The 695,963-nt window shown below is 60.1% G+C and carries 665 protein-coding genes, 5 tRNA genes, 2 pseudogenes and 1 riboswitch; of the genes and pseudogenes, 365 read left to right on the top strand and 307 right to left on the bottom strand.

Annotated elements, in window-relative coordinates:
* Window positions 1-489 (top strand): annotated as a pseudogene (locus tag FHT73_RS09340) (bifunctional methylenetetrahydrofolate dehydrogenase/methenyltetrahydrofolate cyclohydrolase); the annotation flags it as partial.
* On the opposite strand, the gene FHT73_RS09335 reads toward FHT73_RS09340, so the two are convergent.
* On the bottom strand, window positions 486-1,514 hold the full coding sequence (locus tag FHT73_RS09335) for a substrate-binding domain-containing protein (RefSeq protein WP_183711089.1): 1,029 nt from the start codon (window positions 1,512-1,514) through the stop codon (window positions 486-488). The pseudogene FHT73_RS09340 and the gene FHT73_RS09335 overlap by 4 nt on opposite strands.
* A gap of 310 nt (window positions 1,515-1,824) precedes the next feature.
* On the opposite strand from FHT73_RS09335, the gene FHT73_RS09330 reads away from it, so the two are divergent.
* The 6 genes from FHT73_RS09330 to FHT73_RS09305 all read left to right on the top strand — a co-directional run bounded on the left by FHT73_RS09330 (window position 1,825) and on the right by FHT73_RS09305 (window position 8,834).
* The gene (locus FHT73_RS09330) at window positions 1,825-3,186 is read left to right on the top strand and encodes an ABC transporter substrate-binding protein (protein WP_183711087.1); all 1,362 of its coding nucleotides are present in this window, start codon (window positions 1,825-1,827) and stop codon (window positions 3,184-3,186) included.
* 124 nt (window positions 3,187-3,310) lie between these two features.
* Window positions 3,311-4,327, top strand: a complete 1,017-nt coding sequence (locus FHT73_RS09325) for a sugar ABC transporter permease (protein WP_112335314.1) — start codon at window positions 3,311-3,313, stop codon at window positions 4,325-4,327.
* 1 nt (window position 4,328) lies between these two features.
* Window positions 4,329-5,492, top strand: a complete 1,164-nt coding sequence (locus tag FHT73_RS09320) for a carbohydrate ABC transporter permease (protein ID WP_112409906.1) — start codon at window positions 4,329-4,331, stop codon at window positions 5,490-5,492.
* A 36-nt stretch (window positions 5,493-5,528) separates the two neighbouring features.
* Entirely contained in the window at window positions 5,529-7,181 is a 1,653-nt protein-coding gene (locus FHT73_RS09315; protein ID WP_183711085.1) for an alpha-glucosidase, read from the top strand.
* Window positions 7,182-7,202: 21 nt separating this feature from the next.
* Complete coding sequence (gene ugpC / locus FHT73_RS09310; RefSeq protein ID WP_112335317.1) at window positions 7,203-8,291, top strand: sn-glycerol-3-phosphate ABC transporter ATP-binding protein UgpC; 1,089 nt, start codon at window positions 7,203-7,205, stop codon at window positions 8,289-8,291.
* Window positions 8,292-8,480: 189 nt separating this feature from the next.
* Window positions 8,481-8,834, top strand: coding sequence for a hypothetical protein (locus FHT73_RS09305; RefSeq protein WP_112335318.1), 354 nt, complete (start codon window positions 8,481-8,483; stop codon window positions 8,832-8,834).
* 46 nt (window positions 8,835-8,880) lie between these two features.
* On the opposite strand, the gene FHT73_RS29430 is transcribed toward FHT73_RS09305, so the two are convergent.
* On the bottom strand, window positions 8,881-9,357 hold the full coding sequence (locus FHT73_RS29430; protein ID WP_348648127.1) for a helix-turn-helix domain-containing protein: 477 nt from the start codon (window positions 9,355-9,357) through the stop codon (window positions 8,881-8,883).
* On the opposite strand from FHT73_RS29430, the gene FHT73_RS29785 reads away from it, so the two are divergent.
* Together FHT73_RS29785 and FHT73_RS09295 are read left to right on the top strand one after the other, a co-directional pair.
* Window positions 9,271-9,495, top strand: a complete 225-nt coding sequence (locus tag FHT73_RS29785) for a hypothetical protein (protein ID WP_348648128.1) — start codon at window positions 9,271-9,273, stop codon at window positions 9,493-9,495. The genes FHT73_RS29430 and FHT73_RS29785 overlap by 87 nt on opposite strands.
* 267 nt (window positions 9,496-9,762) lie before the next feature.
* The gene (locus FHT73_RS09295) at window positions 9,763-10,602 is read left to right on the top strand and encodes a DUF3313 domain-containing protein (protein ID WP_246712046.1); all 840 of its coding nucleotides are present in this window, start codon (window positions 9,763-9,765) and stop codon (window positions 10,600-10,602) included.
* Window positions 10,603-10,643: 41 nt separating this feature from the next.
* Here FHT73_RS09295 and edd read toward each other — a convergent pair whose 3' ends face one another.
* The 5 genes from edd to FHT73_RS09270 form a co-directional block, all read right to left on the bottom strand.
* Complete coding sequence (gene edd, locus FHT73_RS09290) at window positions 10,644-12,467, bottom strand: phosphogluconate dehydratase (RefSeq protein ID WP_183711079.1); 1,824 nt, start codon at window positions 12,465-12,467, stop codon at window positions 10,644-10,646.
* Between the two features lie 167 nt (window positions 12,468-12,634).
* Window positions 12,635-13,333, bottom strand: a complete 699-nt coding sequence (pgl, locus tag FHT73_RS09285) for a 6-phosphogluconolactonase (RefSeq protein WP_183711077.1) — start codon at window positions 13,331-13,333, stop codon at window positions 12,635-12,637.
* Between the two features lie 15 nt (window positions 13,334-13,348).
* Window positions 13,349-14,824: a glucose-6-phosphate dehydrogenase gene (zwf, locus tag FHT73_RS09280; RefSeq protein WP_015338847.1), complete on the bottom strand. Its 1,476-nt coding sequence runs from the start codon at window positions 14,822-14,824 to the stop codon at window positions 13,349-13,351.
* A 132-nt stretch (window positions 14,825-14,956) separates the two neighbouring features.
* Entirely contained in the window at window positions 14,957-16,255 is a 1,299-nt protein-coding gene (locus FHT73_RS09275) for an FAD-binding oxidoreductase (RefSeq protein ID WP_183711075.1), read from the bottom strand.
* 11 nt (window positions 16,256-16,266) lie between these two features.
* Window positions 16,267-17,703 carry a glutamine synthetase family protein gene (locus FHT73_RS09270; protein ID WP_041677220.1) on the bottom strand — a complete coding sequence of 479 codons (1,437 nt, stop codon included), beginning with the start codon at window positions 17,701-17,703 and terminating at the stop codon, window positions 16,267-16,269.
* Between the two features lie 137 nt (window positions 17,704-17,840).
* Here FHT73_RS09270 and FHT73_RS09265 point away from each other — a divergent pair, with 137 nt between their 5' ends.
* The 4 genes from FHT73_RS09265 to FHT73_RS09250 all read left to right on the top strand — a co-directional run bounded on the left by FHT73_RS09265 (window position 17,841) and on the right by FHT73_RS09250 (window position 22,776).
* Window positions 17,841-19,022 (top strand): NAD(P)/FAD-dependent oxidoreductase, encoded by a 1,182-nt coding sequence (locus tag FHT73_RS09265; RefSeq protein ID WP_183711073.1) that lies wholly within the window; start codon window positions 17,841-17,843, stop codon window positions 19,020-19,022.
* Window positions 19,023-19,094: 72 nt separating this feature from the next.
* Complete coding sequence (locus FHT73_RS09260) at window positions 19,095-19,607, top strand: ankyrin repeat domain-containing protein (RefSeq protein ID WP_183711071.1); 513 nt, start codon at window positions 19,095-19,097, stop codon at window positions 19,605-19,607.
* Window positions 19,608-19,772: 165 nt separating this feature from the next.
* Window positions 19,773-19,916 (top strand): hypothetical protein, encoded by a 144-nt coding sequence (locus tag FHT73_RS09255; RefSeq protein ID WP_181476150.1) that lies wholly within the window; start codon window positions 19,773-19,775, stop codon window positions 19,914-19,916.
* Between the two features lie 319 nt (window positions 19,917-20,235).
* A complete protein-coding gene (locus FHT73_RS09250; protein ID WP_183711137.1) occupies window positions 20,236-22,776 on the top strand; it encodes a HAMP domain-containing methyl-accepting chemotaxis protein in 2,541 nt (846 codons plus the stop codon).
* On the opposite strand, the gene FHT73_RS09245 is transcribed toward FHT73_RS09250, so the two are convergent.
* Entirely contained in the window at window positions 22,749-23,009 is a 261-nt protein-coding gene (locus FHT73_RS09245; protein WP_183711069.1) for a hypothetical protein, read from the bottom strand. The two genes, FHT73_RS09250 and FHT73_RS09245, sit on opposite strands and share 28 nt — an antisense overlap.
* A gap of 88 nt (window positions 23,010-23,097) precedes the next feature.
* Between FHT73_RS09245 and FHT73_RS09240 the strand changes: the two genes are divergently transcribed.
* Complete coding sequence (locus tag FHT73_RS09240; protein WP_183711068.1) at window positions 23,098-23,970, top strand: LysR family transcriptional regulator; 873 nt, start codon at window positions 23,098-23,100, stop codon at window positions 23,968-23,970.
* Between the two features lie 37 nt (window positions 23,971-24,007).
* Here FHT73_RS09240 and FHT73_RS09235 read toward each other — a convergent pair whose 3' ends face one another.
* Window positions 24,008-25,006, bottom strand: coding sequence for an aldo/keto reductase (locus FHT73_RS09235; protein ID WP_183711066.1), 999 nt, complete (start codon window positions 25,004-25,006; stop codon window positions 24,008-24,010).
* A 325-nt stretch (window positions 25,007-25,331) separates the two neighbouring features.
* Here FHT73_RS09235 and FHT73_RS09230 point away from each other — a divergent pair, with 325 nt between their 5' ends.
* The 4 genes from FHT73_RS09230 (at window position 25,332) to FHT73_RS09215 (ending at window position 29,426) form a co-directional block, all read left to right on the top strand.
* Window positions 25,332-26,420, top strand: coding sequence for a polyamine ABC transporter substrate-binding protein (locus tag FHT73_RS09230; protein ID WP_246712063.1), 1,089 nt, complete (start codon window positions 25,332-25,334; stop codon window positions 26,418-26,420).
* Window positions 26,421-26,550: 130 nt separating this feature from the next.
* A complete protein-coding gene (locus FHT73_RS09225; protein ID WP_112608295.1) occupies window positions 26,551-27,693 on the top strand; it encodes an ABC transporter ATP-binding protein in 1,143 nt (380 codons plus the stop codon).
* Between the two features lie 2 nt (window positions 27,694-27,695).
* On the top strand, window positions 27,696-28,607 hold the full coding sequence (locus FHT73_RS09220; RefSeq protein ID WP_015338857.1) for an ABC transporter permease subunit: 912 nt from the start codon (window positions 27,696-27,698) through the stop codon (window positions 28,605-28,607).
* Between the two features lie 3 nt (window positions 28,608-28,610).
* Window positions 28,611-29,426, top strand: a complete 816-nt coding sequence (locus FHT73_RS09215; RefSeq protein WP_015338858.1) for an ABC transporter permease subunit — start codon at window positions 28,611-28,613, stop codon at window positions 29,424-29,426.
* Window positions 29,427-29,453: 27 nt separating this feature from the next.
* Here the strand turns inward: FHT73_RS09215 and FHT73_RS09210 are convergent, their stop codons facing one another.
* Entirely contained in the window at window positions 29,454-31,349 is a 1,896-nt protein-coding gene (locus FHT73_RS09210; protein WP_183711064.1) for an AsmA family protein, read from the bottom strand.
* Window positions 31,350-31,513: 164 nt separating this feature from the next.
* Here FHT73_RS09210 and FHT73_RS09205 point away from each other — a divergent pair, with 164 nt between their 5' ends.
* Together FHT73_RS09205 and FHT73_RS09200 are read left to right on the top strand one after the other, a co-directional pair.
* Complete coding sequence (locus tag FHT73_RS09205) at window positions 31,514-33,466, top strand: acetoacetate--CoA ligase (protein WP_183711062.1); 1,953 nt, start codon at window positions 31,514-31,516, stop codon at window positions 33,464-33,466.
* 356 nt (window positions 33,467-33,822) lie between these two features.
* Window positions 33,823-35,739, top strand: a complete 1,917-nt coding sequence (locus FHT73_RS09200; RefSeq protein WP_112335701.1) for a DEAD/DEAH box helicase — start codon at window positions 33,823-33,825, stop codon at window positions 35,737-35,739.
* An 88-nt stretch (window positions 35,740-35,827) separates the two neighbouring features.
* Here FHT73_RS09200 and FHT73_RS09195 read toward each other — a convergent pair whose 3' ends face one another.
* Entirely contained in the window at window positions 35,828-36,850 is a 1,023-nt protein-coding gene (locus FHT73_RS09195) for a class I SAM-dependent methyltransferase (RefSeq protein WP_183711060.1), read from the bottom strand.
* 359 nt (window positions 36,851-37,209) lie between these two features.
* Between FHT73_RS09195 and FHT73_RS09190 the strand changes: the two genes are divergently transcribed.
* The 3 genes from FHT73_RS09190 (at window position 37,210) to FHT73_RS09180 (ending at window position 39,960) form a co-directional block, all read left to right on the top strand.
* Complete coding sequence (locus tag FHT73_RS09190) at window positions 37,210-38,022, top strand: sulfurtransferase/chromate resistance protein (protein WP_183711058.1); 813 nt, start codon at window positions 37,210-37,212, stop codon at window positions 38,020-38,022.
* A 6-nt stretch (window positions 38,023-38,028) separates the two neighbouring features.
* Entirely contained in the window at window positions 38,029-39,432 is a 1,404-nt protein-coding gene (chrA, locus tag FHT73_RS09185; RefSeq protein WP_183711056.1) for a chromate efflux transporter, read from the top strand.
* Between the two features lie 126 nt (window positions 39,433-39,558).
* Complete coding sequence (locus tag FHT73_RS09180; protein ID WP_183711054.1) at window positions 39,559-39,960, top strand: GFA family protein; 402 nt, start codon at window positions 39,559-39,561, stop codon at window positions 39,958-39,960.
* Window positions 39,961-39,978: 18 nt separating this feature from the next.
* On the opposite strand, the gene FHT73_RS09175 is transcribed toward FHT73_RS09180, so the two are convergent.
* Complete coding sequence (locus FHT73_RS09175) at window positions 39,979-43,629, bottom strand: ATP-binding protein (RefSeq protein WP_183711052.1); 3,651 nt, start codon at window positions 43,627-43,629, stop codon at window positions 39,979-39,981.
* Window positions 43,630-43,850: 221 nt separating this feature from the next.
* On the opposite strand from FHT73_RS09175, the gene FHT73_RS09170 reads away from it, so the two are divergent.
* Complete coding sequence (locus tag FHT73_RS09170) at window positions 43,851-44,297, top strand: phasin (protein WP_015338867.1); 447 nt, start codon at window positions 43,851-43,853, stop codon at window positions 44,295-44,297.
* A 217-nt stretch (window positions 44,298-44,514) separates the two neighbouring features.
* Window positions 44,515-44,591 (top strand) — tRNA-His (locus tag FHT73_RS09165).
* Between the two features lie 52 nt (window positions 44,592-44,643).
* Here the strand turns inward: FHT73_RS09165 and FHT73_RS09160 are convergent.
* Entirely contained in the window at window positions 44,644-44,790 is a 147-nt protein-coding gene (locus FHT73_RS09160; protein WP_015338868.1) for a hypothetical protein, read from the bottom strand.
* Between the two features lie 184 nt (window positions 44,791-44,974).
* Between FHT73_RS09160 and FHT73_RS09155 the strand changes: the two genes are divergently transcribed.
* On the top strand, window positions 44,975-45,181 hold the full coding sequence (locus tag FHT73_RS09155) for a hypothetical protein (RefSeq protein ID WP_183711050.1): 207 nt from the start codon (window positions 44,975-44,977) through the stop codon (window positions 45,179-45,181).
* A gap of 39 nt (window positions 45,182-45,220) precedes the next feature.
* On the opposite strand, the gene FHT73_RS09150 is transcribed toward FHT73_RS09155, so the two are convergent.
* Complete coding sequence (locus FHT73_RS09150) at window positions 45,221-46,102, bottom strand: LysR family transcriptional regulator (protein ID WP_183711048.1); 882 nt, start codon at window positions 46,100-46,102, stop codon at window positions 45,221-45,223.
* A 190-nt stretch (window positions 46,103-46,292) separates the two neighbouring features.
* On the opposite strand from FHT73_RS09150, the gene FHT73_RS09145 reads away from it, so the two are divergent.
* The 11 genes from FHT73_RS09145 (at window position 46,293) to FHT73_RS09095 (ending at window position 57,778) form a co-directional block, all read left to right on the top strand.
* On the top strand, window positions 46,293-47,789 hold the full coding sequence (locus FHT73_RS09145) for a CoA-acylating methylmalonate-semialdehyde dehydrogenase (RefSeq protein ID WP_112335341.1): 1,497 nt from the start codon (window positions 46,293-46,295) through the stop codon (window positions 47,787-47,789).
* Window positions 47,790-47,935: 146 nt separating this feature from the next.
* Window positions 47,936-48,283, top strand: a complete 348-nt coding sequence (locus FHT73_RS09140) for a VOC family protein (protein WP_015338872.1) — start codon at window positions 47,936-47,938, stop codon at window positions 48,281-48,283.
* A 228-nt stretch (window positions 48,284-48,511) separates the two neighbouring features.
* Complete coding sequence (locus FHT73_RS09135) at window positions 48,512-49,579, top strand: YjgN family protein (protein WP_183711135.1); 1,068 nt, start codon at window positions 48,512-48,514, stop codon at window positions 49,577-49,579.
* Entirely contained in the window at window positions 49,551-50,654 is a 1,104-nt protein-coding gene (locus tag FHT73_RS09130; RefSeq protein WP_183711046.1) for a M48 family metallopeptidase, read from the top strand. Before FHT73_RS09135 ends, FHT73_RS09130 begins: the two co-directional genes overlap by 29 nt.
* Before the next feature lie 120 nt (window positions 50,655-50,774).
* On the top strand, window positions 50,775-51,263 hold the full coding sequence (gene rirA, locus FHT73_RS09125; RefSeq protein ID WP_112398715.1) for an iron-responsive transcriptional regulator RirA: 489 nt from the start codon (window positions 50,775-50,777) through the stop codon (window positions 51,261-51,263).
* A 341-nt stretch (window positions 51,264-51,604) separates the two neighbouring features.
* Entirely contained in the window at window positions 51,605-53,200 is a 1,596-nt protein-coding gene (locus FHT73_RS09120) for an ABC transporter substrate-binding protein (protein WP_183711044.1), read from the top strand.
* Window positions 53,201-53,289: 89 nt separating this feature from the next.
* Window positions 53,290-54,294, top strand: coding sequence for an ABC transporter permease subunit (locus tag FHT73_RS09115; RefSeq protein ID WP_112608267.1), 1,005 nt, complete (start codon window positions 53,290-53,292; stop codon window positions 54,292-54,294).
* Window positions 54,295-54,303: 9 nt separating this feature from the next.
* Window positions 54,304-55,212 carry an ABC transporter permease subunit gene (locus tag FHT73_RS09110; RefSeq protein ID WP_015338876.1) on the top strand — a complete coding sequence of 303 codons (909 nt, stop codon included), beginning with the start codon at window positions 54,304-54,306 and terminating at the stop codon, window positions 55,210-55,212.
* Window positions 55,212-56,228 carry an ABC transporter ATP-binding protein gene (locus tag FHT73_RS09105; protein ID WP_183711042.1) on the top strand — a complete coding sequence of 339 codons (1,017 nt, stop codon included), beginning with the start codon at window positions 55,212-55,214 and terminating at the stop codon, window positions 56,226-56,228. The genes FHT73_RS09110 and FHT73_RS09105 overlap by 1 nt, the downstream gene beginning before the upstream one ends.
* Window positions 56,225-57,178, top strand: a complete 954-nt coding sequence (locus tag FHT73_RS09100; RefSeq protein WP_112398718.1) for a peptide ABC transporter ATP-binding protein — start codon at window positions 56,225-56,227, stop codon at window positions 57,176-57,178. The genes FHT73_RS09105 and FHT73_RS09100 overlap by 4 nt, the downstream gene beginning before the upstream one ends.
* A 72-nt stretch (window positions 57,179-57,250) precedes the next feature.
* Window positions 57,251-57,778: a gluconokinase gene (locus tag FHT73_RS09095; RefSeq protein WP_112608263.1), complete on the top strand. Its 528-nt coding sequence runs from the start codon at window positions 57,251-57,253 to the stop codon at window positions 57,776-57,778.
* 60 nt (window positions 57,779-57,838) lie between these two features.
* On the opposite strand, the gene FHT73_RS09090 is transcribed toward FHT73_RS09095, so the two are convergent.
* The 3 genes from FHT73_RS09090 to FHT73_RS09080 all read right to left on the bottom strand — a co-directional run bounded on the left by FHT73_RS09090 (window position 57,839) and on the right by FHT73_RS09080 (window position 60,753).
* A complete protein-coding gene (locus FHT73_RS09090) occupies window positions 57,839-59,086 on the bottom strand; it encodes an FAD-binding oxidoreductase (protein WP_183711040.1) in 1,248 nt (415 codons plus the stop codon).
* Between the two features lie 117 nt (window positions 59,087-59,203).
* Window positions 59,204-59,701 (bottom strand): isoprenylcysteine carboxylmethyltransferase family protein, encoded by a 498-nt coding sequence (locus FHT73_RS09085; RefSeq protein ID WP_183711038.1) that lies wholly within the window; start codon window positions 59,699-59,701, stop codon window positions 59,204-59,206.
* On the bottom strand, window positions 59,701-60,753 hold the full coding sequence (locus FHT73_RS09080; RefSeq protein WP_183711036.1) for a type III polyketide synthase: 1,053 nt from the start codon (window positions 60,751-60,753) through the stop codon (window positions 59,701-59,703). The genes FHT73_RS09085 and FHT73_RS09080 overlap by 1 nt, the downstream gene beginning before the upstream one ends.
* Before the next feature lie 197 nt (window positions 60,754-60,950).
* On the opposite strand from FHT73_RS09080, the gene FHT73_RS09075 reads away from it, so the two are divergent.
* The 5 genes from FHT73_RS09075 (at window position 60,951) to FHT73_RS09055 (ending at window position 65,457) form a co-directional block, all read left to right on the top strand.
* Window positions 60,951-61,493, top strand: coding sequence for a tetratricopeptide repeat protein (locus FHT73_RS09075; RefSeq protein ID WP_112608255.1), 543 nt, complete (start codon window positions 60,951-60,953; stop codon window positions 61,491-61,493).
* Window positions 61,494-61,555: 62 nt separating this feature from the next.
* Window positions 61,556-62,200: an RNA polymerase sigma factor gene (locus FHT73_RS09070; protein ID WP_348648123.1), complete on the top strand. Its 645-nt coding sequence runs from the start codon at window positions 61,556-61,558 to the stop codon at window positions 62,198-62,200.
* Window positions 62,193-62,996, top strand: a complete 804-nt coding sequence (locus tag FHT73_RS09065) for an anti-sigma factor (RefSeq protein WP_183711034.1) — start codon at window positions 62,193-62,195, stop codon at window positions 62,994-62,996. The genes FHT73_RS09070 and FHT73_RS09065 overlap by 8 nt, the downstream gene beginning before the upstream one ends.
* A gap of 146 nt (window positions 62,997-63,142) precedes the next feature.
* Window positions 63,143-64,723 (top strand): Ppx/GppA phosphatase family protein, encoded by a 1,581-nt coding sequence (locus FHT73_RS09060; protein WP_183711032.1) that lies wholly within the window; start codon window positions 63,143-63,145, stop codon window positions 64,721-64,723.
* The gene (locus FHT73_RS09055) at window positions 64,720-65,457 is read left to right on the top strand and encodes an RlmE family RNA methyltransferase (RefSeq protein ID WP_112335353.1); all 738 of its coding nucleotides are present in this window, start codon (window positions 64,720-64,722) and stop codon (window positions 65,455-65,457) included. Before FHT73_RS09060 ends, FHT73_RS09055 begins: the two co-directional genes overlap by 4 nt.
* Window positions 65,458-65,537: 80 nt before the next feature.
* Here the strand turns inward: FHT73_RS09055 and FHT73_RS09050 are convergent, their stop codons facing one another.
* Window positions 65,538-66,968, bottom strand: a complete 1,431-nt coding sequence (locus FHT73_RS09050; protein ID WP_183711030.1) for an MFS transporter — start codon at window positions 66,966-66,968, stop codon at window positions 65,538-65,540.
* A gap of 346 nt (window positions 66,969-67,314) precedes the next feature.
* Between FHT73_RS09050 and FHT73_RS09045 the strand changes: the two genes are divergently transcribed.
* Entirely contained in the window at window positions 67,315-68,187 is an 873-nt protein-coding gene (locus FHT73_RS09045) for an MBL fold metallo-hydrolase (protein WP_183711028.1), read from the top strand.
* Window positions 68,188-68,216: 29 nt separating this feature from the next.
* Here the strand turns inward: FHT73_RS09045 and FHT73_RS09040 are convergent, their stop codons facing one another.
* Entirely contained in the window at window positions 68,217-69,134 is a 918-nt protein-coding gene (locus FHT73_RS09040) for an alpha/beta hydrolase (protein ID WP_183711133.1), read from the bottom strand.
* A gap of 307 nt (window positions 69,135-69,441) precedes the next feature.
* On the opposite strand from FHT73_RS09040, the gene guaB reads away from it, so the two are divergent.
* From guaB to FHT73_RS09015, 5 genes are all read left to right on the top strand, one after another.
* Window positions 69,442-70,926, top strand: coding sequence for an IMP dehydrogenase (guaB, locus tag FHT73_RS09035; protein ID WP_112335356.1), 1,485 nt, complete (start codon window positions 69,442-69,444; stop codon window positions 70,924-70,926).
* Between the two features lie 3 nt (window positions 70,927-70,929).
* On the top strand, window positions 70,930-71,520 hold the full coding sequence (locus FHT73_RS09030; RefSeq protein WP_183711026.1) for a hypothetical protein: 591 nt from the start codon (window positions 70,930-70,932) through the stop codon (window positions 71,518-71,520).
* Between the two features lie 150 nt (window positions 71,521-71,670).
* Entirely contained in the window at window positions 71,671-72,093 is a 423-nt protein-coding gene (locus FHT73_RS09025; RefSeq protein WP_183711024.1) for an MAPEG family protein, read from the top strand.
* 145 nt (window positions 72,094-72,238) lie between these two features.
* Window positions 72,239-73,120 (top strand): dienelactone hydrolase family protein, encoded by an 882-nt coding sequence (locus FHT73_RS09020; protein ID WP_183711022.1) that lies wholly within the window; start codon window positions 72,239-72,241, stop codon window positions 73,118-73,120.
* Window positions 73,121-73,318: 198 nt separating this feature from the next.
* Complete coding sequence (locus tag FHT73_RS09015) at window positions 73,319-73,951, top strand: TetR/AcrR family transcriptional regulator (RefSeq protein ID WP_112398732.1); 633 nt, start codon at window positions 73,319-73,321, stop codon at window positions 73,949-73,951.
* Between the two features lie 36 nt (window positions 73,952-73,987).
* Here FHT73_RS09015 and FHT73_RS09010 read toward each other — a convergent pair whose 3' ends face one another.
* Entirely contained in the window at window positions 73,988-74,941 is a 954-nt protein-coding gene (locus FHT73_RS09010) for a LysR substrate-binding domain-containing protein (RefSeq protein ID WP_015338895.1), read from the bottom strand.
* Window positions 74,942-75,141: 200 nt separating this feature from the next.
* Between FHT73_RS09010 and FHT73_RS09005 the strand changes: the two genes are divergently transcribed.
* From FHT73_RS09005 to FHT73_RS08995, 3 genes are all read left to right on the top strand, one after another.
* The gene (locus tag FHT73_RS09005; protein WP_112608233.1) at window positions 75,142-75,441 is read left to right on the top strand and encodes a DUF1127 domain-containing protein; all 300 of its coding nucleotides are present in this window, start codon (window positions 75,142-75,144) and stop codon (window positions 75,439-75,441) included.
* A 192-nt stretch (window positions 75,442-75,633) separates the two neighbouring features.
* The gene (locus FHT73_RS09000) at window positions 75,634-76,212 is read left to right on the top strand and encodes a dienelactone hydrolase family protein (RefSeq protein WP_112608231.1); all 579 of its coding nucleotides are present in this window, start codon (window positions 75,634-75,636) and stop codon (window positions 76,210-76,212) included.
* A 149-nt stretch (window positions 76,213-76,361) separates the two neighbouring features.
* On the top strand, window positions 76,362-77,960 hold the full coding sequence (locus FHT73_RS08995) for an ABC-F family ATP-binding cassette domain-containing protein (RefSeq protein ID WP_112608229.1): 1,599 nt from the start codon (window positions 76,362-76,364) through the stop codon (window positions 77,958-77,960).
* An 8-nt stretch (window positions 77,961-77,968) separates the two neighbouring features.
* On the opposite strand, the gene FHT73_RS08990 is transcribed toward FHT73_RS08995, so the two are convergent.
* The 3 genes from FHT73_RS08990 to FHT73_RS08980 form a co-directional block, all read right to left on the bottom strand.
* Window positions 77,969-78,847, bottom strand: a complete 879-nt coding sequence (locus tag FHT73_RS08990; RefSeq protein ID WP_112608227.1) for an aldo/keto reductase family oxidoreductase — start codon at window positions 78,845-78,847, stop codon at window positions 77,969-77,971.
* Window positions 78,848-78,968: 121 nt separating this feature from the next.
* Window positions 78,969-79,838, bottom strand: coding sequence for a DUF937 domain-containing protein (locus tag FHT73_RS08985; protein WP_183711020.1), 870 nt, complete (start codon window positions 79,836-79,838; stop codon window positions 78,969-78,971).
* 134 nt (window positions 79,839-79,972) lie between these two features.
* Complete coding sequence (locus FHT73_RS08980) at window positions 79,973-81,346, bottom strand: glutamate--cysteine ligase (protein ID WP_183711018.1); 1,374 nt, start codon at window positions 81,344-81,346, stop codon at window positions 79,973-79,975.
* Between the two features lie 243 nt (window positions 81,347-81,589).
* Between FHT73_RS08980 and FHT73_RS08975 the strand changes: the two genes are divergently transcribed.
* Window positions 81,590-82,204, top strand: coding sequence for a LysE family translocator (locus tag FHT73_RS08975; RefSeq protein WP_183711016.1), 615 nt, complete (start codon window positions 81,590-81,592; stop codon window positions 82,202-82,204).
* A gap of 4 nt (window positions 82,205-82,208) precedes the next feature.
* On the opposite strand, the gene FHT73_RS08970 is transcribed toward FHT73_RS08975, so the two are convergent.
* From FHT73_RS08970 to FHT73_RS08960, 3 genes are all read right to left on the bottom strand, one after another.
* Complete coding sequence (locus FHT73_RS08970; RefSeq protein WP_183711014.1) at window positions 82,209-82,946, bottom strand: 16S rRNA (uracil(1498)-N(3))-methyltransferase; 738 nt, start codon at window positions 82,944-82,946, stop codon at window positions 82,209-82,211.
* Between the two features lie 69 nt (window positions 82,947-83,015).
* Complete coding sequence (locus FHT73_RS08965) at window positions 83,016-84,551, bottom strand: inorganic phosphate transporter (RefSeq protein WP_183711012.1); 1,536 nt, start codon at window positions 84,549-84,551, stop codon at window positions 83,016-83,018.
* Between the two features lie 96 nt (window positions 84,552-84,647).
* A complete protein-coding gene (locus FHT73_RS08960) occupies window positions 84,648-85,145 on the bottom strand; it encodes an NUDIX hydrolase (RefSeq protein ID WP_112409936.1) in 498 nt (165 codons plus the stop codon).
* Window positions 85,146-85,408: 263 nt separating this feature from the next.
* Here FHT73_RS08960 and FHT73_RS08955 point away from each other — a divergent pair, with 263 nt between their 5' ends.
* Entirely contained in the window at window positions 85,409-86,317 is a 909-nt protein-coding gene (locus tag FHT73_RS08955) for a LysR substrate-binding domain-containing protein (RefSeq protein ID WP_183711010.1), read from the top strand.
* 127 nt (window positions 86,318-86,444) lie between these two features.
* On the top strand, window positions 86,445-87,608 hold the full coding sequence (locus FHT73_RS08950; protein WP_183711008.1) for an adenosylhomocysteinase: 1,164 nt from the start codon (window positions 86,445-86,447) through the stop codon (window positions 87,606-87,608).
* A 3-nt stretch (window positions 87,609-87,611) separates the two neighbouring features.
* Here the strand turns inward: FHT73_RS08950 and FHT73_RS08945 are convergent, their stop codons facing one another.
* Window positions 87,612-88,175 carry an O-acetyl-ADP-ribose deacetylase gene (locus FHT73_RS08945; protein WP_112608325.1) on the bottom strand — a complete coding sequence of 188 codons (564 nt, stop codon included), beginning with the start codon at window positions 88,173-88,175 and terminating at the stop codon, window positions 87,612-87,614.
* Between the two features lie 29 nt (window positions 88,176-88,204).
* Window positions 88,205-89,101: a LysR family transcriptional regulator gene (locus tag FHT73_RS08940; RefSeq protein WP_112608211.1), complete on the bottom strand. Its 897-nt coding sequence runs from the start codon at window positions 89,099-89,101 to the stop codon at window positions 88,205-88,207.
* Between the two features lie 121 nt (window positions 89,102-89,222).
* Between FHT73_RS08940 and FHT73_RS08935 the strand changes: the two genes are divergently transcribed.
* From FHT73_RS08935 to glcF, 3 genes are all read left to right on the top strand, one after another.
* Window positions 89,223-90,662, top strand: a complete 1,440-nt coding sequence (locus FHT73_RS08935; protein ID WP_112608209.1) for an FAD-linked oxidase C-terminal domain-containing protein — start codon at window positions 89,223-89,225, stop codon at window positions 90,660-90,662.
* The gene (locus FHT73_RS08930; protein WP_112608207.1) at window positions 90,659-91,858 is read left to right on the top strand and encodes an FAD-binding protein; all 1,200 of its coding nucleotides are present in this window, start codon (window positions 90,659-90,661) and stop codon (window positions 91,856-91,858) included. Before FHT73_RS08935 ends, FHT73_RS08930 begins: the two co-directional genes overlap by 4 nt.
* Before the next feature lie 215 nt (window positions 91,859-92,073).
* The gene (glcF, locus tag FHT73_RS08925) at window positions 92,074-93,393 is read left to right on the top strand and encodes a glycolate oxidase subunit GlcF (RefSeq protein ID WP_112608205.1); all 1,320 of its coding nucleotides are present in this window, start codon (window positions 92,074-92,076) and stop codon (window positions 93,391-93,393) included.
* Between the two features lie 48 nt (window positions 93,394-93,441).
* On the opposite strand, the gene FHT73_RS08920 is transcribed toward glcF, so the two are convergent.
* The 4 genes from FHT73_RS08920 to FHT73_RS08905 all read right to left on the bottom strand — a co-directional run bounded on the left by FHT73_RS08920 (window position 93,442) and on the right by FHT73_RS08905 (window position 96,539).
* Entirely contained in the window at window positions 93,442-93,801 is a 360-nt protein-coding gene (locus FHT73_RS08920) for a hypothetical protein (RefSeq protein ID WP_246712047.1), read from the bottom strand.
* 64 nt (window positions 93,802-93,865) lie between these two features.
* Window positions 93,866-94,537, bottom strand: coding sequence for a porin family protein (locus FHT73_RS08915; protein ID WP_112608203.1), 672 nt, complete (start codon window positions 94,535-94,537; stop codon window positions 93,866-93,868).
* A gap of 302 nt (window positions 94,538-94,839) precedes the next feature.
* On the bottom strand, window positions 94,840-95,538 hold the full coding sequence (locus tag FHT73_RS08910) for a L,D-transpeptidase (protein WP_112335379.1): 699 nt from the start codon (window positions 95,536-95,538) through the stop codon (window positions 94,840-94,842).
* A gap of 218 nt (window positions 95,539-95,756) precedes the next feature.
* On the bottom strand, window positions 95,757-96,539 hold the full coding sequence (locus tag FHT73_RS08905) for a L,D-transpeptidase (protein ID WP_112608201.1): 783 nt from the start codon (window positions 96,537-96,539) through the stop codon (window positions 95,757-95,759).
* Window positions 96,540-96,840: 301 nt separating this feature from the next.
* On the opposite strand from FHT73_RS08905, the gene FHT73_RS08900 reads away from it, so the two are divergent.
* Together FHT73_RS08900 and FHT73_RS08895 are read left to right on the top strand one after the other, a co-directional pair.
* The gene (locus FHT73_RS08900) at window positions 96,841-97,470 is read left to right on the top strand and encodes a DNA-3-methyladenine glycosylase I (RefSeq protein WP_112608199.1); all 630 of its coding nucleotides are present in this window, start codon (window positions 96,841-96,843) and stop codon (window positions 97,468-97,470) included.
* Window positions 97,449-97,994 carry a hypothetical protein gene (locus FHT73_RS08895; protein WP_183711006.1) on the top strand — a complete coding sequence of 182 codons (546 nt, stop codon included), beginning with the start codon at window positions 97,449-97,451 and terminating at the stop codon, window positions 97,992-97,994. Before FHT73_RS08900 ends, FHT73_RS08895 begins: the two co-directional genes overlap by 22 nt.
* A gap of 3 nt (window positions 97,995-97,997) precedes the next feature.
* Here the strand turns inward: FHT73_RS08895 and FHT73_RS08890 are convergent, their stop codons facing one another.
* Window positions 97,998-98,702 (bottom strand): HAD family hydrolase, encoded by a 705-nt coding sequence (locus tag FHT73_RS08890; RefSeq protein ID WP_112608195.1) that lies wholly within the window; start codon window positions 98,700-98,702, stop codon window positions 97,998-98,000.
* A gap of 304 nt (window positions 98,703-99,006) precedes the next feature.
* On the opposite strand from FHT73_RS08890, the gene FHT73_RS08885 reads away from it, so the two are divergent.
* On the top strand, window positions 99,007-100,056 hold the full coding sequence (locus FHT73_RS08885; RefSeq protein ID WP_183711004.1) for an aldo/keto reductase: 1,050 nt from the start codon (window positions 99,007-99,009) through the stop codon (window positions 100,054-100,056).
* Between the two features lie 46 nt (window positions 100,057-100,102).
* Here the strand turns inward: FHT73_RS08885 and FHT73_RS08880 are convergent, their stop codons facing one another.
* Complete coding sequence (locus FHT73_RS08880; RefSeq protein WP_183711002.1) at window positions 100,103-101,128, bottom strand: NAD(P)-dependent alcohol dehydrogenase; 1,026 nt, start codon at window positions 101,126-101,128, stop codon at window positions 100,103-100,105.
* 110 nt (window positions 101,129-101,238) lie between these two features.
* Between FHT73_RS08880 and FHT73_RS08875 the strand changes: the two genes are divergently transcribed.
* Window positions 101,239-102,138, top strand: a complete 900-nt coding sequence (locus FHT73_RS08875) for a LysR family transcriptional regulator (RefSeq protein WP_183711001.1) — start codon at window positions 101,239-101,241, stop codon at window positions 102,136-102,138.
* Window positions 102,139-102,190: 52 nt separating this feature from the next.
* Here the strand turns inward: FHT73_RS08875 and FHT73_RS08870 are convergent, their stop codons facing one another.
* The 3 genes from FHT73_RS08870 to FHT73_RS08860 all read right to left on the bottom strand — a co-directional run bounded on the left by FHT73_RS08870 (window position 102,191) and on the right by FHT73_RS08860 (window position 103,603).
* Complete coding sequence (locus FHT73_RS08870) at window positions 102,191-102,559, bottom strand: DUF305 domain-containing protein (RefSeq protein WP_112608187.1); 369 nt, start codon at window positions 102,557-102,559, stop codon at window positions 102,191-102,193.
* 74 nt (window positions 102,560-102,633) lie between these two features.
* Complete coding sequence (locus FHT73_RS08865; RefSeq protein WP_112608321.1) at window positions 102,634-103,005, bottom strand: hypothetical protein; 372 nt, start codon at window positions 103,003-103,005, stop codon at window positions 102,634-102,636.
* A 70-nt stretch (window positions 103,006-103,075) separates the two neighbouring features.
* Entirely contained in the window at window positions 103,076-103,603 is a 528-nt protein-coding gene (locus tag FHT73_RS08860; RefSeq protein WP_183710999.1) for a 2'-5' RNA ligase family protein, read from the bottom strand.
* Window positions 103,604-103,728: 125 nt separating this feature from the next.
* Here FHT73_RS08860 and hisS point away from each other — a divergent pair, with 125 nt between their 5' ends.
* Genes hisS through hisG form a run of 3 tightly spaced genes read left to right on the top strand, consistent with a single transcriptional unit; the run spans window position 103,729 to window position 107,056 of the window.
* Window positions 103,729-105,243: a histidine--tRNA ligase gene (gene hisS / locus FHT73_RS08855; RefSeq protein ID WP_112608183.1), complete on the top strand. Its 1,515-nt coding sequence runs from the start codon at window positions 103,729-103,731 to the stop codon at window positions 105,241-105,243.
* Complete coding sequence (locus tag FHT73_RS08850; protein WP_112608181.1) at window positions 105,243-106,361, top strand: ATP phosphoribosyltransferase regulatory subunit; 1,119 nt, start codon at window positions 105,243-105,245, stop codon at window positions 106,359-106,361. Before hisS ends, FHT73_RS08850 begins: the two co-directional genes overlap by 1 nt.
* Window positions 106,361-107,056 carry an ATP phosphoribosyltransferase gene (hisG, locus tag FHT73_RS08845; protein ID WP_112608179.1) on the top strand — a complete coding sequence of 232 codons (696 nt, stop codon included), beginning with the start codon at window positions 106,361-106,363 and terminating at the stop codon, window positions 107,054-107,056. Before FHT73_RS08850 ends, hisG begins: the two co-directional genes overlap by 1 nt.
* Before the next feature lie 73 nt (window positions 107,057-107,129).
* Here hisG and FHT73_RS08840 read toward each other — a convergent pair whose 3' ends face one another.
* Window positions 107,130-107,573, bottom strand: a complete 444-nt coding sequence (locus FHT73_RS08840; protein WP_112608177.1) for a DoxX family protein — start codon at window positions 107,571-107,573, stop codon at window positions 107,130-107,132.
* Window positions 107,574-107,783: 210 nt separating this feature from the next.
* On the opposite strand from FHT73_RS08840, the gene FHT73_RS08835 reads away from it, so the two are divergent.
* Complete coding sequence (locus FHT73_RS08835) at window positions 107,784-108,491, top strand: glutathione binding-like protein (protein ID WP_015338930.1); 708 nt, start codon at window positions 107,784-107,786, stop codon at window positions 108,489-108,491.
* A gap of 57 nt (window positions 108,492-108,548) precedes the next feature.
* Here the strand turns inward: FHT73_RS08835 and FHT73_RS08830 are convergent, their stop codons facing one another.
* The 3 genes from FHT73_RS08830 to groES form a co-directional block, all read right to left on the bottom strand.
* Window positions 108,549-109,007: a hypothetical protein gene (locus FHT73_RS08830; RefSeq protein WP_112335395.1), complete on the bottom strand. Its 459-nt coding sequence runs from the start codon at window positions 109,005-109,007 to the stop codon at window positions 108,549-108,551.
* A gap of 677 nt (window positions 109,008-109,684) precedes the next feature.
* Window positions 109,685-111,325, bottom strand: a complete 1,641-nt coding sequence (groL, locus tag FHT73_RS08825) for a chaperonin GroEL (RefSeq protein ID WP_112335396.1) — start codon at window positions 111,323-111,325, stop codon at window positions 109,685-109,687.
* Between the two features lie 73 nt (window positions 111,326-111,398).
* Window positions 111,399-111,695 carry a co-chaperone GroES gene (gene groES / locus FHT73_RS08820; protein WP_015338933.1) on the bottom strand — a complete coding sequence of 99 codons (297 nt, stop codon included), beginning with the start codon at window positions 111,693-111,695 and terminating at the stop codon, window positions 111,399-111,401.
* 425 nt (window positions 111,696-112,120) lie between these two features.
* On the opposite strand from groES, the gene FHT73_RS08815 reads away from it, so the two are divergent.
* From FHT73_RS08815 to FHT73_RS08780, 8 genes are all read left to right on the top strand, one after another.
* The gene (locus FHT73_RS08815) at window positions 112,121-112,969 is read left to right on the top strand and encodes a TIGR01459 family HAD-type hydrolase (RefSeq protein ID WP_183710997.1); all 849 of its coding nucleotides are present in this window, start codon (window positions 112,121-112,123) and stop codon (window positions 112,967-112,969) included.
* A gap of 15 nt (window positions 112,970-112,984) precedes the next feature.
* Complete coding sequence (locus FHT73_RS08810; RefSeq protein WP_183710995.1) at window positions 112,985-113,968, top strand: bifunctional riboflavin kinase/FAD synthetase; 984 nt, start codon at window positions 112,985-112,987, stop codon at window positions 113,966-113,968.
* Window positions 113,969-114,119: 151 nt separating this feature from the next.
* Complete coding sequence (locus tag FHT73_RS08805; protein WP_183710993.1) at window positions 114,120-115,496, top strand: cache domain-containing protein; 1,377 nt, start codon at window positions 114,120-114,122, stop codon at window positions 115,494-115,496.
* Window positions 115,493-116,134, top strand: coding sequence for a response regulator transcription factor (locus FHT73_RS08800; RefSeq protein WP_183710991.1), 642 nt, complete (start codon window positions 115,493-115,495; stop codon window positions 116,132-116,134). The genes FHT73_RS08805 and FHT73_RS08800 overlap by 4 nt, the downstream gene beginning before the upstream one ends.
* A gap of 333 nt (window positions 116,135-116,467) precedes the next feature.
* Window positions 116,468-116,665 carry a DUF3311 domain-containing protein gene (locus FHT73_RS08795; protein ID WP_047627888.1) on the top strand — a complete coding sequence of 66 codons (198 nt, stop codon included), beginning with the start codon at window positions 116,468-116,470 and terminating at the stop codon, window positions 116,663-116,665.
* Window positions 116,655-118,130 (top strand): sodium:solute symporter family protein, encoded by a 1,476-nt coding sequence (locus tag FHT73_RS08790; RefSeq protein ID WP_112608161.1) that lies wholly within the window; start codon window positions 116,655-116,657, stop codon window positions 118,128-118,130. Before FHT73_RS08795 ends, FHT73_RS08790 begins: the two co-directional genes overlap by 11 nt.
* 300 nt (window positions 118,131-118,430) lie before the next feature.
* Window positions 118,431-121,313 carry an isoleucine--tRNA ligase gene (ileS, locus tag FHT73_RS08785; protein ID WP_183710989.1) on the top strand — a complete coding sequence of 961 codons (2,883 nt, stop codon included), beginning with the start codon at window positions 118,431-118,433 and terminating at the stop codon, window positions 121,311-121,313.
* A 134-nt stretch (window positions 121,314-121,447) separates the two neighbouring features.
* Window positions 121,448-122,077 (top strand): hypothetical protein, encoded by a 630-nt coding sequence (locus tag FHT73_RS08780; RefSeq protein WP_112335401.1) that lies wholly within the window; start codon window positions 121,448-121,450, stop codon window positions 122,075-122,077.
* Window positions 122,078-122,113: 36 nt separating this feature from the next.
* Here the strand turns inward: FHT73_RS08780 and FHT73_RS08775 are convergent, their stop codons facing one another.
* On the bottom strand, window positions 122,114-122,572 hold the full coding sequence (locus tag FHT73_RS08775; RefSeq protein WP_112608157.1) for a nucleoside deaminase: 459 nt from the start codon (window positions 122,570-122,572) through the stop codon (window positions 122,114-122,116).
* A 72-nt stretch (window positions 122,573-122,644) separates the two neighbouring features.
* Between FHT73_RS08775 and FHT73_RS08770 the strand changes: the two genes are divergently transcribed.
* Genes FHT73_RS08770 through FHT73_RS08760 form a run of 3 tightly spaced genes read left to right on the top strand, consistent with a single transcriptional unit; the run spans window position 122,645 to window position 126,046 of the window.
* On the top strand, window positions 122,645-124,588 hold the full coding sequence (locus FHT73_RS08770) for a pseudouridine synthase (RefSeq protein WP_183710987.1): 1,944 nt from the start codon (window positions 122,645-122,647) through the stop codon (window positions 124,586-124,588).
* A gap of 6 nt (window positions 124,589-124,594) precedes the next feature.
* Window positions 124,595-125,161, top strand: a complete 567-nt coding sequence (gene rsmD, locus FHT73_RS08765; RefSeq protein ID WP_095434065.1) for a 16S rRNA (guanine(966)-N(2))-methyltransferase RsmD — start codon at window positions 124,595-124,597, stop codon at window positions 125,159-125,161.
* An 18-nt stretch (window positions 125,162-125,179) separates the two neighbouring features.
* Entirely contained in the window at window positions 125,180-126,046 is an 867-nt protein-coding gene (locus FHT73_RS08760; protein ID WP_112608153.1) for a patatin-like phospholipase family protein, read from the top strand.
* Window positions 126,047-126,095: 49 nt separating this feature from the next.
* Here the strand turns inward: FHT73_RS08760 and FHT73_RS08755 are convergent, their stop codons facing one another.
* Window positions 126,096-127,916 (bottom strand): monovalent cation:proton antiporter-2 (CPA2) family protein, encoded by a 1,821-nt coding sequence (locus FHT73_RS08755; RefSeq protein ID WP_112608151.1) that lies wholly within the window; start codon window positions 127,914-127,916, stop codon window positions 126,096-126,098.
* Window positions 127,917-128,066: 150 nt separating this feature from the next.
* Here FHT73_RS08755 and FHT73_RS08750 point away from each other — a divergent pair, with 150 nt between their 5' ends.
* From FHT73_RS08750 to lpxK, 6 genes are all read left to right on the top strand, one after another.
* Window positions 128,067-129,419: a TldD/PmbA family protein gene (locus tag FHT73_RS08750; RefSeq protein ID WP_183710985.1), complete on the top strand. Its 1,353-nt coding sequence runs from the start codon at window positions 128,067-128,069 to the stop codon at window positions 129,417-129,419.
* Between the two features lie 27 nt (window positions 129,420-129,446).
* Window positions 129,447-130,253 (top strand): 3'(2'),5'-bisphosphate nucleotidase CysQ, encoded by an 807-nt coding sequence (locus tag FHT73_RS08745; protein WP_183710983.1) that lies wholly within the window; start codon window positions 129,447-129,449, stop codon window positions 130,251-130,253.
* 61 nt (window positions 130,254-130,314) lie between these two features.
* Window positions 130,315-130,560, top strand: a complete 246-nt coding sequence (locus tag FHT73_RS08740; protein ID WP_015338950.1) for a DUF4170 domain-containing protein — start codon at window positions 130,315-130,317, stop codon at window positions 130,558-130,560.
* A 180-nt stretch (window positions 130,561-130,740) separates the two neighbouring features.
* A complete protein-coding gene (gene waaA, locus FHT73_RS08735; protein WP_183710981.1) occupies window positions 130,741-132,060 on the top strand; it encodes a lipid IV(A) 3-deoxy-D-manno-octulosonic acid transferase in 1,320 nt (439 codons plus the stop codon).
* A gap of 12 nt (window positions 132,061-132,072) precedes the next feature.
* Window positions 132,073-132,804 (top strand): HAD family hydrolase, encoded by a 732-nt coding sequence (locus FHT73_RS08730; RefSeq protein WP_183710979.1) that lies wholly within the window; start codon window positions 132,073-132,075, stop codon window positions 132,802-132,804.
* 84 nt (window positions 132,805-132,888) lie between these two features.
* Entirely contained in the window at window positions 132,889-133,938 is a 1,050-nt protein-coding gene (gene lpxK / locus FHT73_RS08725; RefSeq protein WP_183710971.1) for a tetraacyldisaccharide 4'-kinase, read from the top strand.
* 29 nt (window positions 133,939-133,967) lie between these two features.
* Here lpxK and FHT73_RS08720 read toward each other — a convergent pair whose 3' ends face one another.
* Both FHT73_RS08720 and mutL read right to left on the bottom strand, forming a co-directional pair.
* Window positions 133,968-134,198 carry a DUF2093 domain-containing protein gene (locus FHT73_RS08720; RefSeq protein WP_015338954.1) on the bottom strand — a complete coding sequence of 77 codons (231 nt, stop codon included), beginning with the start codon at window positions 134,196-134,198 and terminating at the stop codon, window positions 133,968-133,970.
* 145 nt (window positions 134,199-134,343) lie between these two features.
* Entirely contained in the window at window positions 134,344-136,176 is a 1,833-nt protein-coding gene (gene mutL / locus FHT73_RS08715; RefSeq protein ID WP_183710969.1) for a DNA mismatch repair endonuclease MutL, read from the bottom strand.
* A gap of 377 nt (window positions 136,177-136,553) precedes the next feature.
* On the opposite strand from mutL, the gene FHT73_RS08710 reads away from it, so the two are divergent.
* Together FHT73_RS08710 and FHT73_RS08705 are read left to right on the top strand one after the other, a co-directional pair.
* Window positions 136,554-138,254 (top strand): response regulator, encoded by a 1,701-nt coding sequence (locus FHT73_RS08710; protein WP_246712065.1) that lies wholly within the window; start codon window positions 136,554-136,556, stop codon window positions 138,252-138,254.
* Window positions 138,255-138,381: 127 nt separating this feature from the next.
* Window positions 138,382-139,737 (top strand): EAL domain-containing protein, encoded by a 1,356-nt coding sequence (locus FHT73_RS08705; protein ID WP_183710967.1) that lies wholly within the window; start codon window positions 138,382-138,384, stop codon window positions 139,735-139,737.
* Between the two features lie 76 nt (window positions 139,738-139,813).
* On the opposite strand, the gene FHT73_RS08700 is transcribed toward FHT73_RS08705, so the two are convergent.
* The 5 genes from FHT73_RS08700 to FHT73_RS08680 form a co-directional block, all read right to left on the bottom strand.
* Window positions 139,814-140,434, bottom strand: a complete 621-nt coding sequence (locus FHT73_RS08700) for a PRC-barrel domain-containing protein (RefSeq protein ID WP_112335415.1) — start codon at window positions 140,432-140,434, stop codon at window positions 139,814-139,816.
* A 355-nt stretch (window positions 140,435-140,789) separates the two neighbouring features.
* Window positions 140,790-141,677: an SMP-30/gluconolactonase/LRE family protein gene (locus FHT73_RS08695; RefSeq protein ID WP_112335417.1), complete on the bottom strand. Its 888-nt coding sequence runs from the start codon at window positions 141,675-141,677 to the stop codon at window positions 140,790-140,792.
* Window positions 141,678-141,680: 3 nt separating this feature from the next.
* Window positions 141,681-142,316 carry a 2-dehydro-3-deoxy-6-phosphogalactonate aldolase gene (locus FHT73_RS08690; RefSeq protein WP_112611409.1) on the bottom strand — a complete coding sequence of 212 codons (636 nt, stop codon included), beginning with the start codon at window positions 142,314-142,316 and terminating at the stop codon, window positions 141,681-141,683.
* Window positions 142,316-143,248, bottom strand: a complete 933-nt coding sequence (locus tag FHT73_RS08685) for a 2-dehydro-3-deoxygalactonokinase (protein WP_183710965.1) — start codon at window positions 143,246-143,248, stop codon at window positions 142,316-142,318. Before FHT73_RS08685 ends, FHT73_RS08690 begins: the two co-directional genes overlap by 1 nt.
* Window positions 143,249-143,285: 37 nt before the next feature.
* The gene (locus FHT73_RS08680; RefSeq protein WP_183710963.1) at window positions 143,286-144,056 is read right to left on the bottom strand and encodes an SDR family oxidoreductase; all 771 of its coding nucleotides are present in this window, start codon (window positions 144,054-144,056) and stop codon (window positions 143,286-143,288) included.
* A gap of 127 nt (window positions 144,057-144,183) precedes the next feature.
* Here FHT73_RS08680 and FHT73_RS08675 point away from each other — a divergent pair, with 127 nt between their 5' ends.
* From FHT73_RS08675 to FHT73_RS08620, 12 genes are all read left to right on the top strand, one after another.
* Window positions 144,184-144,993, top strand: coding sequence for an IclR family transcriptional regulator (locus FHT73_RS08675; protein WP_183711131.1), 810 nt, complete (start codon window positions 144,184-144,186; stop codon window positions 144,991-144,993).
* 324 nt (window positions 144,994-145,317) lie between these two features.
* The gene (locus FHT73_RS08670) at window positions 145,318-146,058 is read left to right on the top strand and encodes a LuxR family transcriptional regulator (RefSeq protein WP_183710961.1); all 741 of its coding nucleotides are present in this window, start codon (window positions 145,318-145,320) and stop codon (window positions 146,056-146,058) included.
* Between the two features lie 635 nt (window positions 146,059-146,693).
* Entirely contained in the window at window positions 146,694-147,854 is a 1,161-nt protein-coding gene (apbC, locus tag FHT73_RS08665; protein ID WP_112611417.1) for an iron-sulfur cluster carrier protein ApbC, read from the top strand.
* 412 nt (window positions 147,855-148,266) lie between these two features.
* The gene (locus FHT73_RS08660; RefSeq protein WP_112335424.1) at window positions 148,267-149,244 is read left to right on the top strand and encodes a magnesium transporter CorA family protein; all 978 of its coding nucleotides are present in this window, start codon (window positions 148,267-148,269) and stop codon (window positions 149,242-149,244) included.
* Window positions 149,245-149,261: 17 nt separating this feature from the next.
* A complete protein-coding gene (locus FHT73_RS08655) occupies window positions 149,262-151,163 on the top strand; it encodes a potassium transporter Kup (RefSeq protein WP_112611419.1) in 1,902 nt (633 codons plus the stop codon).
* A gap of 168 nt (window positions 151,164-151,331) precedes the next feature.
* Complete coding sequence (locus tag FHT73_RS08650; RefSeq protein WP_183710959.1) at window positions 151,332-152,510, top strand: cell wall hydrolase; 1,179 nt, start codon at window positions 151,332-151,334, stop codon at window positions 152,508-152,510.
* 313 nt (window positions 152,511-152,823) lie between these two features.
* Complete coding sequence (locus FHT73_RS08645; RefSeq protein WP_183710957.1) at window positions 152,824-153,168, top strand: AtpZ/AtpI family protein; 345 nt, start codon at window positions 152,824-152,826, stop codon at window positions 153,166-153,168.
* Window positions 153,169-153,246: 78 nt separating this feature from the next.
* A complete protein-coding gene (locus tag FHT73_RS08640) occupies window positions 153,247-153,999 on the top strand; it encodes a F0F1 ATP synthase subunit A (protein ID WP_112335429.1) in 753 nt (250 codons plus the stop codon).
* 66 nt (window positions 154,000-154,065) lie between these two features.
* Window positions 154,066-154,293: a F0F1 ATP synthase subunit C gene (locus FHT73_RS08635; RefSeq protein ID WP_015338972.1), complete on the top strand. Its 228-nt coding sequence runs from the start codon at window positions 154,066-154,068 to the stop codon at window positions 154,291-154,293.
* A gap of 78 nt (window positions 154,294-154,371) precedes the next feature.
* Entirely contained in the window at window positions 154,372-154,965 is a 594-nt protein-coding gene (locus tag FHT73_RS08630; RefSeq protein ID WP_183710955.1) for a F0F1 ATP synthase subunit B, read from the top strand.
* A 3-nt stretch (window positions 154,966-154,968) separates the two neighbouring features.
* On the top strand, window positions 154,969-155,460 hold the full coding sequence (locus tag FHT73_RS08625) for a F0F1 ATP synthase subunit B (protein WP_132715953.1): 492 nt from the start codon (window positions 154,969-154,971) through the stop codon (window positions 155,458-155,460).
* Window positions 155,461-155,580: 120 nt separating this feature from the next.
* Window positions 155,581-156,345, top strand: a complete 765-nt coding sequence (locus tag FHT73_RS08620; protein ID WP_183710954.1) for a phosphotransferase — start codon at window positions 155,581-155,583, stop codon at window positions 156,343-156,345.
* A 3-nt stretch (window positions 156,346-156,348) separates the two neighbouring features.
* On the opposite strand, the gene FHT73_RS08615 is transcribed toward FHT73_RS08620, so the two are convergent.
* Both FHT73_RS08615 and FHT73_RS08610 read right to left on the bottom strand, forming a co-directional pair.
* Window positions 156,349-157,008 (bottom strand): ribonuclease HII, encoded by a 660-nt coding sequence (locus FHT73_RS08615; RefSeq protein WP_183710952.1) that lies wholly within the window; start codon window positions 157,006-157,008, stop codon window positions 156,349-156,351.
* A gap of 105 nt (window positions 157,009-157,113) precedes the next feature.
* Window positions 157,114-158,271, bottom strand: coding sequence for a PA0069 family radical SAM protein (locus FHT73_RS08610; protein WP_112335433.1), 1,158 nt, complete (start codon window positions 158,269-158,271; stop codon window positions 157,114-157,116).
* 241 nt (window positions 158,272-158,512) lie between these two features.
* Between FHT73_RS08610 and FHT73_RS08605 the strand changes: the two genes are divergently transcribed.
* Together FHT73_RS08605 and FHT73_RS08600 are read left to right on the top strand one after the other, a co-directional pair.
* Window positions 158,513-159,031 carry a glycosyltransferase gene (locus FHT73_RS08605; RefSeq protein WP_112611449.1) on the top strand — a complete coding sequence of 173 codons (519 nt, stop codon included), beginning with the start codon at window positions 158,513-158,515 and terminating at the stop codon, window positions 159,029-159,031.
* A 175-nt stretch (window positions 159,032-159,206) separates the two neighbouring features.
* Window positions 159,207-159,515 (top strand): hypothetical protein, encoded by a 309-nt coding sequence (locus tag FHT73_RS08600; protein WP_183710950.1) that lies wholly within the window; start codon window positions 159,207-159,209, stop codon window positions 159,513-159,515.
* Window positions 159,516-159,546: 31 nt separating this feature from the next.
* Here FHT73_RS08600 and moaB read toward each other — a convergent pair whose 3' ends face one another.
* From moaB to FHT73_RS08580, 4 genes are all read right to left on the bottom strand, one after another.
* The gene (gene moaB / locus FHT73_RS08595) at window positions 159,547-160,101 is read right to left on the bottom strand and encodes a molybdenum cofactor biosynthesis protein B (protein ID WP_183710949.1); all 555 of its coding nucleotides are present in this window, start codon (window positions 160,099-160,101) and stop codon (window positions 159,547-159,549) included.
* Window positions 160,101-161,015, bottom strand: coding sequence for a 4-(cytidine 5'-diphospho)-2-C-methyl-D-erythritol kinase (locus tag FHT73_RS08590; RefSeq protein WP_183710947.1), 915 nt, complete (start codon window positions 161,013-161,015; stop codon window positions 160,101-160,103). The genes moaB and FHT73_RS08590 overlap by 1 nt, the downstream gene beginning before the upstream one ends.
* 7 nt (window positions 161,016-161,022) lie before the next feature.
* Window positions 161,023-162,879, bottom strand: a complete 1,857-nt coding sequence (locus FHT73_RS08585; RefSeq protein WP_112611451.1) for a tetratricopeptide repeat protein — start codon at window positions 162,877-162,879, stop codon at window positions 161,023-161,025.
* Between the two features lie 123 nt (window positions 162,880-163,002).
* Entirely contained in the window at window positions 163,003-164,019 is a 1,017-nt protein-coding gene (locus tag FHT73_RS08580) for a polyprenyl synthetase family protein (RefSeq protein ID WP_183710946.1), read from the bottom strand.
* A 108-nt stretch (window positions 164,020-164,127) separates the two neighbouring features.
* Here FHT73_RS08580 and FHT73_RS08575 point away from each other — a divergent pair, with 108 nt between their 5' ends.
* The 11 genes from FHT73_RS08575 to FHT73_RS08525 all read left to right on the top strand — a co-directional run bounded on the left by FHT73_RS08575 (window position 164,128) and on the right by FHT73_RS08525 (window position 174,711).
* The gene (locus FHT73_RS08575) at window positions 164,128-164,358 is read left to right on the top strand and encodes a DUF2007 domain-containing protein (protein ID WP_112611437.1); all 231 of its coding nucleotides are present in this window, start codon (window positions 164,128-164,130) and stop codon (window positions 164,356-164,358) included.
* An 8-nt stretch (window positions 164,359-164,366) separates the two neighbouring features.
* Window positions 164,367-165,143: a methyltransferase gene (locus FHT73_RS08570; RefSeq protein ID WP_112611439.1), complete on the top strand. Its 777-nt coding sequence runs from the start codon at window positions 164,367-164,369 to the stop codon at window positions 165,141-165,143.
* Window positions 165,144-165,251: 108 nt separating this feature from the next.
* Entirely contained in the window at window positions 165,252-166,112 is an 861-nt protein-coding gene (locus tag FHT73_RS08565) for a S49 family peptidase (RefSeq protein WP_112611441.1), read from the top strand.
* 16 nt (window positions 166,113-166,128) lie between these two features.
* A complete protein-coding gene (locus FHT73_RS08560) occupies window positions 166,129-166,320 on the top strand; it encodes a hypothetical protein (protein WP_112335442.1) in 192 nt (63 codons plus the stop codon).
* Window positions 166,321-166,439: 119 nt separating this feature from the next.
* Window positions 166,440-167,399: a glycine--tRNA ligase subunit alpha gene (locus tag FHT73_RS08555; RefSeq protein WP_112335445.1), complete on the top strand. Its 960-nt coding sequence runs from the start codon at window positions 166,440-166,442 to the stop codon at window positions 167,397-167,399.
* A gap of 128 nt (window positions 167,400-167,527) precedes the next feature.
* Complete coding sequence (locus tag FHT73_RS08550) at window positions 167,528-168,079, top strand: LemA family protein (RefSeq protein ID WP_113233191.1); 552 nt, start codon at window positions 167,528-167,530, stop codon at window positions 168,077-168,079.
* Window positions 168,080-168,166: 87 nt separating this feature from the next.
* Window positions 168,167-169,423 carry a 3-phosphoshikimate 1-carboxyvinyltransferase gene (gene aroA / locus FHT73_RS08545; protein ID WP_183711129.1) on the top strand — a complete coding sequence of 419 codons (1,257 nt, stop codon included), beginning with the start codon at window positions 168,167-168,169 and terminating at the stop codon, window positions 169,421-169,423.
* 92 nt (window positions 169,424-169,515) lie between these two features.
* A complete protein-coding gene (locus FHT73_RS08540; RefSeq protein WP_183710944.1) occupies window positions 169,516-171,453 on the top strand; it encodes a DUF2207 domain-containing protein in 1,938 nt (645 codons plus the stop codon).
* A gap of 57 nt (window positions 171,454-171,510) precedes the next feature.
* Entirely contained in the window at window positions 171,511-172,086 is a 576-nt protein-coding gene (locus FHT73_RS08535) for a DUF559 domain-containing protein (RefSeq protein WP_246712048.1), read from the top strand.
* Window position 172,087: 1 nt separating this feature from the next.
* Window positions 172,088-174,202, top strand: a complete 2,115-nt coding sequence (gene glyS / locus FHT73_RS08530; protein ID WP_183710942.1) for a glycine--tRNA ligase subunit beta — start codon at window positions 172,088-172,090, stop codon at window positions 174,200-174,202.
* Window positions 174,203-174,216: 14 nt separating this feature from the next.
* The gene (locus FHT73_RS08525; RefSeq protein ID WP_183710940.1) at window positions 174,217-174,711 is read left to right on the top strand and encodes a DUF523 domain-containing protein; all 495 of its coding nucleotides are present in this window, start codon (window positions 174,217-174,219) and stop codon (window positions 174,709-174,711) included.
* A 72-nt stretch (window positions 174,712-174,783) separates the two neighbouring features.
* Here FHT73_RS08525 and FHT73_RS08520 read toward each other — a convergent pair whose 3' ends face one another.
* From FHT73_RS08520 to purD, 3 genes are all read right to left on the bottom strand, one after another.
* The gene (locus FHT73_RS08520) at window positions 174,784-176,601 is read right to left on the bottom strand and encodes a methyl-accepting chemotaxis protein (RefSeq protein ID WP_183710938.1); all 1,818 of its coding nucleotides are present in this window, start codon (window positions 176,599-176,601) and stop codon (window positions 174,784-174,786) included.
* Between the two features lie 363 nt (window positions 176,602-176,964).
* Window positions 176,965-177,393: a plant virulence effector HPE1-like domain-containing protein gene (locus FHT73_RS08515; RefSeq protein WP_183710936.1), complete on the bottom strand. Its 429-nt coding sequence runs from the start codon at window positions 177,391-177,393 to the stop codon at window positions 176,965-176,967.
* A gap of 112 nt (window positions 177,394-177,505) precedes the next feature.
* Window positions 177,506-178,774 carry a phosphoribosylamine--glycine ligase gene (gene purD / locus FHT73_RS08510; protein WP_183710934.1) on the bottom strand — a complete coding sequence of 423 codons (1,269 nt, stop codon included), beginning with the start codon at window positions 178,772-178,774 and terminating at the stop codon, window positions 177,506-177,508.
* A 245-nt stretch (window positions 178,775-179,019) separates the two neighbouring features.
* Between purD and FHT73_RS08505 the strand changes: the two genes are divergently transcribed.
* Both FHT73_RS08505 and FHT73_RS08500 read left to right on the top strand, forming a co-directional pair.
* The gene (locus FHT73_RS08505) at window positions 179,020-181,329 is read left to right on the top strand and encodes a Tex family protein (RefSeq protein ID WP_183710932.1); all 2,310 of its coding nucleotides are present in this window, start codon (window positions 179,020-179,022) and stop codon (window positions 181,327-181,329) included.
* A 144-nt stretch (window positions 181,330-181,473) separates the two neighbouring features.
* Window positions 181,474-182,733, top strand: a complete 1,260-nt coding sequence (locus tag FHT73_RS08500) for a cyclopropane-fatty-acyl-phospholipid synthase family protein (RefSeq protein WP_183710930.1) — start codon at window positions 181,474-181,476, stop codon at window positions 182,731-182,733.
* A gap of 89 nt (window positions 182,734-182,822) precedes the next feature.
* Here the strand turns inward: FHT73_RS08500 and FHT73_RS08495 are convergent, their stop codons facing one another.
* Window positions 182,823-183,257 carry a hypothetical protein gene (locus FHT73_RS08495; RefSeq protein WP_183710928.1) on the bottom strand — a complete coding sequence of 145 codons (435 nt, stop codon included), beginning with the start codon at window positions 183,255-183,257 and terminating at the stop codon, window positions 182,823-182,825.
* Between the two features lie 296 nt (window positions 183,258-183,553).
* Here FHT73_RS08495 and FHT73_RS08490 point away from each other — a divergent pair, with 296 nt between their 5' ends.
* Both FHT73_RS08490 and ubiA read left to right on the top strand, forming a co-directional pair.
* A complete protein-coding gene (locus FHT73_RS08490) occupies window positions 183,554-184,339 on the top strand; it encodes a MipA/OmpV family protein (protein WP_348648126.1) in 786 nt (261 codons plus the stop codon).
* Between the two features lie 73 nt (window positions 184,340-184,412).
* A complete protein-coding gene (gene ubiA, locus FHT73_RS08485) occupies window positions 184,413-185,375 on the top strand; it encodes a 4-hydroxybenzoate octaprenyltransferase (RefSeq protein WP_112606036.1) in 963 nt (320 codons plus the stop codon).
* A 78-nt stretch (window positions 185,376-185,453) separates the two neighbouring features.
* Here the strand turns inward: ubiA and FHT73_RS08480 are convergent, their stop codons facing one another.
* Complete coding sequence (locus FHT73_RS08480) at window positions 185,454-186,020, bottom strand: DUF6101 family protein (protein ID WP_015339003.1); 567 nt, start codon at window positions 186,018-186,020, stop codon at window positions 185,454-185,456.
* Between the two features lie 318 nt (window positions 186,021-186,338).
* Between FHT73_RS08480 and FHT73_RS08475 the strand changes: the two genes are divergently transcribed.
* Together FHT73_RS08475 and FHT73_RS08470 are read left to right on the top strand one after the other, a co-directional pair.
* Window positions 186,339-188,855, top strand: coding sequence for a DUF1217 domain-containing protein (locus tag FHT73_RS08475; protein WP_183710926.1), 2,517 nt, complete (start codon window positions 186,339-186,341; stop codon window positions 188,853-188,855).
* Between the two features lie 219 nt (window positions 188,856-189,074).
* Window positions 189,075-192,032 (top strand): DNA translocase FtsK, encoded by a 2,958-nt coding sequence (locus FHT73_RS08470; protein ID WP_183710924.1) that lies wholly within the window; start codon window positions 189,075-189,077, stop codon window positions 192,030-192,032.
* Window positions 192,033-192,109: 77 nt separating this feature from the next.
* Here FHT73_RS08470 and FHT73_RS08465 read toward each other — a convergent pair whose 3' ends face one another.
* Entirely contained in the window at window positions 192,110-192,661 is a 552-nt protein-coding gene (locus FHT73_RS08465; protein WP_183710922.1) for an MOSC domain-containing protein, read from the bottom strand.
* Between the two features lie 72 nt (window positions 192,662-192,733).
* Between FHT73_RS08465 and phnF the strand changes: the two genes are divergently transcribed.
* Window positions 192,734-193,468, top strand: coding sequence for a phosphonate metabolism transcriptional regulator PhnF (gene phnF / locus FHT73_RS08460; RefSeq protein WP_183710920.1), 735 nt, complete (start codon window positions 192,734-192,736; stop codon window positions 193,466-193,468).
* A gap of 3 nt (window positions 193,469-193,471) precedes the next feature.
* Here the strand turns inward: phnF and FHT73_RS08455 are convergent, their stop codons facing one another.
* From FHT73_RS08455 to FHT73_RS08445, 3 genes are read right to left on the bottom strand one after another with little or no spacing between them, the layout of a single operon-like run.
* Window positions 193,472-194,902, bottom strand: a complete 1,431-nt coding sequence (locus FHT73_RS08455; protein ID WP_183710918.1) for an FAD-binding oxidoreductase — start codon at window positions 194,900-194,902, stop codon at window positions 193,472-193,474.
* 33 nt (window positions 194,903-194,935) lie between these two features.
* Window positions 194,936-195,910 carry an L-threonylcarbamoyladenylate synthase gene (locus tag FHT73_RS08450; RefSeq protein ID WP_183710916.1) on the bottom strand — a complete coding sequence of 325 codons (975 nt, stop codon included), beginning with the start codon at window positions 195,908-195,910 and terminating at the stop codon, window positions 194,936-194,938.
* 59 nt (window positions 195,911-195,969) lie between these two features.
* On the bottom strand, window positions 195,970-196,587 hold the full coding sequence (locus tag FHT73_RS08445) for a DUF6656 family protein (protein WP_183710914.1): 618 nt from the start codon (window positions 196,585-196,587) through the stop codon (window positions 195,970-195,972).
* 349 nt (window positions 196,588-196,936) lie between these two features.
* Window positions 196,937-197,141, top strand: a riboswitch (cobalamin riboswitch).
* Window positions 197,142-197,237: 96 nt separating this feature from the next.
* Between FHT73_RS08445 and FHT73_RS08440 the strand changes: the two genes are divergently transcribed.
* Together FHT73_RS08440 and FHT73_RS08435 are read left to right on the top strand one after the other, a co-directional pair.
* Window positions 197,238-198,482, top strand: a complete 1,245-nt coding sequence (locus tag FHT73_RS08440; protein WP_112606012.1) for an aromatic ring-hydroxylating dioxygenase subunit alpha — start codon at window positions 197,238-197,240, stop codon at window positions 198,480-198,482.
* 2 nt (window positions 198,483-198,484) lie between these two features.
* Complete coding sequence (locus FHT73_RS08435) at window positions 198,485-199,573, top strand: hybrid-cluster NAD(P)-dependent oxidoreductase (protein WP_112606009.1); 1,089 nt, start codon at window positions 198,485-198,487, stop codon at window positions 199,571-199,573.
* Window positions 199,574-199,682: 109 nt separating this feature from the next.
* Here FHT73_RS08435 and FHT73_RS08430 read toward each other — a convergent pair whose 3' ends face one another.
* The gene (locus tag FHT73_RS08430) at window positions 199,683-200,633 is read right to left on the bottom strand and encodes a GH25 family lysozyme (RefSeq protein WP_246712067.1); all 951 of its coding nucleotides are present in this window, start codon (window positions 200,631-200,633) and stop codon (window positions 199,683-199,685) included.
* 307 nt (window positions 200,634-200,940) lie between these two features.
* Between FHT73_RS08430 and FHT73_RS08425 the strand changes: the two genes are divergently transcribed.
* Window positions 200,941-201,411: a BA14K family protein gene (locus tag FHT73_RS08425; protein WP_183710910.1), complete on the top strand. Its 471-nt coding sequence runs from the start codon at window positions 200,941-200,943 to the stop codon at window positions 201,409-201,411.
* A 69-nt stretch (window positions 201,412-201,480) separates the two neighbouring features.
* Here FHT73_RS08425 and FHT73_RS08420 read toward each other — a convergent pair whose 3' ends face one another.
* Window positions 201,481-202,482 (bottom strand): transporter, encoded by a 1,002-nt coding sequence (locus FHT73_RS08420; protein ID WP_112606095.1) that lies wholly within the window; start codon window positions 202,480-202,482, stop codon window positions 201,481-201,483.
* 283 nt (window positions 202,483-202,765) lie between these two features.
* Here FHT73_RS08420 and FHT73_RS08415 point away from each other — a divergent pair, with 283 nt between their 5' ends.
* Entirely contained in the window at window positions 202,766-204,577 is a 1,812-nt protein-coding gene (locus FHT73_RS08415; RefSeq protein ID WP_183710907.1) for an acyl-CoA dehydrogenase, read from the top strand.
* An 89-nt stretch (window positions 204,578-204,666) separates the two neighbouring features.
* Window positions 204,667-205,419, top strand: coding sequence for a crotonase/enoyl-CoA hydratase family protein (locus tag FHT73_RS08410; protein WP_183710905.1), 753 nt, complete (start codon window positions 204,667-204,669; stop codon window positions 205,417-205,419).
* A 4-nt stretch (window positions 205,420-205,423) separates the two neighbouring features.
* Here the strand turns inward: FHT73_RS08410 and FHT73_RS08405 are convergent, their stop codons facing one another.
* Entirely contained in the window at window positions 205,424-206,674 is a 1,251-nt protein-coding gene (locus FHT73_RS08405; RefSeq protein ID WP_183710903.1) for a class I SAM-dependent RNA methyltransferase, read from the bottom strand.
* The gene (locus FHT73_RS08400) at window positions 206,671-207,411 is read right to left on the bottom strand and encodes a TlyA family RNA methyltransferase (RefSeq protein ID WP_112605991.1); all 741 of its coding nucleotides are present in this window, start codon (window positions 207,409-207,411) and stop codon (window positions 206,671-206,673) included. Before FHT73_RS08400 ends, FHT73_RS08405 begins: the two co-directional genes overlap by 4 nt.
* A gap of 111 nt (window positions 207,412-207,522) precedes the next feature.
* On the opposite strand from FHT73_RS08400, the gene FHT73_RS08395 reads away from it, so the two are divergent.
* The 3 genes from FHT73_RS08395 to FHT73_RS08385 all read left to right on the top strand — a co-directional run bounded on the left by FHT73_RS08395 (window position 207,523) and on the right by FHT73_RS08385 (window position 212,061).
* The gene (locus FHT73_RS08395; RefSeq protein WP_112605988.1) at window positions 207,523-208,530 is read left to right on the top strand and encodes a DUF4424 domain-containing protein; all 1,008 of its coding nucleotides are present in this window, start codon (window positions 207,523-207,525) and stop codon (window positions 208,528-208,530) included.
* A gap of 224 nt (window positions 208,531-208,754) precedes the next feature.
* Window positions 208,755-210,698 (top strand): methyl-accepting chemotaxis protein, encoded by a 1,944-nt coding sequence (locus FHT73_RS08390; RefSeq protein ID WP_112605985.1) that lies wholly within the window; start codon window positions 208,755-208,757, stop codon window positions 210,696-210,698.
* A gap of 325 nt (window positions 210,699-211,023) precedes the next feature.
* Entirely contained in the window at window positions 211,024-212,061 is a 1,038-nt protein-coding gene (locus FHT73_RS08385; RefSeq protein ID WP_112397997.1) for a sensor domain-containing diguanylate cyclase, read from the top strand.
* Between the two features lie 55 nt (window positions 212,062-212,116).
* Here FHT73_RS08385 and dxs read toward each other — a convergent pair whose 3' ends face one another.
* The 4 genes from dxs to FHT73_RS08365 all read right to left on the bottom strand — a co-directional run bounded on the left by dxs (window position 212,117) and on the right by FHT73_RS08365 (window position 216,362).
* Entirely contained in the window at window positions 212,117-214,033 is a 1,917-nt protein-coding gene (dxs, locus tag FHT73_RS08380) for a 1-deoxy-D-xylulose-5-phosphate synthase (protein WP_112335476.1), read from the bottom strand.
* A gap of 125 nt (window positions 214,034-214,158) precedes the next feature.
* The gene (locus tag FHT73_RS08375) at window positions 214,159-215,082 is read right to left on the bottom strand and encodes a pirin family protein (RefSeq protein ID WP_183710901.1); all 924 of its coding nucleotides are present in this window, start codon (window positions 215,080-215,082) and stop codon (window positions 214,159-214,161) included.
* An 84-nt stretch (window positions 215,083-215,166) separates the two neighbouring features.
* Window positions 215,167-215,418 carry an exodeoxyribonuclease VII small subunit gene (locus FHT73_RS08370; RefSeq protein ID WP_015339025.1) on the bottom strand — a complete coding sequence of 84 codons (252 nt, stop codon included), beginning with the start codon at window positions 215,416-215,418 and terminating at the stop codon, window positions 215,167-215,169.
* Between the two features lie 2 nt (window positions 215,419-215,420).
* Window positions 215,421-216,362 (bottom strand): histone deacetylase family protein, encoded by a 942-nt coding sequence (locus tag FHT73_RS08365; protein ID WP_112605979.1) that lies wholly within the window; start codon window positions 216,360-216,362, stop codon window positions 215,421-215,423.
* A gap of 168 nt (window positions 216,363-216,530) precedes the next feature.
* Here FHT73_RS08365 and FHT73_RS08360 point away from each other — a divergent pair, with 168 nt between their 5' ends.
* Window positions 216,531-216,932: an acyl-CoA thioesterase gene (locus tag FHT73_RS08360; protein WP_112397994.1), complete on the top strand. Its 402-nt coding sequence runs from the start codon at window positions 216,531-216,533 to the stop codon at window positions 216,930-216,932.
* Window positions 216,933-216,940: 8 nt separating this feature from the next.
* Here FHT73_RS08360 and FHT73_RS08355 read toward each other — a convergent pair whose 3' ends face one another.
* The 3 genes from FHT73_RS08355 to FHT73_RS08345 are packed head-to-tail and all read right to left on the bottom strand — an operon-like array spanning window position 216,941 to window position 218,806.
* Window positions 216,941-217,498, bottom strand: coding sequence for a biotin transporter BioY (locus FHT73_RS08355; protein ID WP_112397993.1), 558 nt, complete (start codon window positions 217,496-217,498; stop codon window positions 216,941-216,943).
* Between the two features lie 28 nt (window positions 217,499-217,526).
* Complete coding sequence (locus tag FHT73_RS08350) at window positions 217,527-218,129, bottom strand: energy-coupling factor transporter transmembrane protein EcfT (RefSeq protein WP_183710899.1); 603 nt, start codon at window positions 218,127-218,129, stop codon at window positions 217,527-217,529.
* A complete protein-coding gene (locus FHT73_RS08345; RefSeq protein ID WP_112335482.1) occupies window positions 218,129-218,806 on the bottom strand; it encodes an ABC transporter ATP-binding protein in 678 nt (225 codons plus the stop codon). Before FHT73_RS08345 ends, FHT73_RS08350 begins: the two co-directional genes overlap by 1 nt.
* A gap of 208 nt (window positions 218,807-219,014) precedes the next feature.
* Here FHT73_RS08345 and FHT73_RS08340 point away from each other — a divergent pair, with 208 nt between their 5' ends.
* The 3 genes from FHT73_RS08340 to FHT73_RS08330 all read left to right on the top strand — a co-directional run bounded on the left by FHT73_RS08340 (window position 219,015) and on the right by FHT73_RS08330 (window position 221,960).
* Window positions 219,015-220,205, top strand: coding sequence for a winged helix-turn-helix domain-containing protein (locus tag FHT73_RS08340; RefSeq protein WP_183710897.1), 1,191 nt, complete (start codon window positions 219,015-219,017; stop codon window positions 220,203-220,205).
* Between the two features lie 73 nt (window positions 220,206-220,278).
* Window positions 220,279-221,337 carry a dipeptidase gene (locus FHT73_RS08335; RefSeq protein WP_183710895.1) on the top strand — a complete coding sequence of 353 codons (1,059 nt, stop codon included), beginning with the start codon at window positions 220,279-220,281 and terminating at the stop codon, window positions 221,335-221,337.
* A 77-nt stretch (window positions 221,338-221,414) separates the two neighbouring features.
* Window positions 221,415-221,960, top strand: a complete 546-nt coding sequence (locus FHT73_RS08330; protein WP_112414548.1) for a GNAT family protein — start codon at window positions 221,415-221,417, stop codon at window positions 221,958-221,960.
* Window positions 221,961-222,069: 109 nt separating this feature from the next.
* Here FHT73_RS08330 and ribB read toward each other — a convergent pair whose 3' ends face one another.
* On the bottom strand, window positions 222,070-223,173 hold the full coding sequence (gene ribB, locus FHT73_RS08325; protein WP_112605961.1) for a 3,4-dihydroxy-2-butanone-4-phosphate synthase: 1,104 nt from the start codon (window positions 223,171-223,173) through the stop codon (window positions 222,070-222,072).
* A gap of 10 nt (window positions 223,174-223,183) precedes the next feature.
* The gene (aroC, locus tag FHT73_RS08320; RefSeq protein ID WP_183710893.1) at window positions 223,184-224,281 is read right to left on the bottom strand and encodes a chorismate synthase; all 1,098 of its coding nucleotides are present in this window, start codon (window positions 224,279-224,281) and stop codon (window positions 223,184-223,186) included.
* 307 nt (window positions 224,282-224,588) lie between these two features.
* On the opposite strand from aroC, the gene FHT73_RS08315 reads away from it, so the two are divergent.
* On the top strand, window positions 224,589-224,849 hold the full coding sequence (locus FHT73_RS08315) for a DUF1344 domain-containing protein (RefSeq protein ID WP_015339036.1): 261 nt from the start codon (window positions 224,589-224,591) through the stop codon (window positions 224,847-224,849).
* A 110-nt stretch (window positions 224,850-224,959) separates the two neighbouring features.
* On the opposite strand, the gene FHT73_RS08310 is transcribed toward FHT73_RS08315, so the two are convergent.
* The 4 genes from FHT73_RS08310 to FHT73_RS08295 form a co-directional block, all read right to left on the bottom strand.
* A complete protein-coding gene (locus FHT73_RS08310; protein ID WP_183710885.1) occupies window positions 224,960-225,556 on the bottom strand; it encodes a histidine phosphatase family protein in 597 nt (198 codons plus the stop codon).
* Window positions 225,557-225,573: 17 nt separating this feature from the next.
* Window positions 225,574-226,392 (bottom strand): enoyl-ACP reductase FabI, encoded by an 819-nt coding sequence (fabI, locus tag FHT73_RS08305; RefSeq protein ID WP_015339039.1) that lies wholly within the window; start codon window positions 226,390-226,392, stop codon window positions 225,574-225,576.
* A gap of 121 nt (window positions 226,393-226,513) precedes the next feature.
* Window positions 226,514-227,677 (bottom strand): DnaJ domain-containing protein, encoded by a 1,164-nt coding sequence (locus FHT73_RS08300; RefSeq protein WP_112335489.1) that lies wholly within the window; start codon window positions 227,675-227,677, stop codon window positions 226,514-226,516.
* A 313-nt stretch (window positions 227,678-227,990) separates the two neighbouring features.
* Window positions 227,991-228,389: an RT0821/Lpp0805 family surface protein gene (locus tag FHT73_RS08295; RefSeq protein ID WP_210290272.1), complete on the bottom strand. Its 399-nt coding sequence runs from the start codon at window positions 228,387-228,389 to the stop codon at window positions 227,991-227,993.
* Window positions 228,390-228,513: 124 nt separating this feature from the next.
* Here FHT73_RS08295 and pdxH point away from each other — a divergent pair, with 124 nt between their 5' ends.
* Window positions 228,514-229,134, top strand: a complete 621-nt coding sequence (pdxH, locus tag FHT73_RS08290; RefSeq protein ID WP_112605952.1) for a pyridoxamine 5'-phosphate oxidase — start codon at window positions 228,514-228,516, stop codon at window positions 229,132-229,134.
* 3 nt (window positions 229,135-229,137) lie between these two features.
* Here the strand turns inward: pdxH and FHT73_RS08285 are convergent, their stop codons facing one another.
* Complete coding sequence (locus FHT73_RS08285; RefSeq protein ID WP_183710881.1) at window positions 229,138-230,196, bottom strand: polysaccharide deacetylase family protein; 1,059 nt, start codon at window positions 230,194-230,196, stop codon at window positions 229,138-229,140.
* 227 nt (window positions 230,197-230,423) lie between these two features.
* On the opposite strand from FHT73_RS08285, the gene FHT73_RS08280 reads away from it, so the two are divergent.
* Together FHT73_RS08280 and FHT73_RS08275 are read left to right on the top strand one after the other, a co-directional pair.
* Window positions 230,424-231,731 (top strand): D-alanyl-D-alanine carboxypeptidase family protein, encoded by a 1,308-nt coding sequence (locus FHT73_RS08280; protein ID WP_183710872.1) that lies wholly within the window; start codon window positions 230,424-230,426, stop codon window positions 231,729-231,731.
* Between the two features lie 108 nt (window positions 231,732-231,839).
* Complete coding sequence (locus FHT73_RS08275; protein WP_112605943.1) at window positions 231,840-232,145, top strand: pyrophosphatase; 306 nt, start codon at window positions 231,840-231,842, stop codon at window positions 232,143-232,145.
* Between the two features lie 18 nt (window positions 232,146-232,163).
* Here FHT73_RS08275 and tldD read toward each other — a convergent pair whose 3' ends face one another.
* Both tldD and FHT73_RS08265 read right to left on the bottom strand, forming a co-directional pair.
* Window positions 232,164-233,579: a metalloprotease TldD gene (gene tldD / locus FHT73_RS08270; RefSeq protein ID WP_112605940.1), complete on the bottom strand. Its 1,416-nt coding sequence runs from the start codon at window positions 233,577-233,579 to the stop codon at window positions 232,164-232,166.
* Window positions 233,580-233,642: 63 nt separating this feature from the next.
* Complete coding sequence (locus FHT73_RS08265; protein ID WP_183710870.1) at window positions 233,643-234,266, bottom strand: invasion associated locus B family protein; 624 nt, start codon at window positions 234,264-234,266, stop codon at window positions 233,643-233,645.
* Between the two features lie 340 nt (window positions 234,267-234,606).
* On the opposite strand from FHT73_RS08265, the gene coxB reads away from it, so the two are divergent.
* The 6 genes from coxB to FHT73_RS08235 all read left to right on the top strand — a co-directional run bounded on the left by coxB (window position 234,607) and on the right by FHT73_RS08235 (window position 239,920).
* Complete coding sequence (gene coxB, locus FHT73_RS08260; protein WP_183711127.1) at window positions 234,607-235,494, top strand: cytochrome c oxidase subunit II; 888 nt, start codon at window positions 234,607-234,609, stop codon at window positions 235,492-235,494.
* 13 nt (window positions 235,495-235,507) lie between these two features.
* Window positions 235,508-237,202: a cytochrome c oxidase subunit I gene (gene ctaD / locus FHT73_RS08255; protein WP_112397979.1), complete on the top strand. Its 1,695-nt coding sequence runs from the start codon at window positions 235,508-235,510 to the stop codon at window positions 237,200-237,202.
* A 58-nt stretch (window positions 237,203-237,260) separates the two neighbouring features.
* Window positions 237,261-238,220, top strand: coding sequence for a heme o synthase (locus tag FHT73_RS08250; RefSeq protein WP_112397978.1), 960 nt, complete (start codon window positions 237,261-237,263; stop codon window positions 238,218-238,220).
* Window positions 238,217-238,357 (top strand): hypothetical protein, encoded by a 141-nt coding sequence (locus tag FHT73_RS08245; RefSeq protein ID WP_015339051.1) that lies wholly within the window; start codon window positions 238,217-238,219, stop codon window positions 238,355-238,357. The genes FHT73_RS08250 and FHT73_RS08245 overlap by 4 nt, the downstream gene beginning before the upstream one ends.
* Window positions 238,358-238,366: 9 nt before the next feature.
* The gene (locus FHT73_RS08240; protein ID WP_183710869.1) at window positions 238,367-238,978 is read left to right on the top strand and encodes a cytochrome c oxidase assembly protein; all 612 of its coding nucleotides are present in this window, start codon (window positions 238,367-238,369) and stop codon (window positions 238,976-238,978) included.
* Window positions 238,979-239,041: 63 nt separating this feature from the next.
* Complete coding sequence (locus tag FHT73_RS08235) at window positions 239,042-239,920, top strand: cytochrome c oxidase subunit 3 (protein WP_112335712.1); 879 nt, start codon at window positions 239,042-239,044, stop codon at window positions 239,918-239,920.
* A 63-nt stretch (window positions 239,921-239,983) separates the two neighbouring features.
* Here FHT73_RS08235 and FHT73_RS08230 read toward each other — a convergent pair whose 3' ends face one another.
* Window positions 239,984-240,634: a chloramphenicol phosphotransferase gene (locus FHT73_RS08230; RefSeq protein ID WP_183710867.1), complete on the bottom strand. Its 651-nt coding sequence runs from the start codon at window positions 240,632-240,634 to the stop codon at window positions 239,984-239,986.
* Window positions 240,635-240,786: 152 nt separating this feature from the next.
* On the opposite strand from FHT73_RS08230, the gene FHT73_RS08225 reads away from it, so the two are divergent.
* From FHT73_RS08225 to rnhA, 5 genes are all read left to right on the top strand, one after another.
* Window positions 240,787-241,206 (top strand): DUF983 domain-containing protein, encoded by a 420-nt coding sequence (locus tag FHT73_RS08225; RefSeq protein WP_183710865.1) that lies wholly within the window; start codon window positions 240,787-240,789, stop codon window positions 241,204-241,206.
* Entirely contained in the window at window positions 241,175-241,960 is a 786-nt protein-coding gene (locus FHT73_RS08220; protein WP_246712049.1) for an SURF1 family protein, read from the top strand. The genes FHT73_RS08225 and FHT73_RS08220 overlap by 32 nt, the downstream gene beginning before the upstream one ends.
* 162 nt (window positions 241,961-242,122) lie before the next feature.
* Window positions 242,123-243,130: a 4-hydroxy-3-methylbut-2-enyl diphosphate reductase gene (gene ispH, locus FHT73_RS08215; protein WP_112412432.1), complete on the top strand. Its 1,008-nt coding sequence runs from the start codon at window positions 242,123-242,125 to the stop codon at window positions 243,128-243,130.
* Between the two features lie 33 nt (window positions 243,131-243,163).
* Window positions 243,164-244,129 carry a homoserine kinase gene (locus FHT73_RS08210; RefSeq protein WP_183710861.1) on the top strand — a complete coding sequence of 322 codons (966 nt, stop codon included), beginning with the start codon at window positions 243,164-243,166 and terminating at the stop codon, window positions 244,127-244,129.
* Window positions 244,126-244,566 carry a ribonuclease HI gene (gene rnhA / locus FHT73_RS08205; protein ID WP_095434161.1) on the top strand — a complete coding sequence of 147 codons (441 nt, stop codon included), beginning with the start codon at window positions 244,126-244,128 and terminating at the stop codon, window positions 244,564-244,566. The genes FHT73_RS08210 and rnhA overlap by 4 nt, the downstream gene beginning before the upstream one ends.
* Window positions 244,567-244,612: 46 nt before the next feature.
* On the opposite strand, the gene FHT73_RS08200 is transcribed toward rnhA, so the two are convergent.
* Window positions 244,613-245,503 (bottom strand): dihydrodipicolinate synthase family protein, encoded by an 891-nt coding sequence (locus FHT73_RS08200; protein ID WP_183710859.1) that lies wholly within the window; start codon window positions 245,501-245,503, stop codon window positions 244,613-244,615.
* 110 nt (window positions 245,504-245,613) lie between these two features.
* Window positions 245,614-246,222, bottom strand: coding sequence for a LysE/ArgO family amino acid transporter (locus tag FHT73_RS08195; RefSeq protein ID WP_112605912.1), 609 nt, complete (start codon window positions 246,220-246,222; stop codon window positions 245,614-245,616).
* A gap of 165 nt (window positions 246,223-246,387) precedes the next feature.
* On the opposite strand from FHT73_RS08195, the gene FHT73_RS08190 reads away from it, so the two are divergent.
* Window positions 246,388-247,287 (top strand): LysR family transcriptional regulator ArgP, encoded by a 900-nt coding sequence (locus FHT73_RS08190; protein WP_112605909.1) that lies wholly within the window; start codon window positions 246,388-246,390, stop codon window positions 247,285-247,287.
* Between the two features lie 124 nt (window positions 247,288-247,411).
* Window positions 247,412-247,720, top strand: coding sequence for a Dabb family protein (locus FHT73_RS08185; protein ID WP_112335715.1), 309 nt, complete (start codon window positions 247,412-247,414; stop codon window positions 247,718-247,720).
* 48 nt (window positions 247,721-247,768) lie between these two features.
* Here FHT73_RS08185 and FHT73_RS08180 read toward each other — a convergent pair whose 3' ends face one another.
* Genes FHT73_RS08180 through FHT73_RS08165 form a run of 4 tightly spaced genes read right to left on the bottom strand, consistent with a single transcriptional unit; the run spans window position 247,769 to window position 250,596 of the window.
* Complete coding sequence (locus FHT73_RS08180) at window positions 247,769-248,671, bottom strand: zinc ABC transporter substrate-binding protein (RefSeq protein WP_183710857.1); 903 nt, start codon at window positions 248,669-248,671, stop codon at window positions 247,769-247,771.
* A gap of 19 nt (window positions 248,672-248,690) precedes the next feature.
* On the bottom strand, window positions 248,691-249,563 hold the full coding sequence (locus FHT73_RS08175) for a metal ABC transporter permease (RefSeq protein WP_112605906.1): 873 nt from the start codon (window positions 249,561-249,563) through the stop codon (window positions 248,691-248,693).
* Window positions 249,560-250,342 carry an ABC transporter ATP-binding protein gene (locus FHT73_RS08170; protein ID WP_112605903.1) on the bottom strand — a complete coding sequence of 261 codons (783 nt, stop codon included), beginning with the start codon at window positions 250,340-250,342 and terminating at the stop codon, window positions 249,560-249,562. Before FHT73_RS08170 ends, FHT73_RS08175 begins: the two co-directional genes overlap by 4 nt.
* Window positions 250,339-250,596: a hypothetical protein gene (locus tag FHT73_RS08165; protein WP_183711140.1), complete on the bottom strand. Its 258-nt coding sequence runs from the start codon at window positions 250,594-250,596 to the stop codon at window positions 250,339-250,341. Before FHT73_RS08165 ends, FHT73_RS08170 begins: the two co-directional genes overlap by 4 nt.
* Before the next feature lie 52 nt (window positions 250,597-250,648).
* Here FHT73_RS08165 and FHT73_RS08160 point away from each other — a divergent pair, with 52 nt between their 5' ends.
* Together FHT73_RS08160 and FHT73_RS08155 are read left to right on the top strand one after the other, a co-directional pair.
* Window positions 250,649-250,894: a type II toxin-antitoxin system ParD family antitoxin gene (locus FHT73_RS08160; protein WP_112605900.1), complete on the top strand. Its 246-nt coding sequence runs from the start codon at window positions 250,649-250,651 to the stop codon at window positions 250,892-250,894.
* Window positions 250,895-251,203, top strand: coding sequence for a type II toxin-antitoxin system RelE/ParE family toxin (locus tag FHT73_RS08155; protein WP_112605897.1), 309 nt, complete (start codon window positions 250,895-250,897; stop codon window positions 251,201-251,203).
* A 48-nt stretch (window positions 251,204-251,251) separates the two neighbouring features.
* Here FHT73_RS08155 and FHT73_RS08150 read toward each other — a convergent pair whose 3' ends face one another.
* Together FHT73_RS08150 and FHT73_RS08145 are read right to left on the bottom strand one after the other, a co-directional pair.
* Entirely contained in the window at window positions 251,252-251,737 is a 486-nt protein-coding gene (locus FHT73_RS08150) for a peroxiredoxin (RefSeq protein ID WP_112335510.1), read from the bottom strand.
* An 81-nt stretch (window positions 251,738-251,818) separates the two neighbouring features.
* Window positions 251,819-252,646, bottom strand: coding sequence for a protein-disulfide reductase DsbD domain-containing protein (locus FHT73_RS08145; RefSeq protein ID WP_183710849.1), 828 nt, complete (start codon window positions 252,644-252,646; stop codon window positions 251,819-251,821).
* Window positions 252,647-252,786: 140 nt separating this feature from the next.
* On the opposite strand from FHT73_RS08145, the gene FHT73_RS08140 reads away from it, so the two are divergent.
* From FHT73_RS08140 to FHT73_RS08130, 3 genes are all read left to right on the top strand, one after another.
* Window positions 252,787-253,392 carry a YqgE/AlgH family protein gene (locus FHT73_RS08140; protein WP_112335511.1) on the top strand — a complete coding sequence of 202 codons (606 nt, stop codon included), beginning with the start codon at window positions 252,787-252,789 and terminating at the stop codon, window positions 253,390-253,392.
* A 95-nt stretch (window positions 253,393-253,487) separates the two neighbouring features.
* Entirely contained in the window at window positions 253,488-253,679 is a 192-nt protein-coding gene (locus tag FHT73_RS08135; protein ID WP_112397964.1) for a CsbD family protein, read from the top strand.
* 133 nt (window positions 253,680-253,812) lie between these two features.
* On the top strand, window positions 253,813-254,868 hold the full coding sequence (locus FHT73_RS08130; RefSeq protein ID WP_112605887.1) for a putative zinc-binding metallopeptidase: 1,056 nt from the start codon (window positions 253,813-253,815) through the stop codon (window positions 254,866-254,868).
* A gap of 8 nt (window positions 254,869-254,876) precedes the next feature.
* Here FHT73_RS08130 and FHT73_RS08125 read toward each other — a convergent pair whose 3' ends face one another.
* The 4 genes from FHT73_RS08125 to thrC all read right to left on the bottom strand — a co-directional run bounded on the left by FHT73_RS08125 (window position 254,877) and on the right by thrC (window position 261,167).
* On the bottom strand, window positions 254,877-257,714 hold the full coding sequence (locus FHT73_RS08125) for an EAL domain-containing protein (RefSeq protein WP_246698936.1): 2,838 nt from the start codon (window positions 257,712-257,714) through the stop codon (window positions 254,877-254,879).
* 71 nt (window positions 257,715-257,785) lie between these two features.
* Window positions 257,786-258,400, bottom strand: a complete 615-nt coding sequence (locus FHT73_RS08120) for a GNAT family protein (protein ID WP_015339080.1) — start codon at window positions 258,398-258,400, stop codon at window positions 257,786-257,788.
* Window positions 258,401-258,450: 50 nt separating this feature from the next.
* A complete protein-coding gene (locus FHT73_RS08115) occupies window positions 258,451-259,749 on the bottom strand; it encodes a pitrilysin family protein (RefSeq protein ID WP_183710846.1) in 1,299 nt (432 codons plus the stop codon).
* Between the two features lie 20 nt (window positions 259,750-259,769).
* Window positions 259,770-261,167: a threonine synthase gene (gene thrC, locus FHT73_RS08110; protein WP_112412421.1), complete on the bottom strand. Its 1,398-nt coding sequence runs from the start codon at window positions 261,165-261,167 to the stop codon at window positions 259,770-259,772.
* Between the two features lie 313 nt (window positions 261,168-261,480).
* Here thrC and FHT73_RS08105 point away from each other — a divergent pair, with 313 nt between their 5' ends.
* The gene (locus FHT73_RS08105; RefSeq protein WP_112335515.1) at window positions 261,481-262,101 is read left to right on the top strand and encodes a hypothetical protein; all 621 of its coding nucleotides are present in this window, start codon (window positions 261,481-261,483) and stop codon (window positions 262,099-262,101) included.
* Between the two features lie 99 nt (window positions 262,102-262,200).
* Here the strand turns inward: FHT73_RS08105 and FHT73_RS08100 are convergent, their stop codons facing one another.
* A complete protein-coding gene (locus FHT73_RS08100) occupies window positions 262,201-262,893 on the bottom strand; it encodes an HAD family phosphatase (RefSeq protein ID WP_183710844.1) in 693 nt (230 codons plus the stop codon).
* Between the two features lie 241 nt (window positions 262,894-263,134).
* Here FHT73_RS08100 and FHT73_RS08095 point away from each other — a divergent pair, with 241 nt between their 5' ends.
* From FHT73_RS08095 to FHT73_RS08085, 3 genes are all read left to right on the top strand, one after another.
* The gene (locus FHT73_RS08095; protein WP_112335517.1) at window positions 263,135-263,803 is read left to right on the top strand and encodes a GntR family transcriptional regulator; all 669 of its coding nucleotides are present in this window, start codon (window positions 263,135-263,137) and stop codon (window positions 263,801-263,803) included.
* Between the two features lie 263 nt (window positions 263,804-264,066).
* Window positions 264,067-264,657 carry a biotin transporter BioY gene (locus FHT73_RS08090; RefSeq protein ID WP_183710842.1) on the top strand — a complete coding sequence of 197 codons (591 nt, stop codon included), beginning with the start codon at window positions 264,067-264,069 and terminating at the stop codon, window positions 264,655-264,657.
* Window positions 264,654-265,079, top strand: coding sequence for a DUF1284 domain-containing protein (locus tag FHT73_RS08085; protein WP_183710840.1), 426 nt, complete (start codon window positions 264,654-264,656; stop codon window positions 265,077-265,079). Before FHT73_RS08090 ends, FHT73_RS08085 begins: the two co-directional genes overlap by 4 nt.
* Here FHT73_RS08085 and FHT73_RS08080 read toward each other — a convergent pair.
* Complete coding sequence (locus tag FHT73_RS08080) at window positions 265,076-265,801, bottom strand: helix-turn-helix transcriptional regulator (protein ID WP_183710838.1); 726 nt, start codon at window positions 265,799-265,801, stop codon at window positions 265,076-265,078. The two genes, FHT73_RS08085 and FHT73_RS08080, sit on opposite strands and share 4 nt — an antisense overlap.
* A gap of 72 nt (window positions 265,802-265,873) precedes the next feature.
* Between FHT73_RS08080 and FHT73_RS08075 the strand changes: the two genes are divergently transcribed.
* The 3 genes from FHT73_RS08075 (at window position 265,874) to FHT73_RS08065 (ending at window position 267,835) form a co-directional block, all read left to right on the top strand.
* Complete coding sequence (locus FHT73_RS08075; RefSeq protein WP_183710836.1) at window positions 265,874-266,203, top strand: NIPSNAP family protein; 330 nt, start codon at window positions 265,874-265,876, stop codon at window positions 266,201-266,203.
* Window positions 266,200-266,547, top strand: coding sequence for an antibiotic biosynthesis monooxygenase (locus FHT73_RS08070; protein ID WP_183710834.1), 348 nt, complete (start codon window positions 266,200-266,202; stop codon window positions 266,545-266,547). Before FHT73_RS08075 ends, FHT73_RS08070 begins: the two co-directional genes overlap by 4 nt.
* A 157-nt stretch (window positions 266,548-266,704) precedes the next feature.
* Window positions 266,705-267,835, top strand: a complete 1,131-nt coding sequence (locus FHT73_RS08065; protein WP_112412417.1) for a site-specific DNA-methyltransferase — start codon at window positions 266,705-266,707, stop codon at window positions 267,833-267,835.
* A gap of 174 nt (window positions 267,836-268,009) precedes the next feature.
* Here the strand turns inward: FHT73_RS08065 and FHT73_RS08060 are convergent, their stop codons facing one another.
* The 3 genes from FHT73_RS08060 to mutY are packed head-to-tail and all read right to left on the bottom strand — an operon-like array spanning window position 268,010 to window position 270,106.
* On the bottom strand, window positions 268,010-268,375 hold the full coding sequence (locus FHT73_RS08060) for a nuclear transport factor 2 family protein (RefSeq protein WP_183710832.1): 366 nt from the start codon (window positions 268,373-268,375) through the stop codon (window positions 268,010-268,012).
* A gap of 4 nt (window positions 268,376-268,379) precedes the next feature.
* Window positions 268,380-268,994 carry an HAD family phosphatase gene (locus FHT73_RS08055; protein WP_112605859.1) on the bottom strand — a complete coding sequence of 205 codons (615 nt, stop codon included), beginning with the start codon at window positions 268,992-268,994 and terminating at the stop codon, window positions 268,380-268,382.
* A 17-nt stretch (window positions 268,995-269,011) separates the two neighbouring features.
* Window positions 269,012-270,106, bottom strand: a complete 1,095-nt coding sequence (gene mutY / locus FHT73_RS08050) for an A/G-specific adenine glycosylase (protein WP_183711125.1) — start codon at window positions 270,104-270,106, stop codon at window positions 269,012-269,014.
* Window positions 270,107-270,201: 95 nt separating this feature from the next.
* Here mutY and FHT73_RS08045 point away from each other — a divergent pair, with 95 nt between their 5' ends.
* The 7 genes from FHT73_RS08045 to ppdK all read left to right on the top strand — a co-directional run bounded on the left by FHT73_RS08045 (window position 270,202) and on the right by ppdK (window position 280,122).
* The gene (locus FHT73_RS08045) at window positions 270,202-270,702 is read left to right on the top strand and encodes a DUF721 domain-containing protein (RefSeq protein WP_112398018.1); all 501 of its coding nucleotides are present in this window, start codon (window positions 270,202-270,204) and stop codon (window positions 270,700-270,702) included.
* 64 nt (window positions 270,703-270,766) lie between these two features.
* Complete coding sequence (locus FHT73_RS08040) at window positions 270,767-271,042, top strand: type II toxin-antitoxin system ParD family antitoxin (RefSeq protein ID WP_041677268.1); 276 nt, start codon at window positions 270,767-270,769, stop codon at window positions 271,040-271,042.
* Entirely contained in the window at window positions 271,032-271,337 is a 306-nt protein-coding gene (locus FHT73_RS08035; protein ID WP_183710830.1) for a type II toxin-antitoxin system RelE/ParE family toxin, read from the top strand. Before FHT73_RS08040 ends, FHT73_RS08035 begins: the two co-directional genes overlap by 11 nt.
* Window positions 271,338-271,498: 161 nt before the next feature.
* Window positions 271,499-272,188: a DsbA family protein gene (locus FHT73_RS08030; protein ID WP_183710828.1), complete on the top strand. Its 690-nt coding sequence runs from the start codon at window positions 271,499-271,501 to the stop codon at window positions 272,186-272,188.
* A gap of 183 nt (window positions 272,189-272,371) precedes the next feature.
* Complete coding sequence (locus FHT73_RS08025; RefSeq protein WP_183710826.1) at window positions 272,372-275,833, top strand: chromosome segregation SMC family protein; 3,462 nt, start codon at window positions 272,372-272,374, stop codon at window positions 275,831-275,833.
* A gap of 139 nt (window positions 275,834-275,972) precedes the next feature.
* On the top strand, window positions 275,973-277,298 hold the full coding sequence (locus tag FHT73_RS08020) for a hemolysin family protein (RefSeq protein WP_112605844.1): 1,326 nt from the start codon (window positions 275,973-275,975) through the stop codon (window positions 277,296-277,298).
* Between the two features lie 157 nt (window positions 277,299-277,455).
* Window positions 277,456-280,122 (top strand): pyruvate, phosphate dikinase, encoded by a 2,667-nt coding sequence (ppdK, locus tag FHT73_RS08015; RefSeq protein ID WP_112605841.1) that lies wholly within the window; start codon window positions 277,456-277,458, stop codon window positions 280,120-280,122.
* Window positions 280,123-280,147: 25 nt separating this feature from the next.
* Here ppdK and FHT73_RS08010 read toward each other — a convergent pair whose 3' ends face one another.
* Both FHT73_RS08010 and FHT73_RS08005 read right to left on the bottom strand, forming a co-directional pair.
* Window positions 280,148-280,429 carry a hypothetical protein gene (locus tag FHT73_RS08010; RefSeq protein ID WP_112605838.1) on the bottom strand — a complete coding sequence of 94 codons (282 nt, stop codon included), beginning with the start codon at window positions 280,427-280,429 and terminating at the stop codon, window positions 280,148-280,150.
* 91 nt (window positions 280,430-280,520) lie between these two features.
* Complete coding sequence (locus FHT73_RS08005) at window positions 280,521-280,937, bottom strand: hypothetical protein (protein ID WP_112606081.1); 417 nt, start codon at window positions 280,935-280,937, stop codon at window positions 280,521-280,523.
* 241 nt (window positions 280,938-281,178) lie between these two features.
* On the opposite strand from FHT73_RS08005, the gene FHT73_RS08000 reads away from it, so the two are divergent.
* Complete coding sequence (locus FHT73_RS08000) at window positions 281,179-282,111, top strand: DUF1499 domain-containing protein (protein WP_112605835.1); 933 nt, start codon at window positions 281,179-281,181, stop codon at window positions 282,109-282,111.
* A gap of 188 nt (window positions 282,112-282,299) precedes the next feature.
* Here the strand turns inward: FHT73_RS08000 and FHT73_RS07995 are convergent, their stop codons facing one another.
* Both FHT73_RS07995 and FHT73_RS07990 read right to left on the bottom strand, forming a co-directional pair.
* Window positions 282,300-283,208, bottom strand: a complete 909-nt coding sequence (locus FHT73_RS07995) for an MBL fold metallo-hydrolase (protein ID WP_183710824.1) — start codon at window positions 283,206-283,208, stop codon at window positions 282,300-282,302.
* A gap of 2 nt (window positions 283,209-283,210) precedes the next feature.
* Window positions 283,211-283,507, bottom strand: a complete 297-nt coding sequence (locus tag FHT73_RS07990) for a cupin domain-containing protein (RefSeq protein WP_112605829.1) — start codon at window positions 283,505-283,507, stop codon at window positions 283,211-283,213.
* Window positions 283,508-283,664: 157 nt separating this feature from the next.
* On the opposite strand from FHT73_RS07990, the gene FHT73_RS07985 reads away from it, so the two are divergent.
* Window positions 283,665-283,739 (top strand) — tRNA-Gln (locus tag FHT73_RS07985).
* A 26-nt stretch (window positions 283,740-283,765) separates the two neighbouring features.
* On the opposite strand, the gene FHT73_RS07980 is transcribed toward FHT73_RS07985, so the two are convergent.
* Together FHT73_RS07980 and FHT73_RS07975 are read right to left on the bottom strand one after the other, a co-directional pair.
* Window positions 283,766-284,071, bottom strand: a complete 306-nt coding sequence (locus tag FHT73_RS07980) for a hypothetical protein (protein ID WP_246712050.1) — start codon at window positions 284,069-284,071, stop codon at window positions 283,766-283,768.
* Between the two features lie 255 nt (window positions 284,072-284,326).
* Window positions 284,327-284,752 (bottom strand): hypothetical protein, encoded by a 426-nt coding sequence (locus FHT73_RS07975; protein WP_112605823.1) that lies wholly within the window; start codon window positions 284,750-284,752, stop codon window positions 284,327-284,329.
* 303 nt (window positions 284,753-285,055) lie between these two features.
* Between FHT73_RS07975 and FHT73_RS07970 the strand changes: the two genes are divergently transcribed.
* The 6 genes from FHT73_RS07970 (at window position 285,056) to FHT73_RS07945 (ending at window position 288,383) form a co-directional block, all read left to right on the top strand.
* Window positions 285,056-285,132: transfer RNA gene (locus FHT73_RS07970), tRNA-Pro, on the top strand.
* Between the two features lie 435 nt (window positions 285,133-285,567).
* Window positions 285,568-286,278, top strand: a complete 711-nt coding sequence (locus FHT73_RS07965) for a pentapeptide repeat-containing protein (RefSeq protein ID WP_183711123.1) — start codon at window positions 285,568-285,570, stop codon at window positions 286,276-286,278.
* Window positions 286,279-286,316: 38 nt separating this feature from the next.
* Entirely contained in the window at window positions 286,317-286,814 is a 498-nt protein-coding gene (locus FHT73_RS07960) for a GAF domain-containing protein (protein WP_183710820.1), read from the top strand.
* Window positions 286,815-286,996: 182 nt separating this feature from the next.
* The gene (msrB, locus tag FHT73_RS07955) at window positions 286,997-287,446 is read left to right on the top strand and encodes a peptide-methionine (R)-S-oxide reductase MsrB (protein ID WP_112335536.1); all 450 of its coding nucleotides are present in this window, start codon (window positions 286,997-286,999) and stop codon (window positions 287,444-287,446) included.
* Window positions 287,443-287,970, top strand: a complete 528-nt coding sequence (gene msrA / locus FHT73_RS07950; RefSeq protein WP_183710818.1) for a peptide-methionine (S)-S-oxide reductase MsrA — start codon at window positions 287,443-287,445, stop codon at window positions 287,968-287,970. Before msrB ends, msrA begins: the two co-directional genes overlap by 4 nt.
* Window positions 287,967-288,383, top strand: coding sequence for a DUF6314 family protein (locus tag FHT73_RS07945; protein ID WP_183710816.1), 417 nt, complete (start codon window positions 287,967-287,969; stop codon window positions 288,381-288,383). Before msrA ends, FHT73_RS07945 begins: the two co-directional genes overlap by 4 nt.
* Before the next feature lie 31 nt (window positions 288,384-288,414).
* Here the strand turns inward: FHT73_RS07945 and FHT73_RS07940 are convergent, their stop codons facing one another.
* The 4 genes from FHT73_RS07940 to FHT73_RS07925 all read right to left on the bottom strand — a co-directional run bounded on the left by FHT73_RS07940 (window position 288,415) and on the right by FHT73_RS07925 (window position 293,540).
* On the bottom strand, window positions 288,415-289,473 hold the full coding sequence (locus FHT73_RS07940) for a 3-deoxy-7-phosphoheptulonate synthase (protein ID WP_348648122.1): 1,059 nt from the start codon (window positions 289,471-289,473) through the stop codon (window positions 288,415-288,417).
* A 440-nt stretch (window positions 289,474-289,913) separates the two neighbouring features.
* Window positions 289,914-290,975 carry a porin gene (locus FHT73_RS07935; RefSeq protein WP_112335540.1) on the bottom strand — a complete coding sequence of 354 codons (1,062 nt, stop codon included), beginning with the start codon at window positions 290,973-290,975 and terminating at the stop codon, window positions 289,914-289,916.
* 447 nt (window positions 290,976-291,422) lie between these two features.
* Window positions 291,423-291,764 (bottom strand): hypothetical protein, encoded by a 342-nt coding sequence (locus FHT73_RS07930; RefSeq protein WP_112398286.1) that lies wholly within the window; start codon window positions 291,762-291,764, stop codon window positions 291,423-291,425.
* A gap of 225 nt (window positions 291,765-291,989) precedes the next feature.
* Window positions 291,990-293,540, bottom strand: a complete 1,551-nt coding sequence (locus FHT73_RS07925; protein ID WP_183710812.1) for an MFS transporter — start codon at window positions 293,538-293,540, stop codon at window positions 291,990-291,992.
* 180 nt (window positions 293,541-293,720) lie between these two features.
* On the opposite strand from FHT73_RS07925, the gene FHT73_RS07920 reads away from it, so the two are divergent.
* Together FHT73_RS07920 and hisC are read left to right on the top strand one after the other, a co-directional pair.
* Entirely contained in the window at window positions 293,721-294,644 is a 924-nt protein-coding gene (locus FHT73_RS07920) for a LysR family transcriptional regulator (RefSeq protein WP_183710810.1), read from the top strand.
* A gap of 165 nt (window positions 294,645-294,809) precedes the next feature.
* Window positions 294,810-295,868, top strand: a complete 1,059-nt coding sequence (gene hisC, locus FHT73_RS07915; protein WP_183710808.1) for a histidinol-phosphate transaminase — start codon at window positions 294,810-294,812, stop codon at window positions 295,866-295,868.
* A gap of 144 nt (window positions 295,869-296,012) precedes the next feature.
* Here hisC and cysN read toward each other — a convergent pair whose 3' ends face one another.
* The 3 genes from cysN to FHT73_RS07900 all read right to left on the bottom strand — a co-directional run bounded on the left by cysN (window position 296,013) and on the right by FHT73_RS07900 (window position 299,325).
* Window positions 296,013-297,503 (bottom strand): sulfate adenylyltransferase subunit CysN, encoded by a 1,491-nt coding sequence (gene cysN, locus FHT73_RS07910; protein WP_112605799.1) that lies wholly within the window; start codon window positions 297,501-297,503, stop codon window positions 296,013-296,015.
* Between the two features lies 1 nt (window position 297,504).
* Window positions 297,505-298,458 (bottom strand): sulfate adenylyltransferase subunit CysD, encoded by a 954-nt coding sequence (cysD, locus tag FHT73_RS07905; RefSeq protein ID WP_112335545.1) that lies wholly within the window; start codon window positions 298,456-298,458, stop codon window positions 297,505-297,507.
* Between the two features lie 126 nt (window positions 298,459-298,584).
* Window positions 298,585-299,325, bottom strand: coding sequence for a phosphoadenylyl-sulfate reductase (locus tag FHT73_RS07900; RefSeq protein WP_183710806.1), 741 nt, complete (start codon window positions 299,323-299,325; stop codon window positions 298,585-298,587).
* A gap of 490 nt (window positions 299,326-299,815) precedes the next feature.
* On the opposite strand from FHT73_RS07900, the gene FHT73_RS07895 reads away from it, so the two are divergent.
* Entirely contained in the window at window positions 299,816-300,262 is a 447-nt protein-coding gene (locus FHT73_RS07895; protein ID WP_112335547.1) for an Rrf2 family transcriptional regulator, read from the top strand.
* 50 nt (window positions 300,263-300,312) lie between these two features.
* Here FHT73_RS07895 and FHT73_RS07890 read toward each other — a convergent pair whose 3' ends face one another.
* Window positions 300,313-301,674, bottom strand: a complete 1,362-nt coding sequence (locus tag FHT73_RS07890) for a chloride channel protein (RefSeq protein ID WP_183710804.1) — start codon at window positions 301,672-301,674, stop codon at window positions 300,313-300,315.
* Between the two features lie 192 nt (window positions 301,675-301,866).
* Here FHT73_RS07890 and FHT73_RS07885 point away from each other — a divergent pair, with 192 nt between their 5' ends.
* Together FHT73_RS07885 and FHT73_RS07880 are read left to right on the top strand one after the other, a co-directional pair.
* Window positions 301,867-302,139, top strand: coding sequence for a YlcI/YnfO family protein (locus FHT73_RS07885; RefSeq protein WP_183710802.1), 273 nt, complete (start codon window positions 301,867-301,869; stop codon window positions 302,137-302,139).
* Window positions 302,136-302,432 (top strand): type II toxin-antitoxin system RelE/ParE family toxin, encoded by a 297-nt coding sequence (locus FHT73_RS07880; protein ID WP_183710800.1) that lies wholly within the window; start codon window positions 302,136-302,138, stop codon window positions 302,430-302,432. Before FHT73_RS07885 ends, FHT73_RS07880 begins: the two co-directional genes overlap by 4 nt.
* Before the next feature lie 12 nt (window positions 302,433-302,444).
* Here the strand turns inward: FHT73_RS07880 and betA are convergent, their stop codons facing one another.
* The 4 genes from betA to betI form a co-directional block, all read right to left on the bottom strand.
* Window positions 302,445-304,094, bottom strand: a complete 1,650-nt coding sequence (betA, locus tag FHT73_RS07875; protein ID WP_183710799.1) for a choline dehydrogenase — start codon at window positions 304,092-304,094, stop codon at window positions 302,445-302,447.
* Between the two features lie 163 nt (window positions 304,095-304,257).
* Window positions 304,258-305,721 (bottom strand): betaine-aldehyde dehydrogenase, encoded by a 1,464-nt coding sequence (gene betB / locus FHT73_RS07870; protein WP_183710791.1) that lies wholly within the window; start codon window positions 305,719-305,721, stop codon window positions 304,258-304,260.
* The gene (locus FHT73_RS07865) at window positions 305,721-306,362 is read right to left on the bottom strand and encodes a glutathione S-transferase family protein (RefSeq protein WP_183710789.1); all 642 of its coding nucleotides are present in this window, start codon (window positions 306,360-306,362) and stop codon (window positions 305,721-305,723) included. Before FHT73_RS07865 ends, betB begins: the two co-directional genes overlap by 1 nt.
* 5 nt (window positions 306,363-306,367) lie before the next feature.
* Complete coding sequence (gene betI / locus FHT73_RS07860) at window positions 306,368-306,955, bottom strand: transcriptional regulator BetI (RefSeq protein WP_112335552.1); 588 nt, start codon at window positions 306,953-306,955, stop codon at window positions 306,368-306,370.
* 154 nt (window positions 306,956-307,109) lie between these two features.
* Between betI and FHT73_RS07855 the strand changes: the two genes are divergently transcribed.
* The 4 genes from FHT73_RS07855 (at window position 307,110) to FHT73_RS07840 (ending at window position 311,230) form a co-directional block, all read left to right on the top strand.
* On the top strand, window positions 307,110-307,658 hold the full coding sequence (locus tag FHT73_RS07855) for an HdeD family acid-resistance protein (RefSeq protein WP_112605772.1): 549 nt from the start codon (window positions 307,110-307,112) through the stop codon (window positions 307,656-307,658).
* Window positions 307,659-307,885: 227 nt separating this feature from the next.
* The gene (locus FHT73_RS07850; protein ID WP_112605768.1) at window positions 307,886-308,143 is read left to right on the top strand and encodes a type II toxin-antitoxin system ParD family antitoxin; all 258 of its coding nucleotides are present in this window, start codon (window positions 307,886-307,888) and stop codon (window positions 308,141-308,143) included.
* A gap of 203 nt (window positions 308,144-308,346) precedes the next feature.
* A complete protein-coding gene (locus FHT73_RS07845; protein ID WP_183710787.1) occupies window positions 308,347-310,152 on the top strand; it encodes an EAL domain-containing protein in 1,806 nt (601 codons plus the stop codon).
* Between the two features lie 79 nt (window positions 310,153-310,231).
* Window positions 310,232-311,230 (top strand): NAD(P)H-quinone oxidoreductase, encoded by a 999-nt coding sequence (locus FHT73_RS07840; protein ID WP_183710785.1) that lies wholly within the window; start codon window positions 310,232-310,234, stop codon window positions 311,228-311,230.
* Here the strand turns inward: FHT73_RS07840 and FHT73_RS07835 are convergent.
* A complete protein-coding gene (locus FHT73_RS07835) occupies window positions 311,211-312,635 on the bottom strand; it encodes an MFS transporter (protein WP_183710783.1) in 1,425 nt (474 codons plus the stop codon). The two genes, FHT73_RS07840 and FHT73_RS07835, sit on opposite strands and share 20 nt — an antisense overlap.
* Before the next feature lie 100 nt (window positions 312,636-312,735).
* Here FHT73_RS07835 and FHT73_RS07830 point away from each other — a divergent pair, with 100 nt between their 5' ends.
* Window positions 312,736-313,362 carry a MarR family transcriptional regulator gene (locus FHT73_RS07830; protein ID WP_183710781.1) on the top strand — a complete coding sequence of 209 codons (627 nt, stop codon included), beginning with the start codon at window positions 312,736-312,738 and terminating at the stop codon, window positions 313,360-313,362.
* 100 nt (window positions 313,363-313,462) lie between these two features.
* Window positions 313,463-314,470, top strand: a complete 1,008-nt coding sequence (locus FHT73_RS07825; protein WP_183710779.1) for an asparaginase — start codon at window positions 313,463-313,465, stop codon at window positions 314,468-314,470.
* Window positions 314,471-314,483: 13 nt separating this feature from the next.
* Here FHT73_RS07825 and FHT73_RS07820 read toward each other — a convergent pair whose 3' ends face one another.
* Window positions 314,484-314,972, bottom strand: a complete 489-nt coding sequence (locus tag FHT73_RS07820) for a DUF2127 domain-containing protein (RefSeq protein ID WP_183710777.1) — start codon at window positions 314,970-314,972, stop codon at window positions 314,484-314,486.
* 79 nt (window positions 314,973-315,051) lie between these two features.
* Window positions 315,052-315,807, bottom strand: coding sequence for a DeoR/GlpR family DNA-binding transcription regulator (locus FHT73_RS07815; RefSeq protein ID WP_183710775.1), 756 nt, complete (start codon window positions 315,805-315,807; stop codon window positions 315,052-315,054).
* A 126-nt stretch (window positions 315,808-315,933) separates the two neighbouring features.
* On the opposite strand from FHT73_RS07815, the gene FHT73_RS07810 reads away from it, so the two are divergent.
* Both FHT73_RS07810 and FHT73_RS07805 read left to right on the top strand, forming a co-directional pair.
* Window positions 315,934-316,290: an ADP-ribose pyrophosphatase gene (locus tag FHT73_RS07810; protein ID WP_015339137.1), complete on the top strand. Its 357-nt coding sequence runs from the start codon at window positions 315,934-315,936 to the stop codon at window positions 316,288-316,290.
* Window positions 316,291-316,443: 153 nt separating this feature from the next.
* Window positions 316,444-317,064 (top strand): glutathione S-transferase N-terminal domain-containing protein, encoded by a 621-nt coding sequence (locus FHT73_RS07805; protein ID WP_183710773.1) that lies wholly within the window; start codon window positions 316,444-316,446, stop codon window positions 317,062-317,064.
* 4 nt (window positions 317,065-317,068) lie between these two features.
* Here FHT73_RS07805 and FHT73_RS07800 read toward each other — a convergent pair whose 3' ends face one another.
* Both FHT73_RS07800 and FHT73_RS07795 read right to left on the bottom strand, forming a co-directional pair.
* Window positions 317,069-317,425 (bottom strand): MmcQ/YjbR family DNA-binding protein, encoded by a 357-nt coding sequence (locus FHT73_RS07800; RefSeq protein WP_183710772.1) that lies wholly within the window; start codon window positions 317,423-317,425, stop codon window positions 317,069-317,071.
* Between the two features lie 28 nt (window positions 317,426-317,453).
* Window positions 317,454-317,639, bottom strand: a complete 186-nt coding sequence (locus FHT73_RS07795) for a hypothetical protein (RefSeq protein WP_112605737.1) — start codon at window positions 317,637-317,639, stop codon at window positions 317,454-317,456.
* A gap of 150 nt (window positions 317,640-317,789) precedes the next feature.
* On the opposite strand from FHT73_RS07795, the gene FHT73_RS07790 reads away from it, so the two are divergent.
* Window positions 317,790-318,686, top strand: a complete 897-nt coding sequence (locus FHT73_RS07790) for a LysR substrate-binding domain-containing protein (protein WP_183710770.1) — start codon at window positions 317,790-317,792, stop codon at window positions 318,684-318,686.
* Between the two features lie 6 nt (window positions 318,687-318,692).
* Here the strand turns inward: FHT73_RS07790 and FHT73_RS07785 are convergent, their stop codons facing one another.
* Entirely contained in the window at window positions 318,693-319,352 is a 660-nt protein-coding gene (locus FHT73_RS07785) for a glutathione S-transferase family protein (protein ID WP_183710768.1), read from the bottom strand.
* A gap of 273 nt (window positions 319,353-319,625) precedes the next feature.
* On the opposite strand from FHT73_RS07785, the gene FHT73_RS07780 reads away from it, so the two are divergent.
* From FHT73_RS07780 to FHT73_RS07750, 7 genes are all read left to right on the top strand, one after another.
* Window positions 319,626-323,135, top strand: a complete 3,510-nt coding sequence (locus FHT73_RS07780) for an indolepyruvate ferredoxin oxidoreductase family protein (RefSeq protein ID WP_348648125.1) — start codon at window positions 319,626-319,628, stop codon at window positions 323,133-323,135.
* An 86-nt stretch (window positions 323,136-323,221) separates the two neighbouring features.
* The gene (locus FHT73_RS07775) at window positions 323,222-324,385 is read left to right on the top strand and encodes an isovaleryl-CoA dehydrogenase (RefSeq protein WP_183710764.1); all 1,164 of its coding nucleotides are present in this window, start codon (window positions 323,222-323,224) and stop codon (window positions 324,383-324,385) included.
* A gap of 35 nt (window positions 324,386-324,420) precedes the next feature.
* The gene (locus FHT73_RS07770) at window positions 324,421-326,028 is read left to right on the top strand and encodes a carboxyl transferase domain-containing protein (RefSeq protein ID WP_183710762.1); all 1,608 of its coding nucleotides are present in this window, start codon (window positions 324,421-324,423) and stop codon (window positions 326,026-326,028) included.
* Between the two features lie 10 nt (window positions 326,029-326,038).
* Window positions 326,039-326,422 carry a RidA family protein gene (locus FHT73_RS07765; protein ID WP_112335569.1) on the top strand — a complete coding sequence of 128 codons (384 nt, stop codon included), beginning with the start codon at window positions 326,039-326,041 and terminating at the stop codon, window positions 326,420-326,422.
* A gap of 9 nt (window positions 326,423-326,431) precedes the next feature.
* Window positions 326,432-328,420, top strand: a complete 1,989-nt coding sequence (locus tag FHT73_RS07760; protein WP_183710760.1) for an acetyl/propionyl/methylcrotonyl-CoA carboxylase subunit alpha — start codon at window positions 326,432-326,434, stop codon at window positions 328,418-328,420.
* On the top strand, window positions 328,417-329,286 hold the full coding sequence (locus FHT73_RS07755) for a hydroxymethylglutaryl-CoA lyase (protein WP_183710758.1): 870 nt from the start codon (window positions 328,417-328,419) through the stop codon (window positions 329,284-329,286). The genes FHT73_RS07760 and FHT73_RS07755 overlap by 4 nt, the downstream gene beginning before the upstream one ends.
* Window positions 329,283-330,071: a crotonase/enoyl-CoA hydratase family protein gene (locus FHT73_RS07750; RefSeq protein ID WP_183710756.1), complete on the top strand. Its 789-nt coding sequence runs from the start codon at window positions 329,283-329,285 to the stop codon at window positions 330,069-330,071. The genes FHT73_RS07755 and FHT73_RS07750 overlap by 4 nt, the downstream gene beginning before the upstream one ends.
* Window positions 330,072-330,120: 49 nt before the next feature.
* On the opposite strand, the gene FHT73_RS07745 is transcribed toward FHT73_RS07750, so the two are convergent.
* Complete coding sequence (locus FHT73_RS07745) at window positions 330,121-331,491, bottom strand: TIGR03808 family TAT-translocated repetitive protein (protein ID WP_112605710.1); 1,371 nt, start codon at window positions 331,489-331,491, stop codon at window positions 330,121-330,123.
* Window positions 331,492-331,698: 207 nt separating this feature from the next.
* On the opposite strand from FHT73_RS07745, the gene FHT73_RS07740 reads away from it, so the two are divergent.
* The 4 genes from FHT73_RS07740 to FHT73_RS07725 all read left to right on the top strand — a co-directional run bounded on the left by FHT73_RS07740 (window position 331,699) and on the right by FHT73_RS07725 (window position 336,219).
* Entirely contained in the window at window positions 331,699-332,469 is a 771-nt protein-coding gene (locus FHT73_RS07740; protein ID WP_112605707.1) for a carbon-nitrogen hydrolase family protein, read from the top strand.
* A gap of 29 nt (window positions 332,470-332,498) precedes the next feature.
* On the top strand, window positions 332,499-333,509 hold the full coding sequence (locus tag FHT73_RS07735) for a ligase-associated DNA damage response exonuclease (protein ID WP_112605703.1): 1,011 nt from the start codon (window positions 332,499-332,501) through the stop codon (window positions 333,507-333,509).
* Window positions 333,509-335,146: a cisplatin damage response ATP-dependent DNA ligase gene (locus FHT73_RS07730; protein WP_183710754.1), complete on the top strand. Its 1,638-nt coding sequence runs from the start codon at window positions 333,509-333,511 to the stop codon at window positions 335,144-335,146. The genes FHT73_RS07735 and FHT73_RS07730 overlap by 1 nt, the downstream gene beginning before the upstream one ends.
* A gap of 89 nt (window positions 335,147-335,235) precedes the next feature.
* Window positions 335,236-336,219, top strand: a complete 984-nt coding sequence (locus tag FHT73_RS07725; protein ID WP_183710752.1) for an alpha/beta fold hydrolase — start codon at window positions 335,236-335,238, stop codon at window positions 336,217-336,219.
* 57 nt (window positions 336,220-336,276) lie between these two features.
* Here the strand turns inward: FHT73_RS07725 and scpA are convergent, their stop codons facing one another.
* Together scpA and FHT73_RS07715 are read right to left on the bottom strand one after the other, a co-directional pair.
* Window positions 336,277-338,409, bottom strand: coding sequence for a methylmalonyl-CoA mutase (scpA, locus tag FHT73_RS07720; protein ID WP_183710750.1), 2,133 nt, complete (start codon window positions 338,407-338,409; stop codon window positions 336,277-336,279).
* 247 nt (window positions 338,410-338,656) lie between these two features.
* Window positions 338,657-340,012, bottom strand: coding sequence for a methylmalonyl-CoA mutase family protein (locus FHT73_RS07715; RefSeq protein WP_183710742.1), 1,356 nt, complete (start codon window positions 340,010-340,012; stop codon window positions 338,657-338,659).
* Between the two features lie 171 nt (window positions 340,013-340,183).
* Here FHT73_RS07715 and FHT73_RS07710 point away from each other — a divergent pair, with 171 nt between their 5' ends.
* The 5 genes from FHT73_RS07710 (at window position 340,184) to FHT73_RS07690 (ending at window position 343,818) form a co-directional block, all read left to right on the top strand.
* Complete coding sequence (locus FHT73_RS07710) at window positions 340,184-340,987, top strand: L,D-transpeptidase (RefSeq protein WP_041677288.1); 804 nt, start codon at window positions 340,184-340,186, stop codon at window positions 340,985-340,987.
* Window positions 340,988-341,148: 161 nt separating this feature from the next.
* Entirely contained in the window at window positions 341,149-341,880 is a 732-nt protein-coding gene (locus FHT73_RS07705) for a L,D-transpeptidase family protein (protein WP_015339157.1), read from the top strand.
* A 270-nt stretch (window positions 341,881-342,150) separates the two neighbouring features.
* Window positions 342,151-342,573: an organic hydroperoxide resistance protein gene (locus FHT73_RS07700; RefSeq protein ID WP_069613858.1), complete on the top strand. Its 423-nt coding sequence runs from the start codon at window positions 342,151-342,153 to the stop codon at window positions 342,571-342,573.
* 131 nt (window positions 342,574-342,704) lie between these two features.
* Window positions 342,705-343,088 (top strand): MbcA/ParS/Xre antitoxin family protein, encoded by a 384-nt coding sequence (locus FHT73_RS07695; RefSeq protein WP_183710740.1) that lies wholly within the window; start codon window positions 342,705-342,707, stop codon window positions 343,086-343,088.
* Window positions 343,048-343,818: an RES family NAD+ phosphorylase gene (locus tag FHT73_RS07690; protein WP_183710738.1), complete on the top strand. Its 771-nt coding sequence runs from the start codon at window positions 343,048-343,050 to the stop codon at window positions 343,816-343,818. The genes FHT73_RS07695 and FHT73_RS07690 overlap by 41 nt, the downstream gene beginning before the upstream one ends.
* Here the strand turns inward: FHT73_RS07690 and FHT73_RS07685 are convergent.
* On the bottom strand, window positions 343,805-344,251 hold the full coding sequence (locus FHT73_RS07685; RefSeq protein ID WP_112335582.1) for a MarR family transcriptional regulator: 447 nt from the start codon (window positions 344,249-344,251) through the stop codon (window positions 343,805-343,807). The two genes, FHT73_RS07690 and FHT73_RS07685, sit on opposite strands and share 14 nt — an antisense overlap.
* Before the next feature lie 70 nt (window positions 344,252-344,321).
* Between FHT73_RS07685 and FHT73_RS07680 the strand changes: the two genes are divergently transcribed.
* Both FHT73_RS07680 and FHT73_RS07675 read left to right on the top strand, forming a co-directional pair.
* Entirely contained in the window at window positions 344,322-345,047 is a 726-nt protein-coding gene (locus tag FHT73_RS07680) for a thioredoxin family protein (RefSeq protein WP_183710737.1), read from the top strand.
* A 218-nt stretch (window positions 345,048-345,265) separates the two neighbouring features.
* Complete coding sequence (locus tag FHT73_RS07675; RefSeq protein WP_183710735.1) at window positions 345,266-346,042, top strand: VOC family protein; 777 nt, start codon at window positions 345,266-345,268, stop codon at window positions 346,040-346,042.
* A 155-nt stretch (window positions 346,043-346,197) separates the two neighbouring features.
* On the opposite strand, the gene FHT73_RS07670 is transcribed toward FHT73_RS07675, so the two are convergent.
* Window positions 346,198-347,712: a helicase HerA-like C-terminal domain-containing protein gene (locus FHT73_RS07670; protein WP_183710733.1), complete on the bottom strand. Its 1,515-nt coding sequence runs from the start codon at window positions 347,710-347,712 to the stop codon at window positions 346,198-346,200.
* 324 nt (window positions 347,713-348,036) lie between these two features.
* Between FHT73_RS07670 and FHT73_RS07665 the strand changes: the two genes are divergently transcribed.
* Window positions 348,037-348,432 carry a hypothetical protein gene (locus FHT73_RS07665; protein WP_112398226.1) on the top strand — a complete coding sequence of 132 codons (396 nt, stop codon included), beginning with the start codon at window positions 348,037-348,039 and terminating at the stop codon, window positions 348,430-348,432.
* Window positions 348,433-348,569: 137 nt separating this feature from the next.
* Here FHT73_RS07665 and zwf (FHT73_RS07660) read toward each other — a convergent pair whose 3' ends face one another.
* The 3 genes from zwf (FHT73_RS07660) to FHT73_RS07650 form a co-directional block, all read right to left on the bottom strand.
* The gene (zwf, locus tag FHT73_RS07660; RefSeq protein ID WP_183710731.1) at window positions 348,570-350,090 is read right to left on the bottom strand and encodes a glucose-6-phosphate dehydrogenase; all 1,521 of its coding nucleotides are present in this window, start codon (window positions 350,088-350,090) and stop codon (window positions 348,570-348,572) included.
* A gap of 172 nt (window positions 350,091-350,262) precedes the next feature.
* Window positions 350,263-351,033 (bottom strand): trans-aconitate 2-methyltransferase, encoded by a 771-nt coding sequence (gene tam / locus FHT73_RS07655; RefSeq protein ID WP_183710729.1) that lies wholly within the window; start codon window positions 351,031-351,033, stop codon window positions 350,263-350,265.
* 57 nt (window positions 351,034-351,090) lie between these two features.
* Window positions 351,091-352,131: a zinc-dependent alcohol dehydrogenase family protein gene (locus tag FHT73_RS07650; RefSeq protein WP_183710727.1), complete on the bottom strand. Its 1,041-nt coding sequence runs from the start codon at window positions 352,129-352,131 to the stop codon at window positions 351,091-351,093.
* 305 nt (window positions 352,132-352,436) lie between these two features.
* On the opposite strand from FHT73_RS07650, the gene FHT73_RS07645 reads away from it, so the two are divergent.
* Window positions 352,437-353,324, top strand: coding sequence for a branched-chain amino acid aminotransferase (locus FHT73_RS07645; RefSeq protein ID WP_183710725.1), 888 nt, complete (start codon window positions 352,437-352,439; stop codon window positions 353,322-353,324).
* Between the two features lie 21 nt (window positions 353,325-353,345).
* Here the strand turns inward: FHT73_RS07645 and FHT73_RS07640 are convergent, their stop codons facing one another.
* Window positions 353,346-353,870, bottom strand: coding sequence for a GNAT family N-acetyltransferase (locus FHT73_RS07640; RefSeq protein ID WP_183710723.1), 525 nt, complete (start codon window positions 353,868-353,870; stop codon window positions 353,346-353,348).
* Window positions 353,871-354,012: 142 nt separating this feature from the next.
* Between FHT73_RS07640 and FHT73_RS29705 the strand changes: the two genes are divergently transcribed.
* Together FHT73_RS29705 and FHT73_RS07635 are read left to right on the top strand one after the other, a co-directional pair.
* On the top strand, window positions 354,013-354,135 hold the full coding sequence (locus FHT73_RS29705) for a hypothetical protein (RefSeq protein WP_281409860.1): 123 nt from the start codon (window positions 354,013-354,015) through the stop codon (window positions 354,133-354,135).
* Between the two features lie 70 nt (window positions 354,136-354,205).
* Window positions 354,206-354,457 (top strand): DUF1488 domain-containing protein, encoded by a 252-nt coding sequence (locus FHT73_RS07635; protein WP_112335592.1) that lies wholly within the window; start codon window positions 354,206-354,208, stop codon window positions 354,455-354,457.
* Window positions 354,458-354,462: 5 nt separating this feature from the next.
* On the opposite strand, the gene FHT73_RS07630 is transcribed toward FHT73_RS07635, so the two are convergent.
* The 3 genes from FHT73_RS07630 to FHT73_RS07620 form a co-directional block, all read right to left on the bottom strand.
* The gene (locus tag FHT73_RS07630; protein WP_183710722.1) at window positions 354,463-355,692 is read right to left on the bottom strand and encodes an MFS transporter; all 1,230 of its coding nucleotides are present in this window, start codon (window positions 355,690-355,692) and stop codon (window positions 354,463-354,465) included.
* On the bottom strand, window positions 355,689-356,375 hold the full coding sequence (locus FHT73_RS07625; RefSeq protein ID WP_183710720.1) for a YbhB/YbcL family Raf kinase inhibitor-like protein: 687 nt from the start codon (window positions 356,373-356,375) through the stop codon (window positions 355,689-355,691). The genes FHT73_RS07630 and FHT73_RS07625 overlap by 4 nt, the downstream gene beginning before the upstream one ends.
* Window positions 356,376-356,483: 108 nt before the next feature.
* Window positions 356,484-357,299 (bottom strand): helix-turn-helix domain-containing protein, encoded by an 816-nt coding sequence (locus FHT73_RS07620; RefSeq protein WP_183710718.1) that lies wholly within the window; start codon window positions 357,297-357,299, stop codon window positions 356,484-356,486.
* Between the two features lie 179 nt (window positions 357,300-357,478).
* Between FHT73_RS07620 and FHT73_RS07615 the strand changes: the two genes are divergently transcribed.
* Complete coding sequence (locus FHT73_RS07615) at window positions 357,479-357,823, top strand: nuclear transport factor 2 family protein (RefSeq protein ID WP_112412362.1); 345 nt, start codon at window positions 357,479-357,481, stop codon at window positions 357,821-357,823.
* A 4-nt stretch (window positions 357,824-357,827) separates the two neighbouring features.
* Here FHT73_RS07615 and FHT73_RS07610 read toward each other — a convergent pair whose 3' ends face one another.
* On the bottom strand, window positions 357,828-358,478 hold the full coding sequence (locus FHT73_RS07610) for an Asp/Glu racemase (RefSeq protein WP_183710716.1): 651 nt from the start codon (window positions 358,476-358,478) through the stop codon (window positions 357,828-357,830).
* Window positions 358,479-358,748: 270 nt separating this feature from the next.
* Between FHT73_RS07610 and FHT73_RS07605 the strand changes: the two genes are divergently transcribed.
* Together FHT73_RS07605 and FHT73_RS07600 are read left to right on the top strand one after the other, a co-directional pair.
* A complete protein-coding gene (locus tag FHT73_RS07605) occupies window positions 358,749-359,351 on the top strand; it encodes a superoxide dismutase (protein ID WP_015339177.1) in 603 nt (200 codons plus the stop codon).
* 125 nt (window positions 359,352-359,476) lie between these two features.
* Complete coding sequence (locus FHT73_RS07600; RefSeq protein WP_183710714.1) at window positions 359,477-360,319, top strand: metallophosphoesterase; 843 nt, start codon at window positions 359,477-359,479, stop codon at window positions 360,317-360,319.
* A gap of 83 nt (window positions 360,320-360,402) precedes the next feature.
* Here FHT73_RS07600 and FHT73_RS07595 read toward each other — a convergent pair whose 3' ends face one another.
* Window positions 360,403-361,104: a YafY family protein gene (locus FHT73_RS07595; RefSeq protein ID WP_183710712.1), complete on the bottom strand. Its 702-nt coding sequence runs from the start codon at window positions 361,102-361,104 to the stop codon at window positions 360,403-360,405.
* Between the two features lie 128 nt (window positions 361,105-361,232).
* On the opposite strand from FHT73_RS07595, the gene FHT73_RS07590 reads away from it, so the two are divergent.
* The 3 genes from FHT73_RS07590 (at window position 361,233) to FHT73_RS07580 (ending at window position 363,487) form a co-directional block, all read left to right on the top strand.
* Window positions 361,233-361,868 (top strand): LysE family translocator, encoded by a 636-nt coding sequence (locus tag FHT73_RS07590; protein ID WP_183710710.1) that lies wholly within the window; start codon window positions 361,233-361,235, stop codon window positions 361,866-361,868.
* A gap of 166 nt (window positions 361,869-362,034) precedes the next feature.
* Window positions 362,035-362,478 carry a cytochrome c gene (locus tag FHT73_RS07585; protein WP_183710708.1) on the top strand — a complete coding sequence of 148 codons (444 nt, stop codon included), beginning with the start codon at window positions 362,035-362,037 and terminating at the stop codon, window positions 362,476-362,478.
* 94 nt (window positions 362,479-362,572) lie between these two features.
* On the top strand, window positions 362,573-363,487 hold the full coding sequence (locus tag FHT73_RS07580; RefSeq protein WP_183710700.1) for a c-type cytochrome: 915 nt from the start codon (window positions 362,573-362,575) through the stop codon (window positions 363,485-363,487).
* 13 nt (window positions 363,488-363,500) lie between these two features.
* On the opposite strand, the gene FHT73_RS07575 is transcribed toward FHT73_RS07580, so the two are convergent.
* The gene (locus FHT73_RS07575) at window positions 363,501-364,280 is read right to left on the bottom strand and encodes a class I SAM-dependent methyltransferase (protein ID WP_183710698.1); all 780 of its coding nucleotides are present in this window, start codon (window positions 364,278-364,280) and stop codon (window positions 363,501-363,503) included.
* A 99-nt stretch (window positions 364,281-364,379) separates the two neighbouring features.
* Here FHT73_RS07575 and FHT73_RS07570 point away from each other — a divergent pair, with 99 nt between their 5' ends.
* On the top strand, window positions 364,380-365,006 hold the full coding sequence (locus FHT73_RS07570) for a C39 family peptidase (protein WP_183710696.1): 627 nt from the start codon (window positions 364,380-364,382) through the stop codon (window positions 365,004-365,006).
* Between the two features lie 103 nt (window positions 365,007-365,109).
* Here the strand turns inward: FHT73_RS07570 and FHT73_RS07565 are convergent, their stop codons facing one another.
* Window positions 365,110-365,598, bottom strand: coding sequence for a GNAT family N-acetyltransferase (locus tag FHT73_RS07565; RefSeq protein WP_112340329.1), 489 nt, complete (start codon window positions 365,596-365,598; stop codon window positions 365,110-365,112).
* 199 nt (window positions 365,599-365,797) lie between these two features.
* The gene (locus FHT73_RS07560) at window positions 365,798-366,211 is read right to left on the bottom strand and encodes a helix-turn-helix domain-containing protein (RefSeq protein ID WP_183710694.1); all 414 of its coding nucleotides are present in this window, start codon (window positions 366,209-366,211) and stop codon (window positions 365,798-365,800) included.
* Between the two features lie 194 nt (window positions 366,212-366,405).
* Here FHT73_RS07560 and dmeR point away from each other — a divergent pair, with 194 nt between their 5' ends.
* The 3 genes from dmeR (at window position 366,406) to bla (ending at window position 368,910) form a co-directional block, all read left to right on the top strand.
* Window positions 366,406-366,678, top strand: coding sequence for a Ni(II)/Co(II)-sensing transcriptional repressor DmeR (dmeR, locus tag FHT73_RS07555; RefSeq protein WP_069616048.1), 273 nt, complete (start codon window positions 366,406-366,408; stop codon window positions 366,676-366,678).
* 139 nt (window positions 366,679-366,817) lie between these two features.
* Entirely contained in the window at window positions 366,818-367,822 is a 1,005-nt protein-coding gene (gene dmeF, locus FHT73_RS07550; protein WP_183710692.1) for a CDF family Co(II)/Ni(II) efflux transporter DmeF, read from the top strand.
* A gap of 86 nt (window positions 367,823-367,908) precedes the next feature.
* Window positions 367,909-368,910 carry a class A beta-lactamase gene (bla, locus tag FHT73_RS07545; protein ID WP_183710683.1) on the top strand — a complete coding sequence of 334 codons (1,002 nt, stop codon included), beginning with the start codon at window positions 367,909-367,911 and terminating at the stop codon, window positions 368,908-368,910.
* An 83-nt stretch (window positions 368,911-368,993) separates the two neighbouring features.
* On the opposite strand, the gene FHT73_RS07540 is transcribed toward bla, so the two are convergent.
* The 4 genes from FHT73_RS07540 to FHT73_RS07525 form a co-directional block, all read right to left on the bottom strand.
* On the bottom strand, window positions 368,994-369,530 hold the full coding sequence (locus FHT73_RS07540) for a hypothetical protein (RefSeq protein ID WP_183710681.1): 537 nt from the start codon (window positions 369,528-369,530) through the stop codon (window positions 368,994-368,996).
* 73 nt (window positions 369,531-369,603) lie between these two features.
* A complete protein-coding gene (locus tag FHT73_RS07535; RefSeq protein WP_183710679.1) occupies window positions 369,604-371,109 on the bottom strand; it encodes a protein adenylyltransferase SelO in 1,506 nt (501 codons plus the stop codon).
* A gap of 70 nt (window positions 371,110-371,179) precedes the next feature.
* The gene (locus FHT73_RS07530) at window positions 371,180-371,707 is read right to left on the bottom strand and encodes a DUF1697 domain-containing protein (RefSeq protein ID WP_183710677.1); all 528 of its coding nucleotides are present in this window, start codon (window positions 371,705-371,707) and stop codon (window positions 371,180-371,182) included.
* Between the two features lie 21 nt (window positions 371,708-371,728).
* Window positions 371,729-373,822: a S9 family peptidase gene (locus FHT73_RS07525; protein ID WP_112607548.1), complete on the bottom strand. Its 2,094-nt coding sequence runs from the start codon at window positions 373,820-373,822 to the stop codon at window positions 371,729-371,731.
* Between the two features lie 283 nt (window positions 373,823-374,105).
* Here FHT73_RS07525 and FHT73_RS07520 point away from each other — a divergent pair, with 283 nt between their 5' ends.
* Window positions 374,106-374,495, top strand: a complete 390-nt coding sequence (locus FHT73_RS07520) for a DUF930 domain-containing protein (RefSeq protein WP_112335613.1) — start codon at window positions 374,106-374,108, stop codon at window positions 374,493-374,495.
* A gap of 77 nt (window positions 374,496-374,572) precedes the next feature.
* Here the strand turns inward: FHT73_RS07520 and FHT73_RS07515 are convergent, their stop codons facing one another.
* A complete protein-coding gene (locus tag FHT73_RS07515; RefSeq protein WP_183710675.1) occupies window positions 374,573-374,905 on the bottom strand; it encodes a chaperone modulator CbpM in 333 nt (110 codons plus the stop codon).
* Between the two features lie 3 nt (window positions 374,906-374,908).
* Window positions 374,909-375,820 carry a DnaJ C-terminal domain-containing protein gene (locus FHT73_RS07510; RefSeq protein ID WP_183710673.1) on the bottom strand — a complete coding sequence of 304 codons (912 nt, stop codon included), beginning with the start codon at window positions 375,818-375,820 and terminating at the stop codon, window positions 374,909-374,911.
* A 251-nt stretch (window positions 375,821-376,071) separates the two neighbouring features.
* Between FHT73_RS07510 and FHT73_RS07505 the strand changes: the two genes are divergently transcribed.
* Window positions 376,072-376,863, top strand: a complete 792-nt coding sequence (locus FHT73_RS07505) for a polysaccharide deacetylase family protein (RefSeq protein ID WP_041677826.1) — start codon at window positions 376,072-376,074, stop codon at window positions 376,861-376,863.
* Window positions 376,864-376,937: 74 nt separating this feature from the next.
* Here the strand turns inward: FHT73_RS07505 and FHT73_RS07500 are convergent, their stop codons facing one another.
* Together FHT73_RS07500 and FHT73_RS07495 are read right to left on the bottom strand one after the other, a co-directional pair.
* Complete coding sequence (locus FHT73_RS07500) at window positions 376,938-378,107, bottom strand: AI-2E family transporter (protein ID WP_183710665.1); 1,170 nt, start codon at window positions 378,105-378,107, stop codon at window positions 376,938-376,940.
* A 101-nt stretch (window positions 378,108-378,208) separates the two neighbouring features.
* Entirely contained in the window at window positions 378,209-379,075 is an 867-nt protein-coding gene (locus tag FHT73_RS07495; RefSeq protein ID WP_112607540.1) for a VOC family protein, read from the bottom strand.
* 321 nt (window positions 379,076-379,396) lie between these two features.
* On the opposite strand from FHT73_RS07495, the gene FHT73_RS07490 reads away from it, so the two are divergent.
* Window positions 379,397-380,065: a hemolysin III family protein gene (locus FHT73_RS07490; protein ID WP_183710663.1), complete on the top strand. Its 669-nt coding sequence runs from the start codon at window positions 379,397-379,399 to the stop codon at window positions 380,063-380,065.
* Here FHT73_RS07490 and FHT73_RS07485 read toward each other — a convergent pair.
* Entirely contained in the window at window positions 380,040-380,555 is a 516-nt protein-coding gene (locus tag FHT73_RS07485) for a hypothetical protein (RefSeq protein WP_112335619.1), read from the bottom strand. The genes FHT73_RS07490 and FHT73_RS07485 overlap by 26 nt on opposite strands.
* 359 nt (window positions 380,556-380,914) lie before the next feature.
* On the opposite strand from FHT73_RS07485, the gene FHT73_RS07480 reads away from it, so the two are divergent.
* From FHT73_RS07480 to FHT73_RS07445, 8 genes are all read left to right on the top strand, one after another.
* Window positions 380,915-383,311, top strand: a complete 2,397-nt coding sequence (locus tag FHT73_RS07480; RefSeq protein WP_183710661.1) for a putative monovalent cation/H+ antiporter subunit A — start codon at window positions 380,915-380,917, stop codon at window positions 383,309-383,311.
* A complete protein-coding gene (locus FHT73_RS07475) occupies window positions 383,308-383,727 on the top strand; it encodes a Na+/H+ antiporter subunit B (protein ID WP_112335621.1) in 420 nt (139 codons plus the stop codon). The genes FHT73_RS07480 and FHT73_RS07475 overlap by 4 nt, the downstream gene beginning before the upstream one ends.
* Window positions 383,727-384,104: a Na+/H+ antiporter subunit C gene (locus FHT73_RS07470; protein WP_183710660.1), complete on the top strand. Its 378-nt coding sequence runs from the start codon at window positions 383,727-383,729 to the stop codon at window positions 384,102-384,104. Before FHT73_RS07475 ends, FHT73_RS07470 begins: the two co-directional genes overlap by 1 nt.
* Window positions 384,105-384,108: 4 nt before the next feature.
* Window positions 384,109-385,668, top strand: a complete 1,560-nt coding sequence (locus tag FHT73_RS07465) for a Na+/H+ antiporter subunit D (RefSeq protein WP_183710658.1) — start codon at window positions 384,109-384,111, stop codon at window positions 385,666-385,668.
* Window positions 385,665-386,138: a Na+/H+ antiporter subunit E gene (locus FHT73_RS07460; protein WP_183710656.1), complete on the top strand. Its 474-nt coding sequence runs from the start codon at window positions 385,665-385,667 to the stop codon at window positions 386,136-386,138. The genes FHT73_RS07465 and FHT73_RS07460 overlap by 4 nt, the downstream gene beginning before the upstream one ends.
* Window positions 386,135-386,509, top strand: a complete 375-nt coding sequence (locus tag FHT73_RS07455) for a cation:proton antiporter (protein ID WP_112607528.1) — start codon at window positions 386,135-386,137, stop codon at window positions 386,507-386,509. Before FHT73_RS07460 ends, FHT73_RS07455 begins: the two co-directional genes overlap by 4 nt.
* The gene (mnhG, locus tag FHT73_RS07450; RefSeq protein ID WP_183711121.1) at window positions 386,506-386,874 is read left to right on the top strand and encodes a monovalent cation/H(+) antiporter subunit G; all 369 of its coding nucleotides are present in this window, start codon (window positions 386,506-386,508) and stop codon (window positions 386,872-386,874) included. Before FHT73_RS07455 ends, mnhG begins: the two co-directional genes overlap by 4 nt.
* 533 nt (window positions 386,875-387,407) lie before the next feature.
* Window positions 387,408-387,839: a MucR family transcriptional regulator gene (locus FHT73_RS07445; protein WP_015339209.1), complete on the top strand. Its 432-nt coding sequence runs from the start codon at window positions 387,408-387,410 to the stop codon at window positions 387,837-387,839.
* Window positions 387,840-387,911: 72 nt separating this feature from the next.
* Here the strand turns inward: FHT73_RS07445 and FHT73_RS07440 are convergent, their stop codons facing one another.
* Together FHT73_RS07440 and FHT73_RS07435 are read right to left on the bottom strand one after the other, a co-directional pair.
* The gene (locus tag FHT73_RS07440; RefSeq protein ID WP_112607524.1) at window positions 387,912-388,334 is read right to left on the bottom strand and encodes a SufE family protein; all 423 of its coding nucleotides are present in this window, start codon (window positions 388,332-388,334) and stop codon (window positions 387,912-387,914) included.
* 130 nt (window positions 388,335-388,464) lie between these two features.
* Complete coding sequence (locus tag FHT73_RS07435) at window positions 388,465-388,929, bottom strand: DUF5330 domain-containing protein (protein WP_112607522.1); 465 nt, start codon at window positions 388,927-388,929, stop codon at window positions 388,465-388,467.
* A 452-nt stretch (window positions 388,930-389,381) separates the two neighbouring features.
* Between FHT73_RS07435 and FHT73_RS07430 the strand changes: the two genes are divergently transcribed.
* From FHT73_RS07430 to FHT73_RS07420, 3 genes are all read left to right on the top strand, one after another.
* Window positions 389,382-390,935, top strand: a complete 1,554-nt coding sequence (locus FHT73_RS07430) for an ATP-binding protein (protein ID WP_112607520.1) — start codon at window positions 389,382-389,384, stop codon at window positions 390,933-390,935.
* Window positions 390,907-391,923 (top strand): peptidoglycan-binding protein, encoded by a 1,017-nt coding sequence (locus FHT73_RS07425; RefSeq protein ID WP_112607518.1) that lies wholly within the window; start codon window positions 390,907-390,909, stop codon window positions 391,921-391,923. Before FHT73_RS07430 ends, FHT73_RS07425 begins: the two co-directional genes overlap by 29 nt.
* Window positions 391,924-392,017: 94 nt before the next feature.
* Window positions 392,018-392,377 carry a DUF1491 family protein gene (locus FHT73_RS07420; RefSeq protein WP_112607516.1) on the top strand — a complete coding sequence of 120 codons (360 nt, stop codon included), beginning with the start codon at window positions 392,018-392,020 and terminating at the stop codon, window positions 392,375-392,377.
* A gap of 7 nt (window positions 392,378-392,384) precedes the next feature.
* On the opposite strand, the gene FHT73_RS07415 is transcribed toward FHT73_RS07420, so the two are convergent.
* Together FHT73_RS07415 and FHT73_RS07410 are read right to left on the bottom strand one after the other, a co-directional pair.
* Entirely contained in the window at window positions 392,385-393,392 is a 1,008-nt protein-coding gene (locus FHT73_RS07415; protein WP_348648121.1) for a DUF2336 domain-containing protein, read from the bottom strand.
* A 441-nt stretch (window positions 393,393-393,833) separates the two neighbouring features.
* Window positions 393,834-394,040 carry a hypothetical protein gene (locus FHT73_RS07410; RefSeq protein WP_015339216.1) on the bottom strand — a complete coding sequence of 69 codons (207 nt, stop codon included), beginning with the start codon at window positions 394,038-394,040 and terminating at the stop codon, window positions 393,834-393,836.
* Between the two features lie 524 nt (window positions 394,041-394,564).
* Between FHT73_RS07410 and FHT73_RS07405 the strand changes: the two genes are divergently transcribed.
* Entirely contained in the window at window positions 394,565-394,732 is a 168-nt protein-coding gene (locus tag FHT73_RS07405; RefSeq protein WP_015339217.1) for a hypothetical protein, read from the top strand.
* A 162-nt stretch (window positions 394,733-394,894) separates the two neighbouring features.
* Here FHT73_RS07405 and FHT73_RS07400 read toward each other — a convergent pair whose 3' ends face one another.
* From FHT73_RS07400 to FHT73_RS07390, 3 genes are all read right to left on the bottom strand, one after another.
* Complete coding sequence (locus tag FHT73_RS07400) at window positions 394,895-395,443, bottom strand: DUF1254 domain-containing protein (RefSeq protein WP_183710654.1); 549 nt, start codon at window positions 395,441-395,443, stop codon at window positions 394,895-394,897.
* Window positions 395,436-396,023, bottom strand: a complete 588-nt coding sequence (locus FHT73_RS07395) for a DUF1214 domain-containing protein (RefSeq protein WP_112607510.1) — start codon at window positions 396,021-396,023, stop codon at window positions 395,436-395,438. The genes FHT73_RS07400 and FHT73_RS07395 overlap by 8 nt, the downstream gene beginning before the upstream one ends.
* Window positions 396,024-396,238: 215 nt before the next feature.
* A complete protein-coding gene (locus tag FHT73_RS07390) occupies window positions 396,239-398,458 on the bottom strand; it encodes a transglycosylase domain-containing protein (RefSeq protein ID WP_112607508.1) in 2,220 nt (739 codons plus the stop codon).
* Window positions 398,459-398,622: 164 nt separating this feature from the next.
* Between FHT73_RS07390 and FHT73_RS07385 the strand changes: the two genes are divergently transcribed.
* Entirely contained in the window at window positions 398,623-399,111 is a 489-nt protein-coding gene (locus FHT73_RS07385; protein WP_112607633.1) for a YcgN family cysteine cluster protein, read from the top strand.
* Here FHT73_RS07385 and FHT73_RS07380 read toward each other — a convergent pair.
* Complete coding sequence (locus FHT73_RS07380; RefSeq protein WP_112607635.1) at window positions 399,089-399,418, bottom strand: MmcQ/YjbR family DNA-binding protein; 330 nt, start codon at window positions 399,416-399,418, stop codon at window positions 399,089-399,091. The two genes, FHT73_RS07385 and FHT73_RS07380, sit on opposite strands and share 23 nt — an antisense overlap.
* A 156-nt stretch (window positions 399,419-399,574) precedes the next feature.
* On the opposite strand from FHT73_RS07380, the gene FHT73_RS07375 reads away from it, so the two are divergent.
* The 13 genes from FHT73_RS07375 to FHT73_RS07315 all read left to right on the top strand — a co-directional run bounded on the left by FHT73_RS07375 (window position 399,575) and on the right by FHT73_RS07315 (window position 414,782).
* Window positions 399,575-399,883: a Dabb family protein gene (locus tag FHT73_RS07375; protein WP_075852052.1), complete on the top strand. Its 309-nt coding sequence runs from the start codon at window positions 399,575-399,577 to the stop codon at window positions 399,881-399,883.
* Window positions 399,884-400,448: 565 nt separating this feature from the next.
* On the top strand, window positions 400,449-400,703 hold the full coding sequence (locus tag FHT73_RS07370; RefSeq protein WP_015339224.1) for a hypothetical protein: 255 nt from the start codon (window positions 400,449-400,451) through the stop codon (window positions 400,701-400,703).
* 122 nt (window positions 400,704-400,825) lie between these two features.
* Window positions 400,826-401,497 (top strand): response regulator transcription factor, encoded by a 672-nt coding sequence (locus FHT73_RS07365; RefSeq protein WP_015339225.1) that lies wholly within the window; start codon window positions 400,826-400,828, stop codon window positions 401,495-401,497.
* Window positions 401,487-402,884, top strand: coding sequence for a HAMP domain-containing sensor histidine kinase (locus FHT73_RS07360; RefSeq protein ID WP_112607506.1), 1,398 nt, complete (start codon window positions 401,487-401,489; stop codon window positions 402,882-402,884). Before FHT73_RS07365 ends, FHT73_RS07360 begins: the two co-directional genes overlap by 11 nt.
* 91 nt (window positions 402,885-402,975) lie before the next feature.
* A complete protein-coding gene (locus FHT73_RS07355; protein ID WP_015339227.1) occupies window positions 402,976-403,407 on the top strand; it encodes a hypothetical protein in 432 nt (143 codons plus the stop codon).
* Window positions 403,408-403,502: 95 nt separating this feature from the next.
* Window positions 403,503-404,645 carry a c-type cytochrome biogenesis protein CcmI gene (gene ccmI / locus FHT73_RS07350; RefSeq protein ID WP_183710652.1) on the top strand — a complete coding sequence of 381 codons (1,143 nt, stop codon included), beginning with the start codon at window positions 403,503-403,505 and terminating at the stop codon, window positions 404,643-404,645.
* Window positions 404,642-405,091 carry a cytochrome c maturation protein CcmE gene (gene ccmE / locus FHT73_RS07345; protein WP_112412338.1) on the top strand — a complete coding sequence of 150 codons (450 nt, stop codon included), beginning with the start codon at window positions 404,642-404,644 and terminating at the stop codon, window positions 405,089-405,091. Before ccmI ends, ccmE begins: the two co-directional genes overlap by 4 nt.
* Window positions 405,088-407,076 (top strand): heme lyase CcmF/NrfE family subunit, encoded by a 1,989-nt coding sequence (locus tag FHT73_RS07340; RefSeq protein WP_183710645.1) that lies wholly within the window; start codon window positions 405,088-405,090, stop codon window positions 407,074-407,076. The genes ccmE and FHT73_RS07340 overlap by 4 nt, the downstream gene beginning before the upstream one ends.
* Before the next feature lie 269 nt (window positions 407,077-407,345).
* Window positions 407,346-407,783 (top strand): cytochrome c-type biogenesis protein, encoded by a 438-nt coding sequence (locus tag FHT73_RS07335; RefSeq protein WP_183710643.1) that lies wholly within the window; start codon window positions 407,346-407,348, stop codon window positions 407,781-407,783.
* Between the two features lie 168 nt (window positions 407,784-407,951).
* Window positions 407,952-409,505 carry a Do family serine endopeptidase gene (locus FHT73_RS07330; RefSeq protein ID WP_183710641.1) on the top strand — a complete coding sequence of 518 codons (1,554 nt, stop codon included), beginning with the start codon at window positions 407,952-407,954 and terminating at the stop codon, window positions 409,503-409,505.
* A 185-nt stretch (window positions 409,506-409,690) separates the two neighbouring features.
* A complete protein-coding gene (locus FHT73_RS07325; protein ID WP_015339233.1) occupies window positions 409,691-410,368 on the top strand; it encodes a response regulator transcription factor in 678 nt (225 codons plus the stop codon).
* Complete coding sequence (locus FHT73_RS07320; protein WP_183710631.1) at window positions 410,365-411,780, top strand: ATP-binding protein; 1,416 nt, start codon at window positions 410,365-410,367, stop codon at window positions 411,778-411,780. The genes FHT73_RS07325 and FHT73_RS07320 overlap by 4 nt, the downstream gene beginning before the upstream one ends.
* A 41-nt stretch (window positions 411,781-411,821) precedes the next feature.
* Window positions 411,822-414,782, top strand: coding sequence for a bifunctional [glutamine synthetase] adenylyltransferase/[glutamine synthetase]-adenylyl-L-tyrosine phosphorylase (locus tag FHT73_RS07315; RefSeq protein ID WP_183710629.1), 2,961 nt, complete (start codon window positions 411,822-411,824; stop codon window positions 414,780-414,782).
* Here FHT73_RS07315 and FHT73_RS07310 read toward each other — a convergent pair whose 3' ends face one another.
* Both FHT73_RS07310 and pepN read right to left on the bottom strand, forming a co-directional pair.
* The gene (locus FHT73_RS07310; RefSeq protein WP_183710627.1) at window positions 414,783-417,098 is read right to left on the bottom strand and encodes a PAS domain-containing sensor histidine kinase; all 2,316 of its coding nucleotides are present in this window, start codon (window positions 417,096-417,098) and stop codon (window positions 414,783-414,785) included.
* 229 nt (window positions 417,099-417,327) lie between these two features.
* Window positions 417,328-419,976 carry an aminopeptidase N gene (pepN, locus tag FHT73_RS07305; protein WP_183710618.1) on the bottom strand — a complete coding sequence of 883 codons (2,649 nt, stop codon included), beginning with the start codon at window positions 419,974-419,976 and terminating at the stop codon, window positions 417,328-417,330.
* A 470-nt stretch (window positions 419,977-420,446) separates the two neighbouring features.
* Here pepN and FHT73_RS07300 point away from each other — a divergent pair, with 470 nt between their 5' ends.
* Window positions 420,447-421,304: a hypothetical protein gene (locus tag FHT73_RS07300; protein ID WP_112335647.1), complete on the top strand. Its 858-nt coding sequence runs from the start codon at window positions 420,447-420,449 to the stop codon at window positions 421,302-421,304.
* Window positions 421,305-421,313: 9 nt separating this feature from the next.
* On the opposite strand, the gene FHT73_RS07295 is transcribed toward FHT73_RS07300, so the two are convergent.
* The 7 genes from FHT73_RS07295 to FHT73_RS07265 all read right to left on the bottom strand — a co-directional run bounded on the left by FHT73_RS07295 (window position 421,314) and on the right by FHT73_RS07265 (window position 429,863).
* Window positions 421,314-421,469 (bottom strand): hypothetical protein, encoded by a 156-nt coding sequence (locus FHT73_RS07295; protein WP_183710616.1) that lies wholly within the window; start codon window positions 421,467-421,469, stop codon window positions 421,314-421,316.
* A gap of 60 nt (window positions 421,470-421,529) precedes the next feature.
* A complete protein-coding gene (locus FHT73_RS07290; RefSeq protein ID WP_041677312.1) occupies window positions 421,530-421,721 on the bottom strand; it encodes a hypothetical protein in 192 nt (63 codons plus the stop codon).
* A 140-nt stretch (window positions 421,722-421,861) separates the two neighbouring features.
* Entirely contained in the window at window positions 421,862-422,737 is an 876-nt protein-coding gene (locus FHT73_RS07285) for a uracil-DNA glycosylase (protein WP_183710614.1), read from the bottom strand.
* 54 nt (window positions 422,738-422,791) lie between these two features.
* Window positions 422,792-424,081: an Hsp70 family protein gene (locus tag FHT73_RS07280; protein ID WP_183710613.1), complete on the bottom strand. Its 1,290-nt coding sequence runs from the start codon at window positions 424,079-424,081 to the stop codon at window positions 422,792-422,794.
* A 217-nt stretch (window positions 424,082-424,298) separates the two neighbouring features.
* Window positions 424,299-427,418, bottom strand: a complete 3,120-nt coding sequence (locus tag FHT73_RS07275; RefSeq protein ID WP_183710611.1) for an efflux RND transporter permease subunit — start codon at window positions 427,416-427,418, stop codon at window positions 424,299-424,301.
* Window positions 427,415-428,650 (bottom strand): efflux RND transporter periplasmic adaptor subunit, encoded by a 1,236-nt coding sequence (locus FHT73_RS07270; protein WP_112335651.1) that lies wholly within the window; start codon window positions 428,648-428,650, stop codon window positions 427,415-427,417. Before FHT73_RS07270 ends, FHT73_RS07275 begins: the two co-directional genes overlap by 4 nt.
* Before the next feature lie 424 nt (window positions 428,651-429,074).
* Window positions 429,075-429,863 (bottom strand): SDR family oxidoreductase, encoded by a 789-nt coding sequence (locus FHT73_RS07265; protein WP_112335652.1) that lies wholly within the window; start codon window positions 429,861-429,863, stop codon window positions 429,075-429,077.
* A 291-nt stretch (window positions 429,864-430,154) separates the two neighbouring features.
* Here FHT73_RS07265 and FHT73_RS07260 point away from each other — a divergent pair, with 291 nt between their 5' ends.
* Both FHT73_RS07260 and FHT73_RS07255 read left to right on the top strand, forming a co-directional pair.
* Entirely contained in the window at window positions 430,155-431,819 is a 1,665-nt protein-coding gene (locus FHT73_RS07260) for an electron transfer flavoprotein-ubiquinone oxidoreductase (protein WP_112607477.1), read from the top strand.
* Between the two features lie 6 nt (window positions 431,820-431,825).
* On the top strand, window positions 431,826-432,353 hold the full coding sequence (locus FHT73_RS07255; RefSeq protein WP_112607475.1) for a GNAT family N-acetyltransferase: 528 nt from the start codon (window positions 431,826-431,828) through the stop codon (window positions 432,351-432,353).
* An 84-nt stretch (window positions 432,354-432,437) separates the two neighbouring features.
* On the opposite strand, the gene FHT73_RS07250 is transcribed toward FHT73_RS07255, so the two are convergent.
* Window positions 432,438-433,352: a DMT family transporter gene (locus FHT73_RS07250; protein WP_183710609.1), complete on the bottom strand. Its 915-nt coding sequence runs from the start codon at window positions 433,350-433,352 to the stop codon at window positions 432,438-432,440.
* Window positions 433,353-433,496: 144 nt separating this feature from the next.
* Between FHT73_RS07250 and FHT73_RS07245 the strand changes: the two genes are divergently transcribed.
* Window positions 433,497-433,970 (top strand): Lrp/AsnC family transcriptional regulator, encoded by a 474-nt coding sequence (locus tag FHT73_RS07245; protein WP_112414572.1) that lies wholly within the window; start codon window positions 433,497-433,499, stop codon window positions 433,968-433,970.
* Window positions 433,971-434,020: 50 nt separating this feature from the next.
* On the opposite strand, the gene mgtE is transcribed toward FHT73_RS07245, so the two are convergent.
* Entirely contained in the window at window positions 434,021-435,394 is a 1,374-nt protein-coding gene (mgtE, locus tag FHT73_RS07240; protein WP_183710607.1) for a magnesium transporter, read from the bottom strand.
* A 353-nt stretch (window positions 435,395-435,747) separates the two neighbouring features.
* A complete protein-coding gene (locus FHT73_RS07235) occupies window positions 435,748-436,761 on the bottom strand; it encodes a zinc-binding alcohol dehydrogenase family protein (protein WP_183710605.1) in 1,014 nt (337 codons plus the stop codon).
* 104 nt (window positions 436,762-436,865) lie between these two features.
* Here FHT73_RS07235 and FHT73_RS07230 point away from each other — a divergent pair, with 104 nt between their 5' ends.
* Complete coding sequence (locus tag FHT73_RS07230; protein ID WP_183710603.1) at window positions 436,866-437,270, top strand: helix-turn-helix domain-containing protein; 405 nt, start codon at window positions 436,866-436,868, stop codon at window positions 437,268-437,270.
* Here the strand turns inward: FHT73_RS07230 and FHT73_RS07225 are convergent.
* Window positions 437,235-438,452, bottom strand: coding sequence for an MFS transporter (locus FHT73_RS07225; protein ID WP_183710601.1), 1,218 nt, complete (start codon window positions 438,450-438,452; stop codon window positions 437,235-437,237). The two genes, FHT73_RS07230 and FHT73_RS07225, sit on opposite strands and share 36 nt — an antisense overlap.
* Before the next feature lie 319 nt (window positions 438,453-438,771).
* Between FHT73_RS07225 and FHT73_RS07220 the strand changes: the two genes are divergently transcribed.
* Window positions 438,772-439,719, top strand: a complete 948-nt coding sequence (locus FHT73_RS07220) for a diacylglycerol kinase family protein (RefSeq protein WP_183710599.1) — start codon at window positions 438,772-438,774, stop codon at window positions 439,717-439,719.
* Between the two features lie 5 nt (window positions 439,720-439,724).
* Here the strand turns inward: FHT73_RS07220 and FHT73_RS07215 are convergent, their stop codons facing one another.
* On the bottom strand, window positions 439,725-441,065 hold the full coding sequence (locus FHT73_RS07215) for a glutamine synthetase family protein (RefSeq protein WP_183710597.1): 1,341 nt from the start codon (window positions 441,063-441,065) through the stop codon (window positions 439,725-439,727).
* 128 nt (window positions 441,066-441,193) lie between these two features.
* Here FHT73_RS07215 and FHT73_RS07210 point away from each other — a divergent pair, with 128 nt between their 5' ends.
* Window positions 441,194-442,561: an aspartate aminotransferase family protein gene (locus tag FHT73_RS07210; protein ID WP_183710595.1), complete on the top strand. Its 1,368-nt coding sequence runs from the start codon at window positions 441,194-441,196 to the stop codon at window positions 442,559-442,561.
* On the opposite strand, the gene FHT73_RS07205 is transcribed toward FHT73_RS07210, so the two are convergent.
* Complete coding sequence (locus FHT73_RS07205) at window positions 442,562-443,176, bottom strand: NUDIX hydrolase (protein WP_183710593.1); 615 nt, start codon at window positions 443,174-443,176, stop codon at window positions 442,562-442,564.
* 49 nt (window positions 443,177-443,225) lie between these two features.
* A complete protein-coding gene (locus FHT73_RS07200; RefSeq protein ID WP_183711119.1) occupies window positions 443,226-444,245 on the bottom strand; it encodes a glycosyltransferase family 2 protein in 1,020 nt (339 codons plus the stop codon).
* 96 nt (window positions 444,246-444,341) lie between these two features.
* Between FHT73_RS07200 and FHT73_RS07195 the strand changes: the two genes are divergently transcribed.
* Complete coding sequence (locus tag FHT73_RS07195; protein WP_183710591.1) at window positions 444,342-445,310, top strand: lysylphosphatidylglycerol synthase domain-containing protein; 969 nt, start codon at window positions 444,342-444,344, stop codon at window positions 445,308-445,310.
* Between the two features lie 14 nt (window positions 445,311-445,324).
* Here the strand turns inward: FHT73_RS07195 and FHT73_RS07190 are convergent, their stop codons facing one another.
* From FHT73_RS07190 to FHT73_RS07175, 4 genes are read right to left on the bottom strand one after another with little or no spacing between them, the layout of a single operon-like run.
* The gene (locus tag FHT73_RS07190) at window positions 445,325-446,572 is read right to left on the bottom strand and encodes an RNA polymerase sigma factor (RefSeq protein ID WP_183710583.1); all 1,248 of its coding nucleotides are present in this window, start codon (window positions 446,570-446,572) and stop codon (window positions 445,325-445,327) included.
* Window positions 446,573-446,576: 4 nt separating this feature from the next.
* A complete protein-coding gene (locus FHT73_RS07185; RefSeq protein ID WP_183710581.1) occupies window positions 446,577-446,957 on the bottom strand; it encodes a YciI family protein in 381 nt (126 codons plus the stop codon).
* A gap of 17 nt (window positions 446,958-446,974) precedes the next feature.
* Complete coding sequence (locus tag FHT73_RS07180; protein WP_183710579.1) at window positions 446,975-447,337, bottom strand: YciI family protein; 363 nt, start codon at window positions 447,335-447,337, stop codon at window positions 446,975-446,977.
* A 10-nt stretch (window positions 447,338-447,347) separates the two neighbouring features.
* Window positions 447,348-447,707 carry a YciI family protein gene (locus tag FHT73_RS07175; protein WP_183710577.1) on the bottom strand — a complete coding sequence of 120 codons (360 nt, stop codon included), beginning with the start codon at window positions 447,705-447,707 and terminating at the stop codon, window positions 447,348-447,350.
* A 156-nt stretch (window positions 447,708-447,863) separates the two neighbouring features.
* Here FHT73_RS07175 and FHT73_RS07170 point away from each other — a divergent pair, with 156 nt between their 5' ends.
* Window positions 447,864-448,094 (top strand): hypothetical protein, encoded by a 231-nt coding sequence (locus FHT73_RS07170; RefSeq protein WP_183710575.1) that lies wholly within the window; start codon window positions 447,864-447,866, stop codon window positions 448,092-448,094.
* Between the two features lie 32 nt (window positions 448,095-448,126).
* On the opposite strand, the gene FHT73_RS07165 is transcribed toward FHT73_RS07170, so the two are convergent.
* The 3 genes from FHT73_RS07165 to FHT73_RS07155 form a co-directional block, all read right to left on the bottom strand.
* Window positions 448,127-449,629: an AMP nucleosidase gene (locus tag FHT73_RS07165; RefSeq protein ID WP_183710573.1), complete on the bottom strand. Its 1,503-nt coding sequence runs from the start codon at window positions 449,627-449,629 to the stop codon at window positions 448,127-448,129.
* A 119-nt stretch (window positions 449,630-449,748) separates the two neighbouring features.
* Window positions 449,749-449,925, bottom strand: a complete 177-nt coding sequence (locus FHT73_RS07160; protein WP_015339266.1) for a hypothetical protein — start codon at window positions 449,923-449,925, stop codon at window positions 449,749-449,751.
* Window positions 449,926-450,129: 204 nt separating this feature from the next.
* Window positions 450,130-450,468: a DUF2147 domain-containing protein gene (locus FHT73_RS07155; protein WP_112335671.1), complete on the bottom strand. Its 339-nt coding sequence runs from the start codon at window positions 450,466-450,468 to the stop codon at window positions 450,130-450,132.
* Between the two features lie 464 nt (window positions 450,469-450,932).
* On the opposite strand from FHT73_RS07155, the gene FHT73_RS07150 reads away from it, so the two are divergent.
* Entirely contained in the window at window positions 450,933-451,196 is a 264-nt protein-coding gene (locus FHT73_RS07150) for a sel1 repeat family protein (RefSeq protein WP_015339268.1), read from the top strand.
* Window positions 451,197-451,331: 135 nt separating this feature from the next.
* Here the strand turns inward: FHT73_RS07150 and FHT73_RS07145 are convergent, their stop codons facing one another.
* Window positions 451,332-452,444 carry a pyridoxal phosphate-dependent aminotransferase gene (locus FHT73_RS07145; RefSeq protein WP_183710571.1) on the bottom strand — a complete coding sequence of 371 codons (1,113 nt, stop codon included), beginning with the start codon at window positions 452,442-452,444 and terminating at the stop codon, window positions 451,332-451,334.
* 241 nt (window positions 452,445-452,685) lie between these two features.
* A complete protein-coding gene (locus tag FHT73_RS07140) occupies window positions 452,686-453,438 on the bottom strand; it encodes an SDR family oxidoreductase (protein ID WP_183710569.1) in 753 nt (250 codons plus the stop codon).
* Window positions 453,439-453,534: 96 nt separating this feature from the next.
* Here FHT73_RS07140 and FHT73_RS07135 point away from each other — a divergent pair, with 96 nt between their 5' ends.
* A complete protein-coding gene (locus FHT73_RS07135) occupies window positions 453,535-454,443 on the top strand; it encodes an AraC family transcriptional regulator (RefSeq protein WP_112607439.1) in 909 nt (302 codons plus the stop codon).
* Between the two features lie 16 nt (window positions 454,444-454,459).
* Here FHT73_RS07135 and FHT73_RS07130 read toward each other — a convergent pair whose 3' ends face one another.
* Entirely contained in the window at window positions 454,460-454,858 is a 399-nt protein-coding gene (locus FHT73_RS07130) for a PilZ domain-containing protein (protein ID WP_183710567.1), read from the bottom strand.
* A 310-nt stretch (window positions 454,859-455,168) separates the two neighbouring features.
* Between FHT73_RS07130 and FHT73_RS07125 the strand changes: the two genes are divergently transcribed.
* Window positions 455,169-455,603 (top strand): glyoxalase superfamily protein, encoded by a 435-nt coding sequence (locus tag FHT73_RS07125; protein ID WP_112607435.1) that lies wholly within the window; start codon window positions 455,169-455,171, stop codon window positions 455,601-455,603.
* 65 nt (window positions 455,604-455,668) lie between these two features.
* Window positions 455,669-457,036, top strand: coding sequence for an MATE family efflux transporter (locus FHT73_RS07120; RefSeq protein ID WP_183710565.1), 1,368 nt, complete (start codon window positions 455,669-455,671; stop codon window positions 457,034-457,036).
* A gap of 62 nt (window positions 457,037-457,098) precedes the next feature.
* On the opposite strand, the gene iolB is transcribed toward FHT73_RS07120, so the two are convergent.
* The 5 genes from iolB to FHT73_RS07095 all read right to left on the bottom strand — a co-directional run bounded on the left by iolB (window position 457,099) and on the right by FHT73_RS07095 (window position 463,814).
* On the bottom strand, window positions 457,099-457,896 hold the full coding sequence (iolB, locus tag FHT73_RS07115) for a 5-deoxy-glucuronate isomerase (RefSeq protein ID WP_112335678.1): 798 nt from the start codon (window positions 457,894-457,896) through the stop codon (window positions 457,099-457,101).
* A gap of 70 nt (window positions 457,897-457,966) precedes the next feature.
* Window positions 457,967-458,884: a myo-inosose-2 dehydratase gene (gene iolE, locus FHT73_RS07110; RefSeq protein ID WP_183710563.1), complete on the bottom strand. Its 918-nt coding sequence runs from the start codon at window positions 458,882-458,884 to the stop codon at window positions 457,967-457,969.
* 67 nt (window positions 458,885-458,951) lie between these two features.
* Window positions 458,952-460,802, bottom strand: a complete 1,851-nt coding sequence (gene iolD / locus FHT73_RS07105; protein ID WP_183710561.1) for a 3D-(3,5/4)-trihydroxycyclohexane-1,2-dione acylhydrolase (decyclizing) — start codon at window positions 460,800-460,802, stop codon at window positions 458,952-458,954.
* A gap of 25 nt (window positions 460,803-460,827) precedes the next feature.
* Window positions 460,828-462,762, bottom strand: coding sequence for a 5-dehydro-2-deoxygluconokinase (gene iolC / locus FHT73_RS07100; protein ID WP_183710559.1), 1,935 nt, complete (start codon window positions 462,760-462,762; stop codon window positions 460,828-460,830).
* Window positions 462,763-462,941: 179 nt separating this feature from the next.
* Window positions 462,942-463,814 carry a MurR/RpiR family transcriptional regulator gene (locus FHT73_RS07095; RefSeq protein WP_183710557.1) on the bottom strand — a complete coding sequence of 291 codons (873 nt, stop codon included), beginning with the start codon at window positions 463,812-463,814 and terminating at the stop codon, window positions 462,942-462,944.
* A gap of 233 nt (window positions 463,815-464,047) precedes the next feature.
* On the opposite strand from FHT73_RS07095, the gene FHT73_RS07090 reads away from it, so the two are divergent.
* The 3 genes from FHT73_RS07090 (at window position 464,048) to FHT73_RS07080 (ending at window position 466,745) form a co-directional block, all read left to right on the top strand.
* Complete coding sequence (locus FHT73_RS07090) at window positions 464,048-465,166, top strand: Gfo/Idh/MocA family oxidoreductase (RefSeq protein WP_183710555.1); 1,119 nt, start codon at window positions 464,048-464,050, stop codon at window positions 465,164-465,166.
* Between the two features lie 142 nt (window positions 465,167-465,308).
* Entirely contained in the window at window positions 465,309-466,526 is a 1,218-nt protein-coding gene (locus FHT73_RS07085) for an FAD-dependent oxidoreductase (RefSeq protein WP_183710553.1), read from the top strand.
* A gap of 129 nt (window positions 466,527-466,655) precedes the next feature.
* Window positions 466,656-466,745 (top strand) — tRNA-Ser (locus FHT73_RS07080).
* A gap of 74 nt (window positions 466,746-466,819) precedes the next feature.
* Here FHT73_RS07080 and FHT73_RS07075 read toward each other — a convergent pair.
* On the bottom strand, window positions 466,820-467,734 hold the full coding sequence (locus tag FHT73_RS07075) for a LysR family transcriptional regulator (RefSeq protein WP_183710551.1): 915 nt from the start codon (window positions 467,732-467,734) through the stop codon (window positions 466,820-466,822).
* Window positions 467,735-467,853: 119 nt separating this feature from the next.
* Here FHT73_RS07075 and FHT73_RS07070 point away from each other — a divergent pair, with 119 nt between their 5' ends.
* The 4 genes from FHT73_RS07070 to FHT73_RS07055 all read left to right on the top strand — a co-directional run bounded on the left by FHT73_RS07070 (window position 467,854) and on the right by FHT73_RS07055 (window position 472,017).
* Window positions 467,854-468,582 (top strand): SDR family oxidoreductase, encoded by a 729-nt coding sequence (locus FHT73_RS07070; protein WP_183710549.1) that lies wholly within the window; start codon window positions 467,854-467,856, stop codon window positions 468,580-468,582.
* A gap of 32 nt (window positions 468,583-468,614) precedes the next feature.
* Window positions 468,615-468,899 carry an Atu4866 domain-containing protein gene (locus tag FHT73_RS07065; protein ID WP_246712072.1) on the top strand — a complete coding sequence of 95 codons (285 nt, stop codon included), beginning with the start codon at window positions 468,615-468,617 and terminating at the stop codon, window positions 468,897-468,899.
* 540 nt (window positions 468,900-469,439) lie between these two features.
* Window positions 469,440-470,489 (top strand): porin, encoded by a 1,050-nt coding sequence (locus tag FHT73_RS07060; protein WP_112607393.1) that lies wholly within the window; start codon window positions 469,440-469,442, stop codon window positions 470,487-470,489.
* 460 nt (window positions 470,490-470,949) lie between these two features.
* Window positions 470,950-472,017: a porin gene (locus FHT73_RS07055; RefSeq protein WP_112607391.1), complete on the top strand. Its 1,068-nt coding sequence runs from the start codon at window positions 470,950-470,952 to the stop codon at window positions 472,015-472,017.
* A 121-nt stretch (window positions 472,018-472,138) separates the two neighbouring features.
* Here FHT73_RS07055 and FHT73_RS07050 read toward each other — a convergent pair whose 3' ends face one another.
* Window positions 472,139-473,032, bottom strand: coding sequence for an alpha/beta fold hydrolase (locus tag FHT73_RS07050; protein ID WP_183710547.1), 894 nt, complete (start codon window positions 473,030-473,032; stop codon window positions 472,139-472,141).
* A gap of 76 nt (window positions 473,033-473,108) precedes the next feature.
* Window positions 473,109-475,160 carry a lytic transglycosylase domain-containing protein gene (locus FHT73_RS07045; RefSeq protein WP_183710545.1) on the bottom strand — a complete coding sequence of 684 codons (2,052 nt, stop codon included), beginning with the start codon at window positions 475,158-475,160 and terminating at the stop codon, window positions 473,109-473,111.
* A gap of 215 nt (window positions 475,161-475,375) precedes the next feature.
* On the opposite strand from FHT73_RS07045, the gene dapA reads away from it, so the two are divergent.
* Both dapA and smpB read left to right on the top strand, forming a co-directional pair.
* A complete protein-coding gene (gene dapA, locus FHT73_RS07040; protein WP_015339290.1) occupies window positions 475,376-476,260 on the top strand; it encodes a 4-hydroxy-tetrahydrodipicolinate synthase in 885 nt (294 codons plus the stop codon).
* Window positions 476,261-476,392: 132 nt separating this feature from the next.
* A complete protein-coding gene (smpB, locus tag FHT73_RS07035; protein ID WP_015339291.1) occupies window positions 476,393-476,872 on the top strand; it encodes an SsrA-binding protein SmpB in 480 nt (159 codons plus the stop codon).
* 275 nt (window positions 476,873-477,147) lie between these two features.
* Here smpB and FHT73_RS07030 read toward each other — a convergent pair whose 3' ends face one another.
* On the bottom strand, window positions 477,148-477,732 hold the full coding sequence (locus FHT73_RS07030) for an NYN domain-containing protein (protein ID WP_112607383.1): 585 nt from the start codon (window positions 477,730-477,732) through the stop codon (window positions 477,148-477,150).
* Between the two features lie 311 nt (window positions 477,733-478,043).
* On the opposite strand from FHT73_RS07030, the gene rpoZ reads away from it, so the two are divergent.
* From rpoZ to recO, 11 genes are all read left to right on the top strand, one after another.
* Window positions 478,044-478,442, top strand: a complete 399-nt coding sequence (gene rpoZ / locus FHT73_RS07025; protein WP_015339293.1) for a DNA-directed RNA polymerase subunit omega — start codon at window positions 478,044-478,046, stop codon at window positions 478,440-478,442.
* Between the two features lie 100 nt (window positions 478,443-478,542).
* On the top strand, window positions 478,543-480,774 hold the full coding sequence (locus tag FHT73_RS07020) for a bifunctional (p)ppGpp synthetase/guanosine-3',5'-bis(diphosphate) 3'-pyrophosphohydrolase (protein ID WP_112337961.1): 2,232 nt from the start codon (window positions 478,543-478,545) through the stop codon (window positions 480,772-480,774).
* A gap of 181 nt (window positions 480,775-480,955) precedes the next feature.
* Complete coding sequence (locus FHT73_RS07015) at window positions 480,956-481,105, top strand: DUF3563 family protein (protein ID WP_015339295.1); 150 nt, start codon at window positions 480,956-480,958, stop codon at window positions 481,103-481,105.
* A 222-nt stretch (window positions 481,106-481,327) separates the two neighbouring features.
* Window positions 481,328-481,915, top strand: a complete 588-nt coding sequence (locus tag FHT73_RS07010; protein WP_112607381.1) for a DUF2062 domain-containing protein — start codon at window positions 481,328-481,330, stop codon at window positions 481,913-481,915.
* Window positions 481,916-481,956: 41 nt separating this feature from the next.
* Window positions 481,957-482,361, top strand: a complete 405-nt coding sequence (gene acpS, locus FHT73_RS07005) for a holo-ACP synthase (RefSeq protein WP_183710543.1) — start codon at window positions 481,957-481,959, stop codon at window positions 482,359-482,361.
* 114 nt (window positions 482,362-482,475) lie between these two features.
* Window positions 482,476-483,222, top strand: a complete 747-nt coding sequence (gene lepB / locus FHT73_RS07000) for a signal peptidase I (protein WP_183710542.1) — start codon at window positions 482,476-482,478, stop codon at window positions 483,220-483,222.
* Window positions 483,219-483,938 carry a ribonuclease III gene (rnc, locus tag FHT73_RS06995; RefSeq protein ID WP_112337959.1) on the top strand — a complete coding sequence of 240 codons (720 nt, stop codon included), beginning with the start codon at window positions 483,219-483,221 and terminating at the stop codon, window positions 483,936-483,938. Before lepB ends, rnc begins: the two co-directional genes overlap by 4 nt.
* Before the next feature lie 20 nt (window positions 483,939-483,958).
* Window positions 483,959-484,903, top strand: a complete 945-nt coding sequence (era, locus tag FHT73_RS06990) for a GTPase Era (protein ID WP_183710541.1) — start codon at window positions 483,959-483,961, stop codon at window positions 484,901-484,903.
* Window positions 484,904-484,988: 85 nt separating this feature from the next.
* A complete protein-coding gene (locus FHT73_RS06985; protein WP_112337957.1) occupies window positions 484,989-485,744 on the top strand; it encodes a Crp/Fnr family transcriptional regulator in 756 nt (251 codons plus the stop codon).
* A 329-nt stretch (window positions 485,745-486,073) separates the two neighbouring features.
* The gene (locus tag FHT73_RS06980) at window positions 486,074-486,445 is read left to right on the top strand and encodes a response regulator (protein ID WP_015339302.1); all 372 of its coding nucleotides are present in this window, start codon (window positions 486,074-486,076) and stop codon (window positions 486,443-486,445) included.
* A gap of 58 nt (window positions 486,446-486,503) precedes the next feature.
* Window positions 486,504-487,283: a DNA repair protein RecO gene (gene recO / locus FHT73_RS06975; protein ID WP_112410705.1), complete on the top strand. Its 780-nt coding sequence runs from the start codon at window positions 486,504-486,506 to the stop codon at window positions 487,281-487,283.
* A gap of 24 nt (window positions 487,284-487,307) precedes the next feature.
* Here recO and FHT73_RS06970 read toward each other — a convergent pair whose 3' ends face one another.
* The 3 genes from FHT73_RS06970 to FHT73_RS06960 all read right to left on the bottom strand — a co-directional run bounded on the left by FHT73_RS06970 (window position 487,308) and on the right by FHT73_RS06960 (window position 491,636).
* Complete coding sequence (locus FHT73_RS06970; RefSeq protein ID WP_183710539.1) at window positions 487,308-488,156, bottom strand: MOSC domain-containing protein; 849 nt, start codon at window positions 488,154-488,156, stop codon at window positions 487,308-487,310.
* An 8-nt stretch (window positions 488,157-488,164) separates the two neighbouring features.
* Window positions 488,165-488,803, bottom strand: coding sequence for an HD domain-containing protein (locus FHT73_RS06965; RefSeq protein WP_112414725.1), 639 nt, complete (start codon window positions 488,801-488,803; stop codon window positions 488,165-488,167).
* An 85-nt stretch (window positions 488,804-488,888) separates the two neighbouring features.
* Window positions 488,889-491,636: a DUF2339 domain-containing protein gene (locus tag FHT73_RS06960; protein ID WP_246712052.1), complete on the bottom strand. Its 2,748-nt coding sequence runs from the start codon at window positions 491,634-491,636 to the stop codon at window positions 488,889-488,891.
* A 291-nt stretch (window positions 491,637-491,927) separates the two neighbouring features.
* Between FHT73_RS06960 and FHT73_RS06955 the strand changes: the two genes are divergently transcribed.
* Window positions 491,928-492,266, top strand: a complete 339-nt coding sequence (locus FHT73_RS06955) for a hypothetical protein (protein ID WP_112414598.1) — start codon at window positions 491,928-491,930, stop codon at window positions 492,264-492,266.
* Between the two features lie 149 nt (window positions 492,267-492,415).
* On the top strand, window positions 492,416-492,928 hold the full coding sequence (locus tag FHT73_RS06950) for a superoxide dismutase family protein (RefSeq protein ID WP_112607369.1): 513 nt from the start codon (window positions 492,416-492,418) through the stop codon (window positions 492,926-492,928).
* A gap of 115 nt (window positions 492,929-493,043) precedes the next feature.
* On the opposite strand, the gene FHT73_RS06945 is transcribed toward FHT73_RS06950, so the two are convergent.
* The 7 genes from FHT73_RS06945 to FHT73_RS06915 all read right to left on the bottom strand — a co-directional run bounded on the left by FHT73_RS06945 (window position 493,044) and on the right by FHT73_RS06915 (window position 497,275).
* Entirely contained in the window at window positions 493,044-493,562 is a 519-nt protein-coding gene (locus FHT73_RS06945) for a tyrosine phosphatase family protein (RefSeq protein WP_112607367.1), read from the bottom strand.
* Window positions 493,559-494,176: an HD family hydrolase gene (locus FHT73_RS06940; RefSeq protein ID WP_112337952.1), complete on the bottom strand. Its 618-nt coding sequence runs from the start codon at window positions 494,174-494,176 to the stop codon at window positions 493,559-493,561. Before FHT73_RS06940 ends, FHT73_RS06945 begins: the two co-directional genes overlap by 4 nt.
* Window positions 494,173-495,012, bottom strand: coding sequence for a folate-binding protein YgfZ (locus tag FHT73_RS06935; protein WP_112607365.1), 840 nt, complete (start codon window positions 495,010-495,012; stop codon window positions 494,173-494,175). The genes FHT73_RS06940 and FHT73_RS06935 overlap by 4 nt, the downstream gene beginning before the upstream one ends.
* Window positions 495,013-495,189: 177 nt before the next feature.
* On the bottom strand, window positions 495,190-495,948 hold the full coding sequence (locus FHT73_RS06930) for a hypothetical protein (protein ID WP_112607361.1): 759 nt from the start codon (window positions 495,946-495,948) through the stop codon (window positions 495,190-495,192).
* A 16-nt stretch (window positions 495,949-495,964) separates the two neighbouring features.
* Window positions 495,965-496,222, bottom strand: a complete 258-nt coding sequence (locus FHT73_RS06925; protein WP_015339315.1) for a hypothetical protein — start codon at window positions 496,220-496,222, stop codon at window positions 495,965-495,967.
* Window positions 496,223-496,326: 104 nt separating this feature from the next.
* The gene (locus FHT73_RS06920; protein ID WP_183710537.1) at window positions 496,327-496,761 is read right to left on the bottom strand and encodes a TIGR02301 family protein; all 435 of its coding nucleotides are present in this window, start codon (window positions 496,759-496,761) and stop codon (window positions 496,327-496,329) included.
* Between the two features lie 94 nt (window positions 496,762-496,855).
* A complete protein-coding gene (locus FHT73_RS06915; RefSeq protein WP_112607357.1) occupies window positions 496,856-497,275 on the bottom strand; it encodes an NUDIX domain-containing protein in 420 nt (139 codons plus the stop codon).
* A 162-nt stretch (window positions 497,276-497,437) separates the two neighbouring features.
* Here FHT73_RS06915 and FHT73_RS06910 point away from each other — a divergent pair, with 162 nt between their 5' ends.
* Together FHT73_RS06910 and FHT73_RS06905 are read left to right on the top strand one after the other, a co-directional pair.
* Complete coding sequence (locus FHT73_RS06910; protein WP_183710535.1) at window positions 497,438-497,758, top strand: YnfA family protein; 321 nt, start codon at window positions 497,438-497,440, stop codon at window positions 497,756-497,758.
* Window positions 497,759-497,801: 43 nt separating this feature from the next.
* Complete coding sequence (locus tag FHT73_RS06905; protein WP_183710533.1) at window positions 497,802-498,566, top strand: SOS response-associated peptidase; 765 nt, start codon at window positions 497,802-497,804, stop codon at window positions 498,564-498,566.
* Between the two features lie 75 nt (window positions 498,567-498,641).
* On the opposite strand, the gene FHT73_RS06900 is transcribed toward FHT73_RS06905, so the two are convergent.
* The 7 genes from FHT73_RS06900 to FHT73_RS06870 form a co-directional block, all read right to left on the bottom strand.
* Entirely contained in the window at window positions 498,642-498,782 is a 141-nt protein-coding gene (locus tag FHT73_RS06900; protein ID WP_015339320.1) for a hypothetical protein, read from the bottom strand.
* 327 nt (window positions 498,783-499,109) lie between these two features.
* On the bottom strand, window positions 499,110-499,970 hold the full coding sequence (gene pssA / locus FHT73_RS06895; protein WP_112337946.1) for a CDP-diacylglycerol--serine O-phosphatidyltransferase: 861 nt from the start codon (window positions 499,968-499,970) through the stop codon (window positions 499,110-499,112).
* 121 nt (window positions 499,971-500,091) lie between these two features.
* Window positions 500,092-500,790, bottom strand: coding sequence for a phosphatidylserine decarboxylase (locus FHT73_RS06890; RefSeq protein ID WP_015339322.1), 699 nt, complete (start codon window positions 500,788-500,790; stop codon window positions 500,092-500,094).
* Window positions 500,791-500,993: 203 nt separating this feature from the next.
* A complete protein-coding gene (gene pyrE / locus FHT73_RS06885) occupies window positions 500,994-501,539 on the bottom strand; it encodes an orotate phosphoribosyltransferase (protein WP_246712053.1) in 546 nt (181 codons plus the stop codon).
* A gap of 177 nt (window positions 501,540-501,716) precedes the next feature.
* Window positions 501,717-502,415, bottom strand: coding sequence for a phosphatase PAP2 family protein (locus FHT73_RS06880; RefSeq protein WP_112607353.1), 699 nt, complete (start codon window positions 502,413-502,415; stop codon window positions 501,717-501,719).
* 128 nt (window positions 502,416-502,543) lie between these two features.
* A complete protein-coding gene (locus FHT73_RS06875) occupies window positions 502,544-504,430 on the bottom strand; it encodes an ABC transporter ATP-binding protein/permease (protein ID WP_183710531.1) in 1,887 nt (628 codons plus the stop codon).
* Window positions 504,431-504,633: 203 nt separating this feature from the next.
* Window positions 504,634-506,679, bottom strand: a complete 2,046-nt coding sequence (locus tag FHT73_RS06870; RefSeq protein WP_183710529.1) for a LysM peptidoglycan-binding domain-containing protein — start codon at window positions 506,677-506,679, stop codon at window positions 504,634-504,636.
* Window positions 506,680-506,834: 155 nt separating this feature from the next.
* Between FHT73_RS06870 and FHT73_RS06865 the strand changes: the two genes are divergently transcribed.
* On the top strand, window positions 506,835-507,458 hold the full coding sequence (locus FHT73_RS06865) for a TIGR00730 family Rossman fold protein (protein WP_015339326.1): 624 nt from the start codon (window positions 506,835-506,837) through the stop codon (window positions 507,456-507,458).
* A 28-nt stretch (window positions 507,459-507,486) separates the two neighbouring features.
* Here FHT73_RS06865 and rarD read toward each other — a convergent pair whose 3' ends face one another.
* From rarD to radA, 10 genes are all read right to left on the bottom strand, one after another.
* Window positions 507,487-508,398 (bottom strand): EamA family transporter RarD, encoded by a 912-nt coding sequence (rarD, locus tag FHT73_RS06860; RefSeq protein ID WP_183710521.1) that lies wholly within the window; start codon window positions 508,396-508,398, stop codon window positions 507,487-507,489.
* A 108-nt stretch (window positions 508,399-508,506) separates the two neighbouring features.
* Window positions 508,507-510,123: a citramalate synthase gene (gene cimA / locus FHT73_RS06855; RefSeq protein WP_183710519.1), complete on the bottom strand. Its 1,617-nt coding sequence runs from the start codon at window positions 510,121-510,123 to the stop codon at window positions 508,507-508,509.
* Window positions 510,124-510,285: 162 nt separating this feature from the next.
* A complete protein-coding gene (pip, locus tag FHT73_RS06850; RefSeq protein ID WP_183710518.1) occupies window positions 510,286-511,254 on the bottom strand; it encodes a prolyl aminopeptidase in 969 nt (322 codons plus the stop codon).
* Window positions 511,251-511,727, bottom strand: coding sequence for a GFA family protein (locus FHT73_RS06845; protein WP_183710516.1), 477 nt, complete (start codon window positions 511,725-511,727; stop codon window positions 511,251-511,253). Before FHT73_RS06845 ends, pip begins: the two co-directional genes overlap by 4 nt.
* Entirely contained in the window at window positions 511,720-512,196 is a 477-nt protein-coding gene (locus tag FHT73_RS06840; protein WP_183711113.1) for a GFA family protein, read from the bottom strand. The genes FHT73_RS06845 and FHT73_RS06840 overlap by 8 nt, the downstream gene beginning before the upstream one ends.
* A 2-nt stretch (window positions 512,197-512,198) precedes the next feature.
* A complete protein-coding gene (gene cysS / locus FHT73_RS06835) occupies window positions 512,199-513,590 on the bottom strand; it encodes a cysteine--tRNA ligase (protein ID WP_183710514.1) in 1,392 nt (463 codons plus the stop codon).
* A 223-nt stretch (window positions 513,591-513,813) separates the two neighbouring features.
* Window positions 513,814-514,554, bottom strand: coding sequence for an SDR family NAD(P)-dependent oxidoreductase (locus FHT73_RS06830; protein ID WP_183710512.1), 741 nt, complete (start codon window positions 514,552-514,554; stop codon window positions 513,814-513,816).
* 71 nt (window positions 514,555-514,625) lie between these two features.
* Window positions 514,626-516,110, bottom strand: a complete 1,485-nt coding sequence (gene purF, locus FHT73_RS06825) for an amidophosphoribosyltransferase (RefSeq protein ID WP_183710504.1) — start codon at window positions 516,108-516,110, stop codon at window positions 514,626-514,628.
* Window positions 516,111-516,274: 164 nt separating this feature from the next.
* A complete protein-coding gene (locus tag FHT73_RS06820; RefSeq protein WP_112337935.1) occupies window positions 516,275-516,880 on the bottom strand; it encodes a CvpA family protein in 606 nt (201 codons plus the stop codon).
* Window positions 516,881-516,971: 91 nt separating this feature from the next.
* Window positions 516,972-518,375, bottom strand: coding sequence for a DNA repair protein RadA (gene radA / locus FHT73_RS06815; RefSeq protein WP_112337934.1), 1,404 nt, complete (start codon window positions 518,373-518,375; stop codon window positions 516,972-516,974).
* A 153-nt stretch (window positions 518,376-518,528) separates the two neighbouring features.
* Here radA and FHT73_RS06810 point away from each other — a divergent pair, with 153 nt between their 5' ends.
* Complete coding sequence (locus FHT73_RS06810; protein ID WP_112337933.1) at window positions 518,529-519,164, top strand: LysE family translocator; 636 nt, start codon at window positions 518,529-518,531, stop codon at window positions 519,162-519,164.
* Window positions 519,165-519,185: 21 nt separating this feature from the next.
* Here FHT73_RS06810 and alr read toward each other — a convergent pair whose 3' ends face one another.
* The 3 genes from alr to FHT73_RS06795 all read right to left on the bottom strand — a co-directional run bounded on the left by alr (window position 519,186) and on the right by FHT73_RS06795 (window position 522,032).
* Window positions 519,186-520,349: an alanine racemase gene (gene alr / locus FHT73_RS06805; RefSeq protein ID WP_183710502.1), complete on the bottom strand. Its 1,164-nt coding sequence runs from the start codon at window positions 520,347-520,349 to the stop codon at window positions 519,186-519,188.
* Window positions 520,350-520,668: 319 nt separating this feature from the next.
* Window positions 520,669-521,169 (bottom strand): GFA family protein, encoded by a 501-nt coding sequence (locus tag FHT73_RS06800; RefSeq protein ID WP_112337931.1) that lies wholly within the window; start codon window positions 521,167-521,169, stop codon window positions 520,669-520,671.
* Window positions 521,170-521,390: 221 nt separating this feature from the next.
* Window positions 521,391-522,032: a dihydrofolate reductase family protein gene (locus FHT73_RS06795; protein WP_183710500.1), complete on the bottom strand. Its 642-nt coding sequence runs from the start codon at window positions 522,030-522,032 to the stop codon at window positions 521,391-521,393.
* Window positions 522,033-522,180: 148 nt separating this feature from the next.
* Between FHT73_RS06795 and FHT73_RS06790 the strand changes: the two genes are divergently transcribed.
* The 5 genes from FHT73_RS06790 (at window position 522,181) to FHT73_RS06770 (ending at window position 525,331) form a co-directional block, all read left to right on the top strand.
* Complete coding sequence (locus FHT73_RS06790; RefSeq protein WP_015339343.1) at window positions 522,181-522,516, top strand: metalloregulator ArsR/SmtB family transcription factor; 336 nt, start codon at window positions 522,181-522,183, stop codon at window positions 522,514-522,516.
* Window positions 522,517-522,520: 4 nt separating this feature from the next.
* Window positions 522,521-523,000, top strand: a complete 480-nt coding sequence (locus FHT73_RS06785; protein ID WP_183711111.1) for an SRPBCC family protein — start codon at window positions 522,521-522,523, stop codon at window positions 522,998-523,000.
* Window positions 523,001-523,312: 312 nt separating this feature from the next.
* On the top strand, window positions 523,313-524,134 hold the full coding sequence (locus FHT73_RS06780; RefSeq protein ID WP_112607622.1) for an AraC family transcriptional regulator: 822 nt from the start codon (window positions 523,313-523,315) through the stop codon (window positions 524,132-524,134).
* Between the two features lie 193 nt (window positions 524,135-524,327).
* Window positions 524,328-525,032 (top strand): AzlC family ABC transporter permease, encoded by a 705-nt coding sequence (locus tag FHT73_RS06775; protein ID WP_112607329.1) that lies wholly within the window; start codon window positions 524,328-524,330, stop codon window positions 525,030-525,032.
* Window positions 525,029-525,331: an AzlD domain-containing protein gene (locus FHT73_RS06770; RefSeq protein WP_112607327.1), complete on the top strand. Its 303-nt coding sequence runs from the start codon at window positions 525,029-525,031 to the stop codon at window positions 525,329-525,331. The genes FHT73_RS06775 and FHT73_RS06770 overlap by 4 nt, the downstream gene beginning before the upstream one ends.
* Window positions 525,332-525,398: 67 nt before the next feature.
* Here FHT73_RS06770 and FHT73_RS06765 read toward each other — a convergent pair whose 3' ends face one another.
* A complete protein-coding gene (locus tag FHT73_RS06765; RefSeq protein WP_112337927.1) occupies window positions 525,399-526,895 on the bottom strand; it encodes a replicative DNA helicase in 1,497 nt (498 codons plus the stop codon).
* A gap of 347 nt (window positions 526,896-527,242) precedes the next feature.
* Here FHT73_RS06765 and FHT73_RS06760 point away from each other — a divergent pair, with 347 nt between their 5' ends.
* The 3 genes from FHT73_RS06760 to FHT73_RS06750 are packed head-to-tail and all read left to right on the top strand — an operon-like array spanning window position 527,243 to window position 530,426.
* Entirely contained in the window at window positions 527,243-527,686 is a 444-nt protein-coding gene (locus tag FHT73_RS06760) for a MarR family transcriptional regulator (RefSeq protein WP_112607325.1), read from the top strand.
* Window positions 527,687-527,694: 8 nt separating this feature from the next.
* On the top strand, window positions 527,695-529,341 hold the full coding sequence (locus FHT73_RS06755) for an MFS transporter (RefSeq protein WP_183710498.1): 1,647 nt from the start codon (window positions 527,695-527,697) through the stop codon (window positions 529,339-529,341).
* 17 nt (window positions 529,342-529,358) lie between these two features.
* Window positions 529,359-530,426 (top strand): HlyD family secretion protein, encoded by a 1,068-nt coding sequence (locus FHT73_RS06750; RefSeq protein ID WP_183710496.1) that lies wholly within the window; start codon window positions 529,359-529,361, stop codon window positions 530,424-530,426.
* Between the two features lie 95 nt (window positions 530,427-530,521).
* Here FHT73_RS06750 and rplI read toward each other — a convergent pair whose 3' ends face one another.
* From rplI to rpsF, 4 genes are all read right to left on the bottom strand, one after another.
* Window positions 530,522-531,100, bottom strand: coding sequence for a 50S ribosomal protein L9 (gene rplI, locus FHT73_RS06745; RefSeq protein ID WP_015339352.1), 579 nt, complete (start codon window positions 531,098-531,100; stop codon window positions 530,522-530,524).
* A gap of 19 nt (window positions 531,101-531,119) precedes the next feature.
* On the bottom strand, window positions 531,120-532,100 hold the full coding sequence (locus FHT73_RS06740; RefSeq protein WP_183710494.1) for a DUF2232 domain-containing protein: 981 nt from the start codon (window positions 532,098-532,100) through the stop codon (window positions 531,120-531,122).
* 165 nt (window positions 532,101-532,265) lie between these two features.
* Entirely contained in the window at window positions 532,266-532,514 is a 249-nt protein-coding gene (gene rpsR, locus FHT73_RS06735; protein WP_004122103.1) for a 30S ribosomal protein S18, read from the bottom strand.
* A gap of 12 nt (window positions 532,515-532,526) precedes the next feature.
* Entirely contained in the window at window positions 532,527-532,973 is a 447-nt protein-coding gene (gene rpsF, locus FHT73_RS06730; RefSeq protein ID WP_015339354.1) for a 30S ribosomal protein S6, read from the bottom strand.
* A gap of 391 nt (window positions 532,974-533,364) precedes the next feature.
* Here rpsF and FHT73_RS06725 point away from each other — a divergent pair, with 391 nt between their 5' ends.
* Window positions 533,365-534,108 (top strand): phosphoglycerate mutase family protein, encoded by a 744-nt coding sequence (locus FHT73_RS06725; RefSeq protein WP_183710492.1) that lies wholly within the window; start codon window positions 533,365-533,367, stop codon window positions 534,106-534,108.
* 37 nt (window positions 534,109-534,145) lie between these two features.
* On the top strand, window positions 534,146-535,450 hold the full coding sequence (locus tag FHT73_RS06720; protein WP_246712054.1) for a hypothetical protein: 1,305 nt from the start codon (window positions 534,146-534,148) through the stop codon (window positions 535,448-535,450).
* A 52-nt stretch (window positions 535,451-535,502) separates the two neighbouring features.
* On the opposite strand, the gene FHT73_RS06715 is transcribed toward FHT73_RS06720, so the two are convergent.
* Window positions 535,503-536,546, bottom strand: a complete 1,044-nt coding sequence (locus FHT73_RS06715) for an aldo/keto reductase (protein WP_183710490.1) — start codon at window positions 536,544-536,546, stop codon at window positions 535,503-535,505.
* 194 nt (window positions 536,547-536,740) lie between these two features.
* Here FHT73_RS06715 and fabD point away from each other — a divergent pair, with 194 nt between their 5' ends.
* From fabD to gmk, 7 genes are all read left to right on the top strand, one after another.
* Window positions 536,741-537,685 carry an ACP S-malonyltransferase gene (fabD, locus tag FHT73_RS06710; RefSeq protein WP_183710488.1) on the top strand — a complete coding sequence of 315 codons (945 nt, stop codon included), beginning with the start codon at window positions 536,741-536,743 and terminating at the stop codon, window positions 537,683-537,685.
* Window positions 537,686-537,710: 25 nt separating this feature from the next.
* Window positions 537,711-538,448: a 3-oxoacyl-[acyl-carrier-protein] reductase gene (gene fabG / locus FHT73_RS06705; RefSeq protein WP_112607313.1), complete on the top strand. Its 738-nt coding sequence runs from the start codon at window positions 537,711-537,713 to the stop codon at window positions 538,446-538,448.
* 286 nt (window positions 538,449-538,734) lie between these two features.
* The gene (locus tag FHT73_RS06700; protein ID WP_004122114.1) at window positions 538,735-538,971 is read left to right on the top strand and encodes an acyl carrier protein; all 237 of its coding nucleotides are present in this window, start codon (window positions 538,735-538,737) and stop codon (window positions 538,969-538,971) included.
* Between the two features lie 114 nt (window positions 538,972-539,085).
* A complete protein-coding gene (gene fabF / locus FHT73_RS06695) occupies window positions 539,086-540,348 on the top strand; it encodes a beta-ketoacyl-ACP synthase II (protein WP_112410675.1) in 1,263 nt (420 codons plus the stop codon).
* A gap of 212 nt (window positions 540,349-540,560) precedes the next feature.
* Window positions 540,561-541,775 (top strand): endolytic transglycosylase MltG, encoded by a 1,215-nt coding sequence (gene mltG, locus FHT73_RS06690; RefSeq protein WP_112410674.1) that lies wholly within the window; start codon window positions 540,561-540,563, stop codon window positions 541,773-541,775.
* Between the two features lie 108 nt (window positions 541,776-541,883).
* Window positions 541,884-542,771 (top strand): YicC/YloC family endoribonuclease, encoded by an 888-nt coding sequence (locus FHT73_RS06685; protein ID WP_112607311.1) that lies wholly within the window; start codon window positions 541,884-541,886, stop codon window positions 542,769-542,771.
* A gap of 3 nt (window positions 542,772-542,774) precedes the next feature.
* The gene (gmk, locus tag FHT73_RS06680; protein ID WP_015339363.1) at window positions 542,775-543,437 is read left to right on the top strand and encodes a guanylate kinase; all 663 of its coding nucleotides are present in this window, start codon (window positions 542,775-542,777) and stop codon (window positions 543,435-543,437) included.
* A 6-nt stretch (window positions 543,438-543,443) separates the two neighbouring features.
* Here the strand turns inward: gmk and rsmA are convergent, their stop codons facing one another.
* The 7 genes from rsmA to FHT73_RS06645 form a co-directional block, all read right to left on the bottom strand.
* Window positions 543,444-544,271 carry a 16S rRNA (adenine(1518)-N(6)/adenine(1519)-N(6))-dimethyltransferase RsmA gene (gene rsmA, locus FHT73_RS06675; RefSeq protein WP_183710486.1) on the bottom strand — a complete coding sequence of 276 codons (828 nt, stop codon included), beginning with the start codon at window positions 544,269-544,271 and terminating at the stop codon, window positions 543,444-543,446.
* Window positions 544,271-545,296 carry a 4-hydroxythreonine-4-phosphate dehydrogenase PdxA gene (pdxA, locus tag FHT73_RS06670; RefSeq protein ID WP_183710484.1) on the bottom strand — a complete coding sequence of 342 codons (1,026 nt, stop codon included), beginning with the start codon at window positions 545,294-545,296 and terminating at the stop codon, window positions 544,271-544,273. The genes rsmA and pdxA overlap by 1 nt, the downstream gene beginning before the upstream one ends.
* 7 nt (window positions 545,297-545,303) lie before the next feature.
* Window positions 545,304-546,191, bottom strand: coding sequence for a peptidylprolyl isomerase (locus tag FHT73_RS06665; RefSeq protein ID WP_246712074.1), 888 nt, complete (start codon window positions 546,189-546,191; stop codon window positions 545,304-545,306).
* A 266-nt stretch (window positions 546,192-546,457) separates the two neighbouring features.
* A complete protein-coding gene (locus FHT73_RS06660) occupies window positions 546,458-548,863 on the bottom strand; it encodes an LPS-assembly protein LptD (RefSeq protein WP_112607305.1) in 2,406 nt (801 codons plus the stop codon).
* Complete coding sequence (gene lptG, locus FHT73_RS06655) at window positions 548,864-549,949, bottom strand: LPS export ABC transporter permease LptG (protein WP_112607303.1); 1,086 nt, start codon at window positions 549,947-549,949, stop codon at window positions 548,864-548,866.
* On the bottom strand, window positions 549,946-551,124 hold the full coding sequence (locus tag FHT73_RS06650; RefSeq protein WP_112410671.1) for an LptF/LptG family permease: 1,179 nt from the start codon (window positions 551,122-551,124) through the stop codon (window positions 549,946-549,948). The genes lptG and FHT73_RS06650 overlap by 4 nt, the downstream gene beginning before the upstream one ends.
* Window positions 551,125-551,226: 102 nt before the next feature.
* The gene (locus tag FHT73_RS06645; RefSeq protein WP_348648124.1) at window positions 551,227-551,892 is read right to left on the bottom strand and encodes a phosphatase PAP2 family protein; all 666 of its coding nucleotides are present in this window, start codon (window positions 551,890-551,892) and stop codon (window positions 551,227-551,229) included.
* A gap of 320 nt (window positions 551,893-552,212) precedes the next feature.
* Here FHT73_RS06645 and FHT73_RS06640 point away from each other — a divergent pair, with 320 nt between their 5' ends.
* Together FHT73_RS06640 and FHT73_RS06635 are read left to right on the top strand one after the other, a co-directional pair.
* Window positions 552,213-553,709, top strand: a complete 1,497-nt coding sequence (locus tag FHT73_RS06640; protein WP_183710480.1) for a leucyl aminopeptidase — start codon at window positions 552,213-552,215, stop codon at window positions 553,707-553,709.
* Window positions 553,710-553,741: 32 nt separating this feature from the next.
* On the top strand, window positions 553,742-554,191 hold the full coding sequence (locus tag FHT73_RS06635; protein WP_112414627.1) for a DNA polymerase III subunit chi: 450 nt from the start codon (window positions 553,742-553,744) through the stop codon (window positions 554,189-554,191).
* A 28-nt stretch (window positions 554,192-554,219) separates the two neighbouring features.
* Here FHT73_RS06635 and FHT73_RS06630 read toward each other — a convergent pair whose 3' ends face one another.
* Both FHT73_RS06630 and FHT73_RS06625 read right to left on the bottom strand, forming a co-directional pair.
* Entirely contained in the window at window positions 554,220-554,765 is a 546-nt protein-coding gene (locus FHT73_RS06630) for a GrpB family protein (RefSeq protein WP_015339373.1), read from the bottom strand.
* 75 nt (window positions 554,766-554,840) lie between these two features.
* On the bottom strand, window positions 554,841-555,764 hold the full coding sequence (locus tag FHT73_RS06625; protein WP_183710478.1) for a Gfo/Idh/MocA family oxidoreductase: 924 nt from the start codon (window positions 555,762-555,764) through the stop codon (window positions 554,841-554,843).
* A 227-nt stretch (window positions 555,765-555,991) separates the two neighbouring features.
* Here FHT73_RS06625 and FHT73_RS06620 point away from each other — a divergent pair, with 227 nt between their 5' ends.
* Both FHT73_RS06620 and FHT73_RS06615 read left to right on the top strand, forming a co-directional pair.
* Window positions 555,992-556,567 carry a TRAP transporter small permease subunit gene (locus tag FHT73_RS06620; protein ID WP_183710476.1) on the top strand — a complete coding sequence of 192 codons (576 nt, stop codon included), beginning with the start codon at window positions 555,992-555,994 and terminating at the stop codon, window positions 556,565-556,567.
* Window positions 556,567-558,336: a TRAP transporter large permease subunit gene (locus FHT73_RS06615; RefSeq protein WP_183710474.1), complete on the top strand. Its 1,770-nt coding sequence runs from the start codon at window positions 556,567-556,569 to the stop codon at window positions 558,334-558,336. The genes FHT73_RS06620 and FHT73_RS06615 overlap by 1 nt, the downstream gene beginning before the upstream one ends.
* Window positions 558,337-558,432: 96 nt before the next feature.
* Here FHT73_RS06615 and FHT73_RS06610 read toward each other — a convergent pair whose 3' ends face one another.
* The 6 genes from FHT73_RS06610 to FHT73_RS06585 all read right to left on the bottom strand — a co-directional run bounded on the left by FHT73_RS06610 (window position 558,433) and on the right by FHT73_RS06585 (window position 565,971).
* Window positions 558,433-559,542 carry a TRAP transporter substrate-binding protein gene (locus FHT73_RS06610; RefSeq protein WP_183710472.1) on the bottom strand — a complete coding sequence of 370 codons (1,110 nt, stop codon included), beginning with the start codon at window positions 559,540-559,542 and terminating at the stop codon, window positions 558,433-558,435.
* Window positions 559,543-559,687: 145 nt separating this feature from the next.
* Window positions 559,688-561,748: a prolyl oligopeptidase family serine peptidase gene (locus FHT73_RS06605; protein ID WP_183710470.1), complete on the bottom strand. Its 2,061-nt coding sequence runs from the start codon at window positions 561,746-561,748 to the stop codon at window positions 559,688-559,690.
* Between the two features lie 119 nt (window positions 561,749-561,867).
* Complete coding sequence (locus tag FHT73_RS06600; RefSeq protein ID WP_112414631.1) at window positions 561,868-562,761, bottom strand: polysaccharide deacetylase family protein; 894 nt, start codon at window positions 562,759-562,761, stop codon at window positions 561,868-561,870.
* 104 nt (window positions 562,762-562,865) lie between these two features.
* Window positions 562,866-564,755, bottom strand: a complete 1,890-nt coding sequence (locus FHT73_RS06595) for an ABC-F family ATP-binding cassette domain-containing protein (protein WP_112607289.1) — start codon at window positions 564,753-564,755, stop codon at window positions 562,866-562,868.
* A gap of 49 nt (window positions 564,756-564,804) precedes the next feature.
* Window positions 564,805-565,305 (bottom strand): hypothetical protein, encoded by a 501-nt coding sequence (locus tag FHT73_RS06590; RefSeq protein ID WP_112607287.1) that lies wholly within the window; start codon window positions 565,303-565,305, stop codon window positions 564,805-564,807.
* A gap of 156 nt (window positions 565,306-565,461) precedes the next feature.
* Complete coding sequence (locus FHT73_RS06585; protein ID WP_183710468.1) at window positions 565,462-565,971, bottom strand: DinB family protein; 510 nt, start codon at window positions 565,969-565,971, stop codon at window positions 565,462-565,464.
* Window positions 565,972-566,161: 190 nt separating this feature from the next.
* On the opposite strand from FHT73_RS06585, the gene ndk reads away from it, so the two are divergent.
* A complete protein-coding gene (ndk, locus tag FHT73_RS06580) occupies window positions 566,162-566,584 on the top strand; it encodes a nucleoside-diphosphate kinase (RefSeq protein ID WP_004122188.1) in 423 nt (140 codons plus the stop codon).
* A gap of 139 nt (window positions 566,585-566,723) precedes the next feature.
* Here the strand turns inward: ndk and FHT73_RS06575 are convergent, their stop codons facing one another.
* Complete coding sequence (locus FHT73_RS06575; protein ID WP_112414633.1) at window positions 566,724-567,245, bottom strand: hypothetical protein; 522 nt, start codon at window positions 567,243-567,245, stop codon at window positions 566,724-566,726.
* Window positions 567,242-567,790: a CGNR zinc finger domain-containing protein gene (locus tag FHT73_RS06570; protein ID WP_183710466.1), complete on the bottom strand. Its 549-nt coding sequence runs from the start codon at window positions 567,788-567,790 to the stop codon at window positions 567,242-567,244. Before FHT73_RS06570 ends, FHT73_RS06575 begins: the two co-directional genes overlap by 4 nt.
* Before the next feature lie 67 nt (window positions 567,791-567,857).
* On the opposite strand from FHT73_RS06570, the gene FHT73_RS06565 reads away from it, so the two are divergent.
* Window positions 567,858-568,754 (top strand): branched-chain amino acid ABC transporter permease, encoded by an 897-nt coding sequence (locus FHT73_RS06565; protein WP_183710464.1) that lies wholly within the window; start codon window positions 567,858-567,860, stop codon window positions 568,752-568,754.
* A gap of 3 nt (window positions 568,755-568,757) precedes the next feature.
* Here FHT73_RS06565 and FHT73_RS06560 read toward each other — a convergent pair whose 3' ends face one another.
* The 5 genes from FHT73_RS06560 to FHT73_RS06540 all read right to left on the bottom strand — a co-directional run bounded on the left by FHT73_RS06560 (window position 568,758) and on the right by FHT73_RS06540 (window position 573,092).
* Window positions 568,758-569,228 (bottom strand): molybdenum cofactor biosynthesis protein MoaE, encoded by a 471-nt coding sequence (locus FHT73_RS06560; RefSeq protein WP_183710462.1) that lies wholly within the window; start codon window positions 569,226-569,228, stop codon window positions 568,758-568,760.
* Window positions 569,229-569,232: 4 nt separating this feature from the next.
* Complete coding sequence (gene moaD / locus FHT73_RS06555; protein ID WP_069616328.1) at window positions 569,233-569,487, bottom strand: molybdopterin converting factor subunit 1; 255 nt, start codon at window positions 569,485-569,487, stop codon at window positions 569,233-569,235.
* The gene (gene pgsA, locus FHT73_RS06550; protein ID WP_183710460.1) at window positions 569,487-570,074 is read right to left on the bottom strand and encodes a CDP-diacylglycerol--glycerol-3-phosphate 3-phosphatidyltransferase; all 588 of its coding nucleotides are present in this window, start codon (window positions 570,072-570,074) and stop codon (window positions 569,487-569,489) included. Before pgsA ends, moaD begins: the two co-directional genes overlap by 1 nt.
* 211 nt (window positions 570,075-570,285) lie before the next feature.
* A complete protein-coding gene (gene uvrC / locus FHT73_RS06545) occupies window positions 570,286-572,328 on the bottom strand; it encodes an excinuclease ABC subunit UvrC (protein WP_183710458.1) in 2,043 nt (680 codons plus the stop codon).
* Window positions 572,325-573,092, bottom strand: a complete 768-nt coding sequence (locus tag FHT73_RS06540; protein WP_183710456.1) for an SDR family oxidoreductase — start codon at window positions 573,090-573,092, stop codon at window positions 572,325-572,327. The genes uvrC and FHT73_RS06540 overlap by 4 nt, the downstream gene beginning before the upstream one ends.
* A 363-nt stretch (window positions 573,093-573,455) precedes the next feature.
* Between FHT73_RS06540 and FHT73_RS06535 the strand changes: the two genes are divergently transcribed.
* Entirely contained in the window at window positions 573,456-574,088 is a 633-nt protein-coding gene (locus tag FHT73_RS06535) for an outer membrane protein (protein ID WP_112607277.1), read from the top strand.
* Window positions 574,089-574,161: 73 nt separating this feature from the next.
* Here the strand turns inward: FHT73_RS06535 and FHT73_RS06530 are convergent, their stop codons facing one another.
* Window positions 574,162-575,004, bottom strand: coding sequence for an oxidoreductase (locus tag FHT73_RS06530; protein ID WP_183710454.1), 843 nt, complete (start codon window positions 575,002-575,004; stop codon window positions 574,162-574,164).
* Window positions 575,005-575,127: 123 nt separating this feature from the next.
* Here FHT73_RS06530 and FHT73_RS06525 point away from each other — a divergent pair, with 123 nt between their 5' ends.
* Window positions 575,128-576,030: a LysR family transcriptional regulator gene (locus FHT73_RS06525; protein WP_183710442.1), complete on the top strand. Its 903-nt coding sequence runs from the start codon at window positions 575,128-575,130 to the stop codon at window positions 576,028-576,030.
* Between the two features lie 10 nt (window positions 576,031-576,040).
* Here FHT73_RS06525 and FHT73_RS06520 read toward each other — a convergent pair whose 3' ends face one another.
* Together FHT73_RS06520 and FHT73_RS06515 are read right to left on the bottom strand one after the other, a co-directional pair.
* Entirely contained in the window at window positions 576,041-576,634 is a 594-nt protein-coding gene (locus FHT73_RS06520; RefSeq protein WP_183710440.1) for a glutathione S-transferase, read from the bottom strand.
* 33 nt (window positions 576,635-576,667) lie between these two features.
* Entirely contained in the window at window positions 576,668-577,519 is an 852-nt protein-coding gene (locus tag FHT73_RS06515) for a 23S rRNA (adenine(2030)-N(6))-methyltransferase RlmJ (RefSeq protein WP_112607273.1), read from the bottom strand.
* Between the two features lie 81 nt (window positions 577,520-577,600).
* On the opposite strand from FHT73_RS06515, the gene FHT73_RS06510 reads away from it, so the two are divergent.
* The 3 genes from FHT73_RS06510 to FHT73_RS06500 all read left to right on the top strand — a co-directional run bounded on the left by FHT73_RS06510 (window position 577,601) and on the right by FHT73_RS06500 (window position 581,616).
* Window positions 577,601-579,724, top strand: a complete 2,124-nt coding sequence (locus FHT73_RS06510) for a molybdopterin oxidoreductase family protein (protein ID WP_246712055.1) — start codon at window positions 577,601-577,603, stop codon at window positions 579,722-579,724.
* The gene (locus FHT73_RS06505; RefSeq protein ID WP_112337888.1) at window positions 579,721-580,314 is read left to right on the top strand and encodes an NUDIX domain-containing protein; all 594 of its coding nucleotides are present in this window, start codon (window positions 579,721-579,723) and stop codon (window positions 580,312-580,314) included. The genes FHT73_RS06510 and FHT73_RS06505 overlap by 4 nt, the downstream gene beginning before the upstream one ends.
* Window positions 580,315-580,446: 132 nt before the next feature.
* On the top strand, window positions 580,447-581,616 hold the full coding sequence (locus FHT73_RS06500) for an alpha-D-ribose 1-methylphosphonate 5-triphosphate diphosphatase (protein WP_183710436.1): 1,170 nt from the start codon (window positions 580,447-580,449) through the stop codon (window positions 581,614-581,616).
* Window positions 581,617-581,673: 57 nt separating this feature from the next.
* On the opposite strand, the gene purN is transcribed toward FHT73_RS06500, so the two are convergent.
* Both purN and purM read right to left on the bottom strand, forming a co-directional pair.
* On the bottom strand, window positions 581,674-582,345 hold the full coding sequence (gene purN, locus FHT73_RS06495; RefSeq protein WP_183710435.1) for a phosphoribosylglycinamide formyltransferase: 672 nt from the start codon (window positions 582,343-582,345) through the stop codon (window positions 581,674-581,676).
* The gene (gene purM, locus FHT73_RS06490) at window positions 582,342-583,415 is read right to left on the bottom strand and encodes a phosphoribosylformylglycinamidine cyclo-ligase (protein WP_112410648.1); all 1,074 of its coding nucleotides are present in this window, start codon (window positions 583,413-583,415) and stop codon (window positions 582,342-582,344) included. Before purM ends, purN begins: the two co-directional genes overlap by 4 nt.
* 222 nt (window positions 583,416-583,637) lie before the next feature.
* Between purM and FHT73_RS06485 the strand changes: the two genes are divergently transcribed.
* The 4 genes from FHT73_RS06485 (at window position 583,638) to ppx (ending at window position 589,293) form a co-directional block, all read left to right on the top strand.
* Window positions 583,638-584,768 (top strand): AI-2E family transporter, encoded by a 1,131-nt coding sequence (locus tag FHT73_RS06485; RefSeq protein ID WP_112410647.1) that lies wholly within the window; start codon window positions 583,638-583,640, stop codon window positions 584,766-584,768.
* Window positions 584,769-584,770: 2 nt separating this feature from the next.
* A complete protein-coding gene (hdaA, locus tag FHT73_RS06480; RefSeq protein ID WP_183710433.1) occupies window positions 584,771-585,484 on the top strand; it encodes a DnaA regulatory inactivator HdaA in 714 nt (237 codons plus the stop codon).
* A gap of 75 nt (window positions 585,485-585,559) precedes the next feature.
* Window positions 585,560-587,761, top strand: a complete 2,202-nt coding sequence (locus FHT73_RS06475) for an RNA degradosome polyphosphate kinase (RefSeq protein WP_183710431.1) — start codon at window positions 585,560-585,562, stop codon at window positions 587,759-587,761.
* 11 nt (window positions 587,762-587,772) lie between these two features.
* Window positions 587,773-589,293 (top strand): exopolyphosphatase, encoded by a 1,521-nt coding sequence (ppx, locus tag FHT73_RS06470; protein WP_112337882.1) that lies wholly within the window; start codon window positions 587,773-587,775, stop codon window positions 589,291-589,293.
* 63 nt (window positions 589,294-589,356) lie between these two features.
* Here ppx and FHT73_RS06465 read toward each other — a convergent pair whose 3' ends face one another.
* The 4 genes from FHT73_RS06465 to FHT73_RS06450 form a co-directional block, all read right to left on the bottom strand.
* Entirely contained in the window at window positions 589,357-590,715 is a 1,359-nt protein-coding gene (locus FHT73_RS06465) for an esterase-like activity of phytase family protein (RefSeq protein WP_112607257.1), read from the bottom strand.
* 163 nt (window positions 590,716-590,878) lie between these two features.
* Window positions 590,879-591,931 (bottom strand): adenylate/guanylate cyclase domain-containing protein, encoded by a 1,053-nt coding sequence (locus FHT73_RS06460; protein WP_112337880.1) that lies wholly within the window; start codon window positions 591,929-591,931, stop codon window positions 590,879-590,881.
* A 189-nt stretch (window positions 591,932-592,120) separates the two neighbouring features.
* The gene (gene rnd / locus FHT73_RS06455) at window positions 592,121-593,266 is read right to left on the bottom strand and encodes a ribonuclease D (protein WP_112607255.1); all 1,146 of its coding nucleotides are present in this window, start codon (window positions 593,264-593,266) and stop codon (window positions 592,121-592,123) included.
* A 170-nt stretch (window positions 593,267-593,436) separates the two neighbouring features.
* Entirely contained in the window at window positions 593,437-594,828 is a 1,392-nt protein-coding gene (locus FHT73_RS06450) for a multicopper oxidase family protein (RefSeq protein ID WP_183710429.1), read from the bottom strand.
* A 265-nt stretch (window positions 594,829-595,093) separates the two neighbouring features.
* Between FHT73_RS06450 and aspS the strand changes: the two genes are divergently transcribed.
* Window positions 595,094-596,884 carry an aspartate--tRNA ligase gene (gene aspS / locus FHT73_RS06445; protein ID WP_183710427.1) on the top strand — a complete coding sequence of 597 codons (1,791 nt, stop codon included), beginning with the start codon at window positions 595,094-595,096 and terminating at the stop codon, window positions 596,882-596,884.
* Window positions 596,885-596,959: 75 nt separating this feature from the next.
* On the opposite strand, the gene FHT73_RS06440 is transcribed toward aspS, so the two are convergent.
* On the bottom strand, window positions 596,960-598,129 hold the full coding sequence (locus tag FHT73_RS06440; protein ID WP_183710425.1) for a serine hydrolase domain-containing protein: 1,170 nt from the start codon (window positions 598,127-598,129) through the stop codon (window positions 596,960-596,962).
* 66 nt (window positions 598,130-598,195) lie between these two features.
* On the opposite strand from FHT73_RS06440, the gene FHT73_RS06435 reads away from it, so the two are divergent.
* Window positions 598,196-598,852 carry a TetR/AcrR family transcriptional regulator gene (locus FHT73_RS06435; RefSeq protein WP_183710423.1) on the top strand — a complete coding sequence of 219 codons (657 nt, stop codon included), beginning with the start codon at window positions 598,196-598,198 and terminating at the stop codon, window positions 598,850-598,852.
* 70 nt (window positions 598,853-598,922) lie between these two features.
* Here FHT73_RS06435 and FHT73_RS06430 read toward each other — a convergent pair whose 3' ends face one another.
* Window positions 598,923-600,110 (bottom strand): hypothetical protein, encoded by a 1,188-nt coding sequence (locus FHT73_RS06430; protein ID WP_112414655.1) that lies wholly within the window; start codon window positions 600,108-600,110, stop codon window positions 598,923-598,925.
* A 231-nt stretch (window positions 600,111-600,341) separates the two neighbouring features.
* Between FHT73_RS06430 and parC the strand changes: the two genes are divergently transcribed.
* Window positions 600,342-602,600: a DNA topoisomerase IV subunit A gene (gene parC / locus FHT73_RS06425; RefSeq protein WP_183710421.1), complete on the top strand. Its 2,259-nt coding sequence runs from the start codon at window positions 600,342-600,344 to the stop codon at window positions 602,598-602,600.
* Between the two features lie 147 nt (window positions 602,601-602,747).
* Here parC and FHT73_RS06420 read toward each other — a convergent pair whose 3' ends face one another.
* The 6 genes from FHT73_RS06420 to hemB form a co-directional block, all read right to left on the bottom strand.
* Window positions 602,748-603,137 (bottom strand): type II toxin-antitoxin system death-on-curing family toxin, encoded by a 390-nt coding sequence (locus FHT73_RS06420; RefSeq protein ID WP_112607245.1) that lies wholly within the window; start codon window positions 603,135-603,137, stop codon window positions 602,748-602,750.
* On the bottom strand, window positions 603,137-603,358 hold the full coding sequence (locus tag FHT73_RS06415) for an AbrB/MazE/SpoVT family DNA-binding domain-containing protein (RefSeq protein WP_112607243.1): 222 nt from the start codon (window positions 603,356-603,358) through the stop codon (window positions 603,137-603,139). Before FHT73_RS06415 ends, FHT73_RS06420 begins: the two co-directional genes overlap by 1 nt.
* Before the next feature lie 50 nt (window positions 603,359-603,408).
* Entirely contained in the window at window positions 603,409-604,305 is an 897-nt protein-coding gene (locus tag FHT73_RS06410; RefSeq protein WP_183710419.1) for a DMT family transporter, read from the bottom strand.
* On the bottom strand, window positions 604,306-605,085 hold the full coding sequence (locus tag FHT73_RS06405; RefSeq protein WP_112337870.1) for an arginyltransferase: 780 nt from the start codon (window positions 605,083-605,085) through the stop codon (window positions 604,306-604,308).
* Between the two features lie 181 nt (window positions 605,086-605,266).
* Window positions 605,267-605,725: an RDD family protein gene (locus FHT73_RS06400; protein ID WP_075852219.1), complete on the bottom strand. Its 459-nt coding sequence runs from the start codon at window positions 605,723-605,725 to the stop codon at window positions 605,267-605,269.
* A gap of 76 nt (window positions 605,726-605,801) precedes the next feature.
* Window positions 605,802-606,815, bottom strand: coding sequence for a porphobilinogen synthase (gene hemB / locus FHT73_RS06395; protein ID WP_112410636.1), 1,014 nt, complete (start codon window positions 606,813-606,815; stop codon window positions 605,802-605,804).
* Window positions 606,816-606,958: 143 nt separating this feature from the next.
* Here hemB and FHT73_RS06390 point away from each other — a divergent pair, with 143 nt between their 5' ends.
* The 7 genes from FHT73_RS06390 (at window position 606,959) to FHT73_RS06360 (ending at window position 613,666) form a co-directional block, all read left to right on the top strand.
* Window positions 606,959-607,399 carry a DUF6163 family protein gene (locus tag FHT73_RS06390; RefSeq protein WP_112337868.1) on the top strand — a complete coding sequence of 147 codons (441 nt, stop codon included), beginning with the start codon at window positions 606,959-606,961 and terminating at the stop codon, window positions 607,397-607,399.
* Between the two features lie 133 nt (window positions 607,400-607,532).
* The gene (locus FHT73_RS06385; RefSeq protein ID WP_041677845.1) at window positions 607,533-608,048 is read left to right on the top strand and encodes a MarR family winged helix-turn-helix transcriptional regulator; all 516 of its coding nucleotides are present in this window, start codon (window positions 607,533-607,535) and stop codon (window positions 608,046-608,048) included.
* 513 nt (window positions 608,049-608,561) lie between these two features.
* Window positions 608,562-609,875 (top strand): L,D-transpeptidase family protein, encoded by a 1,314-nt coding sequence (locus tag FHT73_RS06380; protein ID WP_112337867.1) that lies wholly within the window; start codon window positions 608,562-608,564, stop codon window positions 609,873-609,875.
* 274 nt (window positions 609,876-610,149) lie between these two features.
* Window positions 610,150-611,448, top strand: a complete 1,299-nt coding sequence (gene glyA / locus FHT73_RS06375) for a serine hydroxymethyltransferase (RefSeq protein WP_015339424.1) — start codon at window positions 610,150-610,152, stop codon at window positions 611,446-611,448.
* A gap of 9 nt (window positions 611,449-611,457) precedes the next feature.
* Window positions 611,458-611,934, top strand: a complete 477-nt coding sequence (nrdR, locus tag FHT73_RS06370; RefSeq protein ID WP_015339425.1) for a transcriptional regulator NrdR — start codon at window positions 611,458-611,460, stop codon at window positions 611,932-611,934.
* Window positions 611,935-611,936: 2 nt separating this feature from the next.
* Window positions 611,937-613,046, top strand: coding sequence for a bifunctional diaminohydroxyphosphoribosylaminopyrimidine deaminase/5-amino-6-(5-phosphoribosylamino)uracil reductase RibD (gene ribD / locus FHT73_RS06365; protein ID WP_183710417.1), 1,110 nt, complete (start codon window positions 611,937-611,939; stop codon window positions 613,044-613,046).
* Window positions 613,046-613,666, top strand: coding sequence for a riboflavin synthase (locus tag FHT73_RS06360; protein ID WP_183710415.1), 621 nt, complete (start codon window positions 613,046-613,048; stop codon window positions 613,664-613,666). Before ribD ends, FHT73_RS06360 begins: the two co-directional genes overlap by 1 nt.
* Window positions 613,667-613,713: 47 nt before the next feature.
* Here the strand turns inward: FHT73_RS06360 and FHT73_RS06355 are convergent, their stop codons facing one another.
* The 3 genes from FHT73_RS06355 to FHT73_RS06345 are packed head-to-tail and all read right to left on the bottom strand — an operon-like array spanning window position 613,714 to window position 615,283.
* A complete protein-coding gene (locus FHT73_RS06355) occupies window positions 613,714-614,196 on the bottom strand; it encodes a GNAT family N-acetyltransferase (protein ID WP_112607237.1) in 483 nt (160 codons plus the stop codon).
* A gap of 21 nt (window positions 614,197-614,217) precedes the next feature.
* Entirely contained in the window at window positions 614,218-614,736 is a 519-nt protein-coding gene (locus FHT73_RS06350; protein ID WP_112607235.1) for a GNAT family N-acetyltransferase, read from the bottom strand.
* A 37-nt stretch (window positions 614,737-614,773) separates the two neighbouring features.
* Entirely contained in the window at window positions 614,774-615,283 is a 510-nt protein-coding gene (locus FHT73_RS06345) for a cupin domain-containing protein (protein ID WP_183710414.1), read from the bottom strand.
* Window positions 615,284-615,481: 198 nt separating this feature from the next.
* Here FHT73_RS06345 and ribH point away from each other — a divergent pair, with 198 nt between their 5' ends.
* The 3 genes from ribH (at window position 615,482) to FHT73_RS06330 (ending at window position 618,811) form a co-directional block, all read left to right on the top strand.
* Window positions 615,482-615,937, top strand: a complete 456-nt coding sequence (gene ribH / locus FHT73_RS06340; RefSeq protein ID WP_183710412.1) for a 6,7-dimethyl-8-ribityllumazine synthase — start codon at window positions 615,482-615,484, stop codon at window positions 615,935-615,937.
* Between the two features lie 3 nt (window positions 615,938-615,940).
* On the top strand, window positions 615,941-616,423 hold the full coding sequence (gene nusB / locus FHT73_RS06335) for a transcription antitermination factor NusB (protein WP_047627120.1): 483 nt from the start codon (window positions 615,941-615,943) through the stop codon (window positions 616,421-616,423).
* Window positions 616,424-616,672: 249 nt separating this feature from the next.
* Window positions 616,673-618,811 (top strand): sodium-translocating pyrophosphatase, encoded by a 2,139-nt coding sequence (locus FHT73_RS06330; protein WP_183710410.1) that lies wholly within the window; start codon window positions 616,673-616,675, stop codon window positions 618,809-618,811.
* A 72-nt stretch (window positions 618,812-618,883) separates the two neighbouring features.
* Here the strand turns inward: FHT73_RS06330 and FHT73_RS06325 are convergent, their stop codons facing one another.
* Window positions 618,884-619,393 (bottom strand): outer membrane protein assembly factor BamE, encoded by a 510-nt coding sequence (locus FHT73_RS06325; protein ID WP_015339434.1) that lies wholly within the window; start codon window positions 619,391-619,393, stop codon window positions 618,884-618,886.
* A 222-nt stretch (window positions 619,394-619,615) separates the two neighbouring features.
* Between FHT73_RS06325 and FHT73_RS29420 the strand changes: the two are divergent.
* From FHT73_RS29420 to FHT73_RS06285, 8 genes and pseudogenes are all read left to right on the top strand, one after another.
* A pseudogene (locus FHT73_RS29420) lies at window positions 619,616-620,231 on the top strand (ubiquinol-cytochrome C chaperone family protein).
* A gap of 9 nt (window positions 620,232-620,240) precedes the next feature.
* Entirely contained in the window at window positions 620,241-620,798 is a 558-nt protein-coding gene (locus tag FHT73_RS06315; RefSeq protein ID WP_112414664.1) for a YceD family protein, read from the top strand.
* A 102-nt stretch (window positions 620,799-620,900) separates the two neighbouring features.
* On the top strand, window positions 620,901-621,947 hold the full coding sequence (gene plsX, locus FHT73_RS06310) for a phosphate acyltransferase PlsX (RefSeq protein WP_112337857.1): 1,047 nt from the start codon (window positions 620,901-620,903) through the stop codon (window positions 621,945-621,947).
* Between the two features lie 19 nt (window positions 621,948-621,966).
* On the top strand, window positions 621,967-622,938 hold the full coding sequence (locus FHT73_RS06305) for a beta-ketoacyl-ACP synthase III (protein WP_041677338.1): 972 nt from the start codon (window positions 621,967-621,969) through the stop codon (window positions 622,936-622,938).
* Window positions 622,939-623,045: 107 nt separating this feature from the next.
* Window positions 623,046-623,384, top strand: coding sequence for an integration host factor subunit alpha (locus FHT73_RS06300; RefSeq protein ID WP_041677339.1), 339 nt, complete (start codon window positions 623,046-623,048; stop codon window positions 623,382-623,384).
* Between the two features lie 228 nt (window positions 623,385-623,612).
* On the top strand, window positions 623,613-624,158 hold the full coding sequence (locus tag FHT73_RS06295) for a MerR family transcriptional regulator (protein WP_106997502.1): 546 nt from the start codon (window positions 623,613-623,615) through the stop codon (window positions 624,156-624,158).
* A gap of 357 nt (window positions 624,159-624,515) precedes the next feature.
* Window positions 624,516-625,622: a porin gene (locus FHT73_RS06290; protein WP_183710408.1), complete on the top strand. Its 1,107-nt coding sequence runs from the start codon at window positions 624,516-624,518 to the stop codon at window positions 625,620-625,622.
* A gap of 247 nt (window positions 625,623-625,869) precedes the next feature.
* Window positions 625,870-626,199 (top strand): hypothetical protein, encoded by a 330-nt coding sequence (locus FHT73_RS06285; RefSeq protein ID WP_069616257.1) that lies wholly within the window; start codon window positions 625,870-625,872, stop codon window positions 626,197-626,199.
* Window positions 626,200-626,278: 79 nt separating this feature from the next.
* On the opposite strand, the gene FHT73_RS06280 is transcribed toward FHT73_RS06285, so the two are convergent.
* Complete coding sequence (locus tag FHT73_RS06280) at window positions 626,279-626,536, bottom strand: hypothetical protein (protein ID WP_112337853.1); 258 nt, start codon at window positions 626,534-626,536, stop codon at window positions 626,279-626,281.
* A gap of 175 nt (window positions 626,537-626,711) precedes the next feature.
* Here FHT73_RS06280 and FHT73_RS06275 point away from each other — a divergent pair, with 175 nt between their 5' ends.
* Both FHT73_RS06275 and FHT73_RS06270 read left to right on the top strand, forming a co-directional pair.
* Window positions 626,712-627,119 (top strand): BA14K family protein, encoded by a 408-nt coding sequence (locus FHT73_RS06275; protein WP_183710406.1) that lies wholly within the window; start codon window positions 626,712-626,714, stop codon window positions 627,117-627,119.
* A gap of 86 nt (window positions 627,120-627,205) precedes the next feature.
* Window positions 627,206-627,282: transfer RNA gene (locus FHT73_RS06270), tRNA-Pro, on the top strand.
* A gap of 36 nt (window positions 627,283-627,318) precedes the next feature.
* Here the strand turns inward: FHT73_RS06270 and FHT73_RS06265 are convergent.
* Window positions 627,319-628,014: a thermonuclease family protein gene (locus FHT73_RS06265; protein WP_183710404.1), complete on the bottom strand. Its 696-nt coding sequence runs from the start codon at window positions 628,012-628,014 to the stop codon at window positions 627,319-627,321.
* A 92-nt stretch (window positions 628,015-628,106) separates the two neighbouring features.
* Window positions 628,107-628,499 carry a hypothetical protein gene (locus FHT73_RS06260; RefSeq protein ID WP_246712057.1) on the bottom strand — a complete coding sequence of 131 codons (393 nt, stop codon included), beginning with the start codon at window positions 628,497-628,499 and terminating at the stop codon, window positions 628,107-628,109.
* Window positions 628,500-628,739: 240 nt separating this feature from the next.
* Here FHT73_RS06260 and FHT73_RS06255 point away from each other — a divergent pair, with 240 nt between their 5' ends.
* Entirely contained in the window at window positions 628,740-628,952 is a 213-nt protein-coding gene (locus FHT73_RS06255; RefSeq protein WP_015339447.1) for a hypothetical protein, read from the top strand.
* A 222-nt stretch (window positions 628,953-629,174) separates the two neighbouring features.
* Window positions 629,175-630,197 (top strand): PHB depolymerase family esterase, encoded by a 1,023-nt coding sequence (locus FHT73_RS06250; protein ID WP_246712058.1) that lies wholly within the window; start codon window positions 629,175-629,177, stop codon window positions 630,195-630,197.
* 123 nt (window positions 630,198-630,320) lie between these two features.
* Here the strand turns inward: FHT73_RS06250 and FHT73_RS06245 are convergent, their stop codons facing one another.
* From FHT73_RS06245 to FHT73_RS06220, 6 genes are all read right to left on the bottom strand, one after another.
* Window positions 630,321-630,611: a helix-turn-helix domain-containing protein gene (locus tag FHT73_RS06245; RefSeq protein WP_015339449.1), complete on the bottom strand. Its 291-nt coding sequence runs from the start codon at window positions 630,609-630,611 to the stop codon at window positions 630,321-630,323.
* Between the two features lie 64 nt (window positions 630,612-630,675).
* Entirely contained in the window at window positions 630,676-631,908 is a 1,233-nt protein-coding gene (locus FHT73_RS06240; protein ID WP_183710402.1) for a glycosyltransferase family 4 protein, read from the bottom strand.
* Complete coding sequence (locus tag FHT73_RS06235) at window positions 631,905-633,167, bottom strand: O-antigen ligase family protein (protein ID WP_112607215.1); 1,263 nt, start codon at window positions 633,165-633,167, stop codon at window positions 631,905-631,907. Before FHT73_RS06235 ends, FHT73_RS06240 begins: the two co-directional genes overlap by 4 nt.
* Window positions 633,164-634,720, bottom strand: coding sequence for an undecaprenyl-phosphate glucose phosphotransferase (locus tag FHT73_RS06230; protein WP_112607213.1), 1,557 nt, complete (start codon window positions 634,718-634,720; stop codon window positions 633,164-633,166). Before FHT73_RS06230 ends, FHT73_RS06235 begins: the two co-directional genes overlap by 4 nt.
* Window positions 634,721-634,796: 76 nt before the next feature.
* Window positions 634,797-635,942, bottom strand: coding sequence for a glycosyltransferase family 4 protein (locus FHT73_RS06225; protein WP_183710400.1), 1,146 nt, complete (start codon window positions 635,940-635,942; stop codon window positions 634,797-634,799).
* 12 nt (window positions 635,943-635,954) lie between these two features.
* Window positions 635,955-636,530 (bottom strand): polysaccharide biosynthesis/export family protein, encoded by a 576-nt coding sequence (locus FHT73_RS06220; RefSeq protein WP_112337566.1) that lies wholly within the window; start codon window positions 636,528-636,530, stop codon window positions 635,955-635,957.
* A gap of 192 nt (window positions 636,531-636,722) precedes the next feature.
* Here FHT73_RS06220 and FHT73_RS06215 point away from each other — a divergent pair, with 192 nt between their 5' ends.
* Window positions 636,723-638,978, top strand: a complete 2,256-nt coding sequence (locus FHT73_RS06215) for a Wzz/FepE/Etk N-terminal domain-containing protein (RefSeq protein ID WP_183710398.1) — start codon at window positions 636,723-636,725, stop codon at window positions 638,976-638,978.
* Here the strand turns inward: FHT73_RS06215 and FHT73_RS06210 are convergent, their stop codons facing one another.
* Both FHT73_RS06210 and FHT73_RS06205 read right to left on the bottom strand, forming a co-directional pair.
* Window positions 638,979-640,229, bottom strand: coding sequence for a GNAT family N-acetyltransferase (locus FHT73_RS06210; RefSeq protein ID WP_183710396.1), 1,251 nt, complete (start codon window positions 640,227-640,229; stop codon window positions 638,979-638,981). It abuts the gene before it with no gap.
* A gap of 136 nt (window positions 640,230-640,365) precedes the next feature.
* A complete protein-coding gene (locus tag FHT73_RS06205; protein WP_183710394.1) occupies window positions 640,366-640,575 on the bottom strand; it encodes a DUF2842 domain-containing protein in 210 nt (69 codons plus the stop codon).
* Between the two features lie 112 nt (window positions 640,576-640,687).
* Between FHT73_RS06205 and FHT73_RS06200 the strand changes: the two genes are divergently transcribed.
* Window positions 640,688-641,791, top strand: a complete 1,104-nt coding sequence (locus FHT73_RS06200) for a COX15/CtaA family protein (protein ID WP_112337563.1) — start codon at window positions 640,688-640,690, stop codon at window positions 641,789-641,791.
* A 23-nt stretch (window positions 641,792-641,814) separates the two neighbouring features.
* Here FHT73_RS06200 and FHT73_RS06195 read toward each other — a convergent pair whose 3' ends face one another.
* The 9 genes from FHT73_RS06195 to FHT73_RS06155 form a co-directional block, all read right to left on the bottom strand.
* Window positions 641,815-643,125 (bottom strand): DUF2778 domain-containing protein, encoded by a 1,311-nt coding sequence (locus FHT73_RS06195; RefSeq protein WP_112337562.1) that lies wholly within the window; start codon window positions 643,123-643,125, stop codon window positions 641,815-641,817.
* A 416-nt stretch (window positions 643,126-643,541) separates the two neighbouring features.
* A complete protein-coding gene (gene argC, locus FHT73_RS06190; RefSeq protein WP_183710392.1) occupies window positions 643,542-644,474 on the bottom strand; it encodes an N-acetyl-gamma-glutamyl-phosphate reductase in 933 nt (310 codons plus the stop codon).
* A 137-nt stretch (window positions 644,475-644,611) separates the two neighbouring features.
* Window positions 644,612-645,565, bottom strand: coding sequence for an agmatinase (gene speB, locus FHT73_RS06185; RefSeq protein WP_112410616.1), 954 nt, complete (start codon window positions 645,563-645,565; stop codon window positions 644,612-644,614).
* Window positions 645,546-645,923: an antibiotic biosynthesis monooxygenase gene (locus FHT73_RS06180; RefSeq protein WP_015339462.1), complete on the bottom strand. Its 378-nt coding sequence runs from the start codon at window positions 645,921-645,923 to the stop codon at window positions 645,546-645,548. The genes speB and FHT73_RS06180 overlap by 20 nt, the downstream gene beginning before the upstream one ends.
* A gap of 66 nt (window positions 645,924-645,989) precedes the next feature.
* On the bottom strand, window positions 645,990-646,253 hold the full coding sequence (locus FHT73_RS06175) for a hypothetical protein (protein ID WP_041677343.1): 264 nt from the start codon (window positions 646,251-646,253) through the stop codon (window positions 645,990-645,992).
* Window positions 646,254-646,392: 139 nt separating this feature from the next.
* The gene (gene rpsI, locus FHT73_RS06170) at window positions 646,393-646,863 is read right to left on the bottom strand and encodes a 30S ribosomal protein S9 (RefSeq protein ID WP_075852256.1); all 471 of its coding nucleotides are present in this window, start codon (window positions 646,861-646,863) and stop codon (window positions 646,393-646,395) included.
* A 2-nt stretch (window positions 646,864-646,865) separates the two neighbouring features.
* The gene (rplM, locus tag FHT73_RS06165) at window positions 646,866-647,330 is read right to left on the bottom strand and encodes a 50S ribosomal protein L13 (protein WP_004122374.1); all 465 of its coding nucleotides are present in this window, start codon (window positions 647,328-647,330) and stop codon (window positions 646,866-646,868) included.
* A gap of 237 nt (window positions 647,331-647,567) precedes the next feature.
* Entirely contained in the window at window positions 647,568-648,404 is an 837-nt protein-coding gene (locus FHT73_RS06160; RefSeq protein ID WP_112337604.1) for an EamA family transporter, read from the bottom strand.
* Between the two features lie 863 nt (window positions 648,405-649,267).
* Window positions 649,268-649,594: a hypothetical protein gene (locus tag FHT73_RS06155; RefSeq protein WP_112414676.1), complete on the bottom strand. Its 327-nt coding sequence runs from the start codon at window positions 649,592-649,594 to the stop codon at window positions 649,268-649,270.
* Between the two features lie 109 nt (window positions 649,595-649,703).
* Between FHT73_RS06155 and FHT73_RS06150 the strand changes: the two genes are divergently transcribed.
* The 7 genes from FHT73_RS06150 to pstB all read left to right on the top strand — a co-directional run bounded on the left by FHT73_RS06150 (window position 649,704) and on the right by pstB (window position 656,132).
* A complete protein-coding gene (locus tag FHT73_RS06150) occupies window positions 649,704-650,132 on the top strand; it encodes a CoA-binding protein (RefSeq protein WP_112337558.1) in 429 nt (142 codons plus the stop codon).
* Window positions 650,133-650,300: 168 nt separating this feature from the next.
* A complete protein-coding gene (locus FHT73_RS06145) occupies window positions 650,301-651,584 on the top strand; it encodes an O-acetylhomoserine aminocarboxypropyltransferase (RefSeq protein WP_183710390.1) in 1,284 nt (427 codons plus the stop codon).
* A 140-nt stretch (window positions 651,585-651,724) separates the two neighbouring features.
* Window positions 651,725-652,081 (top strand): cupin domain-containing protein, encoded by a 357-nt coding sequence (locus FHT73_RS06140; RefSeq protein WP_183710388.1) that lies wholly within the window; start codon window positions 651,725-651,727, stop codon window positions 652,079-652,081.
* Window positions 652,082-652,333: 252 nt separating this feature from the next.
* The gene (gene pstS, locus FHT73_RS06135) at window positions 652,334-653,359 is read left to right on the top strand and encodes a phosphate ABC transporter substrate-binding protein PstS (RefSeq protein ID WP_112337555.1); all 1,026 of its coding nucleotides are present in this window, start codon (window positions 652,334-652,336) and stop codon (window positions 653,357-653,359) included.
* 76 nt (window positions 653,360-653,435) lie between these two features.
* Entirely contained in the window at window positions 653,436-654,407 is a 972-nt protein-coding gene (gene pstC / locus FHT73_RS06130; RefSeq protein WP_183710386.1) for a phosphate ABC transporter permease subunit PstC, read from the top strand.
* A gap of 10 nt (window positions 654,408-654,417) precedes the next feature.
* Window positions 654,418-655,269, top strand: coding sequence for a phosphate ABC transporter permease PstA (gene pstA, locus FHT73_RS06125; RefSeq protein ID WP_183710384.1), 852 nt, complete (start codon window positions 654,418-654,420; stop codon window positions 655,267-655,269).
* A gap of 29 nt (window positions 655,270-655,298) precedes the next feature.
* Window positions 655,299-656,132 (top strand): phosphate ABC transporter ATP-binding protein PstB, encoded by an 834-nt coding sequence (pstB, locus tag FHT73_RS06120; RefSeq protein WP_132716705.1) that lies wholly within the window; start codon window positions 655,299-655,301, stop codon window positions 656,130-656,132.
* A gap of 141 nt (window positions 656,133-656,273) precedes the next feature.
* Here pstB and FHT73_RS06115 read toward each other — a convergent pair whose 3' ends face one another.
* Window positions 656,274-657,524, bottom strand: coding sequence for a GGDEF domain-containing protein (locus FHT73_RS06115; RefSeq protein WP_183710383.1), 1,251 nt, complete (start codon window positions 657,522-657,524; stop codon window positions 656,274-656,276).
* Window positions 657,525-657,926: 402 nt separating this feature from the next.
* Between FHT73_RS06115 and clpP the strand changes: the two genes are divergently transcribed.
* The 4 genes from clpP (at window position 657,927) to hupB (ending at window position 663,452) form a co-directional block, all read left to right on the top strand.
* On the top strand, window positions 657,927-658,559 hold the full coding sequence (gene clpP, locus FHT73_RS06110) for an ATP-dependent Clp endopeptidase proteolytic subunit ClpP (protein WP_015339477.1): 633 nt from the start codon (window positions 657,927-657,929) through the stop codon (window positions 658,557-658,559).
* Between the two features lie 297 nt (window positions 658,560-658,856).
* Window positions 658,857-660,134: an ATP-dependent Clp protease ATP-binding subunit ClpX gene (clpX, locus tag FHT73_RS06105; protein WP_015339478.1), complete on the top strand. Its 1,278-nt coding sequence runs from the start codon at window positions 658,857-658,859 to the stop codon at window positions 660,132-660,134.
* A 418-nt stretch (window positions 660,135-660,552) separates the two neighbouring features.
* Entirely contained in the window at window positions 660,553-662,973 is a 2,421-nt protein-coding gene (gene lon, locus FHT73_RS06100; RefSeq protein WP_112337550.1) for an endopeptidase La, read from the top strand.
* A gap of 203 nt (window positions 662,974-663,176) precedes the next feature.
* On the top strand, window positions 663,177-663,452 hold the full coding sequence (gene hupB / locus FHT73_RS06095) for a DNA-binding protein HupB (RefSeq protein WP_015339480.1): 276 nt from the start codon (window positions 663,177-663,179) through the stop codon (window positions 663,450-663,452).
* Between the two features lie 156 nt (window positions 663,453-663,608).
* Here the strand turns inward: hupB and FHT73_RS06090 are convergent, their stop codons facing one another.
* Both FHT73_RS06090 and FHT73_RS06085 read right to left on the bottom strand, forming a co-directional pair.
* Window positions 663,609-664,352, bottom strand: a complete 744-nt coding sequence (locus tag FHT73_RS06090) for an SDR family oxidoreductase (protein ID WP_112607193.1) — start codon at window positions 664,350-664,352, stop codon at window positions 663,609-663,611.
* 24 nt (window positions 664,353-664,376) lie between these two features.
* Window positions 664,377-664,766: a DoxX family protein gene (locus FHT73_RS06085; protein ID WP_183710381.1), complete on the bottom strand. Its 390-nt coding sequence runs from the start codon at window positions 664,764-664,766 to the stop codon at window positions 664,377-664,379.
* A 153-nt stretch (window positions 664,767-664,919) separates the two neighbouring features.
* Between FHT73_RS06085 and FHT73_RS06080 the strand changes: the two genes are divergently transcribed.
* The gene (locus FHT73_RS06080; protein ID WP_183710379.1) at window positions 664,920-665,300 is read left to right on the top strand and encodes a helix-turn-helix domain-containing protein; all 381 of its coding nucleotides are present in this window, start codon (window positions 664,920-664,922) and stop codon (window positions 665,298-665,300) included.
* A 105-nt stretch (window positions 665,301-665,405) separates the two neighbouring features.
* On the opposite strand, the gene FHT73_RS06075 is transcribed toward FHT73_RS06080, so the two are convergent.
* Entirely contained in the window at window positions 665,406-666,143 is a 738-nt protein-coding gene (locus FHT73_RS06075; protein WP_183710377.1) for an SDR family oxidoreductase, read from the bottom strand.
* 81 nt (window positions 666,144-666,224) lie between these two features.
* Window positions 666,225-667,211 (bottom strand): aldo/keto reductase, encoded by a 987-nt coding sequence (locus tag FHT73_RS06070; RefSeq protein WP_183710375.1) that lies wholly within the window; start codon window positions 667,209-667,211, stop codon window positions 666,225-666,227.
* Window positions 667,212-667,434: 223 nt separating this feature from the next.
* On the opposite strand from FHT73_RS06070, the gene FHT73_RS06065 reads away from it, so the two are divergent.
* Together FHT73_RS06065 and FHT73_RS06060 are read left to right on the top strand one after the other, a co-directional pair.
* Complete coding sequence (locus tag FHT73_RS06065) at window positions 667,435-668,670, top strand: DNA repair exonuclease (protein ID WP_183710374.1); 1,236 nt, start codon at window positions 667,435-667,437, stop codon at window positions 668,668-668,670.
* The gene (locus FHT73_RS06060) at window positions 668,670-672,125 is read left to right on the top strand and encodes a YhaN family protein (protein ID WP_183710372.1); all 3,456 of its coding nucleotides are present in this window, start codon (window positions 668,670-668,672) and stop codon (window positions 672,123-672,125) included. The genes FHT73_RS06065 and FHT73_RS06060 overlap by 1 nt, the downstream gene beginning before the upstream one ends.
* 124 nt (window positions 672,126-672,249) lie before the next feature.
* On the opposite strand, the gene FHT73_RS06055 is transcribed toward FHT73_RS06060, so the two are convergent.
* From FHT73_RS06055 to FHT73_RS06025, 7 genes are all read right to left on the bottom strand, one after another.
* A complete protein-coding gene (locus tag FHT73_RS06055; protein ID WP_183710370.1) occupies window positions 672,250-674,436 on the bottom strand; it encodes a glycosyltransferase family 2 protein in 2,187 nt (728 codons plus the stop codon).
* Between the two features lie 56 nt (window positions 674,437-674,492).
* Window positions 674,493-675,599 carry a hypothetical protein gene (locus tag FHT73_RS06050; RefSeq protein ID WP_183710368.1) on the bottom strand — a complete coding sequence of 369 codons (1,107 nt, stop codon included), beginning with the start codon at window positions 675,597-675,599 and terminating at the stop codon, window positions 674,493-674,495.
* A 16-nt stretch (window positions 675,600-675,615) separates the two neighbouring features.
* Window positions 675,616-676,881, bottom strand: coding sequence for a capsule biosynthesis protein (locus FHT73_RS06045; protein WP_112607177.1), 1,266 nt, complete (start codon window positions 676,879-676,881; stop codon window positions 675,616-675,618).
* Window positions 676,882-676,911: 30 nt separating this feature from the next.
* Window positions 676,912-677,565, bottom strand: coding sequence for an ABC transporter ATP-binding protein (locus FHT73_RS06040; protein ID WP_112607175.1), 654 nt, complete (start codon window positions 677,563-677,565; stop codon window positions 676,912-676,914).
* 13 nt (window positions 677,566-677,578) lie between these two features.
* Complete coding sequence (locus FHT73_RS06035) at window positions 677,579-678,859, bottom strand: capsule biosynthesis protein (protein WP_183710366.1); 1,281 nt, start codon at window positions 678,857-678,859, stop codon at window positions 677,579-677,581.
* A gap of 1 nt (window position 678,860) precedes the next feature.
* On the bottom strand, window positions 678,861-679,691 hold the full coding sequence (locus FHT73_RS06030) for a hypothetical protein (protein ID WP_246712059.1): 831 nt from the start codon (window positions 679,689-679,691) through the stop codon (window positions 678,861-678,863).
* A 373-nt stretch (window positions 679,692-680,064) separates the two neighbouring features.
* Window positions 680,065-681,300 (bottom strand): hypothetical protein, encoded by a 1,236-nt coding sequence (locus FHT73_RS06025; RefSeq protein ID WP_246712060.1) that lies wholly within the window; start codon window positions 681,298-681,300, stop codon window positions 680,065-680,067.
* A 226-nt stretch (window positions 681,301-681,526) separates the two neighbouring features.
* On the opposite strand from FHT73_RS06025, the gene FHT73_RS06020 reads away from it, so the two are divergent.
* The 6 genes from FHT73_RS06020 (at window position 681,527) to FHT73_RS05995 (ending at window position 695,775) form a co-directional block, all read left to right on the top strand.
* Window positions 681,527-682,705, top strand: a complete 1,179-nt coding sequence (locus FHT73_RS06020; RefSeq protein ID WP_183710364.1) for a polysaccharide biosynthesis/export family protein — start codon at window positions 681,527-681,529, stop codon at window positions 682,703-682,705.
* Window positions 682,706-683,030: 325 nt separating this feature from the next.
* Window positions 683,031-690,491 carry a type I polyketide synthase gene (locus tag FHT73_RS06015; protein WP_183710362.1) on the top strand — a complete coding sequence of 2,487 codons (7,461 nt, stop codon included), beginning with the start codon at window positions 683,031-683,033 and terminating at the stop codon, window positions 690,489-690,491.
* Window positions 690,492-690,541: 50 nt separating this feature from the next.
* Complete coding sequence (locus FHT73_RS06010) at window positions 690,542-691,900, top strand: aminotransferase class I/II-fold pyridoxal phosphate-dependent enzyme (protein ID WP_246698946.1); 1,359 nt, start codon at window positions 690,542-690,544, stop codon at window positions 691,898-691,900.
* 19 nt (window positions 691,901-691,919) lie between these two features.
* Window positions 691,920-692,774, top strand: a complete 855-nt coding sequence (locus FHT73_RS06005; protein ID WP_183710360.1) for an SDR family oxidoreductase — start codon at window positions 691,920-691,922, stop codon at window positions 692,772-692,774.
* Window positions 692,775-692,905: 131 nt separating this feature from the next.
* Entirely contained in the window at window positions 692,906-694,483 is a 1,578-nt protein-coding gene (locus tag FHT73_RS06000) for a sulfatase-like hydrolase/transferase (RefSeq protein WP_246712061.1), read from the top strand.
* Window positions 694,480-695,775, top strand: a complete 1,296-nt coding sequence (locus tag FHT73_RS05995) for a capsular biosynthesis protein (RefSeq protein ID WP_183710356.1) — start codon at window positions 694,480-694,482, stop codon at window positions 695,773-695,775. The genes FHT73_RS06000 and FHT73_RS05995 overlap by 4 nt, the downstream gene beginning before the upstream one ends.
* The last annotated feature ends 188 nt before the right edge of the window (window positions 695,776-695,963 follow it).

Here is a 695,963-nt window from a genome sequence, read left to right as displayed (position 1 = left end):
GGGCTGATCTCCTGCACGCCGGCCGGCGCCATGCTTTTGGTACGTTCGATCCACGGCGAAGACCTGTCGGGGCTGAATGCCGTCGTCATCGGCCGCTCCAACCTGTTCGGCAAGCCGATGGCGCAATTGCTGCTCAATGCCAATGCGACGGTAACGACGGCGCATTCGCGCACGAAGGACCTCGCCTCCGTGGCAAGGGGTGCCGATATTCTGGTGGCGGCCGTCGGCCGTCCGGAGATGGTGAAGGCGGATTGGGTGAAGCCAGGTGCGACCGTCATCGATGTCGGCATCAACCGGATCGCGGCACCGGAGCGCGGCGAGGGCAAGAGCCGGCTGGTGGGGGATGTCGCTTATGGTGAAGCCTCAGAAGTCGCTGCCGCCATCACTCCGGTTCCGGGCGGTGTCGGACCGATGACGATCGCCATGCTGATGGCCAATACCGTCATCGCGGCCCATCGCGCTGCAGGTAAGAAGCCGCCGAAGTTTTAAGCCGGTGCGACGCCGGTCGAGGCGCGCACGATCAATTCGGCCTTCCACAATTCCTGTGCTGGAAATGTTTCCGTATGCTTGATTTCGCCGATCAGCCGTTCGGCGATGCGCACGCCGGCTGCACGCAGCGATGAACGGGTGGTCGTCAGCGGCACGGTGAAATTTTCCGGCTTAAGCAAGGTCAGCACGTCGTCATGGGCGATCATCGATATATCCTCGCCAAGCCTGAGCTTAGCCTGGTTGATGGCGCGAACCGCACCGAGCGCCAGCACGGTACTGGAGCAGAGCACTGCAGTAGGACGCTTGTCCCTTTCCATTTGCAGGATGCGTTCCATGGCGAGCAAGCCCTGTTCATCCGTCATCGGCGTATGGCTGGTGCAGGCTTCGTCGAGCGCGAGGCCACGCTCGGCAAGGGCCGCATCCATGCCGTTCTTCCGGCGAATGGCGAAATCGAAATAGATCGGGCCGTTCAAGAGGGCGAAGCGCCGGTGTCCGAGCTGCAGCAGCAGCTTCGTGGCGTCGTAGAAGGCGGCTTCATTGTCGATGTCGAGAAATGGATAGTCGGGTTCGGAACCGATCGATCGTCCATGCACGAGGAAGGGCATGGATAGAGACTTCAGCATCTCCAGGCGCGGATCGTGACCACGCATATAATTAACGAAGAGGGCATCGACATTGCCGCTGGCCGCCAATCGCCTGAGAGCGCCGACTTCATCGTTCGGATCCGCGGGCGTCAGGACGAAATGGAAATCGTGCCGCAACGCCTCTTCTCCCAGCCCCGTCAGGAACTCGCTGAAATGCACGTCCGAAGAGTTGCCGGGCGAGGTCGGCATCACAAGTCCGATCGAACCGGCCTTACCGGTCGCAAGTCTTTGGGCTGCCTTGTTGGGTCGATAGCCGGTTTCCCGAACCGCTTTGAGAACGCGCTCGCGCGTTTCGTGATTGACTTCCGGATATCCGTTCAATGCCCGGCTGACTGTCGTCTGCGACAGCCCGAGCATCTGCGATAGCTGTTTCAGATTCACGGTATTCCAGCTCCTCCCACTACAGGCAGCCAAGATGCCGAGCCAACCTCCCGAAAAGCCGCGAGCATTCAAAGCGCTTTCAATTATGTAGCAGGAGAAGTGTGCGAGACAAGGCGATTAGCAAGAAATCGATGCACATTCTATGCTGCAACGCGAGATTTGCTGTGTATATCGCCCCGAATTTGAAAACCGCTTGACTTTGGCGCGCTCTCAATGGATGAGAGAGGTAGCCAAAGCGCTTTGAGGAATGGGGCGCGTAGCACGAGAGTGTGTTTGGGCTCATGGGTTTCGTTATTAGGGAGGACAACGCATGAAAAAGATGTTCTTGATGACCGTCGCTGCCGCCGCTCTGGTGGCCGGTACGGCGATGGCGGCCGATCTGAAGTTCCAGCCCGGCCAGGACTCCAAGTTCAACTGGAAAAGCTACGACGAGTTCAAGTCGGCGCATGCCGACCTGAAGGGCGAGACGCTGACCATCTTCGGCCCCTGGCGCGGCGAGGACGAGGCTCTCTTCACCAGCGTCCTCAACTACTTCACCGAAGCGACCGGCGTGAACGCCAAATATTCGTCCTCGGAAAACTACGAGCAGCAGATCGTCATCGACACGCAGGCCGGTTCGCCGCCGAATGTCGCCATCCTCCCGCAGCCGGGCCTGCTCGCAAACCTTGCCAGCAAGGGTTACCTGACGCCGCTCGGCGATGATCTCGCGAGCTGGGTCAAGACCAATTACGGTGCCGGCGATAGCTGGGTCGGTTATGGCACCTACAAGGGCAAGGATGGCAAGGATGCCTTCTATGCCTTCCCCTACAAGGCCGATCTGAAGTCGCTGGTCTGGTACGTGCCGGAGAATTTCGAAGAAGCCGGCTACAAGGTTCCGACGACCATGGAGGATCTGATCAAGCTCTCCGATCAGATCGTCAAGGACGGCGGCACCCCCTGGTGCATCGGCCTCGGTTCTGGCGGCGCGACCGGCTGGCCGGCAACCGACTGGGTTGAAGACCTGATGCTGCGCCTGAACACGCCGCAGGATTACGATCACTGGGTCGATAACTCGCTTAAGTTCAACGATCCAAAGGTCGTTGCGGCGATCGAGGAATTCGGCAAGTTCGCGAAGAACCCGAAATATGTTGCCGGCGGCGTTGCAGCTGTTGCCTCGACCGACTTCCGCGACAGCCCGAAGGGCCTCTTCACGGTTCCGCCGAAGTGCTACCTGCACAAGCAGGCATCCTTCATTCCGTCCTTCTTCCCGGAAGGCACGAAGCTTGGTCAGGATGCGGACTTCTTCTACTTCCCGCCCTCCGCCGCGCATCCTGAACTCGGCAAGCCGGTTCTCGGCGCCGGCACGCTCGCTGCCATTACCAAGGATTCGAAGGCTGCACGCGCCTTCATCCAGTTCCTGCAGACGCCGATCGCCCAGGAAGTCTGGATGGCCCAGTCCGGCTTCCTGACGCCGTACAAGGCCGTCAACACCGCGGCTTATGCCAACGACACACTGCGCAAGGAAGGCGAGACCCTGACCACGGCCACCACTTTCCGCTTCGACGGTTCCGACCTGATGCCGGGCAAGATTGGTGCGGGTTCGTTCTGGACCGGCATGGTGGATTTCGTCGGCGGCAAGTCTGCTCAGGATGTAGCCGACGGTATCCAGAAGTCCTGGGACGCCATCAAGTAAGACATCATAGCCCTATCGCCGCCGGCAACTCGCCGGCGGCGCCATGCCGCATATGACGACGCGCCCTTCAGCGCGGCCGATGCCCGACTGATGGACAAAAGTAGATAATTCGGGGAGGGAAGGGATGTTTTCGCAGATCGTATCGGCGATTGCCGCCATGATATTCGGCGTTGCCATTTGCGCCGCTTATTTCTGGTTTTCCAACAAGCTCTTGGACTTGATCTTTCCGGCAAGGGAAGGCGATGAGGTCCATCGGGCGGCTGTCAACCTTCGCCGCCGCGGTCTTATCCGCCCCTGGCTGTTCCTGGGGCCGGCGCTGTTCCTGCTTGTCGTCTATCTCGTCTATCCCGTCGTCGCGACCTTCATCCTGTCGTTCTACGGGCCTGATGGCAGCAAGTTCGTCGGCGGCGCCAATTATCTCTGGGCGCTCAACGATACCGAATTCCGCCAGTCGATCTTCAACAACATCCTTTGGCTCGCCGTTGTGCCGGCGGCCTGCACCTTCTTCGGTCTCGTTATCGCCGTAATGACCGACCGCATCTGGTGGGGCAATATCGCCAAGGCCGTCATCTTCATGCCGATGGCAATCTCCTTTGTCGGCGCTTCCGTCATCTGGAAATTCATCTATGAATATCGCGGCGGCACGGATGCGCAGATCGGCCTTCTGAACGCGATCGTCCAGCTGTTCGGCGGCACGCCGGAAGTCTGGATCACCATTCCGTTCTGGAACAATTTCTTCCTGATGGTCATGCTGATCTGGATCCAGACCGGTTTTGCCATGGTCATCCTCTCGGCGGCGCTGCGCGGTATTCCGGAGGAAACCATCGAAGCGGCTGTCATCGACGGCGCCAATGGCTGGCAGATCTTCTGGAAGATCATGGTTCCCCAGGTCTGGGGAACGATCGCCACAGTCTGGACCACCATCACTATCCTCGTCCTCAAGGTCTTCGATATCGTTCTCACCATGACCAATGGTCAATGGAACACGATGGTGCTTGCCAACCTGATGTTCAACTGGATGTTCCGTGGCGGCGGCGACAGCGGCCGAAGCGCCGTCATAGCGCTCGTCATCATGGTCGCCGTCACACCGATCATGATCTGGAATATCCGCCGCGCAAACGCAGAAACGAAGGGGCGCTGACATGATTGGGAATCTCGGCCGTATCGGTCCCGCACGCATCTTCGTTCATGCCGCGGTGCTGCTCATCGTCCTGCTCTGGCTGCTTCCGACGCTCGGCATCTTCGTCACGGCGCTGCGCGACAAGGACCAGATCGTCGCCTCCGGTTGGTGGACGGCTTTCTCCGGTTCGTCGCAGACGGCCGCCGTCCGCCTCGACGGCCCGGACAAGGCAAAGCAGGACGGTGCCAATTACGTCATCGCCGGTACGGTTGCCGGTCAAGGCAACAGCGGCAACGGCAGGATCCAGTCCTTCGGCCTGCGCGTGCAGGAGCCGGCCGCCTATAAGATCGGCTCGCCAGCCGATCTCGGCAATGGCGAGACCCTAACAGTGAATGCTGACGGCAGCTATCGCTACCAGAAAACTGGTCCCTTTGAGGCCGATGCCCGCAGCAAGCGCATCTACCTGACCATTGCCACACCGCCGCAATTCACCTTCGACAACTACCGCAACGTACTCGGCGGCGAGGGGATCGGCCAGTCCTTCATCAATTCGCTGACGGTAACGATCCCCGCAACCGTCATCCCGATCCTGATCGCCGCCTTTGCGGCCTATGCGCTTGCCTGGATGGAGTTTCCCGGCCGCGCGATCCTGATCGCGCTCGTTGTCGGCCTGATCGTCGTGCCGTTGCAGATGTCGCTGATCCCGCTTCTGCGCATCTATAACGAAATCGGCCAGATATTCGGCGTTCCGTCGAAGACCTATCCCGGCATCTGGCTGGCGCACACGGCTTTCGGCCTGCCGCTGGCCATCTATCTCCTGCGCAACTACATTGCCGGCCTGCCGAAGGAAATCATCGAATCCGCCCGCGTCGACGGCGCTAGCGATTTCGATATCTTCGTCAAGATCATCCTGCCGCTGTCTTTCCCAGCATTGGCCTCCTTCGCGATCTTCCAGTTCCTCTGGGTGTGGAACGACCTTCTGATCGCGATGGTCTTCCTCGGCACCGACAAGGATCACCTCGTGCTTACGGCCGCCCTCAACGCGCTGCTCGGCTCGCGCGGCGGCAACTGGGAAATCCTGACGGCATCGGCCTTCGTCACAATCCTTATCCCACTCCTCGTCTTCTTTGGTCTGCAGCGCTATCTCGTGCGCGGTCTGCTCGCCGGGTCGGTGAAGGGGGGCTGATCCAAAAACACGCACTTACTACAGGACCCACTCAGCATGAGCATTGCTCTTCAATCGGCTTCGGAAGTTGACAAGGACTGGTGGCGCGGCGCCGTGATCTATCAGATCTATCCGCGTTCCTATCAGGACTCCAACGGTGACGGCATCGGCGATCTTAAGGGCATCGCCGTCCGCCTGCCGCATGTCGCGTCGCTCGGCGTCGATGCGATCTGGATTTCGCCCTTCTTCACCTCGCCGATGCGCGATTTCGGCTATGACGTCTCCAATTACGAGGACGTCGATCCGATCTTCGGTACGCTTGCCGATTTCGATGCGATGGTGACGGAAGCCCATCGCCTCGGCATCAAGGTGATGATCGATCTGGTGCTGTCGCATAGCTCGGACCGCCATCCCTGGTTCGTCGAAAGCCGCTCGAGCAAGGATAACTCCAAGGCAGATTGGTACGTCTGGGCTGATGCCAAGCCGGATGGCACACCGCCCAACAACTGGCTGTCGATCTTCGGCGGTTCGGCCTGGGCGTGGGATCCGACCCGCATGCAATATTACATGCACAACTTCCTGACCTCGCAGCCGGATATGAACCTGCACAATCCCGAAGTGCAGGATCGCTTGCTTGACGTCGTCCGTTTCTGGCTCGACCGCGGTGTCGACGGCTTCCGTCTCGACACCATCAATTTCTACTTCCACGACAAGGAATTGCGCGACAACCCGGCGCTGGAGCCTTCGCGGCGCAACGCCTCTACGGCACCGGCCGTCAATCCCTATAACTTCCAGGAGCATCTCTACGACAAGAATCGTCCCGAGAACCTGGAATTCCTGAAGCGCTTCCGCGCCGTGCTCGACGAATACCCGGCGATTGCAGCCGTCGGCGAAGTCGGCGATAGCCAGCGCGGCCTCGAAATCGTCGGTGAATACACATCCGGCGGCGACAAGATGCACATGTGCTACGCCTTCGAATTCCTAGCGCCGGACGCTCTTTCGCCGGATCGCGTCGAAGAGGTGATGAACGACTTCGACACGGCAGCTCCGCAAGGCTGGGCCTGCTGGGCCTTCTCCAACCACGACGTCGTGCGCCATGTCAGCCGCTGGGGCAATCTGGTGGCCGACCGCGATGCTTTCGCCAAGCTCTATGCGGCGCTGCTGCTGACCCTGCGCGGTTCGGTCTGCCTGTATCAGGGCGAGGAACTGGCGCTGACGGAAGCCGATCTCGCCTATCAGGATCTGCAGGATCCCTACGGCATCCAGTTCTGGCCCGAGTTCAAGGGCCGCGATGGCTGCCGCACGCCTATGGTCTGGGACAGCCAGGTGGCGCAGGGCGGCTTTTCCACCGTCAAGCCCTGGCTGCCGGTGCCGGTCGAACACATTCTGCGCGCCGTCAGCGTCCAGCAGGGCGATGAAAATTCGGTGCTGGAGCAGTACCGTCGCTTCCTCGCCTTCCGCAAACAGCATCCGGCCTTCGCCAAGGGCGAAATCGCCTTTTCGGAGCCGCAGGGCGACGTGCTGATCTACACCCGCACTTATGCCGGAGAGACCATTCTCTGCGTCTTCAATATGAGCCCCGTCGAAACGCTGGCAACCCTGCCTGATGGCAATTGGCAGGCGTTGACGGGACATGGATTTACCAGCAACAACTACGGCAACAAGATCGATATTCCGGCCTGGGGCGCCTATTTCGCGCGTCTTGCCTGACCTTTGGGAGGAGGAAGCATAATGACTGGACTTGTTCTGAAGGATATCAAGAAATCCTACGGCAGCGTGCATGTGCTGCACGGGATCGATCTGGAGATCAACGAAGGCGAGTTCATCGTCTTCGTCGGGCCCTCCGGCTGCGGCAAGTCCACCTTGCTCAGGATGATCGCCGGGCTGGAGAGCATCACCGCCGGGGATATGATGATCGCCGGCCAGAAGGTGAACGAGGTGCCGCCGTCACGGCGCGGCATCGCCATGGTCTTCCAGTCCTATGCGCTCTATCCGCATATGACCGTCTATGACAACATGGCCTTCGGCATGCGCATCGCCGGCGAAAGCAAGCAGGAGATCGATCGTCGTGTGCGGGCGGCGGCGGCAAGCCTGCAGCTCACGCAATATCTCGAGCGTCTGCCGAAGGCACTCTCGGGCGGTCAGCGGCAGCGCGTTGCCATCGGCCGCGCCATCTGCCGCAACCCCAAGGTCTTCCTGTTCGACGAGCCGCTGTCCAACCTCGATGCCGCCCTGCGTGTGGCGACCCGCATCGAGATCGCCAAACTCAGCGATTCGATGCCCGAGACGACGATGATCTACGTTACCCATGACCAGGTGGAAGCCATGACGCTGGCCGACCGTATTGTCGTGCTGTCGGCCGGCCGGGTCGAACAGGTCGGCGCTCCCCTTGAACTCTACGAGCGCCCGGCCAACCTGTTCGTTGCAAAATTCATCGGCTCGCCGGCCATGAACATCATCCCGGCAACGGTAACCGAAACAGGCGCTGCGACGACGGTGACACTGACCGGCGGCAAATCGGTAACGTTGGACGTGCCGACGGAGGCCTCCGAAAAGGGCAAGGCCGCCAGCTTCGGCGTACGTCCGGAAGATCTTCGTCTCGCGACGGGCGATGACTATCTCTTCGAAGGCGAGGTTTCCATCGTCGAGGCGCTCGGCGAAGTGACGCAGCTCTATATCGAAGGCCTGGTCGATGGCGAGCCGATCATCGTCAAGATCCCCGGCATTGCCGATATTCATCGCGGCCAAAAGATGCGTTTTGCCGCCGACCGTCAGAAGCTGCATCTTTTCGACGCCAGCGGCCACTCCTATCGCAAGTAGGCGCTTACCGGATGCCCCGGCCCAAGTAAAAATGAACAACAAAATTCATCTTGGGCGGCGCACTCAAACCTTCTGTTAAAGACCGGCTGATAGTCTTCTCTTCATAATATACTTCAGGGGTCTACCAAGATGGCCGCGTTCGGCAGAGCTAATTCAGGTCAGCATTTCCTTAACAAGGAAGAATCCTTCATGTATGACCGCGAAGTGCGGTTTCGCATGGAAGACACCATGAATGCCGCCCGCCTCGAATACACTGAAAAGGGCGTGATGAATCTTGCGTCCCGCCGCTGCGATATTATCCGTATCTCGCAGAGCAGCGCGGTTCTTGCGATCCTCACCCAGTATAATCTGCCGAAGCAGTTCTATCTGGATATTCCTGACGCCCGCATCACCAAGGTCGGTTGTGTGCTGATGAAGGTCTTCTCCAACAACACGGTGGAAGTTCGCTTCCTGCGGCTTCTTACGGAGAAGGAAATGAACAAGATCTTCGTCTACAGCACGCACCCGGCTCATAAGAACCGCGTGCTCGACATCAGATCCTGATCAACGACCCACAAGAAACGGCTTAGCGCTGCGTTCGGCTGACGGATCAGATTTCCGTTCGGCATTTTGCGAGCGCATCCTCAAGATACTTGATCAGCGGTAGCCTGCCATTTTCCTGCAGCCATTTGTTGACCGAGAGGCGAAGCGGGCTCACTCCGATCATCGAAACCAGCTGCAGACCGTCGCGGTCCCTGGTCGGAAACAATTCGCACAGGGCTTGGTAGGCGATTTGCTCAAGCTGCAAAGAGTTGCCCCGCGAACGGGCGCGCAAGGTCTCGCTTTGGCGTAAAAGCTTGGCAGTCTCCAGAAGCCGAGGCGCTTCCGCCTCGATGCGGGCCACGAGTCCCAGGGTGGCTTGATGGACGACCTCAATGGGTCGCCCGGCCGACGCATTCTCCATGATGCCAGTCCGCAGTGCGTCCATATATCGGCGCTGATGCGCCAGAAGAATATCGTCCTTGCTTCTAAAGTAATAAAAGAAAGTCCGGCGGGAAATCCCGGCTGCTGCGGCAATCTCGTCGATCGTCGTTTCCTGATAGCCTTTCGCGAGAAAGGATTTCATTCCGACGTCCGCTATGCGTTGAAAGGTCAGGCGGCGCTTCTGTTCACGCAGCCCTTCCGGCTTTGGGGTTACATTATGCATCGGGCCATTCTGGCATGAGTCGCAACGCCGCTCAAATCATCGGCATGCCCCGCAGGCCGTTCCCGGCAATCTCAATCTTTGGTGAAATAAATTCTCCGCTTCGCTTCCCGATTGCCGCAAATTGGCCGATATTAATATTGCACTTAGTGCGATATTTAATGTTGATGCTGATGTTCATAACCCGGTGCAGGAGCGCAATCATCAATGCCAGTCGCTACAATCTCAAATCATGCTGTAAGCAGACCCTATGGCCCATCTGCCGCTGAAAGCCATCGGAGGGCTGATATGTGGTCGATTGCCCTCTTGATGAGCCTGCTGGGCGGCTGTGCCTCCGCGCCGCTGGATCGGGCGGGATCTTTGCGGTCCTATGAAGGGCTGACCCGATCGGATGGGCTGGTTGCGCACTCGCTTCTTAGGGTAAGCAAGGACGATGTTCTGGCGGCCAAGACCGTGAAGATCATTCCCACCGCCTTTTCGATGCGCGCCGAAACCGCTGCTTTCACACCCAAACAGCGCGATCTCGTCACCAATGCCGTCGATAGAGCGCTTTGTTCCGGATTGAGTGAACGTTTCGCCGTCGTCGGTCTATCTGAGCCGGCGCATCTCACCATTCGCGCCGTCGTGACGCAGGTGAAGGCAACCAATGCAACCGCCGTCGGAGTCTCGAAAATTGCCTCCGTGGGCAAAAGCGTGTTGCTGCCGGGTGTACCGGTGCCCGTTCCGCGTATTCCGATCGGCATGGGCAGCCTCTCGCTCGAAGCGGAGGCTTTCAATCCCCAGGGTGTACAGAAGGCTGTCATGATCTGGGGACGTGGTGCAAACGCATTCTTTGATTCGGGCACCATCGCCAAGGAAGGAGATGCCTATAGCCTCGCCGCCAAATTCGGCGGCGATTTCAGTAAGATGTTGGTCAAGGGCAAGACGCCGTTCGGCGCGGCGCCCTCCTTCCCATCCAGGGCGAAATTGGCGTCACTCATCGGCCGGGCACCGAAATACGACGCCTGCAAGGTATTCGGGAAATCGCCGGGCGTGACAGGCTTCGTGGGCGGGCGCCTCGGCCTTCCGCCGGCATGGACGGACAAGGCTCCGCCGGAAGCAGGAACTGCAGCATCCAAAGCGCCTTGATCAGCCTTCGATGCCGTCCTGCCGAAATCCGGCGGACAATCTCAGTGGCGGAACAGGACGCTTGCACCCTGATCCGCCGGTCCCGCGGCGTGGCGGAACGGAACGAAGAGCTCCCGGCCCATACCGAATTCATTCTCCGAGAGATCGGCCACGACCGGCTCGCGCTCCGCCATATCGGCGGCATCGACCAGCACCTCCAGCGTACCGGCAATCGCATCGATGCGGATGATGTCGCCTTCCCTGATGCGGGCGATCGGGCCGCCCTCGACGGCTTCCGGTGTCACATGGATGGCGGCAGGCACCTTACCCGATGCGCCCGACATACGGCCGTCGGTCAAGAGCGCTACGCGGAAACCACGGTCCTGCAGCACGCCGAGCGCCGGCGTGAGTTTGTGCAGCTCGGGCATGCCGTTCGCCTTCGGTCCCTGGAAGCGGACGACGGCCACGAAATCGCGGTTCAGCTTGCCGTCCTTGAAGGCCTGTTGCATTTCCAGCTGATCGTGGAAGATCACGGCCGGTGCTTCGATGATGTGGCGCTCCGGCTTGACGGCGGAGATCTTGATGACCGCCTTGCCGATATTACCACGCAGCATCTTCAGGCCGCCATTGCTCTGGAAAGGCGTGTCGATGCTTGCCAGTACCTTCGGGTCGTGGCTTTTTTCCGGAGCCGGCTCGCGTACGACGTTGCCGTCGGCGCCGAGCTTGACGTCGATAGAGTAGCTGCCGAGGCCCTGGCCGTAGACGGTGCGCACGTCGTCGTGCAGCAGCCCCTTCTTCAGGAGCTCCTTGATGAGGAAGCCCATGCCGCCGGCGGCGTGGAAATGGTTCACGTCCGCAAGCCCGTTCGGGTAGACGCGGGCGAGCAGCGGGATAATGTCCGAAAGCTCGGAAATATCCTGCCATGTCAGCACGATGCCGGCCGCACGCGCCATGGCGACGATATGCATCGTATGGTTTGTCGAGCCACCGGTCGCATGCAGGCCGACGACGCCATTGACGATCGAGCGCTCGTCGATCATCTCGCCCGCCGGTGTGAACTCATTGCCCATGGCGGTGATTGCGAGCGCGCGCTTGGTCGCCTCGCGGGTCAGAGCTTCGCGCAGCGGCGTGCCGGGATTGACGAAGGAGGCGCCCGGCATGTGGAAGCCCATGATCTCCATCAGCATCTGGTTGGAATTAGCCGTGCCGTAGAAGGTGCAGGTGCCGGGACCGTGATAGGACTTCGATTCCGCTTCCAGCAATTCGGCGCGGCCGACCTTGCCTTCGGCATAGAGCTGGCGCACGCGCGATTTCTCGTCGTTCGGCAAGCCCGAAGTCATCGGCCCGGCCGGAATGAAGACGGCGGGCAGATGGCCGAAGGAGAGAGCGGCAATGACGAGGCCGGGGACGATCTTGTCGCAGACGCCGAGGAAGACGGCCGCATCGAACATATTGTGCGACAGGCCGACGGCCGCCGACATGGCAATCAGGTCGCGCGAGAAGAGCGAAAGCTCCATGCCCGGCTGTCCCTGCGTGACGCCGTCGCACATGGCCGGCACGCCGCCCGCAACCTGGGCAATGCCGCCCGCTTCGGCCGCCGCTTCGCGGATGATCGCCGGATAGGTCTCGAAGGGCTGATGCGCCGAGAGCATGTCGTTATAGGAGGTGATGATCCCGAGATTGGGCACCTGGTCTCCCGCCAGCGCGTCTTTCTCGGAGGGGGAACAGATGGCGAAGCCATGCGCAAGGTTGGCGCAGCCGAGCACGGAGCGTTGCGCTCCCTTGGTTGCAGCACTGCGCAGGCGGTCCAGATAGCGCTCGCGCGTCGGCTTTGAGCGCTCGACGATACGTGCGGTAATCGCTGATATGCGGGCGTCAGCGGCCATGGTCGATCTGCCTCCGTCTGTTCTGCGCGGTGCCCTTGATGCCTATTCGTCAGAGGGCATGGCGCGGGGTCTAAAAGTCAATGCTTTGCCGCTGCGCCCGAGGGGCACATGGCGCAGCACGGGTTGCTGTGTCTGTCAGGGTTCGATGACCAGGCCTTCAGGCCGTATCACGGAGCCCAATAAATCTCGACCGGAGAAGCCGCCCGGCGCAGCATGGCGCGGATCGGCATCTCGGTTTCTTCGCCCGGTGCTTCGGCCTTGGCCAAAACGTCCTTCTTTCCTTCTCCCTCGATATGGAGCACCAGCAATCGGGCATCCTGAAGGCTTGAGAAAGTGAACGTCAGCCGCGGCTCACCGGCACCTTCCGCTTCCATCGTGATGATACCACGGGGGGTGTTCGGATCGAGCGCGGTCTTGAGATTGCTGCCGCCCGGAAAGAAGGAAGCCGTGTGGCCGTCATTGCCCATGCCGAGGATGGCGACATCGAAGGGATGGCCGATAGCCTTGGTCTTTTTGGTGGCGATGACCGCGGCCTCCTCGACGGAAGCCGCAGCCTGATAGAGCGGAAGGAATTTGGCGGCAGCCGCCTTATCCTTCAGCAGGTTTTCCTGGACGAGCAGGTGGTTCGAACGGGGATTGTCTGATGGCACGAACCGTTCGTCGACGAGGGTGACCATCACCTTGCCCCAGTCGATCGAGTGCGATGACAGCGCTTGGAAAAAGGCCTTCGGCGTCGAGCCGCCGGAGACCGCGATGCTTGCGGAGCCGCGGGCGGTAATCGCAGCCGAAAGGGTTTCGGCCACCTTGTCCGCGAGCTTGCCGGCGAGTTCGGCACCATTGGCAAAAGCATGCATGTTGGCTGTCATCGTTGTCGTCCCGGTTTAGATATCGTCGTGCCAGGTGCGGCCGTCACGCTCGATGAGCGCAATAGCCTGGCTCGGACCCCAGGTGCCGGCTGTATAGCCCTGCACCTGCTGGCCGGCGTGTTCCCAGCCCTTGAGGATCGGATCGACCCACTTCCATGCGGCTTCCACCTCGTCGCGGCGCATGAACAGCGTCTGGTTGGAGCGGATGACGTCCATCAGCAGGCGCTCGTAGGCATCCGGATTGCGGACGTTGAATGCAGACGCGAAGCTCATGTCGAGAGAGACGTTGCGCAGGCGCATGCCGCCCGGACCCGGGTCCTTGATCATCAGCGACTGCTTGACGCCTTCGTCCGGCTGCAGGCGGATGATGAGCTGGTTGGCAACGATGCGGCCGGCGGCCTGATCGAAGATGGTGTGCGGAATGTGCTTGAAGGTGATGACGATCTCCGACATGCGGCCGGCCAGGCGCTTGCCGGTGCGGATGTAGAAGGGAACGCCCGCCCAGCGCCAGTTGCCGATCTCGGCCTTGATGGCGACGAAGGTTTCGGTGTTGGAAACGCCGCCTTCCAGCTCGTCGAGATAGCCCTTGACCGGGCCGCCCGCCGAAGCGCCGGCGCGATACTGGCCGCGAACCGTCGCCTGCTCGACGTTGGAAGCATCGATCGGCTTCAGTGCGCGCAGAACCTTGAGCTTCTCGTCGCGAACGGCTTCCGAATCCATGGAGGAGGGGATTTCCATTGCGGTCAGGCAAAGCAGCTGCAGGATGTGGTTCTGTACCATGTCGCGCAGGGCGCCAGCCGTGTCGTAATAGCCGGCGCGGCCTTCGAGGCCGACCGATTCAGCAACGGTGATCTGCACGTGGTCGATGTGGTTGGCGTTCCACAGCGGCTCGTAGAGAGCGTTGGCAAAGCGCAGCGCCATTAGGTTCTGCACGGTTTCCTTGCCGAGATAATGGTCGATGCGGAAGATCTGCTCTTCCTTGAAGACCTTACCGATGGTGTCGTTGAGCTGCAGAGCCGAGGCAAGATCGCGGCCGATCGGCTTTTCGACGACGATGCGGGTCTGCTTGGTGATCAGCTTGTGATCGTGGATCTTCTGCGAGATGTCGCCGAAGATGCCCGGAGCGACAGCGAGATAGAAGGCGCGCACGCGCTCCTTGCCTTCGTCCAGGATCTTCTTGAGCTGATCCCAGCCGGCATCGCTGCGGGCGTCGACGGGCACGTAGAACAGGCGAGCCAGGAACTTTTTGACCTCGGCGTCGTCATATTCGCCTTTTTTCAGGTGTTCCTTCAGGGCGGCATCTGCAAATTTGCGGTATTCTTCATTGGAAAGCGCGCTGCGCGAGGCGCCGATGATGCGTGTCGGCTCGGAAAACTGGCCTTCGACCTGACGATGGTAAAGAGCGGGCAGGAGCTTGCGTTCGGCAAGGTCGCCGCTGCCGCCGAAAACGACATAATCAAATGGTTCAACAGGAATGATCTGGCTGCTCATGAGCTATCTCTCAATCGGTCTTGGTTGAGGCCCCTTTTAATCTAATCGATTTAAAAAGGCCAGTGTGCATCGCAAAAATCAGATGCGGCTTTTTGGAGCGGATTGCCGGCGGAAGAAATCATCCTCCGGTTTTTAAAACCTGTCGCGCAACGCAAACCACGAGAGCGCCAGGAACAGCAGAGGCGCCCGCATGCGCGCACCGCCGGGGAAGGGCGGTATGTTCAACTCTCTGAAGAGATGAAGTTCATCCGCATTCCCGAGAACCGTTTTCGCATAGAGTTTACCGCAATAATTTGACAGCATCACCCCATGGCCGGAATAGCCGCCGATGGAAGTGACGCCAGGCATGACCTCGCGCACGAAGGGCTGGCGCGGCATGGTGATGCCGACCGAGCCGCCCCAGGCATAATCGATGCTGATATCGCCGAGAGCCGGATAGATTTCGGTGATCTGCCGGCGGATGTGCTGCGTTATGTCGCGCGGATTGTCCGCCGTATAGGCCTCGCGCCCGCCAAAAAGCAGGCGTCCATCCTTGGATTTGCGGAAATAGCGCACGACGAATCGCGAATCGGCGACGGCCTCGTTACCAGGCAATACCGCCGGAAAGCGGTCGAGCGGTTCGGTCGCGCCGATGAAGGACCGAATCGGCATGACGTGACTTGCCGTCACCGGCTCCAGATTGCCGATATAGCCGTTGCAGGCGATCAGCACCCGGTCGGCTGTGATCTCGCCGCCATCCGTTTCGATGATCGTCTTGCCGCCGAATTGCCGGAAGCCCTTCGCCTTGGTCATTTCGAAGAGAGACGCACCGGCCTCTGCCGCGACGCGGGCAATGCCGATGAGCAGTTTCAGCGGATGGATATGGCCCGTGCCCATATCCCGAACGCCATAGAGATAGAACGACGAACCCAGCCGCTCCTGGGTTTCGGCCTCATCCATGAACGTCATGTGCGGATAGCCATAGCGGGTCGCTGCGATCTCCGCACTGTCCACATAGTCACGCTTGTCGCTGCGCTTGTGCGTGACATTCATCTGGCCGGGCAGGAAATCCATGTCGATGCCATGCTCGGCGGAGAAATCGAGAAGATGCCGCTTGGCGTCCTCGGCCAGATCGAACAGGGCCTTCGACCGCTCATAGCCGATCTTCTCTTCCATCTCTTCCGGCCACCAGCGCTGGCCGGTGCCGAGCTGTCCGCCATTGCGGCCGGAGGCGCCGTCGCCGAAGCGGTTGGCATCGATCAGCACGACCTCCGCGCCACCTTTGGCAAGATTGTAGGCGGCCTGAAGACCGGTATAGCCGCCACCGATAATCGCGACATCCGCGCGGCGCGAGCCGTCGAGCTTCGGATAGCTCGCACGCGGGCCGACGGTCGCTTGGTAGAAGGAAAGGCCGGGCGCGATCGGGCTTTGCCATGTTTCCTGCAGCGTCATGGGCGCCTCCTTCACACGTTGAGCAGAAGGAATTCCCGCTCCCACGGGCTGATCACCTGCATGAAGGTTTCAAATTCACCCCGCTTGACGCCGGCATAGATGTCGATGAAGTCCTTGCCGAGCACCTCCTCGAAGGCCGGCTCGTCCTCAAGCAGAGCAATGGCTTCCAGAAGGCCGCGCGGCAGGTCGATCGAGCCTTCATTGGCCGAATCCTCGGTCGGCGCGGTGGGCTCCACCTTTTTCATGATGCCGAGCAGGCCGGAGGCGAGCGAGGCGGCGAGCGCCAGATAGGGATTGGCATCGGAGCTCGGCAACCGGTTCTCGACGCGGCGGGCCTGCGGATCGGAAACGGGAACGCGGAAGGCCGTGGTGCGGTTGTCGTAGCCCCAGGCATTGTTGACCGGGCAGGACATATTCGGCGCCAGCCGGCGATAGGAATTCACATAGGGCGCGAGCATGGCGAGCGCATTCGGAACATAGCGCTGCATGCCGCCGATGAAATGAAAGAACTCCTGCGAAGGGCTGCCGTCCGGATTGGTGAAGACGTTCTTACCGGTCTCGATGTTCACGACCGACTGATGGATATGCATCGCCGAGCCGGCCTGGCTCTGCATCGGCTTGGCCATGAAGGTCGCGTAAATGCCGTGCTTCAGCGCCGCCTCGCGAATGGTGCGCTTGAACATGAACACCTGGTCGGCAAGTTCGATCGGGTCGCCATGGCGCAGGTTGATCTCGAGCTGCGCCGGACCCTCTTCATGGATCAGCGTATCGATCTCAAGACCCTGCTTCTCGGAGAAGTGATAGATATCATCGATCAGTTCGTCGAACTCGTTGATGCCGGCGATCGAATAGCCCTGTCCGCCGAGGATCGAGCGGCCGGAGCGGCCCTTCGGCGGGTGCAGCGGATAGTCCGGATCGTCATTCTTGGCGACGAGATAGAACTCGATTTCCGGCGCCACCACCGGCTTCCACCCGCGCTCGCGATAGAGCCCCATGATCCGCTTCAGCAGATTGCGCGGCGTGTAGGACACCGCATGTCCTTCGGAATTGACGATATCGCAGATCACCTGCGCCGTCGGATCGCTCTCCCAGGGCACGACCGAAAGCGTCGAAAGGTCCGGCACCAGCTTCAGGTCGCTGTCGCGCGGTTCGTAGCGGAAGCTTTCGGTCTCCTCCGGATACTCGCCGGAAATCGTATGGCGATAGATCGCCGAGGGCAGTGCCAGCGACGTATTGGAGGTGAATTTCGAGGTCGGCATCATCTTGCCGCGCGGCACGCCGGCGAGATCCGGCGTGATGCATTCTATGTCCTCGATCCCGCGTGCCCGCAGCCATTGCGCCGCTTCCTTCCAGTTTGCTACGCCGCGTGCCGATCTCAGAGAAGGAGGTACTGTAGGGGCTTTCGAGACGGGTATGGAAGCTTTCAGCGGGGTCTTTCTCGCGGGCATAAAACACCGTATTTGGGTTGATCGACGACTGCATCATAACTGCAGTTTGCCAATTGGCGAGGGGGAAAACCGCTCGGACTTTCGCCGTATGATGGAAAAGTGACGAGAGCGCGCGGCGAAGAATGAAGGGCTGAAGCGTGGCAGGCAGATATGATGTGATCGTCCTCGGTGCGGGCGCAGCAGGCATGATGTGCGCCATCCGCGCCGGCCGGCGCGGGCGGTCCGTCCTCGTGCTCGACCATGCTGCGGCGCCGGGCGAAAAGATCCGAATTTCCGGCGGCGGCCGCTGCAATTTCACCAACATCCATGCCGGGCCGAAGAACTTCCTGTCGGCCAATCCGCACTTCGCCAAATCGGCGCTCGCCCGTTTCACACCGCAGGATTTTATCGCCATGGTCGAACGCCATGGCATCGCCTGGCATGAGAAGACGCTCGGCCAGCTCTTCTGCGACAACAGCGCCAAGGACATCATCCGCATGCTGACCGACGAGATGCGCGATGCGGGCGCGCAACTGCGGTTGCGGACGGAAATCGGCGATATCGATCAAACTGCCGGCGGCTATCGCCTCAGCACCTCGGAAGGCGCCTTCGAAGCATCCTCGCTTGTCGTCGCCACCGGTGGCAAGTCGATCCCAAAGATGGGCGCCACTGGCTTTGCCTATCGCATCGCCGAGCAATTCGGCCTGCCTTTGGTCGAAACCCGGCCGGGCCTCGTGCCACTAACCCTCGATCCACAATTGCTTCAGCGGTTGGCACCGCTTTCGGGCATCGCCGCGCCCGCGGAGATCCGCCACGACAAGATGGCGTTCCGCGAGGCCCTGCTCTTTACCCATCGCGGCCTCAGCGGCCCCGCCATCCTGCAGATCTCCTCCTATTGGCGCGAGGGTGAGGAGATCACGGTCGTGATCGAGCCCGATATCGATGTCTTTGCGCTTCTCAAGAAAGCCAAGCAGGGGAATGGCCGACAATCGGCGCAGACCGCTCTTGCCGAAATCCTGCCGAAGCGGCTGGCCCAGTATGTCGTCGAGAGCGAAGGTATCTCCGGCAACATGGCCGATCAATCCGACAAGCGCCTGCAGCAGCTCGCGGCAGCCATCCAGTCATGGAGCCTCAAACCCTCGGGCTCCGAAGGCTATCGCACGGCGGAGGTGACGCTCGGCGGCATCGATACAGCTTGCCTCGATTCGCGGACGATGCAGGTAAAGACCATTCCCGGTCTGTTCTTCATCGGCGAATGCGTCGATGTGACCGGTTGGCTCGGCGGCTACAATTTCCAATGGGCGTGGGCTTCCGGCCATGTCGCCGGCGAGGCGGCCTGAATTGACCTTGCCAACAGGCCGCGAAACGGGCAAAGAGCATCTCCAGCGCGAAAATACTCAATGGAGACAATCATGACGTTTAAGGCTCTGATATGCCGCGGCACAGTTCTTTCAGGTATCGTTACGGCCATGGCGATGCCACTTGGCATGCTTGCCGTCACGGTGTCCGACGCGAGCGCTGCTTCTGCGCAATGCAAGAAGCTGGATCCGAACGGTCAGGATGCGGGCGGCGATACGAATTTCGCCATTGCGATCCGCGACAAGAAAGGCGATGTCGTCAAGAAGATGCTGGCATGCGGCGCCAAGCTGGACATGAAGACGACAGAGGGCTGGTATCCGCTCCATACCGCGGCCTATTACGGTCCTCCCGAAATGATTGATTTGCTGGTTTCCAAGGGCGCCGACGTCAACGCGCCCGGCGATTACGATGGCTGGACACCGTTGCACATGGCGAGCCAGCAGGATGATCCGGCCGTCGTCAAGGCATTGTTGAAGAATGGCGCCGACAAGACCATCAAGTCTGCCTCCGGCAAGACGGCTGCGGAAACGGCGACGGATCCTGCTATCGCGGCATTGTTGAAGTAGCGCGCTTCGGCCACAATTCCCGCATCTATTACGGTTAGCCGCAAGGCTTGCGGCTAACATCTGGTTTTCACGTTTTCTTTTCCTACATTTCTGTTTTGTATATTGCCTGTTGCGAAAACGGCCTTTTGCCGGTTATCGTGTCAGTGCGAAAATGGGAATATACTCATGAACAGAACACATCGTCGTGCTCGCGCCATTGCAATCGCTCAAACCCGTGACAATGCCAAGCTTCTGGCGGCAAGACTACTGATGTTGGCGACTGGCGCTACGGCCGCTTGCATCGCCTACCTCGCCATCCGCGGCTTCTGATTAAAGCCGCCCCATTGTTTCTGGCCGCCATCGAGCGGCGGCGCTGCTTCGCGCATATAGATAGGCTTCATCGCCCGCTTTTCAGCGTTTGGTTGTGTGACGGTGGTCGCATTACATCTTTATCTGAAAATTAATTAATCACCCACACAATCTCATTCGATTTCTTGGGGCGCTTCACCGCAAGCTGGAGCCGAAGCAATGATTGCTTCCTGACTTATACTCAGGAACCCCGCCTGCGGATATTTCAAGAACGATGGTTATACATCCGGTCAGCGCCGAGGCGGCGTCGACGGGGGAGCGGTGTGAGGTCTGGGCCAAAATGTTCATTGACAAGATATTGTCGCGTTTCAACATCAGGACGAAGGTTCTGATATTCGTCCTGCCGTTCGTCATCAGCATTTCCGCCGTGGGCCTTACCGGGCTTTATGCGTCGGGCCTGCTTCAGGGACGTATGGAGATTTCCAACAGCGTCCTGCAGTCCTTGACGGGGTTCAAGAACCTGTATGGTTCCATGGATGATTTCCTGCGCATCACCAACACTCGCCAGCGCGACAAGCTCTATGAAGACATCAAGTCGCAGCAGAGCGTGCTCAATTCGACGCTGAGTCAGCTCGCTCCGGAGGCGGAGGGCCGCGACAACCTCACCGAAGCGACGACAAAAACCGCCGACATGTCCAACCTCGTCGGCAGGCTGTGGTCGCTGCACGAACAGGAACTGTCCCTGCGCAAGACGATCGACGACGGCCAGCGCGCCCTGATCAGCGCCCGCTTCAACGTCAATTTCAACAGCCAGCAGCTTGAAGACCAGATGCGCAAGGATCAGGCTGATGCGACCTCGACCCTGCGCTCGGCCGATCGGTTGCTGAAAGGCGGCGACCTGTTGGTTGCCGTGGCGCAAGACTTCAATAATGCGGCGACGCCGGCTGACAAGGTCAAGCTTCTGAAGGATCGTCTGCCGGATCTGAACAAGGCGCAGCGGTCGATCGACCTCGCATTGCCGCAGAACCAGAAGAGCGTCGTCCAGTCGCTGACGGGCACGATCAAGGATCTCGCCGCCTTTACTGAAAGCACCGATGCTCCGACCGATGACACGATCACCAATATCGGCCGGCTGCTCTCGCGCTTCCGCCAGACCTCGACCTACACGCAGCTGACGGCGACGCAGATGATGCGCCAGGCGACCACGACCTTCGTGTCCCTCGACGCCCGCGTCGCACAGACCAATTCGGTTCTGCAGGACACGCGTCGCCTGCAGGATTCCATCTATTCCCTGCAGCTCGTACTGGCGGATTTCAACGCCAATACCAACAAGGACAATCTCGTCCGCCTGCGTCAAGAGGTCTCCAAACTCGGCGGCGATATCGATACGCTGAACCAGAGCGCCAAGAGCATGGATTTTGCCGGCGACATCGACTCGGCCATTCGTCCGGCAATCAAATCGATGGATGACGCCGGCGGTAAGCTGGTCGATACGATCAACCAGCGGATCGCCGAATATGCCGGCGCCCGTCAGCAGCTCGATCAGGTCTGGGGCCAGCTCACCGCCTTCGCCGAGACGCAGAAGCAGAGCGCCGGCAGCGAGCGCAACCAGGCAAATTCAATATCCATCCTGGCAACCGCACTCGGCATCATCCTCTCCATTGCCGGCGGCATCGCGCTCGTCCTGACCCTGCAGCGACCGATCGGCCAGATCACCGCCGCCATGCGCCGCATTGCCGACGGTTTGCTCGAAACTTCGATCTCCGGCGAGCAGCGCCGCGACGAAATCGGCGATATGGCCCGAGCCCTCGGCATCTTCAAGGAAAACGCTATCTCGAAGATCCGTATCGAGGAACAGAGCGACGAGGAGCGTGCGGCCGCAGAGCACGAACGTCAGCGCAACGACGCCGAAAAGCGCGAACTCGACCGGCAGATCGACTATGCCGTCAGCGAGCTTGCTGCCGGGCTCGAGCGCCTTGCCCAGGGCGATATTTCGGCAACGATCGAAACGCCGTTCATTGGCCGTCTCGAACAGCTTCGCCAGGATTTCAACAGTTCGCTATCGCGCCTGCAGCAGACGCTGAGCCAGGTGCGCGACAATGTCGAGATGATTCAGAGCAACGGGAACCAGATGGCTGCTTCTGCCGAGGCTCTGTCGAAGCGCACCGAGCAGCAGGCGGCGTCTCTCGAGCAGACGGCCGCGGCCGTTGACGAGATCACGGTCACCGTCCGTTCGTCTGCCGAGCGTGCCAAGGATGCGGATGCCATCGTGCGCGAAGCCAAGCGCAGCGCCGATGACAGCTCTGTCGTCGTCGGCAACGCCATCGACGCGATGACCCGGATCGAAGATGCATCCCGCAAGATCGAGCAGATCATCGGCGTCATCGACGAGATCGCTTTCCAGACTAATCTCCTGGCGCTCAATGCCGGCATCGAAGCTGCCCGTGCCGGCGACGCCGGTAAAGGTTTCGCCGTGGTCGCCATGGAGGTGCGCGAGCTGGCACAGCGCTCGGCCGCTGCCGCCAAGGAGATCAAGGGTCTCATCAACAAGTCGACCGAGGAGGTCAGTTCCGGTTCGCAGTTCGTGCAGGAGGCCGGTTCGGTACTCGCGCAGATCAGCAGCCAGATCGTGACGATCAGCCAGCATGTGGAAATGATCGCCCGTGCCAGCCACGATCAGGCGAGCGCCCTGCAGGAGGTCAACTCGTCGGTCAATCACATGGACCAGATGACGCAGCAGAATGCCGGCATGGTTGAAGAAACTACCGCCGCCAGCCGGGAGCTTGCCGCCGAGGCCGATGCTTTGCTGCACCTCATTCAGCAGTTCAAGATCGAGGCTGGTTACAGCGCGAATTACACGCGAGAGCAGGCGGCAGCCTGACTGCAGCCATCATTGCCACTGCAGGCGGAGCGGCAGATTTCCGGCCGGTCCGCCTTTTTCATTGCCTTGCGCCGGATGCCCGAAGCGACCAATATACGCTCAATCCATATGAAGAGCCGCGGCGGTTCGAGCCCGTAGTCGAGGTAGAATAGATCCTCGTCGCAGCGCCATTGCTCTTCGCGCGCCAGGCTCTGTATTTCTATGGCTTTCGCCAGGGCCATGCTGTCTATCATGGGATGTCTCCTTCCTGTGAGGCATCCCTTCAACTACACATCCGAATTTTCTTTATAAACAGCCATGATCGTCTTATGTTTTTCAATTATGAAAAATTCGTCATGGGATTCGTATCAGCTTTTTCTCGATGTGGCTCGCGGCGGCGGCTTGACGGGCGCGGTTCCTTCAAGCGGTCTCAGCCCGGCAACGATCGGTCGGCGCATGCTGGAACTTGAAGCGCAGATCGGCCGTCCGCTCTTCGAGCGCAGCCAGGCGGGCTACACGCTGACCGGCGACGGTCAGACGCTGTTCGATCAACTGCTGGAGATGGAGGCGGCCGCTCGCAAGGTCGATAGCTGGCAGCGCGATGCCCAGGGCACGTCCGTGGTCCGCATCGCTGCCGGCACTTGGGTCGGCTGGCTGCTCAGCCAAAATATGCCGACGATCTGTTCGGAGCGGGACGGCTTCCGCATCGATCTGCATCTCGGCGAGCGCCGCGCCAGCCTCGCCCATCGCGAGAGCGATATCGGCATCCGTGCCTTCGAGCCGGAAGAGACCAATCTCGCCGCCGTCAAGATCGGTGATGTCGCCTATGCCGCCTATCAGGCCCGCAATATGCGCTTTGTCGGATCGCAGCGCTGGATCGCGGTGGCGGAGGAGGAAGCGATCTCAGCCTATCTGCGCTGGCCGCATCAGAATAGACGCGAGGAAATCGCCTTCACGGTCAGCCGCCCGCGCTCGTTGCACGATCTGGTGCTCGCCGGATCCGGCATTGCCGTTCTGCCCTGCTTTGTCGGCGATCACGAGCCGCGGCTGGAGCGGGTCGGCGAGGAAATCCCCGAGCTGCGCCACCGGCAGTGGATCGTCATGAACAATGCCGACCGCCACCGCCGGGAAATCCGCACGGTGGTCGACCGCATGATCAAGCTGTTGAAAAGCCACGCCGAACTCTTTGCCGGCAAGCGCCCGACCTATCTGTGAAAGAGCCAACGGCAATTGACCGCCGGTTCGTGCTTCTTCAACGGGCCGCGTCGCCCCAGCGATATTCGACAGTGGCTTCGTCAAGCTTGGTTTTGAGCTCCGGATCGAGCTGCAGATCGATGGCGGCCAACGTGTCCGTCAGTTGTTCAGGACGGCTGGCGCCGATGATGGCTGAGGTGATGACCGGATTGGCCGCAACCCAGGCGACGGCGAGCTTGGTAAGCGATTGCCCGGCCTCTTCGGCAATGCCGCGGAGCTTCTCGATGGTCGCGAATTCGCGCTCGTGCCAATAACGCTGCAGATAGTTGCTGCCGGCGCTGCGAAGCTGTGCACTGAAGCGGCCTTCTGTCGGCGCGACATCATGCTTGTGCTTGCCGGTAAGGAGGCCGCCGGCGATCGGGTTATAGGGGATGACGGCGAGACGTTGTTCTTCGGCAAGCGGCAGCAGTTCGCGCTCGATCTGGCGGAACAAGAGATTGTAGCGCGGCTGCACTGAGACGAAGCGGGCGGTGCGCAGGAAATCGGCGCGGCCGAGCGCCAGTGCCAGCCGGTAGGCGAGGAAATTCGACACGCCGACATAGCGAGCCTTGCCCGAGCGCACGATGACGTCGAGCGCCTCCAGCGTCTCGTCGATCGGCGTTTCGCGATCGTCCGAATGCAGCTGGTAAAGGTCGACATAATCGGTGCCGAGCCGCCGCAGCGAAGCGTCGATGGCGTCGAGGAGATGCTTGCGCGACGCACCCTGATCCCAGGGAGACGGGCCGACCTTTCCGACGGCTTTGGTCGCGACGATGAAACGGTCGCGCTTGCCCTTCAGCCAGCGCCCGACGATCTCTTCGGTGCTGCCGGCAAGCTGCTCGCCGCCGCCGAGCGGGTATACATCGGCCGTGTCGATGAAGTTGACCCCGGCATCTGCCGCCTTGTCGAGAATGGCATGGGCGATATCTTCCTGCTCGATCTGCAGGCCGAAGGTCATCGTGCCCAGGCAAAGACGCGAGACGCTGAGACCGGTATTGCCGAATTTCTGATACTGCATGATGAACCCCTGCTGATGGGTTTGAGTTTGCCCGCTGAGCGGGGCGGCGAAACAGGTTTGAAAATGTTCGCGAGCGAGAACGTCGCGATGTTAGCAAAGCCGGCTTCCGTGTTCACGCGTGAAGCAGGCCTTGAGTTCACGATTGCGTGCGAACGGCAGCCATTTGCAGAGCGCTCGATCGTTTTTGGGTAAAAAAGCTAAAGCGCGCGCTGACCTGCCTTTTTCCCTTGTCGCCTTTCGATTTCCTTTCTAGTCTAACGGGAAAAACAGAGGGTTGGGCATCGGCTGGATGCCCTTGAACAAAACAGGAGAGACTATGAAGTCCATGTTCGCACGGCTTGCAGCAACGGCTTTTGCGGTCGTTTCGCTGGCGACGGTCGCTCAGGCGGAAGACAAGGTCGTCAATATCTACAATTGGTCCGATTACATCGACAACTCAATCCTGGCGGATTTCACCAAGGAAACCGGCATCAAGGTCGTCTACGACACCTTCGACCAGAACGAGACGCTGGAAACCAAACTGCTGGCCGGCAAGACCGGCTACGACATTGTCGTGCCGACGGCTTACTTCCTGCAGCGCCAGATCAAGGCCGGGGTCTTCCAGAAGCTCGACAAGTCCAAGCTGCCGAATATCTCCAACATGTGGGATACGGTGCAGAAGCGCATTGCGACCTACGATCCCGGCAACCAGTACGCCATCGACTACATGTGGGGCACGAGCGGTGTCGGCTATAATGTCGACAAAGTGAAGCAGATCCTCGGCACGGACGATGCGCCTGATATCAACGTGATCTTTGATCCGAAGCTCGCCGCCAAGTTCAAGGATTGCGGCATCTACGTGCTTGATTCCCCGACCGACGTCATTCCGGCCGCGCTGCGCTATCTGGGCCTCGACCCGAATTCGACCAAGCAGGAAGACTTCAAGAAGGCCGAGGATCTCCTGACCGCGATCCGTCCCTTCGTGCGCAAATTCCACTCCTCCGAATATATCAATGCGCTTGCCAATGGCGATATCTGCCTGGCGTTTGGCTATTCCGGCGACGTGCTGCAGGCCCGCAATCGTGCCGCCGAGGCGAAGAACGGCGTTAACATCGCCTATTCGATCCCGACAAAGGGCGCGCAGATGTGGTTCGACGTCATGGCGATCCCCGCCGATGCGCCGCATGTCGAGGAGGCGCATATTTTCCTCAACTATATCATGAAGCCTGAGGTCATCGCCAAGGCGAGCAATTTCACTTCCTATGCCAACGGCAACAAGGCGTCGCAGCAGTTCGTGAGCAAGGATGTACTGGAAGATCCGTCCGTTTATCCGACCGACGCAGTTCGCGAGAAACTGTACACGCTGACCCCTTGGGACTCTAAAACGCAGCGCGTCGCGACGCGCTTGTGGACAAAGGTCACGACAGGCCAATAAATCGAAGCGGCCCGGACGGCAACGTCCGGGCCTTTCCTTATGAGGACAATGCCGGAAATCACGAGCGCGCCGGGATGGGGAAGAGCCGGCGCGACGAGCGCCCGTAGGGGCATCCATTTGGGGATAGATAATGAAGTCACTCGGTAATATCCGGCGTTCCTTTGCTCCTTGGACCGATCCTTCGGCCAAACCTTACATTTCCTTCAAGAACGTGACGAAGAAGTTCGGTGATTTCACCGCCGTCGATAACCTCTCCCTGAATATCTACAATCGTGAATTCTTCGCTCTTCTCGGCGCATCGGGCTGCGGCAAGTCCACGCTTTTGCGCATGCTGGCGGGCTTCGAGCAGCCGACAACGGGCGAAATCGTGCTCGATGGGCAAGATCTTGCCGGCACGCCGCCCTATCGCCGCCCCGTCAATATGATGTTCCAGTCCTACGCGCTGTTTCCCCATATGTCGGTGGAAAAGAACATCGCATTCGGCCTGCGCCAGGATGGCATGCCGAAGTCCGAGATCGACGATCGCGTCGGGCAGATGCTGAAGCTCGTCAAGCTGGAGCAGTTCGCCAAGCGCAAGCCGAACCAGCTCTCCGGCGGTCAACGCCAGCGCGTGGCTCTGGCCCGCTCGCTTGCGAAACGGCCTAAGGTGCTGCTGCTCGATGAACCCCTTGGCGCGCTCGACAAGAAGCTGCGCGAGGAAACCCAGTTCGAGCTCATGGATCTGCAGCAGAGCCTGGGATTGACCTTCGTCGTCGTCACCCACGACCAGGAAGAGGCGATGACCATGGCCGACCGTATCGCGGTCATGAGTCACGGCAAGGTCGTGCAGGTGGCGACGCCGGCCGAGATATACGAGGCGCCCAACTGCCGCTTCGTCGCCGACTTTATCGGCGATGTGAACATCCTCGACGGCAATGTTACCTCGGCACAATCTGGCATCGTTGAGATAGCAGTCGAATCGGGCTTCACGGTGCGCACGGCTTCCGGCGACATACCATCGGCTGGAAGCCGCGCCAGTCTCGCCATCCGCCCGGAAAAGCTTCGGGTTTCGCCGCGTCCGCCGGCCAATGCCTCGGTCAATGCGGCAGAAGGCGAGATCTGGGACATCGCCTATCTCGGCGACATGACCGTTTTCCACGTTAAGCTGAAGAGCGGGCAAGTGGTCAAGGCCTCGTCGCTGAACGCAGTCCGCGCCGTGGAAGAGCCCTTCGCCTACGACCAGAACGTCTGGATCTCCTTCGATGAAAATGCCGGCGTCTTGCTGAAGGATTGATTATGAAAGCGCTCGGCTCCTCCATCTATCAGCGCCTCGTCATCATCGTTCCCTATGCTTGGTTGCTGCTCTTCTTTCTCGCGCCCTTCCTCATCGTCTTCCGCATCTCGCTGTCGACGAAGGCCCTGTCGGTGCCACCCTATGATCCGTCCTTCGCTTGGACCGACAGTTTCGGCGACTGGTGGGACAAGCTGCAGACCATGTCATTCGACAATTACATATGGCTTGCCGGCGATCCGCTCTACATGAACGCCTATATCGAGAGCCTGCAGATTGCCGGTATCTCGACGCTCCTGACGCTGATCATCGCCTATCCGATCGCCTATGGCATGGCGCAGGCGCCGCGCACGATTCGGCCGACGCTGCTGATGTTGGTCATCCTGCCCTTCTGGACGAGTTTCCTCATCCGCGTCTATTCCTGGATGTCGATCCTGAGCACGACGGGCCTCCTGAACCAACTGCTGATGGCGCTCGGCATCATTCATGAGCCGCTTGTCATCCTGAACACCAATACCGCCGTCTATATCGGCATGGTCTATTCCTACCTGCCCTTCATGGTGCTGCCGCTTTATTCCGCGCTGGAAAAGATGGACGGCACGCTGATCGAGGCAGCGCAGGATCTCGGCTGCACGCCGATCGGCGCCTTCTGGCGCGTCACCTTTCCGCTTTCGCTTCCCGGGGTCATCGCCGGCTGCATGCTGGTCTTCATTCCCGCCGTCGGCGAATTCGTCATCCCCGATCTGCTCGGCGGATCGCAAACCCTGATGATCGGCAAGGTGCTGTGGACGGAATTCTACAGCAACACCGACTGGCCGCTGGCATCGGCGGTGGCGACCATCCTGCTTCTGGTGCTCGTGATTCCGATCGTCTTCTTCCAGCATTTCCAGGCTAAGGCCGATGAGAAGGGGAGATAACAAATGATCCGCTGGTCCCGCTTCAACATCGTCTCGGTCACGCTCGGCCTGGCCTTCCTCTACCTGCCGATCCTGCTGCTGGTGATCTACTCCTTCAACAGCTCGCGCCTCGTTACAGTCTGGGGCGGCTTCTCGACGCAATGGTACGTTCATCTTTTCAGCAATGATACGATGCTGAATGCCGCGTGGCTGACGGTGCGCATCGCGCTGCTCTCGGCGACGATTGCAACGGTGCTCGGCACATTCGCGGCGATTACCCTTGTGCGCTACACGCGTTTCCGCGGCCGCATCCTGTTTTCGGGAATGATCTACGCGCCGCTGGTCATGCCTGACGTCATCACCGGCCTGTCGCTGCTGCTGCTCTTCGTGACGTCGGGCGTCGATCGCGGATTCTGGACGATCGTGATGGCGCATACGACGCTGACCATGTGCTTCGTCGCCGTCGTCGTGCAGTCCCGCTTGCTCACCTTCGATCGTTCCATCGAGGAAGCGGCGTTGGATCTCGGCGCACCGCCGGTGCGCACCTTCTTCGAGGTGACGCTGCCGATCATCGCGCCGGCCGTCTTCTCCGGCTGGGTGTTGGCGCTGACCTTGTCGCTCGACGATCTGGTGATTGCGACTTTCGCCTCCGGTGCCGGCGCCAAGACTCTGCCGATGCTGATCTACAGTCAGGTAAAGCTTGGCGTGACGCCGGAAATCAACGCCATCTGTACCATCCTGATCGGCGTGGTCGCCGTCGGGGTCATCTGCGCTTCCATCGTGACGAAACGTCGCGAGGTTCAGCGACAAAGGGATGAGCACGCCGCTGCAGCAGCTTGAAGTGCTGCAGGCAAACGGCGCGAAGAACTATGGCTGTTGTATCGGCTTTTGCAGAAGCGTTGCGACCGGCGAAATCACCGGGTTCGGCCAACTGCCGCCAATGAAGAAGGGCAGCATCGGCAATTCGTCGGCATCGGATGGTGAGGTCGCCTCGATCGCACCGGAGAGGGCCAGCCCGTTGGTGCGGAACGGAACCACGCCGTTGAAGGTGATCGTTTCGTTGCGGCCCGTAACGGTTGCGTTCTGTACCTCGGCGGAGCCTTTGGCAAAACTTGCATCCGCGTTGATGCTGTCGAAGTCGAAAGACGAGTCGGCGATGTCGCTCATCCGGAAGAATGCCTTCTGGGCGGCAAGCGTCCGGAAGGTGGCGAGATTGAATTGGCGAAACGACCCTGCCGACGAAGCGAAGTGCAGCGTGCCGGCGACGTCGCTGAGCGTGGCCACCCAGATCGGCTTCGAGGTGCTGAGCGAAAGATCCAAGGACGCTGATGAAGGCATCGGCAATGGGCCGATCAGCTTCAGGCGCGTGAAGAGCCCACCGAAATCGGCGTTGCGAATCGATATCTGCAATTTGCCGCCGCCGTCGAAATCGCCCGGCGCGACCTCAAGATGCGCGGTCAGGGAACCATTTTCGAAGCCGCTGTCGCCTATGTCGAATTTCGCCTTGCCGCCTAACACCAGCAGGCTGGCGCCGATATCATCGAACTGGAAGGGGCCGAGAGCCGCCTTGTTCGATGACAGCCGCAGGTCAAGGTCGAGCCGCTGCAGCGGGTTGCCATTCAGCAGCGCATCGATGGCGGTTTCAGCTGCAAGGCGCATGGAGAAGGCGGCCAGGAAGGGATTGAGGTTCATCTGGTCGAAAGCCAGCGTGCCGGAAATCTTCGGTTTGCCCGCTTTCGTGTAGTTCAGGTCCATGATGCCGGAGGCAGCGGAATCGTTGACTTTGAAGCTCAGATTGTTGAAGCGCAGGCCGTTTTCGATCGCCGCGATGTTGGCGGTGAGCGAGATATTCTTGAGGGCATCTGCTGCCGGCAGGCGCTGACCGCTCCAGGCGATGAAGGAGGGAACGTTCGGCACGTTCAGATCCAGATTGCCCGAAAGCGCCGAAAAGTCAGCTATGCTGGTGATGCCCGTATAGGTCCAGTTGATCAGCGGCGAGACGAAGCTGGTCGTGGTGTTCACATTCTTGCCGGCGAAGAAGAGCAGGGGCTGCGGCGAATCGAAATTCAGCTTGATGTCCTGACCGTTGAAGCGGGCAAGGATAACGGCGCTTAGCGACTGGGAAAGTCGTGGCCATGCGATGTCGGCGTTGACGGCGTTGAGCTTGTAGATATTCCCGCTGCGCTCGTCGGCCATCTCGATGCTGCCGTCCTCGATGGCCAGCATGCCGATGGCCGCATCCTGTTCCTTGCTCATCCGCATACCGTCGCCGGAGGAGGCCCCGGCCTGCTCGATCGCCTTGGAAAGCCGGCCTTCGTTCGTCCAGTCGATCAGGCCATTCTCGTCGCGGCGGATGTAAAGGGTCGGGCGCAAGAAATGGAATTCGTGAAAATGCGCGTGCCCGCGGATCGCCGACCACAGCGAGAAATCCGCGGAGAGGCTATCGACGTGACCGAGGATCTTGCCGTTCCTCGACGGTTCGCGGATGGTGACCTGGTTGAGCGTCACGCGTGGCGTCGGCCAGAAATCAAGTGTCGGATCGCCTTCGATCTGGGCGCGATATCCCGTCCATTCCGAAAGTGCCTTCTCGATGCCGGAGCGTACCAGGCCGCTTGAAATCAGGAAAGGTGCGGTCGCTCTGAAGACAGCGAACACGATGAGGATCGTGAGAAGAATGATGCCGGTCGTGCGAGCAAAGGCAGGCAGCCAGCGCGAGGCCGAACGCATCGTCAACCGCCACTTGTTGTTTTTCGAAGCTCTCATGATCCCGAGGAGACTCTTGAACTGATAGGGATAGCCTGCCTGAGTTTGCCGGATATAGGAAATGTTTGCCCGATGCAAACATCACGCTCTGGCAATGCCCACAACACCATGTTTTATAATGCGCTGCAACATCGCTATATAGAGCGAAAAGCGGGGAGAGAAATATGCAGGATCAGCAGCCGCTCTGGACGCCGTCGGAGGAATTTCGCAACCAGAGCCCGATGTTTGCCTTCATGCAGGAGTGCAACCGCCGCTTCGGCCTCTCGCTGGCAGATTTTGCCGGCCTCCATGCCTGGTCTATCGCCAATCGAGAAAACTTCTGGTCGGCGGTATGGGATTTCTGCGGCGTGAAGGGCAAGCGCGGCGAGCGGGCGCTGATCCATGGCGATGTCATGCTGGATGCCCGCTTCTTTCCCGATGCCGAGCTGAACTTCGCCGAAAACCTATTGTCGCGGAGCGGCGAGGGCGATGCGCTGGTCTTCTGGGGCGAGGACAAGGTGCGCAATCGCTGGTCATGGGACCGGCTGGCCGCGATGGTATCTCGCCTGCAGCAGGCCTACCGCGCCGAGGGCATCGGCAAGGGAGACCGCGTGGCGGCCATGATGCCGAACATGCCGGAAACCATTGCCTGCATGCTGGCGGCCGCGTCGATCGGCGCGATCTGGTCCTCCTGTTCGCCGGATTTCGGCGAACAGGGCGTTATGGATCGTTTCGGCCAGATCGAACCGAAGCTCTTCATCGCCTGCAGTGGCTATTGGTATGGCGGCAAGCTGCAGGATGTTACTGCCAAGGTCAGCGCCATCGCTCAGCGCCTGAAAGCGCCCACCGTCATCGTGCCCTATGCCGGCAATGCCGAGGCGGTCGTGGCGGCAACGCCGGGCGCGCGAACCCTCAACGATCTGGTTGCCCCCTTCGAGGCGAAAGCGGTCGAGTTTGAGCCCGTCTCCTTCTCCCATCCGCTCTTCATCCTGTTTTCCTCGGGCACGACGGGTGTCCCGAAGTGCATCGTGCATTCGACCGGCGGCGCGCTGCTGCAGCTCCTCAAGGAACATCGCCTGCATTGCGGCGTCGTGCCAGGCGAGAAGGTCTTCTACTTCACCACTTGCGGCTGGATGATGTGGAATTGGCTGGTGACCGGCCTTGCCGCCGGCGCGACGCTCTGCCTCTACGACGGATCGCCCTTCGCACCCGATGGCAACATTTTGTTCGACTATGCGCAGAAAGAGAAATTCGCGCTGTTCGGCACCTCGGCCAAATATATCGACGCCGTCCACAAGAGCGGCCTCACGCCGAAGACCTCGCACGATCTCTCGAGCCTGCGGCTGATGACCTCCACCGGCTCGCCGCTGTCGCCGGAGGGCTTCACCTTCGTCTATGAGGGCATCAAGGACGATGTCCAGCTCGCCTCCATTTCCGGCGGTACCGATATCGTCTCCTGCTTCGTGCTCGGCAACCCTTTGCAAGCGGTCTGGCGCGGCGAAATCCAGGGGCCCGGCCTCGGCCTTGCCGTCGATGTCTGGAACGACGAAGGCAAGCCGGTGCGCGGCGAGAAGGGCGAGCTCGTCTGCACCAAGGCCTTCCCCTCCATGCCGGTCATGTTCTGGAATGATCCCGAGCGTGCCAAATATCGAGCCGCATATTTCGAGCGCTTCGACAATATCTGGTGCCACGGCGATTTCGCGGAGTGGACAGAGCATGGCGGCCTCATCATTCACGGCCGCTCCGACGCCACACTCAATCCCGGCGGCGTGCGCATCGGCACGGCCGAGATTTACAATCAGGTCGAGCAGATTCCCGAGGTTCTCGAGGCGCTCTGCATCGGTCAGGATTGGGACGATGACGTCCGCGTGGTGCTTTTCGTCCGCCTTGCCGCCGGCGTCGCCCTGACCGAAGACCTGGTCAAGGCGATGAAAACCCGCATCCGCACCGGCGCTTCGCCGCGCCATGTGCCGGCCAAGATCATCGCGGTTACGGATATCCCCCGCACCAAATCCGGCAAGATCGTCGAGCTTGCGGTGCGGGAGGTGGTGCATGGCCGTCCGGTCAAGAACAAGGAAGCGCTCGCCAATCCGGAAGCGCTCGATCTCTTCGCCGGGCTGGAAGAACTCAAAAGTTAAGGTGGGCCTTAAAACTGAGGGGCAAACGATGACCATCGTTTGCTAACCTCGCGTTAAGAAAGCTTGGTCAAAAGTAAAGGCCAACTTGAGACCGTTCGCATGAGCTGGAGCGGATTGGAGCCACTCTCGGCTCTCGAGACATGAAGTTCCCCGACTCGAGCTGGCTTTTCGACAGCATAAACTTCAAAGGCAGCGCGATTCGCTGCCTTTTTTTCGTTTCGCCCCGTACGAAAACGCGTCCGCTCTGTACATTGTCGCCTTGAGCAAGTATGTGCACGCGTGAAGAAGAGGTTCGCGACGTGCGAGCCACGATGATCGCCGCCTGATGGCGCGCGAAGAATTCCGAAAGACAGATGATGACTGAATTCGAAGGCATCGCTCCTGCGATTGCCCAGGCTTTGGCGAAGCGCGGTTACGAAACGCTGACGCCGGTGCAAAAGGCCATGCTCGATCCGGGCCTGGCCGGCAAGGATGCGCTTGTCTCGGCCCAGACCGGCTCGGGCAAGACGGTTGCCTTCGGCCTGGCGCTGGCGCCCGGCCTGCTTGACGGCGCGGAACGTTTCGGCCGCGCAGGTGCGCCACTGGCGCTGGCGATTGCACCGACCCGCGAACTGGCGCTGCAGGTGCAGCGCGAGCTGGAATGGCTCTATGGGCTGACGGGCGCCACGATCGCCTCCTGCGTCGGCGGCATGGACATGCGCACGGAGCGCCGCACGCTCGAGCGCGGTGCTCACATCGTCGTCGGCACGCCGGGGCGTCTCTGCGATCACATTCGACGCAATTCGCTCGATATCTCCGAACTCAAGGCCGTCGTGCTCGACGAGGCCGACGAAATGCTCGATCTCGGTTTCCGCGAGGATCTGGAGTTCATTCTGGAATCCGCGCCGTCCGATCGTCGCACCCTGATGTTTTCCGCCACCGTGCCGCGTTCGATCGCCAAGCTTGCCGAAAACTATCAGCGCGATGCCGTCCGCATCGCGACCGCCTCTGAGGCCAAGCAGCATGTCGATATCGATTATCGCGCGCTGACCGTCGTGCCGAGTGACCGGGAAAACGCCATCATCAACGTGCTGCGCTATTATGAGGCGCGCAATGCCATCGTTTTCTGCTCGACGCGTGCTGCCGTCAATCACCTGACGGCTCGCTTCAACAATCGTGGCTTTTCGGTCGTTGCGCTCTCAGGCGAACTCAGCCAGAACGAGCGCACCCACGCCCTGCAGGCCATGCGCGACGGCCGCGCCCGCGTCTGCATCGCAACCGACGTCGCCGCCCGCGGCATCGATCTGCCGGGGCTGGAGCTGGTCATTCACGCCGATCTGCCGACCAATCCGGACACGCTGCTGCATCGCAGCGGCCGCACCGGCCGCGCCGGCAACAAGGGCGTCAGTGCCCTCATCGTGCCGCTCAGCGCCCGCCGCCGCACCGAACGCCTGCTGGAAGCTGCTCGCATCCGCGCCACCTGGGCAAAGCCGCCGTCAGCCGATGAAGTGAGCCAGCGCGACGATGAAAGGCTTCTTGCCGATCCGGTCTTTGAAGCGCCGCTTGCCGAAGACGAGGAGGCGATCGTCCGGCAGCTGTTGGAGCGCCACGGCGCCGAGCAGGTTGCCGCAGCATTCCTGCGGCAATACCGCGCCGGCCATTCCGCGCCCGAGGAATTGCAGGACGTGCCGGCCGAAGGTGAGCGCCGAAAGCCCCGCCGCGACGATTTTCCGGTCACGCCTCGCGATGAAGGCTCGTCTGCTGGACGCAACGACTTCACCGATGGTCTCTGGGTATCGCTCTCTGTCGGACGCAAGCAGAATGCCGAGCCGCGCTGGCTGATCCCCATGCTCTGCCGCAACGGCAATCTGACCAAGCGTGACATCGGTGCCATCAAGATGCAGCCCGAGGAAACCTTCGTCGAGCTCTCGACGGAGAGTTTTGAGCGCTTCCTCGCGGCCATTGGCCCTGACAAGACGCTGGAGCGCGGCATCAGGGTCAAGCCGCTTGCCGGCATACCGGATTTCCAGACCAAGCGGGAAGGCGGCTTCGCAAAGAAGAAGCCCTTCGCTGAGAAGGGCGCCCGTTCGAATGACGGCCCGAAGCCGAAATGGAAGTCCGACCGCAAGCCGGAGCGGTCGAATGCAGGCGAGGGCGGTGTTTCCGAGCGTTCCGACAAGAAGCCTTGGGCGAAAAAGCCCGGAAAGCCGGGCTTCGCCAAGAATGACGGGCCGCCAGCAGGCAAGCCGAATTCGAGGGCCAAGCGCAAGGCCACGCGGGCTCAGGGAGAATAATCTCCGTCGCCGAGTTCAAGGGGGCGGCCGCCCCCTTGGCGCTATCTCCGCATCCCCCGGCAAGAGGAGGCTGCTATTCCGAGCGCCATTACTCGAAGAAGATCAAGCTTGCCGGCGATGGTGGTAGTGGCTTTACCGTCACATTATGAAAACCGGCACGCCTAGCCATCTCGGTCAGGCCCTTCTGCGTGTAGGCCTCGCCTTTTGGTGTACTGGCCAGCATCTCCCATGAGAAAGCAGCTGGGAAGGGCGGCGAGACGAGATCGTCGTTAGGCACGAAGTCCACCGCAACCACCTTGCCCTCGGCGCTCAAGGTAGCCCGGCTCTTCCTAAGCAATCCGGCGCAGGTTTCCAGGTCGAAGTGATGCAGGAAGTTCGGCAGCAGGATAAGATCATAGTCCGTGCCCCAGTCGACTTCGAATGCGCTGCCGGCAATGACCTTGTAGCGTTCGGCGACGCCAAATTGCTGCGCATTACGTTTGGCCAATTCCAGAACGGAGCCCCAATCGACCGCAACGATCTCGGCCGAAGGAAAAGCCTTCGCCATCTCGATTCCGAAAAGCCCGTGCCCTGCGGCGATATCGAGTATCTTCCTTGGCTGCATGGGCAAGTTGGCCATTTCGGTGGCGAGGCTGATCGCGCTGCCGCCAGTGAACGAGCCCATGCCGCGAGCAAATTTCACCCACACCGGATTATCCGGAGACATGTTTGCCAATCCAATGGACCCGCCGTTGCGGACATAGGAAGCCGGATTGTCCAGGATCTGCTTGAGGATCTCCGGGGCGGCCAGGAATTCGATGGCCCCGCCCATATAGGCTGGTGAATGCCGGTCGAGGAAAACTCGGCTGGATGGGGTCAGAGCGTATTGATTGCCTGTTTTCGTGAGAAAGCCGTTCACAACGAGATAGTCGCACAGAATGCGAACGCCTCTTTCATCTGCATTTGCTGCGGCCGCCACGGATGCTGCATTGCTGCCGACACCAATCAAGGTAAAAAGATCGAGTTCAATGGCGGCTACGATGGCGGCCGTCTTTCGGCACGCAAACATTGCATCGACCACTATATTGGGCGAAACTTCGCCGACGTCTGCTTCTACTGCCGTCGATGACATTGGATCCCCCTTATGTGCCCAATGACCGACCGGAATAGTCGGTCGTAAGGATGAACTATCTCACAAAAGGCGCCTGACTTTAAGTTTGTTATCGATAATACTGAAAAGATACATCAGATATTCTTGGCCTGCGGCGCGGGCGAAGTTGTCGTGGCAGAACTTCACGACAACCGCGACGTTACGGCCAATCTGCAAGTGGCTGCCGAAGCCAAGAAAATGTTTGTCCGGTGCAGCACGCGGTTATTCGGCTTGACATTTAAAGCGCGTCAGGCAGAAAATTGATCATGGGGCTGCGATCACCCCACGAGGCTACGGCTGAAGAATCGCGTCCGTGAAACCGAGCCAACGGAGGACGCGCTATGCCGTCATTTCTGGAAATTACACCCGACAAGCTCAATCGCATTATCGGCACGCTCAATTTGCCGACGATTATCGATGTCCGTAATGACGAGGATTTCGCTGCCGATCCCCGTCTTGTTCCCAGTTCGATCCGTCGCGACTATCGACTGGTAGCCGACTGGGCGAACGAACTGGCGGGGCCCACCATCATTCTCTGTCAGAAAGGACAGAAACTCGCCCACGGAGTTGCTGCCCATCTGCGCGTCGTCGGAAAGGAGGCAGAGGTCCTCGAAGGCGGGTTCGAAGCGTGGCGCAGCGCGAAGTACATGCTGGTCGCCGATGAAAAGCTGCCTCCCCGCGATGCCAAGGGGCGGACCGTATGGGTAACGAGGGCACGGCCGAAGATCGATCGTATCGCTTGCCCATGGCTGATTCGCCGCTTCATCGATCCCTCAGCAATCTTCCTGTTCGTTCCCGCAGCCGAAGTTTCGGCCGTCGGCGATCGCTTTAAAGCGACACCATTCGATATAGAGGATGTTTTCTGGAGTCATCGCGGCGAGCTGTGCACCTTCGATGTCATGATCGAGGAATTCGGCCTCGGCACAGAACCTCTCCTTCATCTTGCAACCATCGTTCGCGGCGCCGATACCGCCCGGCCGGACCTGGCACCTGAAGTGCCGGGGCTGCTTGCGGCCTCGCTTGGGCTTTCGCGAATGTTCAACGACGACCTGCAGCAGTTGGAAGCCGGCATGGCGCTTTACGATGCCTTCTATCGTTGGTGTCGTGATGCGACGGAAGAGACGCACAATTGGCCAAATCCGAGGAAGATGTAAGAGACTATGACCGACCTCGCGAAAAATGTAGCCGAGCGATCAAGCGCGGTTGATCGGGACGTCGTTCCCCTCCATGAGGCCATTAAGGTCTGGACCCGCGTTGCTGCCCTGAGTTTCGGCGGACCGGCTGGGCAGATCGCCGTCATGCACCGTATCGTCGTCGACGAGAAGAAATGGGTGGGAGAGCACAGGTTCCTTCATGCCCTGAACTACTGCATGTTGCTGCCGGGTCCGGAAGCGCATCAGCTTGCCATCTATATCGGCTGGCTGTTGAACAGGACCCTGGGTGGGATGATCGCCGGCATTCTGTTCGTCCTGCCAGGCTTCCTGGCAATTCTCGCGCTCAGTTATGTCTACGTCCTGTTCGGAAACCTGACTTTTATCGAAGGGATGTTCTTCGGGCTCAAATGCGCCGTGCTGGCGGTCGTCGTCCAGGCGGTCTTTCGCATCGGGAGCCGAGCCCTCAAGAGCAGGACTATGGTTGCTTTGGCCGCCGCTGCCTTCGTGGCGATCTTCTTCCTGCATGTTCCATTCCCCGTCATCATCGTTGGAGCCGGGATTATCGGCTACCTGGCCTCTCGGGCAGGGGTCGCCGCCTTCAAGATGGGCGGCGGGCATAAGTCGGGCTCGGGGACAATTCTGGAAGACAAGGACTCCGTTCTTGGCGAGGAGATCCCTTTGCACGCTCGACCAAACCTCGCCTGGTCTTTGAAGACCTCGGGTCTGCTGGCCGCCGCATGGCTCATTCCGGTTGCGGCCCTCCTGATGACGCTCGGCCCCGACAATGTCTTTTCCAAAATCGCGATATTCTTCAGCGAGATGGCAATCGTGACCTTTGGGGGCGCCTATGCCGTGCTGGCATATGTCGCACAGGAGGCCGTGCAGCAATTAGGCTGGCTGCGGCCGGGCGAGATGCTGGACGGTCTGGGGATGGCGGAAACGACCCCGGGACCGCTGATCATGGTCACGCAGTTCGTTGGTTTCCTGGCGGGTTATCGCAATCCCGGCACCCTTAGCCCCCTTGCGGCGGCGACCTTCGCTGCCATGCTGACAACGTGGGTCACCTTTCTGCCGAGCTTCCTTTGGATTTTTGCAGGTGCGCCGTTCATCGAGAAGATGCGCGGCAATGTCGCGCTGACCGGCGCCATGTCTGCGATAACGGCAGCTGTAGTGGGCGTCATCCTCAATCTGGCGATTTGGTTCGGACTCCATGTGCTGTTCCGAGAGACCGCAAGCTTCACCTACGGCTCCTGGACGATGGATGTGCCCGTCCTTACCTCGCTTTCATTGCCCTCGCTGGTGCTGACCTTACTTGCCGCCATCGCCATATTTCGCCTGAAGATGTCGGTGATATCGACCTTATTGGCATCCGCAGCTTTGGGCGTTGGCTGGACTGCTTTCGTTTCTTGACGGAAGAGGCATTCGCCGCGGCGGTGGCCCGGAGTGAGAATTCGTATCGTCCTGTGCATTTGCGGGGATTTCGTGCCTAAGGCAGAATGCCGCCTTCGACCAGGCAGCGAATGGAGTGGTGTACCCATGCTCATCGGCTCGTGTCATTGCGGCAAGGCGGGCTGGACGCTCGAAGGCGATCCAGGCTCGATTACCGCCTGCAACTGCACGCTCTGTCGGCGCTACGGCACGCTATGGGCCTATGATTACGAAGGGGAGCGGGTCTCCGTCACGGGCCAGACTGCCTCCTATATCCGCGCCGGCAAGGACAGGCCGTCTCTCGAAATACTGTTCTGCCCGTCCTGCGCCTGCGTGGTGAGCTGGCGCGGCCTGAGGCCGCAAAAGGATGGCCGCCGGCGCATGGCGGTCAATGTTCGGCTGGCGCCGCCGGATCTCGTTGCCGACCTGCCGATCGATCACTTCGATGGGCTCGACACGTTTGAAGATCTTCCTTCCGACGGACGATGCGTGCGCGATCTCTGGTTTTGATCGCGAACCAAGATTGTCTCAGTTCGCCAGCACCCGTGGCGAGGGGAAGGTGATCTCAACCAGCGTACCTTCGTTCGGAGCCGAGTTGATCGAGAAAGTGGCGCGGTTGGCGTCGACCATCGCCTTGGTCAGAGGCAGTCCCAGGCCCGTGCCATCGCCGCGCTTGCGGGAATTGGTGGCCACCTGCCGGAAGGGCTTCATCGCCTGCTCCAGCTCCGAGCGTGTCATGCCGACGCCGGTATCGCGGATGCGCAGGACGACGCTGCCATTGCCCTCATACGCAGTCGACACGACAATCTGGCCGCCCGATGGCGTGAAGCGGATGGCGTTCGAAAGGATGTTCAGCGCAATCTGCTTGATCGAGCGCAGGTCGGCCACGACATTCGGCACGGCTTGCGACAGAGCGGTGCGGATGATAACGCGCTGGCTGTTGGCCTGCGGCTGCACCAGCGACACCGCTTCGGTAATCGCTTCGTTCAGGCCGACCGAAGCGAAATCCAGATCCATCTCGCCGGCTTCGATCTTCGAGATATCGAGAAGGTCATTCACGATGTCGAGCACGTGACGGCCGGAGCGGCCGATATCGGTCGCATATTCGATGTAGCGTGAGTGACCGATCGGCCCGAAGCGCTCGCCGGCCATCATGTCGGAAAAGCCGATGATGGCGTTGAGCGGCGTGCGGATTTCATGGCTCACTCGGGCAAGGAAATCCGTCTTGTGGGCATTGGCGGTTTCGGCGGCACGCTTGGCATTGCGCAACTCTTCTTCAGTGCGCTTCCATTGCGTGATGTCACGGATGACGGCGCAGTAACCATTTGATGAGTTCAGCCGGCCCATGGTCATGAACAGCGGCACGAAGCCGCCGGAAGCCTCGCGTCCGATCACCTCGCGACCGTCGTTCAGCACGCTGGCGACGCCATGGCCCGAAAGGCCGCCGAGATAATCGAGCACCGCCTTCTGGCTTTCATGGGCAAAGAGCATGACGAAGGGTTTGCCGCGGGTTTCCTGGTCGTCATAGTTGAACAGCGCGCTCGCCGAGCGGTTCATCGAGCGGATCTCGCCCTCCTGGCCGATGATGATCACGCCATCCGTCGCCGTCTCCAGCGTCGAGCGCAGCTCCTCGATCTCCACCTGCAACTTGGCGACCTTTTCGAGGATGCGCTCGGGGCGGGCTTCTTCAGGAATTGGCTGCGGCGGTGCCGGCGGCTCGCTTCTTTCCACCGGCATCAACGCCAGCATCAAGGCTGTGCCGTCTTCCCACCGGATCGACTGCAGCCGGGCCGTCACAGGCACGAGCGCATCGTCGGCGCGCACGACCATCATCGCGCCGGGCTGCTCGGTTTTGCCTTCTAGGTCGTTGCGCTGCAGCAGCGCATCCAACCCGCCGACCTGTTCGAGTTCATCGAGGCTGTCATAGCCAGTCAGCCGCAGGAATTCAGGATTGCCGTGGATCAGCCGGTCACCGGCGTGGATGAGGATCGCGAGCGGTAGCTGGTCGACGATGTCGGACGACAGGCCCGTGCGCATCTTCACGCGTGACGGAATGGCGTTGTTCAGGACATCGAGGGGGTCGAAATCTTCCTCCGGCTCGGCTGATGCCGGCGCAACTTCGGTGGTGGCCTCGTCAGCCGTTTTCGGGCTGTTATCATCCGCCGCTTCAATGAAGGTCACGACCGGCGGCGATGCTTTTTCTTCTACACCCGGTATAGCCGGCTGGTGGTCGCCGACGTGGCCATTTTCATCGCCCGTTTCGGAGGTCTCGGAAAGGATTTCGTCTGCCGCATTCGGTTGCGGCGGGGTGTCGGCACCGTCCTCATGCCGTTCGTCACCAGGCTGCTCCCCAGACGGTTCCGCGCGTTTGCCCAAAGGTTCAAGCTGTCGGGCTATTTCGCGGAAGGCTGCCTGTTCGCTGAGTGAAAGGCCGGTCTGCGTCAATGTCCGGCGCTCATGCAGGCGAACGACCTTGTCCGACTCGCGACGGTTCGGCGTGTCGGAAATTCGCAGGGCGGGCGGTTCGTAAGTGGGAGCCGGGTCGGCTTCTGCGCTATCCTGAGCGGAGCTCTCTAGTTCTTCTGGCGCCGGAGGGGATTCAACTTCGGGGGCGAGGTGCTCGTTCGATACCGCCTCTGCTTCCGGGGGAATTTCGGCATCCGTCGCGGCGGCGTCAGCCGCCTGCGTGCCGAGAGCCATCCCGCGTTTCATCGGATCTTCGACGGCATCCGCCAGGCGGACGACGCCAAAGCCCCTGAAGCCGTCGAATTCGCGGCTGCGCGTATAGGTCGGCAGGGCGGCAAGGTCGACCGGCACGGTCAGGCTCGTCCCTTCCACCGGCCAGTAGATCGTGCGGCCGGACCATGTGTCGCGCCGCGCCAATAGTTCCGCGATCTTGCCGTCCGGATCGAGATTGAAGCGGCGGGCCACATCGGCAAACGCCGTGCCGGCAATCTGGGCGGCATGCGGCCCCACCGCATCGGCAAATTCGCGCGAAACCTCGCTGAAATGGCCGGCGGCATCGATCTTCCAGACGAAACGAGTGGCGCGTCCGTTGCGCTTGAAATTGAAACCTTGTGCGGGCGTGTTTTCGGTATCTGCATGGGCTTCGCGCGAAGACGGCTCTGCAGCTGCCGTCGCCTCTGCGGCAGCATTGTCTCCGCCATCCCTCACGGTTTCCGGCTGATGCTCATCGGCATGAGCTTCGGTTTCGGCCATTTCGTCGGTCGCGATATCCGCATCGCCAGCCGCTTCCGTTCCGGCTTCGATCGAGCTTCCGGCGGCCGAGACCGCCTCCGCTTGTTCGTCCTCCCGATATTCCGGGGTTTCGTCCAGCTCCTCAATGCCGGCCACCGCATCGATGACGTCGCCGAAGGGTGCATTCGGAGCGAGGGATTGTTCTTCGTCCGGCACTGCTGCCTCGAGCTCCTTGCGGACTTCCTCCGCCTGCGGTTCGCTGGCCGCAGCGGGGCGGGCTTCGTCGGCAAGACTTTCCGTCGGGTCGAGATGGCCAAGCACCGTTTCGACGACGAACAGCAGGTGCAGCGCCGGGATTTCGGAAAGCTTGCCGATGGCGGCGGGCAGATAACCACGCCCGGTCGGGATCGGTCGCTTGATCAGCCGATCCGGCTGTGCGCCGGCCATGGTCGTCATCATCCGCGCGGTCTGCGGCGTTACGCCAAGCGTCCTGAAGCCGGCTGAGGCGGTAACGATCTCGCCATCGCGGCCGATGACGGCCATATGGGTATCGGGATCGTCGAACCCATCGATCATGCGCTTGGCGCATTCGGCTGATGTGAGCGGCTTTGAGGAGACCGGAGAGGAGAACAGCACCGCTTCTTCGCCGGCCTGGATGCGGATGAGTTCGACAGCCGCATTGACGACGGCCCGCTGGAAGCCCGAAGCCATGCGGATCAGAAATGTGCGCTGGTCGCCCACCGCACCGAGGCCACGCGCGGTCGCCTCGATCTGGCGAAACGAGATGTCGCCGGACTTCGGTCCCTGCTCGATGAAGTCGTAAATGATGTTATAGCCAAAAAGGTTGGCGCCGGCGGCGTTTGCCCATAGCACGCGATCCATGCCGGTCGAGAACATGACCATGGCTTCACCGCGCGCGAAGCGCTCCCGAACGCGCGGATGCACGGCAATGTCAATGAACGGATATTGAATTGCGGGCATTTTCCAACCTGTTTTGCGGGCGTAACCGCCTCTCGTGATTTAACGGTTTATTAATAACGGCACCCCGCTTTTCGGTCCAGCGAACGGTCCATTTTTCGGCCGGAAAGGTTAACGACTTGTGCGGCGCACAATTATGTTGCACTGCACAATAATTTATATTATATACTCCTCACACAGGTTCACGGCGGCCCCCGCAGGGAGGCCCTTTTAGGAGCATAATCATGGCTACTGTAAAGAAAGACGACGTTTTTTCAACGGCGGCATTCGACCCGTCCAAGTTCTCCGAATCCTTCCGCGACTTCGCGGAAAAGGGCGCTGCCCAGTCCAAGGAAGCCTTTGCAAAGCTGAAGGCCGCCACCGAAGAGGCAGGCAAGACGGTTGAAGCAACCGTTCAGACTGCACAGGCTGGGTCCGTAGAAATCGGCCTCAAGGCTATCGACGTTCTGCGCACCAATGCTGAAAGCTCGCTGGCTCACATGGAAGCCCTGCTTCGCGTCAAGTCAGCGGCGGAACTCTTCGAGCTTCAGACCGCTTTCATCCGCAAGCAGGCCGAAGTTACCGTCGAGCAGGCCAAGTCTATTCAGGACACCACCAAGAAGGTTGCTGAAAAGCTGGCAAAGCCCGCCAAGGACGCCGCTGAAAAGGCAATGGCCTCCTTCAAGGCCTAATCATTTCCGACAAGCCTCCCAAGGCACGAATGTCCCGTTCCCAGGTGAAAGCCTGGGGCGGGACTTTTCGTTTACAGCAGAAGCCGGCCTGGCCGGTATCTGGCTGCGCATCATCATTTGGATATCTGCAAAGCTTTTTCATATTGCGGGGAGATAGGACTTGAAATAATTTCAAAGTCCTCGTATGTCACCCCCGTTCGCGGCGACGCGAGCAAGTGCGGTTGTAGCTCAGTTGGTTAGAGCGCAGGTTTGTGGCACCTGAGGTCGGAGGTTCGAGACCCCCCAACCGTACCATTTTCTCCCCGGTTCGTTCGTAGAAGATACCGACGCCTTTGGCCTCGCGGGCCTACTTCTTGTCTTCAGGCTTCTTCGAGACATGGCCGGGCGATATCGGATCGCTTGCCGGAAAAGTCTCCTCCAGCGCTTCCTCCAGATAATCGTCCTGTTCCTTGTGTTCTTTCTCGTCCAGTTTCTGCTGCTTCTTGTCGCTCATCGTCCTGGCTCCTGATCTCTCCGCGAAAATACTAAGCTTCACCCGGCCTTTGTCCAGAAGCAAGGCGTGAGGGTGGCGAACCGCGTCTCTATCGCAAACGCTGCTCGCATGCCCAAATTATCTTGGAACCGTCGGCATCGCTCATCGTTGTGTCCATATCGGCAAGCAGACGAAAGGAGCGGGCATGTCTGTACCGAACGAGCCTATTCCCGATACGCCTCCGATGCCGGAGCCAGGCTGGGCGCCGAAGCCGCCGATCGGAGAGCCGGAGCCGGACAGGTTGCCGGATGAAGTTCCCGTGCCCAACCCCGACGAGAACGAGGAGCCGCCGAAGCATGCGGAGGCTCAACCGCCGCATGCACCATCATGGTGGCGCAGCTTGATGCCGTGACCATTGCCTCCGAGCCGGAGGCGCCTCCATCGGCGTTATTTACAGGAAGATCCGCCGCTCCTCGCTGACCAGCTCCTGCAAAAAGTCCGCGACAGTGCGCACACGCATGAGATCGCGGGCGCTTTCATGATAGGTCGTCCAGTAGGCACGCTTGATGGAGACATCCGGCAGAATACGGGTCAGCTCCGGAAACTGTCGGGCAATATAATCATGCAGAATGCCGACGCCTGCGCCGGAACGCACTGCTTCCGTCTGGCCGATGGCTGTGGAGATCTCGAAAGAGGCGTCCCAGCTGCGCATGATCTCGCCGGAAAAATTGAGCGATGCCGTAAAGATCAGGTCTTCGACATAGCCGACGCGCGGATGCAGCTTCAGCGCCTCGACGCTGTCGGGCAATCCTGCCTGCTCGAGATAGGCTTTCGAGGCATAGAGCCCGAGCGTGTAATCCGTCAGTTTCGATGAGACCAAACGTCCTTGCTCCGGCCGTTCCAGCGTGATGGCGATATCGGCCTCGCGCTGCGACAGCGAGAAGGAGCGGGGAACGGGCACGAGCTGAATGCGCAGCTCCGGATAGTGGGCGATCAGCCGCCCGAGCCGCGGCGCGAGGAAAGAAACCCCGAAGCCGTCGGGCGCGCCGATGCGCACGGTCCCTGTGATCGCGCTGTCGAGGTGACCGACGCTTGCCTGCGCGCGCAGCATCTCAGTTTCCATGCGCTCTGCCGCGTGAAGGAAGATTTCGCCTTCCGCCGTCAGGTCGCAGCCATTGGTGCGGCGCACCAGCAGCCGCGTCTTCAGCCGTTCCTCCAGCGTCGTCACGCGGCGGGAGAGGGTGGCGTGGTTGACGCCCAGCCGTTTCGAAGCAGCCAGGATCTGGCCCGTGCGCGCCACAGCCAAAAACATGCGGACGTCATCCCAATCCATCAGCACACATCCTTTTGCGCGTTCGGCCTTTGGTCTCGCGCATGTCGTTATCGCAAAAACCGCTATACACTTTTACGCGACATGCTTTCGGACTTTAATTTTTGCACAACGGTTGCTTATAACAGCTCATTGATTTGTGCAAATTGAAGTGCCATCCTGTCAGCATCCAAGAAAACGAGGAGGCACATCCATGCGTGAGATCGGTCATTTCATCGGCGGCAAGCACGTCGCCGGCACGAGCGGACGCACGAGCAACGTCTATAACCCGGCAACCGGCGAAGTGCAGGCAACCGTCGCGCTCGCGAACGTTGACGAACTGCGCGCAGCCGTCGAAAATGCCAAGGCTGCGCAGCCGAAATGGGCCGCCACCAACCCGCAGCGCCGCGCCCGCGTTTTCTTCAAGTTCGTCGAACTGCTGAACCAGAACATGGATGAGCTGGCGACCCTGCTTTCTTCGGAGCACGGCAAGACGGTCGAGGATTCCAAGGGCGATATCATCCGCGGCCTCGAAGTCTGCGAATTTGTCTGCGGCATTCCGCATCTGCAAAAGGGTGAGTTCACCGAAGGCGCCGGCCCGGCTATCGACATGTACTCCATCCGCCAGCCGGTCGGTGTCGGCGCCGGCATCACGCCGTTCAACTTCCCAGGCATGATCCCGATGTGGATGTTCGCGCCGGCGATCGCGTGCGGCAACGCCTTCATCCTGAAGCCGTCAGAGCGCGATCCGTCCCTGCCGATCCGCCTTGCTGAACTGATGATCGAAGCCGGCCTGCCGGCAGGCATCCTCAACGTGGTCAATGGCGACAAGGCTGCCGTCGATGCCATCCTGACGGATCCGGATATCGCTGCCGTTTCCTTCGTCGGCTCCACGCCGATTGCCCGCTACGTCTATGGCACGGCCGCCATGAACGGCAAGCGCGCACAGTGCTTCGGCGGCGCCAAGAACCACATGATCATTATGCCCGACGCCGATATGGACCAGGCCGTCAATGCCCTGATGGGCGCCGGCTACGGCTCTGCCGGCGAGCGTTGCATGGCGGTGTCGGTCGCGGTTCCGGTCGGCGAGGAGACGGCCAACCGTCTCGTCGAGAAGCTGGTTCCGAAGATCGAATCCCTGCGCATCGGCCCCTATACCGATGAGAAGGCCGACATGGGCCCGCTGGTCACCAAGGATGCCTATAACCGCGTCAACGGCCTGATCGACCGTGGCGTCGAAGAAGGCGCCAAGCTGGTCGTCGACGGCCGCGGCTTCAAGCTGCAGGGTTATGAAGACGGCTATTTCGTCGGCGGCACGTTGTTCGACCACGTCAAGCCGGAGATGGACATCTACAAGACCGAGATCTTCGGGCCGGTTCTGTCGGTCGTTCGCGCCAAGAACTACGAGGATGCCCTCGACCTGCCGATGAAGCACGAATACGGCAACGGCGTCGCCATCTACACCCGTGACGGCGATGCGGCTCGCGATTTCGCTTCGCGCATCAATATCGGCATGATCGGCGTCAACGTTCCGATCCCGGTTCCGCTTGCCTACCACTCCTTCGGCGGCTGGAAGGCTTCGAGCTTCGGTGACCTCAACCAGCACGGCACGGACTCGATCAAGTTCTGGACGCGCACGAAGACGATCACCGCGCGCTGGCCGTCCGGTATCAAGGATGGCGCCGAATTCGTCATGCCGACGATGAAATAAGCACCGCAATCATTGGCTTCCATCAGCCGTCGTCCGGAATTTTTTCGGACGGCGGCTTTTTTATTGCGTTTGTTTTCGATGGAGTCATCTTGTCAGGGCCGCTGTTTTCATTTAGAACAAAACAAGAACAACGGGAGGGCCGCGCGATGGCCGTGACCTATCAGATCGACTATCTCGAATTTCCGTCGAAAGACGGCCTGAAGACCCGCCGCTTCTTCGAAGAAGCCTTCGACTGGAGCTTTGTCAGCTATGGACCGACTTACCATGTCATCGAGGCAGCCGGAATAGATGCCGGCATAGACGGGGACGCGGGGGAGGCGGCCGGCACGCCTTTGCCCGTCGTGCGCACCACCGATCTGGAAGCTGCTCAACGTGCCGTCGAATTCGCCGGCGGCGTCATCACCCGCCCGGCTTTCGATTTTCCTGGTGGACGTCGCTTCCATTTCCGCGAGCCGGGCGGCTGCGAAATGGCGGTATGGATTTCCGTGCCATAAGTGAGTTGGCGCCGTTGTGGCATTAAGGTTGCAGTCTTGCTGCAAATTGCCCGTTCGCGCCTCAAGTGCGGTAAGCCTGTATTTTTCCGTTGATCGGCGGTCGTTTTCCTGATCTCAAATGCAATGTTAAGGCGAGTGACGTGCCGCGCAACACGTCGCCCAACGTCTGGTGCTTACTTGGAGTGCCGGTGGGAACGCTCGTCCTCTTGTGGGGTAGGGGAACATAGCATGGCAGTTGTTGAGCAAGATTATCCGCTGGGCGGAAGCCCTTTTTTCCAAAGAGCTTCCTTCACAGGCAACGCTTCGGAATATTTCGGCATCTGGATCGTCAATATTCTGCTGACGATTGTTACGCTGGGTATTTATTCGGCCTGGGCAAAGGTCCGCCGGAACCGGTATTTCTATGGGAATACGGTCATTCTGGACCACAGTTTCGAATATCATGCCAAGGGTAAGCAGATATTGATCGGCCGGCTGATCGTATTCGGCGTTTTCTTCGTGTTGAATGTACTTTCGCATATTGCGCCGCTGGCGGTTTTGGTGATCTGGCCCGTCTTGCTGGTGGTATTCCCATGGTTCCTCATGCGCGGCCTTCGGTTCAATGCGCGGGTTACGAGCTATCGCAATGTGCGCTTCGATTTCGTTGGGACCTATGGCGGTGCATTCAAGGCAATCTTCCTCGGCGCTCTGGTAACGATTGTATCGTTTGGGCTACTGTCCCCGATCGCAAGCCGATGGTTCTATAAATATATCTTCGACAATCTGCGCTATGGCGATCGGCCGTTCTCGACCGAGCCGCGATTGGGCGCGCTCTACGAGGCCCTCGTCACCGTAATCGCGATTATGATCGTAAGCATCGTGATATTGGGAGTTGTAAGCGCTTTCGCGATCGGTTTCAGCAGCAACTCGATGGGACCGGGAATGGGCAGCCTCAGCCTGTGGCATTGGATGATTGTGCTTATTTTCCCGATTTACCTATTCGCTGGTCTTTATTACCGCGCGACGGTGCGCAACATCGTCTGGTCGGCGGCAACGGTCGATCATCGTCATGAGCTCAGAAGCGATCTTGGTCGCCGGCGCTATGCGTGGATTGCGATTTCCAATGTCGTCGTCACCTTGGTAACTCTCGGATTGATGCGCCCGTGGGCGGCGGTGCGCATGCAGCGCTTCTTGGCAGAGCATACGGCGATCAGTATCAATGGCGAAATCGGCGTCGTGTTCGACCAGATCCGCTCGACCGGCAACGCGATCAGCGCGGAATATCTCGATGTCGATGGATTCGACTTTGGCTTCTGATCCGCAGACGATCGCGACGGGTGTCTGGCATCCGCCGCATTCCAGCCGGGAGGTTCCGTCCCGGCTGATGGATATCGGCGGGTCTCTCATGGTGCTCTCGTCTGAAGAGGATGAGGAAGACAAGCGGCTTGCCTGGGGTATCCGCTCGGATATCGAGGTCAGCCCGCGCGTCGGCTCCATCCCGCGTCGCATTGTGTTCGGAAATGAATCGGTTTTTGAAACCTGCGATAATGACGCCGTCGATGCTTACCTGCGAAGCCGCGGCGAGGGACGCAGTGGTTTCGTTCATGGACTTGAGATCGTTCGTCCCCGTCTGATCGCCTTCGCTCTTGCGACGATCGTCCTTGCTTCGGTCATCTATCGCTATGCCCTGCCGATCTTGGTGGAGGTTGCGGTGCTGGTGACGCCGCCCGTGGTGCCGGAGATGATGTCGGCAGGGACGCTGAAGGCATTGGACCAGGTGAGCTTCGGCCCCAGCAAGCTGCCGGCGGCACAGCAGACGGAAATTCGCAATGATTTTGACACGATAGCCGCAAATGCGGAAGGTGGTGCCGGCCGTTATCATCTGAATTTCCGCGATGGCGGCCTCATCGGTCCGAACGCCTTCGCGCTGCCGGACGGAAACCTCGTTCTGACTGACCAATTGGTCGAACTCGCCGGCGGTGATAAGGAACTGATTGCCGCCGTGCTTGGTCACGAGATCGGTCACGTCGAATACAGGCACAGCCTGCGTCAGCTTTACCGTGCCGCGGGTGTTGCGGGTCTCGTGCTTCTGATAGCTGGTGACGTCGGTTCCGGCATTCAGGATCTGTTGACGCAAGGCGGCGGCCTACTTGCGCTTTCCTATTCCCGCGAGGCGGAAGCACAGGCCGATCGCCGCTCTGTCGAGTTGATGCAGGCGGCGGGCATGGATCCGACGGCACTCTCACGGTTCTTCGATATCCTTGAAACGAAACTTGGCGATCATAGCAGTACCAGCATGCTCTCAACCCATCCGGGGACGCCCGAGCGCAAGCAGGCGATCCTTGGTTATGCCAGGGAGCTGGAGGAGAAGGGGACGAAGCCGAAGGGGTGAGGAGCTCAGGCTTTCTAAATAAGCTGAATATGAATTTCATATTTTGGAATTGTTCAAAACTAAGAAAGCCACTATATACGGGGCCAGCCCCCTAAGCAGCCTTGATTCCAGGAGATCGGCATGCGTTTGACGAAACAGACCAATTACGCAGTGCGCATGCTGATGTATTGCGCCGCCAATGATGGCCATCTGAGCCGAATTCCGGAAATCGCCAGGGCATACAGCGTATCTGAGCTGTTTCTCTTCAAGATTCTGCAGCCGTTGACCAAGGCTGGCCTTGTCGAAACGGTGCGTGGCCGCAATGGCGGCGTGCGCCTTGGCAAGCCGGCGACCGATATCAGTCTGTTCGATGTCGTCCGTGTTACCGAAGATAGTTTCGCCATGGCGGAATGCTTCGAGGATGGCGTGGTGGAATGCCCACTGGTCGATAGCTGCGGCCTCAACTCGGCGTTGCGCAAGGCGCTCAATGCTTTCTTCGACGTTCTGACCGAATATTCCATCGACGACCTTGTCAAGGCTCGCCCGCAGATCAACTTTCTCCTCGGCCTTACCGACAAAGATCACAAGGCGATTGCGAAGAAGCCGGTGGTTGCAGCCCCGGCCGCCTGATCAGTCCTCTGAAATTCGAACATGTTTCAGTCCGCAGTTACCGCCGGTAGCTGCGGATTTTCGTTTGTATTGCCTCCTATCCGGGCAATAGGCGGTTGGCGGATTGAAAGAGCAAAACGGCAAATCGTTCTGAATCTGCTAAGGGCGTGCAAATTTTTGCCAGAAAATTACCAATTCAGAGGTTTTTTCGTTCAAAAATTTCCAAACTCTAGAAATTGGAAAAATTTTAGGCGGCGCTTGTTGCTTTCAAACTTAAAATAAAGTTCCATCGGCGCGATCCGGATGGGAACCTCTGGTGGTGTCCACGGCTTCAAAAGAATAACAATCTGGGAAACGATATCATGAAAAAGATTTCTGTCCTGCTGGCAGTGACAGCCTTGGCTTCGGTCATGGCGACGTCCGCCTGGTCAAAAACGCTTGTCTATTGCTCGGAAAGCTCGCCGGAAGGTTTTGACCCGGGTCTCTACACCGGAGGCAATACTTTCGACGCCTCGTCGCGCACGGTCTATAGCCGCCTTGTCGAATTCAAGCATGGCAGCACCGAAATCGAGCCGGGCCTTGCCGAAAGCTGGACCGTGTCTCCGGACGGCAAGGAATACACCTTCAAGCTCCGCAAGGGCGTCAAGTTCCAGACCACCGACTTCTTCACGCCGACGCGCGACCTCAACGCCGATGACGTGATCTTCTCGATCGGCCGCCAGCTCGGCACGGACAGCCCCTGGGCGAAGTATGTCGCCGGCGGTACCTACGAATATGCCGATGGCATGGGCTTCCCGAAGCTCATCAAGTCGATCGACAAGGTTGACGATCTCACCGTCAAGTTCGTCCTTGACCGCCCGGAAGCTCCGTTCCTCGCCGACCTCGCTATGGACTTTGCCTCGATCCTGTCGAAGGAATATGCCGACAAGCTGCAGGCCGACAAGAAGATGGAGCAGATGAACCAGCAGCCGCTCGGCACTGGCGCATTCACCTTCGTCGCCTATCAGCCGGATGCCGTCATCCGCTACAAGGCGAACGAAACCTACTTCAAGGGCAAGGAAAAGATCGACGATCTCGTCTTCGCGATCACGCCGGACGCCTCCGTTCGTGCGCAGAAGCTGAAGTCCGGTGAGTGCAACATCATGCCGTATCCGAATGCGGCTGATATCAAGGATCTGAAGGCCGACAAGAACCTCAAGGTTCTCGATCAGGCTGGCCTGAACGTTTCCTATCTCGCCTACAACACGCTGGTTGCTCCGTTCGACAAGGTCGAAGTACGCAAGGCCATCAACATGGCTGTCAACAAGCAGGCCATCGTCGATGCCGTTTTCCAGGGCTCCGCCAAGGTTGCGACCAACCCGATCCCGCCGACCATGTGGTCCTACAACAAGGACATCAAGGACGACGCATTCAATCCGGAAGAAGCCAAGAAGCTGCTCGAAAAGGCCGGCGTCAAGGATCTCAGCATGAAGATCTGGGCGATGCCCGTGTCGCGTCCCTACATGCTGAACGCCCGTCGCGCTGCCGAGCTGATGCAGGCGGACCTTGCCAAGATCGGCGTCAAGGTCGAGATCGTCACCTATGACTGGGCGCAGTACCTGAAGCTCTCCTCCGCCAAGGACCGCGATGGCGCGGCCATCCTCGGCTGGACTGGCGACAACGGCGACCCGGACAACTTCCTTGACACGCTGCTCGGCTGCGATGCCGTTGGCGGCAACAACCGCGCACAGTGGTGCAACAAGGAATTCGACGGTCTGGTGAAGAAGGCCAAGCAGACGGCTGACGTCAAGGAGCGCACGAAGCTCTACGAAGAGGCTCAGGTCGTCTTCAAGCGCGAAGCACCGTGGATGACGATCGATCACTCGGAAGTCTTCATGCCGATGACGAAGAATGTCACGGGCTACTTCCAGGATCCGCTCGGTATTCATCGCTTCGACGGCGTCGATATCGCCGAATAACGAAAAATCTGTGAGAATGCCCGGCTAGTATCGGGCGAACCGGCGGTCAGACACTCTGTCTGACCGCCGGAAAAATTTGGACATCTGCCATGTTGCGATTTCTTTTCAGCCGGCTAGCGGTGCTGATCCCGACATTCCTCGGTGTATCGATCGTCGCCTTCTCTTTCATCCGCCTGCTTCCCGGCGATCCTGTCATGCTGCTGTCGGGCGAACGCGTCATGTCGCCGGAGCGTCATGCGCAGATCTCGCACGATCTCGGCTACGACCAGCCGATGGTCGTGCAGTACGGCCGATATATCTGGAATGCCCTTCATGGCGATCTCGGCACCTCGATCACGACAAAGCGTGACGTGCTGACCGACTTTTTGACCTTCTTCCCGGCCACGCTCGAGCTGTCGATCTGTGCCATGATCCTCGCGATCTGTCTTGGCATACCAGCCGGTGTTTTCGCCGCCGTGAAGCGGGGCACATGGTTCGACCAGAGCGTCATGGGCGTCGCCCTCGTCGGCTATTCCATGCCGATCTTCTGGTGGGGCCTGCTGCTTATCATCGTCTTCAACGGCTATCTGCACTGGACGCCGGTTTCGGGCCGTATCGGACTCATCTATTTCTTCAAGCCGATCACCGGCTTCATGCTGATCGACAGCCTGCTGTCCGGCCAGAAGGGCGCCTTCTGGTCCGCTTTCAATTCGCTGATCCTGCCGACCATCGTGCTTGGCACGATCCCGCTCGCCGTGATCGCGCGCCAGACGCGCTCGGCGATGCTCGAAGTGCTCGGCGAGGATTATGTGCGCACGGCTCGTTCCAAGGGCCTCTCGCCGCTGCGCGTCGTTTCCGTGCACGCATTGCGAAATGCGATGATCCCCGTCGTCACTACGATCGGCCTGCAGGTCGGCGTGCTGCTCGGCGGCGCCATCCTGACGGAAAGCATCTTCTCCTGGCCGGGTATCGGCAAATGGATGATAGATGCGGTCTTCAAGCGCGATTATCCGGTGGTGCAGGGTGGCCTGTTGCTGATCGCCGGCATCGTCATGCTCGTCAATCTCGTCGTCGACCTGCTCTACGGCTTCGTCAATCCACGCATTCGTCACTAGGAGCGGCCCATGAGCACGGTTAGCGTCAAAACGGTTAGTGTCAAATCCGACCGTCCTTCCGCTCTTGCGGAGTTCTGGTATTATTTCTCTCGCAACAAGGGCGCCGTCATCGGCCTTGCGATCTTCCTTTTCGTCCTGTTTCTGGCGATTTTCGCCGGTCTCGTGGCGCCGCATAATCCCGATGTGGCCTATGGCAGCGACATGCAGCGCCTGCCGCCCGCCTGGGCGGAGGGCGGCAACAGCAGCTTCCTACTCGGCACCGATGCCAATGGCCGTGATCTCCTGTCGCGCCTCATCTATGGCACACGCTTCTCGCTGTTCATCGGCCTCGTCGTTGCCTCGCTTTCTGCACTCGCCGGCATCCTGATCGGTCTCGTCGCCGGCTATGTGCGTGGCCGTGTCGATACGATTATCATGCGCATCATGGACATCATCCTCGCGGTCCCCTCCCTGCTGCTCGCCCTGGTGCTGGTGGCTATCCTCGGACCGGGCCTGACCAATGCGATGATCGCGATCTCCATCGTCAACCAGCCGCATTTCGTTCGTCTGACCCGCGCTTCCGTCATGGCCGAGCGCGACAAGGAATATGTCATCGCCTCCCGCGTAGCCGGCGCCGGCCCGCTGCGGCTGATGTTCAAGACTATCCTGCCGAACTGTCTGGGACCGTTGATCGTCCAGGCGACGCTGGCATTCTCCTCCGCCATTCTCGATGCCGCCGCGCTCGGCTTTCTCGGTCAAGGCGCTCAGCCGCCGACGCCGGAATGGGGGACGATGCTGGCGGATTCGCGTGAATTCTTCCAGAGCAACCCTTGGCTCGTTACTTTCCCCGGTCTCTGCATCCTGATCACGGTGCTCGCCATCAATCTGATGGGCGACGGCCTGCGCGATGCATTCGACCCGAAGCTGAAGAGGTCGTAATGGCACTCCTCGATATTGAAAACCTCTCCGTCGAATTTCAGACCTCGTCCGGCTTGTTCCGGGCCGTCGATGGCGTCTCGCTGACGTGCGACAAAGGAGAAATCCTGTCGATCGTCGGCGAATCCGGTTCCGGCAAGTCGGTCTCCATGCTTGCCATGATGGGCCTTCTGCCCTGGACGGCGAAGATCACCGCCGACCGCATGATGTTCGACGGCAAGGACCTGCGCGGTATCTCCTCGCGTCAGCGTCGCAAGATCATCGGCAAGGACATGGCCATGATCTTCCAGGAGCCGATGTCGAGCCTTAATCCGTGCTTCACGGTCGGCTTCCAGCTCGGCGAGACGCTCCGCATCCATATGGGCCTTGACCGCAAGGCTCGCCGCGAACGCTCGATCGAACTCTTGAATCTCGTCGGCATTCCAGCCCCTGCGGATCGCCTGTCGAACTTCCCGCATCAGATGTCCGGTGGCATGAGCCAGCGCGTCATGATCGCCATGGCGCTCGCCTGCAATCCGAAGCTTCTGATTGCCGATGAGCCCACGACCGCGCTCGACGTGACGATCCAGGCGCAGATCCTCGACCTGCTCGTGCGCCTTCAGCGGGAGCAGGGCATGGCGCTCGTGCTCATCACGCATGACATGGGCGTCGTCGCCGAAACGGCAGAGCGCGTACAGGTGCAATATGCCGGCCAGAAGGTCGAGGAGCAGCCGGTCAAGGAACTGTTCCGCGATCCGCACCATCCCTATACGGCAGCCCTTCTTTCGGCTCTGCCGGAGCGCGCCGAAGTCGGCGAGCGTCTGCCGTCGATTGCCGGCGTCGTTCCCGGTCAGCACGATCGACCGACGGGCTGTCTCTTTGCGCCGCGCTGCTCCTTTGCAACGCCGGAATGCGACAAGGGCGTGAAGCGCCAGGGGCCTGAACTGGGCGTAGCCCTATGCAATTATCCGCTGCAACATGGCAAGCCACTCGGCCACCCCGGCATTGTCGCCACGCAAAAAGCAGGAGGTGCCGCATGACCGGCGCTGTTCTCGAAGGGCGCGATCTCGCCCGCTTCTACACCGTCAAGCGCGGCACCTTCAAACCGGAAGCGACCGTCAAGGCGCTGAACGGCGTCAGCTTCAGCCTGCAGTCGGGCCGCACGCTCGCTGTCGTCGGCGAATCCGGCTGCGGTAAGTCGACGCTCGCTCGCCTCGTGACGATGATCGAAAATCCGACGGCCGGCGAATTGCTGATAGACGGCAAGCCCGCCAGGCTCGGCGACCGCAGCCTGCGCAGTGCCGTGCAGATCGTGTTTCAGAACCCTTATGGCTCGCTGAATCCGCGCCAGAAGGTCGGCTCCATCCTGGAAGAGCCGCTGAAGATCAACACGGATGATGATGCCGCCACCCGACGCCGCAAGGTGGAGGAGATGATGGCACGCGTCGGTCTGCGTCCGGAACACTATGATCGTTACCCGCATATGTTCTCGGGCGGCCAGCGCCAGCGCATCGCCATCGCGCGTGCTCTGATGCTGCGGCCGAAGGTGCTGGTGCTCGATGAGCCGGTGTCCGCACTCGATCTGTCGATCCAGGCACAGGTCCTGAACTTGCTGATGGATCTGCAGAAGGAGATGGGCCTTGCCTACCTCTTTATCTCGCATGGCCTTTCCGTCGTCCGTCACATCGCAGACGACGTGATGGTTATGTATCTCGGACGTCCGGTGGAAACCGGCACGGCGGACGAGGTCTTCAACCGGCCGCGCCATCCCTATACTGCGGCCCTTCTGTCGGCGACGCCGATCGCCGATCCGGATCGCGAAAAGAACCGCATCCGCCTGCAGGGTGAATTGCCGTCGCCGCTCAATCCGCCGAAGGGCTGCCACTTCAATCCGCGCTGCTGGCGTGCCCAGGACAAGTGCCGGCAGGTTGAACCGGAACTGGCGGGCGACGGAACGCATAAATTTTCCTGTTTCTTTCCGCTGGATTGATCCAAGTTGCGAATCGGGCATGGCTGAAGAGCGACCGTGCCCGGTTTGAAATCAATCATTTCGGATAGGCCTATGCGCGATAATCAGGACACCCCGCTTGCCATCATCGTCATGGGTGTGAGCGGCAGCGGTAAATCCTCGATCGGTGAGGGTGTGGCGGCCAAGCTCGGCATCCATTTCATCGAAGGCGATGCCCTGCACCCGGCAGCCAATGTCGAGAAGATGAGCAAGGGCATTCCGCTGACGGATGAGGATCGCTGGCCGTGGCTCGAAAAGATCGGCCAGGAAATATCGGCAAGCCTTGCGAAAGGCGAAGGCGTTGCCGTGACCTGCTCGGCGTTGAAGCGCGTCTATCGCGAGCGCTTGCGGGCATCCGCCGGCGGTCACCTCTATTTCATCTATCTCGAAGGCTCCAAAGAGCTGCTGACGAAGCGCATGGGCGAGCGCAAGGGGCATTTCATGCCGACCTCGCTGCTCGAAAGCCAATTGCAGACGCTGGAAGTACCGACGGGCGAGCCCGGTGTCGTCACCGTCGACATCGACGCCACGATCGAAGAGATCGTCGATGCGTCTGTCAGAAGCCTCCGGGCAATCCTCTAAAGCAATTCCAGGAAAAGTGCGTAGCGGTTTTCCGTCCGGAATTGCGTGAGATAGAGCGGCTCAGGGTGCAAACCGGCCCGGAGCATAAGCCGAAATATCGATGAAGGGCTTCTCGCCGGTGATGAGCTCGGCGAGCACGCGGCCGGTCACCGGGCCGAGCGTCAACCCGTGATGGGCATGCCCGAAGGCGAACCATAGGCCGTTATGGCGCGGTGCCTTTCCGATGATCGGCATCATGTCGGGCGTGCAAGGCCGTGCTCCCATCCAGGGTTCCGGATCGAGCCGCTCGCCAAGCGGGAAGGTGGTGCGCGCGACGGCTTCGGCACGGTCGAGCTGGACCGGTGTCTTCGGAGCATCGCGCAGGGCGAATTCGGCACCGGTCGTCAGCCGGATGCCGCGGCTCATCGGCGCCAGCAGATAGCCGCGCTCGGCATCCAGCGTCCAGTTGTTGAGGATGGCGTCGCCCTCGGTGGCGTAATGCATGTGATAGCCGCGCTTGACGCCGAGCGGGAAGGCATAGCCGAAGCGTTTCGTGACGATATCGGCCCAGGGGCCGAGTGCGACGACGACGTCCTCCGCGTCGATCGATCCCTCCGCCGTCACCATTCTCCAGGCCGAACCGGCCATTCCGAGTGAGACGGCATCTCCCGTCGTCACACGCCCGCCAATACTTTCGAAATATCGGCGATAGGCTGATGTCAGCCCGTGCGGATCGAGCACCGACCAGGGGTCGCGCCAGCGAAGCGCGCCGGAAAAATTGCCTCTGAGATGCGGCTCCATGGTTGTGATCTCCGCACCGCTTAGCGCGTCGTAACCGATCCCGAATTCGCGGTTGAGTCGTTCGGCCTCGGCAAACTCGGCGTCGCGCTTTCCGTTCGAACGGAACAGCTCCACCCAGCCGTTCTTGCGAATGAGCTCTTCGGCATGCGAGGCTTCGATGAGATCGTTGTGCTCGCTGACGGAATGTTCGATCAGCGGCGCATAGGCGCGCGAAATCATCTCGTGGCGCTTGGTATTGGAGTTCCACCAATAGCGTGCGAGGAAGGCGATTTGCGCCGGCAGAGCGTGCAGATGATAATGCGCGTCGATGCGATTGTTGAAGGCATAGCGCAGCAGCAGGCCGAATTGCTGCGGGAAGCCGTAGGGCACGACGCCCTCGCGCTGAATGAGGCCGGCATTGCCGAAGGATGTTCCCTGGCCCGGTGGCTGGCGGTCGACGAGGACGACTTGCCGCCCCCGCCGCTGCAGATGGATTGCCGTCGAAACACCGACGATGCCTGCACCGAGAACGATTGCGTCCTTTGTCATTTTATCCTGCTATCCGCATGCCTATTGCATTGCCGCTCGATCGTTCCGTATTGTCTGACCGCGCTCTAAGCATCGAAAATGCCTGCCAAATTTCAGCGGCGCAATTGAAAAATGCGGTCAGGCCGCACTCTGTTTCAGGCAGGCGTTTTCGGCGCGGATGCGGATCACAAGAATGATGCCGTTGAGCAGCGAAAAGATCGCGGCGTAAAGCGGCATGCCGAAGGCGAGCGGCAAGACAGCGATCTCGCCGACGACGACGGCATAGTTGGGATGGCTGAGGAAGCGATAGGGTCCTTTCGTCACCAGCGCCGCGCGGGGCAATATGATGATGCGCGTCGTCCAACGATCCCTCAGTGTCGCCAGTACCCAGAGGCGCAGTCCCTGCAGCACCATGAAGAGCAGGAACCAGACGAGATCGACAGGCCGGCCGATGGCGAGCAGCCACAATCCGATCAGCCAGGCCGCATGCGTCGCCACCATGAAGGGATAGTGCTCCGCTGCATATTCCCGGGCGCCGCGGGCAAGGAGTGCTGCGGTGTTATGCCCTGCATAGACGAGCTCCGCCAGCCGCTGCAGCGTCACGAAAGTCAGAAGTGCGATCGATGGCCACAGCATCAGGCGACCCTCCTCAAGGTGATGCAGCTTGCCGAAAATCCCGGCCCCATGGCCAGCAGGGCGGAACGCTCCGGCAAGCCGGCCGCAATGGCGCGCTCCAGCACGAACAGCACGGTGGGCGAAGACATGTTGCCGTAGTCGCGGATCACCTCGCGTTCGATATCGAGCGAGCCTTCTTCAAGGCCGAGCGCGCTTTCGAGTGCCGCCAGCACCTTGGCGCCGCCCGGATGACAGATGAAGCGGTCGATATCGGAGATCAAAAGCCGGGATCGCTCCAGAATGCCGGCAACCGCGCCCTTGAGATGCGTCTCGGCAAAGACCGGCAGCGATTGTTCGAGGATGATACCAAAGCCGGTATCATCGATCTTCCAGCCCATGATGCCGAGGCTCTCGGGGAAAAGATGTTCGCCGGTCGATTCGATTTCCGCAATGCCGCTTTCGCCGGCCCGCAGCACACAGGCCGCTGCTCCGTCGCCGAATAGCGCGGTGGCAATGATGTTGGGCCGTGTCAGTTCGTCCAGCCGAAAGGCAAGGGAGCAGAGTTCGATCGAGACAAAAAGGACAACGGCGCCTGGCCGGCTTCGTGCCATCTTCGTCGCCACCGCAAGACCGGATACGCCGGCTGCACAGCCGAGCCCGAAGACCGGTACACGCTCGATATCGGCACGGAAGCCCATCAAGCCGGCCAGCCGCGCGTCGAGGCTCGGCGTCGCAAGCCCGGTGGATGAGACTGTAACAACGCAGTCCACATGCCGGGCCTCAAGGCCGGCGCGTTGCAGCGCTGCAGCCGCCGTCCGGCGGAAAAGCTCCGAGGCCACCTCGGTATAGGCCGCCATACGGTCCTGCCAGCCATGCGGCTGTTCGAACCAGGAAAGTGACCGCACCACATGGCGCTTGCGGATGCCGGTGCTTTCGAACACGCGCGCGAGATATTTGAAATCTTGAAAGCGGCTCGAGAAGAGGCGGCTCGCAGTCTCGGCGGCGTCGGTCTGGAGGATGATATTGTCGGGCGTTGCAGAGGCGACACTTAGAAGTTTGACGGTATCAGTCACGAGTTTCTCCTGCGCCCTTGAGGGGCGTGGGATGGAAACACGTCGTGAGGGTGGTCTATTCGATGCCGGAGCAGTCACGAAAGAGTGACGGCGTCCCGCATTGGGATGCGCCGAAAAAATTTTTCGCATCGTCCGAATAAAAGATGCCGATGGTGTGTTCTCCCCTCGCAACGTTCATTTTGCCAAGGAGACATTCCATGACGACCAAAGCAATTCGCCTGGCTTCCATCGCTCTCGGCGCAAGCCTGACCCTCGGCGCTTTCGCCATCCCGGTCTTTGCTGCCGGCAACGATTCGAGCACGACGCCGACCTGCAAGAAGGGCGAGATCTACGATCAGAAGACCAAGAAGTGCGTGAAGCAGCAGGGTGCCAACGTCACGGACGAAAACCGCGCGGATTATGCCTACTCGCTCGCCAAGAAGGATCATCGCTACGAGGAAGCCCTGGCTGTCCTCGACACGATGAAGAATCCGAATACGGCAGAAGCGCTGAACTATCGCGGTTACGCCACCCGCAAACTCGGCCGTACCGACGAAGGCATCTCCTATTACCAGAAGTCTGTCGCCATGGATCCGAAGTACACGCTGGTTCGTGAATATCTCGGCGAAGCCTACGTCATCAAGGGCCAGATGGACCTCGCCAAGGACCAGCTGAGCACGATCAAGACGCTCTGCGGCAATACGAGCTGTGAGGAATATCGCGATCTTCACGCCGCGATCATGAATCCGTCCAGCCTGTGATCGCAGGTCAGCGCCGGGGATAAAGACGGGAAGCAGGGAGCTTTGCGAGGGATATGGGAGTGATGCCAGTCGCTCGTGGCGCAATTTCCGCTTATAGTCTGACGGCAGCGGAGCCGCCAAAAAGATCGGCGGCTCCCGGACATGCGGGAATGGCGGAGGCTGTCATAGCGAGCGAAGAGGATATCAGGGCGGGACTGTCCCAGCATCTGACGCGGCTGTGGCGCTATGGTGTGGTGCTGTCGCGTCAGCGTGACGTGGCCGACGATCTCGTGCAGGCGACCTGCGTCAGGGCTCTGGAGCGAGCGGCTCAGTTCACATCGGGCACGCGGCTCGATCGCTGGCTCTTTGCCATCCTGCATTCGATCTGGCTGAACGAGGTCCGCTCGCGCCGTGTGCGCATGGGACAGGGCTTTGTCGATGCCGACGAGACGCTGGTTTTCGACGGTGCTCGGCAAACCGAAACGCATATTTTGGCCGGGCAGGTGTTGCAGCGCGTTCAGGCCCTTCCGGAGGCGCAGCGCACTGCGGTGTTCCTGGCCTATGTCGAAGGGCTTTCCTATCGCGAGGTGGCTGACGTTCTTGATGTGCCGATCGGAACGGTCATGAGCCGGCTGGCGGCGGCGCGGGCGAAACTCGCCGAGGGCATGGGAATGGCGGCTGACGGGAAATCGTCCGGAGGTGAGCGACTGGGGAATGGAAATGAGTGAATCGCATAAAGGACAGATGCCCTCGGACGAGCAGCTCACCGCCTTCATCGATGGCGAGTTGAATGTCTCCGAGCGCGGGCGGATCGAACGATTGATCGCCGACGACGAGCGCGTGGCGGAGCGATTCGATTTTCTGTCGCGCAGCACCTTGCCCTTCGCAGAGGCATTCCAGCCGATGCTTGCCGAGGCTCCGGCTGCGAGGCTGGATGCCATGCTTGCCGGCATTCCCTTGAGAGAGGAGAGCAAAGCCAGCACTGCCGGCATCGGCCGCCGCGGTTTCCTTGCGGCCGTCGCCGCAAGCTTCGTCGCTGCCATTGCCGTCGACCGTGCCGTGATCGGCATCGGCCACCGGCTTTCGAAACCGGACGAAGATGCGGAATGGCGTGCCGTAGTGGCGGAATATCTCTCGCTCTATACGGCGGATACGCTGAGTGCTCCGGCCGGTGATCATGCGCAACAGGTTGCGCAATTGAATGAAGTCGGCGCCAAATTGAATCTGTCGCTGGCGCCCGAAGCCGTCGCCATGCCGGGTATCGAGTTCAAGCGTGCTCAGATCCTGAATTATGACAGCAAGCCGCTGGCTCAGATCGCCTATCTCGATCCGGAAAGCGGACCCATGGCGCTCTGCATCGTCCGATCCGCCAAGGGTGCGGCGGCGCCGGACATGGAAAATCGCAAGGGCATGAATGTCGTCTATTGGTCGAGCGCCACCCACGCCTTCATGCTGATCGGGCATGCGCCGATCGACCGGATGGAGCAACTTGCGGCTGATATCAGGGCGCATCTGGTCGCGTGAGGGCTGTTTGGCGCGCGACTAAAATGACGTGATTCAAAAAGAATTTGGCGAAAACCCATCCTGCTGGTATTCTTTGCCCAACGAAAATCGAACGAGCGCCAGCAGCATACCCTCAGGGGCCTTGCGCGGCGCGGTGGAAAAGATACGTGAGTGACCCCGACAGCGGCCTAGCGCCGCAGGCAGACGGGGCGTCGGCAGCAGAGCGCAGGAAGGGTAAATCCTCCCGGCGCGCGAAGCGTAAGCGCGGTCACGGCCGTCCGAACGCTCATTCTGCGGAGGCCACCCAGGCAGGCAAGTCCAGCCAGGTGGCGCAACGCCCAGCAGAGGATGAGGCCGGCTTACCGGCCAAAAAGCGCAAGCGCCGGCGCCGTGCACGCGCAGCCCAAGGTGGCGCGCAGCCTGCTTCCCAGACACAGCAGCTTTCGGCACCGGCTGAGCATCGTGCCTCGCCGGATCATGGCCATCCGTCTTCGCATAAAAGCGGCAAGAACCGACGCAAGCATCGCAGCAAGCGTGGCCTGCAGGGCCGGCCTCTGGTGCATGAGAAAGTGGCGCAGATCGTCGCGCCTGCCAATGCGCCTTCGAACGCGCATGCGCCAGTGGCCCATGACGAGCATCGCCAGATCAGGCAATCGCCGCCGCGCCGCGAAGGGCAGGGCCAACATCACCACTATGCCGACGCTGATTCCCGGCCACTCGACCTCTATGCGGCCCTCGACCTCGGCACCAACAATTGCCGCCTGCTGATCGCGCAGCCGACCCGCCCCGGCCAGTTCCGGGTGGTCGATGCCTTTTCGCGCATCGTGCGCCTCGGCGAAGGACTTGGAGCCAGCGGACGTCTGTCGAGCGATGCCATGGATCGGGCTGTGGAGGCGCTGCGCATCTGCGCGGCCAAGCTGAAGACACGCGAAATCCGGCGCATGCGGCTGATCGCGACCGAAGCCTGCCGCGCGGCGGACAACGGCGAAGCTTTCCTTGCGCGCGTGACAGAAGAAACAGGACTCCAGCTCGAAATCATTGATCGCGAGACCGAGGCACGGCTTGCCGTTTCCGGCTGCTCGTCGCTGGTGGGACCGGAGGCGCGCTCCGTCGTTCTGTTCGATATTGGCGGCGGCTCCTCCGAAATTGCCGTCATCCGTATCGGCGAGAATCGCTCCAGCCGCCTTGCCAATCACATCACCCATTGGACCTCGCTGCCCGTCGGCGTCGTCACGCTCTCCGAGCGGCATGGCGGTCGCGATGTAACGCCTGAACTGTTCGAGACGATGGTGTGCGAAGTTCAGCGCATGCTCGAGCGTTTCGATTGCCCGCCGGTGCATGGCGCCGCACGCGACAGCGGCGACTTCCACTTGATCGGAACTTCGGGCACGGTGACGACGCTTGCCGGCGTTCACCTCGATCTGCCGCGTTACGATCGGCGCAGGGTCGACGGCGTCTGGCTGTCGGATGACGAGGTGAGCGCGATGCAGGCCAAGCTCTTGTCTTGGGATTTTGCCGGCCGCGCCGCCAATCCCTGCATCGGGCCGGATCGCGCCGATCTGGTGCTGGCGGGATGCGCCATTCTGGAGGCGATCCGCCGCCGCTGGCCGAGCCCGCGTATGCGCGTTGCCGATCGCGGCCTACGCGAGGGATTGCTGACCGACATGATGGCAGACGATGGCGTTTGGCGGCGGGGCCGCTTGCGCCGGGGTCGTCGACCGAGGGATATGAAGGGGCCGCAGACGTGACCAAGCCAACCATCGCAGGCAACCGCACGGGCCGCAAGCTCGGCCAGCGCGTCAAGAAAAAGAAGCTGAAGGCTTCGTCGCGCCAATGGCTGCAGCGCCATATCAACGATCCCTATGTGCAGCGCGCCCAGCTTGAAGGTTACCGCGCCCGCGCCGCGTTCAAGCTGCTGGAGATCGACGAGAAGCATCAGATCCTCAAGGGTGCTCGCCGCATCATCGATCTGGGTGCCGCTCCGGGCAGCTGGTCGCAGATCGCCGCCAAGGTGACCGATTCGACCGAGGAGGATATCCGCGTCGCCGCTATCGACTTCCTCGAAATGGCGCCGATTCCTGGCGTCAGCATCCTGCAGCTCGACTTTTTGGAGCCGGATGCGCCGCAGCGGCTGATCGATGCGGTCGGAGGTACGCCCGATCTGGTGCTGTCGGATATGGCCGCACCGACGACCGGTCATCACCGGACCGACCACCTGCGCACGATGCATCTCTGCGAAGTGGCAGCGCATTTCGCCGTCGAGGTGCTGGCCGAAGGCGGGCATTTCCTCGCCAAGACCTTCCAGGGCGGCACGGAGCGAGACCTGCTGACCTTCCTCAAGCAGAATTTCCGTCAGGTCGTCCATGTAAAGCCCGGCGCATCCAGAGCCGAGTCGGTGGAAATGTTCCTGCTGGCGAAAGGCTTCAAGGGCCGGAAGCTGGAAGGCGAGACGGAAGAAGAGCAATCCGCCGCCGACCGCTAAATCCGGCAACCCTCAATCGCTAAACTGACGAAACCCTCATTGCGCTGCCGTTTGGCTGAAGCGCAATGAGGGCTGGACCATCACTTTGCGGCCGTCTGCTCCACCTGCGGCTGTACCACTGCGACACGCTTGAGGCCAGCCTTGTGGCCGGAAACCATGGCGCCAGCGCTGCGATCCATGCGGATGAAGGGGATGGTGGCGACCACGGTCAGGATCGAAATGCAGAAGAACGCGATATGGAAATCGCGAACCTGTAGCTGCGTGCCGCTGAAGAAGGTCGAGGCTTCCAGGATCATGGCGGCGACGGCAACGCCGAGCGCCAGGCTGATCTGCTGCATGACCGAGCTCATCGATGTCGCCTGGCTTGCCTGCTTGTCGGTGATATCGGCAAAGGCGAGCGCATTGATGCCGGTGAAAAAGAACGAGCGCGAGAAGCCGCCGATCAGCAGGATGCCGACAATGATGAGATGCGACGTCCACGGCTGGAAAAGGCCGGTGCAGATCGTCGTGACTGTCGTGACGGCAGCAGCCGAAAGCAGCGCCGTCTTGAAGCCGACGGCGGTGAAGACGCGGCGCGCGATGAACTTGGTAGAGATCGCACCGATCGCGCCGGCAAAGGTGATGAGGCCGGACTGGAACGGATTAAGGCCGAAGCCGAGCTGCAGCATCAGCGGCGTTAAGAACGGCATGGCGCCGATGCAGATGCGGAACAGCGTGCCGCCCGTCACCGAGGCACGGAAGGTGGCGTTCTTCAGCAGCGTGAGATCGAGGATCGGCGCCGGATGTCGGCGCGCATGGCCGATATAGAGGAAGCCGCAGACGAAGCCGATGACGACGGCCGAGATGCCGATATACGGCGGCAGCGCCGGCAGGCTGATGACGGACATGCCGAAAACGACCCCGGAGGCGGCAAAGGACGTCAGCAGGAAGCCGATGACATCGAGCTTCGGTGGCTTGGTCGCTTCCACCTCAGGCAGGAAGATTGACGCCAAGATCACGCCGAGGATGCCGACGGGAACGTTGATCAGGAAGATCCAGTGCCAGGAAGCATAGGTGGTGATGAAACCGCCGAGCGGCGGGCCGGCAAGCGGGCCGACGAGCGCCGGGATGGAAAGCAGCGCCATGGCCGAAACCAGGTCGCTTTTCTGCGTGGTGCGCACCAGCACAAGGCGCCCGACCGGAGTCATCATCGAGCCGCCAACGCCCTGCAGGAAGCGGGCGAAGACGAATTCCAGCAGGCCGCCCGAAAAGGCGCACATGATGGAACCGATGACGAAGACGCAGATGGCAACACGGAAGATGTTCTTCGCGCCGAAGCGATCCGCCATCCAGCCGCTGATCGGGATGAAGACGGCCAGCGACACCATGTAGGAGGTCAGGGCCAGCTTGAGCGTGATCGGGCCGACATGGAGATCGTTGGCGATGGCCGGCAGCGCTGTCGCGATGACGGTGGAATCCATCTGTTCCATGAAGAGAGCGACGGCGAGGATCAATGGAACGATGCGATTCATAGGCATTTGCCTCGATAGGTCTGTCTGCGGTAAGGCTATCGCTATTGGCGCGATCAGCCGCTCTGTAGTCCTATGCGAGGCCGCTGCCAATCCCGGATCTTGCTCCATGAATGCTTGGGGATCACGTCTTCGTGATGGCCGCTGTCGCTGGCGCGAAACACAGGGTTTGACATATGCTAAGAGCATGTAAATGCTAAACGCATAAAACATCGTTCGGTGTATTAGCGGATTCGGATCGTCTTGTCATGACCAATTTTCGGTCAAGCAGCATGTGTTCCAGGGCCCTTGCTGCCGACGACGTCGATAGGCGCAGCTTACGTTGCGCGTCAGCACAAGGAGTAAGTTCATGACTGCCGTCCTGCCCCCGGATACGCATCAGTTCAAATTGGGATCCTGCACCGTAACCGTCGTCAAGGACGGCGCCAGCATCATGGATAATCCCTGGGAGACCTTTGGCTCGAACCAGGCCCCCGATACGGTTCGCAAATTGCTGGAGCAGAATTTCCTGCCGACGGAAAAGCTCGTGAACAGCTATGCGCCCGCCATCATCGATACCGGTTCCGACGTGATCGTCGTCGATACCGGCTTTGGTGCAGCCGGACGCGCGCGTGGCCTCGGCCGTTTTCGCGAGGGGCTGAAGGCCGTCGGCTACACGCCGGAACAGGTCACCGTCGTCGCGCTCACGCATCTGCATGGCGATCACATCAACGGACTGATGGAGGAGGGCGGCCCGGCGTTTCCGAACGCTCGCTACGTTACCGGCGAGATCGAGTATGGGTTCTGGACGGATAAGGCGCGTGAGGGAACGCCGGCGGAAGGCGGGCATAAGGCGGTGCTCGCGAATGTCGTGCCCTTCGCCGAGAAGATGACCTTCCTTAGGGATGGCGATCAGATCGTCAGCGGCATGACCGCCATGCTGGCGCCGGGCCACACCCTCGGCCATCTCGTTTTCCACCTGGAATCCGGCGGCAGGCAGCTCGTCATGACCGGCGACACCGCCAATCACCATGTCCTCTCGCTCGGCCGCCCGGACTGGGACGTGCGTTTCGATATGGACAAGCCGCAGGCGGCCAAGACCCGCCGCCGCATCTTCGACATGATCGCCGCCGACCGCATCCCCTTCCTCGGCTTCCACATGCCTTTCCCCGCCGTCGGTTTCGTCGAAAAGCAGCCGGAAGGCTTCCGCTACATTCCGAAAAGCTACCAGTTCGATGTTTGAGGACAGCGACTCGACGGCGGGATGTAAGCTCAGGAACGGTCGCGAAAGAGACCACTATCTTGATGCATAACGGCACGGATGGCGTCTGCAAAAGCAGCAGGCGCCTCTTGCGGCAGATTGTGTCCGACCCCTGCAATAATGCGCCGCTGATAAAACGCGGCCTTGCAATTCCGCGCGGCGTGGTCGATTGCATCAGGTGGATCGACACTGTCGTCGGCACCTTGCAGAACAAAGGTTGGCACGACGATATCAGGTTGCTTGGCTAGTTCTGCCTCTATGGACTGCAGCTCTGGATCTCCGGGAATGCCGCCGAACCGATGTCGATAGGAATGAATGACGACATCGACAAAATCCGGATTTTCAAATGCCGCAAAGCTCTGTTCGTAAGTTGCGTCATCGAAAGTCCATGTGGGAGACCATAGCTGCCAGATGAAACGGCAAAGCTCGCGGCGTTTCTCGGTCAGTCCTCTTCGGCCACGCTCCGAATGAAAGTAATATTGATACCAATAGCGATATTCCTCTTCAGGCGACTTGGGTTGGGCGGCGGCGGCGATGTTCTGAATGTTGTATCCCATTCCGCAACTGACCAGCCCGCGAACGCGCTCGGGCCAGAGTGCAGCAACGATGCACGCCGCGCGGCCACCCCAATCATAGCCGCCAAGCGTTGCTGAAGAGATGCCAAGTGCGTCCATGAAAGCCAGAAGGTCCGCACCTAGAGCGGCTTGTTCTCCTGACCGGAAGGTCTCGTCGGAAAGGAATCGCGTCGAGCCGAATCCACGCAAAAACGGCACGAAACAATGCCATCCATCTACAGCAAGTTGCTCAACTACCTGGTCATAAGCATGAATGTCATATGGAAAGCCGTGCAAAAGGATCACCGGCTGGCCGTCGAGTGGTCCGCTTTCACGATAGGCAATTTCCAGAACGCCGGCTGTGACCTTCTTCATGTGCCATTCCTCTTCCGGCCAGATGCGCATGTGATTTTTCTAACATGACAAAACCGGTTTTTGACAACAAGTGGAAATCTTCAAACTCGCGCGGCGCGGAAATTGCTTGGCCGGATCGGTTCTTGCAACGTGGCTGTTCGGACATGAGCATGCCAAGGCTAGCATACCTGCCCATTGCTTTTTGCTATTCCCTTCCTGTCATAGACGTGTTACCAGCCCTCGCCAACTTCCAAGCAACACTTGCAAGATCGCCCGGTAGACGATTCGTTCCGGGCTTTCATGTTTTTCACAGACGAAGGAATTGGCCATGGCACGCATCATTGAAACGTCAACCGGGTTGGATGCTCTGACATTCGACGACGTGCTCCTGCAGCCGGGACACTCCGAGGTCATGCCGGGCCAGACGAATATCGCCACGCGCATCGCCCAGGACATCGAGCTCAATCTCCCGATCCTCTCTGCCGCCATGGACACGGTGACGGAAAGCCGCCTTGCGATCGCCATGGCTCAGGCCGGCGGCATGGGTGTTATCCACCGTAATCTGACACCGGTGCAGCAGGCCGAAGAGGTCCGCCAGGTCAAGAAGTTCGAAAGCGGCATGGTCGTCAATCCGGTCACCATCGGTCCGGACGCAACGCTCGCCGAAGCGCTCAGCCTGATGAAGGCGCATGGCATTTCCGGCATTCCGGTCGTCGAAAAGTCGCACCGCCTCGTCGGCATCCTCACCAACCGCGACGTTCGCTTCGCCTCCGATCCCCAGCAGAAGATCTACGAGCTGATGACCCGCGAGAATCTCGTGACGGTCAAGGACGGGGTTCAGCAGCATGAAGCCAAACGCCTGCTGCACACGCACCGCATCGAAAAGCTACTTGTCGTCGATGGCGACAGCCGTCTCGTCGGCCTGATCACCGTCAAGGATATCGAGAAGTCACAGCTGAACCCGCACGCTTCGAAGGATGCCCAGGGCCGCCTTCGCGCCGCAGCCGCCATCAGCGTCGGCGACGATGGCTATGAGCGGGCCGAGCGCCTGATCGACGCCGGCGTCGACCTTCTGGTCGTCGATACCGCCCACGGTCACTCGCAGCGCGTTCTCGATGCCGTCACCCGCGTCAAGAAGCTGTCCAACTCCGTCCGCATCATGGCCGGCAACGTCGCCACCTATGATGGCACTCGCGCGCTGATCGATGCAGGCGCGGATGCCGTCAAGGTCGGTATCGGCCCTGGCTCCATCTGCACGACCCGTATCGTCGCCGGCGTCGGCGTGCCGCAGCTGGCCGCCATCATGTCGGCGGTGCAGGCAGCGCAGGATCAGAACATCCCGATTATCGCCGATGGCGGCATCAAGTTCTCCGGTGACCTGGCAAAGGCGATCGCCGCCGGCGCATCCGCTGCGATGATCGGTTCGCTGCTGGCTGGCACGGATGAAAGCCCCGGCGAGGTCTATCTCTACCAGGGTCGCTCCTTCAAGGCCTATCGCGGCATGGGCTCCGTCGGGGCCATGGCGCGCGGCTCGGCGGATCGCTACTTCCAGGCCGAGGTTCGCGACACGCTGAAGCTTGTGCCGGAAGGCATCGAAGGCCAGGTTCCCTACAAGGGGCCTGTCTCTGGCGTGCTGCATCAGCTCGCAGGCGGCCTCAAGGCAGCCATGGGCTATGTCGGCGGCGCCGATCTCAAGGATTTCCAGGAGCGCGCCACCTTCGTGCGCATCTCTGGCGCCGGCCTGCGCGAAAGCCACGCCCACGATGTCACGATCACCCGCGAAAGCCCGAACTATCCGGGTGCAGGTGGCTGATAGATGGCTGATCGCGCTTCTGGCAACGTCAGGTCCCTCGAGGGCCTGACGGCGATCCTCGCAGCGCTTTCGCTGGCACTGCTCGCCTGGATTTATGCCGGTTTCATGCGCGCCTTTAGCAATGCCGCAGCCGGCCAGCAGATGCTCGATGCGCATATCGGCGGCTATGAGCGTGAAGACGTCGTCGCCATGCTGCGCTATCTCAAGGATCACCCCGATCCGGCTGCGATCCTGCATTCCATGTATCTCGGGCCTGAGCTGATCTTCCCGCTGGTGCTGGGTGGATTGTTGTTCTGCCTGATGCGGCTCGTCGGCCCCGGCGGCTTTTTCTTCGGCCGGCCGATTCCACCTGGCGCGACCGCAGTCATCTTCTGCTTGCCGATCTTCTACGCGCTTGTCGATTATGCCGAGAATATTGCCGGCCTGATGCTCTACCCGCCGGCAACGCCCTCCGATGCCACGGTATCGCTGCTGGCCGGCCTGCTGCCCATCATCGTCAGGCTGAAATTCCTGACGCTGGTTGTGACGGTGATTCTGCTGGCCCGCTTTGCGATTTTTCGCTACCTCTCGCCGGACGGCTCTAAACCGTCCTGATCGACTATAGCGCCGCGCGTCATACGTGACGCGCAAAGGTCGCTATAGCATTTTAGATCTACTGTATAGCTTTGTCCTTAAGTCGATTCCGATTTAAGGACAAAGCTATACAGTGGTTCAGTTTTCGGAAGTTTCAAAGGAGTTGGCGGCGTGACAGGCTATGAAATGTTCTGGCCCATGATGGCGCATGCGGTACTGGTCTTCATCCTTTATGCGCTCCTCGGATGGCGCCGCCGCGTGCTGGTGAAGGCCGGCCGCATCCAGCCAGCGCAATTCCGCGAAAACCATACAGCCGACGAACCGGCGGAAAGCCTGGTGGTGCGAAACAGCCTCGCCAATCAGTTCGAGCTGCCCTTGCTTTTCCATGTCGGTTGTATCGTCCTCTACACCGCTCAGGCGGATAATCTGCCGGCCGTAATCCTCGCCTGGATCTTCGTTGCCACGCGCTACGCGCATGCCTTCGTGCATGTGACCAGCAACGATCTGCGCTATCGCAGCCCGCTCTTCACTCTCGGCTTTGCAGCCCTGGTCTGCATGTGGGGCTGGCTTGGCATCTGGCTCGCCTTCTCCTGAGGCTGCCTGCATTCCGTAAGCCGCAACCTGCGGTAACGCGTTTGTGTTTTTCCTTTACCGTTACGCCGACATCGGTTGACCTATCTTGTCAGCGAATGGTGGGCTGCTTGTTGCCTACCGCCGGGGAAATAGGGAGAACAGGATCATGAGCACGGAAAAGCCGGTCGTGACGCAGGCGATGATCAACGCCTATGACGAATACACGCATCTGACGCTCGATCGTCGGGGTTTCATGGAAAAGCTGACCAAGCTTGCAGGCTCGGCGGGTGCCGCCGCTGCCATCGCGCCGCTGCTCGCGGCCAATAAGGCCAGCGCCGAGATCATTGCCGCCGATGACGGCAGGCTGGACGCAAAGGATGTGACGTTCGCCGGCAGCAAAGGCGAGATGAAGGGCTATCTCGTCCGCCCGAAAGATGCAGCCGGCAAGCTCGGCGGGGTCATCGTCATCCACGAGAATCGCGGCCTCAATCCGCATATCCGCGATGTCGCCCGCCGCATGGCGCTGGAAGGCTTCGTGGTGCTGGCGCCCGATTTCCTCTCCCCGCTCGGCGGCACGCCCGAGGACGAGGACAAGGCGCGCGACATGTTCACCAATCTCGATCCGGCATTGACGGCCGCTAACGCCGAGGCGAGCCTGACCTATCTCGCCAAGACGGATGGCGCCAACGGCAAGGTCGGCGCCGTCGGCTTCTGCTGGGGCGGCGGCCTCGTCAACCGTTTCGCGACCATCTCGCCGGAGCTGAAGGCGGGCGTTGCCTATTATGGCGCGCAGCCGCCGGCGGACGACGTGCCTGACATCAAGGCTGCCCTCCTGTTGCACTATGCCGGGTTGGACGATCGCATCAACGCCGGCATCGAGGCCTATCGCAAGGAGCTGCAGTCAGCCGGCAAGACCTTCGAGATCTTCGTCTATGAAGGCGTCAATCATGCCTTCAACAACGATACCTCGGCCGCCCGATACGACAAGAAAGCTGCTGACCTGGCCTGGGGCAGAACCGTCGATTTCCTGAGGAAGTACCTGTCCTAGAACGACGCGGATTGAGCATGCGGGCTCACCGATTACCGGGGTCGAAACCATGTCTTGGCCCCGATTCCGGAGTTCATTCTGACTCCTAAGTGATGATTAAAATTGGACTTTTCCCGTTTACGCGCATTGAACCCCTCAGGTGTCATAGCGTCGGCCGCGCTTGAGCGTCGTTCAGTGCGAGAATGAAACGGGAAGAGAATGAATCCGGATAATCCCGACCGTATAAACTTTCGAAAGAGGCCGCAGCAGGAGCGCAGCATCCAGCGTGTCGATGCCATCCTGTCGGTTGCGGCCGCGCTGATCGCCGAGAAGGGGGTGAGCGCGATGAAGATGACCGAACTGGCTACTGTTGCCGCAATCCCGATCGGCTCCGTCTATCAGTATTTCCCGGACAAGGCGGCGATCGTCCGTGCCTTGCTCGAACGCCATTCCAGCCGAATCCGGCAAAAGGTCGGAGAGGCTTTTGCTTTCGTGGCATCGCTCGATCATGCCATCGAGCTCGTCTGCACCATGATCGACTGGTATTATCGCGAGTTTCGCAGCGATCCCGCCTATATCGGCGTCTGGCTCGGCACGGATATCGACAGGGATATCCTCCAGCTCAACATTCAGCACAGCAATCGCGTCGCCGAAATTTTCCTGGAAAGTATTCGGCCTTTCCTGCCCGCTGAAAGTCGCATCGACCTTGAGGCACGCACGCAGCTGTTCAGCCATCTGATCGGCGCATCCATCCGCTTCGCCATCGTGAGCGAGGACGAGATGGCGCTACGTATGCTGTATGAATTGAAGCAGGTGATCCGCGTTACCTTGCTGGCAGAGCCGGCGCAGTAACGATTCCCGAAGGCGATTGGCTGGTGATCCCCGAGCTCACCAGCCCGGCAGAATGTGCCCGGCGCGCAGTCGCGGATAGAAGCGCGTATAGGTTTTCACCTCGCCATCGAGATCGTCATCCACCGCAGCCGGCGTGATGTTGTCCAGGCAGGCCGAGATATGTGCGGTGATGGCGTTCATCAGCGATACGGACAGGCCGGCCCGCTTCATGATGCCGATTTGCACCGGCGGCAGCGGTGGGAAGCCATCGGCCTGGGTCAGCACCTTCATGCCGGTCCTGAGCGCCGATTCCGGCATGACCGAAACCGCCATGCCAGCGAGCACGGCCGCGGCAACGACGGTGCAGGACCAGCTGGTGAACAGGATCTGATAGTCGCGGCCGCCGGCGTCGAGCGCCGAGCAGGCAAGCTGGCGCCACTGACAGTCGCGCCGCCCGACGGCGAGCGGAATGGGCGCATCGTCGCGCAGCGGATGATTGGCCGAGCCGACCCAGCAAAGTGGTTCCGTTCGCACGACATCCGACATGCGTTCACGCGGATTGTGGGTGACGAGCGCGATATCGAGCTCGCCGCGATGCATGCGCTCGGCGAGATCGACCGAGGGTTCGCAGACGATGTAGAGCTCGACATTCGGGTGCGTCTTGGCAAAACGGCCGATGATTTCGGGCATGTAGCGGTCGGCATAATCGTCCGGCGTGCCGATGCGCAGCGTGCCCTCGAGCCGATTGTCGTCGAAAGCCGCCATCGCCTCGTTGTTCAGGCGAATGATGCGGCGGGCATAGTTCAACAGCTTGTCGCCTTCCGCCGTCAGGCGGTTGCCGCGGCCATCCTTGATAAAGAGTTGCTTGCCGACGCGCTCTTCCAGCCGCCGCATCTGCATGGAGACGGCCGATTGCGTCTTGAACACGCGGTCGGCTGCCTTGGTGAAGCTTCCGGAATCCACGATTGCGATGAAGGTCTGCAACTGATCGATATCAAGCGGCGCGGACATGGGTTCACCTATAAAGGAGTTTGATAGTTATCATTAGAAACATTCGTTGGACTGATCAATAGGGCTTTGGCATCTTCTGAATGCAATTCAGCATACCAATCGAACAGAAACACCTGTCGAATTCCTCCCGGCCTACGCCCCTTTTCCGGATCATCGGAAAGGGGCTTGGCTCGCGTGTGCCCAAAGAAAGGAACACGGAAATGCGCACGACAGATCGGACCCTTGACCTCGGCCTAGCAACGCCATCGCTGTCGCTGACGGCACGCGTGGGGCTTGCTTTGAGCAATGTCGCATCGATCTGGCGCGCAATCCGAAATCGTAAGGAAATCGAATATCTGAATGAGTTGAACGACACTCAGTTGAGCGACATCGGCCTCACCAGGCAGGATTTGAACGCCGCGCTGACCACCTCGACCTTCTTCGGGGATCCGTCCGGCCATCTCACCAATTCCGCGCGTCGCTGCGCGCGCCTCTCCGCCTTCAGCAGCTTTAGAGGCTGATGGTGGACGATAGTTTCCCCGCAGGGTGATAGCCAATAAGCCCTGCCTCTTTCCCGGTGTTCGGCCCAAGGGCCAACACCGGGTTTTTTCTTTCTGAAGACCGGGTTTTCGTCATGGATCACGCGCGGGCAAGTTGCCTCCTGCAGCAACTGTCTTATCTAACGACTTGATCCGAACAGCAGGGAAGTGATGATGGCAACGGTGATCTTCTTCCACTCCGTCTATGGTCTGCGGTCGCTCGAGCATGAGGCGGTCGAGCGTGTGCAGGCGGCCGGGCACAAGGCCTTCGCGCCGGATCTCTATGATGGGCTGATCGCCCGATCGATCGAAGAAGGGTTCGAATTCAAGGACGAGATCGGCTGGGAAACGATCTGCGAGCGCGCCGAATGGGCGCTGGCCGGGCTGCCGGCCTCGACCGTGTTGGCCGGCTTTTCAATGGGGGCCGGCGTTATCTCCAGCCTCTGGCCCAAGCGGGAAAAGACGGCCGGCATCCTTTTGCTGCATGGCGTCGCCCCGATCGCCGAGAACACGCGCAAGGGTCTGCCCTTGCAGCTGCATCTGGCCGAACCGGACCCGTTCGAACCAGAGGAAGACGTTGCCGCCTGGCGGCAGGCCGTCGAGCGCTCCGGAACCGCTGCAGAGATTTTTCGATATCCGGGCGGCGGCCATCTCTATACCGATGCCAGCCTACCCGATTATAACGCCAGGGCTGCCGATCTCACCTGGAAGCGTGTCATAGACTTCCTTGGCGCCATCGATGCCAATGCGTGAAATGCCCGCATCTTCACTCGCAGGACTTGAACTGAAGATGCCGCTCGCCTAGTTTATGAGCATCGTTGATACCAACAGGATGTGTGCAGCAATGGATTTCACCTCGACCGCAATGCCGTTCAGCCTTGCCATCGAGGACATTCATGTTCATGCCCATATCCATCGTTCTATCCAATCTTTCGTGGTCCACGCCTGACGGCCGGCCGCTTCTTTCTAATCTCGATCTGAGCTTCGGCGCTGAGCGCACCGGCCTCGTCGGGCGCAACGGCGTCGGCAAAACGACGCTGATCAAGCTCATCTCCGGCGAGTTGCAGCCGCAATCCGGCAGCATCTCGTTCAACGGCCGATTGGGAATCCTGCGCCAGAGCGTGCAGGTGGAGGCGGACGAAACCGTTGCCGATCTTTTTGGCGCAAGCAAAGCCCTTGCCGTGTTGAAACGGGCGGAAGCCGGCGAGGCGACCAATGACGAACTCGTCTTGGCCGACTGGACGCTCGAGGCGCGCATCGCCGCAGCCCTTGATCGTGTCGGGCTTGACGTCACTCCGGAAACGCCTCTCGTGGCCCTGTCCGGCGGACAGCGCACGCGCTGCGGCCTGGCTGCCCTTATCGTCGACGATCCGGATTTCCTCATTCTCGACGAACCCACCAACAATCTCGATCGTGACGGTCGCGCCGCTGTCATCCATCTGCTTGCGGGCTGGAGGGCAGGCGCCATTGTCATCAGCCATGACCGTGAGCTGCTCGATACCATGGATGCGATCGTCGAACTGACATCGCTCGGCGCCTCACGCTATGGCGGCAACTGGAGCCAATATCGCGAACGTAAGGCGCTGGAGCTTTCCGCCGCCGAGCATGATTTCGCCGAGGCGGAGAAGCGTATCGCCGAAGTGGAGAGAAGCGCCCAGGCAGCCGTCGAGCGGCAAGCGAGGCGGGACAAAGCCGGCCGAAAGATGGCGGCAAAGGGCGGTATTCCGCGCATCATGCTCGGCGGTTTGAAGGAGCGGGCCGAAATGACGAGCGCAGAAAAGACGCGGCTTGCCGAACGCCGCCGCTCCCAAGCCCTGCAGGATGCCGCCGCCGCCCGCGAAAAGATCGAGATCCTGCAGCCCCTGGCCGTCAAGCTGCCGACATCGGGATTGCCGGCAAACAGGATCGTCCTCAGGATGGAAGGCGTCACCGCTGGCTACGAGCCAGAACGGCCGATCCTGCGCGACTTCAATTTCATCATGACGGGGCCGGAGCGTGTTGCCGTCGCCGGGCCGAACGGCTCAGGCAAAACGACACTGCTGGCATTGGTCTCCGGCGCGCTAAAACCCGGGAGCGGCACGGTGCGGGTCGTCCATTCCGCCCTGCTAGATCAGCGAGTGAGCCTGCTTGATCCATCCCTTTCGATTCGCGATAATTTCCGGCGGATCAACCCGGATGCGGACGAAAATGCCTGCCGAGCCGCCCTGGCGCGCTTCATGTTTCGGGCTGATGCCGCGCTGCAGATTGTCTCCAGCCTGAGCGGCGGCCAGCTTCTGCGGGCCGGACTTGCTTGTGTACTTGGCGGCGCGATGGCGCCTTCGTTGCTGATCCTCGATGAACCGACCAATCATCTGGATATCGACTCCATCGCCGCGGTTGAAGCCGGGCTGCGGGCCTATGACGGCGCGCTTCTGGTTGTCAGCCACGACGAGGTGTTTCTCAACAATATCGGCATAGAGAGACGGCTCGAGCTCTCTGCCCGAGCCTTCTCGGATCGGTGAGAGGTGCGTCAAGCGTGGTCGGCACCGGCGATGCGATCGAGTTCGGCGATCGCATCTTCCGGAAGCTTCAGCTCGGCGGCCGCGATATTCTGCCTGAGGTGAGCAAGCGACGAGGTGCCTGGGATGAGCAGGATATTCGGCGCGCGCTGCAGCAGCCAGGCAAGCGCCACCTGCATTGGCGTGGCGTTCAGGCGCGCGGCCACATCGGAAAGCGCCGATGATTGCAGCGGTGTGAACCCACCGAGCGGGAAGAAGGGCACATAGGCGATGCCGTCGCGTTCCAGTTCATCGACCAGTGCATCATCCGTGCGCTGCGCCAGATTGTAGAGGTTCTGCACGCAGACGATCTCGGTGATCTTGCGCCCCTCGGCGATCTGGTTGCGCGTGACGTTGCTAAGCCCGATGTGACGCACCAGACCCTGCCGCTTGAACTCCGCAAGGGCGGTCAGCGGTGCCTCGATCGAACCCTCGGTCGGGTGATGTGGATTGATCATGACGCGAAGGTTGACGACATCGAGCACGTCGAGCTGCAGATTGCGCAGATTGTCGTGCACCGCCTGCTTCAGCTCATCGGCGGAAAAGGCCGGCAGCCAGGAGGCATCAGCGCCGCGCCGCGCGCCGATTTTGGTGACGATGACGAGATCGTCGCGATAGGGATGGAGCGCTTCCCGGATCAGCTGGTTGGTCACATGCGGACCGTAGAAGTCGCTGGTATCGATATGGTTGACGCCCAAGGCGATGGCCTCGCGGAGGACTGCGAGCGCGGTGTCATGGTCCTTCGGCGGGCCGAATACTCCGGGGCCTGCTAGCTGCATGGCGCCGTAGCCGATCCGTTTGACCTTGCTGTCCCCAAGGCTAAAGCTGCCGGATTGATCGATGCTGGACATGCTATCTCCTTTTCAAGATGAAATAAGAAATAGGCTCAGTCTTAGTGTGTGATAATCGGGCGCAATCCGCACGGCCCGTGCGGAATAGCGAACAATGGAACGGAATACGATCAGCCGAATGTCACTTCTGTTCTGGGGCTGGCTTGTCCTCGGTCTTCAAATAGCTGTCGAAGATCGCTTCCATGTTCTTTTGATAATTCTTCTGCACTTCCAGGCCGCTATCGAACATGGCGTTGAACATCTCGGTATAAGCGGCCATGTCGACCCCGGCAGCGGGCTTTGCCTTCGGCTCTTCCTTTGGCGGCTCCGATGGCATCGGGAAGTTCTTCATCATGTCCTGAAACGCCTTGGCGAAGGGATTGTCGAGGAAAGGATTGGTCGGCGCCGGCTTCTCGCGCTTGACGGCATCGGCGCCGAACATCAGCTCCATCGCCTGGGTGAAGGGATTGTCGAAGATGCTTGCCTGCGGCGTCGGCTGCTGTTTGGGCGCAAAGCCGATGCTCTGCAGCCAGCCCTGCATCATTTCGCCCATATCGGTGTTGAGAAAGGGATTGGTCATTTGCGGGATTTGGCCGCTCGTCTCCTTGAACAGACCGCCCATCAGCGTATCGGCCATGGCGGGCAGCATGCGCTTGTAGATTTCCTGCCCGATGCCGGTCATCTGCGCTGCCTGCGCCGCGATCGCACGGGAAACGTCTTTGGAACCAAACAGCCGTCCGAGCACCGCATTGCCGTCGGCAATGCCCTCGGGCGTAAAGGCCTTGGTCATGTCCTCGAAATATTTAGCATAGGAGCCCGAGCTGATGTCCTGCATCACGCCCATGAAATTATAGGGATCGGTGGCGCTGCGCTTGAAGCCGGAGGAAAAGGCAGGCATCAGCGCGGCCATCGCCTTCGCCGCCTGCTCCTGCGCAAGACTGAACTGCTTGGCCATGGCCTCCGTGGCGGCGCCATTCTGTGCCTGCATCATCATGTCGAAGAGTGGCAGCATCGAAGTCCCTTTCCCCGCTATGAGGCCGCTTCGGAATCAGGCGGCGCTTGATTCCGATAGTATAGCGGAAAAAAGAGGGCGCATACCGGTTTCTGCCGTGAACTCGCTAGGCCGCGACGGCAGATAACCGCCTATCAGTATTGATATTCCTCGAAGATCGGTTCGACAGACTGGTTCCAGCGGCCATTGTAGAGCATCAGCAGATCGTCAGCGAGTGTACCCTTCTTGGCAAGCACCTCGTCGAGCGGCGAAAGGAAGACGGTTTCGTCCTGGCCGTCGCCATTCAAGCGCTTCCGGTTCTTCAGGCCTAGGCGCGAAATGCCGACCACTTCGCGTGCAATATCAAGTAGACCGTGGCCCTTGATGGAAGCCTTCAAGCCCTGCGCCGGCACCACATCACGCAGTGCGTTGACCTCTTGGAAGTTCCAGTCCTTGGTCAGCTCGTCGGCCGCCGTTAGCGCCTCATCGTCATAGAGCAGGCCGACCCAGAAGGCCGGCAACGCACAGATGCGGCGCCACGGGCCACCATCTGCGCCGCGCATTTCGAGGAAGCGCTTGAGGCGAACATCCGGGAAGAGGGTGGAGAGATGGTTCGTCCAATCGCCCATCGTCGGTTGCCAATCGGCGATTTCGCCCTTGAGCGCTCCATCCATGAACTGGCGGAAAGTGACATGCGTACAGTCGTGATAACGGCCGTCGCGAACGACGAAATACATGGGAACGTCGAGCGCCCACTTCACATAGTCTTCGAAGCCGAAATCGTCGCGGAACGTGAAATCGAGCAGGCCGCCGCGGCGGTTGTCGGTATCTTTCCAGATTTCGCCGCGCCAGGAAGAAAGCCCGTTCGGCTTGCCCTCGGTGAAGGGAGAGGAGGCAAAGAGCGCTGTTGCCAGCGACTGCAGTTTCATCGACACGCGCATCTTGCGGCGCATATCCGCTTCCGAGGAAAAGTCGAGATTCACCTGGATGGTGCAGGTGCGATACATCATATCGAGACCCATGGTGCCGACCTTCGGCATGTAGCGGGTCATGATGTCGTAGCGCGATTTCGGCATGCGCGGCGTTTCGGCAAGGGTCCACTTCGGACTGCCGCCGACACCGAGGAAACGGATGCCCATCGGTTCGGCGATCTCGCGCACCGTCGCCAGATGATTGTTGGATTCCTTGCAGGTCTGGTGGATGGTTTCGAGCGGCGCGCCGGAAAGCTCGAACTGACCGCCCGGCTCGATCGAGATCGCGCCCATGCCCGTGGGTTCACCGAGCCCGATGATGTTGTCGCCGTCCATGATCGGATCCCAGCCACTCTTCTTCTGCAGTCCCGTGAGGAGCGCGGAAATGCTGGCTTCGCCGAAATAGGGGACCGGGCTGTTGTCGGCGCGAAAGAACACGAATTTCTCGTGCTCGGTGCCGATACGGAATTTCTCCTTCGGCTTGTTGCCGGCGGCCAGATAGGCCGTCATTTCCGAGACCGAGGAGAGCGGAGTCTGGTCGGTGGTATCGCGCGCCATGGTATTACCTTAGATCTCGGAGAAGAGCCCGCGCCAGCCGCAGGTCAATTGGAGGGTGATTGACGCGGATTGACGTACGGTGCAAGTGAATTTCTTTCAAGGGTCGTTCAAAAAAATAGGATTTTATGTCTCGCAAGCGCATCACGCCAGTGGCAGGCACAAGCATATTTGCACAAGCGTTCAAGACGCCTCTCTATTCACGCCGCTAGTGTTGCTTCCGCTGACATCAAGCGGAGCACATCGATGAACGGTCCGAACGCCCTTTACTATTCCATACTGACACTGCTGCTTGCCTCGGTGGTCATCATGGGCAGCCCAGGCCCGTCCACGATCAGCGCGACAGCGATGGGCGCCGCCTATGGTTTCAGGCGGTCGCTCGCTTACGTTTCTGGTCTCATCGCAGGCACCGTAGCGGTCTTGCTGGCCGTCGCCGCCGGCGTCGTTGCGATTCTGCTGTCCGTGCCCCACGGCGCATTGCTGCTGACGGTGGTTTCCGCCGTCTATATCCTCTACCTCGCCTTCAAGATCGCCACGGCGCCGCCGCTGTCTCGCCGCGACGATCACGTTGCGGCGCCTGCCTTTTCTGGTGGTTTCCTGCTCGCCGTCGCCAATCCCAAGGCCTATCTGGCGATCGCTGCCGTCTTCGCCACTGTCAGCCTGTTTCAGGATCGGCGGCTGCTCGACACCACCGTCAAGATCGCGCTGCTCACGGCGATGATCGTTGCCATTCACATGGTTTGGCTGCTCGTCGGTGCTTCGCTATCCCGTTTCCTCCGATATCCGAAGATCTCGCGGATCGTCAACATCTCGCTCGCAATCCTGCTGGTCGTTGCGACCATCGTTGCAGTCTTGGAGTAAAGGGTCAGTTCCAGTCGCCGATTGCGGCTTGGATTACCGCCATGGCGGCAACGGCGGCCGTATCGGCGCGCAGGATGCGCGGCCCGAGCGGAATGGCGGTGACGAAATCGAGGCTGCGTAAGAGGGCACGCTCCTCTTCCGAAAAGCCGCCTTCGGGGCCGATCAGCAGCGCCCGATGGTTTTCTTTTACCTGCGTCAGCAGCGGCAGCGGATTTTGTCCGGTATCGCCTTCGTCGCAATAGATGATGCGGCGCTCGCGCGGCCAGCTTGCCAATAGATCGGCAAGCTTAACCGGCTCGGCGACGTCGGGAATGCCAAGAATGCCGCATTGCTCGGCAGCCTCGATGACGTTGGCCTTGACCTTGTCGAGATTGGTGATCTTCCCTTGCACATGCTGTGTCATGACCGGCTGCAGCAGGCCGGCACCCATCTCCACGGCCTTCTGAACGAGGTAGTCGAGGCGCCCAACCTTCAGCGGCGCGAAGAGATAATGCAGATCGGACGGGGCCGGCTGCGGGCGTGTCTCCTCGATCGGCGTCAGCAGGATGCGCTTGCGGGTGGGGAAGGAGACACTAACTTTCCACTCTCCGTCGCGGCCGTTGAAGATCAGGAGTTCGGCGCCATCCTCCATGCGCAGCACATTGGCGAGATAGTTGAACTGATCATGATCCGTCTCGATGGCAGTATCTGCCTTGATGTCGGACGTCACATACAGCCGCTGCATGCGGAAATTGGCGCGCATGGATAATTCCCGGAATTGCTTAGAACAATGAGATAGAGCGGTTCGAAGGCCGGTGGGAACCGAACCGCTCTAAATGAAGAGCGCGACCATAACCCAATAAACGACGGCGGCAAGCAGGGCTGCGACCGGCACGGTGATTGCCCAGGCGGCGATGATGGTCATGAAATGCGAGCGGCGCACGAGCCGGCGGCGATGAATCTCATCGGGATTGCGCTCATCGGTGGCTTCCGGCTCGCTCCAGGGTATGCCCGCCGCCTCGGCCTTTTTGCGCATATAGTCAAATCGCCGCTTGGAACGGACGGTTGACCACTCGCGAAAGAAGCCGACGCCAAAGACTGCGCCAACGGTAATGTGGGTCGAACTCACCGGGAAACCGAACCAGGCGGCCACGATGACGGTGAGGGCCGCGGACACGGCGACGCAGTAGGCCCGCATCGGATTGAGTTTGGTGATCTGCTCGCCGAGAAGACGAATAAGCCGCGGGCCGTAAAGCAGAACGCCGACGGAGATGCCGCAGCCGCCGATCATGACCACCCAGAAGGGAGCCTTTTGGGTCGTCGTTTCAGCGAAGACATTCAGCGAGCCGCCAAGTCCGATATCGCGGACGATCGCGGCCAGTGGCCCGATCGCGTTGGCGACGTCGTTGGCGCCATGCGCGAAGGACATCAGGGCTGCCGAACAGATCAGCGGCAGGCGGAAAAGCTTGCGCAGCGAGCTATTCTTGTTTTCGAGCCCGACCGATTGCGCCTTTACCAGCGGTCGCGCCCCGAGCCCGACGATGATGCCGACCGCGAGGCCGATCGTCAGATTGAGGATACTGGGTATCGCGCCTTTGGGTTCGAGCTGGACCACGAGATAGCCTGAGAAGGCACCGGCCATCAGCCCGATCAGGATGGGAATCCAGTATCTGGCGGCGGCGATCTTGTCGTCGCGATAGATGATGCAGGTCTCGATGAAATAGAGGATGCCGGCGGCGATGGCACCGCCGAGAAAGGGCGTTACAACCCAGCCTGCGGAAATGGCCGCCAGCGTGTTCCAGTTCACGAGCTCGGGGCCGACAGCGGCTGAACCTGCGCCGACAACGGCGCCGACGATCGTATGCGTGGTCGAAACGGGCGCTTTCAGCCAGGTGGCGAAATTGATCCATAGGGCTGCGGCGAGAAGTGCCGCCATCATCAGCCAGGCAAGCTTGCCGACACTGATGATGCGGTTGGTGTCGACGATATGGGTCGAGATCGTGTTGATGACCGGGCCGCCGGCGATCGTCGCGCCGAGAATCTCGAAGATCGCCGCCATGACGAGCGCCTGCGTCATGGTGATCGCGCGCGCACCGACGGCGGCGCCGACATTGTTTGCGACGTCCTTCGCGCCGATGTTCATGGCCATGTAGCCGGCAAGCGCCACCGCGGCAAAGATCAGTGTGGCCCCCGGTTGGTCGAGCACGTAGATACCGGCAAAGACCATGGCGAGGCCGAGAAAGATCAGGCCGATGCCCGGCGCCACCAGGCGCCTCGTGACGTGATGGGTCGCGTCCTCGACATAGGTGAATTTGTCGAGGTCCTTGTCGAGCGTCCTTTTTGCAGGCGTGGCCGGTCGGTCGGGCATTCAATTCCCTGGATCAAAACTCTCGTATTGCGCTGACCGATGAGGCGCGCAATATCTCCCGGGCACACTGGCACAGTTTTTTGTGACGAATGTGGCTTATTTCGCCTGGATCGCAGCGGAAGCTGCCGTCATTCGCTCGGCGAAGGCAAGAATGAGATCGTGCAGCTCCGGTTCGCGAACACGTTCGGCGGCTTCCTCGAAGGAGACCCACTCCATGGAGCGCTCGCCCTTTTCCTTGAAGTTCTTGACGAGTTCGCTGACTTCGAGGGCATAGACCTGCACCCGGCACGGCACCTGAATGCCGTCCTTCAGCAGCTTGTCGTAGCCGAACGAGCCGAGCGGCTCGGTTTCCACCACACCGCGCACACCTGCCTCTTCATAGGCTTCGCGGGCGGCAACCTCGTGGGAGAGCTTGCCCGGCATCGGCCATCCCTTGGGGATGACCCAACGACCGGTGTCGCGGCTGGTCAGCAACAGCATCTCAAATTGACCCGTCTTCTTCTTCACCCGATAGCAGAGCGCAGCATATTGCTGTCGCGGCGGACGCCGAAACATGAGTTGCACATCATTTGCTATACGGCTGAGAAAGGCCAATTGTCGGTTCACCTTTAGGAGTTGGAGTGACGGCTTGATTCTATATTATCACTTTGGGGAAAAATTTTGCGTTCCACAGAACGCTATATGGTATTTCCCCACATATTTATTGAGTGCTACGTAGATAAAAATACAAAGATTTGCCTTCTGATATTCGCCAACGCTTATGCTGAAAGCGACATTCCACAGCGTTTCCGTGCCGCAGATGGCGCAATTGCTTGGATGTGGCTGCTATCGTTTTGGAAAGAGAGAAAAAATTTATCATGTCCGGACGCATCCCGCCTCGACGCTTGCCGCCTTTGAACGCGCTGCGTGCCTTCGATGCGGTGGCGCGCTGCGGCAGCATTCTGAAGGCGGCTGATGAGCTTGGCGTCGTGCGCGGGGCTATCAGGCAGCAGCTGACCCTGCTGGAGGCACATTTTGGTGTGCCCCTGTTCGACCGGGAGAATGGCCGGCTGGTGCTGACAGCGAAGGGCCGGGCATTCGCCGATTCCGTTGGCGTCGCCTTTGGCATCCTGACGCGGGCCTCCGCCGAACTTTCCGTTGGCCAACGGCGGTCGATCCGGCTCGGCGTTCCCTCGGCCTTTGCCGTCTGGTGGCTGATGCCGCGTCTCGCGGCGCTTCAGGCGGCACTTCAGGATATCGATATCGACATCGTGCCGATGGCTACGGTCGAGCCGCTTGCCAAGCGCGCCGACCTGGAAGCGGTCATCATGGGCGGCGAATACCGGCCGATGCGCGATATCACGGCCATTCGTTTCATGGAGGATGAGTTCGGTCCCGTCACAACGCCAGATATCGCCGATCGCCTCGGGCTTGCCAGTGGGGTTTCGGCACTTGCCGGAGCCGTCGGCCTTGCCAGCCGTTCCGCCCCGAGCCTGTGGGAGGATTGGTTTGCCGAAAGCGGTCGCGCGCCCATCTCCTTTGCCGTCGATCGCGAATTCGAGGATCTGCTGCTTGCGATCGGCGCCGCCCGCTCGGGCCTCGGGGTCGCCATCGCCCCACGCACCGCCATTGGCGAGGATATCGATCGCGGTACTCTGGTCGCCCCCTTCGGCTTCATCCGTAGGCCGGCGGGCTACAGCCTCAGCATTCGCAGCGGCGACGTGAAGGACCCGGCACTGGTACGATTGGCGGATTGGCTAAGCGAGACAGGGGCCGAACCGGCTTAGCAAAACATCAAAACGAAGCGCATCGACATGGCAGATTTTCTGCCATACAGCGCATTGCAATGTCCATCGACACCTCCTTTGCGATCATGCCAGATCGCGGCATCGAACCAACCGGCAGGAGCGCATCATGGATCAGTCTTCTTCTCTTTCGCGTATCGACTGGGTGGCGCGCAGCTTTCGTCTGCTGGCGGCCACAGCAGCGGAATTTCGCAACACAAAACCCTTTGCCGGCTTCACCATCGGCACCGGCATTCACCTCGAGCCGAAGACGGTTGCGCTGCTGATGACGCTGCATGCCGGCGGCGCCGATCTCGTCTGCACCGGCAATCTCAACAGCACCCAGCCGGAAACGGTGGACTATCTGCGCGCTCAGGGCATCAAGGTCTTTGCGACGCAGACCCGCGACGCAGAGGAGCATGGTGCAAGCCTCGATGCGATCCTGGCGGAAAAGCCTGACCTCCTGCTCGACAATGGCGGCGATCTCTTCGCCCGCGCGGCGGACAGGCCCCATGCCAACCTGCTTGGCGGCACCGAGGAAACCACATCCGGCCGCACCCGCCTGATGTCGATGCGCGATAAGCTCAACATGCCGATCCTCGTCATCAACGATAGCCCGATCAAACAGTTCGCCGAAAACCGGCATGCCGTCGGGCAAAGTCTGTTCGAGAGCTATCTGCGCTTCACCAACCGTTCCACCAACGGTAAACGTGTGACCGTCTTCGGCTACGGCGCTTGTGGCAAGGGCACGGCGGCGTGCTTCCGCAACGCATTCGCCGCTGTTAGCGTCGTCGATATCGATCCGGTGACCACACTCGAAGCTCATCTCGATGGCTTCACAACGCCGCCGCGTGAATCAGCGATCCGCTCTGCCGATGTGCTGGTCACCGTGACGGGCTATCCGGACATTATCACGGTTGCCGATCTGCCCTTGATCAAGGACGGGGCGATCCTGATGAATGGCGGCCACTTTCCGCATGAGATCGATGTCGAAGGCTTCCGCAGCAGTCCCGATGTTGTCGGCGTCGATAGTTACGAATCTGAGCAGATCGAGACTGTTCGCATGCGAGACGGCCGAGCCTTCCACATTCTCGGCGGCGGCCACATGGCCAATCTGGCCGGTCCGCGTCCGCTGGGGAACACCGTCGAATCCATGGATCTCGGCTTCGCCCTGCAGGCGCGATGCCTGGAGCGGGTCGCCAAGGGCGGCCTCGGCAAGGAGGCCTGCGTCATCCCCGTTCCCACGGATATAGATGCCCTGGTCGCCTCCGCCTATCTCGATCTGGCGCGATAGGCATCAGGCTCCGGACAGCGCCTGCGGCAGCAATCTTTCGTAGAGTGCCGCCATCTCGTCGCCGAAGCAACAGAAGATGATTTCATCGAAGGCACCATCCTTGCTTTCGGCAAGGGTGGTGCGGATCGCAATCCTAGCCGCCTGCTCGGCGGGAAAGCGATAAACGCCGGTGGAGATGGCCGGGAAGGCGATGGTCTTCAGACCGTTTTGCCAGGCAAGGTTGAGGCTGTTGCGATAACAGCCGGCAAGCAGCTCATCTTCGCCACGGTTTCCGCCATTCCAGACGGGGCCGACCGTATGAATCACATGTTTTGCCGGCAGGCGGTATCCGCCTGTTATCTTTGCCTGCCCTGTCTTGCAGCCGTTCAGAGTCCGGCATTCCGCGAGGAGATCCGGCCCGGCGGCGCGATGGATCGCCCCGTCTACGCCACCGCCCCCGAGCAGGCTGCTATTGGCCGCATTGACGATGGCATCGACCGAAAGCCTGGTAATATCGCCAAGCATAACGGTGAGGCGCGTCTTCGAGTTGAGATCAAGATCGGAACGGATGCTCTCGGGCGCGGCCATGACGGTCTCCTCGATCCTCAAAAGGGTTCTCATCGCTCCCAATAGGGAACAGGCCCGTAAAGTTCCGCCAGAAAATCGATGAAGACGCGCACTTTTGCCGGCAGGAATTGTCGGCTGGGGTAAACGGCCGAAAGCGTGACGTTGTGCGAGCCCTCATAGGCCGGGAGCACCTGGACGAGGCGGCCGTCGCGCAGCTCCGGCCCGATATCCCAGGTGGAACGCAGCGCAATGCCAAGGCCGGCAATGACGGCTTCGCGTACGACCTCGCTGGAATTGGTGATGAGCCTGCCCTCCGGCCGAAAGATCAGGCTGCCTTTCGGCCCCTCCAACCGCCAGGGGTCGAGATTGTGCGCGGGCAGGCAGGTATGCCGGCGCAGATCGTCGATATCCTCGGGCATGCCATGGGCGCCGATATAGGCAGGGGAGGCGCAAAGCACGCGGCGCACCGGCGCCAGCCTGCGCGCGACAAGACTGGAATCCGTCAGCTCGGCAATGCGGATGGCAAGATCGAAACCGCCGCCGACGATATCGACGAATTCGTCACTGAGAACGAGGTTGAGCGCCAGTTCGGGATGGGCCTGCATGAAGGATTTCAGATGCGGCGCGATGTGGAGACGGCCGAAGGATGTCGGGGCGGAGATTTTCAGCGTGCCGTGCATCTGGGAGGAGCGCCCGGCAATGTAGGCTTCCGCCTCTTCCAGCCCGGCGAGGATGGCGAGCACGCGGTCGTAGAAGCCCTGGCCCGCTTCCGTCAGCGAAATCTGCCGTGTGGTGCGCTGCAGGAGCCGGGTGCCGAGCCTGTCTTCCAGGCGCTTGATGCGCTTGGAAATGACGGCCGGCGAAAAACCGAGAGCACGACCCGTCAGCGACATGCTGCCGGTCGCAACGACGCTGGCGAAGATTTCGAGATCTCCCAAATTGGTCATGCAGAATTATTTCCTGTTTTGGAATAAGTGCTTATCATTTGCTCCAAACTTGGGAAAGCGCTAAGCCTGTAATGCGCTAAATGAGGGCTGCGTTCGACATCGGATGCAGGAGGAGGACGGCATGGCCGAGGCCATTTCATTTCTGGAGCCGCGTGCGGATGTTCTGGCGCGCCGAGGTGCGATCGTCGCCGATTTGACCGATCTGCTAGCGCCGGAATGCCTAATCCACGAGCCGCGCGAACTCGTGCCCTTCGAAACCGATGCCTTCGTGTCCTATCGCCGCCTGCCGCTTGCCGTGGCCCTGCCACGCTCGACGGCGGAAGTTGCGGCCGTCATGAAATATTGCCATCGCTACGGCATTCCCGTCGTGCCGCGCGGCGCCGGCACGTCGCTTTCCGGCGGCGCGATACCGCAGGAGGATGCCGTCGTCCTCGGCCTCTCCAAGATGAACCGCATCCTCGATATCGATTATGCCAATCGCACGGCGACCGTGCAGGCGGGGGTGACGAACCTGCATGTCTCCGAAAGCGTCTCCGCCGACGGATTCTTTTACGCGCCTGACCCGAGCTCGCAGCTTGCCTGCACCATCGGCGGCAATATCGGCATGAATTCCGGCGGTGCGCACTGTCTGAAATACGGCGTCACGACCAACAATCTGCTCGGCGTCAAGCTTGTCCTGACTGATGGCACCGTCATCGATCTCGGCGGCAAGGCGCTAGATGCGGCGGGCTACGATCTGCTCGGTCTGGTCTGCGGCTCGGAAGGCCAGCTCGGCATCGTCACCGAGGCAACGGTACGGTTGCTCGCCAAGCCGGAGGGCGCCCGGCCGGTACTCTTCGGTTTCGACAGTTCCGAAGAGGCGGGCGCCTGCGTCGCCGACGTCATCGCTGCCGGCATCGTACCTGTCGCGATCGAATTCATGGACAAGCCGGCGATTGAGATCTGCGAGGCCTTCGCCAAGGCCGGTTATCCCCTTGATGTCGAGGCTCTGCTGATCGTCGAGGTCGAAGGCTCCGAGGCGGAAATGGACGATATGCTTGCGAGCATCGTCGCCATTGCCCGCACTCACAAGGTCAAAACGGTGCGCGAATGCCAGTCGGCAACGGAAGCGGCCTTAATCTGGAAGGGCCGGAAGTCGGCCTTCGGCGCCACCGGCCGCATTGCCGATTACATCTGCATGGACGGAACCGTGCCGCTGAGCCAGCTCTCTTATGTGCTGAAGAAGACGGGCGAGATCGTTGAGGGCTATGGTCTGCGCGTCGCCAATGTCTTCCATGCCGGCGACGGCAACATGCATCCGCTGATTCTCTTCAATGCCAACGACGCCGAAGATGCCGCCAAGGCGGAAGCGGCGGGCAACGATATCTTGCGGCTCTGCGTCGATGCCGGAGGTTGCCTCACCGGCGAGCACGGCGTCGGCATCGAGAAGCGCGACCTGATGCGCCACCAATATGCGGATGTCGATCTGGCGCAGATGATGTCGGTTCGTGCAGCCTTCGACCCCGGCTGGATACTTAACCCATCCAAGGTCTTCCCGCTCGACGGACGCAACGCCGCATGACCGAATTTCATCCGAGAACTGAGGAGGAAACGGCCTCCATCATCGGCGATCATGCCGCGCGTGGTGCGGCCCTAGCAATCGTCGGCGGCAATACGCGATCAGGCTTCGGCAATGCGGTTCCGTCCGAAGCGGTGCTGTCGTCGAGCGGCCTTGCCGGCATCGTCGCCTACAATCCGGGTGAGATGGTGATGACGGCCCGCGCCGGCACGCCGGCCGCCGAGATCGAGGCCGCTCTTGCCGAGGCCGGCCAGATGATGGCCTTCGAGCCGATGGATCACAGGCCGCTGATGGCAACCGAAGGTGAGCCAACGATCGGCGGCATTTTCGCAGCCAATGTCTCCGGGCCGCGCCGTTTCGTCAGCGGTGCGGCGCGCGATAGCCTGCTCGGCGTCCGTTTCGTTAACGGCAAGGGCGAGATCGTCAAGGCCGGCGGGCGGGTGATGAAGAACGTCACCGGTCTCGATCTCGTCAAGCTGATGGCCGGTTCGCACGGAACGCTCGGCCTTTTGACCGAAGTAACGTTCCGGGTGCCGCCCAAGCCGAAGACCGAGGAGACGATTGTCCTCTCCGGTCTCAACGATGCGGAGGCCGCCAATGCGATGGCCGCGGCCATGGCTCTGCCGCTCGAGGTATCGGGCGCCGCCCATTTGCCGCTGACCGTCTCCTGGTCTTTTCTCGACGGCAAGCTGCCGCAGGGGGAGGCGACTGTGCTGCGCGTCGAGGGTCTTCCGGGTTCCGTCTCGGTCCGGGGTGAAAAGCTTGCTGCCGCCATGGGCCGGCTCGGCTCGGTGAAGCGCCTTGAGGAGGATGACAGCCGCAGGCTCTGGCGCGAAATCCGCAATGTGAAGCCCTATGCCGATGGTACGACGCGTCCCGTTTGGCGTGTGTCCGTGGCACCCAGTATCGGCCACCAGCTCGTCGCAGCACTTCGCCTGGAAGAAGGCGTGGATGCCTATTATGATTGGCAGGGCGGGCTCGTCTGGATGCGCATGGAAGCCGGACCGGAAGGTGATGTGCTCAGGCGCTACATTCATGCCTTGGGCGGCGGACATGCCACCTTGATGCGCGCCACCCCTGCCCAACGTGCGACCACGCAGGCCTTCCAGCCGCAACCCGAAGCCGTGGCCCTGCTGTCTGCGCGCGTGAAGGAAAAATTCGATCCGGCCGGAATTTTCAATCCAGGGAAGATGGCGTGATGAAATCTGGTTCCTGTCGGCGATGGCCCCTCACCCTAACTCTCTCCCCGCAGGCGGGGCGAGGGGACGACCTCGTTTGCGGCGCCTTATCGGCTCGAGAGAGGTTGAGGAGTGACGGAGGATGCGCCAATCCCCTTCTCCCCGTCAAAACGCGGAGAAGGTGGCCGATAGGTCAGATGAGGGGCGTGGTCTTGCTCGAACGGGGACATGGGTAAATGCAAACCAATTTCACGCCCGAACAGCTTGCCGACCCGCATGTGGCCGAATCCGAGGCGATCCTGCGCAAATGCGTGCATTGCGGCTTCTGCACAGCCACCTGTCCTACCTATGTGACGCTTGGCAACGAACTCGACAGTCCGCGTGGACGCATTTACCTCATCAAGGACATGCTGGAAAACGGTCGGGCAGCCGATGCCGAGGTGGTGACGCATATCGACCGCTGCCTTTCCTGCCTTGCCTGCACCACGACCTGTCCGTCCGGTGTCGACTATATGCACCTGATCGACCATGCGCGTGTCCATGTCGAGAACACCTATAAGCGCCCGCTGATGGATCGGCTGACCCGCAATGTGCTGGCAGCCGTCTTGCCTTATCCCGGCCGTTTCCGGCTGGCCTTGCGGCTTGCGAATTTTGGCCGGCCGTTCAAGGGGCTGTTGAGACGCGTTCCGGCCTTAAAGGCTTTCGCCGCCATGCTCGATCTCGCGCCCCGCAGCATTCCCGCGCCGTCGCCTTTTGCAAAGCCTGCCCGCTACGAGCCGCAGGCGGAGCGGCGCGGTCGTGTGGCGATCCTGACGGGCTGCGCCCAGCCGGTGCTCGATCCCGAAATCAACGCAGCCACCATCCGCCTGCTGACGCGCCTCGGCGTTGAGGTCGTGGTGCCGGAAGGGGAGGTCTGCTGCGGCTCGCTGGTTCATCACATGGGCCGCGAGGAACAGGCGCTCGCAGCTGCCCGCGCCAACGTCGATGTGTGGCTGCGTGAGATCGAGGCCGGAGGGCTGGACGCCATCGTCATCACCGCGTCGGGCTGCGGCACGACGATCAAGGACTATGGGCATATGCTGCGCCTCGATCCGGCCTATGCGGAAAAGGCTGCGAGGATTTCAGCTCTCGCCAAGGACATTGCGGAATATCTCGCAAGCCTGGATCTCCCGTCGCATATGCCGCGCGGCATCGCGGTCGCCTATCATTCCGCCTGCTCCATGCAGCACGGGCAGAAGATCACCATGGCGCCGAAGCTCTTGCTGAAAGCCGCGGGCTTTACGGTGCGCGACCCGGCGGAAGGGCATCTGTGCTGTGGTTCGGCCGGCACCTACAACATCATGCAGCCGGAAATTTCGGCCGAGCTGAAGGCGCGCAAGGTCAGGAACATCGAGGCGACGAAAGCCGATATCATCGCGACGGGCAACATCGGCTGCATCACGCAGATCGCGACGGGAACGGGCATTCCCATCCTGCATACGGTGGAATTGCTGGATTGGGCCTATGGCGGCGAAATGCCTGTGAAACTGAAGAGCCTGCAGCCGGCCGCCGCTTAGAGCATTTCCGGGAAAAGTGTAGAGCGGTTTTCCGTCCGGAATTGCGTACTAATGCAGCTTGTTCGGCGCGGGCAGGCGATGAGCCTGCCATTCGACTTCGAACCGATCGGCGGCAATGCGCGTCATGCTGATGCGATCCTGCCCTTCCTCGAAGAAAATGCCATCCACCAGGCCGGTAATGCCATCGTAAAATGAGCCTTCGACGAGGCTGGTGATCTCCAGCATGTCACGTCCCACTGCAGTAAAATCGACAACCGACATGCATTGCCGGCGACCATCGGCAAACACATCGATCAGCCGCGGAACATCGCCGGCGATATCGACCTCATAATAAACGATGACCGGCTCCTCGTTTTCCGGATGGATCCAGTCGCAACGATAATAAGAGAAGCTCATGCGTTGGATCATAGCACAAGACCCTCCATGCCTGAACCGGTTTGAGGGATCGATTGCGACTTCAGCCTGAGGAACGTCAGAAGTTGAACGACACGCCGAAGTTGAGAGCGTGGGTGAAAACCTTGGTCTTCAGCGTGTCGCCGCTGTCGATCGAGACGTTGTTCACGAAGTTGTAGTTGCCCTTGTATTCGACGAAGGTCGACCAGTGCTTGGCGAATTGGTAGCTGACGCCCGCCTGCGCCTGCAGCGAAGCGCCGCCGAACTGGTAGTCGAAGGTCGTGCCCGACGAGCGGGTGACTTCGACATGCGGCACGTTGATGCCCGCGCCGAGGCCGACATAGGGTGTCCAGTTGCGGCTCGAATCCTGGAAGCGATAGAGCGCGTTCAGCGTTAGCATGTTCAGGCCATCGGTGAACTCGAAATGCGACCAGCCGGGCGTATTGCCGAGATCGCCATAGACCTTCGCATGGGTATAATCGAGCGACACGCCCCAGTTCGGCTTGTCGAACTGGTCAAGCCACCAGATGCCGCGGAAGCCGAAATAGGGCGGCATCTTGAAGGATTTTCCGGACCAGTTGGGGTCGAAATCAGCGCCGTCCGACGTGGTCACATTGCTGCCCGTCGCGCCCTGTATGCCGCCGTAAGCGGAAAACTGCATCTCAGCCGAGGCAGAGCTTGCGGCAAAGATGAATGCGGAAGTCGCAAGCGCGGCGAGGGCCGGCTGCTTGATGCGAAATGCACGATGCATATGAAATCCCCGGATGCCAAAGTGCTGCCATCTAAGCGTGCTTCCATGACACTTCTATTGCAGTCATGAGTGAACAGGCACGGCTTAGGCGGGAAAACTGACGGTAAACTGAAGGCGACGAGCCATTTTTCGGCGGGGCATCGTGATAAGTTTCAGGCTGTAACACCGGCGCAACAGTGTCTCCATCCGCGCCTGCACGCAATAAACTATTGCAAGCGATACGGGCGCCTTCCCCGGCGCGAATGATGTCATGCCAGGGAAGAGCGCCCGCTATGTTGGTGCCTGATTCGGGTTGGATTCTATCAGCCGCCGAACAGAGTCCTCAGCACATCGACGCCGCGATCCTGATAGCTGACTTCGCCCTGCTTGTTGCCGGGACCGACGACGATGACCTTAGTGCCGACGGGGACGCGATCATAGAGATCCATCACGTCCTTGTTCATCATGCGGATGCAGCCGGAGGACATGTTGAGGCCGATGCTCCAGGGCTGGTTGGTGCCATGGATGCGGAAGGCGGTGTCGTTGCCGTTGCGATAGAGATACATGGCGCGCGCGCCGAGCGGATTGTCCTCGCCACCTTCCTGGTAGGCCGGCAGTTTGTGGCCCTTCTTGGCTTCGCGAACGATCATTTCCGGCGGCGGCGTCCAGCCGGGCCATTCCGCCTTGCGGCCGACCTTGACGACGCCGGACCAGCCGAAACCATCGCGGCCGACGCCGATGCCATAGCGTCTTGCGCGATTATTGCCTTCGACGAGGTAGAGATACTTGTTGTTGGTGTCGACGATGACGGTGCCCGGCTCCTCGTTCGTCGCCAGCCGCACCATGCGCCGCTGGAACTGCGGCTTCACCTGGCCCTGCGGCTCCATTGCGACCCGGATCACGTCGGTGCGGGCGACCGGCGCCGTAATAGGTGTCGAAGCGGTGAAGGCTGCTGCGTTCGATGCTGCAAGAAGACACGCCGCGACGACACCTGCCGTCACGATCGACAATGCTGCTTTCATAATTCGCATTCCCCTCGTTGAATCCGGTAGGAAATTACCGGAACCAACGAAGGGATCAAGATCAAAATGACCAATGTTGGGTACGTTCAGGAAGAACTGCCCTCTTGTCTGTCGCCGATCGGACTATAGTCTGAACTATAGTGGAGGGTTTTCCCATGCGGCGAATACTGCCCCTCCAATGGAGTAGTATCGCCGCACAGGGCGGGACTTTTTCGAGATTACATGACGGTGACGCGGGTGCCGACCTTTACGCGGTTGTAGAGATCGATGACATCCTCGTTGCGAAGGCGGATGCAGCCGGAGGAGACGGCATTGCCGATGGTCCAGGGGGCGTTGGTGCCATGGATGCGATAGAGGGTGGAGCCGAGATACATGGCGCGTGCGCCGAGCGGATTGCCTTCCCCGCCTTCCATGTGCGCCGGCAGATAATGGCCCTTGGCGGCTTCGCGTGAGATCATTTCGGCCGGCGGCGTCCAATCCGGCCATTCCTGCTTGCGGGTCACAGTGTGGGCGCCGGCCCATTCGAAGCCCGGCTTGCCGACGCCGACGCCATAGCGCCGCGCCTTGCCGTCATCCATCACGAGATAAAGAAAGCGGTTATTGGTATCGATGATGATGCTACCGGGCTTTTCCTTGGTCTGGTAGTCGACGATCTGCGGCAGGAACTGCGGATCGATCTGGCCTCGGACTGCCGGATATTGCGGGCGGGCCATGGCGACCTGCTGCACAGCCGGGCGCGCAAATAGCCCGCGCGGCTGCACGACCTGACGCACCTGCGGATTGGCCGGCTGCTCCATTCTGGGATCGACTGCGCGCCGCGCCATTGGGCGGGGATAGACGACCGGCTGCACGTTGCCGCCACCGAGCTGCATCACCCAGGGGGCGGTCAGATCGGGACTGACGATGACAGGCGGGCGCGACTGATAGCGATCGTCGGCAAAGGCGGTGGAGGCAAGCAGGCTCAGGGCGCCGGCGGCACACAGAACGGCATGTTTCATCATCGGACAAACTCTCTACACATGGGCCGAAGATGGGCGCGAAGCACCCGGTCGAAACAATGGTGCCACTTGCACGCGAGCGAATGGTAAACATCTATTCATCAAAATGCCGCGAAGCCGATAAAGCTTTGTCAGGGTTACCGCCTGGTTTGGAAAGATGGTTTGCAAGTGGTAAATCATGAATCGGAATGCGCGGTCGTCGAAGTCAGTCTATGAATTTAAGCATTTGATTGATCTCAATTTATCCGATAGTGGCTTACCGGTTTCCGGTAGCGCGTGCTGAAATAGGGGACGAATCGCGAAAATGGCCGAAACGGGCATCATCACCGGCGAAGATGGCAAGGACCGCTGCTTCTGGCACGGCAATCTGCCGGAGTATCAGCGCTATCACGACGAGGAATGGGGTCGGCCCGTCGTCGACGACATCAGGCTGTTCGAGAAAATCTGCCTCGAAGGCTTCCAGTCGGGCCTCTCCTGGCTGACGATCCTGCGCAAGCGCGAGAATTTCCGCGCCGCTTTTGCCGGCTTCGATTTCGAGAAGGTCGCCAAGTTCGGAGATGCGGATATCGAGCGCTGTCTCGCCGATGCCGGCATCATCCGCCATCGCGGCAAGATCGTCTCCACCATCAACAATGCCAATCGCGCCATCGAGCTGCGCGACGAATTCGGTTCGCTCGCCCGCTATTTCTGGAGCCATGAGCCGACCGCTGCCGAGCGCCCGGAGATCTTCGACCTTGCCCATCTTCGCGCAAATCCGACGACGGCGGCTTCGATGCGGATTTCGAAGGATCTGAAGAAACGCGGCTGGACCTTTGTCGGCCCGACCACAGTTTATGCCTTCATGCAGGCCATGGGCCTGGTCAACGACCACATCGAAGGCTGCTATTGCCGGAAAGAGGTGGAGGCGATGCGTTGCGCATTGGTGCGGCCGTGAAAGCTGCGCTTCTCGGTCTTTCGCTGACGATGGTTGCGCTGTTGGGCGCCGCAGACGCCCATGCTCAAAGTGATACCCAGCAACAGCAGCTGCCGCAGCTCGATCGTGGCGAAAAGCTCGAGAAGATCGCCCTGCCGGCAGTCCTTGAGAGGTTGACGGGCTGGACGAAGTTCGGCAAGGGCAAGGTCTACATGCTGCCGCTGAAGAAAGGCCAGCATGTGCGGATCACTTTCAGCTCCAAGAGCAAGTACGCCTATATGGCGATCTTCGATCTCTCGTCGAGCGGGGATGAATCCTTCTTCGGCACGGATGAAGACGGCAATACCGCCGACGTGACCCTCAATGAGGATACGACCTGGCTGCTCAAGCCCTATTATTCGCGCGTCACGCGCCGGCGCGGTCTCGGCGCGCCATACGAGATCCTCATCGATCCCAATCCGCCGGCCGCGCAGCAGGCGCCGGCCGCGCAGCAGAAGGACCAGGGGCCGATGCTGTTTCCGCCGCGCTCGAAGCAGGGGCAGTAAGGATTACCGCAACGCTTCGATCACGCCATGCAGCTCGCCGAGATGGCCGATCTTGCGGAAACGCGGCGCTTTGGTCGGTTCCTCGACATGCTCGAACGACCATGTGAGCTCGTGCGGAACGAAGACGCCGTAACTGCCGGCGGCAAGCGCCGGCACGATGTCCGATTTCAGTGAGTTGCCGATCATCATCGCCCGTTCCGGCCCGTCCCCCACCTTGGAGAAGATGCGGCGATAGGTCGACGCGTTCTTGTCCGAGACGATCTCGACGGCATCGAAGAGATCGCCGAGCCCGGATTGCGCAAGCTTGCGCTCCTGATCGAAAAGGTCGCCCTTGGTGATCAGGACAAGCAGATATTTTCCCGAGAGGGCCTCCAACGTCTGACGCACATGCGGCAGTGTTTCGACGGGATGGGCGAGAAGATCGCGGCCGATATCGAGGATCTGGGCGATGACGGTCGATGGCACTTCGCCCTCGGTGATCTCGATGGCCGTCTCGATCATTGAGAGGGTAAAGCCTTTTATTCCGAAGCCGTAGTGACGAAGATTGCGCTTCTCCGCCTCCAACAGGCGTGCGGAGATGACGTCGCTTGGGGCGTGATCGGCAAGTAGCTCGGTAAATTGCAGTTCCGTCAGCCGGTAGAACTGTTCGTTCTGCCAGAGCGTGTCGTCGGCGTCGAAGCCAATTGTCGTTAGGGGGCGTTGCGTCATCGGGGGTGTCCGTTTTGCGCATCAAACAAAAACTGGAGTCTAATCCGCGTGCGCCCCGATGCAAGAGCATGCGTCGGTCACCGCATCGTGATCGGCCCGAGGTCTCGCGTTGAAAATGGTTTCGGGTGCATTATGTGCTTGTTGTCTCGATTGCCGCGGAGCTTGAGTCCGGCCTCGACGACCGTCTTATGACCTCCCCAGGGCAGCCCCGACTGCGGTTGTCGTGCCGAGGCCAATTCATAGCGAAATGATAGCGTTCACCGGCCGGAAGAGTCTTCCGGCTGACCACAAGGGAATTTCTCCTATGCGTTACAATCAACTGGGCAATACCGGCCTGTTCGTCTCCGAACTCTGCCTGGGCACGATGACCTTCGGCGAAGCCAATCCCAACACTCCCTGGGGCTCGATCGCCGATGTCGACCAGGCGCTGGCCGACAAGATCGTCGCAGGCTCGCTTGCTGCCGGCGTCAATTTCATCGACACCGCCGACGTCTATTCCTTCGGCAATTCCGAAAAGCTGCTCGGCCAGGCCCTGAAGAACCTCGGCGTTCCCCGCAAGGATGTCGTCATCGCCACCAAGGTCTATGGCGTCATGGGCGACAAGCCGAACGATCGTGGAGCCTCGCGTGGCCATATCATGGACTCCGTGCAGGCCAGCCTGGATCGTCTGCAGACCGATCATATCGATCTCTATCAGATACATGGAACGGATATCGTGACACCGATCGACGAGACGCTGCGGGCGCTGGATGATCTCGTTTCGCGCGGTCTGGTTCGCTATATCGGCGTTTCCAACTGGCAGGCATGGCGCATCGCCAAGGCGCTCGGCATTTCCGAACGCCGCGGCTTTGCCCGCTTCGAAACGGTGCAGGCTTATTATTCCATCGCAGGCCGCGATCTGGAACGCGAGATCGTGCCTGTCATGGCTGAGGAAAAGCTGGGGCTGATGGTCTGGTCGCCGCTGGCAGGTGGTCTGCTCTCGGGCAAGTATGGTCCGGGCGCTCCCGGCAATGGCGAGGGACGGCGTGCGAGCTTCGATTTCCCGCCCGTCGACAAGGACCGCGCCTGGGCTTGCGTCGCCGCCATGCGCGAAGTGGCGGAAAAGCACGGCTCCAGCGTCGCCACCGTGGCGCTTGCCTGGATCCTGGCGAAGCCTTTTGTCACCAGCATCATCATCGGCGCCAAGCGTCTCGATCAGCTCGACCAGAATCTTGCCGCCGTCAAGCTGAAGCTCGATGCCGACGATATGGCTAAGCTCGACGAAGTCAGCGCTCTTGCGCCCGAATATCCCGGCTGGATGCTCGCCCGCCAGAGCGCACAGCGCGTGCCGCAGCCCTTCGAGCCGAAGGGCTGATATCATAGGTCGGGCCGCCAGCTTTTCGCAGCGGCCCGACTCCACGTTAGAGCTCGATGACGATCTTGCCGAAGGGGCCGCGATCGAGATGATCGAAGGCGGCTGGCGCCTCGCCGAGGGCATAGCGATGGTCGATGACCGGCTTCAGGCCAATACTGTCGACGGCACGCACGAAATCTTCGAGCGAGCGGCGATGGCCGACGCTGATGCCTTGCACGGTGGGAGATTTCAACAGCAGCGGCGCCACCGGACCGGAGATGTCGAAGCCCTCAAGGACGCCGATGACGGAAATGCGGCCTTGCGGCGCCACCGCCTTCAGCGATTGGGCGAAATTCGGCCCGCCGGCTATTTCGAAAATATGATCGATGCCCCGATCGTTGGTGAGGCGATAGACCTCTTCCACCCAATCGCTTTTGTTGCGGTCGATGCCGTGATGAGCGCCCAAAGCCTTGGCCCGTTCGAGCTTTTCCTGTCCGGAGGAAGTCACGAACACCTCGGCGCCTTGTGCTGCGGCGATTTGCAGCCCGAACAGCGCAACGCCGCCCGTTCCCTGCACCAACACGCTATCGCCGGGCTTGATCTTGCCGCGCTCCACCAGCGCGAACCAGGCCGTGAGACCGGCACAAGGCAAGGTGCTTGCCTCGGCATAATCGAGGCTCTGGGGCGCCGAGACGAGCCAGTCCTCCGGCATGGCGACATATTCGGAGAGCACGCCGGGATAGAAGCCGCCCAGCGTCCTGTAGGGCGGTGTGCGGGCATCGCCGAGCGGCTTGCCGTCGATCCAGCCGGGATGGAAGGTCGACATGACCCGATCGCCCACGGAGAATCTGGTTACGTCGTCTCCCACCGCTTCGATCACGCCTGCCATATCGGAAGCCGGTACGAAGGGAAATTGGATCGGCAGGCCCATGCCGGTCTCGCGCACGAGCTTGTCGCGATAATTCAAAGAGACGGCCTTCACCCGCACGAGCACTTCGCCGGGCCCAGGCGAGGGAATTGTGGTTTCCGTAAGGTCTAACGGAGCGCCGACGGCGATTGTCTCGAGGGTCCAACGCTTCATGGTCTTTGTCATCATGATCTCCTGAGAGGAATTGAAAGCAATGGACGGAACATATCGTTGCTTTCTAGTCGCCAGTGGCGATATTATTTCCGCGTACTGGTTCCTCAAAGGAAGCAATCATCATGAATGATATGCTCAACGGCATTCCCGAATTCGTGGAGGCGGTCGAGGCCGGCGGCTTTTCGGCAGCGGCGGCGCGCATGAATCTCTCGCGCTCGGCGATCGGCAAGACGATCGCCAAACTGGAGCGGCGCTTGAATGTGCGCCTCTTCCACCGCACCACCCGCATGCAGAGCCTCACCGACGAAGGGCAAGCCTTTTACGAGCGCTGCCGCCGGGCGCTGGACGAGATACAGTCCGGCGAGGCTATGCTGGAATCGGGCAAGCGCGAAGTTACCGGACGTCTGCGCATCTCCATGCCGGTGCTCTTCGGTCGCCGCTGCGCTGCACCGCTGCTGCTGGAGCTGGCGCGTATCCACCCCAAGCTTGAACTCGACCTTTCCTTCAGCGATCGCGTGGTCGACCTCTTCGACGAAGGCTTCGATCTCGCCATTCGCAATGGCGTGTTGCGGGACGAAGCCGGCCTTGCTGCCCGCAAGATCGCCCTCCATCGCATGACGCTATGCGCCTCGCCGGATTATCTCGCCGCCAGAGCTACGCCGCAGACCATTGCCGATCTCGATAGCCACGATCTCGTCGTCTATGCGAGATCGGGGGAAGCCAAGAGATGGACCTTTCTGCAGGACGACGGTGCGGCCGTCGACTATTTTCCGCAGACGCGATTACGTCTGGATGACCTGGAGGTCATTGCGGATGCCGCCGCCGCCGGGATGGGCATTACGTGGCTGCCCTGCTGGCTGGTACGAAGCTATGTGCACGCAGGCAAGCTCATGCAGGTGCTCAATGTCTCCAGCCGGCCCGTCAACGTCTACGCCGTCTGGCCGCAGGTGCCGCAGCTTTCGCTGAAGATGCGCGTGGTCATCGATCTGCTCGCCGCGCGACTGCCTGCGGTCATGGGTTGAGAGCGTGGAAGAGAGAGACGGCACGAATGCCGCCTCCCATTTGCCAGATAATTTACTTGCCGTGCTTCTTTAGCCAGGCTTTCATTTCCTTGATCTCGGCTTCCTGCGCGGTGATGATGCCCTCCGCCATTTTGCGCAGTTCGGGATCCTTGCCGTATTTCAGCTCGATCTTGGCCATATCGATCGCGCCCTGATGATGCGGGATCATGCCTCGGACGAAATCTGCGTCCGCATCGCCGCTGTAGTGGATCATCATGTCCTTGTGCATCTTGCTCATGGCGTCGTTGAAAGCCTTGCTGGAAGCACCTTGGTTTTCCATCGGCTTGCTCATATCCATGCCCTTCATGTCGTCGGCAAAGGCAGGAGGGCTGATGGCAAGGACGAATGCGCCGGCAAGCATCAGCGATTTTGAGGTGGACATAGGTATTTTCTCCGTTTCCGAACGGTATCTGAAATTGAGCGAATAGCCGCTCGTCGATTGAATACAGATGATCGTCAGGCGAAACGGGGAGGGGGTGCTGTCGGCTGAGGCGGAGAACCGGCAAGACGCTGGCCGGGCGCCGGCACTGGATAGGAGAAGGCGTGTTTGCAGTCTTCGATTGTAAGGGTCGGTATCAAGGCAAGGCAGGCGGCGCAGGACGCCACATGCGCCATGCCGCCGGCACAAGGGTTTTCCGGCTTCGTTTGCTGGGGCTCGGCCATGTTGGCGTGGCCGACCATGCCAGGCATATCGGCCATGCCATCATGCATGCTCATGGTCGCCGGCTGGGACATGGCGGAAGCGCAGACAGGGCAATTCGCCAGCGCCGGCATGGCACCGTAAAGCAACCAGGCAACTAGCATTGTCAGGATCGCAAACACGCGCATGAACAGAAACCTAGCCGTGAAATCCGTGAAGGCAAGCGCGAATTGCATCCGCCGAGACACTGAAAGGCGATCAAGGCAGCAGTTTGACTTCCCTGATGATTTCGATCGGCGGAAAGCGGATGCAATCCACCACATCGAAGGTGAGCGTGAACTGGGCTGGCGTTGCGCCCGCCCATCTCAGCGCCTCCTCCCTCGCGCCTGTCGGGATCTTCATCGCAATGGTGCAATGCTGCTGCCAGCAATCCGGGCGGGAATGCTCGTGGCACAGGGCAGGGTCGATCTCGTCGTGAATGACGCGCTGTATCCGCCTGAGCACTCGATCGTCGGTGGGGCGTGCCCAAAGCACCAACATCTCGTTGGGAAAATGGCCGATCCCGGAGAATTCGACCGATATGGGTGGCACACCCACGAAAGCCTTCTGGGCCGCTGTGAAAAGTGAAGGCAGGGCGATATCCTGATAGACCGCGAAGGTCAGATGCGGCGGATAGTTCAGTGCTTGCATCGATGGCGCGCTTTCGAAGCGGCTCGCCTCCCGCCAAAGATCCAGAACCGGCGTGGCCGTTTCATCCGTGCATTTCAAGACGATCGCGTATGGCATGGTTCCTATGCCGCCTTCTCCGGCTTTTCTCGGTTTTGTCAGCCGCTAACATATAACAATCCTTGCCGCATTCGGCCCAATCCGCTAGTTAACCGCGACTGTTCCCATACCGGATTACCCTAGAGATGAGCGACAAACAAAAGAAACCGCAGAAGCTCAAGGCCCGCCTGCCGCGTGGCTTTGTCGATCGTTCGGCGAGCGATATTCGCGCCGTCAACGAGATGACCTCCAAGATCCGGGCCGTTTATGAGCATTATGGTTTCGATCCCATCGAAACGCCGCTGTTCGAATATACCGATGCGCTGGGCAAGTTCCTGCCAGACAGCGACCGGCCGAATGAAGGCGTGTTCTCGCTTCAGGACGACGATGAGCAGTGGATGTCGCTGCGTTACGATCTGACGGCGCCGCTCGCCCGTCACGTCGCCGAGAATTTCAACGAGATTCAGCTTCCCTACCGTACCTATCGCGCCGGCTACGTCTTCCGCAACGAGAAGCCGGGTCCGGGCCGCTTCCGCCAGTTCATGCAGTTCGACGCCGACACCGTCGGCGCGCCGGGCGTGCAGGCGGATGCCGAGATGTGCATGATGATGGCTGACACGCTGGAGGCCTTGGGCATAAAGCGTGGCGACTATGTGATCCGCGTCAACAACCGCAAGGTTCTCGACGGCGTGTTGGAAGCCATCGGCCTCGGCGGCGATGACAAGGCTGCCCAGCGCCTGAACGTGCTGCGCGCCATCGACAAGCTCGACAAGTTCGGCCCCGAAGGCGTGGCGCTGCTGCTTGGTCCCGGCCGCAAGGACGAGTCCGGCGACTTCACCAAGGGTGCTGGCCTCAACAGCGACCAGATCGAGAAGGTGCTCTTCTTCGTCGGCATCAAGGACTATGCCGAAAGTGCCGCCCAGCTTGCCGAGCTTGTCGCCGGCACATCCAAAGGCGGCGAAGGCGTCGAGGAATTGAATTTCATCGGCAGCCTCGTCACCAGCGCCGGTTATCAGGCCGATCGTATCAAGATCGATCCCTCCGTCGTGCGCGGCCTCGAATACTACACCGGCCCGGTCTATGAGGCCGAGCTGCTGTTCGACGTCACCAACGAGAAGGGCGAGAAGGTCGTCTTCGGTTCGGTCGGTGGCGGCGGCCGTTATGACGGGCTCGTCTCGCGCTTCATGGGTCAGCCGGTGCCGGCCACCGGCTTTTCCATCGGCGTGTCGCGCCTGATGACGGCGCTGAAGAACCTCGGCAAGCTTGGCACCGAAGAGGTGATCGAGCCCGTGCTCGTCACAGTCATGGACGGCGATGTCGAGGCCATGGGCCGCTATCAGCGCTTGACGCAACAGCTGCGTGCCGCGGGCATCCGCGCCGAGATGTTCCAGGGCAACTGGAAGAAGTTCGGTAACCAGCTGAAATATGCCGACCGTCGCGGCTGCCCGATCGCCATCATCCAGGGCGGCGATGAGCGCGCTCAGGGCGTCGTACAGCTCAAGGATCTGATCGAGGGCAAGCGTCTCTCCGGCGAGATCGAGGACAATGCCAGCTGGCGCGAGGCTCGCGTGGCGCAGGAAACTGCGCCGGAGGCCGAACTGGTCGAGAAGGTCAAGGCTATCTTGGCGGCGCAGGCAGAAGACCGGAAGAGGGCGGGCTGATGCCCCTGATCAACCTCCCGGATTTTGCCGGCGACCTGCTGGACGAATTCTCCGTTCGCGGAACGGAGAGGGTGGATACGCCCATCATCCAGCCGGCCGAACCCTTTCTCGATATGGCCGGCGAAGATCTTCGCCGGCGCATCTTCATGACCGAAAGCGACACCGGCGCCAGCCTTTGCCTGCGTCCGGAGTTCACCATTCCGGTCTGTCTGCAGCATATCGAAACCGCCACCGGCACGCCCAAGCGTTATTCCTATCTCGGCGAAATCTTTCGCCAACGCCGCGAAGGCGGTCACGAGTTCTATCAGGCCGGCATCGAAGATCTCGGCGATGGCGACACGGCCGGCGCTGACGCTCGCGCCATCGGCGATGCAATCGGTATCCTGAGCCGGCTAGTGCCCGGTAAGGCACTTTCGGTGACCTTGGGTGATCAGGCCGTATTCGAGGCCGTGGTGCAGGCGCTCGGCCTGCCGTCGGGCTGGCAGAAGCGGCTGATCCATGCCTTCGGCAACATGATGCAGCTCGAAACCCTGCTTCCGCGACTCGCAAGCCCGCAGCCGGTTACCGGGCTCGATGCGCACGTACTCGATTTCCTCAATCGCGGCGATGAGCAGGGGCTGATCAAGCACATCGACGCCACTATGCATGCGACCGGCTATTCCACCAATGCCAGCCGTTCGCCGCAGGAAATCGCCCGGCGCCTTCGCGAGAAGCTGGTCCTGTCCGAAACGCGGCTCGATGATGCGGCCTTCCGCGTGCTGGAGGAGTTTTTGTCCTTGAGCGTGCCGCTGGCAGATGCTTCCGCGGCGCTGGCAGGTTTTGCTGACGCTGCCGGGCTGAAGCTCGGGAGCGCATTGAAGAGCTTCGATGCCCGTGTGGCGGCGCTAGCCAAAGCCGGCGTCGACGCTTTGAAGATTGATTATCGCGCCGCCTTCGGTCGTCCGCTTGATTACTACACCGATCTCGTCTTCGAAGTGACGGTGGAGGGATCGAGCGCGGTGCTCGCCGGTGGTGGCCGCTTCGATCGGCTGATGACCCTGCTCGGGGCCAAGGGGCACATCCCGGCCGTCGGCTTCGCGCTCTGGCTCGACCGTATCGAAACCGCGAGGGCAGCCTGATGACAATCACGATAGCGCTTCCCTCCAAGGGCCGGATGAAGGACGATTGCGCCGCGATCTTCGAGCGTGCCGGAATGCCGATCGTCGCCGTCGGTAACGATCGCTCCTATCGCGGCCGTGTCGAAGGTTGGGACGGAGTCGAGATCGCCTTCCTGTCAGCCTCGGAAATCTCGCGAGAGATCGGCAATGGCAGCGTCGATTTCGGCATTACCGGCGAAGACCTCGTGCGTGAGGGCATGGCGGAAGTCGATCGCCGGGTCGAATTCTGCGCAAGGCTCGGTTTCGGTCACGCCGATGTCGTCGTCGCGGTGCCGGAAATCTGGCTCGACGTCGATACCATGGCCGATCTTGGCGATGTCGCCGCCGATTTCCGCACCCGCCATGGCCACCGGCTGACGGTCGCCACCAAATATTGGCGGCTGACGCAGCAGTTCTTCTCCAGCCAGCACGGCATCCAGCTCTACCGTATCGTCGAAAGCCTCGGTGCGACGGAGGGGGCACCCGCTGCCGGCTCGGCCGATATCATCGTCGACATCACCTCCACCGGTTCGACTCTGAGAGCGAACCATCTGAAGGTCCTGTCTGATGGCATCATCCTGCGCTCGGAGGCTTGTCTGGTGCGGGCACGCAAGGAAAGCCACGAGGGTGATCCGATGGTTCAGCGCATCATCTCGGCCGTTCGCAGCGCGCTCTGATTTCCCAAACATTTAACGTAGAAAGGCCCGCCGGAATTCCGGCGGGCCTTTTGTCTTGGGAGACAGGCAGCGCTTAGGCGGCTGCGTAGGCACCGCGGCGAGCGTCGACCGAGTAGACGCCTGCACCGTTGGTGGCGAGCATGATGTAGGCGCCGGCGAGCGTGATGTTCTTCAGGAAGTTCACGAAGTTCAGGCCGTTGATCCACCCATTGGCGGCAGCCGGGAAGTCCGGAACATTGACCGTCGGCAGGTGGAAGACGATGCCGGTGAAGACACAGAAGAGGGCGAGCAGCCAGCCGACGATGCGGACCTGGAAGCCGATTAGGACGCAGACGCCGGTGACGAATTCAAACGCGCCAGCAAGATAGGTGAGCAGCGTTGCGGCCGGCATACCGGCTCCGGCAATCATGCCCGCAGTACCGGCCGGATCGGTCAGCTTGCCGAAACCGGCAAAGATGAACATGAAGGCGAGCAGGATGCGCGCCACAAGAACGATGATGTTGTTGCTATTAGACATAAGGGGTCTCCAGTAAATGGGATCACGTGGCAGTTATTCTCTGGGGATGGATATTCGTGATTTTTGAGGAGTTGGAAAGATAAACAACTGCGCACAATTAGTTCACAATCATTGAACAATGATCCGTCGAGATAGCTCTTTCCATACAAGCCCCATCGGCTATTGTGGCGGCAAATCAGTTGTCAAATCATAGCCTTCAGGAGCAAGCCCATGGCCGATCTTTCATCCTTTCCGATCACGAAGCGCTGGCCCGCCAGCAATCCGGATATTATCCAGCTCTATTCGCTGCCGACACCGAACGGCGTAAAGGTCTCGATTGCGCTGGAGGAGCTTGGCCTGCCCTATGAGCCGCATCTGATTTCCTTCGGCACCAATGATCAGAAGTCGCCGGAGTTCGTTTCGCTGAACCCGAATGGCCGCATTCCGGCAATCATCGATCCCAATGGCCCCGACGGCAAACCGATCGGCCTGTTCGAATCCGGCGCGATCCTGGTCTATCTGGCGGAAAAGACCGGCAAGCTCATTCCGAGCGATGCTGCCAGGCGCTACGAGACCCTCGAATGGGTCTTCTTCCAGATGGCAGGCGTCGGTCCCATGTTCGGCCAGTTCGGTCATTTCTTCAAATTCGCCGCCGAGAAGGTCGCCAATAACTCCTATCCGGTCGAGCGTTATCGCGATGAGGCCAAGCGCCTCCTCGGCGTGTTGGAGAGCCGCCTGCAAGGACGCGAATGGATCATGGGCGATGAATACACCATCGCCGACATCACCACCTTTCCCTGGGTTCGCGGCGTCGACGTTTTCTATGGCGGCCGCGAGGTGCTGGAGTTCGAAAGCTTCCCCTCCGTCATGGCCTGGCTGGATCGCGCTCTGGCACGTCCGGCAAGCCAGCGCGGCCTCAGCATTCCCAAGCGGGATTGATCAGCTTGAACTCGGTAGCTGGTCGGGCGAACTTGGCCGACCATGGCCGATAGTGATTTACTGCCGGGTGGCGAGTTGGCTGCCCGGCTCCAGCTTGAAGCGCGGAAACAGAAAAACGCCGACCATACTGCCGGCATGTTGCTTATCCGCGGCAACGGACTCGCCGACACAGAAGACCGGCCGGCGATGACCACCTGCGCCGAGCGTGGTCGTCGAATAGCAGAAGCAGGAATTGGCCGTAGCCGCCTGCTCGAAAAGATCGAGGATACGGGCCCGATCCTGCAGATCATAGCAATGCATGAGGCTTAGCAGGCCGCATTCTGAAGAACTCAGCCCATGCAGCATTGTGCCCCACTGGCCAAGTTTGATGATGCCGCTTGAAAGATCGCCCGTCCATCCCTCGGAAACACAGAACTGAGCCAGAAGATCGGGGTAATGGCCCTCGAACTCCAATGAGCCCGGCGCAAACGGTGCGGAAAAATCGGCCTTGGCAATCTTGAACAAGATGATCCCCATTTGAGCGCCAGGTCCCCCCTTGCGCTTTATTCAAATTTCCCTGCGTCTTCCGGATTGAATGTCTTCCCGCATGCCGCATCAAAAGCAGAGCATTCGGCTCTGCTGCTTCCATTTTCCGTCATGCTTGGTCCGACTTGGCGATCCAAGCTATGAAGTCATTTCAAGTAAAAAATCCGCGCGCCCCTCAATCCTTAAGATCATAGCCACGTGCAGACGCCGATTAATCGTGCCGAATATAAGTAAAATTTGCGTGCATTGCAGCTAACCCTCTAAAATCGCTGCGCCGCGATTTATAAGAGCTTTTTCGAAAACGACAATGGGGCAATTTGCGTAAATTTGCGCTGCCGCAAAACTTGGCGGCTTTGGGTTGAAGTCGTAAGGCCTAAAACGAAAAGGGCGACCCGAGGGCCGCCCTTCGTCAATTCCGGAATGCCGGATTGAACAATCGTAATAAGGCCGTTGGCCTATCACATCATGTCCATGCCGCCACTTCAGGCCGCTTGGTGGCCTGAAGCACTCGAAGTGCATGGGCGAAGCTTTATGGACATTCCTGTGATGAGGCCGTTGGCCTATCACATCATGTCCATGCCGCCACTTCAGGCCGCTTGGCGGCCTGAAGCACTAAAAGTACATGGGCGAAGCTTTATGGACATTCCTGTGATGAGGCCGTTGGCCTATCACATCATGTCCATGCCGCCCATGCCGCCCATGCCGCCCGGCATGCCGCCAGGAGCATCCTTCTTCGGCAGCTCGGCGATCATGGCTTCGGTGGTGATCAGCAGCGAAGCAACCGAAGCTGCGTTCTGCAGAGCCGTACGAACAACCTTGACCGGGTCGACGATGCCCATGGCGATCATGTCGCCATATTCAGACGTCTGGGCGTTGTAGCCGTAGTTGTCTTCGTTCTTGTCGAGAACCTTGCCGACAACGATCGAAGCTTCGTCACCAGCGTTTTCTGCGATCTGGCGAACGAGCGACTGCAGGGCACGGCGAACGATGTTGACGCCGGCTTCCTGATCCTGGTTTTCACCCTTGACAGTGATCTTCGTGGAAGAACGCAGGAGGGCGATACCGCCGCCCGGTACGATACCTTCCTGAACAGCAGCGCGCGTCGCGTTGAGAGCGTCGTCGATGCGGTCCTTCTTTTCCTTCACTTCGACTTCCGTCGAGCCGCCAACGCGGATCACGGCAACGCCGCCAGCGAGCTTGGCAAGACGTTCCTGCAGCTTCTCGCGGTCGTAGTCGGAGGTGGTTTCTTCGATCTGAGCCTTGATCTGGGCAACGCGGCCCTCGATGTCGGACTTGGCGCCAGCGCCGTCGACGATCGTGGTGTTTTCCTTGGAGATCGAAACCTTCTTGGAACGGCCGAGCATGTCGAGGGTGACGGACTCAAGCTTGATGCCGAGGTCTTCGGAGATGACAGTGCCGCCCGTCAGGATGGCGATGTCTTCCAGCATGGCCTTGCGGCGATCACCGAAGCCCGGAGCCTTGACGGCAGCGATCTTCAGGCCGCCGCGCAGCTTGTTGACGACGAGGGTCGCAAGAGCTTCGCCTTCGACATCTTCAGCGATGATGAGGAGCGGCTTGCCGGTCTGAACGACGGCTTCGAGAACCGGAAGCATGGCCTGCAGGTTCGAGAGCTTCTTCTCATGCAGGAGGATGAACGCGTCTTCGAGGTCGGCGATCATCTTTTCCGGGTTGGTCACGAAGTAGGGGCTGAGGTAGCCGCGGTCGAACTGCATGCCTTCGACGACTTCGAGTTCGGTTTCGGCGGTCTTGGCTTCTTCAACCGTGATGACGCCTTCATTGCCGACCTTCTGCATGGCTTCAGCAATATCGAGACCGATCTGCTTTTCGCCGTTTGCGGAGATCGTGCCGACCTGGGCAACTTCTTCCGAGGTGTTGATCTTCTTGGCCTTGGCCTGGAGATCCTTGACGACTTCTGCAACAGCGAGGTCGATACCGCGCTTCAGGTCCATCGGGTTCATGCCGGCTGCAACAGCCTTGGCGCCTTCGCGAACGATCGCCTGGGCAAGAACGGTCGCAGTGGTGGTGCCGTCACCGGCGACGTCGTTGGTCTTCGAAGCAACTTCGCGGACCATCTGGGCGCCCATGTTTTCGAACTTGTCTTCGAGTTCGATTTCCTTGGCGACGGAAACGCCGTCCTTGGTGATGCGCGGAGCGCCGAAGGACTTGTCGATGACGACGTTACGACCCTTCGGGCCGAGCGTGACCTTCACTGCGTCAGCGAGGATGTCGACGCCACGAAGCATCTTTTCGCGAGCGCTGCGGCCGAATTTTACTTCTTTAGCTGCCATGTTTGAAACTCCTGAATTCGCGTTTTCCGGGCTTTAAGACCCGTCAGCTTTATCGGAAAAGGGAACCGGCCAATTAGCCGATGATGCCCATGATGTCGGCTTCCTTCATGATCAGAAGGTCTTCGCCGTTGAGCTTGACTTCAGTGCCCGACCACTTGCCGAACAGAACGCGATCGCCGACCTTGACGTCGAGTGCTACGACCTTGCCGGCCTCATCACGAGCGCCGGAACCGACGGCGACGATTTCGCCTTCCTGCGGCTTTTCCTTGGCGGTGTCGGGAATGATGATCCCACCCTTGGTCTTTTCTTCCGACTCGACGCGACGAACGACGACGCGGTCATGAAGGGGGCGGAAATTGGTGCTTGCCATTGTCTAATCCCTCGATCAAATGACATTCACGGATCAGCGCGGATCCGTATGGATTTTGTTAGCACTCATCCTCTGAGAGTGCTAGCGACCGTGATTTAGGGGTGGCTTCCGGACGAGTCAAGGACAGCACTGTGAATTTTTTGCGGCGCGCCTCGGCTTGTTTTGAGGATGATTAACGCCAAGGGCGCCGCCACGTAGCATGTCGTTGCAAAGGTTCTTTCATTTTGCCCTCGCGAAGACAGGGTCAGGTCAAGCCTTTTCCAGAGCGTCATCCCGTTGCTTCCGCTGCGCAATCTTGCCGCTCGCCGACCTTGCCCACGCCTGCTGCTCAGGCCTTGTGCGACGCAAAAACCTTGCAAGCCGCTCTTGTAATTTGCCGGCCGGTTTGCGATGTCAGCCCGTAATTTATTTGATGCGAGGACGGCATGGGCAAACGGATCGAGAGCTTTCGCGACATCGGCGGACTTTATGATGTTGCGCTCTGCGATGTCTGGGGCGTGCTCCATAACGGCGTCACGGCTTACAAGGAAGCCTCCATCGCGCTCGAAGCCGCCCGCGACGAAGGCCTTGCGGTCGTCCTCATCACCAACTCTCCGCGTGTTGCTCCGAAGGTCGTCGAGCAGCTGCGTGCGATCGGTGTTCCCGACAGCGTTTACGATCGCATCATCACCTCGGGCGATGTCACCCGCAAGCTGATTGCCGAGGGGCCGAAGAAGGTGTTTCTGCTCGGTCCGGAGCGCGACATTGGTATCCTCGAAGGTCTTGACGTTCAGCGGGTCGATGCCGGCGAAGCGGAAAGCATCGTCTGCACCGGCTTCTTCGATGACGAGACCGAAACGCCTGACGATTATACCGAGATGCTGACGGCCTGGTCGGCCCGTCACGTACCGCTGATCTGCGCCAACCCGGATCTGGTGGTCGAGCGCGGCCATCGCATGATCCCCTGCGCCGGCGCCATGGCCGCCTATTACGAGCGGCTCGGCGGCCAGACGCGCATCGCCGGCAAGCCGCACCAGCCGATCTACGATGCAGCGATCGCGGCGGCCCGCGAGCTCAAGAGCGAATTTCCGCTGTCGCGTGTGGTGGCGATCGGCGACGGCATGCCGACCGACGTGCGCGGCGCACTCGATTACGGCCTCGATCTTCTTTATATCAGCCATGGCATCCACGCCCGCGAATATGTCGTCGAGGGGCATACGGATGAGGCCGCTCTCGGCGCCTTCCTGGCGCGCGAACAGGCCTCGCCGAAGTGGTGGATGCCGCGCCTTGTCTGAGGAGAGTGGCAGTCGATGACCGTTTTCCACCGTAACGAAACCCGCGAACCGCTTCCCGATGCCTTGAAGGGCGGCGTGGTCGCCATCGGCAATTTTGACGGCGTGCACCGCGGCCATCAATCGGTGCTGACGCGTGCGCTGGAGATCGCCAGGGAGCGCGGCATTCCGGCGCTGGTGCTGACTTTCGAGCCGCATCCGCGCACCGTTTTCAAGCCGGATCATCCTGTCTTCCGCCTGACGCCTGCTCCTTTGCGAGCACGGCTGCTGGAAGCGCTCGGCTTCAACGCCGTTATCGAATATCCTTTCGATCGCACTTTCTCGCAGCGCTCGGCGGATGAATTCGTGCATTCGATCCTGATCGACTGGCTGCACGCGTCGGAAGTCGTCACCGGCTTCGATTTTCATTTTGGCCATGATCGTCAGGGAGGCCCCGCCTTCCTGATGAATGCCGGCAGCCATAACGGCTTCGGCGTGACGTTGATCGATGCCTTCCGCGACGAAAACACGGAGGTCATCTCGTCGAGCCGCATTCGTACACTGCTCGCGGACGGTGACGTTGCCCAAGCCGCGGGTCTGCTCGGCTATCGCTATACCGTTCAGGCGCCTGTCATCGGTGGCGAAAAGCTCGGTCGCACGCTCGGCTTCCCTACGGCAAACATGCAGCTGCCACCCGAGACATCGCTGAGGGCAGGCATCTATGCGGTTCGCTTTCGGACGGCCGATGGCACCATCCGCGATGGCGTCGCCAGTTACGGCCGGCGTCCGACGGTAACGGACAACGGGGCGCCGCTGCTGGAAACCTTCGTCTTCGATTTCAGCGGCGATCTCTACGGACAGGTCTGTTCGGTCTCCTTCTTCGGTTATCTCCGCCCCGAACTGAAGTTCGACGGTCTCGATCCGCTGGTCGCGCAGATCCGCAAGGATGAGGACGAGGCACGCGCGCTGCTCGCCGGTGTCCAGCCGCTCAGCGAGCTCGACCGGGTCATCGCCTTCAGCTGATATTTCCCAAGTGGCTGCCGTTCGAATACGGCACCTTGCCGTTTCGAGGGAACTCTCCGACTGCGGGTGTGCATCAACATCCCTGGCAAGCTGTTGAATTCGTGTCCGACAAGGGCCATTGTTCTGCGCCGGTTCTTGGGAGGAGTCATCGTTGACATTACGCAATCAGATTATTGCGCTCGCGCTCGCGCCTCTAGTTATCTCGATCCTGGCAATCACGGCCTTCATTACCTGGCAGTCGGCCAATCTTACCAAGAACAATATCGAGACCTTCGAACAGAACATGTTGAAGGCAAAGGAAACGGAAATCGTCAACCTGACAGACCTCGCTGTCTCGGCCATTCAGGCGACCTATCGGGACGCCGCGCCGGACGATCAGGCTGCGAAGGATAAAGTAGCCGGGATCCTGACGTCCCTTGACTATGGCCCGGATGGATACTTTTTTGTCTACGATTATGATGGGAACAACATCGTTCATCCACGTGAGGGATTTCGCAACGGCCGGAATTGGCTCGATTTGACCGATCCGGACGGGGACAGGGTCATCGCGGAGCTCATCAAGACGGCAAAAGCCGGCGGGGGCCTGCACCAGTACAAATGGGAAAAGCCCTCTACCGGCCGCATGGCCGACAAGCTCTCATTCGTCGTCGGCCTTGATAAATGGCACTGGGTCGTCGGAACCGGTGTCTATTTGGACGATATTTTCACACAGACCGCGGCGGCCAACACCGCCATGCGGGCAAACATAAAGGGAACCTTCATCGTCGTCACATTCATTGCCGTTCCTGCCGTTCTGGTCGTCTTCACGACCTGCATGCTGCTGACGTTCCGTGAGCGACGCATGGCTGATGGCCGGCTCAAGGAGTTGACGCAAAGAGTGATCGATGCGCAGGAGGAGGAACGCGCCCGTCTTGCCCGCGAATTGCACGACGGCGTCTCGCAGAATCTCCTTGGCGTGCGCTACGTCATGGATCTCGCCAACCGCAAAGTGCGAAACCAGGTCGATGACGCCGTCACGACGATCGAGAAGGGTATCGATACCCTTAACAGCGCGATCAAGGACATCAGGCGACTTTCGCATGATCTCCGCCCCCGCGTGCTCGATGATCTCGGCTTGACGGCCGCACTAACCGCACTCGCGAACAATTTCGGTGAGCGGACCGGGATCGCAACCGAGATCAAGGCTTCGGGCTTCACCAGCCTGCTGAAGCCCGAAGCCAATACAGCGCTCTACCGCGTTGCCCAGGAAGCCTTGAACAACGTCGAACGTCATTCCGGTGCGACGCGTCTTACGATCAAACTTTGGAATGATCGGGGGCGGGCGCGCTTGAGAATTTCGGACAATGGTATTGGTTTTGAAGGCGCCGGTGACGGCAAGGGCGGGCTCGGGCTTAGAAACATGCAGGAACGGATGGCGCATTTCCGTGGCCTGCTTCTCGTTCAAAGCACGGCCGGTGGCACGACGCTTATTGCGATGCTGCCGAAATCGGCCAATGCCTTGCCAAGAGCAAAGGTGGATGCGGCATGAGCAGAGGCAGGATCAGCGTTCTGCTGATCGACAATCACCCCGTGGTGCTGGACGGACTGAAAGCCGTGCTGGAGACTTTCGACCACATAGAGGTGGTTGGGACGGCAAGCCTTGCGCAAAGCGGCCTTGAGGTCGGTCGGCGGACACTGCCACAAGTGACCTTGATGGATATCAACATGCCGAAGCTGAGTGGCATCGATGCGATAGAACTCTTTCGCCGGGAGCTTCCGGAGACGCGGATCGTGATGCTCTCCATGCATGACAGCCGCGAATACATCTCCTCGTCGATCATGCGCGGTGCCGTCGGATATATTCTCAAGGACGTTTCGACCGACGAAGTGGTCTGTGCCATTGAGACTGTGGCGGCCGGTGGAACTTATTTCTCGTCAGGCGTTCGCGATATACTGGTGGCGGAGGCGCTGCAAAAAGAGGCCGACCCTCTGACGCCCCGTGAGCGTCACATTCTGGGTTTGATCGTTACAGGCAGGAGCAATCGTGAGATTGCCGAGGAACTTCAGATCACGCCTGCAACGGCGGAAACGCATCGCAAGAATTTGAAGAAGAAGCTAGGCATCGCAACGACGGCCGGCCTGATCCGTTACGCCCTCGACCACGGCATCGCAACCACGGCGGGCTAGCGCATTTCCAGGAAAAGTGCGAAGCGGTTTTCCGTTCGGAATGCGTAGCGAAGCAAAATGCTCCAACGCCCGTCTACCCACTTCTGGGTAGGTTCGACGATTTCGCATCAGCTAATATCTTGTTCGGGCGGCAGACTCGCCGTAGGACTTTAGCAGCGGCTGGCCTTAGGCGGGCCGTTGGGAGGAATTCACATCCGTTAGTCTGGCTCTGCACAGGCAAAGTTCATCGGCTTCGGCCCTTGAGCGCACATTGCAATCGCAGGCTGATACACTCCTTCCGCTCTGACAACTGCAACAAGGTGGCGCGCAGGCACCGCGTGAGAGGTATCGGACATGGATAAACGTTTCGGGACGGCGGCCTGCTGGCTGCTCGTTATTCCCTATATTGGTTTGCTTTGGGTCCCCTTCTACAACAGCCACGATCCTGTGCTGTTGGGTTTCCCCTTTTTCTACTGGTATCAGCTGGCGTGGGTGCCAATCACCGCTATTCTGACCTGGATCGCCTATCGGAGCATGCGCCATGATGACTGATATCGATCCGACTGCGCTTGCCGTCTTCATCTTCTTTTTGGCGCTCGTCACTGTCATGGGCTTTGTAGCTGCCCGCTGGCGTAGGCCGAAGACCCTTGCTCATATCGACGAATGGGGCCTCGGCGGCCGCACCTTCGGCACCTGGATCACCTGGTTCCTGGTCGGCGGCGATTTCTACACCGCTTACACCGTGATCGCCGTCCCGGCGCTGGTCTACACGGTCGGCGCCTATGGCTTCTTCGCGCTGCCCTATACGATTGTCGTCTATCCGTTCGTCTTCATGGTCATGCCGCTTCTCTGGAGGCGTGCGAAGGATCATGGTTACGTCACGGCCGGCGATATCGTACACGGCCAATATGGCTCGCGGGCGCTGGAACTGGCAGTCGCTCTGACGGGCGTTATCGCGACGATGCCCTATATCGCCCTGCAGCTCGTCGGTATGACGGCGGTATTCAAGGCGCTCGGACTTCATGGTGAACTGCCGCTCGCCGTCGCCTTCATCATCCTGGCGCTTTATACCTATTCGGCCGGCCTTCGCGCTCCGGCGCTGATCGCCTTCGTCAAGGACATCATGATCTACATCGTGGTGATCGCGGCCATCGCGCTCATTCCGGCGAAACTCGGTGGCTATGCGAATGTCTTTGCCGCGGCCGATGCGGATTTCAAAGCCAAGGGGGCGGGTAGTCTGCTGCTCGGCGGCAACCAGTACGTCGCCTACGCAACGTTGGCGCTCGGCTCGGCGCTGGCGGCCTTCATGTACCCGCATACGCTGACCGGCATCTTCGCGTCCAACAGCGGCAATACCATCCGCAAGAATGCGGTGCTGCTGCCGGCCTACACGCTGCTGCTCGGTCTCTTGGCGCTGCTCGGCTATATGGGCCACGCGGCAAATCTGAAGCTGGACAGCGCCAATGACGTGGTGCCTGCACTGTTCCAGACCTTGTTCTCGAGTTGGTTTGCTGGCTTCGCCTTCGCAGCCATCGCTATCGGCGCGCTCGTTCCCGCGGCCGTGATGAGCATTGGCGCCGCCAACCTCTTCACCCGCAACTTCTGGAAGGCTTACATTGATCCACAGGTTTCCGATGCCGGCGAGGCGAAGGTCGCCAAGATGACATCGCTTGTCGTCAAGGTCGGAGCGCTTCTCGTCATCATTTTCCTGCCGACGCAGTTTGCGCTCGATCTCCAGCTTTTGGGCGGCATCTGGATCCTGCAGACGCTGCCGGCTCTGGTCTTCGGTCTCTATACCAAGTGGTTTCGTGCACCCGCTCTGCTCGCCGGCTGGTTCGTCGGCTTCTTTGGCGGCACCTATCTCGTATGGGATGCCGGCTGGAAGCCGCTGCACATGGTCCCGCTCGGCGAAACCGGCTTCACCGTCTATACGGGGCTGCTGGCGCTTCTCGCCAATATCGTCGTGGCCGTTATCGTAAATGCGGTCGTGCCGGCACGGGCAGCAGCACGAGCCTAATTAGATAGACCCTCAAATTGGCCGCGGGCGGAAACGTCCGCGGCTTTTCTATGGATTGCCGCAACTGTTTCCTCTTCCTTTCCCTGGAAAAAACGCCTATGAACCGGCGACCATGACCCAATTTCGGCTGAGCAACGCGATACGAATTATTGGCCCGGCCTTCCGCGCGCTTTAAGCTGCCGGAAGGTCCGGGTTTTTGGCGTCTCGTTCACGAGGCGCTTTCCGCCGCCGAAAAATCCCCGTATGGCTGCGCCAGTTGAGGCGTAAGACGCCCGAGACACCGAGGCAATTGTCACGACTATGACCGATACCGCTGAAAAGATGGATTACTCCAAGACCCTTTACCTGCCGGAAACCGATTTCCCGATGCGCGCCGGGCTGCCGCAGAAGGAGCCGGAACTGGTGAGGCGTTGGGAGGAGATGAACCTCTATAAGAAGCTGCGCTCTTCCGCCGCTGGCCGCGAAAAGTTCGTGCTGCATGATGGCCCGCCTTATGCCAATGGCCACATCCACATCGGCCATGCGCTAAACAAGATCCTCAAGGACGTCATCACCCGCTCGTTTCAGATGCGCGGCTATGACAGCAATTACGTTCCGGGCTGGGACTGCCACGGCCTACCGATCGAATGGAAGATCGAGGAGAAATACCGCGAGAAGGGCAAGAACAAGGACGAGGTCCCGGTGAACGAGTTTCGCCAGGAATGCCGTGACTTTGCCGCCGGCTGGATCAAGATCCAGTCCGAGGAATTCAAGCGCTTGGGCATCACGGGCGATTTCGACAATCCCTATCTGACCATGAACTTCCATGCGGAATCCCGCATCGCCGGCGAGCTTTTGAAGATCGCCCGTACCGGTCAGCTTTATCGTGGCTCCAAGCCGGTCATGTGGTCGGTGGTCGAGCGGACGGCTCTGGCCGAAGCCGAAGTCGAATATGCCGACGTCGAGAGCGACATGATCTGGGTGAAGTTCCCGGTGGCTGAAGGCCCGGCGCATCTCGCCCGCACCTTTGTCGTCATCTGGACGACCACCCCCTGGACGATCCCCGGCAATCGCGCGATCGCATACTCCTCGCGCGTGTCCTACGGCCTCTATGAGGTCACGGAAGCTGCCAATGATTTCGGCCCGCGCCCGGGCGAAAAGCTTGTTTTCGCCGACAAGCTCGCCGAGGAATCCTTCGCCAAGGCAAAGCTGCAATACAAGCGCGTGAGCGACGTGACCGCCGCTGATCTGGCCGCACTCACCTGTGCTCATCCGCTCGCCTCTCTCGGCTACGGCTTCAAGGTGCCGCTGCTCGATGGCGATCACGTCACCGATGACGCCGGCACGGGTTTCGTGCACACGGCGCCCAGCCACGGCCGCGAAGATTTTGACGCCTGGACGTCGCATGCCCGCGATCTTGAAAAGCGCGGTATCTCCTCCGCCATCCCGTTCCCTGTCGACGACGCGGGCTTCTACACCGCCGATGCCCCGGGCTTCGAAGGTGGCCGTGTCATGGACGACAACGGCAAGAAGGGCAATGCTAACGACCTCGTCATCAAGGCGCTGATCGAGACGAACACGCTGTTTGCCCGCGGCAGGCTGAAGCATTCCTATCCGCACTCCTGGCGGTCCAAGAAGCCGGTCATCTTCCGCAACACGCCGCAATGGTTCGTCTATATGGACAAGGACTTTGCCGACGGTTCGACGCTGCGCTCACGCGCCCTGAAGGCGATCGATGACACCCGCTTCGTGCCGGCTGCCGGCCAGAACCGCCTGCGCGCCATGATCGAGCAGCGCCCCGATTGGGTGCTGTCGCGCCAGCGCGCCTGGGGCGTGCCAATCGCGATCTTCGTCGACGAGCAGGGCAACATCCTGCAGGACGATCGTGTGAACGCCCGTATCCTCGAGGCTTTCGAGCAGGAAGGCGCCGATGCCTGGTTTGCCGAAGGTGCGCGTGAACGCTTCCTCGGCGAAAAGGCCAACGAGGCCTGGACGCAGGTCATGGATATCCTCGACGTCTGGTTCGATTCCGGTTCGACCCACACCTTCACGCTGGAAGACCGCCCGGATCTGAAATGGCCGGCTGACCTCTATCTCGAAGGCTCCGACCAGCATCGCGGCTGGTTCCATTCGTCGCTGCTCGAAAGTGCCGCGACGCGTGGCCGTGCGCCATACGATGCCGTCCTCACCCATGGCTTCACCATGGATGAGAAGGGCGAAAAGATGTCGAAGTCCAAGGGCAACGTCACTTCGCCGCAAGAGGTGATGAAGGATGCGGGCGCCGACATCCTCCGCCTTTGGGTCATGACGTCGGACTATTCGGAAGATCTGCGCGTCGGCAAGGCCATCATCCAGACCAATGTCGATGCCTATCGCAAGCTGCGCAACACCATCCGCTGGATGCTCGGCACGCTGGCGCACGACAAGGGCGAGGTGATCGCCTATGCCGACATGCCGGAGCTGGAGCAGCTGATGCTGCACCGTCTCGCCGAGCTCGACGAACTGGTGCGGGAAAGCTACGACGCCTTCGACTTCAAGCGCATCGCCCGCGCTCTGATCGATTTCGCCAATGTCGAGCTTTCGGCCTTCTACTTCGATGTCCGCAAGGATGCGCTTTACTGTGATGCTCCGTCGAGCCTGCGCCGCCGCGCCTCGCTTGCCGTCATCCGCACGATCTTCGACTGCATGGTGACGTGGCTGGCGCCGATGCTGCCTTTCACCACGGAAGAGGCATGGCTGTCGCGCAATCCGTCTGCGGTCTCGGTTCATCTCGAGCAGTTCGTCATCATTCCCGTCGAGTGGAAGAACGAGGCGCTGGCCGAGAAGTGGAAGAAGATCCGCGCTGTGCGCAGCGTCGTCACCGGCGCGCTGGAAATCGAGCGCAAGGACAAGCGGATCGGCTCCTCTCTGGAAGCTGCTCCGGTCGTCTACGTCGCCGATCCCGAGCTGCTGAAGGTGCTCGAAGGCCAGGACTTCTCGGAAATCTGCATCACCTCCGATATCACCATCCTGGGTGAGCAGGGTCCTGCGGATGCCTTCCGCCTCGACGACGATGCCAAGGTCAGTGTCGTGCCGAAGCTCGCGGAGGGCCGAAAGTGCGCCCGTTCCTGGCGCATCACGACGGATGTCGGTTCCGATCCGGAATACCCGGATGTCTCGGCGCGTGACGCCGCGGCACTGCGCGAACTTGCCGCTGTCAACTGAAGAAAATTGCCGGATGAATTGCCTTTGCGGCGTTCATCCGGTAAAAGCTGCCTGAAAATGGCCAGAATTTTACGGCAGTTGCCGTTGAATGGGGTCCTATTGCGTTTATTCCGGCATGGCTGGGAAGGGTTTTCATGAGAGCGATGCATAAGGTTCGTGTCGGCGTCAGCTTGGCGGCACTTGTGGTTGGCTGCGGCGCCATGTCCGGTTGCCTTAGCAGCCCGACTTACGGCACCGACAAGACGGCCGGCGTCCAGCTCCTGGATGACCTCGGCGACATCGCCTCCGTTTCGGCTGCAACGCCGAAGGACAAGGGCGTGAAGTATCCGAACCGTCCCGGTCTGGTCGTTGCCGGAAGCAAAGACACTCTGACCGCTCCACAGCAGTCCCTGGCAAGCAAGGACAACCCGGCCTGGCTCGAATCGCCGGAAGACGCCCGCAAGCGCCTTGCCGCGGAAGCCGACGAGAAGAAGAACGACGTCAACTATCGCTCGCCGCTGGCTCAGGCTGACAGCGCCAAGAATCACATGAGCGAAGCACAGCAGACGGCAGCCTATCGTGCCGCGCGCCAGGATCAGGCCGGCAGCTATATCGATCAGCGCCGTTACCTGATCGACCCGCCGCAGCAATATCGTCAGGTTGCCGACCAGGCTGCCCTCAACGATCTCGGTACACCCGAGTCGAAGAAGGAAAAGAAGCGCAAGAAGGACGCCGAGGCCGCGCAGCAGACGAGCAACAGCAGCTGGTGGAAGCCTTTCCAATAAAAGCCCTCAAGGCGGCGGCATCAAAACCGCCGCTTTTCAGTCTTCGGAGCGTTTCGCCTGAAAGAAACCTCTGAGGATGTCGGCGGATGCGGTCTCGCCGAGGCCGGAATAGACCTCCGGCGCATGATGGCAGGTAGGCTGGCGATAGAAGCGCACGCCATTGTCGACACCGCCGCCTTTGGGATCCTCGGCGCCATAGTAGAGACGTCGGATGCGCGCGAACGAAATGGCCGCCGCGCACATGGTGCAGGGTTCCAGCGTCACATAGAGATCGGCGCCCGCAAGACGTTCCTGGCCCAATTCCTCGCAGGCCAGGCGGATGGCGACGATTTCGGCGTGGGCGGTGATGTCGTTGAGCTCGCGGGTACGGTTGCCGGCAGTGGTGATGACTTTGCTGTCGAGCACGACTGCTGCGCCGATCGGCACTTCGCCACGCTCTCCGGCACGGCGCGCTTCGGTCAAAGCAAGCTCCATGAATTGATTTGTAGCCGCCATTCAAGTTTTTCCACTTAACCGCAAGGGCGTGACCTGATAGGAACACGCGTTAAAAATTCAGGCAAACAACAAATGACGATGAATGACAAGCCCAAACGGCCTGGGTCTAAACCCTTTGCTGGCGACAAGAAGACGATAAAGCGCGATGGCGCGAAGCCTGCGAAGGCCGCAACCGTCAAGGCTGCGGATGAAACCGCAGTCGAGGATGGAAAGGCCGAGCGCATTTCCAAGGTGATGGCGCGCGCTGGTGTGGCCTCGCGCCGCGATATCGAGCGCATGATCCTCGATGGCCGCGTCAAGCTGAACGGTGTGCTCCTCGATACGCCGGTGGTCAACGTGACCCTGACTGATAAGATCGAGGTCGACGGCGTGCCGATACGTGGCATCGAGCGCACGCGACTGTGGCTCTACCATAAGCCGGCCGGCCTGGTGACCACCAATGCCGATCCTGAGGGACGCCCGACCGTTTTCGATAATCTGCCGGAAGAGCTGCCGCGCGTTATGTCGATCGGCCGCCTCGATATCAACACCGAAGGCTTGCTGCTGCTGACCAATGACGGCGGCCTTGCCCGTGTTCTGGAATTGCCGACCACCGGCTGGCTGCGCCGTTATCGCGTGCGCGCTCATGGTGAGATCGATCAGGAAGCGCTCGACAAGCTGAAGGAAGGCATTGCCGTCGACGGCGTGCTTTATGGCTCGATCGACGCGACGCTCGATCGCACGCAAGGGTCCAACGTCTGGATCACCATGGGCTTGCGCGAAGGCAAGAACCGCGAAATCAAGAACGTGCTCGGCGCGCTCGGCCTTGAGGTCAACCGCCTGATCCGCATTTCCTATGGCCCGTTCCAGCTCGGCGAGCTGCCGGAAGGCCATGTGCTCGAGGTGCGCGGCCGCACGCTGCGCGACCAGCTCGGCCCTCGCCTGGTCGAGGACGCCAAGGCGAATTTCGATGCGCCGCTCTATAACGCCCCGGCCATTGCCGAACCCGAAGAGGCGGAAGCCAAGCCGGCGCGGACGGCCCCGGTTCGCGCGGGCAAGGAAGAGCGACCGCGTCGGGAGCGTCCCGAGGATAAGCGCGAACGTGCGCTCAGCCGTCTCGATACCAAGCGGGATGCCAAGCGTGATGATCGTCGCGAAGGTGGTCGCGATGGTGGTCGCGATGGTGGGCACAAGGACGATGACCGTCAGAAGCGCCAGCCGCTCGGCCCACGCCGCAGCGCCAATGTCTGGATGGCGCCCGGCGCCCGGCCGCTCGGCGAAAAGGCAGCCGCGAAGGCGGCCAAGAATGCAAAGACCGCCTCCCGGCGCGGCGAGCCCGAACGCCCGCAGCGCAGCGGCTTCGACCGTCCGGACGAAGGCCCGCGCGTTCGCATCAATCGCGTCGACGAGGGCGATGGCGAGTGGATCCGTTCGAGCGAGGAAGCTCCGCGCCGGTCGCGTGGCGATGATGAAGGTTTTGACCGCAAGCGCTCTCGCGGAGATCGTCCGTTTGGCGATCGTCCGCGTGGTGAACGTGGTTCGCGGCCAGAGGGTGGCGATCGTCCTCGTGGGAAATCCTTCCAGGGGGAGGCCCGCTCCGAGCGCTCCTTCGGAGATCGGCCCGCGCGTGGCGACCGGCCTTTCGGCGATAAGCCCCGTGGTGATCGACGTCCGCGCGCCGAGGGAGACGAGCGTCCGCGCAGCAAGTCTTTCGGCGGCGAGCAGCGCTCCGAACGTCCCCGCGGCGCTCGCCCGCAGGGGGATCGTCCGTTTGGTGATCGTCCGCCCCGTGGCGACCGGCCCTTCGGTGACCGTTCGCAAGGCGAGCGTTCTTTCGGCGATCGGCCGGCCGGCAAGCCCTTCGGCAAGAAGCCAGGCGGCGGCAAATCCTTCGGCGGGAAACCGGGCGGAAAGCCCGGTGGCTCGCGCGGCTTTGGCGGCAAACCCGGCGGTGCAGGTCGCCCGTCTGGCGGTCCGCGCGGCGGTTCCGGTCGGGGTGGCCCCGGCAGGGGCGGTCCCAAGGGCGGCAGGAGCTGACGCGCGGTGAGGATCGTCGGCGGTGAGTTTCGCGGTCGCTCGCTTGCAACGCCGAAGTCGAACGACATTCGTCCGACGGCGGATCGCACGCGCGAAAGCCTGTTCAACATTCTGAACCACGCCTATCCCGAAGCCATCGACGGCACGCGGATGATGGATGTGTTTGCCGGCACCGGCGCCGTCGGGCTGGAGGCAGCCTCGCGCGGCTGCCGGCATGTGCTCTTCGTGGAAAGCAGCGTCGAGGGCAGGGGTCTCCTTTGGGAAAACATCGATGCCCTCGGCCTGCATGGCCGCACGCGCATGCTGCGGCGTGACGCGACGGATCTCGGCAGTGTCGGCAATCTCGAGCCCTTCGATTTTCTCTTCGCCGACCCGCCATACGGTAAGGGGCTGGGTGAGAAGGCTTTCGCGGCCGCTGCCGCCGGTGGCTGGCTGGTGCCGGGCGCTCTGGCGATCCTCGAGGAGCGCGCCGATGTCACAGTTGCCGCGCCGTCGGATTTCCTGTTTCTGGAGGAGCGAACCTTCGGTGACAGCAAGATGCATTTCTTCCGTTACCAGCCGTTGGCGGCCTGACGGAGGAAGGAGAACAATATGGGCGATTATGCTGATTTCGTCGGCAGCGACTATCCGCTCGCCGCTTCCGGCACGCCGAGCGTCGCAGTCGCTTTCGGCTGCGGCGGTGCGCGCGGTCTCGCCCATATTCACATCATCGAGGCGCTGGACGAGCTCGGTATCCGCCCCGTCGCCATAGCAGGTTCCTCCATCGGCTCGATCATGGGCGCGGCCATGGCCGTCGGCATGAGTGGCGCTGAGATCCGCGATTATACGCTGGCAACCGTCGGCAATCGTCCGGCCGTTCTCAACAAGATCTGGAGCCTGCGGCCAGTCAGCATGCGCAGCATCCGCTTCGGTCAGTTCAATCTCGAACGCATTCTGCGCACCTTCCTGCCGCCGGCCATTCCGGAAAGCTTTTCCGAGCTGCACATCCCGCTGAAGGTGGTCACGACCGATTATTACGACCAGGCGGAGGTCGTCATCGAGAAAGGTGAGCTCTTCCCCGTGCTCGCCGCCTCTGCCGCCATTCCCGCCGTGTTCATGCCGGTCAAGCTCGGAGACCGCGTGATGATCGACGGCGGCATCATGAATCCGGTTCCTTATGAACATCTGGCCGGTCTTGCCGATATCGTCATCGGCATCGACGTCGTCGGTGGGCCGGAAGGCAGCGGCCGACAGGTTCCGAACCGCATCGAGAGCCTGTTCGGTGCCGGCCAGCTGACCATGCAGTCCAACATTGCCCTGAAGCTGCGCCTGCAGGCGCCGCAAATCTTCCTGCGTCCAGCCGTCGGCCGCACCGGCGTTCTCGATTTCCTGAAGGCACGCGATATTCTCGCCATGTCGGCTGGCGTAAAGGACGAGCTGAAATTCGCCCTCGACCGGGTGATGACAGCGAAGAATTAGTATTTAGCCAGTAGCCGCTGGCTGTGTTTCCGCCAGGACCGTACGAAGATTAAGCCCGCTCCGGCTCCTCCTGCGGCAAGGCAACGAGATCGTCTGCATCGCTGTAGGTTTCGGCCGCACGCTTCGGCTTGACCAGCGGCTCCGGCTTGACGGGGCGCGAGTAGAGCATGTCGGTGCCGGCCTGCAGCCCCTCGCTGACCTGCAGCACGAGCCGCTGCTCGTCGCGCTTGCGGATATCCTCGCCGATCTCGTAGGCTTCCGCCTCGCTGACCCCAAGCGCTTCCAGGGTGCGGCGGCCGAAGAGCAAACCGGATTCCAGCGTTTCGCGCAGCTCGTAATCCACGCCTTTGTGTCGCAGCTCGATCGAGTGAATACGGTCATAAGAGCGGACGAAGAGGCGCGCGTGCGGATAATCCGTCTGCACGAGTTCGACGATCTTGTCGGTCACCTCGCGCAGATGCGTGCTGACGACGACGATCTTGGCGCGATCGATGCCGGCGGAGCGCAGCACGTCCTTGCGGGTGCCGTCACCGAAATAGATGCGGAAGCCGAAGCTCGATGCCTGGCGGATGCGGTCGGCGGAGAAATCGATGACGGTCACGTCGCGGCCGCTGGCAAGCAGGATCTGCGCGGCAATCTGGCCGAAACGTGAAAAGCCGATCATCAGCACATCGGAGCCGGCGCCCTCGAAATCCTCGTCCAGCTCTTCCTGCGCGTCGCCCTTGACTAGCCGTTTCGCCAGCGCGGAACTCAGCGGCGTCAGCGCCATCGACAGCGTCACGATGGCGATCAGCATCGATGCCGTATTAGCGGAGAAAAGGCCGCCGCTGGCGCTGGCGGCGCTGAAGAGTACGAAGCCGAATTCGCCGCCCTGCGGCAGGAGGCCGGCAATACGCACGGCATCGTTATGCGGGGAGCCTGTGACGCGGCAGAGCGCATAGATCACGATCGCCTTGATGAACATCATCACCGGAACAGCGAGCACGATCAGCACCCAGTTGTCGAGGATCACGTCGAGTTTCAGCGACAGGCCGACGGCGATGAAGAAAATGGCGAGCAACACGCCACGGAAGGGCTCGATATCCGCTTCCAGCTCATGCCGATAGGAGGATTCGGCCAGCATTACGCCGGAGAGAAAGGCACCCATCGCCATGGAGAGGCCGGCAAGCTGCATCAGCGTTGCCGATCCCATGACGACGAAGAGGGCGGCCGCAATCATCGCCTCGCGGGCGCCGGTGCGAGCGATCACCTGGAACAGCGGCGTCAGCAGATAGCGCCCCGCGATGATCATTGCCGCCACCGCACCGACGGCGATTGCCAGGCTCGGCAAGGGATTGGCGGTTTCCTGCGCGCCGTCGAGCACAGTGATGAGCGCCAGCAGCGGCACGATGGCGAGATCCTGCAGCAGCAGCATCGAGAAGGAGCGCTGGCCGTATTTCGTGTTGACGTCGCCTTGCTGTTCGAGGATCTGCATCGCGAAGGCAGTCGAGGAAAGCGCCAGGCCGAAGCCGATGATGATGCTACCCTTCCAGCCGGCAATGCCGCCGAAATAGGCGGCTACCATCAGTGCTAGTCCGCTGAGAACAACTTGTGCCGTGCCGAGACCGAAAATATCGCGACGCATCTGCCACAGACGCGATGGTTTCAGCTCCAGGCCGATGATGAAGAGCAGGAAGACGACGCCGAGTTCGGCAACGGCAAGCACGGCCTCGCTGTCGCTGATGCTATGGAGGATCGGCCCGATGACGACGCCGGCGGCGAGATAGCCGAGCACAGTGCCAAGCCCCAGTTTCTTGAAGATAGGCGCCGTGACGACGGCACCGCCGAGCAGCAGCAGGGTTTCGGTGAAAAGCGTATTGGGGGCGGACATCGTCTGTTTCTTTCCGTGGGGCAGGCGGTGTTGCGACGCTTGGCCATGATAAACAACCATGCGTGAAGGGATTAGAACAAGAATCGGCTTTGCCGCACTTGATGCTTTATGTAGTGCACAATAAATGGAACGCGAAGGAAAGGCCAAGTCATGACCTCTGAAATCGATTCCGCCGCTCTGCTTTCCCGCGCCAGCCAGTTGATCGATCTTGCCCGGAAAGCCGGCGCGGATGCGGCCGATGCTGTCGTGGTGCGATCGAGGGCCCATTCCGTCAGCGTACGCCTCGGCAAGGTGGAAGGCACGGAATCCTCCGAGAGCGACGACTTTTCGCTGAGGGTCTTCGTTGGCAATCGCGTCGCCAGCGTATCGGCCAATCCAGGCTTCGATCTGAATGCTCTTGCCGAGCGCGCGGTCGCCATGGCCAAGGTTTCGCCGGAGGATCCCTTCGCCTGCCTTGCCGATGAGGCGGATCTCGCCAAGAGCTATCCAGATCTCGAACTGTTCGATCCGACCGAGGTTTCCACGGAGCAGCTACGCGAAGCGGCGCTTGCGACCGAGGCGGCAGCTCTTGCCGTTTCCGGCGTCACCAATTCTTCCGGCGCCGGCGCCTCGGCAGGCATGGGCGGGCTTGTGCTCGTCACCTCGCATGGTTTTTCCGGCCACTATATGGGCTCGCGCTTCGGGCGTTCCGTCAGCGTCATTGCCGGCGAGGGTACCGGCATGGAGCGCGACTATGATTTCGACAGCCGTCTCTATTTTGCCGATCTCGATGCGGCTGAGGAGATCGGCCGCCGCGCCGGCGAGCGTGTGGTCAAACGCCTCAATCCGCGGCAGGTTCCGACCGGCAAAGATGTCACGGTCGTTTTTGATCCCCGTGTCGCGCGCGGCTTCGTCGGCCATATCGCCGGCGCCATCAATGGCGCGTCCGTCGCCCGCAAGACCAGCTTCCTGCGCGACAAGATGGGCCAGCAGGTGCTGAAGGCAGGCCTTTCGATCACGGACGATCCGCTGATCGTGCGCGGCCCGTCCTCGCGGCCCTTCGACGGCGAAGGCGTGTCAGGCAAGCGGCTCGTCATGATCGAGGACGGTGTGCTGAAGTCCTGGTTCCTGTCCACGGCGACGGCGCGGGAAATCGGTGGCGGGCTGAAGACCAACGGCCGCGGTGTGCGCGGCGGCACGTCCGTATCGCCCGCATCCACGAACCTCGCGCTGGAACCCGGCGATATTTCGCCCGAGGAACTGATCCGCAGCGTCGGTACGGGCTTCTATGTCACCGAGCTGATCGGCCAGGGCGTCAATATGATCACCGGCGAGTATAGCCGTGGCGCTACCGGCTTCTGGATCGAAAACGGAGAATTGACCTTCCCGGTTTCGGAGGTGACGATCGCCTCCAACCTGAAGGACATGTTCATGCGCGTGACGCCGGCGAACGACATCGACCGCGATTTCGGCACCGCCGCTCCGACGCTTGCTGTTGAGGGCATGACGCTCGCGGGCCGCTGAGAAACGAGCGGAGATTGGAATTCGTCAATGATCGATAGCAAGGCCGGCCAGTTGAGCGACGTGGACCTGATCGTGGGTGCCGCGCTCGAGGCGGGCAAGATCGCTCTCGGTTTCTTCCGGCAATCGCCGGAAGTCTGGTGGAAGAACAACGGCCAGTCCCCGGTCAGCGCCGCGGATTTTGCCGCGAACGAAAACCTGGCCGCCACGCTTCGTACCGCAAGGCCCGATTATGGCTGGCTTTCCGAGGAAACCGATGATGACGCCGAGCGTCTGAAGCACGCGACCGTCTTCGTCGTCGATCCGATCGACGGCACCAGAGGTTTTCTCTCCGGCCTGGATCTATGGTGCGTCAGCGTTGCCGTCGTCACTAACGGCCGGCCGGTGGCGGGTGTCCTCTATGCGCCGGCGCTGGACGAGCTCTTCGTGGCGACGGCCGGCGGGCAGGCCTTGAAGAACGGCGAGCCGATCAGCGTTTCCCAGAGGGTCGGCGACGATATCAATCGTCTTGCGACCGGCGAGGATATGCTGAAGGGCGTCGATCCGGATTTCCGCAAGACGGTCGAGCGAGTGAAGCACGTGCCGTCGCTCGCCTACCGCCTTGCCATGGTGGCGGACGGACGGCTCGAGGGGACCATCGTCAAGCGCAACTCTCATGATTGGGATCTGGCGGCCGCCGATCTTATCCTGGAGCGGGCCGGCGGTGCGCTCGTGGACCTTTCCGGTAATGCCCTGCGCTACAACCGCGCCGAAGTTTCCCATGACGAGCTTTGCGGCGCATCGGCGGCGCAGCTGCCCGAGTTCCTCCGCCAGTTATCGAACCGACGAGACGGTTGACCTTTCCGTCAAAATCCCGCAGATGAAGGACGGAGGGGGACGACAGTAGAAAGAGACGAAAATGACTGATACCAGCGGCAAAAAGCAGCTCCTGCACCTTGTCTTCGGCGGCGAATTGGAAAACCTCGAAGAGGTCCAGTTCCGCAATCTCAATGAGCTCGATATCGTCGGCATGTATCCCGATTACGCGAGCGCGCTGGTGGCGTGGAAGTCCAAGGCACAGCAGACTGTCGACAATGCCCATATGCGTTATTTCATTGTCCACCTGCATCGCTTGCTGGATCCGCAGGAAAAAGCGGCATCCTGAGGTCGCATTACTCCGAATTTTGCATTTGATATCTCTATCCGGGAAAGCGTTGTCGCTTTAAATCCGGCCATGAAGCAGTATCTTTGACACAATAAGAACGAAAATTCGGCTGCTTATTCGGCCGCGTGGTTATCGGGATTTGGCATAGATGATGATCAGCTGGGATGGGAGGCGGTCGAAATGAGTAGCCTCAGGGCGCGTCTTGCCTTGAGCGCCTATCGTTTCGGCGGAATTGCCGTTTATCCGTTCATCGGGCCTTATCTCGCCGTGCGCGCTGCGAAGGGCAAGGAAGATGGCTCCCGCAGGCTGGAGCGCTCGGGTTATGCCAGTGCCAACCGCCCGCAGGGACCGTTGATCTGGTTCCATGCCGCAAGCGTTGGCGAAACCTCGGCCGTCATTCCGCTGATCCGAGAAATCCGTCGCCGCGACATTCACGTCATCCTGACGACGGGTACGATCACCTCTGCTAAGGTCGCGCATCAGCGGCTTGGCGACGAGGTGATCCATCAATACGTTCCTCTTGATCTCAAGCCTGCCATCAAGCGGTTCCTCGATTATTGGCAGCCCGATTGCGCCATTTTCGCCGAATCCGAGATCTGGCCGACAACGATCATGGAGCTTGGCCGCAAGCGCATTCCGCAGATCCTCGTCAACGCCCGCATGTCGGATCGATCCTTCGCGCGCTGGAGCCGGCATCCCTCGCTTGCCGAGGCGCTGTTCGAAAATCTGGCGCTGGTCGTGGCACAGTCCGACCTCGATGCCGAGCGCTTCCGTGATCTCGGCGCCCTGCAGGTTCTCAAATCAGGTAATCTCAAGGTGGATACGGACGCGCCGTCCTATGACGCGCCGACGCTTGCCGACTACATGAAGCAGGTCGGCGACCGCAAGACCTGGGCAGCCGTCTCCACCTTCGAGGGCGAGGAGGGTGCTGCAGCCACCGTCCATTCGATGCTCAAGGAGCATAACGGTCAGCTCACCATCATCGTGCCGCGCCATCCCGAGCGCTGCGATGCGATCGAGGCGATGCTGGTCGAACAGGGCCTGAAAGTGGCGCGCCGCACCCGCAATGACATCCTTTCGCCCGATGTCGATGTTTTCCTTGGGGATACGATCGGCGAGATGGGGCTTTACCTGCGGATGACGGAAGTCGCCTTCATGGGCAAATCGCTATTCAATGAAGGCGGCCAGAACCCGCTTGAGCCGGCTATGCTCGGCTGCGCGATCCTGACGGGCGGCCATGTCCAGAATTTCCGTGACTCCTATCAGTTGCTCGCCCGCCGCGGCAGCGCCCGCATGGTGCGCGATACCGAGATGCTGGCGCGCGGCGTGCATTATTTGCTCACGAACGACACGGCACGACGCGGTATGATCGACGCCGGCTTCGCAGCCGTGCATGAAATGCGAGGCGCGCTGGCCGCAACGGTCAAGGGCCTGGAGCCCTATATCAATCCGCTTTCGGTCAAGGCGCGGCTGATGCCGAAGACGATGGCGAACGGATAAGAAGGGAAGGGTATGACAGCGGCGAAGCTGGGAGCGATTGCGGGCATCCTTTTCGACAAGGACGGCACGTTGCTCGACTATGACCAGAGCTGGCTGCCGGTCAATCGCGAGCTTGCCAGGATTGCTGCTCAGGACGATCCCATTCTCGCCGATCATCTTCTCTCCGCCTGCGGCATGGACCCGATCACAGGCCACATCGTGCCGGATAGCCTGCTTGCGGCAGGTAACACCCGGCAGATTTCCGAGGGCCTGGTGGCTGCCGGCTCGAAAGTGGATGTCGCGGAGCTGGTGGAAAAACTCGACGCGCTTTTTGCGCATGCGGCCGATTTCTCCTCGCCCGTCACCGATCTCGCGGCCTTCTTCCAGCGCCTGCATGAGCGCGGATACAGGCTCGGCGTTGCTTCCAGCGACAATGAGCGCTCCATCCGCCAGACAGCGCGCCGCTTCGGCTTCATCGACTATATCGATTACATCGCCGGCTACGATAGCGGCTTCGGCACCAAGCCGGAGCCGGGCATGGTACTCGGCTTCTACGCCGCGACAGGCCTTTCGCCGGCACAGGTCGCTGTCGTCGGTGACAACAATCACGACCTTCATATGGGGCGCAACGCCGGTGTCGGCCTGACCGTTGGCGTGCTGACAGGTACCGGCTCGCGCCAAACGCTGACGGCCGCATCGGATTATTGTCTCAACGACATCACCGAGCTTGAAAACCTGCTCATGCCTGTGGCGCAATCGGCCTGATCCCGGCAATGGCTTGCTTTTTCATGCAATCTGCCCTTTCTTGCCGCTTGGTCGCAGGCACAGGAATAGGGCTGGATTAGACGCATGGTATCGGAAGCCCCACCTTTCTGGTGGCGAAAGCCGGATTGGCGTGCCTGGGGGCTCTCACCCTTTTCTTTCCTGTATGGCCGTATCGCCGGACATCGCATGGTGCATGGCAAACGCGCCTCCGTGCAGGTGCCGGTCATCTGCGTCGGCAATTTTACGGTCGGCGGCGCCGGCAAGACGCCGACGGCGCTCGCGCTCGCCCAGGCCGCGAAGGCGAAGGGGCTGAAGCCGGGGTTCCTCAGCCGCGGCTATGGCGGCTCGCTTGATGTCACGACAGTCGTCGATCCCACGCATCATCATGCCACGGCCGTCGGCGACGAACCGCTGCTGCTTGCCCGCGAGGCGCTGACGGTCATTGCCCGTCGCCGTGCCGATGGTGCGGAAAGGCTCGTGCGCGAGGGGGCTGATCTCATCATCATGGATGACGGCTTCCAGAGCGCGCAGATTGCGATCGACTATGCCCTTGTGGTGGTCGATGCAGGCAGGGGCATCGGAAATGGCTACCTGGTTCCAGGCGGTCCTGTGCGCGCACCCCTGCGTACGCAGCTTCTTTATGCATCCGCTCTCTTGAAGGTCGGTGAAGGCACCGCCGCCGATCGCGTTGTGCGTCTTGCGGCAAGGGCGGGGAAGCCTTTCTTTTCAGCGAGCGTCAGAGTGCGCGGTCAGGAGGATTTGCGCGGACGTAAGGTGCTTGCCTTCGCCGGCATCGCCGATCCCGCCAAGTTCTTCCGCACGGTCGAGACGCTGGGGGCTGAGATCGCCGTCCGGCGCAGCTTCGGAGATCACGAACATCCCGGCGAAGACGACGTCTCCGACATGCTCGACATAGCCGCGCGCGAAGGGCTGGAGATCGTCACCACGTCGAAGGACTACGTGCGCCTGATCGGCCATCATGGCCGCGCCGACGAACTGCTGCAGCGCTGCCGGGTGATTGAGATCGATATGGTCTTTGACGATCCCAATGCCCCAGCCCTGATCATCGACAGGGCCATTGCAGCCGCACGAGAGCGGCGCTTGCGGGAAAAGCGCAATAGCAAAGCGGCTTAGAGCCACGTCTGGTTATTCAGGAAGAGAAATCAACGCTTCTGATTGGGCAGCGCGCCGGCGCGCTTTTCCGCTTCGAGCGAGGTGATGACGTCCGCATAGGGTTCCTGCCGGGCAACGCTCCAATAGCGCAGCTCATCGAGCGCAATATGCTTGCCGGTCATGGCGCAGACTACATAAGAACCCGGCATCAGGATTTGGAAATCGCCGTCGAGGTAGCGAATTTTCGCCTCGCGATTTCCATGTCCCTCGAAAAGATTCATCTGATGCCGTCCTTGATCTGTCTCATCCGTTTGCCATACCGCACTACAGCGCCATGCGTCAAATATGACACGCAAGGTCGCTACGGCGTGCGTGACTTTCCTGACTATTATTTCGCGGAAAAGTTCCTTTTGGAAACGGCTTCGGTCAGCTACGCCCGAAGAGCCGTTCGATGTCTGTGAGCTTCAGCTCTATATAAGTCGGCCTGCCGTGATTGCATTGTCCGGAGCCCGGCGTTGCCTCCATCTGGCGCAAAAGCGCGTTCATCTCTTCCGGGCGCAGGCGCCGGCCGGACCGTACCGAGCCGTGGCAGGCCATGGTCGCGGCCACATATTCCAGCTTGGCGGCAAGGCCTGAGGCCGTATCCCATTCGGCAATCTCGTCGGCCAGTTGCCGGACCAGGCCCTGTGCGTCGACCTCGCCGAGCATGGCCGGCGTCTCCCTAACGGCGACCGCGCCTGGCCCGAAGCGTTCGACGGCAAGGCCGAGTTCGCCGAGCTCTTCGGCAAACACCATCAGCCGGTCGCAATCCTCTTCGGGCAGGTCGACGATCTCAGGAATGAGCAGGACCTGCGAGGGCAGGCGCTTCGAATGCAAGGCCTTGCGCATAGCTTCGAACACCAGCCGCTCATGCGCCGCATGCTGATCGACGATGACGAGCCCGTTTTCCGTCTGGGCGACGATATAGTTCTCGTGCAGCTGAGCGCGGGCAGCGCCCAGTGGAAAGCGAGCGGGTTCCTCGGCGCGTACCGGCTCCACCGGCGGTGCGACTTCCGCGCGAGCCGTCGGCATGGCAAGTCCGTCGAAGGCGGCCTGCGGTCTTTCGGCAAATCCGTATCCCGCCGGTGCCGCTGCTCGCTCATAGGGACGAGATGGCGAAGTTTCCGCCGTCCATGGAGCCGCTGCCGGCGCGGGTCGCCAGCCCGATTGGAAGCCGGAGCGGCCAGCGGTGAAGGCGCGCAGCATGCCATCCGCGCCTGTCGTGGCGGCCCGGTCGCCCTCGCGCGCCAAAGCTTCGCGAATGGCACCGACGATCAGGCCGCGCACGAGACCGGGATCGCGGAAACGTACATCGGATTTCGCCGGATGCACGTTGACGTCGACCAGCGCGGGGTCGAGCGTCAAGGAAAGGACAGCGACAGGATAACGGCCGGAGGGGATGGTTTCTGCATAGGCACCGCGGATTGCCGACAGGATCAGCTTGTCCTGCACAGGCCGGCCATTGACGAAGGCATATTGATGCGCGGAGTTGCCGCGATTGAAGGTCGGCACGCCGGCAAAACCGGTGAGGCTCACATCCTCTCGCACCGCATCGAGCGCGATGGCATTGTCCTTGAAATCGGCCCCCAGTATCTGCGCCATGCGCGCGAGATGATCATCTCCGGTCGCGGGAAATTCGAGCGTCGAGCGGTCGCTGCCCGACAGCACGAAGCGCACGCGCGGAAAGGCGATCGCCATGCGCTTGACGACCTCGGTGATCGCTGCTGCCTCCGCCTTCTCCGTTTTCAGGAATTTGAGACGCGCGGGCGTCGCGAAGAACAGGTCGCGCACCTCGACGATCGTGCCGGGATTGGCGGCCGCTGGGCGCAGATGCAGGACCTTGCCGCCGGCAACGGCGATCTCGGCGCCGCTGCTTGCTCCCGCCCTGCGGCTTGCAATCGAAAGCTTTGCTACCGAGCCGATGGAGGGCAGGGCCTCGCCGCGAAAACCGAGAGTACGGATATCCTCCAACGTGTCGGAAATCTTCGAGGTGCAGTGGCGCCGGACTGCGAGCTCCAGATCCGTCTCTTCCATGCCCGAGCCGTTGTCGGTCACTCTCAACAACGTCTTACCGCCGCCTGCGGTGGCGATCTCGATGCGGGTCGCACCGGCATCGAGCGCATTTTCGATCAGCTCCTTGGCCGCGCTTGCCGGGCGCTCGATGACTTCGCCGGCGGCGATCTGGTTGATGAGGGTCTCGGAAAGTTGCTTGATGGCCATGGCTGCATTCTCGTGGATTCGCGCCGGTGTGGAAAGAGGAAAGGCGATCCGCACGCGCTTACCCACTCGTTTCCCGCCCGTGCTTTGTTGAGAAATTTAATCAATGTTTAAGGGAATGATGACAGGTTGCCGAGACAGAACTTGAAATGACCGCAGGTGGCGCGTTTCGTGCATGCTGACGGCTCTTGATGGCAGGTTGGTGGCCATCACTCAAATGGAGCCAGGTGCCATCTGCTTCAAGTGCCAAGGCCAGCATGCAACTTCCACGAATTTGCCTTGCAGAGCGAATGCCGCTTTGTCGATTTGCCGTGTTGTGAAACTGGTTGAGCGTAGGAATCCGACGAATGACTGCCGAGATTGAAAAGGCAGCTTTGGCAATGACGACGGCTGATGCCCCTTTCGGCGGCAGTCTGCAGACGATGTTCTTCGATGCCCTTTGCGATGGTCTTTCCAGCGCCTTTTTCGCCTATGACAAGAACGACCAGCTGTTGTTTGCCAGCCGTCAGGTTCTGAACTTCTTCCCGATTGCACCGGAATTCCTGCAGCCCTCCACGCGGCTGCGCGATTTTCTGGGCGCCGTCTTCGATACGGGTGTACGCTATCAACGCCATCAGACAAAAACGGCCGCCAGCCGTGACGATTGGATATCGCAGCGCATAGCCTCGCATTGGCGCGAACGCTTCGAGACCACCGAGCACTTTGCCGACGACCGCTGGGTGCGCGTCCTCAACCGGCGGCTATCCTCGGGTATTGGCTTCTGCATCATCTCCGATGTGTCCGAAGCCAGGAAACGCGAAGAGCAATGGCGCGTCGACATGGAGCGCGTGCAGCTGACCGAGGATATTCTCGACAACCTGCCCTTTCCGGTTTTCGTCAAGGACCAGAATCTCGTCTATGTCGCGGTCAACCGGGCATTCTGCGACAAGTACCAGACGGCGGCGGACGAAGTGCGCGGCCGCAAGAGCATCGATATCTTCTCCACCGACCTCGCCAATCGCTTTCATGAGAGCGACCGGCATGTGATCGAGACCGGCGAAATGTCGATCTCCCGGCAGCGCCAGATTGCGCGTGACGGCGTCGAGCGCGACATCATCACCCGCAAGCAGCGTATCGGCAAGCCCGGCCGCTATTTCCTGGTCAGCACCATGCAGGACCTGCCCAAGGATGGCGGTGATTTCGACGAGTTCGCACTGGCGTCGAGCATCCGGGAAAACAGCGATCGCTCCTATCGCCGCGCCTATGTTCCGATGGTTGCGCTGCAGACCATTTCTCGCCGTCCGGCCGCCATGGAAACCTTCGTTCCGGAGAATTTCAACGGCCGCAAGGTGCTCGTCGTCACGCCGGATTTCGCTGCCGAAACGGCGGCTTTGAAGACGCTCGAGAAATATGGCTTCGAAGCCTGCGTCGTTCACACCGAGAATGAAGAGGCGGCTTTTCTGGACGTGGCGAGCGCGCATGGCGTCAAGATCGACCTGGTCATCGTCGACAACCAGCTCGGCAAGCGCGGAATTGAGCTGGCCGAACGGCAGAACCTTACCGCGCTGTCGTTGGACGGATCGCAGCTTGCAACCGAGCTTGCTTTCCTGATCGCGCGTCATTTCAATCGTAATATCCGTGGCGAACTGGGCGAGATCGTCGAACCCGGATTTGCATCCGAATGGCGGCGTGCGGCCGGTGAGGAGCGCCGGGCGCAAATCCTGGTCGCCGAAGACAATGACATCAATCAGATCGTCTTCTCGCAGATCCTCGAAGGGTTGGGATACAGCTATGTGATCGCCGCAAGCGGTGACGAGGCGGTGCGCCTGTGGCAGGAGCATCGTCCGGAACTGATCCTGATGGACATTTCGCTGCCGGGGCTGAACGGTTTTGAATCCACTCGGCTGATCCGCGGCGCGGAAAAGGGCAGCGGCACCCATACCCCGATTATCGGCGTCCTGACCCAGGCTTTCGAGCGGGACCGCAAGGAATGCGCCGAGGTCGGCATGGACGACGTCATTCTGAAGCCGGTAAGCCCCGACATCATCGAGACCGTCTTCCAGAAATACATGCGCGGTGCCCTGAAGGCGCAAAATAGATAAATGCTACGATGATATCACCACCGACGGCAACTTATCGCCGGTGCCGAATGACCGTCTTCTTGGCATCCTTTATTAAGACTTCCCCGGCATGCTTTTCCCCCGGGTGGAGAAAAGGTCGGAACCAAATATGAAGTCGACTGAGATGCTGCCGGGGCCAGCCAGTCAAGAACCGCAAGCAATTGCCTATACCGATCCGCTCACGGGGCTCGGCAATCGATATCGCATGCGTGAACGCGCGCGTGCGCTTTCGCTGGAACGTGCCGACGATCCCGCACCCTTTACGATCGGAATCGTCAATCTCGATGCCTTCAAGCCGATCAACGACCTGTTCGGCGTTGAAGCGGGTGACGAGATACTCTGTCAGGTTGCCCATCGCCTCAAGGCTTGCATACCCGATGGCGCGCTGGTGACACGTCATGACGGCGATGAGTTTGCCTTTGTGCTGCCGCTTGTTTTCGAACGGGTCGGTGCCGAGAAATTCGGACAGATGATCCGCGAAGTGCTGTCGGCGCCCTATGATCTCGGCGATCGCAATGTCCGTCTTTCCGCCTCCTTCGGCTTCGCCATCCACCCTTTCGCCGGAGAAGAGTTCGATGATCTCCTGAAAAATGCGGATACGGCGCTCTATCGCTCCAAGCGCCGCGGCCGCGGCCAGATCACCGTCTATTCCAGGGAGATTGCTCAGGAGATGAGGCGGGCGACCCAGCTCGAGCAGGCGCTGCGCAATGCCATCATTTCCGATTCCATCGACGTGCACTTCCAGCCGATCGTCTCGCTTGCCAATAACATGGTTCTCGGTTTCGAGGCCCTGGCGCGCTGGAACGATCCGGATCTCGGCTTCGTCTCCCCCGCTGTCTTCGTGCCGCTTGCCGAAGAGAGAGGCTTCATCGACGCGCTGTCCGAAACCCTGCTGCGAAAAGCAGCGGAGGCAGCACTCTCGTGGCCGCGCGAATTGTTCCTGTCCTTCAATCTCTCCTCGGCACAGCTGATGGACCCCGGCACGAGCAGCAGCATTCTCGCGATCCTGACGCGCGCCGGCCTGGACCCGCATCGTCTCGAACTCGAAATCACCGAAACCGCGGTCATGAGCTCAGCCGAGACGGCCCATCGCATTATCACCGACCTGCGCGCGGTCGGCGTGCGCATCTCTTTGGATGATTTCGGCACCGGGCAATCCAGCCTTGGGCGCTTGCGCGAATTCATCTTCGACAAGGTGAAAATTGACCGGGCGTTCGTCTCGCGCATGAATTCGGATAGGGCTTCCGAACATATCATCAAGGCTGTTCTTGCTATGTGCGAAGGACTTGATCTGCGTGTTGTCGCTGAGGGTATCGAGGACCATGCCGAAGCGGCGAAGCTGAAGGCGTTGGGCTGCGCCATGGGGCAGGGCTATTATTTCGGAAAGCCGGTCGACGGCGCTGCGACGCTTCGTTACCTGCAGACCCATTATTTCGATCTCAGCCACGAACGCGAAATTGCTTGAGTTTGAAAAAAAGGTCAAAGAAAGCGGCGATCCGTAAGGGTCGCCGCTTCTGTATTTCGCCAGACTTCGTCGATATTTACTTGTTGGTGGTCGACGAAGTTGTCGTGTTGTCGGTTGCCGGCATTGTCGACGTTCCGGACGATTGAGCAGCCTTTTCGGAAGCCTGCATCGAGAGGGTCTTGAACTCCGGTGCGGCCTTCAGGGAATCGGCCGTTTCAGTCGTCGTCAGCTTCACCGTCCCGTCCTGAGGGTTCTGGGTGGCGCTGATCTTATCAAAAGGAACCGCGACGTTTTTCTGGCCTAAGCCAAGGAAACCGCCGACACCGACGATGGCGGCAACGACGCCGCCCTGCTTCTGCAGGATCAGGTCGTTGATGCTGCCGATGCTTTCATTCTGACCGTTATAGACCGACTGGCCCATATAGGTCTTGGCGCTGATCTGATCCGCGGATTGTGTGGTCAGATAGCCAGCTTGGCCGCCCGTTGCGGGGGCAGGAGCCTGAGCACTTTTCTGTGCTGCCGAGCCAGCAGGCTTGGTGACGTCAGGCGTTGCCGGTGCGCTTTGCGTCACTGGCGCGTTATTGCCTGCGCCGCCGTTCGATGGCTGTTGCGCCTGGGCAAAAGCCATGGGTGAAAGCACGGACGCCGTAGCAAAGATGGCGCCTGCGGCAACGGAAGTAAAGAGTTTCCCAGTCATCGTGAACCTACCTTTCATTCTGATGGGCATGCTTCGTCATACGCGCATGCTTACCAGCGCGAGTGGAACTTTTGTGATGCCGGCCGTTATCGGACCGGTCCTAGAAGCAATGGCTCAGGGAGGTTTTGGTTCCGTCAAAAGTTGCAGAAAATTGCGTCGTGCAGCTCGGAAACAAAAGGAATATGTTGGGGAATCAATAGCTACCGCGGCAAAAGACAACCGGAAAGATTACTATATCGCAGAGAACGATCGAGTTTAGATTTCAATTTGTTTCGAGGCCGAACGTATCTTGCGCACTGCATGGCCCGGCAAAATAATACCGCCCTCAGCCTGATCGGCTGAAGGCGGATTTCAATCAAAGCTTGTATGGGGGGTCGAAAACGCCCTTCACCGTCAGGCCAAGCTCCAGAAGAGCACCGGCCTGCGGCTGCATCGAGCGGGCCTCCTCATCCAGCCCTTCCCAGGCGGTCGTCACGGCCAGCCGGTCCGCATTCTTGCCGATGAAGGCGGGGCAGGATGGTTGCATGGCGGGTACGCGATAGCGTTCGATGCGCAGGCCATCCGGGCTGTATTTGTCGACGAAGCCGGAGCCCCAGCGCGCGTTCCAGATATAGCCGTCGGCATCGCAGACCGAGCCGTCGAGGCCGCCTGGATCTTCCATGCTGTCGACCATGACGATCGGCTCGCCCGCCGGAAGCCCCGTCTCGGGATCCACGAGCACGCGCATGAGCTGGCTGACGCGGGTATCGGTGAAATATCCGATCGTGCCATCGGGCGAGAAGCAGATGGAATTCGGAATGCTGATCTGGTCGAAAATCTTGGTCACCTTGCCGCCGGCGACATGATAGATCGCGCCCGCCTGCATCTCGGCGCGCTTTCCCATGGTGCCGATCCAGAGCGATCCGGAAATATGCGTGCGTCCGTCATTGGAGCGGTTTTCGGGCTTGTCGGCTTCAATGGCCGCATAGAAGCTCAATTCGCCAGTTGCGATATCGCGCAGGAAGAGACCCTGTTCGGTCGCGATCATCTGCCGTTCCGCATCGACGCGTGCCAGCACGCTCGCCATCATCGGCAGCTCGTGAACCTGCTTCTTGCCGGTCGGCAGGTGCAATTCGTGCAATTCCTTGCCGAGGATGTTGAACCACCAGACTGTATCCGTATCAGGGTCGTAGGTTGGGCCTTCCCCGAGGACGGAGGAGGTGTTGCAGAGAATATTCCCCTGAAAATCATGAATATCGGTCATAGATCAGGCTCCTACGGCTGCATCATAGGCATAAATGGTGACCTTGGCACGTTCGGCAACCTCTGCAGCCGTCATTCCCGGCTTGTAGAGGCTGGTGCCGAGGCCGAAGGCGAGCACGCCGGCCTTGGTGTAATCGGCGAAATTCTTGTCCGAAACGCCGCCGACCGCCGCAATGACGAGTTCCGGCGGCAGCACTGCGCGAATGGCCGTGATGCCGGAGGCGCCGAGCACGCCGGCGGGGAAGAATTTAAGCCCGGTGGCACCGGCGCGCGCGGCCGAAAGCGCTTCCGTGGCGGTGAAGACGCCGGGCATCGTCACCATGCCTTTGTCGCGGGCGCGGCTGATGACCGCAGGCTCCACATTCGGTGTCACCAGGAGCTTGCCGCCGGCGCCATCAAGCTTGTCGACATCTTCGACCGTCAGCACCGTGCCGGCGCCGATCAGGCAATCGGCCGGCGCCATCTTGGCAGCGATTTCGATGGAGCGGAACGGCTCCGGCGAATTCAGCGGGATTTCAATTGCCGTGAAGCCTGTTTCGATCAACGTGCCGACAATGTCAGCCGTTTCCTCGGGCTTGATGCCGCGAAGAATGGCAATGAGCGGGCGCTTCATGGGCGGAAAGGGGGTGCGAGTTGTCATCAGCTTTTACTTTCTTTCTTGAACCAGATTGCTTCGGCCGCAGCGGAAAGTCCGCGACGGACGGCGGCATCGGCGTCGATCGTCTTAAAGGGGAGGGAGAGGGCGCGGAACGCGTCTTCGTAGAGCGCCTGGAGGCGGCCGGAGGCAACGAGCGTGATGGCCGCATTCTGCCCCGCAGAGGCGCGCGCGCCGGCGATTTCCGCGCCGATCAGTGTGCCCGATATGAGCGCCTGCGCACCGGCTGCCGTCAGCCCGTTCAGAAGCTGGCCGGAGCGAGCCGTGAACAACAGATTGGTGAGGAGCGCCGGCTTATCCAGGGCCGCCTTGAGGGCGGTCTCGAATGTCTTTGTGTCGGCCGGCATGTCTGCAGCACCGGCAACTGCATGCGACAGGATGCTGTGCTTGGTAATGACGTCGAAAAGCTCGCCCGTCATGAAGGTGGAAAAGCCTGTCACCTGACCATCCAGCACGCGCACCCATTTCGAATGGGTTCCCGGCATGCAGACGAGTTGTTCGCCCGTGGCATCGGCCGCAATCGTGCCGAGCAGCTGCGTTTCCTCGCCGCGCATGACGTCCGGTACCTGTTGGCTGCGTTGCGCCAGGCCGGGCAGGATACGGATATCGCGGGATTGTCCGGGCACGGAAACAGCGGCGGTGAGGATTGCGGCAAGGGGGGTCGGCGTGTCGATGTAGCCGGCCTCCACCCAGCCCTGGCGCGCGCCGGCCATGCCGCAGACGATGACGGGAACGGCGTCCGGCGCCGATACGGCGTCGAGATGTGCCTGCAGGACCTTGTCAAAGCCGGTTTGCGCGGCCGTGGTCATGCCTTCGCCGCTACGGCGCTCCGCGAGAATGCTGCCGTCTTCGCCGATCAACCACAGCCGGAAACTGCTGGTGCCCCAGTCCACGGCGACATATGCCGGTTTCGTCATGAGAAATGCTCCAAGTCTTGCGTCAGAAATCTTGAGATTAGAAAATGCCGCCATCGATAGTGATGGCTTGTCCGGTCATGGCGCCGGAGCACTCCGAAGCCAGGAAGAGGACTGGACCGACCAGATCCTCGGGGCTCAGCACGCGCTTCAGGCATTGCCGGTCCATCATCTTCGCCATGCCGTCCTCCGTCAGCCAGAGGTCGAGTTGGCGCTGTGTGACGATCATTCCAGGCAGAACGGCGTTGACGCGGATATTCTCCGGCCCGAAGCGTCCGGCAAAGCTCTTGGTCAGCCCGATGATGCCGGACTTCGCGGTCGCGTAGGAGGATAGAAGCGGCGGGTTCATCTTGAAGACGATCGAGGAGAAGTTGATGATCGCGCCGCCGCCGGCTGCGCGCATGCCCGGTGCCGCCGCCTGTGAGACGAAGAAGACTTGCTTCAGATTGATCGCCTGATTGTTGTCCCAATATTCTTCGGTCGTGGTGTCGATGTCGTGCCGGTCGTCCCAACCCGCGTTGTTGACGAGGACCCGGACCGCCCCGAGATCGGCCTCGACGGCCGCAACTGTGCTTTTGATCGCGCCGACATCGCGCAGGTCGGCATGGTAGAAGGCAACAGGATGGGCAAATTGACCTGAAAGCTTGGCCGCCAGCGCCTTGCTGGGTTCCTCGGCTATATCAATGAAGGCGACTTTCGCCCCCTGACGGGCAAAAGCCTCTACCAGGCTTGCGCCGATGCCGGAGCCTCCGCCGGTGACGAGAACCGTGCGATCTTTCAGATCGGGAAATTGCGCCTGAATATCGGCCAAGATGTCTCCTCCCAAGATCAATGAAAAGTTCCATTATTCGGAACGTAATTTGACTATATGGAATTATCGGACTACCCTTGCACAGTGTCAAGGACAGTGCGGCTTTGCCAGAGATAAATGAATGAGTATGGGTCTGGGTTCAGAGGCGGGAAAAAATAAAAGGCATCGCGATCGGGAAACGGGGACGCTCGGAAAGCTTGTCTCCCTGCTCGATTTCGTCGCGTTGGCTGATGGCCCCATGCGCTTTACCGACATTCTCTCGCTTTCCGAGCAGCCGCGCGGCTCGCTGCATCGGCAATTGTCGCATCTTGTCGAGGAGGGGCTTCTTGAGGTTGACCGCGACGGGCGCTATCGGATCGGATTGCGGCTCCTGACCCTTGCTTCACGCAGTTGGGCGCGCAACGAGTTTCGGGCGATTGCCGAGCCGCATCTTCACTGTTTGCAGGAGGTGACGGGTGAAACCGTGCATCTCGGCGTCCTGCGGGGCGCTGAGGTGATCTATCTCGACAAGGTGGAGGGTCAGCAATCCGTGCGGATGTATTCGCAGGTCGGCAATGCTTCTCCCGCCTATTGTACCGGTGTCGGCAAGGCGGCACTCTCTGTGCTCGACGATGCCGAGCTTACAGAGAGAATCTCAGGTCTCGAATATCGCCCCTACACAGAGCATACCCTTCGCTCCCCCTCGGAGCTGCTCTCCGATATCGGGCAAATTCGGGCGCGCGGCTACGCCTTCGATCTTGAGGAACACGAAAACGGTATCTGCTGCGTCGCTGCGCCGATCCGGTCCGATGATGGCCATATGCTTGCCGGAGTCTCGGTGACCGGCCCGGCCTATCGCGTCACGCAGCAGAGGCTGCAGGCATGGGCGCCACGGGTGGTCGTTGCCGCTGATTCGATCATGATGGACATGCGCAACCGCATGGGCCCCAAACGCTGATCCCAGCAGATCTGGCGCAACGACTGCGGGAACTCCGGGGGATTTAATGCTGCCGGCGCGGGATCTTAGCGCAATTGCTCGTTTATCTTGAATTTTACTGTTGAGATATGGCAAAGAACTGCCATTATCTTCAGGTGATTGCTGAAACCGCAGAGGATTTAGCGAGGTGACGAGGGGGAGATAATAGTAACGGGCGTCGACGCAATCACGATTTTGGAAAACTTATATTGTGCCGAGCTGCCGATAGTGGCGCCGGGACGTTAATCGTAAAGGGCAGCGAGCGGAAGCTTCGTATTTTTGCCCTCTTTTACATAAAGAAGACTGATGATGGCGGCATTGGTACAAGCAGGAATGTCCCCTCGCGACGAGGATCTGATCGAGGAAATCACCAGGCTTAAAACGCAGTTCGATGTGTTCCGTTTCATGAAGGGATTGACGGAGGCCTACCGGTGCCGCGCCTTCATGGTCCTTAATCTTCCGCCGATCACATCCTCCGACCTGCAAAGCAGCTCGGTAATCAACAACTGGCCGGCAGAACTCCTGTCGATCTATGATCAGGAAAGCCTGCTGTCGACCAGTCCCGTGTTGCTGCGCCTGCGCGCCTCCACGTTGCCTTTTCTTTATGACGTGGTGGCAAATCCCAATCGCGAAGAAAACAAATCGCAGCTTGTCGTGGCTTTGTTTGAGCGTTTCCGCATGACGCGTTTCGCTTATTTCCCGACCCATGATGCCTCGGGTCTTCGCGGCGCTGTTTCTTTGGCTGGCGATCGCGAACACTTTTCGCCGCAGGAGATCAAGGATCTCTTTTATATTGCGGTTCACGTTTTCGACCGGCTTGCCGAAATTCGTAACCTGGATGTTCGCGTCGTCGACACCCTTACCGACCGTGAGATCGATTGCCTGAATTGGACGGCAGCTGGAAAGACCAGCGCCGAAATCGCCGAAATCCTCTCCCTGTCGGAGCATACGGTCAATCACTACCTCAATCGCGCAACCAAGAAGCTCGACACTGTCAACCGCACGCAGGCCGTCGCCAAGGCCCTGCGTGTCGGATTGATAAAATAGTGAGGCCTCCCATTGCGGCGACGCCATGATACGGCGGTGATGGGAATTTGCGCAGCATGTGAATAATTTTTGTGCGCTGCAAATAAAATATGATGAAGTCTGCAGCGACCATCTGCTCTCCTGTTCCAGGTGCGATTCAAATAACGTGCTGAAGACTCATCGCTTTCCGGATTTTTGGAAACTGGCACGCTTCCTGCTTCTTAGGAAACAGAGGTCCAGAGGGGACTTTGATAACAGCGCCGATGAAAACGTGCGCGGATCAAGCGACCGCCGCCGACACCTTCGCCATAGCTTCTCCCGGCGAAGGATCGGCGGCGGTTGTTACTTATTTGGCACGCTGATTAGGTTCCGACGCGGTTTCGAGACGATTTTCGTGCCGTTGCCCTATATATTTCAAATGAATGATCTATGTCGGCCCGCGACCATGTCTTCCCGAATTGGGAGAACGTTGCGGCTGGTAAGGGTTTTTCTTTATAGACCCGGCGGACCTGCCGGCCGCAACGAAGACGTTTTTATCAACGGCGTCCCGAATTTCGTTTGGCGAAGCCACGCCTCTCCACTATCTAAGCCGGAATGATTTCGGAAAGCGCCCGCGTATCCCGCGCTGCCGAAAAAGATTCTGCAGTGAGGATGAAATGGCAGACATCACCAAGGAACAGGTGCTGGAAACGTTGAAGACGGTTCGCGGCCCGGACCTGGAGCACAATATCGTCGAGCTCGGCATGGTTTCCGATGTGTTCATTTCCGACGGCAAGGTCTATTTTTCCATCACCGTTCCCGCCGAGCGTGCCAAGGAGTTGGAGCCGCTGCGGCTTGCGGCCGAGCGTGTCATCAAGGATATGCCCGGCGTCAAGGGCGCCCTGGTCGCGCTGACGGCCGACAAGAAGGCTGGTGCTCCGGCGCCCCGGCCCGCGCCTGCGCAAGCTGCCCCGCAAGGCCATTCCCATTCGCATCCTCATCAGCACGCGCCGCAACAGCCGCCCCGCGCCGCCAAGATCGGTGTTCCGGGCGTCAAAGCCATCATCGCGGTCGCCTCGGGCAAGGGCGGCGTCGGCAAATCGACGACGGCGGTCAATCTGGCGCTGGGGCTGCTTGCCAACGGCTTGAAGGTCGGCATTCTGGATGCCGATATCTACGGCCCTTCGATGCCGCGCCTCCTGAAGATTTCCGGACGCCCCACCCAGATCGATGGGCGCATCATCAATCCCATGGAGAATTACGGCCTCAAGGTCATGTCGATGGGTTTCCTCGTCGAGGAGGAAACCGCCATGATCTGGCGCGGGCCGATGGTGCAATCCGCTCTGCTGCAGATGCTGCGCGAGGTCGCCTGGGGCGAGCTCGACGTGCTTGTTGTCGATATGCCGCCCGGCACCGGCGACGTGCAGCTCACCATGGCGCAGCAGGTGCCGCTTGCCGGTGCCGTCATCGTCTCCACGCCGCAGGATCTGGCGCTGATCGATGCGCGCAAGGGCTTGAACATGTTCCGCAAGGTCGAGGTTCCGGTCCTCGGCATCGTGGAGAATATGAGCTACTTCATCGCCCCCGATACCGGCGCGCGCTATGATATCTTCGGCCATGGCGGCGCTCGCAAGGAGGCGGAGCGCATCGGCGTGCCTTTCCTGGGCGAAGTGCCGCTGACCATGGGCATTCGCGAGACCTCGGATGCGGGAACGCCGCTTGTCGCCGCCGAGCCGAACGGGGTCGTTGCAAATATTTATCGCGAAATCGCGGCCAAGGTCTGGAAGCAAGTCGCGGATAGTCCACAGCGCGCGGCACCGGCGATCGTATTTGAATAATTCACCAGGACGGATCTGCTTTCCCTGTGGCGGCGGATTGTCTTGGCGGCATCCTGTGCTATGACTTCGCAGGATTGGCCAAACTGCGGCGAAGCATGCGATGAAGAGGTTGGACTTGATTCTTTGCGAGCTTTGCTGCATATGCGCCGCCTGCGTGGAACTGGTCGGTCGTTTCCGATGACCAATCTCCGCCAAATGGTGGTTTTATTTCGGCCGCGCAGGCGTCTTCGCCCGGACGGACGAGGGATTGGTACAGCAGCGCAATGGAACATGAACACGGATTCCCGGCCGGACGGGCGGGATATGACCGGGGTTTTATGAGCTTTTTTTGTCGGACATTGGTGAGATCGCAGAGGATGCGGGCAAGGTGTCCTGACGCCGCCTGCATCCGCGCCGCCGCAGGAGCGCGCAGTTGATAACTGCCTATTGCTCAGGTTCGAAGCCGCTCGAGCTTCCCGATCTTTCGGCCATCGATCGGTTGCCCGACGATGCCGTGTGGATCGATATGGTCGATCCGTCGCGCGAAGAGGAAGCCAATATCGAGCGCCTGCTTGGGCTCGAAGTGCCGACGCGTGAGGACATGAAGGATATAGAGCCCTCGAGCCGGCTCTATATCGAGGACGGCTCGGTCTTTTTGACGGCCTCGCTCCTGTGCAAGGCCGATACCAGCCTACCGATGTTGACTGATGTTGCCTTTATCCTGGCGGGACCTCGGTTGATCACCATCCGCTATGCTCAGCCGAAGTCCTTCGCGCTTTTCATCGCGGCGCTTCAGCGTATCCCGCAGGATCGGCGCACAGGCGTGGCGCTCCTGGCGAAGCTGCTCGAAACGATCGTCGACCGGACCGCCGAGGTCCTTGAACAGACGGTTGCCGGTGTCGATATATTGTCGGTGCATGTATTTGGCGATCGCGTGAAGAAGGTCCGCCGGCCGGGGAACTATCTCGAAGAAAAGCTCAAGGACATAGCGCGCTATCACCGTACGCTCAGCAAGATACGTGACAGTCTGAGTTCGCTGTCGCGCCTGCTGACCTTCCTTCAAGCTATCCCCGCCATGCAGCAGGACCACGAAGCAAGGGATCTCTGCCGCAATGTTTCGAGAGATGTTCAATCTCTTTCCGAGCATGCGTCGTTCGTGGCGGGCAATATCACCTTCCTGCTCGACGCATCGCTGGGGCTGATCAACATTGAGCAGAACGCCATCATAAAGATCTTCTCGATCGCTTCCGTGGTGTTCCTGCCGCCGACGCTTGTCGCCTCCGTCTATGGCATGAATTTCGAACATATGCCCGAATTGCATTTTGCCTTCGGCTACCCTGCATCGCTGTTGTTGATGGTGGTTTCCGCCATCGTTCCGTTTTTCTTTTTTCGCTGGAAAGGCTGGCTCTGAGAGTCTAGTGATCCTGAATGTCTAACGAAACCCATCATTCTCCCGACGGGAAAATGGACGCTCGCAAGCTCGCCTACCTCGCCCTCGGTTCGGTCGGCGTTGTTTATGGCGATATCGGTACGAGCCCGCTCTATGCCTTTCGCGAAGCATTGAAGCCGGTGGCCGCCGACGGCCTGACGCGCGGCGAAGTCATCAGCGTCGTCTCGCTGATGTTCTGGACGCTGACGATCATCGTCACGATCAAATATGTCCTTTTTCTGCTACGCGCGGACAATGACGGCGAAGGCGGCACGCTCTCGCTCCTGGCGCTGTTGATGAAGACGGCGAACGGCCACACCGCCATCCTGATGTTGCTGGGATTGCTGGGTGCCGCGCTTTTCCTCGGCGACGCGATGATTACGCCGGCGCTTTCGGTCCTTTCGGCGGTCGAAGGTCTGAAGCTCGTGACCCCGCAATTGTCGGATTATATCGTGCCGATATCGGTGGCCATTCTGGCATTGCTTTTTGCGATCCAGTCGCATGGTACTGGTGCCGTCGCCCGTTTCTTCGGCCCGATCACCGCGCTGTGGTTCATCGTCATGGGTCTTGTCGGCATCATGCACATTTCTGATGATTACAGCATTCTGGCAGCGCTCAATCCCTGGTATGCGGTGACCTTTCTGATGCGCGAGGGCTTCCTCGGCGTCGTCGTTCTCGGTGCCGTGTTCCTGACGGTGACGGGCGCGGAAGCGCTCTATGCCGACCTCGGGCATTTCGGCCGCCGCCCGATCCAGTGGGCCTGGTTCGTGCTGGTGTTTCCGTCGCTTACCCTGAACTACTTCGGCCAGGGCGCGCTGGTGCTGCGTGACCCCATGGCCATGTCGGACCCGTTCTTCCTGATGTATCCGCACTGGGCGATCCTGCCGGTGGTCATTCTTGCCACGATGGCGACGATCATCGCCAGCCAGGCCGTCATCACGGGTGCTTTCTCGTTGACCCGCCAGGCGATTCACCTCGGCTTCCTGCCGCGCATGGAAATCCTCTTCACCTCCGAGACCAATACCGGGCAGATCTTCCTGCCGTCGGTCAACACGGTCCTGTTCTTCGGCGTCATCTTCCTGGTGCTGGCCTTCAAGACCTCGGATGCGCTGGCGACCGCCTATGGCATCTCAGTGACCGGCGCGATGGTCGTTACCTCGATCATGGCCTTTGAATTCGTCCGTGTCCGCTGGAACTGGACGCTGCCGATGGCGGTTGCCGTGCTCACGCCGCTCTTGCTGCTGGAATTCGTCTTCCTCGGCGCCAACCTCTTGAAGATCCACGATGGCGGCTACGTGCCGGTGATGATCGCGACGGCCTTTACCGTCATCATGTGGACCTGGCGCCGCGGCACCGCGATCCTTATGGAAAAGACACGCCATACCGATATCCCGCTCTCATCCTTCGTCAGCTCGATCGAGCGCAAGAGCGATCACTCGCCGGCGCATGTGCCGGGTACGGCGATCTTCCTGACGAGCGATCCGGAATCGGCTCCCGCCGCGCTGCTGCATAATCTGAAGCATAATCACGTCCTGCATGACAAGAACGTCATCCTGACGATCCGCACCATCAACAAGCCGCGCGTCGCCCAGGAAGATCGTTATACCGTCGAGAAGGTTTCGGACCGTTTCTCGCGCGTCGAGTTGCGCTTCGGCTTTATGGAATCACAGAATGTCTCGCAGGCGCTCGCGACCCTGCGTAAGACCGGCTTGAAGTTCGACATCATGTCGACCTCCTTCTATCTCGGCCGTCGCAAGCTGGTGCCGGATGCGAAATCAGGCATGCCGCACTGGCAGGACCGGCTCTATATCGCCCTCGCCAACGCCGCGACCGATCCCTCGGACTACTTCCGCCTGCCGGCCAACCGCGTGGTGGAACTGGGCTCGCACGTCATCATCTGACGCGGATATTTTTGCAATTGGTTCAGAAGACCCTGTGGATATTCCGCTGGGTCTTTTGTTTTCGGTTCACCGCCTGCATGACCATAGGTTCGCCCGAATTAACCATCCATCAAGGTTAATGGGAGATTATTCCGGCTCCTGGTTTCGAGTGCCGTTTGGAGTCCGGTGTTGTCTCGCTCGCGTTATGTCAGCCGCAAGTCGCGGTTCCTGCCACAAAATTGGACCTCTCCAGCCGTCTTCGGGCTCTGCGCCTGGCTTATTTTTCCGTCGACGGCCGCCTATGGCGATCTTGCCGGCCTGCTTGCGGGTATCGATAGGGAAGGAGACAATTGGCGCATGGTGATGACAGATTCGCCGGCCGGCTCCACCCATCAGGCGGAGCTGGCCTTTGGCGATGCCAAGGCGTCGTCTGCCATTGGAGACGGCGGTCTGATATTGCCGGATGGACGGCGCGTTGCGTTCCAATCCGAAGGCAAGGGCAGCGATCCCCGGCCCGATGAGGACCGTATCAACAGGCAGAGCAAGAAGGGCAGGGTGGTGGCCATCACGCCGATGCTGCCGCCGAAGGATTTTTCCGCAGGCTCCGTGCTGCAGCGTCAAAGCCTGCTGCTTCGGCCGGAATCGGCAACCGGCGAACGCACGGCATTCCTGAAGCCGAACCTCGGCGGCAAGGAAATCCAGATTGCCACCGCCTTCTACAAGAAGGAGCCGCCAAAGCCGGACGACAGCGTGCCGGCCTATATCGCCAATTTGGTCACCAATCAGAATGCCGATGTTCTGGCCGCCGCCTATGCCTCGCCGGCGCCGGACTATGCCCGTGTCTCGCCCTTCGATTCCATTCTGGCCAAGGATCAGGACGACGAGGGGCGTTTCGTGCCGCAGATCGGCCCGAAGGATCATGCCTGGGCCGCCAATGTCCTGCCGCCATCGGTCTTTTCATCCGACGAGCAGCAATGCCTTGCTACCGGCATCTATTTCGAGGCGCGCGGCGAGTCCGCGAAAGGACAGGCCGCTGTTGCCCAGGTTATTCTCAACCGCGTCCGCAACCCCGCCTATCCTAAGACCATCTGCGGCGTCGTCTACCAGAATGAGGATTGGACCAACGCTTGCCAGTTCTCCTTCGCCTGTGACAACGTCAAGGAGCGCGTCAATTCGCCAGAACACTGGCGTATTGCCCGCCAGGTCGCCATGGCGGTCACCGCCGGCAAGATCTGGCTGCCGGAAGTCGGTTCCGCCACTCACTATCATGCTGTCTATGTCCGGCCGAAATGGGCTGCCGAAATGGTGAAGGTCGGCCGCATAGGCATGCACATCTTCTACAGGACCTATGGCGGCGGCTGGAGTTGAGGCGACTGGTTACGGCAGATTGACACCAGGGGCAGGGCCGCTTCCCCCGGCAAAAAAGCCACGGGAAAGCATGGGCTGAAGAGGATTCTTCCGCTCAGTTTTCGGTCAATATGGCTCTTTCGCTCTAAACTCATGATTTAATTGGGCTAATTTATGGCTGGACAGATGGTGTCTACGCCTTGACTATGCTTTTTCCTAAAACTATGTTGCGCGCGACTTCAAAACGGGCCGAAAGGTGGCGAAACCTGCTGTTCGTTTACGCGTTGACCGGGGTACAGGGATTACGCGCAACGAAAATGGGGAGGGTGCCACCATGACGGATGACCGCGACGAGGGTCTGGAACAGCGGCGGGCGCAGCTGGGAGCCGAATTGGCGAACAAGCGCGCTGCGGTGAGAGAGGATGAACGCGGGGAGGTTCGCGCCGAGGAGAGCCGCAAGGGCTACGCTCAGGCGATGAAGCTTTCCAGTGAGTTCATTGCTGCAATCATCGTTGGCGCCGTTCTGGGCTATATCTTCGACCGTTTTGTCGGTACGACGCCGTGGGGCATGATTATTTTGCTGCTTCTCGGATTCTGTGCTGGCGTGCTGAATGTGCTACGCTCTGCAGGCAAGGTGGCGACGCCGGAGCCTCAGGGACGTGAGCCTGGTAAGAAATGAGCGGAAGCGACGCAGCGGCGTTGTTTTCAGATGAGAAGCATCTGCTCGGTGGAGCGGAATAATGAAAGAGAACAAGCGGTGGCAAACGATCCTACCCATCAGTTCCTGATCTTTAAGATTATCCCGATCGATATCGGTGGAATTGATTTTTCGTTCACCAATGCTTCGCTGTTCATGGTTGCCTCGGCAGTGCTGTCCGCGGGCTTTCTGTATTTTGCCAGCGCGCCGCGCGCCGTTGTCCCGACGCGCTCGCAGTCCGTTGCGGAAATGGCCTATGAGTTCATCGCCTCGATGTTGAAAGAGGGGGCGGGGACGAAGGGAATGAAATTCTTCCCGCTGGTCTTCTCTCTCTTCATGTTCGTCCTCACGGCGAACCTGCTCGGCCTCGTTCCTTACTTCTACACCGTCACCAGCCAGATCATCGTCACGCTGGCGCTCGCATTGCTCGTCATCTTCACCGTTATTTTCTACGGTTTGATCAAGCATGGCTTCGGCTTCTTCAAGATCTTCGTTCCTGAGGGTGTCCCTGGAGTTCTCTTGCCGCTGGTAGTGGCGATCGAGATCATCTCGTTCCTCTCCCGCCCGGTTTCACTCTCTGTTCGTCTTTTCGCCAACATGCTGGCCGGTCATATCACGCTCAAGGTGTTCGCAGGCTTTGTCGCCTCGCTCGGAGCCCTCGGCGCGCTTGGTATCGGCGGAGCAGTTCTTCCTCTTATCATGACCGTCGCCCTCACCGGTCTCGAGTTCCTTGTCGCCTTCCTTCAGGCTTACGTCTTTGCGGTGCTGACTTGCATGTACCTCAACGACGCAATCCATCCGGGCGGCCACTAAGGATAAAGACATTGGCGTCTAATGGCGTCAGTCATTCACCGCACAACCATTTCAAAGGAGTTCAACATGGACGCGGAAGCAGCAAAGTTCATCGGCGCAGGTTTGGCTTGCTTTGGTATGGCCGGCACGGCTCTCGGCCTCGGCAATATCTTCGGCAGCTACCTGTCCGGCGCACTGCGCAACCCGTCGGCTGCTGACAGCCAGTTCGGCCGTCTGGTATTCGGCTTCGCCGTTACGGAAGCTCTGGGCATCTTCTCGCTGCTCGTCGCTCTCCTCCTGCTCTTCGCCGTCTGATATCAGCGGCGTCATAGATCACGGTTCGCGAGCAGCGAGCCGTGATTCTTTGTATTTGCAGACCACCTGGAGGTGAGCATGTTTGTGACCCCGGCATATGCTGAAGAAGCACCGCCGGCCGCCGGAGCGGTGCACACGGAAACGGGTGCGCCGAATGAAGGCCATCACGGCGGCGTATTCCCGCCGTTTGACCATACGACGTATCCATCACAGCTGCTTTGGCTGGTGATCACCTTCGTCATCTTCTACGTGGCCATGCAGAAGATCGTTATTCCGCGCGTCGGCACCATTCTGGAAAGCCGGCACGACCGGATCGCCCAGGATATCGAGGAAGCCTCGCGTCTGAAGGCTGAAGCCGACGCCGCCGTCGCGACCTATGAAAGCGAATTGGCTGCTGCGCGCGCCAAGGCAAATTCCATCGGCGCCACCGCTCGCGATGCCGCCAAGGCCAAGGCCGAAGAGGATCGCAAGGCAATCGAGGCGAGCCTGGCTGAGAAGCTCAAGGCCGCAGAAGGCCGCATTGCTGAAATCAAGGCGAAAGCCTTCGGTGATGTCGGTGCAATTGCCGAAGAGACGGCCGGGGCTGTCGTCGAGCAGTTGGTCGGCAATGTCGCCGGCAAGGTCGATGTCGCCTCTGCGGTTGCGGCAGCCGCTGCAAAGCAGGAGGGCTGATCCATGGAATTTTCTTTCGACAACACCTTCTTCGCGTTTGTCAGCCTTCTCATCTTCCTAGGCCTGATCGTTTACCTCAAGGTTCCCGGCATGATGGCAAAGTCGCTGGACGACCGCGCCGATCAGATCCGTAACGAGCTGGCCGAAGCCAAGCGCCTGCGTGAAGAGGCCCAGCACCTGCTGGCCGAATATCAGCGCAAGCGCAAGGAAGCTGAGGCTGAAGCAGCACATATTGTTGCGGCAGCCGAGCGCGAAGCGGAAATGCTGACGACCGAGGCTCGCAAGAAGACCGAGGAGTTCGTCGCCAACCGTACGGCTCTGTCCGAGCAGAAGATCAAGCAGGCCGAAGCCGATGCGATGAAGGCGGTCCGCTCCGCTGCCGTCGATCTGGCAATCGCCGCTGCAGAATCGGTGCTTGCCAAGAAGGCCGATGGCAGCGTTCAGTCCGGCCTCTTCAGCGACGCTGTCAAGGAAGTGAAGACGCGGCTGAATTAAGCCCTCGCAATATCGAATTCGAAAGAGCCCTGCTTCCGCGGGGCTTTTTTTGTTTCATGCTCAGTCATGATTGATCATCGCCGCAGTGGGAGGCAAGATCAGTGCATGAGGGGAGAGTGGATGCAGTCAACGACTGGCAGCGAACCGTTTCGTCAAGACGATCTCATCGTGAGACCGGTGGCCACCCGGACACCGGGCGTCCATGCCTTGCTGGCTGCGCTACATCGGTATGGTTTTGATGCAGCTCCGCATCCGGCTGGATATGACGAGGTATGGGAACGGGTAACCTATCTGCCCGGAGATACCGGCGATCTCGATGGCCACGCCGCGATGCGCGGCGAAATGGCGCTGCGGTCGGCTGCATCGCTACTGCGTCGCTATCACGATTGCTCCGCCCTGTTCGCAAAAAGCCTCGCGGCTAGCTACGCATGGCAACTGCCGGCCCGCTCGCCTTGCGAGGTAATCTGCCATGGGGATTTTGCCCCCTACAATGTCGTCCTGAACGATGGCGAAGTGAGCGGTATCATCGATTTCGAGGCTGCGCATCCCGGTCCGCGAATATGGGATCTGGCCTATGCCGTCTATCGCTGGGCGCCGCTGTCCTCCGGCGTCGCTATCAAGGGAATGGACACTCTTGCCGCCCAAGTCGGTCGCACCCGTATCTTTATCGATGCCTATGGTCTGTCCGTTAACGAGCGTAGCACATTGCTTGACGTCGTCGTCGAGCGGCTTGAGGCGCTATTGGTTTTCATGGAACGGGAAGCTGCCCGCGGCATCGAGAGATATCGCCGGAATCTCCAGGAAGGACATGATCGCATCTACAAGGAAGACATCGCCTATATCAGAAAATGCTCGACTGAAATCGTCGCCGGACTGACGGGCTGAGTTTCAAACGGCCTCTTTACGCAGCGGACGGAAGCTCATGCGGTGCAGCGGGCAGGGACCATGCTCCTCGATGCCAGCGCGATGCTGAGGAGTGCCATAGCCGGCATGGGCTGCGAAACCATAGGCTGGAAAGACAATGCCCGCGCGCGCCATCATCCGGTCGCGGGTTACTTTGGCGATGATCGATGCGGCAGCGATGGAGAATGAGCGCGCGTCTCCCTTGACGACGGCCTTTCCCGGGCATGCAAGCCCGGCTGGCACATCGAGCCCATCGGTCAGCACATAGCTTGCCGGCACGGCAAGTCCGCAAATGGCACGGCGCATCGCATCGAGGCTTGCCTTGCGGATATCGGTCGTGTCGATACGACCGGCACTCGACGAGGCGATAGAGACCGTTGCTGTTGCGAGAATCTCCACGAACAGCTCTTCGCGTCTGGCCGCGGTCAGCTGTTTGGAATCGTTGAGCCCTTGCGGGATCCGCTCAGGGTCGAGAATGACGGCGGCGGCGACCACCGGTCCGGCAAGCGGGCCTCGGCCAGCCTCATCGGCCCCGGCGACAGGCCAATGGCCGGCTCGGCGCGCAATCAGCTCCAGCTCAAACGTGGGAACGAGCGGGGCGTCCTCGAAAAGCATTGGAGAATCGGGTGATGTGCTGCGTGTCATGCGGCGAAGCTCGCACACCACCCGATCTCCTGCAAGCCCCCGGTGGATCAGGGCGGCGAACCGGGGGGCTTTTCCAGCGGGGTCAGGGAAAACCCGCAAGGAATATCAAAGCAGCGACAACTGGACGCCGCTGCCGTCTGGCGGCACGAACAGATCGTCGCGCAAAGCGATATTGCGGCGCGTAAGCTCGAGCCGGCGCGTCGCCATTTCGAAGCGGCGGCTGATCTGCCAGGCATAAGGCCCGGCGCCCTTCATGCGCTTGCCGAACTCCGCATCGTAATCCTTGCCGCCGCGCATCGAGCGGATCAGCGACATGACGTGGCGATAGCGATCCGGATAATGCTGCAGCAGCCAATCGCGAAAGAGCGGGCTCACCTCCAGCGGCAGCCGCAGGATGACATAGCTTGCTTCCTGCGCGCCGGCGGCCTTGCCGGCGTCGAGGATACGCTCGATTTCATGATCGTTGAGGGCAGGGATAATCGGCGCCACCATGATCGCGGTGCGGATGCCGGCCTCGTTCAAAGCCTGGATCGCCTCCAGCCGCCGCGGCGGCGTCGCTGCCCGCGGCTCCATGGTGCGCGCGAGCTTGCGGTCGAGCGTCGTCACCGACAATCCCACCCGCACAAGGTTCTTGGCGGCCATCTCCTTTAGAATATCGATATCGCGCATGACCAGCGCCGATTTGGTGACGATAGCAACGGGATGGTTCGCCCGGTTCAGCACTTCGAGGATCTGGCGCATGATCCGCCATTCCTTCTCGATCGGCTGGTAGGGATCGGTATTCGTCCCTATGGCGATGACGCGCGGCTTGTAGCCGGGCTTTGCCAGTTCGCGTTCCAGCAGCTTGGCCGCATCCGGCTTGGCAAACAGCTTCGATTCGAAATCCAGCCCTGCCGACAGGCCCATATAGGCATGCGTCGGCCGCGCGAAGCAGTAGATGCATCCGTGCTCGCAGCCGCGATAGGGGTTGATCGATCGATCGAAAGGAATATCGGGCGATTCGTTACGGGTAATGGCCGTGCGCGGCTTCTCCACCTGCACTTCGGTTTTGAAAGGCGGCAGCTCTTCCCAGCTCTGCCAGCCGTCGTCGAAGGCCTCGCGCTGCTGCGGCTCGAACCGGCCGCTCGGGTTCAATCCGGCGCCGCGTCCGCGCCGACGCTCGACATCGACCCTGAGACCGGAATCGGCGATCAAAGCGTTGGCAACGTCTGCCGTATTGGCAGGCGCGAAAGCGGCCTGCCCTGCAAGGGACTGCTCGTTCATCGGTAGCTCCGGGGCGGCTCATGCCATCGCACGCCGCGTCTAAGATGATTAAATTCCTATCCGACAAATGAGAACATTGCAAGAACAAAAATCCGAAATCACCATTTTCCACCTCGTTGAGAGGAGGTGTTTGGCGATACCGGCGGTGAGCGTTTCCGGCGGCATATGATGCTTTTCTTAAACGTTTGGAGCCGAAGGTTGGGTGCTGGCAATAAATTATGCGCCGCTCTATAAATGGGCAATGTTGACGGTCATTATCGAATGCCAGGATCACGAACCCGAGCTGGCGCAGACATTGGCGGCATTGGTGGCAGGCGCGGTCGAGGGGCTGGTCAGCGACGTGATCGTGCTCGATCACGGTTCGAGTGATGGCACATCGAAAGTGGCGGATGCTGCCGGCTGCCGCTTTTACTCGCAGTGGGATATCAAGGACATATTGCGGGCAGCCCGCGGCGAATGGCTGTTGCTGGTCGAGCCGGGCGCGCGGCCGCAAGCGGGCTGGATCGACGAGGTCGCCGAATATGTCTCCCTGAACAAAGGCCCGGCGCGGTTTACGGCGTCGCGGGGCTATCGGCGCCCCTTTCTGAAGCGGATCGGCCGCCGTTCGCCGCCATTGGAACTGGGTCTGCTGCTTTCGAAGCACCAGGCCATCGCGATCGCCAGGTCGGGCATGCAGCTCGCGGAATTTGCCAAGGGCCAGAAGGGCCGCAGGCTTTCAAGCGAACTCATTCCCTCCTGGGTGGCGCGCGCGGCGCGATAGAGTTTCACGTTCCGCAGATTCCATTTGTAAACGCGGGAATAGCTGCGATAATTCGTGTGTGGCGGCACCTTACGCGTGTCGCGTTAGTGACCGACCATGAAGATGCCGATATCAGGCGGAACTGGTCAGCGGAATTCTCCTTTTTCGCCGGGATTTCGGCGAAAGGAGGTGCGTTATGAAACGCACGATGCTCTACCGCCTCATAGCAACTCTCTTCGTTGCAAGTGCAATTCTTTTCCCCGGCAATGCCGCCGCTCAGGTAACCTTGGCCTGTGCCAAGCGCGTCGATATCGTCGCGTTTCTTGGCGACCATCTTTCGGAAAAGCTTTCGGCTGTCGGCAAGCTCGATCAAAGCACGATCGTTGAGATCTATGCTGCTGAGAGCGGCAACTGGACACTGCTGATGAGCGACATATCCGGCCGGAGCTGCATCATACTCAGCGGCGATTCATGGGAATCAATTCCTGTCCTGCCGAAGGCATGACCGCCACGCAATATCGCAGCGAGCAGAAGACCTATCTCGAGCCGGCGCCGCGCTTTAGATGCTCGTCGAGGCGCGGCATGATCTCCACGAAATTGCAGGGCATGTGGCGATAGTCGAGCTGCGCCTTCAAGATGCCGTCCCAGGCATCCTTGCAGGCACCGGGAGAGCCCGGCAATACGAAGATGAAGGTGGCATTGGCCACACCGCCTGTGGCCCGCGACTGGATGGTCGCCGTGCCGATCTTGTCATAGGAGATGCGATGGAAGACTTCCGAAAACCCATCCATGCGCTTCTCGAACAAAGGCTCCAGCGCTTCCGGCGTGACGTCGCGGCCGGTAAAGCCCGTGCCGCCGGTGGTGATCACCACGTCGACAGTATCATCCTTGGTCCAGGCTTCCACCTGCGCGCGGATGCGCTCCCTGTCGTCGGGAACGATGGCGCGGGCAGCAAGCCTATGGCCGGCTTCCGCAATGCGGGCAACCAGCGTATCGCCGGATTTGTCGTCGGCGAGCGTGCGCGTATCGGAAACGGTTAATACTGCGATGCCGATGGGAATGAAGGATCTTTCGTTGACCGGACCTGCCATCATGCCTCTCCCGCGATCGTCTCCGTTACCTGGAAATACCAGCCCGGCTTCTGTCTGTGAAGCGACGCGGCGGCTTTCTTCGCCCGTTCGGCATCGGCGAAGATGCCGAAACAGGTGGCGCCCGAGCCGGACATGCGCGTCAGGATCGGGGATTCGCTTTCGATCAGGCCGGAAAGCACGCCAATCTCGCCGCAGATCGAGCGCGCCGGCGGTTCGAGATCGTTGCGCAGGGCCTTGATCGTGTCGATCCATTCGCCTTGACCCTGCGGCATTTGCGACGGAAACAGCAATGGCGGATTATCCTTGCGCGACAATTGGCGGAACACGTCGGGCGTGGAGACGCCGACGAGCGGATTGCCGAGAATCATCGGAAAAGAAGGAAAGGAAGGCAGCAAATCTATCGCCTCGCCAATTCCACGCGCAATCAGCGGCCGGCTCGAAAGACACATCGGCACATCGGCGCCAAGCTTCAGGGCGATCGTTTTGAGGGTGCCTTCAGGCAGGCTGAGGCGCCAGAGCCGCATGAGCCCACGCAATGCCGCCGCCGCATCCGCCGAACCGCCGCCGATGCCCGATGCGATCGGCAGGTTTTTTTCCAGATGAATATGGACGGCGGGAGCATCGAGACCGGATGAATTGGCTGCCTGGCGCAAGAGATCGCGCGCCTTGAGCACGAGATTGTCGCCGGCCTCGGCATCGGCCGAAAGCAACGGGCCGAACCGTCCCGAAAGGCTGAAATCGTCATCCTTGCTTGCGCGAAAGAAAAGACGATCGCCGTGGCGGGCAAAGCTGACGAGCATGTCTAGCAGATGATAGCCGTCGGCGCGGCGCCCCGTGACATGTAGCGCAAGATTGATCTTTGCGGGCGCTTCTTCCGTAAGGTCGAAATCACCCGCTGCCAAGATCGTGCTCATGGAAGTCTTAGGACTTCTTGTCGACCGGCGCCGGAGCGTTCGTGTCAGGCGAGGGGGCGGGCGCCGGATCGGGCTGCTTGCTCTTGTCGACGGTCTTCGGATCGTTGTCGAGCGGCGGCAAGCCCTTCTCGACCTTCTCCTTGATCTTCGGAATATCGGCCTCTTCCGGCTTCGAGGCGAGCGCCCGATTCCACTGATAGACGGCTTCGAGTTTACGATTGACTCGCCAGTAGGCGTCGCCGAGGTGATCATTGATCGTCGGGTCGCCGGCCTTGAGCTGTGCTGCCCGCTCCAGTTCGCTCACGGCATCGTCGAAACGGTTGAGGCGGAAATAGGCCCAGCCAAGCGAATCGACGATATAGCCGTCGTCAGGCCTCAGATCGACGGCCTTCTTGATCATGTCCAGACCCTGGTCGAGGTTCATGTTCATATCGACCCAGGAATAGCCGAGATAGTTCAGCACCTGCGGCTGATCCGGATTGAGCTCAAGGGCCCTCTTGAAGTTCGGCTCGGCATCCGCCCACTTTTTCAGCCGCTCATAGGCAATGCCGCGCTGGAAGAACACCGCCCAGTCGCTGCGCTTCGGCACGGGGCCGATGATCTGTACGGCCTTGTCGTAATTGTCGGCCATGGCCTGGAAGTCCTTGGCATCCGAAAGGACGCTGCCATAGGCGAGATAGCTGCGGACATCGTTGGGATCGGAATCGATCAGCGCCTTCAGATGCTTGCGTGCATCGTCGACTTTACCCGCCTGGGCGAGTGCGAGGCCGAGCTGCAGCTCGGAGATGCGGGCCATTGGCGAGTCATCAGGCACCTTCTTGTAGAAGCCGATCGCACGATCGGTCTGCTCTTGCTTTTCGGCCAGCCCGCCGAGCAACACCAGCGTATCGGCCGCTTTGGGGTCGAGAGAATTGGCAATCTGCAGATAAAGCGAGACGACATCCTCGGCCCCGTCGCGGTTCAGCGCGGCACCGATGGTGAAGAGAACGGCGGCCGCACCCTCGCTGGCATTGGTGACCTGCTGGTCCGGCGTATCACCCTTGCTGATGCTGTCGCGCAGCGCATTCAACGGAGCATAATTGCTGACGAGATTGTCGCCGACGGAGATTGCATCCAGGGCCTTCTGCTTGTCGCCGGCCTTGGCTTCGAGGCGCGCGAGCGCCATGACGGCGCGCATGAACGTATCGGGAGCCGTCGCTCCGCCCGTCTTGTCGAGGATCGCATCGTTGAGGTGCGAGCGTGCCGATTTCAGGTCGCCTATCGTCAGTGCAATGGCGCCGGCATGATAGTTCTTGAAGATGTTGAACCAATCCGGGCCCTTCATCTTGTCGATCATCGAGATGGCTTCCTTGCCGCGGCCGGATCCGGCGCGAGCCCAGGCGGCGAGCAGATTGGTCATCATCCGGTCGAGATCGTTCGGACCGTTATACTTGAGGATTTCCTGGGCGGTACGGTATTCGTGACGGCGGATGGCATCCATGCCGCGCACGATGGTGGTCACGCGTTCGACGGAAGGGTCGCTCTTCAGCTCGTTGGCGTATTTGACGCCTTCTTCCAGATTGCCGTTGAGCAGCAGCGAGATCATCAGCCGCTGGCGGATTTCCGGATTGCTCGGGTCGATCATCAGCGCCTTTTTGTAGAGCGCGATGGCAGTATTGTAGTCGTGATCGACATCGGCGGTACGGGCGGCGAGGAAAGCGCCTGCGAAGGTATCGACACTATCCGTATCGAAGGCGACCGCGGCGCTGGCCTCCGGTGCTGCCGCCGGCTTATCATCGGCGCGCGCGACATTCAGGGCGGACACCGAAAGGACCGCCGCCAGGGCTACGCCCGAGAGGAAACGGATGGCAAGTCTCTGCCGCATTAGAAAGCCTTTCATCAAGGGACAGCCGGCGAAGACGCCGGCGGCATAAAGCGTTCGTGTCAACTGATTCACAACAGGATGGCTTTTTTGAAGCGGCCCTGCAACAAATTCAGGCAGCCGCCATCAATTAACGCGTTCGATGCAGAAATCGATCACTTCTAGAAGTGCCGATTTCCAAGGCGTTTCCGGCAGGGGTGCCAGGGCGTCGCGCGCGATGGTGCCGTAATGGACCGCACGGGCAATTGTGTCGGCCAGCGCGCCATATTTCGTGATCAGGCCGAGAGCCTTCTCGAGATTCTCGTCACTGTTGTTGCCGGTTTCGATGGCCTCGCGCCAGAAGGCACGCTCCTTCTCCGTGCCGCGGCGATAGGCGAGAATCACCGGTAGCGTGATCTTGCCCTCGCGGAAGTCGTCGCCGACATTCTTGCCGAGATCGGCGGCCTTGCCGCCGTAGTCGAGCGCGTCGTCGACGAGCTGGAAGGCGAGGCCGAGATTGGTGCCGTAGGACTTCAGCGCGTTGCGCTCCCCCTTGCCGGCATTGGCGACGATCGGGCCGACTTCAGCTGCAGCGGCAAAGAGCGCTGCAGTCTTGGCGCGGATGACCGAGAGATAATCGTCCTCGGTCGTTTCCATGTTCTTGGAAACGGAGAGCTGCAGCACTTCGCCTTCGGCGATGATGCAGGCAGCCGAGGACAAGACGTCGAGAGCATCGAGCGAGCCGACTTCCACCATCATTCGAAAAGCTTGGCCGAGCAGGAAATCCCCGACCAGCACGCTTGCCTGATTGCCCCAGATCATCCGGGCGGTGGACTTGCCGCGACGCAGATCGCTTTCATCAACCACATCGTCATGCAGCAGCGTCGCCGTATGCAGGAATTCGACCGATGTCGCGAGTTTGATGTGATTGTCGCCCTGATAGCTGTAAAGAGCGGCAGACGCGATGGTCAGCATCGGCCGCAAACGCTTGCCGCCAGAGGAAATGAGGTGCTCTGCAACCTCCGGGATCATCTGCACATCAGAGCCGGCCTTGGACAGGATGAGCTGATTGACGCGTTCCATATCCGCCTTGGTCAGGTCCACCAACGGCTTGATGGATGCCAGTTTATTCTTGCTTTCTTCCAGCGGTATCACGACGCCCAACGATCCGGACTCCTGTTCATTTTCTGCAAAGCACAATAAGAAGGGGCGAAACGGGCGGCAAGAGGCGAATTGTCTCGTCGCGTAAATTTGACAGGAATTCTAAGGCCTATGCACGAGTTGATCCGTACCAATGACCCGGTCCTTCTCTCATTCGCTGAGAGCCTGATGAAGGATGCAGGAATTCATTGCTTCATTGCGGACCAGGCCATGAGCATTCTGGAAGGCTCCCTCGGGATGCTGCCGCGCCGTTTTTTGGTGGAGGAGGAGCGTGCCGATCAGGCCCGGCGGATCCTCGTCGATGCCGGCCTCGGCGACGAGTTGCGCCCGGCCCGGTCCTGAGGTTCGCCATGACTGAAAGCCTCTCCGAAACCATTGATGCCTTCCACCGCGGCGCCTTCCATGTCGTGCAGCCGAAGGGCCGGGGGCACCGCTCCGGCATGGATGCCATGCTGCTCGCAGCGCTTGTCGCAGATGAGCGTACGATCCGGGTGGCGGATCTCGGCGCGGGCGCCGGAGCAGCCGGAATGGCTGTGGCCTCGAGACTCGACCGAGCGGAGGTCGTGCTATTCGAGCGCTCGTCCGATATGGCCGAGTTCGCGCGCAAGAGCCTCCTGCTGCCGGAAAATGCGCGTTTTACCGGCCGCGTCTCGGTAATCGAAGCCGATGTCACGCTGACCGGCAAGGACCGCAACGAAGCGGGTCTCGTCGACGACAGTTTCCACCACGTCATCATGAACCCGCCTTTCAACGATGCCAGTGACAGGCTGACACCCGACGTGCTGAAGGCCGAGGCGCATGCCATGACCGACGGGCTGTTCGAACGGTGGATCCGCACGGCAGGCGCGATCATGATCCCGGGCGGCCAGCTCTCGCTGATCGCGCGGCCAGAATCGATCGGCGAGATCATCGCCGCCTGCGGCCGCCGCTTCGGCGGCATTGAAATCACGCCGATCCATCCCCGCGAGGGTGAGAGTGCGGTGCGCATTCTGGTGACGGCAATCAAGGGTTCGAGGGCCAGACTGGCGCTTCGGGCACCATTGATCATGCATGGCGAGGGAACGCATAAATTCACCGATTTCGTCGATGACATGAACAACGGCCGCACTTCGTATCCGCGCCGCTAGCCATTCGGCGCGCTCAGCATCAGGGCATCAAATACGATCCGCAATATTGTGTTTGGCGTTTCCATGCATACATCACGGGCAACAAACATCATGAAACAGGGATGACGAATGGTTGGGTTCTTGAGACGCATGCTTCCGAAGCGCTTCCGCAAGGAGGAGGTGATCGTACCCGTCGTCCGTCTGAGCGGCGTCATCTCTTCCGGTGGTGGTCCGCTGCGGCAATCGCTGAATCTCGCCGGCGTTTCGCAGGCGCTTGAAAAGGCCTTCAACGTGAAGACGGCGCCGGCCGTCGCCATTATCGTCAATTCGCCGGGCGGCTCTCCAGTGCAGTCGCGGATGATCTACAATCGCATCCGCGATCTGGCCGCCGAGAAAGATAAGAAGGTCCTGGTCTTCGTTGAGGATGTCGCAGCCTCTGGTGGTTACATGATCGCGCTCGCAGGTGACGAGATCATTGCCGATGCCACCTCCATCGTCGGTTCGATCGGCGTCGTTTCCGGCGGGTTCGGTTTTCCGGAGTTGTTGAAGAAGATCGGTGTCGAGCGCCGCGTCTACACAGCCGGTGCGAACAAGGTGATCCTCGATCCGTTCCAACCGGAGAAGGAAAAGGACATCGAATATCTGAAGAGCCTGCAGCTCGAAATCCACAAGGTCTTCATCGACATGGTGCTCGATCGTCGCACAGGAAAGCTCTCGGCGGACGAAGCGGTATTCTCCGGCCTGTTCTGGACCGGCAGCCGCGGGCTGGAGCTTGGCCTGATCGACGGCCTGGGAGACATGCGTCAGGAGTTGAGGAAGCGCTTCGGCGACAAGGTCAAGCCAACGCTGATCACCACGCCGCGCAGCCTTTTCGGCCGCAAGGCTCCCGGCATTTCGCTTGGCGGCGTGGATGGCCTCGGCGCCGGGATTGCATCCGGGCTTGCGGAAGCGGTAGAGGAAAAGGCATTGTGGGGCCGGTACGGATTGTAGGCGGGAGCGCTGGCTAATGTCCCGGATCATCTTCTTCATCATCGCCGTCGGCGGGATTTGGTTCCTGTATCGACGTTTCGTGCGCGATGCCCAGCGGCTCGCCGAAAAATCCCGCCGCGCCGAAACGGAACGCCGTACCGGCGCGATGGGAACCTTGGTCAAGGACCCGAAAACCGGCGAGTATCATGTGAAGCGCGAGGATGAATGAAACTCATATGTCCCGGTGTGGCGGGTTGCATCGCCGCTTGTACTGCAAAGCCTTGACCCATTCGCCCCGGCGTGGCACCTGTCCGCCAAACAATTCGCTAGTGGAAGAAATCAGTTCCCATGACTGCCAACGTGCCCGACCACATGAACCCGAAGCGCTCCTTTCAGGCGCTCATCCTGACGCTGCACAATTACTGGGCCGACAAGGGTTGCGCGGTTCTACAGCCCTACGACATGGAAGTCGGCGCCGGCACGTTTCATCCGGCCACCACGCTGCGTTCGCTGGGTCCGAAGCCTTGGCGGGCTGCCTATGTCCAGCCGTCCCGCCGCCCCTCCGACGGTCGCTATGGTGAGAACCCGAACCGCCTACAGCACTATTATCAGTATCAGGTCATCCTGAAGCCCAATCCTCCGAACCTGCAGGAGCTCTATCTCGGCTCGCTGAAGGCGATCGGCCTCGATCCGCTGCTGCACGATATCCGCTTCGTCGAGGACGATTGGGAAAGCCCGACGCTCGGCGCATGGGGTCTCGGCTGGGAATGCTGGTGCGACGGCATGGAAGTCTCGCAGTTCACCTATTTCCAGCAGGTTTGCGGCATCGAATGCGCACCCGTCGCCGGTGAGCTGACCTACGGTCTGGAGCGTCTTGCGACCTATGTTCAGGGTGTCGACAGTGTCTATGACCTGAATTTCAACGGCCTCGAGGGCGAAGACAAGATCACCTATGGCGATGTCTTCCTGCAGGCCGAGCAGGAATATTCCCGGCATAATTTCGAATATGCCAATACCGAGATGCTGCACCGCCATTTCATCGATGCCGAGAAGGAATGTCAGGCGTTGTTGGCAGCCGGCGCGCCGGGCGACAGTGAAAATCATCGCCTGCACAAATGCGTCTTTCCGGCTTACGACCAGTGCATCAAGGCGAGCCACGTCTTCAATCTGCTCGACGCCCGCGGCGTCATCTCCGTGACGGAGCGCCAGAGCTACATCCTGCGCGTGCGCACGCTTGCCAAGGCTTGCGGCGAGGCTTTCCTGCTGACCGATGCCGGCGGCATCAACTGGAACCAGCAGGCCGCCTGAGGCAAGCTTCCCCGGGATTGGGCATCGCCACAGCCTATCTTGGCTCTGCGCCGCCATTAAAGCCGGGTGACATTGGCACAAAATCTGCCTAGTGTCCCTTGGGTTGCAGTCGCCACGGGGGATTTCAGATGCTTGTTCTTCTAGCGATCATAGTGCTGGCCGCGCTCTATGTCGTCTTCGCCTATAATGGGCTCGTCCGTGCACGCCAGGTGGCGGAGGAGGCTTGGTCCGGCATCGACGTGCAGTTGAAGCGCCGCGCCGATCTCATCCCCAATCTGGTCGAGACGGTCAAAGGCTATGCCGGCCATGAACGCCAGACCTTGGAAGAGGTTGTCGAACTGCGCAACAAGGCGCAGGCCGTGCCGTCTGGGGATGTCGCCGCCCGCGGTCAGGCGGAGGGTTTGTTGTCGCAGGCGCTGGGCCGCGTGATCGCGCTCGCCGAAGCCTATCCCGATCTCAAGGCCAACACGAACTTTCTCGAGTTGCAGCGCTCCCTGGAGGGCGTCGAGGGCGAAATCCAGATGTCCCGCCGCTATTACAACGGTGCCGCGCGCGATCTGAACGTCAAGGTCGAGACCTTCCCGAACAATCTCATCGCCGGCCCCTTTGGCTTTACCAAGAAGGCCTATTTCGAGATATCAAACGAAGCGGACCGTGCCGTTCCAACGGTAAAGTTCTGAGATTTCCGCTATCGGTTTTTCATGTGAGGCGGTAAAGGATGCCGATCGCTGGCCATCGGCCGCCTTACTGACTGACCAAAGAGAATGATGATGGGTAGAGCCAAACTCACGATTATCCCGCCGGGCAAGCCTTTGACCGGGCGCGCCATGCCGCCGGGATCGAAGTCGATCACCAACCGCGCGCTGCTGCTCGCGGGCCTTGCCAAGGGCACGAGCCGGCTGACCGGCGCGCTGAAGAGCGACGATACCCGCTATATGGCCGAAGCGCTGCGCGCCATGGGCGTAGTGATCGACGAGCCCGACGACACGACCTTCATCGTGACCGGCAGCGGCAAGCTGAAGGCGCCGGCTGCCCCGCTTTTCCTCGGCAATGCCGGCACGGCGACACGCTTCCTGACGGCAGCCGCCGCTCTGGTCGAAGGCAAGGTCGTCGTCGATGGCGATGCCCATATGCGCAAGCGGCCGATCGGCCCGCTCGTCGACGCATTGCGCTCGCTCGGCATTGATGCCTCCACGGAAACTGGCTGCCCGCCCGTGACCATCAACGGTACCGGCCGCTTCGAGGCAAGCCGCGTGCAGATCGATGGCGGCCTGTCCAGCCAGTATGTTTCGGCTCTATTGATGATGGCAGCCGGCGGTGACCGCGCTGTCGACGTCGAACTGCTCGGCGAGCATATCGGGGCTCTCGGCTATATCGATCTGACGGTTGCTGCCATGCGCGCTTTCGGCGCCAAAGTGGAGCGTGTGAGCCGGGTTGCCTGGCGCGTCGAGCCCACCGGCTATCATGCCGCGGACTTCGTGATCGAGCCCGATGCCTCCGCTGCGACCTATCTCTGGGCAGCTGAAGTGTTGAGCGGTGGCAAGATCGATCTCGGCACGCCGGCGGAACAATTCTCGCAGCCGGATGCGAAGGCCTATGATCTGATCTCGAAGTTTCCGCATCTGCCCGCCGTCATTGACGGCTCGCAGATGCAGGATGCTATCCCGACGCTTGCCGTTCTCGCCGCCTTCAATGAAACGCCGGTGCGCTTCGTCGGCATCGAGAACCTGCGCGTCAAGGAATGCGATCGCATCCGCGCCTTGTCGAGCGGCCTGTCCCGCATCGTGCCGAACCTCGGGACTGAAGAGGGCGATGATCTCATCGTCGCATCCGATCCGAGCCTCGCCGGCAAGGTGCTGCCGGCAGAAATCGACAGCTTTGCCGATCACCGCATCGCCATGAGCTTTGCGCTCGCCGGCCTGAAGATCGGCGGCATCACCATTCTCGACCCTGATTGCGTCGCCAAGACCTTCCCGTCCTACTGGAACGTGCTGGCGTCTCTTGGTGTCGCTTACGAAGACTGACGCTCCGCCATCTCAAGGGAGGCTGAGCGCAGGCATGTTCCTGACGTGAAGCGGCGCCGGCAACGGCGTCGCGGCCATCCTTTGGGGGAGTGATGACACGGCTTTGCGGGTTCTTCCTGGCTCTGTGCCTGCTGCTTGGCGCAACGGCGGTAACGGCAGCCGAGCTCATCACCAACTTCGATCAAGCGATCGCGCTGCATCGTGACGGCTCCATGCAGGTCGTCGAGACGATCTCCGTCAATGCCGAAGGCCAAAACATCCGCCGCGGCATCTTCCGGGATTTCCCGCTGACAATGACCGATGCCAACGGCCGCGAGATCGAGGTGGATTTCAAGGTCGTCTCCGTCGAGCGCGATGGGCAGCCGGAGGATTGGCACAGCGAGCGCATCAAGGGCGGCGAGCGCATCTACATCGGTAACGGCGACAGAAGTCTCAACCCAGGCCCGCATTCATTCCGCCTCACCTACGACACCAATCGTCAAATGCGCTATTTCGGCGATCATGACGAACTTTATTGGAACGTGACTGGCAACGGCTGGCTGTTCCCGATCCTCAATGCTAAGGCGGCCGTCACCCTGCCGGAGGGCGTACAGCCGCAGCAGCTTGCCTTCTTTACGGGGCCGCTCGGCGCTACCGGCAAGAACGCAAGTGCAAACCAACAGGGCAATATCGTTACTTTTGCGACGACAAGGCCGCTCGCAGCCGGCGAAGGTCTGACGGTTGCCATCAAGCTCGCGAAGGGCGCAATCACACCGCCGAGCGACAGCCAGCAATGGGGCTGGTTCCTTCGGGATCATCTCGATACGATCATTGCCGTCGGCGGGCTGATCCTGCTGTTTGCCTACTATATGCGAAGCTGGATCGCGGTTGGCCGCGATCCTCGGCCGGGCGTCATGGTTCCGCGCTGGGACCCACCCGAAGGCATCTCTCCCGCGCTCGTCAATTATATCGACAATAGGGGCTTTGCCAGCTCCGGCTGGACGGCATTCTCAGCGACGGCGATCGATCTCGCCGTGCGCGGCTATGTCATCTTGGACGACCTGAAGGAAAAGGTCGTTATGCGCCCGACGGGCAAGGCAGGCAGCGATCTCGGTGGCGGCGACAAGGTGATCATGCAAGCCGTCGGGCCATTTTCTCCACTTGTCATCGACAAGGAAAACGGCGAAGCGGTGCAGCGACTCGGTGCGAAGTTCCGCAGCGCGATCGAGCGCAATCATCGCGACGAATATTACAAGGCCAATGCGCTCTATGTTATTGCTGGTATCGCACTGTCGATCCTCATCCTGGCTTCCATTGTCATCTTCGGCCGCCTGCATGAAAATGCCCTGCCGCTCATTATCGTGCCGGGCTTCCTGTCGATTTTCGTAACGCTTTTCGCCAGCTCGATCGGCCGCAGGTTTCGCAAGCATAGTGCCAGCCTCGCCCAGCGCATCATTTCGGTGCTGATTTTCGCCTTCTTCGGCTTCCTCTTCGTCTCGATTGCCGTTAGCGGTTTTGCCGCCGCGGTCGTGCCGTTGTGGGAAGCGGGCCTGCTGCCGCTGGTCGCCGCTATCGTCGGCATTTTCGCGCTCAACGTCGTCTTCTATTTTCTGATGGGTGCGCCGACGCCGCTCGGGCGCAAGATAATGGATGGCATCGCCGGCCTCAGGCAATATCTGACGCTCGCCGAGCGCGACCGAATGAACATGCAGGGTGCGCCGCAGATGTCGCCGCAGCATTTCGAAAAGCTGCTGCCCTATGCAGTCGCACTCGGTGTCGAAAAGCCGTGGTCCAGCGCCTTTGAAACTTGGCTCGCCACCGCTGCGGGTGGCGCGGCGGCCGCCTACGCACCGCTCTGGTATTCCGGCAATTTCAACTCCGGCAATATCGGCGGAACGATCGGCGACTTCTCGTCCTCCATGGCGTCCACCATCGCTTCAACCATCCCCGCACCCGTCTCCAGCTCGTCCTCCGCTTTCGGCGGTGGGGGAGGCGGCGGTGGCGGTTTCTCCGGCGGGGGTGGCGGCGGTGGTGGCGGCGGCGGATGGTAGTGAACACCTCCCCCTTGAGGGGGGAGGTCGCCGCGCAGCGGCGGGCAGGGGTGACAATTGTTTGGCTGCGGAGTTTGCCATGATCACCCCACCTCGGCACTTTGTGCCGACCCCCTCAAGGGGAGGGTGTACCTCACGACTCATCAACTTCGCTGTTTCAGCCACACGGAGATTCTTCTGCCCCAAAAGCCCTCCAAGCTCGACCGCTTCAAAATCGCCAACGGCTGGCGTCTGCGCGCCTATGCGACCGATGCGGAAGCCAAGCTCTGGAAACAGCTGTGGCGCATTCCGATTGAGGGCACGCATTTTCGCCGCCAGGTTTCGATCGGGCGCTACTTGGCCGCTTTCGCCTGTCATCAGATCGGTCTCATCATCGAGCTCGACGGCAGCCAGCATGCGGAAGAGGCGCCAAGACGTTATGATGCTGAGCGCACGGCCTATCTCGAAAGCCAAGGCTACCATGTCGGCCGATTCTGGAATGCCGAGGTCATAGATGAGGTCGAGGCTGTCCTGGATACGATATTTGCCATTGTGCAGCAGCGGCAAATTTTGCTAGCAGAGGCCGACCGTTTTCACCCCACTCCGGCACGCCGTGCCGACCCTCTCTCTCAAGGGGAGGGTGAGGAACCTTGACATGCCCGATCTCCTTCTCGAACTCCGCTCCGAGGAAATTCCCGCCCGTATGCAGCGCAAGGCTGCCGGCGACCTGAAGAAGCTGGTGACCGATGCCCTGGTCGAAGCGGGTCTTTCCTATGAGGGGGCCAGGGAATATTGGACGCCGCGTCGCCTCACGCTCGATATTCGCGGTCTGACGGCGCGCTCGGCTGATGTGCGCGAGGAGCGCAAGGGTCCGCGCACCGATGCCAACGAGAAGGCGATCGAAGGTTTTCTGCGCGGCGCCGGTCTCTCCTCCATTGCCGAAGCCCAGGTGCAGAGCGACCCGAAGAAGGGCGATTTCTACGTTGCGATCATTTCCAAGCCCGGCCGTGCCGCGGAGGAAATCGTCGCTGCTGTGATGCCCGACATCATAAAAAATTTCCCCTGGCCGAAATCCATGCGCTGGGGCAAGGCCTCGGTGAAGCCCGGCTCGCTGCGTTGGGTGCGCCCGCTGCAGTCGATCGTCTGCACCTTCGGCACCGAGCATGAAGAGACTGTCGTCATCCCCTTCGAGATCGACGGCATCGTCGCCTCCAACGTGACTTACGGCCATCGCTTCCATGCCCCCGGCCCAATCGCGGTCAAGCGTTTCGAGGATTATGCCTCAAGCCTGGAAAAGGCCTATGTCGTTCTCGATGCCGAACGCCGCAAGGACATCATCCTGCATGATGCCCGCGATGTCGCTTTCGCCAATGGCCTCGAGCTGGTCGAAGACGAAGGTCTGCTGGAGGAAGTCTCCGGCCTTGTCGAGTGGCCGCAGGTACTGATGGGCTCCTTCGAGGAGGATTATCTCTCTATCCCGTCGGAGATCATCCGCCTGACCATCAAGACCAACCAGAAGTGTTTCGTCACGCGCCCGCAGGCCGGCGAGACATTGTCCAACCGCTTCATTCTGGTCGCCAATATCCAGGCGACGGATGGCGGGAAGGAAATCATCCACGGCAACGGCAAGGTCGTGCGTGCCCGTCTGTCCGACGCGCTGCACTTCTGGAAGCGTGACCAAGGCGATCTGCCCGATCTCGAAACGCTGGAAGCCTCCGCTAAAAAGTTCGGCCTCGATCTGAAGAAGCCGCTCGATCAGCGCATGGCCAAGCTCGACGCCCTGAATGTTACCTTCCATGCCAAGCTCGGCAGCCAGGGCGAGCGCGTCGCCCGCATCCGCGCGCTGGCCGCTGACCTCGCCAAGATCACCGGCGCCGATGCCGCTCTGGTCGACCGTGCCGTCGTGCTTGCCAAGGCCGACCTGCGCACCGAAGCCGTTGGCGAATTCCCCGAGCTGCAGGGCGTCATGGGCCGCAAATACGCGTCGCTGCAGGGCGAGAACGTCTCGGTCGCGACGGCGATCGAAGATCACTACAAGCCGCAAGGCCCGTCCGACCGCGTCCCCGAGGACAAGGTTGCGATCACAGTCGCGCTTGCCGACAAGCTGGATACGCTCGTCGGCTTCTGGGCGATCGACGAAAAGCCGACGGGCTCGAAGGACCCTTACGCGCTGCGCCGCGCTGCCCTCGGTGTCGTCCGTATTTTGCTGGAGCGGGGCGTGCGCCTGCCGCTGCTTGCGACCACCAGGGATGCCGATCTGCTCGCCTTCTTCCATGATCGCCTCAAGGTCTATCTGCGCGATCTCGGCGCCCGCCATGACCTGATCGATGCCGTGCTGACGCCGGAAGCTGACGATCTGCTGATGGTCGCCCGCCGTGTCGAGGCGCTGACCGCCTTCATAACCTCCGAAGATGGCAAGAACCTGCTGGCAGGCACCAAGCGCGCCACGCAGCTCCTGGCCGCCGAGGAGAAGAAGGGCACCGTCGTTGCCGATGGAGTTTCAGAAGCCTTGCTGAAGCTCGACGCGGAAAAGGATCTCTTCGCTGCCGTCAAGGCTGCCTCGGCTGAGGCATCCGACGCAATTGCCAAGGAAGATTTCCGCTCGGCCATGGCAGCCCTTTCCAAGCTGCGCGCACCCGTCGATCGCTTCTTCGAGGACGTGCTCGTCAACGACGAAGACGCCGCCATCCGCGCCAATCGCCTGGCGTTGCTGCGCATGATCCGCGCAGCAACCGGCACGGTTGCTGACTTCTCGAAGATCGCGGGATAAGCCATGGGGGCGCGATGACCGGAAAGATCCTCGTCAGCGCCTGCCTCATGGGCCACGCCGTCCGCTATGACGGCCGCTCCAAGCCTCTTGTCCATCCGGCGATCGATCGTTGGCGCGAGGAGGGGCGGTTGGTGATGATCTGCCCGGAAATGTCTGCCGGCATGGCCGTACCGAGGCCGCCGGCCGAGATTGTTGGCGGCGCCACCGGCGAGGACGTGCTTGCCGGCACCGCAAAGGTGATGGAGATCAGCGGCGGCGATGTCACGGCGGAATTTCGTCAGGCGGCGGAAAATGCGCTGGCGCTCGCAACGGAAACCGGCTGCCGCTATGCCCTGCTGATCGACGGCAGCCCGTCCTGCGGCTCGGGCTTCATTTATGACGGCTCATTTTCGGGTGACCGGCAGAGTGGCCGGGGCGTCACGGCGGCGCTGCTCAGGCAAGCCGGCATCGAGGTCTATTCCGATCGCGAGATCGACAGGCTGGTTGAGCGGCTGGCGGCGACCGACTGACACAACCATCATAGCCAAATAAAAACCGCCGGACGCAAGCCCGGCGGTTTCGTGTTTTCTGGCCCATGCAGCTCAGGCGGCCCGGCGACGATGATCCGCAGCGGGTTGGCCGTCGTTGACACGGAAGCCGCGGATGAGGGCGAGGAGATCTTCCGTGTCGGCGGCGAGTGTCTCGGCCGATGCCGTCGTCTCTTCGGCCATGGCGGCGTTCTGCTGCGTGGCGGCATCGAGCTGGTTCATCGAAGAGGAGATCGAGCGCAGCGTCGTATCCTGCTCGGAGGCGCTGTGGGCGATCTTCGAGACGATTTCGTTGGCTGCCTTGATCTGACCGGAGATGCGCTTCAGCGCTTCGCCTGCCTCACCGACAAGGCGGACACCCTGATCGACCTGGCCGGAAGATCGGGCGATCTGGTCCTTGATCTCCTTGGCGGCTGCGGCGGAGCGCTGGGCAAGTTCACGCACTTCCTGGGCGACGACCGCAAAGCCCTTGCCGGATTCGCCGGCGCGAGCCGCTTCGACGCCGGCATTCAGCGCCAGAAGATTGGTCTGGAAGGCAATCTCGTCGATGACGCCGATGATCTTGCCGATTTCTGCCGAGGACTTCTCGATGCCGCTCATCGCTTCGATCGCCTGGGCAACCACGGCATCGCTGCGCGATGCTTCGGCGCTGACGGCATGAACACGCTTGCTGGCTTCATCGGCGCCTTCCGCGGTCTGGCGGACAGCGACGGTGAGTTCGTCGAGCGCGGCGGAAGTCTCTTCCAGGCTGGCGGCCTGGCGTTCGGTGCGCTGCGACAGTTCGTTGGAGGCGCGGCGGATTTCTTCCTTGCTGAGGCCGATGTCGTTGCCCTTGGCGTTGACGCGGCCCATCGCGGCTTCGAGATGCGACAGCGCCTCGTTGAAGTTGTTGCGAAGGCCGGCATAGCTGGCGCCGAGATCGCCGCACCTTATCGTCAGGTTCCCCTGGGCGAGGTCTTCAAGCGCCCGGCCGATGACCGAGACGACGCGCGCCTGTTCGTGGGCCTCGTCCTGCTGCTGGCGCAGGTTCTGTTCGCGCTCATTGCTGATTTCGAGTTCCTGTGCAGCCTGGCGGTCGGCCAGCACGTGGCGCTCGCGGATCTTTTCTTGCAGCGCCTGGGTCGCTTTCGCCATCAGGCCGATTTCGTTGCGCATCTCGGCATGCGGAATGGCCATCTTCACATCTTCGTCGGCCACGGCCTTCAGTGCGGCATGGACGTCGGTCAGCGGCTTCGTGATGCCGCGGATGAAGTAGAAGGCGGCGCCAATGCCGACCAGGAAGACGATGCCGCAGATCATAAGCGCACGCCACATGGTAGCGTTGATCTGCGCCTCGAGGTCATCCATGTAGACACCGCACCCCAGGACGATCTGCCAAGGCGCGAAGGCGGCTGAATAGCTGCCCTTGAGGAAGAACTCGCTGTCGGAATGGCCCGGCTTGTTCCAGTAATAGATGGTGCGGCCGCCGCCCTTGATGCCCTTCTCGACCATTTCCTTGCTGAAATGGGTGCCGTTCTTGTCGACCTGCGAAGACATGTCCTTGCCGATATTGACCGGGCTCGGATGAATGCGCTGGATCACATTATAATCGAAACCGAAGAGATAGCCTGCCGGCGCGAAGCTCACATGCGACAGGACCTTGAAGGCTTCGGCCTGGGCTGCCTCATGGGTCATCTCGCCGGATTTTTCGCGCTGATAATACTGGTTCAGAACCGAGATGCCGGATTCGACCTGCGTTCGCAGCATGTCGAAGCGGTCGTCGTAAATGGAATCGGCCTGGGACCGGATCTGGAAATAAGTGGCCACTGCGAAGGCGGCCATCAGGACGCCAAGCAGGGCAAATAATTGATGCGAAATCTTGAGATTCTTCATGGTGCCTCCCACAGGGGTGAATACCGGTGCGGTTTCCTACCGCCTGTGCGATCGCCTGAGAGAATCCCAATACGCTTGCCGCCGCTTAAATGACATGCTGCTGTCCGGTGGCAGTAAAATCGCTGTTTATGTCTAAGAAAGCTTTAATTGTAGGGATTTGGTTGTATTTAATTCGGAATTAAACCGGAGATGTGTGCAGGAATTGTAAGTAATACGAAATTTTACTTGCTTATGCCGTCGAGGAGACTTCGAGATTTCCGGCAATTATTTAGATTTATCGAATATTATGAGGATATATTTACAAGTTTGAATATGGTCGGCATTCCGCAAGCGGCCAAGCGTTACCAAGACGGCTTGCGGGGCTTATTGGCGAAGCTGGAAGCCGGAGATATCGAGCGGCGCGGGTTCGCGAGTTGTGGATGAGTTCGGCAAGGCCGCCGTCCGAGCCGTGATGTCGATGCCGTCGACGGGCTCACCAGCGGCGGCGAGCGCTTCTGGCGTAGGCTTGCTGACGAAGTTAACAGGCGAGCCACCCATCCAGGCTTCGGTGCGGACGACCTTTTTCTGTCCGTCGATATTGCGCACGACGACGGATTGCGTGCCGGGCTCCAGCGTCGGCACGGTGTATTCTCTTTCTGTGACGGGAGGCTTCAGTGGAGGGCATTCGGCGCAGCTTTTGTTGATAATGCTGCCCCTGCCGCCGATCATCGTGCCGTCAATCGGCTGGATCGACGAGGCCATGGCAGAACCGCCGGCCAGTACGCACGCCAAGGTCACAAAGAAGGAACGCATAACCAAGAACTCCGCCTATAGTGACGAAGACATTAGTGTAGCTTTATTTCCATCCCGTCAGGAGATTAGGTAAAAATTTAATGGACTTGCGATTGCAGAGCCGAAGTGATGTTTACTTTTCGCGCTCCACTGCGCGCCATCCGATATCATTGCGATAGAAGCCGTTGTCCCATTTCACTTCGCCGGCAAGGGCATAGGCCCGTTCTTTTGCTTCGCCTACAGTCTTGCCTGTTGCAGTGATGTTGAGGACTCGCCCACCCGTCGCAACGAGTGCGCCGTCCTTCAAGGCTGTGCCGGCATGAAACACTTTCTCGCCTTCGTCGTCGGCAGGCAGCGCCGCGATTGGTGTGTTCTTGGCGTAGGAGCCGGGATAGCCCTTCGAGGCCATGACGACGGTTAGCGCCGGATCCTTGCTCCATTCGGCAGTCACCTGATCCAGCGTGCCGTTTGCGCAGGCATAGAGCATTGGCAGCAGGTCGCTTTTCAGGCGCATCATCAGCACCTGGCATTCCGGATCGCCGAAGCGGACATTGTATTCGATGAGTTCGGGACCCTTGGCGGTGATCATCAGCCCAGCGAAGAAGACACCGCTGAAAGGATGGCCGCTTTCCGCCATGCCGCGCATCGTCGGCTCGATGATCTCCTTCATGGTGCGCTCGACCAATTCGGGTGTCATCACGGGGGCAGGGGAATAGGCGCCCATGCCGCCGGTGTTCGGGCCGGTATCGCCGTCGCCGACGCGTTTGTGGTCTTGTGCGGTCGCAAGCGCCAGCGCATGCTTGCCGTCGCAAAGGCAGAAGAAGCTTGCCTCTTCGCCATCGAGATAGGCTTCGATTACCACTTCCGCGCCGGCCTCGCCGAATGCACCCTCGAAGCAATCGTCGATCGCGGCAAGCGCTTCGTCGATGGTCATGGCGACGGTGACGCCCTTGCCCGCCGCAAGACCGTCCGCCTTGACGACGATCGGCGCGCCTTGAGCGCGGACATAGGCTTTCGCCTTCGGTGCATTGTTGAAGCGCTGATAGGCGCCGGTTGGAATATTGTAGCGGGCGCAGATATCCTTGGTGAAACCCTTGGACCCTTCGAGCTGGGCGGCGGCTGCAGAAGGGCCAAAAACGGCAATATCGGCGGCGCGTAGCGCATCGGCAATGCCGGCGACCAAGGGCGCTTCCGGGCCGACGACGACGAAGTCGATGGCCTTGTCCTTGCAGAAGGCGACAACAGCGTCGTGGTTGTCGATATCGATCGGCGCAAGCGTCGCATGCTCAGCAATGCCGGGATTGCCGGGTGCGGCATAGAATTCCGTCATGAGAGGCGATTGCGCCAGTTTCCAGGCCAGTGCGTGCTCGCGTCCGCCCGATCCGATCAACAGAACTCTCATGGCTTGCCCTTTCGTTGCGTCCTTTTGCGCGGTTAAGCGGGGATGAGCCAAAGGTCAAGCGGCAAATCCTGTGGAGGCAGGGCTGGCAACATTGCCATGCCTTTTTATCCCGTTAAAGCGGAAGCGGCTTCGCCCTCCACGCTATCTCCGCGCCCGGATTGGCGTGTTCCGTGCCGAAACCGCTTCTTATGTCCGCGGGATCATGCTTATGGTCCCCTTTACGATTGTCCAGTTCAGAGAGACACATGTCCGCCGATATCCGTTCCCTTGCTGCAACCATCGCCGCCGAGATCAATGCCCGCCCGGATCAGGCCAAGGCCGCCATCGAGCTCTTGGACGAAGGTGCGACCGTGCCCTTCATCGCCCGCTACCGCAAGGAAGTGACCGGTGGCCTCGACGATACGCAGCTTCGTACTCTGTCGGAACGTCTGGTCTATCTGCGTGAGCTGGAAGCGCGCCGCGCCGCTATCATCGAATCCATCGCCGGCCAGGGCAAGATGACCGACGAGCTGATGAGCAAGGTTGCAACCGTCGGCACCAAGGCTGAGCTGGAAGACCTTTATCTGCCCTACAAGCCGAAGCGCCGCACGCGCGCCGAAATTGCGAGGGAACGCGGCCTCGGCCCATTGGCCGACACGATCCTTGCGGATCGCTCCAAAGAACCCACGGTTCTCGCCGAAGGCTTCATCACGGCCGATGTGCCTGACGCGAAAACGGCGCTGGAGGGCGCGCGCGATATCATCGCCGAAGGCATTGCCGAAAATGCCGACCTGCTGGGCAAGCTGCGCAATTACATGAAGACCAATGCAACGCTGAAGGCCGCCGTCGTCGACGGCAAGCAGGAAGCGGGCGCCAAGTTCTCGGATTATTTCGCCCATCAGGAACGCTGGGCGACGGCTCCCGGTCATCGCGCGCTTGCCATGCTGCGCGGCTGGAACGAGGAAGTCCTGACACTGAATATCGAAATCGATGCCGACGCCATCTCACCCAACAAGCCGGTCGAACGCATGATCACTGCGGCCTATGATATCGGCACCAGCCGACCCGGCGACCGCTGGCTGACGGAGGTCGCAAGCTGGACCTGGCGTGTGAAGCTTTCGATGTCGCTGTCGCTCGACCTGATGCGGGAACTGCGCGAACGCGCAGAAGAAGAAGCGATCCATGTTTTCGCCCGCAATCTGAAGGATCTGCTGCTGGCAGCGCCTGCGGGTTCGCGCGCCACCATGGGTCTCGATCCGGGCATCCGCACCGGCGTCAAGGTCGCCGTGGTCGATGGCACCGGCAAGCTATTGGAAACGACGACCGTCTATCCCTTTCCGCCGAAGAACGATGTGCGCGGTACGCAGGCGACCCTTGCGGCATTGATCCGCAAGCACAAGGTCGAACTGATCGCGATCGGCAACGGCACAGGCAGCCGCGAAACCGAAAAGCTGGTGGCCGACATGCTGGCCGAACTGCCGGCGCCGAAGCCGACCAAGGTCATTGTTTCCGAAGCCGGCGCATCGGTCTATTCCGCGTCGGAAACCGCGGCGCTGGAATTCCCCGGGCTCGACGTCTCGTTGCGCGGCGCCGTCTCCATCGCCCGCCGCCTACAGGATCCGCTGGCCGAGCTGGTAAAGATCGAGCCGAAGTCGATCGGCGTCGGCCAGTACCAGCACGATGTCGACCAGCAGAAGCTGTCGCGCTCGCTGGATGCCGTGGTCGAAGACGCGGTGAATGCCGTCGGTGTCGATCTGAACACGGCGTCTGTACCGCTGCTTGCCCGTGTTTCAGGCCTTGGGCCTTCGATTGCCGAAGCGATCGTTCGACATCGCGATGGCGAAGGCGCCTTTGAGACGCGGCGCGATCTCCTGAAGGTCGCCCGTCTCGGCCAGCGCACCTTCGAGCAATGCGCCGGCTTCCTGCGTATCCCGAACGGCAAGGAGCCGCTCGATGCTTCCTCGGTACACCCGGAAGCCTATGGCGTCGCCAAGAAGATCGTAGCCGCCTGCGGCCGTGACCTGCGCACGCTGATGGGCGACACCGCGACGCTGAAGGCGGTCGATCCCCGTCAGTTCATCGACGACAAATTCGGCCTGCCGACCGTGCGCGACATCATCGCCGAACTGGAAAAGCCGGGCCGAGATCCGCGCCCGAGCTTCAAGACCGCGACCTTTGCGGAGGGGGTCAACGAGATCGGTGACCTCAAGCCGGGAATGCTGCTGGAAGGAACTGTCACCAACGTCGCCGCCTTCGGCGCCTTCGTCGATATTGGCGTCCATCAGGACGGTTTGGTGCATGTCTCGCAGCTGGCGGATCGCTTTATCAAGGATCCCCATGAGGTCGTGAAGGCCGGCGACGTCGTTAAGGTCAGGGTCGTGGAAGTCGACGCGAAGCGTAAGCGAATCGGCCTCTCCATGCGCAAAGATGGCAGCACTGTGGCAGCCCCGTCCGGGCGGGACACACGCGAACAGGGTGGTCCGCGCAGCGCTGGCGTTAAGGGAAATACCCCTCCGAAGGCCGAACAACAGGGTAGTTTTGGGGCAGCGTTGGCGGACGCACTCAAACGAAAATAAGGACTTAGCGGAACTTCGTGCAAGAATGTCACACTCTGGCAGCGTTGTTGTCAGAGTGCCAATGACTGTGGAAAGGTGCGCTTGCCACAATGCTGTGAGGCGTTAAAGTTGCCTTAATGTCATGTCATAACATTCGGGGCGTCCATGGCGTCGACACTCTTTTCTCTCGTCAAGAAAATCATCCGTAAAGGTTCACTCAGGCTTACGCTCGCATCCGGCGAGACCCATATGGTCGGCGACGGAACCGGAGAGACGGTGGCCGTCCGTTTTGCCGATCAGCAGGCTGAAGATGCGGTTGCCCGCGATCCGACGCTCAAGCTCGGCGAAATGTATATGGAGGGCCGCTTCATCCTCGAGCAGGGGGACATCTACGAGTTCCTGTCGCTGGTGAAGCAGAATACCACCAATGAGATCTTCGATTTCCGCATGGCGGCGCTGCTGCTCGGCCGCATAGCCTGGCAGCAGATCAAGAGCCGCTCGCCAATCAATCGCAACAAGCACAATGTTGCCCATCACTATGATCTGTCGGCGAAGCTCTTCGATCTCTTCCTCGATGAGGACTGGCAATATTCCTGCGCCTATTTCAATCCGCCGGGCATCAGCCTCTTCGAAGCGCAGGTCGCCAAGAAGCGCCATATCGCCGCCAAGCTGCTGGTCGAGCCTGGCCAGAAGGTATTGGAGATCGGCTCGGGCTGGGGCGGCATGGCCATGTATCTTGCCGAAGCCTATCCAGGCCTCGACGTGACCGGTATCACGTTGAGCGAAGAGCAGCTCAAGGTATCGCGCGAACGGGCAGCCAAGCGCGGCCTCTCCGATCGCGTGCGCTTCGAGCTGCAGGACTATCGCTACCTGACGGGCAAGACGTTCGACCGCATCGTCTCGGTCGGTATGTTCGAACATGTCGGCATCGGCGACTACGGCAAGTTCTTCCGTAAGGTTTCGGAGCTGTTGGATGACAACGGCGTCATGCTGCTGCACTCCATCGCCCGCCCGAAGCCGAGCTTTGCCACCAACGCCTTCATCGAAAAGTATATTTTCCCCGGCGGCTACATCCCCTCGATCGGCGAGACCACGCCGCCGCTGGAAAAGGCAGGTTTGTTCACCAGGGACGTCGAAACCCTGCCGATGCACTACGCCTATACGCTGAGGCATTGGCGCAACCGCTTCGTGGCGCGCAAGGCCGACGCCGTCGCTCTCTACGACGAGAAGTTCTTCCGCATGTGGGAGTTCTATCTGGCCGGTTCCGAAATGGGCTTCCGCTGGGACGAACTGTTCATTATGCAGCTCCAGATCACCAAGAACCAGTTCGCCGTGCCGGATAATCGCAATTACATCGCGGAGCGCGAGGCGAAACTGAAGGAATTCGAGGCATGGCGCGCGCCTTTGGAGAAGGTGACGTTCTGAGCCTCCGTCATCGCGCCGTTTGACGGGGCCGGACCGTGGAAAACTACGGTCCGGCCTTTTTTATTCACGCCTGCACGTCGTCAAACTTGCTATCCGCCGACATGGACGGTGAAGGTGCCGTCTTGCACCGTACCATCCGTATTCAGTCCCGTAAGGCGCAGGGTGAACTGATCGGTGCCCGCAAAACCAGGGTTCGGCGTGTAGTAGACGATGTTGCCTTGAACCGTCTTGCCCGAGCATAGGTAGGCAGTGCTGTCTTTCGAAAACTTCGCTGTGACCGGCCCGTGCTCGACGTCAACCTTGCCGTGGGCAGGCTGCTTGATGACGCCCGTATAGGGAAATCCTGCAAAGGTGCAGTCCTGCTTCACAAGCGAAGCAGTGGTCACCTTCGTCTTTTTGCCAGGCGCCGCTCTTCCCGAAAACTGGCTTTGCTTTGCTCCGCCGATCGGAGTGCCGACGCAGCCGGAAAGCGCCATGCCGGCAGTCAGGATCAGACCTAGGGAGATCAGGGATATGCTCTTCATTCGTTTCTCATCTTTTGAAATGGGGGGCTATGAGATGGCGGGCATTTGGCCATCGCGACCATTACCCGCGATTGAGTATCTATACAGAAATTAAATCAACGCGATAGGCTGCCACATGTCGAGCGGGGGGCCGGATTGGGGCAACCGGAATTTGATGTTCTGATCGAATTCGGCGTGTTGTGGTTAAGGGAGCGGTAACGCGATCAGCATAATTTGCAGCAACTCTTGGGTCGGACGGCCCTTTGTATTGCGTATCATGGAGTTTCGTTGTGTTTGCAAAGTTAAGGTTCCTTTTCATTGGTGGCCTCTCCGCCGTCGCTTATGCCGGCGCTGCCGAGGCGGGCGACGGCCAGCATTTGTGGTCGGGTGACTGGTACTTAAGCGTCGGTGCGGCCGGTTTCTCGGCACCGAAATTCGAAGGCGGCAAGCACAACAAGCTGCAATGGTCGCCGCTTGTGTCTATCGGCCGGCAAGGCCCAGGCCCGCGCTTTTCCTCGCGCAACGACAATCCCTCCTTTGCCCTGATCGAAAGCGACGCGTTTCGCATCGGCATCGTCGGCAAGTTCGTGCCGAGCCGGGACAGCAGCGATGGCCGCGAGCTGAAGGGATTGAAGAAGGTCAAGTGGGGTGTGGAAGCCGGCGGCTTTGCCGAAGCCTATCCTACGGACTGGTTGCGTGCTCGCGTCGAAGTTCGCCAGGGTATTCGTGCCCATAGCGGCATCGTCGCCGATGCCGCGGTCGATGCCTTTACCGACATCACGCCTGAGCTTCGCGCCTCCGCAGGTCCACGCGTGACACTCGCCAGCAGCGATTATTTCGACACCTATTACGGCGTCAATGCGCGCCAATCGGCTGCCTCCGGCCTCAGCGGATACAAGCCCGGCGGCGGCGTCAAATCCGTCGGCTTCGGCGGCGCACTGACCTGGAAGGCCTCGCAGAATTGGACCACCAGCACCTTCCTCGAATATACCCGGCTCACCGGCCCGGCCGCCGACAGCAGCCTCGTGCGCGAGCGCGGCGACCGCAACCAACTGCTGATCGGCGTTTCCGCCAGCTACAAGTTCAATTTCACCATGAACTGAGCAACGGGCGAGGTCATGTTTCTTTATGGCTCGCCGCTTGACCTCCGGTGCCGGATGTCACTACTACTCGCCTATGCAAAAGACAGGCGACATTAACGGGCGCGTCGCTGACGCGCCATCCGGCAACTGGGTCTACCGCGTTCTGCCCCCGACGCTCTGGCCTTACGCCCAGCTTGCACGCTGGGATAGGCCGATCGGCTGGCAGCTGCTGATGTGGCCATGCTTCTGGTCCGTGGCGCTTGCGGCCAATGCCTCCGTCGCCTCGGGGCAGGGCTCTCCCGGATTCGTGGTGATCTATCACCTCTTCCTCTATTTCGTCGGCGCCGTCGCAATGCGTGGCGCCGGCTGTGCCTATAATGACCTCGTCGACCACGAGATCGACATGTCCGTGGCGCGCACGCGCTCGCGCCCGCTGCCATCGGGCCGCGTAACGCGCCTGCAGGCCAAGGTATTCATCGCATTGCAGGCTCTGGTAGGCCTGCTGGTGCTGCTGCAGTTCAACTGGTTTGCCGTCGTGCTCGGTGTCCTGTCGCTCGGCATCGTCGCGCTCTATCCCTTTGCCAAGCGCTTCACGGACTGGCCGCAATTCTTCCTCGGCCTTGCCTTTTCCTGGGGCGCTCTGATGGGCTGGGCGGGTCTCTTCGGCAGCCTGTCGCTTGCCCCGATCGTGCTCTATCTCGCCGCCATCCTCTGGACCATCGGTTACGATACGATCTACGCGCATCAGGACAAGGAGGATGACGAGCTGATCGGTGTGCGCTCGACCGCCCGGCTTTTCGGCGATCAGACGCGCCTCTGGCTGGTCGGGCTCTATGGGGTGACGTTGCTCCTGATGCTGCTGTCCTTTGCACTCGCGGGTACAAGCTGGCTGGCCTATATCGGTCTGATCGTCGCCGGCGGCATGTTCGCCTATCAGATCGCCGTGCTCGACATCAACGACGGTGCCCAATGCCTTGCGCTATTCAAATCTAATAACCGCGTCGGCTTGATCATTTTTGCCGGGCTCTTCCTGTCGTTCCTGCTTCTTGCTCCCTGAAAATGCAAAGATTTCGGCCGCGGGATTGGTTTCCCACGGCCGGTTTTTAGCGATATTCGGTTTTCGAGCCCTATCGGCTTAATGTCTGGCGATGATCTCGCGGCCCTGGATCTTCATCTTGATGCCAAGCTTGCCCGTCGTGCGGCGCACGAGGAAGCGGGGACGGCGGTTTGCGAAGTAGGAATGGCGGCGACGCGGCTGGCTGTCCTGCGAGCGGACACCGCCGAGATGTTCTTCCAGCGGACGGGCAACGCCGTCGGCTTCGATCATCAGCATCGGAATACGGAAGGCTTCCGACCAGGAGCGCCAGTCGGCGGCGATATCGCTCAAGTCATGAGCGACGAGAAGGGGGATGCAGAGATCCGGATCGGAGTGATGCAGTTCCAGCGTGACGGTAACTTCGCCATCGCCATGGTCGATGGCGCGGGCTGCAACACCCTTGAATGCACGCTTGGGCAAGGCGACGGACAGCGGCAGACCGCTGGACGGCAGGATCTTGCGCAGCACGGCGCCGCGCTCATCGATCGTAATGGTGACGTCACCCTCGGCACCTCGCATGGCATAGCTGACCTGTTGCGGGAAGCGCGCCGGATCAAGCCGCAGTGTGGTTCCAGCCCAATCGGGCTTCAGGACGGTATTAGTCATCGATTTCTCTACCCTTGCTTTACCTGAGAGCCGGTTGTTCCGGTCTTCTCTCGGAGAACTTTTGTCCTCTCGTTGTTGGGCAGATTAGGCGCCGTCCCTTCCAGACAGCTTAAAAATCGAGGTTAAGAAAACTTTGCGTCCTCAAATGGTTAGCAAAGTTGAATGCATCAGGGTTTCCATAAGGTGAATACAGGGCAGGGTGGTGCATCAATATAGTGCACGCATTGGATGAGTGCCTGTAAGTCTCAGGTAAGGTTTATATGAAATAATGCCAGCTAGATTCGCCGCTTTTATTAGAGATCTATTGGGATTCTGCTGATGATTTCCACTTATCTTGGTTATACGATCGCAACCAGAGATATGACGACGTCGCTCAATCAGGTGGCGCAGCAGTCGCAAAACAAGCGTTCGATCGACTATTACAATGCCAATATCGGCAAAGTAAAAGACGTCGACAGCTTCCTGAATGACTATCAGTTATACAGTTATGCGATGGAAGCCTACGGGCTTTCCGACATGACCTATGCCAAGGCCTTTATGAAACAGGTCTTGACCAGCGACCTCAGCGACTCAAGCAGTTTCGCCAACAAGCTCACCGATCCGCGCTATAAGGAATTCGCTGCGGCGTTCAATTTCGGCACGAGCGCGACGGGCACGTCGAATACGGCACAAACCAGCACGCAGGAAGACGACCTCATCGGGCTTTACCAGCAGTCGTTTACGAATGAGGAGACGTCGGCGGCGACCGAAACGAGCTATTACAGCCAGAACATCAGCTCGGTAAAGACGGTCGATGATCTCCTAGGCAATACCCGCCTGCGCAATTACGTGCTGCAGGCCTACGGCGTCGATCCGACCTATGTATCGAATCCGGCTCTGAAGCAGATGCTGACGAGCGATCCCAGCGATCCGAACAGCTACGTCAATCAGAACGGCAGCGCCGCCGACAAGGCTCTGGTGGCGGAATTCAATTTCAATGCCGACGGCACGGTCAAGACATCGACGCCGGATGGAGACACGGCCTATTACGAGGCCAATATCGGCAGCGTTACCTCGGTCGATCAGCTGACGTCCAATCCGCAGCTGTTCCAGTACGTCAAGACGGCTTTCAATATCCCGTCCTACATCACCGCGGATCAGTTCAATGCATCGGCCAAGGATGCCGCTACCGCGAGTTCGAACGGGCTGACCGCCGTCATGGCCGAGTTCAATTTCCAGAGCGATGGCACCGTCGCATCCGGCTCGCAGGTGCAGACGTCCGGCCAGATAAGCGCCACCACGTCCGGCTATACCGCGAACTACCCGGGTGGGCCGCAGACGCTCAGCCAGCAGGCCGATGTGATGAGCGCCTATAATTTCACCGTGCCCTCGTTCGTTACGAGCGTCGGCGCGGCCGATAACGATCTCTATTACAAGAATCATATCGGCTCCATTACGTCGGTCGACCAGCTGACATCGGACACGCGTCTCTTCGATTACGTCAAGACGGCTTACGGCATCGATCCGACGACGCCCGCCGCCGTCTTCAAGAATGCCTTCGCCGATCCGACGACCGCTGCCATCTTCGGCCTGACTTACGCCGTCTCCCAGTTCAATTTCCAGTCGGACGGGACGCTTGCTTCCGGCCAAACGGCGCAGTCCCAAAGCGAGATCGACGCGGCCTCCAAGGCCTATATGAGCAACTACCAGTCGTCGCAGTCGAACCTGAATACGGATGCGGTCAACAACTATAAGAACCGCATCGCTGACGTGAAGACCATCAAGGATTTCTTTGCGAGCAATACCGCCGACAGCAGTGCCGCCAATGACAGCGCGCCGGAGCTCTATCAGATGGCGCTGCGCGCCTACGGTATCGGCGAAAACGAAGTTACGAAGTCACAGCTGACTAGGATTCTCGAAAGCGACCCCTATGATCCGAAGAGCTACGTCAACTCGCTCAAGGATCCGCGGTTCACGGCCCTTGCCAAGGCCTTCAATTTCGACAGCAAAGGCAATCTGAAGGCACCGGTGCAGGCTCTGTCGCAAACGCAGATCAACAGCTATATCTCGCAATATTCCCGCCACAGCACGGCGGGGCTGTCGGGTGCCGAACTGACCAAGGCCAATAACGACGCCAAGACAGCTGCTACTTATTTCGCCACCAACATCGTCAAGGTGACCGGCGTCACGGATCTGCTCGCCGACAGCAAACTTACGAATTTCATCCTGACGGCTAACGGTATCGATCCGAAGACGGTCGATACGGCGACGCTGAAGAAAGCTTTTGCCTCCGATCCATCCGATGCGAAGAGCTTCATCAACACGGCTGACGGTGCCAAGTTCAAGAGTATCGTCGAGGCGTTCAATTTCGGCACCGACGGAAACCTGACCGACAGCAAGCTCGGCACGGCGCAAAACCAGGGCGCGCTTTCAGCGACCAATGATCTCTTCCTGCATCAGACGCTGGAAGATCAGCAAGGTGACAGCAATCCCGGCGTGCGCCTGGCGCTTTATTTCCAGCGCAAGGCGCCTGATATCAATTCGATCTACGACATCATGGGTGATGCCGCCCTTTATGAGGTCGTTACGACCACCTTCAATCTGCCGAGCTCGATCTCCAACATGGACGTCGATACCCAGGCCAAGATGCTCGGCAATTTCATCAATGTGAGCGACCTGCACGATCCCGACAAGCTCAATCGGCTGCTGCAGCGATTCTCGGCCATGTACGACCTGCAGAACAATACGACCTCCTCGGCATCCCCTGCGCTTTCGATTCTGACGAGTTCCTCCCCGGGCGTGGGTATCAGTGCCGACACGCTGCTTTCCATCGCGCAGCTGTCCTCATCGCGCTAACGGGTCCGACAAAAAATTTAACCTGTCTCATTGCCGCACTTCCGTGCGGCTGAGCTGCGTCATGCCCTTGTTTCCACAGAGATTTCGAGAATATTCGGACATGTTTTCCGGGTGCGGAATGGCTGCTTTCCACAAGCGCAGGAAGGAACTTATTAACCATCCTTGCCCTATTCGATTTGAGAAGCCAACGGCAATATCAATGACTGGGTTGCAGGTCTCATGCGTCTTTCCCGAACGACACTTTCCAATGCCTCGCAAGGCGTCCAGCCGGAGGGCGATCTCGACCCGGAGCAGGCGGCCGAAGAGGCTCGCCGCGCCGAGCAGATTGCCGCTCGCCGCGCGTTTCTGGAAGAGAAGATTCGCAATGCCCGTGAAGCCAAGCGCAAGGCCGAAGAGCAGCGCCGTGCCGAGGAAAAGCGCCTTGCCGAAGAGGTGAGGAAGCGCACTGCCGCGGCCCCGCCGCCTGTTGTGGAGGCGCTTCAGGCTGCCGCCGTTACGAGCGAACAGGAAATGCCGATTCTGCCGCAGGGAATCTCCGCGGAAGATCTCGCATCGCCCGGCTGGCAGAATGCCTTCCTGATGGGGCCGAACGTGCGCTTCACCCGCACCCGTGAAAATGAAATTATCAGCCGCCGTCCGCCTGTCGAGCCGAAGGCTGAGATCCGGCCGCAGGCTTCCGCGCACGCCGCGATGCGGGTCATGGAGCCGCCCGCCGTCGAGGCTCCGATCGCCGTCGTCATTCAGCAGCCGATGCAATCATCAGAGTTCCATCTGCCAGCGCTCGAAGACATGCCGTTGGTGGTGGAAGGCTATATTCCGACAGTAATTCAGAATTCCCCGGCAACCGAGCCGGACGCATTGGAGATGACCGTTATCGCTACCGCATTCTCGAAAGCTCCCGCGATCGCGCTGGATGCTTCCCCTGTTCAGTCAAGTGTTCCCGAGTCCCTAGCCGCGCCTGTGGTCGAGTCGCGTCTTGTCCATCTTTCCGATTTTGCATTCTGGGATGCGATGCCGTTCGACGGCGAATTCGTCTCTGCCCTCAAGGGCGAGCCGAAGCAGCCGGCGACGCCCAAGCCGGAAGTCGATGCCGAATCGATCATCGCCAAGTTCCGCGTCGTCGAGTGCCGCCGCCCGGCTGCCGCCGTCGAGCCGCAGCCCGTTGTCGTGCAGCCTCCGGCAGTCGAGATCGCAGCTCACGTCGAAACCGTTTCCAGACCGTCAGTGGTAGATATCAGTACACCGGCCATGGACGAGCTTGCCGCGCTTGAGGCTGCCGTTCTGGCCCCCGTCGTCGAGGCGGCCCCCGTCATCGTCGAAGCACCTGCTGCCGAGCCGCAGACTGTGGTGGCGCCAGCCGAAACATTCGTGCCGCCCGCTTTCGTAACCGCCGTCTATGGTGCCGACGCCGAAACCCGGCCCGCGTCTGTCATGGTCGTGGCGCCGATGCCGACGAAGGCCGCCGCGCCGGCTGTTGCCCAACCGGTCGCCAAGGCTGCGCCGACGATCCCCGCGGTCGAAGCCGCGGCGCAGCGCCTGATCGACGCGCCGCCATCGCGGATCTCGCCGCGCCGGCCCGCATCGCTGACGCCGCCCGAATGGCGACCGATCGCCCGCTCCGCTGACGGCGAATACGAGCTGCCGCCGCGCGAACTGCTACAGGAACCTGCCGTTCGTTCCGGCGTGATCATGACGCAGGAAACGCTGGAGCAGAATGCCGGCCTTCTGGAAAGCGTGCTGGAGGACTTCGGCGTCAAGGGCGAGATCATCCATGTCCGGCCCGGCCCGGTTGTCACGCTCTATGAGTTCGAGCCGGCACCCGGCGTCAAATCCTCCCGCGTCATCAACTTGGCAGACGATATCGCCCGTTCGATGTCGGCCCTCTCGGCCCGCGTCGCCGTCGTACCCGGGCGCAACGTCATCGGCATCGAACTGCCGAACGTCAACCGCGAGACTGTCTATTTCCGCGAAATGATTGATTCGCCCGATTTCGAGAAGAGCGGCTACAAGCTGGCGCTCGGTCTCGGCAAGACGATCGGCGGCGAACCCGTTATCGCGGAACTCGCCAAGATGCCGCATCTGCTCGTCGCTGGTACGACCGGTTCGGGCAAGTCGGTCGCGATCAACACCATGATCCTGTCGCTGCTCTACCGCATGACCCCGGAACAGTGCCGCCTGATCATGGTCGATCCGAAGATGCTGGAACTCTCTGTCTATGACGGTATCCCGCACCTCCTGACCCCTGTCGTGACCGATCCGAAGAAGGCCGTTATGGCGCTGAAATGGGCGGTGCGCGAAATGGAGGATCGCTACAAGAAGATGTCGCGCCTCGGCGTTCGCAACATCGACGGCTATAACAGCCGCGTTGCCTCCGCCAAGGAAAAGGGCGAGACGATCCATGTCATGGTCCAGACCGGCTTCGACAAGGGCACCGGTGCCCCGATCGAGGAGCAACAGGAAATGGACCTGACTCCGATGCCCTATATCGTCGTCATCGTCGACGAAATGGCCGATCTGATGATGGTCGCCGGCAAGGAGATCGAAGGTGCGATCCAGCGTCTGGCACAGATGGCGCGCGCCGCCGGCATCCACCTGATCATGGCGACGCAGCGGCCCTCGGTCGATGTCATCACCGGCACGATCAAGGCGAACTTCCCGACCCGCATCTCCTTCCAGGTGACGTCGAAGATCGACAGCCGCACCATTCTCGGCGAGCAGGGTGCCGAACAGCTCCTCGGCCAGGGCGACATGCTGCACATGGCCGGCGGCGGCCGCATCTCCCGCGTTCACGGCCCCTTCGTTTCGGACGAGGAAGTCGAGAAGGTCGTAGCGCACCTGAAGCTGCAGGGCCGTCCGGAATATCTCGATACGGTCACCGCCGACGAGGACGAAGAAGACGAGGAAGAAGATACGGCTGTTTTCGACAAGGGCGCGATTGCCTCGGAAGACGGCGACGATCTCTACGAACAGGCAATCAAGGTTGTCATGCGCGACAAGAAGTGCTCGACCTCCTACATCCAGCGCCGCCTCGGCATCGGCTACAACCGCGCTGCCTCGCTCGTCGAGCGCATGGAAAAGGACGGCCTGGTCGGCCCCGCCAACCATGTCGGCAAACGCGAGATCATCTCCGGTAACCGCAATGGCGGTGGCAACTCGGGTCAGGAAGACTTCGATTGATTGGACGCGCCGCAAAGCCGGCGCGACATGGGAACCAGGGTATGAGGCGGCTTTCCAACGGAGGCCGCCTCTTTTTATCAAACACGCTCAAGTTTGACATGCGGCATCGGCGGCAATTCGAAGCGAATGGCGTCATCTCGTTGTACGCGGCCGCCCTGCACGACAATGCTCATGATCCCTGCCTTGCGGACCAGACCGCCATCGGCATCCTTGTCGAGCACCGCATGCAGCAGTCCCTTCTGAAAATTGTCGATCTGCTTGCAGGGATTGCGCAAGCCCGTCACCTCGACGATCGCTTCCGCGCCGATATGCAGGCGTGTGCCTTGCGGCAGCGAAAGCAGGTCTATCCCTCGGGTCGCGATATTCTCGCCCATATCGCCCGGAGAAACGGAAAATCCCTTTTCGGCAAGCTCGTCGAACAGCTCTTCATGGATGATGTGCACCTGACGCAGATTGGGCTGGGTCGGATCGACCGCGACGCGCGAGCGATGCTTCACCGTCACCCCCATATGCGCATCGCCTTCGACGCCAAGCCCAGTCAGTAGTTGAATATGATCCTTGGCCTGCTTGCTGAACCCGTGCACGCCACTGCTGCTGACCGTTGTCACATATATGCGCTTGTCGCCCATGCCGAACCCTTCCATAAACGATCTGGATCTTTATAAATTGGTATATACCAATTTCAAGGCGACAGATTTGTGATGGAAGAGAAAAATCGAAAGGCCGAAGGTGTAAAAACTGCTGGAGGCTGGGCGACTGTCGCCGCGGAGCTGCGAAACGCCATCGATGCGGGCAGACATGCGCCTGGCAGCCGCCTGCCGAGCGAGCGGGCCTTGTCCGAACAATTCGGCGTTTCCAGGGTGACGATGCGGCGCGCGATTGCGCAGCTTGAAGGGGAGGGCTTGCTACGGATTGCGCGCGGAAGCGGCGCCTATGTCCGCGCCGACATGCCCGTCCGGTTCCAGCTGGGCGACAAGGTACGGTTTAGTAAGGATCTGACCGCGACGGATGCGAACCTCACGCGCAAGGTTTTTTCGGCCAGGGAAGTTCCGGCAAGCGTCGATATAGCTGCAAGGCTCAATCTCGAGCCGGGCGAGACGGTGCTGGACATGTGCGTGATCGCCTATGCCGACGCGCTTCCCGTATCCGTCGTCACGCGCAGCTGCTCGGCGAAGCGTTTTCCGGGCTTGGCGGAGAAGTTCGCTGCAATAGGCTCGTTCACGGCAGCCCTGAGGGAGTATGGCGTGATGGATTATTGGCGACGCTCCACCGACATCGCGGCTCGGATGCCGACGGAAGCAGAGGCGCGCCTGTTGCAGCAATCGCGCCTCGTGCCGGTACTTGCCTATGCTGGCGAGGACATCGATGCCGATGGCACGGTCATTTCCTGCCAGATCGGCTGCTTCGCTTCCGAGCGGGTCGTCGTCACGGTCTAAACCTCAGACCTTGAGGACCTTCCCCGGATTCATGATGCCTGCCGGGTCGAAGGCCGTCTTGATCCGGCGCATCAGGTCGATCTCGATCTCCGAGCGGATGGAAGCCAGTTCATCGCGCTTCAGCTGGCCGATGCCGTGCTCGGCCGAGATCGAGCCGCCATGCTGCAACACAAGCCCATGCACGATCTTGTTGATCTCGCGCCAGCGGCCGATGAACTCGGCCTTGTCGGCGCCGACGGGCTGCGAGATGTTGTAGTGGATATTGCCGTCGCCCATGTGGCCGAAGGCGCAGACGCGGGCGCCCGGCATGGCGGCGACAACGGCCTTTTCGGCTTCCGCCATGAATTGCGGGATCTGCGCCACTGGCACGGAAACGTCATGCTTGATCGAGCCGCCTTCCGGCTTCTGCGCGTCCGACATGCTCTCGCGCATATGCCAGATGGCTTTCTGCTGCGCTTCCGAGCTGGCGATGGTCGCATCCTGGATCAGGCCGGTCTCATAGCCCTGTTCGAGCAGCGTCGTCATCATCCGCTCGGCCGTCTCAGCCGAATCGGAGGTGGAGATGTCGATCAGCACATACCAGGGATGCACCGTCTCCAGCGGATCGCGCACGCCCGGTATATGCCGCGTGGTGAATTCGACGCCGATGCGCGGCATCAGCTCGAAACCGGTCAGTGCCGTGCCGCAGAGGCTGGAGGCATTCTTGAATAGCGTTAGCGCGTCATCGACCGATAGCAGGCCGGCAAAGGCGACCTGATGGCCAAGCGGCTGCGGAAAGAGTTTTAGCACCGCACCGATGATGACCCCGAGCGTGCCTTCCGCGCCGATGAAGAGATCGCGCAGGTCGTAGCCGGTATTGTCCTTCTTCAGGCGGCGCAATCCGTTCCAGATCTCGCCCGTGGGCAGAACGACTTCAAGGCCGAGGCAGAGCTGGCGCATATTGCCATAGGCGAGAACGGCCGTGCCCCCGGCATTGGTGGAAAGATTGCCGGCGATGCGGCAAGAGCCTTCCGAGCCGAGCGAGAGCGGAAACATGCGGCCATGCTCGGCTGCCGCCTTGTGGACATCAGCCAGGATGCAGCCGCCATCGACAATCATCGTATTGCCGACAGGATCGATATCGCGCACGCGGTTCATGCGTTCCAGCGATAGGATGATGTCCGAGCCGCCCTCGCGCGGCGTCTGCCCGCCAACAAGCCCGGTATTGCCGGTCTGGGGCACGATGGCCGTTCCGGTCTCGCTGGCGAGCTTGAGGATGGCCGAAACCTCTTCCACCGAGCCGGGCTTCAGCAGCATAGGCGAAGCGCCATGATAGAGCCCGCGGTTTTCCACCAGATGCGGCGCAATTTCCGCCGGGTCCCGCACGGCATGTTTTTCGCCGACGATGGCGGCGAAGCGATCGAGGAGGTCGGAAGAGGAGGCGGAGCTGCTCATGGCGTTTCCTTTGCCTGATGGTGTCGGGCCGATTTAGTCTCTAGGCGCGGCCGCGCGGCGCAGCCGGTCGTTGATAGCCTCGCCGAGGCCCTCGTCGGGAATATGCGAAAAGGCAATTGTCGTTGCACCGGTGGCATCGGCGCGCTTCATGAAGTCGAAAAGGTTTGCGGCAGCTTCCGAAAGATCGCCGCTGGCGCTCAGATCCAGCACAGCGACGGCGTTCTCGCTGCCGGGAATGTTTGGCGTGCCGAAGCGAATCAGCGCCTCGCTTGCGGAAACCTCCGTGGCGTCGAGCCGCACCGCCGCTCCCGGCGCATAATGCGAAGCAAGCATGCCTGGCGCCTCGATGGCAGCGGAGGCCTTCTTCTTGCGCTTCAGCGCCTTGCCGGCTACCCGTTCGATCTCGCTTGCCGCCAGCCCGCCGGGCCGCAGCAGGCGCATCTCGCCATCCTCAACCTTGACGATGGTCGACTCCACGCCGACGACCGAAGCCCCGGCGTCGAGGATGAGCGTGATCCGTTCTCCGAGATCGTCGTCCACGTGATCGGCGCTGGTGGCGCTGATCTTGCCCGAGGTATTGGCGCTCGGTGCTGCGAGCGGCCGATCAAAGGCGCGGATCAGCTCGCCGGCAAAGCCCTGGGGCACGCGGATGCCGACCGTGTCGAGCCCCGCGGTCGCCAGCGGATGGATGCCGCTATCGGGCTGGAGCGGCAGCACCAGCGTCAGCGGCCCGGGCCAGAAGGCTTCCGCGAGCTTGCGCGAGATGGGGTCGAAGACCGCATAGCGTTCGGCCATCGCAAGATCGCTCATATGGCAGATCAGCGGATTGAAGCGCGGCCGGCCCTTCGTCTCATAGATCCGGGTAATGGCGGCAGGGTTGGTGGCATCGGCGGCAAGGCCGTAGACCGTCTCCGTCGGCAGCCCGATCGGCAGACCCTCGGCAAGGGTCGCCGTCGCCACTTCTATTGCCATTTGCGGATGTTCGAGAATGTCTATGTGTCGTGCCATGGCCTGCCTGCTTGCAGTTCAGGCCGTTTCTTATGCTCTTCGAGTTTTCGGATCAATCGTCAAAGCTGGCGAATGATGTCGCGGAGCTGCTCGTTACGGGCGCCTAGGAGAAGAACGTTGCGGATGGCGATCTGCGGATCGTGGGTGTGGAACAGCACGCCGTTGCCGCGGATGTCGCGATTGATCGTCAGCTTCTTGTCTTCCGTGTCCTTGTCCGGATGGATGGCGACAGCGAAATACATCCGCGAATATTTGAGGCTGATGTCTTCGAAGAAGTTCTCTTCCTGGCCGATCCGGGCGAAGAAGTTGGCGATATAGAAAGCCCAGTTCACGTCCTCATAATGCGCGAACTGCGTCCGCGCCGCGGTCACGTGGCAATAGCCGAGATGCGGCGTGTCCTTCAGCGTGTGATGAAAGATGAGCTTCGGGAAGCGGATGGACCTATGGAAATTGTTGAGCCGGTCGTGGGTCTTCTCGCCGGCGTCCCTGAGCTTCAGCGCCGTACGTTCGGCCACCTGTTCGTGGGTGAGGTATTCCCGCTCTTCCGCCAGCCAATGCGGCCTGTTGCGGTTGATACGGCCGGTGCGCAGGAATTCGGTGTACCCCGTCGTCGATACCGGCTGCGCCGGTTCGGGCTCGGCGGGCTTCCCAGCGTCGAAATATCTGAGTTTGGCCATGCCGGATCTCGCTATAAAACTCTTTGGCGATATGATGAACCACGGAGCTTGAGCCGAGCTTGATCGTGCCGGATTGAAGGCGCCCCGATAGCGGCTCCGTTGGCGCTTTCTGCCGCCCAATTGTTCCCCTGATTGCCGGCCATTCGCTGACCTGTCGCAATCAGGATAAAGCGTCATTGGCGGAATGGATATGCGATGCTTTGACCATCTCCGATGCAAGCGCCCAAGTAATTGAATTGCCTGTCAATATTCTCACGCCATGCAACCGTCCTATCGTCCGGTTTCACCTGTCGTCAAATTCGAAGCCGATGTCGCATTGCAGCGCAGCGGCAGACGCGGCCGAGAGCTATGATGATATCAATCTCAAGGTGCCGTCTGCTAGGGAGACGGAGAATTGGGAAGCCGGTCAAAATCCGGCGCTGCCCCCGCAACGGTGGTGGAGTGAGGCATGGCGGATAAAGCCACTGGGCCGATCGGTCTGGGAAGGTGCCATGGGGTCCTGGCAACAGGGCCGCTCCAGAGCCCGGAAACCAGCCTTGGGCACATATGGTTTACTGACCGCGGCGGGCGGTCGGGGGATTGCTTTCGGCCGTTCCCAACGGCCTTGCATGTCCTCTGCTCGTCTTCCGGTATTGCGCAAGGATAGGCAAATGGATATCGGCAGCAAAGTTCTGCGGCAACTGAAGAACCACCGGACGGGTTTCAGCCTGGAGCAACCCTTCTACACTGATCCGGAATACTTCAAGCTCGACATGGAGACGATCTACTATCGCGACTGGCTGTTCATCGGCCATGATTGCGAAGTGCCGCGTGCGGGCAATTACTTCACCGTCCAGATCGGTGATTATCCCGTCGTCATCGTCCGTGGCCGCGATCAGGTCATCCGCGCCTTCCACAATAGCTGCCGTCACCGCGGCTCGCGCGTCTGCACGACCGAGCGCGGATCGTCGGCAAAGCTCGTCTGCCCGTATCACCAGTGGACCTACGAACTCGACGGCTCGCTGCTCTTTGCCCGACAGATGGCGGAGGATTTTGACAAGAGCCAGTATTCGCTGAAGCCGGTTCACTGCGAAAGTGTCGGCGGCTACATTTTCATCTGCCTCGCGCAGAACGCTCCCGATTTCGCACCGGTTCGCGCCACGATCGAGCCCTACATGGCCCCGCATCGTATCAGCGAAGCCAAGGTCGCCTTCCAGAGCACCATTATCGAAAAGGGCAACTGGAAGCTCGTCTGGGAAAACAACCGCGAGTGCTATCACTGTGCGGCCAATCACCCCGAACTGTGCCGCACCTTCCCGGAAGCTCCGACGGTTACCGGCGTGCAGGGCGCGATGAGCGATCCCGTCATCACCGAGCACTGGGCGCGCTGCGAAGCCGCAGGCCTGCCAAGCGAATTCAAGATCTCGCCGGACGGACAGTTCCGCACTGCCCGTATGCCGCTGATCGAAGGCGCCGAAAGCTACACCATGTCCGGCCAGAATGCCGTCAGGCGGCCGCTCTCGCCCGACGTGACGATCAACGGCATCGGCACTATGCTGCTCTTCCACTATCCGACGACGTGGAACCACATGCTCGGCGACCACGCGATTTCCTTCCGTGTCCTGCCGATCAGCGCCGAGGAAACGGCCGTCACCACGAAGTGGCTCGTTCACAAGGATGCGGTCGAAGGCGTCGACTACAATCTCGAGGAACTGACACACGTCTGGACCGAAACCAACGATCAGGACCGCCGGATCGTCGAGGAAAATGCCTTCGGCATCCGCTCGCCGGCCTATGAGCCCGGTCCCTATTCGGAAATCCATGAAGGCGGCGTCATGCAGTTCGTCGAATGGTACACGACTTTCATGATCAACCGGCTGCAAGGCGACCAGGCCAAGCTGTCGGCGGTTGCCTGAGCATGAACATGGCCGTCTCCCTTCCGCATCGCCATCTCGACCAAATGCAGCCTTGGAGCGACAGGCAGCATCTGCTCGAATGTCTCTCAGTCACGCCCGAAGCGCCCGATGTGATGACCTTCACCTTCGGGTCCGACAAGGACAACTGGTTCCGCTATCTGCCGGGCCAGTTCGTGACGCTGGAGCTGCCGGCGGCTCCGGAGCCGGTCATGCGCACCTATACGCTGTCGTCCACGCCGTCGCGGCCCTTCTCGGTCGCCGTGACGGTGAAGGCGCAGAAAGATAGCATCGGCACGCGCTGGATGTTCGAGAACCTGAAGCCGGGCATGCGCATCAAGGCTTTCGGCCCGCTCGGCGATTTCAGCCACATCCGTCATCCGGGCGAGAAATATCTCTTCGTCTCGGCCGGCTCCGGCATCACGCCGATGATGTCGATGACGCGGTATATGTCGGACATAGCACCGCTGTCTGACATTACTTTCGTCAATTGCTCGCGCAGCCCGACGGACATCATCTTCCGCTCCGAGCTCGAATATCTCGCCCGCTTCATGCCGAACCTCGATCTCGGCTTCATCGTCGAAGGCTGCGGCCGCACCGATCTCTGGTCGGGGCTGAAGGGCCGCATCGACAAGGCGAAGATCGGTCTGCTGGCGCCCGATTTCATGGATCGCACCATCTTCTGCTGCGGCCCGGAAGTCTTCATGGATGCCGTGCGCTCGATGCTCGAAGCGCATGGCTTCGACATGTCACGCTACCATCAGGAAAGCTTCCAGCCGGCCAATGCGGCGACACCGCTTGCGGAAGTCTCTGACGATGCTTCCGGCGAGGCGGCAACCACGATCCGCTTCACGATGGCGGGCAAGGATGTGGCCTGTGCGGCGGGCCAGACCGTGCTTCAGGCGGCGCGGGGCGCCGGCGTGCGCATCGGCGCCGCCTGCGAATCCGGCCTCTGCGGCACATGCCGGGTCATGAAGCTTTCGGGCGAAGTTGAGATGAGCCACAACGGCGGCATCCTTGATGATGAGATCGACGAGGGTTACATCCTCGCCTGCTGCTCGCGCCCGAAGACGGATGTGCAGATCGAGGCCTAGAGCCGGATGATTTTAGGTCTATTCGACCTAAAATCTGAATCCGCTCTAGCGCCAAAGAAGTAGAGCATGATGTCGTTCGAAAACCGCCCACACTTTTCGGCATCACGCTCTAGAAATCCTGGTAGTTCAGCTCATTAATCTCGACCGGCTTGGTTTGCGGGGTCGAGGCCGTGACGACGGGGTCGATCTCGAGCATGAGGGAAACGAGCATCTGCCGCGGCCCACTGCACATCTGTGCGAGCGCGATCGTCAGGTCCGGCGCGGGCAGCGGTTTCGCCGGCAGGAGATCGCCCTGCGGCCAGATCCTCGCGAGCTGGACCTTTGTCATCGGCACGACGTTGACGTCGATATCGGTAAGCGTGCCCGGGACCCGATAGGGGCAGCTTTTCTCCGAGCAATTGTCCGACGAAGCAAACTGCCAGATGGCATAATTGTCCCAATTGCCGAGTGGGAAAGTGCCTTTGACATCCGGCTTGTAGCGCGCATACCACAAGGGCAGCCGTGACAGCAGCGGATAGGTACCCCGGTGGTCGGCTATGTATCGCGCCGTGTTGTGATTGACGTAGAGAACGGGATAGCGGCCGGTTCTGACCTTGATGTGGGCGACATAGATCTGCGCATCGTCGAGCGACATGAATTGCGTTGCATCCATGCCGTCGATGTCGAGCACCATCAGCTCATCGGGTTGCGGATCGGCATAATCGAGAAAATGATTGGCCTGGTCGATCGGATTGCCGGGCCGCCCCAGATGATAGGCGCCCCATAACAGGCCATTCGATTTTGCCAGCATGCGGCGCGTTTGAAACAGCTCACGGCTGACGGCGTATTTGCGCCACATCGTCCTGCAATGGGCCACGGTATCGCCGCCATGGTCGCCGGTGCAACTGAAGCTTTCAGGAAGTCCGTCGGACGCCTTTGAGATGAAACCGGCAATCCGCTTGTCCTGCAGGAATGCGGCCCAGTCGATGGTGTTCAGCTCGTAAGCATCGACAATCAGGGCGTTTTTCGGGTCGCCCCAGGGCTGGCTCTCACCGGCCGAGGGCTTGGAGACCGGCCCCATCAGGGCCAGGATCGTCAGCAAGCTGTAAATGAGGAGGTTACTCTTTCGGTATCCTTTCATGAAATAATAGTAAGGATTGCTGGTTAATCTTGGGTTAAGAAAGCAATCACTATAAATTCATCGTGGAGCCTCCCGTAACTCCTTAAATCGGTAGGGATTTGAGGAACTAAATAACGCGCTGCAGCGTTTCTTGTCGTCTATTCGGATATGCGACGAAGCAGGCAGCGAAACCTTGCTCGGGAAGCATTCCCGACATGAAACGCTTACAGGCTTGAGTAGCAAGCCGAACCAGGGAATGGAGATGAAAATGCTTGGTTTCCGTGCAAAAATCGCGACAGCCGCCTTGACTGCTGCCGTCGCCCTGACGAGCTTCACACCGTCTTTCGCCATGCAGATGCCCGCCGCACCGGTCGTAAAACAGTCCGCGCCCAGCCAGGCCGCGCCTGATAATGTCGAGCAGGTACAGTGGCGTCATGGTGGTTACTATCGCCGCGGCTGGTATGGCGGCTACCGCGGTTATCGCGGCGGCTATCGTCATGGTTATCGCTATCATGACGGCTATTGGTTCCCGCTGGCTGCCTTCGGCGCCGGCGCATTGATTGGCGGCGCAATCGCCAGCCAGCCGCGCTATTACGAGCCGGCTCCGGCCCCGAGCGCCGGCATCAATCCGCGTCATGTCGAATGGTGCGAGGGACGCTATCGTTCCTACCGCGCTTACGACAATACGTTCCAGCCGAACTCCGGCCCGCGCCGTCAGTGCTACTCGCCTTATTTCTAAGCGGCGCTTCCAGAACTGCCAATGCCAGCCGTCCGATTTCCCGCCGGGCGGCTTTTTCATGCTTTGACGTCAGAGAATATTGACCCGCTTGAGCAGCCACCATGCCAGCAGTATGGAGGCGATGATGAAGCCAACCGCATATCCCGTACCGCTCGCTCCACCCGCCAGCGGCAGCCCCGATGTATTCATGCCGAAGAAGCCTGTCACCAGCGTCGGCGGCAGCAGAAACGCTGTCATGATCGACAGGATATAGAGATGCCGATTGATCTCGGAGGCGAGCTTGGAATCGATTTCTTCGTGCAACAGCCTCGCCCGTTCCTGCAGCGCATAGACGTCGTGTTCGACCGCTTCGAGGCGCCCCGTCAGCCGGCCAGCGACATCCTCGAAGCCGAGCGGCATTTCCTCATCGTCCGAGGCGGCGGCATGGCGCATCAGCGAGAGAACGGTGCGCAGATGGCGATGCAGACGCACGATGGTCCGGCGGATGGGCGGCAGCTTGGCACGCTCGTCGTGTGTCGTATTGCCATGCACGAAATCCTCGATGGCATTCAACTCTTCGCTAATCTCGATGACGACCGAGATCAGCGTTCGCTGAAATTCGACGACGATCAGCTCGAAGATATCGATCGGGCCTGAAAATCGCGCAGCATTCTTCTCGATCAGCACACGGGTCCGGTCGAGGCTGCGCAGCGGCTGCAGCCGGGTAGTGATCAGCATGCGATCGGTGAGGGCAAAATGCAGCCAGCCGATATCGTGTGTATTGTGGGCGAAGTCTCGCTGGAAATCGACCAACGTGCCGAAAAGCATCTGCTCGTCGACCGTAATGGTCGCATGGGTCTCATGCGTGGTCAGAGCGATGCGGGCGGCTTCGTTTAATCCGGGTGCATCCTCGAGAAAGGCGGGTACGCGCGCATCGACGAGATTGAGATGCAGCCAGAGAAAACCGTCATCGCTGAAGAGAGTCGAGCGATGGGTATCGTCGGGCAGACGCTCCGGCTTTGCTGCACCGGAACGGAGACGGTATGCCCAGATAAAACCGGGTATGATATTGACTGACGTGAGCGTGTTCATGGGGGGCATCGTTCGCTTTGTCTGAACAGTTGCCATAGTCTTCATTCATGACGGTTGTTTATGCAAGTCCGAGGTCCGATGGAATAATCGCGGACATTGGCGGCGCTGTCACAGCGATGCGGCGCTTAAGACCTAACTGAAAGCGGGGGGTGGGGGTGGAAATCAACATTTCCGCGGTTCGAGAAAATTGACGTTTACGTAAAAATAAACTAGCTGTAACCAGAATATCATCGATGATCCGGGTGAGGCGGCTCATTGTCAGCAAAAGTGCGGAGGAAGCAGCATGTACAAGGCGCCAGTCGAAGAAATCGCATTCACGCTGAAGCATGTCGCGGGCATGGAACGCGCCATGGAAGAGGGCATTCTCGGCGATCTCGGCACCGATCTTGTCGACGCTATCCTGTCGGAAGCCGGGCGTTTCGCCGGTGAAGCGGTGGAGCCGCTTGCCGAGAACGGTGACAAACAAGGCGCAAGATTGGTCGACGGCAAAGTCGTGCTTCCCGATGGCTGGGAGAAGCTCTATCGCGACTGGATCGCCGGCGGCTGGAACGGCCTTACCGCACCGGAGGAGTTCGGCGGGCAGGACTTGCCGCACATGCTGAATATCGCGACGCTGGAAATGTGGAATTCCGCCTCCATGGCCTTCGGTCTTGCCCCGACGTTGACCATGGGAGCGATCGAGGCCTTGCACGCCCACGGCAGCGACGATCTCAAGAAGACATATCTGGCAAAGCTCGTTTCCGGTGAATGGTCCGGTACGATGAACCTGACCGAGCCGCAGGCCGGTTCCGATGTCGGCGCTTTGCGCACCCGCGCCGAACGCCGCGATGATGGCACCTATCGTATCTTCGGCCAGAAGATTTTCATCACCTGGGGCGATCACGAGGCAGCCGACAATATCATCCATTTCGTCCTCGCCCGCCTTCCGGATGCGCCTGCCGGCACGCGTGGCATTTCGCTGTTTCTCGTGCCGAAATTCCTTGTGAATGAGGACGGCTCGCTCGGTGCCCGCAACGATCTTTTCGTGCATTCGCTGGAACATAAGCTCGGCATCCATGGTTCACCGACCTGCACGATGATCTACGGCGATGGCAAATATGGAGCCGAAAAGGGCGCCGTCGGCTGGCTGGTGGGTGAGGAAAACAAAGGCCTCGCCTGCATGTTCACGATGATGAACAATGCCAGATTGGCTGTCGGCATCCAGGGTGTCGCGATTGCTGAAGCCGCGACCCAGAAGGCCATCGCCTATGCCCGGGAGCGCACCCAAGGTCGCGCGCCGGGTACGACATCCTCGGGCATGAGCCCGATCATCGAACATCCCGATGTCGCCCGCATGCTGCTGACGATGAAAGCCCTTACGCAGGGCTCGCGTGCGATCTGCTACGCCTGTGCGCAGGCGATCGACATGTCGCATCGCGATCCCGAGAGAGCAAAATATTGGCAGGAGCGCGCCGCATTGCTGACGCCGATTGCCAAGTCTTTCTCCACCGATGCCGGCGTCGATGTCGCTTCGCTTGGCATCCAGATCCATGGCGGCATGGGCTTTATCGAGGAGACAGGCGCCGCGCGCCTGCTGCGGGACGCGCGCATCGCACCGATCTACGAGGGCACTAACGGCATCCAGGCCATCGATCTGGTGACGCGAAAGCTGACGATCGCCAACGGCGACCACATGCGCGCCTTCATGACCGAACTGCGCGAGATCGCCGATTCCGTCGCCAAGTCCAATCTGGATGGTTTCGGCGAAACGGCGCCGCGGCTACAGGCGGCCATTGCCTATCTGGAAAAGACGAGCGAATGGCTCCTGTCGAAACAGGCAGAGGGCGCCGTTGCCGAAGCTCTGGCGGGCGCCACGCCTTACCAGCGGCTTTTCGGCCTCGTGCTAACAGGCTCTTATCTGGCCAAGGGTGGCCTTGCCGATGCAGGCGACGGCGAGGGGGCCAAGCGCATCGCACTCTGCCGCTTCGTTGCCGAAAACCTCTTAGCCGAGACTGCCGCTCTCTCCGATCGGGTCATCGCCGGCGCATCCAGCCTCGAAGCCGCCCGCGCCGCACTAGAGTCGGATGATTTTAGGTCTATTCGACCTAAAATCTGAATCCGCCCTAGAATCAAAGAAGTAGAGCATGATGTCGTCCGAAAACCGCTCACACTTTTCGGCATCATGCTCTAGCCTAAGGGAAAGCCATGACCGACCACATCCTCATCGAACGCCCCGAGTCCGCGCCGCATATCCAGATCATCCGGTTCAACCGGCCGGAAAAAAAGAACGCCATCACCCGCGCCATGTATCAGACGATGACCGACGCGCTGAACGCGGCGGAAGCTGCGCCGGATATCCGCGTCCATGCCTTCCTTGGCACGGAAGGCTGCTTCTCTGCCGGCAATGATCTCGCCGATTTCCTCGCTTTCGCCATGAGCGGCAATATGGGGCGCGAAGTCATTGATTTTCTTGTCGCGCTGGCGAGCACGAGGAAGCCCGTCGTCTCCGGCGTCGACGGCCTGGCGATCGGCATCGGCACAACGATCCATCTGCATTGCGATCTGACTGTTGCCTCCGACCGCAGCCTGTTCAAGACACCCTTCGTCGATCTCGCGCTGGTTCCCGAAGCGGCCTCGAGCTTGCTTGCACCGCGCGCCATGGGCCATCAACGCGCCTTCGCGCTGCTTGCGCTCGGCGAAGGCTTTTCCGCTGCCGAAGCGAAGGAGGCGGGCCTAATCTGGAAGGTAGCGTCACCGGAAGCGGTGGAGACCGAAACGCTGGCGCTGGCGGCCAAACTCGCCGCCAAGCCGCCCGAGGCCCTTCGGATCGCACGCGACCTGATGCGGGGACCTCCGGATGCCGTCCTCGACCACATCCAGAAAGAGGCCGAGCATTTCGCCGCCCAACTGAAAAGCGCCGAAGCCCGCGCGGCTTTCGAGGCCTTTATGAAGCGGTGAAGGCTTACTTCTCCAGCGCCGCAACCACCTCGACATGTGAGGTCCACAGGAACTGGTCGATCGGCGTTACCCGGGTAATGCGGTAGCCGCCCTCGACGAGGATAGCGAGGTCACGGGCGAGGGTCAGCGGGTTGCAGGAGACGGCGACGATCTTCTTGACCTGCGATCGAGCCAGTTCCTTGCTCTGGAATTCCGCGCCGGCGCGCGGCGGGTCGAACACGACGGCGTCGTAGACCTTCAATTCCTGCGTCATCAGCGGTCGGCGAAAGAGATCACGGCGCTCGACACTGACGGGCTTCAGCCCCTGTGTCGTACGCGCTGCTTGGTCCAGTGCCGCGAGCGGCTTTTCCTCGCTTTCCACCGCCTGCACGCGTCCGATCCGCGCCAGGCGAAGCGAGAAGGTGCCGCTGCCGGCGAAGAGATCGGCAATGCGCTTTGCCTTGCCGACATGGGTTGCAACCAGCTCGGCCATGGCGTCCTCGGCCTGCTTGGTTGCCTGCGTGAAGGCACCAGGCGGCGGTGCGACCTGGACGCCGCCGAAATCGATCATCGGCTTTACCGGTTCGACCAGGATCTCGCCGTTCAGTGAAACACGGGCGATGCCGCGAAGCGACAGAACCGTTTCGATGGTGCCGCGGCGCTGCTTGTCCGAAAGCGACTTAATGCCGTCGACCGCAAGATCGAGGCCGGTCTGCGTTTCCAACACGGAAATGCGGAAGGCTTCGGCATTGACGGCCATTGCAGCGGCGATCGTCTTGATCGCTGGCAGGCGGGCCATGATGCCGGCCGAGGCGATGGGACATTCCTCGATGGCGACGATATGGTGGCTTTCGGCTTGATTGAAGCCGATCAGCATATCCTTTTCAGTCTTGCGCGCGGCGAAGACAACCCTGCGCCGCTCGCCCGGATGCGCGGCGACGATATCGTCCACCTCGGGCGTCAGGCCCTTGGAGCGAAGCGCGTCGACGACGAGCTGGCGCTTGAAGGCGCGATAGGGCGCATCGGCATAATGCTGCAGGGTGCAGCCGCCGCAGGCGCCGTTGACGCCATGCGGGCCGAAGTGCCGACAGTGTGGCTCCTGGCGATCCGGCGAGGTGGACGCGACCGACATCAGCGTGCCCTGGCTCTTCACCCGCGCGATGGCGACGCTTTCGCCCGGCAGCGTGAAGGGTACATAGATCGGTCCATCGGCGCCCTGCGCGATGCCGTCGCCCTGGGCGCCGAGCTTCTGGATGGTGACGGTTTCAGTGCTCATGGCTTGATCCCTGCGAGAAGAAATTCCTGGTTGCCGTCGCCGCCTGTAATCGGCGAGGCGATGAGGCCGAGGCTTTGCCAGCCCATGTCTTCGGTGAACCAGCGCTCGAGTTCGGCCGCCACAGCCGGAGCGGAGGAGGGGTCCTTCAGGAGACCCGCCTTGCCGATCGCATCGCGGCCCGCCTCGAATTGCGGTTTTACGAGCAGTGCCGCCCGCGCGCCCGGTTCGGCAAGCGCAAGCGCCGGCGCGAGAGCGAGCTTGAGCGAAATGAACGAGACATCGGAAACGACGAAGGAGAAGGGCTCGCCTATATCCCCGGCGGTCAGATTGCGCGCATTCAGCCCTTCGATATTGGTCACGCGCGGATCGGCTTCTACGCGCGGATGCATCTGGTCGTGGCCGACGTCGATCGCCGTGACATGGGCAGCGCCTCGCTCAAGCAGCACCTCGGTGAAACCACCGGTCGATGCGCCGACATCGAGACAATGCTGTCCGCGCGGATCGAGGTCGAAATGATCAAGCGCCGCCACCAGCTTCAGCGCCGCGCGGGAAACATAATCCTGCGCCGGATCGTCGATGCTGATCTGTGCGTCTTCGGTGAAGAGTGCCCCGGGCTTCGTCACGATCTTGCCGTTCACGGTGACCGTGCCGCGCTGGATCGCATCGCGAGCGCGCGAGCGGCTGGCGAAGAGCGAAAGGGTGACGAGAAGCTGGTCGAGGCGTTGTGGTTCTGACATGGGCTGTCCATGCCGGGCAATCGGCTGTGTTGCAAGCCTTTTATGCTGATATCGGCGTTGACGCAGGATTGCGACAGGCGATAATCGCCGACATCAACGGTGAGGGGCACCATGCGAAATATCTGTGGCTATGCAGCGCTGATGGCGACGATCGCCGTTCCGGCTATGGCAAATGATACGATGGCCGAGCTGAAGACGGGTGGTCTTGCCTATGTCCGCACTGGCGATATCAGCATGGATCAGGAAAAACTGTTCATCTCGCAGACCGAAGTGCGCGTCGATTACGTATTCGAAAACACCTCCGACAAGGATGTCGAAAGCGTCGTCGCCTTCCCGATGCCCGATATCAAGGGTGACATAGACAGCATGGTCGATACGGGAAATGTTGATTCCGACAATTTCCTCGGCTTCACTGTGACCCAGGATGGTAAGGCTATTACGCCGACCCTGCAGCAGCGCGTATCGGTGGCCGGCGTCGACATGACGGATGAATTGAAGGCTCATGGCGTGTCGCTGCTGCCGCTCAGCAAGGCGGCCATGGATGCCGTCGCCAAGCTGCCCGTCGATCTACTCGAGGACTGGACTGCCCGCGGTTTGATCGCCGACGACGAATACGACAATGACGGCCAGGGCATGAAGCATCATCCGACGCCGATGTGGACGCTGCATACCACCTATTGGTGGCGTACGAAATTTCCGGCCAAGGCGAAGATTGCGGTCGAGCATCGCTACAAGCCAAGTGTCGGCGGCACGGTCGCCATCACCTTCGCCGGCGACGAAGATTACCAGAAGCAGCAGCTCCAGGCCTATCGTGGCAAATATTGTCTCGACGAGACTTTTCTGAAGACGGCGGTGAAACTTGCCGCGGTGGCCGACAAGGGTGGCCGCGGCTATACGGAGAGCTGGATCTCCTATGTGCTGACGACCGGAGCCAACTGGTCCGGTCCGATCAAGCATTTCGAGTTGACGGTCGATAAGGGCAGTCCTGAAAACTACATCAGCTTTTGCGGTACGAATGTGAAGAAGATCGGCGCGACGACATTCCAGATGACGGCGCAGGATTTTTACCCGGAGCACGACCTGGATATCCTGATCCTAGCTGCAGCTGCCGTGAACTAGCGGTGCACTCACTGTCTCTCAAATTAAATAAATTTAAAGCCGAAGCCTCTATTGATGCCCGTGATTGCGGCGATCCGTTTCAAGATCGCCGCCTGCCATGAAGGCTTCGCGCGTCAGCGTCCCAATCATGCCCCCTCCCTGAATTCTTCGAGCATAGCCGCGCCTCTTCCTCGCGCGGTCCTTAATCATGCTCGCCAGGACCTGCGCTCCGGAGGCGCCCGCTTATGTCCGCGAAAAAGCTCTCTTTGAATGGCAAGCTTGCCATCACATTTACGGCCCTGATTGCCATTTTCGCCTGCGTTTCCGCATTCGTCTATTCCAAGCAAGAGGTTTCCGCCGGTGCTGCCGTCGAGCAGGAAAGGTCGCAGCAGCTCGTCAGCCTGATCGATGATTCGCTACAGGCCATGTTGGAACAGGCCGTCAATCTGCGGGGCTTTCTGCTTCTGCGCAGCAACAGCACCTATGACGATATCTTCAACAATCGCGAGCGGATGCTGAAGAGTATCGCTGCTGCAAAGCTGTCGGCTGCCGATTCGCCGGATCTGCTGCAAGCGATCGACAACATGCAGAAGGCGGCCGATCTCTATTTCCACCAGCTCGCGGAGCCGCAGGCCAAGGCCCGTAAGGAAACCGAGATGCCGCTCGACCAGATCGTCAAGATCGGTCAGAACGAAACCAAGGGCCAGCTTGACGGCTTTCGCGATGCCGCCGCCAAGATCAAGCAGGCTGCGCGCGCCAAGGCAAGCAGTCTCGCAGCCATGCAGGACGATGCCAATGGCGATCTGCGCTTGACCCTCATCATCGGCGGCGTCTTCGCCTCGCTTGCCGCCGCTGTACTTGCCTGGCTGCTTTCGCGCATTATTGTCCGTCCAATCGTCGGCATGACGGCGGCCATGGGCCGTCTGGCAAACGGCGAGCATGACGTTGAAGTCCCGGCTGTTGGCCGCGGCGATGAAATCGGCCGCATGGCGGATGCCGTCCTCGTCTTCAAGCAGGCTGGCATCGAGAAGCTGCGTCTTGCCGGCGAGACCGAGCGTATGCGTGGCGACGCCGAACGTCAGCGCCTGATGAACGACGAGCAGAAGGCGCGTGAAGAGGGCGAAATCCGTTTCGCCATGGAAGCGCTCGCCAGCGGCCTCGCGGCCCTGTCGTCGGGCAATGTCGCAACCCGTCTTAATGATAGCCTCGCGCCGCAGTTCGACAGCGTCCGCGCCGATTTCAACAATGCGGTCGAAAAGCTCGAAGCGGCCTTGCGGTCCGTTGGCCAAAATGCCTCCGCCATCAATGCCGGTGCTGACGAAATCCGTTCGGCCGCCGACGATCTGGCGCACCGCACCGAGCAGCAGGCCGCCGCCGTCGAGGAGACTGCCGCAGCACTGGAAGAGGTCACGATCACGGTTCGCGACTCCGCCAAGCGCGCCGAGGATGTCGGCCATCTCGTCGAACGCGCCCGCCTCGGCGCGGAACGGTCGGGCGAAGTGGTTCGCAAAGCCGTTTCGGCCATGCAGCAGATCGAAAAATCCTCGGGCGAGATCAGCAACATCATCAGCGTCATCGACGACATCGCGTTCCAGACCAATCTTCTGGCGCTGAATGCCGGCGTCGAGGCCGCCCGTGCCGGGGATGCAGGCAAGGGCTTTGCGGTCGTTGCCCAGGAAGTACGCGAGCTTGCGCAGCGCTCGGCCAATGCCGCCAAGGAAATCAAGTCGCTGATCACGACGTCGAGCGATCAGGTCAATACCGGTGTGTCGCTGGTCGGCGAGACCGGCAAGGCGCTGGAACTGATCGTATCCGAGGTGCAGGAGATCAACCGCCATGTCGGCGCAATCGTGACTGCGACCCGCGAACAGTCGACTGGCTTGCAGGAGATCAACACCGCGGTCAACAACATGGATCAAGGCACGCAGAAGAATGCCGCCATGGTTGAGGAGCAGACGGCGGCCAGCCATGCGCTCGCCCGCGAAGCTGCAGCACTCAACGAGCTGCTTCAGCAGTTCCGTCTCGGCAATACCGCCAAGGCTGCACCCGCCAGGCCCATTGCTGCGACGGCGCGTTCTAAACCCGCAGCCTCTCCGGCTCGCGCCCTGGGCCGCACCATTGCCCAGGCTTTTGCCGGAAAGACAAGTGCTAACGCTGCCGCCGCAAGGGATGATTGGGAAGAATTCTGATCGCTCCACGGCGGCTTCGTGGCGCCCCCCGGAGGCTTTCACGGCGAATTACCCTCGTAGACCTATCGGCGGCCCGTCCCTTTGCGGCGGGCCGCTCTTTTCACAGCTTTCAGAAGAGCATCATTTTCAGCGACCTGTCCGACTTTGGGGCAGCGCGCTGTCGCTGGAGCGCTCTTTTCTTGAGGAAAAGGCTCCTGGCTATCGTCTGCTTCTCGGCGGACCATCCTTTGGTCAAGATTTATTAAATATTTGATCAGCGGCAGGGTTGCCGTGGACGGCGAACCTCCTTGTTATAGAACGCATGGTGATGCTGAGGGAGATCTGAATGGGGCAGCTCGTCCGAGTTCCGGCCAATGAGACACAGAGACTTTTGGCCGTGCGCTCCCTGAATGGAGTTCATAGCAGTCCGACGCCGGAGCTTGCGACCCTCGCCGAATTGGCAAGAGGCGTGTTCGAGACACCCTATGCGGCAATCAACATTATCGACGAGGACTGGCAACGCATAGCAGGCCAGGCGGGGCTGAAGATCGCCGAATGTTCGCGCGATATGTCGATCTGCACGCGGGTGGTTTTCGATGACGAACTGCTGGTCCTTCCGGACCTTATGGAAGAACCGGAGCTGAAGGCTGCCCCCTTTGTTCTCGATGATCCCTATTTTCGCTTTTATGCAGGCGCTCCAGTGCGACTGGAGAACGGTTTGCCGGTAGGAGCCTTCTGCATCCTCGATCAGAGGCCGAGGCAGTTTTCCTCGAGTGAGGAGCAAAGTCTGAGGCGCTTTGCCCAGATCGCAAGCGCGCTTCTGCGTCTGCAGAAAACGAACTTGCTGATGGGAATAGCCGAGAATGATCTGCGCGCGGCGGCTATGACCGATCCGCTGACCCGTTTCTTCAATCGGTCGGCGCTGGAATCTATCGTTGACGGTGCATTGAGCACTGCCATCACGAAAGGCGGCAATTTCGGCGTCCTCTATCTCGACATGGACGGCTTCAAATCGATCAACGATCGCTTCGGTCACAATGTCGGCGACGAAGTTCTGTGCGAGGCATCGCTGCGTATCCGTTCGGTCCTCCGCGCGGACGACATCGTCGTGCGCATGGGCGGCGACGAGTTTGCGATATTCGTCCCGGATTCGCCTGACAAGCATGCGCTTGTGTCCCTGTCCGAGCGGCTGCTCGCCGCTTTCAGAACGCCCTTCGCAGTCGATGGAGTATCCGTTTTTGCGAGGCTCAGCATCGGCGCGGCCCTCGCGCCGCATGATGGCGCAACGCGCGTGACGCTGCTGAAGAATGTTGATTCTGCCCTCTATCGGGCGAAGGCAGAAGGTCGAGACCGCGTAGCGGTCTTCAATGCACTCAATGCCTGATATGCGAAGATACTTGGGATCAGGCAGGCTTAGGCGCGCTGTCTAATTTCGCGTCTTATCCCGCTGCTCCAACGATGCGGCCGCGGCCGAGCGCACGGAATACCGTTTGCACGATGCCGGCACGATCGAGGCCTGCCATGGCATTCATGGCCTCGGGCTTGGCCTGTTCCATCCAGATATCGGGCATGACCAGCGAGCGAATTTTCAGGCCGCTGTCGAGCAGACCTTCATTGGCAAGGAACTGCATGACCTGACTGCCGAAACCGCCGACCGAGCCTTCCTCGATGGTGATCAGGATCTCGTGATGGGCGGCAAGCTGGCGGATGAGATCGTGGTCGAGCGGCTTGGCGAAGCGTGCGTCCGCAACCGTCGTCGAAAGCCCGGCAGCGTCCAGATCTTCGGCGGCGGCAAGGCTATCGGCCAGGCGCGTACCGAAGGAGAGCAGGGCGACCTTCGTGCCCTGCTTGATGACGCGACCCTTGCCGATTTCGAGAATCTGACCGCGCTCCGGCAGATCGACGCCGACGCCTTCACCGCGTGGATAGCGGAAGGAAATGGGGCCGAGATCATAGGCGGCGGCTGTGCGCACCATATGCTTAAGTTCCGCCTCATCGGCCGCGGCCATGACGACGAAACCGGGCAGGGTGGCCAGGAAAGCGGTGTCGAACGAGCCGGCATGCGTGGGGCCATCGGCGCCGACGAAGCCGGCGCGGTCGATCGGGAAGCGCACCGGCAGGCCCTGGATCGCCACATCATGCACCACCTGGTCATAGGCGCGTTGCAGGAAGGTGGAGTAAAGGGCAGCAAAGGGCTTGTAACCTTCGGCGGCGAGGCCGGCAGCGAAGGTCACGGCATGTTGCTCGGCGATACCGACGTCGAAACAGCGCTTCGGAAAGAATTCCTGCAGCTTGTCGAGGCCGGTGCCGTTCGGCATGGCGGCGGTGATGCCGACGATCTTGTCATCGAGGGTCGCCTCCTGCACCAAAGCGTCCGCAAAGACGCTTGTATAGCTTGGCGCATTCGGCTTCACTTTCGTCTGTGCACCCGTGATGACGTCGAACTTGTTGACGCCATGATATTTGTCTGCGGCCGCCTCGGCGGGCGCATAGCCCTTGCCCTTCTGCGTCACGACGTGGATCAGCACCGGGCCCTGTGCATTGTCGCGCACATTGCGCAGCACCGGAAGCAGATGTTCGAAGGAATGGCCGTCGATCGGGCCGATATGGTAGAAGCCCATTTCCTCGAACATGGTGCCGCCGGTCACATAGCCCCGTGCGTGCTCGACCGCCCGGGTGATGGCGCGGTCAACCTTCTTGCCGAGATAGGCGGTCAGTTTCTTTCCAAAGTCCCGGAAGCCCATATAGGTGCGGCCGGAGGCGAGGCGCGCGAGATAGGCGCTCATCGCTCCCGTCGGCGGGGCGATCGACATATCGTTGTCGTTGAGGATGACGATCAGCCGCGCATCGAGCGCGCCGGCATTGTTCAGAGCTTCATAGGCCATGCCGGCCGACATGGCGCCGTCGCCGATGACGGCGATCACGCGGCGGTCGGTATTATCGAGCTCGGCGGCAACCGCCATGCCCAGACCGGCCGAAATGGATGTCGAGGAGTGCGCGGCGCCGAAGGGATCGTATTCGCTCTCGGCTCGGCGCGTGAAGCCGGAAAGACCGCCTTCCTGGCGCAGCGTGCGAATGCGGTCGCGGCGCCCGGTCAGGATCTTGTGCGGATAACACTGGTGCCCGACATCGAAGATGAGGCGGTCGTTCGGCGTATTGAAGACGCTGTGGATTGCAATGGTCAGCTCGACCACGCCGAGGCCGGCGCCAAGATGTCCGCCGGTGCGCGATACCGCATCGATCATCTCATCGCGGACTTCGCGGGCGAGTTGCGGCAATTCCCGGTCCTCCAGCTTTCGCAGGTCGGAAGGATATTGGACCCGGTCCAGCAGGGGCGTCTGTGGCATTTGTGTCAAGGCTGAAGCCTCTTTCTTGCTATTCTTGGGCGGTTGTCCGCCTTTACGTCAAAACAGATTGCGACAAAAGGCGCCGAATTCAAGGTACTCCCGAACAAGAAACATGTGGGAATGTTATGAACCCGTTAGCCCTCCGGCAGGGGAATGAACTCTTCCTCGTCGCCGGGCACGATATCGAAGCGGCCAGTGCGCCATTCTTCCTTGGCCTTTTCGATGCGTTCCTTTGAGGACGAGACGAAATTCCACCAGATATAGCGCTTCGAATTGAGCGCTGCACCGCCAAAAAGCATGAGATGACAGCCTTTTTCGGCGGCCTCCAGCGTTATCGCATCGCCGGGTCGGAAGACGAGGAGCTGATCCTGTTCGAAACGGTCGCCGGCGACGACAAGCGAACCGGAGAGAATGTAGACGGCACGCTCCTCATGCGCTGCCCCAAAAGGAAACGTCGTGTTCGGCTGGAGCTGAAGATCGACATAGAGCGTATCGGTGAATGATTTCACCGGCGATTTCAGGCCTTCGAAATCGCCGATGACAACGCGCCCGCTCACGCCGCCGTCGGCGATCGTTGGTAAGTCATCCTTTTCCGTATGGGCGAAGGAGGGATCGATCTCCTCCTTGTCGTCGGGCAGCGCCAGCCACGTCTGCAAGCCGGACATGGAAAACGGATGGTCGCGCAGGTTCTCCGGCGTGCGCTCGGAATGCACGATGCCGCGCCCGGCCGTCATCAGGTTGATGTCGCCGGGGCGGATCACCTTGGCGGTGCCGAGGCTATCCATATGGCGGATTTCGCCGTCGAACAGATAGGTGACGGTGGAAAGGCCGATATGCGGATGCGGGCGCACGTCGAGCGCCTGACCCGGCCGTAAAATGGCGGGCCCCATGCGATCGAAGAAAATGAACGGCCCCACCAGTCGCCGTCGGCTGCTCGGAAGTGCGCGCCGCACGGAGAAGCCGCCGAGGTCGCTGGTGCGCGGTATAATCAGATTTTCGATCGCGTCGCAGGCGAAGGCATCACCGGCCTGCGGATCGTTGCCTGGGAAGAAGGACATAACCGCTCTCCTTTCGGTCGGAACGCAACCTACCGGGCCAACCTACCGGCAATGTCACCCAAACTCAAATTTTCTGGCTTCGTCTCAAGCGCCATCCAGCGCTTCCGTGCCCTGCGGCTTGCCGGCGCGGTCGAGCCTGATCTTCTCGATGCGGTTTTCCGCGGCCGAAAGGAGTGCCTCGCAATGCTTCTTCAGCGCTTCGCCCCGCTCGTAGATCGAAATGGATTCATCGAGCGCCACGTCGCCGCGCTCAAGCCGTGCAACGATGCTTTCAAGCTCCGCCACGGCCTTCTCGAAGGAATAGCCCGAAACATCTGCCTTGGCGTTCTCGCTCATCGTCAACCTCTCATCATGCGTAGAATATGCATCCCCGCCGACTCGGCGAGACCTTCCAGATCATAGCCGCCTTCGAGCAGGCTGACGACCCGGTTCTTGGCGCTGCGGTCAGCGATCTCGAGCAGCCGTCCCGTCGCCCAGTCGAAATCCTCGCCCGTCAGGTTCAATTGCGCCAGGGGATCGCGGTGGTGGGCGTCAAACCCGGCCGAGATGATGATGAGGTCGGGGCTGAAGTCAGTGAGCGCCGGCAAAACGCGCGACTTGAAGGCCTCGCGGAAATGATCGCCGCCGGTATTGGGCGACAGCGGCGCATTGACGATTGTGTTGTGCGTGCCACGCTCCTCCTTCTTGCCCGTGCCCGGATAGAGCGGCATCTGGTGGGTGGAACAGAAAAGCACCGAGGGATCGTCCCAGAAGATGTCCTGCGTGCCGTTGCCGTGGTGCACGTCCCAATCGACGATGGCGACGCGCTCGGCGCCGTGGGCCTTTTGCGCATGGCGGGCGGCAATCGCGGCATTGTTGAAGAAACAGAAGCCCATGGCCTTGGTCTTCTCGGCATGGTGGCCGGGCGGGCGGGCCGCGACGAAGACATTGTCGGCCGCACCGGAGAAGACGTCGTCGACCGCCGCCATGGCGCCGCCGACGCCATGCATGATCGCCTGCAACGTCTTCGGGCTCGCATATGTATCGGCTTCCAGCTGGTTGATCTCGCCGTCGTCGCCCCTGTCCGGCATCGAGCGCAGCACGAACTCCAGATGCTCCTCAGGGTGGGCAAGCAGGACTGCATCCTCATGCGCGGCAGGCGCTTTTTGCCGATCCAGACGCTCGAAATTTGGATGCTCCAGCGCGATGTTCAGCGATCGCAGCCGATCCGGCCGTTCGGGGTGACCTGCCGGAACGATGTGTTCAAGGAAGATCGGATGTTCGTAAAGACGTGTGCTCATGGGGCCAATCTATAAATGAGGTGTGACGCCTATTACAGGACATGGACCATGTCACTACAATGTCAACAATCCATCTTAACCACTTTGGAATGGCGCCCGTTTACTTATCGAAGCGTGGTGTTAAGCTTTCATTAAGGTCAGTATGGCGTCGGCCAGGGTTATTGCGTCATGGCAAGAGTAGAACGATCCGATGTCATCGAGGTAAGGGTGCCGCCGCGCGATGTCGACCGGCACGGCCAGATGTTTATCGCATCCTATATCTCACAGGCAGAGACCGCACTCTCGAACTTCTGGCGCACGCGACCGCTTGTGGACGATGAACCCGTCTACATCGCCAAGAAAGTATCCTGTTCGTTGCACCGTGCCTTGCACTATGATGAACTTGCCCGCTACTCGATCAGTGTCAACAAGATCGGCGGCAAATCGGTCGGTTTCGTCGTGGCGGTCGAAACCGGCAACGAACTGGCGGCAGAAGTGGAAATCCTCTGGCTTGCGGTGCGCGGCGACGAGCATGATCCCGTGCCGCTGCCAGAAGACACGCGCGACTGGCTCTATAAATATCTGGCCTGAGCCGAGTTTTAGCTGCGCTGCGGCAGAAGCGGATAGCCGACCATGACGGCGCGGCCGACCAGGGCCGCGACCACGGCCTTGACGATATCGCCCGGCACGAAGCCCAGAGACCCGATAAACGCCTTGCCGAAGCCGATATTGATGGCTAGCCAGGCAATGCCCAATGCATAGAGCACCACGACACCGCCAATGACGGCAGCGATGAAGAAGCCGACGCCTTGAACGAGGCCGCTCTGTTCCGGCTTCACCAGCCGTTCGGAGAGATAGCCGGTGACGAAGGCTGCGAATATCCAGCCGACGAAGAAGCCGGCCGTCGGGCCGGCAAACACTGCAAGACCGCCGCGTCCGCCCGACAGCACCGGTAGGCCGATGCTGACAAGAACGACCACGAGCAATACCGCGATCGCGCCACGCCTTGCGCCTAGCACGACGCCGGCAAGCATGACGCCGAGAGATTGTGCCGTGATCGGAACCGGAATGATGCCGATCGGGATGGGCGGCAAGAGGCCGAGCGCAACGATGATGGCGGCAAACAGCGCCGAGAGGACGAGATCGCGGGTGTTCATGGCGGTTCCTTCCAACAAAGTCCCATGTTCATTGACGCCGAATGCCGCGCGCGTCAATCGCAGCAGCAATATTGTCCGCATCGCGCAGTGTCAGAATGATCAGCGGCGCGAGCGTGGTTGCGAGGCGAATCTTGATCCCGCGGGCCTGATGCGCTTCGCGGATTGCGCGGTAGCGATCGAGAATTTCAGGCACAAAACGGATGACGAGGCCGATCGCAAGGCCGATATCAGCGGCTTTCAGCAGGCCTAGCCTTTCGAGCGGCGTGGCAAGGGCGGTGATCTCATCAATGAAAGCAGCCATCGATGTCGTCGCCGTCACCGTGGCGGCAAATAGCGCCAGCGCGGTCAGTCGCAGCGCCGTAACGATGGCTGCGTTCAGCGGGCCGACGATTGCCGCGAATATGGCCAGGACGGCAATCGAAACGAGGATAGGTCGCAGCCGCTTGAGCGCCTCTGCAACTGGCAGGCCGCAGCGAAGATAAAGGGCGGCGCCGACAAGGTTTGCGCAGGCGAGCAGCACGATGGACTGCGTCAGAAACAGCAACACGCCGAATGCGGTCAGCGCAAGCAGCTTCACGCGCGGCGAGAGCCGATGCATCCATGTATCCGCATCCACATGCAGCGTCTGCATCAGCCGGCAATCTCCCTGTAGCGAGCGATCGCTTCCTCTGCCGGAGCATCGGCAACTAGCCGGCCCTGGTCGAACAGCAGCACACGGTCGAAATCCTCAAGTAGCGGCAGGTCGTGGCTGATGATGATGACATTTTCTGGAAGCGTTGCCATGGTCTTCTGAACGAGCGCCCGATTCTTCAGATCGAGTTGGTTTGTCGGTTCGTCCAGAATGAGGATATCCGGGCCGGTGACCAGTACCGAGCAGAGTGCGGCCATCTGCAACTCACCGCCGGAAAGCTCATGTGCCCGCCGCGCGCCGAGATGGCTAACGCCAAAACGGTCAAGAATGCCCTCGACCGCGGTTTCGATCTGCGCCTTGTCATATCCGCGCGCCTTGAGCCCAAAGGCAATGTCGTCGCGCACGACGGGCAGGATGATCTGGTTCTGCGGCGACTGGAAGATATAGCCGACCTTGCCGAGCACTTTGGCAGCGTCACCGACCGTATCGAGCCCGTCGACCACGACCCGCCCGCTCGTCGGCTTGACAAGCCCGTTGATCAGCCGCGCAAAGGTTGTCTTTCCGGAGCCGTTGAGGCCGATGATGCCAATACGACGCTCTTGAAGCGTCAGGCTCAGCGGGAACAGCGCAGTGCGCTTGCCGTAATCGACGCCGGCATTTTCGAAGCGGATGTCCAAGCGGCTTCCTTGTTCGGTAAGCTGGAGCGGTTCAACGTTTCACGGAACCTCAGAGCCGCTCCAGCCTTTTATTGTCTCGCAATCCCGGACGGAAAACCGCTACGCACTTTTCCTGGAGTTGCTCTATCGCGGAGCTATAGCGCATCACTTCGATTTATCAAATCAGGGCCTCTTTGAAAGCATGGGAATTTATGCCTATGATCCGCCCATGACGAATCTGCTCTCGAATCGTGACGCCCGCCGCGTGTTCCTTGCTAAACAGGGGCTTGCCAATCCGCCGAACCGCGCCTTGACCAAGGCCGGCCTGCTGCAGCTCATCCATGACATCGGCTTCGTGCAGGTCGATAGCATAGGCACCGTCGAGCGTGCCCATCACCAGATCCTGTTTTCGCGCAACCAGACCTATCGGCGCGAGCACCTGACGGAACTTCTGGAAAAGGACGGCGCGCTCTTCGAGAACTGGACGCACGACGCCTCCATTCTACCGAGCGCATTCTTCGTCTATTGGAAGCACCGTTTTCGCCGCGAGGAAGCGGCGATCATCGAACGCTGGCGGAAATGGCGCGGCGAGGGGTTCGAGGCGGCTTTCGAGGAAACCTACGAGCGCGTGCTGAAGAATGGGGCCATCACCGCCCGCGAGGTCAAGGCGGAAGATCATGTCTCCGGTGGCTGGTGGAACTGGCACCCCAACAAGACGGCGCTCGAATATTTCTGGCGCACCGGCAAGTTCGCGATCGCCGGCCGCACCAATTTCCAGAAGGTCTATGACCTCGTGGAGCGTGTGCTTCCGGCCCATTTCCATGAGCCGGAAGTCGAGCATGACGAATTTGTCGATTGGGCCTGCCGCAGCGCGCTGCAGCGTCTCGGCTTTGCGACCTCAGGCGAGATCGCCGCCTTCTGGGATCTCGTGACACCGCAGGAGGCCAAGAGCTGGGTCGAGACGCATCGCGACGAGCTGACCGAAGTGCTGATCGAGCCTGCCGCTGGCGGCAAGCCTCGCCCTTCGCTTGCTTTCCTCGACTTTCATGACACGCTCGATAGTCACGCCGAAGCGCCGGCGCGTATCCGGGTGCTTAGCCCCTTCGATCCCACGCTGCGCGATCGCAATCGCACCGAACGCCTGTTCGGCTTCTTCTACCGCATCGAGATCTTCGTGCCCGAACCGAAGCGCGAATACGGCTATTACGTTTTTCCGCTCCTCGAAGGAGACCGTCTGATCGGACGGATCGATATGAAGGCGGACCGCAAGGCGGGAACGCTTGACGTCAAGCGCCTGTGGCTCGAACCGGGCGTCAAGGCATCGGCCGGCCGGCTGGAGAAGCTGGAGGCAGAACTGGAGCGTATCGCCCGTTTCACCGGCGTCGAGAAGGTCGTGTTTCTCGAAGGCTGGCGGGGATGACCCTTGCTTTTCGAGAGATCGGTGGTGAGCGGCATCCAGGGAACGGCCGCTGATTTTTGGGGACAGCGATCGCATGGATAATGTTCGGATCTTCGACGGGCACAATGATACGGTCCAGTTCATGCTGGATTATAAACCCGACGGCCGTGATTTTCTGGCTCGGTCCGAGGCCGGGCATATCGATCTTCCAAGAGCATTCGAAGGAGGTTTGACCGGCGGATTGTTTGCGATGTACGCCGCGCCGGGCCAAGAGCCGGTGGATGACCTGACGATCACCCATGATGGCTACGAAGTTCGCTATGCTGAAGCTTTGCATCCGGACCATGCCCGCCGGCAAATCGACGGACAGCTTTCGGCCATAAAGAAGCTGATTGGACGTTCGGGCGATAAAATCCGTCTGGCAACGAGCGTTAGCGAGATCGAGGCGGCACGACATGCCGGCGTCTTTGCTGTCGTGCTTCATATGGAAGGCGCCGACGCCATCGGCCCCGATCTCGGCTATTTGGATAGCATGCACAGTGCCGGCCTTCGATCTCTGGGCATCGTGTGGAGCCGCTCGAATATCTTTGGTTACGGCGTTCCGTTTGCCTATCCGAGATCGCCCGACACGGGACCCGGCCTCACGGATTTGGGAAAGGATCTGGTCAGAAGATGCAATGAATCAGGGATCATGATCGATGTTTCCCATCTGAACGAGCGCGGATTTTGGGACGTGGCCGCATTGAGTACCGCTCCGCTCGTCGCCACCCACGCCTGCGCCCATGCCATATGTCCGTCGACGCGAAATCTCACCGACCGGCAATTGGATGCTATCCGCGATACAGGTGGCGTCATCGGGTTGAATCTTGCCGTCAACGATATCCGCGCGGATGCCAATCTTGACGAGGACACCCCGCTCGACGCCGTTATACGCCAGATCGATTACCTCATCGCTCGCGTTGGACCCGAGGGGGTCGCTTTGGGATCGGATTTCGATGGTGCCGTCATGCCCCGCGAGATCAAGGACGCAAGCGGCTTGCCGCGTCTCCTCGACGCCATGCGCAAAAGTGGTTTCGACGAGCTGACCTTGCGAAAATTCGCGTATGACAATTGGCTTCGCGTGTTCAGCCTCACATGGACGGATCGATCATGAGCTTTGTCACCTCCTCCTTGAGAGGACATGGCTAACTAAGTCCAATATGCAGAAGAGCACCCGAGGAGGAGAGTTCATTGTCGTCGCTGATTCTAAAAGGCCGCAATGTCAGGCTCCGCCCGCCATGTGCTGAGGACGCCGATGAGCGCCTCCTCTTGGGCACCAATGCCGAGATCGCGGAGATGTATGGCGTCAACAGAGAGGACATCAAGCCCATCACTCGGGAGACTGCGGTCAGATGGGTTCAGGGTATTGCCGATCACCCCCACGCATGGGTTATCGAGATCAAGGGCGCCTTTGCCGGCGTGATCAGATTGGACAACGTCAATCCCCAGGACAAGCGTGCGACGATGGCGATCGGGATTTATGATCCGGCGTTGCTTGGCAAAGGCTTTGGCACGGAAGCGATCATGCTTCTACTGTGTCATGCTTTCGGCGAGATGGAGCTGCACCGCATCGGAATACGCGTGCTCGCCTACAACCAGCGTGCCATCCGCGCCTATGAGAAATGCGGCTTCGTTGTCGAGGGAAGGGAGCGGGAGACGGCCTATGTCAACGGCAGCTGGCACGATGACATCATGATGGGGCTGCTCGATCGCGAGTTTTCGGCACCTTCCCCGTGAACGGGGGGGCCGCATAGTGAGGGGCACGAAATGATCCTGAGTTCGAAGAGGCATCACGCTGCCCCTCGGAGCTTCGCTCCGACCGTTCGACTCAAGAGTAGATTGAAGATCAGCAGATCTCCGTCTTGGCGATCTTGATCCCGAAACCTTCCAGGCCGACATAGTGCCGCTCGCGGCTGGTGAGCAGCTTGATCGAGCTGACGCCGAGATCCTTCAGGATCTGAGCACCGAGGCCGATTTCCAGCCATTCGCTATCCCGCGTCTGCGCTTCGGCATGCGCCTCGCGGCCGGCCTGGCGCGATTTGCGGCCGTTGTCGAAATGGCCGACGCCGACAGAGCCCTCACGCAGATAGACGATGATGCCGCGGCCCTCTTCGGCGATCTTTTTCATGTAGAAATCGACCGGGCTGTTCTTGCCGAAAATATCCTCGGCAACGTTCTCCGGATGCAGGCGGACCGGAATGTCGATACCGTCGCGGATGTCACCGAAGACAACGGCAAGGTGCTGCATTGGATCCCAGGGCAGCGAATAGGTATGGGCGCGCGCCTTGCCGAACGGAGTCTCGACATCAAAGCTGGCGCCGAGTTCGATCAGCGTTTCCTTCCGCTGGCGATAGGCGATGAGATCGGCGACCGAAACAAGCTTCAGCCCATGCTGCTCGGCGAAGCTCACCACCTGCTGACCGCGCGTGACGGTGCCATCGTCATTGACGAGCTCGCAGATGACGCCGATCGGCGGCAGGCCGGCAAGCTTGCAAAGATCGACCGCAGCTTCCGTATGGCCCGAACGCATCAGCACGCCACCTTCGCGGGCAACGAGCGGGAAGATATGGCCGGGGCGGACGAAATCTGTGGGACCGACATTCGGGTTGGCGAGGTTGCGCACCGTCAGCGTGCGGTCGTCGGCGGAAATACCGGTCGTGGTCCCATGCTTGAAGTCGACGGAAACGGTGAAGGCCGTCGTATGTGCTGAGTCGTTTTCTGCGACCATGGCATTGAGGTTGAGCCGCTTGGCTTCTTCGCGCGGCATCGGCGTGCAGACGATACCAGAGGTGTGGCGAACGATGAAGGCCATCTTGTCGGGCGTGCAGTGTACGGCGGCAACGATCAGGTCGCCTTCGTTTTCGCGGTCGTTATCGTCCATGACGACGACGATCTCGCCGGCTTCGAAAGCCCGGATGGCATCGACAACGCGCTTCTGGTCATACGGCATCTCGAAATTCCTATCTCTGCTGGCCTGTCTGGCCGCGATCTCTCAGATAATGGTCGGCAACCGCGCAGGCAACCATGGCTTCGCCGATCGGCACCGCACGAATGCCGACGCATGGATCGTGGCGGCCCTTGGTGCGCACATCGACGTTGTTGCCATCGGCATCGATCGACTGGCGTTCCGTCAGGATCGACGAAGTCGGCTTGATGGCAAAGCGTGCGACGATGGGCTCGCCTGTGGAAATACCGCCCAGGATGCCGCCGGCGTGATTGGACAGGAAAATGCGCTTGCCGTCATTGCCCATCCGCATGGCATCGGCATTTTCCTCGCCTGTGAGTTCGGCGGAGGCGAAGCCTTCCCCGATTTCGACGCCCTTGACGGCGTTGATCGACATCAGCAGCGAGGCGATATCCTGATCGAGCTTGCCGTAGATCGGCGCGCCAAGCCCGGCCGGCACGCCTTCGGCCACGACTTCGACGACTGCGCCGATCGAGGAGCCTGCCTTGCGGATGCCGTCGAGATACTCTTCCCACACCGGCACGATTTCCGGATCCGGCGCGAAGAAAGGATTTTGGTCGACCTGGGCCCAGTCCCAATTGGCACGGTTGATCTTATGCTTGCCGATCTGCACCAGCGCGCCGCGGATGGTCACGCCGGGCACGACGAGACGGGCGATGCCGCCGGCGGCGACACGCGCTGCTGTCTCGCGGGCCGAGGAGCGCCCGCCGCCACGATAGTCGCGAATGCCGTATTTGACGTCATAGGTATAGTCGGCATGGCCGGGACGATAGCGTCGGGCGATTTCGCCATAATCCTTCGAACGCTGGTCGGTATTCTCGATCAGCATCGAGATCGGCGTTCCGGTCGAGATCATCGTCTCGCCGTCCTCATCGAGCATGACGCCGGACAGAACCTTCACGAGATCGTCCTCGCGCCGCTGCGTGACGAAGCGCGATTGCCCCGGCTTGCGCTTGTCGAGCCAGGTCTGAATGTCCTGCAGCTTGAAACGGAGGCCCGGAGGGCAGCCGTCGACGACGCAGCCGAGCGCCGGGCCGTGGCTTTCGCCCCAGGTGGTGACGCGGAAGAGGTGACCGAATGTGTTATGCGACATGTAAAACGACCGGATTAGCGCAGCCTGACGGCAGGCCGCGTCTTGTCACTTGCAATTGCGGCCCACTCATAGGCCAAAATTCTGACAAGACAAAATCTTTCTTTCAGTTGCCTCGGAAACGGCGCTCAGCCATTTTCTTCCTCAAGCATCGGCATGGTAAACAAAGATTAATCCGAATTGTGGATTGTGACGATGCATTCACCAATTGGGCGGGCGAAGTCATTATTGGGGGCAACTTCCGCCATATTCGACGTGTTTTCTAGGCCGCATAAGAAATCATAATCAATTTACCTGAAGGGTGACGACGATGCGCTTCTTTGTAGCGACGCTTTTGGCCACGGCAAGCCTGCTTGCTCCTGTCGCTGGTTTTGCTGAGAGCGCGGATGTCGAGGCCGTCATCAAGAAGGTCGATGCGAAGAACTTCAATATCACGCTGGATGACGGCAAGAGCTATCAGGTGCCGGAGGATTTCGATTTCAGCGGCCTGCAGGCCGGTGTGAAGGTCGTGGTCTTCTATACGGAAGTCGACGGCAAGCGCGTCGTCAACGATCTTGATATCGTCCAATAAATCCCGGCTTGGCCAGGCACTCACCCGGTGCGGGTGAAATCCAGAGTTTTCGATCGATCGATTTTAGGCGTTCTCCGAAATAACGGTCCCCGGCCTAATCCCAAACCGCGTTACATCCAGCCAATGATCTTCATTTCCGGATCGACTTTCAGGATCTGGTCCTGATGGATGGGGATTTCGGCCGCCTCTTCCTTTTCGACATCCCCGATCAGGCGAAACAGCGTGCGTATGACGCCGCCATGCGTGACGCAGACCGTCGGACGGTCGATGGACGTCAGCCAGGCGCCAACGCGCCAGGAGAGGATTTCGTAGCTTTCGGCATCATCGCCAGGCGGGATGAAATCCCATTTGTTGGCCTTGCGCTCGGCAAGACGGTCAGGCTCGGTCGCCTTCAATTCCTTGAGAGTAAAGCCTTCCCAGGCCCCGAAGGACACTTCGACCAACCTGTCGTCAGTGCCGTAGTCCTTGGGCGGCAGCCCCATCGCCTGCCGGACGATTTCCATGGTTTCGCGGGTACGCCGCAACGGGCTTGCAACGAAATCGAAGGGGATGTTTTCGAAGGCGAGGATTTCCGCAAGATCGACGCCGTTCTGCCGCGCCTGTTCGCGACCGATGGCGTTCAGATCGATATCCTTCTGCCCCTGCAGCCGGCGCTCGGCATTCCAGTCGGTCTGACCGTGGCGTATCACATAGAGGATGGGCGACACGGTCAGATTCCTGTTAGTCAGTCCTTCGCGACGGAAATGTCGGGCGCGTCCACGGCCTTCATGCCGACCGTGTGATAGCCGGAATCGACGTGGTGGATTTCGCCGGTCACGGCCGTCGACAGATCCGACAGCAGGTAGAGGGCGGAATTGCCGACTTCGTCGATCGTGACAGTCCGCTTCAACGGCGCGTTGTACTCGTTCCACTTCAGGATGTAGCGGAAGTCGCCGATGCCGGACGCTGCGAGCGTCTTGATCGGGCCTGCCGAGATCGCGTTGACGCGGATGCCGCGGCTGCCGAGATCGACTGCGAGGTAGCGTACGCTTGCTTCGAGAGCGGCCTTGGCGACGCCCATGACGTTGTAATGCGGCATGACCTTCTCCGCACCGTAATAGGTGAGGGTGATCATGGAGCCTCCGTCATTCATGATTCGCTCGGCGCGCTGCGCAACCGCCGTGAAGGAATAGACGGAGATGTCCATCGTCTTCGTGAAATTGTCACGGCTGGTATCGAGATAACGGCCGGTCAGCTCGTCCTTGTCGGAAAACGCAATGGCATGCACGACGAAATCGATCTTGCCCCATTTCGCCTCGAGCGTGTCCATGACGGCATCGATCGTTGCCGGCTCGGTCACGTCGCAATGGCCGGCCATGAAGGCGCCGAGTTCCTGAGCGAGCGGCTCGACGCGCTTCTTCAGGGCATCGCCCTGCCATGTCAATGCGATTTCGGCTCCGGCATCCGAGCAGGCCTTGGCAATACCCCACGCTATCGAACGGTTGTTTGCTACGCCGAGGATGACGCCGCGTTTGCCTGCCATGAGGCCAGTGGCTTGAGCCATATTATGCTCCCTTGAACTTTAGATGAACCTGCCTATGGCATAGGCCGACCCCCGGTTCAAGCATCGTAAAGATCATCAACTGTTAGGGATCGTAACAAAGGGTGCTGTTGTCACCAAAATTTCACAGGAAAAACCCTTCGCGCATACTCCGCATGAGATCCGTGACCTTGTCGTCGGGTTTTTCCCAGAGCATCAGCCGCAATTCGACAATGAGATCGCCTTTTGCGCCATTGCCGTTGGGCAATCCCTCACCGGAAATGCGAATGATCTGATCCGAACCGGACCATGCCGGCACCGTGATCCTGACCGGCCCGTTCAATCCCTCGACGGTTGTCTCGCAGCCAAGGACCGCATTTTCGATGCTGACAGGCAATATGGTGCGCACATCGCTGCCTTCGAGCGTGAAGCGCCCGTCGGTCGACAGATGCACAGTGACGGCGACATCGCCGCGCAGCATGCCCTGCAGTTTCAGCCCCTGGCCCTTGAGGTGCAGCACCTGACCGTTGGAGATATCCGTCGTTGCCTGAAAGCGCGCCTCGCGGCCATCGGGCAGCGGCACGATGATCCAACGGCTCTTCAGCATGTCGTCGAGCGTCACCGTGGCTTCGGCAGCGACCTCCGGGGTTTTTTCCGGTGGCTTTTCGGGTACATTGCCGCCCGTGATGCGCCGCACCAGGGAGCCGAGGATGCCGAAGGCCGAGCGCGAGCCGGCCGACGCGGAGACCGCTGCGTACTGCTCTTCTTCCATCTGCAGCTCTTCCGATGCTGCGGTAGTGGGCTGTTCCCGCGGCTTTTCCGCCTGTTGTGCGCCGACATCAGCCGTGGCTTGTGCCTGCTGCGCCTGGCCGGTCTTCACTCCGAAAATACGCTCGACCATATCTTCCGGCGATTCGGCGGCATTACCATGTTGGCCGGATGCCGCCGAGGCTGCTGCCTTGCGGGCATTGGCCCGGGCGAGCTCTTCCATGATCTTGTCGGCATTGGCACGCGCGGCCTTGGCTCGTTCGGCGGCCTCCCGTGCCGCCTGCCGCTGCTGTATGATCGTCTGTTCCTGGCTCTGGCCCTTCGCCTCGGCCATACGCGCGATCTGATCGTAACGGCTGCGCTTCTGGGGATCCTTCAACGTCTCGTAAGCACGGCCGATTTCGGCAAATCGCTCCGAAGCCGTCGGATCGCCAGGATTGTGATCGGGATGAGCAGTCTTTGCCAGATTGCGCCAGGCGGATTTGATTTCGTCCGCCCCCGCATCCTTTCTAACGCCCAGCACCTTATACGGATCCCGCATCTTTCCCGCCATCATTCGTGGGTGTGCCCAGCCCCATCGCAGCACCCCAAGCAAAGAACCAATTGATAGCGCTTCGCCGTCCTGCTTCCTGTCATGGGAGGCAAGGGTGATGCGCCGATGAGCCGATCCTGCGGGAAGAGTTGCTAATCAGGCGTTACGGCGGAGAGGGGCAGCAGATCCCCATTTCGGGGCATGGTTAGCCAATCGCTAACAGGCGGTGCCAAAATCGCAGTCGGACGGAGAGCGCAGATGTCAACATCACGCGTACGGAAGCAAAAATGTTTTGGAGGCGATGGAAACAGGAGAAGGGCGATCAGCCCGCCTGCTGGAAGCTCAGCAACTGCCATTCGCCGAGGCCGACAAGGCAAGTCCTGCCAGAGAAGTTGGCAACACCCTGATAGGAATGCCGGCTCGTACGGAATTGGCGGCAGACCACGCCGGATGCATTGCTTTCGACAATCGTGTCGATGACGCCGGCGCTGCCGGTCGAGGTGTTTGCCCAGGGTATCGGCTGTCCGTTGAGCTTATTGAGATCCGCCGAGGTGACGGCATTGCGCACTGTGGTCTCGTCGGAGATGCTGTCCGCTGTCACCGGTGCCGTCGGCACGGTGCCTGTCGATACGCTGCGATCCACTTTGGCCGAGCTCAGGTAGTCCATGCCGCCGCCGACGCAGCCGCCAAGGGTGAAAAGGGAGGTGAGGGCGACAGCCATCGTTACGCCTTTTGCAAGCTTGCGCTTTGTATGACCGATCGACTTTGCTATGACTTCCACCCGAACTTCTTGGCCAGCCAGAGGGGCCGGCGGTTATTAGGAATTGCGGAGCTTTTGAATTAATATGTCGGAAAACGAGTTAACAAGCGGTGACTTCACCGAGCAGAACGAACCTTTCAGCCTCTTTGCGTCCTGGCTGCGTGAGGCGGAGACCACCGAACCGAACGATCCGAATGCGGTAGCGCTGGCAACGGTGGATAAGGATGGTTTGCCAAATGTCCGCATGGTTCTTCTGAAAGGTTTCGATAGCGACGGATTCGTATTCTATACAAATTTCGAGAGCCAGAAAGGCCAAGAAATTCTTTCCCAGAAGAAAGCCGCCATGTGCTTCCACTGGAAGTCGCTGCGTCGCCAGGTGCGTTTGCGTGGCCTGGTTGAAGTGGTGAGCGATAAGGAAGCCGACGAATATTATAAGACAAGACCCCGCGGCAGCCGCATCGGGGCATGGGCCTCAAAGCAGTCGCGCCCTCTGGAAGGCCGCTTCGCGCTCGAAAAGGCCGTCGCCGAATATACCGCTCGTTACGCGATCGGCGATATTCCGCGCCCGCCTTATTGGTCCGGCTTCCGCATCCGGCCGCTGTCGATCGAATTTTGGCACGACCGCCAGTTCCGACTGCACGATCGTATCGAATTTCGTCGCGATGTGCCCGAAGGCGCCTGGCAAAAGGTGCGGATGTATCCGTAAACCTTATGCCGGCTCCCGGCGCCCCATCAGCCGCATGGGGATGCCGGATGCAAGCGCCGACGCATAGCGGGGCTTCTGGTAATGGCCGTTCAGCGATAGCCGCGGCAGCAGCAGCGGTGCATTGCCATTTGTCGTCGTGATCGTGCCGGGGCGCGTGGTGACGCCGACGGAAAAGCCGAGCTCTGCCGCAAGCCGGCCCTCGCGCGGCGAGACGGCCTCGTTCGTGCCATAGGGGTAGGCGATTGTGGTTGGCCGCTTTCCGGTAATGTCGGCGACATAATCGGCCGAGAGTGCTATTTCCGCGGCCGCCTCCGCCTCGGGGAGCCTTGCCAATGCTCGATGGCTCACCGCATGGGCGCCGAGCGAAGCAAGCGGATGGCGCGCGAGCTGCCGCAATTCGTTCCGATCCATGATCGATGCACGGACGATGTCGAGCGGCTCCAGGCCATGACGCCGGGCAAGCTCATCGATCCGGCCGACGGCTTCGCTTTCTTCGTCGCTGTGGACGAAAGCGGCGAAGCGGGCGAATGCGGCATGCCTCTGGCTGTCCTTGCCGAGTGGCAGAAACTCGTCTCCTGATCCGAAATCGAATGTCACCCGATCCAGCCGGCTAAGCAGCTCGGCCAGCGTCTCCCACCATATGCTATGGGTCCGCTCCGAAAGCCCCTGGGCGACGAAGACGGTGAAGGGCACATTGTGGCGCGCGAAGATTGGCAGAGCGTGGTCAAGATTGTCCCGGTTGCCGTCATCGAGCGTGAGGGCGACGAAGGGTGGTCTGCCGGCAGCCTCTTTTGCCCGTGACGGAAGAGCGTCGAGTGCGATGAACTCGTAACCGTCTTGTTTCAGCCGTGCGATCGCCTGATCGAGAAAGTCGGGCGAGACCTCCAGATGCGCATTGGGCGCAAAACGGCGGGGGAGGGCAGGGCGGACGTGATGAAGGGTGAAGATAGCGCCGAGGCGGGCAACGTCGCGCATTAGCCCCGCACCCTTCAAGATTGCGGCGGCTTCCAGTCCGCTTGAGATCATCGTGCGCTTGAGGCGGACCTTGATGCCCTGTTCCATGCGGCTCGACCCGGTTGACCAATGTCAACGCTGTAGCGCATCCCCGTTAAACCTTACTGAATCTTTGTCATAATTTCCAATGCGTTAATGCTTATTTTACCAGGAAAGGCAAAATTGAAGAACTATCGAGGCTGTTGCCTCAATATCGCACCGGTATCAGGCTTTTTGTCGCAAAATCGTACAGGGATTGATGCGGTGTGTTGGCATTCTTTCGGTTGGGGACAATTATGAAACGACTTCTGATGGCTTTGTCTGCGGCCGTCTTGCTGTTGAGCGCTCCCGTGGCGAGCTTCGCTGGCAGCGCCTATTTCATCATGGATGCAAAGACCGGCAACGTGCTGGCATCCAGCAATGCGGATGACCTCAACCATCCGGCATCGCTGACCAAGATGATGACACTATACATGACCTTCGAAGCGATCCACCGCGGCAAGCTGAGCTGGAATACCCGGATCCCGGTTTCGCGCTTCGCCTCTGCCAAGCCGCCCACCAAGCTGGGCCTCAAGCCCGGCGGCACGGTGACCGTCCGCGAAGCCGTCGATGGCATGATCATCAAGTCCGCCAACGACGCCGCAACCGCCATGGCGGAAGCACTTGGCGGCAGCGAAAGCGGCTTTGCGCGGATGATGACGCAGAAGGCGCGCGAACTCGGCATGCGCCGCACCACCTTCCTGAATGCCTCGGGTCTTCCGAACATGCAGCAGTGGACGACGGCGCGAGATATGTCGACGCTCGCCGTCGCGCTCATCAACAACTATCCCCAGGAATACCGGCTCTTCTCGCAGACGAGCTTTAACTACCGCGGCCATTACGTGCGCGGCCATAACAATCTGATGTATCGCTATGAAGGCATGGACGGTATCAAGACCGGCTATACCAATGCCTCCGGCTTCAACCTCGTCAGCGCCGTGCGCCAGGGCAATCGCCGCGTGATCGGCGTCGTCATGGGCGGCGCCACCGCGCGTGGCCGCGATGCGATGATGGCATCGCTGTTGGATCGTTATGTGCCCAAGGCAAGCCCCGTCGCGACATCGCGTCTGCTGGCGAGCGTCGGCGGGGGCAAGATGGCCAAGCAGATTGAAGTGGCGTCTGTATCGGACGATGTTGCCGTGGATGTCGACACGCAGACCACCGCAGCCACCCCGCGCAAACGCGCAGAGGTCGTTCCGATGGCATTCGCTGCCGCCTCGAACGTCACCGTGCCGATGGATCGCCCGGCTGCGATGGACGAGATCCTCGTCGACAACAAGCAGCCGGCAACCGCCAGCAAGCCGGTGGTATCCGGAAGCTGGCAAGTGCAAATCGCGGCGACGCCGACCGCCCAGGCTGCCAAGGATATTCTCTCGGAAGCGAAGTCCAAGGCCGGCAATGCGCTCGCCAATGCCTCGCCCTATACCGAGGCCGTCGGCAAGGGTGCCAGCACGGTCTATCGCGCCCGCTTCACCGGCTTTGCAAGCCGCGACGATGCGAATTCCGCCTGCTCTGCTTTGAAGCGTAAGGACTTCGATTGCATGCTGCTGCCGAGCAAGGGCTGAGCGTAATCTTGAATTGGATAAACACGAGCCGGCGGAGCGATCTCCGCCGGCTCGACTTTTTGACGGGAATCGTTCATTGATGTCTAGAACATAAAGGGAACGATTTCGATGCTGAAAGATCTGATGGAGCAATTCGAAACGGCTTCGGCACGCTACGCCGCCGATAACGGCATGGAGCGTGACGACGATTGGTTCGTGCTGAAACTCCAGGAGGAGATGGGCGAGCTGATCCAGATCTGGAACAAGGTCACCGGCCGTGGGCGGCGCAAGGGCATGAGCGATGCGGAACTGGCGACCGCACTTGCCGACGAAACGGCCGATGTGCTCGGCCACATTCTTTTATTCGCGCATCGCAACGGCCTGGATTTGACCGCTGCGGTGGAGCGCAAATGGCGTTTTCGTCCCGAGGCGTGATAAGCGCCTCAAGAACGATTAGGTCTTGGTGCCGCCCACCGTGATCTGGTCCATGCGCAAATGCGGCTGACCAACGCCGACCGGAACCCATTGGCCGGCCTTGCCGCAATTGCCGATCCCGGTATCGAGCTTCATGTCGTTGCCGATCATCGAAACGCGCTTCATCGCATCCGGGCCGTTGCCGATCAGCATCGCGCCCTTGATCGGAGCGCCGAGCTTGCCGTCCTCGATGAGATAGGCTTCCGTGCAGCCGAAGACGAACTTGCCTGAGGTGATATCCACCTGGCCACCGCCGAAGGAAACGGCATAGATGCCCTTCTTCACCGAGGCGATGATTTCCTCCGGCGTCTTGTCGCCGCCGAGCATATAGGTGTTGGTCATGCGCGGCATCGGCGTATGGGCATAGCCCTGGCGGCGGCCGTTGCCGGTCGCCTTCATGCCCATCAGCCGCGCATTCTGCCGGTCCTGCATGTAGCCGACCAGCTTGCCATTCTCGATCAGCACGTTGTAGGCCGATGGCGTGCCTTCGTCGTCCACGGTGATCGAGCCGCGGCGGTTCTCGATCGTGCCGTCATCGACGACGGTAACGCCGGGAGCGGCCACCATCTGGCCCATCAGGCCGGCGAAGGCCGATGTCTTCTTGCGGTTGAAGTCGCCTTCGAGCCCATGCCCGACGGCTTCGTGCAGCATGACGCCCGGCCAGCCGGAGCCGAGCACGACGTCCATTGTGCCGGCGGGTGCCTCGATCGCCTCCAGATTGACAAGCGCCTGACGCAGGGCCTCGTCGGCGCCGTAGTGCCAATTGTCCGCTGAGACGAAATCACCGAAGCCGATCCGGCCGCCGGTGCCGAAGGAGCCGGATTCCTGTCGGTCGCCGTCACCCACGATCACGGAGATATTGACGCGCGTCATCGGCCTCACATCGCGAACGCGATGACCGTCAGCGCGCAGAATGTCGACCACCTGCCAGCTGGCGGCGATGGATGCCGTCACCTGACGCACCTTCGCGTCCTTGTCGCGCAGATAGCTGTCGATCCGCTGCAGGAGCTTTGCCTTCTCCTCGAAACTCGGCGTGCCGATCGGGTTCTCGTCGCCATAGAGCACCTTGTTGGTGCGCTGAGGCGCGGCCGCGTAGGAGCCGGCATAGCCCGATGTCACCGCGCGCACCGCGTCGGCGGCGCGCTTCAATGCAGCCTCGGAAAGATCCCCCGCATGGGCGTAGCCCACCGCTTCGCCGGCGACGGCGCGAAGGCCGAAGCCCTGCTCGGTGTTGAAGCTGCCGCCCTTCATCCGGCCATTGTCGAATGTCAGCGATTCCGCCTGGACATGCTCGACGAAGAGCTCGCCGTCATCGGCGCCGGAAAGAGCTTCGGCAACGATGCCGCGCAGCTTGGCTTCATCGGCATCAAAAAGTGTAAGGAGATCGGTATTCATGGATCAGGTGCTCCGTTCAGAGCCGATGTAGGCTTCGCACCGCGCAAGAGCAAGCCCATCCGGTCAGGGAAGGGCGTCGTAGCCGTCCGCAAAGCCCTTCAAATCCACAGGGATGCCGATGCCTTCTTCCGGCGACTGGAAGACGATGAAGGTTGCTGTGGCGCCGCTACGCAGCGTCTTCAGCAACTGGTCCTCCAGCACGACTTCTGCATAGCAGCCATCGGAGAAGCAGCGCACGAAATAGGCGCGGCCGATATCCTTGCCGTCGATATTGAGGCCGAGACCGTTCGGAAGCAGCACGCCGAGCGGCGCCAGTACGCGCAGGATCTTGGACTTGCGGTCAGCCGTCTTCAGCACGACGACGGACAGACCGATTTCCGGACGATCCTCGGCGATCACGTTCTGCATCAGCGCGCACTGCTCGGTCGCCGCACCTGCCGGCTTGTCGCACACGACGGACCAAGCGCCGTGGCTGGACCGGACCGTACCCGGCGGTTGCGGAACCTGGCTTGTTGGCACTTGCTGCGTATGCGGCTGCTGCTGGCCCGGCTGGCCCGGCTGCAACTGTTGGGTCTGCTGCGCCGGCGGCTGAGTCTGCTGGCCCTGCTGCGCCCATGCGGGTGCGGCAACTGCGGCAGCGACGCTGCCGGTAAGGAGCAAAAGCCGGGCGAGGGAACGAAAACCCATGGAAACCTCTAGATTCGAATCAGTGCCGCTATTGTTGAAGCCCAGGCCGGCAAATGAAAAGCCCCGGCTGCTGGATTCCAACCGACTACGGCGGAAATACGACGTCTACTCCATTTTGTCCCGGCGGCGCCATGGACCGCGATGCAATTTTTCGTATGATGATGAAATGCTTGCCATGTCCGCGACAAGCAGAGGGGGATATTCGCGCAAAAATGCCGCACTAACAAATGTCGTGAGTTGTTGCGGAGCACCCCAAACTGTGGTTTGAAGCGCAATGGATTGTAGGGATACTGCGTTTGAGGAAGATCTGGGATCAAACGCTGGAGGGAGAGACATCGTGATGAAAAGAGCTTACGCGGCTCTGGCGGCTATGATCTGTCTGCTTTTTGCGACAGGTAGCTACGCCGATCAGCCGAGACCTTGGGAAACCGGTATGCAGCAGGCGGCGACCGGCAACATGCATCAAATCCGCTGGTTTGAGGCATACACGCTTTGGTTTATCATTCCGATCACGCTGCTTGTTCTGGTCCTGCTGGTGGTGGTCATGGTCAAGTTCCGGGCGTCCAAGAACCCGGTTCCGTCCAAGACGAGCCACAACACGCTGATCGAAGTCGTCTGGACCATCGGACCGGTCCTCATTCTTCTCTTCCTGGCTATCCCCTCCTTCAATCTTCTGACCGATCAGCTGACGTTCCCGGAAAAGACGGATGTCACCGTCAAGGCGACGGCGACGCAATGGCAGTGGAATTATGAATATGGGGGCAGTGGCGCGACGCCGGTCGCCTTCGATTCCTTCATGCTGAAGGAGCAGGACCGCGCCGCCGCCGGCAAGGACGACAAGTCGAAATATCCGCGGCTGCTCGCCGTCGATAACGAAATGGTCGTTCCCGTCGGCAAGAACGTGCGCCTTCTCATCACCGCCGCACCGACCGACGTCATCCATTCCTTCGCCTTGCCTGCATTTGGTGTCAGGATTGACGCCATTCCGGGCCGTCTGAACGAAACCTGGTTCAATGCCGACCGCGAAGGCCTGTACTATGGACAGTGTTCCGAGCTCTGCGGCAAGGATCACTCTTTCATGCCGATCGCCATCCGTGTCGTCTCCGACGATCAGTACAAGCAGTGGCTTGCCGCTGCTGCAACCGATGTCGGCAAGGCGAACAAGGCTCTGATGGCCGCCGTCGACCAACCGACGACCGTCAAGGTCGCGGAAAACACGGCGAAGTAAGAGGGTAGGAACAATGGCTGGATCCAAGGCACACGACGATCACTCGCATGATCTTCACGACGCCCACGCGCACGACGATCATCACGCACACAAGCAATCTTTCGCTGATCGTTGGCTGTTTTCGACGAATCACAAAGACATCGGCACGCTCTATCTGATCTTCGCGATCTTTGCGGGCGTGATCGGCTTCCTCCTTTCCGTTGCTATCCGCATGGAATTGCAGGAGCCCGGCATCCAGATCTTCAGCGGTCTGGCATCGATGGTCTATGGCTTTTCGGGTGATGCCGCCATCGATGGCGGCAAGCAGATGTACAACGTCTTCGTCACCGCCCACGCGCTGATCATGATCTTCTTCATGGTCATGCCGGCGATGATCGGCGGCTTTGCCAACTGGATGGTGCCGATCATGATCGGCGCGCCGGATATGGCTTTCCCGCGCCTCAACAACATCTCCTTCTGGCTGCTCGTTCCGGCCTTCCTGCTGCTCATCCTCTCGATGTTCGTCGAAGGCCCGGCAGGCGCTTACGGCGCGGGCGGCGGCTGGACGATGTATGTGCCACTGTCAGGTACGGTCGGCCATCCCGGCCCGGCGATTGATCTGGTTATCTTCGCGCTGCATATCGCCGGTGCCTCCTCGATCCTCGGTGCGATCAACTTCATCACCACGATCCTGAACATGCGCGCTCCCGGCATGACGCTGCACAAGATGCCGCTGTTTGCCTGGTCGGTTCTGATCACCGCCTTCCTGCTGCTTCTGTCGCTCCCGGTTCTCGCCGGCGCCATCACCATGCTGTTGACCGACCGCAATTTCGGCACGACCTTCTTTGCGCCGGAAGGCGGCGGTGACCCGCTGCTCTACCAGCACCTCTTCTGGTTCTTCGGCCATCCGGAAGTCTACATTCTGATCCTGCCCGGTTTCGGCATGATCAGCCACATCATCTCGACCTTCTCGCGCAAGCCGATCTTCGGCTATCTCGGCATGGCCTACGCCATGGTCGCGATTGGCGCCGTCGGCTTCGTCGTCTGGGCCCACCACATGTATGTGACCGGCCTGTCGCTCGACACGCAGCGTTACTTCGTCTTCGCGACGATGGTCATCGCCGTTCCGACAGGCGTCAAAGTCTTCTCATGGATTGCGACGATGTGGGGTGGTTCGATCCAGTTCCGCACGCCGATGATCTGGGCGCTCGGCTTCATCTTCCTGTTCACGCTCGGCGGCGTAACCGGCGTCCAGCTCGCCAATGCCGGCCTCGACCGCGAACTGCATGCGACTTACTTCGTTGTGGCACACTTCCACTATGTTCTGTCGCTTGGCGCCGTCTTCGCCATCTTCGCCGCCTGGTACTACTGGTTCCCGAAGATGACCGGCTACATGTACAATGAACGGATCGGCAACTGGCACTTCTGGATCACCTTCGTCGGTGTGAACATGGTGTTCTTCCCGCAGCACTTCCTGGGTCGTGCGGGCATGCCGCGCCGCTACATCGACTATCCGGATGCCTATGCCGGCTGGAACTTCGTCTCCTCCATCGGCTCCTATGTCGCAGCCGTTGGCCTTTGCTTCTTCTTCTGGGGCGTTATAGATGCCTTCGCAAAGAAACGCGTCGCAGGCGATAATCCCTGGGGTGAGGGCGCAACCACGCTCGAGTGGCAGCTGTCGTCGCCGCCGCCGCACCATCAGTGGGAAGAGCTGCCGCGCATCAAGTAGCTCATTTCCGGACGCCGTGATAAGCGGCGTCCGGTTCAACGGATAATTGGAAGAAAGAATGACGGTCATCGACAATCACGAAGCGCTCGCAAAGCAAGGCGATACCGGCCTGTCGGAAGCGGGTGCGCGCGATTATTTCGAGCTTCTGAAGCCGCGCGTGATGTCGCTGGTCGTCTTCACCGCCTTTACCGGCCTCGTATTGGCTCCCGGCCATATCAACCCCGTTCTCGGCTTCATCGCGATCCTCTGCATTGCGGTCGGCGCGGGCGCATCCGGCGCCTTGAACATGTGGTACGACGCCGATATCGATGCCGTCATGACCCGCACCAAGAGCCGGCCGATACCTTCGGGCCGTATCAATCCATCGGAAGCGCTGGCCTTCGGCCTGGTGCTGTCGGGCTTTTCGGTGACGATCCTCGGTCTTGCGATCAACTGGCTTTCCGCCGGCATTCTCGCCTTCACGATTTTCTTCTATGCCGTCGTCTACACGATGTGGCTGAAGCGCTCGACGCCGCAGAACATCGTCATCGGCGGTGCTGCCGGCGCTTTCCCGCCCGTCATCGGCTGGGCATGCGTCACAGGCAGCGTGCCGGTCGAGAGCATCGTGCTCTTCCTCATTATCTTCCTCTGGACGCCGGCCCATTTCTGGGCGCTGGCACTCTTCAAGATGGGGGATTACGAGGCCGTCGGCGTGCCGATGCTGCCGAATGTCTCGGGCATCCCAACAACGAAGAATCAGATCGTCGTCTATGCGGTGCTGACCGCCATCTTCGGCGTCGTGCCGGCTTTCATGGGCTTTGCGAGCTTCGGCTATGGCGTCGTTGCAGCGGTGCTGGGTGCGATCTTCGTGCACTGTTCCATCGCCGTCTGGCGCATGGCCGATGGCGACGTGAAGATGGTGCCGGCAAAGAAGCTCTTCGGCTTTTCCATTTTCTATCTCTTTGCGATCTTTTCCGCGCTGCTGATCGACCGGCTCGTTGCCGTGCTGATTTCGGGTGGTGCCGGAGGCTGGCTATGATAGAGCTCGTCAAGCTGACTGAGGCGCAGAAGAAGTCGCGGCGAGGGCGCAATATCGCGCTCGGCCTCGTACTTGCCGGTCTGGTGGTGCTGTTCTACGCGATCACCATCATCAAGGTCGGTTCCGGACACGTTTGAGGAGGCGTCATGGAGGGGGAGGTCACAAAAAGCACGAGGAACGGCACCCGTAGCAACGGGATGATCGTTGCCATGTGCCTGAGCTTCGTCGTCGGCATGAGCGCTATGTGCGCCGCCGCCGTGCCGCTCTATCGCATGTTCTGTCAGGTGACGGGCTATAACGGCACGACGCAGCGCGTCGAGCAGGTGTCGAACCTCGTCCTCGACAAGCAGATCCAGGTTTCCTTCGATGCCAACGTCGCGCCCGGCCTGCCATGGGATTTCAAGCCGCTGCAAAAGTCTGTAAGCCCGAAGATCGGCGAGACGGTCGAGGTCAAGTTCCAGATCGAGAACAAGTCGGACAAGATGGAGCGCGGCCAAGCGATCTTCAACGTCACGCCGCTCGAAGCCGGGGTCTATTTCAACAAGGTCCAGTGCTTCTGCTTCAACGAGACGGATCTCGCGCCCGGCGAAAAGCGCGAGATGTCAGTGGTTTTCTATGTCGATCCCGAGATCGCCAAGGCTCCGGAAACCAAGACGATCAACGCGCTGACACTGTCCTATACCTATTATCCACGGGAAGGCACAAAGCCCGTGGCATCCAATGACGGCGGTACGAAGCCGGTGGAAAAAAAGCTTTGATGGAGAGTGCTTTTCGGTCTGACCGGAAGCAATATGGGAAAAAGTTATTCGGGGATTGCTGATATGGCCGAAGTGCATCAGAGAAAACACGATTATCACATTATCGATCCCAGCCCGTGGCCGATCATTGCGGCCTTTGGGGCCTTCGTGATCACCTTCGGCGGTGTCTGCTTCATGCGTTACCTGAACGGTGGCGCGCTGCATCTGTTCGGAATCAATTTCGCCCAGCCCTGGCTCTTCTTCATCGGTCTCGCCGTGGTCCTCTATGTCATGTATGGCTGGTGGGCCGATACGATCAAGGAAGCACATGAGGGCGCGCATACCCGCGTCGTCTCGCTGCATCTGCGCTACGGCATGATCATGTTCATCGCTTCCGAAGTGATGTTCTTCGTTGCCTGGTTCTGGGCCTATTTCGATGTCAGCCTGTTCCCGAACGAGGCGATCCAGGCATCACGCACGGCCTTCCTTGGCGGCCAGTTCCCGCCGAAGGGCGTTGAGGTTCTCGACCCTTGGCACCTGCCGATCTACAACACCATCATCCTGCTGCTGTCGGGCACCACGGTCACCTGGGCACACCATGCGCTGCTGCACGGCGACCGCAAGGGGCTGATCCAGGGTCTGACGCTGACCGTGCTGCTTGGCGCGTTGTTCTCCTGCGTCCAGGCTTATGAATATGCCCACGCTCCATTCGCGTTCAAAAACTCGATCTATGGTGCGACCTTCTTCATGGCGACCGGCTTCCACGGTTTCCACGTTCTGATCGGGACGATCTTCCTGCTGGTCTGCCTGGTCCGCGCCATCCGGGGTGATTTCACGCCGAAGCAGCATTTCGGCTTCGAGGCGGCCGCCTGGTACTGGCATTTCGTCGACGTGGTCTGGCTGTTCCTGTTCTTCTGCATCTACATCTGGGGCAGCTGGGGCGCACCGCTTGCGGCGGGCTGATCGGTATCGATCTTTCGAAAAACAAAAGGCGGGCGCTCAGCGCCCGCCTTTTGTTTTGTGTCCTCAATCCCTTGAGACAATTCTCTCGAATGCAGTGGGATGGGGCGGGTCTTTGGCAAGCAATTGGCGGATTTCTTCGGCACAGGCCTCGGGGCTATTAACCGAAGTATCGACTTCCAGATCGTAGATCCCCGGTCGGTGGACCTCTTCCTGCCATGCAATGACCGGCGCGGGGATGGGCTTATCCGCTCCGACAGCAACGTAAGTGCCCTGTCTTTCCGGTCCTTCCGCCAGCCGCCGCTGCAGCACAACATCGAGGGGGCAGCGTACGCCGACGAACAGGACGGGCAGACCTGCCAGAAGCCGGGCGCAGTCGGGGAGAATGCCGAGCGGTTGCGAATAGCTGTCGTGATGACCGAACTCGGCGATGACATTGAGCCCCATGCGGCTATGCGCGGCGATCGACGCATAGAGTGCGGCATAAAGGCGCCCAACCAGCGGCTCAAGATCAGGCCGCTCGCCGCCGGGACGCAAGCCGATACCAGGACGGTAGCGTGGAGGCGTGATATGCCGCACATAGACGTCGACGCCGAGATTGAGCCAAACGCCCTCGAAATCAGCCTGTATCGCCTCAACAATGCTGCTTTTTCCGGATCGCGGCGCGCCATTGAGAATGATGATCTGACCAAGAGGCGAGCCTTCGCTGGTTACCATGAATCCAATCCTTTCTGCATGCTTTTCCCGGGCTGCTGGCGCGGCGTATCTGCGCTTTTCGATTGGACGAACGCGCACATCGCGGTTACTGATAGTGACAGGGGCGAGATCGATAGGTTAGCCCGCAATGGCAGACTGATCGAGACAGAACTTTGACCTCAGAGCAAGACAAGACGCCGGACAAGACATCCCATAGCGACAGCGCTCTCTTTGCACCCGTCGATCCGTTCAAGGTCGGCATACAGGGATGTTGTCCGCGTTGCGGTCAAGGCAAGCTCTTCGACGGATTATTGTCGCTGAAGCCGCGCTGCGCCGCCTGCGATCTCGATTACGCCTTCGCCGATGCAGGCGATGGTCCTGCGGTCTTCGTCATCCTGATCGTCGGCTTCATCATCATCGGTTCGGTCTTGTGGATGCAGATCAATTATGCGCCGCCAATCTGGGTCTACATAGTGCTGTTCGCTCCGCTGACGATCATTCTTTCGCTATTGTCCCTGCGCTGGTGCAAGGGCATCCTGATCGCCCTGCAATATCGCAATAATGCAGCCGAAGGGCGCGTCCACCGTGATTGAGACTGCAGTGCCTGTGCGCCGCGCCAATCCCCTGTGGCAGATCGCCAAGGCACTGCTTCTGCTCGTTGCGTTCGTCATCCTGATCGGGCTCGGCACCTGGCAGGTCGAGCGACTGCAGTGGAAGGAAGGCCTGCTGGCCGATATCGCCGCGCGCAAGGATGCACCCGCCATACCTTTGTCGGCGATCGAGGCCATGGCGGCATCCGGCGGCGACATTGAGTATCGCGTCGTCACGGCGACTGGTCATTACCTCAACGACAAGGAGCGACATTTCCTCGCCACCCACGATGGCGATCCCGGCTATCACATCTACACGCCTTTGCAGCTCAACGATGGCCGCTTTATTTTCGTCAATCGAGGCTTCGTCCCCACCGAGGCGAAGGACCCCGAAAAGCGCAAACAGGGTGAATTGACGGGTGAACAGACCGTTATCGGCCTCGCTCGGGCAAAACTCGTGGACCGGCCCGACGGTATGCCGGACAATGATCTCGGCAAGAACATCTTCTTCTGGAAGGATCTGGACGCCATGGCCTCCAGCGTCGGCCTGCCGAAGGACAAGGTGCTGTCCTTCTTCATCGACGCCGACAAGACGCCCAATCCGGCAGGTCTGCCGATCGGCGGCGTCACCATCATCGATCTGCCGAACAATCACCTGCAATATGCGGTGACCTGGTATGGGCTGGCAGCGGCGCTGGCAGCGATCGTCGCCATATCCTGGTGGCGCAAGCGCCATCCGGACGCGCCCCGACAATAGAGGCATGCAATAGAATAGCTTCATTTCGATGGAATATTCGGCTAGAGCATGATCCCAAAAAGTGCGCAGCGGTTTTTAGATAAGATCATGCGGACTGAATGGAGCAGGCGGCAGGGCAGCCCTATCTATGGCTCAGCCATCGTCGCGCATTTCGGAAGAGATATGAACATAGCTGTTTCCAAACCTGACCTGACCATCCGGCTCTGCGGGCCGCGCGGCTTCTGCGCCGGCGTCGACCGCGCCATTCAGATCGTCGTTCTGGCACTGAAGGCCTATGGCGCGCCGGTTTATGTCCGCCACGAGATCGTCCATAACCGCTATGTCGTCGAGGGGCTGGAGGCCAAGGGCGCCATCTTCGTCGAGGAGCTGGATGAAATCCCGGCCGAACATCGCGCCCAGCCCGTCGTCTTCTCGGCGCATGGCGTACCGAAATCCGTGCCGGCCGATGCCGATGCGCGCAATCTCTTCTATCTCGATGCCACCTGTCCGTTGGTTTCCAAGGTGCACAAGCAGGCCATGCGCCACAATCGTCTCGGCCGCCACGTCGTCCTGATCGGCCATGCCGGCCATCCGGAAGTGATCGGCACGATGGGCCAGCTGCCCGAAGGCGCCGTGTCATTGATCGAGACGGTCGAGGATGCCGATGTCTACGAACCCGCCGATCCCGATAATCTCGGTTTCGTGACGCAGACGACGCTCTCGGTTGACGATACCGCCGGCGTCATCGCGCGGCTGCAGGAGCGCTTCCCCAATCTCACGGCACCGGCTGCCGATTCGATCTGCTACGCCACGACGAACCGCCAGGAAGTAGTGAAGGAAGCCGCTCCGGGCTGCGATCTCTTCATCGTCGTCGGCGCGCCCAATTCCTCCAATTCCAAGCGTCTCGTCGAAGTGGCGCTCCGGGCAGGGGCGAAGAAATCCGTGCTTGTCCAGCGCGCCTCGGAGATCGACTGGGACAATATCGGCGATATCAAGACCGTTGGCCTCTCGGCTGGTGCATCTGCGCCAGAAGTCATCGTCAACGAGATCATCGAAGCTTTCCGCGCTCGCTATAATGCCGTGGTGGAACTCGCTGAAACTGTGAAGGAAACGGAGAATTTCCTCGTCAATCGCGAGCTTCGCAGTATAGAGCTGACGACAGCAGACATGGCTTTCGTCAACGGCGAATAGCCGACCCAAGGCGCTCAAGTTCAGGACTGTTTCGTGGCCGTTTATACCGATATTACCGAAGACGATTTGAAGTGGTTCCTGACCGAATATGATGTCGGCGAGTTGCTCTCCTACAAGGGCATTGCCGAAGGCGTCGAGAATTCGAACTTCCTGCTGCATACCAGCCGCGATCCGCTGATCCTGACGCTCTATGAAAAGCGCGTCGACAAAGGCGACCTGCCGTTCTTCCTGGGGCTGATGCAGCATCTCGCAAGCCGCGGCCTGTCCTGCCCGCTGCCGCTGCCCCGCCGTGACGGCGAATTGCTTGGCCATCTCTCCGGCCGCCCTGCCGCCCTGATCTCTTTCCTTGAGGGCATGTGGCTGCGCAAGCCCGAGGCGCATCACTGCCGCGAAGTCGGCAAGGCGCTGGCCGCCATGCATATTGCCGGCGAGGGTTTCGAGATCCGTCGCCCGAATGCGCTATCGCTCGAGGGCTGGCAGACGCTGTGGGAAAAATCCGAGGCACGCGCCGACGAAGTCGAAGCCGGTCTGCAGAACGAAATCCGCAGCGAACTCGATTTCCTTGGAAAGCATTGGCCGAAGAGCCTGCCCGAGGGTGTCATCCATGCTGATCTCTTCCCGGACAATGTCTTCTTCCTCGGCGATACGCTGTCTGGTCTGATCGACTTCTATTTCGCCTGCAACGACCAGCTCGCCTACGACGTCTCGATCTGCCTGAACGCCTGGTGCTTCGAGAAGGATCACGCCTACAACATCACCAAGGGAATGGCGCTGCTGGAGGGCTATCAGAGCGTGCGGCCGCTGAGCACTGCCGAAATCGCCGCATTGCCGACGCTTGCCCGCGGCTCGGCCCTGCGCTTCTTCCTGACCCGACTTTACGATTGGCTGACGACCCCGGCCGGCGCAATGGTCACGAAGAAAGACCCGATCGAATATCTGCGCAAGCTGCGCTTCCACCGCCAGATTGCTTCAGCCGCGGAATATGGGCTGAAGGCATGAAGCACGTCGATATTTTTACCGATGGCGCCTGCTCGGGCAATCCCGGTCCCGGCGGCTGGGGGGCGGTGCTCCGCTATGGCGAGGTTGAAAAGGAGCTCTCCGGTGGCGAGGCGGAGACGACCAACAACCGCATGGAGCTGATGGCGGCGATCTCGGCACTCGGTGCCCTGAAGAGCCCATGCGAGGTCGATCTCTATACCGACAGCGTCTACGTCAAGGATGGCATCACCAAGTGGATTTTTGGCTGGAAGAAAAACGGCTGGAAGACCGCGGACAAGAAACCGGTGAAGAATGCCGAGCTCTGGCAGGCGCTGGACGAGGCTTATAACAGGCACAAGGTGACGCTTCATTGGGTCAAGGGCCATGCGGGACACCCGGAGAACGAGCGGGCCGACGAGCTGGCGCGCAAGGGCATGGAGCCTTTCAAGAGGAAGTAGTTCCGCTGGCGATGAGCCTGGACTCGCCGCGCCGGCCTCGAAGCGATCACATCAAGATGTGATCGAGCGCGCTTCTCACCCGTAGCTTTTCGGCAGCAGAGAGAGGCAAGATCGGGCGCGGCGGATCAATCCTGCAAAGATCGAGCGCTTCCGCAATCGCATACATCACACGGAAGCTGCCGAACTCTTTGAACAGGCTCCATAGCGGCTGGAATTTCTGATCGAGCCGTTCGGCTCCGGCGGTGTTGCCTGCTTGGGCCGCCCTTGTGAGCGCCAGCGCTTCGACGGGCAGAAGGCCGGCGACGACGCTGTACCAGGCGTCGGCACCGGCTAGCAGTCCGGCCGCCGCTCCCCAGTCGCCGCTATAGCCAATGGAGAAATCCTTTGGCGTTTCCTCGCGCAGAAGTGCCATCTCTCCTTTGAAATCGTTCTCCGGCGGCAACGGCATCTTCACCGCCGTGATATTCGCCACTTTTGCTAGCCGCGTAATCAGCGCATGACTGAATGTAAATTTCGTCGTTCCGGGATTGTTGTAGATGCAGAGCGGCAGATCGCCCGCATCCGCGACTGAGACGAAGTGCTGGTAGACCTCTTCCTCCGTGAGTGGAGTATAGGACATGGGGGCCAGCAGCAGCCCATCTGCGCCAGCCGTCTTGGCATCACGCGCCAATACCTGAGCTTCGTCGGTTCGCAGCGCTCCAACCCCAACGATGACGGGGATCTTGCCGCCGACGCTTGTCATTGCCGTCTGTACGGCCCGCCGGCGCTCATCGCGTGACAGGAAGGCGTAACCGCCGGTACTGCCGAGCAACCCGATGGAATCAACGCCCGCCAGTTGGATGCGTTCGAGCAGGCGGGCGAGCACTACAATATCAACGTGTCCGGAAGCATCGGTGGGGGTAATCGGAAAGGCCGAAAGGCCGGTAAAGAGTGTCACGATTGTTTCCTTCTCTGTCAGGCTTCGACCAGCGATAGCGCTCGAAAAGCAGAAGCTGAAATCGTCCTACGCTGAGCGTCGTGTGACTGTCCATGAATATGCCGCAGAAATCATACTCCGCGCAGCAGCTTGGTGGCGATCATCCACATCGTAAGAGCAATGAGCGTTTCCAGAATGCGCCAGGACGCGGGTTTCGCGAAGATCGGCCTCAGCCACCTCGCGCCAAAGCCGAGCGAAAAGAAGAACAGAAAGGAGCCCGTCATGGCACCCGCTGCAAATGAAGCCTCGTTCCCCGGAAACCGGGTCGAGATCGTGCCAAGCAATACGACAGTATCGAGATAGACATGCGGGTTGAGCCAGGTGAGCGCGAGGCACATGGCGAGCGTCTGCCGGAAGCTCGATGACTTCGCCTCTCCGGCGGCCAGCACCGCGGACGAACGCAAGGCGGAGTAGAGGCTCCTGGCTCCATACCAGATGAGGAAGGCTGCCCCGGCATAGCGCATGACAGGATCGAGCCAGGGCAGTAGCGCCGAGATCTGACGGAAGCTCGTCACTCCGAGCACGATGAGCGCTGCGTCGGAGAGCGCGCATGCAAGGCACACGGCGAATACATGCTCGTTGCGAAGGCCCTGACGCAGGACGAAGGCGTTTTGCGCGCCGATCGCGACAATCAGGCTGAGCCCCATCATCAGGCCGGTTAGATAGATCGAAAAATTCATGCTCAGAGCAATTCCAGGAAAAGTGCGAAGCGGTTTTCCGTCCGGAATTGCGCAAGAACGAAAGGCTCTAGCGAAATACTCCAAAACGAATGAGCATTTCCGGTATCGGCATGTTAAGACTTAGGCTACTTAATGTTGCTAATCCAGATTAAGAAAAACTAATCTATGCTCGACTATTCCGCTCTCCGTGCCGTTTCCATGGTCGTCCAGACCGGCAGCTTCGAAAAGGCGGCAGCCATTCTTAACGTCACGCCTTCGGCCGTCTCGCAGCGGGTGAAGCAGCTTGAAGAACGCCTGGGCATCGTCCTGATCGTCAGGGGCAATCCCTGCACCGCGACGGAAAAGGGCGAATGGCTCTGCCGCCATATGGAGAATGTCGGCATGCTGGAAGACGAGCTGTTCGGACGTTTGCCGGCGCTCGTCGATCCCGGCGAGCCCAAACAAAGGGTCACACTTCATATTGCCACGAATGCCGATAGTCTCGGGACGTGGTTCGTAGAAGCCATATCCGGTTTTGCCAAACGCTCTTCCTATCTGCTGAATATCGCCATCGACGACCAAGATCATACGGCCGAATGGCTGCAGCGGGGGCGGGTGATCGCGGCCGTCACCGGCCTGGAAAAGCCAATTCAAGGCTGCCGGCGTATGTCCCTCGGCGCGCTTCGCTACCACGCGACGGCAAGCCCCGCTTTCATTGCCCGGCATTTTTCAAAAGGTGTTACCCCGGAAGCGATCCAGAACGCGCCGGCCCTGACCTTCAACCAGAAGGACAGGCTTCAGAGCCGCTGGATACGCCAGACATTCGGAGAGGATTTTGCCTATCCGAGCCACTGGCTGCCTTCGACACAAGGCTTCGTCGATGCCAGCCTTGCGGGCATGGGATGGGGCATGAATCCCATCCAGCTTGTTCGGGAGCATCTGAAGGCCGGGCGCTTGGTCGAGCTGATCCCCGACACGCCGCTGGACATTCCATTATATTGGCAGGTAAATCGTCTCGCCGCGGACCGGCTTGCGGAATTGACACGCGAAATCACTGCAACAGCCAAAGCCCATTTGTCAGCGTGAGCTGTGCTTCGAGCTGAACGCGTTGTCATTCGCCTCGCTGTCGGAACGCAATGTTCGCGAATTGATGCCTTGCCCGGTTGCCCTTTCCCTCTATGCTGCCGCCGACTTCCAGGGAGATTGCATTATGATCCTGCATTGCGTTTTTCTTAGACTCAAGTCCGCCCTGCCACAGGACGAGAAGGCGGCGCTCTTCGACTCCGTCGTGGCCTTGCAGAAGGTCATTCCGGGTATTGTTGACGTGAAATATGGGCCGAACGTCTCGCCTGAGGGCCTGCATGGTGGCTTCGCCGATGGATTTGTCGTCACCTTCGAGAGTGTCGAGGCGCGCGATGCCTATCTGGTGCATCCCGATCATGTCGCCGTCGGCGAGCGGATCGTTTCGTCCACGGACGGCGGTCTGGCCGGCCTGATGGTCTTCGATTTCAACATTTAAGTGAGTGATCGCAGGCAGTGTACGCCTGCGACCATACTCCTTGAATGATCAGCTCGACTTCGCCATGGCTGTGGCGAGTTGATCAACGTTATAACGGAACATTTTTTCGTAAGTCGAAGCTGGTCCGTTGGCCTTTGACAGCGATTCGACATAGAGCTCACCGCCAGGCTCGGCGCCGGTTGCCTTGGCGACCTGCTTGACGAGGCGCGGATCGTTCGAGTTTTCGAAGAAATAGGTCTTCACATGCTCGGTCTTGATCTGCTCGATCAGCTTGGCGACGTCGGCAGCCGATGCTTCCGTTTCAGTGGAGGCGCCGAGCGGCGAGAGGAAGCTTACCTTGTATTCGCGGCCGAAATAGCCGAAGGCATCATGGCTGGTCAGCACCTTGCGGCGATCGTCGGCGATCTTGTCGAACTTGCTGTGGGCATAGGCATCAAGCTCGGTCAGCACCTTGGTATAGCGCTCGGCATTGGCCTTGAAGTCAGCCGCATCGGCCGGATCCGCCGCAGAAAGCGCCTTCTCGATATTGGCGACCCAGACCTTCACATTGACCGGGCTGTTCCAGACATGCGGATCGGTGACCGTCTTGCCGTCGTCGACCATGGTGCGCGTGTTGATGCCGTCTGAGGCGACAACAGGCGTTCCCTTGTAGCCGGATGCGCTGATCAGCCGGTCCATCCAGCCTTCCAGCCCTTCGCCGCTGACGAAGACGACCTTGGCGGCGTTCAGCGTCTTGGCATCGGCCGGCGAGGGCTCGAATTCATGGGGATCGCCGTTCGGGCCGACGAGGCTCGAGACCTTCACATGGTCGCCGCCGACATGCTTGACCACGTCGGCAAGCACGGTGAAGGACGCGACCACATTGAGGGTTTCGGCGGAAGCCGGTGCGGCGACGCCGAAGGCGACGAAGGCTGCTGATGCCGCCGAGAGAAGCAGTCTCTGTTTGTTCATGCGAGTCTCCTTGTTCGGATTAGCCCCGGAGATGGGGACGGGGGAAGAACCGCCGGGCAAGGCCCGAGGGCGCGAAGAGAATGGAGAAGCCGTAGATCAGGCTGGCGGTGATGATGATGGTCGGGCCGGAGGCAAATTCGAGGTGATAGGAGGCGATGAGGCCGATATAGCCCGACGCCATCGCAGTACCCGTCGCGATTATCATCATGGCAGGCAGGCTGCGCGACCATAGCTGCGCCACGGCGGCCGGCAGCATCATCAGCCCGACGGCCATCAGCGTACCGAGCGCCTGGAAGCTGGCGACGAGATTGAGCACCACCAGCAGCAGGAACAGGAAGTGATAGAGCGGTCCCCGCCCGCCGACGGCACGCAGGAAACCGGGGTCGAAGCATTCCACGACCAGCGGCCGGTAGATGACAGCGAGAGCCAGCAGCGTCACCGTCGTAATCGCACCGATCTGGTAGAGAGCCGGCGCATCGATTGCGAGAATGGTGCCGAAGAGCACATGCAGCAGATCGATATTGGAGCCACGCAACGACACGATAAGAACGCCAAGCGCCAGCGAGGTCAGATAGAAGCTGGCAAAGCTCGCATCCTCCTGCAGTACAGTCGCGCGGCTGACGAGGCCGGACAGCAGCGCCACCGAAAGGCCGGCGATAAGACCGCCGAGCCCCATGGCGGTCAGCGAAAGAGAGCCGGCAATGAGATAGCCGATAGCGGCACCAGGCAGGACGGCATGGCTCATGGCATCACCCATCAGGCTCATGCGCCGGAGCATCAGAAAGACGCCGATCGGGCCGGAGCCAAGGCCGAGGCAGACGCAGGCAATCAGGGCGCGCCGCATGAAGCCGTAGTCCGCAAAGGGTGCGAGGAAGATGTCGTAGACGGTCATTCGGCCGGCTCCCGCTTCACGAGGCCGCCTTCGTCATGCTCTTCTTCGGGCAGGCATGTCGCGGCCTCCTCGTCCCAGCGCTCGGCCATGGCGCGCGCCTTGATGAGGTTCCTTGGGCTCATGACATCCTCCGTCCTGCCCCATCCCACGAGTTCGCGGGCGATCAGCAGTGTCTCGGGAAAATAGCTTCGCACCTGCTCGAAATCGTGCAGGACGGCGATGACCGTGCGTCCCTCCCGGTTCCATCGCAGCACGAGTTCGAGAAGATCGCGCGTTGTCCGCTGATCGATGGCGGTGAAGGGTTCGTCCAGGAGAATCACGCGGGCATCCTGCAGCAGTAGCCGCGCGAACAGCACGCGCTGGAACTGGCCCGCTGAAAGCGAGCCGATATGCCTTTTTTCGAAGCCCGAAAGTCCGACGATGCCGAGCGCCTCTTGCGCCCGCTCGGCATCCTTGCGCGAGAACCGGCCAAAGGCGCCACCATTCTTCCAGGCGCCGAGCATGACAGTATCGGCCACCGAAATTGGAAAGCGTCTGACGATATCAGCCGCTTGCGGCAGATAGCCGAAATCGTTGCGCGTTAGCGCCCCGCGATCGATCGAGCCTTCCGCCGGACGCAGTTCTCCGACGATCGCCTTGAGCAAGGTCGACTTGCCGGCACCGTTCGGCCCGGCAATCGCCGTCAGGCCGCCGGCGGCAAAGCCGCCCGAGATGTGGTGAACGGCCGGATGGCGTTCATAGGTAACGGTGAGATTGTTGAGGCGGATCAGATCGTTCATGCCAGCGCCACCGCCCAGCCGATAGCCGCCCAAAGCACAGCAATGCCAACCGCTACATAGGCCAGGCGCATCAAGGCCGAGCGCCCCATGAGGGACGACGCGAAGGGATCACGATCAAAAGGCATTTCGGGGCTTTCAATTATGTAATAACATAACACGTTGTAACCGATGAAATGAGGCGAAAAAGAGGCGAAGGGTGAATTGAGGGTTTTGACTACCGGTAATTGGCGCTCTCCACCGTTGATGCTATACATAGCGCATTATCTGTTATTCGATGGTTCATCGAGGCAGCAGGAGGTGACACATATGAATGTTTCTATCGGTGAACGCTGGGAAAAATTCGTTGAGAAAACCGTGGAAGAGGGGCGTTACAGCTCCGCCAGCGAAGTTGTGCGCGAAGGTCTCCGGCTCGTAGAGGAGCGTGAGGCGAAAATAGCAGCGTTACGGCGTACTCTGGAAGCATCGATCGATCGTGGGGGCGATATATCTGACGAGGAGCTTGGCGCCGCTTTGGAAGCCAAGGCTGCCGAACTGGCAAAAGAAAGCCATTGAGTGCCTCGGCTTCGTTATACAGCCGCCGCTCAGGATAACATCCTGGATATTCTTGTATTTATAACGCGTCAAAGCGGCAGCCCAAAGGTCGCTTTGAAATTCACAGGAGAGCTACGCCGCAAGTGCGCAAGTCTTGCGGCCCTACCCGGTCAAATGGGCCGCCTAAGGCCGGAACTGAGAGACGATATGCGAAGCTTCGCATTTCGTGGGTATGTAATCTTTTTCCGCTATGTTGAGGATGTTTTCGAGGTTTTGAATGTGCTCGAAGGACATCGAGATTTCGATACTCATTTCAATGAGGAAGAATAAAACAAAGGGCGCTTTTGAGGCGCCCTGTTTCTTCCGTCCATCAAAACCCTAAAGCTGCTCGATCATCGCAGCGGCGCCTGAAACCGTTGCCTGGCCGGGACTTTCCTCGATATTCAGCGTCTTCACCACGCCGTCTTCCACCAGCATGGAATAACGCTTGGAGCGAATGCCAAGGCCGCCGGCGGAAAGATCGGCTTCAAGACCAAGCGCCTTGGTGAAGGAGCCATCCCAGTCGGCGAGGAAATGGATCTTGCCGAGGCCACCGGACGATTGTGCCCAGGCGCCCATGACGTGCCAGTCATTGATGGAAACGACGGCGATGTCATCGATGCCCTTGGCAAGAATGGCGTCGCGGTTTTCGAGAAAGCCCGGCAGGTGATTGAGCGAGCAAGTGGGCGTAAACGCGCCGGGAACGGCGAAGAGAACGACGCGCTTGCCGGCAAAGAGCTGCTCGGTGCTGATCTCGACCGGGCCGTCGGCGGTCTTTTCCTTGAAGGTTGCGGCAGGCAGTGTGTCGCCGATCGCGATGGTCATGGCTCTCTCCTTGGGTCGTGTTTCGGGGCGCTCGAATGGTCGCCGATGGCTTGAAGACGGTCAGGGAACTATAGGCCGCGCCTATTCAAGTGCAAGGGTGGTTTCCATCGCCCGATCGCCATCGACGACGAGGATGCCCCAGCTCTTGCCCTTCGGACTATAATCCTTCGGCAGCTTGCCGATCTCGATATCGGCGGAGAAGGCGGTTCCCTCCCGCTTTGCATTTGCTTGCTGAAAGAACACATAGCCTGACGGCCCCGTGACGTAGATTTCAGGTGCCTTTCCACTCGCTTCCGGCAGTGTCAGCTGCAGCGAAAGGCTCTTGGCGTCGGCGGAGATCTGATGGCTCTGGATGGCGAAATCCGCAGAAGGAGCTTGGGGCAGCATCGCCTTTGCCGCATCGAGCAAGGCCAGCTCACGCGAGGTCGGCTGTGCATTGGCCGGCAAGGGCAGGGAGTATTCGGCCTGAAAAGGGATGCAGATATCCTTGCAGAGGCCGATGAAAGCTGTCAGCTCAAGCTTTTCCGGCGCCTTGCCGGCGACGCGAAGATCGAGCGGAAACGTCACCGGCGCGTCGTAGCCGATTTCCTGGATAGGGCCGACGCTGATCGGTTTTGGTGCCGGGTAGGCCGCCCTTTCCAATGTCACGCCGCTGCCAGGTGCCGGCGTAATTTGCGGTGGAATTCCACCCTGACCTGGCTCGCGCCAATAAGTGATCCAGCCCGGCTCCGGTTCGATCTGCAAGGCGGCGCGGATATGCCCTTCGGCGTCCGGCGCCAGCGCGATCAGACGCATCCTGCCGCCCTCATTGTCTACCCAGTCGCTCGTCGCGGCATGGACTGCCGAGGCGCTGAAAAACAAAGTAGCGAGAAGGGCCGACAGCCGGCCAACGGTACTGAATTCGATCATGCGACAAGGATTTAGCCGATTGAGTTGCCTGGAGCCAGCACGGACGAAGAAGCAAATGATCATTTTCAGTTGATTGATTTATGACATTGCCCCATCTTGATTACAGGCGGTGCAGTTGCGGACTGCGGTCAGGAGGCACGATGTCCCTATCGACGCTGAAGAATAGACGCGAAAGAGGTTTTCTCGACGGTCAGTTCCTGATCGCCATGCCGGGCATGGAGGATCGGAACTTCCATCGAACGGTGATTTATATCTGCGCCCATTCCGATGCCGGTGCCATGGGCTTCGTCATCAATCGGTCTCAGAAGCTGACATTCACCGATGTTCTGCTGCATCTCGAAATGATCAAGGACGACGATGCCATCGTGTTGCCGCAGAGGGCGCGCGATTTCCCCATCCAGACCGGCGGCCCCGTCGAAAGCGGCCGCGGCTTCGTTCTGCATTCGGACGATTACATCAGCGACAGCAGCATTCCGGTCAGTGATGACATCAGCCTGACGGCGACGCTCGACATCGTGCGGGCGATTTCCAAAGGGAGCGGCCCGAAGCGCGCCACCATGTTGCTCGGCTATGCCGGCTGGGGGGCTGGCCAGCTCGAAGCCGAGATCGGCAATAATGGCTGGCTGAACTGCCCGGCAAACGAAGAAATGATTTTCGATCGCAGCCTCGACAATAAATATGATCGCGCGCTGGCTCTGATGGGCATCAATCCTGCGATGCTGTCGCTGCAGGCGGGCCATAGCTAAGCCGAGTTGCGTTACTTTGGAACGAAATAGCTGTGGTGACGTTTTCCTGACAGAGCATCGGCAATTCCGCCGGGCCAGACCAGGAGGCGCCAGATATGAGCAGCACGACCGACAAGGTATCCGGTAAGGTGAATGAAATCGCCGGCAAGGCAAAGCAGGCAGCCGGCAAGGCAACCAATGACAGAGAAATGCGCGCGAAGGGCGCCGCCCAGGAAGCTAAGGGCAAGGTGCAGACCGCCGTTGGCAAGGCCAAGGATAAGGTCAAGGGCGCAGTCGACCGGATGTGACTGCTGAATTTTTCAAATCCATGGTCGCCGCTCCATCGGAATTGATGTTGTAGCGGCGATATTGGGAGGAAGGGCCTGTTACGGAAACGTGGCAGGCTCTTTACTATCGGCCAAGGATTTTTCGAGGGGAGACATGCGGCTTTTCACTTGTGACCATTGCGGCCAGCCCGTCCACTTCGATAACAGGCAGTGCGTGCGTTGCGGCCATCAGCTTGGTTTTATCCCCGACCGCTTGGCGATATACGCCTTGGAAGCTGAAAATGCTGACAGCTGGCATCCGGTGTCCGAGCCGGCACAACACGTTCGGTTCTGCGCGAATGCCGAACTCGATATATGCAATTGGCTGATCGATGCGGACGACCCGCAACCCTATTGCGTCGCCTGCCGGCACAATCGTCTCGTGCCGAACACCGGCACGGAACAGGGCATAGACCGCTGGCGGCGCATCAGTCAGGCGCAGCGGCATTTGTTTTATTCGCTTTTGCGCTGGAACCTGCCGCATCCCGACCGTCAGCAGGACCCCGAAGGTGGGCTCGTCTTCGACTTCCTCGAGGACGAGGTGCAGGGCGATACCGTGGTCCCCGCGATGACGGGTCATGAGGAGGGACTGATCGCCATCCGTGCCGCCGAGGCGGACGATGTCACGCGCGAACAGGCGCGCACCTCGATGAACGAGCCTTATCGCACTTTGCTCGGCCACTTCCGCCATGAGACTGGCCATTTCATCTGGAACAAGCTTGTCCGCGACCGCGGGCAATTCGATGCCTTTCGCGCCGTCTTCGGCGACGAGCGCGCCGATTATGGCGCAGCGCTTCAGGCTCACTACGAGAACGGGCCACCGGCGAATTGGCAGGAAAGCTTTATCAGCGCCTATGCCAGCTCCCATCCCTGGGAGGATTTTGCCGAATGCTTCGCGCATTATCTGCACATCGTCGACACGCTGGAAACGGCACGCTCCTTCGGCGTGGTGATCGATCCCCATCGCTATCATGACATGGCGGCCGAGATAGATTTCAATCCTTACAGGGCGGAAAGCGCCGAGCAGCTCGTCAGCGCCTGGATCCCTTTGAGCGTGGCGATCAACTCCATCCAGCGCAGTATGGGGCAGCCGGATTCCTATCCCTTCATTCTCTCGCCGCCCGTGGTCGCTAAGCTCGACTATATCAGGGAGTTGATCGACAGCGCGTGATCGAATGCTCAGGCGCGCTTCGTCAGCGGAAAGCGTTCCTTCAGCAGGCGTATCACCGAATCCGAACCCATCGGCGGGCCGAAGATGAAGCTCTGGCCGTAGCTGCAGCCGATCTTGGCGAGCTCCAGCGCATCCTCTTCCGATTCGATGCCTTCGGCGACCACGCGCATGTTGAGTTCACGCGCCATGGAGATGACCGAACGCAACAGAACCGCCTTCTTGTCGCTATCGTCGCGGACCATCGCCTTGTCGAGCTTGATCGTATCGAAGGGGAAACGGGTGAGGTAGGCGAGAGAGGAATAGCCGGTGCCGAAGTCGTCGAGCGCCAGGCCGATGCCGGCATCTCGCAGCTTGTCGAGCACGAGCCGTGCCTGTTCCGGATTTTCCATCACCTGCGATTCCGTCAGCTCCAGCTTGATCCGGTGCGGATCGCAATGGGTTTTGGCGAGCAGGGCGCGGATATCGTCGTAAAGCTCGTTGTTGAGCAGCTGGACGCTGGAAAGGTTGATGGAGACGAACAGCGGCAGGTCGCCGGTCTGTCGCTGCCATGCCATCAGGTCATTCGTTGCCTGCTCGAGCGCAAACATGCCAAGCGGGCCAATGATATCGGAAGCCTCGGCGATCGGGATGAATTCCGATGGCGGAATATTGCCGCGCTTTGGATGCTCCCAGCGCATCAGCGCCTCGAAGCCGGCAACCTCCGCATCTTCGAGCCGAACGATCGGCTGATAGACGAGCGAGAGTTCCTTGCGTTCGACGGCCCGGCGCAAGTCGGTTTCCAGCTGCAGCCGGTCCGTCCCGAAGCTTCGGAAGGCCGGCTGGAAGGGTTCGACACGATTGCCGCCGGCGCGCTTGGCGCGGTACATGGCGAGCTCCGCATCGCTCAGCATACCAGTCGCATTCTCCTGCTGATCGACCCAGGACGTCAGTCCGACCGAAGCCGTCAGGATGATCTCGCGGTTGGCGAAATTGATCGGCACCATGATTGCCTTGCTGATTGCATCGGCGAAGTCGGCGACCTTGGCTGGATCGCGTTCGGAAACGAGGATGAGGCCGAACTGGTCGCCCGAAAGGCGAGCGAGCGTATCCTGCGGCTTCATCAGCCGGCGAAGACGTCGCGTCAGCGCGATGAGAATATTGTCACCAGCGGCAAAGCCAAGGGTATCGTTGACGAGCTTGTACCGGTCGATATCGATAACGATGACCGTCGGCCTGAGCTGATTGCCATCCGAGGCAAGTGTTAGAACCGCCTGCAGGCGATCGAGGAAGACTTGGCGGTTCGGCAGTCCCGTGAGATTGTCGTGCACGGCGTCGTGCAGCAGCCGCTCGATCGAATTCTTCTGCTCGGTGATGTCGACGATCGTACCGACGCAGCGAATGATCTCGCCGTTGGAACCAAGGACCGGCCGGGCGCGGATCGACAGCCAGTGGAAATGCCCGTCTTCGGCGCGAATGCGGAATTCATGGTTCAGCCGGCCGCGTCGATGTTCCAGAAGCACGTCGAGCGTCGCGCGGAAGCGGTCGCGATCGTCGGGATGCAGCCGCGGCAGCCAGTTGCGCGCAGCGCCGTGCATGGTGCCGGGAGAAAGGCCGAGCTTCATCGAGATATCGGGCGTCGTCACCACGCGGTCGCGCGCCACGTCCCAATCCCAAACGGTATCGCCGGAGCCGGTGAGCGCCAGGGATTGCCGTTCCAGATCCGAGAACAGGCCCTGCTGAAATGCGCCGCCGGCAAAGGCGTGCTGCATGACGGTGAAGCCGATCAGCAGGACGATGAGAACAAGGCCGCCGCCGAGTGCCGGCTGGATGATGTCGTTGTCGAGCTTGCCCATGACGGTCATCCAGGCCCCGAACAGCCAGACGAGGATCAGCGCCCAGGCGGGCACGAGCAGGATGGCCCGATCATAACGGCTGAAGCCGAGATAGATGATAAGCAGCAGGCCTGCCGTCGCGGTCAGCGCCAGCGACAGCCGCGCGATGCCGGCGGCAATCGACGGATCGTAGATCGCCACACCGAAGAGCAGCGCGAGACCGAGTACCCAGGCAAGCGTCACATAGCCGAGATGGGCGTGCCAGCGATTGAGATTGAGATAGGTGAACAGGAAGATCACCAGGCTCGACGCGAGCGCCACCTCCGCACAGGCGCGCCATATTCGCTGGTCGCTTGACGTGATGCTGATGAGCTTGCCGAGAAAGCCGAAATCGACGCAGATATAGCCGAGCACCGCCCAGGCAAGCGCCGCCGTCGCTGGCAGCATCGAGGTTCCCTTGACCACGAAAAGGATGGTCAGGAACACCGCCAGCAAGCCGGCAATGCCGAGCACGATGCCGCGATAGAGCGTGAAGGCGTTGACCGTATCCTTGTAGGCGTTCGGTTCCCAAAGATAGAGCTGCGGCAGGTTTGGTGACGAAAGTTCGGCAACGAAGGTGACGACCGCGCCGGGGTTCAGCGTGATGCGGAAGACATCGGCTTCGTCGCTCGGCTGACGATCGAGCGCGAACCCTTCGCTCGGCGTGATCGCGACGATGCGCTGCGAGCCGAGATCCGGCCAGAAGACTTTCGAATTCACCAGGCGGAAATGCGGGGCGACGATGACGCGCTCCAGCTGCTCTTCGGACACATTAGCCAGTGCAAAGACGGCCCAGTCACCCTGATGGTTCGGCGAAGAGGATCGTACCTCAATGCGGCGTCGGATGCCGTCGGTGCCTGCGGCTGTAGAGACCTGAAAGGCTTCTCCCTGATTGGTATAGATCTCCGTCGTCGCCGTCAGGTCGAGAGCGGTATCGTCGCGCGAGATCTTCACAGGCTCGGCTGCGTCAGCCACTCCGGTGAGCAGCAGCAACATCACGGCTGCGAGGGTTGCGATCAGCGCGCATAGCCGCCGGGCCATCGGCCACGTCTGCATGATTCCGGCGATCATCGCTGGTCGAAGCTTCGGTTCGGGTTGGTGTCGGATGCCAACCTTGAAAACATCACATGGTCGCGCCACTGACCGTTGATTTTAAGATAACCGCGCAAATGACCTTCCCGTTGGAAACCGGCTTTTTGCAAAAGCCGCATGCTACGCTCGTTATCCGGAATACAGGCTGCTTCAATTCGGTGCAACTCAAGTCCGGAAAAGATATAGGGTATAACCAACTGAAGTGCGGCGAACATATGGCCCTGACCGGAGTAGCGCTCGCCCATCCAATACCCGATCATGCAGCTCTGCGCGGCACCTCGGCGAATATAGCCGATCGTGATGCCGCCAACCAGCGTCGTGTTTTCCCTGAGAAAAATGAAGAGCGGTATGGCCTGGCCGGAGCTGTATTCCTGTTTGCCCCGAATGATGCGCGCCCGATAGGCGGCTTCGGTCAGCTCGTCATGTCGCCAGGTAGGCTCCCAAGGTTCCAGAAAACGGCGGCTTTCAGCCCGAAGCCTGTGCCATTGGTTGAAATCGGAGTAGCGCGGCAGCCGCAGCAAATAATTGTCGTTTTCGAGTTCAACCGCGTCCGAATGACGTGAGAGAAACCGAAAGACAGATTTTTGCATGCCGCCAAGCACTCCCCCGAGAATTGCACCCATAGGCCTGCGGCGTGCCCTTAGCCGCTTGCGCTTCTGGAAGCAGGGACCGGCGACGACAGCGAAGTGACGATGTCCTCAATCGGCGCGAGCTGCTCCAGCGGCCCGATCGCAGAAAGCGTCGGTACTGTATCGAAGAACAGGCGGCCGGCAAGATCCGTCAGACGCTCGATCGTAATACCTTCCAGGCGCTCCAGCATCTCCTGGTTCGGGATGGGGCGGCCATAAAGCATCATCTGCCGGGCGACCTGGCCAGCGCGAGCGGCCGGGCTTTCCTGGCCCATCAGCAGCTGCGCACGGATCTGGGCGCGGGCGCGCTCGATTTCCTGCTGCTGAATGTCATGGGAGGATTTGTGCAGCTCGTCGACGATGACGGGCAGCAGTTCCGGCAGGTTCTCGCCACCGGTCGCGGCATGGATGCCGAAAATGCCGGTATCGGAGAAGCCCCAATGGAAGGCATAGACCGAATAACAGAGGCCGCGGAATTCGCGCACTTCCTGGAAAAGGCGCGAGGACATGCCGCCGCCGAGGATGTTAGCGAGAATCTGCGAACAGTAGAAATCGCGGGTGTGATAGGCGCGACCTTCAAAGCCGAGCAGGATCTGCGCATCCATCAGGTCGCGCGTTTCGCGAATGTTGCCGCCGATATAACGCGCCGGTTCGATAACGGGCGGAGCGGACGGTTTGGTCGGAAGGCTGGAGAAGCGCTCCTCGACCTGACGCACGAAGCTTTCATGGTCGACAGCGCCTGCCGCCACCACGAACATGCGGTCGGTCGTATAGTTGCGGCCGAGATAATGGCGGATCTGTTCCGGCGAGAAGGAGACGACTGTTTCCGGCGTGCCGAGAATGGCGCGTCCCAGCGTCTGACCGCGATAGGCGACCTCGGAAAACTTGTCGAAGACGACATCGTCGGGCGTGTCGTTGGCGGCATTGATTTCCTGCAGGATGACCTGCTTTTCGCGCGCCAGCTCTTCCTCGTCGAAGGCTGACTCCGTCAGGATATCGGCAAGGATATCGACGGCGAGCGGCACATGGTCCTTCAGCACGCGGGCATAATAGGAGGTGGTTTCCGTCGAGGTGGCGGCGTTGACTTCGCCGCCGACATTCTCGATTTCCTCGGCGATCTGCCGGGCCGTGCGCCGCGCCGTACCCTTGAACGCCATATGCTCGAGCAGATGCGCGATACCGTGTTCTGCTTCGGTCTCGTTACGCGAACCCGACTTGATCCAAACTCCGAGAGCCACGCTTTCGAGGTGTGGCATCGATTGGGTCGCTACTGTCAGCCCGGACGCTAGCCGGGTGCACTCCACTGTCATCGCCTGTCTTTCCGCGTCTGCTATTCGCCGGTCCGGATATGCTTGCCGATAAAGCTTTCGACGGCTTTAAGTTCCGGATCGAGAATGTCGAAACGCTCCTCCCTGGTCATCAGACCAGCAAGCCACGTCGGAAGCGCCGGGTCAATACCGGATGCGGATTTTACTGCGGCAGGGAATTTTGCCGGGTGGGCGGTCGCCAGCGTCACCATCGGGCTGCTGGGACGCTCGTTCTTGTTCGCAATGAAGACGCCGATCGCCGTATGCGGATCGAGCAGATACCCCGTATCGGCAAGGGTTTTGCGGATCGTTTCGGCCACCTGCTTCTCGCTGGCGCGGCCGGCGCGGAAGTCCTTCTTGATGAACTTCAGAGCCTCTTCGCTGACCGAAAATCCGTTCGACTGCTTCAGGCTTTCCATGGCGGCGCGCACCTTGGAGGCGTCCCGACCGTTCGCTTCGAACAGGAGCCGCTCGAAGTTGGAGGATATCTGGATATCCATCGACGGCGAGGTCGTTGCCTTGACCGAGCGCATCTCATAGCGGCCGGTCTTCAGCATGCGTGCCAGGATATCGTTCTCGTTGGTGGCGATGACCAGCTTTTCGATCGGCAGGCCCATGCGCTTGGCGACGTAACCGGCGAAAATATCTCCGAAATTGCCTGTTGGCACAGTGAACGAGATTTTCCGGTCAGGACCGCCAATGGCGACAGCTGTCGTGAAATAGTAAACCACCTGCGCCATGATTCGCGCCCAGTTGATGGAATTGACACCCGAAAGCTTGACCGTGTCGCGGAAGGCTGCATCGTTGAACATGGCTTTGACGAGGTTCTGGCAATCGTCGAAATTGCCCTTGATCGCCAGAGCATGCACATTTGCTGCCGTCGAGGTGGTCATCTGCCGCTGCTGTACCGGCGAGACTTTTCCATGCGGGAAGAGAATGAAGATATCGGTGCGCTCGCGTCCGGCAAAGGCGTCGATTGCAGCGCCGCCGGTATCGCCCGAGGTTGCGCCGACAATGGTAGCTCGCTGGCCGCGCTTCTCCAGCGCATAGTCCATCAGCCGCGCCAGCAGCTGCATGGCGACATCCTTGAAGGCGAGCGTCGTGCCATGGAAAAGCTCCATGACAAAGCTGTTCGCTCCCGTCTGGACGAGCGGTGCCACGGCCGGATGCCGGAAGGTGGCATAGGCATCGTCGATCATGCCGCGGAAGACATCGGCCGGGATTTCGCCGTTGGTGAAGGGCGAAAGGACGGCGAAAGCGACATCCTGATAGCTTTTGCCGCGGAACGCGCGGATTTCCTTCTTCGTCAGGACAGGCCATTCACGGGGAACATAAAGCCCGCCATCACGAGCAAGGCCGGCCAGGAGGGCGTCGCAGAAGCCAAGGGCAGGGGCTTCTCCCCGCGTTGAAATGTAGTCCACGGTCTAGAATTCCTTTGGTCGCAAAATTGCCTGAGTGATCGATTGAGAGGGTAGAGGAACGAAGCGACGGCGGCCGGTCTTTTTGCGTCGGATCAGCCGCGTGGTTTTCGCGTTTGCGCAAGGCGCGTGGGATCAGCGCCGGGCGGATGCCGTTTGTGGCAATCTGTCGATCTCGAAAAGTGAGCCAAAACGGTGTCTACCCAATCGATTTTTCGCTGCGTCGCTGGTATAGACCATCGCCAAGTGTCATAAAAGGCCCGTTTGACAGGCTGCGGGCCGATAATGTGAAATATATGGAGAGGGTGGAATTATAGTGTTTGGCAAGGTTTCGCGTCGTCTTTTCTCCGCTTCGCTTCTGGCATTGCTGACGGGCTGCAGCACTCTCGGCATCGGCGGCAACAGTGAAAAACAGCCGGCAACGGATGTAACGGTGGCGCCGCAAACGGGAGCCGCAACAGCTGCTCCGACTGGCGGCCAGTCTTACGTCGCGGGCAAGTGCCCGCAGGCCGTTATCCGCGACGAGGATTCCGTCTATCGCACCTACGCCAAAGGCGCCAAGGACGACCCGAACCAGCTGATCTACCAAGCTTCGCTGGCGCAGGCGACCCGCCAATGCACCACGGACGGCACCAGCCTCGGCATTCACGTCGTGGCGCAGGGACGCCTGGTTGCTGGCCCCATGGGCAGCTCCGGCAAGGTAACCTTGCCTATCCATGTTGCCGTCATGGACAACGACAACGCGCTCTATAGCAAGACCGTTATGTATACGGCGGAAATCCCGCCGGGCGAGACGACGGCGCAGTTCCTCTTTACCGATAATGATATCCAGGTGGCCGGGGGCTCCGGCGGCTTCACTATTGTGCAGATCGGTTTCGATCAAGGCCCGCAGAAGCCCGTGAAGGGTGCGAAGCCGGTGCGCAAGAAGCGTCACTAAGCTTTTGATCACGACCCTTGCGAGGGTGAGCGACGGTTGAAAAGAAAAGGCCCTGCCGATTGGCAGGGCCTTTTCTTTTGGTCTGTATTTCAATCCGTCTTAGAGGACGCCGTCCCATTCGGCGAGCGCCATGACAACGCCCGGCAAGTCGGCCATACGGCTGACGACGGTTTCGGCACCGGCATCGGTCAGGCGATCGGCATGCGACGGATAAGTATGCGATGCCCCGGTAAAGCCGATGACGCGCATGCCGGCGGCGCGCGCGGCCTGAACGCCGTGGACGGAATCTTCGACGACGATCGTATTGGCCGGGCTGACATTCATCTGCTTGGCGCCATGCAGGAAGATGTCCGGTTTCGGCTTCACGCGGTCGGCACCGAGGTTCTTGGCGGAAAAGATGTTCGGAGCAAATAGCTTGATATAGCCGACCTTCGTCAGCATCATCTCGATGCGGGCGGAGCTGGAATTCGAGCAGATGCAGCGCGGCATCGGCAGCCGCGACAACGCCTGCGGCACGCCCGGGATAGCCTGGACATCACTGGCAAGCTTCAGGTCGAGCAGCTTCTCGGATTTGTCGAGCAGCGATGCAGAGAGCGGAATGCTGGCCTCGCGCTCGACTTCGAACAGGATGTTGCGCCAGGTCATTCCGGCGAAGCGCTCGCCCATTTCCTCGGTGCTGATCGGATAGCCGGCATCGGTCAGCAGTTTCGATTCGACCTCGGCCGCGATGATTTCCGAATCGACCAGAACGCCGTCGCAGTCGAAAATGATGAGGTCGAAACCATTGCTCATGAAATTACTGCCTTTGATGTGGCTGGATCGGCACGCTCCAGGAACCATCGGTATTCCGGGAGGTGCTCTGAAAAACGACCGCCGGGCTTTACACGATATGTCGGCAAAGCTCAACCAATTGGCGGGCATGGCTGCGCTGCAGTGCGCGAAAGGGTCGAAATGCACAAAAGAGGTGACGAGGGTTTCTTGCCGCTCGACATCGGCCCTCGACATCGGATGGGCCCGCCTTTAAGGATCGGCCATGGCCAAGGAGCGCGACGACACCATTGCCAGCCGCATCAGCCGGGTGCTTGCCGACCGCATCATCCGCGGCGAGATCGCGCCCGATGCCCGCCTGCGGCAGGATCACATCGCCGAAGAGTTCGGCACGAGCCACGTGCCCGTGCGCGAGGCGTTCCGCCGGCTGGAGGCGCAGGGGCTGGCAATCAGCCTGCCGCGTCGTGGCGTCCGTGTCGCCTCTTTCGATCTCAAGGAAGTCCGCGAGGTTGCGGAAATGCGCGCAGCCCTCGAAGGTCTTGCACTCAAGCATGCAGCCCCGCATCTGACTTCAGCTATTCTGGATGAGGCGGAACAGGCGACGCGCGATGGCGATGCCGCCGGTGACGTCCACGCCTGGGAGGAGGCCAATCGGCGCTTCCATCGCCTGATCCTGGCGCCCTGCGGCATGGCGCGCCTTCTTGCCGCGATCGACGATCTGCATGCCGTGAGCGCCCGCTTTCTCTTCTCCGCCTGGCAATCCGGCTGGGAGAAGCGCACGGATCACGACCACCGCGCCATTCTGGCCGCGCTCCGTCAGGGGCGGGCCGAAGAGGCTGCCGCGATCCTGCAGAAGCATGTGCAATGGATCGGCCGTGCGCCAGTGCGCACGCCTTCGGGATCGACACGCGACGCCTTCGCAATCGTCGGCTGAAAATTATAGATAATTTTAAGGTGAATAGCCGGCAGTGCTCTGGAAGCGGTGCTCCAAGGGAATGTTTGCTGCGTCAATGTCCCGGTATTTTGTTCGATGCTCGGCTGTCGTTCGCTGCCTCTCCCGAATTTTATTAGCCTTATTTTTCAACGAAATCCCGAACTTTATCGGAATTTCGTACTGCTACTACTTGCCTGATTTCGCGATCTCTCTCATAAAATAGATGAGACTCAAAAATTATCTATAATTTAGAAGGAGAGCCCATGTCCCTGTTGCAGCATCATGATGAAGTCGCTTTCGATCCGCTCCGTCTCGGCCAGCGTTCGCTTGTTGCCAAGACCGTGTTCGTTCTCGCCGGAACGCTGATCCTGGCGCTCGCATCGCGAATCTCTGTGCCGATGGTGCCGGTGCCGATCACCATGCAGACATTCGCAATTACCATGATCGGCGCGCTCTATGGCTGGCGTCTTGGTGCGGTCACGGTTCTTGCCTGGCTGGGCGAAGCCGCTATCGGCTTTCCGGTGCTTGCCGGCGGGGCAGGCGGCGTTGCGCCCTTCATGGGGCCAACGGCGGGTTATCTAGTCTCCTTCCCGATTATTGCAGCCCTTGTCGGCGGGCTTGCGGAGCGCGGCTGGAGCGGCAACCGCATCGTGCGCAGCTTCATCGCTCATCTCTCGGCCAACATTCTTTGCCTTGCCATCGGCGGTGCATGGCTTGCAGCGCTGATCGGCGCAGAAAAGGGCTGGCTGCTTGGCGTAGCGCCCTTCATTCTCGGCGCCGTGCTCAAGTCGGCGCTTGCAGCTGCCGTGCTGAAGACCATCCAGGTCTATAGCGGCAAGGCGCGTCTGAATTGACCGTCAGGCTTCGCGCCCACCATCTGCTCTGCATGCTGACCTTTGTCGGTGAAGGCTATACATCGGCCTTCACCGACAATTATCGCCGCATCGCCGAGCGGCTGTCGGATGGGGAGGATATCAAACTGGTCTCCGGCCCTGATGACATCTGCGCGCCGCTGCTCGGCGAGGAAGAGCCGCACTGCCTCAAGGCTTCGGTCATTGAGCGGGATGCGGTAGCTCTCGCCGATATCTCGACATTGCTGGGCGAGGAGATCGGCATAGGTGCGGTGCTGGTGCCTGATGCCAGCTTGCTTGCAAAACTCCGTCGCAATTTCGCCGGCGGTGAAATCCGTCACGCCTGCCTCGGCTGCGAATGGGGTGAGCTCTGCAGCCGCATTGCTGCAACCAATTTCAGCGGTGTCCTGATCAAAGCAGCCTAGAGCTTATCATCCGGCTCAGGCTGCGAGGCGCCATCGCTTAGCTCAAGCGGAAAGAGCGCCAGAAAGCGGCGCTCGCCTTCGGGCGTGAAGAAGATCGAGCGGCTGTTTTCGGTTCGCCGCGCCCAACCCTTGTCGAGGAAATTCGAAAGCAGCGCCTTGCCGAGGCTGCCGGCGAGATGCGCGCGACGTTCGCTCCAGTCCAGGCAGGATCGGCAAAGCGGTCGGCGGCTCGAGCGCAACCCGGAGAGGTCGATGCCGATCGATCCCAGATGCTTTTCGCCGTTCGCCGTCAGGCTCAGACCTTCGCCCACGGCGGAGATCGACCCGGCCTCGATCAAACTATCGAGCATGCGCACACCATAGTCGCCGGCCAGATGATCGTAGCAGATGCGCGCCTTTCGCAGCGCCGGTTCCTTCGGGCCGGGACGATGGCGCAGATGGCCGCGGCTTGCGGCAAAGCCCATGATGCCCTCGAGCAGCTTGCCGACCCGATCGTCGGCCAGCGTGAAATAGCGATGCCGGCCCTGCTTGCGCTGTGCCAGCAAACCGCCAGCTTCAAGCTTGGAAAGATGCGCGCTCGCAGTCTGCAGCGTCACGCCGGCAGCAGCCGCCAGTTCCGTCGCCGTCAGCGCACGACCGCCCATCAGCGCTGTCAAAATATTCGCTCGCGCCGGATCGCCGATCAGCGAGCCGATCTGTGCTATGTCTGGACCTTCCTTCATACTTCGATCGTAACCGAACCATCTCCGTCCTGCAATGTGCGAAAACCTCTGCATCAGCAAAGGAGAAAGCCAATGATCACCTGTTTCATCCGCTACCAGATCGATCCGTTCAAGCAAGAAGCCTTCGCGGAATACGGCAAAGCCTGGGGCCAGGCCATCCCGCGCAACGGCGCCGACCTGATCGGCTATTTCGGCCCGCATGAGGGATCGCTGACGACAGCCTACGGCATCTACAATATCGAGAATCTCGCCGCCTATGAGGCCTATCGCAAGAGCCTCGCCGCCGATCCGCTGGCGCGGGCCAATCTTGATTTTGCCCGTCGCGAGCGTTTCATCTTGCAGGAGGATCGCATTTTCCTGAAGAATGTCTCGCTGCCGCACGCTTCGAGGGTATCGCCATGATCGCAGTCATTTTCGAAGTCGTTCCCCATCCCGACGAACGTCAGCACTATCTCGACATCGCCGCGAGGCTGCGTTCCGAACTGGAGACGATCGACGGTTTCGTCTCTATCGAACGTTTCGAAAGCCTCACTCAGCCAGGCAAGATCCTGTCGCTGTCCTTCTGGCGCGACGAGGGAGCCGTTCGCGAGTGGCGAAACCGCGAGGCGCATCGCGCCGCCCAGAAAGCGGGGCGCAAGACGGTCTTTGCCGACTATCGTTTGCGTGTCGCGCAGGTGCTTCGCGATTACGGGATGACGGAACTCGCAGAAGCGCCCGACGACAGCCACGCAATGCACGATATCTAGAGCTTTCAACGCGATAGCGCCTTTTGACGAGGCCTGCATTCTCGGCGGCTTCGTCGGGAATGCAGAAAATATGGCGCCGCTTTAGTCTTTGGTAACCAAGTTAGGTAACCATAACACTCGATTAAGAGCACCGAGTAAGTGTAACAGCGAGTATCACATGGCGTCAGTTTTCCCGCTTGCCGACCTCAGGACTTCAGCCGTTCCGGGGTCCTGGATCGACACGATCATCAAGGGCGATTGCGTGGCCGCTCTTGAGGCACTGCCCAATCAATCCGTCGACGTCATCTTCGCCGACCCGCCGTACAATCTCCAGCTTGGCGGCACGCTGCACCGTCCGGATCAGTCGCTGGTCGATGCCGTCGATGACGAATGGGATCAGTTCGCCTCCTTCGAAGCCTATGATGCCTTCACGCGCGCCTGGCTGCTCGCCTGCCGCCGCGTGCTGAAGCCGACGGGCACGATCTGGGTTATCGGCTCCTATCACAATATCTTCCGCGTCGGCGCGACGCTGCAGGATCTGAACTTCTGGATCTTGAACGACATCGTCTGGCGCAAGACCAACCCGATGCCGAATTTCAAGGGCCGCCGCTTCCAGAACGCGCATGAGACGATGATCTGGGCAAGTCCGAACGCCAAGGCGAAGGGCTATACCTTCAACTACGATGCCATGAAGGCCGCCAACGATGACGTGCAGATGCGTTCCGACTGGCTGTTCCCGATCTGCAACGGCAATGAGCGACTGAAGGGCGACGACGGCAAGAAGGTGCATCCGACGCAGAAGCCGGAAGCGCTGCTGGCCCGTGTCATCATGGCTTCGTCCAAGCCCGGCGACATCATTCTCGATCCCTTTTTCGGATCGGGCACGACCGGTGCCGTTGCCAAGCGCCTCGGCCGCCACTTCGTCGGCATCGAGCGCGAGCAGGATTATATCGACGCGGCAAGCGCCCGTATCGCCGCCGTAGAACCGCTCGGCAAGGCGGAACTGACCGTGATGACCGGCAAGAAGGCCGAAGTGCGCGTGGCGTTCAATGTGCTCATCGAAAGCGGCCTCATCAAGCCCGGCCAGGTGCTGACGGATGCCAAGCGCCGCCATAGCGCCATCGTCCGCGCCGACGGCACGGTCGCTTCCGGCGGCGAGGCCGGCTCCATTCATCGCCTTGGCGCGAAGGTCCAGGGCCTTGATGCATGCAATGGGTGGATGTTCTGGCATTTCGACGATGGGCGTTCCCTGCGTCCGATCGACGAACTCAGAGCCATCATCCGCAGCGATCTGGCCAAGGTTGAATAGTCTCAACCGCTAGACGGTTCCGGTTTCAAAGCCGCCCCGCGGCTGCCGGATGCCTTTCAGATCGACATATCCGTCTTCTTCCGTCGTGTACCTCCAGTTGGGAAGAAGACGAAACACCCAGGGCCTTATCGGATATATTGTACGGCAAGGCCCTGGGTTTTTCAGCTTCGGATCTCAGAACTCCTGATAATCCGTGACGTCGACGCGCACGACGCGGCCGTCCTCGTTAAAAGTAATCGTTTCCTCGCCTTCGCGGATCAGCGGCTTGCCCGTCTTGCTGTTGGTGGCACGCACGGACCAGACGGCACGGCCGGACAGTGGCGTCAGCGTCTCCACAAGGGAATTCGATGCCGTCTGGTCCGGATAGGTGTCGAAATAGCCGCGGAAGGCTTCCATGATTGCCGCACGGCCGGCAAGGCTGCCGACGCCGTTGGAGACATAGGTGGCATCCTCTGCGAAGAAGTTCTCGATCGCCTTATAGTCGAGGCGATTGATTGCGTCATGGAACAGATCAATGCGTTGTGCGGGATCGAAGGTCATTGGCTCAAACCTTTATGCCATGGGCGGCGAGATCGCTGCGCAGCTTCTCGGCGCCTGTGAAGTGAACTGCATGCCAGCCGGCAGCCCGCGCGCCTTCGACGTTCGGATAGGAATCGTCGATGAAAATCGTCGAGGCCGGATCGAGGTCGAAGCTCTTGGCGTGGGTATCATAAATCGCGACATCCGGCTTGATCAGCCCGATATCGCCGGAAACCGTCACGCCGCGCGGCTTCTTCAGGAAAGGATAGCGCTCCTGCGCCTCGCGAAAGGTGTCCGAGGCGAAGTTGGTGAGCAAGGTGACGTCGCGTCCCTCAGCGATAAGCTGTTCTAGAATGGCGACGCTGTCGTCATAGGCATGCGGAACCATCTCGTGCCAGTATTTGCGGAAGCTGCGGATCTGTTCCTCGCGCTCCGGATGATCGGCGATCAGCAATGCCTCGGCATCGCTCCAGGTGCGGCCGCGATCCTGCTCAAGGTTCCATTCATGAGTGCAGACATTGGCGAAGAACCATTCGCGCTCTGCATGGTCCGGAATGATCCGGCTGTAGGGAAGGTTTGGATCATAGTGGATGAGAACCTTGCCGATATCGAAAACGATATGCCGTATTTCCGTCGTCATGAATGAATTCCTAATTTTTAGCCCAAACGCATTTTTGCGAACGCATTGGGAATAGCCTGCGCGATCGCTTTTTTCATGACTGTCGGCAGTGCTTGATCTTCAAGATTTGTAACCGGCGCCCACCATCCGTCATGGTTTTCATTCTGAGAGACCGACTTCGCGCGCCAGATCGACAGCCGCAGTTCGAAATGCGTGAAGACATGCGTCACCATGCCCGCCGGCTGCCAATCGGCGGGGAATGGGGCGGCCTCGATGCCGGTCTCGCCATCGATGCGTGCCGTCCAGCCGGTGGTCGGAACCTCGGTCATGCCGCCGAGCAACCCGCTTTCAATGCGACGGCGCAGGAAGATCTCGCCCTCGTCATTGACGGCAACGAAAGCCGCACCCTGGCGCATCGGCTTTTCCTTCTTTGCCGCCTTGACCGGGAATTGCTCCGGATCATGCGTGGCGAGAGCCTGACACGCGCCGTTGAAGGGACAGAGCGAGCAGACCGGGCGCTTCGGCGTACAGATCGTCGCGCCGAGATCCATCATTGCCTGAGCAAAATCGCCCGGTCGGTCGGCAGGTGTCAGCAGGGCCACTTTCTGCTTCATCAGCGGCTTGGCACCCGGCAGCGGTGCCGAAATCGCATAGAGGCGGGAAATGACGCGCTCGACATTGCCGTCCATCACGGCTGCCTGGCGATTGAAGGCGATGGCAGCGACGGCAGCGGATGTATAATCGCCGATGCCGGGCAGCGCGCGCAGGCCTTCCTCAGTATCTGGAAAACGGCCGCCATGATCGGCTGCCACCGCCTCGGCGCATTTCTTCAGATTGCGCGCGCGAGCGTAGTAGCCGAGCCCCGCCCAAGCCGCCATGACGTCTTCGTTCGCGGCGGCGGCGAGATCATCGACCGTCGGCCAGCGCGCCAGGAATTTGGCGAAATAGGATTTAACCGCCGGCACTGTCGTCTGCTGCAGCATCACTTCCGACAGCCACACGCGATAGGGATCGGGCTTGACGCCGCGCGCGGCCATCGGCGGCGAGACCCGCCAGGGCAGGTCGCGGTGGTGGCGGTCGTACCAGGCAAGCAGGGATGCGGCCGTGGGGGATTCTAAAGTCGTCGTCATGATTTGCCGCGTCGAGGGGAAGTGCTCTATACTTGGCCAAGCTGCGTCGGGCGATCAAGGTCCGCGATGCACAAAGCATGTACCGGAAGCCGATTGAGATGAGTTATCCCCGAAAAGGCGAGAAGCAGATTTCCGAGCTGACCAACGGCATCGTCGATCCGGTGCTGGCAAAGCGTGCCGGCATCAACACGACGCTGCTCGGCTGCTGGGACGAAATCGCCGGCGAGGACTTTGCCGACTGCACGCGACCGGAAAAGATCGCATGGGCTAAGCGAACCGGCCCCGGCATGGACGACCGCTATCAGCCCGGCGTGCTGACGATCGCCTGCGAGGGCGCGCGGGCACTCTTCCTGACCCATGCGCAAGGCGAACTCATCCAGCGCATCAACAGCTTCTTCGGCTTCTATGCCGTCAATCAGATCCGCATCGTGCAGAAGCCGGTATCGGTCGCCTCCAAGCGTTCCCGCACACCGCCGCCCTTGAAAGGCGAAGCGGCGCGCAAGCTGGCCGACATGATGGACGGCATCGAGGATGAGAAGATCAGGGCCGCCGTTCAGCGTTTGGGCACGGCCATGGTGTGGAAGCGGGGTAAGGCCTGATTCAGACTTGCTTTTGTTAATGACACTGTCATACTCAGGCGGAGTATTTGCAAGGGAACTGGATATGCGAAGCAGTAGGCCGATAACGGTTACACTGGGTAATCAGCAGCGCGGCGTCGATGCGAGACTGGAATCCGGAGCATACGATTCTGCCAGCGAAGTTCTGCGTGCTGCTTTGAGAGCACTGGACCGCGAAGAAGAAGTCATAAATCAAATCATGCGCGCAAAGATCCAGGAAGCGCTTGATGACCCGCGGCCTGGCAGAGATGCCGACGAGGTTTTCGATAGAATTAAAAGAATACATGCCGAACGAATGAAAGCAGCTGGACGTGAATTATAGGATTGTTTTCAGCGCTCTTGCCGAAGACGATCTCGTAGGTATCTATGAATTCATAGCGAAAGATAACCCGAGCCGCGCATTGTCGTTTATCCAACGGCTCCAGCAGCAGTGCAAAACACTTGAGACGATGGCCGATCGAGGTCCTCAACGTGAGAATTTAGGGCCGGGTGTTCGGATATTGGTGTTTGAGCGGCGGGTTACCGCCGCTTACCATATCAAGAACGAGCAAGTCGTTATTCTGCGTCTCTTTTATGCTGGTCAGAATATCCCATCGACCTTGCTCGACGAGGACTGAACTCGCGTGCGTCTCTATCAATTCCGATGACAATTTTAGCTTTTTGTCTTTCCCAGGTCACAATTCTTTGAAGAAAGTTGGCCAACCGTGCCTTGTTAGCGGCAAGCTGCCGTTATATCGCATGAAACATTCGAAGACCTCTTTCAACGACGGGTGACTCTATGCCGATGTCCGACATGCTCTTGACCAAACGCCACCTGCTGGGCGGCTCTGCCGTTGCCGCCCTCTCCGTGGCGTTCTCTGCCGTTGCCGGCACCACATCCGCCGCGACTGCCGAAGATGAAGTGCCGCCGTCCGACGGCAATGTCGACATGAACGAAGTGCTGAAGCCCGGCCCGCTGCCGGAGATCGCGCTCGGCAAGGAAGATGCGCCCGTCAAGATCGTCGAATACATGTCGCTGACCTGCCCGCACTGCGCGCATTTTGCCGTCACGACTTTCGACACGATCAAGCAGAAATACATCGATACCGGCAAGGTTCGCTTCATCATCCGCGAATTCCCGTTCGATCCGCGCGCTGCCGCAGCCTTCATGCTGGCGCGTTGCGCCCCGCAGGAACAATACATGCCGATGGTCGAAATGCTTTTCAAGCAGCAGATCGCCTGGGCCTCGCCCGACGTCGACGGCCGTGCCGCATTGCTCCAGATGTCGAAACTCGCTGGTTTTACTGAGGATAGCTTCACGAAATGCTTGACGAACCAGAAGCTTCTGGATGATGTCAACTCTGTACGGGAACGCGCAGCCAAGGATTTCGGCGTCAACGCCACGCCGACCTTCCTGATCAATGGCAAGCGCTATGCAGGGGACATGTCTATTGCTGCCATGTCGAAGCTTATCGACAGCCTGCTCTGATCCGCGCCTTTTTACATCACAGGCGGGCGGCTGGGGCCGCACGCCTGTTTTTTATGACCTCCTCCTGGGAGGAGGTTGCGCGGACTGCGCGAATGAGGATGATTTCCGGGGTGAACGCTTGATCGTTCCACCTCCCACCTCCAGTCCGATCCGCCCTCTCAAGGGAAGGGTGGAGATCAACCTATGAAATTCAACAGGCTGAGACTCGTCGGCTTCAAATCCTTCGTCGAACCGGCAGAATTCGTCATCGAGCGCGGCCTGACCGGCGTCGTCGGCCCGAACGGTTGCGGCAAGTCCAATCTTGTCGAAGCACTGCGCTGGGTGATGGGCGAGAATTCCTACAAGAACATGCGCGCCTCCGGCATGGACGACGTGATCTTCTCCGGATCCGGCAACCGCCCGGCCCGCAACACCGCCGAAGTCGGCCTCTATCTCGACAATAGCGACCGCACCGCGCCAGCCGCCTTCAACGATAGCGACGAAATTCAGGTCACGCGCCGCATCGAACGCGAGCAGGGCTCGGTCTATCGTATCAACGGCAAGGAAGCGCGCGCCAAGGATGTGCAGCTGCTGTTTGCCGATGCTTCCACAGGCGCCCGCTCGCCCTCCATGGTGGGGCAGGGGCGTATCGGCGAGCTGATCCAGGCCAAGCCCCAGGCGAGACGCCAGCTTCTGGAAGAGGCAGCAGGCATTTCTGGCTTGCATTCGCGCCGGCATGAAGCCGAGTTGCGCCTGCGTGCCGCCGAAGGCAATCTTGAGCGGCTTGACGATGTGACGTCGCAGCTGGAAAGCCAGATCGAAAGCTTGAAGCGTCAGGCGCGCCAGGCCAACCGCTTCAAGATGCTCTCGGCCGATATCCGCGCCCGCGAGGCCATGTTGCTTCATATCCGCTGGGTGCAGGCCAAGGAGGCCGAGGCCGAGGCCGATAGCGCGCTGAACCAGGCAACCGTGCTGGTCGCCGAAAAGGCGCAGATCCAGATGGAAGCGGCAAAGGCGCAGGGCATTGCCAGTTTCAAGTTGCCGGAACTGCGAGACGAAGAGGCGAAGGCTGCAGCCGCTTTGCAGCGTCTGCAGATCGCCCGCTCGCAACTGGAGGAGGATGTCAACCGTATCCTGCGGCGGCGGGATGAATTAATCCGTCGCTTGGCACAGCTGGCGGAGGACATCAGCCGCGAACAGCGCCTTGTCGCCGATAACGCGTCCATCCTTGCCAAGCTGGACGCAGAAGAGGCTGATCTTGCCGACATCCTCGCCGATTCCGGCCGGCTCGCGGAAGAGACACGTATCGCCTTCGAGGAAGCCGCCGCCAAGCTCGCCGACAGCGAGCGGGTTTTTACTGTTCTGACCGCAGAACGCGCCGAAGCCGCTGCCGCCCGCAATCAGCTGGAGCGCGCCATCCGCGATCTCGCCGATCGCAAGATGCGGCTCGAGCGCCAGGTCGACGAAGCAAACAACGAGCTTGCCGCCATCGACGAAAAGATGGCGGATCTGCCCGACCCAAGCGAAAAGCGCGACATGGTCGAAGCGGCTGAGAATGTCGTCGCCGATGCGGAGGGCGAGATCCAGCGCGTCGAAGCCGTTCTTGCCAAGGCGCGCGAAACCGAGGCGCTGTCGCGTGGTCCGGTCGAGCAGGCGCGGGCGCGCCTGAATGCGCTGGAAACCGAAGCGCGCACCATTTCCAAGATGTTGGCGGCGGGCGATACCTCCGGCGCCTTTTCGTCTGTGGCCGAGGAGCTGCGCGTCGACCGTGGTTTCGAGACGGCACTTGGCGCAGCGCTCGGGGACGATCTGGAGTCCTCGCTCGATTCCAAGGCGCCGGTCTATTGGTCCGACAATGGCAGCGGTGCCGGCGACCCGGCTCTGCCGCAAGGTGCCGCCCCCTTGATCACCCATGTCGGCGCGCCGGCGGCATTGACGCGGCGCCTGCGTCAGATCGGCATTGTTTCGGTGGAAGATGCGCTGCGACTGATGCCCGAGCTGAAGCCGGGACAGCGGCTGGTGACCAGGGATGGCGCAGTGTTCCGCTGGGACGGTCACGTGACTGGAGCGGATGCACCGAGTGCGGCTGCCCTGCGGCTCGCCCAGAAGAACCGTCTTTCCGAGTTAGAGGCCGAAGCCGAGCTTGCGCGTGATGTGCTAGCCGAGGCCGAGGAGCGCCTTGCGGCAGCCGCCGATGCGATCCGGGCCGAAGAGGGCCGTCTCGCGACCGCCCGCGACGCCAGCCGCCTTGCCGCCCGGCATCTGGCCGAGGCGCGCGAAGCGCTTGCTGCAGCGGAGCGCGCGTCCGGCGATCTCATCCGCCGCCGCGATGTGATTGTCGAGGCAGTCAGCCGGCTGCGGGAGCAGCTGGAAGATGTGGCCGTGCAGGATGAGAATGCCCGCATCGAACTGGAAGATGCGCCGAATCTCGACGCTATCGATCTGAAGCTGCGCGACCAGCAGGCTGAAGTCGCGACGGATCGCGGCGTCCTGGCCGAAGCTCGGGCGCGCCACGAAGGCCTGAACCGCGAAAACGAGGCGCGGCAGCGCCGTCTTCTGGCGATCCGGCAGGAGCGCGATACCTGGCGCCAGCGCGCTGCCAGCGCCGAGGAGCACATTCAGACGCTACGCGACCGTGAGGAGGAAGCGCGCGAGGAAGCGGCCGAACTCGATTTGGCACCCGATGAATTCGATGACAAGCGCCGCGCCTTGATGAATGAGCTTCAGAAGGCGGAGGAGGCTCGACGCCATGCTGCCGATCGTCTTGCCGAAGCGGAGGTCGTTCAGCGCGAGGCCGATCGTCATGCGACCACGGCCCTCTCCGAACTGGCGGAAAGCCGTGAGAAGCGCGGCCGCGTCGAGGAGCGGCTGGTGTCGGCTCGCGAGCGGCGGCAGGAAAGCGAATTGCGCATCCGCCAGTCCCTCAACGTCGAGCCGCATGAGGCCATGCGCCTGACCGGCCTTTCGCCATCGCAGAATGTACCTGATCTCCGTGAAGTCGAGCGCGAGCTGGAGCGCCTAAAGATCGAGCGCGAGCGTCTCGGTGCCGTCAATCTGCGCGCCGAGGAAGAGAGCAAGGAGCTGACGGAGCGGCTGCAGGCGCTGATCAAGGAGCGCGACGACGTCATCGACGCCATCCGGAAGCTGCGCGGCGCGATCCAGAGCCTCAATCGCGAGGGGCGCGAACGTCTGATCGCTGCCTTCGACGTCGTCAATGCGCAGTTCCAGCGCCTGTTCACCCATCTTTTCGGCGGCGGCACAGCGGAGCTGCAGCTGATCGAGTCAGACGATCCGCTGGAGGCAGGTCTTGAAATCCTCGCCCGACCGCCGGGCAAGAAGCCGCAGACCATGACGCTGCTTTCTGGCGGCGAGCAGGCGCTGACGGCCATGGCGCTGATCTTTGCGGTGTTCCTTACCAATCCCGCGCCGATCTGCGTTCTGGACGAAGTCGATGCGCCGCTCGACGACCACAATGTCGAGCGTTACTGCAATCTCATGGATGAGATGGCCGCCTCCACGGAGACGCGCTTCGTGGTCATCACCCACAATCCGATCACCATGGCCCGCATGAACCGGCTCTTCGGTGTCACCATGGCGGAGCAGGGCGTCTCGCAGCTCGTCTCCGTGGATCTGCAGACCGCTGAACGGCTGCGCGAAATCGCTTGAGCGTCGTTCCACGTCTGGATTGAGAAAACTGTTCCCGTTTCGACAAGAAATTGCTGCGTCGGCTGCCGCGGTTCATGAAAGCGTGCTAGTTTCGTTTTTCGATCAACAACATGGGCGCTGATCCGCCCGGAAGGGAAGTATGTCTGGTTCGACTGGCGGTATTTTCGATATCCTCGGAATACTTGCCGTATTGCTGCTCGTCGCTGCCAACGGTTTTTTCGTTGCGGCGGAGTTCTCTCTGGTGTCCGTCCGCCGCAGCCGCGTGACGGAGCTTGTTGCCGAAGGGCGGATGAACGCCAAGGCGCTGCAGAAGGCGGTCGACAATCTCGACGCCAATCTCGCGGCCACGCAGCTCGGCATCACCATTTCGTCGCTGGCGCTTGGCTGGGTCGGCGAACCCGCTCTTGCTCATCTGCTCGAGCCGCTGCTCGATTTTCTTCCTGGCACATGGGCCGCGGCCGGATCGCATGCGATCGCCGTCGCCATTTCCTTCATCATCATCACGGCGCTTCATATCGTGCTTGGCGAGCTTGCCCCAAAGAGCCTGGCATTGCAGCGCAGCGAAGGCACAGCGCTTGGCGTTGTGCGCCCGCTCGGCCTGTTCCTCTTCCTGCTACGGCCGGCAATTAGCGTGCTGAATGGGCTCGGCAATCTCGTGCTTCGCCTCTTCGGGCTGCGTCCCGGCGCGGGCGAGGGTTCGCTGCATTCGCCGGCCGAAATCAAGCTTCTGATTGCCGAAAGCCAGGAAGCTGGCTTACTGGAGCAGGCGCAGCAGGATCTGGTGGAGCGCGTCTTCAATATCGGCGACCGCGACGTCTCCGATATCATGACGCCGCGGCTCGAGGTCGAGTGGATCGATGCCGAGGACCCGCCGGAGGAAATGCAGAAGACTATCCGTGAAAGCCGCTTCGAGCAGCTTCTCGTCGGCCGCGGCTCGATCGACGAGCCGATTGGTATGATCCTGAAGAAGGATTTGCTCGACCAGCTTCTGAACGGGGAACCGCTGAACCCTATGGCCGTCATCCGCCAGCCGCTGGTCGTTCACGAATCCACGGCCGTCTTCAAGGTGCTTGAAAACTTCAAGCGCGCGCCAGTCCGCCTCGCCATGGTGATCGACGAATATGGCAGCCTCGAAGGCATCGTCACACAGACGGACCTGCTGGAAGCGATCGCCGGCGACCTGCCTGATATGGACAACGACACGCCCGATGTCGTCGAGCGGGCCGACGGATCGCTGCTGATGGAAGGCATGATGCCCGTCTATGACGCCTTTGCGCGGCTGGGGCTTCGCTTCAGCGAGGAGGAGGTCAATTTCCATACGCTCGCGGGCTTTGCACTCTATCAGCTCGGCCATCTGCCCGAGGTGGGTGAAAGCTTCTCCTTCGGCGACTGGCATTTCGAGATCGTCGATCTCGACGGCATGCGCATCGACAAGATTCTGGCCCGGTGCGAACCGCAAGCTTAGCTCTGGATGGACCCGGAGGCTCTCGATTTCGATCAATCGATTGAAATCGGGAGCATTCAGGTCATATTTATTGTGCAGTGCAACATTTTGCCGTATTTGTCGATTTTCATTTGTGTTGCAGTGAATTAAGTTCAACCGGAGGAGTTGGACGGAGACGATGACGAATTGGGTCTATACATTCGGCGACGGCAAGGCCGAGGGGGGCGCCGGCGATTTTGAGCGGCTCGGCGGCAAGGGCGCTAATCTTGCGGAAATGTGCAATCTCGGCCTGCCGGTCCCGCCGGGCCTGACGATCGTCAGCGACGTCTGCACCTTCTATTACAAGAACGGCCGCAAGATTCCCGAAGAGCTGAAGCCGCAGGTCATGTGGGGTTTGCAGCGGATGCAGGCCATTACCGGACGCAGGTTCGGCGATACCGCGCGGCCGCTGCTGGTTTCCGTGCGTTCCGGCGGCCGTGCCTCGATGCCGGGCATGATGGATACCGTCCTCAATCTCGGCCTCAACGACGCCACGGTGCAGGCTCTTGGCCATGATGCCGGCGACGCTCGTTTTGCCTGGGACAGCTACCGCCGCTTCATCCAGATGTATGCCGATGTCGTCATGGGCCTCGACAACGAGGTCTTCGAAGAGATTCTGGAGGATGAAAAGGCGCGGTTCGGCCATGAGTTCGATACAGATCTCACCGCCGTCGAATGGCAGCACGTCGTCTCGATCTACAAGAGCGTCATCGAGGAGGAGTTGGGCGAAGCCTTTCCGCAGGAGCCGGAGGTGCAGCTCTGGGGCGCTGTCGGTGCCGTTTTTGCCAGCTGGATGAATGCGCGCGCCGTCACCTATCGCCAATTGCACAATATTCCCGAGGCATGGGGAACCGCCGTCAACATTCAGGCGATGGTGTTCGGCAATCTCGGCAATTCGTCCGCGACAGGCGTTGCTTTTACGCGCAATCCATCGACGGGGGAGAAGGAGCTTTACGGCGAATTCCTCGTCAATGCGCAGGGCGAAGATGTCGTTGCCGGCATCCGCACGCCGCAAAGCATCACGGAAGTCGCCCGCATCGCCTCCGGCTATGAAAAGCCGTCGATGGAAAAGCTGATGCCGGAAGCCTTTGCCGAGTTCCGCAGTATCTGCGCGCAGCTGGAAGCGCATTACCGCGACGTGCAGGATCTGGAGTTCACCATCGAGCGCGGCAAGCTCTGGATGTTGCAGACCCGCAATGCCAAGCGTACCACCAAGGCGGCGATGAAGATCGCCGTCGACATGGTCGACGAGGGGCTGATTACCGAGGATGAGGCGGTTTCCCGCATCGATCCGACGTCGCTGGATCAGCTTCTGCATCCCACGATCGATCCGCGCGTCCCCCGCGAGGTCATCGGCTCCGGTCTCCCAGCATCGCCGGGTGCGGCGACGGGCGAAATCGTGTTTACCGCAGAAGAGGCGATCGTTGCCGAGGAAGAAGGCCGCAAGGCGATCCTCGTGCGGATCGAGACGAGCCCTGAAGATATTCATGGCATGCATGCCGCCGAGGCGATCCTGACCACCCGCGGCGGCATGACGAGCCACGCGGCCGTCGTTGCCCGCGGCATGGGCATTCCCTGCGTCGTCGGCGCTGGAACCATGCGCATCGACATTCGCAATGAAAAGCTGATCGGCATCGGCGTCACCTTGAAGAAGGGCGACATCGTCACGATAGACGGATCTACCGGCCAGGTGCTGAAGGGCGAAGTGCCCATGATCCAGCCGGAGCTTTCGGGCGATTTCGGGCGCATCATGGCCTGGGCAGACCGCTTGCGCCGCATGACGGTGCGCACCAATGCCGACACGCCTGCCGATGCGCGCGCCGCCCGCTCCTTCGGCGCGGAGGGCATCGGCCTTTGCCGCACCGAGCACATGTTCTTCGAAGGCGACCGTATCCATGTGATGCGCGAGATGATCCTTGCGGAGGATGAAGCGGGACGCCGTGCCGCCCTCGCCAAGCTCATGCCGATGCAGCGGCTCGATTTCACCGGCCTGTTCACCATCATGCATGGCCTGCCGGTGACGATCCGCCTGCTCGATCCGCCGCTGCACGAATTCCTGCCGAAGACGGATGAGGAAATCGCCGAAGTGGCCGGGATCATGGGCATGGAACCTGCCGCGCTGCGCCAGCGGGTCGATGCGCTGCACGAGTTCAATCCCATGCTCGGCCATCGCGGCTGCCGATTGGCGATTTCCTATCCGGAGATCGTCGAAATGCAGGCACGCGCAATTTTCGAGGCAGCGGTTCTCGCTGCGCGCGAAACAGGCGCGGCGGTCGTGCCGGAAATCATGGTGCCGCTGGTCGGCCTCCGCTCGGAGCTGGATTACGTCAAGGCCCGTATCGACGAGGTGGCGCGCGCCGTGATGACCGAAGCGAAGATGAAGATCGACTATCTCGTCGGCACGATGATCGAGCTGCCGCGCGCGGCCTTGCGCGCCCATATCATCGCTGAGGCTGCCGAGTTTTTCTCCTTCGGCACGAACGACCTGACTCAGACGACATTCGGCATGTCACGCGACGATGCCGCCGCCTTCATTCCGACCTATCAGCGCAAGGGCATCATCGAGCATGACCCCTTTATTTCGCTCGATTTCGATGGGGTCGGTGAACTCATCCGTATCGCGTCGGAGCGTGGCCGCCGCACGCGCAACGACATGAAGCTCGGCATCTGCGGCGAGCATGGCGGCGATCCCGCCTCGATTCACTTTTGTGAGGACATCGGGCTGGACTACGTGTCCTGTTCGCCGTTCCGCGTGCCGATAGCGCGGCTTGCGGCGGCGCAGGCGGCGATCAAAGGACGGGCTTGATTTTCCAAATCTGGATGTTCGTGGATCAGTGGCGCCAGTAGCCGCGATGATAGTAATATCCAGGACCGCCAACGACGACGGTCGGACCCCAGAAGAAATCATCGTTGCTTTCCATGAAAGCCCGCTGGTCCGCGCGCCGGCTGAGATCCTGATTCATCAGGCAATTGGCGAAGCTCTGAGTGCCCGGTTTGAAGCCGTAGCCGCTGCATCTGGATGCGTCCGCGGCGCGGATTTCCTCGGCCGTCTGGCAGGAGGAGAGCGCAAGCATGATGGCGAGGAGAGATAGTACGGAAGCTTCGATACGCATGACATGTTATCCTGAATGCGGATTTACAGGCAAAAACTATAGCGCCGCGCGTGGCGGCGCGAAAGGCGTATTCCGCCGCAGGCAGGGTTGCTTACGCCGCTTCCCTCGGCTTTGCCGGCATCCGCTGCAAGAGATCGACGAAGGCATCGGCGAAGCGCAGCAGGTGCTCGGTCTCCCCGTCGGGTTGCAGGAGGCGGATTTCCGCGCCATCTTCGTCCAGCGCGGCAAAGAGGGTGCGCATCGTCGCGTCTCCTTCCGGAATTCGCAGCACCGCCAATCTGCGGCAATCCGGTATCAGCCCTTCAGCCGGCAGATCGAACAGGAAATCGCCCTGTACGGCCGAAGCCGCCTTGCGCACGGCTTCGCAGAAGCCGGGCTCGCCACCGGAAAAACCCTCGAGCGAAAGCTCCAGTTCAAGCAGTTCCAGCGGCAGAAACGGGTCGCTCGCTTCGGCTCCGGTAATCGTTACTCCTGGCAGCGACTGGGCCGCGACGTCTTGAGAAAGCATCGGTTCCATCTCATCAAGTCCTTTCACAGCCTCGATAAAACGCTAAAGAATGGCCTTTTTTAGGAATTTAAGCAAGTGCTCACGTTTTTGGTCTAGGCGTTACTGGTTTGAGCTTCGACAAAACATTGGACGACGATGCCGTGACATTCGATTTATTTTCGGCATTTCTTGATCTAAACATAAGTCGCTTTCCGGGATTCGGTGCATCCGGCTTCCGATCCGACGCGCCGACGAGCCTTTGATGACCATTCGTTTCGACCGTCCTGTCTCACATGCCGCCCGTGCCGCGCGTTTGATCGCTTCATTTGCATTGGTGCTCTGTGGCGTGACGCTGATCGGCCACCGTTTTGCGCCGCTGGAAACGCCTTATTTCGTCCTGCTGCTACTGATTTCTGCCGGCTGCGCGATCCTGGCGGTGCTACTGGCGCTGGTCGGTTTGGCCCAACTATGGCAGAGCGCTGCCATTGGCGGCGTCTCCGCCGTCAAGGCGCTTGTCTATGCCGCTCTGCCGCTCGCCATTCTCGGCCTCGGCGCCGAGCGCTACTGGACGCGCCCACATATCTACGAGATTTCGACCGACCTCAACGATCCGCCTGACTGGCTGGCGACCCCGGATGCGCGGCAACTGTGGCTGCCGCCGCGCCATCTGGTCACGCAGCAGGAGCGCGAGGCGCAGTTCGAGGCCTATCCCGCCTTGATTAGTCGGCGCTACGAAGGGGCGTCCGACCGCGTGTTGGAAGCGGTGCGCAAGGTCGCGCATGATCGCCACATCACCATCGTCAAGGCTGAAGGCGCCGATGTCGCGGACCCGAACGGCAACGTAAAGCCGAAACGCCGTACACGCCCGCAGACCGCCAATCCGGCGCAGGACGGCAGCGCCGCCGGCGATGTGCCCGCCATCGTTCCCGTGCCGACCCCGCGCCCCTTCCGCGATGGAGTTGCGGAACTCATCCGTCAGAATACCGACGTCATCCTGCAGGGTGAAACGCGAACCCGCATTTTCGGCCTGCCATGCGATATATTGATCCGCATTCGCGAGGAGGCGGAAACGACGCTCGTCGATATTCGCGTCGCCTCCCGCTACGGCCAGGATGATCTCGGCGTCAGCGCCGATCTGGCCGATGACTATTTAAAGGCACTGGATGCGGAACTGCTCGGCATCGCCGGAAGCTGAGTTTTCCAATCTCTCCTTCTCCCCTCGAGGAGAAGGTGGCCCGAAGGGTCGGATGAGGGGCTTGCCGCTTTGGATGCGGGAATTTTCGTGCTCTTGACACCCCCTCACCCTGCCCTCTCCTCGAGGGGAGAGGGAGAACCGTGCCCGCCATCAAACTTCTGAAATCGCCGATAATCACCCGTCTCAGCTCACACAGGACGATAGGCGCCCAGGAGCGCCGGCGGTCCATCGGTTTCCACCTGACCCTTCTCGACCAGGTCTTCCAGATGTGCCAGCACCGAAAGGGCGGCTGCGCCATGCAGGCGCGGGTCCGTATCGCGATAGATGGCTTTCACCATGTCCGGGATCAGCCGGTCGCCGGCCTTGATGCGCTCCAGCACGGCGCGCTCGCGCATGCGGCGGTGGGTTCTGAGGCCGCGCATGAAGGAGGCTGGCTCCTTTACCGGACCGCCGTGACCGGGCAGAAACAACCGGTCGTCGCGTGCAAGAAGACGTTCCAGCGAGGTCATATAGTCCGCCATCGAACCATCCGGCGGCGCGACGATCGAGGTCGCCCAGGCCATGACATGGTCGGCCGAAAAGACGATGCCGGTACCGTCGAGTGCGAAGCAGGCGTGGTTGGCCGTATGGCCCGGCGTCAGCAGCGCCGTCAGCTGCCAGCCGTCTCCGGCGACGCTTTGGCCATCGGCAAGCACGATGTCAGGCTGAAACTCCATGTCGGAGCTTTCGGCAAAAGGATTGACCTCGTCCTGATGGAGCGGACGCGCAGCACGGTGCGGCCCTTCGCCGACGGTCAGCGCCCCCGTTGCCTCCTTCAATCGCTTGGCCAGCGGCGAGTGATCGCGATGGGTGTGGCTGACGAAGATATGCGTGACCTCGCGCCCCTTCAGCGCCGCCATCAGGGCAGCGAAATGCTCGTCATTCTCCGGACCGGGATCGATGACGGCGACGGAAGGGCCGCCGACGATGTAGCTGTTGGTGCCGTGGAACGTGAAGGCGCTGGGATTGTTGACCGTCATCCGCTCGATACCGGGCGCAATGGGAACGGCCCGACCATAGGCGGGTTCGAAGGCGAGGTCGAAGTCAGGCGTGCTCATGATTACTTGTATTCGATTTCGATAAAGGACATCGGCTCGGTGCCGGCATTGACGACATTGTGCTCGGCGCCTGCCTCACGCCGATAGGCGGCACCCTTGGCGATATCGACCCGCCTGTCGCCGCCCGGCTCCTCCAGCAGAAACTGGCAATCGGTCATCGGCACCACGACATAGCCGAGGCCATGGACATGATGCCCGGTATCGGCGCCCGGCTCGAAATCCCAGCGCGTGATGCGGCAGACCGCGTCATCGAGAAGCACGGTAGGCACAGCCGGAGGGCGGGCGCGAAACTGGCTCATCAAGCCTCCTTATTTGGAATGCAGTGCAAAAGACCTATCATAGCCGCCTGGAAAGCACACAGAAATATGCGTCCGTGCATCACTTAGTCATTGTAGCGCGATGCGACCTTTGCTAATCAGACGCCGGTTTGGCTGGCGTGACAGCCATTTCCCATGTTGGGGCGTCGCCAAGCGGTAAGGCACCGGTTTTTGGTACCGGCATTCCCAGGTTCGAATCCTGGCGCCCCAGCCACACACTGCTATTGACAAAGCAATTGATTAGTTGACCTTTTTCGGTTTAACGACCGGAGGCTCAACAGGTGTCGATCCTACCCATGCAAGCTTGTTCACGAATGCGCCGCAAGTCTGCATGTCGCCAACCAAGATCGACGCGCCTACGAAGTTCCCGTTCACCCTGTCGCGAGCCTTCTTAACGTCCGCTTCCGTCGCGCCGAGTGCTTTCGCCTGGGCAAGGTTCTTTTCCGCATCGGCGCGCATCTGTACAACAGAACTGTATCCGCCATAAGCCGGACAGTTCGTAGCAATCGTTTCTGCGCCAGCATAGCGGTTAAGATAAGTTTCCATCGGCGATCCGGGGGTGGTTGCACAGCTTGCGAATGCAGATATCACGGCTAATGCCGCAAGAGCTTTCAACTTCATATTAGCACTAATAAAAGTAAATTAACGCTGAAGTTGTAATTAATGACATAAGTTTTGAGATGTCTATAGTGAAATAACGAAGAGTGAGGGGGAAATCTCTTAGGCGCGTGACTTGTAAACAAAAACAGGCAGCCCTCGCAGGCCGCCCGCTGATATGATCTCGGGATGAAGCTTTTGGCCTTAGTCCGTTTGTTCAGCTTTTGCAGTCTTTTCTGGCGGAGCCAGAAGCTCGGCGCAATAGGACGAACCGCTGACGCCAGGCTGGTCGCCGAGAATCTTGACCGAGCGGATTTCGTAGCTCTGGTTGGTGACGATGTCGGCCTTGCAGCTGAGGGAGCGCTTGCCGGCTTTCTTGCCTTCCTTGTTGACGACGGTGACGTTCTTGTAGCCGCCACGCCAAGTGTAGACGCGATTGCCGCCTTCGTCGCGGTCGGAGAGCGGCGGTCCGTAAGCCGCGAAGAAGCGGCCTGCAGACTGGCCCTGCCAGCGATCCTGAACGGGGTTCTTCGCAAGCAGCGGCAGGGCTGCTGTCGTTGTTGTCGTCGTGGTGCTGCAACCGGCCAGCGCCAGCAACAGTCCAGCCGCGGTGATCATGCGGATATTCATCGTGTCGTCCTTGAGCTTCTGTCACGCAAAGGTCGCGGAAAAGCCGCGCTGTCCCACGACATTTCCACCTGTCCCGCTTAGGGCTTTAGCGCCAAAGCCGGCAAAAGAAAATTCCTATCATTGTGTACAAACGGGATTTTACTTGATCTGTTGCGTCTTTTGCACGCCGGCATTTTCGGCCGCTGTTTCCTGCCGATTTTCTAGGCAGATGCGGGTGTAATTTTTTCGTCAAAAATCAAAAGGTTTTTTGAGATTGGTGCTTGTGCATCAAAAATGGCTGGTCTATAGAAGCGCCGCTGGTCACGGAGTGTAGCGCAGTCTGGTAGCGCACCACGTTCGGGACGTGGGGGTCGAGTGTTCGAATCACTCCACTCCGACCAGCTTAAAATACTGATCCTGTTCCCGAAAAATCTCCCGTTTACGAATACTATCTGGCTGGCTTGCGCAAGGCAGGAGTGGTTCCGCCAATATTGTCGCAGCATTTCTATCACGCCGTCCCGCTCCCGGCCGCGGACCGTATGGAGTTTTGCTACAATTCTTCTGGTGCCCGTCGGCCGTTTCCCCAGTCCATCGGCTCACATCCAAACTATGTCTTAGATATGCTTTTGCAAAACCGGCTCTTTTTGTCGCCCGAAGCACCATGTTACAAGGAAGAGGGACGTGCATCCGACTCAGGGCGAGAGTTCGGCTGGCAGGTGCTGGAGCGGAGTAACGGAATGGATCTTATGGACGGGGTGGCCAGATTGGTTGGGGAGACGATCATGGGGTGGCGCCTGCGTAGCGATGCTTTGCGCGGTGATGCTGTCGGGAAGAGATTGGGAATCGCAACCTTCTTTGGGGTGCCGGCGTTGAGCGCCGCGTTTCTTCTGGGTTCCGGCGGTAGTGCCCTGCGCGCCGGCGATTGCGGCAATGTCGCCGGGCCGGGACTGGATTGGAGTGGCTGCAGCAAGGCCAATATCATGCTGCAGAGCAGCGACCTGAAGGGCGCCAATCTGGCCGGCGCGCATTTCGACAGCACCGATCTCAGCGACACCAACCTGACCTCGGCCAACCTCGAAAAGGCTACCCTCGTGCGTGCCTGGCTGAAGAATGCCAAGGCCGACGGCGCCAACTTCGCCAAGATTGAGGCATACCGCTCCGATTTCAGCAACGCTTCTGCCAACGGCGCGTCCTTTGCCAATGCCGAATTGCAGCGAGCCGAATTTGCCGGCGCACAGCTGAAGAACGCTGATTTTCAGAAAGCGGAACTCGGCCGCGCCGATTTCGACAAGGCCGTACTGACGGGGGCGAATTTCTCCTTCGCCAATCTCTCGCGCGCCACCTTGAACGGTGCGGTGATGGACGGGTCGACCTCCTTCAGCGGCGCCTTCATGTATCTGACGCGCATCGAGGGTCTCGATCTGTCGAACGCAAGCGGTCTGCAGCAGGCCCAGATCAATCTGGCTTGTGGGGACAATACGACCATATTGCCGTCTTGGCTGAAGGCGCCGTCCAGCTGGCCTTGCCCTCCCGACGATAAGGACTGATAGTCTCTCCAGGACGGAAACTTCGAAAGACCAAGTCAATGTTTGCAGAAAAAGCGGTCCAGCACGACAGCAAGCCCGAATTCTATCGAGAACTTGCGGATCAGCTGAAGGCCTTGCTTGACGGTGAGCACGATTGGATTGCCAACGCGGCCAATACTTCTGCATTGATCTACCAGATGCTGCCGGACCTCAATTGGGCGGGCTTCTATTTCCTTCAGCAGGAAGACGAGCTTGTGCTGGGGCCGTTCCAGGGCAAGCCAGCCTGCGTCCGCATTGCCGTCGGTCGCGGCGTCTGCGGGACGGCGGTCGAAAGGGCGCAGTCGATCCTCGTCGAGGACGTGCATGCCTTTCCCGGTCACATTGCCTGCGATGCGGCCTCGCGCTCGGAGCTGGTCGTGCCGCTCCTTCGCAATGGAAAGGTCTTCGGCGTCATCGATCTCGACAGCCCGCTTCCCGGCCGCTTTGATGGTGACGATCAGGCCGGCATCGAGGCGCTTGCCGCGATTTATGCTGCCTCAAGCGAAGCGAATAAGTAAGGCGCGGGAAGGGCGAGGCGTCACGCCGTCGTGATCGATATGGCAAATCGATCATGCGATGCCTATATTGGCTCTGCAACCACTCCCTTAGCGCTGATCGAGCTTATTCCGGCCTTCTCCAGTCCTCATTGAGGGCGTCAGGCCAAGCTCGGAAGGCGTGCCAAGGGGCAAGGAGAACAACAATGGGCAAATACAGCAAGACGGCAGAGGCCATCGCCAAGCTCACCCCTGAGCAGTATCGCGTGACGCAGCAGAGCGGCACGGAACGTCCTGGCTCCGGTGAATATCTCTATAACAAGCAGTCCGGCATTTATGTCGATATTGTCTCCGGTGAGCCGCTTTTTGCCTCGGCCGACAAGTTCGATTCCGGCTGCGGCTGGCCGAGCTTTACCAAGCCGATCGAACCCGCCAATGTCAGCGAATTGACCGACAAGTCGCATGGCATGATCCGCGTCGAAGTACGCTCGGCCAATGGCGATAGCCACCTGGGCCATGTTTTCCCGGACGGGCCGATCGATCGCGGCGGCCTGCGCTATTGCATCAATTCCGCCTCGCTCCGCTTCGTGCCGCGTGACCGCATGGAGGCAGAGGGCTATGGTGCCTATATCGATCAAGTGGAGGATGTAAGATGACAACGGAACGTGCAGTTCTCGCCGGCGGTTGCTTCTGGGGTATGCAGGATCTCATCCGCCGTTACAACGGCGTCATCTCGACGCGCGTCGGCTACAGCGGCGGCGATGTCCGCAACGCCACCTATCGCAACCATGGCACCCATGCCGAGGCGATCGAAATCATTTTCGATCCGCAGAAGATCAGCTATCGCGATCTGCTGGAGTTCTTCTTCCAGATCCACGATCCCTCCACGCGCAACCGCCAGGGCAACGATGTCGGCTTGAGTTACCGCTCGGCGATCTTCTACACCAGCGAAGAGCAGAAGCAGGTCGCCTTGGATACGATCGCCGATGTCGACGCTTCCGGCCTGTGGCCTGGCAAGGTCGTCACCGAGGTCGCACCGGTCGGCGACTTTTGGCAGGCCGAGCCGGAGCACCAGGATTATCTGGAGCGCTATCCGAACGGCTATACCTGCCATTTTGTCCGGCCGGGCTGGAAACTGCCCCGCCGGCAGGCCAACGCAGCACAGCGCGCGGCCTCATGATGAAAGGATCGGCCGGTACTGACCGGTTGAACCTCTATCTCGGCACATGGGAGGTGAAGCGGCGAATCCTCGATCGCTTCAACTGCTCCCTGCTCACATTCGAAGGGCAGGCGTTTGTCACGCCTGTCCAGTTCGAGGAGCACGGTGAGACGCGAAGCGATCACGCAACGCTGAGAAGTAGCCGCACCTATCGGCTCGATGACGCGTACGACCATCTCGTCGTGCGCTTCCCCAATCTTTCGGAGTTCATTCGCATCGGAGACAGTGCCTCGCAGCGCGTCACCCATCATTGCGGTCCCGATCTCTATCGGGGCCATCTGTTCTTTCGCTCGCCGGATACTTGGGCGGAGGTGTGGCATGTGCGCGGGCCTAGAAAAAACTATCTGAGCCTCGCGCACTACCGGCGCGTTTAACCTGAACCTGTCTCCCGAATGAGAGACGGCGTTAGCGTACCCGTCGCCGTGCCTGAACGGCCTTTGCCAGGTCTTCCAGCGTACGGACCGAGGTCGGCCAGTCGATACAGCCATCGGTGATGCTCTGGCCATAGACCAGCGGCTTGCCCGGTACGAGATCCTGGCGGCCGGCCACCAGATTGCTCTCCATCATCATGCCCTTGATCCGCCGGTCGCCGGCTGCAACCTGCTCGGCGACTGACGTGACGACGAGCAGCTGGTTTTCCGGATTCTTGCTACTGTTGGCATGGCTGGCATCGATGATGATGCGCGGCTCGAGCCCGACCTTGAGGGATTGTTCCGCCGTTGCCTGCACGCTTGCGGCATCATAATTGGGCTCTTTGCCGCCGCGCAAGATGATATGGCAGTCCTCATTGCCGCGGGTCGAGGCGATCGCAGCAAGACCTTCCTTGGTTACTGCCGGAAAATGATGCGGTTGCGATGCCGCGACGATCGCGTCGAGCGCGATGCGCACATCGCCATTCGTGCCATTCTTGAAACCGACGGGGCAGGAGAGGCCGGATGCCAGCTGACGATGCACCTGGCTCTCGGTTGTCCTCGCGCCGATCGCCCCCCAGCTCACCAGATCGGAAATATATTGCGGCGTGATCGTATCGAGATATTCACAGCCTGCCGGCAAGCCGATCTCGTTGACATCGAACAGCAGCTTGCGGGCAATGCGCAGACCTTCTTCGATGCGGTAGCTGCCGTCGAGATGCGGGTCGTTGATCAGGCCCTTCCAGCCCACCGTCGTGCGCGGTTTCTCGAAATAGACGCGCATGATGATTTCGAGATCGTCGGCGAAGCGATCCCGCTGTTCTTTCAGTCGCGCCGCGTAATCGAGCGCTGCGGCCGGATCGTGGATGGAGCAGGGGCCGATGACGACGATCAGCCGGTCGTCTTCATCACGCAGAATGTTGTGAACGGCGTTGCGCGCGCCGGTAACGGTCGCCGTCACGGCTTCGTCGCGAGGGATTTCGTCAATGATCCGAGAGGGCGGCGTCAGCGCCGTGATCTCGACAATGCGCAAGTCGTCGGTGGAATTCAACACGGTATCGGTTCCTTTTGGGGTCATACCGTGGCGACAAAAAAGCCGCCAGGTAGACTAGCGGCTGGTTCGGGTCTTTTGCTGTCGTGTCTCTTCTAACTACGCACAGGCCCGCCTCCGCTGAGAGCAGCGGTACGAATAAAATCGCGAGGCATATGCGAAGGTCAAAGACATGGGTCGTCTCTACGATAAAAAATGCCTGATGTCGATGAGGGAGAATGAGAATTGAGAGGGCAGCGTCAAGACGCCTTCATTCGGGAACGAAATGCCCATCTGCCCGCTCCCGCACCCTTCGCGCCGAAGCCCCCGGTAAGCTAATCCCTAGCCTGCCCGAGAGAAATAACGAACCCCTGGCTCGGAAGGACCGGCCCCACTTCGCTGGAAGTCAGGCCGATCCCCATCCGATCAGGGGTCAAGTCAGATCAGATCTCGTAAACGAGCTATTAGAAGCTGCGCTGGAAGCGGAGAACGCCAGCCCACTGGTCCTGATTGATGGAGTCCCAGTTGGTGTAGGAAACTTCCGGCGTGATCTGGAGGTTCTTGACCGGGTTCCACTTGACGTTTGCCGTCGCTGCGAAGATCTTCGAGTCGGTGTAGGCAACCTGAGCGTTAGCCTGCAGCTTTTCGTTGATCGGAACGGTGACGCCGCCCCAAACAGCCCAGTCGCCCCAGCCGATATTCTTGGCAGGGCCGGCACCGTTGGCGTTTGCGTACTTGTTCAGCTTGTCGCCATCGGTGTTCCAGCCGCCCATCAAGAAGGCCTTGAAGACGCCGAAGTCGGCATCGACGCGAGCCTTGATGGCGCCTTCTTCGACGATCGAGTCGTAACCGCCGACGATCTTGAAGCCGAAGTTGCCAGCCTTGTAACCAGCACCGGCAACAACGTCAGGGATGTAGTGGTTGGTGCTGTCTTCGCCGTTGACGCCCTTAGCGCCCGAACCGGAATTGCTGTCTTCAACCGAGACCACAGCCGTGAAGCCGTTGCCGGCGTCGTAGTTGTAGGTCAACTGGTTGAGTTCGTACGGGCCGTCATTGACCACGTCGTCGTTGATGACGCCGCCAGCGTAACCGATGTACGAGTTGTACTGGGAGTCAGCCTTACCGACGAGGAAACCGCCGAGGCTGATGTTTGCGAACAGCAGCTTCGTGGTGGTCGCGCCGCCATCCTGCCAGTCGAAGCGGATGACCGTGTTGGTCTTCAGCGGACCGTATTCAGTGTCGGTTGCCGTGTCGAGGCTCAGATGAGCACGCGTGTGCCACAGCGTACCGTTATGGCTGTCCGGGTTGTAGGCATCGTACCACTTGCCTTCGGTACGGACATAACCGCCGATCTTGAGGCAGGTTTCCGAGCCCGGGATGAAGAAGTAGCCAGCGCCATATGCGTCGCAGATGCGGACGTATTCGAGCGGTTCCGGCTCGGCAGCAACGATAGCGTCGGCTGCGTGAGCGCCAGAAACTGCTGCCAGGGCAGCAGCGGAGCCGAGAAGAAGGCTCTTGATGTTCATAAAAACTCCAATCCAATATAGATTGGGCATAGGCTATCGCGCCGAAAATCGACGTGCCCTTACCCTATCCCTGTTTAAAACCCCGACTCGGGAGAAACGGGCCCCACCCGCTTCTGGTCGCTATTAAAAGCGATTTCCTGCAAAGTTATATGATATATTTTTCTCGGGATGACTTTTTCGTGAAATTTAAGTTTCAGTTGCAAGAAAGCAACATTCAAGCACAAACATAATAAGAGCAGCATAATATTGGCTGCGTAATAGTCACTTCGAGGTACGATAGAAGGCTGTGTCCTCTTCGAATATTATTTTATGATAACGTTATTTGATAATATTGCCGGCGTCCGGATATTCGAGCGCAATTGTCAATTTGACCGCCGGAGCATTACCGCCACGAGGCATATGCTCGCGATTGATATTGCGTTTCCCGTGTTTCCCGTGCCGGCAGTATCAGGCGGGTCGCTTCGAAGCTGAGGTAAGGAGCTTGCTCAGCATTGAGCCGATCATGATGCCCCAAAGCCCGCTGGTCATGCCAACGATAATGTCTAGCGTCGAACCAAAATTCCCGTTCGCCAGGAGATGCGAAACGGAAAGCGCCAGTACGCTACCGATCATCAAAAGGCAGGTGAAAGAGGGGGATTGCGGATAAGCGAGGCGGGCCAGCATGCCTGCGACACAGAGTGCGGCAGCGCGAAAAATGTCGAACGGATTGCCGAATGCGGCCTGCCAATTGAAATGTGCGAGCGTCACGCCGACGAGCGCCGCTATATAGGTCCAGGCAATAATCTTCAAAAACCGGTCTGATATCATGCGGATATGATATAGCAGCGGCGGATATAAACGCCAGCCTGGCGCTGCTGCGGAGAGCGTTCGCAGATGGATCTGGCGCGCACATTTTATGTGGCCTCGAAACATTCTGTTGCAGCGTGGCAGATTTTCAGCCTTCGATCGGCCTTCTTGTTATGCCGGGTTGGGGCGGACTGACCGAGTAATTTTCCGGTCAGCCGCCAACATTGCTTAGGCGTTCGATACGCTCATCGTATCCTCTTCCTCTCCCGGTTGTTCGGCATCTTCTGCGACGGCGCTTGCTGACGATCGGCCGAGGAAGGAAAAGACGACGGCTGCCGTCAATACGGTGATGCCGGTCAGGAGCCAGAGCAGCGTGCTGAAGGCGTCGCCATAGCCCCGGATAAGAGCATCGTGACCGATCGCGGGCACATTCGATGCTGCGGCGGCCAGATTGCCGGTTACGAGCTGCTGTGCAGCCATAGCGGCGTGCTCACCGAGCTTCGACTGGATAAAGGCGGAGAGAACGGCGCTGACGATGGCAAGCGCGACCCCTTCGCCGGCGACGCGGGTGGTGCTGAAAATGCCGGTTGCCATGCCGGCTCGCTCCTTGGGAACAACGCTGACGGCGAGCCCATCCATCAATCCCCAGGGCAGGCTGATGCCGACGCCGATCGTCAGCAGCGGGCCGATGAGGACAAACGGAGCCGAGCCTGCTGCAAAATGGCTGAGCCAGAAAAGGCCTGCCGCCGAGATGATGAGGCCGGTGCCGCAGATCGTTGCGGGGCTGAACCAGCGGGTGAGAAGTCCTGCAACGATCGGCAGGATGAGCAGCGGTGCCGACAGCGCGACCATCATCCGCCCGGCGGCGATCTCGCTCATGCCTTCGATGCCGACGAACCGCACGGGCAGCAGGATCAGCAAAACGACGAAGGCATAGGCCGGCGCTGCCGCCAGAAGCTGCACGCCGACGAAACGCGGATAGCGAAAGAGGCTGAGATCCAGCATGGGCCGTTTCACGACGCGCTCGACGATGCCGAAAGCAAGGAAGAACAGTGCTGCGCCGGCCAGCAGGGCGAGGACGAGCGGATCGCTCCAGCCGGTTTCCGGCGCGCGCAGCACGCCATAGGTGAAGAGCGTCAAGGCAAGCGTGAAGCTCAGTGCGCCCGGCCAATCCAGCCCCGCCGCGTCGGGATCTTTGGATTCGCGCAGGAAGCAGGCGCCGAGGCCAAGAGCGAGCAACGCGAGGGCGACCACGAGAATGAAGATGGACGGCCAGCCGAAGGCATCGATCATCAGGCCGGACGCGATTGGCCCGAAGGCGAGACCGACGCCGAAGCTGGAGCCGACGATGCTGAAAGCACGCATCCGCGCCGTGGCGTCGAACTCCTGCGCCAGCGAGGCCATGCCGCCGGAAAAAGCGGCGGCTGCGCCAAGGCCCTGCAGTGCCCGCAATATGTCGAACCAGACGATGTTGCCGGCTAGCGCCAAGCCGGCTGAGAAGAGCGCGAAGCAGCCGACGCCAGCCAGGAAGATACGCCGTCGGCCAAAGCTGTCTGCCAGCGCGCCGGATGCCATCAGGCAGCTGCCGAAGGTCAGCATAAAGGCGTTGGTGACCCAATTGAGTGCGATCGGGCTGCCGCCGAGCGTGCGGCTGATGGCCGGTAAGGCAACAGCGGGGCCGGTGAATGTCAGCGGCATCGCCGCTGCAGCGCAGCAGACGGCGACAAGGACGAAGAATTTCTCGGTCGGACTTGCGACCTTTGTCTGGGGAGAAGTCATCGGATTACCGTGAGGTTTGAGCAAAGGGGAAGTGGCGGGCAATCCTGGGAGTGGTGCTGGCCAAAGGCCGGCGCCCGCGCGCTTCAAATGACTCAGGCAGGATATATTTGCTGTAATCGGATGATAATTGCGCTAGTTTTCCATATATACCGGAATAAAACTCTCTAATGGAATGCGCGCATGGATCGTTTGAGCGGCCTGACGGCCTTTGTTCGCACTGCGGATCTCGGCAGCTTTGCCGCTGCCGGACGCGTGCTCGGCCTTTCGGCATCCGCCGTCGGCAAGGCGGTCAGCAATCTGGAGCATCAGCTTGGCGTCCGGCTGCTGCAGCGTTCCACACGCAGCATCCGGCTGACGGAGGAGGGGCGTCTCTTTCACGAACGCTGCCGGCGGGTGCTCGACGATCTCGAGGATGCGCAGGCCTCGCTTGCGCAGGCGGTTGCCGTGCCACGCGGGCGTTTGCGCGTCAGTGTGCCGATCGTCAGCTATCACTTCCTCTTGCCCGTCGTGCCGGAATTCGTGGCCCGTTATCCCGAGGTCGAACTCGACATCGATTTCAACGACCGTATCGTCGATATGATCGAGGAGGGGGTTGATGTTGCGATCCGCAGCGGCGACCTGCCGGATTCCCGGCTGATATCGGGCACCTTGCGTCCGTTTCAGATGCTGCTCTGCGCCGCGCCCAGCTATCTCGAACGCTTCGGTATTCCCGGTTGCCCGCGTGATCTCAACGAGCATCTGGCTGTCAGGTTTCGCTTTCCCAACAGCGGCAAGCTGCAGGATTGGCCGCTGACGATGCCCGAAGGCGAGCCGGATCTGCGCATGCGAACGGCCTTCTCCTGCAACAATATGGAGGCGGTGCGCGGCGCGACCGTTGCCGGCCTCGGCATCGGCTGCATGCCGGATTTCCTCGTGCGCAGTACGCTTGCGGAAGGAAAGCTCAGAACCGTTCTCGATGATTTTATCGACGAACCCGGCCATTTTCATCTGCTTTGGCCGTCCAATCGCCATATGTCGCCCAAGGTTCGGGTTTTCGTCGATTTTCTGAGCGAGCGGTTGTTTGCAAAGAGCTGTGATGTTTTGCCGGCGACGACCGCTGCCTGAGACACAGATCATCGTATCGGCTTGAGGCCCGCTTGCCTGCCAAGCGAGATAATTTCAGAATTGCTCGGGAGGCAGTTGTCGCAGGAGCTGGAGTTTGCAACGGTGTTTGCTCATATGCAGACTTGCCGCACGATCGGTCTGTAATCGCTAACTTTGGAAATCACGATGAGCCGCTTCTGGAGCCCTATTGTTCATTCCTTGATCCCCTATGTCGCCGGCGAGCAGCCGACCACGGGTGGAATAATCAAGCTCAACACCAATGAGAGCCCTTACGGTCCTTCACCGCTTGCCCTGGAGGCGATCTCGAAGGCTACATCCGACACACTGCGGCTCTATCCGGATCCGACGGCGCGGGAATTGCGTGTTACAATCGCGGAGAGTTTCGGGCTCGACAAGGACGAGGTCTTCGTCGGCAATGGATCGGACGAGGTTTTGGCCCACACGTTCCAGGCGCTGCTGAACCATGATGAGCCCTTGCTTTTCCCCGACGTCAGCTACAGCTTCTATCCGACCTATTGCCGCCTCTTCGGCGTGGCGTACCGGCAAGTTCCGGTCGATGCCGAAATGCGGGTCCGCCTCGAGGATTATCGCCAGCCCTGCGGTGCAATCATTCTGCCCAATCCCAATGCGCCGACAGGCATCGGCCTGCCTCTGGCTGATATTGAAACTCTTCTTAGGGATCATCCCGATCGGGTCGTCGTCATCGACGAGGCCTATGTCGATTTCGGCGGCGAGAGCGCGGTTCCACTTGTCCGGACATATCCGAACCTCTTGGTAATTCAGACCCTGTCGAAGTCGCGCGGGCTCGCCGGCCTGCGCGTCGGTTTCGCTGTCGGGCAACGGCCGCTGATCGAGGCACTGGAAAGGGTCAAGGACAGCTTCAATTCTTATCCTCTCGATCGGCTTGCGCAGGCAGGTGCGGTAGCGGCCTGGAAGGATCGGGACTGGTTCGAACGCCATCGCGCCATGATCATCGCCAGCCGGGAACGGCTGGCCGCCAAACTCGGGGAGCTGGGCTTTCACGTTCTGCCGTCATCCGCCAATTTTCTGTTCGCGCGGCATCCGAGCAGGCCGGGTATGGAACTGGCGGCAGAGCTTCGGAGCAGGAGCATTCTGGTAAGACGGTTTTCCGCCGAGCGTATCGACGACTTCCTGCGCATCACGATTGGAACGGATGAGGAGTGCGACCGCCTGGTGGCGGCTTTCGGCGAGATATTGCAGTGACACTGGCAGCTCGGAAAGATTGCTTCAAAACTGTCAAAAAAGAACGAGTGGCCTCTACCGCGGCCGCGATGGCGCCACTAAGCCGCAAATGAAAAAGGCGGCGGAGCCGAGCCCGCCGCCTTATGTCAACACATGCGATAGCGATCAGATGTCGCTTGCCGCGTTCGCCCAGATTTCCGCGGCCTGTGCGGCGGTCACGCGGCGCACATCCGTTTCATCGCGGCGGCTGGCGAAGAGCTCGCTTGCCATGATCTGCTCGGCGAGATCGGCTGGCAGGGACAGGAGAACGCGCTGGCCATCCTTGTGGATGCCGCCGACATCGGAACGCTTGCCGGTGATCATCCCGCCCGCAACCGTGTTGTTGCTTTCCGGATCGATCAGGATGAAGGAGCCGGTCGAGCGGTTCTGCTCATAGGGATCGAAGATGGCGCTCTCATCGAAGGTCAGGCGAACCTTGCCGATCGCGTTCATCCAGAGCGCCTGCGCCGGAGCCCATGCGCCGGTCTTCAGCTCAAGCTGGGCGATCGGCTGAACCTGCACGCGCTGGCGGCGGCTGCCGCTCTTCAGCCAGTAGCGCTTGCCAGGCTCGATGCCCTCAGGCTGCAGCGCGACGATTTGCGCGTCGAAGGAGAGGCCCGTCTGCGGCTGGCTGTCGATGGCGACGATCATGTCACCACGCGACACGTCCACCTGGCGGTCGAGAACGAGCGTGATGGCATCGCCGGCGACCGCCGCGTTGCGCACGAGATCGAAGGTGACGATCTTCGAGACATTGGCGACCATGCCCGACGGCAGGATCATGACGCTGTCGCCCGGCTTCACCGAGCCGCCGGCGACCGTGCCCTGATAGCCGCGGAAGCTTTCACCCGGGCGGGAGACGCGTTGCACCGAAAGACGGAAGCCAACCGTCTGCGCCGAGCGAACGGTCGCCAGTTCCAGCGTCTCGACCAGCGTCGGGCCGGTGTACCACGGCATGGCAGCCTGGCCGGAATAGACTACGTTTTCACCCTTCAGCGCCGACATCGGAATGGCGGTGATCTGCTTGACGCCGAGCGACAGTGCGAATTCGCGGAAGTCGTTGGAAATCTTCTCGAAGCCGGCGCGGTCGTAATTCGTCAGGTCGATCTTGTTGATGGCCAGAACGAACTGCTTGATGCCGAGCAGCGACGCGATCGTCGCATGCCGGCGGGTCTGCTCAAGGATGCCCATGCGGGCATCGACCAACAGCACGGCGAGATCGGCGGTGGAGGCACCGGTTGCCATGTTGCGCGTATATTGCTCGTGGCCGGGTGTGTCGGCAACGATGAAGGAGCGCTTGTCGGTCGAGAAATAGCGATAGGCGACATCGATTGTGATGCCCTGCTCGCGCTCTGCCTGCAGGCCGTCGAGCAGCAGAGCGAAGTCGGGGAGGCCGAGATCGTTCTGCTTGCCGGTGGAATCGCGCTGAAGCGTGGCAGCCTGGTCTTCCTTGACCGCCTTGGTATCCCAGAGGAGACGGCCGATCAGCGTCGATTTGCCGTCATCGACGCTGCCGCAGGTAATCAGGCGAAGCGGGCGCGAGTCGCGAAGGGCTTTAGCCGGTTCGGCGGCAGGCCCGACAGCAGGAATTGTGACGACGTTTGCGTTTACGGTCATCTCAGAAATATCCTTCGCGCTTCTTCTTTTCCATGGAGCCGGACTGGTCGCGGTCGATGGCGCGGCCCTGTCGCTCGGAAACCGTGGCGATTTCCAGCTCTGCAATGATCTCTTCAAGGGTCGTGGCGGTGGAGCGGATGGCTCCCGTCAGCGGGAAGCAGCCGAGCGTGCGGAAACGGATGAGTTCCTCGCGCTTGGTCTCGCCCGGCAGCAGCTCGAGCCGCGGATCGGCCGCCATGATCATCATGCCGTCACGCTCGACGATCGGGCGCTTCGCCGCGAAATAGAGCGGCACGATCGGAATTTCCTCGGCCTGGATGTAGCGCCAGATATCGACTTCCGTCCAATTGGAGAGCGGGAAGACGCGAACGCTTTCGCCCTTGCGGATCTGGCCGTTATAGATGTTCCAGAGTTCCGGGCGCTGGTTGCGCGGATCCCATCGATGGTCCGGCGTGCGGAAGGAATAGATGCGTTCCTTGGCGCGCGAGGCTTCCTCGTCGCGGCGGGCGCCGCCGAAAGCCGCGTCGAACTGGCCGGCATCGAGCGCATGACGCAGCGCTTCCGTCTTCATGATATCGGTGTAGCGCGCCGAGCCATAGGTGAAGGGGGTGATGTTCTCCGCCTTGCCGCGCGGATTGATGTGCTCGATCAGGTCGAGATCATACTTCTTCACGATCTCGTCGCGGAAGGTGATCATCTCGGCGAATTTCCAGCCGGTATTCACGTGCAGCAGCGGGAAGGGGACGCGGCCGGGATAGAAGGCCTTGCGTGCCAGATGCAGCAGCACCGACGAGTCCTTGCCGATCGAATAGAGCATCACGGGACGCTCGAATTCGGCGGCGACCTCGCGGAAAATATGGATCGCCTCGTTTTCCAGCGCTTTCAGATGCGGATCGAGCGGCGGCTTGACGCTTTGCGGATTGGAGATTTCCGTATCCGGACGGCTATCGGGCATTGATGACTCCAGAACTTTCAAATGTCCCGACCGGAATTTGGTCGGAAAGAATAGATGCGTTGGTTCCCTAGATATCGGCGGCGCGGGAGACGCGCTTCGGATCGATGCCGGGAGCCGGCGAGTGCTTTATTGTGCGGGTGCGGCAGCACCTTCTTCGTGGACATGCAGACCGCATTCGCGCTTTTCGTCGTTCTCCCACCACCAGCGGCCGGCGCGTTCAGGCTCGCCGGGCTTGATGGCGCGGGTGCAGGGCTCGCAGCCGATGGAGGGATAGCCGCGCGCATGCAGCGGGTTCACCGGAACGCTATTGTCGGCGACATAGACGCGGATGGCATCGATGTCCCAATCGGCGAGCGGGTTGATCTTGATCAGAGTGCGCTCGGGATCGAATTCCGCAAAGGGCGTATCGGCGCGGTTGGCGGACTGGCCGCGGCGCAGGCCGGTGATCCAGATGCTGGCGCCCGAAAGTGCCCGTGCAAGCGGCTTCAGCTTGCGCACGCCACAACAGGCATGCCTGGCTTCGACGCTCTCATAGAAACCGTTCAGACCGTATTTTTCCGCATAGGCGTCGATATCGGCCTGTTCCGGCTCGTAGCGGACGATCTTGATATCATATTGGCTTTCCGTCTCGTCGATCAGAGCGAGCGTTTCCGGGAAGAGGCGACCGGTCTGCAGGGTCGCCACCTCGATCGGCAGGCGGTGATTGCCGATCTCCGCCGTGATCACCTGATCCTCGATCCCGAGCGATGTCGTGAACACGGCACGGCCACCGAGCCCGGCCACGAGAGATAGACGGCCGGCAAGATCGAGCGATGCAAGCTGGCTGTTGAGCGTCGCGGCATCTTCAATAAGGGTAATGGCAGTCATGGGGGATCCTGTCCTAATGTTGCCGGGAGTATCGCAGTTCGCAACGGCAGCGGACAGAAAAATAGATTTCGAAACGGAGCGGCTGGAGAGTAAATATCTCCATGAAGCAGCGCCGATAAGGAAAAGCGACCGCCTCGGCTCCTAACCAAGGCGATTTGCCACCGATGGCGGCCCTTCGGAAGCACTTGATATGGCTCGCCATGTTTAAGTGCTTGCTTTAATGTCTATAGAAATAGTAGAGTTACACATAGCTTGTCAAATGGAAATCGGAAGTGATGCCCAAAATGATGCGTTGCGGCGGATTTTGTGCTAAACCATGGGCATAGCGATGAAGAATGATAACAAGTCTGGGTTGCTAACGTTTCCTGGCCGTGCGCCAAGGGTGTGAGTGCTTCGAAATTGCCTCGGGGACGAGGGCTGAGGAGTTCTGTAGCGGACCGGCCGAATCGCTCGACCGGACGTATCGCATGTGTGTGTGAAGCGGTTCGAAATGATTACTCAGAAAGCAAAATACGCGCTGCGGGCGCTGTCTGCGTTGGCCCAATCCGAGGCGGGCGAGCCGATGATGATTTCCGACATCGCCGCCCAGCAGAAGATCCCGAAGAAATTCCTGGAACAGATCCTTCTCGACCTGAAGCATCAGGGTATCGTCATCAGCCGCCGCGGCAAGCAGGGCGGCTACCTCCTGCGCAAGCCGGCAAACGAAATCACTTTCGGCGAAATCCTGCGGGTCATCGACGGGCCGCTGGCGCCGCTGCCCTGTCTGTCACTGACAGCCTATCGTCGCTGCGACGATTGCGACGGCGAGCAGACCTGCGAAATCCGCCACGTCTTTGCTCGGGTGGCGGACGCGACCCGAAAGGTGTTGTTCTCGACGACCATCGCCGATGCTATCGCTCAGCCGGAGGATACGGAAGTTGCCAGGCTGATGGCCTAACTGATCAGGTCCAAGGGAGCTAACGGGTCTTCCTCGCAGCGCTTCGACAATCAGTGGGCGGCGTGTTCCTCGCCGCTTTCCTTGTCCATGGCGCGCCGGGCGCGGATTGCTGCGGCGATGAAGACGCGGGACAGCCCATGATACAATGGCTCGCGCGAGAGCAGCCGCGACGTCACATAGCCGATCATCGATACAGCCATGATCGGGATGACGGCCTGGTGATCGCCGGTCATTTCCAGAATGATGACGAAGGCGGTCATCGGTGCCTGAACCACGCCGGCGAAATAGCCGGCCATCCCGAGGATAGCCGCAAGAGCAATGCTGCCGCCGACCAGCGTGCCGACCGTGCTGCCGAAGCCGGCGCCGACGGCAAGCGAAGGCGCGAAAATGCCGCCGGGAATGCCTGATATCATCGACAGGAAGCTTGCCAGTAGCTTCTCGACGAAGAAGAGCGGGGGCAGGGCATGTCCTTCCACGGCGCCGCGGGCTTGCTCGTAACCAGTGCCGAAGGTTTGGCCGCCGGAGAGCACGCCGACAGCGGCAACGACAAGGCCGCAGAGGCCGGCAAGGATCAGCATGCGTTTCAACGGCTGAGGCTGCGCCCAGCGGCGGATGCGGATGCCGGCATAGAGCGCCAATCCGCTGAAAGTGGCGCCGAGCGCGCCGCCGCCCACGCCGCAGATCAGCATGACGATCCAGTCCCGAAACATCGTCGGCGCGGCGTCGGCCGTGCCGAAATAATTGTAGCTGCCGGAAAGGCCGAGTGCTGCAAGGCCGGAAAGAATGACGGCGGTCAGGACCAGGCCGTTGGCGCGGGATTCATATGTGCGGCTCATCTCCTCGATTGCGAAAACGATACCCGCAAGTGGCGTATTGAAGGCAGCGGCGATACCGGCGGCAGAACCGGCGAGGATCAGCCCCTTCGCCTGCGCCATGCCGCCGAAGCGGGCAACCGCCAGCATGAAGGAAGCGCCGACCTGCACCGTCGGCCCCTCGCGGCCGATCGAGGCACCGCTTAAGAGCCCCAATATGGTCAGCACGATCTTGCCGAAAGCTAGCCTGAGCGACAGCAGCTTCGTACGATCTTCCTCATGATGTAGGTGCCGCGCGGCGATCGCCTGCGGAATGCCGCTCCCCTGCGAATTGGGAAACAGCGTCGCTGCAAGATAGGCCGACAGAACGAAACCGAGCGGTGTCAGCAGGAGCGGCAGAAGCCACATCCACTCACCCGATTGCGTCACGCCGGTAAAAGCCCGCTGCGCCAGATCGGCGAGCTTGGCGAAGCCGACGCTGATGACGCCGATCGCTAGAGCGCCCGTCCAGAACACCAGTCGTGGCCGCCAAAGATTGAAGGAGCCCCAGATGACACGGGAACGGCGGAGCAGCTTGGACTTGCGGTAGATAGGGGGCATGGAACGTGTGACCATTATACTGGCCCGCATGCCCTTTGGAGGCATTTTTCCGGGCCGCTCACCTCGTGGGGGGAATTGCATATCGATCTTTCTTACAGAATTTCCTTTTGCGGCCAAGGCTTAATCTACGTGTTGACCGGTTCGAGCGATCGAATAGAATGTATCGCAATTGCAATGCAAAGGAGCCGGTGAATGAAATCCGCTTCCATTCCTCCCTTGAGGGTCGATCCCGCATTGCGCGCCGCTGCTGAAAGCGTGCTGCGAGAAGGTGAGACCTTGTCAGCATTTGTGGAAAGCTCGCTGCGTGCGCAGATTGAACACCGCCGAACGAAGGCTGAATTCATTGCTCGCGGTCTTGCTGCGCAAGAGGATGCGAAAAAAGCCGGCGTGTATCACAGCGCTGACGACGTGCTGGGAATGCTGAAGGGCAAGCTTGAAGCCGTCAAAGCTTCCAAGCACAAATGACATTTGCCGTACGCTACTCTCAAGGCGTGCTCGAAGATCTCGAACGGCTTTATGATTATCTGCTTTTGAGAGATATCGAGCTTGCGGAAAAAGCCTATGACGCCATCGTCAAGGCAACGGAATTTCTCGAGAATTTTCCGTTCAGCTGCCGCAAAGCGTCGGCGGACGCATTTCTCCGCGAACTCGTCATCCCGTTCGGCTCTTCCGGTTATGTCGCTCTATTCGAGATCGAAGACAGCGAGACGATAACGATATTGGCGATCAGGCATCAGCGCGAAGAAGACTATCACTGATACCTGCCCACCTTACCGATCGCTCGTCTCCCACCGCGGATTGATCCAGGGCTCCTGGTTCGAACGCGCCAGCCGCGGCTTGCCGAGAATGTGGTCGGCCGCCTTCTCACCGGTCATGATCGAAGGGCCGTTTAGATTGCCGTAGGTGACATGCGGGAAGATCGAGCTGTCAGCGACCCGCAAGCCGTCGATGCCGATGACGCGGGTATCGGGATCGACCACCGCCATTGGATCATCCTTCGAGCCCATCTTGCAGGTGCCGCAGGGATGATAGGCGCTTTCCAGGTGCTCGCGCAGGAAGGCATCGATCTGATCATCGGTCTGAATATTCGCCCCTGGCTGAATTTCCGTGCCCCGGTACTCGTCGAAGGCCTTCTGCCCGAAGATCTCGCGGGTGAGGCGAACGCAGTGGCGGAATTTCTCCCAGTCTTCCGGATGGCTCATATAGTTGAAGCGGATCACCGGATCGGCCTTCGGGTCGGAGGAGCGCAGCGTGACGTTACCACGCGATTTCGATAGGTTGTAGCCGACATGCACCTGGAAGCCGTGGCTCTTGGCCGCCGCCTTGCCGTCATAGCTGATGGCGACAGGCAGGAAGTGGTACTGGATATCCGGCTGCTTGACGCCAGGTGCCGAGCGCAGGAAGGCGCAGGCTTCGAACTGGTTCGAGGTGCCAAGGCCTTTCTTGAAGAACAGCCACTGCGCACCGGCAATCCCCTGCATATACCAGGGTAGCCAGGAATAGAGTGACACCGGCTTCAGGCTCGTCTGCTGGAAATAGAATTCCATATGGTCCTGCAGGTTGGCGCCGACGCCTGGTCGATCAACCTTCACCTCAATCCCCATATCGCGCAGATGCTGGCCCGGTCCGATGCCCGAAAGCATCAGCAGCTTCGGAGAGTTGAAGGAGGAAGCGGAAACGATCACTTCGCGGTTCGCTCTGATGATCTCGATCTTGCCATTGCGCTCGACTTCGACGCCGGTCGCGCGGCCGTTTTCGATGACGACCTTGCGGGCAAAGCAGCGAACGAGGGTCACATTCGGCCGCTTCAGGGCAGGCTTGAGATAGGCTGTCGCCGCAGACCAGCGACGTCCCATCCAGGTCGTTTGCTCCATCAGGCCGAAGCCTTCCTGCTTGCTGCCGTTATAATCCTCCGTCGCCTCGAAGCCCGCCTGCTTGCCTGCTTCGATGAAGGCGTGGAAGAGCGGATTGCGGGCATCGCCGCGCCGGACATGCAACGGGCCATCCTTGCCGCGCCATCCTTCTTCGCCGCCATGTGAATGCTCCATCCGCTTGAAGTAGGGCAGCACATCGGCATAGGCCCAACCTTGGGCGCCCAGCTCTTCCCAGCGATTGAAGTCTTCCGCATGGCCGCGCACATAGACCATGCCGTTGATCGAGGACGAGCCACCGATCACCTTGCCGCGCGGGGCGGTGATGCGCCGGTTGTTGAGCTGCGGTTCCGGCTCGGAGAGATAGCCCCAATTGTAGCGGTCCATGCTCATCGGCCAGGCAAGTGCCGCCGGCATCTGGATGAACGGCCCGAAATCACTGCCGCCGAATTCTAGGACGATGACCGACTGTTTGCCATCCTCTGACAGGCGATAAGCCATGGCGGAGCCAGCCGAGCCCGAGCCGACGATGACGAAATCTGCTTGCATGACCATGTGCTCCAAGTGGTAAGGGGCGTAAATCGAGGCGGTTCTGCACCCTCCCCCCGAGGGGAGGGTCGGCCGCAGGCCGGGGTGGGGTGATTGCTGCTACACGCGCTGCGGCTGGTCACCCCACCCGCCGCTAAGCGGCGCCCCTCAAGGGGGAGGTGGATCAATAAGGCGCCTGTACCGGCCCCATGCCGACATAGACGGTCTTCAATTCCGAATAATGCTCCAGCGCCGCCAGCGAATTCTCGCGGCCGAATCCGGATTGCTTGGAGCCGCCGAAGGGGATTTCGACTGGGCAAAGATTGTAGGTGTTGATCCAGAGCGTGCCGGCCTCCAGCTGGTCGACCACGCGGTGGGCGCGGGTGAGATCGGCGGTGAAGACGCCGCCGGAAAGGCCGAATTCGGTCGCATTGGCGCGGGCGACCACCTCGGCCTCGTCATCGAAGTCGAGCACGCACATGACCGGTCCGAAGATCTCTTCACGGGCGATCGTCATGTCGTCGGTGACGTCGGCAAAGACGGTCGGCTGGATGTAATAGCCTTCACCGGAGACATTGTTCGGGATGCCGCCGCCGGTCAAAAGCGTCGCGCCCTCGGCCTTGCCCTTTTCGATGTAAGAAAGCACCTTTTCGCGCTGCGTCCAGGACACCATCGGGCCGATCTGCGTTGCCTCGTCCATCGGGTCGCCGATCAGCATCGCGTCGGTGCGGGCCTTCAGGCGCTTCAGGAATTCAGACTTGATCTTGCGGTTGACGAAAACGCGGGTGCCGTTGGAGCAGACCTGGCCCGTCGAATAGAAATTGCCGAGCATCGCGCCGCCGATGGCGCTGTCGATATCGGCATCCTCGAAAACGATCAGCGGCGACTTGCCGCCGAGCTCCATGGTGACATGCTTGAGATTGCCGGCGGCCGAAGCCGCCACCTTGCGGCCGGTCGGCACCGAACCCGTCAGCGATACCTTGGCCACGTCGGGATGGTTGATGAGCAGCGGCCCTGTTTCGCGGTCTCCCTGGATGACATTGTAGAGTCCCTTCGGCAGACCGGCCTCGATGAGGATTTCAGCGATCTTCAGCGCGCCGAGCGGCGTGTTTTCCGAAGGCTTGAACACCATGGCGTTGCCGGCGACCAGTGCCGGCGCGCCTTTCCAGCAGGCGATCTGCTGCGGGTAGTTCCATGCGCCGATGCCGACGCAGACGCCGAGCGGCACGCGCTTGGTATAGGCGAAATCGCCGCCGAGCGGGATATAGGAGCCGTTGAGACCGGCCGCCGCGATGCCGCCGAAGAATTCGAAGCTGTCTGCGCCCGAAGTCGAATCGGCGACGATGGTTTCCTGGATCGGCTTGCCGGTATCCAACGTTTCCAGCTCGGAAAGCTCGCGGTTACGCTCGCGCATGATCTCGGCTGCTCGCTTCAGGATGCGGCCGCGAGCCGTCGGGCTCATGGCCGCCCATTCGGGCTGCGCCCGCTTTGCGGCCGCGATCGCCTTTTCGACGATGGCGGGCGTTGCCGCGTGCAGGCGGGCGATCACCTCGCCGGTCGCCGGATAGATGCTTTCGATAAGAGTGCCGTCGGTGTCCTCGACATATTCCCCGTCGATGAAATGCGAGGCTTTCGGTTGTGCGCGCATTATAGAACCCTCAGTTCTTCATAGGACACCATGACATGCTCTTGAAAAGCAGGTCGTTCGGTGAGGTTTTCATAGTATCGCTCAAGCCGTGGGTGGGCAGGGCGCTGGATATCGATGTCGAAATAGCGATAGAGAACGTGCCCGAACTGGATGTCGGCCAACGTCAGATTATCGCCCGCAAGGAAGCGATGCCGTCCGAACTGCGACTCGGCGATGTCAAGCTTCGCACCGAGTGCTGCAACAGCCGCAACGATCGCCTTCTCGTCCTTGAGAGCAGGGGCCGTGCGCACCACCCGCCAGAAAATCGGGCCGGTGAAACCCTGGGCAATGTTGATCTTGGCCCACTCAGCCCATTTGTCGATCTGAGCGCGATGGCGCGCATCCTTCGGCCAGAAGGCATCGTCGCCATATTGTGTGGCGAGGTAACGCAGGATGGCGCCCGTTTCCCAGAGCTGCTCGTCATCACCGTCGCTGAGCACCGGAACCGTTCCGTTCGGGTTCATCGCCAAGAATTCAGGCGTGTCGTTAACGCCGTAGGTAAAGCCTGCATCGATGCGCTCATAGGCAAGACCGAACTCACCGATGCACCACATCAGCGCCTGTACATTCGATGACGACTTACGGCCCCAGACGGTCAGCATGGTCTTCAGCCTTTCAACGCGTTGAGATGGGTCGTCAGATAGCCTTCGGTCAGCGCGATCGACGCTTCGGTGCTGATCGGCGCCGATTTGAGGCTCTGACGAATATAGAGCCCGTCGATCATCGCGGCCGCACCCTCCGCAATCCGCCCGGCATCCTCGGCCGGGCACAGCGCCTTGAGATTGGCAACGAGATTCGAATGCAGACGCCGCGCATAGATGACGAGAAAGCGCCGCGTCTCCTCGGAGCGCTGCGCCTCGGCATAGAAGGCGAGCCATGCCGCGATCGTTTCCGGTGCGAACTGATCGGCCTGGAAACTGACGCGGATGACGGCGGAAAGCTTTTCGCGGGGTGTCGTGGCGGCCCTAAGCGCCGTCACGACGCTGTCGCGTAGCCGCTGTAGATGGACGCGGACGGTTTCGATCAGCAGCTGTTCCTTGCTGCCGAAATAATGATGCGCAAGGGCGGGGGAAACGCCGGCCTGCTTGGCGATTTCGGACATGGTGACGGTCAGCGAGCCGTGATCGCCGATCACGCGCATTGCAGCATCCACCAGCGCCTTTCGGCGCACCGGTTCCATTCCGACTTTCGGCATTGCGTCAATCTCCAAGACTGAAGATGAGTGTATTTTTGATTGACTGATCAATCAATAAAAAAATCACATGGCCAGCCCTCCCTCAGGAAAAATCCGCAACCTCTTTTCGCAAAGCATTTCTGTGCCATAATTCCGAAAAGGAGGAGGTGCAGTCATGGTCGATATTCTTGATGAAGTTCCCCCATCCGCGATGCGCGACAAATGGGGTTGGTTTGTCGGGCTCGGGATCTTGCTGCTGATCTGCGGCGGTATCGCGCTTGGCAATCTGTTCATCGCCACCGTCGCTTCGGTCTATTATGTCGGCATGCTGATGCTGATCGGCGGCATCGTGCATCTGGCCCATGCCTTTCAGGTAAGGGGCTGGGAGCACATTTTGTTCTGGGTTCTCAGCGGCCTGCTCTATACGGTTGCCGGCGTGCTTGCCTTCGCCAATCCACTATTGGCGTCGGAAGCCTTGACGCTATTCCTCGCCATCGCGCTGCTCATTGCCGGCACGTTTCGCGTCTGGGTCGGTCGTAAGCTGAAGCCGGAGCGTGGTTGGGTCTGGATTGTCATCAGCGGCCTTGCAACCGCCGCCGCCGGCATTGCCATTGCAGTTGGCTGGCCGGTCAACAGCCTCTGGATTCTTGGCCTTTTCCTGGCCTTTGACCTGATTTTCCAAGGATGGACGCTGGTGGCCTTCGGCCTTGTGCTTAGGCGGTAGGGCACCGCCCGAAAGGGGTAACGGACTGCTACTTTTTGACAAGGAGCGTGAGCGGCGTTACTCTTACCGCCTCTGCCATATCGGGCAGAACGGCGTTGTGTTGATGTAACGACAGTATCTTCATCCGAAAATGCGTGTGTCGACAGACATGCGTGAAGAAACTGGTCAAAGCCGCGGAACATGCTTCCAGACAAATTTCCGCGTAACGACGTCAAGGGAGGAATATCATGCCGATGGTAACGGTTTCCATCTCTCCGCTTCAGGCTGCGGGCATCCGGGCAGCGGTCGATACCGGTACTTATGCCTCGAGCAGCGAAGTCGTACGGGAAGCCCTGCGCATGTGGGATGCAGCCCGCAGGCGCGGCGACATTTGCGATGTGCCTCATGCCGCCAACGATGGCGGGGAGACGGCAAAGAGCGGCCGCTGCGTCGCTGACATGTTTGCCGACTACGAGGCGGAGCGGCACTCGAGCAATCAGCACTGAACCCCCTCATCACGGCAGCCTCTCGGCTGCTATATGCCGGGTCTACGGCCCGACAAATGGTTAATATTGCTTTACCATTCATGAAACTTTCACATAGGGGAAAGGTTTCGTTGACGCTTTATGACGCATCTTCGGGCGAAAACGCGGTAAACCCAAAGTTTTATTCAAATAAATTAGATTAGAATCCGCAAGTGGAGATGGGCATGTCCCTGACTGCCGCAGCCGAACCGGGCGTCTTGCGCCGATACGCCAGCGATCAGATCGTTACTCTCGCCAAACTCGTGATCGAAAATGCATTTCAGCCGATCGTGGAGGCCGGCACGGGCGCCGTTTTCGGCTATGAATCCCTCATGCGCGGCCAGGAGCGCATCGGTTTCGACAGCCCGGTCGATATCCTCGACGAGGCCGAGCGCAGCGGCCAGCTTCTTGGGCTCGAGCAGATGGTCAGCAGCCGCGCGCTTGCGAAGTTTGCCACTCTCCCCAATATGGTTGCCGCTACGCTTTTCCTCAACCTGGATGTCCGGTTGATCCCGCAGGGCGCCGCCTTGGTCGACGGCCTGCTGCAGCATATGAGAAAGGCCGGCATCGCCCCTTCCTCTGTTTGCTTCGAATTCTCGGAACGTTTCGACAATACCCTCGTGCCGGAGTTTTCGACGCTGGTTGCCAAGATGCGCGATGCCGGTTTCAAGCTCGCCATCGACGACTTCGGCGTCGGCCACGGCGAAATGAAACTGCTGTCCGATTATCCGGTCGACTATCTGAAGATCGACCGGCATTTCATCGTCGATATCGATCGCAGCGCCCGCAAGCGCCATATCCTTCGAAATCTCGTCAACATCGCCCATGTCCTCGGTACGCGCGTCATCGCCGAAGGCATAGAGACCGAGGCGGAATTCCTGACCTGCCGCGAATTCGGCGTCGATCTCGTCCAGGGCTGGTTCATTGCCCGCCCGACCGTACTGGTCAATGAGTTGAAGCCGAGCTTTCCGCATTTGCAGGATCTCGGCAAGACGGCGCGCAACAGCCAGTCGCTCGATGAAATCCTTATCCGCAAGCAGATTGAAGTGCTGCCGACCATCCGCGAGAGCGACAGCATCGATAGCGTCTTCGAGCTCTTTCGCCGCAATCCGCGCCGAGCTTATTTCCCGGTCGTGAATGCCAATGACGAGCCGCGCGGGATCATCCACGAATACCAGCTGAAGGAATATATCTATCAGCCCTTCGGCCGCGACCTTTTGAAGAACAAGGTTTATAAACGGTCGATCTCGCATTTCGTCGAAATGGCGCCGATCGTCGGCCTTGATTCCGATGCCGACACGCTGATGACGATCTTCGCCAATATGGAAAGCAGCGATTGCCTGATCGTCACCGAAGGCACGCATTATGCGGGCATCGTCTCCGCTGCCTCTCTCATCAAGGTCATCAACGAAAAGCAGCTGAAGATTGCCCAGGACCAGAACCCCTTGACCGGCCTTCCCGGCAACAGGGCGATCCATGATTTCATGCAGAGCGCCGGCCGCGATGGTGATGAAGTCAGGCATTTCTGCTATTGCGACTTCGATAATTTCAAGCCGTTCAACGATGCCTATGGTTTCCATCTCGGCGACCATGCCATTTCGCTATTTGCCGCATTGATGCGCCGCTATTTCTTTGCCGAGCGCCATTTCCTTGGTCATGTCGGCGGCGACGATTTCTTCATCGGTGTCACCGGCTGGAGCATGCAGGAGCTGCGCGAAGTTCTGGACCGGCTGCTTGCCGATTTCCATGCCGACGTGCTCGATCTTTACTCGGCCGAGGATCGTGCCGCAGGCCGCATTCGCGGCCACGACCGCGCCGGCGCCGAGGCCGAGTTCCCGCTGATGCGCTGCTCGATCGGTATCCTGCAGTTGCCGGAGGGACTGGTGATCGACAATATCAATCGCGTCAGCACCTCCATCGCCGGCATCAAGACCAAGGCGAAGGAAAGCGCTGCCGGCGTCGCATTCCTCGGTCTGGCCGAGACGAATTGACGCCTTTCCGCCGTGCCATCTTTTCAAGCGCGCTGCGCTAAACTATCTCCACTGCCTTGCTGGGAGAGGAGATTGCGCCATGCCCTTGCCGTCTGAAATGCGTTTCGTGGATTTGCCATCCTTTGGCGGACCTGAAGTCATGACCATCGCCCGAAAGCCTCTTCCGGTGTTGAAGCCAGGTGAGATCCTGGTCCGCGTCGAGGCTGCCGGCGTCAACCGGCCGGATGTGGCGCAACGGCAGGGGATCTATCCGCCGCCGAAGGAAGCAAGCCCGATCCTCGGTCTCGAAATATCCGGCGAGGTCGTCGATGTCGCGCCTGGCGTGACCGAATTTGCCATCGGCAACAAGGTCTGCGGCCTAGCCAATGGCGGCGGCTATGCCGAATATTGCGTGCTTCCCGCCGGCCAGGCGCTGCGCTTCCCGAACGGTTATGACGCCGTCCGCGCGGCCGCCGTCCCCGAGACCTTCTTCACCGTCTGGGCCAATCTCTTCCAGATGGCGGGGCTGACCGAAGGCGAAAGCGTATTGATCCACGGCGGCTCCAGCGGCATCGGCACGACGGCGATTCAGCTTGCCCACGCTTTCGGTGCAACGGTCTATGCGACCGCCGGGTCGAAGGAAAAATGCGAGGCCTGCGAGAAGCTCGGCGCCAAGCGGGCGATCAATTATAAAGAGGAAGATTTCGCCGAGGTCATCAAGGCCGAGACGGAACATGGCGTCGATATCATTCTCGACATGATCGGCGCCGCCTATCTGGAGAAGAACCTCGCCTCGCTTGCCCGTGACGGCTGCCTTTCCATCATTGCCTTCCTTGGCGGCGCTGTGGCGGAGAAGGCCAACCTTGCGCCGATCATGGTCAAACGGCTGACCGTGACCGGATCGACTATGCGTCCACGCACGGCTGAGGAAAAGCGAGCCATTCGCGACGACCTTCTTTCCCAGGTCTGGCCGCTGCTCGACGAGGGCACCGTCGCCCCGGTCATTTATCGGACCTTCTCTTTCGACGATGTGGCCGAGGCGCATCGGTTGATGGAGACCAGCGACCACATCGGCAAGATCATGCTGAAGTTGGCTTGATCGTCAGCGACAGGGCGACGGCGATGAGGCCGGGTATCGCCATCAGCGCATAGAGCCATGTCGCGGCAGAGAGGCCGCCGGCAATGCCACTCGAATGGGTCAGGCCTGCACCATTGACGATGACGCCTGCGAGCGCGGCACCGAATGCGCCGCCCAGCGACTGCGTCATCGAGATCGCGGCCGAGGCCTTGTCCTGTTCGGTCCTGCGGGCGATGCCGATGATTCTGGTCACAAGATGCGCCCAGCCGAGACCGACGCCGAATCCCATCAGGAACATCGTGATGACGGCGGGCGCAAACCTGGCGACGGTATCAAAGGGCGTGTTCGTTGCCAGGAAGGGGATCAGTGATGCGGTCGCGGCCGTTTCCAAAATGCAGCCGCTGATGATGGCAATGGCGGCCTGCCTGCCGGAAAAAGAGGCGCTGAAGAAGGCTGCTATGGTCCAACCCAATGCGACGAGCGCAACGAGATAACCGGAGACGAGCGGCGTGACGCCATGCAGGGTTTGCAGGAAGTAGGGGATATAGATGTCGCTCGTCAACACGAGCATCATCGTGAATATCGTCAGATAGAGCCGCGCGATGGGGTTGCTGAGCATGACGGCGCCATAGGGCAGAAGGCGCACTTCGCTCTTGCGCTCTATCAGCACCATCGTTGCGACGAGTACGATCGAAGCTGCGATCAGCATCGTCTTGTAGGATCCATGTTCGATCGTCCCGGCGATGCTGACGAATAGAACTGCGGCAAGCAAAAGTATGATCTGGATGAGCGGCGTTCTGGTGTCGATCCGATCGTCCGCGACATCGGGCAGCAGCCAGCGCCCCGAGAGCGCCATGAGAACAGCCACCGGCACGAGGATGAGAAAGGCCTCCCGCCAGGCGCTCCCTGCGGCGAAGAGGCCGCCGAGCGTCGGCCCGAGTACGGTCGCTACACCCCAGATGGCAGCGTAGAGCGTGGAGGCCCTGCGCCACAGAGGTTCGGGATAGATGAAACGAATGAAGGCGTAGGCGAGGCCGGACAGCATGCCTGAGCCGTACCCCTGAACGGCGCGACCGATCAGCAGCACGGGCATGGTCGGCGCGATGGCGCAAGCGAGGCTGCCGACGCCGAAGATGAGCGCCGCGGCAACATAGATGGCACGCAAGCCTATTCCCTTCGGCCGGGTCGCAACAGTGATCGAGCCGAGCACGCCTGCGGCGACGAAAAGCGTCGTCATCCAGGAGAACAATTCGAGGCCGCCGATGTCGCGGACGATCGAGGGGGCAATCGTGGCGGTGACGTAGGATTCGACGGCATAAAGCGTGACCCCTCCGCCAAGCATCAGAGTCGCAGGCAGAAGTCTTGGCGAGAACAGCGTGAAGATGGAGGCTGATTTGAGGAGAGCGGTGTTTTCGATGCTGGACATCATGCGATCCTCGGTATTTTCCCTAGCGGTTGATTATTTTCCAAGTTATAGTTTGGAAAATTACATCCTTGCCGGATTAAAACAAGAGAAAACTTGGAAAATGCGCCAGTCACCCGCCAATCGAATTCTGATCCTGTTGAAAACCGACGGGCCGCAACTGGCAGCCGCCGTCGGTGATGTGCTCGGCATATCGTCGGAGGCGGCACGCCAGCAGCTGACGAAGATGGCTGAGGAGGGGTTGGTCGAGCCGGTGGCGGAGGCTGCCGCCGGCAGAGGCAGGCCGCGCCAGTTCTGGCATCTGACGGCGGCCGGCAACAGGCAATTTCCCGATGGCCATGCCGATCTGACCGCCACCCTGCTTGCGACCATGGTCAGCCAATTGGGGCAGGGTGCCGTCGATACGGTCATCTCGGCACGTGAAACAGAGACGCTTCGGCGCTATCGAAGCGAAATCGACCTTTCAGCCGATCTGCCGTCGCGCGTCGCAAGCCTCGCCGCCATCCGCACGCAGGAAGGCTATATGGCCGATCACTGGCAGGATAAGGATGGCTCGCTGGTGCTGGTGGAGAACCATTGCCCCATTTGTGCTGCCGCATCTGCCTGCGCCGGCTTCTGCCGATCGGAGCTGGAGACTTTCCGCATGGTGCTCGGTGCCGAAGTCGAACGGGAGGAGCATATCCTGCTCGGCGCCCGGCGTTGCGCCTACAGGATCCGCGACGCAGCCTGAGAGATCCCTTTTTGATGTTGCCCGCCGGCATCGGCGATTGGCAATTCCGAGGGCGGCGGCTATTACTGGCCGTCTAGCAAATCAAAGGCTGCGTCTCCTCATGTCCAATCCGGTCTGCGTCGAAGTCACCCGTGGCAATCTGGTTGAGAGCCGCCATCGCGGTTCCGTCGTTGTCGTAGATGGCGATGGGAAGCTGGTTTTCTCGCTCGGCGATATCGAAAGCGGCGTCTTTCCACGCTCGGCCTGCAAGGCGATGCAGGCCCTGCCGTTGGTCGAAAGCGGTGCCGCGGATGCCTATGGTTTCGGTCATAAGGAATTGGCGCTCGTCTGCTCATCCCACAATGGCGAGGATGAGCATGTGGCGCTCGCCGCCTCCATGCTGGCGCGCGCCGGCCGCGATGTCGGCACGCTCGAATGCGGCGCACATTGGTCTTTCGATCAGAAGACATTGATTCATCAGGTCCGCGCCATCGACAAGCCGACGGCGCTGCACAACAATTGTTCCGGCAAGCATGCCGGCTTCGTCTGCGCCTGCTGCCATCAGGACATCGATCCCAAGGGCTATGTCGGTTATGACCACCCGCTGCAGCAGCAGATCCGCGAGACGATGCAGAGCCTGACCGGCGCTGTTCTGGCGCACGACAATTGCGGCACGGACGGCTGCTCGATCCCGACCTATGCCGTGCCGCTCAAGGGGCTGGCGCATGGTTTTGCCAGGATGGCGACCGGCGCCGGTCTGGAGCCGCTGCGCGCCAAGGCATCACGCCGGCTGTTCGAGGCCTGCATGGCCGAGCCCTTCTACGTTGCCGGCACCGATCGCGCCTGCACCAAGCTAATGCAGATCGCTCCCGGCCGCATCTTCGCGAAGACCGGCGGGGAAGGCGTATTTTGCGCGGCGATCCCCGAACAGGGCATCGCCATCGCGCTCAAATGCGACGACGGCACCACTCGCGCGGCGGAAGTCATGGTGGCCGCAACATTGGCCCGCTTCTTCGAGAAGGACGGCCCTGTCCGTGCCGGACTGATGGCAATGGCCGACCGGTCCTTTAAGAACTGGAACGGGATCCAGGTCGGTAATATCAGACCGGCAGCGGCGTTGGGGGCATAGCTTACTCCTCGCCTCAGCCGCTCGTTTTACGAGCCGGTACATGGTGCCGGACGACCTTGTATTCCTGCCAGATAAGAACCATGACCACGAGGTCGAAGATGGTGAGGATGATGAGCCCGATGCCATGCGTATCGGTGAAGCGGTAAAGCTGGTAGGCGATGAAAAGCCCCAAGGCGGCAAGCGATGCCGGATAGGCCCACATCTTGCCCCGGAGCAGGCCGATGACCAGCAGCACCTTCACTAGCCCATGGCTCAAGAGGTAATAGGCATAGAAGTTCTTCGTACTGACCGAGAAATCCTGCGCCCACATGAGCAGGTGCGTCGCGATGAAATCATGCGGGTCGTTGAGCAGCTCGGGCTGCGTGATCCGGTTCGCCAGCCGAAGGATCGAGTCGGTGCTGACGAGCGCCAGCACTATGCCGCCAAGACATTCGATTAAGGCATGCGCACCCTTCAACAGGACGCTGATTTCAAAAAGCTGGTGAATGCGGCGTTCGTTCATGGGTGATCGTAACCTCTGGCGCATATGGAGGTAGGCCCGATCGGCGATGGCGGCAAGGTGGACAGATGTAGCGTTGGCCTCAGGCCAGGAAGATCGGCATCTCGGCATGCCGGTAGGGCGCCAGGCTTTCCTCCGGAACATCCGATGATACGATCAGACCGGAAACGCCGTGCAAGGGCAGGATTTGGCATGGCGAGGCGGCGTCGAGCTTCTCGGTCGTCGATAATACGTAAGTTTCCGCCGAGCATTGCGCGATATGCCGCTTGATGGCCGCTTCCTCGAAGTCACCGGTCGAAAAGCCGCGGGCGGGATGGATGGCGGTGACGCCCAGAAAGAAAATGTCGGCCCTTATCGATGTGACGGCCGCCATGGCGACGGCACCCGTCGCGACCATCGAATGCTTGTAGAGCTTGCCGCCGATCAGGATCACCTCTGACAGGGGGTGATGCTCCAGCTCGCCTGCGATCGTCGGGCTGTGGGTGACGATGGTGACGGGAAGATCCTTCGGAAGCTGGCGGGCGATCTCGGCATTGGTGGTGCCGCCATCGAGAAACACGGTCTGGCCCGGCTGGATCATGCTGACCGCATGCGCACCGAGCCGGCGCTTCTCATCGGATGAGACCGTCTGCCGCGCGGTAAAATCGGGCAGCTCCGGTGACAGCGGCAGTGCGCCGCCATGCACGCGCTTCAGCAGTTTCTCCGTCGCCATTTCCCGCAGATCCCTACGGATCGTATCCTCGGATACCCCGAGATCATCGGCCAATGCCTTGGCGATTACCTGGCCGTCCCGGCGCAATCTTTCGAGAATGAGTGTTTTCCGTTGGCTGGTCAGCATGCCGATCTCTGCACGATATATCACGAATAATCGTGAATTTATCAGAATCGATTCGACATTCAAGAAAATATGCGCATATTCGTGCAAATTCCTGCAGCGAGCAGGAGCTAAAAACGGAGACAAGACATGTTGATCCTGATCGCGGGGCCTTATCGCTCCGGCACTGGTGATGATCCGAAGAAGATGGCTGAAAACCTCAAACGCCTTGAGGAGCCGTCCTACGCACTGTTCAAGGCCGGGCATCTGCCGATGATCGGCGAATGGGTTGCCCTGCCGGTCTGGCACGCCGCCGGCGGCAAGAGCATCGGCGACGATCTCTATGAGGAGATTTTCCACCCAACGGCCGGCCGCCTGTTGCAGCTTTGCGAGGGCGTTTTGAGATTGCCCGGTGATTCCAAGGGCGCCGACAATGATGTCCGTATTGCCCGCGAGCGCGGCATTCCCGTCTGGTACAGGCTGGAAGACGTGCCCGGCTGCGCCTGAGATCGACCGCCCATCCCCATTGAGCCAGCCAATGGGGATGGGCATACCGGCCCGACCGATCAAAACCTTTTGTAGCGCCCATCAGCGTCAGCCACTTCCGTATCGGCCGGGTTCGCTCTAGCTTCCTCACGGACTTCAATCGAGGAACGGAACATGCTGACATTCTATTTCGCGCCCGGAAGCTGCGCGCTCGCCAGTCTCATCGCTCTGGAAGAATCTGGTCTCACCTACGAGCGCCGTCGCCTCAACCTCGCCAATGGCGATCAGCGTCAGCCGGATTATTTGGCCATCAATCCCAAAGGTCGCGTTCCGGCCCTGGTGACCGATCGCGGCGTCCTCACCGAGAATATCGCGATCATGGCCTACATCGCCCAGATCGTGCCGGCCGCGAAGCTGGCACCGCTCGACGACCCCTTCGAATTCGCGCAGATGCAATCCTTCAACAGCTACATCGTCTCCACCGTTCATGTGAACCATTCGCACAAGGGGCGCGGCTACCGCTGGACCGACGATGCGGCAGCCATCGAGACGATGAAGGCCAAGGTGCCGCAGACCATGACCGAAAGCTTCGCGCTGATCGAAGACAAGATGCTGAAGGGTCCCTGGGTGATGGGAGAGCAATATACCGTCGCAGACGGCTATCTCTTTACCATGGAGAAGTGGCTGCCGGGAGACAATGTCGATATCAAACAGTTCCCCAAGGTCAACGCGCATTATCACCGCATGCTTGAGCGCCCGGCCGTTCAGAAGGCGCTTGCCATCGAACAGGGCTGATCGATCAGCCGAACATTGCCAGAAGTTTTTTCGGGGCGCGGTATCGCCACGCCTCGATCAAGCGTAGCTCCAGTTCCTCGTCGCCGATTGCTTTGATCCGCAGCGGCAGCGAGGGCCAGCCGATATAGTGATCCGTCTGGTAGTAGATCTCCGGCGCCATTTCCATCAGTTGCTCCTTTCGGTCGATCGGCAGCGACAGCACGATGGTCTCGTTGTTCTTGACGGTCACGAACGCCTTGCTACCAACTTTGAAGGCCGGCAGGCCGTAATGAAGGCCAGGTTCGACCTCAGGCAGCCGGGCTTGCGCCACCAGCCGCTGCAATCGTTCCGCTATGGCGTCCATGCCTACATTTAACGTCATGCGCGTTTGAGTGCGATGATTAACTCTCTTATGCGCATTCTTCCGGCTGAATGGTCCGCTTGTCCATAGGCCGCCCCAGATTTTCCGGCATCAGCGGCAGGTCGGCCAATTCCTCAAGCGACATGGCCGCAAGTATGGGATGCTGCAACGGATCGCTGTCCGGTTTGCGATCCTCTTCGAGAAGATGACTGAAGAAAAGCTTCAAGATCGACATGGTATGCCTCCTTGGATGCTCGCATCGATGCAACCATGAGGGCATCAGCTGAGCAAGCGGCGACGGTCTTCAATTTCATGGTGTGATAATCGCGCGAGCATGCGCTCAATGCAATTGAGAATGCGGAGATACTGATATAGATATTCTATAATGAGAAACCTAAACAACGTTCATCTGAATGGCTTGCGCGCCCTCGAGGCGGTCGGGCGGCTCGGTTCGCTGCAGGCGGCCGCCGACGAACTCGGTGTAACGGTCGGTGCGGTCAGCCAGCAGGTCATCAAGGCGGAGGCGCAGCTCGGTCGGTCGCTGTTCGAGCGAACTCCAAAAGGCATGATGGCCAGGGCATCGGGGCTGGCGATATTGACGAGGCTTAACGAGGGCTTCCAAGCGCTTACGGCCGCAGTCGCGCTTGCGCAGCACGAGGATGAGAATATCCTTACGATTTCGGTCGCGCCGGTCTTTGCGGCCCGCTGGCTCGTGTACCGGCTGGACCGCTTTGCCAGCCGTCACCCCGATATCCGTCTACGTATCGACGCCACCACGCGCCTGATCAATCCGGCGACATCGGATGTCGATATCGGCATCCGGGTCGGCAGCGGGCAATGGCCCGGCGTCAAGTCTGAGCTGCTTTTGGCGCAGGAAGTGTTCCCGGTCGTCACGCCGCAGATCGCTGCAGGGCTGCAGGAGCCCGCCGATCTTCTGAAAGTCCCCGCCGTCATCGATGGACATGCGATGTTCGGCTGGGAGGTCTGGCTGCGCAAGGCGGGACTATCGGGCCATTGCATGGAAGAGCGGCACATCTTCAACGACGCGTCGCTCTGTCTGGATGCGGCCATAGCAGGGCAGGGGGTGATGCTCGCCTGGCAGACGCTGGCTGGCTATGCTCTGCAGCAGAAATGCCTCGTCGATCCCTTCGGTATCCGCGTAAAGACGGGCTTCGGCCATTATTTCGTCACCGCCCCCGGCGTGCGGGAGCCGAAGAAGGTGACCGCCTTCAAGGCCTGGATTCGCGAGGAGATGGAAGAGAGCATGCGTCTCTTCCGATAGGGTCTATCAGACCGGCTCGTGACCGCGGGTCGCCTGCATGGCCTTGTAGGCATCGCGTGCCTGGCAGCGGTCGATCCAGGCCTTCATCTTCGGACGCGCATCGAACAATTCCTGTTCTGTCTGGGCATAGCGCATCACTTCCGCGAGGTTCAAGTCAGCGGCCGTGAAGCGATGGCCGACGAGATAATCCTGACTTTGCAGATGCTTTTCCAGCACGTCGAGCGGCTTCTTCAGCGAGCGGCAGGCAACGGCGATCCCGGCCTTGCCGGCCTCGCTGTTTTCCTGGGCATTGTCATAGATGCGAACGAGCGCGACGCTGTAGGGCTCCACTTCGGTTGCCGCCCACATGGTCCACATCGACATCTGCCCTTCTTCCTCCACCGTCTTGCCGGCCAGAGGACCGCCATACTTGCGCGCGAGGTAAAGATTGATGGCGAGCGATTCATGCAGAATGAGGTCGCCGTCCTTGATGCAGGGGATCATGCCCATCGGATTGACTGCCAGAAACTCTGGCGACATCGTGTTGATTGGCGCATCGGCAGCCAGCGGATTGGCAAGCCGGCTGGCCTGGATGACGGGCACGGATTTGAACTCGACGCCGAGCTCCCCAGCCATCCAATAGTTGCGCGAAGCGCGCGAGCGATAGACACCGTAGATCGTCAGCATATGCGTCTCCTAGATTCGAGTGAGCGCGACCTTAGGGGGTGAGTCGCATGCATAAAACCCCTTGCGGCTGATATCTCCGATGAAAGCTCGTGATGGATGCGCCTATGCGACGGGTCGAAGCACGAAAATATCTGTGAGCAGCCCAAATTCTTTACAAATCATGCGGCCGACGCCCCGCCTTCGTTCGGAAATTAGCGCGGGTGCATGTTAGAATTCCACAATGATTTTCGTTGGAAGCGGTAGGAGGTTTCCGGCGAGAAGAAAGCGCAATTGGTGACTGCGATCTCGGGAGGAGAGCAGATGCTTGCGACCAGTGTATCGCTAGACGACAAATATACCGCAGAGGAAGGCCGCGTCTTCATGACCGGCTTGCAGACGCTGGTGCGGCTGCCCATGACGCAGATGCGCCGCGACCGCGCTGCCGGCCTCAATACGGCGGCCTTCATTTCAGGCTATCGCGGCTCGCCGCTCGGCGGCTACGACCAGCAGCTCTTGAAAGCCAAGACTTACCTGGACGCTCATGACGTCACCTTCCAGCCCGGGATCAACGAGGATCTTGCTGCGACGGCCGTATGGGGTTCGCAGCAGGTCGGCCTTTCCCCCGGCGCCCGCAAGGATGGCGTACTTGGCATCTGGTATGGCAAGGGCCCTGGTGTCGATCGCTCCGGCGACGTGCTGAAGCACGCAAACGCTGCGGGCACCTCCAAATATGGCGGCGTCCTCTGTATTGCCGGCGACGATCATTCCGCCAAATCCTCCACCATGCCGCACCAGACCGACCATGATTTCATGTCTGCAGTCATCCCGGTCATCTATCCCTCGTCCATCCACGAATTCCTCGAATACGGCCTCCTCGGCATCGCGATGTCGCGCTATTCCGGCTGCTGGGTCGGCATGAAGTTCATCGCCGACACCATCGAGACGACGGCGGCTGTCGATCTGTCAGGCGAGAGGCGGCAATTCGTGCTGCCGACCGATTTCGAAATGCCGCCCGGTGGGTTGAATTTGCGCTGGCCCGATCCGCCGCTGGTACAGGACGATCGTCTGCAGACCTACAAGGCCTATGCGGCCATCGCCTTTGCCCGTGCCAATCGCGTCGACGAAATCACGCACGATGTGCCGAACGCCCGCCTCGGCATCATCTCGTCCGGCAAGGCCTATGAGGATGTGCTGCAGGCACTGCGCGAGCTGGAGATCGGACCACAGGAAATGGGAGCGATCGGCCTGCGTATCTTGAAAGTGCGCATGCCCTGGCCGCTGGAGCCCGAGGCTGTCAGGCATTTCTCCGAAGGGCTGGACGAGGTTCTCGTCGTCGAGGAGCGACGCGAGATCATCGAGAACCAGATCAAGCAGCAGCTCTTCAACTGGCGGGCCGATGTCCGTCCGCGAATCGTCGGCAAGTTCGACGAACACGATAAGCCTTATCTCAGCCTCTCCGCGGCATTGACTGTCGGCGCCGTCGCCAGAGCGATTGCGGGGCGTATCGTCAAGCTCGATCTCGATCAAGGCCTGCATGACCGCATCGCCGCCAAGCTCGCCTATCTCGCCGAGCGCGGCCAGATCAGCCGCAGCCATGTGGCGCCGCTGAACCGCACACCCTTCTTCTGCTCCGGCTGTCCGCACAATACGTCCACCCGCGTTCCCGAAGGAAGCCGCGCCATTGCCGGCATCGGCTGCCACTACATGGTCACCTGGATGGACCGCAACACCGAGACCTTCACCCAGATGGGCGGCGAAGGCGTGCCATGGACGGCGATCGCCCGGTATACCGACGAAAAGCACATGTTCGTCAACCTCGGCGACGGCACCTATTTCCACTCCGGCATTCTCGCCATCCGCCAGTCCGTCGCCTCCAAGGTCAACGTCACCTACAAGCTGCTCTACAACGATGCCGTCGCCATGACCGGCGGCCAGCCGATCGACGGCTACCTGACGCCGCAGCTGGTGACGAAGCAGCTGCATGATGAGGGCGTCAAGCCGATCTATTTGCTCTCGGACAATCCCGATGCCTATCACGCTTCCGACCTCGCGCCCGGCGTCAAGGTGTTGCATCGCGACTATATCGATCAGGTGATGCTGACGCTGCGCGAGACCGAAGGCTGTTCGGCGATCGTCTACGTTCAGACCTGCGCCGCGGAGAAGCGCCGTCGCCGCAGCCGCGGGCTGATGGAAGACCCGGCCAAGCGCGTCTTCATCAATCCGGCCGTCTGCGAGGGCTGCGGCGATTGCTCGGTGCAATCCAACTGCATCTCGGTCGAGCCGCTGGAAACCGAATTCGGCCGCAAGCGCCAGATCAACCAGTCGAGCTGCAACAAGGATTTCTCCTGCGTCAAAGGCTTCTGCCCGTCCTTCGTGACCGTTCATGGCGGCAAGCGCCGCAAGCGAAAGGCGCTTGATCATGCCGATGTCGATGTCCCAATGCCCGAAATCCCCGTCATCGGCGATCGTCCGTGGAATATCGCGATTGCCGGCGTCGGCGGCACGGGCATCCTGACGATCGGCGCGATCCTCGGCATGGCCGCGCATCTCGACGGCAAGGTGCCGATGATCCTCGACATGGCAGGCCTTGCCCAGAAGGGCGGCGCGGTGATGAGCCACCTGCGCATCGGCCACAATCAGGCCGATGTCACCTCCTCGCGTATCGTCAATGGCGGCGCGGATCTGCTGTTATCAGCGGACGAGGTGGTGGGTGCCTCCAAGGATGCGATCACGCTCTGCTCGCCGACGCGCACCACGGCCATCGTCAACACCGGGCTGATGCCGGTCGCCGATTTCGTCCGCAACCGCGACTTCGATTTCAAGACCGGTTCGATCCAGCACGCGATCGCAAAGACCGTCAGCGACAAGTCCATTTTCCTCGACTTCGGCCATGTCGCGACGGAGGTGACCGGCGATGCCATGTCGAACAATATCCTGCTGACCGGCTTTGCCTGGCAGCGCGGCCTTTTGCCTCTCTCTTTGGAAGCGATCGAAAAGGCGATCGAGCTCAACGGGGTCGCCGTCAAGGCGAGCCTTTCCGCCTTCCAATGGGGGCGGCTTCTGGCGCACGACCCGCAGGCCGTACATGCCATGATGGCGGAACCCCGGACGGGTAAGACGCTGACGGAGCTGAGCCTCGATGAACTCATCAAACACCGCAAGGCGCATCTGACCGCCTATCAGAATGCGGCGCTTGCCGAACGCTATGCCGCCTTTGTGGCCCACGCCAATGCTCTGTCTACAAAAGAGCGGCTTTCGGATAAGGTGCCTTTTGCGGTTGCCGTCACCTATGCACGAGTTCTCGCCTACAAGGATGAATACGAAGTCGCTCGTCTTCTGACCGATCCCGCCTTCGAGGCGCATCTGCGCGAGGAGATGGAGGGGGATTTCAAGCTGGCCCTCAATCTCGCGCCGCCCGTGCTTGGCGGTAAGGATCCGAACGGCCGGCCGAAGAAGCGCGAGTTCGGCGCGTGGATCCTGCCATTGCTCCGCGTCCTTGCGCCGATGAAGCGCCTGCGCGGCACGCCCTTCGACCCCTTCGGCTATATGGCGGAACGCCGGCTGGAGCGTCGCCTGATCGCTGATTATGAAGGGGTCGCCGAGCGGGTACTTGCCGGTCTGCGCCATGACAACGAGGCCGAGGCCCTTGCCATCCTCTCGCTATTTGATGAGATAAGAGGCTTCGGACCGGTCAAGGAGGAGGCCGCCCGCAAGATCATGGTGAGAATTGCTGACAAGCTGAAGGCCTATGAGGCGCCTGTGAATACGCAGGGCAAACAGCCCATGCCTGCCGACGCCGCATGATGGCGATAGCCGAAACTTGAAGCGGGCATAAAGAGGTATAGGTTCGTAAGGATCGCGCGTTCGGGAATATCGGGAGGAGAAGCCGGATGTTTGCAGGGGGATTGAACTTCGCGCTGGGAGAGGACATTGACGCATTGCGCGAGCAGGTGCGCCGTTTTGCCAATAACCGCATCGCGCCGTTTGCCGATGAGATCGACCGCAACAACAGTTTCCCAATGCATCTCTGGAAGGAGATGGGTGACCTCGGCTTGCTGGGGATCACCGTCGATGAAGCCTATGGCGGGGCGGGTCTCGGTTATCTCGCCCATACGGTGGCGATGGAGGAAATCAGCCGCGCGTCGGCCTCCGTCGGCCTAAGCTATGGCGCCCATTCCAATCTCTGCGTCAACCAGATCTACCGCAACGGCACGACCGCGCAGAAGGAGCGCTATCTGCCGAAGCTGATTTCGGGCGAGCATGTGGGGGCTCTCGCTATGTCGGAACCGAGCGCGGGCTCCGATGTCGTCTCCATGAAGCTGCAAGCGGAGAAACGCGGTCATCGCTATGTGCTGAACGGCAGCAAGATGTGGATCACCAACGGTCCCGATGCCGACGTTCTCGTCGTCTACGCCAAGACCTCGCCGGATGCCGGCCCGCAGGGGATCACCGCCTTCCTGGTCGAGAAAGGCTTCCCCGGCTTCTCCGTCGGCCAGAAGCTCGACAAGCTCGGCATGCGCGGCTCGAACACCTCGGAGCTGATCTTCCTCGATTGTGAAGTGCCGGAGGAGAATGTTCTGGGGCAGGTCGACGGCGGCGTGCGTGTGCTGATGTCCGGCCTCGATTACGAGCGCGTCGTCCTCTCCGGCGGCCCCGTCGGCATCATGGCCGCCTGCATGGATGTGGTGCTGCCCTACATGCATGAGCGCAAGCAGTTCGGCCAATCGATCGGCGAGTTCCAGCTCATGCAGGGCAAACTTGCCGACATGTATGTCACCATGAATGCCGCCCGTGCCTATGTCTATGCGGTGGCTGCCGCCTGCGATCGCGGTGAGACGACCCGCAAGGATGCAGCCGGCTGCATCCTATATTCCGCCGAGAAGGCGACGGCGCTGGCGCTCGAATGCATCCAGGCGCTCGGCGGCAACGGCTATACCAATGACTATCCCGCCGGACGGCTGCTGCGCGACGCCAAGCTCTACGAGATCGGTGCCGGCACCTCCGAGATCCGGCGCATGCTGATCGGCCGCGAGCTGTTCGGCGAAACGGCCTGATTGCGAAATTCCATTCCCATCAACCGGTGAAGCGCATGACCGTCCTGAAATCAGAGATATCGACGCATTCGAATCGCTTCCGGGAAAATCGCGCCGCCATGTTGGAGGCGATCGGCATTGCCGAGGCTGCGGCGTCGCAGGCGGCAGAAGGCGGCGGCGTGCAGGCGCGTGAGCGCCATGTCAGCCGCGGCAAGATGCTGCCGCGCGATCGCGTTGCCGGCTTGATCGATCCCGCCACGCCGTTTCTGGAAATCGGCATAACTGCCGCGCACGGTCTCTATAGCGGCGACGCGCCGGGCGCCGGTCTCATCGCTGGTATCGGCCGCGTTTCCGGCCGCGATTGCATGATCGTCTGCAACGATGCCACGGTCAAAGGCGGCACTTACTATCCGATCACGGTGAAGAAGCATCTCCGCGCGCAGGAGATCGCCGCCGAAAACAATCTCCCTTGCATCTACCTCGTCGATTCCGGCGGCGCCAACCTGCCGAATCAGGACGAGGTGTTTCCGGACCGCGATCACTTCGGCCGCATCTTCTACAATCAGGCCAATATGTCGGCCGCCGGCATCCCGCAGATCGCCGTCGTCATGGGCTCCTGCACGGCAGGCGGCGCCTATGTGCCGGCCATGTCGGATGAAACCATCATCGTCGAGAAGCAGGGGACGATCTTTCTCGCCGGTCCGCCGCTCGTCAAGGCGGCGACGGGGGAGGTGGTCTCAGCCGAGGATCTCGGCGGCGGCGATGTTCACACGCGCCTCTCCGGTGTTGCCGATCATCTGGCACGCGACGATGCCCATGCACTTGCGCTCGCCCGCCAGGCGGTCGCCAATCTCAATCGCCGCAAACCCGAGAGCGTCGAGCGTCGTACACCCGATGCACCGCTCTACGATCCTGAAGAAATTCTCGGCATCGTCCCCTCGGATCTGCGCACGCCGTATGACGTGCGCGAGGTTATCGCCCGCATGGTGGACGGCTCCCGCCTCGATGAATTCAAGGCGCGCTACGGCGCGACGCTGGTCTGCGGCTTTGCCCATATCCATGGTATCCCTGTCGGGATCATCGCCAACAACGGCGTCCTCTTCTCGGAGTCGGCGCTGAAGGGCGCGCATTTCGTCGAGCTTTGCTCCCAGCGCAAGATCCCGCTGGTCTTCCTGCAGAACATCACCGGCTTCATGGTCGGCCGCAAATACGAGACGGAGGGCATCGCCAAGAACGGCGCCAAGCTGGTGACGGCTGTCGCCACGACCAAGGTCCCGAAGATCACCATGCTGATCGGCGGCTCCTTCGGCGCCGGCAATTACGGCATGGCCGGTCGCGCCTACTCGCCGCGTTTCCTCTGGACCTGGCCCAACAGCCGCATCTCCGTCATGGGCGGGGAGCAGGCGGCGGGTGTGCTCGCCACCGTGCGCGGCGAGGCGCTGGCGCGTGCCGGCAAGCCTTGGGCGCCGGAAGAAGAGGCCGCCTTCAAGGCGCCGACGCTCAAGATGTTCGAAACCCAGAGCCACCCGCTCTACGCCTCGGCCCGCCTTTGGGACGATGGCATCATCGATCCGCGTAAGAGCCGCGACGTGCTGGCTCTGTCGCTTTCAGCAGCACTCAACGCACCGATCGAAGACACACGCTTCGGTCTGTTCAGGATGTGAGGAGACGGAGATGAAACGCGATGCCATCAATGCCAAGAATGCGCCGCAGCCCCGCGGCGGTTATGCCCAAGCTGTAAAGCTGGAGAATTTCGAGCGACTACTTTTTATCAGCGGACAGATACCGACCGATGTCGATGACGCCTTGCCGGAGGGATTTAAGGCGCAGGCCCGTCAGGTCTGGCACAACATCGACGCCCAGCTGAAGGCGGCCGGCATGACGAAGGACGATATCGTCAAGGTCACCACCTTTCTCGCCGATCGACATCATACGATTGAGAACCGCGAGATTCGCAGCGAATATCTCGGCTCGCTCGCGCCGGCCATGACTGTAGTGATCGCCGGTATTTTCGATACGGCCTGGCTGCTCGAAGTCGAAGTCATTGCCGCGCAATAGGGTCTGCCGATGTTTTCGAAGATACTGATCGCCAATCGCGGCGAAATCGCCTGCCGCGTCATCCGCACGGCGAGGCGTCTCGGCATCCGCACGGTCGCCGTCTATTCCGACGCCGATCGGAATGCGCTGCACGTGGCGCTAGCCGACGAGGCCGTCCATATCGGCCCGGCGGCGGCGAACGAAAGTTATCTTTCGAAAGAGAAGATCATTGCGGCAGCTCAACGCACTCAAGCGGAGGCCATTCATCCAGGCTACGGCTTTCTCTCGGAAAATGCCGATTTCGCAGAGGCGGTCGAGGCTGCCGGTCTGGTCTTCATCGGCCCATCGCCGGCCTCGATCCGGGCCATGGGCCTCAAGGATGCGGCCAAGGCGCTGATGGAGCGGGCGGGCGTACCTGTCGTGCCCGGCTATCACGGCGATGGGCAGGAGGCCGGCTTCCTTGCCGATCAGGCGGCCGCAATCGGCTTTCCCGTTCTCATCAAGGCGCGGGCAGGCGGCGGCGGCAAGGGCATGCGCCGCGTCGACCGTCCCGAGGATTTCGAGGCTTCGCTGGAGGCGGCGAAGCGCGAGGCGAAATCCGCTTTCGGCGACGATGCGGTGCTCATCGAAAAATATCTCGTTAGACCGCGCCACATCGAGATCCAGGTCTTCGGCGACAGTCATGGCAATGCCGTGCATCTTTTCGAGCGCGATTGCTCGCTGCAGCGCCGGCACCAGAAGGTGATCGAGGAGGCACCGGCCCCCGGTATGACAGAGGAGATGCGCACCGCCATGGGTGAAGCGGCTGTTCGCGCCGCCCGCGCCATCGATTATCGCGGCGCCGGCACGGTTGAATTCATCGTCGATGTCTCCGACGGGCTGTCGCCGGATCGCTTCTTCTTCATGGAAATGAACACACGCCTGCAGGTCGAGCATCCCGTCACCGAAGCGATAACCGGCGTCGATCTGGTGGAATGGCAATTGCGCGTCGCGAGCGGCGAGCCGCTGCCGAAGGCTCAGGATGAGCTCACCATAAACGGCTGGGCCTTCGAAGCGCGTATCTATGCGGAGGATCCGGCGCGCGGCTTCCTGCCGGCAACCGGCACGCTCTCTCGCTTACGCTTTCCCGAAGGCGATGTCCGCATCGATGCGGGCGTGCGCGAGGGCGATACCATCACCCCGCATTACGATCCGCTGATCGCCAAGCTGACGGTGCACGCGCCGGATCGGGCAGCCGCCCTGGCGAAGCTCACGCGAGGCCTGGAGCAGACGCAGGTCGCCGGGACCACGACCAACCTCGATTTCCTCATTCGCCTCAGCCGTCAATCGGATTTCGCCGCCGGCCATCCGGACACTGGATTGATCGACCGTGACGTGGAGGCGCTGACTTCCGCGCGGCAGCCCGACGATGCGGCTCTTGCCATTGCCGCCATTGTTGAGGCAGGTGGGTTTGCGCAAGCCGCTGGCAATGACCCGTGGCTGTCGCTCGGCCCTTGGCAGCTCTGGGGCGAGGCGAGCCGGCCAGTCACGGTGCATTTTGCCGGCGGTCATCAGACTTGCCGCGTGGCTGCAAGGGGTCGGTCGCTGTTCGGCGTCGCCTTTGACGATCGCATCATTCTCGTTCGCTTGCTCGCGGGTGAGGGCCTTGCCCGCCACGTCGAGATCGACGGCCGTCAATCTCAACTGGGTGTCTTCGAGACATCGTCAGGTGTGACTTTGTTCCTTGATGGGCAGACGCATCATTTCCATCGCCTCGATCTTCTCGACGGTGGAGAAGAGGCGGCCAGCGGCGGTGACCGCGTCATCGCGCCGATGCCGGGTCTCGTCAAGATCGTCCGCGTGCGCGAAGGCGACTCGGTGACCAAAGGCCAGGCCCTGATCGTCATGGAGGCCATGAAGATGGAGCTGACGCTGACGGCCGCCCGCGACGGCATCGTCGAAAGTCTGCATGTCGGCGAGGGCGATCAGACCAGCGAAAGCGCCGTGCTTCTGTCGCTTCGACCGGAGGATGCGCCATGATCAACAAGCCTTCCAATCACGCCACCATCGTCGAGATGGCGCCGCGCGACGGTCTGCAGAATGAAAAGCAGCTGGTCGATACCGCGCGGAAGATCGAGCTGGTAAACCGGCTTTCCGATTGCGGTTTTGAGCGCATCGAAGTGACGAGCTTCGTCAGTCCGAAATGGGTGCCGCAACTGGCCGATGCCGCCGATGTCATGGCCGGCATAGAGCGGCATTCCGGCATCCGCTATGCAGCGCTGGCGCCCAACATGCAGGGCTTCGAAGCCGCCCTCGCCGCCGGCGCCGATGAGGTCGCGATCTTTGCGTCCGCTTCCGAAACCTTCTCCATGCGCAACATCAACTGCTCGATCGCCGAGAGCATTGAGCGCTTCCGGCCGGTTGCCGCTGCCAGCCGGGATCGCGGTGTCCCGTTGCGCGGCTATGTCAGCTGCGTCGTCGAATGCCCCTATGAGGGTGCCATACCGCCGCAGAATGTCGTCAGCGTTGCCTGGCAGCTTCGTGCCCTTGGCTGCTATGAAATCAGCCTTGGCGACACGATCGGCAAAGGTACGCCTGGGGCTGTCGACCGGATGCTTGCCGCAGTGCTGGGCGAACTGCCCGCCATGGTTCTGGCAGGGCATTTTCACGATACGTCGGGGCGCGCACTGGAGAATATCGCCGTCGCTCTGGAGCGCGGCCTGCGCGTCTTCGATGCTTCGACCGGCGGCCTCGGTGGTTGCCCCTTTGCCCCCGGTGCCAAGGGCAATGTCGATACCGTGGCGGTCTGCGACTATCTGGAGACGCAGGGATACGAAACCGGTCTTGATAAAGACAAGCTTGCGGCGGCCGCCGCCTTCGCCCGCAGCCTCGGGAGTGCCGCATGATATCGCAAACGATCCGCATCACCACCGACGAGCGCGGTGTCGCCTATCTGACGCTGATGCGCGCCGAAAAGCACAATGCCCTGTCGGCCGAGATGATCGATGATCTCACGGCTGCAACGAATGAGCTTGCCCATGACAAAGCGGTGCGTGTCGTCGTGCTCACCGGTGAGGGGGGCAGCTTCTGCGCCGGCGGCGATCTCGGCTGGATGCGCGCCCAATTCGACGCCACGCGGGACGGACGCATGGTGGAAGCGCGTCGGCTTGCCATGTTGTTCAAGGCGTTGAACGAGCTCCCCAAGCCGCTGATCGCCCGCGTTCATGGCAATGCCTTCGGCGGCGGCATCGGAATCCTCAGCGTCTGCGACATGGTGATCGCGGCATCGACAGCCCGCTTCGGTCTGACGGAAGTACGCCTCGGCATCATTCCCGCCACCATCAGCCCCTATGTCGTCGCCCGGATCGGCGAGACGAATGCCCGCCCGCTCTTCCTCTCCGGCAAGATCATCGATGCCTGGCAGGCACATGCAACAGGTCTTCTGTCACGAGTCGTGGCGGAGGAGGCGTTGGACGAGGCCGTGGAGTCGGAAGTCCGCCATTTCCTGGCGGCATCGCCGCAGGCAGCGGCCCGTGCCAAGGCCTTGGCGCGCTCTGTCGGCAGGCCGGTTACCGATAGCATGATCGATCACGTCGTCGAGCAATTGGCGGATGCCTGGGAGACCGACGAGGCGAAGGAAGGCATTACTGCCTTCTTCGAAAAGCGGCAGCCGAACTGGCGAACGGGTTAAAGCGCATGCCGTTATCGCAAAACCGCTGCATATTTTTGCGCGGCATGCGTTAAGCCAGTCTGTTGTTTTCGATGGTCAATTGCGGGAACTGCGCGCTTCCCTTGGTGAGGTCGTCCGATGCAGGCTTGTCCCAGCGAAAGCCCATGATCGCAGCTTGTTGCATCTCCTGGAAGAGATTGCCCGCAATCACCGCCGAGCCGGCACCATCCGCAACCGAGACGACGCAGCCGATGCCGGCATGTCTGACGATATTACCTGTCGCGACGACATTGCGGAGATATTGCCCCCAGCCGAGCCGCATGCCCCAGAGCGGCGCATTCTCAATGACGTTGTCGGCAACAAGCGTATCGGCCTCGGCCGATATACCGATGCCAAAGCCGCCATCCTGCGCATAGGGCGCTGTCAGCGAAAGATTGCGGATGACATTGCCCGTTACCGAGGCGAGCCTTCCGCCCTTGTCGAAATTGGTGACCGAGATGCCGTTCGTTGCGCCATCGACAAGGTTGTTGTTGATCGTGGCGCCGACGAATTCGAATTCGCAGTAGATGGCCGTTTCGCCCGAACGCAGGCATTGATTGTTCGAGATCTGCACATTCGATGCCGAATTGGCGCGGATGGCGGTGAAGGCGCAGTCGGCGATCTGATTGCCAGAAACCGTGACGCCGTCGGCGCGGAAGACGTTGATGCCATTACCGTTCTGGCCGGTGCCGCCGCCATTGGCGCGAATGCGGGCAATGCGGTTGTTGATGACACTGCTCCCATCCTCGGCCTTGTCCCAACGATGGATGAGGATGCCGCCATTGCCGCAATCCTCGACGCGATTGCCTGCCACCGTCAATCCGGTTGACTGGACGGAGTAGATGCCAGCGTCCGCCGCGCCGGAGATGCGGTTGCGCTCGATCCGGCCGCCGCAACGTTCGAGCTGCAGAGCATGCTTGCGGCTGCCGGTAACTTCGCAATTGTCGATCAGCACCTCATCGACGCCGGTAAATTGCAGAAGGCCGCTGGCATAATCGGCAAGCCAGCGATTGCCGCCATCGAGCACGAGGCCGGAAAGCTCGATACGCTTGGCCTTGTCAGCATTCATCAAATGGCCGTCGCCGCTATAGATGAGCCGCGAGGCGCCGGGAACGCCTGTAATGCGGGTATTATCCGGCAGCGTCAGGTTGGAGATATTGTATGTGCCCGGCGGCAGGAAGAGCGGCATGTTGGCCCGTGCCGCATTGTCGATCATCGCTTGCAGCTTGCCGCTCTTGAAATCGCCGGCGCCCGGCGTCGTTTTCAGCGCAATGGCGTCGATTGGTCCGCGTAGCTCGGCACCGGCCATCTTGGCGAGCGGCGCGGCGAAAACGCGCGGCGCAAGCAGGCCGGTCGCTGCCGAGGCGGCGAGGGAAGCGACAAAGGTGCGGCGTTGGATCATTGCGAGCTCCTGGAACGGATCTTACGAAGCAGAAATCGTGCCAACGCTGCCTGTGCCGTTTTGATACAGATGGCGCTCTTCAAACGCTTTCGGTCGGCCAAGAGCCTCGACCTCTTTCTATTCCATTTACCAGTCCTGTACAGGCGATGACCTGCACCTAATCCATTTGAGCTAGGGGCGACTCGCCGTGCATGTTACCCCTCCAGCATGCGGATCGCGGCCTTTCAACGTCTGGCACTTTTCGACGCCGTCGAGCAGGCGGCCGAGGTTTTGGCACGCGATCTCGCCTGGGCGGAAGCTGAAGGCATTGATCTCGCCCTCTTTCCAGAATGCTATCTGCAGGGGCACAGCTACAACGAAGCCATCGCCAGACGCCGCGCGCTTTCGTTGAACGATCCCGGTTTGAATGCGCTTGTCGCCCGGTTCGCAGGGGGGAAAACGACAGCCGTCGTCGGTTTTTTCGAGCGGAGGGACGATGGGGTCTACAACAGTGCTCTAGTCGTCAAATCTGGTCGAATCATCGGGGTCTATGCCAAGGCACATCCGCTAGAGAAGGGTTGCATGCCCGGAACGGATTTTCCGATCTGGGAGGAGGGGAATTGGCGCTTCGGCATCAATATCTGCGCCGATCTCCGATATCCCTACACCGCTCGCCGCGTGGCCAAAAAGGGGGCAGGCCTCATCTGCAATCCCGTCAATCTCATGCTTCGGCCCCATAAAGCCGAGATGTGGCACAAGCCGGGGATCTCGGGGCTGCAGATCTGCGCCAGGCATACGAGCTGCTGGGTCATGGCGTCGGATGTCGTGGGCAGCAATGACGACGGCTGGGTGAGCTACGGCAGCACCGCTATCGTCGATCCGAACGGCGTCGTCGTCGCCAAGGCCAAGCCCTATTGCGAGGATGCTCTCGTCTTCGATCTGCCGTATCGGCAACCGATACCCGGATTCGATCAAAAAGCTGCCGCCATCGCTACCTAATCGTGCAAATCGCGCTATCCTCTTTACTCATGAGACCCGATCAACTGCTTTATCCGGCGCCCGAGGGCTTGTTCTGCCCGATCGGCGGCTTCCATATCGACCCCGTGCAACCGGTCGAGCGGGCTCTTGTTACACATGGTCATTCGGATCATGCCCGCTCCGGCCATGCCCATGTGCTCGCCACGCGCCAGACGCTCGATATCATGCGCATCCGCTACGGCGATGATTTTGCCGGCTCGGAGCAGGCGGTTGCCTTCGGCGAGGAAGTGACGATCAATGGCGTCAAGGTGCAGTTCTATCCGGCCGGCCATGTGCTCGGCTCGGCGCAGATCGCCGTGGAGAAGGATGGGCTGCGCATCGTGGTCTCAGGCGATTACAAACGCCGGCCGGACCCGACCTGTGAAGCCTATGTCCCGGTCCCCTGCGACGTCTTCATCACCGAGGCGACCTTCGGGCTGCCGGTTTTCCATCACCCGGATCCGATGGCTGAGACGCGCAAGCTCCTGGGTTCGCTTCGCCAGTTTCCGGAACGAACGCATCTGATCGGCGCCTATGCGCTCGGCAAGGCGCAGCGCGTCATCCGCCTGCTGCGCGATGCCGGCTATGACAAGCCGATCTATATTCACGGCGCATTGGAAACACTCTGCGATTATTATGTGAGCCAGGGCATCGCGCTCGGCGAACTCAAGCCGGCCACCATCGAAAGCCGCGATCAGTCGATCTTCCACGGCGCCGTCGTCGTCGGCCCGCCTTCTGCGTTTCAGGATCGTTGGGCGCGGCGTTTTCACGATCCTCTGCCGGCTTTCGCTTCCGGCTGGATGATGGTGCGCCAGCGTGCCAAGCAGCTTGGCGTCGAGCTGCCGCTGGTCATATCGGATCATTGCGACTGGCCCGAACTGACCGAGACGATCTCCGATCTGAAGCCGAGCGAGGTCTGGGTCACCCACGGCCGCGAAGAGGCGTTGGTACGCTGGTGCGAGCTGCACGGCATCGCCGCCAAGCCGCTGCATCTCATCGGCTATGAAGACGAGGGCGATTGATGAAAGCCTTTGCCGACCTTCTCGATCGCCTGGTGCTGACGCCGAGCCGCAACGGCAAGCTGAAGCTGCTGACCGATTATTTTCGCGATACGCCCGATCCCGACCGTGGCTATGGTCTGGCCGCCATTGCCGGCACCCTCGAGGTGCGCAACGTCAAGCCCGCCATGCTGCGCGAACTTGTTCTCGAGCGTATGGACGAGGTGCTGTTCCGCTACTCCTACGATTATGTCGGTGATCTCGCTGAGACGATCTCGCTGGTATGGGACAAGGAGAGTGACATCGAGCGCCCTGCCGGCGAGCAGCCGAAGCTTGGCGAAGTCGTCCGCAACATGAATGCACTTGGCCGGACGGAGGTGCGTAGCTTCGTCCGCGATCTGCTTGATCGGCTGGATACTTCGGGCCGTTTCGCATTCTTAAAGCTCGCGACGGGTGCGATGCGCATCGGCGTCTCAGCTCGGCTTGCCAAGCAGGCGCTGGCTGAGATGAGTGGTAAGGATGTAACGGAAGTCGAGACGTTGTGGCATGGCCTGCAACCGCCCTATGAAAGCCTGTTCCACTGGCTTGAGGGCAAGGGCGAGAAGCCGATTTTGGCGACGCCGGCGATCTTCCATTCCGTCATGCTTGCCAACCCTGTCGAACCGGGCGATCTTGAGGGCCTCGACCCCAGTGATTTCGCCGCCGAATGGAAATGGGATGGCATCCGCGTCCAGCTTTCGCGCTCGGGCGCCACGAGCAAGCTCTATTCCCGCTCCGGCGACGATATTTCAGGCGCCTTCCCGGATATCGTCGATATGATGAACTTCGAAGGCGTGATGGATGGCGAGCTGCTGATCGGCGGCACGGTGCGTTCCAACAACCCGACGCGCAGCTTTTCCGATCTGCAGCAGCGCCTCAACCGCAAGACCGTGACTTCGAAGATGCTGGACGAGTTTCCGGCCTTCATCCGTGCCTATGATCTCCTCTTTGACGGCGCGGAGGACGTGCGCGCCCGCGGTTTCCTCGATCGGCGCGAGCGACTGACGGAGATTATCGAAGCAGCACCGCACGACCGTTTCGATCTGTCGCCGCTCGTTGATTTCTCCTCCTGGGAGGAGCTCGACCGGTTGCGCTCCGCGCCGCCCGATCCGGTGATCGAAGGTGTGATGATCAAGCGCGGGGACAGCGCCTATCTCGCGGGCCGCGCCAAAGGCCCATGGTTCAAGTGGAAGCGCGATCCCTACAATGTCGATACCGTGTTGATGTATGCACAACGGGGCCATGGCAAGCGCTCCAGCTACTATTCCGATTTCACCTTCGGCGTCTGGGCGATGACGCCCGAGGGCGAGCAGCTGGTTCCGGTCGGCAAGGCCTATTTCGGCTTTACCGATGCCGAGCTGGAAGTGCTCGACAAGTTCGTGCGCAACAACACGGTCGATCGTTTCGGCCCGGTGCGTGCCGTGCGTGCCGATCGCGATTTCGGTTTCGTCCTCGAGGTCGCCTTCGAAGGCATCAATCGTTCCACCCGCCATAAATCCGGCGTTGCCATGCGCTTTCCCCGCGTTGCAAGGCTACGGCCCGACAAGCCACCCTACGAGGCCGACAGGCTGGAAACTTTGATCGCGATGATTGACGCCAAGGCTCCGGTTGTCGATGAATAGGCGAGGGCGATTCCTCACCACAAAGTGAGTTGGCCTTGCCTTTCAACCCGTGCAGATTTGCGCTGCGCCGGGACATTTAGACAGAGCTCATGACCATGTCTCACGACAACGCATTTCGTCCCAATCGCCGCAGCGTTCTTGCCGGCATCGCCGTCACGCTTTTTGCGCCCGCAATCGTCAGGGCGGCTGATGACAGCACCACAGGCAGCAAGCCCGCCGAGACAAAGGCGATCGCCCGGAGCGATGAAAAGGCCGAGGATGCCCCGCCGCTGCTTTCGGGTGACTATGCCAAAGAACGCCACCTGTTTCGAACCGATCTCCTGAGCAAGGGACCGGCCCCCGATATCTACGAGCGGCTTGTTACGCCATCGACGGCCGAACGGCTTTTCTATCGCAGCGGCGTTGGCGAGGAACTGGAGCTCGTTGCCTGGGTTTCCCGCTATACGCGCTCGGAGAAGCCGAAGCCGGCCGTGTTGTTCCTGCATGGCGGCAACGCCATCGGCCAGGGGCATTGGCAGCTGATGAAGCCTTATGTCGAGGCCGGCTACGTCGTCATGATACCCTCCATGCGTGGAGAAAACGGCCAGAAGGGTAATTTTTCGGGTTTTTACGACGAAGTTGCCGATGTGCTGGCCGCTTCAAACCGGCTGCGGCATCTGCCGGGTGTCGATCCACACCGCATGTTCCTGGCCGGGCACAGCATCGGCGGCACGCTCGCCATGCTGGCAGCAATGTCGACCCATCGCTTCCGGGCGGTCGCGCCCATATCAGGCAATCCGGATGCCTACGCCTTCTTCGGCCGCTATCCGCAGGATATCCGCTTCAACACCGGGAACCCGCGTGAATATCAGATGCGCTCGCCGCTCTGCTATGCGCACAGTTTCAAAAGCCCTGTAAAGCTGTTCCACGGGACTGAAGAGGCGCATTTTGATTCGCGCTTGGCATTGCTTTCGAAGCGAGCGACAGCCGCAGGCGTGAAGATGGAGATGGCGACCGTACCGGGCAGCCATAATTCGGCGCTGCCGGGTGAGATCGCGCAGAGTATCGAATTCTTCAAGAGCGTGGCCGTCTAAACCAGCCCCTAAAGAGCGGTGCGGGAAATGAGCCGGAGCCTCTTCGCACGTCGCTTTTTACGCCATAAGCTTCTCGATCAGTGCTGTCGCCGCTTCCGCAATCACGGTTCCGGGCGGAAAGATTGCGTCGGCGCCGGCGGCCTCCAGCGCCGCGAAATCCTGCGGCGGAATGACGCCGCCGACCGCAATCAGAATGTTGCGGGCATGACGCCGGATGAGCGCCTCCTTCAATTCCGGCACCAGCGTCAGATGACCGGCGGCAAGCGACGATGCGCCGACGATGTCGACGCCTTCGCGCACGGCGACGTCGGCGACTTCCTCAGGCGTCTGGAACATCGCGCCGACGACGACATCGAAGCCGAGATCGGCAAAGGCCGTGGCGATGACCTTCTGGCCGCGATCGTGCCCATCCTGGCCCATCTTGGCGATGAGGATGCGGGGCTTTTCGCCGCGCATCTTGCGGAAGGCTTCGACCTTGGCGACAGCCTTGTTGAAGGCGGGGTCGGCGTCGCCGACTTCCTGGCGATAGACGCCCGAGATGGTCCTGATCTCGGCGACATGCCGGCCATAGGCCTTTTCCAGCGCCAGCGAGATTTCGCCGACCGTGGCTCTTGCTCTCGCAGCCTTGACGGCAAAATCGAGCAGGTTGCCGGTGCCGGTTCGTGCCGCTTCCGTCAGAGCGTCGAGGGCTGTTTCGACGACGGCCGTCTCGCGGGTGCCCTTCAGCTGCTGCAGCTGGGAAAGCTGGCGTGCCCGCACCTCGGAATTCTCGACCTTCAGGACATCGACTTCGATATCCTGCACCGGTTTGGAAAAATTCACGCCGACCACGGTCTGATGGCCGCTGTCGATGCGCGCCTGCGTTCGGGCCGCGGCTTCCTCGATCCGTAGCTTCGGAATACCCTTTTCGATCGCCTTCGCCATGCCGCCGAGCGCCTCGACCTCCTCGATATGGGCAAGGGCGCGCGCGGCAAGATCATGGGTCAGCCGCTCTACATAGGCCGAACCGCCCCAGGGGTCGATGATCCCTGTAGTCCCCGATTCCTTCTGCAGCAGGATCTGCGTGTTGCGGGCGATGCGGGCGGAATGATCCGTCGGTAGCGCCAGCGCCTCGTCGAAGGAATTGGTATGGAGCGATTGCGTATGCCCCTGTGTGGCCGCCATCGCCTCGACCATGGTGCGGATGATGTTGTTCATCGGGTCCTGCGCCGTCAGCGACCAGCCGGAGGTTTGGCTGTGGGTCCTGAGCGCCAGGGATTTCTGGTCCTTCGGCGCGAAATTCTTCTGCATCAGCGCCGCCCAGATCAGCCGTCCGGCGCGCATCTTGGCGACCTCCATGAAGAAGTTCATGCCGACGGCCCAGAAGAAGGAGAGGCGGGGGGCGAAGCTGTCGATATCGAGCCCGGCTGCGACGCCGGCCCGCGCATATTCGATGCCGTCGGCAATCGTGTAGGCGAGCTCCAGATCCGCCGTCGCGCCAGCCTCTTGCATGTGGTAGCCGGAGATCGAGATGGAGTTGAACTTCGGCATGCGCCGGCTGGTATAGCTGAAGATGTCCGAAACGATCCGCATGGAGGGCTGCGGCGGATAGATATAGGTGTTGCGGACCATGAACTCCTTGAGGATGTCGTTCTGGATCGTGCCCGACAGCTTGTCCTCGGAAACGCCCTGTTCCTCCGCTGCGACGATATAAAGCGCCATGATCGGCAGTACCGCGCCGTTCATGGTCATCGAGACGCTCATCTCGTCGAGCGGAATGCCATCGAAGAGCTGGCGCATGTCGAGGATGGAATCGATCGCCACACCCGCCATGCCGACGTCGCCCGCCACCCGCGGATGATCACTGTCATAACCGCGGTGGGTGGCAAGATCGAAGGCGACGGAAAGGCCCTTCTGTCCGGCCGCAAGGTTGCGGCGATAGAAGGCGTTGGATTCTTCCGCCGTGGAGAAGCCGGCATATTGGCGGATGGTCCAGAGCTGCTGGACATACATGGTCGGGTAGGGGCCGCGCACAAATGGCGCAGCGCCAGGATAGGTGTCCAAAAACTTCAGGCCGGCAAGGTCGCTTTCGCGGTAGGAGCGCTTGACGCTGATGCCTTCGGGAGTTTCCCAGGCTGGGGCGTCGATTGTTGGCGCCGTTGCTTTCAGCTTGGCCCAGGGGATGGTGGTGAAGTCGGGGATACGGGTCATTGAACCGGTGCCTTCGTGAATATGGAGGCTGCGTTACCCCCCACTGTCGCTTTCGCGACATCTCCCCCACGAGGGGGGAGATTGGAAACCCGCGGAGCCATTCCGCCCCAAACAAGCATTTTGTCTGCGGTGGTGGAGGTTGCAATAGTCGATGACGTTAAATCTTGGCGTGAAACGATCTCCCCCCTTGTGGGGGAGATGTCACGAAGTGACAGAGGGGGGTGTGCACTCTCCGCGGATGCGATATTCATTCTCGTCTCTCCGCCCCCTCATCCAACCGTACCGGCATCAACCCCATCCCGCCGGCAATCGGACCCAAGGGCCCCAAAACCGTCACCGGCCGCTCGGTCTTCATGGCAAACAGCGTCGTCCCCACGATCAGCTTGGCGATGCGGCTCGCGCGCGCCTCCGCAACCATCGCCGCCAGGCGACCCCTGGAAATGACCTTCGCCAATCCACCCTGGCCTTCGATCTCGATAAAGATATCCCAGGCCCGCTCGGCTAGTGCATCGGTCAGCGTCTCGATGCCACCGGCTCCAGCGGCGGGATCGACGACATGATCCAAGTGGCTCTCTGCCACCAGAATCGTCTGCGTATTGCGCGCCAGACGCCGCGCCAGCGGATCGGGAATGCCGTGTGTCAGGCTGTGCGGCAGAACGGAGATCTCGTCGGCGCCGCCGACGCCGGCTGAAAAGACCGCGATCGTATTGCGCAGAATGTTCGTCTCCGGATCGAGGCGGGTCAGCATGCGATAGCTCGTCTCCGCAAAGAGATGCGCCGGCTGTGGATTGGCGACGCCGCAGGCCTCGGCGATCCGGGTAAAAATCAGCCGTGCGGCGCGCATCTTCGCGGTTGTGATGAACTGGTTCTGATCGGCCGAAAGGCAGAGGCTGGTTGCCGCAAGCGCTGCTTCCGGCGAAAGGCCAGCCTCTTCGAGCAATCTCAGATGACCGACGAGGCTTGCGGCCATGACCGCCAGCTCCTGCACTTCGGTCCCGCCGGCATTATGCACCATGCGACCGTCTGCATTGACGATCGTCCTAGCCGGCTTCACTTCTTTGAAGTATTTGATGTCGCTCGAAAAATTGGCAAAATTTTCGGCTGCCAAGAAAGCGTCGAGTCCAAGATGCAAACTTTGGGCACCCCCATCAACAATCGAGGCTGCCATCATTTTCGCGACGCTGGAAGAAAAGCCATCGAGGCGCAGAGTTGTCGTCTTGGCGGATGCTGCCGCCAGCACTTCGGAAAAGATTGGCAACTGAGCATCCATGCCGATGCCGAAGGCCGAAGGGGAGCTGCTGGAGACGAGGCTGATACCGCTTGCGCCATTGGCAAGATCATCGCTGAGCTGCACCATTGCCTGCTCGAGGTCCGGATTGTCCATGCGCTGCATCACCGTCCAGGGCAGCTCGGCCCGCTGACGCGAGAGCGGAGCATAATCGCGCCGCCGCTCGTAAAGCGGCTGGATGGCGATGCCATCGTCCGTTCGCGATACCAGCGCTTCCTGGAAATCCTTGCCTTTCAACGCCCGTTCCACCAGCTTCAGCCAGGTCTTTTGGTCGGCGTGGCCGAAGATGCTCGGGTCGAGACTGTCGATATTCATACGATCCTCCGTCCAACAATGATCTAGCTCATGATGCCGCATGGGAAAACAGAAGTTTGGTCGATCCGTGCAATATCTTCGCTCGCGCTATCTGGTGCTCGACGCCAGCCTCGCTCCAGCCGCGGCGGTCATTATGCGGCCGATCCGATGTGTCCCAACTGGTTTCCGAGAATGGTCGATCTGCTGCCCGTTTCCTATCGCCTGCTCGCTCTTGCCTCTCTGGCAGCATTGTCCGCCTGCAGCATCATCCCTGACACGGGCGCCACCGACCCGGATCGTTTCGTGCAGGAAACCACGCCGGTCTTCTATCGTCCCGAGGGTATCGAGCCGAACAGGGTAAAACGCCTGCCGGTGCAGCCCGTGCCGCAGGCACGCGATCTCTTCCAGACGCAATTCCATCAGACCTATGGTCTGCCGACCTTCAATCCGGTGCATCAGGCCATGTATGCACAGCGCAGCGAGGATGATTTCACGCTGCCGGCCATCCCGTATAAGCGCATCGACACGCGCTTCCTACGGCAGGAAGTGGACTACCAGACCAAGGAGCGCCCCGGCACCATCGTTGTCGATACGCGCGACCATTTCCTGTATTTCGTCGAGCCGGGTGGCAAGGCAATGCGCTATGGCGTTGGCCTCGGTGCTGCCGGATATGCCTGGCATGGCAGGGGCGTGATCCAGTGGAAGCAGAAATGGCCGCGCTGGACGCCGCCGGCCGAAATGGTCGCGCGCGACCCGCAGATCAGGCCGCTATCGGCCGAGCGCGGCGGCATGAATCCGGGGCCGACCAACCCGCTTGGCGCGCGTGCGCTCTACATCTATCAGGGCGGCCGGGATACACTTTATCGGGTTCACGGTACGCCGGATTGGCAGTCGATCGGCAAGGCCGCATCCTCTGGGTGCGTTCGTATGCTCAACCAGGACGTGATGGATCTCTACAATCGAGTGCCTGAAAAGGCGGAAATTGTCGTTCTGTAGCAGTATTTTACCACAAATTTTCGTGATGTTGCATAAGTGCGATAGTCGGGATGATTAGCGCTCTTTAGTTTTGCCTCTGTCTCTGCGAACCTCTCGGGGAACCGAATCAGCCTGTTGATGCGGGTTTTCGCTTCCTCCACCAAAGGAACTATGCTGTCGACATGAGCCTTCCTTCATCCTTATCCCGACGTAATTTCCTCGCTCTTGCTGGTCTCGGCGCTGTTTCGACCCTTGCCAGCTGTGCCTCCACCATCAACAGCGGCCCCGTCGTCAGCCCGGTTCAATATACCGGCTCGCCGAGGCCGTTCCGCACCTGGTTCTCCAGCTATGACGGCGAGCAACCCGATCCAGCCGTAATCTACGCTTCCGTCGAGGATGGCGGCTTCATCATTCCGGCGGTTCCCTACCAGCAGATCGATCCGCGCTTCTATCGTCAGCGGGTGGTCGACCCCACCGGCGAGGCACCCGGCAGCGTAATCGTCAACACAACCCAGCGCATGCTCTATGTCACAGAGCAAGGGGGCACGGCGATGCGCTACGGCATCGGCGTCGGCCGCGAAGGTTTTGCCTGGCAGGGCCGGGGCGTCATCCAGTGGCGCAAGAAATGGCCGCGCTGGAATCCGCCGGATGAAATGGTCGCCCGCCAGCCGGAGCTTGTGAAATATTCCATCGCCAACGGCGGCATGGACCCGGGCCTGAAGAACCCGTTAGGAGCGCGTGCTCTCTATATTTTCGAGGATAAACAGGATTCGCTTTATCGCCTGCATGGCAACCCCGACTGGCGCTCCATCGGCAAGGCCGTTTCCTCTGGCTGCGTCCGTCTGCTGAACCAGGATGTCATCGATCTCTATGATCGCGTTCCAGAGCGGGCGCCGATCCTGGTCACGGCCTGATACCGCATCATTGAAAAAAAGGGGCGTCACTGGCGCCCTTTTTTGTTTGCCGCCCTGACCGGAATTGCCCGGTGCCCCAAAACCACTGCCAACTTGACCCTCGGCTGCCGGCGCTGGTCGCGTAGACCGGCTCTCCGTTATATCACACCATCGCTATCCTCGTATTGACGGCATTGTCGCATTCACTTTCTCGAAACAATTGCAAAATATATATTGCGCGCGATTAAATCGCGATGTATATAAAATCCATCCAACCGAAGGAGACATGACATGCCTATTCTCTATACGACCAAAGCTTCCGCCACCGGTGGCCGCGCCGGCCATGCAGTTTCCGAAAATGGCGTCCTTGACGTTACGCTTACTGTTCCCAAGGAGCTCGGTGGTGATGGCGCTACCGGCACCAATCCGGAGCAGCTCTTTGCAGCCGGCTATTCCGCCTGCTTCCTGGGCGCTTTGAAATTTGTTGCAGGCCAGCAGAAGGTCAAGATTCCGGAAGACGCAAAGGTCACGGCCACTGTCGGCATCGGTCCGCGCGCAGATGGCACCGGCTTCGGCATCGAAGTGTCTCTGGCAGTTCATATCCCCGGCATGGACAAGGCCGAGGCTGAAAAGCTCGCCGCTGCCGCCCATATCGTATGCCCCTATAGCCACGCCATGCGCACCTCGACCGAAGTGCCGGTTGCTGTTGTCTGATGCGAAACGCGCCGCCGGTCGATTGAAGGCCGGAAATACGGAATATATTGAAAAGGAGCGGCAGTTTGATCTGCCGTTCCTTTTCTTTTGCAAGAAATATGCTATATCTTTTCTTATGAAAGGAAGTGGCCATGATAAAAACCCAGGCAATAGGCCAGACGATGCCCGCCGAAGCACTCGTCATGACAAAGGCCGTCGTCAACGCTGCCGAAAGGCTGGGATTGAACGCCCGTATCCTGGCGGCCGTCATTGGCGTGTCGGAGGCGACGGTGTCGCGCATGAAGAGGCAGGATCATCTGTTGGAGCGCGATAGCAAGCCTTTCGAACTTGCCGTGCTTCTTGTTCGTCTCTTTCGTTCGCTCGATGCTATCGTCGGCGGCGACGAGGCTGTGGCGCGGCAATGGCTGCGTAACGGCAATATCGCCTTTGGCGCAGCGCCGATCGACAAGATCATCTCGATTTCTGGTTTGACCGATGTCCTTGCCTATCTGGACGCCCGCCGAGCTCTCGTCTGAGGCAAAGGCTATTTCCGGCCAATATTGGCGGCTGGTGGAATCGCAGCATCAGGTCTCGACGCTGAAGCTCGTGGACACGTTGGAGGAGCAGGCGCTCCTCGAAAGCATCCTCGAGGAAAGCAAGCCGGTTCTACCGCCTGAATGCGCCGGGCTCGACTATCTCCTTGCCACACCCTTTCGCTATGGGGCGATCTATCCCCACGGTTCCCGTTTCCGTCGCGCCGGCCGCACGCTCGGAGTCTTCTATGCCTCGGAGCAGGTGGAGACGGCCCTGGCTGAAATGAGCTTCTATCGGCTGCTCTTCTTCCGTGATTCCCCCGATACGCCGTTGCCCGCCAATGCCGCCGAATATACTGCCTTTGCTGCTGCGATTACGACGAAGGCGGCGATCGATCTGACTGCGTCTCCCTTGGATCGCGATCGGCAGCTGTGGACCGATCCGATCGACTATGAGGCTTGCCAGTCGCTTGCAGAGGCAGCGCGAACCGGCGGCATCGAGGCAATCCTCTATCGTTCCGTCCGCGATCCTCGCGAAGGCATGAACATAGCGCTGCTCACGGCCAGAGCCTTCTCTGCCCGCGAACCCGTTGAACGCCAGACCTGGCGCATCCGGCTGTCGCGCGTCGGGGTACAGGCGCTGTGCGAATTCCCACGGCGCCGCATCGGCTTCGAAAGACAGGATTTCGAGGGCGATCCACGGCTATCTGAGGCGCAATTCAAAGCAGAATAGCAAGATCGCTGCGCAGGCGGTCACCGCTGCCGTCGGGCAGTCGCTCTTCGAGCGCGGCGTGCGTCGTCTTCCAGATTGGCACGGCGGCGGCGAGTGCTGCCTTGCCGGATGGGGTGAGGCTGAGCAGGCGGGCGCGTCGATCTTTTGGATTCGGCATGATATTGACCCACCCCCGCCGTTCCAGTGGCTTTAAGGCCGCCGTCAGCGTCGTCTGGTCTATTGCCAGGAGTGCTGTGACCGATCCCATGGATGCCGGCACGGGCCGGTTCAGGGACATCATCAGGGAGAACTGGCCGTTGGTAAGGCCGAACGGCCGTAGCGCCTCGTCAAAGCGACGGGCAAGAGCGCGCGCTGCTCGCTGAACATGCAGGCATAGGCAGGTGTCGCGCACTAACAGCGTGGTTTCAAAGGGGATTTCGACTGCGTTTGACATGATTCATTAATATTGATATCAATGTATTTGTCAAGATTTGGGATGAAAACGCCGGAGGAGGGCGCGGACAATGAACCAGGTCGTTTCTAGGGAAGTGTGGCTGGAAGCCCGCCGTCAACTGCTCGCCAGGGAAAAGGAGGCCACGCATCTTCGCGATCGCGTCAATGCGGCACGCCTGGCCTTGCCTTGGGTAAAGGTCGAGAAGGACTATGTTTTCGACACGTCGGCCGGCAAGAGGACACTTGCAGATCTCTTCGACGGCCGCAGCCAGCTGATCGTCTATCACTTCATGCTCGGCCCGGACTGGGATGCCGGATGTACCGGCTGCTCCTTCCTTGCCGATCATTTCGATGGAACGCTTCCGCATCTCAACCATCACGATGTCACGTTGGTCGCCGTTGCCCGCGCGCCAATCGAAAAGATAGAGGCCTACAAGAAACGCATGGGCTGGAAGTTCCCATGGGTGTCGTCCTTCTCCAACGATTTCAATTTCGACTATCACGTCTCTTTCACCAAAGAGCAGCTCGCCGGTGAAAAGGTGTTCTATAATTTCAACGATATGAACGCCGCCGACGGCAACGACGAGTTGCCTGGTCTCAGCGCCTTCTACAAGGATGAAGCCGGCAATATCTTTCACACCTATTCCAGCTATGCCCGCGGCGGCGAGGAAATGATCGGTACGCTGATGATCCTCGACAATGCGCCGAAGGGCCGGAATGAAGGCCACACCATGGATTTCGTGCGACGCCACGACGAATATCAGGAGGCGGCGAAGGCGGGCTCCTGCTGCCATTGAAGCATGACGAGACTGCCAAATTTACGCCATGCGGCGCAAGGGGTCGAATTATTACTCCTTGCGCCTAGTTAAGACCTGGAGCCTGCTCGCCAGGAAGCGACGGATCAACCGATTGACCATCGTTCGGCCGTCACGTTCATCGGCCATCATGTACCTGCGTCGACATCAGGCTCAGGATGAGACGGATGACCGTCACAATCACAATAGGGAGAGAGATCATGGCAGAGAAGGGATATTTTGTCTGGTACGAGCTGATGACGACGGACATGAAGGCGGCGGAAGCCTTCTATACCAAAGTCGTCGGCTGGGATGCGGCGGATGCCGGCATGCCTGATGTCGGCATGGACTATACATTGTTCAGCGCCGGCGCCGGCCCGGTTGCCGGTTTGATGATCCTGCCCGACGAGGCGAAGGCCATGGGCACGCCGCCCTGCTGGACCGGCTATATCGGCGTTCCCAATGTCGATGACGCCACCAAGACCGTTGTCGCCAAGGGCGGCAAGACCTATCGGGAGCCGGCAGATATTCCAGGCGTCGGCCGATTCTCCGTCGTCTCCGATCCCTACGGCGCAGCCTTCTGCCTGTTCACGCCGCTGCCGGACCAGGATTGGGAGCCGCCGGCTCCTGCGACACCGGGCTATTTCGGCTGGCATGAGCTCTATTCCAACGATGGCCCGAAGGCCTTCGATTTCTATAGTGAGATGTTCGGCTGGGAGCTGAGCTCCGATTTCGACATGGGGCCGATGGGCAAGTACAAGATCTTCAAGATCGGCGATCGCGACTTCGGCGGCATCATGACCAAGCCCGCGGAAATGCCGATGGCTGCCTGGAATTTCTATATCAACGTTCCGGCGATCGACGCTGCAATCACCCGTATCACGGAAGGCGGCGGCAGGATCGTCAACGGCCCGATGGAGGTCCCCGGCGGCAGCTGGATCGTCCAGGCGACCGATCCTCAGGGAGCGTTCTTCTCGCTGGTCGCCCCGGTACGGTAGTTTTTATCCCCGTTGGGGGTAACACCTCCCCCTTGAGGGGGGAGGTCGCCGCAAAGCGGCGGGTGGGGGTGATATTCGGACCTGCAAAGGTCGCCAAGTTCACCCCACCCCGGAGCTGCGCTCCGACCCTCCCCCTCAAGGGGAGGGTGGCTTTTCTACCGCTTCAGGCTGCCGAGGATGCCGCGCACCAGCGCCCGTCCCACTTGCGTTGCCACCGTGCGGGCCATGCTTTTCATCGTCGCTTCCAGGATCGTCTCGCGCTGATAGCCCGAACGGCCGCGGCTTGCCGGCTTGCTGCTTTCGCCGCCAAAGCCGGGTAAGGTCCAGCCGTCGCCGGCACTCTCGCTCTGCGGCGCAGCCGCCTTGCGTGCCCGCTCGGTCAGGATCTCATAGGCGGATTCGCGGTCGATCGTTTGGTCATAGACGCCGGCAACGGGACTGCCGTTGATGATGGCTTGGCGCTCGCCATCGGTGACGGGGCCGATACGGCCGGATGGCGGGCGGATCAGCGTGCGTTCGACGACGGACGGCGCACCCTTGCCCTCAAGCATCGACACCAGCGCCTCGCCAGTGCCGAGCGTGGTGATGACGGTGGTGCAATCGAAAGCCGGATTGGGCCGGAATGTCGAGGCTGCTGTCTGCACGGCCTTCTGCTCGCGCGGCGTATAGGCGCGAAGCGCATGCTGCACGCGATTGCCGAGCTGCGCCAGCACCGTTTCCGGTACGTCGAGCGGGTTCTGGGTGACGAAATAGACGCCGACGCCCTTGGAGCGGATCAGGCGCACCACCTGCTCGACACGCTCGATCAGCACCTTCGGCGCGTCGTTGAAGAGCAGATGCGCCTCATCGAAGAAGAAGACCAGCTTCGGCTTTTCCGGATCACCGACTTCGGGCAATTCCTCGAACAGTTCTGAGAGCAGCCACAGCAGGAAGGTGGCATAGAGGCGCGGGTTCATCATCAGCTTGTCGGCTGCAAGCACCGAGACCTGCCCGTATCCGTCATTGCTGACCCGCATGATGTCGGAGATTTTCAGCGCCGGTTCGCCGAAGAAGTTTTCCGCGCCCTGCTGCTCGAGCACGAGCATTGCCCGTTGGATTGAGCCGACAGAGGATTTTGAGATCAGGCCGTATTTGCTGGAAAGCTCGCTTGCATTGTCACCCATATAGTTCAGCAGCGCCTGTAGGTCCTTGAGATCGAGCAGCGCCAGGCCGTTCTCATCGGCGATCTTGAAGGCGATGTTGAGCACGCCTTCCTGCGCCTCGGACGCATCCATCAAGCGCGCCAGCAGCAGCGGCCCCATCTCGGCGATGGTGGTGCGCACGCGATGGCCTTTTTCACCATAGAGATCCCAGAAGATGACCGGAAATTGATCGAATTCATAGGGTGAGAGACCGATTTCTTCGGCGCGCTTCAGCAGGAAATCCTTTGGCTCGCCCTTGACGGCGATGCCGGAGAGATCGCCCTTGATGTCGGCACAGAAAACGGGCACGCCGGCCTTGGAAAATCCTTCCGCCAGCACCTGCAGCGTTACCGTCTTGCCGGTGCCGGTCGCGCCGGTGACAAGACCGTGGCGGTTGCCGAATTTCAGCGTCAGGAACTCGTCCTTATTGATGCTTTCATCGGGGTTGCGGCTCGCGCCGACGAAAATCTGTCCATCCTGCTGCTGCATAGTGTCGTCTCCCTTAGAGCATGATGCCGAAAAGTGTCACTAGTTTTCGGCATCATGCTCTACCTATTTGATTCTAGTACCGGATGATCTTGGATCGATTCGATCCAAGATCATCCGGTACTAGGGCGGCGGCACAGCAGCGTTTCAAGGCTGCCAGGGCCATTCATCGATTTGTCCTGACACTGTTATAAGAACTCGCATGAAGAGGGACAACCATTCGCTTCAAGGTTCCGCTTCTGGTAGAATGTTGACCTCTGGCGCGGCTTGTGTCGGTTGCTTCATTCAGTTACGTTGACGTTAACGTTATAAAGGCAGGAGGCCACAGTGAACGAAGTTATTGATCAGATCGCGACCAAAGCCGGCATCGCTCCCGACCTTGCGGAAAAGGCCGTTGGCATGATTCTCGGTTTCCTGCAGCGCGAAGCTCCGGATGGTCCCGTCACCAAGATGATCGAATCCATTCCCGGCGCCTCCGATCTCGTTGCTCAATATAACGGCGAGGAAACGGGTGGCGGTGGTCTGCTCGGCGGCCTGCTCAGCGCAGTCGGCGGCGGTGGCGGCCTGATGGCGCTCGGTCAGCAGCTGATGAGCAGTGGTCTCAGCATGGGTGAGATCAGCTCGCTTGCCAAGGAAACGATCGCAACCGCCCGCCAGCACGCCGGCGACGAAGTGGTCGACCAGGTCGTCAATTCCGTCCCGGGCTTGCACCAGTTCATCTAGGCCGCTATTGCCTTGAAAAGAAAGCCGCCGGCCAAATCCCGGCGGCTTTTTGTTGTTCAGAAAGCAGGACGGACCTCGCCACGTTGCGCCCGGTGAAAGGCAGGCAGTCGGCCTCTATCGGCTGATCTTCTTCAGCGTTAGAATTTCCTGCCCTTCGGTGTCCCATCGATCTCATGCCATTTGCGGCCGTCGCGCTCGATAAGTTCGTCGGCGCAGGCCGGGCCTGTGCTGCCGGGGGCGTAAGGATCGGGTTTGCCGCCTTCTGCCCAGAGGTCGAGGAAGGGCTGCACGGCCGCCCAGCCGGCTTCGATGCCGTCGGCGCGCTGGAAGAGCGTCTGGTCGCCGACGAAGAGTTCGTAGAACAGGCTTTCGTAGCCGGTCTGCTTGCCGATGTCGAAACTGTCGGCATAGCGGAAATCGAGCGAAACCGGCGCGGTTTTCAGCACCAGCCCCGGCGATTTGATCGAGATTTCCATGTCCAGCCCTTCGTCAGGCTGCACCTGGATGATGAGCCTGTTCGGCGGCAATTCGGGGCGAGATTCGTGGCGCGGGAACTGGGCAAAGGGCACCGGCCGGAAGGTGATGACCACTTCCGTGTCCCGCGCCTTCATCGCCTTGCCCGTGCGTAGGTAGAAGGGCACGCCGGCCCAGCGCCACGTATCGACTAGGAGTTTCAACGCCACGAAGGTTTCGGTGTTGCTGTCGGGCGCGACATCGGGTGTCTGGGTAAAGGCCGGCAGATCCCTGCCGGCAATAGGGCCGGCCGTATAGGCGCCGCGCACGCCGTTCTTGATTGCCTCATCCCGCGAGTACACGCGCAAGGCCTTCAGTACCTTGCCCTTCTCATTGCGGATGGATTCGGCATCGAAGCTGTTCGGCGGTTCCATCGCCACCATCGCCAGCAGCTGAAAGAGGTGGTTCGGCACCATGTCGCGCAGCGCGCCGGTCGCATCGTAGAATTTGCCGCGCGTGCCGACGTCCACAAGCTCGGCCGCCGTGATCTGCACGTGGTCGATATAGTTGTTGTTCCACAGTGCCTCGATCATCATGTTGGCGAAGCGCGTCGTCATGATGTTCTGCACGGTTTCCTTGCCGAGGAAATGGTCGATGCGGTAGATTTGGCTTTCGGACACATGGTTCAGCAGCCGCGCATTCAAAGCCTGTGCCGAGGCAAGATCATGGCCAAAGGGTTTTTCGATCGCGATGCGGCGGAAAGCCCCGGTCGCTTCGTTCATCAGTCCGTTTTCGGAGAGTTTCTCGGCGATATCGCCGAAGAAGCGCGGTGGCACGGCGAAATAAAAGGCTGCGTTGGCGCTCGGCGCATGCGAGAGATAATCCGAAATCTCCTTGTAGACGCCGTTCTGGGTGAAATCGCCGGAGATGTAGCTGATGCGCTTGCGCAGGCTCTGCCATGCTGCCTGCCGCTCCGGATCGTCCATGTCGCCTGATGTCTTCAGGAACGATTCCAAGCGATCGAGCAGCATGTCGGCGCCGCCGGTCTCGATGCCGACGCCGAGGATATGCAGATCCTCTCCGATAAGCCCGCTGCGGGTCATGTTGATCAGCGTCGGGATCAGCAGGCGCCGGGTGAGATCGCCGGCGGCGCCGAAGATCACGAATGTCAGCGGCGGGGCCGGTGCGACGTCGGGGGTGGTCATGCGCGGATCTCCTTCTGGAGGCCATATTCGGGGCTTCTGGACGACATCGACTATCTCCTCGGAGCTGTTGCTGTTTCAGCTTTGGCTTGTCATGTTCTAGCGCGGGCCGGCGCCGGTTGTCGATGGGATCGACGCACCGCCGCCAACAGGCATTTCGGGGCTGATAGATAACCTATTTCTTCACCGCGACCAGGAAGAGCCGCGGGAAGCGCAACAGCACCTTGCCGTCGACAAGCGGCGGATAGGCTTTTTCGATATGCTTCAGATATTCGGCGATGAACGCATCGCGATGCTCGTCGCCGGCATGGTCGAGATAGGGGCGCAGGCCCGTGCCCTTCACCCATTCGACGATCGCTGCTGCGTTTTCCAGCACGTGATTGTAGTTGGTGTGCCAGATATCGACCCTGACGGACTTGCCGATCAGCCTGTTATAATAGACCGAGGGCGCAGGCAGAGGATTGCGCCGGATGCTCTTCTTAGCGAAGGCATCGCTCCAGGGACCGTTCTTTGCGGTTTCTTCCATCATCAGATGGCTATGCTCCGTCAGATTGTCGGGCATCTGCACGGCAAACACGCCGCCGGGTTTCAGCCCGTCCATCAGCCCATCGAGGATATCGAGATGATTTGGGAGCCATTGGAAGACCGCATTGGCAAAGAGCAGATCCACCGGTTCTTCCGGCTGCCATGTGGCGAGATCCGCCTTGACGAAGCTTGTGCCGGGCAAGCGCTTGCGCGCCGCCTCCAGCATGTTGTCGTCGCTATCGAGGCCGGAGACGCCGGCAGCACCATAGCGCTCGATGATCAGCTCGGTCGAATTGCCGGGGCCGCAACCGAGGTCGATCGCGCGTTCGATCCGATCCAGCGGTACCTGAGCCAGCAGGTCGCGCGAGGGGCGCGTGCGTTCATCTTCGAATTTCAGATATTGACCGGCAGACCATGCCATGAGTGTTTCCTCTTTCTGGATTGCCGTTTCTCTCGATGCGCATAGCACCGGGATATATCAGAACCGTGTAATGACGCTGATGCCCTTGCCCTCGGCCTTATCGAGCGACATCAGCGCCGGAACGGCTTCTTCCAGGCTGATCCTGCGGCCGATAAGCTTCTTCGGCGCGATCTTGCCGGCGGCGAGCATGTCGAGCATGGCATCATAGCGCCAGGCCTGCATGCCGTGACTGCCGTAGATCTCCAGCTCATGGCCGATGACCTGTGCCATCGGGATCTGCGGTGTCGCATAGTTGCCGAGCATAAGGCCAACCTGCACATGCCGGCCGCGGCGACGCAGGTTCTTGATGGAATTGAAGCAGGTCGTGGGATGGCCGAGCGCGTCGATCGAGACATGCGCGCCGCCCTTGGTGATCTCGCGTACGGCCTCGGCCACATCGGCGACCTCGGCCGCATTGATGGTCGCGACTGCCCCACATTCGCGGGCGAAGGCGAGCTTCTCGTCGGAAATGTCGATGGCGATGGCGTTGGCGCCAAGGGCGCTCGCGATCATGATCGCCGACAGGCCGACGCCGCCGCAGCCATGAACGGCGATCCATTCACCGAGACGGGTCTTGGCTTGGTCGGCAACAGCGCGGAAGGAGGTGGCGAAGCGGCAGCCGAGGCTCGCCGCCGTTGCGTCATCGACTGTGTCTGGCAGATGGACGAGATTGGTGTCGGCATAGTCGATCGCGACATATTCGGCGAAGGAACCCCAATGGGTGAAGCCGGGCTGGAATTGGCTCGGGCAGACCTGCTGATTGCCGGAGTGGCACTCCGCGCAGTGGCCACAGCCGGAGACGAAGGGAACGGTGACGCGATCGCCCACCTTGAAGCGGACGACGCCGCGCCCGGCCGCCACCACCTTGCCGGCAAGCTCATGGCCCGGCACATGCGGCAGCCTGATATCGGGATCATGACCCATCCAGCCGTGCCAGTCGCTACGGCAGAGCCCGGTCGCGCCGACGGCGATAACGACGCCATCTTCGCCCGGTGTCGGATCTGGCAGGGTGCGGATTTCGGGTGTTGCCTCGAAGGCCTCGTAGTACATGGCTTTCATGGGGTTCTTCCTGTCTCTTGACGATTCCTACGGTTCATCACTTTTCCTGATGGATCTATTCGTCAAGTTGTTGTTTCGACGCATGAAAATTGCGTTATGAATGCGGTATCGGGCGCTTTGTTGCAAATGAATTTTACCGCGTAGTTTCCGCTTGACCCTAGGATTATGCGGCTATTTGGTCTTTGCCACCTAGAGCAATTCCAGGAAAAGCGCTGAGCGCTTTTCCTGGAATTGCGAGAAAACAAGAAGATGGAGCGGTTCCGCGATCCGGCGAAAGCTGAACCGATCAACGGGAGGAAACCACCATGGCAGTCGATACGTCGCCCCGAACCACCACCTGGACCTATGTCGAAGGAGAATGGCTTTCCGGCAATCCGCCGCTGATCGGGCCGACTTCGCATGCCATGTGGCTTGGCTCGACCGTGTTCGATGGTGCCCGCTGGTTCGATGGCATCGCACCTGATCTCGACCTCCATTGCCAGCGCATCAATCGTTCGGCCATCGCCATGGGGCTGAAGCCAATCAAGACGGCTGAAGAGATCGAGGCGCTCGCCTGGGAAGGCATCAAGAAATTCGACGGCAAGACGCCGATCTATATCAAGCCGATGTATTGGGGCGAGCATGGTTCGCCGGGCAGCGTCGTTGCCGTCGACGCGGAATCGACGCGTTTCGCGCTCTGCCTGTTCGAGGCGCCGCTTGGCGGCAATGGCGGCATCACGCTCACGGTCTCGCCCTTCCGCCGTCCGTCGCCGGAGACGGCGATGACCGACGCCAAGGCCGGCTCGCTCTATCCGAACAGCGGCCGCATGATCCTGGAGGCGAGAGGCCGCGGTTTCAACAATGCGCTCGTCCGCGATATGAACGGCAATGTCGTCGAGACGGCGTCGTCCAACGTCTTCATGGTCAAGGACGGCATCGTCTATACGCCGGTCGCCAACCGCACCTTCCTTGCCGGTATCACGCGGGCCCGCGTCATCGGGCTATTGCGTCGGGAAGGCTTCGACGTGCGGGAGGAAACCCTGTCCGTCGAGCAGTTCATGGGCGCCGACGAGATCTTCACGACCGGCAACTATTCCAAGGTCGTCAGCGTCAATCGCCTGGATGATCGCGAATTCCAGGAAGGGCCAGTCGCCCGCAAGGCGCTGGAACTCTATATGGATTGGGCGCACGGACGCAGCGCCAGCGAAGAGTAGTCAGGCCTGACAGGTTACAATCTATCGAGCTTCGAAAGCGTCCCTGGTCATCTGATAGGACGCAAAGGGCTGGCCGAGATACGTTGTCTCGCGCGTCGGGGACAGGCCGAGCTTTTCGGCCACGCGAATGGAGGCGGTGTTGCCGGGTGCGATATCGGCAATCAGCCGTTCGAGGCCATGTGTTCCGAAAGCATGCGTGAGAACCGGCCTTGCCGCTTCCGTGGCATAGCCTTTGCCCCAGGCGAACCTGTTCAACCGCCAGCCAATCTCGATGTCTGGCCCGACCGCGTCGACGGGGATCAGTAAAATCCAGCCGAGAAATTGCTTCGGATCCTCCTTGGCGAAGATTGACCAATAGCCGAGGCCATCACCGAAATCAGCCTCCATGCGGCTCGTCAGGAATAGTCGGTGTGCCTCGGGATCGCCCCATGGCCCCGGAATGAATCTCGTCACCTCCGGATCGCGATCCATGGCGAGGCAATCGTCGATGTCCGCCAGGGTGCGCGGGCGCAGGATCAGGCGGCCAGTTTCAAAAGTCGGAAGCACTGCTGTTCTCCAAGACTATCGAGATAAGGCGAAGATCCCACACGGATAATGTTGAAGCGCAAACCCAATCCAAATTAAACGGCGCGAAGGGGGCTTTTGTGATATTGTGATCTCGGTTGGCAAAACCCTTAAGGAGGCCGCCATGAAAATCTCTCTTCCTGCGTCTGTCTATCTCTTCGACTATTACAGGGCTTTCCTCCAGCTCTGCGTCGTGTTGGCGATTGCGTTCGTCGTCTATTCGACGCTGTTCGGATTGACCTGGTGAAGTCGGAAGCAATTGAAACCGTCGGCCTTAATCAGGCCGCCGGGGCCGTTTTGTTTAGAGGTAGTCGACGATGAGCCTGAGCTTTCCCAATCGCAGCCGCAGTTACGACGCTTCGGCGAGGCGTATCCGTTTCACCGGCTATGACGGCATGTTCGAGGTTTCGTTTCTGGTCGACGCGGATGTCTTCCCGGGTTCGCATACCGAAGCTGGATATCTCGCCGCCTTCGATGACGGACGAGACGCGATCCAGAAGGTCGCCGCCAGAGCCTACGGCCATGCCCGACGACGCCTGTACGTCCTGACCGCTAGCGATTTTCGCTGACGAGACTATTCCGCCTCTTTCTTCGGGCTGACCCACCAGCAATAGATCGCGCCGATCGCCAGTAGCACGCAGGTTCCGAGGAACACGGCGCGCATGCCGATATGACCACCGACGAAGCCGCCCAGGACCGGGCCTGCCACCTGACCGACATATTGCGAGGAGATGGAGAGCCCGAGAATGCTGCCGGTGGCCGCATCGGGCACATTATGCCGGATGACGGCGGTGATGCAGGGCAGGAGGCCGCCGAGCGCCACACCCATCAGGAAGCGCAAGCCGATCAATTGCCAGGCCGAGGTGACGAAGGCCTGCGGTATCAGCAGCAGCGCAGCGGCGGCGAGGGCGACCATGATGACGCTCCAGTATCCGATGCGATCGGCGAGCTTGCCGAGCCACGAGGACGACAGGATGCTGCCGAGCGCCGCTGCGGCCATCACGACGCCCGACACCATCGTCACCCTGGCGTCGCTAACGAACTGCGCGACATAGACCGTTATGATCGGCTCGATCGACATATTGGCGAGCATCAGCAGCAGGCCGAGCGACAGCATGGCGATGACGGGGCGCTTGTCCGGAATGGAGGCCCAGCTGCCGCTGGCCTTCGCAGCCTTCTTGCGCGCGGTGGATTTCTCCTCCTTGATCAGGAAGGTCGTTGCCAGGAAGGTCAGGAAGATTACGCCTCCTGCCAGCAGGAAAGTGCCGCGAATACCGATAACAGGCGGCAGTGCGCCTCCGATCAGCGGTCCGACGAGATTGCCGGCCATGATACCAGCCGAAAGCGTACCCAGCGCCCAGGCGGAGCGATGCTTCGGCGTCTGGGCTGCCACCAGCACCATCGATCCCGAGGCATAGCCGCCGGCGAGACCGGTGAACAGGCGCAGCGCCACCAGTTGCCAGACATTGCCGGCCATGCCCATCAGAGAGATGGCGACCGTCATGCCGAGGCTGGCGCGGATCAGCATCAGCTTGCGGCCATAGATATCGCCGAGCCGCCCCCAGAGCGGCGCGACGAAAGCGGCGGCGAAGAAGGTCGCGCCATAGGCAATGCCGGACCATTGTACGATCGCGGCCTTGTCGCTGACACCGAGTTCCTCGACATAGAGCGGCAGGAACGGGAGCAGCAGCGTCATCGCCACGATCGTCGTGAACGAGCCGGCGAGGCAGATGATCAGGTTCCGCATCCAATGCGCGGTTTCCGGCTCGGCCGGTGCGGCTGCATCCCATCTCGTCTCGGTCATTTCGCGGCCTTTGCATTCAATGTGTAAAACAGTTCCTGGCTGCCCGATGCCAGGATATGACCCTTCGCGGCGGCGAGCAGGTCGGCGCGAGTAAAGAGGTCAGGAAGGTTCAGCCGATCGACATCCAGCGCATAGACGGTGACGTGGTAGCTGTGAATGCGTTCGTCATTCCAGGGCGGGCAAGCGCCCATGTAGCCGCCATGCGGCCCGTCCTTCAAATTGCCACCACCGGCGCCATTCTGACCGCGCCGTCCATAGGTCGTGCGCTCGAGCGGCAGGCCGCTAGAGGAGGGGCCGTTTCCATCCATGCCTTCGGTCAGGCTGGTGCGCGTTGCAGGGATGTCGGCCAGCACCCAGTGAACGAATTCCATCCGCTTGAAATCCTTCGGAATGGTTTTGTCCGCCTTGTTGAACAACGAGAAATCGGCGGGCACGTCAGGGTCGACCATCGTCAGCGCATAGGATCGCGTGCCCTTCGGCCCTTTCGACCAGGAGACGGCAGGGCTCTTGTTAGGGCCGGGCGCCGATTTGTCGGACCCTGTCGAAACGCAGGAGGCGTTTTCCGGCAGTAGCGTCTGGCCGTTGCTCTTTGCGAATGTCACTTTGAGATCGGCCGATAGGGCTGGGGTGGCGACAACTGCTACGATGACGGTGGCATTCAGAATTTTGAGCATGGTTTTCATGATGTTGCCCTTTCATGTTGCGGCTCCTATGAGCCTTCGAGGGCAGGATGTAACAAATTCGTGCCGAGCGGCTGCGCACGCAAACGCTCAAAATGCTGTCGCAAACGCTCACGCGCTGCGAAGTCGATCGGCGAAACGGCGCGGCGAGCGATAGCCTGTCGCAAGCGCGGCTTCCCGCAGCGACAGCCCGTCCTCCGCGAGAAGGGTCGTTGCCAGCGCCACACGTTCGCTTGCCAGTACCTCTCGCAGGGAAGCGCCCTCGCGCGACAGGCGACGACGCAATGTGGCGTTGCTCGTGCCGAGTTCGGCGGCAATGAGATCGGCTGTCCAGGCACGGTCCGGCTGCCAGCGCACCAGCGCCCGTACCGCCTCGGCGGTTGTCTCCGGCAAAACGGGCAGGGCACCGCGCATGCCGAGCACCATGAGTATTTCCACGAGTCTATGCTCGATCAGTGGGATCGGCAGGCTTCCACTGGCAATGCCTTCGCCGGCATGGCCGATGGCAGCGGCCAGCAACGAATCGAGCGGCAGGTCGATCTGCGATGCGGTTTGGGCTGGCGGAAAGGCTTTTGCCGCGCGCCGTGTCAATTCCTCGGGAAAGGTGATGAAGATCGCCCGATAGACGCCGGTCTGCGGATCGGGGTCGTTGACGACATCGCCGCTCCACCCGGCCGGCAGCACGAGCACCGTACCGGCCGAAAAATGCCGCTGCCGTCCCATGCTGACGATTTCCTTGGAACCTTCGAGGATGGCGACGATTGAAACCTGGGAAAAGGCGGAGCCAGCAATGCGTTCGCGTTCGCGCGTCACGAAGGTAAAAAGCGTGGAATAGCTGCCGATGCCGGTTGGCTCGACCGCCGGACGATTGTCTTTGGCCGCCAGCCGACGCAGCTTTTCCAACATGTGGTGATGAGCCTCGGACACTTGCGATGGCTTTCTGCTGATTGGGATGCTTGAGGAGTTTGGACCACGCGGGCGGCAATGCCAAGTCTGCAAAGCGCCTTGTTGGTTCGCCGGGCTGATGTTATAAACTGATTGCATTATACAATCAGTTTATGGTTGACGGATCAAACCCCGTCCTGATGCAAAGGAGGAGGCAGATTATGAACTCTCTCGAAAATGCCCGTTGCGATACGGTCAAGCGGCTGTTTGCAGCCTATGTCGCTCAGCATCCCGATATTGTCGACCCGATGCTGACCCGGGATTTCACCTTTTCCAGCCCGCGCGACGATCACATCGACCGGAAGCGGTACTTCGAACACTGCTGGCCGAAGGAGAAGGTGTTTCGCGATATTCATATCGAACATCTGGTCGCGGATGGTGACGATGTGATCGTCGGCTATCGCGCCGAGAAGATGGATGGCGCCAGCTTTCGCAATGTCGAGCTGATCCGCTTTGCCGGCGACCGCATAGCCGAGGTGAACGTCTATTTCGGGCGGAATTTATAATGCTTCAGCTGCCCGTAATCTTCGCCATCGCGGCGGCAAGTGCGGCTGCTGGACCGGTCATAGGTTGCGGGCGGTTTCCCGGAAGAAGATGAACGGCATCGGTCATTGATGCTTGAGCGAAAGCGATCGTGACGGCACTTTCGCCGCTGGCCGCCGTTACCGCATCGGCAATGGAAGCAAGATAGGCCGACAGATCGCCCGCCCGGAAGTGCGCCCATGCACCCGGCACCAGCCGAACCTCGATTTCGGCACCCGTCGCCTTAGCCGCTGCTTCGAAAAGCGCAGTCGTCGGGGCGATGGTCGTTTCGACGGTGCACAGCACGATAACCTTACCGCCCGCCTTGACCGCCTGCTCTGCCAACACTGCATCTGCCTGGATGATCGGGGCTCCGGCGCCGGCCGCGATCTTCGACGCTGCTGGGCCTAGTGTCGAGCAGTTGAGCACGACGGCATCGGCATCCTCCGCCAGATGCCAGAGAAGCGCTGCCGTTTCGGCCGAAATCTCATCCGTCAGGCGTCCCACCTTTTCGGCGGCGAGAAGAAGATCGGCACGGACATGATGATGCAGCATGCCATCAGGCAATCCGAGCGCCTTCGCCGCCGCTTCATAGACGGTGATATTGCTTTCGGCGGTGTGCAGGCAGGCGATCGTCACAGATGTTCCTCATCACGACAGGAGATCCGTAAACTAGCCTTGGGGCTATGCCTTGTCGATGTTTTGCCGCGGCAGTCCGCCCTGTATCGAAACATCATCATATGCAATAAGGTAAACTTCTAAGTCGATGCTATACCTATTTGAAAAGTAGGGCAATTTTTGCTCCTACGTGCAACTTTTTTGGCATGTCGCCGGTTGCTCTTCCAGGCGACGGCTCCTATGTTCCGCTTCACCTGCCGACGCAATTTTTTGCCAAGAGGAGATATGACCATGGCTTTCGAATTGCCTGAACTTCCTTATGATTACGATGCACTTTCGCCCTTCATGTCGCGTGAGACCCTCGAATATCACCACGACAAGCACCACAAGGCCTATGTCGACAACGGCAACAAGCTCGCTGCGGAAGCAGGTCTTGCCGATCTTTCGCTCGAAGAAATCGTGAAAAAGTCCTTCGGCACCAATGCCGGCCTCTTCAACAATGCTGCCCAGCACTACAACCACATCCATTTCTGGAAGTGGATGAAGAAGGGCGGCGGCGGCAACAAGCTGCCGGGCAAGCTCGAAGCAGCGTTTGCTTCCGATCTCGGCGGCTACGACAAGTTCAAAGCCGATTTCGCCGCTGCCGGCGCCACTCAGTTCGGCTCCGGCTGGGCATGGGTTTCCGTCAAGAACGGCAAGCTGGAAATCTCCAAGACCCCGAACGGCGAAAACCCGCTCGTTCACGGCGCCGACCCGATCCTCGGCGTCGACGTATGGGAACACTCCTACTACATCGACTACCGCAACCTGCGCCCGAAGTACCTCGAAGCCTTCATCGACAGCCTTATCAACTGGGACTACGTCCTGGAGCGCTACGAAGCCGCGACGAAGTAAGGTTTGCCGCATAGGCTGGCTTTCGCACCCGGCGTCTTTCTGGCGTCGGGTGTTTTCTTATGAGCAGCCTTATTGATATATCCGTGTGCCGCTTGGCGGCCCAGGAGATCGCCACAGGAGGCTGAATGCCATCAGCACCGCTCTTCCGCTTTGGTGTCATCGCCGATCCGCAATATGCGGATCTTGAGCCGAATCTGACCCTCAATCGCTATCCGGCAAAAAGCCTCGACAAGCTTCGCGCGGCAATTGAGGAGTTCAATCGGCACGATCTCGCCTTTGTGGTGACCCTCGGCGATATCATCGATCGTGAATGGAAGAGCTTCGACGCCGTTTTGCCGGTCTACCAAGCCTTGCGTCATCGCAAGCATTTCCTGCTCGGCAACCATGATTTCGCCGTTGCTCCGCAACATCTCGGCACGGTGCCGGCGCGGGTCGGCATGCCGTCGCCCTATTACGATTTCAGTCTTTCCGGCTATCGCTTCATCGCGCTTGACGGCAATGAAATCAGCGTCTTTGCCCCGCCGGAAGGCGATCCGCGGCGGCAGGAGGCGAAGGATCTGATGAAGGCGCTGGAGATCGCCGGCGCACTCAATGGCCAGCGCTGGAACGGGGCGATCGGCGACAAACAATATGACTGGCTCGCCGCGAAACTCAAGGAAGCAAAGGCGGCAGGCGAGAAGGTCATCGTCATGAACCACTATCCCGTCTTCCCAGAGAATGGACATAATGCCCTGAACAGCGACCGCTTGCTGGCCCTTTTGGCAGAGCATGGCCATGTCGTCGCTTACCTTAACGGTCACAATCATGCCGGCAATTTCGGCGTGTCGGATGGCACTTACTTCGTCAACTTCAAGGGCATGGTGGACACCGAAGACACGAGCGCCTACGCGATTGTCTCGGTCTGTGAGGACCGGCTCGAAATCAGCGGCTTTGGCCGCGAGACGAGCCGAACCCTGGCGCTACGCTGAACCTATTCCGCTGCGGCATGCGGATGGGAGATGAGGTTGTCTGGTTTACAGGATCTGGCCTTGCGATCGATGTTGCCAACGCCTCAGCCGGCCGCGGCTGGGGTGTTTGTCTGCCAGCCATTCACCCAGATCTGCCTCAGACCGTTGCCTTCGCCCTTGAACCATAATCCCGTCGCCTCGCAGCCTTCGATCCGATCGCTGCGGAAGTTGCGGATAGCCTGGCGCAGCTCGCACCAGGCGACGATGTTGGCCGTTTCGGCATAATAGATCAACGCGATCGGCCGGATGATGCGTTCCGTGGCGCGGCCGAGCTCGTCACGATAGGCAAGGTCCAGCTTTTCCTCGTCGCGAATGGCGCGGCGCATAAGCGAAAGATCGATGGCCGAGGCCGAAGGTGCGGCAAAGCCCCAGGCATGCAGCGCATTGGCATCGAGCGTCTGGCGCAACGGCGGCGGCACGGCGCCGGCAATCTTCGCGGTAACGCGCTTGGCCGCCTGCTTGAGCTCGGCATCGCCGGTGCGCTCCAACAGGGCCAGCGATAGCACGATCGCCTCCATCTCCTCGATGGAAAACATCAGCGGCGGCAGGTCGAAGCCGGGCCGCAGGATATAGCCGATGCCCCGCTCACCCTCGATCGGCACGCGCATCGCCTGTAACGCGGCGATATCGCGATAAACCGAACGCACCGTCACCTCCAGCCGGGCGGCAATATCGGCCCCCGTCACTGGCCGCTTTGCCAGCCGCAGGATCTGGATGATCTCGAACAGGCGTGATGCCTTGCGCATTTGTTGTCCCAAAGATGAAGGCTACTGACAATACCCCGTCAGTTGGCTCATTTTATAAGACTGCCTATCGACTTGAAAATCAACCATTTCCTCTCCTGTTTCCATGGAGAGCTCGATAGGCAACTGACATGGGTTACGCAGAAAATCTCTGGCTCTTCCTCATCCTTCTTTTGGGCATCATAATCGTACCGGGTATGGACATGCTGTTCGTGCTCGCCAATTCCCTTACCGGCGGCAGCAACCGCGGCCTTGCCGCGACGGGCGGCATCATGCTGGGCGGTGCGGTGCATTCGCTGAACGGCGCCATCGGCATCGGCCTGTTGATGCATTTCGTACCCGTTCTCTTCAATCCGCTGCTTGTTGTCGGCGGCGCCTACATGGCCTTCATCGGCTATACGCTGATGCGCAGCTCCATAACCGTTGGGGAGAGTGGGCCTGCTGGCAGCCGCTCCGCCTGGAAAGCCTTCCGGCAGGGGGCATTGACTTGCCTCATCAATCCCAAGGCCTATCTCTTCATCTTTGCCGTGTACCCGCAATTCCTGAAGCCGGATTACGGCCCGATGTGGATACAGGCCGTCATCATGGGAGCCATGACCATCGCAACGCAATTTGCCGTCTATGGCGGACTTGCCATCACTGCAGGGCGCAGTCGCGAGCTGCTGGTTGCCAATCCCAGAGCAACTGCCTTTGCGGGCCGCGCAGCCGGGCTGCTGCTTGTCGCAGTTTCAGTGTTTACTGTCTGGGAGGGCTTGAAATTAGCGTGAGGGCTGAAGCTGCGAATGAGTGTGTCGGTAGCATGACACTGATTTCACTTGCATCTCACTACTTTGTGACTTCATTGCCGGAAAGGAAACCGGCAAACATGTCGCCGTAATCATGCGCCGGCCGCGCAAGCGGTCCGCACCATTTGCGAAGAGGTAGGAGAACGAAATGAAGTGGAAAGCGATTGTGATGGCGACGGCTCTGGCCGGCATCGCACTGGGTTCGGTCGTCGCGGCCGACGGCACGCATGAGTCCCGCATCGGCATGATGAAGAAGATCGGGGGCGCAACGGGTGCTCTCGGCGCGATTGCCAAGGGCGACAAGCCCTATGACGCCGACATCGTCAAGGCATCTCTGACGACGATCGCCGAAACCGCCAAGGCGTTTCCGGATCAGTTCAATCCGCAGAGCGACAAGACCGATCCCGAGGTCAATCCGAAGATCTGGGACAATCTCGATGACTTCAAGGCGCATGCCGCCAAGCTTTCCACCGATGCCGAGACGGCGCTCGCCCAGCTCCCCGCCGATAAGGCCGGCGTCGGCGCGACGCTGAAGACCCTCGGCGGCAGCTGCGGCGCCTGTCACCAGGCCTATCGCATCAAGAAGGACTAGCGGTAGGTCGGCCTAGTTTGAATATCGATTTTGGCCTCCGCACAATTCTATCGCTGCGGAGGCTTTTGGCTTTGGAGCTGGGCTAAGGGGTGGAATGATGGCGCGGTTTATTCGGTGGCTGCTTTGCCTTTTTGGCGTGATCATTCTCGGCGGTGGTGCATTCTATGTCATCACCGCGCCGTCGCCCTTGCCCGCCAGCCATTGGGCCAATCTCGGTGACCCAGATGTTAAAAACGGTCAGCTGGTCTTCTGGGCCGGCGGCTGTACGAGCTGTCATGCGGCACCCGGCGTCCAGGGCGATGCCAAGCTGGTGCTTTCGGGTGGTCTCGCCCTTACCAGCCCATTCGGAACCTTCCATGTCCCGAATATCTCGCCGGATGAGAAGGCGGGGCTTGGCAGCTGGACGCTGGCCGATTTCGGCAATGCCATGAAGCGCGGCGTCGGCAAAAACGGCGAGCACCTCTATCCGTCCTTTCCCTACGGCTCCTATACCCGCATGAGCGACAAGGACATCAACGATCTCTGGGCCTTCCTGAAGACGCTGCCGAAAAGCGACAATGTCGTTCCGCCGCATGAGCTGCCCTTTCCCTTCAATATCCGGCTCGCGCTGGGCGGCTGGAAGTTCCTATATCTCAACGATCAGCCGCGCATCGTGCTTGCCAGTGCCGACGAGAAGGTCAAGCGTGGTCAGTATCTTGTCGAAGGGCCGGGACATTGCGGCGAATGCCATACGCCACGTGACAGCCTCGGCGGCTTCGTGAGCGGCCAATGGCTGGCGGGCGCGCCCAATCCGGAGGGCAAGGGCCACATCCCAGATATTACCCCGGGCTCCAAGGCAATCGGCAGCTGGAGCGCCGGCGATATCGCCAACTACCTCGAGACCGGCTTCACCCCGGACTATGACTCGGCCGGCGGTTCCATGGCCGAAGTCCAGCAAAACATCGCCCACTTGCCGACAACCGACCGCGAGGCGATCGCGGCCTATCTCAAGGCGCTACCGGCGAAGTAAAGCCGCAAGATGCTCAAGCCGCGCCCGCGCGTCTGGCGAGATAGAGATGCGTTTCGTAATGCAGCTCGAATTTGCCGCCGTGTGTGTTTATCGCATCGGCAAGCTCGAAAAGCAGCGCTTCTCTCCGATCCCCGCTCAAAAGCCGATAGCTGGAGAGCGTTCGCAAGAGGTCCGTATAGCTCTGCGCAGTGTGCGACCGACCCCAGGAATAATGGTGGTGTACCGGAGCTTCAAAGTGGTCTGATTGCTTCAGCTCCCGAGCAAAAGGGCCATCAGGCAAATACCAGGCCTCCACGGGCGGGCCGGCAAGCTGTGGGGCATGGCGAGCGTAGATCCCCGCGAACTTTTCTGACAGCGGCGATTCCGGCTTCATCGGCACATTGCCGAAGACGGCGAGTGTTCCTTCCGGCGCGAGGAGGGCGGCCGTCCTGGCGAAGCGCAGTTCCGGCGAAACCCAATGGAAGGATTGGGCCGCGAATATCAGCCTGAGGCTCTCCGGCTCGCCCGGCCATGCTTCGAAGGTGGTGTGCTCGAACCGCACTCGCGGAAATTCCGCCAATCTTTCCTGCGCAACTGCAATCAGTTCCGCGCCGGGATCAAGCGCGAGAACGGAGAGGCCACGGCGAGCAAAGCTCTCTGTCGCTTGTCCGGTGCCGCAGCCGATTTCGAGGACCTGATCCTTGGCTTCCAGCCTGGCAAAATCGATGACATTGGCAAAAAGCGCATCGGGATAGAGCGGGCGGGAAGCATTGTAGAGGGTGGCGACGCCATCGAATGTGAACCGCTGTTCCAAGGCGCATCTCCAGTTGCAGTTCGAAGTCGACAGCCATTTTTCTAGCGCATTTCCGGTCAAGCTTGTAGCCATGGGATTCGGCAATAGGAGAGGGTGGTCGTGGACGCAAGGGTGGCGCGGAGGGTTCCTTATTTCAGCCAATGGGAAACGCCTGACATGACGCTGGCGGTCGTCGCCGAGGGGGCACAATCGGCCTTGCTGAAGGACCCGCTCTGGGCGTCATCCGGCGCAAGCAGCGTCGAGGATTATGCGCGCTGGGCCGGCAATCTCTGCGGCATGGCCTGCCTGAAGATGGTGCTCGCCGCCCGCACCGGCAAAATCATCCCCATCATGGATCTGGCCATGGGTTGCCGGGAATATGGCGGCTACGTCGAGGAGGCGGATGGCCGGATCAAGGGATTGATCTATGCGCCGTTCGTCCCATTCGTTCGTGATCGCTTCGATCTGGATGCTCGTGTCGTCACCGGCATTTCCGTCGCTGACATCGCCGATATCCTCGCGCAATCGGAGTATTTCATCGCGTCGGTGCATCATTCGATCCGCTGGCCCGAGACCGAGCCGCCGGCCAAGGGTGGCCATCTGGTGCTGGTGACGGCCATCGACGGCAATAATATCCGCTTCCACAATCCATCCGGCCACATCGATGCGACGCGCGAGAATGCCGAAATGGCTCTGGAGGTGTTCGAGAGGTTCTTTGCAGGCCGCGGGATCGCCATCGATCACTGAAGTATTTCCAGGAAAAGTGCGCAGCGGTTTTCCGTCCGGAATGCGCGAAACCAGAAACACTCTAAAAATCAATATCGGATGGCGATCCTCTTAAAGGCCGGCATCAGGCCAGAGCCTGAAGGTAGCGCATGCCGGTGACCGGACGCGGCTTGAAATCCATGTTTTCGTAGAAGCGGTGGGCCTGGAAATTGCCTGTGGCGGCTCCCACGGAAAGGTAGCTGCAGCCGGCCTTGCGGGCGATATCGCGGGCGCGGTCGACCAGATGCTGCCCGACGCCATGGCCGCGATGGCCGTCGCGCACGAAGAGATGGTGCAGATCCATGCCTCGCTGTCCCTCTTGCGCCTTGTAGAGCGGCACGAGGATGGCGTAGCCGATCAGCCCCTGTTCGCCTTCGGCAACAAGCGCCGTGATCCACGGCATAGGACCGAAGAGATCGCGCTCGAGCTGTTCGGGTGTCGTGCCGGAGGGGTCGCCATGATGGGCGGCCAGCAGCCGGATCATGTCGTTGAGTTCAGGCAGGTCGCGTGGCTGGGCATTGCGGATGGTCAGAACCGGAGGGCGGAGAAGTGAGATGTCGCTATCGTCTAGCATGGCATTTTGCGTCCTTGTTTTTTGAATGAGCCGTCAGGACGCTGCCGATACAACAAAGCCGCCTGACGGCGGCTTGTTGACAATATGATCTGTCTTGGCCGCCCGTTACAGGTACAGCCAAAAATACGAGCAATTATGGAGCGCGTTCGTGATCATGGGCGCATCAATGATCCGGTTCAGCGTATTTGTCAATGGGGGCTCAGTGCTCGTGTTCGCATAGGCCGTGATCGGAAAGCGCGCGGATCACATAGCAGTCTTCGATGCTATGGCCGTCGCAATGCGAGACGATGCGCTCCAGCTCGTGCTCCAGCTTCTTCAGCCGCGCGATCTTGGTGCGAACGTCATCCAGATGCTCCTTGGCGATACGGTCGGCGCCTACGCAGGGGCGGTCCGGGTGCTGGCTGAGCGAGATCAGCTCCTTGATCGTATCGATCGTCAGTCCAAGGTCGCGGCCATGGCGGATAAAGGCGAGACGCTCAAGATCGGCTTTGGAATAACGCCGCTGATTGCCTTCGCTGCGTTCCGGCTCCGATATCAGACCCATCTGTTCGTAATAGCGGATTGTCGGCACTTTCACGCCGGTCCGCTTGGATAGATCGCCGATGGTCAGCATTGTATGGCCCTCAAATACCTCTAGTCTCTAGAGAAATATATGAGGCCATTCGTCGAAATTGCAAGGCCGGGTAGCTGTGACCGCCGGCTGGGATACCGTCGGCCCACCTCATTGTCCGGTCGTCGCCACGAAATCTGGCTTCCAATTCATCATCATAAATAGTATACCCCCCTATATTATAAATCGAGGCTACGATGTCCCATACCATTCGTCAGCAAGCCAAGCTTCTCTCTCGCGTCCGTCGCCTCAAGGGGCAGATGGAAGCGGTGGAGCGCGCGCTCGAGGCCGAGCGGCCGTGCGGGGAAATCCTGCAGCTCCTTGCCTCCATTCGCGGTGCCCTGACGGGGCTGACCGGAGAGGTGCTGGAGGACCATCTGCAGGAGCATGTGCTCCATGCCGAAACTGATGAGGCCCGCCGGCAGGCAGTCGATGAGATAGCCGACGTGCTGAAGACCTATCTGCGGTGACCAAAGCATGTCGCGCAAAAGTGTGCGGCGGTTTTGCGATAACGGCATGCGAAAAATCGAAGACGTAAAGCGCCAGAAGTGCATCTGAAAGATCGGGACGCGTTTTATGGTTTCAGGCGTTCAAAGAGAGACCAATGTCATGAGTATTTCCTCCGAAGCGGGGCACAGCCACGTTTTTCTGGGCTCCGACCACCAGCGCAACGAACGCCGCATCTGGCTCGTCATTGCACTCACAGCGGTCATGATGGTAGTCGAGATCGGCGCGGGCACGATTTACGGCTCGATGGCGCTGCTCGCCGATGGCTGGCATATGTCGACCCATGTCAGCGCCATGCTGATCTCGGCGCTCGCCTATCTCTACGCGCGCCGACATGCGCACAATGCACGCTTCACCTTCGGCACCGGCAAGTTCGGCGATCTCGCGGGCTTTGCCAGCGCGATCGTGCTGGCGCTGATCGCGCTGATCATGGGCTGGGAGAGCATACTGAGATTGCTCGATCCGGTGGCGATCAATTTCCGCGAGGCCATCGCAATTGCTGTTGTCGGCCTTATCGTCAATCTCGTCAGCGCATGGCTTCTGCGCGCCGACCACAGCCATCATCACCACGGTCACGCCGGCCATGGGCACAGCCATGGCCACGCCCATACTCACGATCACGCCCATCATCATGAGCATCATGACGATCACCATCACGACCATGGCCAAAAAGGTGGCAGGGATAACAATCTGCGCTCGGTCTATGTCCATGTCATCGCCGATGCGATGACCTCGGTTCTGGCCATCGCTGCCCTGCTGCTTGGCAGCCGTTTCGGCTGGACCTTCCTCGATCCCGTCATGGGCATCGTCGGCGGCCTGGTCATCCTGCAATGGGCCTGGAGCCTGCTGCGCGCTTCCGGCGCCGTTCTCCTCGATTTCATTCCGCAAGGCGAGGATCTGCCTGAGGAGATCCGCGAGGCGATCGAAACGGACGAGGATCGGATTACCGATCTGCATGTCTGGCAGGTTGGGCCCGGGCATCATGCGGCCATCGTTGCGGTCGCAACAGCCGTCTCGCGCGAGCCCTCTTTCTATAAGGCGCGGCTTGCCAGTATTCACGAGCTCTCGCATGTAACGGTCGAAGTTACCGTCGACAAGGCTGCATAAAATCCGCTAGCAATCGGTAAGGTCAGAGGCTTGCCATATTCCTCGCATAGCCCAAAATCTGCCCGATTCTGCTGGAGGCCTCTCGCATGCCCACATTGCTAACCCGCCGCCGCCTCATGGCAGGCTCGGCGCTGCTTCTTCCCGCCTTGACGCTCGGCCCCGATGCGCTTTTTGCACAGGATAGCGGCACATCACCCCAGACGCCTGCGACAACGGATAATTCGGCGGCACCCGGCGCCGGCAGCCAGGGAATGGAAAGCGACAGCGCAGCGCCGGATAATTCGCAGCTGTCCGACGATGTCGACAAGCAGCTTGCCGATCTGGAAAAGAAGACCGGCGGCCGCCTCGGAGTCTCCGTGCTCGACACTGAAACCAATATTTCTCTCGGCCATCGCGAGGAGGAGCATTTTCCCCTGTGCAGCACCTACAAGGCGCTTGCTGCCGGCTTTGTGCTGGCGCGCGTCGATCAGGGCACGGAAAAGCTCGACCGCCGCGTCACCTACGGCAAGGACAAGATCGTCACCTATTCGCCGGAAACAGAAAAGCACGCCGACGGCGATGGGATGACCATTGCCGAGCTCTGCGCAGCCGCAATCACGCTGAGCGACAATACGGCTGGCAATCTTCTGCTCGAAAGTTTCGGCGGACCTGCCGCGTTGACTTCGTGGCTGCGCACCACAGGCGACACCGAGACCCGCCTTGATCGCAACGAGCCAGATGTCAACCAGGCCGTCAAGGACGACCCGCGCGACACGACGACCCCGGATGCGATGCTGGATTCGATCGGCCTTCTGACACTCGGCAATACGCTGTCGGAAACATCGAGGGAGCAGCTGGTCAACTGGCTCGTCGCCAATATGACGGGAAATAATCGCTTGCGGGCCGGCCTGCCGAAGGAATGGAAGGTCGGCGACAAGACCGGTACCGGCAATAACGGCTCCTATGCCGATATCGCCGTCATCTGGCCGCCGGACCGGGGTGCGATCCTGGTCACGACCTTTGTTGCCGAGGCGACTGCGCCTGCAAAGGACGTCGAGGCAGTGTTTGCCGAGATCGGCAAGATCGTCGTCGACATGGTCGGGCAATAACGAGATATCGATAATGAAAACAAGACGATAAGAGCGAGATGTGAATCAGATCCGTATCGTTTTCAAGTGGTTTGGCAATTGACTCAGACCAGCGCCAATGCCGCAGCTGCGCTGTCCGTTTCCTGATCGCTATCATCATCAGTGTTGCCGGCTCCGAGCTTCTGCTTGATCTCATCGGCAATCTGGTCGTTGATTGCCTTCTGCTCGTCGGCCGGCAAGGACTTGAACGAATCTTCCGTCAGGCCATGCGCCTCGAGATATTGCCCGCGGATCTTCTGAGCCGGCGTCATGTTCGCCCATTTGGCAAATTCATTGAGGATATCCTGATCGGACTGCTCGCTTGATGATGCCGAGCCGCTTCCATCCGTGGCCGCCACGTTATCCTGCTCGCCGCCGTCGGCCGAGGTCGAAGACGACGTGCTGCCGACCTGGCTGAGCCAGAAGCCGGATGAAATCGAGGAGGGGACGCCGCTGGACGAAATGGACGGTCCCTGCGAATCCTCCTGCTGGCCGTCGCCGTCGTCCGGCAGCGAGAAGGGTGTGCTGTCGTCGCTGTCGCTGCTTTGCTGGCTGCGGATCGGCGTGCTGAAATAATTTTGGGTGCTGCTGTGCACTTTCATCGTCATGTCTCCCGGTGGATTGCCGGGACGATGACTCTGCAAACCTGTCCGGAGCTTATGTGCTTAAGCTTCCTCAGGTGCCGCAGAAGGTCTGAAGCACCCGTTCTGCCGGCAATGGAGGATCCGCGTAAGGCGCAAAGGCCGGTTGATCCTGGTAAGGAGTTGCCAGCACCTTCAGCAACGCTTCGAACAGCGAGAAATCACCATCCTCGACCGCCGCCTCGATGGCCTGCTCGATTCGGTGATTGCGGGGAATGAAGGCCGGATTGACCTTGCGCATCGCTTCAGCTCGCTCTGCCGGCGCCTGCGGATCGCGAGCAAGTCGCTCGCGCCAGCGTTCGAGCCAAGGTGCCGCTGCTTGCGGGTCGTTGAACGCGGCGGCGAAATCGGTCACGTCCTCGTCTGGAGCGAGAGTCGCAAGTCGGCGGAAGGTGAGCGTAAAATCAGCGCCCTGCTGCTGCATCGTCGCCAGCAGCGACTGAATCAGGTCCAGATCGTCGTCCTCTTCGCTCGCAAGGCCGATCTTGGCGCGCATGCCGGCAAGCCAATAGGCCTGAAAGCGTTCGCCATAGGCTTTGATGACCGTGTTTGCCAGATCGATCGCCGCATCGACGGACGAGTCGATCAGCGGGATCAGCGTCTCGCCGAGGCGCGCAAGATTCCATTGGCCGATAGCTGGCTGATTGGCATAGGCATAGCGGCCGTTGCGGTCGATGGATGAGAACACGGTCGCCGGATCGTAGGCATCCATGAAGGCGCAGGGACCGAAATCGATCGTCTCGCCAGATACGGTCATATTGTCGGTGTTCATCACCCCATGGATGAAGCCGACATGGAGCCAGCGCGCGATCAATGAAGCTTGCCGATCGGCCACGGCTTCTAGCAGTGCAAGATAAGGGTTCTTGCGGTCTCTGATTTCCGGGTAATGCCTGGCAATGACGTGATCCGCCAGGGTCCGCACGCTCTCCGTATCGCCCCGCGCCGCAAAGAACTGGAAAGTGCCGACGCGGATATGGCTCGCCGCCACGCGGGTAAATACCGCACCGGGCAATACTTCCTCGCGATAGACAGGCTCGCCTGATGTCACGGCCGCGAGCGCCCGCGTCGTCGGAATGCCGAGCGCATGCATGGCCTCGCTGACGATATATTCGCGCAGAACCGGGCCAAGCGCGGCGCGTCCATCGCCGCGGCGGGAAAACGGCGTCGGTCCCGGACCCTTGAGCTGAATGTCCCGGCGCTTGCCGTTGCGATCCTTCACCTCGCCAAGCAGGATCGCGCGGCCATCGCCAAGCTGCGGAACGAAATTGCCGAACTGGTGGCCGGCATAGGCCATGGCGATCGGTTGCGATCCCGGCAGCAGCTCGTTGCCCGAAAAGATTGCCGCCGCATTTTGCTTCAGCGTCTCCACATCCAGCCCGAGTTCCCGTGCCAGCACCTCGTTGAACTTGATCAACTGCGGCGCAGCAACCGGCGTCGGCGCCTGGTCCGCAAAGAACTGCGGCGGCAGGCGCACGTAGCTGTTGTCGAAGGCGATCGGCGGCGCCCGAAGCGCGGTGTCATCGTGAAGAGGAGAGCTCATGCTCCTAAGGTAGGGCCGGTGCGTGGGAGGCGCAAGGCGGATATCGTAATCGGCTTTGCTGTTGCCGATTTCAAAGTCCGCTGTCCTCCAGCTCCCGTGCCATCTCCGCAAGCTTGCGCACCGTATTGAGATTTCTGGACGTGCCCGCCTTCAGGGCCGGCAGCTTCAGCTTCGAGCGTCCGGAGCCGTCGGGGTAATGCACGTAGATTTCGCGGCCGGCGATATGCACTTCCTCGCCCCCGGGTGCGACGAGCTTGGTGAGTGCATCTTCCGGTGCCGCCTCCTGTAGGAAAGTCACCAGCAGGTAGTTCGGCTTGGCGTGCGGGAAGGGCGAAGTATCAGCCGCCCTTTCTAGAGCCTCGCGGCTGCGTAGGATCACGCCCGGAGATTTGCCCATCTTAGCCGCCAGTGCCTTTTCAAGCCGAGCCTGCACCGTTGCCTCATCCTCCCCGGCGCGGAAGACCAAATTGCCGCTCTGAATATAGGTGCGCACATCCTTGAGGCCGATCTCTTCGCACAGTGCCTTGAGATCGGCCATGGACAGCATGCCGGTGCCGCCGACATTGACGGCACGTAGCAGGGCGACGAAGACGGTCATGGTTTCCTCCCGCCGTTCCGTTTACATCTTTTCAGCGACCTTGACGGCGAAGGCGTATTCGAACGCCACTTCCTCGAGCCGCTGGAAGCGGCCGGAAGCGCCGCCGTGGCCGGCATCCATGTTCGTCTTCAGGAGAATAGGCGCATTGCTGGTGGTTTTCTCACGCAGCTTGGCGACCCACTTGGCCGGTTCCCAATAGGTGACGCGCGGATCGGTGAGGCCGCCGAGCGCGAGGATCGGCGGGTAGGGCTTCTCGCCGACATTGTCGTAGGGACTATAGGCGGCGATCTGCTCGTACTCTTCCTTGCTTTCGATCGGATTGCCCCATTCCGGCCATTCCGGCGGCGTCAGCGGCAGGGTGTCGTCGAGCATGGTGTTGAGCACGTCGACGAAGGGCACGGCGGCGATGATGCCGGCGAATTTCTCCGGCGCCATGTTGGCGATGGCGCCCATCAGCATGCCGCCGGCCGATCCGCCCTCGGCGATGATCTTCGTGTAAGAGGTGAACTTCTCCTGATTCAAATAGTCGGCGGCTGCGATGAAGTCCTTGAAGGTATTGGTCTTCTTTTCCATCTTGCCGTCTTCGTACCAGGCAAAGCCCTTGTCCTTGCCGCCGCGGATATGGGCGATGGCATAGACGAAGCCACGGTCGGCGAGCGACAGGCAATTGGTGTTGAAGCCGGCCGGGATGGTAACGCCATAGGCGCCGTAACCATAGAGCAAGCAGGGGGCCGAGCCGTCGAGGGGCGTGTCCTTGCGATAAAGCAGCGTCACCGGCACGGTCTCGCCATCCCAAGCGGGTGCGAAGACGCGGCGCGTCACATAGTCTTCCGGATTGTGGCCAGATGGCACTTCCTGCGTTTTCAGCAGAGTGCGCTCGCGCGTCACCATATTGTAGTCGTAGAGCTGGCTCGGCGTCGTCATCGAGGAGTAGGAGAAGCGGATGACATCCGTATCGTATTCTGCCGCACCCTGCAGGCCGAGCGCATAGGCCTCCTCCTCGAAGGCGATCGCGTGTTCCTCGCCGGTACGACGGTCGCGGATGATGATGCGCGGCAGGCCGTCCTTGCGCTCCAGCCAGAGGAGATGGCGGGCATAGGCGAGATGGCTGAGGATCAGCGTGCCCGGCTTATGCGGCACGACTTCACGCCAGTTTTCCTTGCCTGGGTTCTTCGCCGGCGCTTCCATGATCTTGAAATCCTTGGCGTCACCGTCATTGGTGAGAATGTAGAAGACGTCGCCGCCTTCGCTGATCTCATATTCGATCTCGGTTTCGCGCTCGGCCACGATCTTGGGCTCGGCGGTCAGATCCGAGGTCGGGATGATGCGGTATTCGCTGGTCTCGTGATCGTGGATATCGATGAAGATGTAATCGTCGAGCAGCGAGCCGCCGACGCCCATGAAGAAGCCAGGATCCTCCTCCTCGTAGACGAGCCGGTCGTCCGACTGCGGCGTGCCTATGATGTGATGGAAGATCTTCGAGGGGCGATGGTTCTCGTCCTGATGCGTGTAGAAGAAGCTCTTGCCGTCGGGCGCCCATACGGCATCGCCGCCGGTATTCTCGATCACGTCGGGCAGATCTGCGCCGGTCTCGAAATTGCGGATCTTCAGCGTGAAATATTCAGAACCCTTGTCGTCATAGCCCCAGATGCCGAGGCTGTGATCGGAGGAATGATCGAGGCCCGAAAGACGGAAATAGGATTTTCCCTCATTCTCCTTGTCGCCATTCAGCAGCAGCTTGCGTTCGCCGCCGTTGCGCGGTTCGCGGAAGAAGTGGGGCTGCTCGCCGCCGGTGACGAAGAGCGTGCCGTAGGCATAGGGGCCATCCTTCATCGGTATCGAACTGTCGTCTTCCTTGATACGACCCTTCATTTCGCCGAAGAGAACCTTCTGCAGCTCTTTCGTGTCCGCCATCGCCGCGTTCATGTAGGTGTTCTCCGCCTCCAGATGCGACCGGATTTCCGGCGCCAGGATCGACGGGTCCTTGAACATGGCCTGCCAGTTGTCGGCCCGCAGCCACGCATAATCGTCGGTGCGGGTAATGCCGTGACGTGTATCGGTAAACGGCTTCTTCGGAGCGGCAGGCGGGGTGGGAAGATTCTTGAAAACTGACACGAGGGGCGCTTTCTCTGGAGTGAAAGTCGGATGTGAAGTGAAGAGAGAAATAGAGGGCAGCGACGTGAGGTTCAAGCGGCAAGTCTGTTCCTCAAGCTCCATGCAAGCAGCCGATATTAGTCTCCCTCGAATTGGCAGCTTGCGGGAGACCGCATCGGCGCTGCCTTGATGAGACCACATTCTTTCTCGAAGTCGGCATACAGTGCGTCGACACGAAGGCGGTCAGCCTTCTCCGATGGAGCGAACGCACTCAAATCCAAAACAATGCAAGGGACCGGTCTTCATGCTGAAACTCTTCGCCATCCTGATTCCATTGGCCAGTATTGCCACCTCCGCCTTCGCGGTCGATGCGGCTATCAAGAAGCAGTTGGAGAAGCTCGATCCCTCGGAACGAATGGAACAGGCGTGCGACGCAGAGGCCATGAAGCGGATCGGCACGGACAAGACGGGTTTCAAGCCGGACAAGGTGATCGCCTATACATTCGGCGATCCGGATATGCAGCCGGATGCCATGAATGCGCCCGGCGCCGTCTTTCGCAGCAAGGGTGACTGGTATCACCTCTCATATACGTGCGTGACCGGGCCGCAGCATATTCATGTCCGCGATCTGAGCTATCAGATCGGTGACAAGGTGCCGCGCGACGCCTGGCAGGAGCATTATCTTTACGATTGAGCGTCCGGGTGAGACACCAAGGGCCTCCGGACATCAATTCATGGCGGCCATGTTCTATCCTGAGCTAGCTCGCTGCCTTATCGCCGCCTCAGCGATTCCAAACGTGTCAGCTCCGACAGGATATGGTCCTGCACATCGGGCGGCTGCCGGCATACGGCATCCGTCAGGTCGCGCAGTGTCGCCCTGAGGCTGTGAAGCTGATCCACCAGGTCCATGACGACATCGACGCCCGGTTCATTGACACCCATCGCGCTGGCGAGATCGAGGATGAGCCGGCCGCGCGCAATGTCGGCTTCGCTAAAGTTGCGTCCCTCATCCGTGACCTCGGGCACGACCCAGCCCTGAGATATCCAGACTTCCAGCACCGTGGTTTCGATCCGGAGATGCAGCCGAAACTCGCTCTCGTTCATCGCTTATCCTCCCATGGTCTTTCTGGGATCTTGCGCCTTACCTGCCTCCCATTCGGAAACGAAGCGCGTCAGTTCGGGATCCGGCGCATCTGGAAGGACGATCTTCAGCGAGACATAGGCATCGCCATTGTCTTTGCCGCGGACAGGGGCACCCTTGCCCTTCAAACGCAGTACTTTGCCCGTATTGGAGTTCGGCGGCAGCGTCACCGTAACTGCGCCGGATGGCGTCGGAACCCGGATCTTGCCGCCAAGCACTGCCTCGCTCAGCGAAATCGGCACTTCCATCCGGATATCGTCGCCATCGCGAGTGTAGACGCTGTGCGGGCGGACACGCACCGCAATCAGTGCGTCTCCGGGCTTGCCGCCGTTGAAGCCTGGATCGCCCTTACCCTTCAGCCGAAGCGTCTGCCCATCACGTGTTCCCGGCGGGATTTGAACGTCCAGGGCGGGGCCGTCCGGCAGACTGATCTGCTTCTTGGCGCCGTTGATGGCGTCGAGAAAATCGACCTCCATCGTGTAATGACGGTCTTGACCCTGCATTTGCGATTGGCCCCGGCTGCGCCGCGAGAAGAAGCTGGAAAATATATCGTCGGCATCGCCGAAATCGGCAAAGCCGCCCGCATTCTGATAGGGACCGCGATGGCCTTCCTGTGCCGCATAATCACGGTAGTAGCTGCGCGGCGCCTGCTCGGCACCGCTGTTGTCGATTTCTCCGCGGTCGAATCGCACACGCTTCTCCTCGTCGCCGAGAATACCGTAGGCTGAGGAGACCTCCTTGAACTTGTCTTCGGCTTGCTTGTCGCCGGGGTTGAGGTCTGGATGCAGCTTCTTGGCAAGCTTGCGATAGGCGCTTTGAATATCCTTTTGCGGGGCGTCCCGCTTTACGCCCAAAACTTCATAGGGATCGCGACTCATACATGTCTCTCTTTGGGAGCACGGAAAAATATGCAGATAGTGTCACGCCAATCTCATATCAATCGTAGCATAGACGTGATGATGTTGAAGCCCGTTTCACGCCTGATGCATTTCCGATGTGAAATGGCATAATGCCGCCAGTCTGCCATATTTCCGGCGTGTTGCCGGATGATGGCGGGCATTGCGGCTGGGAATGGCATCATCTTCCTGCCGCCAGATTTCGTTTGCTTGATCGATCCGGTGGCCGCCTGATGAAACGTCTTTTGCTGACATCCATGCTCTTGTTTGCCGCAAAGCTTGCTTTTGCCGCCCAGCCGGAGCAGCCGCCTGCCGGTTGGCCGCAATTGCCGCCGAAGGCCCCGGTTTCGAAGGTCAAGCTCGTCGAGCCGCATCTGCACGTCGATCGTGCAGGCAAGGGCACACCCCGCATTGCGCTTACCTTCGATGCCTGCATGGGCAAGACGGATCCGCGCATCTTGAGCACGCTCGTCGATCAGCGCATCCCGGCAACCATCTTCGTCACCGCGCGCTGGCTTCGGACCAATCCGGACGCATTGAAGGTTTTCCTTGCCCATCCCGATCTCTTCGAACTGGAAAACCACGGGCAGAACCATATCCCGGCTGTCGATGTCCCGACCAAGGTCTATGGCATTGCCGCCGCCGGTTCGCCGCAGGCGGTTGCCCAGGAAGTTCAGGGCGGCGCCGATGCGATGACTGCCGCAGGCATCCCGCAGCCGCGCTGGTTCCGCGGCGCGACCGCGAAATACACACCCGCTGCCATCATGCAGATCCGCGGCATGGGCTATCGGATCGCCGGCTATTCGGTGAATGGCGACAGTGGGTCGCTGCTGCCGGCCAAGATGGTGGAAAAGCAATATGCCTCCGCGAGGGATGGCGATGTCATCATCTCCCATATCAATCAGCCGACGCACGCGGCGGGTGAGGGGGTAGCGGCCAGCATCCTAGCGCTAAAGGCAAAGGGCGTTAATTTCGTTCGCCTGCAGGATATCGCCGAAAAGGGCGATGACGACACGACGAACTGATCGCCAGATCGGCCGGAATATTTCCAGGAATAGTGCGCGGCACTTTTCCGTGCGGGGCGGCAAAAGACAATGCTCTAACCCGGCAATTGCGGCTGGGCTTTTTCCTCGATGAAAAGCTCGTCGATGACGGTCATGACGATCAAAGACAGTGGCAGGGCCAACATGGCGCCGACGGCGCCCCACATCCATGTCCAGAAGATGATGGCAAGGAAGACGACAAAGGGATTGAGCTCCAATTGACGTCCCATGACTGCGGGAAAGACGAGGTTTTCCACGGCCATATGCACCCCGAAGAAGGCTACGGCCGGTGCCAGACCGAAAATGATGTCCGAATGGGTGACGATGCCCGCGATCGCGAGCGAGAGCGTCATCGTGGTCACGCCAAGGAACGGAATGAAGCTGGATACGAAGGCGAAAACGCCCCAGAGAATCGGCACGCTCATGCCGCCGACATAGGCGATCACAGTCATCGCCACGCCGATCCCGACATAGATCAATGAAGCGGTCGCGAAGTAAAAGCCCAGCACCCGCTCCACGGCATTGATGATGCGGATCGCAGCCAGGCGGGATGCTCTCGTGGAAAAGGTCATAATGATCGTCTTGCGCAAGCTCACCCTGCCGGCGAGGAACAGCAGCAAGGCAGCAAAGAAGATCAGGATCTGTACGATTGCAGGCGTGAGGCTCGTGGATACGAGGTGCAGCACATTGCCGCTGTTTTCGAGCACGGTGCTGATCGAGACAGGGCTGCCCTGAAATGTTTCGGACGAGATATGCAGCCATTTGAAACGGCCGAGATAGGGCATCAGCCGGTCGGAGGTCCGTTGGACGAAATCGGGCAGCTCCTGTGCGAGCGTGGCCACAGGTCCGGCAAGCGCATTGACAATGAGGAAGATAACCAGCGCGACGCCCGATGAAAGGAGGACAGCGTTCAAAACGCGAGGCACGCCGAGCTTGCTGAGCTTTTCTGCCGCAAGCCCAAGAATCATGCCGACGACGACCGCAAGCGTCACCGGAATGAGGATCAGCGACATCATGTAGACGCCCGCCAAGGCGAATATGAGGAAGATGCCTATGATCGCCCAGGAGGCGGCGACATCAAGCCTGCTGCGCCTCGAGCCATGGGACATGTCGAAAATACTGTCCTCGCCGCCGTCATCGGCGGATGCATTGCGTTCCGCGTCGGGCCTGCCTTCGCGTATAATTGTTGCTTCCGATCGCTGCGTGACGAATTTATCGACTTCCATGCCCTGCGGGTTCCTGAAGGCACGATCGCCTCACCATTCAAACGCGGAAAGGCTTGTTCCGGTTCCGTAACGGGCATGAAGCGATAGCGAATAGAAGCAAATCAGGCGATCAGGTTCAGCCCAATGCCCCAGGGATCGCGCAGCGATATGCCACCATCACGTTTCTCGGTCTTGATTTCGTGCTTCTCCAGAGCCGCTGCTGCCTTGTCGAGCGCAGCCTTGTCGTTGAACCGCAGCGTATAGTCGGAAAGGCCGGTCATATGCTCGCTGCGCACGCCGGCACCCCGGCTGTTCCACGTATTGGCGCCGAGATGATGGTGGTAGCCGCCGGTGGCAAGGAAGGTCGCGCCCGGATAGCGCGCCGCCATGACCTTCATGCCGAGCACGTCGCGATAGAAGGCGTTCGCTTCGGCCACATCGCCGACCTGCAGGTGGATGTGGCCGATGGCCGAGCCCTCAGCCATGCCGTCCCAGCGATCCTGCGGAGCGCTTTCGTAGAGCTTCTGCAGATCGAGCCGGAGCGTAGCCATCTCGACCGTGCCGTCATCGTGAAACGTCCATTGCTCATGCGGCCGGTCGGCATAGATCTCGATGCCATTGCCTTCCGGGTCGGACAGGTAAATGGCTTCACTAACGATATGGTCCGAAGCGCCTTCCAGCACGACATTGTTTTGGGCGGCATGGCGAAGCCAGCGCGCCAGCTCGACGCGGCTCGGCATCAGGAAGGCGGTGTGAAACAGGCCGGCGGCCGTTGTCGGCGCACGCGTCGCGGCCCGATCCGTCGTCAGCGTCAGAAGGGGATGACCGGTGACGCCCAAAACCTCGCCGCTTGCCGTCTTCTCGATGACCTTCAGGCCAAGCATATCCTGGTAGAAGCGCGACACGAGCGGTAGATCGGTAACGACAAGATGGGATCCGCCGACATAGGCAGGACGGGTCAAGGCGTAGGAGGGGGCGGCTTCGGTCATGGGGTGAGTTCCAACCTCGATAATCTTGAAAAAGGCAACCGGCGTCGGCGGCAATGGCCGCCAGCGGCGGGCAGGAGGGTTTCGCCGGTTGATATGCCTCTTTGATCCCCTGGCCCGCTGTACTTGCACATTCATATGGCGGATTTCGATTGTTCACAGAAGGCCATAAATTGCGGATTGAGCGTTCGCTTTCCATTGACGGGGCGAGCAGGCCGGCGGCACGCCATTCACGAAGATTGATCGATGCGCGCGTTTGGCGCAGTTGCGTCCTCTTCGCTCCGGTGCAAGGATCGATGCGCTACGGAAACGGAACCGGATGAAATGACCGAGTACAGAGGCATCCGTTGGGCCTATGACCGATATGAGATTATCGCGGACGGCATCGTCAATGGTGTCGGCGTGGTCTTCGCGCTGATCGGCGCCACCGTATTGATCTTCTATGCGACGGTTTGGAGCTCCTACGGCGGTATCGCCGCCGCCTGGATCTATGGCGTCGGTCTGGTGCTGACGCTCGGGATGTCCTTCACCTACAATTTATGGCCCGTGTCCAGGACGAAATGGTTTCTCCGCCGCTTCGATCATTCCTTCATCTATGTCCTCATCGCCGCCACCTATACGCCTTTTCTGGAGCGGGGGGCCGAAGATCCGCTGCTTTTGGGCGTGCTGATCGCCGTCTGGGTCTTTGCGGCCTTCGGCATCATCCTGAAGGTCCTTTTCCCGGGACGCTTCGATCGACTGGCGATCCTGCTCTACCTTGCGATGGGCTGGAGTGGCATCCTCGTCGCCGAGCCCGTTTCCATGCATATCCCGTTTGCCTCGATGCTGCTCATCGTCATCGGCGGCGTGATCTATTCGCTCGGCGTGGTCTTTCACGTCTGGGAAAGGCTGCGTTTCCAGAACGCCATCTGGCATGGCTTCGTCGTTACCGCGGCCGCCGTACACTATTCTGCGGTGCTGACCTGTTTCAGCCTGTCGCCGGAAAATTTTTGACGATCTCGGCTGTGGGCGCGCATTTCTTCGTCGAACGCAGGCTGCGCACCAGGCGCATGACGACGGCGTCGTAGCGCTGCATATCAGCCTTTGAATAATCCATCTGGAAGAAGGCGGCGCCTCCGTTGCAGAGCGCGACCCCACGCACATAAACGATGCGCCCCTGCCTCGTGCCGGAAAAGCTGATGCCGCGCGAGTTCGATTTCGAATAGGAAATTTTCCAGCCCTGGTCCCTGGCGAGCGCCACGCGCCCATTCGCCTCCGAAATGAAATCGCCATTGGCGATCATCGTGCCGAAGACCTGCAGCGAAGCCGAGCGATCTGCCGGCGATAGCGAAAGCCGGTCGGTATCCTCGGAAGGAGCGGTAAGACGGAATTCCGACGGCAGCTCGATCGCATAGCCAAGACCTGCATTGTCATAGGACCACCAGTCCGCGGCAGAGACCGGGATGGTCGAAAGGAGCAGGAGGCTAATGACGCGGGTGAGCATTGCGGTTTCCGGGAGGCAGGGTCTGCAAACCGGTCAAGAGTAGCGCTTTTTTGAGCGCAATTTCCATAGCGGTTCAGAAAATACCGATAAATTAGCGCAAATTCATTACAACTTCATTGCGAGCCATGCAGTAATGACGGGAATTCGGCAATGATGCGACGTCCAAACCGGCATCGTGGGCTTCCGGACGATCCGTTATGTCCGGCAACCGCTAAGGCCGCTGGCAGCAAAAATCGATTTCAGTGGTTTAAGTCCGGTTTTCCCTCGGCAGGGCTTGAGGCCATGTGCCCTTTCGCCTATCCCTTCAAGACCGCTACGGCTTTGCCGGATTCTGCATAAACGTTCAGTTTGGGGGGAACATGGCCGCCGCCGCCGCGGGCCTGACATTCCTGGCTCTATGCCTGCCCTTTCTCGGTGCGCTGATCGCGCCGGTTGTCGTTCGGCGTTTGGGCCACGATGCGGCGTGGCTCCTGGCGCTGCTTCCCGGCTTCGCCTTCCTTCATTTTGCGAGCCTCCTTCCCACTGTCGCCGCCGGTCGCGTCCAGCTTGGCGGTTTCGATTGGGTGCCGAGCCTTGATCTTAGGTTTTCCTGGCTGATTGACGGCCTGTCGCTCACTTTCGCTCTGCTCATCACCGGCATCGGGACGCTGATCGTCCTCTATGCCGGCGGCTATCTGAAGGGGCATGTCGATCTCGGCCGATTCTTCTCGTTCATCTTTCTTTTCATGGGCTCGATGCTCGGGCTCGTGGTTTCGGACAGTTTCCTGACGCTCTTCGTCTTCTGGGAGTTGACCTCGATCACCTCCTTCCTGCTGATCGGCTTCGATCATCATCGGGAAGCGTCACGGCGGGCGGCGCTGCAGGCGCTCGTCGTCACTGGCGGCGGCGGGCTTCTGCTGCTGGCTGGCCTGCTGTTGATCTGGCAGGCGACCGGTATCGGCGCAATGTCTGATCTTCTGAAGGCCGGCGATATCATGCGCGCAAGCCCGTTCTATCTTGCAGCCCTCATTCTTATGCTCGGCGGCGCCTTTACCAAATCGGCGCAGTTCCCGTTTCACTTCTGGCTGCCGAATGCCATGGAAGCGCCGACCCCGGTCTCGGCCTATCTGCACTCCGCAACCATGGTAAAGGCAGGCGTCTACCTTCTCATGCGGCTCAATCCGGTCATGGGCGGGACAATGGCCTGGCAAACGATCCTGCCGGCCTTCGGCGCAGCGACACTGCTCGTCGGAACTCTACTTGCCATTCGCCAGACCGATCTGAAGCTGAAGCTTGCCTATACGACAGTCTCCTCGCTCGGCCTGCTCGTGATGCTCACCGGTTTCGGCACGGATTATGCCGTCGAGGCCGCCGTCCTCTATCTCGTCGCGCATTCGCTGTTCAAGGGCGCCCTGTTCATGGTCGCCGGCATCGTCGATCATGAAACCGGGACGCGCGATATCACCCGGCTTGGCGGCCTGCGTTCGGCCATGCCGCTGACCTTTGCAACCGCGCTTGCTGCGGCGGTGTCGATGGGTGGTCTGCCGCCGGCTTTCGGCTTCCTTGCTAAGGAAGAAATCTATGCCGCGCTCGCGCAGTCATCGCCGGCTGCGATCATCCTGACGGTCATCGCCGTGGCCGGCAATGCGCTGATGTTTGCCATCGCCTTTGCCGTGGCGTTGAAGCCGTTCATAGGGCCGCGCACCGAAACGCCTCACCAGCCGCATGAGGCGCCACCGTTGCTCTGGTTGGGGCCGGTGGTGCTCGCTCTTCTCGGCCTACTGTCGGCTTTGTTTTCGGCCCCTTGGCACGCGTATGTCTCTTCGCCAATGGCGAGCGCGGTCGGCGGCAAGCGATTGGAGATTTCGATCTCCTTGATCCCGCATATCGGCTTGCCTTTGGCGCTTTCGCTGGTCACCGTCCTGATCGGCGTCATCGTCTACTGGCAGCTCGATCGCGCCCGCTTCCTGATGTCCGTCGTGCTGCGCGCCCTCGGGCCTGGACCGGATCGCGGCTTCGACGGCTTCATTTCCGGCCTGGTGCGGCTGTCGCATGGCGTCTCCCGTCTCCTGCAGCCCGGCCGGCTGGAAATCTACGTCACCATCACCTTCCTCTGCCTGGCGGCAATGCTGCTGATTCCTCCTATGATCCACGGCGAACTGCCCGCCATGCCAGCCTGGCCGAACCTGCAATGGCATGAGGCGACGATCTTCCTGATCGCGGTCATCGGCGTTGCGGCGGTGGTCTTTGCGCGCGACCGGCTGACGGCGATCGTTTCGCTCGGCATCCAGGGCTTTGCCGTCGCCGTCATCTTCCTGCTGTTCGGCGCGCCGGATCTTTCCTTCACGCAGTTCATGGTCGAGACGCTTGCGGTGGTGATCCTGGCGCTTGTCATGACGCGCCTGCGGCTTTCGCCTTCCGATCGCCGGCCACCGCTCGCCAGGATCGCCCATGCCGTGCTTGCCACTGCCTGCGGCAGCGGCTTTGCACTCCTGCTGCTGAAGGTGACCCAGGCGCCGTTCGACCTGACGCTGACCGCCTTCTTCAATCAATATTCGAAGCTGATCGCGCATGGCGACAACGTGGTCAACGTCATCATCGTCGACTTCCGCGGCACGGATACGCTCGGCGAAATCGCCGTCGTCGCCATAACCGGTCTTGCGATCCTGGCGCTGATCCGTATCCGGGCGGGCGGCGAACGCAAACTGGCGACGAATGACCCTGATCTTGAGGAGAAGCTCGGTTTCGAGGAAGGGATGGAGGCCAAGCGCTCATGAATACGCTGATCTTCCGCACCGCCGCGCCGTTTTTGACGGCCCTGATGTTGCTCTTCTCCGTCTTCGTGCTGCTGCGCGGCCATAACGAGCCCGGTGGCGGCTTTATCGGCGGCCTGATCGCGGCTTCGGCGCTCGCGATCTATGGCATCGCCTGTGGTGTGACCGCGGTCCGGCGCGCGATTGTCTTCCATCCGCTGTCGATTGCCGGCTTTGGGCTGCTTGCGGCCACCATCGCAGGCATCCTGTCCTTGTTGGCTGGCGTGCCGTTCATGACGGGGCTGTGGATCTATCCGCATCTCTTCGGTGTCGAAGTGCCGCTTTCCACCGTCATGCTCTTCGACACAGGTGTCTATCTGGTCGTCGTCGGTGCCATCACCTCGATCGCGCTCGCGCTCGAAGAGCGGGAGGTGGATTGATGGAGGCCGTCTTCGCCGTCGTCGTCGGCATCTTCTTCACCGCTGCCATCTATCTCATGCTGTCGCGGTACTCGATCCGCATCATGCTCGGCATCGCGATCCTCGGTAATGCCGTCAACCTTCTGCTGTTCACGGCCGGCCGGGTCACGCCCGAAGTGCCGCCGATCATTCAGAAAGGCGTGGCCACGCTCGATCTTGCAGCCGCCAATCCGCTGCCGCAGGCCTTGATTCTGACCGCGATTGTCATCTCCTTCTCGTTCCTGGCTTTTCTGCTTGTCCTGACCTATCGGGCCTATCAGGCCTTGAAAACCGACGACACGGACGAAATGCGGCTCGCCGAACCGGAGGAGCGGCCGCTGCCGCCCTTGGGGTACTGACGCCATGGCCGGACCCACGGATACCGCAGTTGATCTCTCCCAAGCGCTGGTTGCCGCGCCGATACCGATGGGACATTGGCTCGTCATTTCGCCGATCGTCTTGTGCATCGGGCTCGGCGCGCTTCTTCTGATGCTGCGCAATCGCACCGAATGGCAGGCGGCGGTCGCCATTCCCGGCCTTGTGCTGCTGGTTCTGATCGATGCCGCCTTGCTTTATAGGGTCGTCAGCGACGGCGCCGTGACCATGGTCATGGGGCGATGGCTGCCGCCCTTCGGCATTGCCTTCACCGTCGATATTTTCGGCGCGCTCATGGCCTTGACGGCGGCGGTCGTCGCGCTCGCGGCAAGTTTCTATTCGCTTGGCGAAATCACCGGGAGCAGCCGGCGATATGGCTTCTTTCCATTCCTGATGCTGCTGCTGGCCGGCGTCAGCGGCGCTTTTCTGACAGGCGACGTCTTCAATCTCTACGTATGGTTCGAGGTCCTCCTGATCTCTTCCTTCGGCCTGCTGATCCTCGGCTCGGAGCCGGAGCAGATCGACGGCGCACTGAAATATGCCGTATTGAACCTCATCGCGACCACGCTCTTCCTCGTTTCTGTGGGTTATCTCTACGCTGTTTTCGGCACGCTCAACATGGCCGATATCGCGGTGAAGGTGCGGGCGGGTGACAGTAACGCGCCGCTGATGACGCTCGCCGGCCTGTTCCTGCTGGCTTTCGGTATGAAGGCCGCCGCCTTCCCGGTCAATTTCTGGCTTCCGGCTTCCTACCACACCCCGCGCATCACCGTTTCGGCTTTGTTTGCCGGCTTGCTGACCAAGGTGGGCATCTATGCGCTGATCCGGATTCTGGTCATGCTGTTGCCTGTCGAGCGGGCAGGGCTCGGCCCGCTTGTTACGATCATCGCCATCGTGACCATGCTTGTCGGGGTGATGGGTGCGCTGGGTGCAAATGATATCCGCCGAATGCTGGGCTACATCGTCATATCCGGCATCGGCACGATGCTGGCGGGCGTGGCTCTCGGCAGTGTCGACGGTCTCAGCGGAACGATCTTCTACGCCTTGCATTCGATGGTGTTGATGACGGCGCTTTACCTGATTGCCGGGCAGGCGGCGCATCTCGGCGGAGGCTTTTCATTGACAGTCCTTGGCGGCATCTATCGCCAAAACGGCTGGTTTGCCGGCCTCTCGCTGGTCCTGTTCTTCGCCATTAGCGGCCTGCCGCCATTTTCGGGCTTCTGGCCTAAGGTCGTACTCGTCAAGGCGGCGTTTGCGGCGGGGGCCTGGTGGCTCGCTGCGGCAATCCTTCTTGTTGGATTCCTGACGACCATCGTTTTCGGGCGGGTGTTTCTGCTTGCCTATTGGCGTTCCGCCGCAGCCAGCGCCACGGCGGAGCGGATGAAATGGCATGCCACGCTGCCGCTTCTTGGTCTGACCCTGCTTGTCGTGGGCTTCGGCTTGTTTCCGGAATGGCTCCTGCGCTTGACGCATGCGGCCGCTCTCGGCCTCGAGCAGCCGACGGCCTATCTGCAATCCGTCTTTCCGGCGGCGGGAGGCGCTCAATGATCCTGTTTATCTTCAACCTGCTGCTTGCCATTGTTTGGGTGGCCATCACTGGCAGCGCCTCTTTCCTCAACCTCCTGTTCGGCTTCGTCCTTGCGGCAGTTGCCCTATCGATCGTCCGGGCGTCCTATGGAGGCGGACTCTATCTGGGCCGGGTGCGCAAGATAATTTCGCTGTTGCTGCTGTTTCTGGGTGAGCTTGCCAAATCGGCCTGGGCGGTCGCCGCGGCGGTCATGAGCCCGAAGATCGACGTGAAGCCCGGGATCTTTGCATTTCCGCTGACGGTCGACCGTGATTTCGAAATCACTCTTCTTGCCAATCTTATCACGCTGACGCCCGGCACCCTATCCGTCGATGTTTCCGACGACCGTAAGATACTCTACGTGCACGCGCTCGATTGCTCCGATCCGGAGGCCATCCGGCGCAGTATCGCAGATGGTTTCGAACGCCGGATCATGGAGGCTTTCCGATGATCGCCGCATCCGTTGTTTCGGCCGGTGCCATGGTGGCGCTCGGCATTCTGAGCGTGGCGTTCCTGCTGACCGTCTATCGTGTCGTTGCCGGCCCGACATTGCCGGACAGGGTCCTGGCACTCGACATGCTGGTCGCGATCGCCATCGGCTTCATCGCTGTCATTGCCATCAAGACCGGGTTCACGCTGTATATCGATATCGCCATTTCGCTCGGTCTTGTCGGCTTTCTCGCCACCGTCGCCTTCGCGCGGTTTATCCTGACGCAGGCACAATCGAATGCGGCCGAACGGGTCGGCGCTGGGCAGAATGCCGACGTCATTGCTGAGCGCGGAAAGATACGAAGGCGCAAGCGAAAGAAGGGAGGCCGATAGTGGATATGCTTTGGGCCGTCATAGTAACGGCGCTTCTACTTTCGGGTGCGTTGTTCTCGCTTATCGCGGCGATTGGCATCGTGCGTCTACCCGATCTCTACAGTCGCATGCATGCCGCGTCGAAGGCGGGCACCGTCGGCTCCGGCCTGTTGTTACTTGCCGTCGGCATCCACTCGCAGGACATGGCGATTCTGGCGCGGGCATTGGCCGGGTTTGTTTTTTTCATCTTGACGGCGCCCATTGCGGCGCATCTTCTCGCGCGTGCGGCACACAAGGCAGGCCATCGGCTAACGCCGCCTTCGGTACGGGATGAACTCCTCGCAAGAGAGCAACTCGCAGTACGAGGATATAGAAAAAAGGGCTAACAAACGCGGAAATTGTTCTATTAGGAATAACTTTTCGCGTTATTAGTTACCTGCTTTTTAATAGATGAATTTTTTGCAAAGAAATGTAGGGATTAAAAACTGGACATTTGGGTAAAGAGTGCTAATTCAGATTCAAGTAGAGTTCTGATGTTAAGTTAGTCTCGACCGGGTTTAAGCTCTCGATGCTTTTATCTTTCTTTGATGAAACGCTGAGCAAAACTTTCTTCCGGTAAGCGATTAAAGATCGTTATCGCGGGTCACTAATTTTGATATCAGGCGGCAAGGGGCGGTTTTCTCTCGCATGAGGTCTAGGGGTGGATTTCATGCTGCGGGAAATTTGGCTTTATCCACCGTTTTCTTGCTGTCGACTGCTACGAATACGGGCAGTGCGTTCGCGCGGATTGCTCGGCGCTGGGAGATAGCGAAATCAACAGATTTCTTTAGCCGGGCGCAAAATTATTTAGCAACGTTGCGTCCTGCGTGCTCTTCGTAGGCGTGGACGCAGCAGGCAAGCCGATGAACAGGAGAACACAATGACAGATGCGGCCCTCGGCAACGGGCAGGAGTTACTGGTTGAACTGACTGCCGACATTGTTGCGGCCTATGTCAGTAACCATGTCGTACCGGTCAGCGACCTTCCGAATTTGATTTCCGACGTACATTCCGCCTTGAGCAGCACCTCGGCTCCGGCACCTGCCGTAACCGTGGTCGAAAAGCAGAAGCCGGCCGTATCCGTTCGTAAATCCGTACAGGATGACCAGATTACCTGCCTCGAATGTGGTGGCAGCTTCAAGTCTCTGAAGCGCCATCTCATGACTCATCACGGCCTCTCGCCGGAAGAATATCGTGAAAAGTGGGATCTCGCTGCCGATTACCCGATGGTAGCACCGGCTTATGCGGAAGCCCGTTCACGCCTTGCAAAGGAAATGGGCCTCGGCCAGCGCCGCAAGCGCGGCGCCCGCTAAGGGCTTCATGACAGACTGAAGATAATCCGGCTTTCGGGCCGGGTTATCTGCAATGATTGCTGGAAATCCAACCTACGCCGCGGTCCTGACCCGAGCCTCTTCGCGAATACGCTTGATCATCGAGCGCAATCCATTGGCGCGCTGCGAGGAGAGATGCTCCACCAGGCCGATCTTGCCGAAGACGTCGAGTGCGTCGAGAACGGCGATTTCCGAAGCCGGCTTTCCGGAATAGGTTGCAAGCACGATCGCCACCAGCCCACGCACGATATGTGCGTCTGAATCGCCTTCAAAGGTCAATATCGGATTGTCTGGATCGCCAGATGCATGCGTGACGAGCCAGACCTGGCTCGCACAGCCCTGCACCTTGTTTTCCAGCGTCCGCTTTTCCTCCGGCAGGTCGGGCAGCGCCTTGCCGAGCTCGATCACAAAGCGGTAGCGATCCTCCCATTCGTCCAGGAAGGAAAAGTCTTCGATGATCTTCTCAAGCGGTATCATTGCAGCAGTCCAAATTGTCCGTTGCCTTGGATATAGGCGAAACCATGCGTGATTTGAACCCGGGACAAGAAAGAACGCCGCTGCCCCTAAAAGGTCCGCGGCGCTGAAGTTGGGGCCAATGGAAGAAATGTCAGATATGTGGGCGCGGCATCGGCAGCGGAATAGAGGACGGCAGCTTGACCGTGCCGGTAACGACGACGTCAGCCGTTTCTGTACCAGTGATGCGCTTGGCCGGCATCGGCTGCGCCATGGCGGCAACCTGATCGGTGTTAGCGTGAGGCGTCGCGACATTGGCTTCGGCGGCAGACTGCTGATCCTTGAAGTGGCGGCCGAGCATATCGTAGGCGACGCGGGCGCCGTCGCCAACCTGATAGCCGAGCGCCGTCAGTGTTTCGCCGCCCTTAGCACATACATCCGGCTTCTCATTGCACATGGCGCCGACATATTGCACGACACCGGAGGCGGCTGAAATCGCATCGGAAACCTGTAGCGTCGTTTCACCTGCCGGCCGGGGAGCACCCTCGGGCTTTGCAAAGATCGGCAGGAACATGAGAACCAGCGAAAACCAGAACCCTGCTCTAATCAGAAACCACATCGCCTAGCCCATCCTCTCTGTCGATCGGCTCGATCGCCGATTCGGACTTGCCCGCCCGATCTGGTTCGAACCTACCCGGCAGAGGACAACAGCGCTTTTCAAAACTCGGCAGCATTTTCTGCAATTTTGATTCAAATTTTAGCTTTCCGACTTTGAAGAACACTTTGGTTCAAATTGTAGCAATTGATGTTAAGCATGTCTCGCCGGATGCCGTTGATATGCAGGGCTTTGCGGCGGCCGGCCTCGTCACAAAAGTTAACGCGCAGCGGAAATATGAATAAAATCCGTTGCTTACCTGCTGTTAACCACAAAAAGCAAAGGTCGCTCGTTCTGCGCCAAAACGGGATTTTGAAGGCTTTTCGGCCGCCCGGCCCGTTCCTTCTTTATTCTTTCCTTAAGCCGCCGGAGCCTATTGTGCAGTCCGATAAGTGACCGTTTTGACGGGTTGTAGCGTGCGCGTATTGAGTGACATTTCTGTCGGGGCTGAAGCTCTCGTGGACCGGGTAGGCCGAAGCTGGCTCTCCCGGACGAGCGGGAATGGCGAAGTCCGTGGGCAGGAACTGGCGATCCTGCGCCGACTTGCGCTCGCCTCTTCCGTCGCGCTGTTTGCTGTTCCGGCCGGCCTTTCCTTTATTACCAGTCCGGCCGTGGCGCTGCCTGCCGGTGTGGCCACAGTCTGCGCGGCCTTCCTCTTCTCGGCCGTCGGCAGCATCGCGCTGTCGCGCCAGCGGCCCGAATCTCGTCCGGCCGAGGCCGTTGTCGTCGAGCACCGCGACCTGATGCTGGAGTCGGCCTTCGGTCTCGTCCTGCTCTTCGATTCCCAAGGCAATGTGACGACGGTGGGTGGTCGTGACCGCGCAGAATTCCTGAGCTGGATGCGCGATCCCACCGGGCGTGGTTTCGTCGAGCAGATTCATGTCTCGGACAGAATCGTCTTCCTGCAGGCAATCGATGTGCTGCGCCAGGGCAGGGATGCCCATGGCGCCGATTTGCGGCTGGAGCGCTCCGCGGTCGTGGGTGGCGATCAGCAGTTCGTTCATGCGCGGATGGAATTGAGTGCACGCCGCGATGCCGAAGGGCATCTGACGGCGATCATCGGGCAATTGCGCGATATATCGCAGGACCAGCAGCTTCGCGATGATGCGGCGCGCAAGGCGGCCGAAGCGGAATCCGCCAACGACGCCAAGTCACGCTTCCTCGCTGCCGTCAGCCACGAGCTGCGCACGCCGCTCAACGCTATCCTGGGCTTCTCCGATATTCTGAGCGGCGAATATTTCGGCAAATTGGAAAATGACCGCCAGCGCGAATATGTCGGCTTGATCCGCCAGTCGGGCGCCCATCTTCTGTCTGTCGTCAATACCATGCTCGACATGAGCAAGATCGAGGCCGGCCGCTACGAACTGCTGCTCGAATCCTTCGCGATCGAAGACACCATTGCGACGTGCGAAGCAATGCTGGGACTGCAGGCGAAGGAGAAGGGGTTGACGCTGACAAGCCGTATCCAGCGCGGTCTCGGCGAGATCGTCGCTGACCAGCGGGCGATCCAGCAGATCCTCATCAACCTGGTCGGCAACGCCATCAAGTTTACCGATGCCGGCGGCGCGATCACCATTGACGCGGCGATGGCCGATGGCATGCTGAAATTGTCGATCGGAGACACGGGCATCGGCATTGCCAGCGAGCGCCTTGCCTCGCTCGGTCAGCCCTTCGTGCAGATCCAGAACGATTACACCCGTCGTTACGCCGGCACCGGCCTCGGTCTGTCGCTGGTCAAGGGCCTGGTCGGCCTGCACGGCGGAAACTTCTCGATCGCCAGCGCGCCGGGCGAGGGCACAGTCATTACCATCCTCATTCCGTTCGACGGCTCTGGTGCCGTGACGATGCAGCAGCCTGTGGATGTCAATCGCCCTGTCGATTTTCCGCCGCGCCTGAAACATATTGTGGAGATAGATGAAGGGCGAAATAAGGAACTGATGAATGGCCCCGCAAAAGCGAAAATCGCCTAAGGGAAGGGGGAAGGGCAGGCGCAAGCAGCCCGGCCTGGCTTCCCGTGGTGCGGTTGCCCTTGGCAGCCTGAGCCTGCGCGGCAGCACCGCGCTGGGCGGCCTTGGCCTTCGCGGTGCGGGTGCGCTCGCCGCTCTGATCGGCAGTGCTGTCGGCCGTCATCCCGCCATTGCTGGCGGCGTCGCGCTCTTCTTCGGGGTTTTCGGTTTCGTCACCGCCAACGCGCTCTGGTATCAGACGGGCGCGCATCCATCGCCCATATTGCGAACCCGTGATCCGGCGTCTCCCTATCAGATCCCCGGCCGCAAATCCTTTTTGCATGCACAGCAGGCCGACGCAGGCAATGTCACCACCTTCCGGATCGAGCGGCAGGATTCGGCGTCTGATCTCGCCCCGCCGTCGTCAACCGGCCAGGTCGCAGCACAATCGTCCAGCGCGCCGTCGAAACTCATTGCCGATATCCAGGGCGAACTTATCCGACACGGCCTTTATGACGGCGCCGTCGATGGAAAGCCGGGATCGCGCACGACATCGGCTATCCTTTTCTTCCAGGAGGCGTCGGGCCTCTCACAGACCGGCACGCCGACGCCGGAACTTCTCGCCGCCCTTAAGGCCAGCAATGCCGCAAACGCCCAGGCTGCAAGCTACAAAATGAATACGACAGCTGTTGTTCCCGCCGCACGCCCCGTCAATATTTCCGCTACGGCGGATGCGATCGACCCGGTTGCCGCCGCCATCCAGAATGCCGAGAAGAACATTAAGACCGGCGCCGTCGCGGCCAAGGCGACGCCCAGCGATGCGGTCAACATGGTCATGCAGATCCAGAAGGGCTTGAGCAACATCGCCTACAGCAACGTCAGCATCGACGGTGTTGCCGGAGAGCAGACGAAGGCAGCTATCCGGCGTTTCCAGAAGCACTATCGCTTGCCGGAGACCGGGGAGCCGAGCATGGCGGTCCTCAAGAAGCTGCAGGATATCGGCGCGCTTTGAGCGTGTCGTCCGAACGCTTATCCCTCGAGTTGGCACAATCGGGTAGGGGACGGCTTCGATTGCCTTGGCGGCCCGCCGTCGTTATAGCTCCCCTATGAGATTGCGCAGCGACATCTTTGTTTCCGCTCTTGTCCGCCGCCTGTTCGCCAGGGGCGATTTTGCTGCTGTGGAGCGCAAGGGCGAGGAGCAGGCAGGCGCGATCTTCATCCGCCAGCGTTTCCGCGACGGATTAGAGACCCTCTACGCGCCGGCACCGCAGAGCCTCTTCGATGAGGGGGAGAGCGGCACGCGGCTTTTCGAAATCCGCGTCGACCGCAGGGAGCCGCAAGAAATCCGCGAAACCCTTGATCGCGAGCTGAAGTTCGATCCCGATTTGTGGATCGTCGAGCTTGAGACGGACGATATCGGCGATATCGTCCCCTTGGCCGGTTTCCGCGCCAATCCGTTGGATTGAGCCGTCCTTATCGACGGTTCGCCACGCGTAACGCGCGCGTGGACGCCGAATTCGGCCCGAACAGCGGTGTTGCAGGACGATGGGAAGGTTTTTCCTGTGGCAGGTAGGTGTAGCTGTCGGCGCGGCGCCAGGCCTCGACGCGCGCCTGACTTTCCTCCGCATCGATATCATCGAGCACCAGCCATGCCCGGCTGACGCTGCCGTGCCGTTCGGCGAGGTGCGGATAGAAGCGCTCGAGCGAATAGACGGCATCGGCAATGCCCATGCCGAGGCTGACGAGCGTGACGGCGAGTTGTTGCCCCGAAGTGTCGAGCAGGATGCGTTCGGCGAGCCAGTAACTGGAGGAGAGGGCATCGGCGAGCGTCGTTGCGAACTGCACCGCATCGCGCTCGCGCGCAAAGCGGACGAGGAGTGCCTCCTGCGTCTCGCTGAGACTGCGCAGACCGAGTCTGTCGCTGTCGTCGCGGGTCAGATGGCGCGCAGCCTGTTTGATCTGCTGCCGCAGGATTTCCTCACGCGATTGCCGTTCGGTTTCTGACGTCTGGGCCTGCGATGAGACCATATCAACCGGCTGCTCCGCCACTGTCATACCGCGTTCCGGCTCTGCCTGATGCAGACCGACGAGCGCGTCTATGACTTTCGGGGACAGGGACGAGCGGCGGACGATCGCGCGCGCGTGGGCGGCCCCTTGCGTGCGGGCAATGGTGATAAGCGTTTCGTCATCGATCGCTTGCGAGCTTGTCAGGAAGGGAGCGGCGATCGCGATCGGCTGACAGCCGATGAACAGGGCAACGGCCTGCGGCACCGTTTCGCATTGGGAAAGGGCGGCAACTGCCTGTCGCTTCGCTTCGTCGGAGGATGCCTGGAAAACGGGGGTGAAAAGCTCCGCGAACTGTCGAAGCTCCGATTTGGACGGATGGCCCATGCCCTCGAAGCTGGTGATCGTCGCCATCAGAACCACGTCCTTCTTGCGGACAGTCGCAGGCTCTTCAAGGTCTCGAAACCGATCACGCACGCCAACACCCATACTGATACGCCGAACAAAAAAGCAGGGAGCCCCAAGATCGACCATGGCTTCCGCTTCGATTCATTCCAGTCGAACCGGACGACTCTTTCGATAAAGAGGGCGTTCTCGGCGATGACTATCGAAACGGGTATGGACACGGTCGTCCTTATCTGGCTTTCGCGAAAGACTAAGGCCGGCAGGGTTAATGCTTCGTGAAAACTTTATTAAAATCCGAATAAAAATTGCGCGTTAAGCTTGCGCGAGGAGTGCAGCGGCATTTTGTCCGCATGGACGGCAGTTTGGGCGCAAGCGGGCCTGTGGAAAACCTTTCTCGGCATAGGTTCCCATAGCGAAATTCAACCTATGAGTGCTTCCGTTGCGGAGATAGTCAAAAGCGACGTCACTCGCTGCAAAAGCGGAGATCCGGCCTCTTGATGCTGATGGGATTCTTTAGATGCCCTTGTGCTCGCGCAAGGCCGCGAGCAGCTTTTCCGAGGTGTTGTAGCCGGATTGAAAAAGGCCGATTGCCGCCGTGGCCGCGAACTGGGCTTCCGTACTTTTAATATCGATCCGCTTTTCCAGGCACCACCCGTCCAACGCATTACGCAGGACCGTGACATCCTCCGGTGAAAAGACGGAACTGCCCGTCGCAAACATTGATTGCCCTCGAATTTCAATTCTTACATTACGTTAATTTTTCGTGAGCGCAAATAATATTTGTGTGACGCTTTTCTGCAACGCGATGCCTCCCGCTCTGTTTGCGTGGAAGCTCATCGTCGCAGTTAAGTATATAATATTATTAGATTTTATAGGAAAGCCGGCAGTCGGAATTTTTCCACTGGTGATGAAACCAAAACTGTCGCCGGAGCGTTAATAGGGTATGACGAACGATATCGGAAATGCCACGCGACGAGAATTAGCATTCTGTTAACTGCGATATGTATGAATTCCGATTGACAGCAGCCATTGGCAGAATGTGATCGAGTGTAAAGACAGCATGGGAGCCAAAAATCGGTACTCATGCCACGGTGTAAGGGAAATGCCGTGAGAAGGCGTAGATGCTTCCATCGAAGCCCCTAGCAGAGAGGCTGGATGGAGGGAAGCGCTAGCCCGCTTCAGCAGCGGGCAGGGTGAAATCCAGTCGCAGGTTCATCCGTCTCGAGACGTTAATGGAGACGAGAATGGCAAAGATCATATCTCTTTCGGATTGGCGTTTGCGTCTGCCGCCGCGCGCCCAGAAGGAACCGGTGGAGGCGAGAATACTCTTGTTCACCGGCGTGCGTTACGAACATCTTGATACGCCAACGCATCGGCCCGGCGCAGGACCGAAGCGGGCAAAAGGGAAATAATCACGTCAAACGAGCAAGTGCGCAGCGAATTCGCGCGCACTTGCCAGCTGCGGCCGCAATCAGCTGTTCCGCGCTCATACCGGCAGCTATCCCGGATCAACCTAGCTCCAGCCGCTTAATTGGCGGCCTGCGGTTCCAGCAATATCTCAGCCCAAGAATATCTCAGCCATTGTCGAATTCGTCGCACCCGGCCTCTGAGAGAAATTCTCTGGCCGCATCGTCGAAGCTTGCCTGCGGCGCCATCGTGCGTAGGACCGCATAGCCTTGAGACCGCGGCACTTCCACCAGGATCGATTGGGCAAGGGCGGGCGGTAGTGCCTTGCGTATGCCCGTCAGCTGAACGGGGGATGCAAGCAGCAGGTCGAGCGCTCCGCCGACCGAGGTGCGGTCGCTCATGCTGAACACTTCATTGGATGCCGCGTCATAGATGGCAAGCGACCAGAACGGCACCTTGCCCTTCGCGGTCAGATGAACGGGTGTATCCTCGATGTCGAAGGCGCAGACGGCCGTGCGGATGTAGGGATCAGTGTTAGAAAGCCCCGCGTCATCGTCCTTGTTGTCGAGCATATAGAAATGGTTCTCGTCACCTTCGTCCGACACACGTGTATAGGCGTCACGATCGGAGAAGTGCGGCAGCGACAGAATGATGATGATATGCAGCAGTACCGCACCGAATAGGCCGGTCAGAATCGCAAAGACGAATCTAAACATTGCCGCATCCGATCTTCTCGAGTTTCGGCATGCCAAGATCGATCAGGCCGGAATTGCTGGCCGCCGGCGAATCCAGGAGTGTCCATACCAGACGGAAATTGCCAGACGGGGGCAAGGCAAGCCAGTTGCCCGCCTGGGCTGAGGACGAAACGGTGATGTTGAAGGTCGAATCCGGCTTGCGCAGCACCACCCAGGAATTGATGGTGGAGGGGCGACCGGCAGCATCCTCGACCGGACGGCCGTCATTACCGGCGATGAAAAGGGTCCATAGTCTCGCCGGCGGCGTCTGGCCGCTGATGCGGTAGGTGCAATTTGCGGTCAGCCGCGCTTTGCCGTCATCGTCGGAGGCAGTAAACACCAGCCCTTCGGCGGTGCCATAGAGCAGCCGCCCGGCACGCGCTCTATGGGATTTCGCATAAGGGTCCGCATCCGCTGTCTGCATTTCGGGGAAAGCCTGCCAGGCGCCAAGCTTGATCGCGCCGAAGCCGGAGGTGGCATCCAGCGCCAGAAGCGTGAACACGATCCCGCCGCCGAAGGCGATGACAAGCGAAAGCGCAACAAGAAGGGGAACTCGGAACACCCTGGGATCGTCCTCGTGACAAATCAGTGCCGATTTATTCCTGATTCTGGCGGTAGGGGGAAGGGCAAGCCACTATTTACGGCTGTCTTGAGAACAATGGCGAAGATCGGGAATAGCAGCGGACATGCAAAACACCGGCCTCCATCCTTCAGTTCGACCGCGGGTTTGCCGCTGCCATCAGCGTCGCGCCGCCGCGCATTTCCTGGGGGAACTGGTTATTCAGGCGCTGTCGTGCTGCGATGCTCCGCCGTCGCCACCTTCTGTGCCCCGAGTGGTGTTGCGGCCTTCAGCCTTTCGCCGATATCGCGCAGGATGCTTGTGGAGTCGACCGAAAGCGAGCGCGGACGCACCAATGGCGGCAGGCCGCCATTGGCAGGGTCGGCGGGCTTCTTGGCCGCAACCGTTTGTGGTTTCTGTACAGGAAAAGGGTTGGCGATGCCGGGGATCGGTTTCAGCACGATGCCCTGATTGGCGTAATCCATGATCTTCTTGAAGGTCATGGCCGGCAGGGTGCCGCCCGTCATGTTGTTGGTGGAGGTATAGTCGTCGTTGCCGAACCAGACCGCGCAGGTGTAATTGCCCGTAAAGCCGATGAACCAGGCGTCGCGATAGGCCTGAGTGGTGCCGGTCTTGCCGCCGACCACGATGCCGTTGTCGAGGGCTGCCTTGCGGCCGGTGCCGATCACCGGAACCTGCGTCAGCATCTGGTTCATGTAGGACGTGGCTTTTTCGCTGAGAACCCGTTTTGCAGGGAACTCGTCGTGACTGAAATCATAGAGCACCTTGCCGTCATAGCCGGTGATCTGCTCGATGCCGTGACGCCGCGACTGCATGCCGTTGGCCGGGAAGACGGCATAGGCGGTCGCCTGGTCGAGAACGGTCACTTCCGATGTGCCGATCGGAATGGTCTTGTCGTTGCGGATCGGCGTCTCGACACCCATGGCCTTGGCCATGTTGCGGATCGGTTGAATGCCGAATTTCTCCTTGGCGAGCCGTACGGGGATGGTGTTGATCGACTGCGTCAGCGCCTGGGTGAGCGTCACCTTGCCTTCATAGCGGTTCTCGTAATTGTGCGGGCTCCAATTGCCCCAGCTGATCGGCGCATCGACGATGGTGGATGTCGGCGTCATGCCATTCTCCATCGCCACTGAATAGGTATAGATCTTGAAGGATGAACCGGGTTGGCGCAGCGCCTTGGTCGCACGGTTGAATTGGCTTTCACCGTAGTCGCTGCCGCCGACCATGGCGCGCACGGCGCCACCGTTTTCGATGACGACGGAGGCACCCTGTTTGGCCTTATAGCGCTCGCCGAATTCCATCAGACTGGATTGGACCGAATCCTCCGCCGCCTTCTGCAGCCCCATATCGATGGTGGTGCGCACGATCAACGAGCGCTCGGGGAACCGGTTTGAAAGCCGCTGTACCTCGTCAAAGGCCCAGTCGAGGAAATAATCCGGGGATTCGATCTGGGCGCGGTCGACCACTGAAGCCGGGTTGCGCCGCGCGGCGACGACCTGTCCCTCGGTCATCAGCCCGCTCTGCACGAGATTGGACAGCACGTCGTTGGCGCGGGCACGAGCGGCGGGCAGGTTAACATGCGGCGCATATTTCGCCGGCGCCTTGAAGAGGCCGGCGAGCATTGCAGCTTCGGCCAGATTGACGTCGGTAATGCTCTTGCCGAAATAGAATTGCGCCGCCGCCGCTGCGCCGAAGGTGCCGCCGCCCATATAGGTGCGGTCGAGATAGAGGCTCAGGATCTCCTTCTTGGAGAGATTGGCCTCGAGCCAGATCGCCAGGAAGGCTTCCTTGACCTTGCGTTCGATGGAGCGCTCGTTGCTGAGGAAGATGTTCTTGGCAAGCTGCTGCGTCAGCGTCGAACCGCCTTGGACGACGCCGCCGGCCTGCGCATTGACGGTCAGCGCGCGGAACAGGCCGATCACATCGATGCCGAAATGGTCGAAGAAGCGCCGGTCCTCGGTCGCCAGCACCGCCTTGATGAAATAATCCGGCAGCTGGTCGACCGGCACGGAATTTTCGTGAATGATGCCGCGATGGCCGATGACATTGCCGTAGCGGTCGAGGAAGGTGACGGCGAAATTGCCGCGGTTGCGCCAATCGCCCTGTGTGGCCTCGAAGGCCGGCATGGCGAGCATCAGCATGACAACGGAGCCGGCGGTCCCCAGCGTCAGGCCTTCACCGAGCAATTCGAAAAAGATACGTTTCCAGCCGCGAACGCGGAAGCGGCGGAAGAAGATGGTGATCTCTTCCCACGCCTCGGCGAGACCGAAGCCGGCATTCCACAAAGTGGAGTCGATCCATGAATCGAGGCGCAAAAAGAAATAGCGCTTCCGACGCCGCGGCTTTTCGGCCCCGTTATCCCTAGGCGTCTCGGGCTCCATCTTCGGCCCGTTTTCTGGATTGGATGGGTCTTCCACGCTCTACTTCCCGACCACATTGCTGCCGCGTGTCTCCTTGTGGCACACGCAAAGCCCATTATCTCATAGAACGGCTAATTGAATAATTGGTTGATTTAGAGAAAAGAACAAGAGACATGCATGCCGCAGCCCGAATTCCCCTTGGCCGGGCGAGGACGATGATGATGACAGACGAGATACCCTTCTGGAAAAGCAAGACCCTGACGGAGATGAGCCCGTCGGAATGGGAGAGCCTTTGCGACGGCTGTGGCCTCTGTTGTCTCAACAAGCTCGAGGAGTGGGATAGCGGCGACGTCTATTTCACCTCGATCCGCTGCAAGCTGATGGATGGCGAGAGCTGTCGTTGCACCAGCTATCCGAACCGCTGGGATTTCGTGCCGGATTGCGTGCAACTGACGCCCGAGAAAGTGCCGGAGCTGCAATGGCTGCCGCCCACCTGCGCCTATCGCCTCGTCAACGAGGGCCGCGATCTCTATTGGTGGCATCCGTTGATCTCGGGCGATCCGGAAACGGTGCATATAGCGGGTGCCTCCGCACAAGGGCGCACCATCAGCGAAAACGATGTCGCTCTCGATGATTTCGAGGATTATGTTGTCGACTGGCCGCTGACCGTCGAGGACGACATGATACCTAATCCTCCGGCAAAGCCATAGATTTCGGCGCTGTATTCCGCCAGGCCTGACGCACCAGCCTTCTGACCTCCTCGCTTCCGGCATCGCGATGGAAAAGTCGGGTCCACCCCTTCAGGCCCCAGCTGCCGGGCACGGCGGCGACATGTTCAGGCATGATGGTCGAAGCCATCTGCTGCTGGTCCGGCGTCAGCTTGAGGACGCAGAAATCCGGTCCGCGAAGTGTCATGAAGATCTTGCCCCCCACGCGAAAGTCACGGGTTCCGAAGTGTGAGCTCTCTGCTGCGTACGGCAGGCCAAGGGCGAGGGATATAAGGTCCTCATCGGTCATGGCCGCGATGATAACACGCCGCGCCGCCGTGCCGTAAATGGGCGCCTGCGTGACCTGCGACGAAACGGTTCGGGAAGCGAAGGGGCGTTTTATTGAATTGCACCCACACGCATGGTATCGCGCGATGCCCCGCGCATATGTACAAGGAGCCGCCGCGTGATCCGTCATATCGTCTTCTTCACCGTTCCCGATCGCGCCAAGCTTGAGGAGGTCCGTTCCGGCCTCTCGATCCTCACGGCCATTCCGCATGCGCGGCTTTTGGAGATCGGCACGAACGTCAAGACCGATCAGCTCGGAACCGAAGTCGATCTGGTGGTCTACGGCGAATTCGACGACGAGGCGGCATTGGCGGCTTACAAGGCCCATCCGAATTACCAGCGCTCCATCGAGCGCGTTCGTCCGCTGCGCGAAATGCGCATTGCGGCAGACTATGAGACGGTGACGGCCGTCCGTGAACCTTTCTGAACGTCTGGCCCCGTAGAACCATTTCCCGCCAGCCCTTTCAACGGATTGAGCACGCGAGCGGAATCGGATTGTCGGCAACCGGATTCTCGGCTTGAGGTTCTTGAATCAACTTTTGAAGCTCCGGATTCAACTTGAGAAGAAATCGCGGCAAGCGATTCAAAGGACTCAAGGAAATCGCCACGCCTTATGTCGACAAGACGCTTGCAGGCCGGTTGCATTGGCCACGAAAGGCGACGTTTCATCCCGCCTCTATGAACCGATGATAAGCAAGAATGATTAAAAATGGCTAAGCCTGCGGCTCCGGGCGTGTGGTGCCCGCGAACGCGGATACGTATCGATTCACGCATATCGCCGATAGATTGTATGGATGCGGCGCTCCGGAACGACAGCCGGTTGCCGTTATCACGCTACGGCAGATGCGCGTTCAATAATTTCAAATGGTTAGAGCACCAGTCAGGTGACCCCGACGCATGGTCGGCCGAAAATTACAGCCCATTCATTTGCCATTCAGACGTGTTTGGGTAAATAATCGGCCAAGTTCATATCCCTGTGGGAAGCCCGAAGCATGGCCTCATTTTCAAGCATAGCAGCAGCGGCCCTCGTTCTGGCCGGCTCGTCTGTTCTGCCGGCGCCAGCGCCGACGTCGACCCTGGTCGCGCGCGCCAACAGCGATTGCAGTGAGGCCGCTGACGAGGTGGTCGCCAAGACCGGCGGTCAGCTTCTCTCGGTACAACCATCCGGTGACAGCTGCATCATCACTGTTCTCGTCCAGGGCAACGGCCAGCGTCCGCGCAAGGTGACGATGAAGGTGCCGATGTGATTCCCGCGCATTTTGGTGCCACCTAACGCCTTGAATCTTACACGAAATCTTATTGTTTCCGTGATTCCACTGCGCCACGATTTGCGGTACTGTTTATCGAACCGGGGAAATTGGATTTAGAGATGCGCATTCTCATAGTCGAAGACGATATCAACTTGAACCGTCAGCTTGCCGAGGCCTTGAAGGAGGCAGGCTATGTGGTCGATACGGCCTTTGATGGCGAGGAAGGGCATTTCCTCGGCGATACCGAGCCTTACGATGCTATCATCCTCGATATCGGCTTGCCTGAAATGGATGGCATCACAGTGCTTGAGAAATGGCGTGGCGCCGGGCGCACTGTGCCGGTGCTTCTTTTGACCGCACGTGATCGCTGGAGCGACAAGGTGGCAGGCATCGACGCCGGCGCCGACGACTACGTCGCCAAGCCCTTCCATGTCGAGGAAGTGCTTGCCCGCATCCGCGCTCTCATCCGCCGCGCCGCCGGGCATGCCTCTTCGGAAATCGTCTGCGGCCCGGTGCGGCTCGACACCAAGAGCTCGAAGGCAACTGTCGACGGCAAGCCGCTAAAGCTCACCTCGCACGAATATCGTCTGCTTGCCTATCTCATGCATCACAAGGGGGAGGTCGTCTCACGCACCGAGCTGGTCGAGCATATGTACGATCAGGATTTCGATCGGGATTCCAATACGATCGAGGTATTTGTCGGTCGTCTGCGCAAGAAGATGGGTGTCGACCTGATCGAAACGGTTCGCGGCCTTGGTTACAGAATCCAAGCTCCGACCAATGCGAATTAAGTCGCTCACCGCTCGCGTCCTGCTGCTGACCACGCTTTGGTCCGCCGTGGCGCTGGTGGTGATCGGCCTCGTCATCTCGAATATCTATCGCAAGAGCGCCGAGCGCGGTTTCCAGGACCTGTTGCGCGCGCAGCTCTATAACGTCATCAACTCGGTGACGATCGGCGACCAGGGCACATTGTCAGGCAGCCCGCAGCTCGGTGATTTGCGTTTTGCCCAGCCGAAGACCGGCTGGTACTGGATGGTCGAGCCGCTTGGCACCTATACGGCGACGCCACTGGTCTCGCCGTCGCTCGGCGCATCGAACTTGCCTGTTCTCTCCGTGCTGGAAGCGCCCTTCGACAAGAATTACGAACGCTATTACATCGTCACCGATGCCTTCGGAAACCGCGTCCAGGTAGCCGAAACGGAAGTCGTGCTCGACACGGACGGCCGTGCCGCACGCTTCCGTGTGACTGGCAATGTGGCCGTGGTCGAGGACGACGTCCGCAATTTCTCCCACAGCCTCTACTTCGCACTCGTCGGCTTCGGCGTCGGAAGCTTGATCGTCAATGCGCTCGCCATTCTCTACGGCCTGAAACCGCTCGACAAGGCGCGCGCCGCGCTGGAGCGCATCCGCGCCGGTGAAAGCGAACGCTTGCAGGGCGATTTCCCGCGTGAGATCCTGCCGCTTGCCAATGAGATCAACGCGCTCATCGAGAGCAACCGGCGTATCGTCGAGCGTGCCCGCATGCAGGTCGGCAATCTCGCGCACTCGCTGAAAACGCCGATTGCGGTGCTGCTCAACGAATCCCGCGTCTTGGAGCGCTCACATGGCGATTTGGTGAAGAACCAGGCAGAAGCCATGCAGGGGCAGGTGCAATCCTATCTCAATCGTGCCCGCATCGCCGCCCAGCGCGAATCCGTGCTGGCACGCACCGAGGCCGAGCCAGCGTTGGAACGGCTCGTCCGTGTCATGCGACGGCTGAACGCCGACAAGGAGTTCGAACTCTCCGTCTCGCCCAATCTGGCGCTCGCCATGGAGCAGCAGGATCTGGAGGAGACGGTCGGTAATCTGCTGGAGAATGCCGCCCGCTTTGCCGAACACAAGGTGCGTCTGGTTGCAAACGAGGCGCCGGCCGAGATCAAGGGCATCGATCCGGCGCGGCGCCACTGGGTGGAACTGGTGGTTGAGGACGACGGTCCCGGGCTGGAGCCGGATCAGATCCGCGAAGCCATGAAACGCGGGCGCAGACTGGACGAGAGCAAGCCCGGCACGGGGCTTGGGCTTTCGATCGTCAGCGAGATCACCAACGAATATCAAGGCCGTTTCGAGCTCTCCCGGGGTAGCTGGGGCGGGCTTCGGGCGAGCCTAATTTTGCCGGGCCTGATGAAGGATGTTGCGTGAGGAACGGCATGATGCCAAAAGACGTTGTGGGTCATGATGATGCCGCAGCGCAGTACCTATTGGTTTTGCTTTTTGATACTGGTTCGGTTGTATGAAGCTTCGTACCTTTTTCCTGGTCGTCCCCTCTCTTTTCGCCGCACTCGCGCTTTCTGGTTGCTCGACCACGAGCAGCTTGGGAGGCGGCAAGAGCCTGTTTTCGTCTGCGAAGCCTCCGGCCTCCGCAACCTTCATCAATGCTCTTGATGGTGGCATCGTCGAGCGCACCGGCATCAAGCTCAGCGACAGCGACAAGCAGCGCGCGCTGGAAGCCGAATATCGGGCGCTTGAGACCTCGCCTCTCGGCCAGCCTGTGGCATGGAAGGGCAGGAATGCAAGTGGCGAGGTTGTCCCCGCTGCGCCCTATCAGGTCGGCTCGCAGAATTGCCGGCAATATACGCATACCGTCACGGTCGACGGCAAGCCGACGACGGCAAGGGGCGCGGCCTGCCGCAATGACGACGGCACCTGGACGCCGCTTGAATAGGCGTCTGCAATGAAAGGCGCGGCCAAACGCCTCAAATCTTCGTCAGATGGCCTTTCCCGGTTGGAATAAGCGCCCCGTTAAAGTATTGGGCGTCTATGCTGTTCTGGATTCTCGTGGCCGTTCTTACGGCGGTTGTCGGCGCTGTGCTGCTCTATCCTCTTCTGCGTGGTGCGAAGGAGGCGGAGGGCGGCCGTTCCGGCGAGACTGAGGTCTATCGCGATCAGCTTCGTGAACTGGAGCGCGATCTTGCCGGCGGCCTCATCTCCGCGCAGGAGGCAGGCTATGCCCGCGCCGAAATAGGGCGGCGCCTCATCGCTGCCGCCAAAGACGAGAAGACGGCGGCAAAATCGCCTGCGCGTGGTAACTATCGTCTTGCTCAGGCCTTCATCATCGTCCTTCTTCCGGCCGTTGGTCTCTGTCTTTATCTTATCAACGGCGATCCCGGCCTGCCGGCGCAGCCGCTGGAAGCGCGGCTGGAGAAGCCAGGAAACGATCTCGCCATCTCGATCGTCAAGATCGAGCAGCATCTGGCCAAGAACCCGGATGACGCCAAGGGCTGGGAAGTCCTGGCACCCATCTATTTCAAGACCAACCGTGTCGGCGATGCGGAGCTTGCCTATCGCAATGTCATCCGTCTGTTGGGGCCGAACGCGGCCCGACTTGGCGATCTGGGCGAGGTGCTGGTCGTCAAGGCCAATGGCATAGTAACGGCGGAGGCGCGGGACGTGCTGCAGCAATCGCTTGCGCTCGATGCCGCCAATCCGCGCACGCTTTTCTATCTGGCGCTCGCGCTGGAGCAGGAGGGCAAGGCTGCCGATGCGAAGACCGCCTTCGAGGCTCTCGCCAAGCAATCGCCGCCTGACGCTCCCTGGCTTGCTGTCGTTGATCAACACATCGTCAAGAATGGCGGCCAACCGATGGCGTCGGCAAATGACAAGGCGCCCGGCAATCCGACGGCGGAGGATGTCGCTGCGGCGAATGCGCTGAGCAGCGGCGATCGCCAGCAGATGATCCGCGGCATGGTCGACAGCCTCGATGCCAAGCTCAAGGAAGATCCCAAGAATTTCGAGGGCTGGATGCGGCTAATCCGCTCCTATGCGGTGTTGAATGATCGGGAGCGCGCAGCGGATGCGTTGAAGCGCGGTCTCGCGGCCTTTCCGGCCGATGGAGGGGAGGGCCAGCAGCTTCTGGCGCTGGCGAAAGAATTGGGATTGCCGACGGAGGTGACGCAGCAATGACCCGCAAGCAGAAACGTCTGGCTGTGATCGCCGGCGGCATGGGTTTCATCGCCGTTGCCGTGCTGCTCGTGCTGTTCGCCTTCAGCCAGTCGGTCGCCTACTTCTACATGCCGGCGGATCTCGCCAAGACGCCGGTCAATGCCGGGACGCTGATCCGCCTCGGCGGGCTTGTCGGTGAGGGATCGATCGTGCGTGGTCAGGGTACGCAAGTGCAGTTCTCCGTCACGGACGGCACCGACACGATCAAGGTCAAGTATGACGGCATTCTGCCAGACCTGTTCCGCGAAGGGCAGGGTGTGGTGACCGAAGGCAGGTTCGAGCCGGGCAGCGACGTTTTTGTTGCCGACAGCGTGCTCGCCAAGCATGATGAGCGCTATATGCCAAAACAGGTCGCCGATAAGCTGAAGGCAGATGGCGTCTGGAAGGGCGAGGAGGCCACCCGATGATCATCGAGCTCGGACACTATGCGCTGGTGCTGGCGCTCGCCACCGCACTCGTCGTCTCCATCCTTCCCGTGATCGGCGCCAGGCGCGGCGACGTGTCGATGATGGATATCGCCCCCGTCGGCGCGATCGTCATGTTCCTGCTGGTCGCCTTTTCTTTCGGCGTGCTGACCTATGCCTATGTCGCCTCCGATTTCTCCGTCCTCAATGTCTGGGCCAACTCCCATTCGCTGATGCCGCTGGTCTTCAAGATCTCCGGCGTCTGGGGCAATCACGAGGGATCGATGATGCTCTGGCTGCTGATCCTGGCGCTCTTCAGCGCGCTCGTCGCGCTCTTCGGGCGCAATCTGCCCGACGTGCTGCGCGCCAATGTGCTGGCCGTGCAGTCGTGGATCTCCTCGGCCTTCCTGGTCTTCATTCTGCTCACCTCCAATCCGTTCCTTCGGCTCAACCCGGCGCCGGCGGAGGGCAAGGATCTCAATCCCGTCCTCCAGGATATCGGCCTCGCGATCCATCCGCCCTTGCTCTATCTCGGCTATGTCGGCTTCTCCGTTTGCTTTTCCTTCGCCGTCGCCGCACTTTTGGAAGGTCGCATCGATGCCGCCTGGGCACGTTGGGTCCGACCCTGGACGCTGGCCGCCTGGAGTTTCCTGACGCTCGGAATTGCCATGGGTTCCTATTGGGCCTATTACGAACTCGGCTGGGGCGGCTGGTGGTTCTGGGACCCGGTGGAGAATGCCTCCTTCATGCCCTGGCTCGCCGGCACGGCACTGCTGCATTCGGCGGTTGTCATGGAAAAGCGCGATGCCCTGAAGATCTGGACGGTGCTGCTGGCAATCCTGACGTTTTCGCTGTCGCTGCTCGGCACCTTCCTCGTCCGCTCGGGCGTACTGACCTCCGTCCATTCCTTCGCCAGCGATCCGACGCGCGGTATCTTCATTCTCTGTATTCTTCTGATCTTCATTGGCGGTGCCCTATCGCTTTTCGCGCTGCGTGCACCGAAGCTTGCCGCCGGTGGATTGTTCGCGCCGATCTCGCGCGAGGGCGCGCTGGTGTTGAACAACCTGATCCTCACGGTTGCCTGTGGCACGGTGTTGACGGGTACGCTCTATCCGCTGGCGCTCGAAACACTGACCGGCGACAAGATTTCCGTTGGGCCGCCCTTCTTCAATATGACGTTCGGGCTATTGATGACCCCGATCCTCATTGCTGTGCCGTTCGGCCCGCTGCTCGCCTGGAAGCGCGGCGATCTGCTCGGTGCGCTGCAGAGGCTTTATGTCATTGCGGGCCTGGCCTTCCTGGCGGGCCTTGTCCTGTTCTATGTCGAGCATGGTGGGCCAGTGCTTGCCGCTCTCGGTCTCGCCGCCGGCTTCTTCCTGGTCTTCGGCGCCTTGGCCGACCTCTGGTATCGCGCCGGCGTCGGCAAGGTGGCGGCTGGTGTCGCGTGGCGCCGCCTGAGCGGGCTGCCGCGCTCTGCCTTTGGCACGGCGCTTGCCCATGCCGGCCTCGGCATCACTGTCCTCGGCATCGTCGCGGTGACGACCTTCGAGGCGGAACACATCACCAGCATGAAGCCGGGCGAGACAGCCGAGCTCGGCGGCTACAGCCTGCGCTTTGACGGCGTGCAGCCCGGCGTCGGCCCCAATTTCACCGAGGATCGCGCCCACTTCACGGTCAGCCGTGGCGGGGTTGTCTTTGCAGAAATGTCGTCCGCCAAGCGCGTCTTCACTGCAAGCCGCACGGCGACGACCGAATCCGGCATTCTCACCCTGGGTCTCAACCAACTCTATGTATCGGTCGGCGACGCCAGCAAGGACGGCGGCATGGTCGTGCGCATTTGGTGGAAGCCGTTCATTCTCTGCATCTGGCTGGGTGCGCTCATCATGGCGATCGGCGGTTTCGTGTCGCTCAGCGACCGTCGCCTGCGCGTCGGCGCCCCGAGCCGGAAGGCAAAACCAGCTCGTCCCGCGATGGAGCCGGCCGAATGATGCGTTTGACCGTCTCCCCCTCATCCGCCCCTCCGGGACACCTTCTCCCCGAGGGGAGAAGGGGAGATTGTCGCTGTCGTACCGGTATCAAAGCAAAACCGGTCAATGAAGGCCGCAGCGGTTTTCCCTTCTCCCCTCGGGGAGAAGGTGCCCGCAGGGCGGATGAGGGGGTATTTCACCGCAGTAAGGGCAGTGCTCCTTCTTCCTCGGCTGCTGCTGCCGGCGACTTCCTCCCTAAAGGGGGGAAAGTATGGGTGATCCGCTTGCTTATGCTGCTGGCATTGCTCTTCGCCGCGGCACCCGCCTTCGCGGTCAACCCGGACGAAGTTCTGCCGGATCCGGCCCTAGAGGCACGGGCGCGGACCATCTCCGCCGAACTGCGCTGCATGGTCTGCCAGAATCAATCCATCGATGATTCCAATGCCGATCTCGCGCGGGACCTGCGCTTGCTGGTGCGCAAGCGACTGACGGATGGCGACACCGATCAGCAGGTGCTCGATTACATCGTCTCCCGCTATGGCGAGTTCGTGCTGCTCAAGCCGCGCCTGAGCGAAAAGACATACATTCTCTGGGGAGCGCCGATCGCGCTCTTTCTAGCGGGCGGATTGGCCCTTGCCGTTTACGCGCGCCGCCGCGCGGGCAAGCCCATCGGCAGCTCTCTGAACGCCGATGAAGAGGCGCAGTTGAAAGATATCCTCGGCAAGTGACGCGGCCGTCGTCTTTCGTCATAACGTTGCATCGATACCTTACATTACGAATTTTTCATGGGGCGGACAGTTCGTTGTAAGGTGCCGTGCCCTATATCTTCCTTATGACGCATCATAGCCGGTTTCGCCCGGCGCAAATTTGACGAGAAACGAAAAGGTAATTCGCATATGTTCAGGAATATCAAGGACACTTTGTCCCGCAGCACTGCTATGAAGGCTTCCGTCGTCGCAGGCCTCGCTGTTGCTGCCTTGGCAACGGGTGTTCCGGCCGTGGTCTCCGGTGCCTATGCCGATGCCGTCAACGTCCAGGCGCCGCAGGTTCCGAGCTTCGCCAATGTGGTGGATGCCGTGTCGCCGGCCGTCGTGTCGGTTCGCGTCGAATCCCGTGTCAACTCGGTTGCCGACGAGGATGATTCTTTCGGTCTCGGCCGCGGCTTCGATGACCTTCCGGACGATCACCCGCTGAAGAAGTTCTTCCGCCAGTTCGAGCAGCAGCAGGGCCGCGGCCAGCAGCGCGGCCAGAACCAGCAGAAGAATTCTGACGACAAGGGCCACCTGCGCCCGGTCGCTCAAGGGTCCGGTTTCTTCGTTTCGGAAGATGGCTACATCGTCACCAACAACCACGTCGTTTCCGATGGTGCAGCTTTCGTCGTCGTCCTCAACGACGGCACTGAACTCGACGCCAAGCTCGTCGGCAAGGATAGCCGTACCGATCTCGCTGTCCTGAAAGTCGACCCCAAAGGCAAGAAGTTCACCTATGTGGGCTGGGCCGATGACTCCAAGGTTCGTGTCGGCGACTGGGTCGTTGCCGTCGGTAACCCGTTCGGCCTCGGTGGCACCGTGACCGCGGGTATCGTTTCGGCCCGGGGCCGCGATATCCATTCCGGTCCCTATGATGATTACATTCAGATCGACGCACCGGTGAACAAGGGCAATTCCGGCGGCCCGACCTTCAACCTCAACGGCCAGGTGGTCGGCATCAACACCGCCATTTTCTCGCAGTCCGGCGGCAGCGTCGGCATCGCCTTCGCGATCCCGGCAACCACGGCCAAGGATGTCGTCGCCGACCTGATCAAGACCGGCACGGTTTCGCGCGGCTGGCTTGGCGTACAGATCCAGCCTGTAACCAAGGATATCGCCGAATCCCTCGGCCTGTCCGAAGCAAGCGGTGCTCTCGTGGTCTCCCCGCAGGACGGCTCGCCGGGTCAGAAGGCCGGCATCAAGAACGGCGACGTCGTCACCGCAGTGAATGGCGACCCGGTCAAGGATCCGCGTGATTTGGCTCGTCGCATCGGCGCGATGCAGCCGGGTTCCAAGGTCGAGGTTTCTATCTGGCGCGCTGGCAAGTCGCAGTCGGTCACGGTTGAGCTCGGCACGCTTCCGGCCGATCAGAACCAGGCCTCGAATGACGACTCGCAGCCGAACCAGCCGCAGCAGCCGTCCTCCGAGAAGGCGCTGGCTGACCTTGGCCTGACCGTCGGCCCTTCCGATGACGGCAAGGGCGTAGCGATCACGGCCGTCGATCCCGACTCCGATGCCGCCGATAAGGGCGTGAAGGAAGGCGAGAAGATCACGTCAGTTAACAACCAGCAGGTCTCCAACGCCGGCGATATTGCCAAGATCATCGAGCAGGCGAAGAAGGACGGTCGCACCCGCGCCCTGTTCCAGATTCAGTCCGGTGACGGCAGCCGCTTTGTTGCTTTGCCGATCAACGCCGGTTGATCCTTCAGACGGATGAAATGCATTGGGAAAGCCGCGCAGGCCACGGCTTGTGCGGCTTTCCCTTTTAGAACGTGTCAAATGACTGGTTCCAAGGCAGGTGAAAGATGACAACCGCTAGCCAACATGCCGTGAGTTCTCCCGATTCTGGTTGTGCCGAGGCAGCGTCGGCAGGTAATGTCGCTCACATGAAGATTCTGATCATCGAAGACGATCTTGAAGCGGCGGCTTACCTAACCAAGGCGTTTCGCGAGGCCGGCATCGTTGCCGATCACGCGAGCGACGGCGAGAGCGGTCTCTTCATGGCCACCGAGAACACTTATGATGTCGCCATCATCGATCGCATGCTTCCTCGTCGGGACGGGCTGTCTGTTATCAGCGAATTGCGCCGCAAGGGCGTGCATACGCCGGTTCTGATCCTTTCTGCGCTCGGCCAGGTTGACGATCGTGTCACCGGCCTGCGTGCTGGAGGTGACGACTACCTGCCGAAACCCTATGCCTTCAGCGAGCTTCTTGCCCGTGTCGAAGTACTCGGCCGCCGCAAGGGAACGCCGGAGCAGGATGTCCTCTATCGTGTTGGCGATCTGGAACTGGACCGCCTCTCGCATGAGGTGCGCCGTGGCGGCAAGGAAATCCTGCTGCAGCCGCGCGAATTCCGTCTCCTGGAATATCTGATGAAGAATGCCGGCCAGGTCGTCACCCGCACCATGCTGCTCGAAAATGTCTGGGATTATCATTTCGACCCCCAGACGAACGTCATCGACGTCCACGTTTCGCGCCTGCGCTCCAAGATCGAGAAGGATTTCAGCCAGCCGCTGCTGAAGACTATTCGTGGCGCCGGCTACATGATCAAGGACGAGGGATGAGTCGCTTCCGCGTCCTCTTCAAGTCCACCGCAGTCCGCCTTTCCGCCCTCTACATCCTTCTTTTCTCGCTTTGCGCCGCGACGCTGGTCTTCTATGTCACGGCCATGTCCGAACGGCTGCTGACGGGGCAGATACGCGATGCCGTCCAGCAGGAGGTCAGTCAGGTCAAGCGTGCCTATGACATCGGCGGCCTGAACCTGCTTCTGCGCACCATGGAGCGCCGTGCCCGCCAGCCGGGTGCTAATCTCTATGTCATTGCGGGTCCTTCCGGTGACATCCTGGCTGGCAACGTCGCTTCCGTACAGCCAGGCGTGCTCGGGCAGGCCGGCTGGACGGAGCTTCCCTTCTCCTACGAGCGCTACACCGACGCCTCCAACGATCCGGAGCGCCGTCATCTGGCAATTGCCAATATCTTCATTCTCGACAATGGCTTGCGTATCCTCATCGGCCGCGACCTCGGCGAGCCGGAGCGCTTCCGCGTGCTGGTGCGTCAGGCGCTGATGCTGGCACTGGCGATTATGGGGCTCGGCGCATTGGTCATCTGGTTCGGTATCGGCCGAAACGCGCTGAAGCGTATCGACCGGATGACGGATGCGGGCCGCAAGATCATGGCGGGCGATCTCTCGCAGCGCCTGCCAGTCGGCGGTTCCGGCGACGAGTTCGACCGGATGTCGGCGTCGCTGAATGCCATGCTCGAGCGCATCGAGAAGCTGAACGAAGGGCTGCGGCAGGTCTCCGACAATATCGCCCACGACCTCAAGACCCCGTTGACGCGCCTGCGCAACAAGGCGGCCGATGCGCTCGACAATGCCGACAGCGAAGGCCGCCGCACAGCGCTTGAGGGCATCATCGGCGAATCCGATCAGCTGATCCGCACCTTCAATGCGCTCCTGATGATTTCCCGCGTCGAGGCGGGTTCCGTGGCCGCAGAAATGACCGCGGTCGATCTTTCCTCCATCGTCGCCGATACGGCCGAACTTTACGAGCCGGTGGCGGAAGAGGCGGGCCTGGCGCTCACCGCCGAGATAGAGCCGGAAGTCGAAGTGCAAGGAAACCGCGAGCTGATCGGCCAGGCGCTGTTCAATCTCATCGACAATGCCCTTAAATATGCGTCGGGCTGCAACGGAAAACCGGCGATCACGTTCAAGCTGGCGCGCGCGAGTGACGCTGTGACGCTCGCCGTTGCCGATCATGGGCCGGGCATTCCTGCCCATCAGCGTGCCGATGTGGTCAAGCGTTTCTTTCGGCTGGACGAAAGCCGCTCCAAGCCGGGAACCGGGCTTGGCCTTGCGCTGGTGGAAGCCGTGATGGAGTTGCATGGCGGCCGGCTGGAGCTTTCCGATACCGATCCCGAAAATCCAGCCGCCAAGGGATTAACGGTCACCATGATCTTCCCCATGCAGAAACAATAGGTTAATCCTGCGGTATCCGCTTGCTGTTTGGGGAGAACTGCATGACGACGACGCAAAGCGATTTGCTGCGGGAGGTTTCTGCCGGGCGGCTGCGGGCGTTGAACCAGACGGAAACGAAGTCTGTACTGGCGGATCTCAAGCAGATCGCGGGAGGCGAGCCCGTCATTGCCGATCTGCTTGGGGGCGAAAGCGCGTTGCGGGATTTTGTCGTCGCTGCCCTCACTCTCTCTCCTCATCTGCGGGAAACCGCCAATCTCGAACCGTCTCTTCTGGTCGCCGCCATCGAGAAGCCGCTGTCGCCGCAGATCGAAGCATTGGTCCAAGAAGCTCGGCAAGCCTGGCTGCCGGGGGAGGACGGGGGAGTTTCGCCTTCCGAATCCGAGGTGATGAGCCGCCTGCGCATCGCCAAGCGCCGCGCTGCCTTTCTCATCGCACTCGCCGATCTCGCTCGCATTTATGATGGCAAGCAGACCACCCGTTGGCTGAGCCGGCTCGCCGAGGCCTCTATTTCAGCGGCCATCGACCATCTGCTGCTGTCGTCGCATGAGGCCGGCAAGATCACGGTTCCCGATCCCGCCATTCCGAGCGAAAATTCCGGCCTAATCGTGCTCGGCATGGGTAAGCTCGGAGCGGAAGAACTTAACTATTCCTCCGATATCGATCTGGTCGTCTTCTTCGATGAGACCGCGGGCATCGTTCCCGATCCCGACGATGCCATCGACATTTTTCCACGGCTGATGCGGCGGCTGGTGCGGATCCTGCAGGAGCGCACGGCAGATGGCTATGTCTTCCGCACCGATCTTCGTCTGCGCCCCGATCCCGGCTCGACGCCGCTCGCTATCCCTGTGGACGCGGCGATGATCTATTACGAGGGTAGGGGGCAGAACTGGGAACGCGCTGCCTTCATCAAGGCGCGGCCCGTCGGTGGCGATATCGCCGCCGGTCAGGCCTTCATCCGCGATCTCGTGCCCTTCGTCTTCCGCAAATATCTGGATTATGCCGCGATATCGGACATCCACTCCATCAAGCGGCAGATTCACGCGCATAAGGGACATGGCGCGATCGCGGTCAAAGGTCACAACGTCAAGCTCGGCCGCGGCGGCATTCGCGAGATCGAGTTCTTCGTGCAGACGCAGCAGTTGATTGCCGGCGGGAGAATGCCGGCCTTGCGCAGCCGATCGACGGAGCAGACGCTTGCCGAATTGACCGAGGCGAAGTGGATCGATGCGGAAACCCGCGACGAGCTGACATCGGCCTACTGGTTCCTGCGCGATGTCGAGCATCGTATCCAGATGGTGCGGGACGAGCAGACGCATCTGCTGCCGGAAACCGATGCCGAGCTGAGGCGCATCGCCTATATGATGGGCTTTGCCGATGTGTCGGCTTTCTCCGAAGCGCTGGTGACGACATTGAAGACGGTTGAGCGCCGCTATGCGCGCCTCTTCGAACAGGAAACCAAGCTGTCGAGCGAAACCGGCAACCTCGTTTTCACCGGCCAGGGCGACGATCCGGATACGTTGGAGACGCTGCGGCGCCTCGGCTTCGAGCGACCGTCCGACATCGCCAATGTCATCCGAACCTGGCACTACGGCCGGTATCGCGCCACGCAATCCGTCGAAGCGCGCGAGCGGCTGACGGAACTGACGCCGGAGCTGTTGCGCGTCTTCGGCGAAAGCAAGCGGGCCGACAAGGCTTTGTTGCGCTTCGACAGCTTCATCTCCGGCCTGCCGGCCGGTATCCAGCTCTTCTCGTTGCTCGGAACCAATCCGGCGCTTCTCTCGCTCATTGTCAACATCATGTCGTCGGCACCTAGGCTTGCCGAAATCATCGCGGCTAAGCCGCATGTCTTCGACGGCATGCTTGACCCAAGGCTCATGGCCGAGCTGCCGACACGCGATTATCTCGCCGTACGGCTGAAAAGCTTCCTTGCCCCGGCGCGACATTATGAGGAGACCCTCGACCTGCTGCGCATCTTCGCCTCCGAACAGCGCTTTCTGATCGGCATTCGCCTGCTGACGGGCGCAATTGGCGGAACGATGGCGGCGCGCGCCTTCACCTACCTTGCCGATCTGATCGTCGAGGCGGCGCTGGATGCTGTCATGAAGGAAATCCGAGCGGCGCATGGGGAATATCCCGGCGGCCGTGTCGCGGTCGTCGGAATGGGCAAGCTCGGCAGTTTCGAGCTCTCGGCCGGTTCCGACATCGATATCATCCTGCTTTACGATTACGACGACGCGGCCAGTGAATCCGATGGCCCGAAGCCGCTCGATGCCACGCGCTATTTCACCCGCATCACGCAGCGCCTGATCGCGGCCCTTTCGGCGCCGACGGCCGAGGGCGTACTCTACGAGGTGGACATGCGTTTGCGTCCTTCCGGCAACAAGGGGCCGGTCGCTACGCGCATCAATTCCTTCGAGAAGTACCAGCGCGAGGAAGCCTGGACCTGGGAGCATATGGCGCTTTCGCGGGCACGGCTGATCTGCGGCGACGAGGAGCTGGTGAACGATGCGGAGCGCGTCATCGGCGAGGTTCTTTCGACAAAGAGAGATGTCGCCAAGATCGCTAGGGATGTTCGCGAGATGCGCGGCATGATCGAACAGGAAAAGCCGCCGGAGAGCATTTGGGATCTGAAGCTTATCCCTGGCGGGCTGATCGATATCGAATTCATCGCGCAATATCTGCGGCTGATCGCGTCGGTTCACGGCGTTGGCATCGATGCAAACGGCCTTAGCACGGCCGAAGCGCTGAAACTGCTCGGCGGCAGCCTGATGGATCGCAACGATCTGGACGTCTGCCTGGAGGCTCTGCAGCTCTATACGGAAGTGTCGCAGCTTATCCGGCTTTGCATCGACGGTACGTTCGATCCGAAAAACACGCCTTCCGGCCTGATCGAGCTGGTCTGCCGCGCCGGGGATTGCCCGGATCTCCGCACGCTGGAAGCCGAGCTGAAGCGCCTGTCGAAAGCGGTACGGAAAGTATTCCAGGCGACGGTGGGAAGCTGATCAGCTCTGATCCGGGATGCGGATTGCGATCACTGTGCCTATGCCCTCGCGGGAGCGGATGCGCATGCGGCCGTGATGCAAAGCGGTCAGTGAGCGCGAAATGGCGAGTCCGAGGCCGGAGCCTCCCTTGCTCTTCGCATATTGGCTCTGTACCTGCTCGAAGGGCTGGCCGATCTTGCTCATGGCCGATTTCGGAATGCCGATGCCTGTATCGGCGATAACGAGCATGACGGCATCCCCGATCCTGCGCGTGCGAACCGAGATACGGCCGCCGTCGTTGGTGAATTTCACCGCGTTGGATAGCAGGTTGAGCACGATCTGCTTCATCGCCCGACGATCGGCGCTCAGCTTGATATCGGAAGAAATGCGCTGTTCGACGAGAATGTTCTTCTGCGCCGCCGGAATGCGGGTGAAGCGCAGGCACTCTTCGATAAGCGGCGCGAGATTGATCCGCTCGCAGCTTAGCTTCATATGCCCCGCTTCGATCTTCGACATGTCGAGAATGTCGTTGATGACGTTAAGCAGATGCTTGCCGCTGTCGTGAATGTCCTTGGCATATTCATTGTAGCGGGCGGAGCCCAGCGGACCGAACATCTGATCCTGCAGGATTTCCGAGAAGCCGAGAATGGCGTTGAGCGGCGTGCGCAGCTCATGCGACATGTTGGCTAGGAATTCCGATTTCGCCTTGTTAGCGGCTTCGGCGCGTTCCTTCTCCGCAAGATAATTGGTGTTGGCAGTCGAAAGCTCCGCCTTCTGCTTTTCCAGAATGCGCCGTGATGCCGAGAGGTCGTTGATGGTCGCCATAAGCCGGCGTTCCGATTCGCGAAGCCGCTCCTGATTGCGCTTGAGTTGGGTAATATCGGTGCCGACCGAGACGAGGCCGCCGTCGCGGGTGCGGCGCTCGTTGATCTGCAGCCAGCGCTCGTCGGCAAGCTGCACTTCCGTCGTCTGCGAGTGATTGGAGCGGCCGGGATCGACGATACGGCGCTCGATGACCGGTCGCGCGGCAGCGGCATTGACGACGGCGCGCTCGGTGCCCGGCACGAGCACATTATCCGGCAGGCCGTATGCTTGCTGGAAATGAGCGTTGCACATGACCAGGCGATCGTTCTTGTCCCACAGCACGAAGGCTTCGGAAGTGCATTCGATGGCGTCGGCCAGGCGCTGATCGGCCTCTGCATAGCGCTGCGCCAGCCGATGCTGCTCAGTCACGTCCATGGCGATGCCGATCATGTGGACACGGCCGGAATTGGTCCGGATTACCTGGGCGCGAGCGCGCATCCAGACATAATGTCCCTTGGCATGGCGGATGCGCAGGATTTGATCCACCTGGCCGGCATTGCCGCGGGTGACGGTGCGGGCGAGCATATGCAGGCTGTTGTCGTCCGGGTGCATCAGCCGCGCCGCGTCCGTGAAGGCGAGCGGCCGGTCGGCGACCGGCAACCCGAGCATGTCGTACATCGACCGCGACCAGAAGAACTGGCGGCTGGTGAAATCGAAATCCCAGAGGCCGCAGCGCCCGCGCGACAGTGCCGTTTCGACTCGCAGGTTGGATTCGAGAAAGATTTCATCCGCATCCCGGGCGCGCTTCACCTGGGTGTAGTAGGCATAGAGAATGACGAGCAGGATGGAGGAGATGCCGGCAAAGAGCGTGACGTTCAGGGTCAGCTCGTCGCGCCAGAGCTTTTCGATCTCATCCATCGATGCGGCCGACAGAATGAAATCGCCTTTGTCGCCGATCAGAGAAATCGCGGCATAATAAGGCTCGCCGCCGATCATGGTTTCGATCACGCCGGCATGATCGCCGAAACTGCGGATGGCCGTCACTTCGGGAAAGAAGTCGGAGACCAGCATGCCGATATAGCCGGAGCCGGCGGCCGACGAGCCGAATACACGGCCGCTCGACTGCACCAGCAGGACGAAGGCACCGCTGTCCAGCCGATCCTGCGGCAGGTAGGAGGCGAGCTTCCGCTCCGCGCCGTTGCGGTCGCCGGCCTGGAACAGGCTGGCATCGTTCGAAAAGGCGGCGGCTGCCGCGGCGATGGAAAGCGAGGTCGTTCGGCGGGCGGAAGCCGCCATGCGGCTATGTTCCGTGATCATGCCGAAGAAATGCGAGGCGGCAACGACCATCAGGAAGGAAACGATGAGGACGGGGATGATGCGCTTGAGAATATGTTCCGTCTGCGGAAAACGACGCGAAATCGTCTCCATCCGCACTCCGGTTCGATCAGTAACGCCGCTATGCCAGGATTTCAGACCGTCGAAATTAACACGCAGCCGTCCATCGGCCGCGGTTGCCCGCCGCACGTCCACCATCGCTTTAGCCTTGTCCCTCGTGTGATTCGCTGCGCCGCTCGCCCGAATCTGCCTTAATGAATCATTCGTGATTCGGCTTGTCCAGAGGGTGCGGTAAAACTTTCTTAACCATCTGCGATTTCAGCATATTTTACACAAGCAGCGGTAAGTTGCACGCGTTCGGGACTCGTTGAAGCTGAAAAGGCCGATGCAAATCAGCCTTTGAAATCGGTGCGCCGGTTGATCGAAATCACTCCTTGAGGATGCGTTCGACGATGTCACGCACGTCGGTCGAAAGACCGGCGGCGCGCTCGATCCGCATCAGCGCCGAGCGGGCATGATCGGCGCGCACGGGTTCGAGCAACCGCCACGAGCGCATCGAGGTCAGGATGCGGGCCGCAAGCTGCGGATTGCGCTGATCGATCTCGAGGATTTCGTCGGCGAGGAAATGGTATCCGGCGCCGTCCGCCCGGCCGAAACCCGTGGGATTCGCAAAGACAAAAGTGCCAATAAGGGAGCGGACGCGATTGGGGTTGGTCCGTTTGAAGAGCGGGGTTTCCATGAGCAGTCGGATGCGCTCCAGCGCCCCAGCGCCCGGGATTGCCGCCTGAATCGCGAACCATTTATCGATGACGAGCGCATTGTCCGCGAAGCGGTCACGGAAATGCGCAAGCGCTGCCGCCGTCTCCGTCGTGTCGGGGAAACGCTGAGCGAGAATGGTCAGCGCGGCGCTGAGATCGGTCATGTTGTTTGCCGCATCATAGGCGGCCTTCACCCTTGCGGGCGTTTTGTCCAGCTGCGACAGATAGCCCAGTGCCGCATTGCGCAGGGCGCGGCGGCCGGCGCTTGCCGCGTCGGGGCTGAACGGTCCCGGCGTCTGCATGCCATCATAAAGCACGGTGAAGACGTCCTCTCCGGCTTCGGCGATGCGCTTGATGATTGTCTGGCGCGCTGCATGGATGGCATCGGGATCATTGTTGCCGCCAAGCTCGCGGGCAATGTCGGATTCACTCGGCAAGGCGAGCGCCTGAGCGCGGAAGGCCGGTTCCAGACTTTCATCGGCTGCGGCAGCCAGCAAGGCGTCGGTGAAGGCCGAGCCGCATGTTATGTCGGCACCCTGGCGGGCATCTCGTGTCGCCTGCAAGAGGTTGGGCAGGCCAAGATCGATCAGCGCCTGCCAGCGGGCGAAATGATCGGTCTCATAGCGGGCGATCAACGCGAGATCCTCAGTGCTCTGGCTGAACTGCAGATTGATCGGCGTCGAGAAGCTGCGATTGAGCGAGAGGACCGGCCGCGAGGGAATGCCGTGGAACGTCACCGTCTGCGTCTGCTTCGTCAGATGCAATACGTCGTCAGTAAGCTCCGCTCCGCTGACGGATGTCGGCGTGATGGGGGTGCCGTCTTCGGCGAGCAAGCCCAGGCGGAGCGGAATGTGCATCGGCTTTTTGACGGTCTGGCCCGGCGTTGCCGGCACCATCTGTTCGAGCGACAGGGTGAATGTCTTGGCATTGGCATCATAAGAGCCCGATGCGGTGACGAGCGGCGTACCGGCCTGATGGTACCACAGCGAAAACTGCGTGAGATCGCGGCCGCTGACATCCTCGAAACACCTGACGAAATCTTCGATCGTCACCGCCTGTCCGTCGTGCCGATCGAAATAGAGATCCATGCCTTTCTTGAACAGATCGCGGCCAAGCAGCGTCGCGATCATGCGGGTGACCTCGCTGCCCTTCTCGTAGACGGTCGTCGTATAGAAGTTGTTGATTTCACGGTATGTCGTCGGCCGCACCGGATGGGCAAGCGGGCCACTGTCCTCCGGAAACTGTTCCGATTTCAGATGGCGGACTTCGGCAATCCGCTTGACGGGACGCGAGCGCTGGTCGGCGGAAAACTCGTGATCGCGATAGACTGTCAGGCCTTCCTTGAGGCAGAGCTGGAACCAGTCGCGGCAGGTGATGCGGTTGCCCGTCCAGTTATGGAAGTATTCATGCGCGATGATGGCTTCGATATTGGCGTAGTCGGCGTCAGTTGCCGTCTCGGGATCGGCCAGGACGTACTTGTCGTTGAAGACGTTGAGGCCTTTGTTTTCCATCGCTCCCATGTTGAAGTCCGACACGGCGACGATCATGAAGATGTCGAGATCGTATTCGCGGCCGAATCGCTCTTCATCCCACTTCATCGAGCGCTTCAGCGCGTCCATGGCGTAAGTCGCGCGCGGTTCCTTGCCGTGCTCGACATAGATTTTCAGTGCGACCTCACGGCCGGACATTGTGGTGAACGTGTCCTCCACAACGCCGAGGTCGCCGGCGACGAGTGCGAAAAGATAACTCGGCTTTGGATGCGGATCGAACCAGGCAGCAAAATGCTTGCCTTCGCCATAGCCGGCGCCACCGAGGAAATTGCCGTTCGACAGCAGCAGCGGGTTTGCTTCCTTGTCGGCGATGATATTGACCGTATAAGGGGCGAGCACATCCGGCCTGTCGGGGAAATAGGTGATGCGGCGAAAGCCCTCGGCTTCGCACTGCGTGCAATAGATGCCGCCGGTGCGGTAGAGGCCCATCAACTGGGTGTTGGCTTCCGGATTGATGACGGTCGTGATCGTCAGTTCGAAAGGGGCGCTTTCCGGCAGGTTGCGAACGGTCAGGCTTTCTGGCGTTGCATCATATTGCGTGGCCGGAAGTTCGCTCTGATCGAGCAGCAGGCCGGAGAGCACCAGCTCGTCGCCATCAAGCACGAGCGGCGCATTCGCATCGACACCCTCGCGCCGATGGAATATCAGCCGCGTCTCTACCTTAGTTTCTGTCGGATGGAGATCGAAGGTGAGATCCACGCGCTCCAGAACGAAGTCGGTGGGGCGATAGTCTGCCAGATTGATGATCTGGCCGGTGTCTGTGCGCATGGTCTATCCTGATCAGGCTATGCTTTGGCGGGCACGGTCCGAAGCTTTCCTTCGAACCGAAAGTGGCCGCATCATTACATCGAAATCTGAACCAAAGTTAAAGTCATATCGCAACATCAATTTGTTTTGTTATGGCACGGTAAGTATTTGCTCGATGTGCCGCTCCCGTTTCAGCTATTCGAATGAAAAACAGAAAATCTGAAGCTGCATTTGCAGGTCAACAGTAGAATTGCTAACATAATGTTTAGGTTAAACATCATGGTTGTATTACCGTCAAATGTTGACCGTTACGGTAAGGAAACGATAATTTAAAGTAAATTATCGTTTAACCTCTTGCGATATCGGCAAGCTTGCATAACTATAGCATGCTATTAGATATCGGAATTATGATCGATTCCGGCAAGTTTGTTCATAAAAATGAAACATCAACTTTCTGCTGCTTTTTAAGAAGGGCGCCCAGGGAGGCCCGATTGAGTTTTCCCATCGAGCAACTTGCTCGCCATCCCAAGTTCGTAGCGTCCTTGCGCTTTCTCTCCGAGACATTGCGTAACCGTTACGACAACGGTCCGAGGATTGCGCGTATGCTCGCCTCACATCAGCGCTGGCTGCTAAGCCAATCCGCCTATGCGCTCCATCTTGAACATGATCCGGAGCATCCCCGCTCCGGGCTGACTGTCGTCGCGCTGCGTGACCTCATCACTCATTATCGCATTGCCAGCCGCAATACGGTCTTGAGTTTTATCGAGGAGTTGTTGACCTATCGCTTTCTGGAGTTGGCACCTGGGCCGGCTCGCCGCCCGCGGCGTTACGTGCCGACTGAAACCGCCTATTCGGGAATGTTCGGTTGGTATCTCGCCAATTTGGCGGCGCTCGATCTGATTGACGACGGCAGCCGCGCAGCCGCGCTCGTTGCCTCACCCATGCTCCTGGACCTAGCGCAGCCGCGTATGGCGCGCACCTGCCTGGCAGCCGATCTTTGGCGCGAACCGCCGGAGAGTGTCGGTCTGTTTCTTTGGACGGAATCCGGAGGTCTGGTCGTCGATTACATCATGTCGAGGCTCGAACTCGACGGGAAGGCGGGCGATCGGATCGATATCGGTCACGTCGATGCGCGCGCTTTGGCGACCCATTTCATGATATCGCGAACGCATCTGCAACGTATCTTGCGCAAGTCGGCTGATCGCGGCGATGTCGGCTGGTATGAATCCAAGAAGACCCAGATGTGGATCTCGCGCAATTTTCTCGATCAATATTGCGGCTGGCAGGCCATAAAATTGGCGGCGGTCGATGAGGCCTTTGCCTGGGCGCAATCAGCCTCCCGAGGCTGATCCCGATCCTTAAAGTGGGATGCTGGCTGCCGCACTTCGTGCGTGGAAGGTGCCGTCTTTGCTGACGTTGCGCGCACGCTCGAATTCTTCGGCGGCGCGAACCGCCGCGCCGATATGGCCGACGGAATCGAACAGGGCGATGAATGGACGCAAACCCGAAGACATGGTGTCGTTCCTGATACTCAAACTTTTTAGCTGGATTGCTGGCCTAGTCGCGCCTGTCGGTTAGCAGGCGCGGAAATCGGCGAAGATCGTCGTCGGGCGGCTCACACGAGCCGACAGCCCGGTGCCTCGCGCGGTCATCTGCTCATTGGCAGCGATGCCGAGGTTGCGATGTCCATTTGACGCGCGCACGGGCTCCAGCGCGCGGCGCAGGGTATCAAACCCGCAGTGGATAGGACGAAAACGTGCAGTCATGGCCTTGGTTCCTTTCGAGATTCCTCCCAAGACACCAGCATATATTGCAATGCAACATTGATTCCGCAATGCACAACAGAGGAGAACTGCCATGCGAAAAATGCATGACCATAATCATATTTCGTTAGTAATTGGGAGAATCAGCCTAATATTTCAGCGGCGATATAATTCTTGAAGGTAAGAAGATCGCTCCAGGCTAGCCGCTTGTTGACCGGCGCGGTCAGTAATTCCTGGGGATGAAGGCTGGCGATGGCCGGTATTGTTCGACCGGAAACGCTTATTTCCCGCCACTCTCCACGCAATCCATGGATGGTTTCAGTACTTCCGAAAAAGTGCCGGGCGGTGAAATTGCCAAGCAGAAGCACTGCCTTGGGCTCGGCCAGAGCAATCTGCCTTTCTATGAACGGACGGCATATCTCGATTTCGGGTGGGGAAGGGGCTCGGTTGCCCGGCGGCCGCCACGGAATGACGTTGGTCAGCAGGATCTCATCGCGCTTCAGGCCGATGGCGGCAAGCATTCTGTCGAGTAACTGTCCCGCGCGGCCGGCAAAGGGCGCCCCCTCACGATCGTCGTCGGCGCTCGGCATCGGCCCGATTACCATGATGCGGCCCTCCGGTGTGCCACTGGCAAAGATCGTCGAGCGTGCGCTGTTCTTGAGATTGCAGCCGTTGAAGGCTTCGAGTGCAGTTTTCAACTCGCTGAGTGACCGCGCGCTTTCGGCGGCGAATCGGGCCTGCTCTACAGCTTGCTCGTCAGGAATGGCGGGCGTCGCACGCGGCGGCGCTGCCGCTGGCTTAGCTGCCGGGCGGCGCTCGGTTTGGGGCCGCGCCGCAGGTGCTGTAGCTTCAGGCCGAGGCTGCGCTGCCCGCGCGCCCTGTCTAGCTGCGCGCATGGCCTCGAATTCGGCAAACCGATCCACCGGCTGATCTTCCAGCAGCCAGTCGACTCCGGCATCCGCATGGAAATGCAGGAGGGCGGCAAGTTCGGCCGGTGTGAGGTCGCTGGCGGAAATCATGCGCGAACTCTATCCAATGCGGCGCACGAGCGAAAGGGCAGGGTGGGCGCTATGTCAGGCCGTCCACTGGGCGATATCGTCGCGCTCGCCGATCAGGGCCAGGCCATGGGCGATGGACAGCAGTTCGCCGCCCGTCTCGATCCGCTCCTGGCCGAAGCGTTCCGTGAAGATGCGCCGAACGGCCGGCACGAAGGAGGTGCCTCCCGTCAGAAACACTTTGTCGATCGCATCGGGTGATGTGTTCGTCGTGGTCAGCACGTCGTCCAGCGCCCCTTCGATGCGGGCGAGATCGTCGGCGATCCAGCTTTCGAAGTCGGCGCGGCGAACGTGCTTGCGGCCGGCCTTTCCGAGCGGCGGGAAGTTGAATTCGGCCTCTTCCTCGCTCGAAAGCGCCATTTTCGTCGCCGATACGGCCTGATAGAGCGGATAGCCTTCGTCATGCTCGACGAGTTCGATGAAGGTCTCCAGCTTCTCCGGCTCCAGGCTGCTGCGCACCAGCGTCTTCAGGTCGGCATATTCGCGCGAGGTCTTGAAGATCGAGAGCTGGTTCCAGCGACCGAAGTTGGCGTAGTAAGAGGTCGGCACTTCCAAAAGCTTGTCGAAGCTCTTGAAGAAGCTGCCCTTGCCGATGGCCGGCGAGACGACGTTGTCGATCATCCGGAAATCGAAATGATCGCCGGCGATGCCGACGCCTGAATGGCCGATCGGCGTCGCCGTCAGCTTTCCGCCGTGGGTTTCGAAGCGGATCAGCGAATAGTCGGTCGTGCCGCCGCCGAAGTCGGCCACCAGCACGGTCGCATCCTTCTTCAGGTGTTGGGCGAAGTAGAAGGCTGCCGCTACTGGTTCGTAGACGTAGTGGATTTCCGGAAAGCCGAAACGCGCAAGAGCGGTGTTGTAGCGCTCCGTCGCAAGGGCAGGGTTTGGATTGGCGCCGGCAAAGTGCACCGGCCGGCCGGTAACGATACGCGAAACATTCTCCGGCCACCCCTCTCCGGCATAGGCGCGCAGACGGCGCACGAAGATTTCCATCAGGTCTTCGAAGCTGTGGCGCTTGGCGAAGATCAGCGTGCCCTGGAAGAGAGCGCTCGCCGCAAAGGTCTTAATCGACTGCAGGAAGCGACAGTCACCGGGATTGTCGATGAACTGTTGGATGGCCGCGTGCCCGGCTTCGACCTTGAGTGCGGCCGCGCCCAATCCCGGATCCTTCATGAAAGAGAGCGCGGTGCGCATGCTGTCCGCCGTGCCGGCAGCGCTGTTGAAGGCGACCGATTGTGTCGCGGGTCCATCGGCCATCGCCAGAACCGTATTCGTCGTGCCGAAGTCGAAACCAAGCGCCCGAGCCATGCCCGCACTCCCTTCCGTCCAAATTGTCTGGATTGGGGCCAAGCCCCTATGAGACGCTGACGCGCCCTGTCGCAAAGAGGGCGCGTCATGACATGGCTAAGCTTCAACTTCAAGCCGGGGTGATGCTTTTATTTTTGCCCGCAGCGACGTCAGCCGGCAGCCCTTCCGCACCCGGTTAACTGGCAAAAGAACGGGCGCCTTTTGGCGCCCGCTTACCTTATTCGGCGGCGATGGCCGCTGGCGGATCCTTGTGATGCGGGTCCGCCTCCTTGCGCTTGGTGAGACGGGCAAGGAAATCGTTGAGGCGATTCATCTCCAGGAAGATGACGGGTGTGATGAACAGCGTGAGAAGCTGGGAGACCACCAGGCCGCCGACAACGGCGATACCGAGCGGCTGCCGGAGTTCGGAGCTCGCACCGCCGCCGACCGCGATCGGCAGGGCGCCGAGCAGCGCGCAGAAGGTCGTCATCATGATCGGGCGGAAGCGGCGCACGCAGGCCTCATGGATGGCCTCTGCGGGCGATATGTCTGTTGTCGAGCGCAGCGTTTCCAGCGCGACGTCGATCATCATGATCGCATTCTTCTTCACGATGCCGATCAGCATCAGCAAGCCGATGAGCGCGATGATCGAGAGATCGAAGCCGAACACCTTCAAGGCGAGAAGGGCGCCGAGAGCGGCAGCCGGCAGGCCGGAGAGAATGGTCAGCGGATGGATGAAGCTTTCATAGAGAACGCCAAGGACCACGTAGATCGTCAGCACGGCAGCCAGGATCAGGTAAGGCGTGCTGCCCTGCGACTGCTGGAAGATCTGTGCTGTACCGCCGTAGGACGTGAAGATGTCCGCCGGCATGTTGATGTCCTTCTTGATCTGATCGATCTTCGCCGTGGCATCGCCAAGCGCTTCGCCGGCCGGCAGGTTGAAGGAAACCGTCGTCGACACGAGCTGGCCCGTCTGGTTGATGGTGACCGGACCGGTGGTGCGCTGGACACGAGCGAAAGCGGACAGGGGAACCAGCGCGCCTTTTGATGAAGCAACGTGGATATCCTGGAGCCTTTGGTCGTCCCAGGGCTTGCTGGTGTCGAATTCGACCATAACGTCATAGCTGTCGCCGGTCGTCTGGATCTGTGCGGCGTCATAGCCGCCGAACGCTTCTTCCAGCGTGGTGCGCAGCTGATTGTTGTTAATCCCGTATTGTGCCGCCTTTTCGGTATCGATGACGATGTTGGCCTGCAAAGCGTTGTTCTGCTCGTCCGAGGCGACGTCGGTAAAGCTCGGATCGCGGCGCATCGCGTCCAGCATCTTGTTGGCCCAGAGGTTGGTCTGGTCGGCACTCAGCGCCTGGATAATGAGCTGATATTGGCTGGCGGTCTGCCGGCCTCCGAAGCGCAGGCTTTGCTGGGGCGTAATATAGGCCTTCAGGCCGGCGATGGTGCCGATGCTGGACCGCAATTCACGCAGCGTCTGATCGAGCGGTGCCCGCTGCTCCTTCGGTTTCAGCTGGACAAACATGGTGCCGTTGTTCAGCGGCTGGCGCACACTACCGCCGACGATGGACATGACATGGTCGACGGCTGGGTTCTGCCTGACGAGTGCTGCGGCCTGGTTCTGTAGGTCGCGCATCGCCGGATAGGAGATGTCCTGACGCGCTTGGGTTGAAATCTGCAGGCGGCCGATATCCTCGGTCGGAAAGAAGCTGGCCGGCAGCACCATGAAGAGATAGACGGAAAGCGCGACCGAACCGAGGAAGCTCAGGAGAACGAAACCGCGATTGCGCAGGCACCAGGCGACGCCCTTGTCATAGCCGCGCTGCGTCCAGTCGAAGCCGCGGTTGAACAGGCGTACCGGATAGGGGGGCTGGCTATGGCCCGCCGAAAGACGCGAGCTGAGCATCGGCGTGACCGTGAGCGACACGACCGCTGAAGACACGATAGCGATGGCAACCACCATACCGAACTCGTTGAAAATACGGCCGACTACGCCGCCCATCAGCAGGATCGGGATGAACACCGCGATCAGCGAGATGGACATGGAAATGATGGTGTAGCTGACTTCGGCCGATCCCTTGATCGCCGCCTGCAGCACCGGCATCCCGTCTTCGACATGCCGCAATATGTTTTCCAGCATGACGATCGCGTCGTCCACCACAAGGCCGACGGCGAGCGTTAATCCCAGCAGTGATATGTTGTCGATGCTATAGCCGAGCACATACATCATGCCGAAGGTCGAAATCAGCGACAACGGCACGGCAAGGCCGGGGATGATCGTGGCCGTGACGTGACCGGTGAACAGATAGATTACCAGCACGACGAGGCCGATGGTCAGCATCAAGGTAAACTTGACGTCCTTGATCGCGTCGCGGATCGGCTGAGCTGAGTCATTCATGATATGCGTCTGCACCGAAGCCGGAATTTCCGCATGGAGCTGCGGCAGCTTGGCGTTGATTGCATCGACCACATCGACCGTATTGGCGTCCGGCTGGCGCTGGATGGCGAGAATGATCGCCTGCTTGCCGTCATACCAGGAGCCGGCATTGGTGTTCTGCACGCTGTCCTGAACGTTGGCGACATCGCTCAGATGGATCGGCGCGCCATTGGGATTGGCGATGACCAGCGACTTGAACTGCGCGGCATTGGTATTCTGCGTGTTGGCATTGAGCGTCATGCTCTGCTTGTTGTTCTGCAGAGTGCCGACCGGAACCTGGCTGTTGGCATTGACGATGGCGGTGTTGACAGTATCGATCCCGATACCGCGCGCCAAGAGCTTGTCCGGATCGACTTCGACACGCACGGCATAGGTCTGGGCACCATAGACTGTCACTTCGGCAACGCCCGGAAGCGTCGACAGCGACGGTGAAATGATATCTTCGGCAATTTCGTCCAGCTTGCTGCGCGGCATGGTATCGCTCTGCACAGCAAGCAGCATGATCGGCGCGTCGGCCGGATTCGTCTTCCTGTAGCCCGGCGGTGTCGTCAGATTGTTGGGCAATTGACGCGTCGCATTCGAGATCGCGGCCTGAACGTCGGCCGCGGCGGCATCGATGCTGCGGTTGAGATCGAACTGCAGCACGATGCTCGTATTGCCGAGCGAGTTCGTGGCCGAGATTTCACTGATGCCGGGGATGGTCTCGAACTGCTTGATCAGCGGCGTGGAAACCGAAGTCGCCATTGTCTGCGGCGAAGCGCCGGTCAGCTGTGCCGAAACGTTGATGGTGGGAAAATCCACCTGGGGCAGGGCGGCAACGGGCAGCAGCTGATAGCCGGCGAGGCCGGCCATGACTACACCCAACGCCAGAAGTGTGGTCGCGACCGGTCGCTGGATACAGAATTGTGGGATCATTGCTGTGCTCCAACGGAAATCGTTTCGCTCTTCTGGCTCGATTGATCGTTGGCGGCGGCCACCTTCTCAGGCTTTTCGTCATTGAACTGCTCGACGACCGTCTGTCCGTCGATCAGCTGCACCTGTCCTTCAGTGACGACATGATCGCCTTCCGAAAGTCCCTTGGCGACTGCGGTGAAGCTGCCATTCTGCCGTTCCACGGTGACGGGCGTCAAATGAACCTTGTTGTCCTTGACGACATAGGCATAGAAGCCATCCGGGCCGGGGCTGATCGCAACCGTCGGAGCGACGATCACGGGCTCGTTGTCGGTCAGATGAACGACGACGTTGACCGATCTGCCAGGCCAGATCGCGCCATTGGCATTGTCGAACTTTGCCTTGACGAGGATGGTGCCGGAGGCGGTATCCACGGAATTGTCGAAGAAGCTGACTGCGCCCTGGCGGGATTTGCCCTTGCTCGAATTCGGCACGGTGCTGACCGGCACCGTGCCGGCCTTCATCGCTTCCTCCAATTCCCGCAGCTGATTCTCCTGCATGTGGAATTGCACGTAGATCGGATTGTATTGCGTAATGGTCACGATGGCAGTACCCGGCGTCACATAGGCACCGGGGCTCGGAACGACATTGCCGAGACGTCCGTCATAAGGGGCGCGGATCTCAGTGTTTTCCAGGAGAACCTGATCGGACGCGAGCTGGGCCTTGTCGGCATTGACGTCGGCCGCCGCGGTATCGCGGGCCGCCACGGCCTGATCGACGGTCTGTTGCGTTCCGGCATTGTTGAGCAGGCTCTTGGCTCGGGTGAGCGCGGCTTCCGCCGCCACGAGCGTCGCCTGATCCTTGACTATGGTCGCCTGGTCCTTGTCGACGGCGGCCTGCGCGGTTCGCGCATCGAGCTTGGCGATCAGGTCGCCGGCCTTCACCATCACGCCGTCCTGCGCTTCGATCGAGGTAATGATCCCGGATTCCTGCGCGGCGATGGTCGTCGTATTCTGCGCAACAGCCGAGCCTGTTGCTGTAATATCGTTGGGCAGAGTTCTCTTCTCAACCGCGGCCGTCTTGACGACGGAAGACAGCGCCTTGTGCTTTTGATTGCCTGCCGCTTTTCCAGCATCTTTGGTTTCTGCGGAGGCTTGATCGACAAAGGCGGAAAGGAAAGGAATACGGTCGCGATAGCTCCATGCTGCAAGGGCTGCGACGACAAGAAGGCCGAGGGGAAGCCAAAGTTTTTTCATATTTAAAGAACCGGTCGGGGCTTGTTGCAGGAAGCGCGGTGACGGTGAAGTGTATCTGCTGCGCCGCACAACAAAGACGCGCCTCGCTGCAGTTCATCACATAGCCGTCGCCGCTAACGTTCGGTAATTCTGTCCCTTTTTACGCGAATTCATGAACGCTGATGCCGTGCAATTTATCACAGTTCCGGAGGGCGAAAAATTAAAGCTTGGAAAGCTTTGGAATAGGTTCTGTTTGTGCAGTGCAGCAAACAGTCAAATGACTATTTTTTGATTGCCATTGCGTAATATTCGGCAGGAAAAACAGCCTGAGGCAGCATTTATACTCCGCAGACGTGCTGCAGCGTGTAAAGAAGCGTCGCGCCGCTCACGGAATTGTGTTGTCAGGCCCTATGGCAAGGGCCTGCACTGTTCGCCGGTGGCGACCTTATAGTGAGCGAGCAGCTCCCCCATCGCAGCGAACCATGGTGCCCGTGACGTAGCTTGCCGGTTGGCTGCAGAGGAATGCTGCTGTAGCGGCGAACTCCTCGACGCGTCCGTAGCGGCCGGCCGGGATGCGCTGCTGGCGTTCGGCGCTTACATCTTCCAGGCTCCTGCCTCCGCGCTTGGCCGTCGCGGTATCGAGCTCCGCCAGCCGGTCGGTCGCAATGCTGCCCGGCAGCAGCATGTTGACCGTGACGCCATGCGCGGCCACTTCGCTGGCCAGCGTCTTGCTCCAGCCGGCAAGCGCCGGGCGAAGCGTGTTGGAAAGCGCGAGATTGGGAATGGGCTCGATGACACCGGAGGAGGCGACGGTGAGAATACGTCCCCAGCCTTGTGTTTTCATGCCTGGTAAGAGCGCATTGGTCAGGGTGATGATCCGTGACACCATCGAGATGAAATAAGTCTCCAGCCGTTCGGCGGTCATATCTTCCGTCATCCCCGGAGTGGGGCCGCCGCTATTGTTGACGAGGATATCGATGCCGGCCAGCTTCTCTATGGCTGCCTTGGTGACGACATCCACGAAGTTCTCGTCATTGAGGTCGGCCCAGATCCAGTCTGCCCGACCCTTGCCTTCAGCATTGATGGCCTTGCAATTGTTCTCGAGCCTGTCGCCGCTTCGGCCACAGAGCAAGACATTCGCGCCCTCGCGGGCGAGCGCCACTGCAATGCCATGGCCCAGCCCCTTCGACGACGCGAGCACCAGTGCGCGCTTTCCGCCAATACCAAGATCCATCCTGATCACCCTTCATGCTATTCGGATTGTCTGATCGGCATTTATAGAGCCATCGGAGGACTATGGAAGGCGCACTTCGCAGGCGGTCGCAAATACCAGCGGAATATTGACGTTAACGTAAGAGTAATTTAACTTGTTTTACGTGTTGGGCGAATTGGAGGATTGCCTGTCGCTTCCCGGCTCGACAATCCCCTCCCATTTTGACAAGAGATAACCGAAACGGGGAAGACGCCCAAAGGGGATGAGGCCGTGGTCCGAGATCATCGGACGCCGGCCAAGCGGAGAAGATGAATGACAGACGCCAGCGAGCTGCCGGAACGCGAGAGCATGGAATTCGACGTTGTGATTGTCGGCGCAGGTCCTGCGGGCCTGTCGGCTGCGATCCGGCTGAAGCAGATCAATCCGGATCTGACCGTCGTCGTGCTCGAGAAGGGAGCCGAGGTCGGCGCGCATATCCTGTCAGGCGCCGTCGTCGATCCGATCGGCATCGACCGGCTGCTGCCGGGTTGGCGCGAGGAGGAGGGGCATCCCTTCAAGACCGAGGTGACATCGGACCACTTCCTGTTCCTAGGCCCCGCCGGCTCCGTCCGCCTGCCGAATTTCCTGATGCCGCCGTTGATGAACAATCACGGCAACTATATCGTATCGCTCGGTAACGTCTGTCGCTGGCTGGCCGAAAAGGCTGAAGCCCTCGGCGTCGAGATCTATCCCGGCTTTGCCGCGACCGAAGTGCTCTATAATGACGAGGGCGCCGTCATCGGTGTCGCGACCGGCGACATGGGCATCGAGAAGAATGGCGAGCCCGGCCCGAACTATACGCGCGGCATGGCGCTCTTAGGCAAATACGTACTGATCGGCGAGGGCGTGCGCGGTTCGCTCGCCAAGCAGCTCATTGCCAAGTTCGATCTTGCGCGGGACAGCGACGTGCCGAAGTTCGGCATCGGCATCAAGGAACTCTGGCAGGTCAAGGCGGAGAACCACAGACAAGGCCTCGTGCAGCACTCCTTCGGCTGGCCGCTCGGCATGAAGACCGGCGGCGGTTCGTTCCTCTATCATCTGGAGGACAATCTCGTCGCCGTCGGCTTCGTCGTGCACCTCAATTACAAGAACCCTTATCTCTATCCCTTCGAGGAGTTCCAGCGCTTCAAGACGCATCCGGCGATCCGCGGCACTTTCGAAGGCGGCAAGCGCATCTCCTATGGCGCGCGCGCCATCACGGAGGGCGGATACCAGTCGGTGCCGAAGCTCACCTTCCCCGGCGGCGCGCTGATCGGCTGCTCGGCCGGCTTCGTCAACGTGCCTCGCATCAAGGGCAGCCACAATGCGGTACTATCAGGCATGCTGGCGGCGGACAGGATCGCTGAGGCGATTGCTGCCGGTCGCGGCAATGACGAAGTGATCGAGATCGAGAACGAATGGCGCCAGTCGGATATCGGCAAGGACCTGAAGCGCGTCAGGAACGTCAAGCCGCTCTGGTCGAAGTTCGGCACGGCAGTCGGCGTGGCGCTCGGCGGCCTGGACATGTGGACGAACCAGCTGTTCGGCTTCTCCTTCTTCGGCACGCTGAAGCATGGCAAGACGGATGCCGCCTCGCTGGAGCCTGCCGCCCAGCACCAGAAGATCGACTATCCGAAGCCGGATGGCGTCCTGACCTTCGACCGTCTCTCCTCGGTGTTCCTGTCGAACACCAACCACGAGGAAGATCAGCCGGTGCATCTGCAGGTCAGGGACATGGCGTTGCAGGTATCGTCGGAGCACGATGTCTTCGCCGGTCCGTCGACGCGCTACTGTCCGGCCGGCGTCTATGAATGGGTCGAAAAAGACGGCAAGGAAACCTTTGTCATCAACGCCCAGAACTGCGTCCACTGCAAGACCTGCGACATCAAGGACCCGAACCAGAACATCAACTGGGTTCCACCGCAGGGTGGTGAGGGACCGGTCTATCCGAATATGTGAGATGCGATGACGGAGATCGAACAAGGCGCCTGGACGATCCGCTCGGCCAGGGACGACGAACTGCATCTGCTCGCTGCCATCGAGATCGATGCCTTCTGGGCTCTGCATGGGGCCGGCGCGGTCGCCTGCGAGCCGACATCGCTGCCTCTCGACGTGTTGGAGCAATCCCTTGCGGAAGGCTTGCTGTTGGTTGCCGTCGACGATGAAGATCAACCCTTCGGCTTTCTGGCCGGCATTATGAAAGATGGCTCGGTTCATATTGCTGAACTCGATGTTGTCAGGCGTTGGCAGAAGCGAGGTGTGGGACGTCGGCTGATGGAGGCTGCGATTGAAGCGGCCAGGGCTCAAAATGCCGCAGGCGTCACTCTGACGACAGATCGGCAAGCGGCCTTCAACGCGCCGTTCTATGCCTCGATGGGGTTTCGCATACTGAATGACGATGACAGGCCGGCCGTTCTCACGCAGATCCTTGAGAATGAGATTGCCCACGGTGCCGATCCGGCGAGGCGTGTGGCCATGGCGCTTCGATTTTGACTCTTGTTTCGTAAATTGCAGGGGCAAATAGAAAGAGCGGCGCAGCACTTCGCTGAACCGCTCCATATCTCCGCAAGATGCGATTCAGTGCTGAATGGCCTTCCGAGCGAGCAGGCCTGTGGAAAGGGCAACGCCGATGCCGGTCACGATTGCGGCTGCAATGCCACCCATTCCGATTTCCTCACCGAGCAGAAAGCCGCCGCCGATCGTGGCAAGAACGGGGGTGATGGCGGTGAAGGCTGCGGCCTGCGTGCCACCGAGAGCCTGGACAGCAAGACCATAGGCAAGCGTGGCGGCAAGACCTGACAGCAGCCCTTGGCTGACGATCTGCAGACCGATTTCCGGTAGCGGCACCGAGGCAAGCGAGCTGCCGAAGATGGCGGCCAGTGCGACATGGATCAGGAACGACCAGACGGCGATGATGGCGCTCGACTGCACGGCGCTCAGCCCGGAGCGGCGGAAGGCGTGGGTATAGGTTGCCCAGAGCAGGGCGGCAAGCGGCAGCAGCGTAAAGCCCTCCCAGGAAATCTGCACGCCATAGAGGCTGCGGGCAAGCAGGATGACGACGCCGGCGACGATGCCGCCAAGACCGAGCCAGCGCGTGATGTCGAGCCGTTCGCGGAACAAAGCCATACCGATCAGGGCTGCTGCCAGCGGCATGGAACCGCCGAGCAGAATGCCGGCCGACGATGCCGGCGTGAACTGGATGGCGAAGGTGGTGAGCTGGAAGAAGAGGGCGCCGGAGCCGCAGACCATCAACGCCAGCAGCTTCAAAGGTACGCCCTTCGGCAGCAGGCCTGTCCGCCACCAGACAGGAGCCAGCACCAAGGCCGGCACGCCGTAGCGGATCAGGCCGAGATCGATCGTGCCCATCTGCGTTTCGGCTGTATGACGGGTGGCAAGAATCCAGTTTGCCCAGATCAAGACGGTCACGATGGCACCTGCATAGCCGACCATGGTGGGGGTTGCCTTGCGGGTGGAGAGAGACAAAGCGGTCATCGACATATCCTTTCCAACGATCCGGTTATCTTTCGAATGAAGAGAAGATAGCTCCGAAGGCCGAGGCATGTCCTTGCTAGTTATGGCTCAAAAATCATGCTACGAGCAATGATCTGCCAAAATTCATGATTGAGTTTCCCGGAAATGCCAAAGCTGGATAAATTCGATATTGCGATCCTTAACTGCCTGCAGGAGGATGCGCGCGCCACCAATGTCGAGATTGCCGAGCGCGTAAATCTCTCGCCGTCTCCCTGCCTCAGGCGCATCCGAAATCTGGAAAAATCCGGGCTCTTGCGCGGCTACCGCGCAGATATCGACCGCAAGCAGGCCGGCCTCGGCCTCACGGTCTTCGTGGAACTCAAGGTCGGTCATCATTCAAAGGAGAATTCCGAGACGCAGCAGGCAGCATTACTCGCCATTCCGGAAGTCGTCGCCTGCCATCTAATTTCGGGCACGGCCGATTTCCTGGCTGAAGTCGTGGTGGAGGATCTTGCGGCTTATGAAAAGGTGATGTCGGAAAAGCTGCTTGTTCTTCCCGGCGTGGTGGACCTGCGTTCGAACTTTGCAATCCGCACCATCAAAACCAATGGTGCGTTGAAGCTGCCAGTGCCGGAATAAATAAAAAAGGGGCCGTCGCCAGCCCCTTTACGATGAGAGTTTGATTATCCTCAGAGCATCGTGCCGCTGAGGATCAGCAATGCCACGGAGAAATAGATCACCAGGCCGGTGACATCGACCAGCGTCGCGACAAAGGGCGCCGAGGCGCTGGCCGGATCGAGCCGCAGCTTCTGCAAGACGAATGGCAGCATCGAGCCGGCGAGCGAGCCGAAGGTGACGATGCCGATGAGGGCAGCGAAAACCGTAAGGGCGACCAGCTGCCAATGCGGGCCGTAGTCGAAGAGGCCGATATTCTGCCAGAGCACGATGCGGGCAAAGCCGACAAGGCCAAGGATCGCTCCGAGCACGATGCCCGTCGGCAGCTCGCGGAAGGCCACGCGCCACCAGTCCGAGAGCTTGAGTTCGCCGAGCGCCAGCGCCCGGATGATGAGCGATGTCGCCTGCGAGCCGGAATTGCCGCCCGAGCTCATGATCAGCGGGATGAAGAGCGTCAGCACGACAGCCTTTTCCAATTCGCCTTCGAAGTGCTGCATGGCGCTTGCCGTCAGCATTTCGCCAAGAAAGAGGGCTGCGAGCCAGCCGGCGCGCTTGCGGATCATGCCCGCAAAGCTGATCTTCATATAGGGCTGGCCGAGAGCTTCCATACCGCCGAACTTCTGGGCGTCCTCGGTGGTATCGGCGATCATCGTATCGATGACGTCGTCGACCGTGACGATGCCGAGCATGTGGCCCTTGTCGTCGATAACAGGAAGCGCCAGCAGATCGTGGCGGCGGATCAGGCGGGCGACGTCCTCCTGCTTCATCAGCGGCGGTGCCGTGACCGGCACACCCTTCTGGGCCACGGTCAGGATGCAGGCATCCGGCTCGCCTGTGATGAGACGGCGCAGCGTCACGACATGCAGCAGCACGTGCGTTTCGTCATCGAGCACATAGATGGCATAGACCGTTTCGCGGGAACGCTCGACCTGGCGAACGTGGTCGAGCGTCTGGGCCACGGTCCAGCTCGCGAAAACGCTGACAAATTCCGTCGTCATGATGCCGCCGGCCGTGCGCGGCGGATAGCCCATCAGGCTCTGAATCGCCTGCCTTGCATGCTCGTCGAACGTTGCGAAGAGACGGGCGCGCGTGTCGACATCCATTTCGAGCAGCACGTCGGCGACGCGGTCGTTTGACATGCCATGCAGCAGGCGTGCGGCATCCGCATTGCCCATGACTTCGAGAATGGCAGGTGCGTTGCGCAGTTCCGGCCGGTCGAGAATGCGCACGGCGCGCTCTTCCGGCATTTTGGCGAGAATGCGGGCAGCCTCTGCCACGTCTGTTGCGTTCAGAGCCTCGACACGTTCCGCGATGGTGACGGCGCGATTGTTATTGATGAATGCGCGAGCGGCATTGCCGGCCCGCATGGGAAAGCTGTTGATGTTCATTATAGCTCGCCTTTCCGGTCGATCCGCCGTCGTAGCGGATCGTGGCGAGCCGACAGGAGTCGGTTAGTGCACGAATGCTACTGACGGCAAAGGCAATCGACTACTACTGTCGCTAGGCATCGAAAGATGGCTCCGGTTAATCGGTATGGAAAACGCTGTTCCCCATGTGCGGAGAAGTCGCGCCGAAGGCATAAAAAGTCAAGAGGCGGACGTGCCTAAACGCTCGATCCTGCGATAAAAATTTGTTTAGGCGGCTGCAAATTTTTGCGATGCAACAAAACCTGGTGCCAATGCGTTAAAACAATGCGGCCGGACGACATTCGCCCGGCCTGATCTGTCGTGAATATTGGTACTCAGAAACCGGCCAGAACGACCTTTCCCTTCATCTTGCCGGTCTCGACGAGGGCATGCGCCTTCTTGAGATTGGCGGCATTGATCGTGCCGGCGGTCTCGGTCAGCGTCGACCTGATCTTGCCGGCATCCACCAGTTCGGCGATCTTCGTCAACAGCTTGTGCTGCTCGATGATGTCGGCAGTGTTGTAGAGGGGGCGAGTGAACATCATCTCCCAATGGATCGATACCGCCTTCCACTTGAAGGGCACGACATCGAGCGTTTTCGGATCGTCGATGAGGGCGAACCGGCCCTGGGGCGCGATGGCCTCCGCGATCGAGGCGATATGATCCAAGGTGTTGGTCGTCGAGAAGACGAAGGCGGGGGCGCCGATGCCGAGCGCCTCGATCTGCGGCGCAAGCGGCTTCGAATGATCGATGACGTAATGGGCGCCCAATTCCTTCACCCAGGCCTGCGTTTCCGGGCGGGATGCTGTCGCGATGATGGTGAGATCGGTCAGCGCGCGGGCGATCTGGATGGCGATCGATCCGACGCCGCCGGCGCCGCCGATGATGAGAATGGCATTGGCCGCGCCGGGAACCGGATCCTGCACCTTCAGCCGGTCGAACAGCGTTTCATAGGCCGTGATCGAGGTCAGCGGTAAAGCGGCAGCGGCCGGAAAATTCAGGCTTTTCGGTTTGGCGCCGACGATGCGCTCGTCGACCAGATGGAATTCAGCGTTAGCGCCGCCGCGATTGATGGCGCCCGCATAGAAGACTTCGTCTCCAGGCTTGAACATGGTGACCTCGGACCCGACCGCCCTGACGATGCCCGCGGCGTCCCAGCCAATGATCTTGTACTCTCCCTCTGGCGGGGCAACGTTGGCACGGACCTTGATATCGACCGGATTGACCGAAACCGCCTTCACTTCGACCAGCAGGTCCCGGCCTTTTGCCTCGGGTGTCGGCAGCTCGATGTCGATCAGCGATGTCTCTGCGGAAATGGGTTGTGGCTGCTTGTAGGCGACTGCGCGCATGGGAGAAGCTCCTGGGTTGGTTGCACAGAGGCTAGATGCGCATTATCCTTAAGAGGCGCAAGAATGCACAATTTCTGTACGTAGGTACAAAAAGGATACTGTCGATGTCGGTTCCCCGCTCCAAGCTCGTCGGAAATTTTCCAGGTTGCCCGGTCGAGGCGACGCTGAGCGTGCTCGACGGCAAATGGAAAGGCGTGATTCTGTTTCACCTCATGGAGGGAACGCTGCGCTTCAACGAAATCCGCCGCAAGCTGCCATCGGTGACGCAGCGCATGCTGACCAAGCAACTGCGGGAACTGGAAGAATCCGGGCTGCTGTCACGCACCGTCTTTCCGGTGGTGCCGCCTCGCGTCGAGTATGCGCTGACGCCGCTTGGCGCCAGCCTGGGGCCGATCATCAAGGCGATGGCCGTGTGGGGTGAGGAGAATGTATTTTGCCATGACGGGCGCCAGCAGCTGGGCGTCCCAGGCATATCATGCGCGCCCGGTGCGGCGCTCCAGGCCAACTGAAACGGCAAAGACGGCAAGACCGGCAACGGAAAGTACTGCGCCGACATAGCCGGTGGCCGCAGCCGTGAAGCCCCAGGAGATCACCAGCCCGCCCAGCCAGGCGCCGAGCGCATTGGCGATGTTGAAGGCGGAGTGATTGGAGGCGGCGGCCAGCGTCTGCGCATCCGCGGCCACATCCATCAGCCGCGTCTGCACGGCCGGGCAGGCTGCAAAGCCGCAGCCGATCAGGAAGACGCAGATGCAGAGCATGATGGGATTGGCTGCCGTCAGCGAGAAGAGCGTCATGATGACGATATTGAAGATCATCATGCCGCCGATCGTGCCCTTGATCGAGATGTCGCCGAGGCGCGAACCGACGATGTTACCGACATTCATGCCGATGCCGAAGAGAGCCAGCACGACCGGCACCATGGCGGTACCGAGGCCGGCGACCTCGGTCGTCGTCGTCGCGACATAGCTGAAGATCGAGAACATGCCGCCGAAGCCGACGGCAGCGACGCCGAGCGAAAGCCAGACCTGGATGCGTTTCAGCGCACCGAGTTCACGGGCGATGCTGGCGCCTTCCTCGACCCTATCCTTGGGAAGGAAGAGGGCGATCAGCAGCATGGTGGCGAGGCCGATGGCGCCGACCATCATGAAGGCTGCGCGCCAATTCAGAAGCTGTCCGAGGAAGGTGGCGATCGGCGTGCCGATCAGCGTCGCGATCGTTAGGCCAAGCATGACCTGGCCGACGGCGCGCACGCGGCGATGCACCGGCACCATCGAGGCGGCAACGAGTGCCGCGACGCCGAAATAGGCGCCATGCGGCAGGCCGGTGATGAAGCGAAGCGCCGTGAAGCTTTCGAAGGTCGGCGCAAAGGCGCTGGAAATATTGCCGGCGGCAAAGATCGCCATCATCAAGAGGAGCAGCGTGCGGCGCGCCATCTTGGCGGCAAGCACGGCAACGATGGGCGCACCGACGACGACGCCGAGCGCATAGGCGCTGATGACATGGCCCGCTTCTGGGGTTGTAACGGCAAAGGTGTCGGCCACATTCGGAAGAAGTCCCATGATGACGAATTCACCCGTGCCGATACCGAAGCTGCCGACGGCCAACGCCAAAGTCACCAGCGCGATCGCGGTGCGCGACGGCGCTTCCAGGGCGGTTTGGGTGTCGAGGGCCTCGACGGCAATATCGCTCACGAAAACTCCTTGGGCGCCATACGAAGATCACATGCTGCGAATCAGACGGTAAACTCCGGTTGTGCGGCGTTCAGTGCATCAAACTGGAATATGGGACTGGCGAGGCACGGACATGCCTCGTTGATACTATCAATGACCGGAGCGCATCTGTCGCGTGCGTTTTTTGCAGTGCAGCATGTCGGATCGCGCATAAGTGTGCTGCAGTCGATATCGGCGAAACGGCTATAACGCTTGAAATCGTTCCATCCAAAACCATCTGAGAAGAAGCGCGCGGGGCCTCAGCCCCTGATACAATTTGCGGAAAGACCGAGAGCCCCCAATGAAGTTGATCGGCTTTTTCAATCGCGATGGCGGAACGTTCCGCACGACTGACATGGCTGCCTATGAAAAGAAAGCGGAACAGGTCTTCCGCGACGCCGGTCACGATTTCGAAGCTATTGTCGTCGAGGGGCGCAATGTCGTCTCGGCGATGGAGCGTGCTGCGCGTCGTGATGATATTGACGGGATTGTCGCGGGTGGCGGCGATGGCACCATTTCGGCGGCTGCGGCCATTGCCTGGAAAAACGGAGTCGCTCTCGGCGTCATTCCGGCCGGTACCATGAACCTCTTCGCCCGTTCTTTGCGCCTGCCGCTCGACATATGGCAGACGCTGAACGTTCTTGCGACGGGTGAGGTCGACAATGTCGATATCGGTAGCGCCAACGGTCGCGCTTTCATTCATCAGTTTTCAGCGGGCTTGCATGCGCGCATGGTCCGCTATCGCAATGGCTATACTTATCGCTCGCGCATCGGAAAGATGTCGGCCAGCACCCGCGCGGCCTTCGGCGTCATCGCCAATCCGCCGGAATTCGACGTCGACTTCGAAGCCGGCGGCATTCGCGAACGCCGGCATGTTTCGGCAATCTCCGTCTCCAACAATCCCTTCGGCGCAAATGCGCTGCTGTATGCCGATAGCCTGCGCAGCGGTGAGCTGGGCTTCTACATGGCAAAGCCACTGCGCCCGCTCGGCGTCGCACGACTTGCCATCGATATGCTGCGCGGCCGGGTTCGCGAGAATGCCGATGTCATGGTCATGCACGCGCCGGAGGTGCATTTGCACTTCCCGAAGCTGCGCCAGCTTGCCAATTGCGTCATGGATGGCGAGTTGCTGCCCCTCGAGCGTGATGTGACGCTCAAGGTGCATCCGGGCGAGCTCAAGGTGATGGTGCGGGAAGGGACGGCCGCCAGCGTTGCGCGCGAAGGCGCAATCGACAGCGTCGCTATCTGATGGATTCAGAGGCGGGGTAGGTAGGTCCTGTAATCGAAATCGGAAACCGTGCGCAGGTGGCTGAGCGCTTCCTTATGCTTCGTCTCGCCATAGAGCTTCTGATACCGCTCGCCGAAAATGTCGGCGATGAAGGCCGAGGCGCGGAAGCGCTCGACGGCCGTCAGGAAGTCATGCGTCAGCTTGGGCGCATCGGCCGGCACGTAAGCCGGCGTCGTCTCCTCACCGGGATCGAGGTCGTTCTCAAGGCCCAGCAACATACCGCCCAGAATCGCCGCCAGCATCAGATACGGATTGGCATCGGCGCCGGCGACGCGGTGCTCGATGCGCGCGCCCGGCCCGTCCTTTTCGGGGATGCGCACGGCCGTTCCGCGGTGGCCGAAGCCCCAGGTGAGATCGACCGGGGCAAACGAGCCCGGCTGGAAGCGGCGGTAGGAATTGGCATAGGATGCAAAGATCAGCTGCGCATCCTGCAAGGTCTGTAGCAGCCCCGCGCAGATCGACTTCAGTCTCTTCGGCTCACAGCCCGCAGCATCAAGGACATTGCGCCCTTGAGCGTCGACGATGCTGGCATGCACATGCAGCCCTGAGCCAGCATGATCGGTATAGGGCTTGGCCATGCAGGTCGATTTCAGGCCATGCTTGCGGGCGGCTTGCTCGGCCACACGTTTCAGCATGATGCAGTCATCCGCGGCCGCCAGCGCGTCCGGGCGATGCAGCAGGTTGACTTCGAACTGGCCTGGGCCGAATTCCGCCGTCGTTGCGTCTGCCGGCAGGCCCTGCGCCCGCGCGTAGGCGCGTAGCGTTTCGAGATAATCGTCAAGGAGATCGACGGCATCCATGTCGTAGAGCTGAAAGCCGTTGGGCTCGCCCTGATAGGTCAGGGTAGCCGGTGGCGAGGGGATGCCTCTGTCGCGCCAGTCTCCGGCAAGCAGATAGAATTCCAGCTCGGTCGCGATGACGGGTGTCAGGCCGAGCGTCTTGTAGCGATCGACCACGGCCGCAAGAATGGCGCGCGGATCCTGAAAGCTCGGGCTGCCGTCAAGCTCATGCATGGTGGCGAGCACCTGCTTCGATCCCGGCGGCGCCCAGGGCATGTTGGCGAGCGTGCGCTGATCGGCGACGCAGGTCCCGTCCGGATCTCCGATCGTCATCGAAAGCCCGGTGATCTCGTCATTGTCGTCACCCCAGATATCGAGCGATTGCGTCGAGGTCGGCAGCCGCACGGCGCCGGACCAAACCTTCTTTTCGGCTGAAATCGGGATCTGCTTGCCTCTGAGCCGGCCGTTCATGTCCGAGATCAGCACTTCGATGCGCGCGTTACCTTCGGTTGCGTTGTCGGTCGCCATGCTCTTGTAAATCCCCGATGCTCACGGCATGGTCGTAAACCAAGATAGCTTGCAGTCAAGTCCGGCTGCGTCGCGGCGTCGGTGGACTTGCCTGACAAATGCCAATTCAAAGAGGGTTCGAATAAGCCATGTCCGATACGTCCAGCCGCTCCAATCTCGCCGCCCTCGATGCCGCGCATCACCTCCATCCCTTCGCCGACATGCGCAAGCTCAACGCCGATGGCGCGCGCATCATCCAGCGCGGCGAGGGTGTCTATATCTTCGATGCGGAAGGACGGAAGTATCTCGACGGTTTTGCCGGCCTCTGGTGCGTAAATATCGGCTACGGCCGCACCGAAATCGCCGACGCTGTCGCCAGGCAGATGAACGAGCTGCCCTACTACAACACCTTCTTCGGTACCACGACCACGCCGGCGACACTTCTTGCCGAGAAGGTCTGCGCCCATGCCGGACCGCAGTTCAACCATGTCTTCTTCACCAATTCCGGCTCAGAGGCCAACGATACCTGGTTTCGCATGGCGAGGGTTTATTGGGCTGCAGTCGGCAAGCCGACGAAGAAGACCATCATCGCCCGCAAGAACGGCTATCACGGCTCGACGGTGGCTGGCGCCAGCATGGGCGGCATGAAATACATGCACGAGCAGGGCGATCTGCCGATCCCTGGCGTCGTCCATATCGGCCAACCCTATTGGTATGCCGAGGGTGGCGATCTCTCGCCGGAGGAATTTGGTCTCACGGTCGCTCGCGAACTCGAAGCCAAGATCGACGAGCTGGGTGAAGACAATGTCGCAGCCTTCGTCGCCGAGCCGGTTCAGGGTGCCGGTGGCGTCATCATTCCGCCGTCGACCTATTGGCCTGAGATCGCGCGTATCTGCAAGGCGAGGAACATCCTGCTCGTCTGCGACGAGGTGATCTGCGGCTTCGGCCGCCTCGGCGCATGGTTCGGCTATCAGCATTTCGGTGTCGAGCCGGATCTCGCCCCGATCGCCAAGGGACTGTCGTCGGGCTATCTTCCGATTGGCGGCGTGCTCGTCAGCGACCGCATCGCCGATGTGCTCATCAATGAAGTCGGCGAATTCAACCACGGCTTCACCTATTCCGGCCACCCGGTCTGCGCGGCCGCCGCCCTTGAAAACCTCCGGATCATCGAGGAGGAAGGGCTGGTCGAGCGCGTGCGCGACGATATCGGCCCTTACTTCGCCAAGGCTTGGGGCAGCCTTGCCGATCATGACATGGTCGGCGAAGCCGTCAGCATCGGCTTGATGGGCGGCCTGCAACTCGCCGCCGATAAATCCACGCGTCGGCGCTTCGAGAAGCCGGATGCAATCGGATCAGCCGTGCGCAACCATGCTTTGGTAAACGGCCTGGTCCTGCGCGCCACGGGCGACCGCATGCTGGCCTCGCCGCCGCTCGTCATCAGCCATGAGGAAGTAGATACCATGGTACGGATCGCGCGTGGCGCGCTCGATGCCGTCTGGGCGGAAAGAAAATCGTAGTCAGGGCTTGGGTTTCGGCACGTCCCACTTGCCCGCCTTGTGAAGGGCAAGCGTCAGTGCCGCAACGTGGATGACCTGGATCATCTTGCCTTCCAGCACCAATTCTATCGCCTGGCGGATCGGCATGCGGATCAGGCGGATGCGCTCGGTCGGGTCGTCCGCCCGCCTGCTTGCAAGCGCGACATTGCGGGCAATGACGATATGCGAGTGGTTGCTATGCGTGGCCGGGTTGGGCGCAAGCTTGCCGACATAATCCCATTCGGTGGATGAAAGGCCGGTTTCCTCGCGCAGCTCGCGCGCGGCTGCTTCGACCGGACTTGCATCATTCGCATCCACGGCTCCGCCAGGGAGCTCGAGCGCTACGACGCCGAGACCGTGACGATACTGCTGAACGAGATAGATATGATCCTCGGCATCGAGCGCGATGATCCCGACCCAATCGGGATATTCCAGCACGTAGTAGGGCGCGATCTCCACACCCTCCGCCGTCACGCAGTTATCCGCACGAACCTTCAGCCAGCGATCATGAACAAGGCGTGTCGAGCTTGTTGTCCGCCATGGTGGCAGGTCCGCCGTGTCCGATAGCTGGCTGTTGATGTCGTCTTTCGAGCTCATGCGCGGCTCAGCTCCTGTTGCCGATAGGCGCGGGCCTAAGCACGATAGGCTAGGCGTCCTGATGATCGCGATCGAAGATCTTGCGCACGATATAGTTCGGCGAGAGATCGTCGCGATAATAGATACGGGCGATCATTTCGGCGAGGATGCCTGTCGTGATCATCTGTACCGAAGACAGGAGCAACACGACGCCGACCATCAGCAATGGGCGGCTGCCGATATCGTCGCCGAAGATGAACTTGTCGATGAAGAGCCACAGCAGGATGATACCGGCAAGCGCGCCTAGGCCGAGGCCGAGCGAGCCGAAAAAGTGCCCCGGCCGCGCCTTGTAGCGCATGAAGAACATCACCGACAGCAGATCGAGGATGACGCGGAAGGTGCGTGAGATCCCGTATTTCGACGTGCCGTGCTGGCGGGCATGGTGGGTGACCGGAACTTCGCCGATGCGCGAGCTCGGCACGACGCCGGCGACCCAGGCGGGAATGAAGCGGTGCATCTCACCCATCAGCTTCACCTGCTTGATGATGGAGGCGCGATAGATCTTCAGGCTACAGCCATAGTCGTGTAGCTTGACGCCGGTGATGCGGCCGATCAGATAGTTGGCGCACCAGGAGGGGATCTTACGCAGCAGGAGGCCGTCCTGGCGGTTCTTGCGCCAGCCGACGAGCAGGTCGAGCTGCCGCCGCTCCAGTTCGTCGACCATCGAAGGGATATCCTTCGGGTCATTCTGCAGGTCTCCGTCCATGGTGGCGATCAAGCGGCCGTTGGCCGCATCGATACCGGCCTGCATCGCCGCGGTCTGTCCGAAATTGCGCTGAAGCTCGACGATGCGCAGCGTCAAGCCTTCCTGCGAAAGTGACCGGCGAGCATTGACGAGTGTCGCATCCGTGCTGCCGTCATCGACCAGGATCAGCTCCCAGGACTTATCAAATCCACGCATGGCGGCACAGATGCGCTCGATGAGCGGTCCGACGCTTTCTTCCTCGTTGAAGACAGGCACGACCAGCGAAAGCTCGAGAGGGCTTTCCGGATCGGCCTGGGGGAGGGTCGACTCTGCCGTTGTCTGCAACACTTCTTTCTCCTAAAAGACCGGCAGTACTTGCCGGACGAAACGAGCGAAAAGTCCGGTTTCAGCCTTCCGCTCGCATTTGGGTGCCCTAACTACATGAAGACTCCGACGGTTGCCAGCCGACAGAATTGGTTTATTCGCAACCGAATGACACTGCTGACGCTCGCGGTCGTCCTTACATACGCCGCCTTCATCGAATGGTTCTGGGGCTGGACCTCGATCCTGGCGCAATGGGGCAAGGTCGGCGCCTGGCCGATCCTTCTCGCTCTCGCGCTCCTGACAAGCACCTATTTCCTACGCACCTGGCGCATCTATGACTATTTCCCGAAGGAAACGTCAGGCCATTTCGCAGCGCTCTTCCGCGTGACGCAGGTCCATAATCTGCTGAATATCATGATGCCCTTCCGAACGGGGGAAACCAGCTTCCCGGTGCTGATGCGCTCCGAATTCGGCATTCCTCTGGCACGGGGAACTTCGGCGCTGTTCGTCATGCGGCTGCTCGACCTGCATGCGCTGCTAGCCGCAGCCGGCGTCGGCCTTGCGCTTGCTTCGCCCTATCATGTCTTGGCCTGGATCGTATGGGCGCTTTTCCTTCTGCTGCCGGTCGTAGGCTTTGCCTCCCGCCGGCCGCTGATCCGCCTTGCCGCCCGCGCCCTGCCAAAGAAGGCGCAAGGGCTGGTGCATGAGCTGGAGCGCGGCCTGCCGGTTGATGCCAGCGCCTTTGCGCGCGCCTGGCTGACGACGATCGTCAACTGGCTCGTCAAGGTCGTGGTGCTCGCTTGGGCGCTTGGCCTCATGAACGTCACGCCGCTTTCAGCAAGCTTCGGCGGCGCTCTCGGCGGCGAATTATCATCAGTCTTGCCCGTGCATGCGCCCGGAGGCGTCGGCACCTATCCGGCCGGGATCACCGCCGGCGCCATGGCTTTTGGTGCTTCGAGCGCCAAGGAGGCAATCGAAAATCTCGCACAGGCGAGCATCAACGCTCACCTGCTGATCGTGGTTTCTGCGTTGACGGGGACTGCGATCGGATTGCTGATCTCGCGCAAACGCGTACCCGTGGCTTAAAAATCGCAGCCTCTTTAGTGCCGGATCTGATCGCCGAGCTCGGCCAATCGCTTGCGCAGGAATGCCTGCTCCGGCGCCTGCTGGCATAGCGAAAGCGCTGTTTGATAGGATTGTCGCGCCTCATCCGTCCGGCCAAGCTGGCGCAGAAAATCGGCCTTTGCGGCGTGGGTGAGGTGATATCGCGCCATCCGTTCCTTTTGCAGCAGCCCATCGACGATGGAAAGCGCTGCCACCGGACCATCGCACATGGAGACTGCCACCGCCCGATTAAGCTCGATCACAGGGGAGGGGCTCGCCGTCAGCAGCAGATCATAGAGCATCACCAGCTTTCGCCAGTCGGTATCCTCTGCGGTCTTGGCGCGAGCATGTTCCGCCGCGATCGCCGCCTGCAGTGCATAGCTACCGACGCTATCTGCCGCCATCGCTCTTGCTGACAGCGCCAAACCTTCGCGGATCTGACCATGATCCCACAGCGCACGATCCTGATCGACGAGCAGAACGAGATCGCCGGAGGTATCGGTGCGGGCATGCCGCCGCGAATCCTGCAGCAGCATGATGGCCAGCAGCCCCTCGACTTCCGAATCCGGCAATAGCTGCAGCAACAGCCTGCCGAGTCGTATGGCCTCCGCGGCCAGATCGGCGCGCACGATCGCAGAGCCGGAGGATGCCGAATAGCCCTCGTTGAAGACGAGGTAGATGACATGCAGCACCTGCGCCAGACGCTCCGGCAGTTCGGCCTTGCCGGGTACCTCATAGGGAATATGTTCGGCGCGGATGCGGTTCTTGGCGCGGACGATGCGTTGGGCAACGGTTGGAGCCGGAATCAGAAAGGCATGGGCAATCTCTTCCGTCGTCAGGCCGCAGACCTCCCGCAAGGCCATCGCCATCCGCGCCTCGGCAGGAATAAGTGGGTGACAGCAGGTGAAGATCAGTCGCAGCATGTCGTCCTCGATCTCCTCGCTTCTCGATGTCTCCATTATCTCGCCCTCCGGATAGAGGCTGTCGGCGATATCGAGCTGGGCCGCATCGAAACGCGAGCGCCGCCTTATATTGTCGATGGCGCGAAAACGTCCGGCGGAGACGAGCCAGGCATAGGGATTGGCCGGGATGGTCTCCTCCGTCCATTGCTGCGACGCTGCTGTAAAGGCATCATGAAGGGCTTCCTCCGCTCGGTCGAAATCGCCAAGCAGACGGATCAGCGTTGCCAGCACGCGGCGTGAATGGCTGCGATAGATGCCTTCAATGGTTCGGTTCCGCGACACGGCGTCAGCCTTCCTCTGCCAGGTCTCCTCGAAGGGTCAAGATACGAACCGGACGGATTTCGACGGCGCCATAGCGCGCTGAGGGAATGCGTTTGGCGATATCGACAGCGCCATCGAGGTCAACGGCTTCGATGAGATAGAAGCCGGCCAGGTGCTCCTTGGTCTCCGCGAACGGGCCGTCCGTGACCGAAAATCCGTCGCCGCCGTTCGGCCGGATGACGATCGATTTGTCTCGGAGCGCCAGTGCATCGGAAACGATCATGGTGCCGTCCCGCCGCAAGCCCTCGTCGAAGACGAAGTGCTCGCCAATTAGATGGTTCATCTCGTTCGGCGACAATCGTCCGTCAACATCGACTGTTGTGTAGATCAGGCAAAGAAACCGCATGTCTTCTCCTCTCGCTGTTATTCATTCGGAAAGCGGATGTCGAAGGCGGCGCGGACCTCGATCATGCCGTAGCGCGCAACAGGGAAGGTGGCGGCAATTTCAGTCGCTTCCTCCATATCCCGGGCCTCGATCAGCACGAAGCCGCCGAGATGTTCCTTGATCTCCGCGAACGGGCCGTCGGTCACGGCGGTTTCGCCCCTGCGCACACGAACTGTTTTCGCAGTCTCCGGTTCGCGCAGGGCATTGGCGACGATGAGGTGGCCGCTCTCGCGCAGCCGGTTGTCGTTATCGACCGAATCCTGGGTCAGCTTTCGCCCCTCCTGTTCGGAAATCTTGGCGATCTCGGATGTCTCGAACCAGATCTGGCAAAGAAACTTCATCTGAACCTCCTCAAGCATCCGGGCCGAAGTTATGGATTGGCCGCACCTCGATCGCGCCGAGCTTGGCGAGCGGAATGCCGGCGGCGACGCGGATCGCATCGTTCAGATCCTTCGCCTCGATCAGGATGAAGCCGCCAAGATATTCCTTGGTCTCGATGAAAGGCCCGTCCGTCACCGACGTCTCGCCATTGCGGACCCTTACCGTCACCGCAGACTTCGGCGATTGCAGCGCTTCGGCATGGATCATATTGCCGCTCGCCATCAGATCCCGGTCATAGCCGAGCGAATCCGAATCGAGCTTATGTTTTTCATCCTTGGTCATGACGTCGAGCGTCGTGCCATCGAACCAGACCTGGCAGAGATATTTCATCGCAGCGTCTCCTCTCTCAATTTGCTGACAGCCATAGACGAGCGGCTGCCAAGCAAATCGACATCCCGATCCGCAGCATGACAAAAATTTTCGGTGCTGTCGAAAAAGCCTAAGCCCGGTCGACCAGTTCCGTCATCTCAAAAAGGAGAAACGGACATGTACAATCTTGAAGCAGCCCTTGTCTACCATTGGCAGAAGAAGACCCTGTCGGACGAAGAGATCTTTCAAATGTCAAATCCCGGCGAAGTGATCGCTCGCACAGCGATCGGATTTGCCATTTTTGCCGTGATGATTCTTGGTCTGAATTTGTGGGCAGTCCCAAACGACCAACGGCCGCAAGTCGCGGCCGCTTACCAGGTGCAATCGTTGTCGGCAGAAAAGCAATAGGATGAAGCCCCATCGCCTTGCTGGCTCGTGGCTTACTGGAATGCCGTTTCGAAGAAGCTGCGCAGCTTGCGCGAATGCAGCGCTTCCGGCGGCATGGCGGCCAGTTTCTGGATCGCGCGGATGCCGATCTGCAGATGCTGGTTCACCTGGGTGCGATAGAAGGCCGTCGCCATGCCCGGCAGCTTCAGTTCGCCATGCAAAGGCTTGTCTGAAACGCAGAGCAGCGTGCCGTAGGGAACGCGGAAGCGGAAGCCGTTGGCGGCGATCGTCGCCGATTCCATATCGAGCGCGACCGCACGGGCTTGCGATAGCCGCTTGACCGGGCCGGCCTGATCGCGCAGTTCCCAGTTGCGGTTGTCGATGGTGCCGACCGTGCCGGTGCGCATGATGCGCTTCAGCTCGAAGCCTTCATAGCCGGTGATTTCGGCAACGGCGGCTTCAAGCGCGACCTGCACTTCGGCCAGCGCCGGGATCGGCACCCAGACCGGCAGGTCGTCGTCAAGAACATGGTCTTCGCGCATATAGGCATGGGCGAGCACATAGTCGCCGAGCCGCTGACTGTTGCGCAGGCCGGCGCAATGGCCAAGCATCAGCCAGGCATGCGGACGCAGCACGGCAACATGGTCGGTGATCGTCTTGGCGTTGGATGGGCCGACGCCGATATTGATCATGGTGATCCCGGCATGGCCCTTCTTCTTCAGATGGTAGGCCGGCATCTGCGGCAGCCGCGGCGCGGTCACATCGCCCTCGGGCTGGCTGGAGCCAGCCTTCGTGATGATGTTGCCCGGTTCGACGAACTCGGTATAGCCGTCGCCGCCGCTCGCCATCAGGTCGCGCGCCCATTTGCAGAACTCGTCGATATAGAACTGATAGTTCGTGAACAGCACGAAATTCTGGAAATGCGCCGCACTGGTCGCCGTATAGTGGACGAGGCGGGCCAGCGAATAATCGATGCGCTGCGCGGTAAACGGCGCAAGCGGTGATGGCTCGCCCGGCGGCGGGATATATTCGCCGTTGGCGATTTCGTCGTCCGTGGTGTTCAAGTCCGGTGTGTCGAAGAGGTCACGCAGCGGAATATCTTCGAAAATACTGGCGGTTGCTTCGACGTGAGCGCCTTCGCCGAAGGCGAAATGAATCGGGATAGGTGTCGTCGATTCCGACACGACCACCGGAACATTATGGCTGCGCATCAGGAGCGTCAGCTGCTCCTTGAGATAATGCTTGAAGAGCTGCGGGCGGGTGATCGTCGTCGTATAGACGCCGGGCGCGGTGACATGGCCGTAGGAGAGGCGCGAATCGACATGGCCGAAGCTCGTCGTCTCGATGCTGACCTGCGGATAGAAGGCGCGATAGCGCGCGGTGATCGGCGCGCCTTTGGCGAGCTTGGTGAAATTGTCGATCAGGAACGCGGTGTTGCGATCGTAAAGTTCCGTCAACGCGTCCACGGCCTTGCCCGGATCATCGAAGGTCCTCGGCTGGAACGGGCTGGGAGAGGAAATGTCGAGGGGTGAAAAGGGAGAGATTCTGTTGCTCATGCGCCATTATAGAGTGTCGTTGGTTACAAGCAAACGACGTTGCAACAGGCGGCCCGGATTCTCGCAGCTATTTTTAGAGCCGCCCACTGGCCTGCGCGAGGATTACGCGCAGATGTTTGTTATTGTACCGTCGTGCAGTAAGGCGCGCCTGTCTGCACGCAGGTGAAGCTTGCGCCGAAGTGCGATTGTGCGCCGCTGCGGCCGGCGTGTTCGACCGCAACCGAGAAGCTGAATGCGAAGACGGCAGCAAACAGCATGATAACAACGAAGCGCCGTGCGATGATGATCGAGTCCATATTCCTGGCCTACCCGTGCCCTATACTGGACACTGTTTTGCCATGGTCAGGCTGAACAGGTGCTGAGATACCGGTTCATCCGGCGTTCAGAAATATTACCAGTTTCGAATGGTCGCCGGCCTCTCCTCGCAGGCAAATAACAAGAGCCCCCCGACGTCAGGCGGCAGCCACGTCGAGTGCTTTCTGGGACAGGCAGGTGCTGTTTTAGAGCTTCGTCCAGGTCTGCGATTTGCAAAATACCTTCAGCACGCAGCCCTGCATCTTGATCTTGTTGCCGCTGACCGTGCCGGAGCCGCTATAGGTTTTGTCTTCGGAGGGGTCGGTAAGCTCGCCCGTATAGCTGTTACCTGTGCCCTGCATCTTGCCGATCTGCTTGCCGGCATATTTGCCTGTCTTCAGGGTCACGCAATAGCTGTCGCCGCAGGGAGCGATGGCAGCCGTGTCGCCAGCAACCGTTTTCCAATTGCCGACGATCGGCTCTTCGGCAAGAGCGGCACTCGCACTCATCAGCAATGCGATCGCAAGAACGGTCGTGCGGATCATGGTGTCATTCCTCCCCCAAGGCGCATCCGGTTCTGTGACCGGGAATGCAGTGAGATTATCTAACGCGAACGTAAAGGTAAATACGGTTTTCGGAGCTCAAATACCCGTTTCGGCGGGTATCCGAGCGCCGTCGAAACACGACATCGAATTCAACTGCGCTCTTTTTGTGGTGAAGAAAGAGTTTAAATCCAAATCTTAACGGAAGGTTAAACTCGCCCGAAAATCCTTAATTTGCAAGGGAAGCGATGTTTAACAAAATCCCAAGTTTACCAAGCATTTGCACTTTGTTTGCATCGAATTAATCATGCATTTTAGGCGTTTTTTGAAAGCCGTCTGCGATAGTGAAGCCATCAAACGAGCGGGGCAAACCCGCCGGCCGGAAGAACCGGAAAGCCGCGAATGACGGCAAGGTTCGGACGGAAAACAGGGTAGATACGAACGGAAGTCAAACAGGGATAATTGCAATGGCACGCTTTGAAACGCCGATGTCTGGAAATGCCATGATGGGTGGTAACAGCGCCGATGCCCTTTGCGAACTGGGCGTGAACTACGCGACCGGCAGGGGCTGCAATGCAGACCTCGTCGCCGCCCACAAATGGTTGAATATCGCCGCCATCCGTGGCAGCGAGCGCGCCGCCGAGCTTCGTGCCGACGTCGCCGCGACCTTGACGAAGATGCAGCTCGCAGCAGCGCTGCGCGCCGCCCGCGAATGGATGACCACGCACTGACGCATGCCGCAAACGATTCGACGTACTGACTGATCTCGAAGGAGGGGATGTCGGCGATCGATGGGAGGCGAACGCCGAAATGATGAAAACCGCGACCAGCCGGAACAAGGCAGGCGCGGTTTCGTCATTTTGAGCTTAACCGATCGCCTTCAACACTTTGGGCAGCGCTTCGGCAAGCAGCTCCAGATCTTGCTTCGGGCCGACGCTGACGCGGATGCAGCGGTTGAGGGGCGCAACCCCCGGCATGCGGATGAAGACGCCGTGCTGGATCAGCCCATCGACGATGGCGCGGGCATAGGTGCCGTCGCGGCCGCAATCGATGGCAACGAAATTGGTGGCGGAGGCGAGAGGCAGCAGCCCGTTGACGCGGGCGATCGTGCCGATCTCCTCGCGCGCAGCCCGGATCTTGCCGATTACTTCGGCAAGATAGGCCTGATCCTTCAGCGCGGCGAGCGCCGCTACAGTCGCGAGCCTGTTCATGCCGAAATGATTGCGGATCTTGTCGAAGGCCAGCACGGTCTCCGGTGCGCCGATGACATAGCCGACGCGGGCGCCGGCAAGGCCATAGGCCTTGGAGAAGGTGCGGGTGCGCAAGACATTCGGCAGGTCGATCAGCGTTGAGATATCGGGCAGCGAGCTGGCAGGTCCGGTTTCGCTATAGGCTTCGTCGAGGATCAGCAGGCAGTTTTCCGGCAGCGCACGGGCAAAGGCAACGATCTTCTCGGCATCCCACCAGCTCCCCATCGGATTGTCGGGATTGGCGAAATAGACAAGCGGCGCATTCTCGCGCTTCACCGCTTCGAGCAATCCATCGAGATCCTCGCGATCATTGACGTAGGGCACAGTAACGAGGCGACCGCCGAAGCCGGCGACATGGAAATTGAAGGTCGGATAGCCGCCAAGCGAGGTGACGACGGGTGTGCCCGGTTCGATCACCATACGCGCGATCAGGCCAAGCAGGCTGTCGATCCCTTCGCCGACGGCGATATTGGCGGATTGAACGCCAAGATGGGCCGCAAGTGCCTGCTTCAGCTCGAAATTCTCCGGATCGTTATACATCCAGATATCGCCGGCCCGCTCGCGCATGGCCGCGATGACCGAGGGCGCCGGTCCAAAGCCGTTCTCATTGGCGCCGATACGGGCCTTGACCGTCAGCCCGCGCTGACGCTCCAGCGCTTCTGGGCCGACGAAAGGAACGGTGGAGGGAAGGGCGCTGATCAGCGGCGTGAAGCGCGAGAAGGCGGACATGCTGGCTTTGTTTCCCGAATTCGGTTGCTGGGTGCGGCAGAATAGGCGCTTGGCGGGTGGTTGCAAGAGCGGAAAATCGTTCGTTTGCATTGCGCCGTTTGCAGTCATCGCAATCGATGGGGTCACTTCTTCGATAATCTATAAAACAGAGGAAACGCGCTTCACCAGACGGCTGCGTGTTCCCTCTAATGCGCCGTCGAAGTCGGAGCGGCAGCAGCTTTTGGGCCGCCACCGATTCCAGTTACAAACCTGCCTCAGCCATCCAGAGTTCAGCATCCGCACCGCCCGGAATTCGCAGCGGGGCGGATGGATCGGTGGCTGCCCGCCACACTGCCTTCGCCACGTCGGGCGCGTGGGTTACAGGACCGGTATCGTCCTGCACATTCTTGACAAATTGCTGAATGAGCGGCGCATAATCAGGATCGTCCAGACCACGCAAATGTGGACGCGCATTCTCCCCAAAGCGAGTTTCCGGCGACCGGCCTGGCAGGACAATATGCACCCGCACGCCAAATGGCTCCATCTCCACTGATAAGGACTCGGTGAAAGCGTTCACCGCTGCCTTGCTCGCCCGGTAGATCCCAATCACCGGCAAAGGCTTGACCGTCACCGTAGAGGTGACGTTGACGACGACCCCGGCCCGACGTTGACGCATCTGGGGCAATACGGCCTGAACCATCGCCAATGTGCCGATCGTATTTGTCTGGAATAGCGACTGCACCGTCTCCGGCGCAGTCAGCTCGATCGGTGAGGGCGCTCCGAAACCGGCATTGTTGACCAGTACGTCTATCGGGCCGGCGGCCTTCACGGCGTCCGCGATGCTTGTCGGATTGGTGACGTCGAGCGCGAGAATACGCAAGCGTTCGGAAACCGGTAGCAGCTCGGGTTTGGGCGTGCGCATTGTCGCGATGACATCCCACCCTCGTTCAAAAAACAGTTTCGCAGTCTCCAGGCCGAAGCCAGACGAGCAACCAGTAATCAATATCGTGGACATGAGTCTCTCCAACAAAAGGGATGATGCCATGGTAGTGACCGGGAGAGAGACTTTATATATGCTATAGTCTCCATTTCTTTAGCGTTAGTCCTGATTATGACCGTCGATCCCCTTGCCGAAATCGTCACGCTGCTGCAGCCGGCCGCACGCTTTTCGAAGCTGGTGGAATGCGCCGGCGCCTGGCGAATTCATCGCGAGGCCACAGGCGAGCCATTCTACTGCGCAATCCTTGAGGGGCGTTGCCGCGTAACGTTCGGAGGACATCAGCCTTTCATCCTCCGAGCCGGCGATTTCGTGCTCGTGCCGGCCATGCGCGAGCTTGTCAACGAGAGCGTCGACGCACCGGTCGGTCTGTCCGCCATGGTTCCAACGCAGCTGAGTGGCGGCCATTTCCGCGTCGGCCGCCTCGAAGGGCCGCCGGACCTGCGCATGCGCATAGGGCATTGCAGCTTCGGCGCGCCGGATGCGGCCTTGCTCGTTTCCCTCTTGCCTGATGTCGTTATCGTTCGCGGCGAGCCCCGACTCGCGACGCTGATGCAATTGGTCGGTGAGGAAACGCGCGAGCGCCGGCCGGCACGCGAACTCGTGCTGGAGCGGCTGCTGGAGGTGTTGTTGATCGAGGCATTGCGATCCGGCACGGAAACAACCGTCACGTCGAGCTTGAGTCGCGGCCTTGCCGATGAACGCCTAGCCGCAGCACTTCACGCGATGCATGCGCGTCCTGCCCATCCTTGGACTGTCGCGGATCTTGCGACCGAAGCGGCCCTGTCCCGATCGGCTTTCTTTGCGCGTTTCAGCCGCGTCGTTGGCCTGCCGCCAATGGAATATTTATTGGCTTGGCGCATGGCTCTTGCAAAGCAGCTATTGCGCAGCCGCGAATTGGGGATTGATCAGGTAGCTGAACGCGTTGGCTACGGATCGGCAAGCACTTTCAGCGTCGCCTTTGCGCGATACGCAGGCATGCCGCCTGCACGATATGCCCGCGGCGACGTGCGAAGCGATTGAGGACGTGAAGCCGAATTTAAACCGGCCGCCTTCTGCCGCGCGCAGCCAGCGCTTCGACGTTGCCGATCATGAAATCGGCGCGCACGACGCGGCGAAGCGTCTCCGGTTCGATCAGGTTGATGAAGCGGACATGGACGCGGTTGTCGATGCGGCTGACCTCGGCGCAGGCTATGCGGTAGGCGAGACCGAGGATGTTCAGATAGTAGTGGGTCGGCAGGCCTACCGTCGTGGCGACGGTGAAGCTCGCGCCACCGCGCGAGATGTCGGTAATCTCGGCGCTGCGCACCGAAATGCCGTTGAGACAGGGACGAACAGCCACGAGACGCGCCGGCCGCTGGACGTAGAAACGTTCCCAGCTGCGTTCGTAGACTTCGGATTTGACTTTCGCCAGATGGGTTGCGCGAATCATTGTCATTCCCTGTTGGAAAACAGACCGAATTCATCTCGGTTACAGCATGAACCTTGCACGGAGATTTTGCAGAAGCGTCAATTGCATTGGTAGAATTTTAACGGGTTCGTCTTTTGTACCGATTTGGGCGCATCTTGACAGGAGCATCGGCTTCGATCATACGAACGAGCGGTTCGAGGCGCCTGCCGCTCGCGGATGAAAATCCAAGGTGAAGTCCTCGCTGTTTTAGGTCACGGCCATTCAGGGCATGCTGACTGACGGTAATGCGAGCTCCGTTCCACAGTCGTAAATGCGTGCCTTAGCAAAGGCTAATCCTATGACGACGTATCCGTCCATAGATGAATTGAAGGCTCAGGCCCGGCGTCTGCGTCAGGCGATGGCCGAGCGCGGCGACGACATGAGCCACTCGACAGCGCTGGAGCTGATCGCGAAGCAACACGGGCTGCGCGATTGGAACACGCTCTCGGCGCTTGCGGCAAAACCGAATGACGGGCCGGATGCGCCCCTCGATGTCGGCTCCGCCGTTCGCGGGCGCTATCTGAACAAGCCGTTCACCGGCAAGGTTCTCGCGATGTCCGCGAAATCCGGCGGGCTCTACAGGATCACCATCCACTTCGACGAACCGGTCGATGTAGTGGAGTTCGAGAGCTTCTCGGCATTCCGCCAGCGCATAAATGCCCAAGTCGATGCCGACGGCATTTCGCCGCGCAGGACATCGAACGGCGTGCCGCATCTGGTTCTCGACCTTTAATCTTCATCCCTGCTTGTCACGCCGCTATCTTTGCCGCTCGCGAGCGATTCCGTCCGGATACCACCATGACGCACACCCTCGAAAACAATATGTTTCTCACCGGCTGGCTGCCGGGCGTCTTTGCCAAGACAGCCGCGCCGATCATCATCATCACGACAGTCAGCGGCCTCTTTGCCGTCGTCGACGCCTATTTCCTCGGCGTCTATGTCGGCGCCGAGGCGCTCTCCGCCGTCAGCCTCATCTTTCCCGCGCTGATGCTGCTGATCGCGCTGCAGACGCTGGTTTCAAACGGCATGGCGAGCATTCTCGCCCGCCGTCTCGGCGCCGGAAATCGTGACGCCGCGAAGTCCGTGTTTACCGGCGCCCATACGCTGGCGCTTGCCGTCGTGGTGGCGATCAACCTCGTCTACTGGCTCGCAGGCCGGCAGTTCATTGCCGTGGCAGCGGCGGGAAACGCCGATGTTGCCCGCAGCGCCGAGGCCTTCATGGGCGTCATGGTCGCCTTCGCGCCGATCAGCTTCTTTCTTTCGATCCATCTCGACGGGCTGCGTTGCGAAGGAAAGCTCGGCTTCATGACGCTGGTGACGCTTGCCTCGACGCTGCTGAACATTCTGGCAAACTGGCTGCTGATGGCGGTCTTTCAATGGGGCGTCGTCGGCTCCGCTGGCGGCTCGGTCCTGGCGCAATTCATCTGCCTGATGATCGTCATCATCTATCGCCTGCATCGGCCGAATGGCCTTTGGATCGACATGGCGCTGCATGTTCGCGAGTGGCGCGGCATCTTCGCCTTCGGCGCTCCTATGAGCCTTGGTTTCATCGGTATTTCGCTGAGCTCGGCGGCGATCCTCTTCAACGTGTCGATCTGGCATGAGGGGGATTATGTCGCGACCGTCGGCGCATACGGAATCGTCACAAGAGTAATGACCTTCGCCTATCTGCCGCTGCTGGGCTTGAGCATCGCGTTGCAGACCATATCAGGCCATAATCATGGCGCCGCCCTTCCAGCCCGCGTCGGTCATAGCGTCCTGATCGCCCTGATTTCGGCTCTGGTCTATTGCGGCGCCGTCGAACTCATCGTCGAGCTGCTGGCGAGACATCTGGGTTCAATCTTCGTCGCCGATCCCCTGATCGTCGCGGAAGTCGGCCGCATCCTGCCCTGGACGATCGGCGCCTACTTCCTCTTCGGTCAGGCGATCATCCTGTCATCTTATTTCCAATCCATCGGCGATGCGAAGCGCGGCGCGATCTTCGGTCTGTCACGGTCCTACCTGTTCACCTTGCCGCTGACATTCCTCCTGCCGCTCGTCTTCGGCGAACGCGGGATCTGGATGACGCCGATCTTCGCTGAGATGGGAATGATCCTGCTCACCTGGCTGGTATTGTCGCGCAATGCAAGGGATCGCAAATGGCGCTATGGCTTGTTGCCGGCATGAGAATGGAAAAGGCCGCGCTTTCGAGCACGGCCTTTTCGCTATGAGCCTATATCAGGCGTCATTCAGGACTTGAGCAGCCATTCATGTTCCACGGCATTGTGGAATTTCCAGATCCGCTTAGGCCCGGCCATGACATTCAAGTAATAGAGGTCGTAGCCGTGGCAGGCGGCGCAGGGGTGATATCCCCTAGGCACCAGCGTCACGTCGCCATCCTCCAGCACCATGACTTCGTCCAGCGATCGGTCGTCGGTATAGACACGCTGGAAGCCGAAACCCTGTGGCGGATTGAGGCGGTGATAGTAGGTCTCCTCCAGGAAGCTCTCGTTCGGGAGATTGTCTTGATCGTGTTTGTGCGGAGGGTAGGAAGACGTGTGTCCGCCCGGCGTGATCACCTCTACGACGAGCAGCGAATGCGCCGCGCCATCGTCTTCCGGCATGATGTTGTTGACGTGGCGGACATTGGTGCCCTTGCCGCGCGTCAGCGCCGGATGCGTGCCCGGCGGAATGGCGCGAGCTTCATAGGAGCCGCCGCCCGGGGCCGAGCAGACGGCCAGTTCCAGATCGGTCTCGGCAGTCACCGACCAGCTCGAGCCTGCTGGAATATAGAGCGCGTGGGGGGCGCCCTCGAAGGGGCTCATGCGCCCGCCGAGCAAGCCAAAATCCTTAGTCCCCGCCTTGGCGCTTCCCTTGCCACTGACCCAGACAAGGCAGACTTCGCGATCGCCGGTTTCGGCCGAAGCGGTTTCGCCCGGCTTCAGGCGGTGGAGATCGAAGCCGACATAGGTCCAGCCGGCGCTTTCTGGTGTGACATGGGTGACGCGGCCATGCGAGCCGCTAGATTTGACCTTCAGATTGGGCATGGTCTTGCTCCATTGCTTGGAGAGTACCCCTCGCCAACCTGTGACGGAGGAGAGGGGTGCTCGTCTTCCGTTATCCCTTGGGAAAGCCTTCGGTTTCCACCGTGTAGCCTGCGGCCGTCATGACGCGCATCAGCTCGGCATGGCCAATCTCGGCCATCTTCTGCGGCGGCGCCTTGCGCGGATCCTGTTCGGCCTCGACCACGAACCAGCCTTCATAGCCGTAATCGGCGAAGCGCTGGACGATCGCTCCGAAATCGAGCGAACCATCCCCCGGCACCGTGAACGCGCCGAGCGCGACAGCATCGAGGAAGGACTGCCGGCTGCGATCCAGCCCATCGACGACCGACTTGCGGATATCCTTGACGTGAACGTGGTTGATACGGGCGTGGTGATTATCGATGGCGCGCAGCACGTCGCCGCCGGCAAAGGCGAGATGGCCGGCATCGAGCAGCAGCGGAATGCCTGCACCGGTATTGCGCATGAAGGCGTCAAGTTCAGGCTCGGTTTCGACCACGGCCGCCATGTGGTGGTGGTAGGAGAGCGGCATGCCTTGGTCGGCACACCATTCGCCGAACTCGGTGACGCGGCGGGCATAGGCCTTCATCTCGTCATCCGAAAGGCGCGGCTTGGTGGCGAGCGGCTTGGAGCGGTCGCCCTGGATCGAGCGGCCGACCTCGCCATAAACGATGCAAGGCGCGCTGACGGCCTTGAACAGTTCGATCATCGGCGCGATGCGGTCCTTGTTTGCCGCAAGCTCCTCGTTGACGAGCGTGCCCGAGAACCAGCCGCCGCAGAGCGTCACGTCGGCGGCGCGCAGGATTGGCAGCATCTCATCAGGGTTGCTGGGGAAGCGCCGGCCCTGTTCCATGCCGGTGAAGCCCGCGCCGCGCGACTGGCGAAGGCATTCCTCAAGGGATACGTCGTCGCTGAGCTCAGGAAGATCGTCGTTCCACCAGGCGATGGGCGACATGCCGAGTTTGGCCTTCATCAATGGTCTCCTTGAAAACACTGTTGGAGGAGCTGAAACGCTCCTCCAGAAATAGGACAGAAATCAATCAGCCGATGCGCTGGGCGGCGCGGGCCTTTTCATAGGCGGCGCGGGCCTTGTTGACCTCGGCGCGCGGGCTAACCTCGGGAACGGCGACATCCCACCAGTGGCCGCCTTCGTCGGTGGTGATCAGCGGGTCGGTGTCGATGACGATGACCGAGCTGCGATCGTTCTTCTTCGATGCTTCGATGGCCTGTTCCAGCTCAGCGATGGAAGCGACCTTCACGGCAATCGCACCCATGCTGGCAGCATGCGCCCGGAAGTCGATCTCCGGCATCACTTCGAACCGCGAGTCCTTCAAGAGGTTGTTGAAGTTTGCGCCACCGGTCGCCATTTGCAGGCGGTTGATGCAGCCATAGCCGCGGTTGTCGAGCAGCACGACGGTGATCTTCAGGCCGAGCATGACAGAGGTCGCCAGTTCGGAATTCATCATCATGTAGGAGCCGTCGCCGACCATGACGACGACATCCTTCTCCGGCCGAGCCATCTTCACGCCGAGGCCGCCGGCAATCTCATAGCCCATGCAAGAGAAGCCATATTCCATGTGATAGCTGCCGGGTGCGGTCGCCGGCCAGAGCTTGTGCAGCTCGCCGGGCAGGCCGCCCGCCGCGCAAACGAGAATGCTGTCCTTGCCGCCGAGCGTCCGCGTAACAGCGCCGATGACCTGGGCGTCGGAGGGCAGAGCGGCATTGGTCGTCGCCATAGCCTTGGCGGCAGCCTCCATCCAGACCTGCTTTTCTTTCGTCGCCTTTTCGGCCAGCAACGCCGGAGCGCGCCAATTCGCCAGGTCGGCGGAAAGCGCCTTCAGTCCCTCGCGCGCATCCGTCACCAGTGGGTGACTATTGTGCTTGAGAGCGTCGTAGGCCGCGATATTGAGGCCGATCATGGCCAGCTTTTCATTCTTGAACAGCGCCCAGGAGCCGGTGGTGAAATCCTGGCAGCGGGTTCCCACAGCGATCACCAGATCAGTCTCCTCGGCAATGGCATTGGCCGCCGATGTGCCCGTCACGCCGACGGAACCAAGCGCCAGGGGATGCGTCTCGTCGATGGCCGATTTGCCGGCCTGCGTAACGACGACAGGAATACCATGAGCTTCGGCAAAAGCGGCCAGTTCCTTCGTCGCCTGCGAATAGAGCACGCCGCCGCCGGCAAGAATAACCGGCTTTTCGGAGCGGCGGATCAATGCAATGGCATTGGCAAGTTCGTCTGCATCCGGCTGCGGACGGCGCGGCACCCAGACATGCTCCTCGAAGAAGCTTTCCGGATAATCGAAGGCTTCGGCCTGCACGTCCTGACACAGCGACAGCGTCACAGGACCGCAATCAAGGGGATCGGTCAGCACCTGCATGGCGCGCTTCAACGCCGATATGATCTGCTCGGGGCGGGTGATGCGGTCGAAATAGCGCGAGACGGGGCGGAAGGCGTCATTGGCCGACACGGTGCCGTCGCCGAAATCCTCGATCTGCTGCAGTACCGGATCGGGCGCGCGGTTGGCAAAGACGTCGCCGGGCAGGAAGAGAACGGGGATGCGGTTGACGTGCGCAACGCCGGCCGCCGTGACCATGTTCAACGCGCCAGGGCCGATGGAGGTCGTGCAGGCCATGAAGCGCTGGCGGAAGCTTGCCTTGGCATAGGCAATAGCAGCATGGGCCATGCCCTGCTCGTTGTGGGCACGGAAGGTCGGCAATTCCTCGCGTACCTGATAGAGCGCCTCGCCGATGCCGGCGACGTTGCCGTGACCGAAGATCGCCCAGACGCCGCCGAAAATCGGCTGCTTCTGCCCGTCGATGACGGTCATCTGCTTCTTGAGGAAATGCGTGACGGCCTGTGCCATCGTCAATCGGATCGTCTTGCCCATCGGGCGCCTCCCAAATGCTTGTTTCTTACAGGCCGCGGGTTTTAAGCCACGCTTGCGTCAATTGCCGGAAGCGGCCGGCCATATCGGCAATCGCTTCCTCGTCGTTCATGCCACCCGACAGCCACGCGCGGGCCGCATCGGAGAAGATGGTCCGCCCGACGGCGAAACCCTTGACCGAAGGGGCCGCCAGCGTTGCCTCGAAACTGCGGATCAGTTCCTCCGCCGGTGCCTCCAGGCCAAGCAGCACGATACCGCGGCACCATGGATCATTTTTGGCGATCACGGCATCGATTTTTTTCCAGGCGGCCGTCGATTCCTGCGGTTCCAGCTTCCACCAATCCGGCTTGATGCCGAGCGCGTAAAGCTCTTCCATCGCCGTTGGGATAGTATCGTCGGTCAGCGGTCCGTTTTTGCTGGCAATGATTTCGACCAGAAGCTCGCGGCCAACCTTGCGCGCGGCTTCGAACAGCGTCCGCAGCTTCTCCTGCTGCTCCGCCTTCAGCTCCTTCGGATCGTCTGGATGGTAGAAGCACAGGCATTTGATGCAATGGTTGAGCGGCCATTCAACGAGCTGTGAGCCGATATCCTGGCTGAACTCGAATTTCAGCGGCTTCGATCCCGGCAGCTCGACGGGGCGGCCGATCCAGGAGAAATTCTTGATTGCCGCATCGAAGAAGGCGTCGCGCCCGAAGCGTTCATCGATCAGCATGCCATAGCCCTGGCGGCCGTCGGCCACACGCGCCGCAGCCTCGACCGCGAGCCGCTTGAAGGCGACGATCTTGTCGTAACCGACGCTTAGCTCATCGCAGACGCTGACGAGCTGCGAACGATGGTCGATCGCAAGCGCCATTAGCAGCGGGATTTCGTCGCCGCGACGGGTCGTCGCCCAATGAATGTGGTTGATCGCCTCGTCCTTGCGCAGCGCCCTGTGCTCGCTGCCCGTCTTCAGGAAGAAATCGAGCTCCGTCCACGTCGGATATTCCGGTGAGCAGAGCAGGCGGGAAACGGCAAAGGCGCCGCAGGCATTCGCCCAGGTGGCGCAGGTCTTCAGCGGTTCGCCACGCAGATAGCCGCGCAGGAAGCCCGACATGAAGGCATCGCCCGCGCCGAGAACATTGAAGACCTCGATCGGGAAACCCTGGCCGACGATGCCGGCTTCGAGATCGTCGGAGATCGGGCCGTCATAGACGATGCAGCCCATCGCGCCGCGCTTGAGCACGATGGTCGCTGGAGAGAGGCGGCGGATTTCCTTGAGCGCGCCGAGCACGTTGTCGACGCCCGAGCCGATCATGATCTCTTCTTCCGTGCCGACGATCAGGTCGCAATCCGGCAGCGTTTCCCTCATCTTCGAGGAAACGCGATCCGATTTCACATAGCGCTCGAAACCCTCGGCATGACCGGCAAGACCCCATAGATTTGGCCGGTAGTCGATGTCGAAGATCACCTTGCGGCCGTTCGCCTTGGCAATGCGGATCGCCTTGCGCTGCGCCGCTTCGGTATTGGGCTTGGAAAAATGCGTGCCGGATACCAGCACTGCGCCGGAGGACTTGATGAAGCCTTCGTCGATATCATCCTCGCTCAGCGCCATGTCGGCGCAGTCGGAGCGATAGAAGATCATCGGCGAGACGCCCTCGGCCTCGACCGCCAGCAGCACCAGCGCTGTCAGCCGCTCCTTGTCCGTCGCGATCCCATCGACCGCCACGCCCTCGCGCGCCGCCTGTTCGCGGATGAAGCGGCCCATCTGCTCGTCGCCGACGCGGGTGATCAGACCCGATTTCAAACCGAGTCGTGCGGTGCCGATGGCGATATTGGCCGGGCAGCCGCCGACCGATTTGGCAAAAGAGGCTATATCTTCCAGGCGCGAGCCGATCTGCTGGCCGTAAAGGTCGACGGAGGATCGGCCGATAGTGATCACATCGAGTTTTGTCTCCGGCTGTGCGCCAGGATTGTCGTGTGCCATGATGTCCTCCCGTCGGGGCATGACCTCTTCTGCTTTTCAGCCTGCGCCGAGATCATGCGTTATTGAAAGTGCCGGTGCTCTTTTCGTCCCGGCTGCTATGGATCTGGCGACCATCTCCCGCGGCCGTGATCTTGGTTGTAGTGAAACATTGGTTCCGAGATTTTGTCAATTCGGAATGTTTATTCCATTTTCGTTTTATCGGCTTTTGTCGCAGCTTTTCGCCGGCGCTCGGCAATGGCAACCGGAAAGGCCATGATCAGCGCCATCGACGCCGACAGCGAGCGGAAACCGGCAAAATCGGCTTCCGCCACTTCAAACCAGTAATCCGCGCAGGCAGTAAGCGGCGAGAAGGCCGAATCGGTAATGGCGATGACGGGCACCTTGCGCGCTGCAAGATCCTGTGCCTGCGCTAAGCTGTCGGCGGCATAGGGCGAAAAGCTCGCTGCGATCGCTGCGTCCTTCTCCGTGGCGAAGCGGGTGATCTCGCCGTCGATGCCGTTCGGCGAGGCTACGATCTGGTGACGTATGTTGAGCTTGGAAAAAGCATAGGTCATATGTGCCGTCAGCGGATAGGAGCGGCGCTTGGCGATCAGATAGATTGTCTCGGCCGCTGCAAGCACGTCGATGGCTTTGGCGAAGGTGTCGGTCTCGATGGTTGCGGCGAGCTTGTTGACGGATTGGCTCGCCGCAGAGAGGAAGCCCGAGAGAATACTGGCCTCTTCGTTCTCTACGCCGGAGCGTTCGAGCGTTACCAACCGCTCCTCATAACTCAGCGTCCGGTCGCGCAGCCGCTCGCGAAAGATGCTCTGAAGATCGGAAAAGCCCTCATAGCCGAGGTGATGGGCAAGGCGCACCAGCGTGGAGGGTTGAACTTCGGCGGCAGTGGCGATGCTCGCCGTCGTGCCGAAGGCGATCTCATCGGGATTGCCGAGCGCGAAGGCGGCAACCTGCGCGAGGCGCTTTGGCATGGCGTTCTTGCGCTCGATGATGATGCTGCGCAGGCTTTCGAAGTCGCGCGGCACCCTGGTTTGCGTCTCGACATTGTTGTCCATGCGCCGTCCTTCAGCTCCCCACATGCCCGCAATGAAACAGATATTCCATATTTGCAACGATACCGGATTTTGAATCGTTCGGCACGAATAATTTTAAGCTAATGAATTTACACATATAAATATGGGTTTTCGTCATTTCGGATTGAAGTCGATACCATGAGTGCGCTTGTCAAAACGGTCTAAATATTCCAAAAATCGTCCACTTCGGGAGAATATGTGAGGAGGAAAGGCAAATGAAGCCATTGGGCGTTGGATTGATCGGCACCGGTTATATGGGCAAATGCCATGCGCTAGCCTGGAATGCGGTCAAAACAGTATTCGGTGATGTCGCGCGGCCGCACCTGGTGCATCTTGCCGAAGCCAATGCCGATCTGGCAAAGGCGCGTGGTGACGAATTCGGCTTCGAAAAGGCAACGGCGGACTGGCGCGTTCTCATCGCCGATCCCGATGTCGACGTCGTCTCAGTCACGACCCCCAACCAGTTCCACCCGGAAATGGCGATCGCAGCCCTTGAAGCTGGCAAGCACGTTTGGTGCGAAAAGCCGATGGCGCCGTCCTATGGCGATGCCGAGCGCATGCTGGCCGCAGCCAAGGCCTCCGGCAAGGTCGCCATCCTCGGTTATAATTATATCCAGAACCCGGTGATGCGTCACATCAAGGCGCTGATCGCAGAAGGGGCGATCGGCGCGGTCAATCACGTCCGTGTCGAGATGGACGAGGATTTCATGGCCGATCCGAACGGTCTCTTCTATTGGAAGAGCGAACTTGCTTCCGGTTACGGCGCTTTGGATGATTTCGCCGTGCATCCGCTTTCGCTTCTCTGGTTCCTGTTCGGCCACGTCGAGGCCGTGATCACCGATATGGTGAAGCCCTATGCCGAACGTCCCCTAAAGGACGGCGGCACCCGCGCCGTCGAAAACCACGATCTCGCCAATGTGCTGATGCGGCTTGGCGGCGGCATTTCCGCGGTGCTCATGGCCAATCGCTCTGCCTGGGGCCGCAAGGGGCGGATAGCCCTGCAGATCTTCGGCTCCAAGGGCTCGATCTCCTATGACCAGGAGCGCATGAACGAATTCGAGCTTTATCAGGCCGAGGGCAGGGACAGCGAGCAGGGCTTCCGCAAGGTGCTGGCCGCACCCGCGCACAAGCCCTATGACCGTTTCATCCCGGCGCCCGGTCATGGTCTTGGCTTCAACGATCTGAAGATCATCGAGTGCCGAGAGCTGATCAGAGCCATATCAGGCGAGGCTGCGTCAGTCGTGACTTTCAAAGACGGCCTGCGCATCGAAAAATCGGTGCACGCCATGGCCCAATCCTTCCACGAACGCCGCTGGGTCGAAATATCAAGCTGAGCGTTTGGCCTAATTTTCTCCCGATCCGGGGCGCAGGGTCAGCCGTGATTGACGCTTGCGGATGCAGGCGTTACCCCTGAAGTCCATAGGCAGCCTTCCGCGCAACGCGGAAGGAGCGGCATAATAACATGGAGTACGGAACGTGACGGGCAGATTGGTCATTGTCGGGGCCGGACAGGCGGGTTTTGCGCTTGCGGCCAAGTTGCGCGGGCTGGGTGATTCGCGGCCGATCACCATCGTCGGTGCCGAGGAAAACCTTCCCTACCAGCGCCCACCTTTGACCAAGAAGTACCTGCTGGGCGAGATGGCTTTCGATCGCCTGCTGTTCCGGCCCGAACATTGGTACGCCGACAATAATGTCGAGATTCGTGTGTCCACCTGGGTCGAACAGATCGATCGTGCCGCAAAGCAGATCGTCATGCAGGACGGCTCCAGGGTGGATTACGAGACCCTAGCGCTTGCGACTGGCTCGACGCCCCGCCGCCTGCCGCCCTCCGTCGGCGGCGCGCTCGAAGGCGTCTATCTCGCCCGTGACAAGCGAGACGCCGATCTTCTTGCTGGCGAAATGCGCCCAGGCCGCCGGGTGCTCATCATCGGCGGCGGCTATATCGGGCTTGAGGCCGCTGCTGTCGCGCGCCATCGCGGCCTTGAGGTCACGCTCATCGAGATGGGCGACCGGATATTGCAGCGTGTGGCGGCCAAGGAAACCGCCGATATTTTCAGAGCCATTCATCAAAAGCACGATGTCGTCATTCGTGAGAAGACCGGCCTGAAGCAGCTCATCGGGCGTAACGATCATGTCATCGCCGCCGAATTGTCCGACGGGTCTACCATCGATGTCGATTTCGTCGTCGTCGGCATCGGCGTCGCCCCGAATGACAGGCTCGCCAAGGAGGCCGGTCTCGAGGTCGGCAACGGCATCGTCGTCGATTCGTTCGCCCGCACCTCTGATCCCACGATCTTCGCCATGGGCGATTGCGTAGAATTGCCCTGGGAGGGCGGCCGCATCCGGCTCGAATCGGTGCAGAACGCTGTCGATCAGGCTGAGGCCGCGGCGGGAATCATAGCCGGCGGCGAAAAAGCCTATGATCCAAAGCCGTGGTTCTGGTCGGATCAATATGACGTCAAGCTGCAGATCGCCGGCTTCAACCTGGGTTACGACGAGACCCTTCTGCGTCCGGGCCTCCGCGAGGGCGCGGCTTCCGTCTGGTATTTCAAGCAGGGCCGCTTCATCGCCGTCGACGCGATAAACGACGCAAAGGCCTATGTGACCGGCAAGAAGCTGCTGGAAACCGGCGCCAATCCATCCAGGGAGATCCTTGCCGACCCGGCCGCGGATTTGAAGCAGCTGCTGGCTTGATGTGAATTTTCGAGCCCGCCGGAGCATGGTTCGGTCGACAATCGCCTGTTGCTGAATCATGGAAAGAACGTACACAAGCGCGAAAAAGCGCTTGCGTCGATAAATGAATGGCCCTATCAGGGCCGCACCGGAGAGGTGGCCGAGTGGTCGAAGGCGCTCCCCTGCTAAGGGAGTATACCAGAAATGGTATCGTGGGTTCGAATCCCATCTTCTCCGCCATTTTCCCGAGTATCCTACCCTGCAGGCGACGGCCCGCGATCTTGGCGCTGCGCCAAGCCGATCAAGGCCAGCTATTATCGGGAATTTCGGCCTGCAAAGCCTTCGTAGCGCTTCAGATATGCTATGAGCGCGCGCAGCTTGGGAGCCATGTTCCGTCGGTTGGGATAGTAGAGGTAGAAGCCCGGAAAATAGGGGCAATATTCCTCCAGGATCGGCACCAGTTCGTTTCTGCCGATGAAGGCGCGAAAGCTTTCCTCCATTCCGAAAGTGATTCCCGCTCCGGCGACGGCCAGCCTGATCATCACGCCCATGTCATTCGTCGTCACCTCCGGCGCGACCTCTACCCGGAATTCCTTGCCTGCCTCGGCAAACTCCCAACGATAGGGGACAGCCTTCGGTGAGGATCGCCAGCCTATGCATCGATGCATCGAGAGTTCTTTCGGATGCGTGGGGATGCCGAATCGGTCGCGATAGGCCGGGGAACAGACGGCCAGTTGCCGCTCGTCACCGGCGACCGGTACGGCAATCATGTCCTGCTCGATGACTTCGCCAAGCCGGACGCCCGCGTCGTAACCTTCCGATACGATGTCGAATTCCTCGTCCGTGACGGTGATGTCGAGCTGAATTTCGGGATTGGCGTCCGCAAAGCCTGCGAGAAAGTCGCCGGCGAGAAAACGCTCCGCGATCGACGAGACGGCAAGCCGTAATTGACCGCGAGGTTGGGTGCGCAAAGTCTCCGTCTTTTCCATAGCGGTACGTATGTCCGAGATTGCCGGCTCCACCTCCGCATAAAGCCGTTCGCCAGCCTCGGTCAGGCTGACGCTGCGGGTTGTGCGCTGCAGCAGCGCGATGCCCATGCTCTCCTCCAATCGCCGGATCGTCTGGCTGATTGCCGAGCGGGTGACGCCGAGCCTATCGGCAGCGGCGCGAAAATTGCGCTCCTGAGCGACCAGGATGAAGACGGAGAGGGCATTGAGATCAGGCCACATTGGTAACTTTTACTTTCCAAGCTGTCACTGAATGGATGTCTTATCACGACAATGAAGCGCTGTATCCTTCTCGTATCCGGTTCTGGAAGAGAACCGTTCATATAAGAAGGAGTGATTGAATGCCCATCGATAAAGTCATTCTCATTACAGGTGCCTCCAGCGGTATCGGCGCGGGCATCGCCCGCGAACTCGCTTCTGCCGGCGCAAGGGTCATGCTGGGCGCCAGGCGCATCGACAGATTGGAAGCATTGGCGGCCGAGATGCGGGAAAAGGGCGGCACGGTCATGACCCGCCGGCTCGATGTCACCGACAGGGTTGACGTAGCTGCCTTTGCAGAGGCGGCACGCCTGGCGTGGGGAAGCGTCGATGTGATCGTCAATAATGCCGGCATCATGCCGCTTTCCCTAATGGCCTCGATGAAGGTCGAGGAATGGGACAGAATGGTCGACGTTAACATCAAGGGCGTGCTTCACGGCATTGCGGCGGTCCTGCCGGAAATGACGGCGCGTGGTTCCGGCCACATCATCAATATCGCCTCGATCGGGGCGCTGGCTGTCTCTCCGACCGCCGCCGTCTATTGCGCGACCAAGTATGCCGTTCGGGCGATCTCCGATGGGCTGCGGCAGGAATGCCGCGACATCCGGGTCACCTGCATCCATCCGGGCGTCGTCGAGAGTGAGCTCGCCGATACGATCACCGATCCGGTGGCAGCCGAAGCGATGAAATCCTATCGAGCCGTTGCGCTGACTCCCGATGCCATCGGTCGGGCGGTGCGCTTCGCCGTCGAGCAGCGCGATGATGTCGATGTCAATGAAATCGTCGTCCGCCCGACGCGGGCGGCGCATTGATCCGCTCCCTTGCTCTCATCCTGGCAGGCATCCTGTTCGCTTCGCCGGCACTTTCCGAGGATCGAATCCAAATGAAGAAACCGACTCGCGCTTACGCCGGCATGTGGGTGACCGCAGACGGTCATATCCGCCATGAACTCCTGCCGAACGGCCGCTATATCGAGGCGCGGGGGAGCCGTGAGCGTGCCTATCAGGGGCGCTACGTGTTGACTGGGGATCATATCGACTACTGGGACGACACCGGTTTCACCGCAGATGGCGACTTTATCAATGGCGTGCTCCATCACGCCGGGATGATCCTCTATCGAAGGAAATGATGGTTCGGAGCGGCGTTTGGTACTCAGCGGCCCTTCCTTTTCCAATGGCTGCCTGCACTTGTCCGAATCGCTCATCCTGGAATCACCCGCGTCCTTGCTTCGTTTTGGGACGCGGGTGGAAGTCACAAGTGGCTATTTGTCCGGCGACGAAGCGAGGCCAGTGCCGCAAAGAGCTTGCCGGACCGCGCAAAAATCCGCCGGTTAGCCATGGAATGGCCATTTCCCCGCCTTTTTCCAGCTGACTGAAGCTATTCCAGCCGTTGGCGTAAGTACCCGTAGATTAAGACGTTTCTTAACGAAGTCTAAATAAATGCGGCCACCGTGTCGCCGACTTGTGTCCTTTCAGCAACAGGAATTGCGGAAGGCTTACGCAAATCCCCCTTTCGGAGAAGATGTCGATTGCGTGACAGGCCGCGTCTTGTATTTTCACTCTCGGAAGCGAGGGCGATTGATCGTCCACTTCTTGAAACACGAGGATGGGGCAGGGAATGCCTTCGGGTAGTTCTCATTCTCGAGATAAAACTTTGACTGGAGGTCAATATGAACATCAAGAGCCTTCTTCTCGGCTCCGCTGCTGCGCTTGCAGCAGTATCCGGCGCTCACGCGGCTGACGCAATCGTCGCTGCTGAGCCCGAGCCGCTGGAATACGTTCGCATCTGCGACGCATACGGTGCTGGTTACTTCTTCATCCCGGGCACCGAAACCTGCCTCAAGATCGGCGGTAAGGTTCGTACCGAAGGCAAATGGTACGATGCTTACGACGCAGACAGCCACAATGGCACTCTCTGGCACACGCGTGCTGAGCTGCAGCTGCAGACGGCAACCGACACCGAATACGGCCCGCTGAAGACCAACACCGAAATGCGTTGGGACTGGAATGACGGCAACGCGACGTCGACCAACCTGCTGCACGCCAGCATCAGCCTCGGCGGTTTCACCGTTGGTAAGGAAGACTCGCAGTTCAACGTCTTCACCGGCTACGCCGGCGACGTCATCAACGACGACGTGGTCTATGACGGCCCGTACGAACTGAACCAGATCACCTACAACTACGACGCCGGCAACGGCTTCACGGCTGTGATCTCGGTTGAAGACAGCAACTCGGGCGCTGGCGCAACTGGCGCAAACGGCGAAGACAGCACCAACCACTACCTGCCTGACGTTGTTGCCGGTGCTGGTTACAAGGCTGGCGCATGGTCCTTCAAGGTCGTTGGCGGTTACGACTCGATCGTCGAAGAAGGCGCCATCAAGGCTCGTGTAGACGCTGACTTCGGCGTATTCTCGGCCTTCTTGATGGGCGGCTGGAACACCGACGGCGACAAGCTCAACAAGTACGCTGGTGCAGGCAGTGAAGGCATCGGCTGGGGCGACTGGGCTGTCTGGGGTGGCGTTGGCGTACCGGTCAACGAAAAGCTGAAGTGGAACCTGCAGCTCGCTTACACCGACTCCAAGGTCTTCGCCGCTACCACGAACGTCAAGTGGAACCCGGTCAAGAACCTGCTCATCGAGCCGGAAGTCTCCTACACCAACTGGGACTCCATCAACAAGGACCAGTGGGCTGGTATCCTTCGCTTCGAGCGCTCGTTCTAATCTGATTTGACTTCGGTCATATGAGATTTCTCACTTCGGTGAGGAAAAGCCCGGTCGAAAGGCCGGGCTTTTTGCGTTATCGGCAGCGGCATTTCTTTCTGATCTTGAAGATAGACGCGACCATCTTGGTATGGCGCATTTTTCTCTGCGGATATTGCCTATCGCGCGAAAGTTCTTTTCATGCAATTTTAGAGTTCGCTCCGGGTGCTTCGGAAGTATGACAGATTTGCGACGTGATTTTTGTGCAACGCACTCTTTTGAAACAGCTGTCACAATTGTTCATAGTTTCTCTCTGATATTGCTCTGAAAAAAACGATCTGTAGGTTCCAAATCGGAAGCAAGACTTAGCGTCTTGGTTCTCCCAGATCAGGGGTCAACTTTTAAAGCTAGGTGGGGTAGGGCGCGTCGTTTTTTGCGATGTGATTTCTCATACCTAATTGATATTGAAACTGGAGTTACTATGAACATCAAGAGCCTTCTTCTCGGCTCCGCTGCTGCGCTGGCAGCAGTATCCGGTGCTCATGCGGCTGACGCGATCGTCGCTGCCGAGCCCGAGCCGCTGGAATACGTCCGCATCTGCGACGCTTACGGTGCAGGCTACTTCTTCATCCCGGGCACCGAAACCTGCCTCAAGGTCGGCGGCCGCGTCCGTACCGAAGGTGGCTGGTACAATGCCTACAAGGCTGGCCAGGACGCTGGCGGCCGCGGTACCTACTGGCATACCCGCGCTGAACTCTCTCTCGACACCGCGACCGATACCGAATACGGCCCGCTGAAGACCAATACCGTTGTTCGTTGGGACTGGAATGACGGCAACGCGACCACGACCAAGCTGCTTTGGGCCAACATCAGCCTCGGCGGCTTCCTCGTCGGTAAGGCTGATTCGGTCTACTCGACCTTCACCGGCTACGCCGGCGACGTCATCAACGACGACGTGATCGAATACGGCATCAACAACACCGACGAACTGAACCAGATCACCTACAAGTACGACGCCGGCAACGGCTTCACGGCTGTGATCTCGGTTGAAGATAGCAACTCGGGCGCTGGCGCCAAGGGTGCCAACGGCGAAGACAGCACGAACCACTACCTGCCTGACGTTGTTGCCGGTGTTGGCTACAAGGCCGGCGCCTGGCAGTTCCGCGTCGTCGGCGGCTACGACTCGATCGTCGAAGAAGGCGCTGTCAAGGCTCGCGTCGATGCCGACTTTGGCGTTCTCACCGCTTTCGTTATGGGCGGCTGGAACACCGATGGCGACAAGCTCAACAAGTATGCCGGTGCTGGCGGTGCTGGCCTTGGCTGGGGTGACTGGGCCGTATGGGGCGGCGTTGGCGTTCCGATCAACGACAAGCTGAAGTGGAACCTGCAGCTTTCCTACGACGATCTGAAGACTTTCGCTGCAACGACGAACGTCAAGTTCAACCCCGTCAAGGACCTGCTGATCGAGCCGGAAGTGACCTACGTCAACTATGACGCCGTCAACAAGGACACCTGGGCTGGTATCCTGCGCTTCCAGCGCACCTTCTAATTCGGTCGCCGAATCGAATTTGACAGATCTTCCGATCAGACCTCCGATCGGAAGAGGGAAGGCCCGGTTTCCCACCGGGCCTTCTTGTTTCATTAGGACTGAACGATTTCGGGCTTCGTCCTCAAAGCTCCGAGATGAAAGCGCCGATCGCCTCCGGAATGTCGCCAAGGTGCAGGATAGGAGCGTGTCCTTGTCCGCCGGCGATTTTAACGACGATGCCCGGATGGCGCTTTGCCATTTCATCGGTCGTGGATTGCGTCAGCAGCTTCGAATTCTCGCCGCGAATCACCATCAGCGGAATGCCCTGAAATCCTTGGAACTGCGTCCATAGATCGGGAATCGGCGATTCCAGGTCGAGCGCCTGCATTTGCGCGGCAATAGCGGGATCGTAATCGGCGACGGGTTTATCGTCGGCTATCGCGTAGATCGCTCGCGCCATGTCTTGCCAGTCTTCTTCGCCAAGCGCGATAAAGGCATTGCCATGGTTCTCTCGCAGGATCTCGACCGCCTCGCTCCAACTGGCGGGCTTCCGGTCGCGATTTAGATAGTCGCGAATATCTGCGAGCCCCGTCTTCTCCAGCACAGGGCCAATATCGTTGAGAACGACCGCTTTTAGGATGTCCGGTCGGCTGGCCGCAATCATATGCAGAACCAGCCCGCCGCGCGAGGTGCCGATGAAGATGGCTTGCGAGATATCCAGAGCGGCGCAAACGGTCAGGACGTCCCGCGCTTCGACAGCGAGATTGTAGTGGGACTTGTCGGGATCTCGTTCGGATAGGCCACGTCCGCGGGCGTCGAGTGTAATCACCCTGTGTGGGCGTAAGGAATCCTGCGATAGAAGCAGCGCCAACTGGTGAAAATCGCGCGAGTTGCGTGTTAGTCCCGGCAGGCAGAAGACAGGCGGCCGGTTGTGCGCCGTCGCTTCGCTGCAGGCATAATCCCGCACATAAAGCTTCAAACCGTCCTCGGCCGCGATCGTTCTGGCAAGGAAGCCGCTTTCATCGTCGCTGCGCATGTATCACTCCCTCAAGTTTCGGATATCGCGAGGGATGTAACGGCATTTCCGCAGCACGCACAACTGGGGTTACCGGCTAGCCGCGACCGCTTATCAGATCGTGCACGATGTCGGCTTTCTGCCCCAGTCGCGCCTTGTAGACCTGATAGTTTTCCATCACGCGCTGCACGTAGTTGCGGGTCTCCGGGAAGGGAATGCGCTCGATCCAGTCGATCACGTCGTCGAGCGACTTGCCGCGCGGATCGCCATAGCGGCTGATCCATTCCGGCACCTTGTTCGGCCCGGCATTGTAGGCGATGAAGGTCAGGATGTAAGATCCGCCGAAGGTGTCGATCTGCTCGCCGAGATAATGGGCGCCGAGCGTGGCGTTATAGCCGGCATCCTGCGTCAGCTTGTCGGCGGAATAGGTTATGCCGTGCCGCCCGGCAACGGCCTTTGCCGTCTTCGGCAGCAACTGCAGCAGGCCGCGGGCATTGGCAGAGGAAACGGCGGCCGGATTAAAGGCGCTTTCCTGCCGGGCGATGGCATAGGCGAGTGCCTTGCCCGAGCCCGAAATATTGGCGTTGTCCGGAATGACGCCGATCGGGAAGGCGAGAGCTGCGACGTCGATGCCGCGCCCATAGGCGATCTTGCCGATCTGTAGCGAAAGCTGATGATTGCCGGAACGCTCAGCGCGGGCAGTCAGCATGGCGACTTCGCCGGGGCTATCCAGCTGTTTAGCGAGAGCGCGATAGAGCGCGTCGGCACGCCATCCGTGCCCGGCCGCCTCAAGCCGCGAAATCGCCTGCACCGCCTCGCGTGTCTGGAAGCGCTGGCGATCCGTAGCCGAGGGCGAGGGATAGGTGACATCAAGGGTACGGCGGCCAAGCTTCTCAGCGGCAAGCTGGCCGTAGAAAGTGCTCGGATAGGAGGCGGCCTTCGCATAGAAATCGGCAGCCTTACCCGGTCCGCCTGCCTCTGCTGCCCGCCCGAGCCAATACCAGCCGCGCGATTGCGAGATCGGTCCGTTCGAGACCTGCAGGATCTTGCGGAAATGGGCTGACGCGTTTGCGCCGTCCTGCAAGCCGCGCAGAGCGTACCAGCCGGCATGGAATTCGGCCTCGCCGATATCCTGCGGGCTTTCCGCAACGCTGGCGTCGACGATGCGATAGGCAGCCTTGAATTCACCCTGATCCACCAGTCCGCGGCTGACGATGCGCTGCTCGGCCCACCATGCGCCGGGGCTGACAAGCACGCTGCGGTCTTTCGGCATCTGCGCCAGAAGACTGGCGGCATCGTCATATTTGTTCTGGCGGCGCAGGTTCTCGATCCGCATGAAGAGATAGGCAGGGTCCTTGCGCGATTGCGCATCGACGCCCGCAATCAGAGCTTCGGCTTTCGGCGAGCGGTCATTGACGGCCGCCCACGCCTTGTAGAGCGATTGCGCCTTGCCGAGGTCGCCGAAGCGTTTGGCCTGTGCCGTCCGGTCGCGGTAAAGCAGATAATCCATGCGGGCCTTGTGATCGGCAGGCGAAAGCAGGCTGGCGAATTCCGCAAGGATCTTGTCCTCAAGAGGCTTGTCCAATGGCTCATCGCGCCAGATCTTGCGGATCAGCCTTCCGGCCTGCGCCGACGCGCCGCGCGCCATAAGAGCACGTGAGAGGACGATGCTGCCTTCTACGGTCTCCGGCTGCGAGTTGCCGAAGGCGGCCAGGACCTGATCCGTCGCCGGATTTTCCGTGTAAAGCGCCCGCTCGGAATTGGCGCGCAGGCTACCAAGCCCCGGCCAGCCGACAAGCTCACGCGCGGCGGCGGCAATCTCGCCGGAGGGAATACCGGGCTGGCCTGAAGTGGCGATTGCCCAGGTCAGGATATGGCGGTCGAGCGTGCCTTCCCCCATGCCATTGCGAATGGCGAGCGCCTGCATCGGGTTCTTGTTGGAAAGGGCGTCTAGGCCTGCCTTCAGGTCGCCGCTGACAGGCGCGATAGCGCCGCTGCGCGGGATCGCGGCCGTGCTCATGGGATCCGGCGCCATGGCGACATAGGCGTTGGCGCTCGTCGGTATCTGCTGGCCGGGAAGTTGCGAGGCGACGGCGCCCCAGGCGACCGCCAAGCCCGCGGCGGTCCAGATCATGACAGGTCTCTTCATCCGGCTACTCACAAAACAAAAGGCCCTTCCATTTGCCAAATGCAATATTAACGAAACCTTACCGGTGGTCCGAATTTCAATCAATTATGATATCGGAAACTACCCTTTACCATTCAAAGCGTGCTTGTCGCCGTCAAGCCTGCGCTTTATGGTGCGCGGATTCATAACCATGGATTGCGGCTGAAGCATGAATGCCGCACCGCTAGGAGACTTGCATGTTCCAGGGATCCATTCCCGCTCTCGTTACGCCCTTTACTGACGCCGGCAAGGTGGATGAGGCTTCCTTCGCCTCGCATGTCGACTGGCAGATAAAAGAGGGCAGCAAGGGACTGGTGCCCGTGGGTACGACGGGTGAATCGCCGACCCTGTCGCATGACGAGCACAAGCGCGTCGTCGAGCTCTGCATCGAGATCGCCAATAAGCGGGTCCCTGTCATGGCGGGCGCGGGTTCGAACAATACCCGCGAGGCGATCGAGCTGGCGCAGCATGCCGAAAAGGTTGGCGCCAATGCGGTTCTTGTCGTCACGCCCTACTACAACAAGCCGACCCAGAAGGGGCTTTACGCGCATTTCGCCGCGATCGCGGAGGCGGTAAAGCTGCCGATCTATATCTATAACATTCCCGGCCGTTCGGTTGTCGACATGACGCCGGAGACGATGGGCGCGCTTGCCAAGTCCTATTCCAATATTGTTGGTGTCAAGGATGCGACCGGCAAGATCGAACGCGTCTCCGAACAGCGTATTAGCTGCGGCCGCGATTTCCGCCAGCTTTCCGGCGAGGATGCCACGGCGCTCGGCTTCAACGCCCATGGCGGCGTCGGCTGCATCTCGGTCACCGCCAACGTCGCACCGCGTCTTTGCGCCGAATTCCAGGCGGCGACGCTCGCCGGTGACTATGCCAAGGCTCTGGACTATCAGGATCGATTGATGCCGCTGCACAAGGCGATCTTCCTTGAGCCAGGCCTTTGTGGCGCCAAATACGGCCTCTCCCGGCTTGGCCGCATGAGCCGGAATGTCCGCTCGCCGTTGCTGTCGACCCTGGAGCCGGGCACGGAGGCTGCGATCGATGCGGCCCTGCGCCATGCCGGCCTCTTGAACTGACGCTATTCGAGGCCATTGCCAAACTCTGCCGGACCGCTCTCTTCACAAGGAGGGCGGTCTCGCTTATTTAGGAACCAGGATGTGGCGCACCTCTGGTTGCCGCCGGAACGACGCAGGAAAAGAAGAAGAATTATGGCACCCAAAGGCAGCCAGCGCGTGGTGAACAAGGTCGTGGCGGAAAACCGCAAGGCCCGCTTCAACTACGAGATCATCGATACCTATGAGGCTGGTCTCGTGCTGATGGGCACCGAGGTCAAGTCGCTGCGTGAAGGCAAGGCCAATATCGCCGAATCCTACGCTTCGGATGAAGGCGACGAAATCTGGCTGATCAACTCGTATCTGCCGGAATACCTGCAGGCGAACCGCTTCAATCACGAGCCGCGCCGTCGCCGCAAGCTGTTGCTTTCCAGCCGCGAAATTGGCCGGCTGCGTTCGGCGATCAACCGTGAAGGCATGACCTTGGTGCCGTTGAAAATCTATTTCAACGACCGGGGCCGCGCCAAGCTGGAATTGGCTCTCGCCAAGGGCAAGAAGCTGCATGACAAGCGCGAATCCGAGAAGGAACGCGATTGGAACAGGCAGAAGAGCCGCCTGCTCAAGGACAATGGGTGAGGGTGAGGAGCGATCGGGCAACGCCCGAGCAATCGATCTAGTGAATCGATTGCAGCGACGAACGCCCTGAGCCCTAGCGAAGGGCCGGCTGTCGTGGCAAACGCAAAACGCTTTCACCGCGCGCAACTATCCCTGGGCAAAGACAGCTGCGCATTAATCGATTGCAGCGACGAACGCCCCTTCGGCAGGCTCGGGATGTCTTAGCGAAGGGCCGGCGGCCGCGGCAAACGCGAAACGCTTTCTGCCGTAGCGAACCCGTCTAATACAGTCCCTAACTATTCCTCGGATTCCGCAGCGGCGTGACCTCCCTCGTGCGCGCGCGGGGGCCGTTCCGAGGCTTCACGGCCGATCTCGGCCTTCAGCGAGACAAGGTCGATGAAATGGTCGGCCTGACGGCGCAGGTCGTCGGCGATCATCGGCGGCTGGGTCGACATGGTCGAGATCACTGAAACTTTGCGTCCGCGGCGCTGGAGGGCTTCCACGAGGGTCGTGAAGTCGCCGTCGCCGGAAAAGATCACCAGATGGTCGACGGTCTCGGATTGCTCCATGGCGTCGATCGCCAGCTCGATGTCCATGTTGCCCTTGATCTTGCGGCGTCCCATGGAATCCGTGAATTCCTTGGCCGGCTTGGTGACGACCTTGTAGCCGTTATAGTCGAGCCAATCGATCAGCGGGCGGATGGAGGAATATTCCTGATCTTCGATGAGAGCGGTGTAATAATAGGCCCGCAGCAGATAGCCGCGTTTCTGAAATGCCTTCAGCAGCTTGCGGTAATCGATATCGAAGCCGAGGCTCTTGGACGCAGCGTAGAGATTGGCGCCATCTATAAAGAGTGCAATTTTTTCGCGTGGGTCAAACATTGCTTACTTATCCACTGTTATAAAAACGTAATCACTTCATTCAAACGCTAGCTAAAACAATGCCTTGTAAGGCGTTGCAGAATAATTCGTATTACTTTATGAATTATTCATATAACCGAGATTTAGGGCACGCAATGGGATATTCCAAGCAACTTCCGGTGGAAATCGCCGTTTGTCTAGGGGAATTTTAGCACTTTCCCGGGGGCTGCAAAGGCGCTGAAACAGGAAAAACTTGAATTTGCCATCGTTTGCTTGTATCGGCGTGCTACTCCGAGACATGATGACGACATCACGACCGCAAAGGACAGGCAATGGCCCGTGTCACAGTAGAAGATTGCATTGATAAAGTAGAGAACCGGTTCGAGCTCGTGCTGCTCGCCAGCCACCGCGCCCGCCTGATCTCGCAGGGATCCTCGATCACCATCGACCGCGATAACGACAAGAACCCGGTCGTCGCGCTGCGCGAAATCGCCGACGAGACCTTGTCGCCTGATGATCTCAAGGAAGACCTGATTCATTCGCTGCAGAAGCATGTCGAAGTGGATGAGCCTGAGCCCGATCCGGCAAGCCTCCTGGCAGCAGGTGCTTCCACCACCAGCGAAGAGGAAGAAGACGCTCCTGAAGCCGTTACTTTCGACCAGATGTCGGAAGAAGAACTTCTGGCCGGCATCGAAGGTCTGGTTCCGCCGGAAAAAAGCGACGATTACTGATCGTCGATCTTGATGCTCCGGGCAGGAGCGATATGATGGCAAGATGCGTGCGCCGGTCAGATGACTGGCGCGCTTTTGTTTTTGCGGGAGTAGCTTCGGAATGATGCGGCAATACGAGCTTGTTGAGCGCGTGCAGAAATACAAGCCCGATGCCAACGAAGCTCTTCTCAACAAAGCCTATGTTTATGCGATGCAGAAGCATGGCCAGCAGAAACGTGCCAGCGGCGATCCCTATATTTCCCATCCTCTCGAAGTTGCTGCGATCCTGACGGATATGCGTCTGGATGAATCGACCATCGCAGTCGCTCTTCTCCACGATACGATCGAGGATACAACGGCGACGCGCGCCGAAATCGACGAGATGTTCGGCGAGGACATCGGTCGCCTGGTCGAGGGCCTGACGAAGATCAAGAAGCTGGATCTCGTCACCAAGAAGGCCAAGCAGGCCGAAAACCTGCGCAAGCTGCTGCTTGCCATTTCCGACGACGTACGCGTGCTTCTGGTCAAGCTTGCCGACCGCCTGCACAATATGCGCACGCTCGATCACATGTCGCCGGAAAAGCGCGCGCGCATTTCTGAGGAGACGATGGAAATCTATGCGCCGCTCGCCGGCCGCATGGGTATGCAGGACATGCGCGAGGAGCTGGAGGAGCTCTCCTTCCGCCATATCAATCCGGAAGCGCATGATACCGTCACCAAGCGCCTGGAGGAGCTATCGCGCCGTAATGAAGGGCTGGTCAAGAAGATCGAGACCGAACTGCGCGATCTGCTTGTTGCCAACGGCTTGGCCAACGCCATGGTCAAGGGCCGGCTGAAGAAGCCCTATTCGGTCTTCCGCAAGATGCAGTCGAAGTCGCTCTCTTTCGAGCAGCTTTCCGATATCTACGGCTTCCGTCTTCTCGTCGACGATATTCCGTCCTGCTATCGGGCGCTCGGCATCGTGCACACCCGCTGGCGTGTCGTTCCCGGCCGCTTCAAGGACTATATCTCGACGCCGAAGCAGAACGATTATCGCTCGCTGCACACGACGATCGTCGGCCCTTCCAGCCAGCGCATCGAGCTGCAGATCCGCACGAAGCGCATGCATGAGATCGCTGAATTCGGCATCGCCGCCCATACGCTCTACAAGGACGGCACGAATAGCAACGGCAATGGTGCGGATGGTGAGCTCCTGTCGCGGGAAAGCAACGCCTATTCCTGGCTGCGCCATACGATCGAGGCCTTGGCCGAGGGCGACAGCCCGGAAGAGTTCCTCGAGCACACGAAGCTTGAGCTGTTCCAGGACCAGGTCTTCTGCTTCACGCCCAAGGGCAAGCTGATCGCCCTGCCGCGCGGCGCGACGCCGATCGACTTTGCCTATGCCGTCCATACGAATATCGGCGACACCACGGTCGGCGCCAAGATCAATGGCCGCATCATGCCGCTCGTTACGCGCCTGAACAACGGCGATGAAGTCGAGATCATCCGCTCGGGCGTGCAGGTGCCGCCGGCCGCCTGGGAAGAAATCGTGGTCACCGGCAAGGCACGTGCCGCCATTCGCCGCGCAACCCGGCTTGCCATCCGCAAGCAATATGCCGGCCTCGGCCACCGCATTCTGGAGCGCACTTTCGAGCGTGCCGGCAAGGTCTTCTCGCGCGATGCCCTGAAGCCTGCCCTGCATCGCCTCGGCCAGAAGGATGTCGAGGATGCGATCGCCGCTGTCGGGCGAGGGGAGATGTCGTCGCTCGATGTCTTGCGGGCGGTCTACCCGGATCATCAAGACGAACGCGTGACAGTCAAGCCTGCCGGCGACGAGGGCTGGTTCAACGTTCGCAGCGCCTCAGGCATGATCTTCAAGATCCCCGGCAAGAACAAGGCCGAGGTTTCCGATGGCGCCGATATCGATGCGCCGCCGATCCGCGGCATTTCCTCGAACGTCGAGGTGCATTTCGCGCCGACCGGCGCGGTTCCTGGCGACCGCATCGTCGGCATCATGGAAAAGGGCAAGGGCATCACCATATATCCCATCCAGTCCCCGGTCCTGCAGCGGTTCGACGACGAGCCCGAGCGCTGGATCGATGTGCGCTGGGATCTGGACGAAGCCAACAAGTCCCGCTTTGCCGCCCGAATCCTGATCAATGCTCTCAACGAGCCGGGCACGCTTGCAAAGGTGGCGCAGACCGTAGCGGACGTCGACGTCAACATTCGCGTGCTCAATACCGTTCGGGTTGCGGCCGATTTCACCGAAATGGCCCTCGACGTCGAAGTCTGGGATTTGCGCCAGCTCAATCAGCTTCTGGTGCAGCTCAAGGAACTCGATTGCATTGCGACGGTAAAGCGCCTCTACGAGTGATGTCGGCCGATCTCAAAGCATCCTGCATATTTTGTGATCATTTTATGACCAAATTCGAGCGCCTTTCGGGATAGATATGCGCTATGCGCATGGCTGCGTATATTTCAAAGCGGTGGTAATTAACCTTTGTTGCGCCTATCTTCTGGTCATCGAAGAAACGAAACTGAAATGAGAGAAGATAATGTTTAGCCCGATCAAGAAAATCGCCCGTGCCCTGCGTGTTCCGAGTGTTGAAGAACGCGAAATGGCTTATCTGAATGGTTCGCATGACCGTTTTGACCTTGAATATCGTCAGCGTCAGGTCGACCGCGGTCTGTTCCGCACGCGTTAATAGCCGTTAATACTTGAAAGACCAGGAGGGGCGCGTCGTTGTTGCGCCCTTGGAGCATCCCGATCTTGCGGGATTGCTGCCTGCCGCTGAAGGGGAACGTCCATTTTCTGCTTCAATAGCAGCTGACGTTCCAAAAAAGAGCCGTACTTTCGGTTCTTAATCGGTGCATGATACGCTTGGCCGCTCTTGTCATGACGGCCCCCGTTGCACTAGATAAGCCGCATGCTGTTTCGCCGCCGAAAACCACTGACATTCAAGGAAAAACTGCGGGAGCACCTTTGGCCCCGCAAGGGCTTCATCCGCTCGTTCCAATATTTCGGCAAGCGCCTCGTTCGCCTTGCCGCATCGCCGCATTCGGTCGCGGCCGGCTTCGCCGCAGGTATTGTCGTGTCCTGGACACCGTTCATTGGCGTACATTTCGTCATGGCGATCATCATCGCATATCTGATCCGCGGCAATGTCATCGCTTCGGCGCTAGGCTGTCTGGCCGCCGGCAATCCGATTACCTACCCCTTCATCTGGGCCCTGACTTGGGAGATCGGCCATCTGATCCTGTCACGCGATAGCGGCGGTCAGGGCGGCAGCATCGATCTGCCCGCGCTTTGGCACAAGGGCGATCTCTCGCAAATCTGGGACCCGGTGTTGAAGCCGATGCTGATCGGCGGCATTCCGCCTGCCATCGTGACGGGTGTGATTGTCTACGCGCTGACCTACTATGGTGTGAAGACCTTCAAAACCCGCCGCAAGGAGCGCCTTATGGAGCGCGCCCGCGAGCGGCTGGCGCTTGCCGAGAACGCATCGAGCGTCTGACCCAGGCTTGACCTTGTCCGGGCCGCCAGGAGGGCCTTCCCATGATTATCGGCATAGGCAGTGATCTCATCGACATCCGTCGTGTGGAAAAGACGATCGAGCGCTTCGGCACTCGGTTCATCGATCGCTGCTTTACCGAAATCGAGCGCGCAAAGTCCGAACGCCGCAAGAACAGGGCGGCCTCCTATGCCAAGCGCTTTGCTGCCAAGGAAGCTTGCTCCAAGGCTTTGGGCACGGGATTGGCGCAGGGCGTCTTCTGGCGCGACATGGGCGTCGTCAATCTGCCAAGTGGAAAGCCGACCATGCAATTGACCGGCGGTGCCGCAGAAAGGCTGGTTTCCATGCTGCCGGCAAATCACCGCGCTGCCATTCATTTGACGATAACGGATGATTTTCCTCTTGCTCAGGCCTTTGTGATTATCGAAGCGCTGCCGGTGGATGCCTGAATCACGACTGTATGTCGCTTTTGGCACCCGCGCCATTGCCGCGATGATATGAAGCGAGTAGACAGTGCCTGAATATAAGTGCGCCGGTGGGGTGCGAAAAAGGAACAAGACTGCGTGTCCGAGAAAGCCGTAAAACAGCAGAACGCCCTATGGGAGAACATTAAGGTCATCGTTCAGGCGCTCGTCCTGGCCATGATCATCCGCACGGTTCTCTTTCAGCCATTCACCATTCCGTCCGGCTCGATGATGCCGACGCTTCTTGTCGGGGACTATATCTTCGTCAACAAGTTCGCCTACGGCTACTCCAAGTACTCGCTGCCGTTCTCGCCCGATCTGTTCAGCGGCCGCATTTTGGGCAGCGAGCCGAAGCGTGGCGATGTCGTGGTCTTCCGCTTCCCGCCGAATCCGGATGTCGATTACATCAAGCGCGTAATTGGCCTGCCGGGCGACCGCATCCAGGTCAAGAACGACATTCTCTATATCAACGGCCAGGCCGTTCCGCGCGAGCCGCATGGCACCTTCTCGTCCGACTATAGCCAGGAGCCGGGTGACCATATCGCCGTCTACAGCGAACGTCTGCCCGATACTGGCAAGGTCTTCGACACGCTGGATCTTTCGCCGAATTCGCGTGGCGACAACACCCAGGAATATGTCGTTCCGCCGGCCCATTACTTCATGATGGGCGACAATCGCGACAATTCCGACGATAGCCGTTTCGATGTCGGCTATGTCCCCGTTGAGAACCTGATCGGCCGTGCCAGCGTCATTTTCTTCTCGCTGGGTCACGACACCTCGTTCCGTGAAATCTGGAAATGGCCGACCAATATGCGTTGGGACCGTATTTTCAAGGTTGTCGAATGACGAAGGCGCAGACGCTCTCCCAGGCGGATCGTGCCAGGCTTGAGGTCGTTATCGGCCACGAATTCGCCGAGAAGGAGCGTCTCGACCGCGCGCTGACCCATGCCAGCGCGCGTACGCACAAGACGGGCAACTACGAGCGGCTGGAATTTCTCGGCGACCGTGTTCTCGGCCTCTGTATCGCGGAATTGCTTTTCAAGACCTTCGGTGCGGCAACGGAAGGCGAGCTTTCGGTTCGCCTCAACCAGCTCGTGAGCGCCGAAACCTGTGCCGAAGTCGCCGATGAGATGGAGCTGCATCTCTATATCCGCACCGGCGCCGACGTGAAGAAGCTGACGGGTAAGCGGATGCTCAACGTGCGCGCCGATGTCGTCGAAAGCCTGATTGCAGCACTCTACCTGGATGGCGGACTTGAAGTCGCCCGGGCCTTCATCCTGCGCTTCTGGGAGCGCCGCGCCATCCGGCCGGAGGGCGCAAGGCGCGACGCCAAGACGGAGCTGCAGGAGTGGGCGCATGCGAAATTCGGCGTCACCCCGGTCTACAGGGTTGATGATCGCAGCGGACCGGATCATGATCCGCGCTTTACGGTGACTGTGGAAGTCAAGGGAACGGCGCCTGAAACGGGAATAGAACGCTCCAAGCGTGCGGCCGAACAGATGGCGGCGACACGGATCCTGGAGCGCGAAGGTATTTGGCAGCCTCAGTTGACTGAGAAGTGACTGCCGGGGAATAGTGGAAAATGAGCAATCACCAGAACACGCCCGCCGAAGACGGCGCGGTTGAACATATCGGCCCGACGCATTCGGGCTTCGTTGCCCTTATCGGCCCCACCAATGCCGGTAAGTCGACGCTCGTCAACCGGCTCGTCGGCGCAAAGGTCTCGATCGTCAGCCACAAGGTGCAGACGACGCGCGCCATCGTGCGCGGCATCGCCATTCACAACAATGCGCAGATCGTTTTCATGGACACGCCCGGCATCTTCAAGCCGCGCCGCCGTCTTGATCGCGCCATGGTGACGTCCGCCTGGGGTGGCGCCAAGGATGCCGATCTCATCATGCTGCTGATCGACAGCGAGCGTGGTCTGCGCGGCGATGCCGAAGCCATCCTGGAAGGGCTGAAGGATGTTTCCCAGCCGAAGATCCTCGTCTTGAACAAGATCGACCGCGTTCGCCGTGAGGACCTGCTGGCGCTTGCCGCCGCCGCCAACGAGAAGATCGCCTTCGAGCAGACCTTCATGATCTCGGCGGAAAGCGGCTCGGGCTGCGACGACGTCATGGATTATCTGGCGAAGACCTTGCCGGAAGGTCCCTGGTATTATCCGGAAGATCAGATTTCCGATCTGCCGATGCGCCAGCTTGCCGCCGAAATTACCCGCGAAAAGCTGTTTCTGCGTCTGCATCAGGAACTTCCCTATTCCTCTCATGTCGAGACGGAAAAGTGGGAAGAGCGTAAGGACGGCTCCGTGCGCATCGAACAGGTGATCTATGTCGAGCGCGAAAGCCAGAAGAAGATCGCTCTCGGCAAGGGCGGCGAAGCGATCAAATCGATCTCGACCGCATCACGCAAGGAACTCTCCGCGATCCTGGAGCAGCCCGTGCACCTCTTCCTCTTCGTGAAGGTCCGTGAAAACTGGGGAGACGACCCCGAGCGCTTCCGGGAGATGGGCCTCGACTTCCCGCATTGACGAGAGTTTGCGTTCCTGCAACGCTTAATATTACAGTGGCTTATTGGGCATATTCTGTTTGCCGCTGTAACTTGAGGGGTGTTTCATGGCGAAGGCAGCAGCGACGGTGCATGGACGACGCACGCCTTGCCAGCAATGTCCGCTGAGATCACTGCCGCATTTCCGGGAATTCGAGCGCGACGAGCTGAATTTCATCAGCGGCTTCAAGAAGGGTGAGCTTCTTGTCGATGCCGGTGCCACGATCTTCCTCGAAGGCGCGCATAGCGCTCACCTTTTCACCATCCTCTCCGGCTGGGGTTTTCGATACAAGACGCTGGAGGATGGCCGCCGCCAGATCCTGAACTACGTGATGCCCGGCGATCTTATCGGATTGCAGGGGTCGATCATGGGGGAGATGCAGCATTCGACGGAAGCGCTCTCGCCGATATCGCTCTGTGTTTTCGAGCGCACGGAGTTGATGACGCTCTATAATTCTCATGCCTCGCTGGCCTATGATCTGACCTGGATCGCATCGCGTGAGGAGCGGATTCTCGATGAGCATCTGCTGAGCATCGGGCGGCGCTCCGCGATGGAGCGGGCCGCTTATCTCATTGCATATCTGCACCAGCGCGCCAGCACTCTGCGCCTTTTCAACGGCAGCAAGGTTATCCCCATCACGCAGCAGCATGTCGCCGATACACTCGGCCTTTCCGTCGTCCATACCAATAAGACTTTGAAAAAGCTGGCGGCCCGAGGGTTGCTCCTTTGGCAGGAGAGGGGCTGCGAGGTTCTGGATGGGAAAGGGCTTGCAGAACTTGCGGGCTGGGACGGTTTTGATTCGGGCAAGCGCCCCTTCATCTAGGCACTGCCTTTTTAGCAAACGCATGTCTTTTTTAAATGCCGGCAATAACTGTATCAGCATAGATTACTGTTATCGTCACTTTTCTACCAGTTTCACCTTTTACTAACCCCGGCGACAAAAGCGATTGGAGCATGGTGACGAGCCCATAGTACCGCAGTGCGAAAAGTGCGAAGCGGGTTGGAGGCAAAGTCATGTCACAAGAGACTGAGCCAAGGCGGATGGGGCAAACCATCCATTCAATACGGGCCGATGATTGGCGCCGGAGGGATAGATGCGGGACTTTTTACGGGCTGCGCCAACTGGCGCATACGTGCAGGGATGGCGCTGATATGACGTTTCAGCGCGTGCTTATACTGGAAGATAATCTCATTATTGCAATGGAGACTGAGGAAATCCTTCGTCTTGTAGGTATCCAGCAGATTGAGATTGCTTCGAATCTGGAACAGGCGGTCAACGCGATCCATTCCGAACATTATGATTTTGCGATGCTTGACGTGAATCTTGGAGAGTCGACGAGCTTCGGCTTTGCCAGACTGCTGATGGAACGCGGCATTTCCTTCGGCTTCGTCAGCGGTTATTCCGATACGCTCGATTTTCCGGCCGATCTGCGGCATGTGCCGCTTTTGAACAAGCCCTTCGACGAGCAATCCATGCGTCTCTTTGTCGAGGCCCTGGCCGGCGGCTCCTCTCTTGCCATGTGACAGCCGCGGCTGTTTGCCCTAAACTCGAATCGCGGAAATTTTTCGGGGCAGCCGGCCGATGCAATGGCAGGACCATGCGATCATTCTGGGTGTCAAACGTCTCGGCGAGACCAGTGTCGTCGCCGAGGTGATGACGCGTGGCCGCGGCCGCCATATGGGGCTGGTGCGATCCGGTCGCTCGCGCGCCATGCAGCCAGTGCTGCAGGCCGGCAATCTCGTCGAGGTGACCTGGCGGGCCAGGCTGCATGAACACCTCGGCGAATTCCGCATGGAACCGGTCACGCTCCGGGCAGCGCGGCTGATGGAGACCGCGACTGCCGTCTATGGCGTGCAGGCAATGGCCGCATTGCTGCGGCTCTTGCCGGAGCGTGATCCGCATCCACATCTCTACGATGCGCTCGATGTCATTCTGGAAAACCTCCAGAATCCTGCCGATGCCGGCGAACTCTTCGTGCGCTTCGAGCTTGCCGTATTGAATGATCTTGGTTTTGGCCTCGATTTAACGGAATGCGCAGCAACCGGCGTGCGTGAAGATCTGGCTTTCGTTTCGCCGAAATCCGGGCGTGCCGTTTGCCGGGCAGCCGGTATGCCCTGGGCGGATAAGATGCTGGCGTTGCCGCCGTTTTTGACGACCGGAGCCTTGATCGCCGCGGATAGGGAAAGCCTTTCCGCCGCTTTCCGCCTGACCGGCTTCTTCCTGCATCGCCATGTCTACGAGCCGCGCGGCATCGAGATCGCTGCAGCTCGCGATGGCTTCATGCAAGCCGCCTTGAAGGCAGTTGCCGTCGCTTCGCCGGACGATGCCATGACATCGCCCAGTCTTGTGGCCAAAGGCTGAGTGAAGGACGCGAAAAGGGGCTTTCTATCGCCGCTTGAGCGCCCAACCCTCCGGCCGTTCCTCAAGTACCGTCACCGCATCGCCGATCTTTACCGTGCCTTCGCCGCGCGGCACGGCATTCCAGCCGAAGAGCGGGCCAGGCACGCGCCGATCGGCTGACATGCGGATGCGGCCCATGGCGGGCATCGGGTTCGGCACGTTGCGCGAGCCGGTCTGCTGGTCCTGCGTCGTCATGATGCAGCGCGAGCAAGGCTTGACGAGATCGAGACGAATGCCGCCGATCTCGATTGCCGCCCAGCGATCTTCCGGCCACTCCTCGTCGATATCGATGACGATATTCGGACGGAAGCGCTCCATGCCGACCGCGCCTTCGCCGTGAGCGGCGAGATTGGCGTTGAGCGCCTTCAGCGAGCCGGTGGTGGTAACGAGAATCTGATAGCCATCGGTAAAGGTGACGGGCGTATCCTGTCCCGCCCATTCCGGACTGGCGATACGCTTGGCAAGCCTGTCGAAGAACACCATCCTGACCTCACGACCCATCCATGCCGACAGCGCCTTGTTGGTGTCCTCGTCGGCAACGGAGGCGTTGACGGCTGATTTCCAGACGACGATGTCCATACGATTGTCGGGATGCGGCGGCGGCACGATGATGTCGGGCTTGCCCTCCATCTTCAGGCGCAAATGAGAGGGTGCCGGCTGGATGTCGATCCGGGCCAATGCCTGTAATTCGCGCTGGGTAATGAAATTGCCAGAGGGATCGACCAGCATGGCGCGGCGGTCGCCGGCGAGACCGAAAGCATCGACGGCTGCCGACGGAATGGCGATGCCGCGGGCGCTCTTGAGGGGATAGATGAAAAGATCGCTGACGCGCATGGGTGCCCTCAGATTTCGTCTATGAACATTGCCAGCACGGTTTTCAGGCGGTCGTGCCGTGCTTCGGCAAACCTGGCTCCGGTCTCGGTCTGGAATCCATCCGCCAGTTTGAACAGTTTTGTCTCGAAATGGTCAATGGCGAAGCGCTTGTCGTCAAGCGGCCGCTCTGTCGCAAGTGGATCGAACGGGTCGTACAGGCCGGAGCCGAGACGCCCGGCAATATAGAAACAACGCGCAGCGCCCACCATGCCGATGGCATCCAGCCGGTCGGCATCCTGCAGGATCTTCGCTTCCAATGTTTCCGGTGGCAGGTTGGCAGAGAAACTATGTGTGGTGATCGCATGCGCAGCAGCGGCAATGTCGTCGTCTGCCCAGCCGAGTTGCCGCAGAATGCCCGAAGCTTTCTCGGCCGCAAGCCGCGAGGCCTGCGCGCGATGCGGCGAATTCTTTTCGACGGCGACGCAATCATGCAGTAGCACGGCCGCGGCGAGAATGCGCGCATTGCCGCCTTCTTCAGCCTGGATGGCCATGGCATTGCGGAAGACGCGCAGGATATGGGCAATATCGTGCGAACCGTCATCGCCATCCGCGGCGTGGGGAATGAGATCCGCAGCCAGCACTTCGAACGGGGCGAAAGCCCGCGCCATCTTGTCGGTGTCCATAGCTGCACTCGCTCCGGGATGATCAGTCGGCAGGTTTTATTGTCCTATCGGGTCAATGGATTCGCCGCAATCATTCCGTCGCCTTCTTCCGCGTCAGGATTTTTTGGTAGAACAGGCCGATACCGATCAGGACAGCGCCGAGGCCGATGAAGGACAGTGCCCGCAGGAAGCCTTCGAGATTCGCCATGTCGATGAGGAAGGCTTTGACGACGGCGATGAAGACCAGCACCGCCGAGGCGATGCGCAGGCTCCGGGCCTCGAAGCGGGCGCCGAGCCCGAGAAGCGCGATGCCGATCAGCAACCAGACGACAGAGTAGGAATAGAGCTCGCCCTGGATGAAGCCGTTCCAGAAGGGAATGTACTCACCCTGCCAGAAGCGCCGCACCGACAAGGTTGCCCATGCGAAGGCCATCACGGCCGTCGCGGCGGCCAGCATGCTGACATAGGGGAACGGGCGCCGGTTACGAGCAAAGAGCGCCAATCCGCCATAGGCGGCTGCAGGCAAAAGATAGGCGAGCAGCAGCAGGTTGAAGAGTGGGATGCGACCCGTGCTCTCGCCTGTCATGAACGGGTTCAGTCCCAGCAGATGCAGGGTGAGGATCATTGCGACCGAAATGACGCCGAGGGCCATGCCACCATAGCGGAAGACAGGGCTCGCGGCGCTGAGATCGAGCGCCATCAGCGTTGCGGAAGCACCGATTGCCAGCAGCGTATAGATCGACTGTTCCCCGAGCGTTGGAGCCGCATCGTTCAGAACGCCGCCGTTCATGGCGTGGCGCACGAGGATGGCGATCGTTAGCAGTACGAGGAAGCAGGCGAGCGCCTGCAAAGCGTTGCGCAGTCGCAGGTTCGGCGAATGACGCGTGATGAAGGCAGCAAAGACGGCAAGAGCGGCCGGAATGCCGTAGCCGGCAAGCAGCATGTTGAAGACCGGTGTGGTGCCGAGCTCCGAGGGATCGACGATCGTCGGTTGCCAGGCGATGCGCCCCATAGTGATGACAAGCGCGGCAACCATGGTCCATGGCAGAACGGGCCAATTGCGCAGGCGTCCCGCCAAAAGATAGGCGATGCCGAGAACCGGCAGCAGGATCGTCGCGGTGGCATGATGCGCAAGCGTATGCAGGGCGAAGACTGCTGCGGCAAACGAACCGGCCGCGAGGATGTTCGTCGGCAGGTTCAGTTCTTCGCCGTCGCTGCGATCCTGCCATTTCGCAAGCCCGATGAGAACTAGCGCCAGTCCGATGCCGTAGAGCCCATGCAGCCAGTCGAGCGTCCAGTTGCCGAAGTTGACGAAGCTGATCGTCGCGATCGCCAAGGGCGTGGCTGCCATGACAAGGCTCCAGAGAGCGGCATAGGGCTTCTCCGCCTGGGCGAAGCGCCGGAGGAAGAAGGCGCCGATGACTACGAAGAGGGCGCCGAGGCCGAGGACCTCATAGAGCACAGTGCTCTGCAGGCTGGCGGTTCCATCCGCCGTGGATTCGATCCCGGCGATCCAGTTGGTCAAAATGCCGGACGTGCCGACCACGGCGACGAGCGCGGACAGGATTGTTGCCCAGGCGGCATGCAGGCGGCCAGCACCGAAGGCTGCCACCGCTGCGACGATCGCCGCAAACATGAATGTCGCATCGACGATTGGATATCCATATCGAAGGCTGGAGCCGACGATGCAGAGTGATACCGTGAGCGCACCGATCGCGGCCGTCAGCGTCATGCCGAGCGGCTGTCGGGCAAGAAATGCCGCCCATTCCATACCGGAGCTTACTCGCTGGGGCATGTCTTCGGCCGGTGCCGTTGTTGCGTCTTCCTTCACCGCTTCCGAGACTGGATAGCGTCCCGGCCACAAGAAGATGGTGCCGCCGATCATGGCCAGTATGGAAAGCGTGACCGGCGCGAGATCCACGACCGGGCTGAAGGTAATGTAGAGCAGCGGCCACAGGCTCAGAAGCCCATTTGCGAGCGATGGCGCGATCAGCCAGCGGCGCAGGCGCGACGCCAAAAGGGTCGCAAGCCAGGTTAGGACGAGATAGCCGAAGAGTGTCCAGGGACGTGGCGCGGTAGAAGCGATGAGGGCAGGGGTCGCCATCGACGCCAGCAGGCCGAGGCCGGCAAGCGCCTGCCCATGCAACAGCGATAGTCCGAGCGTGGCAAGCGAGATCAGTGCGAGAAGAATGAAGGCGGTTGCGGGGCCGATGAATTCGTAGATGGCATGCGCCGCATAGGTCGAGCCGAACAGGGCGACGACACCGGCTGCCGTCAAGACGCCAGGGATCATCGCATTTTGAAAGGCGCTGTTCAGAACCGGCGCGGCGCGGCGGCGGATCACTTCGCCTGCAGCAATCAGGGCAAGGCCGAAGAGTGCCGCAAGAGCCAGACGCACGCCGGGGCTGAGAAGGCCGCTCTCGATCGAATATTTGACCATGAAGATGCCGCCGAGTGCCAGGGCGATGCCGCCGACCCAGACGGCCCAGCGTGCGCCGATTGTGCTTTCCAGGCTTTCCTTCGGTGGGGTGGAGGTCTGGCTCGCAAGAGGAGCGTCTTCTTCCTGGCCCGCATCCGCAATGTTGCGTGCAGCGAGAGCGGGCGCCTCGATTTCGGGCGCGGAAGTATCTTCGATCGGGACTTTCGGTTCGTCGTCCATGGGTTGCGCGACGGCATAAGCCGGCGGAATCGATTCGCCCGTATCCGGCGTCAGCACCTTGCCCTCGAGAGCATTTTGCAGCTCCTGAACGCGCGCCTCAAGCTGCTTTATCCTTAGGTTGTGGCCCCGCAATACCAGGATACCGACAATCAGGATGACGAGCGGCAACAATTCCATCATGTCCCCTCCATGGGCAATCCGTCGCACCATATACGAAACTGTTCATCGAGTAAGGCTGGATAGCCGGATTAGCCTATGATTCCAGGGGATTATGCCCCGTCGCCTGACAAGGCATCACAAAACCAATATTAGAAAATCCGGATTTGCCGCTTGGGAACTATGGTTAATACTCATTAACAATTTGTCTTTACCGGCAGCGCGAAGCAGCTTAATACCAGTTCCTAGTTTAGCTCTGAATGTATTGAGTACAAACGACGTCGCATGAGGCGGCTCCTACCCTAGGAGGTTTGTATGTCCCATGTTTCTTCCATATCCAATAGCTCCTATCCGTATCGTGGCACGCTCTCGCGCCTTGATGCGAATAACGACGGTCTTTTGAGCGAAGGGGAGCGCGCGGCGGCCGAGCGCCCCGGCATTCTCGAAGCCGACGATCCCGGTGCCGCAGCCGATGGTTCCAACAGCGCTTTGGGTAACCTGATCGCAAAGCTCATGCAATTGCCGGGCGCCGACGCTGCCTCTACGGCAAAGTCGCCGGAATCCAATGCCGTTTACGATCTTAATCTGCTGTCGCCGATGGATGCCTACAACAGTACCTACGGCCAATATGATGCCGATAGCGTAGCGGCCTGATACGTACTTTCATCCGATGAAAGGGCGGCCTGCCGGCGCACCGGCAAGCTGCCTTATCATTTTGATGTAGGATCATTTTTTCCAGTTACCGGAACCGTCATGCCTGCCATGCGTTGGGCAACAGCCACGCAGAACAGGGAGGGTGGTCCATGAAGCGGATAATGATCGTTGCAATTCTCGCTCTTGCCGCAGCCGCGCCCGCGGCAGCACAAACCCAAAGTCAAAATACCGCTACTGCCGATTTTGTCGGCCTCGACGGTAAGCAGGTCGGTCGGGCGACGTTAACTGAAGGTAAAAAGGGCGTGCTGATCGAATTGGAAGTGTCCGGCATGCCCGCCAATCGCTGGGTCGCCTTCCATATCCATGAGAATAGCCGGTGTGAGCATACGCACGGCTTCGAGTCCGCCGGCGGGCATTTCAATCCCACAAAGGCGGAACATGGCTTTCTGGCCGCCAGCGGGCCGCATGCCGGCGATATGCCCAACCAGTATGTCGATCAGGATGGCAAGCTGCGCGCCCAGGTCTTCAACGGCATGGTATCGCTGAACGGCAAAGACGGCATTCGCGGCCGCACGCTGATGATCCATGCGGAGTCCGACGATTACCGCAGCCAGCCCGTCGGCGGTGCGGGCAAGCGTCTGGCATGTGCCGTCATTCAATAGGGGCCGGCGGCCAGACAATCGAGAGTGAATCCAGCTATTGACGCGGTCGGCATCCGGCAGCGATTTTTCTGTCGAGGGCGTGCCTGCTGGCGATGATTTGATGGCCGTCGACGCGCTAGCTGTCCAAGGACAGTGTGAAAGGTGCATTGCCGTCGGCATCGGCGCCGCGGCCGATCTCTTTGACTGCGGCGACCAGGCGCCCCTGGCGTCCCAGCAGCTCATCACCGATGGCGACCAGTCGGGCGTTCGGCGTGACGAATGGCGAGCTTACCCGCAGCCGACGCACCAGCACTAAATCGTCTTGCTCGGGGTGAACGGTCAAAGCCGCGATCAGCGCCGCCGCCGGCGAGCGGGAGACGCCCATCCAGCAATGGATGAGCAAAGGCGCGCTTCGATCCCAGCCGGAGGCAAAATCGATAATCGCGCGAACATGCGCCTCCTGTGGAGCGACGAGATCGCCTGTCCCGGCAAAACTGATGTCGTTCATATGGAGCAGCAGATGCCGATCCGCCTGGATGACCGCTGGGCGGTGGAAGCTGTGCTCCTTGGCCATAAGGCTGATCATTTCGCGCGCGCCATGATGAACGGCCATTTCGGCAATGCGGGCGAGCGGCGATACGACGATCCTGGTCACGCCCCAACCCTCATGGCAGCGCGCTCCGCCTCGATCGCTTCGAAGCGCTTCAGAAACAGCCGCTGCGCCTCGATTGCCGGCATCGGCTCGATCGGCAGCATCTCGCGTGTGATGTCGCGCGGCTGGCCGAAGAATTTGCGGGCTTCATCGGGCGTGAAGCCTGCAAGCAGCGTCGCCTCGAAATATGCAGAGATCGTGTCGGCCTTCTTGATCTTTTCCTTGAGCTTCGGCGCGCAATGCGGAGGCAGGGCGAAGCGCCGGTAGATGGCTGCTTCGAGCCGTTTCTCCACGACCTTGTAATCGCCGCCGACGACGGACTTGAACGGTGAGATCATGTCGCCGATCACATATTCCGGTGCATCATGCAGCAAGGCGGCAAGCAGTTCGTCCGGCGTTGCCGGGTTGAGATGACGAAAGATCGCTTCCACCACAAGGCTATGCTGCGCCACCGAAAAGGCATGGTCGCCGGAGGTCTGGCCGTTCCAGCGCGCGACACGGGCAAGCCCATGCGCAATGTCACTGATCTCGACATCGAGCGGCGACGGGTCCAGCAGGTCGAGCCTGCGCCCGGATAACATGCGCTGCCAGGCGCGCGCAGTCGTCGCCGATGTCATGCCGACGCCTCGTCGGCGCGGGCGGGGAAGGAGAGGCCGGACCAGGCCGGCAGAGACACGGTGACGTCGATATCGCCAGCCCTTATCGGAGCTTCTTCGGCAATGGCTTCGCCGGCCCGGTCGATACGGACGATGGCAAGGCCCATATTGCCGGCGGTCGAGCCGAGAGTTCCGATCGGCTTGCCGCCGACGGTCAATTCCGTGCCGGAGGAGGGCAATTCGGCGCCGCCGCTGACGATGACGACGCGCCTGCGCGCCGTGCCGCGGTGGTGCACGCGCGAAACCACTTCCTGGCCGATATAGCAGCCCTTGCGGAAGCCAAGGCCGCCGTTCAGATCCATCAGCACATCATGCGGAAACGCGTCCTGCAATGCGAAATCGCGGCCGGAAACGGCAATACCGTTGGCGATCCGCAGCGCGTCATAGAGCGTATCGGGGTCGCTGCCGTGCTCGCCGGGCGTCCGGCTCAGCACAATCCCGGCCTTGGCGAAGCGGCTGTCCTTTGGCCCGTGCGTCGCATTATCTCCCCATGCGACCGTGACCCCCTGGGTATCCTCTGCGACGAAATCGACCTTGGCGCGCAGTCGATACATGGTGAGCCGCTTCAGCAGACCTTCCCGCTGTGCCGTGTCGGTTTCGAGTAAAAACTCTGCACCATCCCGCCAGATCATGAAGTCGAACAGGATCTTGCCCTGCGGCGCCAGCAACGCGCCGGGGCGAGCCTCATCGGCGCCAAGCCAGACGAGATCGGTGGTGATGAGATTGTGCAGAAACGCTTCTGCTTCCGCGCCGGTGATGCGGATGAACGAGCGCTCTCTGAGGAATACGGCTGGCATGATGGTTCCGCTGATTTGGCCTGAAGCACGTTGCGATCTCTAAGACTCGCTTCCGGCGCTTCAGGTCTTTGTTCTTGCGCATGTCGTTGTCACAAAACCGCTGTGCACTTTTGCGCGACATGCTTCATCACGCAGAGGTAGGGCCTTCAGCGAAGAACCGCAAGTTCTCCGGTCGGATCATTCGCCCGAGGTGAAGAATTTCCAGCGGCCGTCCGGCGTGATGCCGACGCGATAGAAATTATAGCCGCCGAATTCCTGCATGTCGGCATAGTCGCCGGCCGTCACGATACGCATCAGGTCGACCTTCTCCGGCGTGGAGAGGGTCTTGATGTCCTTCTCGGCAAAATAGGGCCAGACATAGACCTCATCCGGGGTTCCCTGGCCGACATGGGCAAAGCCTGACGACATGATGTCGAGGAGAATGGACTGGATTTCTATGCCGTCGGGATCGCCCGAAAGGTCATGCAGCGTCTTGATCGGATCTTCGCCGGGATCGTCGGCCGTAACCTGGGTCTGTTTCAGGCCTCCTCCGATGTTCATCAGCGGGCGCAGACGCTCAAGATCGCCGGAAGCGGCAGCCTCGACGATCGCGGTACGGAGCTTCTTTACTGGCTCGGGCGCCTTGTCGATATCGAAGAGGAATTCGACCGATTTGCCGGTACTGGAAGCGCCACCGCTGCTCTGTGCAGCCTGCTTGTTGATCAAGGGCTCAGGCGCCGGCAGCGCATTGTTGGCAGGTGCTTCCAGCGCCTGCTCGATCGGTTTCTCGTTTTTCTGTTGCGCGGACTTTGCTGTATCTCTCGCCTGGGGGGCTGGCGGATTGAGCTGAGAAAAGGCGCTAGCCGGAATGGGCAGAGCCACGCTGCCCAAAAACAGGGTTACGGCAGCGAAGGAGGCAATGGAACAGATGAGCGCATTGCCTGGAAAGATACGCATAAGCAATCTCTGGTTGTTATTGCAGGGTCCGGTTCGGAGAGAATTCACCAGCGAGCATGCGTTCACGCAGCGATTCGAGCAAGGCTTCGGCGCCCTGTTCCCCCTGAATCCTGATCGTCTCGCGAATTGCATGGGCAATGGCGGCGTCGGCGATGATTTCAGGCTCGATGCCGTCAGCCATACCGTCTGCCCAGGCTTCGTTCTGGTATTCCAGCGCTGCCTGCATCTTTTCATGAACGATCATGTCGTCGATTTCGTTCAGGCTGGCTTCCATTGTTTCTTTCCTCGAGACGTTCATGTCCTTACCACTTGCTTAATAACTTTATCAGCCTTTTCTCAAAACGACACGGCTCGCTGTCAAAAGAGGTTAATAAATCGTCAATTTCCAAAGCGCGCGGTGATTTCTGTTGCCAGTGTTGCACCTTCGTTACGGTATCGCTCTTCCGCAGTGCGGGCCTGCGGCGTGCAATTCGTGTAAACCGACGCAAAGGACCGATACCCACGGTTGAAAGCCGCAATCAGTCTTTCTCTTCGTTTCGGCTCGTTCTTAGTTTCCGTGTCGAGCAACTGCTGCATATCGCCCCGCCAACCATCCTCGCGCGTCGGACTGCAGAGATTGCGCAGATAGTCGATCGAGCCGAGGATTTCGGAGAGCCGCGACAGCTGTTCGTCGTAGGGTACCGGCTGCTCCGCACTCCCGCTATCCGGCACCTGTGCCGGCGGCCCGCTTGCTGCCGGCTGTGCGGCAGCGGGAAAGGCTGCGGCAAGCGCGATGCAGATCAGAAGCGGTCGGCCAAGGTTGTTATGAATCATGTAACCATGTTGACCGGACAAGCATGACGGGAACAAGGCATGGCAGGTGGTTTCCACCCCGATATTGCTCAGCATCGTTAATTTCGGGGCCGAGCTATGCGTTTTCTGCAGCAAGCCGTTCCACGCATTCGAGCACGCTGGCCGGAACGGGCAGGGCGCGTACCTCCTCCACCGTGTACCAGCCGATGGCAGCCGCATCGTCGGCAGCCTCGGCGACGGCATCCTCATCGGCGTCCACGAGGAAGACCGAGAGCAGGAAGTGGCTCGTCAGGGTCCCGTCTGCCGCGTGGGAGCGCAGGTCGTAAGTCTCGAACAAGCGGGGATTGCGGGCTGAGATGCCGGTCTCCTCCTTGAACTCGCGCAGTGCCGCGTCGGCCGGCGTCTCTCCGTCTTCGGCCCGCCCGCCCGGAAAGGCGTACATATCGGCGGACGGCGGATTGCTGCGCAAGACTAGCAGGAAGCGGCCGTTGCGCTCGAGAATGGCAGAGGAGGCAGGGCGGGGATTGGAAGCCATAGGTCGCTTTGCATCGGATGGGAAGATCGGTGTGTGACGACGAAGGTCATCGGCGACCAATCTCTACAGGAAACGCCGCTTGCTGTCCCGCGGGAAAGCCCCTTAACTCCCTTCCGGCGGAAGCCGCGATTCTGAATGCATCGAATATGGGAACGATCGGGGATGATCTACGGGCTATATGCTTTGGCTGCTCTCGCCGAGATCGCAGGCTGCTTTGCCTTCTGGGCGTGGCTGCGTCTGTCGAAGCCCGTCTGGTGGCTGGCGCCTGGCCTTGTCTCGCTGGCGCTCTTCGCCTGGCTGCTGGCACTGGTGCCAAGCGAGGCGGCGGGGCGCACCTTTGCTGCCTATGGCGGCGTCTATATCATTGCCTCCATTCTCTGGCTCTGGCTCGCCGAAGGGCGGCTACCGGACCGGTGGGATATTTCGGGCGCCATCATCTGCCTTGCCGGCGCGGGGATCATTCTCTTCGGTCCGCGCGGCTGACATCAGACTTGACCCTCCGCTTCTCGGGTGCAACACAGGCCTCATGTGCGGACGTTTCGCTTTGACATCGACGGCAGACCAGGTGGGCGAAGCGCTCGGCGTCCTGCTGAACGAGGCATTTCCCGCGCGCTATAATATTGCGCCGACGCAGCCGATCCTTGTCGTCATATCGGGCGATAGCCAGCGACCGGGCAGTAACCTGCCGGATCGCCGTGCTCTGCTCGTGCGCTGGGGCTTTATGCCCGACTGGGTGAAGGACCCCAAGGATTTCCCGCTGCTGATCAATGCGCGAGCGGAAACGGCCATCGGCAAGGCCTCCTTTCGCGCGGCCATGCGCCATCGTCGTATCCTCATCCCGGCTTCCGGTTTCTACGAATGGCATCGACCGCCGAAGGAAAGCGGCGAGAAGTCGCAAGCCTATTGGATTCGTCCTCGCAGCGGCGGCGTCATCGCTTTTGCCGGGCTGATGGAAACCTGGTCGTCGGCCGACGGTTCCGAGGTCGATACGGGGGCGATCCTGACCACGGCGGCAAACAGCGCCATTCGATCCATCCATGACCGCATGCCCGTTGTTATCAAACCGGAGGATTTCGCTCGCTGGCTCGATTGCAAGACGCAGGAGCCGCGTGATGTCCTTGATCTGATGAAGCCGGTTCAGGAGGATTTTTTCGAGGCGATCCCGGTTTCGGATCGCGTCAACAAGGTTGCCAATATGGGGCCGGATGTACAGACACCCGTAGTGCTCGATCCGGTCAGAAAACCGCCGAAGAAGGCGGATTCGGACGATGGCCAGCTAAGCCTTCTCTGAGCGGCCGCCATTCGGCGGCCAGTGATCGGAAATGCTTCCTGCCGGTATCGGTCGGCGGCGGGTGCAAAGTTATTCTCAGGCGATCTTCTTCTTGAGAGGCTTCGTCTTCAGCATCAGATGGGCTGCAAGAACGGCTTTCAGGCCCAGCGGACGATAATGCTTGCTGGGGTCGATCTTTGCCTGCGGTTGTGCCGGCTGGTCTTTCTTCTGCGTCATGTCTCACTCCTCACCATGCTCCCCCGGAGCATTTTTCGATTCACAGTCGAGTAGTGCTTTTTGTCGTAAATCATGACAAATCGAAGGCGTTTGCCAATCAGCTTTTGTAAACAACGACCATATTTCGCGAGATTAGCGCCGAATCCTCGCGTAGAATCCATACTGCCGCAATGTTTGAATCTGCGGAAACATCGCGCCGCGCCAGCTCCCCATTGCGCCGCTGAGCGATCACCATGTCTCTGATTGACAAGGAAGACTTACAGACTTGTGGTTGCGGCGCAGCCAAGCTGCCGAAGGGCTGCCGCGCGGCAATTTAATATGCCGTCATTAGATATGCCGGCCTATGTCGTCGTTGGAATCGTCGACATTGGGATCGGCGGGGCCGTTGATGGTGTAGGTGCCGTATTTCTTCGCCCAGGAGCGCGCACCGAAGGGCAGGGACAGCAAATAGATGACGACGGTCACGACCATGACATGCCACGTATAGCTCATCAGCAGCGCGACATAGACGACAAGACCGAGCATGATGGGCAGCACCAGATCGCGCCTTACGCCATTGCCTTCCGATTTGCCCGACCATACCGGCAGGCGGCTGACCAGAAGAAAGCCGATGAGGACGGTGTAGGCAGCGCCCCATAAGGCGAAGGTGCGGTCCGGCGTCACGCCGAGAAAGCCGAGATAAACAGGCAGCAGCACCAGCATGGCGCCGGCAGGCGCGGGTACACCGACGAAATATTCCGACTGCCAGGAGGCCTTGTGCTCGCGCTCGGCCATGACGTTGAAGCGGGCGAGCCGCAGGCCGGCGGCGATCGTGTAGATCAACGCGGCGATCCAGCCGAGCGAACGGGCCTGATCGAGAAGGAAGACGTAGACGACGAGCGCCGGGGCAACGCCGAAGTTGACGATGTCGGCGAGCGAATCCATCTGAGCGCCGAACTTCGAGGTGGCCTTCATTAGCCGCGCGACGCGCCCGTCGATACCGTCGAGGAAAGCGGCGACCAGCACGGCCACGACGGCGAGCTCGTATCGGTTTTCAAAAGCGAGGCGAATGCCTGTCAGGCCCGAGCAGATCGCCAGCACGGTGATCATGTTCGGCACGATCAGCCGCAACGGAATTTCCCGGAGACGCGGTCCGCGTGCTTCGTCGTTGGGCCCGTGTGGCTCGAAAGGCGGAAAAGGCGTCTTCATCTCGCTCGTGTTCCTAGAGCAATTCCAGCAAAAGCGCGAAGCAGTTTTGTGTCCGGAATTGCGTGAAAACAATGGTGTAGAGTATTTCCGTACCTCAGTTTAGGGGGAAATACTCTCGGATTCAGCTGCGGCGGCTAAGGGTTGCGCCCTTGGCCGAGCCGAATTCGGCAATAACGGTTTCGCCGGCGATCGCCCGCTGGCCGACGGCAACGCGCGAGGAAGCACCTTCCGGCAGGAAGACATCGAGGCGCGAGCCGAAGCGGATGAGGCCGATGCGCTCACCGGCATCCAGCGGCTCGTTCGGATGAACGAAACAAAGAATGCGCCGGGCAACGAGGCCGGCAATCTGCACGACGCCGATTTCGCCATGCTTTGTTTCGATCACGAGGCCGTTGCGCTCGTTCTGTTCGCTGGCCTTGTCCAGTTCAGCGTTGAGGAAGCTGCCCTGGCGATAGGCGACGTTGGTGATGCGGCCGCGCATAGGCGAACGGTTCACATGGCAATCGAAGACGTTCATGAAGATCGAGATACGCAGCATCGGCTGGCTGCCGAGGTTGAGCTCAGCCGGTGGCGTCACCATCTGCACGCTCGAAACCTTGCCGTCTGCCGGCGATATCGCCAGATCATCGTCCTGGGGCGTCAGGCGTTCGGGATCGCGGAAGAAATAGGCGCACCACAGCGTCAGGATCAGGCCGATCCAGAAGAGCGGCTTGAAGATCCAACCGAGCACCAGCGACGCGACGAAGAAGCCTGCAACGAAGGGATAGCCCTCCTTGTGTACGGGAACGATGACGTTGCGTACGCTGTTCATCAAGCTCATCTATGGCCTACTCCGTTAGGGCATTCCCGCCAGGAACCAGGCTCCGGTTCTCCGTCAAGATCATGCCAGTCAAAAGAATGAGAACAAGATAAGCGGTCTTGCTCTGAATACCAGTCGAGCGTGACTACAGGCAAACTCTGTCATGGGCAATGCTTTCGCACACTCGTCCTCAACGCAATCCTATTCCTGGCCGATACGGATGCCTACAGGGCATCTTCCAGCTCTGCTCTCGTAAAGACGGGCAAGACGGAAAGGTGGGGAAGGCCCTGGACCGCGGGTACGCCATCTCCTCGCCAGATCGCACAAATGACGGCAAGAATCTCCGCCTGCGAGCTGATTGCCAGGTGATAGGCATCTTTTACGGCGCCACCTGTCGAAATCACATCTTCGATAAAGGTTACACGGCGGCCGGAAACGTCTTGTCCCTCGATTGCTTGACAGGTCCCATAAGCCTTTGCTTGTTTGCGGACGAACGCGGCCGGAAGGCCAGTCTCCAGGGAGATCGCTGTGACGAGCGGGATGCCTCCGAGTTCCAGGCCGGCAATGATTTCGGTTTCAACGGGGATGAGCTCAGCCATGGCCTTGGCAAGCGGCTTCAGCAGTGAAGGCATGCCTTCAAAGCGGTATTTGTCGAAATATCGGTTGGAGATCTGGCCCGAGCGGAGTTCAAATTCGCCTTGCAACATTGCCACCTCGGCAATGCACCGAGCAAGATCGCTTTTCGTTTGAATTAACGCAGCTGCCATCATTCAATCTCCTTCGTCATACCGCCTCCCGTGTATTAGCCGGGAATCGTGCGACCGCAAACCACACAGTGCCCTCGGCGGGTGCGATGTGAAGCGCAGATTTGGGGAGGTTCGGGGACTGAGTAAACGGAAGCCGCCGGAGACTATCCGGCGGCTCGTGCATTCGCTGCAGGTTGGAAATCAGAGGCCGAGAGCAGCGCGCAGTTCCGCCTTGGCGCCTTCATACTCGGTCTTGTAGTCGTCATGCGTCATGATGGTTTCGGCGATGACGGTACCCGCAATATGGGCGGCTTCGATATCGGAGGCGTAGTGGATGCCGCCGACGATGCGATTATGGCCGTATTCCCAGGCACGCGCCATGATGGCGGCGCGCTTTTCCGGCACCATGTTCGCGAGCACGATGCCCATCAGCGTGCCGACAGTGGCATGGCCGGACGGATACGAGCCGGACTTGGAGAGCGGAACGATCGGCTTGACGAGGTCGCTGTAGAGATGCGGGCGCGGGCGCTTCCAGACATCCTTGGCGGGATCGACGACGGCGCCTTCGGTCTCGACGACGCGATCGAAGAAGGCCGAAAACTTCGGCAGGTTTTCCTTGGTGAATTTCGGATTGTCGATGACGTCGGAGAAGCGCCAGACGTTCTCTTCGGCATCGGCCACGGCGCGAGCCGCCATTTCCGGCGTGCGGGTCACCTGGATCGTCAGGATTTCGCCGAGCTCCGCCTTCATCTGCGCGGAATCATTGGCGGGTGGCGGCGGCAGCAGATCGAGAAGGTTGATCTCCTTGGCATCGGCGAAAGGCTTCGCATCTTCGGCGAAAACCGGCGAGGCCAGGCCGACGACGAGCAACAGGCTTAAAGCTTTGGCAAAAGTACGCATTTGGGGGCTCCCTTCAAAAGACCCTCGTACCTAGCAAGCTGTCATCTCAGTCTCGTGACAAAAATCGGTGCATAACCGCTACGCCTCGGTGCTGCCATGGGGAAAGGATTCAATGCATCCGCAGTTTTTCACCTTGCCGGCGCCAGGCGGTCGATAACGCCCAGGTCGTCGTTCTCGCGCACCTGCTTCAGATGCTCCTCGGCCTGCGTCGCCTCGCGCTGACGATTCCACATGGAGGCGTAGAGCCCGTTTCGAGCCAGCAGATCGGCATGGGTGCCGCGCTCGGCGATCACGCCGCTTTTGAGCACGATGATCTCGTCCGCGCCGATGACGGTCGACAGGCGGTGCGCGATAACGAGGGTCGTGCGGTTCTTGGAGACGACGTCGAGGGCGGCCTGTATTTCGCGTTCGGTCGTCGTATCGAGCGCAGAGGTCGCCTCGTCGAGGATCAGAACGGGCGGCGATTTAAGAACGGTGCGCGCGATCGCCACGCGCTGCTTCTCGCCGCCAGACAATTTGAGACCGCGTTCGCCGACCTTGGTCTCGAAGCCTTCGGGCAGATTGCGGATGAACTCACCGATCTGCGCGATCTCCGCGGCCGCCGTCACGTCCGCCTCGCTTGCGCCCGGCCGGCCATAGCGGACGTTGTAGGCGATGGTGTCGTTGAAAAGCACGGTATCCTGCGGCACCATGCCGATGACCTTACGCAGGCTCTTCTGCGTGACGGTCCGCAGATCCTGGCCGTCGATGGTGATCGTGCCGCTTTGCACATCGTAGAAACGATAAAGCAGGCGCGACAACGTTGATTTTCCGGCGCCTGAAGGCCCGACGACGGCGACGGTCTTGCCTGCCGGAACTTCGAAAGAAATGCCCTTCAGGATCGGCCGGGCCGGATCATAGGCGAAATGCACGTCCTTGAACGCGATCGCGCCATTACCGATGACAAGTTCCTTGGCGTCAGGCGCATCGACCACCTCGGGCTTGACCTCAAGCAGATCGAACATCTCCTCGATATCGGTCAGGCCCTGGCGTATTTCGCGATAGACGAAGCCGATGAAGTTGAGCGGCACGGAAAGCTGCAGCAGCATGGCATTGATGAAGACGAAGTCACCGACCGTGTGTTGGCCGTTCAGGACCGACAAGCCGGACATGACCATCATCACGGTCGTGCCGAGGCCGAAGATCAGTCCCTGACCGAAGTTCAGCCAGCCAAGTGACGTCCAGACGCTGGTGGCTGCCTTTTCGTATCGCTCCATCGATTGATCGAAGCGCTTGGCTTCCATTTCCTCGTTGCCGAAATATTTGACCGTCTCGAAATTCAGCAGCGAATCGATCGCCTTGGTGTTGGCGTCGGTATCACTGTTGTTCATCGTGCGGCGGATGGAGATGCGCCAGTCGCTCGCCTTGACGGTGAACCAAATGTAGAGCCAGACCGTGACGGCCGTGACTGCAAGATAGGAAAAGCCATAGCCGCGCCAGAAGATGATGGCGGTCAGCAGGAATTCGATGAAGGTCGGAAACGTGTTGAGGATCGTGAAGCGGACGATCGTCTCGATGCCCTTGGTGCCGCGCTCGATGATGCGCGAGAGGCCGCCGGTCTTGCGCTCCAAATGGAAACGCAGCGAGAGCTCGTGCATGTGCACGAAGGTTCGGTAGGCGAGCTGGCGCACCGCATACTGACCGACACTCGCAAACAGCGCGTCGCGCAGCTGGTTGAGGCCGAGCTGGATCAGGCGCGTCGCGTTCGTGGCGATGATCAAGGCGACAGCGCCGACGAGGAAGGCAGGCAGAATGCCCTGCATGTCGAGCTTGCCGTTCAGCGCATCGACGGACCATTTGAAGAAGTAGGGGACCAGCAGCAGGAAGAATTTCGAGACCAGCAGGAAGACGGTCGCCCAGACCACCCGCATCTTCAGATCCATGCGCCCGCTTGGCCACATATAGGGCCAGAGATTGACGATCGTGTTCAACGGATTGCTGGAATCCGCCGATATGGTTTTCTTCTGGCCTGCCATGTCCGTCTCCGGCGAATAATTGGGCAGCCGGGTGTGACAGCATTGCACAGCCGACTGGCAAGCCTTCGAAGCCAAGACATGGCCATTGCGTGAAGGCTATGGGGTTGGGCGACGCTTATACTATTTTCGTGCCGCATAAAAGCAGCGGCCAGGCGTTGATGCGCCTGGCGGCAATCAATGTTCTCAATGCACTATAGTTACTGCTAGAGATGCTCGCCCGAAAGCCGCTTGCGATGGAGTTCCTCGGCATTCGGCAATGCATCCTTCGGGAGGCCGAAGACCTGACCCGGCAGGATCCGGTCCGGATTGTTGATCTTGTCCTCATTGGCCAGATAGATTGTCGTATAGCGCACACCCGCACCGTATATGCGGCGTGAGATCTGCCACAGCGTGTCGCCGCGGCGGATGATGACGGCATTGCTATCCTGCGAGAGCGGCGCCTGCTCGAGCGTCTTCGGCTCGTTGGACGAGACTTCGGCATTCGGCTGTGCTGGCGCCGTCTGCGCCGGCGCCGTGATAACGGCGATCATCTGTTCGAGTCCAGGCAGGGCGGCGCCGACCGACTTCGGGTCCTTCGGCAAGGCGACGAGAGCAGCTAGCGCCTTGCCGGCCACGCTGGAGGCATCGGCCGCAGCCTTCTTGAGCGCGGCGCTGGCGTTGATGGTCGGCCGGAATTCGGAGAGCGACTTCAACGCGATTTCCGTGCCGGAGCGGGCGGCTGCGAGCTGTTCCGTATTCGGTTGCTTACCGTCGGTAAAGAGGCCCTTCAGCAGCGCAAAAGCCTTGCCGGCGCCTTCCTTGAGCTTGGCAAGCTCGCCCTCGTCGAGCGGTACCAGGTTTGCCGTGGTCGCTTGCGCTTGACCATTGGCGGCGGGCGTCTGCGCCGCAACCGTCACCTGATTGCCCTCGGGGCGCGTGAAGTTGACGCTGGTCCGCACCACGACTTTGCCGGCGCCATCGAGCACGTCGACGCGGATCTTGTGATCGCCGACGGCCAGAGGCATGGGTCCGTCTACGACGAAGTGACCGTCCGCACCCGCGACGTTCTCACCGATGAGCTTGTCGTCGGCATAGGCGCGGACCTTGGTATTCGGCTTCGCGGTGCCGGCGACGAAGATATGATCGTTTTCGATCTCAACCGCATTGACCACGACGTCTTGATCCGCCTCCACCTTTGCTGCCGACGGCGTTGCCGTGCCTGCCGCAGGATTGGCGGATGCAACCGCGGTACCGTCTTGTTGCGGCTTGGCATCTGCCGTGGCTGCCGGCATATCCGTCGCTTTGGCCTGAGTGTCGGCTGCGGACGCGTCCTGTTCGCCGGCGGTCACGCGGCCCTGCTTGGCGGAAGGGGCAGTGATGATGCGGCTTGCAGCGCCTGGCTTGGACACCATCGCGAGGACCTGGGTGGAATTGTCTTTCGGCACGGAGACAGTGGCGACTTCCTCGGAATTGACGGCCTTGCCGTCCTTGCCGGTAGCGCGCAGCACCAGTTCGTGGTCCCCAGGCGGCAGCGGATTGTCGAGCACGGCGGCAAAGTCGCCGCTCGGGCCGGCATTGGTGGTGGTGACGACCTTTTCGCCGTCGACGATTTCTAGCTTGGCATTCGGCTCCGCCGAGCCTGCGATAACTGTCGAGCCATCCGGCTCGACGCGCAACACGTCGAATGAGGGTACGCGAGGATTGGCAGCCGCGTTGGTCTCGGGCGCTTGTTGGCCTGTCAGCGCTGCGAAAGCCTTGTCGATCGCTGCACTCGCTTCGGCGGCATTGTCGGGGAGAGACTGGATGATGGTGAGCGCCTTGCCAGCGCCGTCCTGTACCTTCTTCACAAGCCCCGTGGTCGCCGCATCGATTCCCTCAGGAAGCGCGAAGCCGACGATCGATTGCAGGGCGTTGGTTGCCTTCGTCTTTGCGGCCGTGAAGGTATCCTGGGACGGTGTGTTGCCATCCTTGAACAGCGCCTTGAGATCGGCAAGCGAGGTGGTTGCCGCACCCGTAAGCTCGGTCAGTTTCTTGGTGAGATCTGCGGTGTTGGCGGCATTCTGCGCAGTTTTGGTCGCGTTCTGTGCAGTCTCGCCGGCCTTCTGCGCGTTCTGGTCGATGGTATTCTTCACCGTGTTGCTGGCTTGATTGACCGCATCGCCGATCGGGGTCTTGTCGCCGTTGATGCGCGGCATCACGAAGAAGACCATCAACAGGGTTGCAATTGCCAACACCAACAGAGCCAGCCACCCGGCACGGTTCTTCATCATCATTCATCTCCACGCGGCGAAGTCGTCGCAACTCCTGAAATTGCTAGCGATTTCGGCTGCTTTTACAAGCTTTCTCAGCCATTTTCGCATGTCCCGGCACAAGTTTTCCTTTGAAAAATCTTGACTGAGCATCTGCAGCATAGTTGTTTGCATCCATGACCGACGATTCCACGCCAATTCGAACCATTTGCGTCTATTGCGGCTCACGGCCGGGGCGCGATCCCTCCCACATGGCTGCCGGCCGCGAATTGGGCAAAAGCATTGCCGAAAACGGCCTGCGCCTGATCTATGGCGGCGGAACGAAGGGCATCATGGGCGCTGTCGCGAGCGGCGTGCTATCGCACGGCGGTCAGGTTACCGGCATCATTCCGGAATTCCTCGTCGATATGGAAGCGACGCGCCATTCGCTCGGTCAGCTCGACGAGCTCATCATAACGCCTGACATGCATGCGCGCAAACACGGCATGTTCGAACGCGCCGACGCTTTCGTGGCATTGCCGGGCGGCATCGGCACTTTGGAAGAGATCGTGGAGATCATGACCTGGGGTCAGCTCGGCCGTCACGAAAAGCCGATGGTCTTCGCCAATATCAACGGTTTCTGGGATCCGATGATGGAACTCATCCGCCATATGACGGAAGAGGGCTTCGTCCATACCGCCCACCGCGTCCAGCCGCTGGTTATCGACAAGATCGCCGATATTATCCCGGCCATCCGCAAGCACGCTGCGGAGGTTCCCGGAGATCGCGGCGGCGAAGAGGCCGTCATTTCCAAGCTTTGACTGGGGATCTGCTAACCAGGCCCGCTGGTTAGCCTCCTCTACTCTGACGCAGCATCGACCAGCTGTAGAGCACGAGACCGGCCCAGATCAGCGAAAATGCAACGAGCTGCGTCGTGCCGAAGGGTTCCTTGAACAGAAAGACGGCGATCAGGAAGACCATGGTCGGCACGATGTATTGCATGATGCCGATGGTCGACATTCTCAGAAGCTTCGCGCCATTGGCGAAGATCATCAGCGGCAGCGCCGTCACGAGCCCGCAGCCGAGCAGAAGCACGGTATCCGAAATGCCGGTCTGGTAAAAGTGGCCTTCCCCGCGCGCTTCCAGATAGAAGATGTAAAATGCTGCCGGGATGCAGAGCAGCAGCACCTCGATGAAGAAGCCCTGATTGGCTCCCACAGGCAGGGTCTTGCGAAAAAAGGCATAGAAGCCCCAGGAGAAGGTGAGCGACAACGCGACCCAGGGCAGGGTGCCGGCTTTCACCGTCAGAATGATGACGGCGGCGGCTGCAAGGCAGATCGCGACGATCTGCGTCGGCGCCAGCTTTTCCTTGAGCAGGATGGCGCCGAGCGCAATGCTGAATAGCGGATTGATGAAGTAGCCAAGGGCAGCATCGAGCGAATGGCCGGCGCCGATCGCCCAGACATAGGTTCCCCAGTTGACGGTGACGAGCGCTGCCGTCAGCGATGCCATGGCGATCGTGCGCGGATTACGAAACGCCGCCTTCACGTCACCCAGGCGCCCCAGCGCCAGCAGCACGATGCCCGCGACGGGAACCGACCAGACGATGCGATGGGCAATGACCTCGAAAGCCGGGATATGCGCCAGCGCCTTCATATAGAGTGGCAGAATGCCCCAGAAGAGATAGGCCGTCATCGCAAAGCCGAAGCCGCGGATAGCGTCATTATTCTTGATTTCAGGTTTGACCGTGTCGGTGGCCATGAATTTTCCCGTCATTCTCTGTTATTTGAGACGGGATTACCCCAATGCATGCGGCATGGCTAATTCATTTCATTGACGGCATCGTCAAGCTTTTTGATGGGCGGCGGATTACTCCGCCGCGATCTTGCCTGCCATGTGCCGGTTCTTCATCAGCTTGTAGATGACGGAATCCATCAGGGCCTGGAACGATGCGTCAATGATGTTCTCGGACACGCCGACAGTCCACCAGCGTACGCCGTCGCTATCGGTAGATTCGATCAGGACTCGGGTGATGGCCTCCGTACCCCCATTGAGGATACGCACCTTGAAGTCGGCCAGTTCCAGGTCGTCGATTTCGTGCTGGTATTTGCCGAAATTCTTGCGCAGCGCCAGGTCGAGCGCGTTGACCGGGCCGTCGCCCTCGGCAACCGACATGATGGTCTCGCCATCGATGATGATCTTCACGACCGCTTCCGAGACGATTTTCACCCGGCCGTGGGAATCGAAGCGGCGTTCGACCATGACGCGGAAACCATCGATCGCTAAGAATTCCGGGATGGTGCCGAGCGTGCGGCGCGCCAAAAGTTCGAAGCTCGCATCTGCGCCTTCGTAAGCATAGCCTGTCGCTTCGCGCTCCTTGACGATCTGGATCAGCTGGTCGAGCTTTGGGTCGTCCTTGCCGACCTCGATGCCACGCCGTTTCAGGGCGTTGATGAAGTTCGACTTTCCGCCCTGGTCAGAGACCATGACCTTGCGGAAATTGCCGACGCTTTCCGGCGGCACATGCTCGTAAGTGCGCGGATCCTTCAGCAGCGCCGAAGCGTGGATGCCGGCCTTGGTGGCAAAGGCCGAAGCGCCGACATAGGGCGCCTGATGGTCGGGCGAGCGGTTCAGCAACTCGTCGAAGGCGTGCGAAAGGCCGGTTAGCCCGACGAGCCGCTCCGCATCGATCGTCGTCTCGAAACGCTCGCTATAGGCCCTTTTGAGCGCTAGAGTCGGGATCAGCGTGATGAGATTGGCATTGCCGCAGCGTTCGCCGATGCCGTTCAGCGTGCCCTGGATCTGCCGAACTCCTGCCTCGACTGCGGCAAGCGAATTGGCAACCGCCTGGCCGGTGTCGTTATGGGCATGGATGCCGAGACAGTGCCCGGGAACGCCGCAGGCGATGACGGCCTCGACGATGGCGCGCACCTCAGGCGGCTGCGTGCCGCCATTGGTGTCGCAGAGCACCACCCAGCGCGCTCCGGCATCATAGGCCGTCTTGGCGCAGGCGAGCGCATAGGTCGGATTGGCCTTGTAGCCGTCAAAGAAGTGCTCGCAATCGACCAGGGCTTCCTTGCCCGCGGCGGTGGCCGCCTTGACGCTTTCGGCGATGCTTTCGAGGTTCTCTTCGTTGGTACAGCCGAGCGCCACCTTGACGTGATAGTCCCAGCTTTTCGCGACGAAACAGATCGCGTCGGATTTCGCCTGCAGCAGGCTCGCAAGGCCGGGATCATTGGAGGCGGAGATACCGGCGCGCTTTGTCATGCCAAAGGCGACGAAGGTGGCCGATTTCGTGCGCTTCTCATCGAAGAAGGCCGTATCGGTCGGGTTGGCGCCGGGGTAACCGCCTTCGATGTAGTCCAGGCCGAACTCATCCAGCATGGTCGCAATCGCAATCTTGTCCTCGACCGAGAAATCGATGCCGGGCGTCTGCTGGCCATCGCGGAGCGTCGTGTCGAAGAGATAGATTTTTTCGCGTGTCATACTGTTTCCTCCGGCGGACCGGTTCTTGATAATGGCGTGCCCCTCATCCGTCCTCTCTCGGTTTCGCCCTTGCTAAACCGTTTGAGTCCACCTTCTCCCCGTTTGCACGGGGCGAAGGGCTTTTGAGGTCGTTCCCTCTCCCCGCGCGCGGGGAGAGGGGCCTTACGTGGCCGATACCTTGCCTGCGAACTTGTCGGTGGCGCGGATGAGCTGGTCCAGGATGCCCGGCTCGGACGAGGCATGGCCCGCGCCCTCGATCAGGTGGAATTCCGCCTTCGGCCAGGCTTTATGCAGCGCCCAGGCATATTTGGCCGGGCAGGGCATGTCGTATCGGCCATGGACGATGACGCCGGGAATGTCTTTCAGCTTGTAGGCGTCGCGCAGCAGTTGGCCCTCTTCGAGCCAGCCGGCATTGACGAAGAAATGGTTCTCGATACGGGCGAAGGCATGCGCATATTCCGCATCCTCGAACTGGGCGCTGACGGTGGGCTCCGGCAGCAGCGTGATCGTCTCACCCTCCCAGATCGACCACGCTTTGGCGGCCTCGAGGCGCGCAGCCTTTTCAGGGTGCGTCAGCAGCCGATGGTAGGCGGCCATCATTTCATGACGCTCTTCCGGTGGGATAGGGGCGATGAAACGCTCCCATTTGTCGGGAAACATTTCGGAGACGCCGAACTGATAATACCAGTCGAGTTCGGCCTTCGTCAGGGTATAGATGCCGCGCACGACCAGTTCGGAAACCCGCTCCGGATGCGTTTCGGCATAGGCGAGCGCCAGCGTCGAGCCCCAGGAGCCGCCGAAAACAAGCCATTTTTCCGCACCGGCCATTACCCGCAGCCGCTCGATATCATCGACCAGATGCCAGGTCGTGTTGGCTTCCAGGCCTGCATGCGGCGTCGAGCGCCCGCAGCCACGCTGATCGAACAGGGTCACGTCGTAGAGCCTGGGATCGAATACGCGGCGATGGCTCGGCGAAATACCGCCGCCCGGACCGCCATGCAGGAAGACGGCGGGCTTGGCGCCGGGCGTTCCCACCCGTTCCCAATAGATCACATGCCCGTCGCCGACATCGAGGTGACCGGAAGCATAGGGTTCGATTTCCGGATAGAATGTGCGCAGGACTTCGGTCATATTTTCAACCCCTCCGCCGGCCAGACATCCGTATCATGGTCGGGATGCTGGAACGATATGATCTGCTCCTGTCGCGAGTAGAAATCCGGGTCCTGATGGACTGGCTTTTCGAAAATCGTCTCCACCCAGGGCAGACGATAGGCGTGATTGACCTGGATCTGCGGGGCGAGATCGTCGCGTTCGTCGAAGGCGCCGATGGCGATTTCGACGCCGCCCGGATGACGGTATGTCAGCGGCGTGCCGCAATTCTTGCAGAAGCCGCGATCGATGTTGACGGAGGACTGGAAATAGGTCGGTTCACCGCGCGTCCATTCCAGGCCATCTTCAGGTGCCGTAACGAGGGCGGAGAAGAAGTTGCCGAACTGCTTTTGGCACATGCGGCAATGGCAGATCGACGGACGGCCAAGCTCGCCGCGAATGCGAAATCGCACCGCACCGCATTGGCATCCTCCGCTTCTGATGGCTTCACTCATGGTGCTTCTCCTCTGGCCAGCTTCGGGTGTCGTAATCGGGATGTTGGTAGGATACGATGTCAAGCACGAAAGGCGCCTGCTCGGCGTCCTCTTCGGTCCGGTGTCCAGGCAGCAGATGCAGCCGATCGACGAAGCCGATCTTGGCTTCCGTGCCATATTGGACGACAGGCGGCAGTTGCGAGGGATCGTCGAAGGCACCGGCCGCAACTGCAATGCCATCGGGCGCCTCATAGGTCAGCGGCGTTCCGCAATTCCCGCAGAAGCCGCGCCTTACGAAGTTCGAGGATTGAAACGCCTTCCGCTGGCCACGTCTCCATGTAAGCTCGGCGCCGCGCACCGAAACCAGCGGCGCATAATAGGCGCCGAATGCCTTCTGACACATGCGGCAATGACAGATGGAGGCATCCTTCAGCTCGCCTCGCACCCGAAAGCGAACCGCGCCGCACTGACAGCCGCCGGTGTAGGTCATGCTCACCGCTTGATCTCCCAAGTCGTGATGCGCTCACCCGTCGCCGCATCCTTCCCATCCTTGAGCTGAACACCTCTTGTCGTCAGCTCCTCGCGAAGCTTGTCAGCCTCGGCGAAGTTCTTTGCCTTCAGCAATTCCAGACGCTGGCGCACCTTGGCATCGATCTCTGCGGCTACAGCTTCGTCGATCTCCGCCTTCTTCGGCAGCAGGCCGAGAAGATCGGCGCTGGCCGCGAAGACCGACAGGAGGCGGGCATCGGCATTGGCAGCTTGCGCCAGGGCATGCAGTGCCTGGATGGCGGCGACGGTGTTGAGATCGTCGCCGAGTGCGGCAAGCACGGTTTCATCCGGAGCCGCCCCGCTTACGTCGGCGGCCGGCCATTTCGCGATCAGCCGTTCGGCTTCTTCGAGGCGCTTCACGGAAAAGTCGATCGGCTCGCGATAATGCGTCATCAGCATCGCAAGCCTGAGCACATCACCCGGCCATGTCCGGCCGCCGAGCTTGTTCGTCTGCAGCAGTTCGTGGATAGTGACGAAATTGCCCTCCGATTTCGACATCTTACGGCCTTCGACCTGCACGAAGCCGTTATGCATCCAGACATTCGCCATCGCATGCGTACCGTGCGCGCAGCGCGACTGGGCGATTTCGTTCTCATGATGCGGAAAGATCAGGTCGAGCCCGCCGCCATGAATGTCGAAGACATCGCCAAGATAGCGCCCGCTCATGGCCGAGCACTCGATATGCCAGCCCGGGCGGCCGCGGCCCCAGGGACTTTCCCAGCCGGGCTCGTTCTCAGCGGAGAGCTTCCACAGCACGAAATCGCCAGCGCTCTTCTTGTGTTCGTCGACTGCGACGCGGGCGCCAGCCTGCTGCTCGTCGAGATTGCGCTTCGAAAGCTGACCGTAGTCGGCCATCGACTTGGTATCGAACAGCACCTCGCCGGCCGCCCGATAGGCATGGCCCTTCTCGATCAGCGTTTCGATGATCGCGATCATCTGCGCGATATTGTCGGTTGCCCGCGGCTGTACTGTTGGCTCCATGCAGCCGAGCGCCGTCGTATCCTCGCGGTACTGCCGTTCGGTCTTCTCCGTCAGCAGGCGGATCGCGTCGTTCAGCGGCAGGCCGGGATGGTCGCGCAGCGCACGCGCGTTGATCTTGTCGTCGACATCGGTGATATTGCGGACATAGGTGACACGGCTCTCGCCGTAGACATGCCGCAGCAGCCGGAACAGCACATCGAAAACGATCGCCGGACGGGCATTGCCGATATGGGCGAAATCATAGACCGTCGGGCCGCAGACATACATGCGGACGTTGTTGCGGTCGATCGGCTGGAAATCGACCTTTTCGCGCGTCAGCGTGTTGTAGAACTTCAATTGCGGCTCGGCGGCCATGTCACTCTCCCAAAGGCATAAATCCGAAAAATACCGTCACCGGCAGGCCGGACGTTTGTCATCTTGGATTTTGGGAGACGAAAACGGCCAGGCCAGCGAAACGCTAGCGAATAATCTTCCGGCAGATAATGCAGATAACCGTTTTCATGGGCGGCTTTATCGCGCGCCGGATGAATTTGGTCAAGTAGGGATAAGGCGTCTCGCGCAAAGGCCTGGGATGTTTTTATTCCGGCATCCGATAGTCGACGAGCTTGTTCTCGCGCACGACGAAAAGCTTGCCGGTTTCAGCGACGTCTGGGCCGGTGAGCGGGACGATCGCCTGGGCGATCTCTCGCGGATGCGGCAGCGTATCCGGATCTTCGCCGGGCATCGCCTGGGCGCGCATGGCGGTGCGGGTAGCGCCGGGATCGACGCTGGTAATCCGCAGCGGTGTGCTCTGCGTTTCGCCGGCCCAGGTCCGGGCCAGTGCTTCGACGGCGGCTTTGGACGCAGAGTAGGGGCCCCAGAAGGGCCGGCAGCGATGAGCGGCGGCCGAGGAGAGGATGACGGCGCGACCGGCATCGGAGCGCATCAGTAGCGGCTCGACCGAGCGGATCAATCGCCATGTGGCGGTGACATTGATCGTCATCACCTTCTCGAACACCTTGGCTTCGACGTGGCCGATCGGCGAGATCACGCCGAGGACACCCGCATTGGCGACGAGAATATCGAGTTTGCCCCACCGCTCGTAGATGGAAGCGCCGAGCGCGTCGATGGCATTCATGTCGGCAAGGTCGAAAGGAACGAGAGTTGCTGAGCCGCCGGCAACCTTGATGGCATCGTCAAGCTCTTCAAGTCCGCCAACCGTGCGAGCGCAGGCGATCACGTGCGCGCCAGCCTTGGCCAGTTCCAGTGCCGTGAAATAGCCGATACCGCGCGATGCGCCGGTGACGAGGGCGATCTTGTCCTTGAGATTGACGCTCATGCTGCCTGGATCCGGATATGTAAGGGAAGGGAGAGGAGCAAAATGCCCCTCTCGGCCGTTACTTGGGCGTGTCAGCCGTTGCTGGCGAGAACGGAAAGCTTGCGCACGTTGCTGGTGCTTTCCTTGTCGAGTAGGCGCGTCGGATAGTCACCGGTGAAATAATGGTCGGTGAACTGCGGCTGCGCATTGTTGCGGGGCTCGCCGCCCACGGCTCGGTAGAGCCCGTCGATCGACAGGAATTCCAGCGAATCCGCACCGATGAAATCGCACATGGCCTTCAGGCTGCTGTACTGGTTGGCGAGCAGCTTGTCGGCGTCCGGCGTGTCGATGCCGTAGAAGTCCGGATGGAAGATCATCGGGCTGGCGACGCGGATATGCACTTCGCTGGCGCCGGCCTCGCGGATCATCTGCACGATCTTGACCGAGGTCGTGCCGCGAACGATGGAATCGTCGACGAGCACCACGCGCTTGCCGGCAATGATCTCGCGGTTTGCGGAATGCTTGAGCTTCACGCCGAAGGCGCGGATCTGCTGCGTCGGCTCGATGAAGGTGCGGCCGACATAATGGTTGCGGATGATGCCGAGTTCGAAGGGAATGCCGCTCGCTTGGGCAAAGCCAATGGCAGCAGGCGTGCCGCCGTCCGGCACCGGCACGACCACGTCGGCCGCGACAGGCGCTTCCTTGGCAAGGTTGATACCCATGTTCTTGCGGGCAACATAGACGTTGCGGCCGCCGACGACGGAATCGGGACGGGCGAAATAGACATATTCGAAGAGGCAGAGACGCTCGGGCTGCGAAACTTCCGGCTTGCGGGCGTCGATGGTGATCGAGCCGTCGGGCTGAATCTCGCAGATGATCACTTCACCATTTTCGACGTCGCGAACATATTTCGCGCCGATGATGTCGAGAGCACAAGTCTCCGAGCAGAAGATCGGCTTGCCGTCGAGTTCGCCCATAACCAGCGGCCGGATGCCGATCGGGTCGCGGGCGGCGATCAGCTTCGTGCGCGTCATGGCGAGCATCGAATAGCCGCCTTCCATCTGCCTGATAGCATCGATGAAGCGATCGGAAGAAGAAGCCTGTTTGGAGCGGGCGATGAGATGCAGGACGACTTCGGTATCCGAGGTCGACTGACAGATGGCACCGTCTGCGATCAGCTGACGGCGCATGGTCAGGCCGTTGGTGAAATTGCCGTTATGGGCGATGGCGATGCCACCGACTTCCAGCTCGGCAAACAGCGGCTGGACGTTGCGCAGGATCGTTTCGCCCGTGGTCGAATAGCGGACATGGCCGATCGAACGGTCGCCAGGCAGCCGCGCGAGCGTCGCAGGATCGGTATAGTGGTCGCCAACCAGACCCATCCGCCGCTCCGAATGGAAGCGTTGACCATCGAAAGAGACGATGCCGGCCGCTTCCTGGCCGCGATGCTGCAGGGCGTGCAGACCGAGCGCCGTCAGCGTCGCCGCATCCGGATGCCCCAGAATGCCGAAGACGCCGCATTCTTCATGCAGCGTGTCGCCGTCGATATCGTCCTCGAAGGAAAGGGAATGATTCATGGCTGCGGGCCTTTGCTCTCAACGTGGGCGGATCGGGGCGGCGTCACGAGTAACCATTAAAATAGCTCAAAATCCGGCCGGAAAAAATATCGGGCCGGATCTTCTATTGTCACGCCGCTCAAATGGCGATTCTCGAGCTGCAGGTCAAGCCTGTAAACGCACCGTCAATTGTTTGTCTGCGGCGCCGGCGCGTCATCCGAGGGCGCGGTGTCGTTCGGCGCGGCGTTATCGCCATTTCCTTGCTGCTTCGGCGCGATCTTGTTGAGGATCTCGGCCGGCAGCCTGGCCTGAATGTCCTGCGGAAGCGCTGCGGTCAGCTTCTCGACCATCGAATCGAGGAACGGCTTCGACTTGGCGTTGTTGACCCAGTCCGGACGTGCGGCCGGTGCCACCAGCCAGTTCCAGAAGGCCACGACGACGACCATCAGGAGCAGGCCGCGAGCCGCGCCGAAGAGGAAACCGAGCGTGCGGTCGAGCGCGCCGATGCGGCTGTCGATGATGAAATCGGCAATCCGGATGGTGATGAAGGAAATGATGATGAGCGCCAGCAGGAAGATGACGGCGGCTGACGCGATCGTCGCGATCTTTGTGTCGGCCTTGTATTGCAGGGCATAGGGAACGAGCAGCGGATAGAGATAATAAGCGGCGACTGCGGAGCCGCCCCAGCTGACGATCGAGAGGATTTCGCGCGAGAAGCCACGGACCATGGCCAGAACGGCGGAGAAGAGAATAACGCCGATAACAATACCGTCGAAAATCGTAATGGGCATTTATAATCCACTTCAAGACTTGCCAGACCTTTTGGTCGGCATCGGCCTCAATCAGGAGCCTCTTCTTCGCCAAGAACGGCTGAAGTAAGGCTCAGTCTTCATCTTCCGCGCGTTTCAGCGCGCCCTTCGATCCGGCAATGCGCGCCACCAGATCCGGCAGGCTATCGATCTCGCTCCAGCGTCCGCCGTTGACCTTCGGCAGATCGGCGGAAGCGGCAGGCAGAACAGCCCCGGAAAATCCCAGCTTCTCGGCTTCCTTGAGGCGCTGGGCGGTGTGCGCAACCGGCCGGACGGCGCCCGACAGGCTGACTTCGCCGAAATAGACGCAATCGGCGGGCAGAGCAAGACCGGCTAGGGAGGAAACCAGTGCAGAAGCGACGGCAAGGTCCGCAGCCGGCTCGGAAATGCGGTAGCCACCGGCAATATTGAGGTAAACATCGTGCTGGCCGAGCCTGACGCCGCAATGCGCTTCCAGAACGGCGAGAATCATAGAAAGGCGCGCAGAATCCCAGCCGACGATGGCGCGGCGCGGGGTGCCGAGCGATGTTGGCGCGACCAGCGCCTGCACTTCGACCAGCACCGGACGTGTCCCCTCGATGCCGGCGAAGACAGCCGCACCGGGCGATTTTTCGTTGCGCTCGCCGAGAAAAAGCTCGGACGGATTGGGTACGTCACGTAGCCCGGCATCGGACATTTCGAACACGCCGATCTCGTCGGTTGGGCCGAAGCGGTTCTTCACCGTGCGCAGGATGCGGTAATGATGCCCGCGATCGCCTTCGAAATAGAGGACGGCATCGACCATATGCTCGACGACGCGCGGCCCGGCGATCTGGCCGTCCTTGGTGACATGGCCGACCAGCACCATGGCCGTGCCGGTCTGCTTGGCGAAACGGATCATCGCCTGAACGCCGGTGCGCACCTGCGTCACCGTGCCGGGCGCGGACTCGGCAAGTTCGCTCCACAGCGTCTGGATGGAATCGATGATGACGAGATCCGGCCGCTTGCCTTCCGCGAGCGTCGCGAGAATGTCCTCGACATTGGTCTCTGCGGCCAGCAGCACTTCCGTATCAGCTGCCTTCAGCCTCTGGGCGCGCAGGCGAACCTGCGCCACGGCTTCTTCGCCGGAGACATAGACGATTTTGTGCCCCTGCCGGGCGAGGGCGGCCGCGGCTTGCATCAGCAGAGTCGACTTGCCGATGCCGGGATCGCCGCCGACAAGGACGGCCGAGCCGCGCACGAAACCGCCGCCTGTCGCGCGGTCGAGCTCGGATATGCCGGTATGGATGCGCGGCGCTTCTTCGATCTCGCCCGAAAGCGTCGTCAGCGTGACAGGCTTGCCCTTGCGGGGTGTCTTGGCCGGTCCGCCGCCGATCCCGCCCATCGGATCTTCCTCGACGATGGTGTTCCATGCGCCGCAACTGTCGCATTTGCCGACCCAGCGATTGTGGACCGTGCCGCAGTTCTGGCAGATGAATTGTGTACGGGCCTTAGCCATCGGATGCTGTTCTCAAGTTCAAATGCTTCGCTCTTTGCGACGAATCGCGATCGGCTGACAGATAATGTCTTTCCCGGCCTATCAAAACTAATGATTTCCGTATCAATGGCGATCGTGTCAGCTTTTATGCTGGGTTTTTATGGACGATGATCGATGTTTGACTATTCGCTTGCGCACTGGATCGCCTTTCTCACCGCTGCAACCCTCCTCAATCTGTCGCCGGGGCCGGATATCGCTTTCATTCTCGGCCATACGATCAGAAGCGGCATGCGCTCGGGCTTTGCGGCGCTGTTTGGCATCTGGAGCGGCGCGTGCCTGCATGTGCTGATGGCGGCTGCGGGACTTTCGGCGATCCTTGCTGCCTCCGCGCTGGCCTTCTCGACGGTCAAATGGGTCGGTGCCGCCTATCTGATCTGGCTCGGCATCCAGGCGCTGCGCTCGAAGGGCGAGGCGGCCTGGATCAAGGAGGCTGGTAAAGCCTTGTCCTTTGGCCGCATCTATCGGCAGGGCATCATGGTTTCGCTGCTCAATCCGAAGGTCGCGATCTTCTTCCTGGCCTTCCTGCCGCAATTCGTCGTCGAAGGTGCCGGCCCGGTCTGGGCGCAGCTTCTTTTGCATGGCAGCCTCATCATTGTCGTCGCCGCCTTCATCGAGCCACCGCTCATCCTGCTCGGCGGCCGTCTGAGCGAGGCGCTTCGGCGCAATCGGAGCCTCGGCCTGTGGCTCGATCGCGGTCTCGGCACGCTGTTCGTCGCCCTTGGCGTCCGGTTGGCGATCAGCGCCCGCTAAATATTCTGAGGAGTAGCCGGGCTATTCTTCGGTCTCTTCCGAGATATACCGGCGCTCGTGCCGCAGCCCCATGCTGGTCAGCATCTCGTAGCCGATCGTGCCTGCCGCCCTTGCGGCCTCGTCGACCGAGATGTTGCTGCCGAAAAGCTCGACATAGTCACCGGCTCTGACCAGGTTTTCCGGCAGGTCGGTGATATCAAAGATGGTCAAGTCCATGGTGATGCGGCCGGCAACGGGCACCTTATGACCGGCAATGAAGCCATGACCGCCTGCAATGCCGGTCTCGCGCAGCGGCACGCCGGCGCTCGATAGGCTGCGCATATAGCCATCGGCGTAGCCGGCGGAGACGATTGCCAGCCGGCTGTCGCGGGTCAGTTGCAGCGCACGGCCATAGCCTACGGTTTCGCCCGATTTGACCGAGCGGGTCTGGATGATCCGCGCCTCCGCCGTTGCCACCGGGCGCATCTTATTGGCCAAGCCGGGCACCGCCTCGCCGCCGTAGGTGGCGATACCTGGACGGGTAAGATCGAAGTGATAGTCGGCGCCGAGAAAGATGCCGGCCGAATTGGCAAGGCTTGCCTCGATGCCTTCGAAGGCAGCGCTGACCTTGCGAAAGGCCTCGAGCTGCTGCCTGTTCATTGCATTGGAAGGATCGTCGCCGCAGGCGAGGTGACTCATGACAAGCACTGGTGCAAAGCTTGCCGGGCGGGAGACGTCATCGGCAAGCGCCATCGCATCGTCCATCGGCAGGCCGAGCCGGTTGAAGCCAGTGTCGACCTGCAGCGCACAGGGATAGTCGCCATAGTCGGATAGAACAGACATCCAGAAGGTCAGTTGCTCCTCCGAAGCGATGACGGGCACGAGATCGTTTTCGAAGAACCGCCGCTCCATACCCGGCCAGATGCCGCCGAGCACGAAGATGCGGGCCTCGGGGGCATAGAGCCGCAAGGTCGCGCCCTCATCCGCTGTCGCAACGAAGAAATCGCGCGCGCCGACGCAATAAAGCGTTTCGCCTACATCCTCGATCCCGAGCCCGTAGGCATCGGCCTTGACCACGGCTGACGTGCGGGCTTTCCCCGAGCGGCGCGCGAGGTCGCGCCAGTTTTCGACGAGTGCGCCGAGATCCACCGTCAGCCGCAGGCCGGCGGAAGCGAAAGCATCGTCGTCATTGAAATTATCTGTCATGGGGCGCCCTAAATAAGGAAGTGGCCGGAGGTGATTTGGCTTGAGCCAGGATACCGGTCGTCGATGAAAAGAAAAAGTGCTGCGAGGCATGTATGCGGAACTAGGCAAAAACTGCCGCCACATGTCTGACGACCGCTTCCGGCTTAGCGCCTGAAACCACCGGCTGCTTCGAGGCTCAAATTAGCTGAAGAACAACCTTCATGCACGCAGCGCGCATCATCTTGAAAGTAGGCAGTCGTAGGCTTTAGTTTCCGGGATGATGGCTATTTCGCAATAGCGGCAACGGACAGTACCCCGCCGGCAAAGGCCGGAATAGGACTCAGTCGTCACGCCATCTCACCGGCCATGAGGCGGTATCGCGATCAGGATGCTGGTTGTTGCTCGTCTTGATCGCCGCAGCCCAATCGGCGCCGTTATTTTCGGTCGCACCGGTATTTTCTATGCCCGTGATCGTATTGAACCAGGCCACCATGTTCTCGGTGCAGGTGTTGGCATGTGGCGGGAAGGCGTGCGGATCGTCCAGCGAACCGATCATCAGGTTGGTGCGGCCGTTTTCGAGGTGATGGAAAAACAATGGCGTGCCGCAATTGGCACAGAAGCCGCGCTCGACAAGCTCCGAGCTCTTCCAGACGCTCGGCTTGCCGCGTGTCCAGGTGAGCGCATCATTAGGCGCGGCGACGAGCGCGGCAAAGATGTTGCCAGAGGCTTTCTGGCACATGCGGCAGTGGCAGAGATGCGAATTATCGAGCATAGCGCTTGCGTGGTAGCGCACAGCACCACACTGGCAGCCGCCGCTTATCTTCATCTCGATGCGCTTCAATTTTTCTCCTCCTTCAAGGGCGGGTTTGGGCTTAATGCTTTTTAGGTTTTCATCTTTTGATCGTCCAGCAGAACGACGGATCCGATCACGCCTTCAGACGTCTACCTATGACTTTCGCTTCGGCCACCGGTTATAAGCGGCGGCCGAAGTTCGCAGAGACTGTTTGGATGGCCTCGCGGCAGCGAAGTTCTGGTGCGCGCTGGTAGGCCAGAGGCAGGCGGCTAGCGTTGGAAGGTGAGATGGATAGTGCCGCTCGGCGCGGTTTCTGATTTGACCGCATAGCCAGCTTCCAGGCCGCGCAGATCGTCCCACAGGCGTATGCCTCGTCCGAGCAGAATCGGCGTGATCGCGACATGAAGACGATCGACAAGGCCCGCCTTCAGAAAGTCGCGAACGACCGTAGGGCCACCGCCGATCCTTACGTCTTTACCGTCCGCCGCCTTGACAGCTTGCTGGAGCAAACCGGTCGGCGCCGCGCTGAGGAAATGGAAGACGGTGCCGCCAGCCATCTCCAGGGAGGGTCTGGGAGTATGAGTGAGGACGAAGACTGGGACGCGGAAGGGCGGTTCTTCGCCCCACCAGCCCTGCCAATTCGGGTCGTCGGGGAAGTTGTGCAGCCCGAACATGCCGGCGCCCATGATCTCGGCACCCACGTTCTCGAAGTATTCTCTGGCGTAATTATCGTCGACACCTGTGGTCCCGGTTCCGCTGGTATCCTTGAGGACGCGCTCGCGAAACGTTCGCGTTGCAACATATGCGCCGACGAGACGCGGCCAGTCCTCGCCAAACGGGGTTTCGGGTGTCTGATCCGTCGTCGTTGCGAACCCGTCGAGCGAGATCATGAGATCGACACGTATTGCCACTGGAGCTCTCCTTGCGAGTGGTTGCACCATAGCTGCTCCAGCAGTCCGGAGCTCAATACTAAGGTAAGTGCCTTTATATAAGATGCAGACACTAAGGCAAGTACCTTATTGTTGTTGACTAAAGGTTGAAGACGTTTTACCGAGTCATATGCCTTACCATTCGACGCCCCTCGATCTTGCCTTTCATGCTCTCAGCGACCCGACCCGCCGCGCGGTGGTATCGCGGCTGGCTGAGGGCGAGGTGCCGGTCAGCATCCTTGCCGAACCTTTCGACATGGCACTGCCCTCCTTCGCCCAGCATCTCAAGGTGCTGGAGGATTGTGGACTGATCGCTAGCGAGAAGCGGGGGCGCAGCCGCTGGTGCCGGCTGGTGCAGGCGCGCTTCGACGAGGCTGCGGACTGGATGGAGGCAGAGCGCAGGCGCTGGACCGAACGATTGGATCGCCTGGAAGTCTACTTGGACAAGAAGGAAGAGGATGATTGAGAACATGGCAAACCCGTTCGAAACTTGGGCGCTCGATAGGGAAATCGTGCTGGTGAAACTGCTGAATCATCCGCGCGACAAGGTCTTTGCCGCGTGGATGGACCCCAAGGCCCTCGCCGAATGGTACGGTCCGGCCGGATTTGAAATTGAGAACCACGAAGCCGACATCTGCGAGGGCGGGATCTGGCGGTTCGACATGGTGGGCGTGTTCGAGGGTCGGAAGCAGCGCTTTGCGAACCTCATGCGCTTTCTGGAGATCGTCCCGAACGAGCGGATTGTGATGGACCATGGCACGCCGGAGCCCAATGACCCCGATCGTTTCCGCGTCACAGTGACCTTCGATGAGCAAGCCGACGGCAAGACGGTTCTTACCCTGCGCCAACTCCACCCCAGCCCCGAGCGGCGCCGGTTCGTCATCGGCTTCGGCGCGGTCGAATACGGCCTACAGACGCTGGATGGCCTCGCAGCATGGTTGGACGGCTGACGTGTGATCCATCAAAGCAGAGGGGTCTCTCTACGCAAATCTTCCCCGCCCATGCTTGCGCCGGTTTCGGCGAGCGCGTCGAGATCAGGCCGCGAAAGTGAAGGCATCGCCGCCTCAGAAGGGGAGGGAAAATCTGTCATGAATCGCCTCAATGATAACCAAGTTGTAGAGAGGATTGTGGCAAGGAGAAAGCGCGGAAAGGCTGGATACCAGCCTTTCTCATATGCGATCACTTTTGTTCAAGACGCGCGGCAGCCGGCTCGATAATGTGCTGATATGCAGAACGTTTCGCAGAAAGAGGCGGCTGACGCCATGCCGCTTGCCAAGGTGGAAACGACCCGCTTCTGGCGGGACGGTCGCTTTCGCGGCATGGAATGCCTGAGCGCAAGCTTTGTGACGCATGAATATGCGCCGCATGCGCACGACACCTTCAGTATCGGGGCGATCGAAAGCGGTAGCCAGATCGCCACGCTGCGCGGCAGGCGCGAAGAAACCGGGCCGGGCGATCTCTATCTGATCAATCCTGGCATCGTGCATGACGGCGCTCCGGGCGGCGGGGGCTATCGCTACCGCATGATTTACCCGGACGCGAAGCTCTTCGTCGACATTCTGGAAGACGTCACGGGCAAAGCCTTCAACGCGACGCCATCTTTCGCTCGTTCGTTGTTGCGTGATCCGCAGCTTGCCAGCGCCTTCCACAAGGCGCACCGCACACTTGAGAGCGGCGCCGGCGCGCTGGAATCCGATGAAGGCATGTTCTCGGTGCTGGCGGCGCTCTTTGCGCGCTACGGCAGCACTATCATCCTTCCCGTCGATACGAAGGAGCGTAGCGCCGTCGCGCGCGCCCGCGATTACCTCAGTGAGAATTTCGACAGCGATATCGGATTGGAGGAGTTGGCCAAGATTGCGGGGCTGAGCCGCGCGCACCTGATCCGCGCTTTCCGGAGGGAGTATCATATCACGCCCCATGCCTTTCTGACCGACCGGCGCGTCATCGTTGCCCGCCGATTGCTCAGGGAAGGCCGCATGCCGGCCGATGTCGCCATGGAATGCGGTTTCGCCGATCAGGCGCATTTCACGCGCCACTTCAAATCGCGCACCGGCGTCACCCCCGGTCAATTCCGCGTCGGCTAGAGCATTCCCAGGAAAAGTGCGCAGCGGTTTTCCATCCGGAATACGTAAAGAAACAAATACATAGAGCATTTCGCTTTCCTGCGAATGTTGAAAACGCTTTGCCGATTCTGGATGGAGCTCTAGTCACTTTCGTTCAATACAGCGCCAGATGCCGTCGGCTACCTCTTCGTCATTGTTGAAGTGGAGGTTGCCAATGTTGCAGCAAAGCCGGCCGGCCGGCGAATTCAACGCCGGGATGCGTGCCATTTTTCCGCTGATCGTCGCCGTCCTGCCGATCGGCCTCGTGTTCGGCGCGGTTTCGGCGACGAAGGGGCTTTCGCCGCTGGAGACCACACTGATGAGCGCGCTCGTCTTCGCCGGCGGCTCGCAATTCGTGGCGATGGATATCTGGACACATCCCGCAAGCTGGATTGGCGCCGGCTTCGCGGCCTTGCTCGTCAATGTCAGGCACTTGCTGATGAGCGCTTCGATCGGCACGAAGATGCAGTCTTTCTCCGGCATCAAACGCTATATCGCCATGCTGTTTCTCGCCGACGAGATTTGGGCTATGGCGGAATTCCGCGCCGGCACGTTGCGGCTCACACCCGCCTGGTATGCGGGCATCGTCACGCCCTTCTATTTGGCCTGGGTCGGCTCGTCGCTTGCGGGTGCTCTGCTTGGCGCCTTTCTCGGCAACCCCGCCGTCATCGGTCTCGACTTCGCCTTTCCCGCTGTCTTCATCGTGCTGGTCATGGGCTTTTGGAAAGGACCGGAAACCGGCGCGGTGCTTGCTGCGAGCGGAATTGCAGCCGTTGCTGTCCACCAGTTCGTGCCCGGTGTCTGGCATATTGCAGCCGGCGCGCTGGCGGGACTGGGAATGGCTTTCTGGAAAGGCCGGGCGCGGGAGCAGGCGGCATGACGCTCGATCTCAACACACTGCTGGCCATCCTCGCCATGGCTGCCGCAACGATCTTCACCCGTGTTGGCGGTCTTGTCTTGATTCGCTACGTGAAGATCGACGAGCGCCGGCGAACCGCAATCGAAGCTATTCCACCGGCTGTGCTGATGGCCGTCATTGCTCCGACGGCTTTTGCTACCGGCTGGGCGGAGGCGCTGGCCTGCGCGGCCACCGCAATCGCCTCCCGCCGCTTGCCGATGCTGGCAAGCGTTGTTGTTGGTGTTGCGACGGTGGCTTTGCTGCGAGCTGCGGGACTGTGAAGCGTCTCCGGGAAAAGTGCGAAGCGGTTGTCCGTCCCAGCGGAATATTGACGCGTCAAGCTTCGTGTCAATGTTCCTCATATTGCGTGAAAGATGGGTCGGCGAGATCGGCAAAGCGCGTGAATTCCGACTGGAAGGCGAGCTTCACCGTGCCCGTCGGTCCGTGGCGCTGCTTGGCGATGATGACGTCGGCCGTGCCTTTGACGCGGTCGAACAGGGCTTCCCATTCCCCATATTTCGGGTCGTTCGGATCGCGCGGCTCCTGGTTCTTGACGTAATATTCCTCGCGAAACACGAAGAGTACGACGTCGGCGTCCTGCTCGATCGAACCGGATTCACGCAGGTCGGAAAGCTGAGGCCGCTTGTCGTCGCGGCTTTCGACTGCACGCGAGAGCTGGGAGAGCGCGATGATCGGCACGTTCAATTCTTTGCCGAGCGCCTTCAGTCCGGTGGTGATCTGGGTAATTTCCTGAACACGGTTCTCGTTCGATTTGCCGGAGCCGGTCATCAGCTGCACATAGTCGACCACTAGAACGTCGAGGCCGCGCTGGCGTTTCAGGCGTCGGGCACGCGCGGAAAGCTGGGCGATGGAGATACCGCCGGTCTGGTCGATATAGAGCGGCACCTTCTGCATCATCATAGAGCAGGCGACGAGCTTTTCGAAATCGGCGTCATTGATATCGCCGCGTCGGATCTTCGACGAGGAGACCTCCGTCTGCTCGGAGATGATACGCGTGGCGAGCTGTTCGGACGACATTTCCAGGGAGTAGAAGCCGACGACGCCGCCGTTCTTCGCCTTCATCGAGCCATCCGCTTGGACTTCGCCCTCGTAAGCGGCGGCGATATTGTAGGCGATGTTGGTCGCAAGCGAGGTCTTACCCATGCCGGGGCGACCGGCAAGGACGATCAAGTCGGAGCGCTGCAGGCCGCCCATCTTGCTATCAAGCGAGTGGATGCCCGTGGAGATGCCGGAGAGGCCGCCGTCACGCTCTTTGGCGACGGCCGCCATGTCGATCGCGAGCGCCACGGCATCGTTGAACGACTGGAAACCGCCGTCGTAGCGGCCATTCTCGGCAAGCTCGAACAGCCGGCGCTCCGTATCCTCGATCTGCGTCTGCGGAGGCATGTCGAGCGGTGCGTCATAGGCGATGTTGACCATGTCCTCGCCGATGGTGATCAGCGCGCGGCGCAGCGCCAGATCGTAGATGGCGCGGCCATAGTCTTCCGCATTGATGATCGACACGGCTTCGACGGCAAGCCGCGCTAGATATTGCGCAACCGTCATGTCGCCGACCTTCTCGTCCGCCGGCACGAAACTCTTGATCGTGACGGGGTTGGCGGTCTTGCCCATGCGGATGATGTCGCCGGCGACCTCGAAGATCTTGCGGTGCAGCGGTTCGTAAAGATGAATCGGCTTCAGGAAGTCGGAGACGCGGTAATAGGCATCGTTATTGACGAGAATGGCGCCGAGCAGAGCCTGTTCCGCCTCAATGTTATTGGGCGCTTCGCGATAGTGCTGGTCGGCGGGGGCAATGGCGGCGAGCTTGCGCGCAGCTTCGTTCATTTTCCATCTCTTCATGCTTTAGGGTGTCGACTGGTTTGCGACGATCCGATGTCATGGTCAACCGTGCAAATGAGCGTCCACGCGGAGTGGGGCGAATAGGTCCGGCCTATCAACGTTTTTCCACTCGTCCACAGGCGCAGATTGCCGGGACGTAAAAAATCCCTTGTGACCACTTTGCAACGAAAAGATCGACACACGAATCACATATGCAAATCATCCGTGGGGATATTTTAGCCGGGTCTTTCGCCGTGTACATCAATTGTTGCGGCTATCATGCTTGAAAAGCTGGGGAAATCCGGGTATTCCCTTTAATTAGGGTAGGATGCTAATTATATAAAGCTGCAATAATGCCAGGTGCGCCATCAAGACAAGAACTCTTCGACGACCTCTCTTCGTTCAATCGCAAGCTGAGGGCGGCTTTTGACGCCCTCGTTCGCGAGCACGGCATGACCCTTTCCCGTGCGAGGGTTTTTCGCAAGCTCTCCCGCCGGGATGGGATAAACCAGAGGGAGCTTGCCGACGAGCTGGAGCTGGAAACGCCGACGCTCGTACGCATCCTTGATGCGATGGAGGCGCAGAATTTCATCGAACGTCGGGCCGCCGTATCCGATCGCCGCGCCAAGCAAATCTTCATAACGGAATCCGGAAAAGTCGTTGCTGCGGAGGTCGAAGCTCTTGCCACCGGTGTGCGCGCGGATATCTTGGAGGGGATTTCGGACGAGGATGTCGGCATGGCGCTGAAGGTTATTCGCGCCATGACTGCCAATCTTCAGAATATCGGCAAATCATGAGGTAATGCATGAGCGGGGATCCGGGCCCGGTCGCCAATGCGCAAGCCAACGCCGTCCCGCCCGCTCCACCGCCTATGCCGGGCTGGAAAGTGCCGCTCTATATTGCGGCATCCGTTCTGTTCTTCCTGACCCAGGGTCTGGGTCTTAATCTTGCCTTCGCCAACCTTACGCAGATTCAGGGAACCATTGCGGCGACCACCACAGAATCGGCGTGGCTTTCTGCCGCCTATATGGCGCCTAATGTCAGCCTCGCCATCGCTCTAGTGAAGATTCGCCTTCAATATGGCGTGCGCAATTTCGCCGAGGTCAGCATTCTCGGCTTCGTGCTCGCCTCGCTGCTCAATCTCTTCGTCTCCGACCTGCATTCTGCGATCGTCGTCCGCTTCCTGAGCGGAATTGCCGGCGCGCCGCTGTCGACACTCGGCTTCCTTTATATGCTGGAGGCCTTCGAGCCGGCGAAGAAGATGACTGTTGGCGTCAGCCTGGCGATGATGAACACGCTGCTTGCCGCTCCCATCACGCGCCTCGTGTCACCCTCGCTGCTGGACTATGGCGAATGGCGTAGCCTGTACACGCTCGAGATGGCGTTGGCGCTCCTCGTCATGCCGATCATCTATCTGCTGCCGCTGACACCGCCGCCGCGTGTAAAAGTCATCGTGCTGGGCGATATCTTCAGCTACCTTCTCGTGGCGATCGGTTTCGGCTGTCTGGCCGTCGCCCTGTCGGTCGGGCGCCTCTACTGGTGGCTGGAGGTGCCATGGCTCGGGGTCGTCCTGGTGATTGCCATCGCGTCCCTGACCGTTGCCATTGTCGTCGAGCTGAGGCGGTCGACGCCTTTGATCGACGTTCGCTGGCTGCTTCGGCCGGAAATTCTGCATCTGACGGCGATCCTGCTGGTCTTCCGCATCATTGCCGCCGAGCAGACCTCGGTCATCATGACCTTTTATCAGAACGCGGTCGGGCTCCTCTATGATCAGCTTTCCATTCTGTACTGGATCATCCTGGCCTTCTCCATCATAGGCGGGCTCATCTGCACCGTGTTCATGAGCTACGGCTACACGTGGCAGATCCAGTTCGCCGCGCTTATCCTGATGGGGGTGGGCTCGCTGATGGATTCGCAGGTGACGAACCTGACCCGTCCTGAGCAGATGTATTTCAGCCAGGCGCTGGTCGCAGCCGGCGCGGCCCTGTTCCTGCCGCCCTCCATGTCGCAAGGCTTCAAGGAGGCTATATCCAAGGGTCCCCCCTATCTGGTGACCTTCTTTGTCGTCTTCACCTTCACGCAAAGTATCGGCGGCCTGATCGGCTCAGCCTTCTACGGCACGCTGATCACCATTCGCGAGAAGTTCCATTCCGCCGTCCTGACCGAGCGCGTGCTGCTGACGGATCCGCATGTGGCCACCCGCGTCAGCCAGCTTTCATCCTCCTATGGCAAGGTGATCGGGGATAGCGCGCTCCTGAAGGCGGAGGGGCTGGCGCTGCTCGGTGCGCAGGTCAGCCGCGAGGCCAATATGCTCGCCTATGGAGATGCCTTCTTCACTGCCGCCGTAATCGCCTTCCTGTCGCTTGCCGGCCTCTCAATCCATGTCTTCTTCCGATTCGTCAGGGCTCGCCTGGCCGACGGTCGGGCTGAGGTCGTGACATCCAACCCATGAGGATATGAAATAGCTCCATGTCGAGGCTCGTTCGCTCTCCAATCGAAGTCATCGCCGTGCTCGCCGGTGTCGGCGGCGTCATGCTGATACTTTATGCCTGGCATCTGCCGCCGTTCAAAACCTCCGTCGAGACCACGGACGACGCCTATGTCAAAGGCTATGTCACCACGATCAGCCCGCAGGTCAGCGGCTATATCACCGACGTGCCGATCAAGGACTATAAGCTCGTCAAGGAGGGCGATGTGCTCGCCCAGATCGACGACCGCATCTACAAGCAGAAGGTGGCGCAAGCCCACGCGACGCTGGACGGGCAGAAGGCGGCACTTGCCAATTCGCAGCAGCAGGAGCAGGCCGCCAAGGCCGGCATCGTCTCCAGCCAGGCGCAGATCGATAGCGCCAATGCAGCGTTGAAGCGTGCCCAGTTTGCCTTCGATCGCGTCACGACACTGGTCTCCAGAGGTGTCTCGACCACGAGCGATTCCGAACAGGCGCAGGCGACGCTGCAGCAGGCTCAGGCATCGGTCAATCAGGCAAAGGCCGCTCTCGACGTCTCTGAGCAGAACCTGACGACGATCATCGTCAACCGCGCCTCCCTGGAAGCCGGTGTCAGCGGCGCGGAGGCTGCCGTGCAGCTTGCCGATATCGATCTCGACAACACGACCATCAGGGCGCCGCAGGACGGCCGCATTGGGGAAGTTGGCGTACGCCTCGGCCAATATGTGACACCAGGTACGCAGCTGATGAACCTAGTGCCGAAGGACGTCTGGGTCATAGCCAATTTCAAGGAAACGCAGCTCGATGGCATGAAGCTCGACCAGCCCGCCACGATTTCCGTGGATGCGCTCGGGCGTCGCGAGATCAAGGGCCGCATCCAGCGTTTCTCTCCGGCAGCGGGTTCCGAATTTGCCGTCATCAGGCCCGACAACGCCACGGGCAATTTCACCAAGGTCGCCCAGCGTCTCGGTGTAAGGATCAAGATCGAGGATGGACAGCCACTCGCCGACCAGTTGGCGCCTGGCATGTCCGTCGTCGTTTCGATTGACAAGGATTCGGCTCCACTGCCGGAGCCCAGGAATAACGACTGACAGAGGCGTTCGCCTTATCGTCTGCCAATAACCAAAAAGCCTGGGTCGAGGACCCAGGCTTTCTTTCATTCACAGTTCTGGAGAAGGCTTGAGGATCAAGCTTCTTCTTCGCCGTCGCGGTCAGCTTCCGGATCGAAGAAATCTTCCGGACGCAGCGCGTCTTCGTCAACGCCGTAGATGGCGTCTGCGGAGGTGAGGGTTTCGCCCTTGGCCTGACGCTCGGCTTCTTCAGCGGAACGGGCGACGTTGAGTTCAACCTTGATTTCGACTTCGGCGTGAAGCCCGATGGCAACATCGTGCAGGCCGATAGCCTTGATCGGCGTGTTCATGTGAACCTGGCTGCGGCCGATGTTGAAGCCTTCGGCGGCGAGGATTTCGACGACGTCACGAGCAGCGACCGAACCGTAGAGCTGGCCGGTTTCGCCAGCCGAGCGAACGACGATGAAGGACTTGCCGCCGAGAACGTCGGCAACCTTCTGGGCTTCGCTCTTGCGCTCGAGGTTGCGGGCTTCGAGCGTGGCGCGCTCGGCTTCGAAACGAGCCTTGTTGGCGGCGTTGGCGCGCAGCGCCTTGCCGAGCGGCAGCAGGTAGTTACGGGCAAAGCCGTCGCGAACCTTGACGGTTTCGCCCATCTGGCCGAGCTTGGAGATGCGTTCGAGAAGAATGACTTCCATTTTCTTGTTCCTTTCGATGTCAGATTTTCGTGTCTTGTTTGGGTGTGTCGGCATTCTTGTTCGGGGTGAGCGATATCGCCTTGCGAGTATCGTAGAGGCCGAGAACAAGGATGATGAAGAGCGGCAGCGTCACAAAGAAGCATACCAGGTAGCAGATGATCAGAACCGGCAGACGCCAGTCCTTGCCCCGCGTCCGGTAGTGCAGCGAGGCAAAGCCGGAAACGATGAAGCCCGCGCCAAAGGCGCCAAGCACGGCGGCGGCGATGAGGCCGAGAACGCCACCGAAGAAGATCGCGACGATCGCCACGAGAAAGACGAAGATCGCATTGCGGTTCATACGCAGCGACGAGGGGATATCGTCGCGCGGACGTAGATTGTGGCTCGAGGCCGCGACAATGCGGGTCGCTACATAATAGGCGGCCAGCAGCATCATGACCCAGATCATGCCCCAGGCGATCGGAATCATGTAGAGCATCAGCGACTTCATCTTCACGATCGCAACCGGATTGAGCTGAAGATCGGGAGACTGCTGGTTCACCGCGGCCATGTAGGCGTCGACGACTTGTCCCACTAAATCGGCACCGTAACCCATGACCGCGCCGGCGACGATGATGACGACGGCTGCAAGGCCGCACAGATGCAGCATGATGTCGGAGAGCGGATACCAGGCCATCAGATTATCCGGCCCACCAAGTTCAGAGGCAGGACGCGCCAGATTGGCGAGATGGCTGAGCCAAGCGGGTATCAGCGTCAAGAGAACGACGAAGAGCCCGAAATAGATCGAGGGTGCGATGATCGTGCCGACGATGCCGGCAACCATGACGGCAACGATGACGGCGATATTGCCCCAGCCGAGGCCGGCGATCAGAATCGGGAGAGCGGAAAGCGCGCCGAACAGGATGAACAACAATGGCTGAAGGGTCGCGCCATACACGAGTAGGGCGGCGGTCAGACCGGCGAGCGTGCCGATGCCAAGCTCTTTTGCGTTCAACTTTTTCACGTCGCTGTCCTGCTTCGTATCGAGCAGTTAGAGGATGCCTTCGCCACGCGGGCGTGAAAGCTTATCCCCAACATGGGGTTTCAAGGTTCCGATCCGCGCCCATCGCGAAAGGGAGAAGGGAAGGCATCGCTGCCTTCCCTCTAATTCAGTCGGCGTCAGCTTATATTAAGCGACGACGTAAGGCAGCAGGCCGAGGAAGCGCGCGCGCTTGATCGCCTGGGCGAGTTCGCGCTGCTTCTTCTGGGAAACGGCCGTGATGCGGGACGGAACGATCTTGCCGCGCTCGGAAATGTAGCGCTGCAGGAGACGAACGTCCTTGTAGTCGATGCGTGGCGCATTGGCGCCCGAGAACGGGCAGGTCTTGCGGCGGCGATGGAACGGACGGCGGACCGGTGCGGAGGAAACTTCAGACATTCTCAAATCTCCTTATACGCGGTCTTCGCGCGGACGGCGCGGACGGTCTTCGCGGTCACCACGATCCGGGCGCGGACCACGATCGCCGAAGCTGCGCTCCGGACGGTCGCCATCGCGGCGCGGACGGTCGTCACGGTCGCGCTTCTGCATCATGGCCGACGGGCCATCTTCGTGCTTCTCGACAGCGATCGTCATGTAACGCAGGACGTCTTCGCTGATGCGCATCTGGCGTTCCATTTCCTGGATCGCAGCGGCCGGAGCATCGATGTCCATCAGGGCGTAGTGAGCCTTGCGGTTCTTCTTGATGCGGTAGGTAAGGGACTTGAGGCCCCAGTTCTCGATACGCCCGACTTTACCGCCGTGAGCTTCGATGACACCCTTGTACTGTTCTACGAGGGCGTCGACCTGCTGAGCGGAAATATCCTGCCGGGCAAGGAATACATGTTCGTAAAGAGCCATGGATAGCTTTGCCTTTCTTGCGTTGGTCTGAACCCGATATTCGGCGGCTAAGCCTCAACGACTGCTCCTGAGAGGGTAAACCCAAGCAAGAAAAGCGTTTCCGAGACGGTCGAGAGCGGAGACACGGGAGGCTGGAACGCTTCCGTTCCGAACGATTCCCCTTGCGGAAAACCGGCCCTCCGTTCAGCCACCAGCCAGAAGACCGGGTTGCGAACAGGGCGGCTTATACGGATTTTTCTCCGAAAGGCAAGGGTGCGGGCGAAATTATGCCGTTTTGCCCCTGAGCGGCGTTGATGCTCGGGCCAAATCGTGAGCTCCCGTTCGCCGCAGCGTTGCACCCGCCGCGCTCTCACATATTATGGGATGCGAATTGTAGCAACAGGGATGGTTCATGCGCATCTTTCTCGTTCGGCACGGCGAATCCCTCGGCAATATAGACGACCGAGCCTATCGGCAGTTCGGCGATTACAATGTGCCCTTGACCGAATGGGGCTATCGGCAGGTTTTGGAGGCAGGGGAGGCGATATCAGCCCATCTGAAGGGACTGCCACCAGCCGAGTTGCGCAAGCTGAGCGTCTGGTACTCGCCCTTCCTGAGGACGCGGCAGAGCAAGGATGCCCTGCTGGCGGTTCTGCCTGCCGATCTGGTCAGGGATGTGAGAGAGGATTATCTCCTGCGCGAGCAGGATTTCGGGCTCTTCACCGAGATCTACGATCACGCCGAACAGAAACGGAAATTCCCCGACGAGTTCGAGAAATGGGCCAGGCTGCGCAACAATAACGGCAAGTTCTACGCGCGTCCGCCGGATGGCGAAAGCCGCGCCGATGTCGCCCAGCGCGTCCGTCTGTTCCTGCAGACCGTCATGCACGACGCCGAAAACGGCAGAAACAATGTCATCATCGTCGGCCACGGCGTCACCAACCGCGCTTTCGAGATGAACTTCCTGCACCACCCGGTCGATTGGTTCGAGCGCTCGGACAATCCGGGAAATGCCGACGTCACCTTGATTGAAGGGCGCAATTCGGAGGGTTATCGGTCGATCCTGCTTCACAAGTCCACGGACCGTGTGAAAGGGCAGGAAGAATTGAAGGAGGCTTATGGTTCCGAATTGGCGATTGCGCCGAAGGCGGAGTAATAGTTGCTTGCCGTAGGCATGGCTTTTCCACTGCTGCATGAGCCTGCTTTTATTTCAGCGGCAAGGCTGGCTCTCGAATGTGTTTGCAATCATGGCTTGTGAAACGGCTGGAGCTGTGGAATTCATGGCTTGGCTGCGATGGGGATGGGCTGTGAAGACTGTGAAGAAAAGCTTTGCTTTGCTGGGTTTTGCTTTGGGCTTCGCTCTTCTTGCGCAAGAGGCCGCGGCTCGGCTGAGCTACGACGTTCGAACTGCGGATGATGGCATTACCTATATCACGGTCATTGGCAGCTTCGAAGCCGATGATGATCTGAGCCTTTTCCGTAATAAGGCTGTTTCCAGCCGCGCTATTTATGTCGGCTTCGACAGTCACGGTGGCAATGTCTATAAAGCGCTGGAACTCGGTCGGCTGATTAGATCTCTGGGGCTCAGCACTCTTGCTGTCAGAAGCGCTGAATGCTCCTCGGCTTGCTCCCTATCGTTTCTCGGCGGAGTGGGCCGTTTTGCCGAACCGGGCTCGATCGGCGTTCACAAATCTTCGTTCAGCGATACAAAGGGGATGGATGTCGAGACCGCTGTTGCAGCCGTCCAGCGGCAGACCGCCGACGTGATTGCCTATATGAATGAAATGGGCATCGATCCCGGCTTGCTGCAGCTCACTCTCAAATACGACAGCAACGATATACGCTATCTGTCCTCGAGCGAAATGACACAGTTTAGGGTAACGACAGTGTCATACCAGGAGCTTCAGGAGTTCGAGGCAAAATCGTCGTCTAACGATGCTCCGGTGACGAGTGCTGAAGCGCGCAACGCGGCTCAGCCAACGAGCGAGGATTCGCCGCTTCTGCAAGTTCCGATCCCAAGAAACGGCATTGTTCAGGACGACACAGGTGCAGCCCCGCTGAAGACAAGCCGGAACATGAGCGCCAAGACGATTGGGACTTTCCCGAATGGGAGCGAGCTGACGATCAAGAAGAGCATTGGCGACTGGTATCGTGTGTCGATCGGCAAAAAGTCTGGCTATATGCATCAGACGGCGGTGTGGGTGCGCGAATTTGAAGAAAATCGCTTTGGCAAACAATATATCGAAATAACCGTCCATCCGGTGTTGAAGACAGCTGTCCAGCTGGCCAAGGGGGCAAATCCTCCCATGGCGGTCCATTTGACCGCCCAAGGCCGGTATGCAGTTACCATCAAGGACGTCTACGACAAAAATATCGCGCCACTGGTATATCAGCACCTTATGGGGAGTAAACAAATCCCTCTCAGTGCGATCATAACTCACGGCAATAATTACGTTCGGGAAATCTGCTGCAGCGCGTCCACCGCAACGGCCGAATAAACGGGCGAACTCGCCCGTTTATTCATTGTTTTGCATCTTACCGGCACACGCTTTACATCGGCATCGGATACTTGCGATGGACCTGCTCGATCTCTGCGAGCGCCTCGTCGGGCAGGGTCACATAAGCGGCGGCCACATCGGTCTCGAGTTGCGCCATCGTCGTCGCGCCGATGATAACCGAGGTCATGAAGGGCTTGGTGAGGCAATAGGCGAGCGCCAGTTTCGAAGGATCGATGCCGTATTTGGCGGCGATTTCGAGATAGGCCTTCACCGGTGGTTCCTGCAGCGGCTGCAGGCGGCCACCGATATCGAGATTGATCGAGCCGCGCGAGCCGGCCGGCCTTGCGCCGCCGACATATTTGCCGGTGAGGATACCGCCGGCGAGCGGCGAATAGGCGAGCAGCCCAACATCTTCGTGATGCGACAGTTCTGCCAGATCGAGGTCGAAATGGCGATAGAGCAGGTTGTATTCGTTCTGGGTCGTGGCGACACGCGGCAGGCCCTTCTGCTCGGCGATCGTCAGATATTTCTGAATGCCCCAGGTCGTCTCGTTCGAGAGGCCGACGGCGCGGATCTTGCCGGCCTTCACCAGCTCGCCCATCGTCTCCAGGATTTCGGTGATATCGGCGATCGCTTTCTCGCGATCCTGGTTGAAGGGGTTATAGCGCCAGTTCTGACGGAAATGGAAATGGCCGCGGTTCGGCCAGTGGACCTGATAGAGATCGATGTAGTCGGTCTTCAGCCGCTTCAGGCTGGCATCAACAGCTGCGTTGATATTGGCGGCATCTGGACCTTGTCCGCCGCGCAGATATTCGCGCCCCGGGCCGGCGACCTTGGTGGCGAGCACGATATCCCTACGCTTGCCGCTCTTTTCGAACCAGGTGCCGATATATTCTTCGGTGCGGCCTTGAGTCTCCGGTCCCACCGGTGTCGTCGGATACATTTCGGCGGTGTCGAAGAAATTGATGCCCTTCTGAACGGCATAGTCCATCTGCTCATGGGCTTCGGCTTCGCTGTTCTGCGTGCCCCAGGTCATCGTGCCCAGGCTGATCTGCGAAACGGAAATATCGGTGCGGCCTAATCTCTTATATTTCATGGGAAAACCTTGGGGATGGGAGAAGGTCAAAATGAACGAGGTCGAGCAAATTTAGGCTCGATCTGAGCGAGCGCAAGAAAAAAATCATTGCACTTCGCAGCCGCAAAAGCGCGCGGCTGCGGGGCTTGCGCTATTGACTCCGCTGCAAACAATGTCATTGGGAAGCAAAACGACCCCCAAAAGGACGCTTTATAATGACTTTTGCTTTCACATTTCCCGGCCAGGGCAGCCAAGCCGTCGGCATGGGCAAGGACCTTGCCGACAATTTCGCCGAGGCGCGCGCCGTCTTCGAGGAAGTCGATGATGCGCTCGGTGAAAAGCTCTCCGACGTTATCTTCAACGGCCCGGAAGATAAGCTGACCCTGACCGCCAATGCGCAACCTGCGCTAATGGCAGTGTCGATGGCAGTTATCCGTGTACTGCAGGCGCGTGGCCTCGATTTGAAGAGCAAGGTCGCCTATGTGGCTGGTCATTCGCTCGGCGAATATTCCGCTCTCTGTGCCGCCGGCACCTTCTCGCTTGCCGACACGGCGCGCCTGCTGCGCATCCGCGGCAATGCCATGCAGGCGGCTGTTCCGGTCGGCGTCGGCGCGATGGCTGCGATCATCGGCCTTGAACATGCCGATGTCATCGCGGTTTGCGAAGAAGCTTCCGCGCTCGGCGCCTGCCAGATCGCCAATGACAATGGCGGCGGCCAGATCGTTATCTCCGGCGAGAAAGCCCCGGTCGAAAAAGCAGCGGAACTTGCGACCGGCAAGGGCGCGAAACGCGCGATTCTGCTGCCGGTCTCCGCGCCGTTCCATTCCGCATTGATGGCGCCTGCTGCGGACGCCATGCGGGAAGCGCTTGCCGGCGTCGCCAAGACCAAACCGGTCGTGCCTGTTATCGCCAATGTGAAGGCGGCTCCGGTTACCGACGCCGATGAGATCGCGCGGTTGCTCGTCGAGCAGGTCACCGGACAGGTGCGCTGGCGCGAGACGGTGGAATGGTTTGCCGCCAACAACGTGACGACATTGTATGAAATTGGCGCCGGCAAGGTGCTGACGGGTCTTGCCCGCCGCATCGACAAATCGGTCAACGGCATCGCCGTCAACAATGCTGCAGATATAGATACGGCGCTTGCCGCATTGCTTGCCTGATATATTCAAGGAACGAGGGACACACATGCTTGATTTGACCGGCCGCAAGGCCCTGGTAACCGGTGCATCCGGTGGCATCGGCGAAGAAATTGCTCGGCTCCTGCACAAGCAGGGTGCAATCGTCGGCCTGCACGGCACGCGCGTCGAAAAACTCGAGACGCTGGCCTCCGAACTCGGCGATCGCGTCAAGATCTTCCCGGCCAACCTGTCGGACCGCGACGAAGTCAAGGCGCTCGGCGCCAAGGCCGAAGAGGAGCTTGGCGGCGTCGATATTCTCGTCAACAATGCCGGCATCACCAAGGACGGCCTATTCGTTCGCATGAGCGACGATGACTGGGACGCCGTTCTGGAAGTCAACCTGACGGCCGTTTTCCGCCTGACGCGCGAGCTGACCCATCCGATGATGCGGCGCCGCTATGGTCGCATCATCAACATCACTTCGGTCGTCGGTGTGACCGGCAATCCGGGCCAGGCGAACTATTGCGCCTCCAAGGCCGGCATGATCGGCTTCACCAAGTCGCTAGCCCAGGAAATCGCGACGCGCAACGTTACGGTCAACTGCGTTGCCCCGGGTTTCATCGAAAGCGCGATGACGGGCAAGCTGAACGACAAGCAGAAGGAAGCCATCATGGGTGCCATTCCCATGAAGCGCATGGGCACTGGCGCGGAAGTCGCTTCCGCCGTCGCCTATCTTGCATCTTCGGAAGCCAGCTACGTCACGGGTCAGACGATCCACGTCAATGGCGGCATGGCAATGATCTAAAGGAATTGCTGTTGGAGGGTACTTTCCCGCCAATAGCATGTTGAGCAACCCGGAGCCGGCTATTTTCTGGCTTTGCGACAGACTTAAACCGTGTTAAGCGGGCCATGACTGTGAACAGTCGTCCGGAAAATTCAGGCGGACTGGGCCGTATTCAAGGCGCTGGACCGGATCTCAATGCCGGGTTGAACGGGTTTGCCAGCGGCGTCGGAACAGATGCTGCAGGTTTGAATTAGGGTAGGGATGTCACAAGGCATTCTCATCAGGATATAAGGTCGAGGAAACCGACATGAGCGATATCGCAGAACGCGTAAAGAAAATTGTTGTTGATCATCTTGGCGTTGACGCCGACAAGGTTGTTGAAAGCGCAAGCTTTATCGACGATCTGGGTGCGGACTCGCTCGACACCGTCGAACTGGTCATGGCCTTCGAAGAAGAATTCGGCGTTGAAATTCCGGACGACGCTGCCGACTCGATCCTGACGGTCGGCGACGCGGTAAAGTTCATTGAGAAGGCCCAGGCCTAATCATTCGCGCTTTTTAACAGGGCGGGCTGAAGAGTCCGCCCTATTTCGTCCGGCGATGCCGGCCGAAACCTATTTATACGCATATCATCATAAAAAGACGGGGGTCTGCGGGCGATGAGACGTGTCGTTATCACGGGTACCGGCATGGTATCACCTTTGGGCTGTGGCACTGAGGTGTCTTGGACGCGGTTGCTCGCTGGGCACAACGGCGCTCGCCTCGTAACTGAATTCGAGGTCGAGGATCTTGCGGCAAAGATTGCCTGCCGAATTCCCGTAGGCGACGGCACCGATGGCACGTTCAATGCTGACGATTGGATGGAGCCGAAGGAGCAGCGCAAGGTCGATCCCTTCATCATCTATGGCATGGCGGCCGCCGATATGGCGCTGGCCGATGCCGGCTGGCATCCGGAAACGGACGAGGATCAGATTGCAACGGGCGTGATGATCGGCTCGGGCATCGGTGGCCTCGAAGGCATTGTCGAAGCCGGCTATACGCTGCGCGACAAGGGTCCGCGCCGCATCTCGCCCTTCTTCATCCCAGGGCGTCTCATCAATCTCGTTTCGGGGCAGGTCTCGATCCGCCATAAGCTCCGCGGCCCGAACCATGCCGTCGTCACGGCATGTTCGACCGGTGCGCACGCGATCGGCGATGCCGCCCGCCTCATCATGCTCGGCGATGCCGATGTCATGGTTGCCGGCGGTGCCGAAGCTCCGGTCTGCCGCATTTCGCTTGCCGGCTTTGCCGCCTGTAAGGCGCTGTCGACGGACTTCAACGATACGCCTCAGAAGGCCTCGCGCCCCTATGATCGCGACCGTGACGGCTTCGTCATGGGCGAGGGCGCCGGGATCGTCGTGCTTGAAGAGCTCGAACACGCCAAGGCACGTGGCGCCAAGATCTATGCCGAAGTGGTAGGCTACGGCCTCTCGGGCGATGCGCACCACATCACTGCTCCGTCCGAGGATGGCGAAGGCGCATTCCGCTGTATGACATCGGCTTTGAAGCGCGCAGGTCTGACGCCGGCCGATGTCGACTACATCAATGCACACGGTACCTCCACCATGGCGGATACGATCGAGCTTGCCGCAGTCGAGCGGCTGGTCGGCAATGCCGCGTCGAAGATCTCCATGTCGTCCACCAAGTCGGCCACTGGCCATCTGCTCGGCGCCGCTGGTGCGATCGAAGCGATCTTCGCCACGCTCGCCATCCGCGACAATATCGCCCCGCCGACGCTCAATCTGGACAATCCGGAACGCGAAACCGCCATCGATCTCGTTCCGCACAAGGCCCGCAAGCGCGAAATCAACGTCGCGCTATCGAACTCCTTCGGCTTCGGCGGCACGAATGCATCGCTTGTTCTGCGTCGCTATGAGGCTTAATAACAACGCATAACGGTGACAGCGGGGATGTCTTTCGGCAACCTCGCCCGCATTCTTCATTGTTGCTGCGCCTTCGTCTTTTTCGGGAATGCGGTGCGGGAACGCCTGATCGGTCGAAGTCGGAGCCTCGGTTCCGCCTTATCTTCTGAACCTGTTTTTTGCCGCATTGCTTGGCCAAAGAGCAGGCAATCACAAAAGGGAAGGGATTGCCGGTGAGCGATACGAACCAGAGCAATGGAACTCCGAACGGGCAGAAAGGGCCGATCATCCCGAAGTCGGCCAATGAAGCCTTGCGTCCGGAGCGTGTTCCGGACCCGCCGAAGCGTTCGCGCAAAGCCCGCAGCCAGATGGTCATCTTTCTGAACTTCCTGATGACGCTGGCAGTTTTTGTTGCCGTCGTTGCGATCGGCGGCGCCTATTACGCGTTTTCGATCTATCAGGGCCCCGGTCCGCTGACGACCAATACGAATTTCATCGTTCGGAATGGTGCCGGTCTCGGCGAGATCGCCAATCGCCTTGAATCCAACAACATCATCAGCGATCAGCGCATTTTCCGCTGGCTGACGGCCACCTATCTCCATGACGGCGAAACTCTTCGGGCCGGCGAATATGAGATCAAGGCTGGTGCTTCCATGAAGGATATCATGGAACTGCTGAAGTCCGGCAAGTCGATCCTCTATTCCGTTACCCTGCCTGAGGGCCTGACGATTCGGCAGATGTTCAATAAGCTGCAGGCCGATACCGTGCTGGAAGGCGATCTGCCGTCGGCGCTGCCGCCGGAGGGCAGCCTGAGGCCTGACACCTATAAGTTCACGCGCGGCACCAAACGCACGGAAATCATTCAGCAGATGGAGGCCGCGCAGACGAAGCTGGTCGAGCAGATCTGGGAAAAGCGCGACTCAAGCGTGCAGTTGGCGAATAAGCAGGATTTCGTCACGCTGGCCTCCATTGTGGAAAAGGAAACCGGTCTTGCCGATGAGCGTGCGCACGTCGCATCCGTCTTCCTGAACCGCCTCGGCAAGGGTATGCGTCTGCAATCTGACCCTACCGTCATTTACGGCCTCTTCGGCGGCGAAGGGAAGCCGGCCGACCGTCCGATCTATCAGTCCGACCTGAAGAAGGACACGCCTTACAATACTTACCTCATCAAGGGTTTGCCGCCGACACCGATCGCAAATCCTGGGAGGGACGCTCTGGAGGCTGTTGCCAATCCGTGGAAGACGCAGGACCTTTATTTCGTCGCTGACGGCACGGGCGGACACGTCTTCGCCGCAACGCTGGACGAGCACAACGCCAATGTCAGGCGTTGGCGCAAGCTGGTTGCCGAGAAGGGTGAAGATCCCAGCGCCATTGCCGTGGACGGTCAGCCCGACGATGCTGCCGTCGCTCCCGGCTCAGGCGCACAGCAGAAGAAGAAAACCAACTGATCCTCACTGCGCCGCGGCTTGCATAGGAAGCGCGGCGCGGATTCACTTTACATTGACCCATAATGCGAAGACTTTCGTTGGATGGGGATAGAATTATCGGAGGCTTGCATGGCATTGCAGTCCATGACCGGTTTTGCCCGGCGTGAGGGAACGAGCGGTCGTGGCCGTTGGGCATGGGAGCTGCGCTCCGTGAACGGCAAGGGATTGGATGTCCGTCTGCGTCTGCCGCCAGGCCTGGAGCGCCTTGAGGCTGATGTCCGCAAGTCGATTGCGGATCGGCTCACGCGCGGCAACCTGCAGGTCAACCTTTCCCTTTCCATCGAAGAGAGCCGCGTCGAGGTCGTCGTGAATCAGGATGCGCTGGCGGCGGTCCTGGCGCTGCGCGATCAGCTGGCCGGCATCGTCGATCCCGCGCCGTTGCGACTGGAAAGCCTGATGGCCGTGCGCGGCTTGGTGGAATTCAAGGAAGCCGAAGAAAATGAAGATGCGGTCGCTGCCCGAGATGTCGATATCATGATCGGCCTTGAGGCCGCGCTCGGTGATCTCAGCGACATGCGCCGGCAAGAAGGAGATGCACTCGGCAAGGTGCTGCTCGGCCATGTGGCAACGATCGAGGCATTGACGACGACGGTCGAGCGTGATCCCACTCGTTCGCCGCAGCAAATTGCTGCAAGGCTAGCCACGCAGGTGTCGATGCTTCTCGATGGCTCGTCCGGCCTCGACCGCGACAGACTGCATGCGGAAGCGGCCCTTCTCGCCACCAAGGCCGATCTGCGCGAGGAAATCGATCGTCTCAAAGCGCATGTGGCGGCGGCGCGCGATCTCATCTCCAAGGGCGGCCCTGTCGGACGAAAGCTCGATTTTCTTGCACAGGAATTTAACCGGGAATCGAATACCATCTGTTCGAAGTCGAATGCAGCGGCGGTTACTGCCGCCGGCATCGAACTGAAGGTGGTTATCGACCAGTTCCGCGAACAGGTCCAGAATTTGGAGTAGGCCATGAAGCCGGCGACATCCACATCCATTCCAATCGCCCGCCGAGGGCTGATGCTAGCCATCTCCTCGCCGTCAGGTGCCGGCAAGTCGACGATCGCGCGCACACTGCTCGATAAGGACAAGCAGGTGAGCCTCTCCGTCAGCGTCACGACGCGGCAGCGCAGGCCGAGCGAAATCGAGGGCGTGCACTACCATTTCGTCTCACAGCGCGAGTTCGAGCGCCTTCGCGATTCAGACTCCCTGCTGGAATGGGCCGAGGTGCATGGCAATTTCTATGGCACACCGCGCGAGCCCGTGGAGACTGCCATGGCAGAGGGCCGCGACATGCTTTTCGATATCGACTGGCAGGGTGCGCAACAGTTGCAGGAGAAGATGCCGGCCGATGTCGTCTCCATCTTCGTGCTGCCACCGACCATGACGGAGCTGCAGTCGCGCCTGCATCGCCGTGCTGAGGATTCCGAAGAGGTCATCGCCATGCGTCTCGCCAATTCCCGGGCCGAGATCGCTCACTGGCGCGAATACGACTATGTCATCGTCAATGACGATCTGAACGTTGCTTTCGACGCCGTTCAGTCGATCGTCAAGGCCGAGCGCCTGCGCCGCGACCGCCGGCATGGCATGTTCGATTTCGTTCGCGATCTGCTGGAAGAGACGCCGAAGCTGTAAAGCCGGTTACAGACAGTTTGCCAGCCGGCAGAATTCTTCTACCGAAAGCGTTTCTGCGCGGCGCTGTGGGTCGATATCGGCCTTTAGAAGCAGGGCTTCGCCACCAATTGGCTTCAGGCTCTGGCGCAGCATCTTGCGGCGCTGGCCGAACGCGGCCTGTGTCACCTTCTCCAGCTTGTCGACTGAGCAAGGAATGGGGTTTTCCCTTGGTGTCAGATGCACAACCGTCGAGGTCACCTTCGGCGGGGGCGTGAAGGCCTGCGGAGATATGTCGAACGCCATATGAGCCAATGTCCGCCAGCCGCAGAGCACGCCAAGCCGGCCGTAATGGTCATCATCCTCCTGCGCCACGATCCGCTGACCGACCTCCTTCTGGAACATCAGCGTCAGGGATTGCCAGAAAGGCGGCCATTGCGCCGGCAGCAGCCAGTTCACCAAAAGCTGCGTTCCGACATTATACGGCAGATTGGCGATGATTTTGACTGGCCCTTGCGGGGCAAGGGCGGCGAAATCCGTCTTCAGCGCGTCGCCTTCGATCACCTCGAGCCGGCCCGGATAGTGATCGGCGATTTCGGCCAGCGCCGGCAGGCAGCGCGCATCGCGTTCGACGGCGATGACCTTGGCCGCCCCGAGCGCGAGGATGGCGCGCGTAAGACCGCCCGGTCCGGGCCCGACCTCGAAAACGGTAACACCCTCGAGTGATCCCGCTGTGCGCGCGACCTTCTGAGTCAAATTGAGATCGAGAAGGAAGTTCTGCCCAAGCGCCTTGCGCGCATCGAGGCCATGGCGCTGGATTACATCGCGAAGGGGTGGCAAGCCATCGAGAGCGGCCATCAGGGATTGTTTCCGGTCTTGCTGCTGATCTCGCTCGCCAGCTTCAGGGCGGCAACCAGGCTGTCTTCCTTGGCAATGCCCTTGCCGGCGATGCCGAAGGCCGTGCCATGATCCGGAGACGTGCGGACAAAGGGTAAGCCGAGCGTGACATTGACGGAATCGTCAAAGCCGAGCGCCTTGGCTGGGATTAAGGCCTGATCGTGATACATGCAGATCGCGACATCGTAACGTCGACGGGCATCGTCATGGAACATGGTGTCGGCGGGCAGGGGGCCGAATGCATCGATGCCCTCGGAGCGGAGCTTGTCGATTGCAGGCCGCACGATTTCGTCGTCTTCCTTGCCGAGCGCGCCATTCTCTCCAGCATGCGGATTGAGGCCTGCCACGGCAAGGCGCGGCTTGGAGATGCCGAAACGGACGCGGAGGTCGTGAGCGGTAATCCGGCATGTCTCGGCGATCAGGTCGGAGGTCAGCGCTCCCGGCACTTCCTTCAACGGAATATGGATGGTGACTGGGATCGCGCGAAGCTTCGGCCCGGCAAGCATCATGACCGGCATGACCGGCTTTCCAGTGGCGCGCGTTGCAAGATCCGCCAGGAATTCCGTATGGCCGGGAAAGCCGAAACCGGCATCATAGAGCACCGATTTGGCAATCGGATTGGTAACGACTGCGGATGTCTGGCCGCTCATACTGAGAGAAACAGCCATCTCTATGGCGGCGATCGTACCCTTGGCGGTGGCGACATGCGGTTCGCCGGCGATAACATCCATTCCGGCCTCGATCGGGAGGACCGGCAGCGCACCCCGAAAGATATCGCAGGCAGTCGCCGGGTCGGCCACCTTCAGGGGTACGGTCAAGCCGAGCTGCGAGGCACGCGCCGCAAGCACGGCAGCATCGCCGAGGAACAGAAAGGGCGGCAAATTCAACTCGCCACGGCGCAGCCAGGCGGCGAGCGTAATGTCGGGGCCTATGCCAGCCGGATCCCCCTGCGTGAGCGCAAGGGGGAGGGAGGAGCGCGGCGGCATCGTCAAATCAGCGATAGACGATCTGCGCCTTGGAGCGCAGTTCATCCATGTACTTCTTATCGTTGGCGCTGACGCCTGCGGCCTTATCTTTGCCGATATCCTCGGCGCGGAACACGGCGGCAGCGGCGACGTCATCGTTCACCTGGCGTTGCGAACAAATGGCCACATATTCGACGCCACGATCGGTCACGATGGGAGCGGTTGTATTGCCGGAAGCCTTCTCCAGCATCGGCTTCCACATTTCCGGGACTTCCGGTGCGAGCACACGGCCGAGATCCTGGACGGAGACATCGCGCATCGTAGCGGCAAAGACCTTCGCCTGATCGCAGCCAGGGAACTTCGACCGTGACGCCTCGGCTTCTGCCTTGCGCGCATTCAGGATCGCGTTGCGCTTTGCTGCCGGTACGACGAAAATGATCTGCTTCAGGAAATACTCGGTCGTAACGGGCTTTGTCTTGTTTTCCGTCATGCGCGTCACGAGATCGTCGTTCGACATCCGGCTTCGTGCGCCGAAACGTGCATTGACAACCCGGGGCCAGCTCATGGAAACGGCAATATAGGACTTGAAATGATCAACGCCGACGCCGGCCTTTTCCAGAATCTGGCTGAGCTGCGCCGGTGTCATCTTGTTGCTGGAGGCGAAGCGGCCGAAAGCGGCATCGACGTCCGTCGTTGAAACAGACATGCGCAGGCGGGAAATCTCCGCGCGCTTCAACGTTTCGTCGACGAGCTGCTCCTTGGCGAGCTTGTTCAGATCGCCCTTCTGACGCTGCAATTTGAGAAAGGCGACGCGTTTGGCGATGTCACCGGATGTGATCACCTGGCTATTGACGAGAACTTTCACTTCGCTTGCTGCGAAAGCAACATCGCTGCTCGGCACGGCGAAGCTCGCCATAACCAAGGCCGCCGCTCCAAACACCAGAGCGCGCATCGGTGCATTTCCAGAAAACATCAATTACCCCTTCCCAAAGGTATTTCCTGCCAGCATTGCGCCGTTTTGGTGCGCCTGTCGCGCAATACGGCAACTTTGCGCCACATGTCTACATCAAGCGCGATGAATTGCAAAATCCTTGCGGCGAAACAATGACGTCGGAAACAGCAAGCCACATCCATGCAAAAGAGCCGGCGGTGAAGCCGGCTCTTTTGCAGTTTCGATTCATATCAGAATGTCGCGTCCTGGACGCTGCCAAGGTTGACATCGCCAAGCGTACGGAAGGTCAGGCGAGCGCCGATCGACCAATTGCTTGCCGAGCTGGCCGTCGAATCCTTCTTGTCGAGGAAGGACACGGTAAAGATCGTGCATTCGTCCTCGTAGGAAAGACCCGCGCCCTGGCGGGTGATCTCATTGCTGTTGAGATCATAGCTGACTGTGCCGAAGACGGACCAGTATTCCTTGAACTTGATCTGCGCGCGCGACTGGATTTCATCCTGATTGCTGGTGAAACCATATTGCGGCTGGGCCGCAATATGCGTGTAGATCAAGGATGTCTGGAACACATCGTTCGAGAAGCCGACAGATGTATCGCCGCGCTTGAAAGCGAAATCCTTCTGGTCGAAGCGATAGGATGTCGCGAGCGAAATACCTTGCGGTGTCGTCAGGCCGAACATGGTGACGTAGTCGGAACGGGTCGTTTCAAGCCCCGAATCCGAACCGACGCCAGCCAGATCGTCGGTCGCAAACGAATTGCGGCCCGCGAGCTGATAGGACTGTCCGAAGATATGCTGAAGCTTGTAACCGCTGTCGAAGCTGGCCGTATAACGCCATCCGACATTCGCGCGTGTACCACCCTCGATGCGATCGAAGCCCGAGAACTTGTCACGATCGAAGAGATTGGTGGCGTCGAAAACGAAGCTCTGTGCATCTTCGTTCGGCAACCGACCAGCAAGCTGCTCGTCCGGCCGCACATAGATCTGCGCGATCGGCTCGAACACGTGTGTGCTGTTGCTTGTCGTGATGAGGAACGGATACTTGGCTTCGAGGCCCGCCGTGACCATGCCACGGGTGGCATAGTCGCTGGTGTCGTAATTGCCGGGATAGTTGAACGATGTGCCGAAAGAGTTGGGCGAGTTCATATCCAGACCATAGACGTCACCGCGCGCCGCCGCCAATGGCGTCAGCACAAGGCCTTCATCGGTCGTAAAGGTACGCTGCCACTGCACCTCGGTGCTCAGGCGCGTATAGTCGCCGGAGAGGCCGAGGAAACGGTCGTTCAAGTTGGCATCGCCAAGATTGACTACGTTGTCGAGTGCGGATGTCTTCTCGCGCGACAGGTGCGTGAAGTTCATCGTTGCCGACAGCTCGCCCCCGTAAACCGACTTCGGGTCTACGTAGTGATAGTCGATGCTCGGATAGACATATGCCTGCTGCTTTTGTGCCGTGGCATTATTGTCCGTATCCTGCACGTTATAGTAGAAAGCGCGCATATCGAAGAAATTGCGCTTTCCGATACCTGTCAGATAGGCCTGGTTCGTATGGGTGCTCTGGGTGAGCCCGTCCAGTCCATAGGTGCGCGAGAAATTGTTATCGCTTTGCACCATGACGTCCCAGCCGAAAGTCCAGCGAGGATTGATCCTGAAGTCGGCCTTGGAATTGATCATGCCGCGAGTTTTGTTCTCGGCATCGGTCGTCCCGGCCGTGAAGGCGTCCGGATTCATCTGGCTGATGCCGGCAACGCGCAGGGTATGCGTGCCATTCTCGAAACGCTGGCGGAATTCACCCTCGAGCAACAGCCCCTGGTTGCTGAAGCCCGTGGCAGTGACCGTCGCATCCATGCTCGGCGAGATGACGTAATAGTAAGGAACCTTTACGCCAACGCCGAGACGCTGCGAAACGCTGACCGACGGAAATAGAAAGCCGGACTTGCGCTTGACCGTATTGTCGGGAACCGTGACCCACGGAACATAGGCGATCGGCAGGCCGAACAATTCGAAGCGAGCGTGCTCGAGACGAATGGTATGGGTCACGCCATTCTGGACGACGCGTTGTGCTTTGACCTGCCACAGCGGCGCACGTCCCTGTTCGGAGCAGGCCATGCAGGCGGTGTAAACGCCCTTTGTAAGAATCAGCTGATTGCCGCCGACACGCTCGCCCTTTTCGGCGACCATTCGGGTGTTGTCAGGCATTTCAATACGAAGGGCGTTCACGAACCCGTCGGAGAAGCTGTCGGTGACGTCCATTTTGTCACCGTACATGCGATTGCCGTCCGGCGTGATCAGCTCGACATTGCCGAGCGCCGTCATTCGTCCGGATTTCTGATTATATTCGACCCGCTGAGCGACCATCCTGTAGCCGCCATAGTTGATCTGGACCGCACCGCTTGCGGTGACTATCTGCGTATCCTTGTTATAGACCAGTTCGTTGGACGAAAGGACTAGCTTTGCACCGTCCGGCACCTTCACCTTGATAGGGGAGGTCGCAGTGCCGGCACCGCCATTGTTATTGCTGGCATTATTATTGTTGACCTGGGCGTAAGCGACGACCGGGCTCAAAATATATGCACATGCGGCCGTGCCCGTAACCAGGGCAGCCACAAACTTTCTGATACTCTTGCGGTTGCCTGCCGCCACTTAGCCGTCCTCCTGATGAAGCAGGATCGTTGCTCCGAATGCCAATGCGACGATCACGGGTATCCATGTCGCCACATAGGGAGGAACCACTCCGCTGCTCCCGAATGCCTTTACAAGCACGGTGACAACATAAAGCACGAAGCCGGAGAGGATTCCACCCAGAATCACAGAGCGCGATTGATTGAATCTACTGAATTTTAGGGACACGGTTGCCGCAATCAGCGTCATTGCCACCAGAAGGAATGGCTGTGACAGAAGCGAATAAAACTGTGTCTCAAGTGCGTTGGTCGATATGCCGAAGGAGCGTGCGACCCTTATTCGATTAGAAAGATCATAAAAAGCAATGGTTTCCGGTTGAGCCAAGCGTTGCGAAACGAAATCCTGTTTCAGATTCGTACGAACCTGTACCGAACTCTTGTGGTCGGGAATTTCACCAGGCCGCCGCTCGACGACATTGTTAAGAAGCCAGTAACCATCTTGCAACTTAGCCGAGTCGGCATCCTGCCGCAGGACGATATTCCCCTGTGAATCAAAGTGGATAAACACGACACCGGTCAACGTCGTTCCATTGTTCAGAATGGCCTTGGCACCGATGATCGTGTCGTCTTTTCCGCTGGATTGGCGCAGCCACGGAACAGAAAGCGTATTGCGATAGGACGGGTCTCCGCGCAGGTCGGCTTCGATTGTTTCAGCATGTCGCTGACCCCATGCCGCAATCGGATTAAGCGCGAGCATGGTCATGAGACCGACGCAGAAAGCGCCCATCACGAAGGGCGTCATGAATTGCCATACGGAGATGCCAGCCGCGCGCGCGATAACCAGTTCGCGGCGGCGGTTGAGGGCGATCAGCACCGTCATGCCCACGAAGAGCGCGATGAACGGTACTGTCTGCTGCAGTATGAACGGCAGCCTGACCGCCGTCATCAGCAAACCGACGGACACGGTGTATCCGGGCAGTCCGGCAAGACGCCCGGCGGTCTCGCTGAAGTCGACGAGATAGACGATCGAGACGACGCCAAGGAAGAACCAGAACGTCGTTACGATGTAACGCGTGAAGAAGTAGCGCCAGAGCGTGCCGAAAATCATGCACCGCCCCCGTTCGAGCTGCCCGGTGCGGTCGGCATGCGGTCCTGGATTTTTTGTCTCCAGTTGTTGAGGCGGTTGCGGATCGAGACGGGCATCGCCATCTTCCGGCTTCGCAGCAAGAGGACAATCGCGATAAGTGCTGCGATGATATTGATGCCGTAGAGAACGCCAATGAATTTGGTCGAATGGTCAATCTGGTTGGCGGCGTAGAAGTCGGCCCAGCGTAGCGCGAACGCTATGCCCAGCGCCGACACCATCGGATGCAGCCGCGCCTCGCGATGTGACCGCGCATCGCCCGCAATCACCAGAGATATCAACGCGAAGATTGCCGGCAGTGCCCAGTCGTTGAGCCGCCGATGCAACTCGGCCCGATAATCGCCAGGCCTTTGCTTATAGTCCGGATCGTTCGTGTCCGGATTGAGTAGGAAACCGAGGCTGCGATCGCTGGCTCGCGCATTTGGCTGGCCGCGACTTTGCGTCATGTCCGAGAGGTCGAAAGAGTAGGAATCGAACTTGATGACCGAGACGGTGCCGTCGGGTGTTTTGCGGTGAACTTCACCGTCCTTCATGAGCAGCGACGTACCGCTTGGGTCGACCGCCCCTTCCTTCGCATAATAGATGAGATCGAAGGCGGGATCGCGCGAATCGACCACAAACAATCCCTTGAGGATGCGTCCCGACAGACGCTGCGAAATCTGGACATAGAGCCCGTCCTCGATGCGCCGGAAGTTCTTCTCTTCGATCACTGTGGACAAAAGGTCCGCATAGGCCTCGGCCACCATCTGACGGGCAGCGACGCGGGCTCTCGGCTCGACGACATTGTCGACGAAAAAGGAGAACACGCTAATCGCAATGGCGAGAATCATGATCGGGCGGATGATGATGCTGCGCTTCGCGCCGGCAGCTTCCATGACGGTCAGCTCGGAATCGCTGTTCATCGCGGTCAAGGTTTGCGTGATGCCGATGACCAATGCGAAAGGCAGAACGATCGGGATAATCGTCGGCAGAATGAGCGTCGCGAGCTTTGCGAAGGAGCCCATGGACTGACCACTATCGGTCACGAGGTTGATGCGCTGCAGAACCTGGGTGGTCCAGATAATAGCGAGCACCGGCAGCAGTGCCACCAGGAACATCATACCGACACGCCGTACGATATATGTCTCGAATAACTTCATGCCGGCCCTTAAACGCAACAGCTGCCGTGCAAGCCGACAGAGATTCACCCTCCTCTACGCTGTTTGCGTTTTTTTGGCGACAACCAACTCGAAAAAAATTCGTTAATTTTCCGAGATTTTTTTGTCGTGTGTCGTTTGGGATAAAGCCAGCAGAGCGGCGAATATGACAGGCGAAGAAAGCCAGCCGAGGACGGCATCGGAGAGATAATGAGCGCCAAAAGCCACTCTCAGCGCAGGGATCAGCAGTGAAACCGCCGCGATCGGCAGAGCCGCGGCCGATCGGAACGGCTGCGGGATGATGAGAATAAGACAAAAGAGCCAGCCGGCCGCCGCGGCCTCACCGGAGATGAACGAACAGTTGCTGACACATTTGCCGGCGAAGGACCCGGCATGCACAAAATCGAGCGTGCCGCCGAAGAGATCGGTCTGCCGGGGCCGCGGGCGGCCCGAGAATGCTTTCAGCCACAGATTGACGATCAGCACCGGACCGACGAGCAGGGAGCCGAGCGCGACCTTGAGATTTCGGGCTCTGGGCGCATTGAAGGTCGCGCCGTGATCCCGCCAGCATCTGAGCAGCATCCAGAGCAGCATGAAGGCGACGACATAGGGCAGTTGAAAGAAGATTTCCCTCAGCAGGCGCATGTGCTGATCGCTGCTAAAAGGAAAAATGCCACAGATCTGGTCAGGCCTTGTGCTTCCAAAGCATTGCTGCCGTTGGAAGAACATGTTCGCGATGCTGAGATCGATCTGTGGAAAAAGGGAAAACAGACCCAGCAAAGCCCACCAGAGACAGAAGAGGGCAATGAAGGCATCGCCTGCCGTGCGCGGTCGCAGAACCTCCGGAAAACGATCTTCGCGGTTGATGCTGTTGAAATCTATGATCAAGGCGGCTTCCCGGCGAGAATTGAACCGCCGAGGCGGTTAGACACCATCGCGCCAGCCTAATCCCGCTGAATGACAGGGATTTGAAGAGGCCGGACATCTCTTATGAAGAGAATACCGCGTCGAAAGCTTGTATTCCTTAGGGAGACCTTGAATGATGGTTGCGCAAAATTCTCTCACTACGACGTATATTTATCGGAGCAGAAATGTCTGTGAAATTCGAGATTTCCTTCGCCAAGTCGGCTCGTCTCAGCGGCGGTCTGGCCATTCTCCTGAAAGACACGGACAGTGAGCTGCCGGCTGGCGCCGAAAGCGCGGATCCCGCGAACGTTTTCGCCAAGGCGGCGCCGGTATCCGGCTTCAAGAGCAAAGCGTTGAGCAGTCTGGATATTATCGCCCCCGAGGCCTCGCCTGTCGATCGGATCATCGTCATCGGTGCCGGCAAGGCCAAGGACCTGACAGCGCACGACTGGCTGAAGCTCGGCGGCACCGCAGCTGCAAAAATCCGCAACACGGAGAAGGTCGCGATCTTCCTCGATGCATCCAACATCGAAGTCGGAGCTAAGGAAGCGGCCGATTTTGCCCTGGGCATGCTTCTGCGCGCCTACAGTTTCGATACCTACAAGACCAAGAAGGGCGATGATGACGAGAAGAACGCTTCCCGCAAGGCGATGAAGGTCACGATCGTCACCCAGGAAGCGGCAGCCGCCAAGAAGCTCTACGCGACCTCCGAAGCCGTGGCCGGTGGCGTGATTCTCGCGCGCGATCTCGTGAACGAGCCGCCGAATATCCTCGGTCCCGTGGAATTTGCGGCCAAGGCCAAGGAATTGGAAAAGCTTGGCGTCGAGATCGAGATCCTGACGGAACGTGAAATGCGCCGGCTCGGCATGGCGGCTCTGCTTGGGGTCGCGCAGGGTTCGGCCCGGCCGCCGCGGCTCGTGATCATGCAATGGAAGGGCGGCAAGGCGAAGGACAAGCCGATCGCCTTCATCGGCAAGGGCGTCGTCTTCGACACCGGCGGCATTTCCATCAAGCCGGCTGCTGGCATGGAGGAGATGAAGGGCGACATGGGAGGGGCTGCGGCCGTTACCGGCCTCATGCATACGCTTGCCGCACGCGAAGCCAAGGTCAACGCCATCGGCGTCATCGGTCTTGTGGAAAACATGCCCGACGGCAATGCGCAGCGTCCGGGCGATATCGTCACCTCCATGTCCGGCCAAACGATCGAGATCATCAATACCGACGCCGAAGGCCGGCTCGTTCTCTGCGATGCACTCTGGTACACGAACGACCGCTTCAAGCCGCAGTTCATGATCGATCTGGCGACCTTGACCGGCGCGATCCTCGTGGCGCTCGGCAATCTGCAGGCCGGCCTCTTCAGCAATGACGACAAGCTGGCGGGCGAACTGACGGCGGCGGGTCTTGCGACCGACGAGCGTCTCTGGCGCATGCCGCTTGGCAAGGACTACGACAAGATGATCGACAGCAAGTTCGCCGATATGAAGAATACCGGCGGACGCCATGCCGGCTCGACCACAGCCGCCCAGTTCCTGAAGCGCTTCGTCGGCGACACGCCCTGGGCGCATCTCGATATTGCCGGCACGGCGATGGGCTCGGTTCAGGACGAGATCAATCAGTCCTGGGGTTCCGGCTTCGGCGTGCGCCTGCTCGATGAACTGGTCCGTGCCAATTACGAATCGTGACCAGCCGGATTTTGTAAGATAGAAGGGGCGCCATGACCGACGTTCTCTTCTATCATCTGACGGAATCGAAGCTTGAAGACGCCCTGCCGCCGCTGATCGACAAGAGTGTCGAACGTGGCTGGCAGGTCGCCGTGCAGATGCGCGAGCCGACCCGGCGCGATCTCCTGGATAGCCATCTATGGACCTATCGCGAGGACAGCTTTCTGCCGCATGGCACGGATGAAGGCGACATGGCAGACAAGCAGCCGGTGCTGCTGACCATTTCCTCTGACAATATAAATAACGCCTCGGTACGTTTCTTCATCGACGGCGCCGAGGCAACGGATGTCGGAGCCTATCAGCGCGTCGTGCTGATGTTCGACGGCTACGATCAGGAACAGTTGGAAAGCGCGCGCGCCCAATGGAAGCGCCTGAAAGGCGAGGGGCATAACCTAACCTATTGGCAGCAGACGCAGGATGGCCGCTGGGAGAAGAAGGCCTGATCTTTCTTCCGATTGGCGGGAAGGTGCTTTACGCGCCTTCCGACAGGATCTTCTGGATGAAATCCTTCTTCGCCGCCGTATAGGACGCGCGATCATTGGCATATTTTGCCGCAAGCTCGATCTTCAGTGCCTCATAGGCATGCGCCAAATCCGGCTCCCTGCGCAATCGGTCGCGAAAGATCAGGAAGTTGCGCCAGGTCGGGCCGCCATATTCGACCACATGCACGAGGTGCGTGCGGGTATCCCCTTGAATGTCACGCCCGAAAATATGGTCGTCCGGCACGATATTGCTGCCGGCATAGACGTAGCCGATAGACGCCATCGGCTCGACACAAGCAAGCCCATCCTCGAAACGCCGCACGCCGACGGCAATATCGATGATCGGCTTGGCCTTTATCGTTGGGATCGAGGTGCTGCCGAAATGCTGGACATCGACGGCAAGGTCTCCGAGAGCCTTGCGAATGGCAGCTTCCTCCAGCAAATAGGCTTCATGCCAGCTCTGGTTCGGGTCGGCGAGCTTGACGGATTTGTTGCCGACGCCGAGGCCAAAAGATTGTTCATGCTCCGATGCCATAGGCATCTCTCCAGTGAAGACGATGCGCCACGCTAGCACGCCGCGGGCGGCATTGTCTTCACCGGGAAAGCCTCATCAATCGTAAAATGCTTCAACAAATTTGCGCTTGCCCAGCATGAAGGCATCGGCGACGTGGCGCAGCGGCGAAAGATCGACGTCGGATGTCCCGGCTTTGACGATCTCCGCAAAACGGCGATAGAGCGAGGGATATTCGGCTTCGGGCGCGGAGAATGTCAGCTCGCCGTTGACGGAAAGCTTGGAGCCGCCTTCGGCGAGAACCATCTGGCCTGCATCCGTCTCGGCGACGATATCCCAGCTCTGCTTGCCGGTCTGGCGCCAGTCGAATTCGGCGTGGACCGGAAGGCCGGTCCCGCTCTTGAAATGCAGGTCGGCCGCGATCGGCGAATCGCGATTTTCCGGGAATTCGAGTGTCGCGCCGGTCAGGAAAAGCGGCGGCAGGATATGTGTGACGATCGACAGCGCATTGATGCCCGGATCGAAGACGCCGAGTCCGCCGGCCTGCCAGATCCATTCCTGGTTCGGATGCCAGTGGCGGACATCTTCCTTCCAGATTACGTGAGCGCTACGGATATTGGTGCTGGCGAGGAAGCTCTTTGCAGCCTCCACCGCCGGAGCATAGCGCGAGTGCCAGCTAGCAAAGAGCGACACGCTCTTCGATTTCGCGAGGTTTTCGAGGTCGGCGACTTCACTCAGCGTCGCACCCGGCGGCTTTTCCATGAAAACATGCTTGCCGGCCGAAAGCGCCTTGTATGCGGCTTCATAACGATATTGCGGCGGCATGCAGAGAGAAACGGCATCGATGTCAGGCACGGCATCGAGCATGGCTTCGATGGTCGTGAAGGCGGGAATGCCTTCGACAGTGCCATGACGGCTTGCCGTGGCGATCAGTTTGAAATCCGCATTGTTCGCGATGGACGGAAGATGCTGGTCGCGGACGATCTTGCCGACACCGACGATAGCGAGGTTGATGGGGGACATGGGTGTCTCTCGATTAGTATGATTATTGATGCGATCTTTATCAGAATGCCGCATGTGGGCAAGGGCAGCAAATCGCAAATGCAGGCGTTAGGCCCAATCTTGGATGAATATATCCAGGCGTCATCATGCTTGGAAAACGGGTGCGGGCTCTTGATTCACAGCTTGAAATCGGCACTCTTCCACTGCGCGGCCAAAAGATCCGGGAAGAATCGCTGCGGGGGGAAATCATGAAAACATTGCTCGGCTTCAGCCGAATCGTCGACTATGTGACTGAGATCATTGGAAAATCAGTCTCATGGCTTATTCTGGTAGCCGTCTTGGTCAGCGCCGGAAACGCGATCGTCCGTAAGGTCTTCAACACCTCGTCCAATGCCTGGCTGGAAGCGCAATGGTATCTGTTCGGTGCCGCCTTCATGCTCGCTGCTGCCTATACGCTGCGCCAGAACGAGCATATCCGCATCGACATCGTCTATGGCTCGCTGCCGCGCCGGGTGCAGCACTGGATCGATCTGCTCGGTCATTGTCTGTTCCTGATGCCTTTCGTGCTGCTCATGGTCTACGATCTCGTGCCTTATGTCCGCATCTCTTTCATGTCCGGAGAGGTGTCTTCCAGCGCCGGCGGCCTGATCATCTGGCCGGGCAAGGCATTGCTGCTGGCGGGCTTCTTTCTGCTGGCGTTGCAGGGGCTTTCCGAAATCATCAAGAAGATCGCCGTCATGCGCGGCGATTTGGATGATCCGACGCCCTATGTACCGACGCATGCGCCGCTCGATATCGAAACCCCGGCCGGGGAGGCGCGCTGATGATCGAATTCATCGCCGTGAACATGGCGCCGATCATGTTCGCCTCGCTGATCATTTTCTTGCTTCTGGGTTATCCCGTCGCCTTTGCGCTTGCCGCCAACGGGCTGCTGTTCTTCTGGATCGGCGTCGAGATTGCACCCTATTCGGGCGGCACCATCCATCTCTCATGGCCGTTCCTCAATGCTCTTCCCGATCGCTTCTGGGGGGTGATGTCGAACGACACGCTGCTGGCGATCCCGTTTTTTACCTTCATGGGCATCGTGCTGGAGCGATCCGGCATGGCCGAAGACCTGCTCGATACGATCGGCCAGCTCTTCGGCCCTATTCGCGGCGGTCTTGCCTATGCGGTGATTTTCGTCGGAGCGCTGCTGGCTGCTACCACCGGCGTCGTCGCGGCTTCGGTCATCGCCATGGGGCTGATCTCGCTGCCGATCATGCTGCGCTATGGCTATGATCGGCGGGTCGCCTCCGGCGTCATCGCCGCTTCCGGCACGCTGGCGCAGATCATTCCGCCATCGCTCGTCCTGATCGTGCTTGCCGACCAGCTCGGCCGTTCGGTCGGCGACATGTATGCCGGCGCCCTCATTCCCGGCCTCGTGCTGACTGGTCTCTACATGCTCTATGTATTGATCATGTCGATCGTGAAGCCGGACTCCATGCCGGCATTGCCGAAGGAGGCCCGCTCGCTCGGCTCTGGCGTCACATCCTTGCTGATCGCATTGTTGATATGCGCCGGCGTGGCCTATGCCGCGCACGTTTACCTGACCGCCGCCTATGGCGAAAACGCCGACATTCTCGGCGCAACTGTCGGCGTCGCCTTCATCTATGCGATCGCGGTGCTCGACAAGGGGATGAAGTTCAACGTGATGTCCCGGCTGGCGCAGCAGGTCATCATTGTCCTCATTCCACCGCTGGCGCTGATTTTCCTCGTGTTAGGCACCATTTTCCTCGGCATCGCGACACCGACGGAGGGCGGCGCCATGGGCGCGGTCGGTGCGCTCATAATGGCAGCTGCCAAAGGTCGGCTGAGCATGGAGGTCGTCCGCTCGGCACTGACCTCCACGACCCGGCTTTCAGCCTTCGTGCTGTTCATCCTGATCGGCTCGCGCGTCTTTTCGCTGACCTTCGTTGGTGTCAACGGCCATCTCTGGGTCGAGCATCTGCTGGTTTCGCTGCCCGGCGGCGAGGTCGGCTTCCTGATCGCCGTCAACATCCTCGTCTTTGTGCTGGCCTTCTTCCTCGACTTCTTCGAGCTTGCCTTCATCATCGTGCCGCTGCTGGCACCTGCCGCCGATAAGCTCGGCATTGATCTCATCTGGTTCGGTGTTCTGCTCGGCGTCAACATGCAGACGAGCTTCATGCACCCACCCTTCGGTTTTGCGCTGTTCTATCTCCGCTCGGTCGCTGCCCGTGTGCCCTATCTCGACAGGGTGACGGGCAAGCAGATCGCGCCCGTCACGACAGGGCAGATCTACTGGGGATCCGTGCCCTTCGTTGGCATCCAGATCCTGATGGTGGCATTGACGATCATGTTCCCGCAGATGGTCATGCACTACAAGGGAGCGGGAACGGGTGTCGATCCCAACACGATCAAGATCGATGTCCCCGGCTTCGGCGCACCCGGTCAGGACAATGGCGGAGGCCTCGGTCTGCCGGGCCTGCAGCTTCCAGGCGGCAATCCGCTTGACGGCAAGCCGGCGGATCGGGGCAGCGGCGATCAGCCGAAGCCGCCAGCCAACGATCTCAGCCAGCCTCCGTCTTTTAATTGATGCACACGGCGCGCATCGGCCTGCTTGTCGATCTAACACAACGAAAAACCCCGGAACATCGCTCCGGGGTTTCCTCTTTTGAGATCGGCTATTCGATCAAATCTTCCCGGCTCGCTGCAGCGTCATCATGTAGACGTCGTAGCTGTATTCGGCGACCTGGGTGTAGAGATAATGCTGGCCGCGGAAGCTCTTGATCGATTCCCAGATCTTCTTGAAGGTCGGGTTGTTGGCTTCCATCTCGGCATAGACCTCGTTGGCCTTGTCGAAGCAGGCATTCATGATCTCGGTGCTGAAGGGTCTAAGCTTCGCCCCTTCGGCAACGACCCGCTTGATGGCAGCCGGGTTCAGGTAATCGTATTTCTGCAGCATGTTCGCGTCCGTCGCCTGCGCGGCCGTGCGCAACAGCGATTGATAGGCCTTCGGCAGGCCTTCATAAGCCGCCTTGTTGAACATGACGTGCACGGTCGGGCCGCCTTCCCACCAGCCGGGATAATAGTAGTAGGGCGCGACCTTGTAGAAGCCGAGTTTCTCGTCGTCATAGGGGCCGACCCATTCGGCCGCATCGATCGTGCCCTTCTCGAGAGCCGGATAGATGTCGCCGCCGGCGATCTGCTGCGGCACGACACCGAGGCGTTCGACCACCTTGCCGGCAAAGCCGCCAATGCGCATCTTCAGGCCCTTGAGATCAGCAAGCGTGTTGATTTCCTTGCGGAACCAGCCGCCCATCTGCACGCCGGTATTACCGGCCGGGAAGCCGATCAGCCCCTGCGTCGCCAGGAATTCGTTGAAGAGATCGATGCCGCCGCCGTGATATTGCCAGGCATTCATGCCGCGGGCGTTGAGCGCGAAAGGAACGGCGGCTCCCAAGGCCCAGACCGGATCCTTGCCCCAATAATAATAGGCGACCGAATGGCAGGCCTCGACGGTTCCGGCCGAGGTCGCGTCGGCCGCCTGCAGACCAGGCACGATTTCGCCGGCCGCAAACACCTGGATGTTGAAATTACCGTCTGTGGCCTCCGACACATATTTCGACAGCACTTCGCCGCCGCCATAGATCGTATCGAGCGATTTCGGAAACGACGATGTCAGGCGCCAGTTGATCTTCGGATTGCTCTGGGCAATGGCCGGAGCAGCAAGCGTTGCGGCAGCTGCCACCGAACCCGCACCGGCGACGCCGGCCTTGCGCAGAAATGAACGACGATCCATTTATTACTCCCCCCGGATACGAGCGGGCGGGCTGGCCCGCTCTTCGTGATCACGGCTGCAGCTAATCACGCCCCTCGACGCGTTTCAAGCGTATCGGAAGCTCGTGCAACCATTGATTTTTGCTCGAACCCGGGAGTGGGGCGGCCTAGAGGTTTTTGCCTTTCACGATCGTTTCCCGCAGGAAGCTGTAGCCCAGCGCGGTACGTGTCGCGCGTTCCGTCGAAGCGCCGTCGCCGCCATGGCCGCCCGAGCCGAATTCGTGGAACAGCGGGTGATGGCCGAGCGCTTCCAATTGAGCCGCAAAACGCCGGGCATGAGAGGGGTGAACCCGGTCGTCATTGCTCGAGCTTTCGATGTAGATCGACGGATAAGTGATCTCGGAGGTAGGCTTGACATTGTGCAGTGGGGAATAGCTCAGCAGGTAATCGCGGTCCGCCGGATTGTCGGGATCGCCATATTCGTCGATCCAGGCATTTCCGGCCGGGAAGACATGGAAGCGGGTCATATCTAGGACAGGCACCTGGCACCAGATGGCACCGAAATCCTTTGGGTAGCGTGTCGTCATGACGCCGGTCAAAAGCCCACCATTGCTGCCGCCATTGCCGGCAATGCGCGACGGCTTGGTATAGCCGCGAGCGACGAGATCGCGGGCGACGGCGGCAAAGTCCGCGAATGCCTTGTGGCGTCCGTGCCCTTTGGCGGCACGGTGCCAGTTCGGTCCGAATTCGCCGCCGCCGCGAATATAGGCCATGACATAGGCGTTGCCTTGCTCCAGCCAGCGGCCAATGACGCCGGAATAATAGGGGCCAAGCGAGACGTCGAAGCCGCCATAGCCATACATCAGCACCGGCAGTTCACCCTTGGTCCAGCTTCTCGGCAGGACGATATGATAGGGAACTTTCGTGCCGTCTTCGGAAGTGGCTTCCAGCAGGACGGAACTCATGCCTTCGCTGTCGAAATAGGTTGGGGAGCTGGCAATGTGCTTGAGTTCAAGCGGAGTCTGGCGATCGCCAAGATTCAGCCGGTAGGAGGAGGGCGGCTGCAGAAAGCCCGCGCCATAGACCTGCAGTGTATCGTCGCCGAGATGCAGATCGGAATAAAGCGGTGCGACCGACACCGTCTGAACATCCGCCGGCAGCGCGATTTCGCGGATTTCGGCATCGGTCCTGGTTAGATCGAGAACGAAGAGATGCGGTTGCATATGGTCCGAGACGATGAAGACGCACCATTCGCGCAGCAGCAGGAATTGCGAAACCGATTGCCGCTCATTGGGCGAAAACAGGATGCGTCTTTCATCAGCATCGCTCTTGCCGGGCTCCCGCGGCAGGGGCTGCAGGGCTAGGCTACCGGATGGAAGCCGCTCATCGGTCTTGGCAAGCCAGATCAGATGGGAGTGGTTGAACCCGAACTCGGCATCCTTCGGCAGGTCGATCCGTCGCAGCGAACCGTCCCCATCCTCGATGAAATGGCTGGCGCTGCCGATTTCGTGACCTGCGCTGAAGATCCGGATCGGCTTGCCCGCCTCTCCCGTCGCAAGACCGGCGAGCTGCGGATCGAAGATCGAACAGGAGCCATAGATGTCGCTGTCATCGGCGGCATAGAGCACGGGCGCATCCGCCGGCGACTGTCCACGTTTCAGGCGGCGGCCGACGCGCGGCCAGCCGGAACGCGTCGAGGATTCGCGGTCGATCGAGCCGAAATAGGCGATTTCGTCACGGCTGAGCCAGGTCGCGTGACTGCGCACGGCCGGCGTGTCGAAGCCGCCTGCGACGATGCTCTTCGTCTCGCAATCGAATTCGAGCATGCGAATGTGATCGGAGCCGCCATCGGAAAGACAAAGCAGCACCCGCGTCGGCTCCCACGGGCAGGTGATGGCGCCGCGCCAGAGCCATTTCCTGTCTTCCTGTGCACAGAAAGCATCGAGATCGAAGATCGGTTCCCACGGCGCATCGGGCAGGGGTGTGCGATCGGCCGGCAGCCGATACCAGCGACCGAGCGGATGATCGGCGCTGCGATGAAAATCGAACAGCCAGTTGCCGCGCCGAGTGGTGGTGATCAGCCGGTCCTCGCGTTCGATCATGTCCTTGATCGCGATGCGATCCGCCTCGAATTCCGGCGTCTTCAGCAGCCGCTCGGAGTCCGCATCCATTTTGGCGACGAATTGCAAGGTTTGCGGATCGTCGTCGCGTTCGAGGTGGAGGTGCATGGCGGCTCCGGATTCTATTGCTGATGGTGATGAGGCATCAACAAACCAAAATACGGACGCTGAAGCAACCGTGCTTCCGCGCCCCGTATTGGTCATAGATTTTTCGGTATCGACCCGGCTCAGCGGACCATCTTGGTGCCGGCCTGCGCGACGAGATTGGTCGCCGGACCCGGTTCGCGCTTGTATCTCAGCGTAACGACCTTGTAGCCCTCATTCTCCAGCCTGCTCAGGAGAGCAGGCAGCATCCTGACAGTACGCTGATGAATGTCGTGCATCAGGACGATACCGCGGCCGCGCTGATGGAGCTGCTTCATGGTGCGATCGACCACCGAGGCGGGCGTCGAGGTGAAGTAATCCTTGCTGTCGATATCCACGTCCATGACGATCATGTCGCGGGCCGCGATGGCGGAGCGCAGGCGCTTGGAGTCAGCGAGATAGGGGAAGCGGAAGAAAGGAACATCCGTGCCGATCGCCTTGGTGACGGCATCCTTGCCGCGGGCGATCTCGGTCATCGCCGCGTCGAAGGTCATCTTGTCGAGATCGGGATGGCGGAAAGTGTGGCTGCCGATCGCATCGCCATGCGCAAGCACTTCGCGTGCCGTCGCTGGATGAGCCTTCGCCATTTCGCCAACCATCATGAAGGCGGCCTTGACGCCGAATTTGTCGAGCGTGGCGAGAATGCGTTCCGTCTTGCCGGGAGCCGGGCCATCGTCGAAGGTCAGAATGACCTCCTTGTCGGCGAGCCTGATATCCTTGAGCGAGGAGACTTCCAGGGTACGGCCGGCGAGATTGTGCGGACCGTTCATGCCGGCCAGGTCATCGCGGGTTTCGAGATCGGCAACGAGCCATTTCTTCGGCTCCATCTCGATGGGATCGTTGGCTTTCAGAGACTTGTGGCGCGGCTCCTCGGCGGCATAGCTGCTCTTCAGCGACGCTTCATTGCCTGGCTTCGTGGCGCATCCTCCGAGAGCCAGGGACACGGCAAGGCCAGCCAGCAACAGACGGTAGTTCATCAGAATCGCTCAACACTATGTCTATGAAAGTTGAGCGCATATTCTGCAGTTATGGTTAATGATCGGTTAGGAGCGACCGCGAATTCCTTAACAAGCAGTCAGCTTCAGCCGGCCATGCCGCTTTCATATTCCGATGAAAGTTCCAGCCACTGCTCCTCGGCTGCCGCAAGCTTCTCGGCGGCATCGGCGCGCTGCTTTGCCTTTTCCGCAGCCTTTGCCGGCGCCTTCTCGTAGAGGGCGGGGTCCGCAAGTTCTGCATCAAGAGCCTGAATCAGTTTCTCAAGCTTGCCGGTCAAGGATTCGATTTCGTTGATCTTCTTCTTGAGCGGCGCCAGCGACGCGCGCCGATCGGCGTTGAGCTTGCGCTGATCCGCTTTGGAAACGGAATCGTCGATGCCGTTCGTCTTGGCCTTCTCGTCCTTCGACTTCGGGTTGGCGACGACGAGGCTGCGGTATTCTTCCAGGTCGCCGTCGAAGGTCGTGACCGTGCCGTCGCGCACCAGCCAGAGCCGGTCGACGGTGGCTTCGATCAGATGGCGGTCGTGTGAGATCAGGATGACGGCGCCGGAATAATCGTTCAGCGCCTGGATCAGCGCATTGCGGCTGTCGATATCGAGATGGTTCGTCGGTTCGTCGAGGATCAGCAGGTTCGGTGCGTCGAAGGCGGCAAGGCCCATGAGCAGCCGCGCCTTCTCGCCGCCGGAGAGATCCTTGACCTGCGTGTCCATCTTCTCCGTCGCCAAGCCCATCTGCGCGACGCGGGCGCGCACCTTCGCCTCCGGTGTCTCCGGCATCCGGCGGCGGACATGCTCGACGGCTGTCTGGTTCGGAATGAGATCGTCGAGCTGATGCTGGGCAAAGAAGCCGATCTTCAGGTTCGGTGCGAGCCTGACTTCGCCGCTCTCCGCGCCCAGCCGGCCTGAAATGAACTTCGCGAAGGTCGATTTGCCGTTGCCGTTGGAGCCGAGCAGCGCGATGCGGTCGTCGGCATCGATGCGCAGGTTCAGGCGCTTGAGGATCGGCTTGCCGGGCTCATAGCCGACAGCGCCGCCGCTGATCGCGACGATCGGTGAGGCGGGCTGCTTTTCCGGCTCCGGAAAGCTGAAGCCCATCACATGGTCTTCGATGACGGCGGCGACGGTGCCCATGCGCTCCAGCGCCTTGATGCGCGATTGCGCCTGCCGTGCCTTCGAGGCCTTGGCCTTGAAGCGATCGATGAAGCTCTGCAGATGCTTGCGCGCCGCATCGTTCTTCGCCTTCGCCTTCATCTGCAGCTCGTCGGCTTCAGCTTTCTGCCGCTCGAACTGGTCATAGGAGCCGCGATAGAAGGTGAGTTTCTTCTGGTCGAGATGCACGATGGAGTTGACGGCCGTGTTCAAGAGATCGCGGTCGTGCGAGATGATGATGACCGTGTGAGGGTAGCGGCGGATATAGTCCTCAAGCCAGAGCGTGCCTTCAAGGTCGAGGTAGTTCGTCGGCTCGTCGAGCAGCAGCAGATCCGGCTCGGAAAACAACACGGCCGCAAGAGCCACGCGCATGCGCCAGCCGCCGGAGAACGAGGAGGCGGGACGCTTCTGCGCGTCGTGGTCGAAGCCGAGGCCGGCGAGGATGCTGGCGGCACGCGCTTCGGCCGAATGCGCATCGATATCGGCAAGCCGCGTCTGGATATCGGCGATGCGGTGCGGATCGGTCGCGGTTTCAGCTTCCGCGAGCAGTGCGGAGCGCTCCTTATCCGCTGCGAGGACGATATCGATAAGGGGTTCCTCGGTGCCGGGGGCCTCCTGCGCAACCTGGCCGATGCGGGCATTGCGCGGGATCGAGACCGAGCCGCTTTCGGCAGCAAAATCGCCGGTGATGATCCTGAACAGCGTGGATTTGCCAGCACCGTTCTTGCCGACGAGGCCAGCCTTCGTGCCCGCCGGAAGCGTCACGCTGGCATGATCGATGAGAAGGCGGCCGGCAATGCGGGCGGAAAGGTCTGAAATCGAAATCATGGCGCGGTTTTGGCCGAACTCGACGCCGAAGGCAAGAGCGCGAAGTCGCTTAGGCGCCAGCCTTTTGCGAGGGCTTCGTGAGGTTGGCGCAGTTGCGCAGCCGCTCGGTCAGCTCAGTTTCGTAGAGCATGAGATTGCTGAGAGAGGCATTGAGGCTGTCGAGGGCGGGGTTCGCATTCGCTGCCGTTTCGGTCTCGCGGCTAAATCGCTGTTTCTTCATCAGCCCCTCGGCGAGCTGATCTGCGACTTCGCGGAGCATTTCGGCAGCATCGCTTTCCGATTTGCGCGCCACCAGCCCGCAATGGCTGACGAGACGATACTTCAGGCCGATTTCGTCGAGCCCGCTTTGTGAGGGAAGGGGGCCAAGCGCCTCGATTTCTTCGGCAAGACGGCGATCCTGCCCGTAAAGCGCCTCATGAAAGAGCTGATAGTTGCGCGGCAGGTTCTTGACCTTCAGCCGCGTCATGAAGCGGCCGATGATCTCGAGCTCGGTTTCCGTTTCATCATTATCGATGGAATATGCCGAAACGCTTGTTTGCGAGTTCTTCATGCCTGCTTCTGACCGTGAGCTGATATATCTTATCAATCTGCAGGTCGGCAGGTTAAGGGAACATGAACAAAATGCCTTATTCACGCTGCATCGCAACAAAATGAGGCAGGTGCTCAACGCTTTGGCGTAAGCGGAAAACAGCAATTCGCTTTCCGCTCACATCCAGCGTGTTCCTTCACTGCGCAGGAAGTTCAGCAGGTCCAGCGCCAGCGACGGCTTGCCCATGGATGTCAGGATGGTATGGCACTGGCCGCGGTGGTGGGTGTGGTGGTTGAACATATGTGATATCGCCGCATGGAGGGGAACGGTGATGGCGCCCGGTCGCAGGATCGAGGTATAGGTAATATCGACGGCAAGCGCGTCGGCATCGAGTGTTTCCAGCCAGGTGATGATATTTCGATCTTCCGCCTCCCGTAAGCTGTAGAGTCCTTTAAGCGTGTCGTGAAGGACGGTCTCGAGTGACGCCGGCACCCCGCCGGTGCCGTTGAAACGGTGCATCCACAGCCGATCCGTGACAAGCAGATGGTTCAGCGTTCCGTGGAGCGAACCGAAGAACGCGCCGCGATCCTCGTGGAATTCTGCATCACGGAGGTCTGCCGCAGCGTTGTAGACCTGAACATTTGCCCAACGATTGTAGTCGGCAAGCATCCTGAAATGTTTGAGCATATGACCTCTCCTCAATGGTGCGGCGATGTTGCCGCCGAGTTTGCGAATAAACCGTCGCAATGCCATCGGTCGATTGCGAATCGGATGACCGGACTGTGACAGCGGCGTGAAATTGGCCGATCCCCCTTGTTTTCGGGCCTTGGGGCAGGTAAAGACCGCCCACTTTTCTCTGATTACAAGGAATGGACCCATGGCGATTGAACGTACTTTCTCGATGATCAAGCCGGACGCGACGAAGCGCAACCTGACCGGCGCCATCACCAAGGTTTTTGAAGACAACGGCCTGCGCGTCATCGCCTCCAAGCGTGTCTGGATGAGCAAGCGCGAAGCTGAAGGCTTCTACGCCGTTCACAAGGAACGTCCGTTCTTCGGCGAACTCGTTGAAGGCATGACCTCCGGCCCGACCATCGTCCAGGTTCTCGAAGGCGAAAACGCCATCCTGAAGAACCGCGAAATCATGGGCGCGACCAACCCGGCCAACGCTGACGAGGGCACGATCCGCAAGACCTTCGCTCTGTCGATCGGCGAAAATTCCGTTCATGGCTCGGACGCTCCGGAAACGGCTGCCGTCGAAATCGCCTACTGGTTCTCCGAAACCGAAATCGTCGGCTGAATCAGCCTTTCGGCTTCAGCGCTGAACGATTTGAAATGACTCATGAAAGCCGGGACCTTGCGTCTCGGCTTTTTTTCATTTCAGCAAATTAGACTCCCTCTCCCCGCGGGCGGGGAGAGGAGAGTACCCACCGCACCCTTCACGCCGGGCAGGCGGCATCATGTCCATAATCGGCGCTGCCATCGCCCTTGAAGACATCTGGATTGGCGGTATAGACCGGGCCGACGACCAGTGGCTTCGTCGGCAGCACGGTCTGGTCGAGATCGGATTTGACCTCGGTCTTGATCGTCTGGATCGTCTTGTCGCTGGCATCGACCAGCTTGATCGAGACGGAGTAAGGGCGGTCCTTGCGGACGCAATGGAGATCCGGACTTTCCAGCGTGATCTTGTCCCAGAATGTATAGATCTTCTGGTTGACGACAAGCGGATCGCCGCCGGCCGGATTTTCGAATTCCGCGATCGCCTTTGTTCCCTCCGGGATCGGGGCGATCTTCTTGAGCGTGATCATGTAGCTCGCGCTCGCTACCCGGTAGTTGAAGACGAAGAGGCGGCCGGTGAGCTGGGTCGGGCCCTCATCGTCCTTCCGCTGGCAGCCGGCCAGCGCCAGGCCGGCAACGATCCCGGCACCTGTCATTGTCAGCATGATCTTTCGCATCGTCATGGCGCAGTCTCCTCTTTCTTGCGCCGGTAATGCCGGCTGGCTTTGGCCCGGTTGCCGCAGACCGCCATGTCGCACCAGGCGCGGCTCTTGTTCTTGCTGCGGTCGATAAAAAGCCAGCCGCAGTTGCGGCATATCTTCATTCGTTCCGGATCAGGCATGGCGATAAGGCGCAGCGTCGAATGCACGGTTGCGGCATCGAGCCCATTGGAGGAAGCGCGCTTCAGGACCCCAGCCAATGCCGCAAGCAGATCGGCGAGCAGCAGATCGGCAGCCTCCCCAATGACGCGTGCCCGGAAATAACGATCGATCAATTCGCGGAGTGCGATGAAATCGGTTCGGTTTTCCCGCTTCACCGGCAGGATATCGCCGAAGAGAGCCCGTTCGGCGCAGAAATTGGCTGCCGCCTTCGGAAAGCTATCCATCTGTCCTGCCGCCTCGAAACGGTCGATCCGGCGCTCGTCGTCATGGCGCAGGATCACGCTGTTGGCGACATCGAGCGCAAGCGCGCCACCGGAAAAGCGATGTGGGGTCCAGGTAAAACTCATAACAAAAATTATAACTGGTAAAATGAATTTTGCCAGTTACTATTTGCTCGTTCTTCGGAGAGGTGGAATGGCCTATCTTCTGCAGCAATTGGCGAATGCCGTTCCGCTCGCTGCACTTTATGCGACGCTGGCCTTCGGCTATTCCATTGCCTTCGGTGTCATGAAGCGGGCCGATATCACCTATGGCGCGCTCTTCGCCTTTGCCGGCCAGATGCTCGTGCTCTTCACGGACGTCGGTTATACGAAGATGTATCTCATCCTGCCGGCTGCCTTTGCTTTCGGGGCCGTGATCGCCGTCGGCTATACGATCGGCACCAGCTTTCTGGTCGGCCGAGCGATCATGCTGCCGCTATCGCGCAAATCGCCGAACACGGTCATCGTCGCAGCACTCGGCATGATGATCATCCTAATGGAAACGGCGCGGCTGGCGTCCAATACGCGCGGCATCTGGCTGCCACCCTTTCTGAACGGTGCAGTCGTGTTCTGGGACAGCGGTAGTTTCCGCGTCACACTGACCGAAATCCAGCTGCTTAACACCGTGCTGATGATCCTCGTTATCTTTATAGGTGCCTATGTCCTCAAATGCACCGGATGGGGCCGCATCTGGCGGGCCGTTACAGATGACGCGCTTGCAGCCGAACTGTGCGGCGCCAGCGCCAGCCGTGTCTTTCTGACGGCCTATGTCGCCTCCGCTATGGTCGCGACCATCTGCGGTCTGCTAGCTACTTCCTACTACGGAACCATGGATTTCGGCGCAGGGCTGATGTTCGGGCTGAAGGTGCTGATGATTGCGGCGGTCGGCGGCTATTCCGAGCCGCTGAAGTCGGCCGGCGGGGCTGCGCTGCTCGGCCTGACGGAGACGATGTGGGGAGCTTACGGTCCGTTCCTTTGGCGCGATTTCGTCATCTTCTCGTTGCTGGTGCTGCTGCTGGTGCTGAGCCGCCGTGAACGAGTGGTGCCCTGAAGCCTACTTGTTACCAGCCCATTTGGCCCGCGCGGCATCGTCGGCATCCTTGGCGGAAACCCAACCGCCTTGCGTGCCATCCTTGCCGTGTTCCTTCTTCCAGAATGGCGCGGAGGTTTTCAGGAAATCCATGACGAAATTGGCGCCGTCGAAGGCGGCCTGGCGATGCGGTGCCGCGGCAATGACGAGCACGATATTCTCGCCGGGCGCGATCTTGCCGTAGCGGTGAATGGCAGCCAGGCCAAGAAGCTCGAAACGTTCGATGGCAAGCTTGGCGATGCGGTCGATCTCCGCTTCCGCCATGCCGGGATAATGTTCGAGTTCCAGCGCACCCAAAGTGCCGCCTTCGTCACGGCAGAGCCCGGAGAAGGTGACGACAGCGCCGATATCGCGTCGCCCGTCGGTCAGCCGATCGATCTCCGCCTGGAGATCGAAATCCTTGCGCTGAACGCGGACTACCGGCTGAATAGCCATCGGCTTATCCCCCTGTCATCGGCGGGAAGAGCCCGATCTCGCGCGCTCCGGCGATAGGCTCATCGTGCTCGGCGTGCTCCATATTGATCGCGACGCGGATCGCCTGGGGGAATTGAAGTGCCGCCTCGTATTCTTCGCCCAAGCCCTTCAAATGACTCAGGAGATCGCCGACGGTAACGACATCGGCGGGCAGGGAAATCTCTTCCTCCGCTTTGCCGATCCGCTCGCGCACCCAGGCGAAATAGACGAGCTTCGTCATCATTCCTCATCCACGACATGCTTCAGCCCGGCCCGGAAATAATCGTAGCCGGTATAGATGGTCAAAAGCGCTGCGACCCAGAGCAGGACGATGCCTATTTCCGTCGTATAGGGTAGCACCTTGTCGCCCGCCGGCCCAGCCAGAAGGAAAGCGATGGCAACGAGTTGGGCGGTCGTCTTCCATTTCGCGATCCGCGTCACGGGAACGCTGACCTTCAACGCCGCCAGATATTCGCGCAGGCCGGAGACGAGGATTTCGCGGCAGAGAATGATGATGGCGGCCCAGAGCGACCAGCCGGCAATGGTGCCGTCGGCAGCGACCAGAAGCAGGATCGCCGAGACCAGCAGTTTGTCGGCAATCGGATCGAGCATGCGGCCGATATTGGAGGTCTGATTCCAGATGCGTGCAAGATAACCATCGAGGAAATCGGTGATCGAGGCGATGACGAAGATCCAGAGCGCGACCCAGCGGGCGAAATCGGAACCCTCCAGCTTGCCTTCGACGAAGAAGCAAAGAACGATCAGAGGAACGCAAATGATGCGGCCGTAGGTGAGCAGGTTGGGGATGCTGTAAGCGCGCGAAGCCATGGAAATCGTTTCGTTTCGGTTGTCTCGGCGGATCGCGATGAGCCTCGATTTCGGGTTTCATCGCGCTCCGAGCATTTGATTTTCTTGATCTTCTCCAAAAACCGCTTCGCACTTTTTGGGATCAAGTCATAGATGATGGTTTGGCGACCTTATCGTCAATATTGTTTCTGTTTTTTCACCGTCATTGCGTGGAATTTGCGACGGGCATTGCTTATTTCGCGGCGTCCTCGTGGAAATGGTTGTAGACCTGCCGCGCCACGGTTTCTGATATGCCCTCTACCGCCATCAGATCCGATAGCGCTGCCCGCGACACGGCTTTGGCGGTGCCGAAATGCTGCAGCAGCGCGCGCTTGCGCGAAGGGCCGATGCCGCCGATCTCGTCCAGCGGATTTCTAACCATCTCCTTCTTGCGCCGGGCACGATGCGAGCCGATCGCGAAGCGGTGCGCCTCGTCGCGCATGCGCTGGATGAAATAGAGCACGGGATCGCGCGGCGGCAGCGAGAAACTTTCGCGCGCTGGAGCGAAGAAGCGCTCGCGCCCGGCCTCGCGGTCGACGCCCTTGGCGACGCCGATGGCGATGACGCTGTCGGTGATCCCGAGCTCCTCGAGAATGGCGCGTACGGCGGTCATCTGCCCCTGGCCGCCATCAATGAGGATGACATCTGGCCAGGCCGGGAAGGGCTGGTCGGCTGCATCGGTGCCGGATGCTTCTGCGGCAGCTGTCCGATCAGGCTTTCCTTCCTCCTTCAGGAGGCGCGAGAAGCGGCGGGTCATGACCTCGCGCATCATGCCGAAGTCGTCGCCCGGCGTGATGTCGGTCGATTTGATGTTGAATTTGCGGTATTGGTTTTTGACGAAGCCTTCCGGCCCGGCGACCACCATCCCGCCGACCGCATTCGTGCCCATGATGTGGGAGTTGTCGTAGATCTCGATGCGTTGCGGTGTGTAGGGAAGCTTGAATGTTTCTTTGAAACCTTCGAGCAGCCTCGATTGCGAGGCGGTTTCCGCCAGCTTGCGGCCATGCGCCTCGCGTGCATTGGCGATGACATGCTCGACCAAATCGCGCTTTTCGCCGCGCTGCGGCACGAGGATCGCGACCTTGTGGCCGGCTTTCTCGGTAAGCGCTGCCGCCAAGAGTTCCATTTCCTCGATGGTCTCCGACAGCAGGATCTGCCGCGGCACGGGCTTGTCATCATAGAATTGCGCAAGGAACGCGTTCAGCACTTCGGCGCCCGAGAGCGATGGATCGGCCTTGGGGAAATAAGCGCGATTGCCCCAGTTCTGCCCGGTGCGGAAGAAGAAGACCTGGATGCAGGAAATGCCGCCCTCGTGATGGATGGCGAAGACATCTGCTTCCTCCACTCCGGCCGGATTGATGCCTTGATGGCTCTGCACATGCGAAAGCGCGGCAAGCCGATCGCGAAAGATCGCGGCGCGCTCGAAATCCAGATCTTCGGCGGCGGCATTCATCGCCTCGGCCATATGCGCCTTGACGTTCTGGCTCTTGCCGGAAAGGAAGTCCTTCGCTTCCTGCACCAGTTCCGCATAGCCTGTATCGCTGATCTCATGCGTGCAGGGGCCGGAACAGCGCTTGATCTGATAGAGCAGACAGGGCCGCGTGCGCGTCTCGAAGACGCTGTCGGTGCAGGTGCGGATCAGAAAGGCCCGCTGCAGCGAATTGATGGTGCGGCCGACCGCGCCGGCCGATGCGAAGGGCCCGAAATAGTCGCCCTTTCGCGCGCGGGCGCCGCGATGCTTGAAGATCGCCGGCGCGCGATGATCGCCCGTGATCAGAATATAGGGGAAGGATTTGTCGTCCCGCAGCAGCACGTTAAAGCGCGGGCGCAAGCGTTTGATGAGATTCGCTTCCAGCAGCAGCGCTTCCGTCTCCGTGCGCGTGGTGACGAATTCCATATTGGCGGTTTCGCGCACCATACGGGCGATGCGGTTGGAGTGCACCTTGCCCAGCGCGTAGTTGGAAACGCGCTTCTTCAGGTTTCGCGCCTTGCCGACGTAGAGTACGTCGCCGGCTTCGTTGAACATGCGATAAACGCCGGGATTATTCGGCAGCCGCTTGACGAATTCGGCGATCAGTTCGGCGCCGCGAAGCCCGGTCTCGTTCTTGCCGCCTTCATTCCAATCGACAGGCGCAACAGGGGAGGCGGCGGCATCGCCCTCCACCTCGATGTCGTCTTCGATATCCTCTGATTCGTCATAGAGAACGCCGCCATCGGGCAGCTTTCTTCCATTCATTCCGTACTCTCCGACACGTCTGGCGTTTCCCAGGCAAGGTGCTGGCCGCCATCGAGCGCTATCATTTGGCCCGTGATCGAGGGTGTGTCAAAAAGAAAGCGGATGGTCCGGCCGAATTCTTCGAGCCTCGGCGCCGCCTTCAATATGAGGCCGTCGATCTGCGCTTGAAAGTCCTCCTCGCTCTGCCGCACGCTGCGCACCGTCGGACCTGGGCCGATCGCATTGACGCGGATACGCGGCGCAAAGCTCTGCGCCATCGTCTGGGTTGCGGTCCAAAGAGCAGCTTTCGACAGCGTATAGGAATAGAAGCGGGGATTAAGCGCCCAGACCCGCTGATCGACCATGTTGACGATCAGGCCCGGATAGGGTTCGGGAAGCTGCCGGACGAAATCGGCAGCCAGAATGGATGGCGCGCGCACGTGCACGGCGAAGTGCGCCTCGAAGGCTTCGGCGTCGAAATGATCGGCGGAATCACCGAGGAAAGCCGAGGCGTTGTTGACCAGAAGATCGAGCGGACCAAGAGCATCCGCGGCCCTTTCGACGAGGTCTGACGTCTCGGCCAAATCTCGCAGATCGGCCTTGATCGCAATCGCCTTGCGGCCGGTTTGCCGCAGTTTCGCCGCAATTTCTTCCGCCTCGGCGAGGGACTGATGGGCATGCAACGCCACCGCGAAGCCATGAGCCGATAAATCCTCGGCAATTGCCAGACCTATTCTTTTGGACGCGCCGGTAATCAGCGCCGTGCGTAGTTTTTCCTGGCTCAAGAGATCGCCTTCTGCTCGTCGTTACCCGATCGATGTTCATATAGGGCGTCGATACACCATATGAAAAGATGTATGAGCAAATGACACGCTTCGGAATTTCTTATGTAAAACTTGCGATATATTTAGTTTAAAATAAGTATACATGCTTTAATCATTGGTTATGGTTAATAATTCCTCTGTTGCGATGAAGCAACATCGAAATTCAGCCACCTCTGTGCCACAATGATATCATATTTTGGCTCTTCCAATTCCTCATTTGCATTCCAATTTCAACCTCGATCCGGGAGGGATATGTTTAATTGCTCGTGGCGCTTCACAGTCGAAGACAGTAAGCGAAGCGCACGGGCCTGAAAGGAGAAAAGTATGCGTACTCTTATCAAGACCCTCATGGTCTCCACTCTCGCCCTCGGTGGCTACACCGCAGCTCACGCCGCTGACGCTGTCGAGCAGATTCCGCAGCCGCCCGTCGCTCAGGAAGCAGCTCCGGCCGTCAACAACTGGTCCGGCTTCTACATCGGTGGTGCAGGCGACTGGAGCAAAGGTCATTTCAGCCACAATGGCAACGGCTATGGCTTCGGCGGCCAGGCCTTCACCGGCTACAACTGGCAGCAGGGCCAGATCGTATACGGCGTTGAAGCAGACCTCGGCTACGCCGGCATTGACAGCACCCGCAACGGTCTGACCGCCAAGAATGGCGTCAATGGCTCGGTTCGCGGTCGTATCGGCTACGACTTTAACCCGTTCATGCTGTATGGCACGGCCGGTCTGGCGCTCGGCCAGAACAAGCTCGAAGACGCTACCTCGTCTGACAGCAAGACGGCTGTTGGTTACACGGTCGGTGCAGGTGCTGAAACCTTCATCACCAACAACATCACCGCTCGCCTCGAGTACCGCTACACGGACTACGGCAAGAAGAACTTCGACCTCGACTCCGGTCGCTTCTCTCGCGGTTACGACGAGCAGAGCGTAAAGGTCGGTATCGGCGTCAAGTTCTAATCATCTGAAGGCATAGCCTGAAGAAAAGGCCGGGGTGAAAACCCCGGCTTTTTTGCATTACGCCTCGGAATGTTTAGGTGGCTTCCTTCGGGAAGTCAGTCGAGACGGCCAGTTCGCGCCAATCGGCCAGCTCTCTGGCGACATATTCGTTCTTGGTCTCGATCGCGCCGACCGTATCCGAGCCGAAAGGCATGCGCAGAGGCGGGTTCGCCGAATGGGCAAGCGTGATCATCGATTTTGCAAGACGTTTGGGATCGCCGGGCTGAGCGTGATTATGGTCGGCCGCGAAATCGCGCATCGCTCCGGCCGGAGTGTCCCTGTAGTCGGCAATCGAACTCGGGCTGACTGCAAGCGAGCTTTCATTGAGGAAGTCGGTGCGGAAAAAGCCGGGTTCGACAACGGTGACCTGGATGCCGAGCGGCTGCAACTCCGCTGCCATCGCTTCGGAGAGGCCTTCGATGGCGAACTTTGTCGAGCAATAGACGCCCCAGCCGGCAAAGCTCTGATAACCGCCGACCGAGGACATGTTGATGACATGGCCCGAACGCTGCCGGCGCATGTGCGGCAGGACGGCGCGCGTGACCTTCAGCAGGCCGAAGACGTTGGTCGCATAGAGCTTTTCGATTTCCTCGGCAGTTGCTTCCTCCACGGCACCCAGAAGCCCGTAGCCGGCATTATTGACAAGGACGTCGATCTTGCCGAAACGCTTGACGGCGATCTCGGCGGCTTCATGGGCCTGCGCCTCGCTCCATACGTCGAGGGCGACGGATAGGAGGTTCGGGTGATTGCCGAACTTCTCCGCCAGCCCAACGGGATTGCGAGCTGTAGCGACAACGGCGTCGCCGGCGGTGAGGGCTTCTTGAGTGATAAGGGCACCAAACCCGCGGGATGCACCCGTAATGAACCAAACACGCATGGCTTTCTCCTTCGTGAGTTTGCAATTCCATAGATGGAATTCGCTTGCAGGAGAAAGGTAGCTTGATGGTATCGCTGAGATAATCTACTTTCTCTTCCATGAAGAACTGAGAAAATCTCACCAATGCGACGCATCCGTTCGATAGATCTGACGATCTTCCTTGCAATTGCCGAACACCGTAGCTTTCGCAAAGCGGCGGTGGAATTGGGGGTGACTCCCTCCGCGCTCAGCCATTCGTTGCGCGCCATCGAGGAGCGGCTGGATGTGCGGCTGGTCAATCGCACCACCCGTGGCGTCGGCTTGACGGAAGCCGGCGAACGCCTGTTCGATCGCATCCGCCCGGCGTTTCTCGATATCGACGATGCGCTGGAGGATCTCGATAAATTCCGCGGCCAGCCCTATGGCAAGCTGCGCATCAATGCCCCGCGTCCTGCAGCCAGGATGGTATTGCTGCCGATCGTGTCGCGGTTCCTGAGGACTTACCCCGCCATCGAAGTCGAAATCGTAGTGGACGATGCGCTCGTGGATACGGTTGCCTCCGGTTTCGACGCCGGCATACGGTTCGGCGAACGCATCGCCGCCGACATGATCGCTGTCCCCATCGGGCCTCGCCAGCGGACGGCGATCGTCGGCTCGCCCGAACATTTTCAGCATTTTCCCAAACCGCTCACGCCCCACGATCTGAAGGATCACCCCTGCATCCGCTACCGTTTCGCGAGCGGCACCTATTATCGCTGGGAGTTCGAGCGCGGGGGCATCGAGCTGGAGATCGAGGTGCAGGGGCCGCTCACGCTTGGCGATCTCGATATCATGCTGGATGCCGCTATCAATGGCTCCGGTCTTGCCTTCGTATTTGAAGATCACGCGCTACCGGCCTTGCGGGATGGCCGGCTGATCCGCGTGCTTGAGGACTGGTGTCCTTATTATCCCGGATTCTTTCTCTATTATCCGAGCCGCAGGCAGTTGCCGACGGCTCTGCGCGCCTTCGTCGATTTCGTAAAGGCCGACGCTGCCCGCCAGGGCTGAGTCGACGGCGTCAGACTTGCGGCTTCATCGCCGGAAAATCGGGGAAATGCTTCTCGAACTTGCGTGCCCAGTCCGTCAATCCCGCATACTCCCCTTCCCATTGCCCTTCGAAGCGGAGCTGCAGATAGCCGATGAGGGAGGCAAGCGCGAAGTGACCCGCATGCAGCTTTTTGCCGATCTTCGGCGGCTCGGCGTCGAGATGGGTGAGGGCGCGGCTGACCTTTGTCCACTGGCGGTCGATCCAGGGCTGATGCTGCTTCTCGGGTTCGCGAAGGCGCCGCTCGTAGACGATCGACAGCAGGCACTCGTTGGTGCCGTCGATCAGCGCTTCCAGAACCTCGATTTCGGTGCGTTTACCCCTCTTCGAAGGATAGAGCCCACCCTCGCGCCGGTCGAAATAATGCATGATGGCGCGGCTGTCGAAAATGGCCTCACCGTCGCCGGTCAGCAATGTCGGGATCTTGCCGAGCGGATTGTTGTCGATCAGCAGTGTTGGACCGGCATTCGTATCGACGTGGATTTCCTCGAGCTTGATGCCGAGATGGCGTGCGGCCATGCGCACCTTGCTGGAGAAGGGGGAGGTGGGCGAGCAAAGAAGTCTCATGAAATCACCTGTCGGATATATGTGTGAAAAGTCTCAATGTTCGCCACGCAGCCAGAAGGCGCGCTGCGAGGCGAAGCGGTCCTGCGCCAGAATATCCTTCAAGGCCGGCAGCAGCGCGTGCAGCTCGTCCTTGAGCGTGAAGGGCGGATTGACGATGATGAGGCCGGAGCCGGTAAGCCCGGTGAAGCCGCGGTCGCTTTTGACGCTCAGCTCGGCGCAGAGCATCTTCGGAATTTCCAGTGCCTGCAGCGCCTCGTGAAATGGCTTGATCGGCGCGTCCTTCTTGATCGGATACCAGAGGCAATAGGTGCCACCGGGAAAGCGGCGCGAGGCCTTTGCGAGCCCATCGATCAGCCGCTCATATTCGCCTTCTTCCTCGAAAGGCGGGTCGACGAGCACGATGCCGCGCTTTTCCTTCGGCGGCAGATGCGCGCCGAGCGCCAGCCAGCCGTCGAGCTCGGTAATGCGGGCGTGGTGATCGCCCTCAAACAGCCGGTGCAACCGCTGGAAATCGTCCGGATGCAGTTCCATCGCCGAAAGCCGGTCCTGCGGGCGAAACAGCATGCGGGCGAGTTTCGGCGAGCCGGGATAGAGCCTGACGCCGCCTTCGGGGTTCAATTCCCGGATGGCGGCAAGATAGGGCTCCAGAAGCTCGGCGACCTGCGGCACGAGTTCCGCCTCCAACACCCTGCCGATGCCATCGCGCCACTCGCCGGTCTTCTGCGCTTCCTCGGAGGAGAGATCGTAGAGCCCGATGCCGGCATGCGTGTCGAGGACGCGGAACGCCTTGTCCTTGTTCTGCATGTAGCGGACGAGGCGCGCGAGGATTGCGTGTTTCAAGACATCGGCAAAATTGCCCGCGTGGTAGATGTGCCGATAGTTCATTGTCGGTGAAGTCCGCATGAATTGTTGAGATGGGCCGGATTGTCTCTAGTGGCCGGTCCCTGCTTGAAATATACAAACCTCATGAACATTGCGACCCCCATCCAAGCCAAATCGCGCGTCGGCCACACAGCCTGTCCGCATGACTGTCCCTCCACCTGCGCGCTGGAGGTCGATCTGACTGAAGACGGCAGGATCGGCCGGGTTCGCGGGGCCAACGACCATTCCTACACCTCGGGCGTCATTTGCGCCAAGGTCGCGCGCTATGCCGAGCGGCTTTACCATCCTGATCGCCTGATGAAGCCGCTTCGCCGCGCCGGCGCCAAGGGCGAGGGGCGCTGGCAGGAGCTTTCCTGGGACGAGGCACTGGATGAAATCGCCGAGGCCTTCGTGAAGGCGGAAGCGAAAGACGGCAGCGAGGCGATCTGGCCTTATTTCTATGCGGGAACGATGGGCTGGGTGCAGCGCGATTCCATCGAGCGGCTGCGCCATGCCAAGCGCTATTCCGGCTTCTTCTCGTCGATCTGCACCAATCCGGCCTGGACCGGCTTCACCATGGCGACAGGCGTGCTGCGCGGCCCCGATCCGCGGGAAATGGGCCGCACGGATTGCGTCGTCATATGGGGCACGAATGCCGTGGCGACGCAGGTCAATGTCATGACCCATGCGGTGAAGTCCCGCAAGGAGCGCGGCGCCAAGATCGTCGTCGTCGATATTTACGACAACCCGACGATGAAGCAGGCCGACATCGCCTTGATCGTCAAGCCGGGCACGGATGCGGCCCTTGCGTGCGCCGTCATGCACATCGCCTTCCGCGACGGCTATGCCGACCGTGACTACATGGCCAAATATGCCGACGATCCCGCCGGCCTCGAAGAGCATTTGAAGTCGAAGACCCCGGCATGGGCTGCTGGCATCACCGGCCTTTCGGTTGATGAGATCGAAGCTTTCGCCAAGCTCGTGGGAACGACGAAGAAGACCTACTTCCGCCTTGGCTACGGCTTTACCCGTCAGCGCAATGGCGCGATCGCCATGCACGCGACAGCCTCGATCGCCACAGTTCTCGGTTCCTGGCAATATGAAGGCGGCGGCGCCTTTCATTCGAACAGCGATATCTTCCGCATGGACGCGAGCGAACTCACCGGCCGCGCCATGAAGGATCAGGATATCCGCATGATCGATCAGTCGCAGATCGGCCGCGCTTTGACCGGCGATGCCGTGGCGCTGCGCCATCGCGGCCCGGTGACTGCGATGCTTGTCCAGAACACCAATCCGGTGAATATCGCACCGGAGCAGCGGCTGGTGAAGCGTGGTTTTGCCCGCTCCGACCTCTTCGTGGCTGTACACGAGCAGTTCATGACCGATACGGCCGAGATGGCCGATATCGTCATCCCCGCCACCATGTTCGTCGAGCATGACGACATCTACCGCGCCGGCGGGCAGAACCACATCCTGCTCGGTCCCAAGCTTGTCGAGCCGCCGCCAACCGTTCGCAGCAATCTCTTCGTCATCGAGGAGCTCGCAAAGCGCCTCGGCGTCGCGGATCGCCCCGGCTTCGGCTTCTCCGCCCGCGAGATGATCGACAGGATTCTGTCGAGGAGCGGTCTGCCGGATTACGATTACTTCCTCGAACACAAATGGTTCGACCGCCAGCCGGATTTCGAGGAGGCACATTTCGTCAACGGCTTCGCTCATCCCGACGGCAAGTTCCGCTTTCGCCCCGATTGGACCAATCAGCCGGCGCCGAACCGCCCGCCAGCATCCGTCGGTCTGCTCGGCCCTCATGTCGAGCTGCCGGAGTTTCCGGACCAGGTCGATGTGATCGAGGTGGCCGACCCCGAGCATCCTTTCCGGCTTGCCACCTCGCCCTCGCGCAATTTCCTGAATTCGAGTTTCGCGGAAACGAAGACGTCACGGCAGAAGGAAGGCCGTCCCGAGGTGATGATCAATCCGGCCGACGCCGAGCGGCTCGATATCGTCAATGGCGAGCTGATCCGCATCGGCAATAGCCGCGGCGATATCCGCCTCCACGCCCGCGTGACAACGGAAGTGAGACCCGGTGTGCTGATCGCCGAGGGGCTCTGGCCGAACAAGGCTCATGTCGACGGCGAGGGGATCAATGTGCTCACCGGCGCGGACCCGGTCGCGCCCTATGGCGGCGCGGCCGTCCACGACAATAAGGTATGGCTTCGCAAGGACGTGGCATGAGTAAATTCGAAAACGCGAAAGCCGAAATCGTCAGCGAAAAGACGCTGGCGGATCAATGGACTCGGCTGAGCACATTCGAGGTCGACTACACGGATTCACGAGGCGAAAGACATCGCCTGAAGCGCGAGGTCTATCATCGTACGCCGGCGGCCTGCATCCTCCTCTATGATCCCAAGCGCGAAACCGTGGTGCTCGTTCGGCAATACCGTCTGCCGGCCCGGCTGGTCGGCGAGACGTCCTGGATGATCGAAGTGCCCGCCGGATTGCTCGACGGCGACCAGCCGGAAGCCGCGATCCGCCGCGAGGCCATGGAGGAGACCGGCTTTCGCGTGCGCGACGTCCGCTTCCTGTTCAAGGCGATGACCTCGCCCGGCTCATCGACGGAGGTCATTCATTTCTTCGCCGCCGTAATCGACACGTCCGACCGTGTTGCCGATGGCGGCGGGCTTGCGGAAGAGCATGAGGATATAGAGGTGCTGGAAGTTCGCCTGCCCGATGCGATTGTCATGATCGAGACCGGCGATATCTGTGACGCCAAGACGATTATGCTGCTGCAATGGGCGGCCTTGAATGTCGCCAGCCTGAAATAGGCGGCTGCGTGGGTGGGAGCTTGCTCTCCCATTCATCACATTGTCACGAATCGAGCTTACCGGGGCGTGCGGCCGAAGACACTTGAATGCTTCCGCCCTTCCTTCGCTTATGGATGTTTCAGGAGAAAGCCGATGTGGCTCAGCAATTTCACGCTCGTTCTTCCTAATGAAGTCGTCGAGAAGGGCGCAGTGCGCATCGAGGACGGCGTGATTGCCGAAATCCGCTCGGAGCCGGTGGCGCAGCCAACGTTCGATGGCGGTGGCCGCTTGCTGATGCCGGGCTTCGTCGATCTGCATTGTGACATGGTGGAGCGCGAGATCGCGCCGCGGCCGAATGCGATGATGCCGATCGATTTCGGCATTCACGAGCTGGACAAGAAGCTGGCGGCGGCTGGCGTCACCACGGCCTTTGCAGCGCTCTCCTTTGCGACCGAAAGCGTCTACGGCCATGTCCGTTCGCTCGAAACCACCTCGGCGGTCATCCGCGGCATCGGCAGCCTGCGCGATGAGCTCCTGATCGACCACCGTGTCCATGCACGCTACGAAATCACCAATCTCGGTGCGGCGCCGACCCTGGAGCGGCTGCTGGAAGAAGGCTCCGTTGATATGATTTCGCTCACCGACCACACGCCGGGGCAGGGGCAGTATAACGACATCGAAAGCTATATCCGCAGCATGTCCGAGCGCCGGTCCATATCGCGCGAGGCGGCCGAGGAAGTCGTGGCAAAACGCATCGCACAGCGCGAGGATCCTGAGATCGAACGCAAGCTGCATGACGTGGTTGAACTTGCGCTGAAGCACAAGCTGTCGCTCGCCTCGCATGACGACGACAGTGCCGAAAAAGTCGCCGCGATGCACGATCTCGGCGTGACGATCAGCGAGTTTCCGGTGACGGGACCTGCCGCGGAGGAAGCCTGCCGTCGCGGTCTCTGGACCCTGATGGGCGCGCCGAACGCGCTGCGCGGCCAGTCCATGTCCGGCAATCTCAGCGCCCTGGATGCGGCGCGCTCCGGCCTGCTCGGCATCATCGCGGCTGATTATCACCCGGCGGCCTTTGTGCCGGCGATCTTCAAGATCGCCGATGTTGTTGCCGGCGGTCTGCCGGCGGCTGTTGCGACGGCAACAGCCAACGCTGCCCGTTCGGCCGGTCTGCCGGATCGCGGCGAGATTGCTGTCGGCCAGCTTGCCGATCTAGTCGCCGTCGAGCCCGGCTCGGTTCACCGCATTCGCGCAACCTTCCGCGGTGGCCGCATCGTCTATAGCGACGGTACGCTGCATCCGCTGATGGCAATTGCGGCTTGAGGAAGGGCGATTGAGAGCGGCGGATGAGGGGGACTGCTTGCCGCCGGAGTTCCTTACTTAACCTATGTCCCCAAGTAGTGACAAAATTTGCCGTCCATCGACAGCAGGTGTTTTGCCGAGGCTTATGGCCTTGCCGCCTTCCATCCTGACCTTGTCTTCCGCCAGAAGCCGCAGCGATTGCGGATAAATCTGATACTCAACTGTAAGTACGCGGGCGGCAAGGCTGTCGGCGGTATCGTCGGTCAAGACAGGCACGGCAGCCTGGCCGATGACAGGACCTTCGTCCATACCCTCGGTGACGAAATGCACGGTGCAGCCGGCGATGCGCATGCCGGCGTCGATCGCGCGCTGATGCGTGTGCAGGCCGGGAAAAAGCGGCAGCAGCGACGGATGGATATTGATGATCCGGCCCTCATAGGCCTGGATGAAGCGGCCCGAGAGCAGCCGCATATAACCGGCAAGGCAGATGATGTCGGGGGAGAGGGCTTCCAGCTGCGAAAGGATCGCCTCTTCATGGGCTTCCTTGCTGACAAATTCCTTGCGCACGAAAGCGAAGGTCGCAATGCCTTCAGCCGCGGCTTTTGCCAACCCGCCCGCATCCGCCTTGTCGGAGATAACGCCGACGATCTCCGCTGGATAATCCGCTGCCTTGGTGGCTTTCAGAAGAGCCAGCATGTTGGAGCCGCCGCCCGAGATGAAGACGACGACGCGTTTGCGCGGCGTGGTCATAGAGCGAGCGTGCCCTTGTAGACGGTGCCGGGAGCGCCTTCTTCGCGGGCAATCATGCGGCCAAGGGTAACGACCGCTTCGTCTTCAGCTTCAAGCGCGGCCTTCACGGCGTCGACATTTTCCTGAGCGACGACCACGATCATGCCGATGCCGCAGTTGAAGGTGCGCAACATTTCCTTGGCCTCGACGCCGCCTGTCTTGGCAAGCCAGGAGAAAACCGGCGGCACCTTGACGGCAGCCAGATCGATCTCGGCGGCGAGATGCTTCGGCAGCACGCGCGGAATATTCTCCGGGAACCCGCCGCCGGTGATATGGGCGAGAGCCTTCAGGGCATGGGTTTCACGGATGGCTTTCAGCAGCGGCTTCACATAGATGCGCGTCGGCGTCAGCAGCGCTTCGCCGAGCGCCTTGCCTTCGGCGAAGGGAGCGGGCGCATCCCAGCCGAGGCCGGAAAGCTCGACGATCTTGCGCACCAGCGAGAAGCCGTTGGAGTGAACGCCTGACGAGGCGAGGCCAAGAATGATGTCGCCTTCGGCAATATCGCCGGACGGCAGCAGCTGACCGCGTTCGGCCGCACCGACGGCAAAGCCCGCCAGATCGTAGTCGCCATGGGAATACATGCCCGGCATTTCCGCAGTCTCGCCGCCGATCAGCGCACAGCCTGCATCGCGGCAGCCGGCCGCGATGCCGCCGACGATCGCCGCTCCCTGGTCGGGGTCGAGCTTGCCGGTGGCGAAGTAATCGAGGAAGAACAGCGGTTCGGCGCCCTGGACGACCAGATCGTTCACGCACATGGCAACGAGGTCGATGCCGACGGTGTCGTGATAATTGGCATCGATCGCGATCTTCAGCTTGGTGCCGACGCCGTCATTGGCGGCGACCAGCACCGGATCGGTAAAGCCGGCAGCCTTGAGGTCGAACAGGCCGCCGAAGCCGCCGATCTCGCCATCGGCACCCGGCCGGCGCGTCGAACGGACGGCAGGCTTGATCTTCTCGACCAGCAGGTTGCCGGCGTCGATATCGACACCCGCGTCGCTATAGGTCAGACCGTTTTTTCCAGACTGGCTCATGCTTCCGCCTCCGATGGCCGCCCGTCCATTATGACAGGGCTTTGATCGGGTCGCCATTGCATGATAGGGGCCTTTATGCAAGGCGCAAGCGCCGCAAACCCTTCGATTTTCCCCGCTTCCCATTGCTCAGGGCAGATTTCCGGCCGCAGACTTGACCATAATTGCGGCATCATCCTATGTCCTAAGCACACGGCAAACGGGCGCGGAGTGACGGGGAAGACGATGGAGCAAAAGGTCAGCGGGGCGAGCCTCAAGCGTCAAGTCACCTTCTGGGTGATCGTGCTCGTCGTTTTCATCGCCTTTATCTATATCTTTAGCACGATCCTGTTGCCGTTCATCGCCGGCATGGCGGTCGCCTATTTCCTCGATCCAGTCGCCGACCGGCTGGAGCGGATCGGCCTCAGCCGCCTTATGGCAACGGTGGTGATCCTCGTCTCCTTCGTGCTGGTCTTCGCGCTGGCTTTGACGATCTTCATCCCGATCATCGTCAATCAGTTCAACGATTTCATCCAGCACATTCCGACCTATGTGCAGCAGATCCAGCAGCTGATCGCCAAGGCGCAGACCATGGTGCTGCCGGATTGGATTCGCAACCAGCTCGGCGCGATCAAGGACAATTTCTCCAGCATCATGTCCGAAGGCTTGAGCTTTGTCGGCGGTCTGTTCGCGCAGCTCTGGAGCTCCGGCAAGGCGCTGGTCAACATCCTCTCGCTGATGGTCGTCACACCCGTCGTCGCCTTCTATATGCTGCTCGACTGGGATCGGATGGTCGCCAAGGTAGACGACTGGATCCCGCGCGATCATGTTGCCACCGTTCGCGAAATTGCCCGCGAGATCGATCAGGCGATCGCCGGCTTCATCCGCGGGCAGGGCTCGCTCTGCATCATTCTCGGCGTCTACTACGGCGTCGGTCTGTCGCTGGTCGGCCTGAACTTTGGCCTGCTGATCGGCCTCTTTGCCGGCATGATCAGCTTCATTCCCTATGTCGGCTCGATGGTTGGCCTCGTTCTGGCCGTCGGCGTCGCGCTCGTTCAGTTCTGGCCGGACTATCTCTGGGTCGGTCTGACGCTCGTCGTCTTCTTCACCGGCCAGTTCCTGGAAGGCAATGTGCTGCAGCCGAAGCTCGTCGGCGAAAGCGTCGGCCTGCATCCGGTCTGGCTGATGTTCGCGCTTTTCGCCTTTGGCGCGCTCTTCGGCTTCGTCGGGCTGCTGATCGCGGTTCCGGCCGCTGCCGCCTGTGGCGTCCTTGTCCGCTTCGCCCTTTCGCGCTACCTTCAGAGCGATCTCTATTACGGACGCTCGGAAGCGGGCAAGGCGCGCAGAGCCAAGGCCGGCAAGATCGAGAATAGCTAGACATGACCGACGCAAAGAACGCTGATCTAAGGCGCAAGGCCGCCGAGCAGCTGCCCTTGGCCTTTACGCATGACCCCGCAAACGGGCGCGACGATCTACTCGTCGCCGATCCCTTGAGCGCGGCGGTGAGGATCATCGATTCCTGGCCACACTGGCCGTCGCCGGTGGTGATACTGGCGGGGCCTGTCGGTTCGGGCAAATCGCATCTCGCCAGCATCTGGACCGAGCGGTGCGGCGCCGTCCACATTCATCCTGTCGCCGGCTCCGATGCGGCAGTCGCAGCGGCGAACGGCCCCGTCATCTTCGAAGACGTGGATCGCATCGGCTTTGACGATACCGAACTCTTCCATGTCATCAACAGCGTTCGCGAAAACGGCACCAGTCTTTTGATGACGAGCAGGCTTTGGCCGATGTCCTGGCCGGTGACACTGCCCGACCTGCGCTCCCGCCTGAAGGCGGCAACGGTGGTCGAGATCGGCGAGCCGGACGAGGAATTGCTGTCGCAGGTGATCGTCAAGCTCTTCGCCGACCGCCAGCTTTATATCGATGACAAACTCGTCCTTTATATCGTCAATCGTATGGAGCGTTCCCTGAACGCGGCGCAGCTGATCGTCGACAGGCTGGACCGGCTGGCGCTTGGACGGGGAACAAGGATCACGCGCCTGTTGGCCGCCGAGGTCCTGAACGAGCTGGGCAGTTCCGGCCAGCCGGATTGAGCTGGCCGCGACTGTCACAGTTCCGTCGTCAAACTGATATAGGTGGCACAAGATTGGAAAGAGGGTAGGTGGAACATGGACTCGGCACTCACGGAACATCAGGACGCCAACCAGGAAAATCCAGAGGCGGCACCTGCGGTCAGCGAATTGATGACCAGCCCCGAGCGCTTCATCAACCGCGAATTCTCCTGGCTCCAGTTCAACCGTCGCGTTCTTGAGGAGACGCTGAACACCGCACATCCGCTGTTGGAGCGCGTTCGCTTTCTCTCGATTTCCGCCGCCAACCTCGATGAATTCTTCATGGTGCGCGTCGCCGGCCTCGAAGGCCAGGTGCGCCAGAAGATCCTCGTGCGCACTCCAGACGGCAAGACACCCGCCGAACAGCTCGACGATATCCTGCGCGAGATCGACAATCTGCAGATGGAGCAGCAGGCCTCGCTGGCTGTCCTGCAGCAATATCTCGCCAAGGAAGATATTCTGATCGTCCGGCCGGCTGCCCTTTCCGATGCCGATCGCCAGTGGCTGCACACCGAGTTCGAGCAGGCGATCTTCCCGGTCCTGACGCCGCTCTCCATCGACCCGGCCCATCCGTTCCCGTTCATTCCGAACCTGGGTTTCTCGATTGCGCTGCAGCTCAAAAGCATGAACGGCCGCGAACCGATGACGGCGCTGCTGCGCCTGCCGCCGGCGCTGGACCGCTTCGTGCGCCTGCCGGACGCCAGCAACGTCATCCGATACATCACGCTGGAAGATGTGGTGAACATCTTCATCCATCGGCTCTATCCGGGCTACGAGGTTCAGGGCTCGGGTACCTTCCGCATCATCCGTGACAGCGATATCGAAGTCGAGGAAGAGGCCGAAGACCTGGTGCGCTTCTTCGAAACCGCGCTGAAGCGCCGCCGCCGCGGTTCGGTGATCCGCATCGAGACCGACTCCGAAATGCCGCTCGAGCTTCGCCAGTTCGTGGTGGAGTCGCTGAACGTGCCGGGAAACCGCATCGCGGTTCTGCCGGGCCTGCTGGCGCTCAACACACTGTCGGAAATCTGCAAGGCGCCGCGCGACGATCTTCGTTTCGAGCCCTACAATGCCCGATTTCCTGAGCGCGTCCGCGAACATGCCGGCGATTGCTTCGCCGCGATCCGTGAAAAGGACATGGTCGTCCACCACCCCTATGAATCCTTCGACGTGGTGGTCCAGTTCCTTCTCCAGGCTGCTAGGGATCCTGATGTTCTGGCGATAAAGCAGACGCTTTACCGCACGTCCAACGACAGCCCGATCGTCCGCGCGCTGATCGATGCAGCCGATCTCGGCAAATCGGTTACGGCGCTGGTGGAACTGAAGGCCCGCTTCGACGAAGAGGCGAACATCCGCTGGGCGCGCGATCTGGAGCGCGCCGGCGTGCAGGTCGTCTTCGGCTTCATCGAGCTGAAGACCCATTCGAAGATGTCCATGGTCGTGCGCCGAGAGGACGGCAAGCTGCGCACCTATTGCCATCTCGGCACGGGCAACTATCACCCAGTCACCGCCAAGATCTACACCGATCTTTCCTACTTCACCTGCGATCCGAAGATCGCGCACGACATGGCGAATATCTTCAACTTCATCACCGGCTATGGCGAGCCGGAACACGACATGAAGATCGCGGTCTCGCCCTATACGCTGCGTCCCCGCATCCTCCAGCATATCGAAGGCGAGATCGAGCACGCCAGGAACGGCCATCCGGCCGCGATCTGGATGAAGATGAACTCGCTTGTCGACCCCGACATCATCGACGCGCTCTATCGCGCCAGCAATGCCGGCGTCGAGATCGATCTGGTGGTGCGCGGCATCTGCTGCCTGCGTCCGCAGGTACCGGGCCTATCGGAAAATATCCGCGTCAAGTCGATCATCGGGCGCTTCCTCGAGCACAGCCGCATCTTCTGCTTCGGCAATGGGCAGGGCCTGCCGTCGGACAAGGCGCTGGTCTATATCGGCTCCGCCGACATGATGCCGCGCAACCTCGACCGCCGCGTCGAAACGCTTGTGCCGCTCACCAACAAGACCGTGCATGAACAGGTGCTTTCACAGATCATGCTGGGCAATATCATTGACAATCAGCAAAGCTACGAGATATTGCCGGACGGGACTTCACGGCGCATGGAAGTGCGTCAGGGAAAAGAGCCGTTCAATGCGCAGCAATATTTCATGACCAATCCCAGCCTGTCTGGCCGTGGTGAAGCCTTGAAATCCAGTGCTCCGAAACTCATCGCTGGACTGCTGTCGGGCCGCAACAAATAAATTGGACCTGCATGGTTGAATCAGAAGCCCAGGGGCGTCTTCCGGGCATCGCCCCTGTCTCCGTTGTCGATATCGGGTCGAACTCGGTCCGTCTTGTTGTCTATGAAGGCCACTCGCGGTCGCCGACAATCCTCTTCAACGAAAAAGTGCTGTGCGGCCTCGGCAAAGGCATAGCACTGACGGGGAAGATGGACGAGGAAAGCGTGGCGCGGGCGCTTGCAGCCCTGCATCGCTTCAAGGCGCTGTCGGATCAGGCGCGTGCCTCCACCATATACGTCCTGGCAACGGCCGCGGCACGCGAAGCCAGCAACGGTCCGCAGTTCATCCATCAGGCCGAAGCCATCCTCCAGCGCAAAGTGCGCGTGCTGTCTGGCGAAGAGGAAGCACGCTTCTCCGCGCTCGGCATCATCAGCGGTTTTTTCCATCCCGATGGCATTGCCGGGGATCTTGGCGGCGGCTCGCTGGAGCTGATCGACATCAAGGACCACGAGATCGGCAAGGGCATCACGCTGCCGCTCGGCGGCCTGCGCCTGTCCGAATATGCCGGCGGCTCGATCGATAAGGCGCGCAGCTTCGCGCGCAAGCATGTCAAGACCGCGAAACTATTGAGCAAGGGCGAGGGCCGCACGTTCTATGCGGTCGGCGGCACATGGCGAAGCGTCGCCAAGCTGCACATGGAAATCCGCAAATATCCGCTCCACATGATGCAGGGCTATGAAGTGCCGCTCGATGAGATGCTGCGGTTCCTGGATCAGATCGTCGAAGCGAAGGATTCGAAGGATCCGGCATTTCAGGCGGTGTCCAAGCATCGCCGTTCGCTGCTGCCTTTCGGCGCAGTCGCCATGCGCGAAGTGCTGACGGCCATGAAGCCGTCCGTCATCTCCTTCTCCGCTCAGGGCGTTCGTGAAGGTTATCTCTATTCGCTGCTGACCGAGGCCGAGCGCAACAGCGACCCGCTGCTCACCGCCGCCGGCGAGCTTGCCATCCTGCGTGCGCGCTCCCCGGAACATGCTCGCGAGCTTGCCGATTGGACCGGACGAATGATGCCCTTCTTCGGCATCACCGAGACGGACGAGGAAAGCCGCTATCGTCAGGCAGCCTGTCTGCTTGCCGATATCAGCTGGCGCGCCCATCCGGATTATCGCGGCCTGCAGGCGCTGAACATCATCGCGCATACCTCCTTTGTCGGCATTACCCATGCCGGCCGCGCCTTCATCGCGCTTGCCAACTACTACCGTTTCGAGGGCTTGAACGACGACGGAGCGACCGAGCCACTGGCGACGATCGCAACGCCGCTCTACATCGAACGCGCCAAGCTGCTTGGCGGCCTGCTGCGCGTCGTCTATCTCTTCTCGGCGTCGATGCCCGGTATCGTGCGCAATCTGTCGTTCCGCCGTTCGACAAAGCCTGATCTCGATCTCGAATTCGTCGTTCCCTCTGAATATCACGACTTTGCCGGCGAGAGGCTGGACGGCCGCCTGCAGCAGCTCGGCAAGCTCACCAATCGCCGCCTGGCTTTCTGCTTCGAATAAGCTTTGTGTTGCATGGGATTGAAGCCTCCCCCTGCACGGCAGGGAGAGGCGGTTTCATTGTGCTTACTTCGCGTTCAGGAAATCGCCGACTTCCAGCAGGCTGAATTCGTTGTCGTCAGCCTTGTCGACGGCGCGGCCGGCGGAGAAGGGCAGGTTATTGTCGTTGCCGATGACGATATGCGTGGCATCGACCCGATCGACATTCTCGATGGTGACGAACGGCATGTCGTAGAAGCCTTCACCGCCGCCCTGGCGACGCTTGTGGTCCGGATCTTCGATGCGCATCAGATCGATATAGCCGATCTTGCGAACGGACTTGCCGACATTGGCGTCGCTGAATTCGATCTTGTAGACGCGCTTCAGCTCTGCCGGGGCCTCGAAGCAATCCGGCTTCGGCTGCTTGGGATCGGCGCAAGCCTTGTCCTTCGTGCCGGCGCCATTGTCGCGTTCGATGACGAGGGCAGTCTTTTCATCGAGCATGTTGAAATCGCCGATCGACACACCCTTGTCCGCGAAGGGATAGAGCCAGCTGCGGCCGGTCCAGCTCTTCGAGGTGACGTCGAATTCGATGACGCGGATGGCCGTCTTGCCATCGACGCTCTCCATCTGGCCGTCATCCTTGTAGATCGGGCCCTCCAGCAGGCCGTAGAGCTTGGAGCCGTCCTTCGACATGGCGAGACCTTCGAAGCCGCCCGAGCGCTTCAGATTGAAGGCCGGCATCTTCTGTGTGGGGTTACCCGGCAGCTGGATCAGCGGATTGTCGGGCGACATGACCGGCTTGCCGTCGAGCGTCGTTGCGAAGACGTCGGTCAGTTGGCCATCCGTGTCGAATTTCAGCAGGTAAGGACCGAACTCGTCGCCGATCCAGAAGCCGTCGGCAACCGGCTGAACCGATTCGATGTCGAAGTCGGCGCCCGTCAGGTAACGCTTTTCGGCGCCTTCCATAACGATCGGAAAGGGAGCCTTCTTGTTCGGGTCGGACAGGAACAGGTTCTTGACGACCTCGACTTTGCCGCTGTCCCAGTTGAATTTCAGCTGATGCAGGAAGAGCATCGCGTCCGACGAGTTCTGCTTGGAGCCGAAGCCGTTGTCGGAGAGTGTCCAGAATGTGCCGTCGGGCATGGTCTTGATGCCAGAGAACCCCTGGATCGGCTGGCCCGCGAAGGGCAGCTTCAGGTCGGTGACGCGGGCGCCATCCTTGCCCGGCACGGTGCCGAGAGCGTCCGTGCGCTTGCGATCCGGCGTGGTGAACTTGCCTGAAGTCTTCAGGAAATCTGGTGCATCGGCAGGAGCGGCAGTGATGGTGTTGGCCGGCAGGATCGCCTGGCCGACGAGCTTTGCCTTGAACTGCTGCTCGTCTGCTAGGGCCGAGCCGGCAAGCAGAATGAAGAGTGCCGTGGAAGCGGAAAGGATTCGAGTCATCGTGTCACCTTGTGGTGGAGAGTGGCAAAAACAACTCCGCTTAACAGGCGACCCATATCTGCAAATTAACGCTTAGGTGAAGATTTGGTGACTGTGGACAACCCATAGGCTGTGAAGCCCAGGCGTGCATCAATAGCGAAATGCAGCCTAAAATTCGTATTGCTTACGATCTGCCGCGAACGGTCTTCAACGCTTGCCGGTCCTGCGTATGAAGGGCGATGACGCCAAGGTGCTGATCGCGGCCGCGAACGGCATGTTCGCCGAGCTCTTCCTTGATGATCCCTTCGGGAAGCTCCATCCGTCTGGCAAGGTCGCTGGAAATCAGCACCTGGCGCTCCAGCGTTTTGCAGAGAGACTCCAGCCTTGCGGTCGTATTCACCGTATCGCCGAAATAGGCGATCTTGTGGTGCTCGACGCCGATTTCCGCCGTCACGATGCTGCCGCCATGGAGAGCGGCTCTAAGACGCGGCACCCTGCCGTAAGATTTCAGCCATGCTTCGGCGTTTCTTTCGATATCGTCGAGGATATTGAAGACGCAGCGGACGCAATTGGCATTCTTGACCCCGCGTCGAAGCGGCCAGGTGATGATCGCGGCATCGCCGATATAATCGTCTATCGCGCCCTTGTGCCGCCGTACGGGTTCAGCCATGGCGGCGAACACCGCGCCCAGGAATTCCTGTGTTTTCAGGTCGCCATGCTCCTCGGCGAAGGCAGTCGAGCCGACGAGATCGACGAAGAGGAACACGCGCTCTTCCTGTACCGGATTGCGGTACCGGCCGGTCAGCAGGCTGAGAAAGACGTCGCGGCCGAGCAGTTCCCGCACACGGCCGATGAAGATGATGATGGCGGTCACAACGACAGCGTAGAGATAGACGTCGATCTTCAGCAGCGTGAGATCTTCCCAGGAGCCGTCGACCAGGCCCAGCAGTTTCATGAGGCTGCCCGCCGTGGCATAGCCAACGCTCATCAGCAGGAAATCGACGATGAGAGCCGAAGGGATGAAGGCCGGCGTTGGCAGGAGATGCATCCAGACGTTCAGCCGCGGCAGGATCATGCGGCGTTCGAAGGCCAGCAGCGGCATGCCGCAGAACAGGGCGAAGATCGCACCGATATACATTGGCGCTTGCGGGAAGAATATCTTGCCGTAGATGACGCCAGTCGAAGCGACAAGCAGCGATATCAGGATCCAGTTGCGTATCGAATGGAGAATACCCATTCACTTTTCCGCCGAGAAACGACGCCTGTCATCGACGCGGGATTGCGCCAGCAAACTGGAACGTCATCTAATAGAACGATTACACAGGACGTTCATTCCACGAGATTTGCGGCGCAATCGTGATCGCGGCGGGCCTCTCGGTTCGCGAATCATACGCAATCGCAACGCGCCGGGAAAGGGGAATCGCGGCTAGAGGGCGATGGTCTCGATCCGCTTGCCGACGAAGCGCAGGGCCACCTGGCCTTGGATCAGTTGCAGGGCCGTCTCGCCGAAGAGATCTCGACGCCAGCCGGTCAGAGCCGCCACATCGGCCTTCTCCCCCTCGGCGGCGATCTTGTCGAGATCGTCGCTGTTGGCGATGACCTTCGGCGCAACGCCGTGCTTTTCGGCAATCAGCTTCAAAAGGACCTTCAACAGTTCGGAGGCCGCTGCCGTGCCCTCGGGAGCCTGTTGGTGGCGCGGCGGATGCGGCATTTCGGCCTTCGGCAGCGCCAGCGCCGCGTTGATCGCTTCAAGCACCGCCGTACCGGCGGCAGAGCGCTCCCAACCCTTCGGGATGGTGCGCAGCCGCGCAAGCGCTTCGGTATCCTTCGGTTGCTGCTGGGCGATCTCATAGATCGCATCGTCTTTCAATACGCGTGCCCGCGGGACATTGCGTGCGCGGGCCTCGCGCTCGCGCCAGGCGGCCACAAATTTAAGGACGGCCAGCTCCTGCGGTTTGCGCAGCCGCATCTTCAGCCGCTGCCAGGCATCGTCGGGGTGCAGGTCGTAGGTCTCGCGCGCCTCCAGGATCGCCATCTCCTCCTGCAGCCAGGAGGCACGTCCTTCGCGCTGCAATTGCTCCTGGAGCGAGAGATAAACGTCGCGCAGATGCGTCACGTCGGCAAGCGCATAGTCGAGCTGCTTTTCCGAGAGCGGCCGCCGGCTCCAATCGGTAAATCGCGAGGATTTATCGATATGGACGTTCTTGATGCGGCTGACGAGCTGGTCGTAGGAAACCGAATCGCCGAAGCCGCAAACCATTGCCGCAACTTGCGTATCGAAGATCGGATGCGGAATGAGATTGCCGCGATGGAAGATGATTTCGATATCCTGGCGGGCAGCATGAAACACCTTCAAAACCGATGAGTTGGCCATCAGTTCGAAGAAGGGTGCCAGATCCAGCCCCTTGGCCAGCGGATCCACCAGCACTTCGGTGGTGGGGCTTGCCATCTGTATCAAACACAGCTCCGGCCAGAAGGTCGTTTCTCGCAGGAATTCCGTATCGATGGTAATGAATTCCGACTTGGCCAGCTCTTGGCAGGCCGCCTCCAATTGGGCGGTAGTTTCGATCATATCAACACATTCAATGGTAAAATACTTCCTTAACTTCCTTCTCCTTTCAGCCCGATATGTCAATACTTTCGCGGACAAAGCCCTTGCCGCATTTCGCTTTTCGCTGAAATTGCCGGGGACTGTGACAGCTTCGACCGAAACTGCCTGCAATCGGGATGGCTTGTGACCGCCTATGCCACGCGCACGTAACTCGTCATGCCCGTCTTCTGGTGTTCGATGATATGGCAATGCAGCAGCCAATCGCCGGGATTGTCGGCAACGAAGGCCAGCTGCACCTTTTCGTCCGGCTGGATCAGATAGGTATCGGAGACAAAGGGCTGCACCTGCCGAGTCGAAGAGGAGAGGACCGTAAAGCTCATCCCGTGCAGGTGGATCGGGTGGCTATGCGGCGTGACGTTTTCCATGTCGATGACATAGCTCTTGCCGAGCTTGAGCTCGGCAAGCGGCGCCGTGGGATCAGGCGTATCGCCCGGCCAAGGCACCTTGTTGATAGCCCAGAAGCTGTAGCCGAGCGAGCCGCATATGCTGTTGTCGGCGGTGTTCTCCGCCGTCGAGCTCAGGATCAGCGGAATATGGGTGGCGGAACCGAGGTCTGCCTTCAGCACGGGATTATCTTCGAGCGGCGCCAGATCGCGCACGTCGCGCTTTAATGATGCGCCCACGGCGCGCAGCGTCGCCAGCACTTTCGGATTGGTGCCCTTGATGTCTTCGAGCTTGACGACTGCGCCTTCGCTGTCGGGCATGCGTACGGCAAGCTCCAGCCGCTGCCCCGGCCCAAGCTGCAGAAGATCGAGCGGAAAGCGCTGTGGCACGGGATTGCCGTCTATCGCGATCACTGTCGCCTCGGCGCCGTCCATGCGGAAGGAATAGATGCGCGTGACATCGGTAATGGCAATGCGCAGCCGCACCAGCCCGCCGGAAGGCGCGTCATATTGCGGTTCCTGTTTCCAGTTGGCGGTCCGGACGGTGCCGTAGGTGCCGGATTTCGCGGCATCCCGCGGCCTGAATTGCGCAATGAACTGTCCATCTCCCCCCAGGCGCCAATCGCGCAGATTGAGCACCACTTCCGAATCGAAGGCAGGATCCTTGGGGTTCTCGACCACGATGACGCCAGTCATGCCGTGGCCCATCTGCTCCAGCGTATTGCAGTGCGGATGATACCAGAAAGTACCGGCATCCGGAGGCGTAAAGGCATAATCGAAATGATCGCCGGTATAGACATAGGGCTGGGTGAGGAACGGAACGCCGTCCATATTGTTGGGCAGACGAATGCCGTGCCAGTGGATAGTCGTCGGATCGTCTATGCCGTTGATCAGTCTCGCCGCGAAGGGCTCGCCCTTCTTCATGCGCACGACCGGCGGCATGCTGGCATCGCCATAAGTGAGCACATTCCTGGTCTTGCCGCCGTCGGCGAGGCTGGCCTCGATCTTGGCAGTCTTCAGCGTGAGTGGCTCGGCCGCCGCTGCCTTGCCCGCAAACTTACCGGCGATCCCGAGGCCGACGCCATAGGCGCCGGCAACGGCTGAAGCTTTCAGGAGATTGCGGCGGGTGAGGATTGGCATGTCGGGCTCCGGGGGCGAAGATATATGAGTGCCTGTTTAAAGTTGACTGGAGCGTTCAGCAATAGCATCGAAGTAGCCAAACCGCCGCAGCGGCTACTTGCGCGTAGTGTATTGGATAGCGACTGAAACAGCTTTAAGCTGACTTCCGGTGTTCGAGCCTTGACAAATCGGGCGCGCCATGCGCTTTTCCGCCCGATTTTCTCGTCGGCAGGCGAGGGGCTTGCATGTCCTTTCGCCGCGGCCCGCCAAGTCCAGGATATATACTATGCATCGCTATCGCAGCCACACATGCGCCGCCCTGCGCAAGTCCGACGTCGGTTCGACCGTCCGTATTGCCGGCTGGGTTCATCGCGTCCGAGATCATGGCGGCGTGCTGTTCATCGACCTGCGCGATCACTACGGCATCACCCAGGTCGTTGCCGACCCCGATTCTCCGGCCTTCAAGCTCGCCGAAACCGTTCGCGGCGAGTGGGTCATCCGCATCGACGGCCTCGTCAAGGCCCGCACGGAAGATACCGTCAACAAGAACATGCCGACCGGCGAGATCGAGCTTTACGCGCAGGAGATCGAAGTGCTCTCCGCCGCCAAGGAGCTGCCGCTGCCCGTCTTCGGCGAGCCGGACTATCCGGAAGACGTTCGCCTGAAGTATCGCTTCCTCGACCTTCGCCGCGAAACGCTGCACAAGAACATCGTCAAGCGCACGCAGATCATCTCCTCCATGCGTCGCCACATGGGCGAAGTCGGTTTCACCGAATACACGACCCCGATCCTGACGGCATCGTCGCCGGAGGGCGCGCGCGACTTCCTCGTGCCCAGCCGTATCCATCCCGGCACATTCTACGCGCTGCCGCAGGCGCCGCAGCAGTACAAGCAGCTGCTGATGGTTGCCGGCTTCGACCGCTATTTCCAGATCGCCCCGTGCTTCCGCGATGAAGACCCGCGCGCCGATCGTCTGCCGGGCGAATTCTACCAGCTCGACCTCGAGATGAGCTTCGTCACCCAGGAAGACGTCTGGAACACGATGGGGCCGCTGATAAGCCAGGTGTTCGAGGAGTTTGCCGAAGGCAAGCCGGTCACCAAGGAATGGCCACGCATCCCCTATGACGTCGCCATCCGTAAGTATGGCTCGGACAAGCCGGACCTGCGCAACCCGATCGTCATGGAAGCCGTCACCGAGCATTTCGCCGGCTCCGGCTTCAAGGTCTTCGCCAACATGATCGCCTCCAACCCGAAGGTCGAAGTCTGGGCCATCCCGGCCAAGACCGGCGGTTCGCGCGCATTCTGTGACCGCATGAATGCCTGGGCGCAGAGCCAGGGCCAGCCGGGCCTCGGCTACATCTTCTGGCGCAAGGAAGGCGAGAAGCTCGAAGGCGCAGGTCCGCTTGCCAAGAACATCGGCGAAGAGCGCACGGATGCGATCCGCACCCAGCTCGGTCTCGATGACGGCGATGCCTGCTTCTTCGTCGCCGGCGATCCCGCCAAGTTCTACAAGTTTGCCGGCGAGGCTCGCACGAAGGCTGGCGAAGAGCTGAACCTGGTCGACCGCGACCGTTTCGAGCTTTGCTGGATCGTCGACTTCCCGTTCTTCGAATGGAGCGAGGAAGAAAAGAAGGTCGATTTCGCCCACAACCCGTTCTCGATGCCGCAGGGCGGCCTCGAGGCGTTGCAGACCCAGGACCCGCTGACGATCAAGGCGTTCCAGTACGACGCCGTCTGCAACGGCTTCGAAATCGCCTCGGGCTCGATCCGTAACCAGTCGCCGGAGACCATGGTCGCCGCCTTCGAAAAGGTGGGCCTCAGCCAGGCTGATGTCGAAGAACGCTTCGGCGGTCTCTATCGCGCCTTCCAGTATGGTGCGCCTCCGCACGGCGGCGCTGCCTTCGGTATCGACCGTATCGTCATGCTGCTGGTCGGCGCCAAGAACCTGCGCGAGATCTCGCTGTTCCCGATGAACCAGCAGGCACAGGATCTGCTGATGGGCGCTCCTTCGGCTGCCACGCCGACGCAGCTGCGCGAATTGGCGATCCGCCCTGTGCCGCCGGTCAAGAAGGACTAAGTCCTCCAAGGTTTGTCAAAACGCAAAACCCGGCGACCGAGATCGCCGGGTTTTTGTTTGAGACGCTGATCTCAGCTAGATTGCGGCATAGACCGCTTTTGCCAGATCCGTGGTGAACTGACCCCACATGCCCTCAAGGGTCGTATTGGTCAGGGCGACCACCGTCAGGCCCTTTTCGGCGTCGACGAACCAGCTATGCCCGTAGACGCCTCCCCATTTGATCGTGCCAGCCGAGAAGGGAACCTGCGCGACCGCGGGATCGAGGACAATGGACCAGCCGTAGCCGAACCCGAAACCGGCCTGCTGCGCCTGCATATGCCCGCCCGCCTGATCGGCCATCATGGTTTTCACCGTATCGGCCGATAGCAGCGGTGCACCGCCCTTCCTGATCGTGTCCAGAATGGCAAGGATGTCGCTTGCCGTTCCGGCCATGCCGGCGCCGCCGGAGTGGTAGGAAGCAGGATCGAATATCCTGTCGGGTGCAAAGCGGATCGTGCCGTCGAATATCGGAACGAGCGCCTCGTCTCCCATCCTCCGCGGCTCGGGAGCACCGTTCATATAGGCGGCCGCCAGGCGGCTGCGGTCGCGCACGTAGAAACCGGTGTCGGAAAGGCCGAGCGGCTTCATAATTAGGTCCGCAACCGCATCGCCGAGCGGTCCGCCTGTTTCCTTCTCGATGATGCCGCCGAGGACATCCATCGCCAGGGAATACTGCCAGCTTTCACCGGGCGCGAAGAGAAGGGGCGCGCTGGCAAGGCGCTGGAGATTGTCTGCCAATGATCGGCCCGGCGTGTCCAGACCGTCGGATACGCCTGCGCGTTGATAAGGACCGTCCTGCGCCTCGGCGAATGTGTAGCCCAACCCGGAGGTATGGGTGAGCAGATGCCGGATGCGGATAACGGCTTCGCCGCCATCGGGCAGGCGCGGCCGGAAATCCGGCAGCCACTTGGTGATCGGATCGTCGAGACCGATGCGGCCTTGTTCGACGAGCCGCATGGCGGCAATGGTGACGATCGGCTTGGTGACGGAGGCGAGACGGAAGATGGCATCTTCCCGCATTGCTACCTTGTTTTCGCGATCCGCCAGACCGGCGGAGCGAGCGTAGGCCAATTCTCCATCCTGAGCGATCAGAACGACGGTTCCGACCAGCCTTTTGTCCGCGAGGGCGGAATCGATCGCAGCATCGACGCCTTCAGCAAGGCTGCCGTCGCTTGTATGCGCGGAATTTTCCAGGGGAAGACTCATGGAGCAAAACCTTCTATAATCACAATGACCATTCCCGAATAAACCAGATCGGGAAATAATTCTAGAGTGACCATTGTGAAAAATATTGAAGAAAAGAAAAATTCTTCGCCGCGCAAGCGCGGGCGCCCGCCTGCCTTCGATCGCGAAACGATTCTTGCCGCCGCCCGGGATACTTTCTGGCAGCATGGCTATGACGGTTCCTCCATTGCCGATCTGACGGCGGCGATGGGCATCACGCCGCAAAGCCTCTATGCCGCCTTTGGTTCTAAGGCCGAGCTCTATCGCGAGACGCTCGATCAATATCGGCGCATGCCCCGGCCGGAACCCGGCAATCCCTTTCAAGACAAGATCGATACGGTGACAGCCTTTGAGCGCTTTCTGACGAACTCCGCCAAAATCTTCACGGCGCCGGAGCATCCAAAGGGCTGCATGATATCCACGGCGGTGCTGAATTGTGCGGAGGAGAACGAGCCGATCGCCCATCATGTCGCATCGATGCGCCTGCAGACGCTGGATATATTCACCGCCCGCATCGAGCGCGGTATTGCGGAGGGCGATATTCGGCCGGAGGCGAATCCCCGGTCGCTTGCGCGCTTTCTCGGTGCGATCGTGCAGGGCATGTCCGTTCAGGCGCGCGATGGCGCGACCACGGACGAATTGCTCGCCCTCTTGTCTCATGCGCTCAGCGAACTGAAAACCTATCAGATGCGGCAGGAAGCCTGAGCCAAGGCAAAGAAAAACCCGGCGACCGAGATCGCCGGGTTTCTCGATAGTATCGGGAACGAACGACGGCTTAGTCGTTCGAGGAAACCTTGAGGCCGATAACCTGCGGGATCGTCGTCGGCGCGCCCATGGCAGCGCCGATGATCATCGGCACCGGCACCGGCTTGCCGGGGGCGGCGGTGACGGTCAGGCTCTTCGGATTGTCGAGATAGGCATTGACTGCCGATGAGACGGCGTTCTGCAGTTCCGGAATGTTGAGCTGCGCCATCATGATCGGCGTCATTGCCTTCAGTGTGTCGGCGAGCTGTTTGCCCGTGACACCCTGCTGTTTGCCAGCGAAGTCAAGCGCGCGTGCCGTAATCGACGCATCGTCGAAGCGGATCTGGGCGCTGTTGAAGGTGAGCTGCTGCAGCAGGCCGAGCATGGCGAGGCCGGCGGACTGCTGTGCTTCCTGCTGGTTCGGATTGGAGCGAACCGTCTTCAGCGCATCCTGCAGCGACTTGGCGAAGGCAGGCGTGTAGCCGGAAATGCTGAAGGCGAGGTTCAGCTTGCCAATGTCCCTGAAGTCGAAGGAATATTCGCTGATGTTGATCGTGCCGGGTCCCATATCCCAGCTGCCCTTCATGGAGACAGTGCCGTCGATCTGCTGCAGCTTCAGCGCTTCGATGGCTTCCTTGGTCTTCGCATCGTCGACCTTGCTGAGATCCGCCTTGATGCCATTGATCTTGGCATCGAAATCGAGGCCTGATTTGTCATCGCGCTTCTTCGTGTTGGCGTCGGCGCCCTCGATCGAGAATACCTCGACATCATCCTTGGTCACGGAAACGGCGCCGGCATGGGCACTTTGGTAGTAGAACAGCGAGCTTAGGTCACCCTTGCTCGCGTCGGCCGGGATCTCGACACCGGTCAACTTGAGGTCGGTGGCGGAAACAGAGGCGCCGTCCTTGGTGAAATCGACATCCGCAAAATCGATTTCCTCGATCGTGTAGCCACCATTGTTTTCCTCGACGCCATCAAGGGTGATGTCGCCGAGCGGAATGCTGTCGTCCATGCCGGCTGCCTTGAAGCTTGCGCCCTTCAGCGTCACCGTGCTGCCGTCGACATCGATGCCGGTAGCGGCAATCGAACCGCCCTGCTGGCCGTAGAGGTCGTTGATCTTCTTCAGCAGATCATTGCCGTCGAGCGCGAAAGCGGAGCTGGCGAAAGACAGCATGGCGGCGCTGCAAAGCATCAGCCGCGTAGTCCGGTAGAAAGTCATTATGGCGTTTCCTCTTTAAGCCGGTGGTATGGGCGGGAGCATACAGATTGAGCGTGTGCTGCGCTGACTTATATTGATCTTTCTCTGAAAATCCAATGACAATGAACGTTGAAGGCAGGCGCGGCAAAAATGTCTCGGTTGTCATCTCGCAAGAGTGCTGAAACGCCTTCATCCACAGGTGCTTTCCACCGATTTCTTGCTGTGAATCGCCATCTCTTATAGTCAAGGATCATGGGAAAAAATCTGACACCGCCGCCCGGTGATGGCGACGACAACATCCTTCCGGTCGATCTGAAGGCGGCGCTCGAAGAGCGCTACCTGGCCTATGCCTTGTCGACGATTACGCAACGCGCGCTTCCGGACGTTCGCGATGGGTTGAAGCCGGTGCATCGCCGCATTGTCTATGCGATGAGCGAGATGGGGCTGCGCCCCAATGCAGCTTTCCGCAAATGCGCCAAGATCGTCGGCGAGGTGATGGGTAACTATCACCCGCATGGCGACCAGTCGATCTATGATGCGCTGGCGCGCCTGGCTCAGGATTTCTCGCAGCGCTACACGCTGGTCAACGGCCAGGGCAATTTCGGCAACATCGACGGCGATAGCCCGGCCGCGATGCGTTACACCGAATCCAAGATGACAGCGGTTTCCGAACTGCTGCTCGAGGGTATCGATCAGGACGCGGTCGATTTCCGCGACACCTATGACGAGTCGAATTCTGAACCGATCGTTCTGCCTGGAGCTTTTCCCAATCTGCTCGCCAACGGCTCTTCGGGTATCGCTGTCGGCATGGCGACCTCTATCCCGCCGCACAATGCTCACGAGCTTTGCGACGCCGCACTGCATCTGATCAAGGATCGCGATGCGACGGTCGAGAAGCTGGTGGAGCTGTATATTCCAGGTCCCGACTTTCCGACCGGTGGCATCATTATCGATGATCGCCAGAGCATTATAGAAAGTTACAAGACCGGTCGTGGCGGCTTCCGTGTCCGGTCCAAATGGGAGATCGAGGATCTCGGTCGCGGCGGTTATCAGATCGTTGTCACCGAAATTCCGTTCCAGGTGCAGAAGTCGCGGCTGATCGAAAAGATCGCCGAACTACTGTTGGCGCGCAAGCTGCCGTTGCTCGAGGATGTTCGCGACGAATCCGCTGAGGATATCCGTGTCGTTCTCGTGCCGAAGAGCCGCACCGTCGACGCGACGATCCTGATGGAATCGATGTTCAAGCTGACGGAGCTGGAAAGCCGGTTCCCGCTCAACATGAACGTTCTGTCCATGGGCCGCATCCCAAAGGTTATGGCGCTGAACGAAGTGTTGAAGGAGTGGCTGGATCACCGCCGCGAAGTCTTGCTGCGCCGCTCCCGCTTCCGCCTGGCGGCCATCGAAAAGCGGCTCGAAATTCTCGGTGGCTTGCTGGTCGCTTATCTCAACATCGATGAGGTCATTGCCATCATCCGCGAGGAGGATGAGCCGAAGCCTGTGATGATGGAGCGATTTGGCCTTACTGACAATCAGGTCGAAGCTATCCTCAACATGCGGCTGCGCTCTTTGCGCAAGCTGGAAGAATTCGAAATCCGCAAGGAATTTGACGGCCTGACAAAGGAGAAGGCTGACATCGAGGCACTGCTCGCTTCGGACGAGAAGCAGTGGCAGACGGTTGCCTGGGAAATCGGCGAGGTGAAGAAAAAATTCGCCAAGGCCACCGAGATCGGCCGCCGCCGCACGCAGTTTGCCGAAGCGCCCGAAGCCGACGATGCCGCCATCCAGCAGGCGATGATCGAGAAGGAGCCGATCACCGTCGTCGTCTCGGAAAAGGGATGGATCCGCGCCCTCAAGGGCCACATATCCGATACGTCCTCGCTGACCTTCAAGGAGGGCGACGGTCTCAAGGTTGCCTTCCCGGCGCAGACCACGGACAAGATCCTCATCATCACGACGGGCGGCAAGGCCTATACGCTCGGCGGCGACAAGCTGCCCGGCGGCCGCGGTCATGGCGAACCGCTGCGCATCATGGTCGACATGGAAAACGATCAGGACGTGCTGACGGCCTTCGTCCACGATCCGCAGCGCAAGCAGATGATCGCTTCGACGGCGGGCAACGGCTTCATCGTTGCCGAGGCGGAACTGGTCGCCAATACCCGCAAGGGCAAGCAGATCATGAACGTCTCCTATCCCGACGAGACCAAGCTTCTCGTCCCGATATCAGGCGATCACGTTGCCGTGGTCGGCGAGAACCGCAAGATGCTCATCTTCCCGCTCGCGCAGGTGCCGGAAATGTCACGCGGCAAGGGCGTGCGCCTTCAGAAATACAAGGATGGCGGCATCGCCGATGTCAGGTGCTTCGCGATTGTCGATGGCCTGACATGGGAAGACAGTGCCGGCCGCACCTTCACCAAGACCAAGGACGAGTTGGTGGAATGGCTGGGCGATCGCGCCGGCGCCGGCCGTGCCGTGCCGAAGGGCTTCCCCAGAAGTGGCCGGTTTTCGGGGTGAGGAGCAGTCGGGCAAAGCCCGAGCAATCGGCCCGGCGGGTCGATTGTAGCGATGAACGCCCTGAGCCCTAGCGAAGGGCCGAGTGGTGCGTCGTCTCGACTGCGTCTGGGCGGAACCTTGACGAGGGCGGATCGGCGCCTGAGGGCTTCAATCTGTGTAGGGAACGCAGACGTCTCGCAGGAAACGTGTCGCTCCCTCTTCATCGATTTCTCCGGCGGCCACTGCTACGACGAAGCTGTAAAGATTGGCGTCTGTCGTTTGAATACGGTGGCCGTTTTCCATAAGAAAAACTGCTGTCGCCACGATGGCGATGCGCTTGTTGCCATCTATGAAGGCGTGGTTTTTCGCGAGCTCGAATAGATAAGCGGCCACTAGTTCGATGATATCATCACTGCCGTATTGGGCTTTGTTAATCGAGCGTGCCAAGGCGGATTCAAGGGAGCCCTCGTCTCGTAGACCATAGGAGCCGCCGAACCTTTTGATTTGCATCTTATGCAATTGCTCAATGAGCGGCCTAGTCAGGAAGATAAAGGGCATTATTCTGCCAGCTTCTTCAGTGCAATTTTGTATTGATCCATGAAGCGCTGCGCATGCTCCATGTGGCGCGCAAAATCCGCGTCAGCCGGCTGCATCAGCAATCCGCCATCTTTCAAACTGAGTTCCAAGCTGTCACCGGCTCCGAGACCAAGCTGATCCAGGACTTCTTTCGGAATGATAACGCCTTCGGAATTGCCGATCTTGCGGATGGTGACGTTCATATTGCAGCTCCAATGTAATAACCTGGTTATAACATTGGATGGGCGTTGCTTCAGGGCGCGAGAGTTTGCGCGATGATTGCCGCTCTCGCCTTGACCCGAGCTTGCCATAGCGAGTGCGCGGCCAGTGCCAGGATCAGTATCGCCCCGCCGGCTAGCGTCATGTTGGCCGGCGCCTCGGAGAAGATCAACCAGACCCAGATCGGCGCCAAGATCGTTTCCAGGAGGTAGAACATCGCCACTTCCGGTGCCGAAAGAAAACGCGTGCCCGTCGCAAGGCACCAGAAGGAAAGCGGCATCAGCACGGCGCCGTCGAAAAGGATCCAGCCGGGATGGTCGATGGAAAAGCCCGAGGGCACCATATGATAGAGCCCGACTGCCGCCGGAATGACGGCCGCCAGCAAGGAAGCAAAACCCATATCCCGGCCCGAGGCGCGACTGATCGTGATGGCGCAGGCGATGGAAAGCGATGCGAGCACGGAAAGCGCGTCGCCAAGCAGATGTCCAGCCTCCATGCCGTCACCGACAATCAGACCAACACCGAGGATCATGACAGCCATGGTAATGAAGGTGGAAAGGGCAGGGCGCTCTTTCAGGAAAATCCAGGACAGCAGCGCGGTGAACATCGGGTTGAGCGCGATGATGAAGACCACATTTGCCGCCTTGGTATAATAGACGGCGAGAAGAAAGGTGATGGTGGTCAGCCCATAGAAGAAGCCAACGGGAATTCCGAGCCAACCCGGCAGCACAGTCTTCAGCGAGCCAGTGACCCGGTGAATGACGAAAAGGGCGGCCAGCGCCACGACGATGGTCGCAAGGCTGCGAGCCGACAGCACCGACCAGACTTCACCGCTGGAAAGCCGTATCAGCGGGATATCCATCGACAGCGCCAGACCGCCGAGCGTCGTCAGCAGCAGGCCCTTCTTATGATCCGAGAGATGGGAAAACATTCAGCGGAAGGTATCTTTGTCGCCGTCGGCTGCGGGGTCGAAACGTTCCCAGCCGCGCGGCGTCAGATGTTCCTGCGGCTGAAAGCGGGTCTTGTAGTCCATCTTGCGCGAGCCCTTGACCCAATAGCCGAGATAGACGTGCGGCAACCCCAGCGCTTTCGTCCGCTTGATATGATCGAGGATCATGAAGGTGCCGAGTGATCGCTCGTCGAGATCGGGATTGAAATAGGAATAGACCATGGACAGCCCGTCGCTCATCACATCGGTCAGAGCCGCAGCCAGCAGTTCGCCCTTCGGACGCTGCTCCAGCCCTGAACCTTCCTCGCGACGGCGATATTCGATGATGCGCGTGTTCACATGCGTGTCCTCGACCATGATCGCATAGTCGAGCACGGTCATGTCGGACATGCCGCCTTGCTGATGACGATAGTCGAGATAGCGGCGGAAGAGCGAATATTGCTCGCTGGAGGGCTGCGCCGGAAATTCGGTGGCGATGATATCGCTGTTGGCCGTCAGCACCCGTTTCATCGATCGGGTGGGCTCGAACTCTTGCGCCAGGATGCGGACCGATATGCAGGCCCGGCACGATTCGCAGGCGGGACGATAGGCGATGTTCTGAGAACGCCTGAAGCCGCCCTGCGTCAGGATATCGTTCATCTCGGCGGCACGAGGCCCCACAAGGTGCGTGAAGACCTTGCGTTCCATCTCGTGCGGCAAGTACGGGCAGGAAGCCGGTGCCGTCAGATAAAACTGCGGAGATGGCGTCGACTGCGTGTTCATCTGCCGTTGATTGACCTTTCTTTCGGCACCCGTTTTCTACCAGCATGGCCCAAGTTTAGAAAACGTCAACTACGTCCTTCGCTAAAGATCGAAGTTTCCTAATGGACCATGCACAGAAATATCTCCCGCGGGCCATCTGGCGCGCGGGAAATCATAGGGTGTCCTATGCTTATGCGTTGTTTTAGGCCGTCCGTGCGATGACCGTGCCAAGCAGCAGGTCATGCACCAGCCGGCTGCGGTCGGTGAAAAGGCCCACCAGCAGGATCAGCGGCGTCAGGACGGAGTTCAGAATCCAGAACAGTGCCAGATGGACGATCGCCGTCAGGAAATCCATGCGCCGGCCATCGACACGAACCATGGTGAGGCCCATGGCGCGCATGCCGAGCGAAGCCTGGTAGGGACCGCCGAGCGTCCAGCCGAAATAGAGGCCCGCAACGAGAACGAACAGCACCGGATAAAGGAAGAAGCCGAGCCCCAGCGTCAGGATCGAAACGAAAAACAGCAGTACGGCCGCGGGAATGCACAGCAGCGCGACGATGATGTAATCGACGATGAACGCAAAGATGCGCCGGCTCAGCACGCCACTATAGGCGCGCCAGTCGTCCGGTGCTGCATAGAGCGGGCTGGGGTTTAGGCTCATTGCTTTCCTCCTTGGGAAACATTCGCCGAAGATATGGTATCAGGTGCGGCAAATACAATAAGCCGGCAGCCCGAAGCTATTTCTTCGCCAGATGTCTCGCCACGTCGACAGCGAAATAGGTGAGGATGCCGTCGCAGCCGGCGCGCTTGAAGGCGAGCAGGGTTTCGAGCATTACCTTCTCGCCGTCGATCCAGCCATTGGCGGCGGCAGCCTTGATCATCGCGTATTCTCCGGAGACCTGATAGGCGAAGGTCGGAAGACCGAAGGCTTCCTTCAGCCGCCAGCAGATGTCGAGATAGGGCAAGCCAGGCTTGACCATCAGCATATCGGCGCCTTCTTCGACGTCGAGCGTGGCGTCGCGCACGGCTTCGGTGCCGTTCGCCGGATCGATGTAATAGGTCTTCTTGTCGCCCTTCAGCAGGCCGCCGGTCGAAATCGCCTCGCGGTAGGGGCCGTAGAAGGCCGAGCTGAATTTCGTCGCGTAGCTCATGATGCCCACGCTCTGGTGGCCGGCCGCATCGAGCGCCTGGCGGATCGCGCCGATGCGACCGTCCATCATTTCCGAAGGCGCGATGATGTCTGCGCCGGCATCCGCCTGGTAGACCGCGGCACGCGCCACCTGTTCAACCGTTTCATCATTGACGATTTCATTGCCGCGCAGGATGCCGTCATGGCCGTGGCTGGTGAAAGGGTCGAGCGCGACATCGGTGATGACGCCAATGTTCGGCACGGCCTTCTTGATTGCGGCCGTAGCGAGATTGATGAGATTGTTCTTCTCGAGGCTGTTGGAGCCGGTCTCGTCGCGCAGCTCCATTTCGATGTTGGGGAAGGTGGCAAGCGCGGGGATGCCGAGATCGGCCGCTTCCTTCGCCGCTTCCACCGCCATGTCCACGGTCATGCGGTTGACGCCAGGCATGGCAGGGATCGGCTCGACGATGCCGGTGCCCGGGATCACGAAGATCGGCCAGATGAGATCGTCGACCGTCAGCCGGTTTTCCTGCACGAGACGGCGCGTCCAATCGGCCTTGCGGTTACGCCGCATGCGCCGATGGCCGGTGATCTCGTCAACGAGATGCGTCTTGTTCTCCATGATGCCGCCATCCTTCTTCGTCTATTTATGGCATTCTATATGGGGCGCGTACCTATCACGCCGTCCCCAGGATTCAAAACAAGGCGAAAGGCCGCAGCCATTATATTCTGGCGAGGCACGTGCCTCCTACGTATTGTTCGCGCATGGAACCTGATTCTTCGACCGTACCCAAGAATACGCTGACGGACATCCTGTTCGTGCTGTTCCTGCGGCTGATCGCGATCGCCTGCTTTTGGCTCGGCCTGCAATATTGGGCCATGCTGGTCGGTTACTCGCTGGACGGCCATGCGCGCTTCGATCTACTCGCTCTCCCTTGGAAGGTCGCGGGCGCCGGACTTGCGGTGGTTTTCCCGGTCGCTGCCCTAGGCTTATGGCTTACTGTCTCGTGGGGGCCAGTCATGTGGGTGGTGGCGGCAGGTGGGCAGGCGCTGATGTATGGCGTATGGCCGGAGATATTTGGATCCAATCCGCTGATCATGATCTTGCATGCCTGCGTCGCCGTGATCTATTGCCTTTTCCGCATCCTGCTGTGGCAGGAAAAGCGCAGGCGCCGTCAGCAGCAGGTAATGGTTGATTTACCCTGAGACAGCAACACTTCCTGGTAAGGTGCTGTTAAGCCTGCAGTTTAAGTAGAATTTTATGTGTATTCGATAGGGTCTCACTCAAGGCGGGAAGAAAACGACACCGCCAAACAAAACAGAGTGAGGCCAAGTCATGATGAACACGAAAATCAAGCCGCAGGCAGTTGCAAACGCTCGGGATCAGCAGGTTGATGACATCCGGGCTCTCTACATGGAATCCCTTCACCTGGTCGAGCGTCTGCACCGCCGCCTGCTTGATGTTATCAAAGACGAGTTCGACCGTCAGGGTCGCGACGACGTCAACGCCGTCCAGGCGCTGCTCCTTTTCAATATCGGCAATTCCGAGCTGACGGCCGGCGAACTGCGCTCGCGCGGTTTCTACCTCGGCTCCAACGTTTCCTACAACGTCAAGAAGCTGGTCGACCTCGGCTTCATCAACCATCAGCGCTCGCGCATCGACCGCCGCTCGGTCCGCATCAGCCTGACGGAAACCGGCCAGGATATCGCCGAAACCGTTGCCAAGCTCTATGAGCGCCACATCGGCTCGATCGACAAGGTCGGCGGCATCGGCACCGACGAGTTCACCCAGATGAACAAGCTCCTGCAGCGCCTCGACCGCTTCTGGAACGACAGCATCGCTTACCGCATGTAAGTAGCGGTGGCGGATCCATCATAAGACCTTCCGGTAAAAGCAAGCTGGACACGTTCCCTGCGTGTCCAGCTTTAATGCGTTACCGGCGCGGCTGTTGTGCGTTTTTTGCCACGTCCGTGCGTCACCTTCCGTCACATGTAACGTCCAGAGTAGCTAAGCCATTGACGCCGGTTCAAGACGCGCTATGAACCACGCGCAGTTGTGGTATTTTAGCAAATGCGGTTTGGCTTTTCCTCAAGGTCGCTCGGCAGTGCAAGTTCCGTGCCGGACGACACGAATTGGCCATATTGCTATGACAGCGGAAACTGACGGCAAGCGGCGTTCTCGAATTTCGATCTTAAGGCCTGAAAGTCTTCGCTTCGCAATATTGTGATAGTTCGTGGCGAAGTTTTTGGTGGTGCGTTAAGGCTGCGGATTGATACTGAGCGGCGTTACTTGGCGCGAGCTAGCGCTATTTACTGCTTCCTCTCTTGGCTGCGCATGATTTGGATCGCAGTGTTGAACGGTTGGGATATGTCGAAGAAAAACGGAATTGAACCCTTTTCGCGCCGCTCTTTCCTGCGGTCGGCCGCAACTCTTGGCGCTGCCGCACTGGCTGCTCCGGCCCTTGCGCAAAACGCAACTCCGCTTGAGGCGTTGATCAACGATCGCTCCCGTGGCAATTGGGACGACCAGTTCGACGCCAAGGCTGCGGCGCGCACCGCCGCTGCTGTCCAGTCGAACGCGCCAATCCTCGGGCCGGATTCCGTACCGAATATTCAGCAGGCGATCGCGCAATATCAGAACATTGCCGCCAACGGCGGATGGCCGCAGATCAATCCGACAAGCCAGCAGGCGCTGCAGCTCGGTGCGACCGATCCGGCCGTACAGTCGCTGCGTCAGCATTTGATGATTACCGGCGACCTGCCGCGTGAGGCTGGTATATCTTCTGCCTTCGACTCCTATGTCGACGGTGCGGTCAAGCGTTTCCAGGCCCGTCACGGACTGCCGGCAGATGGCGTCCTCGGCGATTTCACGCTGAAGGCGATGAACATCCCCGCCAATGTCCGTCTGCAGCAGCTCAACACCAATCTCGTCCGCCTCCAGACGTTCCCGTCCGACCTCGGCCGCCGTCATGTCATGGTCAATATCCCGGCGACACGCGTCGAAGCCGTCGAGGACGGTCAGGTGGCGCTGCGCCACCAGGCGATCGTCGGCCGGGAATCACGGCCGACGCATATCATCAATTCAAAGATCTACGAGGTCATCCTCAACCCGTACTGGACGGCACCGCGCTCCATCGTCGTCAAGGACATCGTGCCCTTGATGCGCAAGGATCCGACCTACCTGACGAAGAACAACATTCGCCTTATTGACGGCAAGGGCCAGGAAGTGGCACCCGAAACGATCGACTGGAATTCGGACAAGGCGCCAGACCTGATGTTCCGTCAGGACCCGGGCAAGACCAACGCTATGGCGTCCACGAAGATCAATTTCCACAACCCCAACAACGAATACATGCACGACACGCCGGAACAGGGCCTGTTCAACAAGTTGATGCGTTTCGATAGCTCAGGCTGCGTGCGCGTTCAGAACGTGCGCGACCTCGCGACCTGGCTGCTGGCCGAAACGCCCGGCTGGCCGCGTCAGCATATCGAGCAGGTCATCTCCACCCGCGTCAATACGCCGATCACCCTAGCGTCGGAAGTGCCTGTCTATTTCGTCTATATTTCGGCCTGGAGCGCCCGCGACGGCATCGTCCAGTTCCGCGACGACATCTATAATCTCGACGGCAATTCCCAGTTGGCGCTCAATACAACCCAGGGCATGGAGCAGCCGGTTCAATAACCGGCATTGTTCGGATCCCATCTGCATGGAAGCCGCATCTCAGGATGCGGCTTTTTCGTTTGCCGGGGTCGCTCTGCGTAGAATGCTTACTGCGCCGCGCGTCCCTGGACGCGCAAAGGACGCAGTAACGCTTTGAAATGGCGCATAATCTTTTCCGAAATCCAGCAGGATTTCGGGATTATGCGCGCAAATGTCGCTGGTCGTATTGCTCTCCGGCGACCCTGACGTTAATACCGTTTGCATTGCCCTTCCGGCCCGTTCAGGAGCTTTCACGATGACCAACGCGTCCACCGAACCCTTCTTCAATCGCTCGCTTGCCGATACCGATCCGGAAATCTTTGGTGCGATCGGCAAGGAACTCGGTCGCCAGCGGCACGAAATCGAACTGATCGCCTCGGAAAACATCGTCTCGCGCGCCGTGCTGGAAGCGCAGGGCTCGATCATGACCAACAAATACGCCGAGGGATATCCGGGCAAGCGCTATTATGGCGGCTGCCAGTATGTCGATATCGCCGAGGAACTCGCCATCGAGCGCGCCAAGAAGCTGTTCGGCGTCAACTTCGCCAACGTTCAGCCGAATTCCGGTTCGCAGATGAACCAGGCCGTGTTCCTGGCGCTCTTGCAGCCCGGCGACACCTTCATGGGTCTCGACCTGAATTCGGGCGGTCACCTGACGCATGGTTCGCCGGTCAATATGTCCGGCAAGTGGTTCAACGTCGTATCCTACGGCGTGCGCGAAGGCGACAACCTGCTCGATATGGACGAAGTGCAGCGCAAGGCCGAGGAAACCAAGCCGAAGCTCATCATCGCCGGCGGCACGGCCTATTCCCGCATCTGGGACTGGAAGCGCTTCCGCGAGATCGCCGACAGCGTCGGCGCCTATCTGATGGTCGACATGGCCCACATCGCCGGTCTGGTTGCCGGTGGTCAGCATCCGTCGCCGTTCCCGCATTGCCATGTTGCCACCACGACCACGCACAAGTCGCTGCGCGGCCCGCGCGGTGGCATGATCCTCACCAATGACGAGGATCTGGCGAAGAAGTTCAACTCGGCCGTCTTCCCCGGCCTCCAGGGCGGCCCCCTGATGCATGTCATCGCCGCCAAGGCGGTTGCGCTCGGTGAAGCGCTCCAGCCGGAGTTCAAGGACTACGCTGCCCAGATCGTCAAGAACGCCAAGGCGCTTGCCGAAACGCTGATCTCTGGCGGCGTCGATGTCGTCTCCGGCGGCACGGACAACCACCTCATGCTCGTCGACCTGCGCAAGAAGAACGCCACCGGCAAGCGCGCGGAAGCCGCCCTCGGCCGCGCCTACGTCACTTGCAATAAGAACGGCATTCCCTTCGACCCCGAGAAGCCCTTCGTCACCTCGGGTGTCCGTCTCGGCACGCCGGCTGGCACGACGCGCGGCTTCAAGGAAGCCGAATTCCGTGAAATCGGCAATCTGATCATCGAAGTGCTCGATGGCTTGAAGGTCGCCAATTCCGACGAAGGCAATGCTGCCGTCGAAGCTGCCGTGCGCGAGAAAGTGGTCAAGCTCACCGACCGCTTCCCGATGTACGGCTACATGGGCTAAGGAGAGCGCATGCGCTGCCCCTATTGCGGCTCAGAAGACACCCAGGTCAAGGATTCGCGCCCGGCGGAGGACAATACGTCCATCCGCCGTCGGCGCATTTGTCCGGATTGCGGCGGCCGCTTCACCACCTTCGAGCGCGTGCAGCTGCGCGAGCTCATGGTTATCAAGAAGACGGGCCGCAAGGTGCCGTTCGATCGCGACAAGCTGGTGCGCTCCTTCGAGATCGCGCTGCGCAAGCGCCCGGTCGATCGTGACCGGATCGAGCGGGCCGTATCGGGCATCGTGCGCCGCCTCGAAAGCTCGGGCGAGACCGAAATCAGCTCCGAGCAGATCGGCCTGCAGGTGCTGGAAGCGCTGAAGAGCCTCGATGACGTCGCCTTTGTGCGCTACGCCTCCGTCTACCGCGATTTTTCGCATGCGGAGGATTTCGAGCACGTGATCGACGAGATCAACGCCAAGATCGCTCGCGATCCGCTGGACCCTTGACCATGGCGCTGCGGCCCGAGGACGAGCATTTCATGGCCGCGGCCATCCGTCTGTCGCGCCAGCATCTGGGGTTGACTTCCACCAATCCATCCGTCGGCTGCCTTATCGTCAAGGATGGCGTAATTATCGGCAGCGGTGTGACCGCGCTTGGCGGGCGCCCGCATGCCGAGCCTCAGGCGCTGGCCGAGGCAGGTGAGGGGGCCAGAGGTGCCACCGCCTACGTGACGCTTGAGCCTTGCTCGCACTACGGCAAGACGCCGCCATGCGCCGAGGCGCTGATCGCTTACGGCGTGGCACGCGTCGTCATCAGCGTCACCGATCCCGACCAGCGCGTCTCCGGGCGCGGCATCACCATGCTGCGCGAGGCCGGCATTGAGGTCGATTCCGGTGTTCTGGAGACGGAAGGCAGGCGATCTCTCGCCGGTTATCTCATGCGCCAGACGAGAAACCGCCCCTATGTGACTCTCAAGCTTGCGATTTCCGCCGATGGCATGATTGGCAAGAGGGGTGCGGGGCAGGTTCGCATCACCGGCGATGCCGCACGCGCTGAGGTGCAGATGCTGCGGGCGGAAAGCGATGCCATTCTTGTCGGCATAGGTACGGCGATAGCAGATGATCCGGAATTGACCTGTCGGCTCCCCGGCCTGGAGGATCGCACGCCGCTGCGCATCGTCATTGACGACGAGCTGCGGCTTCCCCTTGGCAGCAAGCTGGTCCGCACGGCCCGGCAATATCCGGTGATCGCGGTCGCCGGCCATCCGCCGCCGTTTGACGAGAATACCGACGCCGCATTCCTCGGACGCCGCGCAGCGCTGGATGCCGCCGGCGTCAAGGTCTTGCAATCCAATTCGAGCGAGCCGGGCGAGCTACTGGAGGCATTAGGCACCCGTGGTATCTCGTCGCTGCTGGTGGAGGGAGGCGCCAAGACGGCACGGCGCTTCCTCGACGCTGGAATGGTCGACCGTATCCTGCTGTTTCAAGGTCCTGCCGAGATCGGCGAGGGTGGTATTGAATCGCCGGTTCTGAAATCCAATATCCCAGCTGATTTTATTCATGTTGGCCAGAGCCGCTTCGGCGACGATCTCTGCGACGAATACGAAAGAGGTTTTTGATGTTTACCGGAATTATCACCGACGTCGGCACGGTCGAATCCATTTCCCCGTTGAAGGAAGGCATCAAGCTGCGCGTTGCCACCAATTACGATCCCGCGACGATCGATATGGGCGCATCTATCTCGCACGCCGGCGTCTGCCTGACGGTTACGGGTCTGCCTGAACAGGGCAGCAACGGACGATGGTTCGAGGTCGAGGCCTGGGAAGAGGCTCTCCGCCTGACGACCATCGGCACCTGGGAAGCAGGCGCCAAGATCAATCTTGAACGCTCGCTGAAGATCGGCGACGAACTCGGCGGTCACATCGTGTCCGGCCATATCGATGGCAAGGCGGAAATCCTGTCGGTAACATCAGAGGGTGAGGCCACGCGCTTCCGTCTGCGCGCGCCGAAACATCTTGCCAGGTTCGTCGCGCCGAAGGGTTCGGTCGCGCTCGATGGCACCTCGCTGACCGTCAATGCCGTCGAGGGTACGGAGTTCGACGTGCTGCTGATCCGCCATTCCCTGGAGGTCACGACCTGGGGCGAGCGTAAGGCTGGCGACTTTGTCAATTTCGAAGTCGACACCATGGCACGCTACGCCGCTCGTCTGGCGGAATTCCCCGCGGTCCGCGAATCCTGAGTTTCGTAAGCTCGCCGCAAGAAGGCGTCGATCGGCGCCTTTCCGGCCTAAGCAAGTGTTTTTTCCATAAGAAAATTCGACAATATCTGGCCGCGCTTTTCCACCTGCTGCGCAGCTAAGGTGATAAAGCCTCTGCGCTCGAAGAATGGGCGGGCGGTCAAGCTTGCTTCGGTGAAAATCCGTTGCAAGCCCTGTTCGCGAGCGGCCCTTTCGACCGTCTCTAGTAAAAGGCTGGCGACGCCCTTTCCCTGATAATCCGGCGAAACGAACATCATATCCAGGCATCCATCCGATTGTAGATCGGTAAAACCGATGGGTGTAGAACCATCGACAGCAAGCCAGGTCGGTCGGCTTGCCCGATACTGTGCCCAGACTCCGGCATCATCGACCTTTGCCCAAGCAGCGACCTGCTCCGGACTGTAGTCTTTCGATGCGACCTCACGAACGGCCCGCAGGAAAATCTCGATCGTGGCTCGGGCGTCGCTTGGTTCGTAGCGTTTGACAGAAAACCTTTTCTGCGAAACCGGCACGATGGTTCACCCCTGTAACGGCTAACGTTCGAAGATGGCGTTGGATCTGTCCTTGAGCATGAGCTCATCGATACGCCGGAAGCCGATCTTTTCGGCAACCCGCAACGACGGTAGGTTCTCAAGGTCTACGATGCAGGTCATGCGCCGTCCTGCGAACTGTCTGTCCGCCCAGGCGATGGCCGCGTTCATGGCCTCCGTCGCATAGCCCTTGCCCTGCATCGGCGGCGTAATGCCCCAGCCGGCTTCCAGCGTGCCTTCCGTCATCGGCGTCATGTCGCGATGCAGATCCAGAAATCCCACTTCGCCGATCAGCCGGCCGCTTTGACGCTCCTCGACGGCAAAGAAACCGAAGCCGAGATGATGCCACAGGCCGGCATAGCGTAACAGGCGGGCCCAAACCTGCTCGCGTGTCGGCATCTCGCCGCCGATGAAGCGCACGATCTCCTTGTGTTTCCAGAGCTCGAGGAATTCGTCGAAATCATCAAGCGTATGGCCGCGCAGCAGAAGCCGGTCGGTCGTCAGTGTCGGTATATGGGTCATCGGATTAAATCTTTGCTGAAAATGGTTTTGGTGATGGTCAGTCGTTCGAGGCGCCGGGCTCGCCGTCCCAGTAGTCGAGGTTGGTGGCAGCGGCGCGGCCGATGGCACGGAACGCCGTCTTGCCGTCGCTATAGGTTTTGGCCAGGAACTTGCCGGAATCGGGATATTCGACGATCTCGGTTCGAGCCTTGGTGGAAATGGCTAGGTAGGTGAGCACGCCGGGGCCGACATTGATCAGCTGATGCGCTGTTTCGGGGCCGCCGGCCGGAGCTCCAAGAACATCGCCTTTGCTGACCGCGATGCGCTGGTCGCCGAAGCGATATTCGCCTTCGCCGTCGAGAATGACGAACATCTCCTCCTCGACGTGATGATTGTGAAACGGACAGCCGGATTTGCCCGGAGGCACTTCGTTGTAGCTGATGCCGAGCTGCCTCAGCCCGAGCTTCGCCCCGAAGGAGGTGTCGCTGCCGGCAAAGAAGCTGCCTTGCTGCCAGTGTTCCAGCTCGAGTTCGCCGACGTTGACGGCGGGTGCGGATTTCTTCGTCATGAACCTCCCCCTTGCTGGCTCCAAATTATTATCGAAGCGGTTGCGTGTGCGGAAGCCACAATTTCCGCGGTGTGCCGATCATTTCCAAATAGGGTCGGAATCGGCGCGGGCCATTGAAAAACACTTGCCAAGCGAGGCCTGCCGTGGTTTGACCCGGGCCTAACAAGGTGCCGCGCCCTCTCAAATCGCAGGTGATGTATGACCAGCTCTTCCAACGCTCATATCCTTATCGTCGAAGCCCGCTTCTATGACGATATGGCCGATGCCCTGCTCGATGGCGCCAAGGCAGCCCTCGACGCGGCTGGGGCGACCTACGATATCGTGACAGTGCCCGGCGCGCTGGAGATTCCGGCGGCAATTGCCATGGCGCTTGATGGCGGGGACAATGGTAATGTTGTTTATGACGGCTATGTGGCTCTCGGTATGGTTATCCGCGGCGAGACTTATCATTTCGATATCGTTGCCAATGAATCCTCGCGGGCACTGATGGATCTGGCGGTCAGCGAATCCCTCGCGATCGGCAATGGTATTCTTACCGTCGAGAACGATGAGCAGGCATGGGCGCGTGTGCGCCGTTCGGACAAGGACAAGGGCGGTTTTGCCGCCCGTGCGGCGCTGACCATGATCGCGCTGAAAGAGAAGTTGGGTGCATAATACATGAGCAATCAGGATAACGAGCGACCGGCCAAGCCCGCCAATCAGCGAGGTGCCGCACGTCTAGCGGCGGTTCAGGCGCTCTATCAGATGGATATCGGCGGAACCGGCGTTCTGGAGGTGGTGGCTGAATACGAGGCGCACCGCCTGGGGCAGGAGCTGGATGGCGAGACCTATCTGAAGGCCGATGCATCCTGGTTCCGCTCCATCGTATCGGGTGTCGTGCGTGAGCAGACGCGGCTTGATCCGCTGATCGGCTCCGCGCTTCAGGACGACTGGGCACTGTCGCGTCTCGACAGCACAGTGCGCGCCATCCTGCGCGCCGGCACTTTCGAGCTTATCGACCGCAAGGACGTGCCGGTCCCGGTCATCGTCACCGAATATGTCGAGATCGCGCATGCCTTCTTCGAGGAGGACGAGCCCAAGCTCGTGAATGCTGTGCTCGACCGAATCGCCAAGCAGGTTCGCGGCGAAGCGAAGAAATAAAACCGCGCCGGACGCTCGGATCGCGGCATAACGCATTTTCGTTTCCTTCGTTCGCGCCTGATTTCATCTTCGAATATTCTTTTGAACCTTCTGCGGGTGTTTTACCCGCGGACGGTCTTGACGCGACGTTTTCCCGCCATCAATCTCGCAACTGCACATCAGCCGATCTCCTGGAGGAGGGGGTCGACCGTTGTTGCAGGCGGCCGGGGGAGGAGTGAACCGCCGGCTTTTTTGGAGGGAAAAAGCGAAATGTCGATTCTTTTAGGAGTAATCGCATGCGGACTGCTCTCGGTGATTTACGCCGTATGGGCAACCCGGTCGGTGCTCGCTGCCGATCAGGGCAACGCCCGCATGCAGGAGATTGCCGGGTATATTCGTGAAGGAGCGCAAGCCTATCTGGCGCGCCAATATAGAACCATCGCCATCGTCGGGATCATCGTTTTCATCGCGGCCTGGCTCCTCTTGTCGGCCGAAGCCGCTTTCGGCTTCCTGATCGGCGCAATCCTCTCAGGCGCCGCAGGTTTCATCGGCATGCATGTCTCCGTGCGCGCCAATGTCCGCACCGCGCAAGCCTCGTCGCAGAGCCTGTCCGCAGGCCTCGATATCGCCTTCAAGTCGGGTGCCATCACCGGCATGCTGGTTGCAGGTCTTGCCCTGCTCGGTGTCTCCATCTACTTCTATGTCCTGACCGGCATCCTCGGTCACGAAGCCGGTTCGCGTGACGTGATCGATGCGCTCGTCGCCCTTGGTTTCGGCGCCTCGCTGATCTCGATCTTCGCCCGTCTCGGCGGCGGCATTTTCACCAAGGGTGCGGATGTCGGCGGCGACCTGGTCGGCAAGGTCGAGGCCGGCATTCCCGAAGACGATCCGCGCAATCCCGCCACCATCGCCGATAACGTCGGCGACAACGTCGGCGATTGCGCCGGCATGGCGGCCGACCTGTTCGAGACTTATGCGGTTTCGGTTGTCGCGACCATGGTTCTCGCCTCGATCTTCTTCGCCGGCTCGCCGCTCCTCGGTTCGGCCATGATCTATCCGCTGGCAATCTGCGGCGCCTGCATCATCACCTCGATCATCGGAACCTTCTTCGTGAAGCTCGGTGTCAATGGCTCAATCATGGGTGCCCTCTACAAGGGGCTTATCGCAACCGGCGTCTTGTCGATCGTCGGTCTGGCCGCAGCGACGTCATTGACCATCGGTTGGGGTTCTGTCGGCATGGTGGCCGGCTTCGACGTCACCGGGACAAAGCTGTTCGCTTGCGGCATCGTCGGCCTGATCGTTACGGCGCTGATCGTCGTCATCACCGAATACTACACCGGCACGAACAAGCGGCCGGTCAATTCCATCGCCCAGGCGTCGGTCACCGGTCACGGCACCAACGTCATCCAGGGCCTTGCCGTCTCGCTGGAATCGACGGCACTGCCGGCGATCGTCATCGTTGGCGGCATCATCGCCACCTACCAGCTCGGAGGCCTGTTCGGCACGGGTATTGCGGTTACCGCCATGCTCGGCCTTGCCGGCATGATCGTCGCTCTCGATGCCTTCGGCCCGGTCACGGACAATGCCGGCGGCATCGCGGAAATGTCGCATCTTCCGCCGGAGGTGCGCAAATCCACCGACGCACTGGACGCGGTCGGCAATACTACCAAGGCCGTTACCAAGGGTTACGCCATCGGCTCGGCCGGCCTCGGCGCGCTCGTGCTGTTCGCTGCCTATTCGAACGACCTGCAGTATTTCGCGGCTCACGGTGACAAATATCCGTACTTCGCCAATATCGGCACGATCTCGTTCGAGCTTTCGAACCCCTACGTCGTTGCCGGTCTGCTGTTCGGCGGCCTCATTCCCTATCTCTTCGGTGGGATTGCAATGACGGCCGTCGGCCGCGCCGCCGGTTCGATCGTGGAGGAGGTGCGCCGGCAGTTTCGTGAGAAACCCGGCATCATGCAGGGCACGGAGCGTCCCGACTATGGCCGCGCCGTCGATCTGCTGACCAAGGCCGCCATTCGGGAAATGATCATCCCGTCGCTGCTGCCGGTTCTGGCGCCGGTCGTCGTCTATTTCGGTGTCCTGCTGCTTTCCGGCTCCAAGGCTTCGGCATTTGCCGCTCTCGGTGCTTCCTTGCTCGGCGTAATCATCAACGGCCTCTTTGTCGCCATTTCGATGACGTCGGGCGGCGGTGCCTGGGACAACGCCAAGAAGAGCTTCGAGGACGGTTTCGTCGACAAGGACGGCACGCGTCATATGAAGGGCTCGGAAGCCCACAAGGCTTCAGTCACGGGTGACACCGTCGGCGATCCCTACAAGGACACGGCAGGCCCGGCAGTCAATCCGGCGATCAAGATCACGAATATCGTGGCCCTGCTTCTGCTTGCTATTCTCGCCGGCTAAGCAAACTGAATGCAAAAGAAAACCCGCGAGACGCCATGGCTCGCGGGTTTTTCGTTGAAGCGGTATCCCGGCTTATTGGCCCGGGTTGAGGTTGTTGAGGAAGTTCCTCGCGCCGTTCACGCCGCTGCCGCTGCCCTGGAGGATCTGCTGCAGGAAGGTGATGTCGCGGCCGCCGGTTGGGGTCGTGCGGCTGATCATGTCGAAGACCCTGCCGTCCTTAAGCGTATAGTTGGCTTCCTGCTTCACCACGCCGTCCTTGTCGAAATAGATCGCAAGAATGTTCTGGTCTACCAGCTTCGGCTTCATGAAGGCGGCGGCACGCGTGCGCTTCTGGGAGATATAATAGAAGACTTCACCGTCAAAGGTCGCTGTGGTCGAGGGCGTACCGAGCGAAAGCAGAACCTGCTCGCGGCTCGAACCGACCGGCGCAAGCGCCAGCGACTGCGGATCGAAGATGTAGCCGTTGTTCATGACCTCGCTGGTCTTGCAACCGGAAAGGCCCATGGTCGCAATCACCAGGGCGATGGCGGCAGTGCTGCTGAAAGTAATGTCAGACTTGAAATACCGTCTGGTCAACGACATCTCATCTCCCCTAATGAATCAATCCGATGGCCGGACGGCCGGTATGACCTTGCTGTACACATCATTGTGTCCTTTCCGCGATGGCAAAAGGCACAATCATGTTGTTCGGCACTCTTCGTCACCGATCATGCACAACGTGACGACGGTAAGGGCTGGAGCCTCGAAGCGGGCACAAACGGCATTGCAATTCGCGCCTGCTTCGGTAAACCAGCTTTTGCGTGGATGCAACAAGGCCAAGCAAAAACGGGGCGCTCCGAGGGAGCCAATTCCGGGAATTTTCATGATTTTTGGGCTCTTCCGCAAAAGAAATCACAATCAGATCATCGTCGTCAGGCAGTATGAAGCCTTGACCTCCATGGCGCGGCAGCCGGTTTTTTATACCGATTACAACGTGCCGGATACGGTGATGGGGCGTTTCGAGTTACTGTCTGTCATGATGATCCTGTTCTTTCGACGCACGCGGTCTTCGGCGACAAGCGGTCAGGAACTGGCGCAGGAAATTGTGGATGCTTTCTTCGAGGATATCGATTATTCGATCCGCGAGCTTGGTATAGGCGACAATAGCGTGCCAAAGCGCATGAAGAAGCTGGCCGGCATGTTCTATGGACGCCTCGAAAGCTATGCGAGCGCCATGGATGTCGATGATCGCGCCGCGCTCGCCGTGGCGTTACAGCGCAACATCTATCCCAGGGCGAATGAGGCCGCGGCTTCCATGAGTGCATTGGCCGATTGGATGATGATCGCGGAAGCGCATCTGGCGACCGTCACGGAAGATCAGATCGCCACGGGCTCGGCGACGCTGCCCGTGCCAGACAAAGTCGGTCAACAGGCCGGTTAGGAGATAAAAATGAAAAGACACGACTCCGATGAAACGCCGTTTTCCTATCCCGTGAAGGTAGGGCATATCTCGGCCAATCCGGTGGATGTGCACATCGAGGCTGATGACCGCGAACTGGTTGGGCTCGCGGCCCTTTGGAATGTTCTCTCGGTCAGCAAGCTCGAAGCCGATCTCAAGATTTCGCGCTGGAAGCGCGACGGCGTGCGCATCAAGGGCAACGTGAAGGCAAAGATCGTTCAAGCTTGCGTTGTCACACTCGAGCCGGTCGAATCTGATATCGATGAGGACTTCGAGCACATCTTCGTGCCCGAGGATTCCAAACTGGCGCGCGCGCCTTCTGTGGATGCCGGAGAAATGATACTTGATCCCGATGGTCCGGATCTTCCGGAGACCTTCACCGGCGATACGATAGACGCTGGTGCGGCCGTTGCGGAATTTGCCGCTCTCGCCATAGATCCTTATCCGCGCAAGCCTGGCGTCGAGTTCGAAGCGCATATTGAAGATACCGGTGAAGACGACAGAAAGCCTTCGCCCTTTGCCGTTCTGAAAGATTGGAAAAAGGAATAGGCCCCGGTGCCGTTCGAGCACAATTCAGTTGTCACCGGGGGAGAAAACGGTATTTTGACGCCAAATTCGCCCGTCGCGGCGGAGAAAAAGGACTAGGGACGCGTGATCAGAATTTCTCTTGACCTAATGGGTGGCGACTTCGGCCCTGAGGTTGTTGTTCCCGGCGCGGCCAAGGCGCTGGATAGGCATCCCGATATCACGTTCGTGATGTACGGACAGAAGGAACGCTGCGAGGCGGTCCTCGCCAAATATCCCAAGCTTCGCGAGAAATCGGTCTTTCACGAATGCGAAGTTGCCATCAGTATGGATGAGAAGCCGAGTCAAGCGCTTCGCCGCGGTCGCTACGTCTCCAGCATGTGGCGCTCGATCGAGGCGGTAAAGACGGGCGACGCCGATGTCGTCGTATCCGCCGGAAACACCGGCGCGCTGATGGCGATGGCGAAATTCTGCCTCCGCACCATGGCCAATATCGAACGCCCGGCAATTGCGGCGATCTGGCCGACGCTGCGCGGCGAAAGCATCGTGCTCGATGTCGGCGCTACGATCGGCGCCGATGCCCAGCAATTGCTCGATTTCGCCCTGATGGGTGGCGCCATGGCACGCGCGCTCTTTGAGATTGAACGGCCGACGGTCGGCCTGCTGAATGTCGGCGTCGAGGAAATCAAGGGTCAGGAAGAGGTCAAGGACGCCGGGCGCCTGATCCGCGAAGCCAATCTCGAATCGCTTGAATATTACGGCTTCGTCGAAGGCGACGATATCGGCAAAGGCACCGTCGATGTCGTCGTCACGGAAGGGTTTTCCGGCAATATCGCGCTGAAGGCGGCCGAAGGCACGGCAAAGCAGATCGGCGCCTATCTGCGCGCCGCGATGTCGCGCACGTTGCTTGCACGTATCGGCTATGTATTAGCCAAGGGGGCCTTCGACCTGCTGCGCGAGAAGCTCGATCCCAGCAAGGTCAATGGCGGCGTATTCCTCGGCCTCAATGGTATCGTCATCAAGAGCCATGGCGGAGCCAATGCAGAAGCCTTCGCAGCCGCCATTGATGTCGGCTATGATATGGCCAAGAATGGGCTCACGCAGAAAATCGAAAACGATTTGAAGAGATATCATGCCAAACGGCTGCCCCCTATCGGGCCGGAAGCGGCATGAGAGACGGGGTACAAGCAGAATGATCCGTTCAGTTGTTCGCGGTTTTGGGGCGGCGCTCCCGAAACGCGTCATGACCAATGCCGAGATGGAGCAGGTCGTCGATACCAGCGACGACTGGATCGTCCAGCGCTCGGGCATCCGTCAGCGCTATATCGCCGGCGAAGGTGAAACCACGGCTTCTCTCGGCGAGCAGGCGGCGCGTGCTGCCCTTGCCAATGCCGGCATGACGCCGGATGATCTCGATCTGATCATCGTTGCCACCTCGACGCCGGATAATACTTTTCCCGCGACGGCGGTGAATATCCAGAACCGGCTCGGAATGCATCATGGCTTTGCCTTCGATGTTCAGGCCGTCTGCACCGGCTTCGTCTATGCCGTAACCACGGCCGATGCCTATATTCGCGGCGGGCTTGCCAAGCGCGTGCTCGTCATCGGCGCCGAGACATTTTCGCGCATTCTCAATTGGACCGACCGTACGACCTGCGTTCTCTTTGGCGACGGTGCCGGTGCGCTGATCCTGGAAGCCGGCGAGGGGACTGGCGCCAATACCGATCGCGGCGTGCTGACAGCAAGCCTGCGCTCCGATGGTTCGCACAAGGACAAGCTCTATGTCGATGGCGGCCCGTCGACAACGGGAACGGTCGGCGTTCTCCATATGGCGGGCCGCGAAGTCTTCAAGCACGCCGTCGGCATGATCACCGACGTCATTCAGGCCGCATTCGATGCGACGGGTACCACGCCCGACGATCTCGATTGGCTCGTGCCGCATCAGGCCAATCGCCGCATCATCGATGGTTCCGCCAAGAAGCTCGGAATTGCTCCCGAGAAGGTTGTGGTCACCGTGGACCTTCACGGCAACACGTCGGCTGCATCCATCCCGCTTGCGCTTGCCGTGGCCGCTGGTGACGGACGGATCAAGAAAGGCGATCTGGTGATGCTGGAGGCCATGGGAGGCGGCTTTACCTGGGGCGCGGTCCTGCTGCGCTGGTAGCGCCGCATCTCTAAAAGCCGTTCCGAACAAGAGCTTGACCGTTCGGCGCAACGGCAATAGTCTCGCAAAACTTGAAGAAGATTACGCAGCAAAATGGGCGGGGAGCTATGACGGGCAAGACAGTGACGCGCGCAGACCTGGCGGAGTCGGTATTCCGGAAAGTCGGTCTCTCCAGAACGGAGTCGGCGGAACTCGTCGAGACTGTGATCGATGAAATTTGCAACGCCATCGTGCGTGGAGAAACGGTAAAGCTCTCCTCGTTCGCGACATTCCAGGTGCGCGACAAGAATGAGCGCATCGGCCGCAATCCGAAGACCGGTGAAGAAGTGCCGATTTCCCCGCGGCGTGTCATGACCTTCAAGGCGTCGAACGTTCTGAAGACCCGTATCCTCAAGGCCCATACGAGCCGCAAGGCAAAGACCAAGCCGGCAAATCCCGCCTCCTGATCATCCTCGCGATTTCGATTTCGGCTGGCCACATGCCTTGTGACGCCGTCGTTTTAGGCCGATCTGCTTGCCGATTTGTCGCAAGCTTGTGTAACGGCTGAATATCTGACTTGAATTTCCTCCGCCAAACCGTTGAAATATGGTGAGTCGTATCATCGAGCGATACGAATGCCGAAATCGGCTTATGTGTGATCCGGCTAAACGGCACCGCATGTGCAGTGTGGGAGTATGATGATGGACAAGAGCCCGGATGCGTTCCGCACGATCAGCGAAGTCGCGGAAGACCTTGATCTGCCGCAGCATGTCCTACGGTTCTGGGAGACTCGGTTTCCGCAGATAAAGCCGATGAAGCGGGGCGGCGGCAGGCGCTATTATCGCCCCGAGGATGTCGACCTGCTGAATGGCATCCGCCATCTGCTCTACGATCACGGCTATACGATCAAGGGCGTCCAGAAGCTCCTGAAGACCAATGGCAACAAGTTCGTCATCGCCGTCGGGCATGGCGATCTCGCCAGTGTGGAAGCGCTTGCCGCTGCGCAGGAGCCCGCCGCCGTCGAGCCTCGCGTTGCCTCTGCCAATTCCGAGGAAGATCAGATCGTCGGCCGCGCCAAGGCGCCGATCAGCCGCCGCTTCTTCAATTTCGTCAGCGGGGACGACGGCGTGCCGGATGTTTCCATCGGAAAATCGAGTGTCGGCAAGGAAGATCGCGCTTTGCTTCAGGAGACGCTTTACGATCTTCTGGAATGCAAGCGCCTTCTTGACCAGGTGCGATGAGGCTGCCCGCATGCGTTGGGCCGTACGTGTCGGGGAGTGCGGCTAAAGCATATTGTGCCTCGCAGGAATGCAACCATAGTATGTATTCTCTTGTCCGATGCATGTTTCGGCTGCGTGTGGCACGTTCGTTTTTGTCATTACGACAAGTGTGTTACATTTTTGTCACGTCTATCACTCTTCTGCGTTGTAAAAATTAGTTCGTCAGCCTTATTAACTTGCTGGAGCAAGCGCACGGGTTCAGTTTGGCGGCGAAGCTTATGGCTTCGCCCTGTTTTGAGGGAACAGTCAGGCTATGGAGGGGCACGTTGTTGTCTGCCGGGAGACTCCATCTCTGACGAATAGTCGAATGGAGATATCATGAACATCAAGAGCCTTCTTCTTGGCTCCGCCGCTGCTGTCGCTGCAGCAGGCGCTGGCCATGCCGCAGACGCCATTGTCGCCGCTCAACCCGAACCGCTTGAATATGTTCGCATCTGCGATGGATACGGCACAGGCTATTTCTATATTCCCGGCACGGAAACCTGCCTGAAGATCGGCGGCAAGGTTCGCACCGAAGGCGAGTGGTATGACGCCTATAATCCGCGCAGCAGGGTCGGCACCCTCTGGCACGAGCGTGTCGAGCTCAATGTCGATACCGCAACCGATACGGAATACGGTCCGCTGAAGACCAACACCATTTTCCGCTGGGAGTGGAACGATGGAGGCGCAACCAATTCCAAGCTGCTATTCGCCAACATCAGCCTCGGCGGCTTCACGGTCGGCAAGCTCGACTCTCAATACAATCTTTACGTGGGCTATGCCGGCGACGTCGTCAACGACGACGTGATCTATGACGGCCCGTACGAGCTCAATCAGTTGACCTATAAATACGAGCCAGACAATGGCTTCTCGGCTGTGATCTCCCTGGAAGATTCCAATTCGACCTCCGACGGCGAGGCCTCTTACGGTGCCGGCTGGTGGACGGATGACAAATCCAACCACTATGCTCCCGACGTCGTTGCCGGCCTTGGTTACAAGGCAGGCAACTGGGGCATCAAGGTTGTCGGCGGCTATGACTCGATCGTCGAGGAAGGTGCCATCAAGGCTCGTCTTGACGCCAAATTCGGTGGCGTCGAAGCCTTCCTGATGGGGGGCTGGAATACGGACGGCGACAAGCTGAACAAATATGCCGGCACCAACCAGGATATCTCGGCCTGCACGAAATCGAACGGCACCGTCAATGCCGCCAAATGTGGCTGGGGTGACTGGGCTGTCTGGGGCGGCGTCGGCGTTCCGGTCAACGATAAGCTTAAGTGGAACCTCCAGCTTGCCTATACCGAGTCCAAGATGTTCGAGGCGACCACGAACCTCAAGATCTATCCGGTGAAGGATTTCCTGGTCGAGCCGGAACTCACCTATGTGCATTACGATTACATCAAGGATGACACGGTCGCCGGCATCCTTCGTTTCGAGCGGAACTTCTGATCGAAAACGCTCCCCGGCCTGGATAGTGCGGGCCTGCTAATCGGAGATGGGCCTCGTCATCCAGCGAGGCCTTTTCATTTTGTGCTAACCCGCTATCCCGCTGTTAAGCACGATACGATCTCTGCGTGCAGTTTTACCATTATTCGGCGGATTTTCATCTTATGCTTGGTGGGGCCGGCTTGCTAAAGCTTACCTTTGGCTGTATTTCGCTTTCCCTAGGGTTGTATCTAAAATTGCCGGAGGGAACATGCGCATACGTGCCACAATGGCGGCGAGCCTCGTCGCTATATCAACCATTCTATCGAGCTGTCAGACACCGCAGGAATCGGCGATGAATGCGGAAATGACCTGCCAGTCGCAAGGGTTCCGTCCGGGAACGCAGCGTTACAATCGCTGTGTCGGCGCGACTTATCAATCCAATCGCGCCCAGGCGCAACAGGCTGAAAACCAGGCCGCCGCTTTGGCTGCCGCCGGCATCATCGGCGGCGTTCTCGTCGGCGCCGCCGTCAGCGACAATCACCACCATCGCGGCTATTACGGCCGCCCCTATTATCGCCGCTGCTATCGCTGCTGGTAAGTGTGATCTTTATCCGCACCATGCCAAGCTCCGTCAGCTCGCGCTGACGGAGTTTTCACGTCCGTGTCACAGCGGGCGGTTAGTCTGGCGGGCTCATTTCCTGGCGGTTGACGAGCTTCACGCTTCGGTCCGGCTGGACGATGTAGGTTTCAAGCACATCCTGGCCCCACTGGTTGGTGAAATGGTGCTGGAATTGCGAGCCAGGGGGTGAAAGTGTCAGCTTCATATGCGGTTGGCCGCCGTAGGTGATGCTGCCTGGAATGGGCTGCACCGTGTCCGTTGTGTTGCACGCGGCAAGCAGCGGTGCGCATATGATAAGAGCTAAGAGGGGCTTCATTGCCTTGACTTTCCGCGCACTTCCCACCTTGCGCAATCTGTCGCGCAACAAAGGCGGAAGGGCATCTATGAGTGTGGCTTCAAATCACTATATAGACATAATGACGGCGTGCTCCGCAGCAAGGTTTGCATGCAGATTTACTTCGCAGCGCCGCCGAATTTCGAAGGAGTCGCATATGTTTACGATTGCCAGATCGATAACTGCCGCTGGCTTTGGTCTTTTACTGGCGGCCGGCGCCGTCATGCCGGCGAATGCCATCACCATGCCGGCCCTGACCGTCCCTGCAACCGAACAGCCTGAGATCATCCAGATTCGCGATCACGGCCACGGTCATGGGCATCATCACCACCATAATCGTTGGCGCAGCGGCCACCGGCTGCACGGCTCGGACAGCTACTATGACGACGATTCGGACAGCGGCGTGCTTTTCAAATCGTTCGTGACCGGCACTCTGTTTAACGGCCAGCGCTCGCAGAGCTATTACGGTGCCCATACGCGTGACTGCGCAAGCCGCTACCGCTCGTATCGCGCCTCGGATAACACTTATCAGCCAAGCCATGGGCCGAGGCGGCTGTGCCGCTGAACGGCAACTTTTTCTGAGCAGGCTGCTACTTTTCGCTTGCGTCGGTAAACGCTAAACTCTAAACGAAACAAGCCGTTTCGGCAGGTCGGGGCGTAGCGCAGCCCGGTAGCGCACTTGACTGGGGGTCAAGGGGTCGCTGGTTCGAGTCCAGTCGCCCCGACCATTTATCTCCTTGAACTCCCAATCGAATTTTTGAAGATCAGCTACACCAGGATGTAGCCTGGCCGGTCCAGCGGCGTGCGAGGCCTTCCGACACCATCTGGTCCCCGAGCGAGCGCCCTGCGCGCATGGCAATGCGCAGCTTGCCGCCATTCGGGTCGTCGCGGCGGTTGCTGCCGGAAAGCACGAAGTTTCCATCGTTGAGAATGGCCTGCAGGCGAAGCTTTGCGGCCACGCCTCGCTGCTTTTCGCTGGGGCAGCGCGCGGTACCGGCGTCCGGGACGTCGATATCGGCCAGCTGGATTCTGATGCCGTCCTGCCAGAAAGTATTGCCGTCAACGACGCAATTGGTCCCCGAGCCGGCGCCGCAAAGCACGAAGCGGCCGCCGGACTGGGCTCGCAAGCTGGGTATGGGCCGTTCGACCGGTATCTTGTTGACCGGCATCGCCACCGGAATGGCGGCGGGCGGCACTGGCAGGGAAGATTCGGCTCGAGGCTCGGGTGTGATCGCCGCCATCTTTATCTGCGGCTTCGCAGCCGGCACCGGCGCGTCCCTAGCCATATGAGGCATGCCGGCAACTGCTCCGGCATGCGCCAGCATCGACGGCATATCCTTGCGATGCTGATAGGCGTAGAGGCCGGCTACCGTTGCCAGGCCGACAACGCCCCATAGCCACATCGAATTGCCCGCCTTGGACTGCGGCTTGCGCCGCGTGCGTCGTTTCGCTTTCGCCATGGTATCGTCCCTCAATTGTGAGGGGGATTATCGCCGCCATTTCTTACCGATCCGTTGGCTTTGGCGGAGATCATGAACTGCGATGGGCAAGGCTACTTCGCGGCCGCTGTCGGCGGCTTCAGTTTCACCGACATCGTCACCTGTCCATTGATGGAAAGTCTCGTGCCGCGATTGTCGAGATTGTTGACCGCGCTATTGCTCGACAGAGCACTGATCTCGCAGGCATCCGCAATGGTGTCGAGCAGGGTGGCGCAGCTGCCGGCCGCAATCTTGTAGAAGGATTTCAAGGCCTTCTCCTGCTGCTCCTCGCTGTCTCCATCCGCCACCGGATAGGAAATCGATATTCCGGATTGAACGGAAATATATCCTTCGGGCGGCTGGCGAGGATTGCGTAGCGGAAGGTTCGAGAAGTTTTGTGCGACGGCGGGCAGGGCCATCGTTGCCAGCGTCACGCCGAGAGCGGTTCGAATCAGAAATTTGGTCATCATTGTGCCTCCGTTTTTCCGCTTGTCGCATAGGCATATAAAGGCTCGGTGATGCCATAACTTAAAATTGTACCTTCGCTCGATTTTCCGTAAAATTTGCGAATCAGAAATACTTCGCGCCGAAATGCTTCCTTGCCAACCCAATACGCAAGGCGCATAGTCCAGCCTTATCGTCGGAAGTGAAACGGGTGCCGGCGAAGTACTGCGTGCTTTTGCCCGAGCGGACAACGAGACGCGCAAATGCTGGACACACCTATACATCCACGGGATTTGCCGCTGTTTTCGGACGATCTGGACCGTCTCGAGAAGGTACTGGACACCGTCTGCAAGGACCGTGGCATGAACCCTCGCAGCCTTGAGGCAGAGCGCCTCGGCGCGCTGATCATCCAGCTCTATCGCCAGGGCGTGAAGGATGACGCAAAGCTGCTCGCCCTTGCGCGGGCTTATTTCTGACACAGCTGCGGTTTTTTATGGCCGAAAATCTAATCGATTTAAGCTGATTTCACATAGCTGCAATGATGCATTGTGCCTGTTCTAAGCGGACAAGGTTCCTTATATTTGCTGCATTGCACAAAGAGATTCGATTTCTCGATATCACTGATTCTCGAAAGGAACAGTGCGCGCCAGCCAGTAGCGGGATAATACCGATCGCGGCTGACGTGGATGGAAAGGTCCATGATGAATTTTAAAGTTCCGAGCCGGCTTCGCCGCTTGCTTGTCGATTCCGCTGAGCTGCCGCGGCTCCAGTTTCCGATGACGCAGCCGCAATCTCAGCCGGCACGCCGTCGTGTTTCCACACGTCCTTCCGCCCAGCGGCTGACCGAAGTTCTGTGGTTCGGCCGCAATCCCGGCAATCTGCGCATGCTCGAATATGTGCCGCCGGGTGTAAAGGCGCCGATGCCGCTCGTTGTCGTTCTGCACGGCTGCCATCAGAATGCAGAGGATTTCGATCGCGCGAGCGGCTGGACGGCACTTGCCCGTCAGCATGGGTTTGCGGTGCTTTTTGCAGAGCAAAAGGCTTCGAACAATCCCAATCTCTGTTTCAACTGGTTTCGCCCGAGCCTGGTCACGCGCGATCGCGGTGAACTCGGCTCTATCAAAGAAATGATCGATTTCAGCCGCCGTCTGCATGCGATCGACGACAGCAGGGTTTTCGTCATGGGCCTCTCGGCTGGTGGTGCTATGGCCGCCGCATTGCTCGCGACCTATCCGGAGCTGTTTGCCGCGGGTGCCATCATCGGCGGTCTGCCTTTCGGCGCTGCCAGGGACGCCATGTCGGCGCTCGACGTTATGAAGCGCGGCTCAAGCCGCCCGGCCGAAAAATGGGGCGAGCTTGTGGGCGAAGTGTCGCCCGATGCCGCTCGCTTTCCGGTGGTTTCCATCTGGCATGGCGACGCCGACGAGGTAGTATCCTTTGCCAATGCGGAGGCCTCCGTTGCGCAATGGCTTGCCGCACGCGAGCGTCCGCGCACCAAGGGTCGGCTGCGTCTCTTCGAGGGCGGCGAACGGCGCGAGTGGCGCGACGACTACGGTCATCTGATTTTGGAACTGGTGACGCTGACCGACCTCGGGCATGGCCTGCCGGTCGGCTCGATAGTTGAAGGTTGGGAACCGGCCAACGATACTGAACGCTACATCTTGCCGGCTGCGCTGTCGGCGCCTGAAGAGCTTGTCAAAAGCTGGAAGCTTGGAGCCTGAGGCAGATAAGCGAAATCGTGCAGCTGTCTCACGTCCGGAATTGCTGGAAACAAAGAGGTCAAGCGGTTCGGAGCCTGCGCAAAAAGCTGATCCGCTCTGGAGGTCGCAACCCTGCCTCAGCCCTCAATCGTCATTGGTGGCATTCAGGTTCTCAGGCCGAATGCCATCATCGTCGGACCAGTGCTTGAAGCGAATGCCGGGGCCGCCCGGGCCGTCGCTGCCACCAGCGAGGAAAATCACGCCATGGTTCTCGAGGACGGAGCGGATTGCCGCAAGCGCTCTCATGTCCGCCGAACTGCCCTCTGTTTCCAAGGCTTCGATCGTCGAAGCCGGTAGTTTGCTCTCACTGGCAAGCGTCTCCACCGTCAGTCCGAGCATGGCGCGCGCGCCGCGCAATTGTGCTGAAGTAATCATGAGTTAAGTCTATCGCATCGGCTCGAAAAGCGGAACCGATTTCGCACGAAAATCCGATGCGAGTTTAGAGGGCCGACGCGCTTTTCTTCCGGCCTTTGATTGCATCGCTAAAGTGGGAACTTGCCAGTTCCAGCGGGGCGGGGAAGGGTTGACCGAGCAGGTCGTAATAGATCTTCTCGGTCGAATGGGCCATGCCGGCAAGCGTATAGCCATCCTTGCGGCGACGAGCTTCAGCGGTGAAACTTGCAAGCCGTGCCGGGTCAGCAAGCCTCGCCATCGCGGCCGCCAATGCTTCAGGATCATCGCTGTTTGGCACGATATAACCGTTTCTGCCATGTTCCAGCACCGTGCGCGCGCCCCCGACATCGGCGAGCAGCAGCGGCTTGCCTGCGGCAGCCGCTTCCAGCATCACATAGGACATAGCTTCGTAGCGGCTGGGCATGACGACGACATCGACGGCGTCTATGGCGGTCACACCACGCACGCTGCCATCGACGCGGGCACGATCTTCAAGCCCGGCTGCCCTGATCATCTCTCTTGTTGTATCGGCGAGCTCGCCGATCCCGATCATCAGCAGATGCGCTTGCGGTAAGTGGGGTGCTATCCGCGCAAAAGCTTCGACCAGGCGCTCCGGCGCCTTCTGTCGCGTCATCCGTCCGACAAAGCCGAAGAGCAGGGCGTCCTGTGGAATGCCATAGCGTCTGCGGATGGCGGTCCGCTGGCTGATGGGCCGCGCGTTTACGCCGTTGACGACGACGCGCAGTCGTTTTTCCGGGATGCCGACCGACAGGGCATGATCATATTCGTCCTGGGAAACGCAGATCAGCCGATCCGTCAAAAAAGTCCCGAGAAGACGCTCGATGCCGCCATAGATCAGGCGGCCTTTCGAACCCAGCGTCGGGTCCATGGTGCGAAAGGCATGCGGTGTGTAAAGAACAGGCACATGCCGCCCCGGCAGCCGCAAGCGCGTGAGAGCGCCAGCCTTGGAGCTGTGACCGTGGATCAGATCGAACGGCCCGTGAATCGCGGCGAGCTTGCGGAGCTGCCACCATGCCGTCAGGTCCCAGGGGCCGGGAGCGCGCCGCATGGCAAGCGGAATGACATTGTCCAGGCCCATATTTTCCAGCTCAGCGACGAAGGCGGGCTCGGCACGCACCGGGGAATAGATGGCGGTCACGAAGTGGCCGCGATGCTGCATGGCCCGGCACAGATCGAGAAAATGTCGCCCGGAGCCGCCGCCGCTCGGTTCGAGAACCTGCAGCAACGACAGGCGTTTGACGTTGGTGCGAATGTTCACCGCGCAGCTTCCCTTCTGCTCAAGTCACGCTGATATTTCTGCTCCAGGGCGCCGCAGCCCCAGACGATGCCGATCAGCATGTAAAGATGGCGCCAATGGTCGGTATCGATGACGTTGCCGATGCCGACATGGCCGAGAATGACGATCCAGGCGATCATCAGGTAGGGCTGCCAGGGACGCTCCCTCAGCAGGTTGCGGAAGCCGATATAGATGGTCCAGCAGATCATGCTGACCCAGCAGAAGAAGCCGAGCCAGCCATAGGTCGTCAGCGTCTTCAGCCAAGTATTGTGCTCGTCTTCTTCGAACATCTGGCCGAAAACCAGCGGCCCTATGCCGAACGGCCGCTCCATCGACAGAGAGAAGCCCAGACTATGGCGCTCGAAGCGGCCGAGATGTCCGCCGTCATATTCCTGCACCAGCTGCAGGCGCGTGGAAAACAGGTCGCTGACCTGCGGAAACTGCAGCGCAATGACGAGCAGGACGACCATGAGGATGATCGCCGTCAGCGACATCACCAGGATGCGCAGCCGGAACTTGTTGCTGCGGTGCTTCAACAGCATGCAGAAGATCAGCATCGCCGAGGAGAAGGCAAACAGAGCCCAGGCTGCGCGCGAAAAGGACAGGAAGATGCCGAAGGCCAGGACGAGAAGGCATGCCGCTTTGATGGGAGCCTTTTTCAAATCGCCGACCAAAAGGCCGTGGACCAGATAGAGACCAGGTGCTGCCAGATAGGGCCCGAAGACATTCGGATCCTGGAAGGCGCCCTTGGCACGATCATAGAGGGTGAAGATGTCGAAGCCGGGAACGGCATGAAAATAGCCGAGGATACCGAGGCTGGCAGTGATCAGCGCCGCCACCACCCACGTATTGAAAATCAGCTTCAGCCGTCGTTCGCTATCTTCGATGATGGCCGCGTAGAAGATTGAGCTCAACGCAAGGAAGGTGGAAACGGCAATGTAGATGGGGCCACCGAGATGGTTACCGGCGGCGAGGTCATGCATCTGCGTGATCGAGAGCATCCCGCCGACATTGAACGTCAGGAACAAGGCCAGAAGCGGCGCGACGCTGCGCGAGATTTTCAGCCCGAGAATGAACCATGTGCCGATCAAAAAGGCGAGCCACAGCTCGTAGGGCGCGGGTTCCGCGATGACGAAGCCCGACAGGAATACGCCCACAGCAACGCTCGCCGTGCCTATCAGTCGCAATGCAACAAGCTGCGGCTGCGCGACGCGGGGTGATGGCAGGTCGATCGCGCTCAATATGCATTTTCCGTATTGAGCAGACGGAATGGCGTCAGGAACAGGATTTTCAGATCGAACAGCAGCGACCAGTTCTCGATATAGTAGAGATCGTAGGCCGTGCGGAACTTGATCTTGTCGTCGCTGTCGATCTCGCCACGCCAGCCGTTGATCTGCGCCCAGCCGGTCACGCCCGGCTTTACGCGATGGCGCGCGAAGTAACCTTCGACCACGTCGGCATAGGTGCGGTTATGGCTGGCGGCAAGCACGGCATGCGGCCGCGGGCCGACGAGCGAGAGGCTTCCGAGCAGCACGTTGAAGAGCTGCGGCAACTCGTCGATCGACGTCTTGCGGATGAAGCGGCCGACGGGGGTCACGCGCGGGTCGTTCTTGGTCACGGCATTGCGAGCCGACGGATCGCTCATATGCGTGTACATCGAGCGGAACTTGAACACGTTGATGATCTCATTGTTGAACCCGTGGCGCTTCTGCATGAAGAACACTGGTCCCCTCGATGTCGCCTTCACGGCAATCGCAGCCCCCAGCATGATCGGCCAGACAAGGGCGAGCGCGACCACGCTGAAGAAGATGTCGAAGATGCGCTTGGCAACGCCATCCCAGTCCCGGATCGGCTTGTTGAAGATGTCGAGCATCGGCACGGCGCCGACATGCGAATAGGCGCGGGGGCGGAAGCGCAGCTTGTTGGCATGCGCCGCCAGTCTGATGTCGACGGGCAGCACCCAAAGCATTTTCAGCAATTGCAGAATGCGGTCTTCGGCGCTGATTGGCAGCGCGATGATCAGCATGTCGATGCGCACGAGCCGCGCGAACTCGACCAATTCCGCTACCGTGCCGAGTTTCGGATAGCCGGCCACCATAATGGGAGAACGCTTTTCGCCACGATCGTCGAAGATGCCGCAGATACGGATATCGTTGTCCGGCTGATGTTCGAGGGCGCGAATGAGTTCCTTTGCCGGTTCGCCGCCGCCGACGATGACGGCGCGCCGCTCCATGACGCCGTTGCGGGCCCAGTGGCGAATGCCATAAGCGAAGAGTAGGCGTGCCACGAGAAGGAAGCCTGCGCCGGCTGCGAACCACAGACCGAGGAGGGGGAGAGAATAGATATTATTGATGTCGAATGGGATCAGGGCGATGACCATGACCGCAAACGCCGCCGCCCAAGCCCCGAGAATCCTGTGCAGATAATGGTGAGGCGAGCGCAGAACCGGGATCTGATAGGCATCCGCAATCTGCAGGAAGGCAATGGCGAGGCCGCAGAGTGCGAGCGTCACCACGCCCTTCGACAGGAAGGGATGATTGCCCGATGTGCCGAAAAGGAGAATTGCAAGCCCGAATGCGAGTAGCGATAGAAATTCGAACAACCGGTATTGTCCGACGATGATGGACGGGGACTGGTTGGTTTCGCGAAACTGTTCGGCGATTTGGCGCGCATAGATATTCATTCCGCCGGGACGATCGCCCGGCGTTTCGCCGGCACCGCGCGTGCGGATTTCCGAAACCTGCTTGCGAAGATTGTCCAAGTTGAGCTGCTCGGACTTTTCGGTAGTGTTCATGACAGCTTATCCGATCGTTATCGGACAAGGCCTACCAGATATCAGCTAAGAAACACTTACAACACTTGGCTGTATTCTAACCGTCGCTATCCAGGCCAAGTATATTTTGATACAGGTGCAAAGTATCCCGTGCCATGGCTGAGGCGGAAAAAATCGACCGGATCGTCCCGATATCGGGCATGTTGCGAGCGCCCCATAGCGGTTCTGTGATCGCTTCAGCCATGATGCGTGAGAGGTCGTCGGCATCTTCCGGTTTGGCGAGTGCGGGATTGTTATCGCCAAGCGCTTCCGCAACGCCGCCGACCCGCGAAGCAATCACGGTCTTCCCGGCTGCGAGTGCTTCCAGAACGATATAAGGCATGGCTTCGGCGCGCGAGGGAACCACGACATTCTGGGACACCGCAAAGGCTTCCTGCACGCGCATGGCCGGCAGAATTCCAATCCGGTGACCAAGACCCCGCTCGACCATCATCCGGTGATATTTGTCTCTGTCCGGCCCGTCGCCGATCATCAGAGCGGAAAGCGGCCTGCCGATCCGCCGTTCCGTTTTCGCAAAGGCGTCAACGAATAGATCGGGACCTTTGAGGTCCCGCAGCATGCCGATATAGACGAAGTGCACGGAGTCCGATCGTGTCGGTATGATGCGGAAATCTCTTTCGCTGATGCCGTTATAGATCATAACCGAGCGGGTGCGCGGTTTGCCGATCTTTGCTTCATAGGTGCGGCGTTCGAAATCGCAAATGAAGATTAGCCCGTCGGTCAAAAATTCCAGCATCCGTTCCAGACTATGGACAAGTACGCCCTGGAAGGAGCGACGGGGAAAATGCAGGCTTCCGCCATGTGCGGTGTAAAGGCGGGCTACGCGATACCTGTTGACCCGCAGGATCGAGCCGAGAACGCGCGCAAGCAGGCCGCCCTTGGCGCCGTGCCCGTGCAGCACATCTGGCCGCAAACTCTTGATTTCCTTGTAGCTGCTCCAAAGTGTCGTGGCATCCGTAAGGGTAATTTGCCGCCGGATCGGCAGGCGAACGATGCCGAGAGCGAGGAAGGGTGCTATGTCGTCGAACAGGCGATCCTCATGCTCGCCGCCCGTCAAGCTGTCGCAAAGTATGCCGACCTCGTGCCCCGCCTTGCTCTGTTCCTCCGCCAGATCCCGGACATGGCGGAAGACCCCGCCGACCGGCGACCTAAAGCAATGAAGGATTCGAAGCGGTCGGGTCATGAGCGGTCGCGGTTAGAACAACCGCTCTCTGACATAGATGGTGTCGCCCGCTAGCACCGGATCGGAAATGCCGACCCGTCCAGTCATGACATGACCGTTGATCTTGCGGGTGACATCCGCGTTGGATTGGTTGGCCCGGCTGGTGAACCCGCCTGCGACCGCGATGGCATTCTGGATGGTCATGCCCGGCACATAGGAATATTGGCCCGGCTGGCCGACTTCACCCATGATGTAGACGGAGCGATAGCGGTCGATATCGATGGTGACGTCGGGATCGCGAATATACCCCTGGCGAAGTTTCTGCGCGATCTGGCCGGAGAGCTGCTGCAGCGTGCGACCGCGGGCAGCGACCTGGCCGATCAGCGGGAAGGCGATATAGCCGGCTTGGTCAACAGTATAGGTGTTGGTCAAGCCGGCTTGGTCGAACACGGTCACGCGCAACCGGTCGCCGCTATCAAGGGTATAGGGCTGGATCGTGGCCTCGTTGAAGGCCTTGGGAGCCGGTTGATAGGTGTTGCAGCCGGTGAGCGCGGCGCTCACGGCAGCCATGCCGAGGGCAAGGACAATCTTTGGCTTTGCGAAGGGCATTTCGCGCTCATTAGAAAGGGAAGGACACTGCTGTCGTTATCGATCCGTTAGGGTTAACGGTCGGTAAAGAGTAAATGAAAATCCGGGAAAAAATTAGCGACATCAAAAATAATGCTGGCGAAATACTATTAACGCTTGGGTTACTATAGTCGTTTACGATTAATTCCGGCTTTCTATTACGGAGTTTTGCATATGTCCGGTGTCAACAGCACCCAGCAGGATGTGGACATCGATCTCGCTCAGCTCTTTCGCGCTGTGTGGCAGCGGCGGGTGCGTGTCATCGCCATCACGCTGGCCGGCGCGTGCGCGGCATTTGCCATTGCCAAGGTCATGGCGCCGGAATATCGCAGCGAGGCCCGCATCCTCATCGAGCAGCGTGCGCCGGCCTTCGCAACGACGACGTCTGGCAATGATGCCGGCGCCGGACCTCTGCTGGACGAGCTGAACATTGCCAGCCAAGTGCAGATCCTGCAGTCGGCAGATCTGGTGAAACAGGTCATCACCAATCTCAAGCTCTACGATCGGCCGGAATTCGCCGCCGGCAACAATAGTTCCGCGATCTCGGATATCCTGATCAAGCTGCATCTGAGACAGCCGGCGGCAGATAAGGCACCGGAAGAACGGATGCTGGACGCCTTCACCAGTCGCCTGCAGGTCTATCAGATCAACAGCTCGCGCGTGATCGGTATCAGCTTCACGTCCCGCAATCCGGATCTTGCCGCCAGCGTGCCGAATGCCATGGCGCAGGTCTATTTGTCGATGCAGAGCGGAGCCAAGCTCGATTCCAACAGCGAGGCGACCCGCTGGCTGGAGCCGGAGATCGCCAAGCTGCGCGACAAGGTCAGCGAGGCCGAAAAGAAGGTTGCCGATTATCGTTCCGCCAACGGGCTTCTGCAGACCAGCCAGAACAGCAATTTCGCCACGCAGCAGCTTGCAGATATTTCGACGCAGCTGGCGCAGGTGCGCGGCGACAGGGCCAATGCTGAGGCGAGGGCGCAGGCGGTGCGCAGTGCGCTGTCCAGCGGCCGCTCCACGGATACGCTTGCCGATGTCGCGGGATCGCAGGCAATTCAGCGGCTGAAGGCGACCCAGTCGAACCTGGAGTCGCAGATCTCCGATCTCTCCACGACGCTAATGGATGGACATCCGCGACTGAAGAGCCTGCGGGCGCAGCTCGCCGATATCCGTCAGCAGATCGAGCGCGAGACGCAGAGGATTCTGGCAAGCATCGAGAATGAAGCGAAGGTGGCGCAACTGCGCGAGCAGCAGCTCCTCGCCCAATCCAACACGCTGAAGGCCGACAGCGCCCGGGCAGGGGAGGACGAAGTCGGCCTCAACGCGCTGGAACGTGAAGCTACGGCCGAGCGGCAATTGCTCGAGACCTATCTCGCCCGTTATCGTGAGGCGGCCTCTCGCGTCGACAAGAATTCCAGCCCTGCCGATGCGCGCATCGTTTCCACGGCGGTTGAGCCGGTCGATCCCTCTTTCCCCAAGGTCGGCCCGATCGTCGTCGTCGCAACTCTTGCCACCTTTCTCCTGACGGCCATCGTCATCATGCTTTCGGAGCTGTTCAGCGGCCGCGCGTTGCGGCCTGTCGGTTCTGCCCGCAAAGAAGATGCCGCCGTGCTGGAGATAGCGAAGCGTGCTCAAACCGTCCCCGCTCCGGCTCCGGTTCGGCCAGTCACGCCAGCAAGCAGTGTCGAGGCGCCCACAAGCATGCTCTCGGTCCCAGCAGAAGAGATCCCGGTTCACGTCGCGAACACCGCAGTTGCTCCGGAGGCAGCAATTGCCTTGGGTACCGCAATCGCTCCGGATCACGAGCCGAAGCAGGCCGTCCAGGCTGCGGATGAAGAGGAGGATTTCTCCATTCAATCCGTCGCCGACTATCTGATCGACAGCGGCTCTCGACTTGCTATCGCGATATCTCCGACCGGTGACAATGGTTCGACAGCGACTGTGATGCTGGCGCGGACCATCGCCGATGCAGGCTGCCGCATCGTGCTGGTCGACATGACCGGCACAGGATGCCCCTCGAAGCTGATGGCCGAGCACGACGAACTTCCCGGTGTAACCGATCTGCTATGCAGTGAAGCGGCCTTTGGCGATACGATCCATCCGGATCGCCTGTCGGATGCCCATATCGTGCCCCAGGGCATGAGCGATCTTGCGCGCGCCATGCGGGGTGCCGACCGCCTGTCACTGATCCTCGATGCCCTGAACTCGGCCTATGACATCGTTCTGGTGGAATGCGGGGCGGCCGAGGTCTCCGGTGTCGCGCGGCTGACGCGCAGCAAGGAGACGGAAATCGTCCTCTCCATGCCGGAGCCGGATGAAAGCCAGTTCATTGCAGCCATGACGGAATTCCAAAAGGCCGGCTACGAACACATCATCCTGATGTCCGGCTGGCGCGAGGAGCACGATCCGGATACACGCCGGGACGCCGCCTGATCAATCTGTGTCGCCGCCATCAGCCGCTGGCGCGCCAGCCGCATGTCTCGCCCGCAGCCGCTGGATAAGGGAATAGAGCCTTCTATTGGACTTGATCGCCACTTTCGTTCGCGTCATGCTCCGGCTCGCCATTGCCGCAAGGCGTCCCACGCCTGAGACCGGCAGGAAAAGATCATGCTGCACAGTTTCCATTGGACACCAGGAACGCTTGTAGGTCTGGTCGCCGATGCCGAAGTCGAAGAGGGCGACGCCTTCGCGATGCAGCCGCTCGATCATCAGCCAGAACAGCAATTCGCCGGGGCTTGCGTCAGCAACCACAGCCTCGTCGATGGAAGCAAACTGGCAGATGACGTGGTCCCCCTTGCGGGAGAGGGCGGCGATGGCTGGAATATGGCCCTCATGCTCGCCTTTCAGCCGGAGCGCATGCATCTGAAGTGTCGCGCCGATGCCATCGCTGTGGCGTCGGTGTAACATGGCGTGCAGCGCAGCCTTGATCCGGGCATCCTTGAACGCGTCAGGCAAGCCGGCATCCTTGAAGCGGGTCGCCTTCTGTCGGAAGAAAAGATCGAGAAGCGCATCTTGCTGGTCGGGACCGGCAATCAGATATTCATAACCGCCTCTTGCGTCGAGAAGCCGGCTCTGATGCTTGAACTTCTTGCGACGGCGCTTGGCATTCACCTGCTTCAGGCTCGCTTCGAAACTGCCGAGGAAGGGCAGCTGAAAAGCACGGTTCTGGTTTTCGATCGTCGTCAGCGAGGCGAGGGGGCTTTTGCGCCCCCGCCATTCGAGCGGGATATTGCGCAGGATGACGACGTCCACCTTGCCGCGCAAAGCCGCGGATATGGCGTTCACCTGAACGGAGGTCAGTGGACCGTCCGCCAGGAGCCGGGCTGAAAACAGACCGGTATTAATATTGTTGTGGTGGCCTCCGATGAACTCGGCTCGTCTTATCCCGTGACTGCGGATGATCTCGAGCGGCAGGATGAAGGCGACGTGACTTCCGATGGAGCCCCTGACGATGGCGAGAGAGCGTTTGAGGTTCTCCGCCCATGCTGCACACCAGTCATAGCTCTGATGCAGCGAGTTGAGGTCGTCCTGTTCCAGCGCGCGCCATTCGGCTTCAAGCGGTGCCATGCTGTCGAAGATGTCGACCTGCAGATGAACGGTGGGTGCAGGCTCCATCTCGATCGACGCAATCTGCTCACCGGTTGCGGCGGTGATGCTGGCGATATCTCGCGTCTGGGTCTGCATCCGATCTTCTCCGCTCCGGCGGTATTCGGACGCAGTCTGGCGGCCAACGGCTTATTTTTGGCTTAATATGAGACATTCGCGCGGGATAAGGCACGGATCAAGGTTAGCCTAATGTAAAATCGCGTCGGGGCGAGCGCTATTGCGGGCGTGGCCCGGCCATCCACTTGATGATGCCCATTGCCGGCAGCACCCAGATGATGCCGCTGAGAAAGAAATACAGGAAATGTGCCCAGCCGGGTTGATCTGCGAGCGTTCGCACTGCAACGATCATGGCGACGATCGCATAGATTGCAACCAGCAGCACGAGCAAGATCATGCCAATGAATTTGCGCAGGCGAAGGGGCACGGGGTTTTCTCCTCATTATGACAACATGCCGCGACGGCATGCCGCAAACTCCCGGGACTTGTTTTGCACGCCCCTATCGGGCAAATCAACAGCCTGATCGAAGGGAGAAGCCATGGCTGCCACTAATTTCACGACCGAACAGGCAATTTTGAAGGAAGTGGCCCGTCAGGACCGCAATCGCCGCGCCATCCGCATCTGGCTCGCCTGCGTGCTTCTGGTTCTCTTCGCTCTCGTGCTGGTGGGTGGTGCGACGCGCCTCACCAATTCCGGCCTGTCGATCACGCAATGGCAGCCGATCCACGGTGTCATCCCGCCGCTGAATGCGCAGGAATGGCAAGACGAATTCGATCTCTACAAGCGTATTCCGCAATTCCAGATCCTGAACAAGGATATGACGGTCGAGGAGTTCAAGAGCATCTTTTGGTGGGAGTGGGCGCATCGCCTGCTGGCGCGCACCATCGGCGTCATTTTCGGCCTGCCGCTGCTGTTCTTCGTCCTGACCGGCCGCGTCGAGCGCAAGCTCTGGCTGCCGCTTGCCGGCATTTTCGTGCTCGGTGGCCTTCAAGGTGCGATCGGCTGGTGGATGGTCTCCTCGGGGCTGGAAGCACGCACCGACGTCAGCCAGTACCGGCTTGCCACCCATCTCGTCACCGCCTGTCTGATCTTTGCCGCCTGCATGTGGTTCATGCGCGCCCTGTCGCCGCATTCGAACGAGCCGCCGCCAACTCGCCATTCGGCAAAGCTCGCCGGTTTGATCGCCTTCATGGCCTTGTTTCAGATCTATCTTGGCGCGCTCGTCGCCGGTCTCGATGCAGGCCTCAGCTACAATACCTGGCCGCTGATGGATGGAGCCGTCGTGCCCAGCGATCTCTTCATACAGTCACCGGGCTGGATCAATTTCTTCGAGAATCCGAAGATGGTCCAGTTCGTTCACCGTCTCGGTGCCTATGCGCTCTTCGCCATCGTCGCCATCAATATGATCATCTCGCTGCGCGCCGCGGCGCAAACGACGCATGCGCGCCGGTCCGTCGTTCTCTTCGTGCTTGTGCTGATCCAGGCGATCCTCGGCATTTCGACGCTGCTGCTGCATGTGCCGTTGGATTTGGCCCTGGCGCATCAGGCCGGCGCCCTGATCGTCTTCGGCTTCGCGATTGCCAACTGGCGCGGTTTCTATGGTGAACTGCCGCGCCAGACATCGATCGTCGTGAGAGATTGAGGCGCTTTGCGCCTCAAATCCCTTTAGCGTGCGGAAGCGACACTTGCTGCTGAAGACATCCGCGAGACGACTTTCAGCCGCTTGATTTCGCCACGCCGGAAGGCGGCGAGGAAGCGATTGTAATCCTTGAAAACCACGCAGCCGTTCGATTCGGCACGGCCGCCTCTGAGCATGTATGTGTGAGCCAGCAGGCCGTCGCGGCCGTAGACGCGAGCGCCGCCTGAGGGCGTCAGGCGCAGCGCCTGCACGCCGTGAAACAGGCTTTCCCGGTAGGTCAGGTTATAAGTTTCGGGCGGCGTCGGGCCGGTGTTTTTGCGATCGACATAGCGGGGATTGTCACGCATGTGGCCGAGGCCGGAATGGGCTTCGAGGCGCTCGCCGCTCGGCAGGTAAACAGTCTTCGCCTCGATGTCGTAGATCGCCGTGCCTGGTCCGGGGCTGATGGCGGCAAACGGATTAATGAAGGGCTTCGCCTTGCGAACGGAACTGTCATCCGGATCGGCATAGGCCATCATGCGTGATGGCGGCTGTGCGGTCGTTTCGCTTCCCGTTGCCCTGGCGATGGCGCTTGTGGCGCTGGCCCGTTGCACGGGCGTTTCGCGGGCAGGGCGCGTCATGGGAATGACGTTCAGCACGGCTTCCGCCACTGCAATGTCGGCGTCTTTCGCAGGCACCGGCTTTGCTTCCGCTATGGCGGGCAGGCTGACCTCAGGAGCCGCGGAAGCAACCGCCGCCGGCTCCTCCGTGGTTTTCAGCGGGCCTGCGGCCGGCATCAGGGCGGCTGCATATTTTGCCGGACTCAGCGATTGCACTGCGGTTGCGAAATTGATCGCGATCACCTTGCGCAGATGGTCAATCGTCTCAGGCGAAGCCGCGGCTACTTCGAGACGGCCGCTCTTGATGCTGGCGGCCGCAATCTGAGCCTGCTTCATATCCGACGTCTGCTGTGCGAGTGCGTATGCGAGTTGCGCACGAACCGCATCCGTCCTGCCAGCTTTCGTTTGAACCTCTGCAGCCGCGACGTTGCCGAAGCGGCTTTGCCCATGCAGCGAAGTGGTCTGGCTCGCATAGCGGGCAGGGTGGGCCACGTGGCTTTGCGGAACGATGAAGGCCGATGCTCGCGGCGCCAGGAAGCTGTCGGTCGATGTCGCCGCGCCGGGAAGCGACAGCACCATCGATTGCGTCGTCATCAGCGTCGCAGTGACCCAGGCGAACGCCGCGACTGCGACGCCGGTGGCTAGGGTGCCGGGACGGATGCTGAGGGATTTTTTCGATCGCGAGGCGTAGCCGGAGCGCGAATTGAAGTTACCGAACGTTTCGGTCACGAACGCCATGATACTCGTTATCCAACCTACACAGACACTGAACCGGCTCAAGAACGCACACGTGCCCTAACGCGAAAATCGCGTTCGGTCGCCAACTTGCCGGCTGTCTGGAAGCATGCCGAATTATGGTAACCAATTCCTTTACGATGGCTCATTCTTGGATATTCATTGAAAAAAGGGATAGTTTTAACGCCCCACCTATTCGGGCAAGCAAAGCCGTTAAAGAGCAAATCCGGCCGACAATTGGTCGCAAGCCCAACGGTTGTTCACTTTTCCGTGTAGGTTCCGCTAATTTAGGGCAACGGCAAAAATAAGGCCGAATACGGCAGCGGAGCCTAAATTGCGCAAAACTGTTTTTGACGTGAAAAGGCCCGGCCTGAACAAACAGGCCGGGCCTATCGAATTTCAATCCGCGTTGGACTGAGCTACGCGCTCAGCATCAGATCCATGTTCTGTACGGCTGCACCCGATGCGCCCTTGCCGAGATTGTCGAGCAGGGCAACGAGATTGACCTGCGCTCCGCCCGGCGTGCCGAAGACGAAGAGCTTCATCGTGTCCTTGCCGGCGAGCTCGACGGCGTTGACGCGGGGCAGGGCGCGGCTCTCATCGAGCGAAACGACCTGAACGATATCCTGACCGGCATAATGCTCGACGAGCGCGGCATGAATGCTCTCCAGCGTCGCGCCTTCTGCGAGATCGCCGAGATGCAGCGGCACCTGCACGATCATGCCCTGCGGGAAGCGGCCGACGGAGGGGGAGAAGATCGGCGCGCGCTCCAGCAGGCCGTGCGTCGTCATCTCGGGCACATGCTTGTGGGTCAGCGGCAGGCCGTAGAGGAAATGCGGCGCGGTGATCGCATCCGGATGGTCCGGATTTTCCATCTGCGCGATCATCTGCTTGCCGCCGCCGGTGTAGCCGGACACTGCATTCACCGTCACGGGATAGTCCGTCGGAAGGATGCCGGCGGCGCGCAGCGGCCGGATGACGCCGATCGCACCCGTCGGGTAGCAGCCGGGATTGGCGATGAAACGTGCTGCCTTGATCTTGTTGCCCTGGTTGCTGTCCATCTCGGCAAAGCCATAGGCCCAGTCTGGATGGATGCGGAAGGCCGTCGAGGTGTCGATGACGCGGACGTTGTTGTTGCCCGCCACCATCTTCACCGCTTCCTTGGACGCGTCGTCGGGGAGGCAGAGGATGGCGATGTCGGCGCTGTTCAGCATGTCTTCGCGCATGGCGGCATTGCGGCGTTCGGCTTCGGGAATGGACAGCAGCTCGACATCGCGGCGGTCGGCCATGCGCGTGCGAATCTGCAAGCCCGTGGTTCCGTGTTCGCCATCGATGAAGATTTTCGGTGCCATCTTATTCCTGCTCTTTCAATAGGTTGAGAATGTTTCCGGACTCAGTTTGCCATGCAGTTGATTCAATTTCATAACGGCCGCTTCGGGAGCGGCAGGGCGACTTTCGAAAACCGTCGCGCCTCTCCCGAAATCATGTCTCAGCGACCGCTTGCACGTCGTTCGGCGTGGAGACCGAGCATATACATCGCCACGGTCGCTCCCGCAATGGCGGTGATGTCGGCGTGGTCGTAGGCAGGCGACACTTCGACGACATCGGCACCCCTGATGTCGAGCTGATGCAGGCGCTGCAGCACCGATAGGATCTTGGCGCTGGAAGGGCCTCCGGCGACCGGCGTTCCCGTGCCCGGAGCAAACGCCGGATCGAGGCAATCTATATCGAAGGTCAGATAAGTCGGCGCGCCCTTGGTATGCGAGATAATCGTCGAAGCGATGTCGCCGGCGCTCATATCCTCAACCTGATGGCCATGGAGGAGCTGGATACCAAAATCGTCGGGCGCATGTGTGCGGATGCCGATCTGGATGGAGCGGTCGGGATCGATCAGCCCGTCGCGTACGGCGCGAGCGACGAAGGAGCCATGGTCGATACGCCTGCCGTCATCGAACCAGGTATCCTGATGGGCATCGAATTGTACCAACGCCAGCGGCCCGTGCTTGGCGGCATGAGCCTTCAACAGCGGCCACGTGACGAAGTGATCGCCGCCGAGCGTCAGCAGGAAGGCACCGCTGTCGAGGATCGCCGTCGCCTGCCTTTCAATTGCAGCGGGCGTATCCTGATGATTGCCGTAGTCGAGTAGGCAATCGCCATAGTCGATGACGGCCATTTCGGCGAAGAGATCGCGGTTGAATGGATATTGCGGATCGTTGTCGAAGATCGCGGAGGCACGCCTGATCGCCTGCGGCCCGAAGCGCGTTCCCGGCCGGTTCGAGGTGGCCGCATCGAAGGGGATGCCCCAGACCACGGCGTCGGCGCCTTCGAGCGATTTGGTGAAGCGGCGGCGCATGAAGGAGAGCGCGCCGGCAAAGGTCGGATCGCTGGCAGCCGAGGTCAGACTTGCCGCGGTGAAGGCATGGTCAATCGATGTGCTCGGCAAGGGCCTCTCCTTTACTTGCATGAAAGTTGTAGGCCCGTTCTATCCTGCCTACGCGCACCTTGTATTCTTCGTACCAGCGCTCGCGGCCGAGTTTCTGCGCGGCCAGATGCGACACGACGTTCTTCCAGGCGAGGATGCTTTCCTCGTCACGCCAGAAGGAGTTGGTGATGCCGAAGCCGCCAGGCTCCCTGACACTCTCAATCCCAAGAAAGCCGTCCTGTGCCTTTGCCAGTTCTTCCATGCGGTCGCCCATAGAACCATAGCCGTTGTCGCCTTCGGTGCGGAGCGACGCGAATGTGACGATGTAATAGGGCGGCTCGGGAGTGGCGGCGAAACGCGATGAAGTACTCTTGCTCATGGTGTTTCTCCGGAGAGCGGTCAAATCTCGAAATTCGGGCTGGAATCGTAAACTAAGATCCGACGACTATTTGCCCGATCGAGCGGTGCATTGATACGCCTTTTTCACGCAGGCGATCTGCGGCGTCGAGCAATTTGCCTGTCCATCGGTCACGACACAATAGGAGCAGCTGTCGTTGAACTCGCGACAGTCCGCGTTTGCCTGGAGAAAATCCTTCATGCTTTGCATGTCCACGACCTTGTCGGCTGGGGGAGTTGGCTGGGCATCGTCGCATAGAGCCGGTGATGCTAGGCCGATCAAGAATGGAAGCGAAAAGATGAGGCTGCGCATTGAACTCCCCAGATGCTTGTAGGGGGACTCTGCCATAAAAAGCATTTCCTGCCTTGGCAAATCTGCATCATTTCAATGCTGCAAAGAAAAAGGCCGGGGAAACCCCGGCCTTTCCAATAATCCGATCTCGGATAAGCGATTAACGCTTGGAGAACTGGAAGGAACGACGTGCCTTTGCACGGCCGTACTTCTTACGTTCGACGACGCGGCTGTCGCGGGTCAGGAAGCCACCCTTCTTCAGCACCGAGCGCAGGCCCGGCTCGAAGTAGGTGATCGCCTTGGACAGGCCGTGACGAACGGCACCGGCCTGGCCGGAGAGGCCGCCGCCGGCAACGGTTGCGATGATGTCGAACTGGCCGTCACGGGCAGCTGCGACGATCGGCTGACGCAGGATCATCTGCAGAACCGGACGGGCGAAGTAAGCCGTGTAGTCCTTGCCGTTGACGATGATCTTGCCGGAGCCGGCCTTGACCCAAACGCGGGCGACGGCGTCCTTGCGCTTGCCGGTCGCGTAGGAGCGGCCGAGCGAGTCAACCTTGCGGACGTGAACCGGAGCAGCAGCTGCTTCCGAAGTCGTGCCGAGGTCCTTCAGGGAGGAGAGGTCAGCCATTATCAGGCGCTCCTTACGTTCTTCTTGTTCAGCTTGGCGACGTCGAGGACGACCGGCTGCTGAGCTTCGTGGGGATGGTTGGAGCCGGCGTAGACGCGCAGGTTCTTCATCTGGCGACGGCCGAGCGGGCCGCGGGGAACCATGCGCTCGACGGCCTTCTCAACGACGCGCTCCGGGAAGCGACCTTCGATGATCTGGCGAGCCGTACGCTCCTTGATGCCGCCGGCATAACCGGTGTGCCAGTAGTAAACCTTGTCTTCGTACTTCTTGCCGGTGAAGACGACTTTGTCGGCATTGATGACGATGACGTTGTCGCCGTCGTCGACGTGCGGCGTGAAGGTAGCCTTATGCTTGCCGCGCAGACGCATTGCGATGATAGAAGCGAGACGGCCAACGACAAGCCCTTCGGCGTCGATGAGAACCCACTTCTTCTCCACCTCTGCAGGCTTCTGGGAGAAGGTTGCCATGTTGCATACTCTCTTTTAGGACCCTTGGCCCGAAGGCGTCTGGGCGTTTCTTGTTGCTTGATTTGGCTCGCATGGATGCGCGCCAAAAAGAAAGCAGCCCGGAAAGGCTGCGATCTGAGGCGGCTTATAGATCGATTAAGAGCCAGGGTCAATATCGCCTGATTGGTAGGCTGTAAAAATTAGAACGTAAAATCAATATGTTGCTTATGTGGTAAAATAAAACCACATAATTTATCGTCAGCCCAGCCGCAAAACCAGCACTCCGCCAGCAATAATGGCGCCGGCAATATAACGCCAGATGCTGGACCGTTCCTTCAAGATGACGACGGATATCACCAAAGCGAAGAGGATCGAAGTCTCGCGCAAGGCGGCGACCATGGCGACCGGCGCCTTCGTCATCGCCCACAATGCCAACCCGTAGGAAGCGATCGAGCCGCCTCCGCCAATAAGCCCGCGCCACCAATTATAGCGGACGTGGGCGGCGACGGCATTGAGGCCGCGTTGCGATATTGCCCAGGCGAATAGGAGGATGGGCGGCAGGAGCGCCATCCATAGGGTATAGGATATCGAATTGCCCGACGCCCGCGCACCGATACCGTCGACATAGGTGTAGGTCGCGATAACAACGGCATTGGCAAGGGCCAGGACGATCGCCCGGCGGCTGCCCTTTCGGGCCTCGAAGGCAAGCGTCAATATGCCGGCGCAGATGGTCATGGTTCCGATCAATGCGCCGCCCGAAAGAGTTTCCTTCAGGATGAAACTGCTTGTCGAGACGATGATGAGGGGGGCTACACCGCGCATCAGCGGATAGACCAGCCCGATATCGCCGGCACGATAGGCTGCCGCCACAAGCTGGAAATAAGCAAATTGCAGGATGGCCGAAGCCCCGATGAAAGGCCAGGCGGCTGAGGCCGGCAAAGGCAGAAATGGCAACAGGGGAAGGGCCGCAGCTGCGCCGCCTGCCGAGACCAGTGCCGCATCGAGCGATTTATCGGTTCCCGCCTTGATGATCGCGTTCCACGTCGCATGCAGCAGGGCGCCGAAAAGGACGAGCGCGATAACGTCGAGAGACACGGAAAACCTCGCGATTTGCAGGCGCATGGCAGCGCTTGGCATTTTGTGGGAATGCGGCTTCCATATGATCCGCAATACATCGAAAAGCAACGAAATATCGGCGACTTTGAAGGCTTGTTCCACCTGCGGTGATCGATAGCCGACATTGGGAGTCGCGTTCTCGTTGTGTTCCATATTGTTCGCGTTGATATTATAAATAACTAATTTATTAGAGTATGAAGCGCGAACAAATATCGCATGTCCTGTGAACGCGGGAGTAGCATTAGACACTTCTTACTTAAAAACGACAGAGCGCGTCGGACGGTCGCACCACTGCTTATCGTCAGGAACAATGGTGTTCGCCATAAGATTGCCGTTTGGCGGTCCGCGCCGCCGTAAATTCTCGCATGAGCGAGGATGGATAATTCTACAGCAGTTGAAAAATATTACAGTTAATAGCTGCTATCACAAATCAGAGTCGATAAAAATCGCCTATATTCCAAGTATAGGATCGAGAAGCGGACAATTTTCTACATATCTCATTGCGCGAGTTCGAAAATTATTCTGTGGAGAACTTATGAAGTATGTAGATGTTCCATGTTCGCAATCGGTTCTCATGTGAATTCATTATTCATGCGTATTTTCTAAATTACATGTGAATAAATAGAGAACAAAGATTGCATTTCCTGAGAACGCAACTTTCCGGGCGCACAAAAGTGACTAAAAGCGCTTTGAAGAATGACCTCCGGACAGCCTCACGGAAAATACGAGGATGCCTATAGTGCCGAAAGTGCACAGTGCCGATCACAATCATAGATTGTGATCGGTGGTCATCGCGACGAGCGCATGAATCGTCCACCACATCCCGTTCGGGCATACTTCGATCAGCGCCGGAAAATCAAATCGTCGTCATCCAGATCGGTCGTCGGACGGCATATATAAACCGGGCACGAGGCCCGATCTTTGGTGGGCAGATAGTCCTGATAGGCATAAAAGCCCTGGTCGCACGCTCCGCTGTCGGCGACATAGCGATCATAGAGCGTCATTTTCGGCGTTCTCTTGGCAGGATAGCGCATAATGACCGCGCGCTCCCGGTTGATGACAGTCCTCGCTTCGGCGCAGGTCATGGACATGGAATTGTAGCGCGAGATAGCCAGGGCTGGCGTTGCGACCGATGTAACGAGCAGGCCGAGCAGGATGATTTTTTTCATCTGAGTAATCCTCCCTGAAGTTGCTATAATATACTATACGCAGAGACCGCCATTGCGGTTTCCGTATTTATGGCAAAACGCAAGTGTGATCGGAGCGGGAGGCTTCGTGATGAACCACGACAGTTATGACGATTCCTATATTGCCGATATCCTCCTGTCCGTGAGGACCATCGCGCTCGTCGGCGCTTCGCCCAATCCCGCACGTCCGAGCAACGGCGTGATGGCCTATCTTTTGAACAGGGGCTATCGCGTCATCCCCGTCAATCCCGGGCAGTCCGGCAAGGAAATTCTGGGGCAGTGGGTCTATGCGCGTCTGGCCGATATCCCCGAGCCCGTGGATATGGTCGATGTTTTTCGGGCGCCCGAATATCTCCGATCGGTGGTCGAGGAGACGATCATGATCGAGCCGCGGCCGCCGGTCATCTGGGGGCAGCTCGGCGTGCGCGACGACGCCGCCGCGGCACGAGCGGAGGCGGCGGGCGTAAGGGTCGTGATGGACCGTTGCCCGGCCATCGAATATCCGCGCCTGGTCGCCTGATCGAGATCACAGGGGATCGACGGCATCCGGCCGTTTATCGCGCGATCTCACCGAAAGATGGCAAGTTTTTTCCGCGAGCCGAAAAGCACGGCAAAGTTCGCGGTTAACTTTCATATGCCAGGCGTTATGCTTTTCCCGTTACGAACAAAATCCGGCGGGAGGAAAGATATGCCAGCAAACAACCCAGGTTTCGACACGCTTGCAATCCATGCCGGCGCCCAGCCGGATCCGGCGACAGGCGCGCGCGCGACGCCGATCTACCAGACGACATCCTTCGTCTTTCAGGATGCGGATCATGCAGCCGCGCTGTTCGGATTGCAGCAATTCGGCAATATCTATACCCGCATCATGAACCCGACCCAGGCCGTGCTGGAAGAGCGGGTGGCTGCCCTCGAAGGCGGCACTGCGGCTCTGGCCGTCGCCTCCGGTCATGCCGCGCAGCTCCTCATCTTCCATGCCATCATGCAGCCGGGCGACAATTTCGTCGCGGCCAAACGGCTTTATGGTGGTTCGGTCAATCAGTTCGGACAATCCTTCAAGAGTTTCGACTGGCGGGTCCGCTGGGCCGATTCCGCCGATCCTGCGACCTTCGAAGCGCAGATCGACAGTCGCACCCGCGCCGTCTTTATCGAAAGCCTTGCCAATCCCGGCGGCACCTTTGTCGATATAGCCGCCATTGCGGCCATCGCGCACAAGCATGGCCTACCGTTGATCGTCGACAATACTCTCGCAAGCCCCTATCTCATCCGACCGCTGGAGCATGGCGCCGATATCGTCGTGCATTCGCTGACGAAGTTCCTCGGCGGCCATGGCAATTCCATGGGCGGCATCATCGTCGATGGCGGCACTTTCGACTGGTCCGCCTCGGGTAGTTATCCCATGCTGTCTTCACCGCGGCCGGAATATAACGGCATCGTGCTGCATGCGACCTTCGGCAATTTCGCTTTCGCCATTGCCTGCCGCGTGCTGGGCCTGCGCGATCTCGGACCAGCCATCTCGCCATTCAATGCCTTTCTGATCCTGACAGGCATCGAAACGTTGCCACTGCGGATGCAGCGCCATTCCGACAATGCGGCTGCCGTTGCGCGTTGGCTGAAGGGGCAGGAGAAGGTAGCATGGGTCAACTATGCCGGCCTTGAGGACGATCCCAACCACGCGCTGCAGCAGCGTTACTCGCCGAAGGGTGCCGGCTCCGTCTTCACCTTTGGTCTGAAGGGGGGATATGAAGCGGGCAAGGGGCTGGTCGAAGGCCTGCAGCTGTTCTCGCATCTTGCCAATATCGGCGACACGCGCTCGCTCGTCATCCATCCTGCCTCGACCACGCACAAGCAGCTGAGCAACGAACAGAAGGTCGCAGCCGGCGCCGGCCCGGATGTGGTGCGTCTCTCCATCGGTATCGAGGACGTCAACGATATCATCGCCGATCTGGAGCAGGCGCTGGCGAAAATCTGAGGACGGCACCGGCAGGAAACCGAAAAAGCAGCGGGGATTCTTTGATCTCGGCGAATTTCATGTTTGTCTCGGTCCGCGACCGCCGATTGGCGGTCGCGGATATTTTTGATGTGGCGAAACGTGACCGAGGGGAGATCTGAGTGGCAGACTATGTGCAACTGAATGTCGATGACGTTGAGCCCGAGCTCGGAGCGCCTGCCGCGGATCGCCTCATTTCGGGAGCCCCGATCTTCCGAACGTGGAGCATGGATGAGGCCGACGGCGGCCTCTATGCCGGTATCTGGGAAGCAACGCCGGGCAAATGGAGGGTCGTCTACGACGAATGGGAATATTTCCATATCCTCTCCGGTTATTCTATTGTGACGGGTGAGGATGGAAAGGCCTTCCATCTGCGTGCAGGCGACCGTCTTATCTTGAGGCCGGGCTTCAAGGGGACCTGGGAAGTTATTGAAACGACTCGCAAGGATTACGTGATCCGTCTCCGACGATGCTCTTGAATCAGAACATGAAGTTCGCGTTCATGCGCCCTTTGGCGCAGCTTGATTCACGCCGTTCCGCAACGGCCGCAATGATTGCCGCAGGTTGTGTCACTGCCGCTTCATTAAACTGTCATCAAACTGAAACAATGCGTCTTTAGAGCCAAGGCTGTCGCCGGGAGATTTCAGGCGGGGAGGTTCGTTTACCATGGCAAGCCTCGCGCCGGTCTTCTGCTCGCCATCCTTTCATTCACTTGAGGAAGTGAGTCTATTATGCTTAACCTGAAACTCCGTTCGCTTTGCCTGACTGCAGGCCTTATCGCGGCTATGTCCGCTTCGGCCTCCGCTGCCGACATCACGGGCGCTGGCTCGAGCTTCATTGCACCGGTTCTGTCCAAGTGGGCCGAAGGCTACAAGGCTGCGACGAACAACGTCGTCAACTACCAGTCGGTCGGTTCGGGCGCCGGCATCAAGCAGCTCCTCGACAAGACCATCGTATTCGGCGCTTCGGACAAGCCGATGAGCGACGCCGACCTCGAGAAGAACGGCATTGCCCAGTTCCCGATGATCTCCGGCGGTATCGTCGTTTCCTATAACGTCGAAGGCGTAAAGCCGGGCGAACTCGTTCTCGACGGCAAGACGCTGGCCGACATCTTCCTCGGCAAGATCGCCAAGTGGGACGATGCAGCCATCAAGGCTCTCAACCCGGAAGTGAAGCTGCCGTCCACGCCGATCTCGGTTGTTTACCGCGCCGACAGCTCGGGCACGACCTTCAACTTCACCGACTACCTGGCGAAGGTTTCGCCGGAGTGGAAGGAAAAGGTTGGCTCGAACACGGCTGTTGAATGGCCGGTCGGCTTCGGCGCCAAGGGCTCGGAAGGCGTTTCCACCACCGTCAACCAGACGGCTGGCTCGATCTCTTACGTTGAATATTCCTATGTCGTCGCCAACCACATCGGTTTCGCGAAGATGAAAAACTCTGCAGGCAAGGTTATCGAGCCGAGCCTGGAAACCTTCAAGGCTGCCGCTTCCAATGCCGATTGGGCCAAGGCCAAGAACTTCAACCTGATCATCACCAATCAGCCGGGCGAAAAGAGCTGGCCGATTGCCGCTTCGACCTGGGTTCTGCTCTATAAGAAGCCGGCTGATGCTGCTAAGAATGAAGAAGCACTGAAGTTCTTCAAGTGGTCCTATGAGCATGGCCAGAAGGACGCGACCGCGCTGTCTTATCTTGCGGTCCCGGATAATGTTGTCGAGATCGTCGAGAAGTCTTGGAAGACGGACTTCGGCACGAAGTAATTTGTGCTAGGCGAAAAAGTTGCGGCGGACAGGGTATTTCCCTGTCCGCCTTTCGTGACAGGACAAGGGGAAATCGATGGCTGACGCGACTCAGATGGCTGGCTTCCAGGCTGTGAATACCTCCGCCGCGACCAGAAAATTCCGGATACAGGATCGGATTTTCTATTTCATGACGCTTGGCTCGGCTATTCTTGTCGTGCTTCTGCTGCTGGCGATCCTCGTGGTTCTTGTCATCGATGCCTTGCCCACATTTCAGACCTTTGGCTTGTCGTTCCTTTGGGGCACAAAGTGGAGCGCGCCGGCAGATATCTATGGCGCCGTCCCTGCCGTAGTCGGTACGCTGGTGAGTTCGTTCATCGCCATGTTGATTGCCGTTCCCCTGGGCATCGGCATCGCCATCTTCCTCACGGAACTTTGCCCCGGCAGCCTGCGCCGTCCCATCAGCACGGCCATCGAGCTTCTGGCGGGCGTTCCCTCCATTATCTATGGCATCGTCGGCCTGTTCATTCTCGTGCCGCTGATGCAGAACAATATCCTGCCTTTCCTGATCGGGACTGTCGGTCAGGTGCCGGTGATCGGCCTGCTGTTCCAGCCGCCGGCGCCGGGCGTCGGCCTGCTGACGGCAAGCCTCGTGCTGGCCGTCATGATCCTGCCGTTCATCACCGCGATCTCCCGCGACGTGTTCAGCACCGTGCCGCCGATGCTGCGCGAATCCGCCTACGGCATGGGCATGACCACATGGGAAGTGGCTCGCCACATCCTGATCCCCTATACACGCCGCGGCCTCGTCGGCGGCATCATGCTCGGCCTCGGCCGCGCGCTCGGCGAAACCATGGCCGTCACCTTCGTTATCGGCTCGGTGAGCCGTCTGCAATCGTCGATCATCTCGCCGTCCACCACCATTTCCGCCCAGATCGCGAACAATTTCGGCGATGCCGACGGTCTGCAATTGTCGAGCCTGATTGCGCTCGGCCTGCTCCTGTTCGTCCTTTCCTTCTGCGTGCTTGCGCTGGCGAGATGGATGATCGGCCGCGGCGACGCGCACTGAGGAAAAAACCATGGACAATGCAATTCGTCAGAACCTCGTGTCGAGGCGTTATGGGAAGAACCGGGTGATGATGGTCTTGTGCTTCATCGCGGCCATCCTCGGCATCTTCTTTCTCAGCGTGATCCTTGCGACCCTGCTTTATCGCGGCATATCGGCGCTCAGCCTCGACGTGTTCACTATGTCGATCCCAGCCCAAGGCTCGCGCGGCGGTCTGATCAACGCGATCTACGGCACCGTGCTGGTCACGGGTCTCGCGATCGTGATCGCCGCGCCGATCGGCATTCTTGCCGCCACCTATCTTGTGGAATATGCCAACGGCAGCAAACTTGCCGAGGCTGCCAAGTTCCTCAACGACATCTTGCTGTCCGCGCCCTCGATCATTATCGGCGTGTTCGTCTACGGCGCGGTGGTCGTGCCCATGCATGGCAACTCCGCTATCGCGGGCATCCTTGCGCTGGCGCTGATCGCGCTTCCGGTCGTCAACCGCACGACACAGGACATGCTGTTGCTGGTGCCAAACGCGCTTCGTGAGGCGACTGCAGCGCTCGGCGCTCCGCGCTGGAAATCCATGATGATGGTGGTTTACCGTTCCGCCTGGACCGGCATCCTCACCGGCATCCTGCTGGCCATCGCCCGCATCAGCGGCGAAACCGCGCCATTGCTCTTTACGGCCGGTTACAGCAAATTCATGAATACAGACCTGACCGGTCCGATCGCCACGCTGCCGGTTGCGATCAATACGCTCGCCGCCGATGCTGGCGAGGATCTCAAACAACTTGCCTGGGCGGGCGCGCTGATTATCACCGTTGCTATCCTTGCGCTTAACATCCTTGCCCGTGTCTTGAGTGGGCGCCGCCAGTGACGCAGCCGCCGAACGATAGGAATGAGACCATGAACATGAGCGACAGCAATTTCCAGAGCGTCAACGCACAGCCGGGGAAGGATGCTGCTTCCCACTCAGATCTCGGCCTGGCGAAACTTGAGGTGAAGAACCTCGATTTCACCTATCAGAACGGCCATCGCGTTCTGAAGAGCGTGAATATGAACATCCGCAAAAACGCGGTCACCGCCTTCATCGGCCCTTCGGGCTGCGGCAAGTCCACGTTGCTGCGCACCTTCAACCGCATGTACGATCTCTATCCCGGGCAAACGGTTGCGGGCGAGATTCTGCTGGATGGCCGCAATATCCTCACCAAGGACGTCGATCTGAACGATCTGCGCGCCAAGGTCGGCATGGTGTTCCAGAAGCCAACGCCGTTCCCCATGTCGATCTATGAGAACGTCGCTTTCGGCATCCGCCTCTATGAGAAGGTCTCCAAGTCGGAAATGGACGCCCGCGTCGAAGCGGCGCTGACGGAAACGGCGCTGTGGAGCGAAGTCAAGGACAAGCTGCACCAGAGCGGGCTTGGCCTTTCCGGCGGGCAGCAGCAGCGCCTCTGCATCGCTCGCGCCATCGCCATTCGTCCCGAAGTCCTGCTGCTCGATGAACCGACCTCGGCTCTGGACCCGATCTCGACCGCTAAGGTCGAAGAACTCGTGTCGCAGCTGAAGGGCGACTTCACCATCGTTATCGTCACGCATAACATGCAGCAGGCGAGCCGTATCTCCGACAGCACTGCCTTCATGTATCTTGGTGAGTTGATCGAATACGGCCAGACCGAGCAGATCTTCCAGGCGCCGAAGGTCAAGCGCACGGAAGACTACATCACCGGTCGTTACGGCTGATACGGCTGGACATTGCTGCCAAATTTGCGAAAGCGCGCTATTCAGGCGCGCTTTTTGCGTTGGGGAATGGCCGTCGTGTTGGGCGGCTATGCAATTTGGTCAAACCAAAGCCGATAGAATGGGGTGCGCCGAACAAGCTGGTCACATCCTTGCGAGCGTACCCATACGCCGCAAGGCATGGATCTGGTCGTCGAGGGTCGGCACCAGTTCGCCGCCGTCCGCCGCAGACGTTGCGTCAGGCTCCCTGGCAGTCTCGGTTTCGTTGAAGAGGATGGTGCAGTTGCGGCCCGCGCGTTTCGCGGCATAAAGCGCACGGTCTGCGAAAGAGATAAGACGATCCCAGCTGACGGTATCGTGCGGCATGATCGAAACGCCGATGCTGACGGTTGCCGGCACCAGCGTGCGGCCGGCAAGCAGCGGTACCCGGCAGAAATCAGCGCGGATGGTTTCCGCCAGCGCTTCTGCCTGGGATTGATCGTCTATCGGAAGGAAGGCGACGAATTCCTCCCCGCCCATTCTGCCGAATGCGCCGGTGCGAGGCACGAACTGACGGGCAATGCGGGCAAATTCGACGAGCACCGCATCGCCCGCCTGATGGCCATGGCGATCGTTGATCTTCTTGAAATGATCGAGATCGAATAGCAGGGCGGCAAGCATTTGCTGTTGCTGCCCCTTGCCGACGAGGATCTCGTAGCTTTCCTGAAGCCCGCGCCGGTTCAGAACGCCCGTCAAAGTATCGGTGATGGATATTGCCCGCCAGCGGCGCTCGGCTCGTTCCATGAGAAGCTTGCCGTTGAGAACGATGGCGATGATGATGAGCAGTCCATAGCCGAGTGCCATGTAGCCGCGATAGATCATGGCCTCTTCAAGCGAAGGGGCAGCAAGCACCATCCACAGAGCAGAACCGAAACAGAAGCAGGCGAGCGCCACGAAGACGATGCCGAGTTGCCCGCGCGCCGGTTCCCGTCGGTCGTCGCCTGGATGTACGGCAAAAGCTAGCAAGGTCGCGCCGACTGCGCCCGCGAGATCATAGACGATGACGCGATTGGCGAAATTGCCGGTGACCCAGGGAAGGCTGACGCCGATTAGCCAGATGGCCGGTGGCAGAAATGCCGACCATTCCAGCCTACGCTTGTCCATGAAGCGGAATCCGACGATCCAGGCGCTCTCGCCGAGGAGGGCCACGGCATTGCCGATCTGGATCGACCATATATCGGGGATGAGACCTCGAGCAGCCACCAACGCGAATCCCACGGCGCTGACGGTGAAGCCCAGTGCCCAGATCAAATAGGCTGGGGATTTGCGATCATGCCGCCAGGCGAGAAGGAGAACGGTCGCCAGCGTTATGGCTTCCGAGCACCAGATGGTCAGGCCTGTGGTCATATTCAGCACGATCGGACGCCTCCGCTGTTTTCGGCTACCGGCGCAAACTGCGCGACGATTTCCGTGTTCGTTTCATCCTTGCCCAATAAGATGGCAAGTTCCTTAAGTGCCTTGGTAAATTTTGCCTGTGCTGAAGATGTGCGTCGGCCTGATCCGGGCCTTCACGCTTCCTTCACCTTGCGATCTGGAAATATGGTGAGTAGCGGGTTGCGTGTCGCTGCAGCACCTTGGCATTCGAGGAGCCGCGGTTAGAAATGCTTTGTGAACGCTTCGCGGGTCATTAGAGCTTTTTGACGTTATGCTTTCGGGCGTCTTGAAGTGAAGGGCAGGGACACTCTATGTAGGAGTAAAGGATTTTTACTCCGATTCCCGGCGTTTCCGTCGTCGGGACAAGTTTGATAAAGGACGCACATGAGAAATCCAGTCGATACAGCTATGGCTCTGGTGCCGATGGTTGTCGAGCAGACCAACCGCGGGGAGCGGTCTTATGACATTTATTCCCGCCTGCTGAAGGAACGCATCATTTTCCTGACCGGACCGGTCGAAGACCATATGGCGACGCTGGTGTGCGCACAGCTTCTCTTCCTTGAGGCCGAAAACCCGAAGAAAGAAATCGCCCTTTATATCAATTCGCCGGGTGGCGTCGTCACTGCCGGTATGGCAATCTACGATACGATGCAGTTCATCAAGCCGGCCGTTTCGACGCTCTGCATCGGCCAGGCTGCCTCGATGGGATCGCTGCTTCTGGCCGCCGGCGACAAGGACATGCGTTTCGCAACGCCGAATTCCCGGATTATGGTTCACCAGCCTTCGGGCGGTTTCCAGGGCCAGGCTTCGGACATCGAACGCCACGCACGCGACATCATCAAGATGAAGCGCCGTCTCAATGAGGTTTACGTCAAGCATTGCGGTCGGACCTACGAAGAGGTCGAGCAGACGCTCGATCGCGACCATTTCATGTCCTCCGATGAGGCCAAGGAATGGGGTCTGATCGACAAGGTGCTGACGTCGCGTACTGAAATAGAAGGTGAAACCGCCTCGTGATTATCCACTAGGCGGTGACTTCTACGCCACAGTTCTATCCCATTTGTGATCGAATAGGGGTTTAATGTGGAGCAGAACGCGGTAATAGTACGCATTAATGCTATGTAGCGTTTTTATGACATAGCATTCGGCATTCGAAGGGGGATCGTTGCCACGCAGTTCCGGTTTGGTTGCCTGGCCTGCGTTCAGTACCCTGAAGGGCGCCGCGATCTGCAAACGAGGGGCAGGTCCGGCGGGCGCATAGAGTGGACCGCGATTTCAAGTTGGAAATTTGCGGCGTGCTGGAAGGAAAGTGATATGAGCAAAGTCAGCGGCAGCAACGGCGGCGACTCAAAGAACACGCTTTATTGTTCGTTCTGCGGTAAGAGCCAGCATGAAGTCCGGAAGTTGATTGCCGGACCGACCGTATTCATCTGCGACGAGTGCGTCGAGCTATGCATGGACATCATCCGCGAGGAAAACAAATCCTCGATGGTGAAGTCTCGTGACGGTGTTCCGACCCCGCAGGACATCATCAAGGTTCTTGACGAATACGTCATCGGCCAGCGGCAGGCGAAGAAGATCCTCTCCGTAGCCGTTCACAACCATTACAAGCGGCTCGCTCACGCATCGAAGAACGGTGACGTCGAGCTGGCGAAGTCGAACATCATGCTCGTCGGCCCGACCGGCTGCGGCAAGACCTATCTTGCCCAGACGCTCGCCCGTATCATCGACGTTCCCTTCACCATGGCCGATGCGACGACGCTGACCGAAGCAGGCTATGTCGGCGAAGACGTCGAAAACATCATCCTCAAGCTGCTGCAGGCTGCCGACTACAACGTCGAGCGCGCACAGCGCGGTATCGTCTACATCGACGAAGTCGACAAGATTTCCCGCAAGTCGGACAATCCGTCGATCACGCGCGACGTCTCGGGCGAGGGCGTGCAGCAGGCGCTTCTGAAGATCATGGAAGGCACCGTGGCTTCGGTTCCCCCGCAGGGCGGCCGCAAGCATCCGCAGCAGGAATTCCTGCAGGTGGACACGACCAACATCCTCTTTATCTGCGGCGGTGCGTTTGCAGGCCTCGACAAGATCATCTCCGCCCGCGGCGAAAAGACCTCGATCGGCTTCGGCGCGACCGTCAAGGCACCGGATGACCGCCGCGTCGGCGAAGTGCTGCGCGAGCTGGAGCCGGAAGATCTGGTGAAGTTCGGTCTCATCCCGGAATTCATCGGCCGTCTGCCCGTTCTGGCGACGCTGGAAGATCTTGACGCGGATGCGCTGATCCAGATCCTGTCCGAGCCGAAGAACGCGCTGGTGAAGCAGTATCAGCGCCTGTTCGAGATGGAAGATGTCGAGCTGACCTTCCACGAGGATGCTCTGCGCGAAATCGCCCGCAGGGCGATCGTCCGCAAGACGGGTGCCCGTGGTCTGCGCTCCATCATGGAGAAGATCCTCCTCGATACCATGTTCGAGCTACCGGCGCTGGAAGGCGTGCGCGAAGTGGTCATTTCCGAGGAAGTGGTTCGCGGCTCGGCCCGCCCGCTCTACATCTATGCCGACCGGCAAGAGGAGAAGGCCAACGCAACGGCCTGATCCATCATCTGTGATCACGAATCGGGGGCTCGTCATCGACGGGCCCCTTTCTGTTTGAAAAATCGCACGGTTTGCTGATAAAGTCTTGGATAAGCTTAAGGGAATGCCGTCGGAACCGGTTGTGAAGAGCCCCTGCTGCAGCCATGATGGCATGATTCTGGAGCACGAGGCGGACAGGGCGCAGGCCCGGCGTTTTTCTTCGGATCTTAACGTCGCCGGCAGTGTTCGAGTTGTCGGGCTTTGGTGTTTTGTTGTTGCGTTCCTCCTTGCGGATATGCGGGATCGTTGCCTTGTGGCGGGCGTTTCCTGTGACTTGAAATAGGCAGTGTGAAGCTCCACTTGTTTACCAAGTGAGAGAGCCGGCTAACTCCCCAAGCCGGCAGAGAGCCCGGGAACGGGACGACGGAAAGGAAATGACATGAGTAAGAAAACGTCTGCGGCACACGACAGCATTGCCTATCCGGTATTGCCGTTGCGCGACATCGTGGTCTTCCCCCACATGATCGTGCCTCTGTTCGTCGGACGGGAGAAATCCATTCGCGCGCTGGAAGAGGTCATGGGGTCGGACAAGCAGATCATGCTCGTCACCCAGATCAATGCCAGCGATGACGATCCCGCGCCGGACGCCATCCACAAGGTCGGTACCGTTGCAAATGTCCTGCAGCTGCTGAAACTGCCCGACGGCACCGTCAAGGTGCTGGTGGAAGGCCGTGCGCGCGCAGAAATCGACGAATATACCGGCCGTGAAGACTTCTACGAAGCCCTTGGCCATGTCCTGCATGAGCCGGAAGAAGACCAGGTCGAGCTCGAAGCTTTGAGCCGCTCCGTCGTTTCCGAATTCGAGAGCTATGTGAAGCTCAACAAGAAGATTTCGCCGGAAGTGGTCGGTGCAGCCAGCCAGATCGATGATTATTCGAAGCTGGCGGACACCGTTGCATCGCATCTTTCGATCAAGATCACCGAAAAGCAGGAAATGCTGGAAACCACCAGCGTCAAGGCTCGCCTGGAAAAGGCGCTCGGCTTCATGGAAGGCGAGATTTCGGTTCTGCAGGTCGAGAAGCGCATCCGCTCGCGCGTCAAGCGCCAGATGGAGAAGACGCAGCGCGAATACTATCTGAACGAGCAGATGAAGGCGATCCAGAAGGAGCTCGGCGACGGCGAAGAAGGCCGTGACGAGATGGCCGAACTGGAAGAGCGCATCTCCAAGACCAAGCTGTCGAAGGAGGCCAAGGAAAAGGCCGATGCCGAGCTGAAGAAGCTCAGGCAGATGAGCCCGATGTCGGCTGAGGCGACCGTGGTGCGCAACTATCTCGACTGGCTGCTGGGCATCCCCTGGCACAAGAAGTCGAAGATCAAGGCCGACCTGAACAATGCCGAGAAGATCCTCGAAGCGGATCATTTCGGCCTGGAAAAGGTCAAGGAACGGATCGTCGAATATCTGGCCGTCCAGGCTCGCGCGACGAAGATCAAAGGCCCGATCCTGTGCCTCGTCGGCCCTCCGGGTGTCGGCAAGACCTCGCTCGCCCAGTCGATCGCCAAGGCGACCGGCCGTGAGTATGTCCGCATGGCGCTCGGCGGCGTTCGCGACGAAGCCGAGATCCGCGGTCACCGCCGCACCTATATCGGCTCGATGCCCGGCAAGGTCATCCAGTCGATGAAGAAGGCGAAGAAGTCCAACCCGCTGTTCCTGCTCGACGAGATCGACAAGCTCGGCCAGGACTATCGCGGCGATCCGTCCTCGGCTCTGCTTGAGGTGCTGGACCCTGCGCAGAACTCGACCTTCATGGATCACTACCTGGAAGTCGAATATGACCTGTCGGATGTGATGTTCATCACGACGGCGAATACGCTGAATATCCCTGCGCCATTGATGGACCGCATGGAAGTCATCCGTATCGCCGGCTATACCGAAGATGAAAAGCGCGAGATCGCCAAGCGGCACCTGCTGCCGAAGGCCATCAAGGAACACGCGTTGCAGCCGGAGGAATTCTCGGTCACCGACGGTGCCCTGATGGCGATTAGCCAGCAGTACACCCGCGAAGCCGGTGTTCGTAACTTCGAGCGCGAATTGATGAAGCTCGCCCGCAAGGCGGTCACCGAGATCATCAAGGGCAAGGTGAAGTCGGTTGCCGTTACGGCGGAGAATATTTCCGACTATCTCGGCGTGCCGCGCTTCCGCCATGGCGAAGCCGAGCGCGACGATCAGGTCGGTGTTGTCACCGGTCTTGCCTGGACTGAAGTCGGCGGCGAGCTGCTGACGATCGAAGGCGTGATGATGCCGGGCAAGGGCCGCATGACGGTCACAGGCAACCTGAAGGAAGTCATGAAGGAATCGATCTCGGCGGCCGCCTCCTACGTCCGCTCGCGCGCTGTCGATTTCGGCATCGAGCCGCCTCGCTTCGACAAGAGCGACATCCACGTGCACGTGCCGGAAGGTGCGACGCCGAAGGATGGTCCGTCGGCCGGTGTCGCCATGGCAACCGCAATCGTCTCGATCATGACCGGCATCCCGGTTTCCAAGGATGTTGCCATGACGGGTGAAATCACGCTGCGCGGCCGTGTGCTGCCGATCGGCGGCCTGAAGGAAAAGCTGCTCGCGGCACTGCGCGGCGGCATCAAGAAGGTGCTGATCCCGGAAGAAAACGCCAAGGATCTGGCGGAGATTCCGGACAACGTGAAGAACAGCATGGAAATCATCCCCGTGTCGCGCATGGGCGAGGTGATCAAGCACGCGCTTGTTCGCCGTCCTGAGCCGATCGAGTGGGATGGCACCGTGGAAACGCCTGTGATCGCAACGGTCGAAGGCGTCGACGAAGTGGGTTCTACCATCGCTCATTGAGCCCCTTCGCCTCAATTCTGTCGAATTGACATAAATGGACGAAAAGACCGGCATTTTTGTCGGTCTTTTTTTGTGAAAAGCGTATGGCAACGCTTGCTTTTCCTTGATTTGCAGGGCTTTTGGGGTTGCGGCGGGTAAGAGCATTGCTATTTTGCGCCCCGCTTACTGATAAGTCGTTTCATACCAGAGAAAGGGGTGGAAACATGAACAAGAATGAGCTCGTGTCCGCAGTGGCCGAGAAGGCCGGTATCACGAAGGCTGACGCTGCTTCCGCTGTCGACGCTGTTTTCGATACTGTCCAGGCCGAACTGAAGAAGGGCGGCGACATTCGCCTTGCTGGTTTCGGCAGCTTCACCGTTTCTCACCGTGCAGCCACCAAGGGCCGTAACCCGTCTACCGGCGCTGAGGTCGATATTCCTGCCCGTAACGTACCGAAGTTCACGCCCGGCAAGGGCCTGAAGGACTCGGTCAACAGCTAATTCGTTTCACCCGCTGCGAGGCTTTAGCCTTGCGGGGTGGACAAGATTGGGGCCCGCAAAAGCGGGCCCTTTTTATGGGTGATTTCCGATCCGAAATCGCCATCCCGCATCGGGCCAGATGAACGCCGATGTGCTCATGCGATGCTCCAACCGGAGCTATCGGGCGCTGTCGATGATCTGGCCACCATCCGGCGTCAGACTCGAACCCGTGATGAATCTCGAATCGCTACTGGCAAGGAACAGGACGACGGGTGCGACATCGTCTTCGGGTGAGCCGAAGCGGCCAACGGCATTCGTTGGCGGAGGAGTGTCGGGACTTGCGCCCCAAGTGTTGGCTACGGGCAGGAGGTTATTGACGGTGATATTGTCCGGACCCCATTCGCGGGCAGCGGATCTCGTGAGCGCGCGTATGGCCTCCTTGGCGAGGTTGTATGGCCCGTAAGGGGATATGCCGAGAATGCCTGCCAGAGACGCAAAGTTGATCACACGGCCTTCTCCGCTGGCTTTCAAGTATGGATAGCAGGCCTGCATGGTTCGCAGATATGCAATCGGGCCCATATCGAAGTTGCGTTGCAATTGTTCTATGGAGAGATCGAGGATCGAGGAGTGAACAACGGTCGGGTCGAATGCGACATTCACCAAAATATCGATCCCTCCGAATGTCCGCACCACCTTTGCCACTGCCTCGGCGATCTGCTCGCCGTAACTGAGGTCACAGACCACGCCGAGCGCGGTTCCTCCCTTGGATTGGATGTGAGCGGCAACCGCATTCACGTTGGCTGGGGTGAGCGACAATACCGCGACCTTCGCGCCTTCCGCCGCAAAGAGTTCTGCCGTGGCACGTCCGATGCCCCTGCCGGCACCGGCGACGATAGCCACTTTTCCGGTTAGCTTTCCCATTCGATTTCCTTTCGGGTTCGGCAATTAGAGCGCCATCGCAAATGCGTATGGTGAGGGAATTTCGCGTCCCGCGTTCTGCGTGGCGAAGGAGGTTACGAGCAATGCCAGTCCGACTATAGCCGGCAGAGCGCCTACGGGTTTTCGAACGCCAATGTGAGCAAGTCCGGAAAGCAGGAGGTGAAACAACATGCCCGCATAGGCCAGATCGCTGATGGCGACGTTGAACCGCGATAGAATAGCGGCAACGGCGGCGAGCTTCACGAAAGTCAAAAGGTGGACGAGATAGCTTGGGTAGCCGAACCCGAGGATCGTTTGCCGTACCCACTCGGTTTTGACGACGTAGGTCACGGCGGAGGCCAGATACAGCAGGACAAGCAAGGCCGTTGCGGCCCAGTAAACATAGAATTCAGACATGGGATATCCGTTGCCGCCGAATGGCTCCGGCAGCTTGCTCCGTTTCAAGATTTTCGATGTCCGGAATGGCGATCCGCCATTTCTCCGGTCTGCAGATCGAAAATGTGATATTAAATGAATCCATACAAGTAGGATAAATTTGGCGTGGTAAGTATGGAAAACCAGACTAATGAACCAGGCATCAATATGCATGAGGAGATGCGCCGAGCGTTCACACTGCTCTCCGGAAAATGGAAGCTGGAAATCATGTGGCTTCTCAACCAGCGGTTCTATCGCTTTAACGAGCTGCGCAAGGCCATCCCAGGCATCACGCAGCACATGTTGACCACGCAATTGCGGGAGCTGGAGGCTGATGGTCTCATCTCACGCACTGTCTTTGCCGAAGTTCCGCCTCGGGTGGAATATGAAATCACGGCGAAGGCAAGGGGACTTGGACCCACCATGGAAGCCTTGACCGCATGGTGGAGCGAATATGGGCGAAGCATACCCGAAAGGACGACAACTCGCGGCCGAAAACAAACCTCGAAAAAATAGATGCCTGCTCCAAACCGCGGAGCCGGCGTCGGATGACTGCTTGAGGTGCGAGGCAGCGCCACGACCACAGCTTCGGCTGATGAGCTTTGCTACCGAAGTGCAGAGTCAGAGCAGCGTCCGGCCGCCATTGACCGCGAGTTTCTGGCCGGTGATGAAATCTGCCTTGCTCGAGGCGAGGAAGACGACGGCATCGGCGATATCTTCCGGCCTGCCGAAATGGGCAAGCGGCGTCTGCGCGAGATAGCCGTCCTTGGCCTGCTGCGACGCTTCTGCATGACGCTCGACCGGGATCCAGCCGGGAGCAATGAGATTGACGGTAATGCCTTCCGGCGCGAGCTCTCTTGCCCAGGAGCGCGTCATCGAGAGCATCGCCCCCTTGGCAGCGGCATAATTGCCGAAATTAGGATTGCCGAGTTCCGCGACTTCGGAGCCGATATTGATAACGCGGCCGGATTTGCGCGCCCGCCAATCGGGGAGCACGGCTTGGAGCAGCTCCAGAGGCGCCTTGACGAAGAACTCGAGCTGATCGAGATAGGTCCGCCAGGATTGCTCCATGAGCGGCAGTTCCGGCTGAGGGCCGGTCGCATTGTTGACGATGAGATCGACCGGCCCGAGCGACGCCTTGATCTTTTCCAGACCGTCAGCAAGCTGGTCCTTGTCAATCACGCTGAATTTTGCGGCATAAGCCTGCCCATCACGCTGCCGGATGGTCTCGACAACCCTCTCGGCGCCCTGCGTGTCATTCGCATAATTGACCGCGACGGCCCAGCCGGCCTCAGCGAGCTGCAAGGCGATTACGGCGCCAAGGCCGCGCGATGCCCCCGTTACCAGCGCTACTTTCATCTCTTCCCCTCCTCGGTTTAGCCCTCGAACTGATCTTCGAATAGCCGCAACGGGGTCTCAGCTATTCATGCCAAAATGGCCTTACCAGCGATGATGGACATGCGGCGCGATCAGGCGCTCGTAGATTTCGCGCGTTGCCGCCATGATATCGGCCGAAAACGGAGCGAGATCGGCCGCGACGGCATTGGCCTTGGCCTGCTCGGCATTGCGCGCACCCGGAATGACGACGGTGACGGCGTCATTCATCAGGATCCAGCGGAGTGCAAAGGCAGCCATGCTGGCGCCGGCCGGAACCAGCTTTCGCACTTCTTCCACAGCCTGCAGACCAACTTCGAACGGCACGCCCGCAAAGGTTTCGCCGACATCGAAGGCCTCGCCGTGACGGTTGAAGTTGCGGTGGTCGTCGCTGGCAAATTGCGTATCGCGGGTGATCTTGCCGGACAGCAGGCCGGAGGCCAGCGGTACGCGGGCGATGACAGCCACGTTCTTGCGCCTGGCTTCCTTGAAAAACAGATGGTCGGGCCGCTGACGGAAGATATTGTAGATGATCTGAATGCTGACGACGCCCGGATATTCGATGGCCTTCAGCGCTTCTTCGACCTTCTCGACGCTGACACCGTATCCCTTGATCTTGCCGGCCTTCTGCAATTCGTCGAGACCGGCAAAAATTTCCGGCCGATAGAGAACTTCGGTCGGCGGGCAGTGAAGCTGCACGAGATCAAGGCTCTCGATGCCGAGGTTATTCAGGCTGCGGTCGATGAAGCCCTCCAGGTTGGTCTTGTTATAGCCGTCGGCGACATGCGGGTTCAGCCGGCGCCCGGCCTTGGTCGCCACCATCGGGCGCGCGCCGCCGCGTGCCTTCAGTACATCGGCAATGATCTTTTCCGAGCGGCCGTCGCCATAGACGTCGGCTGTATCGATGAAGGTCATGCCGGCATCAAGAGCCTCGTTCAACGCTGCGCGGCCGTCGGCCTCGCTGACATCGCCCCATGCGCCGCCGATCTGCCAGGCCCCGAAGCCGACATCCGTCACGATAAAGGGCGTCCGTCCAAAGGCATGATGTCTCATGAAAAGTCTCCTCTCTTTTATTCGTAAGATGATAGCGCAGTAGCAGCCGTCCGACAGGGCCACAAGCGCACATTGGCGATCGAGGATCGCAATCGCGTGACTGAGAAACATGGCAGGCGCTGGCCGGCTTACGAAACCGTTGGATGAAGCCGCCGGTGCGGTATTCACAGCGCCTTCGTTTCCTTAAAAGGGGAGATCGGATTTCTGACTATTATCGGAGCTCATGCCCTCTTTCAGCTTCATCCATGCCGCCGATCTGCATCTTGGCAGTCCGTTTCAGGGGCTCGCCTTGAAGGATGCCGCCGTTGCGGCAGTCTTCGTCGAAGCGAGCCGCAAGGCCTTCTCGACCCTTGTGGGCTTGGCGATCGAAAAGCGCGTCGATTTCTTCGTCATTGCCGGCGATGTCTATGACGGCGACTGGAAGGACAACAAGATCGGCCTGTTCTTCAATCGCGAAATGGCCCGGCTGGAACGGGCGGGCATTCCGGTCTACCTGCTGCGCGGCAATCACGATGCGGCGAGCGTCATCACCAAAACCATCACATTGCCGCCAAACGTGCATGAGTTTCCGACCGGCAAACCGGGTAGTGTCAGGCTGGAAGCACTGAAGGTGGCGCTGCATGGCCAGGGCTTTGCCGAGCGCTCTGCCAACGACAATCTGGCGATTGCCTATCCGCCACCCGTTTCCGGCTGGTTCAACATCGGCATTCTGCATACCTCGCTGACCGGCCGCGAGCCGCATGCGCCCTATGCGCCGTGTTCCGTCGATGATCTGCGTTCGCGCGGCTATGACTACTGGGCGCTCGGCCATGTGCACGACTTTGAAGTGGTGGCGCAGGACCCGCTCGTCATTTTTCCCGGCAATCTGCAGGGCCGCAACATCCGCGAGCGCGGAGCCAAGGGCGCGGTGCTGGTGACAGTCGAAGACGGGCGGATCGATCATGAGCGTCTGATCGTCGATGAGGCGCGCTTTGCGCAGATCGATATCGTGGTTGGACCGGAGGACGATCAGGCGGCGATCCTGCGCCATGTGGAGCAGGCGGTGCAGCCGATTGCCGATGAGATGGCGGGTCGCATGACCGCGCTGCGTGTGCGGCTTTCCGGCGTAACGCCGCTGCAGGGTGCGATCGCTGCCAGCCGCCAGCAATGGCGCGACGAGGTGGAAGCCGCCTGTCATCGCGTGCATGAGGATATCTGGCTGGAAAAGCTCGAGCTGCGGCTGGAACCGCCACCGGAGAGAGCAGCGGACACGGACGGCGCGCTCGATCTGCGCCAGCTATTGGCAGACCATGCCGGCGATACCGATATTGCGGCGGAAGCGGCCCGGTTAATCGACGAGATCGCCGTGCGCCTGCCGGGTGGCCTCGGCGCGACGGAACAGCCGTTGGACGATAGCATGGATGCCCTCATCGAAGAGGCGCGGCAACTGCTGCTGGCGCGCGGGCAGGGGGCCGGCTGATGCGCTTCACCCGGCTCGATATTCTCCGCTACGGCGCGCTGACCGATCGATCGATCGATTTTCGCCCCGATGCACGACTGCATGTGATCTATGGTCCGAACGAAGCGGGTAAATCCTCGGCTCTGAACGCGATCTCCGATCTTCTCTTCGGTTTCCCGGCCGCTGCCGAGCAAAGCTTCCTGCATGAGCCGAATACCCTGCGGATCGGCGCCGATCTTAGCGCGCGCGATGGCGCAAGGCTGAGTTTTCGCCGCCGCCGTGGCCGCAAGGGGACGCTTCTCGCGCCCGATGACAAGGAGACGGCGCTTGCCGACGATGCGCTTGCGCCCTTCCTCGGCAATCTGAGCCGCGATGTCTTCGAGCGCGCCTTCGGCCTCGACTCCCAACGGCTGCGGCAGGGCGCGACTGCCATGCTGCGCAGCGGCGGCGAGATCGGCAGCCTGCTGTTTTCTGCTGCTTCCGGGCTTACCGGTCTGTCGCGCCTGCGCCAGTCGCTGGAAGCGGAGGCCGATGGTATCTATGCGGTCAGGCGCTCGAAGGATCGCGGCTTCTACCAGGCTCTCGACCGCTATGAGGATGCTCGCAAGGCCGAGCGGGAAAACGAGCTGAAATCCGGCGACTGGAAGAAGCTTCTTGCCGAGGCGTCCGAATTGGAAGCGGAGCTGGAGCGCCTACAGGCGGAGCGCCGCGGCACGCGCGAGGCGCTGGATCGGCTGAAGCGGCTGAAGACCCTGCAGCCGTTGCTTGCCGAGATCGATGCGGAAACCCTTGCACTCGACGGCCTTTCCGATCTCGCGGCCATACCGAACGGTTTCGCCGACCGGCTTGAACAGAAGCTGCACGATAAACAGGCGAGCGAAGAGGAACTGCGCCGTGCTCAACAAGCCGTTGTGCGTGCCGAGGAAGATCTCGCGCGTGTTCACGTCGATGAAGCGCTGCTCCAGATGTCAGGCGATATCACCCAGCTCTTTGCCGATACCGGCAACTACCGCGCTCAACGGCAGGACCTGCCGCGCGTCGATCAGGAGCTTGCCGGTTACGACACCACGCTTTCCCAGCTTGCGCGTCGTCTCGGTCTTGCCGAGGCCGAGCTGGAGCGGCAGCAGCCGAGTGACATCGACCGCGCGCGCCTGTCGGAACTGGTGGACGAAGGCCGGCAGCTCGCGCAGCAGATGCAGTCGCTTGCCGGGCAAGCTGAGAGCGAGCGCAGGCAGCTTACCGCTCTGGAGAGGGACAGCCTTAATGGACGACTGATCGATCCGAGACCTTATATTGACCAGCTTGAGGCTTTGGGCAGTGATCTCTCCTCCTTGGCTCGCCTTGATGGGCTGGAAACCCAGATACGCCGCATCGAGGCCGATCTTCACGAGGCGGCCGGACGGCTGCAGCCACCGATCGGTGACATCGACGTATTGTTTTCTGTGCCGCTTCCGGAAGCGACAGAGATTACGGCACATCGGGATGCGATCGACGCCGCTCGATCGAAGGTGCGCGATGCCACCAGCAAGCTGCAGACCTATGACGAGCAGCTGGCGGAAATAGCACGAATCCTCGCGGATGCCGAGCGCACCGGGCCGGTTGTTACGCGCGAACAGATCGTCGCCGCGCGCGCGAGCCGCGATGCGCAATGGTCCTCCATCCAGCAGAAATGGACCGAGGGCGCAGCTCCGGAAGCTAAGGCGCTTGCCGCATTGACTGTTGAGGTGGCTGAGGCCGATCGTTTGGCCGATGCCGCGCTGAGCGATGCGGATCGTGTCGCACGCCACGCCGACTATCGTTTGCGGCAGGCGCGTCTGCTGCGGGAGCGGGAGGATGCTTCTGGACAGCTGAGGAGCTGCGAGAAATCGCTGGAGGATGCACAGGCAGCCTTCGCAGCCCTTTTTGAGCCTTGCGGCGTCGATGCCCTCGATCCATCGACGATGCTGGAATGGCGCCGCGGAGTGGAGCTGCTGCGACGCGAGCGCAAGGCTTTGCGGGATTTAGTCGATCAACGGGATGAGAATGCGCTGGCGGAAGGTCGAGTCTTGCCGGCTCTGCAGGATATCGTCGAGGCGACCGGCTACAAGAGCGGCCGCCTTCCGCCGGCCGCGATTGCGGAAGGCTTGCGCAAGCATCTGCGCCTTCTGTCCGAGCGCTGGAGCGAAAGCCGCACGCGGGAAGGTGAGATCGGGGCCGCGCGTGACCGGCTGGCTCGCTTCGACGAGCAGCAGCAGCTCTTGAAACGTCAGCAGGTCGCTTGGCGCGCCGCCTTCGCCAAGGCCGTCGAACTGCTTCGGTTGCCGTCCGACACGACCCTGGAGATGGCGAATGTTGCCCTGAAAGCATGGCAGGAACTGCCCGATGTCCTAGCGGAGCGGGAGAACCGTCTGCGCCGGGTTAGCGGCATGCGCCGCGACATGGCCGATTTCGAGCGGCGGTTGGCGACGCTTGCCGCCAACAGCGGCTATGAGCTGGACCATCTGCCGCCGGATGCCGCTGCCGAGGCGCTGCATACCCGTGTCAACGCCATGCGCGGAGAGCTGAAAAAGCGCGACGGCCTCGAAGAGGAGCGGCAGCGCTGGCAGGGCATGGTAACACGCCAGGAGGCAGTGCTCGGCGCCGTTGCCGTCGAACTCGACCAGCTAACCGCGGATCTTCGCGGTGTCGACGATCTGCCCGCACTGCTCTCGCAGCTGCGCGAACGTGCGCGTCTCGCCGCGCGGCTTGCCGAAAGCCGCGATCGATTCCGCCAGCAGGCTGACGGCAAGGCCGAAGACGAGCTTCGCGCCGAGCTTGCCGGCTTTGAGCGGGTTGCAGCCGATCTTGAAATTGAGCGGTTGACCGAGGAAGATCAGCGGCAGTTCGCCATGCATGGCGAGCTTTCGGCCCGGCTGGCTGAGAACCGCCGCCAACGGCAAGCCCTGGAAACCGGCGTCAGCGCAGAATACGCAGTTTTCGAGAGGCTTGCGGCTGAGCAGGAGGCGAAGGACCTTGCGCGGCAATGGGTTGTCCTCAAGATCGCAGCGCGAATGCTGGCCGGCTCGATGGAAGCCTATCGCGAAAAGCAGGCCGATCCCGTCATCAGGCGGGCGGGCGAGTTGTTCTCGCAGCTGACCGGCGGTCGTTTCTCCCGTCTTGTCGAAGCTCATGATGAAAGCGATACGCTGCAATTGCTGGCCGAGCGTGCGGCAGGTGAGCGTGTGCCGCTTGACGGCTTGAGCGAGGGAACTGGCGATCAGCTTTATCTCGCGCTGCGGCTGGCATTTCTCGAGGATTACTCCGCCCGCAACGAGCCTGCGCCGCTAATCGTCGACGATATCTTCCAGACGTTCGACGACGAGCGCGTCAGCGCCGGTCTGCAGGTGCTGGCTGCTACGGCCGATCGTTTCCAGACGATCCTGTTTACCCATGAGAGGAGCGTAGTCGAGCTCGCCAAGAGCGAGATCGGTCGGGGTCTCGATTTGATCCAGCTTTGATGAGTTGCGGTCCCGGATCGGGCTATAGCTGTTCCAGCAAAAGTGCGAAGCGGTTTTGCGTCCGGAACTGCGTAAAAACAAGAACATAGAGCGTTTTCGCGATTCGAAGAAAAGCGGAAACACTCTATGACATCGACGGGATATGCAGGCGCGTAGGCACCACGATCTTGGGGTCTGATTTATCGCGGCCATAGGCCGGATTGAGCGCGCGATCGATGAAGCCCTGCGTCGCGTGCAGCCGGCGCAGGTTCTGCTTCTCCTGCTCGAAGCGCTTCTTTCGTTCGCCGGATTTGTCCGAGCCGCGCGACAGCGATTCATGGTGATAAAGGCAGGCAAAGGGTGTCCAAATGATGCGATAGCCGGCCTTATGCGCCCGCAGACAATAATCCACGTCATTATAGGCGACCGCGAAATTCTCTTCGTCGAAGAGACCGATGTTGCGAAGGCAGTCACCCGAGATCAGCATCACGGCGCCAGTCACGCAAGTCATCGTGTTGCGCACATGCAGCCGGTTCATCGGCCCACCGAACTCTTTCGGCTTGTTCAAATACCAGTGACCGGCAAGCCCGCCGAAGCCGATCACCACGCCGGCATGCTGCATCTTGTCGTTCGAGAAGAGCAGTTTGGCGCCGACGATGCCGGTTCGGTCATAGGCAAGACAGGAAACCATCTCCTTCAGCCAGCCTGGTTCGATAACTTCGACGTCATTGTTGAGGATGAGGCAATGCTCGCCCGTCGCAGCGTTCAGGCCTCGATTGACCGAGCGTGAGAAATTGAAGGTTTCCCGATTGATGACGGCTGAAAAGCGAGGCTGGGTTTTGCGATAGTGCTCATAGAGATCGAGGACGGCCTGGTCAGCGGAGCCGTTGTCGACGACCAGGACTTCAAAATTGGGATAATCTGTTTTTTCGAAGAGATCGCCGAGAATGCGCGAGATCAGATCGAAATTGTCCTTGCTCGGAATGATAACAGAGATTTTCGGCCATTCGTGGGGCGCATCGAAGACGACCCTGTGCAAGGTCTCGGTGAGAGCGCCGTCAACAGAGACTGTCTGTCGCTGTCGTGCGAACCGTTCGGTCAGGGCCTTTCTGGCGTTGGCGGTTGCGGCATCCATGAATTGGCGTGAATAGGTCTTGCCGTTGCGGCGCCACCAGTAAGCGGGATAGGGTAGATGGAGAATGCTTTCTTCCGGGACGCCCTCCATGTAGCGCAGCAGCAGATCGTAATCCTGCGAGCCGTCGTAGCCGGTGCGGAGATAACCGATTTCCCGAAGGCGGCTGTGGCGGTAGATGGAGAAATGGTTGATGTAATTGACGCCCGTCAACAGTACGGAATCATAGGCCGGTTTCAGCATGACGCCGGTCGGCCTCAGGGTGTCGTCGACCACAAGTTCATCCGTATAGAGAAAATTGGCATCCGGATTTAGCTCGAGCGTATGCCGGATGAGCTTGAAGGCATGCGGTGCGATCACATCGTCATGATCCAGAAAGGCGATCCATTGCCCCTTTGCATGGGACAGGCCGGCATTGGTTGCAGCAGCGATGCCGCCGTTGCGCTCGCTCAGCACGAGGCGGACATTGTCCTTTGATTGCTGGCTCTGATACCACTGTTGCGTTTCCGGAGATGTCGAGCCATCATCGCTTAGGATGAGCTCTGCTCCTGTTTCCCCCTGTGTTTCGAAGGATTTGACAAGATCATCCAGATAGCGCGGCGGAGCATTATAGACTGGAACAACGACGCTGAGCCAGGTTCCCGCCGTCGCCGGTGTAGGTGCTGTCTCCAGTTCTGAGGCAAGCCTATAGCTCGCCTCGGCATATTGTATCGTCAGGCTAGGTGCGCGGCGCCCCAAGCGCAGCCTCGGCAATTTCAGCCAATACTGGGGCAGTCTGCCGAGATCGATACGTTTGGTTTGTCCCTCGCTTCGAAGAAGCGTTGCAATATATCTTTCGGCTGCTTTTTCGGATGCAAAAGCCCTGGCGGCAAACTTGAACGATGTCGGAAAACTGGCTGGATCGGCACGCAGGGCGCAGATCGAGCCAACCGAGCCGATATCCGCGGTGATGACGAAGCGGTTTCCTTCCGGGAGGGAAACCGTATCCTTCTCGCGAAAACCATAACCACGATTGATATAGAGTTTCGGATCTATGGGCTCGCTGGTCGCGGCCACATGGATGACGACCAGCTTCTTTCGCAAGGGCGAGAACCTGATCTCGAAAGCCGGATCATCCCCCAAGGATTTCCATTGGCCAAGATGGGCTCCAGCGGATATTTCCCGTTCAAGATCGGCGTTTGGTATGATTTTGAGTGTCATCGAAATATTGGTTTCATCCACATGCTGGAAGGAACATCGCCTGCCAAATTAAAGCTCTAGTCGGCACCGCTGAGAGGCTCAAAACGAATGCCGGGAAATGTCGGACTCGCGTGCTGCCGCATTTTCTCGATCGAGCAACGCGTAGCATCGCGGGCAGAAAGCCGGCGAGCGTGGTCGCTAACGAGCAGATCGATGGCAGCCATCCACTCTTCGGCGGTGTTGCCAATGTGAAGCTCGCCAGGGACGGCACATCGTTCGAAGGTGGGGCACCGGGAAAAGATGGCAGCCGCCTGAAGGCGGCTGATGTCGATCCGCTTGGTGTCGGAGCGGCTCGCATTGGTCTTTCCCGACAGGAGAGGCGCCAAAGCGATGTCGGCTTGGTGATGCGTTGTCTTGGCGAGATAGGCTGGCCAGGGCAATGGCGGGATGATGGTCATTTTCGCCGGGTCGATCCCCTGTTGGCTCCAGCGTCGGGCGAGGGAGCCGGCGGCAAAAACCTCAAAATGAAGGTTCCCGTGTTTTTCCATTGCGGCCTTGATGATCGGCATCAGGAACTCGTGTTCCCGGCGATGCACGCCGGTGGCATGATAGACCATCTTCAGCGGCCGGACGCTTTCATTCCGGCTATTGATCGCGATGTCAGGCGCATCCGCCGGAAGGGGACGCAGAATATCGATCCTATGGCTTTTCATCGCGAGTGCATTTGCCAGGGCGTCGGTGGAGGTCCACACGTGAGTAAGCAGCCTATTGATCCTTGGCAGCGGGCGGACCGCCAGTTTGATCAGCCTGAACTTATAGAGCCACCCTGCTTCGTTCCCGGTAACAACAGCCGGAATGTCGTCGTCGACGAAATAGGCCACTCCGGCAAGCGTATCTCGCCGTTCCTCCAACCAGCGCAATTGCGGCGGCTTGATGTAGCGGCAGATGATGACGAAGAGCCCATCGCTATCGATAGCATCGAGCGGATCATCGAGGCCTTTCATGATGACTTCAATGTGGTCGAGTGTCTTGGCGCGCTCGTCGAGATAATAGCTGAAGCTCGGATTGGGGTTGCGCGATAAGATGAGCAGGCGCCTCGCGACGTGCTCGCCATCCTGCGGCGGTGCCCCGAAGGGTCGTGGTCTTGGAAGCAGTTGGTAGAGGATGTCGCGTAAAACTTGCATAGGTTTCCGTGCGACACTACGCCAGACGATTTCGAAGATTGGCGAGAATGCCGAAAACAGCACCCCAGGCAAGGATCGTCACGCCCAAAATTCCGCCGATCCAGAGCGCCCGCTGCGGATACTCCGCCTCGTCGGGCAGGCTGGGTGCCAGAAACGTGTCGAGGTAGAGCAGCTGCTGCTTGCTGACGAATTTGACCTGTTCGAGCGTTTTCATGCTCGTGGCAAATTGCTGCTCGGCAAGGCTCTGTTCCAGTTCGCGCTGTGACATATCCACGGAAACATCCGCGAGATTCTGTTCTGATTTGTTCTGCCCGGCGACTTGGCTGTTCAGCTGATCGATCTGCTTCTGCCTGCTGTCGATCTCGCGTTTCAACACGCGCATCTGCGGTGCATCGGCGGAGACCGTTCCAAGAAGCGCATCATATTTCTGCTGAAGATCTATTCTTTCCTTCTGAACGGACGAGATCAGGTTCGTGATAACGGTCGACGATCCCTCGACGCTGAGGACGCCGGTCTGGTTGCGCGCAATCAAAAGCTTGTCCCGTGCTTTCTGCAGTTGATCCTTTGCATTGTCCAGGTTCGCCTGAGCGGTCGCGATGACGTCCCGCCAGATGCGGGTGTTGACATCGTTGACCACGACTTCCGACGCCGCCACGACCTGATGTAACACCTTCTGGGCGTCGGCTGCCGTGAAAGCGCGCGCCTTGACCGTCACGATGCCGCTATTCGCATCGATCTTGACCGAGACCATGTCTTCCCAATAATCGAGCAGCTTTTCCGAACTCGCATCTTTTTTCAGGCGCGCGATCCGGTCGATCGAGTCGTTCCCATAGATCTTTTGAAAATCGACCTTTTCCTCAAGAGCGGCAACCATGTCCTTGCTCTTGATGAAATTGGTGACGATCAGGGTATTTTGCACGATCTGTGCCGGCGGTAGACCGGTCACCTTGGTAATCTGATTGCCCCCGAGTGCCGGCGTGGACGTTCGGACCGTGAAACGCGTTTCGGATTGATACTGATCGGATGCGACGCAGGTGAAGTAATAGACCGAAGCAATATTGGGGATGACAAGTAGCAGAACGGTCGATGCCAGGATGGCCTTGCTGATGACCTGCTGCATCGGGCGAGGCCGCAGGCCAACGGCCTTGAACAGCTGGCTTCGCCTCGATGTCGAGAAACGCAATTTCCGCGCTGCTACCGACAGATTCGCGGCCACATTGCGGCTATGCTCCGTCGCGCTGAGCTGAAGCGCTTTTGGCGCATTTTCGGTATCATGAGCCATATTTGGGCCTTGCCGTCGATCCCTGGTCTTCTAGCGGTTCAATCTATAATAGGATTCTATAGCCTGCTCTACCTTATCGAAGGCGATAAGTCTGCCGTCGACAAGTACCATCCCTCTGTCGCAATGCGTATTGATCATGCTCATGCTGTGCGAGATCATGATGATGTCGGAATTCTTGCGCCTGTTCTCGAATGCGATGCGGCAGCGTTCCTGGAAGCGTGCATCGCCAACAGCAAGAACCTCGTCCACCAGATAGCACTCGAACTCGATCGCCATCGAGAGGCCGAATGCCAATCGTGCGCCCATGCCCGAGGAGTAGGTGCGCACGGGTGCATCGATATAATCGCCGAGTTCGGCGAATTCTTCGACAAAGCGGGAAACACGCCTCACGTCCTCGCCATAGGCGCGCGCGACGAAATGAACATTGGCTCGCCCCGTCATGAGAGGATTGAAGCCGCTGCTCAAGCCCAGAGGCCAAGACACCCGTACATCCTTGCTGATCCTGCCGGAGTTCGGCAGCATGGTGCCGGCGATCATGCGCATCGTCGTCGATTTCCCGGCGCCGTTCACGCCGAGCAAGCCATAGGAATAGCCGGACTCGAACTCGCAGCTCACCCGATCGAGAATGACCTTCTTGCCGCTTTGCGTCTTGAAGAATTTCGAGACGTTCTTGAAGCTGATCATTCTGCTTCTCCCCTCATATCCGGTGATCCTCTACGGATGCCCAGATAAGGGAAAGCGTCGCCCAGGTGACAACAAGCGCAAGCAATATGATCAATGGCGTACTGACACGACGCGGAAATATCGACTCGTCCGGCAGCACGGGTTTAACGAAGACGGCAAGGTATAGTGTCTTTCGAAGAGCTTCGGCAAGCACGGCGTCATAATTCTTCTGCGAGCTTTCATAGAGTTTTTCCGCGATCATGCGATCGGTTTCCAGCCTGGAATACTCCAGCAAGGATTTTGCAAGGCTTGCATTCTCAGGCCCCGTCAGCGCCGATTTCATCTTCTCGATCTGCGCATCGAGGCTCTCTTTGGCGAGATTGAGCTGCTGATAGGTCGGAGAATTCTGGGCGTTGGATTGCCGCATGACGAAGAGGCGCGTTTCGAATTCAAGCTTCTGGGCCAGCAGACCCGTTAGAATCGCGCCGCTGTTCTTGGCCTGTGTCTGCGGGCTAAGAAGGCCGGATGCGTTTTGAAACTGATTGAGGGCGATCAAGGTATCGCCATAGGCTTTGCCGCTCTTCTGGACATCGGCCTTCATGCTCTGCACGATGTCGTTGCGCGCTCTTTCCGAAAGCTCGTTGATGAGCTTTTCGCTCTCTTCGATGATGGCATCCGCAAGCTTGACGGAATCGTCCGGAGAGAAGGTTCTGACCTTCAGCGTTATGATGCCGGAAGTCACATCGATATAGGCGGTGACGTGATCGTTCCAGTATTTCAGAAACTCTTCGTCGGATCGGGATGAACCAAATCGCGACAGGAAATCCGCATTCTGCCGGATAAACATGGAGCGATAGTCGATCTTCTTTCCGATTCGATTGAGAATTTCGGTGGAGTGAATGAAGCTGGTGACGACATACGCATCTTGTGACGCTGAGCGCATGTTGAGGGCGCTGGTGGCTCCGCCGGGATCACTGGCGTCGCTGGTATCGCCTGTTCCCGACACGGCCCGCACGGCGAAACGCGCTTCCGCTATATATTGATCCGAAGCAATAAAGGCATAATAGACCGAACTTGCCAGGAAAGGCAGGATGACGAGCAGGATAAAGCCGATAAGCCTCAGGGGTGGCTTGCCCCCCGACTGTGTTTCGGGCTCGTTGCCATCATGCACCGGTATATATTCGATCTCCTCGAGATCGGTGCGCGCACGCTGCGCCGGCAGCCTGCGCCGAAACAGCGAAGGCAGGATTTGCCGGCTCGCTTTTACCCGCGGAGAGTCCTGAACTATCGCGTCTTCAATAACTGGCTTTTGCATGTCAGCTTGCAATCGTTTCTGGCAATTGAGGCGCGGTCGGTTTCATCGCCTGACGCACATAGTGATCGAAAATCAAATCTTCTTCGAGCATGAGCTCCGCAATATGCAATGAACGCAACCGTGCCGCAACGTCCTCGAGGGTGCTGTGTCTGGGTGGCAACGGAAAATCACCAACCGAAATCCCGATGAGCTCGCTGACCGCCTGCTGAAAATAAAGGCTGTCCGTATCGAAACCAACAACGGCAAAACGTGAGAGAAGGTCGATCGCAGTGGCGACATCGCTGCGCGTCACTGTCTGTTCTGGTATGGTCGTGGCCAATTGCCGGGTGACCGGGGATACCAGAACGTTTCTGACGCTCTGAGAAGCCTTCTTCAGAGCTGCCTTGAGAGAGGCTTCGTTTTCAAGGCTTACCTCGGCAAAATGCTCCGCAGCAGGCGCTAAGATGATCTTGTCGCGATCGCCGAAGAAGGAAATCTGGGTTTTCGCCATTCGTTTTAGAAGGAATATCCGCAGGGCAAGTTCGTAATAGGGATCGGTCAGCAGAACGATGGCCTTGAATCCCTTGTCGAGGAATTCTTCATAATTGCGCATCAACAGCCGGCCGCTAAGATAGATCGACTGGATGGCGTTCAAATGAAAGGCCTGGAGGGTCGTTTCGTGACCGAAGCGCTCGACGGAGGAAAGCTCATATTGAAAGTTGCGGCCACAATAGTAGTCGAATTTGACCATTGGCAGCAGCTGCGTCTCGAGCCTTACAATCTTTAACGGAATCGTGCTCGATACTTGCGGCCGGCGGTAGATCAGCAGCCCCGACTTGGCGTCATGGATCATCAGCGATGTGCGCTCAGCCAGATCGGGAATGGTCGTCGTGTCGAGCTTGAACCCGACATGGCCATCTTCGTGCCGTCCTGAATCTATGACCGCCTGTTTGACTTGGTCGCACGGCAGGATCATCAGATCGCCGTCGGCGTCCGAGACTCTGATTTGCGGTTTTTCGGAAAAGCCATCGGGAATCAGATAACCCTCGATAACATTGCCATGATCGTATTCGAGGTTAAAAAGCACGGATTTTCTCCGGCGCTTCTATCCGTTGGGGACAGGACCGAAATTGGCGATGGAGCGGCGTCATTCTCTTCTGCATGGCTTCACATCTATCAAAATGCCTGTCGATATCGCAAATGTCAGCCCCCGGCATTCGGAGTCGTCAGGCGCCGCTGGACGTTTTCCGGGCCAGCAGCGAGAAGCTCGGCCCCCCAGGATGACTGAGATGTTCATCCCGGATGATAACATCATCAAAGCCGAACGCGTGCAGCAGCTTCAATATATCGTCCCGGTGCATCCAGAAGTGCCGATCCTTCATGCCGCCGCAGAAAGACGCGTTGGCATTGGCGTGGTGATAGCTGCGCTCGTAATAGCGCACGTCAATGCCATCTATCAGCTTCGTCTCAATCTTGCCGCTGAAGGGCAGCCACCGCACGTCGCCCTCCGGCATCGCGTTCTCCAGAACGAAGTGAGTCCAGATGAAAACCGCGTTGACCCGCTTTGCCAGCAAGCGAAGAAATTCGCCTGGGTCGGCCATATGGTAAAGAACCCCCGATGCGAGTGCGAAGTCGTAGATCTCTTCGCCTTCCGTAAGCCACGACTGGATGTCGCCAAGCATGAAAGAGGCGGCATCGATGTTGAGGATCTGTTTGGTAACCAGGCATCTTAGAAAGCAGAGGCGGTTTGCCTCGATGGCGTCGATCCGCGCCGGCCGGTGGCAGTTCAGCATGTGGGTATGCATTCCCTCGAGCGGGCCGATCTCGAGAACTTGCCTGCCTTCGATCGATCCGAAAGTCTGCAATGCCCAATCGATGCGGTCATCCGCATAGAGGGGCAGGGTGCCGGCATTGAGACCGAACTCCGGCGGAAATGCACAATTCCATCCCTGGAGGGCGCTGATAGCATTTTGATGAACCGGTTTGCCCTGCTCGTACTGATCGAATATTTCGAGGGGACTTTTCGAGGCTTTCTTTTGTGAACGCTTTGAAAAACCAAGCATTAATACGCACCCTTTATTTTCATCGGCATCCGGCCGAGCTGGAGAGTTACGGGATCGTTCCGCTGTCGTACCACAGCTCCCAAGCCGTTTCTCGCCCCGAAGTATATTTTGCGGCAATTTGCGAGCGACGATAGACAATCGAAGATTGTCGGAATGTCTCGCTGACGGCAGAAACTTAGCAAGCTCCGATTGTTGTGGTTCGTCGTCTTCTGCGTGAGTTGCGGGTCTGAACTCGGTTCTTTTATAGGCAAGATGCATCCTATGGAAGGCGGCATAAATGCGATTCAGCGAAACTTCAATGTTATCGATGAGGTGACCCCTCTGCCAATGCCGTTGCTTAACGGGTCCTGTTTGCTTTTTAGAAAATTTTAATTTTAAATCTTCAAAAATACTCGCCAAAATTGCTTCAAGTCTCCTTGGCCCCTATAAATCGGAGCTGGTTGAGCGATTCTTGAGGGCCGGGTGTGTTCATATGAGCGCATCTGATTTTTTTGGTTGCATTTCCGCTATTTGGGCTTGTTGACGCGTGCCCGTTATGCTTTTCAAGGCGTCGATAGATTTGATGCATTCCATGTCGATGTATGCCATCAGGTAATCACGGCAGCTAATTGTTTGAGGTTTTCAATTGTTTCGTATTGGCGCCGTGATTTGTTGCGTGGTTCTTGCGGGGTGCAATTCCGTATCAAGTGAAGGCCCTTTGGCTGGCGCCATTGTAAAGGACGCCGGGCAATCCAGCGTCGAACTGGGTCGCAGAAATGCCGCGGTGTTCGATATCGTTGACATCGACAGCCGCAGTGCGCGTCTGGTTTCCGATTATGTTTCATCCACACTCAATCGGCGTTTTGGCATGGGTGGTGGTGTCGGCGCCGTCGTTATCGGTGTCGGCGATGCACTGAAGATCACGATTTTCGAAGCCGGCGCCGATGGCCTGTTTTCGACGGCGCAATCAAAACAGGTATCGCTCGATGTCGTCGTGCAGCCGGATGGCACGGCGGCAATTCCTTATGCGGGCTCGGTTCGATTTGCGGGCAAGACGCTTGATCAGGCTCGCAAGGCAATCCTTGCGGCGCTGGCGACCAAGGCCGTCGAGCCGGATGTTATCGTAACAAGCATGGGCACGCCGTCGCGTACCGTCACGGTTTCGGGCGCCGTTGGCCGTCCTTCCATGGTTCCGCTCGATCTGACCAAGGAAAAGATTACCGAAGTCATCGCCAAGGCCGGGGGGCCTTCAACGCAACCTTATGAAACCTATGTAACGCTGGTTCGCGGCAGCCGGACGGGAACGGTTCTGCTGAAGTCCATCATCGAGCATCCGTCGGAAGATATCTATGTCCAGCCGGGCGATCAGATCTTCCTCGTCCGCGATCCGAGGACCTTCACTCTGCTTGGATCTGTTCGCGGAGACGGCCGCCTCGAATTTGGAGCAAACGATCTGAACCTGCTCGAGGCTGTTGCGCTGGGTCACGGCGCGATCGACGATTCGAGCAATGCGAAAGGCTTCTTCCTGTTCCGCTACGAGGAGCCTGAAATCGCCAAAGCCCTGCTCGGTCCTGCTCGCTTCGACGTTTTGCTGCGTAAGGGAATGGTTCCGGATGCCAAGGGACGCTATCCGATCGTCTATCGCTTCGACATGTCCAATCCCGACAGCCTGATCGTAGGGCAGACTTTCCCGGTAAAAAGCCGCGACGTCATCTATGTATCGCGTCATCCTTCCGTCGACATCAGGAAGTTCTTGAATCTTATCGGCACGCCGCTTGGTATCGCATCCCAGGGAGCGGCAACGGCAGCAAATCTGGGGCAATAGTTGCAAGAAACGGAGCGACGGCGGCTTGACTTAACCTATTCGTTGATCGATGCCGACATCTGTATGATTTTGACGGATCGTGCCTTGTCGATAACGGAAATTCATCGCGAACTGATTTAGAGAAAGAACTGCAACCACCGCAAGCAAGAATTGCGATTTCTGGCTTGAATTGAAAGCTTAACTGATCGCATATTGCAGCGGTTGGTGCGCTGCCGCATAAATGCTGCGCGCGCAAATTGTTGTCGTTGAAAAACGCGGGCAATACTAGCGTGAGTAGTTAATATTGGTCAGTTTGATGCATTTCTTCGAATATTGCTGAGAGATCATGACAGTTGAGATTATCGGACGCGCAAGCATTGCCCCTGGAGCGGGTTCTATCGATGAACTGCAGCTCGTACTGAAGGAGGGGCGTTGCACCGTAGGCCGTATACCAGAGGAGCGCTGGGATCTTGCGCGCTTTTGGCATCCGGCTGTGGGCATCCAGGGAAAAACTTACAGTTTTGCAGCCGGCGTCTTTGACAATGTCTACGCCTTTGATCCTGCGGTTTTCGGCCTTTCCCAGCGTGAAGCAATGCAGATGGATCCGCAGCAGCGCATCCTGCTCAACGTTGTCTGGCGAGCTTTGGAAGATGCAAACCTGCCGATCGATGGGTTCGAAGGCCAGCGCGTGGGTGTCTATGTCGGCGCATCTTCCCTTGAATATGGCAATCTGACGCTCGAGGATCCCGCCTCGGGTAGCCCGTATTTCATGACGGGCAACACGCTTTCCATCGTTTCCAACCGCATCTCGCATATATTCGGCTTGCGCGGGCCAAGCATGACGATCGACACGGCTTGTTCGTCGTCGCTGGTAGCGCTCGACCAGGCGGTGAAGGCCCTCGAAAACGGAGAGATCGATACCGCGATCGTCGGCGGCATCAATATTCTGCTCAACCCCATGTCCTTCGTGGGCTTCGCGCAGGCGCGCATGCTGTCGCCGGAAGGGCTCTGCCGCGCCTATGACGACAACGGTCGCGGTTACGTTCGCGCAGAAGGTGGTGCGGCGATCGTATTGCGCCGGACGGACGTTGCGCTGCGCGAGAAGGACCGCAGCTATGCTAGAATACATGCCGTAGGCGTCAATTCTTCGGGACGAACCAACGGTATTTCCATGCCGTCGCGTGAGGCGCAGGCCGCCTTGCTTCAGTCGATCTATGAAGGGCGCAATATCGACGTCAATCGTATCGCCTTCATCGAAGGGCATGGAACGGGAACGAAGGTCGGCGACCCCGCCGAAATCTGGGCGATCGGCGAAGTCATAGGGCGCAATCGGCGGGCGCCGGTACCGATCGGCTCGATCAAGACGAATATCGGCCATACCGAACCGGCATCCGGCCTTTTCGGGTTGTTGAAGGCTGTTATTGCGCTTGAAAATAATTTCTTACCGGCCTCATTGCATTTCGACCACCCGAATGAGTCCATCGATTTCGAGGGCCTGAACGTTCGGGTCAATACATCAACGATCGAGCTTCTTCCAGCCAAGCAGGCACGCTTTGCTGGGATCAATTCCTTCGGCTTCGGCGGAACGAACGCTCACGTCGTCATCAGTGACCCCGATCCGATCGCACCGCCCGAACCGTCAATCCGAGGCGAGGGGGTCGTTTTCGCCGTCAGCGCTCATACGGCCTCGGCTCTTTCGGCGCTGCTCGAAGACTACAAGACCCGTCTTGAAACTGCCGAGCTCAAGGAAGCGCGTCAGATCGTTGCTTCCGCCGCTGCCAATCGCGAACCCATGCGTCATCGTTTCGCAGCCCGCGCAAAAGACAGTGCAGCGGTACTGGCCGCGATCGATGCGCATCTTGCAGGGAGAAATTCGGCTGGCGAGGCTGGCGAAGCTCCGGCCCAGGCCACCAAGATCGCCTTCGTCTTTTCCGGCAACGGCGCGCAGTGGGCGGGAATGGGCATCGGCGCCTATCAGGAAAACCGCCATTTCCGGCAATGCTTTCAGTCCTTCAGCGCTCTCTTTGAATATTATCTCGGCGAGAAGCTGACCGATGTTCTGGTCGCCTCTGATCTTGCTGCCCGCCTGGCCGATACCAAGATCGCGCAGCCGCTGCTGTTCGCGATCCAGGCCTCCCTCTCGGACTGTCTCTGGTCGATGGGCGTCAAGCCGGATGCGGTCTTCGGCCACTCGGTCGGCGAAATCGCAGCCGCCTACGCAGCCAAGGTGTTGACGGCTGCCGAGGCGGTTGCAATCGTCGCGAAGCGTTCGCTGCATCAGGATCTTCTTGCCGGTGAGGGCAAGATGGCCGCCGTGGTGCTTGGCGAGGATGCAGCGCTGGCTTTTGCGAAAGCCAGGGGCCTGGACAATATATGTATCGCGGCCGTCAACGCGCCGAATTCGGTAACGATCTCCGGTCCTGCCGATGAGATAGAGGCCTACAGGGACGCCGCGCGTAAATCTCAGATCGTCGCGCATGTTCTCGATATCAACTATCCATTCCACCATCCCATCATCGACCGTGCCAGGGAGGCGTTTTTCGCAGATTTGCCCGATCTCGCGCCGGATAGCGGCACTGGGACCTTCATCTCGACGGTAACTGGCGAACTGCGCGATGGGCGCCTGCTGGATACGCAATATTGGTGGCGCAATGTTCGCGATCCCGTGCTTTTCAAGGCTGGCTGTCAGGTCGCCCTGGCAATGGGCTGCAACCTCTTTATAGAAATTTCACCGCGCCCGATCCTGTCGAACTATGTCGCGGAGATCGCAAAACAGGCATCGGTTCAGGCGATCGCAATACCGACTTTGTTGCGCGAGGCCGCCATTGATGGCCATGATCCGGTCTCACAGTCATTTGCACGGGCGGTTGCGAACGGTGCGCCTGCGCTACGCACGCGCAGCAGCGCCACGCGCAACGCCTTCGTCAAGCTGCCGCCCCTGCCTTTCGAGCCGGTGGAGCTTCGTGCTCATGCGACGACGGACGAGATCGATATTTTCGGTCGCGATCGCAAAAGCCCGTATACGCTGCTTGGCTGGCGCGCCGATCTCAATGGTACGAATTGGAAGAACCATCTCGACGCCCGCCTTTTTCCAGACCTCGCCGAACATGTGGTGGATGGCAAGGCAATCCTGCCCGGCAGCGGCTTTATCGAAATCGCCGTAACGGCTGCGCAGCGTTATTACGGGACCGATGAAGTCGAAATCGGCAATCTCGAAATCTTCCGACCGCTTGAATTGTCTCAAGACAGGATGGTCGAATTGTCCACCATTCTGTCACCCGAGACGGGAGATCTCGAGATCCGGTCGCGCGAGCGCCTCAGCCATGACGAATGGACAGTGCATGCGGTCGGACGTTGCCGCAAGCCGCTGGCGGCGGAGATGGATAGCAAGGCCGCTGCGCGATCGAGCGGGGACCGTAAATCCATATTGACGTCCGAGGTGGCCTACGAAACCGCGGAACGTTTCGGATTGCATTACGGCCCACATTTCCAGCTTCTGTCGAAAGCTGCGGCGTTCGGTCATCATGCGATCGAAGTGGACCTGAAGACGGCTGCCTCACCGTCTCATCCCTTCGCCAGCTATAATCTCAACCCTATGTCGGTCGACGCGGCCTTTCACGGTCTCGTCGCATTGTTCGATCAATTTTCCGGCGACGAAACCGGCGCTCCCTATATTCCCGTTCACTTTGGCACCGTGAGAGCTTTCGGCAAGGAAAGGTCGATCGTCAAAGCCTACATCGAGATCGAGCGTTTCAGCGCGAATTCGATCAAGGCCCGTTTCACCTTGTTCGATGCGAAGGGCAGCGCGGTTGCCGTTCTTGACGATTGTCGTTTCCGCCGCACGCAGCTGCGCCGCAGGGCAACGCTCGATTCCATTGCATTTCATTATGAGAGCGTGCCTTCGGCTCTTTTCGCTGGCGCGCATAAATCGGGCGCTAACGGACGGCAGATTCCGTCGTACGGCAGTTCCGGCGAGAGCCATGCGCTCAACAATGCAAGCCTTCTTCTTGAAGCCGCAGTCTATCGCGCCTGCTACGATATCGCACTAAAGGTTGCGGACCGTAAAGGCGCCGTCGCATTTTCCGGCCTTCCCGGCGATGCCGAATTCCGGTCTTTCCTGGTCAATTGCCTGTACATTCTGGAGGATGCCGGCATCGCGGAGACTGGAGACGGCAAGTGGCACGTTCCCCTGGAGCCGACACTGCCGCCTGTGGCCGAGCTGCTGCAGGAAATCTATCGTGAGGACGCTGGGCGCGTGGCCGAAAGTGTTCTCGTTGGCGATGCCTATCGCGAGACGCTCGAACATTTGGCGACGATACGGCCGCACGTGTTGGAACATGAGCCTGCTGCCCAAGGGGCAAACATTCCGGGTGGGGCGACTCTGGAGCATGTGCTTGTTCATTCGCCCTTGAGCGAACGGCGGCTTTCGATGCTCGCGGAAGCATTGACATCCGCCGTCGAAGCCGATGCCGGCGCGATCGCATACGTTTTGGAAGTCGGCTCGGTTTCGGCCGCTTTCAGCCGAAAACTGGCGACGATCACCGCAGCAGCGGGCGCATGTCTCGTGATTGCCGAGCCGCGTGAGCAGGTGCGCCGAGCACTGGAGATCGCATTCGAACGCGATGCGCATGTCATCGTTACCGATCCGGCCAAACTGACGGATCGCTATGTCGCGGACCTCGTGGTCGCCTCCGGCGATCAGAGCCAGTACCTGATGCTTCACAATGACGATATCAAGCGGGCTGTCCGGACGGTTGCCGCCTGCGGCGCGCGGTTGTTGCTGGTCGATCGTGCGCCGAGCGCCTTCAATGATTTCGTCTTCGGCCTTTCCGAAGGCTGGTTTGCGGATAGCTCGTCGCCGGAATTCCCCGTTGGGCGGCTCGGCACGCCGCAGCAGATCGCCGAGCTCCTGGGGAACTTGGGTTTTGCCAAGCCGCTGATCCATGAGCAGGTATTCCCCGAGGGAGCGTTGATAGCGGTATCGGCTATGTCCGAACGGCAACCGGAAACAGCTGCCGTCGTGGAGATCGCCGAGCCAATCCTGATCTTGTCGGAGCAGGGCAAGAAGGGGCTTGGCAAGCTGGGTGAGAATGCAAAGGTCATCGATCTCAGTGCGTTGTCGCCAGATATTGCCGGCGTTCTCGATGCGGTCAACCGGAGAACCAGCGGGATCGTGTATCTTGCCGGCGTGAAGCGCGGCGATGCGGCGGAACTTTCACTATCGCGTCTCTCGATCTTCACCGAACTGGCGAACCTGCTGTCGCAGAACAGCGATGGAGCACGGCCTCGACTGGTGATCTTGGCGCCCGGCGGTTCTCCGCTGTCGGCTCGCCCCGTCGATGACGCGAATGCCGGTCTGTGGGCTTTGGGCCGCGTTCTTCAAAACGAATATGATGCCTTTGACGTCCATCTGCTGGATGCCGATGCAGATGACGGGCGAGTGTTCTCCGCAGTTGACACCCTCATGACGGCGGACACGGACAACCGCGAATGGTTCATGGATCGCGCGACCGGAAAGGTTCGGGAGATCAGAGCTGCCGCAGGTCCCTTTGATGCCGTCGAAGCAAGCCGCCGGGATTTTGTCGCGGCGATGATCCGGCAACATCTGGGCGGGCGTCTGGATAGCGTCGTTTGGGAGGAAGTCGGCCTTCCAGTGCCTGACGAGAGGGAGATTGTCGTCTCCGTCGAAGCGACCGGCCTCAATTTCCGCGACGTGATGTGGGCTATGGGGCTCCTGCCAGAAGAGGCGCTTGAGGACGGCTTTGCTGGTGCCACCATCGGCATGGAATTCGCTGGGCGAATTCTTGCCGTTGGCGATGCCGTCGACGATCTCAAGCTGGGTGACAAGGTGATGGGGATCGGGCCTGCCGCGTTCTCGACCCATGTCCGTGTTCACCGCGACGGAGTGACGAAGCTCCCAGAACGGATGGACACCGTTGCGGCTGCGACCGTGCCTGTCGCTTTTCTGACCGCCTATTATGCAATGGTCGAGCTTGGGCGCATTCAGCCGGGTGAAACCATCCTGATTCATGGAGCTGCCGGCGGCGTCGGTCTGGCGGCGCTCCAGATTGCCAAGCTTAAGGGTGCCAGGGTGATCGCCACCGCCGGCACGGTCGAGAAGCGTGGCTTTCTCGAAATGCTCGGCGCCGATCATGTGCTTGATTCCCGCTCTCTGGATTTCGTTTCCGGCGTGCGGCGGCTTACGGGTGGCGAGGGTGTCGATCTTGTCCTCAATTCGCTCTTTTCCGAAGCGATGGAGCGGAGCATCGAGCTGGTCAAGCCATTCGGCCGCTTCCTGGAGCTCGGCAAGCGCGACTATTATTCCGACCGTAAGATTGGCCTACGTCCGTTCCGGCGCAATGTCAGCTATTTCGGTATCGATGCGGATCAGCTTCTGGTCAACGTACCCGATCTCACTCGGCGCATCTTCAGGGAGATCGGGCAGCTTTTCGCCGAGGAAAAGCTGACGCCGCTGCCATATCGCGCTTTCGCTTATGACGAGATCGGCAATGCCTTCCGGCTGATGCAGAATGCCGGCCATATCGGCAAAATCGTGGTGCGGCCGCCCGTTGCGGGTATTGACAGCGTCTTGCGCGCACCCGCGAAATCCCTGCGTGTCGATGGCAAGGGTGTTTTCCTGGTCGCAGGCGGCATTGGCGGCTTCGGGCTGTCCGCCGCCGATTGGCTCGTTTCGAAGGGTGCGCGCCGCATAGCGCTATGCTCACGCCGCGGCATTGCCGACGCTGAAACGAAGCAGGCGATAGCAGATTGGGCAAAGCGGGGTGTCGTTACGACGCTGCACGCCTGTGATATCACCGATGCCGCCGCAGTTGAGACGCTGCTTGCCTCGCTTCGCACCGAAGGGGCATTGAAAGGCGTCATTCACGCCGCCATGGTCCTGGACGACGCACTCCTTGCCAATCTGACGCTGGAACGCAATCGCCCCGTTCTCCAGGTAAAGATCCGTGGCGCGGAAAATCTGGATCGTCTGACGCGAGATGACAGGCTGGAACTCTTCCTGCTGTTCTCCTCGGCAACGACCATGCTCGGCAATCCCGGCCAGGCTAACTATGTGATGGCCAATGGCTATCTGGAGGGGTTGGCGCGTGCGCGTCGGGCCGCAGGCAGGCCCGCGCTTGCGGTGGGCTTCGGCGCGATCGCCGACAAGGGCTTCCTTGCCCGCAACATCGAGGTCAACGATCTCCTCTCCAAGCGTATCGGCAAGGCCGCATTAAAGGCGCGAGACGCGCTGGAACAGGTCGAGCGTTATATGCTGGCGGACAGAGGAGATGTCGATGCGGCGGCGGTCATGATCGCCGAGATCGATTGGAATGCCGCTCGTCTGCTGCCGATTGCCGGACGTTCTCTGTTCGAGCCGCTGATGCGCCATGCAGGCAACCATCAGGCCCTCAACGAGGGAGACAGCATCGATCTCAGGGAACTGATCAGCGGGAAATCGGAAGAGGAGGCTCAGGCCGCTCTGCATGCGCTTGTCGCGGCAGAGATTGCGGCCATCCTGCGCGTGACCGAAGACACGGTGACCCCCGATAAGGTTTTGAAGGATATCGGCCTGGACAGCCTGATGGCCATGGAGCTCGGCATGAGCTTCCAGCAGAAAACCGGCTTCGATATTCCCTTGAGCGGAGTAGGCGAGGGTACGACCGTAGGCGATGTCGTCAACCGTTTGCGTGATCGGGTCATGAATCGCAACGGCGACAATGCTGCTAGTGACATGGCCGGAGACGAGGTGGTCGAGCGCCTGGCGCGTAGCCATGCCGCAGAACACGAAAAAAGGGCCGTGCAGTGACCTATAATGGCGAACAGGCGGAGCAGAAGAAAAGCAAGTTGCTTGAGCAGATGCGCCGTGTCGGCGAATCCTCCGGCCGCAATCGGACCGAAAGGCTGAACCGGCAGCCACAGTTACAACCGCGTCAGGCGACCCGTTTCGAGGATCTGCCCGAATATAAGCGTGTCGCAACGCAGCGCATGGCAGGTGAGCTGCTCGGCGTCGCCAATCCATTCTATCGGTCGCATGATGCCGCCGCCGGCGCGACGACGCGCATCGGCGGGCGTGAGTTCGTCAATTTTGCCTCCTATGATTATCTGGCGACCAATACGGACCCGCATGTCGCCAAGCGCGCCAAGGAGGCGATCGACCGCTTCGGAATCTCGGCGTCGGCCAGTCGTCTCGTCGCAGGCGAGCGACCTGATCATGTGGAGCTCGAGCGCAGGCTTGCAGAGGTCTATGGCGTCGATGCCGCCGTCTGCTTTGTCAGCGGCTACTTGACCAATGTCGCTGCGATCGGCTGTCTGATGGGGCCGCAGGATCTCGTGATCCACGATGAATTCATTCACAACAGCGCGCTTGCCGGCATCAAGCTTTCCGGTGCCGCCCGCCGGCTGTTCCAGCATAATGATGTCGATAGCCTCGAGAATATCCTGAAGACACTATCGTCGGATTTCCGGCGCATTCTGGTCATCGTCGAAGGCATCTATTCGATGGATGGTGATATCGCCGACCTGCCTGCGCTGCTGGAGCTCAAGGCGCGCTATGGTTTCTGGCTGATGGTCGACGAGGCGCATGCGCTTGGCATTCTCGGCAGGACGGGCCGCGGTACATTCGAGCACTTCGATCTTGATCCGCGTGATGTCGATATCTGGATGGGCACGCTCTCGAAGACGACGTCGAGTTGCGGCGGCTATATCGCCGGCACGCGTGCGCTTGCCGATATTCTGAAGGCGGAAGCCGGCGGTTTCGTCTATAGCGTCGGCCTTTCGCCCGTTCTCGCCGCCGCCGCCGTCGCTGGCCTCGATATTCTCAAGTCCGAACCGGAGCGAACCGCGCGGCTTAGGCGCAACGGCCATCTGTTTCTCGACGAGGCAAAGGCGGCTGGCCTCGATACCGGCCTCAGCGTGGGGCACTCGGTCGTGCCCGTGATCGTCGGCGATTCGCTTCGGGCCGCGCAGCTTTCCAACGACTTGCTCGCCGAAGGCATCAACGTGCTACCCATCATCCATCCGGCGGTGCCCGAGGGCATGGCGCGCCTTCGTTTCTTCATCACCTGCAATCATACCGAGGAGCAGATCCGGCGCGCGGTCAGGCTGACAGCAGAAAAACTCAAGAGCTTGAAGGACCGCAATTTCGGTCTTGCTTCGCTGGATATGGAGAAGATGATGCAACTGCTGCCCATGGCTCAAACGCCAGGCGGCTCTTAAGTTTCGGGGCGATCGTCTCATGCACGTTATCGTCACGGGAGGTTCAAGCGGAATTGGTCTGGCGATAGCCAAGCTTTATGCGGCCCGAGGGGCCCGGGTTTCGCTTCTTGCTCGCGATACCGGGCGCCTCGAAGAGGCGCGCGCCGAAATCGCGATGCTTCCCGGTGTCGACGGCGCCTTTATCCGGACGGCTTCCGTTGATGTGGCCTCTGCCGAACAGACTACCAAGGCGGTAAGGCTTTGCGAGGCGTCCTTCGGCCCTTGCGATATTCTTGTTGCTTCCGCGGCTATCGTCGAGCCCCGTACCTTCGATGCAATGTCCGCGTCGGTTTTCGATGAGCAGATCTCCGTCAATCTCCTTGGGACAGCCAACGCGGTTCGTGCTGTTTATAAAGACATGAAGAGCCGCCGCGGCGGCCGGATCATGATGATTTCTTCGGGTGCCGCCTTGATCGGTATCTTTGGCTATAGCGCTTATTGCGCATCCAAATCGGCGCTGGCGGGCTTTGCCGAGGCTTTGAGCGCGGAAGCCGGCGCTTGGGGCGTGCAGATTTCGATCTGCTTCCCGCCCGATACGATGACGCCGCAATATGCTCGGGAAATCGCGTTAAGGCCGCGCGAAGCGGAGATTTTGATGGGGGCCGTCAAGCCGTGGAGTGCGGAGGAGGTCGCAGCAAGAATCGTCCGTGGGATGGATCGCGGCAGGCAGAAGATTCACTTCGGATTTTCGCTGACGGCGCTGGCTTACTTCGGACCGCTGATAAAACCATTGCTGTTATGGTGGTTTTCACGCAAGGCGCGAAAAATATTTGGTGATGAGGCGCATAGCGGTCTTGCCGATACCGGCAAGCAGAGCTTTGATCGCGATAAGTAATACAAAACACGCACAGGAGTTGCACCGCCAGCGAAACACGTGCAAGAGAAGATAAGTCAGGGGTATTGGCGGCCCGTTCCTCGCTGATATGGAAATGCTGCCGAGGCAGCGGGCATTTGGATGGCGCAGTCTTGAAGCTTCACGATTTTCCTGTTCTTTTGACCCTTGCTTGCTTCGCGTTTTCCTGCGTCATCGTCTTTCTGACCGATCCGTTGGCGATGCCGGCGGCCATCAACGCCGAGAACCGTACGAAAAGAAGCTGGCGGCGAGTAGCCTGCGACTGGGCGGCAAGAATTCCGGTCATCATCCTGATCTATGCGGCGTTCTTCGCCATTTCCTGGCGCCCGATCTACAGCACTCAGGCCGTCATCAGTTTCTTCGTCATCTTCACCGGCATATCGAGGGCGAAATTCGAGTTCATCCGTGAGCCTTTGGTATTTTCGGACATCGCGCTCGTCGTGGATGTCTTCAAATACAAGGAGATCTTCTATGCGACATCGCTGAACATCGTCTTCTGGATCATCGCTTTTGCCTACGTCTTCGGCCTCAGCGGTCTTTACATGTATCTGGAGCCTGCGGTTCTGCCGGACAACCACGGTGTGCTTTGGATCCTGCTGATGCTGGTTGCAGCCTTTACGCCATGGGTCGCTTTGTTCAGCCGGGTCGTCAGCGAACCGGTCTGCCGTCTCACGCAGAAGTTTCTCGGCAAGGTTGACGTCAAGAGCGATACGGTGCGATTCGGCACCTTTGCCTCCGTCGTTTTTCATTTCGTCATCTGGGTTGGTGTCCGGCGCGAGGCGATCGTCTCGGAATTGTCCGAGCGTTTCATGTCGGCGCTGCAGGAGCTTTGGGAACATGGCGAAGACGAGCCGCTCATCGTCGTCTGGCAATCCGAATCCTTCATCGACCTCAGACATTTCGGCGTCGACAATATCAAGCTTCCCAATCTCGACCGTCTGAGGGAGCAGGCCGCGCAATGGGGCCGCATGACAAGCGTCTTCGAGGGTGGCTATACGCTACGAACCGAATTTGCCGTCTTGAGCGGGCTACTGCCCGAAAATGTGCATATCGACGCCAGCTACCCCTATTTGCGTGCCAGCCATTACAAGGATGTCGTCTGGCCGGCGCGGCTGAAAAAGGCCGGCTGGAAGACGCAGTTCATCCATCCCTATGACAAGACGTTTTTCCTGCGTCACAAGGCGTTGCCGCAGCTTGGCTTCGACCGGATGATGATGCTGGACGAGTTCGATCACAATCCCGAGCGCGATGGCCCTTATGTCAGCGACCTCTCGCTGACGAAAAGCGTGATTCGGACGATCGATGACGACGGCACGAGCAAGAATTTCCTCTTTGTCGCGTCCATGGCGAATCACGGCCCCTGGGAGCCGGGCCGCTGCGGCGACCTCGTCAATCCGGTGGACATCTACGGCGAACTCCTGATGCGCGCCGATCATGCGCTCGGCAATCTTGCCCATCATCTCGACAGGCTGGATCGCCCGGTTTGGTTGCTTTTCTATGGCGATCATGCACCCCTGCTGAAGGCCTTTGCCGATCCGTTCCCGGATCCGCGCACCGATTATGTCATCGTTCCGCTTGGCCGCGCGCGCGCCCATTCTCAAAAGCCGCAGCCGCCGCAAGAAGAGGCGCCCTGGAATCTGATCGGCACATTGCTGCGCTATGCCGGCCTTGCCACCGAGGTTGCAGAATGATGCCCAGTGGGGAAGGGGCCGCGCGACCGCGCGTCTTCCTCTTCCTGCAGGGCCCATCCTCGCCTTTGTTCGTCGAGACTGCCAGGATATTGGAGAAGGCCGGCGGCCGCTGCATCCGCATCAACCTGAATGCCGGGGACTGGATTTCGTGGCGCCGCCGCAAGGCGTTCAACTATCGCGGCGACCTTGCCGGATGGCGAGCCTATATCGGGCTTCGAATCGAAGCCGAGAATGTCACGGATCTGATCCTGCATGGCGAAGAGCGGCCCTATCACCGGGTCGCCATCGAGGAGGCGCGTCGCGCCGGCGTTGCCGTCAATGTCGTGGAAATGGGTTATTTGCGGCCGGACTGGGTGACCCTCGAGCGAGATGGCCTCTCTTCCAATTCGCGCTTTCCCACCAATCCGGTCCATATTCTGAAGGCCGCGTCCAATCTGCCGGAGCCGGATTGGACACGTCGTTACAACCAGACTTTCCTGGCGGAAGCGCTTTACGATCTCGCCTATTATCTGCCGACCGTCTTTCTGTGGTTCCTCTATCCCGGCTATCGCCGGCACGGGCTCTACCATCCCTTGATGGAATATGCCGGATGGCTGAAGAAACTTCCGGCAAGCGGCAGAAGGACACGGGAAGCGCAGGGTATGATCGAGGGGCTGATTGCAGGCGGCAAACGATTCTTTGTCTATCCCCTACAGCTTCAGACCGATTTTCAGCTCCGCGCGCATTCGCCTTTTCATCAGCAGCAGGATGCGATACGGCTGATTCTCCGTTCTTTTGCGGAGCATGCAGCGCCGGATACACATCTCGTCCTAAAGCTTCATCCGCTCGACAACGGGCTCGTGGACTGGCGGGCCTATGTCGAGCATATCGGTGCCTCATGCGGATTGTCGCCGCGCATCCATCTGATCGATGGCGGCAGTCTCGACCGGCTGATTGTCGCCAGCCAGGGCATGGTAACGGTCAACTCGACTGCGGCACTTTCGGCGCTGCGCGCAGGGAAGCCGGTCAAAGCGCTGGGAGCGGCGATCTACGACATCGATGGTTTGAGCGATCGGCGTGGCCTAGAGCGATTCTGGCGGGAGCCGACGCCACCGTCGGCGGAGCTATGCAGCGCATTCTTTCGCCTGCTGGCCGCGGCGGTACAGGTACGCGGCAACTTTTGCTCGGGGGAGGGCGCGCGCGCTGCCGCCGCGCAGATCGCGGAGAGATTGTTGTCGCGGACGGTCAACTTGCCCGACGCCTACGTCGACCCGCCGCCAAGGCAGCGACCGATAAAGTTTCATGTTCCGTAATGCAGATGCAATGGGATGGAACAAGAATTGCTACCGCGACAGGGCCTTCAGGCTGAAATTGACAATATGACTGCTTACATGTGGACTGATGCGGAACTCAGCGCGGCGATTCGATACTGCGAATGAATGTGGATAACGGTTTGCCGGGAGCAAACGCCATGGATGACAGCAAGATGGAACGATTCATG

The sequence above is a fragment of the Rhizobium sp. BK098 genome, assembly GCF_014193155.1.
In the GTDB taxonomy this organism is placed as follows: domain Bacteria; phylum Pseudomonadota; class Alphaproteobacteria; order Rhizobiales; family Rhizobiaceae; genus Rhizobium.
This window is presented reverse-complemented; position numbering and strand designations above follow the sequence as displayed.

Bases quoted from the DNA above. Each gene is read 5' to 3' on its own strand.
- FHT73_RS09330 (WP_183711087.1), top strand. From the start codon at position 1,825: ATGAAAAAGATGTTCTTGATGACCGTCGCTGCCGCCGCTCTGGTGGCC.
- FHT73_RS09325 (WP_112335314.1), top strand. From the start codon at position 3,311: ATGTTTTCGCAGATCGTATCGGCGATTGCCGCCATGATATTCGGCGTT.
- FHT73_RS09320 (WP_112409906.1), top strand. From the start codon at position 4,329: ATGATTGGGAATCTCGGCCGTATCGGTCCCGCACGCATCTTCGTTCAT.
- FHT73_RS09315 (WP_183711085.1), top strand. From the start codon at position 5,529: ATGAGCATTGCTCTTCAATCGGCTTCGGAAGTTGACAAGGACTGGTGG.
- ugpC (WP_112335317.1), top strand. From the start codon at position 7,203: ATGACTGGACTTGTTCTGAAGGATATCAAGAAATCCTACGGCAGCGTG.
- FHT73_RS09305 (WP_112335318.1), top strand. From the start codon at position 8,481: ATGTATGACCGCGAAGTGCGGTTTCGCATGGAAGACACCATGAATGCC.
- FHT73_RS29785 (WP_348648128.1), top strand. From the start codon at position 9,271: ATGCGCCAGAAGAATATCGTCCTTGCTTCTAAAGTAATAAAAGAAAGT.
- FHT73_RS09295 (WP_246712046.1), top strand. From the start codon at position 9,763: ATGTGGTCGATTGCCCTCTTGATGAGCCTGCTGGGCGGCTGTGCCTCC.
- edd (WP_183711079.1), bottom strand. From the start codon at position 12,467: ATGGCCGCTGACGCCCGCATATCAGCGATTACCGCACGTATCGTCGAG.
- pgl (WP_183711077.1), bottom strand. From the start codon at position 13,333: ATGACAGCCAACATGCATGCTTTTGCCAATGGTGCCGAACTCGCCGGC.
- zwf (WP_015338847.1), bottom strand. From the start codon at position 14,824: ATGAGCAGCCAGATCATTCCTGTTGAACCATTTGATTATGTCGTTTTC.
- FHT73_RS09275 (WP_183711075.1), bottom strand. From the start codon at position 16,255: ATGACGCTGCAGGAAACATGGCAAAGCCCGATCGCGCCCGGCCTTTCC.
- FHT73_RS09270 (WP_041677220.1), bottom strand. From the start codon at position 17,703: ATGCCCGCGAGAAAGACCCCGCTGAAAGCTTCCATACCCGTCTCGAAA.
- FHT73_RS09260 (WP_183711071.1), top strand. From the start codon at position 19,095: ATGACGTTTAAGGCTCTGATATGCCGCGGCACAGTTCTTTCAGGTATC.
- FHT73_RS09255 (WP_181476150.1), top strand. From the start codon at position 19,773: ATGAACAGAACACATCGTCGTGCTCGCGCCATTGCAATCGCTCAAACC.
- FHT73_RS09250 (WP_183711137.1), top strand. From the start codon at position 20,236: ATGTTCATTGACAAGATATTGTCGCGTTTCAACATCAGGACGAAGGTT.
- FHT73_RS09245 (WP_183711069.1), bottom strand. From the start codon at position 23,009: ATGATAGACAGCATGGCCCTGGCGAAAGCCATAGAAATACAGAGCCTG.
- FHT73_RS09240 (WP_183711068.1), top strand. From the start codon at position 23,098: ATGAAAAATTCGTCATGGGATTCGTATCAGCTTTTTCTCGATGTGGCT.
- FHT73_RS09235 (WP_183711066.1), bottom strand. From the start codon at position 25,006: ATGCAGTATCAGAAATTCGGCAATACCGGTCTCAGCGTCTCGCGTCTT.
- FHT73_RS09230 (WP_246712063.1), top strand. From the start codon at position 25,332: ATGTTCGCACGGCTTGCAGCAACGGCTTTTGCGGTCGTTTCGCTGGCG.
- FHT73_RS09225 (WP_112608295.1), top strand. From the start codon at position 26,551: ATGAAGTCACTCGGTAATATCCGGCGTTCCTTTGCTCCTTGGACCGAT.
- FHT73_RS09220 (WP_015338857.1), top strand. From the start codon at position 27,696: ATGAAAGCGCTCGGCTCCTCCATCTATCAGCGCCTCGTCATCATCGTT.
- FHT73_RS09215 (WP_015338858.1), top strand. From the start codon at position 28,611: ATGATCCGCTGGTCCCGCTTCAACATCGTCTCGGTCACGCTCGGCCTG.
- FHT73_RS09210 (WP_183711064.1), bottom strand. From the start codon at position 31,349: ATGAGAGCTTCGAAAAACAACAAGTGGCGGTTGACGATGCGTTCGGCC.
- FHT73_RS09205 (WP_183711062.1), top strand. From the start codon at position 31,514: ATGCAGGATCAGCAGCCGCTCTGGACGCCGTCGGAGGAATTTCGCAAC.
- FHT73_RS09200 (WP_112335701.1), top strand. From the start codon at position 33,823: ATGACTGAATTCGAAGGCATCGCTCCTGCGATTGCCCAGGCTTTGGCG.
- FHT73_RS09195 (WP_183711060.1), bottom strand. From the start codon at position 36,850: ATGTCATCGACGGCAGTAGAAGCAGACGTCGGCGAAGTTTCGCCCAAT.
- FHT73_RS09190 (WP_183711058.1), top strand. From the start codon at position 37,210: ATGCCGTCATTTCTGGAAATTACACCCGACAAGCTCAATCGCATTATC.
- chrA (WP_183711056.1), top strand. From the start codon at position 38,029: ATGACCGACCTCGCGAAAAATGTAGCCGAGCGATCAAGCGCGGTTGAT.
- FHT73_RS09180 (WP_183711054.1), top strand. From the start codon at position 39,559: ATGCTCATCGGCTCGTGTCATTGCGGCAAGGCGGGCTGGACGCTCGAA.
- FHT73_RS09175 (WP_183711052.1), bottom strand. From the start codon at position 43,629: ATGCCCGCAATTCAATATCCGTTCATTGACATTGCCGTGCATCCGCGC.
- FHT73_RS09170 (WP_015338867.1), top strand. From the start codon at position 43,851: ATGGCTACTGTAAAGAAAGACGACGTTTTTTCAACGGCGGCATTCGAC.
- FHT73_RS09160 (WP_015338868.1), bottom strand. From the start codon at position 44,790: ATGAGCGACAAGAAGCAGCAGAAACTGGACGAGAAAGAACACAAGGAA.
- FHT73_RS09155 (WP_183711050.1), top strand. From the start codon at position 44,975: ATGTCTGTACCGAACGAGCCTATTCCCGATACGCCTCCGATGCCGGAG.
- FHT73_RS09150 (WP_183711048.1), bottom strand. From the start codon at position 46,102: ATGGATTGGGATGACGTCCGCATGTTTTTGGCTGTGGCGCGCACGGGC.
- FHT73_RS09145 (WP_112335341.1), top strand. From the start codon at position 46,293: ATGCGTGAGATCGGTCATTTCATCGGCGGCAAGCACGTCGCCGGCACG.
- FHT73_RS09140 (WP_015338872.1), top strand. From the start codon at position 47,936: ATGGCCGTGACCTATCAGATCGACTATCTCGAATTTCCGTCGAAAGAC.
- FHT73_RS09135 (WP_183711135.1), top strand. From the start codon at position 48,512: ATGGCAGTTGTTGAGCAAGATTATCCGCTGGGCGGAAGCCCTTTTTTC.
- FHT73_RS09130 (WP_183711046.1), top strand. From the start codon at position 49,551: ATGTCGATGGATTCGACTTTGGCTTCTGATCCGCAGACGATCGCGACG.
- rirA (WP_112398715.1), top strand. From the start codon at position 50,775: ATGCGTTTGACGAAACAGACCAATTACGCAGTGCGCATGCTGATGTAT.
- FHT73_RS09120 (WP_183711044.1), top strand. From the start codon at position 51,605: ATGAAAAAGATTTCTGTCCTGCTGGCAGTGACAGCCTTGGCTTCGGTC.
- FHT73_RS09115 (WP_112608267.1), top strand. From the start codon at position 53,290: ATGTTGCGATTTCTTTTCAGCCGGCTAGCGGTGCTGATCCCGACATTC.
- FHT73_RS09110 (WP_015338876.1), top strand. From the start codon at position 54,304: ATGAGCACGGTTAGCGTCAAAACGGTTAGTGTCAAATCCGACCGTCCT.
- FHT73_RS09105 (WP_183711042.1), top strand. From the start codon at position 55,212: ATGGCACTCCTCGATATTGAAAACCTCTCCGTCGAATTTCAGACCTCG.
- FHT73_RS09100 (WP_112398718.1), top strand. From the start codon at position 56,225: ATGACCGGCGCTGTTCTCGAAGGGCGCGATCTCGCCCGCTTCTACACC.
- FHT73_RS09095 (WP_112608263.1), top strand. From the start codon at position 57,251: ATGCGCGATAATCAGGACACCCCGCTTGCCATCATCGTCATGGGTGTG.
- FHT73_RS09090 (WP_183711040.1), bottom strand. From the start codon at position 59,086: ATGACAAAGGACGCAATCGTTCTCGGTGCAGGCATCGTCGGTGTTTCG.
- FHT73_RS09085 (WP_183711038.1), bottom strand. From the start codon at position 59,701: ATGCTGTGGCCATCGATCGCACTTCTGACTTTCGTGACGCTGCAGCGG.
- FHT73_RS09075 (WP_112608255.1), top strand. From the start codon at position 60,951: ATGACGACCAAAGCAATTCGCCTGGCTTCCATCGCTCTCGGCGCAAGC.
- FHT73_RS09070 (WP_348648123.1), top strand. From the start codon at position 61,556: ATGCCAGTCGCTCGTGGCGCAATTTCCGCTTATAGTCTGACGGCAGCG.
- FHT73_RS09065 (WP_183711034.1), top strand. From the start codon at position 62,193: ATGAGTGAATCGCATAAAGGACAGATGCCCTCGGACGAGCAGCTCACC.
- FHT73_RS09050 (WP_183711030.1), bottom strand. From the start codon at position 66,968: ATGAATCGCATCGTTCCATTGATCCTCGCCGTCGCTCTCTTCATGGAA.
- FHT73_RS09045 (WP_183711028.1), top strand. From the start codon at position 67,315: ATGACTGCCGTCCTGCCCCCGGATACGCATCAGTTCAAATTGGGATCC.
- FHT73_RS09040 (WP_183711133.1), bottom strand. From the start codon at position 69,134: ATGAAGAAGGTCACAGCCGGCGTTCTGGAAATTGCCTATCGTGAAAGC.
- guaB (WP_112335356.1), top strand. From the start codon at position 69,442: ATGGCACGCATCATTGAAACGTCAACCGGGTTGGATGCTCTGACATTC.
- FHT73_RS09030 (WP_183711026.1), top strand. From the start codon at position 70,930: ATGGCTGATCGCGCTTCTGGCAACGTCAGGTCCCTCGAGGGCCTGACG.
- FHT73_RS09020 (WP_183711022.1), top strand. From the start codon at position 72,239: ATGAGCACGGAAAAGCCGGTCGTGACGCAGGCGATGATCAACGCCTAT.
- FHT73_RS09015 (WP_112398732.1), top strand. From the start codon at position 73,319: ATGAATCCGGATAATCCCGACCGTATAAACTTTCGAAAGAGGCCGCAG.
- FHT73_RS09010 (WP_015338895.1), bottom strand. From the start codon at position 74,941: ATGTCCGCGCCGCTTGATATCGATCAGTTGCAGACCTTCATCGCAATC.
- FHT73_RS09005 (WP_112608233.1), top strand. From the start codon at position 75,142: ATGCGCACGACAGATCGGACCCTTGACCTCGGCCTAGCAACGCCATCG.
- FHT73_RS09000 (WP_112608231.1), top strand. From the start codon at position 75,634: ATGGCAACGGTGATCTTCTTCCACTCCGTCTATGGTCTGCGGTCGCTC.
- FHT73_RS08995 (WP_112608229.1), top strand. From the start codon at position 76,362: ATGCCCATATCCATCGTTCTATCCAATCTTTCGTGGTCCACGCCTGAC.
- FHT73_RS08990 (WP_112608227.1), bottom strand. From the start codon at position 78,847: ATGTCCAGCATCGATCAATCCGGCAGCTTTAGCCTTGGGGACAGCAAG.
- FHT73_RS08985 (WP_183711020.1), bottom strand. From the start codon at position 79,838: ATGCTGCCACTCTTCGACATGATGATGCAGGCACAGAATGGCGCCGCC.
- FHT73_RS08980 (WP_183711018.1), bottom strand. From the start codon at position 81,346: ATGGCGCGCGATACCACCGACCAGACTCCGCTCTCCTCGGTCTCGGAA.
- FHT73_RS08975 (WP_183711016.1), top strand. From the start codon at position 81,590: ATGAACGGTCCGAACGCCCTTTACTATTCCATACTGACACTGCTGCTT.
- FHT73_RS08970 (WP_183711014.1), bottom strand. From the start codon at position 82,946: ATGCGCGCCAATTTCCGCATGCAGCGGCTGTATGTGACGTCCGACATC.
- FHT73_RS08965 (WP_183711012.1), bottom strand. From the start codon at position 84,551: ATGCCCGACCGACCGGCCACGCCTGCAAAAAGGACGCTCGACAAGGAC.
- FHT73_RS08955 (WP_183711010.1), top strand. From the start codon at position 85,409: ATGTCCGGACGCATCCCGCCTCGACGCTTGCCGCCTTTGAACGCGCTG.
- FHT73_RS08950 (WP_183711008.1), top strand. From the start codon at position 86,445: ATGGATCAGTCTTCTTCTCTTTCGCGTATCGACTGGGTGGCGCGCAGC.
- FHT73_RS08945 (WP_112608325.1), bottom strand. From the start codon at position 88,175: ATGGCCGCGCCCGAGAGCATCCGTTCCGATCTTGATCTCAACTCGAAG.
- FHT73_RS08940 (WP_112608211.1), bottom strand. From the start codon at position 89,101: ATGACCAATTTGGGAGATCTCGAAATCTTCGCCAGCGTCGTTGCGACC.
- FHT73_RS08935 (WP_112608209.1), top strand. From the start codon at position 89,223: ATGGCCGAGGCCATTTCATTTCTGGAGCCGCGTGCGGATGTTCTGGCG.
- FHT73_RS08930 (WP_112608207.1), top strand. From the start codon at position 90,659: ATGACCGAATTTCATCCGAGAACTGAGGAGGAAACGGCCTCCATCATC.
- glcF (WP_112608205.1), top strand. From the start codon at position 92,074: ATGCAAACCAATTTCACGCCCGAACAGCTTGCCGACCCGCATGTGGCC.
- FHT73_RS08920 (WP_246712047.1), bottom strand. From the start codon at position 93,801: ATGATCCAACGCATGAGCTTCTCTTATTATCGTTGCGACTGGATCCAT.
- FHT73_RS08915 (WP_112608203.1), bottom strand. From the start codon at position 94,537: ATGCATCGTGCATTTCGCATCAAGCAGCCGGCCCTCGCCGCGCTTGCG.
- FHT73_RS08910 (WP_112335379.1), bottom strand. From the start codon at position 95,538: ATGAAAGCAGCATTGTCGATCGTGACGGCAGGTGTCGTCGCGGCGTGT.
- FHT73_RS08905 (WP_112608201.1), bottom strand. From the start codon at position 96,539: ATGATGAAACATGCCGTTCTGTGTGCCGCCGGCGCCCTGAGCCTGCTT.
- FHT73_RS08900 (WP_112608199.1), top strand. From the start codon at position 96,841: ATGGCCGAAACGGGCATCATCACCGGCGAAGATGGCAAGGACCGCTGC.
- FHT73_RS08890 (WP_112608195.1), bottom strand. From the start codon at position 98,702: ATGACGCAACGCCCCCTAACGACAATTGGCTTCGACGCCGACGACACG.
- FHT73_RS08885 (WP_183711004.1), top strand. From the start codon at position 99,007: ATGCGTTACAATCAACTGGGCAATACCGGCCTGTTCGTCTCCGAACTC.
- FHT73_RS08880 (WP_183711002.1), bottom strand. From the start codon at position 101,128: ATGACAAAGACCATGAAGCGTTGGACCCTCGAGACAATCGCCGTCGGC.
- FHT73_RS08875 (WP_183711001.1), top strand. From the start codon at position 101,239: ATGAATGATATGCTCAACGGCATTCCCGAATTCGTGGAGGCGGTCGAG.
- FHT73_RS08870 (WP_112608187.1), bottom strand. From the start codon at position 102,559: ATGTCCACCTCAAAATCGCTGATGCTTGCCGGCGCATTCGTCCTTGCC.
- FHT73_RS08865 (WP_112608321.1), bottom strand. From the start codon at position 103,005: ATGCGCGTGTTTGCGATCCTGACAATGCTAGTTGCCTGGTTGCTTTAC.
- FHT73_RS08860 (WP_183710999.1), bottom strand. From the start codon at position 103,603: ATGCCATACGCGATCGTCTTGAAATGCACGGATGAAACGGCCACGCCG.
- hisS (WP_112608183.1), top strand. From the start codon at position 103,729: ATGAGCGACAAACAAAAGAAACCGCAGAAGCTCAAGGCCCGCCTGCCG.
- FHT73_RS08850 (WP_112608181.1), top strand. From the start codon at position 105,243: ATGCCCCTGATCAACCTCCCGGATTTTGCCGGCGACCTGCTGGACGAA.
- hisG (WP_112608179.1), top strand. From the start codon at position 106,361: ATGACAATCACGATAGCGCTTCCCTCCAAGGGCCGGATGAAGGACGAT.
- FHT73_RS08840 (WP_112608177.1), bottom strand. From the start codon at position 107,573: ATGTCTAATAGCAACAACATCATCGTTCTTGTGGCGCGCATCCTGCTC.
- FHT73_RS08835 (WP_015338930.1), top strand. From the start codon at position 107,784: ATGGCCGATCTTTCATCCTTTCCGATCACGAAGCGCTGGCCCGCCAGC.
- FHT73_RS08830 (WP_112335395.1), bottom strand. From the start codon at position 109,007: ATGGGGATCATCTTGTTCAAGATTGCCAAGGCCGATTTTTCCGCACCG.
- groL (WP_112335396.1), bottom strand. From the start codon at position 111,325: ATGGCAGCTAAAGAAGTAAAATTCGGCCGCAGCGCTCGCGAAAAGATG.
- groES (WP_015338933.1), bottom strand. From the start codon at position 111,695: ATGGCAAGCACCAATTTCCGCCCCCTTCATGACCGCGTCGTCGTTCGT.
- FHT73_RS08815 (WP_183710997.1), top strand. From the start codon at position 112,121: ATGGGCAAACGGATCGAGAGCTTTCGCGACATCGGCGGACTTTATGAT.
- FHT73_RS08810 (WP_183710995.1), top strand. From the start codon at position 112,985: ATGACCGTTTTCCACCGTAACGAAACCCGCGAACCGCTTCCCGATGCC.
- FHT73_RS08800 (WP_183710991.1), top strand. From the start codon at position 115,493: ATGAGCAGAGGCAGGATCAGCGTTCTGCTGATCGACAATCACCCCGTG.
- FHT73_RS08795 (WP_047627888.1), top strand. From the start codon at position 116,468: ATGGATAAACGTTTCGGGACGGCGGCCTGCTGGCTGCTCGTTATTCCC.
- FHT73_RS08790 (WP_112608161.1), top strand. From the start codon at position 116,655: ATGATGACTGATATCGATCCGACTGCGCTTGCCGTCTTCATCTTCTTT.
- ileS (WP_183710989.1), top strand. From the start codon at position 118,431: ATGACCGATACCGCTGAAAAGATGGATTACTCCAAGACCCTTTACCTG.
- FHT73_RS08780 (WP_112335401.1), top strand. From the start codon at position 121,448: ATGAGAGCGATGCATAAGGTTCGTGTCGGCGTCAGCTTGGCGGCACTT.
- FHT73_RS08775 (WP_112608157.1), bottom strand. From the start codon at position 122,572: ATGGCGGCTACAAATCAATTCATGGAGCTTGCTTTGACCGAAGCGCGC.
- FHT73_RS08770 (WP_183710987.1), top strand. From the start codon at position 122,645: ATGACGATGAATGACAAGCCCAAACGGCCTGGGTCTAAACCCTTTGCT.
- FHT73_RS08760 (WP_112608153.1), top strand. From the start codon at position 125,180: ATGGGCGATTATGCTGATTTCGTCGGCAGCGACTATCCGCTCGCCGCT.
- FHT73_RS08755 (WP_112608151.1), bottom strand. From the start codon at position 127,916: ATGTCCGCCCCCAATACGCTTTTCACCGAAACCCTGCTGCTGCTCGGC.
- FHT73_RS08750 (WP_183710985.1), top strand. From the start codon at position 128,067: ATGACCTCTGAAATCGATTCCGCCGCTCTGCTTTCCCGCGCCAGCCAG.
- FHT73_RS08745 (WP_183710983.1), top strand. From the start codon at position 129,447: ATGATCGATAGCAAGGCCGGCCAGTTGAGCGACGTGGACCTGATCGTG.
- FHT73_RS08740 (WP_015338950.1), top strand. From the start codon at position 130,315: ATGACTGATACCAGCGGCAAAAAGCAGCTCCTGCACCTTGTCTTCGGC.
- waaA (WP_183710981.1), top strand. From the start codon at position 130,741: ATGAGTAGCCTCAGGGCGCGTCTTGCCTTGAGCGCCTATCGTTTCGGC.
- FHT73_RS08730 (WP_183710979.1), top strand. From the start codon at position 132,073: ATGACAGCGGCGAAGCTGGGAGCGATTGCGGGCATCCTTTTCGACAAG.
- lpxK (WP_183710971.1), top strand. From the start codon at position 132,889: ATGGTATCGGAAGCCCCACCTTTCTGGTGGCGAAAGCCGGATTGGCGT.
- FHT73_RS08720 (WP_015338954.1), bottom strand. From the start codon at position 134,198: ATGAATCTTTTCGAGGGACATGGAAATCGCGAGGCGAAAATTCGCTAC.
- mutL (WP_183710969.1), bottom strand. From the start codon at position 136,176: ATGGCCATCAAGCAACTTTCCGAGACCCTCATCAACCAGATCGCCGCC.
- FHT73_RS08710 (WP_246712065.1), top strand. From the start codon at position 136,554: ATGACGACGGCTGATGCCCCTTTCGGCGGCAGTCTGCAGACGATGTTC.
- FHT73_RS08705 (WP_183710967.1), top strand. From the start codon at position 138,382: ATGAAGTCGACTGAGATGCTGCCGGGGCCAGCCAGTCAAGAACCGCAA.
- FHT73_RS08700 (WP_112335415.1), bottom strand. From the start codon at position 140,434: ATGACTGGGAAACTCTTTACTTCCGTTGCCGCAGGCGCCATCTTTGCT.
- FHT73_RS08695 (WP_112335417.1), bottom strand. From the start codon at position 141,677: ATGACCGATATTCATGATTTTCAGGGGAATATTCTCTGCAACACCTCC.
- FHT73_RS08690 (WP_112611409.1), bottom strand. From the start codon at position 142,316: ATGACAACTCGCACCCCCTTTCCGCCCATGAAGCGCCCGCTCATTGCC.
- FHT73_RS08685 (WP_183710965.1), bottom strand. From the start codon at position 143,248: ATGACGAAACCGGCATATGTCGCCGTGGACTGGGGCACCAGCAGTTTC.
- FHT73_RS08675 (WP_183711131.1), top strand. From the start codon at position 144,184: ATGGGTCTGGGTTCAGAGGCGGGAAAAAATAAAAGGCATCGCGATCGG.
- FHT73_RS08670 (WP_183710961.1), top strand. From the start codon at position 145,318: ATGATGGCGGCATTGGTACAAGCAGGAATGTCCCCTCGCGACGAGGAT.
- apbC (WP_112611417.1), top strand. From the start codon at position 146,694: ATGGCAGACATCACCAAGGAACAGGTGCTGGAAACGTTGAAGACGGTT.
- FHT73_RS08655 (WP_112611419.1), top strand. From the start codon at position 149,262: ATGTCTAACGAAACCCATCATTCTCCCGACGGGAAAATGGACGCTCGC.
- FHT73_RS08645 (WP_183710957.1), top strand. From the start codon at position 152,824: ATGACGGATGACCGCGACGAGGGTCTGGAACAGCGGCGGGCGCAGCTG.
- FHT73_RS08635 (WP_015338972.1), top strand. From the start codon at position 154,066: ATGGACGCGGAAGCAGCAAAGTTCATCGGCGCAGGTTTGGCTTGCTTT.
- FHT73_RS08630 (WP_183710955.1), top strand. From the start codon at position 154,372: ATGTTTGTGACCCCGGCATATGCTGAAGAAGCACCGCCGGCCGCCGGA.
- FHT73_RS08625 (WP_132715953.1), top strand. From the start codon at position 154,969: ATGGAATTTTCTTTCGACAACACCTTCTTCGCGTTTGTCAGCCTTCTC.
- FHT73_RS08620 (WP_183710954.1), top strand. From the start codon at position 155,581: ATGCAGTCAACGACTGGCAGCGAACCGTTTCGTCAAGACGATCTCATC.
- FHT73_RS08615 (WP_183710952.1), bottom strand. From the start codon at position 157,008: ATGACACGCAGCACATCACCCGATTCTCCAATGCTTTTCGAGGACGCC.
- FHT73_RS08610 (WP_112335433.1), bottom strand. From the start codon at position 158,271: ATGAACGAGCAGTCCCTTGCAGGGCAGGCCGCTTTCGCGCCTGCCAAT.
- FHT73_RS08605 (WP_112611449.1), top strand. From the start codon at position 158,513: ATGTTGACGGTCATTATCGAATGCCAGGATCACGAACCCGAGCTGGCG.
- FHT73_RS08600 (WP_183710950.1), top strand. From the start codon at position 159,207: ATGAAACGCACGATGCTCTACCGCCTCATAGCAACTCTCTTCGTTGCA.
- moaB (WP_183710949.1), bottom strand. From the start codon at position 160,101: ATGGCAGGTCCGGTCAACGAAAGATCCTTCATTCCCATCGGCATCGCA.
- FHT73_RS08590 (WP_183710947.1), bottom strand. From the start codon at position 161,015: ATGAGCACGATCTTGGCAGCGGGTGATTTCGACCTTACGGAAGAAGCG.
- FHT73_RS08585 (WP_112611451.1), bottom strand. From the start codon at position 162,879: ATGCGGCAGAGACTTGCCATCCGTTTCCTCTCGGGCGTAGCCCTGGCG.
- FHT73_RS08575 (WP_112611437.1), top strand. From the start codon at position 164,128: ATGCACGAGTTGATCCGTACCAATGACCCGGTCCTTCTCTCATTCGCT.
- FHT73_RS08570 (WP_112611439.1), top strand. From the start codon at position 164,367: ATGACTGAAAGCCTCTCCGAAACCATTGATGCCTTCCACCGCGGCGCC.
- FHT73_RS08565 (WP_112611441.1), top strand. From the start codon at position 165,252: ATGGTTGGGTTCTTGAGACGCATGCTTCCGAAGCGCTTCCGCAAGGAG.
- FHT73_RS08560 (WP_112335442.1), top strand. From the start codon at position 166,129: ATGTCCCGGATCATCTTCTTCATCATCGCCGTCGGCGGGATTTGGTTC.
- FHT73_RS08555 (WP_112335445.1), top strand. From the start codon at position 166,440: ATGACTGCCAACGTGCCCGACCACATGAACCCGAAGCGCTCCTTTCAG.
- FHT73_RS08550 (WP_113233191.1), top strand. From the start codon at position 167,528: ATGCTTGTTCTTCTAGCGATCATAGTGCTGGCCGCGCTCTATGTCGTC.
- aroA (WP_183711129.1), top strand. From the start codon at position 168,167: ATGATGGGTAGAGCCAAACTCACGATTATCCCGCCGGGCAAGCCTTTG.
- FHT73_RS08540 (WP_183710944.1), top strand. From the start codon at position 169,516: ATGACACGGCTTTGCGGGTTCTTCCTGGCTCTGTGCCTGCTGCTTGGC.
- glyS (WP_183710942.1), top strand. From the start codon at position 172,088: ATGCCCGATCTCCTTCTCGAACTCCGCTCCGAGGAAATTCCCGCCCGT.
- FHT73_RS08525 (WP_183710940.1), top strand. From the start codon at position 174,217: ATGACCGGAAAGATCCTCGTCAGCGCCTGCCTCATGGGCCACGCCGTC.
- FHT73_RS08520 (WP_183710938.1), bottom strand. From the start codon at position 176,601: ATGAAGAATCTCAAGATTTCGCATCAATTATTTGCCCTGCTTGGCGTC.
- FHT73_RS08515 (WP_183710936.1), bottom strand. From the start codon at position 177,393: ATGCGTTCCTTCTTTGTGACCTTGGCGTGCGTACTGGCCGGCGGTTCT.
- purD (WP_183710934.1), bottom strand. From the start codon at position 178,774: ATGAGAGTTCTGTTGATCGGATCGGGCGGACGCGAGCACGCACTGGCC.
- FHT73_RS08505 (WP_183710932.1), top strand. From the start codon at position 179,020: ATGTCCGCCGATATCCGTTCCCTTGCTGCAACCATCGCCGCCGAGATC.
- FHT73_RS08500 (WP_183710930.1), top strand. From the start codon at position 181,474: ATGGCGTCGACACTCTTTTCTCTCGTCAAGAAAATCATCCGTAAAGGT.
- FHT73_RS08495 (WP_183710928.1), bottom strand. From the start codon at position 183,257: ATGAAGAGCATATCCCTGATCTCCCTAGGTCTGATCCTGACTGCCGGC.
- ubiA (WP_112606036.1), top strand. From the start codon at position 184,413: ATGCAAAAGACAGGCGACATTAACGGGCGCGTCGCTGACGCGCCATCC.
- FHT73_RS08480 (WP_015339003.1), bottom strand. From the start codon at position 186,020: ATGACTAATACCGTCCTGAAGCCCGATTGGGCTGGAACCACACTGCGG.
- FHT73_RS08475 (WP_183710926.1), top strand. From the start codon at position 186,339: ATGATTTCCACTTATCTTGGTTATACGATCGCAACCAGAGATATGACG.
- FHT73_RS08470 (WP_183710924.1), top strand. From the start codon at position 189,075: ATGCGTCTTTCCCGAACGACACTTTCCAATGCCTCGCAAGGCGTCCAG.
- FHT73_RS08465 (WP_183710922.1), bottom strand. From the start codon at position 192,661: ATGGGCGACAAGCGCATATATGTGACAACGGTCAGCAGCAGTGGCGTG.
- phnF (WP_183710920.1), top strand. From the start codon at position 192,734: ATGGAAGAGAAAAATCGAAAGGCCGAAGGTGTAAAAACTGCTGGAGGC.
- FHT73_RS08455 (WP_183710918.1), bottom strand. From the start codon at position 194,902: ATGAGCAGCTCCGCCTCCTCTTCCGACCTCCTCGATCGCTTCGCCGCC.
- FHT73_RS08450 (WP_183710916.1), bottom strand. From the start codon at position 195,910: ATGGCACGACACATAGACATTCTCGAACATCCGCAAATGGCAATAGAA.
- FHT73_RS08445 (WP_183710914.1), bottom strand. From the start codon at position 196,587: ATGGCCAAACTCAGATATTTCGACGCTGGGAAGCCCGCCGAGCCCGAA.
- FHT73_RS08440 (WP_112606012.1), top strand. From the start codon at position 197,238: ATGGATATCGGCAGCAAAGTTCTGCGGCAACTGAAGAACCACCGGACG.
- FHT73_RS08435 (WP_112606009.1), top strand. From the start codon at position 198,485: ATGAACATGGCCGTCTCCCTTCCGCATCGCCATCTCGACCAAATGCAG.
- FHT73_RS08430 (WP_246712067.1), bottom strand. From the start codon at position 200,633: ATGGGGCCGGTCTCCAAGCCCTCGGCCGGTGAGAGCCAGCCCTGGGGC.
- FHT73_RS08425 (WP_183710910.1), top strand. From the start codon at position 200,941: ATGCTTGGTTTCCGTGCAAAAATCGCGACAGCCGCCTTGACTGCTGCC.
- FHT73_RS08420 (WP_112606095.1), bottom strand. From the start codon at position 202,482: ATGAACACGCTCACGTCAGTCAATATCATACCCGGTTTTATCTGGGCA.
- FHT73_RS08415 (WP_183710907.1), top strand. From the start codon at position 202,766: ATGTACAAGGCGCCAGTCGAAGAAATCGCATTCACGCTGAAGCATGTC.
- FHT73_RS08410 (WP_183710905.1), top strand. From the start codon at position 204,667: ATGACCGACCACATCCTCATCGAACGCCCCGAGTCCGCGCCGCATATC.
- FHT73_RS08405 (WP_183710903.1), bottom strand. From the start codon at position 206,674: ATGAGCACTGAAACCGTCACCATCCAGAAGCTCGGCGCCCAGGGCGAC.
- FHT73_RS08400 (WP_112605991.1), bottom strand. From the start codon at position 207,411: ATGTCAGAACCACAACGCCTCGACCAGCTTCTCGTCACCCTTTCGCTC.
- FHT73_RS08395 (WP_112605988.1), top strand. From the start codon at position 207,523: ATGCGAAATATCTGTGGCTATGCAGCGCTGATGGCGACGATCGCCGTT.
- FHT73_RS08390 (WP_112605985.1), top strand. From the start codon at position 208,755: ATGTCCGCGAAAAAGCTCTCTTTGAATGGCAAGCTTGCCATCACATTT.
- FHT73_RS08385 (WP_112397997.1), top strand. From the start codon at position 211,024: ATGGGGCAGCTCGTCCGAGTTCCGGCCAATGAGACACAGAGACTTTTG.
- FHT73_RS08375 (WP_183710901.1), bottom strand. From the start codon at position 215,082: ATGTCCTTCTTCCCAGGCAACGATCCGCAGGCCGGTGATGCCTTCGCC.
- FHT73_RS08370 (WP_015339025.1), bottom strand. From the start codon at position 215,418: ATGAGCGAGAACGCCAAGGCAGATGTTTCGGGCTATTCCTTCGAGAAG.
- FHT73_RS08365 (WP_112605979.1), bottom strand. From the start codon at position 216,362: ATGAGCACACGTCTTTACGAACATCCGATCTTCCTTGAACACATCGTT.
- FHT73_RS08360 (WP_112397994.1), top strand. From the start codon at position 216,531: ATGGCAAGAGTAGAACGATCCGATGTCATCGAGGTAAGGGTGCCGCCG.
- FHT73_RS08355 (WP_112397993.1), bottom strand. From the start codon at position 217,498: ATGAACACCCGCGATCTCGTCCTCTCGGCGCTGTTTGCCGCCATCATC.
- FHT73_RS08350 (WP_183710899.1), bottom strand. From the start codon at position 218,129: ATGCAGACGCTGCATGTGGATGCGGATACATGGATGCATCGGCTCTCG.
- FHT73_RS08340 (WP_183710897.1), top strand. From the start codon at position 219,015: ATGACGAATCTGCTCTCGAATCGTGACGCCCGCCGCGTGTTCCTTGCT.
- FHT73_RS08335 (WP_183710895.1), top strand. From the start codon at position 220,279: ATGGATAATGTTCGGATCTTCGACGGGCACAATGATACGGTCCAGTTC.
- ribB (WP_112605961.1), bottom strand. From the start codon at position 223,173: ATGCCGTATGACCAGAAGCGCGTTGTCGATGCCATCCGGGCTTTCGAA.
- aroC (WP_183710893.1), bottom strand. From the start codon at position 224,281: ATGTCGCATAACACATTCGGTCACCTCTTCCGCGTCACCACCTGGGGC.
- FHT73_RS08315 (WP_015339036.1), top strand. From the start codon at position 224,589: ATGCGCTTCTTTGTAGCGACGCTTTTGGCCACGGCAAGCCTGCTTGCT.
- fabI (WP_015339039.1), bottom strand. From the start codon at position 226,392: ATGGCTCAAGCCACTGGCCTCATGGCAGGCAAACGCGGCGTCATCCTC.
- FHT73_RS08300 (WP_112335489.1), bottom strand. From the start codon at position 227,677: ATGCGGGATCCGTATAAGGTGCTGGGCGTTAGAAAGGATGCGGGGGCG.
- FHT73_RS08295 (WP_210290272.1), bottom strand. From the start codon at position 228,389: ATGGCTGTCGCCCTCACCTCCCTTTTCACCCTTGGCGGCTGCGTCGGC.
- pdxH (WP_112605952.1), top strand. From the start codon at position 228,514: ATGTCGGAAAACGAGTTAACAAGCGGTGACTTCACCGAGCAGAACGAA.
- FHT73_RS08285 (WP_183710881.1), bottom strand. From the start codon at position 230,196: ATGGAACAGGGCATCAAGGTCCGCCTCAAGCGCACGATGATCTCAAGC.
- FHT73_RS08280 (WP_183710872.1), top strand. From the start codon at position 230,424: ATGAAACGACTTCTGATGGCTTTGTCTGCGGCCGTCTTGCTGTTGAGC.
- FHT73_RS08275 (WP_112605943.1), top strand. From the start codon at position 231,840: ATGCTGAAAGATCTGATGGAGCAATTCGAAACGGCTTCGGCACGCTAC.
- tldD (WP_112605940.1), bottom strand. From the start codon at position 233,579: ATGAATACCGATCTCCTTACACTTTTTGATGCCGATGAAGCCAAGCTG.
- FHT73_RS08265 (WP_183710870.1), bottom strand. From the start codon at position 234,266: ATGGGTTTTCGTTCCCTCGCCCGGCTTTTGCTCCTTACCGGCAGCGTC.
- coxB (WP_183711127.1), top strand. From the start codon at position 234,607: ATGAAAAGAGCTTACGCGGCTCTGGCGGCTATGATCTGTCTGCTTTTT.
- ctaD (WP_112397979.1), top strand. From the start codon at position 235,508: ATGGCTGGATCCAAGGCACACGACGATCACTCGCATGATCTTCACGAC.
- FHT73_RS08250 (WP_112397978.1), top strand. From the start codon at position 237,261: ATGACGGTCATCGACAATCACGAAGCGCTCGCAAAGCAAGGCGATACC.
- FHT73_RS08245 (WP_015339051.1), top strand. From the start codon at position 238,217: ATGATAGAGCTCGTCAAGCTGACTGAGGCGCAGAAGAAGTCGCGGCGA.
- FHT73_RS08240 (WP_183710869.1), top strand. From the start codon at position 238,367: ATGGAGGGGGAGGTCACAAAAAGCACGAGGAACGGCACCCGTAGCAAC.
- FHT73_RS08235 (WP_112335712.1), top strand. From the start codon at position 239,042: ATGGCCGAAGTGCATCAGAGAAAACACGATTATCACATTATCGATCCC.
- FHT73_RS08230 (WP_183710867.1), bottom strand. From the start codon at position 240,634: ATGGTAACCAGCGAAGGCTCGCCTCTTGGTCAGATCATCATTCTCAAT.
- FHT73_RS08220 (WP_246712049.1), top strand. From the start codon at position 241,175: ATGCAGCCGAAGGGCGCGTCCACCGTGATTGAGACTGCAGTGCCTGTG.
- ispH (WP_112412432.1), top strand. From the start codon at position 242,123: ATGAACATAGCTGTTTCCAAACCTGACCTGACCATCCGGCTCTGCGGG.
- rnhA (WP_095434161.1), top strand. From the start codon at position 244,126: ATGAAGCACGTCGATATTTTTACCGATGGCGCCTGCTCGGGCAATCCC.
- FHT73_RS08195 (WP_112605912.1), bottom strand. From the start codon at position 246,222: ATGAATTTTTCGATCTATCTAACCGGCCTGATGATGGGGCTCAGCCTG.
- FHT73_RS08190 (WP_112605909.1), top strand. From the start codon at position 246,388: ATGCTCGACTATTCCGCTCTCCGTGCCGTTTCCATGGTCGTCCAGACC.
- FHT73_RS08185 (WP_112335715.1), top strand. From the start codon at position 247,412: ATGATCCTGCATTGCGTTTTTCTTAGACTCAAGTCCGCCCTGCCACAG.
- FHT73_RS08180 (WP_183710857.1), bottom strand. From the start codon at position 248,671: ATGAACAAACAGAGACTGCTTCTCTCGGCGGCATCAGCAGCCTTCGTC.
- FHT73_RS08175 (WP_112605906.1), bottom strand. From the start codon at position 249,563: ATGACCGTCTACGACATCTTCCTCGCACCCTTTGCGGACTACGGCTTC.
- FHT73_RS08170 (WP_112605903.1), bottom strand. From the start codon at position 250,342: ATGAACGATCTGATCCGCCTCAACAATCTCACCGTTACCTATGAACGC.
- FHT73_RS08165 (WP_183711140.1), bottom strand. From the start codon at position 250,596: ATGTATAGCATCAACGGTGGAGAGCGCCAATTACCGGTAGTCAAAACC.
- FHT73_RS08160 (WP_112605900.1), top strand. From the start codon at position 250,649: ATGAATGTTTCTATCGGTGAACGCTGGGAAAAATTCGTTGAGAAAACC.
- FHT73_RS08150 (WP_112335510.1), bottom strand. From the start codon at position 251,737: ATGACCATCGCGATCGGCGACACACTGCCTGCCGCAACCTTCAAGGAA.
- FHT73_RS08145 (WP_183710849.1), bottom strand. From the start codon at position 252,646: ATGATCGAATTCAGTACCGTTGGCCGGCTGTCGGCCCTTCTCGCTACT.
- FHT73_RS08140 (WP_112335511.1), top strand. From the start codon at position 252,787: ATGTCCCTATCGACGCTGAAGAATAGACGCGAAAGAGGTTTTCTCGAC.
- FHT73_RS08135 (WP_112397964.1), top strand. From the start codon at position 253,488: ATGAGCAGCACGACCGACAAGGTATCCGGTAAGGTGAATGAAATCGCC.
- FHT73_RS08130 (WP_112605887.1), top strand. From the start codon at position 253,813: ATGCGGCTTTTCACTTGTGACCATTGCGGCCAGCCCGTCCACTTCGAT.
- FHT73_RS08125 (WP_246698936.1), bottom strand. From the start codon at position 257,714: ATGTTGCTGCTGCTCACCGGAGTGGCTGACGCAGCCGAGCCTGTGAAG.
- FHT73_RS08120 (WP_015339080.1), bottom strand. From the start codon at position 258,400: ATGCAAAAATCTGTCTTTCGGTTTCTCTCACGTCATTCGGACGCGGTT.
- FHT73_RS08115 (WP_183710846.1), bottom strand. From the start codon at position 259,749: ATGACAGTGGAGTGCACCCGGCTAGCGTCCGGGCTGACAGTAGCGACC.
- FHT73_RS08100 (WP_183710844.1), bottom strand. From the start codon at position 262,893: ATGAGCAATGGTTTCGACCTCATCATTTTCGACTGCGACGGCGTTCTG.
- FHT73_RS08095 (WP_112335517.1), top strand. From the start codon at position 263,135: ATGGCCAAGGAGCGCGACGACACCATTGCCAGCCGCATCAGCCGGGTG.
- FHT73_RS08090 (WP_183710842.1), top strand. From the start codon at position 264,067: ATGTCCCTGTTGCAGCATCATGATGAAGTCGCTTTCGATCCGCTCCGT.
- FHT73_RS08080 (WP_183710838.1), bottom strand. From the start codon at position 265,801: ATGAAGGAAGGTCCAGACATAGCACAGATCGGCTCGCTGATCGGCGAT.
- FHT73_RS08075 (WP_183710836.1), top strand. From the start codon at position 265,874: ATGATCACCTGTTTCATCCGCTACCAGATCGATCCGTTCAAGCAAGAA.
- FHT73_RS08070 (WP_183710834.1), top strand. From the start codon at position 266,200: ATGATCGCAGTCATTTTCGAAGTCGTTCCCCATCCCGACGAACGTCAG.
- FHT73_RS08065 (WP_112412417.1), top strand. From the start codon at position 266,705: ATGGCGTCAGTTTTCCCGCTTGCCGACCTCAGGACTTCAGCCGTTCCG.
- FHT73_RS08060 (WP_183710832.1), bottom strand. From the start codon at position 268,375: ATGACCTTCGATCCCGCACAACGCATTGATCTGTTCCATGACGCAATC.
- FHT73_RS08055 (WP_112605859.1), bottom strand. From the start codon at position 268,994: ATGACGACGGAAATACGGCATATCGTTTTCGATATCGGCAAGGTTCTC.
- FHT73_RS08045 (WP_112398018.1), top strand. From the start codon at position 270,202: ATGAGTTATCCCCGAAAAGGCGAGAAGCAGATTTCCGAGCTGACCAAC.
- FHT73_RS08040 (WP_041677268.1), top strand. From the start codon at position 270,767: ATGCGAAGCAGTAGGCCGATAACGGTTACACTGGGTAATCAGCAGCGC.
- FHT73_RS08030 (WP_183710828.1), top strand. From the start codon at position 271,499: ATGCCGATGTCCGACATGCTCTTGACCAAACGCCACCTGCTGGGCGGC.
- FHT73_RS08025 (WP_183710826.1), top strand. From the start codon at position 272,372: ATGAAATTCAACAGGCTGAGACTCGTCGGCTTCAAATCCTTCGTCGAA.
- FHT73_RS08020 (WP_112605844.1), top strand. From the start codon at position 275,973: ATGTCTGGTTCGACTGGCGGTATTTTCGATATCCTCGGAATACTTGCC.
- ppdK (WP_112605841.1), top strand. From the start codon at position 277,456: ATGACGAATTGGGTCTATACATTCGGCGACGGCAAGGCCGAGGGGGGC.
- FHT73_RS08010 (WP_112605838.1), bottom strand. From the start codon at position 280,429: ATGCGTATCGAAGCTTCCGTACTATCTCTCCTCGCCATCATGCTTGCG.
- FHT73_RS08005 (WP_112606081.1), bottom strand. From the start codon at position 280,937: ATGCTTTCTCAAGACGTCGCGGCCCAGTCGCTGCCAGGAGTAACGATT.
- FHT73_RS08000 (WP_112605835.1), top strand. From the start codon at position 281,179: ATGACCATTCGTTTCGACCGTCCTGTCTCACATGCCGCCCGTGCCGCG.
- FHT73_RS07995 (WP_183710824.1), bottom strand. From the start codon at position 283,208: ATGAGCACGCCTGACTTCGACCTCGCCTTCGAACCCGCCTATGGTCGG.
- FHT73_RS07990 (WP_112605829.1), bottom strand. From the start codon at position 283,507: ATGAGCCAGTTTCGCGCCCGCCCTCCGGCTGTGCCTACCGTGCTTCTC.
- FHT73_RS07980 (WP_246712050.1), bottom strand. From the start codon at position 284,071: ATGGAAACTTATCTTAACCGCTATGCTGGCGCAGAAACGATTGCTACG.
- FHT73_RS07975 (WP_112605823.1), bottom strand. From the start codon at position 284,752: ATGAATATCCGCATGATCACCGCGGCTGGACTGTTGCTGGCGCTGGCC.
- FHT73_RS07960 (WP_183710820.1), top strand. From the start codon at position 286,317: ATGTTTGCAGAAAAAGCGGTCCAGCACGACAGCAAGCCCGAATTCTAT.
- msrB (WP_112335536.1), top strand. From the start codon at position 286,997: ATGGGCAAATACAGCAAGACGGCAGAGGCCATCGCCAAGCTCACCCCT.
- msrA (WP_183710818.1), top strand. From the start codon at position 287,443: ATGACAACGGAACGTGCAGTTCTCGCCGGCGGTTGCTTCTGGGGTATG.
- FHT73_RS07945 (WP_183710816.1), top strand. From the start codon at position 287,967: ATGATGAAAGGATCGGCCGGTACTGACCGGTTGAACCTCTATCTCGGC.
- FHT73_RS07935 (WP_112335540.1), bottom strand. From the start codon at position 290,975: ATGAACATCAAGAGCCTTCTTCTCGGCTCCGCTGCTGCCCTGGCAGCA.
- FHT73_RS07925 (WP_183710812.1), bottom strand. From the start codon at position 293,540: ATGACTTCTCCCCAGACAAAGGTCGCAAGTCCGACCGAGAAATTCTTC.
- FHT73_RS07920 (WP_183710810.1), top strand. From the start codon at position 293,721: ATGGATCGTTTGAGCGGCCTGACGGCCTTTGTTCGCACTGCGGATCTC.
- hisC (WP_183710808.1), top strand. From the start codon at position 294,810: ATGAGCCGCTTCTGGAGCCCTATTGTTCATTCCTTGATCCCCTATGTC.
- cysN (WP_112605799.1), bottom strand. From the start codon at position 297,503: ATGACCGTAAACGCAAACGTCGTCACAATTCCTGCTGTCGGGCCTGCC.
- cysD (WP_112335545.1), bottom strand. From the start codon at position 298,458: ATGCCCGATAGCCGTCCGGATACGGAAATCTCCAATCCGCAAAGCGTC.
- FHT73_RS07900 (WP_183710806.1), bottom strand. From the start codon at position 299,325: ATGACTGCCATTACCCTTATTGAAGATGCCGCGACGCTCAACAGCCAG.
- FHT73_RS07895 (WP_112335547.1), top strand. From the start codon at position 299,816: ATGATTACTCAGAAAGCAAAATACGCGCTGCGGGCGCTGTCTGCGTTG.
- FHT73_RS07890 (WP_183710804.1), bottom strand. From the start codon at position 301,674: ATGCCCCCTATCTACCGCAAGTCCAAGCTGCTCCGCCGTTCCCGTGTC.
- FHT73_RS07885 (WP_183710802.1), top strand. From the start codon at position 301,867: ATGAAATCCGCTTCCATTCCTCCCTTGAGGGTCGATCCCGCATTGCGC.
- FHT73_RS07880 (WP_183710800.1), top strand. From the start codon at position 302,136: ATGACATTTGCCGTACGCTACTCTCAAGGCGTGCTCGAAGATCTCGAA.
- betA (WP_183710799.1), bottom strand. From the start codon at position 304,094: ATGCAAGCAGATTTCGTCATCGTCGGCTCGGGCTCGGCTGGCTCCGCC.
- betB (WP_183710791.1), bottom strand. From the start codon at position 305,721: ATGCGCGCACAACCGAAAGCCTCGCATTTCATCGACGGGGAATATGTC.
- FHT73_RS07865 (WP_183710789.1), bottom strand. From the start codon at position 306,362: ATGCTGACCGTCTGGGGCCGTAAGTCGTCATCGAATGTACAGGCGCTG.
- betI (WP_112335552.1), bottom strand. From the start codon at position 306,955: ATGCCGAAAGTCGGAATGGAACCGGTGCGCCGAAAGGCGCTGGTGGAT.
- FHT73_RS07855 (WP_112605772.1), top strand. From the start codon at position 307,110: ATGGTCGATATTCTTGATGAAGTTCCCCCATCCGCGATGCGCGACAAA.
- FHT73_RS07850 (WP_112605768.1), top strand. From the start codon at position 307,886: ATGCCGATGGTAACGGTTTCCATCTCTCCGCTTCAGGCTGCGGGCATC.
- FHT73_RS07845 (WP_183710787.1), top strand. From the start codon at position 308,347: ATGTCCCTGACTGCCGCAGCCGAACCGGGCGTCTTGCGCCGATACGCC.
- FHT73_RS07840 (WP_183710785.1), top strand. From the start codon at position 310,232: ATGCCCTTGCCGTCTGAAATGCGTTTCGTGGATTTGCCATCCTTTGGC.
- FHT73_RS07835 (WP_183710783.1), bottom strand. From the start codon at position 312,635: ATGTCCAGCATCGAAAACACCGCTCTCCTCAAATCAGCCTCCATCTTC.
- FHT73_RS07830 (WP_183710781.1), top strand. From the start codon at position 312,736: ATGCGCCAGTCACCCGCCAATCGAATTCTGATCCTGTTGAAAACCGAC.
- FHT73_RS07825 (WP_183710779.1), top strand. From the start codon at position 313,463: ATGTCCAATCCGGTCTGCGTCGAAGTCACCCGTGGCAATCTGGTTGAG.
- FHT73_RS07820 (WP_183710777.1), bottom strand. From the start codon at position 314,972: ATGAACGAACGCCGCATTCACCAGCTTTTTGAAATCAGCGTCCTGTTG.
- FHT73_RS07815 (WP_183710775.1), bottom strand. From the start codon at position 315,807: ATGCTGACCAGCCAACGGAAAACACTCATTCTCGAAAGATTGCGCCGG.
- FHT73_RS07810 (WP_015339137.1), top strand. From the start codon at position 315,934: ATGTTGATCCTGATCGCGGGGCCTTATCGCTCCGGCACTGGTGATGAT.
- FHT73_RS07805 (WP_183710773.1), top strand. From the start codon at position 316,444: ATGCTGACATTCTATTTCGCGCCCGGAAGCTGCGCGCTCGCCAGTCTC.
- FHT73_RS07800 (WP_183710772.1), bottom strand. From the start codon at position 317,425: ATGACGTTAAATGTAGGCATGGACGCCATAGCGGAACGATTGCAGCGG.
- FHT73_RS07795 (WP_112605737.1), bottom strand. From the start codon at position 317,639: ATGTCGATCTTGAAGCTTTTCTTCAGTCATCTTCTCGAAGAGGATCGC.
- FHT73_RS07790 (WP_183710770.1), top strand. From the start codon at position 317,790: ATGAGAAACCTAAACAACGTTCATCTGAATGGCTTGCGCGCCCTCGAG.
- FHT73_RS07785 (WP_183710768.1), bottom strand. From the start codon at position 319,352: ATGCTGACGATCTACGGTGTCTATCGCTCGCGCGCTTCGCGCAACTAT.
- FHT73_RS07775 (WP_183710764.1), top strand. From the start codon at position 323,222: ATGTTTGCAGGGGGATTGAACTTCGCGCTGGGAGAGGACATTGACGCA.
- FHT73_RS07770 (WP_183710762.1), top strand. From the start codon at position 324,421: ATGACCGTCCTGAAATCAGAGATATCGACGCATTCGAATCGCTTCCGG.
- FHT73_RS07765 (WP_112335569.1), top strand. From the start codon at position 326,039: ATGAAACGCGATGCCATCAATGCCAAGAATGCGCCGCAGCCCCGCGGC.
- FHT73_RS07760 (WP_183710760.1), top strand. From the start codon at position 326,432: ATGTTTTCGAAGATACTGATCGCCAATCGCGGCGAAATCGCCTGCCGC.
- FHT73_RS07755 (WP_183710758.1), top strand. From the start codon at position 328,417: ATGATCAACAAGCCTTCCAATCACGCCACCATCGTCGAGATGGCGCCG.
- FHT73_RS07750 (WP_183710756.1), top strand. From the start codon at position 329,283: ATGATATCGCAAACGATCCGCATCACCACCGACGAGCGCGGTGTCGCC.
- FHT73_RS07745 (WP_112605710.1), bottom strand. From the start codon at position 331,491: ATGATCCAACGCCGCACCTTTGTCGCTTCCCTCGCCGCCTCGGCAGCG.
- FHT73_RS07740 (WP_112605707.1), top strand. From the start codon at position 331,699: ATGCGGATCGCGGCCTTTCAACGTCTGGCACTTTTCGACGCCGTCGAG.
- FHT73_RS07735 (WP_112605703.1), top strand. From the start codon at position 332,499: ATGAGACCCGATCAACTGCTTTATCCGGCGCCCGAGGGCTTGTTCTGC.
- FHT73_RS07730 (WP_183710754.1), top strand. From the start codon at position 333,509: ATGAAAGCCTTTGCCGACCTTCTCGATCGCCTGGTGCTGACGCCGAGC.
- FHT73_RS07725 (WP_183710752.1), top strand. From the start codon at position 335,236: ATGACCATGTCTCACGACAACGCATTTCGTCCCAATCGCCGCAGCGTT.
- scpA (WP_183710750.1), bottom strand. From the start codon at position 338,409: ATGACCCGTATCCCCGACTTCACCACCATCCCCTGGGCCAAGCTGAAA.
- FHT73_RS07715 (WP_183710742.1), bottom strand. From the start codon at position 340,012: ATGAATATCGACAGTCTCGACCCGAGCATCTTCGGCCACGCCGACCAA.
- FHT73_RS07710 (WP_041677288.1), top strand. From the start codon at position 340,184: ATGGTCGATCTGCTGCCCGTTTCCTATCGCCTGCTCGCTCTTGCCTCT.
- FHT73_RS07705 (WP_015339157.1), top strand. From the start codon at position 341,149: ATGAGCCTTCCTTCATCCTTATCCCGACGTAATTTCCTCGCTCTTGCT.
- FHT73_RS07700 (WP_069613858.1), top strand. From the start codon at position 342,151: ATGCCTATTCTCTATACGACCAAAGCTTCCGCCACCGGTGGCCGCGCC.
- FHT73_RS07695 (WP_183710740.1), top strand. From the start codon at position 342,705: ATGATAAAAACCCAGGCAATAGGCCAGACGATGCCCGCCGAAGCACTC.
- FHT73_RS07690 (WP_183710738.1), top strand. From the start codon at position 343,048: ATGTCCTTGCCTATCTGGACGCCCGCCGAGCTCTCGTCTGAGGCAAAG.
- FHT73_RS07685 (WP_112335582.1), bottom strand. From the start codon at position 344,251: ATGTCAAACGCAGTCGAAATCCCCTTTGAAACCACGCTGTTAGTGCGC.
- FHT73_RS07680 (WP_183710737.1), top strand. From the start codon at position 344,322: ATGAACCAGGTCGTTTCTAGGGAAGTGTGGCTGGAAGCCCGCCGTCAA.
- FHT73_RS07675 (WP_183710735.1), top strand. From the start codon at position 345,266: ATGGCAGAGAAGGGATATTTTGTCTGGTACGAGCTGATGACGACGGAC.
- FHT73_RS07670 (WP_183710733.1), bottom strand. From the start codon at position 347,712: ATGCAGCAGCAGGATGGACAGATTTTCGTCGGCGCGAGCCGCAACCCC.
- zwf (WP_183710731.1), bottom strand. From the start codon at position 350,090: ATGACCACCCCCGACGTCGCACCGGCCCCGCCGCTGACATTCGTGATC.
- tam (WP_183710729.1), bottom strand. From the start codon at position 351,033: ATGGCATGGTCTGCCGGTCAATATCTGAAATTCGAAGATGAACGCACG.
- FHT73_RS07650 (WP_183710727.1), bottom strand. From the start codon at position 352,131: ATGAAAGCCATGTACTACGAGGCCTTCGAGGCAACACCCGAAATCCGC.
- FHT73_RS07645 (WP_183710725.1), top strand. From the start codon at position 352,437: ATGGCAGTCGATACGTCGCCCCGAACCACCACCTGGACCTATGTCGAA.
- FHT73_RS29705 (WP_281409860.1), top strand. From the start codon at position 354,013: ATGAAAATCTCTCTTCCTGCGTCTGTCTATCTCTTCGACTATTACAGG.
- FHT73_RS07635 (WP_112335592.1), top strand. From the start codon at position 354,206: ATGAGCCTGAGCTTTCCCAATCGCAGCCGCAGTTACGACGCTTCGGCG.
- FHT73_RS07630 (WP_183710722.1), bottom strand. From the start codon at position 355,692: ATGACCGAGACGAGATGGGATGCAGCCGCACCGGCCGAGCCGGAAACC.
- FHT73_RS07625 (WP_183710720.1), bottom strand. From the start codon at position 356,375: ATGAAAACCATGCTCAAAATTCTGAATGCCACCGTCATCGTAGCAGTT.
- FHT73_RS07615 (WP_112412362.1), top strand. From the start codon at position 357,479: ATGAACTCTCTCGAAAATGCCCGTTGCGATACGGTCAAGCGGCTGTTT.
- FHT73_RS07605 (WP_015339177.1), top strand. From the start codon at position 358,749: ATGGCTTTCGAATTGCCTGAACTTCCTTATGATTACGATGCACTTTCG.
- FHT73_RS07600 (WP_183710714.1), top strand. From the start codon at position 359,477: ATGCCATCAGCACCGCTCTTCCGCTTTGGTGTCATCGCCGATCCGCAA.
- FHT73_RS07595 (WP_183710712.1), bottom strand. From the start codon at position 361,104: ATGCGCAAGGCATCACGCCTGTTCGAGATCATCCAGATCCTGCGGCTG.
- FHT73_RS07590 (WP_183710710.1), top strand. From the start codon at position 361,233: ATGGGTTACGCAGAAAATCTCTGGCTCTTCCTCATCCTTCTTTTGGGC.
- FHT73_RS07585 (WP_183710708.1), top strand. From the start codon at position 362,035: ATGAAGTGGAAAGCGATTGTGATGGCGACGGCTCTGGCCGGCATCGCA.
- FHT73_RS07580 (WP_183710700.1), top strand. From the start codon at position 362,573: ATGATGGCGCGGTTTATTCGGTGGCTGCTTTGCCTTTTTGGCGTGATC.
- FHT73_RS07565 (WP_112340329.1), bottom strand. From the start codon at position 365,598: ATGCTAGACGATAGCGACATCTCACTTCTCCGCCCTCCGGTTCTGACC.
- FHT73_RS07560 (WP_183710694.1), bottom strand. From the start codon at position 366,211: ATGCTGACCATCGGCGATCTATCCAAGCGGACCGGCGTGAAAGTGCCG.
- dmeR (WP_069616048.1), top strand. From the start codon at position 366,406: ATGTCCCATACCATTCGTCAGCAAGCCAAGCTTCTCTCTCGCGTCCGT.
- dmeF (WP_183710692.1), top strand. From the start codon at position 366,818: ATGAGTATTTCCTCCGAAGCGGGGCACAGCCACGTTTTTCTGGGCTCC.
- bla (WP_183710683.1), top strand. From the start codon at position 367,909: ATGCCCACATTGCTAACCCGCCGCCGCCTCATGGCAGGCTCGGCGCTG.
- FHT73_RS07540 (WP_183710681.1), bottom strand. From the start codon at position 369,530: ATGAAAGTGCACAGCAGCACCCAAAATTATTTCAGCACGCCGATCCGC.
- FHT73_RS07535 (WP_183710679.1), bottom strand. From the start codon at position 371,109: ATGAGCTCTCCTCTTCACGATGACACCGCGCTTCGGGCGCCGCCGATC.
- FHT73_RS07530 (WP_183710677.1), bottom strand. From the start codon at position 371,707: ATGACCGTCTTCGTCGCCCTGCTACGTGCCGTCAATGTCGGCGGCACC.
- FHT73_RS07520 (WP_112335613.1), top strand. From the start codon at position 374,106: ATGCTGAAACTCTTCGCCATCCTGATTCCATTGGCCAGTATTGCCACC.
- FHT73_RS07515 (WP_183710675.1), bottom strand. From the start codon at position 374,905: ATGAACGAGAGCGAGTTTCGGCTGCATCTCCGGATCGAAACCACGGTG.
- FHT73_RS07510 (WP_183710673.1), bottom strand. From the start codon at position 375,820: ATGAGTCGCGATCCCTATGAAGTTTTGGGCGTAAAGCGGGACGCCCCG.
- FHT73_RS07505 (WP_041677826.1), top strand. From the start codon at position 376,072: ATGAAACGTCTTTTGCTGACATCCATGCTCTTGTTTGCCGCAAAGCTT.
- FHT73_RS07500 (WP_183710665.1), bottom strand. From the start codon at position 378,107: ATGGAAGTCGATAAATTCGTCACGCAGCGATCGGAAGCAACAATTATA.
- FHT73_RS07495 (WP_112607540.1), bottom strand. From the start codon at position 379,075: ATGACCGAAGCCGCCCCCTCCTACGCCTTGACCCGTCCTGCCTATGTC.
- FHT73_RS07490 (WP_183710663.1), top strand. From the start codon at position 379,397: ATGACCGAGTACAGAGGCATCCGTTGGGCCTATGACCGATATGAGATT.
- FHT73_RS07485 (WP_112335619.1), bottom strand. From the start codon at position 380,555: ATGCTCACCCGCGTCATTAGCCTCCTGCTCCTTTCGACCATCCCGGTC.
- FHT73_RS07480 (WP_183710661.1), top strand. From the start codon at position 380,915: ATGGCCGCCGCCGCCGCGGGCCTGACATTCCTGGCTCTATGCCTGCCC.
- FHT73_RS07475 (WP_112335621.1), top strand. From the start codon at position 383,308: ATGAATACGCTGATCTTCCGCACCGCCGCGCCGTTTTTGACGGCCCTG.
- FHT73_RS07470 (WP_183710660.1), top strand. From the start codon at position 383,727: ATGGAGGCCGTCTTCGCCGTCGTCGTCGGCATCTTCTTCACCGCTGCC.
- FHT73_RS07465 (WP_183710658.1), top strand. From the start codon at position 384,109: ATGGCCGGACCCACGGATACCGCAGTTGATCTCTCCCAAGCGCTGGTT.
- FHT73_RS07460 (WP_183710656.1), top strand. From the start codon at position 385,665: ATGATCCTGTTTATCTTCAACCTGCTGCTTGCCATTGTTTGGGTGGCC.
- FHT73_RS07455 (WP_112607528.1), top strand. From the start codon at position 386,135: ATGATCGCCGCATCCGTTGTTTCGGCCGGTGCCATGGTGGCGCTCGGC.
- FHT73_RS07445 (WP_015339209.1), top strand. From the start codon at position 387,408: ATGACAGATGCGGCCCTCGGCAACGGGCAGGAGTTACTGGTTGAACTG.
- FHT73_RS07440 (WP_112607524.1), bottom strand. From the start codon at position 388,334: ATGATACCGCTTGAGAAGATCATCGAAGACTTTTCCTTCCTGGACGAA.
- FHT73_RS07435 (WP_112607522.1), bottom strand. From the start codon at position 388,929: ATGTGGTTTCTGATTAGAGCAGGGTTCTGGTTTTCGCTGGTTCTCATG.
- FHT73_RS07425 (WP_112607518.1), top strand. From the start codon at position 390,907: ATGGCCCCGCAAAAGCGAAAATCGCCTAAGGGAAGGGGGAAGGGCAGG.
- FHT73_RS07420 (WP_112607516.1), top strand. From the start codon at position 392,018: ATGAGATTGCGCAGCGACATCTTTGTTTCCGCTCTTGTCCGCCGCCTG.
- FHT73_RS07410 (WP_015339216.1), bottom strand. From the start codon at position 394,040: ATGTTTGCGACGGGCAGTTCCGTCTTTTCACCGGAGGATGTCACGGTC.
- FHT73_RS07405 (WP_015339217.1), top strand. From the start codon at position 394,565: ATGGCAAAGATCATATCTCTTTCGGATTGGCGTTTGCGTCTGCCGCCG.
- FHT73_RS07400 (WP_183710654.1), bottom strand. From the start codon at position 395,443: ATGTTTAGATTCGTCTTTGCGATTCTGACCGGCCTATTCGGTGCGGTA.
- FHT73_RS07385 (WP_112607633.1), top strand. From the start codon at position 398,623: ATGACAGACGAGATACCCTTCTGGAAAAGCAAGACCCTGACGGAGATG.
- FHT73_RS07380 (WP_112607635.1), bottom strand. From the start codon at position 399,418: ATGACCGATGAGGACCTTATATCCCTCGCCCTTGGCCTGCCGTACGCA.
- FHT73_RS07370 (WP_015339224.1), top strand. From the start codon at position 400,449: ATGGCCTCATTTTCAAGCATAGCAGCAGCGGCCCTCGTTCTGGCCGGC.
- FHT73_RS07365 (WP_015339225.1), top strand. From the start codon at position 400,826: ATGCGCATTCTCATAGTCGAAGACGATATCAACTTGAACCGTCAGCTT.
- FHT73_RS07360 (WP_112607506.1), top strand. From the start codon at position 401,487: ATGCGAATTAAGTCGCTCACCGCTCGCGTCCTGCTGCTGACCACGCTT.
- FHT73_RS07355 (WP_015339227.1), top strand. From the start codon at position 402,976: ATGAAGCTTCGTACCTTTTTCCTGGTCGTCCCCTCTCTTTTCGCCGCA.
- ccmI (WP_183710652.1), top strand. From the start codon at position 403,503: ATGCTGTTCTGGATTCTCGTGGCCGTTCTTACGGCGGTTGTCGGCGCT.
- ccmE (WP_112412338.1), top strand. From the start codon at position 404,642: ATGACCCGCAAGCAGAAACGTCTGGCTGTGATCGCCGGCGGCATGGGT.
- FHT73_RS07340 (WP_183710645.1), top strand. From the start codon at position 405,088: ATGATCATCGAGCTCGGACACTATGCGCTGGTGCTGGCGCTCGCCACC.
- FHT73_RS07335 (WP_183710643.1), top strand. From the start codon at position 407,346: ATGCTGCTGGCATTGCTCTTCGCCGCGGCACCCGCCTTCGCGGTCAAC.
- FHT73_RS07330 (WP_183710641.1), top strand. From the start codon at position 407,952: ATGTTCAGGAATATCAAGGACACTTTGTCCCGCAGCACTGCTATGAAG.
- FHT73_RS07325 (WP_015339233.1), top strand. From the start codon at position 409,691: ATGAAGATTCTGATCATCGAAGACGATCTTGAAGCGGCGGCTTACCTA.
- FHT73_RS07320 (WP_183710631.1), top strand. From the start codon at position 410,365: ATGAGTCGCTTCCGCGTCCTCTTCAAGTCCACCGCAGTCCGCCTTTCC.
- FHT73_RS07315 (WP_183710629.1), top strand. From the start codon at position 411,822: ATGACGACGACGCAAAGCGATTTGCTGCGGGAGGTTTCTGCCGGGCGG.
- FHT73_RS07310 (WP_183710627.1), bottom strand. From the start codon at position 417,098: ATGGTGGACGTGCGGCGGGCAACCGCGGCCGATGGACGGCTGCGTGTT.
- pepN (WP_183710618.1), bottom strand. From the start codon at position 419,976: ATGCGCACAGACACCGGCCAGATCATCAATCTGGCAGACTATCGCCCC.
- FHT73_RS07295 (WP_183710616.1), bottom strand. From the start codon at position 421,469: ATGTCTTCGGGTTTGCGTCCATTCATCGCCCTGTTCGATTCCGTCGGC.
- FHT73_RS07290 (WP_041677312.1), bottom strand. From the start codon at position 421,721: ATGACTGCACGTTTTCGTCCTATCCACTGCGGGTTTGATACCCTGCGC.
- FHT73_RS07285 (WP_183710614.1), bottom strand. From the start codon at position 422,737: ATGATTTCCGCCAGCGACCTCACACCGGCCGAACTTGCCGCCCTCCTG.
- FHT73_RS07280 (WP_183710613.1), bottom strand. From the start codon at position 424,081: ATGGCTCGGGCGCTTGGTTTCGACTTCGGCACGACGAATACGGTTCTG.
- FHT73_RS07275 (WP_183710611.1), bottom strand. From the start codon at position 427,418: ATGATCCCACAATTCTGTATCCAGCGACCGGTCGCGACCACACTTCTG.
- FHT73_RS07270 (WP_112335651.1), bottom strand. From the start codon at position 428,650: ATGAAAAAACTTTGGCTTCCCCTCGGCCTTCTTGTCGTCGCAGCCCTT.
- FHT73_RS07265 (WP_112335652.1), bottom strand. From the start codon at position 429,863: ATGGATCTTGGTATTGGCGGAAAGCGCGCACTGGTGCTCGCGTCGTCG.
- FHT73_RS07260 (WP_112607477.1), top strand. From the start codon at position 430,155: ATGACAGACGCCAGCGAGCTGCCGGAACGCGAGAGCATGGAATTCGAC.
- FHT73_RS07255 (WP_112607475.1), top strand. From the start codon at position 431,826: ATGACGGAGATCGAACAAGGCGCCTGGACGATCCGCTCGGCCAGGGAC.
- FHT73_RS07250 (WP_183710609.1), bottom strand. From the start codon at position 433,352: ATGACCGCTTTGTCTCTCTCCACCCGCAAGGCAACCCCCACCATGGTC.
- FHT73_RS07245 (WP_112414572.1), top strand. From the start codon at position 433,497: ATGCCAAAGCTGGATAAATTCGATATTGCGATCCTTAACTGCCTGCAG.
- mgtE (WP_183710607.1), bottom strand. From the start codon at position 435,394: ATGAACATCAACAGCTTTCCCATGCGGGCCGGCAATGCCGCTCGCGCA.
- FHT73_RS07235 (WP_183710605.1), bottom strand. From the start codon at position 436,761: ATGCGCGCAGTCGCCTACAAGCAGCCACAACCCATTTCCGCAGAGACA.
- FHT73_RS07230 (WP_183710603.1), top strand. From the start codon at position 436,866: ATGTCGGTTCCCCGCTCCAAGCTCGTCGGAAATTTTCCAGGTTGCCCG.
- FHT73_RS07220 (WP_183710599.1), top strand. From the start codon at position 438,772: ATGAAGTTGATCGGCTTTTTCAATCGCGATGGCGGAACGTTCCGCACG.
- FHT73_RS07215 (WP_183710597.1), bottom strand. From the start codon at position 441,065: ATGGCGACCGACAACGCAACCGAAGGTAACGCGCGCATCGAAGTGCTG.
- FHT73_RS07210 (WP_183710595.1), top strand. From the start codon at position 441,194: ATGTCCGATACGTCCAGCCGCTCCAATCTCGCCGCCCTCGATGCCGCG.
- FHT73_RS07205 (WP_183710593.1), bottom strand. From the start codon at position 443,176: ATGAGCTCGAAAGACGACATCAACAGCCAGCTATCGGACACGGCGGAC.
- FHT73_RS07195 (WP_183710591.1), top strand. From the start codon at position 444,342: ATGAAGACTCCGACGGTTGCCAGCCGACAGAATTGGTTTATTCGCAAC.
- FHT73_RS07185 (WP_183710581.1), bottom strand. From the start codon at position 446,957: ATGCGGTTTCTTTGCCTGATCTACACAACAGTCGATGTTGACGGACGA.
- FHT73_RS07180 (WP_183710579.1), bottom strand. From the start codon at position 447,337: ATGAAGTTTCTTTGCCAGATCTGGTTCGAGACATCCGAGATCGCCAAG.
- FHT73_RS07175 (WP_183710577.1), bottom strand. From the start codon at position 447,707: ATGAAATATCTCTGCCAGGTCTGGTTCGATGGCACGACGCTCGACGTC.
- FHT73_RS07170 (WP_183710575.1), top strand. From the start codon at position 447,864: ATGTACAATCTTGAAGCAGCCCTTGTCTACCATTGGCAGAAGAAGACC.
- FHT73_RS07165 (WP_183710573.1), bottom strand. From the start codon at position 449,629: ATGAGCAACAGAATCTCTCCCTTTTCACCCCTCGACATTTCCTCTCCC.
- FHT73_RS07160 (WP_015339266.1), bottom strand. From the start codon at position 449,925: ATGGACTCGATCATCATCGCACGGCGCTTCGTTGTTATCATGCTGTTT.
- FHT73_RS07155 (WP_112335671.1), bottom strand. From the start codon at position 450,468: ATGATCCGCACGACCGTTCTTGCGATCGCATTGCTGATGAGTGCGAGT.
- FHT73_RS07150 (WP_015339268.1), top strand. From the start codon at position 450,933: ATGGCACGCTTTGAAACGCCGATGTCTGGAAATGCCATGATGGGTGGT.
- FHT73_RS07145 (WP_183710571.1), bottom strand. From the start codon at position 452,444: ATGTCCGCCTTCTCGCGCTTCACGCCGCTGATCAGCGCCCTTCCCTCC.
- FHT73_RS07140 (WP_183710569.1), bottom strand. From the start codon at position 453,438: ATGTCCACGATATTGATTACTGGTTGCTCGTCTGGCTTCGGCCTGGAG.
- FHT73_RS07135 (WP_112607439.1), top strand. From the start codon at position 453,535: ATGACCGTCGATCCCCTTGCCGAAATCGTCACGCTGCTGCAGCCGGCC.
- FHT73_RS07130 (WP_183710567.1), bottom strand. From the start codon at position 454,858: ATGACAATGATTCGCGCAACCCATCTGGCGAAAGTCAAATCCGAAGTC.
- FHT73_RS07125 (WP_112607435.1), top strand. From the start codon at position 455,169: ATGACGACGTATCCGTCCATAGATGAATTGAAGGCTCAGGCCCGGCGT.
- FHT73_RS07120 (WP_183710565.1), top strand. From the start codon at position 455,669: ATGACGCACACCCTCGAAAACAATATGTTTCTCACCGGCTGGCTGCCG.
- iolB (WP_112335678.1), bottom strand. From the start codon at position 457,896: ATGCCCAATCTGAAGGTCAAATCTAGCGGCTCGCATGGCCGCGTCACC.
- iolE (WP_183710563.1), bottom strand. From the start codon at position 458,884: ATGAAGGCCAAACTCGGCATGTCGCCCATCGCCTGGTGGAACGACGAT.
- iolD (WP_183710561.1), bottom strand. From the start codon at position 460,802: ATGGGCAAGACGATCCGATTGACGATGGCACAGGCCGTCACGCATTTC.
- iolC (WP_183710559.1), bottom strand. From the start codon at position 462,762: ATGGCACACGACAATCCTGGCGCACAGCCGGAGACAAAACTCGATGTG.
- FHT73_RS07095 (WP_183710557.1), bottom strand. From the start codon at position 463,814: ATGGACAACAATGTCGAGACGCAAACCAGGGTGCCGCGCGACTTCGAA.
- FHT73_RS07090 (WP_183710555.1), top strand. From the start codon at position 464,048: ATGAAGCCATTGGGCGTTGGATTGATCGGCACCGGTTATATGGGCAAA.
- FHT73_RS07075 (WP_183710551.1), bottom strand. From the start codon at position 467,734: ATGTGGCCTGATCTCAATGCCCTCTCCGTCTTCATCCTGGTCGCTCAG.
- FHT73_RS07070 (WP_183710549.1), top strand. From the start codon at position 467,854: ATGCCCATCGATAAAGTCATTCTCATTACAGGTGCCTCCAGCGGTATC.
- FHT73_RS07060 (WP_112607393.1), top strand. From the start codon at position 469,440: ATGAACATCAAGAGCCTTCTTCTCGGCTCCGCTGCTGCGCTTGCAGCA.
- FHT73_RS07055 (WP_112607391.1), top strand. From the start codon at position 470,950: ATGAACATCAAGAGCCTTCTTCTCGGCTCCGCTGCTGCGCTGGCAGCA.
- FHT73_RS07050 (WP_183710547.1), bottom strand. From the start codon at position 473,032: ATGCGCAGCGACGATGAAAGCGGCTTCCTTGCCAGAACGATCGCGGCC.
- FHT73_RS07045 (WP_183710545.1), bottom strand. From the start codon at position 475,160: ATGAAGAGACCTGTCATGATCTGGACCGCCGCGGGCTTGGCGGTCGCC.
- dapA (WP_015339290.1), top strand. From the start codon at position 475,376: ATGTTCCAGGGATCCATTCCCGCTCTCGTTACGCCCTTTACTGACGCC.
- smpB (WP_015339291.1), top strand. From the start codon at position 476,393: ATGGCACCCAAAGGCAGCCAGCGCGTGGTGAACAAGGTCGTGGCGGAA.
- FHT73_RS07030 (WP_112607383.1), bottom strand. From the start codon at position 477,732: ATGTTTGACCCACGCGAAAAAATTGCACTCTTTATAGATGGCGCCAAT.
- rpoZ (WP_015339293.1), top strand. From the start codon at position 478,044: ATGGCCCGTGTCACAGTAGAAGATTGCATTGATAAAGTAGAGAACCGG.
- FHT73_RS07020 (WP_112337961.1), top strand. From the start codon at position 478,543: ATGATGCGGCAATACGAGCTTGTTGAGCGCGTGCAGAAATACAAGCCC.
- FHT73_RS07015 (WP_015339295.1), top strand. From the start codon at position 480,956: ATGTTTAGCCCGATCAAGAAAATCGCCCGTGCCCTGCGTGTTCCGAGT.
- FHT73_RS07010 (WP_112607381.1), top strand. From the start codon at position 481,328: ATGCTGTTTCGCCGCCGAAAACCACTGACATTCAAGGAAAAACTGCGG.
- acpS (WP_183710543.1), top strand. From the start codon at position 481,957: ATGATTATCGGCATAGGCAGTGATCTCATCGACATCCGTCGTGTGGAA.
- rnc (WP_112337959.1), top strand. From the start codon at position 483,219: ATGACGAAGGCGCAGACGCTCTCCCAGGCGGATCGTGCCAGGCTTGAG.
- era (WP_183710541.1), top strand. From the start codon at position 483,959: ATGAGCAATCACCAGAACACGCCCGCCGAAGACGGCGCGGTTGAACAT.
- FHT73_RS06985 (WP_112337957.1), top strand. From the start codon at position 484,989: ATGGCGAAGGCAGCAGCGACGGTGCATGGACGACGCACGCCTTGCCAG.
- FHT73_RS06980 (WP_015339302.1), top strand. From the start codon at position 486,074: ATGACGTTTCAGCGCGTGCTTATACTGGAAGATAATCTCATTATTGCA.
- recO (WP_112410705.1), top strand. From the start codon at position 486,504: ATGCAATGGCAGGACCATGCGATCATTCTGGGTGTCAAACGTCTCGGC.
- FHT73_RS06970 (WP_183710539.1), bottom strand. From the start codon at position 488,156: ATGCGCGTCAGCGATCTTTTCATCTATCCCCTCAAGAGCGCCCGCGGC.
- FHT73_RS06965 (WP_112414725.1), bottom strand. From the start codon at position 488,803: ATGGCGCGGGCTTTCGCCCCGTTCGAAGTGCTGGCTGCGGATCTCATT.
- FHT73_RS06960 (WP_246712052.1), bottom strand. From the start codon at position 491,636: ATGATGGAATTGTTGCCGCTCGTCATCCTGATTGTCGGTATCCTGGTA.
- FHT73_RS06955 (WP_112414598.1), top strand. From the start codon at position 491,928: ATGTCCCATGTTTCTTCCATATCCAATAGCTCCTATCCGTATCGTGGC.
- FHT73_RS06950 (WP_112607369.1), top strand. From the start codon at position 492,416: ATGAAGCGGATAATGATCGTTGCAATTCTCGCTCTTGCCGCAGCCGCG.
- FHT73_RS06940 (WP_112337952.1), bottom strand. From the start codon at position 494,176: ATGACATCGGCGACGACTGCGCGCGCCTGGCAGCGCATGTTATCCGGG.
- FHT73_RS06935 (WP_112607365.1), bottom strand. From the start codon at position 495,012: ATGCCAGCCGTATTCCTCAGAGAGCGCTCGTTCATCCGCATCACCGGC.
- FHT73_RS06930 (WP_112607361.1), bottom strand. From the start codon at position 495,948: ATGCGTATCTTTCCAGGCAATGCGCTCATCTGTTCCATTGCCTCCTTC.
- FHT73_RS06925 (WP_015339315.1), bottom strand. From the start codon at position 496,222: ATGGAAGCCAGCCTGAACGAAATCGACGACATGATCGTTCATGAAAAG.
- FHT73_RS06920 (WP_183710537.1), bottom strand. From the start codon at position 496,761: ATGATTCATAACAACCTTGGCCGACCGCTTCTGATCTGCATCGCGCTT.
- FHT73_RS06915 (WP_112607357.1), bottom strand. From the start codon at position 497,275: ATGGCTTCCAATCCCCGCCCTGCCTCCTCTGCCATTCTCGAGCGCAAC.
- FHT73_RS06910 (WP_183710535.1), top strand. From the start codon at position 497,438: ATGATCTACGGGCTATATGCTTTGGCTGCTCTCGCCGAGATCGCAGGC.
- FHT73_RS06905 (WP_183710533.1), top strand. From the start codon at position 497,802: ATGTGCGGACGTTTCGCTTTGACATCGACGGCAGACCAGGTGGGCGAA.
- FHT73_RS06900 (WP_015339320.1), bottom strand. From the start codon at position 498,782: ATGACGCAGAAGAAAGACCAGCCGGCACAACCGCAGGCAAAGATCGAC.
- pssA (WP_112337946.1), bottom strand. From the start codon at position 499,970: ATGAAGACGCCTTTTCCGCCTTTCGAGCCACACGGGCCCAACGACGAA.
- FHT73_RS06890 (WP_015339322.1), bottom strand. From the start codon at position 500,790: ATGAGCTTGATGAACAGCGTACGCAACGTCATCGTTCCCGTACACAAG.
- pyrE (WP_246712053.1), bottom strand. From the start codon at position 501,539: ATGATGGCAGCTGCGTTAATTCAAACGAAAAGCGATCTTGCTCGGTGC.
- FHT73_RS06880 (WP_112607353.1), bottom strand. From the start codon at position 502,415: ATGCGTACTTTTGCCAAAGCTTTAAGCCTGTTGCTCGTCGTCGGCCTG.
- FHT73_RS06875 (WP_183710531.1), bottom strand. From the start codon at position 504,430: ATGGCAGGCCAGAAGAAAACCATATCGGCGGATTCCAGCAATCCGTTG.
- FHT73_RS06870 (WP_183710529.1), bottom strand. From the start codon at position 506,679: ATGATGAAGAACCGTGCCGGGTGGCTGGCTCTGTTGGTGTTGGCAATT.
- FHT73_RS06865 (WP_015339326.1), top strand. From the start codon at position 506,835: ATGACCGACGATTCCACGCCAATTCGAACCATTTGCGTCTATTGCGGC.
- rarD (WP_183710521.1), bottom strand. From the start codon at position 508,398: ATGGCCACCGACACGGTCAAACCTGAAATCAAGAATAATGACGCTATC.
- cimA (WP_183710519.1), bottom strand. From the start codon at position 510,123: ATGACACGCGAAAAAATCTATCTCTTCGACACGACGCTCCGCGATGGC.
- pip (WP_183710518.1), bottom strand. From the start codon at position 511,254: ATGACCGAAGTCCTGCGCACATTCTATCCGGAAATCGAACCCTATGCT.
- FHT73_RS06845 (WP_183710516.1), bottom strand. From the start codon at position 511,727: ATGAGTGAAGCCATCAGAAGCGGAGGATGCCAATGCGGTGCGGTGCGA.
- FHT73_RS06840 (WP_183711113.1), bottom strand. From the start codon at position 512,196: ATGACCTACACCGGCGGCTGTCAGTGCGGCGCGGTTCGCTTTCGGGTG.
- cysS (WP_183710514.1), bottom strand. From the start codon at position 513,590: ATGGCCGCCGAGCCGCAATTGAAGTTCTACAACACGCTGACGCGCGAA.
- FHT73_RS06830 (WP_183710512.1), bottom strand. From the start codon at position 514,554: ATGAGCGTCAATCTCAAGGACAAGATCGCCCTCGTCACCGGCGCATCG.
- purF (WP_183710504.1), bottom strand. From the start codon at position 516,110: ATGAATCATTCCCTTTCCTTCGAGGACGATATCGACGGCGACACGCTG.
- FHT73_RS06820 (WP_112337935.1), bottom strand. From the start codon at position 516,880: ATGCCCATTACGATTTTCGACGGTATTGTTATCGGCGTTATTCTCTTC.
- radA (WP_112337934.1), bottom strand. From the start codon at position 518,375: ATGGCTAAGGCCCGTACACAATTCATCTGCCAGAACTGCGGCACGGTC.
- FHT73_RS06810 (WP_112337933.1), top strand. From the start codon at position 518,529: ATGTTTGACTATTCGCTTGCGCACTGGATCGCCTTTCTCACCGCTGCA.
- alr (WP_183710502.1), bottom strand. From the start codon at position 520,349: ATGACAGATAATTTCAATGACGACGATGCTTTCGCTTCCGCCGGCCTG.
- FHT73_RS06790 (WP_015339343.1), top strand. From the start codon at position 522,181: ATGCCTTACCATTCGACGCCCCTCGATCTTGCCTTTCATGCTCTCAGC.
- FHT73_RS06785 (WP_183711111.1), top strand. From the start codon at position 522,521: ATGGCAAACCCGTTCGAAACTTGGGCGCTCGATAGGGAAATCGTGCTG.
- FHT73_RS06780 (WP_112607622.1), top strand. From the start codon at position 523,313: ATGCCGCTTGCCAAGGTGGAAACGACCCGCTTCTGGCGGGACGGTCGC.
- FHT73_RS06775 (WP_112607329.1), top strand. From the start codon at position 524,328: ATGTTGCAGCAAAGCCGGCCGGCCGGCGAATTCAACGCCGGGATGCGT.
- FHT73_RS06770 (WP_112607327.1), top strand. From the start codon at position 525,029: ATGACGCTCGATCTCAACACACTGCTGGCCATCCTCGCCATGGCTGCC.
- FHT73_RS06765 (WP_112337927.1), bottom strand. From the start codon at position 526,895: ATGAACGAAGCTGCGCGCAAGCTCGCCGCCATTGCCCCCGCCGACCAG.
- FHT73_RS06760 (WP_112607325.1), top strand. From the start codon at position 527,243: ATGCCAGGTGCGCCATCAAGACAAGAACTCTTCGACGACCTCTCTTCG.
- FHT73_RS06755 (WP_183710498.1), top strand. From the start codon at position 527,695: ATGAGCGGGGATCCGGGCCCGGTCGCCAATGCGCAAGCCAACGCCGTC.
- FHT73_RS06750 (WP_183710496.1), top strand. From the start codon at position 529,359: ATGTCGAGGCTCGTTCGCTCTCCAATCGAAGTCATCGCCGTGCTCGCC.
- rplI (WP_015339352.1), bottom strand. From the start codon at position 531,100: ATGGAAGTCATTCTTCTCGAACGCATCTCCAAGCTCGGCCAGATGGGC.
- rpsR (WP_004122103.1), bottom strand. From the start codon at position 532,514: ATGTCTGAAGTTTCCTCCGCACCGGTCCGCCGTCCGTTCCATCGCCGC.
- rpsF (WP_015339354.1), bottom strand. From the start codon at position 532,973: ATGGCTCTTTACGAACATGTATTCCTTGCCCGGCAGGATATTTCCGCT.
- FHT73_RS06725 (WP_183710492.1), top strand. From the start codon at position 533,365: ATGCGCATCTTTCTCGTTCGGCACGGCGAATCCCTCGGCAATATAGAC.
- FHT73_RS06720 (WP_246712054.1), top strand. From the start codon at position 534,146: ATGAGCCTGCTTTTATTTCAGCGGCAAGGCTGGCTCTCGAATGTGTTT.
- FHT73_RS06715 (WP_183710490.1), bottom strand. From the start codon at position 536,546: ATGAAATATAAGAGATTAGGCCGCACCGATATTTCCGTTTCGCAGATC.
- fabD (WP_183710488.1), top strand. From the start codon at position 536,741: ATGACTTTTGCTTTCACATTTCCCGGCCAGGGCAGCCAAGCCGTCGGC.
- fabG (WP_112607313.1), top strand. From the start codon at position 537,711: ATGCTTGATTTGACCGGCCGCAAGGCCCTGGTAACCGGTGCATCCGGT.
- FHT73_RS06700 (WP_004122114.1), top strand. From the start codon at position 538,735: ATGAGCGATATCGCAGAACGCGTAAAGAAAATTGTTGTTGATCATCTT.
- fabF (WP_112410675.1), top strand. From the start codon at position 539,086: ATGAGACGTGTCGTTATCACGGGTACCGGCATGGTATCACCTTTGGGC.
- FHT73_RS06685 (WP_112607311.1), top strand. From the start codon at position 541,884: ATGGCATTGCAGTCCATGACCGGTTTTGCCCGGCGTGAGGGAACGAGC.
- gmk (WP_015339363.1), top strand. From the start codon at position 542,775: ATGAAGCCGGCGACATCCACATCCATTCCAATCGCCCGCCGAGGGCTG.
- rsmA (WP_183710486.1), bottom strand. From the start codon at position 544,271: ATGGCCGCTCTCGATGGCTTGCCACCCCTTCGCGATGTAATCCAGCGC.
- pdxA (WP_183710484.1), bottom strand. From the start codon at position 545,296: ATGCCGCCGCGCTCCTCCCTCCCCCTTGCGCTCACGCAGGGGGATCCG.
- FHT73_RS06665 (WP_246712074.1), bottom strand. From the start codon at position 546,191: ATGGCGAGCTTCGCCGTGCCGAGCAGCGATGTTGCTTTCGCAGCAAGC.
- lptG (WP_112607303.1), bottom strand. From the start codon at position 549,949: ATGATTTTCGGCACGCTCTGGCGCTACTTCTTCACGCGTTACATCGTA.
- FHT73_RS06650 (WP_112410671.1), bottom strand. From the start codon at position 551,124: ATGAAGTTATTCGAGACATATATCGTACGGCGTGTCGGTATGATGTTC.
- FHT73_RS06640 (WP_183710480.1), top strand. From the start codon at position 552,213: ATGTCTGTGAAATTCGAGATTTCCTTCGCCAAGTCGGCTCGTCTCAGC.
- FHT73_RS06635 (WP_112414627.1), top strand. From the start codon at position 553,742: ATGACCGACGTTCTCTTCTATCATCTGACGGAATCGAAGCTTGAAGAC.
- FHT73_RS06630 (WP_015339373.1), bottom strand. From the start codon at position 554,765: ATGGCATCGGAGCATGAACAATCTTTTGGCCTCGGCGTCGGCAACAAA.
- FHT73_RS06625 (WP_183710478.1), bottom strand. From the start codon at position 555,764: ATGTCCCCCATCAACCTCGCTATCGTCGGTGTCGGCAAGATCGTCCGC.
- FHT73_RS06620 (WP_183710476.1), top strand. From the start codon at position 555,992: ATGAAAACATTGCTCGGCTTCAGCCGAATCGTCGACTATGTGACTGAG.
- FHT73_RS06615 (WP_183710474.1), top strand. From the start codon at position 556,567: ATGATCGAATTCATCGCCGTGAACATGGCGCCGATCATGTTCGCCTCG.
- FHT73_RS06610 (WP_183710472.1), bottom strand. From the start codon at position 559,542: ATGGATCGTCGTTCATTTCTGCGCAAGGCCGGCGTCGCCGGTGCGGGT.
- FHT73_RS06605 (WP_183710470.1), bottom strand. From the start codon at position 561,748: ATGCACCTCCACCTCGAACGCGACGACGATCCGCAAACCTTGCAATTC.
- FHT73_RS06600 (WP_112414631.1), bottom strand. From the start codon at position 562,761: ATGAACTACCGTCTGTTGCTGGCTGGCCTTGCCGTGTCCCTGGCTCTC.
- FHT73_RS06595 (WP_112607289.1), bottom strand. From the start codon at position 564,755: ATGATTTCGATTTCAGACCTTTCCGCCCGCATTGCCGGCCGCCTTCTC.
- FHT73_RS06590 (WP_112607287.1), bottom strand. From the start codon at position 565,305: ATGAAGAACTCGCAAACAAGCGTTTCGGCATATTCCATCGATAATGAT.
- FHT73_RS06585 (WP_183710468.1), bottom strand. From the start codon at position 565,971: ATGCTCAAACATTTCAGGATGCTTGCCGACTACAATCGTTGGGCAAAT.
- ndk (WP_004122188.1), top strand. From the start codon at position 566,162: ATGGCGATTGAACGTACTTTCTCGATGATCAAGCCGGACGCGACGAAG.
- FHT73_RS06575 (WP_112414633.1), bottom strand. From the start codon at position 567,245: ATGACGATGCGAAAGATCATGCTGACAATGACAGGTGCCGGGATCGTT.
- FHT73_RS06570 (WP_183710466.1), bottom strand. From the start codon at position 567,790: ATGAGTTTTACCTGGACCCCACATCGCTTTTCCGGTGGCGCGCTTGCG.
- FHT73_RS06565 (WP_183710464.1), top strand. From the start codon at position 567,858: ATGGCCTATCTTCTGCAGCAATTGGCGAATGCCGTTCCGCTCGCTGCA.
- FHT73_RS06560 (WP_183710462.1), bottom strand. From the start codon at position 569,228: ATGGCTATTCAGCCGGTAGTCCGCGTTCAGCGCAAGGATTTCGATCTC.
- moaD (WP_069616328.1), bottom strand. From the start codon at position 569,487: ATGACGAAGCTCGTCTATTTCGCCTGGGTGCGCGAGCGGATCGGCAAA.
- pgsA (WP_183710460.1), bottom strand. From the start codon at position 570,074: ATGGCTTCGCGCGCTTACAGCATCCCCAACCTGCTCACCTACGGCCGC.
- uvrC (WP_183710458.1), bottom strand. From the start codon at position 572,328: ATGAATGGAAGAAAGCTGCCCGATGGCGGCGTTCTCTATGACGAATCA.
- FHT73_RS06535 (WP_112607277.1), top strand. From the start codon at position 573,456: ATGCGTACTCTTATCAAGACCCTCATGGTCTCCACTCTCGCCCTCGGT.
- FHT73_RS06530 (WP_183710454.1), bottom strand. From the start codon at position 575,004: ATGCGTGTTTGGTTCATTACGGGTGCATCCCGCGGGTTTGGTGCCCTT.
- FHT73_RS06525 (WP_183710442.1), top strand. From the start codon at position 575,128: ATGCGACGCATCCGTTCGATAGATCTGACGATCTTCCTTGCAATTGCC.
- FHT73_RS06520 (WP_183710440.1), bottom strand. From the start codon at position 576,634: ATGAGACTTCTTTGCTCGCCCACCTCCCCCTTCTCCAGCAAGGTGCGC.
- FHT73_RS06515 (WP_112607273.1), bottom strand. From the start codon at position 577,519: ATGAACTATCGGCACATCTACCACGCGGGCAATTTTGCCGATGTCTTG.
- FHT73_RS06510 (WP_246712055.1), top strand. From the start codon at position 577,601: ATGAACATTGCGACCCCCATCCAAGCCAAATCGCGCGTCGGCCACACA.
- FHT73_RS06505 (WP_112337888.1), top strand. From the start codon at position 579,721: ATGAGTAAATTCGAAAACGCGAAAGCCGAAATCGTCAGCGAAAAGACG.
- FHT73_RS06500 (WP_183710436.1), top strand. From the start codon at position 580,447: ATGTGGCTCAGCAATTTCACGCTCGTTCTTCCTAATGAAGTCGTCGAG.
- purN (WP_183710435.1), bottom strand. From the start codon at position 582,345: ATGACCACGCCGCGCAAACGCGTCGTCGTCTTCATCTCGGGCGGCGGC.
- purM (WP_112410648.1), bottom strand. From the start codon at position 583,415: ATGAGCCAGTCTGGAAAAAACGGTCTGACCTATAGCGACGCGGGTGTC.
- FHT73_RS06485 (WP_112410647.1), top strand. From the start codon at position 583,638: ATGGAGCAAAAGGTCAGCGGGGCGAGCCTCAAGCGTCAAGTCACCTTC.
- hdaA (WP_183710433.1), top strand. From the start codon at position 584,771: ATGACCGACGCAAAGAACGCTGATCTAAGGCGCAAGGCCGCCGAGCAG.
- FHT73_RS06475 (WP_183710431.1), top strand. From the start codon at position 585,560: ATGGACTCGGCACTCACGGAACATCAGGACGCCAACCAGGAAAATCCA.
- ppx (WP_112337882.1), top strand. From the start codon at position 587,773: ATGGTTGAATCAGAAGCCCAGGGGCGTCTTCCGGGCATCGCCCCTGTC.
- FHT73_RS06465 (WP_112607257.1), bottom strand. From the start codon at position 590,715: ATGACTCGAATCCTTTCCGCTTCCACGGCACTCTTCATTCTGCTTGCC.
- FHT73_RS06460 (WP_112337880.1), bottom strand. From the start codon at position 591,931: ATGGGTATTCTCCATTCGATACGCAACTGGATCCTGATATCGCTGCTT.
- rnd (WP_112607255.1), bottom strand. From the start codon at position 593,266: ATGATCGAAACTACCGCCCAATTGGAGGCGGCCTGCCAAGAGCTGGCC.
- FHT73_RS06450 (WP_183710429.1), bottom strand. From the start codon at position 594,828: ATGCCAATCCTCACCCGCCGCAATCTCCTGAAAGCTTCAGCCGTTGCC.
- aspS (WP_183710427.1), top strand. From the start codon at position 595,094: ATGCATCGCTATCGCAGCCACACATGCGCCGCCCTGCGCAAGTCCGAC.
- FHT73_RS06440 (WP_183710425.1), bottom strand. From the start codon at position 598,129: ATGAGTCTTCCCCTGGAAAATTCCGCGCATACAAGCGACGGCAGCCTT.
- FHT73_RS06430 (WP_112414655.1), bottom strand. From the start codon at position 600,110: ATGACTTTCTACCGGACTACGCGGCTGATGCTTTGCAGCGCCGCCATG.
- parC (WP_183710421.1), top strand. From the start codon at position 600,342: ATGGGAAAAAATCTGACACCGCCGCCCGGTGATGGCGACGACAACATC.
- FHT73_RS06420 (WP_112607245.1), bottom strand. From the start codon at position 603,137: ATGCCCTTTATCTTCCTGACTAGGCCGCTCATTGAGCAATTGCATAAG.
- FHT73_RS06415 (WP_112607243.1), bottom strand. From the start codon at position 603,358: ATGAACGTCACCATCCGCAAGATCGGCAATTCCGAAGGCGTTATCATT.
- FHT73_RS06410 (WP_183710419.1), bottom strand. From the start codon at position 604,305: ATGTTTTCCCATCTCTCGGATCATAAGAAGGGCCTGCTGCTGACGACG.
- FHT73_RS06405 (WP_112337870.1), bottom strand. From the start codon at position 605,085: ATGAACACGCAGTCGACGCCATCTCCGCAGTTTTATCTGACGGCACCG.
- FHT73_RS06400 (WP_075852219.1), bottom strand. From the start codon at position 605,725: ATGAGCCTAAACCCCAGCCCGCTCTATGCAGCACCGGACGACTGGCGC.
- hemB (WP_112410636.1), bottom strand. From the start codon at position 606,815: ATGGAGAACAAGACGCATCTCGTTGACGAGATCACCGGCCATCGGCGC.
- FHT73_RS06390 (WP_112337868.1), top strand. From the start codon at position 606,959: ATGGAACCTGATTCTTCGACCGTACCCAAGAATACGCTGACGGACATC.
- FHT73_RS06385 (WP_041677845.1), top strand. From the start codon at position 607,533: ATGAACACGAAAATCAAGCCGCAGGCAGTTGCAAACGCTCGGGATCAG.
- FHT73_RS06380 (WP_112337867.1), top strand. From the start codon at position 608,562: ATGTCGAAGAAAAACGGAATTGAACCCTTTTCGCGCCGCTCTTTCCTG.
- glyA (WP_015339424.1), top strand. From the start codon at position 610,150: ATGACCAACGCGTCCACCGAACCCTTCTTCAATCGCTCGCTTGCCGAT.
- nrdR (WP_015339425.1), top strand. From the start codon at position 611,458: ATGCGCTGCCCCTATTGCGGCTCAGAAGACACCCAGGTCAAGGATTCG.
- ribD (WP_183710417.1), top strand. From the start codon at position 611,937: ATGGCGCTGCGGCCCGAGGACGAGCATTTCATGGCCGCGGCCATCCGT.
- FHT73_RS06360 (WP_183710415.1), top strand. From the start codon at position 613,046: ATGTTTACCGGAATTATCACCGACGTCGGCACGGTCGAATCCATTTCC.
- FHT73_RS06350 (WP_112607235.1), bottom strand. From the start codon at position 614,736: ATGACCCATATACCGACACTGACGACCGACCGGCTTCTGCTGCGCGGC.
- FHT73_RS06345 (WP_183710414.1), bottom strand. From the start codon at position 615,283: ATGACGAAGAAATCCGCACCCGCCGTCAACGTCGGCGAACTCGAGCTG.
- ribH (WP_183710412.1), top strand. From the start codon at position 615,482: ATGACCAGCTCTTCCAACGCTCATATCCTTATCGTCGAAGCCCGCTTC.
- nusB (WP_047627120.1), top strand. From the start codon at position 615,941: ATGAGCAATCAGGATAACGAGCGACCGGCCAAGCCCGCCAATCAGCGA.
- FHT73_RS06330 (WP_183710410.1), top strand. From the start codon at position 616,673: ATGTCGATTCTTTTAGGAGTAATCGCATGCGGACTGCTCTCGGTGATT.
- FHT73_RS06325 (WP_015339434.1), bottom strand. From the start codon at position 619,393: ATGTCGTTGACCAGACGGTATTTCAAGTCTGACATTACTTTCAGCAGC.
- FHT73_RS06315 (WP_112414664.1), top strand. From the start codon at position 620,241: ATGAAAAGACACGACTCCGATGAAACGCCGTTTTCCTATCCCGTGAAG.
- FHT73_RS06305 (WP_041677338.1), top strand. From the start codon at position 621,967: ATGATCCGTTCAGTTGTTCGCGGTTTTGGGGCGGCGCTCCCGAAACGC.
- FHT73_RS06300 (WP_041677339.1), top strand. From the start codon at position 623,046: ATGACGGGCAAGACAGTGACGCGCGCAGACCTGGCGGAGTCGGTATTC.
- FHT73_RS06295 (WP_106997502.1), top strand. From the start codon at position 623,613: ATGATGATGGACAAGAGCCCGGATGCGTTCCGCACGATCAGCGAAGTC.
- FHT73_RS06290 (WP_183710408.1), top strand. From the start codon at position 624,516: ATGAACATCAAGAGCCTTCTTCTTGGCTCCGCCGCTGCTGTCGCTGCA.
- FHT73_RS06285 (WP_069616257.1), top strand. From the start codon at position 625,870: ATGCGCATACGTGCCACAATGGCGGCGAGCCTCGTCGCTATATCAACC.
- FHT73_RS06280 (WP_112337853.1), bottom strand. From the start codon at position 626,536: ATGAAGCCCCTCTTAGCTCTTATCATATGCGCACCGCTGCTTGCCGCG.
- FHT73_RS06275 (WP_183710406.1), top strand. From the start codon at position 626,712: ATGTTTACGATTGCCAGATCGATAACTGCCGCTGGCTTTGGTCTTTTA.
- FHT73_RS06265 (WP_183710404.1), bottom strand. From the start codon at position 628,014: ATGGCGAAAGCGAAACGACGCACGCGGCGCAAGCCGCAGTCCAAGGCG.
- FHT73_RS06260 (WP_246712057.1), bottom strand. From the start codon at position 628,499: ATGACCAAATTTCTGATTCGAACCGCTCTCGGCGTGACGCTGGCAACG.
- FHT73_RS06255 (WP_015339447.1), top strand. From the start codon at position 628,740: ATGCTGGACACACCTATACATCCACGGGATTTGCCGCTGTTTTCGGAC.
- FHT73_RS06250 (WP_246712058.1), top strand. From the start codon at position 629,175: ATGATGAATTTTAAAGTTCCGAGCCGGCTTCGCCGCTTGCTTGTCGAT.
- FHT73_RS06245 (WP_015339449.1), bottom strand. From the start codon at position 630,611: ATGATTACTTCAGCACAATTGCGCGGCGCGCGCGCCATGCTCGGACTG.
- FHT73_RS06230 (WP_112607213.1), bottom strand. From the start codon at position 634,720: ATGAACACTACCGAAAAGTCCGAGCAGCTCAACTTGGACAATCTTCGC.
- FHT73_RS06225 (WP_183710400.1), bottom strand. From the start codon at position 635,942: ATGACCCGACCGCTTCGAATCCTTCATTGCTTTAGGTCGCCGGTCGGC.
- FHT73_RS06220 (WP_112337566.1), bottom strand. From the start codon at position 636,530: ATGCCCTTCGCAAAGCCAAAGATTGTCCTTGCCCTCGGCATGGCTGCC.
- FHT73_RS06215 (WP_183710398.1), top strand. From the start codon at position 636,723: ATGTCCGGTGTCAACAGCACCCAGCAGGATGTGGACATCGATCTCGCT.
- FHT73_RS06210 (WP_183710396.1), bottom strand. From the start codon at position 640,229: ATGCAGACCCAGACGCGAGATATCGCCAGCATCACCGCCGCAACCGGT.
- FHT73_RS06200 (WP_112337563.1), top strand. From the start codon at position 640,688: ATGGCTGCCACTAATTTCACGACCGAACAGGCAATTTTGAAGGAAGTG.
- FHT73_RS06195 (WP_112337562.1), bottom strand. From the start codon at position 643,125: ATGGCGTTCGTGACCGAAACGTTCGGTAACTTCAATTCGCGCTCCGGC.
- argC (WP_183710392.1), bottom strand. From the start codon at position 644,474: ATGGCACCGAAAATCTTCATCGATGGCGAACACGGAACCACGGGCTTG.
- FHT73_RS06180 (WP_015339462.1), bottom strand. From the start codon at position 645,923: ATGAGCAAGAGTACTTCATCGCGTTTCGCCGCCACTCCCGAGCCGCCC.
- FHT73_RS06175 (WP_041677343.1), bottom strand. From the start codon at position 646,253: ATGCGCAGCCTCATCTTTTCGCTTCCATTCTTGATCGGCCTAGCATCA.
- rpsI (WP_075852256.1), bottom strand. From the start codon at position 646,863: ATGGCTGACCTCTCCTCCCTGAAGGACCTCGGCACGACTTCGGAAGCA.
- rplM (WP_004122374.1), bottom strand. From the start codon at position 647,330: ATGGCAACCTTCTCCCAGAAGCCTGCAGAGGTGGAGAAGAAGTGGGTT.
- FHT73_RS06155 (WP_112414676.1), bottom strand. From the start codon at position 649,594: ATGAAAAAAATCATCCTGCTCGGCCTGCTCGTTACATCGGTCGCAACG.
- FHT73_RS06150 (WP_112337558.1), top strand. From the start codon at position 649,704: ATGAACCACGACAGTTATGACGATTCCTATATTGCCGATATCCTCCTG.
- FHT73_RS06145 (WP_183710390.1), top strand. From the start codon at position 650,301: ATGCCAGCAAACAACCCAGGTTTCGACACGCTTGCAATCCATGCCGGC.
- pstS (WP_112337555.1), top strand. From the start codon at position 652,334: ATGCTTAACCTGAAACTCCGTTCGCTTTGCCTGACTGCAGGCCTTATC.
- pstC (WP_183710386.1), top strand. From the start codon at position 653,436: ATGGCTGACGCGACTCAGATGGCTGGCTTCCAGGCTGTGAATACCTCC.
- pstA (WP_183710384.1), top strand. From the start codon at position 654,418: ATGGACAATGCAATTCGTCAGAACCTCGTGTCGAGGCGTTATGGGAAG.
- pstB (WP_132716705.1), top strand. From the start codon at position 655,299: ATGAACATGAGCGACAGCAATTTCCAGAGCGTCAACGCACAGCCGGGG.
- clpP (WP_015339477.1), top strand. From the start codon at position 657,927: ATGAGAAATCCAGTCGATACAGCTATGGCTCTGGTGCCGATGGTTGTC.
- clpX (WP_015339478.1), top strand. From the start codon at position 658,857: ATGAGCAAAGTCAGCGGCAGCAACGGCGGCGACTCAAAGAACACGCTT.
- lon (WP_112337550.1), top strand. From the start codon at position 660,553: ATGAGTAAGAAAACGTCTGCGGCACACGACAGCATTGCCTATCCGGTA.
- hupB (WP_015339480.1), top strand. From the start codon at position 663,177: ATGAACAAGAATGAGCTCGTGTCCGCAGTGGCCGAGAAGGCCGGTATC.
- FHT73_RS06090 (WP_112607193.1), bottom strand. From the start codon at position 664,352: ATGGGAAAGCTAACCGGAAAAGTGGCTATCGTCGCCGGTGCCGGCAGG.
- FHT73_RS06085 (WP_183710381.1), bottom strand. From the start codon at position 664,766: ATGTCTGAATTCTATGTTTACTGGGCCGCAACGGCCTTGCTTGTCCTG.
- FHT73_RS06080 (WP_183710379.1), top strand. From the start codon at position 664,920: ATGGAAAACCAGACTAATGAACCAGGCATCAATATGCATGAGGAGATG.
- FHT73_RS06075 (WP_183710377.1), bottom strand. From the start codon at position 666,143: ATGAAAGTAGCGCTGGTAACGGGGGCATCGCGCGGCCTTGGCGCCGTA.
- FHT73_RS06070 (WP_183710375.1), bottom strand. From the start codon at position 667,211: ATGAGACATCATGCCTTTGGACGGACGCCCTTTATCGTGACGGATGTC.
- FHT73_RS06065 (WP_183710374.1), top strand. From the start codon at position 667,435: ATGCCCTCTTTCAGCTTCATCCATGCCGCCGATCTGCATCTTGGCAGT.
- FHT73_RS06060 (WP_183710372.1), top strand. From the start codon at position 668,670: ATGCGCTTCACCCGGCTCGATATTCTCCGCTACGGCGCGCTGACCGAT.
- FHT73_RS06055 (WP_183710370.1), bottom strand. From the start codon at position 674,436: ATGACACTCAAAATCATACCAAACGCCGATCTTGAACGGGAAATATCC.
- FHT73_RS06050 (WP_183710368.1), bottom strand. From the start codon at position 675,599: ATGCAAGTTTTACGCGACATCCTCTACCAACTGCTTCCAAGACCACGA.
- FHT73_RS06045 (WP_112607177.1), bottom strand. From the start codon at position 676,881: ATGGCTCATGATACCGAAAATGCGCCAAAAGCGCTTCAGCTCAGCGCG.
- FHT73_RS06040 (WP_112607175.1), bottom strand. From the start codon at position 677,565: ATGATCAGCTTCAAGAACGTCTCGAAATTCTTCAAGACGCAAAGCGGC.
- FHT73_RS06035 (WP_183710366.1), bottom strand. From the start codon at position 678,859: ATGCAAAAGCCAGTTATTGAAGACGCGATAGTTCAGGACTCTCCGCGG.
- FHT73_RS06030 (WP_246712059.1), bottom strand. From the start codon at position 679,691: ATGATCCATGACGCCAAGTCGGGGCTGCTGATCTACCGCCGGCCGCAA.
- FHT73_RS06015 (WP_183710362.1), top strand. From the start codon at position 683,031: ATGACAGTTGAGATTATCGGACGCGCAAGCATTGCCCCTGGAGCGGGT.
- FHT73_RS06010 (WP_246698946.1), top strand. From the start codon at position 690,542: ATGCGCCGTGTCGGCGAATCCTCCGGCCGCAATCGGACCGAAAGGCTG.
- FHT73_RS06005 (WP_183710360.1), top strand. From the start codon at position 691,920: ATGCACGTTATCGTCACGGGAGGTTCAAGCGGAATTGGTCTGGCGATA.
- FHT73_RS05995 (WP_183710356.1), top strand. From the start codon at position 694,480: ATGATGCCCAGTGGGGAAGGGGCCGCGCGACCGCGCGTCTTCCTCTTC.